825 protein-coding genes, 11 tRNA genes, 3 rRNA genes, 10 pseudogenes and 1 riboswitch (2 of these 850 running past the window's edge) are annotated in these 918,630 nt (G+C 70.5%); of the genes and pseudogenes, 354 read left to right on the top strand and 495 right to left on the bottom strand.

Translation table 11 applies throughout. The features are described 5' to 3' along the window. Window positions 1-82 carry the beginning of a bifunctional methylenetetrahydrofolate dehydrogenase/methenyltetrahydrofolate cyclohydrolase gene (locus tag LGI35_RS26985; protein WP_227296854.1) on the bottom strand. 782 nt of this gene lie to the left of the window's left edge, so the window shows 82 of its 864 coding nt (coding positions 1-82); its start codon is at window positions 80-82; its stop codon lies off the left edge, out of view. A gap of 235 nt (window positions 83-317) precedes the next feature. Here LGI35_RS26985 and LGI35_RS26980 point away from each other — a divergent pair, with 235 nt between their 5' ends. Beyond that, window positions 318-944: a hypothetical protein gene (locus tag LGI35_RS26980; protein WP_227296853.1), complete on the top strand. Its 627-nt coding sequence runs from the start codon at window positions 318-320 to the stop codon at window positions 942-944. A 238-nt stretch (window positions 945-1,182) separates the two neighbouring features. Here LGI35_RS26980 and purH read toward each other — a convergent pair whose 3' ends face one another. Both purH and purN read right to left on the bottom strand, forming a co-directional pair. Beyond that, entirely contained in the window at window positions 1,183-2,745 is a 1,563-nt protein-coding gene (purH, locus tag LGI35_RS26975; protein WP_227296852.1) for a bifunctional phosphoribosylaminoimidazolecarboxamide formyltransferase/IMP cyclohydrolase, read from the bottom strand. Continuing rightward, the gene (gene purN / locus LGI35_RS26970; RefSeq protein WP_227296851.1) at window positions 2,742-3,407 is read right to left on the bottom strand and encodes a phosphoribosylglycinamide formyltransferase; all 666 of its coding nucleotides are present in this window, start codon (window positions 3,405-3,407) and stop codon (window positions 2,742-2,744) included. Before purN ends, purH begins: the two co-directional genes overlap by 4 nt. A 213-nt stretch (window positions 3,408-3,620) precedes the next feature. Between purN and LGI35_RS26965 the strand changes: the two genes are divergently transcribed. Then, window positions 3,621-4,439 carry a hypothetical protein gene (locus LGI35_RS26965; protein WP_227296850.1) on the top strand — a complete coding sequence of 273 codons (819 nt, stop codon included), beginning with the start codon at window positions 3,621-3,623 and terminating at the stop codon, window positions 4,437-4,439. Window positions 4,440-4,914: 475 nt separating this feature from the next. On the opposite strand, the pseudogene LGI35_RS26960 reads toward LGI35_RS26965, so the two are convergent. Next, window positions 4,915-6,033, bottom strand: a pseudogene (locus tag LGI35_RS26960) (cell division protein PerM); the annotation flags it as partial. Between the two features lie 254 nt (window positions 6,034-6,287). On the opposite strand from LGI35_RS26960, the gene LGI35_RS26955 reads away from it, so the two are divergent. After that, the gene (locus LGI35_RS26955) at window positions 6,288-7,466 is read left to right on the top strand and encodes a helix-turn-helix domain-containing protein (RefSeq protein WP_227296849.1); all 1,179 of its coding nucleotides are present in this window, start codon (window positions 6,288-6,290) and stop codon (window positions 7,464-7,466) included. A gap of 112 nt (window positions 7,467-7,578) precedes the next feature. On the opposite strand, the gene sucD is transcribed toward LGI35_RS26955, so the two are convergent. From sucD to LGI35_RS26920, 7 genes are all read right to left on the bottom strand, one after another. After that, complete coding sequence (gene sucD / locus LGI35_RS26950; protein ID WP_116510887.1) at window positions 7,579-8,460, bottom strand: succinate--CoA ligase subunit alpha; 882 nt, start codon at window positions 8,458-8,460, stop codon at window positions 7,579-7,581. A gap of 21 nt (window positions 8,461-8,481) precedes the next feature. After that, window positions 8,482-9,663 (bottom strand): ADP-forming succinate--CoA ligase subunit beta, encoded by a 1,182-nt coding sequence (gene sucC / locus LGI35_RS26945; protein ID WP_116510889.1) that lies wholly within the window; start codon window positions 9,661-9,663, stop codon window positions 8,482-8,484. A 489-nt stretch (window positions 9,664-10,152) separates the two neighbouring features. Then, window positions 10,153-11,538 carry a hypothetical protein gene (locus LGI35_RS26940; protein WP_227296848.1) on the bottom strand — a complete coding sequence of 462 codons (1,386 nt, stop codon included), beginning with the start codon at window positions 11,536-11,538 and terminating at the stop codon, window positions 10,153-10,155. A gap of 149 nt (window positions 11,539-11,687) precedes the next feature. Continuing rightward, the gene (locus tag LGI35_RS26935; RefSeq protein ID WP_227300773.1) at window positions 11,688-12,356 is read right to left on the bottom strand and encodes a hypothetical protein; all 669 of its coding nucleotides are present in this window, start codon (window positions 12,354-12,356) and stop codon (window positions 11,688-11,690) included. Between the two features lie 497 nt (window positions 12,357-12,853). Further along, window positions 12,854-14,056: a VWA domain-containing protein gene (locus LGI35_RS26930; protein ID WP_227296847.1), complete on the bottom strand. Its 1,203-nt coding sequence runs from the start codon at window positions 14,054-14,056 to the stop codon at window positions 12,854-12,856. Beyond that, the gene (locus tag LGI35_RS26925) at window positions 14,056-16,455 is read right to left on the bottom strand and encodes a DUF5682 family protein (protein WP_227296846.1); all 2,400 of its coding nucleotides are present in this window, start codon (window positions 16,453-16,455) and stop codon (window positions 14,056-14,058) included. The genes LGI35_RS26930 and LGI35_RS26925 overlap by 1 nt, the downstream gene beginning before the upstream one ends. Beyond that, complete coding sequence (locus LGI35_RS26920; RefSeq protein ID WP_227296845.1) at window positions 16,452-17,591, bottom strand: ATP-binding protein; 1,140 nt, start codon at window positions 17,589-17,591, stop codon at window positions 16,452-16,454. Before LGI35_RS26920 ends, LGI35_RS26925 begins: the two co-directional genes overlap by 4 nt. Before the next feature lie 179 nt (window positions 17,592-17,770). Here LGI35_RS26920 and LGI35_RS26915 point away from each other — a divergent pair, with 179 nt between their 5' ends. Further along, window positions 17,771-19,168: an SWIM zinc finger family protein gene (locus LGI35_RS26915; RefSeq protein ID WP_227296844.1), complete on the top strand. Its 1,398-nt coding sequence runs from the start codon at window positions 17,771-17,773 to the stop codon at window positions 19,166-19,168. A gap of 62 nt (window positions 19,169-19,230) precedes the next feature. Then, window positions 19,231-20,880 carry a DUF5691 domain-containing protein gene (locus tag LGI35_RS26910; protein WP_227296843.1) on the top strand — a complete coding sequence of 550 codons (1,650 nt, stop codon included), beginning with the start codon at window positions 19,231-19,233 and terminating at the stop codon, window positions 20,878-20,880. Window positions 20,881-21,004: 124 nt separating this feature from the next. On the opposite strand, the gene icmB is transcribed toward LGI35_RS26910, so the two are convergent. Continuing rightward, window positions 21,005-21,421: a coenzyme B12-dependent isobutyryl CoA mutase small subunit gene (gene icmB, locus LGI35_RS26905; protein ID WP_100594811.1), complete on the bottom strand. Its 417-nt coding sequence runs from the start codon at window positions 21,419-21,421 to the stop codon at window positions 21,005-21,007. A gap of 438 nt (window positions 21,422-21,859) precedes the next feature. Here icmB and LGI35_RS26900 point away from each other — a divergent pair, with 438 nt between their 5' ends. Beyond that, window positions 21,860-22,864 carry a lipase family alpha/beta hydrolase gene (locus LGI35_RS26900; protein ID WP_227296842.1) on the top strand — a complete coding sequence of 335 codons (1,005 nt, stop codon included), beginning with the start codon at window positions 21,860-21,862 and terminating at the stop codon, window positions 22,862-22,864. 221 nt (window positions 22,865-23,085) lie between these two features. Then, a complete protein-coding gene (locus tag LGI35_RS26895; RefSeq protein ID WP_227296841.1) occupies window positions 23,086-24,669 on the top strand; it encodes a M23 family metallopeptidase in 1,584 nt (527 codons plus the stop codon). Between the two features lie 27 nt (window positions 24,670-24,696). Here LGI35_RS26895 and pcrA read toward each other — a convergent pair whose 3' ends face one another. Beyond that, window positions 24,697-27,207, bottom strand: coding sequence for a DNA helicase PcrA (pcrA, locus tag LGI35_RS26890; protein ID WP_227296840.1), 2,511 nt, complete (start codon window positions 27,205-27,207; stop codon window positions 24,697-24,699). A gap of 268 nt (window positions 27,208-27,475) precedes the next feature. Next, a riboswitch (cyclic di-AMP (ydaO/yuaA leader) is annotated at window positions 27,476-27,625 on the top strand. An 8-nt stretch (window positions 27,626-27,633) separates the two neighbouring features. Between pcrA and LGI35_RS26885 the strand changes: the two genes are divergently transcribed. Together LGI35_RS26885 and LGI35_RS26880 are read left to right on the top strand one after the other, a co-directional pair. Then, complete coding sequence (locus tag LGI35_RS26885; protein ID WP_227296839.1) at window positions 27,634-28,803, top strand: C40 family peptidase; 1,170 nt, start codon at window positions 27,634-27,636, stop codon at window positions 28,801-28,803. A 101-nt stretch (window positions 28,804-28,904) separates the two neighbouring features. Continuing rightward, window positions 28,905-29,777, top strand: coding sequence for a tellurite resistance/C4-dicarboxylate transporter family protein (locus LGI35_RS26880; RefSeq protein WP_423835724.1), 873 nt, complete (start codon window positions 28,905-28,907; stop codon window positions 29,775-29,777). 28 nt (window positions 29,778-29,805) lie between these two features. Here the strand turns inward: LGI35_RS26880 and LGI35_RS26875 are convergent, their stop codons facing one another. Then, a complete protein-coding gene (locus tag LGI35_RS26875) occupies window positions 29,806-30,159 on the bottom strand; it encodes a hypothetical protein (RefSeq protein WP_116510905.1) in 354 nt (117 codons plus the stop codon). Window positions 30,160-30,452: 293 nt separating this feature from the next. On the opposite strand from LGI35_RS26875, the gene LGI35_RS26870 reads away from it, so the two are divergent. Further along, window positions 30,453-31,523, top strand: a complete 1,071-nt coding sequence (locus LGI35_RS26870; RefSeq protein ID WP_227296837.1) for a C40 family peptidase — start codon at window positions 30,453-30,455, stop codon at window positions 31,521-31,523. Here the strand turns inward: LGI35_RS26870 and LGI35_RS26865 are convergent. Genes LGI35_RS26865 through LGI35_RS26855 form a run of 3 tightly spaced genes read right to left on the bottom strand, consistent with a single transcriptional unit; the run spans window position 31,507 to window position 34,202 of the window. Further along, complete coding sequence (locus LGI35_RS26865; protein ID WP_227296836.1) at window positions 31,507-32,184, bottom strand: hypothetical protein; 678 nt, start codon at window positions 32,182-32,184, stop codon at window positions 31,507-31,509. The two genes, LGI35_RS26870 and LGI35_RS26865, sit on opposite strands and share 17 nt — an antisense overlap. 6 nt (window positions 32,185-32,190) lie before the next feature. Beyond that, the gene (locus LGI35_RS26860) at window positions 32,191-32,916 is read right to left on the bottom strand and encodes a LuxR C-terminal-related transcriptional regulator (protein WP_227296835.1); all 726 of its coding nucleotides are present in this window, start codon (window positions 32,914-32,916) and stop codon (window positions 32,191-32,193) included. Further along, the gene (locus LGI35_RS26855; protein ID WP_227296834.1) at window positions 32,913-34,202 is read right to left on the bottom strand and encodes an ATP-binding protein; all 1,290 of its coding nucleotides are present in this window, start codon (window positions 34,200-34,202) and stop codon (window positions 32,913-32,915) included. Before LGI35_RS26855 ends, LGI35_RS26860 begins: the two co-directional genes overlap by 4 nt. 162 nt (window positions 34,203-34,364) lie before the next feature. Here LGI35_RS26855 and LGI35_RS26850 point away from each other — a divergent pair, with 162 nt between their 5' ends. Beyond that, window positions 34,365-35,756: a PspC domain-containing protein gene (locus tag LGI35_RS26850; protein WP_227296833.1), complete on the top strand. Its 1,392-nt coding sequence runs from the start codon at window positions 34,365-34,367 to the stop codon at window positions 35,754-35,756. Next, a complete protein-coding gene (locus LGI35_RS26845; RefSeq protein WP_227296832.1) occupies window positions 35,743-35,967 on the top strand; it encodes a hypothetical protein in 225 nt (74 codons plus the stop codon). Before LGI35_RS26850 ends, LGI35_RS26845 begins: the two co-directional genes overlap by 14 nt. A 117-nt stretch (window positions 35,968-36,084) precedes the next feature. Here LGI35_RS26845 and LGI35_RS26840 read toward each other — a convergent pair whose 3' ends face one another. From LGI35_RS26840 to LGI35_RS26830, 3 genes are all read right to left on the bottom strand, one after another. Further along, complete coding sequence (locus LGI35_RS26840) at window positions 36,085-36,612, bottom strand: DoxX family protein (protein WP_227296831.1); 528 nt, start codon at window positions 36,610-36,612, stop codon at window positions 36,085-36,087. A gap of 126 nt (window positions 36,613-36,738) precedes the next feature. After that, window positions 36,739-38,004 (bottom strand): hypothetical protein, encoded by a 1,266-nt coding sequence (locus LGI35_RS26835; RefSeq protein ID WP_390955456.1) that lies wholly within the window; start codon window positions 38,002-38,004, stop codon window positions 36,739-36,741. A 193-nt stretch (window positions 38,005-38,197) separates the two neighbouring features. Beyond that, window positions 38,198-38,989, bottom strand: coding sequence for a class II aldolase/adducin family protein (locus LGI35_RS26830; protein WP_227296829.1), 792 nt, complete (start codon window positions 38,987-38,989; stop codon window positions 38,198-38,200). A gap of 117 nt (window positions 38,990-39,106) precedes the next feature. On the opposite strand from LGI35_RS26830, the gene LGI35_RS26825 reads away from it, so the two are divergent. Then, entirely contained in the window at window positions 39,107-39,586 is a 480-nt protein-coding gene (locus tag LGI35_RS26825) for a pyridoxamine 5'-phosphate oxidase family protein (protein WP_227296828.1), read from the top strand. A 127-nt stretch (window positions 39,587-39,713) separates the two neighbouring features. On the opposite strand, the gene guaA is transcribed toward LGI35_RS26825, so the two are convergent. Continuing rightward, the gene (gene guaA / locus LGI35_RS26820; RefSeq protein ID WP_227296827.1) at window positions 39,714-41,300 is read right to left on the bottom strand and encodes a glutamine-hydrolyzing GMP synthase; all 1,587 of its coding nucleotides are present in this window, start codon (window positions 41,298-41,300) and stop codon (window positions 39,714-39,716) included. 322 nt (window positions 41,301-41,622) lie between these two features. On the opposite strand from guaA, the gene LGI35_RS26815 reads away from it, so the two are divergent. Continuing rightward, window positions 41,623-41,955 carry a chorismate mutase gene (locus LGI35_RS26815; protein ID WP_227296826.1) on the top strand — a complete coding sequence of 111 codons (333 nt, stop codon included), beginning with the start codon at window positions 41,623-41,625 and terminating at the stop codon, window positions 41,953-41,955. Window positions 41,956-42,554: 599 nt separating this feature from the next. On the opposite strand, the gene LGI35_RS26810 is transcribed toward LGI35_RS26815, so the two are convergent. Beyond that, the gene (locus LGI35_RS26810; RefSeq protein ID WP_227296825.1) at window positions 42,555-43,286 is read right to left on the bottom strand and encodes a hypothetical protein; all 732 of its coding nucleotides are present in this window, start codon (window positions 43,284-43,286) and stop codon (window positions 42,555-42,557) included. 300 nt (window positions 43,287-43,586) lie between these two features. Here LGI35_RS26810 and LGI35_RS26805 point away from each other — a divergent pair, with 300 nt between their 5' ends. Next, entirely contained in the window at window positions 43,587-44,615 is a 1,029-nt protein-coding gene (locus LGI35_RS26805) for an LAETG motif-containing sortase-dependent surface protein (RefSeq protein WP_227296824.1), read from the top strand. A 91-nt stretch (window positions 44,616-44,706) separates the two neighbouring features. Here the strand turns inward: LGI35_RS26805 and LGI35_RS26800 are convergent, their stop codons facing one another. The 7 genes from LGI35_RS26800 to LGI35_RS26770 all read right to left on the bottom strand — a co-directional run bounded on the left by LGI35_RS26800 (window position 44,707) and on the right by LGI35_RS26770 (window position 58,536). Next, entirely contained in the window at window positions 44,707-46,548 is a 1,842-nt protein-coding gene (locus LGI35_RS26800; RefSeq protein WP_227296823.1) for a GMC oxidoreductase, read from the bottom strand. Window positions 46,549-46,578: 30 nt separating this feature from the next. Beyond that, window positions 46,579-48,207 carry a succinic semialdehyde dehydrogenase gene (locus tag LGI35_RS26795; protein ID WP_227296822.1) on the bottom strand — a complete coding sequence of 543 codons (1,629 nt, stop codon included), beginning with the start codon at window positions 48,205-48,207 and terminating at the stop codon, window positions 46,579-46,581. A 201-nt stretch (window positions 48,208-48,408) separates the two neighbouring features. Next, window positions 48,409-50,139, bottom strand: a complete 1,731-nt coding sequence (locus tag LGI35_RS26790) for a serine/threonine-protein kinase (RefSeq protein ID WP_227296821.1) — start codon at window positions 50,137-50,139, stop codon at window positions 48,409-48,411. 70 nt (window positions 50,140-50,209) lie between these two features. Then, entirely contained in the window at window positions 50,210-51,805 is a 1,596-nt protein-coding gene (locus LGI35_RS26785; RefSeq protein ID WP_227296820.1) for a serine/threonine-protein kinase, read from the bottom strand. A 100-nt stretch (window positions 51,806-51,905) separates the two neighbouring features. Further along, the gene (locus tag LGI35_RS26780) at window positions 51,906-53,471 is read right to left on the bottom strand and encodes a serine/threonine-protein kinase (protein ID WP_227300517.1); all 1,566 of its coding nucleotides are present in this window, start codon (window positions 53,469-53,471) and stop codon (window positions 51,906-51,908) included. Between the two features lie 346 nt (window positions 53,472-53,817). Continuing rightward, window positions 53,818-56,337, bottom strand: a complete 2,520-nt coding sequence (locus tag LGI35_RS26775; protein WP_227296819.1) for a protein kinase — start codon at window positions 56,335-56,337, stop codon at window positions 53,818-53,820. 129 nt (window positions 56,338-56,466) lie between these two features. Beyond that, window positions 56,467-58,536: a serine/threonine-protein kinase gene (locus LGI35_RS26770; RefSeq protein ID WP_227296818.1), complete on the bottom strand. Its 2,070-nt coding sequence runs from the start codon at window positions 58,534-58,536 to the stop codon at window positions 56,467-56,469. A 113-nt stretch (window positions 58,537-58,649) separates the two neighbouring features. On the opposite strand from LGI35_RS26770, the gene LGI35_RS26765 reads away from it, so the two are divergent. Beyond that, window positions 58,650-59,699 carry a serine hydrolase domain-containing protein gene (locus LGI35_RS26765; protein ID WP_227296817.1) on the top strand — a complete coding sequence of 350 codons (1,050 nt, stop codon included), beginning with the start codon at window positions 58,650-58,652 and terminating at the stop codon, window positions 59,697-59,699. A gap of 349 nt (window positions 59,700-60,048) precedes the next feature. Here LGI35_RS26765 and LGI35_RS26760 read toward each other — a convergent pair whose 3' ends face one another. Then, window positions 60,049-61,755, bottom strand: coding sequence for a glycerol-3-phosphate dehydrogenase/oxidase (locus LGI35_RS26760; RefSeq protein ID WP_227296816.1), 1,707 nt, complete (start codon window positions 61,753-61,755; stop codon window positions 60,049-60,051). Window positions 61,756-62,040: 285 nt separating this feature from the next. Between LGI35_RS26760 and LGI35_RS26755 the strand changes: the two genes are divergently transcribed. Further along, on the top strand, window positions 62,041-63,294 hold the full coding sequence (locus tag LGI35_RS26755) for a nucleotide sugar dehydrogenase (RefSeq protein WP_227296815.1): 1,254 nt from the start codon (window positions 62,041-62,043) through the stop codon (window positions 63,292-63,294). 95 nt (window positions 63,295-63,389) lie between these two features. On the opposite strand, the gene LGI35_RS26750 is transcribed toward LGI35_RS26755, so the two are convergent. From LGI35_RS26750 to LGI35_RS26735, 4 genes are all read right to left on the bottom strand, one after another. Continuing rightward, entirely contained in the window at window positions 63,390-64,514 is a 1,125-nt protein-coding gene (locus tag LGI35_RS26750; RefSeq protein WP_116510973.1) for a GuaB3 family IMP dehydrogenase-related protein, read from the bottom strand. Between the two features lie 114 nt (window positions 64,515-64,628). Beyond that, on the bottom strand, window positions 64,629-66,134 hold the full coding sequence (gene guaB / locus LGI35_RS26745) for an IMP dehydrogenase (RefSeq protein WP_227296814.1): 1,506 nt from the start codon (window positions 66,132-66,134) through the stop codon (window positions 64,629-64,631). 250 nt (window positions 66,135-66,384) lie between these two features. After that, window positions 66,385-66,969, bottom strand: a complete 585-nt coding sequence (locus tag LGI35_RS26740; RefSeq protein WP_227296813.1) for a sigma-70 family RNA polymerase sigma factor — start codon at window positions 66,967-66,969, stop codon at window positions 66,385-66,387. Window positions 66,970-67,222: 253 nt separating this feature from the next. Beyond that, complete coding sequence (locus tag LGI35_RS26735) at window positions 67,223-67,834, bottom strand: response regulator transcription factor (protein WP_003948568.1); 612 nt, start codon at window positions 67,832-67,834, stop codon at window positions 67,223-67,225. Between the two features lie 381 nt (window positions 67,835-68,215). On the opposite strand from LGI35_RS26735, the gene LGI35_RS26730 reads away from it, so the two are divergent. Beyond that, window positions 68,216-68,554 (top strand): WhiB family transcriptional regulator, encoded by a 339-nt coding sequence (locus LGI35_RS26730; RefSeq protein WP_227296812.1) that lies wholly within the window; start codon window positions 68,216-68,218, stop codon window positions 68,552-68,554. A 60-nt stretch (window positions 68,555-68,614) separates the two neighbouring features. Here LGI35_RS26730 and LGI35_RS26725 read toward each other — a convergent pair whose 3' ends face one another. After that, the gene (locus LGI35_RS26725; protein ID WP_227296811.1) at window positions 68,615-69,511 is read right to left on the bottom strand and encodes a LysR family transcriptional regulator; all 897 of its coding nucleotides are present in this window, start codon (window positions 69,509-69,511) and stop codon (window positions 68,615-68,617) included. An 80-nt stretch (window positions 69,512-69,591) separates the two neighbouring features. Here LGI35_RS26725 and LGI35_RS26720 point away from each other — a divergent pair, with 80 nt between their 5' ends. From LGI35_RS26720 to LGI35_RS26710, 3 genes are all read left to right on the top strand, one after another. Beyond that, the gene (locus LGI35_RS26720) at window positions 69,592-70,284 is read left to right on the top strand and encodes an MOSC domain-containing protein (protein WP_227296810.1); all 693 of its coding nucleotides are present in this window, start codon (window positions 69,592-69,594) and stop codon (window positions 70,282-70,284) included. Window positions 70,285-70,730: 446 nt separating this feature from the next. Then, complete coding sequence (locus LGI35_RS26715; protein WP_227296809.1) at window positions 70,731-71,504, top strand: SDR family NAD(P)-dependent oxidoreductase; 774 nt, start codon at window positions 70,731-70,733, stop codon at window positions 71,502-71,504. 186 nt (window positions 71,505-71,690) lie between these two features. After that, the gene (locus LGI35_RS26710) at window positions 71,691-72,398 is read left to right on the top strand and encodes an ester cyclase (RefSeq protein ID WP_227296808.1); all 708 of its coding nucleotides are present in this window, start codon (window positions 71,691-71,693) and stop codon (window positions 72,396-72,398) included. Window positions 72,399-72,517: 119 nt separating this feature from the next. Here LGI35_RS26710 and groL read toward each other — a convergent pair whose 3' ends face one another. The 4 genes from groL to LGI35_RS26690 form a co-directional block, all read right to left on the bottom strand. Then, the gene (gene groL / locus LGI35_RS26705; protein WP_227296807.1) at window positions 72,518-74,143 is read right to left on the bottom strand and encodes a chaperonin GroEL; all 1,626 of its coding nucleotides are present in this window, start codon (window positions 74,141-74,143) and stop codon (window positions 72,518-72,520) included. Between the two features lie 110 nt (window positions 74,144-74,253). Then, window positions 74,254-74,562, bottom strand: coding sequence for a co-chaperone GroES (gene groES / locus LGI35_RS26700; RefSeq protein ID WP_073810087.1), 309 nt, complete (start codon window positions 74,560-74,562; stop codon window positions 74,254-74,256). A 213-nt stretch (window positions 74,563-74,775) separates the two neighbouring features. Further along, window positions 74,776-75,789 (bottom strand): polysaccharide deacetylase family protein, encoded by a 1,014-nt coding sequence (locus LGI35_RS26695; RefSeq protein WP_227296806.1) that lies wholly within the window; start codon window positions 75,787-75,789, stop codon window positions 74,776-74,778. Continuing rightward, the gene (locus LGI35_RS26690) at window positions 75,789-76,736 is read right to left on the bottom strand and encodes a polysaccharide deacetylase family protein (RefSeq protein WP_227296805.1); all 948 of its coding nucleotides are present in this window, start codon (window positions 76,734-76,736) and stop codon (window positions 75,789-75,791) included. The genes LGI35_RS26695 and LGI35_RS26690 overlap by 1 nt, the downstream gene beginning before the upstream one ends. Before the next feature lie 82 nt (window positions 76,737-76,818). On the opposite strand from LGI35_RS26690, the gene LGI35_RS26685 reads away from it, so the two are divergent. After that, on the top strand, window positions 76,819-78,039 hold the full coding sequence (locus LGI35_RS26685) for a class I SAM-dependent methyltransferase (protein WP_227296804.1): 1,221 nt from the start codon (window positions 76,819-76,821) through the stop codon (window positions 78,037-78,039). Here LGI35_RS26685 and LGI35_RS26680 read toward each other — a convergent pair. The 4 genes from LGI35_RS26680 to LGI35_RS26665 form a co-directional block, all read right to left on the bottom strand. Further along, window positions 78,017-79,582, bottom strand: a complete 1,566-nt coding sequence (locus LGI35_RS26680; protein ID WP_227296803.1) for a cell wall-binding repeat-containing protein — start codon at window positions 79,580-79,582, stop codon at window positions 78,017-78,019. The genes LGI35_RS26685 and LGI35_RS26680 overlap by 23 nt on opposite strands. A 44-nt stretch (window positions 79,583-79,626) precedes the next feature. Then, a complete protein-coding gene (locus LGI35_RS26675) occupies window positions 79,627-80,064 on the bottom strand; it encodes a hypothetical protein (RefSeq protein WP_227296802.1) in 438 nt (145 codons plus the stop codon). A gap of 101 nt (window positions 80,065-80,165) precedes the next feature. After that, a complete protein-coding gene (locus tag LGI35_RS26670; RefSeq protein WP_227296801.1) occupies window positions 80,166-81,479 on the bottom strand; it encodes an RNA polymerase sigma factor in 1,314 nt (437 codons plus the stop codon). 56 nt (window positions 81,480-81,535) lie between these two features. After that, window positions 81,536-81,892, bottom strand: coding sequence for a YciI family protein (locus LGI35_RS26665; RefSeq protein WP_100594848.1), 357 nt, complete (start codon window positions 81,890-81,892; stop codon window positions 81,536-81,538). A 191-nt stretch (window positions 81,893-82,083) separates the two neighbouring features. Here LGI35_RS26665 and LGI35_RS26660 point away from each other — a divergent pair, with 191 nt between their 5' ends. Beyond that, window positions 82,084-82,668, top strand: coding sequence for a class I SAM-dependent methyltransferase (locus LGI35_RS26660; RefSeq protein WP_227296800.1), 585 nt, complete (start codon window positions 82,084-82,086; stop codon window positions 82,666-82,668). Window positions 82,669-82,672: 4 nt separating this feature from the next. Here LGI35_RS26660 and LGI35_RS26655 read toward each other — a convergent pair whose 3' ends face one another. The 5 genes from LGI35_RS26655 to tsaB form a co-directional block, all read right to left on the bottom strand. Further along, entirely contained in the window at window positions 82,673-83,659 is a 987-nt protein-coding gene (locus tag LGI35_RS26655) for an LCP family protein (RefSeq protein WP_227300515.1), read from the bottom strand. Between the two features lie 130 nt (window positions 83,660-83,789). Next, window positions 83,790-84,047, bottom strand: coding sequence for a hypothetical protein (locus LGI35_RS26650; protein ID WP_227296799.1), 258 nt, complete (start codon window positions 84,045-84,047; stop codon window positions 83,790-83,792). After that, window positions 84,044-85,141, bottom strand: coding sequence for a tRNA (adenosine(37)-N6)-threonylcarbamoyltransferase complex transferase subunit TsaD (tsaD, locus tag LGI35_RS26645; RefSeq protein ID WP_227296798.1), 1,098 nt, complete (start codon window positions 85,139-85,141; stop codon window positions 84,044-84,046). The genes LGI35_RS26650 and tsaD overlap by 4 nt, the downstream gene beginning before the upstream one ends. Beyond that, a complete protein-coding gene (rimI, locus tag LGI35_RS26640) occupies window positions 85,134-85,637 on the bottom strand; it encodes a ribosomal protein S18-alanine N-acetyltransferase (protein ID WP_227300514.1) in 504 nt (167 codons plus the stop codon). The genes tsaD and rimI overlap by 8 nt, the downstream gene beginning before the upstream one ends. 17 nt (window positions 85,638-85,654) lie before the next feature. Next, a complete protein-coding gene (tsaB, locus tag LGI35_RS26635; protein ID WP_227296797.1) occupies window positions 85,655-86,308 on the bottom strand; it encodes a tRNA (adenosine(37)-N6)-threonylcarbamoyltransferase complex dimerization subunit type 1 TsaB in 654 nt (217 codons plus the stop codon). 108 nt (window positions 86,309-86,416) lie between these two features. Between tsaB and LGI35_RS26630 the strand changes: the two genes are divergently transcribed. After that, a complete protein-coding gene (locus LGI35_RS26630; protein ID WP_227296796.1) occupies window positions 86,417-86,971 on the top strand; it encodes a hypothetical protein in 555 nt (184 codons plus the stop codon). Window positions 86,972-87,003: 32 nt separating this feature from the next. On the opposite strand, the gene LGI35_RS26625 is transcribed toward LGI35_RS26630, so the two are convergent. The 8 genes from LGI35_RS26625 to LGI35_RS26590 all read right to left on the bottom strand — a co-directional run bounded on the left by LGI35_RS26625 (window position 87,004) and on the right by LGI35_RS26590 (window position 94,803). Continuing rightward, window positions 87,004-87,216 carry a hypothetical protein gene (locus tag LGI35_RS26625; RefSeq protein WP_227296795.1) on the bottom strand — a complete coding sequence of 71 codons (213 nt, stop codon included), beginning with the start codon at window positions 87,214-87,216 and terminating at the stop codon, window positions 87,004-87,006. 135 nt (window positions 87,217-87,351) lie between these two features. Further along, a complete protein-coding gene (gene tsaE, locus LGI35_RS26620; RefSeq protein ID WP_227296794.1) occupies window positions 87,352-87,867 on the bottom strand; it encodes a tRNA (adenosine(37)-N6)-threonylcarbamoyltransferase complex ATPase subunit type 1 TsaE in 516 nt (171 codons plus the stop codon). Next, the gene (locus LGI35_RS26615; RefSeq protein WP_227296793.1) at window positions 87,839-89,044 is read right to left on the bottom strand and encodes an alpha/beta fold hydrolase; all 1,206 of its coding nucleotides are present in this window, start codon (window positions 89,042-89,044) and stop codon (window positions 87,839-87,841) included. The genes tsaE and LGI35_RS26615 overlap by 29 nt, the downstream gene beginning before the upstream one ends. Next, the gene (gene alr, locus LGI35_RS26610; RefSeq protein WP_227296792.1) at window positions 89,037-90,200 is read right to left on the bottom strand and encodes an alanine racemase; all 1,164 of its coding nucleotides are present in this window, start codon (window positions 90,198-90,200) and stop codon (window positions 89,037-89,039) included. Before alr ends, LGI35_RS26615 begins: the two co-directional genes overlap by 8 nt. A 536-nt stretch (window positions 90,201-90,736) precedes the next feature. Next, a complete protein-coding gene (locus tag LGI35_RS26605) occupies window positions 90,737-92,182 on the bottom strand; it encodes an NAD(P)H-hydrate dehydratase (protein WP_227296791.1) in 1,446 nt (481 codons plus the stop codon). Between the two features lie 105 nt (window positions 92,183-92,287). Continuing rightward, entirely contained in the window at window positions 92,288-92,656 is a 369-nt protein-coding gene (locus tag LGI35_RS26600; protein ID WP_227296790.1) for a holo-ACP synthase, read from the bottom strand. 30 nt (window positions 92,657-92,686) lie between these two features. Next, the gene (glmS, locus tag LGI35_RS26595; RefSeq protein ID WP_227296789.1) at window positions 92,687-94,546 is read right to left on the bottom strand and encodes a glutamine--fructose-6-phosphate transaminase (isomerizing); all 1,860 of its coding nucleotides are present in this window, start codon (window positions 94,544-94,546) and stop codon (window positions 92,687-92,689) included. A gap of 23 nt (window positions 94,547-94,569) precedes the next feature. Further along, window positions 94,570-94,803 carry a hypothetical protein gene (locus LGI35_RS26590; protein ID WP_116511024.1) on the bottom strand — a complete coding sequence of 78 codons (234 nt, stop codon included), beginning with the start codon at window positions 94,801-94,803 and terminating at the stop codon, window positions 94,570-94,572. Window positions 94,804-95,050: 247 nt separating this feature from the next. Between LGI35_RS26590 and coaA the strand changes: the two genes are divergently transcribed. Together coaA and LGI35_RS26580 are read left to right on the top strand one after the other, a co-directional pair. Next, window positions 95,051-96,040 carry a type I pantothenate kinase gene (gene coaA / locus LGI35_RS26585; RefSeq protein ID WP_100594970.1) on the top strand — a complete coding sequence of 330 codons (990 nt, stop codon included), beginning with the start codon at window positions 95,051-95,053 and terminating at the stop codon, window positions 96,038-96,040. Between the two features lie 25 nt (window positions 96,041-96,065). Further along, entirely contained in the window at window positions 96,066-97,016 is a 951-nt protein-coding gene (locus LGI35_RS26580) for a DUF389 domain-containing protein (RefSeq protein ID WP_227296788.1), read from the top strand. A 16-nt stretch (window positions 97,017-97,032) separates the two neighbouring features. On the opposite strand, the gene glmM is transcribed toward LGI35_RS26580, so the two are convergent. The 3 genes from glmM to rplM form a co-directional block, all read right to left on the bottom strand. Continuing rightward, window positions 97,033-98,391: a phosphoglucosamine mutase gene (gene glmM / locus LGI35_RS26575; RefSeq protein WP_227296787.1), complete on the bottom strand. Its 1,359-nt coding sequence runs from the start codon at window positions 98,389-98,391 to the stop codon at window positions 97,033-97,035. A gap of 189 nt (window positions 98,392-98,580) precedes the next feature. After that, window positions 98,581-99,102, bottom strand: a complete 522-nt coding sequence (gene rpsI, locus LGI35_RS26570) for a 30S ribosomal protein S9 (protein ID WP_100594864.1) — start codon at window positions 99,100-99,102, stop codon at window positions 98,581-98,583. Window positions 99,103-99,146: 44 nt separating this feature from the next. Further along, a complete protein-coding gene (rplM, locus tag LGI35_RS26565; RefSeq protein ID WP_100594865.1) occupies window positions 99,147-99,590 on the bottom strand; it encodes a 50S ribosomal protein L13 in 444 nt (147 codons plus the stop codon). Between the two features lie 430 nt (window positions 99,591-100,020). On the opposite strand from rplM, the gene LGI35_RS26560 reads away from it, so the two are divergent. Then, on the top strand, window positions 100,021-100,878 hold the full coding sequence (locus LGI35_RS26560; RefSeq protein WP_227296786.1) for a hypothetical protein: 858 nt from the start codon (window positions 100,021-100,023) through the stop codon (window positions 100,876-100,878). 4 nt (window positions 100,879-100,882) lie between these two features. On the opposite strand, the gene truA is transcribed toward LGI35_RS26560, so the two are convergent. From truA to rpsJ, 31 genes are all read right to left on the bottom strand, one after another. Further along, window positions 100,883-101,752: a tRNA pseudouridine(38-40) synthase TruA gene (gene truA, locus LGI35_RS26555; RefSeq protein ID WP_116511034.1), complete on the bottom strand. Its 870-nt coding sequence runs from the start codon at window positions 101,750-101,752 to the stop codon at window positions 100,883-100,885. A 79-nt stretch (window positions 101,753-101,831) separates the two neighbouring features. Next, a complete protein-coding gene (rplQ, locus tag LGI35_RS26550) occupies window positions 101,832-102,329 on the bottom strand; it encodes a 50S ribosomal protein L17 (protein ID WP_116511036.1) in 498 nt (165 codons plus the stop codon). Window positions 102,330-102,491: 162 nt separating this feature from the next. Next, on the bottom strand, window positions 102,492-103,514 hold the full coding sequence (locus tag LGI35_RS26545; protein ID WP_003966937.1) for a DNA-directed RNA polymerase subunit alpha: 1,023 nt from the start codon (window positions 103,512-103,514) through the stop codon (window positions 102,492-102,494). Window positions 103,515-103,666: 152 nt separating this feature from the next. After that, window positions 103,667-104,071 (bottom strand): 30S ribosomal protein S11, encoded by a 405-nt coding sequence (gene rpsK / locus LGI35_RS26540; RefSeq protein ID WP_003948617.1) that lies wholly within the window; start codon window positions 104,069-104,071, stop codon window positions 103,667-103,669. A 65-nt stretch (window positions 104,072-104,136) separates the two neighbouring features. After that, the gene (gene rpsM, locus LGI35_RS26535; RefSeq protein WP_100594870.1) at window positions 104,137-104,517 is read right to left on the bottom strand and encodes a 30S ribosomal protein S13; all 381 of its coding nucleotides are present in this window, start codon (window positions 104,515-104,517) and stop codon (window positions 104,137-104,139) included. A 187-nt stretch (window positions 104,518-104,704) separates the two neighbouring features. Further along, a complete protein-coding gene (gene rpmJ, locus LGI35_RS26530) occupies window positions 104,705-104,818 on the bottom strand; it encodes a 50S ribosomal protein L36 (protein ID WP_003974245.1) in 114 nt (37 codons plus the stop codon). A gap of 59 nt (window positions 104,819-104,877) precedes the next feature. After that, window positions 104,878-105,099, bottom strand: a complete 222-nt coding sequence (gene infA / locus LGI35_RS26525) for a translation initiation factor IF-1 (RefSeq protein ID WP_003948620.1) — start codon at window positions 105,097-105,099, stop codon at window positions 104,878-104,880. 139 nt (window positions 105,100-105,238) lie between these two features. Continuing rightward, entirely contained in the window at window positions 105,239-106,075 is an 837-nt protein-coding gene (gene map, locus LGI35_RS26520) for a type I methionyl aminopeptidase (protein ID WP_116511040.1), read from the bottom strand. Between the two features lie 106 nt (window positions 106,076-106,181). Next, the gene (locus LGI35_RS26515; RefSeq protein WP_116511042.1) at window positions 106,182-106,835 is read right to left on the bottom strand and encodes an adenylate kinase; all 654 of its coding nucleotides are present in this window, start codon (window positions 106,833-106,835) and stop codon (window positions 106,182-106,184) included. Continuing rightward, complete coding sequence (secY, locus tag LGI35_RS26510; protein WP_116511045.1) at window positions 106,835-108,148, bottom strand: preprotein translocase subunit SecY; 1,314 nt, start codon at window positions 108,146-108,148, stop codon at window positions 106,835-106,837. Before secY ends, LGI35_RS26515 begins: the two co-directional genes overlap by 1 nt. 281 nt (window positions 108,149-108,429) lie before the next feature. Next, window positions 108,430-108,885: a 50S ribosomal protein L15 gene (gene rplO / locus LGI35_RS26505; RefSeq protein WP_100594874.1), complete on the bottom strand. Its 456-nt coding sequence runs from the start codon at window positions 108,883-108,885 to the stop codon at window positions 108,430-108,432. A gap of 2 nt (window positions 108,886-108,887) precedes the next feature. Further along, window positions 108,888-109,070 carry a 50S ribosomal protein L30 gene (gene rpmD, locus LGI35_RS26500; RefSeq protein ID WP_041985698.1) on the bottom strand — a complete coding sequence of 61 codons (183 nt, stop codon included), beginning with the start codon at window positions 109,068-109,070 and terminating at the stop codon, window positions 108,888-108,890. Beyond that, window positions 109,070-109,675 carry a 30S ribosomal protein S5 gene (gene rpsE / locus LGI35_RS26495; protein WP_116511048.1) on the bottom strand — a complete coding sequence of 202 codons (606 nt, stop codon included), beginning with the start codon at window positions 109,673-109,675 and terminating at the stop codon, window positions 109,070-109,072. Before rpsE ends, rpmD begins: the two co-directional genes overlap by 1 nt. A gap of 42 nt (window positions 109,676-109,717) precedes the next feature. Beyond that, window positions 109,718-110,101 (bottom strand): 50S ribosomal protein L18, encoded by a 384-nt coding sequence (rplR, locus tag LGI35_RS26490; protein ID WP_116511050.1) that lies wholly within the window; start codon window positions 110,099-110,101, stop codon window positions 109,718-109,720. 3 nt (window positions 110,102-110,104) lie between these two features. Beyond that, window positions 110,105-110,644: a 50S ribosomal protein L6 gene (gene rplF / locus LGI35_RS26485; RefSeq protein WP_227296785.1), complete on the bottom strand. Its 540-nt coding sequence runs from the start codon at window positions 110,642-110,644 to the stop codon at window positions 110,105-110,107. A 21-nt stretch (window positions 110,645-110,665) separates the two neighbouring features. After that, entirely contained in the window at window positions 110,666-111,064 is a 399-nt protein-coding gene (gene rpsH, locus LGI35_RS26480; RefSeq protein WP_030221010.1) for a 30S ribosomal protein S8, read from the bottom strand. A 223-nt stretch (window positions 111,065-111,287) separates the two neighbouring features. Beyond that, the gene (locus LGI35_RS26475; protein WP_003948630.1) at window positions 111,288-111,473 is read right to left on the bottom strand and encodes a type Z 30S ribosomal protein S14; all 186 of its coding nucleotides are present in this window, start codon (window positions 111,471-111,473) and stop codon (window positions 111,288-111,290) included. 5 nt (window positions 111,474-111,478) lie between these two features. Then, window positions 111,479-112,036: a 50S ribosomal protein L5 gene (gene rplE / locus LGI35_RS26470; protein ID WP_116511056.1), complete on the bottom strand. Its 558-nt coding sequence runs from the start codon at window positions 112,034-112,036 to the stop codon at window positions 111,479-111,481. Further along, a complete protein-coding gene (gene rplX, locus LGI35_RS26465) occupies window positions 112,036-112,359 on the bottom strand; it encodes a 50S ribosomal protein L24 (protein WP_100594879.1) in 324 nt (107 codons plus the stop codon). The genes rplE and rplX overlap by 1 nt, the downstream gene beginning before the upstream one ends. A 2-nt stretch (window positions 112,360-112,361) precedes the next feature. After that, window positions 112,362-112,730, bottom strand: coding sequence for a 50S ribosomal protein L14 (gene rplN, locus LGI35_RS26460; protein WP_003974257.1), 369 nt, complete (start codon window positions 112,728-112,730; stop codon window positions 112,362-112,364). 97 nt (window positions 112,731-112,827) lie between these two features. Then, entirely contained in the window at window positions 112,828-113,112 is a 285-nt protein-coding gene (gene rpsQ / locus LGI35_RS26455) for a 30S ribosomal protein S17 (protein WP_100594880.1), read from the bottom strand. After that, complete coding sequence (gene rpmC, locus LGI35_RS26450; RefSeq protein ID WP_059079052.1) at window positions 113,112-113,336, bottom strand: 50S ribosomal protein L29; 225 nt, start codon at window positions 113,334-113,336, stop codon at window positions 113,112-113,114. Before rpmC ends, rpsQ begins: the two co-directional genes overlap by 1 nt. Then, window positions 113,336-113,755, bottom strand: coding sequence for a 50S ribosomal protein L16 (gene rplP / locus LGI35_RS26445; RefSeq protein WP_030782563.1), 420 nt, complete (start codon window positions 113,753-113,755; stop codon window positions 113,336-113,338). The genes rpmC and rplP overlap by 1 nt, the downstream gene beginning before the upstream one ends. A 5-nt stretch (window positions 113,756-113,760) precedes the next feature. Continuing rightward, a complete protein-coding gene (gene rpsC / locus LGI35_RS26440; protein WP_116511058.1) occupies window positions 113,761-114,603 on the bottom strand; it encodes a 30S ribosomal protein S3 in 843 nt (280 codons plus the stop codon). After that, window positions 114,603-114,950, bottom strand: coding sequence for a 50S ribosomal protein L22 (gene rplV, locus LGI35_RS26435; RefSeq protein ID WP_004571827.1), 348 nt, complete (start codon window positions 114,948-114,950; stop codon window positions 114,603-114,605). Before rplV ends, rpsC begins: the two co-directional genes overlap by 1 nt. Before the next feature lie 42 nt (window positions 114,951-114,992). Continuing rightward, window positions 114,993-115,274: a 30S ribosomal protein S19 gene (gene rpsS, locus LGI35_RS26430; protein WP_015035577.1), complete on the bottom strand. Its 282-nt coding sequence runs from the start codon at window positions 115,272-115,274 to the stop codon at window positions 114,993-114,995. Window positions 115,275-115,286: 12 nt separating this feature from the next. Continuing rightward, the gene (gene rplB, locus LGI35_RS26425) at window positions 115,287-116,123 is read right to left on the bottom strand and encodes a 50S ribosomal protein L2 (protein ID WP_116511060.1); all 837 of its coding nucleotides are present in this window, start codon (window positions 116,121-116,123) and stop codon (window positions 115,287-115,289) included. A 39-nt stretch (window positions 116,124-116,162) separates the two neighbouring features. Further along, entirely contained in the window at window positions 116,163-116,579 is a 417-nt protein-coding gene (gene rplW / locus LGI35_RS26420) for a 50S ribosomal protein L23 (RefSeq protein WP_116511062.1), read from the bottom strand. Further along, entirely contained in the window at window positions 116,579-117,232 is a 654-nt protein-coding gene (gene rplD, locus LGI35_RS26415; RefSeq protein WP_116511064.1) for a 50S ribosomal protein L4, read from the bottom strand. Before rplD ends, rplW begins: the two co-directional genes overlap by 1 nt. A 7-nt stretch (window positions 117,233-117,239) precedes the next feature. After that, the gene (gene rplC, locus LGI35_RS26410) at window positions 117,240-117,884 is read right to left on the bottom strand and encodes a 50S ribosomal protein L3 (RefSeq protein ID WP_116511066.1); all 645 of its coding nucleotides are present in this window, start codon (window positions 117,882-117,884) and stop codon (window positions 117,240-117,242) included. Between the two features lie 14 nt (window positions 117,885-117,898). After that, window positions 117,899-118,207 (bottom strand): 30S ribosomal protein S10, encoded by a 309-nt coding sequence (gene rpsJ / locus LGI35_RS26405; protein WP_003948644.1) that lies wholly within the window; start codon window positions 118,205-118,207, stop codon window positions 117,899-117,901. 491 nt (window positions 118,208-118,698) lie between these two features. On the opposite strand from rpsJ, the gene LGI35_RS26400 reads away from it, so the two are divergent. Next, window positions 118,699-119,010, top strand: coding sequence for a hypothetical protein (locus tag LGI35_RS26400; protein WP_227296784.1), 312 nt, complete (start codon window positions 118,699-118,701; stop codon window positions 119,008-119,010). A 227-nt stretch (window positions 119,011-119,237) separates the two neighbouring features. Beyond that, a complete protein-coding gene (locus LGI35_RS26395; protein ID WP_227300512.1) occupies window positions 119,238-121,274 on the top strand; it encodes a PIG-L family deacetylase in 2,037 nt (678 codons plus the stop codon). Between the two features lie 105 nt (window positions 121,275-121,379). Here LGI35_RS26395 and tuf read toward each other — a convergent pair whose 3' ends face one another. From tuf to rpsL, 4 genes are all read right to left on the bottom strand, one after another. After that, on the bottom strand, window positions 121,380-122,573 hold the full coding sequence (gene tuf, locus LGI35_RS26390; RefSeq protein ID WP_116511070.1) for an elongation factor Tu: 1,194 nt from the start codon (window positions 122,571-122,573) through the stop codon (window positions 121,380-121,382). A 138-nt stretch (window positions 122,574-122,711) separates the two neighbouring features. Beyond that, window positions 122,712-124,838: an elongation factor G gene (gene fusA / locus LGI35_RS26385; protein WP_227296783.1), complete on the bottom strand. Its 2,127-nt coding sequence runs from the start codon at window positions 124,836-124,838 to the stop codon at window positions 122,712-122,714. A 39-nt stretch (window positions 124,839-124,877) separates the two neighbouring features. Then, window positions 124,878-125,348 carry a 30S ribosomal protein S7 gene (rpsG, locus tag LGI35_RS26380; RefSeq protein ID WP_116511074.1) on the bottom strand — a complete coding sequence of 157 codons (471 nt, stop codon included), beginning with the start codon at window positions 125,346-125,348 and terminating at the stop codon, window positions 124,878-124,880. A 2-nt stretch (window positions 125,349-125,350) separates the two neighbouring features. Continuing rightward, the gene (gene rpsL / locus LGI35_RS26375) at window positions 125,351-125,722 is read right to left on the bottom strand and encodes a 30S ribosomal protein S12 (protein ID WP_003948652.1); all 372 of its coding nucleotides are present in this window, start codon (window positions 125,720-125,722) and stop codon (window positions 125,351-125,353) included. 406 nt (window positions 125,723-126,128) lie between these two features. Between rpsL and LGI35_RS26370 the strand changes: the two genes are divergently transcribed. From LGI35_RS26370 to LGI35_RS26345, 6 genes are all read left to right on the top strand, one after another. After that, complete coding sequence (locus LGI35_RS26370) at window positions 126,129-126,842, top strand: Crp/Fnr family transcriptional regulator (protein WP_385122301.1); 714 nt, start codon at window positions 126,129-126,131, stop codon at window positions 126,840-126,842. Window positions 126,843-126,965: 123 nt separating this feature from the next. After that, window positions 126,966-127,730 carry a hypothetical protein gene (locus LGI35_RS26365; RefSeq protein ID WP_227296781.1) on the top strand — a complete coding sequence of 255 codons (765 nt, stop codon included), beginning with the start codon at window positions 126,966-126,968 and terminating at the stop codon, window positions 127,728-127,730. Further along, the gene (locus LGI35_RS26360) at window positions 127,727-129,805 is read left to right on the top strand and encodes a hypothetical protein (RefSeq protein WP_227296780.1); all 2,079 of its coding nucleotides are present in this window, start codon (window positions 127,727-127,729) and stop codon (window positions 129,803-129,805) included. The genes LGI35_RS26365 and LGI35_RS26360 overlap by 4 nt, the downstream gene beginning before the upstream one ends. 21 nt (window positions 129,806-129,826) lie before the next feature. Further along, a complete protein-coding gene (locus LGI35_RS26355; protein WP_227296779.1) occupies window positions 129,827-130,825 on the top strand; it encodes a hypothetical protein in 999 nt (332 codons plus the stop codon). Then, complete coding sequence (locus tag LGI35_RS26350) at window positions 130,822-131,340, top strand: Pycsar system effector family protein (protein ID WP_227296778.1); 519 nt, start codon at window positions 130,822-130,824, stop codon at window positions 131,338-131,340. The genes LGI35_RS26355 and LGI35_RS26350 overlap by 4 nt, the downstream gene beginning before the upstream one ends. Before the next feature lie 24 nt (window positions 131,341-131,364). Continuing rightward, window positions 131,365-132,378 carry a M48 family metalloprotease gene (locus tag LGI35_RS26345; RefSeq protein ID WP_227296777.1) on the top strand — a complete coding sequence of 338 codons (1,014 nt, stop codon included), beginning with the start codon at window positions 131,365-131,367 and terminating at the stop codon, window positions 132,376-132,378. 60 nt (window positions 132,379-132,438) lie between these two features. On the opposite strand, the gene LGI35_RS26340 is transcribed toward LGI35_RS26345, so the two are convergent. The 11 genes from LGI35_RS26340 to LGI35_RS26290 all read right to left on the bottom strand — a co-directional run bounded on the left by LGI35_RS26340 (window position 132,439) and on the right by LGI35_RS26290 (window position 146,572). Then, on the bottom strand, window positions 132,439-136,338 hold the full coding sequence (locus LGI35_RS26340) for a DNA-directed RNA polymerase subunit beta' (RefSeq protein ID WP_116511088.1): 3,900 nt from the start codon (window positions 136,336-136,338) through the stop codon (window positions 132,439-132,441). A 124-nt stretch (window positions 136,339-136,462) separates the two neighbouring features. Then, window positions 136,463-139,948 (bottom strand): DNA-directed RNA polymerase subunit beta, encoded by a 3,486-nt coding sequence (gene rpoB / locus LGI35_RS26335; RefSeq protein ID WP_100594897.1) that lies wholly within the window; start codon window positions 139,946-139,948, stop codon window positions 136,463-136,465. Window positions 139,949-140,622: 674 nt separating this feature from the next. Continuing rightward, window positions 140,623-141,006, bottom strand: coding sequence for a 50S ribosomal protein L7/L12 (rplL, locus tag LGI35_RS26330; RefSeq protein ID WP_116511090.1), 384 nt, complete (start codon window positions 141,004-141,006; stop codon window positions 140,623-140,625). Between the two features lie 111 nt (window positions 141,007-141,117). Further along, a complete protein-coding gene (gene rplJ / locus LGI35_RS26325) occupies window positions 141,118-141,648 on the bottom strand; it encodes a 50S ribosomal protein L10 (protein ID WP_100594899.1) in 531 nt (176 codons plus the stop codon). Window positions 141,649-141,925: 277 nt separating this feature from the next. Further along, window positions 141,926-142,774 carry an SCO4651 family lipoprotein gene (locus tag LGI35_RS26320; RefSeq protein WP_227296776.1) on the bottom strand — a complete coding sequence of 283 codons (849 nt, stop codon included), beginning with the start codon at window positions 142,772-142,774 and terminating at the stop codon, window positions 141,926-141,928. 59 nt (window positions 142,775-142,833) lie between these two features. Further along, complete coding sequence (locus LGI35_RS26315; RefSeq protein WP_227296775.1) at window positions 142,834-143,553, bottom strand: SCO4651 family lipoprotein; 720 nt, start codon at window positions 143,551-143,553, stop codon at window positions 142,834-142,836. 140 nt (window positions 143,554-143,693) lie between these two features. Further along, window positions 143,694-144,422, bottom strand: coding sequence for a 50S ribosomal protein L1 (rplA, locus tag LGI35_RS26310; RefSeq protein ID WP_116511096.1), 729 nt, complete (start codon window positions 144,420-144,422; stop codon window positions 143,694-143,696). 82 nt (window positions 144,423-144,504) lie between these two features. Next, window positions 144,505-144,939, bottom strand: a complete 435-nt coding sequence (gene rplK / locus LGI35_RS26305) for a 50S ribosomal protein L11 (protein WP_100594902.1) — start codon at window positions 144,937-144,939, stop codon at window positions 144,505-144,507. Window positions 144,940-145,116: 177 nt separating this feature from the next. Next, complete coding sequence (gene nusG, locus LGI35_RS26300) at window positions 145,117-146,025, bottom strand: transcription termination/antitermination protein NusG (RefSeq protein WP_227296774.1); 909 nt, start codon at window positions 146,023-146,025, stop codon at window positions 145,117-145,119. Window positions 146,026-146,102: 77 nt separating this feature from the next. Further along, the gene (gene secE, locus LGI35_RS26295) at window positions 146,103-146,390 is read right to left on the bottom strand and encodes a preprotein translocase subunit SecE (protein ID WP_100594904.1); all 288 of its coding nucleotides are present in this window, start codon (window positions 146,388-146,390) and stop codon (window positions 146,103-146,105) included. Window positions 146,391-146,499: 109 nt separating this feature from the next. Further along, window positions 146,500-146,572 (bottom strand) — tRNA-Trp (locus LGI35_RS26290). A gap of 190 nt (window positions 146,573-146,762) precedes the next feature. Between LGI35_RS26290 and LGI35_RS26285 the strand changes: the two genes are divergently transcribed. Beyond that, complete coding sequence (locus LGI35_RS26285) at window positions 146,763-148,001, top strand: pyridoxal phosphate-dependent aminotransferase (RefSeq protein WP_227296773.1); 1,239 nt, start codon at window positions 146,763-146,765, stop codon at window positions 147,999-148,001. A 149-nt stretch (window positions 148,002-148,150) separates the two neighbouring features. Then, window positions 148,151-149,179 (top strand): adenosine deaminase, encoded by a 1,029-nt coding sequence (locus LGI35_RS26280; RefSeq protein ID WP_116511102.1) that lies wholly within the window; start codon window positions 148,151-148,153, stop codon window positions 149,177-149,179. 18 nt (window positions 149,180-149,197) lie between these two features. Here LGI35_RS26280 and LGI35_RS26275 read toward each other — a convergent pair whose 3' ends face one another. Further along, on the bottom strand, window positions 149,198-149,923 hold the full coding sequence (locus tag LGI35_RS26275; protein WP_227296772.1) for a DsbA family protein: 726 nt from the start codon (window positions 149,921-149,923) through the stop codon (window positions 149,198-149,200). A gap of 31 nt (window positions 149,924-149,954) precedes the next feature. Next, a complete protein-coding gene (locus LGI35_RS26270) occupies window positions 149,955-150,551 on the bottom strand; it encodes a TetR/AcrR family transcriptional regulator (protein ID WP_227296771.1) in 597 nt (198 codons plus the stop codon). 87 nt (window positions 150,552-150,638) lie between these two features. Here LGI35_RS26270 and LGI35_RS26265 point away from each other — a divergent pair, with 87 nt between their 5' ends. After that, window positions 150,639-151,271 (top strand): NAD(P)-dependent oxidoreductase, encoded by a 633-nt coding sequence (locus LGI35_RS26265; RefSeq protein WP_227296770.1) that lies wholly within the window; start codon window positions 150,639-150,641, stop codon window positions 151,269-151,271. 44 nt (window positions 151,272-151,315) lie between these two features. Here the strand turns inward: LGI35_RS26265 and LGI35_RS26260 are convergent, their stop codons facing one another. The 9 genes from LGI35_RS26260 to LGI35_RS26220 form a co-directional block, all read right to left on the bottom strand. Further along, the gene (locus tag LGI35_RS26260; RefSeq protein ID WP_227296769.1) at window positions 151,316-152,371 is read right to left on the bottom strand and encodes a UDP-N-acetylmuramate dehydrogenase; all 1,056 of its coding nucleotides are present in this window, start codon (window positions 152,369-152,371) and stop codon (window positions 151,316-151,318) included. A gap of 125 nt (window positions 152,372-152,496) precedes the next feature. Continuing rightward, on the bottom strand, window positions 152,497-152,877 hold the full coding sequence (locus tag LGI35_RS26255; RefSeq protein WP_227296768.1) for a DUF3291 domain-containing protein: 381 nt from the start codon (window positions 152,875-152,877) through the stop codon (window positions 152,497-152,499). A gap of 42 nt (window positions 152,878-152,919) precedes the next feature. Next, the gene (locus tag LGI35_RS26250; protein WP_227296767.1) at window positions 152,920-154,353 is read right to left on the bottom strand and encodes a DHA2 family efflux MFS transporter permease subunit; all 1,434 of its coding nucleotides are present in this window, start codon (window positions 154,351-154,353) and stop codon (window positions 152,920-152,922) included. A 113-nt stretch (window positions 154,354-154,466) separates the two neighbouring features. Further along, complete coding sequence (locus LGI35_RS26245; RefSeq protein WP_227296766.1) at window positions 154,467-155,036, bottom strand: TetR/AcrR family transcriptional regulator; 570 nt, start codon at window positions 155,034-155,036, stop codon at window positions 154,467-154,469. Between the two features lie 193 nt (window positions 155,037-155,229). Next, window positions 155,230-155,658 carry a MaoC family dehydratase gene (locus tag LGI35_RS26240; protein ID WP_116511116.1) on the bottom strand — a complete coding sequence of 143 codons (429 nt, stop codon included), beginning with the start codon at window positions 155,656-155,658 and terminating at the stop codon, window positions 155,230-155,232. Window positions 155,659-155,660: 2 nt separating this feature from the next. Then, the gene (locus tag LGI35_RS26235; protein ID WP_227296765.1) at window positions 155,661-156,113 is read right to left on the bottom strand and encodes a MaoC family dehydratase N-terminal domain-containing protein; all 453 of its coding nucleotides are present in this window, start codon (window positions 156,111-156,113) and stop codon (window positions 155,661-155,663) included. Window positions 156,114-156,240: 127 nt separating this feature from the next. After that, window positions 156,241-156,405 (bottom strand): 50S ribosomal protein L33, encoded by a 165-nt coding sequence (gene rpmG, locus LGI35_RS26230; RefSeq protein ID WP_100594914.1) that lies wholly within the window; start codon window positions 156,403-156,405, stop codon window positions 156,241-156,243. An 87-nt stretch (window positions 156,406-156,492) separates the two neighbouring features. Then, window positions 156,493-156,565: transfer RNA gene (locus LGI35_RS26225), tRNA-Met, on the bottom strand. Window positions 156,566-156,610: 45 nt separating this feature from the next. Then, a tRNA-Thr gene (locus LGI35_RS26220) sits at window positions 156,611-156,683 on the bottom strand. Between the two features lie 285 nt (window positions 156,684-156,968). Here LGI35_RS26220 and LGI35_RS26215 point away from each other — a divergent pair. After that, window positions 156,969-158,225, top strand: coding sequence for an amidohydrolase family protein (locus LGI35_RS26215; protein ID WP_227296764.1), 1,257 nt, complete (start codon window positions 156,969-156,971; stop codon window positions 158,223-158,225). Between the two features lie 113 nt (window positions 158,226-158,338). On the opposite strand, the gene LGI35_RS26210 is transcribed toward LGI35_RS26215, so the two are convergent. Continuing rightward, entirely contained in the window at window positions 158,339-159,421 is a 1,083-nt protein-coding gene (locus LGI35_RS26210) for a hypothetical protein (protein WP_227296763.1), read from the bottom strand. Window positions 159,422-159,497: 76 nt separating this feature from the next. Between LGI35_RS26210 and LGI35_RS26205 the strand changes: the two genes are divergently transcribed. Beyond that, window positions 159,498-160,154: an NAD(P)H-binding protein gene (locus LGI35_RS26205; protein ID WP_227296762.1), complete on the top strand. Its 657-nt coding sequence runs from the start codon at window positions 159,498-159,500 to the stop codon at window positions 160,152-160,154. 7 nt (window positions 160,155-160,161) lie between these two features. Here the strand turns inward: LGI35_RS26205 and LGI35_RS26200 are convergent, their stop codons facing one another. Next, window positions 160,162-160,386, bottom strand: coding sequence for a hypothetical protein (locus LGI35_RS26200; protein WP_227296761.1), 225 nt, complete (start codon window positions 160,384-160,386; stop codon window positions 160,162-160,164). A 126-nt stretch (window positions 160,387-160,512) separates the two neighbouring features. Between LGI35_RS26200 and nadE the strand changes: the two genes are divergently transcribed. Beyond that, a complete protein-coding gene (gene nadE, locus LGI35_RS26195; protein WP_227296760.1) occupies window positions 160,513-161,343 on the top strand; it encodes an ammonia-dependent NAD(+) synthetase in 831 nt (276 codons plus the stop codon). Between the two features lie 538 nt (window positions 161,344-161,881). Here nadE and LGI35_RS46175 read toward each other — a convergent pair. The 3 genes from LGI35_RS46175 to LGI35_RS26180 form a co-directional block, all read right to left on the bottom strand. Next, a complete protein-coding gene (locus LGI35_RS46175; RefSeq protein WP_264484687.1) occupies window positions 161,882-163,153 on the bottom strand; it encodes a calcium-binding protein in 1,272 nt (423 codons plus the stop codon). 423 nt (window positions 163,154-163,576) lie between these two features. Beyond that, a complete protein-coding gene (locus LGI35_RS46630) occupies window positions 163,577-163,909 on the bottom strand; it encodes a toll/interleukin-1 receptor domain-containing protein (RefSeq protein ID WP_227300510.1) in 333 nt (110 codons plus the stop codon). Between the two features lie 598 nt (window positions 163,910-164,507). Next, window positions 164,508-164,867, bottom strand: coding sequence for a DUF6193 family natural product biosynthesis protein (locus LGI35_RS26180; RefSeq protein WP_264484729.1), 360 nt, complete (start codon window positions 164,865-164,867; stop codon window positions 164,508-164,510). A 931-nt stretch (window positions 164,868-165,798) separates the two neighbouring features. Here LGI35_RS26180 and ku point away from each other — a divergent pair. Next, complete coding sequence (ku, locus tag LGI35_RS26175; protein WP_227296757.1) at window positions 165,799-166,767, top strand: non-homologous end joining protein Ku; 969 nt, start codon at window positions 165,799-165,801, stop codon at window positions 166,765-166,767. 29 nt (window positions 166,768-166,796) lie between these two features. Here the strand turns inward: ku and LGI35_RS26170 are convergent, their stop codons facing one another. Beyond that, window positions 166,797-167,726 carry a calcium-binding protein gene (locus LGI35_RS26170; protein WP_227296756.1) on the bottom strand — a complete coding sequence of 310 codons (930 nt, stop codon included), beginning with the start codon at window positions 167,724-167,726 and terminating at the stop codon, window positions 166,797-166,799. Between the two features lie 434 nt (window positions 167,727-168,160). Here LGI35_RS26170 and LGI35_RS26165 point away from each other — a divergent pair, with 434 nt between their 5' ends. Both LGI35_RS26165 and LGI35_RS26160 read left to right on the top strand, forming a co-directional pair. Continuing rightward, a complete protein-coding gene (locus tag LGI35_RS26165; RefSeq protein WP_227296755.1) occupies window positions 168,161-168,349 on the top strand; it encodes a helix-turn-helix transcriptional regulator in 189 nt (62 codons plus the stop codon). Window positions 168,350-168,413: 64 nt separating this feature from the next. Then, window positions 168,414-169,826, top strand: a pseudogene (locus LGI35_RS26160) (tyrosine-type recombinase/integrase). Window positions 169,827-169,958: 132 nt separating this feature from the next. Here the strand turns inward: LGI35_RS26160 and LGI35_RS26155 are convergent. Next, window positions 169,959-170,040 (bottom strand) — tRNA-Tyr (locus LGI35_RS26155). Between the two features lie 216 nt (window positions 170,041-170,256). Here LGI35_RS26155 and LGI35_RS26150 point away from each other — a divergent pair. From LGI35_RS26150 to LGI35_RS26140, 3 genes are all read left to right on the top strand, one after another. Beyond that, window positions 170,257-170,745, top strand: coding sequence for a YajQ family cyclic di-GMP-binding protein (locus tag LGI35_RS26150; protein WP_116511131.1), 489 nt, complete (start codon window positions 170,257-170,259; stop codon window positions 170,743-170,745). Between the two features lie 127 nt (window positions 170,746-170,872). Continuing rightward, window positions 170,873-171,298: a hypothetical protein gene (locus LGI35_RS26145; RefSeq protein ID WP_227296754.1), complete on the top strand. Its 426-nt coding sequence runs from the start codon at window positions 170,873-170,875 to the stop codon at window positions 171,296-171,298. Then, window positions 171,295-173,373, top strand: coding sequence for a CHAT domain-containing protein (locus LGI35_RS26140; RefSeq protein WP_227296753.1), 2,079 nt, complete (start codon window positions 171,295-171,297; stop codon window positions 173,371-173,373). Before LGI35_RS26145 ends, LGI35_RS26140 begins: the two co-directional genes overlap by 4 nt. Before the next feature lie 366 nt (window positions 173,374-173,739). Here LGI35_RS26140 and LGI35_RS26135 read toward each other — a convergent pair whose 3' ends face one another. From LGI35_RS26135 to LGI35_RS26045, 19 genes are all read right to left on the bottom strand, one after another. Then, entirely contained in the window at window positions 173,740-176,367 is a 2,628-nt protein-coding gene (locus LGI35_RS26135) for an Hsp70 family protein (protein ID WP_227296752.1), read from the bottom strand. Window positions 176,368-176,399: 32 nt separating this feature from the next. Next, on the bottom strand, window positions 176,400-177,071 hold the full coding sequence (locus LGI35_RS26130) for a hypothetical protein (protein ID WP_227296751.1): 672 nt from the start codon (window positions 177,069-177,071) through the stop codon (window positions 176,400-176,402). Beyond that, on the bottom strand, window positions 177,055-177,516 hold the full coding sequence (locus tag LGI35_RS26125; protein WP_227296750.1) for a hypothetical protein: 462 nt from the start codon (window positions 177,514-177,516) through the stop codon (window positions 177,055-177,057). Before LGI35_RS26125 ends, LGI35_RS26130 begins: the two co-directional genes overlap by 17 nt. Continuing rightward, entirely contained in the window at window positions 177,513-182,300 is a 4,788-nt protein-coding gene (locus LGI35_RS26120) for a hypothetical protein (RefSeq protein ID WP_227296749.1), read from the bottom strand. Before LGI35_RS26120 ends, LGI35_RS26125 begins: the two co-directional genes overlap by 4 nt. A gap of 3 nt (window positions 182,301-182,303) precedes the next feature. Further along, window positions 182,304-183,590 carry a serine/threonine-protein kinase gene (locus LGI35_RS26115; protein WP_227296748.1) on the bottom strand — a complete coding sequence of 429 codons (1,287 nt, stop codon included), beginning with the start codon at window positions 183,588-183,590 and terminating at the stop codon, window positions 182,304-182,306. Continuing rightward, a complete protein-coding gene (locus LGI35_RS26110) occupies window positions 183,568-186,549 on the bottom strand; it encodes an AAA family ATPase (protein WP_227296747.1) in 2,982 nt (993 codons plus the stop codon). Before LGI35_RS26110 ends, LGI35_RS26115 begins: the two co-directional genes overlap by 23 nt. A gap of 246 nt (window positions 186,550-186,795) precedes the next feature. Continuing rightward, window positions 186,796-187,188: a YccF domain-containing protein gene (locus tag LGI35_RS26105; RefSeq protein ID WP_227296746.1), complete on the bottom strand. Its 393-nt coding sequence runs from the start codon at window positions 187,186-187,188 to the stop codon at window positions 186,796-186,798. Continuing rightward, complete coding sequence (htpX, locus tag LGI35_RS26100; protein WP_227296745.1) at window positions 187,185-188,048, bottom strand: zinc metalloprotease HtpX; 864 nt, start codon at window positions 188,046-188,048, stop codon at window positions 187,185-187,187. The genes LGI35_RS26105 and htpX overlap by 4 nt, the downstream gene beginning before the upstream one ends. 170 nt (window positions 188,049-188,218) lie before the next feature. Beyond that, complete coding sequence (locus LGI35_RS26095) at window positions 188,219-188,674, bottom strand: MscL family protein (protein ID WP_116511154.1); 456 nt, start codon at window positions 188,672-188,674, stop codon at window positions 188,219-188,221. Between the two features lie 46 nt (window positions 188,675-188,720). Continuing rightward, window positions 188,721-190,262, bottom strand: coding sequence for an NADH-quinone oxidoreductase subunit N (locus LGI35_RS26090; RefSeq protein ID WP_227296744.1), 1,542 nt, complete (start codon window positions 190,260-190,262; stop codon window positions 188,721-188,723). Continuing rightward, a complete protein-coding gene (locus tag LGI35_RS26085) occupies window positions 190,259-191,833 on the bottom strand; it encodes a complex I subunit 4 family protein (RefSeq protein WP_227296743.1) in 1,575 nt (524 codons plus the stop codon). Before LGI35_RS26085 ends, LGI35_RS26090 begins: the two co-directional genes overlap by 4 nt. A 6-nt stretch (window positions 191,834-191,839) precedes the next feature. Continuing rightward, entirely contained in the window at window positions 191,840-193,834 is a 1,995-nt protein-coding gene (locus tag LGI35_RS26080; RefSeq protein ID WP_227296742.1) for an NADH-quinone oxidoreductase subunit 5 family protein, read from the bottom strand. After that, complete coding sequence (gene nuoK, locus LGI35_RS26075) at window positions 193,831-194,247, bottom strand: NADH-quinone oxidoreductase subunit NuoK (RefSeq protein WP_227296741.1); 417 nt, start codon at window positions 194,245-194,247, stop codon at window positions 193,831-193,833. The genes LGI35_RS26080 and nuoK (LGI35_RS26075) overlap by 4 nt, the downstream gene beginning before the upstream one ends. Continuing rightward, window positions 194,247-194,867 carry an NADH-quinone oxidoreductase subunit J family protein gene (locus LGI35_RS26070; protein ID WP_227296740.1) on the bottom strand — a complete coding sequence of 207 codons (621 nt, stop codon included), beginning with the start codon at window positions 194,865-194,867 and terminating at the stop codon, window positions 194,247-194,249. The genes nuoK (LGI35_RS26075) and LGI35_RS26070 overlap by 1 nt, the downstream gene beginning before the upstream one ends. After that, on the bottom strand, window positions 194,864-195,490 hold the full coding sequence (locus LGI35_RS26065) for a NuoI/complex I 23 kDa subunit family protein (RefSeq protein WP_227296739.1): 627 nt from the start codon (window positions 195,488-195,490) through the stop codon (window positions 194,864-194,866). The genes LGI35_RS26070 and LGI35_RS26065 overlap by 4 nt, the downstream gene beginning before the upstream one ends. Next, entirely contained in the window at window positions 195,487-196,458 is a 972-nt protein-coding gene (locus LGI35_RS26060) for a complex I subunit 1/NuoH family protein (RefSeq protein ID WP_227296738.1), read from the bottom strand. The genes LGI35_RS26065 and LGI35_RS26060 overlap by 4 nt, the downstream gene beginning before the upstream one ends. After that, complete coding sequence (locus tag LGI35_RS26055) at window positions 196,455-197,996, bottom strand: NADH-quinone oxidoreductase subunit C (protein WP_227296737.1); 1,542 nt, start codon at window positions 197,994-197,996, stop codon at window positions 196,455-196,457. The genes LGI35_RS26060 and LGI35_RS26055 overlap by 4 nt, the downstream gene beginning before the upstream one ends. Beyond that, window positions 197,993-198,622 (bottom strand): NADH-quinone oxidoreductase subunit B, encoded by a 630-nt coding sequence (locus LGI35_RS26050; RefSeq protein WP_116511172.1) that lies wholly within the window; start codon window positions 198,620-198,622, stop codon window positions 197,993-197,995. The genes LGI35_RS26055 and LGI35_RS26050 overlap by 4 nt, the downstream gene beginning before the upstream one ends. Continuing rightward, complete coding sequence (locus tag LGI35_RS26045; protein ID WP_227300508.1) at window positions 198,613-198,990, bottom strand: NADH-quinone oxidoreductase subunit A; 378 nt, start codon at window positions 198,988-198,990, stop codon at window positions 198,613-198,615. Before LGI35_RS26045 ends, LGI35_RS26050 begins: the two co-directional genes overlap by 10 nt. Before the next feature lie 180 nt (window positions 198,991-199,170). On the opposite strand from LGI35_RS26045, the gene LGI35_RS26040 reads away from it, so the two are divergent. From LGI35_RS26040 to LGI35_RS26020, 5 genes are all read left to right on the top strand, one after another. Then, window positions 199,171-200,349 carry a sensor histidine kinase gene (locus tag LGI35_RS26040; RefSeq protein ID WP_227296736.1) on the top strand — a complete coding sequence of 393 codons (1,179 nt, stop codon included), beginning with the start codon at window positions 199,171-199,173 and terminating at the stop codon, window positions 200,347-200,349. Between the two features lie 131 nt (window positions 200,350-200,480). Continuing rightward, window positions 200,481-201,830 (top strand): sensor histidine kinase, encoded by a 1,350-nt coding sequence (locus tag LGI35_RS26035; protein WP_227296735.1) that lies wholly within the window; start codon window positions 200,481-200,483, stop codon window positions 201,828-201,830. 174 nt (window positions 201,831-202,004) lie between these two features. Continuing rightward, window positions 202,005-202,664, top strand: coding sequence for a LuxR C-terminal-related transcriptional regulator (locus LGI35_RS26030; RefSeq protein ID WP_279349011.1), 660 nt, complete (start codon window positions 202,005-202,007; stop codon window positions 202,662-202,664). Between the two features lie 356 nt (window positions 202,665-203,020). After that, window positions 203,021-204,952 (top strand): 2-oxoacid:acceptor oxidoreductase subunit alpha, encoded by a 1,932-nt coding sequence (locus tag LGI35_RS26025; protein ID WP_227296733.1) that lies wholly within the window; start codon window positions 203,021-203,023, stop codon window positions 204,950-204,952. Then, window positions 204,945-206,024: a 2-oxoacid:ferredoxin oxidoreductase subunit beta gene (locus LGI35_RS26020; protein WP_227296732.1), complete on the top strand. Its 1,080-nt coding sequence runs from the start codon at window positions 204,945-204,947 to the stop codon at window positions 206,022-206,024. Before LGI35_RS26025 ends, LGI35_RS26020 begins: the two co-directional genes overlap by 8 nt. 32 nt (window positions 206,025-206,056) lie before the next feature. Here the strand turns inward: LGI35_RS26020 and LGI35_RS26015 are convergent, their stop codons facing one another. Next, window positions 206,057-206,431 carry a winged helix-turn-helix transcriptional regulator gene (locus LGI35_RS26015; protein WP_227296731.1) on the bottom strand — a complete coding sequence of 125 codons (375 nt, stop codon included), beginning with the start codon at window positions 206,429-206,431 and terminating at the stop codon, window positions 206,057-206,059. 110 nt (window positions 206,432-206,541) lie between these two features. Here LGI35_RS26015 and LGI35_RS26010 point away from each other — a divergent pair, with 110 nt between their 5' ends. Both LGI35_RS26010 and rarD read left to right on the top strand, forming a co-directional pair. Further along, window positions 206,542-207,399, top strand: a complete 858-nt coding sequence (locus tag LGI35_RS26010; protein WP_227296730.1) for an SDR family oxidoreductase — start codon at window positions 206,542-206,544, stop codon at window positions 207,397-207,399. A gap of 200 nt (window positions 207,400-207,599) precedes the next feature. Beyond that, on the top strand, window positions 207,600-208,547 hold the full coding sequence (rarD, locus tag LGI35_RS26005) for an EamA family transporter RarD (protein WP_264484728.1): 948 nt from the start codon (window positions 207,600-207,602) through the stop codon (window positions 208,545-208,547). A 196-nt stretch (window positions 208,548-208,743) separates the two neighbouring features. Here rarD and LGI35_RS26000 read toward each other — a convergent pair. Further along, a pseudogene (locus LGI35_RS26000) lies at window positions 208,744-209,826 on the bottom strand (MFS transporter); the annotation flags it as partial. A 174-nt stretch (window positions 209,827-210,000) separates the two neighbouring features. Between LGI35_RS26000 and LGI35_RS25995 the strand changes: the two are divergent. After that, window positions 210,001-210,474 (top strand): winged helix-turn-helix transcriptional regulator, encoded by a 474-nt coding sequence (locus LGI35_RS25995; RefSeq protein WP_227296728.1) that lies wholly within the window; start codon window positions 210,001-210,003, stop codon window positions 210,472-210,474. A gap of 98 nt (window positions 210,475-210,572) precedes the next feature. After that, the gene (locus LGI35_RS25990) at window positions 210,573-211,163 is read left to right on the top strand and encodes a flavodoxin family protein (RefSeq protein WP_227296727.1); all 591 of its coding nucleotides are present in this window, start codon (window positions 210,573-210,575) and stop codon (window positions 211,161-211,163) included. 12 nt (window positions 211,164-211,175) lie between these two features. Here the strand turns inward: LGI35_RS25990 and LGI35_RS25985 are convergent, their stop codons facing one another. The 4 genes from LGI35_RS25985 to LGI35_RS25970 form a co-directional block, all read right to left on the bottom strand. Further along, complete coding sequence (locus tag LGI35_RS25985) at window positions 211,176-212,084, bottom strand: ABC transporter permease (protein WP_227296726.1); 909 nt, start codon at window positions 212,082-212,084, stop codon at window positions 211,176-211,178. Next, a complete protein-coding gene (locus LGI35_RS25980) occupies window positions 212,071-213,027 on the bottom strand; it encodes an ABC transporter ATP-binding protein (protein ID WP_227296725.1) in 957 nt (318 codons plus the stop codon). The genes LGI35_RS25985 and LGI35_RS25980 overlap by 14 nt, the downstream gene beginning before the upstream one ends. Before the next feature lie 101 nt (window positions 213,028-213,128). Then, on the bottom strand, window positions 213,129-214,385 hold the full coding sequence (locus LGI35_RS25975) for a LolA family protein (protein ID WP_227296724.1): 1,257 nt from the start codon (window positions 214,383-214,385) through the stop codon (window positions 213,129-213,131). A 403-nt stretch (window positions 214,386-214,788) separates the two neighbouring features. Beyond that, window positions 214,789-215,799, bottom strand: a complete 1,011-nt coding sequence (locus LGI35_RS25970; RefSeq protein ID WP_116511201.1) for a polyprenyl synthetase family protein — start codon at window positions 215,797-215,799, stop codon at window positions 214,789-214,791. 224 nt (window positions 215,800-216,023) lie between these two features. Here LGI35_RS25970 and LGI35_RS25965 point away from each other — a divergent pair, with 224 nt between their 5' ends. Together LGI35_RS25965 and LGI35_RS25960 are read left to right on the top strand one after the other, a co-directional pair. Continuing rightward, window positions 216,024-217,538 (top strand): peptide MFS transporter, encoded by a 1,515-nt coding sequence (locus LGI35_RS25965; protein ID WP_227296723.1) that lies wholly within the window; start codon window positions 216,024-216,026, stop codon window positions 217,536-217,538. A 28-nt stretch (window positions 217,539-217,566) separates the two neighbouring features. Beyond that, window positions 217,567-219,567, top strand: a complete 2,001-nt coding sequence (locus tag LGI35_RS25960; protein WP_227300506.1) for a CocE/NonD family hydrolase — start codon at window positions 217,567-217,569, stop codon at window positions 219,565-219,567. 36 nt (window positions 219,568-219,603) lie between these two features. Here LGI35_RS25960 and LGI35_RS25955 read toward each other — a convergent pair whose 3' ends face one another. From LGI35_RS25955 to LGI35_RS25945, 3 genes are all read right to left on the bottom strand, one after another. Then, the gene (locus LGI35_RS25955; RefSeq protein WP_227296722.1) at window positions 219,604-220,425 is read right to left on the bottom strand and encodes an HAD family hydrolase; all 822 of its coding nucleotides are present in this window, start codon (window positions 220,423-220,425) and stop codon (window positions 219,604-219,606) included. Between the two features lie 99 nt (window positions 220,426-220,524). After that, a complete protein-coding gene (locus tag LGI35_RS25950) occupies window positions 220,525-221,727 on the bottom strand; it encodes an FAD-dependent oxidoreductase (protein WP_227296721.1) in 1,203 nt (400 codons plus the stop codon). A 157-nt stretch (window positions 221,728-221,884) separates the two neighbouring features. Further along, entirely contained in the window at window positions 221,885-223,159 is a 1,275-nt protein-coding gene (locus LGI35_RS25945; protein ID WP_227296720.1) for a carboxylate--amine ligase, read from the bottom strand. A 213-nt stretch (window positions 223,160-223,372) separates the two neighbouring features. Between LGI35_RS25945 and fahA the strand changes: the two genes are divergently transcribed. Next, on the top strand, window positions 223,373-224,635 hold the full coding sequence (fahA, locus tag LGI35_RS25940) for a fumarylacetoacetase (RefSeq protein ID WP_227296719.1): 1,263 nt from the start codon (window positions 223,373-223,375) through the stop codon (window positions 224,633-224,635). 141 nt (window positions 224,636-224,776) lie between these two features. Here fahA and recQ read toward each other — a convergent pair whose 3' ends face one another. The 15 genes from recQ to LGI35_RS25865 form a co-directional block, all read right to left on the bottom strand. Then, window positions 224,777-226,756: a DNA helicase RecQ gene (gene recQ, locus LGI35_RS25935; protein ID WP_227296718.1), complete on the bottom strand. Its 1,980-nt coding sequence runs from the start codon at window positions 226,754-226,756 to the stop codon at window positions 224,777-224,779. Window positions 226,757-226,987: 231 nt separating this feature from the next. Next, window positions 226,988-228,652 carry an NADH-quinone oxidoreductase subunit NuoN gene (gene nuoN, locus LGI35_RS25930; RefSeq protein WP_227296717.1) on the bottom strand — a complete coding sequence of 555 codons (1,665 nt, stop codon included), beginning with the start codon at window positions 228,650-228,652 and terminating at the stop codon, window positions 226,988-226,990. Then, complete coding sequence (locus LGI35_RS25925) at window positions 228,649-230,220, bottom strand: NADH-quinone oxidoreductase subunit M (protein ID WP_116511220.1); 1,572 nt, start codon at window positions 230,218-230,220, stop codon at window positions 228,649-228,651. Before LGI35_RS25925 ends, nuoN begins: the two co-directional genes overlap by 4 nt. 5 nt (window positions 230,221-230,225) lie before the next feature. Continuing rightward, window positions 230,226-232,127 (bottom strand): NADH-quinone oxidoreductase subunit L, encoded by a 1,902-nt coding sequence (nuoL, locus tag LGI35_RS25920; RefSeq protein ID WP_227296716.1) that lies wholly within the window; start codon window positions 232,125-232,127, stop codon window positions 230,226-230,228. Window positions 232,128-232,141: 14 nt separating this feature from the next. Then, window positions 232,142-232,441, bottom strand: a complete 300-nt coding sequence (nuoK, locus tag LGI35_RS25915; protein ID WP_100598032.1) for an NADH-quinone oxidoreductase subunit NuoK — start codon at window positions 232,439-232,441, stop codon at window positions 232,142-232,144. After that, a complete protein-coding gene (locus LGI35_RS25910; protein WP_227296715.1) occupies window positions 232,438-233,262 on the bottom strand; it encodes an NADH-quinone oxidoreductase subunit J in 825 nt (274 codons plus the stop codon). The genes nuoK (LGI35_RS25915) and LGI35_RS25910 overlap by 4 nt, the downstream gene beginning before the upstream one ends. Continuing rightward, window positions 233,259-233,870 (bottom strand): NADH-quinone oxidoreductase subunit NuoI, encoded by a 612-nt coding sequence (gene nuoI, locus LGI35_RS25905; protein WP_227296714.1) that lies wholly within the window; start codon window positions 233,868-233,870, stop codon window positions 233,259-233,261. Before nuoI ends, LGI35_RS25910 begins: the two co-directional genes overlap by 4 nt. Next, window positions 233,863-235,245, bottom strand: coding sequence for an NADH-quinone oxidoreductase subunit NuoH (gene nuoH, locus LGI35_RS25900; protein ID WP_227296713.1), 1,383 nt, complete (start codon window positions 235,243-235,245; stop codon window positions 233,863-233,865). Before nuoH ends, nuoI begins: the two co-directional genes overlap by 8 nt. Further along, complete coding sequence (locus LGI35_RS25895) at window positions 235,242-237,740, bottom strand: NADH-quinone oxidoreductase subunit G (RefSeq protein WP_227296712.1); 2,499 nt, start codon at window positions 237,738-237,740, stop codon at window positions 235,242-235,244. The genes nuoH and LGI35_RS25895 overlap by 4 nt, the downstream gene beginning before the upstream one ends. Beyond that, window positions 237,737-239,092, bottom strand: a complete 1,356-nt coding sequence (gene nuoF / locus LGI35_RS25890; protein WP_227296711.1) for an NADH-quinone oxidoreductase subunit NuoF — start codon at window positions 239,090-239,092, stop codon at window positions 237,737-237,739. The genes LGI35_RS25895 and nuoF overlap by 4 nt, the downstream gene beginning before the upstream one ends. Continuing rightward, on the bottom strand, window positions 239,089-239,826 hold the full coding sequence (gene nuoE, locus LGI35_RS25885) for an NADH-quinone oxidoreductase subunit NuoE (protein ID WP_376221512.1): 738 nt from the start codon (window positions 239,824-239,826) through the stop codon (window positions 239,089-239,091). The genes nuoF and nuoE overlap by 4 nt, the downstream gene beginning before the upstream one ends. Window positions 239,827-239,867: 41 nt before the next feature. Further along, on the bottom strand, window positions 239,868-241,190 hold the full coding sequence (locus LGI35_RS25880; RefSeq protein WP_116511235.1) for an NADH-quinone oxidoreductase subunit D: 1,323 nt from the start codon (window positions 241,188-241,190) through the stop codon (window positions 239,868-239,870). Next, window positions 241,190-241,930: an NADH-quinone oxidoreductase subunit C gene (locus LGI35_RS25875; RefSeq protein ID WP_227296709.1), complete on the bottom strand. Its 741-nt coding sequence runs from the start codon at window positions 241,928-241,930 to the stop codon at window positions 241,190-241,192. The genes LGI35_RS25880 and LGI35_RS25875 overlap by 1 nt, the downstream gene beginning before the upstream one ends. Next, complete coding sequence (locus LGI35_RS25870; RefSeq protein WP_006133126.1) at window positions 241,927-242,481, bottom strand: NuoB/complex I 20 kDa subunit family protein; 555 nt, start codon at window positions 242,479-242,481, stop codon at window positions 241,927-241,929. Before LGI35_RS25870 ends, LGI35_RS25875 begins: the two co-directional genes overlap by 4 nt. Before the next feature lie 13 nt (window positions 242,482-242,494). Beyond that, window positions 242,495-242,854 (bottom strand): NADH-quinone oxidoreductase subunit A, encoded by a 360-nt coding sequence (locus tag LGI35_RS25865; RefSeq protein ID WP_007383963.1) that lies wholly within the window; start codon window positions 242,852-242,854, stop codon window positions 242,495-242,497. Window positions 242,855-243,571: 717 nt separating this feature from the next. On the opposite strand from LGI35_RS25865, the gene LGI35_RS25860 reads away from it, so the two are divergent. Beyond that, window positions 243,572-244,378: a C40 family peptidase gene (locus LGI35_RS25860; RefSeq protein WP_227296708.1), complete on the top strand. Its 807-nt coding sequence runs from the start codon at window positions 243,572-243,574 to the stop codon at window positions 244,376-244,378. Between the two features lie 102 nt (window positions 244,379-244,480). On the opposite strand, the gene LGI35_RS25855 is transcribed toward LGI35_RS25860, so the two are convergent. After that, window positions 244,481-244,807, bottom strand: a complete 327-nt coding sequence (locus tag LGI35_RS25855; RefSeq protein ID WP_227296707.1) for a putative quinol monooxygenase — start codon at window positions 244,805-244,807, stop codon at window positions 244,481-244,483. 181 nt (window positions 244,808-244,988) lie between these two features. Continuing rightward, on the bottom strand, window positions 244,989-246,272 hold the full coding sequence (locus LGI35_RS25850) for a geranylgeranyl reductase family protein (RefSeq protein ID WP_116511243.1): 1,284 nt from the start codon (window positions 246,270-246,272) through the stop codon (window positions 244,989-244,991). A gap of 98 nt (window positions 246,273-246,370) precedes the next feature. Between LGI35_RS25850 and LGI35_RS25845 the strand changes: the two genes are divergently transcribed. Beyond that, window positions 246,371-246,877, top strand: coding sequence for a GNAT family N-acetyltransferase (locus tag LGI35_RS25845; protein ID WP_227296706.1), 507 nt, complete (start codon window positions 246,371-246,373; stop codon window positions 246,875-246,877). Between the two features lie 88 nt (window positions 246,878-246,965). Beyond that, window positions 246,966-247,307, top strand: a complete 342-nt coding sequence (locus LGI35_RS25840; RefSeq protein WP_227296705.1) for a PASTA domain-containing protein — start codon at window positions 246,966-246,968, stop codon at window positions 247,305-247,307. Window positions 247,308-247,369: 62 nt separating this feature from the next. On the opposite strand, the gene LGI35_RS25835 is transcribed toward LGI35_RS25840, so the two are convergent. The 8 genes from LGI35_RS25835 to LGI35_RS25800 form a co-directional block, all read right to left on the bottom strand. Beyond that, on the bottom strand, window positions 247,370-249,964 hold the full coding sequence (locus LGI35_RS25835; protein ID WP_227296704.1) for a zinc ribbon domain-containing protein: 2,595 nt from the start codon (window positions 249,962-249,964) through the stop codon (window positions 247,370-247,372). Between the two features lie 159 nt (window positions 249,965-250,123). Then, a complete protein-coding gene (locus LGI35_RS25830; protein ID WP_116511247.1) occupies window positions 250,124-250,813 on the bottom strand; it encodes a demethylmenaquinone methyltransferase in 690 nt (229 codons plus the stop codon). A gap of 34 nt (window positions 250,814-250,847) precedes the next feature. Next, a complete protein-coding gene (locus LGI35_RS25825; protein ID WP_227296703.1) occupies window positions 250,848-251,447 on the bottom strand; it encodes a hypothetical protein in 600 nt (199 codons plus the stop codon). A gap of 7 nt (window positions 251,448-251,454) precedes the next feature. Continuing rightward, on the bottom strand, window positions 251,455-252,654 hold the full coding sequence (gene mqnC, locus LGI35_RS25820) for a cyclic dehypoxanthinyl futalosine synthase (protein ID WP_227296702.1): 1,200 nt from the start codon (window positions 252,652-252,654) through the stop codon (window positions 251,455-251,457). A 79-nt stretch (window positions 252,655-252,733) separates the two neighbouring features. After that, entirely contained in the window at window positions 252,734-253,471 is a 738-nt protein-coding gene (locus LGI35_RS25815) for a prepilin peptidase (protein WP_227296701.1), read from the bottom strand. Between the two features lie 50 nt (window positions 253,472-253,521). Further along, entirely contained in the window at window positions 253,522-254,217 is a 696-nt protein-coding gene (locus tag LGI35_RS25810) for a hypothetical protein (RefSeq protein WP_227296700.1), read from the bottom strand. Between the two features lie 47 nt (window positions 254,218-254,264). After that, window positions 254,265-255,935 (bottom strand): serine/threonine-protein kinase, encoded by a 1,671-nt coding sequence (locus LGI35_RS25805; protein ID WP_227296699.1) that lies wholly within the window; start codon window positions 255,933-255,935, stop codon window positions 254,265-254,267. 298 nt (window positions 255,936-256,233) lie between these two features. Further along, the gene (locus LGI35_RS25800; protein WP_227296698.1) at window positions 256,234-257,097 is read right to left on the bottom strand and encodes a menaquinone biosynthetic enzyme MqnA/MqnD family protein; all 864 of its coding nucleotides are present in this window, start codon (window positions 257,095-257,097) and stop codon (window positions 256,234-256,236) included. Window positions 257,098-257,388: 291 nt separating this feature from the next. On the opposite strand from LGI35_RS25800, the gene LGI35_RS25795 reads away from it, so the two are divergent. Then, a complete protein-coding gene (locus tag LGI35_RS25795) occupies window positions 257,389-257,592 on the top strand; it encodes a cold-shock protein (protein WP_006138897.1) in 204 nt (67 codons plus the stop codon). Window positions 257,593-257,714: 122 nt separating this feature from the next. On the opposite strand, the gene LGI35_RS25790 is transcribed toward LGI35_RS25795, so the two are convergent. Beyond that, window positions 257,715-258,278 (bottom strand): helix-turn-helix domain-containing protein, encoded by a 564-nt coding sequence (locus LGI35_RS25790; protein ID WP_116511266.1) that lies wholly within the window; start codon window positions 258,276-258,278, stop codon window positions 257,715-257,717. 85 nt (window positions 258,279-258,363) lie between these two features. Here LGI35_RS25790 and LGI35_RS25785 point away from each other — a divergent pair. From LGI35_RS25785 to LGI35_RS25775, 3 genes and pseudogenes are all read left to right on the top strand, one after another. Further along, window positions 258,364-259,095, top strand: a pseudogene (locus tag LGI35_RS25785) (AzlC family ABC transporter permease); the annotation flags it as partial. 206 nt (window positions 259,096-259,301) lie between these two features. Beyond that, window positions 259,302-259,616 (top strand): AzlD domain-containing protein, encoded by a 315-nt coding sequence (locus LGI35_RS25780; RefSeq protein WP_227296697.1) that lies wholly within the window; start codon window positions 259,302-259,304, stop codon window positions 259,614-259,616. Window positions 259,617-259,909: 293 nt separating this feature from the next. Then, complete coding sequence (locus LGI35_RS25775; protein ID WP_227296696.1) at window positions 259,910-260,956, top strand: ATP-binding protein; 1,047 nt, start codon at window positions 259,910-259,912, stop codon at window positions 260,954-260,956. Here the strand turns inward: LGI35_RS25775 and LGI35_RS25770 are convergent. Beyond that, window positions 260,953-262,383, bottom strand: coding sequence for an MFS transporter (locus LGI35_RS25770; protein WP_227296695.1), 1,431 nt, complete (start codon window positions 262,381-262,383; stop codon window positions 260,953-260,955). The two genes, LGI35_RS25775 and LGI35_RS25770, sit on opposite strands and share 4 nt — an antisense overlap. Window positions 262,384-262,648: 265 nt before the next feature. Between LGI35_RS25770 and LGI35_RS25765 the strand changes: the two genes are divergently transcribed. Beyond that, window positions 262,649-263,521, top strand: coding sequence for a helix-turn-helix domain-containing protein (locus tag LGI35_RS25765; protein WP_227296694.1), 873 nt, complete (start codon window positions 262,649-262,651; stop codon window positions 263,519-263,521). A gap of 13 nt (window positions 263,522-263,534) precedes the next feature. Here the strand turns inward: LGI35_RS25765 and LGI35_RS25760 are convergent, their stop codons facing one another. Beyond that, window positions 263,535-264,836 carry an acetyl-CoA C-acetyltransferase gene (locus tag LGI35_RS25760; RefSeq protein WP_227296693.1) on the bottom strand — a complete coding sequence of 434 codons (1,302 nt, stop codon included), beginning with the start codon at window positions 264,834-264,836 and terminating at the stop codon, window positions 263,535-263,537. Window positions 264,837-264,906: 70 nt separating this feature from the next. Between LGI35_RS25760 and LGI35_RS25755 the strand changes: the two genes are divergently transcribed. Together LGI35_RS25755 and LGI35_RS25750 are read left to right on the top strand one after the other, a co-directional pair. Next, window positions 264,907-266,220, top strand: coding sequence for a 3-oxoacyl-ACP reductase (locus tag LGI35_RS25755; RefSeq protein WP_227296692.1), 1,314 nt, complete (start codon window positions 264,907-264,909; stop codon window positions 266,218-266,220). A gap of 5 nt (window positions 266,221-266,225) precedes the next feature. Then, window positions 266,226-267,068, top strand: coding sequence for a MaoC/PaaZ C-terminal domain-containing protein (locus LGI35_RS25750; RefSeq protein WP_227296691.1), 843 nt, complete (start codon window positions 266,226-266,228; stop codon window positions 267,066-267,068). Here the strand turns inward: LGI35_RS25750 and LGI35_RS25745 are convergent. The 3 genes from LGI35_RS25745 to LGI35_RS25735 all read right to left on the bottom strand — a co-directional run bounded on the left by LGI35_RS25745 (window position 267,048) and on the right by LGI35_RS25735 (window position 269,858). Beyond that, complete coding sequence (locus tag LGI35_RS25745) at window positions 267,048-267,695, bottom strand: TetR/AcrR family transcriptional regulator (RefSeq protein ID WP_227296690.1); 648 nt, start codon at window positions 267,693-267,695, stop codon at window positions 267,048-267,050. The two genes, LGI35_RS25750 and LGI35_RS25745, sit on opposite strands and share 21 nt — an antisense overlap. 126 nt (window positions 267,696-267,821) lie before the next feature. Further along, window positions 267,822-269,168 (bottom strand): dicarboxylate/amino acid:cation symporter, encoded by a 1,347-nt coding sequence (locus LGI35_RS25740; protein WP_227296689.1) that lies wholly within the window; start codon window positions 269,166-269,168, stop codon window positions 267,822-267,824. A 393-nt stretch (window positions 269,169-269,561) separates the two neighbouring features. Further along, on the bottom strand, window positions 269,562-269,858 hold the full coding sequence (locus LGI35_RS25735; RefSeq protein WP_116511299.1) for a DUF4229 domain-containing protein: 297 nt from the start codon (window positions 269,856-269,858) through the stop codon (window positions 269,562-269,564). A 105-nt stretch (window positions 269,859-269,963) separates the two neighbouring features. Between LGI35_RS25735 and LGI35_RS25730 the strand changes: the two genes are divergently transcribed. After that, a complete protein-coding gene (locus LGI35_RS25730) occupies window positions 269,964-270,488 on the top strand; it encodes a GNAT family N-acetyltransferase (protein ID WP_227296688.1) in 525 nt (174 codons plus the stop codon). Window positions 270,489-270,575: 87 nt separating this feature from the next. Here the strand turns inward: LGI35_RS25730 and mqnE are convergent, their stop codons facing one another. Further along, window positions 270,576-271,739: an aminofutalosine synthase MqnE gene (mqnE, locus tag LGI35_RS25725; protein ID WP_227300504.1), complete on the bottom strand. Its 1,164-nt coding sequence runs from the start codon at window positions 271,737-271,739 to the stop codon at window positions 270,576-270,578. Between the two features lie 89 nt (window positions 271,740-271,828). Continuing rightward, on the bottom strand, window positions 271,829-272,284 hold the full coding sequence (locus LGI35_RS25720) for an Lrp/AsnC family transcriptional regulator (RefSeq protein ID WP_116511305.1): 456 nt from the start codon (window positions 272,282-272,284) through the stop codon (window positions 271,829-271,831). Window positions 272,285-272,456: 172 nt separating this feature from the next. Between LGI35_RS25720 and LGI35_RS46170 the strand changes: the two genes are divergently transcribed. After that, window positions 272,457-272,588: a hypothetical protein gene (locus LGI35_RS46170; RefSeq protein ID WP_264484737.1), complete on the top strand. Its 132-nt coding sequence runs from the start codon at window positions 272,457-272,459 to the stop codon at window positions 272,586-272,588. Here LGI35_RS46170 and LGI35_RS25715 read toward each other — a convergent pair. The 3 genes from LGI35_RS25715 to LGI35_RS25705 are packed head-to-tail and all read right to left on the bottom strand — an operon-like array spanning window position 272,585 to window position 275,647. Next, a complete protein-coding gene (locus tag LGI35_RS25715) occupies window positions 272,585-273,265 on the bottom strand; it encodes a UbiX family flavin prenyltransferase (protein WP_227296687.1) in 681 nt (226 codons plus the stop codon). The two genes, LGI35_RS46170 and LGI35_RS25715, sit on opposite strands and share 4 nt — an antisense overlap. A 31-nt stretch (window positions 273,266-273,296) precedes the next feature. Then, window positions 273,297-274,199, bottom strand: coding sequence for a menaquinone biosynthesis prenyltransferase MqnP (gene mqnP / locus LGI35_RS25710; RefSeq protein WP_227296686.1), 903 nt, complete (start codon window positions 274,197-274,199; stop codon window positions 273,297-273,299). Then, window positions 274,196-275,647 carry a menaquinone biosynthesis decarboxylase gene (locus LGI35_RS25705; protein WP_100597997.1) on the bottom strand — a complete coding sequence of 484 codons (1,452 nt, stop codon included), beginning with the start codon at window positions 275,645-275,647 and terminating at the stop codon, window positions 274,196-274,198. Before LGI35_RS25705 ends, mqnP begins: the two co-directional genes overlap by 4 nt. Window positions 275,648-275,815: 168 nt before the next feature. Between LGI35_RS25705 and LGI35_RS25700 the strand changes: the two genes are divergently transcribed. The 3 genes from LGI35_RS25700 (at window position 275,816) to LGI35_RS25690 (ending at window position 277,713) form a co-directional block, all read left to right on the top strand. Continuing rightward, window positions 275,816-276,211 carry a PLD nuclease N-terminal domain-containing protein gene (locus tag LGI35_RS25700; protein WP_227296685.1) on the top strand — a complete coding sequence of 132 codons (396 nt, stop codon included), beginning with the start codon at window positions 275,816-275,818 and terminating at the stop codon, window positions 276,209-276,211. Continuing rightward, window positions 276,208-276,666, top strand: a complete 459-nt coding sequence (locus tag LGI35_RS25695) for a nucleoside deaminase (protein ID WP_227296684.1) — start codon at window positions 276,208-276,210, stop codon at window positions 276,664-276,666. Before LGI35_RS25700 ends, LGI35_RS25695 begins: the two co-directional genes overlap by 4 nt. A gap of 63 nt (window positions 276,667-276,729) precedes the next feature. Continuing rightward, window positions 276,730-277,713, top strand: coding sequence for an isopenicillin N synthase family dioxygenase (locus LGI35_RS25690; protein WP_227296683.1), 984 nt, complete (start codon window positions 276,730-276,732; stop codon window positions 277,711-277,713). 189 nt (window positions 277,714-277,902) lie between these two features. On the opposite strand, the gene LGI35_RS25685 is transcribed toward LGI35_RS25690, so the two are convergent. The 8 genes from LGI35_RS25685 to hemL form a co-directional block, all read right to left on the bottom strand. Beyond that, the gene (locus tag LGI35_RS25685) at window positions 277,903-278,451 is read right to left on the bottom strand and encodes an SRPBCC family protein (protein ID WP_227296682.1); all 549 of its coding nucleotides are present in this window, start codon (window positions 278,449-278,451) and stop codon (window positions 277,903-277,905) included. 161 nt (window positions 278,452-278,612) lie between these two features. Further along, a complete protein-coding gene (gene ccsB, locus LGI35_RS25680) occupies window positions 278,613-279,704 on the bottom strand; it encodes a c-type cytochrome biogenesis protein CcsB (protein WP_227296681.1) in 1,092 nt (363 codons plus the stop codon). After that, a complete protein-coding gene (resB, locus tag LGI35_RS25675) occupies window positions 279,701-281,401 on the bottom strand; it encodes a cytochrome c biogenesis protein ResB (protein WP_227296680.1) in 1,701 nt (566 codons plus the stop codon). Before resB ends, ccsB begins: the two co-directional genes overlap by 4 nt. A 3-nt stretch (window positions 281,402-281,404) precedes the next feature. Beyond that, the gene (locus LGI35_RS25670) at window positions 281,405-282,181 is read right to left on the bottom strand and encodes a cytochrome c biogenesis CcdA family protein (RefSeq protein ID WP_100597990.1); all 777 of its coding nucleotides are present in this window, start codon (window positions 282,179-282,181) and stop codon (window positions 281,405-281,407) included. 6 nt (window positions 282,182-282,187) lie between these two features. Further along, window positions 282,188-282,808 (bottom strand): TlpA family protein disulfide reductase, encoded by a 621-nt coding sequence (locus LGI35_RS25665; RefSeq protein WP_227296679.1) that lies wholly within the window; start codon window positions 282,806-282,808, stop codon window positions 282,188-282,190. Between the two features lie 99 nt (window positions 282,809-282,907). Next, complete coding sequence (locus LGI35_RS25660; RefSeq protein ID WP_227296678.1) at window positions 282,908-284,149, bottom strand: polysaccharide deacetylase family protein; 1,242 nt, start codon at window positions 284,147-284,149, stop codon at window positions 282,908-282,910. A 153-nt stretch (window positions 284,150-284,302) separates the two neighbouring features. After that, window positions 284,303-284,998 carry a histidine phosphatase family protein gene (locus LGI35_RS25655; protein ID WP_100597987.1) on the bottom strand — a complete coding sequence of 232 codons (696 nt, stop codon included), beginning with the start codon at window positions 284,996-284,998 and terminating at the stop codon, window positions 284,303-284,305. Then, the gene (hemL, locus tag LGI35_RS25650) at window positions 284,995-286,359 is read right to left on the bottom strand and encodes a glutamate-1-semialdehyde 2,1-aminomutase (protein ID WP_227296677.1); all 1,365 of its coding nucleotides are present in this window, start codon (window positions 286,357-286,359) and stop codon (window positions 284,995-284,997) included. Before hemL ends, LGI35_RS25655 begins: the two co-directional genes overlap by 4 nt. A 284-nt stretch (window positions 286,360-286,643) precedes the next feature. Between hemL and LGI35_RS25645 the strand changes: the two genes are divergently transcribed. Further along, the gene (locus LGI35_RS25645; protein WP_116511330.1) at window positions 286,644-287,243 is read left to right on the top strand and encodes a hypothetical protein; all 600 of its coding nucleotides are present in this window, start codon (window positions 286,644-286,646) and stop codon (window positions 287,241-287,243) included. Between the two features lie 36 nt (window positions 287,244-287,279). Here the strand turns inward: LGI35_RS25645 and LGI35_RS25640 are convergent, their stop codons facing one another. Both LGI35_RS25640 and LGI35_RS25635 read right to left on the bottom strand, forming a co-directional pair. Beyond that, on the bottom strand, window positions 287,280-288,749 hold the full coding sequence (locus LGI35_RS25640) for a sensor histidine kinase (RefSeq protein ID WP_227296676.1): 1,470 nt from the start codon (window positions 288,747-288,749) through the stop codon (window positions 287,280-287,282). A gap of 2 nt (window positions 288,750-288,751) precedes the next feature. Beyond that, window positions 288,752-289,453 (bottom strand): response regulator transcription factor, encoded by a 702-nt coding sequence (locus LGI35_RS25635; protein ID WP_227300502.1) that lies wholly within the window; start codon window positions 289,451-289,453, stop codon window positions 288,752-288,754. Between the two features lie 210 nt (window positions 289,454-289,663). Here LGI35_RS25635 and LGI35_RS25630 point away from each other — a divergent pair, with 210 nt between their 5' ends. Together LGI35_RS25630 and LGI35_RS25625 are read left to right on the top strand one after the other, a co-directional pair. Continuing rightward, complete coding sequence (locus tag LGI35_RS25630; RefSeq protein ID WP_227296675.1) at window positions 289,664-290,938, top strand: glycosyltransferase family 4 protein; 1,275 nt, start codon at window positions 289,664-289,666, stop codon at window positions 290,936-290,938. A 706-nt stretch (window positions 290,939-291,644) separates the two neighbouring features. Further along, entirely contained in the window at window positions 291,645-293,018 is a 1,374-nt protein-coding gene (locus LGI35_RS25625) for a hypothetical protein (protein WP_227296674.1), read from the top strand. Between the two features lie 22 nt (window positions 293,019-293,040). Here the strand turns inward: LGI35_RS25625 and LGI35_RS25620 are convergent, their stop codons facing one another. From LGI35_RS25620 to LGI35_RS25610, 3 genes are all read right to left on the bottom strand, one after another. Beyond that, complete coding sequence (locus LGI35_RS25620; RefSeq protein WP_227296673.1) at window positions 293,041-293,643, bottom strand: FMN reductase; 603 nt, start codon at window positions 293,641-293,643, stop codon at window positions 293,041-293,043. Then, window positions 293,640-294,749 (bottom strand): LLM class flavin-dependent oxidoreductase, encoded by a 1,110-nt coding sequence (locus LGI35_RS25615; protein ID WP_227296672.1) that lies wholly within the window; start codon window positions 294,747-294,749, stop codon window positions 293,640-293,642. The genes LGI35_RS25620 and LGI35_RS25615 overlap by 4 nt, the downstream gene beginning before the upstream one ends. An 80-nt stretch (window positions 294,750-294,829) precedes the next feature. Then, entirely contained in the window at window positions 294,830-295,456 is a 627-nt protein-coding gene (locus tag LGI35_RS25610; RefSeq protein WP_227296671.1) for a TIGR03086 family metal-binding protein, read from the bottom strand. A gap of 61 nt (window positions 295,457-295,517) precedes the next feature. Here LGI35_RS25610 and LGI35_RS25605 point away from each other — a divergent pair, with 61 nt between their 5' ends. Next, on the top strand, window positions 295,518-296,354 hold the full coding sequence (locus LGI35_RS25605) for a helix-turn-helix domain-containing protein (protein ID WP_227296670.1): 837 nt from the start codon (window positions 295,518-295,520) through the stop codon (window positions 296,352-296,354). Window positions 296,355-296,358: 4 nt separating this feature from the next. After that, window positions 296,359-296,925 carry a GNAT family N-acetyltransferase gene (locus LGI35_RS25600; RefSeq protein ID WP_227296669.1) on the top strand — a complete coding sequence of 189 codons (567 nt, stop codon included), beginning with the start codon at window positions 296,359-296,361 and terminating at the stop codon, window positions 296,923-296,925. Here the strand turns inward: LGI35_RS25600 and LGI35_RS25595 are convergent. Beyond that, complete coding sequence (locus LGI35_RS25595; protein WP_227296668.1) at window positions 296,906-297,337, bottom strand: GNAT family N-acetyltransferase; 432 nt, start codon at window positions 297,335-297,337, stop codon at window positions 296,906-296,908. The genes LGI35_RS25600 and LGI35_RS25595 overlap by 20 nt on opposite strands. Window positions 297,338-297,408: 71 nt before the next feature. Then, window positions 297,409-297,756, bottom strand: a complete 348-nt coding sequence (locus tag LGI35_RS25590) for a hypothetical protein (RefSeq protein ID WP_323182845.1) — start codon at window positions 297,754-297,756, stop codon at window positions 297,409-297,411. Window positions 297,757-298,076: 320 nt separating this feature from the next. Here LGI35_RS25590 and LGI35_RS25585 point away from each other — a divergent pair, with 320 nt between their 5' ends. From LGI35_RS25585 to LGI35_RS25575, 3 genes are all read left to right on the top strand, one after another. Next, window positions 298,077-298,415, top strand: coding sequence for a YnfA family protein (locus LGI35_RS25585; protein WP_227296666.1), 339 nt, complete (start codon window positions 298,077-298,079; stop codon window positions 298,413-298,415). 61 nt (window positions 298,416-298,476) lie between these two features. Next, window positions 298,477-299,253, top strand: a complete 777-nt coding sequence (locus tag LGI35_RS25580) for an SDR family NAD(P)-dependent oxidoreductase (protein WP_116511347.1) — start codon at window positions 298,477-298,479, stop codon at window positions 299,251-299,253. Then, window positions 299,253-299,426, top strand: a complete 174-nt coding sequence (locus LGI35_RS25575) for a hypothetical protein (RefSeq protein ID WP_227296665.1) — start codon at window positions 299,253-299,255, stop codon at window positions 299,424-299,426. The genes LGI35_RS25580 and LGI35_RS25575 overlap by 1 nt, the downstream gene beginning before the upstream one ends. A 42-nt stretch (window positions 299,427-299,468) precedes the next feature. On the opposite strand, the gene LGI35_RS25570 is transcribed toward LGI35_RS25575, so the two are convergent. Next, window positions 299,469-300,662, bottom strand: coding sequence for an RtcB family protein (locus LGI35_RS25570; RefSeq protein WP_227296664.1), 1,194 nt, complete (start codon window positions 300,660-300,662; stop codon window positions 299,469-299,471). Between the two features lie 213 nt (window positions 300,663-300,875). On the opposite strand from LGI35_RS25570, the gene LGI35_RS25565 reads away from it, so the two are divergent. The 3 genes from LGI35_RS25565 to LGI35_RS25555 all read left to right on the top strand — a co-directional run bounded on the left by LGI35_RS25565 (window position 300,876) and on the right by LGI35_RS25555 (window position 304,270). Further along, on the top strand, window positions 300,876-301,760 hold the full coding sequence (locus tag LGI35_RS25565; RefSeq protein WP_227296663.1) for a DUF3558 domain-containing protein: 885 nt from the start codon (window positions 300,876-300,878) through the stop codon (window positions 301,758-301,760). 130 nt (window positions 301,761-301,890) lie between these two features. Further along, window positions 301,891-302,766 carry a DUF3558 domain-containing protein gene (locus LGI35_RS25560; protein WP_227296662.1) on the top strand — a complete coding sequence of 292 codons (876 nt, stop codon included), beginning with the start codon at window positions 301,891-301,893 and terminating at the stop codon, window positions 302,764-302,766. 199 nt (window positions 302,767-302,965) lie between these two features. Next, a complete protein-coding gene (locus LGI35_RS25555; RefSeq protein ID WP_227296661.1) occupies window positions 302,966-304,270 on the top strand; it encodes a DUF2637 domain-containing protein in 1,305 nt (434 codons plus the stop codon). A gap of 59 nt (window positions 304,271-304,329) precedes the next feature. Here the strand turns inward: LGI35_RS25555 and lysS are convergent, their stop codons facing one another. Continuing rightward, entirely contained in the window at window positions 304,330-306,078 is a 1,749-nt protein-coding gene (lysS, locus tag LGI35_RS25550) for a lysine--tRNA ligase (protein WP_227300501.1), read from the bottom strand. 158 nt (window positions 306,079-306,236) lie between these two features. On the opposite strand from lysS, the gene argS reads away from it, so the two are divergent. Next, window positions 306,237-308,003, top strand: a complete 1,767-nt coding sequence (gene argS, locus LGI35_RS25545) for an arginine--tRNA ligase (protein WP_227296660.1) — start codon at window positions 306,237-306,239, stop codon at window positions 308,001-308,003. A 113-nt stretch (window positions 308,004-308,116) separates the two neighbouring features. On the opposite strand, the gene LGI35_RS25540 is transcribed toward argS, so the two are convergent. Next, complete coding sequence (locus LGI35_RS25540; protein WP_227296659.1) at window positions 308,117-309,406, bottom strand: helix-turn-helix domain-containing protein; 1,290 nt, start codon at window positions 309,404-309,406, stop codon at window positions 308,117-308,119. 173 nt (window positions 309,407-309,579) lie between these two features. Here LGI35_RS25540 and LGI35_RS25535 point away from each other — a divergent pair, with 173 nt between their 5' ends. Beyond that, window positions 309,580-310,299 carry a DUF4232 domain-containing protein gene (locus LGI35_RS25535; protein WP_341483389.1) on the top strand — a complete coding sequence of 240 codons (720 nt, stop codon included), beginning with the start codon at window positions 309,580-309,582 and terminating at the stop codon, window positions 310,297-310,299. Window positions 310,300-310,389: 90 nt separating this feature from the next. On the opposite strand, the gene hemB is transcribed toward LGI35_RS25535, so the two are convergent. From hemB to LGI35_RS25505, 6 genes are all read right to left on the bottom strand, one after another. Beyond that, window positions 310,390-311,379 (bottom strand): porphobilinogen synthase, encoded by a 990-nt coding sequence (hemB, locus tag LGI35_RS25530; RefSeq protein WP_227296658.1) that lies wholly within the window; start codon window positions 311,377-311,379, stop codon window positions 310,390-310,392. A 70-nt stretch (window positions 311,380-311,449) separates the two neighbouring features. After that, window positions 311,450-313,135 (bottom strand): bifunctional uroporphyrinogen-III C-methyltransferase/uroporphyrinogen-III synthase, encoded by a 1,686-nt coding sequence (locus LGI35_RS25525; protein WP_227296657.1) that lies wholly within the window; start codon window positions 313,133-313,135, stop codon window positions 311,450-311,452. After that, window positions 313,132-314,091, bottom strand: a complete 960-nt coding sequence (gene hemC, locus LGI35_RS25520) for a hydroxymethylbilane synthase (RefSeq protein ID WP_227296656.1) — start codon at window positions 314,089-314,091, stop codon at window positions 313,132-313,134. The genes LGI35_RS25525 and hemC overlap by 4 nt, the downstream gene beginning before the upstream one ends. Further along, window positions 314,088-315,455 carry a glutamyl-tRNA reductase gene (locus LGI35_RS25515; protein ID WP_227296655.1) on the bottom strand — a complete coding sequence of 456 codons (1,368 nt, stop codon included), beginning with the start codon at window positions 315,453-315,455 and terminating at the stop codon, window positions 314,088-314,090. Before LGI35_RS25515 ends, hemC begins: the two co-directional genes overlap by 4 nt. Further along, a complete protein-coding gene (locus tag LGI35_RS25510; RefSeq protein ID WP_227296654.1) occupies window positions 315,452-316,222 on the bottom strand; it encodes a redox-sensing transcriptional repressor Rex in 771 nt (256 codons plus the stop codon). The genes LGI35_RS25515 and LGI35_RS25510 overlap by 4 nt, the downstream gene beginning before the upstream one ends. 328 nt (window positions 316,223-316,550) lie before the next feature. Beyond that, window positions 316,551-316,838, bottom strand: coding sequence for a glutaredoxin family protein (locus LGI35_RS25505; protein ID WP_116511371.1), 288 nt, complete (start codon window positions 316,836-316,838; stop codon window positions 316,551-316,553). A gap of 127 nt (window positions 316,839-316,965) precedes the next feature. On the opposite strand from LGI35_RS25505, the gene LGI35_RS25500 reads away from it, so the two are divergent. The 3 genes from LGI35_RS25500 to LGI35_RS25490 all read left to right on the top strand — a co-directional run bounded on the left by LGI35_RS25500 (window position 316,966) and on the right by LGI35_RS25490 (window position 320,491). Then, the gene (locus tag LGI35_RS25500; RefSeq protein WP_227296653.1) at window positions 316,966-317,910 is read left to right on the top strand and encodes an HAD family hydrolase; all 945 of its coding nucleotides are present in this window, start codon (window positions 316,966-316,968) and stop codon (window positions 317,908-317,910) included. A gap of 326 nt (window positions 317,911-318,236) precedes the next feature. After that, window positions 318,237-319,028 carry an ECF subfamily RNA polymerase sigma factor, BldN family gene (locus tag LGI35_RS25495; RefSeq protein WP_100599392.1) on the top strand — a complete coding sequence of 264 codons (792 nt, stop codon included), beginning with the start codon at window positions 318,237-318,239 and terminating at the stop codon, window positions 319,026-319,028. A 257-nt stretch (window positions 319,029-319,285) separates the two neighbouring features. Next, complete coding sequence (locus LGI35_RS25490) at window positions 319,286-320,491, top strand: DUF5667 domain-containing protein (RefSeq protein WP_227296652.1); 1,206 nt, start codon at window positions 319,286-319,288, stop codon at window positions 320,489-320,491. Between the two features lie 124 nt (window positions 320,492-320,615). Here LGI35_RS25490 and LGI35_RS25485 read toward each other — a convergent pair whose 3' ends face one another. From LGI35_RS25485 to LGI35_RS25430, 12 genes are all read right to left on the bottom strand, one after another. Next, window positions 320,616-321,668, bottom strand: coding sequence for a lysophospholipid acyltransferase family protein (locus tag LGI35_RS25485; RefSeq protein ID WP_227296651.1), 1,053 nt, complete (start codon window positions 321,666-321,668; stop codon window positions 320,616-320,618). 14 nt (window positions 321,669-321,682) lie between these two features. After that, window positions 321,683-322,744, bottom strand: coding sequence for an NAD-dependent epimerase/dehydratase family protein (locus LGI35_RS25480; protein WP_116511381.1), 1,062 nt, complete (start codon window positions 322,742-322,744; stop codon window positions 321,683-321,685). A 276-nt stretch (window positions 322,745-323,020) separates the two neighbouring features. After that, window positions 323,021-323,119 carry a 30S ribosomal protein bS22 gene (locus LGI35_RS25475; RefSeq protein WP_003948845.1) on the bottom strand — a complete coding sequence of 33 codons (99 nt, stop codon included), beginning with the start codon at window positions 323,117-323,119 and terminating at the stop codon, window positions 323,021-323,023. Between the two features lie 120 nt (window positions 323,120-323,239). After that, window positions 323,240-323,452, bottom strand: coding sequence for a helix-turn-helix domain-containing protein (locus LGI35_RS25470; RefSeq protein ID WP_127832639.1), 213 nt, complete (start codon window positions 323,450-323,452; stop codon window positions 323,240-323,242). A gap of 129 nt (window positions 323,453-323,581) precedes the next feature. Beyond that, entirely contained in the window at window positions 323,582-324,397 is an 816-nt protein-coding gene (locus LGI35_RS25465) for a phosphatase (RefSeq protein ID WP_227296650.1), read from the bottom strand. Between the two features lie 107 nt (window positions 324,398-324,504). Continuing rightward, window positions 324,505-325,680 (bottom strand): acetoin utilization protein AcuC, encoded by a 1,176-nt coding sequence (locus tag LGI35_RS25460; RefSeq protein ID WP_227296649.1) that lies wholly within the window; start codon window positions 325,678-325,680, stop codon window positions 324,505-324,507. After that, window positions 325,631-326,845: an MFS transporter gene (locus tag LGI35_RS25455; protein WP_227296648.1), complete on the bottom strand. Its 1,215-nt coding sequence runs from the start codon at window positions 326,843-326,845 to the stop codon at window positions 325,631-325,633. The genes LGI35_RS25460 and LGI35_RS25455 overlap by 50 nt, the downstream gene beginning before the upstream one ends. 130 nt (window positions 326,846-326,975) lie before the next feature. Continuing rightward, the gene (locus LGI35_RS25450; protein WP_227296647.1) at window positions 326,976-327,704 is read right to left on the bottom strand and encodes a VC0807 family protein; all 729 of its coding nucleotides are present in this window, start codon (window positions 327,702-327,704) and stop codon (window positions 326,976-326,978) included. 137 nt (window positions 327,705-327,841) lie between these two features. Continuing rightward, a complete protein-coding gene (locus tag LGI35_RS25445; protein WP_227296646.1) occupies window positions 327,842-328,486 on the bottom strand; it encodes an HAD family hydrolase in 645 nt (214 codons plus the stop codon). Between the two features lie 71 nt (window positions 328,487-328,557). Then, window positions 328,558-328,674: ribosomal RNA gene (gene rrf / locus LGI35_RS25440) — 5S ribosomal RNA — on the bottom strand. Window positions 328,675-328,763: 89 nt separating this feature from the next. Next, window positions 328,764-331,886, bottom strand: a 23S ribosomal RNA gene (locus LGI35_RS25435). 318 nt (window positions 331,887-332,204) lie between these two features. Next, window positions 332,205-333,732: ribosomal RNA gene (locus LGI35_RS25430) — 16S ribosomal RNA — on the bottom strand. Together the 16S, 23S and 5S rRNA genes form the textbook arrangement of a ribosomal RNA operon. Window positions 333,733-334,604: 872 nt before the next feature. On the opposite strand from LGI35_RS25430, the gene trpS reads away from it, so the two are divergent. Then, window positions 334,605-335,603 carry a tryptophan--tRNA ligase gene (gene trpS, locus LGI35_RS25425; protein WP_227296645.1) on the top strand — a complete coding sequence of 333 codons (999 nt, stop codon included), beginning with the start codon at window positions 334,605-334,607 and terminating at the stop codon, window positions 335,601-335,603. Window positions 335,604-335,698: 95 nt separating this feature from the next. Here trpS and LGI35_RS25420 read toward each other — a convergent pair whose 3' ends face one another. Continuing rightward, window positions 335,699-336,670 (bottom strand): GlxA family transcriptional regulator, encoded by a 972-nt coding sequence (locus tag LGI35_RS25420; protein WP_385127632.1) that lies wholly within the window; start codon window positions 336,668-336,670, stop codon window positions 335,699-335,701. Between the two features lie 155 nt (window positions 336,671-336,825). On the opposite strand from LGI35_RS25420, the gene LGI35_RS25415 reads away from it, so the two are divergent. Then, entirely contained in the window at window positions 336,826-337,434 is a 609-nt protein-coding gene (locus LGI35_RS25415) for a cysteine hydrolase family protein (protein ID WP_227296644.1), read from the top strand. A gap of 808 nt (window positions 337,435-338,242) precedes the next feature. Here LGI35_RS25415 and proC read toward each other — a convergent pair. The 3 genes from proC to LGI35_RS25400 all read right to left on the bottom strand — a co-directional run bounded on the left by proC (window position 338,243) and on the right by LGI35_RS25400 (window position 340,739). Then, window positions 338,243-339,055 carry a pyrroline-5-carboxylate reductase gene (gene proC / locus LGI35_RS25410; RefSeq protein WP_227296643.1) on the bottom strand — a complete coding sequence of 271 codons (813 nt, stop codon included), beginning with the start codon at window positions 339,053-339,055 and terminating at the stop codon, window positions 338,243-338,245. 71 nt (window positions 339,056-339,126) lie between these two features. Next, window positions 339,127-339,864 carry an ABC transporter permease gene (locus LGI35_RS25405; RefSeq protein WP_227296642.1) on the bottom strand — a complete coding sequence of 246 codons (738 nt, stop codon included), beginning with the start codon at window positions 339,862-339,864 and terminating at the stop codon, window positions 339,127-339,129. Further along, window positions 339,861-340,739, bottom strand: coding sequence for an ABC transporter ATP-binding protein (locus tag LGI35_RS25400; protein ID WP_423835723.1), 879 nt, complete (start codon window positions 340,737-340,739; stop codon window positions 339,861-339,863). Before LGI35_RS25400 ends, LGI35_RS25405 begins: the two co-directional genes overlap by 4 nt. A 332-nt stretch (window positions 340,740-341,071) precedes the next feature. Here LGI35_RS25400 and LGI35_RS25395 point away from each other — a divergent pair. Continuing rightward, window positions 341,072-342,235: pseudogene (locus LGI35_RS25395) on the top strand (SulP family inorganic anion transporter); the annotation flags it as partial. A gap of 133 nt (window positions 342,236-342,368) precedes the next feature. Here the strand turns inward: LGI35_RS25395 and LGI35_RS25390 are convergent. Next, a complete protein-coding gene (locus tag LGI35_RS25390; RefSeq protein WP_227296640.1) occupies window positions 342,369-343,142 on the bottom strand; it encodes a class I SAM-dependent methyltransferase in 774 nt (257 codons plus the stop codon). Window positions 343,143-343,374: 232 nt separating this feature from the next. Next, on the bottom strand, window positions 343,375-343,902 hold the full coding sequence (locus LGI35_RS25385) for an EamA/RhaT family transporter (RefSeq protein WP_227296639.1): 528 nt from the start codon (window positions 343,900-343,902) through the stop codon (window positions 343,375-343,377). Between the two features lie 250 nt (window positions 343,903-344,152). Here LGI35_RS25385 and LGI35_RS25375 point away from each other — a divergent pair, with 250 nt between their 5' ends. Further along, on the top strand, window positions 344,153-344,863 hold the full coding sequence (locus LGI35_RS25375) for an alpha/beta fold hydrolase (protein ID WP_227296638.1): 711 nt from the start codon (window positions 344,153-344,155) through the stop codon (window positions 344,861-344,863). Between the two features lie 76 nt (window positions 344,864-344,939). Here LGI35_RS25375 and LGI35_RS25370 read toward each other — a convergent pair whose 3' ends face one another. Continuing rightward, window positions 344,940-345,278: a peptidase gene (locus LGI35_RS25370; RefSeq protein WP_116511407.1), complete on the bottom strand. Its 339-nt coding sequence runs from the start codon at window positions 345,276-345,278 to the stop codon at window positions 344,940-344,942. 162 nt (window positions 345,279-345,440) lie between these two features. Between LGI35_RS25370 and LGI35_RS25365 the strand changes: the two genes are divergently transcribed. Beyond that, window positions 345,441-347,726, top strand: coding sequence for a protein kinase domain-containing protein (locus LGI35_RS25365; protein ID WP_227296637.1), 2,286 nt, complete (start codon window positions 345,441-345,443; stop codon window positions 347,724-347,726). 300 nt (window positions 347,727-348,026) lie between these two features. On the opposite strand, the gene ilvD is transcribed toward LGI35_RS25365, so the two are convergent. The 4 genes from ilvD to LGI35_RS25345 form a co-directional block, all read right to left on the bottom strand. After that, complete coding sequence (gene ilvD / locus LGI35_RS25360; protein WP_227296636.1) at window positions 348,027-349,880, bottom strand: dihydroxy-acid dehydratase; 1,854 nt, start codon at window positions 349,878-349,880, stop codon at window positions 348,027-348,029. A 247-nt stretch (window positions 349,881-350,127) separates the two neighbouring features. Beyond that, window positions 350,128-350,760: a TetR/AcrR family transcriptional regulator gene (locus LGI35_RS25355; RefSeq protein ID WP_116511413.1), complete on the bottom strand. Its 633-nt coding sequence runs from the start codon at window positions 350,758-350,760 to the stop codon at window positions 350,128-350,130. Further along, window positions 350,757-351,581: a sugar phosphate isomerase/epimerase family protein gene (locus LGI35_RS25350; protein WP_227296635.1), complete on the bottom strand. Its 825-nt coding sequence runs from the start codon at window positions 351,579-351,581 to the stop codon at window positions 350,757-350,759. The genes LGI35_RS25355 and LGI35_RS25350 overlap by 4 nt, the downstream gene beginning before the upstream one ends. Before the next feature lie 198 nt (window positions 351,582-351,779). After that, window positions 351,780-352,712: a Ppx/GppA family phosphatase gene (locus LGI35_RS25345; RefSeq protein WP_227296634.1), complete on the bottom strand. Its 933-nt coding sequence runs from the start codon at window positions 352,710-352,712 to the stop codon at window positions 351,780-351,782. 71 nt (window positions 352,713-352,783) lie between these two features. On the opposite strand from LGI35_RS25345, the gene LGI35_RS25340 reads away from it, so the two are divergent. Beyond that, the gene (locus LGI35_RS25340; protein WP_227296633.1) at window positions 352,784-353,713 is read left to right on the top strand and encodes a DUF3109 family protein; all 930 of its coding nucleotides are present in this window, start codon (window positions 352,784-352,786) and stop codon (window positions 353,711-353,713) included. A gap of 32 nt (window positions 353,714-353,745) precedes the next feature. Here the strand turns inward: LGI35_RS25340 and LGI35_RS25335 are convergent, their stop codons facing one another. Next, window positions 353,746-355,461, bottom strand: coding sequence for a BACON domain-containing protein (locus LGI35_RS25335; protein WP_227296632.1), 1,716 nt, complete (start codon window positions 355,459-355,461; stop codon window positions 353,746-353,748). 284 nt (window positions 355,462-355,745) lie between these two features. Between LGI35_RS25335 and radA the strand changes: the two genes are divergently transcribed. Beyond that, complete coding sequence (gene radA, locus LGI35_RS25330; RefSeq protein WP_116511420.1) at window positions 355,746-357,155, top strand: DNA repair protein RadA; 1,410 nt, start codon at window positions 355,746-355,748, stop codon at window positions 357,153-357,155. 112 nt (window positions 357,156-357,267) lie between these two features. Beyond that, window positions 357,268-358,392, top strand: a complete 1,125-nt coding sequence (gene disA / locus LGI35_RS25325; protein WP_227296631.1) for a DNA integrity scanning diadenylate cyclase DisA — start codon at window positions 357,268-357,270, stop codon at window positions 358,390-358,392. 605 nt (window positions 358,393-358,997) lie between these two features. Here the strand turns inward: disA and LGI35_RS25320 are convergent. Next, window positions 358,998-359,801: a hypothetical protein gene (locus LGI35_RS25320; RefSeq protein WP_227296630.1), complete on the bottom strand. Its 804-nt coding sequence runs from the start codon at window positions 359,799-359,801 to the stop codon at window positions 358,998-359,000. A gap of 184 nt (window positions 359,802-359,985) precedes the next feature. On the opposite strand from LGI35_RS25320, the gene LGI35_RS25315 reads away from it, so the two are divergent. Next, complete coding sequence (locus LGI35_RS25315) at window positions 359,986-360,627, top strand: phosphatase PAP2 family protein (protein ID WP_227296629.1); 642 nt, start codon at window positions 359,986-359,988, stop codon at window positions 360,625-360,627. Here the strand turns inward: LGI35_RS25315 and LGI35_RS25310 are convergent, their stop codons facing one another. Both LGI35_RS25310 and LGI35_RS25305 read right to left on the bottom strand, forming a co-directional pair. After that, on the bottom strand, window positions 360,628-361,275 hold the full coding sequence (locus tag LGI35_RS25310) for a response regulator (RefSeq protein ID WP_227296628.1): 648 nt from the start codon (window positions 361,273-361,275) through the stop codon (window positions 360,628-360,630). Beyond that, window positions 361,272-362,843, bottom strand: a complete 1,572-nt coding sequence (locus tag LGI35_RS25305) for a sensor histidine kinase (RefSeq protein WP_227296627.1) — start codon at window positions 362,841-362,843, stop codon at window positions 361,272-361,274. Before LGI35_RS25305 ends, LGI35_RS25310 begins: the two co-directional genes overlap by 4 nt. A gap of 144 nt (window positions 362,844-362,987) precedes the next feature. On the opposite strand from LGI35_RS25305, the gene LGI35_RS25300 reads away from it, so the two are divergent. The 5 genes from LGI35_RS25300 (at window position 362,988) to cseC (ending at window position 367,606) form a co-directional block, all read left to right on the top strand. Further along, the gene (locus tag LGI35_RS25300) at window positions 362,988-363,884 is read left to right on the top strand and encodes an HhH-GPD family protein (RefSeq protein WP_227296626.1); all 897 of its coding nucleotides are present in this window, start codon (window positions 362,988-362,990) and stop codon (window positions 363,882-363,884) included. Window positions 363,885-364,065: 181 nt separating this feature from the next. Next, window positions 364,066-364,614 carry a SigE family RNA polymerase sigma factor gene (locus LGI35_RS25295; RefSeq protein WP_116511432.1) on the top strand — a complete coding sequence of 183 codons (549 nt, stop codon included), beginning with the start codon at window positions 364,066-364,068 and terminating at the stop codon, window positions 364,612-364,614. Further along, window positions 364,602-365,258 (top strand): hypothetical protein, encoded by a 657-nt coding sequence (locus tag LGI35_RS25290; RefSeq protein WP_227296625.1) that lies wholly within the window; start codon window positions 364,602-364,604, stop codon window positions 365,256-365,258. The genes LGI35_RS25295 and LGI35_RS25290 overlap by 13 nt, the downstream gene beginning before the upstream one ends. Before the next feature lie 81 nt (window positions 365,259-365,339). Further along, entirely contained in the window at window positions 365,340-366,056 is a 717-nt protein-coding gene (cseB, locus tag LGI35_RS25285; RefSeq protein WP_116511436.1) for a two-component system response regulator CseB, read from the top strand. Window positions 366,057-366,226: 170 nt separating this feature from the next. Continuing rightward, entirely contained in the window at window positions 366,227-367,606 is a 1,380-nt protein-coding gene (cseC, locus tag LGI35_RS25280) for a two-component system sensor histidine kinase CseC (RefSeq protein WP_227296624.1), read from the top strand. A gap of 50 nt (window positions 367,607-367,656) precedes the next feature. Here cseC and LGI35_RS25275 read toward each other — a convergent pair whose 3' ends face one another. The 3 genes and pseudogenes from LGI35_RS25275 to LGI35_RS25265 form a co-directional block, all read right to left on the bottom strand. Next, entirely contained in the window at window positions 367,657-368,103 is a 447-nt protein-coding gene (locus LGI35_RS25275) for a VOC family protein (RefSeq protein WP_227296623.1), read from the bottom strand. A gap of 52 nt (window positions 368,104-368,155) precedes the next feature. Continuing rightward, window positions 368,156-368,631: pseudogene (locus LGI35_RS25270) on the bottom strand (helix-turn-helix domain-containing protein). Window positions 368,632-368,784: 153 nt separating this feature from the next. Further along, entirely contained in the window at window positions 368,785-370,491 is a 1,707-nt protein-coding gene (locus LGI35_RS25265; RefSeq protein WP_423835720.1) for an MDR family MFS transporter, read from the bottom strand. A 148-nt stretch (window positions 370,492-370,639) separates the two neighbouring features. On the opposite strand from LGI35_RS25265, the gene LGI35_RS25260 reads away from it, so the two are divergent. Beyond that, window positions 370,640-371,212 carry a TetR/AcrR family transcriptional regulator gene (locus LGI35_RS25260; protein WP_227296622.1) on the top strand — a complete coding sequence of 191 codons (573 nt, stop codon included), beginning with the start codon at window positions 370,640-370,642 and terminating at the stop codon, window positions 371,210-371,212. A 68-nt stretch (window positions 371,213-371,280) separates the two neighbouring features. On the opposite strand, the gene LGI35_RS25255 is transcribed toward LGI35_RS25260, so the two are convergent. Beyond that, window positions 371,281-371,979: a M23 family metallopeptidase gene (locus LGI35_RS25255; protein WP_227296621.1), complete on the bottom strand. Its 699-nt coding sequence runs from the start codon at window positions 371,977-371,979 to the stop codon at window positions 371,281-371,283. A gap of 437 nt (window positions 371,980-372,416) precedes the next feature. Here LGI35_RS25255 and LGI35_RS25250 point away from each other — a divergent pair. Then, window positions 372,417-373,096, top strand: a pseudogene (locus LGI35_RS25250) (NACHT N-terminal Helical domain 1-containing protein); the annotation flags it as partial. 329 nt (window positions 373,097-373,425) lie between these two features. Here the strand turns inward: LGI35_RS25250 and LGI35_RS25245 are convergent. Then, window positions 373,426-375,951 carry an ATP-dependent Clp protease ATP-binding subunit gene (locus LGI35_RS25245; protein ID WP_116511469.1) on the bottom strand — a complete coding sequence of 842 codons (2,526 nt, stop codon included), beginning with the start codon at window positions 375,949-375,951 and terminating at the stop codon, window positions 373,426-373,428. 432 nt (window positions 375,952-376,383) lie between these two features. On the opposite strand from LGI35_RS25245, the gene LGI35_RS25240 reads away from it, so the two are divergent. Continuing rightward, on the top strand, window positions 376,384-376,959 hold the full coding sequence (locus LGI35_RS25240) for an SCO3374 family protein (RefSeq protein ID WP_227296620.1): 576 nt from the start codon (window positions 376,384-376,386) through the stop codon (window positions 376,957-376,959). Here the strand turns inward: LGI35_RS25240 and LGI35_RS25235 are convergent. From LGI35_RS25235 to LGI35_RS25185, 11 genes are all read right to left on the bottom strand, one after another. Beyond that, a complete protein-coding gene (locus tag LGI35_RS25235; RefSeq protein WP_100597736.1) occupies window positions 376,938-377,276 on the bottom strand; it encodes a histone-like nucleoid-structuring protein Lsr2 in 339 nt (112 codons plus the stop codon). The two genes, LGI35_RS25240 and LGI35_RS25235, sit on opposite strands and share 22 nt — an antisense overlap. Window positions 377,277-377,513: 237 nt before the next feature. Next, complete coding sequence (locus LGI35_RS25230; protein ID WP_116511473.1) at window positions 377,514-378,056, bottom strand: amino-acid N-acetyltransferase; 543 nt, start codon at window positions 378,054-378,056, stop codon at window positions 377,514-377,516. A gap of 9 nt (window positions 378,057-378,065) precedes the next feature. Beyond that, window positions 378,066-378,584: a BlaI/MecI/CopY family transcriptional regulator gene (locus LGI35_RS25225; protein ID WP_227300493.1), complete on the bottom strand. Its 519-nt coding sequence runs from the start codon at window positions 378,582-378,584 to the stop codon at window positions 378,066-378,068. A gap of 96 nt (window positions 378,585-378,680) precedes the next feature. Then, complete coding sequence (locus LGI35_RS25220) at window positions 378,681-378,863, bottom strand: hypothetical protein (protein WP_165914649.1); 183 nt, start codon at window positions 378,861-378,863, stop codon at window positions 378,681-378,683. A gap of 13 nt (window positions 378,864-378,876) precedes the next feature. Continuing rightward, a complete protein-coding gene (locus LGI35_RS25215; RefSeq protein ID WP_227296619.1) occupies window positions 378,877-379,518 on the bottom strand; it encodes a hypothetical protein in 642 nt (213 codons plus the stop codon). Between the two features lie 142 nt (window positions 379,519-379,660). Continuing rightward, entirely contained in the window at window positions 379,661-381,250 is a 1,590-nt protein-coding gene (locus LGI35_RS25210; RefSeq protein WP_227296618.1) for a hypothetical protein, read from the bottom strand. Between the two features lie 224 nt (window positions 381,251-381,474). Beyond that, window positions 381,475-382,272, bottom strand: a complete 798-nt coding sequence (locus LGI35_RS25205; RefSeq protein WP_100597731.1) for a type III pantothenate kinase — start codon at window positions 382,270-382,272, stop codon at window positions 381,475-381,477. Between the two features lie 5 nt (window positions 382,273-382,277). Further along, complete coding sequence (nadC, locus tag LGI35_RS25200; RefSeq protein WP_227296617.1) at window positions 382,278-383,252, bottom strand: carboxylating nicotinate-nucleotide diphosphorylase; 975 nt, start codon at window positions 383,250-383,252, stop codon at window positions 382,278-382,280. 5 nt (window positions 383,253-383,257) lie between these two features. Further along, window positions 383,258-385,012 (bottom strand): L-aspartate oxidase, encoded by a 1,755-nt coding sequence (locus LGI35_RS25195; protein WP_227296616.1) that lies wholly within the window; start codon window positions 385,010-385,012, stop codon window positions 383,258-383,260. Further along, window positions 385,009-385,998, bottom strand: coding sequence for a pantoate--beta-alanine ligase (panC, locus tag LGI35_RS25190; RefSeq protein ID WP_361046031.1), 990 nt, complete (start codon window positions 385,996-385,998; stop codon window positions 385,009-385,011). Before panC ends, LGI35_RS25195 begins: the two co-directional genes overlap by 4 nt. Beyond that, window positions 385,995-386,924: a Rossmann-like and DUF2520 domain-containing protein gene (locus LGI35_RS25185; RefSeq protein WP_227296615.1), complete on the bottom strand. Its 930-nt coding sequence runs from the start codon at window positions 386,922-386,924 to the stop codon at window positions 385,995-385,997. Before LGI35_RS25185 ends, panC begins: the two co-directional genes overlap by 4 nt. A 134-nt stretch (window positions 386,925-387,058) precedes the next feature. Here LGI35_RS25185 and LGI35_RS25180 point away from each other — a divergent pair, with 134 nt between their 5' ends. Further along, the gene (locus tag LGI35_RS25180) at window positions 387,059-388,249 is read left to right on the top strand and encodes a threonine aldolase family protein (protein WP_227296614.1); all 1,191 of its coding nucleotides are present in this window, start codon (window positions 387,059-387,061) and stop codon (window positions 388,247-388,249) included. A gap of 39 nt (window positions 388,250-388,288) precedes the next feature. Here the strand turns inward: LGI35_RS25180 and LGI35_RS25175 are convergent, their stop codons facing one another. Next, window positions 388,289-388,507, bottom strand: a complete 219-nt coding sequence (locus LGI35_RS25175; RefSeq protein WP_227296613.1) for a hypothetical protein — start codon at window positions 388,505-388,507, stop codon at window positions 388,289-388,291. 232 nt (window positions 388,508-388,739) lie between these two features. Between LGI35_RS25175 and LGI35_RS25170 the strand changes: the two genes are divergently transcribed. Further along, window positions 388,740-389,846, top strand: a complete 1,107-nt coding sequence (locus tag LGI35_RS25170; protein WP_227296612.1) for a DUF5937 family protein — start codon at window positions 388,740-388,742, stop codon at window positions 389,844-389,846. 13 nt (window positions 389,847-389,859) lie between these two features. Here LGI35_RS25170 and LGI35_RS25165 read toward each other — a convergent pair whose 3' ends face one another. Both LGI35_RS25165 and LGI35_RS25160 read right to left on the bottom strand, forming a co-directional pair. Next, the gene (locus LGI35_RS25165) at window positions 389,860-390,534 is read right to left on the bottom strand and encodes a response regulator (RefSeq protein WP_227296611.1); all 675 of its coding nucleotides are present in this window, start codon (window positions 390,532-390,534) and stop codon (window positions 389,860-389,862) included. A gap of 54 nt (window positions 390,535-390,588) precedes the next feature. After that, entirely contained in the window at window positions 390,589-391,791 is a 1,203-nt protein-coding gene (locus LGI35_RS25160; protein WP_227296610.1) for a sensor histidine kinase, read from the bottom strand. Between the two features lie 179 nt (window positions 391,792-391,970). Between LGI35_RS25160 and LGI35_RS25155 the strand changes: the two genes are divergently transcribed. Then, a complete protein-coding gene (locus tag LGI35_RS25155) occupies window positions 391,971-392,996 on the top strand; it encodes an SAM-dependent methyltransferase (RefSeq protein WP_227296609.1) in 1,026 nt (341 codons plus the stop codon). Here LGI35_RS25155 and LGI35_RS25150 read toward each other — a convergent pair. Continuing rightward, window positions 392,961-394,112 carry an NADH-quinone oxidoreductase subunit D gene (locus LGI35_RS25150; RefSeq protein WP_227296608.1) on the bottom strand — a complete coding sequence of 384 codons (1,152 nt, stop codon included), beginning with the start codon at window positions 394,110-394,112 and terminating at the stop codon, window positions 392,961-392,963. The genes LGI35_RS25155 and LGI35_RS25150 overlap by 36 nt on opposite strands. A 31-nt stretch (window positions 394,113-394,143) precedes the next feature. Here LGI35_RS25150 and LGI35_RS25145 point away from each other — a divergent pair, with 31 nt between their 5' ends. Together LGI35_RS25145 and LGI35_RS25140 are read left to right on the top strand one after the other, a co-directional pair. Further along, the gene (locus LGI35_RS25145) at window positions 394,144-394,656 is read left to right on the top strand and encodes a PH domain-containing protein (RefSeq protein ID WP_227296607.1); all 513 of its coding nucleotides are present in this window, start codon (window positions 394,144-394,146) and stop codon (window positions 394,654-394,656) included. Then, complete coding sequence (locus LGI35_RS25140) at window positions 394,653-395,999, top strand: PH domain-containing protein (RefSeq protein ID WP_227296606.1); 1,347 nt, start codon at window positions 394,653-394,655, stop codon at window positions 395,997-395,999. Before LGI35_RS25145 ends, LGI35_RS25140 begins: the two co-directional genes overlap by 4 nt. 138 nt (window positions 396,000-396,137) lie before the next feature. On the opposite strand, the gene LGI35_RS25135 is transcribed toward LGI35_RS25140, so the two are convergent. The 4 genes from LGI35_RS25135 to LGI35_RS25120 form a co-directional block, all read right to left on the bottom strand. Further along, window positions 396,138-397,187, bottom strand: a complete 1,050-nt coding sequence (locus tag LGI35_RS25135) for a hypothetical protein (RefSeq protein WP_227296605.1) — start codon at window positions 397,185-397,187, stop codon at window positions 396,138-396,140. 129 nt (window positions 397,188-397,316) lie between these two features. Next, window positions 397,317-398,294, bottom strand: a complete 978-nt coding sequence (locus LGI35_RS25130) for an ABC transporter substrate-binding protein (RefSeq protein WP_116511502.1) — start codon at window positions 398,292-398,294, stop codon at window positions 397,317-397,319. Window positions 398,295-398,413: 119 nt separating this feature from the next. Continuing rightward, complete coding sequence (locus tag LGI35_RS25125) at window positions 398,414-399,094, bottom strand: ABC transporter permease (protein WP_227296604.1); 681 nt, start codon at window positions 399,092-399,094, stop codon at window positions 398,414-398,416. Next, window positions 399,091-399,870 carry an ABC transporter permease gene (locus tag LGI35_RS25120; protein ID WP_227296603.1) on the bottom strand — a complete coding sequence of 260 codons (780 nt, stop codon included), beginning with the start codon at window positions 399,868-399,870 and terminating at the stop codon, window positions 399,091-399,093. Before LGI35_RS25120 ends, LGI35_RS25125 begins: the two co-directional genes overlap by 4 nt. 184 nt (window positions 399,871-400,054) lie before the next feature. On the opposite strand from LGI35_RS25120, the gene LGI35_RS25115 reads away from it, so the two are divergent. Continuing rightward, the gene (locus LGI35_RS25115) at window positions 400,055-401,203 is read left to right on the top strand and encodes an ABC transporter ATP-binding protein (protein ID WP_227296602.1); all 1,149 of its coding nucleotides are present in this window, start codon (window positions 400,055-400,057) and stop codon (window positions 401,201-401,203) included. Between the two features lie 61 nt (window positions 401,204-401,264). Here LGI35_RS25115 and LGI35_RS25110 read toward each other — a convergent pair whose 3' ends face one another. After that, window positions 401,265-402,380, bottom strand: a complete 1,116-nt coding sequence (locus LGI35_RS25110) for an alpha/beta hydrolase (RefSeq protein WP_227296601.1) — start codon at window positions 402,378-402,380, stop codon at window positions 401,265-401,267. A gap of 185 nt (window positions 402,381-402,565) precedes the next feature. Between LGI35_RS25110 and LGI35_RS25105 the strand changes: the two genes are divergently transcribed. The 6 genes from LGI35_RS25105 (at window position 402,566) to LGI35_RS25080 (ending at window position 407,585) form a co-directional block, all read left to right on the top strand. Then, window positions 402,566-404,383, top strand: a complete 1,818-nt coding sequence (locus tag LGI35_RS25105) for a phosphatidylglycerol lysyltransferase domain-containing protein (protein ID WP_227296600.1) — start codon at window positions 402,566-402,568, stop codon at window positions 404,381-404,383. Between the two features lie 60 nt (window positions 404,384-404,443). Further along, entirely contained in the window at window positions 404,444-405,307 is an 864-nt protein-coding gene (folP, locus tag LGI35_RS25100; protein WP_227296599.1) for a dihydropteroate synthase, read from the top strand. Next, on the top strand, window positions 405,304-405,855 hold the full coding sequence (locus tag LGI35_RS25095; protein WP_227296598.1) for a nuclear transport factor 2 family protein: 552 nt from the start codon (window positions 405,304-405,306) through the stop codon (window positions 405,853-405,855). Before folP ends, LGI35_RS25095 begins: the two co-directional genes overlap by 4 nt. Window positions 405,856-406,070: 215 nt before the next feature. After that, window positions 406,071-406,430 (top strand): dihydroneopterin aldolase, encoded by a 360-nt coding sequence (folB, locus tag LGI35_RS25090; RefSeq protein WP_116511517.1) that lies wholly within the window; start codon window positions 406,071-406,073, stop codon window positions 406,428-406,430. Continuing rightward, window positions 406,427-407,038, top strand: coding sequence for a 2-amino-4-hydroxy-6-hydroxymethyldihydropteridine diphosphokinase (gene folK / locus LGI35_RS25085; protein ID WP_227296597.1), 612 nt, complete (start codon window positions 406,427-406,429; stop codon window positions 407,036-407,038). The genes folB and folK overlap by 4 nt, the downstream gene beginning before the upstream one ends. 58 nt (window positions 407,039-407,096) lie before the next feature. After that, on the top strand, window positions 407,097-407,585 hold the full coding sequence (locus LGI35_RS25080) for a DUF3180 domain-containing protein (protein ID WP_227296596.1): 489 nt from the start codon (window positions 407,097-407,099) through the stop codon (window positions 407,583-407,585). A 96-nt stretch (window positions 407,586-407,681) separates the two neighbouring features. On the opposite strand, the gene folE is transcribed toward LGI35_RS25080, so the two are convergent. The 6 genes from folE to dacB all read right to left on the bottom strand — a co-directional run bounded on the left by folE (window position 407,682) and on the right by dacB (window position 415,115). Beyond that, the gene (gene folE, locus LGI35_RS25075; RefSeq protein WP_227296595.1) at window positions 407,682-408,287 is read right to left on the bottom strand and encodes a GTP cyclohydrolase I FolE; all 606 of its coding nucleotides are present in this window, start codon (window positions 408,285-408,287) and stop codon (window positions 407,682-407,684) included. 79 nt (window positions 408,288-408,366) lie between these two features. Further along, window positions 408,367-410,376, bottom strand: coding sequence for an ATP-dependent zinc metalloprotease FtsH (ftsH, locus tag LGI35_RS25070; protein ID WP_227296594.1), 2,010 nt, complete (start codon window positions 410,374-410,376; stop codon window positions 408,367-408,369). A 197-nt stretch (window positions 410,377-410,573) separates the two neighbouring features. Continuing rightward, window positions 410,574-411,134 (bottom strand): hypoxanthine phosphoribosyltransferase, encoded by a 561-nt coding sequence (hpt, locus tag LGI35_RS25065; RefSeq protein ID WP_116511523.1) that lies wholly within the window; start codon window positions 411,132-411,134, stop codon window positions 410,574-410,576. Between the two features lie 45 nt (window positions 411,135-411,179). Continuing rightward, window positions 411,180-412,202 carry a tRNA lysidine(34) synthetase TilS gene (gene tilS / locus LGI35_RS25060; RefSeq protein ID WP_227296593.1) on the bottom strand — a complete coding sequence of 341 codons (1,023 nt, stop codon included), beginning with the start codon at window positions 412,200-412,202 and terminating at the stop codon, window positions 411,180-411,182. 215 nt (window positions 412,203-412,417) lie between these two features. Then, window positions 412,418-413,560: a zinc-dependent metalloprotease gene (locus tag LGI35_RS25055; RefSeq protein ID WP_227296592.1), complete on the bottom strand. Its 1,143-nt coding sequence runs from the start codon at window positions 413,558-413,560 to the stop codon at window positions 412,418-412,420. A 115-nt stretch (window positions 413,561-413,675) separates the two neighbouring features. Then, the gene (gene dacB, locus LGI35_RS25050) at window positions 413,676-415,115 is read right to left on the bottom strand and encodes a D-alanyl-D-alanine carboxypeptidase/D-alanyl-D-alanine endopeptidase (RefSeq protein WP_227296591.1); all 1,440 of its coding nucleotides are present in this window, start codon (window positions 415,113-415,115) and stop codon (window positions 413,676-413,678) included. 131 nt (window positions 415,116-415,246) lie between these two features. Here dacB and LGI35_RS25045 point away from each other — a divergent pair, with 131 nt between their 5' ends. After that, window positions 415,247-415,738 carry an inorganic diphosphatase gene (locus tag LGI35_RS25045; protein WP_100597700.1) on the top strand — a complete coding sequence of 164 codons (492 nt, stop codon included), beginning with the start codon at window positions 415,247-415,249 and terminating at the stop codon, window positions 415,736-415,738. A gap of 89 nt (window positions 415,739-415,827) precedes the next feature. Next, a complete protein-coding gene (locus tag LGI35_RS25040) occupies window positions 415,828-417,525 on the top strand; it encodes a threonine/serine exporter family protein (RefSeq protein WP_376220744.1) in 1,698 nt (565 codons plus the stop codon). A gap of 49 nt (window positions 417,526-417,574) precedes the next feature. On the opposite strand, the pseudogene LGI35_RS25035 reads toward LGI35_RS25040, so the two are convergent. Continuing rightward, window positions 417,575-418,243: pseudogene (locus tag LGI35_RS25035) on the bottom strand (DedA family protein); the annotation flags it as partial. Window positions 418,244-418,374: 131 nt separating this feature from the next. On the opposite strand from LGI35_RS25035, the gene LGI35_RS25030 reads away from it, so the two are divergent. Further along, entirely contained in the window at window positions 418,375-418,740 is a 366-nt protein-coding gene (locus LGI35_RS25030) for a YbjQ family protein (protein WP_227296590.1), read from the top strand. 5 nt (window positions 418,741-418,745) lie between these two features. Here the strand turns inward: LGI35_RS25030 and LGI35_RS25025 are convergent, their stop codons facing one another. After that, complete coding sequence (locus LGI35_RS25025) at window positions 418,746-419,504, bottom strand: MerR family transcriptional regulator (protein WP_227300489.1); 759 nt, start codon at window positions 419,502-419,504, stop codon at window positions 418,746-418,748. Between the two features lie 199 nt (window positions 419,505-419,703). On the opposite strand from LGI35_RS25025, the gene LGI35_RS25020 reads away from it, so the two are divergent. Both LGI35_RS25020 and gad read left to right on the top strand, forming a co-directional pair. Further along, window positions 419,704-420,981, top strand: coding sequence for an ion channel protein (locus tag LGI35_RS25020; RefSeq protein ID WP_423835718.1), 1,278 nt, complete (start codon window positions 419,704-419,706; stop codon window positions 420,979-420,981). 107 nt (window positions 420,982-421,088) lie between these two features. After that, window positions 421,089-422,501 (top strand): glutamate decarboxylase, encoded by a 1,413-nt coding sequence (gene gad / locus LGI35_RS25015; RefSeq protein ID WP_227296588.1) that lies wholly within the window; start codon window positions 421,089-421,091, stop codon window positions 422,499-422,501. 73 nt (window positions 422,502-422,574) lie between these two features. On the opposite strand, the gene LGI35_RS25010 is transcribed toward gad, so the two are convergent. The 4 genes from LGI35_RS25010 to LGI35_RS24995 all read right to left on the bottom strand — a co-directional run bounded on the left by LGI35_RS25010 (window position 422,575) and on the right by LGI35_RS24995 (window position 425,602). Continuing rightward, the gene (locus LGI35_RS25010) at window positions 422,575-423,345 is read right to left on the bottom strand and encodes an ABC transporter permease (protein ID WP_227296587.1); all 771 of its coding nucleotides are present in this window, start codon (window positions 423,343-423,345) and stop codon (window positions 422,575-422,577) included. Next, window positions 423,342-424,319 carry an ATP-binding cassette domain-containing protein gene (locus tag LGI35_RS25005; protein WP_227296586.1) on the bottom strand — a complete coding sequence of 326 codons (978 nt, stop codon included), beginning with the start codon at window positions 424,317-424,319 and terminating at the stop codon, window positions 423,342-423,344. The genes LGI35_RS25010 and LGI35_RS25005 overlap by 4 nt, the downstream gene beginning before the upstream one ends. Window positions 424,320-424,405: 86 nt before the next feature. Further along, window positions 424,406-425,047 carry a PadR family transcriptional regulator gene (locus LGI35_RS25000; protein WP_227296585.1) on the bottom strand — a complete coding sequence of 214 codons (642 nt, stop codon included), beginning with the start codon at window positions 425,045-425,047 and terminating at the stop codon, window positions 424,406-424,408. An 18-nt stretch (window positions 425,048-425,065) separates the two neighbouring features. Next, window positions 425,066-425,602, bottom strand: a complete 537-nt coding sequence (locus LGI35_RS24995) for a DinB family protein (RefSeq protein WP_227296584.1) — start codon at window positions 425,600-425,602, stop codon at window positions 425,066-425,068. A gap of 160 nt (window positions 425,603-425,762) precedes the next feature. Between LGI35_RS24995 and LGI35_RS24990 the strand changes: the two genes are divergently transcribed. The 4 genes from LGI35_RS24990 to LGI35_RS24975 all read left to right on the top strand — a co-directional run bounded on the left by LGI35_RS24990 (window position 425,763) and on the right by LGI35_RS24975 (window position 427,334). After that, entirely contained in the window at window positions 425,763-426,149 is a 387-nt protein-coding gene (locus LGI35_RS24990; RefSeq protein WP_227296583.1) for a glyoxalase superfamily protein, read from the top strand. Between the two features lie 5 nt (window positions 426,150-426,154). Further along, a complete protein-coding gene (locus LGI35_RS24985) occupies window positions 426,155-426,511 on the top strand; it encodes an ArsR/SmtB family transcription factor (RefSeq protein WP_227296582.1) in 357 nt (118 codons plus the stop codon). Next, on the top strand, window positions 426,508-426,951 hold the full coding sequence (locus LGI35_RS24980) for an SRPBCC family protein (protein WP_227296581.1): 444 nt from the start codon (window positions 426,508-426,510) through the stop codon (window positions 426,949-426,951). Before LGI35_RS24985 ends, LGI35_RS24980 begins: the two co-directional genes overlap by 4 nt. Window positions 426,952-427,091: 140 nt before the next feature. Beyond that, window positions 427,092-427,334 carry a DUF397 domain-containing protein gene (locus tag LGI35_RS24975; protein WP_100597687.1) on the top strand — a complete coding sequence of 81 codons (243 nt, stop codon included), beginning with the start codon at window positions 427,092-427,094 and terminating at the stop codon, window positions 427,332-427,334. 284 nt (window positions 427,335-427,618) lie between these two features. Here the strand turns inward: LGI35_RS24975 and LGI35_RS24970 are convergent, their stop codons facing one another. Beyond that, window positions 427,619-428,101 carry an ATP-binding protein gene (locus tag LGI35_RS24970; RefSeq protein ID WP_227296580.1) on the bottom strand — a complete coding sequence of 161 codons (483 nt, stop codon included), beginning with the start codon at window positions 428,099-428,101 and terminating at the stop codon, window positions 427,619-427,621. Between the two features lie 266 nt (window positions 428,102-428,367). Between LGI35_RS24970 and LGI35_RS24965 the strand changes: the two genes are divergently transcribed. Beyond that, window positions 428,368-429,234 carry a helix-turn-helix domain-containing protein gene (locus tag LGI35_RS24965; RefSeq protein ID WP_227296579.1) on the top strand — a complete coding sequence of 289 codons (867 nt, stop codon included), beginning with the start codon at window positions 428,368-428,370 and terminating at the stop codon, window positions 429,232-429,234. Window positions 429,235-429,501: 267 nt separating this feature from the next. Beyond that, window positions 429,502-430,959 (top strand): aldehyde dehydrogenase family protein, encoded by a 1,458-nt coding sequence (locus LGI35_RS24960; RefSeq protein WP_227296578.1) that lies wholly within the window; start codon window positions 429,502-429,504, stop codon window positions 430,957-430,959. A 109-nt stretch (window positions 430,960-431,068) separates the two neighbouring features. Here the strand turns inward: LGI35_RS24960 and LGI35_RS24955 are convergent, their stop codons facing one another. Further along, window positions 431,069-431,323, bottom strand: coding sequence for a type B 50S ribosomal protein L31 (locus tag LGI35_RS24955; RefSeq protein WP_227296577.1), 255 nt, complete (start codon window positions 431,321-431,323; stop codon window positions 431,069-431,071). Window positions 431,324-431,328: 5 nt separating this feature from the next. Beyond that, window positions 431,329-431,493 (bottom strand): 50S ribosomal protein L33, encoded by a 165-nt coding sequence (gene rpmG, locus LGI35_RS24950; protein ID WP_227296576.1) that lies wholly within the window; start codon window positions 431,491-431,493, stop codon window positions 431,329-431,331. A gap of 117 nt (window positions 431,494-431,610) precedes the next feature. Between rpmG (LGI35_RS24950) and rpmB the strand changes: the two genes are divergently transcribed. The 3 genes from rpmB to LGI35_RS24935 all read left to right on the top strand — a co-directional run bounded on the left by rpmB (window position 431,611) and on the right by LGI35_RS24935 (window position 432,719). Next, window positions 431,611-431,847: a 50S ribosomal protein L28 gene (gene rpmB / locus LGI35_RS24945; protein ID WP_227296575.1), complete on the top strand. Its 237-nt coding sequence runs from the start codon at window positions 431,611-431,613 to the stop codon at window positions 431,845-431,847. Next, the gene (rpsN, locus tag LGI35_RS24940) at window positions 431,847-432,152 is read left to right on the top strand and encodes a 30S ribosomal protein S14 (protein WP_227296574.1); all 306 of its coding nucleotides are present in this window, start codon (window positions 431,847-431,849) and stop codon (window positions 432,150-432,152) included. Before rpmB ends, rpsN begins: the two co-directional genes overlap by 1 nt. Before the next feature lie 75 nt (window positions 432,153-432,227). Beyond that, window positions 432,228-432,719: a hypothetical protein gene (locus LGI35_RS24935; protein WP_227296573.1), complete on the top strand. Its 492-nt coding sequence runs from the start codon at window positions 432,228-432,230 to the stop codon at window positions 432,717-432,719. 99 nt (window positions 432,720-432,818) lie between these two features. On the opposite strand, the gene LGI35_RS24930 is transcribed toward LGI35_RS24935, so the two are convergent. Together LGI35_RS24930 and LGI35_RS24925 are read right to left on the bottom strand one after the other, a co-directional pair. Next, the gene (locus LGI35_RS24930) at window positions 432,819-435,059 is read right to left on the bottom strand and encodes an FUSC family protein (RefSeq protein ID WP_227296572.1); all 2,241 of its coding nucleotides are present in this window, start codon (window positions 435,057-435,059) and stop codon (window positions 432,819-432,821) included. A gap of 216 nt (window positions 435,060-435,275) precedes the next feature. Further along, window positions 435,276-436,448, bottom strand: coding sequence for a DUF2786 domain-containing protein (locus LGI35_RS24925; RefSeq protein WP_227296571.1), 1,173 nt, complete (start codon window positions 436,446-436,448; stop codon window positions 435,276-435,278). 242 nt (window positions 436,449-436,690) lie between these two features. Here LGI35_RS24925 and LGI35_RS24920 point away from each other — a divergent pair. The 6 genes and pseudogenes from LGI35_RS24920 to LGI35_RS24895 all read left to right on the top strand — a co-directional run. Next, window positions 436,691-437,437, top strand: a pseudogene (locus LGI35_RS24920) (ABC transporter ATP-binding protein); the annotation flags it as partial. Between the two features lie 149 nt (window positions 437,438-437,586). Continuing rightward, the gene (locus LGI35_RS24915) at window positions 437,587-439,860 is read left to right on the top strand and encodes an ABC transporter permease (RefSeq protein ID WP_227296570.1); all 2,274 of its coding nucleotides are present in this window, start codon (window positions 437,587-437,589) and stop codon (window positions 439,858-439,860) included. Between the two features lie 194 nt (window positions 439,861-440,054). After that, window positions 440,055-440,981: an NADP-dependent oxidoreductase gene (locus LGI35_RS24910; RefSeq protein WP_227296569.1), complete on the top strand. Its 927-nt coding sequence runs from the start codon at window positions 440,055-440,057 to the stop codon at window positions 440,979-440,981. A 38-nt stretch (window positions 440,982-441,019) separates the two neighbouring features. Continuing rightward, window positions 441,020-441,226 (top strand): hypothetical protein, encoded by a 207-nt coding sequence (locus LGI35_RS24905; RefSeq protein WP_227296568.1) that lies wholly within the window; start codon window positions 441,020-441,022, stop codon window positions 441,224-441,226. Window positions 441,227-441,350: 124 nt separating this feature from the next. After that, entirely contained in the window at window positions 441,351-442,190 is an 840-nt protein-coding gene (locus LGI35_RS24900) for a nitrilase-related carbon-nitrogen hydrolase (RefSeq protein ID WP_227296567.1), read from the top strand. 94 nt (window positions 442,191-442,284) lie between these two features. Beyond that, entirely contained in the window at window positions 442,285-443,976 is a 1,692-nt protein-coding gene (locus LGI35_RS24895; RefSeq protein WP_227296566.1) for a bifunctional 3'-5' exonuclease/DNA polymerase, read from the top strand. Between the two features lie 200 nt (window positions 443,977-444,176). Here the strand turns inward: LGI35_RS24895 and LGI35_RS24890 are convergent, their stop codons facing one another. The 3 genes from LGI35_RS24890 to LGI35_RS24880 form a co-directional block, all read right to left on the bottom strand. Further along, entirely contained in the window at window positions 444,177-445,451 is a 1,275-nt protein-coding gene (locus LGI35_RS24890; RefSeq protein ID WP_227296565.1) for a hypothetical protein, read from the bottom strand. A 40-nt stretch (window positions 445,452-445,491) separates the two neighbouring features. Then, window positions 445,492-445,998 carry a SigE family RNA polymerase sigma factor gene (locus LGI35_RS24885; protein WP_227296564.1) on the bottom strand — a complete coding sequence of 169 codons (507 nt, stop codon included), beginning with the start codon at window positions 445,996-445,998 and terminating at the stop codon, window positions 445,492-445,494. Between the two features lie 329 nt (window positions 445,999-446,327). Further along, window positions 446,328-446,783, bottom strand: coding sequence for a carboxymuconolactone decarboxylase family protein (locus tag LGI35_RS24880; protein WP_423835776.1), 456 nt, complete (start codon window positions 446,781-446,783; stop codon window positions 446,328-446,330). Window positions 446,784-447,397: 614 nt separating this feature from the next. Here LGI35_RS24880 and LGI35_RS24875 point away from each other — a divergent pair. The 3 genes from LGI35_RS24875 to LGI35_RS24865 all read left to right on the top strand — a co-directional run bounded on the left by LGI35_RS24875 (window position 447,398) and on the right by LGI35_RS24865 (window position 451,748). Next, window positions 447,398-447,850 carry a hypothetical protein gene (locus tag LGI35_RS24875; RefSeq protein WP_227296562.1) on the top strand — a complete coding sequence of 151 codons (453 nt, stop codon included), beginning with the start codon at window positions 447,398-447,400 and terminating at the stop codon, window positions 447,848-447,850. 15 nt (window positions 447,851-447,865) lie between these two features. Beyond that, complete coding sequence (locus tag LGI35_RS24870) at window positions 447,866-450,412, top strand: tetratricopeptide repeat protein (protein ID WP_227296561.1); 2,547 nt, start codon at window positions 447,866-447,868, stop codon at window positions 450,410-450,412. A 409-nt stretch (window positions 450,413-450,821) separates the two neighbouring features. Beyond that, window positions 450,822-451,748 carry a hypothetical protein gene (locus LGI35_RS24865; protein ID WP_227296560.1) on the top strand — a complete coding sequence of 309 codons (927 nt, stop codon included), beginning with the start codon at window positions 450,822-450,824 and terminating at the stop codon, window positions 451,746-451,748. 182 nt (window positions 451,749-451,930) lie between these two features. Here the strand turns inward: LGI35_RS24865 and LGI35_RS24860 are convergent, their stop codons facing one another. Next, window positions 451,931-453,685: a DUF262 domain-containing protein gene (locus tag LGI35_RS24860; protein WP_227296559.1), complete on the bottom strand. Its 1,755-nt coding sequence runs from the start codon at window positions 453,683-453,685 to the stop codon at window positions 451,931-451,933. A gap of 175 nt (window positions 453,686-453,860) precedes the next feature. Between LGI35_RS24860 and LGI35_RS24855 the strand changes: the two genes are divergently transcribed. Next, the gene (locus tag LGI35_RS24855; protein WP_227296558.1) at window positions 453,861-454,637 is read left to right on the top strand and encodes a hypothetical protein; all 777 of its coding nucleotides are present in this window, start codon (window positions 453,861-453,863) and stop codon (window positions 454,635-454,637) included. Between the two features lie 23 nt (window positions 454,638-454,660). Here LGI35_RS24855 and LGI35_RS24850 read toward each other — a convergent pair whose 3' ends face one another. From LGI35_RS24850 to LGI35_RS24840, 3 genes are all read right to left on the bottom strand, one after another. After that, on the bottom strand, window positions 454,661-455,368 hold the full coding sequence (locus LGI35_RS24850) for a creatininase family protein (RefSeq protein WP_227296557.1): 708 nt from the start codon (window positions 455,366-455,368) through the stop codon (window positions 454,661-454,663). An 18-nt stretch (window positions 455,369-455,386) separates the two neighbouring features. Next, window positions 455,387-456,514: an NsdA family TPR-like regulatory protein gene (locus LGI35_RS24845; protein ID WP_227296556.1), complete on the bottom strand. Its 1,128-nt coding sequence runs from the start codon at window positions 456,512-456,514 to the stop codon at window positions 455,387-455,389. Between the two features lie 187 nt (window positions 456,515-456,701). Next, the gene (locus tag LGI35_RS24840) at window positions 456,702-457,085 is read right to left on the bottom strand and encodes a GntR family transcriptional regulator (RefSeq protein WP_227296555.1); all 384 of its coding nucleotides are present in this window, start codon (window positions 457,083-457,085) and stop codon (window positions 456,702-456,704) included. Between the two features lie 534 nt (window positions 457,086-457,619). On the opposite strand from LGI35_RS24840, the gene LGI35_RS24835 reads away from it, so the two are divergent. The 7 genes from LGI35_RS24835 (at window position 457,620) to LGI35_RS24805 (ending at window position 460,787) form a co-directional block, all read left to right on the top strand. Continuing rightward, entirely contained in the window at window positions 457,620-457,853 is a 234-nt protein-coding gene (locus tag LGI35_RS24835) for a hypothetical protein (protein ID WP_227296554.1), read from the top strand. After that, the gene (locus LGI35_RS24830) at window positions 457,850-458,317 is read left to right on the top strand and encodes a DUF3307 domain-containing protein (RefSeq protein WP_227296553.1); all 468 of its coding nucleotides are present in this window, start codon (window positions 457,850-457,852) and stop codon (window positions 458,315-458,317) included. Before LGI35_RS24835 ends, LGI35_RS24830 begins: the two co-directional genes overlap by 4 nt. A 111-nt stretch (window positions 458,318-458,428) precedes the next feature. Continuing rightward, entirely contained in the window at window positions 458,429-458,695 is a 267-nt protein-coding gene (locus LGI35_RS24825) for a DUF6284 family protein (RefSeq protein WP_227296552.1), read from the top strand. Next, window positions 458,692-458,973 (top strand): hypothetical protein, encoded by a 282-nt coding sequence (locus tag LGI35_RS24820; RefSeq protein ID WP_227296551.1) that lies wholly within the window; start codon window positions 458,692-458,694, stop codon window positions 458,971-458,973. The genes LGI35_RS24825 and LGI35_RS24820 overlap by 4 nt, the downstream gene beginning before the upstream one ends. Next, on the top strand, window positions 458,970-460,073 hold the full coding sequence (locus LGI35_RS24815; RefSeq protein ID WP_227296550.1) for a conjugal transfer protein: 1,104 nt from the start codon (window positions 458,970-458,972) through the stop codon (window positions 460,071-460,073). The genes LGI35_RS24820 and LGI35_RS24815 overlap by 4 nt, the downstream gene beginning before the upstream one ends. Continuing rightward, entirely contained in the window at window positions 460,073-460,468 is a 396-nt protein-coding gene (locus LGI35_RS24810) for an RRQRL motif-containing zinc-binding protein (protein ID WP_227296549.1), read from the top strand. Before LGI35_RS24815 ends, LGI35_RS24810 begins: the two co-directional genes overlap by 1 nt. Before the next feature lies 1 nt (window position 460,469). Then, the gene (locus tag LGI35_RS24805; protein ID WP_227296548.1) at window positions 460,470-460,787 is read left to right on the top strand and encodes a hypothetical protein; all 318 of its coding nucleotides are present in this window, start codon (window positions 460,470-460,472) and stop codon (window positions 460,785-460,787) included. A 122-nt stretch (window positions 460,788-460,909) separates the two neighbouring features. Here LGI35_RS24805 and LGI35_RS24800 read toward each other — a convergent pair whose 3' ends face one another. Beyond that, on the bottom strand, window positions 460,910-461,140 hold the full coding sequence (locus LGI35_RS24800) for a chaplin (RefSeq protein WP_227300487.1): 231 nt from the start codon (window positions 461,138-461,140) through the stop codon (window positions 460,910-460,912). A 286-nt stretch (window positions 461,141-461,426) separates the two neighbouring features. Here LGI35_RS24800 and LGI35_RS24795 point away from each other — a divergent pair, with 286 nt between their 5' ends. The 7 genes from LGI35_RS24795 to LGI35_RS24765 all read left to right on the top strand — a co-directional run bounded on the left by LGI35_RS24795 (window position 461,427) and on the right by LGI35_RS24765 (window position 469,028). Then, entirely contained in the window at window positions 461,427-463,544 is a 2,118-nt protein-coding gene (locus tag LGI35_RS24795; protein WP_227296547.1) for an FtsK/SpoIIIE domain-containing protein, read from the top strand. A gap of 249 nt (window positions 463,545-463,793) precedes the next feature. After that, on the top strand, window positions 463,794-463,988 hold the full coding sequence (locus tag LGI35_RS24790) for a hypothetical protein (protein WP_227296546.1): 195 nt from the start codon (window positions 463,794-463,796) through the stop codon (window positions 463,986-463,988). Window positions 463,989-464,000: 12 nt separating this feature from the next. Further along, complete coding sequence (locus LGI35_RS24785; protein WP_227296545.1) at window positions 464,001-464,477, top strand: hypothetical protein; 477 nt, start codon at window positions 464,001-464,003, stop codon at window positions 464,475-464,477. A gap of 85 nt (window positions 464,478-464,562) precedes the next feature. Continuing rightward, window positions 464,563-465,423, top strand: coding sequence for a bifunctional DNA primase/polymerase (locus LGI35_RS24780; RefSeq protein WP_227296544.1), 861 nt, complete (start codon window positions 464,563-464,565; stop codon window positions 465,421-465,423). 2 nt (window positions 465,424-465,425) lie between these two features. Further along, window positions 465,426-466,901, top strand: a complete 1,476-nt coding sequence (locus tag LGI35_RS24775; RefSeq protein WP_227296543.1) for an ATP-binding protein — start codon at window positions 465,426-465,428, stop codon at window positions 466,899-466,901. Between the two features lie 474 nt (window positions 466,902-467,375). Further along, complete coding sequence (locus LGI35_RS24770) at window positions 467,376-467,579, top strand: helix-turn-helix domain-containing protein (RefSeq protein ID WP_227296542.1); 204 nt, start codon at window positions 467,376-467,378, stop codon at window positions 467,577-467,579. Between the two features lie 63 nt (window positions 467,580-467,642). Further along, on the top strand, window positions 467,643-469,028 hold the full coding sequence (locus LGI35_RS24765) for a tyrosine-type recombinase/integrase (RefSeq protein WP_227296541.1): 1,386 nt from the start codon (window positions 467,643-467,645) through the stop codon (window positions 469,026-469,028). Between the two features lie 47 nt (window positions 469,029-469,075). Here the strand turns inward: LGI35_RS24765 and LGI35_RS24760 are convergent. The 11 genes from LGI35_RS24760 to bldG all read right to left on the bottom strand — a co-directional run bounded on the left by LGI35_RS24760 (window position 469,076) and on the right by bldG (window position 485,590). After that, window positions 469,076-469,149 (bottom strand) — tRNA-Thr (locus tag LGI35_RS24760). A gap of 129 nt (window positions 469,150-469,278) precedes the next feature. Then, complete coding sequence (locus tag LGI35_RS24755) at window positions 469,279-470,853, bottom strand: alpha/beta hydrolase (protein ID WP_227296540.1); 1,575 nt, start codon at window positions 470,851-470,853, stop codon at window positions 469,279-469,281. A gap of 79 nt (window positions 470,854-470,932) precedes the next feature. Then, window positions 470,933-472,138: a DNA polymerase III subunit delta' gene (locus LGI35_RS24750; protein WP_227296539.1), complete on the bottom strand. Its 1,206-nt coding sequence runs from the start codon at window positions 472,136-472,138 to the stop codon at window positions 470,933-470,935. 175 nt (window positions 472,139-472,313) lie between these two features. After that, entirely contained in the window at window positions 472,314-475,574 is a 3,261-nt protein-coding gene (gene tmk, locus LGI35_RS24745; RefSeq protein WP_227296538.1) for a dTMP kinase, read from the bottom strand. Between the two features lie 194 nt (window positions 475,575-475,768). Continuing rightward, window positions 475,769-478,603 (bottom strand): type I DNA topoisomerase, encoded by a 2,835-nt coding sequence (gene topA / locus LGI35_RS24740; RefSeq protein WP_227296537.1) that lies wholly within the window; start codon window positions 478,601-478,603, stop codon window positions 475,769-475,771. A 249-nt stretch (window positions 478,604-478,852) separates the two neighbouring features. Then, window positions 478,853-479,050 carry a hypothetical protein gene (locus LGI35_RS24735; RefSeq protein ID WP_227296536.1) on the bottom strand — a complete coding sequence of 66 codons (198 nt, stop codon included), beginning with the start codon at window positions 479,048-479,050 and terminating at the stop codon, window positions 478,853-478,855. Between the two features lie 201 nt (window positions 479,051-479,251). Then, window positions 479,252-480,775 (bottom strand): DUF7059 domain-containing protein, encoded by a 1,524-nt coding sequence (locus LGI35_RS24730; RefSeq protein ID WP_227296535.1) that lies wholly within the window; start codon window positions 480,773-480,775, stop codon window positions 479,252-479,254. A gap of 392 nt (window positions 480,776-481,167) precedes the next feature. Beyond that, window positions 481,168-481,758 (bottom strand): small secreted protein, encoded by a 591-nt coding sequence (locus LGI35_RS24725; RefSeq protein WP_227296534.1) that lies wholly within the window; start codon window positions 481,756-481,758, stop codon window positions 481,168-481,170. 218 nt (window positions 481,759-481,976) lie between these two features. Then, the gene (locus LGI35_RS24720) at window positions 481,977-484,382 is read right to left on the bottom strand and encodes a sodium-translocating pyrophosphatase (RefSeq protein WP_227296533.1); all 2,406 of its coding nucleotides are present in this window, start codon (window positions 484,380-484,382) and stop codon (window positions 481,977-481,979) included. 331 nt (window positions 484,383-484,713) lie between these two features. Beyond that, entirely contained in the window at window positions 484,714-485,151 is a 438-nt protein-coding gene (locus LGI35_RS24715; RefSeq protein ID WP_227296532.1) for an ATP-binding protein, read from the bottom strand. A 97-nt stretch (window positions 485,152-485,248) separates the two neighbouring features. Then, window positions 485,249-485,590 (bottom strand): anti-sigma factor antagonist BldG, encoded by a 342-nt coding sequence (gene bldG / locus LGI35_RS24710; protein WP_003975386.1) that lies wholly within the window; start codon window positions 485,588-485,590, stop codon window positions 485,249-485,251. A gap of 80 nt (window positions 485,591-485,670) precedes the next feature. Between bldG and LGI35_RS24705 the strand changes: the two genes are divergently transcribed. Further along, window positions 485,671-488,217: a DEAD/DEAH box helicase gene (locus LGI35_RS24705; RefSeq protein WP_227296531.1), complete on the top strand. Its 2,547-nt coding sequence runs from the start codon at window positions 485,671-485,673 to the stop codon at window positions 488,215-488,217. Window positions 488,218-488,275: 58 nt separating this feature from the next. On the opposite strand, the gene LGI35_RS24700 is transcribed toward LGI35_RS24705, so the two are convergent. From LGI35_RS24700 to ssd, 7 genes are all read right to left on the bottom strand, one after another. Then, a complete protein-coding gene (locus tag LGI35_RS24700; protein WP_227296530.1) occupies window positions 488,276-488,689 on the bottom strand; it encodes an Rv3654c family TadE-like protein in 414 nt (137 codons plus the stop codon). Window positions 488,690-488,692: 3 nt separating this feature from the next. Continuing rightward, the gene (locus tag LGI35_RS24695) at window positions 488,693-489,103 is read right to left on the bottom strand and encodes a TadE family type IV pilus minor pilin (protein WP_390955584.1); all 411 of its coding nucleotides are present in this window, start codon (window positions 489,101-489,103) and stop codon (window positions 488,693-488,695) included. A gap of 55 nt (window positions 489,104-489,158) precedes the next feature. Then, entirely contained in the window at window positions 489,159-489,362 is a 204-nt protein-coding gene (locus tag LGI35_RS24690) for a DUF4244 domain-containing protein (protein ID WP_227300486.1), read from the bottom strand. Window positions 489,363-489,480: 118 nt separating this feature from the next. Then, window positions 489,481-490,266 carry a type II secretion system F family protein gene (locus LGI35_RS24685; protein ID WP_227296528.1) on the bottom strand — a complete coding sequence of 262 codons (786 nt, stop codon included), beginning with the start codon at window positions 490,264-490,266 and terminating at the stop codon, window positions 489,481-489,483. Continuing rightward, a complete protein-coding gene (locus tag LGI35_RS24680) occupies window positions 490,263-491,183 on the bottom strand; it encodes a type II secretion system F family protein (RefSeq protein WP_423835717.1) in 921 nt (306 codons plus the stop codon). Before LGI35_RS24680 ends, LGI35_RS24685 begins: the two co-directional genes overlap by 4 nt. Before the next feature lie 87 nt (window positions 491,184-491,270). After that, a complete protein-coding gene (locus LGI35_RS24675; RefSeq protein WP_227300482.1) occupies window positions 491,271-492,416 on the bottom strand; it encodes a TadA family conjugal transfer-associated ATPase in 1,146 nt (381 codons plus the stop codon). 169 nt (window positions 492,417-492,585) lie between these two features. Further along, on the bottom strand, window positions 492,586-493,707 hold the full coding sequence (ssd, locus tag LGI35_RS24670) for a septum site-determining protein Ssd (RefSeq protein ID WP_227296527.1): 1,122 nt from the start codon (window positions 493,705-493,707) through the stop codon (window positions 492,586-492,588). Window positions 493,708-494,301: 594 nt separating this feature from the next. On the opposite strand from ssd, the gene LGI35_RS24665 reads away from it, so the two are divergent. Continuing rightward, window positions 494,302-495,147: an HAD family hydrolase gene (locus LGI35_RS24665; RefSeq protein ID WP_227296526.1), complete on the top strand. Its 846-nt coding sequence runs from the start codon at window positions 494,302-494,304 to the stop codon at window positions 495,145-495,147. A gap of 403 nt (window positions 495,148-495,550) precedes the next feature. Here LGI35_RS24665 and LGI35_RS24660 read toward each other — a convergent pair whose 3' ends face one another. Continuing rightward, a complete protein-coding gene (locus LGI35_RS24660; protein ID WP_227296525.1) occupies window positions 495,551-496,375 on the bottom strand; it encodes a Fic family protein in 825 nt (274 codons plus the stop codon). Between the two features lie 101 nt (window positions 496,376-496,476). Here LGI35_RS24660 and LGI35_RS24655 point away from each other — a divergent pair, with 101 nt between their 5' ends. Then, entirely contained in the window at window positions 496,477-497,457 is a 981-nt protein-coding gene (locus tag LGI35_RS24655; protein WP_227296524.1) for an ATP-binding protein, read from the top strand. Between the two features lie 28 nt (window positions 497,458-497,485). Here the strand turns inward: LGI35_RS24655 and LGI35_RS24650 are convergent, their stop codons facing one another. Continuing rightward, window positions 497,486-498,766: a polysaccharide deacetylase family protein gene (locus tag LGI35_RS24650; RefSeq protein WP_227296523.1), complete on the bottom strand. Its 1,281-nt coding sequence runs from the start codon at window positions 498,764-498,766 to the stop codon at window positions 497,486-497,488. A 346-nt stretch (window positions 498,767-499,112) separates the two neighbouring features. Between LGI35_RS24650 and LGI35_RS24645 the strand changes: the two genes are divergently transcribed. From LGI35_RS24645 to LGI35_RS24620, 6 genes are all read left to right on the top strand, one after another. Beyond that, window positions 499,113-501,467 carry a bifunctional SulP family inorganic anion transporter/carbonic anhydrase gene (locus tag LGI35_RS24645; RefSeq protein WP_227296522.1) on the top strand — a complete coding sequence of 785 codons (2,355 nt, stop codon included), beginning with the start codon at window positions 499,113-499,115 and terminating at the stop codon, window positions 501,465-501,467. Between the two features lie 121 nt (window positions 501,468-501,588). Next, the gene (acs, locus tag LGI35_RS24640) at window positions 501,589-503,589 is read left to right on the top strand and encodes an acetate--CoA ligase (RefSeq protein WP_227296521.1); all 2,001 of its coding nucleotides are present in this window, start codon (window positions 501,589-501,591) and stop codon (window positions 503,587-503,589) included. A 208-nt stretch (window positions 503,590-503,797) separates the two neighbouring features. Further along, window positions 503,798-505,198 carry a Na+/H+ antiporter NhaA gene (gene nhaA / locus LGI35_RS24635; RefSeq protein ID WP_227296520.1) on the top strand — a complete coding sequence of 467 codons (1,401 nt, stop codon included), beginning with the start codon at window positions 503,798-503,800 and terminating at the stop codon, window positions 505,196-505,198. Window positions 505,199-505,297: 99 nt separating this feature from the next. Then, window positions 505,298-505,807 (top strand): phage holin family protein, encoded by a 510-nt coding sequence (locus tag LGI35_RS24630; protein WP_227296519.1) that lies wholly within the window; start codon window positions 505,298-505,300, stop codon window positions 505,805-505,807. Continuing rightward, entirely contained in the window at window positions 505,804-506,754 is a 951-nt protein-coding gene (locus tag LGI35_RS24625; protein WP_227296518.1) for an alpha/beta fold hydrolase, read from the top strand. The genes LGI35_RS24630 and LGI35_RS24625 overlap by 4 nt, the downstream gene beginning before the upstream one ends. Before the next feature lie 152 nt (window positions 506,755-506,906). Continuing rightward, on the top strand, window positions 506,907-507,095 hold the full coding sequence (locus LGI35_RS24620; RefSeq protein WP_116511639.1) for a hypothetical protein: 189 nt from the start codon (window positions 506,907-506,909) through the stop codon (window positions 507,093-507,095). A 36-nt stretch (window positions 507,096-507,131) separates the two neighbouring features. On the opposite strand, the gene LGI35_RS24615 is transcribed toward LGI35_RS24620, so the two are convergent. The 3 genes from LGI35_RS24615 to nth are packed head-to-tail and all read right to left on the bottom strand — an operon-like array spanning window position 507,132 to window position 510,062. Then, a complete protein-coding gene (locus LGI35_RS24615; protein ID WP_227296517.1) occupies window positions 507,132-508,331 on the bottom strand; it encodes a MarP family serine protease in 1,200 nt (399 codons plus the stop codon). A gap of 13 nt (window positions 508,332-508,344) precedes the next feature. Next, window positions 508,345-509,061, bottom strand: a complete 717-nt coding sequence (locus LGI35_RS24610) for an NUDIX hydrolase (RefSeq protein ID WP_227296516.1) — start codon at window positions 509,059-509,061, stop codon at window positions 508,345-508,347. A gap of 59 nt (window positions 509,062-509,120) precedes the next feature. Beyond that, window positions 509,121-510,062: an endonuclease III gene (gene nth, locus LGI35_RS24605; RefSeq protein ID WP_227296515.1), complete on the bottom strand. Its 942-nt coding sequence runs from the start codon at window positions 510,060-510,062 to the stop codon at window positions 509,121-509,123. 447 nt (window positions 510,063-510,509) lie between these two features. Between nth and LGI35_RS24600 the strand changes: the two genes are divergently transcribed. The 3 genes from LGI35_RS24600 to LGI35_RS24590 all read left to right on the top strand — a co-directional run bounded on the left by LGI35_RS24600 (window position 510,510) and on the right by LGI35_RS24590 (window position 512,986). Beyond that, a complete protein-coding gene (locus LGI35_RS24600) occupies window positions 510,510-511,184 on the top strand; it encodes a Crp/Fnr family transcriptional regulator (protein ID WP_100596519.1) in 675 nt (224 codons plus the stop codon). Window positions 511,185-511,290: 106 nt separating this feature from the next. Further along, entirely contained in the window at window positions 511,291-512,091 is an 801-nt protein-coding gene (locus LGI35_RS24595; RefSeq protein ID WP_227296514.1) for a nucleotidyltransferase domain-containing protein, read from the top strand. Between the two features lie 19 nt (window positions 512,092-512,110). Then, on the top strand, window positions 512,111-512,986 hold the full coding sequence (locus LGI35_RS24590) for a sigma-70 family RNA polymerase sigma factor (RefSeq protein ID WP_227296513.1): 876 nt from the start codon (window positions 512,111-512,113) through the stop codon (window positions 512,984-512,986). On the opposite strand, the gene LGI35_RS24585 is transcribed toward LGI35_RS24590, so the two are convergent. The 4 genes from LGI35_RS24585 to sp36 all read right to left on the bottom strand — a co-directional run bounded on the left by LGI35_RS24585 (window position 512,983) and on the right by sp36 (window position 515,730). After that, window positions 512,983-513,813: an MBL fold metallo-hydrolase gene (locus LGI35_RS24585; RefSeq protein WP_227296512.1), complete on the bottom strand. Its 831-nt coding sequence runs from the start codon at window positions 513,811-513,813 to the stop codon at window positions 512,983-512,985. The genes LGI35_RS24590 and LGI35_RS24585 overlap by 4 nt on opposite strands. Further along, on the bottom strand, window positions 513,810-514,685 hold the full coding sequence (locus LGI35_RS24580) for an NUDIX hydrolase (RefSeq protein ID WP_227296511.1): 876 nt from the start codon (window positions 514,683-514,685) through the stop codon (window positions 513,810-513,812). Before LGI35_RS24580 ends, LGI35_RS24585 begins: the two co-directional genes overlap by 4 nt. Before the next feature lie 419 nt (window positions 514,686-515,104). Further along, window positions 515,105-515,575, bottom strand: a complete 471-nt coding sequence (locus tag LGI35_RS24575; protein ID WP_116511647.1) for a RidA family protein — start codon at window positions 515,573-515,575, stop codon at window positions 515,105-515,107. Continuing rightward, the gene (sp36, locus tag LGI35_RS24570; protein ID WP_003967454.1) at window positions 515,572-515,730 is read right to left on the bottom strand and encodes a Sp36 family protein; all 159 of its coding nucleotides are present in this window, start codon (window positions 515,728-515,730) and stop codon (window positions 515,572-515,574) included. Before sp36 ends, LGI35_RS24575 begins: the two co-directional genes overlap by 4 nt. Window positions 515,731-515,811: 81 nt before the next feature. Here sp36 and bagA point away from each other — a divergent pair, with 81 nt between their 5' ends. After that, window positions 515,812-516,789, top strand: a complete 978-nt coding sequence (bagA, locus tag LGI35_RS24565; RefSeq protein WP_227296510.1) for an ATPase BagA — start codon at window positions 515,812-515,814, stop codon at window positions 516,787-516,789. A 6-nt stretch (window positions 516,790-516,795) separates the two neighbouring features. Then, window positions 516,796-518,199, top strand: coding sequence for an ATPase BagB (bagB, locus tag LGI35_RS24560; protein ID WP_227296509.1), 1,404 nt, complete (start codon window positions 516,796-516,798; stop codon window positions 518,197-518,199). Between the two features lie 78 nt (window positions 518,200-518,277). Here the strand turns inward: bagB and LGI35_RS24555 are convergent, their stop codons facing one another. Then, complete coding sequence (locus LGI35_RS24555; protein ID WP_206302096.1) at window positions 518,278-518,622, bottom strand: WhiB family transcriptional regulator; 345 nt, start codon at window positions 518,620-518,622, stop codon at window positions 518,278-518,280. A 428-nt stretch (window positions 518,623-519,050) separates the two neighbouring features. Between LGI35_RS24555 and LGI35_RS24550 the strand changes: the two genes are divergently transcribed. Continuing rightward, the gene (locus LGI35_RS24550; protein ID WP_227296508.1) at window positions 519,051-521,270 is read left to right on the top strand and encodes a transglycosylase domain-containing protein; all 2,220 of its coding nucleotides are present in this window, start codon (window positions 519,051-519,053) and stop codon (window positions 521,268-521,270) included. Window positions 521,271-521,436: 166 nt separating this feature from the next. Here LGI35_RS24550 and LGI35_RS24545 read toward each other — a convergent pair whose 3' ends face one another. After that, complete coding sequence (locus tag LGI35_RS24545) at window positions 521,437-521,901, bottom strand: GatB/YqeY domain-containing protein (RefSeq protein ID WP_116511657.1); 465 nt, start codon at window positions 521,899-521,901, stop codon at window positions 521,437-521,439. A gap of 76 nt (window positions 521,902-521,977) precedes the next feature. Here LGI35_RS24545 and LGI35_RS24540 point away from each other — a divergent pair, with 76 nt between their 5' ends. The 3 genes from LGI35_RS24540 (at window position 521,978) to LGI35_RS24525 (ending at window position 524,898) form a co-directional block, all read left to right on the top strand. After that, window positions 521,978-522,916 carry a metallophosphoesterase gene (locus LGI35_RS24540; RefSeq protein WP_227296507.1) on the top strand — a complete coding sequence of 313 codons (939 nt, stop codon included), beginning with the start codon at window positions 521,978-521,980 and terminating at the stop codon, window positions 522,914-522,916. Window positions 522,917-523,007: 91 nt separating this feature from the next. Then, window positions 523,008-523,081 (top strand) — tRNA-Pro (locus tag LGI35_RS24535). A 1,631-nt stretch (window positions 523,082-524,712) separates the two neighbouring features. Next, a complete protein-coding gene (locus LGI35_RS24525; protein ID WP_227296506.1) occupies window positions 524,713-524,898 on the top strand; it encodes a hypothetical protein in 186 nt (61 codons plus the stop codon). A gap of 43 nt (window positions 524,899-524,941) precedes the next feature. Here the strand turns inward: LGI35_RS24525 and LGI35_RS24520 are convergent, their stop codons facing one another. The 3 genes from LGI35_RS24520 to LGI35_RS24510 all read right to left on the bottom strand — a co-directional run bounded on the left by LGI35_RS24520 (window position 524,942) and on the right by LGI35_RS24510 (window position 527,163). Then, the gene (locus tag LGI35_RS24520) at window positions 524,942-525,508 is read right to left on the bottom strand and encodes a flavoprotein (protein ID WP_227296505.1); all 567 of its coding nucleotides are present in this window, start codon (window positions 525,506-525,508) and stop codon (window positions 524,942-524,944) included. Window positions 525,509-525,607: 99 nt separating this feature from the next. Further along, the gene (locus tag LGI35_RS24515) at window positions 525,608-526,039 is read right to left on the bottom strand and encodes a hypothetical protein (protein WP_227296504.1); all 432 of its coding nucleotides are present in this window, start codon (window positions 526,037-526,039) and stop codon (window positions 525,608-525,610) included. A gap of 173 nt (window positions 526,040-526,212) precedes the next feature. Next, window positions 526,213-527,163 (bottom strand): bacterial transcriptional activator domain-containing protein, encoded by a 951-nt coding sequence (locus LGI35_RS24510; RefSeq protein ID WP_227296503.1) that lies wholly within the window; start codon window positions 527,161-527,163, stop codon window positions 526,213-526,215. Here LGI35_RS24510 and LGI35_RS24505 point away from each other — a divergent pair. Beyond that, a complete protein-coding gene (locus tag LGI35_RS24505; RefSeq protein WP_227296502.1) occupies window positions 527,162-527,437 on the top strand; it encodes a hypothetical protein in 276 nt (91 codons plus the stop codon). The genes LGI35_RS24510 and LGI35_RS24505 overlap by 2 nt on opposite strands. Before the next feature lie 97 nt (window positions 527,438-527,534). Here the strand turns inward: LGI35_RS24505 and LGI35_RS24500 are convergent, their stop codons facing one another. After that, window positions 527,535-527,942: a rodlin gene (locus LGI35_RS24500; protein WP_227296501.1), complete on the bottom strand. Its 408-nt coding sequence runs from the start codon at window positions 527,940-527,942 to the stop codon at window positions 527,535-527,537. 109 nt (window positions 527,943-528,051) lie between these two features. Continuing rightward, on the bottom strand, window positions 528,052-528,951 hold the full coding sequence (locus LGI35_RS24495) for an LCP family protein (RefSeq protein WP_227296500.1): 900 nt from the start codon (window positions 528,949-528,951) through the stop codon (window positions 528,052-528,054). A gap of 377 nt (window positions 528,952-529,328) precedes the next feature. On the opposite strand from LGI35_RS24495, the gene LGI35_RS24490 reads away from it, so the two are divergent. After that, the gene (locus tag LGI35_RS24490; protein WP_227296499.1) at window positions 529,329-529,568 is read left to right on the top strand and encodes a hypothetical protein; all 240 of its coding nucleotides are present in this window, start codon (window positions 529,329-529,331) and stop codon (window positions 529,566-529,568) included. A gap of 9 nt (window positions 529,569-529,577) precedes the next feature. Here the strand turns inward: LGI35_RS24490 and LGI35_RS24485 are convergent, their stop codons facing one another. Next, window positions 529,578-529,988 carry a rodlin gene (locus LGI35_RS24485; RefSeq protein ID WP_227296498.1) on the bottom strand — a complete coding sequence of 137 codons (411 nt, stop codon included), beginning with the start codon at window positions 529,986-529,988 and terminating at the stop codon, window positions 529,578-529,580. A gap of 235 nt (window positions 529,989-530,223) precedes the next feature. Between LGI35_RS24485 and LGI35_RS24480 the strand changes: the two genes are divergently transcribed. From LGI35_RS24480 to LGI35_RS46295, 3 genes are all read left to right on the top strand, one after another. Further along, window positions 530,224-530,637: a rodlin gene (locus tag LGI35_RS24480; protein ID WP_227296497.1), complete on the top strand. Its 414-nt coding sequence runs from the start codon at window positions 530,224-530,226 to the stop codon at window positions 530,635-530,637. Window positions 530,638-530,863: 226 nt separating this feature from the next. Further along, window positions 530,864-531,046, top strand: coding sequence for a chaplin (locus LGI35_RS24475; RefSeq protein ID WP_227300481.1), 183 nt, complete (start codon window positions 530,864-530,866; stop codon window positions 531,044-531,046). Between the two features lie 95 nt (window positions 531,047-531,141). Beyond that, window positions 531,142-531,918 (top strand): chaplin, encoded by a 777-nt coding sequence (locus tag LGI35_RS46295; protein ID WP_227296496.1) that lies wholly within the window; start codon window positions 531,142-531,144, stop codon window positions 531,916-531,918. Window positions 531,919-532,185: 267 nt separating this feature from the next. Here the strand turns inward: LGI35_RS46295 and LGI35_RS24465 are convergent, their stop codons facing one another. Then, window positions 532,186-532,467: a hypothetical protein gene (locus LGI35_RS24465; protein ID WP_227300772.1), complete on the bottom strand. Its 282-nt coding sequence runs from the start codon at window positions 532,465-532,467 to the stop codon at window positions 532,186-532,188. Window positions 532,468-532,896: 429 nt separating this feature from the next. Between LGI35_RS24465 and LGI35_RS24455 the strand changes: the two genes are divergently transcribed. Then, a complete protein-coding gene (locus tag LGI35_RS24455; protein ID WP_227296495.1) occupies window positions 532,897-534,264 on the top strand; it encodes a glycoside hydrolase family 26 protein in 1,368 nt (455 codons plus the stop codon). 34 nt (window positions 534,265-534,298) lie between these two features. Here the strand turns inward: LGI35_RS24455 and LGI35_RS24450 are convergent, their stop codons facing one another. The 9 genes from LGI35_RS24450 to LGI35_RS24410 form a co-directional block, all read right to left on the bottom strand. Continuing rightward, complete coding sequence (locus LGI35_RS24450; RefSeq protein WP_227296494.1) at window positions 534,299-535,423, bottom strand: GNAT family N-acetyltransferase; 1,125 nt, start codon at window positions 535,421-535,423, stop codon at window positions 534,299-534,301. Then, window positions 535,423-536,085, bottom strand: a complete 663-nt coding sequence (locus LGI35_RS24445; RefSeq protein ID WP_227296493.1) for a YveK family protein — start codon at window positions 536,083-536,085, stop codon at window positions 535,423-535,425. Before LGI35_RS24445 ends, LGI35_RS24450 begins: the two co-directional genes overlap by 1 nt. Window positions 536,086-536,092: 7 nt before the next feature. Continuing rightward, a complete protein-coding gene (locus tag LGI35_RS24440) occupies window positions 536,093-537,235 on the bottom strand; it encodes a glycosyltransferase (protein WP_227296492.1) in 1,143 nt (380 codons plus the stop codon). Continuing rightward, a complete protein-coding gene (locus tag LGI35_RS24435; RefSeq protein WP_376228991.1) occupies window positions 537,232-537,933 on the bottom strand; it encodes a polysaccharide deacetylase family protein in 702 nt (233 codons plus the stop codon). Before LGI35_RS24435 ends, LGI35_RS24440 begins: the two co-directional genes overlap by 4 nt. 97 nt (window positions 537,934-538,030) lie before the next feature. Beyond that, window positions 538,031-539,695 carry a murein biosynthesis integral membrane protein MurJ gene (gene murJ, locus LGI35_RS24430; protein ID WP_227296491.1) on the bottom strand — a complete coding sequence of 555 codons (1,665 nt, stop codon included), beginning with the start codon at window positions 539,693-539,695 and terminating at the stop codon, window positions 538,031-538,033. After that, a complete protein-coding gene (locus LGI35_RS24425) occupies window positions 539,692-541,071 on the bottom strand; it encodes an O-antigen ligase family protein (RefSeq protein ID WP_423835716.1) in 1,380 nt (459 codons plus the stop codon). Before LGI35_RS24425 ends, murJ (LGI35_RS24430) begins: the two co-directional genes overlap by 4 nt. Before the next feature lie 4 nt (window positions 541,072-541,075). Continuing rightward, window positions 541,076-542,548 (bottom strand): sugar transferase, encoded by a 1,473-nt coding sequence (locus LGI35_RS24420; protein ID WP_227296490.1) that lies wholly within the window; start codon window positions 542,546-542,548, stop codon window positions 541,076-541,078. Further along, the gene (locus tag LGI35_RS24415; RefSeq protein ID WP_227296489.1) at window positions 542,545-543,678 is read right to left on the bottom strand and encodes a glycosyltransferase family 4 protein; all 1,134 of its coding nucleotides are present in this window, start codon (window positions 543,676-543,678) and stop codon (window positions 542,545-542,547) included. Before LGI35_RS24415 ends, LGI35_RS24420 begins: the two co-directional genes overlap by 4 nt. 35 nt (window positions 543,679-543,713) lie before the next feature. After that, window positions 543,714-544,013, bottom strand: coding sequence for a hypothetical protein (locus LGI35_RS24410; RefSeq protein WP_227296488.1), 300 nt, complete (start codon window positions 544,011-544,013; stop codon window positions 543,714-543,716). A 298-nt stretch (window positions 544,014-544,311) separates the two neighbouring features. Between LGI35_RS24410 and LGI35_RS24405 the strand changes: the two genes are divergently transcribed. The 9 genes from LGI35_RS24405 to LGI35_RS24365 all read left to right on the top strand — a co-directional run bounded on the left by LGI35_RS24405 (window position 544,312) and on the right by LGI35_RS24365 (window position 549,736). Then, window positions 544,312-544,548, top strand: coding sequence for a chaplin (locus LGI35_RS24405; protein WP_227296487.1), 237 nt, complete (start codon window positions 544,312-544,314; stop codon window positions 544,546-544,548). Between the two features lie 233 nt (window positions 544,549-544,781). After that, on the top strand, window positions 544,782-545,465 hold the full coding sequence (locus LGI35_RS24400) for a hypothetical protein (RefSeq protein WP_227296486.1): 684 nt from the start codon (window positions 544,782-544,784) through the stop codon (window positions 545,463-545,465). 268 nt (window positions 545,466-545,733) lie between these two features. Then, window positions 545,734-546,018, top strand: coding sequence for a hypothetical protein (locus LGI35_RS24395; protein ID WP_116513514.1), 285 nt, complete (start codon window positions 545,734-545,736; stop codon window positions 546,016-546,018). Between the two features lie 91 nt (window positions 546,019-546,109). Continuing rightward, the gene (locus tag LGI35_RS24390; protein WP_227296485.1) at window positions 546,110-546,352 is read left to right on the top strand and encodes a chaplin family protein; all 243 of its coding nucleotides are present in this window, start codon (window positions 546,110-546,112) and stop codon (window positions 546,350-546,352) included. 193 nt (window positions 546,353-546,545) lie between these two features. Further along, window positions 546,546-547,046, top strand: coding sequence for a DUF5949 family protein (locus LGI35_RS24385; RefSeq protein WP_227296484.1), 501 nt, complete (start codon window positions 546,546-546,548; stop codon window positions 547,044-547,046). Between the two features lie 53 nt (window positions 547,047-547,099). Continuing rightward, window positions 547,100-547,738 (top strand): vitamin K epoxide reductase family protein, encoded by a 639-nt coding sequence (locus LGI35_RS24380; RefSeq protein WP_227300475.1) that lies wholly within the window; start codon window positions 547,100-547,102, stop codon window positions 547,736-547,738. A 115-nt stretch (window positions 547,739-547,853) separates the two neighbouring features. Next, window positions 547,854-548,360, top strand: a complete 507-nt coding sequence (locus LGI35_RS24375) for a hypothetical protein (RefSeq protein ID WP_227296483.1) — start codon at window positions 547,854-547,856, stop codon at window positions 548,358-548,360. Window positions 548,361-548,401: 41 nt separating this feature from the next. Next, on the top strand, window positions 548,402-548,839 hold the full coding sequence (locus LGI35_RS24370; RefSeq protein WP_341483382.1) for a tyrosinase family oxidase copper chaperone: 438 nt from the start codon (window positions 548,402-548,404) through the stop codon (window positions 548,837-548,839). A 39-nt stretch (window positions 548,840-548,878) separates the two neighbouring features. Further along, complete coding sequence (locus LGI35_RS24365; RefSeq protein WP_227296482.1) at window positions 548,879-549,736, top strand: tyrosinase family protein; 858 nt, start codon at window positions 548,879-548,881, stop codon at window positions 549,734-549,736. 60 nt (window positions 549,737-549,796) lie between these two features. Here the strand turns inward: LGI35_RS24365 and LGI35_RS24360 are convergent, their stop codons facing one another. Both LGI35_RS24360 and LGI35_RS24355 read right to left on the bottom strand, forming a co-directional pair. Further along, complete coding sequence (locus LGI35_RS24360; RefSeq protein ID WP_227296481.1) at window positions 549,797-550,096, bottom strand: chaplin; 300 nt, start codon at window positions 550,094-550,096, stop codon at window positions 549,797-549,799. A gap of 203 nt (window positions 550,097-550,299) precedes the next feature. Continuing rightward, on the bottom strand, window positions 550,300-551,430 hold the full coding sequence (locus tag LGI35_RS24355; protein ID WP_227296480.1) for a PP2C family protein-serine/threonine phosphatase: 1,131 nt from the start codon (window positions 551,428-551,430) through the stop codon (window positions 550,300-550,302). Between the two features lie 198 nt (window positions 551,431-551,628). Here LGI35_RS24355 and LGI35_RS24350 point away from each other — a divergent pair, with 198 nt between their 5' ends. Beyond that, the gene (locus LGI35_RS24350; RefSeq protein WP_227296479.1) at window positions 551,629-552,150 is read left to right on the top strand and encodes a hypothetical protein; all 522 of its coding nucleotides are present in this window, start codon (window positions 551,629-551,631) and stop codon (window positions 552,148-552,150) included. A 141-nt stretch (window positions 552,151-552,291) separates the two neighbouring features. Then, on the top strand, window positions 552,292-553,776 hold the full coding sequence (locus tag LGI35_RS24345) for a flotillin family protein (protein WP_227296478.1): 1,485 nt from the start codon (window positions 552,292-552,294) through the stop codon (window positions 553,774-553,776). A 212-nt stretch (window positions 553,777-553,988) separates the two neighbouring features. Here LGI35_RS24345 and LGI35_RS24340 read toward each other — a convergent pair whose 3' ends face one another. Together LGI35_RS24340 and LGI35_RS24335 are read right to left on the bottom strand one after the other, a co-directional pair. Further along, a complete protein-coding gene (locus LGI35_RS24340) occupies window positions 553,989-554,597 on the bottom strand; it encodes a phosphatase PAP2 family protein (protein WP_227296477.1) in 609 nt (202 codons plus the stop codon). Further along, window positions 554,594-555,271 carry a DedA family protein gene (locus tag LGI35_RS24335; protein ID WP_227296471.1) on the bottom strand — a complete coding sequence of 226 codons (678 nt, stop codon included), beginning with the start codon at window positions 555,269-555,271 and terminating at the stop codon, window positions 554,594-554,596. The genes LGI35_RS24340 and LGI35_RS24335 overlap by 4 nt, the downstream gene beginning before the upstream one ends. 129 nt (window positions 555,272-555,400) lie before the next feature. Between LGI35_RS24335 and LGI35_RS24330 the strand changes: the two genes are divergently transcribed. Both LGI35_RS24330 and LGI35_RS24325 read left to right on the top strand, forming a co-directional pair. Next, window positions 555,401-555,826 (top strand): BlaI/MecI/CopY family transcriptional regulator, encoded by a 426-nt coding sequence (locus LGI35_RS24330; RefSeq protein ID WP_227296470.1) that lies wholly within the window; start codon window positions 555,401-555,403, stop codon window positions 555,824-555,826. Beyond that, window positions 555,823-556,761: a M56 family metallopeptidase gene (locus LGI35_RS24325; RefSeq protein ID WP_227296469.1), complete on the top strand. Its 939-nt coding sequence runs from the start codon at window positions 555,823-555,825 to the stop codon at window positions 556,759-556,761. Before LGI35_RS24330 ends, LGI35_RS24325 begins: the two co-directional genes overlap by 4 nt. A 26-nt stretch (window positions 556,762-556,787) precedes the next feature. Here the strand turns inward: LGI35_RS24325 and LGI35_RS24320 are convergent, their stop codons facing one another. Continuing rightward, window positions 556,788-558,143: a M64 family metallopeptidase gene (locus LGI35_RS24320; protein WP_227296468.1), complete on the bottom strand. Its 1,356-nt coding sequence runs from the start codon at window positions 558,141-558,143 to the stop codon at window positions 556,788-556,790. 178 nt (window positions 558,144-558,321) lie between these two features. Between LGI35_RS24320 and LGI35_RS24315 the strand changes: the two genes are divergently transcribed. From LGI35_RS24315 to LGI35_RS24305, 3 genes are all read left to right on the top strand, one after another. Next, window positions 558,322-559,839, top strand: a complete 1,518-nt coding sequence (locus tag LGI35_RS24315) for a helix-turn-helix domain-containing protein (protein ID WP_227296465.1) — start codon at window positions 558,322-558,324, stop codon at window positions 559,837-559,839. A 122-nt stretch (window positions 559,840-559,961) separates the two neighbouring features. Continuing rightward, window positions 559,962-561,776, top strand: coding sequence for a S9 family peptidase (locus LGI35_RS24310; RefSeq protein WP_227296463.1), 1,815 nt, complete (start codon window positions 559,962-559,964; stop codon window positions 561,774-561,776). An 81-nt stretch (window positions 561,777-561,857) separates the two neighbouring features. Beyond that, window positions 561,858-562,739, top strand: coding sequence for an SURF1 family protein (locus tag LGI35_RS24305; protein ID WP_227296453.1), 882 nt, complete (start codon window positions 561,858-561,860; stop codon window positions 562,737-562,739). Between the two features lie 160 nt (window positions 562,740-562,899). On the opposite strand, the gene LGI35_RS24300 is transcribed toward LGI35_RS24305, so the two are convergent. The 7 genes from LGI35_RS24300 to LGI35_RS24270 form a co-directional block, all read right to left on the bottom strand. Next, window positions 562,900-563,997, bottom strand: coding sequence for a hypothetical protein (locus LGI35_RS24300; RefSeq protein WP_227296450.1), 1,098 nt, complete (start codon window positions 563,995-563,997; stop codon window positions 562,900-562,902). Between the two features lie 65 nt (window positions 563,998-564,062). Further along, window positions 564,063-564,731, bottom strand: a complete 669-nt coding sequence (locus tag LGI35_RS24295) for a SigE family RNA polymerase sigma factor (RefSeq protein ID WP_116511753.1) — start codon at window positions 564,729-564,731, stop codon at window positions 564,063-564,065. A gap of 356 nt (window positions 564,732-565,087) precedes the next feature. After that, on the bottom strand, window positions 565,088-566,155 hold the full coding sequence (locus tag LGI35_RS24290; protein WP_227296448.1) for an aspartate-semialdehyde dehydrogenase: 1,068 nt from the start codon (window positions 566,153-566,155) through the stop codon (window positions 565,088-565,090). Then, window positions 566,155-567,435: an aspartate kinase gene (locus tag LGI35_RS24285; protein WP_116511757.1), complete on the bottom strand. Its 1,281-nt coding sequence runs from the start codon at window positions 567,433-567,435 to the stop codon at window positions 566,155-566,157. The genes LGI35_RS24290 and LGI35_RS24285 overlap by 1 nt, the downstream gene beginning before the upstream one ends. A gap of 248 nt (window positions 567,436-567,683) precedes the next feature. After that, window positions 567,684-568,343 (bottom strand): DUF5063 domain-containing protein, encoded by a 660-nt coding sequence (locus LGI35_RS24280; RefSeq protein ID WP_116511759.1) that lies wholly within the window; start codon window positions 568,341-568,343, stop codon window positions 567,684-567,686. Continuing rightward, entirely contained in the window at window positions 568,336-568,935 is a 600-nt protein-coding gene (recR, locus tag LGI35_RS24275; RefSeq protein ID WP_116511760.1) for a recombination mediator RecR, read from the bottom strand. The genes LGI35_RS24280 and recR overlap by 8 nt, the downstream gene beginning before the upstream one ends. A 90-nt stretch (window positions 568,936-569,025) precedes the next feature. Then, the gene (locus tag LGI35_RS24270; protein ID WP_116511762.1) at window positions 569,026-569,367 is read right to left on the bottom strand and encodes a YbaB/EbfC family nucleoid-associated protein; all 342 of its coding nucleotides are present in this window, start codon (window positions 569,365-569,367) and stop codon (window positions 569,026-569,028) included. Between the two features lie 268 nt (window positions 569,368-569,635). On the opposite strand from LGI35_RS24270, the gene LGI35_RS24265 reads away from it, so the two are divergent. Continuing rightward, a complete protein-coding gene (locus LGI35_RS24265) occupies window positions 569,636-570,397 on the top strand; it encodes an SLATT domain-containing protein (RefSeq protein WP_227296437.1) in 762 nt (253 codons plus the stop codon). Window positions 570,398-570,605: 208 nt separating this feature from the next. Here LGI35_RS24265 and LGI35_RS24260 read toward each other — a convergent pair whose 3' ends face one another. The 5 genes from LGI35_RS24260 to LGI35_RS24240 form a co-directional block, all read right to left on the bottom strand. Next, a complete protein-coding gene (locus tag LGI35_RS24260; protein WP_227296435.1) occupies window positions 570,606-571,256 on the bottom strand; it encodes a hypothetical protein in 651 nt (216 codons plus the stop codon). Between the two features lie 68 nt (window positions 571,257-571,324). Beyond that, a complete protein-coding gene (locus LGI35_RS24255; protein WP_227296433.1) occupies window positions 571,325-573,814 on the bottom strand; it encodes a dolichyl-phosphate beta-glucosyltransferase in 2,490 nt (829 codons plus the stop codon). Further along, the gene (locus LGI35_RS24250; protein WP_227296424.1) at window positions 573,811-574,497 is read right to left on the bottom strand and encodes a GntR family transcriptional regulator; all 687 of its coding nucleotides are present in this window, start codon (window positions 574,495-574,497) and stop codon (window positions 573,811-573,813) included. The genes LGI35_RS24255 and LGI35_RS24250 overlap by 4 nt, the downstream gene beginning before the upstream one ends. A 100-nt stretch (window positions 574,498-574,597) precedes the next feature. Then, complete coding sequence (locus LGI35_RS24245; protein ID WP_227296422.1) at window positions 574,598-575,953, bottom strand: aspartate aminotransferase family protein; 1,356 nt, start codon at window positions 575,951-575,953, stop codon at window positions 574,598-574,600. Between the two features lie 63 nt (window positions 575,954-576,016). Beyond that, a complete protein-coding gene (locus LGI35_RS24240) occupies window positions 576,017-576,859 on the bottom strand; it encodes a VTC domain-containing protein (RefSeq protein ID WP_227296419.1) in 843 nt (280 codons plus the stop codon). Window positions 576,860-577,102: 243 nt separating this feature from the next. On the opposite strand from LGI35_RS24240, the gene LGI35_RS24235 reads away from it, so the two are divergent. From LGI35_RS24235 to LGI35_RS24215, 5 genes are all read left to right on the top strand, one after another. Further along, entirely contained in the window at window positions 577,103-577,720 is a 618-nt protein-coding gene (locus tag LGI35_RS24235) for a DJ-1/PfpI family protein (RefSeq protein ID WP_227296417.1), read from the top strand. After that, entirely contained in the window at window positions 577,717-578,202 is a 486-nt protein-coding gene (locus LGI35_RS24230; RefSeq protein WP_227296415.1) for a MarR family winged helix-turn-helix transcriptional regulator, read from the top strand. Before LGI35_RS24235 ends, LGI35_RS24230 begins: the two co-directional genes overlap by 4 nt. Before the next feature lie 77 nt (window positions 578,203-578,279). Next, entirely contained in the window at window positions 578,280-580,166 is a 1,887-nt protein-coding gene (locus tag LGI35_RS24225; RefSeq protein WP_227296413.1) for a serine/threonine-protein kinase, read from the top strand. A 142-nt stretch (window positions 580,167-580,308) separates the two neighbouring features. Beyond that, complete coding sequence (locus LGI35_RS24220; protein ID WP_227296411.1) at window positions 580,309-581,862, top strand: substrate-binding domain-containing protein; 1,554 nt, start codon at window positions 580,309-580,311, stop codon at window positions 581,860-581,862. A gap of 124 nt (window positions 581,863-581,986) precedes the next feature. After that, on the top strand, window positions 581,987-583,495 hold the full coding sequence (locus LGI35_RS24215; RefSeq protein ID WP_227296409.1) for an FG-GAP and VCBS repeat-containing protein: 1,509 nt from the start codon (window positions 581,987-581,989) through the stop codon (window positions 583,493-583,495). A 92-nt stretch (window positions 583,496-583,587) separates the two neighbouring features. Here LGI35_RS24215 and LGI35_RS24210 read toward each other — a convergent pair whose 3' ends face one another. After that, window positions 583,588-584,871: an adenylosuccinate synthase gene (locus tag LGI35_RS24210; RefSeq protein WP_116511784.1), complete on the bottom strand. Its 1,284-nt coding sequence runs from the start codon at window positions 584,869-584,871 to the stop codon at window positions 583,588-583,590. A 161-nt stretch (window positions 584,872-585,032) separates the two neighbouring features. Between LGI35_RS24210 and LGI35_RS24205 the strand changes: the two genes are divergently transcribed. Next, window positions 585,033-585,854 (top strand): acylglycerol kinase family protein, encoded by an 822-nt coding sequence (locus tag LGI35_RS24205; protein WP_227296406.1) that lies wholly within the window; start codon window positions 585,033-585,035, stop codon window positions 585,852-585,854. 22 nt (window positions 585,855-585,876) lie between these two features. Here LGI35_RS24205 and LGI35_RS24200 read toward each other — a convergent pair whose 3' ends face one another. Next, complete coding sequence (locus LGI35_RS24200; RefSeq protein WP_227296404.1) at window positions 585,877-587,493, bottom strand: ABC transporter permease; 1,617 nt, start codon at window positions 587,491-587,493, stop codon at window positions 585,877-585,879. Then, window positions 587,490-588,437, bottom strand: a complete 948-nt coding sequence (locus LGI35_RS24195; RefSeq protein WP_227296401.1) for an ABC transporter ATP-binding protein — start codon at window positions 588,435-588,437, stop codon at window positions 587,490-587,492. The genes LGI35_RS24200 and LGI35_RS24195 overlap by 4 nt, the downstream gene beginning before the upstream one ends. 92 nt (window positions 588,438-588,529) lie before the next feature. On the opposite strand from LGI35_RS24195, the gene LGI35_RS24190 reads away from it, so the two are divergent. Then, window positions 588,530-589,057, top strand: a complete 528-nt coding sequence (locus LGI35_RS24190) for a GbsR/MarR family transcriptional regulator (RefSeq protein ID WP_227296400.1) — start codon at window positions 588,530-588,532, stop codon at window positions 589,055-589,057. 24 nt (window positions 589,058-589,081) lie between these two features. Here LGI35_RS24190 and LGI35_RS24185 read toward each other — a convergent pair whose 3' ends face one another. The 3 genes from LGI35_RS24185 to LGI35_RS24175 form a co-directional block, all read right to left on the bottom strand. Then, on the bottom strand, window positions 589,082-589,750 hold the full coding sequence (locus tag LGI35_RS24185; protein WP_227296398.1) for a response regulator transcription factor: 669 nt from the start codon (window positions 589,748-589,750) through the stop codon (window positions 589,082-589,084). 76 nt (window positions 589,751-589,826) lie between these two features. Then, window positions 589,827-591,191 (bottom strand): sensor histidine kinase, encoded by a 1,365-nt coding sequence (locus tag LGI35_RS24180; protein WP_376222068.1) that lies wholly within the window; start codon window positions 591,189-591,191, stop codon window positions 589,827-589,829. A gap of 104 nt (window positions 591,192-591,295) precedes the next feature. Continuing rightward, entirely contained in the window at window positions 591,296-592,168 is an 873-nt protein-coding gene (locus LGI35_RS24175; RefSeq protein ID WP_227296396.1) for an alpha/beta hydrolase family protein, read from the bottom strand. A gap of 121 nt (window positions 592,169-592,289) precedes the next feature. Between LGI35_RS24175 and LGI35_RS24170 the strand changes: the two genes are divergently transcribed. Beyond that, complete coding sequence (locus LGI35_RS24170) at window positions 592,290-592,940, top strand: TetR/AcrR family transcriptional regulator (RefSeq protein WP_116511798.1); 651 nt, start codon at window positions 592,290-592,292, stop codon at window positions 592,938-592,940. Window positions 592,941-592,947: 7 nt separating this feature from the next. Here LGI35_RS24170 and kynU read toward each other — a convergent pair whose 3' ends face one another. From kynU to LGI35_RS24120, 10 genes are all read right to left on the bottom strand, one after another. After that, the gene (kynU, locus tag LGI35_RS24165; protein ID WP_227300470.1) at window positions 592,948-594,153 is read right to left on the bottom strand and encodes a kynureninase; all 1,206 of its coding nucleotides are present in this window, start codon (window positions 594,151-594,153) and stop codon (window positions 592,948-592,950) included. 16 nt (window positions 594,154-594,169) lie between these two features. Continuing rightward, window positions 594,170-595,009 (bottom strand): tryptophan 2,3-dioxygenase family protein, encoded by an 840-nt coding sequence (locus tag LGI35_RS24160; protein ID WP_227296394.1) that lies wholly within the window; start codon window positions 595,007-595,009, stop codon window positions 594,170-594,172. Window positions 595,010-595,165: 156 nt separating this feature from the next. Beyond that, entirely contained in the window at window positions 595,166-595,579 is a 414-nt protein-coding gene (locus tag LGI35_RS24155) for a DUF3151 domain-containing protein (protein ID WP_227296392.1), read from the bottom strand. Beyond that, window positions 595,576-596,778 (bottom strand): MalY/PatB family protein, encoded by a 1,203-nt coding sequence (locus LGI35_RS24150; RefSeq protein ID WP_227296390.1) that lies wholly within the window; start codon window positions 596,776-596,778, stop codon window positions 595,576-595,578. The genes LGI35_RS24155 and LGI35_RS24150 overlap by 4 nt, the downstream gene beginning before the upstream one ends. Before the next feature lie 73 nt (window positions 596,779-596,851). After that, window positions 596,852-597,883 carry a class II fructose-bisphosphate aldolase gene (fbaA, locus tag LGI35_RS24145; RefSeq protein ID WP_227296381.1) on the bottom strand — a complete coding sequence of 344 codons (1,032 nt, stop codon included), beginning with the start codon at window positions 597,881-597,883 and terminating at the stop codon, window positions 596,852-596,854. A 167-nt stretch (window positions 597,884-598,050) separates the two neighbouring features. After that, on the bottom strand, window positions 598,051-598,602 hold the full coding sequence (gene pyrE / locus LGI35_RS24140) for an orotate phosphoribosyltransferase (RefSeq protein WP_116511810.1): 552 nt from the start codon (window positions 598,600-598,602) through the stop codon (window positions 598,051-598,053). Between the two features lie 135 nt (window positions 598,603-598,737). Then, window positions 598,738-599,532, bottom strand: coding sequence for an aldose epimerase family protein (locus LGI35_RS24135; protein ID WP_227296379.1), 795 nt, complete (start codon window positions 599,530-599,532; stop codon window positions 598,738-598,740). A 20-nt stretch (window positions 599,533-599,552) separates the two neighbouring features. Beyond that, window positions 599,553-600,395 carry an SRPBCC domain-containing protein gene (locus LGI35_RS24130; protein WP_227296377.1) on the bottom strand — a complete coding sequence of 281 codons (843 nt, stop codon included), beginning with the start codon at window positions 600,393-600,395 and terminating at the stop codon, window positions 599,553-599,555. Window positions 600,396-600,448: 53 nt separating this feature from the next. Then, window positions 600,449-602,110: a polyamine aminopropyltransferase gene (locus LGI35_RS24125; protein WP_423835715.1), complete on the bottom strand. Its 1,662-nt coding sequence runs from the start codon at window positions 602,108-602,110 to the stop codon at window positions 600,449-600,451. 90 nt (window positions 602,111-602,200) lie between these two features. Continuing rightward, a complete protein-coding gene (locus LGI35_RS24120) occupies window positions 602,201-602,722 on the bottom strand; it encodes a DUF2617 family protein (RefSeq protein WP_227296375.1) in 522 nt (173 codons plus the stop codon). 350 nt (window positions 602,723-603,072) lie between these two features. Between LGI35_RS24120 and LGI35_RS24115 the strand changes: the two genes are divergently transcribed. From LGI35_RS24115 to fxsT, 5 genes are all read left to right on the top strand, one after another. Next, complete coding sequence (locus LGI35_RS24115) at window positions 603,073-603,468, top strand: hypothetical protein (RefSeq protein WP_227296374.1); 396 nt, start codon at window positions 603,073-603,075, stop codon at window positions 603,466-603,468. Window positions 603,469-603,534: 66 nt separating this feature from the next. Next, on the top strand, window positions 603,535-604,722 hold the full coding sequence (locus LGI35_RS24110) for a pyridoxal phosphate-dependent aminotransferase (protein ID WP_227296372.1): 1,188 nt from the start codon (window positions 603,535-603,537) through the stop codon (window positions 604,720-604,722). Between the two features lie 218 nt (window positions 604,723-604,940). Beyond that, a complete protein-coding gene (locus LGI35_RS24105; RefSeq protein ID WP_227296370.1) occupies window positions 604,941-606,443 on the top strand; it encodes a VMAP-C domain-containing protein in 1,503 nt (500 codons plus the stop codon). 94 nt (window positions 606,444-606,537) lie between these two features. After that, window positions 606,538-607,653 (top strand): MoxR family ATPase, encoded by a 1,116-nt coding sequence (locus tag LGI35_RS24100; RefSeq protein ID WP_227296368.1) that lies wholly within the window; start codon window positions 606,538-606,540, stop codon window positions 607,651-607,653. Next, on the top strand, window positions 607,650-611,900 hold the full coding sequence (fxsT, locus tag LGI35_RS24095; protein ID WP_227296366.1) for an FxSxx-COOH system tetratricopeptide repeat protein: 4,251 nt from the start codon (window positions 607,650-607,652) through the stop codon (window positions 611,898-611,900). The genes LGI35_RS24100 and fxsT overlap by 4 nt, the downstream gene beginning before the upstream one ends. A gap of 48 nt (window positions 611,901-611,948) precedes the next feature. Here the strand turns inward: fxsT and LGI35_RS24090 are convergent, their stop codons facing one another. Both LGI35_RS24090 and LGI35_RS24085 read right to left on the bottom strand, forming a co-directional pair. Next, window positions 611,949-613,850 carry an HEXXH motif domain-containing protein gene (locus LGI35_RS24090; RefSeq protein ID WP_227296364.1) on the bottom strand — a complete coding sequence of 634 codons (1,902 nt, stop codon included), beginning with the start codon at window positions 613,848-613,850 and terminating at the stop codon, window positions 611,949-611,951. Next, the gene (locus tag LGI35_RS24085) at window positions 613,844-614,152 is read right to left on the bottom strand and encodes a hypothetical protein (protein WP_227296362.1); all 309 of its coding nucleotides are present in this window, start codon (window positions 614,150-614,152) and stop codon (window positions 613,844-613,846) included. Before LGI35_RS24085 ends, LGI35_RS24090 begins: the two co-directional genes overlap by 7 nt. A 405-nt stretch (window positions 614,153-614,557) precedes the next feature. Here LGI35_RS24085 and LGI35_RS24080 point away from each other — a divergent pair, with 405 nt between their 5' ends. Continuing rightward, the gene (locus LGI35_RS24080) at window positions 614,558-615,769 is read left to right on the top strand and encodes a hypothetical protein (protein WP_376219946.1); all 1,212 of its coding nucleotides are present in this window, start codon (window positions 614,558-614,560) and stop codon (window positions 615,767-615,769) included. Between the two features lie 16 nt (window positions 615,770-615,785). On the opposite strand, the gene LGI35_RS24075 is transcribed toward LGI35_RS24080, so the two are convergent. Further along, on the bottom strand, window positions 615,786-616,325 hold the full coding sequence (locus LGI35_RS24075; protein ID WP_116511832.1) for a type III secretion system chaperone family protein: 540 nt from the start codon (window positions 616,323-616,325) through the stop codon (window positions 615,786-615,788). 192 nt (window positions 616,326-616,517) lie between these two features. Next, complete coding sequence (clpB, locus tag LGI35_RS24070; protein WP_227296360.1) at window positions 616,518-619,133, bottom strand: ATP-dependent chaperone ClpB; 2,616 nt, start codon at window positions 619,131-619,133, stop codon at window positions 616,518-616,520. Between the two features lie 141 nt (window positions 619,134-619,274). On the opposite strand from clpB, the gene LGI35_RS24065 reads away from it, so the two are divergent. Further along, complete coding sequence (locus LGI35_RS24065) at window positions 619,275-619,703, top strand: pyridoxamine 5'-phosphate oxidase family protein (RefSeq protein WP_227296358.1); 429 nt, start codon at window positions 619,275-619,277, stop codon at window positions 619,701-619,703. Between the two features lie 100 nt (window positions 619,704-619,803). Here the strand turns inward: LGI35_RS24065 and LGI35_RS24060 are convergent, their stop codons facing one another. Next, entirely contained in the window at window positions 619,804-620,148 is a 345-nt protein-coding gene (locus LGI35_RS24060) for a Rieske (2Fe-2S) protein (RefSeq protein WP_227296357.1), read from the bottom strand. Between the two features lie 309 nt (window positions 620,149-620,457). Here LGI35_RS24060 and LGI35_RS24055 point away from each other — a divergent pair, with 309 nt between their 5' ends. The 3 genes from LGI35_RS24055 to LGI35_RS46155 all read left to right on the top strand — a co-directional run bounded on the left by LGI35_RS24055 (window position 620,458) and on the right by LGI35_RS46155 (window position 622,761). Then, window positions 620,458-621,441 carry a helix-turn-helix domain-containing protein gene (locus tag LGI35_RS24055; RefSeq protein WP_227296355.1) on the top strand — a complete coding sequence of 328 codons (984 nt, stop codon included), beginning with the start codon at window positions 620,458-620,460 and terminating at the stop codon, window positions 621,439-621,441. A 23-nt stretch (window positions 621,442-621,464) separates the two neighbouring features. Next, window positions 621,465-622,442, top strand: a complete 978-nt coding sequence (locus tag LGI35_RS24050; protein WP_227296353.1) for a helix-turn-helix transcriptional regulator — start codon at window positions 621,465-621,467, stop codon at window positions 622,440-622,442. Between the two features lie 193 nt (window positions 622,443-622,635). After that, window positions 622,636-622,761 carry a hypothetical protein gene (locus LGI35_RS46155; RefSeq protein WP_264484685.1) on the top strand — a complete coding sequence of 42 codons (126 nt, stop codon included), beginning with the start codon at window positions 622,636-622,638 and terminating at the stop codon, window positions 622,759-622,761. A 142-nt stretch (window positions 622,762-622,903) separates the two neighbouring features. Here the strand turns inward: LGI35_RS46155 and LGI35_RS24045 are convergent, their stop codons facing one another. The 6 genes from LGI35_RS24045 to LGI35_RS24020 form a co-directional block, all read right to left on the bottom strand. Then, window positions 622,904-624,031 carry a sugar ABC transporter substrate-binding protein gene (locus LGI35_RS24045; protein WP_227296351.1) on the bottom strand — a complete coding sequence of 376 codons (1,128 nt, stop codon included), beginning with the start codon at window positions 624,029-624,031 and terminating at the stop codon, window positions 622,904-622,906. Window positions 624,032-624,411: 380 nt separating this feature from the next. Further along, window positions 624,412-624,876: a heat shock protein transcriptional repressor HspR gene (locus LGI35_RS24040; protein WP_116511846.1), complete on the bottom strand. Its 465-nt coding sequence runs from the start codon at window positions 624,874-624,876 to the stop codon at window positions 624,412-624,414. Between the two features lie 4 nt (window positions 624,877-624,880). After that, window positions 624,881-626,071 (bottom strand): molecular chaperone DnaJ, encoded by a 1,191-nt coding sequence (gene dnaJ / locus LGI35_RS24035; protein WP_227296343.1) that lies wholly within the window; start codon window positions 626,069-626,071, stop codon window positions 624,881-624,883. 33 nt (window positions 626,072-626,104) lie between these two features. After that, entirely contained in the window at window positions 626,105-626,809 is a 705-nt protein-coding gene (grpE, locus tag LGI35_RS24030) for a nucleotide exchange factor GrpE (RefSeq protein ID WP_227296341.1), read from the bottom strand. Continuing rightward, window positions 626,806-628,659, bottom strand: a complete 1,854-nt coding sequence (gene dnaK, locus LGI35_RS24025; protein WP_116511850.1) for a molecular chaperone DnaK — start codon at window positions 628,657-628,659, stop codon at window positions 626,806-626,808. Before dnaK ends, grpE begins: the two co-directional genes overlap by 4 nt. Before the next feature lie 160 nt (window positions 628,660-628,819). After that, the gene (locus tag LGI35_RS24020; RefSeq protein WP_227296339.1) at window positions 628,820-629,851 is read right to left on the bottom strand and encodes an MraY family glycosyltransferase; all 1,032 of its coding nucleotides are present in this window, start codon (window positions 629,849-629,851) and stop codon (window positions 628,820-628,822) included. A gap of 275 nt (window positions 629,852-630,126) precedes the next feature. Between LGI35_RS24020 and LGI35_RS24015 the strand changes: the two genes are divergently transcribed. The 9 genes from LGI35_RS24015 to LGI35_RS23970 all read left to right on the top strand — a co-directional run bounded on the left by LGI35_RS24015 (window position 630,127) and on the right by LGI35_RS23970 (window position 644,592). Further along, a complete protein-coding gene (locus tag LGI35_RS24015; RefSeq protein WP_227296338.1) occupies window positions 630,127-632,409 on the top strand; it encodes a (Fe-S)-binding protein in 2,283 nt (760 codons plus the stop codon). 292 nt (window positions 632,410-632,701) lie between these two features. After that, window positions 632,702-633,925, top strand: coding sequence for an FG-GAP repeat domain-containing protein (locus LGI35_RS24010; protein WP_481007111.1), 1,224 nt, complete (start codon window positions 632,702-632,704; stop codon window positions 633,923-633,925). Between the two features lie 126 nt (window positions 633,926-634,051). Next, on the top strand, window positions 634,052-635,434 hold the full coding sequence (locus LGI35_RS46150) for an FG-GAP-like repeat-containing protein (protein ID WP_264484684.1): 1,383 nt from the start codon (window positions 634,052-634,054) through the stop codon (window positions 635,432-635,434). Window positions 635,435-635,633: 199 nt separating this feature from the next. Continuing rightward, window positions 635,634-637,106 carry an FG-GAP and VCBS repeat-containing protein gene (locus LGI35_RS23995; RefSeq protein WP_227296334.1) on the top strand — a complete coding sequence of 491 codons (1,473 nt, stop codon included), beginning with the start codon at window positions 635,634-635,636 and terminating at the stop codon, window positions 637,104-637,106. Window positions 637,107-637,229: 123 nt separating this feature from the next. Continuing rightward, a complete protein-coding gene (locus LGI35_RS23990; RefSeq protein ID WP_227296332.1) occupies window positions 637,230-638,618 on the top strand; it encodes an FG-GAP-like repeat-containing protein in 1,389 nt (462 codons plus the stop codon). Between the two features lie 36 nt (window positions 638,619-638,654). After that, complete coding sequence (locus tag LGI35_RS23985; RefSeq protein WP_227296331.1) at window positions 638,655-640,028, top strand: FG-GAP and VCBS repeat-containing protein; 1,374 nt, start codon at window positions 638,655-638,657, stop codon at window positions 640,026-640,028. Window positions 640,029-640,282: 254 nt separating this feature from the next. After that, window positions 640,283-641,773: an FG-GAP repeat protein gene (locus LGI35_RS23980; RefSeq protein ID WP_227296329.1), complete on the top strand. Its 1,491-nt coding sequence runs from the start codon at window positions 640,283-640,285 to the stop codon at window positions 641,771-641,773. A gap of 50 nt (window positions 641,774-641,823) precedes the next feature. Further along, on the top strand, window positions 641,824-642,828 hold the full coding sequence (locus tag LGI35_RS23975) for a Yip1 family protein (protein WP_227296327.1): 1,005 nt from the start codon (window positions 641,824-641,826) through the stop codon (window positions 642,826-642,828). 147 nt (window positions 642,829-642,975) lie between these two features. Beyond that, a complete protein-coding gene (locus tag LGI35_RS23970; protein ID WP_227296325.1) occupies window positions 642,976-644,592 on the top strand; it encodes an MFS transporter in 1,617 nt (538 codons plus the stop codon). A gap of 67 nt (window positions 644,593-644,659) precedes the next feature. Here LGI35_RS23970 and LGI35_RS23965 read toward each other — a convergent pair whose 3' ends face one another. Then, window positions 644,660-645,157: a phosphoribosyltransferase gene (locus LGI35_RS23965; RefSeq protein ID WP_227296323.1), complete on the bottom strand. Its 498-nt coding sequence runs from the start codon at window positions 645,155-645,157 to the stop codon at window positions 644,660-644,662. Between the two features lie 8 nt (window positions 645,158-645,165). Then, window positions 645,166-645,741, bottom strand: coding sequence for a dCTP deaminase (gene dcd / locus LGI35_RS23960; protein WP_100596440.1), 576 nt, complete (start codon window positions 645,739-645,741; stop codon window positions 645,166-645,168). 525 nt (window positions 645,742-646,266) lie between these two features. On the opposite strand from dcd, the gene LGI35_RS23955 reads away from it, so the two are divergent. Next, a tRNA-Gly gene (locus LGI35_RS23955) sits at window positions 646,267-646,340 on the top strand. Between the two features lie 115 nt (window positions 646,341-646,455). Here LGI35_RS23955 and LGI35_RS23950 read toward each other — a convergent pair. After that, complete coding sequence (locus tag LGI35_RS23950; RefSeq protein WP_227296321.1) at window positions 646,456-646,818, bottom strand: FliH/SctL family protein; 363 nt, start codon at window positions 646,816-646,818, stop codon at window positions 646,456-646,458. Window positions 646,819-647,223: 405 nt separating this feature from the next. Here LGI35_RS23950 and LGI35_RS23945 point away from each other — a divergent pair, with 405 nt between their 5' ends. From LGI35_RS23945 to LGI35_RS23915, 8 genes are all read left to right on the top strand, one after another. Beyond that, entirely contained in the window at window positions 647,224-647,397 is a 174-nt protein-coding gene (locus LGI35_RS23945) for a hypothetical protein (protein ID WP_227296319.1), read from the top strand. Window positions 647,398-647,427: 30 nt separating this feature from the next. Further along, a complete protein-coding gene (locus tag LGI35_RS46625) occupies window positions 647,428-648,138 on the top strand; it encodes a three-helix bundle dimerization domain-containing protein (RefSeq protein ID WP_423835713.1) in 711 nt (236 codons plus the stop codon). After that, entirely contained in the window at window positions 648,038-649,009 is a 972-nt protein-coding gene (locus LGI35_RS23940; RefSeq protein WP_227296318.1) for a polyphosphate kinase 2 family protein, read from the top strand. Before LGI35_RS46625 ends, LGI35_RS23940 begins: the two co-directional genes overlap by 101 nt. Window positions 649,010-649,062: 53 nt before the next feature. Next, a complete protein-coding gene (locus LGI35_RS23935; RefSeq protein ID WP_227296316.1) occupies window positions 649,063-651,792 on the top strand; it encodes a cation-translocating P-type ATPase in 2,730 nt (909 codons plus the stop codon). A gap of 140 nt (window positions 651,793-651,932) precedes the next feature. Continuing rightward, the gene (locus tag LGI35_RS23930) at window positions 651,933-652,376 is read left to right on the top strand and encodes a DUF6325 family protein (RefSeq protein WP_227296314.1); all 444 of its coding nucleotides are present in this window, start codon (window positions 651,933-651,935) and stop codon (window positions 652,374-652,376) included. Between the two features lie 41 nt (window positions 652,377-652,417). After that, window positions 652,418-652,693 carry an SHOCT domain-containing protein gene (locus LGI35_RS23925; protein ID WP_227296312.1) on the top strand — a complete coding sequence of 92 codons (276 nt, stop codon included), beginning with the start codon at window positions 652,418-652,420 and terminating at the stop codon, window positions 652,691-652,693. A gap of 179 nt (window positions 652,694-652,872) precedes the next feature. Then, window positions 652,873-653,847 (top strand): phage baseplate protein, encoded by a 975-nt coding sequence (locus LGI35_RS23920; RefSeq protein WP_227296310.1) that lies wholly within the window; start codon window positions 652,873-652,875, stop codon window positions 653,845-653,847. 219 nt (window positions 653,848-654,066) lie between these two features. Beyond that, window positions 654,067-655,038 (top strand): SCO2400 family protein, encoded by a 972-nt coding sequence (locus tag LGI35_RS23915; protein WP_227296309.1) that lies wholly within the window; start codon window positions 654,067-654,069, stop codon window positions 655,036-655,038. A gap of 140 nt (window positions 655,039-655,178) precedes the next feature. Here LGI35_RS23915 and LGI35_RS23910 read toward each other — a convergent pair whose 3' ends face one another. After that, complete coding sequence (locus LGI35_RS23910) at window positions 655,179-656,135, bottom strand: ACP S-malonyltransferase (protein ID WP_227296307.1); 957 nt, start codon at window positions 656,133-656,135, stop codon at window positions 655,179-655,181. 166 nt (window positions 656,136-656,301) lie between these two features. Between LGI35_RS23910 and LGI35_RS23905 the strand changes: the two genes are divergently transcribed. The 11 genes from LGI35_RS23905 to LGI35_RS23855 all read left to right on the top strand — a co-directional run bounded on the left by LGI35_RS23905 (window position 656,302) and on the right by LGI35_RS23855 (window position 668,376). Continuing rightward, a complete protein-coding gene (locus tag LGI35_RS23905; protein WP_227296305.1) occupies window positions 656,302-657,924 on the top strand; it encodes an acyl-CoA carboxylase subunit beta in 1,623 nt (540 codons plus the stop codon). Next, the gene (locus LGI35_RS23900) at window positions 657,921-658,139 is read left to right on the top strand and encodes an acyl-CoA carboxylase subunit epsilon (RefSeq protein WP_227296303.1); all 219 of its coding nucleotides are present in this window, start codon (window positions 657,921-657,923) and stop codon (window positions 658,137-658,139) included. The genes LGI35_RS23905 and LGI35_RS23900 overlap by 4 nt, the downstream gene beginning before the upstream one ends. 146 nt (window positions 658,140-658,285) lie before the next feature. After that, window positions 658,286-659,350: an AfsA-related hotdog domain-containing protein gene (locus LGI35_RS23895; protein ID WP_227296301.1), complete on the top strand. Its 1,065-nt coding sequence runs from the start codon at window positions 658,286-658,288 to the stop codon at window positions 659,348-659,350. Next, on the top strand, window positions 659,347-660,393 hold the full coding sequence (locus tag LGI35_RS23890; protein WP_227296299.1) for a beta-ketoacyl-[acyl-carrier-protein] synthase family protein: 1,047 nt from the start codon (window positions 659,347-659,349) through the stop codon (window positions 660,391-660,393). Before LGI35_RS23895 ends, LGI35_RS23890 begins: the two co-directional genes overlap by 4 nt. A 38-nt stretch (window positions 660,394-660,431) precedes the next feature. Continuing rightward, window positions 660,432-662,084: an FAD-dependent monooxygenase gene (locus LGI35_RS23885; RefSeq protein WP_227296298.1), complete on the top strand. Its 1,653-nt coding sequence runs from the start codon at window positions 660,432-660,434 to the stop codon at window positions 662,082-662,084. After that, entirely contained in the window at window positions 662,081-663,115 is a 1,035-nt protein-coding gene (locus LGI35_RS23880; RefSeq protein WP_227296296.1) for a beta-ketoacyl-ACP synthase III, read from the top strand. Before LGI35_RS23885 ends, LGI35_RS23880 begins: the two co-directional genes overlap by 4 nt. Before the next feature lie 67 nt (window positions 663,116-663,182). Next, complete coding sequence (locus LGI35_RS23875) at window positions 663,183-663,440, top strand: acyl carrier protein (RefSeq protein ID WP_227296294.1); 258 nt, start codon at window positions 663,183-663,185, stop codon at window positions 663,438-663,440. Beyond that, entirely contained in the window at window positions 663,437-664,678 is a 1,242-nt protein-coding gene (locus LGI35_RS23870; protein WP_116511895.1) for a beta-ketoacyl-[acyl-carrier-protein] synthase family protein, read from the top strand. The genes LGI35_RS23875 and LGI35_RS23870 overlap by 4 nt, the downstream gene beginning before the upstream one ends. A gap of 95 nt (window positions 664,679-664,773) precedes the next feature. After that, a complete protein-coding gene (locus LGI35_RS23865) occupies window positions 664,774-665,739 on the top strand; it encodes an aldo/keto reductase (protein ID WP_227296292.1) in 966 nt (321 codons plus the stop codon). A 31-nt stretch (window positions 665,740-665,770) separates the two neighbouring features. Continuing rightward, complete coding sequence (locus LGI35_RS23860) at window positions 665,771-667,555, top strand: 3-hydroxyacyl-CoA dehydrogenase family protein (protein ID WP_264484683.1); 1,785 nt, start codon at window positions 665,771-665,773, stop codon at window positions 667,553-667,555. A 50-nt stretch (window positions 667,556-667,605) separates the two neighbouring features. Next, window positions 667,606-668,376, top strand: a complete 771-nt coding sequence (locus LGI35_RS23855) for an HAD family hydrolase (protein ID WP_227296291.1) — start codon at window positions 667,606-667,608, stop codon at window positions 668,374-668,376. Here the strand turns inward: LGI35_RS23855 and LGI35_RS23850 are convergent. Continuing rightward, entirely contained in the window at window positions 668,333-669,265 is a 933-nt protein-coding gene (locus LGI35_RS23850; protein WP_227296289.1) for a ScbA/BarX family gamma-butyrolactone biosynthesis protein, read from the bottom strand. The two genes, LGI35_RS23855 and LGI35_RS23850, sit on opposite strands and share 44 nt — an antisense overlap. 116 nt (window positions 669,266-669,381) lie before the next feature. Between LGI35_RS23850 and LGI35_RS23845 the strand changes: the two genes are divergently transcribed. Beyond that, a complete protein-coding gene (locus tag LGI35_RS23845) occupies window positions 669,382-670,047 on the top strand; it encodes a ScbR family autoregulator-binding transcription factor (protein ID WP_116511905.1) in 666 nt (221 codons plus the stop codon). Continuing rightward, on the top strand, window positions 670,040-670,795 hold the full coding sequence (locus tag LGI35_RS23840) for an HAD family phosphatase (RefSeq protein WP_227296287.1): 756 nt from the start codon (window positions 670,040-670,042) through the stop codon (window positions 670,793-670,795). Before LGI35_RS23845 ends, LGI35_RS23840 begins: the two co-directional genes overlap by 8 nt. A gap of 69 nt (window positions 670,796-670,864) precedes the next feature. Here LGI35_RS23840 and LGI35_RS23835 read toward each other — a convergent pair whose 3' ends face one another. Continuing rightward, entirely contained in the window at window positions 670,865-671,635 is a 771-nt protein-coding gene (locus LGI35_RS23835; RefSeq protein WP_227296285.1) for an SDR family NAD(P)-dependent oxidoreductase, read from the bottom strand. A gap of 135 nt (window positions 671,636-671,770) precedes the next feature. Here LGI35_RS23835 and LGI35_RS23830 point away from each other — a divergent pair, with 135 nt between their 5' ends. The 3 genes from LGI35_RS23830 to LGI35_RS23820 all read left to right on the top strand — a co-directional run bounded on the left by LGI35_RS23830 (window position 671,771) and on the right by LGI35_RS23820 (window position 674,719). After that, entirely contained in the window at window positions 671,771-672,367 is a 597-nt protein-coding gene (locus LGI35_RS23830) for a TetR/AcrR family transcriptional regulator (protein ID WP_227296283.1), read from the top strand. 332 nt (window positions 672,368-672,699) lie between these two features. Continuing rightward, entirely contained in the window at window positions 672,700-673,845 is a 1,146-nt protein-coding gene (locus tag LGI35_RS23825) for an IS701 family transposase (RefSeq protein ID WP_227296282.1), read from the top strand. A gap of 73 nt (window positions 673,846-673,918) precedes the next feature. Next, window positions 673,919-674,719 carry an AfsR/SARP family transcriptional regulator gene (locus LGI35_RS23820; protein WP_227296280.1) on the top strand — a complete coding sequence of 267 codons (801 nt, stop codon included), beginning with the start codon at window positions 673,919-673,921 and terminating at the stop codon, window positions 674,717-674,719. Between the two features lie 37 nt (window positions 674,720-674,756). Here LGI35_RS23820 and LGI35_RS23815 read toward each other — a convergent pair whose 3' ends face one another. Beyond that, a complete protein-coding gene (locus LGI35_RS23815) occupies window positions 674,757-675,698 on the bottom strand; it encodes a LysR family transcriptional regulator (protein ID WP_116511913.1) in 942 nt (313 codons plus the stop codon). Between the two features lie 152 nt (window positions 675,699-675,850). Between LGI35_RS23815 and LGI35_RS23810 the strand changes: the two genes are divergently transcribed. The 3 genes from LGI35_RS23810 to LGI35_RS23800 all read left to right on the top strand — a co-directional run bounded on the left by LGI35_RS23810 (window position 675,851) and on the right by LGI35_RS23800 (window position 681,073). Then, window positions 675,851-677,323, top strand: coding sequence for an MFS transporter (locus LGI35_RS23810; protein WP_227296278.1), 1,473 nt, complete (start codon window positions 675,851-675,853; stop codon window positions 677,321-677,323). A 201-nt stretch (window positions 677,324-677,524) separates the two neighbouring features. Then, the gene (locus tag LGI35_RS23805) at window positions 677,525-678,361 is read left to right on the top strand and encodes an MBL fold metallo-hydrolase (RefSeq protein WP_227296275.1); all 837 of its coding nucleotides are present in this window, start codon (window positions 677,525-677,527) and stop codon (window positions 678,359-678,361) included. Window positions 678,362-678,493: 132 nt separating this feature from the next. Continuing rightward, window positions 678,494-681,073 carry a polysaccharide lyase family 8 super-sandwich domain-containing protein gene (locus LGI35_RS23800; protein ID WP_227296273.1) on the top strand — a complete coding sequence of 860 codons (2,580 nt, stop codon included), beginning with the start codon at window positions 678,494-678,496 and terminating at the stop codon, window positions 681,071-681,073. A gap of 9 nt (window positions 681,074-681,082) precedes the next feature. Here LGI35_RS23800 and LGI35_RS23795 read toward each other — a convergent pair whose 3' ends face one another. Next, window positions 681,083-681,460 carry a nuclear transport factor 2 family protein gene (locus LGI35_RS23795; protein WP_227296271.1) on the bottom strand — a complete coding sequence of 126 codons (378 nt, stop codon included), beginning with the start codon at window positions 681,458-681,460 and terminating at the stop codon, window positions 681,083-681,085. A gap of 202 nt (window positions 681,461-681,662) precedes the next feature. On the opposite strand from LGI35_RS23795, the gene LGI35_RS23790 reads away from it, so the two are divergent. The 3 genes from LGI35_RS23790 to LGI35_RS23780 all read left to right on the top strand — a co-directional run bounded on the left by LGI35_RS23790 (window position 681,663) and on the right by LGI35_RS23780 (window position 684,624). Continuing rightward, window positions 681,663-683,198, top strand: coding sequence for an AMP-binding protein (locus LGI35_RS23790; protein ID WP_227296268.1), 1,536 nt, complete (start codon window positions 681,663-681,665; stop codon window positions 683,196-683,198). Window positions 683,199-683,419: 221 nt separating this feature from the next. Beyond that, a complete protein-coding gene (locus LGI35_RS23785; RefSeq protein WP_227296265.1) occupies window positions 683,420-684,217 on the top strand; it encodes a DUF4389 domain-containing protein in 798 nt (265 codons plus the stop codon). Between the two features lie 110 nt (window positions 684,218-684,327). After that, window positions 684,328-684,624 (top strand): DUF6401 family natural product biosynthesis protein, encoded by a 297-nt coding sequence (locus LGI35_RS23780; protein WP_227296263.1) that lies wholly within the window; start codon window positions 684,328-684,330, stop codon window positions 684,622-684,624. Window positions 684,625-684,644: 20 nt separating this feature from the next. Here LGI35_RS23780 and LGI35_RS23775 read toward each other — a convergent pair whose 3' ends face one another. The 4 genes from LGI35_RS23775 to LGI35_RS23760 all read right to left on the bottom strand — a co-directional run bounded on the left by LGI35_RS23775 (window position 684,645) and on the right by LGI35_RS23760 (window position 690,323). Then, a complete protein-coding gene (locus tag LGI35_RS23775; protein ID WP_227296260.1) occupies window positions 684,645-685,427 on the bottom strand; it encodes a mechanosensitive ion channel family protein in 783 nt (260 codons plus the stop codon). 147 nt (window positions 685,428-685,574) lie between these two features. Then, window positions 685,575-686,855: a metal-dependent hydrolase family protein gene (locus tag LGI35_RS23770; RefSeq protein ID WP_227296258.1), complete on the bottom strand. Its 1,281-nt coding sequence runs from the start codon at window positions 686,853-686,855 to the stop codon at window positions 685,575-685,577. 68 nt (window positions 686,856-686,923) lie between these two features. Next, window positions 686,924-688,393, bottom strand: a complete 1,470-nt coding sequence (locus LGI35_RS23765; RefSeq protein WP_227296256.1) for an MFS transporter — start codon at window positions 688,391-688,393, stop codon at window positions 686,924-686,926. A 358-nt stretch (window positions 688,394-688,751) separates the two neighbouring features. Then, window positions 688,752-690,323, bottom strand: coding sequence for an amidase (locus LGI35_RS23760; RefSeq protein WP_227296252.1), 1,572 nt, complete (start codon window positions 690,321-690,323; stop codon window positions 688,752-688,754). 195 nt (window positions 690,324-690,518) lie between these two features. Between LGI35_RS23760 and LGI35_RS23755 the strand changes: the two genes are divergently transcribed. The 9 genes from LGI35_RS23755 to LGI35_RS23715 all read left to right on the top strand — a co-directional run bounded on the left by LGI35_RS23755 (window position 690,519) and on the right by LGI35_RS23715 (window position 700,400). Further along, window positions 690,519-691,544, top strand: a complete 1,026-nt coding sequence (locus LGI35_RS23755; RefSeq protein ID WP_227296251.1) for an Lrp/AsnC family transcriptional regulator — start codon at window positions 690,519-690,521, stop codon at window positions 691,542-691,544. 134 nt (window positions 691,545-691,678) lie between these two features. Continuing rightward, the gene (locus LGI35_RS23750) at window positions 691,679-692,542 is read left to right on the top strand and encodes a ParA family protein (RefSeq protein ID WP_227296249.1); all 864 of its coding nucleotides are present in this window, start codon (window positions 691,679-691,681) and stop codon (window positions 692,540-692,542) included. Beyond that, window positions 692,542-693,366 (top strand): ParB/RepB/Spo0J family partition protein, encoded by an 825-nt coding sequence (locus LGI35_RS23745; protein WP_227296246.1) that lies wholly within the window; start codon window positions 692,542-692,544, stop codon window positions 693,364-693,366. Before LGI35_RS23750 ends, LGI35_RS23745 begins: the two co-directional genes overlap by 1 nt. 87 nt (window positions 693,367-693,453) lie before the next feature. After that, a complete protein-coding gene (locus LGI35_RS23740) occupies window positions 693,454-695,136 on the top strand; it encodes an IclR family transcriptional regulator domain-containing protein (protein ID WP_227296243.1) in 1,683 nt (560 codons plus the stop codon). Between the two features lie 77 nt (window positions 695,137-695,213). Next, entirely contained in the window at window positions 695,214-695,621 is a 408-nt protein-coding gene (locus LGI35_RS23735; RefSeq protein WP_227296241.1) for a hypothetical protein, read from the top strand. Window positions 695,622-695,864: 243 nt separating this feature from the next. Then, window positions 695,865-696,773 carry a hypothetical protein gene (locus LGI35_RS23730; protein WP_227300461.1) on the top strand — a complete coding sequence of 303 codons (909 nt, stop codon included), beginning with the start codon at window positions 695,865-695,867 and terminating at the stop codon, window positions 696,771-696,773. Beyond that, complete coding sequence (locus tag LGI35_RS23725; RefSeq protein ID WP_376221860.1) at window positions 696,770-697,282, top strand: DUF7144 family membrane protein; 513 nt, start codon at window positions 696,770-696,772, stop codon at window positions 697,280-697,282. Before LGI35_RS23730 ends, LGI35_RS23725 begins: the two co-directional genes overlap by 4 nt. Before the next feature lie 107 nt (window positions 697,283-697,389). Then, window positions 697,390-698,409, top strand: coding sequence for an endonuclease/exonuclease/phosphatase family protein (locus LGI35_RS23720; RefSeq protein ID WP_227296239.1), 1,020 nt, complete (start codon window positions 697,390-697,392; stop codon window positions 698,407-698,409). Between the two features lie 23 nt (window positions 698,410-698,432). Continuing rightward, entirely contained in the window at window positions 698,433-700,400 is a 1,968-nt protein-coding gene (locus tag LGI35_RS23715; protein WP_376221856.1) for an FUSC family protein, read from the top strand. A 135-nt stretch (window positions 700,401-700,535) separates the two neighbouring features. On the opposite strand, the gene snpA is transcribed toward LGI35_RS23715, so the two are convergent. Further along, entirely contained in the window at window positions 700,536-701,201 is a 666-nt protein-coding gene (gene snpA, locus LGI35_RS23710) for a snapalysin (protein WP_227296235.1), read from the bottom strand. Between the two features lie 198 nt (window positions 701,202-701,399). Here snpA and LGI35_RS23705 point away from each other — a divergent pair, with 198 nt between their 5' ends. After that, window positions 701,400-702,341, top strand: coding sequence for a LysR family transcriptional regulator (locus tag LGI35_RS23705; RefSeq protein WP_227296233.1), 942 nt, complete (start codon window positions 701,400-701,402; stop codon window positions 702,339-702,341). A 40-nt stretch (window positions 702,342-702,381) separates the two neighbouring features. Here LGI35_RS23705 and LGI35_RS23700 read toward each other — a convergent pair whose 3' ends face one another. After that, complete coding sequence (locus tag LGI35_RS23700; protein WP_227296231.1) at window positions 702,382-704,472, bottom strand: PhoX family protein; 2,091 nt, start codon at window positions 704,470-704,472, stop codon at window positions 702,382-702,384. Between the two features lie 227 nt (window positions 704,473-704,699). Between LGI35_RS23700 and LGI35_RS23695 the strand changes: the two genes are divergently transcribed. The 4 genes from LGI35_RS23695 to LGI35_RS23680 all read left to right on the top strand — a co-directional run bounded on the left by LGI35_RS23695 (window position 704,700) and on the right by LGI35_RS23680 (window position 710,135). Beyond that, a complete protein-coding gene (locus LGI35_RS23695; protein WP_227296230.1) occupies window positions 704,700-706,583 on the top strand; it encodes a VWA domain-containing protein in 1,884 nt (627 codons plus the stop codon). Between the two features lie 130 nt (window positions 706,584-706,713). Continuing rightward, entirely contained in the window at window positions 706,714-707,727 is a 1,014-nt protein-coding gene (gene adhP, locus LGI35_RS23690) for an alcohol dehydrogenase AdhP (protein ID WP_227296228.1), read from the top strand. A 147-nt stretch (window positions 707,728-707,874) separates the two neighbouring features. Further along, window positions 707,875-709,587, top strand: coding sequence for a methionine--tRNA ligase (metG, locus tag LGI35_RS23685; RefSeq protein WP_227296226.1), 1,713 nt, complete (start codon window positions 707,875-707,877; stop codon window positions 709,585-709,587). A 95-nt stretch (window positions 709,588-709,682) separates the two neighbouring features. Next, window positions 709,683-710,135, top strand: a complete 453-nt coding sequence (locus LGI35_RS23680; RefSeq protein ID WP_227296224.1) for a hypothetical protein — start codon at window positions 709,683-709,685, stop codon at window positions 710,133-710,135. Window positions 710,136-710,217: 82 nt separating this feature from the next. Here the strand turns inward: LGI35_RS23680 and LGI35_RS23675 are convergent, their stop codons facing one another. After that, window positions 710,218-711,159 carry an intradiol ring-cleavage dioxygenase gene (locus tag LGI35_RS23675; protein WP_227296222.1) on the bottom strand — a complete coding sequence of 314 codons (942 nt, stop codon included), beginning with the start codon at window positions 711,157-711,159 and terminating at the stop codon, window positions 710,218-710,220. 116 nt (window positions 711,160-711,275) lie between these two features. Then, the gene (gene aspS, locus LGI35_RS23670; protein ID WP_227296220.1) at window positions 711,276-713,045 is read right to left on the bottom strand and encodes an aspartate--tRNA ligase; all 1,770 of its coding nucleotides are present in this window, start codon (window positions 713,043-713,045) and stop codon (window positions 711,276-711,278) included. A 132-nt stretch (window positions 713,046-713,177) separates the two neighbouring features. Here aspS and LGI35_RS23665 point away from each other — a divergent pair, with 132 nt between their 5' ends. After that, window positions 713,178-715,388: a SpoIIE family protein phosphatase gene (locus LGI35_RS23665; RefSeq protein ID WP_227296218.1), complete on the top strand. Its 2,211-nt coding sequence runs from the start codon at window positions 713,178-713,180 to the stop codon at window positions 715,386-715,388. On the opposite strand, the gene LGI35_RS23660 is transcribed toward LGI35_RS23665, so the two are convergent. From LGI35_RS23660 to LGI35_RS23650, 3 genes are all read right to left on the bottom strand, one after another. Continuing rightward, complete coding sequence (locus LGI35_RS23660) at window positions 715,319-716,425, bottom strand: AI-2E family transporter (protein ID WP_227296216.1); 1,107 nt, start codon at window positions 716,423-716,425, stop codon at window positions 715,319-715,321. The genes LGI35_RS23665 and LGI35_RS23660 overlap by 70 nt on opposite strands. Before the next feature lie 76 nt (window positions 716,426-716,501). Next, window positions 716,502-717,464 (bottom strand): pirin family protein, encoded by a 963-nt coding sequence (locus tag LGI35_RS23655; RefSeq protein WP_116511972.1) that lies wholly within the window; start codon window positions 717,462-717,464, stop codon window positions 716,502-716,504. Between the two features lie 119 nt (window positions 717,465-717,583). Next, the gene (locus LGI35_RS23650) at window positions 717,584-718,051 is read right to left on the bottom strand and encodes an SseB family protein (protein ID WP_100596474.1); all 468 of its coding nucleotides are present in this window, start codon (window positions 718,049-718,051) and stop codon (window positions 717,584-717,586) included. A gap of 174 nt (window positions 718,052-718,225) precedes the next feature. On the opposite strand from LGI35_RS23650, the gene LGI35_RS23645 reads away from it, so the two are divergent. From LGI35_RS23645 to LGI35_RS23630, 4 genes are all read left to right on the top strand, one after another. Continuing rightward, window positions 718,226-720,052 (top strand): acyl-CoA dehydrogenase, encoded by a 1,827-nt coding sequence (locus tag LGI35_RS23645; RefSeq protein WP_227296214.1) that lies wholly within the window; start codon window positions 718,226-718,228, stop codon window positions 720,050-720,052. Between the two features lie 142 nt (window positions 720,053-720,194). Further along, complete coding sequence (locus LGI35_RS23640; RefSeq protein ID WP_227296212.1) at window positions 720,195-721,490, top strand: M18 family aminopeptidase; 1,296 nt, start codon at window positions 720,195-720,197, stop codon at window positions 721,488-721,490. Between the two features lie 91 nt (window positions 721,491-721,581). Next, window positions 721,582-724,539, top strand: a complete 2,958-nt coding sequence (locus LGI35_RS23635) for an AfsR/SARP family transcriptional regulator (RefSeq protein WP_227296210.1) — start codon at window positions 721,582-721,584, stop codon at window positions 724,537-724,539. A gap of 142 nt (window positions 724,540-724,681) precedes the next feature. Further along, window positions 724,682-725,407, top strand: coding sequence for a DUF4232 domain-containing protein (locus tag LGI35_RS23630; RefSeq protein ID WP_227296207.1), 726 nt, complete (start codon window positions 724,682-724,684; stop codon window positions 725,405-725,407). A 41-nt stretch (window positions 725,408-725,448) separates the two neighbouring features. Here the strand turns inward: LGI35_RS23630 and LGI35_RS23625 are convergent, their stop codons facing one another. Further along, window positions 725,449-727,254, bottom strand: a complete 1,806-nt coding sequence (locus tag LGI35_RS23625) for a thioredoxin-like domain-containing protein (RefSeq protein WP_227296205.1) — start codon at window positions 727,252-727,254, stop codon at window positions 725,449-725,451. A gap of 15 nt (window positions 727,255-727,269) precedes the next feature. Next, the gene (locus tag LGI35_RS23620; RefSeq protein ID WP_227296203.1) at window positions 727,270-727,671 is read right to left on the bottom strand and encodes a cupin domain-containing protein; all 402 of its coding nucleotides are present in this window, start codon (window positions 727,669-727,671) and stop codon (window positions 727,270-727,272) included. A 51-nt stretch (window positions 727,672-727,722) separates the two neighbouring features. Here LGI35_RS23620 and LGI35_RS23615 point away from each other — a divergent pair, with 51 nt between their 5' ends. From LGI35_RS23615 to LGI35_RS23605, 3 genes are all read left to right on the top strand, one after another. Further along, a complete protein-coding gene (locus LGI35_RS23615; RefSeq protein ID WP_227296201.1) occupies window positions 727,723-728,742 on the top strand; it encodes a GlxA family transcriptional regulator in 1,020 nt (339 codons plus the stop codon). 124 nt (window positions 728,743-728,866) lie between these two features. Beyond that, on the top strand, window positions 728,867-729,742 hold the full coding sequence (locus LGI35_RS23610) for a YhjD/YihY/BrkB family envelope integrity protein (RefSeq protein ID WP_227296200.1): 876 nt from the start codon (window positions 728,867-728,869) through the stop codon (window positions 729,740-729,742). 42 nt (window positions 729,743-729,784) lie between these two features. Beyond that, a complete protein-coding gene (locus LGI35_RS23605; RefSeq protein ID WP_227296198.1) occupies window positions 729,785-730,279 on the top strand; it encodes an LURP-one-related/scramblase family protein in 495 nt (164 codons plus the stop codon). A 27-nt stretch (window positions 730,280-730,306) separates the two neighbouring features. Here the strand turns inward: LGI35_RS23605 and LGI35_RS23600 are convergent, their stop codons facing one another. Then, window positions 730,307-731,104, bottom strand: a complete 798-nt coding sequence (locus LGI35_RS23600) for a carbon-nitrogen family hydrolase (RefSeq protein ID WP_227296196.1) — start codon at window positions 731,102-731,104, stop codon at window positions 730,307-730,309. Window positions 731,105-731,282: 178 nt separating this feature from the next. On the opposite strand from LGI35_RS23600, the gene LGI35_RS23595 reads away from it, so the two are divergent. After that, the gene (locus tag LGI35_RS23595; RefSeq protein ID WP_227296194.1) at window positions 731,283-732,107 is read left to right on the top strand and encodes a maleylpyruvate isomerase family mycothiol-dependent enzyme; all 825 of its coding nucleotides are present in this window, start codon (window positions 731,283-731,285) and stop codon (window positions 732,105-732,107) included. Between the two features lie 286 nt (window positions 732,108-732,393). Here the strand turns inward: LGI35_RS23595 and LGI35_RS23590 are convergent, their stop codons facing one another. Together LGI35_RS23590 and LGI35_RS23585 are read right to left on the bottom strand one after the other, a co-directional pair. Beyond that, window positions 732,394-733,701 (bottom strand): MFS transporter, encoded by a 1,308-nt coding sequence (locus LGI35_RS23590; RefSeq protein WP_227296192.1) that lies wholly within the window; start codon window positions 733,699-733,701, stop codon window positions 732,394-732,396. After that, window positions 733,698-734,366, bottom strand: coding sequence for a GntR family transcriptional regulator (locus LGI35_RS23585; protein ID WP_227296190.1), 669 nt, complete (start codon window positions 734,364-734,366; stop codon window positions 733,698-733,700). The genes LGI35_RS23590 and LGI35_RS23585 overlap by 4 nt, the downstream gene beginning before the upstream one ends. 197 nt (window positions 734,367-734,563) lie before the next feature. Between LGI35_RS23585 and LGI35_RS23580 the strand changes: the two genes are divergently transcribed. Further along, complete coding sequence (locus LGI35_RS23580; protein WP_116512002.1) at window positions 734,564-735,457, top strand: D-alanyl-D-alanine carboxypeptidase family protein; 894 nt, start codon at window positions 734,564-734,566, stop codon at window positions 735,455-735,457. A 237-nt stretch (window positions 735,458-735,694) separates the two neighbouring features. Here LGI35_RS23580 and LGI35_RS23575 read toward each other — a convergent pair whose 3' ends face one another. The 3 genes from LGI35_RS23575 to pdhA (LGI35_RS23565) are packed head-to-tail and all read right to left on the bottom strand — an operon-like array spanning window position 735,695 to window position 739,306. Then, a complete protein-coding gene (locus tag LGI35_RS23575) occupies window positions 735,695-737,110 on the bottom strand; it encodes a dihydrolipoamide acetyltransferase family protein (protein ID WP_227296188.1) in 1,416 nt (471 codons plus the stop codon). A gap of 10 nt (window positions 737,111-737,120) precedes the next feature. Further along, a complete protein-coding gene (locus LGI35_RS23570; RefSeq protein WP_227296187.1) occupies window positions 737,121-738,101 on the bottom strand; it encodes an alpha-ketoacid dehydrogenase subunit beta in 981 nt (326 codons plus the stop codon). Window positions 738,102-738,103: 2 nt separating this feature from the next. Continuing rightward, entirely contained in the window at window positions 738,104-739,306 is a 1,203-nt protein-coding gene (gene pdhA, locus LGI35_RS23565) for a pyruvate dehydrogenase (acetyl-transferring) E1 component subunit alpha (RefSeq protein WP_227296185.1), read from the bottom strand. Window positions 739,307-739,695: 389 nt separating this feature from the next. Between pdhA (LGI35_RS23565) and LGI35_RS23560 the strand changes: the two genes are divergently transcribed. The 3 genes from LGI35_RS23560 (at window position 739,696) to LGI35_RS23550 (ending at window position 741,933) form a co-directional block, all read left to right on the top strand. After that, window positions 739,696-740,358, top strand: a complete 663-nt coding sequence (locus LGI35_RS23560; protein WP_227296183.1) for a response regulator — start codon at window positions 739,696-739,698, stop codon at window positions 740,356-740,358. A 76-nt stretch (window positions 740,359-740,434) separates the two neighbouring features. Beyond that, on the top strand, window positions 740,435-740,887 hold the full coding sequence (locus LGI35_RS23555) for a pyridoxamine 5'-phosphate oxidase family protein (protein WP_227296181.1): 453 nt from the start codon (window positions 740,435-740,437) through the stop codon (window positions 740,885-740,887). Window positions 740,888-740,922: 35 nt separating this feature from the next. Next, a complete protein-coding gene (locus tag LGI35_RS23550) occupies window positions 740,923-741,933 on the top strand; it encodes a phosphotransferase (RefSeq protein WP_227296179.1) in 1,011 nt (336 codons plus the stop codon). Between the two features lie 56 nt (window positions 741,934-741,989). Here the strand turns inward: LGI35_RS23550 and LGI35_RS23545 are convergent, their stop codons facing one another. Further along, complete coding sequence (locus LGI35_RS23545; RefSeq protein ID WP_227296177.1) at window positions 741,990-743,633, bottom strand: protein kinase domain-containing protein; 1,644 nt, start codon at window positions 743,631-743,633, stop codon at window positions 741,990-741,992. Window positions 743,634-743,945: 312 nt separating this feature from the next. Between LGI35_RS23545 and LGI35_RS23540 the strand changes: the two genes are divergently transcribed. Continuing rightward, entirely contained in the window at window positions 743,946-745,526 is a 1,581-nt protein-coding gene (locus LGI35_RS23540) for a protein kinase domain-containing protein (protein ID WP_227296175.1), read from the top strand. Window positions 745,527-745,666: 140 nt separating this feature from the next. On the opposite strand, the gene LGI35_RS23535 is transcribed toward LGI35_RS23540, so the two are convergent. From LGI35_RS23535 to pdhA (LGI35_RS23495), 9 genes are all read right to left on the bottom strand, one after another. Beyond that, window positions 745,667-746,206 (bottom strand): bacterial proteasome activator family protein, encoded by a 540-nt coding sequence (locus LGI35_RS23535; protein WP_227296173.1) that lies wholly within the window; start codon window positions 746,204-746,206, stop codon window positions 745,667-745,669. A gap of 563 nt (window positions 746,207-746,769) precedes the next feature. Next, window positions 746,770-747,528: a hypothetical protein gene (locus LGI35_RS23530; protein WP_227296171.1), complete on the bottom strand. Its 759-nt coding sequence runs from the start codon at window positions 747,526-747,528 to the stop codon at window positions 746,770-746,772. Between the two features lie 130 nt (window positions 747,529-747,658). Further along, the gene (locus tag LGI35_RS23525; RefSeq protein WP_227296169.1) at window positions 747,659-748,639 is read right to left on the bottom strand and encodes an NAD(P)H-quinone oxidoreductase; all 981 of its coding nucleotides are present in this window, start codon (window positions 748,637-748,639) and stop codon (window positions 747,659-747,661) included. 179 nt (window positions 748,640-748,818) lie between these two features. After that, window positions 748,819-749,925 (bottom strand): potassium channel family protein, encoded by a 1,107-nt coding sequence (locus tag LGI35_RS23520; RefSeq protein ID WP_227296167.1) that lies wholly within the window; start codon window positions 749,923-749,925, stop codon window positions 748,819-748,821. After that, complete coding sequence (locus tag LGI35_RS23515) at window positions 749,913-751,451, bottom strand: molybdopterin molybdotransferase MoeA (RefSeq protein WP_227296166.1); 1,539 nt, start codon at window positions 751,449-751,451, stop codon at window positions 749,913-749,915. Before LGI35_RS23515 ends, LGI35_RS23520 begins: the two co-directional genes overlap by 13 nt. Continuing rightward, on the bottom strand, window positions 751,448-752,410 hold the full coding sequence (locus tag LGI35_RS23510; protein WP_227296164.1) for an NTP transferase domain-containing protein: 963 nt from the start codon (window positions 752,408-752,410) through the stop codon (window positions 751,448-751,450). Before LGI35_RS23510 ends, LGI35_RS23515 begins: the two co-directional genes overlap by 4 nt. A 104-nt stretch (window positions 752,411-752,514) precedes the next feature. Continuing rightward, a complete protein-coding gene (locus LGI35_RS23505; protein ID WP_227296162.1) occupies window positions 752,515-753,906 on the bottom strand; it encodes a dihydrolipoamide acetyltransferase family protein in 1,392 nt (463 codons plus the stop codon). Beyond that, window positions 753,906-754,910: an alpha-ketoacid dehydrogenase subunit beta gene (locus tag LGI35_RS23500; protein ID WP_227296160.1), complete on the bottom strand. Its 1,005-nt coding sequence runs from the start codon at window positions 754,908-754,910 to the stop codon at window positions 753,906-753,908. Before LGI35_RS23500 ends, LGI35_RS23505 begins: the two co-directional genes overlap by 1 nt. Then, entirely contained in the window at window positions 754,907-756,043 is a 1,137-nt protein-coding gene (gene pdhA, locus LGI35_RS23495; RefSeq protein WP_227296158.1) for a pyruvate dehydrogenase (acetyl-transferring) E1 component subunit alpha, read from the bottom strand. Before pdhA (LGI35_RS23495) ends, LGI35_RS23500 begins: the two co-directional genes overlap by 4 nt. A 188-nt stretch (window positions 756,044-756,231) precedes the next feature. Between pdhA (LGI35_RS23495) and LGI35_RS23490 the strand changes: the two genes are divergently transcribed. Then, a complete protein-coding gene (locus LGI35_RS23490; protein WP_423835774.1) occupies window positions 756,232-756,795 on the top strand; it encodes an Lrp/AsnC family transcriptional regulator in 564 nt (187 codons plus the stop codon). A 14-nt stretch (window positions 756,796-756,809) separates the two neighbouring features. Here LGI35_RS23490 and LGI35_RS23485 read toward each other — a convergent pair whose 3' ends face one another. Further along, the gene (locus tag LGI35_RS23485; RefSeq protein WP_227296154.1) at window positions 756,810-757,400 is read right to left on the bottom strand and encodes a TetR/AcrR family transcriptional regulator; all 591 of its coding nucleotides are present in this window, start codon (window positions 757,398-757,400) and stop codon (window positions 756,810-756,812) included. After that, window positions 757,397-758,920, bottom strand: a complete 1,524-nt coding sequence (locus LGI35_RS23480) for a 3-hydroxyacyl-CoA dehydrogenase (protein ID WP_227296152.1) — start codon at window positions 758,918-758,920, stop codon at window positions 757,397-757,399. Before LGI35_RS23480 ends, LGI35_RS23485 begins: the two co-directional genes overlap by 4 nt. 208 nt (window positions 758,921-759,128) lie before the next feature. Between LGI35_RS23480 and paaN the strand changes: the two genes are divergently transcribed. Next, entirely contained in the window at window positions 759,129-760,835 is a 1,707-nt protein-coding gene (gene paaN / locus LGI35_RS23475) for a phenylacetic acid degradation protein PaaN (RefSeq protein WP_227296150.1), read from the top strand. A gap of 20 nt (window positions 760,836-760,855) precedes the next feature. On the opposite strand, the gene LGI35_RS23470 is transcribed toward paaN, so the two are convergent. From LGI35_RS23470 to LGI35_RS23460, 3 genes and pseudogenes are all read right to left on the bottom strand, one after another. After that, complete coding sequence (locus tag LGI35_RS23470) at window positions 760,856-761,632, bottom strand: TrmH family RNA methyltransferase (protein WP_227296149.1); 777 nt, start codon at window positions 761,630-761,632, stop codon at window positions 760,856-760,858. A 104-nt stretch (window positions 761,633-761,736) separates the two neighbouring features. Next, window positions 761,737-762,927, bottom strand: a complete 1,191-nt coding sequence (locus LGI35_RS23465; RefSeq protein WP_227296147.1) for an HTTM domain-containing protein — start codon at window positions 762,925-762,927, stop codon at window positions 761,737-761,739. 164 nt (window positions 762,928-763,091) lie between these two features. Then, window positions 763,092-764,018, bottom strand: a pseudogene (locus LGI35_RS23460) (DUF5819 family protein); the annotation flags it as partial. A 251-nt stretch (window positions 764,019-764,269) separates the two neighbouring features. Here LGI35_RS23460 and paaA point away from each other — a divergent pair. The 6 genes from paaA to LGI35_RS23430 all read left to right on the top strand — a co-directional run bounded on the left by paaA (window position 764,270) and on the right by LGI35_RS23430 (window position 769,324). Further along, the gene (gene paaA / locus LGI35_RS23455) at window positions 764,270-765,334 is read left to right on the top strand and encodes a 1,2-phenylacetyl-CoA epoxidase subunit PaaA (RefSeq protein WP_227296144.1); all 1,065 of its coding nucleotides are present in this window, start codon (window positions 764,270-764,272) and stop codon (window positions 765,332-765,334) included. Then, window positions 765,331-765,621, top strand: coding sequence for a 1,2-phenylacetyl-CoA epoxidase subunit PaaB (paaB, locus tag LGI35_RS23450; protein ID WP_227296143.1), 291 nt, complete (start codon window positions 765,331-765,333; stop codon window positions 765,619-765,621). The genes paaA and paaB overlap by 4 nt, the downstream gene beginning before the upstream one ends. Beyond that, window positions 765,618-766,364 carry a 1,2-phenylacetyl-CoA epoxidase subunit PaaC gene (gene paaC, locus LGI35_RS23445; RefSeq protein ID WP_227296141.1) on the top strand — a complete coding sequence of 249 codons (747 nt, stop codon included), beginning with the start codon at window positions 765,618-765,620 and terminating at the stop codon, window positions 766,362-766,364. Before paaB ends, paaC begins: the two co-directional genes overlap by 4 nt. Next, complete coding sequence (paaD, locus tag LGI35_RS23440; RefSeq protein ID WP_227296131.1) at window positions 766,358-766,984, top strand: 1,2-phenylacetyl-CoA epoxidase subunit PaaD; 627 nt, start codon at window positions 766,358-766,360, stop codon at window positions 766,982-766,984. The genes paaC and paaD overlap by 7 nt, the downstream gene beginning before the upstream one ends. Then, window positions 766,984-768,042 (top strand): 2Fe-2S iron-sulfur cluster-binding protein, encoded by a 1,059-nt coding sequence (locus LGI35_RS23435; protein ID WP_227296115.1) that lies wholly within the window; start codon window positions 766,984-766,986, stop codon window positions 768,040-768,042. Before paaD ends, LGI35_RS23435 begins: the two co-directional genes overlap by 1 nt. A 142-nt stretch (window positions 768,043-768,184) precedes the next feature. Continuing rightward, on the top strand, window positions 768,185-769,324 hold the full coding sequence (locus LGI35_RS23430; RefSeq protein ID WP_227296113.1) for an acyl-CoA dehydrogenase family protein: 1,140 nt from the start codon (window positions 768,185-768,187) through the stop codon (window positions 769,322-769,324). 9 nt (window positions 769,325-769,333) lie between these two features. Here LGI35_RS23430 and LGI35_RS23425 read toward each other — a convergent pair whose 3' ends face one another. The 4 genes from LGI35_RS23425 to LGI35_RS23410 all read right to left on the bottom strand — a co-directional run bounded on the left by LGI35_RS23425 (window position 769,334) and on the right by LGI35_RS23410 (window position 773,190). Further along, window positions 769,334-769,663 (bottom strand): rhodanese-like domain-containing protein, encoded by a 330-nt coding sequence (locus LGI35_RS23425; RefSeq protein ID WP_116512043.1) that lies wholly within the window; start codon window positions 769,661-769,663, stop codon window positions 769,334-769,336. 284 nt (window positions 769,664-769,947) lie between these two features. Next, window positions 769,948-770,814 (bottom strand): J domain-containing protein, encoded by an 867-nt coding sequence (locus LGI35_RS23420; protein ID WP_227296110.1) that lies wholly within the window; start codon window positions 770,812-770,814, stop codon window positions 769,948-769,950. 278 nt (window positions 770,815-771,092) lie between these two features. Then, window positions 771,093-772,526, bottom strand: a complete 1,434-nt coding sequence (locus LGI35_RS23415; RefSeq protein ID WP_227296107.1) for a DUF2252 domain-containing protein — start codon at window positions 772,524-772,526, stop codon at window positions 771,093-771,095. A gap of 286 nt (window positions 772,527-772,812) precedes the next feature. Then, window positions 772,813-773,190 carry a winged helix-turn-helix transcriptional regulator gene (locus tag LGI35_RS23410; RefSeq protein ID WP_227296105.1) on the bottom strand — a complete coding sequence of 126 codons (378 nt, stop codon included), beginning with the start codon at window positions 773,188-773,190 and terminating at the stop codon, window positions 772,813-772,815. 121 nt (window positions 773,191-773,311) lie between these two features. Between LGI35_RS23410 and LGI35_RS23405 the strand changes: the two genes are divergently transcribed. Further along, the gene (locus tag LGI35_RS23405) at window positions 773,312-773,971 is read left to right on the top strand and encodes an FMN-dependent NADH-azoreductase (RefSeq protein WP_227296102.1); all 660 of its coding nucleotides are present in this window, start codon (window positions 773,312-773,314) and stop codon (window positions 773,969-773,971) included. A 299-nt stretch (window positions 773,972-774,270) separates the two neighbouring features. Here LGI35_RS23405 and LGI35_RS23400 read toward each other — a convergent pair. Continuing rightward, a tRNA-Leu gene (locus LGI35_RS23400) sits at window positions 774,271-774,354 on the bottom strand. 513 nt (window positions 774,355-774,867) lie between these two features. Between LGI35_RS23400 and LGI35_RS23395 the strand changes: the two genes are divergently transcribed. The 6 genes from LGI35_RS23395 to pknB all read left to right on the top strand — a co-directional run bounded on the left by LGI35_RS23395 (window position 774,868) and on the right by pknB (window position 783,080). Continuing rightward, window positions 774,868-775,764, top strand: a complete 897-nt coding sequence (locus tag LGI35_RS23395; protein ID WP_116512050.1) for an FhaA domain-containing protein — start codon at window positions 774,868-774,870, stop codon at window positions 775,762-775,764. A gap of 10 nt (window positions 775,765-775,774) precedes the next feature. Beyond that, window positions 775,775-776,305, top strand: a complete 531-nt coding sequence (locus LGI35_RS23390; protein WP_100597256.1) for an FHA domain-containing protein FhaB/FipA — start codon at window positions 775,775-775,777, stop codon at window positions 776,303-776,305. An 87-nt stretch (window positions 776,306-776,392) separates the two neighbouring features. Next, on the top strand, window positions 776,393-777,985 hold the full coding sequence (locus LGI35_RS23385) for a Stp1/IreP family PP2C-type Ser/Thr phosphatase (RefSeq protein WP_279349010.1): 1,593 nt from the start codon (window positions 776,393-776,395) through the stop codon (window positions 777,983-777,985). Window positions 777,986-778,011: 26 nt separating this feature from the next. Continuing rightward, a complete protein-coding gene (locus LGI35_RS23380) occupies window positions 778,012-779,451 on the top strand; it encodes an FtsW/RodA/SpoVE family cell cycle protein (RefSeq protein ID WP_227296100.1) in 1,440 nt (479 codons plus the stop codon). Next, window positions 779,448-780,911 carry a peptidoglycan D,D-transpeptidase FtsI family protein gene (locus LGI35_RS23375; RefSeq protein WP_227296097.1) on the top strand — a complete coding sequence of 488 codons (1,464 nt, stop codon included), beginning with the start codon at window positions 779,448-779,450 and terminating at the stop codon, window positions 780,909-780,911. The genes LGI35_RS23380 and LGI35_RS23375 overlap by 4 nt, the downstream gene beginning before the upstream one ends. A gap of 171 nt (window positions 780,912-781,082) precedes the next feature. Further along, on the top strand, window positions 781,083-783,080 hold the full coding sequence (gene pknB, locus LGI35_RS23370) for a Stk1 family PASTA domain-containing Ser/Thr kinase (RefSeq protein ID WP_227296095.1): 1,998 nt from the start codon (window positions 781,083-781,085) through the stop codon (window positions 783,078-783,080). Window positions 783,081-783,369: 289 nt separating this feature from the next. Here the strand turns inward: pknB and LGI35_RS23365 are convergent, their stop codons facing one another. From LGI35_RS23365 to LGI35_RS23340, 6 genes are read right to left on the bottom strand one after another with little or no spacing between them, the layout of a single operon-like run. Further along, the gene (locus tag LGI35_RS23365) at window positions 783,370-784,098 is read right to left on the bottom strand and encodes a class E sortase (protein ID WP_227296092.1); all 729 of its coding nucleotides are present in this window, start codon (window positions 784,096-784,098) and stop codon (window positions 783,370-783,372) included. A gap of 59 nt (window positions 784,099-784,157) precedes the next feature. Further along, on the bottom strand, window positions 784,158-785,552 hold the full coding sequence (locus LGI35_RS23360) for a class E sortase (RefSeq protein WP_227296090.1): 1,395 nt from the start codon (window positions 785,550-785,552) through the stop codon (window positions 784,158-784,160). Beyond that, window positions 785,549-786,193: an aminodeoxychorismate/anthranilate synthase component II gene (locus LGI35_RS23355; protein ID WP_116512057.1), complete on the bottom strand. Its 645-nt coding sequence runs from the start codon at window positions 786,191-786,193 to the stop codon at window positions 785,549-785,551. The genes LGI35_RS23360 and LGI35_RS23355 overlap by 4 nt, the downstream gene beginning before the upstream one ends. Beyond that, window positions 786,193-786,351, bottom strand: coding sequence for a hypothetical protein (locus LGI35_RS23350; RefSeq protein WP_127827559.1), 159 nt, complete (start codon window positions 786,349-786,351; stop codon window positions 786,193-786,195). The genes LGI35_RS23355 and LGI35_RS23350 overlap by 1 nt, the downstream gene beginning before the upstream one ends. A gap of 31 nt (window positions 786,352-786,382) precedes the next feature. Next, complete coding sequence (locus LGI35_RS23345) at window positions 786,383-787,129, bottom strand: class E sortase (protein WP_227296087.1); 747 nt, start codon at window positions 787,127-787,129, stop codon at window positions 786,383-786,385. Between the two features lie 16 nt (window positions 787,130-787,145). After that, window positions 787,146-787,928 (bottom strand): DUF881 domain-containing protein, encoded by a 783-nt coding sequence (locus LGI35_RS23340; protein WP_376690303.1) that lies wholly within the window; start codon window positions 787,926-787,928, stop codon window positions 787,146-787,148. A 141-nt stretch (window positions 787,929-788,069) separates the two neighbouring features. On the opposite strand from LGI35_RS23340, the gene crgA reads away from it, so the two are divergent. After that, window positions 788,070-788,327 carry a cell division protein CrgA gene (gene crgA, locus LGI35_RS23335; RefSeq protein WP_116512061.1) on the top strand — a complete coding sequence of 86 codons (258 nt, stop codon included), beginning with the start codon at window positions 788,070-788,072 and terminating at the stop codon, window positions 788,325-788,327. A 243-nt stretch (window positions 788,328-788,570) separates the two neighbouring features. Here crgA and LGI35_RS23330 read toward each other — a convergent pair whose 3' ends face one another. After that, complete coding sequence (locus LGI35_RS23330; RefSeq protein WP_227296085.1) at window positions 788,571-789,464, bottom strand: rhomboid family intramembrane serine protease; 894 nt, start codon at window positions 789,462-789,464, stop codon at window positions 788,571-788,573. Between the two features lie 126 nt (window positions 789,465-789,590). Further along, window positions 789,591-790,118 (bottom strand): peptidylprolyl isomerase, encoded by a 528-nt coding sequence (locus LGI35_RS23325; protein WP_227296076.1) that lies wholly within the window; start codon window positions 790,116-790,118, stop codon window positions 789,591-789,593. Between the two features lie 314 nt (window positions 790,119-790,432). On the opposite strand from LGI35_RS23325, the gene LGI35_RS23320 reads away from it, so the two are divergent. Next, complete coding sequence (locus tag LGI35_RS23320) at window positions 790,433-791,140, top strand: DUF5324 family protein (RefSeq protein WP_227296074.1); 708 nt, start codon at window positions 790,433-790,435, stop codon at window positions 791,138-791,140. Between the two features lie 81 nt (window positions 791,141-791,221). Here the strand turns inward: LGI35_RS23320 and LGI35_RS23315 are convergent. After that, a tRNA-Ala gene (locus tag LGI35_RS23315) sits at window positions 791,222-791,294 on the bottom strand. Between the two features lie 181 nt (window positions 791,295-791,475). Here LGI35_RS23315 and LGI35_RS23310 point away from each other — a divergent pair. Together LGI35_RS23310 and LGI35_RS23305 are read left to right on the top strand one after the other, a co-directional pair. Then, a complete protein-coding gene (locus tag LGI35_RS23310; protein ID WP_100597242.1) occupies window positions 791,476-792,024 on the top strand; it encodes a helix-turn-helix domain-containing protein in 549 nt (182 codons plus the stop codon). Window positions 792,025-792,142: 118 nt separating this feature from the next. Next, entirely contained in the window at window positions 792,143-793,879 is a 1,737-nt protein-coding gene (locus LGI35_RS23305; RefSeq protein WP_227296072.1) for a serine/threonine-protein kinase, read from the top strand. A gap of 38 nt (window positions 793,880-793,917) precedes the next feature. Here LGI35_RS23305 and LGI35_RS46145 read toward each other — a convergent pair whose 3' ends face one another. Both LGI35_RS46145 and LGI35_RS23295 read right to left on the bottom strand, forming a co-directional pair. Then, window positions 793,918-795,390 carry a hypothetical protein gene (locus LGI35_RS46145; protein ID WP_264484682.1) on the bottom strand — a complete coding sequence of 491 codons (1,473 nt, stop codon included), beginning with the start codon at window positions 795,388-795,390 and terminating at the stop codon, window positions 793,918-793,920. Window positions 795,391-795,606: 216 nt separating this feature from the next. Beyond that, complete coding sequence (locus LGI35_RS23295; protein ID WP_003999697.1) at window positions 795,607-795,735, bottom strand: DLW-39 family protein; 129 nt, start codon at window positions 795,733-795,735, stop codon at window positions 795,607-795,609. A 315-nt stretch (window positions 795,736-796,050) separates the two neighbouring features. On the opposite strand from LGI35_RS23295, the gene LGI35_RS23290 reads away from it, so the two are divergent. Next, on the top strand, window positions 796,051-796,389 hold the full coding sequence (locus LGI35_RS23290; protein WP_227296071.1) for a DUF6344 domain-containing protein: 339 nt from the start codon (window positions 796,051-796,053) through the stop codon (window positions 796,387-796,389). An 840-nt stretch (window positions 796,390-797,229) separates the two neighbouring features. On the opposite strand, the gene LGI35_RS46140 is transcribed toward LGI35_RS23290, so the two are convergent. The 10 genes from LGI35_RS46140 to dnaA form a co-directional block, all read right to left on the bottom strand. After that, a complete protein-coding gene (locus LGI35_RS46140) occupies window positions 797,230-797,352 on the bottom strand; it encodes a hypothetical protein (protein WP_264484681.1) in 123 nt (40 codons plus the stop codon). Window positions 797,353-797,799: 447 nt separating this feature from the next. Next, a tRNA-Ile gene (locus LGI35_RS23285) sits at window positions 797,800-797,876 on the bottom strand. A 191-nt stretch (window positions 797,877-798,067) separates the two neighbouring features. Continuing rightward, the gene (locus LGI35_RS23280; protein ID WP_227296069.1) at window positions 798,068-798,730 is read right to left on the bottom strand and encodes a DUF3566 domain-containing protein; all 663 of its coding nucleotides are present in this window, start codon (window positions 798,728-798,730) and stop codon (window positions 798,068-798,070) included. A gap of 18 nt (window positions 798,731-798,748) precedes the next feature. Then, window positions 798,749-801,376: a DNA gyrase subunit A gene (gene gyrA, locus LGI35_RS23275; protein WP_227296067.1), complete on the bottom strand. Its 2,628-nt coding sequence runs from the start codon at window positions 801,374-801,376 to the stop codon at window positions 798,749-798,751. A gap of 42 nt (window positions 801,377-801,418) precedes the next feature. After that, window positions 801,419-803,515: a DNA topoisomerase (ATP-hydrolyzing) subunit B gene (gene gyrB / locus LGI35_RS23270; protein ID WP_279348632.1), complete on the bottom strand. Its 2,097-nt coding sequence runs from the start codon at window positions 803,513-803,515 to the stop codon at window positions 801,419-801,421. 273 nt (window positions 803,516-803,788) lie between these two features. After that, window positions 803,789-804,331 (bottom strand): DciA family protein, encoded by a 543-nt coding sequence (locus tag LGI35_RS23265; protein ID WP_116512070.1) that lies wholly within the window; start codon window positions 804,329-804,331, stop codon window positions 803,789-803,791. Then, window positions 804,328-805,452 (bottom strand): DNA replication/repair protein RecF, encoded by a 1,125-nt coding sequence (gene recF, locus LGI35_RS23260; RefSeq protein ID WP_227296065.1) that lies wholly within the window; start codon window positions 805,450-805,452, stop codon window positions 804,328-804,330. The genes LGI35_RS23265 and recF overlap by 4 nt, the downstream gene beginning before the upstream one ends. A 103-nt stretch (window positions 805,453-805,555) precedes the next feature. Beyond that, on the bottom strand, window positions 805,556-806,431 hold the full coding sequence (gene gnd, locus LGI35_RS23255) for a phosphogluconate dehydrogenase (NAD(+)-dependent, decarboxylating) (RefSeq protein ID WP_227296064.1): 876 nt from the start codon (window positions 806,429-806,431) through the stop codon (window positions 805,556-805,558). A 177-nt stretch (window positions 806,432-806,608) separates the two neighbouring features. Next, window positions 806,609-807,739: a DNA polymerase III subunit beta gene (gene dnaN / locus LGI35_RS23250; protein WP_116512073.1), complete on the bottom strand. Its 1,131-nt coding sequence runs from the start codon at window positions 807,737-807,739 to the stop codon at window positions 806,609-806,611. Window positions 807,740-808,629: 890 nt separating this feature from the next. Further along, window positions 808,630-810,669: a chromosomal replication initiator protein DnaA gene (dnaA, locus tag LGI35_RS23245; RefSeq protein ID WP_227296061.1), complete on the bottom strand. Its 2,040-nt coding sequence runs from the start codon at window positions 810,667-810,669 to the stop codon at window positions 808,630-808,632. Window positions 810,670-811,044: 375 nt separating this feature from the next. On the opposite strand from dnaA, the gene rpmH reads away from it, so the two are divergent. The 9 genes from rpmH to LGI35_RS23200 all read left to right on the top strand — a co-directional run bounded on the left by rpmH (window position 811,045) and on the right by LGI35_RS23200 (window position 818,167). Beyond that, complete coding sequence (rpmH, locus tag LGI35_RS23240) at window positions 811,045-811,182, top strand: 50S ribosomal protein L34 (protein ID WP_006381191.1); 138 nt, start codon at window positions 811,045-811,047, stop codon at window positions 811,180-811,182. A gap of 18 nt (window positions 811,183-811,200) precedes the next feature. After that, window positions 811,201-811,572 (top strand): ribonuclease P protein component, encoded by a 372-nt coding sequence (gene rnpA / locus LGI35_RS23235; protein ID WP_116512076.1) that lies wholly within the window; start codon window positions 811,201-811,203, stop codon window positions 811,570-811,572. Beyond that, window positions 811,569-811,928, top strand: a complete 360-nt coding sequence (gene yidD, locus LGI35_RS23230) for a membrane protein insertion efficiency factor YidD (RefSeq protein ID WP_100597227.1) — start codon at window positions 811,569-811,571, stop codon at window positions 811,926-811,928. Before rnpA ends, yidD begins: the two co-directional genes overlap by 4 nt. Before the next feature lie 3 nt (window positions 811,929-811,931). Continuing rightward, window positions 811,932-813,221: a membrane protein insertase YidC gene (yidC, locus tag LGI35_RS23225; RefSeq protein WP_227296059.1), complete on the top strand. Its 1,290-nt coding sequence runs from the start codon at window positions 811,932-811,934 to the stop codon at window positions 813,219-813,221. Between the two features lie 15 nt (window positions 813,222-813,236). Then, window positions 813,237-813,749: a Jag family protein gene (locus tag LGI35_RS23220; RefSeq protein WP_227296057.1), complete on the top strand. Its 513-nt coding sequence runs from the start codon at window positions 813,237-813,239 to the stop codon at window positions 813,747-813,749. Between the two features lie 106 nt (window positions 813,750-813,855). After that, on the top strand, window positions 813,856-814,572 hold the full coding sequence (gene rsmG, locus LGI35_RS23215) for a 16S rRNA (guanine(527)-N(7))-methyltransferase RsmG (RefSeq protein ID WP_116512079.1): 717 nt from the start codon (window positions 813,856-813,858) through the stop codon (window positions 814,570-814,572). 479 nt (window positions 814,573-815,051) lie between these two features. Next, a complete protein-coding gene (locus tag LGI35_RS23210) occupies window positions 815,052-816,128 on the top strand; it encodes an AAA family ATPase (RefSeq protein ID WP_100597223.1) in 1,077 nt (358 codons plus the stop codon). Further along, window positions 816,125-817,228 (top strand): ParB/RepB/Spo0J family partition protein, encoded by a 1,104-nt coding sequence (locus LGI35_RS23205; RefSeq protein ID WP_227296055.1) that lies wholly within the window; start codon window positions 816,125-816,127, stop codon window positions 817,226-817,228. Before LGI35_RS23210 ends, LGI35_RS23205 begins: the two co-directional genes overlap by 4 nt. 321 nt (window positions 817,229-817,549) lie before the next feature. Then, window positions 817,550-818,167, top strand: a complete 618-nt coding sequence (locus LGI35_RS23200; protein WP_227296054.1) for a GNAT family N-acetyltransferase — start codon at window positions 817,550-817,552, stop codon at window positions 818,165-818,167. 110 nt (window positions 818,168-818,277) lie between these two features. Here LGI35_RS23200 and trxA read toward each other — a convergent pair whose 3' ends face one another. From trxA to LGI35_RS23165, 7 genes are all read right to left on the bottom strand, one after another. Continuing rightward, window positions 818,278-818,610 (bottom strand): thioredoxin, encoded by a 333-nt coding sequence (gene trxA, locus LGI35_RS23195; RefSeq protein WP_100597220.1) that lies wholly within the window; start codon window positions 818,608-818,610, stop codon window positions 818,278-818,280. A 49-nt stretch (window positions 818,611-818,659) separates the two neighbouring features. Then, entirely contained in the window at window positions 818,660-819,622 is a 963-nt protein-coding gene (gene trxB / locus LGI35_RS23190; protein WP_227296051.1) for a thioredoxin-disulfide reductase, read from the bottom strand. A 142-nt stretch (window positions 819,623-819,764) separates the two neighbouring features. Then, window positions 819,765-820,703: an anti-sigma factor family protein gene (locus LGI35_RS23185; protein WP_227296050.1), complete on the bottom strand. Its 939-nt coding sequence runs from the start codon at window positions 820,701-820,703 to the stop codon at window positions 819,765-819,767. Then, entirely contained in the window at window positions 820,700-821,425 is a 726-nt protein-coding gene (gene sigM, locus LGI35_RS23180; protein WP_227296048.1) for an RNA polymerase sigma factor SigM, read from the bottom strand. The genes LGI35_RS23185 and sigM overlap by 4 nt, the downstream gene beginning before the upstream one ends. A gap of 28 nt (window positions 821,426-821,453) precedes the next feature. Next, window positions 821,454-823,172 (bottom strand): protein kinase family protein, encoded by a 1,719-nt coding sequence (locus LGI35_RS23175; RefSeq protein ID WP_227296047.1) that lies wholly within the window; start codon window positions 823,170-823,172, stop codon window positions 821,454-821,456. A 119-nt stretch (window positions 823,173-823,291) separates the two neighbouring features. Further along, window positions 823,292-825,529, bottom strand: a complete 2,238-nt coding sequence (gene murJ / locus LGI35_RS23170) for a murein biosynthesis integral membrane protein MurJ (RefSeq protein WP_227296045.1) — start codon at window positions 825,527-825,529, stop codon at window positions 823,292-823,294. Window positions 825,530-825,574: 45 nt separating this feature from the next. Next, window positions 825,575-827,911 carry a DUF6049 family protein gene (locus LGI35_RS23165; RefSeq protein ID WP_227296043.1) on the bottom strand — a complete coding sequence of 779 codons (2,337 nt, stop codon included), beginning with the start codon at window positions 827,909-827,911 and terminating at the stop codon, window positions 825,575-825,577. Between the two features lie 193 nt (window positions 827,912-828,104). Here LGI35_RS23165 and LGI35_RS23160 point away from each other — a divergent pair, with 193 nt between their 5' ends. After that, the gene (locus tag LGI35_RS23160; protein WP_227296041.1) at window positions 828,105-829,556 is read left to right on the top strand and encodes a CCA tRNA nucleotidyltransferase; all 1,452 of its coding nucleotides are present in this window, start codon (window positions 828,105-828,107) and stop codon (window positions 829,554-829,556) included. A 104-nt stretch (window positions 829,557-829,660) separates the two neighbouring features. Here the strand turns inward: LGI35_RS23160 and LGI35_RS23155 are convergent, their stop codons facing one another. From LGI35_RS23155 to LGI35_RS23140, 4 genes are all read right to left on the bottom strand, one after another. Next, window positions 829,661-830,149, bottom strand: a complete 489-nt coding sequence (locus LGI35_RS23155) for an LppU/SCO3897 family protein (protein ID WP_116512089.1) — start codon at window positions 830,147-830,149, stop codon at window positions 829,661-829,663. A gap of 114 nt (window positions 830,150-830,263) precedes the next feature. Then, window positions 830,264-831,520, bottom strand: a complete 1,257-nt coding sequence (locus LGI35_RS23150; RefSeq protein WP_227296038.1) for an MFS transporter — start codon at window positions 831,518-831,520, stop codon at window positions 830,264-830,266. A 116-nt stretch (window positions 831,521-831,636) separates the two neighbouring features. Next, complete coding sequence (locus tag LGI35_RS23145) at window positions 831,637-832,719, bottom strand: inositol-3-phosphate synthase (protein ID WP_227296036.1); 1,083 nt, start codon at window positions 832,717-832,719, stop codon at window positions 831,637-831,639. A 43-nt stretch (window positions 832,720-832,762) separates the two neighbouring features. Then, complete coding sequence (locus LGI35_RS23140) at window positions 832,763-833,443, bottom strand: PadR family transcriptional regulator (protein ID WP_227296034.1); 681 nt, start codon at window positions 833,441-833,443, stop codon at window positions 832,763-832,765. A 385-nt stretch (window positions 833,444-833,828) separates the two neighbouring features. On the opposite strand from LGI35_RS23140, the gene LGI35_RS23135 reads away from it, so the two are divergent. Together LGI35_RS23135 and LGI35_RS23130 are read left to right on the top strand one after the other, a co-directional pair. After that, entirely contained in the window at window positions 833,829-836,579 is a 2,751-nt protein-coding gene (locus LGI35_RS23135; RefSeq protein WP_227296033.1) for a transglycosylase domain-containing protein, read from the top strand. A 141-nt stretch (window positions 836,580-836,720) separates the two neighbouring features. After that, window positions 836,721-838,232 (top strand): glycosyltransferase family 87 protein, encoded by a 1,512-nt coding sequence (locus LGI35_RS23130; RefSeq protein WP_227296031.1) that lies wholly within the window; start codon window positions 836,721-836,723, stop codon window positions 838,230-838,232. Between the two features lie 84 nt (window positions 838,233-838,316). On the opposite strand, the gene LGI35_RS23125 is transcribed toward LGI35_RS23130, so the two are convergent. The 3 genes from LGI35_RS23125 to LGI35_RS23115 all read right to left on the bottom strand — a co-directional run bounded on the left by LGI35_RS23125 (window position 838,317) and on the right by LGI35_RS23115 (window position 841,020). Further along, complete coding sequence (locus LGI35_RS23125) at window positions 838,317-839,348, bottom strand: alanine racemase (RefSeq protein WP_227296030.1); 1,032 nt, start codon at window positions 839,346-839,348, stop codon at window positions 838,317-838,319. A gap of 119 nt (window positions 839,349-839,467) precedes the next feature. Further along, the gene (gene femX, locus LGI35_RS23120) at window positions 839,468-840,589 is read right to left on the bottom strand and encodes a peptidoglycan bridge formation glycyltransferase FemX (protein ID WP_227296028.1); all 1,122 of its coding nucleotides are present in this window, start codon (window positions 840,587-840,589) and stop codon (window positions 839,468-839,470) included. A gap of 116 nt (window positions 840,590-840,705) precedes the next feature. Continuing rightward, entirely contained in the window at window positions 840,706-841,020 is a 315-nt protein-coding gene (locus LGI35_RS23115) for a hypothetical protein (protein ID WP_227296026.1), read from the bottom strand. A 265-nt stretch (window positions 841,021-841,285) separates the two neighbouring features. On the opposite strand from LGI35_RS23115, the gene rpsF reads away from it, so the two are divergent. From rpsF to rplI, 4 genes are all read left to right on the top strand, one after another. Next, the gene (rpsF, locus tag LGI35_RS23110) at window positions 841,286-841,576 is read left to right on the top strand and encodes a 30S ribosomal protein S6 (RefSeq protein WP_052578287.1); all 291 of its coding nucleotides are present in this window, start codon (window positions 841,286-841,288) and stop codon (window positions 841,574-841,576) included. Window positions 841,577-841,651: 75 nt separating this feature from the next. Continuing rightward, a complete protein-coding gene (locus tag LGI35_RS23105) occupies window positions 841,652-842,254 on the top strand; it encodes a single-stranded DNA-binding protein (protein ID WP_227296024.1) in 603 nt (200 codons plus the stop codon). A gap of 58 nt (window positions 842,255-842,312) precedes the next feature. After that, window positions 842,313-842,549: a 30S ribosomal protein S18 gene (rpsR, locus tag LGI35_RS23100; protein WP_003949403.1), complete on the top strand. Its 237-nt coding sequence runs from the start codon at window positions 842,313-842,315 to the stop codon at window positions 842,547-842,549. Window positions 842,550-842,567: 18 nt separating this feature from the next. Next, the gene (gene rplI, locus LGI35_RS23095) at window positions 842,568-843,014 is read left to right on the top strand and encodes a 50S ribosomal protein L9 (protein WP_116512098.1); all 447 of its coding nucleotides are present in this window, start codon (window positions 842,568-842,570) and stop codon (window positions 843,012-843,014) included. A 95-nt stretch (window positions 843,015-843,109) separates the two neighbouring features. On the opposite strand, the gene LGI35_RS23090 is transcribed toward rplI, so the two are convergent. Continuing rightward, window positions 843,110-844,447 carry an MATE family efflux transporter gene (locus tag LGI35_RS23090; protein ID WP_227296022.1) on the bottom strand — a complete coding sequence of 446 codons (1,338 nt, stop codon included), beginning with the start codon at window positions 844,445-844,447 and terminating at the stop codon, window positions 843,110-843,112. Between the two features lie 458 nt (window positions 844,448-844,905). Between LGI35_RS23090 and dnaB the strand changes: the two genes are divergently transcribed. Beyond that, complete coding sequence (dnaB, locus tag LGI35_RS23085) at window positions 844,906-846,381, top strand: replicative DNA helicase (RefSeq protein ID WP_227296020.1); 1,476 nt, start codon at window positions 844,906-844,908, stop codon at window positions 846,379-846,381. Between the two features lie 160 nt (window positions 846,382-846,541). Further along, window positions 846,542-847,927, top strand: coding sequence for a serine hydrolase domain-containing protein (locus LGI35_RS23080; protein ID WP_227296018.1), 1,386 nt, complete (start codon window positions 846,542-846,544; stop codon window positions 847,925-847,927). A gap of 140 nt (window positions 847,928-848,067) precedes the next feature. On the opposite strand, the gene LGI35_RS23075 is transcribed toward LGI35_RS23080, so the two are convergent. Next, entirely contained in the window at window positions 848,068-848,520 is a 453-nt protein-coding gene (locus tag LGI35_RS23075) for a GNAT family N-acetyltransferase (RefSeq protein WP_227296016.1), read from the bottom strand. Between the two features lie 76 nt (window positions 848,521-848,596). Beyond that, window positions 848,597-849,055: a MarR family winged helix-turn-helix transcriptional regulator gene (locus LGI35_RS23070; RefSeq protein WP_227296015.1), complete on the bottom strand. Its 459-nt coding sequence runs from the start codon at window positions 849,053-849,055 to the stop codon at window positions 848,597-848,599. Between the two features lie 141 nt (window positions 849,056-849,196). Between LGI35_RS23070 and LGI35_RS23065 the strand changes: the two genes are divergently transcribed. Both LGI35_RS23065 and LGI35_RS23060 read left to right on the top strand, forming a co-directional pair. Then, on the top strand, window positions 849,197-850,411 hold the full coding sequence (locus LGI35_RS23065; protein ID WP_227296013.1) for an MFS transporter: 1,215 nt from the start codon (window positions 849,197-849,199) through the stop codon (window positions 850,409-850,411). 93 nt (window positions 850,412-850,504) lie between these two features. Then, window positions 850,505-850,927 (top strand): GlcG/HbpS family heme-binding protein, encoded by a 423-nt coding sequence (locus tag LGI35_RS23060; protein WP_227296012.1) that lies wholly within the window; start codon window positions 850,505-850,507, stop codon window positions 850,925-850,927. Window positions 850,928-851,038: 111 nt separating this feature from the next. Here LGI35_RS23060 and LGI35_RS23055 read toward each other — a convergent pair whose 3' ends face one another. Next, window positions 851,039-851,905 (bottom strand): GNAT family N-acetyltransferase, encoded by an 867-nt coding sequence (locus LGI35_RS23055; protein ID WP_227296010.1) that lies wholly within the window; start codon window positions 851,903-851,905, stop codon window positions 851,039-851,041. A gap of 5 nt (window positions 851,906-851,910) precedes the next feature. Next, the gene (locus tag LGI35_RS23050; protein WP_227296009.1) at window positions 851,911-852,447 is read right to left on the bottom strand and encodes a DUF2269 domain-containing protein; all 537 of its coding nucleotides are present in this window, start codon (window positions 852,445-852,447) and stop codon (window positions 851,911-851,913) included. A 77-nt stretch (window positions 852,448-852,524) separates the two neighbouring features. On the opposite strand from LGI35_RS23050, the gene LGI35_RS23045 reads away from it, so the two are divergent. Continuing rightward, entirely contained in the window at window positions 852,525-853,157 is a 633-nt protein-coding gene (locus tag LGI35_RS23045; RefSeq protein ID WP_227296007.1) for an HAD family hydrolase, read from the top strand. A 389-nt stretch (window positions 853,158-853,546) separates the two neighbouring features. After that, window positions 853,547-855,100 (top strand): globin domain-containing protein, encoded by a 1,554-nt coding sequence (locus tag LGI35_RS23040; RefSeq protein ID WP_227296005.1) that lies wholly within the window; start codon window positions 853,547-853,549, stop codon window positions 855,098-855,100. A gap of 32 nt (window positions 855,101-855,132) precedes the next feature. Here LGI35_RS23040 and LGI35_RS23035 read toward each other — a convergent pair whose 3' ends face one another. The 5 genes from LGI35_RS23035 to LGI35_RS23015 all read right to left on the bottom strand — a co-directional run bounded on the left by LGI35_RS23035 (window position 855,133) and on the right by LGI35_RS23015 (window position 858,973). After that, complete coding sequence (locus LGI35_RS23035; protein WP_116512109.1) at window positions 855,133-855,615, bottom strand: NUDIX domain-containing protein; 483 nt, start codon at window positions 855,613-855,615, stop codon at window positions 855,133-855,135. Between the two features lie 199 nt (window positions 855,616-855,814). Beyond that, entirely contained in the window at window positions 855,815-856,720 is a 906-nt protein-coding gene (locus tag LGI35_RS23030) for a LysR family transcriptional regulator (protein ID WP_227296002.1), read from the bottom strand. Between the two features lie 238 nt (window positions 856,721-856,958). After that, complete coding sequence (locus LGI35_RS23025) at window positions 856,959-858,095, bottom strand: cystathionine gamma-lyase (protein ID WP_227295999.1); 1,137 nt, start codon at window positions 858,093-858,095, stop codon at window positions 856,959-856,961. Further along, on the bottom strand, window positions 858,092-858,583 hold the full coding sequence (locus tag LGI35_RS23020) for a low molecular weight protein-tyrosine-phosphatase (protein WP_227295997.1): 492 nt from the start codon (window positions 858,581-858,583) through the stop codon (window positions 858,092-858,094). The genes LGI35_RS23025 and LGI35_RS23020 overlap by 4 nt, the downstream gene beginning before the upstream one ends. Before the next feature lie 9 nt (window positions 858,584-858,592). Continuing rightward, complete coding sequence (locus LGI35_RS23015) at window positions 858,593-858,973, bottom strand: phage holin family protein (protein ID WP_227295994.1); 381 nt, start codon at window positions 858,971-858,973, stop codon at window positions 858,593-858,595. 80 nt (window positions 858,974-859,053) lie between these two features. Between LGI35_RS23015 and LGI35_RS23010 the strand changes: the two genes are divergently transcribed. From LGI35_RS23010 to LGI35_RS22995, 4 genes are all read left to right on the top strand, one after another. Further along, entirely contained in the window at window positions 859,054-859,371 is a 318-nt protein-coding gene (locus tag LGI35_RS23010) for a cupin domain-containing protein (RefSeq protein ID WP_227295992.1), read from the top strand. 144 nt (window positions 859,372-859,515) lie between these two features. Next, the gene (locus LGI35_RS23005; protein ID WP_100597186.1) at window positions 859,516-859,728 is read left to right on the top strand and encodes a DUF5326 family protein; all 213 of its coding nucleotides are present in this window, start codon (window positions 859,516-859,518) and stop codon (window positions 859,726-859,728) included. A gap of 225 nt (window positions 859,729-859,953) precedes the next feature. Continuing rightward, a complete protein-coding gene (locus LGI35_RS23000; protein ID WP_376567574.1) occupies window positions 859,954-860,811 on the top strand; it encodes an IclR family transcriptional regulator in 858 nt (285 codons plus the stop codon). A gap of 100 nt (window positions 860,812-860,911) precedes the next feature. Then, window positions 860,912-861,373, top strand: coding sequence for an SsgA family sporulation/cell division regulator (locus LGI35_RS22995; RefSeq protein WP_116512115.1), 462 nt, complete (start codon window positions 860,912-860,914; stop codon window positions 861,371-861,373). 79 nt (window positions 861,374-861,452) lie between these two features. Here the strand turns inward: LGI35_RS22995 and LGI35_RS22990 are convergent, their stop codons facing one another. Next, complete coding sequence (locus tag LGI35_RS22990; RefSeq protein ID WP_227295989.1) at window positions 861,453-862,805, bottom strand: YibE/F family protein; 1,353 nt, start codon at window positions 862,803-862,805, stop codon at window positions 861,453-861,455. Window positions 862,806-863,025: 220 nt separating this feature from the next. Between LGI35_RS22990 and thiC the strand changes: the two genes are divergently transcribed. Continuing rightward, complete coding sequence (gene thiC, locus LGI35_RS22985) at window positions 863,026-864,810, top strand: phosphomethylpyrimidine synthase ThiC (protein WP_227295980.1); 1,785 nt, start codon at window positions 863,026-863,028, stop codon at window positions 864,808-864,810. Window positions 864,811-864,904: 94 nt separating this feature from the next. Here the strand turns inward: thiC and LGI35_RS22980 are convergent, their stop codons facing one another. The 3 genes from LGI35_RS22980 to LGI35_RS22970 form a co-directional block, all read right to left on the bottom strand. Continuing rightward, the gene (locus LGI35_RS22980; protein WP_227295979.1) at window positions 864,905-865,777 is read right to left on the bottom strand and encodes a hypothetical protein; all 873 of its coding nucleotides are present in this window, start codon (window positions 865,775-865,777) and stop codon (window positions 864,905-864,907) included. Window positions 865,778-865,960: 183 nt separating this feature from the next. After that, on the bottom strand, window positions 865,961-867,142 hold the full coding sequence (locus LGI35_RS22975) for a metallophosphoesterase family protein (RefSeq protein ID WP_264484726.1): 1,182 nt from the start codon (window positions 867,140-867,142) through the stop codon (window positions 865,961-865,963). A 203-nt stretch (window positions 867,143-867,345) separates the two neighbouring features. Further along, the gene (locus tag LGI35_RS22970) at window positions 867,346-868,458 is read right to left on the bottom strand and encodes a LacI family DNA-binding transcriptional regulator (RefSeq protein ID WP_227295973.1); all 1,113 of its coding nucleotides are present in this window, start codon (window positions 868,456-868,458) and stop codon (window positions 867,346-867,348) included. 412 nt (window positions 868,459-868,870) lie between these two features. Between LGI35_RS22970 and hisC the strand changes: the two genes are divergently transcribed. The 6 genes from hisC (at window position 868,871) to LGI35_RS22940 (ending at window position 878,375) form a co-directional block, all read left to right on the top strand. Next, window positions 868,871-869,950 carry a histidinol-phosphate transaminase gene (hisC, locus tag LGI35_RS22965; RefSeq protein WP_227295971.1) on the top strand — a complete coding sequence of 360 codons (1,080 nt, stop codon included), beginning with the start codon at window positions 868,871-868,873 and terminating at the stop codon, window positions 869,948-869,950. Between the two features lie 215 nt (window positions 869,951-870,165). Continuing rightward, window positions 870,166-871,698 carry a cytochrome ubiquinol oxidase subunit I gene (locus LGI35_RS22960; RefSeq protein ID WP_227300449.1) on the top strand — a complete coding sequence of 511 codons (1,533 nt, stop codon included), beginning with the start codon at window positions 870,166-870,168 and terminating at the stop codon, window positions 871,696-871,698. Between the two features lie 20 nt (window positions 871,699-871,718). Further along, on the top strand, window positions 871,719-872,723 hold the full coding sequence (cydB, locus tag LGI35_RS22955; protein WP_227295970.1) for a cytochrome d ubiquinol oxidase subunit II: 1,005 nt from the start codon (window positions 871,719-871,721) through the stop codon (window positions 872,721-872,723). A gap of 27 nt (window positions 872,724-872,750) precedes the next feature. Next, window positions 872,751-876,245: a thiol reductant ABC exporter subunit CydD gene (gene cydD / locus LGI35_RS22950; RefSeq protein WP_227295968.1), complete on the top strand. Its 3,495-nt coding sequence runs from the start codon at window positions 872,751-872,753 to the stop codon at window positions 876,243-876,245. Between the two features lie 144 nt (window positions 876,246-876,389). After that, the gene (locus LGI35_RS22945) at window positions 876,390-878,135 is read left to right on the top strand and encodes a sensor histidine kinase (RefSeq protein ID WP_227295966.1); all 1,746 of its coding nucleotides are present in this window, start codon (window positions 876,390-876,392) and stop codon (window positions 878,133-878,135) included. 102 nt (window positions 878,136-878,237) lie between these two features. Further along, window positions 878,238-878,375, top strand: coding sequence for a hypothetical protein (locus LGI35_RS22940; protein WP_227295964.1), 138 nt, complete (start codon window positions 878,238-878,240; stop codon window positions 878,373-878,375). 57 nt (window positions 878,376-878,432) lie between these two features. Here the strand turns inward: LGI35_RS22940 and LGI35_RS22935 are convergent, their stop codons facing one another. From LGI35_RS22935 to LGI35_RS22905, 7 genes are all read right to left on the bottom strand, one after another. Next, complete coding sequence (locus tag LGI35_RS22935) at window positions 878,433-879,353, bottom strand: HAD-IIB family hydrolase (RefSeq protein ID WP_227295962.1); 921 nt, start codon at window positions 879,351-879,353, stop codon at window positions 878,433-878,435. Window positions 879,354-879,440: 87 nt separating this feature from the next. Then, on the bottom strand, window positions 879,441-880,379 hold the full coding sequence (locus LGI35_RS22930) for an LLM class flavin-dependent oxidoreductase (RefSeq protein ID WP_227295960.1): 939 nt from the start codon (window positions 880,377-880,379) through the stop codon (window positions 879,441-879,443). Between the two features lie 85 nt (window positions 880,380-880,464). Next, window positions 880,465-881,007, bottom strand: coding sequence for an RNA 2'-phosphotransferase (locus LGI35_RS22925; protein WP_227295958.1), 543 nt, complete (start codon window positions 881,005-881,007; stop codon window positions 880,465-880,467). Between the two features lie 115 nt (window positions 881,008-881,122). Then, window positions 881,123-882,073: a MerR family transcriptional regulator gene (locus LGI35_RS22920; RefSeq protein WP_227295956.1), complete on the bottom strand. Its 951-nt coding sequence runs from the start codon at window positions 882,071-882,073 to the stop codon at window positions 881,123-881,125. 100 nt (window positions 882,074-882,173) lie between these two features. Next, window positions 882,174-883,097 carry a metal-dependent hydrolase gene (locus tag LGI35_RS22915; protein ID WP_227295954.1) on the bottom strand — a complete coding sequence of 308 codons (924 nt, stop codon included), beginning with the start codon at window positions 883,095-883,097 and terminating at the stop codon, window positions 882,174-882,176. After that, window positions 883,094-884,875, bottom strand: coding sequence for an SDR family oxidoreductase (locus tag LGI35_RS22910; RefSeq protein WP_227295952.1), 1,782 nt, complete (start codon window positions 884,873-884,875; stop codon window positions 883,094-883,096). The genes LGI35_RS22915 and LGI35_RS22910 overlap by 4 nt, the downstream gene beginning before the upstream one ends. Next, entirely contained in the window at window positions 884,875-885,717 is an 843-nt protein-coding gene (locus LGI35_RS22905; protein ID WP_227295950.1) for a M24 family metallopeptidase, read from the bottom strand. Before LGI35_RS22905 ends, LGI35_RS22910 begins: the two co-directional genes overlap by 1 nt. A gap of 243 nt (window positions 885,718-885,960) precedes the next feature. On the opposite strand from LGI35_RS22905, the gene LGI35_RS22900 reads away from it, so the two are divergent. From LGI35_RS22900 to LGI35_RS22880, 5 genes are all read left to right on the top strand, one after another. Continuing rightward, window positions 885,961-886,926 (top strand): ABC transporter ATP-binding protein, encoded by a 966-nt coding sequence (locus tag LGI35_RS22900; protein ID WP_116512133.1) that lies wholly within the window; start codon window positions 885,961-885,963, stop codon window positions 886,924-886,926. Beyond that, window positions 886,916-887,821, top strand: a complete 906-nt coding sequence (locus tag LGI35_RS22895; RefSeq protein WP_227295948.1) for an ABC transporter permease — start codon at window positions 886,916-886,918, stop codon at window positions 887,819-887,821. Before LGI35_RS22900 ends, LGI35_RS22895 begins: the two co-directional genes overlap by 11 nt. Continuing rightward, window positions 887,818-888,729: an ABC transporter ATP-binding protein gene (locus LGI35_RS22890; protein ID WP_227295946.1), complete on the top strand. Its 912-nt coding sequence runs from the start codon at window positions 887,818-887,820 to the stop codon at window positions 888,727-888,729. Before LGI35_RS22895 ends, LGI35_RS22890 begins: the two co-directional genes overlap by 4 nt. 9 nt (window positions 888,730-888,738) lie before the next feature. Then, entirely contained in the window at window positions 888,739-889,458 is a 720-nt protein-coding gene (locus tag LGI35_RS22885; RefSeq protein WP_100597167.1) for an ABC transporter permease, read from the top strand. Between the two features lie 114 nt (window positions 889,459-889,572). Then, on the top strand, window positions 889,573-889,797 hold the full coding sequence (locus LGI35_RS22880; protein WP_116512137.1) for an SGM_3592 family protein: 225 nt from the start codon (window positions 889,573-889,575) through the stop codon (window positions 889,795-889,797). 326 nt (window positions 889,798-890,123) lie between these two features. Here LGI35_RS22880 and LGI35_RS22875 read toward each other — a convergent pair whose 3' ends face one another. The 9 genes from LGI35_RS22875 to LGI35_RS22835 all read right to left on the bottom strand — a co-directional run bounded on the left by LGI35_RS22875 (window position 890,124) and on the right by LGI35_RS22835 (window position 900,210). Continuing rightward, window positions 890,124-890,948 carry an HAD family hydrolase gene (locus LGI35_RS22875; RefSeq protein WP_227295944.1) on the bottom strand — a complete coding sequence of 275 codons (825 nt, stop codon included), beginning with the start codon at window positions 890,946-890,948 and terminating at the stop codon, window positions 890,124-890,126. Beyond that, on the bottom strand, window positions 890,945-892,222 hold the full coding sequence (serS, locus tag LGI35_RS22870; RefSeq protein ID WP_227295942.1) for a serine--tRNA ligase: 1,278 nt from the start codon (window positions 892,220-892,222) through the stop codon (window positions 890,945-890,947). The genes LGI35_RS22875 and serS overlap by 4 nt, the downstream gene beginning before the upstream one ends. A 695-nt stretch (window positions 892,223-892,917) precedes the next feature. After that, a complete protein-coding gene (pheA, locus tag LGI35_RS22865) occupies window positions 892,918-893,853 on the bottom strand; it encodes a prephenate dehydratase (RefSeq protein ID WP_227295940.1) in 936 nt (311 codons plus the stop codon). 10 nt (window positions 893,854-893,863) lie between these two features. Beyond that, window positions 893,864-895,117: an iron uptake transporter deferrochelatase/peroxidase subunit gene (gene efeB / locus LGI35_RS22860; RefSeq protein ID WP_227295938.1), complete on the bottom strand. Its 1,254-nt coding sequence runs from the start codon at window positions 895,115-895,117 to the stop codon at window positions 893,864-893,866. Between the two features lie 8 nt (window positions 895,118-895,125). Next, window positions 895,126-897,108 carry a copper resistance CopC/CopD family protein gene (locus LGI35_RS22855; RefSeq protein ID WP_227295937.1) on the bottom strand — a complete coding sequence of 661 codons (1,983 nt, stop codon included), beginning with the start codon at window positions 897,106-897,108 and terminating at the stop codon, window positions 895,126-895,128. A gap of 14 nt (window positions 897,109-897,122) precedes the next feature. Further along, window positions 897,123-897,692, bottom strand: coding sequence for a copper chaperone PCu(A)C (locus tag LGI35_RS22850; protein WP_376222078.1), 570 nt, complete (start codon window positions 897,690-897,692; stop codon window positions 897,123-897,125). Further along, window positions 897,689-898,387, bottom strand: coding sequence for an SCO family protein (locus LGI35_RS22845; protein WP_227295935.1), 699 nt, complete (start codon window positions 898,385-898,387; stop codon window positions 897,689-897,691). The genes LGI35_RS22850 and LGI35_RS22845 overlap by 4 nt, the downstream gene beginning before the upstream one ends. A 104-nt stretch (window positions 898,388-898,491) precedes the next feature. Continuing rightward, a complete protein-coding gene (locus LGI35_RS22840) occupies window positions 898,492-899,253 on the bottom strand; it encodes a YcnI family copper-binding membrane protein (protein ID WP_227295933.1) in 762 nt (253 codons plus the stop codon). A gap of 150 nt (window positions 899,254-899,403) precedes the next feature. After that, window positions 899,404-900,210 carry a hypothetical protein gene (locus LGI35_RS22835; RefSeq protein WP_227295931.1) on the bottom strand — a complete coding sequence of 269 codons (807 nt, stop codon included), beginning with the start codon at window positions 900,208-900,210 and terminating at the stop codon, window positions 899,404-899,406. A 216-nt stretch (window positions 900,211-900,426) separates the two neighbouring features. Between LGI35_RS22835 and LGI35_RS22830 the strand changes: the two genes are divergently transcribed. Beyond that, window positions 900,427-900,888, top strand: coding sequence for an ATP-binding protein (locus LGI35_RS22830; RefSeq protein WP_116512146.1), 462 nt, complete (start codon window positions 900,427-900,429; stop codon window positions 900,886-900,888). Window positions 900,889-900,994: 106 nt separating this feature from the next. Here LGI35_RS22830 and LGI35_RS22825 read toward each other — a convergent pair whose 3' ends face one another. Then, entirely contained in the window at window positions 900,995-902,464 is a 1,470-nt protein-coding gene (locus LGI35_RS22825; protein ID WP_227295929.1) for an aminopeptidase P family protein, read from the bottom strand. A 154-nt stretch (window positions 902,465-902,618) separates the two neighbouring features. Next, window positions 902,619-904,142, bottom strand: coding sequence for a PP2C family protein-serine/threonine phosphatase (locus LGI35_RS22820; protein ID WP_227295927.1), 1,524 nt, complete (start codon window positions 904,140-904,142; stop codon window positions 902,619-902,621). Between the two features lie 457 nt (window positions 904,143-904,599). On the opposite strand from LGI35_RS22820, the gene LGI35_RS22815 reads away from it, so the two are divergent. Next, window positions 904,600-905,295 carry a bifunctional DNA primase/polymerase gene (locus LGI35_RS22815; RefSeq protein WP_227295925.1) on the top strand — a complete coding sequence of 232 codons (696 nt, stop codon included), beginning with the start codon at window positions 904,600-904,602 and terminating at the stop codon, window positions 905,293-905,295. Between the two features lie 55 nt (window positions 905,296-905,350). Next, window positions 905,351-906,064 carry a hypothetical protein gene (locus tag LGI35_RS22810; RefSeq protein ID WP_227295923.1) on the top strand — a complete coding sequence of 238 codons (714 nt, stop codon included), beginning with the start codon at window positions 905,351-905,353 and terminating at the stop codon, window positions 906,062-906,064. Between the two features lie 228 nt (window positions 906,065-906,292). Here LGI35_RS22810 and LGI35_RS22805 read toward each other — a convergent pair whose 3' ends face one another. From LGI35_RS22805 to LGI35_RS22795, 3 genes are all read right to left on the bottom strand, one after another. Continuing rightward, window positions 906,293-907,255: a DUF5926 family protein gene (locus LGI35_RS22805; protein ID WP_227295921.1), complete on the bottom strand. Its 963-nt coding sequence runs from the start codon at window positions 907,253-907,255 to the stop codon at window positions 906,293-906,295. Window positions 907,256-907,360: 105 nt separating this feature from the next. Next, window positions 907,361-907,912 carry an ATP-binding protein gene (locus tag LGI35_RS22800; RefSeq protein ID WP_376222088.1) on the bottom strand — a complete coding sequence of 184 codons (552 nt, stop codon included), beginning with the start codon at window positions 907,910-907,912 and terminating at the stop codon, window positions 907,361-907,363. Between the two features lie 149 nt (window positions 907,913-908,061). After that, the gene (locus tag LGI35_RS22795) at window positions 908,062-908,877 is read right to left on the bottom strand and encodes a glycerophosphodiester phosphodiesterase (protein WP_227295919.1); all 816 of its coding nucleotides are present in this window, start codon (window positions 908,875-908,877) and stop codon (window positions 908,062-908,064) included. A gap of 190 nt (window positions 908,878-909,067) precedes the next feature. Here LGI35_RS22795 and LGI35_RS22790 point away from each other — a divergent pair, with 190 nt between their 5' ends. Together LGI35_RS22790 and LGI35_RS22785 are read left to right on the top strand one after the other, a co-directional pair. Further along, the gene (locus LGI35_RS22790; protein WP_227295917.1) at window positions 909,068-910,540 is read left to right on the top strand and encodes a S1C family serine protease; all 1,473 of its coding nucleotides are present in this window, start codon (window positions 909,068-909,070) and stop codon (window positions 910,538-910,540) included. A gap of 61 nt (window positions 910,541-910,601) precedes the next feature. Then, window positions 910,602-910,686: transfer RNA gene (locus LGI35_RS22785), tRNA-Ser, on the top strand. Window positions 910,687-910,801: 115 nt separating this feature from the next. On the opposite strand, the gene LGI35_RS22780 is transcribed toward LGI35_RS22785, so the two are convergent. Further along, on the bottom strand, window positions 910,802-911,686 hold the full coding sequence (locus LGI35_RS22780; protein ID WP_227295915.1) for a bifunctional DNA primase/polymerase: 885 nt from the start codon (window positions 911,684-911,686) through the stop codon (window positions 910,802-910,804). Between the two features lie 330 nt (window positions 911,687-912,016). Here LGI35_RS22780 and LGI35_RS22775 point away from each other — a divergent pair, with 330 nt between their 5' ends. The 7 genes from LGI35_RS22775 to LGI35_RS22745 form a co-directional block, all read left to right on the top strand. After that, complete coding sequence (locus LGI35_RS22775) at window positions 912,017-912,328, top strand: hypothetical protein (protein ID WP_227295913.1); 312 nt, start codon at window positions 912,017-912,019, stop codon at window positions 912,326-912,328. Between the two features lie 231 nt (window positions 912,329-912,559). Beyond that, on the top strand, window positions 912,560-913,801 hold the full coding sequence (locus LGI35_RS22770; protein WP_227295912.1) for an acyl-CoA dehydrogenase family protein: 1,242 nt from the start codon (window positions 912,560-912,562) through the stop codon (window positions 913,799-913,801). A gap of 8 nt (window positions 913,802-913,809) precedes the next feature. Then, window positions 913,810-914,763 carry a bifunctional MaoC family dehydratase N-terminal/OB-fold nucleic acid binding domain-containing protein gene (locus tag LGI35_RS22765; protein ID WP_227300444.1) on the top strand — a complete coding sequence of 318 codons (954 nt, stop codon included), beginning with the start codon at window positions 913,810-913,812 and terminating at the stop codon, window positions 914,761-914,763. A 1-nt stretch (window position 914,764) separates the two neighbouring features. Next, on the top strand, window positions 914,765-915,865 hold the full coding sequence (locus LGI35_RS22760) for an acyl-CoA dehydrogenase family protein (protein WP_227295910.1): 1,101 nt from the start codon (window positions 914,765-914,767) through the stop codon (window positions 915,863-915,865). Between the two features lie 53 nt (window positions 915,866-915,918). Then, complete coding sequence (locus tag LGI35_RS22755; RefSeq protein WP_227300443.1) at window positions 915,919-916,428, top strand: MaoC/PaaZ C-terminal domain-containing protein; 510 nt, start codon at window positions 915,919-915,921, stop codon at window positions 916,426-916,428. Beyond that, window positions 916,425-917,591, top strand: coding sequence for a lipid-transfer protein (locus LGI35_RS22750; protein WP_227295908.1), 1,167 nt, complete (start codon window positions 916,425-916,427; stop codon window positions 917,589-917,591). The genes LGI35_RS22755 and LGI35_RS22750 overlap by 4 nt, the downstream gene beginning before the upstream one ends. A gap of 51 nt (window positions 917,592-917,642) precedes the next feature. Beyond that, window positions 917,643-918,630: the 5' portion of a glycoside hydrolase domain-containing protein gene (locus tag LGI35_RS22745; RefSeq protein ID WP_227295906.1), read on the top strand. 140 nt of this gene lie beyond the right edge of the window; 988 of the gene's 1,128 nt are visible here — the first part of the coding sequence; its start codon is at window positions 917,643-917,645; its stop codon lies beyond the right edge, outside the window.

Here is a 918,630-nt window from a genome sequence, read left to right as displayed (position 1 = left end):
CCCTCAGGGCCGCCACGCGGGCGGACAGATCGGACTTGATCGCGGCTGCGGTGGCCTTGCCATCGAGAATCTGGGCGGTCATGCCCCCATCTTCGCGGATGGGACCGCCCCGGTTCCAATCCGGGCGTCCCAGCTTGATCACCGTTGTTGCACTTCCACAACGCATACGGAATGCGGCTGGACAAATAAGCCGCACCTAAAGAACCATGAGCGGCAACAGTGCCGCGGGCAGTACCGGGGGGACGACCGCTCTGTAGACCTTTCCTCCACTTGGTGCCGCGCGTTGTCCCCGCACTAAGGCAACGGAGGAAAAAGCCATGAGTTTCGGCGACCCGAACAACCCCTACGGTCCGCCGCAGGGTCAGCAGCCCGGCTACCCGCCGCAGGCGCCCCAGGCTCCCCAGGGCCAGCCCGGCTACGGCTACCCGCAGGGCCAGCCCCCGCAGCAGCCCGGCTACGGCTACCCGCAGGGCCAGCCCGCGTACCCCGGCTTCCCCGGCGGCAATGTCATGCCGATCGAGATGCCCGGCCTGATGAAGACCGCGCGCGTGCTCCTGTTCATCCTCGCCGGCTTCCAGCTCCTCTTCGGCATCATCGCGGGCATCGCGGTCGGCGCGGCACAGGACGTGTCCAACGGCGTCGGCTCCGGTGACGCCACGGACACGCTGGCCGGGCTCGGCTTCCTCATCGCGGCCCTCATGGTGGCCCTCGGCGCCCTGTCGATCTTCCTGGGCGTCAAGTTCAAGAACGGCGGAAGCGGCATCCGCATCACGACGATCGTCTACGCGTCGCTGATGATCATCGGCGGTCTCGTGAACACCATCAACGGCGGCGGCGGTTCGGCGACCTTCGGCGGACTCATCTCGCTCGCCATCGCCGGCATCATCCTCGGCTCCATGGTGAACAGCGCCGCGACCACCTGGTTCAACCGCCCGCGCTACTGATCGAGTTCGCGGCGAACCAGAGGCTTCCCGCCCTGCATCCGTAAGGGCCGCTCTCTCCCGTCACAGGGGGAGCGCGGCCCTTCGCCGTGTGGGCGGGCATGACGGCGGGCGGCACGAACTTCGGCCCCTACGAACAACCGGACGCCCGGCACCGTCGCGAAGTTCTACGAAAAGAACGGCCGCGGGCCGTGCCTTCACAGGGGAAGGCACGGCCCGCGGCCGTGTGCGAGGGGTCCGCTCAGTGGAAGAAGTGGCGCGTGCCGGTGAAGTACATCGTCACGCCCGCCTTCTTCGCGGCCTCGATGACCTGCTCGTCACGGATGGAGCCGCCGGGCTGGACGATCGCCTTCACACCCGCGTCGATCAGGATCTGCGGCCCGTCCGGGAACGGGAAGAACGCGTCCGACGCGGCGAAGGAGCCACGCGCCCGCTCCGCGCCCGCGCGCTCCACGGCCAGCTTGCAGGAGTCGACGCGGTTGACCTGACCCATGCCGACGCCGACCGAGGCACCGTCCTTGGCCAGCAGGATCGCGTTGCTCTTCACCGCGCGGCACGCCTTCCAGGCGAACGCCAGCTCGTCGAGCTCGCCCGGGGACAGCGCGTCGCCCGTGGCGAGGGTCCAGCTCGCCGGGTTGTCGCCGTCGGCCTGGACGCGGTCGGTGACCTGGAGGAGCGCGCCGCCGTCGATCTGCTTCGTCTCGACGACCGCCGACGGGCCACGGTGGGCACGCAGCACGCGGATGTTCTTCTTCTTGGTGAGGGCCTCGAGCGCGCCGTCCTCGTACTCGGGCGCGACGATGACCTCGGTGAAGATCTCCGCGACCTGCTCGGCCATCTCCTTGGTGACCGGACGGTTCACGGCGATCACACCGCCGTACGCGGAGACCGGGTCACAGGCGTGCGCCTTGCGGTGCGCCTCGGCGACGCTCGACGCGACCGCGACGCCGCAGGGGTTGGCGTGCTTGATGATCGCGACGCACGGGTCCTCGTGGTCGTACGCGGCACGGCGCGCGGCGTCCGTGTCCGTGTAGTTGTTGTACGACATCTCCTTGCCGTGCAGCTGCTCGGCCTCCGCGAGACCGCCGGTGCCGTCGACGTAGAGGGCGGCGCCCTGGTGCGGGTTCTCGCCGTAGCGCAGGACGTTCTTGCGCCCGTACGTCGCGCCGAGGAACTCGGGGAAGCCGCTCTCGTCGGCGGCCGCGTAGCCGTCGGCGAACCAGGACGCCACCGCGACGTCGTACGCCGCCGTGTGCTGGAAGGCCTCACCGGCGAGACGCTTGCGCGCGGTCAGGTCGAAGCCGCCGTCGCGGACGGCCGAGAGGACGTCGGCGTACCGGGCGGGGCTGGTGACGACGGCCACCGACGGGTGGTTCTTGGCGGCGGCACGCACCATCGAGGGGCCGCCGATGTCGATCTGCTCGACACACTCGTCGGGAGTGGCGCCCGAGGCGACGGTCTCCTTGAAGGGGTACAGGTTCACGACGACGAGCTGGAAGGGCTCCACGCCGAGCTCGGCGAGCTGGCGCTGGTGGTCCTCCAGGCGCAGGTCGGCGAGGATGCCCGCGTGGATCTTCGGGTGCAGCGTCTTGACGCGCCCGTCGAGGCACTCGGGGAAGCCCGTGAGCTCCTCGACCTTGGTGACGGGAACCCCGGCGGCGGCGATCTTCGCAGCGGTCGAGCCGGTCGACACCAGCTCCACGCCCGCCTCGTGCAGCCCGCGCGCGAGGTCTTCCAGACCGGTCTTGTCGTAGACGCTGACGAGCGCCCGGCGAATGGGCCGCTTGTTGCTCTCGGCGGTCACTGGATAACTACCTTTCGTCCCTCAATGCGATAGCCGTTGCGGGCCAGACGCCCCACGACATCGACGAGCAGCCTGCGCTCGACTTCCTTGATGCGCTCGTGCAGAGCGCTCGCGTCGTCCTCGTCCCGGACCTCGACCACGCCCTGAGCGATGATCGGGCCGGTGTCGACGCCGTCGTCGACGAAGTGGACGGTGCATCCGGTGACCTTGGCGCCGTACGCGAGCGCGTCGCGCACACCATGGGCCCCGGGAAAACTGGGGAGCAGGGCGGGGTGCGTGTTCACGAACCGCCCGCCGAACCGGGCGAGGAACTCCTTGCCCACGATCTTCATGAACCCGGCCGAGACCACGAGGTCCGGCTCGTACGCCGCCGTGGCCTCGGCGAGCGCCCGGTCCCACTCCTCGCGGGTGGCGAAGTCCTTCACCCGGCAGACGAAGGTGGGCAGGCCGGCGCGCTCGGCGCGCTCGAGCCCGGCGATGGAGTCACGGTCGGCGCCGACGGCCACGATCTCGGCGCCGTAACCCTCCGCGCCCTCGGCCGCGAGGGCGTCGAGCAGAGCCTGCAGATTCGTGCCTGATCCGGAGACCAGCACGACGAGCCGCTTGGCCACAGCGAGGGCCTTTCTCGGGAGTGCGTTTGTACGGTCGCACAAAGGCTTCATGGTTCCCGATACGGGGAACTCTACGAAGCGGTCGACCGTCAGCAACGATACCGGCACATGGAGCGGCCCCCACGGGACGGGGGCGCGGCCGGAAGGTAGCGTCTGTGGCGGATTCGCCGACCGAAGGAACGCCGCCCGCTCGCGGGACGTTCACTTCAGGACGGGCTCGCCCGCAGCCGCGCCACGATCGACCTAGGGGAAGACGCACACCTGATGCCGGACCGAAGCCTCCGCCTGCCGCTGCTGCCCGCCGGCTCGACCCTGCTGCGCGAAGGCCGTCCCACGCCTCCTCCGCCCCAGGACACACCGCCCAAGTCCTCCGATTCCGCCGACAAGTCCCCCGAGTCGCCCAAGTCCTCCAAGCCCTCCCATGACGACAACCCGTTCGCGGCGCCGCCCGAGGGCTCGCCCGACCGCCCGTGGCAGCCGCGCCGCCCCGAGGGCGGCCAGGACGGGCAGGGCGACGGGTCGGGCGGGGGCCGGAACCCGTGGGGCGGCCAGTGGAGCGACCGGCAGCCGGGCCGCGCCCAGGGCGGCGGCTTCGGCGACCGCCCCCGCCAGGGCGGTGGTCCCGGCGGCCAAGGCGGACCCGAAGGTCCTCAGGGACCCGGCTCCGGCATGCGCTGGGACCCGACGGACCCGGCCCAGCGCCGCGCGCGCTACGCCCTGCTCTCCGGCATGTGGGGCTTCTTCTTCGCCCTGTTCAGCTGGCCTTACGTGGCACTGCTGCTCGGCGCGCTCGCCCTGTACTGGGGCGTCAGCGCCCTGCGCGCCAAGCCCCGCAAGCCGAACCCGGACGCCCCGGCCCCCACGGGACCCGGCACCGGATCGAGACCGCAGACCACGGCGGCCGTCAGCGGCCTGGTCACCGGGTCCCTCGCCCTGGCACTGGTCGCCGCCACGTTCACGGCACAGCTGGTCTACAGCGACTACTACACGTGCGTGAACGACGCGCTGACCAGCGCGTCCCAGAAGGCGTGCAACGACAAGCTCCCGAAGGAACTGCGCCCCCTGCTCGGCACGCGCGACTAGGACGCGACCGCGACTAGGACGGGTCCTGCGGGCGCGGTTCTTCGGGGGCCGCGCCTCCGCTCCCCTCGGCACCCTCGTCCGGGCCCGTGTCCCTGCTCGTGTCCGACGCCTCCTTGAGCGCTGCCCAGCGCGCTTCCCTCGTGGCCTCGACCGGCCAGGGCCCGCCCGGGAAGGGATCCGCGGTGAACGGGTCCGCGGGGAAGAAGTCGTACGGCTCGAAGGCGGCGTCGGCCGACTCCGCCTTCCCGGCCCGAGTCGCCCCCTCCCCGCTCCGACGCGGCAGCCAGCTCTTCGGGGACGGAATCCGGGGGCGCCGCCACCACGACGGGGCCCGCTCCTCGAGCGGTTCCCCGGCCCGCTCCTCGAGCGGTTCCCCGGCCTGCCCCTTGAGCGCCTCACCGACCCGTCCCTCGATCGGCTCACCGATCCGTTCATCGCGCGGCACCCTGACCCGCCGGGCCCGCAGTCCCAGCACCACCGGCAGCCCCACCAGCGCCGTCCACCCCGTCGCCGCGAGCCCCGTCAACCACCCCACGGGCCCGAACTCCGCGAGTGCCGCGACGCCCATCGGCCCGCCGGCCGCCGCCGCGAGCCCCGCGAGGAACAGCCCGCACAGCACCGCCGCGACGGCCACCGCCAGTGCCGTACTCCCCCGTGACCACGCCTCGTCCCGCTCCCCGTGCCGGGGCGCCGCCGCCCCCGCCACGAACCACGCCACCGTCAGCCCGGACACGACCGGCACCGCCCCCGCCGACCAGCTGAGCGGCGACCCGGGTCCCGCTTCCGGCACCGCCGCGAGCAGCGGGAACGCGGGCAGCATCGGCCCCGACGACACACCGAGCGGCCCGACCACGCTTCCCCCGCCGAGCGTGACGCCGGGCCCGAGCGCGTACGCGGCGCCCCACACCGCCGCGTTCGGCACCAGCGCGGCGGCCAGCAGGAGCACCGCGAGCCGCCCCGACCACACGTCCGTCATCTGCTCGAACGAATGCCGCATCGCGCCCGTGTGCCACACCGCCGACGCCGCCACGACCAGCGCGCCGCCCGCCACGAGCACGAGCGCCCCGGCGGCCGCGGCCCGCGCGGCGACCGGCAGCACACGTCGCAGGAACGCCTCACGCCTGCCGGCCGGGAGGGCGTCGAGACGATGGCGCAGGGGTGCGGGCAGCGGGGCGCTCGGGCGGCCGTGGGCCGTCCAGATGCCGGCGCCCGCGGCGGCCACGGCGACAAGCGTCAGATGCGCGGTGACGCTCGGCCAGGCCGGCCGCAACTCACCGCCCGACGCGTAGAACGCGGCGCCGCCGCCCACCAGCAGATACCCGGCCACGACCCCGCACCACGCCGTCCACCAGGCCATCCGCGGGGCGTCCCCGTCGTCCTCGCCCTCCACCGCGTCACGCGCCGCACGGTGCAGCAGCCACACCGGAAGCACCAGAAGGAGCAGTGGCGCGACACCGATCGGCGCCGGGGTCCCGGAGAGCGTGTCCGTCCTGATGACCTCGGCGCCGTGCGCGAGCAGCCACAGCGCGGCGGCGGCGTGCAGGGCACCCCCGGGACCGCTGTCCGGATAGGGCGAACTGATCCACAGCACCATGACGAGCACGGCGGACGAGCCGAGCCCCAGCCCGGCCGCGAGGACCCCGCCGAAGAAGCAGGCGGCAGGCCCCGGGGAGCGGTCACGCACGCGGGAGAGCAGGAGCGGCAACGACAGGCCGCGGTCGGTCATTTGGGTCACGCGGCCATGCTCCCAATGACACACACATTAGTCGCGCAACAGGCGAAGACCGGATGTGTCGCTCAAGATACGTTTATGTAGTTTTTCATGCGAAAGGGTGTGTGGAGTTCCCTATGACGCAGAGCCCTCCCTCCCCGCTGCCGGCCCCCAACGAGCGCCGCAGGCTCCGCGAGTCGAAGTCGCTGACCCAGGCTCAGGTCGCCGCGGAAGTAGGCGTCACCCGCGAAACGGTCCGCGCATGGGAATCCGGACGCAGCACGCCGAGAGGCCGCAAGAGGGAGACCTACGCGAAGTTGCTGGCGAGCGTCGAGGCGGACGCACAAGCACCGGCCGCCGCCGAGTCCGTGGCCACCGCCACGGCAGCGCCCGTCCGGAGCAGACGATCCGTCGGAAACTGGGACTCCGCCCCGCTCGACCGGGGCCAGGAGCGCGGCGTCGGGTGGGTGCGGCCCGCGGCCGAGGCCGAAGCGGGTGAGAGCCCCGACCCGGCGGAGTCGAACGGCGCCACGGAGGCCTTCGACCGGCTCTACGCCCACGCGGCCCCCGGCCTGGTTCGCCAGGCCTACCTCCTCACCGGCCGCCGCACCCTCGCCAGGGAGTCCGTGGAGCGCGCCTTTCAGCTCGCCTGGCAGCGCTGGCCCGAGGTCGCCGTGGACCGCGATCCCGCCGGCTGGGTCAGGGCCGCCGCGTATGAGTACGCCATGTCGCCCTGGCACCGGCTCCGCCCGAGCCACCGGAACCCCGAGGCGCCGCCCGCCGACGCCGACCACCGCGCGCTGCTCGACGTACTCCTGAGCCTGCCGTCCTCCTACCGCCGCACCCTGCTCCTCTACGACGGCGTCGGGCTCGATCTGCCCGAGACCGCGGCCGAGACGGAGGCCACCACGCCCGCGGCGGCGCAGCGGCTGCTCCACGCGCGGGAGGCCGTCGCCGAGCGGCTGCCCGCCCTCGCCGTGCCCGACCAGCTCCACCGGCGGCTGACCGAACTCGCGGGCGCCGAGAAGCTCCAGGCCCCCAAGTCGACCCTCGTCCGCACCGACGGCGAGCGCCGGACCCGGTTCTGGACCCGCTCGGCCATCGCCTTCACCGTCCTGATCGTCGGCGCGACGGCCCTCACGCTGCGCACCGCCCCGACCCGCTACGAACCCGTTCCCGCCCCCGGCGCCATGATCAGCGGCGTACCGCTCAGGACGGGGCCGGGACCGCTCTCGCAAGCGGACAAGAAGCTGCGCGACAAGCTGCACAAGTCGACAAAGAGCGGCCCGCACCGCCTCGCCCCCGAGGTCGACTGACCCCACGGGCTTCCCGTACGGGCTTCTCTCACGGTTTCCCGCACGGGCGAACGACAGTGGGCCCGCACCCCCGGAAGGGTGCGGGCCCACTGATGTCAGGCAGGTGGCGGAACTACGAGAGCAGCTCGCGCGCCAGCTTGGCCGTCTCGGTCGGCGTCTTGCCGACCTTCACGCCGGCGGCCTCGAGGGCCTCCTTCTTGGCCTGTGCGGTGCCAGAAGAGCCGGACACGATCGCGCCCGCGTGACCCATCGTCTTGCCCTCGGGGGCGGTGAAGCCCGCGACGTAGCCGACGACCGGCTTGGTGACGTGCTTGGCGATGTAGTCCGCCGCACGCTCCTCGGCGTCGCCGCCGATCTCGCCGATCATCACGATCAGGTCGGTGTCGGGGTCGGCCTCGAACGCCTCGAGAGCGTCGATGTGCGTCGTACCGATGACCGGGTCGCCACCGATGCCGACGGCGGACGAGAAGCCGATGTCACGGAGCTCGTACATCATCTGGTACGTCAGCGTGCCGGACTTCGAGACCAGGCCGATGCGGCCCGGCTTCGTGATGTCGCCCGGGATGATGCCGGCGTTCGACTGGCCCGGGGTGATGAGACCGGGGCAGTTCGGGCCGATGATGCGGGTCTTGTTGCCCTTCGACTTCGCGTACGCCCAGAAGGCGGCGGAGTCGTGGACGGCGATGCCCTCGGTGATGACGACCGCGAGGGGGATCTCGGCGTCGATCGCCTCGACGACGGCGGCCTTGGAGAAGGCCGGCGGCACGAAGAGGACGGACACGTTGGCGCCCGTCGCCTCCATGGCCTCCTTGACCGTCCCGAAGACCGGGACCTCGGTGCCGTCGAAGTCGACGGAGGTGCCGGCCTTGCGCGGGTTCACGCCGCCGACGATGTTCGTGCCGTCACCGAGCATGAGCTTGGTGTGCTTCATGCCCGTGGCACCGGTCATGCCCTGGACGATGACCTTGCTGTCCTTGGTGAGGAAGATAGCCATGGTGGTCTGAGTCCCTCTTCCTTACTTCGCAGCCGCGGCGAGCTCGGCGGCCTTGTCGGCCGCGCCGTCCATGGTGTCCACACGCTGGACGAGCGGGTGGTTGGCGTCGCTGAGGATCTTGCGACCCAGCTCCGCGTTGTTGCCGTCGAGTCGCACGACCAGCGGCTTGGTGACCTCTTCGCCCTTGTCGGCGAGGAGCGCCAGGGCCTGCACGATGCCGTTGGCGACCTCGTCACAGGCGGTGATGCCGCCGAAGACGTTGACGAACACGGACTTGACGTCCGGGTCGCCGAGGATGATCTCCAGGCCGTTCGCCATCACCTGGGCGGACGCGCCGCCACCGATGTCGAGGAAGTTGGCCGGCTTCACGCCGCCGTGGTTCTCACCGGCGTACGCGACGACGTCCAGGGTCGACATGACCAGACCGGCACCGTTACCGATGATGCCGACCTCGCCGTCGAGCTTGACGTAGTTGAGGTTCTTGGCCTTGGCGGCAGCCTCGAGCGGGTTGGCTGCGTCCTTGTCCTCGAGCGCCTCGTGCTCGGGCTGGCGGAAGTCCGCGTTCTCGTCGAGAGAGACCTTGCCGTCAAGGGCGATGACCTTGCCGGAGGCGACCTTGGCGAGCGGGTTCACCTCGACGAGGAGGGCGTCCTCCTTGATGAAGGTGTCCCACAGGGTGACGAGGATGTCGGCGACCTGGTCGGCGACCTCGGCCGGGAACTTCGCCTTGGCGACGATCTCCTGGGCCTTCTCCTTGGAGACACCCTCGTTGGCGTCGACCGGCACCTTCGCGAGGGCGTCGGGGTTCTCCTCCGCGACGACCTCGATCTCCACGCCGCCCTGGACGGACGCCATGGCGAGGAAGGTGCGGTTGGTGCGGTCGAGGAGGTACGAGACGTAGTACTCCTCGAGGATCTCCGGAGCGGTCTCGGCGATCATCACCTTGTGGACCGTGTGGCCCTTGATGTCCATCCCGAGGATGTCCGTCGCGCGGGCGACGGCCTCGTCCGGGGTGGCGGCGAGCTTGACGCCGCCTGCCTTGCCACGGCCGCCGACCTTCACCTGCGCCTTGACGACCGACTTGCCGCCCAGTCGCTCGGTGGCCTCGCGCGCCGCCTCAGGCGTGTCGATGACTTCACCGGCCAGCACCGGTACACCGTGCTTGGCGAAGAGGTCCCTCGCCTGGTACTCGAACAGGTCCACGCGCGTCCGTCCCTTTTCCGTGATCTCGCTGCGATCTCGCTGCTTTGTGGTCAGCTGTCTGCGTGGGCGTGCCGCGAAGGGCAACGTGACTGCGCTGTCACAAGGGAGGCGTAGGACGGAGTCCGGTACGCGGCATGTCCGTCTCGCAGGTTATCGCCGCTCGCCCGGGGTCCCTAAATCGCAGATCACACCTGAGCGGTGATAACAGTCACAGAGCGGGGCCCCACCGGCCTGGGGTACGCCCGGTGGGGCCCCTGAGAGCCCCTGAAAGACCCGGTGGGAGGACCTGGAGAGCCCTGCCGCCGGACCGGGAAGGGCCCGGGCGGGTGATCCTCACCCCAATGAGGACCACCCGCCGCCATCTGCCGGGCCGGGCCCCGGCCTGTCACTCCGGTCCCCGGATGCCCGCAGACGACGTATTCAGTCCGCCTGCTTCGGTCCGCCGACGCGTTCCGCGGTTGCGGAGGCGGACTTCTCAGTTGCGGAACCTCAGATGCCGAGGCCGTTGGCGGCGGCGTCCGTGGCGTTCGTCAGGTAGCTGGGGGCGACCGAGGCGGCCACACCCTGGACACCCTGAACCGCGTTCCCGGCGAGCGGCTGCGCGTCGGCGCCGACCGTGCCGGTCAGGTTCTGCGCGAACGGCGAGACCTCACCGACGACCCCGCCGGCGAACGGCGTCACGTCGCCGACCACACCGCCGGCGAACGGCGCGACGTCGCCCACGACCCCCTGCGCCAGGTACGTCGCGCTGCCGCCGACACCCTGCACGACCGGCTGCACCTGGTCGTACACGGCCTGGACGAGGGGCTGGACCGCGCCGACGACCCCGCCCGTGAACGGCGTCACGTCGTCCGCGACGACCGACTGCGCGAAGGGCTGGACCTGGCCCACGACCCCGTCCGCGAACGGCGTGACGTGGCCGACGACGCCACCGGCGAACGGCGTCACGTCACCGACCGCACCGCCCGCGAGCGTGCCGACGTCACCGACGGCCTGTCCGGCGACCGGGACCACGCCGTGCACGGCGGTCGCGGCGATGGGGGGAAGCACCGCGGCCGAGGTCTCGTCGACGACGGGACCGGCGGCGGTCGTCACTCCGCCCACGGCACCGGAGGCGGTGGCCGGGACGTTCTGGGCGTGGCCCGGGACCTGCGCCGCGGTGCCGTACGCCTGGGCGGCGATGCCCTGGACCTGAGCGGTGGCGCCCTGGACCCGGCCCTGCGCGCCGGTCACCGTGCGGTCGACGTCGGGGGCGAACGCGGACAGGGGGCCGAACAGGTAGTCGATCTCCTGGGCGGCACCGTCCTGGACGGCTGCGGCCCGGTCGCCGGCGTTCTGCGCGACGGCGTCGGCCGACACGTTCGGGACCCCGGCGGTGTGGGCGTGCACGGCGCGGGCGGCGGCGGTGCGGGCGGTGTCGGCGACGGTGGTGACGCCCTCGACGTAGGTGCGGGCCTGCTGCTTGGCGTGCGCGGCGGCCGCCTCGACCCGGGCGTCGGCGTGCCGGACGGTGCCCTGGGCGCCGGTGACGGCCGGACCGGCCTGGGGAGCGGCCTTGGCGGCGGTGCCGGAGACGGTTCCGGAGACCGTGGAGGCGGCGCCGGACGCGGTCGTCCGGGCCTGGCCGGTCACGCCCGCCACGGTGTCCTGGGCCTTGCCGGTGACCGAACCGACGGTGCCGTGGGTGACGTCGTCGACGGTGCCCTGGACGTGGGAGACCGTGCCCTGCACATCGGCGACCACGTCACCGGCCAGGTCCGGCACCGCCACGGAGTGGGCGGGCAGTTCGTCGGCGCTGGCGACGGCGGAGCCGAGCGCCCACGCACCGGAGACGCCGGCGGCTATCACGATGGAACGGCGGATGTTCTTGTTCATGCTTGCGTCAGATCCTTCGAATTCTCATGTCCGGTCCGGCGCTGGAGCGGTCCAGCGGTGGGCCGGCGGCGTCCGGCCGGAGTGGTCCGGTCGGCGGGCAGACCTGTGCCGCCCCCGCGCGGCAGGTCACGTGCGGGGAACGGGCTGCCCTAGCCGGGGAATTCGGGGATGTCTCGGTGCCTGTCGCGGGTGGGCGCGGCGTGGGAGGACGCCGTCGCCCCGGGCAGCAGCCGGGCCGTGGCGCCGCTGCCGAAGGCTGCCGCGGCGAGATCGGAGTGCCGCGTCGAACTGCCGTCCCCCGCCGACTGCCCGACCGCGCTGCCGCTGGGGAACGCGGGGGCGGGGGCGGGAGTCGAGGTTCCGGCCGCCTTGGTGGCCGGGGTCCGTGCGGGTACGGCGTTGGCGCCCGCCGGGGCGAACATGTCGCCGACGGCTTCGGTCACCTCTCGCTTGCCGTGCCGCTTGACGTGACTGTGCCCGGCGACCGCACGGGTTCCGGCGCTCGGTGCCGGTGCCGCGTGGGCTCCGTCCCCTGCCGGACCGGGGGTGCCGGGTTCGCCGGGCCGGCCCGGGATGCCGGGCAGACCCGGCATCGACGGCGGCGCGGGCAGGAACCGCGGCGGAGCCTCGTCGGCGAGCTCGCCCAAGATCCCTCCGGCGAACTCACCCACTTCCCGGACCTCTTCCCGCACGGTGTCCCGAACCGTTCCCCGCACGTCGCGTACCTCTCGTACGGCGGGTGCGGCGACCTGGGTCGGGAGCGGCTCGGCCACACGGGTCCGGACGGGCTCGACCACGCGCTTCCTGACGGGCTCCACGGCCTGCTCCCGCACGGCCCCGACTGCTCGGGAACCGGTGGCGGGAGGCGTGTGGTGTACCGCCCGCTGATGTGCCGCCCGTTCGGGGACGGACGCGTGAACCGGCGCGTGAGCCGTTGCGTCGGCGGTCGCGTCGGCGGTTGCGTGAACGGTTGTGTGAACCGTCTGCTCGCCCGCGGCCTCCGTCGGCGGCAGAACTCCCTCCGCCGCATGCGCCCTTCCCCCGCACAGCAGCCCCAACACGATCAGGCCGCCCGCAAGGAACATCACCCGGAGCGCCACGTTCAGCGCACGCCGCCCGGCCGCTGCGCGCACGACGCGCGGAGCGGCAACAGGCAGAGCGATCGGGGAAGTCAAGGTGGGGGAACCCTCCTGTACGAGGGGCGCGGGGACGCGGGACGCGTGGGCGCGGGGATGAGAACAGCCGGGCCGATCCTTGCACGGGACGCCCGAGGTTGCGCAAGCCCCCTGTTACCGATGGGTAGTCATGTCCGGATTTACGGCCTCCCGTTCGACGGGATCCCGGCGTCCGGTATCGGCAGCGGCCGCTTCTCGATCGCCGCCGCCATCACCTCCGGGAAGAGATCCGGCGTGCACGCGAAGGCCGGTGCTCCCAGGGCCGCGAGCGCCGCCGCGTGCTCCCTGTCATACGCGGGTGCCCCCTCGTCGGACAGTGCGAGCAACGTGACGAACTGCACTCCCGACGCCTTCATCGCGGCGACCCGTTTCAGCATTTCGTTCCGGATACCCCCTTCGTAGAGGTCACTGATGAGGACGACGACGGTCTCGGCGGGACGGGTGATCTGCGACTGGCAGTACGCGAGCGCTCTGTTGATGTCGGTGCCGCCGCCGAGCTGCGTGCCGAACAGGACGTCGACCGGGTCGTCGAGCTGATCGGTGAGGTCGACGACGGCCGTGTCGAACACGACGAGCCTCGTGTCGATGGACCGCATCGAGGCCAGCACGGCGCCGAACACGGAGGCGTAGACGACGGACGCCGCCATCGAGCCCGACTGGTCGATGCAGAGGATGACCTCCTTCTTCACCGACTGGGACGCGCGGCCGTATCCGATGAGCCGCTCGGGGACGACCGTGCGGTACTCCGGCAGATAGTTCTTGAGGTTGGCCGCGATCGTGCGGTTCCAGTCGATGTCGTGATGGCGGGGCCTGTTGATACGGGCGCTGCGGTCGAGCGCGCCGGTGAGCGTCGCCCGGGTCCGGGTGCCGAGACGCTTCTCCAGGTCTTCGACGACCTTGCGCACGACGGCGCGTGCGGTCTCCTTCGTCGTCTCCGGCATCGCCTTGTTGAGGGAGAGCAGCGTGCCGACGAGGTGCACGTCGGCGTCGACCGCTTCCAGCATCTCCGGTTCGAGCAGCAGCGCGGACAGGCCGAGGCGGTCGATGGCGTCGCGCTGCATGACCTGGACGACGGAGGACGGGAAGTACGTCCGGATGTCGCCGAGCCAGCGCGCCACGGACGGCGCGGACGCCCCGAGGCCGGCCGAACGGTCGCGCCCCCGCCCCTCCTTCTTGTCCCCTCTCCCGTAGAGCGCGGTCAGGGCGCCGTCCATCGCCGCGTCCTGGCCGCCGAGCGCGCAGCCGGTGCCGTCCGCCTCGTCCCCGCCGAGCACGAGCCGCCAGCGCCGCATCCGCTCGCCCCGGGCTCCCCCGCTGAGCTCGTCCACCTGGTCGACCGCCATCAGGCCACCCCCACAAGGTCGTTGTCACCCCGGCCGGAACCGGCACCGGCATCAGAGCCGGATCCGGAGCCGGATGTGGCGTCGGCGTCCGCGTCGTCCATCCCGAGCAGCAGCCGCAGAACGGGCAGCACCGCGTCCGCGCGCGCCTGGTCGAGGCCGGGCGCGAACCCCGGCGGTGCCGTGCCCACGGCCGCCGTGGGTCCCGCCCCCGCGGGCCCGCGCCGCACCAGCTCGCCCAGCGTGCGACGCACACCGGATTCATAGGCGGAGAACGTGCGGCGCAGCAGCGGCAGTACGTCCGTGAACGCATCGGCGGAGACGCCCGTCAGCCAGTCGTCGACGAGCGTGAGCAACCGCTCGTCGTGTACGAGGAGCAGCCCGCCGGAGCCCCCGCCGACGAACCCCTCGATCCAGGCGGCGGCCTCGGCGGGCCCGGTGCCCGGTGAGAGGGCGAGTCCCATCAGCCGCGCGGCCTCGCCCCCGGCCAGCTGTTGGTCGTCGAGGAGCAGCCGCGCGCACCGCCCCCGGATCACACCGGCCACGCTGTCGCGTGCGGCGAGGACCCGCAGCACGGAGTGCCAGCGGCCCCGGTGTCCGGCCGTCCCGCCGTCCTCCAGCAGCCCCACCGCCCCGTGGACCGCGTCCACATGCCCGCGCATCTCGGCCGCGGCGTCCCCGTCGAGCCCCGCGCACGCGGGTGGCAGGCCCACGAAGACCCGCTCGGCGAGACCGGCCGCGACCTCGCTCAGTGCCTGGGTGTCCGTGCCCCGCACGTCGCCGTAGCGCAGGGAGCGGACGAGGGCGGGCAGGGCCTGGGCGAGATGGCCGACGTCCGTGTCCATCGCGGCGCGGTCGGCCAGTACGCGCATCACCACCGGGAGGGCTTGCGGCAGTTCGGCGAGGAGGCAGCGCTCGGCGAGGGCCGTGACGTCGGCGAGGGCCTGTCCGCCGATCGCGTCCGCCTCGGCTCTGGCGGTGGCGGCCGAGAGCACGGTCGTGCCCCAGATCCCCGCCTCGGCGACACGCACGGACAGCTCGGGTTCCCAGCGCAGCCGCCAGGTCTCCCGGAACGTGCCGGTGGAGCCGCGCACGGACCGCGCCGGCTCGCCCCAGCCGACGTCGAGGAGGCGGAGCCGGTGCAGGAGCCGGCTGCGCGCCGCGTCATTCTCCTTGCGCAGGTCGAGCTCCAACTCCCGCTCCAGTGCCTCCGGTTTGAGCCGCAGGGAGCGCTGGAGCCGCGTGAGGTCGCGTTGCAGCGGCACCGCGGGCGCCGCGTCCGGGACCTCCCCGAGCACGTCCCCCACGACGAGCTTGTCGTGGACGAGCGACAGAGGGACGTCCGACCCCTCGCACATCACGGCGCGGATCGCGTCCGTCGCCTCGGTCAGCCCCGCCAGCGGACGGCCCCGCATCGCGGCGAGCGTCTCGGCCAGCCGCACCGCCTCGATGACGTGCGCCGGCGACACGATCCTGTCCTCGTCCCTGAACAGCCCGGCGACCTTGGTCATCCAGCGTTCGACGGGCCGGTCCGGGGCGCTGAACAGATGCCCGTACCAGCCGGGCGAGTCGATGCCCGCCCCGTATCCCCCGGCCCGCGCGAGACGGCGGTGCGTCCAGGGCACCCAGGTCATGTCGACCTTGACCTTGGGCAGTCCCTTGAGGACGGCCCGGTCTGCGGCGACGGTCGTCTTCACGCGCAGCGCCGGAACATGCCACGCACCGCACACCACGGCGACCCGGTCCGCAAACTCCTTCTGCGCGGAACGCAGTTGAAGGCGCATATAGGCCTCCCGCACGAGATCCCGCTCGTGCCCCCCGTCGCCGTACTCCTCCCGCAGCGCCCCCATCGCCTCGCCGAGCGCCTCGAACGGCGCGAACGCGTCCCCCGCGCCGGCCCGGTGCTCGACGACGTCCTCCCACCAGCGCTCCGGGTCGTCGTGTCCCGCGGTCTCGGCGAGTACGGCGAGCGGATCGACACGCATCGCCTCCCTGACGTCCTCCCCGCCGTGGTCCTCCCCCCGCTCCTCGCCCCCCTCGGGGTCGTCCGGCGTCACGGCCGGCTCACGCAGGGCCAGGCTGTGCGCCGCCGGAAGGTCGATGAAACGGACCGGCACGTCCCGCTCCAGGGCCCAGCGGATCGCGACCCACTCCGGGGAGAAATCGGCCAGCGGCCAGAACGCGGAACGCCCCGGCTCGTCCACGACATGAGCCAGCAGCGCGACCGGCGGCACCATGTCCTCGTCGGCGGCGAGCGACACCAGCGCGTCCGCCTCGGGCGGCCCCTCGACCAGGACGACACCCGGACCGGCCGCGTCGAGCGCGGCCCTCACGGCCCTGGCCGAACCGGGCCCGTGATGACGCACCCCGAGCAGCAGCGGCCCCCTCCCCCGCTCGCTCATACGCTCACCTCACGGCACGCGCGGTAGAAGTCCTTCCAGCCGTCCCTCTCACGCACCACGGCCTCCAGGTACTCCTGCCAGATCACCCGGTCCGCGGCCGGGTCACGGACGACGGCGCCGAGGATGCCCGCAGCGACGTCCGACGGTCGCAGCACCCCGTCCCCGAAGTGGGCGGCCAGCGCGAGCCCACTCGTCACGACGGAGATCGCCTCTGCCGTGGACAGCGTGCCGCTCGGCGACTTCAGCTTCGTGCGCCCGTCCTCGGTGACGCCGCCGCGCAGCTCGCGGAAGACCGTGACGATGCGGCGGATCTCGTCCGAACCGTCCGGAGCGGCCGGCAGGTCGAGGGATCGGCCGATCTGGTCGACGCGGCGCGAGACGATGTCGACCTCCGCCTCAGCGCTCTCGGGCAGCGGAAGCACCACGGTGTTGAAGCGGCGGCGCAGCGCGCTCGACAGGTCGTTGACCCCCCGGTCCCGGTCGTTCGCCGTGGCGATCAGGTTGAAGCCCCTGACGGCCTGCACCTCCTGGCCCAACTCCGGTATCGGCAGGGTCTTTTCCGACAGGATCGTGATCAGCGTGTCCTGCACGTCGGCCGGGATGCGGGTCAGCTCCTCGACCCGGGCCGTCATGCCCTCGGACATGGCGCGCATGACGGGGCTGGGCACGAGGGCATCGCGGCTGGGGCCGTGCGCGAGCAGCCGCGCGTAGTTCCACCCGTACCGGATCGCCTCCTCGGGGGTGCCCGCCGTGCCCTGGACGAGCAGCGTCGAGTCGCCACTGACGGCCGCCGCGAGATGCTCGGAGACCCAGGTCTTCGCGGTGCCCGGCACGCCGAGCAGCAGCAGGGCGCGGTCCGTCGCGAGCGTGGTGACGGCGACCTCCACTATGCGGCGCGGCCCCACGTACTTCGGTGTGATGACGGTCCCGTCGAACAGCGTCCCGCCGAGCAGATATGTGGCGACGGCCCATGGCGAGAGGCGCCAGCGCTCCGGGCGCGGCCGGTCGTCCTGAGCGGCCAGCGCCGCGAGTTCGACCGCGAAGGCGTCTTCGGCATGCGGCCGCAGCGCCTGCGCGGCTGGCTGATCCCCCGCGGACGCGACGCTCTTCTCGGTCGGTTCGACGGACACGGTCATGGCGATCCCCCTCGATTTCGGCCGGGCTCAACCGGCACGTCCGGCACATCCCGAGCACTCGGCCGGGATGTGACTCCACCGTGCACCACGCCACTGACAATCACCGGTCGCGCGCCTCTGACCTGCGCCGACACCCGCTCCACCGGCGATTGTCAGTGGCGGGACCTACCTTCGAGAACATGACTCAGCAGGGGGTGCGCTGGACGGCGGACCAGGTGCTGGCACTGGCGCCTGACGCCCCGTCACGCAAGGCGGGAAGCAAACTCGGCGTCGCCGGACCGTGGTCGGAGGCGGGAAGTTCGGGCGAGGGGATGGTGTGGGGGCTCTGCAAGGGCAGTGGCAGCAAGCCGTATCAGACGGTCGTGGATGTCGCGGACGCGGCGGGACCGGCCTACAAGTGCAGCTGCCCGAGCCGTAAGTTCCCGTGCAAGCACGCGCTCGGGCTGCTCCTGCTGTGGGCGGGGGCGGACGGCTCGGTGCCGGACGCGCAGACGCTTCCGGACTGGGCGGAGCAGTGGGCCGAAGGGCGCAGGAAGCGGGCGCAGACCAAGCGGGAGACGGATGCGGCCGGGGGCACCGCCGCCGATCCCGAGGCCGCGCGCCGCAGGGCCGAGCGCCGCGCCGAGCGGGTCACGGCGGGCGCGAGCGAGTTGGAGCAGCGGCTCGCGGACCTGCTGCGCGGCGGCCTCGCCTCGGCCGAGCAGGCCGGTTACGGGATGTGGGAGGAGACCGCGGCCCGCATGGTGGACGCGCAGGCGCCCGGACTGGCAGCACGCGTGAGGGAGTTGGGAGCGATACCCGCGTCCGGTCCCGGCTGGCCGATGCGACTCCTGGAGGAATGCGCGCTGCTGCACCTCCTCGACCGCGGCTGGCTGCGCCGCGACCTGCTCCCCGCCGGACTCGCGGCGACGGTCCGCTCCCGCATCGGGCTGCCGTCATCGGCGGACGGGCGGCCCGCCCGGGACCGGTGGCTGGTCCTGGCGCAGTACGACACGGCCGACAGCCGGCTCACCACACGCCGGATATGGCTGCACGGGACGGAGTCCGGCCACACGGCGCTCCTCCTCTCCTATGGGGCGGCGGGCCGTGCCCCGGCGCTCTCGCTGCCGGTCGGCCTCGCGCTGGACGCCGAGCTCTCCGGGTACGCGGGAGACGGTCAGCTCCGCGCCGATCTGGGCGAGCAGTTCACGGCTCCCGCCCCAAGTCCCGTACGACCCAAGGGGGCAGGTGTGGCGGAGGCGGCGGCGCGCTACGGGGACGCGCTCGGCCGCGACCCATGGCTGGATTCGTGGCCGGTGACGCTGAGCCGGGTCATACCGACCCCGGACGAGGCGAGCGGCGGCTGGCAACTGGCGGATGCCGAAGACGACTTGGAACAGCCGAATGCGGTGGGAGCGACTGCGGAACGACTGGCGGTTCCGATCGCCCCGAAGGCGGCGTCGGGTCCCGGGCTGTGGCGGCTGGCCGCGCTGTCCGGCGGAGCCCCGGTCACCGTCTTCGGCGAATGCGGCCACCGAGGCTTCACCCCTCTCACTGCCTGGCCCGAGGGCACAGGGGAAGCAGTGGCGCTGTGCTGACGAGCCGGACGACGAAGCCGACGGAGACAACCATGCGGACCCATTCCATGGAGAGGAGCGACATGAACGGACCTTCGACCGCCGACACTACGGCCACGAGCACCAGCACCACCGCCACCACCGCCATCGGCGACCCATGGGAAGAGCTGGTCACCGTGGCCCTGCTCGGAACAGACCGGCGGACGCCACCAGGGCACTCGCCCGGCGCCGACGCACCCATCGCGCTGCTCGACGCCGCCGCCGTACAGACCGTGCGGCGGCGGGCCGGGCTGCGGCCCGCGCCCGCTGCCGCACCCCCCGCACGGGCGGCGGACGACCCGCGGCCCCCGCTCCCGGCCCCCGCGCGACGCAGACTCGCGATGCTGCTCACCGACCGCCCCGGCGCCGGAGGCGGCCGCCGTGGAACGGCCCCCGACCTGATGGAGTTGTTGCCCCAGTGGCTGGCCGGGGCCAACGAAAAGGGGTACGCGGCGCCTACGGATCTCCTGCCCGCGCTCCTCGACGCGGCCCGCGGGCGCACAGATCTACGGCCGCAGGCGCTCGCGTTCGCCGGCCCGCGCGCGCTGTGGCTGGCTCGGCTGAACCCGGACTGGAAGTTCGCGCTGCGCTTCACCCCCGGCGGCGGCACGGCGCTCCCGGCACCCGGGGATGCGGCCGACGTGCAACGTCTTTGGGAGGAGGGCCTGTTCGCCGAGCGGGTCACGCTCCTGGCGACCGTACGCGCGCACAGCCCAGCAGCGGCCCGCGAACTGCTCGCCTCCACCTGGTCCGCCGAGCGGGCCGAGGACCGGCTGATGTTCCTCGACTCGCTGCGGTCGGGGCTTGCCGACGCCGATGAGCCGTTCCTGGAACAGGCGTTGTCCGACCGCAGCCGCAACGTCAGGGCCACCGCCGCGGAGCTGCTCTCGGCGCTCCCGGGCTCGGCACTCGCGGCCCGGATGGCGTCGCGCGCCGCCTCCTGCGTCGCCGTCGACCGTACCCAGGGCGCGGCGACGATCACCGTCGAGGCGCCGCACGAGTGCGATGCGGGCATGGAGCGCGACGGCGTCGTCGCCAAGCCGCCGACCGGCCGGGGTGAACGGTCCTGGTGGCTGGGCCAGTTGGTCGAGGCGACGCCGCTCGGGGGCTGGACCGCGCGGTTCGGGGGCCGCACCCCGGAAGAGATCGTCGCGCTGCCCGTGGCCGACGACTGGCAGGGCGAACTGCACGCCGCGTGGTGCCGGGCCTCGGTGCGCCAGCGGGACGCCGTGTGGTCGCGCGCGCTCCTGGGCGCTCCCGCGTCACCGGATGCCGGAGGCCCCGGCGCCGTATCGCTGTCCGAACGGGCAAAGCTCCTCGGCGCGCTGCCCGACGGCGAACGCGCCGAGTGGGTGGCGGGGTTCATCGCGACGCACGGCCTGTCCGAGGCGTTCCAGCTGCTCGGGGTCTGCGCCCAGCCGTGGGCCGAGCCACTCGGGCGGGCAGTGGTCGACGCGCTGAACATCGCGCGGGATGCGGGCAGTTACCCCTGGAGCTTCAGCGGCGTCATGGGCCTGGCCGAACGCTGCCTGGATCCCGCGGAGGCGTCCCGCTTGGAGGGCCTCACCGCCACCCCGGACGAACCGGAGGACGCGGCCCCCGGAGCCGGCGGCTACTGGTCGGAAGCGTTCCAGCGCCTGGTCAGCACCTTGCGCCTGCGACGGGCGATGCGCGACGAGTTGAGAGGGACGTAAGCGCTGGAGGTACCCGGCGCGGCAGGGCAGGGCAGGGGCAAGGGGGACTGTCCGGTTCGGGCGGAGCGCGACCCACGCACCGAACCGGCGCCCCTGCGCCCTCACCCGCGAGGGATCGGAGGGATCAAGCCCCGGCAGGCTGGCGGACGTTCGCGTTGACCCAGTCCACGATCGACGCCGTCGTGGCGCCCGGCGTGAAGATCTCCGCGACACCCTTCTCCTTGAGCGGAGCGATGTCCGCCTCGGGGATGATCCCGCCGCCGAACACCTTGATGTCCGCGGCGTCGCGCTCCACGAGGAGCTCGATGACGCGCGCGAAGAGCGTGTTGTGCGCCCCGGAGAGAATCGAGAGACCGATCGCGTCGGCGTCCTCCTGGATCGCCGTGTCGACGATCTGCTCCGGCGTCTGGTGCAGGCCGGTGTAGATGACCTCCATACCGGCGTCGCGCAGCGCCCGCGCGATCACCTTGGCCCCACGATCGTGACCGTCGAGCCCCGGCTTGGCGACCACCACGCGGATCGGACCGGCTGCCACACCCATCACTGCCTCCATGAAGCGACTTCTACCCGATACCTGACCTGATGCGTACCCGGGAAGTGAACGAACGTTATCGACAGCATCCCGCAACCGGCCGTTTCGCGGTGCGGAGCGAGGGGGAAATCACACGATGGGACACGTTCGCTGCGCGCCACAGCCGCCGCAGGCGGCTCAGAAGCCGCATACGGGGGCCACCGGCGCCAGGGGAGCCGCAAAGAGACAGCCGCACCACACCGCCGCCGGCCGCGCGGCGGGCGACACGGCGCGCATCAGCGGGGCGGTACGTACGGGGATTCCGTGACGCACCGCGACCGTCACTCACGGGCACCAACTGGTCACTGCCCGCGTACGACGCGCATCGTCGGCCACCTCGGCGCATGCTTCCCATGAGGGCACACGGGAGACAGAGCCGTTTTCCCGGGTGCCGACGGGAGGTCGGCCATGGAAGTAACGAGGATCCTGCCTTTTCGCCCGCTCTGTCAGCTGATCCCCACCAGGCTGGTGTTCCCCGCCAGACTGGCCGGAGTCTCCGTCTCTCTGCTGAAGGCGACCGCTCTCGAGGTCGCGATTCTCGCCGGGCACCTCCTCCTGTACCCGTCCGGCATCATCCAGGAGCGCAGGGCCACCCCCGAGCTCCCCCCGCTTCGCTACGTCCCCACCCCGGAGGGCATGGGTGAGGGGGGCGACGAGGCCTCGTACCTGACGGAGAGTGCCGCCCTGCCCGGCCCCGGCGCCCGGAACGCTCACAGCACCGACAACACCGACAACACGTGCAGCGCACGCCTTCCGGCCGCCGAGAGCAAGCCGCCGGTTCTTCTCCTGCACGGCTTCATCGACAACCGCTCCGTCTTCGTCCTGCTGCGCCGCTCGCTCGCCCAGCACGGCCGGCACCACGTGGAGTCACTCAACTACTCGCCGCTGACCTACGACATCCGCACCGCCGCCGCGCTGCTCGCCCGCCACGTCGAGGAGATCTGCGAACGCACGGGCCACGACCGCGTGGACATCGTGGGGCACAGCCTCGGCGGCCTCATCGCCCGTTACTACGTGCAATGCCTGGGCGGCGATCTGCGCGTACGCACCCTCGTGTCGCTCGGGACCCCGCACAGCGGGACCACGGTCGCGCCGCTGATGGACGCTCACCCGATCGTCCGGCAGATGCGGCCCGGCTCGACCGTCATCGAGGAGCTGTCGCGGCCCGCCCCCGGCTGCCGCACCCACTTCGTGAGCTTCTGGAGCGATCTCGACCAGATCATGGTTCCGCTGGAGACGGCCTGCATCGACCACCCCGACCTGATCGCGCAGAACGTGCGCGTCACGGGCGTCGGACACCTCGCGCTCCCCGTCCACCCGGCGGTCGCCGCCGGTATCCGCCAGGCACTCGATGCCGAGGAGGCGGAAGGAGCGCACACCACCGACGGGATGAATGGCCTGACGGTCGCCTGAATCCGGCCTGAATCTGCCCCCGGAACGGTCCCCGAACTGGCCAAACGTCGAACGATTCTCGAACGCCCGGCCAAAGCTCTGCCCACAGTCCGCCGAAAGACGGCCGAATGCCCGTTTCCTGCGAGCGGGAAACCTGCTGAAGATTGTCGAGCCCGCGTACCGCCGGGTACAGTCACCGCACTGCTCTGGCAGCCCCTGTTGTCGAGGCGAAAGAGAAGTTGGTGAACGACCGTCTCCCGTCGGGGACTCAGACCACCCCGGCCCCGGCTCAGGACGCCGACTACGCGCCCTACGCTGCATATGACCAGCAGAGCGCCCAGTACGGCGGCCACACCGGTTACGACGGTTACGCCACCGGCGGTTTCGCCGCCGACCCTCTCTTCGGCGACCTGCCCGGCGCGCAGAACACCGGCGCGTACGACAACAGTCAGTGGCAGACCGGCGCGCACCAGACGCTGACGACGCAGGAACCCCAGCACCACGACCCGTACGCGGCGCAGCAGCACGCCGCCTCGTACGGCACCGGCACCTACGACACGACCGCTGTCTGGGGGACCGCCGCTCACGAGCAACTCAGCGGTATTCCGGCCCAGTCCGGACCGGACCATTCCGGCCAGTGGGACAACAGCGCGTGGGCCGACCAGACCGGGCAGTGGGACGCGAACGCCTTCGGGGCGCAGGCGCAGGGATTCACCACGCAGGACGCGTTCGCCACGCAGACCTTCCAGGCGCCGGCCTTCGAGACGCAGACGTTCGACGCGCAGGCCTATGAGACACAGGTCTTCGAGGCGCAGGCATTCGAGGCCCAGCCCTTCGCGACGCAGGCCTTCGAGGCACCGGTCTTCGACACCGGCGCGTACGACGCCACCGCGTGGAACTCCGCGGGCGCCGAAGGTGACGACAGCGACCCGGACGCCCGGCACGACTACGGCCAACCCGACGCTTCCGGGCCGGAGTTGAGCCACGACGACAGCCGCCAGGACAACTACGGCGACGGACACGACGACGTCGAGGAAATCGTCGCCCGCGACGAGCGGCCCGCCCCGGTCACGCCGGCCCAGCGCGCACGCTCCCGCCGCCGCTCCCCCGCCAAGCGCTCCGCGCTGCTCACGGTCGCGGTGCCCTCGGTGTGCGTGATGGGTGTCGCGGGAGTCGCCGCGGCCTCCGTCGGCGGGCTCGGCGGCGACGACAGCAAGGACACGACGGCGGCCTCCGCCCCCGACGCGACCGCCGTGAAGCCCTCCGTCGCCAACAACAAGCTCGACACACAGCTCGCAAACCTCTCCGCGGACGCGGGCGACTTCGCCGACCGGGCGAGCCGCACCCAGGAACGTATCGACCTCAGGGCCAAGCAGCAGGCCGAGCGGAAGCAGGCGGCGGAGGAAGCGGCGCGCAAGGAGCGCCTGCGGCCCAAGTTCGTCCTCCCGGTCAAGCAGCGCGGGCTGAGCGCGTACTACGGGCAGGCCGGCGTCAACTGGATGTCCGTGCACACCGGCATCGACTTCCCCGTCTCGTACGGCACGCCGGTGATGGCCGCGACCGACGGCACCATCCGTACGCAGTGGAACAGCGCGTACGGGAACATGACGATCCTGACGGCGAAGGACGGCACGGAGACCTGGTACTGCCACCTCTCCAGCCACACCGTGATGAGCGGACCGGTCAAGGCCGGTGACGTCATCGCGCACTCCGGGAACTCCGGCAACTCCACCGGTCCGCACCTGCACTTCGAGGTGCGTCCCGGCGGCGGCTCGGCCGTCGACCCGCTCCCGTGGCTCCGCAGCCACGGGCTCGACCCGACGTAGGGCCGAGCCCGCCGGCAGCGGCCTTCCCTACAGCTTCTCCACCGGCGCGTACCGCAGCAGCAGGCGCTTCGGCTTGGGCTCGCCGAAGTCGACCGTCGCCTCCGCGTTCGAGCCCGTGCCCTTGACGCCGACGACCGTGCCGAGGCCGAACTGGTCGTGCGTGACCCGGTCTCCCACCGAGAGCGCGACGACGGGCTTCTCCGTCGCCCGGCGGGTGGCGAACGCCGGTGTCGAGCGCGAGCGCGACGACGAGAGGGACGCGGCGATGCCGCTCGTCGGTCCCGTCGACTTGGCGGGCGCCATGGCGCCCGTCCGCTTCCACTCCAGATGCGCGTCCGGGATCTCCTCCAGGAAGCGCGACGGCGGGTTGTACGAGGGCTGGCCCCAGGCGCTGCGCAGCGTGGAGCGCGTCAGATACAGGCGCTCACGCGCGCGCGTGATGCCGACGTAGGCGAGCCGGCGCTCCTCCTCCAGCTCCTTGACCTGGCCGAGGGAGCGCATGTGCGGGAAGACACCGTCCTCCATGCCGGTCAGGAAGACGACCGGGAACTCGAGGCCCTTGGCGGTGTGCAGCGTCATCAGCGTGATGACGCCGGAGCCGTCGTCCTCCTCGTCCGGGATCTGGTCGGAGTCGGCGACGAGCGCGACCCGCTCCAGGAACTCGGAGAGCGTACCGACGCTCGCCTCGCCCTCACCCTCGGCCGCGCCGTCCGCCGACGCGCTCTCCTGCTCGAACTCCAGGGCCACGGCCGCGAGTTCCTGAAGGTTCTCGATCCGGGTCTCGTCCTGCGGGTCCGTCGACGACTGCAACTCCGCCAGATAGCCGGTCCGTTCGAGTACGGCTTCCAGGACCGTGGCCGGGCCCGCGCCCGATTCGACGATCGTGCGGAGGTCCTCCATCAGCGTGTTGAACCGCTTCACCGCGTTCGTCGAGCGGGCCGCCATGCCGTACGCCTCGTCGACGCGGCGCAGCGCCTGCGGGAAGGAGATCTTCTCGCGCTGGGAGAGCGCGTCGATCATCGCCTCGGCGCGGTCGCCGATGCCGCGCTTCGGCACATTGAGAATGCGGCGCAGGGGGACGGAGTCCTCGGGGTTGGCGAGCACCCGCAGATAGGCCAGGACATCCCTGACCTCCTTGCGCTCGTAGAAGCGGACTCCGCCGACGACCTTGTAGGGCAGGCCGACGCGGATGAAGATCTCTTCGAAGACACGGGACTGCGCGTTCGTCCGGTAGAACACGGCGACGTCGCCGGCCTTCGCGTCGCGCGCGTCCGTGAGCCGGTCGATCTCATCGGCGACGAACTGCGCCTCGTCGTGCTCGGTGTCCGCGACGTATCCGGTGATCTGCGCGCCCGCGCCCGCGTTCGTCCACAGATTCTTGGGGCGGCGGGATTCGTTGCGCTCGATGACCGCGTTGGCCGCGGAGAGGATGGTCTGCGTCGAGCGGTAGTTCTGCTCGAGCAGGATCGTCGTCGCGTCGGTGTAGTCCTCCTCGAACTGGAGGATGTTGCGGATGGTGGCTCCGCGGAACGCGTAGATCGACTGGTCGGCGTCACCCACGACGCAGAGCTCGGCCGGCGGGAGGTCGCCCTCACGCGGCGGCTCGTCCTCCGCGCGGCCGCTGTCGACTGTCCCCACCAGCTCCCTGACCAGCGCGTACTGCGCGTGGTTCGTGTCCTGGTACTCGTCGACCAGGACGTGGCGGAAGCGGCGGTGGTAGTGCTCGGCGACATCCGGGAAGGCGCGCAGGAGGTTCACCGTCGTCATGATCAGGTCGTCGAAGTCCAGCGCGTTCGCCTCACGGAGGCGGGACTGGTACATCGCGTAGGCCTGGGCGAGGGTCTTCTCGAAGCCGTCGGCGGCCTGGGCCGCGAAGTCCTCCTCGTCGATCAGCTCGTTCTTCAGGTTCGAGATCTTGGCGCTGAAGGACTTCGGCGGGAACTTCTTCGGGTCCAGGTCGAGGTCGCGGCAGACCAGGGCCATGAGGCGCTTGGAGTCGGCGGCGTCGTAGATCGAGAACGACGACGTGAAGCCGAGCTTCTTCGACTCGCGGCGCAGGATGCGCACGCAGGCGCTGTGGAACGTCGACACCCACATCGCGTTCGCCCGCGGGCCGACGAGGGACTCGACGCGCTCCTTCATCTCGCCCGCGGCCTTGTTCGTGAACGTGATCGCGAGGATCTGGCCGGGGTGCACGCCGCGCTCGCCGAGGAGGTACGCGATGCGGTGCGTGAGCACGCGGGTCTTGCCGGAACCCGCGCCCGCCACGATGAGCAGCGGGGAGCCGCCGTGGACGACGGCCGCCTTCTGGTTCTCGTTCAGCCCGTCGAGGAGAGCCGCCGGGTCGAGCGCCGGGCGCGGGGCACCGTCCCGGTAGTACGCGTCCCTGGCCGGGGGCGCGTCGAACTTCCCGTCGAACAGGTCGTCCGGCATGTGCTCCGGAGCCGTGTCGTCCTCGGGCGGCGGCGGGGCATGCTCCTCACCGGCCTTCGAAGCCGTGAGGTCCGCCAGGAAGCTGTCGTCAAAGAGGCTGCTCATCGCTCTACGAGTCTAGGCCGCCCCACTGACACCCACGGCCGCCCCGGAAACTTCCCCCCGACTTCGCGGACCCGGACACCTCACGTAGTGCGGAAATCACCCTCCGTAAGGGTTACCGGAGGTCACGAACGAGATTGCCGAAGGTCACGAAAATGTATCGGGCATATCGAACATCAACCTTCACAGCAGCCACACGAGTTGGCTAGCGTGCTCCGCGGGCCGCCCGTCCCCCCGTCGGCAACCGCGCCGCGAACGGGTCGCCCCCGCTGAGTTCAGTACGCCGAGAGGCATGGAACCGGGGACCCACGACCTTTGGGGTGAATCGGCCGACGACCCGTCAGGGCGCGACCGTAGGGCAGCCTTCCGAATCTCCGCCCGAACCCGACAGCTAACCCGGTAGGCGGTCATGGGAAGGAGACGCGCCCCTTGGCGTCGCACCGCAAGCCGCGCGGCAGGACAGCCGGTCCCCGCACGGCCCCCGTCGTCGGAATCACCACGGCGGCCCTCACCTCCATAGCCCTGCTCTCGCAGAGCGCGACCGCCGCCCCGTCCGCGCCGCCGAAGCCGAGCCTGGAAGAGGTCCAGAAGAAGGTCGACACCCTCTACCACCAGGCGGGCGTCGCCACGGAGAAGTACAACGCGGCCAAGGAGCGCACCACCAAGCAGCAGAAGCGCGTCGGTGACCTGCTCGACGACGTCGCGCAGCGCACCGAGAAGCTCAACAAGGCCCGCCAGGAGCTCGGCACCTTCGCCGCCGCCCAGTACCGCACGGGCGCCGTCTCCGACACCGCGACGCTGCTCCTCGCCGACGACGCGCAGGACTACTTCGACCAGGACCAGCTGATGAGCCGGCTCACGAGCCGCCAGAAGAAGGCGGTCGACGACTACCAGACCGAGCAGGCCGCCACCACGAAGAAGCGCACCGAGGCGGCCAAGAGCCTGGAGACGCTGACCACTTCGCAGGCCACGCTCAGGAGCACGAAGAGGGACGTCCAGCAGAAGCTCGGCGACGCCCGCGAACTCCTGTCGAAGCTGACCGCCGAGGAGAAGGCGCGCCTCGCGGCGATCGAGAAGAAGAAGCAGGAGGCCGCCAGGAAGAAGGCGGAGGAGCTGGCGCGTCAGCAGGCCGAGGCGGAGGCCAAGCGCAAGGCGGCCGAGGAGGCACGCCAGAAGGAGAACCCGGACACGGGCAGCGGTTCGGGCACGGGTACGGGTACGGGCTCCGGCAGCACCGGCAGCGGCTACGCCGCCAAGGCCGCGAAGGTCATCGACTTCGCCGAGTCCCAGATGGGCAAGCCGTACGTGTGGGGCGCCACGGGCCCGGACTCGTACGACTGCTCGGGCCTCACGCAGGCCGCGTGGAAGGCGGCCGGCATCTCGCTGCCGCGCACGACCTGGGACCAGGTCAAGGTCGGCACGACCGTCACCACGGCCAACGCCCAGCCTGGTGACCTGGTCTTCTTCTACGACGACATCAGCCACGTCGGCATCTACATCGGCGACGGCAAGATGATCCACGCACCGAAGCCGGGCGCGAACGTCCGCGTCGAGTCGATCTACTACATGCCGATCCACAGCGTGGTGCGCCCGGCCTGACCGCTTCGTGGGGTTACGTTCGGGCGGTGCGCGGCCCGAACGCAACCCCAGGTCCCGGACCCACGTGGTCCCAGCTCCCGCCGGCCGCCGGTGCCGCCGTCATGGCCACCGGCATCATCTCGGTCGGCCTGAACCTGACCGGTCACTCGGTGCTGTCCGGCATCATGCTGGTGCTCGCCGCCGCCCTCTGGGTCGTCCTCGCGGCGGACTTCGCGAGCCGGCTGGTGCGGGAGCGCGACCGCTGGCAGTCCGAGGCCGACACCCCGCCCGCGCTCACCGCGGTCGCGGCGACGACCGTCCTCGGCACCCGGATCTCCGTGTTCGGCTGGCAGACCCTGGCCGAGGCGCTCCTCGCCCTGGCCGCGCTCGTCTGGCCGGTGCTCCTCATCAACGTCGTACGGCACTGGAAGCCGCGGATGCCGGGGGGCGTGTTCCTCGGATGTGTCGCGACACAGGGTCTCGTCGTCCTGGCGGCGACGCTCGCGCCCGCGGTCGGCGCGCACTGGCTCGCGTTCACCGGGATGGCGCTCTTCTGGGGCGGGATCGTCCTGTACTGCTTCGCACTGCTCCACTTCGACCTGCGCGAGGTGGCCTCCGGCGCCGGGGACCAGTGGGTCGCGGGCGGCGCGCTCGCCATCTCCGCCCTCGCCGCGGCGAAGCTCGTCGCGACGGGCCTGTGGAACCAGGACGACACGGACGTCCTGCGCACCATGAGTTTTCTGCTGCTCGCACTCGATGTGGCCTGGTACGTGGTGCTGGCGGTGGCGGAGGTGCGGTGGCCCCGGCCGCGCTACGACGTGCGGCGCTGGTCGACGGTCTTCCCGATGGGAATGACAGCGGCGGCGGCACTGTCCGTGAGCGCCGCCGCCGATGTGTCCTGGCTCAGAGGGCCGGGACAGGTTCTGGTGTGGATCGCGGTGGCCGCGTGGCTCGCCACCCTGATCGGGACGTTCAGGCCCGGAGCAGCACGCTGACCCAGGTCCGGAGCACCGCGATGCCGACTCAGGTCCAGAGCACCGCGATGAAGATGTTCGCGGTGGTCAGCAGGCCGACGAGGCCGAACAGGCCCTTGTCCACCTTCTCGTCGTCCCGCTTCACGTACACGAGGCCGAGGATCACGATCAGCAGCGCGAGCTTCACGCCGATCTTGATGTTGTTGACGGTGTTGTCGTCCGCCTGATTCAGGCCCACCAGGACGACACCCGTGACCAGCATGGTCAGCGCACCGTGCAGCATCGCCGGGACGAACCGGGCCGTTCCCTTGCCCATCGCCTTCATCTGGGTGAGGAACCCACCGAGGAGCGAGGCGATGCCGATGATGTGCAGGCCGACGAAGAGGTGGATGAGTACGTCCATGAACGGCGAGCCTAGCCGGGGCCTCACTGCCCCCATGAACCGGCCCGGACCGATCCCCCGACGGTCACATACGGTCACACGCAGAACACAAGGGCCAGTTGAGGACAATCCGTCACCAACCCGTGACGGTCAGGTTTAGCGTCCTTCCTCAGGTGACCGGCTCCCCACCGCCGCCCCGCTCAGGGGCGGTAGTCGGGCACCTACCGCCGAGAAAGGTCCGGCGGCGGCCCGCTCCCCCTGTGCGGGCCGCCGCCGGACGCGTAAGCAGTACGTACCGGAAGGACGTGCCCCTCGTGTCGGCAGCGCACCGCAAGCCCCGACAGCGCTCGCTCACCGGCCCCACGGCCCGCACCGCGGCGACGCTCGCTCTCGCCTCCGCGGCGACCGCCACCGCCCTGGACGGCGCGGCGCACGCGGACCCCCGGCTCACCCCGAGTCAGGTGAAGGCGAAGGTCGACCGGCTCTACCAGGAGGCCGAGAAGGCCACCGAGAAGTACAACGGCGCCAAGGAGAAGGCCGACAAGGCCGAGAAGAAGCTCGGCTCCCTGCGTGACGAGGCGGCCCGCAGGACGGACCGGCTCAACACCCAGCGCGAGGCGCTCGGTTCGGCCGCCGCCGCGCAGTACCGCACCGGAGCCCTCGACCCGGCGGTCCAGCTCGTCCTGTCCTCCGACCCCGCCCGGTACCTCGACAACGCGGCGCTCGCCGACCGGCTCGGCACCCGGCAGGCCTCCGCGGTGGGGCGCGTGCAGCGCGAGCTGCGGCAGATCGACCAGCTGCGCTCCGAGGCGGACGGCCGGCTCGCCGAGCTGCGCAAGCGACAGGGCGAGCTGAAGAAGCAGAAGAAGACGGTCACCGGGAAGCTGGCCGAGGCGAAGCGTCTGCTCGACCAGCTGCCGGCGGCCGAGCGCACCGGCGTCGGAGCGGGCGCGGGCGACACCGGCGCGGCCGACCGCGCCTCCCGCTCGGACTCCTCCCGCGACCTGCCGTCCGGCGCCCTGCCCAAGGCCCCGGACTCCCGCACGGAGGCGGCCATCGCCTACGCCTACAACGCCCTCGGCAGCCCCTATGTGTGGGGCGCCACCGGCCCGAACGCCTTCGACTGCTCCGGCCTCACCCAGGCCGCGTACCGCTCCGCGGGCATCTCCCTGCCGCGCACCACGTACTCCCAGATCAACGCGGGCCCGCGCATCCCACGCTCCCAACTGCAGCCGGGTGACCTGGTGTTCTTCTACTCGGGCATCAGCCACGTGGGCCTCTACATCGGCAACGGCAAAATGATCCACGCCCCGAACCCGAGCGCCCCGGTCCGCATCGCTCCGATCGACCAGATGCCCTTCGCGGGGGCTACGCGGGTGGCGTGAGGAGCGAGCCGTTCCGGTGCTCGTGCGCCATGTGGGCGTAGGCGCGGTCCGCCACTTCGGCCAGCACCTCGGGGCCCGCGGAGCCGCAGTGCGCGCGCAACTGCTCGGCGAACGCCTCCGAGTCCTGGCAGAGGGCGAGTGCCTGTGTCGCCTGGGCGATGAGTTCCGGCACATGCTCGGCGCAGTAGGGGTGTTCGCTCAAGGTCGCCGAGAGGATCGGGTCCTCGTCGTCGGTGAAGGCCACGTCGAGCCGGCTCTCGAGGCCGAGGAGCCGCGGAAATCTCACCTCCAGCTCCCAGCGGGCAAGCGGGATCTCCTCGTACGTCGCCTCGGGTTCGCGGCACGCCATCCGCAGGAGCGTCGCCAGATCGTTCATGAACTCGGGCACGGTCCGATGCCCCGCCACCCGACTCCACAGGGTGCGGGCGGACGGCGGGCAGGTCGAGAAGAACTCCTCGGTGAACGTGTGGGCCAGATAGTCGAGTTGAGCCGCGGCCGGCTGCAGCGGCCAGCTCCAGGGCGAGCGGGTGTACTCCACTCCCTGCATGCGCTGGTAGCGCAGCACCTGCCACTCCAGCGGATCACCGAATTCGGCCGCCAGACCGACGAGGTGGAAGATGACTCCGCTGGTCAACGCGGACTGCGGAAGACGCGTCGTCACCGCCCGTCACACCAGGCGCCGCGCCGTAGCCCACCGCGTCAGCTCGTGGCGGTTCGACAGCTGGAGCTTTCTCAGGACCGCCGAGACATGGGACTCGACCGTCTTGACGGAGATGAACAGCTGCTTGGCGATCTCCTTGTACGCGTAGCCGCGGGCGATGAGGCGCAGGACCTCGCGCTCGCGCTGCGTCAGACGGTCGAGGTCCTCGTCGACCGGCGGAGCGTCCGTCGAAGCGAACGCGTCGAGGACGAAACCCGCGAGGCGCGGTGAGAAGACCGCGTCGCCGTCCTGGACGCGGAAGATCGAGTCGACCAGGTCCGTGCCGGTGATCGTCTTGGTGACGTACCCGCGGGCGCCGCCGCGGATGACGCCGATGACGTCCTCCGCCGCGTCCGAGACGGAAAGGGCCAGGAAGCGGACCGGGTTGTCGGCGGCGGCCATCAACGGGGCGCAGCGGCGCAGGACTTCGACGCCGCCGCCACCGGGTAGGTGCACGTCGAGGAGGACGACCTCGGGGCGCGTGGCCGTGATGACCGTGACCGCCTGGTCCACGTCCGCGGCCTCGCCGACCACCTCGACGCCCGTCGTCTCCGTGCGGCCGATCTCCGCCTGGACGCCGGTACGGAACATCCGGTGGTCGTCGACGAGGACCACGCGTGCGTGACGGCCGACGGGCTCCGTCTCCGGCGCGCTCGCCTCGGTCGCGTCAGGCTTGCCCTGCTCGTCACTCATGGGGTCTTCTCCGCCCTCTTCATGGTCAGTTCGACCTCCGTGCCACCGTCCGGCACCGCGCGCAGCCGCGCCGTGCCGCCGTTGCGCTCCATCCGGCCGATGATCGATTCTCGTACGCCCATCCGGTCCGCGGGAATCGAGTCGAGGTCGAAGCCGGGGCCCCGGTCGCGTACGGACACGAACACCGTCTCCTCCTCGACCTCGGCATAGACCTGGACCGCGCCGCCCTCGCCACCGTACTTGGCCGCATTCACCATCGCTTCCCGCGCGGCCTGCATCTGTGCCGAGAGACCGTCGTCGAGCGGGCAGTCGCCGACGACCACGACCTCGAGGGGCACTCCGTGCTTGTCCTCCACCTCGGCCGCGCTGCGCTTGACCGCCTCCCCGACCGTGCCGGGCTCCTCCGCCTCGTCCTTCCCGTTCCCCTCCGGTCTGTAGAGCCAGGCCCGCAGGTCCCGCTCCTGGGCACGGGCCAGGCGCCGCACCTCGCTCGCGCTCTCCGCGTTCCGCTGGATCAGCGTGAGCGTGTGCAGTACCGAGTCGTGGACGTGGGCCGCGACCTCGGCGCGCTCCTGCGCGCGGATCCGCATGAGGCGCTCCTCGGACAGATCCTGCGTCATGCGCACGAGATAGGGGCCGGCGAGGAGTGCGATGCCGACGAGGACGGCGAGGGCGGCCTGAAGGATGGAGCCGAGGTGCTCGGCCGAACCCTGGAGCACGAAGATCCCCGTGACACCGGCCCCGACGAGGACGACACCGGCCGCGGCCCGCGCCAGATTCAGCGTGCGCTTGCGGCGCCCGGCCTCCATCCAGCGGGCCCGGCGCGCATTGTCGGCCTGGCGCCAGACGAGGGCCACGCCCGCACCGACGAGGAGTGTCGGCCACAGGTACGCCTTCGCGTTCCCCGCCAGATTCACGTTCCCGACGAACACCATCGACACGACGACCATGAGGAGCAGGGCGACGATCTGCCCCTTGTCCGGCTTACGGGCGACGAGTCGGCGCCGTCCGTCCTGCGCCGTCTCCGTGGTGAAGGCCGGCGTCCGCTCGCTGCCCACGCCGCCGACGCCCAGCGGGACGAAGAACCAGAACGCCGCGTACAGGAGCGCACCGAGGCCGTCCGCCATGAACAGGCCCACGAAGACCAGCCGCACCCAGATCACGGGCAGGCCGAGATGCCCGGCGAGCCCCCGCGCCACTCCGCCGAGCCAGCGTCCGTCGCTGGATCGGTAGAGCTTGCGCGGCGGCCGCGGAACGTCAACGGGTGGTGCTGCGGCTTCCGGCATGCCATCGATGGTCACACGTGGGGCGGACCCCGGGCATCAGGGTTGAGCCCGGAGACTCCCCTGATCTCCGGCCCGGCCCCGAATGCCGTCAGGGGCGATCTCAGGGTTCGTCCAGGGTCGTCCCGACTGCCGCGGCGGACCTGCGCCCGTCACCATGGACGCATGACAGATCACCAGCACGCCTCGACGGGAGCGCAGGCCGGGCAGCCGCAGGACGCGGTGTCCGGGCGCGGCTCCGGCGGTGCGTCCGCGCCGCCCGCACCGGGACAGGAGCCCGGCGTCCCCGCGCCGCCGGGCAAGTTCCGGCGCGACCGGCGGCACGGGACGCTGGGCGGGGTGTGCGCGGGCCTCGGCCGGCACTGCGACATGGATCCGGTGATCTTCCGGATCGGCCTCGCCGTGCTCGCCGCGACCGGCGGGCTCGGCCTGATCTTCTACGGCTTCGCCTGGCTCTTCGTCCCGTATGACGACGAAGAGGAGAACGAGGCGCGCAAGCTCCTCTCCGGCCGCGTGGACGGCCCGGCGCTGACGGCCGTGCTCTTCGCGCTCGTCGGCTGCGGGCTCTTCCTCTCCATGCTGAACAACGGCGGGGTGCTCACCTTCGCCGCCGTCCTCGCCCTGCTCCTCGCGGGCGCGGGGTACTGGTCCCAGCAGCGCGGAGCGGCCGACCCCGACCCGCTGGCCGCGCAGACCGTGGCCGACGCGCCGCCCGAGGCCCAGGCGCCGCCCGTCACCGGGGCGCCCTCCTGGTGGCGGGACCCGATAGTCAAGGACGGCACGCACGTCGGCGGGACCGGGTACTTCTGGGGGCCCGACAGCGGCGTCGACATCCGTTACGAGCCCACGGCGCACGCGCACCGTACGGTCTGGGGTCCTGACACCCCCTCCCGCGGTCCGGAAAGCCGAGCGCCCAAGCAGCGCGGGCCGCGGTGGATCGGTGGCTGGACGTTCCTCCTCGCACTGGCCGCGGGCTGCGCGGGCACCGCCGCGACGTGGCACGGCCACCCGCTCGGCACGGCTCTCCAGGCGGGTCTCGCGTGCGCGCTCGTCGTCTTCGGCCTGGGCATCACGCTCAGCGCCTTCGTCGGGCGGACCGGTGCCGGCTCGATCGTCCTCGCGGTCGTCACGGCCGGGCTCCTCGCCGCGTCGGCCGTGCTCCCCTCCAACATCACCACCCACTGGGTGCGCACCAACTGGACCCCGGCCTCCGTCGCCCAGGTCGCGCCGAGATACGAGCTCGGGACGGGCGTCGGCACGCTGGACCTGAGCGGGGTCGACATCGGCAAGGGCAGGACACTGACGACCAGAGCGGAGGTCGGGGCAGGACAGCTCAAGGTCGTCGTGCCGAAGGACGCGACGGTCGTGCTGCGGGCCGAGGTGGGAATCGGCGACATCCGGCTGCCGGACGAAAAGACACAGGACGTGGACATCCGTCCGGGACAGGAGCAAAGGGTGACCCTCGCACCGCCGGTGGGCAGCAAGGACGGCGGCACGGTCGAGCTGCGGCTCGAAGTCGGTGTCGGACAGGCGGAGGTGGCCCGTGCCACGTCATGAGTTCCAGCCGGGAAAGCTGATCGCGGGCCTGTTCCTGACCGCGGCCGGAGCCCTCTACCTGGGCGACGCGCTGGGAAGCTGGGAGCTGCCGTGGTTCACGGTGATCCCTGTGGTCGCCGCCGGCCTGCTCCTGGCCGCAGTGGCAGGCACGGCAACGTACGCGATCCGCCGCCGCCAAAGACCCCACGTAACGGATTCCGGCTCCCGGTAAAGCGCGAGAAGCACCCCGTAAGGGGCGCGGGCAACTGCGCGCCCAGTCCCACCCGCTCGCGACGGAACGACGACACGCGCCCCCGGAAAAGGGACGCGTCGCCGCACAAGGAGCCCGTCAGCTCAACCCACCCCGGGCCCGGCGCCGAGCCGCGAGCATCGCATCCACCGAGAACACCGACGCCCCCGCAAGCACCAGCGGGAGCCACGCCATCAGGTAGGCGAGATCGTTGCCCAGGTAATAAGGCTCGGTCGCCCAGCTCACCGTCAGCCACAGGCTCAGCGAGATCAGCATCCCGCCGACCGCGGCGATCCGGGCGAGCAGACCGATCAACGTGCCGATGCCGACGGCCAGTTCACCGAAGGCGATCGCGTAGCCGAAGCCGGCCGGGTTCTTGAGCGCCAGATCGACCATGGCGGGGATGGCGGAGATGTCCCGCACGCCGCGCATCTGCTCACCGATCGACCCCGATCCGGTGGCGTGGAAGAACGCGCTGTTGGTCAGTTTGTCGAGCCCCGCGTAGATGAAGGTGACGCCGAGGAAGATCCGCAAGGGAAGGAGTGCGAACCGTTGAGCGCTGTCCCGCCAGCCGCCACTGCCGTTGACGTAACCGGTATGGGTGTCCGTCCGCATGCCATGAGCCATCGCCCGTCCGCCGCCTCTCGCGCCCGCATCGCCGCTCGCAAAAATTCCCCGTCACCAGACCATACGTACGAGTGGACGCGACTGCTCAGTAACGTTTGGTCATTGCTGCAGGCCGGACGCGGGCACTCAGTCCGAAACGTCGATCGCGCACCGGTTCGTCTCCACGCCCGCCGCGGTGACGACCTGGACGTCGACCCGCCCCGGCTCGACGTCCACGGGGACCGGGACCGTCAGGGCCGAGTCGGTGGGGTTGGTGAAGCCGCCCTGCACCGGGACGAGTGGCACATGGACGTGCACGGGCCCGATGCGGACGACCATGCGGGCGAGCCGGTCCGCGGTGGCCGCGCCGGGCGGCACGAAGCCGGCTCCGCGGATCTCGATGTCGTCGCCGGTGCGGATCGGCGCGTCCAGGTCCCCGGCCTCACGGGACCGCACGACCGAAAGGATCACGGGCCGACCGCCCTCCGCGTACTTGGCCGCGAGATACGTGGCCGCCGAGACCAGGACCAGAAGCGCAAGACCCCAGGGCAGATCCGGCAGTTGTCCGGGGCGGCGGGCGAGGCGCACCGCGACGAACACCAGGGCGACGGCCGAGATCAGCACGTACTGGATGTCGGCGAAGGTGCCACGCCCGGAGTCGTCGGTGAGCAGGTCGGCTGCGCGCGGCCGGTCCGCGCGCACCTTCTGCAGGCGCTGGCCGACCACGCGCAGCCCCACGACCCGGCGCACCAGGACGGCGACCCCGCAGACGACGGCGAGGACGGTCACCACACCGGCTCCCCGGGCGAGTTCGAGACCTGAGATCAGCGCGTCCCGTTCGCGGTGGCCGGAGGCGCCGGCCAGCTCGCCCGCCAGGACGAGGACCGCGTAGACCACGACGAGGACCCAGCAGGCGGCGACGGCGCGGGAGGTGGACAGGCGGTTGTCCTCGCCGACGACCGGGGCCAGTACCCCGCCGGCCGCCCGATGGACATAGGCCGCGCCGGTCAGGAGGCCGCCCACGACGACCGCCGCGAGCAGTCCGGCCGTGCGCGCCGTCGTCCAGCCCCCGCCGATGGCCGTGAGCGCCTGCACGATCAGGAGCAGCGCGCCCCCGCCCCACACCACGACGACGGTGCGCGGCCACAGCCCCGCGAGCCACGCGTCGCCCTCGGCGCGCCCGCGGTCGGCCATGTCCCGCGCGGACTGCGTCAGTTCGTCCGAGACCCACTGGCGGGACGCGCCCGCCGAGTGAGCGACAGCGGCGGGCAGTCCCTGCCCGGCCGCCAGTTCGTCCCGCTTCGTGAGGAACGCGGCCACGGCCCTGCGGTGCCCTTCGCGCGCTCCGTGCGGGCAGTCGCCGCAGGTGCAGCCCCCGCTGTGCGTTCCCTCTCGCGCCTCCTGGACCGCCACCCGGTACGCCCGCCTTCCCATCCGGAGCCCGCCCGACCCGAACGGCCGCACGTCAACTTCCGTGTAATGACTGGGAATTGTGCCGTACGCAAGGCCGTCCAGGGCCGCCAGGTCCGGTCAGAGAGGGTGAACGGTGAACACTCGTGTTGACCCCCGAGGCCACAGCCCCGTTCAAGACGCCACAGCCCATCGCTCAGGACAGCAGATCCGGCTCCGCGCTGCTGATGTCCTGCCACAGGGGCTGATGGTTGATCCACGCGACCAGGTCGCCGCCCAGCTGTTCCCGCGACGCCATGGCCTGGCGGTGGTCGATCAGGATCGGGCGGCCCGCGGCCCGCGCGGCGAGCTGCACCTGGCAGGAGCGCTCCATCGACAGGAACCACCACGCGGCCGAGTCGACGGAGTCGCCCACGGTGAGCAGCCCGTGGTTGCGCAGGATGAGCGCCTTGTACGAGCCGAGCGCGGCCGCGATCCGCCGCCCCTCGTCCGGGTCCACGGCCACGCCGGTGTACTCGTCGAGCAGCGCGTGGTCCTGGTAGAAGGCACACGCCTCCTGCGTGATCGGGTCGATCAGCTCGCCCAGCGTGGACAGGGCCCGCCCGTACAGCGAGTGGCAGTGCGCGACGGCGACCACGTCGGGCCGCGCCCGGTGGACCTGGGCGTGGACGGTGAACGCGGCCTGGTTCACATGGCGGCGGCCCTCGACGACCTGCCCGTCCCCGTTGGCGAGGACCAGGTCGGACACGGTGACGTGCTTGAACGGCATCCCGAACGGGTTCACCCAGTAGCAGTCGTCGTACTCCGGGTCCCGCGCCGTGATGTGCCCCGACACCCCGTCCTCGTAGCCGAGGCGCCCGAAGATGCGCAGCGCGCCCGCGAGCCGCTCCTTGCGGTGCCGGCGCTCGTCGGCCGGGGAGTCATGGACGGGGGGCATCGCGAACTGGAGATGTTCGGTGGGTATCGGCGGGGGCGTCTGCGTGGACATGGAGCGGAAGTTACCTCCGGGGAGCGCAGGAGGACAGAGGCGAGCGGTGAAGAGAGTGCGCCGAACTGCCGCTCATACCGGACAGCAGGTGTCGGGTATCCGCGCCAGACTCGGCGCATGACGTCGAACTGGGCCACCTTCACCGCGGCCGAACCGGACCTCGCCAAGACGGTCGAGGAGCGCTTCGGTCAGTTCCAGCACCACATCCTGGCGACCCTCCGCAGGGACGGTTCGCCGCGCACGAGCGGACTGGAGGTGCGGTTCCTGCACGGGGAGTTCTGGCTCGGGATGATGCCGGGCTCGCTCAAGGCCCGCGATCTGCTCCGGGACCCGCGCTTCGCCATCCAGGCCAACCCGGGCGACGGCACCGGCATGGGCGGCGGGGACGTACGGATCTCGGGCCGCGCGCTGCTCGTCGAGGACCCCGAGGTCATCGCCTCGTACACGGACTCGGTCCAGGTGCCCGACCCGGACGACTTCCACCTCTTCCGCACCGAGCTGACCGAGGTCAGCCGCACGTTCATCGAGGACGACAAATACCTGGTCGTACAGGTGTGGAAGCCGGGCGAGCCGGTACGCACCGCCAAGCGCACCTGAGCCCCGCGGCAGGCAAGCGGCACACGCCAAGGCCCCCGCCAAGGACACACGCGAAGGGCACACACGAAGGCGCCGCCCCCTGCATGCGGCAGTGGGCGGCGCCTTCACACGCGGTGTCGGGGAGTGACTACTCCCACTCGATGGTGCCCGGCGGCTTGCTCGTCACGTCGAGCACGACGCGGTTGACGTCCGCGACCTCGTTCGTGATGCGGGTCGAGATCTTCGCCAGGACGTCGTACGGCATGCGCGTCCAGTCCGCCGTCATGGCGTCCTCGGAGGAGACGGGGCGCAGGACGATCGGGTGGCCGTAGGTGCGGCCGTCGCCCTGGACGCCGACGCTGCGGACGTCCGCGAGCAGGACGACCGGGCACTGCCAGATGTCACGGTCGAGACCGGCCGCCGTCAGCTCCTCGCGGGCGATGGCGTCGGCCTCGCGCAGCAGGTCGAGCCGGTCCTTGGTGACCTCGCCGACGATGCGGATACCGAGGCCGGGGCCCGGGAACGGCTGGCGCTGGACGATCTCGTCCGGCAGGCCGAGCTCGGCGCCGACCATGCGCACCTCGTCCTTGAAGAGCTGGCGCAGCGGCTCGACGAGCGCGAACTCCAGGTCCTCGGGGAGGCCGCCCACGTTGTGGTGGGACTTGATGTTCGCCGTGCCGGTGCCGCCGCCGGACTCGACGACGTCCGGGTAGAGCGTGCCCTGGACGAGGAACGCGACGTCCTCGCCGTCGGCCGCGCCCTCGGCGACGATCTCCGCCTGTGCCTGCTCGAAGACACGGATGAACTCGCGGCCGATGATCTTCCGCTTGGTCTCCGGGTCGGAGACTCCGGCCAGCGCGTCGAGGAAGCGCTGGCTCGCGTCGACGACCTTCAGGTTCGCGCCGGTCGAGGCGACGAACTCCTTCTCGACCTGCTCGGTCTCGCCCTTGCGCATCAGGCCGTGGTCGACGTACACGCAGGTGAGCTGGGATCCGATGGCCTTCTGCACGAGGGCCGCGGCCACCGCGGAGTCGACGCCGCCGGACAGGCCGCAGATCGCGCGCTTGGTGCCGACCTGCTCGCGGATCGCGGCGACCTGCTCCTCGATCACGTTGCCCGTGGTCCAGGTCGGCTCGATGCCGGCGCCCCGGTACAGGAAGTGCTCGAGGACCTGCTGGCCGTACGTGGAGTGCATGACCTCGGGGTGGTACTGCACGCCGTACAGCTTCTTGGCGTCGTTCTCGAAGGCCGCGACCGGCACGACGTCCGTGGACGCGGTGACGGTGAAGCCCTCGGGCGCGGCCGAACAGGCGTCGCCGTGCGACATCCACACGGGCTGCTCGGTCGGGGTGCCCTCGAAGAGGGTGGAGCCGGGGCGGGAGACGGTCAGCGGCGTGCGGCCGTACTCGCGGGCGCCGTTGTCGTCGACGGTGCCGCCGAGGGTCGTGGCCATCAGCTGGAAGCCGTAGCACATGCCGAAGACGGGGACGCCGGCCTCGAAGATGGCGCGGTCCAGGCGCGGGGCGCCCTCCGCGTACACGGACGAGGGGCCGCCGGAGAGGATGATCGCCTTCGGGTTCTTGGCGAGCATCTCCTCGACCGGCATGGTGCTCGGCACGATCTCGCTGTAGACGCGGGCCTCGCGGACGCGGCGGGCGATGAGCTGGGCGTACTGCGCACCAAAATCGACGACCAGAACGGTGTCAGGGGCGGCAGCGGGGGACGCTGATGGCACGGCGGCGGCCTTCCGGCGGTGGAACACGAGCAGGGGTCTGTTTTGTCGATTCTAACGGGCCCGTGAGGAGACTCTTCGTCTCATCCCACGGACGCGGTGGCCGGGGCCACTCGGGCCGGGGCATACTGGTCCTGTGACCAAGCACCGCATCGACTTCCTCTTTACCTATGGCAACCGGCCCGCCGGCTGCCATGGTCGAGCTGCTTGATCACCTGACAAGCGACTTACCGGGCGCCCCGGGCCGACAAGGCCCGGGGCGCTCCGTCGTATCCGGTCCTTGCCGCTCCGGGACACCCGTCCCCATACGACGAGGAGCTCCAGGATGACTGCCACCACCACCGCCACGGACACCACCGCCACGACCACCACCGCCACGGGCACCGCCGAGAAGACCGGCGCCCGCACCTCCGAGGCCGCCGACGTGATCACCGGCGCCCGCGATCGCATCGACGCGCTCGACGACCGGATCATCGGCCTGATCCAGGAACGGATGGCCGTCTCGGCCGTCATCCAGGAGGCACGGATCACCTCGGGCGGCCGCCGCGTGAACCTGGCGCGCGAGATGGAGGTCCTCGGCCACTACAGGGACGCCCTCGGCAAGCCCGGCACCGGCCTCGCGATGACGCTCCTGGAGCTGTGCCGCGGCCGGGTCTGAGGCCTACGCGACGCACCCACGTTCGGATCCGCTCTCACCCGTACGGCGCGTGACCGGTGCGCGGCACCCTTCGTTGGTCCCGATGTCCGTGCCAGCCAGGGGCGGGCCCGCTCAATCCACGCGTGGCTCCGCTGGAGCGATGAGACGTAGGGATCCATGCCGTACGTCGTGGGACCTCGCTCCAGTGTTTGTGACCGGACGGCAGGGGACAGCAGCCCGGTCACCCAAGAGAACGGCCGGTCCCGGGGACGCCCGGGGCCGGTCGGCCTCCCAGCAGAAACCCTTCGCCCCTGTGGTCGAAACGGTCCGTCGAAACGGTTGCGCGCACGACAGACCCGCGAGCACGATGCGTAGGAACCCCACACCCCACAAAGCCCCACGTCCCGGGCTGCACAAGTGAATTGCCGCAGGTCCGCCCCATCCGCGCGCCACCGCGCGCCGGGGTGGCGACCCCTGGCAGACCCGTACCAGCGGCGCAACCCCCCGGCGCCGCTCCCGGCACCGACGCCGCCCTGACGTCGGTGCTGAAGGCCAAGGGCCCCGCGGACGCGTCCGCGGGGCCCTTCGCTGTGCTCACCAACCGATCCGGACCGTGCGGGTCAGGCGGTCTTCTCCAGCTTCGCGAGCTGCGAGTCGACGATCACCTGCGGCACGTCGGTCTTGCTCGAGTCCAGCATGTTCATGGTGTAGAAGGCCACGACCGTCGAGCCGCTGCGCACCACGGTGAAGGTCATCGGGACCTTGTCGCCGTCGATGACGCCCTTCACGTCGTACGAGACCGCCTCGTCGCCCGCGTCGGGCGCGGGCCGCTCCTTGACGCCGCTGTACTTGTAGTCGACGTGCTCGTACGCGGTGCAGTTCTTCGAGGCCGTGCGCAGGCCCTTCATGACCTTGGCGGCGTCGGCGGCGTCGTGCGCGAGCAGCGCCAGCGAGGTCACCTTGGGATCGAGCTCGTCGGTCGCCATGAGCGTGCGCACGACCCGGTCCTTCGCCGTCGGCTGGGTCGAGAACATGAACATGTCGGCGAGCGGCTGGCACGCGGCCGGCTTCGCGGGGACGCTCTCGGTCGGCGGCAGGTCGCTCTTGCCCACCTTCTCGACCTTGTAGCCCTTGACGTCGCCCGTGGCGACGACGGCCTTCTCCAGCTCGGCCGCGGTGAGCGCCTTCGCGCCCTCCTCGGCGGGCTTCTTCGCCGGCGCCGAGGTCTTCTCCGAAGCGGCCGGCTTCTTGGCGTCGTCGGTGGTCTCGGAAGACCCCCCGCACGCCGTCGTCACACCCAGCGCCGCGACCACGGCGGCGGCCGCCACGGCACGCCTCACACCTGAGTTCACATTCCCACCTTCGTCCTCTGCGGCACGGCGCCATGCGTCGGCCCGTACCGAGGCGTCATCCAAGCCCGCGACCGGCCCCCTTTGCCAGCGCTTTGCGTAACGATCGGAGATCGCCGAAAAGGTTGCACGGGGCACCGAGTGAGTCACCTCACATAAGAATCGTGTTAGTTCGAGGGCAACCATTTCCCGGGGTTGCCGGTCACCTATGCGGAACCAACGGCCACACCCGCGACCCCACAACGCGGAGGCCTCTCAGCTCGTACTGCGCCACAGCAGTACGCCGGACTTTCCGAGGTCTTCATGAAGCTTCGCCGTGCCCTGGCCGCCGCGGCCGCGACGGCTGCAATAGCCCCGATCGCGCTGCTGTCGGCCCCGGCCGCGTTTGCCGACGGAACTCCCGACACGACGACGGTCACGACCGAGACGCCGTCGACGCCGGCCTCCACGCCCGCGACGGACGACGACACCGCCCCGTCGGACGAGCCGTCGTCGCCCGAAACCAACCCGTCCACCCCCGAGACGCCGTCGACGCCGGCCTCCACGCCCGCGACGGGCGACGACACCGCCCCGTCGGGCAAGCCGTCGGACTCCACGTCGCCGTCGCCGTCCGTGTCCGCGACGCCGTCCGACGAGCCGACCGACCCGACCGGCATCTGCGAGGTGGACAACGAGGACTACCAGTCCAAGCTGTCCGTCTCCATCAGCGGCCTGCCCGGCAAGATCGCGGCCGGCAGCGGCTGGCACGGCTTCACCCTCAACGTGAAGAACCCGACGAAGAACGACCTCGACGAGGCCATCTTCTACGCGGGTGTCGGCCCGAACGACGAGAACGCCGAGAACGCGTACAAGGCGAGCCAGGTCCGCCTCCAGGCGAAGGTCGACGGCTCCTGGGTCGACATCGACGACGGCGACGGCTACTCGTTCGGCTTCCTCGACCTGTCGGGCATCAAGGCCGGCAAGTCCGTCAACTACCAGCTCCGCCTGAACGTGAAGGCCGGCGCCCCCATCGGTGAGGGTCTGACCATCGGCGGCGGCTTCTACAACGACGACGAGCTGGACTGCCTCAGCGACACGTCCGCCAGCTACATCATCCAGATCGTGAAGCCCGGCACGGACACGGACGGGACCAAGCCGCAGGAAGGCGGCAAGGTCCCGATGCCGACCGAGAAGCCGAACGACGACAACACCCAGGAGGTCACCGGCAGCCTCGCCGAGACCGGTTCCTCCTCCATGGTCCCGACCATCGGCCTGATCGGCGGCGTCGCCGTGGTCGCCGGTGCCGGTGCCGTGTTCGCCGTGCGCCGCCGCAAGGCCGGCGCCACCGCGTAACACCCCCAGGGGCGTACTACGCACACGAGAAGGACCTGCGCTCGGAGGGGGGCGCAGGTCCTTACGTGTGTCCGGGGTCAGATGCCCGGCGTCACTTCGCGGTCTTCTTGGCCGGAACCGCCGGCATCCCCAGGAACGGCAGCTTCAGCGCGCCGAACGCGTCCTCCGGGACCGCCGGGTTCTTCGGCGCGACCGCGGACAGCCGTGCGTATGCCACGCCCTGCGCAGGACGCGGGTCCTCCTCGCCCTTGTTGGGCCAGTACGACATCGCGCGCTCGGCCTGCGCCGTGATGGTCAGGGACGGGTTCACGCCCAGGTTCGCCGTGACCGCGGCGCCGTCGACGACCGAGATGCCCGGGTGCCCGTAGACGCGGTGGTACGGGTCGATGACGCCCGTCTCCGCGGAGTCGCCGATCGGGCAGCCGCCCAGGAAGTGCGCGGTCAGCGGGGTGCCCATCAGCTCGCCGATGTTCGAGCCGGCGAAGCCGTTGATCTCGGCGGCGATCGTGGACGCGGCGTCCACGGCGGCCTTGATCTGCTTGGGGTTGGGCGCGCCATGGCCCTGCTCGGCCGTGAGCAGGCCCTTGCCGACGCCGTCCGGCTTCAGATACGTCGTCAGCGAGTTGTCGAGGGACTGCATGACCAGGCCGATGATGGTCCGCTCGGACCAGCGGTGGTTGGAGAGAGAACGCGCCAGCAGCGTCGGGTGCTTGGCCACGTTGGCGAGCCACCCGGCCACGCGGGACGAGCCCTGCGCGTACGGGACCTGGAGGATCGTCATGCCGCCCATCGCGTTCGAGCCCTTGCCGTAGCGGACCGGCTCGATGTGCGTGTTCTCGTCCGGGTGGATCGAGGACGTGATCGCGACGCCCTGAGTGAAGTCGACCTTGGGCTTGCCGTGGCGCTTCTTGTAGCGGCGGTTGTTGGTCTGGGCGCCGACGAGCGCCTCGGAGTTCGTACGCGTCAGCTCACCCAACCTGGCCGACAGGTACGGGAGTTGACCGCCGGCCTTCATACGGTGCAGCAGGGTCTGCGTGCCGTACGTGCCGGCCGCGACGATGACGCGCCGGGCCTTGAACGTACGGCCCGTTCCCTTCTTCCTGTCGTCCGTCGGGAGCGTCGCGACCGCGTAGCCGCCCTGCGAGTCGTCGGTGACGGAGACGACCGTCGTCATCGGGTGCACGACCGCGCCCGCCTTCTCCGCGAGGTACAGATAGTTCTCGTTGAGCGTGTTCTTCGCGCCGTGGCGGCAGCCCGTCATGCACTCGCCGCACTCGGTACAGGCCTTGCGGGCCGGGCCCGCGCCCCCGAAGTACGGGTCGTCGACCTGCGTGCCGGGCGCGGCCTTCGCCGACCCGGCCCCGTCCTCGCCACAGGCGTCCTTGCCGTCACCGAAGAAGACACCCACCGGCGCCATGTGGAACGTGTCGCCGATGCCCATGTCCTGGGCCGCCGCCTTGAGGTGGACGTCGGCGGGGGTCATGGTCGGGTTGAGCCGCACGCCCAGCATGCGCTGCGCCTGGTCGTAGTACGGCTTCAGCTCGTCCTGCCAGTCGGTGATGTCCTTCCACTGCGGGTCCTCGAAGAAGGGCTTCGGGGGCACGTAGAGGGTGTTGGCGTAGTTCAGCGAACCGCCGCCGACGCCCGCCCCGGCGAGGACCATCACATTGCCGAGGAGATGGATGCGCTGGATGCCGTACATGCCGAACTTGGGCGCCCACAGGTAGTTCTTGAGGTCCCAGGAGTTCTTGGGCAGCGTGCCGGGCGTGAAGCGGCGGCCCGCTTCGAGCACGCCGACGCGATAGCCCTTCTCGGTCAGGCGCAGGGCGGACACGGAGCCGCCGAAGCCGGAGCCGACGACGAGGACGTCGTAGTCGTACGCGGCGTCGTCGGCGCTCCCGGCTTCACTCCGGGCAGAGTTCTCCTGTGACACTGGCTCTCCTCGTTGAGAACGGGTGGTGCTCTAACGAAGACGGAAGGTCTTCATCGCCTTCAGGCTGCGGCTCATGAACGCGGCGTACTTCTCGTCGGTCATCCCGAACGACGGCGCCATCGGCATGATCCGCTGGTGCGCGACGGTCTGCGCCTCGGTGTACTTGAGGATGCCCTCGGAGCCGTGGCGGCGGCCGAGGCCCGAGTCCTTCATGCCGCCCATCGGCGACTGGACGCTGCCGTACGCGGGCGCGTAGCCCTCGTTGATGTTCACCGTGCCGGTGCGCAGCCGGGAGGCGACGGCGTGGCCGCGCTTCGCGTCCTTCGTCCAGACCGAGGAATTCAGGCCGTACGGCGTCCCGTTGGCGAGGCCGATGACCTCGTCCTCGTCCGTGAAGCGGTAGACGGAGACGACCGGACCGAAGGTCTCCTCGTTGCAGACGGCCATCGGCGCCTCGACTCCGTCGAGGATGGTCGGCTCGAAGAAGTACGGGCCGATGTCGGGGCGCGCGACACCGCCGGCCACGAGCTTCGCGCCCTTGGCGACGGCCTCGTCGACGTGCCGCGTCACCGTCTCCAACTGCCGCTCGCCGACCAGGGATCCCATGTCCGCGCCGTACGCGAGGGACTTGCCCAGGCGCATCGCCTTGGTGCGGGTGGCGAATCGCTCGACGAACGCGTCGGCGATCGACTCGTGGACGTAGAGCCGCTCGATGGAGATGCAGAGCTGGCCCGCGGAGGAGAAGCAGGCACGGACCGCGCCGGCGGCCGCCTTGTCGATGTCGGCGTCCTCGAGGACCAGCATCGCGTTCTTGCCGCCGAGTTCGAGCGAGACACCGACGAGGCGCGCGGCGGCCCCCTGGGCGACCTCGCGGCCCGTGCGGGTGGAGCCGGTGAACGAGACGTAGTCGGCGTGCTTGACCAACTCGGGCCCCACGACCGGGCCTTCGCCGAGGACGACCTGGAAGACCTCGGCGGGCAGCCCCGCCTCGACGAGCAGGTCGCGCGCCCACAGCGCCGTCAGGCAGGTCTCCGTGTCGGGCTTCATGACGACGGCGTTGCCGGACACGAAAGCGGGGAGCGCGTCGCCGACCGACAGCTCGAACGGGTAGTTCCAGGGAGCGATCTGGCCCACGACACCGCGCGGCTGGCGCAGCTCGGTGACCTTGGTGAGGGTCGGGACGGCGCCCGTGTGCCGCTTCGGCTTCAGATAGGCGGGGGCCTTGCGGCCGTAGTGGCGGGCCGCGACGGCGACGGCCTGGACCTCTTCGTGCGCGTGCAGGCGCGCCTTGCCGGTCTCCAGCTGGATCAGGTCGAGGACCTCGGCCTGGCGGGCGAGCACCAGGTCGTGGAAGCGGAGCAGCACGGCGGCACGCTGCCGCGCGGGCACCTTCGCCCAGACCGCCTGCGCGGCGCGGGCCCGCTCGAAGGCCTTCGCGACGTCCTCGGGCGTGGACTCGGGCAGGTCCGCCAGCTTCTCGCCGGTGAACGGCGTGTGGTTGGCGGTGCGGCCCGAGCCGGCCACACCCTTGGTGAGCTGGGCGACCAGCTCGGGCGTCACCACGTCGGCCGCGGTGCGCGCGCCCTGCGGGGCGGGGGCGACCGGGTTCGTGCCGGTCTTGTCCGTACGGTCCTTGGAGATGGCCTGCGAGTCCGTCATGGCGCGAGCGTAAGCGCCCGTCAACGTTTTGGGTACCCACGGGTAACGAGGTTTCACCAAGCACTCACACGCCGCCAGCGATCGCTGGCAACAAAGCCCCTGATCAGGGCGTTGTCAGGGCCTTCACCCAGAGTTCGTCGAGATTCCCCGATGCCTGCCGACGCCTGCCGACGCCTGCCGACGCTTGCCGATGCCCGCCGGTCAGACTTTGTCGAGGTCGAGGTTGGCGATCGCCGCCTTCGCCACCTCACGCCCGCGCTCGGTGAAGTCGCCCTTGCCCGGGTAGTCGATCCACAGCTGGTACATGTCGCCCGACTTGGTCTTGTAGTAGAAGACCTTCGCCTCGCGCGGCTTGGGCGCGTCGGAATCGCTGTCATCCGTGTAGGTGATGGTGTTCTCGGCGGACTCGCGGTCGTTGTACGTGGTCTTGGCGGTCCGACTGCGCGGAGCGGGCTTGTCCGCCATCTTCGAGTTGTCCCCCTTGTTGATCTCGTCGGAGTCCTTGTAGGCCTGCGCGGACGCGGAACTCGCGATCCCGTTCACGCTGTCCTCGGACTTCTTCTTGAGCGAGAGGGTGATGGAGACCGCGTAGCTCGGATCCCGGTAGGAGACCCAGTGATCGGTCTTGATGATGCTGTTGTCCGCCTCGAATCTGACGTACTCCGGCGGCGCCGCGAACGTCGCCGCGACCGTCTTCTCCCGATGGTCCTTCCACCCGTCCGGCAGCGGTCCCGCGAACGGGTTCGCGATCACCAGGTACGCCGCCACCGCCGCCGCGACGACCGCCGCGCCGACGCCGAGCAGCGCCTTGCGGCTGAGGCTGACGCCCTTGCCGCCCGGGCCCGCGAGCTGGACGACCTGGGTGGGCGGCTGCACCGGCGGGGTGGCCGCGCGCTCCAGGAGGTCCCGCACGCGCGCCGCGTTCGGGCGCCGGGCCGGGTCCTTGGCGAGCAGGCCGTTGATGGCCTCGGCGAGCGGGCCCCGGGCCGCGGCGGGCGCCGCCGGGGTCGCGTTGATCACGGACTGGAGCGTGGCCGGTGTGTTGTTGCGGCGGAACGGCGAGACGCCCTCCGTCGCCGCGTACAGGACGACGCCGAGGGACCACAGGTCGGAGGCGGGTCCCGGGCGCTGCCCGAGGACGCGCTCCGGGGCGATGAACTCGGGCGAGCCGACGAAGCCGCCGGTGTCCGTCAGATTGGTCTCGCCCTCGATCTGGGCGATGCCGAAGTCGGTGAGGACCACACGGTCGTGACGGCCCAGCATCACGTTGTCGGGCTTCACGTCGCGGTGCAGAACGCCCGCGGCGTGCGCGGCCTCAAGGGCGCCGAGCACTTCGAGGCCGATCCTGGCCGCGTCGCGGGCGCCGAGCGTGCCCTCCTGGAGCGCGTCGCCGAGCGTGCGCCCCTGCACGAACTCCATGACGATCCAGGGCTGTCCGTCCTCGACGGCGACATCGTGGACGTTGACCACGGCAGGATGGTCGAGCCGGGCCGCCGCACGCGCCTCGCGCCGCATCCGCTCGAAGACGGTGGTCCGTTCACGCTGCGGCAGATGGTCGGGGACGCGGGGCTCCTTGACCGCCACCTCACGGTCCACCGTCTCGTCCTTGGCCCGCCACACGGTGCCCATGCCGCCGTGCCCGAGCTTGCTCAGGAGCCGGTAGCGCCCGCCGATGAGGCGCCCCGCACCCGGCTCGGCCTCCGCGCTCTGCCGCGGCGGCACGACCTGGGCGGGCGACGGCTGGTGCAGGGGCTGCTGCGGGGGCTGCTGCGGGGGCTGCTGCTGGGGGTACGCGGTGGGGGGCTGCTGCTGCGCCGGGGGCTCCTGGGCGTACGGGTTCCCCTGCTGGGGCGTGTGCGGCCGCTGCGGCGGCTGGAGTCCGAAGCTCGTCGGATCGTTCGGGCCGTAGCCGGGTCCCCCGTTGTTACTCATGCCCCCATGCCTACCGTGCGGGACGCCTCCGGATCCACTCCGGTCACGCAGTTGTGACCGCCCAGTTGCCTCAGCCGCTCCCGGAGGGCACGAAGGTGGCGACCGCCGTGTCGAAGTACCGCTTGGCTTCCGTGATCCGCCCGACCGGCGCCGACACCCACACGTCGTACATCCGGCCGCCCTGCTCCCAGCACAGGTCGTACGTGTGCCTCGCGCCCTCCGCCGTGCTGAAGCCGTTCCACGTGAACCGCCAGAGCGCGGCGGGCCGGCCGCCGTGGGTGGTGTCGGTGACGGAACCGTCGCGGTAGCCCGGGTTGTTGGCGGGACCCTTCGCGTCGGAGCGGCGCTGCACCGCGCCGGGCCCGCCCGGGTCGGGGGCGGACGCCTTGATGCCGATCCTGAACGTGTCGCCCGGCGACATGTAGAAGATCCGGGGTCCGTCGGGCTTGCGGCTGAAGCCGTCCGGCACGGCCAGGGAGAACCCCTCCGGGTCGACGGCCGTGCGGTAACCGGCGGGGGACGCGGGACGCGTGCCGGTCTGCTGCTCCGTGACCGTGACCGTCGGGCCGGGCTCCGGGGCCGAGTCCGAGGGGGACACCGTGTCGCCCGTGGGGCCCGGCGCGGACGCCGTGGGGCGGTGGGTGCCGCCTCCGTCGCCGCCGCCGTTCACGAGCAAAGCGGCCGCGGAGACGCCGGCCCCGGCCATCGCGGCGACGAGCGCGGCGGCCGCGAGAACGACCCGGGGTGAACGCTTCTGCGGGGGCGCCGGAGCGGGCGCGGTGGGGGTGTTCCGGGCGGTGGGCGTGTAGCCGGCCACTGCCCGCGGCGTCGTGCCCGTGGCGACGTACGCGCGAAGGAGCCGGTCGGCCTCGTCCAGGCCGAGCCTGAGCGCCGGATCGCGCTCCAGCAGTCCCCGTACGACGGGCAGCAGCGGCTCGGCCTCGGCGGGCGGATTGATCTCGCCGACGACCACGGCGTGCATGATCCCGCCCAGCGAGTCGCGCCGGAACGGCGATTCGCCCGTCAGGGCGGCGCACAGCATCGCGCCGAGCGACCACAGGTCCGACTCGGGCCCGGTCCGCTCCCCCGCCATGCGCTCGGGCGCCGTGTACTCGGGCGAGCCGACGAAGGAACCCGTCTCGGTGAGCGTCGTCGCGCCGCTGACCTGCGCGATCCCGAAGTCCGTGAGGACGACGCGCTCGCTGCCCGCCTCGACGAGCACGTTCGCCGGCTTCAGATCGCGGTGCAGCACCCCCGCCGCGTGCGCGACCCGCAGCGCGCCGAGCAGCGCGATCCCGATCCGGGCCGCCTCCCGCGCGTCGACGGGCCCGGTCCGCGAGAGCCGGTCGGCGAGCGAGCCGCCCTCGATCAACTCCATGACGATGTAAGGACGTTCGCCGTGCTCGACGACGTCGTGGACGACGATGACGTTCGGGTGTCGGAGCTGGGCGACCGCACGGGCCTCGCGCAGGGTGCGGTCCTTCTGGCGCCGGGCCTCGTCGGCGGAGAGCGTCTCGTCGAGCACGAGTTCCTTGACCGCGACGCGCCGCCCGAGCAACTGGTCGGAGGCGCGCCACACGACGCCCATTCCGCCCCGGCCGATGCGCGCCTCCAGCCGGTAACGCCCGGCGATCACACGGACGTTGTCCTCCCCCTCGGTCCCCATGCGTTCCATCATGCCGCACGGAACGGGCCCCGGAGGGGTGTGCTCCGGGCCGTCAAGGGATCAACGAAACCGCAGGCGGCCGCCCGCACACCAGGGATGCCTACGGTGTCCAGCTCCGCAGGATCGCGTCGAACTGCTGCCGCGCCTCGTCCCAGTCGGCCGACGGCACGGACAGATAGATGGCGTACTCGGTGCCGTCGTTCTCGACGTACGTCTGCTCGATGGCATGCCGCGGGCCCGACGTCGTGTCCTTGTCGCCCGCGGTCCAGGTGAACTCCCAGAGGGATCCCTGCCGGTCACGGAAGGTGTTGGGCTGCAGGTTGACCTGCTGGTAGGCGGGCAGCTTCGTGACCTGCCGCTCCAGGTCCAGCTGGTGGTGGTACGAGTCGGGCCAGTCGGGGGACTTGTCGACGGCGATCCGCACGAAGTGGGCGCCGCCGTCCGGTGTGTAGTCGACCTGGGAGCCGTCCGCCTGCCGCTTCCAGCCCTTCGGCAGCTTGAGGCTGAACCCCTCGACGTCGTGGACCTCGACCCAATCGTCCGGGATGCTCCCGGCCTTGTGCTGATCGCTGCCGGAACCCGCCGAGGCACTCGCGGCCTTGTCCTTGCCGGAGTTCGTGTTCGACGAGGTCCGGTGACTCAGGTAGTGGTTCCCGGCGAACACCCCGCCGCCGCCGACGAGCGCCGCCGCCAAGGCCACGGCGAGGACCCGCGGCCACTTGCGGCGACCGGCCGCGGGGACCGCCGGCATGGCGGCGTGATGCACGCCTACCGCAGTCGAGTTCTCCGGGGGCGTCGGCGGCGCCACGGCATGCACCTGCGTGGGCACGTAGGCCTGCGCCGCGCTGGACCGCCGCCCCTCGGCGGCCTCCGCGAGCATCGCCTCGGCCTCGTCGGCGGACGGACGCGCGGCCGGGTCCTTGCGCAGCAGCGCCTGAATGACGGGCGCGAGGGCGTCCGCGTGCAGGAGTTCGCCCGGCTCGTCCTCGACGACGGCCTGCATCGTGCTGATCGGCGACGTGCGCCGGAACGGGGACTTCCCCTCTACGGCCGTGAACAGCGTGGCGCCCAGCGCCCACAGGTCGGACGCGGGCCCGGGTGCCGCGCCGCTGACCCGCTCGGGCGCCAGATAGTCGACCGAGCCGACTATCTCGCCGGTCCGCGTGATCGTCGAGTCGCCCTCGACCTGCGCGATCCCGAAGTCCGTGAGCAGCACCCGTCCGTCGCGGGCGAGCAGGACGTTGCCCGGCTTCACGTCGCGGTGCAGCACGCCGGCCGCGTGCGCGGCGCGCAGCGCCCGCAGCGTCCACAGGCCGATACGGGCGGCCTCGCGCGGCAGGATGCGGCCCGACTCCTTCACCGCGTCCGCGAGCGAGGGGCCCTCGACGAGCTCCATCACGATCCACGGCCGGTCGTCGTGCTCCAGCACGTCGTGGACGGTGACGACCGCCGGGTGGTTGATGCGCGCGGCGGCCCGCGCCTCCGTCTGCGTCCGCGTGAGCAGCACGGCGCGGTCGGCCTCCTGCACGTACTGGGCCGCCGTCAGTTCCTTTACGGCCACGGCACGGTGCAGCACCTCGTCGTGCGCGCGCCACACCCGGCCCATGCCGCCGCGCCCGATCGAGTCACCGAGTCGATAGCGGCCCGCGAGGAGCAGGCCTTGCATCTGATTCACGTTCCCCCGCAGGCGCATTGGTCGTGCCAGGACCGGTCATGGCCTTGACAGAGCCACATTAGGGAGCGGCCCAGGCACAGGGAACCGGCGGGGGTGCACGGAGACCGCACTGTGACGCTTGTCGCCTGCCGGGACGGCAGCCGACAGGTCATCAACTAGGCGCATTCCGTGCGCTTGTACGTCACCGGACGTTGCCTCGGCCGGCGCTCCGGCACATCACCGGACATTGCCTCAGCCCGCACCCTGACCCAAAACCCGGACGCCGCCTCGGCCCGCGCCCCGACCCATCACCGGACGCCGCCTCGGCCGATGCTCTGACAACTCACCGGACGCTGCCTCACCCCGTGCTCCGATACGTCGCCGACGCCTGCTCGTACAGGCGCGTCACCTCGTCGCGCTCGGCCTCGGGACCCCGTAGCTGCACCACGTGGTAGCGGCCGCCCACGATCATCGCCAGGTTGCGCACGTACGTCTCGCGGCCCGCCGAGTTCTGCCAGGTGAACTGGCCCTCGGCCATGGCCCGCCCGCCCACGTCGATCCGGCGCATCCCGCTGGACGTCGCCCACGTCGAGTCGCGGAACGGCTGCAACTCGCGCTCCTTCTCCCGCTGGTACGTCATGGGATCGCTGCCGTACGCGGACGTGCTGTCGCGGCCCGGGACGACGACGAGCTCGAAGTCGCCGTGCGTGTAGAGGACCTGCCCCTGTCCGTTCCTGCCCTGCCGGTTCCAGCCCTTGGCGACGGCGACGCGGAACCCTTCGGGGTCCTTGCGCAAGGTGAAGCCCTGCGCGACCTCGGGTTCGGACGAGTCGGTCTGCGGATCGGTGGCGAACGGGGTCGACGAGCTCTTGCCGCCGTTCTTCCCCTCGCCCTCGGCGGATTCGCCCGCCGAAGGCGCCGGCGTGGACCTGCCACCCTCGGGCGCGGGCCGGCCCCCGCCGGTGGCGCCCGCGTGGTCAGTCGCACCGTCGCCCGGCGTGCCGCCGCTCGGCTCGGCCTTCGGCATGAAGACCACGGCGTACGCGACCGCGGCGGCCAGGCCGAGCAGGACGAGAACGAGCAGGGTGCGGCCGAGCGAACGGGGCTTCCTGGGCTGCCGATCCGACGGGGCGCGACGCTCCGGCGAGCCCCGCTCCGGCCGCGTGCGACCCTCCGCCTGCATGCGGCGCTCGGCCTGCTGCGGATGCGCCCTGGCCCGCTTGTGCCGCGCGTGCCCGACCCCGGTCCCGGCCTGGGCGGCGGAGCGCCGACGGCGCCTGCGCACGAGCTCGCCCCGGCGCCGTACGACCGGCAGCCGCGTGGCGTCGAAGGGGGGCGCGGCCACGACGTTCGCGCCCGCCTCGGGCTCCGGCGCGGACCGCACCAGCGACCTGAGCCACCCCCGCAGCTCCTCGAAGTCGAGGCGCTCCGTGGGGTCCTGACGCAGCAGCGACTCGACGACGGGCCGCAGCGGCCCGCACTCCTCGGCGAACGCGGGCGGCTCGGCGCACACCATCTGCACCAGCTCGCCGGTGTTCTCCTCCGGGTACGGGGCATGCCCCTGGACCGCGCGGAACAGGAGGGCGCCGAGGGCCCACAGGTCGGTGGCCGGGCCGATCGGGGCGGCCAGCTGCCAGTTCTCGTGGACGGGCCCCGCCTGCTCGGGCGCCCAGCGCTCCGTGACGGGCCCGACGACGGTCATCCGCGCCTGCCGCGCGCGGTCGGCGGCGAGGGCGGTGGTGGGCCCGCGACCGGCCGCCGGGGCCGCCTGCTGCGCGGGGATGAGCTGGTCCCAACGCGTGGCCCCGGACGCTCCGGGCGCGGGGGCGGAAGTCTCAGGGGTGGGAGCGCTCGGCTCGGGCTGCTCCATGCCGGGCCGCGGGGTCGCCCCGTGCCAGGGACGCTCGGCGGAGCCGCGTACGCCGTAGGGGTCGTCGATCCGGCCGGGCTCCGCGCCGCCGCTGTGCGCGCCGCCGCCCTGCCCACCGGCGCCGGGCTCGCCTCCGTGCTCCGCGCCCGGTCCGCGCCGGGGCGGCCCCGGCGTCCCGTCGGCGTCCACGGCGCCGCGCGCGGCGGCCCGCGCACCCGCCCGGTACGCGGCTATCGCCCCCGCGCGCGCGGCCCGCGGGTCGCTCCCGGCCTCGAGCGCGGCGGGCCGGGACGGCGCGGGAGCAAAGGCGGCGGGAGGCACGTAGGGCGGCGCGGGCGCCGAAGGCTGCGGCTCCTGGGGGGCCGGGGGTGCCGGGGCAGCGGGAGGCGCCGGCGTCGGGTCGTAGCCGCACAGCGCCTCCTCCGCCGCACCGGCCGCGAGTCCGGTCAGCACGATCCGGCCGTCGTCGCACACGAGGACCGTGCGGGCGGTGATGTTCCGGTGGACCCAGCCGTGGGCGTGCAGCGCGCGCAGCGCGGTGAGGACGTCGGACGCGACCTCGGCCGCCCGGTACGGGGACAGCGGCTCCTCGGCGAGCAGCGCGGCGAGCGGCCGCGCGGAGACGACCTCGCTGACGATCCACAGCGAACCGCCTTCGGCGAACACGTCGAAGACCTGGTCGAGCCTTGGGTGATCGGGTATCTGGGCGGCGGCCTGCGCGGCCTCGATGGCGCGGCGCACCGCGGGGTCCGCCGGCCTCCGCGTGGTCCGCGCCGCGTCCCCCCGCTCGCGCCGGCCACGCGACTCGCGCGGTACGAACCCGTCCGGTAGCCCTTCGGCGTCGAGCACCTCGGCCTCGACGACTTCGGGTAACGGCACCTGCCTGACCAGGACTTCCTGGCCACTGTAGGTGTCGAACGCCCGCGTCTGGGCGAACTCGTACGCGTCGGCCGGCGACAGCGGCAGGCGGTAGCGGTCGGCGAGCACCCGCCCGGCATACTCCTCCACGACGCGTCCCCCTGTCCGCCCGGTGGTCAATTCCGTTCGCTTTGCGCCCTGTTGTGCGCAGTGATGCGTCCCGATACGGCTGCGCACGGTCCGCAAGCACTCACGATACGTGCCGGACTGCCTTCAGGCTCAGGACTTCGGCTTGAAGGTCTTGGTGAACGTCTGCCAACTGGCCTTGCGCTGCGCACCGTCCCAGTCGGCGGCCTTGGCCGTGTACATCAGGCCGTACCCCAGACCGCTGTTGACCACGAAACCGCGGTCCGTCGAGCGGTACTTGGTGCCTCCGTCGACGTACGTGAATTCCCAGTCAGCCGTGTTCCAGCCGCGGAAGTCGACCGCCGCGATGCGTATCCGGTCGTACTGGGAGCGGCGCATGTACTGCTCCTGGTTGCGCCAGTCCTGGACCGGGTTCGACTTGGGCGTCGTCGTCCAGCCGACGAGCAGCTTCTGCCCGTCGGGGCCCACGAAGCGGGCCCCCGCCGCGCTCGTCGAGCTGTACTTCCAGCCCTTCGGCAGCCCGATGGAGAAGCCCTGGTCGTGCTTGTACGTCGAGTCGGCGCCACTGCCGCCCGGGACCCCGCTGCCGCCGCTGGTGCTCTCGGGCGACGCACCCTGGCCGGTGTCGCTGTCCTTGTCTCCGCCCTTGTCGGTGTCCGAGCCGGAGCCCTGCCCCTTGTCGGAACCCTTGCCGTCGCCCTGGGCGGCATCGTTGCCGCTGCCGGACCCGCTGCCCTTGTCCTTGCTACCGCTGCCGCCACTGCCCCCGGTCGCTCCCGCGGAGGCGGACTTGTCGCCGTCCTTGGCGGAACTGCCGTCGTCGCCACCGCTGAACGCGATGCCGATGACGGTGCCGATCACGGCGAGCGCGACGAGCACCGCGACGATCACGAGGGTGCGCCGCGGAACCACGTCCGTGAGCGAGGCCCTGGTCGCCGGCGTACGCGGCGGCCCGGCAGGCTGCGCCGGAACACCCGAACCGCCCTTCCCGACCGCGGGATGCGCGGAGGCCTCCGCCGTGTCCGCGGCCCCGCCACTCTTGCCGGCCGCACCGGCCGCCGTCGCGGCGGTGGCCGCGGCAGCGGCTTTCCGCACCGACCGCAGCGCACCGCGCAGCTTCTCGGCGGCTTCTTCGCCCCGCTTGCCCGCGCCGATGCCGTCACCGGCGTCCGCGGGGCTGACGGAAGCGGCCGAAGCCTCGGCCCCCGCAGCAGCCCCCGCCGACGCCGAACTTCCCTTGCCGAAGCGCACCTTGGGCGTCTTCGGCACCTTAGGCGTCTGCTCGGGAATGGGCGGCAGCGGCACGACCTTGGTCGCGTCGACCGGCTCGGGTTCCTCGTCCTTGGGCTCGGGAGCGTGCAGGACGTCGTTGAGGAGGGCCCGCGCCCCGGCGTCGTCGAGCCGCTGCTCCGGGTCCTTGGCGAGCAGCCCGTAGATGACCTTCTCCAGCGGCCCCGCGTTCTTGGGCGGGTCGACCGGCTCGGTCATGACGGCCGTCAGGGTCGCGATGGCGGACCCCTTGTCGTACGGAGGAACACCCTCCACCGACGCGTACAGCAGTCCGCCGAGCGACCACAGGTCGGCGGCGGGACCGGGCTTGTGCCCGCGCGCCCGCTCCGGCGAGATGTACGAGGGCGCGCCGACGAGCATGCCGGTGGACGTGATCGAGGGGTCGCCCTCGACCTGGGCGATGCCGAAGTCCGTGAGGACGACGCGCCCGTCCTCGGCGATCAGCACGTTCGACGGCTTCACGTCGCGGTGCAGGATGCCCTCGCGGTGCGCCGCGCGCAGCACGTCGAGGATCGCGAGCCCGACCTCGGCGGCGCGCCGCGGCTCCAGCAGGCCGTCCTCGCGGATCTGCTCCGCGAGGGACTTGCCCTCGACGAGTTCCATCACGATCCACGGCCGGTCGTCCTCGTCGACCACGTCGTAGACCGTCACCGCGCTGTTGTTCCGGATCCGCGCGATCGCCTTCGCCTCACGCAACGTTCGCGTGATCAGGCGCCGCTTCTCCTCGTCGTCGATGCTCGACGGGAACCGCAGTTCCTTGACGGCGACCGTCCGGCCGAGTGTCTCGTCCTTCGCCCGCCACACGGTGCCCATGCCGCCGCGGCCGAGGACTTCTCCCAACCGGTAGCGCCCGGCGAGGAGACGTGCGCTCTTGTCCTGACGAGCTGTGCCCGCCTGCTCCGCCTCCGACATGCGTCCCCTCTGCAACCCGCCCTGACAGAGCCTTCATTGTCCCTTACCCGGGGACCACTCCACGCCCAGGGTCGGACGTCCCGCATGATGGACCCACACACGGAGGGACCGTCATGCCCGTACTTCGGACACTGCTGGCGATACCCCTGGCAGCGACCCTCTTCTGTATGTTTCCGGGCAGTTCCACGACGCTCGCGGCCCCGGCCACGGACGCCACTCTTCCGTTGCTGGTCACAGAGGGCAAGGCCCCCGCCGCGGCACTGCTCGCCCGCGAGGGCAGGACGACGCGCTTCGTACGCACCGGCCCCACGATCCGCCGCACCGACCACTTCCGGGCCGGGAGCATCACGAAGTCGTTCATCGCGACGGTCGTGCTGCAACTCGCCGCCGAACACCGCCTGCACCTCTCGGACACGGTGGACGACCACCTGCCTGGCCTACTGCGTGACCACTCCGTCTCCCTCCATTCGCTTCTCACCCACACCAGTGGCCTGCCCGACTTCACGGCGCGCACGCACGGCACGATCCCGGAATCCCCCAGAACGGCCGTACAACTGGCCGAGTCCGACCCGCCGATCCCGCGCGACCACTGGTCGTACTCGAACACCAACTACGTCGTGCTGGGCATGGTCATAGGCCAGGTCACAGGCCACTCGTACGCGACCGAGGCCCGCCGCCGCATCATCGAACCGCTCCACCTCACCGGCACGTCGTTCCCCGGCACCCGCACCACACTGCCCACGCCACACGGCCGCGCGTACGACGCGACAGGCGACGACGTGACCACTCTGAACCCGCGCGTGGCCGGCGCCGCGGGCGAACTGATCTCCACCCTCACCGACCTGAACCACTTCTACACGGCCCTCCTGAAAGGCCGCCTCCTCCCCCCGAGCCAACTCCGCACGATGCTCAACACCCGCACCGCACAAGGCCACTACGGCATGGGCCTCTACCCCACGAAGCTCCCCTGCGGAACGACGATATGGGGCCACAACGGCCGAATCGAGGGCAGCTACGTCCGCACAGCGGCAACGAGAACGGCGTCAAGGGTGATCACGTTCCGCACGAACACAGACACCCCGAAGAACACCCCCGACCTGGAACACCGCCTACTGACGGCAGAGTTCTGCCCACCCACACCCACCAGCGGGCCGGACGCCTGAGGCCAAGTACACCACTCAGCCCGTACGGCGCTTGAGGCCGAGCGCACCTTCCAGCCCACCCAGTACCTGAGGCCGAGCACACCCCTCACCCTGCCCAGCACCTGAAGACGAGCGCACCTTCCAGCCCGTCCGGCACCTGAGGACGAGCACACCTTTCCAGCCCGTCCGGCGTTTGAGGACGAGCGCACCTTTCCAGCCCACCCAGCACCTGAGGCCGAGCACACCCTCACCCTGCCCAGCACCTGAGGACGAGCGCACCTTTCCAGCCCGTCCGGCGTTTGAGGACGAGCCCGCAGGGCGAAAGGGGGGCCTGGGGGCACAGCCCCCGGCGCAACCCCGGCTCACCCCATCACAGCGGCACAATATCCGGCGCCCCCAGCCGCGCCGCATCGGCCGAGAGGTCATCCGGCTGACGCTGAGACTCCCGCTCCGCCTGCACGCGCTTCTCGTAGTGCTCCACCTCCCGCTCGATCTGGTCCTTGTCCCAGCCGAGCACCGGAGCCATCAGCTCCGCCGCCTCACGCGCACACCGCGTCCCCCGGTCGAACGTCTCGATCGAGATCCGCGTACGCCGCGTCAGCACGTCGTCGAGATGCCGCGCCCCCTCGTGCGAGGCGGCGTACACGACCTCGGCCCGCAGATAGTCGTCGGCGCCGGTGAGGGGCGCGCCGAGCCCGGGGTCGGCGGCCACCAGGTCGAGCACCTCCTCCGCCAACGACCCGTACCGGTTGAGCAGATGCTCCACCCGCACCACATGGAGCCCGGTCCGCGCGGCGATCCTCGCCCGCGCGTTCCACAGCGCGTGGTAGCCCTCGGCCCCGATCAGCGGGACGTCCTCGGTGACGCAGTCGGCGACGCGCTGGTCGAGCCCGTGCACCGCCTCGTCGACGGCGTCCTTGGCCATGACCCGGTACGTCGTGTACTTGCCGCCCGCCACGACGACGAGCCCCGGCACGGGGTGCGCCACCGTGTGCTCGCGCGAGAGCTTGCTCGTGGCGTCGGACTCGCCGGCGAGCAGGGGCCGCAGGCCCGCGTAGACCCCCTGGACGTCGTCGCGCGTGAGGGGCACCGCGAGCACCGAGTTCACATGCTCGAGGAGATAGTCGATGTCGGCGCTGGAGGCCGCGGGGTGCGCCTTGTCGAGGTCCCATTCCGTGTCCGTGGTGCCCACGATCCAGTGGCGCCCCCACGGGATCACGAAGAGGACGCTCTTCTCGGTGCGCAGGATGAGCCCGGTCGTCGAGTTGATCCGGTCCTTGGGCACGACGAGGTGGATGCCCTTGGACGCGCGCACGTGGAACTGGCCCCGCTCGCCCACCATCGCCTGGGTGTCGTCCGTCCACACGCCCGTCGCGTTCACGATCTGGCGGGCGCGGATCTCGTACTCCCCGCCGCCCTCCACGTCCTCGACGCGGGCGCCGACGACACGCTCGCCCTCCCGCAGGAACCCGGTCACACGCGCCCTGTTGGCGACTTTCGCCCCGTACATCGCGGCCGTGCGCACCAGCGTCGCGACATACCGCGCGTCGTCCATCTGCGCGTCGTAGTACTGCAGGGCGCCGACGAGCGCGTCCTTCTTGAGCGCGGGCGCGACCCGCAGCGCGTGACGCCGACTCAGATGGCGGTGCATGGGCAGCCCGCGCCCGTGCCCGCGCGCCATGGACATCGCGTCGTACAGGGCGACGCCCGAGCCCGCGTACAGCCGCTCCCAGCCCTTGTGCTGGAGGGGATACAGGAACGGGACCGGCTTCACGAGATGCGGGGCGAGCCGCTCCAGGAGCAGCCCGCGCTCCTTCAGCGCCTCGCGCACGAGCGCGAAGTCGAGCATCTCGAGATACCGGAGCCCGCCGTGGATCAGCTTGCTCGACCGGCTCGATGTGCCGGAGGCCCAGTCCCGCGCCTCGACCAAACCGGTGGACAGACCCCGGGTCGCGGCGTCGAGCGCGGTGCCCGCGCCGACCACCCCCGCGCCCACGACCAGGATGTCCAACTCCCGCTCGGCCATTCCCGCGAGCGCCTCGGCACGCTCCGCCGGTCCCAGTGTCGCTGTCCTCACTGCTACCTCCCGCTGTCGGTCAGTCGGCGTCGGTCCAGTCGGTCCCACCGGTGTCACCTGTCTGATGCGCCCCGGCTCTCATCACCCATGCACCGATTCTGACCGCCGTGCCCGACTTCAGCCACCACTCACCCGCAGCCTGTGGACAACACTCCCGGATTCCCGGGCAGGCAATACCGCATAACGGTCATATTTACTCCTAGTCTGACATTGCGCTCGTCCATCCTGTCCACAGGACTTGCGCTCTCCTCCCGCTCCGGCTATTGGGAAGGACGGCCCACCGCCATGCCCGCAGATCTCGCCGTCATCGGACTCGGTCACCTCGGCCTGCCCCTCGCCCAGGCCGCCGTCGCCACCGGCATCGCGACCATCGGCTACGACCCCGTACGCGCCACCGACCTCGCGGCCGGCCGGCTCCCCGGCGACGGCGCCGAGGGAACCCTGACCGCCGCCGACATCCGCCGGATGCTCTCGGGGGGCTTCCGGCCCACCGGCGACCCCATCGAACTCGGCCGCGTCCGCACCGCGGTCATCTGTGCCCCCGCGCCCCTCGGCGCGGACCGCTCCCTCGACCTCACGCAGCTGACCGACGCCACGCGCGCCCTCGCCACCCGGCTGCGCCCCCACACCACAGTGATCATCGAGACCCCGGTCGCCCCCGGCACCACCGAAGGCGTCCTGCGCCCCCTCCTGGAGGACGGCTCGGGGCTCCGGGCCGGCCGCGACTTCCACCTCGCCTACTCCCCCGGCCGCCTCGACCCCGGCAGCCGCACGCACGCGTACGCCACGACCCCCAAGGTCATCGGCGGCCTCACCCCCGCCTGCACCGAGTCCGCCGCCGCCTTCTACGGCCGCCTGTCCGACAAGGTGGTTCGCGCGCGTGGACCACGCGAGGCCGAGACCGTCCAGCTCCTGGAGACCAACTACCGCCACGTCAACATCGCCCTGGTCAACGAGATGGCCGTCCTCTGCCACGACCTGGGCGTCGACCTGTGGGACGTCATCCGCTGTGCCGAGACCAAGCCGTTCGGCTTCCAGGCGTTCCGCCCCGGCCCCGGCGTCGGCGGCCACGGAGTCCCCCAGGACCTCTCACGCCCGCCCGTCCCGGTCCGCCCCCTGCGCATGGTCGAACTGGCCCAGCAGGTCAACCACCACATGCCCCAGTACGTGATCCAGCGCGCCGCCACCCTCCTCAACGAACACGGCAAGTCGGCCCGCGGCGCCCGGGTCCTGCTCCTCGGCGTCACGTACAAGCCCGACGTCGCCGACCTGGAGGGCACCCCCGCCCAGGAGATCGCCACCCGGCTGATGCAGCTGGGCGCGGCGGTCAGCTACCACGACCCGCACATCCCGTCGTGGAACGTCCTCGGCCACCCGGTCCCCCGCGCGGACTTCCTCTACGAGGCCGCCGCGGACGCCGACCTGACGATCCTGCTCCAGCAGCACCGCACGTACGACCTCCAGGGCCTGTCCGTGAAGGCCCAGCTCCTCCTGGACACCCGGGGCGCCACCCCGATGGGCGCGGCCCACCGCCTGTGAGAAGCCTTCTACGTAGATCCGTAGACCTGTGAAGCCCCTCTACGTGGAAGGGGCCCGCACCGAAACAGTGCGGGCCCCTTCCACGTAGTACTGCGTCAGCGGCGGTGCTGCGAATCCGCCACCGTGACCTCGACCCGCTGGAACTCCTTGAGCTCGCTGTAGCCGGTCGTCGCCATGGCGCGCTTGAGGGCGCCGAAGAAGTTCATCGAACCGTCCGGAGTGTGCGAAGGCCCGGTGAGGACCTCCTCCGTCGTACCGACGGTCCCGAGGTCGACCTTCTTGCCGCGCGGCACGTCCTCGTGTACGGCCTCCATGCCCCAGTGGTGGCCGCGGCCGGGCGCGTCCGTGGCGCGCGCCAGCGGAGAGCCCATCATCACGGCGTCGGCGCCGCAGGCGATGGCCTTCGGCAGGTCGCCGGACCAGCCCACGCCACCGTCGGCGATCACGTGCACGTACCGGCCGCCGGACTCGTCCATGTAGTCGCGGCGGGCTGCGGCCACATCGGCCACGGCGGTCGCCATCGGCACCTGGATGCCCAGCACGTTGCGCGTGGTGTGCGCGGCGCCGCCACCGAAGCCGACGAGCACACCGGCCGCGCCGGTGCGCATCAGGTGCAGCGCGGCGGTGTACGTGGCGCAGCCGCCCACGATGACCGGCACGTCCAGCTCGTAGATGAACTGCTTCAGGTTCAGCGGCTCGGCGGCACCGGAGACGTGCTCGGCGGACACGGTGGTCCCCCGGATCACGAAGATGTCGACGCCCGCGTCCACGACGGCCTTGGAGAACTGGGCGGTGCGCTGCGGCGACAGCGCGGCGGCGGTGACGACACCGGAGTCGCGCACCTCCTTGATGCGCTGCCCGATCAGCTCCTCCTTGATGGGAGCCTCGTAGATCTCCTGGAGGCGGCGCGTGGCGCTCTCCGTGTCCAGCTCGCCGATCTCGTCGAGCAGCGGCTGCGGGTCCTCGTAGCGGGTCCACAGGCCCTCGAGGTTCAGCACGCCGAGGCCACCGAGCTCCCCGATCCGGATGGCCGTGGCCGGCGAGACGACCGAGTCCATGGGAGCCGCCAGGAACGGCAGCTCAAAGCGGTAGGCGTCGATCTGCCAGGCGATCGAGACCTCCTTCGGGTCGCGCGTACGACGGCTCGGTACGACGGCGATGTCGTCGAAGGCGTACGCCCGGCGGCCGCGCTTGCCGCGCCCGATCTCGATCTCAGTCACGTGTGTGGCCTTTCCCTCTGCGTTTCAGCGCCTTCCAGTATCCCCGACATACGCGCCAGGGGCGGCCCCGGGAACCCCGGGGCCGCCCCTGACCCTGTCTTCGACTGTCTGCGCCTACTTGCTGCGGCTGTAGTTCGGTGCTTCGACCGTCATCTGGATGTCGTGCGGGTGGCTCTCCTTGAGGCCCGCGGACGTGATCCGCACGAAGCGGCCCTTGGTCTCCATCTCGTCGATGGAGGCGGCGCCCACATAGCCCATCGTCTGGCGCAGGCCGCCGACGAGCTGGTGCAGCACGTTGGCCAGCGGGCCGCGGTAGGGCACCTGGCCCTCGATGCCCTCGGGCACGAGCTTGTCGTCGGAGGCGACCTCGGCCTGGAAGTAGCGGTCCTTGGAGTACGACCGGCCCTGCCCGCGGGACTGCATCGCCCCGAGGGAGCCCATGCCGCGGTACGACTTGAACTGCTTGCCGTTGATGAACAGCAGCTCGCCCGGGGACTCCTCACAACCCGCGAGGAGGCTGCCCAGCATCACCGTGTCGGCGCCGGCGGCGAGCGCCTTGCCGATGTCGCCGGAGTACTGCAGACCGCCGTCACCGATGACCGGGACGCCGGCGGCGCGGGCGGCGAGAGCCGCCTCGTAGATGGCGGTGACCTGCGGGACACCGATACCGGCGACCACGCGCGTCGTGCAGATGGAGCCGGGGCCCACACCGACCTTCACGCCGTCGACACCGGCGTCGATCAGGGCCTGCGCGCCGTCACGCGTCGCGACGTTGCCGCCGATGACGTCGACGCCGACGCTGGACTTGATCTTCGCCATCCAGTTCAGCGCGTTGCTGTTGTGTCCGTGCGACGTGTCCACGATGAGGAAGTCCGCGCCCGCCTCGGCCAGCGCCTGAGCGCGCTCCAGGGCCTCGGGGCTGGCGCCCACCGCGGCACCGACGAGGAGGCGGCCCTCGGCGTCCTTCGCGGCGTTCGGGTACTGCTCGGCCTTCACGAAGTCCTTGACCGTGATGAGGCCCTTGAGGACGCCCGCGTCGTCGACCAGCGGAAGCTTCTCGATCTTGTGGCGGCGCAGCAGCTCCATGGCGTCGACGCCGGAGATGCCGACCTTGCCGGTCACGAGCGGCATCGGCGTCATGACCTCGCGCACCTGCCGGCTGCGGTCGGACTCGAACGCCATGTCGCGGTTGGTGACGATGCCGAGCAGCTTGCCCGCCGGGTCGGTCACCGGGACGCCGCTGATGCGGAACTTCGCACACAGCGCGTCGGCCTCGGCCAGCGTCGCGTCCGGGTGCACGGTGATCGGGTCGGTCACCATGCCGGACTCGGAACGCTTCACGAGGTCGACCTGGTTGACCTGGTCCTCGATCGACAGGTTGCGGTGCAGCACGCCGACGCCACCCTGCCGCGCCATGGCGATGGCCATGCGGGACTCGGTGACCTTGTCCATCGCCGCCGACAGCAGCGGAATGTTCACGCGCACGTTGCGGGAGATCCGGGACGAGGTGTCGACCGCGTTCGGGAGGACCTCGGACGCGCCCGGCAGCAGCAGCACGTCGTCGTAGGTCAGCCCGAGTGTCGCGAATTTCTCGGGCACTCCGTCGACGTTTGCAGTCATGACACCTTCCCCAAATGGCCTTGATCGGTGCGGATGTCCATGCTAACGGGATCCGGAGGTGTCTCATTCCACGATCAAGATCAGCGAGCAGATTTGTACGTTCACACGTGCGCAGGCCGGGGCCCGCCCAGAGTGCGCCTCACGCGCGCGTGGCGCGTCTCACTCAACGAATCAGTGCTCGGCCCGCGGTTCGGCTCACCACTCGGGCCCTCGCCTCACTGCGCCTCGGTACTTACGCGGCCTGCTCGGCTCACTGCTCGGCGAGCGCCCGCAGCCGGCTGAGCGCGCGGTGCTGGGCGACGCGGACGGCGCCCGGCGACATGCCGAGCATCTGTCCGGTCTCCTCGGCGGTGAGGCCGACGGCGATCCGGAGCAGCAGCAGCTCACGCTGGTTGTCCGGAAGGTTGGCGAGAAGCTTCTTCGCCCACTCGGCATCGCTGCTGAGCAGGGCCCGCTCCTCCGGTCCGAGCGAGTCGTCGGGCCGCTCCGGCATCTCGTCGGAGGGCACGGCGGTGGAACCGGGATGCCGCATGGCGGCGCGCTGCAGATCCGCGACCTTGTGCGCGGCGATGGCGAAGACGAACGCCTCGAAGGGGCGCCCGGTGTCCTTGTAGCGCGGCAGCGCGAGGAGCACCGCGACACAGACTTCCTGCGCGAGATCCTCCACGAAGTGCCGTGCGTCACCCGGCAGTCGGGTCAGACGGCTGCGGCAGTAGCGGATGGCGAGGGGGTGGACGTGCGCGAGAAGGTCGTGCGTGGCCTGCTCGTCGCCCTCGACGGCGCTGTGGACCAGTTCGCCGATGGCTCCTCGGCCGGCTGCCTCGTCGTCGCGCATCGGTCCATGGTGCCTTGGCGGCGTCCGGTCCGTGGCACCGCGTCCGTAGTTGTGCACTGAAGCGTTATGAGCAGGTGCGCCGGAACTCATCTCGTGCGCCCTCCCCTTCCGCTCGGCCGACTCGTCCCTGAGGAACTCCACAACTCAAGGATGCGGCATGTCCGGCGAAACGAGGACCGGCGGCCGTCCGCAGCCCCGTCCGCCCTGGGGCGGACGGGGATCGCTGTGCCCCCGCGGCGGCGCACCGTGCGCCTTAGCGGACCAGGCCCCAGCGGAAGCCGAGCGCCACGGCGTGCGCGCGGTCCGAGGCGCCGAGCTTCTTGAAGAGGCGGCGTGCGTGCGTCTTGACCGTGTCCTCGGAGAGGAAGAGCTCGCGCCCGATCTCCGCGTTGGACCGGCCGTGGCTCATGCCCTCGAGCACCTGGATCTCACGCGCCGTGAGCGTCGGCGCCGCACCCATCTCGGCCGACCGCAGTCTGCGCGGCGCGAGCCGCCAGGTCGGGTCGGCGAGCGCCTGCGTCACCGTGGCACGCAGTTCGGCACGCGAGGCGTCCTTGTGCAGATAGCCGCGGGCACCGGCGGCGACGGCGAGCGCGACACCGTCCAGGTCCTCGGCCACGGTGAGCATGATGATGCGCGCACCGGGATCGGCGGACAGCAGTCGCCGGACCGTCTCGACGCCGCCCAGACCGGGCATGCGTACGTCCATCAGAATCAGGTCCGAGCGGTCGGCGCCCCAGCGGCGCAGGACTTCCTCGCCGTTGGCCGCGGTCGTCACGCGCTCTACGCCGGGGACGGTCGCGACCGCGCGGCGGAGCGCTTCTCGGGCAAGCGGGGAGTCGTCGCAGACGAGGACGGATGTCATGACCGTCCTCCGCAGCTGATGCGCGTCACCTTGGGCCTCCAGGCTGGTACGAATCGTCACCTGTGCGGTCGACGCTCTCGGACAGATGCCCGAGCGCTTGTTCTTTCAACCGCCTCCGCACTCTCAACGACGGTCACCCGAAAGAGTTACGGGTTCGACGGTCTGCTTCGGCACTCTACGTGAGGGACCGGACACAGAGCAGACGGCGCAAGCGACCCACAAGGTTTCACCACAAGCCGTGCCCCATTTAGCCCTTTTTCTTCACTTTCAGTGGTGTCTGAGGCTAGATTCGCAATGAGTCATATTTTCATCTCCTTAGACAGTAGATGTACGGTTCTTGGGCACCTTCCCGCGTCAGAACGGCTACAAGGGGACACAGCAATGGCAGATTTCTCCCGCCTTCCCGGACCGAACGCAGATCTGTGGGACTGGCAGCTCCTCGCGGCCTGCCGTGGGGTGGACAGCTCGCTCTTCTTCCATCCGGAGGGAGAGCGGGGAGCGGCGCGCAGCGCCCGTGAGAACTCGGCCAAAGAGGTCTGCATGAGGTGTCCGGTGCGCGCGGAGTGCGCTGCTCATGCGCTCCAGGTACGCGAGCCGTACGGCGTGTGGGGCGGCCTGACCGAGGACGAGCGCGAGGAGCTCATGGGCCGCGCCCGCAACAGACTCGTCGCCGCCGCACCGGCGCCGGCGGGCGGCGCCCCACCCGGGGTGAACGGCTGAAGGAACGTTTTTCCAAGGCAGGCACGCCCTTGACGTGCCCGTGGGCCTGTAAGGGCCCGATCAGCGGGCCGCGGCCCGCGCCAGGTGGTCGAGCATGGCTGCCACGGCCGGCACCTGGGCCAGGTCGGGCAGTGTGAGGGCGACGATCTCGCGCTGCACAGCCGGCTCCACCGTCACTGTCCGTGCACCCTTGGGGCGTACGGATTCGATCGCGAGTTCCGGCAGGACCGCCACACCGAGGCCGGCGCCGACCAGGCCGATCACCGCCGGATAGTCGTCGGTCGCGAAGTCGATGCGCGGAGTGAATCCCGCGCCCTCGCAGACCTCCACCAACTGCCGGCGACAGCGCGGGCAGCCCGCGATCCAGGGTTCGTCGGCCAGCTCACCGATGGAGACCGCGTCCGACTTGGCCAGCCGGTGCCCCTCAGGGACGAGTCCGACGAGCCGGTCGGCCAGCAGCGGACGTACGACGAGGTCGTCCCAGTCCTCCGCGGCCTGCGCCCCTTCGTAACGGAAGGCCAGGGCCACATCGCAGTCACCCTCACGCAGCATCCCGACCGAGCGCGGCGGCTCCGCCTCCACCAGGGAGACGCGGGTGCCGGGGTGCGCGGCGCGCAGGGCGGCCAGCGCCGTGGGGACGAGCGTGGAGCTGCCGCTGGGGAACGAGACGAGCCGGACACGACCCGCGCGCAGGCCCGCGATGGCGGCGACCTCTTCCTCCGCCGCGGTCAGCCCGGCCAGGATTCCCGCCGCGTGTCGCACCAGAGCTTCACCCGCCTGAGTGAGTCGCATCTCGCGACCCGTACGGATGAGGAGCGGGGTGCCCGCGGAGGATTCGAGGGCCTTCATCTGCTGGCTGACCGCCGGCTGGGTGCAGCCGAGTTCGCGGGCGGCCGCCGAGAAGGAGCCGGTGGCGGCCACGGCGCGCAGGACACGGAGATGACGGGCCTCGATCATTCCTTAAGCATAAGGGAGCCTTGGATGCAACGGGAAATAATGCGTCGACGCTTTGGCGTCGCGTCGCTTAGCGTGCCGTCATGAAGCTTCTGTCTCTGAACGTGGGTCGCCCCGAGGCCAGTGAGCACACCGACCAGGCCGAGGGCGTGACCGGTATCGACAAGCGACCGGTCCCGGGCCCCGTCCGGGTGGCGGCGCCCGGGCCCAAGGGGGTCGGCGCCGGCGGCGTCGAAGGGGACGCCGTGTGCGACAAGCGCCATCACGGCGGCGACGACCAGGCGGTCTACGCCTTCGCCCGCGAGGACCTCGACGAGTGGGAGGGCACGCTCGGCCACGATCTGCGCAACGGCTCGTTCGGCGAGAACCTCACCACCGAGGGTGTCGACGTGACGGGCGCGAAGATCGGCGAGCGCTGGCGCGTCGGCCCCGACCTGATCCTCGAGGTGGCCTCGGGCCGGATCCCCTGCCGCACGTTCCAGGGCCACCTCGGCGAGAAGGGGTGGGTCAAGCGCTTCACCGCGCGGGCCGCGCCCGGCGCGTATCTGCGGGTGATCGAGCCGGGCGCGATCCGGGCGGGCGACACGATAGAGATCGTCCACCGGCCCGACCACGAGGTGACCGTCGCCTTCCAGTTCCGGGCCGTCACGACCGACCGGGACCTGCTCCCGCGGCTGCTCGTCGCGGCGGACGCACTCGACCCCGAGGCAGTCGAGGCGGCTCGTACGTACGTGGCGAAGTACGGAGACGGGGACACGGCGGGCGGCGTGGCGTAGGGGTGGAGCGGGCCCGGGCCGCGCGGCGGTGGCGGGCTTGAGCGCGCGGCGCCGGCGGCCTTGGTCCGCGCGGCGGTTGGGGAACTGGGCGCGCGCCGGTTGCGCACCTGGTCGCGAGCGTCGCGACGGTGACGACCGAACCGGCCACGTGGAGAACGCGCTTGAAGCGGGACAGGGGCCGAGCTTCCCGTCCGCCCCACGTCCCTCACGTCGGGGACGGCCTCGGCGACTACTCGAATTGCCCTCGTGTACAGGCAAGTTGGAGCTACCGGAAAGCCAAAGGGCCCTGCGTGGGTACTCCTTCCCGATACTCCGTACATGTCCGCTGTCGTCCTCTCTCTCACGAGGACAGCGGTGTGACGGGGCAGTTCATGGTCGTGGACGAACGTCAACGCGCGGGGACTCCCGAGCGTGGTCATGCCCACGGCGGTCACTAGCCTTGCCCCATGACTACCGCTCTGATTACGGGATCCACCTCGGGGATCGGTGCCGCGTTCGCGCGCCGGCTCGCCGCGGACGGCCACGACCTCGTCCTGGTGGCGCGTGACACCAAGCGGCTGCGGGAGCAGGCCACCGAGCTCCACGACCGGCACGGCATCGAGGCCGAGGTGCTCACGGCGGACCTCTCCACCGACGAGGGCATCGGCGCGGTCGAGGCACGACTGACCGACGGCAAGCGTCCGGTGGACCTGCTGATCAACAACGCGGGCTTCGGCAACAAGGGCCAGTACCTGGAGGTGCCGCTCGCCGACGAGTTGACCATGCTGAAGGTCCACTGCGAGGCGGTCCTGCGGCTCACGTCCGCAGCGGTGGCACCGATGCGTGAGCGCGGCAGGGGCGGCGTGGTGAACGTGGCGTCGGTGGCGGCGTTCGTGCCGCGCGGGACGTACGGCGCGTCGAAGGCGTGGGTCGTGCAGTTCACGCAGGGCGCGGCGCGGGACCTGGCCGGCAGCGGTGTGCGGCTCATGGCGCTCTGCCCGGGCTTCGTCCGTACGGAGTTCCACCAGCGGGCCGACATGGGCACCGACAACATCCCCAAGTGGATGTGGCTCGACGCCGACAAGCTGGTCGCGGCGGGGCTCGCCGATCTGGCGCGCGGCAAGTCGCTGTCGATCCCGGATCCGCGGTACAAGACGCTGATGGGTGTCGTGAAGCTGGCGCCTCGCGGGCTGCTCGGCGGTGTCACGGCGAAGACGGGGCGCAAGTACGGGCCTCAGTAAGGCGCGGCGAGTGCGGGGCCGGGTCCGGGTCCGGCGGAGCCTCGGCTCCGCCGAAGCCCGGTCGCGCTCCCGGTCCCGCCAACGCCCGGTCCCCCCGCTCCCGCTCCGGTTCCCGCCGGGTCGTTACACGGCGGTGGGAGGATGGAGCTGTCCGGACCTTACGCAGGGGGGCCGGAAGGTGGCGTCATGACGTTCGTGCAACTGATCGACTGCAAGACCAGCCGATTCGACGAGATGAACCAGCTCATGGACACATGGGCGGAGCGCACCAAGGGGAAGCGGACCGCGACGCACAGCGTCGTCGGCAAGGACCGGTCCGACGCGTCGCACTTCATCGAGATCGTGGAGTTCCCGTCGTACGAGGAGGCGATGCGGAACTCGAACCTTCCGGAGACCGACACGATCTTCCGGGAGATGGTCGCCCTCTGCGACGAGATGCCCACCTTCACCGACCTCGAGGTGGTGCGGGACGAGCAGTTGTACGCGGGCAACGCGCGTCGGTTCTTCGAGACGGTCGCCACCGAGGGTGAACTGCCGCCGCTCAACGACCTGCTCGCGGAGGACTACCACGACCACGACCCCGGCAACGTGACGGACACCATCGGTCTCGACGCGATGCGGCGCGAGATCGAGATGTACCGCCGCGGGTTCGACATCGACTTCACCATCGACGACCAGATCACCGAAGGCGACCGCGTGTGCACGCGGTGGACCTTCAAGGGCGACCACAACGGCGACTTCATGGGGATTCCGGCGACGGGCAAGCAGGTCACGATGACCGGCGCGACCATCTTCCGGTTCCAGGAGGACGGGAAGATCGTCGAGGGCTGGTGGCACAACGACCGGCTGGGGCTGATGGCCCAGCTCGGCGCGCTCGATCAGCTCGAGTCCTGACCGCTCGGCCCCGGCCCCGGCGCCGCACACGCGCCGAGGCCCGGCCCCGCGAAGAACGCGGAACCGGGCCTCGTACGAACAGACGCCAGTCGGACTGGCCGTACTAGTGGCTCAGTGCACTAGTGGGAGTGGCCGTGCCCGTGGCCGCCGGCCTCGGGCTCCTCCTCCGCCGGCTTCTCGACGACCAGGGTCTCGGTCGTGAGCAGCAGCGAAGCGATGGACGCGGCGTTCTCCAGGGCGGAGCGGGTGACCTTGACCGGGTCGATGACGCCGGCCTTGACCAGGTCGCCGTACTCGCCGGTCGCGGCGTTGAAGCCCTGGCCCTTGTCGAGCTCGGCGACCTTCGAGGTGATGACGTAGCCCTCGAGGCCGGCGTTCTCGGCGATCCAGCGCAGCGGCTCGACGGCGGCGCGGCGCACGACCGCGACACCGGTGGCCTCGTCGCCGGTCTTGTCGAGGTTGCCCTCGAGGACCTTGACGGCGTGCACCAGAGCGGAGCCACCACCGGAGACGATGCCCTCCTCGACCGCGGCGCGGGTCGCGGAGATGGCGTCCTCCAGACGGTGCTTCTTCTCCTTGAGCTCCACCTCGGTGGCGGCGCCGACCTTGATCACGCACACGCCGCCGGCGAGCTTCGCGAGGCGCTCCTGGAGCTTCTCGCGGTCCCAGTCGGAGTCCGTGTTCTCGATCTCGGCCTTGATCTGGTTGACGCGGCCCTCGACGTCGGCCTTGTTGCCGCCACCGTCGACGATCGTGGTGTCGTCCTTGGTGATGGTCACGCGGCGGGCGGTGCCGAGCACGTCCAGACCGGCCTGGTCGAGCTTGAGGCCGACCTCCTCGGCGATGACGGTGGCACCGGTGAGGGTGGCCATGTCGCCGAGCATCGCCTTGCGGCGGTCACCGAAGCCGGGCGCCTTGACGGCGACGGCGTTGAACGTGCCGCGGATCTTGTTCACGACCAGGGTCGACAGGGCCTCGCCCTCGACGTCCTCGGCGATGATCAGGAGCGGCTTGGAGCCACCGGCCTGGATGACCTTCTCGAGCAGCGGCAGCATGTCCTGGATGGAGGAGATCTTGCCCTGGTTGATCAGGATGTACGGGTCCTCGAGCACGGCCTCCATGCGCTCCTGGTCCGTCACGAAGTACGGAGACAGGTAGCCCTTGTCGAACGCCATGCCCTCGGTGAAGTCCAGCTCCAGACCGAAGGTGTTGGACTCCTCGACGGTGATGACACCGTCCTTGCCGACCTTGTCCATCGCCTCGGCGATGAGCTCGCCGACCTGCGAGTCCTGGGCGGACAGACCGGCGACTGCGGCGATGTCGGCCTTGTCCTCGATCGGGCGGGCGGTCGCGAGGAGCTCCTCGGACACGGCCTTGACCGCGGCGTCGATGCCCTTCTTCAGGGCGGCCGGGGAGGCGCCGGCGGCGACGTTGCGCAGGCCTTCCTTGACCAGGGCCTGGGCGAGCACGGTGGCGGTGGTGGTGCCGTCACCCGCGATGTCGTTGGTCTTGGTCGCCACCTCCTTCACCAGCTGGGCGCCGAGGTTCTCGTACGGGTCGTCGATCTCGACCTCGCGGGCGATCGTGACACCGTCGTTGGTGATGGTGGGAGCGCCGAACTTCTTGTCGATGACGACGTTGCGGCCCTTGGGGCCGATCGTCACCTTGACCGTGTCGGCAAGCTTGTTGACGCCGCGCTCGAGGGCGCGACGGGCGTCCTCGTCGAACTTCAGGATCTTCGCCATGGAGCTGTTAGTCCTCTCGAACGAACTGCGCCCCCGACGCCCGGCATGCTGAGAGAAGTCGCAGCTGAGTAGCGGGGTGCCAGGGGCGCAGAACTAAAACAGTGGGTGAATTACTTCTCGACGATCGCGAGCACGTCGCGAGCCGAGAGGACGAGGTACTCCTCGCCGTTGTACTTCACCTCGGTGCCGCCGTACTTGCTGTACAGCACGATGTCGCCGGTCTGCACGTCGAGCGGCAGGCGCTCGCCGTTCTCGAAGCGACCCGGGCCCACGGCGAGGACGACGCCCTCCTGGGGCTTCTCCTTCGCGGTGTCCGGGATGACCAGGCCAGAGGCGGTGGTCTGCTCGGCGTCGAGCGGCTGGACCACAATGCGGTCCTCGAGCGGCTTGATGGCAACCTTGGAGCTGGTGGTCGTCACGATCCGACCTCCCCCTTCGGAGATCACGGGGTTAACTGTCTGAGGTGGCGACCAGGTGGATCCGTCGTCGCGGGTGCCGGACCTGCCCGTCGCTATTGGCACTCTCCAGTGGGGAGTGCCAGGGCCGAGACTATGACTGCGATTAGCACTCGGTCAAGCGGAGTGCCAATTCACTGATGGCGAGTCTTCCGCACGGCCCCTTCGGCCCGTCCGTCACAGGTAGTCCTCGAGCCTCCCCACCGTGAACCCCTGGGCCTGGATACGGCGCAGCAGCCGCGCCGTCGTCCCGGTGAGCGTCGCCCCGTGCGGGTCGTCGCCGTCACGGAACTGGGCCCGGACGATGTCGCCGGGACGCAGCCGGCCCCCGTCCACGTCACGCAGGTCGCCGCTCGCCACCGAGGCGCGCCACAGGACCACGACGTCGACCCCGCAGGTGGCGGCGGCGCGCAGGGTGTTCTGGTCGTACTCGCCGAAGGGCGGGCGGAGGAGGCGGGGGCGGGTGCCGAAGCGGTTCTTCAGCCGGTCCTGCTGGCCACAGATCTCGGAGTGCTGCTCGGCGTACGGGAGCGAGGGCAGGAAGTGGTGGTTCAGGGTCTGGTTCTGCACGCCCGCGCCGGTGGCCCGCAGCCTGCCGAAGTGGTCGTGGCCGGGGCCCGCGACGCGGTCCGTGAGGAAGACGCTGACGGGCAGCCGCAGGTCGCGGACCATGTCGGCGAAGCGAGGGTCGCGGTCCACGCCGTCGTCGAAGGTCAGGAAGACGACGCGGTCCTTGGTGCGGACGTGGTCCACGACGGGCGGGAGCGCGTGCGGTCCCGGTCCTCCCCCGGCCGCGTGGCGCGCCGGGGGTCTCGGCGCCGGGGCGAGCGGCGCGGAGAGTCCCCAGCGACGGTAGGCCTCAGGGGCGCGGCCGGCACGCGAAGTTGAGCCGTGCCGCCCGGGGGCGTGAAGAGGCGCGACGCGCACCGGCCCCGCATCCTCCCTCGCCTTCCCGGCCCCGCGCGCACCCCACGCCCCGCCCCCCGGACCGAAGGCCGGTGTGGCCGTCGGTGCCGCGTCGTGCGAGTGGCGGACCTTCTCGGCGGCCTTCCTGCTGAGCCGCTCGATCGGGTCCACGGACTGGGCGCACCCGGTGAGCAGCGCGGGTACGAGAACACCGGCGGCCAGGGCGGCGGCGAGGAGCCGCCGGGGCCCGGTGCGCGCGGGGGCCCGTCGTGCCCGCACGGGCATCACAGGTAGTCCTCCAGCCTGGCCACCGCGTAACCCTTGTCGGTCACGTACTTCATGAGCAGGCGGACCATGTCGGGCATGGTGCCCTTCCACTCCTCGCGGCCCCGGAAGTGGGTCAGGATGATGTCGCCGGGGTGCAGGTCCTGGTCCCCCTCGCGCCACTCGACGTGGTCGACGTACACCTCTTCGTTCCAGATCGGCGCGTACTTGATGCCGCAGGACTTGGCGGCGCGCAGCGTGTCCCGGTTGTAGTTGCCGTACGGCGGGCGGAAGAGGACGGGCCGCTTGCCGTACTGCTGCTCCATGATGTTCTGCATGCCGCAGATCTCGCGCAGCTGCCCCTCGTAGGACAGGCCGGGCAGATACGGGTGCGTCAGCGTGTGGTTGTTCAGCGAGACGCCGCGGGACTGCATCTTCCCGAAGTAGCCGTAGTCGTCCTTCACCAGGTAGTTGCTGAGGAAGGCGGTGTACGGGACCTTCAGGTCGCTCATCATCTTCACGAACGCCGGGTCCTTCTCGGAGCCGTCGTCGATGGTGAGGAAGACGACCTTGTCCTTGGTCGGCACGGTCGTGAAGACGGGCGGCAGGTCCTCCTGGCCGTCGACCTCGAAGCCCTTGCGGGCCCTGATCACGGGCTTCTCGGCGGGCGCGGGCGGCGCGAGGAGCGGCGGCTCCGACAGGCCCCACTTCTTGGCCATCGCGACCCTGGCGGCCTGGGCGGCACGCGCCTTGCCCTCGCGGGAGTCGGGTTTGCCGGCGGGCGGCGCTTGGAGTGGCTGCTGGCCGGGCGCCGGCTCGACGGCCTTCCTGCCGTCGGGCGCGGCGCACGCGGAGGCGACCACACAGGCGGCGAGAACGGCAAGACCGGCCCGCGTACGGGCGTGTCGGGTCCCCCGACCCGGCCTCCCTTTAACGGCTCTTTTGTCGTTTTGTCGTACAAGTCGCATGGCGCCGGATCCTCGCAGCTCACAGCGCTGATCAAGGCCCGACACCGCGGCCGGGCGCGCACCGTCCACCGACTGGCCCACAATGGGCCTGGTGAACGACCTCGCCTCCTTCAGCTCGCTGCTCTCCGCGGAGGGCCAGGCGCTCCTCGACGACGTACGGGACATCACCCCCGGCGAGGAGCTCGCCGTCGCCACCCGGCTGCGCCGCGACCACCCGGCGGACCTCGTCTCGGCCGCCATCGCGCAGGCCCGGCTGCGGCAGCGCGCCGCGGCGAAGTTCGGCGAGGCTGACGCGCGCCGCATGTACTTCACGGCGAACGGCGTCGAGCAGGCGACCCGCACGAGCGTCGCCACCCATCGCGCGCAGGAGTTCAAGGCGCTCGGGGTGCGCTCCGTCGCCGATCTGTGCTGCGGCATCGGCGGCGACGCGATCGCGCTGGCCCGCGCCGGGATCTCCGTACTCGCCGTCGACCGCGACCCCCTGACCTGCGAGGTCGCCCGCGCGAACGCTCAGGCCCTGGGCCTCGACGGGCTGATCGAGGTCCGCGAGGCCGATGTCACCGAGGTCGACACGCAGTCGTACGACGCGGTGTTCGTCGACCCCGCGCGCCGGGGCGGCGGCAAGGGGGGTGGCCGGATCTTCGACCCGGAGGCGTACTCCCCGCCCCTGTCCTGGGCGGTCGGCGCGGCGCTCGGGGCCCGGCACGCGGCGCTGAAGATCGCGCCCGGCATCCCCCACGAGGCGATCCCCGACGCGGCCGACGCCGAGTGGATCTCGGACGGCGGGGACGTGAAGGAGGCCGTGCTCTGGTTCGGCACCGAGCCGGGCCGCATGCGGGCGACGCTGCTCCCCGGGCCGCGCGCGCTCACCGGCCGCGGCCTCCCCGACCCCGAAGTGCGGCCCGTGGGACGGTACTTGTACGAGCCCGACGGCGCCGTCATCCGCGCCCACCTGGTCGCGGACGTGGCCGAGGAGGTGGCGGGCGGGCTGATCGACGAGACGATCGCCTACGTCACGTCCGACACACTGCGGGCGACGCCGTACGCCACCGCGTACGAGATCACGGACCGGCTCCCCTTCAACGTGAAGAAGTTGAAGGCGCTGCTGCGGGAGCGCGAGGTCGGGATCCTGACGGTGAAGAAGCGGGGGTCGGCGGTGGAGCCGGAGGAGCTGCGCCGCAAGGCGCTGCCGAAGCGGCACGGCCCGAACGCGGTGACGGTCTTCCTGACCCGCGTCGCGGGCGCCCCGACGATGCTGCTGGGGGCGCCCGCGCAGCCGGCTACTGGTGGTGCCGGGTCCTGAGCGGCTCCAGGTTCGGCTCGGCACCGATCGGGCCGGTCCGCTCCACCGAGGTGGCGTCACCGCCGTTCGTGCGGGCCAGGAAGGTGCTCTGCCGCGTGCTCTGCGGCTCCACCCCGTTGTAGTACGGGTGATAGACGTACTGGCCGCTGCCCGCGCTGATCGCGGCTCCTGAGGCGTCCAGCGTGCCGGCCGCCACGGAACTGCTGCCACCGAAGCCGACCGCGAACTGGACGCTCGCGGATTCCCGCATCAGATAGCCGCTCGTCGCGCTCGACAGGGAGCCGGGCGTGGTCCAGAGCACGGGACCGAACACGTTCATCGCGGAGCCCGCGGACACACCGCCGCGCCATGAGTCGACCGAGGCGAGCCCCGCCTGGCTCGGCGCACTCCACCAAAGCTTGGCAAGGGCGGCCGCGGTGCCCTCGTGCCCGGTCCCCGTGACGGGGTAGTAGGTGTACGTCGAGGGCCAGCTGGAGAACTTCGTGTGCGTCAGCGCGTATTTCGCGGACGTCCCCACCGGGATGATCAAGGTGTCGTCGGGGTCGAGGCTGTTGAGGTACGACTTCACCGACGAGGTCAGCGTGTTGCCGTCGTTGAGCACGACGCCGCCCGCGCTGCTCGTCCCGTCCGCGCCGGCCGCGACCGACGCCGCCAGCGCCGAGTGGTAGTCGGTCCCCGTCGCCAGGAACACGTACTTCGGCGCGCTGGTGATCGACTTGGCCACGGCGACCGAGGTCGAGTAGCGGGAGGTGCCCGCCAGCCGCTTCGGCGTGAAGCCGAGCGCGGTCACCTGCGAGGACACGGTGCTGCTGAGCATGGACGTGCCGCCGACGAGATAGACGTACGCCCCCGGCTTCAGCGTCCGCTTGAGCTCCGCCTTCACCGCGGACGACAGGCCGCCCGACGGCGTCATCAGGACCGGCCCGTGCTTCTTGCCCGCGAGGGCGGGCGCCGTGAGCGAGTACGAGGGGCTGTCGCGGTTGATCAGCACCGCCGCCTTGGCGTCCATCAGGCCCGGCTCGCTCTGCCCGACCGTGTTCCACGTCCAGCGCGAGGAGGCGATGTTGGTGCCGTAGGTGTCCGCACCCCAGACACGGCCCGTGGTGTTCTTGCGCAGCGGCTGCCAGCTGGGGTTGTTGCCGAAGTTGCCTTCCTGGTGGCTCGCCAGCGCGGTGAGGGCGCCGGTGGCCAGGTCCACGTACTCCGTGGTGTGCACGTCGGAGCTGTCGCCCGAGGTGTGCGCGTCGAAGATGATGCGCTCGCCGGTGGGTGACCAGGACGGGTTGGCGTAGCCGCGCGGGCCGGTGGTGATCTGCTTGACGTCCGTGCCGTCGGCGTTCGCCGTGAAGATCTGCGACGGGCCGCCGTCGGGGTACCGGACGAAGGCCAGCCGGGTGCCGTCAGGCGAGAAGGCGGGCTGCTCGCCCTCGGTGAGGATCTGCTTCAGCGCCCCGGTCTCCGGGTCGTAGGTCCAGATGCCCTGGTTGTCGTAGCAGCCGTAGTTGACGCGCCGCTCGAACGCGATCACACCGGACGTGCTCACGGTCGGGTCGTTGTCGCAGACGGTGGTCGGCTCCTGAGCGCTCGTCAGGAGCGGGCGCGGAGCCCACGAGCCGTCGGAGGGGCCGTAGCCGAGCTGGCCGTTCGACGTGAAGAAGATGTACCGGCCGCCCCACCCGTAGGTGAGGTCACTGGGGATGTAGCTGGCGTGGAATCCCCCCCGTCCGGGAGGGTGACCTTGGAGGCGCCGCTCGGGCGGATGCTCTGGACGTCCTGCCAGGCACTGACCAGACGGCTGCCGTCCGGGGCCCAGGCGGACCAGTCCCCGTCGTACGTGTTGGGCACCTGCGTGACGGCGCCCGTGGCCGGGTCGTACAACTGCGGGCCGTCGAAGAGGATCTTGCCCTCGGTACCGGGCCAGGGGCCGGCGTCCGCCGAGGCGGCGGGCGCGGTCGCCAGACTGCCCGCGGCAAGCGCGACAGCGGTGGCGAGCACCGCGGCACGGCGGCGCGTGAAGAACTTCAAGAGTGACCCCCCACGGATCAGAAATGTCGGAGTGCCGCCCGCTCACGCCACCGCGTCGGGGTCTCCCCCCGCCGACGCGGCCGTGTCTCACGGCAGCCGCGTCACTGTAGTGGCTGGTGAGACCCATGGGAATAGGGATTTCCCCGCTCCTCACGGCACTTGTCCGCGCGCGCCAGCAGCAGCTCCCGCTCCCGTTCGTTGCGGGTCAGCGAAGCGGCCCGCTCGAACTCGGCCCGCGCCTCCTCGCGCCGCCCGAGCCGCTCCAGCAGGTCTCCGCGCACGCTCGGCAGCAAGTGGTAGTCGCGCAGCGCCGGTTCACCGGCCAGGGCGTCGACCAGGGCGAGGCCGGCCGCGGGGCCCTCGGCCATGGAGACCGCCACCGCCCGGTTCAGCTCGACGACGGGGGACGGCGCCCGGGCGGCGAGCAGCCCGTACAGGGTCGCGATCCCCTCCCAGTTCGTCTCCGCGTACGTGTGGGCGTGCGCATGGCTGGCGGCGATGGCGGCCTGGAGGGCGTACGGGCCGGGGCCGCCGCCGGTGGACACCGCGTCCGCGCGGCCGAGCGCCGCGAACCCGCGCCGGATCAGGAGCTGGTTCCAGCGCGTACGGTCCTGGTCCCTGAGGAGAACCGGTTCGCCCGACGGGCCCGTACGGGCGGCCGAGCGCGAGGCCTGGAGCTCCAACAGGGCGACCAGGCCGTGCACTTCGGGCTCCTTCGGCATCAGGCCGGCCAGCAGCCGGGCGAGCCGCAGGGCGTCCTCGCACAGGCCGGGGCGCAGATAGTCGTCGCCCGCCGTGGCCGCGTACCCCTCGTTGAAGATGAGGTAGATGACCTCGAGGACCGAGCCCAGGCGGGCCGCTCGCTCGGGGCCGTAGGGCACTTCGAAGGCGACGTTCTTCGTGGCGAGGGTGCGTTTCGCGCGCACGATGCGCTGGGCGACCGTCGCCTCGGGGGCCAGGACCGCGCGGGCGATCTCGGCGGTGGTCAGGCCGCCGAGCAGCCGCAGCGTGAGCGCGACCCGGGCCTCGGCGGACAGCACCGGGTGACAGGCCGTGAAGACGAGGCGGAGCAGGTCGTCGTCGATGTCGTCCGGGTCCGCGGGCTCGTCCAGGTGGGGCGGCGCGGTCTCCAGGTCACGGCCGACCTCCGCCAGCTTGCGCGCGTACCGCTCCTTGCGGCGCACGAGGTCGATCGCCCGGTGCTTGGCGGTGGCCATGAGCCACGCGCCGGGGTTGTCGGGGATCCCCTCGTCCGGCCACTGCTCCAGGGCGGCGACGAGCGCGTCCTGCGCCAGTTCCTCCGCTATGCCCACGTCCCGGACGATGCGCGTGACACCGGCGATGATGCGGGGCGCCTCCAGACGGAAGACGGTCTCGATGGCGTGGGCCGCTTCGGCAGTACGTTCTGCTGTCACGGCCCACCATCAGACACCCGCACCCACGGGGCGGCCAAGGGCCTGTCCGGCGTGGCTCAGCCCTCGGCGATCTCCCGGATCTCGGAGGTGACCGTCCAGTGCTCCTCGTGGACCTTCAGGAACCGCTTGGTCCACTCCAGGATCTCGGCCCGGTCCTTGGCCTGGATGATCGCGTAGCCGCCGATGACCTCCTTGGACTCGGTGAACGGCCCGTCGGTGACGGTGATCTCGCCGTTCTCGTAGTGCACGCGGGTGCCCTCGGACGAGGGGTGCAGGCCCCCGGTGTCCAGCAGCACGCCGGCCTTGGTCATCTCCTCGATCAGCTCGCCCATGCGCTGCATCAGGGCCTCGCTGGGGCCCTCGGCGGGGGCCTTGCTCTCGTCGATGCGGACCAGCGTCATGTAGCGCGGCATGGTGACTCCTCGTTCGGTGCGGTCGGGGTTCTCCCCGCTCTCGTCCATGCGTCGAACGGGATCCCCCCGGATCGACACGCGGGCAGAAATTTCTGAGGAAAGTTTTCCGACCCTTCCCCACGCCGCCCGTCCCCCGCCCCCGAGGCCGCCCTCACCCGCCCCTTACCGCCCCCCTGCCACCATCACGCCCCATGCCTTTCGACCACAACGACCACTACCACCGGCTCCTCCTGCGCCACCTGCCGAAGGGCGGCCGTACCGCCCTCGACATCGGCTGCGGCACCGGCCGCTTCGCACGGCGCCTGGCCGGCCGGGGTTACGAGGTCGACGCGCTCGACCCGTCGGCAGAGGTCATCGCCGAGGCGGAGGCCATGGGCGGCGGGCCGCGCTTCCGGCGGGCGGACGTGACGGCGACGCATCTGCCCGAGGGGCACTACGACGTCATCACCTGCCTGGCGAGCCTGCACCACATGCCGTTCGCGACGGTGACGCGGCTGCGCGCGGCCCTCGCTCCCGGCGGCGCGCTGCTGGTCCTCGGCTGCCACGCGGGCGTGACGCCCCGCGACCTCGTGGCCGTCCCGGCGAACGCGGCGGCCCGCGCCGCGGTCCACGTGGCCGACCGGCTGCGCGGCGCCGCGGCGCCACCCCTCAAGCCCCCGGTGCGCCGGCCCGACATGACGCTCGCCGACATCCGCGCGGAAGCCGACCGGCTCCTCCCCGGCAGTCAGGTGCGCCAACTCCTCTTCTGGCGCTACCTGCTGACGTACGACGCCTGACGCGTCACCGCAGTGAGGCCCACAGTTTCCCGGCCTCCGGCTCGTCGGCGACGACACGGTTGGGGTCGGACGGCGCCGGGAGCACCGGCATCATGACCGTCTTCACCTCGTCCGCCGACAGCCCCTTCAAGCTGCCCGCCAGGCCCTGGAGTTCACCGAGGGAGTCGAGGCCGGTGTCCGTGGTGAGGCTCCCCGTGAGGGCGTCGGCGACCTTGTAGAGGCGGGCCGGGTCCGTCAGGAGGTCGCTGCCCGAGACCTTCTCCACCAGGGCCTTCACCAGTTGCTGCTGGAGTTTGATGCGACCGAGGTCGCTGCCGTCGCCGACGCCGTGGCGGGTGCGGGCGAAGGCGAGGGCCTGCTTGCCGTCGAGGTGGTGGTAGCCCGCGTCGAGCTGGAGGTGGCTCAGGTCGTCGTCGATGTCCTCGGTCGTCGTGAGGTCCACGCCGCCGAGCGCGTCGACGACCGAGGCGAAGCCGGAGAAGTCGATCTCCAGATAGTGGTCCATGCGCACGCCGGTGAGCTTCTCGACCGTCTTCACGGCACAGACGGGACCGCCCACGGAGTACGCGCTGTTGAACATGGCGCCGTACGCGGCCTGCGTGCTGCCGCCGGACGAGGTCGGACACGCGGGCCGCTCGACGAGGGTGTCGCGGGGGATGCTGACGACGGTCGCCGCCGAACGGCCGGCGTCCAGGTGCACCACCATCGCGGTGTCGGAGCGTGCGCCCTCGCTGTGGCCGCCGCCGAGCGCGGAGTTCTTGCTGCCGCTGCGCGAGTCGGAGCCGAGGACGAGGATGTTCAGCGCCCCTGCGGGCGGCGCGGTCGCCGAGGGCTCCGGCGTGGCCGGGGCCGGCTTCGGGGGCCGGTCGTCGCCGAGCGCGCTGTCGATGTCGACGCCCCGGACATTGTGGTCCAGATGCCAGTACGCCCATGCGGCCCCGCCCCCGGTGAGGACGAGCACGCAACCGGCCACGACACCGGCCGTCTTCACCAAACGCCCACGACGGCGCTGTATTCGCTTCACAGGGCGAACATAAGTCGGAATTATTACAACGGTAAACCAGTTGGACGCCGTTATTCGGGAATCTCAGACGGTTCTCACACCCCGGGGCGATGCCGCCTCAGGCGGGAGCGACCGCCTCGAACCGCCACCGATGCACCGTCCGGGTCACCAACTCGCCCTCCGGATCCGGCAGTTCGGGCAGCACGGCGTCGTAGGCCGCGTCCCACCAGGTGATGACGAGGACCCGGTCCTGCGGGGCACGGAAGAACTCACGCCGCAGCGGCTCGGCCGCGAGGACCTGACCCCGCGCCCAGGCGAGCAGCTCCTCGCCCCGCCCCTCGGCCGCCCGGGCCTCCCACATCAACGCGACGGTCATGAGTACAGGTTGTCCTTCGCCGCCTCGTGCACATGGTCGTGGTCGTGCGTGTGCCCCGGCACGTGCGTCTCCGTCACCGGCAGCGACGAGTCGGCCGACAGGTCCCAGGCGGACGCGGACCGGTTGCGCGCCACCATCTCGGCGCCGAGGGCCGCGACCATCGCGCCGTTGTCCGTGCACAGCTTGGGCCGCGGCACGCGCAGCCGGATCCCGGCCGCCTCGCACCGCTCCTGGGCGAGGGCCCGCAGCCGCGAGTTGGCGGCCACACCGCCGCCGATCATGAGGTGGTCGACACCCTCGTCCTTGCAGGCGCGCACGGCCTTGCGGGTCAGCACGTCGACGACGGCCTCCTGGAAGGACGCCGACACATCCCGCACCGGAACGTCCTCACCGGCGGCCCGCTTCGCCTCGATCCAGCGCGCCACGGACGTCTTCAGCCCGGAGAAGGAGAAGTCGTACGCGGGGTCGCGCGGCCCGGTGAGCCCGCGCGGGAAGGTGATCGCGGTGGGGTCGCCCTCCTTCGCGTACCGGTCGATGACGGGACCGCCGGGAAAGCCGAGGTTCAGCACCCGGGCGATCTTGTCGAAGGCCTCGCCCGCCGCGTCGTCGATGGTCGCGCCGAGAGGGCGCACGTCGGACGTGATGTCGGAGGAGAGCAGCAGCGACGAGTGCCCGCCCGAGACGAGCAGCGCCATCGTGGGCTCGGGCAGCGGCCCGTGCTCCAGCTGGTCGACGCAGATGTGCGAGGCGAGGTGGTTCACGCCGTAGAGCGGCTTGCCGAGCGCGTACGCGTACGCCTTGGCCGCCGAGACGCCCACGAGGAGCGCGCCCGCGAGCCCCGGGCCCGCGGTGACGGAGATCCCGTCCAGGTCGGAGGCGGCGACCCCGGCGTCCTTCAGGGCGCGCTCGATGGTCGGCACCATGGCTTCCAGGTGTGCGCGCGAGGCGACCTCGGGGACGACACCGCCGAAGCGGGCGTGCTCGTCGACGCTGGAGGCGACCGCGTCGGCGAGCAGCGTGTGGCCGCGGACGATGCCGACACCGGTCTCGTCGCAGGAGGTCTCGATGCCGAGGACGAGCGGTTCGTCAGCCATTTTCGGTTCCTTGTACGGGTGTCACTGAGGTCGAGGGGTCGGTCAGACGCATCACGAGCGCGTCCACGTTGCCCGGCTGGTAGTAGCCGCGGCGGAACCCGATGGGCTCGAAGCCGAAGCGCTGGTAGAGCTTCTGCGCCCGGGTGTTGTCGACCCGCACCTCGAGCGTCACCTCGGAGCACTCCAGGTCGGTCGCGTGGCGCAGCAGGACGGTGAGGAGCCGGGCGCCGAGCCCGGTGCCCCACTGGTCACGGACGACGGCGATGGTCTGCACGTCGGCTCCCACGCCGGAGCCGCCTTCGTAGTCCGTGCCGGACGCGGCGAGGCCCGCGTACCCGACGAGACGGTCGCCGTCGTGGGCGACGACATAACGGCGGGTCGACCCGGCGCCGCGCGCGTGCGCGAGCTCGGACCAGAACATGCCGCGGGACCACGCGTCGTCCGGGAAGAGATCCTTCTCGAGCGCGTGTACGGAGTCGATGTCCCACCAGCGCATCTCGCGCAGCACAGCGCTCACTTCGGAGTGACCACCTTGTAGTTCTTGGGCACCTGCGCGTCGGGCCGGCGCAGATACAGGGGGCGCGGTGCCCGGAGCTCCTCGCCGGCGCCGAGCTTCTCGGCGGCGAGGGCGGCGAGGGCGGCCGCCGACACGTTCTCGGGCGCGCGCGCGTCCGGGAACGTGTCCGGGTACAGCACGGCACCGGCGCCGACCGCGGGAAGGCCCGCGACCTGCTCGGCGATGTCGGCGGGGCGGTCGACGGCGGGCTCGGTGACGCGGGTGCGCGCGTCCTCGTAGCGCGCCCAGTAGACCTCCTTGCGCCGCGCGTCCGTGGCGACGACGAAGGGGCCGTCCACCTCGGCGGCGTAGGCGAGCCCGTCCAGCGTGCACAGACCGTGGACGGGCACGCCGAGGGCGAGCCCGAAGGTGTCGGCGGTCATCAGGCCGACGCGGAGGCCGGTGTAGGGGCCGGGGCCCACGCCGACGACGATGCCGGTGACGGCGTCGAGTCGGACGCCGGCCTCGGCGAGCACCCGGTCGACGGCGGGCAGCAGCAGCTCCCCGTGCCGACGGGCGTCCACCTGGCTCGATGCGGCGACGACGGACGAACCGTCGTGCAGGGCGACGGTGACGGCGGGGGTGGCGGTATCCAGCGCGAGCAACAGCACGCAAACAGCCTACGGCTCCGGCGCCCCGTCCACGGCCGCCCCGGTGAGCCGCACGCCTGCTGCTACCGTCACCACAAAGACGTACGGGCACGAGAGGTGGGCACACAGGTGGCACGGAGCAGCTCGGGATTCGTGGCCGGGCTCACCGCGGCGGCGCTCGCCGTGGTCGGCTTCCTCACCTACCAGGCGTCGGCCAGCGCGCCGGACAGCCTGGCCCCGCCGAAGGCCGACAGGACCCCCTCCACGGCTGCCTCCCACTCCCCCAAGGACAAGAAGGACCTGACGGCGGTACCCGCACGGTCCGGCACCGGTGAGCGGGTCGTCTACTCCGTGGACGACGACCGGGTGTGGCTGATCGCGGAGGGCGGCAAGACGCAGCGCACCTTCACGGTGACGCCGAGCACGGTGGACCCGCCGGCCGGCAAGTACGTGGTGACGTCCCGCTCGGCTTCGATCACCGGCAGCGACGGCGTCCCGATCGAGCACGTGGTGCGGTTCGCGAATGTCGGCGGCATCACGATCGGCTTCAGCGCGGCGGTCGACGGCTCGATGCCCCAGGCGGACCCGGCCAAGAAGACGGGCGGCATCCGCGAGAAGCGGGCGGACGGCAACGCGATGTGGGAGTTCGCGACGATCGGCAAGAAGATCGTCGTGGTCGAGTAGAACCGGTCATCCGACGCGCGGCACAAAAACCCTCACGCGGCGTCGCGACGCTCCTCGCCGGCACAGGCACCTGCGGCGGCGCCCTCCCCCTCCTCGACGGCAGGCGGAGTGGAGACGGCCGAGGCGGCGGCACAGGACGCGAGCAGATCGCTCATGGACAGCCCCGAGGCGGCGATCCCGGACATGTCCCCGTGCCCCGGCGTCTCGCGGGGCTGCTGCGGCACGTCACGTTCTGAAGCCGACATGGATGCCTCCTGGGCTCCGGGGCAGCAAAGTTAGGTACACCTAACCAGGACTGGCCTCCATGTGACCATGCCGAGCGCACGCCGCGCAACATTTTGCCGACGCCATGTCGGAACGTTCGGGTGAAGGTACGAGAGTCAGGCGGCCAGAGCCTCCAGGCCGGCGCCGGCCCAGCGCGCCCCGAGGCCACTCAGCGTCACGGAGCGCACCTCGTCGTCCGTGTCGCCCGTGGCGCGGTGGATCACCACATGGAGCCGGTCGTCGGCGAGGTCCTCGACCTTGCCGTCGCCCCACTCGACGACGATCACGGAGTCGGGCAGCGAGACGTCGAGGTCGAGGTCCTCCATCTCGTCGAGCCCGCCGCCGAGCCGGTACGCGTCCACGTGCACCAGGGCGGGCCCGTCGCCGAGGGGCGGGTGGACGCGGGCGATGACGAAGGTCGGAGAGGTCACGGCGCCCCGCACACCGAGGCCCTCGCCGAGCCCGCGGGTCAGCGTGGTCTTGCCCGCGCCCAGCTCGCCGGTGAGCATGACGAGGTCGCCCGGGCGCAGCAGCTTGGCGAGGCGGCGGCCCAAATCCCCCATATGGGTGGGCGAGTTGACGGTGATCGAGGCGGTGGCGGCGTCAGCTGCCGGGCTGTGCGGTGTCTCCATAACTTCCCACGGTAGCGCCTGCGGGCACGGCTCCCGTGCGTGAGAGGAGGTCCGCCAGCCGGTCGGTGACGGCCTCGGGGTGCTCCAGCATCACCAGGTGCCCGGCGTCGGGCACGAGCACCAGCTCGGCGTCGGGAAGCAGCCCGGCGATGGCCTCGCTGTGCTCACTGGGGGTGACGAGATCCTGGTCGCCGGCCAGTACGAGGACCGGCAGCTGCGCGAACCGCTCGATGGCCTCGGTCTTCTCGTGCTCCTGGAAGGCGGGGTAGAACTCGGCGACGACGTCGATCGGCGTGCTCTCGATCATGCGCTCGGCGAAGCGGGCGACGGCGGGATCGACGTCACGTGAGGCGAACGAGTAGCGCTTGATGATGCCGGCGAACAGATCGGCGGTCGCACGGCGCCCCTTCTCCACGAGGTCGGCACGCTGGCCCAGGACCTTCAGGACGGCGGGGAGCACGCGCCGGACGGCGTTGACGCCGACCGCGGGCAGCCCGTAGCTGACCTCGCCGAGCTTGCCGGAGGAGGTCCCGACGAGGGCGACGCCGACGACGCGCTCGGCCACGACCTCGGGAAACTGCTCGGCGAACGCCATCACGGTCATGCCGCCCATGGAGTGCCCGACGAGGACCAGCGGCCCTTCGGGGGCGGCGGCGTCGATGACGGCCTTCAGATCGCGTCCGAGCTGGTCGATGGTGACGTCGGGCCCGCCCTCGGCCTGCTCGACCCCGCGCGCGGACCGTCCATGGCTGCGCTGGTCCCAGTAGACGGAGCGCACCACGCCCCGCAGGGCGGCGCGCTGGAAATGCCAGGAGTCCTGGTTGAGGCAGTACCCGTGGCTGAAGACCACGGTGACCGGCGCGGGGGACTTACGGCCGAAAAGACGACGCCTGCGAGGGCCGGCACCGCCCTCGGTCTCCACTTCCTCGACCTCGTAGTAGAGCTCGGTGCCGTCCTCGGCACAGGCCCTGCCGGGGGTGCCGCGCAGGGCCCCGTAGGGGCCGGAGGCATCCAGCGCGAGCCGCGCCTTCCTGCGCATGCCGCGGCCGACGGTGAGGCGCTCCACGGCGACACCGGCGGCGGCGCCGGCCGCGACGACACCTATCGCGGCGCCTGCGAGCCCGGCCCGCCGCCAGCTCGCGACGGCCGCCGTGACCTCGGCGCTGCTCTCACTCACGTGCCGCTCCTCCGTCGTCCACATAGACGCGCGGAACACGCGCCCCGATCCGGGTGACGATCTCGTACGCGATGGTGCCGGCGGCCTGCGCCCAGTCCTCGGCGGTCGGCTCGCCCCGGTCGCCGGGCCCGAACAGCACGGCCTCGTCCCCGGCCGCCAGCTCGTCGCCGCCGAGATCGACGACGAACTGGTCCATGGCGACGCGCCCGGCGACGGTACGCAGCTTGCCCCCGATGAGTACGGGCCCGGTCCCCGAGGCATGCCGGGGAATCCCGTCCCCGTACCCGAGAGGCACGAGCCCCAGAGTGGTCTCGCCCGGGGTGACGTAGTGATGCCCGTAACTGACGCCGAGCCCGCCCGGGGCGTGCTTCACCAGGGCGAGCGAGGCGGACAGGGTCATGACGGGCCGCAGCCCGAAGTCCTCGGGCGTGCCGATCTCGGGGCTGGGCGAGATCCCGTACATGGCGATGCCTGGCCGCACCAGATCGAAATGGGTCTCGGGCAGGGTCAGGGTTCCCGGCGAATTGGCGATGTGCCGAACCTCGGGCCGAACCCCGGCCCCCTCCGCGAAGGAGACCATCTCGCGAAAACGCTCCAACTGAGCGGCGATCGACGGATGCCCCGGCTCATCGGCACAGGCGAAGTGGGACCAGAGCCCGGAAACGACGACAAGCCCCTCGCGCTCCGCGGCAACAGCGGAACGCACGAGCTCGGGCCAGTCACCCGGCAGACACCCGTTACGCCCGAGCCCCGTATCGGCCTTCAACTGAATACGAGCGGGACGCCCCACCACCCGAGCGGCGGCGACGACCTCGTCCAAAGCCCACATGCCGCTCACGGACATGTCGAGGTCGGCCTCGATGCCCTCGCGCCAGGGCCCGCCGGGCGTCCAGAGCCAGCACATGACGCGCCCCTCGATCCCCGCGGCACGCACCGCGAGAGCCTCCTCGGGTGTGGCCGTACCGACCCAGGTGGCACCGGCCTCCCGCGCGGCGCGCGCGCAGGGGATCATGCCGTGGCCGTAGGCATCAGCCTTGACCACAGCCATGAAGGCGGCCCCTGGCGCACGATCGCGCAGGGATCGCACATTGGCGCGCAGAGCGGCCAGATCGATCTCGGCCCGGGCACGGCCCACGGCAGGTGCTCTCTCAGTCATCGTGCGCCCAGTGTCTCAGAGCCCTCCGACACCCCCACGTGACCACCACCCCCCAAACCACCCACACCGACCCAATTCACCAACCCGGCAGCGGCACAACCGCCCAGGCCAGAGGACGAACCTCCACCACCCGACAGCAACACAACCACCCACACGGGAGGACAAACCTCCACCACCCGACAGCCGCACAACCACCCGGACCAGAGAACAAATCCCCCACCATCCGACAGCCGCACAACCACAACAGACGGGAGGGGGAATCCCCCACGGCCCGGCAGCCGCACGACAACAGGAGGGGACATACCGGGATGCGCGCGCGGAGCCACCTCCACCCCGTCACGGGCGATCGACCGGCAGGGTCGGGCCCATAGAACAGCGAGCACGTACATCCCGGGGCGGCCCCGCCCCAAAGACGGCGAGGGGCACCCGACGGCGAAGCAGAACCCACCGCCCCAAGCCCAAACCGAGGCCCAGGCCCAGGCCCAAGCCCAAGCCCAAGCCCAAGCCCAAGCCCCCCACGCCGTACACCCCGCGCCCTACACCCCGCGCCGAACATCCCCCCAGGCCCCGGCAATCCCCTCAGCCACATCCTGTGCAACCACGGGCGCCCCACCAGACACACGCCGAGCAGCAAGCCCATGCAGGTAGGCCCCCACAGACCCGGCATCGAGCGCTCCAAGCCCCGCAGCGAGCAGCGACCCGCAGAGCCCGGACAACACGTCACCACTCCCCGCGGTGGCCAGCCAGGCGGTACCCGTGGAATTGACCCGAGCCGAACGCCCCACCCCCTCCCCCCGCCCCCCGGCGACCAAGGTGGTGGACCCCTTCAAGAGCACCGTGGCGGAGAACCGGTCGGCCAACTCCCGCACAGCGGCGAGCCGCTCCGCCTCCACCTCCTCCCGGGCAGCTCCCAACAACGCGGCGGCCTCCCCCGCATGAGGCGTGAGCAACGTAGGCGCGACCCGCCCCCGAACGGCCTCAGGATCGGCGAGCCGCAGCCCGTCGGCGTCGATCAGGACGGGCACCTCGGCACCCAGGACGTCCGCGAGCCCGGAGGCGTCGTCACCCAGTCCGGGCCCGGCCACCCACGCCTGCACCCGCCCCGCCTTCCCGGGTGCGCCCTCGGACACCAAGGTCTCGGGGAACCGCGAGACGACGGCGCCGGCCGCAGGCCCGACGTACCGAACGGCTCCGGCCCCACCCCGCAGAGCCCCGGCGACGGCAAGCACGGCGGCACCGGGATACCGGGCGGACCCGGCGACGATGCCCACGACACCACGCCGGTACTTGTCGCTCTCTCCGGTGGGTTCGGGCAGCAGCCCCGCCACGTCACCGTGCTGAAGGGCCTCCAACTCCCCCGCCCCACGTCCCAGTTCGAGCCCGATGTCGACGAGCCGGACGGCACCGGCGTACTCCCGCCCGGGATCGACGAGAAGCCCGGGCTTGTACGCACCGAAGGTGACGGTCACATCGGCGCGGACGGCCTCCCCGGCGACCTGCCCGGTATCGGCGTCGACGCCACTGGGCAGATCCACGGAGACGACGACGGCACGGGACGCCGAGGCAGCACGGACAACGGGCAGGGCAGCCGCGCGCAGCCCACCCCGCCCCCCGATGCCCACGATCCCGTCGACGACGAGATCGGCGCCGGCAAGAGCGCGCTCGCCGGAGTCGGCGACGCGCCCCCCGGCGGAGAGGAACGCGGCAAGCCCGGCACGGTGCACCCGCCCGGGGTCCAGGAGCACGGCGGCAACCCCGGCGCCACGGCGGGCGAGCCGGGCGCCGGCGTAGAGGGCGTCACCCCCGTTGTCCCCGGACCCGACGAGGAGCACGACCCGGGCCCCGTACACCTTGCCGAGGAGCTCGGCGCAGACGACGGCGAGCCCGGCGGCGGCCCGCTGCATCAGGGCGCCTTCGGGAAGCCGCGCCATGAGGGCACGCTCGGCGGTCCGTACGGTGTCGACGCTGTAGGCGGTACGCATAGGACCGAGTCTCCCGCACGGAGAAGCACCGCGCCCGTGGCCGAAGCCGGCCCTTACGCCTGAGCCGCCCCCACCCCCCACCCCTCAGCCCCTGCTCCTGAACCCCTACCCCTCAGCGATCACAACCGCCGACGCGACCCCGGCGTCATGGCTGAGCGACACATGCCAGGAGCGCACACCCATCTCCGCGGCACGCGCAGCAACGGTCCCGGTGACCCGGAGCCGCGGCTGCCCACTCTCCTCGACACAGACCTCCGCATCGGTCCACCGCAACCCGGCCGGCGCCCCCAGCGCCTTGGCCAGCGCCTCCTTGGCCGCGAACCGCGCGGCCAGGGAGGCGACGCCACGCCGCTCCCCGCTGGGAAGCAGCAACTCCCGATCGACGAAGAGCCGTTCGGCCATTCCGGGCGTACGCGCCAGCGACGCCTCGAACCGCTCGATCTCGGCGACGTCGATCCCGACCCCAATAATCAAATCCAGCCCCTAGTAATCAGATCCGGCGCCTCACTCCACCGTCACGGACTTGGCGAGGTTGCGAGGCTGGTCGACCTCGTTCCCCCGGGCCGTGGCCAGCTCGCAAGCAAACACCTGCAACGGCACCGCCGCAACCAGCGGCTGAAGGAGCGTAGGGGTGGCAGGGATCCGTACGAGATGGTCGGCGTACGGGACGACCGCCTCGTCCCCCTCCTCGGCGATCACGATGGTGCGCGCCCCGCGGGCCCGGATCTCCTGGATGTTGGACACGATCTTGTCGTGGAGGACGGACCGCCCCTTGGGCGACGGCACGACGACCACGACGGGCACGTCGTCCTCGATCAACGCGATGGGCCCGTGCTTGAGTTCACCGGCGGCGAAGCCCTCCGCGTGCATATAGGCGAGCTCCTTGAGCTTCAGGGCGCCTTCGAGGGCGACGGGATAGCCCACGTGCCGCCCCAGGAAGAGCACGGTCCGCTTGTCGGAGAGCGACCGGGCCAGCTCCCGCACGGGCTCCATGGTCTCCAGCACGCGCTCGACCTCGCCGGAGATGTCGGCGAGGTCCCGGATCACCGCGCGGATCTCGTCCCCCCACTTCGTGCCGCGCACCTGCCCCAGGTACAGGGCCACGAGATAGCAGGCCACGAGCTGCGTGAGGAACGCCTTGGTGGAGGCGACGGCGACCTCGGGCCCGGCATGCGTGTAGAGAACGGCGTCGGACTCGCGGGGAATGGTCGACCCGTTCGTGTTGCAGATGGCGAGGACGGTCGCACCCTGGTCACGGGCGTGCCGCAGCGCCATCAGCGTGTCCATGGTCTCGCCCGACTGCGAGATGGCGATGACGAGCGAGCGTCCGCCGAGAATGGGATCCCGGTACCGGAACTCACTCGCGAGCTCCACCTCGCACGGGATCCGGGTCCAGTGCTCGATGGCGTACTTGGCGATGAGACCGGCGTGGAACGCGGTCCCGCACGCCACGATCACGACCTTGTCGACTTCCTTCAACACGGCCGCGGGGATACGGAGTTCGTCGAGCGTCAGGGCTCCGTCGACGCCGATGCGCCCGAGCAGCGTGTCGGCGACCGCCTTCGGCTGCTCGGCGATCTCCTTGAGCATGAAGTAGTCGTAGCCGCCCTTCTCGGCGGCGGAGGCGTCCCAGTCGACGTGGTACGACCGCACCTCGGCGGGCCGCCCGTCGAAGTCGGTGACGGTCACCCCGTCCCGTACGCCGTCCCGCCGCAGCTCGACGACCTGGTCCTGGCCAAGTTCGATCGCGGAGCGCGTATGGGCGATGAAGGCGGCGACGTCGGAGGCGAGGAACGCCTCGTCCTCCCCCACACCGACGACGAGAGGCGAGTTGCGCCGGGCGCCCACGACGACGTCGGGCTCGTCGGCGTGTACGGCGACCAGCGTGAACGCCCCTTCGAGGCGCCGGCAGACGAGCCGCATGGCCTCGGCGAGGCCATCGCACACGGAGAACTCCTCGGCGAGCAGATGCGCGACGACCTCGGTGTCGGTCTCGGACTCCAGGACGTGCCCGCGCTCGGCGAGCTCGGCGCGCAGCTCGGCGAAGTTCTCGATGATGCCGTTGTGGACCACGGCGACGCGGCCGGCGTTGTCGAGGTGCGGATGCGCGTTCACATCGGTCGGGCCGCCGTGGGTGGCCCAGCGGGTGTGGCCGATGCCCGTGGCCCCGGCCGGCAGCGGCCGCTCCACGAGCTCCTTCTCCAGGTTGGCGAGCTTGCCCGCCTTCCTGGCCGAGGCGAGGCCGCCGTCGGCGAGCACCGCGACCCCGGCCGAGTCATATCCCCGGTATTCGAGCCTCTTCAGTCCGGCGAGCACGACGTCGAGCGCCGACTGAGATCCGACGTATCCCACGATTCCGCACATAGCGGCAGCCTAAGGCCGCGCGGTCAGCAGCCCCAGACGATCCGGTCCCGCGCGTCCTCGAGGAGACGCAGATACTCCACTTCCTCGCAGCGCGGCTTGCTGCCCATCTCGTAGAGGTCGAGACAGTCGTCGAGATCGTCGCGCAGGTCCTCGTCGGGCAGGTCGAGGGCGAGCTCGCTGCGCACGTGCCCGGCGAAGTCGTCCTCGACGGGTCCGGGTCTGCGCCGGACGAGGTCACGCAAACGGGGCACGGCCATGACGGTTCCCTCCCACCCGGACGGCGCGGCTCGGCGCCGGGTGCCGGGAACGTATCCCCGTTCCCCCGCCCGGTCCAGACCTGTGACCGCAGAAACCCCGGAATCGAGCACGCATCAGCCACGTATCAGGCACGAACCGCGCACGAAAACCCCACTCCGACGCACCCCGCCGACCCCAAGGTGACGCACCCCACCCCCCACCCCGTCCACACAGCCGTAACAATGGACTGTGATCTCTTCGGTCTCCGTGCCCCCGACGGCACCCCGGAGCGCCCACCGGCACAAGCCGGAGGCGACTCCCTACGTCGACCTCACCCGCACCGAGTGGAGCGCGCTGCGCAACAAGACGCCGCTCCCCCTCACCGCCGATGAGCTGGAGAAACTGCGCGGCCTCGGCGATGTCATCGACCTGGACGAGGTCCGGGACATCTACCTCCCGCTCTCGCGCCTCCTCAACCTCTACGTCGGCGCCACCGACACCCTGCGCGGCGCCCTCAACACCTTCCTCGGCGAGACCGTGGAGAAGGCGTCCCAGTCGGGCACGCCCTTCGTCATAGGGGTCGCCGGTTCGGTGGCGGTGGGCAAGTCGACCGTCGCCCGCCTCCTCCAGGCGCTGCTGTCCCGCTGGCCCGAGCACCCGCGCGTAGAGCTCGTCACCACGGACGGCTTCCTGCTGCCGACGAAGGAGCTGGAGCGGCGCGGCCTGATGTCGCGCAAGGGCTTCCCCGAGTCGTACGACCGCCGCGCCCTGACCCGCTTCGTCGCCGACATCAAGGCGGGCAAGGACGAGGTGTCGGCACCCGTCTACTCCCACCTCATCTACGACATCGTGCCCGGCCAGAAGCTCACGGTCCGCCGCCCCGACATCCTCATCGTCGAGGGCCTGAACGTGCTCCAGCCGGCCATGCCCGGCAAGGACGGCCGCACCCGCGTCGGCCTCGCCGACTACTTCGACTTCAGCGTGTACGTGGACGCGCGCGCCGAGGACATCGAGAGCTGGTACCTCAACCGGTTCAAGAAGCTCCGCCAGACGGCCTTCCAGAACCCGTCCTCGTACTTCCGCAAGTACACGCAGGTCTCCGAGGAGGAGGCGCTCGACTACGCGCGCACGACCTGGCGGACCATCAACAAGCCGAACCTGCTGGAGAATGTGGCGCCCACGCGCGGCCGCGCGACGCTCGTCGTGCGCAAGGGCCCCGACCACAAGGTGCAGCGGCTGAGCCTGCGGAAGCTGTAGAACGCCGGAAAGCTACGCTTCCCGCATGCTGCACCTGCGACTGATCACCCCGGCCGACAAGACCGACGCGGTGGCCCGCCTGATCGGGAGGACCGTCGGCACCACCCATCTCGTGGTGGTGCCCGGCGCGGCCCGCGACCCCAAGGGCGACGTCGTGATGTGCGATGTCGCGCGGGAGGCCGGCGACGAGCTGATCAGCGGGCTGCGCGGCCTCCACATCGACACGACGGGCTCGATCGCGGTCGAGAACATCGACCTGTCGCTGTCGAGGCTGGCCGACCGGGCGGAGGACGAGGCGCCGGGCGAGGGTGCGGACGCGGTCCTGTGGGAAGCGCTGACGGACGCGACGCACGAGGAGTCCACGCTCAACGTCACCTACGTGGCGTTCCTGGCCGTCGCGACGATGCTCGCGGCCTGCGGTGTGATGCTGGACAACGCGATCCTGATCGTCGGCGCGATGGCCGTCGGCCCCGAGTTCGGGCCGCTCGCCGGGATCTCCACGGCACTGGTGCAGCGCGCCCCGCGCCTGGTGTGGCGCTCGCTGTGGGCGCTGCTCGCGGGATTCGCCGCCGCGATGCTGCTGACGGCCGGGTTCAGCTGGCTGCTGGACACGTTCGGCCTGTTCACGCGCTCGATGATCGAGGGGGACCGGCCGAACACGTCGTTCATCTGGAAGCCGGACTGGATGTCGTTCGTCGTGGCGTTCCTCGCGGGCATCGCCGGGACGCTGTCCCTCACGTCGGCGAAGTCGGGCGCCCTGATCGGTGTCGCCATCTCGGTGACGACGGTCCCGGCGGCGGCGAACGCGGCGGTGGCGTTCGCGTACAGCGACTACGCCCAGACATGGGGCTCGACCGCCCAGCTCCTCGCGAACCTCGGCGGCATCGTCCTGGCCGGCACGCTCACGCTGCTCGCCCAGAAGTGGTTCTGGGCGACACAGCGCAAGCGTGCCGCTCCTGCGCCCGAATCGGCCTGACGCAGTGTGAACTTCCTTAGCCCAGGGTGGACTTGACGACATCGGCGAGGCGGCCGGCGATCGAGCGGGCCTGCTCGATGTCGGCGGCCTCGACCATGACGCGGACCAGCGGCTCCGTGCCGGACGAACGCAGCAGCACCCGGCCCGTCGCACCCAGCTCACGCTCGGCGTCGGTGACGGCGGCGGCCAGTTCGGCGGACGTCGTGACGCGGGACTTGTCGACGTCGCGCACGTTGACCAGGACCTGCGGCAGGCGCTCCATGACGGAGGCGAGGTCCTGGAGGGTGCGGCCGGTCTGGGCGACGCGGGCCGCGAGCAGCAGACCCGTGAGCGTGCCGTCGCCGGTCGTCGCGTGGTCGAGGATGATCACGTGCCCGGACTGCTCGCCGCCGAGCGCGTACCCGTGCTCCTTCATCGACTCCAGGACGTACCGGTCACCGACGGCGGTCGCCACGAACTCGATGCCCTCGCGCTCCATGGCCAGCTTGAAGCCGAGGTTCGACATGACGGTCGCGACAACGGTGTCCTGGCGCAGGGCGCCGTGCTCCCGCATCGACAGGGCGAGCACGGCGAGGATCTGGTCCCCGTCGATCTCGGCGCCCGTGTGGTCGACGGCCAGGCAGCGGTCGGCGTCACCGTCGTGCGCGATGCCGAGGTCGGCGCCGTGCTCGACGACGGCGGCCTTCAGCAGGTCGAGGTGGGTGGAGCCGCAGCCGTCGTTGATGTTCAGACCGTCCGGGTCGGCGCCGATCGTGACGATCTGGGCACCGGCCCGCGTGAACGCCTCGGGCGAGACCCGCGCCGCCGCGCCGTGCGCCTCGTCCAGGACGATCCGCAGGCCGTCGAGGCGGTTGGGCAGCACACCGATGAGGTGGGCGACGTACTGGTCGGCACCCGCGTCGTACGAGTTGACGCGGCCGACGCCGGCACCGGTCGGGCGGTCCCACGGCGCACCGGTGCGGTGCTGCTCGTAGACCTGCTCGATACGGTCCTCCAGCTCGTCGGCGAGCTTGTGGCCGCCGCGCGCGAAGAACTTGATGCCGTTGTCCGGCATCGCGTTGTGGCTGGCGGACAGCATCACGCCGAGGTCGGCGCCCAGCGCGCCGGTGAGATGCGCCACCGCGGGGGTGGGCAGCACGCCGACCCGCAGGACGTCGACGCCCGCGCTCGCCAGACCGGCGACGACCGCGGCCTCCAGGAACTCGCCCGAAGCCCGCGGGTCACGACCGACCACGGCCACCGGGCGGTGCCCCTCGAACGTCCCCGCCTCGCCGAGCACATGAGCCGCCGCCACGGAGAGTCCGAGCGCGAGCTCGGCCGTCAGATCCGCGTTGGCGACACCTCGTACGCCGTCCGTGCCGAACAGTCGTCCCACTGGTGTCCTCCGAACTTTCGCAATTCTCGAAGAAGCGTCGGAAATCATCCGAGCATGCAAACTTATGAGCACCTTGTGTCGTTATTATGAGCACCTTGTGCCGAAATACGCCCAGGGCCGCCATATACGAACGCCCCGGCGGCACACAGCGTGCCGCCGGGGCGAACGAAACGAACAAGCAGCAGCGATTTAGCGCTTGCTGTACTGCGGGGCCTTACGGGCCTTTTTGAGACCGGCCTTCTTGCGCTCGACCGCACGGTCGTCACGCTTGAGGTAACCGGCCTTCTTGAGGGCGCCGCGGTTGTTGTCGACGTCGGCCTCGTTCAGCGCACGGGCGACACCGAGACGGAGCGCACCGGCCTGACCGGAGACGCCGCCACCCGAGATGCGGGCGATGACGTCGTAGCGGTTGTCGAGCTCGAGCACCTTGAAGGGCTCGTTGACTTCCTGCTGGTGGACCTTGTTCGGGAAGTAGTCCTCGAGCGTACGCCCGTTGACCTTCCACTTGCCGGTGCCGGGCACGATGCGAACGCGCGCGATGGCGTTCTTGCGACGGCCCAGGCCGGCGGCCGGCTGCGGGTCGCCGAAGCGCGCCGCGTTCGACTCCGAGGTGTACTCGCCCTCGACGGGGACCTCGGACTCGGTGGTGTACTGCTCGACGTCGACAATCTCGGTCTCTTCGACCGGCTGCTCAACGGTGGTCTCGGCCACGATTCTCCTCAGATTCTTTTCTGTCTTTGGGGGTGTGGCCGGAACTACTGCGCGACCTGGGTGATCTCGAACGGCACCGGCTGCTGGGCAGCGTGGGGGTGCTGGTCGCCCGAGTAGACCTTCAGCTTCGAGAGCACCTGACGGCCCAGGGTGTTCTTGGGGATCATGCCCTTGATGGCCTTCTCGACGGCCTTCTCCGGGTTCTTGTCCAGCAGCTCGTCGTAACGAACGGAACGCAGACCGCCCGGGTAGCCGGAGTGGCGGTACGCCATCTTCTGGGTCTTCTTGTTGCCGGAAAGGTGCACCTTGTCCGCGTTGATGATGATGACGAAGTCACCAGCGTCGACGTGGGGGGCGTAGATCGGCTTGTGCTTTCCCCGCAGGATGTTCGCGGCGGTGGTCGCCAGACGACCCAGGACGACATCCTGGGCGTCGATGACGTACCACTGGCGAGTGATGTCGCCGGGCTTGGGGCTGTACGTACGCACTTAGCAGCCTTCTTCTTCTTCAGTGGATGGGTGCTGAAAGTGGCATCACTGAAGCGATCGTGCAGCTGGGGACGACAGTGCCGGGTTCAGCGCCCGTATGCCGCCCACTGGTAACTGCTCCAGGGAACCTGCGCATGGCCCCTCACGCGAGAGCGAGCAAGCCAATACACACAACGACTAGGCAGGATACCCGCGCTTCCCCGTACGGGTCAAAACGCGGACCTGGACACCGGCACCGCCGGATCCGCCGCACTGTGCGGCCCTAGCCGTCTACCAGAGTAACCGCACGTCGCCGCAGGCAGCGCCGCACTAGCGTGACCCCCGGCACACAGGAAGCGCACACACGGCACACACAAGATCGACCAGACCCTGCGCACCCCTTCCCCACCGCGCCCCGGCACCCCCTGCGCGTCGGTCTAAGATGCGCCCCATGAGCTTTGGGCAGGGGGGACCCCAGTGGGGTTCCGGGGGCAGTGGTGGTTCACAGGGACCGGACTGGGCGGCGCTCGCCGAAGCGTCCGAGGCACGCGCGCGGCGCCGTCGCTGGCTGATGATCGGCGGTGGCGCGCTCGCCACGGTCGCCGTCGGCTCGGCCGTCGCGTTCGCGATCGTCTCCGCCAACGGCAACAGCACGGCCTCGAACAAGCCCGCCGACCAGCTGCCGACGACCGCGGACATCCCGAGCGACACGGCCCCGGCGGACCCGACGTTCGCGGAGACCACGCCGCCGCCCCCGCTCGACCCCAAGGACTTCATCTCCAGCGCCAAGAAGGACAAGGCCCCGCTCGGCGCGGACACCCTCTTCCCCGGCACCAAGCTCACCGTCGGCGACCGCGTCTACAAGAAGGGCGCCACGGCCAGCACGAAGAGCTGCGCCTCGGTCACCCAGGGCGCGCTCGGCGGCGTCCTGACCGGCAACGACTGCACGCGCCTGATCCGCGCCACCTACGCGAAGGACGGCGTCGCGGTCACCGTGGGCGTCGCCGTCTTCGACACGGAGGCCCAGGCCACCAAGGCCAAGAACCAGTACACCAAGGGCACCGTGACCTCCCTGTCCGGCTCGGGCGTCCCCGCGTTCTGCCGTACGACGATCTGCCGCTCGACCACCAACTCGTACGGCCGCTACGCGTACTTCACGACCGCCGGGTTCACCAGCGGCGGCCGGGACGTCACCACCAAGGACCGCGCCGTCTTCACCACCGGTGACGACCTCGCCGAGTTCACGTTCCGACAGATCACCCGGCGCGGCGAGGCACAGGCCTCCGCGGCGGCAGAGGCACCCCAGTAGGGGTTCAGCAGCACCCCGGCTCCGAGAAGGGCGCTCCCGGCAGCGTCCGCTTGTTCCTGGCCTCCTTGCTGCGCGCCGCGAGCAACTCGTCGGCCGGGTAACCGACTTCCTCCAGCGTCAGACCGTGCGGCCGCACCACGTGCACCGCCGAGTCCCGCACACCGGCGGCCAGGACCTTCGCGGGCCAGTCCGGCGGCCGGTGCCCGTCACCGACGAACAGCATCGCGCCGACCAGCGAGCGCACCATGTTGTGGCAGAAGGCGTCGGCCCGGACGGTCGCTTCGAGGATCCCGTCGGGCGACCGCTCCCACCGCAGCTCCTGGAGCGTACGGATCGTCGTCGCGCCCTCGCGCCGCTTGCAGTACGCGGCGAAGTCGTGCTCCCCGAGCAGCTTCTCGGCGGCCGCGTTCATCGCGTCGAGGTCCAACTCCCAGTCGTGCCACAGCACATGACTGCGCAGCAGCGGATCGACACCACCGGGGTTGTCGGTCACCCGGTACACGTACCGACGCCACACGGCGGCGAAGCGCGCGTTGAACCCGGTCGGCGCCTGAGCCACCTTCCACACCCGCACATCGTGCGGCAGCCGCCCCGCGAGCCGGCGCAGGAGCTTGTCCTGGTGCTCGGCCCAGACGTCCTCGGGCAGATCGACATGCGCGACCTGCCCGCGCGCGTGCACCCCCGCGTCGGTCCGCCCCGCCACGGTCAGCTCGTACGTCTGCGCGGACCGGGTCACGGTCTTCAGCGCGTCCTCGATCTCGCCCTGCACGGTCCGCCGGCCGCTGGCCTGCTTCGCCCACCCGGAGAAGTCCTTGCCGTCGTACGACAGATCCAGCCGCACCCGCACGAACCCGGGCTCTACCTCGTCACTCACACACAGATCCTCTCAGGCGAAGGCAATACGAAAGCGGGCCCGCCCCGAAGGGCGGACCCGCTCACATCAAGGCTGAGCCTCAGGCGTCCTTGGACTCCTCAGCGGCCTCGACCGCTGCGGCGTCCTCGACGACCTCGGCGGCCGGAGCGGCAGCCTCGGTGTCCTTGGCGGCACGCTTGGTGGCGGCCTCGGCCTCACCGGTGGCCTGCTGCGCAACCGTCAGCGCCTCGACCAGCTCGATGACAGCCATGGGCGCGTTGTCGCCACGGCGGTTACCGATCTTGGTGATACGGGTGTAACCACCCGGACGGTTCTCGTAGCGCGGGGCGATCTCGGTGAAGAGCGTGTGGACGACGCTCTTGTCCGTGATGACCTGGAGCACCTGACGGCGGTTGTGAAGGTCGCCCTTCTTCGCCTTGGTGACCAGACGCTCCGCGTACGGGCGCAGACGACGGGCCTTGGCCTCGGTCGTCGTGATCTTGCCGTGCTCGAAGAGCGACTTCGCGAGGTTCGCGATGAGCAGCTTCTCGTGCGCAGCGCTGCCGCCCAGACGGGCACCCTTGGTGGGCTTCGGCATGGTGTATCTCCTAGGTGTCTGCCCCGGCCGTATCAGGTACCAGGGTCAGTATCCGAGCGGGCGGATGCCCGTCGGAGACCCGCGCCCCGTAAGGGGCGCGGGGAACTGCGCGACCAGCCGAAGCGGACCCGCAGCCGAAAATCCGGCGTCCTCGCGGAGCGCCTAGTACTGCTCGGTCTCGACGAAGCCCGCGTCCGCGTCGTCGTCGGCGCCGAAGGCGTCCGCGGCGGCGGTCGGGTCGAAGCCGGGAGGCGAGTCCTTCAGCGCGAGGCCCATACCGGCCAGCTTCGCCTTGACCTCGTCGATCGACTTCGCACCGAAGTTGCGGATGTCGAGCAGGTCCGCCTCGGAGCGGGCGACGAGCTCACCCACGGAGTGGATGCCCTCGCGCTTGAGGCAGTTGTACGACCGAACGGTGAGCTCGAGCTCCTCGATCGGCAGCGCCAGATCGGCGGCCAGGGCGGCGTCCGTGGGGGACGGGCCCATGTCGATGCCCTCGGCGTCGATGTTCAGCTCGCGGGCGAGACCGAACAGCTCGACCAGGGTCTTACCGGCCGACGCCATGGCGTCACGCGGACGCATGGCCTGCTTCGTCTCGACGTCGACGATCAGCTTGTCGAAGTCGGTGCGCTGCTCGACACGGGTCGCCTCGACCTTGTACGTGACCTTCAGGACCGGCGAGTAGATCGAGTCGACCGGGATGCGCCCGATCTCCTGACCGACCTGCTTGTTCTGGACGGCGGATACGTAGCCGCGACCGCGCTCGACGGTCAGCTCCATCTCCAGCTTGCCCTTGCCGTTGAGCGTGGCGAGGACGAGGTCGGGGTTGTGCACCTCGACACCGGCCGGAGGCGCGATGTCGGCGGCGGTGACCAGACCCGGGCCCTGCTTGCGCAGGTACATCACGACCGGCTCGTCGTGCTCCGAGGAGACGACCAGCTGCTTGATGTTCAGGATGAGGTCGGTGACGTCTTCCTTGACGCCTGGCACGGTGGTGAACTCGTGCAGGACACCGTCGATACGGATGGACGTGACCGCCGCACCCGGGATCGAGGAGAGAAGCGTCCGGCGCAGGGAGTTGCCGAGGGTGTAACCGAAGCCCGGCTCCAGCGGCTCGATCACGAACCGGGAGCGGAACTCGTCGACGACCTCTTCGGTCAACGAGGGACGCTGAGCGATCAGCATGAAGTGATTCCTTCAGTCAGGGGCACCCACTATTTGATGCCCTGATGCCACCGGGTGGTGTCCCGATGTTGATGCAGTACAAGGGTACGGGCGATACGGCCCTTAAGAGCCGTACCGCCCGAAAACCTCAGACCAAGCAGTCGTACGTCAGATCAGACGCGGCGACGCTTGGGCGGACGGCAGCCGTTGTGCGGGGTCGGCGTGACGTCCTGGATCGAACCGACCTCGAGGCCCGTGGCCTGGAGGGAGCGGATCGCGGTCTCGCGGCCGGAGCCCGGACCCTTGACGAAGACGTCAACCTTGCGCATGCCGTGCTCCTGGGCGCGACGCGCGGCCGACTCGGCGGCCATCTGCGCGGCGAACGGAGTGGACTTGCGCGAGCCCTTGAAGCCGACGTGGCCGGCGGAGGCCCAGGAGATCACGTTGCCGGTCGGGTCCGTGATGGACACGATCGTGTTGTTGAACGTGCTCTTGATGTGAGCGTGCCCGTGAGCGACGTTCTTCTTTTCCTTGCGGCGCACCTTCTTGGCAGCGCCCTGACGACCCTTGGGGGGCATCTATTACTCCTACGGGAGGTGGTCGGTCCTGCAGCGACAGCTGTCGATAGACCGCTGAGCGAGGACTACTTCTTGCCCGGCTTCTTCTTACCGGCGATGGCGCGACGCGGGCCCTTGCGGGTACGAGCGTTCGTGCTGGTGCGCTGACCGCGGACGGGCAGGCCACGACGGTGGCGAAGACCCTGGTAGCAGCCGATCTCGACCTTGCGGCGGATGTCGGCCTGGATCTCGCGACGGAGGTCACCCTCGGTCTGGATGTTCGCGTCCACGTACTCGCGGATCTTGATCAGGTCCTCTTCGGACAGATCACGAACGCGGATGTTGCGGTCCACACCGGTGGCGTCCAGCGTCTGCTGGGACAGCGTGCGGCCAATGCCGAACACGTAGGTGAGGGCAACCTCTACGCGCTTGTCGCGCGGGAGGTCAACGCCTTCAAGGCGTGCCATTCAAGGCTCCTGTTGATACTCGGAGGTCTTCAGCAGAACCGTTCCCAGGTGCCGTACGAGGTACATCCTGGGTCCCCGGCCTCCGACCGGGGGTGTCGCCCTCCATTACCAATGGATCTGAAGAGGGACGGGTCCTGCATGTGTGCTTACTTGCGTCGCGCGAAAATCTGCGAACTGCAGTCGTGCGTCAGCCCTGGCGCTGCTTGTGGCGCGGGTTGTCGCAGATAACCATGACCCGGCCGTGACGGCGGATCACCCTGCACTTGTCGCAGATCTTCTTGACGCTCGGCTTGACCTTCATTGGGTGAGGTTCTCCGGGTCAGTGCCACCACCCCGCGCGAGGCAGGGTGCGGGCAAGATCTACTTGTACCGGTAGACGATCCGGCCACGCGTCAGGTCGTACGGAGACAGCTCCACCACGACCCGGTCGTCAGGGAGGATACGGATGTAGTGCATACGCATCTTGCCGCTGATGTGAGCCAGGACCTGGTGGCCGTTCTGGAGCTCCACCTTGAACATGGCGTTCGGGAGAGACTCGACGACAGTGCCTTCGATCTCGATGGCACCTTGCTTCTTGGCCACGCTTTGCCCTTCGAATCGACTACCTTGATCGACTCAGCACGTACATGCAGGCATGCGTGTGCACGAGAGCCGACGAGTCAGTCTACGTCAGGGCACCCGGAAAGACGAATCGGGGAAGTTTGCCCCACACTGAAGATCATTATGCAAGGGGGTCCGGGGCGGCGGTGACACCGAGCTCGGCCAGCTTCGCCTTGCCGCCGTCCGGCGCCGTGAGGACCAGCGGGCCCTGTTCGGTCAGCGCGATGGAGTGCTCCCAGTGCGAGGACCAGGTGCCGTCCGTCGTGATGACCGTCCAGTCGTCCTCGAGGACCTCGGTGCGCGGGGTGCCGAGGGAGACCATCGGTTCGATCGCGAGGCAGAAGCCGGGGACGAGCTTCGGTCCCTTGCCGCGGCGGCGCTCGACGTAGTTCAGCAGGTGCGGGTCCATGTGCATCTCGGTGCCGATGCCGTGGCCGCCGTAGTCCTCGACGATGCCGTACTTGCCGCCGCCCGGCTTGGGCTGGCGGCGGATGTAGGACTCGATGGCGCGCGAGATGTCGACGAGCCGGTTGCCGTTCTTCATCGCGGCGATGCCGGCCCACATCGACTCCTCGGTCACCCGGGAGAGCTCGACCAGCTCCGGAGCGTGACCGGTGCCCACGAACGCGGTGTACGCGGCGTCGCCGTGCCAGCCGTCGATGATCGCGCCGCAGTCGATGGAGATGATGTCGCCGTCCTTGAGGACGGTCTTGTCGTCCGGGATGCCGTGGACGACGACCTCGTTGACCGAGGTGCAGATGGTCGCGGGGAATCCCCCGTAGCCGAGGAAGTTCGACTTGGCCCCGTGCTCGTCGAGCACCTTGCGCGCGACCTCGTCCAGGTCCCGGGTGGTGGCACCGGGCACCGCGGCCTCGCGCGTCGCCGCGTGGATCGCGGCGACGACCAGCCCCGCCTCACGCATCTTGGCGATCTGCTCGGGGGTCTTGATCTGCACCATGGGGGCCTGCGCTCTCCGTCTTCCGCACTACGGGTTTTTTACCTACACAACACTACGGCCGCGGCACCCTGTACGGGCACCGCGGCCGGAGCAGCGTAACAACGACTTACTTGTCGCGCTTGAGGGCGTCCATGGCCCGCGCGGTCACCTCGTCGACCTTGCCGAGCGCCGAGATCGTCCGCACCAGGCCCTGGGCCCGGTAGTAGTCGATGATCGGCTCGGTCTGCGTGTGGTAGACCTCGAGCCGCTTGCGGACGGTGTCCTCACTGTCGTCCTCGCGCTGGTACAGCTCGCCGCCGCAGACGTCACAGACGCCTTCCTGCTTCGGCTGCTTGTACGAAACGTGGAAGACGTGCGCGGAGTCCTTGCGGCAGATGCGGCGGCCGGCGATGCGCTTGACCACCTCGTCCTCGGGGACCTCGAGGTCCAGGACCGCGTCCAGCTTCACTTCGTCCGCCTTGAGGGCGACGTCGAGCGCCTCGGCCTGCGAGACGTTGCGAGGGAAGCCGTCGAGCAGGAAGCCGTTCACGGCGTCCGGCTGCTCCATGCGGTCCTTGGCCATCCCGATGGTGACCTCGTCCGGAACCAGGTTGCCGGCGTCCATGAACGCCTTTGCCTGCTTGCCCAGCTCCGTGCCCTGGCTGATGTTGGCACGGAAGAGGTCGCCCGTGGAGATGTGCGGAATCGACAGGTTCTTGGCAAGGAACGCGGCCTGCGTTCCCTTGCCCGCACCGGGCGGCCCGACGAGGACGATACGCATCAGCGGAGGAACCCTTCGTAATTGCGCTGCTGAAGCTGGCTCTCGATCTGCTTCACCGTCTCCAGACCGACACCCACGATGATGAGGATGCTTGTCCCACCGAACGGGAAGTTCTGGCTTGCCCCGAAGCCAACCAACGCCATCGTTGGTACGAGAGCGATCAGACCCAGATACAGCGAACCCGGCCAGGTGATCCGGTTGAGCACGTAACTGAGGTACTCAGCGGTCGGCCGGCCAGCCCGGATGCCCGGGATGAAGCCACCATACTTCTTCATGTTGTCCGCGACTTCCTCGGGGTTGAACGAGATCGCCACGTAGAAGAACGCGAAGAAAACGATCAGCAGGAAGTACGAAACGATGTAATAGGGGTGATTTCCCTTGGTCAGATGGTCGTTGATCCAGGTCTTCCACCCGGAATTGCCTCCCGCGAACTGCGCGACGAGGGCCGGGATGTAGAGCAGCGACGAAGCGAAGATGACAGGGATCACACCCGCCTGATTGACCTTCAGCGGGATGTAGGTGGACGTACCGCCGTAAGAACGGCGACCGATCATGCGCTTCGCATACTGGACAGGGATGCGGCGCTGCGCCTGCTCGACGAAGACCACCAGGCCGACCATGACGAGGCCCACCAGGATCACGGCGCCGAACTCGATCCAGCCGCCGGCGAGGTCACCGGTCGTCTTGATGGTCCACAGGGCGCTCGGGAAGGTGGCGGCGATCGAGATGAACATCAGGATCGACATGCCGTTGCCGATGCCGCGGTCGGTGATGAGCTCACCGAGCCACATGACGATGGCGGTACCGGCGGTCATCGTGATGACCATCGTGATCGTCACGAAGATCGACTGGTCCGGGACGATCTGGTTCGCGACGGGGCAGCCCTGGAAGAGGGCGCCACTGCGAGCGGTCGCGACGAGGCCGGTGCCCTGGAGGATGGCGAGCGCCACGGTCAGGTATCGCGTGTACTGCGTGATCTTCGCCGTACCCGCCTGACCCTCCTTCTTCAGGGCCTCGAGCCGCGGGATCACGACGGTGAGCAGCTGCAGGATGATGCTCGCGGTGATGTACGGCATGATGCCGAGCGCGAAGATCGTGATCTGCAGGAGCGCGCCACCACTGAACATGTTGACGAGACCGAACAGCCCCTGCGTGCCTTTGTTCGCGTCCACGCATGTCTGGACGTTCGAGTAGCTGACTCCCGGGATCGGTACGTGTGTACCGATGCGGTAGATCACGATGATGCCGAGCGTGAACAGCAGCTTCTTGCGCAGGTCGGGCGTCTTGAACGCCCGGGCGAACGCGGTGAGCACGGTGCCTCCTGCGACCCCCGCGCACGTGCGTCAGAGGTGACGGTCTTGAGGTTCGATGAATGAAGGAATGCGTAACAGTCAAGCACCGGGTGAAGATCCGTCAGACACGTCGCCTTCAGGACACACCGCCCGGCCCGAGGCATCAGCCCCAGACAGATACAGCACAGTGCAGGCCACCATACCGGCGACCATGCCCCCCTTGGAACGACCAACCGGGGATGCCCCAAATGTGGGGCATCCCCGGTTGGGAATCGCTCATGTCATAGAGACGCCTGAAAAGGTCAGACGAGCTCGGTGACGGTACCGCCGGCGGCGGTGATCTTCTCCTTGGCGGAGTTGGAGACGGCGTCAACCGTCACCTGCAGCGCCACGGTGAGCTCACCCTGGCCGAGCACCTTGACGAGGCTGTTCTTGCGAACGGCACCCTTGGCGACGAGACCCTCAACGGTGACCTCGCCACCTTCCGGGTACAGCGCGCTCAGCTTGTCGAGGTTCACGACCTGGAACTCGGTCTTGAACGGGTTCTTGAAGCCCTTGAGCTTCGGGAGACGCATGTGGAGGGGCATCTGGCCACCCTCGAAGCGCTCCGGAACCTGGTAACGGGCCTTCGTGCCCTTGGTACCACGACCGGCCGTCTTACCCTTCGACGCCTCACCGCGACCCACACGGGTCTTCGCGGTCTTGGCGCCCGGGGCGGGACGGAGGTTGTGGATCTTGAGCGGGTTGTTCTCCGCCATGATCAGTCGACCTCCTCGACCGTCACGAGGTGCCGCACGGTGTTAGCCATGCCGCGGAACTCGGGACGATCCTCCTTGACGACCACGTCGTTCAGGCGCTTGAGCCCGAGCGAACGCAGGGTGTCGCGGTGGTTCTGCTTGCTACCGATGTACGACTTCGTCTGCGTGATCTTGAGGCGAGCCATTACGCACCCGCTCCCGCACGCGCACGAAGCAGAGCCGCGGGGGCGACGTCCTCGAGGGGCAGACCACGGCGAGCCGCGATCTCCTCGGGACGCTGCAGGCCCTTGAGGGCCTCCACGGTCGCGTGCACGATGTTGATCGCGTTCGACGAGCCGAGCGACTTCGACAGGATGTCGTGAACGCCGGCGCACTCGAGCACGGCACGCACCGGGCCACCGGCGATAACGCCGGTACCGGGAGCAGCCGGCTTGAGCAGGACGACGCCCGCAGCCTTCTCGCCCGTGATCGGGTGCGGGATGGTGCCCTGGATACGGGGGACCTTGAAGAAGTGCTTCTTGGCCTCCTCAACACCCTTGGCGATGGCGGCCGGCACCTCCTTGGCCTTGCCGTAACCGACGCCTACCGTGCCATCGCCATCGCCCACCACGACGAGCGCAGTGAAGCTGAAGCGACGGCCACCCTTGACAACCTTGGCGACACGGTTGATCGCGACAACGCGCTCAACGTATGCGGTCTTCTCGGCGGCAGCAGCGCCACCGTCGCGACCCTTCCGGTCCCGCCGCTCGCCGCCACCGGCACCGCTTCCGCGGCGCTGGGGTCCAGCCATTGGAATTACCTCTCTTCGTTTTCCGCTAGCTACGGAACCGGATCAGAACTTCAGACCGGCTTCGCGGGCGGCGTCCGCCAGAGCGGCGATGCGCCCGGCGTACTGGTTACCACCACGGTCGAACACGACAGCCTCGACGCCCGCGGCCTTGGCGCGCTCGGCGACCAGGGCGCCGACCTTGCCGGCCTGCGCGGACTTGTCGGCCTCGGCACCACGGATCGAGGTGTCCAGGGTCGACGCCGACGCGAGGGTGTGACCCTTAACGTCGTCGATGACCTGGGCCACGATGTGGCGGTTCGAACGCGTCACGACCAGGCGCGGACGCTCGGCCGTACCCGAAACATGCTTACGGATACGAATGTGACGGCGCTTGATGGCAGCACGCTTGTAAGCGTCGCCCTTAGCAATCTTGACACCGTATGCCATGGCTTACTTACCCGCCTTTCCGACCTTGCGGCGGATGACTTCGCCTTCGTACTTGACGCCCTTGGCCTTGTACGGGTCGGGCTTGCGCAGCTTGCGGATGTTGGCCGCAACCTCGCCGACCTTCTGCTTGTCGATGCCCTCGACCGAGAACTTGGTCGGCGACTCGACCTTGAAGGAGATGCCCTCGGGCGCCTCGATCAGGATCGGGTGGCTGTAGCCGAGCGAGAACTCCAGGTTGGAGCCCTTCGCCAGGACGCGGTAACCGACACCGCTGATCTCGAGCTTCTTCACGTAACCCTGGGTCACGCCGGTGATCATGTTGGCCACCAGCGTGCGGGACAGGCCGTGCAGAGCCTTGTTCTGACGCTCATCATTGGGGCGGGCGACGTTCAGCACGCCGTCCTCGCCCTTCGTGATGACGATCGGAGCGACGATCGTGTGGCTGAGGGAACCCTTGGGGCCCTTAACCGAGACCGTACGACCGTCGATGGTGACGTCCACGCCGGCGGGAACCGCGATGGGGAGCTTGCCAATACGCGACATTAGCTATTCCTCCGTTCCCGACTACCAGACGTAGGCGAGGACTTCCCCACCTACGCCCTTCTTGCCTGCCTGCTGGCCGGTCAGAAGACCGTGCGACGTGGAGATGATCGCCACGCCGAGGCCGCCGAGGACCTTGGGCAGGTTGGTGGACTTCGCGTAAACCCGGAGACCGGGCTTGGAGATCCGCTTGATGCCCGCGATGGAGCGCTCACGGTTCGGGCCGAACTTGAGCTCGAGGACGAGGTTCTTGCCGACCTCGGCGTCCTCGGTCTTCCAGCCCGTGATGAAGCCCTCCTGCTGGAGGATCTCCGCGATGTGAGACTTGATCTTGCTGTGCGGCATCGCCACGGTGTCGTGGTACGCCGAGTTCGCGTTACGCAGACGAGTCAGCATGTCCGCGATCGGATCAGTCATGGTCATGAATTGGCCTTCGGCCTCTCTCGCCGGGGTTTCCTGTATGCGCCATCCCTCTCCCCACACAGAGGCGGGACGGGTGCGGTGCGGGGACCTACGGCGTAGTAAGTCGGTATGGGCGGCGGGCGCCCAACCCCACAAGCCTACGGCATGTGAAGGGGGGCTCCCGCCGACCAAATACTTACCGAGAGCGTCCGGTAATTCCCAAGTCCCTAAGGACAGAGGGGGATTACCAGGAGCTCTTGGTCACGCCCGGCAGCTCGCCACGGTGAGCCATCTCACGAAGGCACACGCGGCACAGGCCGAACTTGCGGTACACGGAGTGCGGACGGCCGCAGCGCTGGCAGCGGGTGTAGCCACGCACACCGAACTTCGGCTTACGAGCAGCCTTGGCAATAAGAGCCTTCTTCGCCATCTCGCTTACGCCTCCTTGAAGGGGAAGCCGAGGTGACGGAGGAGCGCACGGCCCTCATCGTCGTTGGTCGCCGTGGTGACCACGGTGATGTCCATACCCCGGACGCGGTCGATCTTGTCCTGGTCGATCTCGTGGAACATGACCTGCTCCGTGAGACCGAAGGTGTAGTTGCCACGGCCGTCGAACTGCTTGGGAGACAGACCACGGAAGTCGCGGATGCGCGGAAGCGCGAGCGACAGGGTGCGGTCCAGGAACTCCCACATGCGGTCGCCACGGAGCGTGACGTGGGCACCGATCGGCTGACCCTCACGCAGCTTGAACTGCGCGATGGACTTGCGGGCCTTGGTGATGGCCGGCTTCTGACCGGTGATCGTGGTCAGGTCACGGACGGCACCGTCCATGAGCTTGGAGTCACGGGCGGCGTCGCCGACACCCATGTTGACCACAATCTTGACGAGGCCCGGGGTCTGCATGACGTTCTCGTAGGAGAACTCTTCCTGCAGCTTGCCCGCGATCTCCTCGCGGTACTTCGTCTTGAGACGCGGAGTCGTGGTGGTAGCCATCAGATGTCCTCACCCGTCCGCTTGGCAACGCGAACCTTGTTGCCCTCGTCGTCGAAGCGGTAACCGACACGCGTGACGACCTTGTTACCGTCCTTCTCCACCACGAGCTGAACGTTGCTCACGTGGACAGGGGCCTCGGTCGTGACGATGCCACCGGCCTGCGAACCGCTGGCGGTGGGGCCGGCCTTGGTGTGCTTCTTGACCCGGTTGACACCCTCGACCAGGACGCGGTCCTCGCGGGGGAAGGCCGCGATGACCTTGCCCTGCTTGCCCTTGTCCTTACCGGTGATGACCTGAACCAGGTCGCCCTTCTTGATCTTCATGCTTACAGCACCTCCGGCGCGAGCGAGATGATCTTCATGAACTTCTTCTCGCGCAGCTCACGGCCCACCGGGCCGAAGATACGGGTGCCGCGAGGGTCGCCGTCGTTCTTCAGAATGACGGCGGCGTTCTCGTCGAAGCGGATGTACGAGCCGTCCGGACGGCGGCGCTCCTTGACGGTGCGAACGATGACAGCCTTGACGACGTCACCCTTCTTCACGTTGCCGCCGGGGATCGCGTCCTTGACGGTGGCGACGATGACGTCACCGATGCCCGCGTAGCGGCGACCCGAGCCACCGAGAACACGGATGGTGAGAATTTCCTTCGCACCCGTGTTGTCGGCGACGCGCAGTCGCGACTCCTGCTGGATCACGTCTATCTCCTGATTGTCTGCCGGTTCCCCCGGGGCAGTTCAGTGAACTGCCCCGGGAGCCTGGCGGAACGAACTCTGAGGGATACCCCTCAGAGAATTACTTGGCCTTCTCGAGGATCTCGACGATGCGCCAGCGCTTGGTCGCCGACAGCGGACGCGTCTCCATGATGAGGACGCGGTCGCCGACGCCGGCAGCGTTCTGCTCGTCGTGCGCCTTGAGCTTGTTCGTACGGCGGATGACCTTGCCGTACAGCGCGTGCTTGACGCGGTCCTCGACAGCGACGACGACGGTCTTGTCCATCTTGTCGCTGACGACCAGACCCTCACGGGTCTTGCGGAAGCCGCGGGCGGCAGTCTCTTCAGTCACGTTGCTCTCGCTCATCAGGCGTTCTCCACCGTCTCGATGCCCAGCTCGCGCTCACGCATGAGGGTGTAGATCCGCGCGATGTCCTTGCGGACGGCCTTCAGCCGACCGTGGTTCTCGAGCTGACCGGTCGCCGCCTGGAAACGGAGGTTGAACAGCTCTTCCTTGGCCTCGCGGAGCTTGTTGAGGAGCTCCTCGTTGCCCAGTTCGCGCAGCTCGGACGCCTTGGTACCGGCCGACATCACGACTCACCTGCCTCGCGCCGAACAATCCGGCACTTCATCGGAAGCTTGTGAGCAGCGCGGGTAAGCGCCTCACGCGCAATCTTCTCGTTCGGGTAGGACAGCTCGAACATCACCCGACCCGGGTGAACGTTCGCGACCCACCACTCGGGGGAACCCTTACCGGAACCCATGCGGGTCTCGGCGGGCTTCTTCGTAAGCGGGCGGTCCGGGTAGATGTTGATCCAGACCTTGCCGCCACGCTTGATGTGGCGGGTCATCGCGATACGAGCCGCCTCGATCTGGCGGTTGGTCACGTACGCCGGCGTGAGGGCCTGAATGCCGTACTCGCCGAACGCAACCGTCGTACCACCCTTGGCCTGACCGCGGCGCTTGGGGTGGTGCTGCTTGCGGTGCTTGACCCTACGGGGGATCAGCATTTCGGTCAGGCCTCCGTTCCGGTGCTCTCAGCCGGAGCGGCAGCGGCGGGCGCGTCAGCCTTGGGGGCCTCGGCGGCCGGAGCCGACTGCTGCTGCGGCTTGCGGCCGCGGCCGCCACGCTCGCCACCACGGCCACCGCCGCGGGCCGGACGGTCGTTGCCGCCACCACGGGCCGGGCGGTTACCCGCACGGGCCGCAGCGTTCTCGGCGCGGACCTCCGCGATGTTCTTGACGTCGCCCTTGTAGATCCAGACCTTCACACCGATACGGCCGAAGGTCGTCTTGGCCTCGAAGAAGCCGTAGTCGACGTTCGCGCGGAGCGTGTGCAGGGGCACACGGCCCTCGCGGTAGAACTCCGAGCGGGACATCTCGGCGCCGCCGAGACGGCCACCACACTGGATCTTGATGCCCTTGGCGCCGGCCTTCATCGCCGTCTGCATGCTCTTACGCATGGCGCGACGGAAGGAGACGCGGGAGGACAGCTGCTCGGCAACGGCCTGAGCAACCAGCTGAGCGTCGGTCTCGGGGTTCTTGACCTCGAGGATGTTCAGCTGGACCTGCTTGCCCGTGAGCTTCTCGAGGTCACCGCGGATGCGGTCGGCCTCGGCGCCACGGCGGCCGATGACGATGCCCGGACGAGCGGTGTGGATGTCCACACGCACGCGGTCACGGGTGCGCTCGATCTCAACCTTCGAGATACCGGCGCGCTCCATGCCGGAGGTCATCATGCGACGGATGGCTACGTCTTCCTTGACGTAGTCCTTGTACAGCTTGTCGGCGTACCAACGGGACTTGAAGTCCGTGGTGATACCGAGCCGGAACCCGTGCGGGTTTACCTTCTGGCCCATTACCGGGTTCCTTCCTTGCTGCTGACGACCACGGTGATGTGGCTGGTCCGCTTACGGATCCGGTAGGCACGGCCCTGAGCACGCGGACGGAACCGCTTCAGGGTCGGGCCCTCATCCACGTACGCCTCGCTGATGACCAGCGAAGAGGCGTCGGTGTGGTCGTAGTTGTGTGCAGCGTTGGCGATGGCGCTGTCCAGCACCTTGCCAACCGGCACGCTCGCGGCCTGCGGGGCGAAACGCAGGACCGCCTGAGCCTCCGTGGCATCCATGCCACGGATGAGGTCCACCACTCGGCGGGCCTTCATGGGCGTGACGCGGATGTACCGCGCCTGGGCCCTGGCTTCCATGGTTGTCCCTTCAGTGTTCGTCATAGTCGATTCCACCCCGCCTTAGCGGCGCTTCGACTTCCGGTCGTCCTTGACGTGACCCCGGAAGGTGCGCGTCGGCGAGAACTCGCCGAGCTTGTGGCCGACCATCGACTCGGTGACGAACACCGGGATGTGGGTCTTGCCGTTGTGCACCGCGATCGTGTGGCCCAGCATGGCCGGGATGATCATCGAGCGACGGGACCAGGTCTTGATGACGTTCTTGGTACCGGCTTCGTTCTGAGCGTCCACCTTCTTTACGAGGTGGCCGTCAACGAAGGGTCCCTTCTTGAGACTGCGCGGCATCTAAACCCGCTCCTAGCGCTTCTTGTTCGTCTTGCGGCGGCGGACGATGTACTTGTTCGAAGCCTTCTTCGGCGAACGAGTACGACCCTCCTTCTGACCCCACGGGGAGACCGGGTGGCGACCACCGGAGGTCTTGCCCTCACCACCACCGTGCGGGTGGTCAACCGGGTTCATCGCCACACCGCGGACGGTCGGACGAACGCCGAGCCAGCGCTTGCGGCCGGCCTTGCCCCAGTTGATGTTCGACTGCTCGGCGTTGCCGACCTCGCCGATGGTGGCGCGGCAGCGAACGTCGACCAGGCGGATCTCGCCGGACGGCATGCGCAGGTGGGCCATCTGGCCCTCCTTCGCCAGCAGCTGCACGGAGGCACCTGCGGAGCGGGCGAACTTGGCACCGCCACCGGGACGGAGCTCGATCGCGTGGATCGTGGTACCGACCGGGATGTTGCGGAGCGCCAGGTTGTTGCCCGGCTTGATGTCGGCCCCGGGACCGTTCTCGACGCGGTCACCCTGCGACAGGCCACGCGGAGCGACGATGTAACGCTTCTCGCCGTCGGCGTAGTGCAGCAGCGCGATGCGCGCGGTGCGGTTGGGGTCGTACTCGATGTGCGCGACCTTCGCCGGCACGCCGTCCTTGTCGTGACGACGGAAGTCGATCACTCGGTAGGCGCGCTTGTGTCCGCCACCCTGGTGGCGAACGGTCACACGACCGGCGTTGTTACGGCCGCCCTTGCTGTGCAGCGGGCGGACCAGCGACTTCTCCGGCGTGGACCGCGTGACCTCGACGAAGTCGGCGACGGAGGAGCCACGGCGGCCCGGCGTCGTCGGCTTGTACTTGCGGATACCCATTTCTCAGTCCTCGTCCGATATTCGGACCAGGGCGCTCCGTTAGGAGGCCTGGCCGAAGATGTCGATACGGTCGCCCTCAGCGAGGGTCACGATCGCGCGCTTGCTGTCGGCACGCTTGCCGAAGCCCGTGCGGGTCCGCTTGCGCTTGCCCTGGCGGTTGATCGTGTTGACTCCGGTGACCTTGACCGAGAAGACCGCCTGGACGGCCTGCTTGATCTGGGTCTTGTTGGCACGCGGGTCAACGATGAAGGTGTACTTGCCCTCATCGAGGAGCGCGTAGCTCTTCTCGGAGACGACCGGCTTGAGGAGGACGTCACGGGGGTCCGTGAAGCTCTTGCTCAGCGGCGTCTCAACGGTGTTCTTGCCCTCGGCCTCGTGGCGCTTCGCCTTGGCGACGCGCGCGGCCTTGGCGGCCTTGGCCGCCTTGGGGGCAATGCTCGGGTGACGCGTAGCCATCAGGCTTCGCTCCCTTCGGTGTCAGTGGCCTTCGGGCCGGACACGAAGGACTCGAAGGCGGCCTGAGTGAAGACCACGTCGTCCGAGACGAGAACGTCGTACGTGTTCAGCTGGCCCGGCTCCAGGATGTGGACCTGGGGCAGGTTGCGCGCCGAGAGCAGCGCGGCCTCGTCGGCACGGTCGATGACCAGGAGCAGGTTCTTGCGCTCACTGATCTTGCCGAGCAGCGACTTCGCGGCCTTGGTGGAGACTCCACCCTCGACCACGCCGGTGACGACGTGGATGCGAGCGTTGCGGGCCCGGTCGGTGAGGGCGTGGCGCAGGGCCGCGGCCTTCATCTTCTTCGGGGTCCGCTGCGAGTAGTCACGCGGCTGCGGGCCGTGGACGACGCCACCGCCGGCGAACTGCGGCGCACGGGTCGAACCCTGGCGCGCGCGGCCGGTGCCCTTCTGGCGGTACGGCTTACGGCCACCACCGCGGACTTCGCCACGGCGCTTGGTCTTGTGCGTGCCCTGACGGGCAGCAGCCAGCTGAGCGACGACGACCTGGTGGAGAAGCGGGATGCTGATCTTCTCTACGTCGAAGATCTCCGCGGGGAGCTCGACCGTCCCGGCCTTGTCGCCTGCCGGCGAAAGGATGTCAATGGTGCTCATCGGTTCCTCAAACCCCCTTGGCCGCGGTACGGACCAGGACGAGGCCACCGTTCGGACCGGGAACTGCGCCCTTGATGAGGAGCAGGCCCTTCTCCGCGTCAACGGCGTGAACGGTCAGGTTCTGGGTGGTGACCCGCTCGTTGCCCATACGGCCCGCCATGCGGAGGCCCTTGAACACACGGCCCGGGGTGGCACAGCCACCGATGGAACCGGGGGAGCGGTGCTTGCGCTGGGTGCCGTGACCGGCGCCGAGGCCCTTGAAGTTGTGACGCTTCATGACACCGGCGAAGCCCTTGCCCTTGCTCTTGCCGGTGACGTCGACCTTCACGCCGGCCTCGAACACCTCAGCGGTGAGCTCCTGGCCGAGGGTGTACTCGCTGGCGTCAGCGGTACGGATCTCGACGAGGTGGCGGCGGGGGGTGACGTCGGCCTTGGCGAAGTGGCCCTTGAGGGGCTTGTTCACCTTGCGCGGGTCGATCTCGCCGAAGGCGATCTGGACCGACTCGTAGCCGTCAGTGTCGTTCGTACGGACCTGGGTCACGACGTTCGGACCGGCCTTGACCACGGTGACCGGGACGACACGGTTGTTGTCGTCCCAGACCTGGGTCATGCCGAGCTTCTCGCCCAGGATGCCCTTGATCTGCTTAGCCATCTCTTCCGCGCCTCTCAGAGCTTGATCTCGATGTCAACGCCGGCCGGAAGGTCCAGGCGCATCAGCGAGTCAACGGTCTTGGGCGTCGGGTCGAGGATGTCGATCAGGCGCTTGTGCGTGCGCATCTCGAAGTGCTCGCGCGAGTCCTTGTACTTGTGCGGCGACTTGATGACGCAGTACACGTTCTTCTCAGTGGGCAGCGGCACCGGGCCTGCGACCGACGCACCAGTGCGGGTCACCGTCTCGACGATCTTCTTCGCCGAGCTGTCGATGACCTCGTGGTCGTAGGCCTTGAGCCGGATGCGGATCTTCTGTCCCGCCATGGCTACTAGTAGTCCTGTCTCTCGAAACGCTCTGGAACCTGGCGGGCCCTATTCCGTCCTCCTCCGACCCACGCGGTCGGGCGTGTCGCAGTCTCACTGACGGAAATATCCATACGGATTTCCCTGCGAGGGACTGCGGCCCAGGACCGCGAAGCCGGGGGAAGAAACCCACCGGGCGCCTGGCTGAACCACCTCGCTGCACTTCCCGAAAGATTCCCGTACGTCCGCCCTAGCGCTGCCTTACGGCAGATGGGGCGACGAGTACTGTGGGACTCGCTTTCGGTCCTCCCGGCGGGAGGCGCGCAGCATCGGCACTCAACCGAGCAACCCCGACAGTCTGCCACAGGCCGACCATGCCTGGCCAATCGAGCCGTAGAGAGTACCCCCGGAGTGACGAAGGTCAAACCGGGGGTGGGTGTTGCGGGGCGGCGCGCTCGTGCCGGACGGCCGCCGGCACCTCCCCGGCAGGAGATCGGAGGACATCCGCACCGATGACAGCCCTCTCACGTCCGGACGACGACCGCGGCTGCCTTCGGGTGGTGCTCGCCCTGCCGTTCGGCGTGCTCACGCTCATCGCCGCGTACTTCTGCAGGACGGCCATCTCCATCCGGCCGTACGGGAGTTGGGACGACGACGCGTACACGGGCATCGCCCTGTCGTGTGCCGTCACCATCGCGGCCGCCGGTTCGGTGACAGCGCTCTGGCTGCTGCCGTCCGTGCGGCGGGTCATCGGGTGGGGGTGGGTCGCGCCCGCCCTGGCGCTCGGGCTCGCGGCCGCGGTGCGGTGGGGCGTCAGCGGCTGAGACGCGAAACTCTCTCCCCGCGAAGAACGCCGGTTCGAGTGAACAGATCATGTCCTTGCATGGAACCTGGCCCCACTGACGAGCCTCTTCTCGGCTGAAGCACCGAGAAGCAGCGCACATTCCGACCGCTGCGTACGGCGGACGGAGGGCGACACGTGCGACGTGGACGTGGGCAGGACAAACGTGATGAGAACGCCGAGGACCGCACCGGCGGGCGAGGCGGGCGAATAGCCGACGGGGGCGAGGGCTTCCCCGCGGCGCCCGGCGTTCACGGGCGCCGGGCCGTGCTCATCGGGGGCGCCGCCGTCACCGCCGCCACCGCGGCCGCCCTCGTGGGCCACACGGTCACGACCGCGCCCCCGGCCCGCACCACCGCCCCCTCCCCCGCCTCCGGCCGCCCCGCCGCCCAGGGCGATCACGCCCTGCTGCTCCAGGTGCTCGCCCACCCCGACGACGACCTGTACTTCATGAACCCGGACACCAACCAGGCCGTCGCCGCCGGCGTCCCGCTGGTCTGCGTGTACGTCACCGCCGGCGAGGCCGACGGCGTCAACAAGATCCCCGGCCGCCCGCACCCCCCGGCCGACAAGTCCGCGTACGCCTCCGCCCGTCACCAAGGGCTCCGCCAGTCCTACGCGACCCAGCTCGGCCTGCCCGTCTTCAGCGGCTGGCGCACCGAGGTCACCACGCTCGCGGGCGGGCACCAGGCCGAGGTGAACACCCTGGAGCACCGGGGCCGCCGCGTCGAGCTGGTCTTCCTCGACCTCGCGATGCACACCCCGGCGGGCCACATGGGCGCCCCGGCGCTGTGGCGGGAGCGCGGACTGCCGCTGCGTACGGTCGTCGTCGACGGGTCACCGGTGCGCCGGGCACAGATGTACGACTACGACGGCCTCGTCGACGTACTCGTGGCCCTCTTCGAGCGCTACCGGCCCACCCTCGTGCACACGCTCGACCCGGACCCCGACATCCAGCACAGCGATCTGCTGACGCGCATACGCGACAGCGAGCAGCCCGGTTTCTCCGACCACGCCGACCACACGGCCGTGGCCGAGTTCACCTGGGCGGCGCTCATCCGCTGGTCGCAGACCGCGGCGGACGGGCCGCCCCCGTTCGCGGCCACCGCCTTCCGCGGCTACTACAACCACCACTGGCCCGAGAACCTCCCCGAGCCCGTGCTGCACGCCAAGGCCGCCGACCTGATGCCGTACGGCGCGGCCCCGGACTGGCAGTGCGGCAACCCCTCCGGCTGCGGCGACTACAACGTCGGCGGGGACCGCCCCCTCACCAACCGCAAGGGCTGGGTCCGCTCGACGCACTACCGCCACCCGGGCCCACGGATCGCCCTGGCCCAGGAACCGGACGGCAAGCTGACCGGCTATGGCGTGCTCGGCATGCGGGCCGTCCGCTGGCGCGAGACCCCACAAGGGGTCTTCGGCCGGCCCACCGACCTGGGCGGCGGCCCGCTCGCGCCGGCCCTCGGCTCCGCGACCCTGCGCGACGGACGGCAGCTGCTGCTCGGCCTGCGCCTCGCGGCCCTCGAAGGGCGCGGCGGCTCCGACCTGCGCGAGATCGTGGTCCTCGAACAGCGCGCCCCCGGCGGGGAGTTCGGCGCCTGGACCGGTCTCGGCAACCCGGAGACCGATCCCGTGCGCGGCCGCCGCATCGGCGTCCCCGTCGCCGTCACCGCCCGCGACGGGCAGGTCCATCTCTTCGTACGCGACGCGGACCAGGGCATCAGTACCCGGGTACGCGGCCTCGACGGGCGCTGGTCGCCGTGGCGCGGTCTCGGCGGCGGGCCCGTGCAGGACGGTCTGACCGCGGTCGTCGGCGAGGACGGCGGCGTCCATGTGTACGCGCCGGGACGCGACACGGTGCACCACTGGACGCCGGAGGGGCCCACTCCGCCAATCGGGTTGCCGGTACCCGCCGACGCCGTCGCCGCCGCGGGCGGCCGGCTCTACTACCGGGCCCCCGCCTCGTCGGCGCTGACGGCGACGGCCGGGCCCCCGATCCACTTCCCCGGCTACGGCCCCGTGACCGCCGACGGGCCGTACCTCCTCGGCAGGGACACCGACGGCACGCTCCAGCTGCTGCACCGCGGCCGGATCCAGCGGGCCGCGCGTGACCTGGTCACCCTCGACGGACCCGCCCTGCGCGCCACCGCGCACGGTCCCGTGGCCGCGGGCCTCTCCCCCGCGGCCCGGCCGTGGCTGTGGCGCCCGGACAGCTCCACCGGCACGGGGACCGCCCGCAAGATCTGAGCCTGGGCCCCGCACCAGCGGGCATGCGAAAGGGCCCGTACGACCGAAGTCGTACGGGCCCCTTCTGGTGCTCGCTGGAGCTACCAGGTCAAACCGTCAAGGAAATTACTTGACGATCTTGGTGACCTGGCCGGCGCCCACGGTCCGGCCACCCTCACGGATGGCGAACTTCAGGCCCTCTTCCATGGCGACGGGCTGGATGAGTTCGACCTTCATCTCAGTGTTGTCGCCCGGCATGACCATCTCGGTGCCCTCGGGGAGGGTCACGACGCCGGTCACGTCCGTGGTGCGGAAGTAGAACTGCGGGCGGTAGTTGTTGAAGAAGGGGGTGTGACGGCCACCCTCGTCCTTCGACAGGATGTAGGCCTGGGCCTCGAACTCGGTGTGCGGCGTGACCGAACCGGGCTTGATGATGACCTGGCCGCGCTCGACGTCCTCGCGCTTGATGCCACGGAGGAGCAGACCGACGTTCTCACCGGCCTGGCCCTCGTCGAGCAGCTTGCGGAACATCTCGATGCCGGTGACCGTGGTGGTGGTCTTCTCCTGCTTGATGCCCACGATGTCAACGGTCTCGTTGACCTTGAGGACACCACGCTCGATACGGCCGGTGACGACCGTACCGCGACCGGTGATCGTGAAGACGTCCTCGATCGGCATGAGGAACGGCTTGTCGACGTCACGCTCGGGCTGCGGGATGGACTCGTCGACGGCGGCCATGAGGTTCAGGATCGACTGACCCCACTCCTTGTCGCCCTCGAGCGCCTTGAGCGCCGAGACCTTGACGACCGGCAGGTCGTCGCCCGGGAACTCGTACTCGGAGAGGAGCTCACGGACCTCGAGCTCGACGAGCTCCAGGATCTCCTCGTCGTCCACCATGTCGGCCTTGTTCAGGGCGACGACGATGTACGGAACGCCGACCTGGCGGGCCAGGAGCACGTGCTCCTTGGTCTGCGGCATCGGGCCGTCGGTGGCGGCGACCACGAGGATGGCGCCGTCCATCTGCGCGGCACCCGTGATCATGTTCTTGATGTAGTCCGCGTGACCGGGGCAGTCGACGTGCGCGTAGTGACGCGTCTCCGTCTGGTACTCGACGTGCGCGATCGAGATCGTGATACCGCGCTGGCGCTCCTCAGGAGCCTTGTCGATCTGGTCGAAGGCCGAGGCCTCGTTCAGGTCCGGGTACGCGTCGTGCAGCACCTTGGTAATGGCGGCCGTGAGGGTCGTCTTACCGTGGTCAATGTGACCGATGGTGCCGATGTTGACGTGCGGCTTAGTCCGCTCGAACTTCGCCTTCGCCACTGGGTCCTCCTGTGGAGTGGTTCTGTACGCCTTGCTTCATCGGCGCCAGGTGATCTTTGCTGGGAAACCCGCCGCCGGGGTCCGGGATTCACGAACCCCAGCGGTCGGTGTCAAGCCTAAAGCGTGAACTCGGGTGAGTTACTCGCCCTTGGCCTTCGCGATGATCTCCTCGGCGACGTTCCGCGGAACCTCGGCGTAGGAGTCGAACTGCATCGAGTAGCTTGCGCGACCCGACGTCTTGCTGCGGAGGTCTCCGACGTAGCCGAACATCTCCGAGAGGGGCACGAGGCCCTTCACGACACGGGCGCCACTGCGCTCCTCCATGGCCTGGATCTGGCCACGGCGGGAGTTGATGTCGCCGATGACGTCGCCCATGTAGTCCTCGGGCGTGGTGACCTCAACGGCCATCATCGGCTCGAGCAGCACGGGCTTGGCCTTGCGCGCGGCCTCCTTGAAGGCCTGCGAACCGGCGATCTTGAACGCCAGCTCGGAGGAGTCGACCTCGTGGTAGGCACCGTCGAGAAGCGTGACGCGGACGCCCGTCATCTCGTAGCCGGCCAGGATGCCGAACTGCATGGCCTCCTGCGCACCCGCGTCCACCGACGGGATGTACTCCCGGGGGATGCGGCCACCGGTGACCTTGTTCACGAACTCGTAGGTCGCGTCGCCACTGTCGATCGGCTCGATCGCGATCTGCACCTTGGCGAACTGACCCGTACCACCGGTCTGCTTCTTGTGGGTGTAGTCCACACGCTCGACGGCCTGACGGATCGTCTCGCGGTAAGCGACCTGCGGCTTGCCGACGTTCGCCTCGACGCGGAACTCGCGCTTCATGCGGTCGACGAGCACCTCGAGGTGAAGCTCGCCCATACCACCGATGATGGTCTGGCCGGTCTCCTCGTCCGAGTGAACCTGGAAGGAGGGGTCCTCCTCCGAGAGGCGCTGGATGGCGACACCCAGCTTCTCCTGGTCACCCTTGGACTTCGGCTCGATGGCGACCTGGATGACCGGCGCCGGGAAGTCCATGGACTCCAGGATCACCGGGCTCTTGTCGTCACAGAGCGTCTCACCCGTGGTGGTCTGCTTCAGACCCATGACGGCGACGATGTCACCGGCGCCCACCGACTCGATCTCCTCACGCTTGTTCGCGTGCATACGGTAGATCTTGCCGATGCGCTCCTTCTTGCCCTTGACGGAGTTCAGCACGGCGGTGCCGGACTCCAGGCGGCCCGAGTAAACCCGGACGAAGGTGAGCTTGCCGAGGTGCGGGTCGCTCATGATCTTGAACGCCAGCGCCGAGAGGGGCTCCTCGTCGGACGGCTTGCGCTTGACGACCGTCTCCGCGTCCTTGACGTCGTGGCCCTCGATGGCCTCGACGTCCAGGGGCGACGGCAGGTAGCGCACGACGGCGTCGAGCAGGGGCTGAACGCCCTTGTTCTTGAACGCGGTGCCGCAGAACACGGGGGTGACGGTGGTGTCGCCGCCCTTGCCGGAGGCGATGGTGATGCGACGCACGGCCGCGTACAGCTGGTCCACCGAAGGCTCTTCGCCCTCGAGGAACAGCTCCATCATCTCTTCGTCGTTCTCCGCGACGGCCTCGAGCAGCTTGCCGCGGTACTCCTCGGCAGCCTCGGTGTGCGTGGCCGGGATGTCGACGATGTCGTACGCCTCGCCCTTGGCCGCCTCGGCGGACCAGACGAACGCCTTCATCGTGACGAGGTCGACGACGCCCTGGAAGTCAGCCTCTGCGCCGATGGGCAGCTGCATGACGAGCGGGGTCGCACCGAGGCGGTTGACGATCATGTCGACGCAGCGGTGGAACTCGGCACCCGTACGGTCGAGCTTGTTGACGAAGCAGATACGCGGCACGCCGTAGCGGTCCGCCTGACGCCAGACAGTCTCGGACTGGGGCTCAACGCCGGCAACGCCGTCGAACACCGTCACGGCACCGTCGAGGACGCGGAGCGAACGCTCCACCTCGACGGTGAAGTCCACGTGGCCCGGGGTGTCGATGATGTTGATCGTGTGGTCGACATCGTTCAGCGGCCAGTGACAGGTGGTGGCAGCAGAGGTGATCGTGATGCCACGCTCCTGCTCCTGCTCCATCCAGTCCATGGTCGCGGCGCCGTCGTGGACCTCACCGATCTTGTACGAAACACCGGTGTAGAACAGGATCCGCTCGGTGGTCGTCGTCTTGCCCGCGTCGATGTGAGCCATGATGCCGATGTTGCGCACCTTGGCCAGGTCAAGTGAAGTGGTAGCCATATCGGCTCAGTCTTCTCTCGGTCTCGATGTGGGTAGCGACTACCAGCGGTAGTGCGCGAAGGCCTTGTTGGACTCGGCCATCTTGTGGGTGTCCTCACGCTTCTTGACAGCAGCGCCAAGACCGTTCGAGGCGTCGAGCAGCTCGTTCATGAGGCGCTCGGTCATGGTCTTCTCGCGGCGGGCGCGGGAGTAACCCACGAGCCAGCGCAGCGCGAGCGTGTTGGCGCGACCGGGCTTGACCTCGATCGGCACCTGGTAGGTGGCGCCACCGACACGGCGGGACTTGACCTCGAGGGTCGGCTTGATGTTCTCCAGCGCGCGCTTCAGCGTGATGACCGGGTCGTTGCCCGACTTCTCACGCAGACCCTCCATGGCGCCGTACACGATGCGCTCGGCGGTGGAGCGCTTGCCGTTCAGCAGCACCTTGTTGATGAGGGAGGTCACCAGAGGAGAACCGTAGACCGGGTCGATGATGACCGGGCGCTTCGGGGCGGGGCCCTTACGAGGCATTCTTACTTCTCCTTCTTGGCGCCGTAGCGGCTGCGGGCCTGCTTGCGGTTCTTGACACCCTGGGTGTCGAGCGAACCGCGGATGATCTTGTAACGAACACCAGGCAGGTCCTTCACACGGCCGCCACGCACGAGCACGATGGAGTGCTCCTGCAGGTTGTGTCCCTCACCCGGAATGTAGGCCGTGACCTCGATGCCGCTGGTCAGACGCACACGCGCGACCTTACGGAGGGCCGAGTTCGGCTTCTTCGGGGTGGTCGTGAACACACGCGTGCAGACGCCGCGACGCTGGGGCGAACCCTCGAGTGCGGGCGTCTTGTTCTTCTCGACCTTGTCCTGCCGGCCCTTCCGGACCAGCTGCTGGATCGTAGGCACTACTTCTCCGGTTTCTGTGTGCCGAGTAGTAAAGCTAACCTGGAACATTTCCCGACCCACGCGGTCGGGTGTGTCGAATACTGTGAACTCCCGCCGCCAAGCGGGAAGGGCGCAGATTACGGCGGCCCGTCGCGGACTCCCGTAGCGGCTGACGACACGCACAAGAGCCCAGGCACACCCCAGGCACAAGGTCTGAGCGTACCTACCTCATCGGGTTCGGTCAAAACAAATGCAGTCCACCGCGACACGCCGGACTTCCCGCCCACCGCCCGAAGCATCTCCTGAACAGTGTGCAGCCCTCCGAGGACACGATTCGGTTGTTCGTATGTCCCCGGAGGTTCCGTTTCAGTACGTTGATCGATCGGCGTTCAAGGGATCTTGCTGGGTCCCGTGGGGATCGGGGGCGATGGCGGTGGCCGACTTACCGGGCGATGGGGGGCTGGACGACCGGGTGCCGTTTCTGGCCCGGCTGGAACGGGAGGACCGGGCGGCGCTGCTCGCCATCGGCCGCGTGCTGCGCTACTCCCCGCGCAGCGTCGTCATGCACCAGGACGAGCCGTCCACGCACGTGCTGCTGCTCCTGCGGGGCTGGACCAAGGTGACGGCCATCGCGGCCAACGGGTACGAGGCCCTCCTCGCCCTGCGCGGCCCCGGCGACATAGTGGGCGAGGGCGCTGCGCTCAGCGGTCGGCACAGAGCGGCCACCGTGACCGCTCTTGAAGCGGTGGAGGCCGTCGTCATCGACCAGGCCCGCTTCACGGCGTTCCTCACCAACGCTCCCCAGGTGGCGCTGAGGCTACTGAGCCTGGCCACCGACCGCCAGCGGGCGACCGACCGCCGCCGCCTCGAATGGGCCGCGCTCTCGGTGCGCGAGCGGCTCGCCACTCTGCTGCTCGAGCTGATCCGAACGCACGGCCGGCGGACCGAGGACGGCATCGAGCTCACCGTCCCCCTCAGTCAGCAGGAGTTCGCGGGTTCGGTCGGATCGTCCCGCGAGGCGGTCGCCCGCCTCCTGAAGGAGTTGCGCGATCGGGAGGTCGTCGTCACGAGACGCCGCCGCGTCATCGTCGTCCGGCCCGACGTGCTGCGCCGCATCATCGGCAGTGGGCAGGCCCCATAGCGCACAGCCGCCCGGCGCTCTGTGCACGGAGTCACAGTTCGTCGGTGTCGTCGTCCCTCTGACGGTCCGGCCCGGCCCCGTCATCGTCGTACTGGTCAGCGGACCGGACGACGAGAGGCAGACATGACCGACCACGTGAACCGCACCATCCTGCTCTTCGACATCGAGGAGTTCGGCAAGCGCGACAACGTGGAGCAGGCGTACCTGCGACGCCTGCTCTACGACGTCGCGGACGCGACACTCAGGGCGGCGCACGTCGGCGAGACGTCCCGGCTGCGCGCAGACCGCGGCGACTCCGTGATGGAGCTGATCGACGCTCAAGTGCCGGTGTCGGGGCTGCTCAAGACGCTACTCACCGAGACCCCCGCCCTGCTGCACAACAAGAACCGGCTGATGGCGCGCAGCGCCCAAATCCGTCTGCGCATCGTGCTCGCGAGTGGATACGTCGCCGTGGACGAACTCGACGGCTGGGTCGGGGCGGACCTCAACCATGCCTGCCGCCTCCTGGACGCGGAACCCCTGCGCGACGCACTGCGCCGGCGCGACGAGGACAGCGTGCTCTGCGTGTCCGACGCCTTGTATCAGGGGGTCGTCCGACACGGTCCCGTGGGCGTACGCCCGGACGCGTTTCATCGCGTCACCGTGCAGGCGAAGGAGGGCCCGACCGTCGCCTGGGTGCACGGGGGTGGCGGTACCGACCGGACCACCCCCGAGGCTGGTACCGGTCGCACCACATCCGAGGAGTCGCGCCCGGCCACCGATCCGGGGCCCACACCAGACACTCGACCCGGCACCGCCCAGGTCGGCAGGGACCAGTACGGCGTCGCCGGGGGCACCGTGCACGGCGACCTCCGCTTCGACTTCCGCGATCGCGGGGACCGGCGGTGAGCGAGGAAGCCGCCGCCGGCGGAACGCCTGCGGCCGACGCCATCACCCCCGACGAGGGCGAAAAGCAGGAAGAGACTTCGGAAGCCCAGGAACACCGACAGAAGGCCTGGGCCGCGCGGCGGGATCTGATCGAGCACGGTCCGTCCTTCGTCTCCAGCCTGGTCGGCCGTGATCAGTACGGAGTCACCGGCGGCACCGTCCAGGGCAACGTGATCCAGCACTTCGGAGGCAGAGGCGACGCTCCGGGTCCGATCTCCGGGCCCATTCCCCGCGAGGACGTGGAGGCGCTCGCGGCGGTGTTCCGGACCTGCCCCAGTTTCGACCGGGCACTCACCCGACTGCGGGCGGAGCGCGTCGTCGTCGTGTCCGGTGGTCATGCCACCGGACGCCGTTCGGCGGCGGTGATGCTGCTGCACCGGCTCGGCGTCGGGCGCATGCGCGACCTCGAGCCGACCACCTCCCCGTCGGCACTGCGGGAACAGCTGGACGAGTCCACCGGATACGTCCTGTGCAACCTGGTCACCAGTCGGAGCCGGCCTCTTCGAGCGCTCCATCTGCAGGGTATCCGCGAGCAGCTGGAGCGTACGCACGGCCACCTGGTCATCACCGTCGAACCGTCGGCCGCGCTCGGTGACATCGCTTCCGTTCGCTGGGAGCCTCCATCGGCTGAGGACATCCTGTACGCCCACGTGGTGCCCAGCACCGGGGAATCCGAATGGGCGGCGCTTCGCGGGCTCGCGCCGGTGAAGGAGTTCCTCGGCCGGGCTCACCAACCGAGCGAGACAGCCCAGTTCGCCGGTCGAGTGCTCTCTCTGCACCGGGGGGACATCAGCGAGGAGTCCCTGGCAGCCTATGGAGAAGCTGCCTCGGCCGCCCAGGTCACCCGCTGGCTCACCGAGGACGAGCCCGCGCTCTTCGACAAGGCGTTCCTCATCTCACTCGCCGTCTTCGACGGAGGCCCGTACGCGGTGACGGCCGAGCTCGGAGACCGGCTCTTCGCCCTGCTGCAGAAGATCGAGAATCCCCACGAGCCACCTCGCATCCGAGTCTTCGGCAGTTCCCGCGCAGATCGCATCCAGCTTGCCCGCGCGGACGGCTACATGCAGACCGAGGTCACGGAATGGGGGCTGCTCGCGCAGTTCGTCGCCTCCTTCCAGGACCGGCAGATCGCGCGGGTCCTGCTGCACGAGGTATGGAATCTCCACCCGTCCGCCCGGCCCGCCCTCGTCGGCTGGATCCACCAGCTGGCGGACGACGGGCGCCCCCTCGTCCGCACCCGGGCGGCGGCGGCCGCCGCGCTCCTCGCCCAGGCCGACCTCTCGTCCGCCATGGCTCATCTCATCGAGCCCTGGGCCGACTCCAAGAGCTTCGGCGCCTGGCTCACCGCGGCCAACGCCCTCACCATGGCCGTGCTGCTGAACGTGCCCACGGTTGCCCAGATCCTGCACAGCTGGTGCACGGGCGAGAACGAGAGCCGCCGCTGGACAGCCATCCGCACCTACGGCCTGCTGGGACCGGTGCACCACAAGGAAGCTCTTGCCGCGCTGCTCGAGGCCGTGCAGCGGCAGCCCGACGACGAGGACGCAGAGGAGGAGGCACAGCAGTTCGCCGACGCTCTGGAACTGCTGCTCCTGGCCGTACAGGGTCCGGTGCTCGCCGAGTTGGCAGACCACCTCACCAGGGGGCGCGCGGTCCGCGGCCACGCACTGCTCGCGTTCATACAGGCCTGCGAGCAGTACGAGGAGACCGGCGGCCGTCCGCTCGTCCTCGATTGGTATGCCCATGCCGCGGTGGCGGACGACCCCGCGGACGCCCGGCACCTGACCATCTTCTGGGAGACCGCGCTCAACGACAGCTCGCTCACTGCGCGAGCGCTGGATGTGCTGCGCACCTGGGTGCTCGCGGCCCAGCTGGATCCGGAATCCGAGGCAGCACTCGCCGAACTGCTGCCCACCCTCGCGACCACTCCCGCGAACCATCAGCGCGTCAGCCACCTCCTGCGCACGGTGCGCACTTCCGACCAGGGCAAGCCACCGGTGGCCCGGCGTCTGGAGTCCGCCCTCGCGCCTCGATGACACCTCACCAAGGAGACGACCATGGAGGACACCGGTTCCAGGGACGAACGCGACTGGCTCGAACAGCCCGAACCCGCGCTCGACCGAACCCAGTTCACCGATCCGGTCCGTACGGTCTGGCAGCTACCCCGGTTCCGTCTCGGCGGGCGGCGCTTCAGCGGACGCGTCGACAACGCACTGGTCTTCGTGACGCGGAAGGGTTCGTACGAGACCTTCCTTCCGCCCCACCGCCCCACCACCGTCAGGCGGTACGTCGCCCTGTACGAGGTGAGCACGGAACTCCGTTCCTTCCAGCTGCGCGTGCCCCTGCCCAGCGCGATCGACAGCTTCGAGTTCGAGGTCACCGCTGACGTCACCTGGCGTGTCGTCGATCCGGAACGGTTCGTCGCAAGCCAGGAGGACGATGTGCCCGGCCTGCTCACCCGGGCTCTCCTGCCGGCGATGCGCAGGGCAAGTCGCGAGCACACGATCGACGCCAGCGCCGCGGCCGAGATGGCCGTACAGAGGGCCGTGGACACGGCCGCGCCGGCCGGCGACGCCCAGGGCCTGCGGACCGCCTGCTCCATACGCCTGCGCCGCGACGCCGCCGAACGGTCCCACCAGAGCCGCCTGCGCACAGCACGACATGAGGCGGAGGCCGCCCTGCCCGAGCACAGGGTGTCGGTGATGCGCCAGGAACACGAGGCGCAGATCAGGGCCGAGAAGATCAAGTTCTACGAGTACCACCTGACCAAGGGCGGCACCGCCGCTCTCGCACTACACCTGACCGAGCACCCCGACGACACCCATCTGGTCCTGGAACACCTCCGATCCGATCAGGCCGCGCTCATTCAGACCCAACTTCACCTGATCGACCAGGCATTGGAGGGCAAAGGGCTGGAGAGCTACCAACTCGAAGAGCCGCGCAAGCTCATCGCAGAGCGAATGACAGCCATCCTCAGGGCGCCAGCCACCGCCGAGGAAACCCCGCCCACCTACCCGCAGTCGCCCGCCGAAGCGCCGCCGGAGGCGGGGGCATGAGCGCCACCGCCCCGATACCGGGCGACCTGGAGCTGCGAACCGCGACACAACTCCTCACCGATCTCCGCAGCGAGATCGCCCGCGCCGACTCCAAAGCCACGGTGCTCGTGGGCGTGCTCAGCATGTCGGCGGGCATACTCGGCGGCCTCCTGGCCGACCGTAACTGGAGCCCTGCCCGGCTTCCGGCACACGCCGCCGTCCTGTGGTGGGCAGGCGCAGTATCGCTGGTCACCGCACTCTTCGCGCTGCTGCTGGCCGTGGTCCCCCGCTACGGCGTGAACAGCTGGGAACCAGGACAGCCACTCACCTACTTCGACGATGTACGGCGTGCCACACAAGCCGGGTGCCTCACGGCCGCCCTCGCGGAAACCGTCCGCGATCCCGCCCGCGGCCTGCTGTTCGCCCTCTCCGAGACCGCTCGGATCGCGGCCCGCAAGCACCTGTGGATCCGCATCGGCCTATTCGCCTTCGGCTGTGCCGCAGTGCTGCTCCCCGGATCGCTGCTCACCGACTGAACCGCCGTCCCCGAAGGGAGCGCCATGTCCCCGCCCTACGAGTACGAGGCTCCTGAGAGTCCTGAGAACTCGAGGAAGCCGGAGAATCCACCCCCGGTCGACCCGGACGAACTCGCCCTCCGCAACGGGCGCGTCCACATATCAGCGCGACAGCGCAGCACGGACACCACCGCCCTCGGCAACCTGGCCCTCCACGTCCCGCACGTGATCCTCAGCCTGGGTGTCGTCTTCCTCCTGTCGTACGCCGTCGATGCCTTGGCCGGCGTTCCCTCGTGGGCCCCGGTCAGCTGCTGGGCCCTGAGCGGGGCCCTGGCATTCCACCAGCCCAGTGAGCGGGCGATGGCCCGATGGCTGTTCGGCCTCCGTTACCCGACCCCTGACGAGCGACAACGGCTGAAGCCCGTCTGGCAGGAGGTGACAGCCCGGGCCGGTGTGGACGGGAACGCATATCAACTCTGGGTCGAGGACAGCGACGACATCAATGCCATGGCCGCCGCAGGCCACATCGTCGGCGTCACCAGCCACTCGCTGGCCGAGCTGCCCACCGCCCAGCTCGGCGGCGTGCTGGCTCACGAACTCGGACACCACACCAGCGGGCATGCCTGGGTCTCGCTACTGACCTATTGGTACGCGTTACCCGGTCGTCTCGCGTGGCGCCTGGTGCGACGGCTGGCCTCGTACGCCGACCGTCTGTCCGTTGGAGTCGCCGCCGTGCTGCTCGGCCTGATCGGCGCCTCCGCGGTCGCACTGGCGACAGCTACCTATGGCCTCGTGTTCCTCCCCCTGGTCACGCCCTATCTGGTGGCTGCCGTCTCGCGCCGCTCCGAGTTACGGGCCGATGAGCATGCCGCAGCTCTGGGCTTCGCTCCGCAGCTCATGGCTGTCCTGGCGAGAGAACACGGCAGAGAGCACGCCTCTGCGATGTCTCGGGGTCTTCATGTGGAGAGGCCCGGAATGATCGCCCGGCTCCTCGCCTCACACCCCGATGTACACACCCGGCTGCACCATCTCCAGGCACACCTCGACGGCCTGCGCTGAAACACGAAAAGGCGCCCACCCCGTAAAAACGGAGTGGGCGCCCTTCGTCAGACGTACGCCTTACTGGTTGTACGGACCGTAGTCGTAGTCCTCCAGCGGAACGGCCTGGCCGGAGCCCGTGCCGAACGGCGAGTAGTCGATGTCGTCGTAACCGACGGCCGAGTACATCGCGGCCTTGGCCTCTTCGGTCGGCTCGACCCGGATGTTGCGGTAGCGGGACAGACCCGTACCGGCCGGGATGAGCTTACCGATGATGACGTTCTCCTTGAGGCCGATGAGGCTGTCGGACTTGGCGTTGATCGCCGCATCCGTCAGGACTCGGGTCGTCTCCTGGAAGGAGGCGGCCGACAGCCAGGATTCCGTCGCCAGCGAGGCCTTGGTAATACCCATCAGCTGCGGACGGCCGGAGGCGGGGTGACCGCCCTCGGTGACCACACGACGGTTCTCGGTCTCGAACTTCGAGCGCTCGACGAGCTCGCCCGGCAGCAGCTCCGCGTCGCCGGACTCGATGATCGTCACGCGGCGCAGCATCTGCCGGATGATGATCTCGATGTGCTTGTCGTGGATCGACACACCCTGCGAGTTGTAGACCTTCTGGACTTCGCCGACCAGGTGGACCTGGACCGCACGCTGACCGAGGATCCGCAGCACGTCGTGCGGGTTCGTGGCACCGACGGTGAGCTTCTGGCCCACCTCGACCGCGTCGCCCTCGCCGACCAGGAGACGGGCACGCTTCGAGATCGGGAACGCCGTCTCGTCGCTGCCGTCGTCCGGGGTGACGACGAGCTTCTTGGTCTTCTCGGTCTCCTCGATCCGGACGCGGCCCTTGGCCTCCGAGATCGGGGCGACACCCTTCGGCGTACGAGCCTCGAAGAGCTCGACGACACGGGGCAGACCCTGGGTGATGTCGTCACCGGCCACACCACCGGTGTGGAAGGTACGCATCGTCAGCTGGGTACCGGGCTCACCGATGGACTGGGCGGCGATGATGCCGACCGCCTCACCGATGTCGACCAGCTTGCCGGTGGCCAGCGAGCGGCCATAGCACATGGCGCAGGTACCGACGGCGGACTCACAGGTCAGGACCGAACGGGTCTTGACCTGCTCGACACCCGCGTTGACCAGCTGGTCGATGAGCACGTCACCGAGGTCGACGCCCGCCGGGGCGAGCACCTTCCCGTCGACGACGATGTCCTCGGCCAGGCAGCGCGCGTACACGCTGGTCTCGACGTCGTCCGCCTTGCGCAGGACGCCGTCGGCGCCGCGCGTGGCGATGTCGAGCTTGAGACCACGCTCGGTGCCGCAGTCCTCCTCGCGAATGATGACGTCCTGGGAGACGTCGACCAGACGACGGGTGAGGTAACCGGAGTCGGCGGTACGCAGAGCGGTGTCAGCCAGACCCTTACGAGCACCGTGAGTCGAGATGAAGTACTCGAGCACCGACAGGCCTTCGCGGAAGGAAGCCTTGATGGGGCGCGGGATCGTCTCGTTCTTGGCGTTCGACACCAGACCACGCATACCGGCGATCTGACGCATCTGCATCATGTTTCCTCGGGCACCCGAGTCAACCATCATGAAGATGGGGTTCGTCTTCGGGAAGTTCGCGTTCATCGCCTCGGCAACCTCGTTGGTCGCCTTGGTCCAGATCGCGATGAGCTCCTGAGTGCGCTCTTCCTTCGTGATGAGACCGCGCTCGTACTGCTTCTGGACCTTCTCGTCCTGCGCCTCGTAGCCCGCGACGATTTCCTTCTTCGCCTCGGGAACGACGACGTCGGAGATGGCCACGGTGACACCGGAACGGGTCGCCCAGAAGAAGCCGGCCGCCTTCAGGTTGTCGAGCGTCGCCGCCACGATGACCTTGGGGTAGCGCTCGGCGAGGTCGTTGACGATCTCGGAGAGCTGCTTCTTGCCGACCGCGTACTCGACGAACGGGTAGTCCTCGGGCAGCAGCTCGTTGAAGAGCGCGCGGCCCAGCGTCGTACGCAGACGGAAGCTGTCGCCCGTCTGGTACTCCGGCTCACCCTCCTCGGCGACCGGCGGGGTCCAGCCGCGCGGCGGGATGGTGCCCACCGGGAAGCGGATGTCCACGCGGGACTGCAGCGCGAGCTCGCCGGCGTCGAACGCCATGATCGCCTCGGCGACGGAGCCGAACGCGCGGCCCTCGCCCTTGGTGTCACGGAGTTCACCGTCGGTGGTGAGGAAGAACAGACCGAGGACCATGTCCTGGGTCGGCATCGTCACCGGACGGCCGTCGGCGGGCTTGAGGATGTTGTTCGAGGACAGCATCAGGATGCGGGCCTCGGCCTGCGCCTCCGCGGAGAGCGGCAGGTGCACGGCCATCTGGTCACCGTCGAAGTCCGCGTTGAACGCGGTGCAGACGAGCGGGTGGATCTGGATGGCCTTGCCCTCGACCAGCTGCGGCTCGAAGGCCTGGATGCCGAGGCGGTGCAGCGTCGGCGCACGGTTCAGCAGAACCGGGTGCTCGGCGATGACCTCTTCCAGGACGTCGTACACGACCGTGCGGCCGCGCTCGACCATGCGCTTGGCGCTCTTGATGTTCTGCGCGTGGTTCAGGTCGACCAGGCGCTTCATCACGAACGGCTTGAAGAGCTCCAGCGCCATGGCCTTCGGGAGACCACACTGGTGCAGCTTCAGCTGCGGGCCGACGACGATGACGGAACGCGCCGAGTAGTCGACTCGCTTACCGAGCAGGTTCTGACGGAAACGACCCTGCTTGCCCTTGAGCATGTCGGACAGCGACTTCAGCGGACGGTTGCCGGGGCCCGTGACCGGGCGACCACGACGGCCGTTGTCGAAGAGCGCGTCGACGGCCTCCTGAAGCATGCGCTTCTCGTTGTTCACGATGATCTCGGGGGCACCGAGGTCGAGGAGTCGCTTCAGGCGGTTGTTGCGGTTGATCACGCGGCGGTACAGGTCGTTCAGGTCGGAGGTCGCGAAGCGGCCACCGTCCAGCTGCACCATCGGACGCAGGTCCGGCGGGATGACCGGCACGCAGTCGAGCACCATGCCCTTGGGGCTGTTGCTGGTCTGCAGGAACGCGGAGACGACCTTGAGGCGCTTGAGCGCACGGGTCTTCTTCTGGCCCTTGCCGGTACGGATGATCTCGCGGAGGCGCTCGGCCTCCTCCTCGAGGTCGAAGGACTCCAGGCGCTTCTGCAGGGCAGCGGCACCCATGGAGCCGTCGAAGTACGTGCCGAAGCGGTCACGCAGCTCGCGGTAGAGCAGCTCGTCACCTTCGAGGTCCTGGACCTTGAGGTTCTTGAAGCGGTTCCACACCTCGTCGAGGCGGTCGATCTCGCGCTGCGCACGGTCGCGCAGCTGCTTCATCTCGCGCTCCGCGCCTTCGCGCACCTTGCGGCGCACGTCGGCCTTGGCACCCTCGGCCTCGAGCTCGGCCAGGTCGGTCTCGAGCTTCTTGGCGCGGGCCTCCAGGTCGGAGTCGCGACGGTTCTCGATCTGCTGACGCTCCACCTGGACGTGCGCCTCGAGGGAGGGCAGGTCGCGGGTACGGCGCTCCTCGTCCACGAACGTGATCATGTACGCCGCGAAGTAGATGACCTTCTCGAGGTCCTTCGGGGCGAGATCAAGCAGGTAGCCGAGGCGCGAGGGAACGCCCTTGAAGTACCAGATGTGCGTGACAGGGGCGGCCAGCTCAATGTGGCCCATCCGCTCACGACGCACCTTGGCGCGAGTGACCTCGACGCCGCAGCGCTCGCAGATGATGCCCTTGAAGCGGACACGCTTGTACTTACCGCAGTAGCACTCCCAGTCCCGGGTCGGACCGAAGATCTTCTCGCAGAAGAGTCCGTCCTTCTCGGGCTTGAGGGTGCGGTAGTTGATGGTCTCGGGCTTCTTGACCTCGCCGTGAGACCAGGTCCGGATGTCGTCCGCGGTGGCAAGGCCGATCCGCAGCTCGTCGAAGAAGTTGACGTCGAGCACTGTGCGTCAATCCCTCTTTCGGGGTTGTGCCCCTCGCGTTAGCGAGAAATAAGGCGCTTCATCATGGTCTGAACGGTCCCGGGGATGGCCGGGGGCTCCTTGTGGGAGCCCCCGACCAGGCCCGTCAGACCTCTTCGACGCTGCTCGGCTCGCGCCGGGACAGGTCGATACCGAGCTCCTCCGCCGCGCGGAAGACGTCCTCGTCGGTGTCGCGCATCTCGATGGACATGCCGTCCGAGGACAGCACCTCCACGTTGAGGCAGAGCGACTGCATTTCCTTGATGAGCACCTTGAAGGACTCGGGAATGCCCGGCTCGGGAATGTTCTCGCCCTTGACGATGGCCTCGTAGACCTTCACGCGGCCGGTCACGTCGTCGGACTTGATCGTCAGGAGCTCCTGGAGGGCGTACGCGGCACCGTAAGCCTCAAGCGCCCACACCTCCATCTCACCGAATCGCTGGCCACCGAACTGAGCCTTACCACCCAGCGGCTGCTGGGTGATCATGGAGTACGGACCGGTCGAACGCGCGTGGAGCTTGTCGTCGACCAGGTGGTGCAGCTTGAGGATGTACATGTACCCGATCGAGATCGGGTCCGGGAACGGCTCACCGGAGCGGCCGTCGAACAGGTTGGCCTTGCCGGACGGCTGGACCAGACGGTCACCGTCGCGGTTCGGGATCGTGGCCTCGAAGAGACCGGAGATCTCGTCCTCACGGGCACCGTCGAAGACCGGGGTCGCGACGTTGGTACCGGGGGCGACCTGGTCGGCGCCGATGGCCTGCAGGCGCTGGGCCCACTCGTCACCGAGGCCGGAGACGTCCCAGCCGCGGCTGGCGAGCCAGCCGAGGTGGATCTCCAGGACCTGTCCCGGGTTCATTCGGGACGGCACACCCAGCGGGTTGAGGATGATGTCGACCGGAGTTCCGTCCTCGAGGAACGGCATGTCCTCGATCGGAAGGATCTTCGAGATAACACCCTTGTTGCCGTGGCGGCCGGCGAGCTTGTCACCGTCCGTGATCTTGCGCTTCTGCGCCACGTAGACACGAACCAGCTGGTTCACGCCCGGCGGCAGCTCGTCGCCCTCTTCACGGTCGAAGACGCGGACGCCGATGACCTTGCCGATCTCACCGTGCGGCACCTTCAGCGAGGTGTCGCGCACCTCGCGCGCCTTCTCACCGAAGATCGCGCGGAGCAGGCGCTCCTCGGGCGTCAGCTCGGTCTCACCCTTGGGCGTGACCTTGCCGACGAGGATGTCGCCGGCGACGACCTCGGCACCGATACGGATGATGCCGCGCTCGTCGAGGTCGGCGAGGACCTCTTCGGAGACGTTCGGGATGTCCCGGGTGATCTCCTCCGGGCCGAGCTTGGTGTCACGGGCGTCGACCTCGTGCTCCTCGATGTGGATCGAGGAGAGGACGTCGTCCTGCACGAGGCGCTGCGACAGGATGATCGCGTCCTCGTAGTTGTGACCCTCCCACGGCATGAACGCCACGAGCAGGTTCTTGCCGAGCGCCATCTCGCCGTTCTCGGTCGCGGGACCGTCGGCCAGGACCTGGCCCTCGATCACGCGGGCGCCCTCGTCCACGACAACCTTCTGGTTGACGGAGGTGCCCTGGTTGGAGCGCGAGAACTTCGCGAGGCGGTACGTGGTGTACGTGCCGTCGTCGTTGGCGGTGGTGATGTAGTCCGCGGAAACCTCCTGGACCACACCGTCCTTCTCCGCCTTGAGCACGTCGCCCGCGTCAGTGGCGCAGCGGTACTCCATGCCCGTGCCGACGAGCGGCGCCTCGGACTTAATCAGCGGCACGGCCTGACGCATCATGTTCGCGCCCATGAGGGCACGGTTGGCGTCGTCGTGCTCGAGGAACGGGATCATCGCGGTCGCGACCGACACCATCTGGCGCGGCGAGACGTCCATGTAGTCGACGTCGTCGCCCGGGATGTAGTCGATCTCGCCGCCACGGCGGCGGACCAGGACGCGGTTCTCGGTGAACCGCATGTCCTCGCCGAGGCCGGCGTTGGCCTGGGCGATCACGAAGCGGTCTTCCTCGTCCGCGGTCAGGTAGTCGACGTCGTCGGTGACGACGCCCTCGACGACCTTGCGGTACGGCGTCTCGACGAAGCCGAACGCGTTGACGCGACCGTAGGAAGCCAGCGAACCGATCAGACCGATGTTCGGGCCTTCAGGCGTCTCGATCGGGCACATGCGGCCGTAGTGAGACGGGTGCACGTCACGGACCTCGAAGCCGGCCCGCTCACGGGAGAGACCACCCGGGCCAAGAGCCGACAGGCGGCGCTTGTGGGTGAGACCCGACAGCGGGTTGTTCTGGTCCATGAACTGCGACAGCTGGCTGGTGCCGAAGAACTCCTTGATGGAGGCGACGACCGGCCGAATGTTGATCAGGGTCTGCGGCGTGATCGCCTCGACGTCCTGAGTCGTCATGCGCTCGCGGACGACGCGCTCCATACGAGCCAGACCCGTGCGGACCTGGTTCTGGATGAGCTCGCCGACGTTACGCAGACGACGGTTGCCGAAGTGGTCGATGTCGTCGGTCTCGACGACGATCGAGACACCGCTGTCGCCGACGGTCTCGGTCTCACCGGCGTGCAGCTTCACCAGGTACTTGATCGACGAGATGATGTCCTCGACGGTCAGGACGCCGGCGTCCAGCGGGGCTTCGCCGCCCAGCTTCTTGTTGACCTTGTAGCGGCCGACCTTCGCGAGGTCGTAGCGCTTGGGGTTGAAGTAGAGGTTCTCGAGCAGCGTCTGCGCGGCCTCACGGGTCGGCGGCTCGCCCGGACGCAGCTTGCGGTAGATGTCGAGGAGCGCGTCGTCCTGGCCCTGGGTGTGGTCCTTCTCCAGGGTGGCGCGCATGGACTCGTACTCGCCGAACTCCTCGAGGATCTGCTCGGTCGTCCAACCGAGAGCCTTCAGGAGAACGGTGACGGACTGCTTGCGCTTGCGGTCGATGCGGACACCGACCATGTCGCGCTTGTCGATCTCCATCTCGAGCCAGGCACCCCGGGACGGGATGACCTTGGCCGAGAAGATGTCCTTGTCGGACGTCTTGTCGATCGAGGAGTCGAAGTAGACGCCCGGCGAGCGGACGAGCTGCGACACAACGACACGCTCGGTGCCGTTGATGACGAAGGTGCCCTTGTTGGTCATGAGCGGGAAGTCGCCCATGAAGACCGTCTGGGACTTGATCTCGCCGGTCTCGTTGTTGGTGAACTCGGCGGTGACGAAGAGCGGGGCGCCGAACGTGAAGTCGCGCTCCTTGCACTCGTCGATCGAGTTCTTCGGCGGCTCGAAACGGTGGTCGCGGAACGTCAGGGACATCGACCCTGAGAAGTCCTCGATCGGGGAGATCTCCTCGAAGATCTCCTCCAGACCGGACTTCCTGGGGACGTCCTGTCCGCTTTCCAGAGCCGCCTCGACACGAGCCTTCCACGCGTCGTTGCCGAGCAGCCAGTCGAAGCTTTCGGTCTGCAGCGCAAGAAGGTTCGGAACCTCGAGGGGCTCCTTGATCTTTGCAAAGGAAATGCGCAGCGGGGCGGTGCTGGCGCCGTTGTTCGTATTCGCGGTCGAGGCAGTGCGCGAGGCGGCCAAGAGGGGGTCCTTCCGAGGGCTCGGACTCACTACGCGCGTACCGGTCCCAAGCTGGCACGGAGGCAGAAGCTTCCCGAATCGACCCGTGAGGGCCAGGTCAGGACGGTTTCAGTCCACGGTGCTGGAGCGAGGGCATGCCCCTGGTGACGGGCAGGGAGCAGCTAACAGGCAGCGCAAAGGGTCAGTGTAGCCACTTGGCTCACTGATGTCCAGTGCGGGTTTTTTGAGACCCTCGTTGTCCTCAACGACCCTCGTCAGACCCTCGTTGTTCTCAACAGCTGCAACACGTCACCACGTCACTCGTGGCACGCACATCCTTACTGCCCTCTTCGTCGTCGATCCATGCCTCGGATCCGGATCGTTGTGACGACGCGTCCTGAGAATTGCGCGCTGCGTGCGGTTCGTCAAGGCCCCCTCCTGTACGAACAGGGCTGCCCCGACCCCCGCACTCACCAGCAGGCACCCGCCGGCGCCCGCTCCAGGCACCGGCTCCAGGCACAACGAAGATCACCATACTCGTCGGGACCGTCAGTGCAAGGCAGCCGAACTGGAACGCCGAGCGGCCGTCCAAAAGCCTGAAGGGCGACCACCCAGTTGGGTGATCGCCCTTCAGTACGTTTGCGTTACAGCCCTACGCGAGAGCCGCTCAGCGAGGAGTCAGCAGACTCCTGAGGTCACTTGACCTCGACGGAGGCGCCGGCGGCCTTGAGGGACTCGGCAGCCTTCTCCGCGGCCTCCTTGGCGACCTTCTCGAGGACCGGCTTCGGGGTGCCGTCGACGAGGTCCTTGGCCTCCTTGAGGCCCAGGGAGGTGAGCTCGCGCACGACCTTGATGACCTGGATCTTCTTCTCGCCGGCGCCGGTGAGGATGACGTCGAACTCGTCCTGCTCCTCGACGGCCTCAGCGGCGGCACCCGGGCCGGCCGGGCCGGCAACGGCGACGGCCGCGGCGGCGGTGACGTCGAACTTCTCCTCGAAGGCCTTCACGAACTCGGAGAGCTCGATGAGGGTCATCTCTTCGAACTGCGCAAGCAGGTCGTCCTGGGACAGCTTCGCCATGATGGCGTCCTTCCACTCATTCGGCAGGTGCCGTAGTTACATGTAGGCGGGCGTACGTTCGGCCCGCTGCGACCGTCTCCCTAGTGGGCGACGGTCATTGCGCGAGCCGAGTTACTCGGCACCGCCCTGCTCGTCGCGCTTGACGCGAAGCGCCTCCGCAGTGCGGACGAACTTCGACGGGAGCGCCTGGAAGACCTGAGCAGCCTGAGTCTGCTTGCCCTTCATGGCGCCCGCCAGCTTGGCGAGCAGAACCTCGCGGGACTCGAGGTCCGCGAGCTTCTTGATCTCATCGGCGGACAGCGCCTTACCGTCAAGGACACCGCCCTTGATGATGAGGTTGGGGTTGTCCTTGGCGAAGTCACGAAGACCCTTCGCCGACTCCACCGGGTCACCGGTGACGAAGGCAACCGCTGTCGGACCCGTGAACAGGTCGTCCAGCGTGTTGATCCCGGCCTCGTTGGCCGCGATCTTGGTCAGCGTGTTCTTCACCACGGCGTACTCGGAGTTCTCACCGAGGGAACGGCGCAGCTGCTTGAGCTGGGCCACGGTGAGACCCCGGTACTCGGTCAGCACGGCGGCGTTCGAGCTGCGGAACTTGTCCGTGAGCTCGGCTACCGCGGCAGCCTTGTCGGGCGTCGGCATAGAGCGTCGGCCTCCTTCCGGGTGATGAGGACCGCTCAGAAGGGGCTGTACAAAACAAAACGCCCCGGCGCAGGCGCACGGGGCTGAGCTCGACCGGAACGAGTCCGGGAACTTTCCACAGTCACCTGCGCAGGTCGTCCGCTTTCAGCAGATCCTTCGGTCACCGGTTCCTCTTGCGAGGGCACGGCAACGACCAGCGGTCTTTGGCTTCTCGAGGAGAGTACGCGACGGTCTCCGCCTCAGGCAAATCCGCCCTTGTCGGCCCCCGCCGGGACGCTCAACCGCTGGTCGCGCCCTTCACCATCTGCGCCAGATCCACCACGTCCTCGGCGGCCGGAGCCCGTACGGTGACCGGCTTGTCGTAGTCGAAGAAGGTCATCGTCATGTCGAAGCGGCCCTTGTCCGCCGCGCCGCGGGTACGGAAGCGCTTGGTGCGGTCGTCCTGGTCGATCCACAGGTCCACCGCGAGCTTGTCGACGCCCAGGCCCTCGTACATCGAGAGGTTCTTGTCGCGTCGCTTCCTGGTGGCCGCGTCCTCCTCCTTGTAGCTCTCGCGCATCTGGTCGAGCGTGACGGTGCCCTTGTAGTGCGCGGTCTTCTCGCCCTCCACGGTCTCCTCGCCTACGCGCTCGAGGTCCTTGGAGCCGTTGAGGAACGTGACCTGCTCGGCCGGGTTCTGGTCCGCCTGGCCGGCCAACGGATTCGTCGCCGCGGCCTCCTGCGACCCCGGCCCGGAGATGTCGAACTTGAGCCAGCTCCTGCCGTGCATCTCCTTGGCCGCGCCCTTGCCGCCCCCCATGTACAGGGCGCCGCCGATGACGCGCATCTCGAGGGTGCCGTAGGAGCCCGGGTCGGGCGAGGTCATCCTCATCCGCATCGCCATCGGCTTCACGCTGATCGCGGCCTCGGCGTCGATCCGGCCCGAGCCGGGGACCTCTCCGGTCATCCGGTAGCCGAACGACGTCAGCCGCTCCCCGTTCTCCGTGGCCTTGAGAACGGCCGCGGCCGCCGCCGTCCGCGGCGAGGAACCCGCCTTCCCGTCGCCCCCCGACGACGTACAGGCGGCGGCCCCTCCGCACAGCACCGCGGCGGCCAGCACGGCCCCCGCCGCTCTGCTCACTGTCATGACCCCACCCCTAGGAACAGATGATCGATACACGTAGGTGGGCGCACGATACCGAAGGCTCAGGAGGCAGGCTTTCGATCAACGACGTCCTTGAAGTCGACGGTGTCCCGCGCCGGCGGGCGCTCGGCCGAGGCGCGGGCGCCGTAGTCGGCGTAATGCACCGTCCCGGAGAAGGCGCCGGAGGCCGTGTCGGCCCGCTGGACACGCTTGACCAGGAGGTGCCCATGGTCGATCCACACGTCGACGCGCTGCCCGTCGGCCGAGCCCGTGTAGTGCGTGGCGCGGACGCCACGCACGGTCTCCCGGCCCACCTCGCGCGCGTCCCCCGAGGACAGCAGCAGCTTCAGGGAGGCGGCCGGCGAGAGGTCGGCCCCGGAGTCGTACGGGTATCTGATCCAGTGCTTGCCGTCCGACAGCGCGGCGAACTTGTCGGTCATGCGCGTGTAGTACGCGTCCGGCAGGAAGCGGGACTGGGACGGGGAGCCGCCCATGAGCCGGGTCGTCGAGGCCATCGAGCCGCCGGTCGTGGTCACCCTCAGAGTGCCGCGCAGCCCGCCCGACCAGCGCAGGACGCCCACGCTCCGCGAGGACAGGCTGGTGCCCGTACTGCTGGTCGCCTCGATCCTCGCGGACCCGGCGGCGGCGACCTCGGAGCGTGCGGCCTTCAGCGCCCCGGTGACGCTCTCGTCGTGCTTGGGCGCCTCGTGCGTGCCGCAGGACACCAGGCCGGCCATCGCCAGGCAGACCGTCGCGTACCGCACCCATGTCCTGCCGTTCATACACTCCCCCGCCGAGCCCCAGGTCGACCCCGCAGGCTAGCGGAGCCCACCCGCGCCCGGAGGGGTTAGCGGAAAAACGGGAACGGGCCCCGCACCTCGAAAGGTGCGGGGCCCGAGCCGACTTGGCTGAGCTGTCAGGCTCAGACCGCAGCCGGGTCCTCCTCGGTGAGGAGGTTGCGGGTGCGGTTCGGGTCGACCGGAACGCCGGGGCCCATCGTGGTGGCGATGGCGGCCTTCTTGATGTAGCGACCCTTGGCGGCGGACGGCTTCAGACGAAGGATCTCGTCCAGGGCCGCGCCGTAGTTCTCCACCAGCTGGGTGTCGTCGAAGGACACCTTGCCGATGATGAAGTGGAGGTTCGAGTGCTTGTCGACGCGGAACTCGATCTTGCCACCCTTGATCTCGTTCACGGCCTTGACCACGTCCGGGGTCACGGTGCCGGTCTTCGGGTTCGGCATGAGGCCACGGGGACCGAGCACGCGGCCGAGGCGGCCGACCTTGCCCATGAGGTCCGGGGTGGCGACAACGGCGTCGAACTCGTTCAGGCGGTTGCCCTTGGAGATCTCGTCGATGAGCTCGTCGGAGCCGACGATGTCGGCGCCCGCGGCTTCCGCGGCCGCAGCACGGTCACCGGTCGCGAAGACCAGGACCCGGGCGGTCTTGCCGGTGCCGTGCGGGAGGTTCACGGTGCCACGGACCATCTGGTCGGCCTTGCGCGGGTCGACACCCAGACGGAAGGCGACCTCGACGGTGCCGTCGAACTTCGTCGCGGAGGTCTCCTTGGCGATACGGACGGCCTCGAGCGGGGCGTAGAGCTTGTCCCGGTCGATCTTCGCGTCCGCAGCGCGGAGAGTCTTGCTGCGCTTCACTTCTACTCCTGGAGTTCAGGTATGGAGTTCGTGGTGCGGACCAGCGCTGGCCCTACCACTGAAAGGTCAAACGGGGTGAGGATCAGCCCTCGACCGTGACGCCCATGGAACGCGCGGTACCGGCGATGATCTTCGCGGCGGCGTCCAGGTCGTTGGCGTTCAGGTCGGCCATCTTGGTGGTGGCGATCTCGCGGACCTGCGCGTCGGTGATCTTCGCGACCTTGGTCTTGTGAGGCTCGCCGGAGCCCTTCTCGATACCCGCGGCCTTGAGGATCATCTTGGCGGCCGGGGGCGTCTTGGTGATGAAGGTGAAGGAGCGGTCTTCGTAGACCGTGATCTCCACCGGGATGACCCAGCCACGCTGCGACTCGGTCGCGGCGTTGTAGGCCTTGCAGAACTCCATGATGTTGACGCCGTGCTGGCCCAGCGCGGGACCAACCGGCGGGGCCGGGTTGGCGGCACCGGCCTGGATCTGGAGCTTGATAAGCCCCGTGACCTTCTTCTTCTTGGGAGGCATTGCTCTCTCCGGGTCCTAGTGAGAGTTTTCAGCCGACCACCCGGTCATCCGGATGGAGGCATACCGCACAACGATAACGGGTATCTGTGTGCAGCTAAAAACCGAGCAGGTCAGACCGGCTTTGAGTGCCCGTCTGACCTGTTCGGAAGTGCTTGTTCCAGAAGGTGCCGGAAGGGGCTAGTTCTTCTGGATCTGGTCGAAGCTGAGCTCGACCGGAGTCTCGCGGCCGAAGATCTCGACGAGGCCCTTGACCTTCTTCGAGTCGGCGTTGATCTCGTTGATCGTCGCCTGCAGCGTCGCGAACGGACCGTCGGTGACGGTGACCGAGTCGCCGACCTCGAAGTCCAGGACCTGGACCTCGACCTTGCGGGACGGAGCCGGCTTGCCCTCGGCCTCGGCGGCCTCACGGGCGGCCTTCTCCTCGGCCTCCGGGGCGAGCATCTTGACGATCTCGTCCAGGGTCAGCGGGTACGGGTCGTAGGCGTTGCCCACGAAGCCGGTGACGCCGGGGGTATTGCGGACGACGCCCCAGGACTCGTTCGTCAGGTCCATGCGCACCAGCACGTAGCCGGGGAGCTTGTTCTGACGGATGGTCTTGCGCTCGCCGTTCTTGATCTGCGCGACCTCTTCCTGCGGCACCTCGGCCTGGAAGATGAAGTCCTCGACGTTCAGCGAGACGGCGCGCTGCTCGAGGTTGGTCTTCACGCGGTTCTCGTAACCGGCGTACGTGTGGATGACGTACCACTCGCCGGGCAGCGTGCGCAGTTCTTCGCGCAGGGCGACGATCGGGTCGACCGGCTCGGCTTCCTCGGCGGCTTCCTCGACGGACTCCTCGTCGGCCTCGGCCTCGGGGGCGTCCTCCTCGGACAGCTCGGCGGCGTCGCCCTCGGCGTCGTCCTCGAGGGACTCCTCGGCGGCTTCGACCTCGTCCTCGGCGTGCTCGTCAGCCTCAGTGGCTGCCTCGTCGGCAGCCTCGGCCTGGACCGTGTCCTCGGCGTTCTCGGCGTCCGCCGCCTCGACAATGTCGAGCTCGTCCTCAACGGACTCGACGGGCTCGATCGCCTCGTTCAGGTTCGGGTCAGACACTGTGGCTGCTTCTTCCTGGATACATAGGGGTGGAACACGCGAAAGGGGCGCCGGGTACGGCGCCCTTCGCTATCGGCTCAGCCGAAGATGTACTTGACGGCGTGGTTGAAGCCATAGTCAATCACGGTCACCAGACCGATCATGATGACGACGAACACAATCACCACACTGGTGTACGTGGTGAGCTGGTTGCGAGTCGGCCAGACAACCTTGCGGAGCTCCGCGACGATCTGGCGGTAGAAGAGCGCGAGACGGCCGAAGGGGCCCTTCTTTCCGCGCTTGCCACCCTTACGGGGCTTCTTCTGGGACTCCGGCGCCTCATCCTGGGCATCAGGCATGTCGATGGAGCCCACGGCGTCCGTCACGCGTCCTCACCTGAATTCCGGGTCGTGGCCGTGCCGCGCCCGGTTGAGCCGCACGGCGGTGCATTTGCAGTACGTACATGCGCACACGTCCTGGCGAAGGAGTGTGTAGCAGGGCCGGAGGGACTTGAACCCCCAACCGCTGGTTTTGGAGACCAGTGCTCTACCAATTGAGCTACGACCCTTTGTCTGCCCCAACGTACCGCATCCTTCCGACTGCACGTTGTGTGCCGGAAGAGTGCGGCCGGTGAAGGCCAACGAGCAGTGAGTGTACGTGTTCCGCGGCCCTCCGTCGAACAGAAAGAAGCGGGCCAGTCGTTGATCGTCCGTGAAACCCGTGTGCCGGCCGCGTTTCCGGTCTGGAACGATGGGGTTATGAGCGCTGCTGCTACTCCTTCCTCTTCGCCCACCGAGCGCCGGGTCTCCGCCCGTATCGGCGCGATCTCCGAGTCCGCGACCCTCGCCGTCGACGCCAAGGCCAAGGCCCTCAAGGCCGCCGGGCGTCCGGTCATCGGTTTCGGCGCGGGCGAGCCCGACTTCCCGACCCCGGACTACATCGTCGAAGCGGCCATCGAGGCCTGCAAGAACCCGAAGTACCACCGGTACACGCCCGCCGGCGGTCTGCCCGAGCTGAAGGCCGCGATCGCCGCGAAGACGCTGCGCGACTCCGGCTACGAGGTCGACGCCACGCAGGTCCTGGTGACCAACGGCGGCAAGCAGGCCATCTACGAGGCCTTCGCCGCGATCCTCGACCCGGGCGACGAGGTCATCGTCCCGGCGCCGTACTGGACGACGTACCCCGAGTCGATCCGTCTCGCCGGCGGTGTCCCGGTCGAGGTCGTGGCCGACGAGACGACCGGGTACCGCGTCTCCGTGGAGCAGCTGGAGGCGGCGCGCACCGAGCGCACCAAGGTCGTCCTGTTCGTGTCGCCGTCGAACCCGACGGGCGCGGTCTACAGCGAGGCCGACGCCGAGGCCATCGGCCGCTGGGCCGTCGAGCACGGCCTGTGGGTCCTCACGGACGAGATCTACGAGCACCTGGTCTACGGGGACGCCAAGTTCACGTCCCTGCCGGCGCTCCTGCCCGAGCTGCGCGACAAGTGCATCGTCGTGAACGGCGTCGCCAAGACGTACGCGATGACCGGCTGGCGTGTCGGGTGGATCATCGGCCCGAAGGACGTCGTGAAGGCCGCGACCAACCTGCAGTCGCACGCCACGTCGAACGTGTCGAACGTCGCGCAGATCGCCGCGCTCGCCGCCGTGTCCGGCGACCTGACGGCCGTCGCGAAGATGCGCGAGGCCTTCGACCGCCGCCGCAAGACCATCGTGCGCATGCTGAACGAGATCGACGGCGTGTTCTGCCCCGAGCCCGAGGGCGCCTTCTACGCGTACCCGTCGGTGAAGGAGCTGCTCGGCAAGGAGATCCGCGGCAAGCGTCCGCAGGACTCCGTCGAGCTGGCCGCGCTGATCCTCGAGGAGGCCGAGGTCGCGGTCGTCCCGGGTGAGGCCTTCGGCACGCCGGGCTACCTGCGTCTGTCGTACGCCCTGGGTGACGAGGACCTGGTCGAGGGTGTCTCGCGGATCCAGAAGCTGCTCGCCGAGGCGCGCGACTGACGCGTCTTCCGCGTGATGCGGGCCGTCTCCGGGGTTCCCGGGGGCGGCCCTTTTCCGTCCGGATCCCCGGTGCGGATTTTCGTTCGGACAAGGCCACGAAGGGGGAAAGCCGCTTCCCGGGCGGCGGGTGTGTGCGGCAAGATCCTTGAATGGAGCGTGTACCACGTGATGTAAGGCAGCTGCCCAAGGCCCACCTGCACCTGCACTTCACCGGGTCGATGCGGCCCACGACCCTGCTCGAACTCGCCGACAAGTACGGCGTCAGGCTGCCCGACGCCCTGACCGGGGCCGAGCCGCCGAAACTGCGGGCCACCGACGAGCGCGGCTGGTTCCGTTTCCAGCGGCTGTACGACGCCGCGCGGTCCTGCCTGCGCGAGCCCGAGGACATTCAGCGGCTGGTGCGCGAGGCCGCGCTGGAGGATCTCGCGGACGGGTCGGGGTGGCTGGAGATCCAGGTCGACCCGACGTCGTACGCGCCGCGGCTCGGGGGCCTGATCCCGGCCCTGGAAGTCATCCTGGACGCCGTCGAGACCGCCTCGCGCGACACGGGTCTCGGCATGCGGGTCCTGGTGGCCGCGAACCGTATGAAGCATCCGCTGGACGCGCGCACGCTGGCCCGCCTCGCCGTGCGGTACGCGGACCGCGGCATCGTCGGCTTCGGGCTCTCCAACGACGAACGGCGGGGCATGGCGCGGGACTTCGACCGCGCGTTCGCCATCGCCCGGGAGGGCGGCCTCCTCGCCGCGCCGCACGGCGGCGAGCTGACCGGGCCCGCCTCCGTACGCGACTGCCTGGACGACCTGGAGGCGGCGCGGATCGGGCACGGGGTGCGGGCCGCCGAGGACCCGCGGCTCCTGAAGCGGCTCGCGGACCGGGGGGTGACCTGCGAGGTCTGCCCCGCCTCCAATGTCGCGCTCGGCGTCTACGAGAAGCCCGAGGACGTACCCCTGCGCACTTTGTTCGAGGCCGGGGTGCCGATGGCGCTCGGCGCCGACGACCCGCTGCTGTTCGGCTCGCGCCTGGCGGCCCAGTACGAGATCGCGCGCCGGCACCACGACTTCGACGACGCCGAACTGGCCGAGCTGGCACGGCAGTCGGTGCGCGGCTCGGCGGCGCCGCAGGACATCAAGGCGAAGCTGCTGTCAGGGGTCGACGACTGGCTGACCGCCGCCCCCTGATCAGGTTCGGCGCGTCCGTCACTGCGGCAGGGTCGACGTCCTGACCGCCAGCGGAACGTACCTGGGGTCGAACATCAGGTTCCGCCGGTCCCCCTCCAGGAGGGTGCCGTTCACCGCGAAGGTCGGGGTGCCGGGCGCCTTGTCGGCCTCGTACGCCTTCTCGGAGGCGGTGACGAAGGAGCGGTACTTCATGCCCTTCACCGCCGCGTCGAACTCGGCGCCGCGCAGGCCCTTCACGCGTGAGGCCGTGCGGAGCAGGAACGCGTCGGTGTAGCCGTCGACGGACTCCTCGGGCTGCTCCTGGAAGAGGAGGTCGTGATACTCGACGAACTTCCCCTGCTCCAGGGCGGCCCGCAGCGCGTTGGCCGCCTTCTTCGAGCCCATGCCGCCCAGCCGGTCGTCGAGGAACGACGCCAGGGTGAACTCGGTCCTGACCTCGCCGTCGAGGGTCATCTTCCGCAGCGCGCCCGCGCCGCCGTCCTCCTCGAACTCACGGCAGACCGGGCAGCGCAGGTCCTCGTAGAGCCGCACGACGGTGTCCGCCTCCGATGACCCGACGACGACCGTCGTGCCGTCGGCCGCGAGGTGTTCGGGCAGTTGCCCGGAGCTCGCGTACCGCTCGGGCTTCTTGGCGTCGGTCGGGTCCCCGCCGGTCGATCCCCGGCCGCACCCCACGGCGAGCACGCCCCCCAGCGCCACCACCAGCACCGATATGGCGGCCCGGCGCCCTCTTCCACGCAGCATGATCTTGCCCTCCCCAGAAAGAATGGGGACTCTATGCGATCCCTGTGAGCAGGGTGCGGGCGAGGCCCGCGGCGAACTCGTCCAGCGGCTGCGGGGGCTTGCGGTCGGGGGCCATGTCGTACGCGAACGCGCGCTGGGCGCAGGCTCCGAGGAGGAGGGACGCGGCGGCGTAGGTGTCGGCGTCACGGCTGATACGGCCCGCGTCCTGCTCGGATCTGAGATAGGCGTCCAGACCCTGGATCGGGCGGTGGGGGCCCGCGCCCATCTCCCGCAGCGCCTCCTCGTGGCGGCGCTTGAGCTGGGGTTCCGCGTACAGGGAGGCGGCCATCGGGAAGGTCTGCTCGTAGAAGAGCGCGGCCTCGCGGGCGATCTCCGTGAGGTTCTCCGCGACACTCTTCGCGCCCGGCTCCTTGGACAGCTCGGTCAGGAGCGGTCCGAGCTTGGGCAGCCGCTCGCTGAGAACGGTCACGAACAGCTCTTCCTTGTTCGCGAAGTACTTGTACAGCGCCGCTTCCGAACAGTCCGCCGCCTTGGCGATCTCCTTGGTGGTGGCGCGGGCGAGGCCGATGCTCAGCATGAGTTCATGGGCGGCGTCGACGATGCGGACCCGGGCCGGCTTCTGATGCATGCGGGCTCCAACCGAGCTTGACGAGCGGGTGAGTATCCACTCACTCTAGGGGTGAGTGAACACTTACCCACCCTAGGAGGGTGTGCCATGAGGATCACTGTTTTCGGAGCGACCGGCGGTATCGGCCAGGAGATCGTCCGGCAGGCACTGGCATCGGGCCACCAGGTCACCGCGGTGGTCCGTGACCCCGCGCGGTTCACGGTGACGGGCGCGGGCCTGGAGGTGTTCCGGGCGGATGTGCGGGACCCCGAGGCACTGCGCCCCGCGGTCGCCGGGCGCGACGCGGTCCTGTCCGGGCTCGGCGCCCGCAGGCGCGCCGACGCGGGCATCGCGGCCGAGCTGACCCGGTCGGTGCTGGGCGCGGTGGAGGCCGAGGGCGTACGGCGTCTGCTCGTCGTGAGCGCGGCGCCGGTCGGCCCCGAACCCGAGCGCTCACCGCTTGTCGACCGCGCCATGCTCGGCGTGATCAACTCGCTGCTCAAGCCCGTCTACGACGATCTGCGGGCCATGGAGAGCGAGCTCGCGGCCGGCGCCACGGACTGGACCTCCGTACGCCCGCCCAAGCTCACGAACAAGCCGCTCACGGGCACGTACCGGACCGTGGTCGGCGGGAATCCGCGCAGCGGCCGGAGCATCTCGCGGGCCGACGTGGCCCACGCGATGCTGGCGATGATCGACGACCCCGCGACGGTGAAGCAGGGCGTGGGGGTCGCCTACTAGCGGCCCACCGGGCGGGTCGCGGGGCCCGGGTCAGAAGGCGCGGGTCAGAGGGACACGCCCACCGTGACCGGCTCGTTGACCAGCGTCACGCCGAAGGCGTCGTGGACGCCGGCCACGACCTCGCGGGCGAGCGCGAGGAGGTCGTCGGTGGTCGCCTCGCCGCGGTTGGTGAGGGCGAGCGTGTGCTTGGTGGAGATACGGGCGGGCCCGCTGCCGTAGCCCTTGGTGAAGCCCGCCTTGTCGATGAGCCAGGCCGCCGAGGTCTTCACGCGGGCCTCGCCGGCCGGGAAGGCGGGCGGGGCCGTGTCGGGGCCGAGACGGTCCGCCACGCGCGCGTGGAAGGCGGTGAACTCCTCCTCGGTGAGGATCGGGTTGGTGAAGAACGACCCGGCCGACCACGTGTCGTGGTCCTCGGGGTCGAGCACCATGCCCTTGCCGGCGCGCAGCTTCAGGACGGTCTCGCGGGCGAGGGCCGCGGGGACCCGGTCGCCCGCCTCGACACCGAGGGTGCGGGCCGTCTCGGGGTACTTGACGGGGGCGCTCATGCCGCCCGCGTCCTCGAGCCCGAACCGCACGCGCAGCACCACGAAGCGGTCGGGATCGGCCTTGAAACGGCTGTGCCGGTACGAGAACGCGCACTCCTCGTTCGGAATCGTGACCGTCTCGCCGGCCCTCCGGTCGTACGCGATCACTTCGGTGATCGTCGATGAGACCTCCTGGCCGTAGGCGCCCACGTTCTGGATCGGCGTGGCACCGGCGGAGCCGGGGATTCCGGCGAGGCACTCGATGCCCGCGAGGCCGGCCTCGACCGTGCGGGCGACCGCGTCGGTCCACACCTCGCCGGCCGCGAGCTCAAGGTTCGTGCCGTCGAGCGAGAAGCCCTTCGTGGCGATCCGCAGGGCCGTGCCCGCGAAGCCCTTGTCACCGATGACCAGGTTGCTGCCACCGCCGACGATCAGCAGCGGCGTGCCCGCCGCGTCGGCCTCACGGACGGCGGCGATCACCTCGTCGTCGGTCGTCGCCGTCAGCAGCCGTGCCGCGGGGCCGCCGAGACGGAAGGTGGTCAGGGGGGCGAGGGGGGCGTCGTGGAGTTCCTGCACGCGCTCAAGAGTACGAGAACGGCCCCACCGGTCGTGGCGGGGCCGTTCTCGTACGCACTTGGGGTCCTGCTCGGCCTGCCTGTGGTCCCGCTCGGCCTGCCTGGGGGTCCGGCTCGACGCGCGGATCACGACAGGCGTCGCAGCGCCTCCGCCCAGTCGAGCGGCAACTCGTCCGTGGTGGTCTGCCAGCGCACGAACTTCGCGTCCTTCATCTGTGAGCGCAGACCACCGGCCGTCGGGCCGTGGGGCGCCGAGCCCGCGAAGCGCTTCAGCGCGTCGGGCGACTCCCAGGCGGACAGGGTCCAGAAGGTCCGCCGCAGGGGCGCCGCCTTCACGGAGGCCCCGTACGCGCCGGGTGCCTTGCTCACCTGGCGCCAGACAGAGGGGGTCTTCGCGAAGAAGCGGAGGGCGCCCCACAGGGTGCGGGTCTCGAAGCGGGAGGCCATGACGTGGGCCTCGGCGCCGGTCGGCGGGGTGTTCGGAACGGTCCAGGGCAGCGTGGGCATGACGGGCTCCTTCGGGGAGTGCCGGTTCGATGCGGGGCGTTCTCAGTGCGAGGCGGTCGCCAGGACCGGGGCGGACGCGGGCTCGAATCCCTCGGCCGCGCGCCGGCGGGAGGGGATGAACAGGGCCGCGGCTCCCGCGACGGCCACCGTGGCCGCGCCCACCCACAGCGCGGGCTGGATGCCGTCCACGAAGTTCTGCGCGGGCTCGTAGCCGCCCTGCGCCGCGAAGATCGACGACATCACGGCGATACCGAGCGCTCCGCCCACCTCGCGCAGCGCGTTGTTCGTGCCGGACGCGATGCCCTGCTCCTGCGGACGGACGCTGGACATGACCAGGTTGGAGGCGGGGGCGAAGTAGAGCGACATCCCGACGCCGTTGATGATCAGGGCGGGCAGTTGGGCTGCGTACGAGGCGTCGACGGCGATCACGGAGGCGTAGTACGCGAGGCCCGCGGCCTGGAGGAAGAGGCCCGTGGCGACGACCAGGCGGCCGCCGATCCGGTCGGAGAGGTACCCCGCGATCGGCGAGACGAGCATCGGCATGCCGGTCCAGGGCAGCATCCGCAGGCCCGCCTCGGTGGGCGAGTAGCCGAGGACGCCCTGCATGAACTGGCTGAGCAGGAAGATCGAGCCGAACATCCCGAGGAACATCAGCAGGCTGGCCGCGTTGATCCCGGCGAAGGCGCGGGAGCGGAAGAGGCGCATCGGCAGCATCGCGTTCTTGGCGCGCGTGCCGTGCAGGACGAAGGCGACGAGCAGGGCGCCGCCGGCGAACAGGCCCAGCAGGACGAGCCCGCTGGTCCAGCCGTCGCGGGGCGCGCGGACCAGGGCGTACACGATGCCGAAGAGGCCGCTGCTGGCGAGCAGGGTGCCGACCAGGTCGAGCCGGGCGCCGGTGCCGTACGACTCGTTCAGGCGCAGCCGGGCGAGCGGGAGCAGGGCGAGGCCGAGCGGGACGTTCAGCCAGAAGATCCAGTGCCAGGAGACGTGCTCGGTGAGGCTGCCGCCGATCAGCGGCCCGCTCGCGACCGCGAGCCCGTTGACGGCGCCCCAGATCCCGTACGCCATCCCGCGCTTCGCCGCCGGGACGGCCGCGGTCAGCAGGGTGAGTGTCAGCGGCATCATGATCGCGGCGCCGACCCCCTGGACCGCGCGGGCGGCGATCAGCGAGTCGATGCCGGGTGCCATGGCCGCGGCGGCGGACGCGCCGGTGAAGACGGTGAGGCCGACGAGGAAGAGCCGGCGGCGGCCGAACCGGTCCCCCAGGGCCGCGCCGAACATCAGCAGCACGGCGAAGGTGAGCGTGTAGGCGCTGACCGTCCACTCCAGGTCGTCGAGCGCTCCGCCCAGGTCGTTGCGGATGGAGGGCAGAGCGGTGGTGACGACGAGGTTGTCGAGGGCCGCCATGAACCCGGCGACTCCCGTGATGACGAGGGCCCAGACGGCTCCCCCGCGGCGTGCTGTCTGCTGTGACATCGTTCCCCCAGAACGTTGGTTAGTTATTGATGACTAACTTTCGTGGCCATGGAGAAGCCCAGGACTTCCCCGGACACCCACCCCTGACCCCCGCGCTCAGCCGCCGACTGCCGCTAGTGCTCCAGGCTGCCCTCGGCACGCGCCGAGGGGTACAGCCCTTCCCAGATCCGGTGCTCCGGGGGGAACCCCATGGAGACCAGGACGTTGATCAGCATTCCTTGGGCCATGAAGGTCGTCGTCGTGTCCACGTCCGCCCCCAGGGGCAGATGCGCCGCCTCCCAGAGCTTCATCCACTCGGCACGGACCGCCTCGCCGAACTCGTGGTCACCGGCCGCCTCGGCGGCGGCGACCGCGACGTACACCTGCATCTGCATCATGAGCCGCTCGGGATCCCTGGCGATGACGTCGGTGTACGCGTTCGCCATGGCGCCCAGGGCCTCCTCGCCCTCCAGCCCTTCGGCGGCCTCGGCGAAGAGCCGCGTCGCATCCTGCACGCAACGGGTCGCCGCCGCGAGGAAGATGGCCTTCTTGCCCGGGAAGAGCCGGAACAGGTACGGCTGAGAGACACCCACCCGCTTGGCGATCGCCTCAGTAGAGGTGCCGTAGTAGCCACCCCTGGCGAACTCGCTCATCGCCGCACGGACGACGCTCTCACGCCGCTCTTCTGCGCTCATCCTGACCATGCGGCTAAGTTAGTGGTCAATCACTACCTATGTCAAGCGTCATATCTTGGCTGCCGCCGAGGGTCTGCCACCGAGGCGTACGCACCCTGCCCACGAGCCGGGAGTCGTGCCCACGAGCCGGGAGTCGCACCTACGAGTAAGGGGCACCCCGCAATGGAGGGTGCCCCTTACTCAGGTTCCTACGGAGCGGCCATTACGCCAGCTGCACGACCGCCCGCGACATGCCGAGCACCTTCTGACCCGCGCTCGTCGCCACGAGGTCGACGCGGACGCGGCCGTCATCGAGCTTGGCGGCGACCTTGCCGCTGACCTCGATCGTCGCGCCCTTGTCGTCGTTCGGGACGATGACGGGCTTGGTGAAGCGCACGCCGTACTCCACGACAGCGGCCGGGTCACCCACCCAGTCGGTCACGACGCGGATCGCCTCGGCCATGGTGAACATGCCGTGGGCGATGACGTCCGGGAGCCCGACCTCGACCGCGAACTTCTCGTTCCAGTGAATCGGGTTGAAGTCCCCGGAGGCGCCCGCGTACTGCACGAGCGTGGCGCGGGTCACGGGGAACTCCTGGGCCGGCAGCTCCGTGCCGATCTCCACGTCCGCGTACTGAATCGTCGTCGTCATGGTCACGCCCCCTCGGCCGCGCGCGACACGAGCTTGGTGTAGGCGGTCACGACGTGCTCGCCGGCCTCGTCGTGGACCTCGCCGCGGATGTCCAGGATGTCGTTGCCCGCAAGGGACTTGATCGCCTCGATCGTCGAGGTCACGGTGAGCCGGTCGCCGGCGCGCACCGGGCGTGAGTACGCGAACTTCTGGTCGCCGTGCACGACGCGGCTGTAGTCGAGACCCAGCTGCGGATCCTCGATCACCTGGCCCGCGGCCTTGAACGTGATGGCGAACACAAAGGTCGGCGGAGCGATCACATCGGAGTGACCGAGCGCCTTGGCCGCCTCCGGATCGACGTAGGCGGGATTGGTGTCCCGCACCGCCTCCGCGAATTCACGGATCTTCTCCCGGCCGACCTCATAGGGGTCGGTGGGCGGATAGGACCGTCCCACGAAGGACTGGTCGAGCGCCATGGACTCGGCACCTCCTGGATTTGCGCTGTTGCCGGATGTTGCCGGATCTTACGGCCGGCCGCACACACGCGATAACGACATGAGGCCGCCCCCTCGGTAAGGGGACGGCCTCATGTACGAGCCTGAGTCAGCGCGTTTCGCGGTGCGCCGTGTGCTGGTTGCAGCGCGGGCAGTGCTTCTTCATCTCAAGACGGTCCGGGTCGTTACGCCGGTTCTTCTTGGTGATGTAGTTCCGCTCCTTGCACTCCACGCAGGCCAGCGTGATCTTCGGGCGGACGTCGGTGGCAGCCACGTGAGTGCTCCTTGGACGGACGGTTGACGGATGAACGCATGAATAGTAGCCGACCGGAGGACCGACCCCACAATCGGCTACTGTGTGTAGCGGTGACCGGACTTGAACCGGTGACACAGCGATTATGAGCCGCTTGCTCTACCGACTGAGCTACACCGCTTTGATGCGATGCCCCTCACCCGAAGGTGAGGGAACTTCACACCAGAGCCCCAATACGGAATCGAACCGTAGACCTTCTCCTTACCATGGAGACGCTCTACCGACTGAGCTATTGGGGCGAGCGATGAAGACATTACACGCTCGCCTGCCGATCGCCCAAATCCGTTTCGCGGCCACCGCCCATGGGCAGGACCGCGGCCCTTCCGGAGCCGCAACAGCCGCTCACGGCCGCCCCATCGGCACCGCGCACCACAGCGGTACGACTATTGCGCTCCTCCGCGAAGCGGGCCTGCCGCAGCTCTAGGCTCGACCCGCGCTGCGTGATCTTGTACGCCCTTCCGGCCCGCCCCGGTCCGGGGCGGGCCCCGCCCACGCGGCCGCCGCCCCCGAACCCCAGGAGCGCGATGCCCGACAGCCAGCCGCACCCCCACTCCCCCGGCAACGACTCCACTGCCGAGAGCACCGCCCTCCTCCTGTGCGGCGCCAGGCTCACCGACGGCCGGATCGTGGACGTGCGGCTGGACAACGGGCGCATCGAGGCCGTCGGCACGACCGGCAGCCTCACCGCCCACGCCAAGCGCGTGGACCTCGTCGGCTACGTCCTGCTCCCCGCCCCCGCCGAACCCCACGTCCATGGCGACACGGCGCTGTCCGCGGAGGCGGAGGGGCCGGTGTCGTACGACGGGCCCGACGTGCAGCGGCGGGCCACCGAGGCCGCGCTGCTCCAGCTGGGGCACGGGGCCACCGCGCAGCGCGCGCATGTGCGGATCGGGGATGTGCAGGGCCTCGGCCCGATGGAGGCGGTGCTCCAGGCGCGGCGCTCGCTGCGCGGCCTGACCGATCTGCGGACCGTGGCGATGCCCCGGCTCCTGACGGGCCTCGCGGGGGCCGACGGCCTGTCGATGCTGCGGGACGCGGTGAAGATGGGCGCGTCCGTGGTGGGCGGTTGCCCGGATCTCGACCCCGACCCGACCGGCTACGTGGAGGCGGTCCTGGAGGTCGCGGCGGAGCACGGCTGCGCGGTGGACCTGCATACGGACGGTGGCGATCCGGCCCGGCTCGGGCGGATCGCGACGATGACCGGAGGGCTGCGTCCCGGCGTCACGATCGGGCCGTGCGGCGGGCTCGGGCGGCTGCCGCGCGAGGTCGCCGGGCGCACCGCCGACCAGCTCGCCGCCGCGGGCGTCACGGTGGTCTGCCTGCCGCAGGGCGGCTGCGCGGGCGTCGACCGGCGCGGCACGGCTCCCGTACGGCTCCTGCGGGCGGCCGGGGTGCGGGTCGCCGCGGGCAGCGGGGCGCTGCGCGACGTGACGAACCCGGTGGGCCGCGGCGATCCCCTGGAGGCCGCGTACCTGCTGGCCTCGCGGTACGGGCTGCGCCCCGAGGAGGCGTACGACTGCGTCAGCGGGGCGGCGCGGGCCGCGCTCGGGCTGCCCGAGGTGCGGGTGGAGGCGGGCTTCCCCGCGGAGCTCATCGCCGTACGCGGCGACGAGCTCGCGGGCGCCCTCTCGCTGGCGTACAGCCGGGTCGTGGTGCATTGGGGGCGGGTGGTGGCGCGCACCAGTGCGGTGCGCGAGTTCTGCGACTCGGCGGCGCTCGATCTGCCGCGGCAGGGGCGGGCGGCGAAGCCGCAGGAGGGCGGGGGCGGCGGGCGGAGCTGAAGAGACCGCCCGCACGCGGGACCCCTTCAGTTCCCTGCCGACCCCTCCGCCGCCTCAGCTCTTGCCGGCCCAACTGCCGCCCTCACACACGGCATCGGCGAACTGCCGAACCGTCAGAAGCCGCCCGCGACGGCACCCGACATGAACGGGTTGCCGCCGGCGAGCTCGCCGAGCGGGACCTCGGTCGCGCCGGACGGTGCGCTGATGTCGCCCGCCTTGCCGAACTTGAGCACCAGCGGGACCTTCGCGCCCTTCTTGCCGTCGGCGAGGGCCGCGAGGTCGAAGGAGATCTTCGACAGCGTGCCGTTGGTGATCGAGAAGTCGACGGCGACCTTCTTGTCCGGGGCGTCCTTGAGGTCCTTGGCGGTGGGGAATCCGGCACCGGGCGGCAGCTCGTCCTTCAGGGGGCCGAGCTTGTCGAAGAGGTCCGTCAGGAGCTCACGGAAGGACGCCTTGGCGACGATGCGCTCGGTGCCGTTCGCGGTGCCGGCGCTGCGGAGGGTGACGTCGTCGGCGATGACGCCGCGCAGGGCCTTGAGGACCTTCCGCTGAGTCTTCTCGTCGAGCCCTCCGGAGCCCTTGGAATCGTCGGAGCCCTTGCCCGAGGTGTTCTTCCTGGCGTCCGAGATATCCACCTTGACCCACTCGCCTTCGAGGGCCTTCGCGAGCCCCTCCTCGCCCTTCGGCAGGTCCTTCGGCGAGGGGAGAGGGAAGCCCATGAGCTCCGACGTCTTCTGCATGTCGAGGCGGAAGTAGACGAAGTCTCCGGCGAGCCGGTACTCGGCCAGGGTGCCGCCCGGGACGGACACCTTCATGCCCATTCCGACGAAGTCCTTCTCGCCCGACTCGGACAGTGGCTTCTTCGACCGTACGGAGACGGTGACGTGGGCACCGGCGATGGTCTTGGCGATCGCCGGCGGCATGGCCTCGTCGCCCTGCCCGCCGGCCAGCCCCATGAGCGCGTCCGGCTTCGCGTCGAGGCCCAACTCGAAGGAGAGCGACTTCTGTTCGCCGAGCCGGTCGGCGGCTTTGTCGATCTTCTGACCTGCCGTCAGGTTCTCGACGGTGCCGCAGGCCGAGGTGGTCGCGAGCAGCAGCGCGGCGCAGCCGGCCGCGGTGAGGGTGGTGGTCCGTATGACGCTGATGTCTGACTCCCGCGGAGGTCCGATGAGAGACCCGGCGGCCGTCGGCGGCACGGGTCGCTGAGGAGACCCGCGAGGCACGTACAAGGTTGCGCGGCGAATGGGGTCGGCCCGGCGTACGGTCGGAAGCATGCGCATTGTCATCGCTGGGGGTCATGGTCAGATCGCGCTGCGGCTCGAGCGTCTGCTCGCCGCACGCGGAGACGAGGTCGCGGGCATCATCCGCCGTGCCGAGCAGGCGGACAACCTGCGGGACGCCGGGGCCGAGCCCCTTGTGTGCGACCTGGAATCGGCGTCCGTGGAGGAGGTCGCCGGGCTTCTGGAGGGCGCGGACGCGGCGGTGTTCGCGGCCGGCGCGGGGCCCGGCAGCACCGCCGGACGCAAGGACACGGTGGACCGCGCCGCGGCCGTGTTGTTCGCGGACGCGGCGGAGCGGGCCGGGGTGCGGCGGTACATCGTGGTGTCATCGATGGGCGCGGACCCGGCCCATCAGGGGGACGAGGTCTTCGACGCGTATCTGCGGGCGAAGGGCGAGGCGGACGCGTCCGTACGGGCCCGGACCGGGCTCGACTGGACGATCCTGCGTCCCGGGATGCTCACGAACGACGCGGGCACCGGACTCGTACGCCTGGAGGCGTCCACCGGGCGGGGTCCGGTGCCGCGGGACGACGTGGCCGCGGTGCTCGCGGAGCTGGTGGAGACGCCCGCCACCGCGGGGCTGACGCTGGAGCTGATCTCCGGGTCGGCGCCGGTGGCGGTGGCGGTCAAGTCGATCGCGGGGAACTGAGCGCGGTTCAGAAGAGCGGGAGCTGGCCGGGCACGATCGGGACCACGTAGCCGTCGAGGGACGGCTGCGCGGCGCCGAGCTGCGCGGGCCTGCGGGAGCCGGGGCAGGACACGAGTTCGCCCGAGCTGCGGGCCCCGGGCGGGTCGTGGCGGGCGAAACGGCCGGCCACGACGGCGATGTCGCGGCGGCACTCGGGGCAGTTTCTGCGGCGAGACGCCGACGGTACGGACATGTGATCAGTCTGCGCCACGGGCCTCGTCCACGCCCCGTCCGCACACGTCCCGCGCCCCCTGAGCCACCGGACACCCCCAGTAGGGTGGGCGCGACAGCACCTCATGAACCGGAGCAAGGAGCAGACGTGAGCGAGTCGGCGTCTAACGGCCTGCAGCAGGAGATCGCCAGGGAGCTCCAGGTCGCCGAGACCTTCGAGGCCCAGCGTGAGATCGAACGCCGGGTGGCCTTCCTCACCGAACGGCTGACCTCCACCGGGCTGAGCTCCCTCGTGCTCGGCATCAGCGGCGGTGTCGACTCCACCACAGCCGGCCGACTGTGCCAGCTCGCCGTCGAGCGGGCCCGGGCCGCCGGACACGAGGCGCGCTTCTACGCGATGCGGCTGCCCTACGGGGTCCAGGCGGACGAGCACGACGCCCAGCTCGCGCTCTCCTTCATCCGGGCCGACCACGTGCTGACCGTGGACATCAAGCCCGCCAGTGACGCGGCGCTCGAGGCCTCACTGGCCGCGGACGTGAGCTTCCGCGACGAGGGTCACCAGGACTTCGTGCACGGCAACATCAAGGCCCGGCAGCGCATGATCGCCCAGTACGCGGTGGCCGGCGCGCACAGCGGCCTGGTCGTCGGCACGGACCACGCCGCCGAGGCGGTCTCCGGCTTCTTCACCAAGTTCGGCGACGGCGCCGCCGACCTCGTCCCGCTGACCGGACTGACCAAGCGCCGGGTGCGCGCCGTCGCGGACGCGCTGGGTGCGCCCGCCGAGCTGGTGTGGAAGGTCCCGACGGCCGACCTGGAGACCCTCGACCCGGGCAAGGCCGACGAGGACGCGCTCGGGGTCACCTACGACGACATCGACGACTTCCTGGAGGGCAAGCCGGTGGACGGGCGGGCCTTCGAGACGATCGTCCACCGCTACCGCCTCACCGACCACAAGCGCCAACTCCCCATCGCGCCCTAGAGGGCACTGTGTGGGGGCCATAGGTACGAGACCGCCTGTCCGACGCGGTCTCGTACCCGCGCGCACGGACCCCGGAATACGAAGAACCCCCTCCGCACTACGTTTCCGCAGTTCGGAGGGGGTTCTCCACCATGTGGCGGCGCCAGGATTCGAACCTGGGAAGGCTGAGCCGACAGATTTACGGTCCCCACAGGCGAGTGGGTCTGACCTCGCCGTTTCCTGAGGGACTAGCGCGTTGCCCCACGCTGGCCCCACTGGGGCGCGTCCGGCGCATCGCGGTTCGGCACGCCTGGCACGACTTCGTGGCCGAATCCCCGAGTGCGCCCCGCTCGGGGGCGGCTGCTGGGTTGCGGTACTTCACTGCTGTACGCCTGCCGCTGGACTCGGCTCCGCGTGCGAGCAGGCTTCCTCGCCTCGGATGGACAGAGCGTTGAAACGGGCCTCGGGCGTCGGTCGCCGCTGCGGCGAGGGATGCGCCGGGGCCCGTTTCCGATGTTCGTCGATCAGGTCGGAGGCGTGTTCGGAGGCGTGTGGGGGGTCAGAAGCAGCCGGGTCCGGTGGAAGGGCTGAAGCAGGCGTTGCGGCCGGGGCCGCCGTCGTTGGTGTTGGTGCCGGTGCCGCCGAAGAGGGCGTCGTTGCCGGGACCGCCGAGGAGGGCGTCGTTGCCGTTGTTGCCGTTCAGGTTGTCGTTGCCGTTGCCGCCTTCGATGCGGTCGTTGCCGTCGCCGCCGGACAGCACGTCGTTGCCGTCGCCGCCGCAGATGATGTCGTTGCCGCCGCGGCCGTCGACCACGTCGTTGCCGCCGAGAGCGAAGATCACGTCATTGCCGGGAGTGCCGACCAGGACGTTGTTGCCGTTGGTACCGGTGATGGTGGGCGTGGCGGTCGCGCAGGTGGGCGGCGCCGGCTCGTAAGTGATGGTCACCTGGGCCGGCCCCGCGGCGGGACCGGAGGTACCGCCCGTGGGGACGAGGTTCGACCCACCACCACCGCCACCGGGGCCGGCCGCCGGAGGGGAGTTCCGGATCTGGTTGCAGCCCCCGCCTCCGCCTCCACCGAACCAGCCGCCCCCGCCTCCGCCGGCCCCGAAGCTGCCTCCCCCGGTGCCACCTGCACCGCCTGTTCCCGGAGCGCCGGACGTACCGGAGAAGGCGCATGCGGCTCCGGCCGTGCCGCCGGCGGTCTGGGTTCCGCCGCCGCCGCCCTTGCCACTGTCCGTTCTGTCGCCGCCGGCCCCCCCGGTGTTTCCGGCGTTTCCGCCGGTGGCCGACGGGTTGGGGAATCCGGAGACGCTGCTTGCGCCGCCTCCTCCTCCGCCCGCGACGATGAGGCGGGGGTCGGTGCCGGGGACGCCGGTCAGGGTGCAGCCGGGGTTGGCCGAGCTGCAGGTGCGGACGTCGCTGGCACCGCCGCCGGCGCCGCCCGTGGTCACCGGTCCGCCGCCGGCGCCCCCGCCCGTGCCGACGTTGACATAGAGGGTGGTGGTGCTCGGCGGCACGGCGACGGTGCCGGTGACGGTGGCGCCGTTGCCGCCCGCGCTGCCGTTGGACCCGTTCTGGCCCGCGGCGCCGGTGGCGGTGACGGTCAGTTGGGTGACGCCGGACGGGACGGTGAAGGGCTGGTCGGCGCCCGCGTTGAAGGTGACCGTCACGGGCGCCGCCTCGGCGGGGGTGGCCGTGTGCACCACCAGTGCTGCTGGCAGTGCCACCGTGGCGAGCAGGACGGCAGCACGCTTGGCCGGGCGCCGCCGCTCACCCGCGGCTCCCGCGCCACGTCGATGGAACATGGCGTGTTGCAGGGTCGGTCTCACGATGGGGACTCCTCGACAAAGAGCGCGGCACTCAGTGCGTGCCACGGACGTCGGTTGGTGTTCGGGCCCCTGCCGGGACCGCCCGACGATCAAGCCACACGCACCCTGTGCGGCCGTACAGACACACCGTCATACCGCCCGCGATCCACCGACCAGACGCTGCCGACCCCCGAACTCGGTCCTGTGATCCGTCGTCAAGTGGACCGACGCCCTGCCAGGTCACCCCGCCCCACCAGAGGAACAGGGATCCCTCCGCTGCTGATCACCTGATGCGCCGGACATGCCCACGAGATCCCGTCCACGCACCGTCCAGGCGCTCTGAGACGGAGCGTTCGAGACCGAGAGAGAGCGAGACAGTCCCACCCCGGCGTGAGGGCAAAAGAAAAGGTCCCCGACCTGCTGAAACAGCAGGTCGGGGACCTTTTACCTTCCAGTGGCGGCGCCAGGATTCGAACCTGGGAAGGCTGAGCCGGCAGATTTACAGCGGACCGATGTCGCCATCTCGCGGGGCCAGCCTCGATGTCCACTCCTCGGTTGTGAACCGGGGCGTCTCGAAATACGCCGAGAGGACAAGGCCACCATCCGCCCGCGCTCCACGGCCTGGCTCATCCGCAGCACAGCGTTGTCCCCAGCACCCCAGTGCCACAGATCCAGCTCGACGTCATACCCGGCATCCTGCAAGTGCCAGGCCACCCACTCCGCCCACGCCCGGTCCGCGCCCGCATACGAAACGAACAACCGCTCACCGCGACCCATGTCCCCGTTGCGCACCCGCCCACACCCACACTCGTCCCTCCATCAGCCTAGGACCACGCAGCCACCATCAACCCCCAACTCGCCTTGGAGGCACGGCATATGACCGATCGGGAAGAGCGCACGGGAACGCAGCTGCGCAACGGGCAGCGGCAGAGACTGCCGCCTCAAGGCGCGCCAGGTAGGCCTGTACCGAACGGCCCCGGTCCACAAGGCCGGGGTCGTCGTCGACGCCCTCACTCTCGGCAGAGACGCCCCGCCCAAGTTCCTCGGCAGACTTACTGCGGGCCGTCTCTCCACCTACTGACCAGGCGTTCCCTGTGCGCGTGCGTCGCTTGGGGGACGTCTGGGGGAATCCAGGCCCCCGGCGAGGAAAGCCAGCAGATTTACAGTCCCCACAGGCGAGTGGGTCTGAACTGGCCCTTTCCTGAGGGACTAGCGCATTGCTCCACGCCGGCCCCACTAGGACCCTGATTTCTCGACCGTGGAAGCGCCCACGACTCTCCGGAGCGGAGTTGTCCCGTCTCAAAGGATCTGGTTCGAACCCAGGGCTGTGAGCTGCGGCGACCGGATCGATGGAGATGGGCGGACGTTCGGGTTCTCAGCCGGTCTGGTCCGATGCGTGAGAACCCCGCTCGTCGTCTCCAAGGGCCTGGTCCGGGGCAGTGTCGAGCCGGTCGAGTTCCTCCCGGCGCCCGACGACCGCAGGGCCGCAGCCTGGTGGCAGACCACCGACGACCAGAGCAACGGCTTCCTCGGCGGTGTCCGCCTCCCCGACGATCTGGGAACGGGACGGCCCAACGACGAGGTAGCGCCCACCAGCAAGATGCATGACGAACGGAATATCCCAAGACCAGTCACCGGTGCACCTACTGAAGTGCAGGTCCTGATGGCTGCTTGAGGGATGGAGCTGCCGGAGAAGCGGCTCAGCATGCGCGGCTCGTACCAGCCTGATGTCCATGTCCTCGCGTTGAAGCAGCCGCTGCCACGCAGCCTCCACGACATCACCCTGGCCAGGCTCGGCGCCATCAGAAGCACTCGGCGCATCTATCGATCCCATGCACCCATTCTGCCGCCCGTGCGCCAACAGAGCTTTACCCGGACCAGTTCACCCGAGATGGCCTACGGATCGGTCCCGTTCACCGGAGACAGGGACCAGACGGTGACAACCCCGAGGCCGTCACGGTCTACACCATGTCAACAGGACTACAAGGACATCCCGTTCTACTTCTCGGTCGCCTGATCAGCGACGTCTTCCCTTCTGGTCATCTCCACTGACCAGACGTCGAGGGCACCCACGAGTAGACATCCGCGGCCCCAGCGCCGAATACGGCTGGCCATGCGGTCGAGATCATTTGTGGTGGGTCCCCGTTCCGCCCGCGCACGCCCCATAAGTCGCGGCCGCGGCCGCAGCCCTCGGCATGCCACCCCACACCCCAGTCCCATCCCGTCCGCCGTCGACCCACACGTCTGTGGAGCGGGCGTGGTTCATGGCGTCCAGGTGGAGCGCGCCACCGTACGAACGACCTGGACGCCATGGACCGCGTCTGCTCGGCTCTGCCTGGGCGACGGCGGACGGGATGGGAGCCCACAACGCTCATCACGAACCGGCCGGCACCCCCGCACGACGCCCCCGCCGGAGGCATGTCTTTGGCCCGCGGCTGACGCCTCTCTTCCGCCCGCATGCGCGCCCGCGCCGTGCGCGAGCCTTGATGAAGTAGAGAAAGTTCTATCGCGTCGGTGTCGGGCGCTTGCTGGTGTGGCTCCGGCAACTCCCGGCAGTGCCCGCCGTGTCTGCGGGACCGGTGCGCTCGACGAGGGCGCGCCCGGGTGCTGGTCGCTGATGCCGCTCGTAGGGCGGGGTCTCTAGGGGGCTGCTCCGGAGGTTCTTCATGCCCCATGCTGTTTGGAGCGGAGCTATCAGCTTCGGCCTGGTCACGACCCCGATCAAGGTCACCGCTGCGACCGAAGATCATTCGATCCGCTTCCACCAGTACCACCTGGACGACATGGCTCGGATCCGCACGCGGAAGTTCTGCGAGATCGAGGGGGCCGAGGTCCGCGCCGAGGAGATCGGCAAAGGCTACGAGGTCAGCAAAGACACGATCGTCGCCATCTCGGACGAGGACCTCGAGGGCCTGCCCCTGACCACGGCGAAGGCGATCGAGATCGTGGCGTTCGTGCCGTACAGCGAAATCGACCCCATCCGCATCGGCGAGGGCTACTACCTCGAGCCCGACGGCCAGGTGGCTGCCAAGCCGTACACGCTCCCGCGTCAGGCCCTGGAGCGGAACTCGAAGGCGGCCGTCGCACGGTTCGCGTGGCGCGGGCGGGAACGCCTCGGCCTGCTCCGCATCCGAGGCAACGCGATCGTCCTGCACTCAATGCGGTCGCCGGACGAAATCCGTTCCTCCGAGACGCTCGCCCCGCCGGCGATCGACGTCCCCGAAGAGGAGATCAAGCGCGCCCTAGCGCTCATGGACGTCATGGCGAGCGACGACATCCCCGAAGACGCGGCGGTCGACCGGTACACGGATGCGATCTCCGACCTGATCGTCGCCAAGCAGGGCGGCAAGGAGCCGCCCCACGCAGCCGAGCCGGAAGCCCCGGCCGGAGCCGTCGTCGACCTCATGGCTGCCCTCCAGGAGTCCGTGCAGAAAGCCAAGGAGAGCCGCGGCGAGGGCGAGCACGCGACCGTCCACGACATGCCGAAGAAGAAGGCCGCAGCCAAGAAGTCTGCCGCGAAGAAGACGGCGGCCAAGAAGGTCACCGGCAAGAAGGCGGCCGCGAAGAAGTCGAGCAAGCGCAGCGCCCTAGCTAGGGGCTTTCGTGTGGATCATCGTGCGGACTCGCCTGGCTGACCCGGTGCGGGTCAGCCAGGTCAGCGGGCTCAGCGCACGTCGACGCAGTCACCGGTGGCGGTGACCGGCGGCGTGGTGGAGGTGCCCTCGAACTTGTAGCGGTAGCAGCGGTCGGTGGTGGCGGTGCGGGTCTGCTTCTCGACGCCCGCCTGGCTGCCGGTGCCGGTGATGTGGCTGCTGGTGGTGGCGTACGAGCCGGTCAGCGAACGCTCCTGGAGGCGGACAGTCTGCTGGGTGTAGCCCGCGTACTTGTGTGTGTCCCAGTTGGCGCGCTCCAGCTTGCCGGTGATCGTGATCGTCTTGCCCTTGGCGACAGGCTCGGGGGCCGCGTTGTTGCTCAGCCGGGACCAGCGCTTGAGGTACCAGGTCATGGCGTTGTCGGTGTTCACGTCGGTGGCCGCGTCGGTGACCGCCCAGAGGGAGATCTTCCAGGCTCCGGCATCCTCGTTCGTCAGGTAGCTCTGGGGGTCGATCTTGAAGGTGGCCGTGCAGCTGTACGTGGCGTCGCCGGACTGAACGCAGGGGTCGGTGTCCGCCTCGAACTGCTCGGAGTTGAGGAACTGCTCCAGTCCGCTGTCACGGTCGGTGCCGCGCCAGAGCGACGCGTTGCTGCCGTAGAGCTTCGACCCGCCGCTGATCGTCCACTTCACGGTGATCGTCTGCGTGTTCGTCGTCCCGACGCGGGCGCTGTTGCCGCCGTCGACGGTGACGCCGGAGACGACAGTGGAGTCGGCAGCGCCCGCGGCCAGGGTCCTGGGCTTGGGCGCGGCGGCCTTCGCCGCCGACGCGTCGGCGGCCGCGGCCTTGCTCTGCTCCTGCGCCTCAGCCGCGCCGGTCCCGCCCGCCGTCGCGGACGGTGTGACGAGCAGGCCGACGGCGAGCCCGGAGGCGGCCAGTGCGCTGACGCCCAGGGTCACCTTCTTGCCGGTCGTCAACTTTTTGCGGGAGTGCTGGGGCATGAGGAGGCTCCGTTATCGGCTATCGACGGGCGGATGCAGGCCGCGGACGAGCGGACCCAAATCAGGCACGGCCACAGCGGCCGCACAGTCTTGATCGGCGATGAAGTGAAAGGGTTGTACGCGCGCGGCAGTTGAGGCGTGTGAGGTGCATCACCCGGCGGTGTCGTGCCGCACAGGGGTTGTGTCACGGGGCGTGGCGTCCTCGGTGCGATACGCGCCCCCGCCACCACGCGCGGGGAGGGGCAGGCCCCGCAGCGCAGTAGCACCGTGGTGGCGGGCGTCGCGGAGGCCATCGAGGCACTACGAGGGGTGCCGCACTGCTCCGCCGGGCCCTCTGACGGCCGTCCTGGCCCCTCCAAGTCTCTGCCCAGCAATGTTGCGGCGTGGCGGATGTTGCGGATTCCCCAGAAGGCTCAAGACGAGGAGACGCAACGATGGCTCGCTCCAAGATGCTCAAGCTCCCCGAAGTCCTCGAAGAGATCGACATGAGCCGCGCAGCCTTCTACCGCATGCGCGCCCGTGGCCAAGCCTCCCGCCTCTGCAAGCTGCCCAACGGCCAAGTCCGCGTCAGTCGCGCCGACTTGGATGCGTGGTGGGAAAGCTGCGAAGAACGCGCCGCCTGATAGGACCCGCCGTCTTGGGCTCGCCTCCCCCTGGAGGCGGGCCCCTTTGTCTGCCCGGAGAGCCATGCCCCTCACGTACGACGTCCGCATCTACAGCATCGAGACTCGCCGTGACCGCCCGAAGCCCTATCGCGTCCGCTGACTTGTCGGCACGCAGAAGCACTCCAAGAGCTACACGGTCAAAGCCCAAGCCGACGGGCGCCGTTCGGAGCTGATGACCTCGCTCCGCAGGGGCGAGCAGTTCGACGCGGAAACGGGTCTCCCTGCTTCAGAACTGCGCGCGCAGAACGGCTCCATGACTTGGTACGAGCACACGCGCGCGTACATCGATCGCAGATGGGACCGGCTCCCCGCCAAGTCCCGCCGCAACGACGCCGACGCCCTGGCAACCATCACGACCGCGCTCGTGAAGACCACCGCCGGACAACCGTCACCCCGCTTGCTGCGCACAGCCCTGTACGCGTGGGCGTACAACAAGAGTCGTTGGGATGAGGAGCACCCCGACGATGTCGCGGGCGCGCTGCGCCGGCTTGAGAAGAACTCGCTGCCCGTCGCCACCCTCGAAGACCCCGCCACGCTCCGCCGGGCACTCGACGCCCTGTCGACGCTGCTCAACGGCTCCCCTGCGGCCGGGCGCACAGCTCGCCGGAAGCGCGCGTGCCTCAGCGACGTCCTCGGACTCGCAGTCGAACGGCGGTACTTCAGCGTGCCGGTCAACCCGCTGTCCACCGTGAAGTGGTCGGCCCCGAAGTCTACGGAGGAGGTAGACCCCGCGAGCGTCGCCAACCCCCGTCAGATCCGGTCCCTACTGGAAGGCGTACGCAACCAGGGCGAGCGCGGCATCCACCTCGAACCCTTCTTCGGGTGCTTGTACTACGCCTCCATGCGGCCGGCCGAAGCCGGCGGCCTGACCGCCTCGCAGTGCCACCTACCGGAGAGCGGCGGGGGCAAGTTCACGCTGCGAGGCGGCATCGTCCACGTCGGCCGCGACTGGACCGACGACGGGCTGGCCCACCAGGACCGCCACCTGAAGGCGCGAGCAGCCCGAGACTCCCGCGTGGTGCCCATCCCGCCGCACTTCGTCGCAATGCTCCGGGAACACATCAAGCGCCACGGCACAGCGCCGGATGGTCGCCTGTTCCGCACAAGCCGGGGTGGCGTGCTTCAGGACACGGGATATGGCGAGGTCTGGGAGAGGGCCCGCGAGGCTGTACTGACGTCCGAGGAGGAGCAGTCGCCGCTCGCCCGTCGGCCTGACGACCTCCGGTGCGCCGGCGCCGCCTACTGGCTTTTCTCCGGCGTCGACCCCATGGAAGTCGCCCGCCGGGCCGGACACTCCGTGGCCGTGCTGCTCCGTGTCTACGCGAAGGTTCTGGCTCAGGCGCAGGACCGAGCGAATCGCCAGATCGAGGCTGGCCTGAGGGAATGGGACGGAGATGGTGCTTCCCCCGGGGGACGCCTGGGGGACACGCCCTGATCAGACCCGGGATGCGGGCGATGCAGGGGGAGACAAGCCACGCTTTTCGGGCTAATCGCGAAGATCGCCGTTCGAAAAAAAGAACCCCCTCCGAACTGCGTTTCCGCAGTTCGGAGGGGGTTCTCCACCATGTGGCGGCGCCAGGATTCGAACCTGGGAAGGCTGAGCCGGCAGATTTACAGTCTGCTCCCTTTGGCCGCTCGGGCACACCGCCATGGGTTTGCTGCTTCGGATCTCCGCTTCGGGGCGGTGCTCCGTGGCAACGACGTAAACGATACCTGATGGACGGGGGTGCTTCGCCACCCGATTGATCGGCACCCGGAGGCGGGGTGGTGGCTAGGCTTTGCGGATGCGGCCCGGGGACCGAGGGCCGTGGATGACGCATTCAGACGCAAGCCGTTTCACCACCCGATACAAGGAGCCACAGGACATGGCCGACTCCAGTTTCGACATCGTCTCGAAGGTCGAGCGGCAGGAGGTCGACAACGCCCTCAACCAGGCCGCCAAGGAGATCTCGCAGCGCTACGACTTCAAGAACGTCGGCGCCTCGATCTCGTGGTCCGGCGAGAAGATCCTGATGGAGGCGAACTCCGAGGACCGCGTCAACGCGATCCTCGACGTCTTCCAGACCAAGCTGGTCAAGCGCGGGATCTCGCTGAAGGCGCTGGACGCGGGAGAGCCGCAGCTCTCCGGCAAGGAGTACAAGATCTTCGCCTCCATCGAGGAGGGCATCTCTCAGGACAACGCCAAGAAGGTCGCCAAGATCATCCGCGACGAGGGCCCCAAGGGCGTCAAGGCGCAGGTCCAGGGCGAGGAGCTGCGGGTCAGCTCGAAGAGCCGCGACGACCTCCAGGCCGTGCAGGCGCTGCTGAAGGGCCAGGACTTCGACTTCGCGCTGCAGTTCGTGAACTACCGGTAGGGACTGCGGGTGACCGCAACTGTCACTGAAGCAGGGGCAATTGCCCTGACGTGATGGTCTGCCGCCGCTCCCGGTGCGAGGCTGGTGGGACTAGATTCCCGCTGCCCACAGGGCACTGGAGGTTGTTGTGGCGGCAGAACCCACGGTCGGCGCAGGTTCCACTCTCGAACTGGCGTTGCACGGGCCGGATCCGGGGCCCGAACTGGCCACCCTCCACGAGGCGCTGACGGCCGCGGGGGCCGCCAGTGTCGACCAGGTACGACTCACCGCACCCTCCTCCGACCAGCGGGTCGCCGAGCTGGTCCAGGTCTGCACGCTGCTCGTCGGCGGGGCGGTGGACGTGGTGTCGATCGTCGAGGCCGTACGCGGCTGGCTCGCCGGGCGCCGGGAGGCGGCGGCGCGGCAGCCGGTCCCGGCCGGCGCGGACGACGTGGTCCCGTCCGTCGTCATCACCCTCGGTGACCAGCGCCTCGAGATCACGTATCCGTCGGACCGCGCGCAGAGCGATGCCATCGCGCGCTTTCTGGACCTGCACCGGCAGGACGGGCGATGACCACCCTCGACGTACGCACCTCGGCGCACGGTCCGGGGCGCACCCAGTACGCGTACGGGCTGAAGTCCGGTGGCGGGTCCGTGGTGGGGCCGCTGGAGCAGGAACACGCCGTCGATGTCAGCCAGGACCTGGTCAAGGACCTGTGCAAGGACATCGACGAGGCGCTCAAGGACGCCCGTGACGACGATCCGACGCTGGGCAGAGTGCTCAGACAGAAGGGCAGACTCCTCTTCAACTCGCTTTTCCCGCGCGCCGGTTCGGGCGAGATGGTGCGCCAGCTGAGGGAGTCGACGGGATCGCTCCTGGTCAGCACGAACGAATCCCTGGTGCCGTGGGAGCTGCTGCACGACGGGGAGAGCTTCCTCGGCCTCGTGCACGAGCTCGGCCGGCGGTCCGTCGTCAGCAGACCGGTGGTGGGCGGGCGCGAGTGCACACAGGTGCGGCGGGCGCTGATCGTCGGGGACACCCTGGGGGATCTGCCGTCGGCCCGTGAGGAGACCGAGCGGATCAGTGCCTGGCTGAAGGGGCACGGCGTCGCGTGCACCGTCCTCATCGGGCGGGACGCGACCCTGGTCCGGGTGATCCAGGAGCTGGCCGAGGACGAGGAGCCGTACGACCTCTTCCACTACTCGGGGCATGTGTCCGGGGTCGCCGGGGCCGCCGGGCTCATGGTGCACAACCGGAAGCTGATCGACATGGACGCCCTCCAGCCGCTGGCCGGGCTCGGGGCGCCGCCCGTCGTCTTCATCAACGGCTGCGCGTCCGCCGACCCCACGCTCGAACCGGCCTCGCGGGCGCTCGCCGAGGCCTCGCTGACCATGAGCGCCTGCATGTCCTTCATGGTCATGGGGGCCAAGACCGTCGTGGGTACCCGGACGCCGGTCGGGGACGCGAGCGCGCTGCGCTTCGCCGAGGCCTTCTACGGCCAGCTCCAGGAGCAGATCACGGCCGGTGCCGCGATGCGGCAGGCGCGGGCCGATCTGGAGCAGCGGGCGGACTGGGCCTGGGCCTCGTTCGTGCTCTACGGGGATCCCGAGGTGCGGATCTCCACCGCGGCCGAGCCCGCCCCACCGCCGCCCACCGCGCCGGAGCGGCCCGATTTCACCCCCGAGGCCGCCGAACTCCTGCGTAAGACACGGGAGTTCGCCGCCGTGCGCGGCCTGGTCACCTCCGTCGATCTCCTGATGGCCCTGCTGGAGGACGAGGAGGTATGGGAACGGGCCGCCGCGCGGATCGGGTCCCAGCGCATGGATCTGCTGGCCAAGGTGCTGCGCGAGATCCAGGGGCAGACGCCCCCCGGGAGCGGCACCCAGGCCGGGTCGAGCCGCGCGTCGCTCACGGCGGTGAACGGGCACCGGCCGCGGATCGGGCTGTCCGGCACCGTGACCCGGGTCCTCGACGGGGCCGAGGCGCGGGCCCAGGAGGCCGGGCGGGACATCGGCGTCGACGACATCTCGCTGGCGTTCCTCGCGACGGGCGGCGGGAGCTGCGCCGAGCTGTTGCAGCTCATCGGGGTCGCACCCGAGCGGCTGCTGCTGCCGCACTCGGAGGCGCCGGCGCACGGCGACGACGAACGCGTGGACATCGGGTCGCTCGACCCGCGCGCGGCCGCCGCCGTGCAGTGCGCGCGGCTGCTCGCCTCGGTGCAGCGCAAGAAGATCAGCACGTACATGATGCTGCGCGCGTTCGGGATCGTCGGGAGCGAAGCGCTGCGCGGGGCGCTCGCCGCGCAGGGCGAGGACGGCGCGGCCGCGTTCCGGAAGCTGGCAGGGCTCGGGAACCCCAAGCCGAGGGAGTTCTCCTCGCGGACGTTGTCCAAGGTGCAGGAGGCCTGCCGGGGGGCGCAGGAGCCCGTCGACGAGCAGACGCTGCTGATAGCGATGCTCACCGACGAGGACTCCACGGCGCGGACGATGCTGCGGCGCCTGGGCGTGGCGCCGGAGCTGGTCATTCAGTCGTTGCAGGCTTCTTCTCCGGAGGCTCCTTCTCCGGAGGCTTCGGCGGCTTCGGATTCTGCGGATTCTGCGGATTCTGCGGGGGCGTCGAAGCCTGCGCGGGATCCGGACTCTCCGTGATCCGGGAGTCCAGGTGGGCCAGGCCCCTCAGCGCCGTCGCGTCGTTCGGGCGGCGGGTGAGGACCTGGTGCCAGTGGTCGCGGGCCTCCCCCGGGTCGTCCAGGAGGAGGCAGGCCAGCGCGAGGGCGCTGCGGGCCTCGGCGTCACCGGGGCACCAGTGGACGACGGCGGCGAAGTGGTCGCGCGCGGTGGCCGTGCGGCCCGACCTGGCCGCCTCAAGACCCGCGTTGAAGAGCTTCGCCGGGTGGGCCCTCAGACGCGCCCACGCGCGCAGCGGGGTCGCGCAGGACTGACAGGTCTCCGCCGTCGCGCTGTTGACGGCCCGGCAGCGCGGCAGGGGGCAGGCCAGCCGGCCCGGGTCCGGCGTCACCAGTTCCCCCCTGCGGACCGGTTCCCGGGGCTGTCGACCGGGATGCCGACGGCCTCGGCCCGTTCGGTGAGCAGGATCTGGGCCAACTGGCGCAGCCGTGCGACCAGCTTGCCCGCCTCCTGGCCCGCCTGCTCCGGGTTCGTGGCGAGGAGGGGCACGAGCTGCTCCAGCCTGTTCCGCACGTCGGTCAGGTCGCGTTCCTCCGAGGTTCTGCCGGTGGCCACGGCGACCCGGCTCAGCTCCTCCGCCTGCTGGAACCCGAAGCGCAGCAGGCCCTCGGCGCGCTCCTGCGGGGAGAGCTCCCCGCCCGAGGAGGAGCGCAGCAGGCCCCTCAGATAGGTGAAGTGGCCCTGGAGCTGGGCGATCGCCTCGCCGTACCTGCGCTGGTCACCGGCGGCGTGGGCGCGTTCACCCTCGGCGCGCTGGGCCTCGATCGCGCGGATCACCTCGGGGCCGTCGAACGGCTTGTCGCCCGCCGGTCCCGACTCGGAGAGATGGGCGTGCAGCCGCAGGCAGTCGTCGACCAGGGCGTCGAACTCCCGCTTGGGCGGCTGGAGTTCCTGGTCGGCCTCACCCAGGACGGCCACGATCTCCTCCAGCTCGCGGAACTCGTGCACCGCCGCCGCCACGTCGCCCCGGTCGCGGGCCTCCTCGAACGCGCGGCGGGCCTTGGTCCACTTGGCGCGGACCACGGTCTGCGGGCCCGTCGCGAGATAGCCGACGTTCTCCTCGAAGCGGTGGTAGAGCTCCTCGACCACCGACGCGTCGGGCATCGGCGGGTCCACCGGCACTTCGAGCAGGGCGTCGAAGGTGGTGTCCTCGCCGATCGAGCCGCGGACGGTGATGGACGCGTCCTCCTGCATGGCCACGTTCATCCGGATCGCCGTCCCCCGCGGCGTCGACGAGGGAACCACGACCTTGATCACCTGGATCGGTACGGCCTGCTGGAACAGCCGCAGCTCGACCTGCTCCCGGCCGGGGTGCCCGAAGTCGAAGTCGGCCTCGAAGGGCAGCTGCTGCATGGCCGGGATCAGTTCGCGGCGGCCGGTGCGCCCGTCGCCCAGGTCCACCTCCAGGAGGACCGACTTGGCCGTGATGGCCGCCCCTCCCCCGCCGCCGCCGGGCCGCGCGCTGTGGGCGAGCGCGCGGCCGGCCGTGGCGACCACGTCGCCCTCGGCGTCGTACACCTCGAAGGTGAGCAGGCTCTCCGCGTCCGGCTGCACCGGGACCTGGGTGAAGGCGAAGGCGCCCTCCTCGGAGAGGTCCGCCTCGTCCTCGAAGCCGGTGGTGGTGAGGTGGACACGGCCGCCGGAGAGGTCGAGGCCCTCGGCCAGCGCCTGGACCGTGCCCCCGACATGGGTGGCCGCGGAACCCGTGGCGGCGAAGCCGTGGAAGGAGACGCGTACGGTGCGGGCCTCGTCGTAGACGGCGAGGCCGCCGACGGCCGCGGCGCGCACCGCGGCGCCCAGCGCGACGGCCGTGTCGGCGTGCTCGACGACCGGCGCCTCGCAGGCCGCGCGGACCTGGCGGGCGGAGCCGGGCGCGGGGTTCGCGCAGAGTTCCTGCGTCACCATCTCCCTGACCAGCGGCATATGGGTCGAGCCGCCCGCCAGGATGATGTGGTCGACGTCCGCGAGCGTGATGCCGGCCCGCTCGCCTGCGCGGCGCAGGGCCTCGTCGCAGTAGGCGAAGGTCCGCTCGATCAACGGGCGGGCGATGTCGTCCAGTTCGGGCCGCTCCAGGAGCGCGTCGATGACGACCGGCCGCTTCTCCTGGTCGGTGAGGCGCCCGGTGTCGCGGAGCATGTAGTCGGGCTGGTCCGTGAGCGCCTTCTTCGCGCCCTCCGCGAGGATCTTCAGCTGACTGAAGCGGAGCCGGTCCTCGGGGTCGTTCTCGGGGTCGAGGTCGAGGGCGTAGCCGTCCGCCTGGAGCATCTTCTGGAGGTGCCGGGCGAAGGCCTCGTCGATGTCGTCGCCGCCCAGGCGGTTGTTGCCGCTGATGCCGAGCACCTCGAAGGTGCCCTCCGTGCAGCGCAGGACGCTGACGTCGAAGGTGCCGCCGCCGAGGTCGTACACGAGGAAGGTGCCGTTACGGGTGGTGGTGCGCCAGCAGTAGTGGCTGGCGGCGGCGGTCGGCTCGTGGAGCAGGCCGAGGACTTCGAGACCGGCCTGCTCGGCGGCCTTGCGGGTCGCGTCGATCTGCGGCTGGTCGAAGTAGGCCGGCACCGTCACCACGGCCCGGTCGACGATCCAGCGGACGTCCGGGCTGTCGAACGCCGCCACGTCCGTCTCGATCCGGCGCTTCATCTCGGCCAGGATCGCGGCCGAGACCTGCGCCGGGGTGTACTCCTCGCCGGCCAGGTCGACGGTCGTACGGCTGCCCATCAGGCGTTTCACCGAGGTGACCGGCTCCGGGGTGCTGCCCTTGCGGGCGAACGCCTTCCGGCCCACGACCAGTTCACCGCCGGCCGGGCTGCGCCAGACGCAGCTGGGTGTCGTGTACGACTTCGAGACCGGATCGCGGTGGATCACGATGTCGCTGTCGGAGGGGTTCATCACGGCTACGGCGCTGTTGGTCGTGCCGAGGTCGATGCCTACGGCCTTGCTGACGATCTGCTGGCTCATGTGGGGTGACCGCTCCTTCTTGGCCTGCTCGTTCAGGTGTCCGTGGGTGCAGGTGTCTGTCCCGGCGGCGGCATCTCGGCGTCGGGCTCGGGCTTCACCGGCTTCACCCGGGGATCCGGCTCGGGGGGTGCCTCGGGCTCGGGCTTCGGCTCGGGCTTGGAGGCGGGGGCGGGGGCCGGGGCGGGGGCGGGGGCGCCCATGACGACCTGGGCGAAGCGCACCACGGCGCCGTCGTGGAAGACCGCGTACTCGTTCGTCTCGGCCACGACCTCGGCGTCGAACTCCGGGCTCTGCAGCCAGTGCACGGGGTCCGCCCAGTCCAGGACCTCGTCGGCGGTCAGGCCCTTCGGGTCGCGCACCTCCACGCCGGCGCCGCGCAGCACGTCGAGCATCCGGTCCTTCACGTTCTTCAGCTCACGGTGCCGGAGCTTCTCGTCCACGGCCTCGCGCGGATCCCCCGCCCTGTTGACCTGCTGCTCCAGCGTGCCGATGAGCATGGCCAGTTCGAAGAGCGTGGCGTGCACGCGCGTCGCGGCCGAGGCGGAGGCGCCGCGGGCGGCGGCCAGCTCCTCGTGGCGGCGCTGCAGTACGCCGGCCAGCTCGGCCTCCGGTGCGGTGGTCGCGCCGTGGACCTCGGGGACGGGGCGCTCGGCGAAGTTCTCCCACCCGGGCCGCACGGCGTCGGGCTCATCCGAAGAGGACATCGCGCACCTCCAGTTCCGGTTCCTCGTCCTGGGCACGGGCTGCCGCAGGAGCCGTACGCAGGGCGTCGTCCGCCCCCGCCACGGGCGCCGCCGCGAGGGCGCGGGCGGTGCGGCGCAGCGCCTCCGGCAGGTCGAAGTCCTCGGGCCGCAGGTTCTGGCCCCCGAGGTCGGCCGGGTAGGTGCGGTGAGTGCGGGCGAACGCGTCCCACCGGCGGTCGCGGTAGTCGGTGCCCGGCGGCTCGGTCACCTCGTACCGCAGCCGGGCCCTCGGGTTGCGGATCAGTTCCCGCATCGCCCAGTCGTAGAGGTCGCGGTCCTGGGCGGTGGACGCGGTCTGGATGCCTTCCTCGGCGCGTTCCACGATGTGCGCCTCGATGGCGTCGACGGGGAGTCCGAGTACGTGGAAGGGGTTGGGCCGACGGTTCGCCGACGGCAGTGTCGTCATGGGCGCAGCCTTCGCAGGAGGTCTTCGATACGGGTGATGTTGTCCCGGGTGGCGGCTTCCGGGGCGATCCGCTCCGCCCGCCGCAACAGGTCGACGGCCGCCCGCAGTTCACCCTCCACGGCGTTCGGGCCGATGCGGACGGAGCGTTCGAGGTTGCTGAGCGCGGCGTTGCTCATGGCCACCGCGCGGTTGTTCATCCCGGTCGCCACCGCGCGCAGCGCCTTGGCGGCCTCTTCGCGCATCTTGGGGTCGTCGCCGGCGGCCGCGACGCGTTCCGCGTCGCGCACCGAGCGCTCCGCCTCGTCGAGCCGCTCGGCCTCCAGCAGGACGTAGCCGTGGTTGATCAGGGTGCTGGTGCGGAGCCGGTCCAGGGTCTTCCCGGTCGCGTCGGTCCTCGGGACGCGGTCGAGTTCGGCGAGGGCCTTCGGGTAGCGGCGCGCCTTGATGTGTTCGAGGGCGGCGCTGAACAGGGCGTCCTGGCGGTACTGCTCCAGGAGTTGCGGCGCGTTGGTGTTGGCCGGGTTCCACTCCATGGCCAGTTCGAAGTACGCGATGGCCTTGCCGGTGTCCCGGTCGAGGAGGCCGCGGTCCACGTAGTGGGCGGCGAGCAGCTGGTTCTCGCGCAGGTGCGGGCGTCCCTTCACCGCGCCCTGGGCGAGCAGTTCCGCGTACCGCACGGCCTGGGTCACGACCGTGCGCATGTGGTCCCGGTCGCCCATCTGGTAAAGGCAGTTCTGCCACTCGTTGTGCCAGGCGACGACGGTGCACAGGACGTTCCTGGGTGCGAAGCCGTGGTCGACGGCGTTCGCCAGGCCGCTGATGCCCTCTTCGTAGTCCTTGTCGATGCCGTCCGGCAGGGCGCGGACCCGCTCGGGGTCGTCGACGCGCTTCTCGGCCGCGCGCACCAGGTCGGTGGACCAGTCGTCGAGCAGGGCGCCCGCGCGGTCCGAGACGGCGGCGAAGAGGTCCTCGTCGACGCCCGGCAGCACCCCGGCCAGGGGCCCCTCGGCCAGCAGGGTGCGGGTGACATGGGTGCCCTGGCGCAGGGCGGTCAGACAGTTCAGATGGAGGCGGGCCTGGTCCTCGCGGTGCTCGGCGAGGGCCCGCGCGCCGTGGCTGCGGTGCAGGGTCAGGAGTTCGTCGGTCAGGGAGGTGCGCAGATACTCGGCGTCGGCGCCGGTCGCCGCGTCGGCGCCGGGGCTTCCCGTGCCGTCGGCCCCCGAGCGGTCGGCGAACGCCTCCCAGAATCCCGGGTGGCACAGCAGCAGGACCCACAGGACGGTCGCGGTGACCAGGTCCTCGTCGGCGGCTCCCGTGCGGGTCAGCCGCGCTAGGGCCTCTTCGCGGTAGACCACGGCCATCGAGTGCAGTACGGGGATGTCGTTACGGGCGGCCCTGCGCGCGAAGAACCGCGTCAACTCCCTCTCTATGACGCCCGCTCGGTCCGCCCCGAGCGCCTGCCACACCGGGTGCTCGGCCATCGCGTCTTCCACGGCCGGGAGCCTGCCTGGGCGTTCCCAGGACGGGGCCGCGTCCGGGAAGAGGTGACTGAGGAGGGCGTCGGAGCGGTCGTTGCGCTCCAGGTCGGCGCGGTGCCGGTGGGCGGCGTGCTCCCCAGGGAGATGACCGGCGGCCCGGCCCAGGAGGTCCAGGGCCCGTGCGGGGTCACCGTCCGCCTTGGCGGCCACCGCACGGTGGCACAGGTACTTCCCGTACTCGGCGGCGGCCGTGTCCCCGTCGGCATCGGCGTTCAGGGCGTGCCGCCACAGCCTGTCGGCGAGTTCGTGCTCCCCGACGGCGGCGGCGCACCGGGCGAGGGTGACGGCGTCGAACGGTACGAGGCCGTCCGCTTCCGGCGAGTCCCCGGTGAGGCGGTCCGCCAGACGGCGTACGACCTCCCCCAGGGCCTGGGCGCGGCCGTCCCGCCGCCTGGCGCGGGCCACCCTGGCGCAGAGCGCGGGCAGGGTCGCGGCCACGTCGACCAGGCCGGTCAGGTCGTGATCGCGCAGGGCCAGGGTGAGCGCCTCGGCGGCCTTCGCGCGCTGGGCCGGGAGGTGTCCGGCCGCCTGGACGACGAGAAGCGGGGCGGGCAGGGCGGGGTCGCCACCGACGGACGGCAGCTCGGCGGGCGGCTTGCCTTCGAGGGCCTGGGCGAGAAAGGCGACGACCTGAGCGGCGGCGCGATGGGCCTCTTCGGTGCCGGTGCCGTCCGCGCCCCCCGCGCCCTGATCCTGGACGTCGCCCTCCGGGCCCTCGGCGCCACCATCCTGTACGTCGCCCTCCCCGCCCCCGTCGAGTGCGTCGCCCACAGCCCGCAGCAGCCGTACCGCATCCGCCCTGTCGCCGGCCTTGAGCGCGGCCGCCGCGAGGGGCAGGGCCAGCAGCGGGTCGCCCCTGACCTCGGCCGCGGCATCCGTATCCGCATCCGCGTTCGCGGTCGCGGTCGCGGTCGCGTCCGTGTCCTTGGCCGTCTCGTCGTGCGGCCCGGCCAGTGAGGCGGCACGACGGGCCTCGCGCGCCACCACCGGCAGCGGCCAGGCCTCCGCGAGCACACCGAGCGCCCCGGCCAACTCGCTCTGCACAGTGCGGTCTTCGCCCAGCAGACAGGCCCGTCCCAGGGCCATGGCGAGCACTTCCACAGCGCGGGCGTCGCCCACATCAGCGGCGGTCGGCCCATCGGCCTCCCCCGCCCACCCCACCAGCGCCTCCACCAGTACGGGCTCCGCCCCGCGCGGCTCCACCAGCAGCTGTCCGAGCCCGAGCAGCCAGGCCGTACGGGGGTGATGCCGCACGATGCGCCACGGTGCGGCGCCCGTACCGTCGGCGGGGCGTGCCGCGCGTTCGGCGAGGAGGCGGGCCGCACGGGCGAGGCGTCCGGCGTCGGCGGGAACGGCCGGGAGGGCGCCTGGCCCGGTGACCTGCGCGTCGATGAGCCGCGCCGCCGCCCACCCGGCGCGCTGCACGGCCCGGTCGGTCTCCCCGCCGGCCCACAGCGCCGTGGCCTCGCGCAGCGCCAGTACGCCGCTTTCGTAGCGGGCCCGGGGCGTGGGCAGGCGGTCGAGGCGCCGCCCGGCGTCGGCCGCGCGACCGAGGGCCAGTTCGGCGCGGGCGCGGACGAGTTCGGCCTTGGGACCGCGCACGCCGTCGAGCAGGTCCGCCGCCCGGTCGGGGTGTCCGGCGTTCAGTTCGGTCACGGCGAGGACGAGGGTGGCGCGGTCGTGGCCCTGGCCGCGGGCCTGTTCGAGCAGGGAGTGGGCCCGGTCGCGGTCTTCCGGGAGGGCCGACAGGCCGCGCCACAACAGCTGTTCCGGCAGGGGCAGGCGGCCGAAGAGGGAGAGGGCGGTGAGGTGGGCGACCGCGTTCCGGCGGCCGCCGGCGACCTCGACGCCGAGGAGGGTGCGCAGGGCCTCCAGGAGTTCCGGGACGGTGGCACCCTCGGCGCCGAGCGGGTCCCAGGCCAGGTCGACTCCGGGTTCCTGTCCCCCGGCGAGCCTCAGCCGGGCCGTGACGACCGCGGTGAAGGCGTGTGCCGCGCCCTTCATGACCGTACGTTCCTCGTCGGTGGCGCGGTGGCCTGGATCGGCGTCCGCCAGCAGGCAGCCGAGCGGCCAGGCGCGCGCGTCGCCGACGGCGAGCAGCGCGCGGCAGCGGCGTCCCGCCGCCTCGTGTTCGCCGCACAGCAGCTGGGCCCAGGCCGCGTGATAGCCGAGGTCGGTCCGGTCCGGGAACTCGTCGGCGACCACGACGAGGTTCTTGGCGGCCAGGTCGGCGTGGCCTTCGAGGAGCTGGGCACGCCCCTGGGCGTAGCGGCCCCAGGGACGGCTGTCGCCGCCGTCGCCGATCGTGGCGAGCCGTACGGCCGTCAGCGGGGCCGGGGTGGCGGGGCCCGGGGGTCCGTCGCGGCCGGGGTCCAGTTCGAGCCACTCCAGCATCCGGCACAGGTCGGTCAGTTCGGCGCCGCGCGGCGTGAGGGCGGCTTCCCGTCCGCGTACGGCGGTGAGGGCCTCGGCGTACGCGCCGCTGTGCAGGCGGGCGGCGACGAGACCGCGCAGGGCCTCGCCGTCGGTGGGGTCGGCGGTGCAGGCGCGGGTGAAGTGGTCGGCCGCGTCGGCCGTTGCGCGGTGCAGCAGCAGGGCGCCGAGGCCGAGCGTCCGGTCGAGGCCGGCGAGGCGCAGGCCCGCCGCGGACACTTGCGTGGCGAACGCGTAGGCCCGCTCCACGCGGCCCGTCTCGTCGGCGAACCCGGCTCCGAGAAGGCGCCCCGTCATCTGGCGCACTTCGGGCGGCACGGTCGCGTACCGCCTGAAGATGTCCACGTAGACGGCCAGTTGGTCGTCCTGGTCGGCGCCGAGCCTGGCCAGGGCGGTGGCGGCGATGGAGCGGGACTCCTCGTGGACGAACGCGCTGCGGTAGAGCCGCGTGTACAGGGACACCGCGAAGTCCCGGTCACCTGCGTCGGACCGGGCCACGGCGGCGTCGGCGAGCGGGACCCAGCTCTGGTGGAGTCCGATGCGCCCCTCGGCCGCCATGCGCTCGCCGACCTGGGCGAGCCGGTCGAGGTCGGCGGCCTCGACGAGGGGCAGGAAGCGGGGGCCGAGGAAGGACTGCTGGAAGGAGGGCCACAGGTCAGCGGTGCGGTCCTGGTACTCCTCGATGCCCGTGAGAACCACGCGCAGGCTCACGAGGCCGGCGCGCGGATCGGCGTCGGCGAGCGCGCTCGCCCAGGCGTTCTCCAGCCGGCCGCGCCGGGACAGACCTTTCCTCAGGGACCGCTGGGGCTCCACCCGTCACCCCCGGTCCCGCTCGGCACGGGCGAGGCGCCCGAACCGCTCCGCCTGGAAGCGGTTGCCGGCCTTGCGGAACGCCTCCTCCGCGCGGCGGGCGAGCCTGGCGCGGTCGGCGCCGGACGGCATCAGGGCGCGCCCGCGGACGAGTTCACAGGCGTCGGCCCAGGAGTGGGCGGCCGCGAGGTGATCGCCCGCGGACTCGTGGACCTGCCCCAGTTCGGTGAGCAGGCCCAGGCGTAACGGGTCGGGGACGTGGTTGCGTTCGAGGCCCCTGCGGAGCACGGTCGCGGCGGCCTGGCCCTGCCCCGACGTCCTCAGCCGCCGCCCTTCCGCCAGCTCGGCCTCGCCCGGCTGCCGCACGACCGGCTTCTCCAGGACCACGTCCAGGGCCGCGATCACCTCCTCCGCGCTGCGGAACCGCTGCGCGGGCCGCGGTTCGAGCAGGCGCATCACGAGGGCGTCCAGGGCGGGCGGGACGAGGTTGTTGTGGACCGAGGGGCGTACGGGCGGCGCGCCCCGCTTCTGCTCCTGGAGCCAGTCGCCGTGCGCCGACTCGGGCAGCGTCGGTGGCGGTGTCAGATGCGCGTACGCGTGACGGCCGGTCAGGCCCTCGTACATCAGGAGCCCCAGCGAGTACAGGTCGGACTCGGGGACGCTGGATCCGGCCGCGGTCTCCGGCGCCATGTACTGGAGGGTGCCGACCGTGCCCGGGACGTGGCCGAGCTCCAGCATCCGGGCGGCCAGGCCGAAGTCGATGAGCCGGACCCAGTTGTCGCTGCCCAGGAGGACGTTGTCGGGCTTGAGGTCGCGGTGCAGCAGCGGCGGGTCCAGGCGGTGCAGCCCGCGCAGGGCCACGCAGATCTGCCGCGCCCACTTGACCAGCAGCGGTGCCGGGACGCGCCCCATCTCGGCGAACTGGCCGGCGAGGGTGGCCCCGGGAACGTACTCCATGGCGAGGAAGGCGCGGCCACCAAGCCCCTTGGCGAGGCCGCCGTCGTACACGTGCACGAGATGGCGGCGGGCCTCGGCGTCCGCCATGGTGTCCATCGCCTCGGCGAGCAGCAGGACGTCCTGGAACAGCTCCGCGGCGTTCTCCTCGGTCAGGCCCGAGCGCCGGGAGAGCTTGAGGGCCACACTGCGCACCGGATGGCCGAGGATGTACTGGTCGGCGCGGAAGACCGCCCCGAAACCGCCGCCTCCGATCCAGCCGCTCAGTGCGTAGCGACCGTCGACCACCCGGCCTTCGAGTCCGCGCAGGTCGGACTCATCCGGTGCGGCCTGGTTCATCGTGTGCGCCCCCCTCTCCGCTCCCGCCGGACTTGGTCAACCCGCCTTCCACAGAGGACAGTTCCACCCCGCCCGCCGGTTCCGGCGACAGGAAGCTCACCCGTGTACGGGGACCGCTTCCCGCCCCGTCCCGGCCGGAGAACAGGGCGTCACGCACGCCCGGCGGCGGTGGAGGCACGAAGTCGACGACGATCCGGTCGCAGGCCTGGAACTCCTGCGCCCGCTCCTCGGCCGCCGCGAGCACGGGGTTCTCGACCAGGTCGGAGAGGATCTTGGCCATGATGCGGCCGCCCTCGCGCCCGCCCGCCTCGGAGTTGAGGCGGTGGCCGAGCTCGCCCGCGTACTGGACCAGCTCCTCGGGGACGGTCAGTTCCTTCTCCCGCTTCTCGCGCCAGAAGGCCGCCTGCCGGTCGAGCACCTTGCGGCCGATGGCGGTCATCGCGTCGCCGCCGAGCGGGCGGAAGACGATGACGCGGCGGACGCGGGCCAAAAACTCGGGGGTGAAGACGGGTGTGCCGTCCCGGCTGCGCTCGGACGCGAGCTTGGCGCGTACGGCCGCGGAGATCTCCTCGTCCGAACTTCCTTCGCCCAGACGCGAGATGATCTCGTGCCCCGCGTTCGTGGTGAGGATGAAGATGGCGCGGTCGCCGTGCGCCTTGACGCCCCGCTGGTCGGTGATCCAGCCCTCGTCGAAGAGGTTGAGGAAGGGCCGCAGCACCTCGGGGTGCGCCTTCTCCGCCTCGTCGAGCAGGAACACGCAGTACGGGTCGCTGTTGAGCTCGTTGATGAGCCGCCCGCCGCGCTCGTGCCCCACGTAGCCCGGCGGTGAACCCAGGATGCCGGACACGCTGTGCGGCTCCGTGAAGTTCTCCATCGGGTACGTCTGCAGCCGCTTGGACGCCGAGTAGAGACCGGCGACCCGCTTGGCCAGCTCCGTCTTGCCGACGCCGGTCAGGCCCGCGAAGAGCAGCACCGACGCGGGCCCCGAACTGACCGCGGCCAGGCCCGCCTTGATGCGGCGCAGCTCGTCCGCGACCACCCGGACCGCCTGGTCCTGCCCGACGACCTCCGCGCCGAGCGCCGTCGCGTAGTCGACCCGCTCCCCGCCCGTGCCGGCGATCTGCTCGCGCGGCATCCCGGACAGCTCGGACACCACGTCGGCCACTTCGTCGAGCGTCACGGCGCTGCGCTCGTCGCCGTGCTGCCTGCGCGCGTAGTCGAGGTCCTCGCAGGCCCGGCGCAGCACCTTGACGGCGGACAGCGGCAGCCGCTGGTGCCGGACGAAGTCACCCGCGAGGACCACCGCCCTCGCCACCGCGTGGTGCTCGATCCGGATGCCGGTGAACTCCGTCTCCAGCGCGTCCGCCGCGAGGCGCACCATGGCCCGCGCCGCCTCCCGGTCCGGCTCGGCCATGTCGATGCGGCAGGTCAGCTCCTGGAGGACGTGGTCGGCGGCGACCAGGTCCTCGTAGTCGTGCTCGGCGAGCACCCCGATGAGGTGGATGCTGCGCTCCTTGAGGGCGCGGCGCAGCTCCAGCAGGTGGTCGGCGCCGTGCCGGCCGCGCAGCAGGGGGCCGAGCCCGTCGACGCAGACGACCAGGTCGGTGCGGCCCGCGACCTGGCCGATCAGGGCCGTCAGCTGCTCGCCGCTGCTTTCCGCGGCGACGTCCTTACAGTCCACGCGCAGGAACCGCTTGCGGCGCAGGAACGGGATCTCGCCGGTGGCGGCCCGCCGGGCGAGCTCGCGCAAAAGGGTGGTGGTGCCGATGCCGGGCAGGCCGGTGATCAGTACGTGGTTGTTCTCCGTACGGTGCAGGGCCCGGCACAGTGGCTCGAAGTAGCCGTCCAGGTGGGCGGCCGGGCCGATGGCCCCCGTCCTCGCGAGCCAGGTGAGGTCCTCGGAGGGCGGCAGGAACGCGGGCAGCCGGAAGGGCACCTCGCGGGGCGCCGCCGAACGGGTCTCGCCGAGTACGTCGCGCACGCTCTCGCGCAGCCGCTTGATGTCGAGGCGCAGCGGCTCGGCGGCCAGCACGGAGGCGAGACGCTGCGGCGGGCTGTCCAGGAGGGCCGCGAGCAGGTGCGGGGTGTCGATCTGCTCCGCGTCCCAGCGTGCGGCCGTCGTGCGCGCCGCGTGCAGCAGGTCCCGCAGGGACTCGCCGATCCCGTCGCGGTCGAGGCGCGGGGCGGTCGGGCTCCCCCGCTCGGTGATCCGGAACGCCTGGGTGATGATCTCCACGGCCTTCACCAGGCCGACCTGGAGCGGCAGCTGGAGCCTGAAGAGGCGCTCGGCGGGCCCTTCGGTCTCCGACAGGAGAGCCATCAGACAGTGCGGCGGGAGCAGACGGTCGTAGCCGAGCTCGGCGGCCCGTTGGGCGGCCAGCTCCAGGACGGCCCAGGCGTCGTTCGTGAACTCCTCGGAGCGCAGCCGGCCCGACGCGTCGTCGTACAGCTCGGGCGGCTCGTCGGCGTGGACCCCGACCTGCCTGCGCAGGGCCTCGGCGGCCAGGGGCAGATCGAGGAGCGGGGTCAGGAAGTCCCGCTCGTCCGCGGAGGGGGCGTCGAGCAGGCAGGCCAGCAGCAGCTCCAGGCGGACCTCGGCGGCCACCGCGTCCCGCGCGCACCGGGACTCGAACTCCTCGAATGCCGCGGCCAGTTCGGGACTCACATGGTCGCGCGCGCCGTCGAACGCGTAGCCGTTCCCCGGCGGGGCGTAGACGGCGACGGTCTCCAGGAGGTGGTGCGGGGCCGCACCCTCGGCGAGCGCGCCCTCGAACGCGGGGAGCACGGCGGGGTCGCGGGCGTCGAGGGCCGCGTGGAGGATGTCGCCGGGGCGTAAGCGCTCGGTGGCGCGCTCCGCGGCGGACAGCAGGACGGCGGCGGTGCGCTCGTCCCCGAGGGCGTCCGGATCGAGGAAGCCGTCCGTGAAGAGGCGCACGGAACGGCCTTCGGGACGGCCCACGAGATGCCCTTCGGGGCCGCCTTCGGGGCCGTTCCCGGGACTGTCCGGACTCTTTGCGGAATCGTGCTGCATCTTCGCGGCAGGCCGCGGCTTCACGACGTTTCGGGCCTGCCTGCCCACCTCCCCCGTGCACCGACCATGCTTCCACACGGAGTACGCGGGGTCCCTTTGCTACGCAAAAGAGGGGACAACTCGTTGGCTGAACGGCCGAGTTGATCCCCTCCCGCTACGACGTCAGGACGGCGCCTACCGCGATACGAACGGCTGGTCCGTGCGGACGATTTCGCGGCCGAGCGGCATCAGGGAGACCGGGATCAGCTTGAAGTTGGCGATGCCCAGGGGGATGCCGATGATCGTGATGCACTGCGCGATGCCCGTCACGATGTGGGCGAGAGCCAGCCACCAGCCGGCCAGGACCAGCCACAGCACGTTCCCGACGCAGGACGGGGCGCCCGCGTCATGGCGCTCGACCGTCGTATAGCCGAACGGCCACAGCGCGTACACACCGATCCTGAACGCCGCGATGCCGAACGGGATTCCGATGATCGTGATGCACAGGATCAGGCCCGCGACCATGTAGCCGAGGAACAGCCAGAAGCCGCTCAGCACTAGCCAAATGATGTTGAGGATTGTCTTCACCGGTGACGACCTGCCATCTGCTCTAGCCGGGCGATGCGCTCCGCCATCGGCGGATGCGTGGAGAACATCTTGGACATGCCCTGCCCGGGACGGAAAGGGTTCGCGATCATCATGTGACTTGCGGTCTCGATCCGCGGCTCCGGAGGGAGCGGCAACTGCTTGGTCCCCGCGTCGAGTTTGCGCAGGGCGCTGGCCAGGGACAGCGGGTCGCCGGTGAGCTGGGCGCCCGACGCGTCCGCCTCGTACTCCCGGGACCGGCTGATGGCGAGCTGGATGACCGTGGCGGCGATGGGGCCCAGGATCATGATCATCAGCATGCCGAGCAGGCCGGGGCCGTCGTCGTCGTTCGAACGGCCGACGGGGATCAGCCAGGCGAAGTTGACCAGGAACATGATCACCGAGGCGAGGGCGCCGGCGACCGACGAGATCAGGATGTCCCGGTTGTAGACGTGGCTCAGCTCGTGCCCGATGACGCCGCGCAGCTCGCGCTCGTCGAGGATCCGGAGGATGCCCTCGGTGCAGCACACCGCGGCGTTGCGCGGATTGCGGCCTGTCGCGAATGCGTTGGGCGCTTCCGTCGGCGAGATGTACAGGCGGGGCATCGGCTGGCGGGCCTGCGTCGACAGCTCGCGGACCATGCGGTAGAGCGCGGGGGCCTCGAACTCGCTCACGGGGCGCGCGCGCATCGCGCGCAGGGCCAGCTTGTCGCTGTTCCAGTACGCGTACGCGTTCGTCGCGAGGGCGATGCCGAGGCCCACGATCAGCCCCGTACGACCGAAGAAACTGCCGATGACGATGATGAGGGCCGACAGCCCCCCGAGGAGTACGGCGGTCTTCAGCCCGTTGTGCCGGCGGTGCACGGTACGCCCTCCATGTGGTGCGGCAGGGGAACCCTCTGCTTACTGGTGCTGGGTGCTTCCACGGTCCAGTGGACCCTCCTGTACTGGTCAACGCCAGACGAGGAGGACGAGTTCCCTTGTGCGCGCAGGGGGCATGTAGGCCGTACGGGTGGAGGGTGTCCGAGGCGGGGTCAGCGCTGTTCGGGGAGCCCGGCGAGCGCGAGGGCCTCGGGGTCGGCCTTGAGTTCGCTGGTGCAGTGGGAGCAACGGGTGGCGATCGCGGGGATCTGGCTGAAACAGCGCGGGCAGTCGCGCAGGGCGGCCTTGATGTCGACCGGCTTGCCGCGGTCGAGGCGGGCCTGGAACTTCATCATCGGGACGACGACGAGGAAGTAGAGCACCGCCGCCGTGATCACGAAGGCGATCGCCGCCGCGACGAACTTGCCGTACGGGAAGTCCGTGCCGTCGACCTGGAAGTGCGCCTCGCTGAAGTCACCGGTCGAGCGCGTGGCGAGGCCGATGAGCGGGGCGATGAACGCCGTGCTGAAGCCCGTGACGACGGCAGTGAATGCGGAACCCACGGCGAGGCCGATCGCCATGGTCACGATGTTCCCGCGAAGGATGAAGTCCTTGAACCCGCTCAGCACGGCAGTGTCTCCCTGGTGTACGACATTGAGGTCGCTACGAGGGTGCCTAGAAGAGGCCCGTCGACGCAAAACGGAGAACCATCTGAGGTGCACCCGACAGGACGACCCCGATGACGGCGGTGAGCCCGATCGCCGCGGTGAGCGGTGCCGGAATCCGCTGTACCGCCTGCTCGCCCTCGGCGGGGCGGAACAGGGTCGCCGTCCACTGAAGGTAGTAGTAGAGCGCGATCACGACGTTGACGGCCATGACGACGGCGAGCCAGCCGAGGCCCGCGTCGACGGCCGCCGAGAAGACGGTGACCTTCGCGAAGAGGCCGATGATGCCGGGCGGCAGGCCCGCGAGGCAGAGCAGGAAGAACCCGAGGACCAGGGCGGCCAGCGGCCGGGACCGGTACAGGCCGCGGTAGTCGCTGAGGCGGTTCAGGGGCTTCGTGCGGGCCACGAGGGCGGCCACGGCGAAGGCACCGAGGTTCACGGCGGCGTACATGAGGGCGTACGCGACGGTGGAGCCGATGGCCTTGTCGGCGTCCTTGGAATAGGCGGCCGCGGCGATCGGGACGAGGAGATAGCCGGCCTGGCCCACCGAGGACCAGGCGAGCAGGCGTACCGCGCTGTACGCGCGCGTGGCCTGCTGCCGCAGGGCCGCGACGTTGCCCACGGTCATGGTGAGCGCGGCGAGCGCGGCCAGGGCCGGGCCCCACACGTCGGCGTAGGACGGGAAGGCGACGACGGTGACGAGGATGATCCCGGAGAAGCCGACCGCCTTGCCGATCACCGACAAGTAGGCGGCGATCGGGAGCGGGGCTCCTACGTAGGTGTCGGGCACCCAGAAGTGGAAGGGGGCGGCGGCGGTCTTGAAGGCGAAGCCGACCAGGGTGAGGGCGACGCCCGCCTGGGCCAGGGTGTGGAACTGTCCGTCGACGTGCGTCAGGGCGGTGGCGATCCTCGTGAGGTGCAGCGTGCCCGTCGTCGCGTAGACGAAGCTCACGCCCAGGAGGGTGACCGCGGTCGCCGTGACCGAGGACAGGAAGAACTTCAGGGCCGCTTCCGAGGAGCGCCGGTCGTCGCGCTTGATGCCCACGAGGGCGAACGCCGGCAGGGACGCCACTTCCAGGGCGACGACAAGGGTGGCCAGGTCGCGCGACGCGGGGAGCAGCGCGGCGCCCGCGGCGGAGGACAGGAGCAGGAACCAGAACTCTCCCTCGGGGAGCGCCCGGGGCGTGTTCTTCGCGTCCTTGATGCCGGTGATGGACAGCAGCGCGGTCAGCAGGGCGCCGGCCAGGACGAGGAACTGGATGACGAGCGTGAAGTGGTCGGCCGTGTAGCTGCACGCGGCCTGCTCGCCCTCGAGCGTCTTGAGGCAGAAGGTCGAGCGGTCGCCGTCCAGAAGGGGCAGCAGCGCGAGCGCGGCGGCAGCCAGACCCGCGACGGAGACCCAGCCGAGCAGGGCCTTCCTGCGCTCGCCGAGGAACAGGTCCGCGACGAGCACCACGAGGGCGACGACCGCCGCGATGGTGGGCGGCGCGATCGCGAGCCAGTCGACGGACTGGACGAGGGACGCCACGGACGGCGCGGCGACGGCGGTCACTGGATGCCTCCTGCGAGGAGCTTCTGCACGGCCGGGTCGGTGAGGCCGATCAGGGCCGCGGGCCAGAGCCCGCCGACGACGGTGAGGGCGACGAGCGGGGTCCAGGCGGCGAACTCGTAGCCCTGGACGTCGGCGAGCTTCGGCGCCTCGGCCTCGTGCGGGCCCATGCAGACCCGGCGGACGACGGCGAGCATGTACGCGGCGGTGAGCAGCGTGCCGAACGCGGCGATCGCCATGAACGTGAGGAACGCGGGGCGGCTCAGGTCGGCGGCCGGCTTGAACGCGCCGAACAGGGCGAGCATCTCGCCCCAGAACCCGGCGAGGCCCGGCAGCCCGAGGGAGGCGACGGCGGCGAAGGCGAGGAGCCCGCCGAGGCGGGGCGCCTTGCCGTAGAGCGCCATGCCGCCCTGCTGGGCGAGCGTGTCGAGGTCCGTGCTGCCCGTGCGGTCCTTGAGGGCACCGACGAGGAAGAACAGCAGGCCGGTGATGAGGCCGTGGGCGATGTTCGCGAAGAGCGCGCCGTTGACGCCGGTCGGCGACATCGTCGAGATGCCGAGCAGGACGAAGCCCATGTGCCCGACGGACGAGTACGCGATGAGGCGCTTGAGGTCGCCCTTGGCGCCGGGCCGTGCGAGGGCGAGGCAGGCCAGGGACCCGTAGATGATCCCGACGACGGCGAACGCGGCGAGGTACGGCGCGAAGGTGTGCATGCCGTCGGGCGTCACCGGCAGCAGGATCCGCACGAACCCGTACGTGCCCATCTTGAGCAGCACGCCGGCGAGGAGGACCGAGCCGACGGTGGGCGCGGCGGTGTGGGCGTCGGGCAGCCAGCTGTGCAGCGGCCACATCGGCGTCTTGACCGCGAGCCCGATCCCGATCGCCAGAACGGCGGTGACCTGCACGGACATGCTCAGGCCCCGGCCGCTGTCAGAGGCGAGTGCCACCATGTCGAAGGTGCCGGACTTGAGTCCGATGAGGAGGATGCCGAGCAGCATCACGACGGAGCCGAGGAGCGTGAAGAGGATGAACTTCCAGGCAGCCTCGGCCCGTCGCTCACCGCCCCAGCGGGCGATGAGGAAGTACATCGGGATGAGGACCATCTCGAAGGCGAGGAAGAAGAGCAGCAGGTCGAGCACGGCGAAGGTCGCGAGGGTGCCGGACTCCAGCAGGAGGATCAGCGCGACGAATGCCCTGGGGGACGGGCCCTTCGGCATCTTGAAGTAGCTGTACAGCGCGCAGAGGAAGGTCAGCAGCGCGGTCAGGACCAGGAGGGGGAGCGAGATGCCGTCGATGCCGAGGTGGATCCGCACGTCGAGTGCGGGGATCCAGCTGATGTCGGTCGTGGCCTGCATCTTTGACGGGTGGTCATGGTCGAAGCCGAGCGCGAGGACGATCGCGGCGATGAGGATCACGCCGGTCACGGTCACGCCGTGGCGGAGCACGGCCTGGTCCGGGGACTTCCCCTTCAGCCCGGGCGGGGCCGGGAGAAGAGCGGCGACGGCGCCGACGAGCGGGCCGACGACGATCAGTGCGAGAAGGAACTGCATCACGGATTCGCTGATATCGATCACGGCTGCTCACGCTCCGGCGGTGGCGACGAGGACGACGGCGATCGCCAGGACGACGGTCCCTGCGAGCAGGGCGCTGAGATAGGTCTGCACGTTGCCGGTCTGGGCACGGCGGACGGCCCGGCCCAGCCAGTTGGGTACGGCGCCGGCGCCGCGCACATAGGTCTCGACGACCTCGTGGTCGAGGAAGCGGACCAATGAGGCCGCGGCCATGACCGGCCGGACGAACAGGGCCGCGTAGACGGCGTCCAGGTGGAAGCCGGTGGCCGCGTGGCGGTGCAGCGGGCCGAGCAGGAGACGGCCCGGGTCCGCCGGATCGGGGGCGTAGGCGATGTCCCCGTACGCGGCCGCGTGGGTCGCGATGGCCTCGGCCTCGACGACGCCGCCGTCCGCGTCGGGGTGGGCGGCCACGGCGCCGAGCGGGGCGCCCGCGGCGAGGGCCGTGGTGTGGCGCCAGGCCGCGTAGGTGACGAGCCCGCCGACGAGGGCGACGCCCGTGCCGAGGACGGAGGTGGTGAGCGTCGGGGTCAGCGAACGGCCGTCGAACCAGTCGGGCACGACACCGACGGTGAGACCGAAGGCGAGCGAGGGGATCGCCAGGACCCACAGGACGGCGTTCATCACGAAGGGCTGCTTGCCGTGGTCCGGGGCCTCGGCGCCGTGGCCCCGGAAGGCCAGGAGCCACAGGCGCGTGGCGTACGCGGCGGTGAGCAGAGCCGTGAGAAGGCCGGACACGAGGACGATCCAGCCCGCCGAGGACGGGATCGCCTCGGCGTGGCCGGTGGCCACGTGCTCGGCGGAGCCGAGGACGGCCTCCTTGGAGAAGAAGCCGCTGAACGGCGGGATCGCGGCGAGCGCGAGGAGCGCCACGGTCATCGTCCAGTAGGCGTCGGGGACGCGGTCGCGCAGGCCCTTCATACGGGACATGGCGGCGAGCGAGTTGGTGCCGGCGGCGTGGATGACCACGCCCGCCCCGAGGAACAGCAGCGCCTTGAAGGCGCCGTGCGACAGGAGGTGGAAGACGGCGGCGCCGCGGTCGCCGACGGCGAGGGCGCCGGTCATGTAGCCGAGCTGGCCGATCGTCGAGTACGCGAGGACGCGCTTGATGTCGTCCTGCGCGAGGGCGGCGAGCGCCGAGCCGGTCATCGTGACGGCGGCCATGACGGCGAGGACGACCAGGGCGGCGCCGGAGGCGGCGAAGACGGGGAGGAGCCGGGCGACGAAGTAGACACCGGCGGCGACCATCGTCGCGGCGTGGATCAGCGCGGAGACCGGCGTGGGGCCGGCCATCGCGTCGGGCAGCCAGGTGTGCAGCGGGAACTGCGCGGACTTGCCCGCCACTCCCGCGAGGAGCAGCAGCGCGATCAGCGTGGGGTGGTCGAGGCCGCCGCTCGCGACGGCACCGAGGACCGTCGTGATGCGGAAGGACCCGGCGTCCACGGCGAGCGCGAACAGGCCGATCAGGAAGGGGACGTCGCCGAGCTTGGTGACCAGGAAGGCCTTGAGGGACGCGGCGCGCGCCTGCGGTGTCTCCCAGTAGTGGCCGACGAGGAAGTACGAGCAGATGCCCATGACTTCCCAGCCGACGAGCAGCACCATCAGGTCGCCCGAGTAGACGACGAGAAGCATCGCGGAGGTGAAGAGGGAGACGAGCGCGGCGTACGACGGGTAGCGCGGGTCGTCGCGCAGGTAGGCCGTCGAGTAGATCTGCACGCACGACGCGACGACGCAGACCAGGACGGCGACGAGCGCGGCGAAGCCGTCGATGTGCAGGGCGAGCTCGATGGGGACCGAGCCCGTCGGGGTGAGTTCGGTGGCCGAGTCGATGCTCGCGCCGCCGCCCTGGCGCACGGCGACGAGGACGGTGAGGGCGAGCGCCGCGAGGGTCGGCAGCACGGCGAGGGGCCGTACGAAGCCGGGCGCGGTGCGGCCCAGGAGCAGTCCGGCCGCGGCGGCGAGGAACGGGAGGACGGGGACGAGTACGGCGAGGGTCGTGGTGGTCACGCGGTGGCCTCGGCCTTCTCGTCCGTGACGGCCTCGGCGCCGGCGTCCGGTGCGGAGCCGTCGGGCGCGGAACCGTCGGGTCCGCCGTCGTCCGGGGACTCGGCGGTGTCACGGAGCTTGTCGATGTCGGAGGTGCCGCGGCCGCGGTACACGGCGAGCACGATCGCGAGGCCGATGCCGATCTCGGCCGCGGCGATGGCGATGGTGAACAGCGTCAGCGCCTGGCCGGAGTGGAGGGTGTCGCGGGCCGCCTTGCTGAGCCAGACGTCGAAGGCGACGAGGTTGAGGTTGACGGCGTTGAGCATCAGCTCGACGGACATCAGGACCAGGATCGCGTTGCGGCGGGCCAGCACTCCGTACAGGCCCGTGCAGAAGAGCAGGGCGGAGAGGACGGCGGGATAGGCGAGATGCATCAGCGGTTCCCCTCCCGGGCCTTGGTGTCCGTGCCCTGCGCCTTGGTGTCCGTGTCCTGTGCGCCGGTGGTCCTGCGGGACAGGACGATCGCGCCGACGAGGGCCGCGAGCAGCAGGACCGAGAGCGCCTCGAAGGGCAGCACCCAGTGCTGGAAGAGGATGGATCCGGTCACCGCGGTGCTGCCCTGGGGCACGCCGTCGAGGTCGACCCAGGTGGTGCGGAAGGCGTCCACGACGACCCAGACGAGGGCGGCGGCCGCGGCGACGGCGACCGTCAGCGCGGCCCACCGGTTGCCCGAGTCGGCGTCCGGGGAGCGGCCGATGGGCGCCCTCGTGAGCATCAGTCCGAACAGGAGGAGGACGACGACGGATCCGACGTAGATGAGGACCTGCACCCAGGCGATGAACTCGGCGGTGAGCAGCAGGTACTCGACGGCTAGGCCGCCGAGGGCGACGACCAGCCACAGGGCCGCGTGCACCAGCTGCTTGGTGGTGACGGTGACGATCGCGGCGCCGAAGGTGACCAGGCCGACGAGGAGGAACGCGATCTCGACACCTGTCGGCGAGAGGAATCCGTGGGTCTGCGTGGCCGCGGTGGCGGCCGCTGCGACGGGGGTCACGCGGGTCCCTCCTCTCCGGGTGTGGGTTCGCCGGGCGTGGGTTCGCCGGGTACGGCTTCTTCCGCGGCGGCGGCCTGCGCGGCGGCCAGCTTGTCGGCGGCCTTGCGGGCGGCGGCGAGTTCCTTGGGTTCCTCGGCCGCCGGGTCGAGCGCGGGCGGGGCCGGGACCGTCCACATCCACTCGCGGAGCCGGTCGCGTTCGTGGGTGAGTTCGTGGATGTCCGTCTCCGCGTACTCGAACTCCGGGGACCAGAACAGCGCGTCGAAGGGACACACCTCGATGCAGATGCCGCAGTACATGCACAGGGCGAAGTCGATGGCGAAACGGTCGAGGACGTTGCGGCTGCGCTCGCGGCCGCCCTCGACGGCGGCCGGCACCGTCTCCTTGTGGGAGTCGATGTAGATGCACCAGTCGGGGCACTCGCGGGCGCACAGCATGCAGACCGTGCAGTTCTCCTCGAACAGGCCGATGACACCACGGGTGCGCGGCGGCAGTTCGGGCTGGACGTCCGGGTACTGCTCGGTGACGGTCTTGCGCGTCATCGTGCGGAGGGTGACGGCAAGGCCCTTGGCGAGACCCGCGCCGGGGATGCGGGGACGGGAGGGCGGGAGTGACTCGGTCACTGGTTGATCGCCACCTTCACGATTCCGGTGAGCGCGATCTGCGCGAGTGCCAGGGGGACGAGGAGGGTCCAGGAGAGCTTCTGGAGCTGGTCCTCGCGGAGACGGGGGTAGGTGACGCGCAGCCAGATCACGATGAACGCGAGGACGGCCGCCTTCAGCAGCGTCCAGACCCAGCCGAGGCCGTCGGCGCCCCACGGCCCGTGCCAGCCGCCCAGGAACAGGACGGTGGTGAGGCCGCACAGGACGACGATCCCGGCGTACTCGGCGAGCAGGAACAGGGCGAAGCGCAGGCCGGTGTACTCGGTGTACGCGCCGAAGATGATCTCGGAGTCGGCGACCGGCATGTCGAAGGGCGGGCGCTGGAGTTCGGCGAGGCCCGCCACGAAGAAGACGAGGGCGCCGACGATCTGCCACGGCACCCACCACCACTCGAACGCGTCGATGATGCCGGGCAGCGAGACGGTGCCGGCGGCCATCGCGACCGAGGCGGCGGCGAGCAGCATCGGCAGTTCGTAGGCGAGGAGCTGCGCGGCGGTGCGCAGGCCGCCCAGGAGGGAGAACTTGTTGGCCGACGCCCAGCCCGCCATGAGCGAGCCGAGCACTCCGACGCCCATGACGGCGAGTACGAAGAAGATGCCGGCGTCGACGACCTGGCCGACCGCACCCTCGCTCGGGCCGATGGGGATGGCGAGCAGGACGAGGAGGTACGGCAGGAGCGCGACGGCGGGCGCGAGCTGGAAGATGCGGCGGTCCGCGTCGGCGGGGACGACGTCTTCCTTCTGCGCGAACTTCACGCCGTCGGCGACGAGCTGGGCCCACCCGTGGAAGCCGCCCGCGTACATGGGGCCGAGGCGGCCCTGCATGTGCGCCATCACCTTGTGCTCGGTCTGACCGACGACAAGGGGCAGGACGAGGAAGGCGACGAAGACGACGATGAGCCGCAGAGCGACGTCGAGAACGTCGTTCACTCCGTTCCTCCTGAGGGGGTTTCGGGATTTTCGGGGGCTTCGGGGGTGGTGTCCGGGGCTTCGGCCGCGTCCGGGGTTTCGGAGGTAGCCGGGCCTTCGGGTGCGTGCGAGGTTCCGGAGGTAGCCGGGGCTTCCGGAGCTTCGGACGTAGCCGGAGCATCCGGAGCGTCCGGGGCTTCGGGGCCGTCCGGGGTTCCCGAGGTAGCCGGGGTTCCGCAGGTAGCCGGGGCTTCCGGGGCGTCCGGGGTTCCGGAGGCAGCCGGGGCTTCCGGGGCGTCCGGGGTTCCGGAGGCAGCCGGGGCTTCCGGAGCTTCGGACGTAGCCGGAGCATCCGGAGCGTCCGGGGCTTCGGGTGCGTCCGGGGTTCCGGAGGTAGCCGGGGCTTCCGGAGCTTCGGACGTAGCCGGAGCATCCGGGGCGTCCGGGGCGTCCGGGGCTTCGGAGGAAGCCGGAGCATCCGGCGCGTCCTGACTCCCGGGGGAAGCCGGAGCATCCGGCGCGTCCGGGGTTCCAGAGGAAGCCGAGGCATCCGGCGCACCCGATGTCTCCGGCGTGGGCTCCTCCGGCGCGGCCGGTTTCGGCTCGTCGAAGGCCGGGCGGGCGTGGTGCCAGGGCGCGTCACCGGTGGCACCGGACTTGCCCGCGGCGTCCGGCTTCGGCGCCGCGGGAGTCTCGGGCGCCGCGGAAGTCCTGGGCCCCGCCGGGCTCTCAGTCACCGCAGGGGCCCCAGGAGTTGCCGGTGCCCCAGGAGTTGTTGCCGGTGCCTCAGGCGTTGTCGGCGTCTGCGAAGCCGACCCCTGCGACGCGCTCCGTGAGCGCCTCGGCGGCGCGGCGGCCGCCGCGTCCGTGCCGGCCGGGGCGGCCTGACTCGCCGACCCCTCCCCCGCCGTGCGCGTCCGCCGCACCGGACGGTCGCCCGCCGCGCGGCCCGCGCCACGGGCCGGGCGGGCCGGAGCGGGCGGAAGCTGGCCCTTCAGCGGGCCCCACTCGTTCGGGTCCGGAACACCCGGCGGCAGCATCTGCCGCCGCTTCGGCCCGCCGTGCCCCGCTCCCGCCGCAGCCTCACCCGGCTCCTTGGCGCCGGGCCACGCCTTCACGACCCGCGCCGCGAGCACGAAGTCCTTGCGCAGGGGATGGCCCTCGAAGCCGTCGGGGAGGAGGAGCGGCACCAGGTGCGGGTGGCCCTCGAAGCGGACGCCGAACATCTCGTGCGTCTCGCGCTCGTGCCAGCCCGCGCCCGCGTACACGTCGACCGCGGTGGCCAGGACAGGGGCGTCGTGCGGCACGGTCGTGCGCAGGAGCAGCCGGCGTACGGGAGACAGGGCGACGACGTGCGCGCAGACGCGGAAACCGGTGCCGGGCTCGTCGACCGCGCTCAGCCAGTCGAAGTAGGTGCAGCCCAGCGTGGTGCGGGCCGTTTCGAGGGCGGCGATCCACGTGGCCGCCGGAACATCGACGGTGAGGACCTCGTACGACTCCTCGGCCGTGGCGTCCGGGCCGAAGAGCTCCTCGACGGGTCGGGGCAGCCAGCCGGTCACCGCTCACCCTCCCCGGAGTCGTCGCGCGCCGGGACCGGCGGCTTCACGAGGCCGCTGCTGAGGGCGGCAGCCGACGGCCGTCCCGCCGCCGCGTCGGCGCCGTAGCGCTCGCCGAGCGACTCGCGCGCGATCTTCTCCTGAAGCTTGAGGATGCCCTGGAGCAGCGCCTCCGGCCGCGGCGGGCACCCAGGCACGTACACATCGACCGGGATGATCTGGTCGACGCCCTTGGTGACCGAGTACGAGTCCCAGTACGGGCCGCCGCAGTTGGAGCAGGCGCCGAACGAGATGACGTACTTGGGCTCGGGCATCTGTTCGTACAGGCGCTTCACGGCCGGGGCCATCTTGTCCGTGACCGTGCCGGAGACGACCATCAGGTCGGCCTGGCGCGGGCCCGGCGCGAAGGGGATGACGCCGAGGCGGATGAAGTCGTGCCGCGCCATGGACGCCGCGATGAACTCGATGGCGCAGCAGGCCAGGCCGAAGTTGAAGACCCAGAGCGAGTAGCGGCGGCCCCAGTTGAGGACCACCTTCATCGGCTCGGGGGCCAGGCGGGACAGCACACCCAGCTTCTTCGGGCTGACGGGCTCCGGCAGGAGCACGGGCTCCGAGGGGGTCACGTCCATGTGAGGACGCCCTTCTTGTATGCGTACAGCAGGCCCACGGCGAGGAAGCCGAGGAAGATGAACATCTCCACGAGCGTCGCCGCGCCGAACTGCGGATCGGCGAAGACGGTCGCCCACGGGAAGAGGAAGATCGAGTCGACGGCGAAGATGACGTAGAGGAACGCGTAGACGTAGTAGCGGACCTGGGTGTGGGCCCAGCCTTCGCCGACGGGGTCGACGCCGCACTCGTACGTCAGGAGTTTCTCGGGGGTCGGCACGACCGGCCGCAGCAGCCGTCCCGCGCCGAAGGCGACGGCCACGAACAGGACGCCCACGACGGCGATCACGCCGACGACGGAGTACGTCTGGAAGTAGTCCGCGGCGACCATGGTCGGTTCCGGCACGTCCGCCCCTCGCTCCGTGGTGTTCGACGATCTGTACGCACGGGAGTCTAGGGCCTGTTAAAGAGACGGTAAGCAGGCGTCCAGGGTTGAGGTGGGGTTATCCCCCGTCGGGTCCGGCAGCCCGCCTCATGGCGCCCCGGCGCGCGGCCGGGCACGCTGTCGCATATGACCGCTCGCATCGTCACCACAGAGCCGGACGTGGACCGTCCGCCGGCCCCGCGCTTCGCCTTCGACCGGCACACCTGGAAGGAGATCGCCTATCTCCTCAGCAATCTGCCGGTCGCCGTGCTCGGCTTCGTCTATGTCGTGACGATGCTGGCCACCGGCGTCGGCCTGGCCGTGACGGTGATCGGTCTGCCCGTGCTCGCGGCCGGTCTGCTCGGCGCGCGTCAGCTCGGGAAGGCGGAGCGGGGGCGGGCCCGCGCGCTGCTCGGGCTGCGCATCGAGGAGCCGAGCCCGCTGCCGCGCAGGCGCGACGAGGGCTTCTTCGGCCGGCTGTGGTCCGGCCTGAAGGACCCGGTGGGCTGGCGGGCGGTGCTCTACGAGTTCATACGGCTGCCGTGGGGCGTGCTCACGTTCGCCATCACGCTGACCGGTCTCTTCGTGCTGTGGCCGGTCCTCCCGTTCATCGTGCGGGGCCTGACCAACGCGGACCGGGCGATGGCGCGGGCGCTCCTGTCGCCGTCGGACGAGCTGGAGCGGCGGATCGCCGAGCTGGAGTCGGACCGCGGCGTCGTCGTCGACACGGCCGCCGCCGACCTGCGCCGCATCGAGCGCGACCTGCACGACGGCGCACAGGCCCGCCTGGTCAACCTCGCGATGGGCCTCGGTCTCGCGAAGGAGAAGCTCCTCGAGGACCCGGACGCGGCTGCCGCCATGGTCGACGAGGCGCACGGCGAGGTGAAGCTGGCGCTTCAGGAGCTGCGCGATCTGGCCCGCGGCATCCATCCGGCGGTCCTCACCGACCGCGGCCTGGACGCGGCGCTCTCCTCGGTGGCCTCGCGCTGCACGGTTCCGGTGAAGGTCACGGCTGACCTGCCTCAGCGGCCCGCCGCGGCGATCGAGGGCATCGCGTACTTCACGGTGTCCGAGCTGCTGCAGAACGTCAGCAAGCACAGCGGGGCGCGGTCGGCGTCGGTCGACGTGTGGCGCTCCGCGGACCGGCTGCTGATCCAGGTGCGGGACGACGGGCGCGGCGGCGCGAGCCTCGACAAGGGCACGGGCATGTCGGGCCTGGCGGACCGGCTCGGCGCGGTGGACGGCCTGTTCGTCGTGGACTCGCCGGAGGGCGGTCCGACGACGGTGACCGCGGAGCTGCCCTGGCGCGACCGCACACCCGCGTAGGCGCACGCCTGTGGCCGGAGGGGTAGGGAAAACCCCCGGTCCAAGACGCCGACCGGCTCCATGGCCGCGAGACGCCGCCGCGAGGACCCTGGAAGTACCAGGCGGACGAGCAGAACGGACGGACCCCACCGATGATCACGCCCACGCAGCACGGACACGGACACGGCTACCGCGACGACGCGGTGGCCGTGGAACGGCGCCGCCGTCTCCCGGCCGGGCTGCGCGCGCCGTTCGAGGCCCGTACGTTCCGCGAGCTCGGCTATCTGCTCCTGAGCCTCCCGCTCAGCGTCGTCATGTTCGTGTACGCGGTGACGATGGTGTCGCTCGGCGCCGGGCTGCTGATCACGTTCCTCGGCATCCCGGTGCTGGCCGGCGCCCTCGCCGGGGCGCGCGGGTTCGCCGCGATGGAGCGGACCAGGGCGCGCGCGCTCCTCGGCATCGACGTCGGCACCCCGGGCCCGCTGCGGCCCCGCACCCACGGCCCGATGGCGTGGATGGGCGCCCTCCTCAAGAGCGGCGAGTCGTGGCGCAACCTGCTGTACACGGTCGTGCACTTCCCGTGGGCGGTCTTCGCGTTCAACGTCGCGCTGGTCTTCTGGACGGTGGGCTGGTCCCTGCTCACGTATCCGCTGTGGCAGTGGGTCTTCCCCATGTACGCCGGCCAGGGCGGGATCCAGCTCTACGGCGACGGCGCGCACAACATCTACCTGGACAACCCCTTCGAGATCACCGTCACCGCGGCGGTCGGCCTGCTGATCACGCTCGCGACGCCGTGGATCATCAGGGCGCTGGCCTCCGTGGACCGGGCGCTGGTGAACGGTCTGCTCGGCCCGTCGCGGCTCGCCACGCGCGTCGTGGAGCTGGAGTCGGACCGCGGCGTCGTCGTCGACACGGCCGCCGCCGACCTGCGCCGCATCGAGCGCGACCTGCACGACGGCGCACAGGCCCGCCTGGTCAACCTCGCGATGGATCTGGGGCTCGCCAAGGAGAAGCTGACGGAGGACCCGCAGGAGGCGGCGCGCATGGTGGACGAGGCGCACGGCGAGGTGAAGACGGCGCTCCAGGAGCTGCGCGATCTGGCCCGCGGCATCCACCCGGCCATCCTGACCGACCGCGGCCTGGACGCGGCCCTGTCCTCCGTGGCCTCCCGCTGCACGGTCCCGGTGCAGGTCGAGGTCGATCTGCCCGCGCGGCCCGCGCCGGCCATCGAGGGCATCGCCTACTTCACGGTCAGCGAGCTCCTGCAGAACGTCAGCAAGCACAGCCGGGCGACCCGCGCCACGGTCGACGTGTGGCGGGTCGAGAACCGGCTGATGCTCCAGGTGACGGACAACGGCGTGGGCGGCGCCGACGCCTCCACCGGCTCCGGCCTCGCCGGGCTCGCCGAGCGGCTCGACGCCGTCGACGGGATCCTCCTGGTGGACTCGCCGACGGCGGGCCCGACCCGGGTCACGGCGGAACTGCCCTGGCGGCGCGCCTGACGACCGGCTCCCGCGTGTGCGGTGCACCCCTTCCCGGGTGCACCGCACACGCGTGTCCTCCCTCTTCCCGGCCAATCCCGGCGCCACGGCCCGGGACCGTCCGGATGCTGGGATGCTGGTGACTGTTGAACGGGTGGGACTGGCTGTGGGGGGCCGAGAAACGTGGAGGACAGAGTGCGAGTGGTCATCGCCGAGGATTCAGTGCTGCTCAGGGAGGGCCTGACCCGGTTGCTGACCGACCGCGGGCACGATGTGGTGGCGGGCGTGGGCGACGGGGACGCGCTGGTCAAGACCATCACCGACCTGGCCGCGCAGGACACGCTGCCGGACGTCGTGGTCGCCGACGTTCGGATGCCGCCGACCCACACGGACGAGGGCGTGCGCGCCGCGGTCCTGCTGCGCAAGCAGCACCCGGGGCTCGGAGTGCTGGTCCTTTCGCAGTACGTGGAGGAGCAGTACGCGACCGAACTGCTCGCCGGTTCCAGCCACGGTGTGGGCTATCTGCTCAAGGACCGGGTGGCCGAGGTGCGCGAGTTCGTGGACGCGGTCGTGCGGGTGGCGCAGGGCGGTACGGCCCTCGACCCCGAGGTGGTGGCCCAGCTCCTGGGGCGCAGCCGCAAGCAGGACGTGCTGGCGGGGCTGACCCCGCGTGAGCGCGAGGTGCTCGGCCTGATGGCCGAGGGCCGGACGAACTCGGCGATCGCGCGTCAACTGGTCGTGAGCGACGGCGCGGTGGAGAAGCACGTCAGCAATATCTTCCTGAAGCTGGGACTGTCGCCGAGTGACGGGGATCACCGGCGTGTTCTCGCGGTGCTCACCTACCTGAACTCGTGACGACCTGACACCCTGTCAGATATGGCGGGAATCGGTCGGCGGGCTCCATGACGCTCCGGCCGACTTCAGGGCCGACTTCAGAGCCGGCCCCAGGGTCGGTTCCGGGGCCGGTTCCGGGGTCGGTCACGGGTCGGCCCTGAACCGGCCCTAGAACCAAAGGATGAGAGGGCGCGTCTTCGAACAGGGGGCCATGGGGGTGGGTAAATCGTGACAAACAAGGTCATCAGGGTGTCTCATTGTCACGTCCACCATGCGAACCATCCAGGGAAGGCGACCCTTACCGACGTAGGGTGGGCCATGGAGAGGCCGGTCGGCCGGCCGCTCCCGCAGAGCCGCCTCGAGGGAGGTCCAGTTCAGTGACCAGCCAGGTCAGTAGCCCGGCCGAGCAGGCCGATGGCGCAGTGGTCGGAGAGCAGCGCAAACACGCGAACGGCAAGGACGTACGGCGTCTGGACCGGGTGATCATCCGGTTTGCGGGTGACTCGGGCGATGGTATGCAGCTGACGGGTGACCGGTTCACTTCGGAGACTGCGTCGTTCGGGAATGATCTGTCGACGCTGCCGAACTTTCCCGCCGAGATCCGGGCGCCCGCAGGGACTCTGCCGGGCGTTTCTTCGTTCCAGTTGCATTTCGCGGACCATGACATCCTCACGCCGGGTGACGCGCCGAATGTGCTGGTGGCGATGAATCCGGCGGCGTTGAAGGCGAACATCGCGGATGTGCCGCGTGGTGCGGAGATCATTGTCAACACGGACGAGTTCACCAAGCGGGCGATGGCCAAGGTCGGTTACGACACGTCGCCGCTGGAGGACGGTTCGCTGGACGGCTTTCATGTGCATCCGGTGCCTTTGACGACGCTGACGGTGGAGGCGCTCAAGGAGTTCGAGCTGTCGCGCAAGGACGCGGGCCGTTCGAAGAACATGTTCGCGCTGGGGCTGCTGTCGTGGATGTATCACCGGCCGACGGAGGGCACGGAGAGGTTCCTCAGGTCGAAGTTCGCGAAGAGGCCGCAGATCGCCGCGGCGAACATCGCGGCTTTTCATGCGGGCTGGAACTTCGGTGAGACGACGGAGGACTTCGCGGTCTCCTACGAGGTCGCGCCGGCCGCGTCCGCGTTCCCGACCGGTACGTACCGCAATATTTCGGGGAACCTGGCCCTGTCCTACGGGCTGATCGCGGCGTCGAGGCAGGCGGATCTGCCGTTGTATCTGGGCTCGTATCCGATCACTCCGGCGTCGGACATCCTGCACGAGTTGTCGAAGCACAAGAATTTCGGTGTGCGTACGTTCCAGGCGGAGGACGAGATCGCGGGGATCGGTGCGGCGCTGGGCGCGGCGTTCGGTGGTTCTTTGGCGGTGACGACGACGTCGGGCCCGGGCGTGGCGCTGAAGTCCGAGACGATCGGGCTCGCGGTCTCCCTCGAACTGCCGTTGCTGGTGGTGGACATCCAGCGTGGTGGTCCCTCGACGGGTCTGCCGACGAAGACGGAGCAGGCGGACCTGCTGCAGGCGATGTACGGGCGCAATGGTGAGGCGCCGGTTCCGGTGGTCGCGCCGCGGACGCCGGCCGACTGTTTCGACGCGGCGATCGAGGCGGCCCGGATCGCGGTCACCTACCGCACGCCGGTGTTCTTGCTGTCGGACGGTTATCTGGCGAACGGGTCGGAGCCGTGGCGGATCCCGGAGATCGATGAACTCCCGGATCTGCGTACGCAGTTCGCGTCGGGTCCGAATCACACGGAGGCGGACGGTACGGAGGTGTTCTGGCCGTACAAGCGTGATGCGAAGACGCTGGCCCGTCCGTGGGCGATCCCGGGCACGCCGGGCCTTGAGCACCGTATCGGCGGGATCGAGAAGCAGGACGGCACGGGCAACATCTCCTACGATCCGGCCAACCACGAGTTCATGGTCCGTACCCGTCAGGCGAAGATCGACGGTATCGAGGTGGCGGACATCGAGGTCGACGACGTGTCGGGTGATGCCGGCACCCTGGTGTTGGGCTGGGGGTCGACATACGGACCCATCACCGCCGCCGTGCGCCGGCTGCGTGCGGCCGGTGAGCGTATCGCGCAGGCGCACCTGCGGCACCTGAACCCGTTCCCGGGCAATCTGGGCGAGGTCCTGAGCCGCTACGACAAGGTGGTGGTCCCGGAGATGAACCTCGGTCAGCTCGCCACCTTGATCCGGGCCACATATCTGGTGGACGCCCGCTCCTACAACCAGGTCAACGGCATGCCGTTCAAGGCTGAGCAGCTCGCCACGGCTCTCGAGGAGGCCATCCATGGCTGACACCGGCACCAAGGGCACGGGCACGTTCGAGGCGCTCTCGCTGGTACCCAAGGCCGAGGCCGAGCAGTCCATGAAGGACTTCAAGTCCGATCAGGAGGTGCGCTGGTGCCCGGGCTGCGGTGACTACGCGATCCTGGCCGCCATGCAGGGCTTCATGCCGGAGCTGGGGCTGGCGAAGGAGAACATCGTCTTCGTCTCGGGCATCGGCTGCTCGTCCCGCTTCCCGTACTACATGAACACCTACGGGATGCACTCCATCCACGGCCGTGCCCCGGCCATCGCGACCGGCCTGGCCTCCAGCCGCCGGGACCTGTCGGTGTGGGTGGTCACCGGTGACGGCGACGCCCTGTCCATCGGCGGCAACCACCTCATCCACGCCCTGCGCCGCAACGTGAACCTGAAGATCCTCCTGTTCAACAACCGGATCTACGGGCTCACCAAGGGCCAGTACTCGCCCACCTCCGAGGTCGGCAAGATCACCAAGTCGACGCCGATGGGCTCCCTCGACGCCCCCTTCAACCCGGTGTCCCTCGCACTCGGCGCGGAGGCCTCCTTCGTGGCCCGCACCGTCGACTCCGACCGCAGACACCTCACCGACGTCCTGCGCCAGGCGGCAGCCCATCCCGGCACGGCGCTGGTGGAGATCTACCAGAACTGCAACATCTTCAACGACGGCGCCTTCGAAGTCCTCAAGGACAAGCAGCAGGCCGAGGAGGCGGTCATCCGCCTCGAACACGGGCAGCCGATCCGCTTCGGCACCGACCTCGCCAAGGGCGTCGTGCGGGACCCGCTGACCGGTGACCTGGAGGTCGTCGACGTGAACGAGGACAACCAGTCACAGATCCTCGTCCACGACGCACACGCGGCCTCGCCCACCACCGCGTTCGCCCTGTCCCGCCTGGCCGACCCCCACACCCTGCACCACACACCCATCGGCGTCTTCCGCTCCACCGAGCGGCCCGTCTACGACGTCCAGATGTCCGACCAGCTCGACGAAGCCATCGAACAGAACGGAAAGGGCGACCTGGCCGCACTGCTCGCCGGCGGCGACACCTGGACCGTCGTCGGCTAGTCGCCCCCGCACCCGGACAGACCCGCGTCCCCTTACGGGGCGCGGGTCTCGTCGTATGCGCTGCGCGCCTGCGTCACCGCTTCCATGCGGCGTTCCGTCCAGGTCGCCAGCGTGCGGACCTGTTCCGCCGCCTCGCGGCCGAGGTCGGTGAGCGAGTAGTCCACGCGCGGCGGGATGACCGGCTTCGCGTCGCGGTGCACCATGCCGTCGCGTTCCAGGGTCTGGAGTGTCTGCGTGAGCATCTTCTCGCTGACGCGGCCGATCTCCCGGCGCAGTTCACTGAAGCGGTACGAGCGCTCCTCAAGGGCGATCAGGACGAGGACGCCCCAGCGGCTGGTGACGTGTTCGAGCACGAGGCGGTACGGACACATGTCCTCGCCGCCGGAACTCCCCTTGCTTACTGCCATGCAAGTACCTTACTTCAAAGTGGGTACTTTCCAATAGTTAGCGCTACCCGTAGGCTCGGTGCCAGATAGGCCCCTAAGGCCAGATAACCCCCTAAGAGGAGATTCCAGACATGAGCATCGTCGTCACCGGAGCCACCGGACACCTCGGCCGTCTCGTCATCGACGGCCTCCTCGCCGGCGGCGTCCCGGCGGAGCGCATCGCCGCCGTCGTCCGCGACGAGGAGAAGGCCGCCGCCCTCGCCGCCCGCGGCGTCGAGCTGCGGATCGCCGACTACAGCGCGCCCGAGACGCTGACCGGGGCCTTCGCCGCCGGGGACAGGGTCCTGCTGATCTCGGGCAGCGAGGTCGGGCAGCGCGTGGCGCAGCACCAGGCCGTGATCGACGCCGCGAAGGGCGCGGGCGTCGCGCTGCTGGCGTACACGGGTGTCCTCGGCGGACCCAAGGCCGACTTCGATCTGGCGGCCGAGCACAAGGTGACCGAGCAGGCGATCCTCGACTCCGGTCTGCCGTACACGTTCCTGCGCAACGGCTGGTACCACGAGAACTACACCGGGAACCTCGCCCCGGTCCTGGAGCACGGCGCCGTCACCGCCTCCGCGGGCGAGGGCCGCGTCGCCTCCGCCTCCCGCGCCGACTACGCCGCCGCGGCGGTGGCCGTCCTCACCGGCGAGGGCCACGAGAACCAGGCGTACGAGCTGAGCGGCGACGTCGCCTGGTCCTTCGCGGAGTACGCCGCCGAGCTGTCGAAGCAGACCGGCCGGACGATCACGTACAACTCCGTCACGCCCGAGCAGAACCGGGAGATCCTGCTCGGCGCCGGACTGCCCGCGCCCGTCGCCGACATCTTCGTCGGCGTCGACACCGCCATCGAGCAGGGCCTGCTCGCCGCCACCGGCGGCGGCCTCTCCCGGCTGACCGGCCGCCCCACCACCCCGCTCGCGGACGCGATCAAGGCCGCGCTCGCCTAGCAACTTGGTGGTCCCCCACCTGCACGGATGTCCTGTCATGACCGTATAGAGATACGGACATGACAGCTGGTGCCCCGCGGCGCTACCTTCATGGGTGGCCGCCACGGGGCGTCCGCGCGTGTGGAGGAGGGGCCGTGGAGGCTGGGCAGTCGAGAAGCGAACAGCGCACAGGACTGTTGAACGGCATCGCGGCCTATGGAATGTGGGGCCTGGTGCCCCTGTTCTGGCCCCTGCTCAAGCCCGCCGGCGCCGGCGAGATCCTCGCCCACCGCATGGTGTGGTCGCTGGCCGTGGTCGGCGTCGCCCTGCTCTTCGTACGCCGCTGGGCCTGGGCCGGTGAGCTGCTGCGCAACCCGCGCCGGCTGGCGCTCGTCACCGTCGCCGCGGCCGTCATCACGGTCAACTGGGGCGTCTACATCTGGGCCGTGAACGCGGGCCATGTCGTCGAGGCCTCGCTCGGCTACTTCATCAATCCGCTGGTCACCATCGCCATGGGCGTCCTCCTCCTGGGCGAGCGGCTGCGGCCCGCGCAGTGGGCGGCGGTCGGCGTAGGCCTCGCCGCGGTCCTCGTCCTCGCCTTCGGATACGGGCAGCCGCCCTGGATCTCCCTCTGCCTCGCCTTCTCCTTCGCCACGTACGGCCTGGTGAAGAAGAAGGTCAACCTCGGCGGCCTGGAGTCCCTCGCCGCCGAGACCGCGATCCAGTTCGTGCCGGCGCTCGCCTATCTGCTGTGGCTCGGCGCGCAGGGCGAGTCCACTTTCGGCGACGGCGCGGGCCACGCCACGCTGCTCGCGGCGACGGGCCTGGTCACCGCGATCCCCCTGGTCTGCTTCGGCGCCGCCGCCATCCGCGTACCGCTGTCGACGCTGGGGCTGCTCCAGTACCTGGCGCCGGTCTTCCAGTTCCTGCTCGGCATCCTGTACTTCCACGAGGCGATGCCCGCCGAACGCTGGGCGGGCTTCGCTCTCGTGTGGGTGGCGCTCACGCTCCTGACGTGGGACGCGCTGCGGGCGGCCCGGCGGGGGCGGATCGCGCTTGCCGAGCAGGAGGCGCGGGCGACGGCTCCGGAGACGGTGCCGGAGTCGACGATGAATTCCGAGACCCGGCCCCAGCCGCAGACGGACCCGCGGCGCGAGCCGGCCGCCTGATCCCGCGCGCCGCCACGAGCGCGCCCAGCGTCACCATCACCACCGGCACCACGAGGGCCGCGCGGAAGGCGGAGAGCGTGTCCGCCGCGCCGGCCCCCTCGGAGGCGAGCCCGTACACCGCGGTCACCGCCGAGATGCCGAGCGCCGAACCGAACTGTGTCGACGTGTGGAGCAGCCCGCCCGCGAGCCCCTGCTCCTCCTCCGCGACCCCGCCCGTCGCCGCGATGGTCAGCGGACCGTAGGCGAGCGCGAACGCGGTCCCGGCGATGATCAGGGTCGGGAACATGGCGGCGTACGTCCAGTCCATGCCGACCGGCAGGAACAGCCCGTACGCGAGGATCGCGAGCAGGAAGCCGCCGAGGACGACGCGCGCGTTGCCGAAGCGCTCGACCAGGCGCGGGGTGAGCGTCGGCGCGAGGACCGCGTCGCAGCCCATCACGACGAGCGCGATCGCCGTCTGCAGGGACGACCAGCCGCGCAGCTCCTGGAGGTACAGGGTCAGCACGAACTGGAACCCGAAGAACGCGCCGACGAACAGCAGCGCCCCCAGGTCGGCGCGGACCACCGTCCCCGTACGGAAGATGCCGAGCCGCACGAGGGGCGCCGCGCTGCGCCGCTCCACGGCCACGAAGACACCCACGAGCGCGAGTCCCAGGGCGACGGCGGCGGCCGTCAGCGGCCAGCCCGCGAGCCCGTGTTCGAGCCGCACGACGCCGTAGGCGACGAGGAGCATGGCGCCCGCGGCCGCGGCCGCTCCGGCCACGTCGAACCCGCCGCCCCGCCGCTCGGGCGCGGCCTGCGCGGGGATCAGCCGCACCGCGGCGGCCAGGATCGCCCCGGCGAGCAGCACGGGCGCGAAGAACACCCACCGCCAGCCGAGCTCGGTCAGCAGCCCGCCGATGACGAGCCCGAGGGAGAAGCCGCCCGCGGCCGTTCCGGCGAAGACGAGGAGCGCCTTGTTGCGCTGCGGCCCCTCGGCGTACGAGGTGGTGATGAGCGACAGCGCGGCCGGCGTCATGAACGCGGCGGAGACGCCGGTGACGAAGCGCGCGACGATCAGCATCCACCCCTCGGTCGCGAAGCCGCCGAGCCCGGAGAAGGCCAGGAAGACGGCCAGCCAGAACAGGAACATCCGGCGCCGCCCGAGCAGATCGGCCGCCCGCCCGCCGAGCAGCGTGAATCCGGCGTAGCCGAGGACGTACGCGCTCATGACCCACGCGGCCGTGTCGGTGCCGAGGCCCAGGTCGGACCGGATCGAGGGGATCGCGACGGCGAGCATGGCGACGTCGATGCCCTCCAGAAAGATCGTTCCGCAGAGGACCAGCAGCAGTGCCCAGGCGCGAGTGCCCATGACGGGTCGGCTCCTCAAGTCGCTTGAAAGGGAAGGCGGTTACGTGACGGAGGGTCGGTTCCCTCTTGTAACCACCCCGATCCTGCGGCAGCATCGACGGGCATGGAAGAAGGCACTTCTAAGTCACCGAGTAACTGCGCGAGCACCGTCCCCGGCGCCGACCACGGCGACCCGGACCCCTTCCAGTGGGACACCCGCGAGGGCTGCGAGGTGCGCCAGATCCTCGACCGGGTCGCCGACAAGTGGTCCCTGCTCGTCATCGCGCTCCTCGAACACCGCCGGCTGCGTTTCACCCAACTGCGCCGCGAGATCGACGGGATCAGCCAGCGGATGCTGACGGTCACGCTGCGGCAACTGGAGCGGGACGGCCTGGTGAAGCGGACGGTGCACCCGGTGGTGCCGCCCCGGGTCGAGTACGAGCTGACGGCACTCGGCGGCACGCTGCACGAGACGATCCGGTCCCTGGTGACCTGGACCGAGCGTCACCAGGGCGAGATCGCCGCGGCCCGCGCCGCGTACGACACCCGGGCGGAGGAGGAGGCGGCCGGAGCGGCGGCCGGCGCGAGCGCTCCGTGACCCCCGGGTCCGGGCGAACCCCCTGGACGGAATTACTTGCGTGTACATAAACTGCACGTGCAGGTAATCGGCGCGACCAACCGACCCCGGAGTGCCCCATGTCCCGCACGTTCCTCTTTCTGCTCGGCAGCAGCCGCGGCGAAGGCAACACCGAGATCCTGGCCCGCAAGGCCGCCGAGCAGCTCTCCCCCGAGGTCGGGCAGCGCTGGATCGACCTCACCGCGCACCCCCTGCCCGACTTCGAGGACCTGCGCCACGACAGCGACCACACCCGGCCCACCGGCGACAACACGGCGCTGCTCCTGGACGCGACCCTCGAAGCCACCGACATCGTCATCGCGTCGCCGCTGTACTGGTACTCCCTCTCGGCCCCCACCAAGCGCTACCTCGACTACTGGTCGGGCTGGCTGCGCACCCCCGGCATCGACTTCAAGGCGACCCTCGAAGGCCGCACCCTGTGGGGCGTGACGGCGCTCGCCCACGAGGAGCAGGTCGTCGCGGACCCGCTGGTCGGCACGCTGCGCAACTCGGCCGCGTACATGGGCATGCGCTTCGGCGGCGTCCTGCTCGGCAACGGCAGCAAGCCCGGTGACGTGCTCAAGGACGAGGAGGCGCTGCTGCGCGCCAAGACGTTCTTCGCGCCCGAACGGCATCCGGAGATCGCCCGCTTCCCGTACGAGGTGCGGTAGCGCGGCAGTCGGTCACGCCGTGATGTCCTTCGCCGTGAAGCGCGCCCACGCCGCCGAACCGAACACGGCCGCGTACAGGCCCTGGAGGCCCAGGTTCTTGAGCAGGTCGTCCCAGTAGACCGGCTCGCGCATCAGGTCGGCGAAGGACAGCCAGTGGTGCGAGAACAGGTACGGCTGGATCGCGTGCAGCTGGGGGATCTGGTCGAGGATCTGGACGGTGATGAGCAGGCCCACCGTCGTCGCCATCGCCGCGATCCCGCTGTTGGTGAGGGTCGAGACGAACAGTCCGAGCGCGGCGATGCCGACGAGTGACGCGGCCACGACGAGGGCGATCAGCAGGGCCCGTACGAGTCCCTCACCGAAGCCGATCCGGGTGCCGGAGATCGTGACGAGATCGCCGAGCGGGAAGAGAAGGGCGCCCGTGGCGAGCGCCGTCACCGCCACGACCAACGTCGCGACCAGGCAGAACGTCATCGTCGTCGCGTACTTGGTGAGCAGCAGCCGGGTGCGGCCCGCGGGGGCGACGAGCAGATAGCGCAGCGTCCCCGCGTTCGCCTCGCCGGCGATCGCGTCGCCCGCTATCACCCCGACGGCCATCGGCAGGAAGAACGGGAGCGTCGCGGCGAGCGACGTGAAGACCAGGAACAGGCCGTTGTTGGTGATCTGCGCGATGAACGCGGGTCCTCCCCCGCCGCCGCCCGCGGCCGGTGAACCCCCGCTCGTCTCGACCTTCACGGCGATCCCGACGAGGATGGGCACCCCGGCCAGGACGGCGAGCAGGGCGAGCGTGCGCCAGCGCCGGAACGTGGTGACCAGCTCGCTGCGGAACAGGCCGAGCGTCCAGATCCTCTTCCGCGCGGGCGACGCGTCCGTCACGACGGTGGCGGTGGTACCGGCGGCCGTGGCCTCACCCTGCGACATCGAATCCCTCTCCCGTCAGGGCCACGAACGCGTCCTCCAGCGAGGCCCGTTCGAGTCCGAAGCCGCGGACACGGACGCCCGCGGTGACCAGCGCGGCGTTCAGCTCGGCGAGGTCGGCGCCCGGACCGGGCGGCTCGCCCGTCACCTGGTCGTCCGTCACCGTCAGGTCCGCGATGCCGCGCTCCTTCAGGACACGCGCCGCGTCCCCCGGGTCGGGGGTCGTGACCACGAGACGGCCTCGGGCGCCCGCCGCCAGCTCGGCGACCGGACCCTGCGTGATGAGCCGGCCCCGCGCCATCACGGCCGCGTGCGTGCAGACCTGCTCGATCTCGTCGAGGAGGTGCGAGGAGAGGAAGACCGTCGTGCCGTCCGACGCCAGCTCCCGCACCAGGGAACGGATTTCGCGCATGCCCTGCGGGTCCAGGCCGTTCGTCGGCTCGTCGAGCACGAGGAGTCTGCGGGGCTGGAGCAGCGCGGCCGCGAGCCCGAGGCGCTGCTTCATGCCGAGCGAGTACGCCTTCGCCTTCTTGCCCGCGGCGGCCGTCAGGCCCACCCGGTCGAGCGCGGTGGCGACGCGGGCGCGGCGGGTGCGGGGGTCGGCGGCCGGGTCCGCGGAGTCGTACCGGATGAGGTTGTCCCGGCCGGACAGGAACCCGTACAGGGCGGGGCCCTCGATGAGCGCGCCGACGTGCGGGAGGACCGTGCGCGTGGCGCGGGGCATGGGGAGGCCGAGGACACTGGCCGCGCCGGACGTCGGCTCGATCAGACCCATCAGCATGCGGATGGTGGTGGTCTTGCCCGAGCCGTTCGGCCCGAGGAAGCCGAAGACGCTGCCGGCGGGGACGGTGAGGTCGAGGCCGTCGACCGCCAACTGGTCGCCGCCGTAGCGCTTGGTGAGGGCCCGCGTCTCGATCACGGATTCCCCGGCAGTGCTCGCCGCCATCTCGCTCCCGTCGTGTCCGTCGGTCCCCGGTGGAGTGCAGGAGTGGAGGCACCGGGACCGGCGCCTCCACTCCTGCCTGCCAACTCTCGTGCCGCGTACGGCTACTGCGCCGCGTTCGCCGCCTTCACGAGCGCGTCCTTGGTGACCGCGCCCGCGTAGACCTTGCCGTCGTCCGTGACGAGCGCGTTGACCAGGCGGGTCGAGAAGACCGTGCCCGAGCCGAACTTGCCCGTCACATGGTCGCCGAGCGCGTCCATGAACTTCTGCGCCTCCGGCGGGACGTCGCCCGAGGCCGAGCCGCCCGTCGGCAGGCCCTGCCCGCCGGGCAGCTTCAGCTCGGCGATGGACGTCCAGCCCTCACCGATGACCTTCAGGTCCTTCATGCCGCCGCCCTGGGCGTTCCTCAGCCCCTTCGGCATGTCCTTGGGCAGGTCCTTGGGCATGTCCTTCGGTGCGTGGGACTTGTCCCGCGCCTTGAGGTCGTCGCCCTCGGTGACCTTGGTGCCCTTCGGCGGGGTGAAGTCGAACGTGGAAGCGGCCGGCTTGGCGAAGTCCACCTTGGTGAATCCCGCGTCCACGACCGCCTTGCCGCCGCCCGCGGGCGTCAGCGTGAACTTCAGCGGCACACCGGTCTTCGCGTCCACCGAGATGGTGATCCCGCCGACCGTCGAACCGGCCTGCTTCGGCTTGACGAGCAGCTTGTACGCGTCACGCCCCGCGACCTGCGAGGTGCCTTCCACAGAGATGGACGTCGTCTTGCCGGACGCCTTCAGGACCTCGTCCGCGAGCTCCTTCGGCGTGGCCGGGACACCCTTCGGTGTCTCGCCCTTGCCGTGCTTCTCGGCCCGGTCACCTGCGCCAGCGGCGTCCTTGGCGTGGTACGCCTCGTTCGACGCGCTGTCGTAGGCCCAGACCTCGTCGCCGTTGTGGATGACGCTGTACTCGGCGGCGTCGTCCAGGACGGAGAGCTTGTGCCGGTCGGGGCCGTCCGTCGCGATACGCAGCGTGTGCGTGCCGCCGGCCAGCTCCATCAGCTTGGACTGCGGGTCGGCGGAGGAGCCCGCCTTGCCGTCCGAGGAGCCGCCGGCGCCCGGGGTGAAGCCGCCCGCCATACCGCCCAGGGACGGGAGTCCGAGATCCGTGGAGATCTTCACCGTGCCGGACATCTGCTGCACGTCCGACTTGGCGATCTTCTCGATGAGCTGCTGTGCGCTGATCTTAGGCAGGTCGGGATTGCCGGAGTCGGCCAGCGCGGGGACGAGCCCGATCGTCGCCGCGGCCACCCCCACCACCGCGACCGGGACCACATAGCGGGTCGCCTTGCGACGACCGGCGCTTTCGGATTCGTACGGTGCCATGTTGTTGCCCTACCTCCGTGTTGGGCGGCGGCCTACCGTCCTTGCTCGTCTGTCCACCCCAAGCCGCCATTCTCACCCGAACTGGTCAGGAGTGGTGGTGTCAATCTGACCAAATCGGCCGGGCGTAAGCGTCAGACCCCAGGATCAACTCCGCGTACTCCCGCGGTATGACACGGGAGGGCGGCGCCTCCCCCATCCCGTAGGGGAGACGCCGACGACGGTGTTCAGGCGCGGGGTGTCGGCGGTGCCGGAGAGTGAAGCAAGGTGCACGGGCAGGGCGTGGACGGCACATGGTTCGCGGTGACACCCACCGGCGCCAGGGCGCAGGGCGGCTCGGGGTCGAGCAGCGACGGCTGCTGACCCCGTCGACCCGCGCGTGGCGGCTCGACAGGACGGGAGGGCGTCAGCCCGCCCGGTGCACCACCGCGTCGCACAGCTCCAGAAGGGCCGCCTTCGCGTCGCACTCGGGCAGCGGCGCGAGGGTCGCCCGCGCCTCCTCCGCGTACCGCACGGTGTCCCTGCGGGCCTGCTCCAGGGACGGGTGGACGCGCAGCCGCTCGAGCGCCTCGGCGTGGCGCGCGTCGTCCGTCAGGTCGGAGTCGAGGAGCTCGCACAGGGCGCGGTCCTCGGGCAGGCCGAGCTGCTCGGCGCGCTCGCGCAGACGTAGCACCGGCAGCGTGGGGATGCCCTCGCGCAGGTCGGTGCCGGGGGTCTTGCCGGACTCGTGCGAGTCGGAGGCGATGTCGAGGACGTCGTCGGCGAGCTGGAAGGCGACGCCGAGCCGCTCGCCGTACTGCGCGAGGACGTCCACGATGCGCTCGTCGGCACCCGCCATCATCGCGCCGAACCGCACGGCCACGGCGATCAGCGAGCCGGTCTTGCCGCCGAGGACGTCGAGGTAGTGGTCGACCGGGTCGCGGCCGTCGCGCGGGCCGGCCGTCTCCAGGATCTGCCCGGTGACGAGGCGCTCGAAGGCCTCCGCCTGGATGCGGACGGCCTCGGGCCCGAGGTCGGCCAGCATGTGGGAGGCGCGCGAGAAGAGGAAGTCGCCGGTCAGGACCGCGACGGAGTTGCCCCAGCGGGTGTTGGCGCTGTCGACGCCGCGGCGCACGTCGGCCTCGTCCATCACGTCGTCGTGGTAGAGCGTCGCGAGATGCGTCAGCTCGACGACGACGGCGGCGGGCACGACACCCGGCGCGTACGGGTCGCCGAACTGCGCGGCGAGCATCGCGAGGAGGGGCCTGAAGCGCTTGCCGCCCGCGCGCACGAGATGCTGCGCGGCCTCCGTGATGAAGGGGACCTCGCTCTTCGTTGCCTCGAGCAGACCCTCCTCGACAGCCGCCAACCCGGCCTGGACATCGGCTTCGAGAGCCTGGTCCCGCACGCTAAGACCGAAAGTCCCGACGACGGTCACGAGAGGTTCTCCTGTCTGCTGACGATCACATGGCGAACTCGGTCGATCATTTGGTCGATGACACGGTTTGTCGATGTGTCGCTGCCATCACTCAAGTCAGCGTATCCGGTCGCGTTTCGATCACAGTGGGGGCCTGCCCGCACAGACCAGGCCGAGCGACCCACGAACACCCCCGGTATGTTCTTGATCAGCTCATACGACCGAGTAGACCGGGAGTCTCCCCTTTGTCCCGCACCACGGCCGAAGCCGAGCCGAACGAACCGGCGAGCGACCAGCCGCCGCCGGGCGACGACCACGCGTTCTTCGGCCAGCCGCGCGGCCTGCTCACGCTGTCGGGCCTCGAGGTCTGGGAGCGTTTCTCGTTCCTCGGCATGCAGGCCATCCTCGTCCTCTACTTCGCGGACACGGTGGCACACGGTGGCCTGGGCATGTCCGCGGGAACGGCGGCGTCCGTATCGGCAGCGTACGGAACGCTCGTCTATCTCGTCTCGGTGGGGGGCGGCTGGCTCGCCGACCGGATCCTCGGCTCGTACCGCGCGGTCCTGTACGGCGGCATCCTGATCGCCTGCGGCCACTACGCCATGGCGGTGCCGACGGCGGCCATGACCTGGGTCGGCCTCGGCCTGATCAGCGCGGGAACCGGCCTGGTCAAACCCAATGTCGCCACCATGGTCGGCAAGCTCTACCGCACCGACGACGAGCGCCGCGACGCCGGCTTCGCGCTGTACTACATGGGCATCAACATCGGCGCCTTCGCGGGCCCGTTGATCACCGGCTGGCTCGGCGACCACAAGGGCTGGCACTGGGGCTTCTCGGCCGCCGCGATCGGCATGACGTTCGGTCTCATCCAGTACGTCGCCGGGCGGCGTCACCTGGCCGGACGCAAACACGCCGCCGAGTACGCCCTGCCGCCCGAGGGGATGCGGCGCGCGGTCCGGCTGATGATCGCGGGCGCGATCGCCGTCGCTGTGCTCGCCGTGGTCCTCGTGTGGGCCGGCTGGCTGACGATGGACCGCTTCGTGGACGTCCTCACCATCATCTCGGTGATCGCGCCGGTCGTGTACTTCGCGGTGATGTTCCGCAGCCCCCGCGTGACCTCCGAGGAGCGCGGCAGGCTCAAGCCGTACGTCGTGCTCTTCCTGGCCTCCGTGGTCTTCAACTTCATCCTGTTCCAGGCGTACTCGACGATGATCCTGCTGGCCTCGACGAACGCCAGGACCGAGATCCTCGGCTTCCACTTCCCCGCCAGCTGGTACGCGTCCGCGCTCGGCGCCTTCGAAGTGGCGCTCGCCCCCGTGGTGGCCGGTCTGTGGGCCCGCATGGGGCCGCGCCAGCCACACGCCTCCAACAAGATCGCTTTCGGTGTGATCCTGGGCGGTCTGTCGTTCCTGCTCATGGTCATCCCCACCTCGGGCCACAGCGGGGACACGTACAAGATGGCCGCCTGGTGGATCGTCGGCTCGTATCTGCTGCTCGGTCTCGGCGACATCCTCCTGGAGACCTCCGGCATGTCGGCGACGACGAAGCTCGCCCCGAAGGCCTTCTCCAGCCAGACCATGTCGCTCTGGTTCCTGTCGCTCGCCCTCGCCAACGGCATTCAGGCACAGACCGTGAAGCTCTACGGCGAGGTCTCCAATCCCGTGTACTTCGGCGTCAACGGCGCCATCGCCGTCGCCATCGGCCTGGTCGTGGTCGCGCTCGCGCCGTGGCTGCGCAGGACCATGCACCCCGTCCACTGAGGTGACTCCCATGTCAGAAACCCCGGCCATCACCATCCGCACCTCCTTCCCCTACGAGACGACCCGCGAGGACGTTCGCGTACCCCTGCCGGACGGCACCACGCTGTTCGCCCGCATCTGGCGTCCGGTGACCGACGAGCCGGTGCCCGCCATCCTCGAATACCTCCCGTACCGCCTCAGCGACTGGACGGCGCCGCGCGACTGGCAGCGGCACCCCTGGTACGCGGGCCACGGCTACGCCTCCGTACGCGTCGACGTGCGCGGGCACGGCAACTCGGACGGCCTGCCCGGCGACGAGTACGACACGACGGAGCTCGCGGACGGGGTCGCCGTCGTCAACTGGCTGGCCGCACAACCCTGGTGCAGCGGCAAGGTCGGCATGTTCGGCATCTCCTGGGGCGGCTTCAACTCCCTCCAGATCGCGGCCCTCGCGCCCGAACCGCTCAAGGCGGTCGTCACGGTCTGCTCGACGGACGACCGCTATGACAACGACGTGCACTACATGGGAGGTTCCGTCCTCGCCGTGGACATGCACGCGTGGGCGGCGACCATGCTCGCCTTCGTGTCGCGACCGCCCGACCCGCAGTTCGTCGGCGACGGCTGGCGCGCGATGTGGCTGAAGCGCCTCGAAGCGGTCGACCCGTTCATCCACACCTGGCTCGGCCACCAGACACGCGACGCGTACTGGCAGCACGGCAGCGTCTGCGAGGACTACACCGCCGTGCGGGCGGCCGTCCTCGCGGTGGGCGGCTGGCACGACCCGTACCGCGACACCGTCCTGCGCCTGGTCGAGCACCTGCCCGACCAGCAGGTACGCGGGATCATCGGCCCCTGGTCGCACCAGTACCCGGACCGCGGCCTGCCGCCGGGCCCCGCGATCGGCTTCCTCCAGGAGACCCTCCGCTGGTGGGACCACCACCTCAAGGGCGTGGACAACGGCGTCATGGCCGAGCCCAAACTCCGCTCCTGGATCAGCGACTCGCACCCGCCCGCCACCGTCTACCCGACACTGCCGGGCCACTGGGTCGGCGACCCCGCCTGGCCGTCCCCGAACGTCGCGCCCCTCGCGTACGCCCTTCAGGGCCCGCCCGTGATCGTGAAGTCGCCCCAGCAGACGGGGCTGGACGCGGGCCGCTTCTTCCCCTTCGGGAACGACGCGGACCTGCCGCCGGACCAGCGGGACGAGGACGCGAAGTCGGCGTGCTTCGAGTTCGAGGTGCCCTCGGACCTGCAGGTCCTCGGCCGGCCGCAGGTGACGCTGCGGATCACCAGCGAGGTACCGCGCGGGCAGGTCGCCGTCCGGGTGTGCGACGTGGCACCGGACGGCTCCTCGACGCTCGTCACGCGCGGCGTCCTGAACCTCTCCTCGCGCGAGGGCCGCGACAAGGCCGCCACCTGGCCCCCCGGCACCACGGACGAGGTCTCCTTCGAGCTGAACGGGATCGGCCACACCTTCCCTGCCGGGCACCGCATCCGCCTCGCGGTGTCCTCCGCGTACTGGCCGTGGATCTGGCCGCAGCCCGGATCCGAGGCCGGCTTCACCCTCGACCCGGCGGGCAGCGCCCTCGAACTGCCGGTCAGGATGGTCGACGCCGAGAACGGCGCCGACATCGGCTTCGAGCGGCCCGAACAGTCCGAGCCGATGGGCGTCGTCCATCCGGCCACCCTGGACGAACAGCGCCCCGAGCGGCTCTGCGTCCGCGACGTCGCCAAGGGGGAATGGCGTCTCGAGGTCGACCCGCGCTACGGCGGCACCCGGGTCTACCCCGACGGCCTCGAATTCACCGAGGACGCCGTGGAGACCTACGTCATCCAGGAGTCGGACCCGCTGAGCGCGCGCACCCGCTCCGACTGGTCGATCCGCCTGCACCGGCCCGAGCTGGCGTGGGACGTGACGATCAAGACCCGCTCCGAGATCGCCTGCGACGCGACGGACTTCATCACCAGCAACGAGGTGGTGTGCCGGGACGGCGGCGAGGTGGTCTTCCACCGGACGTGGGAGCAGCGGATTCCGCGCACGGCGGGGTGAGGCAGCGGGGCGCGGCCGGGCCGGCGGGGCGCGTGGCTAGCGTCGCGCGAAGTGGCGTTCGAGGATCACGGCGACACCGTCCTCCTCGTTCGACAGCGTCACCTCGTCGGCCACCGCCTTGAGTTCGGCGTGGGCGTTGGCCATCGCGACGCCGTGGCCGGCCCACGCGAACATCGGCAGGTCGTTCGGCATGTCGCCGAAGGCCACCGTGCGCTCCGGTGTCAGACCGAGCCGCTCGGCGGCCAGCGCGAGCCCCGTCGCCTTGGTGACGCCGCACGGCTGGAGCTCCACGGTGCCGGGCCCCGACATGGTGACCGTCGCCAGGTCGCCGACGACCGTCCGCGCCGCCGTCGCCAACTCGTCGTCGCTCAGCCGGGGATGACGGAGCAGCACCTTGCTGATGGGCTCGGCCCACAGCTCCTCGCGGCGCTCGACGCGCACGGCGGGAAGCGTGGGATGCGGCATCACATAGCCGGGCTCGATGAGTGTCAGGCCGTCCGAACCGTCCTGGTCGACCGCCGCGTCGACCTGGCCCACCTCGGCCTCGATCTTGCCGAGGGCCTGTTCGGCGAGGTCACGGTCGAGCGTCAGGGACCACACGATGCGGTCCGTCGCCGCGTCGTACAGCTGGGCGCCCTGGGCGCAGACCGCGAGCCCGGTGCCGCCGAGCTCGTCGAGCAGCGGCCGCACGCGCGGCGCGGGCCGTCCCGTCACCACAAGATGGCGGGCCCCCGCGGCAGCCGCGGCCGCGAGGGCACCACGCGTCCGGTCGGAGACCGTGTCGTCGCCGCGCAGCAGCGTCCCGTCCAGGTCTGTGGCGATGAGTTCGAACGGGGCGGAGCGCAACGGAGCGGGCATGATCGAGAGAATACGGACCGCTCCGCCGGGTCACTCCGCCCGGTCACCCCTCCGTTGCCCCGTCCGTCGCCCCGCTCACTCACCCTTGCGCGGGGCGCCTCACGCGTGGGCCTCCGCGAGGTGCTTCGCCAGCCGCGGCGAGGCGAACTCGGTGCCGCACACGAACCGCATCACCGGCCCGAACGACGACCCGCCCAGCATGCCCGTGAAGTAGAGCCCCGGCACCGAGGACACATAGCCGGCGCCCAGCCTGGGGGTGCCCCGGCTGGCGGCCGTCCGGGTCCGCAGGCCGTCGCCGAGGAAGTCCATCGCGGCGAGGTCGACGCGGTAGCCCGTCGCGGCGATGACATGGTCCGCGGTCAGCTCCTCGTGGCGCCCGCCGGGCGCCCGCACGGTGAGCCGCGCGCCCCCGTCCGCCGCGGCTGACCCCACGATGCTCTCCACCTCGCGCACCCGCACCTTGTCCTCGAACCGCTCGCGCAGCCACCACGCCCCGAGCGGCCCGAGCACCCGTCGGACGAGGAAGTGCCGTGCCTGCGGCGGGAGATGGCGGTACGGGTGGGGGTAGTACGTCAGCGCGTACAGCGACCAGGCCCGGCCGAACGGTGTCTCGGGGCGCAGCTTCGGCTGGCCCCACGGCGGCGCGCCGAACCGCACGGAACCCTTGCCGCGCGCCACGATCCGTACGCTCGCCCCGGCCTCCGCGGCGAGCGCGGCGGTCTCCAGGGCGGACTGTCCGGCGCCGACCACGATGAGTTCCCTGCCGGAGAACCGGGACAGGTCATGGTGCTGCGAGCTGTGGGAGACGGGACCTGTGGGGGCGGGCCCGTCGGGCGCCGCCGCGGCGAGCTCGCGCGGCAGGTGGTCGAGGCCCGAAAGGCCGGTGGCGACGACGACCGCACGGGCCGTGAACTGCTCCCCGGAGTCCAGCTTGACCTCGAAGTTCTCGTGTCCGCGCCGGTCGACCGACACGACCCTGACCCGCTCCAGGTCGGGCACGAGCTTCTGCTGGAACCAGTCCCCGTAGGCGACGAACGTCTCGACGGGGACGATGTCCTCGTCCGTCACCAGGCGCGGGATCCCGGCGGCGTCGCAGTAGTCGACGAGGTCGTGGCCGCGCTGCGGGGCGTCGATGTTGGAGGCGGACGGCACGGACTTCAGGAGCATGCCCGCGGGCATGTGCGAGCGCCAGCTCACCATGGGGTCGCCGAAGACGCGTACCGGAATGCCGCGCGCCCGCAGATGGGCGGCGGTCGACAGGCCGTACGGGCCCGCTCCGATGACAGCTACCGGATGAATCACGAAGTCCCCTCCCCAGGGAAGAACATGTGCTTCCTACTTCGCGGCGGCACTTGGTGCTCGCGTGCCCGTAACTCGTCTTGCTGGTGCGCTATTTGATCTCTGTCGCTGGCTCTTTCTCTGGCTATGGCTATGGCTATGGCTATGGCTATGGCTATGGCTATGGCATGGTCCTGGCCTTGGCCTTGGCCTTCGTCGTGCCGCTGCCGCGGCGGTTGGTCCGCCACAGCTGATGGAGGTGGCGGGCTCCCGGGCCCACGAAGCGGGCGAGCATCGTGAACAGGGGCCGCAGGTCGTCGGTGGCGAGCCACGCGAGCTCCGTGCCCGTGGCGCGGGCCGGTGCGTGCGGGGTCGTGTAACCGCTGCGGCGGTAGGCGATGAGGGCGGGTAAGTCGATGTTCTCCACCACGTACCGGTGGCCCGCTCGCTGTTCCCCCTCCGGGACGGCGCGGCCGGTCAGGTCGAGATGCATGGCACGGACGACGTCGATCCCGGACTCGCTCTCGAAGAGCCGGAACTGGGCGCCCATGCGCGGATTGAAGTCGAGGAGCTTGTACTGGCCGTCGCGCCGGTCGAAGCGCAGGTCCAGGTCGATGACGCCGGTGAAGCCGATCTGTTTGATGAAACGCGCGGCGAGGTCCGCGAGTTCCGGGTTGTCGACGACGTACGCGTTCGCCGTCATGCCCGCGTGCGGCGGCCAGGAGCGCACCTTGACGCCGGTGAAGAGGGCCAGCGGTGTCGAGTCCGCGTCGAAGTACGCGTGCACGATCCAGTCCTCGGCCTGCTCCCTCGGCAGATACTCCTGGAGGATCACGCCGGGCGGCTCGCCCCAGTCGCGGGCGAGTTCGATCAGGCCCTCGGGGGTCGCGATCCTCGTCGTCCCGTTCACCGCGGGCTGTTTGCGGCGGGTGAACGCCTCACGGTTCTTGGCGACCACCGGGAAGCGGGCCGACGCGGCGAACTCCTCGATGTCGGCGTACGACTCGGGGAACGCCGCCGCCGGCGACGTGACACCGTGCTCCACACACAGTTCGTGCAGCCCCTGCTTGCTGGCGAGCCGGCGTGGCAGGTCCCGCTCGACGCGCGGGAACAGGAACTTCCCGCCGTCGGCCAGCTCCTGCTGGTGCTCCGCGATGAGGACGGCCGCCTCCTCGTCGGTCGGGATCAGGACCGTCGGCCTGCCGATCCGGCGCGCGACGCGCAGCATGCCCGCGACGAGCCGCTCCGGCTCCTCGGCCCCGGTGGTCCGCCAGGGAAAGGCCCGGCGCAGATAGCGCGAGGACGCCGCGGGCGTGTAACGGTCCTCCGTGATCGCGTACATGGGCACGCCGAGGCGCCCGAGGCTGCGGATCGCTCCCACTCCTCCGTGGTGCAGCGGATAGTCGCCGAACTTCACGATCAGGCCCGGCACGTCGCGGTCGACTTCGAACGGCACGCTGCTGGCGCTCCTGGCCACGGGTCCCCCCACGTGTCCTGTCCCCCTTCGGACCCGGACCCACCCCGCCCGCGTCCCCCGATAGGACGCTAAGCCGGAATTGACCACTCCAGCAAGGCTTATCCGGACATTGCGAACTCTTTAGACACTGCCCCAACGCGGCGCTCCCACGTAACGTGTGGCACACCCATTTGGAAAGCGAGGCAGGTACGCATGTCCGAGCAGACCCCGCTCACCCCCCTCGACCTCCCCGAAGGCGACCCCTTCGGACCGCACAACCTCCCGTACGGAGTGTTCTCCCTGCCGGGGGACGCCGTGGAAGCGCGCCGGGTCGGCGTGCGCCTCGGCTCGTACGTGCTGGACGCGGGCGCCGCGGCGGCAGCGCTCGGCTCGCCCTACGTCTCCCTGCTCGCCCGTCCCACCCTGAACCCGCTCATGGCGGCGGGCCGCACCGCCTGGTCGGACGTGCGCCGCGCGCTCACCGCCTGGGTCACGGTCCCGGCCCACCGCGAGACCGTACGGCCCCTGCTGCACCCCCTCAGCGAGGTCACCCTGCACCTCCCCTTCGAGGTCGCGGACTACGTCGACTTCTACGCCTCCGAGAACCACGCCCGGAACCTGGGCCGCATGTTCCGCCCGGACGAGGAGCCGCTGAAGCCCAACTGGAAGCATCTGCCGGTGGGTTATCACGGCCGTGCCGGGACGGTCGTGGTCTCGGGCACGGACGTGGTCCGCCCCTCGGGCCAGCGGAAGCCCCCGGCCGACCCGGCGCCCGTCTTCGGCCCCTCGGTGCGACTCGACATCGAGACGGAGCTCGGCTTCGTCGTCGGGACGCCGTCCGCACAGGGCACTCCGGTGCCGCTGTCCGCGTACCGCGACCACGTGTTCGGGCTCTGCCTCCTCAACGACTGGTCGGCGCGCGACATCCAGTCCTGGGAGACCGTGCCGCTCGGCCCGCACCTCGGCAAGTCGTTCGCCACGTCGGTCTCGGCCTGGATCACCCCGCTGGACGCGCTGGACGAGGCGCGCGTGGCGCCCCCGGAGCGCACATACCCGCTGCTGCCGTACCTGGACGACTCGGCGCCCTCCGCCGACGGCATCGCGGACGAGCCCGGCGGCTACGACCTGCACATCACCGTCACCCTCAACGGCCATGTCATCTCCGAGACCTCCTCCGCCTCCCTCTACTGGACGGCGGCGCAGATGCTGGCTCATATGACGGTGGCCGGCGCCTCCCTGCGCACGGGCGACCTGTACGGCTCCGGCACGATCAGCGGCGCCTCGGAGAACGCGCGCGGCTCCCTCATCGAGATCACCTGGAACGGCCGCGACCCCATCGAACTTCCCGACGGCAAGCGGACGTTCCTCGAGAACGACGACGTGGTCACGATGACGGCATGGGCCCCCGGCCCGAACAACACCCGCGTGGGCCTCGGCGAGGTGACGGGGCGGATCGTGGCGGGCGCCGCGGTGTGAGAGGCCTGGGGACGGCACCATCAGTGGCCTGAGGACGGCACCGTCAGTGGCCTGAGGACGGCACCGTCAGTGGCCTGAGGACGGCACCGTCAGTGGCCTGAGGACGGCACCGTCAGTGGCCTGAGGGCGGCGCCGCCCTCGTCACCAGTCGATGTCGTCGGGTTCCGGCTCCGGCTCGTGCTCCGGCCAGTGCTCCTCCGGCGCCGCCGCCTCCGTGGCGGCGCCGCCGGTCGGCGACGGGCCGGCGGAACCGGCGCCGTCCAGGCCCGCCAGGACCTCGAGGACACCCTCGCCCCATGTCGCCAGCTTCTTCTCGCCGACGCCGCCGATCGTGCCCAACTGGCCGATGGACGTGGGGTGCTGGAGGGCGATCTCCTTGAGCGTCGCGTCGTGGAAGATGACGTACGCCGGGACCCCGTTCTCCTTCGCCTGCGCGCCGCGCCACGCGCGCAGCGCCTCGAAGACGGGCAGCAGCTGCTCCGGCAGGTCCGCCGCGGGCGACTTCGCCTTGCGGTCGCGCGAGGCCGAGCGGGACGTGGCGGGCCGCGGCGCCTCCTTGCGCAGCCGCACCTCCCGCTGCCGCCCGAGGACGCTCCCGCTGTCCTCGGTGAGCACCAGCGTCCCGTACTCACCCTCGACCGCGATGAGCCCCTGCGCCAGCAACTGCCGCACCACGCCGCGCCATTCGGCCTCGCTCAGGTCCTCGCCGATGCCGAAGACGGAGAGCTGGTCGTGGTCGAACTGGATGACCTTGGCCGTGCGCCGGCCCATCAGGATGTCGATGACCTGGCCCGCGCCGAACTTCTGCCTGCGCTCCCGGTCGAGGCGCACCACCGTGGAAAGGATCTTCTGCGCGGCGACGGTGCCGTCCCAGGTCTCCGGCGGCGAGAGGCACGTGTCGCAGTTGCCGCAACTGGCCGTCTGCGGCTCCTGCCCGAAGTACATGAGCAGCTGGGACCTGCGGCACTGCGCCGTCTCGCACAGCGCCAGCATCGCGTCGAGGTGGGACCCCGCCCGGCGCCGGAACGCCTCGTCCCCCTCCCCCATATTGATCAGCTTCCGCTGCTGGACGACGTCCTGCAGCCCGTACGCCATCCAGGCCGTGGACGCGAGCCCGTCACGTCCGGCGCGGCCCGTCTCCTGGTAGTAGCCCTCGACGGACTTCGGGAGATCGAGATGTGCGACGAACCGGACGTCGGGCTTGTCGATACCCATGCCGAACGCGATGGTCGCGCAGACGACCAGGCCCTCCTCGCGCAGGAAGCGGGACTGGTGCGCCGCGCGGGTGCCCGCGTCGAGACCCGCGTGGTACGGGACCGCCTCGATGCCGTTCCGGCTGAGGAACTCGGCGGTCGCCTCCACCGACTTGCGCGACAGGCAGTACACGATGCCCGCGTCGCCCTCGTGCTCCTGCTTGAGGAAGGTGAGGAGCTGCTTCTTCGGGTCGGCCTTCGGCACGATCCGGTACTGGATGTTGGGCCGGTCGAAGCTCGCCACGAAGTGCTTTGCGTCCGGCATGCCCAGACGCTGGGTGATCTCCTGGTGCGTGGCGTGCGTCGCGGTCGCCGTGAGCGCGATGCGCGGCACGTCCGGCCAGCGCCGGCCGAGGACGGACAGGGCCAGGTAGTCCGGGCGGAAGTCGTGCCCCCACTGCGCCACACAGTGCGCCTCGTCGATCGCGAAGACGGAGATCCTGCCGCGGGAGAGCAGGTCGAGCGTGGAGTCGAGGCGCAGCCGCTCCGGCGCCAGGTAGATGACGTCCAGCTCGCCCGCGAGGAACTCGGCCTCGACGGTGCGCCGCTCGTCGAAGTCCTGCGTCGAGTTCATGAAGCCGGCGCGGACGCCGAGCGCGCGCAGCGCGTCCACCTGGTCCTGCATGAGGGCGATGAGGGGGGAGATCACGACTCCCGTACCCGCTCTGACCAGGGCCGGGATCTGGTAGCACAGGGACTTTCCGCCGCCGGTCGGCATCAGGACGACGGCGTCCCCGCCGTCCACGACGTGGTCGATGATCGCTTCCTGCTCACCGCGGAACGCGTCATATCCGAAGACGCGGTGCAGCGTCTCCAGCGCGCCGCCGCGCATCGCCGTCGCCACGCCGGGCTCCGTCACCTCGCTCATGCCACCGATCCCATTCATCGCCCTGTCCCCCGTACGTCCATACTCCGTGGTTCGACCACTGCTGCCACGATAGGGCTCCGCACCGACAGCCCGAAAAGTTATCCACAGGCTGGGGGCGAACTTGCCTCCCGGCCGGGGGTCCGGGGAGGCTTCGCCCACGGCGGCCCGGAACGCCTCCGCCCGGCGCCCCCTCGCGGGGGCACCGGGCGGTGACGACCGTACGTGGCGCGGTTACCGCACGAACACGCTCGCCTGGTTCGCCAGGTCCAGGAAGTACTGCGGCGCGAGGCCCAGCACCACCGTGACCGCCACACCCACCGCGATCGTGGTCATGGTGAGCGGCGAGGGCACGGCGACCGTCGGGCCGTCCGCCTTCGGCTCGCTGAAGAACATGAGCACGATCACACGGATGTAGAAGAACGCCGCGATGGCCGACGAGATCACACCGACCACGACGAGCGCGCCGGCGCCACCCTCCGCCGCCGCCTTGAACACGGCGAACTTTCCGGCGAAGCCCGAGGTCAGCGGGATGCCGGCGAAGGCGAGCAGGAACACCGCGAAGACGGCCGCGACCAGTGGCGAGCGGCGCCCGAGCCCCGCCCACTTCGACAGGTGCGTGGCCTCGCCGCCCGCGTCCCTGACCAGCGTCACCACGGCGAACGCGCCGACGGTCACGAACGAGTACGCGCCCAGATAGAAGAGCACGGCCGAGATGCCGTCGGGCGTCGTGGCGATGACACCGGCGAGGATGAATCCGGCGTGCGCGATCGACGAGTACGCGAGGAGCCGCTTGATGTCGGTCTGGGTGATCGCGACGATCGCGCCGCCCAGCATCGTGATGATCGCGATGGCCCACATGACCGGCCGCCAGTCCCAGCGCAGGCCGGGCAGGACGACGTACAGGAGCCGCAGGAGAGCACCGAAGGCGGCGACCTTCGTGGCGGCCGCCATGAAGCCCGTGACCGGCGTGGGCGCGCCCTGGTAGACGTCCGGGGTCCACATGTGGAACGGCACCGCGCCGACCTTGAACAGCAGGCCCATGACGACCATGGCGACGCCGATGAGCAGCAGCGCGTCGTTCCCCATGGTGTCGGCGAGCGCCGGGTCGATGTTCTGGATCGATCCGTCGACGACGTCGGCGATCGTCGCGTACGACACCGAGCCCGCGTACCCGTAAAGGAGGGCGATGCCGAACAGGGTGAACGCCGAGGCGAAGGCTCCGAGGAGGAAGTACTTGACCGCCGCCTCCTGCGACATGAGCCGCTTGCGGCGGGCCACGGCGCACAGGAGGTAGAGCGGCAGGGAGAAGACTTCCAGGGCGATGAACAGCGTCAGCAGGTCGTTCGCCGAGGGGAAGACCAGCATGCCGCCGATCGCGAAGAGCGCGAGCGGGAACACCTCGGTGGTGGTGAACCCGGCCTTCACAGCGGCCTTCTCGCTGTCGCTGCCGGGCACGGACGAGGCCTGCGCGGCGAACGAGTCGACGCGGTTGCCGTGTGCCTCCGGGTCCAGGCGGCGCTCGGCGAAGGTGAAGATCGCGACGAGGCCGGTCAGCAGGATCACGCCCTGGAGGAACAGGGCCGGGCCGTCGACGGCGATCGCGCCCATGGCCGCGATGTGCGCCTTCGTGGTGCCGTACCCGCCGGCCGCGAGCCCGACCACCGCGGCGAACGCGGCGGCCAGGGCGACGACGGCGAGGAACACCTGGACGTAGTAGCGGGACTTGCGCGGCACGAACGCCTCGACAAGGACCCCGAGGACCGCCGCACCGATGACGATCAGGGTGGGCGACAATTGGCCGTATTCGATCTTCGGCGCGTCGATCTTCGAGATTTGTTCCTTGAGCGGCGACGTGGCCGCCGTTGTCCACAGGCTGTGGACGGCTGCTGCGCTCACTTGGCCGCCTCCACCGCTGGCTTCGGGTCCTTCTTGTGTACGTCGGACAGGGTCTGCTTGACCGCCGGGTTCACCAGGTCGGTGACCGGCTTCGGGTAGACGCCCAGGAAGATCAGCGCGGCGATCAGCGGGACGACCACCGCGAGTTCACGCACCCGCAGGTCCGGCAGGGCCGAGACCTCCGGCTTCACCGGGCCCGTCATCGTCCGCTGGTAGAGGACGAGCGTGTAGAGCGCGGCGAGCACGATGCCGAAGGTCGCGATGATCCCGATCACCGGGTACCGCGAGAACGTGCCGACCAGGACCAGGAACTCACTCACGAAGGGCGCGAGGCCCGGCAGCGAGAGGGTCGCGAGGCCGCCGATCAGGAACGTGCCGGCGAGCACCGGGGCGACCTTCTGCACGCCTCCGTAGTCCGCGATCAGGCGCGAGCCGCGGCGCGAGATCAGAAAGCCCGCCACCAGCATCAGGGCGGCCGTCGAGATCCCGTGGTTGACCATGTAGAGCGTCGCGCCCGACTGGCCCTGGCTCGTCATCGCGAAGATGCCGAGGACGATGAACCCGAAGTGCGAGATCGACGCGTACGCCACCAGGCGCTTGATGTCCCGCTGGCCGACCGCGAGCAGGGCGCCGTAGACGATGCTGATGAGGGCCAGTACGAGGATGACCGGCGTCGCCCACTTCGAGGCCTCCGGGAAGAGCTGGAGGCAGAAGCGGAGCATCGCGAACGTGCCGACCTTGTCGACCACCGCCGTGATCAGGACGGCGACCGGGGCGGTGGCCTCCCCCATCGCGTTCGGCAGCCAGGTGTGCAGCGGCCACAGCGGCGCCTTCACCGCGAAGGCGAAGAAGAAGCCGAGGAAGAGCCAGCGCTCGGTGCTGGTCGCCATGTGCAGCGAACCGTTCGCCCGCGCGGCCGCGATCTCCTGGAGCGAGAAGTTCCCCGCCACCACGTAGAGACCGATCACGGCCGCCAGCATGATGAGGCCGCCGACGAGGTTGTAGAGGAGGAACTTCACGGCGGCGTAGGAGCGTTGGGCCGCCGCGTTCTCGTCGCTGCCCGAGTGGGCGCGGTCCCCGAAGCCGCCGATGAGGAAGTACATCGGGATGAGCATGGCTTCGAAGAAGATGTAGAAGAGGAAGACGTCGGTGGCCTCGAAGGAGATGATCACCATCGCCTCGACGCCGAGGATCAGGGCGAAGAAGCCCTGCGTCGGCCGCCACCTCGAACTCCCCGTCTCCTGCGGGTCGGCGTCGTGCCAGCCCGCGAGGATCACGAACGGGATCAGGAGGGCGGTGAGCGCGATGAGCGCCACCGCGATGCCGTCCACGCCCAGCTCGTACCGCACCCCGAAGTCCTTGATCCAGGAGTGCGATTCGGTGAGCTGGTAGCGGTCGCCGCCGGGCTCGAAGCGCACGAGCACGACCGCGGCCAGCACGAGCGTGGCGACCGAGACGAGCAGCGCGAGCCACTTCGCCGCCGTGCGCCGCGCGGCCGGGACGGCAGCCGTGGCGATGGCTCCCACGGCGGGGAGCACCGCCGTCGCTGTCAGCAGAGGAAAGGACATTGCTATCAGACCGCCCTCATCAGCAGGGTCGCGGCGACGATGAGTGCCGCACCGCCGAACATCGAGACGGCGTACGAGCGGGCGTAGCCGTTCTGGAGCTTGCGCAGCCGGCCGGAGAGCCCGCCGACCGAGGCCGCCGTCCCGTTGACCACGCCGTCGACCAGGGTGTGGTCGACGTAGACCAGGGAGCGGGTGAGGTGCTCGCCGCCGCGGACCAGGACCACGTGGTTGAAGTCGTCCTGGAGCAGGTCACGGCGGGCGGCCCGGGTGAGCAGCGAGCCGCGCGGGGCGACGACGGGGACCGGGCGGCGGCCGTACTGGAGGTAGGCCACGACCACGCCGATCACCAGGACCACCATGGTGGCCGCGGTGACGGTCGTGGCGCTGATCGGCGCGTCCCCGTGGCTGTGCTCGGTGACCGGCTCAAGCCAGTGCAGGAAGCGGTCGCCGATGCTGAAGAAGCCACCCGCGAAGACGGATCCGAACGCGAGCACGATCATCGGGATGGTCATGGACTTCGGCGACTCGTGCGGGTGCGGCTCGTGGCCCTCCGCATCCGGCTGCCAGCGCTTCTCACCGAAGAACGTCATGATCATCACGCGCGTCATGTAGTACGCGGTGATGGCCGCGCCGAGCAGCGCCACCGAGCCGAGGATCCAGCCCTCCGTGCCGCCCTTCGCGAACGCCGCCTCGATGATCTTGTCCTTGGAGAAGAAGCCGGACAGACCGGGGAAGCCGATGATCGCGAGATAGCCGAGCCCGAACGTGACGAACGTGACCGGCATGTACTTCCTCAGGGCGCCGTACTTCCTCATGTCCACCTCGTCGTTCATGCCGTGCATGACCGAACCGGCGCCGAGGAAGAGGCCCGCCTTGAAGAAGCCGTGCGTCACCAGGTGCATGATCGCGAAGACGTAGCCGATGGGGCCGAGGCCCGCGGCCAGCACCATGTAGCCGATCTGCGACATCGTCGAGCCGGCCAGCGCCTTCTTGATGTCGTCCTTCGCGCAACCGACGATCGCACCGAACAGGAGCGTGACCGAACCGACGATGACGACGACGAGCTGCGCGTCCGGCGAGGCGTTGAACACCGCGCCGGAACGGACGATCAGATAGACACCGGCGGTCACCATGGTCGCGGCGTGGATGAGGGCCGAGACCGGGGTCGGGCCCTCCATCGCGTCACCGAGCCAGGACTGCAGCGGCACCTGGGCGGACTTGCCGCACGCGGCGAGCAGCAGCATCAGGGCGATGCCCGTCAGCGTCGCGCCGCCGCCCCGGTGCTCCTCCGCCGCCTTCAGGACCGGCGCGAAGGCGAACGTCCCGAACGTCGTGAACATCAGCATGATGGCGATCGACAGGCCCATGTCGCCGACACGGTTGACCAGGAAGGCCTTCTTCGCCGCGGTGGCCGCGCTGGGCTTGTGCTGCCAGAAGCCGATCAGGAGGTACGAGGCGAGGCCCACGCCCTCCCAGCCGACGTACAGGAGCAGGTAGTTGTCGGCGAGGACCAGGAGGAGCATCGCCGCGAGGAACAGGTTCAGGTAGCCGAAGAAGCGGCGGCGCCGCTCGTCGTGCTCCATGTACCCGATCGAGTAGATGTGGATCAGCGTGCCCACACCGGAGATCAGGAGCACGAACGTCATCGACAGCTGGTCCAGCTGGAAGGCGACGTCCGCCTGGAAGCCCTCGACCGGGATCCAGCTGAACAGGTGCTGGGTGAAGGTGCGGTCGTCGGCGCTCTTGCCGAGCATGTCGGTGAAGAGGAGGACGCCGATGACGAAGGAGGCGGCCGAGAGCAGCGTGCCGAGCAGATGGCCCACACGGTCCAACCGCCGTCCGCCGCACAGCAGTACGGCCGCTCCGAGCAGTGGCGCCGCTACCAGCAGCGCAATCAGGTTTTCCACTGTGCAGCGACCCCTTACAGCTTCATCAGGCTGGCGTCGTCGACCGAGGCCGAGTGGCGGGAACGGAACAGCGACACGATGATCGCGAGCCCGACCACGACCTCCGCGGCGGCGACGACCATCGTGAAGAAGGCGATGATCTGGCCGTCGAGATTGCCGTGCATCCGGGAGAACGCGACGAACGCGAGGTTGCACGCGTTGAGCATCAGCTCGACGCACATGAACAGAACGATCGCGTTCCGCCTGATGAGCACGCCGGTGGCGCCGATCGTGAACAACAGGGCGGCGAGATACAGGTAGTTGACCGGGTTCACTTCGACGCCTCCTCGGTCCGCTCAAGGCGCTCGGCCGAGCGCTGCTCCAGGGCCTTCAGGTCACCGAGCGCCTCGTCCGACACGTCGCGGATCTGACCGCGCTCGCGCAGCGTCTGCATGACCGTGAGCTCCGACGGGGTGCCGTCGGGGAGCAGGCCCGCGATGTCGACCGCGTTGTGCCGGGCGTAGACACCCGGGGCGGGCAGCGGCGGCAGGTGCTTGCCCTCGCGCACACGCTGCTCGGCCAGCTCCCGCTGCGTCCTGGCCCGCTCGATGCGCTCGCGGTGCGTGAGCACCATGGCTCCGAGGGTGGCCGTGATCAGCAGGGCGCCGGTGATCTCGAAGGCGAAGACGTACTTCGTGAAGATGAGGGCGGCGAGCCCTTCCACGTTCCCCCCGGCGTTCGCCTTGCCCAGCCCGACGAACTGGTGGAGCGAGGCGTTCCCGATGCCCGCGAGGAGCAGGATCCCGAAGCCGAGTCCGCACAGCAGGGCCAGCCAGCGCTGCCCCTTGATGGTCTCCTTCAGGGAGTCCGCCGCGGTGACGCCGACGAGCATGACCACGAAGAGGAACAGCATCATGATCGCGCCGGTGTAGACGATGATCTGGACGACGCCCAGGAAGTACGCGCCGTTGGCCAGGTAGAAGATCGCCAGGATGATCATGGTCCCGGCGAGGCACAGCGCACTGTGCACCGCCTTCTTCATCAGGACCGTGCACAGGGCGCCGATGACGGCGACCGTGCCGAGGACCCAGAACTGGAAGGCCTCACCGGTGGAGGTGCCCGCAGCAAGAGTGGCTGCGGCGGCGAGCTGGCTCATGCCTCCGCCCCCTCGGGTTCGGGCTTCTCGCCCTTGGAGACGGCGACCTGACGCACCGTGCCGGGCGCGGCCTCCGTCACCAGACCCCGGTAGTAGTCCTGCTCGTCCGTGCCGGGGAAGATCGAGTGGGGCGATTCGACCATGCCCTCCTCGAGCCCGGCGAGCAGCTGCTCCTTGGTGTAGATCAGGTTCTCGCGGCTGCTGTCGGCGAGCTCGAACTCGTTCGTCATCGTCAGCGCGCGCGTGGGGCACGCCTCGATGCACAGGCCGCACAGGATGCAGCGGGCGTAGTTGATCTGGTAGACGCGGCCGTACCGCTCACCCGGCGAGTAGCGCTCCTCGTCGGTGTTGTCCGCACCCTCCACGTAGATGGCGTCCGCGGGACAGGCCCAGGCGCACAACTCGCAGCCGATGCACTTCTCCAGGCCGTCCGGATGACGGTTGAGCTGGTGCCGGCCGTGGAAGCGCGGGGCCGTGGTCTTGGGCTGCTCCGGGTACTGCTCCGTCAGCCGCTTCTTGAACATGGCCTTGAAGGTCACGCCGAAGCCGGCCACGGGATTCTGGAAACCGGGCTTGGTCTGCCCGCCCTCCGTCGACTCCTCAGCCATGGGACGCCTCCTTTCCGTCACCGGGACCGTCACCGGTTCCGTCACTGGCAGTATCCGGTCCGCCACTGACAATCAACTCCCGCTCCCCGCGCGGGCGTCGGCGCGGCACGGCCGGCGGGGTCTGGCCGGGCAGCGGCGGAACCGGGAAGCCGCCTGCCATCGGGTCGAAGGCCGCGGCCTGTTCGGCCGCCTCCCGTGCCTCGCGCTCCTTGCCGCCGCGGTCCCTGAAGATGTCGACGAGGAACGAGAGCAGCAGCAGGGCGAGGACGCCACCGCCCACGTACAGGGCGATGGAGGCGAAGTCGTAGTTCTCGTTCCGCAGGGTCCGCACGGTGGCGACCAGCATCAGCCAGACCACGGAGACCGGGATGAGGACCTTCCAGCCGAGCTTCATCAGCTGGTCGTAGCGCACGCGTGGGAGCGTGCCGCGCAGCCAGATGAAGAAGAACAGCAGCAGCTGGACCTTGATGACGAACCAGAGCATCGGCCACCAGCCGTGGTTCGCGCCCTCCCAGAAGGTGGACACCGGCCACGGGGCCCGCCAGCCGCCCAGGAAGAGCGTCACCGACACGGCCGAGACCGTCACCATGTTCACGTACTCGGCGAGCATGAACAGCGCGAACTTGATCGACGAGTACTCGGTGTTGAAGCCGCCGACGAGGTCGCCCTCGGACTCCGGCATGTCGAACGGCGCGCGGTTCGTCTCACCGACCATCGTCACGATGTAGATGAGGAACGACACCGGCAGGAGCACGATGTACCAGCGGTCGTGCTGCTGGGCGACGATCTCCGAGGTGGACATCGACCCGGAGTAGAGGAACACCGAGGCGAAGGCCGCGCCCATCGCGATCTCGTACGAGATCATCTGGGCGCAGGACCGCAAACCACCCAGCAAGGGGTAGGTCGATCCGGAACTCCAACCCGCGAGCACGATCCCGTAGATGCCGACCGAGGCGACCGCGAGGATGTAGAGCATCGCGATCGGCAGGTCGGTGAGCTGCATCGTGGTGCGGTGGCCGAAGATCGAGACCTCGTTGCCGGAGGGCCCGAAGGGGATCACGGCGATCGCCATGAAGGCCGGGATCGCGGCGACGACCGGCGCCAGGATGTAGACCACCTTGTCGGCGCGCTTGACGACGACGTCTTCCTTCAGCATCAGCTTGATGCCGTCGGCCAGCGACTGGAGCATGCCCCAGGGGCCGTGCCGGTTGGGGCCGATGCGCAGCTGCATCCAGGCGACGACCTTGCGCTCCCACACGATGGAGAAGAGCACGGTCACCATCAGGAAGGCGAAGCAGAAGACCGCCTTGACCGCGACCAGCCACCAGGGGTCGCGGCCGAACAACGAGAGGTCTTCGAGAGCGAGCGGGATCATGACTGCACCTCCTTGGCCTCGTCGATGCCCGCGGGACCGATCCGGACGAGCGTGCCGGGCACGGCCCCCGTGTCGGAGGCCACGCCCCCGCCGGTGGAGTTCAGCGGAAGCCACACGACACGGTCCGGCATCTCCGTGACCTGGAGCGGGAGTTGGGTCGTCCCCGCAGGTCCCGTGACGGCGAGTACGTCGCCGTCCTTGACGCCCGCCTCGGCGGCCGTGGCGGCCGACACCCGCGCGCGTGCCGCGTGGCGCGTGCCGGCGAGCGCGTCGTCGCCCTCCTGGAGTCGCCCCTGGTCGAGCAGCAGCCGGTGCCCCGCGAGGACGGCCTCACCGGGCGCGGGCCGCGGCGGCTGCGTGGCCGTCTCCAGCGAGTCCGTCGCGCGGGGCCCGCTCCAGCCGCCGAGGCGGTCGAGCTCCCCCCGCGCGGCCCGCAGGTCCGGCAGGCCCAGGTGTACGTCCATGGCGTCCGCGAGCATCTGCAGGACCCGCGCGTCGGCGGGCGCCACGGAGCGCGTCATCTGGTCGGGCTTGAGCGCGGCCTCGAAGAGGCGTGCCCGGCCTTCCCAGTTGAGGAACGTGCCCGCCTTCTCGGCGACCGCGGCGACCGGAAGCACGACGTCCGCGTGGTCGGTGACCTCGCTGGGACGCTGCTCCAGGGAGACGACGAACGCCACCTCGTGCAGTGCTTCACGCGCGCGTGCCGGGTCCGGCAGGTCCGCGACCTCGACACCGGCGACGACCAGGGCCCGCAGCTCTCCGCCGGCGGCGGCCTCCACGATCTGGCCCGTGTCCCGCCCGTAGCGGTGCGGGAGTTCGGACACTCCCCAGGCGGCCGCGACCTCTTCGCGCGCGCGGGGGTCGGTGGCCGGGCGTCCGCCCGGAAGCAGCGACGGCAGCGCGCCCGCCTCGATCGCGCCGCGCTCCCCGGCCCGGCGCGGAATCCACACCAGCTGGGCGCCGGTCGCCGTGGCGGCCCGTACGACGGCGGTCAGGGCGCCCGGCACGGCCGCGAGCCGCTCGCCGACGACGATGACGGCCCCCTCGGCGCGCAGCGCCTCCGATGCCTCGGCGCCGCCGTCCTCCAGGCCGAAGCCGGAGGCGAGCGCGTCGAGCCACTCGGTCTCGGTGCCCGGAGCGGCCGGCAGCAGCGTGCCGCCCGCCTTCTCCAGGCCCCGGGTCGCGAACGGGGCGAGCCCGAAGGTCCGCTGGCCGTGCCCGCGCCACGCCTTGCGCAGCTTCAGGAAGACGCCGGGCGCCTCCTCCTCGGCCTCGATCCCGACAAGGAGTACCGCGGGCGCCTTCTCCAAAGACGTGTACGTGACCCCGACACCGTCGAGGTCACGCCCGCGTCCCGCGACCCGCGCCGCGAGGAAGTCGGCCTCCTCGCTGCTGTGCACGCGCGCGCGGAAGTCGATGTCGTTCGTGTCGAGCGCCACGCGCGCGAACTTGCTGTACGCGTACGCGTCCTCGACGGTGAGCCGGCCACCGGTCAGGACCCCGGCGCGGCCGCGGGCCGACGAGAGACCCCGGGCCGCGACGTCCAGGGCCTCGGGCCAGGACGCGGGCTCCAGCACACCGTCCGCGTTGCGCACGAGCGGCGTGGTCAGCCGGTCGGGCTTCTGCGCGTAACGGAACCCGAAGCGGCCCTTGTCGCAGACCCACTCCTCGTTGACCTCGGGGTCCGGCGACGCGAGGCGCCGCATGACCTTGCCGCGCCGGTGGTCCGTGCGGGTCGCACAGCCGCCCGCGCAGTGCTCGCACACGCTGTGCGAGGACACGAGGTCGAAGGGCCGGGAGCGGAACCGGTACGCCGCCGAGGTCAGCGCGCCGACCGGGCAGATCTGGATCGTGTTCCCGGAGAAGTACGACTCGAAGGGGTCGCCCTCCCCGGTACCGACCTGCTGGAGCGCACCGCGCTCGAGCAGCTCGATCATCGGGTCACCGGCGATCTGGTTGCTGAACCGCGTGCAGCGGGCGCAGAGCACACACCGCTCACGGTCGAGCAGAATCTGGGTCGAGATCGGGACCGGCTTCTCGAACGTCCGCTTCTTCCCGTCGAAGCGGGAGTCGGACTGGCCGTGCGACATGGCCTGGTTCTGCAGCGGGCACTCTCCGCCCTTGTCGCAGACCGGGCAGTCCAGCGGGTGGTTGATGAGGAGCAGCTCCATCACACCTCGCTGCGCCTTCTCGGCGACGGGCGAGCTGAGCTGGCTCTTGACCACCATGCCGTCGGTGCAGGTGATGGTGCAGGACGCCATCGGCTTGCGCTGGCCCTCGACCTCGACGATGCACTGACGGCAGGCGCCGGCCGGGTCGAGCAGGGGGTGGTCGCAGAAGCGGGGGATCTCGATGCCGAGCTGTTCGGCGGCGCGGATGACCAGGGTGCCCTTGGGCACGCTGATCCCGATGCCGTCGATCGTCAGCGAGACGAGATCCTCCGGCGGCACCGCCGCCTCACCGCCCCCGGAGGGAGCGCCTGTGGTTACCGTCATGCGTTCACCTCCGTGCGCTGGTCCGCCCAAGCGGTCGACTTGGCGGGGTCGAAGGGGCAGCCCTTGCCCGTGATGTGCTGCTCGTACTCCTCGCGGAAGTACTTGAGCGAGGAGAAGATCGGGGACGCGGCGCCGTCGCCGAGCGCGCAGAACGACTTGCCGTTGATGTTGTCGGCGATGTCGTTCAGCTTGTCGAGGTCGGTCATCAAGCCCTTGCCGGCCTCGATGTCGCGCAGCAACTGCACGAGCCAGTACGTCCCTTCACGGCACGGTGTGCACTTGCCGCAGGACTCGTGGGCGTAGAACTCGGTCCAGCGGGTGACCGCCCGCACGACGCACGTCGTCTCGTCGAAGCACTGGAGCGCCTTCGTGCCGAGCATGGATCCCGCGGCGCCGACGCCCTCGTAGTCGAGGGGCACGTCGAGGTGCTCGTCGGTGAACATCGGGGTCGAACTGCCGCCGGGCGTCCAGAACTTGAGGCGGTGACCCGGACGCATGCCGCCGCTCATGTCGAGCAGCTGGCGCAGCGTGATGCCGAGCGGCGCCTCGTACTGACCGGGGTTGGTGACGTGCCCGCTGAGCGAGTACAGCGTGAAGCCCGGGGACTTCTCGCTTCCCATCGACTTGAACCAGTCCTTGCCGCGATTCAGGATCGCGGGAACCGACGCGATGGACTCGACGTTGTTGACAACAGTGGGGCACGCGTAGAGCCCCGCGACCGCGGGGAAGGGGGGACGGAGCCGCGGCTGGCCACGGCGGCCTTCCAGCGAGTCGAGCAGTGCGGTCTCCTCGCCACAGATGTACGCACCCGCGCCCGCGTGCACCGTGAGTTCGAGGTTCAGCCCACTGCCCAGCACGTTCTCGCCGAGATAGCCCGCCGCGTAGGCCTCTCGTACGGCCTCGTGGAGCCGTCGCAGTACGGGGACGGCCTCTCCCCGCAGATAGATGAAGGCATGCGAAGAGCGGATCGCGTAGCACGCGATCACGATCCCCTCGATGAGGGAATGCGGGTTCGCGAAGAGGAGCGGGATGTCCTTGCAGGTCCCCGGCTCCGACTCGTCGGCGTTGACCACCAGATAGTGCGGTTTGCCGTCGCCCTGCGGAATGAACTGCCACTTCATTCCGGTGGGGAAGCCCGCGCCGCCGCGGCCGCGCAGGCCGGAGTCCTTCACATAGGCGATCAGGTCGTCCGGCGACATGGCGAGGGCCTTGCGCAGACCCTCGTAGCCGTCGTGCCGCCGGTAGACGTCCAGGGACCAGGACTTGTCCTCGTCCCAGAACGCCGAGAGCACCGGTGCGAGCAGCTTCTCGGGGCTGGTGTCGTTGTCGATCTCGGCTGCCAAGGTCATCACTCCCCCTCCTCGGCTGAGATGTCCTGCTGCGGCGCGTCCCCGGCGTCCCGCGGATGGACCACGCGCGCGGGGGCGGCCTCCCCCTTGGCGAGGCGCAGGCCGATCAGCGAGGCAGGTCCCGCGCTGCCGCTCGCCTCGACGGCGCCGGGCCGCTCGTCCGGGAAGCCGGCGAGGATCCGCGAGGTCTCCTTGTACGTGCACAGGGGGGCGCCGCGGGTGGGTTCGACCTGGGCGCCCGCGCGCAGGTCGTCGACCAGCCGCTTCGCGCTGCCCACCGTCTGGTTGTCGAAGAACTCCCAGTTGACCATCACGACGGGCGCGAAGTCGCAGGCCGCGTTGCACTCGATGTGCTCGAGGGTGACCTTGCCGTCCTCGGTGGTCCCGCCGTTGCCGACGCCCAGGTGCTCCTGGAGTGCCTCGAAGATGGCGTCGCCGCCCATCACGGCGCACAGCGTGTTCGTGCAGACCCCGACCTGGTAGTCACCGCTCGGCTTGCGCCGGTACATCGTGTAGAAGGTCGCGACGGCGGTGACCTCGGCGGTGGTCAGGCCCAGCATGTCGGCGCAGAACTGCATGCCCGTGCGCGTGACATGACCCTCCTCCGACTGCACGAGGTGCAGCAGCGGGAGGAGCGCGGAGCGCGATCCCGGGTAGCGGGCGATGATCTCGCGCGCGTCCGTCTCGAGCCTGGCTCGGACGTCGTCCGGGTAGTCGGGCGCGGGCAGTTGGGGCATGCCCAGGCTGACGCCCTGGCCCTGCTCGGAAGGAGTGGTGGTCACCGGTCGACGCCTCCCATCACGGGGTCGATGGACGCGACGGCGACGATGACGTCGGCGACCTGGCCGCCCTCGCACATCGCCGCCATGGCCTGAAGGTTGGTGAAGGACGGGTCGCGGTAGTGGACCCGGTAGGGACGGGTGCCGCCGTCGGACACGACGTGCACCCCCAGCTCCCCCTTGGGGGATTCGACGGCGGAGTACGCCTGCCCGGCGGGGACCCGGAAGCCCTCGGTCACCAGCTTGAAGTGGTGGATCAGGGACTCCATGGAGGTGCCCATGATCTGCTTGATGTGGTCGAGCGAGTTGCCGAGGCCGTCCGGGCCGAGCGCGAGCTGCGCCGGCCAGGCGATCTTCTTGTCGCCGACCATGACCGGGCCCGGGGCGAGCCGGTCCAGGCACTGCTCGACGATGCGCAGCGACTGGCGCATCTCCTCCAGTCGGATCAGGAAGCGTCCGTAGGAGTCGCAGGTGTCGGCGGTCGGGACCTCGAAGTCGTAGTTCTCGTAGCCGCAGTACGGCTGCGACTTGCGCAGGTCGTGCGGGAGGCCCGCCGAGCGCAGGATCGGTCCGGTGGCGCCGAGGGCCATGCAGCCGGTGAGGTCGAGATAGCCGACGTCCTGCATACGGGCCTTGAAGATGGGGTTCCCGGTGGCGAGCTTGTCGTACTCGGGAAGGTTCTTCGACATCTTCTTCACGAACTCGCGGATCTGGTCCACCGCGCCGGGCGGCAGGTCCTGGGCGAGTCCGCCGGGCCGGATGTACGCGTGGTTCATGCGCAGGCCGGTGATGAGCTCGTAGATATCGAGAATGAGTTCACGATCACGGAATCCGTAGATCATGATCGTCGTGGCGCCGAGCTCCATGCCGCCGGTGGCGATGGCGACCAGGTGCGAGGACATCCGGTTCAGCTCCATCAGGAGCACCCGGATGATCGACGCCCGGTCGGGGATCTCGCCCTCGATACCGAGGAGCTTCTCGACCGCGAGGCAGTACGCCGTCTCGTTGAAGAACGGCGTCAGATAGTCCATGCGCGTCACGAACGTGGTGCCCTGCGTCCACGTGCGGTACTCGAGGTTCTTCTCGATGCCGGTGTGCAGATAGCCGATGCCGCAGCGGGCCTCGGTGACCGTCTCGCCGTCGATCTCCAGGATCAGCCGGAGCACGCCGTGCGTGGACGGGTGCTGCGGGCCCATGTTGACGATGATGCGCTCGTCGTCGGCCTTGGCCGCGGACTGGACGACCTCGTCCCAGTCGCCGCCGGTGACCGTATATACGGTCCCCTCGGTCGTCTCGCGCGGCGATGCAGAAGGAGTAGACATCAGGAGTACGACCTCCGCTGGTCCGGAGCCGGGATCTGGGCGCCCTTGTACTCGACGGGGATGCCGCCGAGGGGGTAGTCCTTGCGCTGCGGGAAGCCCTGCCAGTCGTCCGGCATCATGATCCGCGTCAGCGCCGGGTGGCCGTCGAAGACCAGGCCGAAGAAGTCGTACGTCTCGCGCTCGTGCCAGTCGTTCGTCGGATAGACGGCGACCAGCGAGGGGACGTGCGGATCCGCGTCGGGGGCACTGACCTCGAGGCGGATCAGGCGATTGTGGGTGATCGAGCGCAGGTGGTAGACGGCGTGCAGCTCCCGGCCCTTGTCGTCCGGGTAGTGCACCCCGCTCACGCCCGTGCAGAGCTCGAAGCGCAGGGCCGGGTCGTCACGCAGGGTCTGTGCGACGCGCACCAGGTACTCGCGCTCGATGTGGAAGGTGAGCTCGTCGCGGTCGACTACGGTCTTGTCGATCGCGTTCTCGGGGACGAGGCCCTGTTCCTCCAGTGCCCCCTCCAGCTCGTCGGCCACCTCGTCGAACCAGCCGCCGTACGGCCGCGAGGCGGCGCCCGGCAGCCGTACGGAGCGGACGAGGCCGCCGTATCCCGACGTGTCACCGCCGTTGTTGGCGCCGAACATGCCGCGCTGGACGCGGATCTCCTCGCCCTGGTCGCCGCGCTGCCCCGGAAGGTTGGCCGCGCTGAGGTCCTTCTCGGGGTTGACCCCGTTGCTGTCCGCGTCACTCACCGCAGCAGCCCCTTCATCTCGATCGTCGGGAGCGCCTTGAGCGCCGCTTCCTCCGCCTCGCGGGCCGCCTCCTCGGCGTTCACGCCGAGCTTGGAGGACTGGATCTTCTGATGGAGCTTGAGAATCGCGTCCATCAGCATCTCCGGCCGCGGCGGACAGCCGGGCAGGTAGATGTCCACAGGGACTACGTGATCGACGCCCTGCACGATCGCGTAGTTGTTGAACATCCCGCCCGACGAGGCGCACACGCCCATGGAGATGACCCACTTGGGGTTCGGCATCTGGTCGTAGACCTGCCGCAGGACGGGCGCCATCTTCTGGCTCACGCGCCCGGCCACGATCATCAGGTCCGCCTGCCGCGGCGAGCCGCGGAAGACCTCCATGCCGAAGCGCGCCAGGTCGTAGCGACCGGCGCCCGTCGTCATCATCTCGATGGCGCAGCACGCCAGGCCGAACGTGGCCGGGAAGACGGATGACTTACGCACCCAGCCCGCGGCCTGCTCGACGGTGGTCAGCAGAAAGCCGCTCGGCAGCTTTTCTTCGAGTCCCATGGCTTAAGGCCCCTCAGTCCCATTCCAGGCCGCCGCGCCGCCATACGTACGCGTACGCGACGAAGACGGTGAGCACGAAGAGCAGCATCTCCACGAGCCCGAAAACACCCAGGGCGTCGAAGGTGACGGCCCAGGGGTAGAGGAAGACGATCTCGATGTCGAAGACGATGAAGAGCATCGCCGTCAGGTAGTACTTGATGGGGAAGCGCCCGCCGCCGGCCGGCGTGGGGGTCGGCTCGATACCGCACTCGTAGGCCTCGAGCTTGGCCCGGTTGTACCGCTTTGGACCGATAAGCGTGGCCATGACCACGGAGAAGATCGCAAAGCCTGCCCCGAGGGCTCCCAGTACGAGGATGGGCGCATACGCGTTCACCGCTCCTCGCTCCTCTCAGTCGGCGCTGACTGCTGGCGGATACGTCGGGCCCGACCCCGCTCCCCGCGAAGCCACCCCCGATTGACTGCACGAAGATCGCTCACATGTGAAGCAGGTCACAAGCCCAACTGCCCCGCATCCTATGCCTGCCGGTCTGTGATCTGCGACACGGGGTGCGCCAACAGCTTTGTGATCTCCACCACCTGACGAAGGATCATGAAGTCGGATGAGCGGTGATCTTCACACGCGAAGCGCCTGAGTGATCACCAGAGGTGACATCTTGGCTCGTTACCCCAGGTAGAAGCGTTGGCTCACTATCAAGAGGTGGCGCGCGCAGGCAAATTGGCGCTGGACAGAACTGGCTGATAGTGGCCGTCGTTCACACATCAGGGGGAGAGGTGTGGACGTAAGTGGACGCGGGCACGCGTTCCCGAGGAGCGCTCGACAGCGGAGGCGGCCCCTTTGTGACCTGCGTCACGTGGCCCGTTATCTGTTAGAAACCGGGCTTGGCCATCCGTGTCAACGAGTGGTAGGCCGAGGGCAATTCGGGCGTATTGCAGAAAGCCCGTGATCACAGGCTTGATCAGCCCTGTCCGGATTGCCCGTTACGGCGTCAATAAAGGCCGCCACGCCCGGGATTCAAACGTTCACACGACAACTGTGGCGCACCACACGTTTCTTGAAGGAACCATGGAGGCCCTGATAGCGGTTGTACTCATGTCCCACACCGCTCACATACCCAGCCACCGGAAGCCCCGTCGCAGCGCGTCGAAAATCGCCCTGCGCGCCGGAGTTGCCGGTGGCGTCCTCAGCACCCTGGCAGTGGCCGGTGCGTCCGGTCCGGCGTTCGCCGCCGAGCCGGTGACCGAGACCATCGAGATGCCGACCATCACGGCCGACCTCTCCACTCAGGTCGCCCAGTCCGCGGACGCCACCCAGCAGGCCGCGAACTCGTACGCGCTGCAGGCCGAGCAGGACCTGGCCGTCGCGAAGGCCGCAAAGCAGGCCAAGGCGGACCAGGCTCTCGCGGAGAAGAAGGCGGAGGCCAAGAAGAAGGCCGAGGCCGAGGCGAAGCGCAAGGCCGAGGAAGCGCGTGCGTCGCGCTCCGCCGAGCGCACCACCCTCTCCACCGCCTCCTCCGCGGCCTCCCACGTCGCGGCCCCCGCCAGCGGCAGCGTCGCGTCCGTCATCGCCTTCCTGAAGGCACAGGTCGGCGACGCGTACGTCATGGGCGGCACCGGCCCCAACTCCTGGGACTGCTCCGGTCTGACCCAGGCCGCGTTCGCGCAGGCCGGCGTCAGCCTGCCGCGCGTCTCGCAGGACCAGTCGACGGCCGGCACCCCGGTCTCCCTCGACAACCTGCAGGTCGGCGACCTCCTCTACTGGGGCTCCGCGGGCTCGGCGTACCACGTGGGCGTGTACATCGGTAACGGCCAGTACCTGGACGCCGCCAACCCCTCCAAGGGCGTTGTCATCCAGGACCTGTCCGGCTACCCGGCGACCGGCGCGGTCCGCGTTCTCTGAGTCGCCCTTTTCGCGTCATATCTGACAGAAGGCCACCACTCCCTCGCTCGGGAGCGGTGGCCTTTTGCTATGAATGTCGCTAAAGCGACCGTTGCGCCCAGATCATTCCTTCGGGGACAATTCCCCCATGGGGCCCCAACTGCCGCCCGGGATCTCCGTGTTGATGATCTCCGGCACGGAGGCGATCAGACCGGACATCGTCTCCAGGCCGGCCTTGAAGTGGTCGGAGCCCACGTGCGCGGCCCCCGCGTCCCCGTCCCGGAAGCCCTCCAGGAGGACGTACTGGTTCGGGTCCTCGACGCTGCGGGACCAGTCGAAGAAGAGGTTGCCCTCCTCGGCGCGCGTGGCGCGGGTGAAATCGGCGGTGTGCTCCAGCCAGGAGTCGGCGTACTCGGGCCGGGCGGTGAACTTCACGGCGATGAAAATCATGCTGCCAGGGTGCTCCGTGACGCCCCGCACGGCCAGTTCGGCGCGCGCGATTCCGGGAGCGCCGCTGAAGCCGGGCCGGTGACGGCGCGGGCGGAGCGCCCCAGGAGCGTCCTGAGCGCCCGCGCCTGCCGCGGAACGCGCCCCGTCGGCGGAGCTCACCGACCGGGCGCGTCCGGGCCGCTCACGCCTTCGGCGCCACCTTGCTCAGGCCGTTGATGATGCGGTCCATCGCGTCGCCGCCCGTCGGGTCGGTCAGGTTGGCGAGCATCTTCAGCGTGAACTTCATGAGCACCGGGTGCGTCAGGCCGCGCTGCGTCGCGATCTTCATGACCTTCGGGTTGCCGATGAGCTTCACGAAGGCGCGGCCGAGCGTGTAGTAGCCGCCGTAGGTGTCCTTGAGGACCTTGGGGTAGCGGTGGAGGGCGAGTTCGCGCTGGGCGTCGGTCGCGCGGGCGTGCGCCTGCACGATGACGTCGGCCGCGATCTGGCCGGACTCCATGGCGTACGCGATGCCCTCGCCGTTGAACGGGTTCACCATGCCGCCCGCGTCGCCGACCAGGAGCAGGCCCTTGGTGTAGTGCGGCTGGCGGTTGAAGGCCATGGGCAGGGCGGCGCCGCGGATCGGCATCGTCATGTTGTCCGGCGTGTAGCCCCAGTCCTCCGGCATCGAGGCGCACCAGGCCTTCAGGACCTCGCGCCAGTCGAGCTCCTTGAACGCGGCGGAGGAGTCGAGGATGCCGAGGCCGACGTTCGACGTGCCGTCGCCCATGCCGAAGATCCAGCCGTAGCCGGGCAGCAGCCGGTCCTGGGCGCCGCGACGGTCCCACAGCTCCAGCCAGGACTCCAGGTAGTCGTCGTCGTGGCGCGGCGAGGTGAAGTACGTGCGGACGGCGACGCCCATCGGGCGGTCGTCGCGCCGGTGCAGGCCCATCGCGAGGGACAGCCGGGTCGAGTTGCCGTCCGCGGCGACGACGAGGGGCGCGTGGAAGGTGACTTCACGCTTCTCCTCACCGAGCTTGGCGTTGACGCCGGTGATGCGGCCCGTGCGGTCGTCGATGATCGGGGCGCCGACGTTGCAGCGCTCGTACAGGCGCGCGCCCGCCTTCTGCGCCTGCCGGGCGAGCTGCTCGTCGAAGTCGTCGCGCTTGCGGACGAGTCCGTAGTCCGGGTAGGAGGCGAGATCCGGCCAGTCCAGCTGGAGCCGGACGCCGCCGCCGATGATCCGCAGGCCCTTGTTGCGCAGCCAGCCCGCCTCTTCGGAGATGTCGATGCCCATCGACACGAGCTGCTTGGTGGCCCGCGGGGTGAGGCCGTCGCCGCACACCTTTTCCCTGGGGAACGCGGTCTTCTCCAGGAGGAGGACGTCGAGTCCGGCCTTGGCCAGGTAGTACGCGGTCGTCGAACCGGCTGGCCCGGCCCCGACGACGATCACATCTGCGCTGTGCTCGGAGAGGGGCTCGGTCACGGCGGGTTCTCCCGAAGACTCGAAATCTGCGTGCCGCGCGGCACCGGATGTGGGCAGTCTATGCAGCGGTACTGATCACCCAGCCGAAGGGCCGCCCTGTGAACCGAGCTCTGCCTGATGTACAGCTGCGTGTCCCCACTGACGAGGACGCCTTCGCCTGGCACCGCGTCTTCGACGACCCGGAGGTCATGGAGTTCCACGGCGGGGCCGCTGCCGAGCTGTCCGTGTACGAGGAGCTGACCGCCCGGCAGCGCCGGCACGACGCGGAACGCGGCTTCTGCCTGTGGACGATGACCGACACGGACGGCGACGTCATCGGTTTCACGGGCGCGCAGCCCTGGCCGCACACCTGGGGTCCGGCGGGCGAGATCGAGATCGGCTGGCGGCTCGGGCGGGCGCACTGGGGACGCGGCTACGCGACGGCCGCCGCCCTGGCGACCGTGGAGCGCGTACGGGCCGCGGGTGTACGGAGCGTGGTGGCGATGGTCGACTCGCGCAACGAGCGGTCGGTGGCGGTGACACGGCGCCTCGGCATGGAACCCGCCGAAACGTTCACCGTCCCGGGTGACCCGCGTACGGGCCTCTGCTTCAGGCTCGCGCTGTAGGTCCCTTCGGGCTCGCCTCGTAGGCCCTGCCGCTTCCGGTCGGGGGTCCGGCGGAGCTACCCTTCGGGTACCGCTGGGGGTGAAGTCTGTGCGCATTACACCCAAGACGCCCGAAGTGCGCGTACCGAAGTTCGTCGGCCTGATGGCCGTCGACGCGCGCGAGGCCGCGGCGGCGCGCGGCGTGCAGCTGGCCGCGCCCGACCGCCCCGACTTCCGATCCACCGTGGTCGACTACGTCGTACGCCAGTACCCGCTGCCCGACACCGAGGTGCCCCGCGGCGCCGTCGTCACCGTCTGGTTCGACCTGGCCGACGGCGAGGGCCACGGCGGCTCCGGGGTGAACGAGCCCCGTATGCCGGGGCCGCGCGGCGGCGGGCTGCAGCGCGAACTGGACGAGCCGGGCGAGACGTACACGGTGGTCGGCATGTAGTGGTCGGCACGCGGCGGCCGGCGCACACGACCGGCCGTGACCGTCGTGGCGCCCGGCCGGGGTCAGTTCGTCAGGCGCCAGGACTCCAGGCCGGTCCGGTACGTCTGCTTCAGGTCGGCCCACACGTCCTGCTGCCCCACGAGGAAGATCGTGTACTCGGTGCCGTCCTCGGCGACGTACGACTGGTCGATGCCGTGCATCGTCCGGCCGCCCTCGTCGCGGTAGGTGTACTCCCAGATCGCGCCGGGCCGCCCCTGGAAGGTGTTCCGGCGCAGGTCGATCCGCTGGTAGTCCTGCTTCTTCTTGTCCTCCTCGGCGTGCTTCTCCATGTTGAGGACGTTGTCGTACGAGGTGTAGCCCGCGTCCGGGATGACGCCGATGAGGTAGTGCTCGGCGCCGGTGCTGCCCGCGTAGGTGATCTGGCTGCCGTTCTCCACGCCCTGGCGCGACCACACGTCGGGGATGGCGAAGGAGAAGCCCATGGGGTCGACGGCCTTGCGGTAGCCGGACGGAACGGTCGCGTCCGGGGTCGTGCTCGGCGTGGTGCCCGTGTCCGTGGCCCGGTCCGGCGTCGCACTCGGGGTGGGGCTCGGCGCCGGAGTCGGCGCCTGCGACGTGGCGGGCTGCTCGGTGCTGACGGCGGGCTTGTCGTCGCGGCCCGCCTTGTCGTCCTTGCCGCCGTGGTCCTGGAGCAGCAGCACCCCGGCCGCCACACCGCCCCCGATGACGAACGCGCCGGCGACGGTGGCGACCCAGATCCCGGCGCGGCGCGAGGACTTGGCCGGCACGGCGGCCGGCTGCGCGCCGAGCTGGAAGGCGTGCGGGGCGTACAGAGCAGCGGGGGCGGGGGTGGGACCGGGACCGGGGGTGGGCCCGGGAGGAGGCGTGGGGGTCGGCACGGGAACGGCGGTGGCCGTCGGCAGGGCGGCCGCCGCTGCGGGGTTCGGCGGGTCGTTGGGGGAGGGCGGGTCGTTGGGGGCTTCCGGCGCGGAAGGCGCCTGAACGGGAGCCGCCGACGCGGGATACACCTGCACAGGGGCATTCGGCGCCGAGGCGTCCGGCGCGGGCCCGAACGCCCCCGACGGCACCTGCGGTTCCGGGACGATCCCGGTCCGCGCCCCCGCCATCTGCATCAGGTACGGCGCGAGGAACGCCGCCGCGAACACCCACAGCAGCCCGAACAGGAGCGCCTCCGCCATGCCGAGGCCCACGCCGGCGCTGCCCGTGCCGCTGCCGCCGAGGTCGGACGCGGCCCCGGTGGCCCGCACGCCGAGGCCGCCGAGCGCGCCGAGCAGCAGGAACAGACCGAGGAAGATCCCGGCGGAAAGGAGCTGCTCGCGCCGGTCGGCCGACCGTCGGGCCGCCATCACGCCCACGGTCAGCGCGCAGACGGTGCCGAGGGCCAGCGCCCCCACGACCGCCCAGGAGTTGGTGACGTCGCCGAGCTCGGAGAGGCCGAACGACTGGTGCTGGTACCCGCCCCCGTACGTCGAACTGCCGCCCGCCTCGAAGGAGATGGGCGCGCCCCAGCCTAGGCCGAGCGCCATGGCGCCGAGGTTGGGCAGCACGAGCAGGGCGACGACCAGCGGCGACAGGTCGGTCTGGCCGAGGTCGGACACGTCGGAGACATCGCCCAGGTCGTCGATCTGGGCGATGCTGATGAACGCGGCGACCGAGCAGATCACGAGGACGACGGCGAGGGCGCGCAACGCCGTCCCGGTGGCCCGCACCAGCGCCAGCGCCGCCGGCCGGGCGGTGAGCCACTGGGCCAGGTCGTCCCGGTGCAGCATTCCCGCGGCGACGGCGAGCGAGACGAGGAGCGCGCCGAGCGCGGCGAGCACGGGCGACGACGAGATCCGCACGCCCTGGATCGAGGGCTGCGCGAACAGGCCGAGCACGAGAACGCCGACGGTCACCGACAAGGCGACACGCAGGGCGGCTTCGAGCCCGGGAGTGCCGGGTCCGGGCGTGCCGGGGACGGGGTGGCCGCCGGGGACGGCCGGGCTCGTCGCGCGGGTCCGGAGGCGTGAGCGCAGGATGCGTACGCCGATCCAGAGCGCCAGGATCCACAGGGCCGTGACGGTGAGAGGGACGAGGGAGAGCGCGGCGCCGCCGCTGAGCTCCGCGCCCATGTCGCCGCCGGAGCCGAAGGGCGAGTCCCCGCCGCCGAAGGGCGAGGAGCTGCCGGAGGCCGACACCTCGAAGCCGCCGCCGAGCGACTGGAGCAGCAGCGCGAGCGAGATCCGCATCCGGTCGCCGAACCCCACGACGACGTCGCTGCCCTGCCCGTACGAAGGGATGGCGAGGGCGACGGCGGCGATCACCAGGAGTCCGACGGGCCACAGCGCGGCCTGCGCCGAGCCGGCCCAGTCGCCGCGTAAGGCGCGCCCGAGGAAGGCGCCGACGGGCGAGGGCCCGCCGGGGGCGAACGCGGGCGGCGGCGGGGCGGCGGGCGGCGGCGGGGCGGCGGGCGGCGGAACGGGCGGCCGGCCAGGCTGCTCAGGCTGTTGCCCGGGCCGGCCGAGAGGCGCGGCGGGAGGAGCCGCGGGCCCCTGGACCGTGGGCTCACGCTCGGGCGTTCGCTCCCGCCCGCACTTCATGCAGAAGCGGGCCTCGTCGGGAGCCTGGGCTCCGCAGTGCGGGCAGAACGACGCCATGGGAAATGCTCCGTCATCGGGGAAAGTCGTACCGTCACCAGAGGTGACCGGCCGTCACCACGTACTCAACGGACACATCTTTCCCGGTGACCGGTTCCCCGTGGCGGGGATTCGGCACAACGGACGGGCGCGAACGGCTACTTGGCGGCCGGAGAGCCGCTACTTGGTTCCCCGGTGCAGCGCCACGACGCCACCCGTCAGGTTGCGCCAGGCCACGTCCGACCAGCCGGCCTTCTGGAGGCGGGCCGCGAGCGCCGGCTGGTCGGGCCAGCTGCGGATCGACTCGGCGAGGTAGACGTACGCGTCCGGGTTCGAGGACACGGCGCGGGCCACCGGCGGCAGGGCGCGCATCAGGTACTCGGTGTAGACGGTGCGGAACGGCGCCCACGTCGGCTGCGAGAACTCGCAGATCACGACGCGCCCGCCGGGCTTCGTCACCCGGTACAGCTCGCGCAGCGCCGTGTCCGTGTCCTGCACGTTCCTGAGGCCGAAGGAGATGGTCACGGCGTCGAAGGTGTCGTCCTTGAACGGCAGTTTCGTCGCGTCGCCCGCCGTGAACGGCATCCACGGGTGCCGCTTCTTGCCGACCTGGAGCATCCCGATCGAGAAGTCGCAGGGCACGACATAGGCGCCGGCCTGCGCGAAGGGCTGCGAGGACGTCGCCGTACCGGCCGCGAGGTCGAGGACCTTCTGCGCGGGCCGCGCGTCGACGGCCTTCGCGACCTCCTTGCGCCACAGCCGGGCCTGGCCGAGCGAGAGCACGTCGTTGGTGAGGTCGTACCGGTCCGCCACGTCGTCGAACATCGAAGCGACTTCGTGCGGCTGCTTGTCCAGGGATGCGCGGGTCACGCGTCCATTGTGGCAGTACGCCCCCGGGCCGGCGTCAGCGGCGCCGGTACACCAGGCGGCCTTCGACGACCGTGGCCACACAGCTGGCCGGGCCGAGCCGTACGAGCGAGGCGCGGTCCGGCACGTCGAACACGGCGAACCTGGCCGGTCCGCCCACGACCAGCGGCGGCAGCAGGACGAGCGGCACCGGCGAGAAGGACACCGGCCCCGGCTGGTTCGGCGGGCGCTGCCCGAGAGCAAGTCCGGCCCTGCGCACCGCGTCCACCACGGCGCGGGAGCGCAGCTCCCCGGCCACGGCGACCGTGCCGTGCGCGAACAGCTGCTGGATGCCGCGCCGCGCGCTGGCCCCGACCCGGGACGGATCGGCACGGAAGATCTCCCGCGCGCGCTCCCCCACGACCGGTCGCGTGCCGAACTCGTCGGCCTCGCGCGGGTCCGGGTGGTACGTGCCTTCGAGGATCTCGGGCCCGTACGGGTTGAGCAGGCCGGGCGTGAGGATGCCGGGCCACCGTCGCACCCGCGCCTGCGGGCGGACGGCGGCGAGGTCCTCGTACGGGCCGAGGGCGGCGACGGACGCCCCGTCGACCAGGACCGCGGCCTCGGGCGAGGCCTCGGCCACGTGGATCGTCAGCAAATGAGCCTCAGTTGGTGGAGACGAGCTTCAGCTCGGGGTGGGCCGTGCCGCCCTCGATCGCGGTGGACGAGATGTGCGACTGGACGCGGTCGTCGACCGGGTCGTTCGCCGGGTCGTCGTGCACGACGAGGTGCTCGTACGTCGTGGCGCGCTGCGCGGGGACGCGGCCCGCCTTGCGGATGAGGTCGATGATCTCCAGGCGGTTCGAGCGGTGCTTGGCACCGGCCGAGGAGACGACGTTCTCCTCCAGCATGATCGAACCGAGGTCGTCGGCGCCGTAGTGCAGCGACAGCTGGCCGACCTCCTTGCCGGTGGTCAGCCAGGAGCCCTGGATGTGGGCCACGTTGTCGAGGAAGATCCGCGCGATGGCGATCATCCGCAGGTACTCGAAGAGCGTCGCCTGCGTGCGGCCCTTCAGGTGGTTGTTCTCCGGCTGGTACGTGTACGGGATGAACGCGCGGAAGCCGCCCGTGCGGTCCTGTACGTCGCGGATCATGCGGAGGTGCTCGATGCGCTCGGCGTTGGTCTCGCCGGTGCCCATCAGCATCGTGGACGTCGACTCGACGCCGAGGCGGTGCGCCGCCTCCATGATCTCCAGCCAGCGCTCGCCGGACTCCTTCAGCGGGGCGATCGCCTTGCGGGGGCGGGCCGGGAGGAGCTCGGCGCCGGCACCCGCGAAGGAGTCGAGGCCGGCCGCGTGGATGCGCTGAATGGCCTCCTCGACGGAGACCTTGGAGATGCGGGCCATGTGCTCGACCTCGGACGCGCCGAGGGAGTGGATGACCAGCTGGGGGAACGCCTGCTTGATGGCGGAGAAGTGCTTCTCGTAGTACTCGACGCCGTAGTCCGGGTGGTGGCCGCCCTGGAACATGATCTGCGTGCCGCCGAGTTCGACGGTCTCGGCGCAGCGGCGCAGGATGTCGTCGAGGTCGCGCGTCCAGCCCTTGGCGGTGTCCTTGGGCGCGGCGTAGAAGGCGCAGAACTTGCACGCCGTCACGCAGACGTTCGTGTAGTTGATGTTCCGCTCGATGATGTACGTCGCGATGTGCTCGGTGCCGGCGTACCGGCGGCGCCGGATGGCGTCGGCGGCCGCGCCGAGCGCGTGCAGGGGAGCGTCGCGGTAGAGGTCGAGCGCCTCTTCGGGGGTGATGCGTCCACCCGCGGCGGCACGGTCGAGGACGGTCTGAAGGTCGGCCTTCTCGGTCACCGGGCGTCCCTTTCGTTGTGTTCGTAAGGGTTGTGGACGGACCGTCTCAGCGTACGCCAGCACGTCCTGTCGCCCGACGTCAGGCGGCGTAGGCGCCCAGCAGTACACCGGCCAGCGCGCCCGCGAGCAGGAACGGCCCGAACGGGATCGCCGTCCGCCGGCCGGCCCGCCGGGCGGTCACGAGAACCGCGCCGTACAGCGCGGCGAACAGGAACCCGGCGAACGTGCCGATGAACACGAGCCCCCACCCGTACCAGCCGAGCACCGCCCCCAGGCCGACGGCCAGTTTCACGTCGCCGAAGCCCATCCCCTGGGGGTGAATAAGGAAGAGCACGAGGTAGCCGCCGCCGAGCGCGAGCGCGCCGAGCAGCGCCGTCGGCCAGTCGCCGCCCGGCTCGGGCAGCAGCGCGGCCAGGCCGAGCAGGACCGGGGCAGCTGCGGCGAGCGGCAGAGTGAGGACGTCGGGCAGCCGCTTCACCCGGGCGTCGACCATCGCGAGGAGCACCGCGGGTGGCGCGAGGAGGAGCCAGGCGCCGAGTTCGGGGCGGGTGCCGGTGGCGGCGGCGAGCACGGCGCAGACGGCGGCGGTGAGCAGGACGGGCGTCAGGACACCGGGGCCGAGCGCCCGGCCGCACACGCCGCACCGCCCGCGGCCCAGCCACCCGCGCGCACCGCCCGGCAGGGGATGCCCGTCCGGACAGCTCGCCCGCCACGTCTCGTCCGGCTCCACGGACAGCCGGTACGCGGCCCGCGGCACGAACAGCCCGGCGGCGGCGCCCCACACCGCCCCGGCCACGACCAGCAGCACATCCACCATGCCCGCCCCTTCCCCCCGTATCCACCGGCGATTCACGTACCGACGCCCGTCTACCGGCCGAGCACCGCCAGCGCGAACGCGAGCCGCCGGTCGAGCCAACCGGCCTGCGGCACATACGACTTGACGCCGTCCACGTGCCCCTGCGTCAGTACGGTCTCCTCGCCGGCCCGCCATGTCACCGGCTTCGCCGTGCGCGTACCGGGCTGGTCGCCACCCTCCGCGCCCAGGCCGAGCACGGAGTCCACGACGCTCCCGACGAGCGCGCCCGCGCCCCGCACCGCGCCGTCCTTGCCGCGCGTCGCGATGTCCTTCGCGCTGCCGTTGGCCCAGTGGTAGCGGGCGACGGCATCGGGACGGCCCGGCTGCCGCAGCCAAAGGCCGTGCTGGACCGTGCGTTTGACGGCGGGCGTGCGATGGACGTGGCCGAGTTCGGCGCCCGCCGCGTCGGTGACCACGTGCCCGTCGCCCGCCGCCGTCACCGTGCACACGAGCCGCTGCGCGCCCCCGGCCTCGTACAGCTCATGCGGTGCGCCGTCCTCGCCGCCACCCACGACGTACGCGGCGGGCGCGAAGTGGCGCACGCCCGCGACCGCCGTGGGGACGCGTACGGCCAGGCGCCCCTTCCCCGGCTTGCGCGGGAACGACGCGGCCCGCTCGATGTCGGTCACGACGAACCAGCTGACGTCCTCCCACGCCGCCGGCTCGACCAGCGGCCCGTTCGCTCCCCTGTTCCTGCCGAATCCCATGTCCCCGCTCCCCCTTCGTGTGTCGCGCAAGGCCCGCCTCGGCCACCTCAGTCGGCGGGCCGCATCGTGGCGACGGGGTCGCCCGCGCGCGCGTTGTCCGTCTCGTAGGTGAGGCGGTCGCCCGACTTCGACTTGACCAGGCGGACTTCATGGCGGCCGGTGGTGCACTGCCCGCCGTTCGACTTCTTGGCGATGCCCGTGGCGACGATCCGGTCCTCCTCGACCCTCTTGAGGACGAGGACGTCCTCGCAGACCGCGCCGATCGGGTCGGTCTGGTGGAACGTGCCGAACTCCTCGCCGATCCGCCCCTGTTCGACGGTGACACGGAACGTGCCCATCGGCAGCGTGCCGCCGAGCCCGGTGCCGGGGCCTTCCCAGGTACCCACGTAGGAGGCGGGGACCGCGCCCTTCGGGGCGGCGTCGGAGGGCGAGGCCGTCGCCGCGGGCGGATGGCCGCCCGCCGTGTCGCTCCCGCCCTCCGAGGAGCCGGGCAGCAGGTCGAACAGGAACACCGAACCCAGGGTGACGGCGGCGAGCGCGCCCGCGACACCTAGCGCGACCGTGCAGCTGAGCCTGCGTCCACGCCCTCCGGCGCCGGGCACGGACGTCGCGGCCACACTGACGGAGAGTTTCCCGGCACCCGGCACCTCGGTGCGCGGCGCGGGCACGACGGCGTCGGCGGGGGCGGGGAGGGCGGCCGGCCCGTACGCGGGATCGGGCGGCCCGAACACCCCGGCGGGCGATCCCGCCGAGTCCGACGGCCAGGCGACCGAGGGCTTGCTGAACCCGACCGGACCCGACCCCTCGGCGGCACCCGCGGGCGCCGCGCCCTCCAGGTCCAGGAGTGCCACCGCGCTGCGCCCCACCTGCTCCACCAGCGCGCCCGGCAGCCACCCCGCCGCCACGAGCCGGGCCGCGCCCTGCGGGGCGAGGGCGCTCGCCACCTCGTCAGGGGTGGGCCGCGCGGCCGGGTCCTTCGCCAGGCACGCGGCGGCGACGTCGCGCAGCTCCCCGCGCGCCAGGCCGAGTTCGGGCTCCTCGTGCACCACCTTGTAGAGGAGCGCGGCGGACGAGTCGCCGGAGAACGGGGACGTGCCGGTCACCGCGTAGACCAGGACCGCGCCGAGGGAGAAGACGTCGGCGGCGCCCGTGACGCCCTTGCCGAGGATCTGCTCGGGCGCCATGTATCCCGGCGACCCGATCGAGACGCCGGTGGAGGTGAGGGAGGCGGTGCCGTCGGTGGCGCGGGCGATGCCGAAGTCGATCAGGCGCGGGCCGTCCACGGTGAGCAGTACGTTCGACGGCTTCACGTCGCGGTGGACGAGCCCGAGACCGTGCACCGCCGACAGCGCCTCGGCGAGGCCCGCGCCCAGGACCCGTACGGAGTGGTCGGGCAGGGCGCGTTCCTTCACGGCCTGGGCGAGGGAGGGGCCGGCCACGTACCCGGTCGCCACCCACGGCACGGACGCCTCCGGGTCGGCGTCGAGGACCGGCGCCGTCCAGGCTCCCCCGACGCGGCGCGCGGCGTCGACCTCGCGCCGGAAGCGCGCCCGGAACTCCTCGTCGAGCGCGAAGTGCGGATGGACGACCTTCACGGCGACGGTGCGGCCTCCGGCGCTGCGGCCCAGATAGACGCGGCCCATTCCGCCCGAACCGAGCCTTCCGAGCAGCCGGTAGGGCCCGATCGTGGTCGGTTCGCCGGCTTCCAGCGGCTGCATGACCTGGCCTCCCCCTGTGCCCACGCTCCCGTCGGGCCAGGGTAGTCCTCCCCCGCCACGGCGCCCCGGATGCCACCGCTCGACGGAACGCCTCCCTCCGATATCCGCGTGCGCGGCGTATTCAAAACGTTCACCGGTGAAATTCCTGACGTTCACAGGCGATCGCAACCGAACGGCCCGTTGTTTCCCGGATAGCCGGAATTGCCCCGCGCACGAGAGGGAGCGGCACACAGAAGGCGTACGCGAATTCCCGCGGGGGAATTCCCGTACGCCTTCCGGGGCCGGCGGAGCTACCGCGTCACGGCTGCAGCAGATCGACCCGGACATCGGCCGCGAAGCCGGTCGTCGGACCCACCCGGCGGGCGAACTCCGTGACGCCCTCCAGCTGCCGCGTACCGAAGCGGAAGTCGAGCGTCGTGAAATAGCGTTCGAGGATCTCCTCGTCGAAGACCTCCCAGCGGGAGGCCTGCTCGGCGACCTTGGTGACCTCTTCCAGGGACACGTCCCGGGAGGCGAGGAACGCCTCGTGCACCTTGCGCGTGATGAGCGGCTCGCGCTCCGCGTAGTCCTTGCGGGCGGCCCACACGGCGAAGACGAACGGCAGTCCCGTCCACTCCTTCCACAGGGCGCCGAGGTCGTGCACCTGCAGTCCCAGGCGCGGCGCGTCGTGGAGGTTGGCGCGCAGGGCCGCGTCCCCGATGAGCACGGCCGCGTCCGCGTCCTGCATCATCAGGCCCAGGTCGGGCGGGCACGTGTAGTAGTCGGGCTGTACGCCGAAACGGTCGGCGAGCAGCAACTGCGCGAGGCGCACGGACGTGCGCGAGGTGGAGCCGAGCGCGACCCGCCGCCCGTCGAGCTGGTCGAGAGGTACCTGCGAGACGATCACGCACGACATCACCGGGCCGTCGCAGCCGACCGCGAGGTCGGGGAAGGCGACGAGCTGGTCGGCGGCCTTCAGGAACTCGACGAGGGTGATGGGCCCGATGTCGAGGTCGCCCTGGACGAGGCTCTCGCTGAGCTTCTCCGGGGTGTCCTTCGTGAGCTCGAGGTCGAGGAGCGTTCCCGTCCTGGCAAGTCCCCAGTACAGGGGCATGCAGTTGAGGAACTGGATGTGGCCGACTCGTGGCCGGTTGCGCTGCGGGGTCTCGGGAGAATTGTCCACATCGCGAGGCTAGACCCCATGCGGTACGGTGCAGGCTTCAGGGTCCCCGAGTCGGCTCTGTCAACCCTTTGGCGCCCCGTGTCAAACCTCCGGGTGACGTGATCTTTCCCTCTATTGCATTCCGGTGCCTGCGTGCTAGGCTCGCCGCAAGTTGCAGTTTGGTTTCCCTTGCAGTACAGAGCCTGCGGAGCATGTGACCGCGGGCTCTCGTCGTTTTCAGACTTTTGCAGTTGTTCGCAAGTGCATTTGCAGGTTCTGGAGCAGGGCGACCCTTTGGCCCAAGGAGGGCTTATGGCTACCGGAACCGTGAAGTGGTTCAACGCTGAAAAGGGCTTTGGCTTCATCGCCCAGGAAGGCGGCGGCCCGGACGTCTTCGTCCACTACTCCGCGATCAACGCAAACGGCTTCCGCTCCCTCGAGGAGAACCAGGCCGTGAGCTTCGACGTCACGCAGGGCCCGAAGGGCCCGCAGGCGGAGAACGTCACCCCCATGTAAGTGGGGCGTCCCCAGGTTTGCCCTTGGGACGTCGTGACTCCGGAACGGATGCAGTACCCAAGGAGCCCCGCTCCGCCAAGTGCCCCGGCACGCGGCGGAGACGGGGCTCCTGCCTTTTCGGCTCACGCGTACTGCATGACCAGAACACAGGTCGTACCCGGCTCCAGGGCGCGGCAGGTGTGCGGGACGTCGCCGGGGTACGACATGTAGTCGCCCGGGCCGAGTTCGACCGGGTCGTCCTGGGGTCCCGCGAGGACCCGGCCGGTGCCCACGACGATGTGCTCGACGGCGCCCGGCATGTGGGGCTCCGATTCACGGGGCGCGCCGGGCTCGACCTGGAGGAAGTAGAGGTCACGGCGGGAGCCCGGCGGGTTCGGCGAGAGCAGCGTCGCCGCGTAGTCGGCCTGCTCGGACGGTACGGCGACGCCCTGGCCCGCCCTGATGACCTGGACGACGGGGCGCGGCGGGTCGAGCAGCAGACTCGGCGGGACGTCGAGCGCGACGCTCAGCGCCCAGAGGGTCTCCAGACTCGGGTTCCCGCTCGCCGACTCCAGTTGCGACAGCGTGGACTTGGCGATCCCCGCGCGCTTGGCCAGCTCGGACAGGGAGATCCCGGCCCGGCCGCGCTCGCGGCGCAGGGCCGCGGCGATGCGGTCGAGGGGGAGGCGGGGGGTCTCGCCGGCCATGCTGCTCCTATTCACCGTTCGTTCGCTGCGGCGGGCCAAATCGTTCGCCTTGACGAACGGATGGTCTCGTGTCCATTCTACGAGTATGCGTTCGTCACACCGAACAGAAAGCCCGCTTGAGCGAACGGCGGCCTCTGGCACACCCTCGGACCTCGCCGCCGCTCCCGCCCGCGCCGACCGGCGTCTCCTGCGCGACATCGCGCTCGTCTGCCTCGCCGACGCCGTCGTGGGAGTCTCCTTCGGCGCGATCGCGGTCACCGGCGGGCTGCCCGTCTGGGTTCCCGTGCTGATGTCGCTGATCGTCTTCGCCGGGTCGGCGCAGTTCAGCACCGTCGCCGTGCTCGCGGCGGGTGGCGGTCCCGTGGCCGCCGCGGCGACCGGGCTGCTGCTCAACACCCGCACGGCCGCGTTCAGTCTGGCCGTCGCGGACGCACTCGGCCGGTCCTGGCCCGTACGCCTCGTCGGCGCGCACCTCGTCACCGACGAGACGGCGGCGTTCGTCCTCGCGCAGCGCGATCCCCGGCGGCGCAGGGCGGCGTTCTGGATATCGGGCCTCGGGCTCTTCGCCGCCTGGAACCTCAGCGTGCTCGCCGGGGCGCTCGCGGGCTCCGCGCTCGGGGACACCGCCCGGTTCGGCCTGGACGCGGCGTTCCCGGCGGTGCTCCTCGCCCTCGTCCTGCCCGCGCTGCGCGGCTCGGCCGGGGTACGGCGTGCGGCGGCGGTCGGCGCGGTGATCGCGGTCGCCGCGACGCCGGTGCTGCCCGCGGGGGTACCGGTCCTGCTGGCGCTGACGGGACTGCTCGTGGCCCGCACGCCCCGACGGATGACCCCTTCCCGCACGCCCCGTCCGGGATCCCCTTCGCGTACGACCCGTCCGGGATCCAACTCCCGTACGACCCGCCGGGGAACCACTTCCCCCACGCACCGTCCGGGAGCCCCTTCCCGTATGCCCCGTCCGGAATTCCCTTCCCGTACGCCCCGCCCGGGCCCCCCTTCCAGCACGACCTCCCCGGGAGCCTCCTCGTGAACGCCACGCTCGTCGCCGTCCTCGTCCTGGCCGCCGGGACGTACGCCTTCCGGCTCGCCGGGCCCCTGCTGCACGGGCGGGTCGAACTGCCCGCGCGGGTGCAGGAGTTGCTGACCGTCGGGGCGACCGTGCTGCTGGTGGGTCTGCTCGCGACGGGGGCGCTGACCGAGGGGCACGGCTTCGCCGGGTGGGCGCGGCCCGCCGGAGTGCTGGCCGGCGGGCTGCTCGCGTGGCGGAAGGCGCCCTTCGCCGTCGTCGTCGTGGGCGCCGCCGCGACGACGGGCCTCCTGCGGCTCGTAGGCATGTCGTAGCACCCCCCAGGTGCGGCAATCCGTTCAGGATCGAGCGGTGAACGCCTCCAAATCGCCCCAGGCCGGGCCCATTCGGCGGCATACGAACGAATTGTGGCTCCAATCGGTCGCGCGGACCGACATCAGGGGAACCGCCGCTACTGTGATCGGCCCGCGTCACCGACCGGAACCGCGCAGAGGCCACGTATGCCGATTTCTGCGCACGCACCGATGCCGGGGACCGCCCGCCCGGCACATGCTGGCCGCATCCGACCGGAACGCAGCAAGAGGCAGCACGACGGAGGCACCAGAACATGCCGGAGCTCCTGCACACCCGGGCCGTGGGACTCGTCGGCCGGGGCGGCGCCGCGGCCGCGCTCGAAGGGCTGCTGCGCGCGGAGCGCCTGGTCACGGTCGCCGGGCCGGGCGGCGTCGGCAAGAGCGCGCTCGCCGCCGAAGTCGCACGGCGTATGCGCCGCGAGCCCTGGTCCGCGACGGGCACCGCCGACCTGGCCACGCTCGACATCCCCGGACTCGTGCCGCACGCGCTCGCCCGCGCCCTGCGCATCGACGGCGATCCCGCGGTGCCGCAACTCCCCGCGCTGGCCGCCGCGATCGGGCGGCGCCCGGTGCTCCTCGTCATCGACACCTGCGAGCGGCAGGCCGCGGAGTGCGCCGCCACGCTGCTGCACCTCGTACAGACGTGCCCGGAGCTTCGCGTCCTCGCCACCAGCAGGGTCCCGCTGGACACCCCGGTCACGTTCCCGCTGCCCCCGCTCACCCCCGGCGGCGCGGCCCGCCTGCTCAGGACGGCCGCGCGGGCACTCGGGGCGCCGCGGGACCCGGACCCCGAGCCGGCCCGCCGCGTCTGCGCGGCACTCGGCGGCCTGCCGCTCGCCCTGCGCATCGCGGCGGGCCAGCTGAACCGCCACGACGCCGACGACCTGCTGTCACTCATCGGCCACCCCGAGCGCCTCCTCGACCTGCCCGCCCCGATGCCCGCGCTGCCGCACCGGCTGCGCACACTGCGCGCCTCGCTGCGCTGGAGCCAGCGGCTCTGCCCGCCCGGCGAACGGCTGCTGTGGGCGCGGGCCTCCGTCTTCACCGGGCCTTTCACCCTGTCCGACACGGTGACGGTGTGCGCGGACGACCGGCTGCCGGCCGACGAGCTCGCCCGCGCCTTCGAGGGGCTCATGGCCCACTCCCTGTTCACACCCGAGCCGTCGACCCCCGGCGCCTTCCGTATGACTGCGGCCACGCGTGCGTACGGCAGGCATCTGCTGGAACGGCTGGGCGAGGACGCCGAGTTCCGGCGCCGGTGCCTGGCGCACTGCCTGCACAACGACTCTGTCGCGCCCTAGCCGTTCTTCTTCCCGGGCAGGGCCCAGGCCGCCAGCGCCGCCGTCACGCACAGGAGGCCGCCCGCGACGATCAGGCTCGTCCGCATGCCCCCGAGTGAGAAGCCGTCACCGGCGCCGCCCGCGATGAGGGAGCCGAAGAGGGCGACGGCGAGGGCGCCGCCGGTCTGGCGGAACGCGTTCAGGAGGCCGGAGGCCGTGCCCGCGCGGGCCGCCGGAACGCTGTCCATGAGCAGGGCGGTGAGCGCGGGGACCGCGAACGCGCCGCCCATGCCCGTCGGGACGAGCAGGAGCAGGATCAGCCAGACCGGGGTGTGCGGGGCCAGCGGCAGCAGGCAGAACATGCCGAGGGCGAGGACGGCCTGCCCGGTCACGATGACGGGACGGCGGCCGAAGCGCTCGGCCATCGGCGGGGAGACGAGGTTGGTCGACGTGATGATCGCGGCCAGCGGTACGAACATGAGACCCGCCTCGGTGCCGGACATGCCGCGCAGCTGCTGGTAGTAGAGGCCGAGCAGGAAGATCGCGCCGTAGAAGGCGACGTTGACGGCGAAGCCGATGGCGAGGGAGACGCTCACGTCGCGCCGCCGCAGCAGGGGCAGCGGGACCATGGGCGCGCGGTGGCGCTTCTCGGCGGCGAGGAAGGCGAGCGCCCCGGCGACGGCCACGCCGAGAGCCACGAGGACGGACGGGGCCGTCCAGCCCGCGTGGCCGCCCTCGATGACCGCGAAGGCGAGCCCGGCGAGCGCGAGGACCGCGGTGACCTGGCCGGCCAGGTCGAGCGGGGCGGGACGGCGCGGGGAGCGCGGGACGCGGGTGAGGAGGGCCAGGATCAGGGCGCCCACCGGAAGGTTCAGGAAGAAGACGGCGCGCCAGCCGGCGGCCTCGGTGAGTATGCCGCCGAGGACGGGGCCGACGGCCATGGCGACCGAACCGCCCACCGTCCACAGGGCGATGGCCCGTGCGCGGTGACGCGCGTCGTCGTAGGCCTGACGGATCAGCGCGAGCGAGGCCGGCATCACGACGGCCGCGGCGCCGCCCTGGACGACACGGGCCGCGACGAGCGTGCCGATGCCGGGCGCGAGGGCGCAGGCGAGCGAGGCGAGGGTGAACAGTGCGACGCCCCAGGCGTAGGCACGCCGCGCACCGGCCCGGTCGGCGAGCGCCCCTGCGGAGAGCATGAGCGCGGCGAACATCAGGGTGTACGCGTCGACGATCCACTGGAGCCCGGTGATGCCGCCGTGCAGGGACGTACGGATGGCGGGCAGGGCGATGTTCACGGCGGAGACGTCGATGGAGATGACGGTGAATCCGAGGAGCGCGGCGCCGAGGGCGAAGCCGGACGCCCGCACGGGTGCCGGCGAACCGGCCTCCGAGGATGGGACACGGGTCGGGTTCCGCTGGTCGGCGTGGGTGGCGGCGGACGGCATCTTCGGGGCTCCTCGGGTGGAGAAACGGGTGGGCGACGTGGTCCGTCGGTTCCTCCCCGGTACGGCTTCGTGCGGGCGGCTCCGGCGACCGCGGCCGCGGCCCGGTGTCGTGCACCCCCTGGGTCCGCGGCGGCCGGGCCGCCCGCAACGGGATCAACTCTGCGCGGTGTTGGCGCCAGGTGGCAGGGCGCCGTTCACCGGGGCGCGGCGTTCCTGGTCCTGACACGGCCCCCCAGGAACGTCGCCGGGCAGGGAGAATGGGGGTATGGCTGGTGGAGCGACGCACGACGGCACGGAACTGGGCAGGTATCTCAAGGCGCGGCGCGCGCTCGTGAGCCCGGCGGACGCGGGGCTGCCCGCGGGCGCGGGGATCCGGCGGACGCCGGGCCTGCGCCGTGAGGAGCTGGCGACACTCGCCGGTGTCAGCGTCGACTACTACACGCGACTGGAGCGCGGCCGCGAGACGAACCCCTCCACGGCCGTGATCGACGCGATCAGCCGCGCCCTGCGGCTGTGCGGCGACGCGCACGAGCGGCTGCACGACCTGGCCGAGCTGGCCTCGGGCCGTCTCACCGAGCCGCACCCCACGACCGACCGCACGGTGCGCGACTCGGTCCGGCGGGTCCTGGAGGCGCTCAGTCCGCTGCCCGCGTACGTGGTGAGCCCGCACAACTACGTGCTGGCGGCGAACCCGGCGGGCCGCCGACTCCTGCCCGGGCTGTGGGACTGGCCGGACGAGGAGCGCAACATCACCCGGTATCTGTTCCTGCACCCTGTGGGGCGCAAGCTCTACGTCCCCTGGGAGGAGACGGTCGCGCAGTCGGTGGCGCATCTGCGCGCGGTGGGCGGCAAGGACCCGAACTCGCCGGAGCTGGCCGCCCTGGTCGGCGAACTCGTCCTGAAGTCACCGGAGTTCGCGAAACTCTGGGACCGGTACGAGGTGCTCGAGCGCGGCGGCGGCACCAAGACGTTCGCGCACCCGAAGGTCGGCCCGATGACCCTCACCTTCGAGGTCATGCAGCTGGCGCGCACGGGCGGCCAGCGCCTCGTCACCTACCAGGCCGAGCCCGGCAGCCCGGACGAGGCGGCCATGCTCCGCCTGGACCCGGCGGCCCGCCCGGACCGCCGGGAACCCTGACCTCCCTTGCCGCTCAAGCGCGTTCGAGTATCGCGGTGACGCCCTGTCCGCCGGCGGCGCAGATCGAGATCAGTCCGCGGGAGGGGGCATCGCGTTCGCTCAGGAGTTTCGCCAGGGTGGCCACGATGCGGGCGCCGGTCGCGGCGAAGGGGTGACCGGTCGCGAGGGAGGACCCCGCGACGTTGAGGCGGGCCCGGTCGACGGGCGCGAGCCCCCGCTTCTCCCAGGCGGCCAGCGTCGCGAGGACCTGTGAGGCGAACGCCTCGTGCACCTCGAAGAGGTCGAAGTCCTCGATGCCGAGCCCGGCCCGCTCCAGCATCCGGGGCACGGCGTGGGCGGGCGCCATGAGCAGCCCATCCCCCTCTCCCCCGGTCACGTCCCCGCCGACGAAGTCCACCGCCCCGGTCTCGTACGCCGTGAGGTGGGCCAGCGGTTCGAGTCCCCGCTCGGCGGCCCACTCCTCGCTCGCGAGCAGGACCACGGCCGCGCCGTCGGTCAGCGGGGTCGAATTCCCGGCCGTCATGGTCGGGTTCGGGCCGTCCGCGCCGAACACCGGCTTGAGCGTGGCGAGTTTCTCCACGGTGGACCCGGGGCGCAGGTTCTGGTCACGGTCGAGCCCTCGGTAGGGGACGACGAGGTCGTCCAGGAAGCCCCGCTCGTAGGCGGCCGCGAGCCGCTGATGACTGGCGGCGGCCAACTCGTCCTGCGCCTCGCGGGCGATGCCCCAGGCGCGCGCGGTGACGGCGGCGTGCTCGCCCATGGACAGCCCGGTGCGCGGCTCGGCGTTGCGCGGGATGTCCGGTACGAGGTGCTGGGGGCGCACCCGGGTCAGGGCCTTGAGGCGCGCGGGCAGGGAACGGGCGCGCCGCGCGTCGAGGAGGATGCGGCGCAGGGAGTCGTTGACGCCGAGCGGCGCGTCGCTCGCCGTGTCGGCGCCGCCGGCGACCGCGCTGTCGAGCTGCCCGAGCGCGATCTTGTTGGCGGCGGCGATCACGGCCTGGAGCCCGGTGCCGCAGGCCTGCTGGATGTCGTACGCCGGGGTGCGCGGGTCGAGTGCCGAGCCGAGGAGGGTCTCGCGCGCGAGGTTGAAGTCGCGACTGTGCTTGAGGACGGCTCCGGCGACGAACTCGCCCACGGCGCCGGGAGCGTGGAGGTCGTAGCGCGCGGCGAGGCCGTCGAGGGCCGCGGTCAGCATGTCCTGGTTCGAGGCGGTCGCGTAGGGGCCGTCGGAGCGGGCGAAGGGGATGCGGCTGCCGCCGACGACCGCGACGCGGCGCGGCAGTTCTGCGCTCACCGGGCGTGCCGGGCGTTCCATCTCGACCAACTCCTGACCGTTGAGTAACCTTACTCGGAAGTAAATTACCGACCGCGCAGGGAGTTGGACAATGGCCGACCGCTATCTGAACTTCACCGGTACGGCCCCGGGCCGCTTCCTGACCCGCCGCCTGGGCCTCCCCCAGCCCGCACAGCTGCACCGCTGGACGCCCGAACGACCGTCGCTGGACGGCCCGTTGCTCCATCTCACGGCGGGCGGGGCCGGGCACACGGCGGAGCTCGCGGAGCTGCTGGCGCGCACCGGCCCCGACGTGCGGGCGGCGGCCGAGCGCCCCGCCGCGATCGTCCTCGACGCCACCGCGGTCACGGGCGTCGCCACGCTCGCCGAGGTGCACGCGGCCCTGCACCCGGTCGCGCGCTCGGTCGCGCCCAGTGGCCGCATCGTGGTGCTCGGCGCCCCGCTCTCCCGCGACGACCACCACCAGGCCGCCGCCCAGCAGGCACTCGAAGGGTTCGTGCGCTCCCTCGGCAAGGAGATCGGCCGCGGCCGCACCGTCACCCTCGTACGCGTCGAAGGGCCCGTGGCAGCCGCCGAGTCGACCCTCCGCTTCCTCCTGTCGCCCAAGTCCGCCTACGTCAGCGGCCAGGTGATCGAGGTCGCGGCGGCCGGCACCACCACGCCCGCCGACTGGGCGCGCCCCCTGGCCGGCCGCACGGCCCTGGTCACGGGCGCCGCCCGCGGCATCGGCGAGGCGGTGGCGGAGGTCCTCGCGCGGGACGGGGCCCGCCTGGTCCTCCTGGACGTGCCGTCCGCACAGGCTGACCTGGAGGCACTCGCGGCCCGCCTCGACGCGACCGCGCTGCCCCTCGACATCACGTCCCCGGACGCGGCCGAGCGGATCACGGACGCGGTCCCCGCCCTGGACACCCTCGTCCACAACGCGGGCATCACCCGGGACCGCACCCTCGCCAAGATGCCCGCCGACCGCTGGGCCACGGTCCTCGACGTGAACCTCGCGAGCGTCCTGACCACCACGGACGCCCTGCTCACGTCCGGCACCCTCAGCCGCGGCGGCCGCATCGTCGCCACCGCATCCATCGCCGGTCTCGCGGGGAACGCGGGCCAGACGAACTACGCGGCCGGCAAGGCGGGCATCGTCGGACTGACCCGCTCCCTCGCCCCCAAGGCGCTCGCCGAACACGGCGTCACGGTCAACGCGGTGGCGCCCGGCTTCATCGAGACGAAGATGACGGCCGCGGTCCCGCTGTTCATCCGCGAGGCGGGCCGCCGCATGAACTCCCTCGGGCAGGGCGGGCTTCCGGTGGACGTGGCGGAGACGACGGCCTGGCTCGCGCACCCCGCCTCCGGCGCCGTCAACGGCCAGGTCGTCCGCGTCTGCGGCCAGAGCCTGCTGGGGGCCTGACGTCCATGACGACCGTCACGCTCACCGCGCCCCCGTCCCTGCCGCCCCTCCTGGCCCGCGGCGCCCTGCTCTCACCCCTCAAGCGCCCGGGCCCCGGCGCCGAGGCCCCCGGGACCCGCCTGGTCCTGCCGGCCGCGCGCGCCGACCGCGCCCGACTGGCCGCGTACCGCGAGGTGTGCGGCTTCGCCCCGGACTCGGCCGCGCTCCCGGTCACGTATCCGCACGTCCTCGGCTTCCCCCTGGCGATGCGGATCATGGCCGAGCGGCGCTTCCCGCTTCCTCTGCTCGGCCTCGTCCACACCTCCGTCACCGTCACCCAGGGGCAGGACCTGCCGGTCGACGAGGCGTACGAACTCTCCGTGTACGTCAAGGAGTTGGCGCCCCACCGACGCGGCACGGAGGCCACGGTCGTCACCGAGCTGCGGGCGGGCGACACGCGTGCGTGGACCTCGACCAGCACCTACCTGGCGCGCCACCGCACCGGCGCACCCGTGAGGGCGGTGGCCGAGGAGCGTCCCGAGCCGCTGCCCGCCGTGGCCGAATGGAAGCTGCCCGGCGACCTGGGCCGCCGTTACGGCGCCGCGTCCGGCGACCGCAACCCCATCCATCTGCACCCGCTCACGGCCCGCCTCTTCGGCTTCCCGCGCGCCATCGCGCACGGCATGTGGACGGTCGCCCGCTGCCTCGCCGAACACGGCGCGGAGGGCGAGGTGCAGGTGCGCGCCGCGTTCAAGGCCCCCGTACTCCTGCCGGCGACCGTGACGTACGCGTCCCGGGGGCCCGCCTTCGAACTCCGCTCGGCGCGCACCCATGTCACGGGCGAGGTGCTACGCGCCGGGGGCGGGTGACCAGCGCCGGCCCTCCATCAGGTTCCCGAGGCCCGACCAGGCGAAGTTCATCAGCGTGGCCGCGGCCTCCTTGGCCGTGACCGACGGGTCCGTGTTGGCCCAGCCGGCCAGCGACTCCGCTGCCCCGACCAGCGCCTGCGCGAGCCCGGCGACCTCGCGGTCGGGCAGCGCGGGATCGCCGTGCGCCTCCCTGGCCGCTGCGGCGATCAGCCCGGTCACGAACGCGACGATCTCCTCCCGCATGGCCGTGACCTCGACGACGAACGGCTCACCGCCCGTCCGCGCGTGGCTGTGCAGGACGGCCCAGCCGTCGGGGTGGTGCGCCGTGTGCGTGAAGAACGCCCGGAGCCCGTCCCACAGCTGCCGGTCGGCTCCCCCGCCGTCGGAGACACCCGCGCGTACGGCCGCGATCAGGGCCGCCGACTCGCGCTGGATGCACGCGGAGAAGAGCTCTTCCTTGGAGTTCAGATAGAGGTACACCAGCGGTTTCGACACCCCGGCGAGCTCCGCGATGTCGTCCATCGACGCGGCCCGGTACCCACGCTCACCGAACACCCGCACCGCCGCGTCGAGCATCTGACGCTCCCGCACGGCCCGCGGCATCCGCTTGGCCCTCACTTCGCCCACCCCGGCCGCCCGCCTCTCTCCACACCGCGTCCGCCCGCAAGCGTAGCCACCACAACGCACACACCCCGCACCACGACCGGAGGGAACCGGCGGGTGCGGGGTGCGGACGGGTACGAGCCTGGGGACTCAGGCGGCGGCACCCACCGCCTGAGGCTCGTCCTCGTGCTGGCTCTCTGCCACGAGCTCCTCGACGGGAGACGCGGTGGCGCGGTCGTACTTCACGCGGTCCAGGATGTTCTCGCGGGCGGCCACGATGACCGGCACGAGCGCCTGTCCGGCCACGTTCGTGGCGGTGCGCATCATGTCCAGGATCGGGTCGATGGCGAGGAGCAGGCCCACGCCCTCCATCGGGAGACCGAGCGTCGACAGGGTCAGCGTCAGCATGACCGTGGCACCGGTCAGTCCGGCGGTCGCGGCGGAGCCGATCACCGAGACGAACGCGATGAGCAGGTACTCCTTGATGCCGAGCTGCACGTCGAAGATCTGCGCGACGAAGATCGCGGAGATCGCCGGGTAGATCGCGGCGCAGCCGTCCATCTTGGTCGTCGCGCCGAACGGCACGGCGAAGGAGGCGTAGTTGCGCGGGACGCCGAGGCGCTCGGCGGACTGCTGGGTGACGGGCATCGTGCCGACGGAGGAGCGGGACACGAAGGCCAGCTGGATCGCGGGCCAGGCGCCCTTGAAGAACTGGAGCGGGTTCAGCTTGGCGACGGTCGCGAGGAGCAGCGGGTAGACACCGAAGAGGACCAGGGCGCAGCCGACGTAGATGTCGATCGTGAACGTCGCGTAGTTGCCGAGGAGGTCCCAGCCGTACTGGACGATGGCGCGGCCGATGAGGCCGGCGGAGCCGATCGGGGCGAGCAGGATGACCCACCACAGGGCCTTCTGCAGCAGTTCGAGCACCGACTCGGACAGGGAGAGGATCGGCTGGGCCTTCGGGCCGATCTTCAGGATGGCGACACCGGCCACGACCGCCATGAAGACGATCTGCAGGACGTTGAGCTCGGTGAACGGCGTGACGACATCGGTCGGGACGATGCCGGTCAGGAAGTCCAGCCAGGAGCCGGCGTGGTCGGGCTTGGAGCCGTCGGCCGGGGTGAGGTTCGAGCCGTTGCCCGGGTTGGTGATCAGGCCGATCGCGAGGCCGATGACGACCGCGATCAACGAGGTGATCATGAACCAGAGCAGGGTGCGGCTGGCGAGCCGCGCGGCGTTGTTGACCTTACGCAGATTGGTGATCGACACCAGGATCGCGAAGAAGACCAGCGGGGCCACGGCCAGCTTCAGGAGCTGGATGAAGATGCCGCCGACCTTGTCGAGGGTCGTGGCGAGCCAGGACACGTCGTAGGTGCGGGCGACGTAGCCGAGCACGAGGCCGACGACGAGGCCGAGAAGGACCTGGGCCCAGAAGGGGATGGGTATCCGGAAGCGGGGCTTCTGCTTCTCGGACGCGGACGCGGTGTTCGCGGACACGGACACACTCCAGTGATGACGCGCGGGTGGGGTCGGACGTAAGGAAGCGGCCACCGCGGGAGGAAGAACCAGGGGCGCCGCTGCATCGGGGGGTCGCTTCAGAGGCGACAGGCCGCGGACATGCAACGGCAGAGATCGACATGCAGGCGCGCCACGAGCGGAACGCTCATGGGCATGCGGGCTGCGGATGTCTTCATGACAATCACGTTAACACTCATGCTTTGAGAACATCAAAGGGGTTCTTTGGGTCAGAAATGACCCTTCTATGGTTCTTGGGCCTGGAAAACGCAGGTGGCCCCGGCATCGAGCGATGCCGGGGCCACCTGTGCTGTGACGAAGCTTACGAGTCTCTTACACGGGACTTCGGGGGCGAGCGCGTGACGACGAGGCGCGTTACGAGGCGCTCTGCGCGCGGGCCGCGTCGTCCGCGAGGTCCTCCTGCGTGCGATTGCGCTCGTAGTTGGCCTTCGTGCGGTCGACGCGCTCGACGATCTGAACCGAGGCCCGGTCGCGCTCCTTGCGCAGCACGACGTAGCTGATGGGCGCGGAGATGACGAGACCGAGCAGGGCGATCCACAGGAAGTACGAGCTTCCGGCACCGCGGGGCACGATGCCCGTCGAGGCGAGGCCCCAGACGACAAGGAAGCAGCCCGCGAAGATCCCGAAGCGCATCAGCGTGTAGCGGAGCATGTCAATCCACTCTTCCGTTCCGAATCGGTCCTACGCACCCCCAGTGAAGCATGCGGCCCCCGAAGGGCATTGAGCGGCATCGCAAGTAATGGCTAGAGTGGACCTATGACCCTTACGTTTCAGTTGGACCCGCAGATCGGACCGGCGCTGCGGGACGACGTCCTCGCGCTCTGGGCCGACGTGTCCAACGCGGGCGGAGCGGTCGGCTTCGTCCCGCCCGTCACCACCGAGGACATACGCCCCGAGCTGGTCAGGCACCTCGCCGCGATGGCCGAGGGCCGCACCCGGCTCCTGGTCGGACGCGACGAGGAGGGCGCCGTCGCGGCGACGGCCTTCTTCACGTACAACCAGCACCGCCTGCAGAAGCACTACATCTGGCTGTACACGGTGATGGTCCACCCGCGACACCAGGGCAAGGGGTACGGGCGTGAACTGATGGCCGCCGCCGCCGACGCCGCCCGCGCCTTCGACGGCATCGAGGCGATCCGCCTCACCTGCCGCGGCGGCACCGGCGCCGACCGCTTCTACGCGGCGTGCGGCTACAAGGAGGTCGGCCGCGTCCCCGGCGCGATCCGGGTGGCCCCCGGCGACGACCGCGACGACATCACGATGCTGCTGCCGGTGGCCTGACCCACGTACCGCGACACGGGAAGAGGGGCCCGGCCACCGGCCGGAACCCCTCTTCTTCGTCACACCTGCCTGTCGTCGGAGACGGCGTCAGACGCGCATCGCCTGCGGCGTCTCACGGCGCGCCGGGTCCGGGCCGTCGTACTCGCGGATGATCTCGTACCGGGTGTTCCGCTCGACGGGCCGGAAGCCGGCGTCGCGGATCAGGTCGAGCAGGTCCTCGCGGGTCAGCTTGTTCGGCGTCCCGTAGTTGTCCGCGTCGTGCGTGATCTTGTACTCGACGACCGAGCCGTCCATGTCGTCGGCGCCGTGCTGGAGCGCGAGCTGGGTGGTCTGCACGCCGTGCATGACCCAGAAGCACTTCACGTGCGGCACGTTGTCGAACAGGAGCCGGGAGACCGCGAAGGTCTTGAGCGCCTCGGCGCCGGTCGCCATGGTCGTGCGCGCCTGGAGGCGGTTACGGACCTTGCCGTCCTTCATGTCGACGAAGTCGTGCTGGTAGCGCAGCGGGATGAAGACCTGGAAACCGCCGGTCTCGTCCTGGAGTTCACGCAGGCGCAGCACGTGGTCGACGCGGTGGCGGGGCTCCTCGATGTGCCCGTACAGCATCGTCGACGGGGTCTTGAGACCCTTCTCGTGCGCGAGGCGGTGGATCCGCGACCAGTCCTCCCAATGGGTGGCGTGGTCGACGATGTGCTGCCGGACCTCCCAGTCGAAGATCTCGGCGCCACCGCCGGTCAGCGACTCCAGACCGGCTTCGATCAGCTCGTCGAGGATCTCGGAGGCGGAGAGCCCGGAGATCGTCTCGAAGTGGTGGATCTCCGTCGCCGTGAACGCCTTCAGCGCGACGTTCGGCAGCGCCTCCTTGAGGGCCTTCAGGGAGCGCGGGTAGTAGCGCCAGGGCAGCGTCGGGTGCAGGCCGTTGACGATGTGCAGCTCGGTGAGGTTCTCGTTCTCCATCGCCTTGGCGAGGCGGACGGCCTCCTCGATGCGCATCGTGTACGCGTCCTTCTCGCCCGGCTTGCGCTGGAACGAGCAGTACGCGCACGAGGCGGTGCACACGTTCGTCATGTTGAGGTGGCGGTTGACGTTGAAGTGGACGACGTCGCCGTTCTTGCGCGTCCGCACCTCGTGGGCGAGCCCGCCCAGCCAGGCCAGGTCGTCCGACTCGTACAGCGCGATGCCGTCCTCACGGGACAGCCGCTCGCCGTCCCGCACCTTCTGCTCCAGCTCGCGCTTGAGCCCTACGTCCATTGCCATTGCTCCTCACCAAAGACTGCGGCCAACCGTACTCCCCGCCCTTCGGGCGGAAGAGGCCCCCATCGGGCACTTCGCGCCCTCCCTCACTCCTCCTCAGGCAGCTCCCCCACCCGGTTCTCCCACTTGGTGGACAGCACGATCGTGGTGCGCGTACGCGAGACACCCTTCGTGCCGCTGAGGCGGCGGATGGTGCGCTCCAGGCCGTCCACGTCGCCGACCCGCACCTTGAGCATGTAGGAGTCGTCGCCCGCGATGAACCAGCAGTCCTCGATCTCGTAGAGGTCCTTGAGCCGGCGCGCCACGTCCTCGTGGTCGGCGGCGTCGGAGAGCGAGATGCCGATCAGGGCGGTGACCCCGAGACCGAGCGAGGGCGAGTCGACGGTCGCGCGGTAGCCGGTGATGACACCGGCCGCCTCCAGGCGGTTGATGCGGTCGGTGACGCTGGGCCCGGACAGGCCTACGAGGCGTCCCAGCTCGGCATACGAGGCGCGGCCGTTCTCGCGCAGGGCCTGAATGAGCTGCCTGTCCACGGCGTCCATGGGTCCATGCCTTTCATTATTCTGCGTTGACGCGAGTTTACGTGTAGAATCTAAGGCGTGCAGGGCGTTGCCCCTGTGAATCTTTCAGCCGAAACCCGGTTTCACCTTCGGCTTCCCTACCAAGCGATCTTCGACTACCGATCAAAGACGATCATTCAGGAGTGTTGTCACCGTGTACACGATCGAGATGGCCTACGCCCGTATGCGCGAGCTGCAGGACCAGGCCAACCGCTCGCGTGCCCACCAGTCCGCCGTCGAGGCGCGTACCGCTGAGAAGCGGGCCGCGCGCGCCAAGAAGCGCTAACGGTCCGGAGAGCCGCCCCCGAGCTCTCCCTCCCACCGGCGGTAGAGCCGATGCGGCACCCCTGCCGCGTCGAGCGCCCGCCCGGCGACGAAGTCCACCAGATCCTGGATGTGCGTCGCCCCCGCGTAGAACGCCGGAGAGGCGGGCAGGACCACCGCGCCCGCCTCGTCCAGCGCCACCAGATGCTTCAGCGTCTGTCCGTTCAGCGGCGTCTCGCGCACCGCGACGACCAGCCCGCGCCCTTCCTTGAGTGTCACGCTCGCCGCGCGCTGGAGCAGATCCTTCGACAGACCGAGCGCCACGCCCGCCACGCACGCCGTGGACGCGGGCACGATGATCATGCCCTTCGCCGGATACGACCCGGACGACGGTCCCGCCGCCAGATCCCCGGCGGACCAGTACCTGACCCGCTCGAGGGCGGCGCCCACCGCGAACGTGTCCGGCTTCCCGTCCGCCCCGCGCGCCAGCCACTGCCCGAGGTCCTCGCGCCAGTGCGCGTCCCGGAAGGCGATCCCCGTCTCGTCGAGCAGCGTCAGCCGCGAGGCGCGCGAGACGACGAGGTCCACGTCCTCCCCCGCGTCGAGCAGCGCGCGCAGAACCGCGGCGGCATACGGGGTCCCCGATGCGCCGGACACCCCCACGATCCAAGGCCGGCGCCCAATTTCTCCTGCGGTCATGCCATCGAGCCTATCCGGCACCCGTGCGCGGTCAGACAGTCAGGCCGCGCACGAGGAGGTCGAGCAGCGCACACGCGAACAGGGCGATCCCGATGAAGCCGTTGACCTGGAAGAAGGCCCGGTTGAGCCGGGACAGGTCGCGCGGCCGCACAATCGTGTGCTCGTAGAGGAAGGCGCCCGCGACGACGACGAGGCCGAGCCAGAAGAACGCGCCCGCGTCCGTGGCGAGGGCGTACCAGACGAACAGCGCCGTGGTGAGCGCGTGGCAGCCGCGCGCTCCCCAGATCGCCGCCGGGATTCCGAAGCGGGCCGGTACCGACATCACGCCGACCTCACGGTCGGTCTCCACGTCCTGGCAGGCGTAGATGAGGTCGAAGCCGCCGATCCAGATGCCGACCGCGAGTCCGAGGATCACCGCGTCCCACGACCACTCGCCCGTGATCGCGAGCCAGGCGCCGACCGGGCCCATCGCCTGGGCGAGACCCAGGATGGCCTGCGGGAAGTTCGTGAACCGCTTGCCGTACGGATAGACGACCATCGGGATGACCGCGATGGGCGCGAGCGCCAGGCACAGCGGGTTGAGCAGGGCGGCCGCGCCGAGGAAGACGACGAGCGCGATGAGCGCGCCGGTCCAGGCGGACTTCACGGACATCGCGCCCGTGACGAGTTCGCGGTGGGAGGTCCTCGGGTTACGGGCGTCGATCTCGCGGTCGATGATCCGGTTCACGGCCATCGCGAACGTGCGCAGGCCGACCATCGCGATCGTCACGAGCAGCAGCCGCCACCAGTGGATGTTCCTGTCCATCTGGAACATCGCGGTGAGCGCGGCGATGTACGCGAAGGGCAGCGCGAACACCGAGTGCTCGATCATGACGAGGCGCAGGAACGCCTTGGTCCGGCCCGGCTGCGGGATCGCGGCGGAAGCGCTGGTCACAGGCCGTACTCCTTCCAACGGCGGTCGACCGTCGCCGCCGTCTGCGGGTCGGACAGCACCATCTCGGGCCAGCCGCCGTCCCGCGTGTAGCCCTCCTCGGGCCACTTTTTCGTCGCGTCGATGCCCGCCTTGCCGCCCCAGAACTGCTGGTACGACGCGTGGTCGAGGTGGTCGACGGGCCCCTCGGCGACGGTCAGGTCACGGGCGTAGTCCGTGTTGCCGAGCGCCCGCCACGCGACCTCGTGCAGGTCGTGCACGTCGCAGTCCGAGTCGACGACCACGATCAGCTTGGTCAGCGACATCATGTGCGCGCCCCACACGGCGTGCATCACCTTCTGCGCGTGTTTCGGGTACTTCTTGTCGATCGAGACGATCGCGCAGTTGTGGAATCCGCCCGACTCGGGCAGGTGGTAGTCCACGATGTCCGGCACGATGATCTTGAGGAGCGGCAGGAAGAAGCGCTCCGTGGCCCGGCCCAGAGGGCCGTCCTCCGTCGGCGGGCGCCCCACCACGATCGACTGGAGCAGCGGGCGCTTGCGCATCGTCACGCAGTCGATCGTCAGCGCGGGGAAGGGTTCCTGCGGCGTGTAGAAGCCGGTGTGGTCGCCGAACGGCCCCTCGGGGAGCATCTCCCCGGGCTCCAGCCACCCCTCGAGGACGACTTCGGCGTTCGCCGGCACCTGGAGCGGCACCGTCTTGCAGTCGACCATCTCGATCCGCTTGCCCTGGATGAACCCGGCGAAGAGGTACTCGTCGATGTCCCCGGGCAGCGGCGCCGTCGACGCGTACGTCACGGCGGGCGGGCAGCCGAAGGCGATCGCGACCGGCAGCTTCTCGCCCTTCCTGGCGGCCACCTGGTAGTGGTTGCGGCTGTCCTTGTGGATCTGCCAGTGCATACCGATGGTGCGCCGGTCGTGGCGCTGGAGCCGGTAGAGCCCGAGGTTGCGGATGCCGCTCTCGGGGTCCTTGGTGTGCGTCAGGCCCAGGTTGAAGAAGGAGCCGCCGTCCTCGGGCCAGGTGAACAGGGCCGGGAGCTGGTCCAGGTCCACGTCGTCGCCGCGCAGGACGACCTCCTGCACCGGCGCGTCCTTCACCTTCTTCGGCGGCACGTGGACCATCGAGCCGAGCTTGCCGAACGCCTCGCGCACGCCCACGAAGCCGTGCGGCAGCTCGGGGCGCAGCAGGCCGCCGATCTTGTCGCTGATCTCCTCGTAGGACTTCAGGCCGAGCGCCTTCAGCAGGCGCCGGTCGGTCCCGTACACATTCATCGCGAGGGGCATCGAGGAGCCGCGCACGTTCTCGAAGAGGAGAGCGGGGCCGCCGGACTTCTGCACCCGGTCGACGATCTCACCGACCTCGAGATAGGGGTCGACCTCGGCCTTGATGCGCTTGAGGTCGCCCTCGCGCTCCAGCGCCCGCAGGAGGGAGCGAAGATCGTCGTAAGCCATGCGTCCCAGTATCGCTGAGGGGGCACGCTCTTCCTGCGCCCGCCCCTGCCCTTCGGCCGGGGGGCCGGGGGTCGTCCCCCGGGATGGCGCAGCGCGCACCGGCTACCCTGACCCGGTCACCGGGGGCCCGTATCGTCCCCATGCCGCTCCTTGGGGGATCGCGACACCATGCTCCGCTACTTGCCGTTCCTGCTGGTACTGGCGTTGTGGATCTACGCCTTCATCGACTGCCTGAACACTCCGGAGGAGGAGGTCAGGGGCCTGCCGAAGGTCGTGTGGGTCATCATCATCCTGCTCTTCGGCGAGGTGCTCGTCGGCCCGATCGCCTGGCTCGTCGCGGGCAGGCGCCGGCACGCGCCCGCGGGTGGCTCGACACCGTCCGAGTGGCACCGCAGCCACCGCACACAGTGGGTCGCGCCCGACGACAACCCCGAGTTCCTGCACTCCCTGCGCGAGGAGAACAAGAAGGACGAGTCGCTCCTCAAGGACTGGGAGGCCGATCTGCGCCGCCGCGAGGAGGAGCTCAAGAAGCGCGAGCGCGAGCAGGGCGGCGAGCAGGCGTGACCGCCTTCGACGCCGAATTGGCGCGGACCTGGCTGGCCACGGCCGTCGAGGAGGCGCGGGCCGGGCTCGCCGAGGGCGGCATCCCGATCGGCGCCGCCCTCTACTCGGCGGACGGGAAGGTCCTCGGGCGCGGGCACAACCGCCGTGTGCAGGATGCGGATCCGTCCGCGCACGGCGAGACGGACGCCTTCCGCAACGCGGGCCGGCAGCGCTCGTACAAGGGCACGACGATGGTGACGACGCTGTCGCCGTGCTGGTACTGCTCCGGTCTGGTGCGGCAGTTCGGGATCTCGCGGGTCGTCGTCGGTGAGGCGCGGACGTTCCACGGCGGCCACGACTGGCTGGCCGAGCACGGCGTGGAGATCGTGGTGCTCGACGACCCCGAGTGCGTCGCCATGATGGAGGAGTTCATCGCGGCCCGGCCCGAACTGTGGAACGAGGACATCGGCGAGTAACGCTCACGTCCGGCCGGGTCAGGCCCCGTTGCCCGGGCACTGGGCCGCGTCCACAGTGGGGGCATGACCGAGACTTCCGCGCCGCGGCCCCGCATCCCGACGATCGATCTGCGGCCCTGGCTCTCCGGCGGTCCGGACGCGCGCGCCGAGATCGCCCGGACCGTCGACGAGGCACTGCGGACCGCCGGATTCCTGCTAGTCACCGGGCACGGCGTGGACCCGGGCCTGCGCGCCCGGATCCGGGAGGCGGCGCGCGGCTTCTTCCTGCTGCCGCCCGCGGTGAAGGAGCCGTACGCCGTGAAGGTGGGCGGGCGGGGCTGGCTGGGCCCCGGCGCCGAGGCGAACGGCTACGCGGAGGGCACCGAGACCCCGCCCGACCTGAAGGAGTCCCTGTCGTACGCCTCCGAACTGCCGACCGGTGACCCGGAGATCGACGCGGAGTGGTTCCTGCCCAACACCTGGCCCGCCGAGACGCCCGGGCTGCGCGCGCTCGTCGAGACGTATCTGGGACGGATGCGGGAGCTGTCCGACCTGCTGCTCGAACTCCTCGCGGTCGCGCTCGGCGAGGAGCCGGACTTCTTCACCCGGCACACCACACACCCCACTTGGGGCTTCAACATCAACTGGTACCCGGGCACGGACGTCGTCGGCGAGCCCGAGGAGGGCCAGTTCCGCATCGGCCCGCACACCGACTTCGGAACGGTCACGGTCCTGGACCGGCAGGCGGGCAGGGGCGGACTCCAGATCCACACCGACGAGGGCGGCTGGGAGGACGCGCCGTTCGAACCGGACGCGTTCACCATCAACATCGGTGACCTGATGGCACGTTGGACCGGCGACCGCTGGCGCTCCGGCCGGCACCGCGTCCTGCCTCCCCCGGCGGACCTGCCCGCCGAGGAGCTGATGTCGCTCGTCTACTTCTACGAATGCGACCCGCGCACGAGCGTCGAGTCCGTCCCCGCGCCGAAGGGCCGGGTGGCGTACGAGCCCGTCGACTCGCACACGTATCTGCGGGCGAAGCTGGACGCCATCACGGTCGAGCCTTGATCGCGGTCGAGCCTCGGTTCGCTGTGGCGCCTTGATCGCAGTGGTGACACGGGCGGCATGAAGCCCTTGATCGCAGTGGCGCCTTGGGAGGCATGAAGCCCCTGATCGCCGTGGCACCTTGATTGCCGTGTCGCCTTGATCAGCATGGAGCCTTGATCGCCGCGACGTCTTGATCGTTGTGGGGACTGATCACTGTGGGGTCTTGAGGTAGCTGTCCCGGAGCTGCTGCCGGCGGTCCGGGCTCCAGGCCGCCCAGGCCCGCTCGTCCGTCGGGCGCCCGTCGAGCGCGGCGACCAGGTGCTCGAAGTGGTCGTGCCAGGCGGCCAGGTGGTCCAGGCGCGCCGCGTCGTCGCCGTCGATCTCGCCGGTGAACCGCAGGGTCGTCGCGTCGGGGGCCGTCGGCTCCAGATGGAAACGCATGCGGCCGTGCAGGCCTTCGAGCGTGTACTCGGCTACACGTTCGCCGTCCCATGCGGTGACGCGGCCCGGGTGGGCCCGCCCGTTGTTGAGCCACCGCAGCGTGACCGCCCCGCCGAGCCGTGGTTCGAGCACATCGGCGGCGGCCAGCCACTCCGGCAGTCCCGCCGGGGTGGCCACCGCCGCCCAGACCTCCTCCACGGGGTGGGGAAGCGCGATCGTGAAGTGCAGGGTGTGAGTGTGACCCTCGGTCCGGCTCGTGCCGGGCGCCACGGGTGTGGCGGATGCCGCGGGCTCGGTGGGGTGGCTGGATTCGGTCATACCTCCAGGCTGGCGCGCCCGCGCGCTTCGCGCACCCTTGGGCGCCGGGATCCGCGCCCCGACCCGCACGGTCACCCTCCCCGTCCGTATGTACGTACGCCGACGGCCGACCCCTTGTGACTCGCATCACAAGGGGTCGGCCGTCGGTCGCTGTCGCGGTGTCAGACGCCGGCGTAGGAGTGCTTGCCGGTCACGAAGATGTTCACGCCGTAGTAGTTGAACAGCCAGCAGGCGAACGCGATCAGGGCCAGGTAGGCGGCCTTGCGGCCCTTCCATCCGGCGGTCGCGCGGGCGTGCAGGTAGCAGGCGTAGGCGACCCAGGTGATGAACGACCAGGTCTCCTTGGGGTCCCAGCCCCAGTAGCGGCCCCAGGCGTCGCCGGCCCAGATCGCGCCCGCGATGATCGTGAACGTCCACAGCGGGAAGACGGCCGCGTTCACGCGGTAGGAGAACTTGTCGAGCGAGGCCGCGGCGGGCAGGCGCTCCAGGACGGAGGTCGCGAACTTCCCGGGCTTGCCGCCGTTCGCCAGCTTGTTCTCGTACGCGTCGCGGAAGAGGTAGAGCAGCGTGCTGACCGCGCCCACGTAGAACACCGCGCCGCAGAAGATCGCGGTGGAGACGTGGATGTACAGCCAGTACGAGTGAAGGGCGGGAACCAACTGGTCGCTGGCGGTGTACAAGACGGTGACAGCGAGGCCGAGATCGAGGAGGACCGTGGTGACCAGCGGGAGGCCGAGCCAGCCGATGTTCTTCTTCGCCAGCATGAGGCCGAGGTACACAGCGACGGCGACGGTGGAGAAGGTGATGTTGAACTCGTACATGTTGCCCCACGGCGCGCGCTGCACGGAGAGCGCGCGGGTGAGAACACCACTCGCCTCGACGAGGAACGCGAGCACGGTGAGGGACACCGCGATACGGCCATAGAGGTCACCCTGCTCGTCGCCGCCGGAGGCGCCGGGACCGTCGGGTACGTCCCGCGTGCCGGAGACGGCGCGGGTCACGACGCTGGGCCGCTCCAGGACGGCGGTGCCGCCGTTCTTCTCCTTGACCTGCACCTTCACGGAGCCGGCCGCGGCCTGCGCGGTGGCCTTCTGCGTCAGCGCGGCGGCGGTGCGGCCGACCTTGCTGCGGCTGCCGAAGAGCCACTCGGCCATGTGCGCGAAGAAGGCCAGGAGGTACACGGCCATCGACGAGTAGATCAGCACATTGCTGATGTGCGCGAGATTCTCGTTGGTTGCGGCGGCGAGATTCACTTCTCAGCCCCTTCGGCAGGAACAGCAGGTTGGGGATCGGCGGCGCTGGGCGCCTGTTCGTGGAGGTGTGCGGCCAGGTCGCCGAGTTCTTCGGCCACCTTCGAGGACTCACTGCGGCCGAGACCGCCCATCTCGACGACGGTGACTCCGTCGGCTCCGGGGGTCGCCCGGACCCAGACGCGGCGGCGCTGGATGAACAGGGAGCCGGCGAGGCCCGCGATGGCGGCGAGCGCTCCGGCGAGGGCCCAGCCGTCGCCGGGCTGGTGGGTGATCTGGAAGCTCGCCCACTGCTTGATGTCCTTGTCGAACGTGATCGACCCGGCACCGTTCGGAAGCTTCATGGTCTCGCCGGGCCGCAGCCGTGTCTTGAGCAGCTCCCCCTTCGAGTCCGTGAACTTCTTCATCTTGGAGGTGTCCAGTTGGTACACGTTCTGCGGGATACCGGAGTCGACACCCAGGCTTCCGTGGTACGCGGACAGTGCGAGGACGGGGTAGTCGAGCGCGGGGAACTGGGAGAACATGTTGCCCTTCCCGGACCCCGCGAAGGTCGGCACGAAGAAGGCGTTGAAGCCGAGCTGTTCCCGCTTGCCGTTCTTGTCGCGGTAGCCGTCCATGATCTTGATGGCACCGGTGGAGGTGACGTTCGAGTCGATGGGCAGCAGCGGCACGGCCTGCCGGGAGACGATCTTGCCGCGGCCGTCCCGGACGGTGACGGTGGGCGCGTAGCCGTGGCCGTTGAGGTAGACCTTGGTCCCGTCGATCTCCAGGGGGTCGTTGACCTGGATCGCGGTCTTCTGCTCCTTGCCTGTCGCGCCGACGCTGTAGGTCACGTTGGCGCGGTAGACGCGCGGGCTCCCCTTGTTCGGCCCGTTGCGCTCGTACGTCCCGTCGAACTTGTCGAGCTGGAAGCTGAACGGCGTCAGGTCGGTGTCGGAGTTGAAGAGGTTGCCCGACTTGAAGTCGTCGTACATCGGCAGGGCGTTGGAGAAGCCTCCGTCGCCCTCGACCATCAGCTTGCCGCCCTCGGACTTGAAGAGCTGGCCCCAGGCGAAGGCGATCAGCATCACGATCAGCGCGATGTGGAAGACCAGGTTGCCGGCCTCGCGCAGATAGCCCTTCTCGGAGGCGACGGCGTCACCGGCGATGTGGGCGCGGAAGCGGCGCTTGCGGAGGATCTCGAGGGCCGCCGCGCGGACCTGCTCCGGCTCTGCGTCGGTGCGCCAGGTCGCGGACGCGGGCAGATGCGTGAAGCGCTTGGGGGCGCCGGGGGCCCGGCCGCGCAGCTGCCCGACGAACTGCCAGGTGCGCGGGACGATGCAGCCGATGAGGGAGATGAACAGCAGGATGTAGATCGCGGAGAACCACACCGAGCTGTAGACGTGGAACAGGCCCAGCTTGTCGTAGACCGGCGAGACCGTCGTGTGCGCGTCCTTGAACGTCTGCACCTTCATCTCGTCGACCCCGGACTGCGGGATCAGCGAGCCGGGGATCGCCCCGAGCGAGAGCATGAAGAGCAGGATCAGCGCGACGCGCATCGAGGTGAGCTGCCGCCAGAACCAGCGGACCCAGCCGATCACGCCCAGCCGGGGCAGGGTCGGGTCGCGGTCCTCCTGCGGAGCGGTGGACAGGTGCGAGCCGGCCGCGCCGAGCTCGTCGCCGCTCACCTCGTTGGTCTTGCCGGATTCAGTCGTGCTCATGGATCAGATTCCCACCGTGAAGCCGTTGGACCAGGTCTGCATCTGCTGGACGAGGGTGTCCCAGGCTCCTGTGAGCAGCAGCACTCCGGTAAAGATCATCATGATGCCGCCGATCCGCATCACCCAGGCGTAGTGCTTCTTGACCCAGCCGAAGGCGCCGAGCGCCTTGCGGAAGGCGACCGCGGCGAGCACGAAAGGAACACCGAGCCCGGCGCAGTACGCAACGGTCAGTATGGCCCCGCGCCCCGCGCTCGCCTCGTTGAACGACAGAGCGGTCACGGAGGCGAGCGTCGGGCCGATGCAGGGGGTCCAGCCGATACCGAACAGGGCGCCGAGCACCGGAGCGCCGATCAGCCCGGTCACCGGCCGCTTGTGGAAGCGGAATTCGCGCTGGGTGAGCCAGGGCATCATGCCCATGAAGAAGATCCCCATGAGGACCATCAGGACACCCAGGATCTTGGTGAGGGTGTCCTGGTACTCCTGGAGCGTCTCGCCGAAGTAGCCGAAGAGCGCCCCGCCGGAGACGAAGACGGCGGTGAAGCCGAGGACGAAGAGTCCGGCGCCCAGGGCCATCCGCCCGCGCCGCGCGTCGGCCAGGTCGGTGCCGCTGACCCCCGTCACGTACGACAGATAGCCGGGCACGAGGGGCAGGACGCAGGGCGAGAAGAACGAGAGGAGACCGCCGAGCACGGCGATCGGCAGAGCGAGCAGGAGCGCACCGCTCTCGACGGTGTTGCTCACTCCGCCTTCAGCGGCGAGAGCGGTGAGCGTGGCGTGCACCGTCGCTCACTTCTCCGCGATCACGGGGTCGACCATCTTGCGCAGCTTGTCCTCGCTGAGCGCGCGCAGCGAGCGGGCGGCGATCTTGCCGTCGCGGTCGATGACGAGCGTGGACGGGATGGACTGCGGGTTGAGGGTGCCCTTCTCGAACCGCAGCATCAGCTTGCCCGAGGGGTCGTAGAAGCTCGGGTACGGGATGTTGTGGTCCTTCTCGAACTGGAGGGCCGGTTCGGTCTGCGGATCGCGGGTGTTGATGCCGATGAACTGGACATCCTTGCCCTTGGTCTCGTTCGCGACCTCCGAGAAGTAGTTGGCCTCGGCGCGGCACGGCGGGCACCAGGAGCCCCACACGTTCAGCACGATGACCTTGCCCTTGTAGTCGGCGAGGTCGAGGGGCTTGCCCTCCAGATCCTTGCCGTCCAGCTTCGGCGCGTCGTGCCGGTCACCCTTGTCGACGGTGGAGATGCCGCCGGAGTTCGTCACGAAGTTGGTGTTGTTGCCACCGCCGGACGTTCCGCCGGAGCTGCATGCGGAGAGCGTCAGCGCAGCGACCGCGGCCCCCGCGGCGAGGAGGGCGGTACGGCGCTTGGATGCAGCGAGGGGGGAAACGCGGCAGTCGGCACTCATGTGAAAAGTTTCGCATGTCTGTTTAGGGGATCTTCCGCACCCCCCTTGCGTACGGAAAACCCCATTTCAGGAGGGGTCATTCAGGGTGCGGCGCGATGCTCACGCCGCGGCTTTGAGGTAGCTCTTCCAGCCACCGTCGGGGCGCACCCCGACGTCGAGCGAGCGCAGCTTGTCGAGGACCTTCGGATCCTGGACGTCCAGCCAGTCGACGAACTGGCGGAAGGAGACGAGGCGTACGTCCTTCTTGCCGGCGATGTGCTTGAGCGCCTCTTCGACGGAGTCCATATAGATGCCGCCGTTCCACTCCTCGAAGTGGTTGCCTATGAAGAACGGCGCCCGGTTCGTCTCGTATGCCCGGTCGAAGCCGGCTATGTAGGCCTCGGCCGACTGCTTGCGCCAGCGCGGGTAGTTGTAGGCGGGCGCCCTGGTGGTGTTCACCGACTGGTTGGCCAGCATGTTGTAGTCCATCGAGAGGACCTCGAAGCTGCGCCCGGGGAACGGCACGGCCTGGAGCGGCAGGTCCCACACCCCGCCCCGCTTGGAGGGCCAGCGCTGCCGGCCGCCCGGCGACGAGGCGTCGTAGCGCCAGCCGAGTTCGCGGGCCGTGGGCAGCAGGTTGTCCTGGCCGAGCAGGCAAGGTGTGCGGCCGCCGACGAGCTCCTTCTCGTAGTCGAAGGGCAGCGAGGGCAGGTCGTGCCAGCCCGTGTTCGTGCGCCACTCCTTGACGAACGACTTGGCCTGGTCTATCTCGCTGCGCCACTGCGCCGGGGTCCAGTTGGCGACGGTGCCGGTGCCCGCGCAGAAGTGGCCGTTGAAGTGCGTGCCGATCTCATGGCCTTCCAGCCAGGCCTGGCGGACGTACTTCAGCGTCTCCTTGATGTGGGCGTCGGTGAGGTAGCCGATGTCGGAGGCGCCGACCCCGTTGTTCGGCGGACGGTACAGCCGCTTCTTCGACTCCGGCAGCAGATAGAGGCCGGAGAGGAAGAACGTCATGTGGGCGCCGTGGTTCTCGGCCAGTTCGAGGAAGCGCGGGAAGAGGCCGTTGCCGACCTCGCCCGCGCCGTCCCAGGAAAAGATCACGAACTGCGGCGGCTGCTCGCCGGGTTCGAGGGGAACGGGCCTGCCCGGCTGGTTCGGCTGCTTGCCGGTGTACGACGTCGAGCCGTCGCCGATCGGCCGGGCCGCGGGCTTGTCGGGCTTGCCGGCGCCGCCCTCGGGCCTGTCGCCCGGCGGCACGGACGTCCCGCCGCCCTGTCCCTTACTGGTACCGCACCCGGCGAGGGCGGCGGCCGCCGCACCCGCTCCGAGCCCGATCAGTCCCCTTCGTGTGATGTCCGGCATTCCCTGGTCCCCATTCGTCGCGCCCCGTTCCCGTACGAGACGGGCACCCCGTTAGAGGGCGCGACGAACACTGCGGTTCCTGCAGGGAGAACAAAGTTGGGCAAATACCGACGGCCATGCGCCGAACACACCGGGTACCGAGTGCCGAAAGCGCTACGCGCCGAACGCCTTGTCCTTCCCCTTCACGGGCTTGGCGCCCGCGAGGAGATGGGCGGGCACGAGATCGCGCGCGGGCTCCGTGTAGCCGACGGACACGATCTTGTCGCCGCGATAGGTGAACGTCGTGAGCGAGGCGAGCGTGCACTGCCGCTTGCGCGGGTCGTGCCACAGCCGGCGCTTCTCCACGAAGCTGCGCACGATCCAGATCGGCAGCTGGTGGCTGACGCACACCGCCTCGTGACCCCGCGCCGCGTCCTTCGCCGCGTCGAGGGCGCCCATCATCCGCACGACCTGCTCGACGTACGGCTCGCCCCACGACGGCTTGAACGGGTTGACGAGGTGCTTCCAGTTCTCCGGCTTGCGCAGCGCGCCGTCGCCGACGCCGAAGGTCTTGCCCTGGAAGACGTTGCCCGCCTCGATGAGCCGGTCGTCGGTCGCCAGGTCGAGCCCGTGCGCCTTCGCGATCGGCGTCGCCGTCTCCTGCGCCCGGTCCAGCGGCGAGGCCACGACATGGGTCACGTCACGCGAGGACAGGTGCTCGGCGACCCGGTCGGCCATCTGCCGGCCGAGCTCGGAGAGGTGGTAGTCGGGCAGCCGCCCGTACAGGATCCCCTCCGGGTTGTGCACCTCTCCGTGCCGCATCACGTGGACGACGGTGATGTCCTGGTCTGACTTGCCGGCAGTGGTCATGCTTGCGTGGCCTCCGCAGCCGCGCGCGCGGCACCGGGGAGCGCGGCGGCGATGCGCTCGACCGCCCGCTCGTCATGGGCAGTGGAGACGAACCAGGACTCGAAGGCCGACGGCGGCAGATAGACGCCCTGCGCCAGCATCGAGTGGAAGAACGCGGTGAAGCGGAAGGACTCCTGCGCCTTCGCGTCCTCGTAGTTGCGCACCTCGTTCTCCGTGAAGAACACGGAGAACATGTTCGAGGCGCTCTGCACGCGGTGCGCGACGCCCTCCTTGGTGAGCGCGGCGCCCACCAGGGTGCGCAGCTCCTCGGAGACCGCGTCGATCTTCGCGTACGCGGCGTCGTCGAGCAGCCGCAGCTGCGCGACACCGGCCGCCGTCGCGATCGGGTTCCCGGAGAGCGTGCCCGCCTGGTAGACGGGCCCCGCCGGGGCGAGGTGCCCCATGACGTCCGCGCGGCCACCGAACGCGGCGGCCGGGAAGCCACCGCCCATGACCTTGCCGAACGTCATCAGGTCGGGCGCCACCCCGTCGACGCCGTACCAGCCGGCCTTCGACGTGCGGAAGCCGGTCATGACCTCGTCGGAGATGTACAGCGCGCCGTTCGCGCGGCACAGGTCCGCGAGGCCCTGGTTGAAGCCGTCGAGCGGCGGCACGACGCCCATGTTGCCCGGCGACGCCTCGGTGATGACACAGGCGACCTGGCCCTCGTTCGCGGCGAACGCGGCCCGCACGGCGTCGAGGTCGTTGTACGGGACGACGATGGTGTCGCCCGCCTGGGCACCGGTCACACCCGGGGTGTCCGGCAGCCCGAAGGTCGCCACACCCGAACCCGCGGCGGCGAGCAGCGCGTCCACGTGTCCGTGGTAGCAGCCGGCGAACTTGATCACCTTGGCGCGCCCGGTGAACCCGCGGGCGAGCCGGATCGCGGACATGGTCGCCTCGGTCCCGCTGGACACCAGCCGCACCTGCTCGACCGGCGCGATCCGCGCGACGATCTCCTCGGCCAGGGCGACCTCGCCCTCACCCGGCGTACCGAAGGACGTGCCGCGCGCGACGGCGTCCTGGACGGCCGCGATGACCTCGGGACGGGAATGGCCGAGGATCATCGGCCCCCAGGAGCAGACGAGGTCGACGTACTCGCGACCGTCGGCATCGGTGAGGTACGGACCGGTACCGGACACCATGAACCGGGGCGTACCGCCCACGGCACGGAACGCGCGTACGGGCGAGTTCACGCCGCCCGGCGTCACGAGGGCCGCGCGGTCGAAGAGACCCTGCGAGACCGGTGCTTCATAGGGGTACGGTGCGGTCGCGCCCGACGGCGGCGCCGCGGACCCGGGGATGTTGTTCGCCTCTGCCATGCCTCTCAGCGTACGGGCAGGGTCCGCGGAGCCCGGCTCATCCCCTGCTTCTCTGGCCACGGCGGGAACCGACTACCTAAACTCCCAGGGGATGGGCCGCTCGCGGACCGTTCACGCTGCACGCCGGCTCGGGGTTCGCTCCCCGGCCCGCGCAGGTGTTTCCACCGGACGTTTCGGCGAGTGACCGTGGGGGAGGTCACTGACACGATGATCGGGTTGCGCGGTGGTGGCCGCGCGGCCTAGAAAAGGGGCGAGGCGCCCTGGAAAAGCAGTCGGGTGGAGATATGCATCGCGGTGGCGGACTGGGCGAGGGGACCGACGATCTGGGCCCCCGGCGTGCCCGGCGGGGAAAGCACCGGCGCGACGCGGAGGCGGCAGCGGCACCGGCGGACGAAGCGGACGCCGGGCAGGCACTGGGCGGGACCGGGAGCAGGAATGGTGGCCGGGTGGGGGTGACGTACAAATACTTCGGCGCGCCCGACGGCGCCACGGCGGCCCGTGTCCCCATCTCGATGCGCCCCGAGGAGCTCGGCGGTGACGAGCTCGGCATGGGCGGCATGTTCACCAAGATCAAGCCGGAGACGATGGCCGCGATGGTCCTCACCGGCATAGAGGGCATACCTCTGCACAAGGTCCCCCCGCTGGAACTGGTCGTCCTGCACCCCGACTACGCGGTCGTGAAGCTGCCCATGACGGTCGTCGACCCGCTGCGCGGGGTCGGCGAGGAGGCCGTGGGCGCCGCGGCGTTCATCTGGTCGACGGTCCCGGACCGCGGCGGCCCGCGCGACGCGTTCAACGTGTACCAACTTCTGCACGAATGGCAGGACTTCAGCCACCGGCTGCACGACGCGGGACACCAGGCCTACTGCCTCGTCTGGCCCTGACCCTCACCCCTGACCAACCGTGCCGGCCCGCCGGCCTCAGTCCCGCTCCTCCGGCACCCCCCGCACCGTGAACCCGATCGCCGCTCCCCCGCCGTCACGCCCCTTCGCGAACGGCACGCCCCCGTGGGCCGCCGCCACCTCCTGGACGATCGACAGGCCGAGCCCGGATCCGGGCAGGCTGCGGGCGGCCGGCGCGCGGTAGAAGCGATCGAAGACCCGGTCCAGGTCCGAGGCCGCGACGCCGGGCCCCCGGTCGAGCACCGTGACGCGCACACCGTCCGGGAGGCCGCCCGTGACCACGATCTCGATCGGCTCGGTCCCGTCGCTGTCGAACTTGGCGGCGTTCTCCACCAGGTTCGACACCGCCCTCTGGAGCGAGGCCGGGCGGCCCAGGATCACCGTGTCGCCCCGCGAACGCACCGTGACCGTGCGGCCCGTGCGGCGGCGCGCGAGGACCGCCGTGTCCTCGGCCGTCTCGGCGAGCGCCACCTCGACGACCGGCTCGTCGTCCTCCTTGCCCGCGGCCAGCTCCACCAACTCGTTCACCAGATCGGTCAGTTCACGCGACTCCTGCGCCAGGTCGGCGATCAGCTCCTCGCGGGCGGCGGGCGGCAGGTCCTCGATACGGCGCAGCAGCGAGATGTTCGTACGCAGCGAGGTGAGCGGCGTACGCAGTTCATGGCCGGCGTCCTGCACCAGGCGGCGCTGGTCCTCCATGGAGCGCGCGAGCCGCCCCAGCATCCGGTCGAAGGAGCGCCCCAGGCTGCCCACCTCGTCGCCGCCGGTGACCGGCACCCGCACATCGAGGTGCCCGGTGCCCGCCACGTCCTCCGCCGCCTCGGCCAGCCTGACCAGACGCCCCGTGATCCGGCGCGCCAGCCACCAGCCGACGAGACCCGCCGCGATGATCACGGAACCGGCCAACAGGCCCGTGCGCTGCTGGAGTTCACGCAGCAGGTCCTCCGTGTCGCTGAACTCCTGCGCGACCTGGACCGCGCCGCGCCCGCCGCCCAGCGACACGGCCGTCAACCGGTACTCGTCCCCGCCGATCTCCACATCGCGCCGCGACCCGCCCGTCTCCGCCCCGTCGGCCTCCTCCGTCACACCGGCGTGCGCCTCGTCGGCGGTGCGCCGGTCGGCCGCGTTCACCGGCAGCTGCGGGCTGCCGCGGTCGACGATCCGGCCGCCCGGCCCGAGGACCTGGACATCCGTCCGGGCCGGCCTGATCAGGTCGTCGCGCGGCCCGTCGTGGTCCGGGTCCCCCGACGCGAAGTCGTACGGGGTGAGCTCGGCCGCCTTCACCTGCTGCCGCAGGTCGGTGACGACCTCGTCGAACACGGCCTGCTGGTCGACGCGGACGAGGCGCGCCGCGGCGTCGTAGGAGAGGAGGCCGACCAGGACGGTGACGGCCGCCGCCACGGCCGCGAACGACACGGCGAACGTGGTCCGCAGGGACCGGGCGCGCGGCCTCCCGTGCAGGAACGCGCGCAGGCGGCGGCGCGGCATCCTCAGTCCTCCCGCAGCACGTAGCCGACCCCGCGCACGGTGTGGATCAGGGAGGGCGCGCCGGACTCGTCGACCTTGCGGCGCAGATAGCCGACGTAGACGGCGAGGTTCTTCGACCCGGGGCCGAAGTCGTAGCCCCAGATGCGGTCGTAGATCGTGGCGTGGTCGAGGACGATGCCCGCGTTGCGCACGAGGAGCTCCAAGAGGTCGAACTCGGTGCGGGTGAGTTCCAGTTCGCGCTCACCGCGCCAGGCCCGCCTCGCCTGGGGGTCCATCCGGAGGTCGGCCGCGGCGACCTGGCCGTCCGGCCCGGTCGGTGCCGGGTCGCGCCCGTCGCCCGAGCCCGCGCCGTTGGTGCGGCGCAGCAGGGCACGGAGCCGGGCGAAGACCTCGTCCACGTCGAACGGCTTCACGACGTAGTCGTCCGCGCCCGCGTCCAGGCCCGCGATCCGGTCGGGCGTCTCGACGAGCGCCGTCAGCATCAGGATCGGCGTGCGGTCGCCCTCGGCGCGCAGCACCCGGCACACCTGGAGGCCGTCGATGCCCGGCATCATCACGTCCAGGACGAGGATGTCGGGCGCGCTGCGGTGGGCCTGGGCGATCGCCTCCACCCCGTCGGCGACGGCCGTGACCTCGTAGCCCTCCAGGGTCAGGGCCCGCTCCAGGGCATGACGGATGGCACGGTCGTCCTCGGCGAGCAGCACGGTCGGGGACGCGGCGCGGGGCGTGGCGGACGCAGCGGTTGGGGACACGCGTTCCAGTGTGCCCCCCGTGCCCGGGGACGTACCCCCTGACCAGGGGCCCGCCGGACGCCTTCTTACCCGCCTCTCACCCGTGCGCGAACGGCGGCTTACCTCCCTGGACCAGGCTGCCGACGTATGTAGCGGGCACAGGGCCCGCCGGGAGGGCTGTCCATGAAGATCGTGTTCCTGTTGCACAACGCGTACGCGATCGGCGGGACCGTACGGACCACGCTCAACCTCGCCGCGGCGCTCGCCGGGTGCGGCGGCCACGAGGTGGAGATCGTCTCGATGTCGCGGCACCGCGAGGTGCCACGCTTCACGGTCGACCCCGCCCTCTCACTGGTCCCGCTCGTCGACACGCGCATCGGTGGCGTCGACACGCGGTACACGGCGTACGGGGAACCCGCGCAGGACTTTCCCGCCGCAGAGAAGCGCCACAAGCAGTACACCCGTCTGCACGATCTGCGCGTGCGTGAGTACCTGGAGCGCTGCGACGCTGACGTCGTGATCGGTACGCGCCCCGGCATCAACGTCTATCTGGCGATGCACGGACCGCGCACCGCGCTGCGTATCGGGCAGGAGCACCTGCGCCACGACGCCCACAGCAAGAAGCTCCGGGCGGTGCTCGCCCGCCACTACCGCTCCCTGGACGCCGTCGTCACCATGACCGCGGCGGACGCCGAGGTGTACCGGGCACGCATGACCCTGCCGGGCGTCCGGGTCCTGTCGGTCCCGAACATCGTGCCGGAGGCGCCCTGTAACCCGTCCGAGGGAACTTCCAAGATCATTGCGAGCGCCGGGCGTCTCGCGCCGGGCAAGCGCTTCGACCTGCTCCTGGAGGCCTTCGCGGCCGTCGCCGCGCAGGAACCCGAGTGGCAGCTGCGGATCTACGGCGGCGGGCCCGAGGAGGCGAAGCTGCGCGATCGCATCGCCGGGCTCGGACTGACCGGGCGCGCCCATCTGATGGGGGCGCGCTCCCCCATCGAGCCGGAGTTCGCCAAGGCCTCGATCGTGGTGTCCGCCTCCGACGCGGAGTCCTTCGGGATGACGCTCGTCGAGGCCATGCGGTGCGGGGTTCCGGCGGTCAGCACCGACGCGCCGCTCGGCCCCGCCGAGATCATCACGGACGGCGTCGACGGCCGGCTCGTACCGGTCGGGGACGCGCGCGCCCTCGCCGAGGCCGTGGTCGACCTCATCCAGGACGCGCCGCAGCGGCACTCCATGGCCCGCGCCGCGTTCGAATCGGCCCGCCGCTACGACCCCGATCCGATCGTCGCCCGCTACGAGCTCCTGTTCGCCGAACTCCGTGAGACACGGCGCCTGCGTTCGTGGCAGCGGCTGCGCCACCGGGCGGCCGCCTGGGCGCGGCGCAAGGCCCGTTCGACCCGCGGCCCGGCCCGGACCGCGCCCGCGCGCGGTGCCCGCTCGGACCCACGCCCCACGTGAAGCACGAGCGGGAAGGCACATGACGACCAACGACGCACACCTCGGCACCCCCACCCCAGAACCGGCCCGCCCGCAAGGCCCCAAGGCCCCCGGAGCCAAGCGGGACCGGGCCACCGAGGGCCGGGGAAGGCGGGCCGATCAGAACCGGCGGCGACCCGCCCCCCGGCCCGACCCCCACCCGAGGCCCGGACCGTCCGCAGCCGCAGCCGCGTCCGGACCCGGACCGTCCGTATCCGGGCCCGGACCGTCCCTGTCCGAGCGCGAGCCATCCGTGTCCCCGCCCGACGCCAAGCCGGGTACGGCAGCCACCACTGCCCGACCGGAGACCGGAACCACGGCACAGAGGTGGGCCGGGCGCCCTCCCACGCCAGGTCGCCCGACACCTCGGCGGCATCTCGCCCAGCCCCCCGGCCCGACAGCCACCGCCCGCCCGGACACGGACCCGACAGCGTCCACCACCCGACCGGAGACGGGCCAGCCGAAGACGGGCCGACCGGAGACGGGTCAGCCGGAGACGGGTCAGCCCGAGACAGGTCAGCCGGAGGCCGCGCCCACCCGCCCGGGATTCGACGCCGCAGCCGTCACCACCACCCCCCGCCGCCACACCGGCCCCACCCCCAGCCGCCCAGCCATCACCACCCCCGCCCCCGGTGCCACATCCGGTGCCCCCGGAAGGCGCCCTCGCGCCACCCCGTGGCTCGCCCTCGTGGCCCTCGCCTACGCGCTCGCTCAGTTCGTGCTCGTCGTGCCGCCTCTTGCGCACGCGCTCGGGTGGGACGAGACCGTGTACGTGTCGCAGTACGACCCGCGTGTCCCCGCCGCCTTCTTCAGCGCGCCGCGCTCCCGCGGCATCAGCTTCCTGACAGCGCCGTTCATCGCGGCCACCCCGTCCGTGCTCGTCCTGCGCATCGGGCTCACGCTGCTCGCGTCGGCCGCCCTGTACGCCGCGTTCCGCGTGTGGCGTCCCGTCGTCGGGGCCCGCGCCACCGCCCTCGCCGCGCTGCTGTTCGCGGGGCTGTGGATCACCCAGATCTCCGGGCCCCAGGCCATGCCCAACCTCCGGGTCGCGTTCGGAGCGGTCGCCGCCACCGGCTGGTTCCTGCGCGCGGTGACCAGGCGCGACCCCCGCGCCGGCTGGTGGCTCGCGGGCTGTGTCGCCGTGACCGCCCTGTTCCGCGCCCCGGACGCCGTCTGGCTCGCACTGCCCCTGATCGCCACGGCCCTGTTCCGCCACCGCCGCACCCTGCCCTACCTGGTCGGCGGGCTCACGGTCGGCCTCGCCCAGTGGGTCGCCGAGGCGTACGTCCGCTTCGGCTCCGTGCGAAACCGGCTGCACGTGTCGAGCGCCACCGAGGGCGACATGGGCCTGCACCTCAACTTCGACTACGCCTGGTCCAGCCTCAACGGCCCCCTGCTGTGCCGCCCGTGCACCGCGACCGTGGACTCCCCCGGCCTCACCCTGTGGTGGCTGGCCCTGCCCCTGCTCGCCGCGGCCGCGCTCGCCTGCGCCCTGCGCGAGCGCCGGCTCCTGCCGACCGCGCTCCCCGTGGCCGTCGCCGCCGCGCTCTCCGTGCCGTATCTGCTCATGATCGACTACTCGGCCCCGCGCTTCCTGCTCCCGGCCTACGCGCTCCTCGCGCTGCCGGTCGCGGGCCTGGTCACGCGCCTGAACTCGCGCCGCGCCCTCGTCCTCGCGGGACTGCTCATCGCGGCGCAGCTCGTCTCGCAGGCCACTGTCCTGACCCGGGTCACCGAGTCCGCCGCCTTCACGAACGAGCGCTACCGCGCCGCCGCCGACGACCTGCGCGCCCTGGGCCTGCGGCCGCCCTGCCTGGTCTCGGGCCCGCGCGCCCTCCCCATCGCCTACGACGCGGGCTGCGCCTCCGCGCAGGTGGACGGCAACAACCTCTCGACGACCGTCTCGGGCATCCTCGACCGCGCCGCGAAGGTGCCGACCGCTCTCCTCACGGCAAAGGGACAGCGCCCACCGCACTATGCGCGCGACTGGACGCCGTACCCCCTGCACCACACCCGCGGCTGGACGGCCTGGCTCGCGCCGGCCGGCCCGCAGGGCCCGTAACCTGTAACCCGACGGACGACCCCTACTCCGCCCGCAGCGCGGCGAGCTGCCGCTCGAAGGGGATGACGTCGTCGCCCCACTCCACCGGCGCCGGGCGGGCCGCCGCGAGCCCGGTCATGAGCCGGGCGAGCTCGCCGCCCGCCCGTTCGACGCGCTGCTCGAGACCCTCCGCTCCCCAGTCCTGCGACGCCGCGTACACGGCGGTCGGCACGACCACGGCCCGCAGGTACGCGAACAGCGGACGCATCGCGTGCTCCAGGACGAGCGAGTGCCGCGGCGTGCCGCCGGTCGCCCCGACGAGCACCGGCTTCCCGGTGAGCGCGTCCTTGTCGAGCACGTCGAAGAAGGACTTGAACAGACCGCTGTACGAGGCCGAGAACACCGGCGACACGGCGATCAGGCCGTCCGCCCCGGCCACCGCGTCGAGCGCCTCCCTGAGGGCGGGCCCGGGGAACCCGGTGACCAGGTTGTGCGCCGTCTCGACGGCGAGGTCACGCAGTTCGACGACGGTCACGTCCACGTCGGCGCCCGCGACCTGCGAGGTCACCGCCTGCGTGAGCCGGTCGGCGAGGATCCTGCTCGACGACGGGGCGCTCAGCCCCGCCGACACGACGACGAGCTTCATACGGTCGGCACCTCCTTCTCCTGCTGGGTCCTCAGCTCTGCCTCGGCGACGCGCGACGCGTGCGTCGGCGCGTCCGGCACGTTCGCCGGGCGGCTGTTCGCGAACTCCTTGCGCAGCACCGGCACGACCTCCTCGCCGAGGATGTCGAGCTGCTCCAGGACGGTCTTCAGCGGCAGACCGGCGTGGTCCATCAGGAACAGCTGGCGCTGGTAGTCACCGACGTGCTCCCGGAAGCCGAGGGTGCGCTCGATCACCTGCTGCGGGGATCCCACGGTCAGCGGGGTCTGCGAGGTGAAGTCCTCCAGGGAGGGGCCGTGTCCGTAGACGGGCGCGTTGTCGAAGTACGGGCGGAACTCCCGCACCGCGTCCTGCGAGTTCTTGCGCATGAACACCTGGCCGCCGAGACCGACGATGGCCTGCTCCGGGGCGCCGTGCCCGTAGTGGGCGAAGCGCCGGCGGTAGAGGTTCACCATCTGCTTGGTGTGCTCCATCGGCCAGAAGATGTTGTTGTGGAAGAACCCGTCACCGTAGAACGCGGCCTGCTCGGCGATCTCGGGCGAGCGGATCGAGCCGTGCCACACGAAGGGCGCGACCCCGTCGAGCGGGCGCGGCGTCGAGGTGAAGGACTGCAGCGGCGTACGGAACTTGCCCTCCCACGTCACGACGTCCTCGTCCCACAGGCGGCGCAGCAGGGCGTAGTTCTCGACGGCGAGGTTGATGCCCTCGCGGATGTCCTTGCCGAACCAGGGGTAGACGGGGCCGGTGTTGCCGCGGCCCATCATCAGGTCGACGCGGCCGTCCGCGACGTGCTGGAGCATCGCGAAGTCCTCGGCGATCTTCACCGGGTCGTTCGTGGTGATCAGCGTCGTGGAGGTGGAGAGGATCAGGTTCTCGGTGCGGGCGGCGATGTAGCCGAGCATCGTGGTCGGCGACGAGGGCACGAAGGGCGGGTTGTGGTGCTCGCCGGTGGCGAAGACGTCGAGCCCGACCTCCTCCGCCTTCAGGGCGATGGCGAGCATGGCCTTGATGCGCTCGTGCTCACTCGGCGTACGGCCCGTCGTCGGATCGGCCGTGACGTCACCGACGCTGAAGATCCCGAACTGCATTGCTCTCACCCTCCGAGGTTGTTGACGATTCAACTATACCCTCGAACGGTGACGGCCCCGCCTCTATTCCTCGGGGGTGCTCAGCTCACCGGCGCCGCCCACCGCGGATCCCGCCCGGTCGCCGCGAGCAGCCGCTCGAACGCCGACGCCCCCGCGGGCTCCGGCACCGCCTCCCCGAACACCCCCATCGACCGAGCCGTCGGCGCCAGCTCCGCGACGGTCCCGGCCAGCCGCTCCACGACGGCGAGCGCCTCCCCCTCGGGCACGTACTCCTGCCCCGTCGCCCGCGCCAGGTCCCAGATGTGCACGGTCAGATCGAGCAGGACCATGGAGCCGACCGTGGCCGCCGGCATGTTCATCGCGCCGGTCGTCCCCTCCTCGGCACCCGGCGCCGACCATGCCGCCACCAGCTTGCGGGCCTCCTCGCCGAACCGCTCACGCCAGTCGGGCCCCTCGGCCACCCGGTCCGCGGTCTCCGTGAAATCGGAGTCCTGCTTCGCGGCCAGCCGCTGGAACTGCTCCATCACCTGGAAGAGGTGGTTGACCAGGGCCTTCACATCGAATTCCGCGCACGGCGTCGCCGCTTCGAGACAGCCGTCGGGCAGCGCGCGGACGACCGGGACGGCCCGCTCCACGGCCACGTCCAGAAGATCGCCGATGCCGCGCGGGTTCCCGAGTCTCCCGTTGTCCCCATGGATGTCATTCATGGGGCCAAGCTACGAGCCCGAACCCCGCCCGTCTTGAAGAAAGGCGACATACGATCCGGCCATGGCCGCACCCAGCCGTGGCACCCGCGGCATCGTCGACCCGAACGAGCTCCTGACCCGCGTACGGTTCCGCCGCCACGAGCCCGCCGAGCCGCTGCGCCACTACGTCGAGAACTACTGGTTCATCGACTGGGACCTCTCCGAGCCCTACGCGTCCCACATCGTCCCGCACCCCTCGGTCAACCTGACCTTCGAGCGCTACGACGACGAGGGCGGCGCCGAAGGCCCCGGCGGACCGCCCGTCGGCGTGGTCACCGGCGTCGCGCTCGGCCTGTTCACCAAGAAGCTGACCGGCCGCGGCCGGGTGTGCGGGGTGAAGTTCCGCAGCGGAGGCTTCCGGCCCTACGCCCCTGACGTACCGGTCATCCACTGGACCGGCCAGGAACTGCCCATGGGCGACGTGTTCACCGGCGCCCCGCCCGACATCGCGCGAGCGGTCACCGGCCCCGACGACGAGCACGCGCGCGTGGCCGCGCTCGACGCCTTCCTGCTCGCCCGCGCCGCCGCCGCCGACCCGCAGGCCGACCTCGCCATGGACCTCGTCGACCGCATCCGCACCGACACCACCGTGCACCGCGTCGGCGAGTTCGCGGCCGCACAGGGCCTCTCCGTACGGGCCCTGCAACGCCTCTTCTCCGCCTACGTCGGCGTCGGACCGAAGTGGATCATCCTGCGCCACCGCATCCACCAGGCGCTGGAACGCGCCGACTCGGACGCCGCCGTCGACTGGTCCGCTCTCGCGGCCGACCTCGGATACGCCGACCAGGCCCACCTCGTCAGAGATTTCACCGCGACCGTGGGCGTGCCGCCGACGGCCTACGCACCGAGGAACCGATGAACCGATGACGCACAGCACCGGACACAGGACGGCCGCGGAAAAGATGACGCACATAGGCCTCGTGCCCTGGGCGGACGCCGACTTCGACCTCCTGCTCAAGAACAACGCGCCCGAGATGACGGCCCACCTCGGCGGCCCCGAGACCCTCGACCAGCTCATGGACCGGCACCGCCGCTACCTCGCCCTGTCCACGCTCGACGGGCACGGCCGGATGTTCCGCATCACCGCGGGACCCGACGCCCCCGCGGCCGGCTCCATCGGCTACTGGGCGACACCGTGGCAGGGCGAACGGATCTGGGAGACCGGCTGGGGCGTCCTCCCCGGCTACCAGGGCCGCGGCATCGCCGCCGCGGCCGCCCGCCTCGTCGCCGCGCACGCGGCCGCCGACCGGGCGCGCCTGCGCCATCTGCACGCGTTCCCGGCCGTCGACCACTCCGCGTCGAACGGCGTCTGCCGCAGCGCCGGCTTCACCCTGCGCGGCCCCTGCGACTTCGAGTACCCGAAGGGCCGCGCGATCCGCTGCCACGACTGGCACCTCGACCTGCGGACCCTCAGCCGAGCTTCTTCGTGAAGTGGAACGCCGTGATGTCCATGCGCTCCCGCAGATAGAAGCGGTGCGCGTCCGTCCGGCGCGTCCCCGAGTCCAACTGGAGCGTGCGGCAGCCCAGTTCCCGCGCCCGCTCCTCCAGGTACGTGAGCAGCGCGCGGCCCACGCCGCCCGACCGGGCCCGCTCGGCGGTCACCAGGTCGTCGACGTACAGCTTGCGCAGCGCGCTCGTGTTGGCGACCACGCGCCACCCCGCGACGCCCGCGCACGACCCGTCGTCGGTGTACGCGGCCGTGAACCGCAGCCCTTGCGGGTACCCCTGCGCGTACACCTCGGAGAACAGCTCGCCGGTCAGGTGCGGGCGCAGCTCCTGGAGCACGGGCAGGACCTCGGCGCCGAGGCGTGGATCGCCGGGCTCCATGTCAGTGATCTTCATGCCCGAACGATAGGAGCCCCGCCCGGGGCCGCACACCCCCGTCCCGGAAGAAGCCGCCCGGCTCACCGGAGTCAGAAGTAGTAGACGTCCCCGGTGTCCAGGGCCAGCACCTTGGGCGTGCTGTTCTGCGGATTGTGGTCCACGGTGCCCGCGCTCCACATCGTGTCGATCCGCACCGTCACCTCCGAAGGCGCCCCGGCCAGCCGCGCCGACACCCGGATCCGCCTGCCCCGGCTGTCCGCCGGCAGCGCGCCGGTCCGGCACAGGACCGTCTGCGCGCCCGCCCGCACACACATCGGCGGCAGCCCCCGTGTGTCCGTGACCGGCGCCGACCAGCGCAGCCGCAGCGTGGCGTCCGCCACCGACGACGGACCGTGGTTCTGCGGGATCAGCCGGGTCTCCACCCGGCCCCCGGACATGGCGACCTGCCCGTGATACGCCAGATCGACCTCAGGAACGGGCCGCGGCCGGGGCCCGTCGGCAACGGCGGGACCAGCCCCCAGCACCGCGGCGGCACTCAGCCCGACAACCCCGACCCCACGCCCAACCACACGCCCCACACCCTGCCTCACCAGCATGTTCTTTCCGCCTCTCGTCCTCCGCCACAGATCACCGACCACGAATCACCGGTCACGCCAGGCGGGTCTCCTGATGTATCCCACGCATCCCGCTCCGCAGGCGCCGTCCAACAGGTGACGGTGCGACGGCCGCACAGGACCCGCATGGCAGCCTGTCCCGCATGCTTGTCGCCCGCTCAGCGCTCCTCTTCGTCCTCGCCGCCCTCTTCGAGATCGGCGGCGCCTGGCTCGTCTGGCAGGGCGTGCGCGAACACAGGGGATGGGCGTGGATCGGCGCGGGCGTCATCGCCCTCGGCGTCTACGGGTTCGTGGCCACGCTCCAGCCCGACGGCGAGTTCGGCCGCATCCTCGCCGCGTACGGAGGCGTCTTCGTCGCGGGCTCGATCGCCTGGGGCATGGTCGCGGACGGCTACCGGCCCGACCGCTGGGACGTCACCGGAGCCCTCATCTGCCTGGCCGGCATGGCCGTGATCATGTACGCGCCCCGCGGCGGCCGGTGACACCACCGCGCGCCGCCTGCCTATCCTGGCGGGAGTCGATCGCACGTCCGAGGAGCAAGCCATGACCGCCGCCGCGCCCGCAGCCGCCTCCCGCATCGCCGTCATCACCGGCGCGAGCAGCGGAATCGGCGCAGCCACCGCACGACAGCTGGCAGCGGCCGGTTACCGGGTCGTGCTCACCGCGCGCCGCAAGGACCGGATCGAGACGCTGGCCGCCGAGATCAACGACGCGGGCCACCAGGCGGCGGCCTACGCGCTCGACATCACGGACCGTGCCGCGGTCGACGAGTTCGCCACCGCCTTCAAGACCATCGGCGTCCTCGTGAACAACGCGGGCGGCGCGCTCGGCGCGGACCCCGTGGCGACGGGCGACCCCGCCGAGTGGCGCCAGATGTACGAGACGAACGTCATCGGCACGCTGAACGTCACCCAGGCCCTGCTCCCCGCGCTCACCGCGAGCGGCGACGGCACGGTCGTCGTCCTCTCCTCCACGGCCGGGCACGGCACGTACGAGGGCGGCGCCGGCTACGTGGCGGCCAAGCACGCCGAGCACGTCCTCGCCGAGACCCTGCGCCTGGAGATCGTCGGCACCCCGGTCCGCGTCATCGAGGTCGCGCCCGGCATGGTCAAGACCGAGGAGTTCGCCCTGACCCGCTTCGGCGGCGACACCGAGAAGGCCGAGAAGGTCTACGCGGGCGTCGCCGAGCCGCTCTCGGCGGACGACGTGGCCGACACCATCACCTGGGCGGTCACCCGCCCCAGCCACGTGAACATCGACCTGCTCGTCGTCCGCCCCCGCGCCCAGGCCTCCAACACCAAGGTCCACAGGGAGCTGTGATGCCCCCGGAACCTCCCGACCCGCTCGAGATCCTGGAGCGTGAGGCGGACGAGCGCCGCCGCGAGGAGGAGAAACGCGGCGAGCGCCACATGTGGTGGTACCTGGCCTACTTCCTCTTCGGCATCCACCTGGTGGCCCTGGTCATGATCTACGCGGTCACCCACGCGAAGTAGCGGAGTGTCCGAGCGGCGAAGCAGGCGCGCGCCGAGGGCCGTTCAGCCCTTCACGCAGATGACCTGCTTCAGCTTCGCGACGACCTCGACCAGGTCGCGCTGCTGGTCGATGACCTTCTCGATCGGCTTGTAGGCACCCGGGATCTCGTCGACGACGCCGGAGTCCTTACGGCACTCCACGCCCCGCGTCTGCTCCTCCAGGTCCTTCGTCGAGAACTGCTTCTTCGCGGCGTTCCGGCTCATCCTGCGGCCGGCACCGTGCGACGCCGAGTTGAACGACGCCACGTTCCCGAGGCCCTTCACGATGTACGAGCCCGTGCCCATCGAGCCCGGGATGATCCCGTACTCACCGGAACCCGCACGGATCGCGCCCTTCCGGGTGACGAGCAGGTCCATGCCGTCGTAGCGCTCCTCCGACACATAGTTGTGGTGGCAGGAGATCACCGGCTCGAACGTCGGCTTCGCCTTCTTGAACTCGCGGCGAATCACGTCCAGGGAGAGCGCCATCATGATCGCGCGGTTGTACTTCGCGTATTCCTGCGCCCAGAACAGGTCGTTGCGGTACGCCGCCATCTGCGGGGTCTGCGCGATGAACACCGCGAGGTCCCGGTCGACCAGGCCCTGATTGTGCGACAGCTTCTGCGCGACGCCGATGTGGTGGTCGGCCAGTTCCTTGCCGATGTTCCGCGAACCCGAATGGAGCATGACCCAGACCGAATTGTCGGTATCGAGACAAAACTCCCAGAAGTGGTTCCCGCCGCCGAGCGTCCCCATCTGCTTCGCGGCCCGTTCCTCACGGAACTTCACCGCGTCCGCGACCCCCTCGAAACGCCCCCAGAAGTCGTCCCAGGCGCCCGTGCCGAAGCCGTGCAGCCGCCCCGGATCCACCGGGTCGTCGTGCATACCGCGACCCACCGGGATCGCCTGCTCGATCTTCGAGCGCAGCCGGGACAGGTCCCCGGGCAGGTCATTCGCCGTCAGGGACGTCTTCACCGCCGACATGCCGCAGCCGATGTCCACGCCCACCGCCGCCGGGCAGACCGCGCCGTGCATCGCGATGACCGAGCCGACCGTCGCCCCCTTGCCGAAGTGCACATCGGGCATCACGGCCAGACCCTTGATCCACGGCAACGTCGAGACATTGCGCAGCTGCTGCATCGCCACGTCCTCGACCGACGCCGGATCCGTCCACATCCGGATCGGCACCTTCGCTCCCGGTACCTCTACATACGACATAGTGTCCTCGTTTCCCCCGTACGCTCCCGTACGTTCGCGTACTTGATCAAAAGTCTGTAATCGCAAATACCGGCGCCAAGGTCGACGAATGGGATATCGGACCGGCGTTCACAGCAGTGCGTGCGATACACATTGTGTCCATCGGCCGTCCTGCGACGGCAACCGAATAAGCACGTCCGACGACGTGTCACCTTGTCGAGAGGGGCCATCACCGTGCAGCGGAAGGCGTACGTACCCGGCGTCGCCGCGCTCCTCGCAGCGCTGCTCACCGGCTGCACCGGAGGCTCCGGGGCCACCGGTGACGCCACCGACTCCAAGCCCGGCGACGTCGGCACCAGCGCCGTGGCCGCCCGGCCCGGCAAGTACCGCACCCTGCCCGAGCCGTGCCGCCAGCTCGACAAGGGCACCCTCGACAAGATGCTGCCCGGCATCAAGCAGCTCCCAGAGGGCGAGCAGCGCGACAAGGCGTACGAGGGCGCGGCCACGGTCACGTACGACACGGACCGGCGCGTGGGCTGCCGCTGGAAGGACGACGGGGCGGACGCGACGCATCGCCTGCTGGTCGACTTCGAACGGGTCGTGTCCTACGACAACACGGTCAGTGACGACACCGAGGCCGGCCAGGTCTTCACGTCGAAGCGGACCGACGCGCACCTGCCGGAGCCGGTCCCGACGGACACGACGTCGCCGACCGCTTCCGACTCCCCCTCGGCCGGCGCCGACAAGGACGCCGGGGACGACTCGGAGAAGGCAGGGAAGAAGTCGGGCAAGACGGACGACGAAGCCTCGGACGAGGCCTCGGGCAAGACGGACGACGCCTCGTCGAGCCCGTCGGACGACTCCGCTCCGGGCGCCGACCTGCAGCCCCGCGCTCTCGAGGGGCTGGCCGACGAGGCGTTCCTCGACGACCAGCTGACGGCGTCCGCGTCGGCGGGCGGCCACCGCACGGTGACTGTGGTGTTCCGCACGTCCAACGTCATCGTGACCGTCGAGTACGAGCAGCAGCCGGGCCCCGCCGCGAAGGTGCCGGACAGCAAGGAAATGCAGGACAGGGCGCAGGAACTGGCCCAGAAGCTGGCCGGGACGCTGGGCGGGTAACCGGTGGTAGCGCGGGTGCGCGGGTCCGCGGAAGCGGAGTCGCGCCGCCCGGCTTGGGCGTACGGTGGCCCATCGGACCCGGGCCGCACCTCTCGGGTACGTACCAGGCAAACCCGGAGAATAAGGAACCATGCACCGACCGACCAAGCGACTCACCCGCATATTTGTCTGCGCAGCCGCCGTGCCGGTGATCCTCGTGGCATCCGGCTGCTCCTCCGGCTCGGACTCCGGCGACGGGGCCGACAAGCGCTCCTCGAAGGCGTCGGCCTCCCCGAGTGACGCGGCCGCCAAGGTGAAGGCGGCGGCGTACGACTCGCTGCCGCAGCCGTGCGCCGCGATCTCGAAGAAGACGCTCGACGATCTCGTCCCGGAGGCGAAGTCGGGCAAGGCGGGCTCCTCCGACGACGAGTCGGTGCGGGGCACCTGCTCCTGGTCGAGCCTCGACAACAAGGGCGTGAAGGGGTCGCAGTTCCGCTGGCTCAACGCGTCGCTGATGCGTTTCGACTCGGACGCGGCCCGCGGCAGCGGCAACAAGCTGGCGCACGAGTACTTCACCAAGCAGGTGACCGACGCGCAGTCCGTGGACGGCGCGAAGTCCCCGAAGGCGGAGCCGGTCAGCGGCACGGGCGACGAGGCGACTGCGGTGACGTACGAGCTGAAGAAGAAGGAAGGCACCTTCAAGCAGCAGACGGTCGTCACGCGCGTCGAGAACGTCGTCGTCACGATCGACTACAACGGCGCGGGTCTCGCGGGCGAGACGACGCCGGGCGCCGACGAGCTGGTGAAGGACGCCGAGAAGGCGGCGAAGGACGCCGCCGCGGCGGTCGTCTCGGCGAACGGCGCGGGCGGCTCGGACACCGCCGGTTCCGCGTCGTCGAAGCCGTCGGACAAGGCCTCCTCCGAGCCGTCGGAGAAGGCGTCCGCCAAGTCTTCCGCGAAGCCGTCCGAGAAGTCGTCCTCGAAGACCTCGGCCACGCCGTCGGACAAGGCGTCCTCGAAGTCGTGACCCTGTAGGCGACCGGCCGCCAAGTGGCCCTCCGTGGCCCCCGGTCGGCGCCGGGCGGGCCTCAACTCACTTGCCGGTCACGCCTTTTGCGGAGCCCGGTCCCTTATGGGGCCGGGCTCCCGCCGTACCGGGCCACGGACCCGCGCGCCGATGTGCGAGGCTGTTGCGCGCAACAAGGCGTACAGGGAGGGGAGCACGTGTGGCCGCGCCACAGCTGACACGGACGCACCGCATACTCATCGGCGTGGTCGTCGCCGGTGCGGTGGTCATCGCCGGCATCGGTTTCGCGGGTTCGTACGCGGCCGTTCGCTCACTCGCGCTCCAGAAGGGGTTCGGGAACTTCAGCTATGTGTTCCCGATCGGCATCGACGCGGGTATCTGCGTACTGCTCGCCCTGGACCTGCTGCTGACCTGGATCCGCATACCGTTCCCCCTGCTGCGCCAGACGGCGTGGCTGCTGACCGCGGCGACGATCGCGTTCAACGGCGCGGCCGCCTGGCCGGACCCCCTCGGCGTCGGCATGCACGCCGTCATCCCGATCCTGTTCGTCGTCTCGGTCGAGGCCGCGCGGCACGCCGTGGGCCGGATCGCGGACATCACGGCCGACAAGCACATGGAGGGCGTGCGCCTCACGCGCTGGCTGCTCTCCCCGCTGCCCACGTTCCTGCTGTGGCGCCGCATGAAGCTGTGGGAACTGCGCTCCTACGAGCAGGTCATCAAGCTGGAGCAGGACCGTCTCGTCTACCAGGCCCGTCTGCACTCCCGTTTCGGCCGCGCCTGGCGCCGCAAGGCCCCCGTCGAGTCCCTGATGCCGCTGCGCCTCGCGCGCTACGGCGTCCCGCTCGCGGAGACCGCCCCCTCGGGCCTGGCCGCCGCCGGCATCGAGCCCGCGCTGCTGCCCCCGGCACCGTCACCGTCACCGGCCGCCCCCGTACCCGAACTGGAACGCCCCGCTCCCGTGGCCACCGGTCCGCAGCCGGCCGCCGTCGCGCCCGGGACTCCGGCCGCGGCCGCCGCCGCCGCTGCCGCTGCCGCCGGCGAGGAGTCGAGCCCGTGGTTCGCGACCCCGCCTCAGCCGGCGTCGTACGACGGTGGCTACGACCCGACGTACGTGCCTGAGCAGGAGTACGAACCCTGGTACCAGGAGCAGCAGGACGACCAGGCTCCCGGTCAGGTCCAGGAGCAGTTGCCGGCCGAGGCCTTCGTCCCCGCGCAGATGCAGATGCAGGCGCAGGAGCCGGAGTTCCCCGTTCCGTCCGGGCCCAACCGCACCCGCCAGCTCGGTGAGGGCATCGAGACCGGCGAGGAGCCGCCGACGGAGGAGGACCTGTACCAGGTGTTCCGCAAGTCGATAGACGGCGAGGGCGGGCCCACCCCGGGCACGTTCCACGCGAACGTCGAGGCGACGTTCGGAACCAGCCTTGAACCGCGTGACCTGCACCGCTACATGGACCTGTTCATGCAGCGGCTGAACAGCGAGTTCATCGAGGACCACATCGCCTGACCCGCCACAGACGCGGAAGGGGCCGCACCGGAACATCCGGTGCGGCCCCTTCCGTTCGCTCAGGCTCCGAGCAGCTTGCGCACCCGGTCCGCGCCCACGGCGAGCAGCAGCGTGGGCAGCCGCGGCCCGGTGTCACGGCCGACGAGCAGGTCGTACAGGAGCGCGAAGAACGACCGCTGGGCCGTCTTGATCTCCGGCGGCAGCTCCTTCGGCGTCGCGTCCGGCGAGAAGCCCGCCTGGACCTTCGGCACGCCGTAGACGAGGTGCGTCAGGCCGTCGAGGGACCAGTGCGAGTCCAGCCCGTCGAGGAGGAGCCGCAGCGACTCGCGGGCCTCGTCGTCGAGCGCGGCCAGCGCCTGCGTGTCCGGCTCGGCGCGCACCAGGGTGCGCGACTCTGCGGGCACGTACTTGCTGATCCACGCCTCGGCCCGGTCGAGCCTCGGCCGCACCTCGTCGAGCGCGGTGACCGGGTTCTCCGGGTCGAGCTCGCTGAGGATGCGCAGGGTCTGGTCCTCGGCGCCGGCGGTGACGTCGGCGACGGAGGCCAGGGTGCGGTACGGCAACGGCCGCGGGGTGCGCGGCAGTTCACCGGCCGCGGTGCCCACGGCACGCGTGTACGCGGCGGCGTCCGCCGGCAGGACCGAGCCGTCGGCGACCTTGGAGGCGAGCTTGTCCCACTCGTCGTAGAGCCGCTGGATCTCCTGGTCGAAGGCGATCTTGAAGGACTGGTTGGGCCGGCGGCGGGCGTACAGCCAGCGAAGCAGCTGCGGCTCCATGATCTGGAGCGCGTCGGCCGGGGTCGGGACCCCGCCCTTGCTGGAGGACATCTTCGCCATGCCGCTGATGCCGACGAACGCGTACATCGGGCCGATCGGCTGCTTGCCGCCGAAGATCCCGACGATCTGCCCGCCGACCTGGAACGACGAGCCCGGGGACGAGTGGTCGACACCGGACGGCTCGAAGATCACGCCCTCGAACGCCCAGCGCATCGGCCAGTCGACCTTCCAGACCAGCTTGCCGCGGTTGAACTCCGTCAGCCGAACCGTCTCGCTGTGGCCGTCGAGCGTGCAGGTGTAGGACAGCTCCGTCGTCTCGTCGTCGTACGACGTGACGGTGGTGAGGTCCTTGCCGCACTCGCCGCAGAACGGCTTGTACGGGTAGTAGCCGCCCGCGCCGCCACTGCCGTCGTCCTCGTTCGCCGCGCCGGAGCCCTCGGCGGCCTCCAGCTCGGCCTCGTCGACCGGCTTCTGCTGCTTCTGCTGCTGCTTCGGCGGAGCCTTCTTCGTGCGGTACTGGCCGAGGATCGCGTCGATGTCACCGCGGTGCTTCATCGCGTGCAGGATCTGCTCGCGGTAGACGCCCGACGTGTACTGCTCGGTCTGGCTGATGCCGTCGAACTCGACGCCCAGCTCGCCGAGCGCCCCGGTCATCGCGGCCTTGAAGTGCTCCGCCCAGTTCGGGTACGCCGATCCGGCGGGCGCCGGGACCGAGGTGAGCGGCTTGCCGATGTGCTCGGCCCAGGACTCGTCGACGCCGGGGACACCGGCCGGGACCTTGCGGTACCGGTCGTAGTCGTCCCAGGAGATCAGGTGCCGGACCTCGTACCCACGGCGGCGGACCTCGTCGGCGACCAGGTGTGGGGTCATGACCTCGCGCAGGTTCCCCAGGTGGATGGGACCGGACGGGGAGAGTCCGGACGCGACGACAACGGGTTTGCCCGGGGCACGACGCTCCGACTCGGCAATGACCTCGTCCGCGTAACGGGAGACCCAGTCGGTGGTCTCTGTGCTCTGAGCCACGATCGGCACGTCCTTCTTCCTCATACGTGGAGTGCGTCAGGGACGCCTGACCGTTCCATTCTCCCAGCTGCGCCCCCATCCGCGAAAACCGCTTTTCACCGCGTGGGATACTGAGCTTCTCTGTATATGGAGAAACCCAGGCACCCGAGCAGAACGGCACCTCACCCATGGCCTCGGTCACGTCCCTCACCGCTTCCGTCCACCAGCGTCTCGCGGACGCCCTCTCGGCCGCCCTGCCGGAGGCCGGCGCCGCCGACCCGCTGCTGCGACGAAGTGACCGGGCCGACTTCCAGGCCAACGGGATCCTGGCCCTCGCCAAGAAGGCGAAGGCGAACCCGCGCGAGCTCGCGGCGACCGTCCTGGACGCGCTCCCGGCCAACGACGTGATCAAGGACGTCGAGGTCTCGGGCCCCGGCTTCCTGAACATCACGATCGCCGACAAGGCCATCATCGAGACCCTGGCAGCCCGCGCCGCCGACGACCGCCTCGGCGTGCCGTTCCAGCAGGACGCGGGCACGACGGTCATCGACTACGCCCAGCCGAACGTGGCGAAGGAGATGCACGTCGGCCACCTGCGGTCCGCCGTGATCGGCGCCGCGATGGTCGAGATCCTGGAGTTCACCGGCGAGAAGGTCGTCCGGCGCCACCACATCGGCGACTGGGGCACCCAGTTCGGCATGCTCATCCAGTACCTCCTGGAGCACCCGCACGAGCTGGACCACGAGGGCGACAAGGAGGACGGCGAGGCGGCGATGTCGTCGCTGAACCGGCTCTACAAGGCCTCGCGCGCGCTCTTCGACTCCGACGAGGAGTTCAAGGCCCGCTCCCGGGACCGCGTCGTGGCCCTCCAGGCCGGGGACGCGGAGACCATCGCCCTGTGGCAGCGCTTCGTCGACGAGTCGAAGATCTACTTCTACTCGGTCTTCAACAAGCTCGACATGCAGATCGACGACCCGGACGTGGTCGGCGAGTCCGGCTACAACGACATGCTCGAGGAGACCTGCCGGATCCTGGAGGAGTCGGGCGTCGCCGTCCGCTCCGAGGGTGCGCTGTGCGTCTTCTTCGACGACGTGCTGGGCCCCGACGGCAACAAGGTCCCCCTGATCGTCAAGAAGTCGAACGGCGGCTACGGCTACGCCGCGACCGACCTCTCCGCGATCCGGGACCGCGTCCAGAACCTCAAGGCGTCGACGCTCCTCTACGTCGTGGACGCCCGGCAGTCGCTCCACTTCAAGATGGTCTTCGAGACGGCCCGCCGCGCCGGCTGGCTGAACGAGGACGTGAAGGCGCACCAGCTGGCCTTCGGCACGGTCCTCGGCAAGGACGGCAAGCCGTTCAAGACCCGTGAGGGCGAGACGGTGAGGCTGGTCGACCTCCTCGACGAGGCGATCGACCGCGCCACGTCCGTCGTGCGCGAGAAGGCCGAGAAGGTGGGCCTGGCCGAGGAGGAGATCGTCGAGAACGGCGTGTACGTCGGCATCGGCGCGGTGAAGTACGCCGACCTGTCGACCTCCGCCGTGCGGGACTACAAGTTCGACCTGGACCAGATGGTGTCGCTGAACGGCGATACGAGCGTGTACCTCCAGTACGCGTACGCCCGTATCCGCTCGATCTTCGGCAAGGCGGGCGACCGCAGGCCGCTCGCGCACCCGGAGCTGGAGCTGGCCCCGGCGGAGCGGGCCCTCGGCCTGCACCTGGACCAGTTCGGCGAGACGCTGGCCGAGGTCGCGTCGTCGTACGAGCCGCACAAGCTGGCCGCGTACCTGTACCAGCTCGCGTCGCTGTACACGACGTTCTACGACCAGTGCCCGGTCGTGAAGCCGGCGCCCGCGCCGGAGGTCGCCGAGAACCGGCTGTTCCTGTGCGACCTGACGGCCCGCACGCTGCACCAGGGCATGGCGCTCCTGGGCATCAGGACGCCCGAGCGCCTCTGACCCGGCCTCGGTCCTCCGATACCCGGCAGCCCGATACGCCGGGTGAGTCCGATACGCCGACTGTGCCCCGCCGGAAGTATCCGGCGGGGCACAGTCGTTCGGTGGGCCGGCGGCTATCCGTCGACGCGCTCGCCCCAGCTGCCCGCCCCGATCGGGTAGTCATAGCCGGGGCGCCCGACATCGGCGCTGGTGCGGAACGCCCGCCCCTGGTCGTCGACCTTCAGGACGCCGTGGCGGGAGCCGCTCGACCACTTCAGCTCCAGGACCCAACTGACGTCGTGGGCCTTGGTGTTCGCCTTGATGTAGAAGACCTCGGGGTCGCTCTCGCTGACCTTGTACGGGAAATCCCGCTGCCCGTTCCTGGGCGCGGAGACCGGGCGGGGCGCGTCGAGGTCCACGCCGAACGACTTCGTCCCGACCCCGCCGCCGCAGCCCACGCCCATCGAGTAGTCGTTCCACGCGAGCGGCGCACCGGACTTCACGACGCGGACGTCCAGGTCCTCCAGGACCACGGTGTCGCTGCCGGTCCCCTGGACCGTGAGCTTGATGAACTGCTCCCCCGAAGCGACGGCGCCGATCGCACCGACCCAGTTCGGGGCGTCCTGTTCGAGGGGCGGCGGAGGCACCTCGGCCGGCGGCCTGTCGATCAGGAAGTGCTGGCTGCAGGGGTCCTCGTAGACGTACGGCGTCGTGGCCACCGTCAGCGGGGTGCCGGTGACCCCACCGGCCGCCGGGGCCGACGGGGTGCCCGGCGCGGCACCGCCCGGGGCGGCGCTGCGGGACGGGCCCGCGGAGGGCTTGTGCTTGCGGCCCGGTGACGGGGACGCCGTACCGGACGGGTCCGCGGAACGGGCTCCCTGTGTGACGGACGAGGTGGCCCCGGCGCGGTCCTTCCGGCCGCCGCCGTCACCGCTTCCGCCCCCGACGAGGTGCACGGCGAACGCGCCGGCGCCCCCGGCCACGACGACGGCCAGTGCGGCGGCGAGCACGACCGCGCGCCGCGAGCGCCGCTTCCCGGGAGCGGGCAAGGGCTCCGCGTCGGGCACCGGCGCCACATCGGGCACGAGCGCCACATCGGACACAGGCTCCGGATCGGACGCAGGCATCGGCGCCACCGCCGGGGGCTCCTCCGCTGCCGCCACCGCCTTCGTCCTGCGCGCCGCGTCCGCGAGGACCCACAACCGGTGCAGCTCGACGAGCTCCTCGGGACCGGCCTTGCACACCCGCGCCAGCCGCTCGACCGGCGCGTAGTCGACCGGCACCGCGTCCCCGTTGCAGTACCGGTGCAGCGTCGACGTGCTCATGTGCAGCCGCTTCGCGAGTACGCCGTAACTCAGACCCGAGCGGTCCTTCAGCCCTCGCAGCAGCGTCGCGAACTCGGCCGTCCCGTCAGCGTCAGCCACGGTTCCCCAACCCCCTCATCCCATTCCGGCGTTCCAGGGCAAGGTCGTTTCCCCAGGTCAGAGCCGGTACGAACGTTCCAGCGTCCCAAGTGGTCGTGTAGCGCTGGTGATTGGGACAGATCACCGCACAAGCTCTGGTCATCCAAGCACGCCGCTTCCGAAGGGGATCACCAGTGTCCATCGCCGCACCCACCCGCTCCCGTGTCCGCCTCCTCACGGCCGCCGCCACGGTCGCCCTGGCCGCGCTCTCCCTGACCGCCTGCAACAACGGGGACGGGGTCCGCGACGAGGGCGCGTCGCAGCAGCCGTCGAAGTCGGCGCCGGCCGGCGGCGACAGCGGCAAGGACACGAGCGCCGGATCCACGACGGACGACAAGACCGGCACCGGGACGGGCACCGGCGCCACCACCAAGCCGAAGCCCCAGCCCGCCTCCACCGGCAAGAACAACCCCACCTCTTCCACCGCCCGCGTCACGTGCAACGGCTCCACGGTCAAGGTCGCCGCCCAGTCCGTCTCGCGCCCCGTCAACCACATGCTCCTGACGGTGACCAACACCGGCTCCAAGCGATGCGACCTGTACGGCTACCCGGCGGTCCGCTTCGGCGAGGCCCAGTCGGTCCCGCCGGTGATCGACGACTCGAAGCCGCAGGCGGTGGTCTCCCTGCCGCCGGGCCAGTCCGCCTACGCGGGCGTCGCCCTCTCCGGCGGCGACGACGGCGGCGGCTCCAACGGGCGTACGGAGAAGACGCTCGAGGTGTTCTTCCAGGGCCGCAACACCAACGACGGCGGCCCCGGCGCCAAGGCCCCGCTGCCCGCGAAGGGCGTCTACATCGACGACTCGCTCAAGGTCACGTACTGGCAGCAGTCGATGAGCGACGCGCTGGCCTGGTGACCGTGACCAGGTGACCTGCCGAACGTGAAAGAAAACTGCCCCGCCGGTCAAGTACCGGCGGGGCAGCGGGAGTTCAGGGATCGGGCGCGGTCACAGGCCGCGTGCGACCTCCGTCGCCCAGTACGTGAGGATCATGTTCGCGCCGGCCCGCTTGATACCGAGGAGCGCCTCCAGGATGGCCCGGTCGCGCTCGATCCAGCCGCGCTGCGCGGCGGCCTCGATCATCGCGTACTCGCCGCTGATCTGGTACGCGGCGACCGGCACGTCCACCGACTCGGCGACCTTGGCGAGGATGTCGAGGTAGGGACCGGCCGGCTTGACCATCACCATGTCGGCGCCCTCCTCGAGGTCGAGCGCCAGCTCCCGCAGGGACTCCCGGACGTTCGCCGGGTCCTGCTGGTACGTCTTGCGGTCGCCGGTCAGCGAGGAGCCGACGGCCTCACGGAACGGCCCGTAGAACGCCGACGAGTACTTCGCCGTGTAGGCGAGGATCGAGACGTCCTCCTTGCCGATGGTGTCGAGCGCGTCGCGGATGACCCCGACCTGCCCGTCCATCATGCCGCTGGGGCCCACGACATGGGCACCCGCGTCGGCCTGGACCTGCGCCATCTCGGCGTACCGCTCCAGCGTCGCGTCGTTGTCGACGCGCCCCTCGGCGTCCAGGACACCGCAGTGCCCGTGGTCCGTGAACTCGTCGAGGCACAGGTCGGACATGACGATGAGGTCGTCGCCGACCTCGGCGCGCACATCGCGCAGCGCCACCTGGAGGATGCCGTCGGGGTCCGTACCGGCCGTCCCGAGGGCGTCCTTCTTCGCGTCGTCCGGCACGCCGAAGAGCATGATCCCGGAGACCCCGGCCTCCAGCGCCTCGACGGCCGCCTTCTTCAGGGTGTCCCGGGTGTGCTGCACGACACCGGGCATGGACCCGATCTCGACCGGCTCGCCGATGCCCTCCCGCACGAACGCGGGAAGGATCAGGTCGGCCGGGTGCAGCCGCGTCTCGGCGACCATGCGCCGCATGGCGGGGGTGGTGCGCAGCCGCCGCGGCCGCGCACCCGGGAAGGATCCGTACTCAGTCACACCAACACTCCGTGTCTCACTGTCCCGTTGCCCCCGCTGTCCCCCGTTGTTCCCTGCGTCGGCAGCCGCCTTACGGCGCCGCCCGACGCCTCCGCGCACCCGGCCGCCGCTCGCTCGGCCGGGACACAGGATCCCCCGCCTCGAGCGCGGCGGTACGCCGCCTGGCACCGAAGTCGGCCAGCGCCTGCGCCAGCCGGTGCACGGACGGCTCCGGAGACATGACGTCCACGCGCAGCCCGTGCTCCTCGGCGGTCTTGGCCGTCGCGGGGCCGATACACGCGATGACGGTCACGTTGTGCGGCTTGCCGGCGATACCGACCAGGTTCCGCACGGTCGACGACGACGTGAACAGCACGGCGTCGAAACCGCCGCCCTTGATCGCCTCGCGCGTCTCCGCCGGCGGCGGCGACGCCCGCACCGTCCGGTAGGCGGTCACGTCGTCGACCTCCCACCCGAGTTCGATGAGCCCGGCGACGAGCGTCTCGGTGGCGATGTCGGCGCGCGGCAGGAAGACGCGGTCGATCGGGTCGAAGACCGGGTCGTACGGCGGCCAGTCCTCGAGGAGACCGGCGGCGGACTGCTCACCGCTCGGCACGAGGTCGGGCTTCACCCCGAACGCGATGAGCGCGTTCGCGGTCTGCTCGCCCACCGCGGCGACCTTGATCCCTGCGAAGGCACGGGCGTCGAGCCCGTACTCCTCGAACTTCTCGCGCACGGCCTTGACCGCGTTCACCGAGGTGAAGGCGATCCACTCGTAGCGTCCGGTGACGAGGCCCTTGACCGCGCGCTCCATCTGCTGGGGCGTGCGCGGCGGCTCGACGGCGATCGTCGGCACCTCGTGCGGCACGGCGCCGTACGACGTGAGCTGGTCGGAGAGCGACGCCGCCTGCTCCTTGGTCCGCGGCACGAGCACCTTCCAGCCGAACAGCGGCTTGGACTCGAACCACGAGAGCTGGTCGCGCTGGGCGGCCGCGGAGCGCTCGCCGACCACGGCTATGACGGGGCGACCGCCCTCCGGGGAGGGCAGCACCTTCGCCTGCTTGAAGGTCTGGGCGATCGTGCCGAGCGTCGCGGACCAGGTCCGCTGGCGCGTCGTCGTACCGGCGACCGTGACGGTCAGCGGGGTGTCCGGCTTGCGGCCCGCCGCGACCAGCTCACCGGCGGCCGCGGCCACCGCGTCGAGCGTCGTCGAGACGACGACCGTGCCGTCGGACGCGCCGACCTCGGTCCAGCAGCGCTCGGAGGCGGTACGGGCGTCGACGAACCGCACGTCCGCGCCCTGCGCGTCCCGCAGCGGAACACCGGCGTACGCGGGCACACCGACAGCCGCCGCGATGCCGGGCACGACCTCGAAGGAGACCCCGCCGGCCGCGCAGGCCAGCATCTCCCCGGCCGCGTCCGTGTCGAGTCCGGGGTCGCCGCTGACGGCACGTACGACCCGCTTGCCGCCCCGCGCGGCCTCCATGACAAGATTGGCGCAGTCCCTCAACGCGGGGACCGCGACGGCAGTTGACGCATCGTCAGCAGCCGTCTGCCCCGGTGTGCCCGGGCTCTCCGCGCCGAGGACGGTCACGCCCGCCTTCGCGTGTGTGCGGACGACGTCGAGCACTTCGGGCTCGGCGATCAGCACATCCGCTCGGGCGAGCGCCTCCACGGCGCGCAGTGTCAGTAGTCCTGGATCTCCGGGACCGGCACCCAGGAAGGTGACGTGCCCGGTTGCCCAGGTGGCCGAAGGGTCAGAGGTGGTGGGGCTCAAAGTGCTCGCTCCCCCATCAGACCGGCCGCGCCCTTGGCGAGCATCTCGGTAGCGAGTTCGCGACCGAGCGCCAGCGCCTGGTCTTCCGTCTCGGGCACGGGACCGGTGGTGGACAGCTGCACCAGCTCGGAGCCGTCGGTCGTACCGACGACGCCACGCAGGCGCATTTCGTTGGCAATCTGCCCGTCGGCCAGCAGGTCGGCCAGCGCACCCACAGGTGCACTGCAGCCGGCCTCCAGGGCGGCGAGCAGGGATCGCTCGGCGGTCACGGCGACTCGGGTGAACGAGTCGTCGAGCTCTCCGAGCGCGGCGGCGAGGTCCGTGTTGGACGCGGAGCACTCGACCGCCAGAGCCCCCTGGCCGGGGGCGGGCAGAACAGTGTCGACCGCGAGGAAGTCCGTCACTTCCCCGATGCGGCCGATCCGGTTCAGTCCGGCGGCGGCGAGCACGACGGCGTCGAGCTCCCCGTTGTGCACGTAACCGAGGCGGGTGTCGATGTTCCCGCGTATCGGCACGGTCTCTATGTGCATGCCGTGGCTGCGCGCGTACGCGTTCAGCTGCGACATGCGGCGCGGCGAACCGGTACCGACGCGCGCTCCCTCCGGGAGCTGCGCGAAGGTCAGTCCGTCGCGGGCGACGAGTACGTCGCGCGGGTCCTCGCGCAGCGGCACGGCCGCCAGCGTGAGGTCCGGGTGAGAGGTGGTCGGCAGGTCCTTGAGGGAGTGCACGGCGAAGTCGACGTCGCCGCGCAGCAGCGCCTCGCGCAGCGCCACGACGAACACGCCGGTACCGCCGATCTGCGCCAGCTGCTCGCGGGACGTGTCGCCGTACGTGGTGATCTCGACCAGCTCGACGGGCCGCCCCGTCACCTGCCGTACGGTCTCGGCCACGCGCCCCGACTGAGCCATGGCGAGCTTGCTGCGCCTGGTCCCGAGCCTGAGTGCCCTGTCCGTCATGATGCCCGGCCTCGATTCTTGGCTACCGGCTCGTTCAGCTCGTTCAGATCGGCCCGTGAGACGGCGGCCACCGCCTCCGGGTCGAGGTCGAAAAGGGTGCGCAGCGCGTCCGCGTACCCGGCACCGCCGGGCTCGGCGGCCAGCTGCTTGACCCGTACGGTCGGCGCGTGCAGGAGCTTGTCCACGACGCGTCGCACGGTCTGGGTGATCTCCGCGCGCTGCTTCTCGTCGAGCTCCGGCAGGCGCCCGTCGAGCCGCGCGATCTCGCCGGTGACCACGTCGGCGGCCATCGTGCGCAGGGCGACGACGGTCGGCGTGATGGTCGCGGCGCGCTGGGCGGCGCCGAACGCGGCGACCTCGTCGGAGACGATGCCCCGCACCTGGTCCACGTCGGCGGCCATCGGCGCGTCGGCCGAGGCCTGTGCGAGCGACTCGATGTCGACGAAGCGCACGCCGCCGACGCGGTGCGCGGCGCCGTCGATGTCGCGCGGCATCGCGAGGTCGAGGAGCGAGAGCCCACCCGTACGCCCCTCGGTGGCGCGCCGGATCTGGGCCTCGGTCAGGACGAGGCCGGTCGCTCCGGTGCAGGAGACGACGACATCGGCACGTGTCAGTTCGTCACCGACGGCGTCCATGGGAACCGCTCGCGCGGCCACCCCGGTACCGCCGGGCTCGCTCAGGATCTGCGCGAGACGCTCGGCGCGCTCCAGCGTGCGGTTGGCGACGACGACCTCGGCGACCCCGGCGCGCGCGAGCGTCGCCGCGGCCAGCGACGACATCGAGCCCGCACCGATCACCAGGGCGCTCTTGTCCTTGGCCCATACGTCGACGGCACGCCCGGCGGCCAGCTGCTCCAGACCGAACGTGACCAGGGACTGGCCGGCCCGGTCGATCCCGGTCTCCGAGTGGGCCCGCTTGCCGACCCGCAGGGCCTGCTGGAACAGGTCGTTGAGGAGACGGCCCGCGGTGTGCAGCTCCTGGGAGCGCGCGAGGCCGTCCTTGATCTGGCCGAGGATCTGGCCCTCGCCCACGACCATCGAGTCGAGCCCGCACGCCACCGAGAAGAGATGGTGGACGGCCCTGTCCTCGTAGTGCACATAAAGATAAGGAGTGAGCTCCTCGAGACCGACGCCGCTGTGCTGGGCGAGCAGCGTCGAGAGCTCGGCGACACCCGCGTGGAACTTGTCCACGTCGGCGTACAGCTCGATGCGGTTGCACGTCGAGAGCACCGAGGCCTCGGCGGCGGGCTCCGCGGCGAGCGTGTCCTGGAGCAGCTTCGCCTGGGCGTCCGCGGAGAGCGCGGCGCGCTCCAGGACGCTCACGGGGGCGCTGCGGTGGCTCAGGCCTACGACGAGGAGACTCATGCCTGCATCACGGCGGGGACGTCCCCGTCGGGTCCCTTGCGGGCCGGCTTCGCCGCGGCGGCCGGAGGCTCGGTGCCGGCTTCCTCATCTGCGTCGTCCTGGCCCTCGCCGGCCTTGCGCTGCTCGTGGAAGGCGAGGATCTGGAGCTCGATGGAGAGGTCGACCTTGCGCACGTCGACGCCGTCCGGCACGGACAGGACGGTCGGCGCGAAGTTGAGGATCGAGGTGACACCGGCGGCGACGAGCCGGTCACAGACCTGCTGGGCCGCGCCCGCGGGCGTCGCGATGACGCCGATGGACACGCCGTTGTCGTCGATGATCTTCTCGAGGTCGTCGGCGTGCTGCACGGCCATGCCCGCAACGGACTTGCCGGTCATCGCCGGGTCGGCGTCGATCAGGGCGGCGACGCGGAAGCCACGGGAGGCGAACCCGCCGTAATTGGCCAGGGCGGCGCCGAGGTTACCGATACCGACCATCACGATCGGCCAGTCCTGGGTGAGGCCGAGTTCGCGGGAGATCTGGTAGACGAGGTACTCGACGTCGTAGCCCACACCGCGGGTGCCGTACGAGCCGAGGTACGAGAAGTCCTTGCGCAGCTTCGCGGAGTTGACCCCCGCGGCGGCCGCGAGCTCCTCGGACGAGACCGTGGGAACCGAGCGCTCCGACAGGCCGGTGAGGGCCCGGAGGTACAGCGGAAGGCGGGCGACGGTGGCCTCGGGAATTCCTCGGCTGCGGGTCGCCGGTCGGTGAGTTCGGCCAGTTGCCACGGTGCTCCTGCGGGTAGAGCGGGGCTGCGGGCGGTCGTACGTCCCAGGACCGCCCCGTCGAATGCAGGCTATGTCTTTGTGAACGCGTGCACAAAGATGGTGTCCGATTTGCCCGGGCAACGTGACCGGGGTCACGCGCCCCTGGCGCGCGCATATGGAACCGGCGCGCAAGCCGCTTCGTTGCCTGCTTGAAGGGGGCAAAACCGCACACTCTCCTCTACGATCCGCGCCCCCGAGACCAAACCGCCCCCGATCCTAAGCGACTTTCCGGACCACTTGGACTGCTCGGTCAGTGACGGTCGCTACTCCCCCGCGGACCACCGGCGGATCAGCCCGTCAGCGCACGCCGAAGTCGATCTTCGTTCACCTTCCAGAAGTCATGCTGTGCTCCGTCCACGAGCACCACGGGGATCTGCTCCCAGTACAAGCGGTACAGCTCCTCGTCCTGGGTGATGTCCTTCTTCTCCCAGGGCGCACCGAGCTCGCCGCACACCTTCTCGATCACCTCCTGCGCGTCGTCGCACAGATGGCAGCCCGGCTTCCCCACCAGGGTGACCAGACGCTCCTCGGGGCTCTTCTTCTCGCTCCGGCGAAAAATGGGGCTCATACCGGCCATTCTCGCTCCGCCGACGCCTTCCGGCGCACCTCTCCCGCCAGTTGTTTAACGACTCGGTCGCGGAGAGTTCACAACGCCGAATCCTCACGACTCCGGAACCACCGAACAGACTGGCTATGCTCACGACATGGCCGCTCTCGGATGGCTCACCCCCCGTAGGCGCTCCGCCACCGCGCGGAGCGTATTGGCTGGCGAGGCCTCGGCCGAGGCCGCCCGCAAGTCGTCGCAGGAGCTGGAACAGCTCGACGAGGCGACACAGCCCGACGAAGGCACCCCGGAAACGGAGTTCCCTGTCGTCGGCGACGACAGGGCCGCCGCCTTCTTCGACCTCGACAACACCGTCATGCAGGGCGCCGCGATCTTCCACTTCGGGCGCGGCCTCTACAAACGGAAGTTCTTCCAGCGCCGCGAGCTGGTCAAGTTCGGCTGGCAGCAGGCCTGGTTCAGAATCGCCGGGGTCGAGGACCCCGAGCACATGCAGGACGCCCGCGACAGCGCGCTGTCCATCGTCAAGGGCCACCGCGTCGCCGAGCTGATGTCCATCGGCGAGGAGATCTACGACGAGTACATGGCCGAGCGCATCTGGCCCGGCACCCGCGCCCTCGCCCAGGCCCACCTGGACGCGGGCCAGAAGGTGTGGCTCGTCACCGCGGCCCCCGTGGAGACCGCGACGATCATCGCCCGCCGCCTCGGCCTGACCGGCGCCCTCGGCACGGTCGCCGAGTCCGTCGGCGGCGTCTACACCGGCAAACTCGTCGGCGAACCCCTGCACGGCCCCGCGAAGGCCGAGGCCGTCCGCGCGCTCGCCGCCGCCGAGGGCCTCGACCTCAACCGCTGCGCCGCGTACAGCGACTCGCACAACGACATCCCGATGCTGTCGCTCGTAGGACATCCCTACGCGATCAATCCGGACACCAAACTGCGCAAGCACGCACGCGAACGTGACTGGCGGCTGCGCGACTACCGCACGGGCCGCAAGGCCGCGAAGGTCGGCATCCCGGCCGCGGCGGGAGTCGGCGCACTGGCCGGCGGCACGGCCGCGGCGGTCGCCCTGCACCGGCGTCGCCGCTGACCCGCGGCGCTCCCGGCCGGGAGCGTCAATCGCATCCCCTTACCCCCGCACGGCTCCCGCCAGTCCCGTTGGTTCAACTCGGCCACAACACGCCCCGCGCTCAGACGGAACATGACCTAATCCGATCAACAAGCGGTCACTCTCCGGTACTTGAACCGACTCCGTTCAGTTACGGAAGCGACGTAATCGGTGATTTGAGCAACTGGGTGTAGCGCTCCCTGCACGAAGCGTTATTCTCCTCAGACGCAAACCGGTACCCACACGTCAACACGACGAGTGAACGGTCCCGCACTGCACGTGATGGAAGCTCTGCCTCTGGGAGTCCCGTGTACCCACACGTCGGGGTTGACGCCTCGGGCCTGGCTACGCTGCGCGCAACGGTCTCCGACCGCTTGCGCGGCTTCGTCCCCACCGCGTACGCCGTCCCCGCCCTCGCCGTCGCGGCACCCGCCGCGAACGGCCCTACCGGTCCTTGCTATGCCCTGGCTGACGGGAGCACCACGGTCGGAAGACGCGCCCGCTCCGGTTCCGCCGGTACGTCCACCGCACGCCGCCCCGCCGCGGACAGCGACAGCGCCCGCATGATGGATCTCGTCGAGCGCGCCCAGGCGGGCGAGGCCGACGCGTTCGGCCGTCTCTACGACCAGTACAGCGACACCGTCTACCGCTACATCTACTACCGCGTCGGCGGGAAGGCGACGGCCGAGGATCTCACCAGCGAGACCTTCCTGCGGGCCCTGCGCCGCATCGGCACGTTCACCTGGCAGGGGCGCGACTTCGGCGCCTGGCTGGTCACGATCGCGCGGAACCTGGTCGCCGACCACTTCAAATCGAGCCGTTTCCGCCTCGAAGTGACCACCGGCGAAATGCTCGACGCGAACGAGGTCGAACGCAGCCCCGAGGACTCCGTCCTGGAGTCCCTGTCGAACGCCGCCCTGCTCGACGCGGTGCACCGGCTCAACCCCCAGCAGCAGGAGTGCGTGACCCTGCGCTTCCTGCAGGGCCTCTCGGTCGCCGAGACGGCCAAGGTCATGGGCAAGAACGAGGGCGCGATCAAGACGCTCCAGTACCGCGCCGTACGCACCCTGGCGCGCCTGCTCCCGGACGACGCCCGCTAGCGACCGGTGGGGGCCGCCCCACCCGACGCGTCGCTCTGTAGCCGTCAACTCACCTTCTGTGAGGGGCAGATGGGATCGCGGTCCGATCATCCGCCGTCCGTAACCCAAGTGCCGCGTCGCTCGTTATGCGGGATGCAGGCTCCCTGTGGTCACTCCCCGACTGCTTCCACTCACTCGATCGTGTGGAAGCGCTCAGGGTGTGCAACCCTCAGGACCCCCTGGGGAGTCGACCGTCATGACGAGAGGAGGTGCCGCCAGTGATCGCGAACGTATCGGCACACCGGCGGGCGAACGCCTTCGCCCAGGCCCTGGAGGAGCAGTCCGACCGGGAAGCTGCGGCCGTACAGCAAGAAGAGCCCCTCGCCGAACAAGGCGAGCAGGGCAAGCTGTTGGCTCTGGCGACCGGACTGGACGAGCTGCCCAAGCCTGAGCTTGACCCCGAGGTCAAGGTGGTTCAACGAGCCCAGCTCGTGGCCGCCATGGAGGCCATGCTGCTCGAAGGCACGGCTGCGGGGGGTGCGGGCCCAGGCCCTTCAGTGCCCGAGCAGCGCGCGCGCAAGGGCGCTCACCGGGCGAGCCCGCTGCGGAAGTTGCGACCCCGCTCACGCCTGTCCAAGGGCATCGCGGCCGGCGGCCTCACCGTCGGTGTCGCCGCGGGAGCCTTCGGCGGCGTCGCCGCTGCCAGCTCCGACGCCCTCCCCGGTGACCACCTCTACGGACTGAAACGCGGGATGGAGGACCTGAAACTCGGCATGGCCGACGGCGACTCCGACCGGGGCCAGATCTATCTCGACCAGGCCTCCACCCGCCTGAGCGAAGCGCGCCGGCTCATGGAGCGCGGCCGCAGCGGACAGCTCGACCACGAATCCCTCGGCGAAGTCAGGCGGACACTCTCCGGCGTCCAGTACGACGCCTCCGAGGGCCACCGCCTGCTCCTCGAGGCCTACCGCAGGGACGGCTCGCTCGGCCCCATCCAGGCCCTGTCGTCGTTCACCCGGTCCCACCGCGAGAACTGGGACGCACTGCGCGACCGCCTGCCCGTACAACTCGGCGACGTGGGCGCACAGGTCAGCTCGGTCTTCGACGCCATAGACCAAGAGGTCGACCCGCTGCGGTCCCTGCTCCCGCAGGCCCCCGAAAAGGACGGCCGCACCGGCGGACAGCCCGGCATCCACGACAGGACGCCCAGTGCCTCCGGCGACGACCGCTCCACCCCGTCGGCCGGCGGAAGCTCGCACGGCCACCAGGACAGCTCGGGCAAACCCCGACCGTCCTCCTCCGGAACCCACGACGACGACGGCCTCCTCGGCGACACCGGAGGCCTCCTCGACCCGCCCGAGGACGACACCAGCCCCACCCCGTCCGAGGGCAAACACACCACCCCGAAGCCCGACGTCACACTCCCGCCCCTCCTCCCAGGCCTGCTGCCCGGCCTGGGAATCGACAGCGAGGACGCGGACTAGTCACTTCGTCACGTGCTACGTGAAGGGGCGGCCACCGAAATTCGGTGACCGCCCCTTCACGTATGTTCCCTACGTCTCTGCGTCCCCAGTCCTCAGGGCCCCTTCCCACGGACCGCAGCCGGCCTCAGAAGAACACAGACCTCCGCTGCACCAGCAGCTTGTACAGCGTGTGCTGGATCTGCTCCCGCACCTGGTCCGTCAGGTTGAACATCAGCATCGGATCCTCGGCCGCCTCCGGCGGGAAGCCGTCCGTCGGGATCGGCTCGCCGAACTGGATCGTCCACTTCGTCGGCAACGGCACCGCACCCAGCGGACCGAGCCACGGGAACGTCGGCGTGATCGGGAAGTACGGGAAGCCGAGGAGCCGCGCCAGCGTCTTCGCGTTGCCGATCATCGGGTAGATCTCCTCCGCCCCGACGATCGAGCACGGCACGATCGGCGTGCCGGCCTTCAGCGCCGTCGAGACGAAGCCGCCACGCCCGAACCGCTGGAGCTTGTAGCGCTCGCTGAACGGCTTGCCGATGCCCTTGAACCCTTCCGGCATCACCCCGACCAGCTCGCCACGCTCCAGAAGCCGCTGCGCGTCCTCCGCACAGGCCAGCGTGTGGCCGGCCTTGCGCGCCAGCTCGTTGACCACCGGCAGCATGAACACGAGGTCCGCGGCCAGGAGTCGCAGATGCCGGTTCTGCGGATGGTTGTCGTGCACGGCGACCTGCATCATCACGCCGTCCAGCGGCAGCGTCCCCGAGTGATTGGCGACGATCAGCGCACCGCCGTCCGCCGGGATGTTCTCGATGCCCTTCACTTCCACCCGGAAGTACTTCTCGTACAGGGGCCGCACCAGGGACATCAGGACCTGGTCGGTGAGTTCCTTGTCGTAGCCGAACTCGTCGACGTCGTAATCGCCCGTCAGGCGCCGTCGCAGGAACGCCAGGCCGCCCGCGATGCGCCGGTCCAGGCCGCCGCCGGCCTGCGGCCGCTCCCGCGGATCCGGCTCCCGCGCGGCGGCCGGCGGTGACGGCTCGTGGTCCTGCTGCCCGGGCAGCGGCGCGACCTCGCGTACGGCCGCGGGCTCGCCCCTGCGCCGGCCGCTCGCGCCACGGCGGCGCGGAACCACCTTGCCGGCGCCGGCCCGCGACCGGTCGTCGTCGAACGGAATGACCTTGGCATCCGCCATCGTTGATGCGCTCCTCAGCTGGCGCTCTGCGTCGGGGGGTGGCCGCCGCCCAGGAAGGGCAGCGAGGCGATCCGGTCGACGGCCCCCGCGAGGGCCTCCGGCGGCAGAAGTCCGGGCCCACGGCCACGGACGAACTCCGCGAAGGTCTCCGCCGTCGTGTACTCGGGCCGATAGCCCAGTGTCTCGCGCATCTGTGCGGTCGACACGACCCGCCCGTGCGTGAGCAGCCTGATCTGCTCGGGCGAGAAGTCCGTCGCGCCCAGCGTACGCAGGGCCGATCCCACCCAGGTCACGGCCGGCAGGAAGACCGGCACCGTCGGCCGACCGAGCCGGCGCGAGCACTGCGACAGGAGCAGCACGCCGTCACCGGCGACATTGAACGTGCCGCTGTTGAGCGTCCCCCGCGCCGGCTCGTGCGACGCGATCCGGAGCACCTCGATGACATCGTCCTCGTGCACGAACTGCAGCCGCGGGTCATAGCCGAGGACGGTCGGCAGGACCGGCAGTGAGAAGTACTCGGCGAGCGGCGAATCGGCGGCGGGACCGAGGATGTTCGCGAACCGCAGCACGCACACCGCGACATCGGGCCGACGCCGGGCGAACCCGCGCACGTACCCCTCGACCTCCACGGTGTCCTTGGCGAAGCCACCGCTGGGCAGCGACTTGGGCGGCGTCGTCTCGGTGAACACGGCCGGGTCGCGCGGCGCGGACCCGTACACGTTCGTACTGGACTTCACCACGAGCCGCTTGACCGCCGGCGACTTCTGGCACGCGCCGAGCAGCTGCATCGTGCCGATGACGTTGGTCTCCTTGACGGAGCCCCGGCCGCCGCTGGCCAGCGGGGTGCCGGTGACGTCCAGGTGGACGACCGTGTCGACGGAGTGCTCCGCGAGCACCCGGGCGATCGCCGGCTGCCTTATGTCCGCCTGGAGGAAGTCGGCACCCCCCAGATGATGCGCGGGCGCCACCGCGTCCACAGCGATCACCCGGTCCACCTCGGGATCACGCTGGATGCGTCGTACGAAACGGCCCCCGAGCTGCCGGGCCACCCCGGTCACGAGCACGACCTTGCCCAAGATCAGCGCCTACCTTCCGTCGCAGCCCTGCCGCGCCCCAGTTCCGCACCACCTGGCTCTCGCCGCCACGTTAGCGGGTCGATGTTGCGCTGTGATGACCGCGCGATGCAGGAAGTGACGACAGCCACAGACGTACGTACAGACCGAGGTCGCCGGGACGTGGCCCTACGCTCCCACACAACCCTGCGAAATCGGCCTCATAAGGCCCGAGGAACGACTGTGGCCCCTCCACCGGACGGTGGAGGGGCCACAGAGCGCGCTTGTTGCAGCGGTCGCCTACTTCTTGTTGCGACGCTGCACGCGGGTGCGCTTCAGCAGCTTGCGGTGCTTCTTCTTGGCCATCCGCTTACGCCGCTTCTTGATAACAGAGCCCACGACTACCCTCGCTCACTTCTCTTCACTCGGTGCGGGGCGTCTGGGCCCACACGACCTACGTCGGCCTAGCCTACCCGGCCCAGCGCTGAGCCTGTAATCGAGGGATCCCGGAGGATGCCGTCAGGCTGTTCCCACCCCCACGTAGGACTCGCGGAGGTACTCGTGAACCGCTTGTTCCGGGACTCGGAAAGACCTTCCGACCCGGATCGCGGGCAGATGACCACTGTGCACCAGCCGGTACACGGTCATCTTCGAGACTCGCATCACCGAGGCGACTTCCGCCACGGTCAGGAACTGCACCTCGTTCAGAGGCCTACTCTCACCAGCAGCCATGACACACCTGAACCTTCCGCACTCGACGGCCACCGGCTTCCCCTTCCGGTGACTCAACGTCGTTGCGTGCTCACTCCCCAGACTAGGGGCGTGTGGTGCGAGTGGGGAAGAGGAGCAGCGGATGGCCGCCTACTGTGACAGACACGCTCGATTGAGTACATAGCGAGTAAGCGGTCGGTAGTAATCAGACCGCACAGCGTCATCAAGCGGAACGACTACGGACACCTGCCCCTCGGCCTCCCCCACGAACAGCGCGGGATCATCCGTATCCGCGAGCCCGATGGCATCGAACCCCAACTGACCTGCACCGCAGACCCATCCGTGGTCACCCACGACCAACTCCGGCAGCGGCCCGCCGGCCTGCGCGGCGGCCTCGAGCACCGTGCGAACCGGGAGGGGCGAGTGGGTGTGTGCGCCGGTCTCACTCCCCGGCTCACGCGCGCCGGGTTCCCGCACCAGCGCGACTCCACGGACGTAGTCGAGGTCGTACGTACGTAGACCGAACCGGGTCGTTATGTCGACACTCTCACCCTGCGCGGGAGTGAGGACGGGACATCCCGCCGCCGACAGGGCGTCCGCCAACGCGGCGTAGAAGCCGAGGAGTCGATGCGGGTGCCCCGTCCCGAACAGCACCGGGACACGACCCCGCGCGGCCTCACCGAGCCGCTTCGCGAACGCGTCGAGCGCGGCCAGCGTCCGCTCCGGATCGATCACGTCGAACCCCGAGGTGTCCCCCGGATCGCCCGACACCCCGCACTTGTCGGCCATCAGCGCCAGCAGATCCCGCTGCCCCCAGCTCCACTCCGGGTCGAGGCCCAGAAGTATCCGGGGATCCCTGGCCGCGAAGAGCCGATAGCTGCGCAGACTCGCCTCACGGGAGGTCGCAACGGGCCCGGCCAGATGGGCGGCCAGCAGATGCGCACGCAGCGCTCCGGTGCTCAACACCCGTGTGATGCTGGCGCATTGGGGTCCCTGCCACCCCTAAAACCCCGAAAACACCCCACACTTGGCGTAACGCCTCGTACTCTCATGGGCCGCCCGCCCCCACACCGCTACGGCAACAGCCCGCGCAGCGGGAACACCGCACGCCGAGTCGCCAGAACCGCCTGGTCGAGCCGGTCCGCCGGGTCGTACCCCGACTCCCACTCCTTGTACGAGACCGGCCACCGCCCGTCCGTCATCCGCGTGGGGGCCAACTGCCGAGTCCTGGCGAAGACTTCCTGCCGCCAGCTCTCCGGAATCACCGTCTCGGGCGCGACCTCGTGCCCGACGGCGATCCCCACCAGATGCGACCAGGACCGCGGCACCACGTCCACCACGGCGTACCCGCCACCGCCCAGCGCGACCCACCGCCCGTCCGCATGCTCGTGCGCCAGCTCATGACAGGCGACCTGCACGGCGCGCTGCGCGTCGAGCGACACCGCCAGATGCGCCAGCGGATCCTCGAAGTGCGTATCGGCCCCGTGCTGCGTCACGAGGACCTGCGGCCTGAACTCCGCCAGCAACTCGGGCACGACGGCGTGAAAGGCACGCAGCCATCCCGCGTCCCCGGTCCCCGCCGGCAACGCCACATTGACCGCCGACCCCTCCGCCGGACCGTCGGCCCCCGTCTCCTCGGGCCACCCGGTCTGCGGAAACAGCGTCCGCGGATGCTCGTGCAGCGAAATGGTGAGCACCCTCGGGTCATCCCAGAACGCCGCCTGCACCCCGTCCCCGTGGTGTACGTCCACATCCACGTACGCGACCCGCTCGGCACCCAGCTCTAGAAGACGAGCGACGGCCAGCGCCGCGTCGTTGTAGATACAGAACCCGGAAGCACCCCCGGGCATCGCGTGGTGCAGCCCGCCCGCGAAGTTCACCGCGTGCAGCGCCTCACCCCGCCACACGGCCTCCGCCGCACCCACGGACTGCCCGGCGATCATCGCCGACACATCGTGCATGCCGGCGAAGGCAGGATCGTCGACCGTCCCCAGCCCATAAGCCCCGTCCGCCGAAGCCGGATCGGCGGACGCGGCCTTGACGGCCGCCACGTAGTCCTCGCGGTGCACAAGCCGCAGCGTCGACTCACCCGCCCGCTTGGCGGCGACGACGTCCACCTCACGATCGAGCCCAAGAGCCCCGACGAGACTTCTCGTCAGGGCCAGCCGGACCGGATCCATCGGGTGATCCGGGCCGAAGTCATAGCCCGTTACTGCCTCGTCCCACATCAGCTGTGCGCGGCCGCTCATGCCCGTCACCGTATCGGTCCGCCGCGGGGGCGAAGGACCGGGCGTACACGAGTGTCACGAGCACCAACACCATGGGAACGAGCATCGCCCCCCGGTAGTTCCACGCATCGCCCAGAGCGCCCACAAGGGGCGAACCGATCAGGAAGCCCACGTAGTTGAAGACATTCAGCCGGGCGATCGCCGAATCCGAAGCGTTCGGGAAGAGCCTGCCCGCAGCGGCGAACGTCTGCGGCACGATCACGCACAACCCGAGCCCCAGCAGCGTGAACCCGAGCATCCCCACCCAGGGCCCCGGCGCCACCGCCACGACAGCGAACCCGAGCGCCGCCACCACGGCCCCGAACCGCACGACCACGACCGCCCCGAACCGCCGCACCCCAAGGTCCCCGAGCGCCCGCCCCACCAGCGTCATCACCATGTAGACGTTGTACGGAACCGTCGACAGCTGCTCCGAACTGCCCAGCACGTCCTGGAGGTACTTCGCACTCCAGTTGGAGACCGTCGAATCCCCGATGTACGCGAACGTCATCACCAGACACAGCGGCAACAGCAGCTTGAACACCACCGGGCCGCCCGAGGCGCCCTGAGCACCCTGCCCGGCGCCGCTCTCCCCGTCGACGTACCAGCGACTCCCCACGAACGCCGCCGGCAACAGCAGCACGACCACCGGCAGATACGACACGAACAGCGAGAGCTCCCAGTGAGCCCCCACCCACGCGAGCGACGCCCCCATGATCCCGCCCAGGCTGTACGCCGCATGAAACCCGAGCATGATGCTGCGCCCGTACGCCCTCTGCAGGCTCACCCCGAGCATGTTCATGGACGCGTCCAGCGCACCCACCGCGAGCCCGAACGCCCCCAGCGCCAGGGCCGCTTGCCACAGTGAGTCCCCCGCCCCGACGCCGAGCAGAGCCAGCAGCACGACCGGCTGCGACCACCGCAGGACCCGGCTGGGCCGCACCCTCTTGACCAACTTCTCGGTACACACGCTCCCGACGCCGGCCAGGATCGGCACCGCGGCGAGGAAGACGGGCAACAGCCCATCCGATATGCCGTACTGATCCTGGATGGCCGGTATTCGAGTCACCAGGAGCGCGAACGCGGCACCCTGCACCAAGAAACTGAACGCCAGCGAGCCTCTGCCACGCCGCAGCACTTCTGTCATGGCCGCACAGCGTATGCCCCAGAGCTACCCGTGGGTAGATAGATCTCGACGCATCTCGAACGAAAGTTCCCGGCCGCCGTCATCGGGCGACCGGGAAGAAGGTCTGCGCTGCGGACGTACCTCAGCCGTGTCAGGCGACGCGCTCCACCTGAACCCGGCCACTCGCCAGCTCCTCCTCGACCATCCGCTCCATCGGCCCCACGGCCAGACGCCCGCCGAACCGGATGGCCAGGAGCACAGCGCCCGCCATGATCACATTGCCGAGCCAGACCATCGTGTCGACCGGCAGCGTGTACGCCCCCACGATCCGCACCACGCACTCCGTGACCAGCGCCAGGCCCCACACCGCCGTGAACATGCGCTCGGCCCGCACAAAGCGGCCCGGCTCCGCCGACAGCCGCTCCCAGGCCGCGGTCCGCCCGGCATCCCCCTTGGTCACGAAGGGCTTCAGCGCCGACGTGAGAAGCGGCTTGCCGGCCACGACCGACACCAGCATCGAGATGCCGACGACACTGCTGATCCCACTGTCCTTGGCCAGCATCAGCCGGGGATCGCCCGTCACCGTGCTCAGCAGCAGCCCCACCATGTTGACGACGAGGATGACCCCGGCCAGCACATTGAGCCGCCGATCCCGCAGCACCCCCCACACGGTCCGCAGCGCCGGCAGCACACTGCTCCACCCCAGGGCAGCCAGCGTGCTCATACCGAACGCCTTGCTCAGCACGTAGTACGAGGCCATCGGCACGACCACGTCCACGATCAGCGGCTTGAGGCTCCCCAGGAGAGCCGCACGGTCGCTCTGCGGGGCGGCAGCCGCGTCAGCGGACTTGACCGGTGTCTGTACAACGACCTGGCTCATGATCGGGTTCCCTCCGTCGTCACTGTGTACGTCCCGTTTCTCGATGTACTCAGCTTCGTGGAGGACCCCCTCCGCCCAACAGAAACGATCGTCCGGAGCTCGCGATGACAAATGTCAGGGCGTCTCGTACGGAGATGTCATGCGAGCAGGTCAGGCAACTCCCGCATGTCGCCGAACAGTTCGGTGGCCGCGTTCAACCGGCTCGCGGGCGTCATGGCAGTGAACCCGTACACGTCCATCCCGGCGGCCACGGCGGCCTGGACGCCGAGCGGACTGTCCTCCACGACCGCGCACCTCTCCGGCGCCACCCCCATGCGCTGCGCCGCGTACAGGAAGAGATCCGGCGCCGGCTTCCCCCGCCCGACATCCTGCGAACTGAAGATCCGCCCGTCATCGAACCACTTGTCGTGCCCGGTCTTGCGATGCCCGACGCGGATCCGTTCATGACTGCCCGAGGAGGCCACGCAGTACGGCACTCCATCGGTGGCCAGCTTCTCCACGACCTCCACGGCCCCGGGCACGGGCTCCAGCTCCCGCTCGAAGGCGGCGAACACCCGCCCGTGAAAAACATCGTCGAAGTCCTCGGGCAGCCGCTGCCCGGTCCGCTCCTCGACAAGATCGTGCACGCGGTGCATGGCAGAACCCATGTACTCCCTGAGGGAATCCTCGTACGAGGTGGGGTGCCCGAGTTCGGTGAGATAGCCGGCGAGAAGTTTGTTGGAGATCGGCTCACTGTCGACGAGAACGCCGTCGTTGTCGAAGATGACCAAGTCGTATCGCATAGCTCGACCCTAAACGCAGAAAACCCCCGTAACAGGACTCTCATCCGTTACGGGGGTTTTCTTCAAAAATAGTTCGGCGGCGTCCTACTCTCCCACAGGGTCCCCCCTGCAGTACCATCGGCGCTGTGAGGCTTAGCTTCCGGGTTCGGAATGTAACCGGGCGTTTCCCTCACGCTATGACCACCGAAACACTATGAAACTGTCAACCGCACCACGCTCTGTGACAAACGTGGGGTTGTTCGTGGTTTCAGAACCAACACAGTGGACGCGAGCAACTGAGGACAAGCCCTCGGCCTATTAGTACCAGTCACCTCCACCCGTTACCGGGCTTCCAGATCTGGCCTATCAACCCAGTCGTCTACTGGGAGCCTTAACCCCTCAAGGGGGTGGGAATACTCATCTCGAAGCAGGCTTCCCGCTTAGATGCTTTCAGCGGTTATCCTTTCCGAACGTAGCCAACCAGCCATGCCCTTGGCAGGACAACTGGCACACCAGAGGTTCGTCCGTCCCGGTCCTCTCGTACTAGGGACAGCCCTTCTCAATATTCCTACGCGCACAGCGGATAGGGACCGAACTGTCTCACGACGTTCTAAACCCAGCTCGCGTACCGCTTTAATGGGCGAACAGCCCAACCCTTGGGACCGACTCCAGCCCCAGGATGCGACGAGCCGACATCGAGGTGCCAAACCATCCCGTCGATATGGACTCTTGGGGAAGATCAGCCTGTTATCCCCGGGGTACCTTTTATCCGTTGAGCGACGGCGCTTCCACAAGCCACCGCCGGATCACTAGTCCCGACTTTCGTCCCTGCTCGACCCGTCGGTCTCACAGTCAAGCTCCCTTGTGCACTTACACTCAACACCTGATTACCAACCAGGCTGAGGGAACCTTTGGGCGCCTCCGTTACTCTTTAGGAGGCAACCGCCCCAGTTAAACTACCCATCAGACACTGTCCCTGATCCGGATCACGGACCCAGGTTAGACATCCAGCACGACCAGAGTGGTATTTCAACGACGACTCCCCCTGAACTGGCGTCCAGAGTTCAAAGTCTCCCACCTATCCTACACAAGCCGAACCGAACACCAATATCAAACTGTAGTAAAGGTCCCGGGGTCTTTCCGTCCTGCTGCGCGAAACGAGCATCTTTACTCGTAGTGCAATTTCACCGGGCCTATGGTTGAGACAGTCGAGAAGTCGTTACGCCATTCGTGCAGGTCGGAACTTACCCGACAAGGAATTTCGCTACCTTAGGATGGTTATAGTTACCACCGCCGTTTACTGGCGCTTAAGTTCTCAGCTTCGCACACCCGAAAGTGCACTAACCGGTCCCCTTAACGTTCCAGCACCGGGCAGGCGTCAGTCCGTATACATCGCCTTACGGCTTCGCACGGACCTGTGTTTTTAGTAAACAGTCGCTTCTCGCTGGTCTCTGCGGCCACCCCCAGCTCGAGGAGCAAGTCCTCTCACCAGTGATGGCCCCCCTTCTCCCGAAGTTACGGGGGCATTTTGCCGAGTTCCTTAACCATAGTTCACCCGAACGCCTCGGTATTCTCTACCTGACCACCTGAGTCGGTTTAGGGTACGGGCCGCCATGAAACTCGCTAGAGGCTTTTCTCGACAGCATAGGATCATCCACTTCACCACAATCGGCTCGGCATCAGGTCTCAGCCTTATGTGTGACGGATTTACCTATCACACGGCCTACACCCTTACCCCGGGACAACCACCGCCCGGGCTGGACTACCTTCCTGCGTCACCCCATCACTCACCTACTACAAGTCTGGTCCGTCGGCTCCACCACTTTCCTTTCCCCGAAGGGTCCGGAACGGCTTCACGGACTTAGCATCGCCTGATTCAATGTTTGACGCTTCACAGCGGGTACCGGAATATCAACCGGTTATCCATCGACTACGCCTGTCGGCCTCGCCTTAGGTCCCGACTTACCCTGGGCAGATCAGCTTGACCCAGGAACCCTTAGTCAATCGGCGCACACGTTTCTCACGTGTGTATCGCTACTCATGCCTGCATTCTCACTCGTGAACCGTCCACAACTCGCTTCCGCGGCTGCTTCACCCGGCACACGACGCTCCCCTACCCATCCCAGCGGGCGTTGGCCCTATATGCTGGAATGACACGACTTCGGCGGTACGCTTGAGCCCCGCTACATTGTCGGCGCGGAATCACTAGACCAGTGAGCTATTACGCACTCTTTCAAGGGTGGCTGCTTCTAAGCCAACCTCCTGGTTGTCTGTGCGACTCCACATCCTTTCCCACTTAGCGTACGCTTAGGGGCCTTAGTCGATGCTCTGGGCTGTTTCCCTCTCGACCATGGAGCTTATCCCCCACAGTCTCACTGCCGTGCTCTCACTTACCGGCATTCGGAGTTTGGCTAAGGTCAGTAACCCGGTAGGGCCCATCGCCTATCCAGTGCTCTACCTCCGGCAAGAAACACACGACGCTGCACCTAAATGCATTTCGGGGAGAACCAGCTATCACGGAGTTTGATTGGCCTTTCACCCCTAACCACAGGTCATCCCCCAGGTTTTCAACCCTGGTGGGTTCGGTCCTCCACGAAGTCTTACCTCCGCTTCAACCTGCCCATGGCTAGATCACTCCGCTTCGGGTCTTGAGCGCGCTACTGAATCGCCCTATTCGGACTCGCTTTCGCTACGGCTTCCCCACACGGGTTAACCTCGCAACGCACCGCAAACTCGCAGGCTCATTCTTCAAAAGGCACGCAGTCACGACGCAAGGAACAAGTTCCTTGCGCGACGCTCCCACGGCTTGTAGGCACACGGTTTCAGGTACTATTTCACTCCGCTCCCGCGGTACTTTTCACCATTCCCTCACGGTACTATCCGCTATCGGTCACCAGGGAATATTTAGGCTTAGCGGGTGGTCCCGCCAGATTCACACGGGATTTCTCGGGCCCCGTGCTACTTGGGTGTCTCTCAAACGAGCCGCTGATGTTTCGACTACGGGGGTCTTACCCTCTACGCCGGACCTTTCGCATGTCCTTCGCCTACATCAACGGTTTCTGACTCGTCTCACAGCCGGCAGACTGTGAAAGAGAGATCCCACAACCCCACATGCGCAACCCCTGCCGGGTATCACACGCATATGGTTTGGCCTCATCCAGTTTCGCTCGCCACTACTCCCGGAATCACGGTTGTTTTCTCTTCCTGCGGGTACTGAGATGTTTCACTTCCCCGCGTTCCCTCCACATACCCTATGTGTTCAGGTATGGGTGACAGCCCATGACGACTGCCGGGTTTCCCCATTCGGAAACCCCCGGATCAAAGCCTGGTTGACGGCTCCCCGGGGACTATCGTGGCCTCCCACGTCCTTCATCGGTTCCTGGTGCCAAGGCATCCACCGTGCGCCCTTAAAAACTTGGCCACAGATGCTCGCGTCCACTGTGCAGTTCTCAAACAACGACCAACCACCCATCACCCCGAACCAGCAGATTCGAGTGCACTGGGGTCGGCACTGAAGGCGACCAATCGGCCGTACCTTCAGACACCCAACAGCGTGCCCGACCCGCTTCCGCCCGGAGATCATGCTTTCCACGCTCCGAAGAGCAGTACTCACAGCCTCCGACCCGAGAACCCGGTCGAATAGTCAACGTTCCACCCTTGAGCAACCACCGTCGGACATTTGCCGACGAAATGGCTCTTGGACCACCAGGTGAAACCTGGCAGCCAAAGTGCTCCTTAGAAAGGAGGTGATCCAGCCGCACCTTCCGGTACGGCTACCTTGTTACGACTTCGTCCCAATCGCCAGTCCCACCTTCGACAGCTCCCTCCCCACAAGGGGGTTGGGCCACCGGCTTCGGGTGTTACCGACTTTCGTGACGTGACGGGCGGTGTGTACAAGGCCCGGGAACGTATTCACCGCAGCAATGCTGATCTGCGATTACTAGCAACTCCGACTTCATGGGGTCGAGTTGCAGACCCCAATCCGAACTGAGACAGGCTTTTTGAGATTCGCTCCGCCTCGCGGCATCGCAGCTCATTGTACCTGCCATTGTAGCACGTGTGCAGCCCAAGACATAAGGGGCATGATGACTTGACGTCGTCCCCACCTTCCTCCGAGTTGACCCCGGCAGTCTCCTGTGAGTCCCCATCACCCCGAAGGGCATGCTGGCAACACAGAACAAGGGTTGCGCTCGTTGCGGGACTTAACCCAACATCTCACGACACGAGCTGACGACAGCCATGCACCACCTGTATACCGACCACAAGGGGGGCACCATCTCTGATGCTTTCCGGTATATGTCAAGCCTTGGTAAGGTTCTTCGCGTTGCGTCGAATTAAGCCACATGCTCCGCTGCTTGTGCGGGCCCCCGTCAATTCCTTTGAGTTTTAGCCTTGCGGCCGTACTCCCCAGGCGGGGAACTTAATGCGTTAGCTGCGGCACCGACGACGTGGAATGTCGCCAACACCTAGTTCCCACCGTTTACGGCGTGGACTACCAGGGTATCTAATCCTGTTCGCTCCCCACGCTTTCGCTCCTCAGCGTCAGTAATGGCCCAGAGATCCGCCTTCGCCACCGGTGTTCCTCCTGATATCTGCGCATTTCACCGCTACACCAGGAATTCCGATCTCCCCTACCACACTCTAGCCTGCCCGTATCGACTGCAGACCCGGGGTTAAGCCCCGGGCTTTCACAACCGACGTGACAAGCCGCCTACGAGCTCTTTACGCCCAATAATTCCGGACAACGCTTGCGCCCTACGTATTACCGCGGCTGCTGGCACGTAGTTAGCCGGCGCTTCTTCTGCAGGTACCGTCACTTTCGCTTCTTCCCTGCTGAAAGAGGTTTACAACCCGAAGGCCGTCATCCCTCACGCGGCGTCGCTGCATCAGGCTTTCGCCCATTGTGCAATATTCCCCACTGCTGCCTCCCGTAGGAGTCTGGGCCGTGTCTCAGTCCCAGTGTGGCCGGTCGCCCTCTCAGGCCGGCTACCCGTCGTCGCCTTGGTGAGCTTCTACCTCACCAACAAGCTGATAGGCCGCGGGCTCATCCTGCACCGCCGGAGCTTTCAACCCCCTCCCATGCGAGAGGGGGTGTTATCCGGTATTAGACCCCGTTTCCAGGGCTTGTCCCAGAGTGCAGGGCAGATTGCCCACGTGTTACTCACCCGTTCGCCACTAATCCACCCCGAAGGGCTTCATCGTTCGACTTGCATGTGTTAAGCACGCCGCCAGCGTTCGTCCTGAGCCAGGATCAAACTCTCCGTGAATGTTTTCCCGTAATCGGGACTACACCACGAGAGCGGAACCGTCGGGAGGAATAATCCCCACGATTCACTGCGTCCTCGCTAGTGCGCCTCACCCCGGTGTGGGAGTGAGGACTTTTTCAAAGGAACCTCCAACCCACAAAGTGGGCCGGGGTTGTCAATCTGGCGTTGACTTTTGGCACGCTGTTGAGTTCTCAAGGAACGGACGCTTCCTTTGTACTCACCCGAGAGGCTCTCTCAGGCTTTCCTCCGGGCAGTTTCCCTTCGGTCTTGCGTTTCCGACTCTATCAGACTCTTTCGTGTCCGATTTCCTCGGCGCCTTTCAGGTTTCCGCTCCGGCCTTTCGGCTTTTCGCGTTTCCCTTTCCGGCGGTTCCGACTCTATCAGATCCTTTCGGGCCTGATTCCCAGTCAGCGGGGCTTGCCTTCGCGGCTGTTGGGCCGTTCCGACGAGTGAGACTTTAGCGGAGTCCTGGCTCCCGAGCTAATCGGGGGCGTCCTTTCGAACGCGGATTCCTCATTTCGCAAAGGCGCATGAAAACGAGCCGTGGCGCATCTCAGAAAGACGCGACATCGATCGTTGAATGGTTCTTGCGGAATGGCCACCCGGGGACCGGTCAGGGACCGGAGCTCACGTCGGGCAACTCGGAGAACACTACGTACCGGGCCCAGGAGTGTCAACTTCACGCCTGTGAGGTCTAGTCTTGGGCTCGTGACTACGCATGCGCACACCCAGCAGTGGTGGGCCGCCTGACGGCGGCCGGCAGAAGCATGCACCCAACGGCCGCCGCCTCGGCGGCCGTTCTTGTATCTCCCTCCTGGAGACCACGGAACCCGGCAGCCGGGACGCGGCGGTCCTGACCAGGAGGTGGAGTAATGACGCGAATCTTCAGCGGGGTCAAGCCGACCGGGCATCTGACGCTCGGGAACTATCTGGGCGCCGTACGTCAGTGGGCTGAAGTCGATCAGCACAGGGCTGACGCGCTGTTCAGCGTCGTCGATCTGCACGCGTTGACCGTGGACCACGATCCCGGGCGGGTGCGGCGACTCAGTAACCAGGCGGCGACGCTGTTGCTTGCCTCGGGGCTCGATCCCGAGGCGTGCACCGTGTTCGTACAGAGTCATGTGGACGAGCACGCCCGGCTGTCGTATCTGCTCGAGTGCGTCGCCACGGACGGCGAGATGCGGCGGATGATCCAGTACAAGGAGAAATCCGCCCGCGAGAGGGAGCGGGGCGGGAGCGTGCGGCTGTCGCTCCTGACGTACCCGGTGCTGATGGCGGCGGACATCCTCGCTTACGGGGCGGACGAGGTTCCTGTGGGGGATGACCAGACGCAGCACGTCGAGCTCTCGCGAGATCTGGCGGTGCGGTTCAACCAGCGGTATGGGCACACGTTCGTGGTGCCGCGGGCGACGCCGCCCGCTGTCGCGGCGCGGGTCATGGACCTCCAGGACCCGACTTCCAAGATGGGAAAGTCGCATGACAGCGGGGCCGGGATCGTCTATCTCCTCGACGAGCCGGACGTCGTGCGGAAGAAGATCCTGCGGGCGGTCACGGACAGCGGCACGGAAGTCGAGTACGACCGCGAGGCCAAGCCCGGGGTGTCGAACCTGCTGGAGATTCTGGCCGCTTGTGAGGGTGGGAACCCGGAAGGCTTGAGCGGTGTACATGAGTCGTATGGCGCGCTGAAGAGGGCGACCGCGGAGGCCGTGGTGGAGCTTCTTGCACCACTGCAGAAGAGGCACAAGGAGCTGGTTGCGGATCCCGCGTATGTAGAGGAGGTGTTGCGGCGGGGAGCTGAGCGGGCGAGGGAGATGGCGAAGCCGACCGTGGACGCCGCCTATCAGGCGATCGGGCTGCTTCCCCCCACCTGAGCGTCCCTGTCTGAGGGGGCCTGTCTGAGCGTGCCTATGGGCGGCACCTTCTTGGATGGGCGTTCCCAGGAGGGGTGCTTCTAGGAGAGGCGCTTCTAGGAAGGGGTGAAGGGCCGCTGAGCGAAGGAGGCCCGGTAGGAGCGTGGGCTGGTGGCGAGGCGCGATGCGAAGTGCTGGCGCATCGTGACCTCGCTGCCGAAGCCCGCGCGGCGTGCGACCTCGGGCATGGGGAGGTCGGTGCGTTCGAGGAGCTTCTGCGCTGCCGCCATGCGCTGGTCCAGGAGCCAGCGCAGAGGGGTGGTGCCAGTGGCTGCGGTGAAGTGACGGGCGAAGGAGCGCGGGGACATGCCGGCCCGGGCGGCGAGGCCGGCGACGGTGAGCCGTTCGTGGAGGTGCTGGAGTGCGTATGCGCGTACGGAGGTGAGGGCGTCGGCGTCGCGGTCGGCTCGAGGCGTGGGGTGCTCGATGAACTGGGCCTGCGTTCCGGTGCGGAAGGGGGCCGTGACCATCGATCGGGCGATGGTGGCTGCGGTCTCCGCCCCGTGGGCCCTGCGGACGAGGTGCAGACAGAGATCGATGCCGGCGGCTGTCCCGGCGGCGGTCCAGATGTTGTCGTCCTCGATGAAGAGGGCGTCGGGTTCGACAGTGACGAGGGGGTGATGGGCGCGGAGCAGGTCGACGAGGTTCCAGTGCGTGATCGCGCGGCGGCCGTCCAGTAGGCCGGCTTGGGCGAGTGTGAAGGCGCCTCCGCAGAGCGCCGCGATGGTGACGCCGCGGGCGTGGGCGCGGCGCAGGGACTCGAGGACCGGTTCGGGCGCGGGGGTGAGGTGGTCGTCGAGACCGGGGACGACGAGCAAGTCGGTGGCCGGCGCGAGGCGTGTCAGCCAGGTGAGGGTGCGGTCCGGGGTGAGGGTGAGTCCGCCTCGCATGGGGACAGGTGCCGGGTCTTCGGCGATGCGCCGCAGGTCGAAGGCGGGGACGCCGCGGTCGGTGCGGTCGGTGCCCCAGACCTCGGTGATGACGGAGACGTCGAAGGCCCGGATGCCGCGGAAGGCGAGGAGGGCGATGCGCTGAGTGGGGCGCGGCGGCGTGCGCAGTTCTGCGTGTGGGTCTGCATGCGGGTCTGCATGTGGGTCTGGATGCGGCACGGTGGCAGTAAACCATCGATCGCTGTCTTTTGCGCCTCTGGGGCAGGCGCGCTCACGGCGGGAGCATCGTGGGCATGGAGATAGCAGAGAACGCAGCGCTGATCGTGGTGGACGTGCAGAAGGGGTTCGAGGAGGAGGGGTTCTGGGGACCGCGAAACAACCCTGAGGCTGACGAGAACATCGCGTCGCTGATCGACGCGTGGCAGTCGACGGGGCGACCGGTCGTCTTCGTGCGGCATGACTCGCCGAAGCCTCAGTCGCCGTTGCGGCCGGGGTATGCCGGGAACGGCTTCAAGGAGTACGTGGAGAAGCGGCGTGGGAAGGGGGACGGGGCGGAGCTCCTGGTGACGAAGTCCGTGAACTCGGCGTTCTACGGGACGCCGGACCTGGACGCGTGGCTCAAGGCGGCCGGCATCGGGCAGTTCGTCGTGGCCGGGATCCAGACCAACATGTGCGCGGAGACGACGGCACGGATGGGCGGGAATCTGGGGTACGAGGTGCTGTTCGCGTTGGACGCGACGTACACCTTCGACTTGGAGGGCCCGTTCGGCTGGCGCCGCACAGCGGAGGAGCTGGCCCAGGCCTCGGCGGTGTCGCTGCACGGGGGCGGCTTCTCCCGGGTGGTCACGACGGCGGAGGTTGTGGCTGCGGCGGAGTCGGGGGCGGGGGCGCTTCGCGGGTGACGGTCGGTACTGGTTCGGTGTCGCCCGCATGCGTGCGGGGCGGGCGGCACCGGGGCAGCCAGGTGGCTCGGGCAGCCGCGTCCACACAGGGCGCGAACCGTCGCGGCGCCGGTGCGGCATCACCGTGCCACGCGGTTCGTGAGGCGCCGGGATGACCGGATCGGCGGCCCTGCGGGGTGAGTTGTCGCGTCCAGGCCGGTGCGGGTCGTCGCGGCGCTGAGGTGGGTCGTCCTCGCAGGGCATGGTTCGCGCGGGCGGGTGCATTGCGGCACGGAGGGGGCGACGGGGCGCCGCCGTGGTGGGCCGGCCAGATCGGCGGCCAGGTGCGGCGGGCCGCTACGGCCCGGGCCTGCCGGGGCCAAGGGCCGGGCAGGGCAGGGCCGGGCCAGGCCAGGCAGGCCCAGCCGAGGTGGAGCTCGCCGCCCCGTCGGGCCGGCCCCGGGTTCCGGTCCGGCCCCCAGTTCCGAGTAGAAGGCGCGGGGGCAGGACGGGCCGAGCTTCGGCAAGGGCCAGGATCAGCCGGTCCGGAGATGGCCAGGCCGGGGTAGCCCGCCTTGGGTAGTCGGGCTGGGGATATAAGCCAGGCCTCACATCGCCGCAGGCAGGGGGTAGCCAGACCGGGCGTCGCCCCAGCCGGGGTAGTGAGGCCGGGGACGGACAGGCCAGGCGTCGCCTCAGCCGGGGTAGTGAGGCCGGGGACGGACAGGCCAGGCGTCGCCCAGGTGGGTGATCAGAGCGGCGTGGGTGTTGCGGCCGTAAGGGGCGTGCGTCCGCGGGGCGTGCGTCCGCGGGGCGTGTGTCCGTGGGATCAGCTGTTGCCGGAGGCCAGTTCGCGGCTGCGGTCTCGGGCGGCTTCCAGGGCGGCGATGAGGGCGGCGCGGACTCCGTGGCTTTCGAGTTCGCGGATGGCGTTGATGGTGGTGCCGGCGGGGGAGGTGACGTTTTCGCGGAGCTTGACGGGGTGTTCGCCGCTGTCGCGGAGCATCGTGGCGGCGCCGATCGCGGACTGGACGATCAGCTCGTGGGCCTTGTCGCGGGGCAGGCCGAGCAGGATTCCCGCGTCGGTCATGGCCTCGACCAGGTAGAAGAAGTACGCCGGGCCCGAGCCGGACAGGGCGGTGCAGGCGTCCTGCTGGGACTCGGGGACGCGGAGCGTCTTGCCGACGGCGCCGAAGATCTCCTCGGCGTGGGCGAGGTGGGCTGCCGTGGCGTGAGAGCCGGCGGAGATGACGGACATGGCCTCGTCGACGAGGGCGGGCGTGTTCGTCATGACGCGCACGACGGGGGTGCCTTCGGGGAGGCGCTCCTCGAGGAACGTGGTGGGGATGCCCGCCGCGCCGCTGATGACCAGGCGGTCGGCGGGGAGGTGCGGGGCGAGTTCGGTGAGGAGGGCGCCCATGTCCTGGGGCTTGACCGTGAGGATCAGGGTGTCGGCCCGCTTGGCGGCTTCCGCGTTGGTGACGGGGGTGACGCCGTGGCGGGTGCGGAGCTCTTCGGCGCGTTCCGGGCGGCGGGCCGTGACCAGGAGGTTGGCAGGGGCCCAGCCCGCTCGGATCATTCCGCTGAGCAGGGCCTCGCCGATCTTTCCGGTGCCGAGGACTGCGACGTGCTGCTGGGGCATGGAGGCCACCCTTCGGGGCGCGGGGTTCGGTGCGGTTGCGTCCGTCGGGGTCATCCTCGCATCGGCAGCGGTCAGGCCGTACGGCGACGGAGTGTTGCGGCGCCGAGGGTCAGGACGAGGACGGCGCAGCCGGCGACGACGGCCGCGTCGCGGATGAAGCCGGCCGTGAGGTCGGTGTGGCGGAGGACTTCGTTCATGCCGTCGACGGCGTACGACATGGGGAGGACGTTGGAGATCCCTTCGAGGACGGGCTGCATCTTCTCGCGCGAGATGAACAGGCCGCACAGGAGCAGCTGGGGAAAGATCACCGCCGGCATGAACTGGACGGCCTGGAACTCGGAGGCCGCGAACGCGGAGACGAAGAGACCGAGGGCGGTGCCGAGCAGGGCGTCGAGGAGGGCGACCAGCAGCAGGAGCCAGGCGGAGCCGGTGACGTCGAGGCCGAGGCCCCACAGGGCGAGGGCCGTCGCCAGTACGGACTGGACGACCGCGAGGGCGCCGAAGGCGAGGGCGTAACCGGCGATGAGGTCGCCCTTGCCGAGGGGCATGGCGAGGAGGCGTTCGAGGGTGCCCGAGGTGCGTTCGCGCAGGGTGGCGATGGACGTGACCAGGAACATCGTGATGAGCGGGAAGATGCCGAGGAGGGAGGCCCCGATGGAGTCGAAGGTGCCGGGGCTGCCGTCGAAGACGTAGCGGAGCAGGAAGAGCATCACGCACGGGACGAGCAGCATCAGGGCGATGGAGCGCGGGTCGTGGCGGAGCTGGCGCAGGACTCGGGCTGCGGTGGCGAGGGTGCGGGCTGCGTTCATCGGGGGCTCCGCTGGAGGGTGTTGGCCTGGTCGACGAGGTGGAGGAAAGCGTCTTCGACGGTGGCGGCGCCGGTGCCGGTGCGCAGGGCGTCGGGGCTGTCGTCGGCGAGGATCTCGCCTTCGCGCATGAGGAGGAGGCGGTGGCAGCGCTCGGCCTCGTCCATGACGTGCGAGGAGACGAGGATCGTGGCGCCCCGCTCGGCGGCGATGGAGTGGAAGAGGTTCCACAGGTCGCGGCGCAGGACGGGGTCGAGGCCGACGGTGGGCTCGTCGAGGACGAGGAGTTCGGGGGTGCCGAGGAGGGCGACGGCGAGGGAGACCCGGCTGAGCTGGCCGCCCGAGAGGTTGCCGGCAAGAGCGTCGGCATGGGAGGTGAGGTCCACTTCGGTGATGACGCGGGCGACGTCGTCCCGGCGGTGGGAGGCGGCCGCGCGACCCGGCTGGAGTACTGCCGAGAAGTAGTCGAGGTTCTGGCGGACGGTCAGGTCTGCGTAGACGGAGGGGGCTTGGGTGACGTATCCGATGCGGGAGCGGAGTTCGGCGGAGCCTGCCGGGTGGCCGAGGACGGTGAGCGTGCCGGTGACCTTGGCCTGGGTTCCGACGATCGCGCGCATGAGCGTGGACTTGCCGCAGCCCGAAGGGCCGAGGAGGCCGGTGATCTGACCTCGGGGGACGGTGAAGTCCAGGGAGTGCAGGACGGGGCGGGGGCCTCGGACGACGGTGAGGTCCGTGGCGCGGACGGCGGCCGCCGGTGGTTCCGGCGCCGAGGTGAGCGAGGAGGAGGGCGGAGCAGAGGGAAACGGAGAGGGAGAGAGGGAGGGAGAGGGGGAGGGGGCGGGCTCCGGGGAGGATGCCCCTTCGGGAATATTCATCACGTGATGAATATTCCTCGGGTGAGGTCGGGGCGTCAAGCGGTCGGGGGCGCTTTGGCGGCGCCGGCGCTCGCGGGAGCGATCGGAAGCGGAGCGTCCGAGGGCGGGCGACTCCGCGCTTCCGAGGGCGTCGCGGCGTAGCCGCAGTTCGGCTCGCCCTCAACTTCCTTACGTGACAGTGGATTTCAGTGCCCGGGTCTCCCCCACTGGTGGCGCCCACGCGCCTCTCCCGGAGGTGCGCCCCAGAAGCGTCATGCAGGTATTTCCCGCTCCCCCGCCCATCCCTCGCCCCCTGGCTCCCAAGCCCGTCGTCTTCCCCGTCGCCTCATCCGAGGGGGGCGCTGCGGCTCGGGAGGTGCTTCCGGGCCGTGTCCGTCGCCGTTGTGCAGGGGCCGCTCGCGGGGATCGGCCTCGTACTCGTCGCAGGTCAGGAGTACGCGATGGGGGACGCCGCGTCCGTGCCCGCGAGCGGGGTGGGCAAGGTGCTCGGGCTCGCGGCGCTGCCTGGTACGTCGGATCCCGTCGCGCTCGCGGTCGGCGCCGGTGCCGGGACCGTCTTCGTACCGGTGCTGTGGCCTCGCTGGCGGCCGGTGGCGCGACTGCTGCCCGCGCCGTCGGCGGCGATCGGGCGGGCGGCCGCCGTGACCGGGGCGTTCGGATTACCGGTGCGCAGGGTGAAGGTGCGCGGACTGTTCGACGCGGTGCAACTGCCCTCGCCGGCGAGTACGGGGCTGCTGACGCAGGCCGGGGTCGTCGGCACCGTCCTCGCGTTCGCGCTGATCGCGTCCGCGGAGTCCCTGTTCAGCGCGGCGGCCGTGGACCCACTGCACGGCGGGCCGCGGACGGACTACGACAAGGAGCTGATCGCCCAGGGCGCCGGGAACACGGTGTGCGGGGTGCTCGGGGCGCTGCCCACGACCGCCATGGTCGTGCGGAGCGCGGCCAATGTGCGGGCCGGGGCGCGGACCAAGGCGTCGCGGGTCCTTCACGGGGTGTGGTTGCTGCTGTTCGCCGCTGTGCTGCCCGCCGCGCTGGGGCTGATTCCGGTGGCGGCGCTCGCGGGCTCGCGGGGCTCCTGGTGCACGCGGGCTGCGAGCTGGTGCGGGTGCGGGTGCGGGTGCGGGAGTCGGTGCAGCTGTGGCGTGAGCATCGAGGCGAGACGGTGGTGCTCGCGGTGACGGCGTTCGCGATCGTCGCCACGAATCTCTTCGAAGGAGTGCTGGCGGGGCTCGCGCCGGCCGTCGCGAAGACGGCGTGGGACATCAGCCACGTACAGGTGCGGACCGAGGACCGAGGACCGGGGGACCGCCGGGCTGGTCGTACGGGTGGCCGGCAACGCCACGTTTCTGCGGCTGCCGAAGCTGCTCGACGCGCTGGAGGCGTTGCCTGCCGACCGGGGCGTGCGGCTGGAACTGGGTGGGCTGAGGCACCTTGATCACGCGTGTGCCACGGCGTTGGAGGGGTGGGTGGCGGGACGCGTGCGGACGACGGCGTCGTGAGGTTGCGAGGGAAGCGGCCACCGGTGTCGTGGTGGCTGTGGGGGCGCCGCCGGTGTCGTGAGAGTGAGCGGGGCGACCGCCGGTTCGTGAGAGAGCGGGGCGACCGCCGGTGTCGTGGTCGCTGTGGGTCAGGTCAGGTGCGGGTGGCTACCAGGAGTTCGACCACGTAGGTCTCCTCCACCGTGCCGTCCGGGAAGAGTTCGCCGACCCGGGCGCGTTCCTCGGTGAGGAAGGCCTGCGCCTCGCCCTCTTCGAGGACGAGGAACGCCGAGTGGCTGCCGATGTTGGCGAGGTGCGTGTCCAGCGGGACAAGCCGGCTCCAGCGCACATGCCGAAGGGTGACCTCGCCGCGTCCCGGCAGGTCCGTAAGGCCCGACAGTTCGGTGGCGCGGGCCTCGTCGGGACGCTGTCTGGCGCCCGTTTCCACGCCTACGTGGCGCGCGATGCGCTCGTGCTGCGCGGCGATCCACGGGACGTCGAGGGCAACGGTGTTCCACCACAGCGCGAGCGCGCCGCCCGGACGCAGGACCCGCATCGCCTCGGGGGCCGAGCGGGCCGGCTCGGTCCAGTGCCACGACTGGGCGTAGGTGAGGAGGTCCAGGGAGGCGTCGGCGAGGGGGAGGGCGTTGCCGTCGCCCCGCACGATCGGTACGCCGGGCAGCGCCCGGCGGAATTCGACCGCCATGCCCTGGCCCGGCTCGACGGCGACCACACGGGCGCCGCGCGCGTGCAAGAGGGCGGTCGAGATGCCGGTTCCGGCGCCCACGTCGGCCACGCGAGCGCCGGCGAGGGGCCGTCCGGCGGCGTCCTCGACGGCGTCCAGGAGGGCGGGCGGGTAGGACGGGCGGTTCGCCGCGTACTGGGCGGCCGCGGCGTTGAACGAGTGGGCGCGCGAGACGGTGGGCATGCCGCCATCCTGTCCTGTGCGGGGGACTCTCGTCAGTACGTGGGGTGCGGCTCGGGCAACGGTGGCGGATGTACGCGTGCCTGTGGGCCCATGTTCCCGTGGGCCCAGGTTCCCGTGGGCTCGCGTGCCTGTGAGCCTGTGAGCCTGCGGGGCCATGAACCTGTGGGCCGTAAGTCCGCGAGCCCGTGAGCCAATGGACCCGTAGGCCCGTAGGCCCATAGGCCCGTAGGCGTCAGCGCTTGCGCTTCTTCTTCGACGGGTTGCCGGTGCGGCGCGTGCTGCGGCGTTCGTACTGTTCGCGGGCGGTCGCGTACTCCTGCCTGCGGAGCTTCTCGCCCGGGGCCTCGGAGAAGCAGCGCAGGCAGTAGGCGAGCAGTACGCCGACGAAGCCGATCGACATGAAGCCGCGCAACGACGCCTGCGCCTCGGGGTCCGGGCGCTTGGAGAAACCGTCCCACGTGCGGCGGAAGGCGAGGGCGCTGCAGATCGCGAACATCAGGACCACGAGTACGTTCACGAAGGAACCGACGTCGGCGATGGCCAAGCCCTCGTACGCGAAGCGCAGCACGAAACAGCCGGCCGCCGCGCCGACGAGCGCGCCCGCGCCGACCGCGACGCGGCGCCAGGTGTAGCCACCGTCGTGCTCGACCCAGGTCCTGCCGAAGAAACGGATCTCCTCGGGCTGGGGGCCCGCTGTGATGCCGCCGGCCGCTTCCGGGGTCTCGGGGGCGGGGCGGGGGGTGCCGGATTCGTCGCTCACATGTCGATTATGGCGGGCGCCCTCGGCGGCTCCGGGCTCGGAGGTGGGGCTGGGGTCAGGCCCGAGGTGAGCTGGGGGTGGGACTTGGGGAGGCCGAGGTGAGCTGGGGTGAGGGCTTGGGGAGAAGCTGGGTGCGGCTCGGGCGGGCCTGGGGAGAGGCTGGGGCGGGGCTGGGGCAGGGCTGGGGCGGGGCTGGGATGGAGCCAGGCAGGTCCGGGGCGTTGTCGGACCCCTCCCCTACATTGCCCGCATGACGGAATACGTACTAGTCGCAGGCGCGTGGCTCGGAGCGTGGGCGTGGGACGACGTGGTGCCGGAGCTGCGCGCGGCCGGGCATGGCGCGCACGCCGTGACGCTCTCCGGGGTCGCCGACAAGCAGGGCGTTCCGGCCGGGCAGAAGACCCATGTCCAGGACATCGTCGACGAGGTGGAGCGCCTCGGACTGCGCGATGTCGTCCTGGTCGGGCACAGCTACTCGGGCATCCCGGTCGGTCAGGCCGCCGAGCGGATCGGTGACCGGCTGAAGCGTGTGGTGTTCGTCGACTCGAATGTCCCGGCGGACGGGGAGTCGTTCGTGTCCGGGTGGTGGCAGGGGCCGGCGGCGCTGGAGGCCGTACTCGCGGCGAACGATGGTCACTGGCCGCCGCTGACTGCGCCCGAGTGCGAGGGGCAGGGGCTCGACGACGCGCAGGTCGCGCGGTTCGTGGGCGGGTCCACGCCGCATCCGGGGGCGTCCCTGTCGGAGCCGGCCGTGCTGTCCCGTCCGGCGGGCGAGCTTCCGGCGACGTACATCAAGTGCCTGCTCGACGGGCCCGAGCCGACGGACGACGTGGTCGAGCTTCTGCGCGGCGAGAACTGGCGGCTGCGGGAGATGGACACGGGGCACTGGCCGATGTTCTCCCGGCCCGAGGCGCTGGCGCGGATTCTTCTTGAGGAGGCCGGGGGTCGAGGGGCCGGGTGAGGGCTGCCCTGGGCCGGCGGTGACGTGACGGGGCCGGTCGCGCACGTCGGAGTACGCGACCGGCCCCCGCCGTCCGCTACGCGCAGCGCGGCGCCACGTAGCCGTCGTTGCCGGTCTTCACGTACGCGTCGGAGACGTACTGGCCGTTGGCGATGTTGTCCCAGAGGTTCGTCGTGCCGTACGTGCCGCTGATGGTCTCGCCCGGCTTCTGGCAGTTGATCGGTACTCGGGCGCCCAGCGGCAGGACCTTGACCAGCTGGTAGTGGGTGCCCGGTCCGCTGCGTACCTTCAGGCGGACTCCGGGGGCGACCGGATAGCGGATGGCGAGCGCGTCGGCGCTCAGCTCCTCCGCCGACCCCCCGGCCTCATCCGCCGCGATGCCCTCAACCGTTCCCGTACCGTCCTCAACAGCCATGCCGTTCTCCCCCGTTGATCACTCTGACGTCCGTCTCCGACGTCCATGAACATGCGTACGTGCCGTGCGACCCGCGCAGGCTAGCAAGCCCCTCCGACATCGCACGCACCATCGACTAGGCTCCGTGCGTCGCGCTTGCGGACACAGACACGGGGGTGGGCGATGCCGCCGCTGCGCAGCACCGGGACGGGCCGGGAAGCGGAACATCCTGAGTACGCCGGGCAGTACCGTCTTGAGTCATGCCTCGGCGCGGGCGGCATGGGTGTGGTGCACCTGGCGACGTCCGCTTCGGGGCTGCGCCTCGCCATCAAGGTCGTACACGCCGAGTACGCGGCGGATCCCGAGTTCCGGGCCCGTTTCCGGCAGGAGGTCAATGCCGCGCGAAGGGTCAGCGGTGCCTTCACCGCGCCGGTGGTCGACGCGGATCCGCATGCCGAACTGCCCTGGATGGCGACGCTGTTCATCCCCGGCGACACGCTCGCCGAGCGGGTGAAGCGGAACGGCGCGCTGGCGCCCGGCGACGTACGCAGGCTGGGTGCGGGGCTCGCCGAGGCGCTGCGCGACATCCATCGCGTCGGCGTCGTGCACCGCGACCTCAAGCCGAGCAACGTCCTGCTCGCCGCCGACGGCCCGAAAGTCATCGACTTCGGCATCTCCCGCCCGACGGACAGTGATCTGCGGACCGAGACGGGCAAGTTGATCGGTTCGCCGCCCTTCATGGCGCCCGAGCAGTTCCAGCGGCCGCGTGAAGTGGGGCCCGCCGCGGATGTGTTCGCCATGGGCGCCGTGCTGGCCCACGCGGCGACAGGGCGTGGACCTTTCGACTCCAACAGCCCGTACATCGTCGCCTACCAAGTCGTCCACAACGAGCCGGACTTGGCCGGGGCGCCCGAGGACCTCGCGCCGTTGATCAGGCGTTGCCTCGCGAAGGATCCCGGGGAGCGGCCCCTGCCGGGCGAGATCATGGAGGCGCTCCGGCAGCCTTCCACGGCCGGGACCAGCGCTGGGGCGGGCGCGTTCATACCGGCCCAGCGGCGCCCGAGCGGGCAGCGGGACGCGGACAGGCAGCCGGACGCGGACGGCGGACGCGAGCAGAGCACCCAGTGGACCCGGCGGATCCGCCGCCAGGACCGGCCCGCACCCGCATCCGCATCCGCCGGCCAGGACTCCCCCGCGTCCCGGGCGGACCAGCCCACCCACTCCCGGCCGAGCGAAAGAGCCACTGCCGAGTCACCGTGGCACCGTCGCCGCTGGGCGCTGACGGCAGGAGCCGTACTCGCGCTGGCGGCCGTCGGCGCAGGCATCGCGCTGCTCACGGCGGAAGACGGTGACGGGACCGGCCCCGGCGGAACGGCCGTGCGGCAACAAGCCGACTCCTTCAAGCCCTGGCACAAGACCCTCGGCGGCGCGAGCGACACCGCCCCGGCGTGTGTCTCCGGGCCAGGTGCCCTTTACTGCGTCAGCGGCGGCAGGACAGCGCGCCTCGACCCTCTGAACGGCCACATCGTCTGGGCCTCGGCCTCTCCCGGCGAGCGGCACAGCTCCGGCACGGCGGCGCAGCGGGCCACTCCGGCTGCGCCCACGCTGTCCGGAGGACTGCTGCACCTGGTCGACGACGGCCGCATCAGGGCTCTGGATCCCCGTACGGGCGAGGAGCGTTGGGCCGTCGACGCGTCCGCGTACGAGGCCGTGGAACACGGCGCGGACACGACGCTGCTGATCGGATCGGGCGGTACCGTGCGCGCCCTGAACAGCGCGACCGGCAAGCCGCGGTGGACAAAGCACGTCGGAGGCCTCGGCACCCAGTGGATCGCCGGGCCGGGCGGCAACGGCGACTTCTTCGCCGTGACGGCGTCCGCCGACGGAGGCACCACGTCGGTCAGCGCGATCGACGCCCACGAGGGCGCCGTGAAGTGGACCGCTGAGGCTACGGGCAGCCTCAGCCCCTTCGGTGCGTCGGACGGCGCCGTGTACCTGCTGTCCACCGACACGGACCTCCTGGTGGACGCGGTCGTACGGCTCGACACCGCCGACCGGACCGCAGCCCGGTTCCCGCTGACCACGCCCGCGGACCAGGCCGAGGCCACCGAGAGCGGCGGCATCGCCTACGTGTACGGAGCCGGCGGCTCGCTCGTCGCCGTCGACACCACGGCCGCGAGGCCGCGGAGCGCGGTCCGTTGGCGCCTGGAGACCTCGGTCAGCCGCCCTTCGCGGCCCGTCGTATCGGACCGGACGCTCTACCTCACCGCCCCCGACGGCCGCCTGCTCGCCACCGACATCCGCACCGGCAAGCCCCTCGGCCAGACGCGCCCCCGGCTCGGGAGTGAACCCGGGCGGGTGGTCGGGGAGTTGCCCGCGCCCGTCGTGGGTGAGGGAGGACGCGTCTACGGGAGCGCGCCCGACGGAAGCGTGTTCGGGGTGGACGGGCGGGAGCCCGGGCGCTGGTGACGTGGGGCCGCACGGGTCCTGGTGACCGGGGCCGCGCCAGGCCCTGGCGCCCACGGCCCGGGCCGTGCCCTGATGACCGCAGCCCTGGCCCGCCCTGATGACCGCGGCCGCGACACCACGCATGCCCGACCCCGCCCTCGTACAGACGTGAGCCCGCCCGGCGGCGAATTCGCCGCCGGGCGGGCTCACGCCTCAGGCGGAACCAGAGCCGAAGTCAGAACCGGCGCCAAGGCCGACGCCGACTTCAGGGCCGGAACCAGAGCCGGGCCACCAGTTCACCCGGCGGCAGCCGGCCCGCTCTCAACCCAGCTTCGAGACGTCCCGCACCGCGCCCTTGTCCGCGCTCGTCGCCATCGCGGCGTAGGCGCGCAGGGCGGCCGAGACCTTGCGGTCGCGGGCGACCGGGGCGTAGACGCCGTTCAGGGCGGCGCGGCGGGTGGCCAGCTCGTCGTCGGAGACGAGGAGCTCGATCGAACGGTTCGGGATGTCGATGCGGATGCGGTCGCCGTCCTGGACGAGGGCGATCGTGCCGCCGGACGCCGCCTCGGGCGAGGCGTGGCCGATCGACAGGCCCGACGTGCCACCGGAGAAGCGGCCGTCCGTGACCAGGGCGCAGGTCTTGCCGAGGCCGCGGCCCTTGAGGAACGACGTCGGGTAGAGCATCTCCTGCATGCCGGGGCCGCCCTTGGGACCCTCGTAGCGGATGACCACGACGTCGCCGTGCGTGACCTCCTTCTTGAGGATCTTGTCGACGGCTTCCTCCTGCGATTCACAGACGACCGCCGGACCCTCGAACGTCCAGATCGACTCGTCGACGCCCGCCGTCTTCACGACACAGCCGTCGACCGCCAGGTTGCCCCTGAGGACCGCGAGGCCGCCGTCCTTCGAGTACGCGTGTTCGGCGGACCGGATGCAGCCGTTCTCGGCGTCCATGTCGAGGGCTTCCCAGCGCTCCGACTGGGAGAACGCCTCCGCCGAGCGGACGCAGCCGGGGGCCGCGTGCCACATCTCGACGGCCTCCGCGGACGGGGAGCCCGCGCGCACGTCCCACGTCTTCATCCAGTCGGAGAGTGACGGGCTGTGGACGGAGTGGACGTCCTCGTTCAGGAGGCCGGCGCGGTGGAGCTCGCCCAGCAGGGCGGGGATGCCGCCGGCGCGGTGCACGTCCTCCATGTAGTACGTGCGGTCCTTCGCCACGTTCGGCGCGACCTTGGAGAGGCACGGCACGCGGCGCGAGACCTCGTTGATCTCGTCCAGACCGAAGGCGACGCCCGCCTCCTGCGCGGCGGCCAGCAGGTGCAGGATCGTGTTGGTGGAGCCGCCCATGGCGATGTCGAGGGCCATGGCGTTCTGGAAGGCGGCGAAGGTGGCGACGTTACGCGGCAGGACCGACTCGTCGTCCTCCTCGTAGTACCGGCGCGTGATGTCCATGACGGTGCGGGCCGCGTTCTCGTACAGCGCCTTGCGGGCCGTGTGCGTCGCGAGGACCGTGCCGTTGCCGGGGAGGGAGAGGCCGATGGCCTCTGTCAGGCAGTTCATCGAGTTGGCCGTGAACATGCCGGAACAGGAGCCGCAGGTCGGACAGGCGTTCTCCTCGATACGGAGGATGTCCTCGTCCGAGATCTTGTCGTTCACGGCATCGGAGATCGCGTCGACCAGGTCGAGCGTGCGGACGGTGCCGTCGACCAGGGTGGCGCGGCCGGACTCCATCGGGCCGCCGGAGACGAAGACCGTCGGGATGTTCAGGCGCAGGGCCGCCATCAGCATGCCGGGCGTGATCTTGTCGCAGTTCGAGATGCAGATCAGGGCGTCGGCGCAGTGCGCCTCGACCATGTACTCGACGCTGTCCGCGATCAGGTCGCGGGAGGGGAGCGAGTAGAGCATGCCGCCGTGGCCCATCGCGATGCCGTCGTCGACGGCGATCGTGTTGAACTCGCGCGCGATGCCGCCCGCCGCCGTGATCGCGTCGGAGACGATGCGGCCGACCGGCTGGAGGTGGGTGTGGCCGGGCACGAACTCGGTGAACGAGTTGGCCACGGCGATGATCGGCTTCCGGCCGATGTCCGCACCGGGTACCCCGGAGGCACGCATAAGGGCGCGTGCGCCCGCCATGTTGCGTCCGTGGGTGACTGTGCGGGACCTCAGCTCGGGCATCGTCGCTCGCTCCTTCAAGGGCCCTTTCAGGGGCCCGTGCGGCAGATAGGGCTGCTATCGAGCGTACGCCGCCGATCCAAGATCCGGACAGGGTGTCCGGAATACGGGACGCGCGTCTCGCCCTGCGTGCCTCCGACGGTGGCGTCCCGTCCGGGCACCCCGGCCCCGTGTCCCGTCCGGGCGCCCGCCCGGCTCCGTCAGCCCGTCCGCCTACTCCGAGCGCACAGCACGTGCCCGCAGGGGCTCGTCACTCCCCCGTCAGATGTCCTTGCACCACCGGTGCCACCCGCTCGACGATCCGCTCCATGTCCGCCGACGCCAGCGGTTCCACCTTGATCACGTAACGCAGCATCGCGATCCCCACGAGCTGCGCCGCCGCCAGCTCCGCCCTGAGCTCGGCCTCCTCGGGCGGCAGGTCCAGCTGCCGGGCGATCTTCCGCAGCAGCTGTACGGCGACCAGGCGCCGGAAGACGGCCGCCGCGGTCTCGTTGTTCACGGCCGAGCGGACGATCGCGAGAAGCGGGGCGCGCGTCGCCGGGTTCTCCCACACGGAGAAGATGAAGCGGGTGAGGCGCTCGCCGACGCCGTCCAGCGGGCCGTCCTCGATCGCGGCCGGCGCGTCCAGGGCGGGGGCGAAGGCGACCTCGATGGACGCCTCGAACACCTGCTCCTTCGTACCGAAGTAGTGGTGCACCAGCGCCGCGTCCACGCCCGCCGCCTTGGCGATGCCGCGTACCGACGTCTTCTCGTAGCCGCGCTCGGAAAACTCCGCGCGAGCGGCCTCCAGGATGCGGTCGCGGGTCGCGGGGCCCGCCGCCTCCGTCTGCGTACGGGAGGGCCGCCCCCTGCGGCGTACGGGCGGGACGTCCGGGTCGGTCATGAGCGGGGGACCCGGACCGCCGACGCGAGGTGCAGACGGGTGAAGGCGAGGGCCTCGGCGAGGTCGGCCTCACGTTCGGCGCTGGACATGGCGCGGCGGGTGTTGACCTCGATCACGACGTGCCCGTCGAAGCCGGTCAGGGCGAGGCGCTCCAGGAGCTCGGCGCAGGGCTGCGTGCCGCGGCCGGGGACCAGGTGCTCGTCCTTCGCCGATCCCCTGCCGTCCGCGAGATGGACGTGGCCGAGGCGGTCGCCCATGCGGTCGATCATCGACATCGCGTCGGTGCGGGCCGTGGCGGTGTGGCTGAGGTCGATCGTGAAGTGCCGGTAGTCGTGCTTGGTGACGTCCCAGTCGGGGGCGTACGCGAGCATCTCGCGGTCGCGGTAGCGCCAGGGGTACATGTTCTCGACAGCGAAGCGGACGTCCGTCTCGTCGGCCATGCGCCAGATGCCGTCGACGAAGTCGCGCGCGTACTGGCGCTGCCAGCGGAAGGGCGGGTGGACGACGACCGTGGACGCGCCCAGCTTCTCGGCCGCCGACTTCGCGCGCTGGAGCTTGGTCCACGGGTCCGTGGACCAGACGCGCTGCGTGATCAGCAGACAGGGCGCGTGCACGGCGAGGATCGGGACCTGGTGGTAGTCGGAGAGCCGACGCAGGGCCTCGATGTCCTGGCTGACGGGGTCGGTCCAGACCATGACCTCGACGCCGTCGTAGCCCAGGCGTGCCGCGATCTCGAAGGCCGTCGCCGTCGACTCCGGATAGACCGAGGCCGTCGACAGGGCGACCTTCGCATCCGGGATGCGCACCACTGGTTCTGCCACGGAGACAGAGTACGGGCCCCGGCTGAGGCCCGGGGAGGTGGTCGGCCCGCGGGTGCTGTGGGGTGCGCCTCAGTACGGCGGCGGTCCGACGGGCGGGCCCTGACGGCAGACCCGAGCGGGCGGACCCGGGCGGTGACCGGAGCCGTCCCCGCCCGGTGCCGGTGACCGCGCCCCGGCCTCCGGCGACGCCATGCGCCCTCAGACCCCCGGCATGTGGTCGAGCCGCCTGAGGATCACGCCCTCCCGGAGTGCCCAGGGGCAGACCTCCAGGGTCTCCACCCCGAACAGGTCCATGGCCCCCTCGGCCACCAGCGCGCCCGCGAGCAGCTGGCCCGCGCGGCCCTCCGAGACCCCGGGGAGCTCGGCGAGCTCCGCCTCCGTCATCGCGGCCAGGCGCGGCACCCAGTCCTCCAGGGACTTGCGCTTCAGCTCCCGCTGGACGTACAGCCCCTCGGTGGAGCGGGCCGCTCCGGCCAGGCGTGCGAGCTGCTTGAACGTCTTGGACGTGGCCACGACGTGATCGGGCTTGCCGAAGCGCGTGAACTCGCCGACCGAGCGTGCGATCTGCGCCCGTACGTGCCTGCGCAGCGCCTTGATGTCCGCAGGGTCCGGCGGGTCGCTCGGCAGCCAGCCCGCCGTCAGACGGCCCGCACCGAGCGGCAGCGACACCGCGGCGTCGGGCTCCTCGTCGATGCCGTACGCGATCTCGAGGGAGCCGCCGCCGATGTCCAGGACGAGCAGCTTCCCGGCCGACCAGCCGAACCAGCGACGGGCCGCGAGGAAGGTGAGCCGGGCCTCCTCCTCGCCGGTGAGGACGCGCAGCTCGACGCCGGTGTCCTCCTTGACCCGGGCGAGTACCTCGTCCGCGTTGCTGGCCTCGCGTACGGCCGAGGTGGCGAAGGGCACGAGGTCCTCGACGCCCTTGTCCTCGGCCGCCTCCAGGGCGTCCCGCACGGTGGCGGTCAGCCGGGCCACGCCGTCGGGGCTGATGGCGCCGCGGTCGTCGAGGAGTTGCGCGAGCCGCAGCTCCGCCTTGTGCGAGTGCGCGGGCAGCGGGCGCGCGCCCGGGTGCGCGTCCACCACAAGCAAGTGCACCGTGTTCGAACCCACGTCGAGGACACCGAGTCTCATATACGGAACGCTACTGCGCGTGGCGCGGACGTCAGTCCCCGAGGGCACCGCAGCGCGCTTACCCTGGAACCGTGCCAAAGACGAAAAAGGCCAACGCCGACAAGAGCGACAAGCGCGGTAAGAGCGACAAGGAAGCCAAGTCGGCCACTAAGCCGTCGAAGGCGCCGAAGTCCAAGGAATCAGGGACGAAGCAGTCCGGTACGAAGGGTTCATCGCCGAAGGTGTCATCGCCGAAAGGTTCCGCCCCTGACGAGAAGGGTCTGGACTTCGCCCGCGCCTGGGTCGAGTTCCCCGACCCCGCGGACGACGAGCAGATCTTCCGCTGCGACCTGACGTGGCTGACCTCGCGCTGGAGCTGCATCTTCGGGAGCGGCTGCCAGGGCATCCAGGCGGGCCGCGCGGACGACGGCTGCTGCACGCTCGGCGCCCACTTCTCCGACGAGGACGACGAGAAGCGCGTGGCCGGGTTCGTGGCGCGGCTCACGCCCGACATCTGGCAGCACCACGATGTCGGTACGCAGACGGGCTGGGTCTCCGAGGACGAGGACGGCGAGCGCCAGACCCGCCCGTACAAGGGCTCGTGCATCTTCCAGAACCGGCCCGGATTCAAGGGCGGCGCGGGCTGCTCGCTGCACATCCTGGCGATCAAGGAGGGCCGCGAGCCCCTGGAGACCAAGCCGGACGTGTGCTGGCAGCTGCCGGTCCGCCGGACCTACGAGTGGATCGACCGGCCCGACGACACTCGCGTGCTCCAGGTGTCCATCGGTGAGTACGACCGCCGCGGCTGGGGTTCGGGCGGCCACGATCTGCACTGGTGGTGCACCTCGGCGACGTCGGCCCACGGGGCGGGCGACCCGGTGTACGTCTCCTACCGGCCCGAGCTGACCGAGCTCATGGGCAAGGAGGGCTACGACCGTCTCGCCGAGCTGTGCGAGGAGCGCCTGGCCTCCCAGCTGCCGCTGCTCGCGCCGCATCCGGCGGATCCCACCACCGCTTCCTGAGACCTGCCCCCGCCGGCTCCCACCGGCCCGCGCTAGCCGCCGCTCGGGCTCGCGCCGCCGCCGTCACCCGGCGGCGGTGACGAGTCCGTGGGGGCCGACGGGCTCGGTGACGGATCGGACGGCGTGGGGCTCTGGCCGGACGGGGTGGGGTCCGGGTCGGACGGGCCCGGGTCGGACGGCGTGGGGTCGGACGGGCGGGGGCCCGGGTTTCCCGTGTTCGACGGGTCGGGGCCCGGGTCCGAGGTGCCGGGCTGCGAGGGTCCCGAACTCCCGTGTCCCTCCATTGAGATGACTGCCCCTGAGGGGTCGATGCCGATGCGCGCCGACCAGTGACCGGCGGGCTCCCGGTCGTGATCGACGTACACCCGGATCGTGAACGACTCTCCGGGCCGCAGGGTTCCCGACGTGCTCGTCAGGTACAGCCAGCTCGCTCCGGTGTGTGCGGACCAGTGGACCGGTGAACTCCCGGACGCCGTCAGCGTGATGAGGGTCGCGGAGCCGCTCGGCTGCGCCTCCACGGTGAGCCGGCCCGGGCCGGAGCGCGAGGGCCCGCCGGGGCTGATGACCTCCACGGAGACGTCCGGGGAGCGGCTGCCCGCGGTGAAACGCGGGTCGGGGGTCGTGCGCGCGTTGCCCGCGTTCTCGTAGGCGCCGTCCGCGCGGTTGCCGTCGAGCCCGCCCGGGTCGCCGGCCTCGCTCGCGCTGATCGAGCGCCCGTCCTGACCCTCGCCCGTCTGCGGCGCCCCCCGGTACGCCGCCCACAGCGCCAGCACCGGGGCGGCCACGACGGTGGCGACGACCGTCGTCGTGACGGCACGCGCGCGTAGCCGGTCCCGGCGGGCCGCCCTGTCCTTGGGGTCCATCGGGAAGCCACGCCGGTCGAAGCGGGGGGCCTCGCCTCGCTGGGGGCGGTCGGCGTGGGCCATCGCCCGGTGCAGGGCCGCGCGCGGGGCCGTCGCGAGGGGCAGGGCGGCCGGGGTGACCGCCGTGCCGGGCCAGGCGCCGGGGGCGGCGCGCTCGGCGGTGCGGCGGCAGCGGGGGCAGTCGTCGACGTGCCGGACCAGTTCGCGGCGCAGGGCGGAGCTCAGCAGCAGCTGGTTGTCTCCGGTGAGGCGGGCGACGCTCGGGCAGGTGCCCGTCTCCACCACGGCGAGAGCGGCGCGGGTGCGTTCCACCTCGCAGGCGGCGGAGGCGAGCAGTTCCCGGGTGAGCCCCGGGTCCGTACCCAGTGCGGCGGCGACTTCTCGGGGCGACAGCTGATGCCGTACGGCCAGCTCCAGCGCCTCGCGCTGCTCGGGCGTCGTGCCGGCGGCCTCCGGCCAGGCCAGGAGCGCGAGCTCTCGGCGGCGCTGCGCCTGGATCTCCTCGGAAGGGGCCTCTTCGGCGTGCGGGGCTTCGGGGTGGGCGCGGCCCGAGTGCGTCCCCTGTCTGCGACGCTTCGCCTCCGCCAGCGCCCGCAGGCACGACCAGCGCGCGAGCGCGTACAGCCACGCCTTACGGTCGCTCTCGGTTTCGGGGCCGCGGGAGCCGCGGCGTTCGGCGAGCGCCAGGGCATTGCCCAGCGCCGCGACGGCGTCGTCGTGATCGCACAGGACGGACAGGCAGTACGTGAACAGGCCGTCCAGGTAAGGCTCGTAGCGCGATGTCGGGCGCGCGGGTACGGCCCGCGGCGCAGGTCGCCCGGGCCCGTCGCGGTGCGCCCGGTGTGCGCCGGTGGTCTGCGTGGGGGTTTCCGGCCTGCTGGTCATCACCCGTGCGACCGTAGGCGGATGGTGGCGCACCCTTCCTCCCCCTTGGGGACATTTAATCCGTACGGGTGAAACGATCCCTCAAAGGGGGACGGGAATACTAAATTCCGTACAAGGGAACATGCGCTCGGCGCATATATGTGCGCCGGGGCGCACGGGCGCACACCCGGCGCGGGGCCCTCCGTGCGGCGACGGGTGGTGGCGGGAGGCGGGTAGCGGCAGGTGGCGGCGGGGTGATGGTGGTCGGCGCCGGCTTGTCAGTGGTCTCGGTTACGGTTCGGTGCATGGCTGCCCGTACGAAATCCGGCAAGGACCGGCCGTCCTACCGCTGCACCGAGTGCGGCTGGCAGACGGCGAAATGGCTGGGTCGCTGCGGCGAGTGCCAGGCGTGGGGGACGGTCGAGGAGTACGGCGCGCCCGCCGTGCGGACGACCGCGCCCGGCCGGGTCACGACGTCCGCCGTCCCGATCGGCCAGGTCGACGCCCGGCAGGCCACCGCCCGTTCCACCGGCGTGCCCGAGCTCGACCGGGTCCTCGGCGGGGGCCTCGTCCCCGGCGCCGTCGTCCTGGTCGCGGGCGAGCCCGGCGTCGGCAAGTCCACCCTCCTGCTCGACGTCGCCGCCAAGGCCGCCAGCGACGAGCACCGCACCCTGTACGTCACGGGCGAGGAGTCGGCCAGCCAGGTCCGGATGCGCGCCGACCGCATCAAGGCGATCGACGACCATCTGTATCTCGCCGCCGAGACCGATCTGTCCGCGGTCCTCGGCCACTTGGACGCCGTCAAGCCCAGCCTCCTGATCATGGACTCCGTACAGACCGTCGCCTCCCCCGAGATCGACGGCGCCCCCGGCGGCATGGCCCAGGTCCGCGAGGTCGCCGGCGCCCTGATCCGCGCCTCCAAGGAGCGCGGCATGGCCACCCTCCTCGTGGGTCACGTCACCAAGGACGGCGCCATCGCCGGACCCCGCCTCCTCGAGCACCTCGTGGACGTCGTCCTCTCCTTCGAAGGCGACCGGCACGCGCGCCTGCGCCTCGTGCGCGGCGTGAAGAACCGGTACGGGACGACCGACGAGGTCGGCTGCTTCGAGTTGCACGACGAAGGCATCACCGGACTCGCCGACCCCAGCGGGCTGTTCCTCACCCGTCGCGACGAACCCGTCCCGGGCACCTGCCTGACCGTCACCCTGGAGGGGCGGCGGCCTCTCGTCGCCGAGGTCCAGGCCCTCACCGTCGACTCCCAGATCCCGTCCCCTCGGCGCACCACGTCCGGTCTGGAGACGTCTCGCGTCTCGATGATGCTCGCCGTGCTGGAGCAGCGCGGGCGGATCAGCGCCCTGGGGAAGCGGGACATCTACTCCGCGACCGTCGGCGGCGTGAAGCTCTCCGAGCCCGCCGCGGACCTCGCGATCGCCCTCGCCCTCGCCAGCGCCGCGAGCGACACCCCGCTTCCCAAAAACCTCGTCGCGATCGGTGAAGTCGGCCTCGCGGGCGAGGTCAGACGGGTGACGGGCGTGCAGCGCCGGCTCGCCGAGGCGCACCGGCTCGGCTTCACCCACGCCCTCGTGCCGAGCGATCCCGGCAAGGTGCCCGCCGGTATGAAGGTCACCGAAGTCGCCGACATGGGGGATGCTCTGCGCGTGCTGCCGAGGAGCCGTCGCCGAGAGGCCCCACGGGAGACGGAGGAGCGCCGGTAGACTTTGCCCTGGTCTCGCCCGTGCGTACGAACCCTGGGCATTCAAGATCTGCGCGTTTCGCAAGATCTGGGACTTCTGCGATATCTGCGACATCTGCGACCGGAGGAGTGCAGTGGCAGCCAACGACCGGGCAGCAGCTCCCGGCAAGTCCGGCGGGAGCTCCGGTGCCGATGGGCTGATGCGCGCCTCACTGAGCGCGGTCGCGCCCGGTACGGCGCTGCGTGACGGCCTCGAGCGAATCCTCCGCGGCAACACCGGCGGACTCATCGTTCTCGGCTGGGACAAGACCGTCGAGTCGATGTGTACCGGCGGTTTCATCCTGGACGTCGAGTTCACCGCGACGCGCCTGCGCGAGCTGTGCAAGCTCGACGGCGGCATCGTCATCGACAAGGACATCACCAAGATCCTGCGGGCGGGCGTCCAGTTGGTGCCCGACCCCACGATCCCCACGGAGGAGACGGGCACGCGGCACCGCACCGCGGACCGGGTGAGCAAGCAGGTCAGCTTCCCCGTGGTCTCGGTGTCGCAGTCGATGCGGCTCATCGCCCTTTACGTGGACGGGCAGCGGCGCGTTCTCGAGGACTCGGCCGCGATTCTGTCGCGTGCGAATCAGGCGCTCGCCACTCTTGAGCGGTACAAGCTCCGCTTGGACGAGGTGGCCGGGACGCTCTCCGCGCTCGAGATCGAGGATCTCGTGACCGTGCGCGATGTGACCGCGGTCGCGCAGCGGCTGGAGATGGTGCGGCGCATCGCCACCGAGATCGCCGAGTACGTGGTGGAGCTCGGGACGGACGGGCGACTGCTCGCCCTTCAGCTCGACGAGTTGATCGCCGGGGTGGAGCCCGAGCGGGAGCTCGTCATTCGGGACTATGTGCCCGAACCTACGGCCAAGCGGTCCCGGACCGTTGACGAGGCGCTCTTCGAACTCGACGCGCTGACGCATGCCGAGCTTCTCGAACTTCCCACTGTGGCACGCGCGTTGGGGTACACCGGGTCCCCGGAGACCCTGGACTCGGCCGTTTCGCCTCGTGGGTTCCGGCTGTTGGCGAAGGTGCCTCGGCTGCCCGGGGCCATCATTGACCGGCTCGTCGAGCACTTCGGCGGGCTGCAGAAGCTGCTCGCCGCCAGCGTCGATGATCTGCAGACGGTGGACGGCGTCGGGGAGGCCCGCGCCCGGAGCGTGCGGGAAGGGCTGTCGCGGTTGGCCGAGTCGTCGATCCTGGAGCGGTACGTCTAGGAGTTTTCGGGGGCTGGTGGCTGGCGGCTGGGGGCTGGTGGCTGAGGGCTAGGAGCTCGTCGCCGCTGCCGCCTAGGGCCCCGGATCTCGTGGGCGCTGCTGCCTAGGCCCCGGAGCTCGTGGGCGCTGCTGCAGGGGCCCCTGCGGCCCTCGGGTGGTTCTCTGGCGCCGCCTTCGGGTGCGGGACCGCGCCGGGATGTACGTGCTCGCTGTTCTACGGGGCCTCGTCACCCAGTTGGTTACCTGTACGTGGTGCTGGTGGCTCCGCGCGCACATCCCGCCACGGCCCCTCCTGTTTCGTACGCGGCCACCGGCCGGTGGGGTGCTCGCTGCTCCCTCCTCGTTTCGTACGCGGACACCGGTGGGTGGTTGCGCTTTGAGCGCTTTGAGCCTGCCCGTTTCATGCCGGGCTGATCACCGGTCGGTGCACTTCGAGCCTGCCCGTTTCATGCCGGGCTGATCGCCGGTCGGTGCGCTTTGGGCCCGCCCGTTTCATGCCGGGCCGGCCGCCTGTGGGCGCTTGTTGGCCCGTCTCTCTGTGGGGCTGATCGCGTCGCCGGTTGGCGCTTCGGGCGGGATTTCCCGTCAGGGGCCGGCGGTCGGCGTCAGTCCTTGGCCAGTACGAAGGATGTCTGGGACTTGGGGAGTTGGGGCGCCTTTGCCTCTACCAGGTAGGTGCCTGGCGTTGCCGGGCCCGTCTTCGGGGTTGCGCACTCGGGGGCGCTCGCCTTGCGGTCCCATTCGATGGTGTGCGTGATGTGGGCGCCCGCCGGTACGCGCAGCAGGAGGCTCCCGGCACCCTTGGGACAGTCGCCGGAGGACCAGATCTCGGTGTCGCTGGACGCTTGAGTGATCGTCAGAACCGCGCTCTTCGGGCCCAGATCGACCTTGCAGTCCTTCGCCGTCGTGTTCTTGGCGGACAGCTCGAACTTCGGCTTGTCGCCCGGCGCGTACGAGTTGTGGACGCTGCGCAGCATCAGGGTCACGCCGCCTGTCGTGCAGTCGGGCAGGCTCGAACCCGCGGGGAGTCGGTCGCCCGCGCCCGTGCCGCCCTTCGCGCCGTCATCGGATCCCGCCCCTGAGCCGGCCGTGTCGGAACCCGAGCCCGGACCCTCGCCGTTGGCGCCGTCGGAGGAACCGTCCTCACCGCCGCCACCGCCCGACTCGTCGCGGCCGCCCGGGTGTTCGCTGATCGCCGGTCCTGACCCGGAGGGGCCGGGCGTGATGGAGGAGGGCGCGGTGTCCTTGCCGTTCGAGCCACCGGCGCCGGTCTTGCTGCCTCCGCCACCGGAGTTGACGGCCCATACGATCAGCAGCGCGAGCAGCGCCACCATGGACAGCAGAACGGCCCTCCGTCGCCAGTAAATGGTGGAGGGAAGCGGCCCGATCGGATTGCGCAGAGATCCCACGGCGCAAACTGTACGAGAGATCAGCCCGTTCTCCCGCCCCCACCCGCCGCCACGGCCCACGAGTTTTGCGGATCATAGTCCCGGGCGGCGGTCTCGGCGCGGGACAACCCCTGTCTTTCGTCAGGTACGGGACGAGACCATCGCGGGATGTGACGGTGCTGGGGCATTACGTACCGTCCCTGTCATGGGAATCTTCGACTCCGACCTCTATCGCGACATCACCGGCTTCGCCCACGACACCCCGTCGTGGTTCCAGCACCTCATGGAGGTGTTCACCGAACTGGGGCTGTTGGTCTTCGCCGTGCTCTTCGTCGCCGCCTGGTGGCGGGCCCGACGCGGTGATCCACGAGCCCTGGCCGTCGCGGTGCTCGCCCCGCTGGCCACCGGCGTCGCCTATGTGTGCAGCGAGCTGGTCAAGTCCGGTGTCGACGAAGAGCGTCCCTGCCGGGCCGTATCCGGCGCCCTGACCTCTCTTGTCGCGTGTCCGCCTCACGGCGACTGGTCGTTCCCCAGCAACCACGCCACCATCGCGGCCGCCTCCGCCGTCGGCCTCACCCTCGCCTGGCCCGCCATCGGCCGGCTCACCATCCCGCTCGCCCTCCTCATGGCCTTCTCCCGCGTCTTCGTCGGCGTCCACTACCCGCACGACGTGGCGGTGGGGCTGGTGGTCGGGGCTCTTGTCTCGTTCGTCGTGGTGCGCCTCTGCGCGAGGAGTGGGGCTCGGGTCGTCGTTGCCATGCGGGGGTCCGGGAGCGGGGCCGTTCGCTGGTTCGCCGGGCCGGGGGTGGTGGGCAGGTACGTGGCCGTCGGCGGTCATCGGCGGTGATCAGACCAGGCCCGCCTCGTACGCCACGATGGCCGCCTGCACTCTGTTCCTGACCTCCAGGCGGTCCAGGACCGCGCTCACGTAGGCCTTCACCGTGCCCTCCACCAGGTGCAGGCGGCGCGCGATCTCCGGGTTCGAGAGGCCCGCGCCCACCAGGCCAAGCACCTCCCGTTCGCGTGGTGTGAGCGTGGCCACGCGGGCCCTGGCCGCCGCCTCTCGGCCCAGGCGCTGTGCCCCCAAGCCGTCGATGACGTGACGTGCCACCTTCGGTGACAGGAACGCGGCACCGTCCGCCACCGCCCTGACCCCCGCCATCAGTTCGTGCGGGTCAGCGGACTTGAGGAGGAATCCGGTGGCCCCGCCGGCCAGGGCACGGGCCACGTACGCGTCCTCCGAGAACGTCGTCAGCATCGCCACCGCCGTGTCCGGCACGGCTCGTACCATCTCCTCCGCCGCCGCCAGGCCGTCCAGGCGCGGCATACGGATGTCCAGGAGCGCCACGTCGGGGCGGTGGGCCTGCGCCAGGCTCACCGCCTCGCGGCCGTCCGCCGCCTCCGCCACCACCTCGAAGTCGCCGCCCGCCGCGAGGATCGCGCTCACGCCCGCCCGGACCATCGCCTCGTCGTCCGCCAGCAGCACTCGGATCATCTCGCCCACTCCCGCCTCTGTTCCTGCACCTGGTCCGTTGTGCCTGGCCTGGGGATCACACTCTTCTCCAGCAGTTCGTGGCGGTCGTCCTTGTCGAAGCAGAGCCTGAAGTGGTCCACGGGGACGAACAGTTCGCCGCTCGCCCTGTAGTAGCGGCAGTCCGTTCCCGGTGGTGGTGGGGTCGGGGCCCGGTCCACCGGCGGGTCGCTGATCGTGCGGTCCGGCAGCCGCGGGACCGTCTCCTCCAGCGGCGTTCCGATCTTCAGGGCCACGTACGCGGTCGGCGTCAGCACCGCGTGCGTCTTCGTGTACGCGTACCAGGCGAACGCCCCTCCGATCAGGACCGCCCCCACCGCTGCCGCCGCCCCGAACGCCACCCCGACCCTGCGGTGTGCCAGGCGCCTCGCCGATGTGAAGAGGGCCCCCGGTGTTGCGGTGTCGGGGCCGGCTGTCTTCCTGGTCGGGATGTTGGCGCTGACGCGGTAGCCCTCCCCGTGCGGGCCGGCCTCGAACGAGCCGCCCAGTGCCGTGACGCCGGCCCGCAGGCCGATGAGGCCCGTGCCGCTGCCCGCCGGGCCCGCGCGGTGCCGGGGGCGGCCGTTCGTGATGTCCACCGTCGTCCCGCTCTCGTTCTGCGCGTGTTCGACGGTGACGGGGGCTCCGGGGGCGTGCTTCGCCGCGTTCGTCAGTGCTTCCTGGATCACTCGGTAAGTGGTTCGGGTGGTGGTGGCGCTGGTCGCGGTGGTGTCTGTTCTGTGCAGGGTCACTGGGAGGCCTGAGTCCGCCGCCCTTTCGATCAGGGCCGCGATGCTTTCGCCCGGTGGCGCCAACGGGGCCGGCTCGTCGTCCTCGCGCAGCAGGCCGACCATGTCGTGCAGGCGGTCCGTCGCGTCCGACGCCGCCGCGCGCAGTTCGGCCGCCGCCGTGCGGTGCGCCTCGGCCATGCCCGGTGCCACCTGGAGCGCGCCCGCGCGCAGTGCGATGAGGCTCAGTTCGTGGCCCAGTGAGTCGTGCATGTCCTGGGCGATCCTGGCCCGCTCCCGCAGCCTCGCGCGGTCGGCGATGATCCGGTGCTCGCGTTCCAGCTGCTCCGCCCGCGCCCAGCCCGCCGCGGTCAGCTCCCGGCTCTGGCGCCAGTAGCGGCCGATCAACCAGGGGAAGACCGCGCCGAACAGCAGCGTGCCCATGAGGACCAGCCACTCGGCGGCCGGGTCGACCTGGCGTACCGCGATCTTGGCCGTGCCCGCCGCCGCCACCGCCGCGAACGAGAGCAGCGCGACACCCGTCGCCGTGCCGCGCAGGCCCAGCAGGAAGGCGAAGACCGCCGGCGCGCAGCCGTACGAGAGCGTGAAGAGGGAGGGCGACGTCGCGATGCCCGGTGCGGCCGCGAGCAGGAGCGCCGTCGCGGGCCAGGTGCGGTGCAGGGCCGTCGCGGCGGCCAGCACCGCGAGGCCGGTGAGCTGCGCCCACAGCGGGGTTCGCTCCAGGCCGAGGCGCCCCGCGGCGGCGACAGGGACGGCCAGGGCCGCCCAGAGCAAGAGGCCCGTGCTGCGGGCTGGAGGTCTCACGTCTTCCGACGGTACAAGCGCCGGCCGGGTCGCCGCCCCTGCCGATCGTCAGGGGCGGGCGTCAAACGAGCGCGGCCGAGCCAACCCGTTTGCGTCACAGCGTGGCCGCGTCGTCCCCGCTCCCCATGGCAGGATCGTCCTGCCATGAATGCGCCCACGAACACCAGCACCGAGTCCCTTCACGCCCCCGTCATCGACTGGTTCGCGGAGAACGCCCGCGACCTGCCGTGGCGCCGCCCCGACGCGGGTCCCTGGGGCGTGATGGTCAGCGAGTTCATGCTCCAGCAGACGCCGGTGAGCCGCGTCCTTCCCGTGTACGAGCAGTGGATCGCGCGGTGGCCTCGCCCCGCCGATCTGGCCAAGGAGGCGCCCGGCGAGGCCGTGCGCGCCTGGGGCAGGCTCGGCTATCCGCGCCGCGCGCTGCGGCTGCACGGCGCCGCCGTCGCCATAACGGAGCGGCACAGCGGCGACGTACCCACCGCTCACTCCCAGCTGCTCGCGCTGCCCGGCATCGGCGAGTACACGGCCGCCGCCGTGGCCTCCTTCGCGTACGGGCAGCGGCACGCCGTCCTCGACACGAACGTGCGGCGCGTGTTCGCGCGGGCCGTGAGCGGTGTGCAGTACCCGCCGAACGCCACGACCGCGGCCGAACGCAAGCTCGCCCGCGCCCTGTTGCCCGAGCAGGAGTCGACGGCCTCGCGCTGGGCCGCCGCCTCCATGGAGCTCGGCGCCCTCATCTGCACGGCGAAGAACGAGAGTTGCCACCGCTGCCCCATCGCCGCCCAGTGCGCCTGGCGGCTCGCCGGCAAGCCCGACCACGCCGGTCCGCCGCGCCGCGGGCAGACGTACGCGGGCACGGACCGGCAGGTCCGCGGGAAGCTGCTCGCCGTGCTGCGGGAGGCCGTCTCGCCCGTTCCCCAGGCGGCGTTGGACCGCGTGTGGGACGAGCCGGTGCAGCGGGCGCGCGCCCTCGACGGGCTCGTCGCGGACGGGCTCGTGGAGCCGATGCCGGACGGCTTCTACCGACTGCCGCTGAGCTGAGGGGCGTACGGGTTTACCCACTCCTTACGTCTGTTACACAACCGACGGACAGCCGTGCGCCCGTCGCAGGCTGAAGCGGACAACCCCGTGACAACGCCTCCGTAGCTTCTTCCGTGTACCGATCACCCACAGGTGACGGACAGGGAAAGCGCGAACGGTTCGCGAACGGGAGGCGGTTGGCATGGCGCACGGCGAGGTGCTCGAGTTCGAGGAGTACGTCCGCACTCGGCAGGACGCCCTGCTGCGTAGCGCCCGGCGCCTGGTGCCGGACCCCGTCGACGCCCAGGACCTGCTGCAGACGGCGCTGGTGCGGACGTTCGGCCGCTGGGACGGCATAGCCGACAAGCGCCTCGCCGACGCCTATCTGCGCCGCGTCATGATCAATACGCGTACGGAGTGGTGGCGCGCCCGCAAGCTCGAAGAGGTGCCCACCGAGCAGCTGCCCGACGCGAGCATCGACGACTCGACCGAGCAGCACGCCGACCGCGCGCTCCTCATGGACATCATGAAGGTGCTGGCTCCCAAGCAGCGCAGCGTCGTGGTGCTGCGACACTGGGAGCAGATGTCCACAGAGGAGACGGCCGCCGCCCTCGGCATGTCGGCCGGAACCGTGAAGAGCACGCTGCACCGGGCGCTGGCCCGGCTCCGCGAGGAGCTGGAGAGCCGGGACCGCCACGAGTCCGGCCACCGCGTGCTCGAACGGGAGGAGACGGAGCGTTGCGCGGCCTAGGCATACGTGCCGGTCGGGTTCTGAAGGCGGGGAGTACGGCGGTGGCCGCGCTCGCCGCCGTCGGCCTTTTCCTCGGCGCCCTCACGGCCTGCTCGGCCGGCGGCACCGGCGCCCGCGACGAAGGGCCCGCCCGCTCCGACCCGGGGCCCTCGGCCGCCCCGAAGGCCGTGTCGTCCTCCCCGGCCTCCCCTGCGCCCAAGACGGTGAACGCGGTCCGGCTCGTCAAGGACGACCCGGCGGTGAGCACGGAGGTCAAGCGCGACCTCAAGCCCTGCGTGGGGCACGAGTACCCGGTCGACGTGTCCTACGGGAACCTGACGGGGAACACGTCGAGCGACGTCGTGGTCAACGTCATGACCTGCGGAGACGCCGTGAGCATCGGCAGCTACGTGTACCGCGACACCGGCGGGAAGTACGAGAACGTCTTCAAGGCCGAGGAGCCTCCGGTGTACGCGGAGATAGACCGGGGCGACCTCGTCGTCACCAAGCAGGTGTACGAGAAGGGCGACTCGGTGGCGTATCCCTCGGGTGAGGACGTCCTGACGTACCGCTGGACCACCGGCCGGTTCGTCGAGCAGGCCAGGACGCACAACGACTACAGCAACGCGGTGAACGGGGACACGCCCGAGCCGTCCGACAACTGAGCGGCGGGCCGGACAGCCCCGACCATGCAGATGACGGACCAGACCACTTTTCGGACGACGTATCAGGAGCAGCGGATTCGGATGGCAGAGCACACCCACGTCCTCTTCGTCGAGGACGACGACGTCATCCGCGAGGCCACCCAGCTCGCCCTCGAGCGGGACGGCTTCGTGGTCACGGCCATGCCGGACGGCCTCGCGGGCCTGGAGGCGTTCCGCGCGAACCGGCCCGACATCGCGCTGCTCGACGTGATGGTGCCGGGCCTGGACGGCGTGAGCCTGTGCCGCCGCATCCGTGACGAGTCCACCGTCCCCGTGATCATGCTGTCGGCGCGGGCCGACTCGATCGACGTGGTGCTCGGCCTGGAGGCCGGCGCGGACGACTACGTGACCAAGCCGTTCGACGGGGCCGTTCTCGTGGCGCGGATCCGTGCCGTCCTGCGGCGCTTCGGGCACGCGAGCGGGTCGGCGTCCGGCGCGGCGCCGGCCGTCCCCGACGACTCCGGCGCGACCGGCGGTGTCCTGCACTTCGGCGATCTGGAGATCGACACCGAGGGCATGGAGGTCCGCAAGGACGGCGCCACGGTCGCGCTGACGCCGACCGAGATGCGACTGCTCCTGGAGTTCTCGTCCGCGCCCGGCACGGTCCTCTCCCGCGACAAGCTCCTCGAACGTGTGTGGGACTACGGCTGGGGCGGGGACACCCGCGTCGTCGACGTCCATGTGCAGCGGCTGCGCACGAAGATCGGCCAGGACCGGATCGAAACGGTCCGCGGCTTCGGCTACAAGCTCAAGGCCTGACGGGCCGTGCCGGGGCGGGGTGTCGTGTCGGGGCCTGGTGGCTTGTCGGGACTGGGTGGCTTGCGCGGGCCGGGAGGCTTGCGCGAACCGGGTGTCCGGAGAACCGTTTGCCCGGTCGGTACGTGTACCGGCCGGGTCATTCGCTGTCTGACGAGGAACGGGATCGGGATATGAGAGGGGCCGCCGCGACCGTGCGCGCCCGGCTCGGCCAACCGCTGCGGCTGCCGCTGAGACGGCTGCGCCCGGCGCTGCACACCGGGGTCCGCTGGAAGATCAGCGTCGCCATCGCCCTGGTGGGAGCGCTCGTCGCCGTCGCCCTGAGCCTGGTCGTGCACAACGCGGCGCGCGTCTCGATGCTGGACAACGCGCGCGACGTGCAGGACGAACGCATCCAGTTCGTGGCGCGCCAGTACGAGGCCACCGGGCGCGGCCTCCCCGTCGGCTTCAAGGTCGACGACCCGGGCATACCCCATGACCTGCGCAAGAAGGCGATGGCCGGGCGGCGCGCCACTTTCGTCTCCGAACAGGTCGGCGGCGTACCCGACATATGGGCCGCGGTCCCGCTCGGCGACGGGCGCCTGCTGTCCGTGCACACCCGCTTCACCGACCGCAGCGCCACCGTCATGAAGGACCTCGACCAGGCCCTCATCATCGGCTCCATCTCGGTGGTCTTCGGCGGGTGCGCCCTCGGCGTGCTCATCGGCGGCCAGGTGTCACGGCGGCTGCGCAAGGCGGCGTCCGCGGCCAGGGAGGTCGCGCAGGGGCGGACCGACGTACGGGTCGGGGACGCCATCGGCGGCGTCGTACGCGACGAGACCGACGATCTCGCGCAGGCCGTCGACGCGATGGCCGACGCCCTGAAGCAGCGCCTTGAGGCCGAGCGCCGGGTCACCGCGGACATCGCGCACGAGCTGCGTACGCCGGTGACCGGACTGCTCACCGCGGCCGAGCTGCTGCCGCCCGGACGCCCGAGCGAGCTGGTCAAGGACCGGGCCCAGGCGATGCGCACCCTCGTCGAGGACGTACTCGAAGTGGCGCGTCTGGACAGCGCGGCCGAGCGCGCCGAGCTCCAGGACCTGCTGCTGGGCGAGTTCGTGACGCGGCGGGTCGGCGCACGCCACGCGGACGTACGGGTGAGCGTGGTGCACGAGTCGGAGGTCACCACCGACCCGCGCCGCCTCGAACGCATCCTCTTCAACCTCCTCGCCAACGCCGCGAAGCACGGCAAGCCGCCCGTCGAGGTCAGCGTCGAGGGCCGAGTGGTGCGCGTGCGTGATCACGGTCCCGGCTTCCCGGAGGAGCTGCTCGACGAGGGGCCGAGCCGCTTCCGTACGGGCGCGGCGGACCGCGCGGGCCATGGGCACGGTCTCGGTCTGACGATCGCCGCGGGTCAGGCGCGCGTGCTCGGCGCCCGCCTCACGTTCCGCAACGTACGCCCGCCGGGCGCTCCTTCGGGGACTCCGTCCGAGGGTGCGGTCGCGGTGCTGTGGCTGCCGGAGCACGCACCGACGAACACGGGAAGCTTCCCGATGCTGCGCCTGCCGGACTGAGGGCGGCTCCGAGCGGCAGGTCCTAAGGGCTTTCGTCCGAACGAGAGGCCCTAGCTCGTGGCCCACTCCTTGTCGAGGTCGAGCCCCTCGTTGCGCTGCGTGAACGAGAACCAGTTCCCGGAGTCGTCGCGGAAGATCGCCTCGGTCCCGTACGGGCGCTCCTGCGGCTCCTGGAGGAACTGCACCCCGCGCGCCCTGAGCCGCTCGTAGTCTCCGTGGATGTCGTCCGTGACCAGGACGCCGGCCCCGAGAATGCCCTTGGAGACCAGCTTCTTCACCGCCTCGGCCGACTCGGGATCCATCGCGGGCACCCCGGGCACCATCAGCGTCAGCTCGACGTCCGGCTGATCCTTGGCGCCCACGGTCAGCCAGCGCATACCGCCCTCGCCCATGGTCATGTCCGTCCGCACCTCGAGGCCCAGCTTCTCGGTGTAGAACTCCTTGGCCCGGTCCTGGTCGAGAACCCAGACGGTGGAAATGGCGAGTCCCTTGATCATGATGCGCTCCGCAGTGGTCGGGCCACGCGCCGGCGAATCCGGCCGTGCCCTGTCACGGTAGGCAGTCACCCCCCGCCCCCGCTTCTCCAGAATTGCGCTCCTCGCCGGCCCCCTGCCCCGTACTCCCGGACGGCTCCCTGCCGGGGAAGCCGCCGGCCCACAACATCGCGTAGCACCCGGGGATGAGTGCCGCCCCGCGTCCCACGTGCTTCGCCCGGTACTCACTCGGTGTCAGGCCCGTCTGTCTCTTGAACCGGGACGAGAACGTGCCCAGGCTGCTGAACCCCACGAGGGGGACGAGAACGTGCCCAGGCTGCTGAACCCCACGAGGCCGCAGATCTCCGTGACCGACAGGTCCGCCGATCTCAGCATCTCTTCGGCCCGCTCGATCCGACGGCGCGTCAGATACTGTCCCGGCGTCTCCCCGTACGCCTCCTTGAAGCACCGCACGAAGTGGTAGCGCGAATAGCCGGCATGGGCCGCCACCGCGTCCAGGTCGAGCCCCGCCTCGGCCCAGTCGCGGTCCATCGCGTCCTTGGCGAGCCGCAGCTGCCGCAATTTCTCCACGTCACCGATGCTGGCACGCCCCACTGACAACGACCTCGGCACGGCGAAGGCCCCCGGTGCGCAACAGCGCACCGGGGGCCTTCACAGAAGCCGAGGAGGATCGGGACGACCCGCTCAGACGGTCTCGGAGACCGTCCTGCCGTCCGCCGCGGCGTCCCCTGCCGCGACCCCCTCGACCGGCTTCGCGTCGGCCGTGGCCGTACCGGCCTTGGCCATGTCGACCGGCTGAGCGTCCGCCGGGCCCGCGGCCTCGGGAGAGCTCGGCGCCTCCTTGGCGGGGCCCGCGCCCCGCAGCGGCACCTCCTTCACGAAGACCGCCGCGATCAGCGCCAGAACCGCGATGATCGAACCGAGCAGGAACGCCGAGTGCGTACCGGCCGACACCGCGTGCAGGTAGGCGTCGCGCACCACGTCCGGCAGCTTGGCCAGGCCCTCGGCCGTCAGCTGCGTGGAATGCTCCGCGACCTTGCCGCCCATCGCCCCGGCCCGCTCGGCCATCACGTCCTGGACGCGGTTGTTGAAGAGCGCGCCCATGATCGCGACGCCGAAGGAGGAACCCAGCGTGCGGAACAGGGTCGTGGAGGACGAGGCGACGCCCATGTCCTTCATCTCGACGCTGTTCTGCGCGACCAGCATCGTGATCTGCATCAGGCAGCCCATGCCCGCGCCGAGCACGGCCATGTACAGACCGGAGGTGAGGCGCGTCGTCTCCGTGTCCATCTGCGCGAGCAGGAAGAGTCCGGCCACCATCAGGACGCTGCCGACCAGCGGGAACACCTTGTACTTGCCGGTGTTGGTGGTGACCCGGCCCGCGATCAGCGAGACGACCATCATCGAGAGCAGCATCGGCAGGAGCAGCAGACCGGAGTTGGTCGCGTTCGCTCCCTGCACCGTCTGCTGGTAGAGCGGCAGGAAGAGCACGGCGCCGAACATCACGAAGCCGGTGATGAAGCCGATGAGGGACATGACCGTGAAGTTGCGGCTGCGGAAGATGTGCAGCGGCAGGATCGGCTCGGCCGCCTTCGTCTGGACGAAGAGGAAACCGACGAGCGCGGCGACACCGATCGCGGCGAGCTCCATGATCACGGCGGAGCCCCAGGCGTACTGCGAGCCGCCCCAGGTCGTCACGAGCACGATCGACGTGATGCCGACGGTGAGCAGCGCGGCGCCCAGGTAGTCGATCTTCCCCTTGGAGCGCTTCTTCGGCAGGTGCAGGACCGCGGTGACCATGGCGAGGGCGACGAGGCCGAGCGGCAGGTTGATGTAGAAGGACCAGCGCCAGCCCCAGTTGTCGGTGATGGCGCCGCCGACGAGCGGTCCGCCGATCATGGCGAGCGCCATGACGCCGGCCATCATGCCCTGGTACTTGCCGCGCTCCCGCGGCGGAATCAGGTCACCGATGATGGCCATGACGCCGACCATCAGGCCACCGGCGCCGAGACCCTGGATCGCGCGGAACGCGATGAGCTGGTTCATGTCCTGGGCCATGCCGCTGAGCCCGGAGCCGATCAGGAAGATCACGATCGAGGTCAGGAAGGCGCCCTTCCTGCCGTACATGTCGCCGACCTTGCCCCAGATGGGGGTCGAGGCGGCGGTGGCGAGCGTGTACGCGGTCACGACCCACGAGAGGTGCTCGAGGCCGCCCAGGTCGCCGACGATCGTGGGCATCGCGGTGCCGACGATCATGTTGTCGAGCATCGCGAGCAGCATCGCGATCATCAACGCCATCAGGACTACGCGCACACTGCGCGGCTGCCGCTCCTTGGTGGCCGCCGCGCCGCCCCCGCCGGTGTCCACCGCCACTGTTCCGTTCTCCGCCATGATCCCCAACTCCCCAGTTACCTGCTTGCCGCCACTTACTTGCCGCCCGGCAAGTTGACTACACTGAGGGAAGATAGAGCGCTAACTAGCCGGGCGTCAAGTAAGTTTTCGCCCAAGGCCCGCCACCAGCACGAAGGAGCAGCCACAGATGGGCAGCAGCAAGCAGCGCCGCGGAAACACGCGGCAGCGCATCCAGGACGTGGCGCTGGAACTGTTCGCCGAGCAGGGCTACGAGAAGACCTCGCTGCGCGAGATCGCCGAGCACCTCGACGTCACCAAGGCTGCGCTCTACTACCACTTCAAGACCAAGGAAGACATCGTCGTCAGCCTCTTCGAGGACCTGACGCGGCCCATCGACGAGCTGATCGAGTGGGGCCGGGAGCAGCCCGACACCCTGGAGACCAAGCAGGAGCTCATGGAGCGCTACAGCCTGGCGCTGCACGGGGCGGGGCCGCTGTTCCGCTTCATGCAGGAGAACCAGGCGACCATGCGCGAGCTGAGCATCGGCGAGCTCTTCAAGGACCGCATGAAGGCGCTCCTCGACCAGCTCCTGCCGGAGGACGCCACCATGACCGAGCGGGTCCGCTGCTTCAGCGCGATCTTCTCGATGCACGCGGGCCTGTTCGTCCTCAAGGACGTCGAAGGCGACCCCGAGGAGAAGCGCAAGGCCATCCTCGAGGTCGCCACCGATCTCGTCACCCGGGCGCAGCGGGACGCCTGAGTTCCGTCATGCAGTTGTGCTTCCCGCGCGGGTGGGCTCATCCGGGCGGATGAGCCCGCTCACGCAGGTCAGACGGCGACGCCCATCGACTTCAGGAAGTTGACCGGGTTGACCGCGGAGCCGTAGTTCGGGGTCGTGCGGATCTCGAAGTGCAGGTGCGGGCCGCTGGAGTTACCGGTGTTGCCGGAGAGCGCGATGTGCTGACCGGTGGAGACCGTCTGGCCGACGTGCACGTCGATGCGGGACAGGTGCGCGTACTGCGAGTACGTGCCGTTGCCGTGCTTGATCACGATGGCGTTGCCGTACGCCGGGCCGTCGCCGCCGCCGTAGGGGCCGGCCTTGACGACGGTGCCGCCGTGGGCGGCCATGACGTTCGTGCCGATCGGCACGGCGAAGTCCTGGCCGGAGTGCTTGTGTGACCACATGTTGCCGCCGAGGCCGAAGCCCGCGGACAGCTTGTAGCTCTTGACCGGGTCTATCCAGCTGACGGCCTTCTTCGCCGCGGCCTTCTTGACCTGCGCGGCGTGCGCCTTGACCTGCGCGGCGTGCGCCTTGGTCTTCTCGGCGGCCTTGGCCTGGGCCTTGGCCTGGGCCTGGACCGAAGCCGCGGCCACGCTGGGCAGCGCGACGCTTCCCTGAGTGCTTTCGGCGGCAACCGCGGCCCCTGCACCCAGCAGCGCCGTGGCTCCCAGGGCGGCGGTGACGACGGCCGCCCGAGTACGGAGCAGGGACGAGCCGGAAGAAAGAGTCATGGTGCGCTTCGACATTCGGGGATTACCTCCGCGTTGATGACAGGGACAGACCGGCACTCGTTGGTGACGTGCCGGGCTGGCTGTTCATTGGTAACCCGGGACCCCATCTCGTCTCAAAGGCCCCATCTACTACCCAAAGCCGTACTAAAAGGTCGGGACTTCAACCTCTTGACGGCCCCCGAAGACCCCATGCGAACTGTCGGTTTTATGCCCCGATTCCAGGTTTAGCGGCACTTCGCGCCCTTGCGCCCCGGGGCCCCACCGGCCCCACGCCCTACCGATCCAAGAAACGGACATTTCGGTAGAACACGTCGATGCCGCAACAACCCCCCACCCCTGCAGCTCATCCACTATTGCGGCTAGTACCGGACAAAACGCCTGTGCGCCATGTCACCGGGAGGCAAGATCCAGAGCCCCGCGAATGTGACGCGGGCTACGCTGAAGCGCCTGGTTTGGCAGCCTTTCGGGGGAAGCGCAGATGGGATCCCGCAGTCCTCGGCACCCGCCTGGAGTCGAGCGTGCTCTCACCGCTGCTGAAGCAGCTCCTCCCCCGTGACGGCCCCGGCGCGGGCCTGGTGGACAAGCCCGTAAGCCTCTCGGGCCTCGTCACCTTCCGCGGCGAGAAGCGGACCCTCGGGGAGAAGGAGGTCGGGCACCTCGCCGCCCGTCCGGTGCGGGAGGCCGTGCAGCCCCCGGGCGAGCCGCCGTTCCCCGCGGACGAGCAGGAGGCGGTCACGGCCGCCCTCGCCCGCAGGGTCCTCGCCCTGGGCGACCTGGACATGGACGACGTCCAGGCGGCCTGCCTCGGCCACCGTCAGCTGGCCCGCACCCTGCGCGAGGCGGCCCCCGCGCCCGGCCTCACCACCGACGCCGCCTACTTCCTCGACTCGGTCACCGAGTGGGCCTGCCTGCACATCCCGCACTTCGTCACCCGGCGCTCGACGTTCGTGGCCCGCACCCTGGTCGAGCAGAGCCGCGCCCAGTCCGAGCTGATCACCAAGGTGGACGCGCTGATCACACGCACCCCGCCCCACGACGGGCAGGACACCGCCTTCGAGGCCCGCTACCGCGCCACCTCGCGGAGCGCCACAACCGCGTCACCATCTTCGGCCTCGACCTGCGCGACTCCCCCGGCCCGACCTGTCCCTCAGCGGCGCGCTGCTGCCCCCGCAGGGATCGCCCTTCGAGCTGCCGGGCGTACGCGTCCTGTCCCGTGTCCCTGCACCTCACGAGCGGCACGGAGGACCCTCCCGCTTCGCCCCCGCCGTCCCGAACGCCGACACCGTGCGCCTTTCCTTCGCCGAGGACGCCGCACCGGCCGAGGTGTACGCCGGCCTCTTCCCGCAGGCCGAGGTCACCGTCCACCGCTGGAGTCGCCGAATCACGGGAGGCACGGCAAAGGGGCTGCCCCAGGACCGAAGTCCTGGGGCAGCCCCTTTCACTCAGCGCATCCCCGAAGGGTTACGCCTCCTTGCTCAGATTCGGACCGGCTCCGCCGGCCGCCTGCTCGATCGGCGGGACGTCCGGCAGCGGGGACTTCTCCTCGCCGCGGAAGGTGAACGTCTTGGCGTCACCCTCGCCCTCCGTGTCGACGACCACGATGTGGCCCGGACGCAGCTCGCCGAAGAGGATCTTCTCGGAGAGCGAGTCCTCGATCTCGCGCTGGATCGTGCGTCGCAGCGGACGCGCGCCGAGCACGGGGTCGTAACCCTTCTTGGCCAGGAGCTCCTTCGCGGACTGGCTGAGCTCGATGCCCATGTCCCGGTCCTTGAGGCGCTCGTCGACCTTGCCGATCATCAGGTCGACGATCTGGAGGATGTCGTCCTGGGTCAGCTGCGGGAAGACGACGACGTCGTCCACGCGGTTGAGGAACTCGGGACGGAAGTGCTGCTTGAGCTCGTCCGAGACCTTGTTCTTCATGCGCTCGTAGTTGGACTTCGTGTCGCCCTGGGCCGCGAAGCCGAGGTTGAAGCCCTTCGAGATGTCCCGCGTGCCGAGGTTGGTCGTCATGATGATGACCGTGTTCTTGAAGTCCACGACCCGGCCCTGGGAGTCGGTCAGGCGACCGTCCTCCAGGATCTGCAGCAGCGAGTTGAAGATGTCCGGGTGGGCCTTCTCGACCTCGTCGAAGAGAACCACCGAGAACGGCTTGCGCCGCACCTTCTCCGTCAGCTGGCCGCCCTCTTCGTAGCCCACGTAACCGGGGGGCGAACCGAAGAGACGCGAGACCGTGTGCTTCTCGCTGAACTCCGACATGTCGAGGGAGATCAGCGCGTCCTCGTCACCGAAGAGGAACTCGGCGAGCGCCTTGGACAGCTCGGTCTTACCGACACCGGACGGGCCCGCGAAGATGAACGAGCCACCGGGGCGCTTCGGGTCCTTCAGACCGGCACGCGTACGGCGGATCGCCTTCGAGAGCGCCTTGACGGCGTCCTTCTGGCCGATGACGCGCTTGTGGAGCTCGTCCTCCATGCGCAGCAGACGCGAGGACTCCTCCTCGGTCAGCTTGAAGACGGGAATGCCGGTCGCGGTCGCGAGGACCTCGGCGATCAGCTCGCCGTCGACCTCGGCGACGACGTCCATGTCGCCGGCCTTCCACTCCTTCTCGCGCTTGGCCTTCGCTGCCAGCAGCTGCTTCTCCTTGTCGCGGAGCGAAGCTGCCTTCTCGAAGTCCTGGGAGTCGATGGCCGACTCCTTGTCGCGGCGCACGCCCGCGATCTTCTCGTCGAACTCGCGGAGGTCCGGCGGCGCGGTCATCCGGCGGATGCGCATCCGGGAACCGGCCTCGTCGATCAGGTCGATCGCCTTGTCCGGCAGGAAGCGGTCCGAGATGTACCGGTCGGCCAGCGTCGCCGCCTGAACGAGGGCCTCGTCCGTGATGGAGACGCGGTGGTGGGCCTCGTAGCGGTCGCGCAGACCCTTGAGGATCTCGATCGTGTGCGGCAGCGACGGCTCCGCGACCTGGATCGGCTGGAAGCGGCGCTCGAGAGCGGCGTCCTTCTCCAGGTGCTTGCGGTACTCGTCGAGCGTGGTCGCGCCGATGGTCTGGAGCTCACCGCGGGCCAGCATCGGCTTCAGGATCGAAGCGGCGTCGATGGCGCCCTCGGCGGCACCCGCACCGACCAGCGTGTGCAGCTCGTCGATGAACAGGATGATGTCGCCGCGGGTGCGGATCTCCTTGAGGACCTTCTTCAGGCGCTCCTCGAAGTCACCGCGGTAGCGGGAACCGGCGACCAGCGCGCCCAGGTCGAGGGTGTAGAGGTGCTTGTCCTTGAGGGTCTCGGGCACCTCGCCCTTGACGATGGCCTGCGCGAGGCCCTCGACGACGGCGGTCTTGCCGACGCCGGGCTCGCCGATGAGGACCGGGTTGTTCTTCGTACGGCGGGACAGCACCTGCATGACCCGCTCGATCTCCTTCTCGCGCCCGATGACCGGGTCGAGCTTGGATTCGCGGGCGGCCTGCGTGAGGTTCCGGCCGAACTGGTCGAGGACCAGGGACGTGGAGGGCGTGCCCTCGGCAGGACCGCCGGCGGCGGCGGTCTCCTTGCCCTGGTAGCCGGAGAGCAGCTGGATGACCTGCTGCCGCACCCGGTTGAGATCGGCGCCCAGCTTGACCAGGACCTGGGCGGCGACGCCCTCGCCCTCACGGATCAGGCCGAGCAGGATGTGCTCCGTGCCGATGTAGTTGTGGCCCAGCTGAAGGGCCTCGCGGAGCGACAGCTCCAGGACCTTCTTGGCACGGGGGGTGAAGGGGATGTGCCCGGACGGGGCCTGCTGGCCCTGGCCGATGATCTCCTCCACCTGCTGGCGGACCGCCTCGAGCGAAATCCCGAGGCTCTCCAGGGCCTTAGCGGCGACACCCTCACCCTCGTGGATCAGGCCCAGGAGGATGTGCTCGGTGCCGATGTAGTTGTGGTTGAGCATCCGGGCTTCTTCCTGAGCCAGGACGACAACCCGCCGCGCGCGGTCGGTGAACCTCTCGAACATCGTTAATCGCTCCTCAGAGCGGTCAGGCAGTAAGGGGACGCTCCCCTCCCTGTCCTTCCGCAGCTTAGTCCCGCAAGCGGGGACCGCTCATTCCAACTGCCGACACCCGTCGATGGCCTCCTGACCCGAACGCCGACAACTGCTCCAACACCGATGGTGCGAGACGATGTTCCCGCAGGCCAGGCAGTTACCCCCACCATCAGTACGCCGATGGCGAACGCAAGGCGGCCAGAACCCACGTGTCGCCCCTCCTCACTAGGGATGTCTTACCCGCCAGGAGTGACGGTCCATGCGGCGCACCCCGGTTCCCTCCGCTACGGGCGAACACCCTTGCGCCGCCGAACACCTCCGCACGCCCCCATTCGAGACACTCTGTGCACTCATTCGACAACGCTGCGTAACCCGAGAGGGTTCCCGGCGGTTGCTCCGGACATGGTCTCCATCGTGCCCACCGTGCCCCTGCCCCGTCGGCCGCTCGACGCGGGCGACCCGGTGCGGGAGTGGTACGAGAACGCGCTCGGCTGGGCCACCGCGCGGGGCCCCGAGGGCCTTCAGCTGCTGACGGGGCTGCGCTTCGACGTACTGGAGCTGCCCGCGGAGGCGGGACGTGCCGTGCTGCGGCGGCTGGACCCCGGGTGTCCGGTGGCCCTGCAAGGGGAGACGATGCGCCTGCTGGTGGCCGCGGGCAGCGCGGAGGAGCTGCCGGGGCTGCTCGACTGGCTGGAGTGGGGGGCGCTGCCCCTCGATCTCACCGTGGTCGGTGCGGGCGGTCGGATCGACGCGCCCGCGCCCCCGGGAGTGCCGGACCCCCAGGAGGCCGCTGTCTGGGTGCGGCCCCCCGTGCCCGGATGCGACGTCGAGCCGACACTTCCGGCTCTGACGGCGCTGTCGGCCGTAGGGGGCGGTGGGGGCGCCCCCGGTCTCGTACGGCTGGTGGAAACGGCGGCGACTCAGTGCCACCGGATCCGGTTGCGACGTGCCTGCGCTCAGCCGTTGGCCTTCTCGTAGGCCTCACGGATGGACGCGGGGACACGGCCGCGGTCGTTGACCTCGTAACCGTTCTCCTTGGCCCAGGCACGGATCTGCGCCGTGTCCTGGCTGCCACCGGCCACCGCGGCGCGCGCCTTGCCGCGTCCGCCGGCGGAACGGCCTCCGGTACGACGACCGCCCTTGAGGTACGGCTCAAGAAGTCCACGGAGCTTGTCCGCGTTGGCGGTGGTGAGGTCGATCTCGTAAGTCTTGCCGTCCAACGCGAACGTCACGGTCTCGTCCGCCTCGCCACCGTCGAGGTCGTCGACAAGAAGGACCTGAACCTTCTGTGCCACCGGATTTCCTTTCATCGATATCTGTAGGGCCGGACCCCACGACCTCAGTCGTTGATTCGCCGTCCCCTTGTTATATGCAGTACGCAGTACGTCGGAAAGCAAACCGCTTTTGCTGGAAAAACACAAACCCCTGGGAGAGATCCGGGAGAGACCAAGGACCCCGAGAAGCCCGGAAAGATGCGCGTTTCGGACATAGGGCACCTGGGCAGGGTGCTGCTCAGGAATACCGGGGGGCGATCACAGATGCAGAAGCATCCGGCTGTTGCCCAAGGTGTTCGGTTTCACTCGTTCGAGACCGAGGAACTCCGCGACACCCTCGTCATAGGAACGCAAGAGCTCGCTGTAGACATCGGTGTCGATGGTATCGACGGGTGCCTCTCCGATCTCCACGAAGCCGTGGTTCGCGAAGAACTCCACTTCGAAGGTCAGACAGAAAACCCGGCGAACACCGATCCAGCGCGCGGTCTGCAGCAACTTCTGGAGCAGTTGATGACCGACACCCGCGCCCCTGACCACCGGATTCACGGCGAGGGTGCGGACTTCCGCGAGGTCTTCCCACATCACATGCAGGGCGCCGCAGCCGACGACCTCCGCGTTGTCGTCGCGTTCCGCGACCCAGAACTCCTGGATGTCCTCGTAAAGCGTCACGGTGGCTTTGTCGAGCAGGATCCCCTCGCGGCTGTACGCGTCGAGGAGTCGGCGCACGGCCGGCACATCGGCCGTCCTCGCCCTGCGCACGGTGACTGCTTTTGCGGTGACTTCGGGGAGCTGTGCTGGCATGAGCGGACGCTATCGCCCGTCGTCCGTTGCCGGCTCCCCGGGTCCTTCAGGTTCCTCGGACCCTTCCGATGCTTCAGTCGCTGAAGGCTGTTCGGAGTCCTGTGGCTCTTCACGCCCCTCGGGGGCTTCAGAGCCTTCCGGCTCTTGAGTCGTGAGGGTCTGCGCCTGAGGTCCCTGCACCATGCGCACGGCATCGCTCAGCGCTTCGCGTTGTTCCGGCGACATCATGCCGAAGAAGGCGACGAGAGCCGCCGCCGGGTTGTCGCTCTGGGACCATGCGTCGTTCATCAGCGCGGCGGAGTAGGCGGCGCGAGTGGAGACGGCCTCATATCGATAGGCCCGGCCTTCCGCTTCGCGGCGCACCCAGCCCTTCTGGTGGAGATTGTCCAAAACGGTCATGACCGTGGTGTAGGCGATGGACCGTTCCTGCTGGAGGTCTTCCAGGACTTCGCGAACCGTCACGGGGCGGTTCCACTTCCACACCCGTGTCATCACTGCGTCTTCGAGTTCTCCCAATGGGCGCGGCACGAGCAGCACACTAGTGGCAGAAGTCGGCAATAGGGCGCCGGACGTGGCGAACGGCGCCTGATAACGACAAAAAGGGCGCCCGGTGGGGCGCCCTTCTCAGATGTCGCTCGGCAGCGGGCCCGCCTGGCGGGCCGCCTCGGCGCGGGCGATCGCCGCGTCGACGGCCGCGTCCTCCTTGGCCTTCTTGTCGCCGCCCTGGGACTTCACGATCGTCACGATGAGACCGATGAAGAAGACGGCCATCACTACGGGGGGCACCAGCGCGGAGACGTAGTCCATGCCCCCAGAGTAGCTATCCGACGGCGAGCTCCTGCGGCGGGGCCGCAGGGGGCGCGGGGCGGCGCTTGGGCGGGAAGACCTCGGCCGGGGTGGGCATGGGGCGCGGCGGGGCCGGGGGGTTCCCCGGGGGCCGGGGGTTGGCCGCCGGCTTCCCGGTGGCGGCGAGGCCCCCGGGCAGGGCGAGCAGCCGGGTACGGGAGGCCGGGACACGGGGCTGTGCGACGCGCGTTTCCGCGCGCGCCGGTGCCGGTGCCCAGCCCTCGAGTCTGGCCCGCACGTCGCGCTCGGCGAGCGTGCGGCAGCGTTCGAGGAGGGTGGCGGCGGAGGGGTTGGCGCGCAGGGCGCGCAGGGCGGCGAGGTCGTCGGCGCCGGGCTGGTGGCCCGCCGCCAGCGCCGCGTCGAGCAGTTCCAGATAGCCGGTGGCGGTGCCGGGCAGGGCGGCCCGGTAGCGAGCGAGGTCGGCCAGCAGGAAGGCGCGGATACGGGCGCCTTCGTCGGCTGCCTCGTCGACCGATTCGGCGAGCCGGAGGCAGTCCTGGATGTCCTCGGCGGTGACGGGACTCGGGTGAAGGGCAAGGGCGAGGGCGCGTCGGAGCACACGCAGCTCTTCAGCGCCGAACGCCATGCCGCCGCGGTTTCCGTAGGGCGTGGGCATGGGCCGACGATACGCAGCACAGCGGACAAAATCGGCTTAACCGTCAATTTCCGGCGTGGCTTCACCGCCGGACCGCCCACTCGGGTCACTCGGCCCGAGTCACTCGCCCCGGGTCATTCGCCCCCGGGGCACTCCGGCCAGGTCACTCCGCCCGGCGGCGCGACATGGCGAACACGATCGCGCCCACGCCGAGCGCGGCAGCGGCCGCCGCGGCCACCCACGGCAGGAACCCCGCACCGGTCGCCGCCATGGACCCGGCCGTGCCCGACGTCCCCGAGCCGCCCGACGTCACGGAGGACGTGGCGGAAGCGGAGGGCGAGGGGGTCGCGGTGCCGCCCGAGGCCGACGGGGACGGCGACGGGGAGGGGGACGCGTCGCCGACGGTGATCGCCGCCTCGTCGTTCGACTCGTCCGGGTCGTTCAGGACGATCCCGTCGCCGGGGCGCACGGTGACCGTGCCGCGGGCGGCGCCGGCGGCGAGGTCCTTCTCGTAGCCGACCTGGAAGCGGTACATCTGGCCGTCGCCGCTCTCCTCGGCGACGGTGTCCGGGCAGAGGTAGCGGCGGTGGCCCGGCTCGAAGGGCGAGGTCTTGCCTCCGGTGTACGTGTAGCAGTCGCCGCTCGCCTGGTCGTCGGGCTCCTCGTCGACGCGCACGCTCTTGGCGACGACGCCCTCGGGGAGCGTCACCTCGGCGTAGGCCACGGGCTTGCCGTCGGGGTGGGCGACCACGGCGGGGCCCGCGTTGCGCAGGCCGAAGGCGAGCGGGTGGGTGGAGCCCTTCTTGCCGGGCGTGAGGACGGCGCCGACCGCGAGGAAGTCGGCGGCGTTGTCGGCGTCGTACGTCACCCGGTGGCTGTCGGCGAAGTCCTTGCCCGTGGCGGGGGTCAGGGTGAGCGCCGCGCCCTTGCCGGGGGTGCCACCGGTGTCCGTACCGGAGGAGGCCGGGAGGGCCTCGGCGGTGATGTCGGTCCAGGTGTGGAAGGCGTCCTTGCCGAGGGACCCTCCGAGCGGGTCGGAGAATCCAACCGTGTCACCCGGGGCGATCGCCGTCTTGAAGACGCAGGTCACGTCGGCGTCGTCCCTGCCGAAGTCGCCCGGCAGGTAGAGGCAGTTGCTGTGCTTCCCGGCGAACGTGACCCCCGGGCTGCCCGTGAGGCGGACGGTGATCTGTTCGGTGGGCAGGTCGCCCGTGTTGCGCAGGACCACGGGGTAGTCGACGGACTGGCCGGGCGTCAGGCCGGACCGGGCGGGCAGTGCGGCGACCTGGATCTTCGGGGAGCCGATGACGACCTTGGAGGTCTCGGTGGCGGGGGTCGCCTTGTCCGCCGTGACCTCGTAGCGCAACGTCCCGGTGTCGCCGGGCTTCGCGCCGGCGACCGCGCTGAGCGTGAAGGGCTCGAACGGGCCGTGCAGATTGCCGTTGTCCAGGCAGGTGACGACGGCGCCGTCCGTCGTGCACTGGTCGTTCTTTGCCTTGATCGTGGCGACGCCCTTGAGGCCGCTCGCGTCGATCACGAACTTGGCGTTCTCCGGCAGCGGGAGGCCGTCCACGCCGTCGTCGGCGAAGCTGTAGCCCGCGTCGGGCGCGATGGCCGTGCCCGTCGCCGGGACGGCTATCTGCGCGGGCGCGTTGATGACCGCGTAGGACTGTGTGGGGCCGTCGGCGGCCCGGGCCGTGGCGCTCGCGAGACCGACCCCGGTCAGCGCGATCGCCGCCGTCGCAGTCGCCAACTGTCTGCCCTTACGCCACATTTCGCCCCACGTCCCTCGCATGCCGACTCGTGCCCCGTCTCTGCGGAGACGAGCGAAGCGTACGAACGGTTGCACCCTTCGCGCACGCCTTGTCGAAAGTCCGTGCGCGAAGGGGCAGTTGAGGCGCCGCCGAAAAGGCAGGCTGCCGGAAAGTCAGCCGCCGAAAATGCCGGCCGTCGAAAGGGCGTGCTGCCGAAGGGGCGTCAGGAGCGGGAGACGTTCCGCTCGTAGACCAGCCGCAGGCCGATCAGCGTCAGCCACGGCTCGTGCTCGTCGATCACCGCGGCCTCGCCGAGCACCATGGGCGCCAGGCCACCCGTGGCGATGACGGTCACGTCGTCCGGGTCGTCGGCGAGCTCGCGCGCCATACGGGTCACCACGCCGTCGACCTGGCCCGCGAAGCCGTACAGGATGCCGGACTGCATGGCCTCGACGGTGTTCTTGCCGATGACGCTGCGCGGGCGGGCGATCTCGATCTTGCGGAGCTGGGCGCCCCTGACGCCCAGGGCCTCCACGGAGATCTCGATGCCGGGGGCGATGACGCCGCCGGCGTACTCCCCGCGCGCGGAGACCGCGTCGAAGGTGGTCGCCGTGCCGAAGTCGACGACGATGGCGGGCCCCCCGTAGAGCTCGACCGCCGCGACCGCGTTGATGATGCGGTCGGCGCCGACCTCCTTGGGGTTGTCCATGAGGATCGGGACACCGGTCTTGATGCCGGGCTCCACGAGGACGGCGGGCACGTCCCCGTAGTAGCGCCGGGTGACCTCGCGCAGCTCGTGCAGGACCGAGGGGACGGTCGAGCAGATCGCGATGCCGTCGATGCCGTCGCCGAGTTCGTCGCCGAGCAGCGGGTGCATGCCCATCAGGCCCTGGAGGAGCACGGCGAGCTCGTCGGCGGTACGGCGGGCGTCGGTGGAGATGCGCCAGTGCTCGACGATCTCCTCCCCGTCGAACAGGCCGAGGACGGTGTGCGTGTTGCCTACGTCGATGGTGAGCAGCATGGCGACTACTCCGCCGCGCGCAGGTCGAGGCCGATGTCCAGGATCGGCGACGAGTGGGTCAGCGCGCCCACCGCGAGGAAGTCGACGCCCGTCGCGGCGTACTCGCGCGCGTTCGCCAGGGTCAGCCGGCCCGAGGACTCCAGGAGGGCGCGGCCGCCCACGATCGCGACGGCCTCCTGGGTCTCGGCCGGCGTGAAGTTGTCCAGGAGGATCAGGTCTGCGCCCGCCTCCACGACCTCGCGCAGCTGGTCCAGGGTGTCGACCTCGACCTCGACGGCGAGGCCCGGGAAGGACTCCCGTACGGCCTTGAAGGCCTGCGCGACGCCGCCGGCGGCGACCACGTGGTTGTCCTTGACCAGAGCCGCGTCGGAGAGCGACATGCGGTGGTTGACGCCGCCGCCCATCCGGACGGCGAACTTCTCCAGGGAGCGCAGGCCGGGCGTCGTCTTGCGGGTGTCGCGGACGTTCGCCGTGGTCCCCTCCAGCGCGTCCGCCCACGCGCGCGTGGCGGTCGCGATGCCGGACAGGCGGCACAGGATGTTGAGGGCGCTGCGCTCGGCGGTCAGCAGGTCGCGGGTGCGGGTGGTGACGCTGAGGAGCTTCTGCCCGGCGGTGATCCGGTCACCGTCCTCCGCGTGCCGCTCGACCTCGAACTCGTCCGTGCAGACCACGGAGAGCACGGCCTCGGCGACGCGCAGACCCGCCACGACGCCGTCCTCGCGGGCGGTGAAGTCGGCCGTGGCGACGGCGTCCTCGGGGATGGTGGCGACCGTGGTGACGTCCACGCCGCCGTCCAGGTCCTCGGCGATGGCCATGTGCGCGATGTCCTCGACCTCCACGGGGTCGAGGCCCGCGTCGGCCAGGAGCTGGGAGAGGGCGGGGTCGAGGCCGCACTCCATCATGTCGGCGTCGGCTCCGCCGCAGCCGCAGCCGTCGCCGCAGCCGCCGCTCTCGGCGAGGGGGAGGTCGGGGGTACTCACGTCTCTCACTGCTCCTGCTGGTTTGTACGGCACTCGGGGCGGGTCGGGGGGAATTCTGCGGTGGGCGTGGTGTGCGTGGCCAGCGTCCGGTCGGGATTCAGCCGTACGACGATGTGGCGGCGCCATGCCGCGTCGTCGCGGTCGGCGTGGTCCTCGCGCCAGTGGCAGCCGCGGGTCTCCTCGCGGCGGCGGGCCGCGGCGACGAGGACGCGGGCGACGCACAGGAGGTTGGTGGCCTCCCAGGTGTCGACGCCGGGCTCCGCGGTCTTGCCGTTCTCCGCGAGGGCGCCCGCCGCTTCGGCGTGGATACGGCCGAGTCCCGCGGCGGCCTCGGCGAGGGAGTCCGCGGAGCGCAGCACGCCGGCCCCCTGCGTCATGACGCGCTGGATGGCGAACCGCGCCTCGGCCGGCATCAGGGGGTGGGTCGGGGTCTCCGGGTGCGGCACAGGAGCCGGCACGCGCGCGTGCAGGGCGTTCTCCTGGTGGCTCGCGGCGATGTCGTCCGCGATGCGCTCGGCGTAGACCAGGCCCTCCAGGAGCGAGTTGGAGGCGAGGCGGTTCGCGCCGTGGACGCCGGTGCAGGCGACCTCTCCGCACGCGTACAGGCCGGGGACCGTCGTGCGGCCCTGGAGGTCCGTACGGACGCCTCCGGAGGCGTAGTGCGCGGCGGGCGCCACGGGAATGGGCTCGGTGACCGGGTCGATGCCGTGGGCGCGGCAGGCGGCGAGGATCGTGGGGAACCGGGTCTCCCACATCTCGGCGCCGAAGTGCCGGGCGTCCAGGTACATGTGCTCGGTGCCCAGCTCCTGCATGCGGCGCGTGATGCCCTTGGCGACGATGTCGCGGGGCGCGAGCTCGGCCAGTTCGTGCTGACCCACCATGAAGCGGACCCCGTCGGCGTCGACGAGGTGGGCGCCCTCGCCGCGTACGGCCTCGGAGACCAGCGGCTGCTGGCCCTCCGCGTCCGCGCCGAGGAAGAGCACCGTCGGGTGGAACTGCACGAATTCCAGGTCGGAGACCTCGGCACCCGCGCGCAGGGCGAGCGCGACGCCGTCGCCGGTGGAGACGTGCGGATTGGTCGTGGCGGAGAAGACCTGGCCCATGCCACCGGTCGCGAGGACCACGGCGGGCGCGAGCGCGGCGCCGACGCCGTCGTGCTGGCCCTCCCCCATGACGTGCAGGGAGACGCCCGCCGTGCGGCCGTCGGCGTCCGTCAGGAGATCGAGGACCAGGGCGTTCTCGACGGTCCTGATGCCACGCGCGCGTACCGCCTCGACGAGGGCGCGAGAGATCTCGGCGCCGGTGGCGTCGCCGCCCGCGTGCGCGATGCGGCGGCGGTGGTGGCCGCCCTCCCGGGTGAGCGCGAGGTCGCCGTCGGCCGACTCGTCGAAGTGGGCGCCGGTCGCGATGAGCCGCCGTACGGCGTCGGGGCCCTCCGTGACGAGGGTGCGGACCGCTTCCTCGTCGCACAGGCCCGCGCCCGCGACGAGCGTGTCGTCGAGATGCTGCTCGGGGGTGTCGCCCTCGCCGAGCGCCGCGGCGACGCCGCCCTGTGCCCAGCGCGTGGAGCCGTCGTCGAGGCGGGCCTTGGTGACGACGACGGTCCGCAGTCCGGCCGCCTGGCAGCGCAGGGCCGCGGTGAGTCCGGCGACACCGGAGCCGACGATCACGACGTCGGCGGTGACGGACCAGCCGGGCGCGGGCGCGTGCAGGCGTATGCCGGTCGCTGTACCGGTGGCTGTGGTCCCTGTGGCACTCATACGGGAGCTCCGAAGGTCAGGGGGATGTTGTCGATCAGCCGCGTCGCACCGACCCTGGCGGCGACGGCGAGCACGGCTTCTCCGGTGTAGCCGCGCTTCACGTCGGTGAAGTCGGCAGGATCCACGAGGGCGAGGTAGTCCAGCGTGAGCGGCGGCCGGAGGCGCGCGGCCTCGTCGAGGACCTGGCGGGCCGCGGCACGGACGGCTTCGGGGCCGCCGGGCGACGCCTTCGCGACGGCGTGCGCGTCGGCCGCGGCACGGGCCTCGCCGATCGCGTTCAGGGCATCGGCACGCGCGTGCGTGGAGGGCGCCTCGTGCGCACGCGCGCGCAGGGCCTCCTGGGCGGCGTGCCGGTCGCGACCGGCGAAGAGCGCCTGAGACAGGGCGAGCGCGGTGCGCCGCTCCTCGGCGGAGAGGTAGCGGTTGCGGCTGGACAGGGCCAGGCCGTCGTCCTCGCGCACGGTGGGTACGCCGACGATCTCCACGGGGAAGTTCAGGTCGCGCACCATGCGGCGGACCAGGGCGAGCTGCTGGGCGTCCTTCTGCCCGAACAGCGCGATGTCGGCCGCGGTCAGGTGCAGCAGTTTGGCGACGACGGTGAGCATGCCGTCGAAGTGGCCGGGCCGCGAGGAGCCTTCGAGGCGCTCGCCCATGGGGCCCGCGGCGACGCGGACCTGGGGCTCGCCGCCGGGGTAGACCTCGTCCGCGGAGGGCGCGAACACCACGTCGGCCCCCGCCTGCTCGGCGAGCTTGACGTCGGAGTCGAGGGTGCGCGGATAGCGGTCGAGGTCCTCGCCCGCGCCGAACTGGAGCGGGTTCACGAAGACGGTCGCCACCACTTCGCCGTCGGCACCGGCGATCGAGCGGGCCGTGCGGATCAGTTCGGCGTGGCCGTCGTGCAGGGCACCCATCGTCATGACGACGGCACGCCGGCCCGCACGCGTGCGCGTGCGCAGTTCATCGGCGGTGTGCAGCACTGTGGTCATCGCTTGTCTCCCTCGGCGCCGTCGGCCAGGACATCCAGCAGGTCCTCGGCGAGTTCGGGCTTGAGCAGGCCGTGCGCGAGGGCACGGTCGGCGGTGGCGCGGGCCATCGCCAGATACCCGGCGACGGTCTCGGGCGCGTGCTTGCGCAGTTCGGTGACATGGGCGGCGACCGTGCCCGCGTCCCCGCGCGCGACGGGCCCGGTGAGCGCCGCGTCACCGGACCTGAGGGCGTTGTCGAGGGCCGCGCCGAGCAGCGGGCCGAGCATCCGGTCGGGAGCTTCGACGCCCGCGGTCCGGAGCAGTTCCATGGATTCGGCGACCAGCGTGACCAGGTGGTTCGCGCCGAGGGCGAGCGCCGCGTGGTACAGCGGGCGCGACTCCTCACGGATCCACTCGGGCTCGCCGCCCATCTCGATGACGAGCGCCTCCGCGGCGAGTCGCAGCTCCTCGGGAGCGGTCACGCCGAAAGCGCAGCCGGCCAGCCGCTGTACGTCCACGGGGGTGCCCGTGAACGTCATGGCGGGGTGCAGCGCGAGCGGCAGGGCGCCGGCCCGCAGTGCGGGGTCGAGCACCTTCGTGCCGTAGCGCCCCGAGGTGTGCACGATCAGCTGCCCCGGACGTACGGAACCGGTCTCGACGAGCCCTTCCACGAGGCCGGGCAGCGCGTCGTCGGGCACCGTGAGGAGCACGAGTTCGGCGCGCGCGAGGACCTCGGCGGGCGTCACGACGGGAACGTCGGGCAGCATGAGACCGGCCCGGCGCACGGATGCCTCGGAGACCGCGGAGACGGCGACCGGGCGGTGCCCCGCGAGGGCCAGGGAGGCCGCGAGGGCGGGGCCGACACGGCCCGCGCCGACCACGCCGACGGTGAGCCGGGCGGGGCGGTCCCTCGGGTCGGTGGGTTCGGGTCGAGGAGGTGCGTTCACAGGACGACGGCCTTCCGTTCCAGTCCGCTCGGGGTACCGGACGATTTCTCGTCATGTTAACGCGATCTGCTCCACGGGCTCCGGCCCGTCCACAGGCTGTGGGCAACCGCACGCGCGTACGACATCATCGGCGGATGACGGAAAGCGAAGAGCGGGAGAACCCCGCGGCGGACGACGAGACGAAGGCGCGGGAGCGCCGCGCCGCGGCCGTGCGGGGCGCCGAGCGGATCCTGGGCGCGCGCGGCCTCGACGCCACCATCGGTGAGCGTCTGACGGCCCTCACGGAGGCCGCCTGGTCGGTCGCCGACCCGGACCGGAGCGGCGATCTGTACGGCGACGGCATCGTCGCCGACCTGGAGGAGCGCGTGGCGGGGCTCCTCGGTACCGAGGCGGCCGCCTACTTCCCCACCGGCACGATGGCGCAGCAGGTCGCCCTGCGCTGCTGGGCGGGCCGTACGGGGAACCCGACGGTCGCCCTGCACCCGATGGCACACCCGGAGCGGCACGAGCGCGGCGCCTTCGGCGCGCTGAGCGGCCTGCGCACCGTCCACCCGACGACCGAGCCACGGCTGCCCGACGCCGACGAGGTGCGCGACTTCGCCGAGCCCTTCGGCGCGCTGATGCTCGAACTGCCGCTCCGGGAGGCCGGTTACGTACTGCCCACCTGGGACGAGCTGGTCGCCGTCACCGAGGCGGCCAGGGAACGCGACGCCGTCGTGCACTTCGACGGGGCGCGCCTGTGGGAGTGCACCACCCACTTCGGGCGCTCCCTGGCCGAGATCGCCGACCTCGCCGACAGCGTGTACGTGTCGTTCTACAAGACCCTCGGCGGCCTCAGCGGTGCGGCGCTCGCCGGGCCCCGGTCGTTCGTCGAGGAGGCGAAGACCTGGCGCCACCGCTACGGGGGCCAGCTCTTCCAGCAGTTCCCCGCGGTGCTCTCGGCCCTGGTCGGCCTGGAGCGGGAGCTGCCGCGTGTGCCCGAGTACGTGGCCCACGCGCGCGTGGTCGCCGAGGCGCTGCGCGAAGGCTTCACCGAGGCCGGGGTGCCGTGGGTGCGGGTGCACCCCGAGGTGCCGCACACGCACGAGTTCCAGGTCTGGCTGCCGTACGCCTCCGAACGGCTCGACGAGGCGTCGGTGCTGCAGGCCGAGCAGACCCGGACGGCGCTGTTCCGGCGCTGGTGGGAGCAGGGTCCTCCGGGGCTCTCGGTCACCGAGGTCACGGTCTCCGCGCGCGGGCTCGAATGGACCGCCGACGACGTCCGCGCGGCCGTCGCGGACTTCGTGGCACGGATCCCCCCGGAGGCCGCCGCCCAGGACGTCTGACCGGCGCAGCCCGACCGGCGTGCGTCAGGGGCCGGCAGGTCAGCAGCCCGCCGCGCCGCGGTGCGGGTGGATCAGGCGGGACAGGGCCGCGAGGATCCGGCCGTGCGCCGGGCGGCCGGCGATGACCGCGCGGAAACGGCGGTAGTCGCGCAACTCGCGGATGGTGCTCCAGTCGTGGACGCCCGGCGCCGGCGGGGCGGGCTCCCCGTGCAGGGAGGCGCGGTAGACATCCAGTGCGTGCTGCTGATTGATGCTCATGACGTACCCCTCACTGGTCTTCTCATTGTCACGTCATGACCAGGAATACGGCTATTCAGAGAGCTTTATTTGCTTTACAGGGCTTTATTGACACTGTTCGGCATTCATCGCTCTTTGCCGCTTCGGTCCGACATCAAGGAGACTCCGCCCGTCGGCCACGCCCGGTCACGCGGATTGACGGGAGCCGTCAATCGAGAACTCGGTTGTCCGACCCCGCGTGCACCATGGAGTCATGAGCGTGAGCATCGACATCAGCGGGCTGGCCCCGGAGCGGATCAGTGTCGTGCCCTCGCCCCTGGCCGAGCTGGGCATGGCGCTGCACGCGCTGGCCGAGCCCGCGCACCACCCGGGGCTCCAGGGCTGGACGACTGCGGTGTCCGCGCGCCTCGACCCGTGCCTCGCGGACCGGCTCTGCGAGGCGGACTTCCTGTGGCGGACGACGTTCTCGGACGTGTTCGCGCCGTTCGCCGGGATCCCGGGCCGGGCCACCCTGCCCGGCGCCACCCTCGCCGAGGAGCTCGACCTGCTCGACAAACTGACTGACCGTCAGTTCGTGGACGCTGCGCTCGAGTTCACCTGCCAGAACAGCTACGCGCTGCGCGAGGACAACCCGCTGGACGACCCGGACATGCACCGTCGCGCCCTGGACCTCGCGGCCACACGCGGACTGCCCCAGGTCCAGTTCACCCAGCGGCTCCTGGACGACCCACCCGCCGTGCGCGCCTGGTTCCGCCGGCTCGTGGAGGACTGCGAGGAGGCCTTCTTCGCGGACATCTGGGCCCGCGTCCACCACCAACTGGCGGCCGACGCCCGGCACAAGACCGAGCTCCTGAGGCGCAAGGGCCTGGCCGAGGCGCTGACGGCGGTGTCGTCGGTCGTCACGCTCGACGAGACGGCGAAGCTGATCACCGTCGACAAGATCACCGTGGGTCGCACGACCACCGAGGACGGCGGGCTCGTCCTCGTGCCGACCACCCTCGGCTGGCCGCACCTCATGGTGCTGCACCGCTTCGGCTGGCAGCCGGCGATCACGTATCCCGTCGGCTCACCCGGCCTCACCACACCGGCGACCGTCGAGCAGCTCACGCTCCGGATGACGGCCCTCGCGCACCCCGTACGCATGCGCCTGTGCCGCCACCTCGCACGCGGCGCGTACACGACGAGTGAGCTCTCCGACGCGCACGGGATGACGGCACCGGAGATATCCCGGCACCTGACCGTGCTCAAGAAGGCGGGCCTGATCACCACGCGCCGCCGGGGCCGCTACGTCCAGCACCAGCTGGATCTGACGGCCGTCGCCCGCCTGGGCAGCGACTTCATCGAGGGCGTACTGCGCTGACCTCTCACGAAGGTCAGGCAGCTCCTCCGCCGGCCCGTACGAGCCCTGTCTCGTAGGCGAGGACGACGACCTGGACGCGGTCGCGCAGGTTCAACTTGGTGAGGATGCGGCCCACGTGCGTCTTCACCGTCGCCTCCGACAGGACGAGCCGGGCGGCGATCTCGCCGTTCGACAGGCCCTGCGCGACGAGGATCATGACCTCGCGCTCGCGCTCGGTGAGCCGGCCGAGCTCGGCGAGCTGCGGCTCCTTCCCGGAGCTGGGCAGCATCGGCGCGAAGCGGTCGAGCAGCCGCCGCGTCGTCGACGGCGCGACCACCGCGTCGCCGCTGTGCACGGCCCTGATCGCGCCGAGCAGCTCGCCGGGCGGCACGTCCTTGAGCATGAACCCCGACGCCCCGGCCTTCAGCCCCGAGAAGGCGTACTCGTCGAGGTCGAACGTCGTCAGGATGAGCACCTTCGGCGGGTTCTCGTCCATGCAGATCCGCCGGGTCGTCTCCACGCCGTCCAGCTTCGGCATGCGGACGTCCATCAGGACCACGTCGACCGCCGTGCCGCGCAGCACCTCCAGAGCCTCGACCCCGTCGCCCGCCTCGGCGACGACCTCCATGTCCGGCTGGGCGTCGAGCACCATCCGGAAGCCGGTGCGCAGCAGCACCTGGTCGTCGACGAGCATCACGCGGATCGCCATGAAGGGGGTCCCTTTCGGTACGTGTACGGGGTCGGGTTCAGTGCGTGTACGGCGTCAGTGGGCGGGCTTGAGCGGCAGCAGCGCGCTGATCCGGAATCCGCCGCCGGGGCGCGGTCCCGCGTCGAGCGTCCCGCCGACCATACCGACGCGCTCCCGCATGCCGATGAGTCCGTGCCCCCGGCCGTCGGCGCCCCCGTCCTCGTACAGCTCGTGCGGGGCGCCCTTGCCGTCGTCCTCGACGAGCAGGCCGAGGCCGTCGTCGAAGTAGACGAGCCGGACGCTCGCGCCCGCGTTCGCGCCGCCGTGCTTACGGGTGTTGGTGAGCGCCTCCTGCACGATGCGGTACGCGGTCAGCTCGACGCCGCTGGGCAGCGGGCGCGGGGTGCCCTCGACCTTGAAGTCGACCGGCAGGCCCGCGGTACGCACCTGCTCGATCAGCTCGTCGAGCTGCTCCACGTCGGGCTGCGGCACGTACTCACCGCTCTCCTGGTGCTCACCGGTGCGCAGCACTCCGAGCAGGCGCCGCATCTCGGCGAGCGCCTGCCGGCCGGTCCCGGAGATCGTCTCCAGGGCCTTCCTCGCCTGCTCGGGAGCCGTGTCCATGACGTACGCGGCGCCGTCCGCCTGCACCACCATCACCGACACGTTGTGGGCGACGACGTCGTGCAGCTCGCGCGCGATCCGGGCCCGCTCTGCGGCGACGGCGACCTTCGACTGGGCCTCGCGCTCCTTCTCCAGACGCGCGGCGCGCTCCTCCAGCTGCGCCAGGTAGGCGCGGCGCGTGCGGACGGAGTCACCGAGCACCCAGGCCAGGGCGAACGGCACCATCTGGAAGATCGTGATCAGCACGTTGCCCGCGCTGCTCGTCTCGTGCATCGGCCAGCGCAGCTGCGAGAGAGGCGCCGCGCACAGGCCGCCGACGAGGGCGAATCTGGACGCCCACCGCGGGCTGTCCGCCGCCACGGTGTAGATGATCACCAGCATGGCGAAGTCGGCCGGCTGCACGCGGACGTCCGCGACGAGCTGGAAGACGCCCACGACGGCGATGAGGATCAGCATCCGCTCGGGAACGCGCCTGCGCAGGGCGACGGCCAGGCTCAGCGCCAGGACGACCGGGACGCCCAGGAGACGGGCGTTGCCCTGCATGTTCTCCTGCCCCGCTATGAGACTCATGCCGGAGACCCCGAGGAGGACGACGGCCCAGAAGCTGTCGACCCACGTCGGGTGTCGGCGGAAGAAGTCGTAGAGGCGCTGCACGTAACCCAGCGTAAAGAAGCGTGCAGTGTGCAGAGGTCAACCGGAGGATCGATCCGAGTACCGCCGGCGTACTCCCCAAGGTGGAGGCCGAGCCCTTCTCGACGCCTAGGACCTCTCGTCCGGATCGGGCTGGATCAGGGAGCGGGGTCGATCCGAACGAGAGGTCCTAGCCTTTGCCCGTGACGAACGAGCGGTGGGGTGCGGGGCGTGGGTGGCGCGAGGCGACGGAGGAGGCGCTGTACGGGCCGTGCGGCTTCTATCGCAGGCCCGAGGGGCCCGCGGGGCATTTCCGCACGTCGGTGCATGCGTCTCCGCTGTTCGCCGGGGCCGTCGCGCGGCTTCTGTGCCGGGTGGACGAGGCGCTCGGGGGCCCGCCGGAACTCGCCTTCGTCGACATGGGCGCGGGCCGCGGCGAGCTGGTGACCGGCGTCCTGGGGGCGCTGCCCGCCGAGGTGGCGGCCCGCACGCGCGCGTACGCGGTGGAACGGGCGGAGCGTCCCGCCGGCCTCGACCACCGCATCGAGTGGTGCGCACACCCCCCGAAGGGGGTCACCGGACTCCTCTTCGCGAACGAGTGGCTCGACAACGTCCCCCTGGACGTCGTCGAGGCCGACGCCTCGGGAGTGCCGCGCCACGTCCTCGTACAGCAGGACGGGACCGAGGCGCTCGGGGAGCCCGTGGTGGACGGGCCGGAAGCGGAGTGGCTGGACCGGTGGTGGCCGCTCGCCGGCGAACCGGGGCTCCGCGCGGAGATCGGCCTTCCCAGGGACACCGCCTGGGCCGCGGCCACGGGGACGCTGGAGCGCGGTGCGGCGGTCGCCGTCGACTACGCGCACTCCCGCGATGCCCGGCCGCCCTTCGGGACGCTGACGGGCTTCCGTGAGGGCCGTGAGACGCCGCCCGTGCCGGACGGCTCGTGCGACATCACGGCCCATGTGGCGCTCGACGCGTGCGCGCTCCCGGGCACCCTGCCCCTCACGCAGCGCGCGGCCCTGCACGCCCTCGGGGTGAGCGGCGGCCGTCCGCCGCTGTCGCTCGCCTCCAGCGATCCGGCGGCCTACGTACGGGCCCTGTCCGGGGCGGGCGAGGCCGCCGAGCTGACCGCGGCGGGCGGGCTCGGCGACTTCGGCTGGCTGGTGCAGCCCGTGGGCGTACGGGCGCGGGACCTGCTACTTGTCGATGTCGCCGACGACGAAGAACAGTGACCCGAGGATCGCCACCATGTCGGAGACGAGCGTGCCGGGCAGCAGCTCGGCGAGCGCCTGGATGTTGTTGTACGAGGCGGACCGCAGCTTGAGCCGGTACGGCGTCTTCTCGCCCTTGCTGACCAGGTAGTAGCCGTTGATCCCGAGCGGGTTCTCGGTCCACGCGTACGTATGGCCCTCGGGCGCCTTGAGGACCTTCGGCAGGCGCTGGTTGACGGGGCCGGGCGGCAGCTCGGCGAGCCGGTCCAGGCAGGCGTCGGCGAGGTCCAGGGCGTTGTGGGTCTGCTCCAGGAGCACCTCGAAGCGGGCCAGGCAGTCACCCTCGCGCCGCGTGACGACCTTCAGGGTGTCCTGGAGCTCCCCGTACGCGAGATACGGCTCGTCGCGGCGCAGGTCGAAGTCGACGCCGGAGGCGCGGGCGATCGGACCGCTCACTCCGTAGGAGTGCACCGCCTCCGGGGACAGCACGCCCACGTTGCGCGTGCGGCCCCGGAAGATCTCGTTGCCGAGGACCAGGTCGTCGTACACGTCCATGCGCGAGCGCACCGAGGCGACCGCCTCACGCGCGCGGGTGGTCCAGCCGGCCGGCACGTCCTCCTTGAGGCCGCCGACGCGGTTGAACATGTAGTGCATGCGGCCGCCGGACATCTCCTCCATGACGTTCTGGAGTTCCTCGCGCTCCCGGAAGGCATAGAACACCGGGGTGATTCCGCCCAGTTCGAGCGGGTACGAACCAAGGAACATCAGGTGGTTGAGGACCCTGTTCAGCTCCGCGAGCAGGGTGCGCAGCCACACCGCGCGCTCAGGGACCTCCATGCCGAGCATTCGCTCGACGGCGAGGACGACCCCGAGTTCGCTCGAGAAGGCGGAGAGCCAGTCGTGGCGGTTGGCCAGCATCACGATCTGCCGGTAGTCGCGGGCCTCGAAGAGCTTCTCCGCGCCGCGGTGCATGTAGCCGATGACCGGCTCGGCCTGCTGGATGCGCTCGCCGTCGAGCACGAGGCGCAGGCGCAGCACCCCGTGCGTGGACGGGTGCTGCGGGCCGATGTTGAGCACCATGTCGGTGGTCTCGGCGGCGCCGCCGATGCCGACCGTCGTCTCCGTCGTGGGCGTCATGGGAACAGTGTCTCGTACGTAGGGTGGGTGCATGGAAACGGGGACTGAGGGGACGGCCGCTCCGAGGGCGGGAGCCGGGGCGGAGCCGGTGTGGACCGGGCTCCCCAGGGGGCTGCTGAAGGTGCGCAGGCTGCTGCTCGCGCTGTGGCTGGTGCCGCTGACGGTGGCGCTTGGGGTGCTGCTCGGGGTGTTCGCCGGCGGCGTGTGGGCGGCGTTCGCGCTGCTGCCGCTCGCCGGGCTGCTGTGGGGATGGCCGATGCTCGGGCGCAACTGGCGCTCGTGGCGCTACGCCGAGCGCGCCGACGACCTGCTGATCAGCCGGGGCGTCCTGTGGCGTGAGGAAACGATCGTGCCGTACGGGCGCATGCAGCTCGTCGAGGTCACGTCCGGGCCGCTGGAGCGGAGGTTCGGGCTCGCGAGTCTCCAGCTGCACACGGCGGCCGCGGCGACCGACGCCACGATCCCCGGCCTGACGCCCGCCGAGGCCGAGCGCCTGCGCGACCGGCTCACCGAACTCGGCGAGGCCCGATCGGCGGGGCTGTGACCGCCCCGGACGTCCACGAGGACGTACGGGACCAGGATCTGACCGCCGAGGCGCGCGAGCGGCGCCTGCACCCCGTCACGCCGCTGCGCCGGGCCTGGGCGCCCGTCGCGATCGTCCTCGGCTGGGCGGTCCACGACCTGAACGAGGCGCAGCGCAGGCTCGCCCAGCTCACCGCGACCACCCTCCTCATCGGCATCGCCGTACTGATCCCGGCCGCCGCCCTCTACGGGTTCCTGACCTGGTGGTTCACGCACTTCTCCGTCACCGACGCCGAACTGCGCATCCGTACGGGCCTGTTGTTCCGCCGCACCGCCCACATCCGGCTCGACCGGATCCAGGCCGTGGACGTCACCCAGCCGCTGCTCGCCCGCTTCGTGGGCGTCGCCAAGGTCAAACTGGATGTCATAGGCGCGGACAAGAAGGACGAACTCGCTTATCTCGGCGAGCGCGAGGCCCGCGAGCTGCGCGCCGAACTGCTCGCCCGCGCGGCCGGGTTCGCGCCCGAGACCGTGCGCGACGTCGGCGAGGCACCGGCCGAGCAGATCCTGCACGTGCCGCCCCGCATGCTCGCCGTCTCCCTCCTGCTCACCGGCGGGCCCTGGGCGATGCTGCTCGCCGCGGTCGTCGTGCCGACACTGCTGTGGTTCGCCACCCACAACCTGTGGACGGTGCTCGCCGTGGCGATCCCGCTCGCGGGCGGCGCCGGCACGAACAGCGTGGGCCGCTTCGTCAAGGAGTACGACTGGACGGTGGGCGAGTCGCCGGACGGCCTGCGCATCGACCACGGCCTCCTCGACCGCGACCACGAGACGGTGCCGCCGGGTCGGGTGCAGACCGTACGGATCGTGGAGCCGCTGCTGTGGCGGCGACGCGGCTGGGTGCGCGTGGAACTGGCCGTGGCCGGCTCGTCGAACTCCGTCCTCGTGCCGGTCGCGCCGCGCGAGGTCGCGGAGGGCGTGGTGGAGCGAGTGCTTCCGGGGGTGACGGTGCCCGGCGCGGAGGCGCTGACCCGGCCGCCGAAGCGCGCGGCGTGGTGCGTGCCGGTGTGGTGGCGGGGCTACGGGCTCGCGACGACCGACGCGGTGTTCGCGTCCCGGCACGGTCTGCTGCGGCGGCGGCTCGCGCTGGTGCCGCACGCGAAGGTGCAGAGTGTGCGGCTCACTCAGGGGCCCTGGGAGCGATTCCGGGGCGTGGCCGACGTCCATGTGGACACGGGCGCCGACAAGACGGTGACGGCCCGGCTGCGGGACGCCGGGGAGGCGGCGGAACTCCTGCGCGCCCAGGCGGACCGCTCACGGACGGGACGGAAGGTGGCACGGCCCGACCGCTGGATGGCCCCGTGAGGGCGGCGGCACGGCGATGGGGCGGGGCCCGGTGTGTGTCACACCGGGGCCCCGCCCCATTTACGTCCTACGCGCTGACGTCTCTGCCGTACGTGCTGACATCCCCGCCGAACGTGCTGACATCCCCGCCGCCGGAACCTACGCCCGCATCGCCGACCGCAGCTCCGCCACGTCGATCTGTTCCGTCTCGTCGTGAGCGGTCAGGTCGATGACCTGACTGACGCCCTCGCCCGAGGTCGTGGCGTCGGCCTGCTTGAACTCGGCCTCCGCGTCCGCCTTGTGGAGCGCGAGCGCCTCCTCGCCGACGACGTCCGCGAGGTCGGTGTTCTGCACGGCCTCCAGGGCCGCGGGCGCCACACCCTTCGTACCGAAGAAGTCGAATCCGCCCTCGACCAGGGGCCGCCGCACCGCCGCGGGCGGCACGACCGCCGCCGCGGCCGGGACGGTGAAGTGGCCGGGGACGCCGGACGGCAGGGCGGCCACGTGCTCGTGCTCCTGTGCGCGGGCCGCCTCGGGCTTCCCCTGCGGCTCACCGCCCTGGGGAGCCTCGGCCTTCGGGCCTTCGCCCCGCGGGGGGTTCGCGGCGCGCGCCATACGGTCGAGCGCGGCGTTCGCCCGCAGATAGAGCACCGGAGAGGTCACCGGCGCGCCGGTGGACGTGGCGCGCTGCGCCGGGACGAGCTCGGCGCCGGGTGCCGGGGTGGCGGCCGCGGGCAGCGCACGCGCCGGGGCCGAGGCCTCTATCGCGAGCTGCCTGCGGCCCTCCAGGGCGCTGGCCCGCTCCGTCTCCGCGGTCGCGTAGCGCCGCAGCAGGGCCGCGTGCTCGTTGCGCAGGGCCGCGAGCTCGGTGCGCTTGCCGCGCAGCTTCGCCTCCATCTTGAAGCGCAGCTCACGCGACTCCTCGAGGTCCGTCTCGAGTTCGGCGACCCGCTCGTCGTGGCGCCATTCGTCGCTCGCCCGCGACCGGTTCAGCTCGGCGACGCGCTTGCCCGCCAGCCGGTCCCAGCGGCGCATGACGACCGCGCCCACCACGGCGGCGCAGGCGGCGGCACCGACCAGTCCGCGCAGCACGAACGGCTCCGCGGTCAGCCAGGCGCCGGCCGCGCAGACGAGCGGGACGCCTGCGATCGCCGAGGGGGGAAGCAGCCTGTGCAGGGGTGGGGAATGGCGGTGACGTCCACGTGGCATGGCCAGAAACTTACCGCGCGTAGGCGAATCGTGGTGCCCCGGCAGCCAAAATCCCGTGGTCTTCTGTCCCGCCACTCCCATTCACCCCTGAACTCGGCGCCTTTGCCGATCAGCTCCTGCGCGGACCGTTCAGTTCTTCAGGAGGCCCTTCGACTGGAGATACTCCTTGGCCACATCGGCCTCCTTCTGGCGCTCCGCGTCGACCTTCCGGTTGAGCTCGACGAGATCGCCGGTCGTCAGCGTCTTGGTCAGCTTCCCGAGTACGGCGGCTATCTCCTTGTCGCCCGCGTCCTTGGTGTTCACGACCGGAACGATGTTGTCCGCGTTCTGGAGCTTCTTGTCGTCCTCCAGGAGCACCAGACCGAAGTTCTTCAGCGTGGCGTCCGTGGTGGTCGTCAGGACCAGCTGGTCCTCACCGTTCTTGACGGCCTGCTTGGCCTGCGTGGTGCCGACGCCCTTGGGGTCGATCCCGCTGACCTTGATGCCGTACGTCTTCTCGAGACCCGGGGCACAGAAGGGCCGCTTCTCGCATTCGTCACCGGCCGCGATCTTGACCTTCTGGCCGGACTTACCCAGGTCCGAAAGGGTCTTCAGATGGTGCTGCTTCGCGTAATCCGCGCTGACCGCGAAGGCGTTCTGGTCGACGGCCTCTCCGGCGTCGAGCACGGTCAGTCCCTCGGGCCCGGCGAGTCCGCGCAGCGCGGTGACCGTCGCGTCAAGATCACTTGAGGCGACGGGCTTGGCGTCCGCGCCGTTCTTCTTGAGATTGAGGAATTCCGCGAGCGTCGCCGCGTATTCGGGAACGACGTCGATGGCGCCCTTGGCGAGCTGGGGCTCGTAGATCTCGCGGTTCTCGACGGTCTTGACCGAGGCGGAGTATCCGGCGTCGGCCAGAACCTGCTTGTAGAGCTCCGCCATCACCTTCGATTCGGTGAACCCGGCGGCGCCGACGACGACCGTGCCCTTCTTGCCGCTCCCCGCCGAGTCGGAGCCGGCCTTGTCGCTCTTGCCGCCCTCCAGGCTGTCCCCGCCGCACGCGGTGAGTCCGGTGGTGAGCGCGCCGACGGCGACCGCCGCCACGGCGATCCGTCGCGTTCTGCTGTTCATCGTTGTCCACCCAATCGAAAGCCGGAATGATCGAAAAGCCTTGACGAGATATCAAGTTGGCGTCCCGCCCGCAGCGGCGCCCGCCGGGGGTTCGGCCCGCCGCGCCGCCCGGCCGGGTTTCAGCGCGCCGCGCCGGAGCGGCCCTTCATCGGATTCAGAACCCGCCCCGCACCCGCCAGGACGCCCTCCACGAGGAGCGCGAGCAACGCGACCAGGACCGCGCCGGCGACCACCTGCGGGGTGTCCTGGAGGTTGAACCCGGCCGTGATGATCCGCCCGAGCCCGCCCTTGCCGGCCATCGCGGCGAGCGTCGCCGTGGCGATCACCTGCACCGCCGCCAGCCGGATCCCGGTCATGACCATCGGGTACGCCAGCGGGAGTTCGACCCGCCGGAACACCTGTCCCCCGCTCATCCCCATCCCCCGCGCCGCCTCCACGACGGCCCGGTCGACCTCGCGCATCCCGATGTAGGCGTTGGTCAGCAGCGGTGGCACCGCGAACAGCACGAGCGCGATGAACGTCGGCAGGTCCCCGTGCCGGCCCAGCGGCGTCAGCGTGAGCAGGACGAGCACCGCGAGCGTGGGCACCGCGCGGCCCGCGTTCGAGATGTTGACCGCGAGGCCGCCGCCCTTGCCGATGTGCCCGAGCCACAGCGCGAGCGGCAGGGCGATCAGGCAGGACACGGCGAGGGTGACGCCGCTGAAGTACAGATGCTCGGCCAGGCGGTGCCACACCCCCTTGTCGCCCTGCCAGTTGGTCCCTGTCGTCAGCCAGTCGTAGGCCCCCGATATCGCGCTCATGCCGCCTGCGCCGCCTTCGCCTCACGTCGCCCCGTGTCGCCGGAGCCGCCACCCGGGCGGTCCGGACTGCCGGAGCGGTCCGTGCGTCTGCGTATCCGGGACGTCCCGGACGCGACGCGGGTCCAGGGGGTCAGCCACCGCTGGAGGCCGAGCAGCAGCAGATCGGCGCCCACGGCGAGGAGCACGCACAGCACGGACGCCGTGAGCACCTGGGCCTTGAAGTCGCTGTCGAGCCCGTCCATGATCAGCGTGCCCAGGCCGCCGTAGTCGACGATCGCGCCGACCGTCGTCAGCGCGACCGTGGAGACCGTGGCGATGCGCACGCCCGCGAGCATCGCGGGCAGCGCCAGCGGCAGTTCGACCTCCCACAACAGCCGGACCGGCCCGTACCCCATGCCGCGGGCCGCTTCTCTCGCCTCGTCCGGCACGGCCTGGAGGCCCGCCAGGAAGTTCCGCACCAGGATCGTCAGGGTGTAGAGGACGAGTCCGGTGATCACGAGCGAGGCGGAGAGCCCGAACAGCGGGAGCAGCAGCGAGAACATGGCCAGCGACGGGATCGTGTAGAGCACCGTCGTCAGGCCGAGCACCGGGCCCGCGAAGGCGCGCCGGTGCCGGGCCAGAAGGGCCAACGGGAAAGCGATCAGCACGCCGATCACGACGGAAGCGGCCGTGATGCCGACGTGCTGGACGACCGCGTCGACCAGCTCCGGCCTGCGGGTGCGCAGGTATTCCCCGCACACCCACTCATTGGTCACCATGCAATTGGGACTGCTCACCCGCCCCACCTCCCCCGAATCCCCGTACATATGTCTTGAAACCGTTCGCGCGAGCGCCTGATTCCGACTGCGGACGACCCTAGCCCCCACCACTGACAATCGCCGAGACCCCTCGTCACGACGCAACATGGCCTTCACACAGCGGCCGCCCGCAGGCGGCGACTGCCCGGCACAATGGGGACCCATGATCCGGTTCGAGCACGTCACCAAGCGCTACGCCGACGGGACAACGGCCGTCGACGACCTGTCCTTCGAGGTGAACGAGGGGGAACTCGTCACGCTCGTCGGCCCGTCGGGCTGTGGCAAGACCACCACGATGAAGATGGTCAACCGGCTCATCGAACCGAGCGAGGGCCGGATACTCCTCGACGGCGACGACATATCCGGCATCGACCCGGTCCGACTCCGGCGCCGCATCGGCTATGTGATCCAGCAGGTCGGCCTCTTCCCGCACAAGACGGTCCTCGACAACACGGCGACCGTCCCGCACCTCCTCGGCGCCAAGCGCGCCAAGGCCCGCGAGCGCGCCGCCGAACTCCTCGACCTCGTCGGACTCGACCCGCGCACCTTCGGCGACCGCTACCCCGACCAGCTCTCCGGCGGGCAGCGCCAACGCGTCGGTGTGGCAAGGGCGTTGGCGGCGGATCCGCCCGTACTCCTGATGGACGAGCCGTTCGGCGCGGTCGACCCGGTCGTGCGCGAACACCTGCAGAACGAGTTCCTGCGCCTCCAGCAGGCCGTGCGCAAGACGGTCCTGTTCGTCACCCACGACATCGAGGAGGCCGTCCGGCTCGGCGACCGGATCGCCGTGTACGGGCAGGGCCGGATCGAGCAGTTCGACACCCCGTCGACCGTCCTCGGCGCGCCCGCGACCGAGTACGTGGCCGACTTCGTCGGCGCGGACCGTGGCCTCAAGCGCCTGTCAGTGACGCCCATCGAGGAGAGCGACCTGGAGCAGCCGCCGGTCGTGCATCTCGACGACCCGCTGCCGGCGAAGCTCGACGCCCCCTGGGCGGTGGTCCTCGACGGCGACAACAACCTGCACGGCTGGATCTCCGCGGAGCACGCGCGCGTGCACGGCGGCACGGTCCGCGAGCACGCCCGCCGCATGGAGGCGTGGCTGCCGGTCGGCGCCTCCCTCAAGCAGGCGTTCGCCACGATGCTCCAGCACGACGCGGGCTGGATCGCCGTCATCGACGAGCACAGCGAGGGCCGCTTCCTCGGCGTCCTCACCCCCGCGCGGCTGCACGAGGCGCTGCGCCGCTCGACGGCGGCGGACGCCCGGGACATCCCGCGCGCGGAGGTCGAACTGGAGACGGTGACGGGAGCCTGAGGGTTCGTGAGCCCCGGAGCGTGGGCCCACGAAGCCCCCGAGCCCTACCAGCCCCCAGCCTCTACGCCGTGATGCGCGCGCTCACCCACACCAGCGTGGCCGGGATCTCCCGGCGCCAGGTGTTGAAGTTGTGGCCGCCGCTGTCCAGGACGATCGAGGAGATACCGGTGGGCGGCTTCACCTTGCGGATGAACCTCATCGTGTTCCCGTAGTTGCTCTCGCCGCGCTTGCTCGTGGTGACCAGCAGTGACGTGGCGGGCGGCCTCCTGTGCTCCAGGGTCCACAGCAGGTCGGCGCGCCGCTCCAGTGCCTCGTCGCCGTGGAAGAGGTCGCCCGTGGTGGGGTCGACGGGCGCCTTGTAGTACGCGGACAGGCCCGCCCCCGCGCCGTAGACCCGAGGGTGGTGCATGGCGAGTTTCAGGGCGCAGTAGCCGCCCGTGGAGTCGCCCACGATGCCCCAGCCGCCGTGCTTCCTGTTGACCCTGTAGTGGGCCGAGATGATCTGGGGCAGGTCACGGGCGAAGAACGTCTCCGTCTGCGGGCCGCCCGGCACGTCCACGCACTCCGTGTCCCTCGGCGGCGCCACGGTCGGGCGCATCATCACCAGGATCATCGGCCGCATCGCGCCCGCCCTGGCCTGCTCGTGGGCGGTGGTCGGGTAGCGAAGTCCCTTGAAGAGCGCCTCGGCGGTGCCGGGGTAGCCGGTGAGGACGACCGAGGCGGGGAACGTGTGGTCCCTGAAGTGGTGCCTGAAGTACTCGGGCGGCAGATAGACGTACGCGGACGTGGCGATGTGCGACCGCTTCCCGACGATGTCGACCTTCTGGATCTGGCCGCCGACCTTGGGCCGTGAGCCGCCCGGCACGTTCACGTACCGCGTGCCGACCACCTGAAGGGGCCCCCGGGTGCGCACCGCGCCGAGGTCGGTGACCACGCCCTGGCCCTGCTCCCGCCCGAGGAGGTCGTCCCACGTGGCGTAGAACCCGAACGCCTGGTTGGCACCGAGTCCGACCGAGAGGAACAGCGCGAGCTGCGTGGCGAGCAGCAGGCCCACCCGCCCGGCGACGGAGCCCCAGGTGCGGCCCGCCAGGCGTGGCCACAGCCAGACCGTGCCGGCGAAGAGGAGCACGGCCAGTAAGACCGAAAGCGCAAGGACCTTGCTGCTCGTGAGACCCATCGTGCTCCAACCGCCTGCGCTTTCTGGCTTCTGAACCTTTTCCGCCGGTTTACCTGGCCGAGTGAACCCGCCTCCCACAAGTCCCGTCCTAGAGGGCGCAATGTGACCGGATGCCGGAAATGGCACCGGCTTCGAGCCCTCTCGCGGAACTACGGGATGCGATGTCTGTCAGGATAGATGCCGATATGTCGGGCGGGGTTCCGGGCAGAACGCAACATCTTCGCCGGATACTGCGGGGCCCCCGGCCCGAGGCCGTCCCCACCCTGATCGCCCGCGCCTGCATCCTCGTCGGACTCCTCGACATCGCGGCGGGCGTCTTCCCCCGGTTCCGGCACAGCCGCATGTACGCGCTGGCCGAGGTCCTGCCCGGAGCCCTCGGCCCGTTCGCGGCCGCACTCGCCCTCAGTACGGGCGTCCTGCTGCTCCTCCTCGCGCACGGACTGCGCCGCCGGAAGCGGCGGGCCTGGCGCGCGGCCGTGGTGCTCCTGCCCCTGGGCGCGCTCGCGCAGTTCGCGTACCGGCACTCCCTGCTCGGCGTGCTGATCCCGCTCGTACTGCTCACGATGCTGCTGCGCCACCGGAGTGAGTTCGCGGCGCTGCCCGACCCGCGCAGCCGCTGGCGGGCGCTGGCGAACTTCGTGCTCATGGGCGCCGGTTCCATCGTCATCGGCCTCGTCGTCGTGAGCGCCCACCCGAAGAAGGTGGTGGGCGACCCGAGCCTGTCCGACCGTCTGGAACACGTCCTGTACGGCCTGTTCGGCATGGACGGGCCCGTCGACTACGCGGGCCGCACCTCCTGGACCGTGGCCTGCTCGCTCGGTGCGCTCGGCCTGCTCACCGCGCTGACGACCATCTATCTGGCGTTCCGCCCCGAACACCCGGCCGCACGCCTCACCGAGGACGACGAGGCACGCCTGCGCTCCCTCCTGGACAAGCACGGCGCCCGCGACTCCCTCGGCCACTTCGCGCTCCGCCGCGACAAGGGGGTCGTGTTCTCGCCCAGCGGCAAGGCGGCCGTCTGCTACCGCGTCGTGTCCGGCGTGATGCTCGCGAGCGGCGACCCCGTCGGGGACGTGGAGGCGTGGCCCGGAGCCATCGAGCGGTTCATGGACGAGGCCAAGGCCCACTCGTGGACCCCGGCCGTCATGGGCTGCTCGGAGACGGGCGGCGAGGTCTGGACCCGCGAGACCGGCCTCGACGCACTCGAACTGGGCGACGAGGCGGTGGTGGACACCACGGATTTCTCCCTGGCCGGGCGTGCGATGCGCAACGTACGCCAGATGGTCAAGAGGATCGAGCGCAATGGCTACGAGACCCGGGTGCGGCGCATCCGTGACCTCGGCGACCAGGAGCTGGAGCGGATCAGACGCGCCGCCGACGACTGGCGCGGCACCGACACCGAACGCGGCTTCTCCATGGCGCTCGACCGCATCGGCGACGCCGCGGACGGCGACTGCCTGGTCGCCACGGCCCACAAGACCGACGACCCGGCCGGCCCCCACGGCGACCTGAAGGCCGTACTCCACTTCGTTCCCTGGGGCGCCGACGGTGTCTCCCTCGACCTGATGCGCCGCGACCGCGCCGCCGACCCCGGCATGAACGAACTCCTCATCGTGGCCGCCCTCCAGGCCGCCCCGGAGCTCGGCATCACACGGATCTCGCTGAACTTCGCGATGTTCCGCGCCGCCCTCGCGCGCGGCGAGAAGATCGGCGCGGGCCCGGTCCTGCGGGCCTGGCGCGGGCTGCTCGTCTTTCTGTCCCGCTGGTTCCAGATCGAGTCGCTGTACCGGTTCAACGCGAAGTTCCGGCCGCGCTGGGAGCCCCGCTTCGTGATCTACCGCTCCCCGCGCGACCTGCCCCGGATCGGCTTCGCCGCCATGCAGGCGGAGGGCTTCGTGAACCTCGGCATGCCGCGCGTTCTGCGGTGGCGTACGGCCGCGCCCCGGCCCTGCGCCCACGACGGCGCGCCCGACGGCGGTCCGCGCGGGGTACGGGCCGCCTGAGGCCGGTCCCGTATCCCGCCGTGGCACGGCCACCGGGCCGCCGGGCCTAGGCTGGAAGGCATGAGCACGTCGCAGGGCCGTCGCGGCCACGTCACAGGCCTTCCCGAATGGGACCGATGCGCGGTCATGGGAGTCGTCAATGTGACGCCCGATTCCTTCTCCGACGGGGGCCGCTGGTTCGACACGACGGCCGCCGTGAAACACGGCCTCGACCTGGTCGCACAGGGCGCCGACCTCATCGACGTCGGCGGCGAGTCGACCCGCCCCGGCGCCACCCGCGTCGACGAGGACGAGGAGCTCAAGCGCGTCATCCCCGTCGTGCAGGGCCTGTCCTCCGAGGGCGTCGCCGTGTCCGTCGACACGATGCGCGCCTCCGTGGCCGAGCGCTCCCTGGCGGCCGGCGCCTCCCTCGTCAACGACGTCAGCGGCGGCCTCGCCGACCCGGCGATGATCCCCGTCGTCGCCGCGGCGGGCGCCCCCTTCGTCGTCATGCACTGGCGCGGCTTCCTGGAGGGCGGCAACGTCAAGGGCACGTACGAGGACGTGGTCTCCGAAGTCGTCGCCGAGCTCCACGCGCGCGTGGAGGCCGTCATCGAGGGCGGCATCGCCCCCGAGCGCATCGTCGTCGACCCGGGCCTCGGCTTCTCCAAGGAGGCCGCCCACGACCTGAAGCTCCTGGCCCACCTGGAGGAGCTGCGCGCGCTCGGCCACCCCCTGCTGGTCGCCGCCTCCCGCAAGCGGTTCCTCGGCCATGTGCTGGCCGGCGACCAGGGCGCCCCGCCCCCGGCCCGAGAGCGCGACGCCGCCACGACCGCCGTCTCCGCGATCGCGGCCCATCAGGGCGCCTGGGCGGTCCGCGTCCACGAGGTCCGCGCCACGGCGGACGCGGTGCGCGTCGCCCGCGCCGTAGAGGGAGCCCAGTGACCCCACCGAGGGAGCCCGACGAGCCGCGCGGTGCGGCAGCCCGGCGCACCGACGCAGAGGCCGTGGAGCGCGCCAACCGCGCCTTCTACGAGGCACTGGAGCAGGGCGACTTCGAACTTCTGACGGCGCTCTGGCTCGCCCCCGAGGACGTCTCGTACAGCGAGGACTCCGACGAGGTCGAGGACACGTCCATCAGCTGCGTGCACCCCGGCTGGCCCGTGCTCACCGGCCGCGGCGAGGTCCTGCGCTCGTACGCGCTGATCATGGCGAACACCGAGTACATCCAGTTCTTCCTCACGGACGTGCACATCAGCATCGTCGCCGACACGGCTCTGATCACCTGCACCGAGAACATCCTCAGCGGCGGCCCGGCCCCCGAGGAGGGCGACGAACTCGGCCCGCTCGTCGGCCAGCGCGTCGTGGCCACGAATGTGTTCCGTCGCACACGTGACGGCTGGAAACTGTGGTCGCATCACGCGTCGCCCGTACTCGCCGAGTCCGAGACCGAGGGCGACGCCGACGAGGAAAGCGACGAGACGCCCTCCTGAGCGGCTCCTGACGGGGTGGGCGGGTCCACGTGGCCCCCACGTGATTGCCGGAGCGCGCTGGTGGGTAGGGGCGCGGCTACCAGCCATGAGCCGCCCTGTCCATAGCCCCCGCGGGCGAACGCTGTCGGTGCTCGCAGGTAGATTCGATCGAGGCTGGTGTGCCGACCGCACTCGGTACGAACCCGCCGCTACCGACGATTGCAGGAGTGATTCGCGTGGATCGTGTCGCGCTGCGCGGCCTCAAGGCCCGCGGGCACCATGGCGTCTTCCCCAAGGAGCGCGAGGAAGGCCAGACCTTCATCGTTGACCTGGTGCTCGGACTGGACACACGCGCGGCCGCGGCCGACGACGACCTGGCGAAGACCGTGCACTACGGCATCGTGGCGGAGGAGGTCGTGGCCGTCGTCGAAGGCGATCCGGTCGATCTCATCGAGACGCTCGCCGAGCGCATCGCCGGGACGTGCCTGAAGCACGAAGGAGTCCTGGAGGTCGAGGTCTGCGTCCACAAGCCGGACGCCCCGATCACCGTCCCCTTCGACGATGTGACCGTCACCATCACCCGGAGCCGAGTATGACTGCATCTTTCACCGAGGGCCCCAGCGACCCGACCGTACAGCCGGTGCCCGCCTCCGTGGTGGAACAGGTGGACGCGGCCGACACCACGCTCTCCAACCCCAAACGCGCGGTGGTCGCCCTCGGCTCGAACCTGGGGAACCGCCTCGAGACGCTCCAGGGCGCCATCGACGCGCTGGAGGACACCCCCGGCGTCCGGGTGAAGGCCGTCTCGCCCGTCTACGAGACCGAGCCGTGGGGCGTCGAACCGGGCAGCCAGCCCGCGTACTTCAACGCGGTCATCGTGCTCCGCACGACCCTTCCCCCGTCGTCCCTCCTGGAGCGGGCGCACGCCGTCGAAGAGGCCTTCCACCGCGTCCGTGAAGAGCGCTGGGGCGCCCGCACGATCGACGTCGACATCGTCGCGTACGCCGACGTCGTCTCCGACGACCCCGTCCTCACGCTGCCCCACCCGCGCGCACACCAGCGGGCCTTCGTCCTCGCGCCCTGGTTCGACGTGGAGCCGGAGGCACAGCTGCCCGGTCACGGGCCGGTGGCCGAGCTGCTCGCCGCGGTCACCCGCGAAGGTGTCGCGCCGCGCGCCGACCTGGAACTCCAGCTGCCCGAATAGTCGTTAGGGTCATGCGGGCACACGAAGACAGCGCGGGGACTGAGGGGCGACCACCGGAATGAAGCAACTGCGCATCAGGACGCTGGCCGGCCTCTTCCTCGTCGCCGGTGTACTGAGCTGGGCGGCCGCCCGCCTGTGGGACTCGATCGGCACGCTGCCGAGGGTCCCGCTGGCGGCGCCGATCGTCCTCGCCGTGATCGCCGTCATCCTGCTGGCGACCGCGCTCTCCATCCGGGCCCGGCTGCGCGCCCAGCGCGAGCGGCGTCCCGGCGCCAAGGGCGTCGACCCGCTGATGGCGGCCCGCGCCCTCGTCTTCGGCCAGGCCAGCGCCCTGGTCGCCGCCCTGGTCGCCGGGTTGTACGGCGGCACGGGCGCCTTCCTGCTCGAGCACCTCGACGTCCCCGCCCGCCGCGACCAGGCGATCTACGCCGGTTTCTCGGTTCTCGCCGGCATCGCCGTAATAGCGGCCGCCCTCTTCCTGGAGCGCGTCTGCAAGCTCCCGGAGGACGACGACGAGAACCACGGCGGGGCCGCACCGGCGGCCTGACCCGTGGCCTGACCAGCCGAGGGCCCACCGAGCGCCCGCGGGCCATCAGGGACCCGCGACGTGCCGGCCTCGTGCCTGCCGCGTGACCGCGAGGGCTCAGCGCGCGATGATCAGGCTCATCGCCTCATTGCGCGTCGCCGGGTCGCGCAGCTGGCCGCGCACCGCGGACGTGATGGTCTTCGCGCCCTGCTTGCGCACCCCGCGCATCGTCATGCACATGTGCTCGCACTCGACGACCACGATCACGCCGCGCGGCTCCAGGATCTCCATCAGGGAGTCGGCGATCTGCGTGGTCAGGCGCTCCTGGACCTGCGGGCGCCGGGCGTAGACGTCCACGAGGCGGGCCAGCTTCGACAGACCGGTGATCTTGCCGTCGTGCGACGGGATGTAGCCGACGTGGGCGACACCGACGAACGGCACCAGATGGTGCTCACAGCTGCTCTGGACCTCGATGTCCTTCACCAGGACCATCTCGTCGTGACCGAGGTCGAAGGTCGTCGTGAGGACGTCCTCGGGCTTCTGCCACAGGCCCGCGAATATCTCCTTGTACGCCCGGGCCACCCGCGCCGGCGTCTCCTTGAGGCCCTCGCGGTCCGGGTCCTCACCGACCGCGAACAGCAGCTCACGCACGGCGTTCTCGGCCCGCTTCTCGTCGAACTCGCCGATCGGTCCCCCGCCGTCCAGCGTCACCGGGTCGGTCATCTGTGCCTCTTCCTTGAACAAAGAACCGCGTCCCCCACACCGTAAGGCGTGGGGGACGCGGTTATCCATTCCGGGGTGATCAGGCCTCGGGGCTGTCCGTAGGAGCGATGTCCAGCCCGGACTCGACGCCCGTTGCCGTGCCGTTCGAACCGTTCGTCAGCGACAGCTCCCTGGGGGAGAGCACCGGCGGGCGGGTCGAGGGGGTGCGGCGGGAGGAGCCGGTCCACGCGGGGCGGGCCGGGCGCTTCACGATCGGAGCGAAGATCTCGGCGATCTGCTCCTTGTTCAGCGTCTCCTTCTCCAGGAGCGCGAGGACCAGGTTGTCGAGAACGTCTCGGTTCTCGACGAGGATCTCCCAGGCCTCGTTGTGCGCGGTCTCGATGAGCTTCTTGACCTCTTCGTCGACGAGCGCGGCGACCTCTTCCGAGTAGTCGCGTTGGTGCGCCATCTCCCGGCCGAGGAACGGCTCGGTGTTGTCGCCGCCGAACTTGATCGCGCCGAGCCGCTCGGTCATGCCGTACTGCGTGACCATGGCCCGCGCGGTCGCGGTCGCCTTCTCGATGTCGTTCGCCGCGCCCGTGGTCGGGTCGTGGAAGACCAGCTCCTCGGCCGCGCGCCCGCCCAGCATGTAGGCGAGCTGGTCGAGCATCTCGTTGCGCGTGGTGGAGTACTTGTCCTCGTCGGGCAGGACCATCGTGTAACCGAGGGCCCGTCCACGGGACAGGATCGTGATCTTGTGCACCGGGTCGGAGTTGGGCGAAGCCGCCGCGACCAGGGCGTGTCCGCCCTCGTGGTACGCGGTGATCTTCTTCTCCTTGTCGGACATGATCCGGGTCCGCTTCTGCGGGCCCGCCACCACACGGTCGATCGCCTCGTCCAGCATCGAGTTGTCGACGAGCTTGAGGTCGCTGCGCGCCGTGAGGAGCGCCGCTTCGTTCAGCACGTTCGCCAGATCGGCGCCGGTGAAGCCCGGGGTACGCCGGGCGACGGCGGACAGGTCGACATCGGGTGCGACCGGCTTGCCCTTCTGGTGAACCTTGAGGATCTCCAGACGGCCCTGCATGTCCGGGCGGTCGACCGCGATCTGCCGGTCGAAACGTCCCGGGCGCAGCAGTGCCGGGTCGAGGATGTCGGGCCGGTTCGTGGCGGCGATCAGGATGACGCCGCCCTTCACGTCGAAGCCGTCCATCTCGACGAGCAGCTGGTTGAGCGTCTGCTCGCGCTCGTCGTGACCGCCGCCGAGACCCGCACCGCGGTGCCGGCCGACAGCGTCGATCTCGTCGACGAAGACGATCGCCGGGGCGTTCGCCTTGGCCTGCTCGAACAGGTCACGGACTCGGGAGGCACCGACACCGACGAACATCTCGACGAAGTCGGAACCCGAGATCGAGTAGAAGGGAACCCCCGCCTCACCGGCAACGGCGCGCGCGAGCAGCGTCTTACCGGTTCCGGGCGGGCCGTAGAGCAGCACACCCTTGGGGATCTTGGCGCCGACGGCCTGGAACTTCGCCGGCTCCTGGAGGAACTCCTTGATCTCGTGGAGCTCCTCGACGGCCTCGTCCGAGCCCGCCACATCGGCGAACGTCGTCTTCGGGGTGTCCTTGGTGATGAGCTTCGCCTTGGACTTCCCGAACTGCATGACTCGGGAGCCGCCGCCCTGCATCTGATTCATCAGGAACAGGAAGACGACGACGATCAGGACGAAGGGGAGCAGGGAGAGCAGGATCCCCACGAAGGCGTTCTGCTTCGTCGGAGCGACGGTGTACCCGTCGGGAATCTGCTTGTCCTCGAACTTGGCCTGCAGATCCTTGGCCACCTCGACGCCCTGGTCGCCGATGTAGCTCGCCTGGATCTTGCTGCTGCCCTGGACCTTCTGGCCGTCCTTGAGCTCGACCTTGATGTTGTTTTCGTCGCCGGTGGTCAGCTTGGCCGACTGCACCTTGTTGTCGTCGATGGCCTGAATGACCTGGCCGGTGTCCACTGTCTTGTAGCCACCGGACGAACCGACGACCTGCATCAACACGACCACGGCAAGGACGGCCAGCACGATCCACATGACCGGCCCACGGAAGTATCGCTTCACGTCCATCCATACGGAGCGATGCCGCCCCGTCCCTCCTGCCATAGTGAGTTTGATAAAGGCTGTTTTGAAGACTGTTCTTCGGACGGTACCCCAGCATTGTCACCCGAAGCCGCAGGGGACGGCTGGGAATCTCGCCCACGCATGCTCCAACGGCGGGGAACCCGCAGGGGTTCCCGACCGTCTCACATGGCTTCGGCGGCCGGTCAGCCGCCGTAGACGTGGGGAGCCAGAGTGCCGACGAACGGCAGGTTCCGGTACTTCTCCGCGTAGTCCAGGCCGTACCCGACGACGAACTCGTTCGGGATCTCGAACCCGGTCCACTTCACGTCGATGGCCACCTTCGCCGCCTCCGGCTTGCGCAGCAGCGTGCAGACCTCGAGGCTCGCGGGCTCGCGGGTGCCGAGGTTGGTGAGCAGCCACGACAGCGTGAGGCCGGAGTCGATGATGTCCTCGACGATCAGGACGTGCTTGCCCTTGATGTCGGTGTCGAGGTCCTTGAGGATCCGCACGACGCCGGACGACTGGGTGCCCGCGCCGTACGAGGACACCGCCATCCAGTCCATCGTGACGGGGGTGGACAGCGCACGCGCCAGGTCCGCCATGACCATCACGGCGCCCTTGAGGACACCGACGATCAGCAGGTCCTTGCCCGCGTATTCCGCATCGATCTTCGCGGCCAGCTCGGCCAGCTTCGCGTCGATCTCTTCCTTGGTGATGAGCACCGACTGAAGGTCGGTGCCCATGTCTTTCGCGTCCACCCGCATCACTTTCGGTCGTCCCACCGGCCGCTGAAGGACTCGCGCCCCTCGTCAGCCTTGCCGGATGACCAGTCTGCCACCCTGCCGCTGAGCCACGACCTTGCCGGGGAGGTTGATCTCCCCCTGGCCGCGCCAACCGGTGATCAGACGGTCGACCTCTTCGATGTGCCGGGCGAACAGAGAACCCGCCGGGGCACCGGCCTCGATGGCCGCGCGGCGCAGTACACGGCGGCGTACGGCGGGCGGCAGCGCGTAGAGCTTGGCGCACTCCAGGAGGCCCGCGGGGTCCCGCACCAGGGCTTCGGCCTGCGCGGCCCACGTGTCCAGGGCGTCGGCGTCGTCACGGGACAACTGGGCCGTACGGGCGAGCGCCTCGACGACGCCCTTGCCGAGCGCCTTCTCCAGGGCGGGCAGCCCCTCGTGGCGCAGCCGGGAGCGCGTGTACGCCGGATCCGTGTTGTGCGGGTCGTCCCAGACGGGCAGCGACTGGGCCATGCACGCCTTGCGGGCGGTCTGGCGGTCGACGTGGAGGAAGGGCCTGCGGTAACGGCCGTCGACCCCCGAGGTCGCGGCCATTCCGGACAGGGAGCGGATGCCGGAGCCGCGGGCGAGGCCGAGCAGGACCGTCTCCGCCTGATCGTCGCGGGTGTGGCCGAGCAGGATCGCGGCGGCGCCGTGCCGGTCCGCTGCGGCGTCGAGCGCGGCGTATCTGGCGTCCCTCGCGGCGGCCTCGGGCCCGCCGTCGCGGCCGACGTGCACGGCCGCGGACTCGACGGGGTCGAGGCGCAGGGCGGTGAGCCGCGCGACGACTTCGGCGGCGCGGAGATCGGAGCCGGGCTGCAGACCGTGGTCGACCGTCACACCACCGGCGCGGATGCCGAGCTTGGGGGCCTCGAAGGCGAGGGCCGAGGCGAGCGCCATGGAGTCGGCACCGCCGGAGCAGGCGACAAGCACCAGGGGCGGGGTGCGCCGGGCGTGCGGCACCGAATGGGGGGCGCTGTGTTCGTTGAGTACGTCGTGGAGTACGCGGCGGACCGCCAGGCGTATCGCCGCGACCGCAGGATGGGGACCCATGTCCGGTTCCCTTCATGAAGTTTTCGGTGGGGGTGTGGCTCGGACTAGTCACTCAACAGCGACTCGGTGATTTCAGTCACTCAGAGTGTGTCGATCGTGACAGAGCCGAGCCATTCCCCGAGCATTGCACGCCTACCCACGGCCCACGGTCCCTCGGATGGGTGATTACAGGGGCGTTCTCCTGCCGTTGGCCGTATTTGTTTCACGACCCTGCCTTACGGTGCACCCTCCGACTTGCGGTGCACCCGCGCGACCCAGTCCGCCGGTTTGGCGATCTCCGCCTTGGTGGGGAGCGTGTTCGGAGATGTCCATACGCGATTGAATCCGTCCATACCCACCTCGTTCACCACGGCCCTGACGAACCGCTCGCCGTCGCGGTACTGGCGCAGCTTCGCGTCGAGGCCCAGGAGCTTGCGCAGCGCCAGGTCCAGGCGGGACGCGCCCTTCTGACGGCGCTCCTTGAACTTCTCCCTGATCTCGGCCACCGACGGCACCACCGCGGGCCCGACCCCGTCCATCACGAAGTCCGCGTGCCCTTCGAGCAGTGACATCACGGCGGTGAGCCGGGCGAGGATCTCGCGCTGGGCCGGGGACTGCACGAGCTCGACCAGGGAGCGGCCCCCGTCGTCGCCCTCGCCCTGCTCGCCCTCGGGGCGTGCGCCCGCCAGGGACTGGGCCGCCTCCCGGATGCGCTCCAGGAACGTCATCGGGTCGACGTCGGTCTCGGCGAGGAATGACTGGATCTCGCCCTCGAGGTGGTCACGCAGCCAGGGCACGGCCGTGAACTGCGTGCGGTGCGTCTCCTCGTGCAGGCACACCCAGAGCCTGAAGTCGTGCGGATCCACATCGAGTTCGCGCTCCACGTGCACGATGTTCGGCGCGACGAGGAGGAGTCTTCCGCCGCCGTTCGGCGCGGCCGGCAGGTCCCGCGTGGCGGGGGCGAAGGTCTCGTACTGCCCGAGGACGCGGGAGGACAGGAACGACAGCAGCATGCCGAGCTCGACGCCCGTGACCTTGCCGCCGACGGCGCCGAGGACGGCTCCGCCGGGGCCGGAGCCGCGCCGCTCCTCCATCTTGTCCAGGAGGGGCTTGAGGAGCTCCCTGAACCCCGCCACGTTCGCCCGGACCCAGCCGGGGCGGTCGACGACGAGGACGGGCGTGTCGTGCGCCTCCTCGGTGGCCATCCGCGTGAAGCCGCGGACGTGTTCCTCGGAGGCCTTGGCGTGCCGGCGCAGCTCCGAGACGATCGCCCGCGCCTCGTCCCGGGTCACCTCCGGCCCCGGCCGCACGAGTCGGGTCGCGGTCGCCACCGCGAGATTCCAGTCGACCATCCCAGAAGCACCACCGATGCTCGTCATGCGTCAACCGTACGTGCTCGGGTCCTGGTGCACAGGGGCTTGGCCCCGGACGGCGCCCCGGTTGTTCCCCTTAGGGGACACGGCCGGGACGGGCGGGGCCGGGGTGCGGGGCGGGTCAGCGGCAGCCGCAGTTCGCGACCGTCGACGCGAGGCGGTCCAGGGCCGCCTGGGCCTGTCCCGGGTTCACGGTGCCGTCCGTCATGAACGCGAAGACCAGGAGCCGCCCGTCCGCGTCGACGACCGTGCCGGCCAGCGTGTTCACCCCGGTCAGCGTGCCGGTCTTGGCCCGTACGAGACCGATGCCCGCCGCGTCGGCCTCGTCGGTGTACCGCTTGCTCAGCGTGCCCGTGAAGCCGGCGACGGGCAGTCCGGTGAGGACGGGACGCAGCCCGGGGCGCTCTCGTTCGACGGCGTGCGCGAGGACCTGGGTGAGCAGGTCGGCGGAGACCTTGTCGGCGCGGTCGAGGCCGCTGCCGTCCGCGAAGTGGCTTCCGGAGAGCGGGAGTCGGAGCTTGTCCAGCTCCTTGCGGATCGCCGCGCCCCCGCCGTCGAAGCTCGCGGCCTCGTCCGTGGCGAGCGCCACCTGGCGGGCCAGGGCCTCCGCGATGTCGTTGTCACTGTGCGTCAGCATGCGCTCGACCAGGGCCGACACGGGCGGCGACGACACCTCGGCCAGTTTCTCGGCGTCGCCCGACGCCTTGCGCGGGCCCGGCTCGCCCTTCGTCCTGATGCCGCGGTCGTGCAGCAGATCCGCGAACTTCCGCGCGGCGGCGGCGGCCGGGTCGGACTCGCGGGGCGCCGGGCCGCTCGACGAGTCGTCCATGCGCGCCTCGTCGGCCATGAGGGCGCTGACCGGCGCGATGTTCTCGTTGGGCCCGATGGGGTGCAGGGGCGGCCCCGAGTAGAGCGAGGTGTCGTACGAGAGCGTGATCTCGTCCGTGTCCCGGGCCTTGAGTTCCTTGGCGGTGGCGTCGGCGAGGGCGCGCAGGCTCGCGTTCGCCCCGGCGTCCTTGCGGGCGGTGAGCGTGGGGTCTCCGCCGCCGACGAGGACGACCTCGTGCGCCGACGAGTCGGGCTCGATGACGGTCTTCGTGTCGATGCGGTGGTCGGATCCCGGCATCGACAGGGCGGCGACCGCGGTGGCGAGCTTGGTGGTCGACGCGGGCGTCAGGGCGTCGCCGGAGCTCTTGCCGTACAGCCGCTCGCCGGTGGCCGCGTCGACGACGGCCGCGGTGCGCCGCTTGCCGAGGGCCGGGTCGTTCAGGAGAGGGTCGAGCACGTCGGCGAGCGCACCCTTGGTGGGGCCGGGGGCCGAGGCGCCCGCCGCCGTGAGGACGGCACGGGCACTCGGGGCGGCGTCCGGCTCGTCGGAGCGCCCGTCGCGGCCGTGATCTGTGCCACCCCCGGCCTCCTGGGACACAGCTCGGCGCGCCTCCGCCGTACGCTGACCGCTGGAGTCCCACGGACCGGCCGAGGCCACCGCCACGGCCGAGAGCGCCAGGCCCAGGGTGGCAGCGCCCGCCGTGAGCTGCCAGGTCTTGACCTTCGTAAGCATCTTCACTGCCTGTGAAACTGCCTGCGAAGCCTTGAGCTCGGGCACCACGGACCAGCCCCTTTCGCGATCACACACCTGCGTGAGGGACACTTAATCACCAGTCGTATGTGTTGATCATGGAGGAGCCACCGGTGGAGTTCGACGTCACGATCGAGATTCCGAAGGGTTCGCGGAACAAGTACGAGGTGGACCACGAGACCGGTCGGATCCGCCTGGACCGTCGACTCTTCACCTCGACCAGCTACCCGGCCGACTACGGATTCGTCGAGAACACGCTCGGTGAGGACGGGGACCCGCTGGACGCGCTGGTCATCCTGGAGGAGCCGACCTTCCCCGGCTGCCTCATCAAGTGCCGCGCCATCGGCATGTTCCGCATGACGGACGAGGCCGGCGGCGACGACAAGCTGCTGTGCGTCCCCGCCTCGGACCCCCGCGTGGAGCACCTGCGCGACATTCACCACGTGTCCGAGTTCGACCGCCTGGAGATCCAGCACTTCTTCGAGGTCTACAAGGACCTGGAGCCCGGCAAGTCCGTCGAGGGCGCCGACTGGGTCGGCCGCACCGAGGCCGAGGCCGAGATCGAGCGGTCCTACAAGCGCTTCAAGGACGAGGGCGGTCACTGACCTCCCCCGCCACGCACGGGCCGTCCGACTCCTCCGGGGGTGGGGCGGCCCGTTCGCGTATCTGTGCTCATACTGAGGCGTACCGGGAGGTGCGCAAGGGTCGTACGAAGGGCGAGTTGGTGACGGAGCGGGAGCCGGAGGCGGCCGAAGACCGCAAACCGCAGTCGGACGAGGCGCGCAGCGCCTTCACCCCGCCTCCCGGGGTGGTGTCGCAGACGCCGGCACCCGAGCAGGACGAATCGCAGACGACATCCGAGTTCGCCCTCCCCGACGGTCTCAGCACCCTGGCCGCCGCACCCGCCGACACCAGCGGTTCGGCCTTCACGCCCCCGCAGACCTACAGCTCCCGGCAGGCGCCGCCCGCGTTCACACCCGCGCACGGCATCCCCATGGTCAAGCTGACCAAGGAGGCGCCCTGGCAGGACCGGATGCGCACGATGCTGCGCATGCCGGTGGCCGAGCGCCCCGCGGCCGAGCCCGTGCAGAAGCACGACGACGAGGGCCCGGCCGTTCCGCGCGTCCTCGACCTGACCCTGCGTATCGGCGAGCTGCTCCTCGCGGGCGGTGAGGGCGCCGAGGACGTGGAGGCGGCGATGTTCGCCGTGTGCCGCTCCTACGGCCTCGACCGGTGCGAGCCGACGGTGACGTTCACACTGCTCTCGATCTCGTACCAGCCGTCACTGGTCGACGACCCGGTGACCGCGTCACGGACCGTGCGGCGGCGCGGCACCGACTACACGCGCCTCGCGGCCGTGTTCCAGCTGGTGTACGACATCAGCGACGAAGAGGTCGACGTCTCCCTGGAGGAGGCCTACCGGCGGCTCGCCGAGATCCGCCGCAACCGCCACCCCTACCCCGGCTGGGTGCTCTCCGCGGCCACCGGGCTCCTCGCGGGCGGCGCCTCGATCCTCGTCGGCGGTGACCTCATCGTCTTCGTCGCGGCGGCGCTCGGCGCGATCCTCGGCGACCGGCTGGCCTGGCTGTGCGCGGGCCGCGGGCTGCCGGAGTTCTACCAGTTCACCGTCGCCGCGATGCCGCCCGCCGCCATAGGGATCCTGCTGACCCTCGCGCACAACCTCGTGGACGTACGCGCCTCCGCGGTGATCACCGGTGGGCTGTTCGCGCTGCTGCCGGGGCGGGCCCTCGTGGCGGGTGTGCAGGACGGCCTGACCGGCTACTACATCACCGCGGCCGCGCGCCTGCTCGAAGTCATGTACTTCTTCGTCGGCATCGTCGTCGGCGTCCTGGTCGTGCTGTATCTCGGCGTGCAGCTGCACGCGCAGCTGAACCCGGAGGCGGCCCTTCAGGTCATCGACCGCCCCTACTGGCAGATCGCGGCCTCGATGGCGCTCTCGCTCGCCTTCGCCGTCCTGCTCCAGCAGGAACGCTCCACCGTGCTCGCGGTGACGCTGAACGGCGGTGTGGCGTGGGTCGTGTACGGGGCCATGCACGTCGTCGGCGGGATCTCGCCGGTCGCCTCGACGGCGGCGGCGGCCGGGCTCGTCGGCCTGTTCGGGCAGCTCTTCTCGCGCTACCGGTTCGCCTCCGCGCTGCCGTACGTGACGGCGGCGATCGGGCCGCTGCTGCCGGGTTCCGCGACGTACTTCGGGCTGCTGGCCATCGCGCAGAACGACGTGGACGCGGGTCTGGTGTCGCTGACGAAGGCGGCGGCTCTCGCCATGGCCATCGCGATCGGGGTGAACCTCGGGTCCGAGATCGCGCGGCTGTTCCTGCGCTCGCCCGGCGCTGCGGGGCGCCGGGCGGCGAAGCGGACCCGAGGGTTCTAGGGCACCGCGAAAGCGCCCTGGTGGTCTAGCGCTTCGCGTGGCGGCCGCGCTGGCCCTGCGGCGGCGTCTGCGGCTGGGGCATCGCCGCCTCGGCCTTCTTCGACTTGCTGCGCGCCCTCAGGAACTCGATCGCGATGGGGACCACCGAGACGAGGACGATCAGGATCAGGATCGCCTCGATGTTCTTGTGGACGAACTCGATGTTGCCCAGCCAGGAGCCGAGGAGCGTGACGCCCGCGCCCCAGAGCACGCCGCCGATGATGTTGAACGTGATGAACGAGCGGTACTTCATGCCGCTGACGCCCGCGATGATCGGCGTGAACGTGCGGACGATGGGCACGAAGCGGGCCAGGACCAGGGACTTCGGGCCGTACTTCTCGAAGAACTCGTGGGCCTTGACCACGTTCTCCTGCTTGAAGAGGCGGGAGTCCGGGCGGTTGAACAGCGAGGGGCCGACCTTCTTGCCGAACAGATAACCCGCCTGGTCACCGAGGATCGCGGCGACGCAGATCAGGCCGACGGCGCCCCACAGGGGGAAGTCCAGCGTGCCGGCGGTGATCAGCAGTCCGCAGGTGAACAGCAGGGAGTCGCCCGGCAGGAAGAAGCCGATGAGCAGGCCGGACTCCGCGAACACGATCAGGAGCAGGCCCCAGATGCCGAACGTGTTGAGCAGGTGGTCCGGGTCCAGCCAGCTTGGTCCGAGAGCAAGCGTCGTCACGGTTCCGGACTCCTGAGGGGTGGTGAAGCGAGGGCAATGGCGGTGCAAAGTTATCAACGCAGGATGACGGCACCAGGTTCCAGCGCCCCCCTCAGGATGCACTGTGCGTCAACTGTGGCAAACCTATGCGTATGGGTATCGAAGACTTCGGCGGCGGCCAGAATGCGCGGACGGATGTGCTCGTCGTCACCACGAACGACGTGCCGGGCTACCGGGTGGAGAAGGTGATCGGCGAGGTCTTCGGCCTCACCGTGCGCTCCAGGCACCTGGGCAGCCAGATCGGCGCCGGCCTCAAATCGATGATCGGCGGCGAGCTGAAGGGCCTCACCAAGACGCTGGTGGAGACCCGCAACCAGGCGATGGAGCGGCTCGTCGAGCAAGCCCGCTCCCGCGGCGCCAACGGGGTGCTGATGTTCCGCTTCGACGTCACCGAGACGGCGGACGTGGGCACCGAGGTGTGCGCGTACGGCACGGCCGTGGTGATCGCGCCGCTGTAGGGCGGCTACACGTTGCGTACGGCGTTGGCGAGGATCGCCTCCCGCAGGAAGGCGGCCACGCCCTCCCGGTCCTTGTCGAGGTTGCGCCGGTAGCGCTCGTCCGCGACGAACATCTCACCGAGAGCGGTCTGGATCTCGTAGGTGCACTCGTAGTGGAACCGGCAGATCTGCTGCCGGTGCTCCTCCGCGAGGTCCATCGCGGCCCCGGACCCGGGCTCCTCGCCCGAGTCCATGACGGCGATGAGGCGGCGCATCCAGTCGTCGTTCGCCTCCTTGATCCGCAGCCAGTCCTCCTTGGTGTAGGAGGCGGCCTTGCGCTGCGACTCGGCGTAGGCGTCGGTGTGGCCCCAGCGCTCCTGGACCTCGTCGGCGTACTGCTCGGGGTCGTGGTCGCCGAAGACCTCGAACTTCTCCTCGGGCGTGAGATCGATACCCATCTTGCGTGCCTCCATGGCGGTTCGGACGGCGGCGGCCATCTTCTGGAGCTTCCCGATCCGGGCGGTCAGCAGCTCGTACTGGCGGCGCAGATGCGCGCGCGGGTCCGCCTCCGGGTCGTCGAGAAGAGCCGCGACCTCGTCGAGGGGGAAGCCGAGCTCCCGGTAGAACAGGATCTGCTGGAGCCGGTCCAGGTCGGCGTCGCTGTAGCGCCGGTGCCCCGCGTGGCTGCGCCCGACCGGCGCGAGCAGCCCGATCTCGTCGTAGTGGTGCAACGTGCGCACCGTGACGCCGGCGAACCCGGCGACCTGCCCCACGGAGTAACTCACGGCTCCGCCCCTCTCCCTGTCGGTGTCGTTGCCGGCGTCTTTGCCGGTGCGCTTGCCGGCGCCTGTGTCGGCGCCTGTGTCGGCGCCCGTGCCCATGCCTTCTTCGGTACGGGTCCCAGCGTGCAGCCTCACGTCACGTGAGGTGCAAGCGGCATTTCTTCCGGGTGTTACGCGGCTTTCGTCCGCTTATGGTGTGCCGGTGAGTACCGACGAGCAGGCCGCGCCCCAGGAGACCACCCCGGCACGGACGTTGCTGCCGCTGGTCGCCCCCGCGCTCGTCGTGGGCGTCGCGTGCAGCCTGCTGTTCCTCGGCGTGAGCGAGTTCGCCGAGAAGCTCCAGCACGTGCTGTGGAACGACCTGCCTGACGCGCTCGGCATCGGCGGGTACTCCTCGCTCTGGATGATCGTCATGCTGACCGCGACCGGCATCCTCGTGGGCCTCGTCGTCTGGAAAGCGCCCGGTCACGCGGGCCCCGACCCAGCCACCATCGGGCTCGCGAGCGCGCCACTGCCGCCGTATCTGCTGCCCGGGCTGCTCGTCGCGACCGCGCTGATGCTGGCCGGCGGGCCCAGCCTCGGCCCCGAGAACCCGATCATCGCCGCCAACATCGCCCTCGTGTTCTGGCTCGGCGCGAAGGTCCTGCCGGTCGTACCCCCCGCGCTGTGGGTCTCGCTGGCCGAGGCGGCGACCCTCGGCGCGCTGTTCGGCACGCCCGTCGCCGCCGCCCTCGTCATCTCCGAGGCCCTCGCGGGCAGGGAGATCAGGGGCTCGCTGTGGGACGCCCTGTTCGCGCCGCTCACCGCGGCCGCCACCGGCGCGATGACCACGGCCCTCGTCGCACACCCCACCTTCGACCTCGGCCTGCCCTCCGTCCCCCGGCCGGACGGGGGCGACCTTCTCGCCTCCGTGGTGATCGCCTCCGTGGCCGCGGTCCTCGGCATGGCGGCCGTCTACGCCTTCCCCCACACGCACGCCGCGTTCGGACGCCTCAAGCACCCCATGCTGATGCTGCCCGCGGGCGGGCTCGTGCTCGGTCTGCTCGGCGCGCTCGGCGGACATCTCACGCTCTTCAAGGGCCTCGACGAGGTCGCCGAGCTGGCCCGGGACCCCGACGGCTGGTCGGCCGGCCAGTTCGCCCTGATGACGGTGGTGAAGCTGGCGGCCCTGCTGGTCGCCGCCTCCTGCGGCTTCCGCGGCGGCCGGATCTTCCCCGCGGTCTTCGTCGGGTCGGCCTTCGGCCTCCTCGCCCACGCGCTCGTGCCGGCCGTGCACCCCGCCGTCGGCGTCGCGGCGGGCGTCCTCGGCATCCTGCTCGCCATCACCCGGCAGGGCTGGATCAGCCTGTTCACCGCGGCCGTCCTCGTCTCGTCCCCGGCGATCATCGCCCTGCTGTGCATCGCCTCGCTGCCGGCCTGGCTCCTGGTCACCGGACGCCCCCAGATGCAGCTGCGCGACGACGGCACGTCCGTGCGCTGACCGGTACCGCCGACCGGCGCTGCCGAGCGGTCTCGCCGGGCGGTACACCGCACTCCTCCGTATCCTCGCGATGAGGCCACGACTCCGTATCGAGGGAGCCCGCGACGATGCCGCTGCACCACGGTCCCCATCAGCACGACGAGCGCCCGATGTCCGTCAACCCCTTCTACGGCGAGGCCAATCCGGTCGGCGGCATGACCGACGCCCCGCCCAAGCACCGGCTGCCCGACGACCCCATGCCACCCTCCACGGCGTACCAGCTGGTCCACGACGAGCTGATGCTCGACGGCAACGCACGGCTCAACCTGGCCACGTTCGTCACCACCTGGATGGAACCGCAGGCCGGCGTCCTGATGGCCGAGTGCCGCGACAAGAACATGATCGACAAGGACGAGTACCCGCGCACCGCTGAGCTGGAGCGGCGCTGCGTGTCGATGCTCGCCCAGCTGTGGAACGCGCCCGACCCGGACGGCGCCGTCGGCTGTTCGACCACCGGGTCGAGCGAGGCGTGCATGCTCGCCGGGATGGCCCTCAAGCGCCGCTGGATGAAGCGGAACGCCGACCGCTACCCGTCCAAGCACGCCCGCCCCAACCTCGTCATGGGCATCAATGTGCAGGTCTGCTGGGAGAAGTTCTGCAACTTCTGGGAGGTCGAGGCGCGCCAGGTCCCCATGGACGGCGACCGCTTCCACATCGACCCGCAGGCCGCCGCCGAGCTGTGCGACGAGAACACCATCGGCGTCGTGGGCATCCTCGGCTCGACATTCGACGGCTCGTACGAGCCGATCCAGGAGCTGTGCGCCGCCCTCGACACCCTCCAGGAGAAGACCGGCCTCGACATCCCCGTCCATGTCGACGGCGCCTCCGGGGGCATGATCGCGCCCTTCATCGACCCCGACTTGGTCTGGGACTTCCGCCTGCCGCGGGTGTCGTCCATCAACACGTCGGGCCACAAGTACGGCCTCGTCTACCCCGGCGTCGGCTGGGCCCTGTGGCGCACGGCGGACGACCTGCCGGAGGATCTGGTCTTCCGGGTCAACTACCTGGGCGGCGACATGCCGACCTTCGCCCTCAACTTCTCCCGTCCCGGCGCGCAGGTCGTCGCGCAGTACTACACGTTCCTGCGCCTGGGCCGCGAGGGCTACCGCGCGGTCCAGCAGTCGACCCGGAACGTCGCCCGTGGCCTCGCCGAACGCATCGAGGCCCTCGGCGACTTCCAGCTCATCACGCGCGGCGACCAACTGCCCGTCGTCACGTTCACGACAGCACCCGAGGTGAAGGCGTACGACGTCTTCGACGTGTCGCGCCGCCTGCGCGAATTCGGCTGGCTCGTGCCCGCGTACACTTTCCCCGCGCACCGCCAGGACCTGGCGGTGCTGCGGCTGGTGTGCCGCAACGGCTTCTCGGCGGACCTGGCCGCGCTCTTCCTCGCCGACCTCGACCGGCTGCTGCCCGGACTGCGCCAGCAGGCCCACCCGTTGACCCGGGACAAGGACGCGGCGACCAGCTTCCACCACTGACACCGTTCACGGGCCCCATCCGCTGAGCCGTGTTCGCTGAGCCGTGTTCGCTGGGCGCCGCACAGGCCGATCCCTACTTGCTGAGCGCCGCGAACTTCCGTACCGCCAGCGGGAAGAACACAGCGAGCAGCGCGAGCGGCCAGAGCACCGCGGCCCACAGGTGCCCCGGCTCCCCGCCGGGGCCGCCGACCAGGTCCCGTACGGCCGTCGCCGTGTGCGACATCGGGTTCCACTCGACGACCGTGCCCAGCCAGCCGGGCATCGAGCCGGGCTCGGCGAGCGCGTTGGACAGGAATCCGACCGGCCAGACCAGGATCTGCACGGCCTGCACCAGCTCCGGCTTGCCCGCCACCATCGCGAGGTGGATGCCGATCCACAGCATCGCGAACCGGAAGAGGAGCAGCAGGCCGAGCGCGCCCAGGAGGGCCCCGGTCGAACCGTGCGGACGCCAGCCGATCGCGTAACCGACGCCGGCCATCACGGCGAGCGCGGCGGCCGACTGCAGCATGTCGGCGGCCGAACGGCCCACCAGCACCGCTCCGTTGACCATCGGCATCGACCTGAACCGGTCGATCACGCCCTTGTTGAGATCCTGCGTCACCGCCAGCATCGTCGCTTCGAGCCCGAATGCCATCGTGAGCGCGAGCATGCCCGGCACCAGATAGTCGACGTACTCGCCCTGGACACCCTTGCCGCCGCCGATCAGGAAGCCGAACATCAGCAGCAGCATCACCGGGAAGACGAGACCCACCACGATCTGCGTCGGCTGCCGCGCCCAGTGCGCGAGCTCGCGCCGCGTCATGGTCCAGGAGTCGGCGACGGCCCAGCCCATCGGCGTACTCATGCGGTCACCTCCGACCGGTCCGCCACGTGCCCACGCTCCGCCGTGTCCTTCTGTCCCGGTCCCGTCAGATGCAGGAACACCTCGTCCAGGGTCGGCCTGCGCACCGCGATGTCCTCCGCCTCCACACCCGCGTCCTGAAGCGCGCGCACGGCCTCGGTCAGCGCGGCCATACGGTCGGCGACGGGCGCGCTGACCAGCCGGCGGTCCGCGTCGACCGTGGCACCGTCCGGCAACAGCCGTGCCACCACGTCCAGTTGGGCACCGTCCCGCACGACGACGTCGATCCGGTCACCACCGAGCCGCGCCTTCAGCTCGTCGGCCGTCCCCTCGGCGACGACCCGACCCCGGTCCACGACCGAGATGCGGTCGGCGAGCTGGTCGGCCTCCTCCAGATACTGCGTCGTGAGCAGCACCGTCGTACCGCCCCCGACCAGCGAGCGCACCGCGCCCCACACCTCGGCGCGCCCACGCGGATCGAGGCCCGTCGTCGGCTCGTCCAGGAAGAGCACCTCGGGGTCCGTGATGAGCGAGGCGGCCAGGTCGAGCCGGCGCCGCATGCCCCCGCTGTACTGCCCGACCGCCTTGCGCCCGGTCTCAGCGAGGCCGAAGCGCTCGAGCAGTTCGCCGGCCCGCTCCCGCGCGCGCCGGGCGCCCAGGTGGTGGAGGCGTCCGAACATCTCCAGGTTCTGCCGTCCGCCGAGCTCCTCGTCCACCGCCGCGTGCTGACCGAGGAGCCCGATGCGGCGCCGCACCTCGCCCGCCTGCCGCCGCACGTCGTACCCCGCCACCTCGACCCGGCCCTCGTCGGCCCGCAGCAGCGTCGTCATGGTGCGGACGGCCGTCGTCTTGCCCGCGCCGTTCGGCCCGAGCAGCCCGTGGACGGTGCCGCGGGCGACCCCGAGGTCGAGCCCGTCCAGCGCCCACCTGTCCCCGTACCGCTTCCGTACGCCCTCGACGATGATCGCGTCGGCCATCCGTCTCCTCCCACCGAGAACCCCCAGTAATCAAACTTGACTACGCCGGGAAAGGTATCCCCGCCCTCCTCATTAGTCAAACTTGATTAACGCGGATCCCCTGGATGCGGCTCACCCGTGGCGTAGGGGTTCTCCTGCCCCTCGGCGAGGACCCCGACAAAGGGCTCGCCCTCCCCCGCGAACGTGTACGCACCGGCCTCGATCCGGCCGATCAGCCCCCGCGTCCACTCCGCGCCCGCGTCGGCCGAGTGCACCCAGAAATTCATGATCTCGCCGATGTGGCCGAGCCGTTCGGGCCCGTCCTCGGGGGTGTAGTACTCCGTGACCGCGCGCCGCCACTCCTCGATGCCGTCCACGCGCCGGCGCAGCAGCTCCACCGCCTCCTGCCGCGGCAGATCGACGATGAAGCCGAGCGCGGCAGAGAGGATGTCCGGCTTCTGGTCGTACGCCACGAGCGCCTCCCGCAGCAGCGTGAGGAACTCCTCGGTGCCCTTGTCCGTGATCTCGTACTCGGTGCGCGGCGGGCCGCCGGCCGTGGAGGGCGCGATCTCGTGCGCGACGAGGAATCCCTGCTTCGCCATCTGCTTGAGCGCGTGATAGATCGACCCGGGCTTGGCGTTCGACCACTCGTGCGCGCCCCAGTACTCGAGGTCGTTGCGCACCTGGTAGCCATGCGCGCGGCCGTGCTGGCGTACGGCCCCGAGGACCAGGAGGCGGATCGCTGACATGAGCCCCAGCGTAGGACGTCACTCCCGCGCCATCTCCACCAGCTCGTCCGCCGTCTTCCCGTCCAGGGACTCACGGATGATGTCCGCGTGCCCCGCGTGCCGGGCCGCCTCCCGGATCAGATGGAGCAGCATCCACCGCACGGACACCTCTTCCTCGTCCGGCGACCAGTGATGGCGGGGCAGCGGAAACGTGTCGTCGAGGCTCGGCACCGACCGGACGAACTCCTCGGTGGCCAGCGCCACCTTGTCCCAGTAGGCGAGCGCCGACTCGACGGACTCGTCGCCCACGAGCCGGAAGCTGTCGGCCCAGTTCGCCGCGGTGCGCTGCAGGTCGGGCGCGACCTGCCGAGCCCGCGCCACCCAGCCCTGCTCGGTCTCCGCAACATGCTTGACCAGCCCGGACAGCGACAGGGCGCTGGCGCTCGGCGTCGCCGCGGCCTGCTCGTCGGTCAGCCCAAACACGGCCCGACGGACGGCGGCGCGCTGCCCGGCGAGAAAGATCAGGAGCGTGCCGCGCTCGTCGCCGCGGATCTCCGCGTTCCCCTGAGTCGCCATCGTGGGCCGCCTTCCATCGGTTCCGCAGTCTCTGTACGGATGAAGGTAGAAGGAATCGCGGTCGACTTCTGCCCCCCCCGAGCGGCACCATCCGGGAACGCGTCACGTAGGAATTCTCCTACCTTTGACGCGTAGGGAAATTCCTACCTATAGTCGCGGCATGAGCAGCCACACGAACATCACCCACGCCTCCTTCATCACCCTCCCCGTCGCCGACCAGGACCGCGCCCTGCGCTTCTACGTCGACGTACTCGGCTTCGAAGTCACCGCCGACCGCGAGATGCCGCCGGGCCGCTGGCTCCAGGTCGCACCCGCCGGCGCGCAGACCGTCTTCACGCTGGCCGGCCCGGGCATGGGGGACTTCACCCCGGGTTCCGCTCGGGGGATCATGTTGGTGACGTCCGACGTCGACGCCGACTGCGCGAGGCTCACCGCTGCCGGAGCCGAGGTCACCGGCCCCGACGACGTGCCGTGGGGGCGCATGGCCTCCTTCAGCGACCCGGACGGCAACGCACTGATGCTCATCACGGAGAAGGAAGGCTTCTGACACCGATGGCGACCACGAGCGCGACCGACACCGCCGGCCAGGACCGGCTGTTCGCCGCGCTCGCCAACGGGACACGACGCGAGGTGCTCCGCCTCCTCAGGGACGAGGGCCCACAGCCCGTCCAGGCCCTGGCCGACCACTTCGCGATGCGCCGGCCCAGCCTCTCGGAGCACCTCAAGGTGCTGCGCGAGGCCGGTCTCGTATCGGAGGAACGCGCGGGACGGCAGCGCATCTACCGACTGGAGGCCGCCCCCCTGGCCGAGGTGCAGGACTGGCTCCATCCGTACGAGCGGTTCTGGCGCGGCCGGCTGAAGGGGCTCGCCGAACTCCTCGACCGCATGCCCGACGATGACGGGTCATGAGCCTCACGAGCATCACCGTCGACCAGTTCCTCCCCCACCCGCCCGCCAAGGTCTGGCGCGCCCTCACCGAACCCGAGCTGATCGCCCAGTGGCTGATGCCGGGCAGTGAGGACTTCCGCCTCGAGGTGGGCCACCGGTACGTGATGACGACCGTGCCGCGGCCCAACACCGGCTTCTCCGGCACCGTCGACGTCGAGGTCCTCGCGTACGAGGAGGAGCGGACGCTCAGAGTCCGGTGGCAGGACCGGGATCCGGCCAATTCTGCGGACTGGACCATTACGTGGAACCTGGAGCCAGAAGGCCGTGGCACGCGTCTCTTCCTAGTGCACGACGGATTCGATCCGGACGATCCGGCACAGATGATGGCGCGGAAGATCATGGACGGGGGCTGGCGTTCGCATGTCATGCGGGCGCTGGGGAACACGCTCGAAGAGCTGTAACCGTGGGGACACCCCCCGTGCACGTGCATCTGCCCATGCATCGGCATGTGAACGCAGCTATGATCCAGGACAGTTGACCACTACACCTGACTCGCTGGCCACATGAGCCTCATAGGCCACAGCACGACCGGGGAGCGACTGTGCACCACGTGTACAACGGCATGGCGGCCACGGAGCTTCACGGTGTGGTCTGGCAGAAGAGCAGGCACAGCAACTCGCAGGGCTCCTGCGTGGAGTTCGCGAAATTGCCGGGGGGACGGGTGGCGATGCGCAACTCGAACTTCCCGGAGGGCCCGGCCCTCGTGTACACGCCCGCCGAGATCGAGGCGATGCTGCTGGGCGTCAAGGACGGGGAGTTCGACCACCTGATAGCTGACGGGTGACAGTTGCCGGGTGGCACTCGTGACAGTTGCCGGATGAAACCCGTGACAGTCGCCAGGTGAACCTGACGGATGACAACTGACGAGTGACAACTGGCAGATGACAGATGACAGATGACGATAACTGTCATCTGACCATCGCCAGGTGGCAGGTGGCAGGTGGCAGGTGGCAGATGGCAGGTGGCAGATGGCAGATAACGGTCCGCGGCCGTAAATCGTCAGCCATCCGTCACCAGCGTCAGTCGCCAGTCACCAACTCTCCAATGGCGTCGGCCAGTTGTCGGCTCTCACAGCCGGAACAGCGCCCACACCACTTTCCCGTTCAGCGTGCCGGCCAGCGGATGCCAGCCCCAGCTGTCGCTGAACGAGTCGACCAGGAACAGGCCACGGCCCGATTCGGCGTTGAAGTCGTCCTCCGCCTCACGGGCGACGGGGCTCTCGTCGCTGGGATCGCGCACCGCGCACACCAGGCGTGAGGTCCAGCGCATCAGATGCAGCCGCACCGGCGGGTCCTGCGCACGCGGGGTGTCCGAGGGCAGTGCGTGCCGCAGAGCGTTGGTGACGAGTTCGGAGACCACGAGACAGACGTCGTCGAATCTCTCCGCCACGTCCCAGCCGTCGAGCGTCCCGCGCGTGAAATTACGGGCGCTGCCCACCGCTTCGTACCGTGCGGGAAGCGCGCAGGAGGCGGAGCTGGAGACGGCTGAAGGGTCGAGTGGCGGAAGCCCCTGCCTTAACGGCTCGAGCATGGCCGGTCCATTCGTCCCCATCCGAGGCACTCCCGGGATTCGCGGTACATAGCGAGTGGAGCGGTGGTGCGTGGGCCATCGTTCCGAATGCGTACAGCAGATGCAAGGGCAGATGCACGTGCACGCGCCCGGCCTGTCCCCTGACGTACCACTTGTTGCTCATTTCTTCCCACGACTTCTTGTGGAGACCTTTCGCAACCTTTCTGTTTCTGTAACCGAACGAGTACGGGCCGGAGCGTTTTAATGGCAGACTTCGGCTGCTGGAGCGATCGGGAGGGTGGAGCGACGTGAGTGCGGGAGAGTCGAGCGGCTCGGTGGTGCGACGCATCCTGCTGGGCTCGCAACTGAGGCGCCTGCGCGAATCACGTGGCATCACCCGGGAAGCGGCCGGCTACTCGATCCGCGCATCCGAATCGAAGATCAGCCGCATGGAGTTGGGACGGGTGAGCTTCAAGGCCAGGGACGTCGAGGACCTGCTGACCCTGTACGGAGTCGCCGACGAGGCGGAGCGCGGCGCGCTCCTCTCCCTCGTCAAGGAGGCCAACGTCGCGGGCTGGTGGCACACGTACTCGGACGTCCTGCCCGGCTGGTTCCCCACCTATGTAGGCCTGGAGGGCGCCGCGTCGCTCATCCGCGCGTACGAGGTGCAGTTCGTGCACGGGCTGCTGCAGACCGAGGGGTACGCGCATGCGGTCGTCGCCCGGGGCATGAAGGACGCACCGAAGGCGGACATCGACCGTCGTGTGGCGCTGCGCCTCGAGCGGCAGAAGCTCCTCGTCTCCGAGCACGCCCCCGAGTTCCACGTGGTGCTCGACGAGGCCGCACTGCAACGCCCGTACGGTGGACCGAAGGTGATGCAGGGTCAGCTCCAGCATCTGATCGACATCTCCGAGCGGCCCAACGTCACGCTTCAGGTCATGCCGTTCGGCTTCGGTGGCCACTCGGGTGAGACCGGCGCCTTCGCGATGCTCAGCTTCCCGGAGTCCGACCTCTCGGACATCGTCTACATGGAGCAGCTCACCAGCGCCCTGTACCTCGACAAGCGCGAGGACGTCACGCAGTACGCGCGGGCGATGGAGCAGCTTCAGGCGGAGTGCCCGACGCCCGCGGAGAGCGTGGACATCATCCGAGGCCTGCTGGCGAAGGCCGCCTGACCAGCCCTGCTGACCAGCCCTGTTGACCAGTCCTGCTAACCAACACCCGCCGACCAACAGCTGCTGGTCAACACCCGCCGGTCAGTGCCCACCGGTCAGTGCCCGCCGGTTAACGGCCACTGCCCAAGGCTGGCCGAGAACCGATCCTTCCGGCCCTGTTCCCGATCGACGGCGATCGGCCGGGCGTCTCAACCAGGCCACAACTCGACTGGTACAGACGTAAGATGACGATCCATTAGGTGTCTGCCGGCAGCAGCAAGGGATCTCATGTCCTACTTCACCGAACTGGCCCAGCAATACATCGACGGTTCATGGCGTCCCGGCCGCGGGGCGTGGGACATCATCGACTTCAACCCGTACAACGGCGAGAAGCTGGCCTCCATCACCGTGGCGTCGGCCGACGAGGTCGACGAGGCCTACCGGGCGGCGGAGCGGGCGCAGAAGAGCTGGGCGGACACCAACGCGTACACGCGACGCCTGGTCTTCGAGCGGGCGCTGCGCCTGGTCGAGGAGCGCGAGGGCGAGATATCCGACGCGATCGTCGACGAGCTCGGCGGTACGCGGCTGAAGGCCGGGTTCGAGCTGCATCTCGCCAAGGAGTTCCTGCGCGAGGCGATCCAGCTGGCGCTGCGCCCGCAGGGGCGGGTCATCCCGTCGCCCGTCGACGGCAAGGAGAACCGGGTCTACCGCGTTCCCGTCGGCGTCGTGGGCGTCATCAGCCCCTTCAACTTCCCGTTCCTGCTGTCGCTGAAGTCGGTCGCGCCCGCGCTGGCCCTCGGCAACGGCGTGGTCCTCAAGCCGCACCAGAACACTCCGATCTGCGGTGGTTCCCTGGTCGCGAAGATCTTCGAGGACGCGGGCCTGCCGGCCGGTCTGCTCAACGTCGTCATCACCGACATCGCCGAGATAGGCGACGCGCTCCTCACCCACCCCGTGCCGAAGGTCATCTCCTTCACCGGCTCCGACGCGGTGGGCCAGCACGTCGCGACGGTGTGCGCCTCGCAGTTCAAGCACGCCGTCCTGGAGCTGGGCGGCAACAGCGCACTGACCGTGCTCGACGACGCGGACGTCGACTACGCCGTCGACGCGGCGGTCTTCAGCCGGTACGTGCACCAGGGCCAGGTCTGCATGGCCGCCAACCGGATCCTGGTGGACCGCAAGGTGGAGAAGGAGTTCACCGAGAAGTTCGTCGCCAAGGTCAGGTCCCTCAAGGTGGGCGACCCCCGCGACCCGTCGACCGTCATCGGTCCGGTCATCAACTCCAATCAGGCGGAAGCCGTTTCGGGCGTCGTCGACCAGGCGCTCGCCGAGGGTGCGACCGCGCTGCTGCACGGCAAGACCGTCGGCAATCTGGTCGAGCCGAGCGTCCTGACGGGCCTGCCGGCCGACTCCCCGGTGCTGCGGCAGGAGATCTTCGGTCCGGTCGCGCTCCTCATCCCCTTCGACGGGGACGAGGAGGCGGTGGCCGTCGCGAACGACACCCCTTACGGGCTGAGCGGAGCCGTGCACACGCGGGACGTGGAGCGGGGCGTCGCGTTCGCGCGGCGCATCGACACCGGGATGATCCACGTCAACGACGGGACGGTGCACGACGAGCCGCTCGTCGCGTTCGGCGGCGAGAAGCGGTCCGGGCTCGGCCGGCTGAACGGTGAGGCGACCGTCGAGGCGTTCACCACGCAGAAGTGGATCTCCGTGCAGCACGGCCGGAGCCAGTTCCCGTTCTGACGCCCCCGCTCGCGTTCGGACCCCCACGGGTCCGTGGCGAGCCGTTCCTCGGCGGCGGCCAGGCACGCTTGCGCGTGCGGGCCGCCGCCGATCTCTGTGGGCAGCCGGGTCAGCGGTCGCGCTGCTTCCCGAAGCGCCGCTCGAAGCGCTCCACACGCCCGGCGGTGTCGAGGACGCGCGCGTTGCCCGTGTAGAAGGGGTGGCTCACGTTCGAGATCTCGACGTCGATGACGGGGTAGGTGTGGCCGTCCTCCCACTCGACGGTCTTGTCACTGGTGGCGGTCGAGCAGGTCAGGAAGGCGTGGTTCGCGGCACGGTCACGGAAGACGACCGGGCCGTAGGCGGGGTGGATGTCCTTGCGCACGGGGCTCAGCGCTCCTCTCGGAAGTCGACGTGGTGGCCTGCGACCGGGTCGTACTTGCGCAGGGTCACGCGGTCGGGGTCGTTACGGCGGTTCTTGCGGGTGACGTAGGTGTAGCCCGTACCCGCGGTGGACCTGAGCTTGATCACTGGGCGGAGTTCGTTGCGTGCCATGTGGCTAGTATATGAAAATGAATCCCGTTTCCAAAATGATCCGGGTCACAGCTCCGGGTCACGGGCCACAGCCACAGCCACAGCCACAGCCACAGCCATCGAGAGAGGTACGTCGTCATGTCCGCGCACTGCATGCTGACCGGGGCCGCCCCCGGCTTCGGCAACCGCATCTCCCACTCCCACCGGCGCACGTCACGCCGCTTCGACCCCAACGTCCAGCGCAAGCGCTACTGGCTGCCGAGCGAGGGCCGGCACGTACGGCTGCGGCTGAGCGCCAGGGCGATCAGGACCGTCGACGCGATCGGCGTCGAGGCCGCCGTCGCCAGGATTCGTGCCCGTGGAGTGAGGATCTGATGGCCAGGAAGAGCAAGATCGCGAAGAATGAGAGGCGCCGGAGGGTCGTCGTGCGCTGCGCCGCGCGCCGGGCCGAGCTCAACGAGATCGTCCGCCGGCTGTCGTCCACCGAGCCCGAACGTGCCGCCGCACAAAGGGAATCGGCACGTCAGCCGAGGGACGCGAGCGCCACGCGCGTGCGCAACCACGACAATGTCGACGGCCGGCCGCGCGGGTACCTGCGCGTCTTCGGTCTCTCCAGGGTGAACCTGCGCGAGCAGGCGCACGCGGGCTTCCTGCCCGGACTGCGGAAGTCTTCCCGGTGACGTGAGGGGCGGCTGGTAGCTTGCTGCGGGCCGGGCCACGTACCGGCAGTCACATCCGCAACGTAGGGGGATCTTGTGCTCAAGCGCGTACGGATCGGTGCCGCCGCGGCGGGAGTTGCCGCGGCGCTCGTGATCACCGGATGCAGCAGCGACAGTGGCAACGGGGGCGATGGCGGCAAGCCCACGGAGACGCCGCAGGCCTCGGCGTCCACGGGGGCCGACACGGGTGGGTCCGGTTCCGGTTCCGGTGGGACGTCCGGCAGCCTTCAGGGGAGTTGGGTCACCACGTCCCAGGGCAAGAGCGTCGCCCTGCTCATCAGCGGCAAGAAGGTGGCCCTCGTCGGCGAGCACGTGTGCAGCGGGACCGCCGGCGACGAGATGGGCATGCAGATGTTCACCCTGAAGTGCGCCGACGGGAACACCGACCGGAACATGGGGCAGGTCAAGTCCGTCGACGCCACGACCCTGAAGGTGTCGTGGGAAGGCTTCGGGGACGACACGTTCCGCAAGACGGACAACGGGAAGCTGCCGTCGGGGTTCCCGACGATGGGGCTGCCCAAATCCTGACGCGGGGCTGACTCGGGGGACTCGGGCGACTCGGGCGGCTCTGTCGGCTCGGGCGACTCTGTCGGTTTTCTCGTCGCTTTTCCTCGTCGCTGCTCACCGTCATTGGGCCGCTCGATCCTCCGGACCCGGCGGCCCTTCGGGTTTCCGGGCGTCGGGGGCGGGCGGTGCGGTGGGTTTCTGATCGTCGAGGTCGGGCGAGTTGTCGGGCTTTCGCTCGTCCGGAGCGGACGGCTCGTCCGGAGCGGGCGGCTCGTCCGGCTTCAGGGTGATCGGGGGGACGTCGGTGTCGAGCGCGTCCGAGAGATCCTCCAGCGCCTCCAGGAGCAGGCCCGCGCCTCTGCGTACGACCCGGTCCGGTACGCCCTCGCCGTCCCAGTCCGCGAGAGCGTCCCGTACCGCCTGCCAGCGCGGCACCCGGCGTTCGCGCACCGCACGCGCGCCGTCCTCCGTGGCGGTGCGCAGTGCCTTCGCGAGGCGGGCGGCCGCCGGGACCGGGGTCGCGTCCCGTTCCGGCAGGTGCGCCTCCATCAGCATCTCGACCCGGCCGATGTGCCGCAGGGCGTGTTCGGCGTCGTCGGCCGCGGCGCGGGAGAGGCCGCGGTGGCGCACCGGTTCGGTCCGCGCCCTGGACGCGGCGTCCTGCCAGGCGAGTTCGGCCGCGCGTGCCACGAGCAGCGACTCGCGCACATCGGGCAGGTCCCCGCCGCCGGGCTCCGCGTAGCGGCCGATCACCGCGGCGCCGTACCGGCCGAGGGCGAGCAGCCAGTCCGCGAGCCGCGTGCGCAGCCGGGGCGTCTCCCAGGCCGGGTACACCGCGTACGCCAGCATCGCGAGGAGACCGCCGACGAGCGTGAGCACGACCCGCTCGGGGACCGTCTGGTCCCACGCCTCGCCGCCCATGCCGAGCAGGAACACGACGTACGCGGCGACGCAGGCCTGCGCGGCGAGCTGGCCCGTACGCATCACGAGGTACATCAGGCCCGCGCAGATCACGGCGAGCGTCGCGGAGAGCCCGGTGTCCGGGTGGGCGACCTGGACGAGCCCGGTGGCGAGGGCGACCCCGATGAGCGTGCCGCCGAAACGGGCCACCGCGCGCGAGTACGTCTGCGAGAAGTCGGGGCGCATGACCATGACGGCGGCCATCGGCGCCCAGTAACCGTGGCCGAAGGGGAGAGCGGTGCCGATGAGGTAGCCGACCGCCGCGACGGCCGACACCCGGATGGCGTGCCTGAGAATCGGCGACCCGCGGTACAGCTCCCTGCGCATCGCTCCCGCCGCGATGGGCAGCAGCCGGACGAAGGTGGGGCGGCTGAGCTGGGCGTTCTCGTTGCGGGGCTCGGGGTGCTGGGTGTCCGTCCGCGCGCCCGCGGTCTCCAGTACGTCCTTCAGGAGCGAGCCGAGGCGCGCCGCCGCTCGCTTCGCCGGGCCGGAGAGGATCGCCCCCGTGTCGGGGGTCTTGAACGTGGCGACCGCCGCCGGGGGCACCTTGACCGGCGCGCCGTGGCGGATCGCCCGCGCCGCCGCGTCCAGGATCGAGCCCGCCGCGCCCAGGAGTTCCAGGACGCGCTCGCGTTCGGGCCCCTCGTCCGGGACGCCGACCGCCGGGTCCGCGAGCGAGGCGAGGACCGGGCGGATGCGTTCGGCGATGCCGCGGGCGCCGCGCAGCTGGGCCGGGCGGGTGCGGGCCTGGCGCGGGGTGAGCGCGGCGGCGTTGCGCGCCAGCATCAGCGGTTCGCCGTCGAACGGGGCGACGGGGTCGTGGCGCAGCCGGCGCGCGTAGTCGGCCTCCGCGGCGAGCGCGTCGGCGAGGGCGTCGCGGTGCGCGCCCCATCTGCGTACCGGGAAGAGGATCACGAGGGCGGCCTGGACGAGACCGCCGAAGACCATCATCGCGGCGTGCCCGGCGGCGTTCGCGACCGACGTCGGCAGGGTGATCGTGACCAGCATCATCGCGACGTTCGACGACGCGATGATCCCGATCGTCGGGCCCGCCGCCCAGGACAGGCCCGCCAGGAACGTCCACAGGACCAGGAGTGCGAGGAAGAGGACGAGGTGGCCGCCGGTGAGGTAGCCGAGGAACGTCGAGACGCCGAGGCTCGCGCCGGACGCCACGGCCAGCTCGGGGCGGGGGCGCCAGCTGCGCTGGAACGTGGCGATCGCCGCCTGGAAGGCACCGAACGCGGAGCTCGCCGCGACCGCCGGACCGAAGAACGTGAGGCTGACCGTGATCACGATGGCCAGACCGGCGGCGCCACGCAGCGCGACCAGGGGTTCCAGGCGTTTCCGCTCGACACTCAGGCCCGAGCGGGTGGTGTCCTTCAGCGCCCGGAACCAACTCACTCCGTCAGGATACGGGCGAGTCAGACATATGGGTCGGGGTGGCGGTTCGGCTCACCGGGGTGTGCCGTCGGCGCGCATTCCGCAACGGGGGCGGAGTCCGTGGGGCGGGCGCGTTCCACAACGGGGGCGGAGTCCGTGGGGCGGGCGCGTTCCGCAACGGGGGCCCGGTCCGTGGCGTAATCGCCGGCACGGTCCGTGGGGCGGGCGCGGTTCAGCTCACCGGGGTGTGCCGCCGCCGCGTACCTCGGCGCGGTCCGAGACGCGGGCGCGGTCGGCGGCCGCCACGCCCTCCGCCCAGCCGGCGCCGTCGCTGACGCCCCGGACCCGGGTCGTCACGGTCTGCGGGAACATGTCGTCGGTCCGGCCGGCCACCGCGACATCGCGCGCCGCCAGGACCGGCAGCAGCCCGCCCTCCTGGCTCCGGCCGGTCACCTCCTCCGCCACCGCCGCGAGCCGGTCGCCTATGCGGTGCGCGTACGCGGCGAGGAACGCCTGCCTGAACGTCTTGGTCCGCTTACGTCCCCCAGCGCGCTGCTCGGCCTCGGCCCGCGTCATCGCCGCCGTGCCCTGCACCAGCAGCGAGGTATGAAGCAGCTCCACCGCCTCCAGGTCGGACTCGAAGCCGACGACCGTGGAGAAGCCGAAGCCGCTGTTCCACACCGCGCGGCAGCGGTTCGCCGACGCGACCGCGTCCAGGAGGGCCGCCTTCGCCGTCTCGTACGGGGCGTCCACGCCGATCCGGCACGCGACAGGCGTGTCCTTCGCGTGCGTCCGGGCCGCGAGAAGCGCCGCGTCGACGCTGTGCCTGGTCATCAGCTCCTGCGCCTTCGCCGCCAGCGCCTCGGCCTCCGGCGGGTAGGCGGTCGCCTCGGCCTTGGCGAGCAGCGCGCGGATCCGGGCGAGCTCGCGCGGCTCCCCCGCGACGGGCCGCGCCACGGACTCGCCCGGCACGGGCCCCACGGCCTCGATCGGCGGGAGCCGCAGGAGCAGGCGGTACAGCTCCAGGACGGCGGTCGCGTACGAGAAGCGGTCCAGACGCGGACCCCCACCAGCATGCGTGCCCTGTGGCAGGTCGGTGAGCTGTGCGTCCCAGCGCGGGGGCAGGTACTCGTAACGCGCGGTCTCGGCTCGGATCAGGCGGGCCGCGATGTGTCCGTGCGGTACCTCTTCGAGGTCGCGTACGACGATGCGCATGACGTCGGCGGGCTGCCAGCCGCGCTCCCAGGCCCGGCGTATGAACTCCTGCCCCCGCAAGGCGAGTTCGGTGTCGGCGGACGGGGCGGCGGCGAGCAAGGACGCGCCCGTGTCGAGCCCGGCCTCCGCACCCTCCCCGTACAGGGCGGCGGCGAAGGCCTGCTCGACCGTGGTCCGCGTCGTACGTTCCGTCATGCGGGGGCGCCGCCTCCTTGCCTGTCTGGTCTGCCGCGCGGTCCGCCGTGCGGCTTGCCATGCCGCCCGGTGCGGGGATTGCCGCGCGGCTGCCATGCCGCCCGGCGCGGGGGTTGCCGCGCGGTCTGCCGTGTCTTCTCTTCCATGGTCTCAGGCGGAAACGGAGGGGTAGGGCTGGCCATACCCCCGGAACGCCCCCCAGTGGTCGTGTTCGCGGGGCGTCGCGGCGGTTGGGTTGAGGCATGACCACACCTGCTGTGCGGCTCACCGCCGTACGTCGCGAGTACCGCGGCGTCACCGCCCTCGACGGGGTCGACCTCGACTTCCTCGCCGGGACCTTCACCGCCGTGATGGGCCCCTCCGGGTCCGGGAAGTCGACGTTGCTCCAGTGCGCCGCGGGCCTGGACCGTCCGACGTCGGGCACCGTCACCGTCGCCGGGACCGACCTCACCGGACTCGGCGAACGGGCGCTCACCCTCCTGCGCCGGGACCGGATCGGTTTCGTGTTCCAGTCCTTCAACCTGCTGCCGTCGCTCACTGCCGCACAGAACGTGGCGCTCCCCCTGCGGCTCGCCGGCCGGCGACCCTCGCGCGCGGAGGTGCGCGAGGCGCTGGGCCGCGTAGGCCTCGCCGAGCGCGCGGGGCATCGCCCTTCACAGCTGTCCGGCGGCCAGCAGCAGCGGGTGGCCCTGGCCCGCGCCCTGATCACCCGGCCGGCCGTCCTCTTCGGCGACGAGCCGACGGGCGCCCTCGACACGACGACCGGCCGCCAAGTCCTCACTCTGCTGAGGGAGTTGGTCGACCGAGAGGGTCAGACGACGGTGATGGTGACGCACGACCCGGTGGCCGCGGCCCGCGCGGACCGGGTGGTGTTCCTGGTCGACGGGAGGGTCGTGGACGAGCTCCTGACACCGGACGCGGAGACGGTCGCGGCCCGGATGACGGGGCTTGAGGGGGGTTCGGGAGGCTCAGGGGGCTCGGGAGGCCCGGAGGGCTCGGGAGGTTCTAGGGGTTCGGAAGCGGGTGGGGGTGCAGGTACGAGCGTAGGTGCGGGTACGAGCGTGGGTGCGGGTGACATGTCCGCCGCCGCTCGCACCCTGGCCGGCGGCGGCGACGCGCCCGGCAAGGGGGTCGGCGCATGCTGACCACCCTCACCTGCGCCTGGGCAAACCTGCGGACGCGCCGGCATCTCTTCGCGGGGGCGTTCGTCGCCGTCGCGCTCGGGGTGGCCCTGGTCGCGAGCATGGGGCTGGGGCTCGCGGCGGCCGCCGACCCGCCTGTGGGCAAGCCTCAGCGGTTCGCCGCACAACCCGTCGTGGTCATGCCACACGACACCCTGACTGTCGAGGTCGACCGTGGCCCGCACCGCGCTCACGACTCGAAAAGGATTCCCCATCCACAGCCTGTGGACAAAGAACTGCTGCGCGAGCTGACCGAGCTGGGCACCGTCCACCGTGATCATCTCGCGCCGGACGCGGTCGGCGTCGACGCCTCGGCCGCCGCCGTACGCGAGCTGGTCGGCGACCGGGCGCAGGTCCTGACCGGCGCCGCACGGCGCCTGGCCGACCCGGGCGCGGAGCGCGACGTGCAGGCGGTCGTCGCGGTGCGGGCGATGCTGGGCACGGCCGGCGGAGTCTCCGCGTTCGTCGCCGTCTTCGTCACGGCGTCGACGTTCGCGTTCGTGGTCGCCCTGCGCAGGCGGGAGTTCGGGCTGCTGCGGCTCGCGGGCGCCACTCCGGGACGCGTACGACGTCAGCTCTTCACCGAGGCCCTCGCCGTGGGGGTCGCGGCGAGCGCCACGGGCTGTGTCCTCGGCTCCTGGGGCGCTCCACTGCTCGCCCGGGCGCTGATCGACAACGGCATCGCGCCCCCGTGGTTCACGGTGAGCGGCACCGGCACACCACAGTCGACCTCTGGGACGTCCTGGACCTCCTGGACCTCCTGGGGCTCTTGGTCCTACTGGACCTCATGGCCGTTTCAACTCGCCTTCTGGACCGGCCTGTTCGTGGCGGTCGCGGGAGCATGGGCCGCGTCGCGGCGCGCCGGACGGATCGGCCCGATGGAAGCGCTGCGGGACGCCGACGTGGACACGGACGCCATGCCGTGGAGCCGCCGGATCGTCGGCGCGGCGCTCCTCGCCCTGGGACTCGGCCTGACGGTCCACACCCTCTGGACCGACCCGTCGGCTCTCCTGAAGCGCAAGACGTACACCACCCAGCCGATGATCCTCATCACCGCGGCGGCCGCACTCGCCCCGCTCCTTGTCCGCCCGGTGCTGCGGCTGATCCGGCTGCCGGGAGCCATCGGTCTCCTCGTCCGCGAGAACGCCGCCGCCTCCGTCCGACGCACGGCCGCGGTCGCCGCACCCGTACTGGTGACAGTGGCACTCGCGGGCTCCCTGATGGGCTCGGCGGAGTCGGTGAGCGCGGCGAAGTCACAGGAGGCGAACGAGCAGTCCAACGCCCAACTCATCGCCACGGGCCACCACTTGAGTCTCACCCGGCGGCCGGTGCCAGGTGTGGCGACCGTGTCTCCGTCCGCCTCCACCGCGGTCTTCGTACGGGAGGAGGGCACCAGCCTCGTCCGCTCCGAGGCGCGAGCCGTGAGCGACCCCGCGGCCCTCGCCGCGACCAGCCGGCTCCCCGTCGTCTCCGGCGACCTACGCCACCTCGACGACCGCTCCATCGTCGTCAACGAGGAGTGGGAACACCACCGCGTCGGCGACCGTCTGACCGTCTGGCTCGGCGACGGCCGCCGCACCACACTCCGGATCGCGGCCGTCCTGGCGCGCGGCACCGGCGACAACGGCGCGTACGTCACCATGGCCAACGCCGGCGCGGCGCCGGTCGACCGGATCGACGTACGCCTGACACCGGACGCCTCGCCCGCGACGGTGACGGACGCGCTGCGAGCGGCCACGTCCGGGCACGACGTGCGCGTACGCACCGCAGCCGCCTGGCTCGACGCCACCCACCCCAGGGTCAAACCCCAGACCCGGCAAGGGATGTTGCTGCTCCTGGGCATCGCCCTCACCTATACGGCGATCTCGCTCGCCGGAACACAGTTGATGGCCGCATCCGTACGCGACGGGGAACTGCGCGCCCTGCGTCGGGCGGGGGCCACCCGGGCGCAGGTCAGGTGGATGCTCGCCGGCGAGGCGCTGGTCGCGGTCACGGCGGGCACGGCCCTCGGACTGGCCGTCACCGCGCTCAACCTGGGCGGACTCGCGGCCGCCCTCGGCCTCCTCTCGCCGGAGTCTGGCGCGGGGGCGGGGGCGAGAGCGGGGCTTGAGGCGGGGGTCGTGATGCCGTGGGGCGTCGTCGGTTCGGCCGTGGGCGTGTGCGCGGTGGTCGCTGTGGGGGCGGGGGTACTCGGCGCGGGATGGGGGCGCCGGAATCGTGTGGGTGGGTGAGGGACGGGGTGAGAGGGCGCGGGTGCGACTGGGGGCGGGTGGTGACCGCCTCGGGCGGGTGGTGACCGCCTCGGGCGGGTGGCCTTTCGGGCAGGCCGAACTGTTCGAAGGGCGGGGCAGCCCTCCCCCGGCGACGATCGACTCTGGAGAACGTAACGCTGGAGAACGTAGGAGAACGAGAGGCAGGCACCGGCATGGAAGCCATCGTTTTCGAGGAGTTCGGCGGACCCGAGGTACTGCGCTTCAAGGACGACCTCGCGGAGCCGCACGCGGGACCCGGCCAGGTCCGGGTGAAGGTCGCCGCCGTCGGGGTCAACCCCATCGAGTACAAGATCAGAAACGGCTGGATGGAGCAGGTCTTCCCCACCGCCCTGCCTGCCGTACCCGGCAACGAGTTCGCCGGGACCGTCGACGAGGTCGGCGAGGGCGTCACCGGCCTCTCCATCGGCGACGAAGTCCTCGGCTGGACCGAGACCGGCGCCTACGCGGCCTATGCCCTGGCCCAGGCCTCCGCCGTCGCCCCACGGCCCACCGGGCTCGAACCCGCCGAGGCGGCGGCCCTCCCCATCGCCGGCGAGACGGCCCAGCGCGTACTCGCCCTGCTCGGCGTACGCAGCGGCGAGACGCTGCTGATCCACGGCGCCGCGGGCGCCGTCGGCTCCATGGGCGTACAGCTGGCCGTGGCACTCGGCGCGACGGTGATCGGCACGGCCTCCCCCGCCAACCACGAGTACCTGCGCTCCATCGGCGCCGTCCCCGTCGCGTACGGGGACGGGCTTGTGGAACGGGTGCGCGCGGTGGCCCCACAGGGAGTGGACGCGGTGTTCGACGCGGCGGGCAAGGGCGCGCTGGCGGACTCGGTCGAACTGCGCGGCGGCACGCCGGACCGGGTCGTCACCATCGCCGACCCCGACGCGGCCAAATACAACGTGGCCTTCGCGTCCGGCGGCAGCGACCGCGCCAAGGCCCGCGAGGGCCTCACCCACCAGGCCGCACTCGCCGCGAACGGCAAGCTCCACATCTCGATCGCCGACACGTTCCCCCTCCGCGACGCGGCCAAGGCACAGACCCTGAGCGAGTCGGGCCACGTGCGGGGCAAGCTGGTGCTTCTGGTGGGGTGACACGACCGGCGGCGCTCCCTGTGGTCCAAGCAGTCCTGGTGGGCCAAGTGGTCCTGGTGGGCCAAGTGGTCGTGGTGGGCCAAATGGTCGTGGTGGGCCAAATGGTCGTGGTGGGCCAAATGGTGCTGGCGGCCCAGGCGGGCCAAGCGGCCTCGGTGACCCCGGCGACACTGGCGGTCGCGGCGACACTGATGGTCCCGGTGACACTGGTGGCCCCGGCGACAACGGTGGCCCTGATGGGGTGAGGCCTCCCGGCTGCCCGACCGGCGCACCCGCCCCAGCCGCCCCACGGGGACCCTGCCTCCGCCAACCGGGCCACCGCGCGTCGCTGCGGATGCCGACTCCGCCGGACGCTGCGACGCTCGGAGGATGAGAGTGGCGCTTGCGCAGACCGACTGTGTGCTCGGCGACGTGGACGCGAATCTGGCCGTCGCCCAGGAGCAGACCGAGCAGGCGGCGGCCCAGGGCGCCGACCTCGTCGTGTTCCCCGAACTGAGCCTGCACGGCTATCACCTCGGCGCCCTGCACCAGGACGCCTCCCTCCCGGTGACGGACCCGCGACTGGCCGCAATCTCGACGCTCGGCGCGGACGTCGTGATCGGCCTGCACGAACACACCAGCCTGCGCGCCTACAACACCTCCGCCTACTACACGAATGGCCAACTCCTCCACTCCCACCGCAAGTTGTACCTGCCGAACTACCTGGCCTGGGAAGAGCGCAAGCACGTCAGCCCCGGCCAGCATCTGCGCGCGTACGACCTGCCGCACGGGCACGGCCGCGCGGCGACCCTCGTGTGCAACGACGCCTGGCAGCCGGTCCTGCCGTGGCTCGCCGTGCAGGACGGCGCGGAGGTCGTCATCGTCCCCGCGAACAGCGCGGCGACACTCGACCCGGAGGCCATGGACACGGGCCTGTACTGGGACACGCTCCTCGCCTACACCGCGAAGATGCTCCAGTGCTGGGTCGTCTTCGTGAACCGCGTCGGCAACGAACACGGCGCCTCCTTCTGGGGCGGCTCGCGCGTGGTCGACCCACGCGGGACGGTCGTGGCCCAGGCCCCCAAGTGGGAACCGGCACTGGTGACAGTCGACATCGACCTCCACGAGGCCCGCCGGCAACGCAGAACCGTCCCCCTCGTCGCGGAGGCCCGTCTCGGCCTGATCGACCGGGAGGTCCGCCGCCTGATCGACGAGGGCGGCGACAGCTGACCCACACCCAGACCCACACCCAGGCCCGCACCCAGGCCCGAGCGTGCTCCCGACGCCCCCGGCGCTGTCAGTGCCGGGTGCAAGACTCACCGGCATGACCGAGAAGTGGGCCATCGCGGCCACCGAGGACGGCGGAGCCCAGCTCGCGCCGCTCGGTGCCGACGGCACACCCGCCGCCCCGGTCCGCCAGGAGCCCAGCCTCGCGGAAGCGGTCCGCTCCCGTCCTGACGTCACACGCTGGATCTGGCGATCGACAGCGGCCGTCTACCCCAGCCTGCTCGCCGCGGGCCTCCGCGTGCCGCGCTGCTACGACATCGAGGACGCCGAGACCCTCCTCCTCGGTCACGCCGGCCGCTTCGGGGACCCCCGCTCCGCGGCCGCCGCCCTGGCCAGAATCCGCGGGACGGCCGTCCCCCCGGACCCCCCGCAACGCGCCGCGACCCCCGGCTCCCAGTCCTCCCTCTTCGAACCCCAACCCGTTCATGTCCCCCTCGAAGACCTCATAGAGGTGTACGCCGATCAGCAGCGCCGCCACGACGCCACCGCCCACCCGGGCCGGATGCGGCTGCTCACCGCCGCCGAGTCCGCCGCCATGCTCGTAGCGGCCGAGATGAACGCGGCGGGTCTCCCCTGGAGCGCCGACGTGCACCGCTCCGTACTGCACGAACTGCTCGGCGAGCGCTACGCGGGCGGTGGCGAACCGCGTCGCCTCGCCGAACTGGCCGACGAGGTGTCCGAGGCCTTCGGCCGCCGCGTACGCCCCGATCTGCCCGCCGACGTGGTGAAGGCGTTCGCCCAGGCCGGCGTGAAGATCACGTCCACGCGCCGCTGGGAGATCGAGTCGATCGACCATCCCGCGGTGCGGCCCCTGATCGAGTACAAGAAGCTGTACCGGATCTACACCGCACACGGTTGGTCCTGGCTCCAGGACTGGGTCCGCGACGGCCGTTTCCGACCCGAGTACCTGCCGGGCGGCACCGTCTCGGGTCGCTGGGTCACCAATGGCGGCGGCGCACTCCAGATCCCCAAGGTCATCCGGCGTGCCGTCGTCGCCGACCCGGGCTGGCGGCTCGTCGTCGCCGACGCGGACCAGATGGAACCCCGAGTCCTCGCCGCCATCTCCCGCGACCCCGGCCTGATGGAGGTCGCCGGGCGGGAGACCGACCTCTACCAGTCCGTCTCCGACCGGGCCTTCTCCGGCGACCGCGCCAAGGCGAAACTGGCGGTGCTCGGCGCGGTGTACGGCCAGACGTCAGGTGACGGACTCAAGAACCTCGCCGCCCTCCGCCGCCGCTTCCCGCAAGCCGTCGCCTACGTCGACGACGCGGCCCGCGCGGGCGAGGAGGGCCGCCTCGTGCGGACCTGGCTCGGCCGCACCTGCCCACCGGTCGCCGGCGCCGGCGACCAGGAGGAAGCAGGCATCCCCCAGGACGACCCGATGCCCGAACAGACCTCGGGAGGAACCGAGTTCACCCCCGGCTACGCCTCCTCGAACTCCCGCGCCCGCGGCCGCTTCGCCCGCAACTTCGTCGTCCAGGGCAGCGCCGCCGACTGGGCCGACCTGATGCTCGCCGCCCTGCGCCAGTCCTGCACCGGGATGGCGGCGGAACTGGTCTTCTTCCAGCACGACGAGGTGATCGTGCACTGCCCGGAAGAGGAAGCGGAAGCAGTGACAGCGGCGATCCGCGAGGCCGCAGAGCTGGCCGGCCACCTCACGTTCGGCGACACCCCGGTGCACTTCCCTTTCACCACCGCAGTGGTGAAGTGCTACGCCGACGCGAAGTGACGTCCGTCAACAGACCCGCTCACGGCCCACTAGAGCCCACAGCCGACGACCGCCGATTGCCGGTCACCATCACCGGTCACCAATCTCTGCTCAGCACATACTGCTCACCGGTCACCGGTCACCGGCCCGAGCCCCGAGCCCCGAGCCCCGAGCCCCGAGCCCCGAGCCCCGAGCCCCGAGCAAAGCGTGTCCCCGGCGCCTTACCCCCGCCACTTCCCACTCGTGGCTATCGCCTTGAGCTGTGTCATGGTCAGCGCGGGCGTGGTCCTCGTGGCCGCGGTGTTCTGCGCGCCCGAGTTGAACGCCGATATCACCACGCGGAACCCGTCCTTGCGAATCGTGTCCACGGTCCACATCACCACGCCCGGGACACCCTTGTCGCCGGGCCCCTGACGCGTGACGACCTTTGTGCCGTCGGGCAGGGTCTGCGCGCCGGAGCCGGAGAGCTCACCCTCCACATCCGACATGTTCGACTGCACATTGATCTGGACGAGGCTCGCCCCCTTGCCGTCGTTCACCACGACGTACGCGAAGCCGTCGTTGCCCTGGCGGGTCGTCACCTTGGCACTCTTCGGCAGCAGCGAGGTGAGGTTCTTGAGGATGTTGTCGCCGCTGGCGGCCTGCGGGACCGGCTGCTGCACGGGCTCGTCCTGCGGCTTCGGCAGCGCCCGCAGTATCGGACGCCACTCCTTGGAGGTGACCAGAGCTTTCAACTGTGCGGTGCTGAGCGGCGGTTCGTCCCGGGAGACGGGTTCGTCCTTCTCCGCCGGCGCGTTCCATTCGCTGGCATCGACGGTGTAGCCCTCCGGCGTCACCACGTACGCGTGCCACCACTTGGTGTCCGCGCGCTTGTCCGGGTACTCGTAACCCTGCAGGAGCAGTAGCCGGGAGCCGTCGGCCAGCGTCTTGCTCGAGCAGGAGTCGTACGGCGTGTAGATCTTCTCGGGGCAGGCCAGCTGCTCCTCGACCCCCGTGCCCTCAGGGTCGACCCGGCCCAGACTCACGCCGATCGCCGCCTTGCCCTTGCCGTCGTCGAAGACGACCGAGGCGAGGGGCCCGAGCCCGTCCTCCGTACCCCGGCCGGACTCGCTGCTGAACTTGCCTTCGGGCAGCAGCCCTTCGAGGGTCTTGATCAGATGGCTGGCGGAGAACTGCGGCCCCTCGCCCGGCGTGCTCGTCTTCCCCCGCGTCGTACTGCCCGGCTCGGGCTGCGCGGCCACCGGGCTGCCGTGCCCGGCCTCGGCCCCGAAGGCCCCGGCTGCGTAGGACGCGCCGAATCCGACCGCGGCGAGCGCGGCGAAGCTCCCGGTGACCGTCGCCGCCCGCCGACGCCGCAGCCTGCGTCGGCCGCGCGCCATGCCACCGTCGACCAGCGGCCCACCCGTGACATTGAACGTCTCACCGGTTATCCGCAAGGCCTCCCCGAGGCCCCCCATGAAGGCTTCCTGGTCACGGTCCTCGTCTGTTCCTGGCATACCGAACCACCACTCCTCACACCGAATCGGGTCAAGCTCATTACGCGGCGAACTCGGCCACACTGCCGCCCAGTTGTTCCCGCAGCCGCGCCAGCGCCCGCGTGCTGCGCGTACGCACCGCCGCCGAGCTGACGTTCAGAATCTCCGCGGTCTCCATCACGGATCGGTCCTCCCAGTACCGCAGCACGATCACCGCCCGATCCTTCGGCGGCAGCTGCCGCAACGCGTCGAGAAGAGTGATCCGCAGCGAGGCATCGCCCGGCGGAATGTCCGAGATCTCCGGAAGCTCGTCGCTGGGCCGCTCCTGCGCGGAACGCCGCCGCTGGTGCGCGAGAAAGGCACGTATGAGCACGGTCTGGGCGTACGCCGCCGGGTTCCCGACCCGTGACGACCGCCCCCACACCACGTACATCCGCCCCAGCGTCTCCTGCACCAGATCCTCGGCGAAGTGCGTGTCACCGCTGGTCAACAGGCATGCCGAACGGAACAGGTGTCCTGTCCGGGCCTCCGCGAACTCCCGGAACCCGCTCTCCTTGGACCGCCTCATCAGGCGCCCTCCCCCTCATCGCCCCACACCTTTCAGATGCGGTGAGGCGGACGGGATGTTTCAACGACGCCGCGATCCTGCGAGAGCCTGCGGCGCGTACTCTACGACCGCCGCAAGATACGACGAGGCCCGATCCGCCCACCCACCTCAAGCCGAGGCGAGCGAACCGGACCGGGCCGCGACGTGCCGTGCCGTGCCGTCCAACCGAGTCAGAACTCGCGGACCGAACCCTGAGCCCACGCGCCTGAACTCACCCAGCTGAACTCATCTGACGGAGCCAGGAATCACGCAATGACGAAGCGTGCCAAGACGGACCGCGGCAGCCCGTGCTACCAACTCGCGCCCGCCGGCTGCCGCGTGGTCACGCTGAACCGGTTGAAGAGATTGGTGACGCCGATCATGAGCGTCAGCGCCGCGAGCCCGCGCTCGTCGTAGTGACGGGCAGCCTCGTCCCAGACGGCGTCCGGCACCGGGTCCGGAGAGTCGGCGAGCCGGGTCGCCGACTCGGCAAGGGCCAGCGCGGCCCGCTCGGCGTCGGTGAAGTACGGGGCCTCACGCCACGCGGCGACGGCGAACAGCCGGTCGTCGCGCTCCCCGCCCTTACGCGCACTGCGCACACCGGCGTCGACGCAGTAACTGCACCCGTTGATCTGACTGGCCCGCAGGTGCACCAGTTCGAGCGTGCTCTCGGGTACACCGCCCTCACGAGTGGCCTTGAGGAGCGCCAGCACGGGCTGCGTAACGCCGGGAATCAGCTGGGCCGGGTTCTGTATGCGCGCCTGGATAGTCATGCCTTTCCCTCCGTCAGCTCTGTCTCTCTGCCTTCGATGACCTGACGGATCCCGACACAGGAGTGTGACGACCTGAACGAAGAGTCTTCCTTCGGCCCGGCGGCGGCCGGGACCACCACACGCGACCGTGCCCCGCTCCGCCCTGCGGCGAGGCGCCGGGCAATGCCATACAGAAAAGCCCTCCGCGATCTTCATCCCGCGGAGGGCCACCACACCAGAACAAGCAAAAGCCCCAGGTCACGGCGAGTGAGTCCTGGGGCTTCCACAGAGCCGCCTTCGGGATTCGAACCCGAGACCTACGCATTACGAGTTGTCGGATCTTGGTCTGGGGGCATCCGCGCAAGTCCAGGAGACGGGCTTCGAACCTGCTCATAGCCCTAGTCGCAGCTCTGCGGACGCCGAGGGACGCGTCCGGATCACAGGCGGTTTGAGACCACGATTGAGACCACACTCGCCTACGTTCCGCAGTGGACCCCAGGACACCCCATCGTGCGGATCGCGCGGCTGGTGCCTTCTCGGCTGCAGACGTCGTGGCAGGTGGGCGCGGGGTTGATGTTTCGGCTGATTACGTGCCGGGTCTCGTCCTACGCTGGGCATCTTGTCCGTTGATGAGTGGGGGTGTTGTCGTGTTGGCCGAGGGACTGATCGCGGTGGCGGCGGCCGGTGGCGGGGCGATCGTGCAGGCGGCGGGGACGGACGCGTGGGCCGGGATCCGCAGCGGTGTCGCTCGAATCCTCGGTCGCGGCGAGGCAGGGCGGGAGCAGGCCGAGCTTGAGCGACTCGACCAGACCCAGGCCGAGCTGGAGTCGGCGGGTGACGGCACGGAGTCGGAACGGGTCCAGACCGTTCTGGTAACTCGCTGGCAGACCCGTCTGGAGATGCTTCTTGAGCAGCTTCCAGACGAGGAGCGTCAGCAGGTGGCAGCCGAGTTGCAGACTCTGGTCCAGCAGGCCCAGGCTCAGGCCCCGGTGCAGAGCACACACAACGACTTCAGCAACGCGACGTTCACCGACAGCCAGGTTCTCGGCAGCGGCACGCAGAACAACACGATCAACCGGTAGCAACGGGCGGCAGACATGGGGGCCAAGAAGACATCCGGCAAGCGCAAGAGCGGCGGGAAGAAGGGCAAGCGTCCCGGACAGGAACAACGAACCGGCACCAGTTTCGCGGGGGCATCGTTCGAGCGCAGTCAGCTTCTGGGCAGCGGGACGCAGAACACGAAGATCAACGTTCAGGCGTATGCGGCGGTGCCGACCGCGCTGAACTCTCTACCGGGACTGCCGCAGGAGTTCACCGGCCGCGAGGACGAGATCACCAAGATCCTGTCCATACTCGTCCCTGGGACCGGTTCGGGTGCGGCTCTCGGGTCGGTGGCGGGTCTGCCAGGCGTGGGAAAGACCACCCTCGCTCATGCCGTGGGGCATGCCGCACTCGACAAGGGCTGGTTCACGGGTGTGCAGGTGGTGAACCTGCGCGGCTACGACGCGACCCCTGTCCCGCCGGAGGACGCCCTAGAGGCGCTGCTGCGGGCCCTTGGCGTCGCGGCGGAGCACATCCCGCCCACGCTGGACGAGCGGGAGGGGCTCTACCGGTCCCAACTCGACGCCCATGCACGTGAGGGGCAGCGGGTTCTGATCCTTGCGGACAACGCCTCGACCTCGGAGCAGGTCCGGCCGCTGCTGCCAGCCCGCCACCACGCAGTGCTCGTGACCTCCCGGCACGCCCTGCCCGGACTCGGCGCCCGCCAGTTCAATCTGCACCCTCTCCAGCCGGATGCCTCCGTCGACCTGCTGCGCCAGCGGCTGGAAGTTGCCAACCCCGACGACCGGCGGGTCGAGAACGAGCCTGCAGCCGCGGAGGAACTCGCCGCGCTCTGCGGCTATTTGCCTCTGGCGCTGCAGATCGCCGCCGCTATCCTCGCCGACGACCCTGACGAACCGCTTTCCGAGCGGGTGCGGATGCTCACCGACGCCGGCACCCGTCTCGGCGGTCTCGACGACGGCGAACGCAACCTGCGTGCCGTCTTCGATGAATGCCTCACCAGGCTCTCCCCTCAGGAAGCTGACCTCTATCGTCTCCTTGGGCTCCACCCCGGCCCGGACATCTCCACCCCTGCCGCCGCGGCCCTCACCGGCCAGCCCGCGCACAAGATCACCCCGATGCTGCGACAGCTCGTCCGAGCACGCCTGCTCACCCAGAACAGCCGGGCGCGCGACCGCTGGTCCATGCACGATCTCCTGCGCGTCCACGCCCAGGAACAGGCTCGCATCGCCATGGATCGTGACCGAGTTCCCCGCCGCCGTTACGAACAAGCCCGCACCCGGCTGACCGACCACTACGTCCGCCACGCGGAAGCAGCTGATACCCATCTTCAGCCGCCCTACGGGGCAGCGTCAGCTCTGTTCGCCGGACGCCAGCAGGCGCTGGCGTGGTTCGACGCGGAACGTGAGAATCTCCTCGCCACCATCCACACCCACGCCCGTACGCAGACGGCCCTGGACCTCGGATTTGCCCTCGGCCACTACTTGCCATGGCGACGGCGGCTTCAGGATCACTTGACCGTCCGCGCTCATGCGCTCGAAGCTTGCCAGGCACTCGGTGACACTTTGAATCTAGCCGGCGCGTTGGCCAACTTCGGCAGCGCACTCAGAGACCTCAAGCGCCACACCGAAGCACTCGCCGCCCACCAAACCGCCCTCGACCTCCACCTGCAGACCGACGACGCTCACGGCCAAGCCGTCGCCTGGAACGGCCTCGGCAGCGCACTCGGAGCGCTCAACCGCCACACCGAAGCACTCGCCGCCCACCAAACCGCCCTCGACCTCGACCTGCAGACCGACGACGCTCACGGCCAAGCCGTCGCCTGGAACGGCCTCGGCATCTCACTCGGAGCGCTCAAGCGCCACACCGAAGCACTCGCCGCCCACCAAACCGCCCTCGCCCTCAACCAGCAGACCGACAACACCAACGGCCAAGCTGCCTCCTGGAGCAACCTCGGCGCCGCACTCAGAGACCTTAAGCGCCACACCGAAGCACTCGCCGCCCACCAAACCGCCCTCGACCTCCGCCAGCAGACCGACGACGCTCACGGCCAAGCCATGGCCTGGAACGGCCTCGGCAGCACACTCGGAGCGCTCAAGCGCCACACCGAAGCACTCGCCGCCCACCAAACCGCCCTCGACCTCCACCAGCAGACCAACGACGCTCACGGCCAAGCCGTCGCCTGGAACGGCCTCGGCATCGCGCTCAGAGACCTTAAGCGCCACACCGAAGCACTCGCCGCCCACCAAACCGCCCTCGACCTCCACCAGCAGACCAACGACGCTCACGGCCAAGCCGTCGCCTGGAACAACATTGGTGCCGCTTGCCGAGACCTCGAGCGATACCCTGAGGCGATCGCAGCTGGGGAGAGAGCAGTTGGGATGCTGGCCGAGGAAGAAGACTGGGCGCTTAGCGGAGAGGCGTGGGCCGAGTTCGCCACTAGCCTGAACGCATCCGGCGCCGAAACGCCCCGGGTTCGGGAAGCGTGGGAACAGTCCGCCACCGCCTACATTCGCGCCGGCGACGACGAAGCAGCAGCCACATCCCGCGCGAATGCCGAGAACCCACCACCAGGCACCTAAGTAGACGCAGCGGAGCCCCCTCCTCGACCCGCGAGGCAGGGGTCCACGCACGCTCACTCATTGGGCTACGGTCGCCACTCCTCGCGGTAGCCGGGGATCGCCCGAGGTGGCTCGGTCGGCAGATTTACAGCGGACCGGTCCGTGAACGGCTGACCTGGAGAAGTCCACGGCTGAAGGTCTCCGGGGGGACATGTGGGGGAATCCGCCCCGCCCCGGAGCACTTGGCGACGCCTGATGTCGTCAGCACCGCGCGCTCCCCAGGGCGCCTGTCTTGAGTTATGGAGGCGTTGCCGTCATACGCGGGCACCGAGAAGCTCAGCGCGCGGGGTACCGCGCCGCGCCAGCCTGATCCGGACTGGCGCATCGGAACCCGCTGCACGGCGTTCGTGTCTCACGCCATGATCTCCCCATGGACGTTGCAGGTATCAGCGCTATCGCTGCGGCAAGTGCGGCCGCTATCGGAGTTCCCGCCGCCCTACTTGTCGGACGATGGCAGTTAAAAGGGGCACTTGCCCAAGCGGAACAGACGGGCATCGCGGGCGTGGCTGCGGCTCAGGAGGCGGCGCGCGCAGGAATCGCTCAGGCGGAATCGTCCTACAGAGCTGCCCTGGATGCCGTGCAGGCTCAGGCCAATAGCACGCGAGAGCAGTGGGTGAGAGGCGTCCAGCGAGATGCTTATGCCGCTTTCCTCGTCGCCACGTCGCAGGTCAGAGACGCATCCGACCGGATGCAGCACGAGTACGGGATCAGCGAAGGGGCAACCCCCAACCATGCGCAGAACAGAGCTGACTTGCGTCAAGCGATGATCTCGCTGCGGAACGCAAAGGCCGTTGTCTACCTTGAGTCCGACCCGTTCATGCGGGACCTGAGCTACCAGTTCTCCCTGATAACCGAGCTTGTCTCAGGATGCCTAGAGTCAAAGGTCGAGATGCAGGAGGCGGAGTACGCGCTGGGGCGCCTGTGCGAACCGAATCCATCGGACTCCACACTGAGGGAAACTGCGGAGACCTTTCGAGACTCTCTTCGAGAGCTATATCAGGAAGTTGTGACACGTTCCCCTGACGGGGATCCACGACAGGGCTCAGCCGGGCTGGCATCCGAAATCTTGACAGCTTTGGATCGCGTTCACGCATCGCGCAACCAGCTACCTGAAAGTTTCCCCCTACCACAAAGTCAGCTAGAAGCCCTTGAGAGGGTTGCCTTTAATGGTCAGGTTCAAATGTCCAAACAAATCGAATCGTGGAGATCACAGCAGGACGAATACGAAAAATTGTTCATCCGGGCAGCACGTATGGAACTAGGGCATATGGACGACGAGGACAACGTAGACGAGTAGTGACGCGGTTCGTAGCCCGGGCTCAGGGCGCGAGCACCTGGCAGCCGAAATGGCCGGCAAGCACTCGCGCTCCGCCGAACGCGACCAGGCCCTACGGACACTCGTCGAGCACCAGCGCACTGCCGGCCTGACACCACCGCGTATTGGAGTGAGCCGACGCAGAAGCCCAGCGGCCTAGCCCTCTACTCGCCCAACTTGCTTGGCCACACATTGAGAGCAATGCGCGCAAGGCGCTCTTGCCGTTCAACGATCCCATCGGTCCGCCATTTCGATGTGCCACCATCCCACAGAGAATCCACTTGAGTGCGTGACGAAACAAGGAGCGCCGAAGCACCGTAGACGTGATCCTTCTCCGGGAAGGGACGGCTAGACACAGTCGCGTTACGCCTACCCGTCAGCAGGGTCAAATTACCGAGGCGATTAACCCACGCATCATGGTCTTCCAACCTGTACCCGGCCTCAGGGTTCAGCGGGTAGATGTTCTCAACATGAACCTTGCCGCTCCCCAGCACCACTTCTTCATGGATTCCCGCATCATCCCTCAGCGACTTCTCAATCTTCGCCAGCAAATAACGCGATTGCGCCTGCTTGGGAATGGAAGCTTCTCGGAATCCCGTAAAGAACGCCTCGTCATCTGGAATCCAGCCGACTACCCTCTTGACGGCACCCGACAGGGGACCACCGCGAGACAGTTCTTTAGCTACGCCAAATAGGTTCTCTTCCAGAAGCGTGGACTCTCGCGTGCCCACAACCGTCCAGCGGACATAGTAGCTAATCGCCGCATCGATTAGCCCTTGCATGTCGTCGTAAGCAGCCCCTTCCGAGGCCGAGAGCAAAAGCGGGTACAGGGCATCCGCACTAAGAGCCTTAATCTCGGACAGCGAAGCATCAAATTCCGAGTTTCCAGTATTTTGAGAGATCAGTTCAGCGTACCTAGCTGCCGCCTTTTCGAGCTCGGCAGAGAAAGCGCCGACGCCGTACGTTTGCGGACGCCTGTCAAAGTGCGCCGTAAGATCCCTGCGGATCGTGATGTACAGGCTGTGCGACTTCACGTCGCCATGCTTCGACACCCAAAAATGGCGGAGGAACTTTTCAATGTCTTCCCTTCGGTCGAAGTCGTCCAGCAGGGAGCGCCACGCGTTATTGACGCGCTCCTTCTCATCGTCTCCTCGACTCTTCTCCATCAAGAAGTTCCGGACGAGATCTACCGTGGAAAGGTCCTTACCGCGTGAGTTGATCGTCTCGAATACCTCATTGGCGTCACTGGACGTCGGGGTCTGAATCTCGACGAAAACGAGCCCATAGATGAGGCACTCTCGAAGCGCGTCCAGGTAATCGAGCCTATCTTCATCGTCAGCGAAGAACTGCAAACGCGCCTTCACCTTGGCGTACAGGTTCGCATAAGCATCCTTGATCAGATTATGCGACGGGCGCGTCGCGGCCTCCATGCGAGCGCATTCCCCTGTGATCTCACTCCATTTTTGGATGTAGTCTCGAAAAAAGTCCCGGTCGAACAACGAGAGCACCAGGAAATATTCCATCGGGTCTTTACGCCCAGACTTTCTGGCGATGTAGTCCCTCTGAATATTATTCGCACTGAGCTTGGCCTCGGGGGCATTCGTTTGCCAGAGAATGTCTCGGATAACCGCCAGGAGGATCGTTGAGGTGGTTAGCCTCTGCTGCCCATCCAAAAGAGCCCTGCCTGACACTTTCTCAGCCGTGATTGTCACTACAGGACCAATGAAATATTCAGAGGCGGACTCTTTTCCGCTATCCTTACCCTCCTTGAATTTTTCAATGTCATCCCAGTAGACGTCAACCTCTTTCTTCGTCCACGAATACTGGCGCTGACTGTCATCCGGGACCGTAACGACGGGGTTGTTCGCCCCGATGAGCTGGCCGAGATTCTGGCGTGCCGCTTGCTTGATGATGGCCATAAGAAACCCCCTGATCGACCTTTGCGACTGATCGTACCGTTTGCACCCTAGGCGCATCTCAAGATCTCAGACATCGACTGAAGTCTTGATTCCTCTCGCCCGGATCATGATAGATTCCTCCCTAATTGAGGTGAATCTTGGCTGCAGTCAAAGCAGCACGAACAGGGGAGGGGTCATGGCTGCCTCAATCGAAAACACTGCCGCTCATAATCTGCACGCAATCCTTAGCGGGGTTCGCCAATCCAGCGCCGACAGCTACGTCTCTGGCTGGACTGATGCGCTGGGTGTCGAATGGGATACACCTGAGTTCGCGCGCAGGCATGCCGAGGTGGTAAATCTCCTCCAACTCACCATGCGCCAAATTGGCGCTTTGCCTGAGCGAGCACGCCAACGGACCGAACGCTACACATATGACTGGTGGGTTGCAGTAATGCAGCCTCTGGCAAACTGGTCGGATGGCGGGCGCCGCTCCATCTCCATCATTGAGCAGGACCGCCTTGACCATCTAGAGTCCACAGCTGAACTCATTACTGCTCACCTCGGCGGAAGTGCCGCGGCTCCGCTTAGTAGCAATCTCACAGATTTGGCCACTCAATGCCAGGAGTGGCTTGACATCCTCAGCTCGATGGATGAGAGCGAAATCAGTTCAGCTTTGCGCAGTGAACTAATCTCGCAAATACAACACCTATCCTGGTTGATCGAGCATGCCGACTTGTTCGGGGGTGCGCGAGTAGCTCAAGAAGCCAGTGGTGTACTTGGATCGCTAACTCAGGCCGCCACGACACTCACGGCGCAACCAGAGACCGGGAAGCGTTGGAGGAGCGGCATCGTGGCACTCCTAGCTGCTTGCACTGTCTTTAGTTCGGCTGCTTCGGGCGTGCAAGGTGCAATTGAAGCGGGGACTGGGCTCGCAAAGGAGATTACAGAGGTGGTTCAAGACATTCAGGAGTAGTCTCTCCACCTCTCAGGGAACTCCTACTCCCCAAGCGCTTGCAAGTGAGCGCCAAAATCTCCGACTAGGCTTGCCAATACGGCTTTCCCCTTGCTGGCCGTCGCGTACGACGGAAATCCGATGACCCCAGTCTCCGTGTACGCCTTCATGCCGTGCGTCAGCAAGAACAGGCGCTCGCCGCCATCGTGGTCCGCGGTCTCGTAGCCCTCGCGCACGAGGCCCGGTTCCGCGTGGAGCAGGATCGACGTCTCGATCTCCCCCGCGTGCATGTCACCGTGAGCGTCAGAAACGAGGCCGGCGCGCTCACGGGACCGGGTCCACTCGCGCCCCTGCGGGAAGAGCGTCATCCGCGGCTCGGTGAGGTTGGCTTCCTGGACGATGTTCGACAGCACGTAGTTGCCGCCGTGGGCGTTGACCAGTACGAGCTTGCGGATCCCGGAGGCTTCGAGCGACGCGGCGATGTCGTTGACCATGGCGTGGAGCGTCCGAGCGCTGATGCTCACCGTGCCGGCCCAGGTCCCGTGTTCGTGGCTGCACGCGATTGTCACGGGCGGGAGCTGAAGCACCGGGTAGGCGGCCGCAATCTCGCGGGCGATGATGCATGCGATGGCCGTGTCTGTGATGAGTGGCAGGTAGGCGCCGTGCTGCTCGTACGAACCGATCGGAAGAATGGCGACTCGCGGTTCCTGTTCCTGGACGTCAGTGGTGGTGATCGCGGGAAGCAGGTTCACGGCTCTCCTTCAGTGTGGTCACGTCCCCTTCATACTGCCCACGGCCCGGTTGAGTTCTGCAATCTCCACAAGCTTGCGGAACGGTTCCAGGTGCGTTTGCAGCCGGGTTAACTCTGCCAAGATCCGCGCCGACCCGGTCGTCTGCGCGATGCTTACCGCCTGCGTGGCCGCGCTGACCGCGCCCTCCAGGTCCTCGTTCTGCGCGTACGCCGTGGCCAGCCGAGCCAGGCACAGCCCCCGGTCGCGCTGCTGCTGGGCAGGCCATTGTGTGAGGCTGTCCTCCAGTGTCCGCACGGCATCCTCAGGCCGGTTGAGCGCGATGGCGCAGTTGGCCGCCTCCATGTCGATGTACGCGACGGAGACGTACGGAGCTAGACCGTCATCGTCCCCGGGGGCCTTCCCCGCGAGGGTGCGTGCCTCATCGAGCGCTCGGGCCGTCTCGCTCGCGTTGCCGAGCACGGCGTGAGCATTCGCTCTCGCCCGTAAGGCAACGGCTTCCACCTGGCTCGGGATCTTCCCCGAATAGTTCAGCGCGGCATTGACCAGACCTTGGGCGTAGCCGGCGTGCCCGGCCTCCGTCGCGATGTTGGCGCGTCGCTGGAAGACGTAGGCGCTCAGGGTCGGGTCATCGAGCTCGTACGCGTAGTCCAGGGCCCGGTTCGTCCACAGCATCGCTTCCTGTGAGTCCCCCGAGTCCTGATAAAGCCACCCCAGGAACTCCGCATACCGCAGACCAACACGTAGGACTTCACTCCTCGCCGGGCCCGCAGCATCCGCGCACAACTGCTCGATGAGCGGCACTTGGCTCTGGACCGCGGGTACAAGGAACCTCGGGCCGACGAGCGGCTCAGCCTGGGCGTGCTGCACGAACACGGACTTGAGGTAGCCGAGGACTTCCGGGGATGCCGTGGGGGCCGGACCGCGCGGACTTGGCAGCTTGGGCAGTGCATCGAGCTGTGAGGGTGCGGCCTCCAACGCGAAGCCGAGTTCCAGGCGAGTCGCCTCGTAGACCTCACAAAAGATCGCCTGGTACTCGGGGCCCGGCGGCCGGCGCCCGTTCTCGAACATGGAGAGCTGCGTTTTCAGACTGGCCCGCGACGGAAGTTCGAAGCCGAGTCTCGCGGCAGCGTCCGCCATCGCGTCCATCAACTCAGCCTGAGACCATCCGCGAGCAACGCGCGCGCCTTGCAACTTGGTCTTCATCGCTTCCCCAACGTCAGGCGATGCTCCGGACTCACATGATTACCCAATAGCACCGCTGACGTGGGGAGTTAACAGGTAACACAGAGGCGGTGTTAACCCCTGTCCACTGTCAACCGGCGCGGAATCGGGCCTACTGGTTCTCGTCAGCGCGACCGGGGCGACTCGCTTCAAGCCTCTCGACTCGGCCGCGAAGTTCCGAGAGCTGGGAGGTGACATGTTCGAGCTGACGCAGGACTTCGGAGAGAGCCGCGCCATTGCCAGGCTTGCCGGCCTCGGCGACCTGCTTCGGATCCCGGGCGTAGTTGCCTCGCCCCGTGGTCGTCAGAAGTCCCTCATCCCGAAGGACCCCGAGCGCCTTTTGCACCGTGGTCGGCGAGATGTTGAAGCGGCTCGCCAACTCCCGCACAGAGCCCACTTTGTTGCCGGGCTTGATGACTCCATCCCTGATCTCACGTCGCAGGGTCTCGGCTGCTTGCTCGTAGGGCTGTCTGGGGTCGTCCTCAGCGATCGTCACGCATTCGAGCGTACCCACTAGCACGACCTAGCACGTTCCTTGTACGGACCTCTTGCGCGATGTCACGTGCTAGTACATGCTGTTACGTGCCAGCAGGGAAGCCCGTAAGGGCCAATCGGCTGCATGCACCACTGCTTGGCCTGCACGAACGCACAGGGCGGGGACGCTGCAATCCCGCTAAAGGCCAGAGATCAGGGCTTCGGCCCGACTGGCGAGGTGGCCCGGTGACCGCGAGCAACGGCCGGAGGGTGGGGACATCGGTCCCCCTTGCAGTGCACAACGCCTGTTGTTCGAGCGGAGAGGAGACCGCGCTCAGCCGCACCTTAAGAATCTGGGCGCCGCCGGGTCGGCCGGCATGGCGGCGCCGCTCCATACCCCGTTTACGAGCAGCGCTAGCGCGCCGTGAACAACCGGTCTGCTCCTCATCGTTCCGCGGCGGCTGGCGCTGCGGCCGGTTGCCTCCGCTGCTCGTCTCGTACGAGCAGCGCTGAGGGGAGCCGGGATCGTCCCGACCACCATTCCCGAGGGGGAACCGTGAACCAGAACCACCTGGACGAGATCGCCCGTCGCGTCTCCTACGCCGCCAAGCAGTTCGCCCCCGACCACCGCCCGAGCGTCCGGCAGACAGTCGATGCCTGTTCGGTGCTGCGCGACATGATCCAGGCCACCGAGATTCACGGCCTGACCTTCGGCGACTTCGACGCCGTCGCGGACTTCCCCCGCATGGCCCTTCAGCTCGTCAAGGCCCGCGACGACGAGAGCCGGTGAACGCCGTGAACGCGCAGGCCGCCGCCGCTTTCGCCGCCGTCTTCGTCGCTCTGTACGTCGCTCACAGCGTCGGTGACCACTGGGTGCAGACCTCGCCGCAGTCCGCGAACAAGGGGCGCCCCGGCTGGGTCGGCCGCCTGGCGGATGCCCGGCATGTGGCCACCCTGACCGCCACCAAGCTCGCCCTGCTGCTCCCCGTCGTGTGGCTGCTCGACCTGCCGCTGTCCGCGCTCGGCATCGCGTTGGGGCTCGGCATCGACGCCGTCACGCACTGGTGGGCCGACCGCCGCAGCACGCTGGCGTGGATGGCCAAGGTGACCGGCAAGGGTGAGTTCTACCGGCTCGGTGCCCCGCGCGCCGGCCACGACGACAACCCGCACATCGGCACCGGCGCCTACGCCCTGGATCAGTCTTTCCACCATCTGTGGTTGCTGGTCGCCGCGCTCATCATCGCCACCGTCTGACCCACCCGCGCCCGCTGCCCACAGCGCGGCGCCCCTCAACAGCGCGCGGCCCCGGAGGTGCAACTCCGGGGCCGCTGTCGAGCCGCACACCTGCTAGGGAGAACACGACTCATGAGCATCATCGCTGCACTTCAGACGGCCGTTACGGCCGACAGGTTCGACCGCGAGCCGACTACCGCGGAGCTGGACGCGATCGAGGCCGAGATGCCCGTCATCCTGGCCCGCGTCGAGCTGCTGGACGCGCAGATCGTCACCCTGGACCGCACCCCGAGCGAGCTGGACGAGCGGCGCATCCGCCGGGCCCGTCGCCGGGTTCTGGTCGCGCGCCGTGAGCTGGCCAACCAGGCCGCCGCCGCGATGACGGGCGGTGCCGCGTGATCCGCATCGTCAGCACACTGTGCCTCGAACACCTTGTGCCTGTCGCCAGGGCAGCCCGTGAGCGCGCACGGCAGACCACGGCCGATGCGAACGAGGCCTTCGGCCGGCATGTCCGCGAGCTGTACGCCGCAACCGACCGTGCGGAGCGGGCGGAGGCGACCACGAACGAGGTCGGCGCGATTCTCTCCCGCGCCATGAAGGAGCTGAGCGCTGCTCAGCAAGAGCTGCTGCTCAAGGACATCGAGCTTCGGCGTCTGCGCGAGGAGTTGGCGGCATGACCACACAACCCCGTAAGCCGCTGAGCAAGGTGCAGATCATCGTGCTGAGCGCGGCGTTCGTGCCGATGCTCGCCACCGGCGCGTTCGGTGGAATCGGCACCTACAGCAACATCAGCCGCGCCTACGGCAAGGGCACCGCACTTGGCGCGGTCGCCGCCGGTGAGGGCGCCACCGCCGTACTCGCGCTCGTGCTGCTCGGGCTGACCATGCTGGGCCAGTCCTCCCCGCGCATCGTCCGACTCGGCCTATGGGCCCTGCCGGCAGCCGCATCGGCGATGGCCGCGATGGCCGCCGACGACCCGGGCACCACCGTCATCTACGCCATCACCCCGATGGGCATGTGCGTCTCGGCCGAGGGCATCGCCTTCCTCGCCCGCCGCATCGCCGTCCACACCTCCGGGCGGGACGCGGAGGGCGAGCGCCGGGCGGTCGAGGTCGTCCAGCGGCTCGCCTATCACCGGGCCCGCGCAACCAACCACCCCAGCGAACAAATCCGCAAGCGCTCGGATCGGGCGTCGTGGCGCCTGGCCCGCAAGGTCGGCTCGGGTGACGCGGAGCTGGGATCGAGGCTGCTCGATGTGCAGCGCCAGCGCGTCACGATCGGCGCGGACGCCGCGCTCCGGGCCATGTTCCACCTCACCCCCAACGCGCTTCCCACCCTGGCAGCAAATACGGAGGAATCCACCGAGAACGTCAGGATTCGGTCTACCGCTGACCTGCCCGAATCGACCCCGACAACGGCCCCCGCGAACCCGATCGTTCTGCCGCGCCCGGTCGAGGTCGGCTTCCTGAAGTCGGCCCTGCCGAGCAAGCCGGTTCGGGCGATCGAGTCGGCTTTGGTCCGGCCGATCGAGAAGCGCACGGTGCCCGCGGAGTCGACCCGACCGCGTCGGGCCACCGGCCGCGTGCCGGAGGTTGCCCGATCGAGTCGGCCCAAGCGGACCGCCGATCAACTGCTCGATGAGGCGCGCATTGTGACGGCCAATTGGCCGGTCTCGAAGCTGACCGCCGAGGGGATCCGCCTCGCGGTGCACACGTCGCCGAAGAATGCCCGCACCCTGCGCGAGGCCCTGCGTGCCGAACGCGCTGAGGTCGCGTGATGGGCACCGCCTACAGCAAGTGCTACGACCCGAACGGCGCTCGCTACGGGATCCCCACCTATCCGTGGAAGTTCGCCCCTGACGGCTACGCCACGCGCCGGCAGTTGCGAGCGCAGGGCTTACGGCCGGGCGGTCAGCCGATAGCGGCTCAGCTCATGCGCACCTCGCGCCGCCGCAAAGCGGGCGTGAGCGTGGCGTTCCTGTACCGCCTCGACCTCGCCCGTCCGGTGCGGCCGATGACCTCGCGCAAGTGGGGTGCGCTCGCCCTGGCGATGGTCGCCCGCCGCACCTGCCCCGTCTGCCAGATCACCTACAGCTACTGCCTGCCGACCTCGCTCGGCATGTGCGTGACCTGCGCCTACCCCACCCCCTCCGACTTCCCGAGGAGTGCCTGACATGGGCAAGCCCGATACCCGCCGCCTGGACCGCGCCATCCAGCAGACGAACCGGAAGCTCGAAGCCGTGCAGAACCGCGAGATGTGGCCGCTGGACGGCCGCGAGCGCCGCGCGGTCGCCGCCGGGATCGCCGGCGGCTCCTACAGGGTCGTGCGGCACAAGAGCACCGACCGCGCGGAACGGAAGGTGGAGACCGCGTGGAGCGCGGCCGAGACCCGGCTCATAGCGGAAATCGCCGCGCTCACGAGCGAGCGTCAGCGGATCGTGCACGAGACCGCCAAGGCCAAGGCCGCCAAGAAGTCCTCAGGCTGGTGGTGACATCCCCAGCCCGTTCCTGATGGGTTCAGCACGCGTGGGCGGCCGGGACTGGAAGACCGGCCGCCGACACTCACCCGAACACAGGCCCCCCCACAGGGCCGCGTTCGGCCTGTCCAGTCAGATCAGTCGTTGGCGCACTGGTTGCCGAAGGCGGGGTCGAGCAAGCCGATGACGTTGACGGAGTTACCGCACACATTGACCGGGACGTGGACCGGGACCTGAGCGGTGTTGCCGGAGATCACGCCGGGGGAGTTCATCGCACCGCCCTGTGCGCCGGTGTCGGCGGCTGCGAGGCCCGCTCCGGCCAGGACGACGGCACCGGCAGCGGTGGCAACCGCGAGCAGCTTCTTCATGGCGATCATGACTCGCTTTCTGTGAGTTCGAGAGGGCGAGGGTTCGCCCCCTTCCCGGGCAGTGCCCGGAGTGTGCCGTCCCGGCAGGAGGAGCACTCAAACCGCCCGGCCGGCACCCAGCTCAACACTCAGCGGCGCTCCCGGACACGGGCGTTCACTCGGCCGCCCGGCATCCCGGTCCGCTAACCGGAGCAGCGCCCCGATCGCGCACTCATCTAGGGAGCCGCCACGGCGCCCCCTTCTTCGCTTCCCGCCCCGGATCGGGGCAGTCAGGAGTAGTCCCCGCATGTCCGAGAACGTCGTTCACCTGCACAAGAACACCGATCCGACCATCGAGGCGGCGACGGTGACCGCCCTGACCGTGGTCCCCGATGCGGCGCCGGCCAAGGCCGTGCCGCTGTGGGTGCGTTCCGGCCGGGCGGTGCGTAGGGCCGTCACGCACGAGACGACGAAGACGACCGCCCGTGCGGTGGCCCGCCACGGCCTCTACACCGTCAACGGGGGCCGGATCGTGGCCCGCCGCGCGTGGGACGGGAAGACCGGTGCCCGCTACGAGCGGATGCTGCGGGCCGCCGAGGCGGCCGGCAACTTCGAGGTCGCGGAGGAGTGGGAGGACCGGCTCCAGCGCTTTCGCGAGGCCAGGCACCACCGCCGCATGGATCTGCTGCACTCCCCGGTCGACGCGGCCAAGGGCGTCGCGGTCGGCGCCGGCATGAGCGTCGGGGTGCTGGTCGCGCTCGGGGTCGTGATGGCCATCAACAATCACGACATCGGCGACGTCATCACCCCGCTCGCGGCCGTCATCGACTTCATCGGCCTGCTGATCCGGATCGTGCAGGTCGTCTGGGGTCCCGCCCTCACGACCGGCCCGATCCTCGCGCTGCTCGCGCTGTGGACGGTCGGCAGCAAGCAGCAGGCCGCCCCGGCCTGGGCCCTCCCGGACAACATCCGCAACGGTGAGGGTGAGCCGATCACGCCGTCGATCGTGGTCAAGGCCCTGCGTGACCTGGGCGTTCCGGCGCTGCGCAACGCCATCAAGGAGATGGGCGACGCCGGCGCGGGCATGCTCGGGCCGATCCGGATCGCCGGATGCGGCGTCGAGGTCGACGTCACCCTGCCCTCCGGCGTGTCGACGATCGAGGTGCAGAACCGGCGCCGCAAGCTCGCCGAGAACCTGACCCGGCACGAGCACGAAGTGTTCATCACTATCCCCCAGGCCGCCCGCACCGTGCGCCTGTGGGTCGCCGACTCGGGTGCGCTCGACGAGCCGATCGGCCCGTCCCCGCTGGTCACCGACGACACCATGACCGCCGACTACGCCAAGGGACGCGCCCCCTGGGGCCAGGACCTGCGCGGCGACGCCGCCGCGCTGAGCCTGTATCAGCGGCATCTGCTCATCACGGGCCTGTCCAACCAGGGCAAGACCGTCGCCCTGCGCTCCCTGGCCCTGTGGCTGGCGCTGGACAGGTCGGTGCAGTTCCTCATGGGTGACCTCAAGGGCGTGGGCGACTGGGCCATGTTCGACGGCCTGGCCACCACCCTGATCCAGGGGCCGACGGATGAGCACGTGATCCAGGTGACCGAGATGGTCGAGGGCGCCGTCGACGAGATGAACCGCCGTCTGATGGCCCCGGCCGGCACCGTGTTCCCCGCTCTCATCGTCCTGGTCGACGAGGCGCAGGTCGCGTTCATGTGCCCGCTCAAGGACGAGGACGGCCGCTTCTACGGCGGATCCAAGGCCACGTCCCGGTACTTCATGGCCGTCCGCAAGATTCACAACCAGGGACGTGCAGTGAACGTCCTGATGTGGCAGGGCACCCAGGACCCCACCGACCAGAACCTGCCCAAGCTGGTGCGCGAGGGAGCCCACACCCGGGCCTCGCTCGCGCTCGGCACCGAGTCGCAGGCCCGAATGGCGCTCGGGGACAAGGCGGTTGACGGCGGCGCCGCACCGAACCTGCTGCGTCCGGGCCTGGATCAGGGCACGCTCGTGGTCGCGTCGTCCGGCATCGACATCCCCAAGGGCCAGTCATCCATCACCGTGCGCACGCACTACGTCGACGACGACGCGGCCGAAGCCATCACCGACCGCGCCAAGGCGATGCGGGACGGAGTCACCACCCTCACCGTCATCGAGCGGGGCGAAGAGCGGGACCCGCTCGCCGACATCGCCTCCGTCCTCGGGGACGCCTCCCGAGTCCTCACCCAGGACATCCTCAAGCGCCTGGCGATGCTCAACGAGGACGCCTACGGCAAGTGGTCGTTCGTCGACCTCAAGCGCGTCCTCGACGGCACCGGCGCCGAGCCGTACAAGTCCGACGGGCGCATGGTCGTCGGCCGCGAGCGCGTCGCACGCGCCCTCGCCAACAGGCCCGACAGTGATTCCGCTTCGGCGTCCGAATAGAGGGAGCCGCGCCCCACGCGGGTCAGGGAGGCAGGGAGAACTCCCTGAGCCCCTCCCTGCCCCGCCTCCCTGGCCCTGACCAGCACGAATGATCCATCAGGGAGTCAGGGAGGCACCCCAGGTCAGCACCCCTGATACCCCCTCCACAGTGCCACCAGCAGGGGGTGCCTCTGCCTCCCTGCCGAACCCGCCGGACCGGTTCCGCATCACCGCACGGACACCCCTTCCACGCCCCTCAAGGAGCGCCCTATGGCTGTGACCGTCTCGCTCGCCCTGCTCTTCGGACTCGCCCTGTTCGGGCTGATACGCAACCGCGACGTTGGTCCGATCGCCGCGTTCGTCGCCGTGATGTTCGGGTTCTTCCTCGCCTCCACCGGCGCTGCCGGACCGATCAGCGACATGACGAGCGCCATCGTCGACTCCGTCCAGCACATCGACTTCTAGGAGGGCATCCGCATGCACCCCGAGACCAACCCCGGCACGATCCGGCCGGACGCCGGGATGAGCGAGGACGAAGCGGCGGCCGAGGCCCGCCGGATCATCACCGACGCCTACCGGCCCACCGCCTACCGCGACGACACGCCGATCCCCACCCACGGCACCACCCCGCCCGTCGCCCAGCCCGGACGGCCCCCGATGAGCCAGGGCGCCACGGACGCCAGCGTGCTCATGCTCGCCGGGGGCACCGCCACCGCCATGGTCGGCGGCACAGCGTCCGTGCTGATGTACGTGTCCCAGTTCGCCGACCCGGTCGTGTGCGGCCTCGTGTTCGGCGCCCCCACCGCCCTCGTGCTCGCGCTCGCACGGCTCGCCAAGCGCGCGAAGCCCGCCCCGGACGTCCACCACCACTACGAGGGCCCCGTCTACCAGGACCGGCGCAACGTCCACAGCCGCACGACCGGCGTGTGGGCCAAAACGAACAACCAGCACTGACACCAAGGGCGGCCCCCCTCTCGCCAAAGAACCGGGGCCGCCCTTGTGATCCAGCCCGCTAGTACCGAACTGGAGGACTTCCAGCATGACGCAACCAACCTTCATTGAGGGAGAGCACCTGCACACCGCTCTCGCCCTGGCAGCATCTGGTCTGCCCGCGCTGCCGTTACGAGCGGGGAAGGTGCCGTTCGGCAACTGCCGGCGCTGCACCGGCAACGCGTGCGGCGGCCGGCCGAACATGAAAACCCCCGGAACGTGCACTTGCCCCGGCCCCTGCCACGCATGGGCAGCCGCGACCACCGACCCGACCGTCATCAACTCCAGGCCCTGGCGCCGCGCCTGGCTGTACGCGAGTGCCGTCGCCTACCACCCCGGAGGCGCCGGGCTGACCGTGGTGGACCTCGACAATGCCGACGCCATCGCATGGGCTCGCGAGCACCTGCCCGTCACGCAGACCGTGCCCACCACCCGGGGCGAACACTGGCTCTACCTCGGTCGGATGCAGTCAGCCAACGGCGTGCGGCCCGGCGTGGACATCAAGTCCACGATGGCCTACGCCCGCTGGCTCGGGTTCGGCGCCGGTGAGATGGCCTCCCTGCCGGATACCGTGCGTGCTCTCGCCGTGAGCAAGCCCGCCCTGGCCCGGCCCACGTCTCTTGCGCTCACGGTGACCGCGCCGAACGGGGACGGGGAGTGCCGGCATCGCACGCCCTCGTTCCTGGAGCGCGGCATCGCGATGGCGGAGCAGCGCATCACCGCGGCCACCAGCGGCGTGCACAACGCCGTGTACCGCACGTTCCTGGCCGTGCTGTCCACGCACGGCCGGTGCGGCTGCCTCACCGACGCGCACGTCGGCCGACTATTCACCGCCGCGCAGGCCAAGGGCGAGAGCGCCCGCCACTGCACCGAAGCATGGGCCAATGCCCGTACCACGTTGGGAGTGTGACCGTGGCAGACGACGACAAGACCCCGGCCCGCGAGGTCATCACCGACTACGCCCAAGCGCACTTCCGGTACTTCCGCACTCCCGACGGCACCGTCTACGCGCAGAAGAACGGCCACCCCGTGGCCCGCCCGATCCGCTCCCAGGGCACCACGGGTAGCCACCGCCAGGAGCTCATGGTCGGCCTGTTCCACGACGGGAAAGGCGTCTTCAACGGCAGTGCCATCAAGGAGGCGTTGGACCTGATCGAGGCACTCGCGCTGAGCGAGGACGTCCAGCCCGTGTACATCCGGGTCGCCCCGGGCTTTGACGGGGCGACGTGGCTGGACCTGGGCCGTGATGACGGGCAGTCCGTGCGCATCCACCCCACCGGCTGGGAGATCACCGTTCCCGACCCGCGGGAGGTGTGCTGGCGCCGCACACAGCTCACCGGGGAACTTCCCCTGCCGGCCAAGGACACCGACGGCAAGGGCATCGACCTGCTGATGCGGCTATGCAACTTCGCCACCGCAGACACCGAATCCCTGGCCCTTGCCTGGCTGATCGGCTGTCTCGGTCCGTCCGTCCCTGTCCCGGCGCCGTTCCTGACCGGGCCGCAGGGCGCGGGCAAGTCCACGGGCGGGCGGATGCTGATCCGCATTGTGGAGGGCATGACCGGGGACCTGCGCCGGGCACCGAAGGATGAAGAGAACCTGATCGCGGCGGTCGCGGCCGGGTGGGTCACCGCCCTGGACAACCTGTCCCACATGTCGCCGGATCTGTCCGACGCGATGTGCTGCATCGTGACCGGAGCTGAGAGCGTCAAACGGGCGCTGTTCACCGACGGGGACGTGTTCCGCGTCGGCTACCGCCGCCCCCTGCTCCTGACCGGAATCGATGTCGGTGTCATCCGCCCGGACCTGGCCGAACGGCTCCTGCCACTGCGCCTGGAGCGGCCCAAGGTCCGCCGCACTGAAGCGGAACTGTGGGTGGACTACGAGGAGGTGCTGCCCCTCGTGCTCGGCTCGCTCCTGGACCTCACGGTCAAGGTCCGTGCGGTGAAAACGGAGACACCGACGGATCTGCGGATGGCGGACTTCGCGCACCTGTGCGCGCAGTTCGACGCCGCGACCGGGCTCGGGGCACTCGCCGCGTACCGGGCCAGCCTGGACGACCTCAACGACGACGTCATCGAAGGCGACCTCCTCGCACAGACCGTCCTCCGGCACGCCGACACCATCTCCCCGGGCGCGGCCCAGCGGATGACGTCCACGGAGTGGCTGCACCTCCTTAGCGGCCTCTACCACGGCGACGGGATGCGGCCCCTGCCCAAGGGGTGGCCGACCACGGGCAAAGTCCTCTCCGACCGGCTCAAGCGCCTCCAACCGACCCTGGCCGCCCGGGGCGTCCTCATCGACTCCGGGCGCACCAGGAATGGCCGATACCTCGAAATGACGCGCCCCGCCGCGCCCGTTCCACAGGAACAGCGGCGCATGATCTGAGCGGCACCGGTGCGTGCCTGGACAAGCAAGAGGAGCACCACCGGCCGGGCGTGCTCCTCTTGTTGTTCGGCGCGCGCGCCGCCCGAAGGACGTGCCGCGCAGCGGCTCCTTCTTCACGCTCGAAGGCGCCACCGCACCACTACAGACACTCCCTCTTCTTTGTCCTAAGAGGGAAGACGTTGCGTCACGTACGTCACGTCGCACGAAAGACGGCCCCTGACCTGCGACGAAAGCCATGACGCAGACAGCGGCGCCTGCGTCATCCTGCGTCATCTGCGTCACGTCGTGACGCGAAGCATGCCGCACGCGTGACGCAGCCCCACACCACCGCGTCAAGCAAAACAGCAGGTCAGAGGCCCGGATGTCGCTGATGACGCGATGACGCAGAAATCCGAACCTCGGACACGCACGGACTACGGTCCCGAACCCAACTCCCCTGAAGGCAAGAGACGGACTGCCGAGGAGGCACCCCGGATGAGCACCGCCATTGCTGCTCCCGTCGACCGACTGCTGTACAAGCCCGAGGAAGCTGCCGAAGTCCTCGCCATCGGCCGCTCCACGGTCTACGAGCTGATGGCCGAAGGCGCCCTGAAGTACATCAAGTTGGGTCGCGCGCGTCGGATTCGACGCGTAGACGTTGAGGCGTTTGTGGAGAGCCTCGCACTGCTGCCCAACTGACCAGCCGCCGCCCCGAGGCGCCCTGAGCACTCTGCTCATGGCGCCTCTCGCATGGAGGAGCACATGAGCCCCCGCAAGCCCAACATGGATTCGTCCATCTACTTCGGTGCCGACGGCTGGTGGCACGGTCGCGTCACGATGGGTGTGAAGAACGACGGCGGCCCCGACCGCCGCCACCGCCGTGCCAAGACCGAACCCGAAATTCAGCGCAAGGTGGAGGAGTTGGAGCGACAGCGTGACGAGGGACGCGCCACTAAGGCGGGCCGCAAGCCGACCGTTGCCCAGTGGATGGGGACCTACCTCACCGATATCGCGAGCCTGAAGCTCAAGCCGCGATCGTTGGATGACTACTGGTCCAAGACGCGCAACGACATCATTCCGGGCGTCGGGAAGCATCGGATCGACAAGCTTCAACCGGAACACCTGGAACGGATGTACCGGGCGATGCTTGATGCTGGCCACGCCCCCTCGCACGTGCTGAAGGTGCACCGCATCCTGTCGCGCGCTCTGAAGATTGCCCATCGGCGCCGGATGATCGTGGAGAACGTCGCCACGCTCGTGGACCCGCCAACGGTCGACGAGATCGAGGCGAATCCGTTCACGATGAGCGAGGCCAAGGCGTTCCTTCTGGCCGCGGCGAAGCGCCCCAGGTTCATGCGATGGGTGGTCGGCGTCGGCATGGGATTCCGGCAGGGCGAAACCTTGGGCCTGCGCTGGAAGTACGTCGACCTCGACGCGGAGCTGTTCCACCCTCAGTGGCAGCTCCAACGCCTCACTTGGCGGCATGGATGCGAGGACCCGAAGAAGTGTGGCCGACGCCTGCACCGGTTCGAGCCGTGCCCGCCGAAATGCACGACGCACCGGAACTACACGCGGGGGTGCCCGCAACCCTGCACACAGGACTGCACACGGCACGCGAGCGCGTGCCCGGAGCGCAGGGGCGGAGGCCTCGCCTTCACTCGCCCCAAGACCAAGAAGAGCCGCAACGAGGTGCCGATCCCGCCGCCGTTCATCCCTTACCTGCTTGAGCACAAGGCTCAGCAGGACGAAGCCCGTCGCGCTGCGGGTGAGTTGTGGCAGGAGCACGACGCGGTGTTCACCCGCCCGGACGGCCGGCCGCTCGACCCCCGGGCGGACTGGGAGGAGTTCAAGGAGCTACTCGAAGAGGCGGGTATCAGTGACCGACGCCTCTACGACGGGAGCCGCCACACTGCGGGCACGATCCTGAACGAGCTGGGGGTGGACATGCCGACCATCATGGAGATCCTTCGGCATACGCAGATCAGTCAGACCCGGCGGTACGTGAAGGGCCGGTCCACCCTTTCGAAGGACGCCATGCGCCGTATCGGCGACGTCTTCATGCCCGAGCCGGAACCCGCTACTGAGACCAGAACTGAGACCGTGGACAGCAAGGCGGCCCGCGCTCGGCGTCGGCGTCGCGTCCGTTAAAAGCAAAAGCCCCAGGTCACGGCGAGTGAGTCCTGGGGCTTCCACAGAGCCGCCTTCGGGATTCGAACCCGAGACCTACGCATTACGAGTGCGTTGCTCTGGCCATCTGAGCTAAGGCGGCGCGCCGTCTGCACCATGGTGCGGTCAGCAACGTCGCCAAGTCTACACAGTTTTCGGGGGTGCTCCGCACACCCCCTGCGAAGGCCCCGGGACGCGGATCCCGGGGCGCCGAAAAGTGCCCTCACACCCCTTATGAGCAGCGCTTTCCGTCCTTGGGCGGGGTGCCGTTCAAGAGGTACGTGTTGATCGCGGAGTCGATGCAGGTGCTGCCGCGGCCGTACGCGGTGTGGCCGTCGCCCTCGTAGGTGAGGAGCGTGCCGGAGTCGAGCTGGCCGGCGAGGGCCTGCGCCCAGCGGTACGGGGTGGCCGGGTCGCGGGTCGTGCCGACGACGACGATCGGGGCGGCACCCTTCGCCTCGATGCGGTGGGCCTCGCCGGTCGCCTTCACCGGCCAGTACGTGCAGTTCAGCGCCGCCCACGCGAGGCCGTCGCCGAAGATCGGGGACGCCTTCTCGAAGGACGGCAGGGCCGTCTTCAGGTCGGCGGGGCTCTTGAAGGACGGCGGCAGGTCGAGGCAGTTCACGGCCGCGTTGGCCGCCATCAGGTTCGCGTACGTGCCGTCGGCGTCGCGCTCGTAGTAGCTGTCGGAGAGGGCGAGCAGGCCCGCCCCGTCCTTGTCCTTGATCGCCGAGCTGAGCGCGGAGCGCAGCTGCGCCCACTCCCCCTCGTCGTACATCGCCGCGATCACTCCGGTCGTGGCGAGGGCCTCGCCGAGCTTGCGGCCCCCGGGGTCACCGGTGGGGATGGGGGTGCGGTCCAGGTCGGTGAAGAAGGACTTGAGGCGCTTGCCCGCGTCGGCGACGCTCCCGGTGCCCAGGGGGCAGTCGGGTCGCTGTACGCAGTCCTTCGCGAACGACTGGAACGCCGTCTCGAAGCCGGCCGTCTGCTCGCGGTTCATGTCCTGCGCGGACAGGGACGGGTCCATCGCGCCGTCCAGGACGAGGCGGCCGACCCGCTCCGGATAGAGCCCCGCGTAGGTCGCCCCGAGGAACGTGCCGTACGACGCCCCGACGTAATTCAGCTTGTCGTCGCCGAGCGCCGCGCGCAGGATGTCCATGTCGCGGGCCGCCTCGACCGTGGAGACGTGCGGCAGCACCTCGCCGGACTTCGTCTCGCAGCCGGCCGCGTACTTCTTGAAGGCCGCCGACAGTTCGTTCATCTCCGCCTGGTCGTCGGGCGTGACGTCGGTCTGCGTGTACGCGTCCATCTGCTTGCCGGTGAGGCACTCGACCGGTTCGCTGCGGGCGACGCCGCGCGGATCGACCGCGACCATGTCGTAGCGGGCGCGGACCGCCGCCGGGTAGCCGAGGCCGGCGTACGACTGGAGGTAGCCGATCGCCGAGCCGCCGGGCCCGCCGGGGTTGACCAGGAGCGAGCCGAGGCGCTTGCCCGGGCCGGTGGCCTTCTTGCGGGCGACGGCCAGCTTGATGTCACCGGCGTCCGGCTTCGCGTAGTCCAGCGGCACCTTCAACGTGGTGCATTCGAAGCCGGGGACGCCGCACTCGCGCCAGCTCAGCGACTGCCCGTAGTAGGCGGACAGGTTGGCGGGGGTCGCCCTGGGCAGCGCGGCCAGCGAGACGTCCGCCGTCCGTGTGCTTCCCGAACTCCCTGGTGAGCAGGCGGACATGAGGAGCCCGGCAACGGCGAGCAGGGTTCCGCAGGCCCGGAGGCCTCGGACAGGGGAATGGTGGCGCCTGAAGTACATCGCCCGAGCGTAACTGTCCGCGTTCGGCCAGTCGCGATGTGTGGCGACCGCGCCCCGTACGAGTTACCCGAAGGGCGTGTCAGCCCGCCCGCAGCGCCATCGTCATCGCCTCCACCGCGAGCAGCGGCGCCACGTTGCGGTCGAGCGCGTCACGGCATTCGGCGATCGCCTCGATGCGGCGGAGCGTCGCCTCGGGCGAGGCCGCGCGGGCGAGGCGCTCCAGGGTGTCCTGCGCGTCGGTGTTCGCGAGGGCGACGCGGGAGCCGAGCTGCAGGGCGAGCACATCGCGGTAGAAGCCCGTGAGGTCCGTGAGGGCCAGGTCGAGGCTGTCGCGCTGCGTTCGCGTTCTGCGGCGCTTCTGGCGGTCCTCCAGCTCCTTCATGGCACCCGCCGTGCCGCGCGGCATCCGGCTGCCGCTCTGTCCGCCGAGCGCCGCCTTCAGCTCCTCGGTCTCCTTGGTGTCGACCTCCTCGGCGAGCTGCTTGGTGTCCTCCGCCGCGGTGTCGATCAGCTCCTGCGCGGCCTTGAGGCACCCGCCGATGTCGTCGACCCGCAGGGGCAGCTTCAGCACCGCCGCTCTGCGCGCCCGCGCGCGCGGGTCCGTGGCGAGGCGTCGCGCGCGGTCGATGTGGCCCTGCGTGGCGCGGGCCGCTTCGGCGGCGACGGCCGGCTCGATGCCGTCGCGTCGTACGAGCATGTCGGCCACTGCCTCGACCGCGGGCGTACGCAGCGTCAAATGGCGGCAGCGGGAGCGGATCGTGGGCAGCACGTCTTCGAGGGAGGGCGCACAGAGCAGCCAGACGGTCCGCGGGGCGGGCTCCTCCACGGCCTTCAGAAGGACGTTCCCCGCGCCCTCCGTGAGGCGGTCCGCGTCCTCAAGGACGATGACCTGCCAGCGGCCCACTGCGGGCGACAGCTGCGCTCTGCGGACGAGCTCGCGGGTCTCCTTCACGCCGATGGAGAGCAGATCCGTACGGACGATCTCCACGTCGGCGTGCGTGCCGACGAGGCTCGTGTGACAGCCGTCGCAGAATCCGCAGCCGGGGGATCCCCCCAGCGCCCGGTCTGGGCTGACGCACTGGAGCGCCGCGGCGAACGCGCGCGCCGCCGTCGCCCGCCCCGCGCCGGGCGGACCGGTGAAGAGCCAGGCGTGCGTCATCTTGGAGGCCTCGGGCGGCGGCGCCTTCGCCGCCGTGGCCGTGACGAGCGCGTCGGCGTCCCGCGCGGCGGCGTCGAGCTGCGCGGCCACGCGCTCCTGACCCACCAGGTCGTCCCATACGGGCATGGACTACCGCCTCACCGTCGAACTCCGGCACTTCGCTCTACCGGATTCATTGTGCGGGACGGCACTGACAACGCCGTCCGGCGACCGAGCCGGCGACCGACCCAGCGATCGGGCCGGCAATCGGTCGCCGGTCGGCGACAGCTCCCGGGCCGGCTCGGCGCCGGCCCCGGTCGGCTCAGCGCCGCCCCCGGCGCCTGCCGCCCGCGCCCTCGTCGCCGTCGTCGTCGTGCCCGCCGAGCAGTTCGTCCGCCAGCGTCGGCAGGTCGTCCAGCGGGGTCTCCTCCGCCCAGTCGGGCCTCGGCCGCTGACGAGGCCGGCCCTCCTCGTCGACCTGGGGCAGCTCACGCGTCCGGTCATTCGAACCATGACCGGCACCCGCACCGGCACCCCCGGCCGACGGCGCCGAGGTCTGACGCTCATCACGGAAGTACCCCGGCGGAACCCGATCCACCGGCCCGCCGTCGCCGTCCCCGGCACCGCTGCCACTACCGCCACCGACGGAGTCATCACGCACCGGCGGCATCACCGCCGTCTCGTCGGCTGCCCCGGCCTGCTGTGCGGGACTCGGCGGCACCGGCAGCTGAGTGGTCTCGTCGTTGTCCCCACCCTGCCAAGCACCACGCCCAGCACCAGTGGCAGAGGCAGTCCCGGCCCCGGAACCCGTGCCTGCGTCCCTGACCGGCGGCAGCACGGCCGTTTCGTCAGCCGCGCCACCCGTGGGATTCACCACGGGCGTGGGAACGGTGGTCTCGTTGTCGGCCCTCGACGACCGGCCGGCGCCCTCGGACCCGGCCCCGGCCGCAGAAGCCGCCGCTGACTCGGACGCAGCCGAAGCCGCCGTCGCAGAGGCAGCCGCCGCGGACGCAGCCGCCAGCCGACGGGCCTCCTCCGCCCGCAGCAGCGCCTCCTCCGCCTTGCGCTGCTTCTCCAGGCGTCGTTCCTCGGCCTCCGCGCGCAGGCGCGCCTCTTCCTCCGCCTGACGGCGGCGGCGCTCCTCCTCGGCGGCCCGGGTCTGTTCCTCGGCGAGGAGCCTGGCGCGCTCCTCCTCGGCACGGCGACGCGACTCCTCGGCGCGTTGGCGGGCCTCTTCGGCCTGGCGCTCGGCCTCGCGCCGCTGCGCCTCCTCCAGCTCGCGCTGCTTGCGCTCCTCCTCCTCGGCGCGCAGCTTGGCGAGCTGCGCCAGCCGCTCGCGTTCGACGCGCTCCTCCTCGGCCTTGCGCGCGGCCTCGGCCTCGGCCTTCCTGCGGGCCTCCTCCTCGGCGGCCTTACGGGCCTCTTCCTGGGCCTTCACCTCGGCGTCGGAGAGCGGCAGCACCATGTCGAGCCGGTGCCTGACCACGGTCGTGACGGCTTCCGGCTCCTGAGCCGCGTCGACGACGAGGTAGCGGCCGGGGTCGGCGGCGGCGAGCGTGAGGAAACCGGAGCGCACGCGCGCGTGGAACTCGGCCGGCTCCGATTCGAGCCGGTCGGGCGCCTCCGTGAACCGCTCGCGGGCCGCCTGCGGGTCGACGTCGAGCAGAACGGTCAGATGCGGCACGAGCCCGCCGGTCGCCCAGCGGTTGATGCGGGCGACCTCGGTCGGCGACAGGTCGCGGCCGGCGCCCTGGTAGGCGACGGACGAGTCGATGTAGCGGTCGGAGATGACGACGGCGCCGCGCTCGAGGGCGGGCCGTACGACGGTGTCCACGTGCTCCGCGCGGTCGGCGGCGTACAGGAGGGCCTCGGCGCGGTGCGAGAGGCCGGCCGACGACACGTCGAGGAGGATCGAGCGCAGCCGCTTGCCGACCGGGGTCGCGCCGGGTTCGCGCGTGACGACGACCTCGTGGCCCTTGCCGCGGATCCACTCGGCGAGTGCCTCGGCCTGGGTCGACTTCCCGGCGCCGTCACCGCCCTCCAGGGCGATGAAGAAGCCGGTGGCGGCGGGGGCCTGCGCCGGATCGTTCCCGCCCAGCAGCGCGTCGCGCAGGTCGTGCCGCAGGGGCACTCCGCTGCGGTCGTCGGCCTTGGCGAGTACGAGGGCGGCGACGGGCAGCAGCAGGGCCCCGACGAGCATCAGCGTGAAGGCGGCGCCGCCGTGCGCGAACACGAACTTGCCGTTGACCAGCCGGTGCGGGCCGATCGCGGCCGCGAGCAGGGGCGCGGCGACGGCGGCGACCGCGACGGACACGCGGACGACGGCCTGGAGGTGCTCGGTCGTGCGGGCGCGCCGGTAGTCCTCGGACTCCTGGTCGAGGAGGGTGTGCCCGGTGTTGGCGGCGATGCCCGCGGTGACGCCGGCGAGGGTGACGATCAGCAGGACGCTGGTGACGTCGGGGACGAGGCCGGCGGCGAGCAGGGCGATGCCGGTCAGGGCGATCGCCAGCGCGAGGAGCCTGCGGCGCGACAGCGACGGCAGTACGGAGGGCGCCGAGCGGATGCCGACGACCGTGCCGCCCGTGAGCCCGAGCACGAGCAGCCCGAACATCACCGGACCGCCGGACAGGTCCTTGGCGTGCAGTACGGAGACGGCGACGGCCGCCGAGATCGCCCCGGCGACGGCGGCGCAGGCGAGGACGAGGAGCGGGATGGCTCCCGTGCGTCCCTTGTCGACACCGCTTCCGGTCTTGGGGCGGCGCAGGCCCTCGAGCGGCGACCGCGCGCGCGGGGTCTGCGTGTCGGGCAGTTCGAGGAAGAAGACGACGGAGAGCGAGGCGGCGAACAGACCGGCCGCCACGTAGGAGGCCAGTGCGGCCTGGTGCAGGCCGAACCAGTCGACCCCGGCCCCGATCAGGTTCCCCACGAGAGTGACGACGACGAGCGCGGCGGCCGCGAGGGGCAGGGCCACGAAACCGGTGCGCAGGGAGAGGCGCCGCAGCGCGTCCATGTGGTCGGGCAGCGGGCGTACGGCCGCGCCTTCGAGGGGCGGCGCGGGCAGCAGCGCGGGCGCCGCGCTCTCGCGCGACACGGTCCAGAAGCGCTCGGCCACGCCGATCACGAAGGCGGTGACGAGCAGGACTGCCAGCGCGTTGTCCGGGGTCCAGTCGATCCACAGGGGCGCGACGATGAGGAGCGCGGCCCGCACGCCGTCCGCGCCGACCATCGTCCAGCGCCTGTCGAGGGGGCCGTCCTTGGAGGTCAGCGACGTGAGGGGGCCGAGGAGTACGGCTCCGAAGAGCAGCGTCGACAGGACACGCGCGCCGAACACGGCGGCGACGGCGAAGGCCACGCCCCGGTACCCGCCCCCGAACGAGCCCTCGGAGACGGCTACCTGAAGGGCCAGCACCACGAGCACGAGGAGCCCGAGCGCATCACCGATGCCGCCCACGAGTTGGGCGCTCCACAGTCGTTTCAGCTGCGGCACCCGCAGCAGGGCGCGGACTGCGCGCTCCCGGGAATCTGCGACCAGGGCGTCGTCGGGGGCCGGATTCTTGGCCGTTGGCTGCTCGGCTCGCGTCATTCGTCCAGCCTATCCGGACCCACTGACTCCCCGAAGGTCCACCCGAACATACGGCCGCCGGGGCACTCGCCCCGGCGGCCGTATGACGTTCACGCGCACGTGCGCACTCCCGTGTGCCTGCTCCTCCGCAGAGGAACCTCCGTAGAAGAACCTCTGTAGAGGACGACTACAGGTGGAGGACGACTACACGAGGACTACTCCTCCGTAGAGGTCGACTTCGAAGCCGTCGCCTTCTTGGCCGTCGTCTTCTTCGCGGCGGTCGTCTTCTTCGCAGCCGTCGTCTTCGAAGCGGCGGTCTTCTTGGCCGCCGTCTTCTTGGCGGGCGCCTTCTTCGCCGGAGCCTTCTTCGCGGCCTTCTTGGCCGTCTTCTTGGCGGGGCCCTTCGCCCGCTTCTCGGCGAGCAGTTCGTAACCGCGCTCGGGCGTGATCTCCTCGACGGAGTCGGACGACCTGAGCGTCGCGTTCGTCTCGCCGTCCGTGACGTACGCGCCGAAGCGGCCGTCCTTGACGACGACGGGCTTCCCGCTGACCGGGTCCTCGCCGAGCTCCTTCAGCGGCGGCTTGGCGGCCGCGCGCCCGCGCTGCTTGGGCTGCGCGTAGATCGCGAGAGCCTCCTCCAGCGTGATGGCGAAGAGCTGCTCCTCGGTCTCCAGGGAGCGCGAGTCGGTGCCCTTCTTCAGGTACGGCCCGTACCGCCCGTTCTGCGCGGTGATCTCGACGCCCTCGGCGTCGGCGCCGACCACGCGCGGGAGGGACATCAGCTTGAGGGCGTCGTCCAGGGTGACCGTGTCGATGGACATCGACTTGAAGAGCGACGCCGTACGCGGCTTGACCGCGTTCTTGCCGGTCTTCGGGGTGCCCTCGGGGAGCACCTCGGTGACGTACGGCCCGTAGCGGCCGTCCTTCGCGATGATCTGGTTCCCGGAGACGGGGTCGGCGCCCAGCTCGAAGTCGCCGCTCGGCTTGGCGAGGAGCTCCTCCGCGTACTCGACGGTGAGCTCGTCCGGAGCGAGATCCTCCGGCACGTCCGCGCGCTGGTGGTTCTCAGCGTCGCGCTCGCCACGCTCGACGTAGGGGCCGTAGCGGCCGACCCGCAGGACGATGCCTTCGCCGACGGGGAAGGACGACACCTCGCGGGCGTCGATCGCGCCCAGGTCGGTGACGAGCTCCTTGAGGCCGCCGAGGTGGTCGCCGTCGCCGTTGCCCGCGTCGGCGGCTCCTCCGGAGCCCTCGCCCTCGCCGAAGTAGAAGCGCCGCAGCCACGGCACGGCCTGCGCCTCACCTCGGGCGATGCGGTCGAGGTCGTCCTCCATCCTGGCGGTGAAGTCGTAGTCGACGAGCCGGCCGAAGTGCTTCTCCAGGAGGTTGACCACGGCGAAGGACAGGAAGGACGGCACGAGGGCCGTCCCCTTCTTGAACACATAGCCGCGGTCGAGGATGGTCCCGATGATCGACGCGTACGTCGACGGGCGGCCGATCTCGCGCTCTTCCAGCTCCTTGACCAGGCTGGCCTCGGTGTAGCGGGCCGGCGGCTTGGTCGCGTGCCCGTCGACCGTCATCTCCTCGGCGGACAGCGCGTCGCCCTCGGAGACCTGCGGCAGCCGGCGCTCACGGTCGTCGAGCTCGGCGTTCGGGTCGTCCGCGCCCTCGACGTAGGCCTTGAGGAAGCCGTGGAAGGTGATCGTCTTGCCGGAGGCGGAGAACTCGGCGTTGCGGCCGTCGGCGGAGGTGCCGCCGATCTTGACCGTGACGGAGTTTCCGACCGCGTCCTTCATCTGGGAGGCGACGGTCCGCTTCCAGATCAGCTCGTAGAGCCGGAACTGGTCGCCGGTCAGGCCGGTCTCGGCGGGCGTGCGGAAACGATCACCCGAAGGGCGGATCGCCTCGTGCGCCTCCTGCGCGTTCTTGACCTTCCCGGCGTACGTGCGCGGCTTGTCCGGCAGGTAGTCGGCCCCGTACAGCTGCGTGACCTGCGCACGGGCGGCCGAGACCGCCGTGTCGGACAGGGTCGTGGAGTCCGTACGCATATAGGTGATGAAGCCGTTCTCGTACAGCTTCTGGGCCACCTGCATCGTGGCCTTCGCGCCGAAGCCGAGCTTGCGGCTCGCCTCCTGCTGCATCGTCGTCGTACGGAACGGGGCGTACGGCGAGCGGCGGTACGGCTTCGACTCGACGGACCGTACGGCGAAGCTGGTGTTCTCCAGGGCGGCGGCGAGCGCGCGGGCGTTCGTCTCGTCCAGAGCCAGCACATTCGCGGACTTCAGCTGGCCGAGCGAGTCGAAGTCGCGGCCCTGCGCGATGCGCTTGCCGTCGACCGCGCTCAGGCGGGCCACGAGGTTCGACGGGTCGCTGGCGTCGCCGGAGCGGCCGGTCGCGAAAGTGCCCGTCAGGTCCCAGTACTCGGCGGAGCGGAAGGCGATGCGCTCGCGCTCCCGCTCGACGACGAGGCGGGTGGCCACGGACTGGACGCGGCCCGCCGACAGGCGCGGCATGACCTTCTTCCACAGGACCGGCGAGACCTCGTAGCCGTAGAGACGGTCGAGGATGCGGCGGGTCTCCTGGGCGTCGACCATGCGCTTGTTGAGCTCACGCGGGTTGGCGACGGCGCTGCGGATCGCGTCCTTGGTGATCTCGTGGAAGACCATCCGGTGGACGGGGACCTTGGGCTTCAGGACCTCGAGGAGGTGCCACGCGATGGCTTCGCCCTCGCGGTCCTCATCGGTGGCGAGGAAGAGTTCGTCGGAGTCCTTCAGCAGGTCCTTGAGCTTTTTGACCTGGGCCTTCTTGTCCGCGTTGACCACATAGATCGGCTGGAAGTCGTGTTCGACGTCCACACCGAGCCTGCGCACCTCGCCGGTGTACTTCTCGGGCACCTCGGCGGCGCCGCTCGGGAGGTCGCGGATGTGCCCGACGCTCGCTTCGACGACGTATCCAGGGCCGAGGTAGCCCTTGATCGTCTTCGCCTTGGCAGGCGACTCGACGATGACGAGTCGGCGGCCGCCGTGTGCGGTCTCGCTGGTCGGGGACAACTTCGCTCTTCTCTCCGGTCGGCGCTGGGGATCCCCCGCGCCCTCAGGACGTGGGGGTCGGCACTGCGGTACGTGCGGTGTCGCTGCGGAGTGTGACGGTACCTCCCGCCCCCGTGTCAAACGGGAAAAGCCCGCAACGGCCACTCGAACGGTAACCCGACTACCGACGATCCTGCCGCCCGGAGTGCCCACAGGGTGTCCGGGACGTCCACCGGGCCCTCACCCGGGACGCCCCCTGCGGGCCGCCGCTCAGAACCGGCCGAAGCACCACACCCCGAGTACCAGGGAGGCCACTGCGGCCAGCGTGGCGAGTGTCGCCGATGCGACAGGGTTCACACCGTCGGCGACGGGTGCGCGGTGCATGACACGCGCCCCGGTCCACAGCAGCAGTCCCGCCCCGAACAGCGTGAACACGGTCCCGGCGAAGATCGCTGGTGCGCTCTCCATGGCTCTTCCTCCCGGCGCTGGGGTCCCAGGCCGGTGAGGCTGACACGCGCGGGAGACGACAGGGCGAACCCCGGGTGAACGAGCGCCATGGTGGGCCTTCGGCAACGATGTCACGGGGCGGCGCCGAAGATCTTTTGGCGCCTTTCGGAAGATCTCCCGCGATCTTCCGAAAGAAAAGCGGAATCGCGTCAGCCCCCCGAATCAGACCTGGGCGGGCTCCAGGAACCCCTGCTCGACGAGCATCCTGATCTGCGCGGGCGTGCGGTCCCTCAGCAAGACCGGGTCCTCTCCCACGAGTTGCGCGATGGCGTCGAGGATCCGGCCGGCGCTGAGGGTGCCGTCACAGACGCCCGCGAACCCGGCGCCGACCGTGTCCACCTTCGTGGCCCGGCGCATCCCGCGGTGCTGGCGCAGGACCACGTGCTCCGGGTCCTCGGCCCCCGGCAGGCCGACCTGTTCCTGCACGACCTCGCCCGCGAGCCTGAAGTGGGCGCCGAGCAGGGCGGCGTCGTCATGCGTGCGCAGGTAGTCGAGGCGCTCGAAGTGCGCCCGCACCGTGTCCCCGAGGGGTTGTTCGACGGAGTGCGGCCACTCCTCCACCGTGACGGACGGCTCGACGTCCTCCGGGGCCTTGCGCAGGGTGATCCAGCCGAACCCGACGCCCCGCACCTTGCGCGCCTCGAACTCGTCGAGCCACGCGTCGTAAAGCGCCGCGTACTCCGCCGGGTCCGTGCGGTGATCCCCGGCGTCCCGCAGCCACAACTCGGCGTACTGCGTGATGTCCTGCACCTCACGCTGCACGACCCACGCGTCGCACCCCCGCGGCACCCAAGAACGGAGCCGGTCGGTCCACTCCTCCCCGTCGACGTGCTGCCAGTTGGCGAGAAACTGCGCGTACCCGCCCTCGTTCAGTCGTGCCCCCGCCTCCTGAACGAGCGTGCGGCACAGATCGTCCCCGGCCATCCCGCCGTCGCGGTACGTCAGCCGCGCACCCGGCGAGATGACGAAGGGCGGATTCGACACGATCAGGTCGTACGTCTCGTCGCTCACGGGGTCGAACAGTGAGCCCTCTTGCAGGTCGGCGGGGCCGGTGCCGGAGAGGGCGAGGGTCAGCGCCGTCATGTGGAGGGCGCGCGGGTTGAGGTCGGTGGCGACGACACGCGTGGCGTGCCGGGTGGCGTGCAGGGCCTGGATCCCGGAACCCGTACCGAGGTCGAGCGCGCTCTCCACGGGCGTCCGCACGGTGATCCCGGACAGCGTGGTGGACGCACCGCCGACGCCCAGGACGACGCCCTCGGCGCGGCTGCCGATACCTCCGGCGCCGCCGACGGCGCACCCGAGGTCGGACACGATGAACCAGTCCTCGCCGTCGGGCCCGCCGTACGGCCGTACGTCGACGGACGCGGCGACCTCGTCGTCACCGGCGCGCGTCAGCCATCCGCTCTCCAGGCACTCGTCGACCGGCAGAACGGCCGCCACGCGCGCGTACTCCGCGGGCTGCTGCAGCAGGAAGAGCCGTACGAGCGTCTCCAGCGGGCTGTCCCCGCGGGTCGCCCGCAGGGCGGGGACGGTCTCGCTCCGCGCGAGCGCCGCGTAGGCAGGCGCCCCGAGCAGCTCGAGCAGGCCGTCGGCGGTGAACTCGGCCCCCAACAGGGACTCACGCAGCCGGGCGGCGACATCGTCACGGTCAATGGACGGCAACTTGGACAGACTGGAGCTACTCACGCCCCCATTGTCACCCCGGACCCCCGATGGCCACCCACATACGACGTGTCCCCGGCACCGAGTGAAGACGGCCCGGGGACACGAGGAAATGTCAGCGCTCTGAGCCGGCTAGCCCAACAGAGTCAGCCCCCGGAGTCAGCCCACCGTTGAGCCGACTCGCCCCGGCGCCGGCCCACCGTTGAGCCGACCCACCCTGGAGCCGCCCACCGTAGAAGCCGTGACTACCGGAGCCGGCTCACCCGAAGCCGGCACCTGGAGCCGGCCCCCGAAGCCAGCTCGCCTGAGCCGGCACCCGGAGCGGGCCCTCGGGGGTCGGCTCACCTGAGCCCGCCCCCGGAGCCGGCCCGGGAGTCAGCTCACCTGAGCCAGCTCCCAGGATCGGCTCACCCGCGTCAGCTCTTGGAGGGAGCCGGGGAAGCGGACGCGCTCTTGCAGCTGTCCTGCTTCGCCATCGCCTTGCCGACGTCGCCCTCCTCCAGCTTCTTGAGCGCGTCGCTCCCGCTCTGGCTCAGCTTGTCGAGCTCGCCCGCGATGCCCTTGAGGCCGTCGGCGAACTTCGCCTGGTCCTTCGTGTCGAGCTTGTCGACCTGCTTCTTCAGGTCCGCGTACGAGGCCGAGATCGTGTTGAGCTCCTTGACCGCGTCCTTCTGCTTCTTCTCGCCGCCGTCGACCGGCGGGGCCCCCGCCTTGTCCACGGCGGCACCGATCGCCTTGTAGGCGTCGGACATGTCCTGGAAGGCCTGCGAGTCGGTGCTCTGGACGTCCGCGGGCTTGCTGTTGTCCGAGGTCTCCTTCTGGATCGCGGCGTTGGCGTCCTCGATCTTCTTGGCCTGCGGCTGGACCGAGTCACAGACCGTCTTGGCCCAGGAGTCCAGCTTCTCGTTGCCGTCGTCGCTGCTGCATCCCGACAGCGCAAGCACCAGTACCGCACCGCCGGACAGTGCGGCTGCAAGCTTCTTGTTCACCGGATTGGTCCCTTCCATGGCTCTCGGCCCCGGAACATACACGCCAAGTGGGCGACAATCGCTTGCTGAACGTCCGCTATGAGTTCTTTATCGGGTTTTTGTAGCCATTTGCACCAAGAGAGATAAGCCTCACTGAAGAACCGTCACCTGACACGGGCGGGCGGGCAGCGCGTCAATACGCGCTGCCCGCCCGCCCGTTGAGCTCGCGGCCGTACCTGACCAGGTGTAACCCGGGGTCAGGAAACCACCGCCGGATCCACCTGCTGCTTCGATACGTGGTCGGAGTTGTCGTCGTCGCCGACCGTGATGCCGCGCCGCTTGGAGACGTAGACGGAACCGACGATCACGCCGATCGACAGCACGGCGACGACGATCCGTACGCCCAGGCTCGCGTCCGCCCCGTAGCTGAACTTGACGACCGCGGGCGCGATGAGGAGCGCCACCAGGTTCATCACCTTCAACAGCGGGTTGATCGCGGGACCGGCCGTGTCCTTGAACGGGTCGCCGACCGTGTCACCGATGACGGTCGCGGCGTGGGCCTCGCTGCCCTTGCCGCCGTGGTGCCCGTCCTCGACGAGTTTCTTCGCGTTGTCCCACGCACCACCGGAGTTGGCGAGGAAGACCGCCATCAGCGTTCCGGTGCCGATCGCGCCGGCGAGGAACGAACCGAGGGCACCGACGCCGAGCGTGAAACCGATCGCGATGGGGGCGAGAACGGCGAGCAGACCCGGCGTGGCCAACTCCCGCAACGCGTCCTTCGTGCAGATGTCGACGACGCGCCCGTACTCCGGCTTCTCCGTGTAGTCCATGATCCCGGGGTGTTCGCGGAACTGCCGCCGCACCTCGTAGACCACGGCACCCGCGGACCGCGACACCGCGTTGATCGCGAGTCCGGAGAAGAGGAAGACGACCGCGGCGCCGGCGATCAGGCCCACCAGGTTGTTGGGCTGCGAGATGTCCATCACGAGGTTCATCGGGCCGCCGTCGCCGACCTTCTCGCCGACGTCCTTGGCGGCGGAGACGATCGCGTCACGGTAGGACCCGAAGAGCGCCGAGGCCGCGAGTACGGCCGTGGCGATGGCGATTCCCTTGGTGATGGCCTTGGTCGTGTTGCCCACGGCGTCCAGGTCGGTGAGGACCTGCGCGCCCGAGCCCGTCACGTCGCCGGACATCTCGGCGATGCCCTGCGCGTTGTCGGAGACGGGTCCGAAGGTGTCCATGGCGACGATGACGCCGACGGTGGTGAGCAGACCCGTGCCCGCGAGGGCGACCGCGAACAGCGCCAGCATGATCGACGTGCCGCCGAGCAGGAACGCCCCGTACACGCCGAGACCGATCAACAGGCCGGTGTAGACGGCCGATTCGAGGCCGACGGAGATTCCGGCGAGCACCACGGTGGCGGGTCCGGTGAGCGACGACTTGCCGATGTCGCGGACCGGGCGCCTGCTGGTCTCGGTGAAGTAGCCCGTGAGCTGCTGGATCAGCGCGGCGAGCACGATACCGATGGCCACGGCGACGAGGGCCAGGATCCGCGGATCGCCGTCCTTCACCTTGATCGCCGCGTCGGTGATGCCGTTGAGCTCGGCATACGTCGCCGGCAGATACGTGTAGACCGCTGCCGCCACGAGGGCGAGCGAGATGACCGCGGAGATGAAGAACCCGCGGTTGATCGCGCTCATCCCGCTGCGGTCGGTCCGGCGTGGCGCCACGGCGAAGATTCCGATCATCGCCGTCACTACGCCGATCGCGGGAACGATCAGCGGGAAGGCGAGCCCGGAGTCGCCGAAGGCCGCCTTGCCGAGGATCAGCGCGGCGACCAGCGTGACGGCGTACGACTCGAAGAGGTCGGCGGCCATACCGGCACAGTCGCCGACGTTGTCGCCCACGTTGTCGGCGATGGTCGCGGCATTACGCGGATCATCCTCCGGGATGCCCTTTTCGACCTTGCCGACCAGGTCGGCGCCGACGTCGGCGGCCTTGGTGAAGATGCCGCCTCCGACACGCATGAACATCGCGATGAGCGCCGCGCCGAGGCCAAATCCTTCGAGGACCTTGGGCGCGTCGGCCGCGTAGACCAGCACGACACAGGAGGCGCCGAGCAGACCCAGCCCCACCGTGAACATGCCGACTACGCCACCCGTGCGAAAAGCGATCTTCATGGCCTTGTGCGAGACCGCGGTGAGATCCTTTTCCGGCTCTCCTTCCGCCGGGGTGGCTTCCCTGGCCGCGGCGGCGACGCGCACATTGCTGCGCACCGCGAGCCACATTCCGATGTATCCGGTGGTGGCCGAGAACACCGCGCCGATCAGGAAGAAGATCGAACGCCCGGCTCGCTGATTCCAATCGTCCGCGGGCAGCAGCATGAGCAGGAAGAACACCACGACGGCGAATACCGCGAGGGTGCGTAGCTGCCGCCCGAGATAGGCATTCGCGCCTTCCTGGACCGCTGCCGCGATCTTCTTCATGCTGTCGGTGCCCTCGCCTGCCGCCAGTACCTGGCGTACGAGCACTGCGGCCACCACAAGGGCGGCGAGCGCGACGATCCCGATCACCATGACGATGAGCCGGTTGTCGTCGGTCAGGACCGCGGCCGCGAAGGTTGAGGGGTGGTCAAACGCTTGAGGGGTAGAAAGCCCCGCCATTCGTCCTCCTTGACGCTTGGGCTGAGCTCAAGATGTGGACGGATTGTAGGGAGCGGCGCCTGATCAAAACAGTGCGCGAGAAACGGAATTTGCCATCCGTTACTACCCGGCAAAAGATCGTCCAACACGATGGGCGCACAAGAAGCAGTAATGCCCTGAAAGCATTGAGGCTTGATCCAATTATGATCGACGATCTAGGAAACGCAAAAGGGCCCTGCTCACCGTGGTGACTGCAGGGCCTTGAGTCAGAAACGATCACATGGGGGCACCGCCGGGCTGAGCCACGGGCGGGCGGATCAGAGGGCGTTGCGTGGACGCCGGGGGGACCGCGTCAGGACGGAAGAGTCGCCGGCGTGGTCGGCCAAGTCATCCGAATGAGTCCACCGGACTCGTCCGTGGTGACCTCCACGTCGTCGACGAGGCCACTGATGACGGCGAGGCCCATGTCGTCCTCACCCTCCGCGTCCAGATCGTCCGACCCGCCGGGCGCGTCGGACGACTGATCGCCGGGAACACTCCGCGGAGCCTCGTCCCCGACCTCGATGGAGAACTGCTTCTCCTCTTCGGTGAGAAGTACCCGAACGGGTGCAGCGATACCGCTACTCCGGTGAAGGCCGACCGCACGGCTGCAGGCCTCGCCGACAGCGAGCCTGACCTCGTCGAGCACGGCCTCGTCCACTCCGGCCCTGCGCGCCACCGCGGCCGCCACCAGGCGGGCGGTTCTGACGTGCTCGGGCTGCGCGCTGAATCGGAGTTCGACGGTGGCCATGCATCCCCCTCGGATGTACGGGCGTGCTCGGAAGGGACCGGGCCATCGGCCCGGCCCCCACTTCCGCTCAGCCACCGGCCTGTGGGCCGGTGACCGATCAGTCGGTAGCCGCTACGGCTTCCTCGACCGAGGTGTGGATGGGGAACACCTTGGTCAGGCCGGTGATACGGAAGATCTTGAGAATGCGCTCCTGGTTGCAGACCAGTCGCAGCGAGCCCTCATGGGCCCGCACTCGCTTCAGTCCGCCCACCAGCACGCCGAGCCCGGTGGAGTCGAGGAAATCGACTCCCTCCATGTCGACGACAAGGTGGAAGCTGCCGTCGTTCACCAGCTCGACCAGCTGCTCTCGCAGCTTGGGCGCGGTATATACATCGATTTCGCCACCGACCTCGACGACCGTACGATCGCCGACGGTACGGGTCGACAGGGACAGGTCCACGGATCCTCCAGCACCTTGCTATCGAGCGGTCGTCCCTCGGGACACCTCGGCAGAGCCCCCGGGACGGATCGCCAGCCGCGATGGCATTCAATCACTTACCGGCAGGCGTGCACGACGCCTTAGGAGCATTGTCCGTCACGCCAGTGACACACTCGGTGCCGATGGCCAAGAATCACCGTCGCGGACAACCCGCGCCGGACACCGCTTCCCGCCCCTCTCCAGGGGCGATTCTCGACCGGCTCGCCTCGGGTCCGAGCCGGGCTTCGCGCATCACTCATACGGAGCACTTGCCCCCGCGACCGGGTCGTCATGCCGTGTGGCCCGACCGCATCCGATCCGAGGTCATCGCCGCCGTCCAGTCGGCCGGAATCGAGCACCCCTGGGCCCACCAGGCACTCGCCGCCGAGCACGCGATGGACGGCGAGTCGGTCGTCGTCTCCACCGGAACGGCCTCCGGAAAGTCCCTGGCGTACCTCGTCCCGGTGCTCTCCCGGCTCCTAGACGGCTCCGAGGCACCGAACGGGCGTGGCGCGACCGCGCTCTACCTCGCGCCGACGAAAGCCCTCGCCGCGGACCAGTGCCGATCGGTGAAGGAACTTTCACAACCTCTCGGCACGGCGATCCGCCCCGCGGTCTACGACGGCGACACCCCGGTCGAGGAACGCGAGTGGGTGCGGCAGTACGCCAACTACGTCCTGACCAACCCCGACATGCTGCACCGCGGGATATTGCCCTCACACCCCCGCTGGTCCTCGTTCCTCAAGTCGCTCAAGTACGTCGTCATCGACGAGTGCCACACCTACCGCGGTGTCTTCGGGTCCCACGTCGCCCAGGTACTGCGCCGTCTACGCCGCCTGTGCGCCCGCTACGGCTCGGAACCGGTGTTCCTGCTGGCGTCCGCCACCGCCGCCGACCCGGCCGTCGCTGCGGAGCGTCTGACGGGTCTCCCGGTCCTCGAGATCGCCGACGACGCCTCGCCCCGCGGAGAGCTCGTCTTCGCTCTCTGGGAGCCGCCTCTCACCGATCTCCACGGCGAGAAGGGCGCCCCCGTCCGCCGCACCGCCACCGCCGAGACGGCGGACCTGCTGACCGACCTGACCGTGCAGGGCGTCCACTCCGTGGCTTTCGTGCGTTCCCGGCGCGGCGCCGAGCTGATCTCGGTGATCGCCCAGGAACGCCTCGCCGAGATCGATCGCTCCCTCGCCCGCCGCGTCGCCGCCTACCGCGGCGGCTACCTGCCCGAGGAACGCCGCGCCCTCGAACGCGCCCTGCACTCCGGCGAACTCCTCGGCCTCGCCGCCACCACCGCCCTCGAACTCGGCATCGATGTCTCGGGGTTGGACGCCGTCGTCATCGCCGGCTATCCGGGCACCAGGGCATCGCTGTGGCAGCAGGCAGGCCGCGCGGGACGGTCGGGGCAGGGTGCCCTCGCCGTTCTCGTCGCCCGCGACGACCCACTGGACACCTACCTCGTCCACCACCCCGAAGCCCTCTTCGACCAGCCGGTGGAGTCGACGGTCCTGGACCCCGACAACCCGTACGTCCTCGCCCCCCATCTGTGCGCCGCAGCCGCAGAACTCCCGCTCACCGAAGACGACTTGCCCCTCTTCGGCCCGACGACCGCCGAGCTGCTCCCCCAGCTGGAGGACGCGAAGCTGCTGCGCCGCCGCACCAAGGCCTGGCACTGGACCCGCCGCGAGCGCGCCGCCGATCTGACGGACATCCGAGGCGACGGCGGCAGCCCCGTACAGATCGTCGAGGCGGGCACGGGACGCCTCCTGGGCACCGTGGACGCCGGCTCGGCGCACACGACCGTCCACGACGGCGCGGTCCACCTCCACCAGGGCCGCACATACCTCGTGAAGCACCTGGACCTGGAGGACTCGGTCGCCCTGGTCGAGGAGGCCAACCCGACCTACTCGACCACCGCCCGCGACACCACAGCCATCTCCGTCCTGGAGACGGACGTCGAAGTCCCTTGGGGCGACGGCCGGTTGTGCTACGGCTCCGTCGAAGTCACCAACCAGGTCGTCTCCTTCCTGCGCCGTCGCCTCATCACCGGCGAAGTCCTCGGCGAGACCAAACTCGACCTCCCTCCCCGCACCCTCCGCACCCGCGCCGTGTGGTGGACGGTGACGGAGGACCAACTCGACGCGGCCCGCGTGAACCCGGAGATCCTCGGCGGCGCGCTCCATGCCGCCGAACACGCCTCCATCGGCATGCTGCCGCTGTTCGCCACCTGCGACCGCTGGGACATCGGCGGCGTCTCCGTCCCGCTCCACCCGGACACCCTGCTGCCCACGGTCTTCGTGTACGACGGCCATCCCGGCGGGGCGGGATTCGCGGAGCGCGCCTTCCACACGGCCCGCGAGTGGCTCACGGCCACCCTCGAAGCGATCGCCTCCTGCGAGTGCGAGGCGGGCTGCCCGTCCTGCATCCAGTCCCCCAAGTGCGGCAACGGCAACGACCCTCTCCACAAGCGGGGCGCGGTACGACTACTGAAGGTCCTGCTCAGGGACTCGCCACCGTCAGGGGCGCCGTCGACTGCGGCGATACCCACGGCGCAGGCCTCGCCCGAGGGGCGACCGGCATCGCAGGATCAGGAACCCGGTCAGGACGCCGACTGACCGGCCTTGCGAGACCCTTCACCCTGGATCGAGGTCCTTCACCCAGGATCGAGGCCGTTCACCCGGAATCAGCGTGACCGGCCGGATCAGCCGGACCTGCTGGGTCGGTCGGGACCTCGGGTGGCACCGGCCTCGCAGGCCCCGCCCGAGCCCTGGCCTCCGCCGTCAGCGGCGCCGCGCCGGCCGCCGCGGTGACATCGGAGACCTCTCCGTACACCGCGCACCGCACGAGCCGCGCGTCCTGGGCGGCCGCCACCCTCGCCGCGCGGGCGCAGGCTTCCTCCCGGCCCGCCATCCAGTGATCGGCGGCCGCGAGTGCCGCCAAGTCGGCTGCCCCGCCTGCCCGGTGGCGTACCACGACGGCCTGCCCCATGGTCAGTACGCACCCGAAGACCAGCCCGAGCGCGGCCATCGCCATCACGGCCCACACGGTCGCGGAACCCCGGTCCTCAGACCCCCTCCGCCGATCCATGACTCACCCACCGCCTCCGCCGTCCCGGCCCCCTCGTCCGTCCACCTCAGCCGTCCCCACCGCCTCCTCAGCCGTCCCCACCGCCTCCTCAGCCGTCCCGACCGTCTCCTCAGCCAGCGCCACCGCGTCGGCCCGCAGGTGGACGTTCAGCACTCCCGGCCCGGGCGCGGCGGCCTGGACGGCGACGCGGACCAGGTCTCCCTCCCGGCTCACGGCGACCTTCGCGCCGCGCGGAGCGACCCTCTTCGCCGACTCCACCGCCGCCCCCTGCGGGTCCTGGCGGGCGAGCGCCCTGGCGCCCGCCCTGGCCGCGTCCACGCACTGGATCTGCGCGGACGCGGCCATCAGCGCCCAGACCAGCGCCAGCGTGAAGGTCACGAGCACCGGCAGCACCACGGCCGCCTCCGCCGTCACGAACCCCCGGTCACCAGCGCGCCGCTCAACGGCCCGTCGCCTGCGCGGGCCGGCCCTACCCATGGAGCGCCCTCTCGACGATCCCCTGAAGCGCGGCCTGCACCTGTCCACTGGTCAGCACCTTCAGCAGCAGCCCGGCGAACCCGACCGCCGCGATCAGCCCCATCGCGTACTCCGACGTGACCATCCCCGCGTCCCGCCTCGCCGCACGCCTCCGACGCACCCACATCCCGGCACGCGCCCGCATCACTCCGTACATCCCGACCCCCATGAAATTCATCGACGTTCCTCTGACGTTCCTCACCGGCCGACGCCCACATGACGTCCACCGAACTCGGGCCGGGCCACGCACCGGCCCGGACCGCCCCCGCGGCCTCTCATCGACCTCCCAACAGCCCGCCGGCCACCCCGATCACCACGGGCAGCACTCCGATGGCCACGAACGCGGGCAGGAAGCACAGGCCCACCGGCGCCGTGATCAGCACGGCCGCCCGGCGCGCCACCGCGGCGGTCGCCCGCCCTCGTTCGGCCCGGGCCTCCGCGGCCAGCCGCGCCACCGGTTCCGCGGCCGGGGCGCCCGAATCACCGGCCCGTTCAAGAAGCCCGGCCAGCGCACGTGCCCCCGGTATCGAGGCCAACTGCCGCCACGCAGCTCGCGGTTCACCGCCAAGCCGCACCTGGGCCGCGCCCCGCGCCAGCACCTCCCCGACCGGCCCGCCCAGCGACTCCCCCACAGCCCTCGCCGCCCTCACGGGATCGGCGCCGGCGGCGATGCACGCGGACAGCAGATCAGCGGCCAAAGGCAGTTGCCGACGCGCCTGTGCATGCGCGGCCTCCGAGGACGACGCCACGTCGGCCGCCGCACGGGCCCTTCGCCTCCAACGCCACACCCCGAACGCCGCGACCAGCCCCAGACCCAGCCCGGCCGCCCCGCCCACCAGCACGTATCCAGCACACACCGCCCCCATCGGCGGCCCCCAACGGCCGACGGCACCCCGCACATCCACACCCCTCCCCGCGGGCTTCTCAGCCACGGCCTCCAGCAGGGCGTTCAGCCTCCGCAGCAGCGCCCGTTCCCTGCGCCGTACCGCCACCTCGTGCACGATCCACCCCAACGCCGTCACGACGCACAGCACGAGCCCCAGCCTGTGGACAACGTTCATCGCTCCTCCGCTCCCCGTACGATCCGCAGCGCCCACCACAGCCCCGCTCCCTCCAACACCCCGCCCACCAGCAGGCACCCGAACCCCGCACCGGTGTGCAAAAGCACCCTCAACGGCCGGGCCCCGAGCACACTCCCCAGCAACAGCCCCAGAACGGGAAGCCCCGCGAGCATCACCGCCGTCGACCGCGACCCGGCCAATTGGGCGCGTAGATCCGCCCTTTGGTCCCGCTCGGCCCGCAGGGCGCCCGAAAGACGCTCCAGCCCGGCCGCGAGCCCCGCACCCCGGTCCACCGCCACCCGCCAGCACGCCGCAAGCCCCAACAACCCCTCGGCCCCCGGTTCCCGCGCCGCCTCCCGCAGGGCCCCCGGCACATCCCCACCGAACCTGGCCGCAGCCACCACCGCCCCGTCACCGGCGCCCGAGCCGCCCACGCCCGCCCTCGTCTCCCCCTCCTCACGAACCGCCACGATCAGCGCCTCCCCCGGCTGCCGCCCCGCGCGCACCTCCCCCGCCAACACCCCGCACAGCGAGATCACCGCGTCCGCCCGACGCTCCCGCACCCGTCGCGCCTCCCGGTCCCGCCGCACCCGCGCCGCCAGAGGCACCCCTGCCGCGCCCACCACCAGCGGCACCACGGAAGCCCCTAGCACCGCGAGCACAACCCCTACAACCAGCACCCACCACTCCCACCGCTCCCGCCATCTCGCCCAGCCCTCACGCCACGCCTGCGCGCCCCACGACACACCGCCGCCGATACCCAGCAGCTCCCTCGCCCGCCGCGCCTCACGCCCGTGCCCACCACCGGCGACCCAGGCCGCGGCCCCCACACAGACCAGAGCCGCACAACCACCAGGACCCACCCCAACCCCCACCGCCCCAACTCCAGCCACAACAACCGCCCCCTCCACGGGCATCACCCCTCACCAACCCACGCCCCGTGCCGCCCAATCACCCCGACCGCATCCCCCACACACACCAGCCGCGGCCCCGCCCCAACCCGCCTAACCCCCCTCCGCGAACTCCCCGAGCAACCCCCGCAACCGCCCCCACCCCCGCTCCCGTACGAACTCCCCCTCGCCCCACCGCAGTGCGGGAACCGTGACCACCCAGCCGGCCGCGTCACGTTCCAGAACATGGACCTCGGCGATGCGGCGGCGGCCCCTCCGGTCCCGTACGAGGTGAAGAACCACCGACAGGGCCGCCGCCAACTGACTGTGCAGCGCGCCGCGATCGAGACCGGCCGCCGTCCCCAGGGCCTCGAGGCGGGCGGGCACATCATGGGCGGCGTTCGCGTGGACCGTGCCGCAGCCACCCTCGTGTCCCGTGTTCAGCGCGGCGAGGAGCGCCACCACCTCAGGGCCCCGCACCTCGCCCACCACCAGACGGTCCGGCCGCATGCGCAGCGCCTGACGGACCAGGTCGTCCAGGGCCACCAGCCCTGCCCCTTCCTGGTTGACCGGCCGTGCCTCGAGCCGCACCACATGCGGATGGTCGGGCCGTAGCTCGGCGGAGTCCTCGGCGAGCACCACGCGCTCCCCCGGCCCCACCAGGCCGAGCAACGCGCTCAGCAGCGTCGTCTTCCCGGACCCCGTACCACCGCTGATCAGGAAGGACAGCCGGGCGTCGAGAAGGGCCCGAAGCACCCGGTCCCCGCCGGGCGGCACCGTTCCCGCCGTCACAAGTTCCTCCAGCGTGAAAGCACGTGGCCGCACCACCCGCAGCGACAGACACGCGCAGCCGACGGCGACGGGCGGCAGGACGGCGTGCAGTCGGGTCCCGTCCGGCAACCGGGCGTCGACCCACGGCCTCGCGTCGTCCAGGCGCCGCCCGGCCACCGCCGCGAGCCGCTGCGCGAGCCTGCGCACGGATGACGTGCTCTCGAACGCCACGGCCGTCAGCTCCAGGCCACCGCCCCGGTCCACCCACACCCGGTCGGGTGCGGACACCAGCACGTCGGTCACCGAGGGGTCGGCGAGCAGAGGTTCAAGCGGTCCTGTGCCCACGAGTTCGGAGCGCAACTGGCCGGCCGCGCCCAGTACTTCGGCGTCCCCGAGGAGCTTCCCTTGGGCCCTGAGAGCCTCCGCGACCCGGGCCGGAGTCGCCTCCGCACCGTTCTCCGCGAGCCACTGCCGCACCCCGTCCAACATGCGCGCGCCCACGACCCCACTCACGCGCCGCCCACCGTCATCACCGACCACACCCGTACTCACAGCACACCCCCATCGCCCCACCGCACCCACACCCGCACCCGCACTGGCACCCACGCCCACATGCCGCCCCCTCCCACTCCCACACCCACTCCCACACCCCCCGCTCTCACGCCGCACCCCCCTCAGCCGCCACAACCGGCACGCGCTCCCAGAAGGCCGTGCAGAACCGCGCGAGCGGCCCCCGCGCCGCACCACCCGGCGGCAGCCCACCGCCATCGCCCGTCAACAGCACTCCCTCCGCCGGAAGTTCACCGACGAGCGGAAGCCCGAGAAGTCGTGCGACCTCCTCCGGATCGAGCAGGCCGGCCGCACCCCCGCGCGAAGGCCCCACGACCACGCGCAGGTCACGCAGCACCATCCCCACGCCGGAGGCGACTCGTTTCGCAGCCGCGACGGCCCTCAGCTCCGGCGGCACCACGAGCAGCCCCAGATCCAGCTGGGCCAGCGCCTCGGCCGCCCCTTCGTCGACCCGGCGCGGCAGATCCACCACCACCGCGCCGCCCCGCCGCCGCGCCGCGGCCAGCACCGCCCGTACGGCTTCGGGTGGGACCGCCACCGTGTCTCCCCGGTCCCAGCTCAGCACCCGCAGGGCATGCAGCTCGGGCAGCGACTCCTCCAACGCACCCCCAGCGACCCGCCCCCGCGACTCCGCGAACGCCGGCCACCGCATCCCCTCCGCGGCCTCCCCGCCGAGCAGCACGTCGAGCCCGCCACCGAGCGGATCCGCGTCGACGAGGAGTGTGCGCCGCCCTGTCCTCGCCGACGTCACGGCGAGCGCGCACGCCAGCGTGGACGCCCCGGCACCGCCTCGCCCGCCGATCACCCCGACGGTGAGCGCCGGCCTCCCCACGCCTTCGACCACGTCGGCGATCCGGTCCATCAGCCACTGCTCGCCGTCCGGCAGCATCAGCACATGGTCGGCGCCGATCTCGACGGCCCGCCGCCACACTCCCGAATCGTCTTGGTCACGCCCCACCAGCACGACGCCTCGCCGCCGCGCCACACCCCGTACCCGCTCGACCGCGTCGTCCCCGACGAGCACCAACGGCGCCGATTCCCAGCTCCCTCTGCGCTCCGGCACCCCGTGATGGACCTCGGGCCGGGCGCCGGCCGCGGCGCACAGCCGCAGCAGGTCGTCCAGCAGATCCACGTCCTCGGTCACGATCAGCGGTGTGCGCCGCCGCCCGTCGGCGACCGGCGCCCGGTCGCATGTGATGGCTCCCGCCACGATTTCCGCCCCCTCGCTCGCTGTCCCGCTCGCACCTGCGAGCCGGCCACTCCCCTCGCGCAGCCAGACCCGGCCGACAGCCCTACCGACTGCCCGACCGGCAAACGGAACCGGAAATGAACACCGGTCCCGACTTCGCGAGTGGAATCACCGTGCAGCGATCCCGGAAATCGTGTGGATCTTGGTCAATTACTGTGGACAAGAGAGTGCTTGTGAATATCCCCATCACCCATACCGGTGACATCACTTGTGCCATCTAGGGCGGTCCGTCAACTACCCTCTCCACACCTTCCGCAGAGCAGCCTTTCGACTACACACGGTGACGTCGATCGGGTGCGAGGCGGCGGCCACCGGAAGCGCGGCGCTGGGCGACACAGAGACGGAGAACGCAAAAGTCCGGACCCAAACTGGGTCCGGACATGCGACGACCCCCGCCGGGGGGGAGAGCGGGGGTCGTCCCCACGGTCCGACTCGGGGGGGGAGGAGCCAGACCGGGTTAGCACGGTCGCGAACGATCCGTGACTTCCATGGTGTACCCGAGAGCCTTCTCAGGCAAACCCACGCGCCACAGCTTACGCCGAATGGTGGGCGCCTATGCTCGGCCTCGTGGAAAACCACTCCTTGACCCACTCGATGCCTCGCACTGCCGCGTTCTTTGACCTGGACAAGACGGTCATTGCGAAGTCGAGCACGCTCACCTTCAGCAAGTCGTTCTACCAAGGCGGGCTGATCAACCGCAGGGCGGTACTGCGAACCGCGTACGCGCAGTTCGTGTTCCTCGCCGGCGGCGCCGACCACGACCAGATGGAGCGGATGCGCGCGTACCTCTCGGCACTGTGCCGCGGGTGGAACGTGCAGCAGGTGAAGGAGATCGTCGCCGAGACGCTCCACGACCTGATCGACCCGATCATCTACGACGAGGCCGCGTCGCTCATCGAGGAGCACCACACTGCGGGGCGCGACGTGGTGATCGTCTCCACGTCCGGCGCGGAGGTCGTCGAGCCGATCGGCGAACTCCTCGGCGCGGACCGCGTGGTGGCCACGCGCATGGTGGTGGGCGACGACGGCTGCTTCACGGGTGAGGTGGAGTACTACGCGTACGGGCCGACGAAGGCGGAGGCGATCGAGGAGCTCGCCCGGTCCGAGGGGTACGACCTCGCGCGCTGCTACGCGTACAGCGACTCGGCGACCGATGTACCGATGCTGAATGCGGTCGGCCACCCCTTCGCAGTCAATCCGGACCGGACGCTCCGCCGTGAGGCGCTCGCGCGCGAGTGGCCGATTCTCGACTTCAACCGGCCCGTCCGACTCAAGCAGCGGCTGCCCACTCTGTCCGCACCGTCGCGGCCCACCCTCGTCGCGGCCGCCGCCATCGGCGCCGCGGCGGCCACCGCGGGCCTGGTCTGGTACGCCAGCCGCCGGCGCGCCGCGGCCGGCTGACCGGCCCGTTCGAGCAGGCCCGCCGCACGGCCGCCGAACAGGCCTACCCTCGGCCGACCGTTTCGCCCCTAATTGAACCCAAAAGTAAAGAAGTACGGCCAGGGGTTTCGCTTCCTCCACACCTGGAGTACAAATGAGGCAACGGCCCGCGAGACCAAGGGACATCCGAGAGGATCACCTTTAAACGCAACCAAGGCCCCACGGACCGAGCATGAACGCCAGGCACCCACGCGACGTCGACCCGTCGATTACGGGCCAGCCGCACCAGGCCACGGGCTAAGTTCCCGACCTGATGGGCAATTTTCGAGGACGCTTGGTAACCAGGTGAACATGCCAGCGGCGGTACGAGGACTCGTACCGCCGCAACCCTTTTCAGGGACTTTCCAGGAACCCGTTACGGCGCCTATGCCGCTCCGCGCTGGAGCGCCTCGCACACCGCCGTCGACTCTCTGGCGCCGAATTCCACGGACCGCCCGCAGTGCGCGATCCACGCGGCAACCCCTTCCGGAGTGCCCGACACATAGCCTTCGAGCGCGGCCAGATACTCCGCGCGCCCCTGCTCCGCGTGTCCCACCTCGGCCGGGCAGATCGACTTGGGGTCGAGACCACTGCCCACCAGGACGATGCGCTCGGCCGTGCGCGCGACCAGGCCGTTGTACGACCCGAAGGGCCGCAGCGCGAGCAGTTCGCCGTGCACGACGGCCGCGGTGACCAGGGCCGGGGCCGAACTGCCCGCAATGATCAAGCCGGAGAGCCCTTCGAGCCGGCCCGCCACTTCCTGCGCGTCCGGCAGCGGCAGCTCGACCAGCGGCTCGTCGACCGGCTCGTCTCCCTGACGGGGGCGCCCCACCGTGTCGCCGTTGTCGGCCGCAGCCACGAGGTGCAGACGCGCGAGCACCCGCAGCGGGGACTGCCGCCAGATCGACAGGAGCTGGCCCGCCTCCGCCGTCAGCCGGAGGGCAGCGCCGACGGTGCGCGCCTCCTCGTCCCCGCCCGCGCCGCTGAAGTCGGAGCGCCTGCGCACCTCTTCGAGCGGCCAGTCGGCGCCGGACAGCGCCGCGCTGCCCCGCGCGCCGCGCAGCGCGGCCTCGGAGGTGACCGCAGTGCTGCGACGCCGCATGACCCGGTGGCCGTAGACCCGGTCCACGGCCTTGCGCACGGAATCCACGGAGTCGGAGACGCCCGGAAGGGCCCCGAGGGCGGCAAGGGGGTCGGCTGTCGTACTCATGGGTACGACCCTACGCAGTTCAGGGCCCCGCCCCACGAAGGAGTGGTCTTCTTCACGCTGCGCGGACACGAACAGCGACGACCCCACTACCCTTGGTGAACATGAAGATCGCTTTCGTGGGGACGGGCGGCAGCGGGAAGACCACGCTGTCCTCGCTCTTCATCCGTCACCTCGCCGCCATGGGCGCCCCGGTCATCGCGGTGGACGCCGACATCAACCAGCACCTGGGGCCCGCGCTCGGTCTCGACGACGACCAAGCGGCCGAACTGCCCGCCATGGGCGCACGCCTCCCCCTCATCAAGGACTACCTGCGCGGCTCGAATCCACGGATCGCCTCCGCGGACACGATGATCAAGACGACCCCGCCCGGCGAGGGCTCGCGCCTTCTGCGGGTACGCGAGAACAACCCGGTGTACGACGCGTGTGCCCGACCCGTGGAACTCGACGGCGGGGCCGCGCGTTTGATGGTCACGGGCCCCTTCACCGAAGCCGACCTCGGTGTCTCCTGCTACCACTCCAAGACCGGAGCGGTGGAGCTGTGTCTGAACCACCTCGTCGACGGCCGCGACGAGTACGTGGTGGTCGACATGACCGCGGGTTCGGACTCCTTCGCCTCCGGCATGTTCACCCGCTTCGACATGACGTTCCTCGTCGCCGAGCCGACGCGTAAGGGGGTCTCGGTCTACCGCCAGTACAAGGAGTACGCACGGGACTTCGGCATCACGCTGAAGGTCGTGGGGAACAAGGTGCAGGGCCAGGACGACCTCGACTTCCTCCGCGCACAGGTGGGGGACGACCTGCTCGTCACCGTCGGGCACTCCGACTGGGTACGCGCCATGGAGAAGGGCCGCCCGCCCCGGTTCGACCTCCTTGAGGAGCCCAACGCGGCCGCCCTGCGCACGCTCAGGTCCGCCGTGGACGCCGCCTACGCGGGCCGTGACTGGGAGCGCTACACACGCCAGATGGTCCACTTCCACCTGAAGAACGCTCAGAGTTGGGGCAACGCGAAGACGGGCGCCGACCTGGCGGCACAGGTCGACCCCGCCTTCGTCCTCCAGGAGAGTGTGGCCGCCACCGCCTGACCGGCGGGGCCACCCCCGACCGGCTCGGCTACCGCTTGACCGCCGGCGCTCCCGGTACCCCCCTGGGTGCCGGGGCGGGGCGGGTCGACATGAAGGAGGCCCAGCCCTGCGCGGGGGCCTGTCCGACGCCCAGTGTGGTGAGCCGTTTCAGGGTCCGCGGATCCTGGGCGTCCAGCCAGTCGGCGAGCTGGCGGAAGGAGACGCAGCGCACCTCGGGCTTGTTGCACACGGCGTGGATGGTCTCGTCGACGGCGCGCATGTAGTTGCCGCCGTTCCAGGACTCGAAGTGGTTGCCGATGACCAGCGGCGCGCGGTTGCCCTTGTAGGCGCGGTCGAAGCCCCGCAGGAGGCTGTCGCGCATCTCGTCACCCCAGAACTTCTGCTTGCCGGCGTCGCCCTGGGTCGCGGTGCCCGACTGGTTGATCATGAAGTTGTAGTCCATGGTGAGCTGCTCGTCCTTGTGCCCGGGGAAGGGCACGAGCTGCATCGACAGATCCCACAGGCCGTCGTTCTTGTTGGGCCAGATCTGGTCGTTGATACCGCTGGTGTCGTAGCGGAAACCGAGGTCGTGGGCCGCTCGCCGGAAGTTCTTCTGACCCTCCAGGCACGGGGTGCGGGCGCCGATGAGCTCCTTGTCGTAGTCGAAGGGGAGCGGGGCGGCGTTCTTCATGCCCGCGTTCGTCCTCCAGGACTTCACGAACGACTTGGCCTGGCCGATCTCGCTCTTCCACTCGGCCACCGACCACTCGCCGACGCCGCCGTCCTTGCCGCAGAAGTGGCCGTTGAAGTGCGTTCCGATCTCGTTGCCCTCGAGCCAGGCGCCGCGGAGCTGGTCCAGCGTGTCCTTGATTCCCCGCTCGTCATTGAAGCCGATGTCCGAGCTGCCCGGTGAGTGCTGCGGCGGCCGGTAGAGGTCGCGCTTCTCCTCCGGGAGGAGGTACACGCCGCTGAGGAAGTACGTCATCGTCGCGTTGTTCTGCTTGGCGACCTCGCGGAAGTGCGAGAACAGCTTCTTACTGTCCTCCCCCGCACCGTCCCAGGAGAACACCACGAACTGCGGCGGCTTCTGGCCGGCCTTCAAGCGCTCGGGCCTGGGCAGATGCGGCTGACCTCCGGTGAACGCCGTCGAGCCGTCCCCGATCAGCCGCATCACGATTCCCGGCGCGGGGGCGGGGGCCGCCTCGTTCGGACCGGCAGCGCCCTTGTGGGGTCCGGTCTCCTGGTGGTCACCGATCCCGCAACCGGACAGGGCTGCGGCACACGCCACGACGGCGGTGAGGCTCGCGGCGAGCTTCTTGGTGGCGGCCATGTCCGCCCACCTTCTTCCTTGGTCTCTTCGGCTTGGCTCTCTTCGCGCGAGGGCAGGCGCAATGCGGTGAAATGCCGCATTTACCGACGCCGCCGCCAACGTCACACGCGACCCGAGGAAGAATTAATACGACAAGCCGAAGAAAGGCCTCATTCACCCATCAGGGTGAACCAATGCCCCATTTGCTCCGAAAATACGTCCACAACCTTTACTCTGCATTACGATCCATTTACCGAGCGTTGATTCATCCCGCCGCTGCACGCCGTGATCCACGGCCGCGACCCTGCCCCGCCACAGACGGGGCCCCTCGTTCCGCGACCGCGCTGCCCCGGAGGAGACGGGAAACATGTCAGCCTGCGTCCCCACACGCCCCGCCGATCCGACTCGGACCGACGAAACCAGCCGCACCCATCCACCCCACAGCCCGCCGCCGAAGCCGCCGCGCCGCTTCCGCGTCTCGGGCGCCGACCTGTCCGCGTCCGGGGCGGTCTTCCTGATCGCCCTGCCCCTGTCCCTCGGAATCGCCCTGGCCACCGGGGCCCCGCTCCAGGCGGGACTCGTCGCCGCCGCAGTCGGCGGACTCGTGGCCGGCCGCCTCGGCGGCTCACCCCTCCAGGTCAGCGGCCCCGCCGCCGGCCTCACCGTCGTCACCGCCGACCTCATCCACCGTTACGGCTGGCGGACGACCTGCGCGATCACCGTCATCGCCGGAATCGCCCAACTCGGCCTCGGCTGCCTGCGCGTGGCCCGCACCGCGCTCGCCGTGTCCCCCGCCGTCGTCCACGGCATGCTCGCCGGAATCGGCGTCACCATCGCGGTCGCACAGGTGCACATCGTGCTCGGCGGCACCCCCCAGAGCGCCGTTCTCGACAATCTCCGTGCGCTGCCCGCCCAGTTGACCCACGCGGACCTGGCCGCGCTGCTCCTGAGCATGCTGACGCTCGCGGTCCTGTTCGCCTGGCCCCGGATCCCCGGACGCGCCGGGCAGGCACTGCGGAGAATGCCCGCGGCGCTCGTCGCCGTCGCCTGCGCCACCGCGACCGCCGCGTTCGCCGGGATCACCGTGACCAAGGTCGACCTGCCGTCCTGGAGCAGCCACGCCCTGGCCGGCCTGCCCGAAGGGCCCGTGATGGGCCTCGCGGCGGCCGTCCTGACCGTGACGCTCGTGTGCAGCGTGCAGTCGCTGCTCGGCGCCGTCGCCGTGGACAAGCTCGCGTCCTCGAAGCCCGCCCTGCGGCCGGAGGCACGCCGCTCCGACCTCGACCGGGAACTGCTCGGCCAGGGAGCGGCCAACATCGTCTCCGGCACCCTCGGCGGACTCCCCGTCGCCGGGGTCGCCGTCCGCAGCGCCGCGAATGTGAACGCGGGCGGTGAGAGCCGGAACTCCTCGATGCTGCACGGCGTTTGGGTAGTAGTGGCCGCTCTGCTCATGGTCCCGGTGCTTGAGCTGATCCCCCTCGCCTCACTCGCCGCCCTGGTGATGGCCGTCGGTATCCAGATGGTGTCCCTGCACCACATCCGGACGGTCACCCGCCACCGCGAGGTCCTCGTCTACGCAGTGACGACGCTCGGCGTGGTCGTCCTCGGCGTACTCGAGGGCGTGGCCCTCGGCATCGCGGTCGCCGTCGGGGTCGCGCTGCACCGGCTCACCCGCACCCGGATCACCCACACCGTGGACGGAACAGACGCGGCGGGCGGCGGAACCCATCACGTACGGGTGCGCGGACAGCTGACGTTCCTCGCCGTGCCCCGCCTCAGTCGCGTACTGCACCAGGTACCCCAAGGAGTTGACTGCGTCGTGGAGTTGGACGGGTCCTTCATGGACCACGCTGCGTTCGAGTCCTTGCAGGACTGGCAGAAGTCGCATGTCGCTCAGGGCGGCAAGGTCGAGGTGACCGGGCGGGCGGGTACCCGTATCGCCGAGCCCGCGTCGACGTCGAACTCCTGCTGCCGGCCCTGGACCCCCTGGCGCAACCACCACTGCGACCGCCCGCAGGCCGAGACCACCGAGCCCCCGGCAGGTGGTGGCGGATATCAACTGGCCAGCGGGATCAGCGCGTTCCAGCGGAACACGGCGCCGCATGTGCGGGACGAGCTGGCCCGGCTCGCCCGTGAGGGGCAGCGTCCCACCCAGCTGTTCCTGACCTGCGCCGACTCCCGGCTCGTGACGTCGATGATCACCTCAAGCGGCCCCGGCGACCTCTTCGTCGTCAGGAACGTGGGGAATCTGGTACCACTGCCGGGCGCCGAGAGCGGTGACGACTCGGTCGCCGCGGCCATCGAGTACGCCGTCGACGTACTGAAGGTCCAGTCGATCACCGTGTGCGGGCACTCCGGCTGCGGCGCGATGCAGGCGCTGCTCAACAGTCCGCCCGAGGGCGGCGCGCAGACGCCCCTGAAGCGGTGGCTGCGGCACGGCCTGCCGAGCCTCGCCCGCATGGCGGTCACGAACCAGCCGTGGGCGCGGCTCGCCGGGCGCGCCCCCGCCGACGCGGTCGAGCAGCTCTGCCTGACCAATGTCGTCCAGCAGTTGGAGCATCTGCGGGCCCACGAGTCGGTGGCCCGCCGCCTCAAGGAGGGCACGCTCGAGCTCCACGGGATGTACTTCCACGTGGGCGAGGCGCAGGCCTATCTGCTCACCGAGCAGCCCGACGAGGTGTTCGACCAGGTGGAGCCGGAGGGCGAACTGCGCCCTGCGTGAACCTGTCCGTGAGAGCGTGCGTGCCGGTGGGTGAGGTCATCGGCACGCACGCGTGGAGCCCAACAGGTCTAAACCATTATTCGGACCCCCCTTGTCACCGAGGGGGGCCGTCTGATGAGCTGTGGTCTGGGACACAACGGACACCCTGGGAAAGGGAGATGTCGTGAGCAACGAAAGCCTGGCCAACCTTCTTAAGGAAGAGCGAAGGTTTGCGCCGCCGGCCGACCTGGCGGCCGCCGCCAACGTCACCGCGGAGGCGTACGAACAGGCCAAGGCTGACAGGCTCGGCTTCTGGGCCGAGCAGGCCCGTCGGCTGACCTGGGCCACCGAACCGACCGAGACCCTCGACTGGTCGAACCCGCCGTTCGCCAAGTGGTTCGCGGACGGGAGGCTGAACGTCGCGTACAACTGCGTCGACCGCCACGTCGAGGCCGGGAACGGCGACCGGGTCGCCATCCACTTCGAGGGTGAGCCGGGCGACAGCCGGGCCATCACCTACGCGGAGCTCAAGGACGAGGTCAGCCGCGCGGCCAACGCGCTGACCGAGCTGGGCGTGCAGAAGGGCGACCGCGTCGCCGTCTACCTGCCGATGATCCCCGAGGCCGTCGTCGCGATGCTGGCGTGCGCGCGCATCGGCGCCGCGCACTCGGTCGTCTTCGGCGGATTCTCGGCCGACGCCATCGCGGCCCGCATCCAGGACGCCGACGCCAAGGTCGTCATCACGGCCGACGGCGGCTACCGGCGCGGCAAGCCGTCCGCGCTCAAGCCCGCCGTCGACGACGCGGTCAGCCGCGTCGACGGGGTCGAGAAGGTCCTCGTCGTCCAGCGCACCAAGCAGGACGTCGCCTGGACCGAGGGCCGCGACGTGTGGTGGCACGAGATCACACAGAAGCAGTCGGCGGAGCACACGCCCGAGGCGTTCGACGCCGAGCAGCCGCTGTTCATCCTCTACACGTCCGGCACGACGGGTAAGCCCAAGGGCATCCTGCACACCTCCGGCGGCTACCTGACGCAGGCCTCGTACACCCACCACGCGGTGTTCGACCTCAAGCCGGAGACCGACGTCTACTGGTGCACGGCCGACATCGGCTGGGTCACCGGGCACTCGTACATCACCTACGGCCCGCTCTCGAACGGCGCGACGCAGGTCATCTACGAGGGCACCCCGGACACCCCGCACCAGGGCCGCTTCTGGGAGATCGTGCAGAAGTACGGGGTGACGATCCTGTACACGGCGCCGACGGCGATCCGCACGTTCATGAAGTGGGGGGACGACATCCCCGCCAAGTTCGACCTGAGCAGTCTGCGGGTCCTCGGTTCGGTCGGTGAGCCGATCAACCCCGAGGCCTGGATGTGGTACCGGAAGAACATCGGCGCCGACAAGTGCCCCATCGTGGACACCTGGTGGCAGACCGAGACCGGCGCGATGATGATCTCGCCGCTGCCCGGCGTCACCGAGACCAAGCCGGGCTCCGCCCAGCGCGCCCTGCCCGGCATCTCGGCGACGGTCGTGGACGACGAGGCGCGGGAAGTCCCCGACGGGGGCGGCGGCTACCTCGTCCTGACCGAGCCGTGGCCGTCGATGCTCCGCACCATCTGGGGTGACGACCAGCGGTTCATCGACACGTACTGGTCCCGCTTCGAGGGCAAGTACTTCGCCGGTGACGGTGCCAAGAAGGACGAGGACGGCGACATCTGGCTGCTCGGCCGGGTGGACGACGTGATGCTGGTCTCCGGCCACAACATCTCGACCACCGAGGTCGAGTCGGCGCTCGTCTCGCACCCCTCGGTCGCAGAGGCGGCGGTCGTGGGCGCGGCCGACGAGACGACGGGTCAGGCCATCGTGGCCTTCGTGATCCTGCGCGGTACGGCGTCCGCCGACGACGAGGGTCTCGTCGCCGACCTGCGCAACCACGTGGGCGCGACACTCGGCCCGATCGCCAAGCCGAAGCGGGTCCTGCCCGTGGCCGAGCTGCCCAAGACCCGCTCCGGGAAGATCATGCGGCGCCTGCTGCGTGACGTCGCGGAGAACAGGGAGCTGGGCGACGTCACGACCCTGACGGACTCGTCCGTCATGGACCTCATCCAGACCAAGCTCCCGGCCGCGTCGAGCGAGGACTGACCGCACCGCACACCACGCATTGGGCACCCGGCACCGAACGCGCCGGGTGCCCGTTTCGTGCGTAAAGTGACGATCGCCAGCTACGGCCCGCGTGCACCCGGTAGGGTGAACCCTCAACTGGTGTGCCGGGAAGTCTGGTCGGCAACGCCGTCGGCGACCCCTCGTCGGCGCGTTCGCGAGAGCCGAACCCGACCGGAGGTCTTCACCCGTGGCCGCGCCCGCCCCCAGCAAGAACACCCGTAAGGCGCTCGGCCGCCTCTCCCTTCCCGAGCGTACGTTCGTGGCGGACGCCCTGCGTGCCGAGACCGTCGGCGGAGTCCTGCTCCTCGTCGCCGCGATCGCCGCCCTCATCTGGGCGAACACCCTCAGCGGCAGCTACGAGTCCGTGAGCGACTTCCACATCGGCCCCTCCGCGCTCGGCCTCGACCTGTCCATCGAGCACTGGGCCGCCGACGGACTGCTCGCCGTGTTCTTCTTCGTCGCCGGTATCGAGCTCAAGCGCGAACTCGTCGCGGGTGACCTGCGCGATCCCAAGGCGGCCGTACTGCCCGTCGTCGCCGCGCTCTGCGGCATGTCGGTCCCCGCCCTCGTCTATTTCCTCGTCAACATCACGGGCGGCGGCTCGCTCGACGGCTGGGCCGTGCCGACCGCCACCGACATCGCGTTCGCGCTGGCCGTACTCGCCGTCATCGGCACCTCATTGCCGTCCTCGCTGCGCGCGTTCCTGCTCACGCTCGCCGTCGTCGACGACCTCTTCGCGATCCTGATCATCGCGATCTTCTTCACCAGCGACATCAACTTCGCGGCGCTCGCGGGCGCCGTCGTCGGCCTCGGCGTCTTCTGGCTGCTCCTGCGCAAGGGCGTGCGCGGCTGGTACGTCTACGTGCCGCTCGCCCTCGTCATCTGGGGCCTGATGTACAACAGCGGCATCCACGCCACCATCGCCGGTGTCGCCATGGGGCTCATGCTGCGCTGCACCCGGCGGGACGGCGAGGAGCACTCGCCCGGCGAGCACATCGAGCACTTGGTGCGCCCGTTCTCGGCGGGGCTCGCCGTGCCGCTGTTCGCCCTGTTCAGCGCGGGCGTGGCGGTGTCGGGCAGCGCCCTGACCGATGTATTCACCAGGCCCGAGACCCTCGGTGTGGTGCTCGGGCTCGTCGTCGGCAAGGCGGTCGGCATCTTCGGCGGGACCTGGCTCACGGCCCGCTTCACCAGAGCCTCGCTCTCCGAGGAACTGGCCTGGCCCGACGTGTTCGCGGTCGCGTCCCTCGCCGGCATCGGCTTCACCGTCTCGCTCCTCATCGGCGAACTCGCCTTCACCGAGGACCCGCTGCTGACCGACGAGATCAAGGCCGCCGTCCTGATGGGCTCCCTCATCGCGGCCGTCCTGTCGAGCGTCCTGCTCAAGATCCGGAACGCCAAGTACCGCGCGATGTGCGCAGACGAGGAGCGCGACGACGACCTCGACGGCATCCCCGACATCTACGAGGAGGACAAGCCGGAGTACCACTTGCGGATGGCGGAGATCTACGAGAAGAAGGCCGCCGAACACCGCAGGCTTGCCGAAGTGGCGGGCGGGGCAAGCGACGGGAGCAGTCGTCCGGCATGATCTGACAGCGGGTCCGCTCACGAGCGCGGGCCCGCGGCACATGCCACGCCCGATACACAGCCCGCTTCACAAGCCCGCGAAGAGACGAGGGAGTACGCGATGAGCGCACCCGACGGCACACCGGTCGGCGCCGAGCGCAGCATCGGCCAGCTGGTCGCCACGGCCACGACCGAGATGTCCGCGCTGGTGCACGACGAGATCGCCCTGGCGAAGGCCCAGCTCAAGCAGGACGTGAAGCGCGGCGCGATCAGCGGCGGTGCGCTGTCGGCGGCCGGCCTGGTCCTGCTCTTCTCGCTGCCGATGCTGAGCTTCGCGCTCGCCTACGGGATCCAGGCATGGACGGGCGGGCACAACGGCGACGGCGGCTGGAACCTCGGCTGGTGCTTCCTGCTGTCCTTCGCGGCGAACGTGCTCGTGGCCGGACTGCTCGCCCTGATCGGCGTCGCCTTCGCGAAGAAGGCCAAGAAGGCCAAGGGCCCGCAGAAGGTCGCCGCCTCGGTCAAGGAGACGGCAGGCGTACTGGGGAACGCCAAACCGCACCCCCGTCAGGTGGCCCCGGCGAACCGAGTCGGTGACACGGTCGAGGCTGTGGCACGCTCGTCTTCATGACGGACCCCGCCACCCCTTCGGCCCAGCCCGCCTCGGTCGTACGCATCGACGTCCCGGGCGGCGGCGAGCTGACCCACCGGGACGTCGCCGCCAACGGCGCGCGCTTCCACATCGCCGAGATGGGCGACGGACCACTGGTCCTGCTCCTGCACGGCTTCCCCCAGTTCTGGTGGACGTGGCGACACCAGATGGTGGCACTCGCCGACGCCGGGTTCCGGGCCGTGGCCATGGACCTGCGCGGCGTCGGCGGCAGCGACCGCACCCCCCGCGGCTACGACCCGGCGAACCTCGCCCTCGACATCACGGGCGTCGTACGGTCCCTCGGCGAGCCCGACGCGGCACTCGTGGGGCACGACCTGGGCGGCTATCTCGCGTGGACCGCGGCCGTCATGCGGCCCAAGCTGGTGCGCCGGCTCGTGGTCTCCTCGATGCCGCACCCCCGGCGCTGGCGCTCGGCGATGCTGTCCGACCTCAAACAGACCGCCGCGGGCTCGTACGTCTGGGGCTTCCAGCGGCCGTGGGTGCCGGAGCGTCAGCTCGTCGCGGACGACGGCGCCTTGGTCGGTCGGCTGATCCGGGACTGGTCCGGGCCGCGCCTCCCCGACGACGAGGTCGTGGACGTCTACCGGCGCGCCATGTGCATCCCGTCCACGGCGCACTGCTCGGTCGAGCCGTACCGCTGGATGGTGCGGTCGATGGCCCGCCCGGACGGCATCCAGTTCAACCGGCGCATGAAGCGTCCGGTGCGAGTGCCGACGCTGCATCTGCACGGCTCGCTCGACCCCGTGATGCGTACGCGCAGCGCGGCGGGCTCCGGCGAGTACGTCGAAGCGCCTTACCGCTGGCGGCTGTTCGACGGTCTGGGGCACTTCCCGCACGAGGAGGACCCGGTCGCGTTCTCCAACGAACTGGTCAGCTGGCTGAAGGACCCCGAGCCCGACCGGTGACGGCCTGCACAGCCGCCCTCACACGATCGGGTGACGTGTTCGAGCCATGTCCGGGAACAACTGTCCTTCGAACTGCCAATTGCCTGGCGCATAGGCCAATTGGGGGGCGTGCGCGCGATTACCGACCTTGGGGCACGGGCACACGTCGGGGTATGGGCTGGACGCACGACTACAGTGACGCAGCACGCAACCGCCGCTCAGCCACGGTGCTGAGCCGTCATCCGGGGGGTGGCCCGCAGGAATCGGGCCATGACCAAACCCCTCCGGGGATCAACATTCCCCGCATCCTGCGCCGCCGGGCCCGCTGGGTCTCGGCCCGGCTGCGGCACACGCGCGACTGACGCCTCACCGGCCGCGCCCGCACCGCCTCCAGAACCTCACAGGGCGCAGCTGTCGCTGTCCACCTGCTGGTTGGCCGTGCGGCCGCGGGCGATGTCCGGACTGATCTCGTCGCGGGTGAGCGCGTACCCGGTCTGGGCGCTGTCGAGTGACTTCGCGAAGACCACGCCGTACACCTTGCCTTCGGGCGTGAGCAGCGGGCCGCCGGAGTTGCCCTGGCGGACGGTCGCGTAGAGCGAGTACACATCGCGTCGCACGGTGCCGCGGTGGTAGATGTCCGGGCCGTTGGCCGTGATGCGGCCGCGCACGCGCGCGGGGCGGACGTCGTACGCGCCGTTCTCCGGGAAGCCGGCGACGATCGCGCTGTCGCCGCGCTCGGCGTCCGTGGACGTGAACTGGAGCGGGGGCGCCTTCAGCGTCGGCACGTCGAGCACGGCGATGTCGCGCTTCCAGTCGTAGAGGACGACCTTCGCCGCATACATCCGGCCCTCGCCGCCGATCTGCACGTTCGGCTCGTCCACGCCGCCGACCACGTGCGCGTTCGTCATGACGCGGCGGTCGGCGAAGACGAAGCCGGAACCTTCGAGGACCTTGCCGCAACTGGGGGCCTGGCCCGTCACCTTGACGATGGAGCGCTTTGCCGTCCGCACGACCGAACTGTTCGCCAGCCTCGGGTCGGGGGGCTGGACCTCGGTGATCGGCTCGTTCGAGAACGGGCTGAAGACCTGCGGGAAGCCGTTCTGCGCGAGCGCCGAGGAGAAGTCCGCGAACCAGGAGTTCGCCTGCGTGGGCAGGGCTCTGGACACGCCGAGCAGGACCTTGGAGTTGCGCACTTCCTTGCCGAGCGTGGGCAGCGTCGTGCCGGCCAGGGCCGAGCCGATGAGCCAGGCGACCAGGAGCATCGCCACCACGTTCACCACGGCGCCGCCCGTGGCGTCCAGGGCTCGGGCCGGGGACCAGGTGATGTACCGGCGCAACTTGTTCCCCAGGTGCGTGGTGAACGCCTGTCCCACGGAGGCGCAGACGATGACCACGATGACGGCGACGACGGCCGCCGTCGTACTCACCTTGGCCCCGTCCGTCACCGCGCTCCAGATGGCGGGCAGGACGTAGACCGCGACGAGGCCGCCTCCCAGGAAGCCGATCACCGACAGGATGCCGACGACGAAGCCCTGGCGGTAGCCCACGATCGCGAACCACACGGCGGCTACGAGCAGCAGGATGTCCAGCACATTCACGTGGGCCACCCTGTCATGAGCGCCAGTCGAGTGGGACCTGCTTACTGCGGTCCCAGGGGCGCTCCCATCCCGCGTAGTGCAGGATCCGGTCGATCACTCCGGCCGTAAAGCCCCAGACCAGAGCCGATTCGACGAGGAACGCCGGGCCCTGGTGGCCTCTCGGGTGGACCGCCGTCGCACGATGGCGCGGATCCGTGAGATCCGCCACGGGCACCGTGAAGACGCGGGCCGTCTCCGCCGGGTCGACCGCCTGCACCGGCGTCGGGGTGCGCCACCAGGCGAGGACCGGCGTCACCACGAAGCTGCTCACCGGGATGTACAGCCTCGGCAGGACGCCGAAGAGCTGGACGCCGCGCGGATCGAGCCCGGTCTCCTCCTCCGCCTCGCGCAGGGCGGCGCGCAGCGGCCCGTCCGTACGCGGATCGCCGTCCTCCGGGTCGAGGGCGCCGCCCGGGAAGGACGGCTGGCCCGCGTGCGAGCGCAGCGAGGTGGCCCGCTCCATGAGCAGCAGCTCGGGGCCGCGCTCGCCCTCCCCGAAGAGGATCAGGACGGCGGACTGCCGCCCGGCGCCGCTCTCGGGCGGCAGGAAGCGGCTCATCTGGAGCGGCTCGACCGTGTCCGCGGCCTTCACGACCGGGTCGAGCCACTCGGGCAGCCCCTCCCGGCTCAGCCGCACCGGCTCGTCCTTCGTGACGCGCTCCTCGTGCGCCTCACTGTGTGCATGTGTCATAGGCACCCCCGTCCAACTGAACACAACGCCTGCGTCCCCGCCGTTCGTTCCGCGATGCGTCACTCCCCCGTGGCGGGCGGCGCGGTGGCACCGAGCGGGGGCGCCGGGACACCGCCGGCGTCCAGGTACGACTGCGGGGGCTTCAGGCGCTGGCCGGGGAAGCCGCCCTTCTCGTACTTCAGGAGCTTCTTGGCCTTCTCCGGGTCGGTCTCGCCCTCCCCGTAGGCCGGGCAGAGCGGGGCGATCGGACAGGCGCCGCAGGCGGGCTTGCGGGCGTGGCAGATCCGGCGGCCGTGGAAGATCACGCGGTGCGAGAGCATCGTCCAGTCGCTCTTCGGGAAGAGCTCGCCGACAGCCTTCTCGACCTTGTCCGGATCGGTCTCCTCCGTCCACTTCCAGCGCCGCACGAGCCGCCCGAAGTGCGTGTCCACGGTGATCCCGGGCCGCCCGAAGGCGTTGCCCATCACGACGAAGGCGGTCTTGCGGCCGACGCCGGGCAGCTTGACGAGGTCTTCGAGACGCCCCGGGACCTCGCCCCCGAACTCGTCCCGCAGGGCCACCGCGAGCCCCATGATCGATTTCGTCTTGGCGCGGAAGAACCCGGTGGGCCTGATCAGCTCCTCGACGTCCTCGGGGTTCGCGGCCGCGAGGTCCTCCGGGGTCGGGTACTTGGCGAAGAGGGCGGGCGTCGTCTGATTGACCCGCAGGTCGGTGGTCTGGGCGGACAGCACCGTGGCGACGAGGAGCTGGAAGGGGTTCTCGAAGTCCAGCTCGGGGTGGGCGTACGGATACACCTCGGCGAGCTCACGGTTGATACGCCGGGCACGCCGGACGAGGGCGGTACGGGACTCGGGCTTGGCGGCAGCCTTCTTCACGGACTTGGCCGGCTTCGCGGCAGCGGCCTTCGTCACGGACTTGGCGGGCTTCGCGGCAGCGGCCTTCGTCACCGGCTCGGCTGCGACGGCCTTCTTCACGGGCTTGGCGGCGACAGCCTTCTTCACCGGCTTCGCGGCACCGGTCTTCTTCGCGGCAGCACGCTTCCCTCCGGAACCCGCGGCACCACCGGCACCCCCGGTACCACCAGCCCCCTTCCCCGCAGAGGCCGCGGCACCACCGGCACCCCGCGCCCCTTTTACCCCTTTTGCCGCTTTCTCGGGCGCGGCCGAGGCCTGTTCGCCCACAGCGGAATTACGTCCTGCGGTCACCGTCCCAGCCCCCTTGGCCTGTGCTCTCACCGGCGTTTTGGACACTCGGCCAGCCTAAAGGCAGCCGCTGACATCCGCCGTGGACCCCGCGGATCAGTCCTCGATTGGCCCCCTCCCCCACAGCTTGTGACCCCGGTGCGGCAGACTTGTGCCTGAGTGACTGATCACACCGTTTGGACCGTCCGGCAAAATGGGGAGCGGGAACACGGTCCCCGGATGCAGGTCGACATAGGAGAGAAACTCGTGGACGACGTTCTGCGGCGCGCCCCGCTTTTCGCGGCGCTCGATGATGAGCAGGCCGCGGAGCTCCGCGCCTCCATGAGTGAGGTGACCCTCGCGCGCGGCGACGCCCTCTTCCACGAGGGCGACCCCGGAGACCGCCTGTACGTGGTCACCGAGGGCAAGGTGAAGCTCCACCGCACCTCCCCCGACGGACGCGAGAACATGCTCGCGGTGCTCGGCCCCGGCGAGCTGATCGGCGAGCTCTCGCTGTTCGACCCGGGCCCGCGCACGGCGACCGCCTCCGCGCTCACCGAGGTCAAGCTCCTCGGCCTCGGCCACGGCGACCTCCTGCCCTGGCTGAACGCGCGCCCCGAGGTGGCCTCCGCGCTGCTGCGCGCCGTCGCCCGGCGCCTGCGCAAGACCAACGACCAGATGTCCGACCTGGTCTTCTCGGACGTGCCGGGCCGCGTGGCCCGCGCGCTCCTGGACCTCTCCCGCCGCTTCGGCGTGCAGTCGGAGGAGGGCATCCACGTCGTGCACGACCTGACGCAGGAGGAGCTGGCCCAGCTGGTCGGCGCCTCCCGCGAGACGGTGAACAAGGCGCTCGCGGACTTCGCGGGCCGCGGCTGGCTCCGCCTGGAGGCCCGCGCCGTGATCCTGCTCGACGTGGAGCGCCTCGCGAAGCGCTCGCGCTGACACCTTCGTACACCGGGTCCCGTCTCCCTCCGGGGAGGCGGGATCACCCGTTCACCGCCGCGGAAAATGCCGGGACTACGTCCGCCCGACCCGGCACAGTGGACCCATGGCGACCACCACCCGCGGTCTCGACGTCAGCGGATTCATCGAGCGCGAAGGCTCTCTGAGCCGGATCCAGCCGGACTTCCGCCCCGTGGTGTCCGCGGCGCGCGACAGTCTGCTCGCCGCCTTCGGGCCGCGGATGACGAGCGCGTATCTCTACGGCTCCGTGCCGCGCGGCACGGCCCGCCCCGGCCGCAGCGACCTCGACCTCCTCCTCGCACTGCGCGACGAGCCGACGGACGAGGACAGGGCGGAAGCCAAGGCCCTGGCCGACGTGCTGGACAAGGACTTCGCCCAGATCGACGGCGTGGGCCTGATCATCCTCAGCCGGTCCCAGGTCCTCAGCGACCTCGAACGGCACGACCTCGGCTGGTTCGTGGCCTGCCTCTGCACGCCGCTGCTGGGCGAGGACCTGGCCGAGTACCTGCCGCGCTACCGCCCCGACTCCCTCCTGGCCCGGGAGACCAACGGCGACCTGCGCCTGTTCCTGGCGCGCTGGCGCGAACGCATCGCGCGAGGCGACGACCCCCGCACCCTGGACCGCCTGATCTCCCGTCACCTCGTCCGCACCGGATTCACGCTCGTGATGCCCCGCTGGAACGGCTGGACCAGCGATCTGACGCAGATGGCCGAGGCGTTCGGCACGTACTACCCGCAGCGGGCGGACGCGATGCGACAGGCGGCGCAGGCCGCGTACGAACCGATGGGCGCACCGCACACCCTCAGGGCTTACACCGAGGACCTGGGACCGTGGCTGGCGGCAGAATACGAAGCCGTGCACGGAGTGAAGGCCCCCCGCCCATGACCCGGGAAGCAGGACACCGATGAGCTCAGCGTCGACGGACACCCTGGCCGAGCGGTTCGAGGAGTCACGGGGTCACCTGCGTGCCGTGGCCTACCGGATGCTCGGTTCGCTCAGCGAGGCGGAGGACGCCGTACAGGAGACGTGGCTGCGGCTTCAGCGGTCCGACACCTCGGCCGTCGAGAACCTGGGCGGCTGGCTCACCACCGTCACCGGCCGGATCTGCCTGGACCTGCTGCGCTCGCGCAAGGCGAGGGGCGAAGAGCCCCTGGAGACGCACGTGCCCGACCCCTTGGTCACGAGCCCGGACGCCCCGGATCCCGAACAACAGGCACTCCAGGCCGACTCGGTGGGCCTGGCGCTGCTCGTGGTCCTGGACTCGCTGGCGCCGGTGGAGCGGCTGGCGTTCGTGCTGCACGACCTGTTCGCGGTGCCGTTCGACGACATCGCGCCGATCGTGGAGCGCACACCGGCGGCGACCCGGCAGCTGGCGAGCCGCGCGCGCCGCCGCGTCCAGGGAGCGCCGCCGCCTGAGACGGATCCCGTACGGCAGCGCGAGATCGTGGAGGCGTTCCTCTCGGCGGCCCGCGAAGGCGACTTCGAACGCCTGGTCGCGGTCCTGGACCCGGACGTACTGCTCCGGGCGGACGCCGGCGCGACGGGGCTGTCGCGCCTGGTCCGAGGCGCTCACACGGTGGCGTCCGGCGCGATCACGTTCCAGCACATGGCACCGCACGTACGCATCGTGCTGGTGAACGGCTCGATCGGCCTGCTCGCCCTGCCGGAGGGCCGCCCGGCATCGCTGATGTCGTTCACGATCACCGGCGGCAGAGTCACCGAACTGAACATCCTCTCGGACGAGGACCGTCTGAAGACCCTGATCCGGGCGGACCTCTAGATCAGCCCGTGCTCCTTCAAGTAGTCGAGCTGGGCCAGAACGGACAACTCGGCGGCAGGCCACAGAGACCGGTCCACGGCCGCGTACACATGGGCGACGATCTCTGACGCCGAGGCATAACCGCTCTCGACGGCGGTCTCGACCTGGGCGAGCCGGTTGGCGCGGTGGGCGAGGTAGTACTCGACGGCGCCCTGGGCGTCCTCGAGTACGGGCCCGTGCCCCGGCAGCACGGTGTCGACCCCGTCGTCGACGGTGAGGGACCGCAGCCGCCGCAGCGAGTCGAGATAGTCCCCGAGCCGCCCGTCGGGATGGGCGACGACGGTGGTCCCGCGCCCGAGCACGGTGTCTCCGGTCAGCACGGCCCGATCGGCGGGCAGATGGAAGCAGAGCGAATCGGCGGTATGCCCAGGAGCCGCGACAACACGCAACTCCAGCCCGCCGACCGTCACCACGTCCCCACCCGCCAACCCCTCGTCCCCGAGCCGCAGATCAGGATCGAGGGCCCGCACGTCGGTCCGGGTCAGCTCGGCGAACCGGCCGGCACCCTCCGCGTGATCGGGATGCCCATGGGTGAGAAGGGTCAGGGCGACGCGCTTGCCGGCGGCCTCGGCGACCGCGACCACATGCTCCAGATGCACGTCGTCGAGCGGCCCGGGATCGATCACGACGGCAAGCTCGGAATCAGGCTCGGAAACGATCCACGTATTGGTCCCGTCCAGGGTCATCGCCGAGGCGTTCGGAGCCAGCACGTTGACCGCGCGCGCGGTGGCGGGCCCCGACAGCACCCCGCCGCGGGGCTGTCCGGGAAGGGCTGCGGCTTCGGTCATGCGGAGGCTCCCCCGGACGCGGTCGGAATGTGCTTGGTGAACTCATCATGACCGGGCCAGGACAGAACAATCTCCCCAGCCTCGAGCCGGGCCTGGGCGAGCACAGGGGAGAGATCCTGCGCCGCAGCACCCGCGAGGGCCCCCTCGGCGCTGTCGAAACCGGCCAGCGCCCGCAGCGTCGCGATCGTGGGCGGCATCATCATGAGCTCGCCCTTGTCGTACCCCTCGGCAGCCTGCTCGGGCCGGATCCACACGGTCCGATCAGCTTCGGTGGAGGCGTTACGGGTGCGCTGTCCCTCAGGCAGGGCGGCGACGAAGAACCAGGTGTCGTACCGCCGGGGCTCGAACTCGGGCGTGATCCACCGCGCCCAGGCCCCCAGCAGATCGGACCGCAGAACCAGCCCGCGCCGCCCGAGGAACTCCCCGAACGACAACTCCCGCCGGACGAGCGCCTCCCGGTCGTCCTCCCAGGACTCCCCGGTCGTATCCCCCACCACGGACGCCGCATCGGGCCCGGCGAGGAGCACGCCCGCCTCCTCGTACGTCTCCCGCACGGCGGCACACACGATCGCCTGCGCCGCCTTCTCGTCCACGCCGAGCCGCGCCGCCCAGGCCGCGCGCGAGGGCCCGCCCCACCGCACGACCGACTCGTCGTCACGGGGATCCACACCTCCGCCCGGATACGCGTACGCGCCCCCGGCGAAAGCCATGGAGGCGCGTCGACGCAGCATATGCACTTCGGGACCGGCGACCGCGTCCCGCAGAAGCATGACGGTCGCGGCCCGCCGCGGCACGGCGGCCGCCAGCTCACCCGCCGCGAGCGCACGAATCCGCTCGGGCCACTCCGGGGGATACCACTGCCCATTCGCCATGGCCGGAGGCTATCCGCTACCAAGCGGATGTTCGAGAGCCACAGACGATCAAGTACGACAGAGCCCCAAGAACCACCCACGGCCCCGCACCCGCACACCAGCGAGCCGCCCCGGCAGATCACCCACCGCCCGGCAGCCGCGTACGAAACGAGAGGGGCCGTGGCGGGATGTGCGCGCGGAGCCACCAGCACCACATGCGGGCAATCGGCTGGGCAACGTAACGCCATAGAACAGCGAGCACGTACATCCCGGCGCGGCCCCGCCCCCAACTGGACGGAGCGCACCGGAAGAGACCCGGACCTGCCCAGGACCTCACCCGACCCCAACCTCGGCCGAACCAGAAACCCGGAACCAGGAACCAGGAACCAGGAACCAGGAAAACCGAACCACGAACCACGCCCCTCAGCGGAGCATTCCGCTCAAGCCGAAACGAGCTCGACCTGAACCTCGACCTCAACAGGCGCGTCCAGCGGCAGAACGGCCACACCCACGGCGGACCGAGCGTGCACACCCTTGTCGCCGAGGACCTCGGCGAAGAGCTCACTGGCCCCGTTCACCACACCCGGCTGCCCGGTGAAGTCGGGCGCGGAGGCGACAAACCCGACGACCTTCACCACCCGGGCGACCCGATCGAGATCGCCGGCAACGGACTTCACCGCGGCGAGCGCGTTCAGCGCACACGTACGGGCCAGCTCCTTGGCCTGCTCGGCGGTGACCTCGGCCCCCACCTTCCCGGTGACCGGAAGCTTCCCGTCCACCATCGGCAGCTGACCGGCCGTGTACACGTACACACCGGACTGCACGGCCGGCTGGTAAGAGGCGAGCGGCGGCACGACCTCGGGCAGGGTCAGCCCGAGTTCGGCGAGGCGCGCGTCGACGACCCCGCTCATGCCTTCTCCCGCTTCAGGTAGGCCACGAGCTGCTCGGGGTTGTTCGGCCCGGGCACGACCTGGACGAGCTCCCAGCCGTCCTCGCCCCAGGTGTCCAGAATCTGCTTGGTCGCGTGCACGAGAAGGGGCACGGTCGCGTATTCCCACTTGGTCATACGGCCGACTGTAGCCGCTGGACCGGCGATGACCGACAGCCTCCTGCGTAGCCCGCGTGCGGACTGGTTAGGCTCGAAGACGTGAGCAGGCTCCAGGTCGTCAGCGGCAAGGGCGGTACCGGAAAGACCACGGTCGCCGCCGCACTGGCGCTCGCCCTCGCGACCGAGGGCAAGCGCACTCTCCTGGTGGAGGTGGAAGGACGCCAGGGCATCGCACAGCTCTTCGAGACCGAAGCGCTGCCGTACGAGGAACGGAAGATCGCGGTAGCCCCGGGGGGCGGCGAGGTGTTCGCACTCGCCATCGACCCAGAGCTGGCGCTGCTGGACTACCTCCAGATGTTCTACAAGCTGGGCGGCGCGGGCAGGGCGCTCAAGAAGCTGGGCGCGATCGACTTCGCGACGACGGTGGCGCCGGGCCTGAGGGACGTACTCCTGACGGGCAAGGCCTGCGAGGCTGTGCGCCGCAAGACGAAACAGAACAAATACACCTACGACTACGTGGTGATGGACGCCCCGCCGACGGGCCGCATCACCCGGTTCCTGAACGTGAACGACGAGGTCGCGGGCCTGGCCAAGATCGGACCGATACACAACCAGGCGCAGGCGGTCATGCGGGTCCTCAAGTCGCCGGAGACAGCGGTGCACTTGGTGACGCTGCTGGAGGAGATGCCTGTCCAGGAGACGTCGGACGGCATCGCGGAGCTGCAGGCCGCGAACCTCCCCGTGGGCCGGCTCATCGTGAACATGGTGCGCCCGGCAGTCCTCGACGAGGCCGAACTGGCGCTGGCGCAGGGCGGCGTGCCCCGGACGGCCATCGCCAAGTCCCTGTCCGCGGCGGGCCTGGGCGGCGCCCGCAGAGGCGGCGGCGCCGAACGCCTGGTGACCCCGCTCCTCGACCAGGCTGCGGAGTACGCGGAACGGCACGAGCTGGAACACAGCCAGCGCGCGGTGCTGGCCGATTCGGGCCTGCCCCTGCACGAACTGCCGCTGCTGACCGAGGGGATGGACCTGGCGGGCCTGTACCGGCTGGCCACGGAACTGCGGAAGCAAGGGATCTAGAGACACATGACGTCGTCCCTGAGCCTGAACGCGACAGACACCCACGTACTCGACGTGGACCCACTCATCGACGACCCCAGGACGCGCATCGTGGTGTGCTGCGGCTCGGGCGGCGTCGGCAAGACGACGACGGCGGCGGCGCTCGGCCTGCGCGCCGCGGAGCGCGGCCGCAAGGTGGTCGTGCTGACGATCGACCCGGCCCGCAGGCTGGCCCAGTCGATGGGCATCGACTCGCTGGACAACACCCCGCGCCGTGTGAAGGGCATCGACGACACGGCGGGCGGTGAACTGCACGCGATGATGCTCGACATGAAGCGGACGTTCGACGAGATCGTCGAGGCGCACGCGGACGGCCAGCGGGCCGAGGCGATTCTGGGCAACCCCTTCTACCAGTCGCTCTCGGCGGGCTTCGCGGGCACGCAGGAGTACATGGCGATGGAGAAGCTGGGCCAGCTGCGGGCCCAGGACGAGTGGGACCTGATCGTCGTCGACACGCCTCCGTCCCGCTCGGCGCTCGACTTCCTGGACGCGCCGAAACGTCTCGGCTCGTTCCTGGACGGCAAGCTGATCCGGGTCCTGATGGCGCCGGCGAAGGTCGGCGGCCGGGCCGGCATGAAGTTCCTGAACGTCGGGATGTCGATGATGACGGGCGCGCTCGGGAAACTGTTGGGTGGCCAACTCCTGCGCGACGTACAGACATTCGTGGCGGCGATGGACACGATGTTCGGCGGCTTCCGCACGCGCGCCGACGCGACGTACAAGCTGCTCCAGGCCCCCGGTACGGCGTTCCTGGTGGTCGCTGCTCCGGAGCGGGACGCGCTGCGCGAGGCGGCGTACTTCGTGGAGCGCCTCGCCGCGGAGGACATGCCGCTGGCCGGGCTGGTGCTGAACAGGGTGCACGGCAGCGGTGCCGCGCAGCTGTCGGCCGAGCGTGCGCTCGCCGCCGCAGAAAATCTTGACGAGCGCGGCATTGTGGATCAGGGGGGCGGGAATGTAGAGCTGCGTACCTCTCCCGAAGCAGGCTCCCCCGCCCCAGCAAGGGACACGCCCGACGAGCATGCCCAGACGCCGGACAAAACCCCACATAGCGTACCCGCTACGACACCCGCGCCCAACTCGCCGGCCACCAGCACGCCTGCCGGCGCGACCACGGACGACGCACCCGCAGACCACGCGACCACGGATCGCACGGCCACGGACCAACTCACGGCAGGGCTACTGCGATTGCACGCGGAGCGCATGCAGCTGCTGGCACGCGAGCAGCGCACACGCGACCGCTTCGCGGCGCTCCACCCGGAGGTGGCGGTCACCGAAGTCGGCGCCCTGCCCGGCGATGTGCACGACCTGGCAGGCCTCAGAAGCATCGGGGACCGGCTCGCGGCCGGTGCGGACCCGGCCGGAGCTGCGTGAGCCGTACGGACGTCTTCCGAGGCGCGGGCCACCACACGGCTCGCACCCCTCGGACGCCATCGAGGGAGCTCGGCCCCCTCACCCCACGGCGGCGTACCTCTCGTACGTCTCGTCGTCGTCGATGTCCACGGGCAGCAGGCCCGCACCGCGCTCGTACTCCGTACGAGCCGTCTCGAGCAGCCGGCGCCACGAGGTGACGGTGGGACGCCTGCGCAGAAGCGCGCGGCGTTCCCGCTCAGTCATGCCACCCCACACGCCGAACTCGACGCGGTTGTCCAGCGCGTCGGCCAGGCACTCGGTCCGCACCGGGCATCCGGTGCACACCGCCTTCGCCCGGTTCTGCGCTGCTCCTTGAACGAACAGTTCATCTGGATCGGTAGTGCGGCAGGCCGCCTGCGCACTCCAGTCGGTTACCCAGCCCATACCGGCGCCGTCCTCTCCCGAATCGAGGCTCCCCCACGGCGGCAGCGGCATATTCACCGCCGCCAGTTGAGGACGTTACGGAAGGTGGGCACAGCGCAACACCCCCTTCGGGCCCAATCTTGAATGGCCCGAACGGACTATGCGTAAGCGGCAGATCACCCGACGGAGTGAGCCGAGGGCATGCGCGACAAACCCGGCAAACCGGGGTGTTTCAGTTGAGTCACAGCGGACACCGGGTGACACTCAAGGCGGTTTCGGACACGCCCCCACCGGCCACGGAAGGACCGCGGCGGAGTGGTGAGATGACTACCGGAACGATTCGGGTTCGCCGGACGTCTTGATACGTGACCGCACTGCTGTGACAGTTGAGTGCAGCTTAGGCCAAGGCATATACGCCTGTCCGGAGAATCAGAACGTAGGCTGCCCTCATGGGAAAGAAGCGCTCGGGCGGTGGACTGTCACCGACTCAGCAGGCCGCCAAGTTCCTTGGTGTCAGTGTCCTAGCGGGAGCCGTCCTCGCCGGAATCGCGCTGCCCGCAGCGGGTGCGCTCGGCCTCGCGGCGAAGGGCTCGGTCGAGGGATTCGACGAGATCCCGGCCAACCTCAAGCAGCCGCCGCTCAGTCAGCGCACCACGATCTTGGACAACAAGGGCGGCGCGATCGCGACGGTCTACTCGCGCGACCGCACAGTGGTGCCCCTCAAGGACATCTCGCCGTACATGCAGAAGGCGCTCGTCGCGATCGAGGACTCGCGCTTCTACGAGCACGGCGCCATCGACCTGAAGGGCATCCTGCGCGCGATCAACGAGAACGCGCAGAGCGGCGGTGTCGCGCAGGGCGCGTCCACGCTCACCCAGCAGTACGTGAAGAACGTCTTCATGGAGGAGGCCGGCGACGACCCGACGAAGCTCGCCCAGGCCACCCAGCAGACGATCGGCCGCAAAATCCGCGAACTGAAGTACGCGATCCAGCTCGAGGACAAACTCGGCAAGAAGCGCATCCTCGCCAACTACCTGAACATCACGTACTTCGGTGAGCAGGCGTACGGCGTCGAGGCGGCCTCGCAGCGCTACTTCTCCAAGCCGGCGAAGGACCTGACGATGGAGGAGTCGGCGATGCTGGCCGGCATCGTCCAGTCCCCGAGCCGCTACGACCCCGTCAACGACGAGGCGGAGGCCATCAAGCGACGGAACGTCGTGCTCCAGCGGATGGCCGAGACGCACGACATCTCCCAGGACGACGCGGACCGCGCCAAGGAGAAGCCGCTCGGCCTGAAGATCAGCAGGCCGCAGAACGGCTGCATCACGGCGGTCAAGGGCGCGGGCTTCTTCTGCGACTACGTGCGCGAGGTGTTCCTCACCGACCCCGTCTTCGGCAAGACGAAGGAAGCACGGGCGAAGCTCTGGAACCGCGGCGGCCTGAGGGTGCAGACCACTCTCGACCCGCAGACGCAGGAATCGGTGCAGGAGTCGATCAAGGACCACGTCTACCAGACGGACAAGGTCGCGACGGCGGCCACGTTCGTCGAGCCGGGCACCGGCAAGATCCTCGGCATGGGCCAGTCGAAGCCGTACGGCTTCGGCAAGAACGAGACGCAGATCAACTACTCGGTCGACCGCAAGATGAGCGGGTCGAACTTCGGCTTCCCGACGGGTTCGACGTTCAAGCCGTTCCTCGCCGCGGCCGCCCTGGAGCAGGGCACCCCGGTGACGAAGTCGTATCCGGCGCCGTACCGGATGCCGTATCCGAAGTCGGTCCAGACGTGCAGCGGCAAGCCGTGGGTGAACAACGGCGGCTTCACCGTGGAGAACGAGAACGAGTCCGAGTACGGTCCGTACGCGCTGAAGGAGGCGATGGCCAAGTCCATCAACACCTACTTCGTGCAGATGATCGGCGACACCGGCATGTGCCCCGTGATGGACATGGCCGACAACCTGGGCGTCGTCCAGGGCAACGGCGACAAGCTCCCCGAGGTCCCGGCCATCGCCCTCGGCTCCAAGGGCATCTCGCCACTGACCATGGCGAGCGCGTACGCCGCCTTCGCCAACCGCGGCACGTACTGCACGCCGGTCGCCATCGAGTCGATCACGGCCCCCGGCGACAAGTCGCTGCCGGTGCCGAAGTCGTCGTGCTCGCGCGCGATGACCACGAAGACCGCCGACAGCATCAACACCCTGCTGAGCGGCGTGATCGACTCCGGTACGGGCCAGGAGGCCGGTCTGACCGACCGGGACAACGCGGGCAAGACCGGTACGACCGACAGCCGTAAGAACGCCTGGTTCGTGGGGTACACGCCGAACCTGTCCGGCGCGGTCTGGGTCGGCAGCGCCCTGCAGGACGTCAAGATGGAGAACATCACCATCGGCGGCCAGTACCAGCCGAAGGTCTTCGGCGGCCAGGTCCCCGGACCGATCTGGAGGGACGCCATGGTCGGCGCCCTCTCCGGCAAGCCGTCCCCCGGCTTCAACCTGATCGACATCCCCGACCCCGACAAGGACCGGGACAGGGACCGGGACAGGGACCAGGACGAGGGCCCGGACGGGGGCGACGGAAGCCCGGGCAGCAAGGGCAAGAGCCCTTGGCCCGGCATCACCCTCCCGCCGGGCGTCATCGGCGGCGGCAACGGGCACGGAGGCGGACGCCGCTGAGTCGAACGCGGCCGAGGCGGACGCGCCTTGGGCAGTGACGGTACGCGGATGGGGCGCCCCCTTTGTCGGGGGCGCCCCATCCGCGTATGTGTGGTGAGGGCGGGGACGGGGGCGAGACGCCTGGCTCAGGCCCGGCTCTCCCTCCCGCCCCGCAGGGCCGGCCCGCTCAGCCGGCGAGCAGCTGCTTCACGACGGCGGCCACGCGGCCGCCCTCCGCCAGGCCCGCGACCTTCGGGTTCACGATCTTCATGACCTGGCCCATGGCGCGCGGCCCCTCGGCGCCGGCCGCCTTGGCCTCCTCGACCGCCTGGGCGACGATCTGGTGCAGCTCGTCGTCGGAGAGCTGCTTGGGCAGGTACTCGGCGAGCACCACACCCTCCGCCTTCTCCCGCTCGGCCTGCTCGGTGCGGCCGCCCTGCGCGAACGCCTCGGCGGCCTCGCGGCGCTTCTTCGCCTCGCGGGTGATCACCTTCTGCACCTCGTCGTCGGAGAGCTCGCGCGCCGTCTTGCCCGCGACCTCCTCCTTCGTGATGGCGGAGAGGGTGAGCCGGAGCGTCGAGGAGCGCAGCTCGTCACGCCCCCGGATCGCGGCGGTGAGGTCTTCCTGCAGCTTCGACTTGAGCGTGGTCATGCAGCGATTGTCGCAGGTACGCATTGCCCTACGCCCCTTGATTTCCGGGACCTGCCGGGTCTGACACGATGGGCGTATGCGCGCGCGATACGGGATTCCCCTGAAAGTGACAGCAGGCATCACGGCGGCGGGCGCCGCCGGACTGATCTACGCGGCGGGGTTCGAAGCCCGTTCGTTCCGCCTCCGACGGGTCACGGTCCCGGTGCTCCCCGCGGGGATGCGCCCACTGCGCGTCCTCCAGGTGTCCGACATCCACATGGTCGGCGGACAGCGCAAGAAGCAGCGCTGGCTGCGCTCCCTGGCCGGCCTGCGCCCCGACTTCGTGATCAACACGGGCGACAACCTGTCCGACCCGGAGGGCGTGCCGGAGGTCCTGGACGCGCTGGGCCCGCTGATGGAGTTCCCGGGGGCGTACGTCTTCGGCTCGAACGACTACTACGGCCCCCGGCTCAAGAACCCGGCCCGCTATCTCTTCGAGAAGGCCCGCGGCGCCCACGGCCTCAACGGCAACGCCCCTGCGGTCGGCGTCGTCCACAACCCGTGGGAAGACCTGCGCGACGGCTTCGACGGGGCGGGCTGGCTGAACCTCACCAATACGCGGGGCGCCCTCAAGATCGAGGGCATGGAGATCGGGTTCACGGGCCTGGACGACCCGCACATCAAGCGCGACCGGTACGCGCACGTGGCGGGCGGCCCGGACTCGGGCGCCGACTTCTCGATGGGCATCGTGCACGCGCCGTATCTGCGGGCCCTGGACGCGTTCACCGCAGACGGCTACCCGCTGGTACTGGCGGGGCACACCCACGGCGGCCAGCTCTGCATCCCCTTCTACGGGGCGCTGGTCACCAACTGTGACCTGGACACGGACCGCGTGAAGGGCCTGTCGACCCACGAGGCCGAAGGCCACCGCTCCTACCTGCACGTCTCAGCCGGCTGCGGCGCCAACCGGTACACCCCGGTCCGCTTCGCCTGCCCCCCGGAGGCGACCCTCCTGACCCTGACCCCCAGGCCCTGAGAAAACCGGATTTCGTCTACGGCCGCCGGTCCGCTAAAGTAATCGATGTCGCCACGACCTGCGGAACCGCAGGGAAGTGGAGCAACGACATCGGGGTGTAGCGCAGCTTGGCAGCGCGCTTCGTTCGGGACGAAGAGGTCGTGGGTTCAAATCCCGCCACCCCGACGCTGGTCAGAGGCCGCATACGAATTCTCGTATGCGGCCTCTGTCGTGCCTGGAGGCCGAAGAGGGGGCCGAAGCACGCGGATCTGGTCCGGTAGGCAGCGTTGCTCAGCTCTCCTGCCGGCCGTGGCTCAGGGCATAGCAGGTCTAGCGGGAGCAGCGGCCGAGGGCCCGATCGGGCGTTGTCGGCATCCTGGGAGCCGCCCGATTGACCGGAAGAGATCAGTAACGGGGCCCACACGAGCACCGGCGTCGCCAGCCCGTTCGCGGCGGCCATGGGAAAACACTCGACGCGCAGGTCCACTCCCGTCACATCCTCGTCCTTTACACTTTCGCCGTCACATAGCGTGAGGAATGATGTGAGAAGCGTGATTGAAGCGCTGCGTAGCCCGCGGCGCCCCCTCGTGCTCGGCGCGGTGGTGACCGTCGCGCTCGCCGCACAGTCAGCTCTGCTCGTCGCCCAACAACTACAGATCGACGACCTGCGGATGCAGCCCGTCGACGTCCAGGCGAACGTTGAACCTGGCCCTTCAGGGCCGTCCGGTCCCCCCGGCCCCACCGGTCCCGGTGGCCCTATCGGGCCGCCAGGCAAGGACGGTACGAACGGGAAGGACGGCAAGGACGGCACGAACGGAAAGGACGGCACGAGCGGGAAGGACGGGAAGGACGCTGTCGCTCCGCCGGCTGCGAGTTAGCCCCTCCCCCCGCACCGGTCGGCTCCTCCGGCATGCACTTGAGGGGATGCCGCCCGCGCGCGGCGCCGGACGGTGCGGTCGAAGTTGTGGACAGCGCCCGGAAGAGGTGCAGCGCCGCCGAGAGTGCCGGACGCACAGGTGGCACGCCACAGGATCGTCAACCGGCCGTCCGTTGAGGGCCGTTCCCGGTCCGTCACATGCAAAGCGGTTGTGGCCTGAAAGCAGACGCCGAAGCAGGTGAACAAGGTTGCGCGCACGCGCCTGCGCTGCGCCCGTGACGTGCTTCAGCCCTTCCCCGCAGCGATCGGCGGAAGCGAGCTGTCCGGTCGTCCCGGGAAGGACGTCCGACATAGAGGTCTGCCTCTGCCGCGCCCTTGCCCTTTGCCCCTTGTCATCGCATGACGTGAGGAATGATGTGGGAAGTATGAAAGAGGCGTGGTCCAGCCCGCAACGCCGCCTTGCACTCGGCGCAGCGCTGACCATCATGCTCGTCGCGCAAACAGTTGTGATCGTCGCCCACCAGCAGCAGCTCGACGTACTCCAGGCACGGCGCATCGCCCTCCAGGGCAACAGCATCCGGCAGGGTCTGCCCGGCCCGCCCGGCCCCTCCGGCCCCTCCGGCCCGGCCGGACCTACCGGCCCGACAGGCGTGCCGGGATGGAACGGGCACAACGGCCGTCACGGCGAACCGGGACGCGACGGAAGGACAGGAAGGCACGGCAGGAACGGGCGGGTCATCTACATCAAGCCGTGCCGCCCTGCAGCCGCCTGCACCCGCTGCCCTTCAAAGCTGTCCCCCGTCACTGCGCGTCCCTTCCATCAGCCGCCCAGGCCAGCCCGAGGCCCGCGAGCTGCTGGAGTCTGCCGCCGGTGAGTCGGTGAGATCGCCCCGCCGGTCGTGGTGTTCGCCAGCCACACTCCGAGCCTGACCTCGGTCCCGTGTTCGCTGTTCCCGGCCACCTGCACTTCGTGGTGCAGCCCGCGTGCCGATCCGACATGACCAGGTACAACGCCTATGGGCCTGTACTGCAGTTGGCCATGTCCGAGGCCGATCGGGTGCCGAGCGAGGGAGCCGTCGAAGAGGTGTGTACTCGTCTGCGGGCCGAGCTCGGCGCCTCCGGGTGAAGTAGTTCGCGGTCCCGATCCCTCCGTCGCGTGGCCGCGCCGGTCACCGCCCGGCGGGCCGTCTGGGGGTGAGCAGTTCCAGGGCTTCCTCCCAGCGGAAGAGGGTGGCCTGTCCGTCGGCCTTCGGCCGGTGAGGTTCGTGCGTGCCGATCAGGATGCCCATGTCGCGCAAACGGTCCAGGCTCTGGCGGTACGCGGGGTGGGCGGCCTGGGCGGCGTTGAGGTACGGCAGGACCGCGGTGGGGATGCCGAAGCCGTATGCCTCGCACAGAATGCCCAACGCCAGGGTGTCGGAGATGCCGGCCGCCCATTTGTTGATCGTGTTGAAGGTGGCCGGCGCGACCGCGATCGCGTCGGCGGGCGGCAGCGGGCGCGGGTCACCGGGTGCGCGCCAGGCCGAACGTATGGGGTAGCCGGTCCGGGTCTCCACCGCCTCGGCGTCTATGAAGCCGAGGCCCTGCGGGGTGGCGACGACGCCCACGTCCCAGTCCGCCTCCTGGGCCGCCGTGATCAGCTTGCCGACCTCGCCCGCGATGCTGGAGGCGCAGACGACGACGTACAGGAAAGGGTTCTTGGGCTGCTGGGCCGGCCGGGTTGCATGGTCACTCACTCGGGGTCTCCCGTTCGCAGCTGAAGCGGTGCCGTTCGGGCAGCGTACGGGGGTGGGCTCGGCGGCCTGGGCCATCGCCCCACCGCTTCCCCTCGACCTTCAGCACACCGACCAGCGGCGACCGCCCGGCCGCCCCCGGCCATGTCCCGTCAGCGCGGCGATCACCGCGGAGAGCGCCGAGGTCACGACCAGGCTCCCCATCATGACGAGGCACACGCCGATCATGAAGAGGCCGCTCGCGTCGTCCGACCAGTCCACATAGGCGGCCACCGTGAGACCGGCCGTCGTGCCGATCACCGCGGCTGCGGTGTAGCGCCGGGAGGCCGCCCAGTACACCGCCGGCAGCAGGGTGAGTACGAGTCCGATCACCTGCCACGCCTCGTACGGGCCGGTCGTCGACCCGTCGGGGTGCACGTCACGCTGCTGGTCCCAGCCCAGCCAGCCGGCCCATGCCGCCACTGCCACCCCGGCCAGGGCGATGGTCGCCAGCAGGTGGGACGTTCGCTTCGGCAGTCGCTCATTCGTGTTCATGGGCCCAGGGTTCCGACTCGCTCCATGACCGGCCAGAGTGCTCGTACTCAGCTGTGACCGAGTACAGACCGAGTACGACCGGCAGCCGCCCATCCCCCCATCCCCCTGAAGTCCTTCCCCGTCAGCCCGCGTCAGGTGCTGTCGGGCCCTGTCGGCCTCCCGTCCGCCGTCTGTCAGCGACCCATCGGCGTACTCTTCTGCGCCTGCCGTACATCGGACCCACGAAGGTCCCAGGAGCCGAGCGCACCGAGTACGGCGCCGCCGAGCCGGCCGGGTGTACCGACACCGGCGAACGGCACGAACCAGACCCGCCCTCGCCGGTACGCCTCCTGCCGGGTCACCGCCTCCACAGACAGCCTGGTCTTCCCGGCGCCACCGGGTCCGACGAGCGTGACGAGACGGGACCCGGCGAGCAGCGCGGCTGGCCCTTCGAGCTCGCCGTCCCGGCCCACGAAACTGGGGAGCGGCGCGGACATCGTGCTCGGCGCGGCCTCGGGCCGGGCAACGGGTCCCTCCAACTCGCCCCGCAGCAGCACCAGATGGCTCTCGCGCAGCTCCGCCGGCAGATCGACGCCGAGTTCCCCGCCGAGCCTGCCGCGCGTCTCGTCGTACACGGCGAACGCGTCGGACCGGCGGCCCGCAGCGGCCGGCGACCGCATCCGCAGTCCGGCCGATCGATCACTCAACAGCCTTTTCCTGCCCGCCACTTCGAAGGCGACGAGCGCATCGGCATGCCGCATGAGCCGCGGCTCCGCGTCGTTGGCCGAGTCCGCCGGGGCCGCTCGCCCCGCCGGCCGTCCACCAGCGCGTCGACGGACACCGGACGCCCGGCCTCGACGGGAAGCCCCGCGAGCAGCGTCCGCGGCCTGGCTCCCCCGCTGTCGACCGGCGCGCGTCCTCTGCCGTGCAGCCCCGCACCGAACTCGGCAGAGCGACTCGCACAAGTCCCGCCTCCCCCATGCCTCACCCCGGGCCCGTGTGCGGAGACGCCGGTGGCGTACAGATCTGCCACGCGCCCCGCCCGCCCCAGGACGGGCGATTCCGTACGACTTCGGTACGCCTCTCGGGTGGGCGGGCCGTCGCGCCCGTTTCCCCCGGAGCCCGTCGGCCGTTGCTGAGGGCATGATCTCCACACGACGTGTTCTCGCCGCGGTCGCTCTGGCCGCCGGCGCCTCCGCTCTCGCCATGCCCGCGGCCTCGGCCGCTCCCGTCGGTCCCCTCGGCGGCATGAAGCCGATCAGCCTCGACGACATCGCCACCAGCGCCGTTCCGGCCGAGCACAAGGCCGAGATCCCCAAGGTGAACGAGCAGCTCGCCGGCCTGAACCGGCTGAACGAACTGCACCAGGCCACCGACCTGGTGGCGCCGGTGACGGGGCTCCTCCCCTCGGTCGGCTAGGGAAACCGGACGGCTGCCGGACCGCAGTCGGACAGCGAAGGACGGGCACGAAAAAGCGGGGGCAACCGGACACCGGTTGCCCCCGCTTCCGCGACTACTAGTCGTTGTTGGTGCCGTTGGCGGCGAGAACCGGGATGTCGTTCAGGATGTGCGAGAGCGGCTCGTCACCCTTGGCCTGCGTGGAGTTCTCGACACACTGCTGGTTCTGCGGGGCCGACAGGACCGGGATGTCCTGGACGGCGATCGGCACGAGGCCGACCAGCGAACCGACGTTGGCCTTGGCCGGCAGGCCGACGCAGGGCTTGTTCAGCGAGCCCTGGACGAGCCCGAGCTGCGGGCTCATGCTGCCGTACGTGGCGGAGTTGCCGAACGCCTGCTCAGCGTTGTTGCCGCTGTTCGACGTGGTGCCCGTGTCGTCCCCGACAGCGAGGGCCTGGGGGGCTGCGACTGCCGACATACCAGCGACAGAGGCAGCGATGGCCGCGGTTGCCCACAGCTTCTTCATGGTGAATCCCTTCAATTGGCGGGCTCCGGTCACGGAGCCGCATGGTCATCAACTGAGCCGGGCTGATGCGGTTTCGCGGTGCAACCCGATTGGCCCAGCGCACTAACGGTCAGGAACAGGCCAGCGTGTTCCCGCGCACCGCCTTCTCGGCCCCGATGCGCGGGGGGTCGGAGGGCTTCACGGTCGAGTTGCGCGGGGTGAGGGTCCGGTCCTTGTCGAGCCTGGCGAACGTCTTCTTCGCCGCCGCCTTGTCCCACTTCAGCGTCTCTCCGACGCCTTCGATGACCGGGTTGAACCCGGCGATGGGCACGCTGGTGAACTCGGTCCGCGAAGGGGACAGTCGGCTCAGAGCGGTACTGAGGGAGACGAGTTCCTTCGGCGTGAACCCCTGGTCGACCTTCGTCGCACCGAGCACCGTCCGCGCCAGGTCGATCGCCCTGCCCGGATGGGCGAGGATCCCGCCGGTGGCGAGTCTGTGCATGACGCTGATCAGGAAACGGTGCTGGCGCTGGATCCGCCCCAGGTCGGCGCTTGCGTCCACATGGCGCGAGCGGACGTACTGCAAGGCCCTACCGCCCCCGAGGCGGTGCCGACCGGGCCGGAGGTCGAGCTTGGTCGCCGAGTCGGACAGCCGTCTGGAGGTGCAGACGTCCACCCCGTCGACCGCGTTCACGCTGTCCATGAACTGCCTGAAGTCGATCTGCAGATAGTGGTCGATCCTGACTTTCGTCATGGCCTCCACCGTGCGGACCGAGAGCGCGGGACCGCCCTCCGCGAAGGCCGTGTTGATCTTCGCGGGGTGGGCGGGGAACCGCTCCCCGGTGCCCGGGTCCCGGTGCGCGGGGATCTGCGCCCACGAGTCCCTGGGAAGGCTGACCACGCTGACCTGGTCACGCCGCTTCGAGACATGGATCAGCATCAGCGAATCGGTGCAGTTGCAGGCGACGCCACCGGCGTGGAACTTCTTCTTCTCCCGGCTCGAGATGGTGTCCCGGCCATCCGTCCCCATGAGCAGAATATTGGTGCCGGGACCCGCGGCAGGGCGGTTCACGGCGCCGCTGAACGCATCGACCCGCTGAATCCTGTACGGCAGCGCGGATACAGAATTGCCCACACCGGAAACCGCCGTCGCGATAAGTGCAGCAAGGGCTGCCGCACTCAGACCGACATTTCTCCGACGGCTGGTTCGTGAAGGGCGTTTCGTCACCGGATTCGCTCCACAGCAGAGGGACAGATCTGACGGCACCGTATGCCAGTCGAATACTTCGAACGGTGACCGCCCCGCGTGCCGCCGGGAAGTAACTCTTTCGCCCTAAAGGGAACTGTTTCGACTTCCGGAAAAGATGGAACAGAAGCCAGAGATCGCCACGAGGAAGGCGAAGTGCTGTGCCGGAGAACAAGAACCGCCGACCGTTCAAGGGCTTTATTCCGCAGAGCCGGGAGTCGCCCGAATACCGAATCGACGAACCCCTTTACGGGGAGCTGCTCGACAACTTCAGACAGCGGGGGAGAACGCTTCCCGGGCTGCCCGACCGGGAGTGGGACGAGATCGTCGCCCGGGACATCTGGCCCCGCGACGGCCAAGGCCGTTGGGCCGCCGGAGAGGCGGACGGCCCAACGGAATGACGCCGCGGCTCAGTTGTTGGACGTGCCGTTGGCCGACAGGACCGGGATGTCTTCCAGGATGTGCGAGAGCGGCTCGTCACCCTTGGCCTGCGTGGAGTTCTCGACACACTGCTGGTTCTGCGGGGCCGACAGAACCGGGATGTCCTGCACGGAGATCGGCACGGCGCCGAGCAGCGAACCGACGTTGGCCTTGGCCGGCAGGCCGATGCAGGGCTTGTTCAGCGAGCCCTGGACGAGCGCCATCTGCGGGCTCATCGTGCCGTACGTGGCGGAGTTGCCGTAGGCCTGCATGGCGCCGACGCCGCTCGTGGACGTGGTGCCACCGTCGTTGTCGATCGCCATGGCCTGGGGGGCTGCGACCGCCGAGATACCGGCGACCGAGGCGGCGACTGCGGCAGCCGCCATGACCTTCTTCATCATGCTGAATTCCCTTCTCGTTGCCCCCGACCCGGGAGCCCCCTGCCCAACTCCGATTTACGCACATGGTTGTCCGGGTTCACTCTGACGGGTCCACCCGGGCATCGCCGAATAAATGACTATCAGCCGATCGTTCTCTGTGTACGCAGCCCGACCGAGTGAAGTGCCGCAACCATTTCAGCCGAGTCCCTGTTGTCCGGGCAGCGTTAACTGGCGTCTGTGCGAAAAGGAACTGGAAATGCTTAAGAAGGCAATGGCAGCGGCTGCGGTCGCCGTTTCGGTCGTAGGCGTCTCGGCTGCGGCCGCCCCTCAGGCGCTGGCCCTCGGTGACGACGGCAGCACGACGTCCACGAGCGGCGTCGGCGCCAAGCAGGCGTACGGCAACTCCACCACCGCCGGTACCCAGAGCCCGCAGCTCGGCGCGGTCCAGGGCTCGCTGAACAAGCCCTGCATCGGTCTGCCGGTCAAGGGCAACGTGGGCCCGCTGCTCGGTGTGCTGGTGCCGGTCGCCGTCCAGGACGTCCCGGTCCTGTCGGCACCGCAGAACCAGCAGTGCGCGGAGAACTCCACGCAGGCCAAGGGCGACGAGCCGCTCTCGCACATCGTGGACGACGTCCCGGTCCTGTCCGCGAACGGCCGCGACAACGGCTGATCCACCGGCCCCGGAATCCCGGGTCGCCCGCCTTCTCCGGCGCGGCGGCCCGGTTTTCTTTGCCTCGAGAGCCCTTCTTTAACGCGTACGGCTCAATTCCCTTCCGCCTCACGGCTCGTTTTCACACCGAGGTGATGACCTCATTCATGAACGACGAGAGAAGGGTAAGAGAGTGAATCTCAAGAAGAGCGCCACGATCCTCGCCGGTGCTGTGCTGGCCCTGGGCATGGCCGCTCCGGCGTTCGCCGACACCGGTGCCGAGGGTGCCGCGCTCACTTCGCCGGGCGTCATCTCCGGCAACGTGGTGCAGGTCCCGGTCGACGTCCCGGTCAACCTGTGCGGCAACACCGTCGACGTGATCGGCGCGCTGAACCCGGCGCTCGGCGACGGCTGCGCCAACAACGACTGATTCAGCGCCACGGCCGTCGGGCCGCGGCTTCGCCGGCCTTGGACGCGTCCAGCACTCCAGGGCCGGCTTTCATCTGCGAGCAGGAAGACAACTAGATGCGACAGGCCCTGAACTTGGGAATGGTCGCGGCTGCGGCCGCGACGAGCATTCTGTCCCTGCCGGGCTCCAGTGCGTTCGCCGCGTCGGGCGCAGACGGGCAGGCGACGGGCTCCCCCGGCATTCTGTCGGGCAACACGGTCCAGGCCCCCCTGGACGTCCCGGTGAACGCGTGCGGCAACACGGTCGACGTCGTCGCCGCACTGAATCCGACCTTCGGCAACTCCTGTGCGAACGACGGGGGTTCGCGCCCGTCGCCCACTCGCGGCGGCGGCTCCGACCGCGCCGTCGGCGGTGCGGCCCACGGGACCGGGGACGACGGAAACGGCGGCGGTGACGACAGGTCCGGGGGCGGTACCCACGCCCGGAGTGACACACGGAACTCGCCCGGCATCCTGTCGGGCAACTCCGTACAGGGTCCGGTGGACGCTCCCGTCAACGTGTGCGGGAACTCCGGGAACGTGATCGGTGCGGCCAACCCGGCCATGGGCAACCGCTGTTCCTCCGGAGTGGCCACCCCGGAGGAGATCTCCGAGGTGCCTCCGCCCACCGTCCGTACCGTCGAGCCCCCGGCCACGGTCCAGCCGCCGGCGGTGCAGAGGCTGACTCCCCCGCACGCGACGGTCCCCGTGCAGCACACCCATGTCACGGGCGGGCGGACGCAGTTGGCGCAGACCGGGGCGGACCAGGATCTGCTGGCCGCCGCGGCGGCGAGTGCGGGGCTGCTGATCGGTGGCGGGATCCTCTACCGGCGGGGACGTACCGCCGCCCGGTGACGCGATCGCCGTACACCAGGCCGGGAAGAGCCGATGTTCGTGCTCTTCCCGGCCGGCGGAGAGGGCCGTTCAATCGCTTGCTGCCAACCCACGGCGTAATCGCCGACGGCTGGTGGGGGAGGCAGCCGGCCCCTCTTACAACCGGGCCAGTCCACCACCGGTCGGCCCTCGCCGTGGAACCCATTCACCCGTTCGCCCGCACCGTCACTCCAAAGGACGCCACGGGCGCGAACGCACCCGCGCCGGTCCCGGTCACCTGTCCGACGTTCAGCGGTCGGCCGTCGCCGGCGAGCCGTGTGCCGGCCTGCCGCCCGGCACCGTGAGGCCCCCCGAGAGGCGCCCGCCGCGCAGTCGCCGTACGACCCCGGCCACGAGATGCAGCACGGTCAACGACCCGCCCCGCACGAAGCGCATCGACGGGCCGACGTCCGCCGCGGCCATCACGCCCGCGCGGAAGAGCCCCGGCCTACGTGACCCGAAGCCCGACGCAGGGCGTCGCTTGCGGGTCCGCACCGAGTCCCGCACGCAGCGGGGGGCGAGCATCCCCATCGGCCGCTTCCCCCTCGCTGTGCACCATGCGGGGGCTGCGCAGACCGGGCCCGGCGGGACCAGCCGGGACGGCTCCACTTGGCGACGACGGACGCACCGAGATCCCGTACGGCGCAGCGGGCCCCCTCCCGGGCTCTGCGCGACGACCGTGCCGGACCGTCGTTGGAGGCTTCCCCGCGAGGCGGCCACCACATGGACGTGACTCCCGTGCGGCCGACTGGCCGGACGGCGGCGGGCGTTCCGTGGTGGAAGGGGTCGGGGCCGATCCGCAGCAGCACGGCGGGAACTCCGTTGTCGAGCACGCGGGGAGGCTCCTGGTGATAGCCCGAACGGGCGACGAAAGTGGCGTACGGGGGCCCCCGGTTGGCGCATTACCCATTCGTGTGACTGAGTGTCAGCAATGAAAGAAGCGCGGCACGAGGAGTAGGCATGTCCCCACAACGCCGAAGGGCCACGAGCCGGCACATCCCCTTGAAGAAGACGGCCGGGATCTTCGCGTCAGCGGTGATCGCGTCCGGTTCGGTCTCCGCCGGAACGGCCGGGGCCGCCACGCCCGGCGACACGCCACCGGCCGAATCCGCCTCCCGCGTCCCCGGGGTGGCACAGCCGTCGGTCGCACCCGCCGGGACCCCCGCACCGGCACGGGTCGACACGCCCGCCCCCACCACGGCACCCACACCGGCGCCCACCCCCACAGGCGGCCTCACGGGCACCCAGGCGTACACCTCGACGTTCCCCGCGTTCGGTGCCTACCTCGACTACGGGCCGAGCGGCGTGCAGCGCATGGGACGGTTCAGCAAGTGGCTCGGCGGCTCCGAACTGCGCGTCGGGCACACCTATCTGCCGGGCGACCGGTGGAGCAACATCGAGGGCGCCCCCGGATTCCTGGAGGACTGGGCGAGGTGGCGGCGCGAGCGGGACGACCGGCTCTTCGTGCTCAACGTCCCGATGCTGGAGCGCAACGAGGAGCAGGTCGGTGACGCGGAGGTCCGCTCGCTCCTGCGGCAGGGCGCGGCCGGCGCCTTCGACGAGCACTTCCGCCGTCTCGCCCAGCGCCTCGTCGACCTGAAGGTCCCGGACACGGTGCTCGTGCCCGGCTGGGAGATGAACGGGACCACGTACACGCACCGGTGCGGGCCCGACCCGGAGGCCTGGAAGGCGTACTGGAAGCGGATCGTCACGACGATGCGGTCGGTGCCGGGGCAGAAGTTCCGCTTCGACTTCACGCCCAGCCGGGGCCTCGACGCCGTGCCCTGGACCAAGTGCTATCCGGGCGACGACGTGGTCGACGTGATCGGCATGGACGCGTACGACCAGCCCGAGGGCAAGTCGTTCTCCGAGCAGGTCTCGGAGCCGTACGGGCTTCAGGCGCACGTCGACTTCGCCAAGGCGCACGACAAGGCCATCTCGTACCCGGAGTGGGGCCTGTTCCGTAACGGGGACAACCCGGAGTACATGCGGCGCATGATCGGGTGGATCGACCGGCACAAGCCCCTCTACAACACGATCACGGACTACTGCCCGCACGGTGTCTGGCAGTGCGACGAGAACCCCCAGGCCTCACAGGTGTACCGCTCGATGCTCTCCGGCCGCCTGGAGCCGTCACTGCCGAAACCCACGCAGCCCACGCAGCCCACGACACCCGAGACTCCGCCGGTCACACCTCCGGTGACGCCGCCGGTCACACCTCCGGCGACGCCGCCCAGCTGCGCGCCGCTCGACCTCGGCGACTGGGTGGAGTACTGGCTCGGCGGGAAGCTGTGCCTGCGGTTCGACTGGTGGTCGCGGCGCTCCTGACGCGCCGGTGTCCCGGACGGTGGCGGCGCGGTCGTCACGACGTGCCGCCACCCCGGGCCTTCCACGCTTGCAGCGCCCTCTTGCCGAGGCGGCGTGCCGTCACGTCGCCGACGGCGAGGGCGAGGCCCGCCGACGTGCCGGGGCGGGCCAGGACGAAACGCTGGTTGACGACGCTGTGGGGACGCCACTGGTACTTGTACGGCTCGTCGCCCCGCAGCAGGCTCAGGGAGCCGGAGGCGCGCTCCCGGACGTGCTCGCTGCACGAACGCAGCAGCATCGTGGTGATGTCGGCCTTGCGTTCGCGCAGACCCGGATGGGCGCCGTACAGATAGCCGCCGACCATGCGCGGCGACAGGAAGGTCAGGTCGGCGGCGAGGACCGTCTCGTCGATGCGGAACTCGGTCACGACCGCGTCGCCCGACCTCGCCATGCGGGAGACCGAGCGGGTGAGGTGCTCGGAGAAGCGCGGCCTGAGGTGCTCCGTCGTCACCTTGCGGCCCTGCCACTGGAGTCGGTGCAGTTCGACCAGGCGTCGCACCGAGCTGTCGATCTCGTCCTGCGGGACGACACGGCGCTCGATCCCGAGGGCGTCCAGCTTGCGCACCTTGGCGCGGGCGCGCTGCCCCCGGGACCCCTGCAGCCGGCCCACGATCTCGTCCATCGAGACGGGCGGCAGCTCCAGGCAGAGGGAGTCGTCGAGGCGGCGCTTCGGCCCGGGCCACCGTTCGTAGAGGCGCTCGACGGCGCTTCCCGGGCGCGCCTCACGGAAGTCGATCACCTGGGTGCGGGCGAGCCGCCACAGCGCGTCGCCCAGCGCGCGGGCCCCGGCGCCTTCTCCCTCGCCGCCACCGCCGTCGTCGACGAGGACGTCGCAGAAGTCGGAGATGCTCCCGCCGAGCGGCACCAGGACCGGCAGGGGCCGCCACCGCCGCATCAGCGGCGCCACGGCGACCAGGCGCCCGCCGTCACGGACCAGGACCACGCACAGGCCGCGCCCTGACCCGTACGAGAGCCACCAGGAGTGCAGCCAGGCATGGCTCTGGAACGGGGTGACGGTGCGTGAACTGCGGTACAGCGCCTCCCACTCCCGGCCCAGCTCGCCGAACCGGACGCTGTCGGTGCACACCTCGACCGACAGGTCCCCGCCCCCGGGCCGCATCAGACGTTCCCGTGCAGATCCGCGGCCGCGGCGGGCCCGGGGACGGTCGCGTTCGTCTCCGTCCGCTCGCGCCGGGGCCGGACCAGCATCACGAGCCCGCCGAGGAGGCCGCCCGCGGCGACGCCCACGAGCGCGGTCACCTGGGGGGACGCCGAGGACGGCGCGGTGGGCTTCATCGCGCGCGAGAACTGGAGGAGCTTCACCTTGGTGCTGGCCTGCGTGCGGTTGGCGTCGGCGGTCAGCGCCCGCGCCACCGCGTTGGCCATGGCGGCGGCCTCGCGCGGCTTCGCGGACGTCGCCGACACCGCGACCATCGGCGCGTCCGGCGACGTCTGCGCCTGCACGCTGCTCTGGAGCTTCTTCACGGGAACCCCCGCCCGCTTCTGGGCGTCGCCGAGCACCGCGATCTGGGTGGCGACACGTCCGTAGGCCTGGGCGAAGCCGAGCGCCGCCGAGGGGTCGGACTTCTCGTCCGGCACCGCGATCACATAGCTCGTGGCGGAGTACTGCGGCGTCTTCAGGCCGCCGTACGCAACGCCTGCGGCACCGCCCAGGAGGACCCCGGCCACGATCAGCGACCACAAGGGGAGGCGCTTCACGCGGGCGGCCGTCCGGGCGAGGGGACCGGCCGGGCGGACCCGCCGGTGCGGAACATCGGTCATCACTGACTCACTCTCGAACTCTCGAATCCGAACCGCCCAGGGCCGCCCCGTACAGCCGCAGGTGCTGTTCGGCGGATCGGGCGATGCTGTAGTGGTGGGCTGCGGGGGACGGGGTGCGGCCGGAGGGACGGGCCGCCACGATTCGCAGCGTCTGTCGTGCGAACGACTCCGCGTCGCCGGGGACGCGGACGGCCGCGGACTCCAGGTGCGGCGGCAGGTCCTCGACCGCCGGGCAGCTGACGTAGAGGACGGGCAGCCCTGAGGCGAGTGCCTCCACGACGGCGAGGCCGAACGCCTCCTCGTCCGACGGGGAGGCGAGCAGGTCCATCGCGCTCATGAGGGCCGGCAGATCGGGGTCGCCGACGCGGCCCGAAGGCGACGCGTAGGGGCGCTCGCCGGCGAACACGACGCGGCGCACGACGCCCAGCTCCTGGGCGAGCCCGCGCAGCCGCTGCTCCTCGGGACCGTCCCCGACGAGGAGCAGCCTTACGTAGTCGGGCAGTCGGGCCAGGGCCCGCACGAGGACGTCGAAGCGCTTGCCGGGGACGAGACGGCCGACTCCCCCGATGACGAAGTCGTCCCGGTGCAGGCCGAACACATGGCGGGTGGCGTCGCGCTGCGCCGGGTCGTGGGCGAAGCGCTCCACGTCGATGCCGTTGGGCACGACGTGGATACGGTGCCGGGGCACCCCCCACCGCGCGAGGCGCTCGGCCACCGACGGGGAGACCGCCAGGGTGGCCCGGCCCACCCGCTCGCCCGCCAGATAGAGCGCGCGGACACCGGCGGACAGCGGGCGCCCCTCCATCCGGCTCTCGCCCAGCGAGTGCTCGGTGGCGACCACGGCGCGGACCCCGGCGAGGCGCGCGGCGAACCGGCCGTAGACGCAGGCGCGGTACAGGTGGGTGTGCACGAGGTCGTAGCGGCCGTCGCGCACGAACCGGGTGAGCCGGGGCAGCGCGCCCAGGTCGCGGTTCCCGGTCATGCCGAGGTGCACGACGCGGATGCCGTCGGCGGTCAGGCCGCGGGCGACGGCGCCCGGGTTGGTCAGCGTCACCACGTCGCTGTGGACGGGCAGATGACGCAGCAGGAGCCGCAGCTGCTGTTCGGCTCCCCCGGTGCCGAGGCCCGTGATGACGTGCAGGGTCCTCATGTACGGGCCTTCGGCTCGGTGGTCCGGCGGCGGCGCAGGCGGTGCAGGCGCAGCTTCAGTTCGAGGCGCCAGGCCGCGTCCTCCTGGCCGACGTGGACGCGCGGCAGGGCGAATGCGCCGGTGAGGTCGCCCGGTGAGATGGCGCAGGCGTAGCGGTATCCGGCCTGGCGCACGGCGTCCGCGGCACGGCGGTCGACGGTGCCGTAGGGGTAGCAGAAGCCGGGGACCTCGCGTCCGGTGAGTTCCTCCAGGCGTCTTCGGCTGTCCTCGGTCTCGGCGCGCAGGACGTGGTCGTCGACGCGGGTGAGGTCGACGTGCGTCAGGCCGTGCGAGCCGATCTCGATGCCCGCGGAGGCGGCGGTCCGGATGCCGCGTTCCGACAGGAGCGGCTTGCGCGGGCCCAGCGGGTCCCACTCGTTGACGCCGTCGAGGCGTCCGGGCAGGACGAACAGGGTGGCGCCACAGCCGTAATGGCGCAGCAGCGGCAGGGCGTTGTCGACGAAGTCGCAGTAGCCGTCGTCGAAGGTGAGCCCCACCAGGCCGCGGTCCGTACCGAGCGCGCGGGCCTGAAGGAGCTCCGCCATGCCCACCCCGCGCAGCCCGCGCCTGCGCAGCCATCGGAGCTGTTCCTGGAGGCGCTCGGGAGAGACCGTGACGCGGTACGGGTCGTCGCGGCAGTCGTCCACGGAGTGGTACATCGCGACCCACATCGGCGCGTCCGGGAGCAGCCGGCGGGTGCGCTCCGAGAGCCACGGCCGGGCGCGCGGAACGTCTCCCGTCTCGATGCGTCCTGTGTCAACGGGCATGCCGGAGCCTCCTGGTCGCGGAGCGGACAACGGGAACGAGCGGCGCGAGGGACTCGGCCCTCAGCGCCCACAGGAGAAGGACGAACACGGTCGTCACGGCGAGACACCCGGCGGCGCCCGCCGCGAGCGGCGACGTGAAGGAGGCCGCGGTCATCAGCCCCGCCACGGTCGCGCCCGAGGCGGCGAGCAGCGGCTTGCCCATCTCGGCCAGGACCCTGGAGACGTCGACGGGGACGCTGCGCCGGTCCATCGCGGCGAGGAGGAGTACGGCGGTGAGGGTGATCCCGAACGCGTTGGCGCCGGCGATGCCCCGTACGCCCCACAGGTCGACCGCCCAGGAGCCCACGCCGGCGGTGGCGCCCATGCCCACGGCCATCGCGCCCACCGGGTACCAGGTGGGGCGGCCCGCCGAGAAGTAGGAGCGGACCAGGGCGCCCACCATGGAGTGGCCGAGGAGGCCGAGGGCGTAGACGCGCATGACGGACGCCGTGGCGGCGGTGTCGTCGGCGGTGAACGCGCCGCGCTGGAACAGGACATGGATGATCTGCGGGGCGCAGGCGAAGATCGCGGCGGCGCCGAGGAGGACCACGCAGGCGGCGAGGCCGAGGTCACGCTCGACGCGGGCGCGGGCCGCCGCGATGTCGCCGCGCGCCACGGCCTGCGCCACGACCGGGAACGTGACGGTGCACAGCATCAGGGAGAGCACCATCGGCAACTGGGACACCTTCTGCGCGTAGTTCAGGTGCGAGATGGAGCCCGCGGCGAGCGACGAGGCGAGGAAGCGCTCGATGAACACCTGCGACTGCTTGCACAGGGCGAACGCCAGGACGGCGGCGATGAGCCCGAGGTGCATGGCCCGCCCCTTGGCCGCGGCCTCGTCCCCGGCCTCGCCCGCGAGCCGCTCGGCGGCCTTCGCGGAGATCAGCCTCCGGTGGAACGCGGGCAGTTGGATCGCCACCATCAGACAGCCGCCGACGGCCACACCCATCGCGGCGGACCGCACACCGAAGCGCGTCCCGCACACGAGCATCGTGGCGATGATGCCGATGTTGTACGCGACGTAGATCGCGGCGGGCGGCACATAGCAGCCGTGGGCCCGCAGCGCCGCGCTGCAGTATCCGGTCAGGCCGAAGGTGAGGGCGCAGGTGGCGGTCAACCGTGTGCAGTCGACGGCCAGTTGGGGGTCGGGCAGGCCGGGCGCCAGGACGTGCACGAGGAAGGGGGCCCCGGCGATGAGCAGCGCCGCCGCGGTCAGGAACGCGAGGCCGAAGCGGGGCAGTGACGACGAGACGAGGGACCGTACGGGATCGGTGCCTCCGGCCTGCGCGCGGCGGGCGACGGCCGCGCTGAACGCGGGCACGAGCACGAACGCCAGGCCGTCCTCGATGAGGAGCGTGGAGGCGAACTCCGGGACCGTCCAGGCGACCAGGAACGCGTCGGTCTCGCTGCCCGCGCCGAAGAGGCGCGCGAGGGACTGGTCACGGCCCAGACCGAGGAGCGCCCCGGCGGCCGAGAGGAGGGCCGTGAGCAGCGCGGCCCGCGCGAGGCGGCTGTTCGACGCTCCGGAGAACTCGGTGGCGGACGGCTCGGTGCGGAGCTGGGCGGGCAGGCCCACGCCCGTCCGGGTGTCGCCGTCCGTGGTGGGGAGGGTCACGGCGTCGCCGCCTTCTTCAGGGACGCCTGCGGCGCCAGGCCCCACCAGGCGACGAGGCCGAGGACGAGGGCGGTCAGGACGGTCGACGGACCGCCGATGTCGGCGTACACGAAGTCCACGAGCTGCCAGCCGAGCAGGCCGCACGCGACGAGGCCGCAGTCCTGGCCGGGCCGGGTGCCCGCGCCGCGGCCGAGGCGGCGCAGGGCGAGCAGCAGCAGCGCGACCCAGCCGCCCGCGAGGGCGACCAGGCCGATCAGGCCCTGCTCGCTGAGGATCAGCAGGTACATGTTGTGCGGGGACAGCAGCGGCTGGCGCCTGAACGCGGCGCCCGCGCCCTCCGTGTCGCTGCCCGAGGAGAGCGCGAGCGAGGCGTGGCCGTCGCGTTGGGCGACGAACCCCTTGAGGCCGACGCCCGTCACCGGGTGCTCGCTCCACATGTCGACCGCCGCGGCCCACATCGTGTACCGGTCGGTGACGGACTGGTCGGGGGCGTCGGCGACCTGCGTGATGCTGCTCATGCGCTCCTGGAGCAGCTGCGTCCCGACGCCGAAACCGCCCACCAGGACGACGGCCACCGCGGCGGTCACGGCGAACAGGCGGACGGCGCGCCGCACCCCGGCGAGCAGCACCTGCGCACCGCAGGCCACGACGGTCGCGATCCACGCGCCCCGGCTGAAGGACAGCGCGAGCGGCAGGAGCAGCGCGAGCGCGCACAGCAGGGCGGGCATGCGCCGGGCGGCGGTGCGGGCGCCGAGGGCCAGGCCGACGGCGGCCACGAGCCCGTACGACACCACCGTCGCCATCCCCATGACGTCCGTGGGGCCGAAGGTGCCGACGGCGCGGATGTCCTCGCCCGCGTACGAGGCGCCGGTCCCGGTGAGGTACTGGTGGATGCCGATGCCGCCCTGCCACAGGGCGAGCCCCACGAACGACCAGGCGAGCAGCCGGAAGTCGCGGCGGTCGCGGACCAGGACCAGGACGGACACGGGGACGAGGACGAAGATCTGGCAGTAGCGGACCAGGCCGACGAGCGCGGCCGAGGGAGAGCCGGCTTCCACTGCGGCGACGGCGATCCCGACGACGGGCATCCCCAGGATGATCGCGGCCGTACGCGTCAGGGGCCGCTCGGCGCGGCGCAGGGTGACGGCCACGCAGGCGGCTACGACCAGGCCGGAGACCGCGTCGGCGAGACTGCCGCCCCCGGTTCCCGCCGAGCCGGGCGTCAGCGGCAGGCCGAGCACGGCGACCATGAGCAGGACGGGGAGCACGGGCGCGCACCGGCCGAGGACGGCGACGAGCGCGGCGGCCGGAGCGGGCCGCGCACCTGTCGGATCCGGAGCCGTACGCGGACCGGCGTCCGCGGGAGAGGCAGTCACCGGGTCAACTCCCCGTGGAACGTACGAGCGCGGCCGCGGTGCGCACCAGGATGCTGATGTCCAGCCACAGCGACCAGCTGTCGATGTACGCGTTGTCGAAGCGGGCGCGGTCCTCGATGGAGGTGTCGCCGCGCAGGCCGTGGATCTGGGCGAGGCCGGTGATGCCGGTCGGCATGCGGTGCCGCTCGGCGTATCCGGGGTGGGTCTGACTGAACTGCATGACGAAGTAGGGGCGTTCGGGGCGCGGGCCGACGAGGCTCATGTCGCCGCGGAACACGTTCCACAGCTGGAGCAGCTCGTCCAGGGAGGTGCGCCGCAGGAACCGGCAGAACCACGCCATGCGCTTCTCGTCCGCGACGCTCCACCGGGTGGCGGACTCCAGCGCGTCGCTCGGGCGGTGCGTGCGGAACTTCAGCAGCGTGAAGGGCTTCCCGCCCTTCCCGACGCGCTCCTGCCGGAAGACGACGCCGGGCCCCTCCGCCAGGCGCAGCCACACGGCGCACACCAGCAGGACCGGGCTGGCCAGGACGAGGAGGGTGCCGGAGACGACGAGGTCGAGCGCGCGCTTGCCGGCGCTGCCGCGGCGGCGGGCGGGCGGGCTCGGACGGTAGCGGAAGCCCGCGAGGTGCCGGGCCGCGTCACCGGAGCGCGCCGGGTACGGGGCGGCCGACGGGTCGAACTCCCATACACCGCAGCCGTATTCGCCGAGCACCGCCAGCCAGGCCGCCCGGTCGGGCGCCGCCCCCTCCAGAAGGAGCGCCCGCCGCACCCCGTTCTGGATGATCGCGCGGCGCAGTTCGTCGGCCGTGCCGAGGACGGGCAGGTCGGGCCCGTCGTGGTCGGGCGGGTGTTCGGACTCCTTGTCCACCAGGATGCCGACCGGGCGCACGCCCGACCCCGGGTGGCGCAGAAGGGCGGCGGCGACCGGCCGGGCGAGGGTCTCGGGGCCGATCAGGAGGGTCGGGCAGGGGCGGCGCGCGGCGGCCTCGCGGCGCCGCCAGTAGACGAGGCCGCGGCCCGCGCCCGCGAGGAGACAGTGCAGGCCGGCGCCCGCCGCGAGCGTCCCGGCCGGCAGCGGATCGAGGTGCGGGAACCCGGCGAGGACGGCCGCCATGACGCACCAGATCACCACGACGCGGCCGCCGATCGCGGGCCAGTCGTCGAGCAGGAGACGGGGCGCGTCGCCGCGGTAGAGGCCCGCGCGCGCGTTCGCCGCCGCGGCACCGGCGGCCAGCGCGATCACGAGCAGAGGGTGACGCTGGACCGGTGCGATCACGAGGGTGCTCAGCACCGCGGCCGTACCGTCCGCCGCGAGGAGGGACGTGCAGGCGGGGTGCCGCGCGGCCGTGCGTCTGCCCGCCGGTGACGGGCGGCCGCCCGCCGCGGCGCGTGGCGGGATGACCGAGGCGAGGAGGGTGCTCGGTGCAGTGGCGCGTGGCTGCCCCGCGGGGGAGGCAACGGTACGTTCCGCGGTCACGTGTTGAGGGGCTCCCTGCACTCGGTGGGCTCCGCGCCCAGTAGTTCGCGGTACACGTCTGCGACCGCGTCGGCGGTGCGCCGCACGTCGTGGTGCGCACGCGCGTGCCGTAGGGCGAGGCCGCCGAGCGCGCCGAGCCGGTGGGGGTCGCGCAGCAGACCGGTCAGCGCGCGGGCGAGCCCGGCGGGGTCGTCCGGCGGTACGAGGCAGTGGGCCGCGAGACCGGCGGGCAGGCTCTCGCGGGCGCCGTCCACGTCGGTGACGACGACGGGCCGCCCGCAGGCCATCGCCTCCAGGGGCGCGAGCGCCATGCCCTCCCAGCGGGACGGCAGCACCACGAGGTCGGCCTGCCGGTACCAGGGCACGGGGTCGTCGGCCCCCACGAACCGCACGGAGGCGGTGGCCTGCCGCCGCAGCGCCGCCGCGTCGGGCCCGTCCCCGACCAGCACGAGCCGCGCCCGCGGGAACCTCTCCTGTACGAGGGGCCAGGCGCGCACCAGGACGTCCTGGCCCTTCTGGCGGCAGATGCGTCCGACGCAGACCACCAGCGGGTCGGCGGTGGCCTCGCGCGGTTCGGCGGCGGGCAGGAAGCGGGTGAGGTCGACGCCGTTGGGGATGACGTCCCAGCGCGCGGTGATCCCGGCACGCTCGCCCGTAGCGCGCTCCGCCTCGCTGACGCAGACGACCCGGGAGGCCCAGCGCGCGCCCCGGCGCTCCCACTCGAGGGCGAGCCGGGCGGAGGGGCCGTCGACCGCCTCGAAGGACCAGGCGTGCGGCTGGAACACGGTGGGGACACGGCCGCGCACGGCGAGGCGGGCGGCGAGTCCGGCCTTGGCGCTGTGCGCATGGACGAGGGTCGGCCGCACCTGTGCCACGAGCCGTGCCAGGCCACGTACTTCGCGGGCGATGCCGGGCCCGGGCGAGCGGGTCGCCTGCCACGGCAGTACGTCACAGCCGATGCGGCGCAGCGACCCGGCCAGGGGCCCGTCGGGCGGGCAGGCCACGCTGATCCGCATGCCAGCGGAGAGCTGTGCCTCCGTCAGATCACGGACGACGCGGGCCACTCCGCCGTCGACGGGCTGGGTGACATGGAGGACACGCGGCCGAGGGGGTGTCGCTGTCGGTTGCATGCGCGTTTCCCTTCGTGCTGGAGGAGGGAAACGCGCTACGGCCTGGCGTCGACCGCTGCGCAGAGCACGCCGGTCCAGGCCGTGTCCCGCCGCGATGTCATCCGGAGGCCGAGCCCCGACCCCCGCTGTCCGATGCTCCGGCCGAGCGCGAAGGCGTCCGCGTCGTGGCCGAGGGTGTCGGCGTACGCGGGGACCCTTCGCGGCTGCGCGCGTCCCGGTTCACTGATGCTCTGCGCCTCCCGCGCGCCCGCGGCGCCACACGTCTTGGAATGCGCGACAGGAGAAACGGCGCCCACCGCCGTACGGCGCAGGTGCGAGCCCAGGTGATGACGCATGACCGATTCCCTTTCAGGGACAAAGAGCTTCTGAATCACGGAATGAGGATGCGAAAGTCACATGGGACGGGAAGCACTTCTGCGCCCCGCCTCGCCGGGCTGGGAGGTGAGCCACTGTAGCGACAGATGAGTATTTATCTGGGAAACCCGACATGTGTGTCGGAATGGTGAAAGCGGTGAAGCCCCCGCCGTGCAGTCACCCGATCGGGGGCGCAACCCCGCGCGGGTGGCACGCGTTGATCCACGAGCCGGGCACCCGCCCCGGAGACGTATCGACCGACCGAGGAGCACCTCCCCCATGTCGCGTACCGCGAAGGCCTTTGTCTTTTCCACCGTCGCCGCCGCCGCCCTGGCCGGCTCCGCCGGCGTCGCCGCCGCCAGCAGTGACGCGCAGGGTGCCGCCGCCCACTCCCCCGGCGTGATCTCGGGCAACACCGTCCAGGTTCCCGTCCACGTCCCCGTGAACGTCTGCGGCGACACGGTCGACGTGATCGGCCTGCTGAACCCGACGTTCGGCGGCCGCTGCGCCAACTGATCCGGCTCCCCCGGACCCTTCCGCGGCCGCCCCGTTCGGGGCGGCCGTTCTTGCGTTCGTTGCGCCATATGGGGTCGACGCCCGCAGACCCCCCGAATGGGCGCCTCACCTGGCACGACACGCCGAGAGACGAGGGTGATTCCTCACGGAATGTCGCCGTTCGCTTGCGGAACGCAATCAGTCATTCCACGGTGGTCACAAGATCGGACAGACACCACCGAAAAGGAACAAACATGCACCATCAGCCCGTACGGCGCATTGCCACCACCGCTCTTTGCGCGACGATCCTCCTCGGCACCGCCGCTCCCGCGATAGCCGCCGAAAGCGACCCGGGAAGCTCCAACAGCGTCGAGGCACTGCGCGCACCGGTTCCCGGAGCGGATGCGCTGCTGGGCCAGGTAGGCGCGCTCGGCAGCATGAGTTCCGTCGTGACCCCGGTCACGGACCTGCTCACCGAGGTCCTCAAGGCCGACGACGGAAAACTGTCCGCCGAGGCGGCACAGAAGCACGCGGACGCGATCAAGGCGGCCATCGATGCCGCCAAGGCCACCGTCCCCGCGGCCACCACCACACCGAAGTCGGCCGCCCCCGACGACGCCAAGGCCGCCCGGAAGGACGTGAAGGGCGACGCCCTGACCGCGCTCCAGACCGCCGTCGACGCGCTGATCAAGGCATCGACCGCGGGCGACGTCGCCGGTGTCGCCACCGCGGCTACGAACGTCGTCACCGCCCTGGTGAACCTGCTCGCGGCCACCCTGCTCGGCGGCGGGCTGCCCGCGCCGACGCTGCCCGGCCTGCCCAAGCTCCCCACGCTCCCGTCGACCGGACTCCCGCTCCCGTCCACGGCGTCCGTGCCGTCCACGTCCACGGTCCCGAAGACGCCGGTGCTCCCTCAGGCTCCCGCCCTGTCCAACTGACGGGGGCGCGCCCGCGGCGAAGCGGGCACCCCCATCCACCCGTCGCGCCGGTCCCGTACCGGCGCGACGGGCTTTTCACGTCCCTGCCGTGCCTGATCGGGCGCCCCGCGCCGACAATTCACCTCTTCCCAAATCTCATATGAGAACTCCGCGGCCCTTCATTCGAGTGGGTTCGGCAAATCCCCTGACCTCAGAGTTTCCGTTGCCGGGGACGCTCGTTGGATATTCCGTCGCTGGTGACAAATCGTCACCCCAAGGAAGGAACATGATGAAGCCCCTGAAGGCCGCCGCCGTCGTCGCCGGATCCATGGTCATCGCCGGTGCAGCCGCACCCGCGTTCGCCTCCGACCTCACGCCGACGAGCCTCAACGGCGCGGTCGACACCCTGAGCCACCAGTCGGTGCTCGACGCCCAGCCGCTGCACACCAACATGCTCGACACGGAGCGGGGCGGCTCGGTCCTCAACACGGTGCAGAACACGGCGGACAACGTGAACGACGCCGGCGCGGGCGCCCCGGCCGGACTTCTCGGCGGCCTTCCCCTCGGCAAGTAGCGATCTGCGCGGGCGTGCTCCTGCCACCCGCCGCACAGCTTCACAAGCTGCTTCACAAGCCGCAAAAACCCCAATTGGGAAGGTTTCAGTGATGAACACCGCCAAGAAGGCTGCTCTGGTCATGGCCGCCGCCGGACTCGCCGCGGGCGCCGCTTCGGGCAGCGCCTTCGCCCACGGCGCCGACGCGGCGGGTGAGGCGGCCGGCTCCCCCGGCGTCGGTTCGGGCAACGTCGCCCAGGTACCCGTCGACGTTCCGGTCAACGTCGTCGGGAACACCGTCAACGGCATCGCCGGCCTCAACCCCGCCTTCGGCAACCACGGCCACAACGGCTGACGCACCCCTTCGCGCACTCCTCGCGCGAAGCGGCACCCAGGCCGACGAGAGGCTGGTCCCACCGCGCCGAGCGGCCCCGGACCGGCCTCTCGGCATGTCCGGCCCGACCCCAATTCTCGTTCGAGTGGGGGCCGTTCCCCCAAGCGGGTGAAAGGTCGCCGGGGCGCCCTTCGAGCGTGGCTACGCTGCCGTGGTGACTTCAACGCCGACTGAGAACCGCGCCTTCCGCGCCATCGATCTGGGCACCCTCGCCGTCATCGCGTGGAGCGGCGAACACCCGGACGAGGAAGGGGACATGCCCTTCCTGCTGGCCTACTCCCTGGGGGACGGCGCGGGCGGGCAGGAGGCATCGACCGAAGCGGTACGGGCCCTGCTGGAGAACAACAGCCTGCCGGTCGGCAAGGTCGTGGACGCCACGCGCAACCCCAGCTTCCCCGTCTCGCTGCTCGTCGAGGCAGGCCAGGCCGTCGTCAACATGCCGTACCTCAGCGCCCAGTGCGTCGCGCCCCCCGAGTGGCTGGCCGCCGCGGCCGAACGCGGTTACGCGTACTTCGTGTTCACCACGCGCCCCTGGACCTCGGCGGTGCCCGGCAGCCCGGTCGCCGAGGAGGATCTCGCCTCGTTCGCGGGTGACGAGGCGACACTGACCGGCGCGGCCCACTGCCTGCTCCCTGTACGCAAGCTGCGCGTCTGACCGGAAGGAAGTGGCCCATGGGAAGCACGAACACCGAGGGACGCCCGGCCCGGATGCCGCGGCAGCCCGGCTCAACTCAGCACAGTGACAGCCTGGTTGAGTCGCCACGTGTCGCCCCGGAGTCCCGTTCCCTGGGTTTCGCGCTGCTCCTGGTGATCACCGGTGCGGCGGGGCTGCTCGCGGCGTGGGTCATCACGATCGACAAGTTCAAGCTGCTCGAGGACCCGAACTTCACGCCGGGCTGCAGCCTCAACCCCGTGGTGTCCTGCGGGAACATCATGAAGAGCGAGCAGGCGTCGGTGTTCGGGTTCCCGAACCCGATGCTGGGGCTCGCGGCCTACGCCGTCGTGATCTGCGTGGGGATGAGTCTGCTGGGGCGGGCGCGGTTCCCGCGCTGGTACTGGCTGACGTTCAACGCGGGCACGCTGTTCGGGGTCGGGTTCTGCACGTGGCTGCAGTTCCAGTCGCTGTACCGGATCAACTCGCTGTGCCTGTGGTGCTCTCTGGCGTGGGTCGCCACGATCGTCATGTTCTGGTACGTGACGTCGTTCAACGTGCGCAACGGGTTCCTGCCCGCGCCGTCCTGGCTGCGGTCGTTCTTCGGTGAGTTCACGTGGGTCCTGCCCGTGCTGCACGTCGGGATCATCGGGATGCTGATCCTGACCCGCTGGTGGGACTTCTGGACCAGCTGATACATACATCGGCCGAATGCACCGGGCGAGGGAAGTTTGCACTGATACACCCACCCGGTCGTTACTCCTTTCGCGGTGACAAGTACCGCGAAGCCCGAAAGGAACTGTGTCCGACATGAAGTCAACTGCCAGAGGGACGCTCGCTGTACTGGCCGGCTGCCTCGCCGCCGCGGGCGCGGGCGCCGCTCCCGCCGCCGCGGGCGAGCAGGTACCCGTAGCGGTTCCGCTGACCGGTGTGGAGAACGCGCTGCACGTGAAGGCGCCCGAGCTGTCGACCGGGGTACCGATCCCGATGCCGGGCGGGCCCGACGCCCCGCGCTTCGTGGCCGGGCGGATGCTTCCCGAGCCGCTGCTGCCGGCGGTTCCGCTCAGCAGCGAGCTGCCCGACACGCGGGTCGAGGCGCCGCTTTCCCAGGTGACGGGAGACCACGAGATCGATCACCTGGGCCTGACCACCGCGGGGTCCGACGTACGGACGGCCACCCCCGGGGCATCGGTGAACCCGCCGCTCACCGGTCCGATCGGCGACCGGTTCGGGCTGCCGGACGCGGCGCTGCCCGAGGCCGCGCTCGTCACGCCGCTTCTGACGACGGCGCCGGGAGCGGCGTTCGACATCGCGTGACCCGCACGCGCAGATCCTGAGGTCCGAAAGAGGAGACGCCAGTGGAAGCCGGTACCCCGCCTGTCGGTCTCGGTCCCGCCGGCCGAGGGCTCGTGACGCGCCGGACCATGGTGCGGCGGCTGATCGGGGTCGCGCTCGCCGCCGCCGTCGTGCCGGCCGCCGCCCTCGTCGGCCGGGCCTTCCGCCACCCGCAGGACGACCTGAAGGGCGCGGCCGACGGGGACTTCGAGGAGACCTACCACGGCCGCCACATCCGCGGGACTCGAGGGCAGGGCTCGATGACGCGCGCGCACATCGGGCAGCGGTCCGGGCACTGGGACGTCACGGTGGACGGCCGACCGCTGCATCTGATGCGTCGCGCCGACGGCAGTTATCTGAGCATGGTCGACCACTACCAGTCGTATCCCACCCCCCTGGCCGCGGTGAGGGGTGCCGTGGACGAGCTCGGCGACCAGATGCTGCGCCGGCGCGCGCTCTGAGCGCCGCGGCACAGACGAAGTTGAAGGACGGGGACGGCGTTGGTCTACACGCGGCAGAACCAGAGCTCGCTCACGGCGGCGCAGAAGAAGCGGTTCGTGTCCGCGCTGCTCGCGGTCAAACGCAAGGGGCAGTACGACGAATTCGTGCGCATGCACATGGAGTTCTACACCGGTGACGGGGACGGCGGGCAGCGGGTCGCGCACATGGCGCCGACCTTTCTGCCCTGGCACCGGCAGTTCCTCCTCGAATTCGAAAGCGCGCTGCAACGAGTGGATCCCGGAGTCTCGGTCCCTTACTGGGACTGGACGGTGGACCGCTCCCCGACGTCGTCCCTGTGGGGCGAGGGGTTCCTCGGCGGGAACGGCCGACGCTCCGACCGGCGGGTGATGACGGGGCCTTTCGCCTATGGGAGCGGCCACTGGCCCATCAAGGAGGGCGTGACGGAGAGCGAGTTCCTGACCCGGGACTTCGGCCGCCCCCACGATCCGATCGAGCTGCCCACGAAGCACGAACTGGCCTGGGCGATGGGGGATTCGCTGTACGACTCCGCGCCGTGGAACTCGACGTCATCGCGCGGGTTCCGCAACAAGGTCGAGGGCTGGACGTCGGGGGTGGGGAACAGCAAGTTCCGTAACCACAACCGGGTGCATCGGTGGGTCGGCGGGCACATGCTCGGGGCGGACTCCGTGAACGATCCGGTCTTCTGGTTCAACCACGCGTTCGTCGATCTGCTCTGGTCACGCTGGCGCCGGAAATACCCCGAATCAGCTCCCTATCTACCGGCCGCAGGATCGAAGGGGGCGTGGCGTGTCGTGACTCTTGACGAACCGATGCCACCCTGGAAAGTGAAGCCGAGTTCGATGATCGAGCACGGGCATTTGTATCGGTACGCATAATCCGCGTCACACATGAGAAAAGGCCCCCGCGCATCCGCGCCGGGGGCCTTTTTCGGGGTGTCAGCCGCCGTAGCCGCCGCCATAGCCGCCGTCGTCGCCGCCGTCGCCCACGTTGTCGTCCCCGACATTGGCGCAGGCGTTGCCGAAGGCCGGGTTCAGCAGAGCGATGACGTCCACGGTGTCGCCGCAGAGGTTGACCGGGACGTGGACCGGGGCCTGGACCGCGTCACCCGAGACGACACCGGGCGAACGGACAGCGTCACCCTGGGCGCCGGCGTCGGCCATGGCCAGGCCGGCACCGCTGATCACCACGGCGCCGGTGCCGAGCGCGACAGCGGCGGCCTTCGCGATGCGAGACATCACGTTCTCCTTTTTGCTGGACGGATACGGCCGCCAGATCGCGTCCGTATACCGGTTCAACGGACTCGCCCCGCCCAGGTAACGGCCTTAACGGCATCCATCCGACAGACCCCGATTTATGAGGATTCCAGCTCAATAGGCCGGCCGAGTTCTCTTGCGCGCGGCTGCCTGTGCCGAAAATTGGCGGCAATTCGTGGCGCGAATTATGACGGGGCGGACGGCACGAATGGTGGCGCGGTGTCGGACGGATCTTCGTGGCGGTGGCGCAGGAGAAGCATCGCCGCGTCGTCGTGCAGGGGGCCGGCCGCGTGGTGGACCAGGTCGGCACGCAGCTCCTTGAGGGCGGCCTCCGGGTCGGGATCCTTGAGGAGCGAGGCGCGGTCGCCGAGCGGGTAGAACTCTCCGGCCCGGTCCCGCGCCTCCGTGACGCCGTCGGTGTACAGCAGGATCTGGTCGCCGGGTGCGAAGTCCACCGTGTACGGCTCGGGCCCCTCCGCGCCGTGCACGCCGATACCGAGCGGCAGCGCGTACTGCGGCGGGCGCGGGAAGTGGGCCGAGCCGTCGGGGCGTACGAGCATGGGGGCCGGGTGTCCGAAGTTCAGGAACGTCACCTCGCTGCCGCCGCCCCGCACCTCGGCGAGCAGCGCGGTCACGAACTTCTCGCCATGCAGGTCCCGGTCGACGGCTCGCTCCAGGCGGCGGCTCAAACCGAGGAGTTCGGGCTCGTCGTGCGCGGCCTCGCGGAACGCCCCGAGAACGAGCGCCGCCGTCTCGACCGCGTCGAGCCCCTTGCCCTGCACATCGCCGATGATCACGCGTATGCCGCCCGGCGAGGCCACGACCTCGTACAGATCACCGCCGATACGGGCCTCCGCCACCGCCGACGTGTACGACACCGCCACCCGCAGCGGGCCGGCGCTGCGCGGCACCGGGCGCAGCAGAACGCGCTGGGCCACCTCCGCTATCGAGCGCACACTCGCCAGCTCGGCGTCCCTGCGGCCGCGCATCACGGCGGCGGCGATGCCCGTGGCCGTCACGCCGAGGACGCAGATGAGCGCCGTGTATCCCCGGCGCTCCCCCAACTGCCCGTCGTCGACGGCCAGGAGTGAGCACAGGGCCATGGCGATGCCGCCGATCCACGCCGTGCGCCGCCAGCTGCCCACGAGGCCCGCGAAGGCGGGGCCGAGCGACGCGAGCGGCAACAGGCCCCCGCCCGGACCGGAGGCGATGTCGGCGAGCGCGACCAGGGCCATGACCGCGTAGGGCAGGCCGGACAGCACGCCGTACGCCCTGCCTCTCCCCCGGTTTCTTTCCTGGCCCTTCGCCTCGGTCATACGCCACCCCGGCTTGACCAACGGCCGGTGCAGTGGCGAAAGTTCCCGCAACGGCCTCGCAAAGGGAGGCAAAACCCGGCATCAATGAACAGTAAAGATTGCCGGGATATGGCAATGCGCTCGCTCCGTTCGTGGTGCGAGGATGTGGCCATCACCGAAGGGGGCGGCCGGTACGGGTACGGCCGGAAGGGGGATGCGGTGACGGTTTTTCTGGGGCTCGGCATCGCGGGGCTCGTTCTGCTGGTGCTCGCTCTCGTCTTCGACGGCGTGCTCGAAGGACTCTTCGGCGGCGCCGGGTTCCTCGACGGGCTCTTCGACGGGCTGCTCTCGCTGCCGGTCGTCGCCGGGTTCGTCTCGATGCTCGGCTTCGGGAGCGCGCTCGTGCTCGGCACCACCGGCCTCGGGGCCGGGCCCGCCACCGCCGTAGGGGCCGGCGCGGGCGTCGCTGCCGGGTGGCTGACCTGGCGGCTGAGCCGGGCCCTGATGCGCGATCAGGACGGGGCCGCCCCGCGCGGCGACGACCTCGTCGGCACGGCGGGTTCCGTCGTCACGGCGATCCCGGCGGACGGCTACGGCGAGGTGCTGCTGCGGCTCGCCGGGCAGCCGGTGAAGCTCGCGGCGAAGAGCGCGGGGGCGACGGCCGTGGCGCGGGGCAGCGAGATCTGGGTCGAGGAGTCGCTCTCGCCCACGTCGGTCGCCGTGCGGCCCGTCCGACGCTGAGGCCCGTCCGACGCTGAGCGCCACGGCACTCCGCACCCGGTCGGCCGACGCCATCCGTGGAGCCGTCCACACGTGGCCCGCAGGGGCCGTCCATACGTAATCGATCCACCGTCCCCCAGGGGGCAGGAGGGGGGAATCACCATGAGCCCAGTGCTCATCTCCGTCATCGGAGTCGTCGTACTCGTCGTGCTGCTCGCACTCGTCGTCGTGACCCGCTACAAGGTGGCCGGGCCCAGCGAGGCGTTCATCGTCACCGGGCGGCGCGGCAAGAAGGCCACCGACCCGGAGACCGGACGGGTGTTCACCGACAACAGCGGCCAGAAGGTCGTGGTCGGCGGCGGCGTCTTCGTCGTCCCGTTCGTCCAGCAGAAGTTCACCCTCGACCTGTCGTCGCGGCACATCCCCATCGCCGTGCGCGGCGCGGTCACGCTGCGCGGCGTGAAGGCCAACCTCGAGGGTGTCGCCATCGTCAAGGTCGGCGGCACCGAGGACTCGATCCGGGCCGCGGCCCAGCGCTTCCTCGCCCAGCAGGGCGGCATCGTCGGCTTCACGCAGGAGGTGCTCTCGGGCGCCCTGCGCTCCATCGTCGGCCGGATGTCGGTCGAGGACATCATCCGTGACCGGGCCGCGTTCGCCGGGCAGGTCGCGGAGGAGGCGGAGGCCAGCCTGTCAGGCCAGGGCCTCGTCCTCGACGCCTTCCAGATCCAGGACATCACCACCGAGGGCTCGTACCTGGAGGACCTCGGCCGGCCCGAGGCCGCCCGCGCCAAGCAGGAGGCCGACATCGCGGAGGCGGTCGCGCGGCGCGCCGCCGAGCAGGCCCGTCTGAAGGCGGAGGAAGAGATCGCCATCGCGCAGCGGACCTTCTATCTGAAGCAGGCCGAGATCAAGGCCGAGACCGACGAGGCCGCGGCGCGTGCCGGGGCCGCCGGTCCGCTGGCCGAGGCCGCGCGCCGGCAGGAGGTGCTCGCCGAGCAGGAGAAGGTGGCCCAGCGCCAGGCGGCCCTGACCGACCGTGAGCTGGACACCCAGGTCCGTAAGCCGGCCGACGCCGCGCGCTACCAGGCCGAGCAGGAGGCGGAGGCCCGCCGCATCGGACTGGTCAAGCAGGCCGAGGCCGACGCCGAGCGGGCGCGGCTGACCGGTGAGGGCGAGAAGGCGCACCGTGCGGCGCTCGCCGACGCCGTCCGCCTCGAGGGCGAGGCCGAGGCGGCCGCGATCGGCGCGAAGGGTGCGGCCGAGGCGGAGGCCATGCACAAGAAGGCCGACGCGTTCGCGCGGTACGGCGACGCGGCGGTGCTCCAGATGGTCGTCGAGGTGCTGCCGAGCGTCGTCGCGAAGGCGTCCGAGCCGCTGAGCGCCGTGGACAAGATGACGGTGATCTCGACGGACGGCGCGAGCCAGCTGTCTCGTACGGTCGCCGACAACGTCGCGCAGGGCGTCGAACTCCTCAGCTCCACCACCGGGGTCGACCTGGCGTCGCTCCTGAAGGGGCTCACGTCGGGTTCGGTTTCCGGTTCGGGTTCGAGTTCGGGTTCGGGTTCGGGAGCTTCGGCCAAGGGGCAGGTGCCTGCTCCTGCGTCCGCCGCGGAGAACAACGGGCGGATCGAGGTCGCCGGGGAGTGACTCCGCCGGCAGCGACATCAGCAGGGCGGCGTCCGCCGTGTCCAGGTCTGCGGGGTTCCGGTCCTCCGGAGCCCCGGTCCTCGGGATCCCGGGTCTCGGGCCTCGGGCCTCGGGCCTCGGGCCTCGGGCCTCGGGCCTCGGGCCTCGGGCCTCGGGCCTCGGGCAGAGCTACGGGTATGGGACGCCGCCCTGTTTCGTCGCGCCCCTTCCCGTCACTGAGTCGACACCAGGGGCCGTAGGCGGGTCGTTCTCAGGCGGTCCACCAGTGGCGCTGCCCGGGTCGCGAGTGGACTGAGCAGGAGGGCCAGGGTGGCGCCCACGGCCAGGCCCACCGCCACGTCGTGCGGGTAGTGCACGCCGATCCACACCCGGGAGGCACCCATGAGGACCGCCGCCGGGACCGCGATCAGGCCGATGCGGCGGTCGGCGAGCAGCAGCGTGACGGCCGCGGCGGCGGCGATCACCGCGTGGTTGCTGGGGAACGACCAGTCCCCGAGTGCCGGGCACGCCTCCACGGTGACCGTGTGGAGCGTGCGGCACGGGCGCTGTTCGTCGACGACCGACTTGAGCAAGGAGTTCGCGACGTAGGCGACCACGACGATCACCGGGGACGCGAGGACCCGGGCCATCCGGACGCCGCCCTCGCCTCTCGCGCGCCACCACGCCGCGATCATCAGTACGGCGAAGAGCGCGAGCCCGTAGTCCGACCAGCCGGACACGACGGCGTTCACCGCGTGCGGAGTGCTGTGCGCCAGGTCGGTCACCCACGTGTAGAGACTGCCGTCCACGGACGCGCCGCCGAAGGCGAGAGGTGCGGTCATGGTGTGCCCTCCTCCGCGGCGTCACGCTCGCGTGACCTGGCGCGGGAGCGCCCCACCTCCAGGGCCAGCGGGATCAGGGAGACGATGACGACGAGGGCGACGATCGGCAGGAGGTAACGGTCGACGTTCGGCACCGACGAGCCGAGTCCGTAGCCAGCGAGGACCAGGCCGACCGTCCAGACGAGGCCGCCGACGATCTGCCACACCGTGAAGACCCGCGCCGGCACCCCGAGCGCTCCGGCCAGCGGGTTGAGCACCGTACGGACGACGGGGACGAAGCGGGCCAGGACGATCGCCTTGGCGTGGCCGTACCGATCGAGCAGCTCCTCCGCGCGGGCCGCTCCCTCATGCAGCCGCTTGGCCCTGCTGCGGGCGAGGAGCGCGCGGCCGCCGCGCCGGCCGATCCAGTACCCCGCCTGCGCCCCGGCGAGCGCGCCCACGACGGCGGCGGCCAGGACCTGCGGCAGCGAGAGGTGGACGGGCCCGTGCGAGCCGCCCGCGCACAGCAGGCCGGCCGTGAAGAGCAGCGAGTCCCCCGGCAGGAAGAACCCGACGAGCAGTCCGGTCTCCGCGAACAGGACGACGGCCACGCCGATGGCGCCGAAGGCGGCCAGGAGGGAGCCCGCGTCCAGCACGTTCACCGCTTGGGCGGCGGCGAGGGGGTCTACGGCCATGGGGGCCGCTCCTCTCAGTCGTCTCATAATGGGCTGAACGGCGGCCGCGAGTCGGCGCGCCGACCATACGACTACAGTCGTGTAGACGGTCTACTCAACTGTAGACGAAGAAGAGCGGAGGATCGTTCCATGGCCGAGGAGCAGGAACGGCGTCCCGCGGGCGAGCTCGAGGCGAGCGTCCTCGCCGCGCTCTGGGCCGCCGAGACACCGCTCACCCCCGGCGAGGTGCAGCGGGCGCTCGCCGACGACCTGGCCCGCACCACCGTGACCACGATCCTGACACGGCTCCACGCCAAGGGGACGGTCACCCGTGACCGCGCGGGCCGTGGCTACGCGTACCGGCCCGCGCAGGACTCGCACGGGCTCACGGCCCGCCGCATGCACGCCGAGCTCGACAAGGACGAGGACCGCGGCACGGTCCTGGCCCGATTCGTCTCCGAGCTGAGCACCGAGGACGAGCACATGCTGCGCGCGCTGCTCGACGGCGGAGCCGACAGCGGAGCGGGCAGCGGCGCCGACGGTGCGGGCGAAGACCGCGGGGGGACCAGCCGATGATCTTCGCCGTCTGGATCCCGCTGCTCATGCCGCTGCTCGCCGTGCCCGCCGCACGCCGCGCCGCCGAGTGGCTGCCGCCCCGCGCGGCGGCCTGGACGCTGGCGGGCTTCTCCGTCGTCCTCGCCGGATCCAGCACGGCCGCGCTCGGCCTCCTCGCCTCCGCCGGGGCGCTGCGGCTGCCTTCCGTGGCCGCCCTCGGGCATCTGTCGCCACCGCTCCTCGGCGACGGCTCCCCGGTGCTCGTTCCCGCGTCGGTCCTCGCCGCGCTCGCGCTGGCGGCGGGCGCGTTCGCGCTGGTCCGCACGGGGCTGCGGCAGCGGCGCGAGATGCGGGCGGCCCGCGCCGGGTCCGGCGCCGACGACGAACTCTCCGTACGGCCGGACGAACTCCCGTACGCCTACGCCCTTCCGGGGCGCCCGGACCGGATCGTCGTGACGACGGGGATGCTGCGGGCCCTCGACGCGCGGGAGCGCGAGGTGCTCTTCGCGCACGAGCGCGCGCACCTCGCGGGCCGCCACCATCTGTTCCTCGCGACGGCCGAACTGGCCGTCACCCTGCACCCGATGCTCCGCGGACTGCGCGAACCGCTCGCCTACGCGCTCGAGCGCTGGGCCGACGAGTCCGCCGCCACCGCGACGGGCGACCGGGCGCTCACCGCGCGGGCGATCGGCCGGGCCGCCCTCGCCGCGGCCCGCGTCCCGGGGGCCGGGTCACGGCCCCGTACGGCGCTCGCCGTCACGGCGGGTCCTGTGCCGCGCCGCGTCACCGCTCTGCTGAGCACGAACGCCGCGGTGGCCCGCCCGCGCAGGGCGCTGCGGCGCGCGCTGGCCTGCGCGCTCCTGGTGTGCGCGGCGCTCTCGGCCGGCGCGGTCGCCGACGCGGCCCACGACCTGCACGCGGGCGTGGAGGTCGCGCAGGGCGAGACCGGCCGCTGAACCGGCCCCCACGCGCGCGTGGCCCGTCACTTGCCCGTCTTCACCGTCCAGCTGACGCTGTTGGACGCCGCCCGGATCGCGGCCGGGTCCCGTAGCGACGCGCTGTTGTCGACGGCGGTCGCGGTGACGGTGTGCGTGCCCTTGCGCGCGCCGAGCTCCTTGCCGGTGACGGTGCGCTCGGCGGCGGCGCGGCGCACCTCGACCCCGTCGACGTACCAGTGCACGCGCACGTCGGACAGGCCCTTGGCGAGCGGGGCGAGGTCCACGCGGATGTGGTCCTGGGGGCGCAGGGTGCGGGTGGTGGGGGTGCGGGCCGTGAGCACGTCGGCGTCGCGGTAGAAACCGGCGATCATCGCCTCGCGGCCTACGAGGTTGAACTGCTCGGTGTCCAGGGCGCGCATGATCGAGTTCTGGGTCGGACGGTAGATTCCGTACTCGTAGTAGCCGCCGCCCTCGTACGCGCCCACGGTCCCGCCCGCCGGGTCGCTCTCGCCGAGCCAGCGGTACCACTTGGCCTTGGCGCCGGACATGCCGTCCGCCGTCAGGACGCTGGTGTTGGGCTCGACGGGCTCCTCGCCGGGGTACCTGCCGTAACCCGCGTACTGGTACTCGTCGGCCAGCAGGCCGATGGAGTGGCCCAGTTCGTGGGCGCCGATCAGGTACGAGCGGTCGTTGTCGGAGGACATCGTGGCGATGCCGGTGTGCCCGGCGGTCGACTGGAGGCCGCTGTAACCGGCGCCGCCGTACTTAGTGGCGTTCGAGACGACGAAGACGATGTCGGAGTCCGGGGCCTGCTGCGCGTACGAGTCGACCTTCTTCTCGTCGATGCAGAGCAGCCGCTCGACGTCGTCGCAGAAGAAGTAACTACTGAGCGCGGTGTCCTTGACGACGTCCTGGGTCGGGTCTCCGGAGACACCCGATTCGTTCGAGACCGTGTTGACGAGCCAGAAGTTGAAGAGGCCCTTGTAGCTCTTGTACGGCTCGATCGCGAAGATCGAATCGAGCTTGGACTCGGCGTCCTGCCTGAAGTCCTCCTGCTGGTCCGCCGTGTAGCCGTCACCCATGATCACGAGGTCGAGGCGCCCCTCGGAGGGGCCCGTCTTCTGCAGCGCGGTGACCTCGCCGTCCGGGGCGGCCGTCGCGGGCGCGCGCTTCTCCTTGCGGATCTTCGCCGGTACGGCCGCCGGAACTCGGACGTGCCGGCCCTCTGCGTGGGAGTCGGCGAAGTACTCGACCGTACGGCTCCCCGTGTCGGACCCGCCTGCGGCTTCGGCGGCGTCGGCGTGACCGGCGAGGCCCGCGCCACCGAGGGCGGCGGCCGCGAGGACACCGGCGAGGAGCGCGGCGGGCAGGGGACGGCGCGGGGACTTGGGTATCGGCACGAGGACCTCGGGTACTCAAGTAGGAGACATAAGTGCTGGGTTAATCAGACTTAATCGATCGCTCAACCTAGGGGGTGGCGTGATGGCTGACAAGGGGTGAGACTCAAGTGGCTTGCAGCGAGCATCAGTTGCGGGAGCGGAACCACGGAGCGGGACAGGAAGGGCGGCGCGCCGCACGATGACGCACGACAGCACCCCGGAGGCGGGTGACCCCGGCCCCGTACCGGACGGGGAACCCGGTCTCGCACCGGACGCCGGACCGTCCCGACCCGCCCATCCCGCCGATCTCACCGATCCCGCCGATCCCGCCGATCCCGCCGATCCCGCCGACGAACCCATAGGCCGCCGCGTCCTCCGCCTGCGCACCGAGCGTGGCTTGACTCAGCGTCAGGTCGCCGAGCCCGCCTACACGCCCGCCTACATCTCCACCCTGGAAGCGGGCCGGGTCCGCCCCTCCGAGGCCGCCCTGCGGCACGTCGCCGAGCGGCTCGGCGTGACGTACGAGGAGCTCACGACGGGGCAGCCCGCCCACTTCGCCACCCGGCTGCGCCTGCGCCTCACCGAGGCCCAGCGCGGGCTCACGACGGGCGCCGCCGAGGAGGCCGCCGTCCTGTACGAGCAGCTGCGCGCCGAGGCCGAGCGGCACGGCCTCGCCGCCGAACAGGCCGCCGCCGAACTCGGCCTCGGCGAGTGCGCCCTGGAGACCGGCGAACTCCCGGACGCCCACCGCCACTTCGAAGCCGCCGAAGCGCTGCTCGTCGCGACCGGCGCGCCACTCCCCCAGCGCGCCCCCGTCATCCGCGCGCGTGCCCTCGCGCACTACCTCTCCGGAGAGCTGCGGTACGCGTGCTACCTCCTGGAGTCCGCGCTCGACGAGCTGAACACCAGCGGTCTGCACGACCCGGACGCCCTGCTGCTGCTCTACACGGCGACCATCGCCCCGTACATGGACATGGGCGCCCACGCGCGCGCCGCGCAGGCCGCCGAGCTCGCGCTCTCGCTGGCCCCGCAGGCCGGGGACCCCGTGCTCGTCGCCAAGATGCACCGCTCGGTGGCCCGCACTCTGCTCGCCGAGGGGCGTGCCGCGGAGGCCGACGCGTCCCTGGGCAAGGCCGCCGAGCTGTACCAGCGGCTCCAGATCCGCACCGAACTCGCGCACTGCCACTGGATGCGCGGGTACGTCCACGCCCAGAACGGCCGACTCGCGGACGCGGAACGGGAGTTGAGGACCGCGCGCGACATGCTGTCGGCCAAGCGGGCGGTGCTCTACACCACTCAGGTCGAGGTGGAGCTGGCCGACGTGCTGCGCCGCAGGGGCAGCAGCGACGAAGCGGCCGCGCTGCTGCGCGCCCTGCTCGGCGACCTGAATCCGGAGCGCGGCGCCGTCCACGCGGCGGGCGCGCACCGGCTGCTCGGCATCATCGCGGAGGAGTCGGGGGCCGCGGGCGCCCCCGAGGAAACGGCGGCGGCCGAGGCCGCGGAGGAGCACTACGTCACCGCGCTGAGCCTGCTCGAACGGGCGGGAGCGGCGGGCGACCTGGCCGACCTGGCCGACCTGTGCCGCCTGCTCGGCGACCTCTACCGCCGCACGGGCCGTATCGACGCCGCCCTCGACACGTACCGCACGGGTCTCGGGCACCGCGCCGCGCCCGGCACCACGACCCTCGGCCCGGCCCCTGCCGAGCCGCCCGTGTGACCGGCCGGGCCTTCGTCGCCCACATCGCCTTCGTCACCCGCAGGAGTGCGGGTCCGGGAAGTTGTCCACAGGCTGGGGAACCTCACCGGCGGATTGTCGGCCGGTGGAGGCACTATGGGGCCATGACTGAGAGCAACGGGGCCCCTCGGGGGGCGGGCGGCGGTTCCATGCCGGACTGGGAGAAGCGCTTCCGTGCGCCGCGGGTGTCCCTGCCCGACTGGGCGGAGGACGCGCCGGACCGCTCCCTGTTCGTGTCGAACGCGACGGGGACGTACGAGCTGTATGCGTGGGACAGGGCGACGGGCGAGCAGCGCAGAGCGACGGACCGGCCGAACGGGACGACGGACGGCGTCCTGTCCCCCGACGGCGAGTGGATCTGGTGGTTCAGCGACAAGGACGGGGACGAGTTCGGCGTGTGGCTGCGCCAGCCCTTCGGCGGGGGCGACGACGTCCCCGCGGTGGACGGGCTCGAAGCCTCGTACCCGGCGGGCCTGGCCATCGGGAGGGACGGCTCGACGGCGGTCGTGGGCCGCTCCACGGACGAGGACGGCACGACGATCCATGTCGTCCGCGGCGGCGGCGCGCCCCAGGAGATCTACCGGCACCGCGAGTCGGCGGGCGTCGGCGACCTCTCGCACGACGGCACCCTCATCGCCGTCGAGCACACGGAGCACGGGGACGCCATGCACTCGGCGCTGCGTGTGGTGCGGCCCGACGGGACGACGGTCGCCGAGCTCGACGACACCAAGGGCGGCTCGCAGGAGCTGGGCCTGGAGGTCCTGGGCTTCGCTCCGGTGGACGGGGACACCCGGCTCCTCGTCGGGCATCAGCGGCGCGGGCGCTGGGAGCCGATGGTGTGGGACGTGGCGTCGGGCGAGGAGACCGATCTCGCCCTCGACCTGCCCGGTGATGTCTCCGCCGAGTGGTATCCGGACGGCTCGGCGCTCCTGGTCGCGCACAGCTTCGAGGCTCGCAGCGACCTGTGGCGGTACGAGTTCGGCTCGGGCGCGCTGACCCGCGTCGAGACGCCGCCGGGCACGGTGTCGGGAGCGACGGCGCGGCCCGACGGCAGTGTGGAGTACCTGTGGTCGTCGGCGGCCGAGCCGTCGGTCGTGCGGTCCACGTCGGGCGGCGTGGTCCTCGATCCGCCCGGGCTCAAGGCGCCGGTGTCCGTGCCGGTGGAGGACGTGTGGGTCGAGGGACCCGGCGGCCGCATCCACGCCCTCGTCCAGAAGCCGGCGGGGGCCACGGGACCGCTGCCCACCGTGTTCGAGGTGCACGGGGGGCCGACCTGGCACGACAGTGACTCGTTCGCGGCGGGACCGGCGGCCTGGGTGGACCACGGGTACGCGGTGGTCCGCGTCAACTACCGGGGCTCGACCGGATACGGGCGCGAGTGGACGGACGCGCTCAAGCACCGCGTCGGCCTCATCGAGCTGGAGGACGTCTCGGCGGTCCGCGAGTGGGCCGTGTCGTCCGGGCTCGCCGACCCGGACCGGCTCGTCCTCGCGGGCGGCTCGTGGGGCGGGTACCTCACGCTCCTCGGCGTGGGCACCCAGCCGGACGTCTGGGCGCTGGGCCTCGCGGCCGTGCCCGTCGCGGACTACGTCACGGCGTACCACGACGAGATGGAGGCCCTCAAGGCGCTGGACCGCACGCTGTTCGGCGGCACCCCGGAAGAGGTCCCCGACCGCTTCACCGCGTCGTCCCCGCTGACGTACGTGGACGAGGTGAAGGCCCCGGTCTACATCTCGGCGGGGGTCAACGACCCGCGGTGCCCGATCCGCCAGATCGACAACTACGTGGACCGGCTCGTGGCACGCGGCGCCACGCACGAGGTCTACCGGTACGACGCGGGGCACGGTTCGCTCGTCGTGGAGGAGCGGATCAAGCAGGTTCGGCTGGAGCTGGACTTCGCGGCGCGGCATCTGAGCTGACGGACACAGCGGCGCCCCCGCGCGGGACCGGGCCCACCCCCGCGGCCCGGGTCCTCGCGCGGGAGCCGTACCGTGGGGAGGGTGTACCGGTTCCTCCTGACCCCCCGGTGGTGGGGGATCAACGTGTTCGTCGTGCTCGCCATCCCCTTCTGCATCTTCATGGGCTCCTGGCAGCTCGGCCGCTTCGAGGACCGGGTGCAGGGCCACAAGGACGCCTCGGCGCAGTCGACGGCGAACGAGAAGGCCGCGCCCCGGCCGCTCGGCTCCCTGCTGCCCGTGGACCAGAAGACGTCCGGCAAGCGGGCCACCGCGACCGGGCACTACGGCAAGCAGCTTCTGGTCCCCGACCGTGAGCTCGACGGCAGGACCGGCTTCTACGTGGTGACGCTGCTGCGCACGGAGGGGGACGCCGGCAAGGCGCTGCCCGTCGTACGCGGGTGGGTGCCCGGTGCGGCGAGCGCCGCGAAGGCTCCCGCGGCGCCCCGGGGTGAGGTCACCGTCACCGGTGCGCTTCAGGCCTCCGAGAGCCCGGGCTCGGGCGGGGCGTCCGCCGCGGGTGGCCTGCCGGCCGGACAGCTCGGCGCGATCAGCGCGGCGTCCCTGGTGAACCTCGTCCCGTACGACGTCTACGACGCGTGGGTCACGCTCGACAAGGCGGACTCGGGGATGACGGCGGTACCGGCGACGGCGCCGCAGGGCAGCGGCCTCGACCTGAAGGCGTTCCAGAACCTGGGCTACACCGGCGAGTGGTTCGTCTTCGCGGGCTTCGTGATCTTCATGTGGTTCCGCCTGCTGCGCCGCGAGGCGGAGTTCGAGCGGGACGCCGCGCTGGGGCTCACGGAACCCGATGCAACCGGCACGGCCCCGGCCTCGGCAGACGTCCCGGAGGCCCATGACTCCGCAGACGTCCCGGACGCGGCGGACTCCCCTGAGCCCGCGAGCCCCGAGACGGCACGAGGCTAGTCAGGCACCGCCGGGAAGAGCCGTCACCAGCCGTCGCGGGGATCACCGCAGCGGCTGACCACCACAGCGGCTGATCGCCGTCCCGGCGGGAGGGGGAGGTGCCCAGCACCTCCCCGTGTCTCCCCGCATCTCACCGCACCGGCATGAACGGGTCCCGCCCCTAGGACGCCGGCAAGACGCCCGTGCGGTACACCGTTCCCGCGCACGCGTTGGGGATCGTCGTGCTGGACGAGGGCGAGCCCGGTTCCGCCGTGTGGGAGACCGAGACGCTGCCGTCGGCCGTGGGGCCCTCCGCCACCATCTGCGTGGACAGACCGCTCTGCTCCGGGTTCGAGCCCGTCGCGTCGCCCGTGGTGCCGCCGGACGGGGTCGGGCTGGGCGACGCGTCGCCCCCGCCTCCCGTGGTCGGGCAACTCGCGGACGGCACCCACGCGAAGCGGACCTCGTACGACATGCCCGGTTCGAGGATCAGCTGGCTGGGCTCCGTCGACGGGTCGGGCAGACCGGTCGCGGCGTCGCCCGCCGTGTGGTCGACGACGTTGACCTTGGTCGGGTCGGCCGCGCCCTGGGCGAGGACGGAGACGGCGCCGGGGGCGTCCACCGAGCAGTTCGCCTGGGAGATGTTCGTGACGCGGAAGGAGCCGTAGACCTTGCCGCCCGCGTCGGCCGCGCCGAGGCTCGCCGGGGCGTTGCCGAGGTCGGTCGCCGTGCAGACCGGGGAGCTCGCGGCCGCCGTGCTCGCGGGATCAGGGCCGCCGGTGGCACCACCGCCCGCACCCTTGCCCTTGTCGCCGGTCTTGCCCTTCTTGCCGTCCTTGTCCTTGGACTTGGACTTGCCCGAAGGACTCCCCGTGCCGCTCTCGCCGCCGTCGGGCCCCTTCCCGGAGCCCGTACCGCCGTGCGTCGCCTCGCTGTTGCCGGCGATGGACGGGTGGTCGTTCGACCCGCTCTGGCCCGCCACATGGACGAGCGCGGGGATCGCCGTGCCGATGAACAGGGCCGCGGCCGCCATACCGACGACGGCCTGCCGCTTGCGGGCCCGCCTGGCGGGCACGGCACGGCGCAGATGGTCGAGCGTCCCGCTCTTCGGCTCGATCTCCTCCACGGCCTGGTGCAACAGGCGACGCAGCGCCAGCTCGTCACCGCCGAGGGAGTCCAGGGGGTCGGGAGCGTCCGGGCCGCCGGCTGAGTCCGGGCCGCCGAAGGGGTCCTCGGGACCGCCGAGAAGGCCGTCGTCCTGGCCGGGGCCGTGATTCACAGTTCCATCCCCGGATCCCACATGCCTGTTCTGCTCATCCCGATCATTGCGGTGCTTGTCGCTGCTCATGCGGGGGCCTCCATGGCGACGCGGAGCGCCGCTATGCCCCGGGATCCGTACGCCTTCACGGAACCGAGGGAGATGCCCAGGGCATCCGCCACCTGCGCCTCGGTCATGTCCGCGAAGTAGCGCAGGACGAGAACCTCGCGCTGACGGCGCTGGAGCCCGCGCAGCGCCTGCTTCAGCGCGTCGCGCTCGAGCAGGTCGTACGCGCCCTCCTCCGCGCTCGCCATGTCGGGCATCGGCTTCGTCAGAAGCTTCAGGCCGAGGATGCGGCGGCGCAGGGCGGAACGCGAGAGGTTCACGACCGTCTGCCGCAGATAGGCGAGCGTCTTCTCGGGATCGCGCACTCTCTTGCGCGCGGAGTGGACCCTGATGAACGCCTCCTGCACGACGTCCTCACAGGAGGCCGTGTCGTCCAGGAGCAGGGCCGCGAGACCGAGGAGCGACCGGTAGTGGGCGCGATAGGTCTCGGTCAGATGGTCGACCGTGGTGCCTGCTGCCATCGTCTCCTCAGCGCCTTCGCGCTGAGCGGGTATGCGGGCAGGCCGCGCTGCTGGCATGGGGGCGATCACCGGCATGCCGCCGGACGAACCGGACATCCGGGGACGCCGGGGCGGGCGAAGGGCTGCACCCCTCGCCTGAACCGCTGTGAAATCGAGTACCTCTGCCACGCCTGTTGGACACGCTTACCCCCCTCAGGGTTGTACGCGACAGGCGTCCTGTTTGCGGCAGGCATCATCCATGACGCTGCGTCAAGTGCCCTCATGCGTACCCGCTCTTCCCCTATGCCCCAGTTTCACCTGGCGCCCCTAGGCCCTACGCCCCCGAAAGGCGATCGCAAAGACGCTCCCCGTCCCGTGCGCGGTTGCACGGAACGGGGAGGGATCTTCGACGAATCTTCGGGCGCGCGGACCGGCGCGTTCAAGTGGATAGACCACCGATCGCCCACAGGTCCTTCACAGATCCTATAAAGCGCGCCGGATAAAAGAAGACCGAGTCCGCTTTCCGGACGGTGAAGAGGCCGAACTCACGCGGCGGGCGGGAACTCCTGGGCCACCAGCTCGGCGATCTGCGCGGTGTTGAGGGCAGCCCCCTTGCGCAGGTTGTCCCCGCACACGAAGAACTCGAGCCCGGCCGGGTCGTCGAGGGAGCGCCGGACGCGGCCGACCCAGGTCGGGTCGGTGCCCACCACATCGGCGGGCGTGGGGAACTCACCGGCGGCCGGGTTGTCGAAGAGCACGACCCCGGGCGCGGTCGCGAGGATCTCGCGCGCCTTGTCGACCGTGACCTCGCTCTGGAAGCGGGCGTGGACGGTGAGGGAGTGCGTGGTGACGACGGGGACGCGTACGCACGTCACCGCGACCTTGAGGTCCGGCAGGCCGAGGATCTTGCGGGACTCGTCCCGCACCTTCATCTCCTCGGAGGACCAGCCGTCCTCGCGCAGGGACCCGGCCCACGGCACGACGTTGAGCGCCACGGGCTCGGGGAAGGGGCCCGTGTTGTCGCCGACGGCGCGGCGCACGTCGCCCGGGTTCGTCCCGAGCTCCGTACCGGCCACGAGCGACATCTGCTGGCGCAGGGTGTCGATACCGGCGCGGCCGGCCCCGCTGACGGCCTGGTAGCTGGAGACGACCAGCTCGCGCAGCCCGAACTCGGCGTGCAGCGCCCCGACGGCGACGATCATCGACAGGGTCGTGCAGTTGGGGTTGGCGACGATGCCGCGGGGCCGCACGCGCGCGGCGTGCGGATTGACCTCGGGCACGACGAGCGGCACGTCCGGGTCCATGCGGAAGGCGGCCGAGTTGTCGACGACGACCGCCCCCTTGGAGGCGGCGACGGGCGCCCACTGCGCGGAGATCTCGTCGGGTACGTCGAACATCGCGACGTCGACGCCGTCGAAGGCCTCCTCGCTCAGGGCCATGACCTCGACCTCCTCCCCGCGCACGGCCAGCTTGCGGCCGGCCGAGCGCGGGGAGGCGATCAGACGGATCTCGCCCCAGATGTCCGCGTGCTGCGAAAGGATCTGGAGCATGACCGTGCCGACGGCCCCGGTCGCTCCCACGACCGCGAGTGTCGGCCTGTCGGTCTGAGCCATCAGCGTCCGGTGCCTCCGTAGACCACGGCCTCGTCGGAGTCCGAGTCGAGCCCGAAGGCGGTGTGCACGGCGCGCACGGCCTCGTTCACATCGTCCGCGCGCGTGACGACCGAGATACGGATCTCGGAGGTCGAGATGAGCTCGATGTTCACCCCCGCGTCGCTGAGCGCCTCGAAGAACCCGGCCGTGACACCCGGGTTCGTCTTCATACCGGCGCCCACGAGGGAGATCTTGGCGATCTGGTCGTCGTAGCGCAGGGACTCGAAGCCGACCGCGGTCTTCGTCTTCTCCAGGGCGTCGATGGCCTTGCGGCCCTCGGTCTTCGGGAGAGTGAAGGAGATGTCCGTCAGGCCGGTCGAGGCCGCGGACACGTTCTGCACGATCATGTCGATGTTGACCTGGGAGTCCGCGATGGCGCGGAAGATGTTCGCGGCCTCCCCGGGCTTGTCCGGGACACCGACGACGGTGATCTTCGCCTCGGAGGTGTCGTGAGCGACACCGGAGATGATGGCCTGCTCCACCTTCTGGTCCCCTTGATCAAAGTGCGGTTCGTTGCTGACCCAGGTGCCCTGCAGTCCCGAGAAGGACGAGCGGACGTGGATCGGGATGTTGTAGCGGCGCGCGTACTCCACACAGCGGTGGAGCAGCACCTTGGACCCGGAGCTGGCGAGCTCCAGCATGTCCTCGAAGGAGATCCAGTCGATCTTCCGCGCCTTCTTCACGACGCGCGGGTCGGCGGTGAACACGCCGTCGACGTCGGTGTAGATCTCGCACACCTCGGCGTCGAGGGCCGCGGCGAGGGCGACGGCGGTCGTGTCGGACCCGCCACGGCCGAGCGTGGTGATGTCCTTCTTGTCCTGGCTGACGCCCTGGAACCCGGCGACGATGGCGATGTTGCCCTCGTCGAGCGCCGTCCTGATCCGTCCCGGGGTCACATCGATGATCCGGGCTTTGTTGTGGACCGAGTCGGTGATGACGCCGGCCTGACTGCCCGTGAACGACTGGGCCTCGTGGCCCAGGTTTTTGATCGCCATGGCCAGCAGGGCCATGGAGATCCGCTCTCCGGCGGTCAGCAGCATGTCGAATTCGCGCCCGGCAGGGATCGGGGATACCTGCCCGGCGAGATCGATCAACTCATCCGTCGTGTCGCCCATCGCGGACACCACGACAACCACCTGGTTGCCGTTCTTCTTGGCGTCGACGATTCGCTTGGCGACCCGCTTGATGCCTTCGGCATCGGCTACGGAGGAGCCTCCGTACTTCTGCACGACAAGGCCCACGTGCGCTCCTCGCTCAGTTTGTCTCGGTCGGCTCAGTCTAACGAGCGGCCGAAATCAGCCCCGGGAATACCACATCCTGAGATGTCCCGCTCAGAAGGTGATCACCGGGTACAGGGACCCGGTGGGGGCTTCTCGCTCCGGCCGCTCGGACAGGCGCATGCCCGCGCCCCAGCCCGGCAACCGGAAAAGTGGGGTGGGTCACTTCACCGGCCGGTGCGTTTCACCGGCGAGCACCCACGGGGCGGGGCTCATTTCACCGTACGGAGCCCCAGCGGACCCGCGATCTCCTCCGCCATGACCTTGCCCGCGGCCTCGGCCAGGGCCTCCTCGGCGAGGTCCTCGTCGGTGTCGAGGCCGTCCAGGTCGTCCAGCGGCTGGTTGAGGCGGACGTGCGCGACCAGGGACTGGAGCGCGCGCAGGGCGCCGGACGCCGTGGAGCCCCAGTTCGAGAAGTAGGAGAACTGCCACCACCACAGGGCCTCGGTGGTGCGGCCCGCGCGGTAGTGCGCCATGCCGTGGCGCAGATCGGCCATCACGTCGGCGAGGTCGTCCGAGATCCGGCAGGCGACGGGCGCCTTGCGGGGCTCGTACGGGTCGAAGACCTCGGAGTAGACGTCGATCGGCTCCAGGAGCGCGGCGAGCTTCTGGCGCAGGTCGTCGACGTCCGGCTCGGGGCCGAGATCGGGCTCGTAGCGCTCGTCGGGGACGATGTCCTCGTGCGCGCCGAGCCGGCCTCCCGCGAGGAGCAGCTGGGAGACCTCGAGGAGCAGGAAGGGCACGGCCGAGTCCGGCTCGTCGCCCTTCGCCACCTCGGCGACCGCGACGAGGAAGGACTCGATCTGGTCCGAGATCTGGACCGCGAAGTCGTCCGGATGGTCCTTGACGGTGTTCAGCGTGGCGTCAGACATCTAGGAGTCGTCTCCCCTCGAAGGCGCGGCCGAGCGTGACCTCGTCCGCGTATTCCAGGTCGCCCCCGACCGGGAGCCCGCTGGCCAGGCGGGTGACCTTGAGGCCCATCGGCTTGATCATGCGGGCGAGGTACGTCGCCGTGGCCTCGCCCTCCAGGTTCGGGTCCGTGGCCAGGATCAGCTCGGTGACCGTGCCGTCGGCGAGACGGGCGAGGAGTTCCCTTATCCGCAGGTCGTCCGGGCCGACGCCCTCGATGGGGCTGATCGCGCCGCCGAGCACGTGGTACTTGCCCCGGAACTCACGCGTCCGCTCGATCGCGACGACGTCCTTGGGCTCCTCGACGACGCAGATCACCGTCAGGTCGCGGCGCGGGTCGCGGCAGATGTTGCACAGCTCCTCCTGCGCCACATTGCCGCAGGTCGCGCAGAAGCGGACCTTCGCCTTGACCTCCATGAGGGCCTGCGCGAGACGCCGTACGTCCGTCGGCTCCGCCTGCAGGATGTGGAAGGCGATCCGCTGCGCGCTCTTGGGACCGACGCCCGGCAGCCTGCCGAGCTCGTCGATGAGGTCCTGGACCACGCCTTCGTACACGAGGTGCCTTCCGACTTCTGCTTGATGGTGCTGTGCCGCTGAGCATGCCAGCCGCTGAGTAGTACGTACGTTAGTTGCGGTGGGGCTTCCTTAGAAGGGAAGCCCCGGGATGCCTCCGCCGCCCAGACCCTGGGCCAGCGGGCCGAGCTTCTGCTGCTGGAGCGTCTGCGCGTTCTCGTTCGCCGCCTGGACCGCCGCGACGACCAGGTCGGCGAGAGTCTCGGTGTCCTCGGGGTCGACCGCCTTCGGGTCGATGACGAGGCCGCGCAGCTCGCCGGAGCCGGTCACCGTCGCCTTGACCAGACCGCCGCCGGCCTGACCCTCGACCTCGGTCCGGGCCAGCTCCTCCTGGGCCTTGGCGAGGTCCTGCTGCATCTTCTGGGCCTGCTGCAGCAGCTGCTGCATATTGGGCTGGCCACCACCGGGAATCACGATCAGCTCCTGTTGCGTCCTGTTTCGACCTGCGACCACGGGCGGGTTCTCCGCTCTGGAACGAGCCTACGTGGTCGGGGTGTCGCCCGCCCCGGCACCTTTCGCTCCACTCTTTCGAGTGAGACGGGCTGCCTGCCTATACCTGATCAAGGCCCACTTCCGGGCGGAAATACCGCGAAAACGGGTCCTTGGCCACCCATTGGGCGGTAGGAAGATGCTCTGCACATGAGCCCCATCCGTGACCAGGACCAGTCGTAGGGAGTGCCGGGTGAGCCAGCCGGAGATGCAGCCCGAGGGACCGCCCCAGGAGGAGCGGGGCGGCCGGGGCGAGCGCAGTGACGGCACGGGTGACGCGGTGCGGCCGGGCGACCTGACCGGGCGGACGTTCCCCGTCGGTGACTGGGGCGAGCCCGCCGAGCGGCTCGACGAGCTCTACCGGTGGGTGGAGCGGGGGGCTCTGGACACGGCGTACTGGTACCTCGCCGACCGGGTGTGGAAGCGGCGCGGGGCGCGGGCGCTGCGGGGCGGTGCGGTCGCCGGTGCCGTGTCGGGGGCGGCGCTGCCGCTGCTCGATCTGACCGGGGCGCTCGGCGGGGTCGCGCCCTGGGGGTATCTGGCGCTGCTGCTCGCGGTGGCGTGCGTGGCCTGCGACCGCTACTTCGGGCTCACGTCGGGCTGGATAAGGGACGTGGCCACGGCCCAGGCGGTGCAGCGGCGGCTTCAGGCGCTCCAGTTCGACTGGGCGTCGGAGAGCGTGCGGGAGGTGCTCGGCCCGACGGAGGGTACGGCCAGTGAGGCCGCCGAGCGGTGTCTGTCGGTGCTGCGGCGCTTCACGGACGACGTGACGGAGCTGGTGCGGTCGGAGACGGCGGACTGGATGGTGGAGTTCCGCTCGGGTCCCGCGCCGCTGGTGATGCAGTCCTCCGTCGCCCCGGGCACCCGCCCCGTGGAGCCTCCGCCGGGCCGCTTCCCGCTCCCCCCGGGCGCCCGCCCGAACATGCCCCGCCAGCGCCCGCCCGAGCCGCGCTGAGCGCTCCGCGCGGCTCGGGGCCGGACGGACCGGGGGCGAGCTGCCCGTGGTCGGCCGTGCGTGCGTCGTGGCCGGTCGCGCCGTTCCCCGCACCCCTTCAGAGCGCGAACCTTCCGGCACCCCGCGCCGGCGGCCTGCCGGAAGAGGGCCTCGTGGAGACTCCTGTCCACGGCTCGGGCACGGGTTCCGGGTCGACCGAGGTTCCGGGTCAGCTGAAGATGATCATGGAGCCTTGGGCCAGGCTCCGGGTCGCGGCCGCGTGCAGGCCGAGCCAGACGTGGCGTTCGCGGGCGAAAGGGCTGTTGTCGAGGGGGGCCGGAGCGGCCGGTTCCTCCAGGGCCGTGGGGCCCTCGGGCGGGACCGGGGGTGCCGGCGGGTTGGCCGGGTCTATGCCGATCGAGCGGGCCACGTACTCCAGCTCCCGCAGGAGCGCGTGGGAGGAGCCGAGGGGGCCGCCGCCGGCGAGGAGCTCGTCGTTGGACAGCGGGCTCGGGAAGTCCACGGGGACGTACGCGCCCGCGTGGTCGTAGTGCCAGACCAGGTGCGACTGCTGGGCCGTCGTCTCGAACATCTCCAGGAGCTGCTCGTAGTCGCCGCCCAGTTCGTCGACCGGCGTGACGGCGAGGCCGCACATCTGCAGGAGGTACGCGCGGCGCAGGAAGTGCAACGCGTCGTAGTCGAAGCCGGCGACGGGGGCCACGTCACCGGAGAGTCCCGGCATGTACGAGTAGACCGGCACCGGTGGCAGTCCTGCCTCGTGCAACGCCTTGTCGTAGAGCGCGAGTTCCTCGGCGAAGGGGTTGTCGGGGCTGTGGCACAGCACGTCGACGAGCGGGACCAGCCACAGGTCACAGGCCAAGGCGACTCCTCCGGTGGTGAAGGCCGTAATGAACGGCGGAAAGGCAGCGTAATGCGCGGGGAGCCGGTTCAGCTCCCCCTCTGCACATTGCTCAGATCCCAGATCCATACGCCTCCGGTCCACGTACCGGCCTTCCCGACCAGCTGGTCGACCGTCGCCCGCAGGACCCCGTCGTTCTGCTGCGGGGCGAGCACGAGGACGCCCGCGTGCCAGTACGCGAAGTCGCGGCGGGCCTGGGCGCGCCACGCGTCGGTGATCTCGGGGGCGCGGCCCGAGTAGCGGATGTCGCGCAGCAGGTTGGAGGTCCAGCGGGGCGAGGCGCCGTAGATGCCGACGTGGTCGGGGCCGTAGGGGCCGTTGAAGTAGCCGCCGGGCAGCCGGAAGCCGAGGCCGGCCTCGGTCTGCCAGTGCAGGGCCTCCGCGTTGCCCGGGTCGGGCAGCGGCACCGGCACGAGGCTCTCGCCGGGGCCGACGTACCGCTTCCAGGTGCCGTCGGCGACGAACGCCGGGACGTCGGCCCGGTCGACCGCCCTGAGCGGCGCCGGGACGATCGGCACGAGCGCAGCGGCGACCGCCGCGATGCCGACGAGCCGGAACGGGACCCGCGCCGCGGCGAGCCGGTCGAGCGCGAGGGCGAGCAGCATCCCGAGCGCGGGCGCGCACACCATCGCCACCCGCGACTCGATGACCGACTCGAACAGGGGCCGGTGGGCGAGCAGCGCCCAGGGGCCCGGCAGCACGACGTCGGTCAGCGGGATGCGGAACTTCGGGCCGAGCGAGAGCAGCGCCGCCGCGACCGCGGTGAACGCGAGCGCCTTCACGGCGGCGCTGCGCCACAGCCGTACGACGATCGCGAAGGCGAGCGCGACGAGCGGCCAGCCGTAGAAGGCGTTCTGCTCGGTCGGGTTGAGGGCGAGCGCGGCGGCGCGCTCGCGGGAGCCGGCGAGGGAGCGCTCGGCGAAGGAGAGGAGGGCGAGAGGGCTGTTGCCCGCGTTGTCGCCGTGCAGCACGCTCTTGTAGCTCTGCGGGCCGAGGAACTGCCAGTACAGGGGGAAGGCGACGAGCGGCAGCGCGACCGCGGCGGCGACCCCGAGCCCGCGCAGGAGCGGGCGCCACACGGCCTTCGCCACGTCCCTGCGCACGACGGCGTAGGCGAGCGCGAACAGCACCATGCCCATGACGGCGAGCAGGAGCGGTTCCTCGCCGAGGAAGATCTGGTACGTCGCGAAGAGGCCGAGGACGACGCCGTCGCGCACCACGCGCTTGCCTTCGCACAGCCGCAGCGCCCGCTCGATGATCAGCGGGATCATGAACAGGACGACGAAGTTCGGGTGCGCGTGCGCGTGGCTGACCATCGGGGGCGCGAACGCGGCGAGGAGCGCGCCGGTCGCGGCGGCCCACCGGGTCCGCACGAGCCGTTTCAGGATCAGCCGGTACCAGGCGAACGCGGTGGCGGCGAGGCCGCCCGTCATCGCCACGTTCAGGGCGACGGCGGGGCCGAAGAGCCAGGTCACGGGGGCGAGCGGGACGGACAGGCCCAGCATCGCGGTGTTGGCCATCAGGTTCACGCCGTCCGGGAAGCCCTGGAGCGTCGTGAACAAGGGGTTGTGGAGGTGGCGGACGCTGTCCGCCGTCACCGCGAAGAACCACTCCCACTGGTTCTGGTCCTGGAGGGAGTCGGGGAGGTAGCGGTGCGCGGGCGCCGCCCAGCGGCCCGAGTACAGGGCGACGGACAGGACGAGGAAGAGGGCCGCCACGAGGAGGTGGCCCTTCGGCACCGCCCGCGCCCTCAGCGTCACCAGCTCGGCCAGGACCCGTACGTAGTCGAAGGGGCGGACCTTCGAGCCCGCCTGGTGCGACCACCGCACGGGCACCTCGGCGACCGGCCAGCCGGAGCGGCGGAAGTACATGAGGATCTCTACGTCGATGCCCCAGCCGTCCAGGCGTGCCGCGGCGAACGCGGCGCGGGCCCGGTCGCCGTCGAAGAGCTTGAAGCCGCACTGGGTGTCCCTGATGCCGGGGACGCTCGTCGCGCGTATCAGGAAGTTGCCGGTGCGGCCGAGGAGTTCGCGCAGCCGGTGCTGGTGGCGGGTGATCGTCGCGCCGGGCCTGGCGCGGGAGCCGATCGCCGCCGCGTGGCCCTCGCCGAGCGCCTTGTCGAGGGCTTCCAGCTCCTCGATGGGGGCGGCGAGGTCGGCGTCGGTGACCAGGACGCGGCGGCCGCGGGAGGCGAGGACGCCCTGGCGCAGGGCGTGGCCCTTGCCGCGGTTGCGGGGGCTCGCGACGAGCCGGATGCGGGGGGTGCGGCCGTGGCCCTCCGGGGCGGCGGCCGCCGCGCGCTCCGCGATCTCGCGGGTGCGGTCGGTGGAGCCGTCGTCGACGACGACGATCTCCCAGTCACCCCACCGGTTCCCGCCGTCCGCGTCGTTCAGGTACGCGGTGACCGCGTCCAGGGTGGGGCCGAGCCGGCGCTCCTCGTTGTACGCGGGGACGACGACGGTGAGGTCCACCACGCCCGCGCGCGCGGCGACGGGCCGGTCTGTCCGCTCCGTGCTCACCGCTTGGCCAGCCGCTCGACGAGGGCGAGGGAGTCCGCGTTGTACGCGGTGACGATGTCCTGCGCGGCGCGGGCGTCCCGGTCCGCCAGGGCGTCGACGAGGCCGCAGTGCCCGGACCAGAGATGGCCCCTGAGGTCGTCCACGCGGCGCAGGTGCGGCACCGCGCACATCCATGACTGCACGCGCAGGCGGTGGAAGAAGTCGGAGAGGTACGGGTTCCCGAACAGGGCGCTGAGCTCGCGCCAGAACCGCAGGTCGTAGCCGATCAGCACGTTCAGGTCGCCGGCTGCGGCCGCGCGGGCGGCCTCCTCGCCGCGGCGGCGGACCCCGGCGAGGGCGGCCGGGGTGGCCTGGTGCGCGTCGGCGTTCGCGACGAGACCGCGGAAGATGCCGTCCGTGACGAGGCTGCGGGCCTCGATCATGCCGCGGTAGTCGTCGAGCGAGTACTCGTGGACCGCGAAGCCGCGGTGCTGGGCGGAGTCCAGGAGCCCCTGCCCGGACAGGTCGACCAGGGCCTCGCGGACCGGGGTCGCGGAGACGCCGTACTGCTCGGCGATCTCCTTGACCGTGAACTCCTGGCCCGGTTCGAGCCGCCCCGCGAGGATCTCGTCACGCAGGGCGTCGGCGATCTGCTGGCGCAGCGTGCTGCGCTGGACGGCAGCTCCGCCGTCGGTTCCGGGCACGTGGTGTCCTCCCCCGTAGTGCGTCGTCAGCTGGTGAGGCTGTTCCTGGTCAGCTGGTCAGCCTACGCACTACGGGGAGCGACACGGAGTACCTGTTTCCCTACGCCGTGTAGCCGTCCGCCACGGTCAGCGCCTCGTCGAGAGCGGCGAGACCCTCCTTGGCCTCGGCCTCCGTGACGTTGCACGGCGGGACCACGTGGGTGCGGTTCATGTTGATGAAGGGCCACAGGCCGTTCTTCTTGGCGGCGGCGCCGAAGGCGGCCATCGGCGCGTTCGCCTCACCCGCCGCGTTGTACGGGGTCAGCGGCTCGCGGGTGGCCTTGTCCTTCACCAGCTCCAGGGCCCAGAACATGCCGAGTCCGCGGACCTCGCCCACCGACGGGTGGCGCTCGGCCAGCTCGCGCAGCGCCGGGCCGATCAGCGTCTCGCCGAGGTGGGCGGCGTTCTCGACGACACGCTCCTCCTCCATGACGTTGATGGTGGCGACGGCCGCGGCGCAGGCCAGCGGGTGACCGGAGTAGGTGAGGCCGCCCGGGTAGGGGCGCTTGCCGAACGTGTCGGCTATGGCGCCGGAGATGGCGACGCCGCCGAGCGGGACGTAGCCCGAGTTCACGCCCTTGGCGAAGGTCATCAGGTCGGGCACGACGTCGTAGTGGTCCGCGGCGAACCACTTGCCGGTGCGCCCGAAGCCCGCCATGACCTCGTCGAGGATGAAGACGATGCCGTGCCGGTCGCACAGCTCGCGCACCCCCTGGAGGTAGCCGGGCGGCGGTGTCATGATGCCGGCGGTGCCGGGCACGGTCTCCAGGATGATCGCGGCGATCGTGGCCGGGCCCTCGAAGACGATGGTGTCCTCGAGGTGCTGGAGCGCGCGCTCGCACTCCTGCTGCTCGGTCTCCGAGTAGAACGGGGAGCGGTACAGGAACGGCGCCCAGAAGTGGACGACGCCCGCCGCGCCCTGGTCGCTCGGCCAGCGGCGCGGGTCGCCGGTCAGGTTGATCGCGGTGGAGGTGGCGCCGTGGTACGAGCGGTAGGCGGAGAGCACCTTGTGGCGGCCCGTGTGCAGACGGGCCATGCGGGTGGCGTTCTCCACCGCCTCGGCGCCGCCGTTGGTGAAGAAGATCTTGTCCAGGTCGCCGGGGGTCCGCTCGGCGATGAGGCGTGCGGCCTCGGAGCGGGCCTCGACGGCGAACGCGGGCGCGAAGGTCGTGAGGGAGGCGGCCTGCTCCTGGATCGCGGCGACGACCTTCGGGTGCTGGTACCCGATGTTCGTGAAGACGAGGCCGGAGGTGAAGTCGAGGTAGCGGTTGCCGTCGTAGTCCCAGAAGTACGAGCCTTCGGCGCCGGCGACGGCCAGCGGGTCGATGAGCTCCTGTGCGGACCAGGAGTGGAACACGTGCGCACGGTCCGCGGCCTTGACGGCGGCGCCGACCTGGGGATTCGGCTGAGGGGTCATGGGCCCGAGGGTAAATGTCCGCATGGTGGAAGGACCATCGGCGTCCTGTCTGTGGGACGGCCGCTAACGCGACACACTGTCGCCCTCGCCCGGAGGCACCGCCCCCGGGAACAGCGCCCGCACCGCTTCCCGCCACGGTCCGGCCGTCAGCTCGGGCCGCAGCGCGGCGAGTCCCCCGCAGTACTTGCCGAACGCGACGGGCGCCACTCCGAACCGGGCGAGGAGCCGGTCCGCGTCCGTCGGCCGCCCCGGCGCGCCCGCCTTGGTCTCCACGAGCACGGACCCGCCGTCCGCCCGCACCGCGCGCCCCTGCCCCGCGTCGCGCACGACGAGCCCCGCGTCGCAGGTGAGCCGCTGCCCGTCGGCCACGAACGTCGCGCGCCGGTACTCGGTGACGACGCGGGCGGCCAGCTCCTGCGGTGCCCCGATGCCGTACGTGCCGCGCAGGAGTCCGGCGACGAAGGCGCGCCGGGTGTCGTCGAGGGGATGGTCGCCCGCGCCCAGGAAGGTCCGGTGCTTGACCGTCCCGCCGTCCGCGCAGCGCACCTTGAGCTCCAACTGCCGCTTCCCGCTGTCCTCGTAGAGCCGCTCCCTGATGCCGAAGCGGGGCGCGCGCTCGGCCGCGTGGTCGTGGAACGCGCGCAGGTCGGGGGTGTCGTAGTGCGTCGAGCGGTATCCGAACCAGCGGCGACCGCCGACGGACAGGGCGCGGTAGGGGCCGCCCGGCCTGCGGGGGTCGGTGAGCAGGGCGGCGAAGTCGTGGAAGAGCTCGACGGGGACGAGATAGCTGTGGCCGTGGTGGCGCAGCAGCGAGGCCTCGGCGTCGGTCCCGTCGAGTCCGACGGGACGGGCGGCGAGCGCGGCGCGCGCGAGGGCGCGGACGGCGACTGGCGTCCTGTTCAGCACACGGTCTCCTCGGTCGGGGGAGGTCGCAGACGTGAAGGGGTACGTCGTGACGTGGTCGTCGTGGTTCGTCGTGGTTCGTCGTGAAGGAGTACGTACTGGATCGCCAGATCGTTCCGATTGACGGAAACAAATTTCCACAGGGGGTCGGTCACGTGGAGAGTAATTGACAGCACACTGTCGCAATGACAGCATGCTGTCATACGCATCAGACAGTGACAGGCACCCGAGGTTCTGGAGGACACCATGACCGCCGGCCGCACCGAGAAGCCCGTACACCTCGCCGCCTACGACACGCTCGCCGACTGGGAGTCGGGGCACGCCACCGCGCACCTGGCCCGCGGCGGTCACACGATCCGCACCGTCGCGCTCGACGCCGGACGGGCCGTCACCACCCTCGGCGGCGTGCGCATCCAGCCCGACCTGGCCCTCGACGACCTGCGCCCCGAGGACAGCTCGCTGCTGATCCTCACCGGCGCCGACCTCTGGGACGCCGGTGACGACCTCGCGCCCTTCGCCCGCAAGGCCCGCGCCTTCCTCGACGCGGGTGTGCCGGTCGCCGCGATCTGCGGGGCCACCGCCGGACTCGCCCGCGAGGGCCTGCTCGACGACCGGGCGCACACCAGCGCCGTCCCCATGTACCTCGACGCCACCGGCTACAAGGGCGGCGAGCACTACGTCGACGCGGACGCCGTGACGGACGGCGGCCTGATCACCGCCGGACCGACCGAACCGGTCGCGTTCGCGCGCGAAGTCCTCGGCGGGCTCGGGGTGTTCGAGGGCGAGCTGCTCGACGCCTGGTACCGCCTGTTCCACGACTCGGACGTGACGGCGTACGAGACCCTCCAGGGAGCGCAGGAGTGAGCAGGGCGCGCCAGGACCTGCTGAGCCGGACCGCGCTCGGCGTCTTCCGGCTCAACGGCCAGTTCCTGTCCGTCTCCGAGGAGCTGTCGCGGCCCGCGGGGCTCACCGCCGCCCGGTGGCAGGTGCTCGGCGCGGTCCTGACCGGGCCGCTGCCCGTCGCCGGCATCGCGCGCGTCATGGGCATCACCCGCCAGAGCGTGCAGCGCGTCGCCGACCTGCTCGTCACCCAGGGCCTCGCCGCGTACGAGCCGAACCCGGCCCACCGGCGCGCCAAGCTCCTGACCCCCACCGAGGAGGGCCGCGCGGCGATCGCGCGGATCGGCCCCGGCCACGCGGCCCTCGCGGACCGGCTCGCGGCGGCGCTCGGCGAGGACGAACTCGCCGAGACGGTGCGGACGCTCGAACGGCTGTCGGCGGCGCTGGACGAGGTGACCGATCACCCCGGGGATCACCCCACGGCCCACCCTGTTACGGAACCGTAGACGCCGCCCCGCCCTCAGTGTCACAACCTCCCACTATTCTCAGGATGTTGGTCACACATGGGGGAGGGTGGCGCGACATGGAGAAGCTGGGGGCGGGAGATCCGCAGCGCATCGGTGCGTACCGGCTGCTGGCGCGGCTCGGGGCGGGCGGGATGGGCCAGGTCTATCTGGCGCGCTCGGACCGCGGGCGCACGGTGGCGGTCAAGCTGGTGCGCCAGGAGCTCGCCGAGCAGGAGGAGTTCAGGAACCGGTTCCGGCTGGAGGTGCGGGCCGCGCGGCAGGTCGGCGGGGAGTGGACCGCGCCGGTCCTCGACGCGGACACCGAGGCGGACATCCCCTGGGTGGCCACGGGTTATGTGGCGGGGCCCTCGCTCCAGACGGTCGTCTCGCACGACCACGGCGCGCTGCCCGAGCGCTCCGTTCGGATCCTCGCGGCGGGCCTCACGCACGCGCTCAAGGACATCCACACCGCGGGCCTCATCCACCGCGACCTGAAGCCGTCGAACGTCCTGGTGACGATCGACGGACCCCGCGTCATCGACTTCGGCATCGCCCGCGCCCTGGAGACCGTGACGGACGGCGGCCTCACGAGAACGGGCGCCCTCGTGGGCTCGCCCGGCTTCATGGCCCCCGAGCAGGTGCGCGGCGACCGGATCACCCCGGCCTGCGACGTGTTCTGCCTCGGCTCGGTCCTCGCCTACGCGGCGTCGGGCGCGCTGCCGTTCGGCACGGCCAACAGCGGGGTGCACGCCCTGATGTTCCGTATCGCCCAGGAGGAACCCGACCTCGAAGGGCTCCCGGAGGGCCTCCAGGAACTCGTACGGGACTGTCTGCACAAGGACCCGGCGGCCCGCCCGACCCTGGACCAGCTTCTGGAGCGGACCGGCGCCGAGGACACGCTCGGCGACGGCGGACGCACGCGTGACCCGTGGCTGCCGGGGGCCCTCGTGGCCCAACTGGGTCGGCACGCCGTGCAGTTGCTGGACACGGAGGACCCAGACGGCGCGACCGGCGCGACCGGCGCGACCTCCGGGAAGCCGCCCAGCCTCTCCAAGGAGACGCCCGCACCCGCCACGCCCGCCCCGCCCGCAGAGACCGGCGACGGCGAGCCGACCCCTCCCCCGCCAGGCAAGCCCGGCGCCGCCCCCGTCAACCACCTCCCGACGATGGTCTCCCCCTCCGGCCCGTCGACCCCCGCGCTCCCGCCGGCGGCCCCGCCCGCCTCCGCCGCGTACGGGTATCCGCATCCGCACCCCCAGGCACCCGTCTACGGCTACCCGCAGCAGGGCGGCTGGGGCGGGACGCCGCCCTACGGCCCCGCCGCCACGCCCCCGTACGGGCCCGGTGTCGTCCCCATCGGCGCGCCGCAGCCCGAGCCGCGGCGCAGCGGGCGTTCCACGGCGGCGCTGATCGTGGTGGCGCTCGTCGTGGCGCTCGGCGCGGGCGGATCGGTGTACGCGCTGATGAAGGACGACGGCAAGCCGGCCTCCCAGAGCGAGGACTCCAAGCAGCCGACGTCCGGCGCGCCCGCGAGCCAGGGGCCCTCGACGGGCGGCCCCAGTTCGCAGGACCCGGAGACCTCGCAGCCGCCCGAGTCCTCCGACCCGCCCGCGGGCGGGGACGTGCCCACCGAGTTCCTCGGCACCTGGACCGCCTCGATCGACAACGCCACGGGCCACAACACCCGCCGTCTGGACATCCAGCAGGGCAGCCCCGGGGACACGGTCCTGTCGATGACGGCGGACGGGCCGCTCAAGGGCGGCGGCACGTACCACTGCGTGTTCCAGGGCACGCTGGTGTCGGCCTCCGGCGGGACGCTGCACATAGGCGCCACCGACGTCGTCTCCGGCCCCTCCGGTTCGTGCAGTCCGGGCAAGCCGAGCACCGTCGAGGTGCTCTCGTCGGGCGAGCTGCGCCGCACGATGAACAACGGCGACGAGCTGACGTACAGCAAGGGCGGCTGAACACCCCGTCCGCTGGGCCGAGTTGAACGGAAGGGTGTCGTCCGGCGAACATCCGCCGACGCGCCCGCCGTTCCGCCCCCGGCCCGCCGCCCGCTTCGTACGGTGACCGTGCGATGAAGTCGGTCACCCGTGCGAGGGGCTCATGAGCTGGTTCGATGTCGACGTCGTCATGGGTGGCGCCGGTGTGCTCATCGGCATCGCGTCCATCGCCGCTCCCGTGTGGATCGACCGCCGCGCGCCGCGCCGCAAACGCATCGGCTACCGCAAGCAGATGGACACCGTCATAGGCGGCAGCAACCGCGCGGGCGCCAGCAACGTACGGCTCGGACTCTTCGACGAGATGCCCGAGATGTCCGACGCGACGCTCGTCCTGCTGCGCATCGAGAACGACGGCTCGGTGCCCATCGGCCGGGACGACTACACGGACTCGTCACCGCACCACGGCCTGACCGCCGTGTTCGAGGACCGCACCGTCCGGGGCGTGGCCGTCACGCTGCAGCCCGAGGCCGAGCACCTGATGGGCCATTTCGACCAGGGTCCGGGACTGGTCAGTTCGGGCAGCGCGCTGCGCATCCCGCGGGTGCCGCTCAACCCCGGCGCGTACTACAAGCTCCTCGTTCTGCTCACCGGCGGACCGGTCGACAGCGACACCACCGTCCAGGGGGATGTCGAGGGCGGTGAGCTGCACGAGAACCACAGCGTCACGCCCGACGAGAAGCCCCCCGTGTTCGGCCTCTGGGCCCGCCGGGTGACCGGCCTCCTGAGCGCCTTCGTCATCGCGCTCGCGGCCCTCGCCCTGTGGCCCGACACTCCACCGCCGCCCGACTACTGCGAGAAGGGCACGCTCACGGTCACCGGCTCGACGGCGTTCGCGCCGGTCGCCGAGGAGCTGAAGCAGAAGTACGAGGAGCACTGCCCGGACGTGACGATCACGGTCAGCGCCCACGGCAGCCAGTCCGGCGTACGGGAACTCGCCCTCGGCGGCGCGCGGGGAACCGGGGCCGCCGGGCAGCCGGCCAAGGGGTCACCGGCCGTGGTCGCCTTCTCCGACGGGCCGCGCCCCGCGAGCTACACGCAGCTCAGCGAGAACCACGTCGCCGTCTCCCTCTTCACTCTCGTCGTCAACGACCGGATCCGGCTCAGGAACCTGCGGGTCGCCGACGTACGGCGCCTCTACCGCGGCGAGATCCGCTCCTGGGCCCAGCTCGGCGGCCCCGACCTGCCCGTCGTCCTGGTCAGCCGCACCTCGGGCTCCGGCACCCGCCGCGCGCTCCAGGACCGGGTCCTCGCCGGCGGCGAGGAGCCCCGCACCTCGTCGGACGACTGCACCAACCGGACGGTGCGGTCGGTACCCGTACTGCGCTGCGAACTCGACTCCACCGACCAGGTCCTGGACGCCGTCGCCCGGATCCCCGGAGCGCTCGGCTACAGCGAACTGCGCGCCGCCACCGAGCTGAAGGGCCTGCACCGCCTCTCCCTCGACGGCCACGCGCCGGACGTCGACCACATCGAGTCGAGCGGCTACCCGTACCGCGAGATCGAGTTCGCCTACACCTACGGGCGCCCGCCCGCCGACTCCCTCGCCTCCAGCTTCCTGGCCTACGCGATCCGCGGCCCCGGCCAGGACGTCATCCGCACCCACGGCCATCTGCCGTGCGGGACGCCCATGGGGCTGCGGATCTGCGGAAACGGGTGACGGCCCCGCTCCCCGGAACTCTCCACGGAAAAATAGCCCGATGGTGCCTACAACCTTCGGCCTGCGGCACGGGTCTCCTGATCACCAAAACCGCCATGCCGAGCCCGCCGCAGGAGAATCCGCCATGCCGAAGCACAAGCGCACCCCCGCCGTCAGACCGGGCCGTGGCCGCATAGCGGCCGCGACGGCCGCCGCGGCCGCACTCACCGGAGGCCTCGTCTCCCTGTCGGCCGGCGCCGCGTCGGCGACGCCCGGCGCCTCCGCCACCCAGCCGCACGAGGCCGACTTCAACCTCGACGGCTACCCGGACGTCGCCGTCTCCTCTCCCGAGGCATCCGTCGGCGGCCACGCGAAGGCCGGGCAGATCACGGTGTTCTACGGCTCGGCGAACGGGATCAGCGCCGCGAAGCGCGCCACCCTCACCCAGAGTTCCACGGGCGTGCCGGGCACTCCCGAGTCCGGCGACCTCTTCGGATACGTCACCTCACCGGGCGACTTCAACCGTGACGGCTTCACCGACCTCGCCGTGGGCACCCCGTACGAGGACATGCCCGGCGACACCGACGGTGGGACCGTCACCGTCCTGTGGGGCTCCTCCGGAGGGCTGAAGGGCGGCACCACCATCGCGGACCCGGCGCCCACGAGCCACGACCGGTTCGGCTTCGACGTCGCGGCGGGCGACTTCGACGGCGACGGGAAGACCGACCTCGTGACGGCGGACAGCAGCAAGTCCGTCCGCGTCTTCAAGGGCGGCATCGCCAAGTCGGGCACGGTGGGCTCGGTCACCGCCGTCACCACCCCGGTGCGGGCGACCAGCCCGTACCACCTGCGCAAGCTCACGGCCGGCGACGTGAACGCCGACGGCAAGGACGACCTCGTCGTCAGCGGCAACAACGCCACCAGTGACGGCGACTACCTCGCCAACTACTACCTGCCCGGCACGGCGTCCGGCCCGTCCGCCACCGCCACCGCGCTGCCGGGTGGCGTGATCAGCGACATCGGTGACATCAACGGCGACGGCTTCGGCGACGTGGTCACCGGCCTGACCTCCGACTCCTCCAACTCCGAGGAGCAGCCCGGCACGTCCACCGGTGGCGACATCCACGTCACGTACGGCTCCGCCACCGGACCCGACGGCGGCACCACCGTGATCTCCCAGGACACCGCGGGCGTCCCCGGCACCGGTGAGGCGTCGGACCTGTTCGGCTGGGAGGTCAGCGTCGGCGACATCAACGGCGACGGCCTCTCCGACATCGCCGTCGGCACCATCGCCGAGGACGGCGCGGCCTCGGGATCGGGCGACAGCGGCGCCGTGACCGTCCTGTACGGCTCGGCCTCGGGCGTCACGGGAACCGGCGCCCAGACGTTCACCCAGGACACGGCGGGCGTCCCGGGCACCAGCGAGTACAAGGACGCGTTCGGCACCGACGTCCTGCTGTCGGACTTCAACGCCGACGGCAGGTCGGACCTGGCCGTCGGAGTCAGCGGCGAGAACGAGGGCAACGGCGCGGTCACCGTCCTCAAGTCCAGCGGCGGCAGGATCACCACGACGGGCGCGGTGTCGCTCTCGCCCTCGGCGGTGGGCGTGTCCACGGCCGGCACACCGCAGTTCGGCTCGGTCTTCGGAGGCTGACCGCACACACGAAGGCGCCCCGGCCCGCCGAAGCGGACCGGGGCGCCTGCTGTTCCGGGGCGCGGGGCCTAGAGGCCTAGAGGCCTAGAGGCCTAGAGGAACGAGTTGACCTCGATGGTCTCGGTGCGGCCGGGGCCGACGCCGATCGCGGAGATCGGGGCGCCCGACATCTCCTCCAGGGCCTTCACGTACGCCTGCGCGTTCTTCGGCAGGTCGGAGAAGGTCTTGGCCTTGGTGATGTCCTCGGACCAGCCCGGCAGGTACTCGTACACCGGCTTCGCGTGGTGGAAGTCGGTCTGCGAGTACGGGAGTTCCTCGACGCGCTTGCCGTCGATCTCGTAGGCGACGCAGACCGGGATCTGCTCCCAGCCCGTGAGCACGTCCAGCTTGGTGAGGAAGAAGTCCGTCAGGCCGTTCACGCGGGTCGCGTAGCGGGCGATGACCGCGTCGAACCAGCCGCAGCGGCGGTCACGGCCGGTGGTGACACCGCGCTCGCCGCCGATGCGGCGCAGCGCCTCGCCGTCCTCGTCGAACAGCTCGGTCGGGAACGGGCCCGCGCCGACACGCGTCGTGTACGCCTTGAGGATGCCGATGACGCGGCTGATCTTCGTCGGGCCGACGCCCGCACCCGTGCAGGCGCCGCCCGCGGTCGGGTTCGACGACGTCACGAAGGGATACGTGCCGTGGTCGATGTCGAGCAGCGTGCCCTGGCCACCCTCGAAGAGGACGACCTTGTCGTCGTCGAGGGCCTTGTTCAGGATCAGGGTGGTGTCGGCGACGTAGCCCTTGATCTGCTCCGCGTAGCCGAGCAGCTCCTCGACGACCTGCTCCGCCTCGATGGCGCGCCGGTTGAAGACCTTGGTGAGGAGCTGGTTCTTGCCCTCGAGCGCCGCTTCGACCTTCTGGGTGAGGATCGACTCGTCGTAGAGGTCCTGGACGCGGATGCCGACGCGGTTGATCTTGTCCGCGTAGGTCGGTCCGATACCGCGGCCGGTGGTGCCGATCTTGCGCTTGCCGAGGAAGCGTTCCGTCACCTTGTCGACGGTCACGTTGTACGGCGTGATGATGTGCGCGTTGCCGCTGAGCAGCAGCTTCGATGTGTCGACGCCGCGCTCGTTCAGTCCACTCAGCTCGGAGAGCAGGACCGACGGGTCGACGACGACACCGTTTCCGATGACCGGCGTGCACTCCGGCGAGAGGATCCCGGAAGGGAGGAGGTGGAGCGCATACTTCTGGTCGCCTACGACGACCGTGTGACCGGCGTTGTTGCCGCCCTGGTAGCGCACCACATAGTCCACGGATCCACCGAGCAGGTCGGTGGCCTTTCCCTTGCCTTCGTCACCCCACTGAGCACCGAGCAGCACAAGTGCGGGCACAGGCGTACACCCCTTCCGGGCGGGGCAAGACCAAGGTCAGGGGCCGTAGCCGCCTGTATGGGTGTGCCTTGGTGTGCCCCGGAATAGACGAAGCCCCTGGCGCAATAGCGCAAGGGGCTCTTGCACCAAGATGCTACCCGAGGAAGCGAGGCAGGACCGAGGTGGCGGCTTTTGACCAGCTACTGGTGGTCGTCGATCCGGTCGCCCGGCGTGCGGACGGCGAGTCGGTACGCATCGCGAAGGACGTGCTCGGCGCCGGTGCGACGGTGAAGGTGTGCCTGCCGGACGGGCCGGAGGAGTTCGCGAAGGCGCTGGTCAGAAGGGGTTCCCGGCGGCCCGTGGTGATCGGCGACGACCGGGCGCTGCTGCGCGCGGTGGCGCTGCTGCACCGCGAGCGCGAGCTGGCGGGTTCCGTTCTCTCGTTCGTTCCGGTCGGCGCGAGTCTGTCGCTGGCGCGCTCCCTCGGCGTGCCGACCGACGCGGTGGCGGCGGCGCGGGCGGCCCTGGAGGGCGTCGCGCGGCGGCTCGATCTGCTCGTCGACGACTCCGACGGGGTGGTGCTCGGGGATCTGCGGATCCCGCCAGTGGCGCACCCGGCGGCGCTGGGCTCCGACCCCGCGCACCACTGGCTGCGCACCTGCCAGTCCCTCGTCCGCACGCTCGCGGCGCGCCCGCCGCGCATGACGGCGCCCGCGCCCGGGCCGCAGCGGCTGCGGGTCGAGGCGGACGGGGTGACGCTGGTCGATCTGGACCGGCCGGTCGAGGGCGTGAGCGTGGCCCCGGACACGGCGGGCCGGGCCAGCGTCGAGGTGAGGCCGTCCTCGGTGGGCGCGGAGGCGGCGCCCCTGCGGGTCCTCGCGCACTCGGTGACGGTGTCGGGCCCGGACTTCCGCTACCGCGCGGACCAGGTGGTGGGCGGCCCCGTACGCACCCGCACGTGGACGGTACGGGCGGGTGCGTGGGGGCTGACACTGCCGGAGTGACGTGCCGGAGTGACGTGACCGGTCAGTTCGACAGGTCCCGGCGGCGCAGGCCCGTCAGGCCCGCCGCGACGAAGACCACCGCGATCGCCAGCAGGGTCAGGACCGGGGTCCACGCCATCTCGCCGCCCGGCAGCTTCGGCAGGTGGCCGAACGGGGAGAGGTTCATGACCGGCTGCGGGAGCTCGAACGCCGGGCCGATCCAGCCGATCAGGAGGGCGATGCCCGCGACCGCCCAGGCCGCCACCGCCGCCCTCGGGAACACGCCGAACAGCAGCACCGCGAGGCCGCCGATGACCCAGATCGCGGCGAGCTGCGTGAGGCAGGCGGCCAGGACGGGGCCGAAGTCCTTGCCGTAGCCGATCCCGAGGCCGAGGCCGCCGAGCACCATGATCAGCGCGGCCCCGCCGAACGCGACGGCCAGATGGCCCGCCGCCCACCGCAGCCGGCCGACCGCGGCCGCGAGGACCGGCTCGGCGCGCTGCGAGGTCTCCTCGCCGCTGAGCCGGAGCACCGACGAGACGATGTAGAGCGCGGCGACCATGCCGAGCATGCCGACCATCGTGGCGAGGAACGCGTCCGTGACACCGGACTGGCCGCCCATCCGCTCGATGATGTCCCGCGTCTTCTGGTTGTCGCCGACGAGGTCCGTCGCGCCCTGAGTCATCCCGCCGAACGCGATGCCGGCGACGAGGAACCCGGCGCTCCACCCGAACACGCTGCCGCGCTGGAGCCGCCACGCGAGCGCGCCCGCCGTGCCGAGCCGGCCCGAGGCGGGTCCGGGGCGGCTCGGCAGGAAGCTCATCCCGATGTCGCGCCGCCCGGCGAGCCCGTACGCGGCCGCCCCCTGCGCGGCGACGCCCGCCACGAACAGGAGCAACACCCACCAGCGTTCGTCCGCGAACGCCCGGGTGTTCTCCAGCCAGCCGAGCGGCGACAGCCAGGTCAGTACGGACGAACCGTCCGCCGTCCCCGAGTCCCCGGCCGCGCGCAGCACGAACGCGAGGCCGAGCACCGCCGACGTGAGTCCCTTGGCGAGGCGCGCGCTCTCCGTGAGCTGCGCGACGATCGCCGCCATCGTGGCAAACACCATGCCGGTCCCCGCGATGGCGAGCCCCAACGCCAGTGCCCCGCCGCCGCCTTGGAAGGCGAGGCCGCCCGCGACCAGCAGGGCGACGGCCGCGTCGGCGACGAGCGCCGCGAGCAGCGCGGCGGTCAGCGGGGCGCGCCGCCCCACCATCGCCGACGACACCAGTTCCTGCCGCCCGCTCTCCTCCTCGTCACGGGTGTGCCGTACGACGATGAGCAGGCTCATGATGGCGGCGAACAGCCCGCCGTAGACGCCGATGCGCCACGCGGTGAGTCCGCCGATCGAGTCGGCGAAGACCGGTCCGTACAGGGCGCGCATCGAGCTGTTCGTGGCCATCGACTGCGCGAGGTCGGCGCGCTCGGCGGCGGTGCTGTACACGCTCTTCAGCGAGCCCGGCATCGACAGGACCATCATGAGGATGACGGCGACCCAGACGGGGATCATGACGCGGTCGCGGCGCAGCGCGAGCCTCAACAGGACGCCCGTACCCGCGAGTTGGCGCGCTCCGGCAGCACGGGGGGCGAATCGCGTGTCGGCCGCGGCGGCGGTCATCGCGACACCGCCCCTTCGGCGGTGCGGGCGCCCTCGGTCCCGTCGGCGCCGTCCGCACCGTCCGCCTGGTAATGCCGCAGGAACAGCTCCTCCAGCGTGGGCGGGGTGCTGGCGAGCGACCGCACGCCGGAGCCGGTGAGCGAGCGGAGCACCGCGTCGAGCTTGTCGCTGTCGACCTGGAGCTTGACGCGCAGGCCCTGGACGTCCAGGTCGTGCACGCCGGGGAGCTGGGCGAGTCCATCGGGCGCGGAGGCGAGTTCCGCGGTGACGCTGGTGCGGGTCAGGTGCCGCAGCTCGCTGAGCGACCCGGTCTCGACGGTACGGCCCTTGCGGATGATGCTGATCCGGTCGCAGAGCGACTCGACCTCGCTGAGGATGTGCGACGACAGCAGCACGGTCTGGCCCCGCTCGCGGGCGGCCTCCTTGACGTACTCCTGGAAGACCTCCTCCATCAGCGGGTCGAGGCCGGAGGTCGGCTCGTCGAGGATGAGGACGTCCACGTCGGAGGCGAACGCGGCGACCAGGGCGACCTTCTGCCGGTTGCCCTTGGAGTAGGTGCGGCCCTTCTTGGTCGGGTCGAGCTCGAACCGCTCGATCAGGTCCGCCCGGCGCGCCTTGTCGAGGCCTCCGCGCAGCCGCCCGTAGAGGTCGATGACCTCGCCACCGCTGAGGTTGCGCCACAGCGTGACGTCGCCCGGCACGTACGCGACCTTGCGGTGCAGGGCGACGGCATCGGCCCAGGGGTCGCCGCCGAGCAGCTGCACCGCGCCGGAGTCGGCGCGCAGCAGGCCGAGCAGGACGCGGATGGTGGTGGACTTCCCGGCGCCGTTGGGGCCGAGGAAGCCGTGCACCTCGCCGGCCTCGACGTCCAGGTCGAGGCCGTCCAGAGCGTGCGTCTTGCCGAACGACTTGTGCAGTCCGGAGACGGTCATTGCCTTCGTCATGTTTCAGAACGTACGCTACTTTCACAAACTTGTGAAGTTAAGGAAGCGTATAAACTTGAGGCTGCACGTCACCCAGGGGAGATGATCGGGACATGAGCGCGACGAAGGACGGCGACGGCGGCGCCGGGACCAACCGGGACGGCGGTGAGGCGGCGGTGTCACGCTTCGTGGAACGGTTCGCCGCGGAGATGACCGAGGCCGGGATGCAGCGGATGGCCTCCCGCGTCTTCGCCTCGCTGCTCGCCTCCGACGAGAGCGCGCTGACCTCCGCCGAGCTCTCCGAGAGGCTGCAGATCAGCCCGGCGGCGGTGTCCGGGGCGGTGCGCTATCTGACGCAGGCGGGCATGGTCGGCCGCGAGCGGGAGCCCGGCTCGCGCCGCGACCGCTACCGGCTGCACAACGACCTGTGGTTCGAGACGTTCACCCGCCGCGACCAGCTCCTCGCGCGCTGGGAGAAGGTCCTGCGCGACGGGGTGGAATCCCTGGGCCCGGACAGCCCCGCGGGTCTGCGGCTCGCGGAGACCGCGGCGTTCATGCAGTTCCTGGACAGCGAGCTGAAGGGCCTGATGACGCGCTGGCACGCGCACCGCGAGACGCTCGACCTCGGCCCCCGGAGCTGATGACCCCCTCTGTGCGCCGACCGCCTACGCGGGCTTGACCAGCCGCGCCTCGTACGCGAAGACCGCCGCCTGGGTGCGGTCGCGCAGGCCCAGCTTCACGAGGACCCGGCTGACGTGGGTCTTGATGGTCGACTCGGCGACGACCAGCCGTTCGGCGATCTCCGCGTTCGACAGGCCCTGGGCGATCAGTACGAGCACCTCCGTCTCGCGCTCCGTCAGCTCGCCGAACGCCCCCGGGTTCGCCACCGCAGGCAGCTTCGGGATCTCGGACAGCTTGGAGAACTCCGTGATCAGGCGGCGGGTGACCGAGGGGGCGAGGAGCGCCTCACCCTGGGCCACCACCCTTACGCCGTCGGCCAGTTGGCGGGCCGAGGCGTCCTTGAGGAGGAAGCCGGAGGCACCGGCGCGCAGGGCCTGGTAGACGTACTCGTCGAGGTCGAAGGTGGTCAGGACCAGCACCTTCGCGCCGCCGTCCATCGCGGCGATCTCGCGGGTGGCCTCGATGCCGTTCAGCTCCGGCATGCGGATGTCCATGAGGACGACGTCCGGGGAGAGCTCACGGACCCGGGCGATCGCCTCGCGGCCGTTGACCGCCTCGCCGACGACCTCGATGTCGGGCATCGCGTTGAGCAGCACCGAGAAGCCCTCGCGGACCATCATCTGGTCGTCGGCGATCAGTACACGGATGGTCATGCGGGGTCTCCCGGTTCGAGTACGCGGATGGTCATGCCGGGTCTCCCGGTTCGAGTACGCGGATGGTCATGCCGTCTCACGACCGGTCCGTCTCCGTCGTCGCCTCCGGCTCCGGCGCGGCCACCGGCACGAACGCCGCCACCTCGTAGCCGCCGTCCGCCGTGGGCCCCGCCGTCATCTCGCCGCTCAGCATCGCGATGCGCTCCCGCATGCCCGTGATCCCGTGGCCCGCGCCCGGCGAGGGCTTGACCAGACCCGTCGGCGGGCCGTTCACGATGCGCAGGCCCAGCCCCCCGAGGACGTACGACACCTCGACGCGCGCCTCGGCGCCGGGCGCGTGCCGCAGCGCGTTGCTCAGCGCCTCCTGCACGATGCGGTACGCCGACAGCTCGACGCCCTGCGGCAGGTCGCGGACCGCGCCGGTGACCGTCTGCCCGACCCGGAGCCCGGCCTCCCGCACGTTCTCCAGGAGCCGGCCGAGGTCGGCGAGCGTCGGCTGCGGGGCGTCGGGCGCCGCAGACCACTCGGCGGACTCGACCCGTACGACGCCGAGGACGCGGCGCAGCTCGGTGAGTGCCGCCACCGCGTTCTCGCGGATCGTGACGAAGGCCTGCTCCAGCTCCGGGGGCGGGTTCTCCACGCGGTAGGGCGCGGCCTCGGCCTGGATCGCGACGACCGACATGTGGTGCGCGACCACGTCGTGGAGTTCGCGGGCGATGTTCGTGCGCTCCTCCAGGAGCGTGCGCCTGTCCCGCTCCACCGCCGTGACCTGGCGCTGCGCGGTCATCTCCACCTTCGCCTCACGCCTGATGTGCACCGACGTGGTGACGAGGAGCGTGAGCGCGGAGACGACGAGCATCGGGGCGGTGTCCGAGTCCAGGCTGTACCAGAAGACCGACGCGAAGAAGCCGAAGGCGGCCGTGCACGCCCACATCCAGGCCGCCGTGCGGGGCCGGGTCCTGGCCGCGACCACCGTCATCACGACGAGGTGCGCGAAGAACCCGGCGGGCGCCCACGGGGCGCCGAACCCGTCCCCTCCCATGACCGCGACGAACGGCGTCGACACGAGGGATATCCACCACGCCCCGACCGGCCTGATCAGCGTCATCGCCACGGCGAGCGCCGGGACGAAGCCGGACAGCGCGTGGATCACGTCGCCGCCCATCGAGTCGCCGACGGCGAACGCGATCAGCAGCGTGAACAGGGCGGCGCCCAGGACCACGGCGTGCGGTGTCCACACCGCGTAGCGGCGCACCCGCTCCGGCAGCCGCCCGATCAGCGGGCCGTCCGGCGACCACGGCGGCAGCGGACGGTAGGCGAAGGGATCCTTGAACAGGTCCTGCCGCAGGCCGCTCAGCGCGCCGGCGGCGAGACGGTACTCGGGGCTGCGGCTCTTGGCCCCCGTCGGCATCGTCTGGGTCTGGGTCTGGGTCTCGGTCACGTACAGCACCGTAGGCGGCGGCCCGCCCCGAAGGCGTCCCACGGGAGGAGGGTCCTGGGCCCTCCGTCGCAGGTACTACACGCTCCCGCCAGGGCTGGGCGGCGTCACCACGCCAGCTGGGCGATCTCCTCCGCCACCACGGCGCACGCGTCCGCGGCGGGGTCGATCAGCGGGAAGTGGCCGACGTCCTCCAGGAGCGTGAGCCCCACGACCTCGCCCGCCTTCGCCGCCGCGTCCGCATAGGCCTCCGCGACCGCGAACGGCACCGTCGTGTCGGCCCGTCCCTGCACCAGCGTCGTCGCGATGCCCGTGGGCAGCAGCGCGGCGGGGTCGGCGTACGACAGCCGCTTCTCGAACATGGCCTCGCCGCCCAGGAATTGGGCGGGCGCGCCCGAGCAGACGTCGAGGTCGCGGGCCGTCACGAAGTCGGCGATCGGGGCGAGCGCGACGACGCCGCGCAGCGGTGCGGGGGCGGCGGTGCGCCAGGGCGCGTCCTCGGGCAGCAGATGCCGCGCGGCGGCCCACAGGGCGAGCTGCCCGCCGGCCGAGTGCCCCACGACGACGGTGCGCCGCTGGTCCCCCTGCGGCAGCACGTCCCGTACGAGGCGGGGGAGGGCGTCGAGGGCGGCGGCGATGTCGTCGAACGTCTCCGGCCAGCGCCCCGCCACCGGCCCCGTGCCGCCCTGCTGGGGCAGTGAACTCCCGCGCCGGTACTCGACGTTGGCGACCGCGAAGCCGCGCCGGGCGAGGAAGTCGGCGAACGGCGTCAGGTGCTGCCGGTCGTAGGGGGCGCGCCACGCGCCGCCGTGCAGGGCCACCACCAGCGGCGCGGATTCCGCTCCGTCGCGGGGCGCGTAGAAGTCGACGACCTGGTCCGGGTGATCCCCGTACGCGGCGGTGGCGTCGGGCGGGACCACGGGGTGCGAGAAGGCCGATGCCTCTTCGGCCTCGTCGCGGGCGGCGGCGTCGTCCGGCATGCTCCAACCTCTCAGCGTCACGGCGGAATTGGAAAGTATGCGGACGCTACCAGGCCGGTGACGTGGGCGGACACACACCGTAACCGGATAAACGGTTCCCCTGTGCCGTTACCCTGACCGTATGCCCGAACAAGCAGAGCCCGGGACCGCCCCTTCGGACCCCGGCACCGCGCAGGCGGAGCCCGGCACCGTCCGTCCCGGCGGGCGCACGGCACGGGTCCGCGCCGCCGTCCTCGACGCCGCCGGTGACGTGCTCGCCGAACAGGGCTTCGCCCACCTCGACCTGGCGGACGTCGCACGGCGCGCGGAGGTCGGCAAGACGACGGTGTACCGGCGCTGGGGCTCGGTCACGGGGCTCGTCGCCGATCTCCTCGCCGACATGGCCGAGCAGTCGCTGCCGCGCACCGACACCGGCACCCTGCGCGGCGACCTGCGGGCCAACGCCCGCTTGGTGCGGCGCACGCTGGCCGATCCACGCCAGGGCGCCCTGTTCCGGGCCGTCATCGCGGCCGCGACCTGCGACGAGAAGACGTCGGCGGCTCTGCGCCGCTTCTACGAGGTGCGGGTCACCGAGTGGGCGCCCTGCGTGGAACAGGCCGTGCGGCGCGGCGAGTTGAGCCCCGGCACGGACCCGGCCGCCGTCGTGCGCGCCGTGTCCGCGCCCCTCTACTACCAGCTCCTGACGGCCGGATCCGCGCCGACCGAAGCCGACGCGGACCAGGCCGCCGACGCCGCCGTCGCGGCGGCGGAAGCGGGCGTCTACACCGCCTGAGGCGCCTCTACGCCGCGGCGGCCGCCAGCTGATCCGCGAGGACCCGCGCGGCCCGCTCCACCTCGGCGAACCCGAGGTACAGCGGGGTGAAGCCGAACCGCAGCACGTCAGGGGCGCGGTAGTCACCGACGACGCCCGCCGCGATCAGCCGGCTCATGACCGCGCCCGCGTCGGCACACCGCAGCGCCACCTGGCTGCCGCGCTCGGCGTGCGCCGCCGGCGTCACCGACTCGACCCGCCCCGCGGGCACGTACGCCTCGACGCACTCCAGGAAGAAGTCCGTCAGCGCGAGCGACTTGGCGCGCACCGCGTCGACCGGCACCCCGTCCCAGACGTCGAGCGCCGCCTCCAGGGCGAGCATGGACAGGATGTCGGGGGTGCCGACCCTGCCCCGCACCGCCCCGTTCCCGGCCTCGTACGAGGGCCGCATCCCGAACGGCTCGGCGTGCGAGTTCCACCCCGGCAGCGGCGAGTCGAACCGGCTCTGGAGATCACTGCGCACATACAGGTACGCGGGTGAACCGGGACCTCCGTTCAGGTACTTGTACGTGCAGCCGACCGCGAGGTCGACCCCGTGCGCGTCGAGCCCGACCGGCAGCGCGCCCGCGCTGTGGCACAGGTCCCAGACGGACACGGCGCCCGCGCGGCGCACCGCGGCGGTCAGCGCGGGCAGGTCGTGCAGGCGGCCCGTGCGGTAGTCGACGTGGTTGAGGAGCACCGCGGCCGTACGGTCGCCGAGCGCGCCCGGGACCTCCGCGGGGGTCAGCGGACGCAGCGTGCAGCCCGTCATCCGGGCGGCGGACTCGGCGATGTACCCGTCGGTGGGGAACGTCGTCGCGTCGACGAGGATCTCGTCGCGCCCCTCACCGGCCAGCCGCACCGCGCCCACCAGCGCCTTGAACACGTTGACGCTGGTCGAGTCGCCGACGACGACCTGCCCCTCGGCGGCGCCGACGAGGGGAGCGATCCGGTCGCCGATCCGCTCGGGCGCCGTCCACCAGCCCGACTCGGTCCAGGAACGGATGCGCAGCTCGCCCCACTGCCGGCGCACGACGTCCTCGACGCGCCCCGGCACATGCGCGGGGAGCGCGCCGAGCGAGTTGCCGTCGAGGTACACGGTGTCGCCGGCGTCGTCCAGGACGAACCGCTCGCGCAGCTTGCCCAGCTCGTCGGCGGCATCCAGCTCCAGGGCCTTCGCGGCCAGGGCGGTCACGTCGGTAGCGGTCACGTCAGACATGGGACCTCGCTGTCCACAGCTCGGGGAACACGTTCTTCTGCGCGCGCTTCTCCAGCCAGGCCACGCCCGCGGAGCCGCCCGTGCCCGTCTTGGCGCCCATCGCCCTGCGGGTCGCCACCAGATGGTCGTTGCGCCATCGCCACACCAGCTCGGCGACGTCGGTGAGGGCCTCGCCGAGGCGGGCGAGCTCGTCGCCCTCGTCACCGGCGTACAGCGCGGTCCACACGGCCTCGACCTCGGGGGACGGCACGTACCTCTGCGCCACGTCCCGCTTGAGCACGGCCTCGGGGACGGCGTGGCCGCGGCGGGCAAGCAGCCGCAGCACCTCGTCGTACAGGCTCGGCTCCTCCAGCGCCTTCTCCAGCTCCGCGTACACGCGCGGCGCGCCCCGGTGCGGGACGAGCATGGAGGAGGACTTCTCACCGAGCAGGAACTCCATGCGCCGGTACATCGCCGACTGGAAGCCGGAGCCCTCGCCGAGAGCGGCCCGGTAGGAGTTGAACTGCGCGGGGGTCAGCTGGCCGAGCGGGCGCCACGACGCGTTCAGCGCGTCCAGCTCGCGCACGGAGCGCTTCAGGGCGGCCACCGCGGTCGGCACGTCGTCGCCGCGCAGGGCCCGCGACGCGGTCTCCCACTCGTGGACGATGACCGTGAACCACAGCTCCATCACCTGGGTCGTGACCAGGAAGACCATCTCTCCGGGGTCGTCGGAGCGGGTGTGCTGGAGGTGGGTGAGGACGTCGGCCTGGACGTAGTCCTCGTAAGGGGTGGTCCCCGCAAAGTCGAGATACGGCGTCTCTGGCTCGTTCGACTCGTGAGCCTCGTGGGACATCGCTGTCTCCTTGAACGTACTCCGGGTAGCGGTCCGCCCCTGCCGATTCCGGCACGGGGGCCCCGGTCCCCACGGGCATCCTCCGCAATCGTCCCCCGAAACGGCAAGGCCCGCCCGGTCACATCACCACGGGCGGGCCTGCTGAAGTGCGGAAATCTAGCCCAGGGTCTGGGCAGCGGCGGGCGAGGAGTCCTTGAGGAACTGCGCGCAGCGCTCGTACTCCCCCTGCTCGCCGATGGACTGCGCGGCGCGCGCGAGGGCGTGCAGGGCGCGCAGGAAGCCGCGGTTCGGCTCGTGCTCCCACGGCACCGGCCCGTGGCCCTTCCAGCCGGCGCGGCGCAGCGAGTCCAGGCCCCGGTGGTAGCCGGTACGGGCGTACGCGTACGACTCGACGACGCTGCCGCGCTCGTACGCCTCGTCGGCGAGGCGCGCCCAGGCGAGGGAGGAGGTCGGGTACTTCGCGGCGACATCGGCGGGCGCCGTGCCGCTCGCGAGCAGCTCGCGCGGCTCCGGGTCGTCGGGCAGCTGGGTCGGGGGCGGTCCCCCGAGAAGGTTCTCGTGAAGGCTCATGGGTTCCAGTCTGCGCCATGACCGGCGGTGCGTTCCATGCCGGTGATCGCGAACCTGCCCAGCGCCCGTACCAGCGCGTCCGCGCCCGCCTCGGCCTTGGAGCGCGGGCAGCCGACGTTCAGCCGGAGGAATCCGGGTGCCCCGTAGGTGCCGCCCGGCATGATCGCCACCCGCTCCCGCTCGACGAGCTCCCGCTGGAGCGCGTCGTCGTCGATGCCGAGGGGACGCAGATCGATCCAGGCGAGATAGCCGGCCTGCGGCGGCCGCCACCCGAGCTCGGGGAACGCGGCGCCGAGCCGCTCCGCGAGCATCACCAGGTTCCCCCGCGTGTACTCCCGCACGTCGTCCAGCCACGCCCCGCCCTCGCGGTACGCGGCGATGTGCGCGGTCAGCGAGAGCACGGCGGGCGAGGCGAGGCCCTCCCCGGTGTCCATGCGCCGCACGAACTCGGCATGGTCGTCCGGATCGTCGACGAATCCGTAACTCCCGCTCAGGGCAGGGAAGTTGAAGGCCTTGGTGGCGGAGGTGACGAGCGCCCAGCGCAGGCCGGCGCCGTACGGCGTCCACGGGCGGTGGACATGGCCGGCGTGCGTGAGGTCGGCGTGGATCTCGTCGCTGACGACGGCGACGTCGTGGCGCCGGGCGAGGTCCGCGATCCGGGTCAGTTCGGCGTCCGTCCACACCTTGCCCGTGGGGTTGTGCGGCGAGCACAGGATCAGGACCCGGCTGTCGGGCCGCGCCAGCTCCCGCTCCAGGCCCGCCCAGTCGTCGACACCGGCGGTGCGCATCTCACGGCCGAGGCCGGTGACCGCCTTGCGGAACCCGTCGTAGGTGGGGGTGTGCACGACGACGCCGTCGCCGGGCCGCGTCCACATGCGCAGGAGCTGGGAGATCTGGTTGAGCACGGACGGGGCGTACACGAGCCGGTCGACGTCGACCTCGGTGCCGTACCGGGTCGCGAACCAGTCGCGTACGGCGCCGCGGAAGTCGTCGTGTCGCCAGTCCGTGTACCCGAACACGCCGTGCGCGAGCCGGGACCCGAGCGCCGCGAGGACCTCGGGGGCGCAGGCGAAGTCCATGTCGGAAATGGTGAACGGCAGCAGATCGGGCACCGCGAACCGGTCCGCGACCCCGTCCCACTGGACGCACCAGGTGCCGCGCCGGTCGACCGGGGTGTCGAAGTCGTAGCGCACAGTCATCTCCCTCCGGGCACGCCGGAGGCCCGGCACCCCAGGAAGAGGAGTGCCGGGCCCCGGCGTCGTTCGCGAATGCCTACTTGAGCTTCGTGCCCGTGGAGCGCAGGTTCGCGCAGGCCTCGGAGACGCGCTTGGCCATGCCCGCCTCGGCGGACTTGCCCCAGGTGCGCGGGTCGTACTGCGACTTCACGCCGACCTCGCCGTCGACCTTCAGGACGCCGTCGTAGTTGCGGAACATGTGGTCCGCGACCGGACGCGTGAAGGCGTACTGCGTGTCGGTGTCGAGGTTCATCTTCACGACGCCGTTCTCCAGCGCCGTCGCGATCTCCTGCTCGGTGGAGCCGGAGCCGCCGTGGAAGACGAAGTCGAACGGCTGCGACCCGGCGGTCTTGCCGAACTTGGCGCCGACGCCCTCCTGGAGGTCCTTGAGGAGCTCCGGACGCAGGACGACGTTGCCCGGCTTGTACACGCCGTGCACGTTGCCGAAGGACGCGGCGAGCAGGTAGCGGCCCTTCTCGCCCAGGCCCAGGGCCTCGGCGGTGCGGATCGCGTCGTCGACGGTCGTGTACAGCTCGTCGTTGATCTCGTGGCTGACGCCGTCCTCCTCGCCACCGGTCGGGGTGATCTCGACCTCGAGGATGATCTTCGCGGCGGCGGCCTTCGCGAGCAGCTCCTGGCCGATGGCCAGGTTGTCGGCGAGGGTCTCCGCGGAGCCGTCCCACATGTGGGACTGGAACAGCGGGTTGCGGCCGGCCTTGACGCGCTCGGCGGAGATGTCGAGCAGCGGGCGTACGTAGCCGTCCAGCTTGCCCTTGGGGCAGTGGTCGGTGTGCAGCGCGACGGTGACGTCGTACTTCTCGGCGATGATGTGCGCGTACTCGGCGAGGGCCACGGCGCCCGTCACCATGTCCTTGTTGTACTGGCCGCCCAGGAACTCCGCACCACCGGTGGAGATCTGGATGATGCCGTCGCTCTCGGCCTCCGCGAAGCCGCGCAGCGCAGCGTTCAGGGTCTGCGAGGAGGTGACGTTGATGGCCGGGTAGGCGAACTTGCCGGCCTTCGCCCGGTCCAGCATCTCGGCGTAGACCTCGGGGGTTGCGATGGGCATGTGTCCGCTCCTTGGGATGTGCGGGTGTGTGCTGTCAGACCCTGACCTGGGGCCTCTCGTCTGGATCGGCCCCGGATGGCGACGTCATCGTCGCCCCCATCTTTCCAGACTTGCCGGACAGCTCCAGTCCTGGTCGCGTACTGGGTCCGGCCCGTTATCGACCGGCCTCAGTCGAGGCCCAGTTCGTCCTTGCCGAAGGCGAACAGGTACGGGACCCCGGCGCCCTCGGTGATCTTCTCGGCGGCACCGGTGGCGCGGTCCACGATCGTGGCGACGCCGACTACCTCGGCACCGGCCTCGCGCACGGCCTCGACGGCGGCGAGCGGGGAGCCGCCGGTGGTGGACGTGTCCTCGACGACGAGGACGCGACGGCCCTTGATGTCCGGGCCCTCGACGCGGCGCTGCATGCCGTGCGCCTTGGCGGCCTTGCGGACCACGAAGGCGTCCAGGCGCTCGCCCCGGGCGGCGGCCGCGTGCAGCATGGCGCCGGCGACCGGGTCGGCGCCCATCGTCAGGCCGCCCACGGCGTCGAAGTCGAGGTCGGCGGTCAGGTCGAGGAGCACCTGGCCCACCAGCGGGGCGGCCTCGCCGTCGAGGGTGATGCGGCGCAGGTCGATGTAGTAGTCCGCCTCCAGACCGGAGGAGAGCGTCACCTTGCCGTGCACCACGGCCTTGTCCTTGATCTGCTGGAGAAGCGCGTCGCGCACGTCGTTCGTCATGGCTACGAGCTTAGAGCCTGTCTTTGACCCCCCGTCGTCCGCGCGAAGCGCGGGCGCAGCGGCGGTCGGTGCGAGGGTGCGTGCCGGGCGTCGGGGCGCAGCGGGGGTTCACAGACAGGCTCTCAAGGCTCCGGCTCAGAGCGCTCGCCACGTCCAGGTGGTCGTGGCCTCCAGGGGGTCCACCGGGGTGACGAGGCGCGGCAGCGTGTTCAGGCCGTCCGGCGGGCCGGTCTGCGGCTCCACGCACACGGCCGCCTCCTGCTCGTCGTAGACGACGACCCACTGCTCCCGGCTCGTGACCTCGACCTCCAGCCGCTGCGGCCAGGTCAGGGTCACGCCGACGCCGTCGGGCATGCCGAAGCAGTCGTCCCAGGGGCCGTCCGTGCGGTCGATCCGCTTGCCGGTGGGGAGGTGGTCGTCGCCGCGCTCCTCCTGCCAGGCCGGGGAGAAGTCGACGCGCACGCCGTCGGCGGAGCCGTCGAGGGTCCGGTTGAACCAGGGGTGCCAGCCGGCCTGCGCGGGGAACGAGTCGCCGTACGTCTCGATGCCGAGCGTCAGCGTGAGCGAGTCCTCGGTGAGGCGCACCATCTGGGTGACCCGGCCGGGCCAGGGCCAGGGCTCGGCGAGGTCGTACGTGAAGACGGCCTCGTCGGCGCTCGCGCGGGCGGTCGTCCACTCGGCGTCGCGGGCGTAGCCGTGGATGGCGTGCGGCGGCGAGTTCAGGGGCATCTGGTACGTCCGCCCGCCGTCCCGGAACCTGCCGTCCCTGATGCGGCCGCACCACGGCACCATCGGGAAGCAGCCGTACCGCTCCCCCTGCCGGAGGAGTTCGGTGCCGCCGATGCGCAGGCTGCTCACGCGGCAGCCGTTGCCCGGCTGCACGGTCACTTCCGCGTCACCCGCGGTCAGCGTCGTTTCCTGGGTAGTCACGGGCCGACCTTACTTTTCGCTCAGCGCCGGCGGCGCAGTACCCGGCCGACGACGATCGCGGACGCGACCACGACGGCGGCCGCGGGCGCGGCCCAGCGCAGCGTGGCGGTGGCCGTCGTGGACTCGGGCGCGGGCACCGGGGCGTAACGGCCGCGCGGCGGCGCGTGGTCGACCTCCTCGGCGCTGCGGCCGATCATGGTGCGGCGGGCGTGGGCGGCCTCGGCGGGCGGCACGTCGGCGTCGAACCCGGCGTCCTCGCCGGCCGCGTCGGCTTCAGGGTCCAGCCGCGCGAAGGGGGCGAGCGACGGCGGCGGGATCTCGGTCTCGAAGACGGAGGAGTGGGAGTCGTCGGCGGAGTCCTCGGTGTCCTCGCCGTCCTCGGTGTCCTCGCCGTCCTCGCCGTCCTCAGTACGGGCCACGTCCTCCGCCCCCGGGTCCGTCCCCGGTTCCGCCGCGGTGCCGAGTGCCTCCGCGAAACGGGTCAGGAGGCGGCGCACCGCGGACTCGACGGCATCGTCGGGGAGTTCGGCGACCCGGCCGTCCCCGCTGCCCGACGCCACGAACGTGACGTCGGAGCCGCCGGACACCGCGGCCACCCGTACCGTCACCGCGAACTTCACGGAGCCGGTCCCCCGCGCCTCGGTGCCGTCGCCCTCGACCGCGAACGCCCCGGTCTCCGTCTCGGTGACACGCAAGGAACCGCGGTAGGTGATGGTGTGGCCGCCGATGCGGAGCTTCAGCCGGCCGCCGTCGCCGGAGGCCTCCCGCTGAAGCCCGGGCACCGCCCTGGCCACCAACTCGGGGGCAGCCAGCGCGCCCCTCAACGACTCCGCCGGAACCGGAACGAACACCTCATGCTCCATGCCGCCCGAGCCTACCCACGCCCGGCCCCACCCGTCCCGTGTTCGGCCCGTACTCAGTCGGCGTACCGCGGATGAACCAAGGTCGACGGCGCGAGTCCGGTGATCCGCGAGCGCTCCGCCGCCCGCACCCGCTCGCGCGGCACGGCCCCCTCCGACGGCGGTCGCAGGCCCGCGAGCTCGAACCCCCAGTCGCTCGGCGCCCGCGTCCCGTCGAGCGTCCGGTCGGGCCCGTCGGTGATCCCGGTGAGCCGGTCCCACGCCCCGTGCCGCCGCCCGGCCGGGGCCGGCCGCGCGCCCGTGCCCACCCAGTACGGCACCGTCCGCAGGCCCGCCGCGCGCAGCGTCGTGTCGACCGTCCAGAACACGCGGGGCCGCGACGACAGCGACCCGGCGTGCACAGCGAGCCGCCCGCCCGGGGCGAGGACCTGGGCCGCCAGACCGTAGAACTCCTGCGAGTACAGCTTCGTGCTGGCCGTGATCCCGGGGTCGGGCAGATCGGAGATCACCACGTCGTACGGGGTGTGGGGCCCGCGCAGCCAGCGGAAGGCGTCCGCGGTCACGGCCCGCACGCGCCGGTCCTCGTAGACGTGCCCGTTGAGCGCCCTGAGCGGCGGATCGTTTCTCGCGAGGTGTACGACGCCCGGGTCGATCTCCACGATGTCCACCCGCCGCACCCCGGGGAAGCGCAGGACCTCGCGGGCGGCTAGGCCGTCACCGCCGCCGAGGATGAGCACGCGCGCGTGCGGTCCGTCCATCGCGGGCCGCACGAGGGCCTCGTGGTAGCGCTCCTGGTCGCGGCCGCTGACGCGCAGGCGCCCGTCGAGGTAGAGGTCGAGCGGCTCGTGCTTCCCGCCGGTGACGACGAGCTCCTGTACGCCGGTCTGGACGGCGACGCGTACGTCCCTGCCGTACATGGCCTGCCGGGCGGCCCGCTCGAAGTCGTCGACGAGGACCGCGGCGGAGGCGAGCAGGGCGAGCACGACGACATTCGCCACGAGGAGCGTCCAGCGCCCGCGGCGCGTGAGGTCCCTGCGGAACAGGCCGAGCACGAGGGCGCCGCCCGCGAGCGCGTTGACCGCGCCGGTCAGCAGCGCGCCCGTCAGCTGCCCGAGCATCGGCAGCAGGAGGAACGGGAAGGCGAGTCCGCCGACGAGCGCGCCCACGTAGTCGGCGGCGAACAGGTCGGCGACGGCGCCTCCGGGGTCCTGCCGTCTGATCCGCTGGATGAGCACCATCAGGAGCGGCACTTCGGCGCCGATGAGCACGCCGATGGCGAGGGAGAACCCGACGAGCATGTAGCGCGAGCCGCCCGCCCAGGATCCGCCCCAGTCGCCGGTCCACGCGAACGCCGCGTACAGCGCCATCGCACTGCACCCGCCGACCAGCGCGAGCGCGGCCTCGACCGCGCCGAACCCGGCGGCGGCCCGCAGCCGCAGCCGCTTGGCCCCGAGCGAGCCGATGCCCATGGCGAAGACCATCACGGACAGGACGACGGACGCCTGGGTGACCGAGTCACCGATCAAGTACGAGGCGAGCGCGACCAGTTCGAGTTCGTACACGAGTCCGCAGGCGGCGCAGAGGAAGACGCCCGCGAGCACGAGGAACCGCCCCGTCGCCTGCTTCACGGGGAGAGGGGTCACGGGAAGGGGTGCCCTGCCCTCCTCGCTCCGGGCGCGCGGGACGCCGGACGGGATGGGGGTGCGCGGCTCGATCACGTTGCGAACGCTACGTCACCGCGCAACTCCGTCCAGTCACCCACACGTGTGGAAGTGGGCCCGTTCGCGCATGGATTGCCGCCCATGGCGTCACAGCATCGCGGCCGGGGTCCGCACGCCCACCCGGGTCCGGGTGACGACGAGTTGACCCTCCTGTGGATAGGCGTGCCAGGTGCGCCAGCGCACCTGGCCCTCCTGCCGGTGGGCGAGCAGTGCGGTGAAGGCGTGCGGACTGCCGGGGAACACCCCTGCGAGACCGTTGGGGTGATCGGACACCAGCGCGATGAGTTCCTGTGCGCGGCCCGCGAACGAGCCCTCGGAGAGGGTCTCGACATGTGCCGCGAATTCGTACTCCCAGTCGCCGACGCGCTTGGCGACGCCGAGCGGCAGCGGGGTGCTGCTGCCCGGGATACAGGCGACGGTCTCGGAGCAGCTGCCCTGGTCCTCCTCCAGAAGTACCTGGTGAGAGGCGCCGAGGAGCCTCAACTGGAGCTTGGCTCCGGCGAGTTCGAGATCGAGCGTGGCGAGCGCGGGAAGTGGTTCGCGGCCGAGAGCCCAGGCCAGGTGTTCCGCGCGCGTGTCGGTGTAGGCGGTGTTCAGGGTCGTGAGCATGGGTCGGCTCCGCTAACACGCAAAAGGAGGTGAGGCCGGCGCTGAGGGGGGAGGGCCGGCACGTGCCCACGAGAACGTACGAGGGCCGCTTTGACGGTTTAGAGGGAATCATGAACGGTGGCACCGCCACAGCGTTTTTACCCAACTTCGCCGGGTTTCCATCCCCTCCGGGGACCCCACAGCTCAACTGTTCAACTTCTCCGGGCAACTTGCGTACGATTCCCGCGCGACGGACCATTCCAGGCGCATATGGCGCCCTGACCGTCACGCGTCTCTCCCGCAGTCCCCCGCATACGTACGGCCCACGCGGACCGGCTGCCCCGTGTCAGCCGCCTCCCTGTGGGCCGTACGTGTCCCGGTGGCGCGGTCAGCTTCCGCCGCCGCACCCGCCTCCGCCGCCGCAGGAGGACCCGCCTCCGCAGGAGCTCCCGCCCCCGCACGAGGATCCGCCGCCGCAGGAGTGCCCGTGGTGTCCGCCGGAGCTGCCGGAGCTGCCGGACGAGCAGGAGTACCCGCTCGCCGCGCCACCGCCGCCGGCCCACCAGCTGCTGCTGGAACCGCGCGACCGGCGGCTGCCCGACCGGCCCTTGCTCAGTGACGTCTTCCCGCTCCGCGTCCTGCCCGAGCCGCCCGCGGACGACACGGCCACGACGATGCCCACGATCACAAGTCCAAAGATGATGGCTCCGATGATCACGGCCCTCACCTTCCTCTCATTCCCCCGAGAACGCCCCCGTCGGGCGTGACTCGGGGATTCCCGGGCCCGCGCCCCGCCAAAGCAGAGTTGAGGAACTCCAGAGGTTCGGCGCAGGATGGCGGCCATGACCTCCAGCGCGCGCCCCCTGCTCAACCGCCGTCTCGCCGAGTTCGGGACCACGATCTTCGCGGAGATGTCCGCGCTGGCCACGGCGACCGGCTCGATCAACCTCGGCCAGGGCTTCCCCGACACGGACGGCCCCGAGGAGATCCGCGAGGCGGCCGTACGGGCGCTGCGCGACGGCCGCGGCAACCAGTACCCGCCGGGCCCCGGCGTCCCCGAGCTGCGCACCGCGATCGCCGCCCACCAGGAGCACCGCTACGGCCTGTCGTTCGACCCGGACCACGAGGTCCTCGTCACGGCCGGCGCCACCGAGGCCATCGCCGCCTCGCTGCTCGCCCTGGTCGAACCCGGCGACGAGGTCGTCGCGCTGGAGCCGTACTACGACTCGTACGCGGCGAGCATCGCGCTGGCGGGCGGCACCCGCGTCCCCGTCACCCTGCGCCCCGACAACGGCGCCTTCCGGCTCGACCTGGACGAGCTGCGCGCCGCGGTCACCGACCGCACCCGCCTCCTGCTGATCAACACCCCGCACAACCCGACCGGCACCGTGCTCACGCGCGAGGAACTCACCGCGATCGCGGCCCTCGCCGTCGAGCGCGACCTCCTGGTGATCACGGACGAGGTGTACGAGCACCTGACGTTCGGCGACGCCGGGCACATCCCGCTCGCCACGCTCCCCGGCATGCGCGAGCGCACGGTGACCATCGGGTCCGCCGGCAAGACCTTCTCGTTCACGGGCTGGAAGGTCGGCTGGGTGACCGCCTCGCCCGAGCTGGTCACCGCGGTCCGCTCGGCCAAGCAGTTCCTCACCTACGTCGCGTCCGGCCCCTTCCAGTACGCGGTCGCCGAGGCGCTCGCCCTGCCCGACTCGTACTACGACGCCTTCCGCGCCGACATGAGCGCCAAGCGCGACCTCCTCGCGGACGGTCTCGCGGCGGCCGGCTTCGAGGTGTTCCGGCCCGCGGGCACGTACTTCGTCACCACCGACATCCGCCCGCTCGGCGAGAGCGACGGCTTCGCGTTCTGCCGCGCGCTGCCCGAACGCGCGGGCGTCGTCGCCATCCCGAACGCGGTGTTCTACGACCACCGCGAGGCGGGCGCCCCCTTCGTACGGTTCGCGTTCTGCAAGCGGATCCCGGTGCTCGAAGAGGCGGTCGACCGCCTCAAGAAGCTCGCCTGAGACCCGGATCCCGAGCGGTACCCCGATGAACGCGTGATCCAAATGGGACGGTTGCGACCGTACCCACACGCGGTTCTTCGTCATACCCTTGCTGGCTCGGGCAGCGACAGTACGACCGCTGCCGCGGGACGCGTGAGGGGGACACGTGGAAGTGGCTCGACCTACTGCGGACATGTATCCGGCGGGTGCCACCCGGTGGCGCGAGCGCCGAGACGGCCATGCCTGAGCGCCCGTCCCCGTACCCGGCCTTTCCCGCGAGCGAGGAGCAGCTCGTGGAGGCGCTGATGCGGGTGTCCGTCATGGAGGACCGGCGCAGCCGCCGGATGTGCGTGGACCGGGCGCTGCACCGGCTCGGACAGCGCCTGCTCGTAGCCGAGTTCGGCGACAAGAAGCCGCACATCGTCGAAATGGTGCGGGTGTTCGGCGCGGTGCCCCAGGGCTGGCTGCGGCTCGTGGAGGCCGTCCGGTATCTGGCGGACGACGATCTGGCCTCGCTCCAGGCGTCCGCCCTCGTGGAGTCGCCGCTGCCGCCGGCCGGTGACCCGGCGCAGCGGGCCGCGCTCGACCCGCTCCTGAGCGGCCTGGACCGCGACTCCGTGCCGGACCTCGCCGATCTGTTCCGCCATGTGGCCGGGGACAGCTTCGGGCCGCTGCCGAGGACGACCCGCACGGCACGCGAGGCGTACGAACTCCTGGAGCAGTGCAACGTTCCCTCGGACGGGATACCGAGGAGCGTGCGCTTCCTGCACGAACTGGCCTATCTGGTCGGCCCGGAGCGCGGCGACCCGCTCAGGGTCTGGCTCAGCCGCCACATCCGCTCCCTCGCCGACGCGGGAACCGAGGGCCAGCGCATGCTCGACGCCGTCCGCTCCTCCACCGGCAGCTGGCGAAGAGACCCCGGCCGTGAAGCCTTCCTGGTGATCCGGCTCCAGCCGTTGACCGAGTCACCCGACCGTGTCGCACTCACCTGCTGGACGAGTACCGGCAACGCGTGGGAGCCGCGCCAGCGGGACGACCGGGAGCTGCGCCTGACGGAGGTGCCCGACTGGGTCGCCACCCTCGTCGACCGGGAGGAAGAGCGGCTGCGCAACCACCACGGCGGCATCGTCGTGGAGTTCATCCTCTCCCTGGCGATGGCCAACACACCGGTGGAGGACTGGACCCGCCCGACCCCCTTCGGGGCACGCCAGCCCGGCCTCGGCAGGTCGGCCCCGTTCCGCCCTCCGCTGGGCATGGACTACAAGGTCGTCATACGCAGCCTGGAGCGGATGGAGGCACGCCAGGTCCACCGGGTGTGGAACGCGCGCTGGGAGGTGCTGAGGAGCGGGGGCGCGGGACGCGTGCACCGGTGCGAAACCGGCGCCGGGTCCCAACAGCAGGCGCTCTACGCCAAGTTGAAGCACAATCAGGCCATTGTGTTGATGACTCTGGGGTCGTCGCCCGACTCGGAACACGGGCTCAGCGAGCTGACGCTCGGCCTCCAGGCGGGCCTGCCGGTGCTGCTCTGGGCTCACCAGGGACCCCTCGACGACACCGAGCACGCGGAACTCCACAGGCTCGCCGAAACGGGTGCCTGGGACGACTTGTTGGAGACGGTCACGCGCTTGCGCTTCTCTCCCGGAACACGCGACGATGGTCCGGAGGGTTCCATCGACTCTCGCATCGCTGTGCTGTGGGACGATCCGAGCCGCCTTCCCGAAGTACCGGAATCAGCGAGTTGAAGACTTCCAGCCCAACCAGGTGTTCGGGCTAGGGCGGTTGGGGAGTACGGACGTGCACCGACCGGGCACGAACCAGGGTGAGGGGGAACGGTCGATGGCCGACAGGGATCCGCACGTTCCGGCACAGACCGACGGCGCCGCGGCCGACCCCGGCGCATGGCGCATCTACCGAGGCACGGCGAGGCCACGCGGCAAGGAGCCTGTGTCCCGCGAGTTACCCCCGCCCCCGCCCTGGCGCCGCTTCACCGGCGCACCCCTGATCTCCGACCCGCCCCCGGGCGACGAGGACGAGTTCACCCGCCGCCTCGGCCCGCCGGACGGCCCCGTCGTCCGCAAGGCCTCCGAGCAGGAACTCGACCTCGTCAATGCCGCCCTGTTCCTGCGCAGGCCGCTGATCGTCGCGGGCCCTCCCGGCATCGGGAAGTCGAGCCTCGCCCACTGCATCAGCCGTGAACTCTCCCTCGGCCGCGTCCTGCGCTGGTCGATCACCAGCCGCAGCACCCTCAAAGAGGGCCTCTACGCCTACGACGCCATCGGCAGAGTGCAGGAAGCGGCCACCCGCGGCGCCCTGCGCGGCTCAGAACCCGGCGCCGCCGGCGATCCGGCCCCCGACCCGGACGGCCTGAACAACCTGGGCGACTACGTCCAACTGGGCCCGCTGGGAACGGCGTTGCTGCCCCGTAAGACCCCGCGCGTCCTGCTCGTCGACGAGTTCGACAAGTCCGACACGGACCTCGCGGGCGACCTGCTGAGCGTCTTCGAAGAGGGCGAGTTCCGCATCCCCGAGCTGGCCCGGGTGCGCTCCAGGCTCCCCGACGCCGAGGTGCACACGGACGACCCGGACGGCACGGCGGTCATCCACCACGGAGCGGTGCGCTGCGCCGCGTTCCCCGTCGTCGTGATCACGAGCAACGGCGAGCGCACGCTGCCGCCCGCGCTGCTGCGGCGCTGCCTCTACCTCGATCTCCCGGCGCCCGACGCGGGCCAGCTCGCGGCCATGCTGGCGGCGCAGCTCTCGCAGGACGACGAGGGGCGCACGGCGATGATCCGCGACTTCCTCAGCCACGCGAGGACCGGCGGCTCGCTCGCCGCGGACCAGCTCCTCAACTCGGAGTTCCTGCGCACCACGCCCGCGGGCCCCGACGAGGGGTCCATGAGCACGCTGTTGCACGCGCTGTGGCGACGGCTCGACGAGGTCGGCACTGGATGAACCGGTCGCCCTCCCACGGCGGCGTGGCGGGTGACGGTATCGGGCCGGGTGCCGCATCGCTGGCCGAGGCGTCCCCACAGCCGCACTGGTACGAGGCGGGCGAGGTCCTGTGGCTCGCCGCGCAGCGCTGGCTGCGGCTGAAGGACGCCCAGCGCGGCAGGCCACGGCCGGCCCCGCCGGTCGAGCTGCCCGAAGCGCCCGACGCCGAACGCCCGCGCCCCGAGGACCTGGACGCCTCCGTGCCGGAGCTCACGGAGGAACCCGTGGAGCAGCCCGCTCCGCCGACCGGGCCCTCGCCACAGGACCCGGATCCCGGCGGCCATGTGGATTCGCTCCTCATGAGCCTCGGGAACGGCTTCGCGCTCGACCGCTCGCGGGAGATCGAGAAGGCGCTGAGTCCGCTGAAGCGGCGCATCGCCTCCCGGAGCCAGGTCTTCGTGAACGAGGAGGCCACCGCCGAGCTGCACGCCGAGACCGGCATGTGGCTGCCCCAGCTGGAGCCGGGCCAGGAACGCTGGCTGACCGTGACGCTCCTGGTGGACTCGGGTGACTCGATGCGGCTGTGGTCGCACACCGCGCAGCGCCTCGCCGAGACCCTGCACTGCTCGGGCGCCTTCCGCGACGTACGGACCGTGCGCTGGCAGGAGGACGGCTGCGGCGGTGAGGTCACCGGCGGCACCGACGGCCGGCATCTGGTCCTCGTCCTCACCGATCTGCACGCCGACCACTGGGGCGACGGCAGCGCCCGGCGCAGGCTCGTCCGGTGGGCCCGCACGATGCCCGTCGCGATCGTCCATGTGCTGCCCGAGCACGTCTGGGCGAGGGCGGGCACACAGACCAGCAGCCTCCTGCTGACCAGCCCGCGCCCCGCCTCCCCCAACAGCACCTGGACCGCCGAGCCCGTGGGTCTGGTCATGCCCACCGCCGACCTCCCGGAGGCCGACGCGTCCGACGGGGTCCGGCTGCCCGTGGTGACGCTGACCCCCGAAGGGATCGGCGGCCTCGCCCGCTTCCTCGCGCACGACGGCAAGGGCGGCTACACCGTGCGCGTCCTGGACCGGACGCCCGGCGACGAGACCGCCGTAGCGCGCAGGCCCGCCGCCACGCTGCCCGCCGACGTCCAGGTCAAGACCGTACGGGCCCAGCTCTCCCCCACCGCCTACCACTTGGCCCGCCTCTCCGCGGCCGTCCCGCTCAACCTCGACGTGCTGCGCCTGCTCCAGGAGGGGCTGATCCCCGGGGCGCGGAACTGGCATGTGGCGGAGCTGCTCCTGAGCGGGCTGCTGCGGCGCGCGGAGAGCGGGCCGGAGGACACCCATGGGCCGGGCGTCGAGCTCGAGTTCGGCGACGGCGTGCGCCGGGAGCTGCTCTCGGACGGGACGCGCGGCGAGACGGCGCGCGCGCTCATGCTCGCCTTGGACCATTTGGCGGTCGCCGTACCGGCGTACGGGGAAGGCGTCGCCCTTCTGCGCGAGCCGGATCGCGCGCGGAGTATCTCCATGGAAGGTTTACGGCCATGGATTTCGTCTATTCTGCCCGCTTTCGCGGCCATGGCCGGGCCACATGCCACCGCCGCCAGAGAGCTTGAGGCACGCCTCGACGAACCTCCACCTCCGGTGGCCACACCCTCCGGAGAACCCAGTCAGTCAGGCGGTGGGGCCGAGCCCACCGCCCCGCCGGACACCGGCAACGAAGAAGGGGTCGAAGAAGTGAGCGGCTTGCAGTCCACCCAGGCCGGGGCAAGGGGTGACGCGCTGCAGAAGCCGCCCCCCGTCTGGGGCAACGTCCCGCCCCGCAACCGTGCCTTCACCGGCCGCGTCCAGCTCCTGGACGACCTGCACCGCAGGCTCCAGGAAGGAACCACGGCGGTACTCCCCGAGGCGCTCCAGGGCATGGGCGGCGTCGGGAAGTCCCAGCTCGCGGTCGAGTACGTGTACCGGCATCTGAACGAGTACCAGATCGTGTGGTGGATCCCCGCCGAACAGCCGCAGCAGATCCGGCAGTTCCTCGTCCAGCTGGCCAACCGACTCGGTCTGAACGTCGGCAGCGGCGAGGCGAACACAGCGGTGCCGGCCGTCATCGAGGCCCTGCGCGTCGGCGAACCGTTCAAGAACTGGCTCCTCATCTTCGACAACGCGGAGGACCCGGAATCCGTACGGGAGTTCTTCCCGACCAACGGCCCGGGCCGCATCCTCGTCACCTCTCGGAACTCGCAGTGGGCCTCGTCGGCGCGTCCCCTGGAGGTCGACGTGTTCACCCGCGAGGAAAGCCGTTCGCTGCTCCAGATGAGAGCACCGAACCTGGACAACGCGACCGCGGACCGGCTCGCCGAGACCCTGGGCGACCTGCCGCTCGGCATCGAGCAGGCCGCCGTATGGCTGGCCGAGACGGGCATGCCCGCGGACGAGTACCTGCGCATGTTCGAGCAGCAGGCCAACGAGCTGATGGTCAGCGACCCGCCGGTGGACTATCCGCTGTCCGTCGCCGCCGCCTGGAACGTGTCCCTGGACCGGCTCCGCAAGAACCACCCCGCGGCTCTTCAACTCCTCCAGATGTGCGCCTTCTTCGCGCCCGAGCCGATCTCCCGGCGCCTGCTCACCGGCGTCCGCGACGCCCCCGTGCCCCCGGAGCTCAGCGCGGCACTCAGTGACCCGATCCGGCTCGGCCGCGCCATCCGCGAGATCAACCGGTACGCCCTGGCACGCATCAACCACAACACCAACACCATCCAGCTGCACCGCCTGGTCCAGCGCGTCCTCATCAACCAGATGGCGGAGCCGCTGAAGTCGCAGATGCGCGCCGGCGCCCACCGGCTGCTCGCCAGGGACGACGCCGGTGAGCCCAACAAGTCCCACCGGTGGCAGCAGTACGGCGACCTGCTGCCGCACGTCCTCAACAGCAGGGCCGTCGAGTCGACGGACCCATGGGTGAGGCAACTCGTCCTGAACGAGATCCAGTACATGTACTACTGGGGCGACCACCAGGGCTCCCTCGACCTGGCCAGGGAGACGTACGCCACCTGGCGCGCGGCCGACGGGGACAACGCCGAGCACGTACTCGCCGCCGCCAAGTTCTTCACCGACGCGCTGCGCATCCTGGGACGCTACTCGGAGGCGTACGAACTCGATCAGCAGACGCTGGCCGGGATGACCGAGGTCCTCGGCCCCGAGCACGAGTCGACGATCGACATCACCAGCATGCTCGCCTGGGACCTGCGGCTGCGCGGCGACTTCCAGGCGGCGCTCGAACTCGACAAGCACGCCTTCGAGACCTGCGAGCGCCTCTTCGGGCCCAACGACCCGTCGACCCTCCTCAGCGCCCACCGGCACGCGCTGAACCTGCGCTTCATCGGGCACTTCCGGGCCGCGCTCGCGCTCGACCGCATGACGCACAGCCGCAAGGTCGCGGAGCTCGGCGAGAACGCGGCGTCGACGCTGGGGACGATGGCGTCGGTGACGTTCGACCTCCAGGAGGCGGGCGAGTACCTGGCGGCCCGCGACCAGGCGCGGGACGTCGAGGAGCGCTTCCGCAACACCGTCGGCGACACCCACCCGAACACGATCTCCGCGATCCGGGTCCTGTCGGTGGCCGAACGACGCGCCGGCCAGCACGCCCTGGCCCTGGAGCTCTCGGGCCGGGCCCTCGTCATGTTTCGCACCCGATACGGCGACATGTACCCGCAGACGGTGAACGCGCTGGCCTCACACGCCATCGACGTACGGCACAGCGGCGACCTCACCCGGGCACTCGAACTCGGGCAGGAGGGGTACGAGGGGTACGAGGCGCTGCTCGGCCCCCGGCACCCGCACTCCGTCGCGGGACGCGTCAACCACGCGATCTGTCTGCGCCTGGCCGGGCGGACCGAGGAGGCCCGCGCGAGCAACGTGGACTCGCGGCAGAAGCTGATCGAGCTGATCGGCGAGGACCACCCCAACACCCTTTCCTGCACCGCGAATCTCGCCGCCGATCTGTTCGAGCTCGGCGAGATGCAGGCGTCGGTGGAGCTCGCCACGAGCGCGCTCCACCTGTGCCGCACCAAGCTCGGCGAGGACCACCCCATCACCCTCGCCACGGCCCTCAACCTGTCGCTCGGGCTGCGACAGCTGCGGCGTGACGCCGAGGCGGACGAGCTGTACGCGGACACCGCCGAGCGCTACAGGCGCACCCTCGGCGAGGACCACCCGGCGACGACGGCGGCCGCGGACGGCAGGCCGGCGAACTGCGACATCGACCCGCTGCTGATGTGACGCCGGCCGTATCGATCTGACCCCGCCCGGGACCTGTCCGGGGCGGGGTCAGCGCTGTGGCACGTCCGTCGCGGGCCCTGTGGTGAGCCCGGGGATCCGCGCCGTCCAGCGGGCCAGTTCCAGCGGGTCGGGCGTCCGCGCGCCGCGGGCCCGCTCCTCCAGGGCGAGCGCCCGCACCAGCTCAGGACGGTGCAGCAGGGCCGCGGCGGGGGCGCCCTCGCCGGACGCCTCCAGGGCGAGACCGAGGCCGACCCAGGCCGGGCGGGTGCCGGGGGCGCATGTCAGGACGGCGCGGTAGCGATCCACCGCGCGCGCCGCGTTCGCCGGCCCGCCGCGCAGGAGGCACATGTCCGCTTCGAGGAGGTCGGGAGACCGTTCGACGCCGGAGAGCCGCGCAAGGGTGTCCGGGGTGAACGTTCCTGCGTCGGCGAGGTGCAACCGCCTCAGTTCACAACGGAGTTCCGGCAGCCGCGGCGGCGCGTCCGCGCGCAGCCGGGACGGCGGGGCGGTCGCCTCGTCTCCGGGACCGCCGCCGAGCCGACGGTCGATGAGCAGGCGGGTGGCGGCGGGGTCGGGCGCGAGGTTGTGGCTGCACCACGTGCCCCGCAGATCGGCGAGTTCGGCCTCCGCCAGGGCGAGGGCCTCGACCGGTACGTCGTCGTCGGCCCACGGGGCGGCCTGGCGCGCCATCCCGTCGACGAATCGGCGGCCCCACGGGGTGAGCCCGGGCTGGGCGGCCAGCGTGCGCAGGGCAATGGCCACCGCCTCGCGCCACACCGCGAACTCGAAGTGCGCGAGGACGGCACGGGGGCCGGTCAGGGCGTGCCGTTCGGCGCGCCAGAAGTCGGCGACGCCGGTGAACGCGTACGTGCCGTGCAGCAGGCCCCACGGAGGGCGCGGGTCGGTGCGCCACGGCGCGTAGAGCAGGGTGTCCGCGTGGGGTCCGCCCGTGGCCCGGTCGACGAGCTGGATCTGGTGGCTCAGACCGTTGAGCACGGAGTGCCGTGATTCGTGGACGAGCGTGACCGCGAAGTCGACGGCGTCGCGCGGCAGGGAGACCAGCGCGCTGCCGAACGCCTCGGCGTACGAGGCGCTGGAGGTACGGAAGCGGGGCATGCCCGGCAGGGGCACGAGCGAGCTCAGTACGAGCGGTACCGCGCGGGCCGCGTCCGGGTGCCGGGCCCCCAGTAGGCGCGCCGCGTCGTGCAGATGCCGCTGCCAGGTGTCCGACTCTCCGTCCGTGAGCGGGGCCGGGGGCAGCCAGGGGGACCGGAAGTCGCGGTAGGGGTCGGCATCGTCCAGGAGCACTCCGGGGCCCGGCTCGCGCGGGGTCCAGCCCAGCAGGCGCGCGGGGTGCCAGCCGGGGGCGGGCAGATGCGGCGCGGCGGGCAGTTCGAGAACGTGCGGGCCGAGCGTGACGCGGGCGGTGCCGCGCCCGTCCGTCTCCAGCGTGGCGACGTCGTGGCCGCCGGGAGCGTCGTCCAGTACGGCGTGCCCCACCGTCGGCAGGGTCACCCTGCCCGCGCGGGCGGGCAGGCGGACGCGCGCGGGAAGTCCCGCCCGCAGCGCGGCCGCCGCGGCGAGCGCGTGCGCGTAGCCCGCCTCACGCCACAACGAGGGTTCGTCGGGCCGGGGATCGGCTCCGCCCCGCAGGCGCCCCAGTAGGCGGACCGCCCAGACGCCGACCGGCGGGTGCCCGAGCACACCCGCCACGGCCCGCGGATCGAGGGCCTCCGCGCGGGCCAGCAGCTCGAAGGCGTGCGCCAGCGGGGGCAGGGGCCCTTCGCCCTCGCCCGTCCCGCGATCCGCCTCCGCGGCGGCCAGGGCCCGCAGCATGAGCATGCGGCGGCTGCGTTCCGCCGCCGCGACACGGGTCCCGGTGGGTTCGCTGATGCGGCCGGCGGCGATGGCCTCCAGGTCGGCGACCGGCACGTGGTGCCGTGTCAGCACGGCAGGGCAGGCCGGTCGGGTGCGTCGGGTCCGTCGCATGGGGATGCCGGGCCGGACCGCACGGGCGGCCCGTGTTCGTGCCGTGGCTCCTGAGGCGCCGTGCCGCTGTGCCGTCTCGCACTGAGGTAGGGGTTGTCCTGACCTCCGCCCACGACCTGCCCGACGGCGTCCTCCGTCAGATGTTCGAGCAGCGCGTTCTGCGCCTCCGCCACCAGCGGGTCCCTCAGTGCCATGGCCTCCTGGAGGCCCCAACGGCTGAGATCGACAAGTCCGGTCTCGATGTCAGTCGTAGAAGTCCTCACGTCAAACTTCCCCCTGTCGGCTCCCGCTCGCGGCCCCGCGGCGCAGACCCACCTCCTTCCCATAGTGGCCCGTGGTCAGCCGCGCCGAAAGGGGCTCCGGTGGCCATCAAGGCTTGAATTGTTCGATTCATGGCCGGGGCAGGCGGCATCCGGTGCCGCGACACGCAGTTGACCGGCCACTCAACTGGGGTGTCCCGTGGGGCAATTGATGCGTTCTGAAGACGCGTGTTCCCGCCCCGGTCGCGGACACGGTTCCCCTCTCGTTCCCGGGACAAGGTTCCTGACGGTCCGACATGGACTTCCCGGCGCCTCTTGTCACGCAGCCGCGCCGACCGTCCCCCGTTCACACCCGTGCGGACCCTCCCGGCTCGCGCGCCCCGCGAGGTGCCAGCAGGGTGCGGAGATGTGACCCAGCAGCAACTCGGCCCGGCCTCCGCCACCGTCCCCGTCTCGGAGCCCGGCGCCGGACCACGTTCCCGCTCGGCCCGACTCAGGGCCGCCGCTCCCCTGCTCACCACACTCGCTCTGTTCGCCGCGGTCCGGCTCGCCGGTGTCGTCGCGATGGCGGTCGCCGCCCCGCTGACCGGAAAGAGTTCCGGCGCCCTGCTCGGCCGGTCCTGGGACTCGCTCTGGTACCTCAGGATCGCCGCGAACGGATACGGCCGCTCCGTCCACTACAAACCCGGCATCATCTTCAACGACCTCGCGTTCTTCCCGCTCTATCCCGGCCTGGTCCGCGCGGTGGGGACCGTGCTCCCGCTCAGCGGCGGCGCCACGGGGATGCTCATCGCCTGGACCGCGTCCCTGGCCGCGGCGGCCGGGATCTACGCGATCGGGGTGCGCCTGCACTCGCGGCCCGTCGCCGTCTTCCTGGTCCTGCTGTGGGGGCTGCTGCCGCACTCCGTGATCCTCACGATGGCGTACACCGAGCCGCTGCTCACCGCCTTCGCCGCCTGGTCCCTGTACGCGGTGCTGACCGGCCGGTGGATCTGGGCGGGCACGCTCGCCTCGCTGGCCGGGGTGTCCCGCCCCAACGGCTTCGCGGTCGCCGCCGCGGTCCTCGTCACGGCGGCGTACGAGGTGATCCACAAGCGCGGCAGAAACGTTTCCCACAGGCTGTGGACAGGCGCCGCGATCGCCCCGCTCGGCTGGACCGGCTACGTCCTGTGGGTCGGCGTCCAAAAAGGCGACCCACTCGGCGGCTACTTCGCCGTGCAGCGGGACTGGGGCTCGCGCTTCGACTACGGCGTCGGCGCGCTGCGCGTCGTACGGCATCTGCTGCTCCGGGGCGACCGCTTCGTCTACCCCGTGACGCTCGTGATCGTCGCCGCCGCGGTGCTGCTGTTCGCGCTGCTCATCGCCGAGCGGGCCGCCCCGCTGCCGCTCATCGTCTACAGCGGCGTACTCCTGCTCATCGCGCTCGGCGGCGCCGGCTTCTTCCCGTCCAAGCCGCGCTTCCTGCTGCCCGCGTTCCCGCTGCTGCTGCCGCTGGCCCTCGCGCTGGCGCGAACGGCGAAAGCCCGGCCACGCAGCGCCCTTCTGGTGACGGGCGCCCTGGCCGGGCTCTCACTTGCCTACGGGACGTATCTGGTCGCGTTCGCGCACAGGCCCCTGTGATCGGTCGCCGACGTGCCTACTCGTCGTCGGACGGCTTCTCGTCGTCGGCGGCGGAGTCCACGGCCTGCTCCAGGCCGAGCTGCTCGACCAGCCAGCGGTCGAACTCGATGGCGGCGCGCACCCAGCTGACCGTCGACGACACGAAGTGCTCCAGGCTGACACCCGTGCCGATGAGCATCTGCGCCTCACCGATGAGGCGGACCGTGCCGTCGTCGTGGGTGTGGCTGTAGACCTTGGGCCACAGGGTGCGGCGGTTCCAGTCGTCGATGGTCTCGAGGAGCGCCGGCTTGGTCTCGAGGTCGTGCGGGCGGTCGTAGAACGTCCGCACCGAGAAGACCTGCTGGTCGTCCTCGCCGCGGAACATGAAGTACGTGCGGAACTCCTCCCACGGAGCCGCGAGGTCACCCTCTTCGTCGAGGACGTACTTGAGCTCCATCTGCTCGAGGAGCTGCTTGACGAGGTCCTGGTCGGGGACGACGGGGCCCGCCGGTCCTGAGCCCTGCGGCTGCTGGGGCTGTCCCCCGAAATTCGGAATCGAGGACGGGTCGATGCTCACGTGCTTGGTCCCTTCGTACGGATTCCGCCATCCTCCCCCATGCCGGGTGCGAAGTGACAACCCCCAAGCGGTTGGATCGGACCGAGTTCCCGCCCGGCGTGACCGGATCACCCCCACAGAGCAGTGGTCCTGCCGCTCGTCTTCCCGAGCGGCAGGGCCACGACCCGGCGCGGCATCGGCGTTCGCCGCGCGTTACAGCGTCTTTCCGGTGGCCCGGCCCACGATCAGACCGTCGCCGAAAGCGTCCACGCGGACCGTGTCGCCGTCGGTGACCTCGCCGGACAGGATCTCCTTCGCGAGCCGGTCGCCGATCGCCGTCTGCACGAGGCGGCGCAGCGGCCGCGCGCCGTACGCGGGGTCGTTGCCCTCGTCGGCGAGCCAGGCCAGTGCGGCGTCGGAGACGTCCAGCGTGAGCCGCCGCTCGGCGAGCCGCTTCGCGAGCCGGCCGATCTGCAGCTTCGCGATCCGCTCCAGCTCCTCCCTGTTCAGCGCGGAGAAGACGACGAGGTCGTCGAGCCGGTTGAGGAACTCGGGCTTGAACGAAGCCCGTACGACCTCCAGGACCTGCTGCTTCTTCTGCTCCTCACTCGTCGTCGGCTCCACGAGGCTGTGTCCGCTCAAGAACTGACTGCCGAGGTTCGAGGTGAGCACGAGGATCGTGTTGCGGAAGTCGACCGTGCGGCCCTGGCCGTCCGTCAGGCGGCCGTCGTCGAGCACCTGGAGCAGGACGTCGAAGACCTCCGGGTGCGCCTTCTCGACCTCGTCGAGCAGGACGACGCTGTACGGGCGCCTGCGCACCGCCTCGGTGAGCTGACCGCCCTCCTCGTACCCGACGTAGCCGGGAGGGGCGCCGACGAGACGCGCCACGGAGTGCTTCTCGCCGTACTCGCTCATGTCGATGCGGATCATGGCCCGCTCGTCGTCGAACAGGAAGTCGGCGAGCGCCTTGGCCAGTTCGGTCTTGCCGACGCCGGTCGGGCCGAGGAACAGGAAGGATCCGGTCGGCCGGTCGGGGTCGGCGATCCCGGCCCGGGTGCGGCGCACGGCGTCGGACACCGCCCGTACGGCCTCGGTCTGCCCGATCAGGCGCTTGCCGAGCTCGTCCTCCATGCGCAGCAGCTTCTGCGTCTCGCCCTCCAGGAGCCGCCCGGCCGGGATACCGGTCCAGGCCGCCACCACGTCCGCGATGTCGTCCGGGCCGACCTCGTCCTTGACCATCGTGTCGGCCTTGGACGCCTCCTCCTCTTCCTCCGTGGCGGCCTCCAAGTCCCTCTCCAGGGTGGGGATCTCGCCGTAGAGGAGCTTGGAGGCGGTGTCGAAGTCGCCGTCGCGCTGGGCGCGCTCGGCCTGGCCGCGCAGCTCGTCGAGCTTCTCCTTCAGCTCACCGACGCGGTTGAGGGACTGCTTCTCCTTCTCCCAGCGGGCGGTGAGGCCGCGCAGCTCCTCCTCCTTGTCGGCGAGGTCGCGCCGCAGCTTCTCCAGGCGCTGCTTGCTGGCCGGATCCGTCTCCTTGGAGAGGGCCAGCTCCTCCATCTTCAGCCGGTCGACGGCGCGCTGGAGCTCGTCGATCTCGACGGGCGACGAGTCGATCTCCATGCGCAGCCGGGACGCGGCCTCGTCCACGAGGTCGATGGCCTTGTCCGGCAGGAAGCGGGAGGTGATGTACCGGTCGGAGAGCGACGCGGCGGCGACGAGCGCGCTGTCGGCGATCTGGACCTTGTGGTGGGCCTCGTACCGGCCCTTCAGACCGCGCAGGATCGCGATCGAGTCCTCGACGGTCGGCTCGGCGACCAGCACCTGCTGGAAGCGGCGCTCCAGGGCCGGGTCCTTCTCGATCCGCTCGCGGTACTCGTCGAGCGTGGTCGCGCCCACCATGCGCAGCTCGCCGCGCGCGAGCATCGGCTTCAGCATGTTGCCCGCGTCCATCGACGAGTCGCCGCCCGCGCCCGCCCCGACGACCGTGTGCAGCTCGTCGATGAACGTGATGACCTGCCCGTCGCTCTCCTTGATCTCGGAGAGGACGGTCTTGAGGCGCTCCTCGAACTCGCCGCGGTACTTCGCGCCGGCGACCATCGCGCCCAGGTCCAGCGAGACGAGCCGCTTGTCCTTGAGCGACTCCGGCACGTCCCCCTTCACGATGCGCTGGGCGAGCCCCTCGACGACGGCGGTCTTGCCGACGCCGGGCTCACCGATCAGGACGGGGTTGTTCTTCGTACGGCGGGACAGCACCTGCACCACACGCCGGATCTCCTGGTCGCGCCCGATGACGGGGTCGAGCCTGCCCTCGCGCGCGGCGGCGGTGAAATCGGTGCCGAACTTCTCCAGGGCCTTGTACTGGCCCTCGGGGTCGGGTGTGGTCACCCGGCGCCCTCCCCTGTTCTTCTCGAAGGCGGCGAGCAGCTTCTTGGCGCTCGCCCCCTGTTCCGTCAGTACGTCGGCGACAGTGCCGCCCTTCGCGGCGATGCCGATCAGCAGATGCTCGGTGGAGAGGTACTCGTCCCCGAGCTCCTTGGCACGCTGCGCCGCGTCGGCGATGACCGCCAGCAGGTCCCGGTTGGGTCCGGGCGGCGCGACGGTCGAACCGGTCACGCTGGGCAGCGCGCCGAGGACGCGCTCGGCCCCGGACCGCACGGCGGCCTGATCGGCCTCCACGGCCGTCAGCAGGTCCGTGATGTTCTCGTTGTCCTGACCCTCGAGGAGTGCCAGAAGCAGATGCGCCGGGGTCAGATCCGCGTGCCCTCCGGACACGGCCCGACTGGTGGCCGCGTTGATCGCGTCCCGGCTCCGGTTGGTCAGCTCGGCGTCCACGTGCGCACTCTCCTCCTGGCGTCCGACTCTCCAGCACACTGACCCTGAAAGCATACACAAAGTTGAGTCGATTCCACTCAAGGGTGCGAGCCGGGTATCCCGGGGCGGGATATGTCCTGGAACGGGGATATCTTCCGGAGCATGGCCAAGCGGAACGACCCCCTGAACCCCGACCCGACCTTTCTCGGCTTCTGGCGGGAACGGCACCTGTGCACGCTGACGACCCTGCGCCCCGACGGCACCCCGCACGTCGTGCCGGTCGGCGTCACGTACGACCCCGAGGCGGGTCTCGCGCGGGTGATCGCGAACAAGGCGAGCGCGAAGGTGTCGCACGTGCTCGCGGGGTCCGCGGCGGAGGAGGGCGGGGCCCGGGTCGCGGTCTGCCAGGTCGACGGCCGGCGCTGGGCGACCCTCGAAGGGCTCGCGGTGGTCCGCACGGAGCCGGACCGCGTCGCGGAGGCGGTACGCCGGTACGCGGAGCGCTACGAGCGCGTGCCCGCGCCGAACCCGAACCGGGTCGCCATCGAGATCACGCTGACGCGGGCGACGGGCAACGGGTCACCGTCGTGACGGCCGCACAAAGCTGCAGCGGCGCCACCGTGTTCAGGTCCACGGTGGCGCCGCTGCGGGGGGAAGCACCTGCGCGATCTACAACGACGGGGGAATCGCGTCAGGCACTGCGGGGGGTGGCTGAGGTGGTACGCGGAACTTCCGGTCCCGCCTCCCGGACCAGCTGGTGGTCACGCTGGTCGAGGTTGACGAAGACCATTCCGTATCTGACGGCGCACCGCACGGGCTGCGGGGCGCCCCGAGGGCGGCGAAGACACCGGTAGGCCCGGATCTCCTCGTCGTCGTACTCGTCCCGCACGACGACGATCGGCTCGCCGAACAGGGTGACCATCAACGAATCGCCGCGATGGGGAATCGCCGTGGCGAGGTCGATGAAATGCCACCCGGAACGGTAGGCGGTCGCCATCTCACGGCGAAATGTTCTGTCGTCGGGCGGAGTGGTCATGCGGCCGCGTCCACAGGAGCGACACTCCAGGAAAGATCCGGAGGCGCGATGTTCTTGCCGGCGGACGCGTGAGTGGCGGGTGTGCCACTCCAGGAGAGGTCCTGGGTGCTGAGCACACCGAAAGCCAAACCGGCGGAGAAGGCAACAGCCATCACCGAGCGAAGCATTTTCTTGCACATAGTGGGCTTCGTCCTCACTTCCATGGCTTCTCTCCCCCGACTCACTAGACGATGGCTCATTCGGCCATCCAAACACCACAGGATCGATGCATCATGTTCCTGCACGTTCAGGACCCTGGGGGGTGGATCTATGGCCACGAATGACACACATCGGACACATCCTCATGCCACGACTGAACTGTGCGACGAGGGCAGGCGGTTGTACGCCAGCGCTCTGCGTTCCGGACGCATCGCCCGAAGCGAAGTGACGGCCGCTCCCTGCCTGATGGATTTCGCCCTTCTCCACCCAGACCCGGATGACGCCGGCTGGCTCCGCCCGGTTCCGCCCGCCGCCGCCCTGGCACAGCGCCTCCACCCCATCGAACGGGAAATCCAGGAGCGGAGAAGCCTGGCGGTCGAACTGACCGATTACTTCGAGCCATTCATGGCCATCAGTGCGCAGGATCTGCCCACCACGCACGCCGTCACCGTGCTCGAAGGAATCAACAGGATCAATTCGGCCATCGAACTCGCCATCGCCGAGTGCCAGTCCGAGATCCTCACGGTCCAGCCCGGCGGCGGGCGCAGCGAGCACTCCCTGACGGAGGCACTCGAGCGGGGCCAGGCGGTCATCGCGCGCGGCATCACCATGCGCACGCTCTACCAGCACACGGCCCGGCACAGCCAGGGAACTCTCGTGTACGCCGAGCACATGGCCAAGGGCAACGTGGAGATACGCACCCTCGAGGAACTCATAGAACGGCTGATGGTCTTCGACCGGACCGTGGCGTTCATACCGGTCCCCGGAGACCATCCGGTCGCCCTGGAACTGCGCCATCCCGGCCTCGTCGAATACCTGGCCAAGGTCTTCGAGCAACTGTGGCGCCGCGCGGTCCCCCTCCTGGAGGAGACCCCCTACGCGCCCCCGACCGACGGCATCACCGGGGTCCAGCGGTCGATCGCCAAGCTGCTGATCGAAGGCCACGTGGACGAGGCCATCGCCCGCCGCCTGGGCATGAACGTACGCACCTGCAGAGCCCACATCGCCAAGCTCGCGGCCGCGCTGGGCAGCGGAAGCCGCGCGCAACTCGGCTTTCTGATAGCGCAGTCGGGAATCCTCGACCAGGATCACTGAATGTCGACCGAGGAGAGCCACACGTGACCGCCGAGGCCCACACTCACGGAGCCGAGGAGTTGTGCGCCGCCGGTACGGCGCTCTACTCCCGGGCCCTGCGCGAGGGCCGCGTGAAGGACGAGGACGCCGCGGCCGTGCCGTGCCTCATCGACTTCGGGCTGCTGCGCGCGGATCCGGACGACTCCCGGTGGCAGCGCCCCGTGCCGCCCTCCGTGGCCCTGCCGGGACTGCTGGGGGGCATCGAGGACGAGATCGCGCACCAGCGGCACCGGGAGGCGAAACTGGCCAAGGCGTTCGCACCGCTCATGGCGCTCGACGCCGAGCGGGCGTCCTTTCAGAACTCACCGATGATCCATGTGCTGTTGGGGTTCCAGCGGATCAACGACGCCATCGGCGAGGCCAGCGCGGTCGCCACCCAGGAGCTCCTCACCATCCAGCCCGGGGGCGGGCGCCCTCCCGCCGGGCTTGCCGCGGCCCGCCCGATCGAGCAGGAACTGCTCGCCAGGGGATGCCGGATGCGCACCCTCTACCAGCACACCTCGCGGCATTCCCCCGCCGTGCTGGCCCACTACGAACAGCTGCGCGGCGACGTGGCGGTCCGCACCCTCGACGAGGTCACCGAGCGCCTCGTCCTGCTCGACCGGACCGTCGCGTTCATCCCGGCCAACACGGACCGCACCGTGGCCCTGGAGATACGCCACCCCGCCCTCATCTCCTACCTCGTGACGACGTTCGAGCGGCTGTGGCGGCTGGCCACGCCGATGTTCCCCGTAGCCGCGCAGCAGCCCCCGGCGAAGGACGGCGTCACCTCCCGCCAGCTCACCATCGCCGCCCTCCTCATCGAGGGCCACACGGACGCCGTCATCGCCGAACGCCTCGGCATGAACATCCGCACCGTCCGCGTCCACATCGCCAAGCTCGCCAGCACGCTCGGCAGCGACAGCCGGGCCCAACTGGGCTATCTCATCGGCCAGTCCGGGATGCTGGAACAGGACCGCTGACCTTCGCGAAAGAATCCGGCGGCCCGCGAACGTGCGAAGTGGATCTCCGTACAGCCAACCCCCACCCCCGCCGGCCCAACTCCCGTCCGCCCGCACCTCGGCACAGGGAGAAGACCAGGTCGCAGAACCCCGGAGGGCACGACCGTCACCGGCAAGCCCGCCGGCTGCGGCGAGGCAGGCCCCGGCCGTACACGTGCCGGGCGCCGATCCTGCTCTGGACACGTGCCGGACGCCGATCCTGCTCTGGGAGAAGGCCCGTTCGACGTTCGACTTCACGCTGCGCGTCGACCGCGTCGTCGACGGCGGCGCGAAGGGTTAGGTCGCGACGCGGCACGACAACCCGGATCTGCGCATCTCGGCCTTCGGCCCTCGCCCGGCCGACAACACGGCCGAGTTCACGATCTCCGGCAGCTGATCCGGCACGGCGCCCCGGGCCGAGGGGCGCCGTGCCGTCCGCCGGCCTACTTCAGCCCGATGCGCGCGCAGTCCGCCCTGTACTTCGCCGTGCAGATGTCCCCGACCTTGTAGATCCCGTCCTTGACCACCGTCGACTTGATGTTGCTCTGCGTCATCGGGACGACCTGGACCAGGAGCGACGGCACGTTCGGGGTCGTGGGGCTGTCGACGCGGTCCTTTGCGAGCGCGTTGAACTCGATGTCGCGCTGCTGCGCGAAGAGGACAGCCATCTGCGCGGCGGTGGAGGCCTCTTCGGGATACGGCTTGTAGACCGTCATGTACTGGTCGCCCGACACGATGCGCTGGACGGCGGCGAGTTCGGCGTCCTGGCCGGTCACCGGCGGGAGGTCGGTGACACCGGCGGCCTTGAGGGCGGTGATGATGCCGCCGGCCATGCCGTCGTTCGCGGAGTAGACACCGGCGATGTTCTGCGCGCCGACGGCCTGGATCGCGGCCGCCATGTTGGTCCGCGCGTTCTCCGGCTTCCAGTCCTTGGTGTCGTACGACTTCGAGATCGTCACCTGGTCCTTGAGCTCGGCCAGGGCGCCGTCCTTGTAGAGCGCGGCGTTCGGGTCGGTGACCGAGCCGTTCATCATGACGATCCGGCTGTTCTTGGACGCCTTGCTGCCCAGGGCCTTGAGAAGCGCCATGCCCTGCACATGGCCGACCTGGTCGCTGTCGAACGACACATAGCCGTCGACGGGGCCCTCGGCCAGGCGGTCGTAGGCGATGACGGGGATGCCCGCGTCCTTGGCCTTCTTGACCGATCCCGCGATGGACTTGGAGTCGACCGCGTCCAGGATCAGTACGTCGACCCGGTCGGCGATCATCTGGTCGACCTGTCTCTCCTGGCGCTTCGCGTTCTGTTCCGCGTTGGCGTAGAGGACCCGGCCCTTGCCGCCGGTGAGGTCCTCGACCTCCTTCTTGATGTGCGGATAGTCGAACTTCTCGTAGCGCGCGGTCTCCTTCTCCGGCAGGAGGACGCCGATCTTCAGGTCCTGGTTCTGCCGGGCGGACGCCTTGCCCGCGGAGTCGTTGTCCGGCTCGAGCCAGTTGCTCCCGCACCCGGTGAGGGCCACTGCCATGGCGGACGCCACGCCGACGAATGCGGCGCGCTTCGTACGCGGATTCACTTTCCATACCTCCCTGAAGTGACCGCGTCGTTGCGGCCGAGGTGGCTGGAAGCCAACTCGGCCTGAATCGCAGCGTCAAGAGGTGAATCCGTAACGACTCGTGATCGGGTCCGTGCGTTCCGGAGGTGAACTCGCCCGTACTCGGGGTAACTCCAGTAGCCGCACCAGTCCCGGCTCTCGCACCCCCGCCGCACCGGCCCACCCGGTGAGCAAACTCACTGTTCGAACACATGACCTCCGTGCCGTCTTCACCAGCTCTGACCAGCCCGTGCGCACCCGAAGACGCACGGGAGAGCGCATACGACGGCGCACACGAAAGGGGCCGGGAGGTTCTCACCTCCCGGCCCCTTTCACACCGGCTTCACACCCGCTTGTCCGCGCTACTCGGACGACCGCTTGGGCCGCCACACCACCAGCGCGCTCGTCTGCTGGACCTCCTGGTACGGGACCAGGTCCCGCCGGTAGGAGGCGTGCACGGCCGCCTCGCGCTGCTGCATCGCCGCCGCGGCGCCCTCGACCGCCGTCGAGAGTTCCGCGACCCGCTGCTGAAGCGCCGCGACCTGGTTCTCCAGTTCGATGATGCGCTTGATACCCGCGAGATTGATGCCCTCGTCCTGCGACAACTGCTGCACCTGGCGGAGCAGCTCGATGTCACGGGCCGAGTAGCGCCGGCCGCGGCCCGCCGTGCGGTCCGGGGAGACCAGGCCGAGACGGTCGTACTGGCGCAGGGTCTGCGGATGCAGCCCGCTGAGCTGGGCGGCCACCGAGATGACATAGACCGGAGTCTCGTCGGTCAGCTCATAGGCCCTGCCAACAAAGGAACTCTGTCGTCGACGGCCGTCCATACGCTCATGCTCCCTTCGCGGCCTGGAACAGTTCTGCCCGCGGATCGGTGTCCGCAGTCGCCTTTCGGTACGCCTCGAGGGCGTCCTTCGCGGTGTCGGTCAGATCCGTGGGGACCGAGACCTCCACCGTGACGAGCAGATCGCCACGCGTGCCGTCCTTGCGGACAGCGCCCTTGCCGCGGGCCCGCATCGTCCGCCCGTTCGGCGTGCCCGGGGGCAGCTTGAGCGTGACCGGGGGCCCGCCGAGCGTGGGGACCTTGACCTCGCCCCCGAGCGCGGCCTCCGGGTAGCTGACCGGGACCGTGACCGTGAGGTTGTCGCCCTTGCGGCCGAAGACCGGGTGGGAGTCCACGTGCACGACCACGTACAGGTCGCCCGCGGGGCCGCCGCGCTCGCCCGGTGCGCCCTTGCCGCGCAGCCGGATGCGCTGGTTGTCCGAGACGCCCGCCGGGATGCGGACCTGCATCGTCCGGGAGGACTTCGCACGGCCCGAGCCCTTGCAGACCTCACAGGGTGTCTCCGCGATCAGGCCGCGGCCCTTGCAGTCCACGCACGGGTCGGTCAGCGAGAAACCGCCGCCTCCGCCGCGCGAGACCTGGCCCGTGCCGACGCAGGTCGGGCACACGCGCGGTGTGCCGTTCTTGTCGCCGGTGCCGGAACAGGCCTTGCAGGGCGCCTGCGACGACATGCGCAGCGGCACCGTCGCCCCGTCGACCGCCTCGGTGAAACTGAGGGTGACCTCGGACTCGATGTCCTGGCCGCGGCGCGGCTGCGTGCGCGTGCCGGTGCCCGCGCCGCCCCGGTTGAACAGGCCGCCGAAGACGTCCCCGAGTCCGCCGCCGAACCCGCCGGCACCTCCTGCCGTACCGCCCTGGGGGTTGCCTCCGAAGAGGTCGCCCAGGTCGAAGTTGAAGGTGCCGCCGCCCGCCCCGCCCGGCCCCGGACGGAATCCGCCGTTGCCGAACAGGGCGCGCGCCTCGTCGTACTCCTTGCGCTTCTTGGGGTCACCGAGGACGTCGTTCGCCTCGGAGATCTCCTTGAAGCGCTCCTCCGCCTTGAGGTTGCCCTTGTTGGCGTCGGGGTGGTTCTCACGGGCGAGCTTGCGGTACGCCTTCTTGATCTCGGCGTCGGTGGCGTCCTTGGGGACGCCGAGGACCTTGTAGTAGTCCTTCTCGATGAAGTCCTTCGTGCTCATCCTCGACGTCCCTCCTCTCGCTGCTTACTGACGTCAGCCCTCGTCCGGGCCACCGCTCTCCTTGTCGTCGGCGGCAGCCGATTCCCCGCCCTTGGAGGACTCGCCCTTGGCCGGCTGGGCCCCGGGCTGCGGCTCGGCCACCGCCACCCGCGCGGGGCGGATGGTGCGCTCGCCGATCCGGTAGCCCGGCTGCAGGATCGCGACGCAGGTCGTCTCGGTGACGTCCGGCGCGTACGAGTGCATCAGGGCCTCGTGGATCGTCGGGTCGAAGGGCTCGCCCTCCTTGCCGAACTGCTGGAGCCCCATCTTGGCGGCGACCATCTCGAGCGACTCGGCGACCGACTTGAAGCCGCCGACCAGCTCGCCGTGCTCACGGGCACGGCCGATGTCGTCGAGTACGGGCAGGAGCTCGGCCAGGAGGCCCGCGACCGCGATCTCCTTGACCGTGACCCGGTCCCGCTCCACCCGGCGACGGTAGTTCTGGTACTCGGCCTGGAGCCGCTGGAGGTCCGCCGTGCGCTCACCGAGCGCCATGCGTACCTGGTCCAGCTGAGCCGTCAGGCCTACGTTCTGAACCGACGAAGCGGCTCCTGCCGATGCTGCTGCGTCCCCGGCCGGGGCCGCCCCCTCACCCTTGTCGGGCGAGGGAGCGGCCTTCGGCTCGGCGTCGTCGGGGGTGGCGCCGGAAGGGACGTCAGGCTCGTCGCTCTCGCTGAAGCCCGGGGTCTCCTCCGTCACGCGGCACCGTCCTTGCGGTCCTCGTCGACGATCTCGGCGTCGACGACGTCGTCGTCAGCGGCCTTCTGGCCGTCGCCCGGGGCACCGGCCTCGGGACCGCCGGCGGCCTGCGCGCCCTGGGCGTCGGCGTACATGGCCTGGCCCAGCTTCTGCGAGACGGCGGCGACCTTCTCGGTGGCGGTGCGGATCTCGGCGGTGTCCTCGCCCTTGAGCTTCTCCTTCAGCTCGGTGAGCGACTCCTCGACCTCGGTCTTGACCTCGCCGGGGACCTTGTCCTCGTTGTCCTTGAGGAACTTCTCCGTCTGGTAGACGAGCTGCTCGCCCTGGTTGCGGGTCTCGGCGGCCTCGCGGCGACGGTGGTCCTCGTCCGCGTACTGCTCGGCCTCCTGGCGCATCCGGTCGACCTCGTCCTTCGGCAGCGAGGAGCCGCCGGTGACGGTCATCTTCTGCTCCTTGCCCGTGCCCAGGTCCTTCGCGGTCACGTGCATGATGCCGTTGGCGTCGATGTCGAAGGCGACCTCGATCTGCGGGACACCACGCGGGGCCGGCGGCAGACCGGTGAGCTCGAACATGCCGAGCTTCTTGTTGTACGCCGCGATCTCGCGCTCGCCCTGGTAGACCTGGATCTGCACGGACGGCTGGTTGTCCTCGGCCGTCGTGAAGATCTCGGAACGCTTGGTCGGGATCGTGGTGTTGCGCTCGATGAGCTTCGTCATGATCCCTCCCTTGGTCTCGATGCCGAGGGACAGCGGGGTCACGTCGAGGAGCAGGACGTCCTTGACCTCACCCTTGAGGACACCGGCCTGCAGGGCGGCGCCGATGGCGACGACCTCGTCCGGGTTCACGCCCTTGTTGGCGTCCTGGCCGCCGGTCAGCTCCTTGACGAGCTCCGCGACGGCGGGCATACGGGTCGAGCCACCGACGAGAACGACGTGGTCGATCTCGGAGAGCTGGATGCCCGCGTCCTTGATGACGTTGTGGAACGGCGTCTTGCAGCGCTCCAGGAGGTCGGACGTGAGCTGCTGGAACTGGGCGCGCGTGAGCTTCTCGTCCAGGTGCAGCGGGCCCTCGGCGGACGCCGTGATGTAGGGCAGGTTGATCGTGGTCTCGGTCGAGGACGAGAGCTCGATCTTCGCCTTCTCGGCGGCCTCGCGCAGGCGCTGGAGCGCCATCTTGTCCTTGGAGAGGTCCACGCCGTGGCCGTTGTTGAACTGCTTGACCAGGTAGTCGACGACGCGCTGGTCCCAGTCGTCACCACCGAGGTGGTTGTCGCCGTTCGTGGCCTTCACCTCGACGACGCCGTCGCCGATCTCGAGGAGCGACACGTCGAAGGTGCCGCCACCGAGGTCGAAGACGAGAATGGTCTGGTCGTCCTTGTCGAGACCGTAGGCCAGGGCGGCGGCCGTCGGCTCGTTGACGATGCGCAGGACGTTCAGACCGGCGATCTCGCCGGCCTCCTTCGTCGCCTGGCGCTCGGAGTCGTTGAAGTACGCCGGGACGGTGATGACCGCGTCCGCGACCTTCTCTCCCAGGTACGCCTCGGCGTCGCGCTTCAGCTTCTGCAGGATGAAGGCGCTCATCTGCTGCGGGTTGAAGCTCTTGCCGTCGATCTCGATCTTCCAGTCAGTGCCCATGTGGCGCTTGACCGAACGGATCGTCCTGTCGACGTTGGTGACCGCCTGGCGCTTCGCGACCTCTCCGACGAGCACCTCACCGTTCTTGGCGAAGGCGACGACGGACGGCGTGGTCCTGGCGCCCTCGGCGTTGGTGATGACGGTGGGCTCGCCGCCTTCGAGAACGCTGACGACGGAGTTAGTCGTGCCCAGGTCGATGCCGACCGCACGTGCCATTTCAATTCCTCCAGCATGACTACTTGAGTGGATCTGGCTCAAGGATGCATGACGACCGCTGTTCGGTCAACAGAGCTGAGTCGAGCCGACTCAACTTTTATGTGGCCCTTATGGGCACCCGAGACATCTGCGCAGGTCAGCCCCTACTCCAGAACCTTCGTCACGAACGTGCGACGTCCACCACAGCGGTCCGTACGGGCCGGTGACCGCGCCGCCGCACCCCGTAGACCGGCACCCGCAGCAGCGCGGCGACCGACCCGGCCGCCGCGCAGACCGGCCAGAGCGCGGCCAGCGGGCCCAGCGTCCCGTCGTGCAGCAGGAGCGCGGTCACCGCACCGGCCAGCGACGCGGCACCGAGCACCACCGCCACGCCCGTCGGGGTGAGGCCGAGCCGGCGGAGCCGGTGGGCGATGTGGTCCGCGCCGCCCTGGAACAGAGGCCGCCCCGCGCGCCGCCGCGACACCGCCACCAGGGCCGCGTCCGCGGTCACCACGACCGTCACGGCGAACAGCGAGCCCGCGCCGGGGAGCGCCTCGTGCCCCGCGTTCACCAGGACCGCAGCGGATGCCAGGAGGAAGCCCGTGAACAGGGACCCGCAGCCCCCGAGGTGCATGCGAGCGGGGTACCAGTTGTGCATGAGGAACCCGGTGAGCGCCGCCGCGAGCACCCCGAGGATCGCGGCGAGCGGGCCGAGCCCTCCGGCGGCGGCGCAGGCGCTCAGACCGAGCGCGGTCACGACGGCGACGGTGCCGAGCACCCCGTCCGAGGTGTCGATGAACCGGCAGGCGTTGGTGACGAAGACGATCCACAGGACGGCCAACGCGCCGACGAGAAAGCCGAGTTGAGCGTCGTGCACGACGAGGGTCGCCGCCCCCGCCTCGACGACGACGCGGGCCCGCGCCCCCACCGGGCGCACATCGCCGAGGAACCCGAGCGCGGCCACGACCCCGGCCGCGATCAGCAGCGTGAGCATGCCGGAGCCGAGCGGGGCGAGTCCGGTCGAAGCTCCGACGGTGGTGACGGCGGCCGTCACCGTGGCGACGGCGGCACCTCCCAGGCGCGGCGTCCGCCGTCCCGTGCGGCCGATCCGCCGGACGGTGAATCCGGTGCGCAGGGCGACGAGACGCAGCAGGGCGGTGAGGGCGGAGGCCACCAGCAGGGCGGTCGCGGCGGCGGCGATCCCGTAGGACACGGCGGACGTCCCGTCAGCTCGGTTTGCGGTATCGGGGTGACACCGGAGGGGCACGCCCGGCCGGAGACCTTCATAAGCTAGTCGCTTATGTCGCAATATGGGGTGAATAACACGATCTGCTTTCGCTGTCGACCGAGGGTTGCCTCAGCGACGCAGATCACCGCCCTGCTGGCTACAGTGCGGCCACACAAGTGGGTAGTCTCAGCATGGACTGAAATAAGTTACCGCTTAGTAATCGCTGAATATCCACCCTCGCAGGCCCGAGGAGCCCCCGAATGCAACTCGCCGCGATCATCGTGTCGCTGGTCCTGATCGTGGTCGGCGTCGCACTGTTCGTCCGAGCCATCGCGCAGATCTACCGCTTCATGCGGCTCGGCCAGAACGTCCCCGCCGGCACCCGCACCGACGAACCCGTACAGCGCACCGTGACGGTGGCCAAGGAGTTCCTCGGCCACACCCGGATGAACCGCTGGGGCATCGTCGGTGTGGCGCACTGGTTCGTGGCGGTGGGCTTCTTCTCGCTGCTGCTGACGATCGTGAACGCCATCGGCCAGCTCTTCCAGGCCGACTGGCTGCTCCCGATCATCGGTGAATGGGCCCCGTACAACGTCTTCGTCGAGTTCCTCGGCACGATGACGGCCCTCGGGATCCTGACGCTGATCGTCATCCGGCAGCTGAACCGGCCGGACCGGCCGGGCCGCAAGTCCCGCTTCGCCGGATCCAACACCGGCCAGGCGTACTTCGTCGAAGCCGTCATCCTCATCGTCGGCATCTGCATCTTCACGCTGCACGCCCTGGAGGGCGCCCAGCACCATGTGGACAGCTACGAGGCCTCGTTCTTCATCTCGTACCCGGTCGTCTCCTGGTTCCGCGGCATGGACGTCTCCACGCTACAGAACCTCACGTACTTCTTCGCCGGGCTGAAGATCGCGACCTCCTTCATCTGGATGATCACGGTCGCCCTGAAGACCGACATGGGTGTCGCCTGGCACCGCTTCCTCGCGTTCCCGAACATCTGGTTCAAGCGTGAGGCGGACGGCGGTACGGCGCTGGGCGCGCTGCAGCCGATGACCAGCGGCGGCAAGGAGATCGACTTCGAGGACCCGGGCGAGGACGACGTCTTCGGTGTCAGCCAGGTCGAGCAGTTCTCCTGGAAGGGCCTGCTGGACTTCTCCACCTGCACCGAGTGCGGGCGCTGCCAGTCGCAGTGCCCCGCGTGGAACACCGGCAAGCCGCTCTCGCCGAAGCTGCTGATCATGTCGCTGCGTGACCACGCGCACGCCAAGGCCCCCTACCTGCTCGCCGGTGGCGGCAAGTCGATGGAGGGCGAGGAGAAGGCGACCGCAGAGCAGCTGAAGGACGTTCCGGCCGCGGCTCTCGCGGAGGCCGAGAGGCCGCTGATCGGCACCCTCGAAGAGAACGGCGTCATCGACCCGGACGTCCTGTGGTCCTGCACCACCTGCGGCGCCTGCGTCGAGCAGTGCCCGGTCGACATCGAGCACATCGACCACATCGTCGACATGCGCCGCTACCAGGTGATGATCGAGTCCGCGTTCCCGTCCGAGGCGGGCACGATGCTCAAGAACCTGGAGAAGAAGGGCAACCCCTGGGGCCTGGCCAAGAAGCAGCGCCTGGAATGGCTCAAGGAACTCGACTTCGAGGTCCCCGTCGTCGGCAAGGACATCGAGGACCTCACCGAGGTCGAGTACCTCTACTGGGTCGGCTGCGCCGGCTCCCTGGAGGACCGCGCGAAGAAGACCACCAAGGCCTTCGCGGAGCTGCTGCACATGGCGGGCGTCACGTTCGCGATCATGGGCGGCGACGAGAAGTGCACCGGTGACTCCGCGCGCCGCCTGGGCAACGAGCCGCTGTTCCAGCAGCTCGGCCAGGAGAACGTCATGGCCCTGAACATGGCGTTCGGCGAGGAACTCGACGACGACGGCAAGGTCGTCCCCGAGTCCGCCAAGCCGAAGTCCGCGAAGAAGATCGTCGCGACCTGCCCGCACTGCCTCAACACCATCGGCAACGAGTACCCGCAGCTCGGCGGCGATTACGAAGTGATCCACCACACCCAGCTGCTCCAGCACCTCATCGACGAGGGCAAGCTCATCCCCGTCACCCCGGTCGAGGGCCTGATCACCTACCACGACCCGTGCTACCTGGGCCGTCACAACAAGGTCTACACGCCCCCGCGGCAGATCATGGACGCCGTCCCGGGCCTGCGCCAGCAGGAGATGCACCGCCACAAGGAACGCGGCTTCTGCTGCGGCGCCGGCGGCGCGCGGATGTGGATGGAGGAGCGGATCGGCAAGCGCATCAACAACGAGCGCGTCGACGAGGCCCTGTCGCTGAACCCCGACATCGTCTCCACCGCCTGCCCGTTCTGCCTCGTCATGCTCACCGACTCCGTCAACGGCAAGAAGAACGAAGGCCAGGCCAAGGAGTCCGTCACCGTCGTCGACGTGGCCCAGCTGCTCCTCGACTCCGTGAAGACGCCGGTCGACCCGGCGGGTTCGCAGGAGACCGAGGACGCACCGGAGCCGGAGCCGGTGAAGTAGCGGTTCCGTAGTTCCGTACCGACGTACGCGAAGGGGCTGACCGGGGAGACCTGGTCGGCCCCTTCGGCGTACGCGGAGGGGCGTTCACAGGACACAGGAGGGTCGCTCACCGGACAGGTGCCGCACTCCGTGACCGAACCGGCAGGACCCGCCCCTACCCCCTCCCTCACCCCAACGGCATCATGAACGGGTCAAGTGGCGCATGAGGCGGGCGGGGTCAGAGGCGATGGTGGGCATACGGGGCGGCCGCAGCGCCGCGATACACAGGGCCGCGGCGGGGTGCGCCCTGCTCATGGTCGCCGCCGTCACCGGCTGCGGCGGCGACGACAAGCCCGCCGCCAAGCACCACCCCGTGGCCATGGCCGGCAAGTCCGGCGCCGCACTCCCCGTCCCGCGCGGCCGCGGCAGCAAGGTGCCGGACGACTTCAACGGCGACGGCGCCCCCGACCTCGTACTCGACGACCTCGTGCACGACGGGCTCGGGGACGACGCCGGGATCGGGGTCGTGTACGGGAAGAAGGGTCACGGACTCGTGCCCGGGGCGCGGCAGTTGCTGCGCCCCACGAAGTACGCGGCGCCGACCGAGGGCGAGACGCCCGCCGCGTTCGACTCCGAGGCGAGCTGCGACCTGGACAAGGACGGCTTCACCGATCTGGTCGTGTCGACGGATCCGCCCTTCGACGGGCAGGGGCAGCCGCCGGTGCCGCTGCAGATCCTCTTCGGCGGCCCGGGCGGGCTCACCCACCGGGGCGTGAAACTCGTCGTGCCCGGGCAGGCGCGGTTCGGCAACGACTGGCCGGACCAGCCGGTGTGCGGCGACTTCGACGGGGACGGCTCGGTCGACCTCACGGTGCACGCGAGCGGCGGGCGGCTGAGCTTCCTGCGCGGACCCTTCACCCGCAAGGGCGCCCCGCGCGCGGCCGGGAAGCCGCTGACCGCGCCCGGCAACGTACCCGTGGGCCCCGCCTTCGACATCGACCGCGACGGGTACGACGACCTGCTCGTGCGCCGTACCTCCGGCGGCTCGTCGCCGTCGCGGATCGTGCTGGGCGGTCCGCAGGGACCGGCCCGTTCCGGCGACGCCCTGCCGTCCGGCCTCGGCCTCGCCGTCGGCCGTTTCACCAAGGGCGCCGGCGCGGACACCGCGCTGCTCACAGCCTCCGGGGTCACCCTCTCCCGGCCGGGCGCCCCCGTCCTCAAGGCCACCGGAACGGCCGTCACCGCGGGTGACTTCGACGGGGACGGCGTGGCCGAACTCGTCGTGTCCGGCGGCGCGTCGAAGGCCCCGAAGATCCTGCCCGCGAACGGCGGGGCGGCCGTGACCGTCACTCCCGAGGCCGCCGGCACCACCCAGGTCCTCGAGGCGACCGACCTCGACGGCGACGGACGCGCCGACCTCGTGGTCCGCACGTACCGCGGCGAGAGCACGGACACGATCGCCGTGTACCCCGGAGCCAAGGGCGGCTCGCTCCTGACCGGCAGGCCCCAAGTCACCTTCTCCACAGCGGAGTTCTGAGAGAGCGCGGCCACCTCCGCCCCCGCATCCGCCATTCACCGCACGGCCACCCGGACACAACCATCCCCTCACCCCACGCGTCACACCCCCGGAACCCGTTCCCCCCATTTCCCGGGAGTGCTTCTCGTGCGTATCCGCAAGCTCGTCATCGCCGCAGGTGCCGCCGTCGTCGCGGCGGCCGGACTCACCCTGCCGCTCGCCGGAACCGCCTCCGCGGCCACCACGCTCAAGGACGACTTCAACGGCGACGGCTACCGCGACCTGGCCGTCGGCACCCCGGGCGCGAACTCCGTCACGGTCACGTTCGGCTCCGCGAGCGGCGTGAGCCCGTCCCGCTCCGTGACCGTCACCCAGAACACGGCCGGGGTACCCGGAGTCACCGAGCCGGAGGACGAGTTCGGCGAGAACGTCACCTCGGGCGACGTCGACGACGACGGCTACGCGGACCTGATAGTCGGCGCGCCCGGCGAGCGGGTCACCGGCAACACCACGGGCTCCGTCACCATCGTCCGGGGCGGCCCCCGGGCCTTCGACCGGGGCGCAAAGGTCCTCAACTCCCCCACCACCGACACCGAACGCTTCGGTGAGGCCGCCTCCTTCGTCGACATCGACGAGGACGGATCCGCCAACCTCGCCGTGATCAGCTCCGACAGCTGGTGGTACTACGCCGAGAGCGCGGACCCGACCCGCGCCATCGCGCCCGAGGTCGACTTCCTCCCCGAGGGCGTCCGCCTGGAGGGCATGGAGGCGGCCACGTTCCTCTCCAAGGACGGCTACACGTACGTCCTGTACGGGGAGCGCGCCGACGGCAAGCCCTACACCGTGTACATGAAGGGCGGCGTCGGCGACATCGGCTACTACTCGGGCGTACTCGCCGAGGGCGACGACCCGCGCGCCACCCGGGAAGCGGCCGCGGTCGCCGACGTGAACGGCGACGGCTACACCGACCTCGTCACCGGCAACGCCGCCGCGAACTCGGTCACCGTGCGCTACGGCGGGCAGGGCTCCTTCGGGGCCACGAAGACGTACACGCAGGACTCGGCGGGCGTGCCCGGCGCCGACGAGCCGGAGGACCGCTTCGGCGCCGCCGTGAGCGCCGGCGACCTCGACCACGACGGGTACGCGGACATCGCCGTGGGCGCGCCCGGCGAGAGCGTCGGCACGGTCACGGGAACGGGCAGCGTCACCGTCCTCAAGGGCGGCACCGGAGGGCTCGGCGCGGGCCGCGCCTACCACCAGGACACGGCCGGGGTGCCCGGCGTCCCGGAGGCGGGCGACCACTTCGGCTCGTCCCTGCGCTTCAAGGACATCAACAAGAACAGCCGGGCCGACCTGGCGATCGGCGCGAACGGCGAGGACATCGGCACGGCGGCCGACGCGGGCGCCGTCTGGGTCCTGCGCGGAGCGGTCCCGTACGTCACCACGTCGTACGCCACGTCCTTCAACGGCGCGGACTTCGGGACGGCGACGAGCGGAGCGGGGCGCGCCTTCGGGTCGGTCCTGCGCTGAACAAGCCCCGAGAACACCGAAAAACCGGGCGGCCGGAAATAAGTGTGAACCACATACAACCCTCCGGCCTCCCTACGAGTCTCCTGTTCGCCAACCGCAGGGCCACGCCTGGGACAACTCCCGGCAAACGCCCGCGGAACGCACCCCATTGACTGCGGATGCCCGCCAGGCATCCCCGCATGCTGCAGGAGAATCCCGCATGCACAAGCCCATACGTATCGCCCTCGCCTCGGCCGCCGCGGTCGCGCTGACGGGCGGGCTGCTCTCCCTCTCCACGGGCTCGGCCCTCGCCGCCGACTCCGTCCACCACCACGAGGCCGACTTCAACGGCGACCACATCGGGGACGTCGCGTTCTCCGCCGGCTGGGCGACGGTCGGCGGCAAGAAGGGCGCCGGCCAGTTCGTCGCCCTGTACGGCTCCGCGAACGGCCTGAACGCCGCCACCCGCAAGACCGTCAGCCAGAACACGGCGGGCGTCCCCGGCACCGCCGAGACGAACGACGGCTTCGGCTGGGTCAGCGCGTACGGCGACTTCAACGCCGACGGCTACGACGACCTGGCCACGTCCGCGCGCTACGAGGACGTGGACGGCGACACCGACGGCGGCACCGTCATGATCATGTGGGGCTCCCCGTCGGGCCTCACCGGCGGCACGACGATCGCGGACCCCGCCGTCTCCTCCCACGACCAGTGGGGCAAGACGCTCGCCGCCGGCGACTTCGACGGCGACGGCAAGGATGACCTCGCCGTCGGCTCCTCGGCCGCCACGGTCTACGTCTACAAGGGCGGCATCGCCAAGACCGGTACGGCGGGCGGCCGTTACACGCTCAAGCCGCCGATCCAGTCCGGCGACGGCACCGGCCCGCTCACCCTCACGGCGGGTGACGTGAACGGCGACGGCGCCACCGACCTCGTGGTCGACGGCTTCGAGACGAACACCAGCGAGGGCTGGAACACCAACTACTACATCCCCGGCAGCGCGTCCGGCCTCGTCGTCTCGTCGGCGCAGACGCTGAAGCCCGGCGTCATCACCGACATCGGTGACGTGAACGGCGACGGCTTCGGCGACATCGTGACCGGCCAGCAGTGGGACGAGCCCACGGACGGGTCCCCCGACCCGACCGAGTCGACCGACGGCGGCAAGGTCAACATCACGTACGGCTCGGCGAGCGGCCCCGCCACCACCACCGCCATCAGCCAGGACACCGGCAACGTGCCCGGCGGCTCCGAGCGCGGCGACGACTTCGGCGGCGAGCTGTCCCTCGGCGACATCAACGGCGACACCTACCAGGACCTGGTCGTCGGCGCCGCCGGCGAGAACCTGGGCGGCGTCACCGACACCGGTTCCGTGACGGTCCTCTACGGCTCGGCGAACGGCATCGACACGCAGTCCGGCGGCCAGTTCTTCGCCCAGTCCACGGCCGGCGTCCCCGGCTCGGACGAGACGAAGGACTACTTCGGCAACGAGGTCAAGCTCACCGACGTCACCGGCGACGGCAAGGCCGACCTGACGATCGGCGCGTACGGCGAGAACAGCGGCAACGGCGCACTGACCTACCTCCCGTCGAACGGCACGAAGATCACCACGACGGGCGCCCGCTCCTTCTCGGCGACGTCCCTCGCCATCTCGACGGACGCGTACCCGCAGCTGGGCGGCAACGCGGCCAACTGACGGCCTTGTCACCACAGTTGGGCCCGCACCGCTTCGGTGCGGGCCCATGCGCCATCCCCGGCCGGCCGGGCAGCGCCCCCGTCGCGGGCCCGGCCTCCCCTGACTCCAGGAAAGCCCGACACCATGCGCAAGCGCGCCCTAGCCCTGGCAGCAGCCGTGACCTCCGGCCTGCTCGCCCCCGCGGCCCTCACCACCCCGGCGACAGCCGCCACCGCGGCGTCCGCGGACGACTTCAACGGCGACGGCTATCGCGACCTCGCCGTCGGCGACCGCGGTGCCACGGTCGGCGGGGCCTCGAAGGCGGGTGCCGTCGTCGTCGTGTACGGCTCCGCCACCGGCCTCGGTCCGGCGTCCCGGCACACCACCGTCTCCCAGAACAGCGCCGGCATCCCCGGCTCGGCGGAGGCCGGCGACGGGTTCGGCACCGACATCACCACCCGCGACCTCAACAGCGACGGCTACGCCGACGTGATCGCCACGGCACCCGGCGAGAACGACGGCAGCTACCACGGCACGTTCACCGTCCTGTGGGGCTCCGCGTCCGGCCTGACCAGCGGCAGCGCGTACAAGAACCCCAAGTACCCGGACAAGGGGTTCGTCAAGGACCTCGCCGTCGGTGACTTCAACGCCGACGGCAAGCAGGACGTCGTGACCGTCGACGACGACAACATCTGGTACCTGCGCGGCCCGTTCACCAAGTCGGGCTCGCGCGGCAGCGCCACCAACCTCGACCCGATCGACGGCGAGAACATCTCCCCCGACCGCGTCGTCGCGGGCACCGTCACGAAGGACGGCACCGCCGACTTCGCGGTCCTCGGCGACGACTGGGACACCGACAGCAACCGCGTCTGGTTCTACAAGGGGTCATCGAGCGGCCCCACCAAGACCAAGAAGGTCAGCCTGCCCGCCGCCGCCTCCCTCATGGAGGCCTCGGTCACCATCGCCGACTACGACAAGAACGGTTACGGCGACCTGACCGTCGGCGCCCCGCGCACCAGCACGGGCGGCGCGGTCTACATCCTGCCCGGCACGTCCACCGGCCCGAGCGCCTCCGCCAAGAAGATCACCCAGTCCACGTCCGGCATCGCGGGCTCCCCGGAGCTCTCGGACTCCTTCGGCAGCGACGTCTCGGCCGCGGACACGAACGGCGACGGATATCCGGACCTGGCCGTCGGCGTGAAGGGCGAGATGATCGGCGACGGCCCGTTCCGCGCGGGCGGCGTCACCGTCCTGCGCGGCACCTCCTCCGGCGTCACCGGCACGAACTCCCGCTGGTACGACTACGCCACGCCGGGCGTCGAGGGCGAGACCACCGAGGAGGGCTGGCTCGGCGCCTCTGTCCAGCTGCGCGACTTCAACCGCGACGGGCGCGCCGAACTGGTCGCGTCCGCCCCCGAGGTGAACCGCCTCTACCTTCTGCCCGGCACGGCATCGGGCCCGACCGGCACGGCCTCGTTCCTCGTCCAGGCCCCGGAACTCACCGGCTTCTACTGGTCCGAACTCACCGACTGACCCCACCCCTCCCGGTCTCACCCAAAGGAGCCCGACGTGCACCTGCGCACCACCACAGCCGTGACCGCCCTCGTAGCGGCCGCCCTGACTCCCCTCACCCTTCCCACAGCACCCGCCTCCGCAGCCGGCGCCCAGTACGCCGACGACTTCAACGGCGACGGGTACCGCGACTACGCGTCCTACGACGAGAGCCCCAAGCTCGGGGGCGGCATCCTCGTCACGTTCGGCACCGCCCAAGGACCGGGCACCAAGAGCCAGCACATCGACCAGTCCAGCCCCGGCGTGTACGGGGCCGACGAGGCGGACGACATGTTCGGCGAAGTCCGCGCCGCGGCCGACCTCGACGGCGACGGATACGGCGACCTGGCCGTCGCAGCCCGTGGCGAGGATGTCGACGGCCGCAAGGACCAGGGCGCGGTCACCATCCTGTGGGGCGGCAAGAACGGCCTGTCCGGCGGCACGGCCCTCGCCAACAAGGGCCCCAAGCAGTCGTACGACTACATGGGCGGCGACCTGGCCACCGGCGACTTCACCGGAGACGGGAAGCAGGACCTGGCGGTCGTCAACAACGGCAAGACGTACGTCTACCGGGGCGGTTTCACGCGGTCCGGCACGACCGGTTCCGTGACGACCCTCGACAAGTCGTCGTCCGCCTTCGACTCCACCGCCCTGATCGCGGGCAAGGTCGACGGCGACTCCAGGACGGACCTCGTCATCATCGGCGACGTGGCCACGGGGTCGTACATCGCATCCGACGCCTGGTTCGTGAAGGGCGGCTCCACGCTGACCTCCGGCAAGACACTGCGCCTCGAATCCCAGTCAGGCAACAGCGGCCACGCGGACCGGGGCGGCGACGGCGTCATCGCCGACTTCAACAAGGACGGCTACGGCGACATCGCCATCGGTACGCCGCTGTACTCCGGTTACAAGGGCCGCGTCTCCCTCTGGTACGGCTCCTCCACGGGCCCCGGCGCCAGCTCTCGCCTCACACAGTCGACGAGCGGCGTCGCGGGCACCCCCGAGGCGGACGACTCGTTCGGCGCGTCCCTCTCCGCGGGCGACGTCGACGGCGACGGCTACCAGGACCTCGCCGTCGGCGTCTACGGCGAGAAGATCGACGACAAGGAATACGCGGGCGGCGTCCACGTCTTCAAGGGGCGCGCCGGCGGCATCAACGGCACCGGCTCCCAGTGGTTCGCCCGCAACAGCCCCGGCGTCACCGGAGCGCTCGACTCGGACGACTCGTTCGGCTCCGCGGTGCGGCTGCGCGACACCGACCGCGACGGCTACGCCGATCTGTACGTGGCGGGCACGGCCGGCTCGCTCCGCCTGCCCGGCTCGCCCTCCGGAATCACCACCACGGGCGCCACGGCGGTCCCGTCGGACCTGATCGAGGGCTTCCTTCAGTAAGGCACACCCGCGTGAACGAGCCCCGTCGGCCCGCCCCGGCCGACGGGGCTCGTTCATGTCCGGTGGCGCGCCGCCCCGCCCGCGGATCCCACAGATTCCCACCCGCCCCGTACAACCCTCCACCCCCACCACGAGTCTCCTGTTCGCCAACCGCAGGGCCACGCCCGGGACAACTCCCGGCAAACACCCGCGGAACGCACCCTTACTGACTGCGGATGCCCCCACATCCCCCGGTTGACGCAGGAGCTACACGCATGACCAGGCACGCCAAGCACAAGCGGACGCCCGAACCCTCCCCCGCCCGGATCCGGCTCGCCACCGCCACCGCGGCCGCCGCCGCGCTGACCGGGGGCCTGCTGGCCACCTCGGCCGGCGTGGCGTCCGCCGACACGGTTCCGACCGGCGTCGCCCAGGGTGATGCCGACTTCAACGGCGACGGCTACGCGGACGCCGTCGCCTCCGCACACGGCGCCTACGTGAACGGCAAGGCGAGCGCGGGCCAGCTCGCCGTCGTCTACGGCGGAGCCACCGGCAACCACTACGCCACCATCAGCCAGAACTCCGCCGGCGTCCCCGGCACGTCCGAGGCCGGCGACGTGTTCGGCGGCGACTCCGCGTACGGCGACTTCGACGGCGACGGTTACGACGACGTCCTCGTCGGCGCGCTCGGCGAGGACGTCGGCTCGGACCAGAACGGCGGCACCGCCGCCATCCTGTGGGGCTCGGCCGACGGGCTGAAGAGCGGAACCACCGTCGCCGACCCGCGGCCCACCAAGCACGACTGGTTCGGCGGTGTGGTCGAGGCCGGCGACTTCGACGGCGACGGCAAGGACGACATAGCCGTCGGCTCGCTCGGCGCCACGACCGTCGACGTCTTCTCCGGCGGCTTCAGCCGCACCTCGGGCGCCGCGGTCCACAAGACGCTGAGCACCGGCGTACAGACCGGCGACGGGATCAACAGCCTGCACTCCGGCGACGCGAACGGCGACGGCAAGGAGGACCTGATCGTCAACGGCTACGACCCGTCGGACAACCTCAACGCCAACTACTGGATCCCCGGCAGCGCCACGGGCCTCACCAGCTCCGGCTCCCAGAAGCTGCCCGCCGGCATCATCACCGACCTCGGCGACACCGACGAGGACGGCTACGACGACATCGTCATCGGCAACGCCTGGGACTCCGGCATCGCGGGCGCGACCACGGGCGGTTCGGTGTTCGTCGTGCACGGCACGGCGAGCGGCCCGTCCGCCGGCGACACCGAGAAGTTCACGCAGAACACCGCGGGCGTCCCCGGCTCCAGCGAGAAGGGCGACACCTTCGGCGGCGAGATCGATCTCGGCGACGTCAACGGCGACGGCCACCTCGACCTGGTCGTCGGCGCCCCCGGCGAGGACCTGACCGGCGGCGCCGACGCCGGCGCGGCCACCGTCCTGTACGGCTCCGCCGACGGCTCGGGCATCACCGGCGCGGGTGCCCTGTTCCTGGAGCAGAACAACGCGTTCGTCCCCAACACCAACGAGAAGAACGACGAGTTCGGCTCGGACGTGCACCTGGACGACCTCAACCACGACGGCCGGGACGAGATCCTCATCGGCGCCGAAGGCGAGAACGGCCACAACGGCGCCGTGTACCCGGTCAAGGTCAAGGCCGACGGCACCCTCGCGGCGTCCTCCGGCATCTACACCTCCACGCTCGGCATCTCCGCGTCGGGCACCCCGAGCCTGGGCGGCAACTTCACGGACTGACGCCCCACCCGCCCCGACCCGCAGGAACACCCTCACACGTCCCTTAGGGGATGTCACAGCTCGGCAGCAAAGCCGGGCCCGATCCACTGGGCCCGGCACCTCCCTCCCCGGGACCAGGTACGTTCGATGACGTGGCTGGATTCAGGATCGGACGCGGCCGGGACAACCGCGCCTCGCAATCGCGACCGTACGGACAGCGGGCCCCCCAGGGGCAGGCCCCGTACGGCTACCCTCCCGCGCCCCCGAACGGGCAACCGCAGCAGCACCAGTACGGCGGGCGGCAACCGCAGCAGCCGTACGGTCAGCAGCAGCAGTGGCCCCAGTCCGGAGGCCACGGGGAGCCGGAGTACTTCGGTGACCCGAACGGCCCGCAGGGGCACGGTCAGCAGGGCCAGGGCTACGACCCGTACGCGGCGAACAACCCGGGGCACACCCAGGCGTTCTCCGTGGGCGAGGACCCGTACAGCCAGGGCGACACGTACCGGGCGGGTTCGGCCCCGGCCGCGCCCGTCGGGCCGCGGCTCCACTGGAAGCAGCTCCTGTCCGGAGTCGTCCTGCGGCCCGGCCAGACGTACTTCCAGATGCGGGACTACGCGATGTGGGGCCCCGCCCTCGTCGTGACGTTCCTCTACGGGCTGCTCGCGATCTTCGGCTTCGACTCGGCCCGCGAGGACGTGATCAACGCCACGATCTCGGCGGCGGTCCCGTACGTCCTCACGACCGGCGTCGCGATCACGATCAGCCTCTTCGTCCTGGGCGTGGTCACGCACACGCTCGCCCGCCAGCTCGGCGGCGACGGAGCGTGGCAGCCCACGGTCGGCCTCGCGATGCTGATCACCGCGATCACGGACGCCCCGCGTCTGCTCTTCGCGATGTTCCTCGGCGGCGACGCCCCCTTCGTACAGATCCTCGGCTGGGCGACGTGGGCCCTGGCCGGTTTCCTGCTGACGCTCATGGTCAGCAGGTCGCACGACCTGCCGTGGCCGAAGGCGCTGGCCGCCTCCGCGATCCAGCTGATCGCACTCCTGTCGATCATCAAGCTGGGCACGTTCTAGAGACCTGATGAACGCGAGTGGGGCCCGGCACACACTGTGCCGGGCCCCACTCGCGTCGATCGTCGCCACCCCGTCGCCGCCGACAGATTTGCCGCCGGTCGCGGGTCGAAGCACCGGCCTCCGTGGACAAACTGCCACGATTCGCCCATGGCACCCGCGGCAGGCACCACTGAGAGTCCGGCGACGGCACGACTCGTCCTGCTGACCCTCGCGGCAGGTCAGTTCCTGATGGCTCTCGACAGCTCGGTCATGAACGTCTCGATCGCCACCGTGGCCGAGGACGTGGGCACGACCGTGACGGGGATCCAGGGCGCCATCACGGCGTACACCCTCGTGATGGCGATGTTCATGATCCCCGGCGGCAAGGTCGGTGCGCTGATCGGACGCAAACGCGCGTTCATGATCGGCTGCTGCGTCTACGGCTGCGGCTCCCTGACCACGTCACTCGCGCCGAACCTCCCCGTACTGCTGCTCGGCTGGGCGTTGCTCGAAGGACTCGGAGCCGCCCTCATCCTGCCCGCGATCGTGGCGCTCGTGGCGGGCAACTTCACCACCGAACGCCGGCCCGCCGCGTACGGACTCGTCGCGGCCGCGGCCGCCGTGGCGATCGCGGTGGGGCCGCTCATCGGGGGGCTCGCGACGACGTACTTCTCCTGGCGCTGGGTGTTCGCCGGTGAGGTGGTGGTCGTGCTGGGCATCCTGGTGTCCGCCCGCCCCATCGCCGACGCGCCGGTCGGCGAGCGCGCCCGCATCGATCTCATCGGCTGCGTGCTCTCCGCCCTCGGCCTCGGGATCTCGGTCTACGGAGTGCTGCGCTCGGACGAATGGGGCTGGTTCCAGCCCAAACCCGGCGCGCCCTCGTGGCTCGGCATCTCGCTGGTCGTGTGGCTGGCGCTGGCCGGTCTGCTGCTGATCTGGCTCTTCCTCCGCTGGGAGGCCCGCCTGGTGAAGCGGCGCAAGGAGCCGCTCGTCGACCCGGCCCTGCTGCAGAACAAGCAGCTCACCGGTGGCCTGACCATGTTCTTCTTCCAGTACCTCGTGCAGATGGGCGTGTTCTTCGTCGTCCCGCTGTATCTGTCGATCGCCCTGGGCCTGTCCGCGCTCCAGACCGGTGCCCGCCTCCTGCCGCTCTCGCTGACGCTGCTGGCGGGCGCGATCCTGATCCCGCGCTTCTTCCCGGATGTCTCGCCGCGCCGGGTGGTGCGGCTCGGGGTCCTCGCGCTGCTCGCGGGCGCGGTGGTCCTGATGGCCGCACTCGACGCGGGAGCCGGCGCGGAGATCGTCACCATCCCCCTCCTGCTGATCGGGCTCGGCATGGGAGCGCTGGCGTCCCAGCTCGGGTCGGTGACCGTGTCCGCGGTGCCGGAGACACAGAGCGCGGAAGTCGGCGGGGTCCAGAACGCCGTCACCAACCTGGGCGCCTCGCTCGGTACGGCACTCGCCGGGTCGATCCTCATCGCCGCGCTCACGAGCTCGTTCGTGACCAGCATCGAGCAGAATCCGGCGGTCCCGGCCGACATCAAGAGCCAGACCTCCGTCAAGCTCCAGAGCGGCGCGCCCTTCCTCTCGGACGTTCAGCTCAAGACCGCGCTCGACGCATCCGGCACGAGCGCGGAGGTCTCGCAGGCGGCGCTCGACGCGAACAGGGAAGCACGGCTCGACGGCCTGCGCGCCGCACTCGCCGTCCTCGCCCTCACGGCGCTGATCGCCATGTTCTTCACCTCACGGATCCCGACGACCCAGCCAGGCTCCGCAACGCCGTAGCCCGCCCGTACATGTGAGTGGGGCCCGGCACTGTGTGTGCCGGGCCCCACTCACATGTACGACGACCTCAGGCGTCCAGAACCTGTCCGGCCCTGCTCACGACGGGCGGCTCGACGGACCACGGGAAGTTGATCCAGTCGTCCGTGCGCTTCCACACGTACTCGCACTTCACGAGCGAGTGCGACTTCTCGTAGATCACGGCGGAGCGCACCTCGGCCACGGTGTCGAGGCAGAAGTCGTGGACCAGCTTCAGGGTCTTCCCGGTGTCGGCGACGTCATCGGTGATGAGCACCTTCTTGTCCGAGAAGTCGATCGCGTTGGGCACGGGCGCCAGCATGACGGGCATCTCGAGCGTCGTGCCCACGCCCGTGTAGAACTCGACGTTCACGAGGTGGATGTTCTTGCAGTCGAGGGCGTACGCGAGCCCGCCGGCCACGAAGACGCCGCCGCGCGCGATGGACAGCACTATGTCCGGCTCGTACCCGTCGTCGGCGATCGTCTGCGCCAGCTCGCGCACGGCGGTGCCGAACTTCTCGTACGTAAGGTTCTCGCGTACGTCACTCATGCTGCTGCTCACACCTGTGTTCGATGGAAATTGAGGAAGGAACGGGAGGCCGTGGGACCGCGCTGGCCCTGGTAGCGGGACCCGTAGCGCTCGTTGCCGTACGGGAACTCGGCGGGCGAGCTCAGCCGGAACATGCACAGCTGCCCGATCTTCATGCCCGGCCACAGCTTGATCGGAAGCGTCGCGAGGTTCGACAGCTCCAGCGTGACGTGCCCGGAGAACCCGGGGTCGATGAAGCCGGCGGTGGAGTGCGTGACGAGCCCGAGCCGGCCGAGGGAGCTCTTGCCCTCGAGGCGCGAGGCGAGATCGTCCGGCAGAGAGATGACCTCGTACGTGGAGGCGAGCACGAACTCGCCGGGGTGGAGGATGAAGGGCTCGTCGCCCTCCGGCTCCACGAGGCGCGTCAGGTCGGCCTGCTCCACCGCGGGGTCGATGTGCGGGTAGCGGTGGTTCTCGAACACCCGGAAGTAGCGGTCGAGCCGCACGTCGATGCTCGAGGGCTGCACCATGGATTCGTCATACGGATCGATGCGGACCCGCCCGGCGTCGATCTCGGCCCGGATGTCCTTGTCTGAGAGAAGCACGTAGCGAGGATACGCAGAGCGCGCGGGCCCGCCACAATCCGGCCATTGCACCGCGACTGTGGCGCACCCGCGCGCCTGCCCCTCGGCTACACGCCGGCTACCGCTTCTCGAACTCCACAGGAACCGCGTTCCTCAGCCGCGCACACCGCGGACATCGGATCAGCCGGCCGGGTCCGAGCCGGTCGGCCCGCTGCATCGGGAACGAAGCGGTGCTGAACACGTGCCCCTCGGCACAACGGACGAATGTGCGCTCCATCGAGTCCCAGAGTCCCTTCCCCACGAGCCACTCAGCCATTTCTGGCCGACAACGAGGGGTCACATTACGGGATGAAAGGGACGCCGCTCCAGGCGGCACTCCGGACACGGAAGGACCCTCGAAGCCGGCCCCACCGTACGCCTCAACTCCCTTCACCCGCAGTCACATCCAGCACGCACAACGCAGCCAGGCCCCACGGCGAAAGCACCGGGGGCCTGGCATGGGGTACAGTGTGCGACGTTACGACTCCGGCTCAACCGGCGTCTTACGCGGGTGTAGTTTAGTGGTAGAACATCAGCTTCCCAAGCTGAGAGTGCGAGTTCGATTCTCGTCACCCGCTCCATAGTCAAGGCCCAGGTCAGCGACCTGGGCCTTGTTCGTTGTGTGCTTCCGATGCGACGGTGGATGTGAGCCTGGCCCACCCGCTGACGCCTCGGGTTCGAGGAACCGCGACCGACTCAGTGGTGGCACGACCTCTGCGCCTGGCGGAGCCCGGATCTGAAGCCGTCCTTGAAGCCGCGCCGGTAGTCCTGATGCGCGTCCTTGTACACGACGGTGGCGGCCTGCCGGCCCTTCCCGTCTCCGTCCCCATTACGGTTCCCGTGGTCGTTGCCGTGACCGTGCCGGTGGCAGTTGTGCGACCCCTGGCGGAACCCGGATCTGAAGCCGTCCTTGAAGCCGCGCCGGTAGTCCTGGCCCGACTTGTGAACCTTGGCAGTCGCGCTGGTGCCGACGTGGGTCTCGGTCGGTGTGGCCGCGGAGGCCTGCGTCCAGCCGAGGGGCGCAAGGCCAATGGTTGCGGCGACGAAGACGGAGCCCATTGCGACCCGTTTTCTTTTCATTGCGAGCATAGCCATCCCCTCGGGCCAGTTTCTCACATAGAGCCAAATCCACCCTAGATCGCCCATATCGGCGCCGCAACTGCACATGGAGATCCAGCGATATGCGGGAGGGCGCGACAGGCGAGAGGGGCGGACTCGTCGGGAATTTCCGTCAAACCCTTCTGCATAACGCGTCTATGACGCTTCGTCATATTGCGCGAGTTTGGATCTACTGGCCAATTCGGCTCGTAATTAAGCTGGTTCGGACGTCATCGAATGCGCACAGCCGCGCCCGAGCCGAGCAGACACCGGGCCGGAACGGCACGAGCTACGCTCCCGCACACACCAAGGGGAGGGACGATCGTCGTGGCCATGGGGCTCGCAGGGACACCCAGCAGAGAGTGGATGATCCGGAACGCGAAGGGGCGGAAGTACCAGTACGACTCGGCGGAAGAGGCCTTCGCCGAACTCGCCGAGCACGGGGAGGGTGCCACCGTCTGGACCCGTGACGTCTACCGGGTGCTCTTCATCACCCGGTCTGTCGACGGCTGGAAGCAAGTTTCCGACCCGCGGGACTAGCGTTCCCCGTTCGCGCCCCGTTCGTGTCCGATGGCCCGGGAAACACCGTCATCGCCGTCATCGCTTGGCTCGACGGTGGGACTTCGGGGGCTTCCCGCCCCCGGGTTCGGGAGGCGATCTTGTCCGTCCGAACCGAGAATGAGTGGGAGCACCCACTCGCGGGGCGCGTGGGCTGGAGGGCATCGGCATGGAACGTGTGGCGTTCCGGAACGGAGCACGGGACCAGGCCCATCGGGGGCTTCGGCCCGCAGATGCCCGGGCGCGGCGGCCATGACGGTCGACGAGCGGATGCCCCCGGTCGGCGGCGCGCAGGCTCCTCTCGAGGCGGGGAGCCTCTCGTCCCCTCCCGTGGAGCAGGCGGAGCCCGAAGTGCCGCCGGATCCGCCGCCCGCCGTCCCGCCCGCGGAGGACCTGGCTGTCCGCGACATGGTGGGGCGACTGCGGGAAGCCTGGCCCACGGTCGCCGAGAACGTCGTCGAGACCGCTGTCCGGTCCGCGTACGACTCCTTCCGCCAGGCCAGAGTCAGGGCGTACGTGCCGATCCTGGTCGAACGCCGGGCTCGACGGGCGCTCGGCGCGGTTGCCGGCGGCCACGTCGCTCGGTCGGAAGAACGACGGCCGGGAGAGGAACTGATGGGTGATGTCGGACGAGAGAGCCGAGCGGATCGCGGAGTTCATCGAGCCGCTGAGGGTGGAGCCGGGGTCGAAGGTCCGCCTGAGCCGGGACTTCGACCCTCGTGACAAGGCCGGTCTGACGAAGCGTGACGGGGTCGAACTGCTGCGGGCCGGGGTGGCCCTGCTGGCGGAGTACCAGGAACGGCTCGCCGCCCAGGACACGTACGGCGTGCTGCTGTGCCTCCAGGCGCTCGACGCCGGCGGCAAGGACGGAACGATCCGTCATGTGATGAGCGGCGTCAATCCGCAGGGCGTGCGGGTGAGCAGCTTCAAGGTGCCCTCCGCCGAGGAACTGGACCACGACTACCTGTGGCGTTACGCCCGGCGGCTGCCCGAGCGCGGCGAGATCGCCGTCTTCAACCGCTCGCACTACGAGGAGGTCCTCGTCGTACGCGTGCACCCGGAACTCCTCGAGCGGCAGAAACTGCCCGGCCACGCACGCGGACCGGGCGTGTGGAAACGGCGGTACCGGGAGATCAACAACTGGGAGCGCTATCTCACCGACAACGGGTTCAAGGTCGTGAAGATCTTCCTGAACCTGTCGAAGGAGGAGCAGCGCACCCGCTTCCTGAAGCGGCTCGACCTGCCCGAGAAGAACTGGAAGTTCTCCGCGGCCGACGTCCGCGAGCGACGCCACTGGGACGACTACCAGGACGCGTTCTCCGAAATGCTGTCGGCGACGAGTACGAGATGGGCGCCCTGGTACGTGGTGCCGGCGGACCGGAAGTGGTTCGCGCGGATCTGCACGGCGGCGGTCCTCGCGCACACCCTGATGGACATCGATCCCCGGTACCCGGAGGTGGACGACGCGGCGCGCAAGGAGCTGCGCGCCGCCGCACGGAAGCTGGAGCGGGAGGCGCCCCCGGGACTTCCGGCCGATCCGTACGCGGCCCGGCATCCGTCGGCTGCCTCGGCTGCCAGGAAGAAGCGCCGCTAGGCCGACATGGCAGCGGGCGGGATGCGACGACCGGCCAGGATCGGAGACAGGCGATGACGGTGCAGCCGGATGCCGCGGGCGCGCAGCCGCGGGCTTCTCAGGACGACCTTTGGTACGCCCGTTCCCCGGAGGAGGTCGCGACGGCCCTCGGGGTCGATCCGGCGGTCGGGCTCGCCGCGCCACGGGCCGCCGAACTCCGTGCCGCGCACGGCCCCAACGCACTGCCCGAGGAGGCGCGCGCTCCGGCCTGGCACCGGTTCCTCGCCCAGTACCGCAGCTACATGCAGATCGTCCTGGTGGCCGCGGCGACGGTCTCCCTGCTCATCCGGGAGTGGACCACCGCGGTCCTGCTCCTCGCGCTGACCCTGCTGAACGCGGTCGTGGGCCTGCGTCAGGAGGGCAAGGCCGAGAGCGCGATGAACGCGCTGAAGTCGATGATGAAGGCCACCGCGCGGGTGCGCAGGGGCGGCACGGAGGCCGAGATCCCCGCGGAGGAGCTCGTCGTGGGCGACGTCGTGCTCGTCTCCGCCGGGGACCAGGTACCCGCGGACGGACGGATCATCGAGGCCAGCGCCCTGCAGATCGACGAGTCGGCGCTCACCGGCGAGAGCGTGCCCGCCGCGAAGGACTCCGGCACGCTGCCGGGCGGGCGGCCGTTGCCGCCGGGTGACCAGACCGACATGGCGTTCATGAACACCCCGGTCACCCATGGCAGCGGTGTGCTCGTGGTGACCGCCATCGGCGCGGGCACCGAGCTGGGCAGGATCTCCGGAATGCTGGCGGCCACCGAGAAGGAGATCCCGCCGCTGACCAAGGAGCTCGACCGGCTGACACTGTGGATCACGGGCGCCGCGGGACTCACGATGATCGTGATGTTCGCCCTGGGGCGCAGCCGGGACCAGGCCTGGGACGTGCTGTTCGTCAGCGCCGTCTCCCTGGCCATCGCGGCCATCCCCGAGGCCCTGCCGACCGTGACCCAGGCGATCCTCTCCGTCGGGAGCCTCAACCTGGCGAGACGGAACGCCATCGTCAAGGAACTCCCGTCGGTCGAGACCCTCGCGTTCACCTCGGCGATCAACTCGGACAAGACCGGCACCCTGACGATGAACCAGATGACCGCCGTCGAGGTGCTCACTCCCACCGACCGGTACACCGTCTCCGGCACGGGCTACGGCCTGGCGGGACGGATCCACCATGCCGCGGGGACCGCCGCGGGCATCGAGGACGCGATCCTGCCGTACCTCGTGGCCAGCGACGCGAAGCTGGTGGACGGGGAGGTGGTGGGCGACCCCACGGAGGGCGCGCTGCTGGTGCTCGCCCACAAGGCGGGGCTGGACACGGATGCCACCAGGGAACGTCTCCCCCGCCTCGCGACCCTGCCGTTCGACCCGGACTACAAACTGATGGCCACCTTCCATTCGGCCCTCGACGCCGCCGGCCGGCCGGTCGTGCGGTGTTTCGTCAAGGGCGCGGCGCCGGCGGTGGCGGCGCGGGCCGCCACCGCGCTCGCGGCGGGCGAGACCGTCCCGTGGGACGCCGGTCTGCAGGGTCGCGCCGAGGCGGCGACCGAGCGGATGGGCGGCGAGGGGCACCGGGTGATGGCCGCGGCCACCCGGGATCTCGACCCGGCCGTCTTCGACGCGGAGGGCGATCTGCTCGGGTACGTCACCGAGTTGCGGATGGCCAGTCTCGTCGCCATGGTCGACCCGCCCCGCGAGGAGTCGGCGGCCGCCGTGGCGGACGCCCGGGCGGCGCACATCCGGGTCCGCCTGGTGACCGGCGACGACGTCACCACCGGGGCGGCGATCGCCCGGCAGATCGGTATCCCCGGCGAGGCCGTCCTCGGCGCCGACTTCGCCGCGATGAGCGAGAGCGAGCGGCTGGCCCGCATCGACGACATCGGTGTGCTGGGACGGGTCGCGCCGGAGCACAAGGTGCTGCTCGCCGACACGCTCAAGAAGAAGGGCGACGTCGTGGCGATGACCGGGGACGGCGTCAACGACGCGCCCGCCATCAAGGCCGCCGACATCGGCATCGCGATGGGCAGCGGCACGGACGTGGCGAAGAGTGCCGGCCGCATGATCCTCTCCGACGACAACTTCGCCACCATCGTCTACGCCGTGGAACAGGGCCGGACGATCTACGACAACCTCACCAAGTACATCCGGTTCGTCCTGCTGCTGCTCGTCGTCTTCGTCCTGACGTTCCTCGGGGCCACCGTCTTCAACATCGCGGCGGGTGAGCCCTTCACCCCGCCGCAGGTGCTGTGGATCCACTTCGTGGTCAACGCCTCGTTCGGCTTCGCGCTCGGCTTCGACCAGGAGAACCCGGGGCTGATGCGCCGCAGGCCGCGTCCGCGTGGGGAGTCCGTGCTCACCCGGCCGGTGCTGGTCACGGTCGGGCTCGGTGGTCTCGCGATCACCTGCGGTCTGCTCGGGATGATCAAGCTCGGCCAGGCCCGCTTCGACAGCGTCGGGACCGGTCAGTCGATCGCGTTCACCGCGTTCGCGCTCTGTCTGATCGTGGCCGCGTTCGAATGCCGCAGTGAGACGGAGTCCGTGCTGACGCCGTCGACGTTCGACAGCCGGCAGATGAACTGGGTGGCCCTGGCCCAGTTGGTGCTCTCGGTGCTGGTGACCCAGCTGGACGGCTTCCGCCGTCTCCTGGGGACGACCTCGATCACCGCCGGACAGTACGGCTGGGCACTGCTGACCGCCGTCGCGCTGCTGCTCCTGTGGGAACTGGGGAAGCTCCTGACCCGCCGGTCGAGGGCGGCCGGGTGAGCGCGCACCGACGTGCGGGGGCACTGGTCCGGTGATGCAATGGGTCTGCGGGGAGAGCCACGGACACCGTGGGTCACGAACCGGGTTGACGAACACCAGGGGCTACCGACACCAGGGCTTACGAACACAGGGGTTGCGCCGTGAACGACGAAGTCGAAGAACTGGGGCCGATCGACTATCTGGTCGTGGAGTTCCCCGGCAGCCGCATGACGGGAGAGGGCCTGCCCCTCCTGGTCGATCTCGTGGACCGAGGCCTCATTCGCATCCTCGACCTGACGTTCGTCAGGAAGGAGGAGGACGGCTCCGTGAGCGGCCTGGAGATCGCCGACCTCACCGGCGACGGCGAGCTCGACCTGGCCGTCTTCGAAGGCGCGTCCTCCGGCCTCCTCGGCCAGGACGACATCGAGGAGGCGGCACGGGCCCTGGAGCCCGGCAGTTCCGCCGGTGTCCTGATCTACGAGAACCGCTGGGCCGCGCCCTTCGCCGCAGCCCTCAGCCGCGGCGGCGCCAGGATGGTCGCCTCCGGCCGGATCCCGGTGCCTGCCATCCTGGCCGCGCTCGACAGCACGGAAGCCGCTCACTGAGCGGCTTCCGACAGCCGCCGACCAGCAGAAGGGAAACCGCCATGCCAGGTCTACTCCGTGGGGTCGCGCGCACGGCCGTGGTCGCCGGAACCGCGACCGCCGTGTCGAACCGTGTGAGCCGCCGCCAGGCGGGGCGATGGGCCGCCCAGGAGACGTACGAAGCTCCGGCCCCCGCCGCCGCGCCTCCCGCCGCTCCCCCGGTCACCGACATGTCGAGCAAGATCGAACAGCTCAAGCAGCTCGGCGACCTCAAGGCCCAAGGCGTGCTCACCGAAAGCGAGTTCGAGGAGCAGAAGCGCAGGCTTCTCGAGTCCTGACCGGAACCGCCGGATCGCTGAACCGCTGAACAACTGCTCCGCTGAACAACTGATCCGCTGGACCGCGTGACGGTGACTCAGCGCGACCGGTGGCCGGTGGACGTACGGCCGAAGAGCACGGGATCCCCCTTGCGTAAAGTCTGGGGACTCGGATTCCACTCTTCCTCAGGAGTTCCCTCATGGAGCACAACTCCCGTACGTCACTGACCCGTCGAGGGTTGCTGCGCACCGCCACGGGGGCGGGTCTTGCCGCGTTCGGGGTCGGGTACGGGGCCGCGAGCGCTGCCGCCTCCGTGGGCACGACCTCACGGTTCGATCTGTCGCAGCCGTCGTACGACCTGTTCCGCGACAAGAACCTGCACAGCAACCGCGTCCAGCAGAGCTTCGCGTTCGACTCGGTCAACAAGCGCCTGTTCGTCGCCGCCAAGCGGCTGGACAGCCCGGAGTCGGCCGGCGACCTGTGTATCAGCCAGCTCGACTTCGCCGGCAACTACGTGTCGTACATGCACCTCAACGGCTTCGGGCACGGCGTCGCCTTCGGCGTGCGGCCCGTCGGTGGCACCAGCAACCTGTGGATCGAGACCGACGCCAACGCCAACGGCTACGGCTCCAAGCTCGGCTTCATCGGATACAGCCCCGGCACCACCGTCGACGCCTCCGCCCAGGGCTACAGCAAGTTCACGCCGGTCGCCGGTGCCACCGAGTTCACCTGCTCCATCGACCCGGTCTACAACCGCATGATCGTCCGCTACCACAAGGACGGCGCCAAGCACATCGCCGTCTACGACCTCGCGGACACCGACAGGGGCGACTTCAGCTCGCCCGTCGCCATGTTCACCCCGCCGGCCATCTCCGGCACGCCGCAGGGATACACGCTCTACGGCTCGTACATGTACTTCATCACCGGTGACGGCTACTCGGCGTCCAACCCCGACCCGGGCAACACGTACATCACCAGCATCAACATCAACACCGGTGCCATCGCCCAGGGCCCGACCCTGACCAAGGCCGGCTCCACGCTGGTCTACCGGGAGCCCGAGGGGCTCGCGATCTACCGCACCGACGCGGGTGAGTCCCGTCTCTTCCTCGGCTTCGCCTCCGGCGACGAGGGCGACCGGCGTTCCAGCATCTTTTACAAGAACGCGCTGGTCTGAGGGGCAAGAGGTAACGGCCTTGTGAGGTGACGGGCCCGGATCGCTGCCGCGGTCCGGGCCTCTCCCGTCACAGCGGTCACACATCTTCGCAGGAGCATCACACGGTGCGCGCATCGCCTTCGGAAAGCGTCGATAGCGTTGCTGGCCGCTCGATCTCGCGTGCGAACGTGACCAAATGCCCGGCGTCCCGGCGGCGCAGTCAGCCACAGAAAGATCGAAATGGACTACTGCTCCTCCTGCCGTCGGACCCTCAACGGGGCGCTGGTGTGCCCGGGTTGCGGCGCGTACGCCCCGGACATAGCCCCGCCGGCGACGACGTCGCTCTCGTCGTTCCCCTCGTCCTCGGCCCCCTCGGCGCATGCGCCGGCCTCGGCCGCCCCGTCGTTCTTCGGGGTCTCCCCCGCCGCCGACCGTGGCCACGGTGCCGGCTCCGCGGGTGCCTCCGGGGCGTACGCGGCCTCCGGCTCCGCCGGCCCGTTCGACGACTTCGACCCCTTCTCCGCGGCCAAGGCCTTCGACGTGGCCGGCCCGGGCGACGACGCCGCCGGTTCCGTGGACGTCCCGGCGCCCGTGGCCGCTTCGCAGGGTGGCCGCGCCGCACGGCGGCGGAAGCTGGCGCAGTGGAAGAAGAACAAGCGCCGGGCCGTCGCCGCGACCGCCGTCGCGATCGTCGGTGGCGGGCTCACCATGGCCGCGCTGCCGAACGACGCCTCCCCCGACCGCACGCACGCCTCCGCGGCCCCGGACCCGGTGACCACCTCGCCGGCCCTGGCCAACACGGACGTCGCGACGGACACCCCGGACGACCGGGCCTCGCGCAGCGGCAGCGACCGTTCGCACAAGTCCACCGGCCCGCGCCACGCCCGCCCGGCCAACACGCCCACGCCGGCCGCGTCCACCGCGCCGACCGGCGCCCCGCGCCACGCCGCCCCGGCCCGGAGTGCCACGCCGCACACCGACTCCGCGCCGGCCGCCGCGGCGCACACCGACTCGCCCGCCGCCCCTGCCCCGCAGACCTCTTCGCCCGCATCGGCCGGCCAGTCCGGCGGAAGCACGGGCACGGGTTCCGGCTCGGGTACGGGCACGGGTTCGGGATCGTCCGGCGGGAACCAGGCGACGACGCCCGCGCCCGCGCCCAGCACGGCGTCACCCGAGCCCGTCTGCGTGCTCGGCCTGCTCTGCATCAGCTGAGTTCCGCCGCAACGACCGAGGCCCGGCCCGGGGTTCTGACCCCCGGGCCGGGCCTCTGCGCTGACCGACGCACGTACCGTCGCATGCACTGACGCATGTAATCACGCGGGTACGGACACACGTACCGACGCACGTGGCTGCTACGCCGCCACGGCCAGTGGCGCGGACGCCGTGAACTTGTGGGCCGGTACACCCGGCAGCGCCCTGCGGGCCAGGCCCGCGAGCGTGCCGCCGGGGCCGATGTCCAGGAACGCGGTGCAGTCGAGTTCCTCGTGGAGCGTGTTCAGGGACTCGACCCAGCGGACCCTGCTGACGAGTTGGCGGGTGCTGAGTTCCTGCCACTGGCTGCCGCCGTAGTGCGCGCGGGCGTCCACGTTCGCGACGACCGGCAGCACGCCCGCCGCGAAGTGGGTCAGTTCGAGGGCCCGGCGCAGGGCCGCGCTCGCGGGCTCCATGTAGGGGCTGTGGCAGGCGGCCGTCACCGGCAGGACGCTGTAGCGCAGGCCGGCGTCCGCCGCGCGTGACGCCGCCGCGTCGATCGCCGTACGGCTGCCCGCGATCACCGTCTGCTGGGGGCTGTTGTGGTTGGCCACCCACAGGTCCGCGCCCTCCTGCCGGAAGGTGTCGACGAGGGCGGCGACCTCGTCGACGTCTCCGCCCATGACCGCGGCCATCGCTCCCGGCCGGCGCCGGGCGACCTCGGCCATGGCGCGGCCGCGCTCGCCCACCAGCCAGGCGCCGTCGGCGACGGAGAGGACGCCGGCCGCGACCAGCGCCGTGTACTCGCCGAGGCTGTGGCCCGCGACCGCCACGACCCGGGCGTCCGACTCGCGCCTGCGCAGCTCCGACCACGCGAGCAGCGAGGCCGTGAACACCGAGATCTGCGCGTGGTCGGTGCGCGACAGCGTCTCCTGGTCGGCCGTGAGCAGCAGCTCGGCGACGTCGAAGCCGGAGGCGCGCGAGACGGACTCGACGAGTTCCCAGGACTCGGTGGCGCGCCAGGGCTCGCCCATCCCGGGCCGCTGAACTCCCTGTCCGGGAAAGAGGACGGCGTGGCGCGGCGAGGAGTCGGACGACTCGTGGAGGTGCGTGGTCATGATCTTCCCTTCCGGTGGCGGTCGGTAGGAATCGTGCGGCCTGCCCGCTCAAGGCGTGGAAAAGGAATGCTGTTTTTCCCGGCCTTGAGTCGCGCATTGCCGCCCGCCCCGAATCCTTTTCCCCGGGTGGCGCCATTCGGGTGCCGGCCGGATGGGAGGACATGGCATGACCACTGTGGTCGAGAAACCCGTCGCACAAAGCCCGGACATCTCCGGGGAGAGTGAGCCGGAGCGGCCCGACAGCGTGCATGTGCGCGTCGAGGAGCTGCGCCGGCTGCGCGCCGAGGTCCACGCGGGACCCGGGGTGCGGGCGACCCGGGCACAGCACGACCGGGGCAAGCTCACGGCCCGCGAACGCATCGAACTCCTCCTGGACGAGGGCTCGTTCACGGAGCTGGAGCCGCTGCGCAGGCATCGCGCGACCGGCTTCGGCCTGGAGAAGCGCAGGCCGCACACCGACGGTGTGATCACGGGCTGGGGCACGGTCGAGGGCCGTCAGGTCTTCGTCTACGCGCATGACTTCCGTATCTTCGGCGGCGCGCTCGGCGAGTCCCACGCGGCGAAGATCCACAAGCTGATGGACCTCGCCGAGGCGTCCGGCGCCCCGCTGGTCAGCCTCTGCGACGGCGCCGGCGCCCGTATCCAGGAGGGCGTCACCGCGCTCGCCGGATACGGCGGGATCTTCAGCCGCAACGCCCTGTCCTCGGGGGTGATCCCGCAGATCAGCGTGATCCTCGGGCCGTGTGCGGGAGGCGCCGCGTACTCGCCGGCGCTGACCGACTTCACGTTCATGGTGCGGGGCGTGGCGCAGATGTTCATCACCGGCCCGGACGTCGTGCAGGCGGTCACCGGTGAGCGCGTGAGCATGGACGAGCTGGGCGGGGCGGACGTGCACGCGTCGGTCTCGGGTGTGTCGGCGTTCGCGTACGACGACGAGGTGTCCTGCCTGGAGGACGTGCGCTATCTGCTCTCCTTCCTGCCGTCGAACAACCGGCAGGCGCCGCCCGCGGTGGCCACCGACGATCCGCCGGACCGGCGCACCGACGCGCTCGCCGAGCTGGTGCCCGCCGACCCGGCCCGCGGCTACGACGTGAAGGCCGTGATCGAGGAGATCGTCGACGACGGCGAGTACTTCGAGATCCAGCCCGACTGGGCGAACAACGTGGTGTGCGCGCTGACCAGGATCGACGGGCAGGTCGTCGGCGTGGTCGCGAACCAGCCGATGTCCAGCGCCGGCGTCCTCGACATCAAGGCCAGCGAGAAGGCCGCGCGGTTCGTGTCGCTGTGCGACGCCTTCAACATCCCCCTGGTGACGATGCTCGACGTGCCCGGCTTCCTGCCGGGTGTCGACCAGGAGCACAACGGCATCATCCGGCACGGCGCGAAGCTGCTGTACGCGTACTGCAACGCCACCGTCCCGCGCATCCAGCTGATCCTGCGCAAGGCGTACGGCGGCGCGTACATCGTGATGGACTCGCGCTCCGTGGGCGCGGACCTCTCCTTCGCCTGGCCCACGAACGAGGTGGCGGTGATGGGCGCCGAGGGCGCCGCCAACGTCATCTTCCGGCGGCAGATCGCCGCCGCCGACGACCCCGCCGCGATGCGCGAGCAGATGGTCAAGGAGTACAAGGCCGAGCTGATGCACCCGTACTACGCGGCCGAACGCGGCCTCGTGGACGACGTCATCGAACCGGGCGAGACCCGGGCCGTGCTCGCCAGATCGCTGGCCATGCTGCGCACCAAGCACCGCGCGCTGCCGCAGCGCAAGCACGGGATCACCCCGCTGTGAGCGCCGCGAGCGGCTCCGACGTGCTGCGGGAGGCCGCGTTCCATGTGGTGCGCGGCAACCCCACCCCCGATGAACTGGCCGCGCTCGTGGCGGTGTTGACCGCGACGCTGCGCTCCCGCGCCGACGCCGGCGAGGACGCCCCCGTGGCGCCCGCCCGCGCGGAGTGGGACCGGCCCGCCGACGGCTACCGCAGCCCGCTCGCCTGGGCGGCCTGAGCCAGGTCCGCCGGCCCCTTGAGGCCGCCTTTAGTGAACGCTTTGCCACCCCCCTCGACAATGGAATCAAGCGAGGAAAGAGAAAAGGAAATCCCGGAGTTCGGGAGAATTCCCCGCTCGCCTCGCGCCGCATCAGGAGGACGAATATGAACACCGAGACCGCCGAATCCCCCGCAGCCAAGACCTGCCTGCCGGGCGCCGCGAACCTCGAATTCATGCGCACCGTGGACCGTTCCCTTCTCCACCGCTGGGCGCTCTCCGAGGTCTTTCTGACGGACAGCCGGCAGACCGGCGAGGACGACTACCTCGCCGCGGCCCAGCTCCCCCCGTCCCACGCCTACTACACCGAGCACACCTCGCGGCTCGGTGCCCCCGACCCGATGCTGCTCCTGGAGTGCTGCCGGCAGGCCGAGACGTACGGCGGGCACGAGTTCGCCGGGGTGTCGCGCAAGAGCAAGTTCCTGCTGCGGTCCTGGTCCATGGAGCTGCCGGGACTGCTCACCCTGCCCGAGGAGGAGACGCCCGGCGAGCTGCGGATCTCGGTGCGCACCAGCAACCGCCGCGGCACGCCGGGCGATGTGCGCCGGCTGACCTTCGGCATCGACATGAAGCTGGCCAAGCGGTGCCTCGGCTTCGTCAAGATGGACGTGGGCTACATACCGGCCGAGGTCTACGACGCCGTGCGCGTCCAGGGCCGCGGCAAGCCACTCGTCCCCTTCAAGGACATCCCGCGCGAGAACGCCTACGTCGCCCCGCACCTCGTGGGCCGCAGCTCCCCGTCGAACGTGGTGCTCGCCTCCGCCACCGTCGACACCGACAACGCGCACGCCACGGTGCGGATCCCCCTCGACAACCGCAGCATGTTCGACCACGGCCAGGACCACGTGCCCGGCATGGTCCTCATGGAGGCCGCCCGCCAGCTCTGCCTGCTCGGCGTCTCCGACCTGTGGGGCGCCTCGGTCAGCCGCACCACGGTCGCCGGCTTCGACTTCGACTTCATGCGCTACGCCGAGCTCGACGCGCCCACCACGGTCCACATCCGCAAGACCGAGCCGTACGCGCACGAGGACAACCTCAGCCTGATGCTGCCGGACCTGCGGACCTTCTACATCGACTTCGTGCAGGACGGCGACGTCATCGCCTCCGGCCGGATGCACACCACGACGTCCGCCGCGGTCACCGCGCTGCCCGAGGGGGAGGAGTGCCTGTGATCCCCGGCCATGTGTGGCTGTCGGCCGCCCAGTGGCTGCCGCCCACCGCCGAGAAGACGGTCGACGCGCTCGCCGACGGCCGGGTGACGGCCACCGAGGCGGACGCCATGGGGTACGAGCAACTGCCCGTGTCCGCCGAGGAGTCGGCTCCGCAGATGGCCGTACGGGCCGCGCACCGCGCCCTGTCGCGGGTCGGTGCGAAGGCCGGGGACCTGTCGGCCACCCTGCACGCCTGGACCTACTACCAGGGCCACGACTTCTGGTCGCCCGCCCACTACGTGGCGGCCGGGACCGGAGCCCACGCAGCGATCCCCACCGGCATCCAGCAGATGTGCAACGGAGCCGCGGCCGCCCTGAGCACCGCGGTGGACCGCATCGCGGCCGACGGCGGCGGCGCACCGGTCCTCGTGACCACGGCGGACCGCTTCGCCCGGCCGGGCTTCGACCGCTGGGCCGGCGACTACGGCGTCTGGTACGGCGACGGCGCCACCGCGGCCGTCGTCGCACGGGCCGCCACAGCCGACGACGTACCGGAGGGCGCGCTCACCCTGCGCGCCCTGCGGACCCGGGCCGTCCCCGCCCTGGAGACCGCCCACCGCGACACCGGCGCGTTCCACCCGGCGCCGCACACGAGCAGCACCGCCGTGGACGTGCGCCGCACCAAGAAGGCCTTCCTCGCCACGCAGGGCAAGCCGGAGTTCCTCGGCCGGCTGCGGCGCGAGACCAGCGAGGTCCTCGCCGACGCGCTGCGTGACGCGGGCATCGGCCAGGGCGGCCGGAAGCTGCGCACCGTGCTGCTCCCGAGGCTCGGCCGGGCCACCGCCCGCGACGTGTACGGGCCGGCCGTCGCCGAGGTCACGAACGCGCCGGTCGCCGACCTCGGCGACCGCACCGGGCACCTCGGCGCGGGTGACCTCCTGTCCAACCTGACCGCACTGTCCGCGGGCGCGAGCCCGTACCGCCTCGAACGCGGCGAGTACGCCGCCGTGCTGAGCGCCGGCGCGGGATTCACCTGGAGCGCCGTCGTGGTGCACCGCCCCTGACCGCCGTAGCCACCGACTCGACGAAAGGCACACCTGTCATGACGATCCCTCTGCGCGAGGGCCCCGGCGGACGACGTCCCGTCCTCGTCGTGGGCGCGGGCCCCGTGGGCCTGGTGCTCGCCACCGAACTGCTCAGCCAGGGCGTTCCGGTGAGACTGATCGACAACTCGGCCGCCGGGCCCGTCCAGCACTCCCGGGCCAGCGTGGTCTGGCCGCGCAGCCTGGAGCTCCTCGGCCGGATCGGCGCCGCCCAGGGCGTCGTCGACGCGGGCAACCGCCTCGACTCCGTGCAGTACTACTCCGACAAGCGGGCCATCGGCGCCATCGAGATGAGCCGGCTGACCGACACCCCGTACCCCTTCGGTGTGGTCATCCCGCAGGACACCACCGAAGAGGTCATCCGCACCCGGCTCGCCGCGTACGGCGGCGAGATCGAGTTCGGGACGCTCACCGGCCTCGACACGTCCGGGCCGCGCCCGGTCGCCGAGGTGGAGGGCGCCGAAGGGCGCGTCGAGCAGATCGAGGCGGACTGGGTGATCGGCGCGGACGGCGCCCGCAGCGCGGTCCGCGAGTTCGCCGGCATCGAGCTCCTCGGCACCGGCAACGACGTGCTCTTCGCCATCGGTGACGGTCCGGTCGACGGCGACATGGACCCCCACTCGCTCGTCTACTGCTACTCGCGCACCGGCGCCCTCGGCATCGCGCCGTTCGGCAACGGGCAGTTCCGGCTCGCGATCAGCGTGCCGGACTGGGACAAGGAGCAGGGCCCGCCGCGCGAGCTGTTCCAGCACTTCCTCGACGAGCGCTCGCCACGCCCCGGCCTGGTCGGCAAGCTGGACTGGTCGACGATCTTCCGGGCCCGGCGCAGGGTCGCCGAGACGATGCGCGCGGGGCGCGTGTTCCTCGCGGGCGACGCCGCCCATGTGTTCAGCGCGGCCGGCGCGCAGGGCATGAACACCGGTATCCAGGACGCGGTCAACCTCGCCTGGAAGCTCACCGGTGTCGTCAACGGCCTGTTCGAGCCGGGCATCCTCGACACGTACGACTCCGACCGGCACCTGGCCGCCGAGCGCATCGTCCTGACCACCGCCAAGCAGACCAGCTGGGGCCTGTTCAAGCGGCGCCACGAGATAGCGGCCCGCGACGGCGCCCTGCGCCTGGCCTCGCGCACCGGTCTCCTCCAGCGCTTCGGCGCCCCGCTGATGGCGCAGCACGACGTCAGCTACCGGCCCGCCGAGTCCCTGCGCGACACCCTGCCCGGCCTCACCCGCAAGGTCCGCGCCGGTGACCGCCTCCCCGTGTTCGCCGCGCACGGCACCCCTCAGCAGGGCGCCGAACGCTGGCCCTCGATCGACCCGGCGCGGCTCTCGCTGCTGCTGTGGGCGGGCGAGCGGCAGGACTCCGGCTGGGTGGCGAGCCGAGAAGCGCTGACGGTGGCCGCGCCCGAGGGCGTCACCGTGCAGGACATCTCCGCCTGGCCGGGTTTCGCCCCATTGCTCGGCAAGGAGCCCAAGGCCGTACTCGTACGGCCCGACGGACACATCGCGGCCCTGACCGCGCCCGAACCGGCCGAGGTGCGCGCGGCGCTGCGCCGGGCGGGCAGCTCCTTCAAGGCCATGGCGCGTCCCGTGCGGACCGTGCCCGCGCAGCCCGCGCCGGCCGCCCACGACGTCGAGGAGCTGGCCTCATGAGCCGCGCCGCCGTGGTCTGCGGTCTGGGCGGCGCGCTGCCCGCGACCGCCGTCACCAACGAGGAGCTCGCCGCCCAGCTCGACACGTCCGACCAGTGGATCCGTACGCGTACCGGCATCGGCCTGCGCTACGTCGTCGCGCCGGGCGAGTCCACCTCGGACCTGGCCGTCGCGGCCGGGGAGCGCGCCCTGGAGTCGGCCCGCAGGAGCGGCACCGACCACGACACCGAGGCCGACGTGGACCTGGTGGTCCTCGCCACCAGCACGCCCGACCGGCCCTGCCCCGGCACCGCGCCGGGCGTCGCCCACCGCCTCGGACTCGGCAAGGTCCCCGCGTTCGACGTCGCGGCGGTCTGCACCGGGTTCGTGTACGCCCTGGCCACCGCCGCCTCCATGATCACGGCGGGGGTCGCCCGGCGGGCCCTGGTGATCGGCGCGGACACCTTCTCGACGATCCTCGACCCCGTCGACCGCACCACCCGCGCCATCTTCGGCGACGGCGCGGGAGCCGTGGTCCTGCGGGCCGGCGAGTCCGGCGAACCCGGGGCGCTCCTCGGCTTCGACCTGGGCAGCGACGGCGGCGGCGCCGACCTCATCACGGTGCGCGCCGGCGGCTCCCGCCAGCGCTCGACGGGTGAACCGCCCGCCGAGGGCGACCAGTACTTCGCCATGCAGGGCCGGCCCGTCTTCACCGAGGCCGTGATCAACATGAGCGAGTCCTCGCAGCGCCTCCTCGACCGCGTCGGCTGGACGGCCGCCGATCTGGACAAGGTCGTGGCGCACCAGGCCAACGTCCGCATCCTGCACGCCGTCGGCGAGCAGTTGGGCCTGGAGGAGAAGCAGATCGTGGTGAACCTGGACCGGGTCGGCAACACCGTCGCCGCCTCGATCCCGCTCGCCCTGTCGGACGCGGCCGCCGCGGGCGACCTCGTACCGGGCCACCGCGTGGTCCTCACGGGCTTCGGCGGCGGCCTCACCTGGGGCTCGGCCGCGCTGGTCTGGCCGGACATCGAACCGGTCACACAGCGGTAGACCCGTGACCCACCAAGCCTCAACCCACCTCACACACACCCCATTTCACAGAATTCAGGAGTCAGTCATGACCGCTCTTTCCGTCGAGTCCTCCCTCAAGCACCAGGTTTCCGGCCTCATCAGCGAGAAGTTCGGCCTCGACGAGGCGGAGCTGCTTTCGGGCGCCACGTTCGACGAGCTCGACATCGACTCGCTGATACTCGTCGAGCTCAGCCTGATCCTCCGCAAGGAGATGGGCATCGTCCTGGTCGAGGGCGAGCTCAAGTCGTCCTTCACCCTCGACGAAGCCGTCGCCGTGATCGCCGCGAAGGCGGACCAGGCATGAGCGGGGTGGCCCGGGGCCGCGGAGTCGCGGTCACCGGTATAGGCCTCGTCACCCCCGCCGGCATCGGCGTCGACGAGAACTGGCGGCGCGTCCTGTCGGGCGTGTCCGCCGCCACCACCGACCCGGAGCTCAAGGGCGAACGGGTCGACATCTCCTGCCGCGTCCCCGGTTTCGACGCCACGGCCGAACTGGGCCGGCGCAACGCCTGGAAGCTCGACCGGTTCGCACAGCTCGCCATCGTCAGCGCGCGGCAGGCCGTCACGGACGCGGGGCTCGACTGCGGGTCCTGGGACGGCACCCGCGTCGGCGTCGTCATCGGGAACTCGCTGGGCGGCGTCGCCACCCTGGAGAAGCAGCTGCGGACGTACTTCGAGGGCACGCCCGACGACGTGTCCGCGCTGATGATCCCGATGGGGATGGTCAACATGGTCGCCGGGTACGTGGCCATGGACCAGAAGATCCACGGCCCCAGCCTCGTCACGGCGACCGCCTGCGCCTCCGGGGCGTCCGCCATCGGCACCGCCCGCGAGTGGCTGCTGTCCGGCCTGTGCGACGTGGTCCTCGCCGGCGGCACCGAGTCGGCGATCAGCCCGGGCACCCTCAACGGCCTGTCCCGCATGGGCGCCCTGTCGGCCCGCACGGACGACCCGGCCGCGGCGTCCCGTCCCTTCGCGCACGACCGGGACGGCTTCGTGGCCGGTGAGGGCGCGGCCATCCTCGTCCTCGAACGGTGCGAGGACGCCACCGCCCGCAACGCGCGGCGCTACGCCGACATCGCCGGGTTCTCCGCGACGTCGGACGCGCACCACGCGACCGCGCCCCACCCGCAGGGCGCGGGCCTGGCCCGGGCCCTGCGGGACGCCCTCAACGACGCGGGGGTGCTCCCCGACGAGGTGGAGCACGTGAACGCGCACGGCACGTCGACCCCGATGAACGACCTGACCGAGGCCCGCGCGCTGCACTCGGTGCTCGGCGACCGGGCGGCGGTGACCTCCACCAAGGGGGTCACCGGGCACACGCTGGCTGCGGCCGGCGCGGTCGAGGCCGCGTACACGGCGCTGGCGCTGCACCACGGCGCCCTGCCGCCCACCGCCAACGTGGACTCGCTCGACCCCTCGATCGACGTCGACATCGACGTGGTGACGGGCCGGGCGCGGCAGAAGAGGATCCAGGTCGCCGCGAGTACGTCGCTGGGCTTCGGGGGGCACAACGCCGCCCTCGTCCTCACCGCCGCCTGAACGGGCCGGGGCACCGGCGCCCCGGCCCGGCACCACCCCCACCTGGCTCCATGACATCCATCACCTCCATCACCGCTACTGAAAAGGGAGTTCGCGTGGACACGCGTCAGCTCGGCACGACCGGCCTCGAGGTCAACCCCGTCGGCCTCGGCTGCATGGGAATGAGCTGGGGTTACGCCGAGTCGCTGCGCGACGACGCGGCCTCGGTGGACGTGATCCGGCGCGCCCTCGACGCCGGCCCCCTCCTCGTCGACACCGCCGACGCCTACGGGGCGGGCCACAACGAGACCCTCGTCGGGCGGGCACTCGCCGGGCGCCGCGACGACGCCGTCGTGGCCACCAAGACCGGCATCGTCGTGGACGAACTCGCCACCCGCACCCTGAGCCGCAACGGCTCCCCCGAGCACATCAGGCGCTCGGCCGACGCGTCGCTGCGCCGCCTCGGCGTCGACGTCATCGACCTGTACTACCTGCACCGCGTCGACCCCGAGATCCCGCTCGCCGAGTCCTGGGGCGCCCTGGCCGACCTGGTGCGACAGGGCAAGGTCCGCCATCTCGGCCTCTCCGAGGTCACCGCCGCGGAGGCGGCCGCCGCCCACGCGGCGCATCCCGTCGCGGCCGTCCAGTCCGAACTGTCCCTGTGGACCCGCGAACCGCTCGACCCGCACACCGGAATCGCCACGTGGTGCGCCGCCAACGGCGCCGCGTTCGTGCCCTTCGCACCCCTGGGCAGGGGCTTCCTCACCGGCCGCTACACCCGGCCCGACGACTTCGAGGACGGCGACTTCCGCGCCACCAACCCGCGCTTCCAGAGCGAGGCGTTCACCGCGAACCTGCGCATCGTGAGGGCGGTCGAAGAGGTCGCCGCCCGGCACGGCGCCACCGCCGCCCAGGTCGCGATCGCCTGGACGCTCGCCCAGGGCGACCACGTCGTCCCCATCCCCGGCACCAAGCAGCTGCGCTATCTGACGGCGAACCTGGCCGCGGCCGGCCTGCGCCTCACCTTCCAGGACCTGCGCGACCTGGACGCCGCGCCCGCCGCCACCGGCAGCCGCTACTGATGCCCCCACCCGCGAAGGCAGGAGCAGCACCATGGCCGACCACACCCGCACCACTCCCACCACCGACTCCGTTCCCTCCGCCGACTCCGTTCCCTCCGCGGGGGGCACGCCGCCCTTCACCGTGGCCGTTGTCGGCCTGGGTGGCACCGGGCTCGCCCTCGCGCGCCGCCTGACCCGCGCGGGGCTCCACGTCACAGGCATCGACAACGACCCCGCGGCCCTGGTCAGGGCCCTGCGACTGAGCCCCGGGGAGCGCCCGCGCACCCTGACCCGCTTCCCGGCCGGCGTCGCCTCGGCCGACCTGGTCATCGAGGCCGTACCGGAACCCGCGGCCCTGAAGAGGGCGGTGCTCGCCTCCGTGCGCGAGCAGCGCCGGCCCGGGACGCCCGTCCTCACCACCGCGCTCACCACTTCGCTCGGGGACCTCGAGGACGCCGCGGGACCCGACCTGTTCGCGCTGCGCTTCCTGCGCTCCGACGCGCTCGACGCCGTGGAGCTGGCCCGCGCCCCGCGTGCCGGGGACGCCGCGGCCGCCAGGGTCGCGGAGGTCCTCACGGCGGCCGGGATCAAGGCCCATCAGGTCGGCGACCGGCCCGGCTCCCTCGCGCCCGGGCTGCTCCTCGGCCTCCTCAACGAGGCCGCGTGGATGGTCCACGACGGGTACGCGAGCGCCGAGGACGTCGACACGGCGGTCCGGCTCGGCTGCGGCTGGAGCGACGGGCCGCTGGCCGCGCTCGACGCGATCGGCCTGGACACGGCGCGCGACGTCCTCGCCCGCCTCGGCGACCTCGGCGGCGGCCTGCGCGCCCCGGCCCCGATCCTCGACGAGCTGGTCGCGCAGGGCGCGCTCGGCGCCAAGTCGGGCCGCGGCTTCCACCGTTACGAGGAAGGGGCGGCCCAGCGGCGGACCGTCCACCCCACGGCCCCGCCCGGACGCAACGTCGTCGTCATCGGCTCGGGCACGATGGCCACCGGGATCGCCGAGGCGTGTGCGCGCGGCGGGTTCCGCACGACGCTGCTGGCCCGGTCCGAGGAGAAGGCCGCGGCCGCCGCCGAACGCATCGGCTTCGCGCTCCAGCGCAACTCCGCCTCGTCGGACGTCGGTTCCGACGAGACCGGGCCCGCGTCCTGGACCGCGACGAGCGACCGTTCCGTGCTCGCCTCGGCGGACATCGTCGTCGAGGCCGTCGTGGAGGACCTGGAGGTCAAGCGGCGGCTGTTCGCCGAGCTGGGCAAGGTGTGCCCGCCGAACACGCTGCTCGCCACGTCCACGTCGAGCCTGCCGGTGGGCGCCTGCACGGAGACCGCGGGACGCCCCGCGCACGTCCTCGGCCTGCACTTCTTCAACCCGGCGCCGCTGATGCCGCTGGTGGAGCTGGTCCCCGGCGAGCGCACCAGCGCGCACACCCTCGCGCGGGCCCGCGCCGTGGCCGAACGGCTCGGCAAGGAGACGGTGGAGTGCGGGGACCGGGCCGGGTTCATCGTCAACGCCCTGCTCTTCCCGTATCTGAACGAGGCCCTGGGCCTCCTCGACGCCGGTGAGGCCACGACGGCGACGCTCGACCTGGCCCTGAAGTCGGTGGGCGGCCAGCCGCTCGGTCCCGTACGGCTTCTCGACACCGTGGGCGCCGATGTGGCCCTGGAGGTGCAGCGGCGGCTCCACGCGGAACCGTCGCTGTGGACACCGGCGCCCGCCGCGCTGCTCGAACAGCTCGTCGCGGCACGGCACTTGGGCCGCAAGACGGCCGGCAAGGGAGTGCGCGCGTATCTGACGGCGCGCGCCGCGGCCCCCGTTCCCGCCGCGGTCGCGGCCTGACCCGGCGGCCCCACACCCCCGCTCCAGCCCCCGTACGGAAGGCGGCTCACATGCCGGACGTCCCCATCTCCCCCGACAGCACCGGCGGTTCAGCCGTCGACCTCGCGTTCTTCGACGTCGACGAGACCCTGATCACCGTCAAGAGCATGTTCCGATTCCTGGAGTTCCACTTCCGGGAGCGCGGTCTGCCCCCGTCGGCGTACGCCGAAGCGGCCGGCGACCTGCGGGCCAAGTCCGCCGCGGGAGTGTCCCGCCGGGACACGAACCGCGAGTACTACCGGTTGTTCGCCGGGCAGCGGGCCGAGGAGGTGTTCGCGCACGGCCGTGCCTGGTTCGACGCGGAACTCGCGGGCGGCACACTCCTGCACCCGCCCGCGGTCGAGGCCCTGCGCCGGCACCGCGGCGAGGGCACGACGATCGCCCTGGTCTCCGGCTCGTTCAGGCCGTGTCTGGAACCCGTCGCGCAGCTCCTGGGCGCCGACGAGATCCTGTGCAGCGAGCCGGAGATCGTCGGCGGCCATTTCACCGGTCATCTGGAACGTCCCGTGATCGGCCCGGAGAAGGGCCGCCTGGCGCGGGAACTGATGGCGCGGCGCGCGGTGTCCGCACCGCGCGCCGCCGCCTACGGCGACCACGCCTCCGACCTGGATCTGCTGCGCTCCGTGGGGCACCCGGTGGCGGTCGGCGACGACCTGGTGCTCGGGGCCCATGTCACGGAGGCGGGGGGCCGCACGCTGCCCGGGATCGGGCCGGGTGCGGCCGCCGGGGACGGCCGGGCTAGCGGCCGGCCGGGGCCTTCGCGACCGACACCAGCGCGGTGAAGCAGAGCCGGTCCTCCTGGTGCATCGTCACCAGGATGCGGGCGCGGCCCTGCTGGTCGTCCGGCAGGGGCTGCGCGTCCACCCGGCACGGGCTGTCCAGCTCGACGTAGCGGTGGAAGACGGTCTCCATCGCCTCGGTGATCCCCGCCCTCGGGTGCCGCACGGCGCGGGCCGCCTGCTTGGCCGCCTCCAGGAGCAGGATGCCCGGCGCGTGGTCGCTGGGGTGGTCGAAGTACATCGGGTGGTGTGTGTCGATCCGCAGCTGCCAGCGGTCGCGCTCGTCGGTGGGTGACAGGACGGCGTCGCGGAACTCCTCGCTCGCCCCGGAGACCGGGGGCGGCAGCGGGCGGCTGCGGGCCAGCTCCAGCATCTCCAGGGCGTCGCCGCGGGCGCCGCGCAGGCGCCGGTAGATCGCGGCGGGCTGGATGTCGAACCGGGTGTGGGCGGTGGCCAGTTGCTCGCCGTCGCGCAGGACCGTGATGTCGAGGGAGAGCGCGGAGACGACGCCCCGGCGGCGCACGATGTCGTAGCACTTGATGTGCAGCTGGGGCCTGCCGCCGGCGCCGCCGCGGCCGAGCGCCTCGAGGCCGAGGGCGTAGCGGTACTCGTCCCACAGCAGGTGGTGGCCGAAGGGGACCTCGTAACCCGCGTGGGCGAGCAGCGGGAAGGTCTGCCGGATCGTCTCGGTGAGCAGCACCGCGTCGTCGCGGCGGCTGTCCTGGGTGCTCATCAGGCGGCTGGTGTCCGTCCAGTCCGCGGTGATCAGGAATTCGTCGTCGCCGACGCGCTTGAGATCCGTGAGAAGAACCTGGGAGGCGTCGTGTTTGTGGACAAGTTCCTTGGTGACGCGAGCAGGTATCGAAGTGACCGTCGAAGCCATGTCGTTCATCAGTGATCCCCCTGTGAGTGAGCGCTGTCATGCGCTGCCCCCGACGCGGTAGCGGATCCGCGCCACAGCCAGTAACATAGAGGGCGTTCTTTTTTTTGTCGAGACCGGGACGTGGCATGGCAGCACCGAAGCAGGAACGCGCAGTTCAGACCCGGGAGCAGCTCCTGAGGGCCGCGGCCGAGGTCTTCGACGAGTACGGCTACGCCGGAGCGGGGATCAACAAGATCCTGCAGCGCGCGGGCGTGACGGCGGGGGCTCTTTACTTCCACTTCAAGAACAAGCAGGACCTCGCGCTGGAAGTCATGCACGCCCAGCGCACCACCATCGAGCCGCATGTGCCGTCCACCGGGCTCCAGCGCCTGGTGGACATCACCCTCATCTGGTCGCACTCGCTCCAGGCCGACCCGCTGCTGCGGGCGGGCGTGCGCCTCACGGGCGAACAGGCCAGCTTCGGCCTCCAGGACGCGTCCCCGTACGCGGTCTGGGCGCGCAGCTTCGAGGACTGTCTCGAAGTGGCCCGCGACAGCGGCGAGTTGCGTGAGCACGTGGAGCTCGGCGAGCTCGCCGAGTTCGTCGTCGGCGCGTGCACCGGCATGCAGGAGTACGCGCAGGTCGTCTCCAAGCGGGCCGACCTGCCGCGGCGCACGGTGAACATGTGGAAGCTGCTGCTGCCCGGCATCGCCACCGACCGGACCCTCGGCACGATCGAGAACAGCCAGGAGCGCGCGAAGTCCCTGTGGACCACCCTGGGCGCGCACGACAAGGGGAGCGAAGATGACTGACCTGCCTCGCCGGCTGCGGCTCGCCGCCGTCAACATCGACGGCGTGCTGCTCAACGACACGTTCAGTCCGCTGATCCACCGGTTCGTCACCGGCCGCGGCGGTGTGTACTCGGCCGACGTCGAGCGCCGGATCTTCTCCCAGCGCCAGGCCGTCGCGGGGCAGGCCATGGCGGAGTCGGTGCCGCAGGAGATGACGGGCCCGCAGGCCCTGGAGGCGTACTTCGAGGAGCGCGCCGGCTATCTCACCGACCACCCCGTGGAGATCATGGACGGCGCGCCCGGCCTCCTCGGCCGGCTGCGCGCCGCGGGCCTGCCCTTCGTCTGCTACGGCGGACTCGACAAGTCGCACTTCGACGAGCATCTGGGCACGTACGCCCACCTGTTCGCCGGGCCGCAGTACATCTGCACGAACGAGGTGCGGCCCGGCCTCAAGGAGATCACCGCGCACTTCGGCCTCGACCACGGCGAGGTGCTGTTCATCGACGACGTGGCGCGGGTCGCCGAGGCGGCCAGGGCACTGGACGCGCCGTTCATCGGCCACCCCAGCACCTTCGAGCACAGCCATCAGGCGGAGCTCATGCGGGAGACCGGGGTACGCCACCTCGTCGGCTCCCTGCACGAGATCGACGACGCCCTGCTGCGCACGCTGGACACGGAGGCGGCGGCCGGCACGGTGTGGCGGGGCGAGGGCTCGAACGCGGGTGACTCGGGTGACGTGTCCAAGGGGCTCGCGGGCGCGGGGGTCTGAGCGGGCCGGCCCGCCGACACCCGTGCTCCGGCCGGCCCAGGGACCGGCCGGAGCGCGGGCGTTCGGGGATCAGACGGCGAGGACCCCGCCGTCCACGGGCACGGTCGCCCCGGTGACGAAGGACGACGCGTCGCTGCACAGCCACATCGCCGCCTCGGCGACCTCGGACGGCGCGGCGAAGCGCTGCTGGACGGCCCGCGCGAAGAACGTCTTCTCGATGCCGGGCGCCTGGTCGACGACGGACTCCATCATCTCGGTCAGCGTGCTGCCCACGGCGAGCGCGTTGACGCGTATGCCGCGCGTGCCGTACTCGGCGGCGGCCGCCTTCGTCAGGCCGATCACCGCGTGCTTGGCGGCGACATAGGGCGCGCCGACGCCGGTGGCGATGAGGCCCGCCGTGCTCGCCGTGTTCACGATCGAGCCGCCGCCGGTGAGGAGCATGGCGCCGATCTGGTGGCGCAGGCAGTTCCACACGCCCCGCACGTTGATGTCCATCACGGCGTCGTAGTCGTCGTCCGGCGTCTCGTGCAGGTCTGTGCCGAGCGTGGCGTGACCGGCGTTGTTGAAGGCGGCGTCCAGCCTGCCGAAGCGTTCCACGGCGGTGGCGACGGCCCGCTCCACGTCCTCGCCGCGGCGCACGTCACCGACGACGGCCACCGCCCTTCCCCCGTCCGCCTCTATCTCCCCCACGAGCGCGTCGAGTTGCTGCTGCCTGCGGGCCATGAGCACCACCGGGGCGTTCCTTCCGGCGAACAGGCGCGCCGCCGCCGCGCCGATGCCCGACGAAGCCCCCGTGATCATCACTACCCGGCCGTCCATGTCGCGTACGTCCTTGATCATGACGGGCAGTCAAGCAGGTGATCCCGAAAGGCGGGAGAGGGCCTCTCGGCCGTCGGGCGCGACGGACCTGCCAAGAACGTTCCGGGCTGCCGCCCATGGGGTGTTCTTGGGAAAGTCTTGACCTACGGTAGATCCATGGCACGCCAGGAGAGAGCAGAACTGACCCGGCGCCGGCTCATCGAGGCCGCTGCCGCCGAGTTCGCCGCGCACGGATACGCCGGCACCTCCCTGCTCGGGATCGTGAAGTCGGCCGGGGTCACCATGGGTGCCCTGACCTTCCACTTCTCGTCGAAGTCCGCCCTGGCGGACGCCGTCCAGGAAGCCGGGGCCGCCGCCACGCGCGCGGTGCTGCACGGCGACGAGGCCGACCCGGGACTGCCGGGCGTGCTCGTCGACACCCTGGCGCTCGCCGAGGCACTGGAGACCACCCCGAGCATCAGGGCCGCCGCGCGCTTCACCCGCGAGGGCCGCGACGCCGAGTCCAACTGGTACGCGGCCTGGGTCCCGCACCTGCGCGAGGGCCTGGAGCGCGGCTGGCCCGACGAGCGCCCCGGCTCCGGGCTGACCCCGGTCTCCGCCGCCGCACTGCTCACGTACGTCATGGCCGGCGTCGAGGCCACCACCTCGGCCCGGGGCGCCCTGCGGGACGCGTACGGCGCCGACCCGCAGGACGAGCTGGCGCAGGCGCTCCAGGCGCTGAGCGCGCTCGCGTCCCCGACCAAGGCCCTCTGACGGGACCGGCGTTCGCCGGTCCGCGCCCTCGACTCACGTACGGGACACGGCTCCTCGGGCGCTCGCGCATCAACTGAATGCACCGTTCCGGGCACGGATCGTGCGCACGGCGACACCCGGCGACAGGCCGGGCCACCCCCGCGCCCAAATATTCAACTTCTCCTCCGCGCACCCCTGAGCGCGCCCTCTTCCCAGCTCAGCACCCCTGCCGCCGGACCGCGGCGCACGCTCCCGCCGCGCTTTCCCCTGCCCTCCCCGAGAACCGGGCTAGAAAAATAGAGAACGTTCGCTATATTTCCTGAGCGGCCACGTCGAGGGAGAGGAGCCCACCCATGGACCGGACGATCGACGACAGCGCACCGACCACCGGCGCGGCCCCCGCGCCGCCCGTGCACCGCCTCTTCGCCCACCTGCCGCGCGCCGACCAGCGCCGGTGGGCCGAGGTCTATGTGAAGGGGCTGCTCACCACCCCGGGCAAGAAGTCGCTGCGGCGGATGGCGGCCTCCGTCACCCCGTCCCCGACGGCCTCGCAGTCGCTCCAGCAGTTCGTCAACGTCAGCCCCTGGGAATGGCGTCCGGTCCGCGCCGAGCTCACCCGCTGGGTCGCCGGACACACACCGGTGCGCGCCTGGACCGTGGCCCCCGTGGTGATACCCAAGCGGGGCAGCCTCGCCGCCGGGGTCCACCGGCGCTTCGTGCCCGGCCTCGGACGCACCGTCAACTGCCAGCTGGCGCTGGGGGCGTTCCTGACCTCCGGGCTCGGCGACGTCTCCGTGGACTGGCAGCTCTACCTGCCGCGCGAATGGACCGCGGACAGCCGGCTGCGCGAGCAGGCCCGCATCCCCGGCTCCACCGGGTACACCGACGCCGCCGGGCTCTGCCTCGCGCTGCTCGACCGGCTCGCGCGGACCACCGGCCGCCGGGCACCCGTCGTCATCGACCCCGAAGGCCACCTGGATGCCGAAGCACTCATCGAGGGCCTGGAGGCGCGCGGCCACGACTGGATCGTCGCCGTGCCCGACACCCTCCGCCTCGCCCACGCGCCCGCCCGGAGCGCCGACCCCCGGCCGCCGCTCGAGACCGTACGCACCCTGGTCCGCCGGCACGCGTCACCGCCTACCGACGCCCGCACGGAACACGACAGTCCCCGCCTCGGCGCGCTGTCCACGCTGGTGCCGCTGCCCGGCGGCGACCGAACCTGCCTGCTCGTCGGGGAATGGACCTCGTCGTCCGTCCGGCCCGACCGGACCTGGCTGACCAACCTGCACCCCGACCGCCACTTCCAGGCGGGCGCGCTCATCGCGGAGCGCGCCGCCGCACGGGCCGGAGCCGCCGAGACCGAGCTCGGACTGCACGACTTCGCCGGCCGCTCCTACGCCGGCTGGCACCGTCACGCGACGCTGGTCTCCGCGGCGTCCGCGCACCGCAGGCTCGGCCACGGCGGGTGTCCGCACACCCCGCACCGCACCGCACCGTAGGGACCACGACCTGTTTGTCCACCCACTCGCCGTCCGCCGACACGGACTGCGCGTCCATCACGAGGGAGGGGCTGTGGAGTTCCGACTCCTTGGTCCGATCGACGTATCCGAGCAGGGGCGCGACATCACGCCCACCGCACCCAAACAACGGCAGGTGCTCGCCCTGCTCCTGGCCAGAGCCAACCGCCGGGTGTCCGTACCGGCCCTGCTCAACGAGGTGTGGGGCTATGAGCCGCCCCGCACCGCCACCACCGCGCTGCAGACCTACATAGGGTCCCTGCGCAAGACGTTCGCCACCGCGACCGGCACCACCGCGCGCCACATCGCCGAACACCGCCTCGTCACCGACGGGAACGGCTACGTCCTGAAGCTCGCCGACACCGAATGGGACCGGCCCCGCTTCGAGCAGCTGGTCCTCGAGGCGCGCGGCCTGATGGAGGGGCGCGAGGCGCAGCGCGCCACCGAGGTACTCGGCGAGGCCCTCGCGATGTGGCGCGGCACCCCGTTCTGCAACGTCAAGGCGGGCAGCCAACTCACCGCTCAGTCAAGGGTGTTGAACGAGGCCCATCTCGCGGCCTGCGAGGTGCGGGTCGACGCGCTGCTGTCGGCCGGACGCTTCCAGGAGGCCGTGGGTGACGCCGTCGCCCTCGTCGAGGAGCACCCGTACCACGAGAACGTGCACGCCCAGCTGATGCGCGCGCTGTACGCTTCCGGCCGCCGGGCCGCCGCGCTCGAGGTCTACCAGTCGCTGCGCCGCCGCATGAGCGACGACCTCGGCATCACGCCGTCGCCCACCACCAGGTCCCTGCACCACGCGATGCTCCAGGACCGCCCCGACCAGCGCTATCTGTCCGCCGCGGGAGCCGTCCGCTGACCCTGCCCCGCACCACCGTCCGCGGCCCTGACGTCCCTCAGGCGCCGCCCTCGGACTCCCACAGGGTCTCCAGCGCCCTGGTGGGCCCGCCCAGCGAGCGCACATGCTCCAGCGCGGCACCCACGAACGCCCGCAGCCGGCCCGTCTCGTGGTCGGTGGGCCAGATGAACGCGTACTCGATGCGGGGGGCGTCACCGAACGGCCGGAACACCAGGCCGGGGCGCGCGTAGTACCGCACACCCGCGGCCGCGACCGGCGTCACCCCCTTGCCCGCGAGGACCAGCGACAGCGCGTCCTCCCAGTGCGTGATCGCCTGGCCGTGCGGAATGGGCCGCCCCGACGGCGTCTGCCGCGGGAAGTGATGGTCCAGCCAGTGGGCAGGCACCGGCCTCGTCACCGTCAGCAGCGTCGCCTCCGCCAGATCCTCCACGCTCAGCGTCTCGCGCCGCGCGAACGGATGCGTGGACGGCATCAGGAGCACCCGCGGCTGCGACAGCAGCACCGGACCCGTCGTCAAGTCGGCCTCCGCCACCGGGAGTTCGGTGACCTGAAGGTCGATGTCCCCGGCGCGCAGCGGCCCGTACGGGTCGGATATCTGCACCTGGCGTATCTGCACGTCCACGCCCGGGTGACGGCGCGCGAACACCGCGGCGACGCTGTGCAGCAGATGGCCGGTGAACGCCCCCGAGAAGCCGATCCGCAGCGTGCCGGTGATCCCCCGGCCGGCCGCCGTGGCTTTGGCGATCTCCTCCTCGATACGGCGCTGAGCAGGGCCGATCCCGTCCCTCAGCTGCTCCCCGATGGCCGTCATCGTCACGCGCCGGCTGCTGCGCTCGAACAGCTTCGCGCCGATGCGGCGCTCGACGCGCGCGATGGTCTGGCTGACACGGCTCTGCGAGACACCCACGCGTTCGGCGGTCCGGCCGAAGTGCAGTTCCTCCGCCAGCGTCAGGAAGATCTCGATCTCCTGGCGTTCCATGTCCTCCCCGTCCTCGGCCTCGTGCCCCTCACCAACCCGCTCACCTCGAACGATGAGCCCGGCGAATCGATCGTTGCACAGATCGTTCTTGTTGCGCAGGTGCCCCGATTCGATGCTGGTCAGGCCCGATCACATACGAAAGGACACCCCTGATGGCTGTCACCGAGTCCTCTCCCCCCACCGCGAGCGACGTCCTCTCCCCGCCACCGCCGGTCGCCGACGTCGGCCCCGCCGACAGCTCGTTCGGCACGCGGGGCTGGCTCGTCCTGATCACCCTGTGCTGCGCGACGTTCATGTGCGGCCTGGACTTCTCCATCGTCACCGTCGCCCTGCCCGACATCGGCAGCAGCCTCGGCTTCTCCTCGCCGGGCACGCTCCAGTGGGTCGCCACCGCGAGCCTGCTGCCCTCCGCGAGCCTGCTGCCGCTGTTCGCCCGCGTCGCCGACCTGGTGGGCCGCAAGAAGCTCTTCACGTTCGGCGTGGCCCTGTTCACCCTGTTCTCGCTGGGCGCCGCCCTCGCCGGCGACCCCGGCATCCTGATCGCCACCCGCGTCGGCCAGGGCACGGCCGCCGCGATGATCGCCCCCGCCGCCATCGCCCTGATGACGGGCTACTTCCCCGAGGGCCCGCAGCGCGCCCGCGCCCTGGGCCTCAACGGCGCCGTCATGTCGCTCGGCTTCGTGCTCGGCGCGCTCGGCGGCGGCGTCATCACCAGCGGCTTCAGCTGGCGCTGGACGATGGTCGTGCTGTGCGTCATGGGCGCCGTCGCCCTGGCCGGCGCGCTCGCGCTGCCCGTGATGCGGGAGTCCGCGGCCGCCAAGCGCATGGACATCCCCGGCGCGGTCCTCGCCACGCTCGGCCTGTTCGGTCTCGTCTTCGGCATCTCCACCGGCGGCGACAAGGGCTGGGTCCGCGCGGACTCGCTCGGCTCCATCGTCGGCGGCCTCGTCCTGCTCGGCGCGTTCCTCCTGGTCGAGCGGCGCCACCCCGAGCCGCTGATCCCGCTCAGCGTCCTGGGCCGCCCCACCGTCAAGTGGTCCGGCCTGTTCGGTGTCGTCACCTTCGGCATGTGCGCCGGCACGACCGTGCTGCTCAGCCTCTACATGCAGGACGTCCTCGGCTTCACCCCGCTCCAGGCCGGTCTGAGCTACCTCGGTGAGGGCGCGGCCGCGATGCTCGGCGGCATGTACGTCTCCAAGCTGCTGGGCCGGTTCGGCGGCGAGCGGGTCCTCGCGGCCGGTCTGCTGATCCAGGGCGCCGGCACCGTCGCCATGTTCACCCTGCCGCAGAGCGGCAACATCGCGCCGCTCATCATCACGTCCTCGGTCATGGGCCTCGGCCACGTCTTCAGCGTCGTCTCCTTCATCACCGTGATGACGACGGGCGTCAGCGAGGAGGACCAGGGAGTCGTCGGCGGCCTGTCGCAGCTCCCGCAGTACGTCGCCGCGATCGGCGTCGCCGGTCTCAGCGCGATCGCGGCCGCCCGCACGAACGCCCTCTCGGGCGGTTCGGGTCCCGACGCGGCCGCCACGCTCGGCGGGCTGCACGCCGGCATGGTCACCGCGGGTGTGGTCGCCCTGGTGGGTGCGGGACTTGCGGCGACCGTGCTGCGCAAGCGCGCCTAGCCGCGACGCGGGGTGCGGGAATCCGGTCGCGGGGAACGTGCGTGCCGTCTGCGCAGTTCCCCGCGCCCCTTATCCCGGGTGCCGGCGTTGTCGTCGTTCTGCGGGCGCGCCCGCGCGGCGCAGCCGCGGACCGACACAGCCCCGCGCCCCTGTACGGGCGCTTCTCAGCGCCCTTCGGACATTCACCGAGGAGACCGACCCGTGAACGACAGGCGACTGCGCAGGCCATCTGCCGTGTGCTCCGTGCAGGTGGGTGATCTGAAGGTCAGTTACGTGCCCGACGGCGCCATGCTGTTCAAGCCGCCGAAGCCGCCGCGGGCGGACGTCGGGGCCGCCTACCTCAACGACACCGCCCATCTCGTCGCCAACACCGGCGGCCTGCTCGTCCAGTGCGACGGGCGGGCGCTGCTCATCGACGCGGGGTTCGGCCCGCACTCCGTACCGGAGGACCCCGACCACCCGTACATCGGCGCGGTGCACGGCGGTTCGCTGCTCGACAATCTGGCGCGGCTCGGGGCACGGCCCGACGAGATAGAGGTGGTGGCCTTCACCCATCTGCACCGGGACCACGTCGGCTGGGCGTGCGCGGAGCCGCCGGTGTTCACGGCGGCCGCGTTCGCCGTGCCGAAGAGCGAGTGGGAGAACCGCCATCAGGTGCCGGGGCTGACCGCCGGGGCGCTCGCCGCGCTGGAGCGCCGGCTGCGGCTCGTCGTCCCCGGCGAGGAGATCTTCCCGGGCGTGCAGACGCTGGCGCTGCCCGGCCACACCGCGGGCCACACCGGCTTCACGATCACCTCGCGGGGCCGTCGCCTGCTCGCGTTCGGGGACGCGCTGCACTCGCCGCTCCAGGTGCGCCACCCCGAGTGGTTCACGGTGTCGGAGGGCGACCCGGCCCAGTCGGAGCGCCACCGGCGCCGGCTGATCAGCGAACTCCAGCAGCCGGACACCCTCGGCTTCGGCATCCACTTCGCGGACGTCGTCTTCGGACAGGTCGTCCCGGACGGGGCGGGGGAGGGCGCCGCCTGGCTTCCCGTCTGACCGCCGCGCCGGGACCCGTTCAAGCCGGGCCAGTACGCGCTTTCCCCTCCGGGCCCGTGGACCTCTTGTCGCCCTCGGGCCCATCTGCTTGACTCCGCGCGCCAGCACGCCCCCTCACCGGCGGAGGAAGCCATGGAGATCACCCGCAGACGCCTGCTGTCCGCCCTGTCAGCCGCCGGTCTCCTGACGGTGATCCCCACCGGACGGGCGACCGCCGCCGACGCGGCCGCGGACAGCGCGCGGCTCCTCGCCAACACCGTGGGCGTCTTCGCGGGGACCGAAGCCTCCAACTCCCGTGCGGAGACGACCGCCAAGCGCGCCGCGATCGCCAAGGCCGCCCGCGCGAACCTGAAGTCGATGGACGCGGCGGGCCCCGGCGAACTCTTCGCCGGGCTCGTCCTCGGCACCGACGAGGGCAGGCTCAACACGGCGTACAAGCAGCTGTACGAGATCGCCCTGGCGACGCGCGCGCCGGGCGCGGCCCCCGACCTGTACGGCGACGCGGTGGTGCAGCGCCGCGTCATCGACGGCCTCGCGTGGCTGCACGAGCGCTACTACGGCGACCAGTCCAAGGGCTACTACGGCAACTGGTTCTACTGGGAGATCGGCCTGCCCCAGTTCATCAGCAAGACCCTCGTCCTCCTCGCCGACGAGGTGAAGGCCTACCGCCCGGACCTCCTGCGCACCTACGTCGCCTCGATGGACGCGTACCTGCGCAACGGCACCGACGGCGATGTGAACCTCGACTCCCGCTTCCACACGGGCGCCAACCTCGCCGACATCACCACGAACCGCATCCTCCAGGGCGCGCTCCTCGTCGGGGACGGCGGCGGCGCCCCCGACGGCGAGGCCCGCATCCGCAAGGCCCTCACCGACCAGCTCACCGTCTTCGCGACGATCGACCCGTACGCCCTGGACCACGGGGTCACCGACGGCTATTACGCCGACGGCTCCTTCATCCAGCACGCGTCCGTCGCCTACACCGGCTCGTACGGGAAGGGCCTGCTCACGCGGGTCGTGCAGACCCTCAAGATCCTCGACGGCACGGGCTTCGCGCACGGCGGGGAGCTGGTGCCGACCGTGGTGGGCTGGGTGCGGAACGGCTTCGCGCCGCTCATCTTCGAGGGCTGGATGATGGAGATCGTCAAGGGCCGGGCGGTGTCCCGGCCCGACTCCGGCTACACCGACGTCGCGATCGTCGTCGAGGCGGTCGTGGATCTGGCGTCACTCGCCGAGGACACCGCCGACGCCACCGCCCTCAAGGGCTACGTCAAACACATCCGGGCCACCTCGCGCGCCGCCCTCGACCCGTCCTCGTTCGTCTCCCCCGTGAGCATCACGCGCTACGCCGACATCACCGGCGACGCGTCCGTCCCCGCCGAGGACCTCAACCCCGCGTCCCGCACGGTCGCGTTCAACGCCATGGACCGGACCGTGCACCGCAGGCCGGGTTACGCCTTCGCGCTCGCCCGCAGTTCGAGCCGCATCAGCAAGTACGAGTACATGAGCGGCGAGAACCTCGTGCCGTGGTTCCAGGGCGACGGCGCGTACTACCTGTACCTGTCCGGCCAGGACCAGACGCAGGCGTACGGCGTCGACTACTTCACGACGGTCGCGCCGTACGCGCTGGCCGGGGTCACCGCGCCGGTCGAGGAGCGCCGCACCGTCCCCGAGCTCTACGGGAAGCCGTACTACGACAACCCGGGCCACCCGCTGAACTTCACGTCGTCGTCCGAGTCGCAGAACACGTACGTCTACTTCCCGTGCGGCACCGGTCCGCACTCGGGCGGCGCCGTGCTCGGCGCGTACGGCGCGGCCGCCATGGTGCAGTCGGACGACGTCCCCTACCGGGACAAGCAGAAGGGCATCCTGCCCGACGACTTCGTGGTCCACCGCAACGCGACGTCGACGAAGTCGTGGTTCCTCTTCGACGACGAGATCGTGGTCCTCGCGGCGGATGTCGGCGACGCGGCCGGAGGGCGGGCCGTGACGACGACCGTCGACTCCCGCACGGCGGCGCCGGACGACCTGACCACGGTCACCGGAGCGCTCCGCGACGGCCGCCCGTGGAGCGGTCCGGGCACCGGCGACCTGCACTGGCTGCGCTACGCCAACTCGACCCGCGGCACGTCGATCGGCTACGTCTTCCTCGACACCCCGCGCGTGCGGGTCGCCCTCGACGAGGTCACCCGCAGCCGCCGCGTGGTCCGCACCGCGAACCCGGACACCGCGGTGACCCGCACGGTCCTCGGCGTGACGGTCGACCATGCGGCGGGCGCCGAACCGGCTTGCCTGGCCTACGCGTTGGTGCCGAACGCGGCGGAGGCCGCCCTGCGCTCGCACACCCGCCACGACGGCCCGCTGACCATCCACGCCAACACACCGCGCCTCCAGGCCGTCACCCACAAGGGCCTCGGCCTGACCGCCGCCAACACCTTCACGCCCGGCCGCCACGAGACCGCGGGCCTGCGCGTCGAAGGCCCCGCGTCGGTGCTCGTGCGGCGCGGGCGGCGCCACGGCGACCCGGTCACCGTCGCGGTCGCGGACCCGACGACGCGGCGCGACACCGTGAGCGTCCTGCTCCACGGGCGCTCCCTGAGCAAGGTCACCGCGGACCCGCAGGTGCGGGTGACCCGCGTCCACGGCGGCACCCACCTGGACGTGGACACCCGCCACGCGTACGGGCGGAGCCTCACGGTGACACTGCGTTAGAAGGAGTCGTCACGCTGCCGGGATCCGGTCCAGGAACCCCTGCACCGTACGGATCCGGCCGTCCTTGGCCAGCGAGATCACGTCGGACCCCGCGACGGGCGCGGAGCCGTCCGCGATGGACACCAGCTCCCACGTGAACCGGGCGATGTCGTGGTGCGCGTCGACGGTGCCGGTCTGCCGGAAGGCGAACCCCGGGAACTGCTCGCGGGCCGCCGCGATCACGGCGGCGATGCCCTCGTGCCCCGCCACGTCGGCCAGCGGGTCGGTGTAGCTGCCGTCCTCGCTCCACGCGGCGGCGACGGCTTCGGCGCGGGCGTCGGCGCCCTCGGCGTTCCAGGCCTCGAAGTAGCGGGCGACGGCGGTTTCGTGAACGGGGATGACGGACATACGAATCGGCCTCCAGCCAGGTCGGATGAGGGTCCGGAGCCCGGGAGGAGTGCGCCGCCCGGGTTCCGGATGCCTTCAGCCTGCCGGGCGGACGGACGGGGGTCGATTACGCCGGAGGTAATGCCACGCGGGCCCGGTTCACCCATGCTGTGGTCGGACAGAACCTGATCCGTTGTTCATCGTCTGTGCTCGGGAGGCCAGGATGTTCGTCCCGTTCGGGGCCCTTGATTTTCTGGAACGTGCCGCCACCGTCTACGGGGACCGGATCGGCGTCGTCGACGAGCCGGTCCAGCCGGCCGAACCCTGGGAGGACCTCACGTACCGCCGGGTGGCCGAGCTGGCGCGCGCCCAGGCCGCCGGGCTCGACGCGCTCGGGGTGCCGCTGGGCGCGCGCGTCGCGGTCGTGTCGCCGAACGGCGCGCGGCTGCTGACGTCGTTCTTCGGGGTGAGCGGCTACGGCCGCGTCCTCGTACCGGTCAACTTCCGCCTCACCGCCGAGGAGGTGAGCTACGTCGTCTCCCACTCGGGCGCGGACGTCCTCCTCGTGGACCCCGAACTGACGGACCGGCTCGCCGACGTGCCCGCCAAGCACCGCTTCACCATCGGCGCGGCCGCCGACTCCGAGCTCTACCGCTTCGGCACGGACCCCAGCCCCTGGACGCCCGACGAGAACGCCACCGCCACGATCAACTACACGAGCGGCACGACCGCCCGGCCCAAGGGCGTCCAGATCACCCACCGCAACATCTGGGTCAACGCCGTCACCTTCGCCCTGCACGCGGGCGTCACCGACCGGGACGTCTACCTGCACACGCTGCCGATGTTCCACGCCAACGGCTGGGGCATGCCGTTCGCCATGTCCGCGCTCGGGGTGCGCCAGATCGCGCTGCGCAAGGTCGACGGCGCCGAGATCCTGCGCCGCGTCGACGAGCACGGCGTGACCGTGATGTGCGCCGCGCCCGCCGTCGTCAACGCCGTCCTGGACGCGGCCCGTTCCTGGAAGGGCGTGATCCCGGGGCGCGACCGGGTCCGCATCATCGTCGCCGGGGCGCCGCCGCCCACCCGCACGGTGGCCCGCGTCGAGGCCGAACTCGGCTGGGAGTTCATCCAGATCTACGGCCTCACGGAGACGTCGCCGCTGCTCACGGTGAACCGCGGCCGCGCCGAGTGGGACGAGCTGGACGCGTCGGCACGCGCGGAGAAGCTCGTACGGGCCGGGGCGCCCGCGCTCGGCGTGACGCTGCGCACCGACGAGGAGGGCGAGGTGCTCGCCCGGTCGAACGTGATCCTGGAGGGCTACTGGGAGCAGCCCGAGGAGAGCGCGAAGGCCCTCGCGGGCGGCTGGTTCCACACGGGCGACGGCGGCACGGTCGACGAGGACGGCTATCTGACGATCAGCGACCGCAAGAAGGACGTGATCATCACCGGCGGCGAGAACGTGTCGTCCATCGAGGTGGAGGACGCCCTCTTCAGTCACGTCGGCGTCGCCGAGGTCGCCGTCATCGGTGTCCCGGACGAGAAGTGGGGCGAGACGATCAAGGCGCTCGTGGTCCGGTCCCCCGACTCGACGGTCACGGAGGACGAGCTGATCCGCCACTGCAAGGAACACCTGGCCGGCTTCAAGGCGCCCACGTCGGTCGAGTTCCGCGAGGAACTGGCCCGCACGGCGACGGGCAAACTCCAGAAGTACAAGCTGAGGGCGCCGTATTGGGAGGGCCGGGACCGGGGGGTGAGCTGAGCCGCCCCGCCGGGGCCGGGCCCCGTAGTAGATGCCTGCCGTCGGTACGAAACGGCCCCGGCGGTGGCTGGTGCGTGCGATCGCAAGGCGCCGGAGAGGCCTCGTAGCGGAGCTACCAGGGCTCTCCGGCAACGCCGCGAGCGTGCGTGCCGGGCGCCGCCGACCACTCGGGCGGACGACCCGGGGTGCCTGGGGCCTCTCCCGTCGGCAGAGTTACCGGCATGGAACCCCACTACGGCACGGTCCCGCTGATTCCGGGCGCCGAGGCCCTGCCCGAGTTGGACATCCCGCAGCCGGGGCGGCAGAACCGGCTCTCCGTGCTGGTGCGGCTCCTGCTGCTCCTGCCGCACTTCGTCGTGCTGGCCGTGCTGTCGGTGGTGACGCTCCTCGCGGTGGTCGCCGGCTGGTTCGCGGCGCTGCTGCTCGGGCGGCTGCCCGCTCCGGTCGAGCGGTATCTGGCGGGGTTCCTCGGCTACGACACCCGCGTGAACGCCTCGGCGATGCTCCTGACCGGCCGCTATCCGCCCTTCGAGTTCGGCGACCCGATGGGTTACCCGGTGCGGATGCGCGTACAGCAGTCCGTGCGCCTCAACCGGCTGGCCGTGCTGTTCCGGCTGCTCATGGTGATCCCCGCGGCGCTCGTCGAGGTGGTCGCCACCGCAGGCTGGTGGGTCGTCTCCGCGCCGGCGTGGCTCGTCGTGCTGCTCCTCGGCCGGATGCCGCTGCCGCTGTTCGAGGCGACGGCGGCGGTCCTGCGCTACCGGATGCGGCTCGGCGCGTACGTGCTGCTGCTGACCCCCGCGTACCCGAAGCGGCTCTTCGGCGACCAGTCGGCGCCGGACGCCGTCGTCGGCACCATCGCCGGCCCGTCCGCGACGCGGCCGCTGTTCCTGGGGACGGGGGCGAAGGTGCTGGTCGGAGCGTTCCTGGTGCTCGGTCTCGTCGGCGGGGCGGTGAACAGCTCCCGCTACGGCGCGGACGGCTCCGCCGCCGTACAGGCCTCGCTGCCCGGCTTCTGAGCCCGCGCGGGCCGTCGCCCGACGCCTGCCCCCGCCGATGACCGCGCCTGTGACCAATGGCATGACAAAAGGCCTGTTCCAGGCGCTATGCCCCATTTACGGTGGAGCGCATGTCTCCCCTGGCCCGCATCAGCACCTCGTACACCCCGCGCTTCGCGGAGTTCGCGTTCGAGCCCGGCTTCACGGCCGCCGTCGACCAGCATGTCGCCGAGCTGCGGGACAAGCTGGAGGCGGGCGGGGGCGCGCTTCAGCCGCAGGCCCCCGACCGGGAGGTCCTCTCGGACTACGCGCTCGGATTCCTCGACGCCCTCGCGGAGAACGGCTGGCGCGAGCCCGTCGGGCACGACTACGCGGTGTGCCGCCTCACCGCCATCAGCTGGCTGGTGAGACGGCACGATCTCGCATGAGGGAGCCTGACGGGCGCGCGTCACATGTCGTCGGTGCGCTCGCGCTCCTGGACGGGCTGGTTCGTCAGCGCGTCCTCGCGGCCCGCCTGGTAGGCGGAGATGCCGCCGCGAGCCCTCGCGGTCTCCTGCTCCGCGCTGTTCAGCATGCGCTCCCAGCGCTGCCGCATCGGGACGATGAGACCGCCGCCCACCCCGACGACGATGACGCCGACACCGGCGGCGAGCGCCGCGATCAGGACCGGCTGGGTGACCGCCGTGGCGATCCCCGCCTGGCCGAGCGCCGCGATCACACCGAGCGCGACGATGCAGGCCCACACGATCGTGCCGATGGTCTTGCCGTACGAGACCGCCGACAGGGAGTTGGTGACGATGTCGCGCACAACGTTGGCGATGGCCATGGCGATGACGACCAGGACGATCGCGACGATGGCGCGCGGCAGCCAGGCGACGATGCCGTTGATCATGTCGCTGACGGGGTTCGGGCCGAAGACGCCGAGTGCGATCTGCAGGGTGATCAGCAGCAGCGCGTAGTACACGACCTTGCAGACGATCGCCGTCATGTCGTACTTGGAGCCCTCGAGCATGCGGGCCGCGCCGGCGCGCTCGGCGAGTCTCTCCGAGCCGACCCGGCGCAGGACTCTGTCGAGCACCCGGGCTATCAGCTTCGAGAGGAACCAGCCGATGGCCAGTACGATCACGAAGCCCACGAGCTTCGGCACGAACTGGGCGATCTTCGACCAGGCGTCGTTGAGGCCCCCTGTGAAGTCCACGGCGAGTGGGGTGGTGTCGGTGAGCTGGCGCATGAGTGGTCCTCCACTCGCTGGGGCCCGTACGCGCTGCCGCGCCGGGCGGTCAACCCCCCACAGGTGCGGTGATGTGCTCCTTCGTGGATATCAGCGCGCGAATGGACGCGGCCCGTGGGCCGCGTCCATTCGTGTGACGGATGACGGTCAGGCCGCGAGGCCGTCCGTGTCCTTGTAGGGCACGCCGTCCTTCGCCACGAGCAGGACGTTCTCGGGCTTGCCGAGGGAGGCGATGTCGGTGAGCGGGTTGCCGCGCGCGATGACGAGGTCGGCGCGCTTGCCGGGCTCCAGCGTGCCGATCTCGTGGGCCAGACCGAGCAGCTCCGCCGCCTCGGACGTCCCCGCGAGGATCGCGCCCATCGGCGTCATGCCGGACTCGACGAGGTACGCCAGCTCACGCAGGTTCGTGCCGTGCTCCGCGATGCCGCAGTCCGTGCCCATGGCGACGCGCACGCCGCGCTCGATGGCGTGCGGGATGTGCCGGCGCGCGACGGCCTGCCAGTGCTTCTTCTTCGCGTACGCCCAGCTCGCGGCCTTCAGCGGGTCGGGGTCGGTGTTCGCCGTGGTCAGTGTCGGCACGAGGAACGTGCCGCGCTCCAGCATCAGGTCGATGGCCTCGTCGTCGATCTCGTAGCCGTGCTCGACGCTGGCGACGCCGCCGCGCACGGCGTTGAGGATGCCGCCGCGGCCCTGGGCGTGCGCGGCGACCCGCTTGCCCCGGTGGCCCGCGGCGATCTCGGTGATCGTGCGGATCTCGTCCTCGAGGAACCCGTCGTCGTCGGGCTGGTCGGTGGGGCTCCACACGCCGCCGGTCGCGGCGACCTTGATGCAGTCGGCGCCCTTGCGCAGCAGGTCGCGCACCGCGCGCCGGCAGTCGTCGACGCCGTCCGCGAGGCGGCTCATCGTGGGGTCGGTGACGCCGTCGTCGGTTCCGGCGCGGAAGTCGCCGTGGCCGCCGGTGGGGCTGAGCATGGCGATCGCGACGAGCAGCCGCGGGCCGACGAGGAGCCCGTCGTCGACGGCCTTCCTGTGCCCGGCGTCGGCGCCGCCCAGGTCGCGCGCCGTGGTGACCCCGGCGAACAGCGTCTGCCGCATCCGGGGCGCCGACAGGAAAGTGCGCAGGGACCTGGGCATCGCGCCGAGTTGGGCGTGGTCGAGCGCTCCGCCCGGCGCCGCCATGTGGACGTGGCAGTCGATGAAGCCGGGCAGGATCGCGTCGCCCCGGACGTCTGTCACCCGGGTACCGGCGGGGAGTTCGGGCCGCTCGGCACCGGGCCCCGCCCACCGGACGAGTCCGTCCTCGACGAGAACGGCACCGTCCCGCACCGGCTCGCCGCCTCTGCCGTCGATGAGCAGCCCGTTGTGGAACAGGCGGGGGACGGCGGAGGTGGGAGCGGCGGTGGCCTCGGTGATCGGTCCGGTGGTCATGGCGGGCGGGTCCTTCCGTGATGCGGGTGGAGAAGGGGTGTTGCGGTGGGTACGCGGGCGGGTGGCCGTCAGGAGACCGGGGCCGGCTGCCGCGGTGCGGCGTCCGTGTCGGCGGGGGTCTGCCGGGCCCGTACGACCAGGGCGGCCGAGGCGGCGACGAGCAGCGAGACCCCGGCGCAGCACCACCACACGGTCGTGTAGGCGGACTCGGTCGGTAGCTCGGTGCCCTTGAAGGTGATCGCCGTGAGGATCGCGGCGAACACGGCGCCGGAGACGCTGCCGCCGAGGGTCTTGGAGGTGTTGTAGACACCGGTCGCGATGCCGGTGCGGTCGGCGGGGCTGGCGTCCAGGACCAGGGCGGGCATGGCGGCCAGGGCGAGCCCGATGCCGAAGCCGAGGACGAGGTTCGCGGCGACGAACTGCCACGGCTCGGCGTGCGCGAGGACCAGCACCGTATAGCCGGCCGCCATGAACGCGCCGCTCAGGGCGAGGACGGCACGCGCCCCGATCGCCCGGGCGAGCCGGGGCACGGTCGCCGAGCCCGCGAAGGCCATCAGGCCCCAGGGCGCCATCATCCAGCCGATGCCGAGGGTCCCGTAGCCGAAGCCGTAGCCGAGCTTCTCCAGCGGGCTGGACAGGAACAGGGACGCGGCGGTCTGCGAGCCGAACAGCGCGGCGCCGAGCAGGAAGCTCGCCCCGTACACCGGCAGCAGGGTGCGCTTCACGGTGAGGCGGATGTCCACGACGGGGTGCGCCACGCGGAGTTCGACGAGGACCCACACGACGAGGACGAGCGCGGCGACGGCGAACAGGCCGAGCGTGCCGCCGCCGGTCCAGCCCCAGCGCGGGCCCTGCGAGATGGCGAGCAGCAGGGCGGCGAGGCCCACGCTGAGCAGCCCGGCGCCCGCCCAGTCGACGGTGCCGCGGGCGCGGGTGCTCGACTCGGGGACGAGGAGGAAGACGATGCCGACGCAGAGCACGGTCGCGGCGGCCGGGATCCACAGGACGCCGTGGACGCTCGTGACGACCTCGCTGAGCAGGCCGGCCAGGACCGTTCCCGCGCTCGCGCCGAAGGTGAGCGCGCCGACGAGGAGACCGATCGCGCCACGCGCGCCCTCCGGGCTGAGCCGGTCGCGGACCAGTCCCATCTCCAGCGGGAGCAGCGCGGCGAGCGGCCCCTGCAGGACGCGGCCGAGCAGCAACAGCTCGAACGACGGCGACCAGGCGACGAGTACGGAGCCCACGGCGAGGCACAGCGCGGCGATGCGCAGGAGGCGGCGGTGACCGTACAGGTCGCCGAGCCGGCCGAAGATCGGCACGGAGATGGCGGCCGCGAGGAGCTGTGCGCTGCTGACCCAGTTCAGGTCACCGGCGGTGATCTTCAGATCGGCGCCGAGCCCCGGCAACAGGGTCGGCATCATGCCCTGGAGGATGCCGCTGATGAGCTCGACGAAGACCAGGAAACCGACGACCGCGGCGACGCGGGCGCCGCCGGGACCGGGCGCTGCGGGGCCGTGACCGGCCTTGACACGCGACATGGGTTCTCCAGGGTGAACGGCCGCACACGGGCGGCGGGGACGGGGCGTTCGGGCGGGGCGTGGGGGGGGGTGTCTGCCTTGCTGTCGGGAATGGGTGGAGCGGGTGAACGTGCTGGGCGGCATGGGAAGTTGGGGCCACCGGGGCGGGCCAGGCGGGCTCGGGGTGGGCCTGGGCCAATTCGTGGGCGGGTCAGACGGGCTCGGGGCAGGCCCGGGCCAACTCGTGGGCGGATCAGACGGGCTCGGGGCAGGCCCGGGCCAGTTCGCGGGTGGGTCAGACGGGCTCGGGGTGGGCCTGGGCCAGTTCGTGGGCGGATCAGACGGGCTCGGGGCAGGCCCGGGCCAGTTCGCGGGTGGGTCAGACGGGCTCGGGGTGGGCCTGGGCCAGTTCGTGGGCGGACTTGAGGAGGGCGTGCGCCGTGGCCCGTACCGCCGTCAGGTCCGCGGGGTCGGGGGTGAGTCCCGCGGCGGTGAGCGCGGCGGTCACGAGGTCGTCGGCCGTCTCCCGCGCTCCCTCGGCGGGAGGCGGTTCCGGCAGGGGGCGGGGGCGGGTGGCCGGGTCGGGGGTCGCGCGGCGCAGGTGCCAGGCGGTCGCCCGCTGGTAGGCCGCGCCCGCCCCGAGCAGCGTGCGCTCGGCGTACGGGCGGGCCACGAGCTGGAGCGACAGGGGCAGGCCCGCCTCGTCCGCACCCATGGGCAGCGCGAGCGCGGGGAATCCGGTCGCGTTCCAGGGCGCGGTGAGGTTCAGCTCGTCGCCGGGCGCCACCTCCTGGTGGTAGGGGCGGGCGCCGGCCGGCCAGGTCGGCGTCGCGATGACGTCCACGCCGCCGGGGCCGTCCATTCGCTCCAGGAGACCGGCGGTGAGCGCCTTTCCGGTGAGGCGGGCCCGGTCGACGAGCCCCGGTCCGAGCGCGGCACCGGCCGCGGCGAGGCGGCGGAAGGCCCGCCCGTGCAGCTCCCAGCGCGCGGCGAGCCGCGCCCCGTGGGCGGCGAAGGCCTCGCCGAGCATGACGGTCGCGTTGACGGCGAGCAGCGACGGGAACTCGGGGAGCTCGAACTCCCTTGTCTCCGCCCCCAGTTCGGCGAGCACGCGGAGCGCTTCGACGAAGGCGGAACGGCAGGCGCCGGTGACTCCGGGCGCGTCCACGAGGCCGTACGGGACACCGATGCGCAGCCCCCGTACGCCGGACTCGCCGATCTCGCCGGTCTCGCCGGTCTCGCCAGGTACGTATGAGCGTCCGGTCAGCGCGGACAGCAGCAGGCCGCAGTCGGCGGCGGAGACCCCCATCGGGCCCGCCACGTCCTGCGACGGGCTGAGCGGGAGGCAGCGGTCGAGGGGGACGAGGCCTTGGGTGGGCTTGAGGCCCGTCGCGCCGCACAGGGCGGCGGGCAGCCGCACGCTGCCGGAGGTGTCCGTGCCGAGCGCGCCGAGGAAGATCCCCGCGGCGATCCCGGCGCCGTTGCCCGTGCTGGAGCCGCCGGTCCAGCGCTCCACGTCCCACGGGTTGCGCGGCACGGGGAAGGAGTGCGCCGGGTCGGGGCGGCCCATCGCGTACTCGGCCATGGTCGTCTTGCCGATGACGACGGCTCCCGCCGAGCGCAGGCGCGTCACGGCAAGGGCGTCGAGCCCGCGCCACAGACCGGGGTCGTGGGCCGGGCTCTGCGCGGTGACCGGGCCCTCGGCGGCGGCGAAGTTGTCCTTCACGGCCAGGGGCACGCCGTGCAGGGGACCACGCTCACCGGCCGGCAGCGCGTCCGCCTCCCGCGCCGCGGCGAGGGCCTGCTCGGGGAAGCGGGTGACGAAGACGCCGAGCAGCGGGTCGAGCGCGTCGGCGTCGGCGAGCGCCGCGGTGACGAGCTCACGGCTGCCGGCGGCGCCGGTGCGCAGGGCGTGCACCGCACCACTCAAAGTTTCGAACGATTGTTCCATATGGGGCATGCGACGTTCCATGCGGTGACACCTCCGACGTCTCGGCGTGGCTGGTTCCGATCGATGGGGCGATGCTATTCAGACGCCATCCAGACCGGCAGAATTGCGTTTCTGTGGCACATGCGTAGATCGAATGCAGTTCTGTGTCACACCATCGCCAGGCCGCCCGCGCCGTGGAGAAGGAGCCGACCCCGCATGGCCGAAACACCCACCCGTACCTCCGCCCGCACCCCCGGGCATCTCGACGAGCTCGACCTCGCCCTGGTCAACGCCCTGCAGATCGACCCCCGGGCCCCTTGGACCAAGCTCGCCGCCGCCCTCGACGTGGACGCGGCCACCGTCGCCCGGCGCTGGGAGCGGCTGCGCTCGGCGGGCCTCGCCTGGGTCACCGCGTACGCGTACGACGTCGGCGGCGGCGCACTCGTCGAGGTCGACTGCGCGCCCGGCCAGGACGCGGCCGTCGCCGCCGCCCTGTCCGCCGACCCGAAGGTCGTCACCGTCGAGCACACGGCGGGCGGCCGCGACCTCCTCGTCACCGTCATGACACCCGACTTCAGCGCCCTGTCCGCGTACATCGTCGACACGCTGGGCGCCGTGCCCGGCGTCACGTCGTCGCGCGCGCACCTCATCACCCGCAGCTACACCGAGGGCAGCATCTGGCGTCTGCGCAGCCTCACCCGCACCCAGCAGGAGGCCCTCGCCGCGTCCCGCCGCTCCGCGGGCGGCGCCGCCCCGTACCTGGCGGACCACCGCGCCCTGGTGACCGCGCTCGGCGAGGACGGGCGCCTACCCGTCGGGGAACTCGCCGCGCGCCTCGGCGTCAGCGTCAACACCGCGAGCCGGCGCCTGGGCCGGCTCCTCGACTCGGGCCGCCTCGTCCTGCGCTGCGACCTGGCCCGCTCCCTGTCCGGCTCCCCCGTATCGGTCACCTTCTTCGGGTCCGTCCCGCCCGAGCATCTCGACTCCACCGCACGGGAGTTGGCGAAGCTCCCGGAGATCCGGCTCTGCGTGGGGACCGCGGGGCCACAGAACCTGATCGCCACGGTCTGGGTCGCGTCCCTGCTCGACGCACAGCTCCTGGAGGTCAAACTCGCCGGGAAACTCCCCCACCTGCGCATCGCCGACCGGGCCGTCGCCCTGCGCGCGGTGAAGCTGATGGGGCGGCTCCTGGACGCCGAGGGGCGGGCCGTGGGGTACGAGCAGGTGGATGTCTGGGCGTAACCACCCGCCGTCCACGGCGTGTTCGCTCCGCTCGCCCCGCCCGCACTGCCACAGTGACCTGGTACAGAATCACCCGTTTCGCGCGTTTCATAATTTTAGTGCGTTACGCCGGTCTCCCAGGGAGTGTGGTGAGCATGGCCCACGTGCACGTGATCCTCAATCAGAAGGGCGGCGTGGGAAAGTCCACGCTCGCCGTCAACCTCGCCGCCGTGACGGCGGACGTGCTCGGCGCGGGGACCGAGGGCGGGCAGCCGCCCGTCGTCGCCGTCTCCATCGACCCGCAGGGCTCCGCCGTGTGGTGGTCGGAGCGCGTCGGCGACGGCCTCCCCTTCGACTTCGTGCAGGCCCACGACGACCTTGCCGGGCTCGCCGCGCTCTCCCGCATCCCCTCCGCCCAGCACGTCTTCGTCGACACCCCGGGCTGGCTCGACCTCGCCGAGTCCGCCGGCGAGGACCCGCTCGGCAAGGGCGCCGCCGCGGACGCGCTGCGCGCCGTCCTGTCCAACGCCCACGACGTGATCGTGCCGATCGAGCCCGAGCCGCTCGGCTTCCAGCCCACGCAGCGCACCATCGAGCGCGTCGTGAAGCCGCGCGGCCTGCCCTACCGCGTGGTCATCAACAACTGGGACCCGCGCGACGGCAAGGCCGACCTGGAGCAGACGCGCGCCTTCGTCGAGGCCCAGGACTGGCCGCTGGCCCGCACGGTCGTACGCCACTACAAGCTGCACACGCGCGCCTCCGCGGACGGCCTCGTCGTGACCCAGTACGGCGCGAACCGGGTCGCGCTCCAGGCCCGCGAGGACTTCTTCCGCCTCGCCCTGGAGGTGGGCCTCGCCGCGATCCCGGCCCCCGCCAAACGCTCCGCGAGCGGCACCCGTACGCCTGCGGGGAAGAACGCGCAGAAGCAGGACGCGCAGGCCGCGACGGCGAAGAACACCAAGGCCAAGAGCGTCGGGAACGCCAAGAACGCCAGGAACGCCAAGAAGGTGAACGTCTGATGGGGCGCCGTACCGATCTGTCCTCCCTGCTGTCCTCCGGGGCCGCGGCCCCGGCCACGGCCCCGGAAGCGGCCGGCGAAGGCACCCGGCCCGTCGCTCGCGACGCCGCGCACCCCGTCACCGTCGCGCTCGCCGACCTCGCCGAGAACCCCGACAACCCGCGACACGAGCTGCGCGACCTGGACGGGCTCGCCGAGACGGTGCGCGAGCGCGGGGTGCTCCAGGCGCTCGGGGTGGTCCCCCGCGCCGTGTTCCTCACGGCGCACCCGCACCACGAGGAGGCCGTGGGCCGGGCCCCGTACGTCGTCCTGCACGGCCACCGGCGACTCGCCGCGGCCCGGATGGCGGGCCTGGACGAGGTGCCCGTCCTGGTGCGCGAGGACGCGTCCCGCACCGACGAGGACGCCCTGATCGAGAACGTCCAGCGCGACGACCTCACCGAGCTGGAGCAGGCCCAGGCCATCCAGGGCCTCATCAAGAGCTACGGCTACTCGCAGCGCCAGGTCGCCGCCCGGATCGGCAAGACACAGGGCTTCGTCTCCCAGCGCCTGTCCCTGATGAAGCTGCGCGAGGACCTCCAGGAGGCGCTGGCCGACGGACGCGTCTCGGTCGAGGACGCCCGCCGCATCGCCCGCCTCCCCCAGGAGGAGCAGACGCTCCCCGGCGACACCGGCACACCCCCGCCGACCGTGCCGAAGGCCCGGCGTGATTACGGCGTAATCAAAATCGACAGCCGGGGCACCCCGGAAGAGGTCGTCGAGTCCCTCCGCCGCCATCTCGCCCCCGCGGCCCTCGACCGGATCCTGGAACTCCTCGCCCGCTGAGCGCGCCCGCGGGCGGCCGGGAGCCGGGTGGCGGGGGGATTCCTCTACCGTTGCCTGAGAATGCGCCACGGAGAGCAGTCATCGCACATGTCCACTGGACCGGTTCCCACCCTCGACCCCGGCGTCGCGGCGCCCGCGGAGGCCGTCGCGCCGCTGATGCGCGGCATCGACGTGCTGCGCGGGCTCACCGACGCCGGCGGCACGCTGAGCCTGAGCGAGCTCGCGCGGGCGACCGGCCTCGCCCGGTCCACGGTCGACCGGATCTGCGCGACCCTCGCGCACATGGGGTGCCTGCGCCTCGACGGGCGCGACGCCACGCTCGCGCCGCCGCTGATGGCCGTGGGCAACGCCTATCTGGGCGCTCTGCGGCTGCCCGCGCTGCTCGGCCCGCGCGCCGATCGGCTCGCGGACGAGCTCGACGAATCGGTCTCCCTCGCGGTCCCCGACGGGGACGGGATCCGCTTCATCCACCAGGCGACCCGGCGCCGCGCCATGTCGCTGAGCTTCCGCATCGGCGATCTGCTGCCCGCCGAACGCACCGCGCCGGGACCGCTGTTCGCGGGTGCGTGGGACGAGGACCAGTGGGAGAGGTGGCGGGCGCGCCGGGCCGCGGATCCCGAGGACCGCGCGTTCCCCGCGGTACCGCCCCTTCAGGAGGCCGAGAAGGAGCCGTTCGAGGAGCGCGTGGCGCGCGCCGGAGCCGCGGGCTGGGCCCTCGACGACCAGCTCATCGAGCCCGGCCTCGTCGCGCTCGCCGTGCCCGTGCGCGGCCCCGGGGGTGACGTCGCGTGCGTGGTCAGCGTCGTCAGCCACACCAGCCGGCACACCGCCGCGTCGCTGCGCGAAGCGATGCTGGGGCGGCTTCGGAACGCCGTCACGGAGATGGAGAAGGCGCTGCGAAGGCCCGTGCCGGACGCCCCCGCGCCGACGGATCCGGACGCGACGGGACCGGACGCCGCGTGGGCCGCCGAGGCCAAGCAGCGGCTCGGCCGGGACTTCGTCGAGTCGCTGGCGCGCGGCCTCGCCGTGCTGACCGTCTTCGGGCCCGGGCGGGCCGAGCTGAACCTCACCGACATCGCCGCGGCGACGGGTCTGGCGCGGGCCACCGCGCGCCGCGCACTGATCACCCTGGAGCACCTCGGATACGTCGCCTCGCGCGGCCGGGGCTTCCGGCTCACGCCCCGCGTCCTCGCCCTCGGCTTCCCGCCCCTGTCCCACCTGACGCTGGCCGAGATCGCCACGCCCCACATGCGGGCTCTCTCCGCCCAGCTGCACGACTCGGTGTCCCTGACCGTGCTCGACGGCGACGACATCCGGTACACGGCACGCGTCGCGACGAGCCGTGTGATGAGCGTGAACATCTCGGTCGGGACCCGCTTCCCCGCCTTCGCCACGTCCATGGGGCGGGTCCTGCTCGCGGGGCTCGCCCCGGCCGAGCGTGCCGCGTTCCTCGCCCGCGCCGACCTGGCCCCGCTCACCCCGCGCACCGTCACCGGCGCCGACCGGCTCGGCGCGCTCCTGGACGACGTACGGCACCGGGGCCACGCGCTCGTGGACGGGGAGCTGGAGGAAGGGCTGCGCTCCGTCGCCGTGCCGGTGCGCGACCTCGCCGGGCAGGTCGTCGCCGCGGTGAACGTGGCCACGCACAGCAGCCGCCGCGACCTGGCCCGGGTCACGGACGAGGTGCTTCCCGCGCTGCTCGCCGCGTCCTCGCGCATCGAGGCCGATCTGCACGTCGCCGGGCGGTTCGCCCGCATCCCCGCGGCATAGAGACCGGCCGCAATGTTGCGGATCGCAGGGCGACGGAGGTCAATGGAAGACGGGGGGAAAGGCAGAAAGGAGCCGTCATGGCTCACGCGGCACCCGCCTCGGGAACCTCCGGCCTGCGCTCCATGGCGGCCGGCTCCAGGCTCTCGATGGCGCTCCCTCTCCTGCTCGGCATCGTCTACGGCATCTGGGCCTCGGGCATCCGTCGCGATGCCGGCCCGACCATCGCGGGCATCACCACGGGCAACGTCCTGTTCGGCTTCCTCACGGGCATCATCGTCGCCGTGGTCACCTTCGGGATCCACCGGGCGTCGTTCCGGCTGCCGCGTGAGCTGCGCGCCGTCACCTGGGCCGCGTGGGCCGGTATCGCGTTCGGCTATCTCTACAGCCTGACCGACGCCTCGGTCCTGCGGTCCACGATCATGGCCCTGGTGGTCGCCGCCGGTGTGTTCGCGGCGATGTTCTACCACTACTACACACACGAGTGACAGACCATCGGGGCCACGGGGCACGTGCGTGGGTGACCTACCTGCTCCGTACCTGAGACAGAACGCGAACCCGGAGTCCGAGCGGAAGGGGAACCCGCTCGGACTCCTTGCGTCGTGGGGCCTCCTGGCTCCCCTCCCCGCTCACCGGGTGACACCCGTTCGGCCGAGCCCTCCACCGCAGGTCCCGCCATCTGCCCTGCCCCGCTGGCGCCCCCTGCCGCGCGCCCGTTGCCTGGGAAGGTGATGCGAAGAGCCCTGTCCGTCGTCCTGCTGGCACTGGCCTGCCTGCTCGTGCCGCTCGGCACGCTGTCCGCATGGGCGAAGTACGAGGTCGGGGACAGTGACCGGTACGTCGCGACGATGGCCCCGCTCGCCGGGGAACCGGCCGTGCGGGGCGCGGTCGCCGACGCCGTCACGAACGGCATCGTGAGGCAACTCGACGCGGGGCCGCTCCAGTCGGCGGTCGACGCGTTCGTGCACGACGCGGTGGAGTCCTTCACCGGTACCCCCGCCTTCCAGAACGCGTGGAACACGGCGAACCGGGCCGCGCACGACGCCGTGCAGCAGGCCATCGACGACGGCACCGACGGCCCGGTCACCATCGAGCTCGCGTCCGTCACCGGGCAGGTCAGGCAGCAGCTCGGCCACGACGGCGTGCCCTTCGCCGACCGCATCCCCGTCACGCACACCACGATCACCGTGATGAGCTCGCGCGACCTCGACCGGCTGCGCCAGTCGCTGCACCTGCTCCAACAGGCGGGCCTGTGGCTGCCGTTCGCCGCCTTCGTCCTCGCCGCCGCCGGGCTCGCGCTCGCCCGGTGCCGGCGCCGGGCCCTCACCGCGACGGCGCTCGGCGTGGCCCTGGCCGCGGCGGCGCTCCTCGTCGCGCTCGCGATGTGCCGCTCCCTGACCCTCGACAACCTGCCCTCGGACGTGGACCGCTCCGCGGCGGGCGCGGCCTACGACGCCCTCAGCTCGTCGGTGCGCACCGCGTCCTGGTGGACGGCCGGCACGGCCCTCGCCGTGGCCGTCTGCGCCCGGCTGTCGGGGCGCCTGCGTCACAGTCCCGCACCGCACCCTCCGGCTCCTCCCGAAATGCGGCCCGCCGCTTCCGGGGTGAGCATGCCAGTGACACAGAGGAGGACTGAATGAGCGAGACCCCCACCACCCCGACACCGCCCACCGGCCCCGGCCCGGGCCCCGACCCCGGTCACGGAGTCTGGTCGGACAAGCACCGCTCCGCCGGGCCCGACCCCACCCGGGGCGACGGCATGGGCAGCGGCTGGGCGTCCGGCGGCACGGTCTTCGCCGGCGTCCTGATGATGGTCGGCGGCATCCTGGGCATCCTGAACGGCATCGCCGGCATCGCCAAGGACGACGTGTACGCCCACATCGGCACCTACACGTACGCCTTCAACCTCACCACGTGGGGCTGGATCCACCTGATCATCGGCGTCATCGTCGCGGTCACCGGCTTCGGCGTCCTCAAGGACCAGGGCTGGGCGCGCGGCGTCGGCGTCGCCATCGCCGCGCTGTACATCATCGCGTACTTCATGTTCCTGCCCTACGAGCCCCTCTGGTCGGTCATCGCGATCGCCATCGGCGTCTTCGTCATCTGGGCGCTGGTCAGCGACGGTTCGCACCACGCCGCCCGGGCCTGAGACCGGGCAACCGTTCCCCGCGCCGGCCCGTCTTCGAGGGAGGATGCCGGCATCCGGCGCCGGAAGGCGTCGAAGCGAGCGGAAGGCGGGCCCGGGCCTTGGAGCATGTGACGCAAGCGCCCGGCCCACCGCCGGTCCTCTCCCCCGACGACCGGGACCGCAGGCCGGGCCGCACCCTGGCCGCCTGGGCCGCGGGCCTGCTCCTCGCCGGAGTCAGCGCGGTCGTGGGCTGCCGGATCGCGGACGTGGACGGGGTCACCCCCGTCCCGCAGCTCCTGGCGTTCCTGCCCTGGCTGCTCGCCCCCACCGGCGTCGCGCTGCTGCTCACGGCGCTGGCGCGCCGGCGGCTCGGCATGGTGTGGGGCGTCGCGGTCCTGGGCGCCCTCGCCTGGTACATCGAGCCGTACGGCAAGAACCCCAAGGACGCCGCGGCGAGCGGGCCGCCCGTCGCGGAGGTGCGGGTCCTCTCCTCGAACGTCCAGTTCGGGCGCGGTACCGAGTCGCTGGTGGCCGCGGTGCGCCGCGAGCGGCCCGGCCTGGTGTTCGTCGAGGAGTGTGATTACGGGTGCCAGGACACCCTGCGCCGTGAGCTGCCGCGCGCCGACTTCCCCTACCGGCAGGCCGTGGAGGCGGGCGGTTCGCAGGGGTCGGTGATTCTGAGCCGGTATCCGCTCAAGGCCGCCGCGGGCGTCCCGGGGACCATGGGCATGCCAGGTGCCGTCGCCGATGTGAAGGGCCACGACGTGCGGGTCCAGCTCGCGCACCCGATGCCCCCGCTGCCCCGGCAGGTCGGCCTGTGGCGCTCCGAGCTGGGCGCACTGCGCGACTTCGCCGCCGCGGGGCGCTCGCAGCCGACCATCCTGGCCGGGGACTTCAACGCCACGCAGGACCACGCCGCGTTCCGCCGCATCCTCGACGCGGGCCTGCACGACAGCGCCGGCCTCACCGGGAAGTCCCGCGCCCCGAGCTGGCCCTCGCGCCTGCGCCCGCCGCTCGGCACCCAGATCGACCACGTGCTGGTGAGCGAGGAGTTCTCCCCGCTCACCGCCCGCTTCGTCGAGCTGGCCGACACCGACCATCGCGCCCTCCTGGTCGACCTGACGATGTACCGACCGGCACCGTCCTGAGCGCCGGGTCCCCGTAGCGTTCAATGGACGGCATGCGCCCAGAGTCCACGGCCCGCCATCTCGCGCCACCCGACTGGCTGGTCAGGAACCTGCGTCCGCACCCCGCGCCGATCCCCTGGGCGGCCGTCGCGCGGGCCGCCCTCGCGCTGTCGCTGCCGCTCGCGATCGGGCTCGCCGCAGGGCGGCCCGCGTACGGGGCGCTCGCCTCCATGGGCGCCCTGTCCGGCGTCATCGGCGACACCGCCGACGCCTACCGGATGCGGATCCTCAACATCGCGGTGCCGCAGCTCTTCGGCGCGGTCGGCGTGACGGTCGGCGCGCTCGTGTTCGGGCACGGCTGGGTCGCCGTCGCCGCCGTCACGGGCGTGGCGCTGGTCTCCGGGATGATCTCGACGATCGGCGCGGTCGCCTCCGTGTCCGGGCTGCTGCTCCTGCTCAACTGCGTGATCGGCGCCGGGCTGCCCCTGCCGGGCGAGTGGTGGCTCGCGCCGCTCCTGATGACGGGCGGCGGACTCCTCGTCCTCGCGCTCGCGCTGCTCGCCTGGCCCCTGCGGTCCGGGGTGCCGGAACGCGCGGCCGTCGCCGCCACGTACCGCTCCGTCGCGAACCTGCTCGCGTCGGCGGCCGACCCAGAGAACTACGTCGAGACCCGCTACGCCGTCACCCAGTCCCTCAACCAGGCCTACGACCTCGTCCTCGCCCGGCGTGCCCTCGCCCACGGCCGCAACCCCGAACTGGTGCGTCTGATCGCCCTGTTGAACGCGCTCACCCCGATCGCCGAGTCCGCGCCCGCCGCCCATCAGCAGGGGGTGCCGCTCCCCGCCGCCGTCCCCGACGCCGTACGCCGCCTCGCCGACGCGGTCGACACCGGCAGCACCGACGTGGGACCCCTCGACCTGCCCGCACCCGAAGGACCCGCCGCCCGCGCCGTCGACCACGCGGTGCGGCACGCCGCCGACCTCGTCACCAGCAAGAAGACGGACCCCCACCACGACAGCGACGCCGACCGAATCGGCCGGCCCGCCGTCCTGCGCGTGCGCGCCGTCCGCGCCGCGCGCAACGTCCTGCTGTCCGGCACCTCCTGGCGCTACGGGCTGCGCCTGGCCCTGTGCATCGGCCTCGCCCAGGTCCTCGTCTCGACGGTGCCGGTCCCCCGCTCCTACTGGGTGGCGCTGACCATCACGTTCGTCCTCAAGCCCGACTTCGGCTCGGTGTTCTCGCGGGCCGTCCAGCGCGCGCTCGGCACGGCGGTCGGGCTCGTACTCGCCACGATGGTCCTCGCCGTGGTGCCCCGCGGGTGGTGGGACGTGCCCGTGCTGATGGCCCTAGCCGCGCTCATCCCGGCGCTCACCCCGCGCGGCTACGGCTATCAGACGGCCGCCATCACGCCGGCCATCCTGCTGCTGTCCGACACTCTCAACCACCAGGGCGTCGGGCTCGTCCTGCCGCGGCTCCTCGACAGCCTCATGGGCTGCGCCATCGCGCTGGTCGCCGGGTATCTGCTGTGGCCCGAGAGCTGGCACACCCGCATCGGGGACCGGCTCGCCGACGCCGTCGCGGACACCGCGACGTACGTGGAGCGCGCGTTCGGGGCGTCCGCGGACCCGGACGTCCCGGCCGCCCGCGCCCGGATGCGCCGCCGGCTCTTCCGCGACCTGTCCGTCATCCGCTCGGAGTTCCAGCGCGCCCTGACCGAACCGCCGCCCACCGGCCGCCGCGCCGCCGCCTGGTGGCCGCTCGTCGTCGCCGTGGAACGGATCGTGGACGCCACGACCGCGGCGCGGGTCCGGGTCAAGCAGGGGGCCCCGGTGCCGGGACCCGCCGAGGTGGCGCAGGCCGCGGAGCAACTGCGGGAGCTGGCGCAGGGGCTGCGCGCCTCAGACGTCCTGAAGGGGGTGCGCGCCGACTTCAGCGCGGCGGACCGCGACGGGGTGCTGGAACCCGTACGCCAGGAGGTCGCGGCCGCCCGCGCCATCGCCTCACCGCGCTGACGCCGACACGAGACGCGGATGCGGGCCGGCCCGGGGAGGGGACGGCCCGCATCGGTGTGGGGGGGTTGGCTCCGGTACGTCAGACGGTGAGGGTCAGCCGGCGTCGGTCAGCCGACGTTGGTCAGCGGGTGAGGGTCAGCCGGTCTTGGCGGACTTCTCCAGCGACTTCATGGCCTTCGCGAAGCCGTTGGCCCACAGCTGGTCGACGCGGGACTTCTCGTTCGCGTCCGGGTACGGGTTCGTGCAGGACGTGCCCGGGCCGCCGCCCGACATCAGCTCGCTGCACGGCCCCTCGTAGTGGTCGGGGAGCCCGAGGACGTGACCGGTCTCGTGCGCGGTCACACGGGTGGAGTCGTACTCCTGGTTCTGCGCGTAGTCGAGGAAGACGAAGCCGCTGCCGTGCCCGTCCGTGGACGCGTACGAGCCGCGCGGGTCGTTGCCCTCGCGGTAGGAGAAGTCGCCGCCGCCCGACGTCGCCTGGAGCTTCACGTTCGACACGGAGGAGTTCCATATCGACGTGCTGTTGGCTATCTGCTGCGCGAAGGACGGGGCGCCCGACGCGTCGTACGTGACGGTGACCGACGCGGCGTGCGGGTGCGCGGCGCGCTTCTGTGCGACCGACTTCAGGACGGCCTCGAAGAACGCCTTGTTGGCGGCGGCCTCCTCGGCCGAACCCGCGTAGTAGGTGTAGCCGGCGACGACCGGGGCCGGGGCGGCGGACGCGGGGGCCGCGGTGGCGAGCGCGCCGACGGCCATGCCGATGCCGGCCGCGACCGAGGCGTAGCGCAGGGAGAGCTTCATGTGGGGGGCTCCTCCTCGTTCCGTGAGTGGGGGGTTACGTGAACGGTTCGGTACGAGGGAGAGTGTGGTGGCGCACGGGACCCCTGGGGATGATGGCAATTGGCGATAGGACGGAGCTATCACCCGCCCAACTCGCCCGTTTCGGTTCGCATTTGGACGTCTGGTGCGACCTCCGTGACCGCCTTACGCTCGATGCCCATGGAGCTCGAGGTGAGGCACCTGCGCGCGCTGTGCGCCATCGACGACACCGGGAGCCTGCACAAGGCGGCCCGGCTGCTCGGCATGACCCAGCCGTCCCTGTCCACCCAGCTCAGGCGTATCGAGGAGACACTCGGCGGCGCGCTCTTCGCCCGGGAGCGCACCGGCTGCCGCGCAACCCCCCTGGGCCGCGTCGTCCTCAACCGCGCCCGCCCGCTCGTGGACGGCATGCGCGCTCTCGTCATGGAGACCAGGGCGGCCGGCGCACTCGCCGCGGGCGGCCCCCAACTGCGGATCGGCTCCACGGCGAGCCGGGCCATACCGGGCTGGCTGCGACGGCTGCGGCAGCGCGATCACCCGCCCGGCGGTGAGCCGGCGCTCCGCATGGACGTCTCCGCGAACGCCCTCCTGCGGCTCGTCGGCGACGGACAGCTCGACGTGGCGTTCGTCCACGAGGTCGAGGGCAGCCCGCTGCGCGTCCCGCCGGGTCTGCGCTGCCGCGTCCTGGTCGAACGCGAACCTCAGTACGTGTCCCTGGCCGCCGACCATCCGGCCGCCCGCCGCCCCGTCGTGCGCCTCACCGACCTCGCGGACGACCGGTGGATGGTCGACCCCACCGTGGACGGCGAGTGGCACGGGCTCCTGCGGGTCCTTCGGGCCGCCGGGCTCAACCCCCGGATCCTGCACGGCGACTACCTCACGGCGGCGTCCCTGGTCGCCACGGGCGAGGTCGTCGCCCTGTGCCAGCCGACCTCACGGGGCCGCCCCGACATGGCCATACGACCCCTCGACGGCGACCCGATCGGCGTACGCCTCGTCCTCGCCGCCCGCACGGAGGCCGAACTGGACGCGGTCTACGGGGACTTGGAGGACGCCTACTGGGAAGCGGCCCGGCAGGCACCCGCGTATCGCGAGCGCCTGCCGGACGCGGCATCGGCCTGAGGCCCGAGGCCTGAATCGACCCGAAGCGACCCGAGCCGGATCAGACGCCGATGTCGCGGCCGTCCTCACGCCACACGGAGACCACCGACGGACGGACGATCCTCCCCGGCCCGTCGGGCCACGCGCTCGCCGGCTTCTCGACGGACGCGCCGTCGACCTCGCCCGGATGCTGCACCGAGACGAGGACCCGGCGGTCCTGGACCAGCGGACCGCAGGTCTCGGCACCGTTCGGCATCGTCAGGAACTGCTTGAGCTCCCCGCGCCGCTCGCCCCGCGTCGCGACACCGAACAGGCCGTCGTGCGTGCCGAGCGCGTTGCCGTCCGTGGAGATCCACAGGTTGCCGTGCGGGTCGAACGCCACGTTGTCCGGGCAGGAGATCGGGCTGACCCGGTCCTTCGGGAAGCCCGCGAAGTACGTCGCCGGGTCGTCCGGGTCGCCCGCGACGAGGAAGAGCGACCAGCCGAAGGTGGTGGCCTCGGCGCGGCCCCGGTGCTCGGTCAGCTCCAGGATCTGCCCGTGCTTGTTGAGGTTGCGCGGGTTCGCCTCGTCGACGGGCGCCTTGCCGGCCTTGCCGCGGTCCGAGTTGTTCGTCAGCGCGACGTAGACCTTGCCGGAGTGCGGCGACGGCTCGATGTCCTCGGGCCGGTCCATCTTGGTGGCGCCGACCTTGTCCCCGGCGAACCGCGTGAAGAGGTACACCTCCTCCGCCGTCATGCCGTCGACGTGCGAGACCGCGCCGTGCGGGCCCGCCGTGGCGAGCGGCAGCCACTCGCCGCCGCCGTCGAACTCGCCGTCCACGGGCAGCTTGCCCGTACCGTCGATCTCGGCGGCCGGGGAGTTGCCGGTCAGCCGGGCGACGTAGAGGGTGCCCTCGTCCAGGAGCGTCAGGTTGTGCTCGTGCGCGGCGCGCGAGCGGCCCTTGGCGACGCGCTTGCTGCTCACGAACTTGTAGAAGTAGTCGAACTTCTCGTCGTCGCCCATGTAGACGACCGGGCGGCCGTCGTCGGTGAGGCGCGGCTGCGCGGCCTCGTGCTTGAAGCGGCCGAGCGCGGTGCGCTTGCGCGGGGTCGACTCCGGGTCGTACGGGTCGAGTTCGACGACCCAGCCGAAGCGGTTCGCCTCGTTCGGCTCCTTGGCCAGGTCGAAGCGGTCGTCGAACCGCTCCCACTTGCGCTCGGAGGCCTCGCCGGTCACGCCGTAGCGCTTGAGGCGGGCGGCCGTGGCCGGGTCGGTCACCTTCGCGGCATTCGCGAAGTACTGGTTGAAGTTCTCCTCGCCGTGCAGCGTCGTGCCCCACGGGGTGGTGCCGCCCGAGCAGTTGTTGAGCGTGCCGAGGACGGTACGGCCGCGCGGGTCCGCCTTCGTCCGCACGAGCGCGCTGCCCGCGACCGGGCCCGAGAGGCGGAACTCGCTGGTGGCGGTGAGGCGGCGGTTGAGCTGGTGCCGCGTGACGGCCGACAGCCTGCCGCTGCGCCGCGACTCCTCCACGACGACGACCGACAGCCCGTGCGCCGCCCAGGCGGTCTCCACCTGCTCGCGCGTCGGGTTCTCGGGGTCGTACCCCTTGAACATCAGGATCTCGTCCGTGTACTCGTGGTTGGCGACGAGGACCTGGCGGCCGTGCTCACCGCGCAGGGGGAGGAGGCTCAGGAAGTCGTTGTTGTAACCGAACTGTCCCGCCTGCGCCTTTGCGGACTGCTTGTCCGGGTCGAAGGCGGGCGCTCCGCGCAGGATGGGCTGGCCCCAGCTGATGACGACGTTCTGGGCGTGGCCCTCCGGGACGGTGACCCGGTCCGCCGTGTTCGGCGCGACGGGCGTGAACCGCAGTCCGCGCGCCCCCTTGTCGCCCTTGTGCGCTACGCCCGTTGCCGCTCCCGACGGCGTGGCGGCGACGGCCCGCGGGGCCCCCGAGCCCACGACCGTGCCGGCCGTCGCGGCGGCGACAGTCACGACCGCGGCCGTGCGCAGCATCGAACGGCGGCTCAGCGCACCGGCGATGACGTCACCGACGTACTCGTTGGAACTGGTGTTGGGCACCTCCTGAAAGCAGGCGTCCCCACAGCGGAACCGGCAGGTCAGCGCGGCACGGCCCCCGTTGTGCGAGCCGATAAGCGGCAGCGTTTTGCGCACTCTTTTCCTCCCCTTTACGGTCACTCGGGCGTGACGCTAGGGGCGCGGCCGAGCGCGGAGGGGGACGGTGGGTGAACGAGGGGTGAACCTGTGCCGGGCGTGCGGCAGTTGCATGCCCTTCGCCCGGGTGGGCGACCCTGCCCAAGATCACGGAACGTGGCGGCTAACCTTACGTGTCCGCCCTGGCCAGGGGTTACGGAAACCAACTCATGCGAAGGGTTGCGCACATGGGCATTCGGAATCTCCTGCGGAACGCGTTCGGAAGGCCGCGGAAGTCCTCGCGGGGCGACGAGGCGGCAACGGCCGCACCCGAGGCGACGGTCCCGGCACCGGCCGGCGAGGCGACCCTGCCGGAGGCTGCGCCCGCCGAGTCGGCGAAGGCGCCCGAGGCCGCTCCCGCCGAGGCGAAGGCAAAGGCGAAGGTGCCCGCACCGTCGACCGAGCCGACGCCCGCGCCGTCGAGGCGCGAGGCGGACGACCTGGTGGCCGCGGCGTTCGACAACGTCAAGGTCCCGAAGCCGTCCGCGCCGGTGGACGAGGTGGACGAGAGGGCCGCCGCAGACGCGGAAGCGGAACCGACCGCGGAGCCCGCGGAGCCCGCGGCAGCGGACGCCGAGCAGGTGGCGGAGGCTGTCGCCGAGCCGGACGTGAAGACGGAGGCGGAGGCCGTCGCCGAGCCGGACGTGAAGACGGAGGCTGCCGCAGAGCCCGTCGCCGAGCCGGTGGCGGAGGCGGAGGTGAAGACGGAGGCGGAGGCGTCCCCCGAGGCCGCCGACGAGCCCGTCGCCGAGACCGAACCGGAGCCCTCGACTGTCGTCGAGGCCGAGGCCGTCGTCGAGCCCGAAGCGGAACCGGCAGCCGAGAGCCCTGAGCCCGTCGCCGAGCCCGCGGCGGAAGCGGAGACGGAGGCTGCCGCAGAGCCCGTCGCCGAGCCGGAGGTGAAGACGGAGGCCGAGGCAGCGCCCAAGGCCGTCGCCGAGGCCGAGCCGGAAGCCGTCGCCGAGGCCGAGCCGGAAGTCAAGACCGAGTCGGCGAGCCTTGCCGAGACGGAGCCCGAAGTCGAGGCCGAGTCGGCGAGCCTTGTCGAGGCCGTGGTCGAGCCCGCCGCCGAGAAGCCCGAGGCCGTGGTCGAGCCCGAGCCCGCCGCTGAGCCCGAGCCGGAAGCCATCGTCGAGCCTGCGCCCGCCGCTGAGCCCGAGCCGGAAGCCGTCGTCGAGCCTGCGCCCGCGGCCGTCGTCGAGCCGGTCGCCGAGCCCGTCGCCGCCGCGTCGGAGCCCGAAGTCGCCGCCGACCCCGAGCCCGTCGCGGCCCCCGTCGCCGCCGAGGCCGACGTGGCCGAGCCCATCACGGAGCCCGCGCCGCAGGCCGACGTGGCCGAGCCCGTCGTCGAGGTGGCCCCCGAGCCGGAGGCCGACGCCGGCACCAAGGCCTCCGCCCCCGCCCTCCCCCTCGCCCGGGTCACGTCGCGCGCCCCCGGGCTCGCCACCGCCTACAAGGCCGCCGGGAGTGTGCTCAAGAAGAACGAGCTCGCCGGGGTCCGGGCGACCGTCTACCTCGTGCTCGACCGGTCGGGTTCGATGCGTCCGTATTACAAGGACGGCTCCGCGCAGGCGCTCGGTGAACAGGTGCTCGCCCTGGCCGCGCACACCGACCCCGAGGCGACCGTGCACGTCGTCTTCTTCTCCACCGACATCGACGGCACCGGCGAGCTCACCCTCGACGGGCACGAGGGCCGCGTGGACGAGCTGCACGCGTCGCTCGGCCACATGGGCCGTACCAGCTACCACCGCGCGATCGAAGAGGTCGTGGCGCACCACGAGAAGTCGCAGTCGCAGACGCCCGCCCTGGTCGTCTTCCAGACGGACGGCCCCCCGGACGCGAAGGGCCCGGCCAACCAGGCCCTCGCGGACGCGGCCCGGCACCCGCTGTTCTTCCAGTTCGTCGCGTTCGGCGAGCACGAGGCCAAGGGCTTCGACTACCTGCGCAAGCTGAAGGCGCCCAACGCCGCGTTCTTCCACGCGGGCCCCACCCCCCGCGAGCTCACGGACGCCGAGCTGTACGAGGGGCTGCTCGCGGACCTGCCGCAGTGGCTTCAGTCGCAGCAGGCCTGACCCCCGCACCATCCGCGCCCCCTGTTCCCGCCCCGGCGGGAACAGGGGGCGCGGCCGTTCCCCCCGCGCCGTTCCCCCCGAATCGGGAGAAGCTGGAGGAATTCCGGCACCGAGGGAAGGACCGCGCACCATGAAGGCCGCCGTAGTCACCGACTTCACCCGGCCCCTGGAGATCCAGCACCGCGTGATCCCGCGGCCGGCCGCGCAGCAGGTCCTCGTCCGGATGGAGGCGAGCGGGCTGTGCCACACGGACATCCACGCCGCCGCCGGAGACTGGCCCGTCAAGCCGGTCCCGCCGTTCGTCCCGGGCCACGAGGGCATCGGGATCGTCGAGGACCTGGGCGAGCGGGTCGGCCACATCAACGTCGGCGACCGCGTCGCCATCGCCTGGCTGGGCGAGGCCTGCGGCCACTGCGACCACTGCGTGTCCGGCTGGGAGACGCTCTGCCTCAAGCAGCGCAACAGCGGCTACTCGGTCGACGGCTCCTTCTCCGAGTACGCCGTCGCGCACGGCGACTACGTCGTGAAGGTCCCCGACGGCCTCGACCCCCTGGACGCCGCCCCGCTGACCTGCGCGGGAGTGACGACGTACAAGGCCGTGAAGGTGTCGGGCGCCGGCCCCGGCAAGCGCGTCCTGATCTCCGGGATCGGCGGGCTCGGCCATCTCGCGCTCCAGTACGCGCGGATCGCGGGTGCCGAGACCGTCGCCGTGGACGTCACCGACGACAAGCTGCGCCTCGCGCACGAGCTGGGCGCCGACCATGTCATCGACGCCCGCACCCAGGACGTCGCCGAGGCGGTGCGCGGGCTGGGCGGCGCCGACGTCGCGATCGGGCTCGCCGTGTCGAACGCGTCGCTCCGGGTGGCGTACGGCTCCCTGCGCAGGCACGGCACGCTCGTCCTGGTCGCGCTGCCCGCCGGGGGCAAGCTGGAACTACCCGTGTTCGAGCACGTGCTCGAAGGCAAGAGCGTGATCGGTTCGATCGTCGGCACCCGGCAGGACCTCGCCGAGGTCTTCCAGCTGCACCGCCTCGGCCGTACCCGCGTCATCCGTGAGCAGCGCAGGCTCAAGGAGGTCAACGAGGCGATCGAGGACATCCTGGCGGGCCGGGTCACGGCCCGGCTGGTCTTCGACTTCCGCTAGGCACCGCAGCCGCACCGGCCGCACCGCACCCCCAGGGCCGTCCACCCCGTAAATACCGGGAGGGGCGGCCCCGCCGTGTCGGATACGATTCTTTGATTCGACTGACGTACACCGTCACCGCACGCAGCGACTTGGGAGCAGCCCCCGATGGCTCGACACCTCATCACCAGCGCCCTTCCGTACATCAACGGAATCAAGCACCTGGGCAACATGGTGGGGTCCATGCTCCCGGCGGACGTGTACTCCCGGTACCTCCGCCAGCGCGGCCACGACGTCCTGTACATCTGCGCCACCGACGAGCACGGCACGCCCGCCGAGCTGGCCGCGAAGGAGCAGGGCCTGCCGGTCGCCGAGTTCTGCGGCAAGGCGCACGACGCGCAGAAGGCCGTGTACGACGGCTTCGGCCTGGCCTTCGACCACTTCGGCCGCAGCTCGTCCGCGCAGAACGCGGAGCTCACGCAGCACTTCGCGCGCAAGCTGAACGAGAACGGCTTCATCGAGGAGCGCGCGATCCGTCAGGTGTACTCGCCTGCCGACGGCCGCTTCCTGCCGGACCGCTACGTCGAGGGCACCTGCCCGCACTGCGGCTACGACAAGGCGCGCGGCGACCAGTGCGAGAACTGCACGCGCGTCCTGGACCCGACGGACCTGATCAACCCGCGCTCGGCGATCTCCGGCTCCACGGACCTGGAGGTCCGCGAGACGAAGCACCTCTTCCTGCTCCAGTCGAAGCTGCAGGTCGAGGTCGAGGAGTGGATCGCGCGGACCGCGGGCGAGTGGCCTCAGCTGGCCTCCTCCATCGCCCGCAAGTGGCTGACCGAGGGCCTGCACGACCGCGCGATCACCCGTGACCTGGACTGGGGCGTCCCCGTCCCGGCCGACACGTGGCCGGAGCTGGCCGCCGAGGGCAAGGTCTTCTACGTCTGGTTCGACGCCCCGATCGAGTACATCGGCTCGACGAAGGAGTGGTCGGACCAGAACCCGGCGGACCGCGACTGGAAGTCGTGGTGGTACAAGGCCGACGACGTCCGGTACACGCAGTTCATGGCCAAGGACAACGTCCCGTTCCACAGCGTCATGTTCCCCGCCACGGAGATGGGCGTGCGCGAGCCGTGGAAGAAGGTCGACTACCTCAAGTCCTTCAACTGGCTGACGTACTACGGCGGCAAGTTCTCCACGTCGCAGAAGCGCGGCATCTTCACGGACGCCGCCCTGGAGATCCTCCCGGCCGACTACTGGCGCTACTTCCTCATCGCCAACGCGCCGGAGTCCGACGACTCCTCGTTCACGTGGGAGCACTTCGCGGCCACGGTGAACAAGGACCTCGCCGACACCCTCGGCAACTTCGTGAACCGCGTCCTGTCCTTCTCCCGCAAGCGCTTCGGTGACGACGTGCCCGCGGGCAAGGAGGCCGGCGAGGCGGAGGCGAAGCTGGGCACGGAGATCGCCGGGCTGCTCGCCGAGTACGAGGCCCAGATGGAGGCCCTCCAGTTCCGCAAGGCCGCGTCCGCGCTGCGCGCCCTGTGGTCGGCGGGCAACTCCTACCTGGAGGAGAAGGCCCCCTGGCTGGAGATCAAGACCGACCCGGAGGCCGCGGCCCTCACGCTGCGCACGGCGATGAACCTCATCCACCTGTACGCGGTCGTGTCCGAACCCTTCATCCCGGCCTCGTCGAAGGCGATGCGCGGCGCGTTCGCGCTGGCCGACGACACGGCCACGTGGGTCACCGCCGAGCAGGCCAAGTCCCTGGACACGGTCCCCGCGGGCACGGCCTTCACGGTCCCGCCGGTGCTCTTCGCGAAGATCACCGAGGAGGACCTGGAGTCCTACCGCGAGCGCTTCGGCGGCGCTGCGGAATAACGCATTCCGGGGGAAAGGGGTGCGGGGACCTGTCCCCGCACCCCTTTCCCGTACCCCGCTACTGGCATGTCCACGACCGCGATTAGGGTTTCGCCATGCCAGTTCCCGCAACCATCCCGATCGCCCACGAGCCGGACCACCGCACCGCCACCATCGGCCGGTACGCGGACGGCCAGTTCCTGGCCTCGGTGACGTACGCCTTCCCGGAGGGCTACCGCCCCGACGACGGCTGGGAGGAGCACAAGCGTCTCTACGCGGTGCTCCACACGTTCGACGCCTCGGGCAGGTACCGCGACTCGGAGATCTGGTGCGCGGGGACCTGGGCCGAGGGTGCCGAACTCGCCCAGGCCCACGCCCACTTGGACAAACTCCTGGCAGCCCTGCCCGGCCGCGCCTACGGCGACATCGCCGTCCGCCCCTTCCGGCTCGCCGTGGACCGCGTGCTGTTCGGCCTGATCGCCGAGGACGACGACGAGGGCGGCTGGGCCGAGCTCTACCCGGATCGCCTCGGCTTCGGCGAACCGTGGGACGGCCGGTACGACACCTGAGCACGGCCCGGAGCGGCGCCCGTCAGGAGGCCGTCGAGGCGTAAGCGCCCCGTCAGGAGGCCGTCGAGGCGGAAGCGCCCCGTCAGGAGGCCGTCGAGGCGGAAGCGCCCGGCTGCGTGTCCGTGCTGTCGTGCGTCTCGTCGGGTGCCACCGCCATCGTGATCGACCCGATGACGCCCTTCGCGATGCGCCCCTTGCCGTACGTCAGCTTCAGCAGACCGCCCGTCGTCCCGCTCTGGTCGTAGATCGTGTCCTCGGTGAGCGTCGTGCGCTCGGTCGTGCTCGTCGAGTACGGCGCGACCTTCCCGGAGGCGATGACCGCGGCCTCCTCGAAGAAGAACTGGCCGGTGTGGCAGGTGTGGCCGCCCTCGTAGCCGGCGTCGGTCCACTTGCCGTCCACATGGACCTTGGTGTGGATGTGCACGGCACGGCCCCGGTACCAGCCGGGGAAGATCGTCCTGAACTCGACGCTGCCGTGCTTGTCCGTCTTCCAGGTGCCCCGCAGATAGCGCTCGTCGTCGGTGGGCTCCTCGTGCCCGCCGCCACCGCCGCCCCCGGGCGGGGCGCCCGTCGGGGTGCCGGACGGCTGGTCGGTCGGGGCTCCGCTCGGGGCGCCGCTCGGGGGCGTGCCGCCACCGCCACCGGTGGAGAGGGACTCGTACCCGGAGTAGATGCCGAGCGCGTCGCAGTGCCAGATGTCGACCGCCGCGTTCCGCACGGGCTTGCAGGTCTCGGCGTCGATCACCTTGAGGCGGAGGACCATCGGGATGCCCTCCTTGTCCTCCGTGATGTCACGGCGGAGCTTGTCCGCGTCGATGTAGTACGGGCCTTCGGTGGTCTCCGAGATGAGCCGGTAGCAGGACTCCGCCTCGGACTTCCTGTCGGCGGCGTCCGTCTCCCCCGCGAACGCGTTGGCGGCGATGGAGCCCCCGACGCCGACGGCCGCCACGGCGGCTCCGCCCGCGAGGATGACCTTCCGGCGGGTCATGTCACGTTTGTGCGCTGGTCCCTGAGTCTCTGTCATGGAAAGCGAAGCTAGGACCACCACCTGTCAGGGACATGGGGTTGCGCTGTGAGTCCGCACAGCGAAGGGGCCGGAACCGATCAACGGTTCCGGCCCCTTCGGACGACTGGCGGGTGCTACTTCTTCTCGCCCACCGGCTTGCGCAGCTGGATGTTCAGCTCGCGCAGGCGCGTCTCGTCGAGCTCCGTGGGCGCGCCCATCATCAGGTCCTGCGCGTTGCCGTTGAGCGGGAACGCGATGGTCTCGCGGATGTTCGGCTCGTCGGCGAGGAGCATGACGATGCGGTCGACACCGGGGGCGATCCCGCCGTGCGGCGGGGCGCCGAAGCGGAACGCGCGGAGCATGCCCGCGAACTGCTCCTCGACGGTGTCACGGTCGTAGCCCGCGATCTCGAAGGCCTTGAGCATGATCTCGGGCTCGTGGTTCCGGATCGCGCCGGAGGACAGCTCCACGCCGTTGCAGACGATGTCGTACTGCCAGCCCAGGATGTCCAGCGGGTCCTTGGTCTCCAAGGCCTCGAGGCCACCCTGCGGCATGGAGAACGGGTTGTGCGAGAAGTCGATCTTCCCGGTGTCCTCGTCCTTCTCGTACATCGGGAAGTCGACGATCCAGCAGAAGCGGAAGACGCCCTCCTCGAAGTGTCCGGCGCGCTTGGCGGCCTCGACACGGACGGCGCCCATGATCTTGGAGACCTCGTCGAACTCGCCCGCGCCGAAGAACACGGCGTGGCCGGCCTTCAGGCCGAGGCGCTCGGTGAGGACCTTGACGTTCTCGTCCGTGAGGAACTTCGCGATCGGGCCCGTGAGCGACCCGTCCTCGGCGACGCGGACCCAGGCGAGGCCCTTCGCGCCCTGCTCGACCGCGTAGTCACCGAGGCCGTCGAAGAACTTGCGGGACTGCGACGCGGTGTCCGGGACGGGCAGCCCGCGCACGTGCTTCCCGGCGAACGCCTTGAACTCGGAGCCCTCGAACACGTCCGAGATGTCGACCAGTTCGAGCTGGGCGCGCAGGTCCGGCTTGTCCGAGCCGTACTTGAGCATCGACTCGCGGAACGGGATCCGCGGGAACGGGGACGTGACGTGGCGGCCGCCGCCGAACTCCTCGAAGAGCTCGGTCATCAGCTTCTCGATCGGCTGGAAGACGTCCTCCTGCTCGACGAAGGACATCTCCACGTCGAGCTGGTAGAACTCGCCCGGCGAGCGGTCCGCGCGGGCGTCCTCGTCACGGAAGCAGGGCGCGATCTGGAAGTAGCGGTCGAAGCCCGAGATCATCAGCAGCTGCTTGAACTGCTGCGGGGCCTGCGGCAGCGCGTAGAACTTGCCCGGGTTGAGGCGCGAGGGGACGACGAAGTCGCGGGCGCCCTCCGGGGAGGTCGCGCTGAGGATCGGCGTCGCCATCTCGTTGAACCCGAGGGCCACCATCTTGGAGCGGATGGAGGCGATGACGGACGAGCGCAGCATGATGTTGCGGTGCATGCGCTCGCGACGCAGGTCGAGGAAGCGGTACTCCAGGCGCCGCTCCTCGTTCACCCCGTCGTCCGCGTTGATCGTGAACGGGATCTGCTGGGCCGCGCCGAGCACCTCGACCTCGGCGGCCTCGATCTCGATCTCGCCCGTGGGCAGCTCGGAGTTGACGTTGTCGGCGCCGCGCGAGACGACCTTGCCGTCGACGCGGACGACCGTCTCCTTGGTCAGCCGGTCGAGGACCTCGGCGGCCGCGGTGCCGGGGCGGGCGACGAGCTGCGTGATCCCGTAGTGGTCCCGCAGATCGATGAAGAGGATGCCGCCCAGGTCGCGCCGATTGTGCAGCCAGCCGCTCAGCCGGACGTCGGATCCGACGTCAGAGGCGCGGAGCTCGCCGCAGGTGTGGGACCTGTACCGATGCATCGTCGTTCATCCAGTCTTTGCGATTGGGGATTGGCCGGGCATGCCCGAAACCCCAGGGTACCGGCCGCCTCAAGATCGCTCTGCGAATAGTCTCGGTGGCCGTCCACGATCACCTCTTCTTAGAGTGGGGCCATGCGCACTGGTGACCCCCTGCCGCCCGTGGGGGACGTTCTCGCCGCCGTCGACACCGGTGTGTGGCGGTGGGACAACCGGGCCGGGCTGGTCACCTTCGACGCGGAGGCGGCCCGGCTGCTCGGCCTGCCCGCATCCCGGGTGACGCTGACGGAGGCCGCCGTACGCTCCCGTTTCCACCCCGTCGACTGGAACGAGATCTACGGCGTGGTCCAGCTCGCCGTCGCCGAGGGCACCCTCGCCGAGGCCCGGCTGCGGATCATGGACGATCAGGGCGTGGTCATCAGGACCGTACGCAGCCGCTCCAAGCCGGTCCTGCACGGCGACTCGCACGCGTACGAGCTGATCGGCACACTCCAGGAGGTCAGCGAGCCCGCCCCGGGGGCCGCGGCGCGCACCCCCGTGACCGGCGACTGGCGGCGCTCCCGCGAGGCGTTCCTGCTGGACGCCGGGCGGGCGCTCGCCGAGGCGGGGTCCACCGAGGAGGTCCTGCGGGTCGCGGCCGGGCTCTCCATGCCGGGGTTCTCGCCGGACGGTCTCGCCGTCTTCGGCGTCGGCGGCGACCGGCTCACGGTCATCGGACACCACGGGCAGGAGCCGGGCGAGGAGGCGCCTTTCACGGACATGCCCCTGGACACCAACTATCCGGCCGCCGAGGTGGTGCGCACCGGCCGCGCCGTCTATCTGTCGTCGGCCGAGCAGTACCGCCTGCGCTACCCGGCCGCCTGGCCGCTGGCCCAGCGCTTCCAGCGGCAGTCCTGGGCGTTCCTGCCGCTCATCGTGGCCGGCCGCACCATCGGCGCCTGGATGGCCGGGTTCGCCTACCCGGTGTCCTTCACACCCGACGAGCGCTCCGTCCTGACGACGGTGGCGCGCATGCTGGCGCAGGCCCTGTCGCGCGCCGGGATCACCGAGTCGGAACGGGAGCTGACGGACGGACTCCAGCGCTCGATGCTGCCCACGCTCGGCCCCGAGATCCCCGGGATGAGCGTCGCCGCCCGCTACGTGCCGACCGGCGGCGGCCTCCAGGTCGGCGGCGACTGGTACGACATGATCCCGCTGCCCACCGGGCGCATCGCGCTCGTCATCGGCGATGTGCAGGGGCACGACGTGCGGGCCGCAGGCCTGATGGGACAGCTGCGGATCGCGCTGCGTGCGTACGCGGCCGAGGGGCACCGCCCGGACGCCGTCCTCTCCCGCGCCTCCCGCTTCCTGTACGGGGTCACCGACTCCATCACGTACGGCTCCACGGGTGGCCCCGGCAAGGACATCGAGAAGGGCTCGGAGGCGGGCGACCCGCGCTTCGCGACCTGCCTGTACGTGGAGGCCGACCCGAAGACGGGAATCCTGGAGATCGCCCGCGCGGGCCACCCCGACCCCGCGATACGCATGACCGACGGGACGGTCCTGGTGCGGCCCACCGCGGGCGGGCTGCCCCTCGGCGTCGACCCCGACGCCGACTACCCCACGACCCGGCTCGCCCTTGAACCCGGCGACACCCTGCTGATCTGCACCGACGGCCTCATCGAGACGGGCGGCCACGACCTCGACACCGGCTGGGCCCGCATCCGCGGCATCCTCGAGGAGCACGGCGGGCACGGGGAGCGCTCCACCGACCCCGACCGGCTGGAGGACCTGGCGGACGCACTCGTGCGGGCCGTGCACGGCCCCTTCTCGCACTACACGACGGGCCCGCTCGTCGACCGGCGCGAGGACGACATAGCGGTGCTGCTCCTCGCCAGGACGGTCCTGCCCGAGGCGCCGGCGCCCGCGCGCCGCACCGCGATGACCGTCGCCCAGGCCGAGCCGGAGCGGGTCGCCGCCGCCCGCCATCAACTGCGCGAGCTGCTGCACGACTGGACCGACGAGGACCAGGTCGACTCGGCGGTCCTGATGATCTCGGAGATGCTCACGAACGTCCTCGTCCACACGGACGGTGACGCCCTCCTGGTCGCCGAGGTCGCCCACGAGCCCGCGCGGCGGCTGCGCGTCGAGGTCGCCGACGCCAGTGACGACCTGCCGCACAAGCGCCACCCGGGCGAGCTCGCGTCGTCCGGGCGCGGCCTCGTCCTGATGGAGCTGCTCGCCGACCGCTGGGGCGTGGACCCGAGGGGCGAGGGCAAGAGCATCTGGTTCGAGCTCTACGAGTCTTCGGCCGACGTTTCACGTGAAACCCCCGACGGCGCCGACGGCCCCTCGCCTGCGGAGTAGCGCTTGCGCATCTCCCCGATCACCCCGAAGGCGGCCGCCGTCAACGGCACCGCGAGCAGCATGCCGAGGATGCCCGCGACGGAGGCGCCCGCCGTGATCGCCAGCATCACCATCGCGGGATGCATCTGCACGGTGCGGGACTGGATCATCGGCTGAAGGATGTGGCCCTCCAGCTGCTGCACGGCCAGGATGACGCCGAGCGCCCACAGGGCGGTCACCCAGCCCCGGTCGGCGAGTGCCACCAGGACGGCCACCGCGCCGGAGATCGTCGCCCCGAGGTAGGGGATGTACGCGGTGACGAAGACCAGGGAGCCGAGCCCGACCGCGCCGGGCACCCGCAGGATGAGCAGACCGACGGTGATGCACACCGAATCGATGAGCGCGATCAGCGTGGTCCCGCGCATGAAGCCCTCGACGGCCTGGAAGGCACGCCGCCCCATTGCCTCCAGGGTCTCCCCGGCGCGGCCGGGCGCGAGACTGTGCGCGAGGCCCGCGGCGCGGTCGGAGTCCTTGAGGAAGAAGAACGTGAGCAGGAGGGCGAGAACGCTGGTCGTGAGGAGCGAGCCGAGGACGGAGAGCCCGGCGATCACTCCGCTCGCGGCACTGGCGCCCCACTTGGACAGCAGCTTCTGGAGGCTGCCGGCGGCGGACCCGAGGTCGTCGGCCACGGTGATCCCGAAGTGGCTCTTGATCCAGGTGCCGGCCTCCCGGACCGAGTCGACGATCTGGTCGCCGGTGTCGATGAGGGTCTTGACGACGATGTAGCCGGCGCCGCCGACGACGGCGACGAGGGCGACGCAGGTGAGGGCGGCGGCGAGCGCCCGGTTGACCTTCCTGCGGATCAGCCAGCCGTGCACCGGCCCGAGCAGGGCCGTGCCGAGCAGGGCGAGCAGCAGGGGCGTGACGGCCGTCTTGAAGACGATGCACAGCCAGACACCGACGGCCGCCACCCCGGTGACGAGCAGCGCCAGGGCGCACCAGGCGGCGGTGCGGCGGGCTGGTTCGGGAAGAAGCGGCTTACCTGTACCTGTGTGCACCCCCACAGGGCATCACGCGCGCGTGGCCCCGACCTTCCGGACGGGGCCACGCGAGTGACGGGCAATCAGATACCGCTTACGTGTGCGGGATCCGCTCTCCCGGGATGACCCCGAGCCGGCCCGCCTGGAAGTCCTCGAACGCCTGCTGGAGTTCGTCGCGGGTGTTCATGACGAACGGACCGTAGTGCGCCATCGGCTCCCGGATCGGGCGGCCTCCCAGGAGGACGACCTCGAGGTCCGGGGTGTTGGAGTCCTGCGTCTCGTCCGCGCGGACGGTCAGCGAGGAGCCCGCGCCGAAGACGGCGGTCTGGCCCATGTGGACCGGCCTGCGGTCGGTGCCGACGGTGCCGCGGCCGGCGAGGACGTACGCGAGGCCGTTGAACTCCTCGCGCCACGGCAGCGTCAGCTCGGCGCCGGGGCGGACGGTCGCGTGGACCATCGTGATCGGCGTGTGCGTGATGCCGGGGCCGTCGTGACCGTCGAGCTCACCCGCGATGACGCGCAGCAGGGCGCCGCCGTCGGCGGTGGTGAGGAGCTTGACCTGGCCACCGCGGATGTCCTGGTAGCGGGGGTCCTTCATCTTGTCGGCGGCCGGGAGGTTCACCCACAGCTGGAGGCCGTGGAAGAGCCCGCCGGACATGACCAGCGCCTCCGGCGGCGCCTCGATGTGCAGGAGGCCCGAGCCGGCCGTCATCCACTGGGTGTCGCCGTTGGTGATGGTGCCGCCACCGCCGTTGGAGTCCTGGTGAACGAAGGTGCCGTCGATGATGTAGGTGACGGTCTCGAAGCCGCGGTGCGGGTGCCAGGGCGTGCCCTTGGGCTCTCCGGGCGCGTACTCCACCTCACCCATCTGGTCCATCATGATGAACGGGTCGAGGTACTTGTAGTTGATCCCGGCGAACGCTCGGCGCACCGGGAATCCCTCGCCCTCGAATCCGCTGGGCGCGGTCGTCACGGCCAGCACGGGGCGGGCCACGGCGTCGGCGGACGCGGCCACACGGGGCAGGGTCAGCGGGTTTTCGACGGTCACTGCAGGCATGTCGGGACCTCCTTGTGCTCCGAGTTTAGTTGAACGTAGAACTTTCTGCCACCTGGAACGCGGAACGCCCGGAGGGAATTCCCTCCGGGCGTCTCGGGTGCCTATGTGCGCGGCGACCGCTAGCCGTACATACGGCGCATCGCGAAGTCGACCATCTGCTCGACCGCCTTGGCGTCGAAGACCATCCGGTGCTCACCCTCCATGTCGAGGACGAAGCCGTACCCGGTCGGGAGCAGGTCGATCACCTCGGCGCCGGTGATCACGAAGTACTTGGACTCCTTGCCCGCGTACCTGCGCAGCTCCTTGAGCGAGGTGAACATGGGGATGACCGGCTGCTGGGTGTTGTGCAGCGCGAGGAAGCCGGGGTTGTCGCCGCGCGGGCAGTAGACCTTCGACGTGGCGAAGATCTGCTGGAAGTCCTCGGCGGACATCGAGCCCGTGGTGAAGGCGCGGACCGCGTCCGCCAGCGACGGAGGCGACGGCTCCGGATACAGCGGCGGAGCCTGCTGGCCGTACCCGCCCTGCATGCCCTGCTGCGGCGGCGCGTACTGCTGCCCGGGTCCCGCGGTCTGGTCGTAGCCGTACATGGGGGCCAGACTACCGAGCGGCGGCCGGAGCGCGGGCGCCGTTAGACCCTGCTCACATTGGCGGATCAGGGGTTGCGCGTTATTACCGACGGGTAGCATCATCGTAGGCACTTGCTACTTGCGAGTAGTGCGTGTTTACGAAGATCCCGCTTCCAGCCAAACGGAGCCGTCGCCATGGGGCACTACAAGTCGAATCTCCGCGACATCGAGTTCAACCTCTTCGAGGTGCTCGGGCGCGACAAGCTGTACGGCAGCGGCCCGTTCGCGGAGATGGACGTCGACACCGCCAAGAGCATCCTCGACGAGGTCGCCCGCCTCGCCGAGAACGAGCTGGCCGAGTCCTTCACGGACGCCGACCGCAACCCGCCGGTCTTCGACCCGGAGACCAACACCGCTCCGGTACCGGCCAGTTTCAAGAAGTCGTACCAGGCCTTCATGGACTCCGAGTACTGGCGCCTGGGCCTGCCCGAGGAGATCGGCGGCACCACCTCCCCGCGCTCCCTGATCTGGGCCTACGCGGAGCTGCTGCTCGGCTCGAACCCGGCGGTCTGGATGTACTCCTCCGGCCCGGCCTTCGCCGGCATCCTCTTCGAGGAGGGCAACGAGGCGCAGAAGAAGGTCGCCGAGATCGCCGTCGAGAAGCAGTGGGGCTCGACGATGGTCCTGACCGAGCCGGACGCCGGCTCGGACGTGGGCGCCGGCCGCACCAAGGCCGTCCAGCAGGAGGACGGCTCCTGGCACATCGAGGGCGTGAAGCGCTTCATCACGTCCGGTGAGCACGACATGTCGGAGAACATCCTCCACTACGTGCTCGCGCGCCCCGAGGGCCACGGCCCCGGCACCAAGGGCCTCTCCCTCTTCCTGGTCCCGAAGTTCCACTTCGACTGGGAGACCGGCGAGCTGGGCGAGCGCAACGGCGTCTACGCGACGAACGTCGAGCACAAGATGGGCCTCAAGGCGTCCAACACCTGCGAGATGACGTTCGGCGACCAGCACCCGGCCAAGGGCTGGCTCATCGGCGACAAGCACGACGGCATCCGCCAGATGTTCCGCATCATCGAGTTCGCCCGCATGATGGTCGGCACGAAGGCGATCTCCACGCTGTCGACGGGTTACCTGAACGCGCTGGAGTACGCCAAGGAGCGTGTCCAGGGCCCCGACCTGGCCCAGTTCATGGACAAGACCGCCCCCAAGGTCACCATCACGCACCACCCGGACGTGCGCCGCTCGCTCATGACGCAGAAGGCGTACGCGGAGGGCATGCGCGCGCTCGTGCTGCACACCGCCGCCGTCCAGGACGACATCGCGGTCAAGGAGGCCGCGGGCGAGGACGCGTCGCAGCTCAACGCCCTCAACGACCTCCTCCTGCCGATCGTGAAGGGCTACGGCTCGGAGAAGGCCTACGAGCAGCTGGCGCAGTCGCTCCAGACGTTCGGCGGCTCGGGTTACCTCCAGGAGTACCCGATCGAGCAGTACATCCGCGACGCCAAGATCGACACCCTCTACGAGGGCACCACCGCGATCCAGGGCCAGGACTTCTTCTTCCGGAAGATCGTCCGCAACCAGGGCGCCGCGCTCAACGGCCTCGCCGAGGAGATCAAGAAGTTCCTCGCGGTCGGCACGGGCGGCGAGGAACTCGCCCCGGCCCGCGAGGCGCTCGCCAAGGCGGCCGTCGAGCTGGAGGCCATCGTCGGCGTCATGCTGACCGACCTCGCGGCCACCGAGCAGGACACCAAGAACATCTACAAGGTGGGCCTCAACACCACCCGCCTGCTGCTCGCCTCCGGCGACGTGGTCGTCGGCTTCCTGCTGCTGCGCGGCGCGGCCGTCGCCGCCGAGAAGCTGGAGACCGCCTCCGCCAAGGACCAGGCCTTCTACCAGGGCAAGATCGCCGCCGCGAAGTTCTTCGCCGCGAACGTCCTGCCGGGCGTCGGCCTGGAGCGCCGCCTCTCCGAGAAGGTCGACCTCGACCTGATGGAGCTGGACGAGGCCGCGTTCTAGTCCCGGCCCGCCCGTGGTCACCGGCGCCGCCACCCGGACACATCCGGGTGGCGGCGCCGTCGTATCGGGATCGGCCGAACCCCCGGCCGCACCCGCGCGGACCCCCCGCGCGCCGGGCCGAAGGCTCGTTAGGCTGGCCCGCATGAGCAACCCCTCCCGCTTCGACCGCGGTCACACCGACGACCTCATGTCCTTCCTCGCGGCCAGCCCCTCGCCGTACCACGCCGTGGCGAACGCCGCCTCGCGCCTGGAGAAGGCCGGATTCCGCCAGGTCGCCGAGACCGACGCGTGGGACGGGACGACGGGCGGCAAGTACGTGACGCGCGGCGGCGCGATCGTGGCGTGGTTCGTCCCCGAGGGCGCCGCGCCGCACACCCCCTTCCGCATCGTCGGCGCGCACACCGACTCGCCGAACCTGCGCGTCAAGCCGCTGCCCGACATGGGCTCGCAGGGCTGGCGGCAGGTCGCCGTCGAGATCTACGGCGGACCGCTCCTCAACTCCTGGCTCGACCGGGACCTCGGACTCGCGGGCCGGCTCACCCTGCGGGACGGCTCGACCCGGCTCGTGAACATCGACCGGGCGCTGATGCGCGTGCCGCAGCTCGCCATCCACATGGACCGCTCCGTCCACACCGACGGCCTCAAGCTCGACAAGCAGAAGCACATGCAGCCCATCTGGGGCCTCGGCGACGACGTCCACGAGGGCGACCTGATCCGGTTCCTGGAGGAGGAGTACGGCCTCGCCGAGGGCGACGTCACCGGGTGGGACCTGATGACGCACCCCATCGAGGCGCCCGCCTACCTCGGCCGCGACAAGGAGCTCGTCGCAGGACCCCGCATGGACAACCTCCTGTCCGTGCACGCGGGAACGGCCGCCCTCGCCGCCGTGTCCGCCTCGGACGACCTCCCCTGCATCCCGGTCCTCGCCGCCTTCGACCACGAGGAGAACGGGTCGCAGTCCGACACCGGCGCCGACGGCCCGCTGCTCGGCGGCGTCCTGGAGCGTTCGGTGTTCGCGCGCGGAGGCTCGTACGAGGACAAGGCCCGCGCCTTCGCCGGGACGGTGTGCCTGTCGTCCGACACCGGTCACGCCGTGCACCCCAACTACGCCGAGCGCCACGACCCCACCCACCACCCCCGCGCCGGCGGCGGCCCCATCCTCAAGGTCAACGTCAACAACCGCTACGCCACCGACGGTTCGGGCCGCGCCGTGTTCGCCGCCGCGTGCGAGAAGGCCGGCGTGCCCTTCCAGTCGTTCGTCTCCAACAACTCCATGCCCTGCGGCACCACGATCGGCCCGATCACGGCGGCCCGCCACGGCATCAAGACCGTCGACATCGGCGTCGCGATCCTCTCCATGCACAGCTGCCGCGAACTGTGCGCCTCCGACGACCCGTTCCTCCTCGCGAACGCGCTCGTCGCCTTCCTGGAGGGCTGACCTCCCCGACAGGCGGTGCCCCGCAGCCCGCAGACCCCCCGGCGGTAAACTCGACCTTTGCCGTGCGGGGGGCCGAGGGAGGACACCGGGCGTGGAGTTCAGGATTCTCGGCACCGTCGCGGTCGTGACGGAGACCGGTGAACTGCCGCTGGGCCCCGCCAAACGCTCAGGCCTCCTCGCCATGCTGCTGCTGCGGCCCAACAGCGTCGTCCGCGTCGAGCAGCTGATCGCCGCCCTGTGGGAGGACGAACCGCCCCTCCACGCCAAGGCCGTCCTGCAGAGCCACGTCTCACGCCTGCGGGCCCTGCTCACCGCGCACGACGCCGAGATGTACGGCATCCGGCTGACCACCCAGGGCTCCGCCTACGCGCTCCAGCTCTCGGAGACCCTCCTCGACGCCCACCGGTTCGAGGAACTGGTCGCCCTCGCCCGGCTCCAGCACCGCCCCGCCGACACCGTCCAGATGCTCCGCGAGGCCCTCTCCCTGTGGCAGGGACCCGCACTCACCGGCACCGTGCGCAGCGCGCCCCTGGAAGCCGCCGCGCTCGCCCTCGAAGAGCTGCGCATAGCCTCCGTGGAAGGGCTCTCGGAGGCGTACGGGCAGCTCGGCGAGCACGCGCGGGCGGCTGCCGTCCTGCGCCCCGAGTCGGTGGCCCACCCCCTGCGCGAGTCGCTCGCCGCCGCGCTCGTCCTCGCGCTCGGCCGCTCCGGGCGGCAGTCCGATGCCCTCGACCACTACCACCGCACGCGGCGGCTCCTCGCCGACGAACTCGGCGTCGATCCCGGGCCGGTCCTCGCGGCGGCGTACCGGACCATCCTGGGGACGCCGTCGGCGCAGGCGCCGCCCCAGGCCGCGTTCGCGTCACTGCCGCGGGCGCGGGCGAAGCCGTCGGCCGGTCCCGTGGAAACCGTCCCGCCGTCGCGGCCCGCGTCCGGCGAGCCGGCCGACGGCACCGGACCCGACCCGTCACCGTCCCTGCCTCTGTCCCCGTCCGGGTCCGCGTCCCTGGAAGCCGCCACGCCGCCCGACACCGGTACGGGGATCCAGGGCTCCCCCGACAGCGCGTCCGGGCCAGAACCCCGGAACGACACCGGATCCCGACCCGCCGTCGACCCCTACCCCGAACACCCCGCCGCCCCCACCCCCGTACACACCCCCGCCGAGCCCCCCACGCCCACGCCCAACCTGCTGCCCCGCCTCCCGCGTGGCTTCTCCGGGCGGGGGGCCGAGCTCGGCGCCCTCGACCAGGTGCTGTCCGGCGACGACGCGCCCGTCTGTCTGCTGGCCGGGCCCGCCGGCGTCGGCAAGACCGCGCTGGCCGTGCACTGGGCCCACCGCCGTCACGCGCGCCACGACCGGTTCCCCGACGGCGTCCTCTTCGCCGACCTGCGCGGCTTCAGCGACACCCCCGCCCCCGAAACACCCACCGTGCTGCGGGAGTTCCTCCTCGCGCTCGGCGTCCCGGCCCGGCGGATCCCCGAGACCACCGCCGCGATGGGCGCCCTCTACCGCTCCCTCGCCGCACGCCGCCGCCTCCTCGTCGTCCTCGACAACGCCCGCACCTCCGCCCAGGTCCGCCCCCTGCTCCCCGGCGGCGACCACTGCGCCACCCTCATCACCAGCCGCGACCGGCTCGGCGGCCTCGTCGCCTCCGACGCCGCGACCCCCGTGCCCCTGAACCCCCTGCCGCCCGGCGACGCGGCCGGACTCCTCGCCGCCGTACTCGGCGACGAGCGCGTGTCCGCCGAACCCGCCGCCGTCGAACGCCTCGCGGGCCTGTGCGACGGACTGCCGCTCGCCCTGCGCGTCACCGCGGCCCGCCTCGCCGAGCGCCCCGACGGCACCCTGGCCGCGATGGCCGGTGAACTCGCCGACGAACAGCGCCGGCTGAGCCTGCTCGACATCGAGGACACCGGCGTATCGGCCGCGCTGCGGCTCACCGTCCGGCACCTGCCCGCACCCGCCGCCGAACTCTTCGGACTCATCGGACTGCACACCGGATCCGACCTCGACCGCTTCACGGCCGCCGCGCTCACCGGCACCACCCCCGACGAGGCCGACACCGCGCTCGGCCGGCTCGCCGCCGCCCACCTGGTCGCCGAATCGGCCGGAGGCCGCCGCACACCCCACGACCTCGTACGCCTCTACGCGCGCACCCTCACACCCGAGCCCGCCGCCGAACCGCTCGGACGCCTCCTCGACCACTACCTGCGCACCGCCCTCGCCGCGGCCGCCGCCGCCCACCCCGAGAGCCGCCCCTGCTGCGCCCTGCCCGCGGACATCCGGCCCGCCGTCGCCGTGCGGGAGTTCCCCGACCGCGCCGCCGCACTCGACTGGTTCGAGGCCGAGCGGTCCGGCCTGGAAGGCGCCGTCGCCGCGGCCGCCGGCGCCCAACTGCACGACCGGGCCTGGCGGATCGCCCTCCTCCTGTGGCCCGTGATCCTGCTGCGCGTCGGCGACGGCTGGGTCCCGCTGCTCGAACAGTGCCTCGCCTCGGCGGAGCACGAGGACGACCCGGACGCGCAGTCGCGGGCCCGCGCCCTGCTCGGCTGGATCCTCCACGAGGAAGGCAGGGACGACGAGGCCCTCGTCCACCTCGAACAGGCCCCCGGACTCGCGGCCCGCGCCGGCGACGTCACCAGCGAGGCCATCGCCTGCGTCAACCTCGCCGTCGCGCTCAACGGCACCGGCGCGCACGACCGCGCCGGGCTCCTCCTGTCCCGCGCCGTCACCCTCGCCGTGCAGGCCCAGCACCCGCCGACGGAGGCGCTCGCGCTGCACCATCTGGCCCGGCACTGCCTCGACACGGGCGCCCATGAAGCGGCCCTCTCGCACGCCGTACGGGCCCTCGACATGACCTCGTCCGACGAGGCCGCCCGGCGGGTGCTGCTGCAGACCGCCTGCGGCGAGGCGCTGTCCGCCCTCGGACGCCCCGACGACGCCGCCGACCTGCTCGGACAGGCCCTGCGGACAGCCGAGTCGGCCGGGTTCGAGGACGGCGTGGCGGCCGCGCGGAAGGCCCTGGACGGGTTGCCAGCGGATCGTTAGCGGCACGCAAGCCGATCGAGAGAGGCACCCCCGAAGCTGAAGTCAGCACCGAGACAACGGTGCCGACCACACAGCAGACCGCACGCACGGACCGTCTTCACACGGACCTTTCGCACGGACCATTCACACGGGGGAGCCCACCATGAACACCCACCGCAACCGTTCCCGCACCGTCCTCGCCGTCGCCGCCCTCGCGGCCCTGAGCCTGTCCCTCACCGCCTGCAACAGCGGCGAGGGCACCAAGGACTCGGGCGCCGCCTCCACGGACAGGACGGCCACCGGCTCCGCCGGTTCGGATGCCAAGGACAGCGGCTCGGGCACCGGCTCCTCGAAGGCCTCCGGCGGCACGGACGCCACGGCGGCCGGCGCGAAGCAGACCGGCACCGGCAAGAACACCGCCGGCGGCACCGGCACGACCGGCGGCACGGCGGCCAAGAAGACCCCCGAGTGCAAGGTCGGCTACCTCGACTACTCCCTCAAGCGCGAGAACCCCGAGCAGCAGGGCGACCACCTGCTCATCACCGCCGTCAACCGCTCCGCCACGGCCTGCACCGTGCAGAAGTTCCCCGTCGTGACCCCGGGCGAGGCCAACGGCGACGCGCCGCTCGCCAAGGACGACCAGCAGCCCGCCCAGCCGATCGTCGTGCAGCCCGGCGGCACGGTCTACTCCGCGATCGACGTCTACCAGGAGACCAAGGCCGAGGACGACTACTTCACGTCGATCCGCCTGTCCCTGGTCAGGAACAACTCCGACGACTCGAGCGAGTCCGTCAAGCTGGTCACGCCCGGCGAGGTGGAGTACGCCGGCAAGCGCGCCGACGGCATCGAGGTGCTCTCCTGGAACACCACGCGCCCGTATGCCGGCTGACCGGCACTCCGTCGGCCCCGGTCAGCCCGTGACAGTCCGGATCAGCCCCGGTCGTCCATCCCCGCCAGCACCAGCGGCAGCCGGTCCGCGCCACCCCCGGTGAGCCGGACCGGCACGCCCCAGTCCTGCTGGTGGACGTGGCAGGCCGGGTACTCGTTGGCCGGGTCGTCGTCGCACGAGGCGGCCATCGCCGACACGTGCAGGACGCCCTCCGCCACCTCCGGGTTCAGGACCAGCTCGCGCGACAGGTCCGTGTCCGCCCCGTCCCCCGCGACCAGCAGCTCGGGCGGGGTGGAGGAGACCAGGAGCCGGGTCGAGGGCCCGTACCGCACATCGAGCTTCTGACCCGCCGGAGCCTGGAAGATCACGTCCAGCTGGAGCTTGCCGGCGGCGACCTCGGTCGCCGCGCGCTGCGTCCGGTGCGCGACCGACTCGACCCGCACGGCCTCCTCCGGAAGCCGCAGCCGCGTCAGCCGGTGCCGCGCCGACTCCACCACGACGATGTCTGCGGAGTCCCCGCCCACGAGCACCGCGTCGCTGGGCTCCCGCAGATCCGTCGCCAGCGTGGTGACCTCACCGGTCGCCGGGTCGTAGCGACGCAGGGCGTGGTTGTACGTGTCCGAGACCGCGACCGAGCCGTCCGGCAGGGCCGTCACGCCCAACGGGTGCTGGAACAAGGCCTGTTCGGCGGCACCGTCCCGGTGCCCGAAGTCGAAGAGACCCGTACCGACCGCCGTGTGCACGGCGCCGTCCAGGTCGACGTACCGCAGCGCGGACGTCTCCGAGTCCGCCACCCACAGCCGCTCACCGGTCGCCGCGAGCCCGGACGGCTGCGCGAACCACGCCTCGGCCCCCGGCCCGTCGACGAGCCCCTCGTTCGTCGTGCCCGCCGCGACGGCGACACTCTTCGACTCCGGGTCGTACGTCCACAGCTGGTGCACGCCCGCCATGGCGATCCACACCTTGCCGCCGAACACGGCGACGTCCCACGGCGAGGACAGCGACACCTCGAGGGCGGGGCCGCTGGTCGGCGCGCCCTGCCACCACTGCTTGCCGGTGCCCGCGAGCGTCGTGATGTCCCCGCTCGTGAGGTCCAGGGCCTTCAGCGAGTGGTGCACCGTGTCGGCCACGACGACGGTCGTGTCGTCGAGGAGCGCGAGGCCCTGCGGCTCGTTGAAGTCGCCGGGCGAGCCGATCCGCCGTACGACGCTCTCGCCGTCCTCGGCCAGTTCGACGAGCTGGTGCCGGGTCGTGTCGGAGACCAGGAAGTTCCCGGACGGCAGCACGAGCGCCTTGCCGGGGAAGCGCAGATCCGTCGCGACCGGCTCGGGGGCGACGTACGGCCCGTCGCCGCGGCGCAGCGTCCCCTTCGCGCCGTGCTCCGCCTCCAGCTGCTCGACCAGCTTCTCGATGGCGTGGGCGTGCCCCTCGCCGGCGTGCTGCGCGACGACGTACCCCTCGGGGTCGATCACCGCGAGAGTCGGCCAGGCCCGGACGGCGTACTGCTTCCAGGTCGCCAGCTCGGGGTCGTCGAGGACGGGGTGCTCGACGTTGTACCGCTCGACGGCGTCGACCACGGCGGCGTGCTCGGCCTCGTGCACGAACTTCGGCGAGTGCACCCCGACGATCACGACGGTGTCCCGGTGCTTCTCCTCGAGCTCACGCAGCTCGTCGAGGACATGCAGGCAATTCACACAACAAAATGTCCAGAAATCCAGAATGACGATGCGTCCCCGCAGGTCAGCCAGGGTGTATTGCTTACCACCCGTATTGAGCCAGCCGCCCTTGCCGATGAGCTCGGGGGCACGGACACGGGCGCGACGGGGTGCGGGGTCGACATCGTTCATGGGTCAAGGGTGCCACTAAGCGAGCGCATGCCCCGTAGTGGCATCCACATGATCAGGGACGTCGTCGTGGTGGTCCCCGACCGTGGGGGTTCCGGTGGGCTCCAGGAGAAGGATCGAGGCACCCTTCGGGGAGCGCGGCTTGTGCCACGTCCCGCGCGGAACCGTGAAGACCGAGCCCCGGGGCAGGACGACATCGCGCTCGCCCGCCGGCTCGCGCAGGGCGATGGTCAGCTCGCCGTCGACGACCAGGAAGAACTCGTCCGTGTCGTCGTGCACGTGCCAGACATGGTCTCCCTCGACCTTCGCGACGCGGACGTCGTAGTCGTTGACGCGGGTGACGATGCGGGGACTCCACAGGGCGTCGAAGGAGGCCAGGGCCTCGTCGAGGGCGATCGGCGTGTTCTCGCGGCTGGTCATACGCCGATCCTGCGCCCGGCACCGCTCCGCGGCGAGTGCTAGAAATCGCATATGGCGAAAGAATCCTCGCAGCGCCTCTCACGGGACCTGTCGCAGCGCCCGCCGCACCGCGTCGTGGTGATCGTCGACGAGAACTCCAACCCCTTCGAGCTGTCCTGCGCCATCGAGGTCTTCGGCCTGCGCCGGCCCGAACTCGGCCGTGAGCTGTACGACTTCCAGCTCTGCTCGCCGCGGACGCGGACCGTGATGCGGGACGGGTTCTTCACCCTGACCGACATCGCCGATCTCGACGCGGCCGAGTCCGCGGACACGCTGATCGTGCCCAATCGGCCCGACACCGACGTGCCGAGGCGGCCCGCCGTCCTCGACGCCGTGCGCCGGGCGCACGCGCGGGGCGCCCGGCTCATCGGGTTCTGCTCGGGCGCGTTCACCATCGCCGAGGCCGGACTCCTCGACGGGCGACGGGCCGCCTGCCACTGGATGTGGGCGGACTCCTTCCGCTCCCGCTTCCCCGGGGTACACCTCGAACCCGACGTGCTGTTCGTGGACGACGGGGACATCCTCACCGCGTCCGGCAGCGCGTCCGCGCTCGATCTCGGACTGCACGTCGTCCGCCGTGACCACGGCGCCGAGATCGCCAACGCGGTGTCGCGACGGCTCGTGTTCGCCGCCCACCGGGACGGCGGCCAGCGGCAGTTCGTGGAGCGGCCCGTGCCCGCGGTGCCGGACGAGTCTCTCGCGCCGCTGCTCGCGTGGGCGCAGGAGCGGATCGGCGAGCCGCTGAGCGTGACCGACCTCGCCGCGCACGCCGCGGTCAGCCCCGCCACCCTGCACCGCCGCTTCCGCGCCGAACTCGGCACGACCCCGCTGGCCTGGCTCACCGGCGAACGGGTCGCCCTGGCCTGTCGCCTCATCGAACGCGGCGAGGAACGCCTCGACGTGGTGGCCGCCCGCAGCGGCCTGGGCACCGCCGCGAACCTGCGCGCCCGGCTCCGCCGGGAAACGGGCCTGAGCCCGTCGGCGTACCGCAGACGGTTCGGCCGGGGCCCGGCGGAGGCGGCGCTGTCTTAGGCCCGGCCAGGTTCGGCCGACGCCGTGGAGCCGTACCTCCGGCCCCGCATCCCGGCAGCCGCCGCAGGTCCCGGCGGCGCGTCCGCCCTCTGTGCGGCGGGCGCGTGGCCGACGCTTGGCAGCTATGACGGACGACAGCGCGCGCGGCGGTCTCGCCGGGACTCTGGCCAAGGTCACGCGGTGGGGCACCGCGCGGGCCGGTGAACTGCGGGAGCGGCTGCCGTTCCTCACGCGCCTGACCCGGCAGATGGTGGACGTGAGCCTCCTCGACTCCTCGACGCGGCTGGCCGCGCAGGCCTTCCTGACGGCGATCCCGGTGCTCTTCGTCATCGCCGCGTTCGCCCCGACCGCCATGGGCGACCGCCTCATCGAGTCGGCGACGTACTCGCTCGGCCTGTCCGGACCCGCCCTCGACCAGGTCCGGCAGGTGTTCGGGACGCCCGACGACACCGCACGCGACACCTCGGGGGCCGTCGGCGTCCTCGTCACGCTGCTGTCGGCGACCTCGTGCAGCCGAGCCCTGCAACGCGTGTGCGAGCGCTCCTGGCACGTGCCGCCCGCGGGCCTGCGCCTCATCGCGTGGCGGTGGCCGGTGTGGCTGCTGGTGTGGCTGTCCGCGCTGACGGTCCAGGGGCTGCTGAGCGACGGTTTCGGCTTGGGCGCCTGGCTCGGCCTGCCGCTGTCGTTCGCGTCGAGCACCCTGCTGTGGTGGTGGACGCAGCACATGCTGCTCGGCGGCCGCGTGCCATGGCTGCCGCTGCTGCCGGGCGCGCTTCTGACCGGCGTGGGCGTGGTCGTCCTCGCCTGGGCGTCGCGCTTCTACATGCCGGTGACGCTGAACCGCTCCGTGGCGGCGTTCGGCCCCCTCGGTCTCGTGTTCAGCCTGCTGTCGTGGCTCATCGTGCTGTTCACGGTCGTGTGCGTGGGGATCGCCACGGGGTACGTCCTCGCCCAGGAGCCGCCCCTCGCCCGCCGCCTCGGGACACGGCCGCCCGAGTGAGGGGGGAGAGTCCGCGCGCGCGGGCTGGGCACCCTTCGACGTATGAGATACGAAGTTCGAGAGCGGCTCTTCGCGGTGGGCGAGGACTACTGGATCGAGGACGAGCAGGGCCACAAGGCCTTCCTCGTCGACGGCAAGGCGATGCGCCTGCGGGACACCTTCGAGCTGAAGGGGCCCGACGGGCGGGTGCTCATCGACATCCACGAGAAGATGTTCGCCCTGCGCGACACGATGGTCATCGAGCGCGGAGACGAGGCCCTCGCCAAGATCAAGCGCAAGCGCCTGTCGCTGCTGCGCAACCACTACCGGGTCGAACTGGTCGACGGCACCGAGCTCGACGTCAGCGGAAAGATCCTGGACCGCGAGTTCGTCGTCGAGTACGACGGCGAGATGCTCGCCCACATCTCACGCCGCTGGCTCCGGGTCCGCGACACGTACGGCGTCGACGTCATCCGTGAGGACGCGGACCCGGCGCTGCTCATCGCCATCGCGGTGTGCGTGATCCACCTGGCGGAGAAGGAGCGGGGGGACGGCTGACGGCAGTCGGCACGGGCATGCGCTCCCTCACCGCCGAGGCGGCTCCAGCCCCAGCCGCCGGTCCTTGAGCGCCGGGAAGCGCTCGCGCGACGCGGCGACGCCCGCCGCGTCGAACTCGACGGTGAGGATCTCCTCCTCGGCGCCTGCCTCCGCCACGATCTGGCCCCACGGGTCGACGACGACGCTGTGTCCGGCCTGCGGCACCCTCGCGTGCGTACCGGCGGTGCCGCAGGCCAGTACGTACGCCTGGTTCTCGACGGCGCGCGCCTGGGCGAGCAGCGTCCAGTGCGCGCGGCGCCGCTCGGGCCAGCCGGCGGACACGAGGAGCGTCTCGGCACCCCGGTCGACGAGGCCCCGGTACAGCTCGGGGAAGCGCAGGTCGTAGCAGGTGGTGACGCCGAGGACGGTTTCCGGCAGGCGTACGGTGACGAGTTCTTCGCCCGCGCTCATCAGCACGGCCTCGCCCTTGTCGAAGCCGAAGCGGTGGATCTTGCGGTAGGCGGCGGCGAGTTCGCCGTCCGGGGAGAAGACGAGCGCGGTGTTGTAGAGCGGCCCGTCGGGGTCGCGCTCGGGGATCGTGCCCGCGTGCAGCCAGACGCCGGCGTCGCGCGCGGCCTTCGCCATCGCCTCGTACGTCGGGCCCTCCAAGGGCTCCGCCTCGGTCGCGAAGGCCTCGTAGGCGAAGGCTCCGGTGGTCCACAGCTCGGGGAGGACGACGAGGTCGGCGGACCCGGCTTGTTCCCGCACCATCGAAGCGGCGCGCAGCCGACGGGAATGGGGCGATTCGTCATCATCTACACGGATCTGGATGAGCGAGGCGCGCACACTACCACCGTCCTGGCATTCGAGCCGTCTACACAGGCCTACGATCGTCACACGAAAGCACTGCCGGGGTGCCTGCCAGCAGCGTACTGTGCATTTCCGGGGGTTCCCCCCGGACCCCCGCAGACGCGTTCCAAGACACCCACTGCCCGCGCCACAACCGCCCGAGGGGTCCCGTTCCGTGAGTCTCCACCCCAGTCTTCAGTCCTACGCCGATGCCTGGACCCATTCCATCGAAGCGATATCCGAGCTGGTGACGCCCCTGGTGGAGGGCGAATGGAACCGGGCCACGCCATGCCCCGGCTGGTCGGTGCGGGACATCGTGTCCCATGTCATCGGCCTCGACTGCGAGATGCTCGGTGACCCGCGGCCCATCCACACACTGCCGCGCGACCTGTACCACGTACAGAACGAGCACCAGCGGTACATGGAGATGCAGGTCGACGTGCGGCGCCACCACACGGCGCCCGAGATGACGTCCGAGCTGGAGTACACGATCATCCGGCGCTCCCGGCAGCTGCGCAACGAGTCGCGTGAGCCGGGCGCGATGGTGCGCGGGCCGCTCGGCACGGAGGAGACCCTCGAATTCGCCATGCGCAAGCGGGCGTTCGACGTGTGGGTGCACGAGCAGGACCTGCGCGCGGCCGTCGGCCGGCCGGGCAACCTCGACTCCCCAGGCGCGTACGTCACGCGCGACATGCTGCTCGCCGTTCTGCCGAAGGTCGTCGCGAAGGACGCTTCCGCGCCCGCGAACTCGGCGGTGGTCTTCGATGTGCACGGGCCGGTCGAGTTCCTGCGCACGGTGCGTGTCGACGCGGACGGGCGCGGCACGATCGACGGCGCCCCGTCGCTGGGCCCGGCCGCGACGCTCTCCCTCGACTGGGAGACCTACGTCAAGCTGGCCTGCGGTCGCGTGACGCCCGACGCGGTGTCCGACCGCGTCAAGACGGAGGGCGACCTGGACCTCGCCCAGGCGATCCTGAACTCGCTGTCCACGACGCCGTAGCCCTTACGGGGCCGGGGCGGCGGAGCGGACGGGAAAGGCCCCGGTGCCGGAAACGGCGACCGGGGCCCGTCGCTTGTGCGGGGACGTCGGGCACGGGAAGTCCTACGCACGTCCGTCTTGCACAGGTACGGCTCAGGAGGGGTACGGCTCTGGCGGAGTACCGCTCAGGAGGGGCCGGCTCAGGCGGAGTACCGCTCAGGAGCGGCACGGCTCAGGCGGAGTACCGCTCAGGAGCGGCACGGCTCAGGCCGCGTACGTCTACGCGGAAGCCTCAGGCAGGAACCGCTCACGCGGGCACGTGCACCGTCTCCACCCGGCTCGCCACCAGGCGCTCCCGCTCCCGGCGGTCCGCGCGCCGGCGCAGTCGCAGGATCTGGCTCACCCCGAGCGCCTCGAGGACGAACACCGCGGAGAACGCGATGCGGTAGTTGTCGCCGGTCGCGTCCAGCAGGACCCCGACCGCGAACAACGTCGTCATCGACGCGACGAACCCGCCCATGTTGACGATCCCGGACGCGGTCCCCTGCCGCTCCGGCGGGTTCGCCGGACGCGCGAAGTCGAACCCGATCATGGACGCGGGCCCGCACGCCCCGAGCACGACGCACAGCGTGACGAGCAGCCACATCGGCGCGTGGTCCCCCGGGTAGGCGATCGTCACGGCCCACATCAGCGCCGTACCGGCGACCGTGCCGAGGGCGAGCGGCAGCCGGGCCGTGTGGTGCCGGGCCACGATCTGCCCGTAGACGAGCCCGATCAGCATGTTGGACAGCACGACGAGGGTGAGCAGTTCACCGGCGGTCCCGCGCGAGAGGCCCTGCGCCTCGACCAGGAACGGCAGGCCCCACAGCAGCAGGAACACCATCGCCGGGAACTGCGTCGTGAAGTGGACCCACAGGCCGAGCCGTGTGCCCGGCTCGCGCCAGGACGCGAGGATCTGTCCGCGGACGAAGGCCCCGCCGGTGTGCCGCACGGGCTCCGGCTCGAAGCCTTCCGGGTGGTCCTTGAGGAAGAGCAGCATCAGGACGAGCACGACGACTCCGGCGAGCGCGCTGCCCGCGAACGCGGCCTCCCAGCCGACGCCGTGCAGCAGCCGCGCGATCACGAGGGTCGACACGAGGTTGCCGGCCATGCCGACGAGACCCGCGAGCTGCGCGACCAGCGGCCCGCGCCGGGCGGGGAACCAGCGCGTGCCGAGCCGCAGCACGCTGATGAACGTCATCGCGTCGCCGCAGCCGAGCAGCGCGCGCGAGACGAGGGCCGTCCCGTACGAGGGCGAGAACGCGAAGCCGAGCTGGCCGACGGTGAAGAGGACGACGCCGATCGTCAGGACGCGCTTGGTGCCGAGCCGGTCGACCATCAGGCCGACGGGTATCTGCATACCCGCGTACACGAGCAGCTGGAGGATCGAGAACGTGGACAGCGCCGAGGCGTTGATGTGGAAACGCTCGACGGCGTCGAGGCCCGCGACGCCCAGCGAGGTGCGGAAGATGACGGCGACGAAGTAGACGGCGACGCCGATGGACCAGACGCCCATGGCCCTGCGGCCGCCGGGCGGATCCCCGGGCAGCGACACGGTGCCGGCGGAGCTGCTCATCGGACCTCGCCCCGCGCCAGGTTCGAGAACCAGCCGACGTGGCGGCGGACGACGGCGACGGCCGCCTCGGCGTCGCCCGCGCGCAGCGCGTCGAGGATCTCCTCGTGCTCGGTGAGCGTCTTGGCGATCCGGTCCGGGTGCGAGTGCATCACGGCGACGCCCATTCTCAGCTGGCGGTCGCGCAGCTGGTCGTAGAGACGGGACAGGATCGCGTTGCCTCCGCTGCGCACGATCTCGGCGTGGAAGCAGCGGTCGGTGCTGGCCGCGTCGGCGAACTCGCCCACGGCGGCCTGGGCCTGCTGGAGCGAGAGCAGCTCCTCCAGACGGGCGATCAGGCTCGCGGGCGCGGGGACCGCCTTGCGCACGGAGTGCTCCTCGACGAGGAGGCGGGTCTCGACGACATCCGCGATCTCCTGCGCGGAGACGGCCAGGACCAGGGCGCCCTTCTTCGGGTAGAGCTTGATCAGCCCCTCGACCTCCAGCTTGAGCAGCGCCTCGCGCACCGGGGTGCGGGACACCCCCACGGCCTCGGCGAGCTCGCCCTCGGTGAGCAACGTCCCGCCCTCGTAGCGGCGTTCGAGGACGCTGCGCTTGACGTGGTCGTAGACGCGGTCGGCCGCCGGTGGTCGCTTGACGGCGGTGGGGGACGGGGGCACTGAAGGCATGCGCACATCATAGATACAACACGTACGCATCGTCGGCGCCCGTCCAGGATGCGGACGCAACACCCCGAAACGGCGGGCGTCGCCCCCTCGCCACACATACTCTGCATCCCGGCACATCCATCCGCCGCACTCATGAGTCTCTTCAGCGAGCGGCACCCTCATGTGGCCGCATTCCAGGGGCATTTGGAGCGTTAAACTTGAAAACCCGCATTAAGGGCATTCGCCGCGTATCCGCCGCCGCCACCGTGACCGCCGGCGCGGTCCTGGCGAGCGGGGTCTTCGCCACCTCCGCGCAGGCCGCCACGCTGCCCACCCCCACGATCGTCGCCAAGGGCGGCTACGTGATGAACAACGGGACCGGTACGAGCCTGTTCACCAAGGCCGCCGACACCCGCCGTTCCACCGGCTCCACCACCAAGATCATGACCGCGAAGGTCGTCCTGGCGCAGTCGAACCTGAACCTGGACTCCAAGGTCACGATCCAGAAGGCGTACAGCGACTACATCGTCGCGAAGAACGCGTCGTCGGCCCGTCTGATCGTCGGCGACAAGGTCACCGTCCGTCAGCTCCTGTACGGGCTCATGCTCCCGTCCGGCTGCGACGCCGCGTACGCCCTGGCCGACAAGTTCGGCTCCGGCAGCACGCGCGCCGCCCGCGTGAAGTCCTTCATCGGCAAGATGAACAAGGCCGCCACCGACATGGGCCTGAAGAACACGCACTTCGACTCGTTCGACGGCATCGGCAGCGGCTCGAACTACTCGACGCCGCGCGACCTGACGAAGATCGCGTCCTCCGCGATGAAGAACTCCACGTTCCGCTCGGTCGTCAAGACGAAGTCGACGAAGCAGAAGGTCACCACGAAGAGCGGCGGCTACCGCTACATGTCGTGGTCCAACACGAACAACCTGCTCGGCAGCTACTCCGGCACCATCGGCGTGAAGACCGGCTCGGGTCCCGAGGCCAAGTACTGCCTGGTCTTCGCCGCCACCCGCAACGGCAAGACGGTCATCGGCACGGTCCTCGCCTCCTCCTCCGTCACGAACCGCACGGCGGACGCGAAGAAGCTCATGGACTACGGCTTCAAGAAGTAGCCCTCGAAGAACCGAATGAACGAAGGGCCCGCCGCATGCCGCGGCGGGCCCTTCGTCGCACCGCACTCCGCGGCGGAGCGCGCCCCGCCGTCGACAGGACCCGACAGCCACCCGCGGCGCAGCCGACGGTGCCGCGTCACGACGAGGTCTCCGTGTGTTTCCATCGCGGCCTGCGTACGCCACACGGGGCCGCCCCCTCAGGGACGGCCCCGTGTCATTCGCTCACGCCCAGGCAACTCACGCCCAGGTGATCAGCCGCTTGGGCTGTTCCAGGATCGCTGCCACGTCCGCCAGTACCTTCGAGCCCAGCTCTCCGTCCACCAGGCGATGGTCGAAGGAGAGGGCCAGGGTGGTGACCTGACGGGGCTTCACCTTGCCCTTGTGGACCCAGGGCTGGAGCTTGATCGCGCCCACGGCGAGGATCGCGGGCTCGCCCGGGTTCAGGATCGGGGTGCCGGTGTCGACGCCGAAGACTCCGACGTTCGTGATCGTCACCGTGCCGCCCTGCATGGCTCCCGGCGACGTCTTGCCCTCGCGGGCCGTCGACACCAACTCGCCGAGCGCCGTCGCCAGTTCGGGCAGGGTCTTGGCGTGCGCGTCCTTGATGTTCGGCACGATCAGACCGCGCGGTGTGGCGGCGGCGATGCCCAGATTCACGTAGTGCTTCCGGACGATCTCCTGGGCGGCCTCGTCCCAGGAGGCGCTGATCTCGGGGTTCCGCTTGATCGCGACGAGCAGGGCCTTGGCGATGAGCAGCAGCGGGTTGACCCGCAACCCCTGCATCTCCTTGTCGGCCTTGAGCTCCTCGACGAGCTTCATCGTCCGCGTCACGTCGACCGTCACGAACTCCGTGACGTGCGGCGCGGTGAAGGCGGAGCCCACCATCGCGGCCGCGGTCGCCTTGCGTACGCCCTTGACGGGGATACGGGTCTCGCGGACGCCGTCCTGGACGACGGCCGGCACGGCGGCGACCGGCTCCTGCGACGGAGCCTGTACCTGTACCTGCGTCACGACCGGCTCGGGAGCCGGGGCGACGGCCGCGTGCACGTCCTCGCGGGTGATGATGCCGTCAGGCCCGGAGGGCGTGAGCGAGGCGAGGTCGACACCCAGGTCCTTGGCCAGCTTGCGCACGGGGGGCTTGGCGAGCGGGCGCCCGTTGCCCTTCACCGGGGCTTCCGGCTCGGGCGCGAGTGCGGGCGCGGGCCGCGTGACCGCCGCGGGGACCGCCACCACGTCGCCCTTGCGCGGGCGGCGCTTCGTCGACCCCTCGGAAACCCCGTACCCCACCAGCACCGGCTGCCGCCCCTGAGGCGCGGGCTCGGGCTCCGGCTCGGGAGCCGCGGGCTCCGGCACCGAAACGGCCGCGGGAGCCGCGGCCGTGGAGCCGGATCCGCCCGCGACGTCCACCGCGATGATCACCTGCCCCACATCCACCGTCGTCCCCTCGGGGAAGCGCAGCTCGCGCACCACACCGTTGAACGGGATCGGCAGCTCGACGGCCGCCTTCGCCGTCTCCACCTCGCACACGACCTGCCCGTCGGTGACCACGTCACCCGGCTGGACGTACCACTTGAGGATCTCGGCCTCGGTGAGCCCCTCGCCCACGTCGGGCATCTTGAACTCGGCCAGCGCAGCGTCTGTCATCGTCGTCACGGCCCTCTCCTCAGTACGCAAGCGAGCGGTCGACGGCATCGAGCACCCGGTCGAGGCCCGGCAGGTACTCGTCCTCGAGGCGCGCCGGCGGGTACGGCACGTGATAGCCGCCGACCCGCAGCACGGGCGCCTCCAGGTGGTAGAAGCAGCGCTCGGTGATCCGCGCGGCGATCTCCGCGCCCGTACCGAGGAAGACCGGGGCCTCGTGCACCACGACGAGCCGGCGGGTCTTCTCGACGGACTTCTGCACCGCGTCGAAGTCGATCGGCGACATGGAGCGCAGGTCGACGACCTCCAGGGACTTGCCCTCCTCCTGGGCGGCCGCGGCCACCTCCAGGCAGACCTTCACCATCGGCCCGTACGCGACGAGCGTCAGATCCGTGCCCTCGCGCACCGTGCGCGCGCCGTGCAGGGGGCCGGGGATCGCCTCGGTGTCGACCTCGCCCTTGTCCCAGTAGCGCCGCTTCGGCTCGAAGAAGATCACCGGGTCGTCGCTCTGGATGGCCTGCTGCATCATCCAGTACGCGTCCGACGAGTTCGACGGGGAGACCACCTTCAGGCCCGCCACGTGCGCGAACAGCGCCTCCGGCGACTCCGAGTGGTGCTCGACCGCGCCGATGCCGCCGCCGTACGGGATCCGCACGACGACCGGCAGCTTGATCTTGCCGAGCGCGCGGGCGTGCATCTTCGCGAGCTGCGTGACGATCTGGTCGTACGCGGGGAAGACGAAACCGTCGAACTGGATCTCCACGACCGGCCGGTACCCGCGCAGCGCGAGGCCGATGGCCGTGCCGACGATGCCGGACTCGGCGAGCGGGGTGTCGATGACCCGGTCCTCGCCGAAGTCCTTCTGCAACCCGTCCGTGACGCGGAAGACGCCGCCGAGCTTGCCGACGTCCTCGCCCATGATGAGGACCTTGGGGTCGGTGTCGAGCGCCGTGCGCAGCGACTCGTTGATCGCCTTGGCGAGCGGAAGCTTCTGTACCGCCATGATCAGTTGCCTCCCGAGCCCGCGACGGAGTCGCTATCGGATTCCGTGGTGAACGACGCCTGGTAGGCGGCGAACTGGGCACGCTCCTCGTCGACGAGCGCGTGCCCGTCCGCGTACGCGTTCTCGAAGATGGCCATCCGGTCCGGGTCCGGCATGGCCCGCACGACCTCGCGTACTCGAAGACCCAACGCTTCGCTCTCGGCCTCGAGTTCCGCGAAATATCCCTCGTCCGTGTCAGTTTCGGACTCGAGATACGTGCGCAGGCGCAGGATCGGGTCCTTCGCCTCCCACGCCTCGCGCTCCTCGTCGGCCCGGTACTTCGACGGGTCGTCGGAGGTGGTGTGCGCGCCCATGCGGTACGTGAACGCCTCGACCAGCGTCGGCCCCTCGCCCCTGCGGGCACGCTCCAGGGCCCACTTGGTGACGGCCAGGCAGGCCAGCACGTCGTTGCCGTCGACGCGGACACCGGGGAAGCCGTAGCCCTGCGCGCGCTGGTAGAGCGGCACCCGGGTCTGCTTCTCGGTCGGCTCCGAGATCGCCCACTGGTTGTTCTGGCAGAAGAACACGACGGGCGCGTTGTAGACCGCGGAGAACGTGAACGACTCGGCGACGTCGCCCTGGCTGGAGGCGCCGTCACCGAAGTACGCGATCACCGCGCTGTCCGCGCCGTCCTTGGCGACGCCCATGGCGTAGCCCGTGGCGTGCAGCGTCTGCGAGCCGATGACGATCGTGTACAGGTGGAAGTTGTTGCTGTTCGGGTCCCAGCCGCCGTTGTTCACGCCGCGGAACATGCCGAGCAGGTTCGTCGGGTCGACGCCCCTGCACCAGGCGACGCCGTGCTCACGGTAGGTGGGGAAGACGTAGTCGTCGTCGCGCGTGGCGCGGCCCGAGCCGATCTGCGCGGCCTCCTGGCCGAGCAGCGAGGCCCACAGGCCCAGCTCGCCCTGTCGCTGCAGCGACGTGGCCTCCGCGTCGAAGCGGCGGGTGAGGACCATGTCGCGGTACAGGCCGCGCAGCTCGTCGGCCGTGATGTCCTCGACGAACGCGGCGTACTCGGCGTGCGCGGGGTCCTCCACGCGCCGGCCCTCGGGGCTCAACAGCTGAACGAGGTCGGGCGCTCCCGCACCCGGGGACTTCTTCGCAGACTTTTTCGCAGCGGTGCGCTTGCGCGGCGTACGCGCGGCGGCAGTGCTGTCCACGGTCACGTGTGCTCCTCCGTCGGTCCGGCCCCCGGGTTCGCCGGGAAAGCCTGGGGGTCTCCCCCCGGCTTTTTGAGGGCCTGGGGGAGGCTCGCCTGATCCGTCCTGCGCACGGGGTGGGTGCGACTCGGCCGGGTAAAGGCGTGACAGGTGTCCCGGCGAGCGCCCTGCACCATGCACGTTACCCAGTGCCCCACATATCTGCGAAACCCCATCTGACCTGCGATTTTGCTTGGATATCCAAGTAAATCGCGCAACTGCGGAACACTCGCTGGTCAGACGCGGTCAAAGCACTGTTCGGAGCACCGGTCACAAGCCTGGCAGGCGACCGGAACACGGGCACGTTATCCCGGTCACCTCGGGCACGGGAAGAGCCAGTATGTGAGACTGACCGCGTGTCCGAAGACGGAAAAATTCGCGTATTTCTACTCGATGACCACGAAGTCGTACGCCGCGGAGTGCACGAGATGCTCTCCGTCGAGGAGGACATCGAAGTCGTCGGAGAAGCCGGCACGGCCGCCGACGCCATGGTCCGCATCCCCGCCACGCGCCCCGATGTCGCCGTCCTGGATGTGCGGCTCCCGGACGGCAGCGGCGTCGAGGTGTGCCGCGAGATCCGTTCCCAGGACGAGTCGGTCAAGTGCCTGATGCTCACCTCGTTCGCCGACGACGAGGCACTCTTCGACGCGATCATGGCGGGCGCCTCCGGCTACGTGCTGAAGGCCATCAGGGGGAACGAACTCCTGAACGCGGTCCGTGACGTCGCCGCCGGGAAGTCCCTGCTCGACCCCGTCGCCACCGCCCGCGTCCTCGAAAGGCTCCGCGACGGCGGCCGTGGCAAGGAGGACGACCGGCTCGCGAACCTGACCGACCAGGAGCGCAAGATCCTCGACCTGATCGGCGAGGGCCTGACCAACCGGGTCATCGGGGAACACCTGCATCTCGCCGAGAAAACGATCAAGAATTACGTGTCCAGCCTGCTGTCGAAACTGGGCATGGAACGCCGCTCGCAGGCCGCCGCGTACGTGGCGCGACTGCAGGCCGAGAAGCGCCGCTGAATTCGGGACCTACGTCCCTTTCACAGGGGGCCGGGGCCTCTTTTACGGGGCGCTTCCGGACACGCACCGTGGAAACATGCCCTCCGAATTCCAGGAAGACCGCGCCCGGGAAAAGCGCGCCGTCGAGCTGATCGCCGGCGTGGACCACGGCCGGGTGGCGACCAGCATGCGCGCGCTCCCCTTCCTCGCCCCGGCCCGCCACATCGTGGCGGACGGCCGGGTCGTCCTGCGCCTGCACCAGGGCTACGGCTACCACCGGGCCTGCGCCGGTGGCGTCGTCGCGTACGGCGCCGACAACCTGAACGACCGGGACCCCGCCGACGGCCACTGGTCGGTCCAGTTCGTCGGCACCTGCGAGGCCATCGAACCGACCCCCGGCCAACTCGGCCTCTTCGGCTCCGCGCCCCGCTTCGTCGACGGAGAGCCCTTCGCCCCCGTCTACCTGCGGATCGAGCCCCAGTTCGTCACCGTGCACGAACTGACGGGCGGCGCCCGTCATCCGAAGCGACCCTTTCACCACGTTCTGTAGCCACCGGCTACCCAGGGTGCCCTAACATCTGGCGCGTGCCGCGCTCATCTGCTCACTCCGCCCCACCGCTCCGCGCCCTGCTGCGGCAGTACGACGCCGGCTCACCGCTGGCCTGCGAACCCGTGGACCAGGGCCTGCTCAACCGCGGCTACCGGCTCGCCACCACGCGCGGCCGCTACTTCCTCAAGCACCACTTCGACCCCGAGACCGCCGACCCGGCCGCCATCGCCCGCCAGCACCGCGCCACCGAACGCCTGGCCGCACTCGGCGTCCCCGTCGCCCCGCCCCTGCCCGCCGCCGACGGCCGCACCGTCACCGTCATCGGCGGCGCCAGCTACGCCCTGCACCCCTGGGTCGAGGGCCGCCACCGCAGCGGCGCCCAGCTCACGGCGGTCCAGTGCCGCACGCTCGGGGCGCTCCTGGGACTCGTACACGCGTGTCTGGAGCAGGTCATGGGGGCCGCGCCCGCGCGCGGGCGGGCCAGCGCCGATCCCGTGGACACTCTTGAGCTCATCGACGCGCTGCTGGCGCGGGTGCGCCGTCACCGGCCGCACGACGCGTTCGACGAGCTGGCGCGGCACCGGCTCGCGGAGCGCCGCGAACTCCTGGAGTCCTGCGCGGGGCGCCGGCCGCCGCAGGCCTCGGCGACCGGCTGGGTGCACGGGGACTTCCACCCGTTCAACCTGCTCTACCAAGGGGGCGTACCGGCCGCGATCGTCGACTGGGACCGGCTCGGGGTGCAGCCGCGCGCCGAGGAGGCCGTACGCGCCGCCGTGATCTTCTTCGTGCGTCCCGTCGGCACCCTCGACCTGCCGAAGGTGCGGGCCTACGCGCGCGCGTACCGCCGTGCTTCAGGCGCCGGGGCGGACGAACTCGCGGCCGCCGTCCACCGCGTGTGGTGGGAGCGGCTCAACGACTTCTGGATACTGCGCTGGCGCTACGAACGCGGCGACCACCGCGCCGACCCGCAGTTCCCCGCGGCGTCGGCGCTCGCCGTGTGGTGGACGAAGGAGTACGGGGCGGTGCGCGACGCGTTCGCCGAGTGACCGGCCGCCAATGAGCCGGGGCGGTCGCGTCAGCCGGATCGGTCGGATCGGTAGGGTCAGCCCGTCGCCGGGTCGCCCGTGGAGACCTGAAGCTGGATCGAGTCGGGGTTCTTCGGGTCGATCTCCGTGCGCGCCTTGGGGTACTGCACGATGACCGTGCCCTCACCGAAGGTGTTCTCGTCGACGTCCCTGATGTCGAACTTCCAACCGGCGGCCTGCAGACAGGCCTTGACCGACTTGATGTTCTTGTACGTGAAGTCCGGGAGCATGACCTTGTCCGGGTCGTTGTAACCCGTGTCAGGCTCCGTGCACTGGTCCTCTTCGATCGTCTTCGTCATGTCGGGACCCTTGTGACCGGCGACGACCGACGGCGACTTCTTCGCGTCGCCACCGCCCTTCTCGTCATTGCCGTTCATCGTCAGGGCCGTGATCAGACCGCCGACCGCGATCAGCGCGACGACGACCGAACCGACGATCACCCCGGTGTTCCGCTTGCCGCCACCGCCACCGGAGACCGCCGAACTCGGCGTCGTCTGGGGCGAGATGGTGTACGGCGGAGGCGTCTGCTGGTGCAGCGGCTGCTGCTGGTGCTGCTGAGGCGCGTACGGAGAGGTGGGCGGCGGAGTCTGGTAGCCCTGCTGCGGATATCCGTAGCCCGGCGTGGCCGGCGCCGGCGTCCCGTAGGGGCCCGGCTGGTACGGCGTCTGGACCGGGCCGGTCGGCGCCGCCGTCGACTGGTCGACCGGCGGGAACACCGCGGAACCGACGCCCGCGCCGCTGGACGTCTGCGCGCCCGGCACGATGCTGGGCGCCGCGGCCTGCAGCGACTGGGCGACCCGCAGGCACTCGTCACGCATCGCCTCGGCGCTCGGGAAGCGCTCGTTCGGGTTCTTCTTCAGCGCGCGGGCGACCAGCGCGTCCACGGCCGGGGGCACCGACCGGTTGATCGACGAAGGAGCCACCGGCTCCTCCTGGACGTGCGCATACGCTATGGCCAGCGGCGAGTCCGCCTCGAACGGCAGCCGCCCGGTGACCAGTTGGAACAGCATGATGCCGACCGAGTACAGGTCGGAGCGGGCGTCCACGCCACGGCCCAGGGCCTGCTCGGGCGAGAGGTACTGCGGGGTGCCGACGACCATGCCGGTCTGCGTCATCGACGTGACGCCGGACTGCATGGCGCGGGCGATGCCGAAGTCCATGACCTTGACGACGTTCCGCTTCGTCATCATGACGTTGCCCGGCTTGATGTCGCGGTGGACCAGACCCATCTCGTGGCTGATCTCGAGCGCCGCGAGCACATCGGCCGTGATCTTCAGGGCCTTGTCGGTCGGCATCGCGCCGTAGTGCGCGACGTCCGCGTCGAGCACGGAGCCGAGGGGCTGGCCCTCGACGTACTCCATGACGATGTACGGAGTGGTCATCCCGTCGAGGTCGTCCTCGCCGGTGTCGAAGACCGAGACGATGTTCGTGTGCGTGAGCTTCGCCACGGACTGGGCCTCGCGGCGGAAGCGCTCACGGAACGCCTGCTCACGCCCGAGCTCGGTGTGCAGCGTCTTGATCGCCACCTGACGGTCGAGCACCGAGTCGTACGCGAGGTGGACCGAGGCCATGCCGCCCTCGCCGAGCAGATCACGCAGCTGGTAGCGACCGCCGGCGACGGCACGCCCTGCGTACCGGCCTTGTGCGCCGTCCTGGCTCATGTTTCTACGTCCCCCATCGGCGCGGCCGGTGATCGATTACCACTATTCCCGGCCAAGTCTGCCCCGTGGCACCGACACGTCAAGCTCGGTGCCCGTTCCGTGACCGTACGGGCAAGAAGCGTCGCGGAAGCGTTACAGGAACCGCCCAGACGATTTGCATCGCATTGCCCGCAGAAGGTTTGATGGCCGGTCCATCTCGGAACGGGGCGCCGGGCGAAGCCTGTAGCGTGGCCCGACGGAGACCGTAACGACCACCGCGCGTACATCCGACAGTGCGGACACGAACGCGGACAGAAACGACGGCGAGGACTGATGGCACAGACGCAGCGCGCTCAGGGCCCGTCCGACCCCGAGGCGGCTGGCGGCGGTATGTCAGATGCGCCGGAGTTGTGGGGAAACGGCGGGCTAGTCGGCGACGGCCGGTACCGGCTGACCCACAGACTCGGCCGGGGCGGCATGGCGGAGGTTTTCGCCGCGGAGGACGTCCGGCTCGGACGCACCGTCGCGGTCAAGCTCCTGCGCTCCGACCTCGCCGAGGACCCGGTCTCCAAGGCCCGCTTCACGCGTGAGGCCCAGTCGGTCGCGGGCCTCAACCACCACGCCGTCGTCGCCGTGTACGACTCCGGCGAGGACGCCGTCGGCCACTCGGTCGTCCCCTACATCGTGATGGAGATCGTCGAGGGCCGCACGATCCGCGACCTCCTCCTGAACGCCGAGGCGCCCGGCCCCGAGCAGGCCCTGATCATCGTCTCCGGTGTCCTGGAGGCCCTCGCCTACTCGCACCAGCACGGCATCGTGCACCGCGACATCAAGCCGGCGAACGTGATCATCACCAACACCGGTGCGGTGAAGGTGATGGACTTCGGCATCGCGCGCGCCCTGCACGGCGCGCAGTCGACCATGACGCAGACCGGCATGGTCATGGGCACGCCCCAGTACCTGTCGCCCGAGCAGGCCCTCGGTAAGGCCGTCGACCACCGCTCCGACCTGTACGCGACCGGCTGCCTGCTCTACGAACTCCTCGCGCTGCGGCCCCCGTTCACCGGCGAGACGCCGCTGTCCGTCGTCTACCAGCACGTCCAGGACACCCCGGTGCCGCCCTCCGAGGTCTCGGACGTGGCGCCGCCTGAGCTCGACGGGCTCGTCATGCGCTCCCTGGCCAAGGACCCGGACGACCGGTTCCAGACCGCCGAGGAGATGCGCGGCCTCGTCCAGTACGGGCTGCAGATGCTGTACGACCAGGGCGGCCACACCAACACCTGGAACACCGGTCCGGTCACCGCCGACATGCACCAGGGCGGCAACACCCCGGCCATGGGCGTCGCGGGCACGACGGCGCTGCCGCACCCGACCGACGGCGGTACGGCGGCCCAGCCGATGCTGCGGCCCCTGGGCAGCGACGACGGCGGCTTCGACGGCGGGCACCGCGGAGGCGGCGGCAGCGGCCGCGGCAAGATGTGGATCCTCGCGGTCCTCGCCGTGATCGCCATCGCGGGCGGCGCGGCCTGGGCGATGACCAGCGGCAGCGACCACAAGGGCGGACCAGGCACCACCCAGTCGCCCACGCAGTCGCACTCCCAGAAGGAGAAGGAGCCCAGCCAGGGCTCCGACAACACGGCCACCGAGGACAACACGACGGACCCGGGCGCCGGGACCGGCGGGGATACCGACTACTCGCCGTCGGAGGAGCCCAGCACGGGCGAGGCCACGCCGTCCGACAGCGCGTCCGAGCCGAGCGACGAGCCGTCGAACCCGACGCCGTCCAAGACCCAGCCGACGTCCGAGCAGCCGCCCACGGACAATCCCACCCCGCCCACCGACAATCCGTCTTCGGGTGGCGTCATCGGGGACCCGGGCGGGAACGACCCGGGCGGCACCGACGGCGGGGCCTGAGCCTCTGCCCTCCAGGCAGACGACATACGAAGGCGCCCGGCCGGTCACCATGACCGGCCGGGCGCCTTCGCGTTATGGGTTCGATTCGGGTCGCTGCGGGTACCGGGTCGGGCGTTCCAGGTAGGGGGCGCCCGGCACCCCTACAGGTACGGGCCCCCGGAACGGCCGGCCACCCGCGGGTCGTCGCCGTCCTCGCCGCCCACGCCGGGCGGCAGCGCGCGGCGCATCTGCTCCAACTGGGCCCGCGCGGCCATCTGCTGCGCGAACAGTGTCGTCTGGATCCCGTGGAAGAGTCCCTCGAGCCAGCCCACCAACTGGGCCTGCGCGATCCGCAGTTCGGCGTCGCTCGGGATCACCTCGTCGGTGAACGGCAGGGAGAGTCGCTCCAGCTCCTCGACGAGCTCCGGCGCGAGACCGTCCTCGAGCTCCTTCACGGAGCTGGAGTGGATCTCCTTGAGCCGCACCCGGCTCGCCTCGTCCAGAGGAGCCGCCCTCACCTCCTCGAGCAGCTGCTTGATCATGCTGCCGATGCGCATCACCTTGGCGGGCTGTTCCACCATCTCCGTCACCGGGACCTCGCGGGAGTCGTCGTCTCCACCGCCACCGAGCGCCATACCGTCCTGGCCCACGACCAGGACCTGGGGGCTCTCCGGCGACCTTTCGTTCCTCGGCATCTCCATGCCGCCATTCTCTCGTACCGCACCATCACACCTGGGTAGTGCCCCCATACGAGGGTGATCCACCGTGTTCGGGCGTACTCCCACCGTGAGCGACGGTGTTCCCGACGGGTGCGGGCCTGAGCGAGGGCGGCGGCGGTTTACGGGGCGGACGGGGCGACGAACGCGGGCCACGGGCCGGTCGGGAGGGACGGCCTCCGGCCTGGGAGGAGCGGGAGGGGTGTGCTGTGGGGGCGTGTGTCTTTGGGGCGTGTGTCCCTGGGGCGTGTGCCCTTGGGGCGTGTGTCTTTGGGGCGCATGCCGTGGCAGCGTCTGTAATGGGCGGCGCGTATGTCATGGGCGGAGAAGATTTCGGGTTCGGGGTGGATTTCACGGGCGGCACGTATGTCATGGGCAGCGGAGACTCCGGGTTCGCGGCGGATTTCACGGGCGGCGTGGATCTCATCGGCGGCGCGAGTCTGATCGGCGGCACGGATCGCATGGGTGGCGTAGATCTGATCGACGGCACGTATCGCATGGGTGGCGCGGGTCTGATCGGCGGCGCGGATCGCAGGGGCGGTGGCGGTTCATGTGCGGCGCAGGCGCAGGGCCAGGAATCCGATGCCGAGGCCGACCAGGACGAGGCCGGAGCCCAGGGGCAGGACGCCCACGCCGGGGATCACGGGTTCGGCGGTCTGCTGGGGGGTGCGGCCCGCGTTGTCCGCGGGGGTGCCGGTGGGCCGGGCCGACGGCCGCGCCTGCTGCTCGGCGGGGTCTTCCTCCCAGGCCTGCGGTTCTTCCGGGGCCACGGGTATCTCGGCGTGGGCCGAGCGGGTGCGGGACGGGTCCGCCGAGGGAGCGTGGGACCGCTTCGGCGCGTCCGCGGCCGCGGACTCCGAGGCGGAGTGGCTCTTTGAGGAGGCGGAGTGGCTCTTTGAGGCGGAGTGGCCCTTGCGGGAAGAGGCCGCGGAGGAGGCCTTCGGACGGGCGTGGGACGCGTTGGGCCTTTTGGGGGAGGCGCTGGCCGAGGGCTTCCCGGTGTCGGGCGCGGACGACGCGGCCGTGGAGGGCTCGTGGCGCGGCGTGTGCTTGGGCGGGGGCTCTTTGGGGCGGTCGTGGTCCGGCGGCTTCGACTCGGCCCGCCCCGGCGGCGTACGGCCCTCGCCCGCGTGGCTGCCGGCCTGTGGCTCGTCGTCGGCAGAGGCGGAGGCGCGCGTGGGCGAGGGTTCGGCGGCGTACGCGGACGTGCCAGTGAGGGCCGGTCCGGATATGAGGGCCAGGAACAGCAGTGGCCACAGCAGCGGCGGCGGCAGTGGGCGGCCGGTGGTGCGGAGGCGTGGAGTCATTCCGCGCGCCCTCCCGGAATCAAGTCACCAAGATCAGAGGAATCCCGGAATCAGCGTCACATGACGCAACAATTCCGGCACCTTGGTGTCACTCCGTTCACACCGGCCACGCCCCCGCCCGCCGCTCGGCCTACTCCACGGAGAGCAGCACCTTCCCGATGTGCCCGCTCTCCTCCAGGACGCGGTGCGCCTGCGCCGCGTCGCTCATCGGCAGCTTCCGGTCGACGACCGGCCGGACGCGGCCCGAGTCGATCAGCGGCCAGATGTGCTCCCGTACCGCCGCGACGATCGCCGCCTTCTCGGCCAGCGGGCGCGCGCGCAACGAGGTCGCGGTGATGGCGCCGCGCTTGTTGAGGAGCATGGCGATGTTCAGCTCGCCCTGGATGCCGCCCTGCATGCCGATGATCGCGAGGCGGCCGTTGGTGGCCAGCGCCTGGACGTTGCGGTCCAGGTACTTGGCGCCCATGTTGTCGAGGATGACGTCGGCGCCCGCGCCGTCCGTGGCCCGCTTGATCTCCTCCACGAAGTCCTGCTCGCGGTAGTTGATCAGGATGTCGGCGCCGAGCTCGGCGCAGTAGTCGAGCTTCTCCTTGCTGCCCGCCGTCACCGCCACCTTGGCGCCGATCGCCTTGGCCAGCTGGATGGCCATCGTGCCGATGCCGCTGGAGCCACCGTGGACGAGGAAGGTCTCGCCGGGGCGCAGGTGGGCGATCATGAAGACGTTCGACCAGACGGTCGCGGTCACCTCGGGCAGCGCGGCCGCCGTGACGAGGTCGGTGTTCTCGGGTACGGGCAGGAGCTGGCCGGCCGGGACGGCGACCTTCTCGGCGTAACCGCCGCCCGAGAGCAGCGCGCACACCTCGTCACCGACGGACCAGCCGGACACTCCGGCGCCGAGGGCGACGATGCGTCCCGCGCACTCGAGGCCGGGGATGTCGGTCGCGCCGGGCGGCGGGTTGTAGAGGCCCTGACGCTGGAGCAGATCGGCGCGGTTGACGGCCGCGGCCGCCACCTCGACGAGCACTTCGCCGTCACCGGGTACGGGATCGGGAACCTCCGCCCAGACGAGCGCCTCAGGTCCACCGGGTTCCGGAATCGTGATCGCATACATGCCGGCGAGGCTACTCCTCGGGGTGATCCGGGCGGCGGGACGGCACGTGCCCGACTGCCAGTTCACGGCGCGCCCCAACTCACCGTCCGGGCACGCCCCCAACCGTCGGCCCTGTGGTGCCCCCACCTGTCATTCCTGTGCGGTCCCCTACCTGTCATTCCTGTGCGGGCCCCCAACTGTCAGTCCTGCGGCAGCCGTCGCGTGTCCGGGACGGAGTGGGTACCGGGGGTGGCCCGGACGATCGTGATCAGGCGGTCCGTCAACTGGAGCGTGCCGATGGCCCGGTCGTCGTAACCCAGCACCCGGTGTCCGCGCACCACGCTCACGATCAGGTCCTCGGTCTCCCGGACCTTCAGCCCCACCTCGGCCTTTATGACCGGCCGTTCGACGAGGTCGAGGCCGCTGCCCTGCTGGATGAGGTCCTCCATGACCATGCCCGCGCTCGGGCTGAGCACGGAGAGTCCGAGCAGTCGGCCCGCCGCGCTGGCGCTGGTGATGACGGCATCGGCGCCGGACTGCCGAAGCAGGGGAGCGTTCTCCTCCTCACGGACGGCCGCCACGATCTTCGCCGCGCGGTTGAGCTGGCGGGCGGTGAGGGTGACCAGGACCGCGGTGTCGTCGCGCTGGGTCGCGACGATGATCTGTCGCGCCCTCTGCACCTCGGCCCGCAGCAGCACATCACTGCGGGTGGCATCGCCGACGACTCCGGCGAACCCGAGCGCCGTGGCCGCCTCGATGACCTTGCTGCTGGGGTCGACGACCACCACCTGATCCGCCTTCAGCCCCGTCGCGCAGACGGTCTGGATCGCCGACCGGCCCTTCGTGCCGAATCCGACGACCACGGTGTGGTCACGCAAGTTGGACCTCCAGCGGTTCAGCCGCCACTCATCCCGCGTGCGCTCGGTGAGCACTTCGAGGGTGGTGCCGACCAGGATGATCAGGAACACCACACGCAGCGGCGTGATGACGAAGATGTTGACGATCCGGGCGCCGTCACTGACGGGCGTGATGTCGCCGTACCCGGTGGTGGAGAGGGTGACGGTCGCGTAGTAGAACGCGTCCAGCAGGTCGACGCTGCCGTCGGAGCTGTCGTTGTAGCCGGAGCGGTCGACCCAGACGATGATCGCCGTCGCGATCAGCACGGTGAGCGCCATCAGCAGCCGCCCGGCCACCTGGCGCAGCGGCCGTTCGACGACCCGTTTGGGCAGCTTCACCTGACGGGTGACGACCTTCTCGTCGTCCTGTCGGGCCATCGCGTCATGGCCGGGAAGTTTCACGTGAAACACCTCTCGGCGGAGGCATCGCCTCCGTCGTCACCCGCCGGGTTCCACGACCACGGCAGGTCGAGGATCTCCACTTCCCGCCCGGCCTTCGCGCCGCCGGGCGCGACGACGGCGAGCCCGTCGGCCGCCGCGATCCCGCGCAGCATGGCCGGACCGTTGTAGCGCAGCGGCACGGCGTCCTCCCCCCGCACCACGACGGGTACGAGCCGCGTGTCGTGCGGGTGCCCGTGCACAGCTCCCTGGAGCGGCACGGTGTACGGCTCCTGCTCCGGCCGTCCGGCGAGCATCCGCAGCAGCGGCTCGGCAAGCGTGAGGAGCCCGGAAACGGCCGCGAGAGGGTTGCCCGGCAGGCCGACGAGGTGCTGGCCCTCCTTGGTGCGGGCGAGCAGCATCGGGTGCCCCGGCCGCACCGCGACCCCGTCGACGAGCAGGTCGGCGTCGACGCGGCTCAGCGTCGGGTGCACATGGTCGACGGGGCCCGACGCGGTGCCGCCGGTCGTCACGATGAGGTCGGCGTCCGATGCCTGTACGGCCTTGAGCAGCGCCTTCGGATCGTCGCCCAGACGTCGCACGGAGGTGACGTCCGCGCCGAGTGCCCTCAGCCAGGGCGGCAGCATCGGGCCGAGCGCGTCACGGATGAGGCCCTCACGGGGGAGGCCCTCGGTCAGCAACTCGTCGCCCAGGATGAACACTTCGGCCCTCGGGCGCGCCACCGTCAGCAGCTCGTCGTATCCGGCGGCCGCGGCGAGCCCGAGCACCGCCGGCGTCACCAGGGCTCCGGTGGGCAGGAGTTGGTCGCCGGAGCGGCATTCCTGGCCTCGGGGGCGGATGTCCTGGCCGTGGTCGACGTCGCGCAGGGCGAACAGCCGGCCCTTGTCGTCGGTGCGGCCGTGCTCACTGCGGATGACGGCGGTCGCGTCCCGCGGGATCCGGGCGCCGGTGGCGATCTGGACGGCCTCACCGTCGGACAGCGGCTCGGGCCGGTCCTGCCCGGCGAGTATCCCCGCGGCCCGTACGTCCCAGGGGCCGGGCCCGGCGACGACCCAGCCGTCCATGGCGGACGTGTCGAAGGAGGGGAGGTCGGAGAGTGCGGCGAGGGGCTCGGCCAGCGTCAGACCGAGCGCCCGGTCGAGCGGCACGCGGCGCTCCGCCGCACCACCCCGGCGCGCGGCGGCCGCGCGCCCGGCCCGCCCGGCGACGGCACGCGCGGCGGACCAGGGGGCGGCCTGGTGCCGGGAGCCGGTTCGGTGGTCCGAAGGGGCGCTGTGGCGCGCGGGGTCCGCATCGCCCGGGTGATCCGGGGGATCCGTGTGGCTGGCGGGTTCGGAGCGCCGGGAGCGTTCTGCCGAACCGTGTCCCGTGCCGGAGCCTGCCCTGCTGGAGCGTCCGCCACCGGAGCCCGCCGTGCCACCCGCGCCGCGGCCGTCCGCTGCCCGGGCCTCGTTGACCAGGGCGAGCGCCTCGTCGACGGCGCCGTCCTCGGCCGCGCGCGCCTGCGCGGCCAGCGACTCGGCGCTCTGACCGCTCATCCCGCGTCCGGCCGCGCGCCCGCAGAGCCACCGGGTGAGGCACCGTCGGACGAAGCGGCGTCAGATGCGGCGCCCTTCGTGCCGCTCGCCGACGCTTCCTCGTCCGCGGCCTCCTTCGCCCAGCGGTCGGCGAGCGCGGCGGCCTTCGCGCAGGCCTCGGCGACGGCCTCGCGGCCTCCCCCGGCCTTCGCGGCCGCGTATCCGACGAGGAACGTCGTCAGGGGAGCGGCCGGCCTGGCCACACCGTGCGCGGCGTCGCGGGCGAGGTCGAGCAGGACGCCGGTGTCGACGTCGAGCTCGATGCCCAGTTCGTCCTTGGCTGCGGAGATCCATTCATCCAACACGTGCCCATGCTCCCTGATACGTGACCGGGCGGCGGCGATGTCGTCCCAGGTGTCGCAGTCGAAGGACGCGACGGGGTCGGTGATGCGGGTGAGTTCGAGCCGGCCGACGAGCAGCCGCAGGGGCAGCCCGGAGAGGCCGTCGTCGTGAGCGGCGGCGAGTTCGGCGAGGTGATGGCGCAGGGGTGCGCTGCGGTAGGCCGCGACGAGCGGCTGGTCCCGGCCGTCGGCGTCGGTGAGCAGGACTCCGTCCGCCGTTCCCGCGTTCAGGGCGTCGAGGAGACTCTGCACGGTCTGCTCGCTCAGGAAGGGCAGGTCGGCGGAGAGGACGAGGACCTGGTCGGCCGTGGTGGCGCGCAGGCCGGCGTCGAGCGCGGCCACCGGCCCACCGCCCGGCGGGTCCTCGCGGGTCCAGCGCACGGGGTGCGCGGTGGGTCTGGGTTCGGCGACGACGACCGTGGTGGCGGCCGTGGCGCAGGCGGCAAGCACCCGGTCGAGCAGCGGCCTGCCGCCGACGCGGACCGCGGGCTTGTCCGTGCCGCCGAGCCGTCTGGCGGCGCCGCCTGCGAGCACGACGGCGTCGTGGGCGGGGCGGCTCGGCGCGGGAGCAGCGTTCATCCCCCGAGTATGGGCGCAGGAAGGATCAATGCGACCCCCGGAAACGGCCCGCACCCGCGAGGATTTACGTCACATCGGGGTGGGCGGGGGCGGGCCGCTCGTCCTCACAGGGTGCGCAGGAGCACCGCCGGCTGTTCGATGCAGTCCGCCACGTAGCGCAGGAAGCCACCCGCCGTGCCGCCGTCGCACACCCGGTGGTCGAAGGTGAGCGACAGCTGGACGACCTGCCGCACCGCCAACTCGCCCTGATGGACCCAGGGCTTGGGGATGATCCGGCCCACGCCGAGCATGGCGGCCTCGGGGTGGTTGATGATCGGCGTCGAACCGTCGACGCCGAAGACGCCGTAGTTGTTCAACGTGAACGTGCCGCCGGTGAGTTCCCCGGGCGTCAGCCGCCCGGCCCGCGCCGCGTCCGTGAGACGGGCGAACTCGGCGCTGAGGGACTCGGCGTCGCGCACGTGCGCGTCCTTCACGACGGGGACGACGAGTCCCCGCTCGGTCTGGGCGGCGAACCCGAGGTGCACGGCGTCGAGCTGCACGACCTCGCGGGCCGCCAGGTCGACCCGGGAGTTGAGTTCCGGGTAGCGGGCCAGGGCGGCGGTGCAGATGCGGGCGAGCAGGGCGAGTACGGAGATCTTCTCCCCGCCGGCCGCGTTCATGGCCACGCGCGCGTGCATGAACTCCGTGGCGTCGGCGTCCACCCAGCAGGTCGCGTCGGGGATCTCGCGGCGGCTGCGGGTGAGCTTGTCGGCCACGGCGCCTCGGATGCCGCGCAGGGGGACACGGATGCCGTCCGCGCTCGTGTCCGACGGGGTCGGAACCTGGGCGGGGGCCTGGGCGGGGGCCTGGGCGGGGGCCTGGGTCGGGGTCGGGGCCTGGGTCGGGGCCGCAGCTTCCGTTTCGGCCACGTGGGCCCGTACCTGCACCGTCTCCCGCATGGCGCTCTCGACGTCGGCCCGCAGGATGAGGCCGTCGGGCCCCGACCCGGGCAACTCGCGCAGATCGAGACCGTGTTCACGGGCGAGCTTGCGCACGAGAGGGGAGATGACCGGCACGGGTCCGCTCCGCGGTGTCGCCTCCGGAGCCGGTGCGGGGGAGGCGGAAGGGGCAATCCGTGTGGGTGCCGCGGGCGCAGCCGCAGGGACGTCGTCCTGGCGGCAGACCCGGCGCCGACGCGCCGGCGCGGCCGCGGTGCCGTAACCCACCAGGACGTTCCCGGATCCCTCGTCGTCGCCCTCCCCCTCGGCCGGTGTGCCCACGGCGACCGTCAGGAGAGGGGAGCCGACGGGGAGTTCGCTGCCCTCCTCGCCGAAGCGGGCCGTGACCACGCCCCCATAGGGGCATGGCACCTCGACCATCGCCTTCGCGGTCTCCACCTCGACGACGGGCTGGTCCACCGCCACGACGTCGCCGACCTGGACGAGCCAGGTGACGATCGACGCCTCGGTGAGGCCTTCGCCGAGGTCGGGCAGCTTGAACTCGAGGACCTGTGCCATCAGCTGCCCGCCTCCCACTGAAGCCGTGCGACCGCGTCCAGGATCCGGTCGACCCCCGGCAGATGGTGCCGCTCCAGCATCGGCGGCGGATACGGGATGTCGAACCCGGCCACCCGCAGGACCGGCGCCTCCAGGTGGTGGAAGCAGCGTTCGGTGACCCGCGCGGCGATCTCGCCGCCGGGCCCGCCGAAACCGCCCGACTCGTGCACGACGACGGCCCGCCCGGTGCGGCGCACGGACGCGCTGACCGTCTCGTCGTCGAACGGCACCAGGGAGCGCAGATCGACGACTTCCAGATCCCAGCCCTCGGCGCGCGCGGCCTCCGCCGCCTCCATGCAGACCGGCACCGACGGCCCGTACGTGATGAGGGTGGCGCTGCTGCCGGGCCGCCGGACCACGGCCCGCCCGATGGGTTCCACGTCCGTCGGGTGCTCGGGGTTCCAGGAGTCCTTCGACCAGTACAGCCGCTTGGGCTCCAGGATGACGACGGGGTCGTCGGAGGCGATCGCGGCGCGCATCAGGCCGTAGGCGTCGGCGACGGTCGCGGGCGTGACGACGTGGAGGCCCGGCGTGGCCATGTAGTAGGCCTCGGAGGAGTCGCTGTGGTGCTCCACACCGCCGATGCCGCCGCCGTAGGGTACGCGCACGGTGAGGGGCATCGGCATCGCGCCCCTGGTGCGGTTGCGCATCTTCGCGACGTGCGAGATCAGCTGCTCGAAGCCCGGGTAGGCGAACGCGTCGAACTGCATCTCGACGACGGGCCGCAGGCCGTACATGGCCATGCCGACCGCGGTGCCGAGGATGCCCGCCTCGGCGAGCGGCGTGTCCGTGCAGCGGGCGTCGCCGAACTCCTTGGCGAGTCCGTCGGTGACCCTGAAGACGCCGCCCAGTGTGCCGACGTCCTCACCGAGGACGTGCACGGAGGGGTCGGCGGCCATGGCGTCGCGCAGGGCGCGGCCGAAGGCCTGCGCCATGGTGACCGGCTTGGCGGCGACAGTCGTCATCGGTCCGTCCCGTCCGCCTCGGCGTCGAGCTCGGCGCGCAACTGGGCGGCCTGCTCGCGCAGTTGGGTGGTCTGCTCGGCGTAGACATCACGGAAGAGGTCCATGGGGTCGAGCACCGGATCCTGGTTCATGCGCTCGCGCAGGTCGGCGGCCATCTTCTCGGCGTCGTCGCGCACGGCCCGTATGCCTTCCTCGTCGAGGAGTCCGCGCTCCGTCAACTCCCGCTCCAGGAGGAGGATCGGGTCGTGATCGCGCCAGGCGTCGACCTCGGCGTCGACGCGGTAGCGCGTGGCGTCGTCCGCGTTCGTGTGCGCCTCCATGCGGTAGGTGATCGCCTCGACGAGCGTCGGGCCACCCCCTTCGCGAGCGTGGCGCACGGCTTCGGCGAGGACCTCGTGCACGGCCGCCGCGTCGTTGCCGTCCACCAGGCGACCGGGCATCCCGTAACCGACGGCCTTGTGGGCCAGGGACGGGGCGGCGGTCTGCTTGTCGAGCGGTACGGAGATCGCGAAGCCGTTGTTCTGGACGAGGAAGACGACCGGGGCCTGCCACACCGCGGCGAAGTTCAGCGCCTCGTGGAAGTCGCCCTCGCTGGTGCCTCCGTCGCCGACCATGGCGAGCGCGACCACGTCGTCACCCTTGAGGCGGGCGGCGTGCGCGAGTCCCACGGCGTGCGGGAGCTGGGTCGCCAGCGGCGTGCACAGGGGGGCCACGCGGTGCTCGCGCGGGTCGTACCCGGTGTGCCAGTCGCCCCGCAGCAGGGTCAGGGCCTGGACGGGGTCGAGGCCGCGGGCGACGGCGGCGAGGGTGTCCCGGTAGCTGGGGAAGAGCCAGTCGCGCTCCTCCAGGACGAGGGCGGCCGCGACCTCGCAGGCCTCCTGGCCGGTGCTGGAGGGGTAGACCGCGAGCCGGCCCTGCTTCGTCAGGGCGGTCGCCTGCGCGTTGTACCTGCGCCCGCGCACCACCTCCGCGTACAGCCGGCGCAGAAGCCGGGCGTCGGCCTTGGCCGCGGCGTCGGTGCCGAGAACCCGGAACGGCTCGGCGTCGGGCAGCAGCGGCGCGGGATCCGTGCGCGGCTGCCAGGCGGGCGGCGGGGTGGGCCGGTAGGCGTCCCGCTGCTCCATGACCGTCATGACGGCACCTCCTCGGTGGAAGCGGCTGAGAGACGCGACGGTGTGATGCGCCTCACCTACCGATTGTTCGGTCGTCGGCACATTTTGGCTACAGGCACCTCAAGGCTGTGGACAAACGGTTCTCCACAGCCTGGGATGGACGCAGTACGTCCATGGTAGGGAGGCGGGGGGACTTGGCATCTGAACGAATGGCCGACGGCCCGGGAGGCGACCGCCCCGAGTCCTCGCCCCGAGCGCCCGACAGCGGCCCCGGCGGACGTCCGGACGCCCCGCCCCGGCCGCCCCAAGGCCGCCCCGAGTACCAGCCGCGCCCGCTGGACGCCATCGACCGCGACATCCTGCAGATGCTCCAGATGGACGGCCGCGCCTCGATACGCTCCGTCGCCGAGCGCGTCCATGTGTCACGGGCCAACGCATACGCGCGCATCAACCGGCTCATCGACGACGGCGTCATCCGCGGCTTCGGCGCCCGCGTCAACCACGAGCGGGCCGGGCAGGGCGCCTCCGCGTACATCACGCTCAAGATCGTCCAGAATTCCTGGCGCACCGTGCGCGAGCAGCTGCGCCGGCTCCCGGAGGCCTCGCACATCGCGCTGGTCAGCGGTGATTTCGATGTGCTCCTGATGGTGCACACGCAGGACAACAGGTCGCTGCGGGAACTGGTGCTCACCAAGCTCCAGGCCATGCCGGAGGTGCTGAGCACGCGGACGCTGCTGGTGTTCGAGGAGGAGGACCTGGAGCCGGACGCCTGACGCGCCCGGGGCCATCAGTCCTCCTTGCGCAGCCCTCCGAAGATCAACTGCGCGACGGCGTCGGCGACTTCGCGGTCGTCCATGCCCCGGCCGCCCGGCCGGTACCACTCCACGATCGAGTTGATCATGCCGAAGACGAGACGGGTCGCGAGTCGCACCTCGATGTCGCCCCGCACGTCACCGTCGGCCGCCGCCGCCTTCAGGAGCTCGGCCACCTGGTGGTCGAACTCCCTGCGCCGCTCCATCGCCCAGCGCTCCGTGTCGGTGTTCCCGCGCACGCGCAGCAGCAGGGTCACGTACGGCAGCTCGGATATGAGGACCTGGACCATGCGCCGGGTGACGTACTCCAGGCGCTCGACGGCGCGCCCCACGCGCGCGTGCTCCTCGCCCAGGATCCCGAAGAGGCCGTCGAGCGCGCGGCTGACGGCGCGGCGCAGCAGCTCCTCCTTGCCTGCGACGTGGTGGTAGATCGACGACTTGGAGATTCCGGCCGCCTTGGAGAGGTGCTCCATCGAAGTGCCGTCGTAGCCACGCTCGTTGAAGACCTGCACGGCGACCGACAGAAGGGTCTCGGGCGTGTAGGTGTCGCGCCTTGCGGTGGTCATGCGGAGCCCTCCCGCTTGTCGGAGGCGTACGAGTGGCGGTAGAGCGCGAGCGAGGGGGCGTAACGGCCGGACGGGTCGCGCAGGTGCAAATCGTCGAGGAGGGAGTACGCCCAGTTCTTGCCGAGCTTCCTGCTCCACTCGACAGGCCCCAGCGGGTAGTTGACGCCCAGGCGCATCGCCGTGTCGATGTCCTCCGGAGTGGCCACTCCCTTGGCGACGGCGTCGTGCGCCAGGTCGATGAGCCTCGCGACCGTGCGAGCGACGATCATGCCGGGCACGTCCCCGATGACACTGACGTCCTTGCCGATGGCCTGGAAGAGCCCGGTGGCCTCGCGCAGGGTCTGCGGGGACGCTTCCTGAGAGGTCGCGAGAGCGAGACGGGTGGCGGCCCGGTAGTCGAACGCGAGATCGAAGTAGATGACGTCCCGGTACTCGACGGACGTCTGGCCGTCCGCGAGGGCGAGCTGGCCACCGCTGGGAAGGACCAGGCGCGTGCCGTTGTCCTCGTCCTCCTCGCGTACCGGGATGCCCGCCTCACGGATCAGCGTGAGGAGCTCGGCGGCAGGCCCCAGGTCGCCCTCGGCGACGACGTAGGCGGGCGCCTGGGCGGGCTGCGCGGTGTGCGGCTCCGGGCGCTCCTCACCGTCCGCGTACGCGTACCAGCCGCGGCCTGTCTTGCGGCCGTGCATGCCGGCCTCGACCAGGCGCCGCTGGGCCAGGGAGGGCCGGAACTTCACGTCCTGGAAGAAGGCCTCCCACACGGATCGCGTGACCGCCTCGTTGACATCCTGGCCGATGAGGTCCGTCAGTTCGAAGGCGCCCATCTTGAAGCCGCCGCACTCGCGCAGGACGGCGTCGATGGTGGCGGGCTGGGCACCCTGCTCCTCGTAGACCGCGAACGCTTCGGCGTAGAAGGGGCGCGCGATGCGGTTGACGATGAATCCGGGGGTGTCGGCGCACACAACGGGCGTCTTGCCCCAGGCGCGGGCCGTCTCGTACGCGCGCGTGGCCGCCGTGACGTCGGTCGCCGCGCCGGAGACCACCTCGACCAGCGGCATCAGGGGCGCGGGGTTGAAGAAGTGCAGGCCGACGAGGCGGCCCGGCAGGCGCAGCGCGCCGCCGACGGCCGTGACGGACAGGGACGAGGTGTTGGTCGCGAGCAGACAGTCGTCCCCGACGATCTCCTCCAGGTCCGTGAACAGCCGCTGTTTCACGTCGAGCCGCTCCAGTACGGCCTCGACGACGAGCGCCGCCCCCGCGAACTCATCGAGGGACTCTGCGGGGCTCAGACGCGCGCGGGCCGCGTCGCGATCGGCCGCGTCGAGCCTGCCCTTGTCGACCAGGCGGTCCAGGCGCGCGGCGATGGCGTCCGCGGCCTCCCGGGCGCGTCCCGGCACGGCGTCGTAGAGCCGGACGGGGTGGCCGGCGGTCAGGGCGACCTGGGCGATGCCCTGGCCCATGGTGCCGGTGCCCACCACGCCCACAAGGCGTTCGGGGCTGCCGAGCTCGAGTGCTGTCATGGTCGCGATCCTCCCGCACGGAACGACGGCCACAGGCCCGGGGGTCGGGGCGCAGCGGCGGGCGCGAAGTTTTCCACAGGTTCGACGGACCCCCTTGTCCCGACCGATCGTTCGGTTACTCTAACCGTGTCTGCCTGTTCCTGCCCAGCTGTTCCTGCCCAGCTCGCCGGCTCGACGAAGAGCCGTCTCGACGAGGAGTTGGTCCGCCATGGCCGCCGAAGTCACCGCGCACGACCTGATCGCCAAGCACCGGCCCACCCTTGACCAAGCGCTGGAAGCGATCCGCACGCGCGCGTACTGGTCGCCGCACCCCGAGCACCCCAAGGCCTACGGAGAGCACGGAAGCCTGAGCATGCCCGAGGGCAAGGCCGCCTTCGACGCGCTCTCCGGCACCCGCATCGACCTCGGCCAGCCCGGCACGGACGACTGGGTGGGCGGCGAAATCTCGCCGTACGGCGTCGAGTTGGGCGTGACCTACCCGCACCCCGACCTCGATGTCCTGCTCCCCGCGATGCGTGCGGGCATGCGCGCCTGGCGCGAGGCGGGCGCCGAGGCACGCGCCGCCGTATGTCTGGAGATCCTGGCCCGGATCAGCGCGCGTACGCACGAGTTCGCGCACGCCGTGATGCACACCAGCGGCCAGGCCTTCATGATGGCGTTCCAGGCGGGCGGCCCGCACGCGCAGGACCGCGGACTCGAAGCGGTGGCGTACGCGTACGTCGAGCAGGTACGCACACCGGACGCGGCGGAGTGGACCAAGCCGCAGGGCAAGCGCGAGCCCCTCGTCCTCGGCAAGCAGTTCACGCCGGTCGGGCGCGGCATCGCGCTCCTCATCGGCTGCAACACGTTCCCCACGTGGAACGGATATCCGGGCCTCTTCGCCTCCCTCGCCACGGGCAACCCCGTCCTGGTGAAGCCCCACCCGCGCGCGGTGCTGCCCCTCGCCCTCACTGTCCAGGTAGCCCGCGAGGTCCTCGCCGAGGCCGGCTTCGACCCGAATCTCGTGGCACTGGCCGCCGAGAAGCCCGGCGAAGGCATCGCCAAGACGATCGCCCTGCGCCCCGAGATCAAGATCATCGACTACACGGGCTCCACGGCGTTCGGCGACTGGCTGGAGACCCACGCCCGGCAGGCGCAGGTCTACACGGAGAAGGCCGGCGTCAATACGGTCGTCATCGACTCGACCGACCGCTACAAGGGAATGCTGGCGAACCTCGCGTTCTCCCTGTCCCTGTACAGCGGCCAGATGTGCACCACCCCGCAGAACCTCCTCATCCCGCGCGACGGCATCAGCACGGACGAGGGCCCCAAGACGTACGACGAGGTGGTCACCGACATCGCGGCCGCGGTCGGCGGCCTCCTCGGCGACGACGCCCGGGCGAACGCGCTGCTCGGTGCCCTGGTGAACCCGGACGTGAAGTCCCGCCTGGAGGCCGCTTCCGGCCTCGGTGAAGTCGCCCTCGCCTCACGGGAGATCAGCAACCCGGAGTTCCCGGGTGCCGTCGTCCGTACGCCGGCGATCGTCAAGCAGGACGGCGCGCGGAAGTTCTGGGACGGCGCCGACTCCGAGTCCGCCTACCTCAGCGAGTGCTTCGGCCCGGTCTCCTTCGCCGTCGCCGTCGACTCCACGACGGACGCGCTGGACCTGCTGCGGCGCACGGTGCGCGACAAGGGCGCGATGACGGTCGGCGCGTACACGACCTCCGACGAGGTCGCCGAAGCCGTCGAAGAGGTCTGCCTCGAAGAGTGCGCCCAGCTGTCCGTCAACCTCACTGGCGGGGTGTACGTGAACCAGACGGCTGCGTTCTCGGACTTCCACGGCTCCGGCGGCAACCCCGCGGCCAACGCGGCGCTGTGCGACGGAGCGTTCGTGTCGAACCGCTTCCGGGTGGTGGAGGTGCGCACGGAGGCCTGAGGCCTCCGACCGGCGTCAGCTCAGGCGGCCGGGCGGCCCGCGGGACCGCCCGGCGTGCCGCAGGTGCTCCAGTGGAAGAGCGTCATGCCGACGCTCGTCGCCAGGTTGTAGCTGGACACCTGCGCCCTCATCGGCAGCGACACCAAGTGGTCGGCGCGGGCGCGCAGTTCGCGCGACAGTCCGCTGCGCTCCGAGCCGAAGGCGAGCAGCGCGTCGTCCGGCAGCGCAGTCCCCCGGATGTCCTCGCCCTCCGGATCGAGCGCGTACACGGGCCCCGGCGGCAGCTCCTCCACCGCCAGGCGCTCGACCGCCGTCGCGAAGTGCAGGCCCGCACCACCGCGTACGACAGTGGGATGCCAGGGGTCGAGGCTGCCGGTCATGACCACGCCCGTCGCCCCGAAGCCCGCGGCGAGCCGGATGACGGCGCCCGCGTTGCCGAGGTTGCGGGGGTTGTCGAGGACGACGACGGGCGCGGTCCTCGGCAGGTGCGCCACGGCGGCCAGGTTCGCCGCGCGGTCGGGCCGCACCGCCAGCGCGGCCACCCCCGTGGGATGCAGACGCGGCACGAGGGCACGCAGCGTCTCCTCCGGCACCTCCACCAGAAGCCCGTCAAGGGCGTCCCGCACGTCCGGGGCGAGCTCCTCGGCCAGGGTGAGCGCGGCGGCACGGCTGGTCGCCAGGGCCACGGGCACGCGCGCACCGAAACGCAGGGCGTGCTTGAGCGCGTGGAACCCGTCGAGGAGGACGGACGTCTCGGCACGGGCGCGCCACTCGTCGACGCCATCCGCCCCGCTCATGCCGCTCGCCCGTTCATGCCGTGCGCCCTGCTCATGCTGTGTGCCCGCTCATGCTGCTTGCTTGCCTGTTCACGCTGTGTGCCTGTGCACGCCGTTCGCCCCGCTCATGGCGTGAAGCCTACGTGGGCCTGGTCGGGGCTCTCCGCGGCGCGAGGCTCCGGCACCGTGGAGGCACCGGCCGTACGGGAAAACACGCCTCCACGCGCGCGTGCCACCCATCCACCCAGCCGCCTCAGGAACGGCGTCGGCAGGAACACCGCGTCGGCGGCGATCATCGCGAGCGAGAAGAACGGCAGCCCGAGCAGCACGGCGATCGCCGCGTGCTCGCACATCATGGCGACCAGCAGGACGTTCTTGACGCGCCGGTTGAACAGCGTGAACGGGAAGGCGACCTGGACGACGACCGTCCCGTACGACACGAGCATCACCATCAGCCCGTGCGAGGCGAGCAGATCACCGAGGGCCGGCCAGGGTGAGAAGTAGTCCAGGTGGAGCGGGTAGTAGACCGCCGTCCCGTCCTGCCAGCGACTGCCCTGGATCTTGTACCAGCCGGCGGTCGCGTAGATCAGACACGCCTCCGCCATGATCACGAGAAGCGCGGCGTTGTGCGCGAGGTTCGCGATCACGTCGAGCAGCTGCCGGGGCTCGCTGTACGGGTCCCTCCGGTTCACCGCCCACCACAGGCCCTGCACGGCCCACAGCCCCCAGAACACGACCAGCCAGCCCCCGCTCACGACCCCCATGAACGTGATCACGGAGAGCCCGAGCCCCGCGAGCCACCACAGCACCGGCCCCACCACGTCGGGCGGCCCTACGTCGCCCTCACGCGCAACGTGCTCACGCGCGCGTGCCGCCCGCCGCGCGTCCAGCGACCAGACCTGCCCGCACCGCGTGAACACCAGATAGATCGACATCAGGTGGATGACGTTGTCGCCGCCGTCGCCCATGAAGATGCTGCGGTTCTGCAGCGAGAGCACGCCGATCATGAACAGGACGGACATGGTCCGGGTGCGCCAGCCCAGCATCAGAAGCGCGCTGCTCGCGACCGCGGCGGCGTAGACGATCTCGAACCAGACGCGGCCGTCCGACCACATCAGAGCGGTGAAGGCGCCGTTACCGGCGATGAGCTGCTGCGCCATGTCCCAGCTCCACGGCCCGTCGGGCCCGTACAGCTCGTGACGGTTGGGGAACTCGCGCAGCAGGAACAGCAGCCAGGTGGCGGAGAAGCCGATTCGGATCACTGCGCTCTGGTAGGGCCCGAGGGCGGACCCGGTGACGCGGTCTATGCGGTTCACCGGTCAACCGTCCCGGCAGCGGCGGCACGCGCGCGTGTGCCGCTGCCGCTCTGGCCCTGACTCTGGCTCTTGCCTTTGTCTTGTCCCTGGCTCTGGCTCTTGCTCTGGCCCTGGCTCTGGCTCTGGCTCTGGCTGTTACTACCGCTGTCGCTGTCGAGTGCCCTGTCCGCGAGCGTCACCGTCCACCAGGGAACCTCCCGGTAGAGGGGCTTGGAATCCACTTTCTCGTCGCTCCACGGGGGCGGCGCCACGTTGGTGGTCCGCGAGCGGACCTGGACGCGGGCGATGGTGGGCTGCTTTCCGGCGGCCTTCCTGCCGTCGGCCGTCAGCCCGTCCTCGTGGGACAGCCGCAGGACGACGATGCGGCGGATGTAGCGCTCGGAGAGCTGGCCACGCAGACCGTTCGGGCGGTTCTCACTGTCGTGCGCGGACACGTAGAAGTCCCAGGCCCGGCGCAACTCGTTCTGCTGCGTGTGGCTGGGCAGCAGATTCCCGTCGATGTCGGCGCCGTCCCGTGCGGACAGGTCGTACCAGCCGGTCGTACGCGTACCGCCGTCGGCCGTACGGACCTCAGCGCGGGCCTGCACCGCGATGTTCTGCTGAAGCGGGTTCGGCGCGAACAGTTTCCAGTTCTGCTCGAACTCCGGATAGATCCAGTTGTCGACGGCCCGGCCGTACTGCTTGGAGACGGTGTTGGACGGAGCGACGTGCAGAAACACCATCGCGATGTGCACACACGCCACGAGGGCGACCACGACGAGCGCGCAGGCGGCGGCTATCTGGTAGCGGAGGGAGAGGGCCGACAGGCCTATGCGGCGTGTGGCGGACGGGGGCGAGGATGAGGGCGTGAGGGGTGGGGGCGGGAGGGACGGAGACGGGAGATCCGGCTCAGGCACCTGGCCGTCCTCAGATACGCGGGCGGCCTCAGGCACCTGGCCGTCCCCAGGCACGCGGGCGGCCTCAGGCACCTGGCCGTCCTCAGGTACGCGGGCGGCCTCAGGCACCTCGTCCGGGGCCGGGCTCCGCAAAGGATCCGGCCGGGGCTCCGGGTCGGAACGCCGGGCGGTCGAGCCCTCGTCGTACGCGTCCATGCCGCCCCGTTTCCCCGAGTCTCCCGATGCCTCCGGTCCGCGCTTTTGCCGAACCGATTCCTCGCCCCGCGGCCCGCTCCCGCCACCGCACCGGCACGGTACTCAGCCGCGCACGCGAGGCACAGAGGCATAGGACTTATCCACAGGCCGGACCTCGCAGGGTTGACACCCTACGGCGCCACGTCCCACCATTGAATCCAACGAACCGAACGATCGGTCGGGAGATTCGCTCAAGGTCGAGGGAGACCGGGATGGCGACAGCAGCTGCGCACCAAGCGGCGCGGACACAGGCGGCCCACGCCACGTCCGACGCCACCGGCACCGCCTCGGGCCAAGAGCCGAGCACCGCCGCGTACCAGACAGCGTTCGACACCGCCGTCGCGGCGGAGGAGCGCATCGAGCCCCGCGACTGGATGCCGGACGCCTATCGCGCGACGCTGGTGCGCCAGATCGCGCAGCACGCCCACTCCGAGATCATCGGCATGCAGCCGGAGGCCAACTGGATCACGCGCGCCCCGTCGCTGCGGCGCAAGGCGATCCTGATGGCCAAGGTCCAGGACGAGGCCGGCCACGGCCTGTATCTGTACAGCGCCGCCGAAACGCTCGGCACGGGCCGCGACGAGCTCCTCGACAAGCTGCACAGCGGCCGTCAGAAGTACTCGTCGATCTTCAACTACCCGACGCTGACCTGGGCGGACGTCGGCGCCATCGGCTGGCTCGTGGACGGCGCGGCGATCACGAACCAGGTCCCCCTGTGCCGCTGCTCCTACGGGCCGTACGCGCGCGCCATGGTGCGGATCTGCAAGGAGGAGTCCTTCCATCAGCGCCAGGGCTACGAGCTGCTCCTCGCCCTGAGCCGCGGCACCGAGGCCCAGCACGCGATGGCGCAGGACGCCGTCGACCGCTGGTGGTGGCCGTCCCTGATGATGTTCGGCCCTCCGGACGACGAGTCGTCGCACTCCGCGCAGTCGATGGAATGGAAGATCAAGCGCCATTCGAACGACGAGCTGCGCCAGCGCTTCGTCGACATCTGCGTCCCGCAGGCCGAGGCCCTCGGGCTCACCCTCCCCGACCCCGACCTCGTGTGGAACGAGGAGCGCGGGCACCACGACTTCGGAGCCATCGACTGGACGGAGTTCTGGGAGGTCCTGAAGGGCAACGGACCGTGCAACGAACAGCGGATCACCCAGCGCAGGCGGGCGCACGACGAGGGCGCCTGGGTCAGGGAAGCGGCCGCGGCCCACGCGGCGAAACACTCCGAGGCGAAGCACTCCGGAGCACAAGACTCCGGGGCGAACGGGAAGGCGACGGCATGAGCGACGCGAAGGACTGGCCGCTGTGGGAGGTCTTCGTACGCTCCCGGCGCGGACTGTCGCACACCCATGCGGGAAGCCTGCACGCCCCGGACGCCGAGCTCGCCCTGCGTAACGCACGCGATCTGTACACCCGCCGCGGCGAAGGCGTCTCGATCTGGGTCGTCCCGTCCACCTCGATCACCGCCTCCTCGCCCGACGAGAAGGACCCCTTCTTCGAGCCCTCCGCCGACAAGCCGTACCGGCACCCCACGTTCTACGAGATCCCGGAAGGGGTGAAGCACCTGTGACCACGTCCCTGAACGCCGCCTCTTCCGTCGGCGCCGTCACCGCTGCCGCGGCGCTCGCCCTGGGTGACGACGCGCTCGTGCTGTCGCACCGACTGGGGGAGTGGGCCGGACACGCCCCGGTCCTCGAAGAAGAAGTCGCCCTGGCCAACATCGCGCTCGACCTCCTCGGCCAGGCCCGGGTCCTGCTCTCCCTCGTCGGCGACGAGGACGAGCTGGCCTACCTGCGCGAGGAGCGCGCCTTCCGCAACGTCCAGTTGGTCGAACAGCCCAACGGCGACTTCGCCCACACCATCGCCCGCCAGCTCTACTTCTCCACGTACCAGAGCCTCCTGTACGGCAGTCTCGCCGCGACCGACGGACCGCTCACCGGTCTCGCCGCCAAGGCGGTCAAGGAGGTCGCGTACCACCAGGACCACGCCGAGCAGTGGACCGTACGTCTCGGGGACGGCACCGCCGAAAGCCACGACCGGATGCAGCGGGCCTGCGACGCACTCTGGCGTCACACCGGAGAGATGTTCCAGCCCGTCGACGGCATCGACATCGACTGGCCGCAGATGGAAGCCAGTTGGACCGCTTCGATCACGGCCGTCCTGGAGCGGGCGACGCTGACCGTCCCGGAGGGACCACGGACCGGGGCCTGGAGCGCCGGCGCCGGACGCCAGGGCCTGCACACGGAACCGTTCGGGCGGATGCTCGCCGAGATGCAGCACCTCCACCGCAGCCACCCGGGGGCGTCATGGTGACCAAGGACCCCGAGGCCTCCCCCCAGGACACCGCCGACCGACCGGAGACGCCGCTCGAAGCTGAGCTGCGCCGCCTCGCCGGCTCCGTGCCCGACCCCGAACTACCCGTGCTTTCCCTGGAAGAGCTGGGCGTGCTCCGCGCCGTCCACTGCCTCACCCCCGGCAGCGTCGAGGTGGAGCTGACTCCCACCTACACGGGCTGCCCGGCCGTCGAGGCCATGTCCACGGACATCGAGCGCGTCCTGCACGAGCACGGAATACCGGACGTCACCGTCCGGCGGGTGCTCGCACCGGCCTGGACCACGGACGACATCACGGACGAGGGCCGCCGCAAGCTCCGGGAGTTCGGCATAGCTCCACCCCGCGCCGTCCGCGAGGCCCAGGGACCCGTGACCGTCGCCCTGGGCCCCACCCGCACCACACCGTCCACGCGCACAGCTGCCGACGCGGCCGCTGCCACGCTCCTCGGCGCCCCCGAGGCAGGCGACGCCCCACTGCGCTGCCCGCACTGCGGATCCACGGACACCGAACTGCTGAGCCGCTTCTCCTCCACCGCCTGCAAGGCCCTGCGGCGCTGCCTCGACTGCCGCGAGCCCTTCGACCACTTCAAGGAGCTGTGATGGCCCGCTTCCACCAGCTCCGCGTAGCCGCGGTCGACCGGCTCACCGACGACTCCGTGGCCCTCACCTTCGAGGTCCCCGAAACCCTTCGCGAGGAATTCCGCCACGCGCCGGGCCAGCACCTCGCCCTGCGCCGCCCCGCCGACGACGGCGAGATCCGGCGCACGTACTCGATCTGCTCACCCGCCCCGGGCCCCGAAGGCCCCCGGACCCTCCGTGTCGGCGTCCGCCTCGTCGAAGGCGGCTCCTTCTCGACGTACGCCCTCAAGGAGATCGCCGTCGGCGACGCCCTCGAGGTCATGACCCCCGCCGGCCGCTTCATCCTCGAACCCACCCCGGGGCTCTACGCCGCCGTGGTCGGCGGCAGCGGCATCACCCCGGTCCTGTCGATCGCGGCCACCCTGCTCGCCCGCGAACCGCACGCCCGCTTCTGCCTCATCCGCAGCGACCGCACCGCCGCGTCGACGATGTTCCTGGACGAGGTGGCCGACCTGAAGGACCGCTACCCCGACCGGTTCCAGCTGGTCACGGTCCTGTCCCGGGAGGAACAGCAGGCCGGCCTCGACTCCGGCCGCCTCGACCAGGAGCGCCTGACGACCCTCCTGCCCGCGCTGCTCCCCGTGGACGAGGTGGCCGGCTGGTACCTGTGCGGGCCCTTCGGACTCGTACAAGAAGCGGAGCGCACGCTGCACGCCCTCGACGTACGCAGAGCCCGCATCCACGAGGAGATCTTCCACGTCGACGACGGAGCGGCACCCGCCCGCCCCGTGCCGGCCCTCGCGCACTCCACGGTCACCGCCCAGCTCGACGGCCGCTCCGGCACCTGGCCCGTCGACGACGGCGAATCACTCCTGGAGACCGTGCTGCGCAACCGCCCCGACGCGCCGTACGCCTGCAAGGGCGGCGTCTGCGGAACCTGCCGCGCGTTCCTCGTCTCGGGCGAGGTGCGCATGGACCGGAACTTCGCACTCGAACCGGAGGAGACCGACGCCGGCTACGTACTCGCCTGCCAGTCCCACCCGGCCACGGAGACGGTGGAGCTGGACTTCGACCGCTGACGGCTGACGCCGCCCCACTGCCCTCGCATTCCCTCCGTGCATTCCCTCCGCGTATTCCCTTCTCGTAGAACTTGTTCTACCTTGACGCACCGTCAGATCCTGGCGGTCGCCACGACGAACCGGTGCACGGAGGGACAGGGCAGTGGACTTCACCTTCACCGAAGAACAGCAGGCGGCCGTCGAGGCGGCCAAGGCCGTGTTCGGCGCGGTCGCGCCCGACAGCGTGCCGAGCCCGGCCCTCACACCCGGCGCGGTCGCCGACGACTTCGACCGAGCTCTCTGGTCGAAACTCGCCGACGCCGACCTGCTCAGCCTCCTGCTCGCCCCCGAACACGGCGGCGCGGACCTAGACGCGATCGCGCTCTGCCTGGTCCTGCGGGAATCCGCCAAGGCACTCGCCCGCGTCCCGCTCCTGGAGCACACCGCGACCGCCGTCGCCGTACAGACCTACGGCAGTGCCGAGTTGAAGGAGCAGATCCTCCCCCGGGCAGCCCGCGGCGAACTCGTCCTCACCGCCGCCGCCTCAGGCCGAACCGGCCACGACCCGGCCCAACTCGCCGTCAGCGCACGCCGCGACACGGACACCGGCATCTGGATCCTCGATGGCACCCAGACCGGCGTGCCCTGGGCGCACAACGCCGACCACATCGCCGTACCCGCCCACACTCCACAGGGCCGCACCGTCATCGCCGTAGTGCCCCACCCGCACGAAGGACTCACCCTCGCCGAACAGATCTCCACGACCGGCGAACGCCTCGGCGAACTCCACCTCGACTCCGTGCGCCTCGACCCCCACCAGATCATCGAGACCGACGAGGCCTGGGACCGGCTGCACCAGCTCCTCACCACCGGAACCTGCGCCCTGGCGCTGGGCCTGGGCGAACGCGTCCTCCAGATGACCGGCGACTACACGAGCAAGCGCGAACAGTTCGGCTACCCGGTGGCGACATTCCAAGCGGTCGCGGTCCAGGCCGCGGACCGTTACATCGACCTGCGCGCCATGGAGGCCACCCTCTGGCAGGCCGCCTGGCGCATCAGCACCCAGGCAGGCGGAGCGCTCCCCGCGGCAGGCGACATCGCGGTCGCCAAGATCTGGGCATCGGAAGGCGTACGACGCGTCGTCCAGACCGCACAGCATCTGCACGGAGGATTCGGCGCCGACACCGACTACCCGCTGCACCGCTACCACGCCTGGGCCAAGCAGCTGGAACTGTCACTCGGCCCGGCAGCCGCCCACGAGGAAACACTCGGCGACCTGCTGGCGGCCCATCCCCTCGGCTGACCCAGAGGGTCAGAGCACGAAGCCGGACTGCCCCTTGTCGTCCACGACGGGCCGTCCGGCGGCGGCCCACACCTGCATGCCACCGTCCACGTTCACCGCGTCGATGCCCTGCTGCACGAGATACATCGTCACCTGCGCGGAACGGCCGCCGGACCGGCAGATCACGTTGACCCGACCGTCCTGGGGAGCCGCCTCGGTCAGCTCGCCGTAACGCGCCACGAACTCACTGATCGGAATGTGCAAAGCACCCTCGGCGTGACCCGCCTGCCACTCATCGTCCTCACGGACATCGAGGAGAAAGTCCCCGTCCACGAGCTCGCCGACCTCAACCGTGGGCACACCAGATCCGAAATGCATACCCCCGACGCTACCCGACCCCATGCGGGACCCTGACCCGCCAGGCACCAGGCGGTCAGCAGCCCGGACGGCCGTCAGCAACGCGGGGTGCAAGCGAAGCTCGCACCGGAGTCCGGCTCAGCCACCGGCCGGCCAGCTCAGCCGTCCGGTTGCCCAGCCGGCTGCCCGGCTGCCCGGCTGCCCGGCTGCCCGGCTGCCCGGCTGCCCGGCTGCAGCAGCCTGCTCGCCAAGCAGCTCAACCACCAAGAGCCTGCTCGACCACCGGCTCAGCTATCGGCAGCCTGCTCGCGCAGCAGACGCTCCAGCTCAGCCTCTCGCTCGGCGACCTGCGCGAGCAGCTGCTCCGCGATCTCCTCGAGCAGCCGGTCGGGGTCGTCCGGCGCCATCCGCAGCATCGCGCCGATCGCGCTCTCCTCCAGCTCCTGAGCAACGGCCGTCAGCAGCTCCTTGCGCTGCGCCAGCCACTCGAGCCGCTCGTACAGCTCCTCGCTCGGGCTGGGCTTGCGCGCCTCGGGCACCGGCCCCGCGGCCCACTCGTCGGACAGCTCCTTCAGCAACGCCTCGTCGCCCCGGCCGTAGGCCGCGTTGACCCGCACGATGAACTCTTCACGCCGCGCCCGGTCCTTCTCGTCCTGCGCCAGATCCGGGTGCGCCTTACGGACGAGTTCCCGGTAGAGCTTGCGGGCCTCGTCGCTCGGCCGCACACGCTGCGGCGGCCGAACGGGCTGATCGGTGAGCATGGCGGACGCCTCCGGCGAGAGACCGTCGCCGTCCATCCACTGGTCGAACAACTCCTCAACCGCGGGCATCGGCATCACGCGCGCCCTGGCCTCGTCCGCCTTACGCCGGTCCTCGGGATCCCCGCTCCGCGCGGCGACCGCCTCGGCGATCTGCGCCTCGAGCTCGTCCAGGCGCGTATACATGGGGCCGAGTTTCTGGTGGTGCAGCCGAGAGAAGTTCTCCACCTCGACCCGGAACGTCTCCACCGCGATCTCGTACTCGATCAGAGCCTGCTCGGCGGCGAGCACAGCCCGCTCAAGCCGCGCCTCGGGCCGCCCCTCAGCGACAGGCTGCCCCTGCGGCTCAGCGGCAGGGGCCTCGGACGGGGTCGGCTCGGCTTCCGGGGTCGTCACCCGTCCAGCCTAGGGCACGGGCCGGGATGCCCTGCTCGACGCCTGATTTCAAGGGTTCTGGGGGGGCTCCCCTCCCCTCCCACCCCAGATCAGCTCAAGTCAGCCCATCCCCACGCCGCACATCAGGCCCGCCAGCCCAGTCCGACGCGAGCCCCGCGCCCTCCAGCCCAGCCCGGAGCCGCACCCCGCGACTCTGCAACCCCAACTCCAACTCCAACCTGAGTCCTCACCCCCTCACCCCCTCACCCCCTCACCCCCTCACCCCCTCAAGCCAACCCTCAAACCCCCACCTCAGCCCCCATCCGCCCCTCCCGCACAGCCCTGACCAGGGATGCGTGGTCCTGTTCCGTGCGATCCGCGTAGGTGACAGCGAACTGGGCGATGGACTCGTCCAATTCCTCGTTCTTGCCGCAGTAGCCGGCGATCAGTCGGGGGTCGGCGCTGTGTGCGTGAGCGCGGGCGAGGAGCGCACCCGTCATGCGGCCGTAGTCATCCATCTGATCGGCGGCGAGAGCCGCGGGGTCGACACTTCCCTTGCGGTTTCTGAACTGCCGTACCTGGAAGGGTCGTCCGGCCACGGTCGTCCAGCCGAGCAGGATGTCGCTGACGACCTGCATCCGCTTCTGTCCGAGGACCACGCGCCGCCCCTCATGGACGGGCGCCGGCGTCTCGAAGCCGACTGCGGGCAGGTGGGGCAGCAGCGCGGAGGGCCGTGCTTCCTTCACCTGGAGCACGAGTGCCTCTCCCCGGTGGTCGAGGAGCAGCACCACGTACGACCTCGTGCCGACGCTCCCGGTGCCGACGACGCGGAAGGCGACGTCCTGGATCGCGTAGCGGCCGAGCAGGGGCAGGCGGTCTTCGGAGAGTGTCTGCAGGTAGTCGCCGAGGGATGCCGCGACCTCGGACGCCTCCCCATCGGGTACGCGGCGCAACACGGGTGGCGCGTCGACGAAGCGTCGGGTGCCGTCCTCGGCCAGCTCTGTGGACCTGGCGGCGAATCTTCCGCTGGTGTTGTTGCGGGCCTTCTCGGATACGCGTTCCAGCGTGCCGACGAGGTCGTGGGCGTCGGTGTGGGAGACGAGTTCCTCGTCGGCGATGGCGTTCCACGCGTCGAGGGCGGGCAGTCTGGCCAGCAGGCGCATGGTGCGGCGGTACGCGCCCACCGCGTAGTGCGCGGCTTCCCGGCAGGTGTCCTCGTCGGCTCCGGCTTCGCGGCCCGCGAGGACGAGTGAGGTGGCGAGTCGCTTCACGTCCCATTCCCAGGGGCCGTGCACCGTTTCGTCGAAGTCGTTGAGGTCGATGACGAGGCCGCCGCGGGCGTCGGCGTAGAGGCCGAAGTTCGCCGCGTGGGCGTCTCCGCAGATCTGGGCGCCGATGCCGGTGACGGGGGTCTGTGCGAGGTCGTGGGCCATGAGACCGGCGGATCCGCGCAGGAACGCGAACGGGGTCGCCGCCATCCTGCCGACGCGTATGGGGGTGAGCTCTTCGATCCGGCCGAGGTTGGACTCCTCGACCGCGGCGACGGCGTCGGGACGTGCGGGGTGCAGGGTGAGGGCCGCGTGCGCGGAGCGCGGTACGCGCTCGCGCAGGGCCTTGCCCTCCTGCTTGGGTGATCCGGAGGAGGGTCGCGTCGCGAACCCCTGGACGGCCCGCAGCCGTCGAGTCGCCGGTTCCTCACGCTGTACCGGCACCGTCGTGTCGAGCTCGGTCACGCGGACCGCCTCCCCCGTCTCTGAACATCAACTGGCAACGACCGTACCGCCGTCGGTCGGAACCCGTCAGAGCCTGTGGATAACCCCGCGATTGTGAAAACCCGAGCGCGGAACCGGAGGACCGAACCCGAGCGCGGAACCCGAGCCCCTCGACCACCGCCGCGGCGTCGGGACATCCGGGCGGCGTCGGGACGCACGGACTGGATCGGAACGTACAAGCGAGATCGAGATCGAGGTCTAGGTCGAGGTCTAGGTCGATATCGAGGGCCCCCTCACGCACCCCCCGCTACCCCTCAGGCAGATACGCCTCGGCCCAGAGCCCGAGTTCCTTCAGCGCCGGTTCGAGGGCGGAGCCCGCTTCGGTCAGGCGGTACGCGACGCGGAGCGGGGGGCCTTCGTCGACCTCCCGTACGACGAGGCCGGCGGCGCCGAGTTCGGTGAGGCGGTCCGAGAGCATGCGCTCGCTGATGCCGGGGATGGCTCGGCGCAGGTCGGCGAAGTGGACGGGGTGCTGAAGGAGGACGGAGACGACGAGTCCCGTCCAGCGCTTGCCGAGCAGGCCGAAGACGCGAGTGATGCCGCTGTCGACCCGCTTGCACGCTTCGGGGCTGTGGGTCCCCGCCTCGCATACGGCGCCGCTCTCGTGTTCCCCGTTACCCGACATGCCTTCAGGGTACTGCCCTCCCGTAGGGGACTAAATAAAAGTAAGTTACTGTTCATACGGTAGCTCCATACGGAACTGCACCTACTACGCTGCCGACCGGCCGCACCTTTGGAGACCCCCAATGCCCACGCTTCTGCACGTCGACTCGTCCGTCTGGCCCGGCTCGGCCTCCGCTTCCCGCACCGTCGCCGACGCCTTCCGCAAGACCTGGGAGGAGCAGCACCCCGACGGCACCGTGATCTACCGCGATCTGGCCGAGAACCCGGTCCCGCACCTGGACACGGTCGGCGCCTCCGCCGGTTTCGCCGACCCCGCCACTCACAGCCCCGAGCAGGCCGCGGCCTTCGCCGAGCGCCTGAAGCTCATCGAGGAACTGGAGCAGGCGGACGCGGTGCTGATCGGCGCCCCTATGTACAACTTCTCGATCCCGTCGACCCTGAAGGCCTGGCTGGACCAGGTGATCCTCATGGGGCGCACCGCCGGCGAGACGCCGTCCGCGAAGGGGACGCCGGTCACGGTCGTCGCCAGCCGCGGCGGCTCGTACGCGCCGGGCACCCCGCGCGAACCCTTCGAGTACGTGCAGAACTACCTGCGTGACCTTCTCGGCACGATGCTGGGCCTGGACGTGGACTTCATCGTTCCCGAGCTGACCCTGGCGCACACGACTCCGGCGATGAGCGAGCTCATCCCGCTCGCCGAGGCGTCCCGCACCAAGGCCCTGGCGGACGCGGACGCCCGGGCCAAGGAGCTCGCCGGGCGCTTCTCCGCCGACGCCGCCTGACGCTCCGCGCCGTCACCGAGGCGCACGGAAGCACCGCGGTCCCGAGGGTCCCCCGTCTCGTACGACGCCGGGGGACCCTTCACCAATTACTGTGATTGTCCTCACGGCTAGACCCGCCAGACCGCCGAACTCGCCGGATCCGGGACCCAAGCCCCAGGCCTCACACTCAGAACCCGCACTCAGGACTCACACCCGCCCGGGCGCCCGGGACACAAGACCGCACCCGCCGGCGCAGGGCCGCTCGCGTCCGGAAAACGCAGAAGCCCCACAGATCCGAGATCTGTGGGGCTTCTGACTTGTGCGCGAGGGGGGAGTTGAACCCCCACGCCCTTTCGGGCACTGGAACCTGAATCCAGCGCGTCTGCCTATTCCGCCACCCGCGCATTGGGTGTGCCTTCCGGTCCCTCGCCCTTTCGGGGTGAGCGCCTTCCGACATCCAGAAGATTAGCACGCTGCAGAGGGTGGGTTCACATCCGTTTCCGCGGGCACCTGCTGGGCAGACCCACCCCCGCTGACCTCGCATCCGATGCGGTCCGTCGGCAGTCCTGAGCACTCCGCCAGCAGGCCGCCGGTACTCCGCCGGCCGTCCCGAAGCCTCCGAAGGGGAGCCACGCCATCCCGCAGCGCGCCACTCCGCGACCCCACCACCAGCCCCTTCCATCCCTCCGACCTCGCCCCCGGTCCCACCTCCACCCCCAAGCCCCGCACCCCCACCTTCCCCGTCCCCTCCCGGCTCCCCCGCCGCGTGCGGGACACTGTCCAGGGACCCCCTCTACGATCCAGCTGTGAGGGTCGACACTCATCGACCGGGCTGACAGGGGGAACCAGCCGATTTCCCGGCGCGTGGATACGATCAGTAAGCAGTACCAGGACGAAAACGAAGGAGGAGGTGCCCCATGGGAGTCCTGAAGAAGTTCGAGCAGCGTCTCGAGGGTCTGGTCAACGGCACCTTCGCCAAGGTGTTCAAGTCCGAGGTCCAGCCCGTCGAGATCGCCGGCGCCCTCCAGCGCGAGTGCGACAACAACGCGACGATCTGGAACCGTGAGCGGACCGTCGTCCCCAACGACTTCATCGTGGAGCTGAGCGCGCCCGACTTCGAGCGCCTCAGCCCCTACTCGGGACAGCTCGGCGACGAGCTGTCCGGCATGGTGCGCGACTACGCGAAGCAGCAGCGCTACACCTTCATGGGACCGATCAAGGTCCACCTGGAGAAGGCGGACGACCTGGACACGGGTCTGTACCGGGTACGCAGCCGCACGCTCGCGTCGAGCTCCAGCCAGCAGCAGTCCCAGCCTTCTCAGCAGCCGCCGCAGCCCGGCCGGGGTCCCGCTTCGGCGCCCCCGGCGGCGGGCGGAGGCTACGGCTACCCTCCGGCGGCCAACGCTGCCGCGGGGTACGGCCAGCCGCCGGCGAGCGCGCCGCCGATGCCCGCGGGGCCGCCTCCGGGCCGCCCCGGGCAGGCACCGGCGGGAGCTCGGCCGCGTAACCAGGCAGGACCGCTGCCCGGCGCTCAAGTGCGTCACTGGATCGAGATCAATGGCACACGCCATCAGATCTCGCGCCCCACGCTGGTCCTCGGCCGCAGCACCGAAGCCGATGTGCGGATCGACGACCCCGGCGTCTCTCGCCGGCACTGTGAGATTCGGACCGGAACGCCCTCGACGATCCAGGATCTCGGGTCCACCAACGGCATCGTGGTGGACGGGCAGCACACCACCCGCGCTACGCTCCGCGACGGCTCGCGGATCGTCGTGGGCAGTACCACCATCATTTACCGGCAAGCCGAAGGGTGAAGCGGGGGCAATGTCAGAGCTGACCCTGACGGTCATGCGGTTGGGTTTCCTGGCCGTTCTGTGGCTGTTCGTGATCGTGGCCGTCCAGGTCATCCGCAGCGACCTGTTCGGTACGCGCGTCACCCAGCGCGGGTCGCGTCGTGACAGCGGGCGCCAGCAGCAGGCTGCGGCCCGCCAGGCCGCGCCGCCGCAACAGCGCGCCCAGCAGCAGAACAGCGGTGGAGGCGGCGGGCGGCAGCGCCGCGGCGCCCCCACGAAACTCGTCGTCTCCGAGGGCACCCTCACGGGCACCACGGTGGCGCTGCAGGGCCAGACCATCACGCTGGGCCGCGCGCACGATTCGACGATCGTCCTCGACGACGACTACGCGTCGAGCAAGCATGCCAGGATCTACCCGGACCGGGACGGACAGTGGATCGTGGAGGACCTCGGGTCCACCAACGGCACCTATCTCGACCGGGCCCGGCTGACCACCCCGCAGCCGATTCCGCTGGGCGCGCCGATCCGCATCGGCAAGACCGTCATCGAGCTGCGGAAGTAGTACGACAATGAGCGAGCGGAGCGAGCGAGCCGACGCGGTCACCCAAGACCTCAGCGCGCTCCCGACCGGAGGGTGGGCACCGTGCGGATGTACCCGGAGCCGACGGGCGAGGTGCGCATGAGTCTGTCACTGCGCTTCGCCGCCGGATCGCACAAAGGCATGATCCGCGAGGGGAACGAGGACTCGGGCTACGCCGGTCCGCGTCTCCTCGCGATCGCCGACGGCATGGGGGGTCAGGCCGCCGGTGAGGTCGCCTCGTCGGAGGTGATCTCGACGATCGTCGCGCTCGACGACGACGTTCCCGGCTCCGACATCCTCACGTCGCTCGGCACGGCCGTGCAGCGGGCCAACGACCAGCTGCGGATGATGGTCGAGGAGGACCCCCAGCTGGAAGGCATGGGGACGACCCTGACCGCTCTGCTGTGGACGGGTCAGCGCCTCGGCCTCGTGCACGTCGGCGACTCGCGCGCCTATCTGCTGCGCGACGGTGTGCTGACGCAGATCACGCAGGACCACACCTGGGTGCAGCGCCTCGTCGACGAGGGCCGCATCACGGAAGAGGAAGCCACCACTCACCCGCAGAGGTCCCTCCTCATGCGCGCGCTGGGCAGTGGCGATCACGTCGAGCCCGACCTCTCCATCCGTGAGGTGCGGGCCGGCGACCGGTACTTGATCTGCTCCGACGGCCTGTCCGGCGTGGTCTCCCACCAGACGATGGAGGAGACCCTCGCCAGCTACCAGGGCCCGCAGGAGACCGTGCAGGACCTGATCCAGCTGGCGCTGCGCGGCGGTGGCCCGGACAACATCACGGTGATCGTGGCGGACGTCCTGGACATCGACAGCGGTGACACGCTCGCCGGTCAGCTGTCCGACGCCCCGGTCATCGTGGGCGCGGTCGCCGAGAACCAGCAGCACCAGCTGCACGACGGCGGCGCGATGCAGACCCCCGCGGGCCGTGCGTCGGAGCTCGGCCGCGGGACGGGCAGGCAGGTTCCCGGTCAGGGCGGCGGCGGTGGCGAGTTCGGCCCGCCCGGCAGCGGCGACCCGGCCGGTTACGCTCCCGAGGGAAGCTTCGGCTCGTACGGGGACGACGACTTCGTCAAGCCGCGGCGCGGCCGCAAGTGGCTCAAGAGATCCTTCTTCATCGTCCTGGCGCTGGCCGTCGTGGGCGGTGGCCTGTACGGCGGTTACCGCTGGACGCAGACGCAGTACTACGTCGGTTCGAACGAGTCGCATGTCGCGCTGTACCGCGGCATCAGCCAGGACCTGGCGTGGGTGAGTCTGTCGAAGGTCGAGACGGACCACCCCGAGATCGAACTCAAGTACCTGCCGCCCTACCAGCGCAAGCAGGTCGAGGCGACGATCACCGAGGGCAGCTTCGGTGACGCCAAGGACAAGATCGGCGAGCTGTCGGTGCAGGCTTCGGCCTGCAAGAAGGACGCCGAGCGCCGCCAGGCGGAGAACGAGCAGAACGCGAAGACCGGCGAGGGCGAGGCGGGTGGCACCACAGGCGCCACCAAGACGTCTTTCACCACGTCACGCGCCTCGGCGAAGACAGCGCCGAGTCCGACACCCACGCCGTCCGGAACGGCCAAGTCCAAGACCGCACCGACGCCCACACCTGGCCCCAGCCTCTCGGAGGATGAGCAGAAGCTGGTCCCGCTGTGCGGTAAGCAGTAAGCAGCCGTTGGGGGCCTTTGCACGCCATGAGCAGTAGCACTACACACACGTCGACCATCGGCGCGATCGGTGCGCCGAGCCGGCGCAACACCGAGCTCGCGCTCCTCGCGTTCGCCGTCGTCATCCCCGTTTTCGCGTACGCGAACGTGGGCCTGGCGATCGACGGCTCGCTGCCCGCCGGGCTCCTGGGCTACGGCCTGGGCCTCGGCCTGCTCGCGGGCGTCGCGCACATCGTCGTACGCCGGTTCGCGCCGTACGCCGATCCGCTGCTCCTGCCGATCGCGACCCTGCTCAACGGCATGGGTCTGGTCATCATCTGGCGCCTGGACCAGTCGGAGCGCCTGCAGCAGCTGGCCAAGGCGCAGTACGGGTCGTTCAGCCCGGACGCGCCGAACCAGCTGATGTACTCCGCGATCGGCATCGCCCTGTTCGTGGGCGTGCTCATGCTGCTCAAGGACCACCGCATCCTGCAGCGCTACACCTACATCTCCATGGTGGGCGCGCTGATCCTGCTGCTGCTGCCGCTCGTGCCGGGTCTCGGTATGAACGTGTTCGGCGCGAAGATCTGGATCAGCATCGGCGGGTTCTCCATCCAGCCCGGTGAGTTCGCGAAGATCGTCATCGCGGTGTTCTTCGCGGGCTACCTGATGGTGAAGCGGGACGCGCTCGCGCTGGCCAGCCGCCGTTTCATGGGCCTGTACCTGCCGCGTGGCCGTGACCTCGGACCGATCATCGTCGTCTGGGTGATGTCGATCCTGATCCTGGTCTTCGAGACGGACCTCGGTACGTCGCTGCTGTTCTTCGGCATGTTCGTCGTGATGCTGTACGTCGCCACGGAGCGCACCAGCTGGATCGTGTTCGGTCTGCTGATGTCGGCGGTCGGCGCGGTCGGTGTCGCCTCGTTCGAGCCGCACGTGCAGAGCCGAGTCCAGGCGTGGCTCGACCCGATGCACGAGTACATGCTGAGCAGGCAGGGCGTCTCCGGTCACTCCGAGCAGGCGATGCAGGCCCTGTGGGCGTTCGGCTCCGGTGGCGTGCTCGGCACGGGCCTCGGCCAGGGCCACTCCGACCTGATCAAGTTCGCCGCGAACTCCGACTTCGTCCTCGCCACGTTCGGCGAGGAGCTCGGCCTCGCGGGCATCATGGCGATCCTGCTGATGTACGGGCTGATCGCCGAGCGCGGTCTGCGTACGGCGCTCGCGGCCCGTGACCCGTTCGGCAAGCTGCTCGCGGCCGGTCTGTCCGGCGCGTTCGCGATCCAGGTGTTCGTCGTCGCCGGCGGTGTCATGGGCCTCATCCCGCTGACCGGTATGACCATGCCGTTCCTCGCGTACGGCGGTTCCTCCGTGATCGCGAACTGGGCGCTGATCGGCATTCTGATCCGGATCAGCGATACCGCGCGCCGTCCGGCGCCGGCCCCCGCCCCCAGCCCCGACGCCGAGATGACCCAGGTGGTCCGACCGTGAACAAGCCCCTGCGCCGGATCGCGATCTTCTGCGGGCTCCTCGTCCTCGCCCTGCTGATCCGCGACAACTGGCTCCAGTACGCCCAGGCCGACAAGCTGCAGTCCGACAAGCAGAACCCGCGCGTCGCCATCGAGCGGTACGCGCAGCCGCGCGGCGACATCATCGTCGACGGCAAGTCGATCACGGGTTCCGTGGCGACGGACGGCACCGACCTCAAGTACAAGCGGACCTGGAAGGACGGGCCCATGTGGTCGCCCGTCACGGGTTACGCCTCGCAGCTGGTCGGCGCGAGCCAGATCGAGTCCATCGAGGACGGCATCCTCACCGGCAACGACGACCGGCTGTTCTTCCGCCGCACCCTCGACATGATCACCGGCAAGAAGAAGGAGGGTGGCAACGTCGTCACCACCCTCAACGCCGCCGCGCAGAAGGCCGCGTACGACGGTCTGAAGAACCGGGGCAAGGGTGCCGCCGTCGCGATCGACCCGAAGACCGGTGCGATCCTCGCGATGGCGTCGACGCCGTCGTACGACCCGTCGTCGTTCGCCGGGATCCTGCAGAAGGACGGCGACACGTTCGGCAAGCTCGACAAGAACAAGGACAAGCCGCTCACGAACCGCGCGCTGCGCGAGACGTACCCGCCCGGCTCGACCTTCAAGATCGTGACGGCGGCGGCCGCGCTGGAGCACAACCTCTACAACGGCGCCGACGAGAAGACCGATACGCCGCTGCCGTGGATCATGCCGGGCACCACGACGCCGCTGAAGAACGAGGGCAACATCCCCTGCAAGGACGCGACGCTGCGCGTGGCGCTGCGCTACTCCTGCAACACCGTCTTCGGCAAGGTCGGCGCGGACCTCGGCAACGACAAGATGCTGGAGACCGCGGAGAAGTTCGGCTTCAACAAGGAGCAGTTCACCCCGGTCCGTTCGAACTCGTCCGTGTTCTCCAGCAAGATGAACAAGTCGCAGACGGCGCTCTCGTCGATCGGTCAGTACAACACCGCGGCCACGCCGCTGCAGATGGCCATGGTGGCCTCCGCGGTCGCCAACGGCGGCTCTCTCATGGAGCCGTACATGGTCAGCGAGCTCCAGGCGCCGAACCTCGACACCATCGAGCAGCACACGCCGAAGGAGATGAGCCGGCCGCTGTCGGAGAAGAACGCCCAGATCCTTCAGTCGATGATGGAGACGGTCGTCAGCGAGGGCACCGGCACGAACGCGCAGATCCCCGGCTACACGGTCGGCGGCAAGACGGGTACCGCCCAGCACGGCCTCAACAACAGTGAGAAGCCGTACGCGTGGTTCCTGTCGTACGCGAAGGCCAAGGACGGCAGCTCGCCGGTCGCCGTGGCCGTGGTCGTCGAGGACGGCAGCGCGAACCGTGACGACATCTCCGGTGGCGGTCTGGCCGCGCCGATCGCGAAGAGCGTGATGGAAGCGGTGCTCGCCAAAAAGTGACCCCGATCACGTCTCCTTCACAACGGTGCACGTTGCGATACCGGTCCTGTATCGGGTGACGGTCTCGGGCAGGTCAGGCACGACAGGCCGGGTACGGTATGCCCGGACAGCACACCGCCCGACCCCGCACGGGTGACGGTCGGGACCGACGGAGAGGGCTGGTAGGTAACCATGGAAGAGCCGCGTCGCCTCGGCGGCCGGTACGAGCTGGGCCAGGTGCTCGGCCGTGGTGGCATGGCGGAGGTCTATCTCGCCCATGACACCCGGCTCGGTCGCACCGTGGCGGTGAAGACGCTACGCGCCGACCTCGCGCGCGACCCGTCGTTCCAGGCCCGGTTCCGCCGGGAGGCCCAGTCGGCCGCCTCGCTCAACCATCCCGCGATCGTCGCCGTGTACGACACCGGTGAGGACTACATCGACGGGACCTCCATCCCGTACATCGTGATGGAGTACGTCGACGGATCCACGCTGCGTGAGCTGCTGCACTCCGGGCGCAAGCTGCTGCCCGAGCGTGCCATGGAGATGACCATCGGCATCCTCCAGGCACTCGAGTACTCGCACCGCGCGGGCATCGTCCACCGTGACATCAAGCCGGCCAACGTCATGCTGACGCGGACCGGCCAGGTCAAGGTGATGGACTTCGGCATCGCCCGCGCCATGGGCGACTCCGGCATGACGATGACGCAGACGTCGGCCGTGATCGGCACCGCCCAGTACCTCTCCCCGGAGCAGGCCAAGGGCGAGCAGGTCGACGCGCGGTCCGACCTCTATTCGACGGGCTGTCTCCTCTATGAGCTGCTGACCGTGCGGCCGCCCTTCGTGGGCGACTCCCCGGTCGCGGTCGCGTACCAGCACGTGCGCGAGGAGCCGCAGCCGCCGAGCGTCTTCGACTCCGAGATCACCCCCGAGATGGACGCGATCGTCCTCAAGGCCCTCACCAAGGACCCGGACTACCGCTACCAGTCCGCGGACGAGATGCGGGCCGACATAGAAGCGTGCCTCGACGGGCAGCCGGTCGCCGCGACCGCGGCGATGGGCGCCGTCGGCTACGGCGGCCACCCCGACGACCAGCAGACCGCGATGCTGCACCCGCAGAACGGCGGCGGCCAGACGTCGATGCTGCCGCCGGTCAATCCGGACGACGGCGGCTACGGCTACGACGATCGCCCCGACCGGCGCCGCCAGAACCAGGGCAAGAGCCGTACGTCGACGATCCTGCTCGTCCTCGCGGGCGTCCTCGTCCTGGTCGGCGCGATCCTGATCGGCAAGTGGTTCACCGAGGGGAGCGGGAACAACGCTCCGTTCGCGGCGCCCAGGTTCGTCGGCAAGACGGTCCCCGATGCCAGGCTCGCCGCCGACAACACGCACCTCAAGCTGGACGCCACGAAGAAGGAGCCCTGCGACAAGTTCCCCAAGGGTCAGATCTGCTCGCAGAGCCCGGCCGCGGGAACCAAGGTCAACAAGAACGACACCATCACGGTGACGGTGTCGACCGGTGCGCCGAAGGTCGCGGTGCCGAATGTCATCGACGACAACGTCGACGACGCGACGGCGAAGCTCGAGGGCAACGACTACCAGTTCGTCGTCGAGACCAAGGCCAAGGAGTCCAGCGCGACTCCGGGCACGGTCCTCGACCAGGACCCGACCCCCGGCAAGGAAGTACAGAAGGGGAGCACCGTCACCCTGACTGTCGCCAAGCAGAAGAAGCTCTCCACCGTGCCGGACGTCTCCAACAAGACGTGCGACGAGGCGAAGGCGCAGCTGGCCGACAACGATCTGAAGGGCACCTGCACCGAGGAGGAGAACGCTTCGGTCGATCCCGGCAAGGTGTTCTCGCAGAGCCTCGCCGCCAACAGCCAGGCCGAGCCCGGCTCCACGGTCGTCCTGAAGGTCGCCAAGGCTGCCCAGCAGATCACGGTGCCCGGTGACATCGCCGGCAAGAAGCTGAAGGAAGTACAGAAGCAGCTGACGGACCTCGGTCTCGTCCCGGCTCTGGCTCCCAACTCGTCCAACGACCCGAACGCCACGGTCGTGACGAGCCAGCCCGGTCCCAACTCGCCGGTGAACAAGGGCGACACGGTCACCCTGCTCACCGTCCCGCCCGGCCAGAACGGCGGCGGCGGGAACAACGGCGGCGGCGGGATCTTCGGAGGCGTCACCGGCCAGTAGGCCCCCGCCTGTCATGAAAGAACCCCGGCATCGCAGACGCGGTGCCGGGGTTCTTTCGTGCGAGTTCTTCGTGCGAGTTCTTTCGTGCAGGTTCTTTCGTGCGGGTTCTGCGGGTGGTGATTCGGGGAGCTACGTGCAGGCTCTTCGGGTCGCGGTTCGGGGGTGCTTACGTGCGGAGGTTCTTACGTACGTGGGGGCGCTTACGGACGGGGCACTTACGCACGGACGCGCTTAGGTGCGAGGGAGAATACGTGCGGGTCGAGTCGCTTCACCGGTGCTGACGGCGCCGTCAGCGCAGCTCCGCCGGGGGCGTCCGATCGCTGTCGACCTTGTCGATCCGCTCCAGCTCGCCCCACACCACATAGCGGTACATGGACGTGTAGACGGGCGTGCACGTCGTCAGCGTGATGTAGCGCCCGGGCTTCTTCACGCCCGACTCCTTGGGGACCGGGGCGAGAACCTTCACGTTGTACTTCGACGTCTCGGGGAGGATGTCGTACACCTTGTAGACGTACCACTTGTCCTTGGACTCGAAGACGATCGGGTCGCCCTTCTTGATCTTGTCGATGTTGTGGAACTTCGCCCCGTGCCCGTCCCGGTGCGCGGCGAGCGTGAAGTTGCCCTTCGCGGCTGTCGGCAGCGCGGACTTGATCGGGTCGGTGTAGTAGCCGGCGACACCGTCGTTGAGGATCTTGGACGAGGTGCCCTTCTCGACGAGTACCTCACCGTTCTTCATCGACGGCACGTGCAGGAAGCCGATGCCGTTCTTGGTGTCGAGCGCTCCGGGACCATGGTCGGCCCACTGGTCGCGCACCTTGTCGCCCTGCTTGTGCGCGGCGCGGTCCGCGACCACGTTCGTCCACCACAACGAGTAGGCGACGAACAGGCCGAGGACCAGGCCCGCCGTGATGAGGAGTTCACCGAAGAGACTGACGGCGCCGGCGATGCGGCCACGGCCGCGTCGTGGCGCGGGCGGCGCCTCGCCGGCCCGCTCGTCGTGGTCGGTCGTCGCTGCCACTGCTTGTGCCCCGTCCCTGTCCCTGAACCTGTGCCTGTTACTTGCTGCTGCCGGCCCCGCTACTGCACGAGCGCGTCCGGCTTCCCCTTGCTGCGCGGCCGTTCCTCGACCATCTTGCCCCAGACGATCATTCGATACGTACTGGTGAATTCCGGCGTGCACGTGGTCAGCGTGATGTACCGGCCCGGAGCCGTGAACCCGGATCCCTGCGGGACCGGATTGAGGACGGTCGTGTTGCTCGGCGGGGTCTGCGGAAGGATGCTCGTCATCTTGTACACGTAGTACGTGTCCTGCGTCTCGACGACGATCGGATCGCCCGGCTGAAGGCGGTTGATGTAGCGGAACGGCTCCCCGTGGGTGTTGCGGTGCCCCGCGACCGCGAAGTTGCCGGTCTTGGCGTCCGGCATCGCCGTCTCGATGCTGTCCTTGCCGTAGTGGCCGACCATGCCGCGGTCCAGGACCTTCGTCTTGCTGATGCCCTCGGCGATCGGCACGACGACGTCGAGCTTCGGGATGTGCATGATCGCGAAGCCCTGGCCGGGCGCGAACTTGTCCGGCTCGCGCTTCCCGTTCGCCCAGTCGTCCTGAAGGTGATGCGCCGCGCTGCCCGCCTGCTGGTGGGCCCGGATGTTCGACCACCACAGCTGATACGTGACGAAGAGCAGCATCAGCACGCCGATGGTGATGAACGTTTCACCGATCGCCCGGCTGGCGACCTCGCCGGTACTGGGCTTGCTCGCCCTCGCCGCCCTGCGCGCCTCCAGGCGGCTGCGCGGCGGGGAGGCGGGCTCCGGGGTCTGCGCGGCCGCCGCCGAGTGCCTGCCGCCCTGCTTGGCGGCCTTCCTGCGCGCGGCCCGGCCACCGGTCACCACGGGTTCGGCGGCGGAGCGCCCAGGCGCGCCGGAGTCGGACTCGGAGGCGGTGTCGGTGTCGGTGTCGGTGTCTACGTCTGCATACGCGTCTGCGTCTGCGCCGGGTTCGACTATTCGCCGGGTGTCCGCGGTGCGCAGGGCCACCGTCTCGTCGTCCGGGACGGGCCGCGGCGGTCTCGCCTCGTACTCGCGGACGGGCGCCACGTACGCGGGCTGCGGCGCCTGCTGTACCTGCGGCTGTGGTGTGTGCGGGGTCTGCGGGGTCTGCGGGGTCTGCGGGGTCTGCTGTTCGCCGCCGTACCAGTCCTGCGCGTAGCCCTGCGGGTCGTACCACTCCTGCTCCGGCTGAGGCGACGACGGCTGGGGCTGGAGCGGCTGTTGAGCGTGCGGCTGGGGCTGAGGGTACGGCTGGGGCTCCTCGGACGCGTCCGGGGCGCGGAACCAGGGCGAGGGGTGCTGCCCGGGCAGGGGATCGTTCAGCGGGTCGTCAAGACTCTGAACGGCCGCCTCGAACGCACCGGCAGCCTCGTACGGTTCCTGCTCGTACGAGGCTCCCTCGCGCTCGGGGCGCAGGGCGGTCACGCCGAGGCCCTGCCCACGACCGGGGCGAGCCCGGCCGATCGTGCCACCGCGGTCTTGTCGCCGCAGGCGGCCAGCCAGTTGGCCAGCATCAGGTGACCGTGTTCCGTGAGGACGGACTCGGGGTGGAACTGCACGCCCTCGACGGGCAGTTCACGGTGGCGCAGGCCCATGATGATGCCGTCCTCGGTGCGCGCGGTGACCTCGAGCTCGTCGGGGACCGTGTCCGGTTCGGCGGCGAGCGAGTGATAGCGGGTCGCCGTGAACGGGTTGGGCAGCCCCGCGAAGACACCCTTGCCCTCGTGCCGCACCAGGGACGTCTTGCCGTGCAGCAGCTCAGGAGCACGGTCCACGACGCCGCCGTACGCGACCTGCATGGACTGCATGCCGAGGCAGACGCCGAAGACGGGCACGCCGGTCGCCGCGCAGTGGCGCACCATCTCGACGCAGACACCGGCCTGTTCGGGGGTTCCCGGGCCCGGGGACAGCAGTACGCCGTCGAAGCCGTCCTGCGCGTGCCGTGTCTCGACCTCGTCGTTGCGCAGCACTTCGCACTCCGCGCCCAGCTGGTACAGGTACTGGACGAGGTTGAAGACGAAGCTGTCGTAGTTGTCGACCACGAGAATGCGGCTGCTCGCGCCCACTAGTTGTTCACCGTCACATCGTTGAAGGGCAGCAGGGGCTCGGCCCACGGGAAGACGTACTGGAACAGCACGTAGACCACCACGAGGACGAGCAGTAGCGAGATCAGTGCTCTGATCCACGTGTTTCCCGGCAGATGCCGCCAGATCCAGCCGTACATGCCGTCCCTTCCGTCGCCGTACGGCAACAGACTAACGGCGCAGGGCCTCCGGTTTCCCGGCCTCCGCGGGCTGGGTGGCGTCAAGGTGTGCCCAGACGATCAACCGGTGACTGTGACCCCACTCCGGCTCGCACGTCGTCAGCGTCAGATAGCGCCCCGGCTCCTTGTATCCGGACTTGCGCGGCACCGGGTCGATGACGGCGACATCGCTGGGCAGCGTCTTGTAGGGCTTGGTGTCGATGCGGTACGTGAACCAGGTCGTACCGTCAGTGAGGACGACCGCGTCACCGGGACGCAGCTTGGGGAAGTCCTTGAACGGGTCGCCGTAGGTGCGGCGGTGGCCGGCGACGGAGAAGTTCCCCTTCTGCCCGAGCTGCGCCGTGCCCGCGTAGTGGCCGAGGCCCTTCTTGAGGATGTCCACGCCCGTCCCCTGGAGCACCGGTTTGTTCCACGTGAAACCGAGCCGCGGGATGTACATGACGGCGAACGGCTTGCCGTCCTTGTAGGGGGCAGGGGTCTGCGGCTGTTCCTGGTCCTGGTCCTGAGCTGGGCTCTGCTTGTCGCTCTGGCTCTGACTCGGCGACGGGCTCGGGCGGGGCTGTTCGACCGCCACCGATCCCTTGGACCACTGGTTCTGGAGGGTGTCGATCTGGTGGTCCATGGCGCTGTCGGCCTTCACGCCGGTCCAGAACAGTACGTAGGCAACGAACAGGACGATCAGGGCGCCGATCGTGATGCACAGTTCGCTGAACGTCCTGACGACCACTCGGACCGACACAGGCTCCCCCAGGCGGCTACTCCACGGGCTTCGCGTAGTGGAGATCCACTGTGCCCGAGTAACCGGGAAGAGTCACCGCCCCGTCGTCCTCGACTTTCCAGCCGAGCCCGTAGGCGTTGACGTAGAGCATGTAGTTCTGAATCTGGGGCGAGGCGGCGAGGGCCTGCTTCAGCTTCTCCGGGTCCCCGACCGCGGTGATCTTGTACGGGGGCGAGTAGACGCGGCCCTGGAGGATCAGGGTGTTGCCGACGCAGCGCACGGCGCTGGTGGCGATGAGCCGCTGGTCCATGACCTTGATGCCCTGCGCGCCACCGTTCCACAGGGCGTTCACGACGGCCTGGAGGTCCTGCTGGTGGATGACCAGGTCATTCGGCTGGGGTTCGGGGTAGCCGGGGAGCTTGGCGGTGGCGTTCGGCGGGGCGTCCGCGAGCGTGACCGAGACGGCCTGTCCGCGCAGTTTCTTGGTGCCGGACGCCTTCTCCAGGGCGGACAGCTTGGCGTCCTCGGCCTTGGTGCCGGCGCCGCCGTGCTCGGTGAGGGCATCGACGTCATCACGGATCGCGCCGTTGGACTCCTCGAGCTGGCCGTTCTTGTGGCTGCGCTCCTGGATCAGATCGGAGAGCTTCAGCAGCGAGGCGTCCGTGCGGATGTTGGTGCCCTTGGCGGTGTTGAAGCTGGTGAAGAAGATCAGCCCGGCCAGGGCGAACACGGCCACCGTCAGAATCCGCACAGGCCGCAGGCGCGCATGGGGGCGGCCCCCGCCGGGGGGCTCACCCTGGGAGTCGGCAGAATTGCTCAACGTACCCTTATCTCCTTCAGCGCCGCGGAAGCACTACGCTAACGGACGCCCGGGGGAGCGCCCAGATTCCCCTTGTACGCTGCCCGGAGCCAGCCCACGTTCCCTGCGCGGCCACGCAGCGCATCGACAGGAGAGACCCTCGTGCCGAAGTCACGTATCCGCAAGAAGGCCGACTACACGCCGCCGCCGGCGTCGAAGCAGGCGGCGAACATAAAGCTGACCAATCGAGGCTGGGTAGCCCCGGTGATGCTCGCGATGTTCCTGATCGGGCTCGCCTGGATCGTCGTCTTCTACGTGACCAACGGCACCCTGCCGCTGGACGCGCTCGGCAACTGGAACATCGTCGTGGGCTTCGGCTTCATCGCCGCCGGGTTCGGCGTTTCCACGCAGTGGAAGTAGCTCTGCCCCTAGCTATCCACTGAGTTATCCACAGCTGTTTCCACAGTGGGGAAAAGGTCGGAAGATCTGTGGATAACCCGCCGGGTGTTGACGCCGGTGTGACTGACGCATCGCAGCTCGCCCACATGTTCGCCCCTTGTCCTGGCTGGGGAAACCCTGGTCAGCGACGAGGGGCACACCTGTTCCCCACCGAGTGCACAGGATCCGGCACCGTCTGTGGACAACGTGGGCCAGAGGTCGAGCTCAAGTGAGCTGGGACGTCCTCACAAGCACAGTGACGACCACCACGGCGAGGACGAGCGCACAGGTCCCGTACTGCACCAGCGAGCGGCGCTCCCTGGGGGCGTGGACCATCGCGTATCCGACGACCACACCGGCGACGAGACCGCCGACATGGGCCTGCCAGGCGATGTTTCCCCACGTGAACGTGAAGAGCAGGTTCAGCGCGAGCAGGCCGATGACGGGGCGCATGTCGTAGTTGAGTCGCCGTACCAGCACCGCGGTCGCGCCCAGGAGTCCGAAGACGGCCCCGGACGCACCGAGGGACTGTTCGCTCGGCCCCGCGAGCGCGTAGGTCAGCGCACTGCCGGCCAGCCCCGAGACCATGTAGAGCGCGATGTAGCGGGCCCTGCCGAGCGCCGCCTCCAGCGGGCCGCCGAGCCACCAAAGGCCCAGCATGTTGAACGCGATGTGCCACACCTCCTGGTGCGTGAACATCGACGTCACCAGGCGATACCACTCGCCGCCGGCCACGCCCTGGTCCGGGACGTAGGGCGCGGGGGGCCACGCTCCGATCAGAACGAAGTCGGAGAGCAGCCGGTCCCACACATGGACCGCGATGAAGACCGCCACGTTGATCCCGATCAGGATCTTCGTGACCAGGTGCGGATCGGCCGCGATCGTGCCGCCCGTGATCGTCTTCGGCCGGCTGGCCGCCGGACCCTGCCCCGTACCGGAACCGCCCCGCACACAGTCCGGGCACTGGAAGCCGACCGAGGCGCTGACCATGCAGTCCGGACAGATGGGCTTGTCACAGCGGGTGCAGCGGATCCCGGTCTCGCGGTCGGGGTGCCGGTAGCAGCGGGGCGGACCCTGCGCGTCCTGAGGGCCCTGCGGAGTGCCCGGCACCTGATCCATCGGAAATCCCCTCGTACGAAACGCGCGCGATCAACGCATGGCCCCGCCCATCCTTACGGATGAGCGGGGCGAATTGGTTCCCGTCGGCCCGGTTCGCGTCAGCGGTTCGCGTCGGACCGGTTCGCGTCAGCGGGTCTCGACGACGACCGACTCGATGACCACGTCGTTGACCGGACGGTCCGTGCGCGGGTTGGTCTGCGTGGTCGCGATGGTGTCCACGACCTTCTGGCTGGCCTCGTCGACGACCTCGCCGAAAATCGTGTGCTTACGGGTCAGCCAGGCGGTCGGCGACACCGTGATGAAGAACTGGGAGCCGTTGGTACCCGGGCCGGCGTTCGCCATGGCCAGCAGGTACGGCTTGTCGAAGGCCAGGTCGGGGTGGAACTCGTCCCCGAACTGGTAGCCCGGACCACCCGTGCCGTTCCCCAGCGGGTCACCGCCCTGAATCATGAAACCGCTGATCACCCGGTGGAAGACCGTGCCGTCGTAGAGCTTGTCCGTGGACTTCTCACCCGTCTCCGGGTTGGTCCACTCCCGCTCGCCCCGAGCGAGTTCGACGAAGTTCTTGACCGTCTTGGGCGCGTGGTTCGGCAGCAGCCGGATTTCGATGTCGCCTTGGTTGGTCTTCAGGGTGGCGTACAGCTGCTCAGCCACGATCTGCCTTCCGTTGCCTTCTGTGACGGTCCGATCCTCGCACGCCCCCGCAGACCCGTCGCCCGACGGCAGCCGCAGAATTTCCGGCCGAGTCGCCACCGAGGAGGCGCGTCGTACGACGATCCGTGGCATTGTCGTCCGCAAGCCCCTCTTGCACCGTATTGATCAGCTATTGCCTGAAGTACCTCGGTACATCCAAAGGTGGCTTATACCCCGAATGCTCGCCCTCGCATGCCCCAACTGCCGTCCGGCAGGCATGATCCGAAAAAGGGTGGAAAGGTGAAAACCTGTATGCCACCGAGGAGGAGGATCCCGTGACCCGCATCGACAGCGTGCGCGCCGCGACCGGCTCGGCGAAGGACAGCGTGCTGCACGCCGCGGAAGTGGTGGCGCCCTACGCCGAGACGGCCAAGGACCGGGCCGCACTGTATGCGCAAGAAGCGCGCGTGCGGCTTGCGCCCGTGGTGTCGCAGGCTGCGCAACAAACCCGCGACCAGTACGACACGTACCTCGCGCCGCATCTCGAACAGGCCCGCGCCCATGTGCCGCCGAAGGTCGACCAGGCCGCGCAGGAGGCAGCCGTCCGCACCCGGAAGGCCGCCCGCCAGGCCGCCGTCTACGCCAAGCCGCGGATCGAGCAGGCCGTCGCCGCCGCCCAGCCCGTCCGCGAGGAGGCGACCGCCCGCAGTATCGCGGCGCTCGCCGCACTGCGCGGACAGGTGACGCCGAAGGAGATCAAGAAGCTCGCCCGCAAGCACGAACGGCGGGCCCGGGCCGGACGTGTCGCCAAGGGCTTGCTCATCGTCGGCATCCTCGCCGGGGGCGCCTACGCCGCCTGGAAGTGGTGGGACAAGCAGGCCAACCCGGACTGGCTGGTGGAACCGCCGGCCGCGACCGAGGTCCCGGACACCACCCCCCTGTCGTCGGTGGACGGCAACGGCCAGAACGCCCTCGACCCCGAGGTCCAGGCCAAGCAGGCCGAAGCGGAGGCGGACGCCACCGACCGCGACGACCGCGGCTGAGCCTCGAACGCGCAGTAACGCCGTAGGGCGGGAGACCAGTGGCCTCCCGCCCTACGGCGTTCACGTTTCACGTGGAACCTGTGGAGCCTAGGAGATTCGAACTCCTGACATCTGCCTTGCAAAGGCAGCGCTCTACCAACTGAGCTAAGGCCCCGAAAACGACACGTCGAACCGGAAGAAGTGCGATCCGGTGCGCATCGCAGACCAGAGTACCGGGTCACCCCCCGGATCTCGCAAAAGGATTGGGGCTCCCGGTCCACAACCACTCTCCGTAAGATGCCCCACGTGGTTCGCGGCAGCGAACCGCCGTATTGGGGAAGCGATGGGGAGACGCAATGGACGCCGCACAGCAGGAAGCTACCGCAAGAGCCCGGGAGCTCCAGCGAAACTGGTACGGAGAGCCACTGGGGGCGCTCTTCCGTCGCCTCATCGATGATCTGGGCCTCAATCAGGCCAGGCTCGCGGGGGTTCTCGGCCTGTCCGCGCCCATGCTGTCCCAGCTGATGAGCGGTCAGCGCGCGAAGATAGGCAACCCGGCCGTCGTCCAGCGTGTCCAGCTGCTCCAGGATCTGGCAGGTCAGGTCGCCGACGGAAGCGTCAGCGCCGCCGAGGCCACCGAGCGTATGGACGAGATCAAGAAGTCACAGGGGGGCTCGGTGCTCACCAACACCGCGCAGACAACAACCAGTTCGGGCGCGCCCACGGTCAAGCGTGTGGTCCGCGAGATCCAGTCGCTGCTGCGCTCCGTCTCCGCGGCCGGGGACATCATCGATGCGGCGGACACCCTCGCCCCGAGCCACCCGGAACTGGCAGAGTTCCTCCGGGTCTACGGCGCCGGGCGCACTTCCGACGCCGTAACCCACTATCAGGCGCACCAGAGCTGATCCCGGCCGAACGGTAGCGACATCGGGCCGGCCGCGCGTCCCGCGGCCGGTCCTGCGCCGCGGGACATCCGAGAGGCCGGACGCGTCGTGACGGCCGAGGGGGGAGCGACGCACCACGATGGGTGAGGTCTTCGCCGGACGCTACGAACTGGCCGACCCGATCGGTCGCGGGGGAACAGGCGCCGTGTGGCGCGCCTGGGATCACCGGCGCCGCAGGTATGTGGCCGCCAAGGTCCTGCTGCAGAGTGATGCCCACACCCTGCTCCGCTTCGTGCGCGAACAGGCACTGCGGATCGACCACCCCCACGTCCTCGCCCCGGCCAGCTGGGCCGCGGACGACGACAAGGTCCTGTTCACCATGGACCTCGTCGCCGGCGGCTCGCTGGCGCATCTGATCGGTGACTACGGGCCCCTGCCACCGTCCTTCGTGTGCCTCCTGCTGGATCAGCTCCTGGCCGGCCTCACCGCGGTGCACGCCGAGGGGGTCGTGCACCGCGACATCAAGCCCGCCAACATCCTTCTGGAGGCGACCGGCACCGCCCGGCCTCATCTACGCCTCTCCGACTTCGGCATCGCGATGCGCAAGGGCGAGCCCCGGCTCACCGAGACCGACTACGTGGTGGGAACGCCCGGCTACTTCGCCCCCGAACAGGCGATGGGCGGTGAGCCGGACTTCCCGGCAGACCTGTTCGCCGTCGGTCTCGTCGCCCTGTATCTGCTCGAGGGCGCCCGGCCGGACTCCAGGGCACTGATCGAGCACTTCACCGACCACGGCACCCCTGGCGCGCCCCAGGGCATTCCCGGCCCGCTGTGGACCGTCGTGGCCGGTCTCCTGCAGCCTGACCCCGAAGCGCGCTTCCGTACCGCGACAGGGGCGCGCAAGGCCCTCCTGGCGGCCTCCGAACTGCTTCCCGAGCCCGGACCCGACGACGAACTGGTCGAGGTCTTCGACCAACTCGGCTCGCTCCCGCCGGGGTTCGCCCCGAACGGCCCGACCACGACCTCCCGGGCGGTCACCCCTGGCCTCGTACACGACCGGAGGCGGAACCACGGCACGACCGGCCGGTCCACGACCCTGAAGCCCGCGCCCGCGCCAGGGGAGGCCCTGCCGGCGCTCCCCCCGGAGCCCCCCACACCGGCGCCGCCACCGCCCCCGCTGTATGCACCCGCGGTGCCGGACGCCCCACCGGCAGAAGCCTCCGTCCCAGGGCCCACCGCGCCCGCGCCCCCGGGGCCGGCCTCCACCACACCGCAGACCGGCGCGCGCGACAGCGGCATCACGCCCGGGACCACTTCGTCGGGGACCGTCACGCCCGGGACCACCCCGTCCGGTGTCGGCCCGTCCGGCACCAGCATGTCCGAGACCGGCAGTTTCCATCTGCCGCCGCCTCCTCCCGCGCAGCCCCCCGCACGGCCACTCGCGCACACCCCACTCGAGCCGCGGCCGATCACCCCCACCACCACTCCCGACGCTCCCGAGTACACCGCCCATCCACACCCCCACCCCACCGCACCACAAGCACCACCACCAGCACCGCCGACGGGCACGCACCCCCACGAGCCCTCCCCTCACACCCCGGCCACGACCCCCGCCACGCAGCGCTCCTACGCCGCTCCAGCTCCTAGCCCTGCTCCGGCGCCCGCTCAGCCCGCCTCTCTCTCTACGTACACCGCCCAGAGCGTTCAGGTTCCACTCGGCGGCCACCCGAATCCCGGCGGCACGGCCCCGCACCCGACCCCTCATCGCCGGGTGCGGAAACGGCGGCCGGGACCGCCCGCGAAGGTGGCGATCCCGGTGCTGTTCGTTGCCCTGGTCAGTTTCGCGGTGGGCATCTGGGCGCTGACCCAGGCCTGAGACGGCCCCTGAGACAGCCAGCCTGATGCCTGCCTCGCCTACCAACCAGCGGGTGCCCGTCGGCGGGCGACATACGTCCAAAGGCCGAGCCCCAGCACCAGCACGGACCCCGTGCCGATCCCGGCGATCCCGACGACCGTCATGCGGTTCGTCCGACCGGACCCGCCCTGCCCCGCCTGACCACCGCCCAGACCGCCGCCCTGGCCTCCCGCCGAGGGCAACGATGAGCCACCGCCCTGCGCGGACCCGCTCTCAGCGGCGGCCCGGTCCGCGTCCGTGACCTGGAACGCGCCCGGATCCCGCACGTACGCGGGCGCGGACGCCGCGTCCCCGTGGACCGTCAGACGGAGCGTCAGCCCGGACTCCTTGTTCCCGAAAGTCCCCTTCATCTCCGGCGTGAGGGAGACCTTCAGGTAGTACCAGCCGGCGAACCGCACCCCCGCCTCGTCCGCGCGCGACAGATAGCGGTTCTCGTAGGCGACCGGAGGCAGGGAGTCTAGGGCGGCCACGGAGGGCTCCCCTCCGTACGATGCGTCCTTCGAAGTGACTGGCGTCCGCGCAGGGTTGTACAGCGCCACGCTCAGTGCGCTCGGCACGAAGCCCTTACGCTGCGCGTCCCCCGCCGACGTGCCCAGCTCGGCCTCGGTGAAGAGTTGCTGTCCCCAGTCCAGCGGCACCCGGTAGAAGAGCGTCTGCCCCGGGCGGATCCGGTCCTTCCACACGCCTTGCCGCAGGCTCTGCGCGTCGTTGAAGCCCGTGCCGCCTCTGCGTTCGGAAGGGATTCCGGCGGGCGGCCGCGGCGAAGCCGACGACCAGGCCCCGGGCCCGGTGGTGGCGGGCGGCGACTTGAGCGCGGGCTCCGAGGAGACGCTCAACTCAAGGTCCCAGCGCTCCCGCGTGGAATCGGGCGCCGTCTTGCGCGCGACGACCACGTAATACGTGCCCGCGTCCTGGCAGCGTCCGCCGCCCTCCCGTACGACCCGTTCCGCGGTGGCGGCTATCGGCCTCGGGTACTCGGCGGAGCGGAACGCCGCCACCTCGGAGTCACAGCGATTGCCCTGCCGATCCTGCAGGGTCACGGAAATGCTGTCGTTGAACGCCACCTTCACGTCCGCCCCGGCCTTCGGCACCGCCACCGCCGAGACGTACGTATCGGAGGAGCCGTCCAGGTCGACGCGGTAATAGCGCGTTCCGGCCGCTCCGTTCGCGCCCGGCCCACTGCCGAGCCCGGTGCCCTTCACCCCCGCCTCGATGGAGCTCCGATACGTCCCCCCGGCCTTGAGCTCCACCGCATCCGTACTGGTCACCGCACCCTGGACGGTCTTTGCCCCCTGTGCGAAGACGTACGGGGCCGGGTCCTGAGCTGCCGCGATCCCGGACAGCGCCACCACCACGACCGGTACGGCCACCGCACACATCGCCGCCCCGAGAGCCGACAGCGCCGACACCGGCCGTCCACGCCCGCGCCCCACCACACGCCCCACCAGGCGCCGCCCTACGCGCCGACTCATCACGCGCCCCTTCGTCGCCCCCGCCATCGCCTCATCGCCGGACGACCATCCTGCCGCCAGGGCCCCATGCGCCCCACCGGCATTCACCAAAGCAAGCAAACAATTTACTCAAGCGAATGAACGACCCGGGGCGGCCTCACGCCCGGCCCCACCCCGAACAGCACAAAGCCCCGACCGCTCATGCGATCGGGGCCTTGAAGAGACTGTCGTCGATACTCACGAACCCGTGGGTACGGAGTCAGTCGCCTCCGTCCACAGATCCTGCTCGGCGCGATCCGCCTGGATCTGGCGGTACACGAGGAGCCCGCCGATGGCGGCCAGTGCGACCAGGAGAAGCTTCTTCACCGCGCGACCTCGTCTTTCTTTGACGTAGGGGACCTCTGGCGCCCGACTATACACACCGACCGATACCGATCGGTGACCTGCACCCAGGCCCAACTCCCGCACCCCGACGACCAGTCGAACCGGATCACGGAGCTCCGATCACTCTTCGCAGAATGTGACATTCAGCGTGATCAGGGGCCTTAAGTGGCGATTACCCCCATCCGAGTGGTGTTCATCTGAACATCGACGCGCCACGGGCGTCGGTCCCCCACTCCGGAGCCCACATACACATCATGAGGAAAGTACGCAAATCGCCCAACCCGAAAGTGAGGGATCATGGCCACCAACAAGGTCATCAAGCTGTGGACCGTCCTCATCACCGCCTTCTTCGCGGTGCTGACCGCGATGGGTCTCACGTCCCCGGCCGCCGCGGCCACGCCCGTACAGCAGTCGGAGGGCATCCGCAACGCGGCGGTGAGCACCCCCGCCGCTACCGCCGTCCGGGCACCCTGGGCCTTCAAACGATCCCTGCCTCCCACAATGAAGCAGCGCATCCGCGCCGAGGCCCACGGTTCCTCCCCCAGCTGCCGCCACCGCCCGCCGGCCGACACGGAGTCCGGGAGCGAGTTCGAAGAGACCGCGGCAGGAATCAACGCGCTCCACTCGCAGTCGTAGCAACAGCAGTACGTAAAGACGAAGCTCCACCAGCAGTGACAGCAGCGGCGACGAAAGCGGCGACGGCAAGACGGCCGGCCCTGAAGAACCGCGGCAGACCCTCCGCAGCAAAAGCTCCACCGCAAGAACAGCCGGTGAGGAAGAGCGACAGGTACCACCGGCAGGCACGACCGCAGAGAACGTCCGGCAGCACGGTTCCATCGGCCCAAGCCGACAGGCCGCTCAGCAGCCAGTACGAGCACGAGCACGACCATGAGTACGAGCACCACAGACGAACGCACCACCCGCACCACCCGCACCACAGCAGCGCGGCACCGCAGAGCCACGGCGGCGGAACCAGGCAGCGCTTCATCAGCGCAGCCACGCCCCGAACCTGCCGGCCCCACTTCAGATCCAGACGGCACCAACCGCAGGCAAAGCGCCCCACCGCTTGACCGCGACAGCAAGGCAGCAGGCACCAGGCAGCAAGCAGCAAGAAGCCGCTAGACCGCGCTCCCCGCGCCCTCGACCTTTCACGACCCCGGCCACCACAGGCTGAGGGTCTTCTCGGCGTGCGCCCACGGAGGACGGCCCTGCCCCGCCGCCCCGCCCAAAGACGTCAAAACCCCCAATACGCCAAACCCCCCAACCACGATGGGTTGAGGGTTTCTGTCGTGTGGGGCTGACGCGGCTCGCCGTTCGCTGGACTTCTGTGCCGATCGCCGCTGTTCGTGCCTGTTGGTCTCGGGCGTTGATGTCAGAGCGGCGCGAGATCCGCGGCGAACCTCATGACGTACTAGGGGTTGGCGACGACGTACGCCAGGTCAACCACAGCGGCCAGACAGACAACGACGACACCGATCAGGCGATGCCCAGAAGCCCGGTCACGGCTCCGATCGCTTTCCAGCCGAACCGATTCACGCGCTCGGACTGCTCGACCGCGCTCACGTAGTCGCTGTCGTCGTACCGGTCCCGATCGGCCATGACGCCCCCGGCCCGAAGCGTAGAAGGCTCAGCCGGACTGCTTCATCAACCCCTGCTTCATCAACCCACTACTCACCCCAGCTCCCACGCTCCGGCCGGCACTCGCGAACAGCGCACCACGCGCGGCGAGAGGGCTAGGGGTTCCGCTGAGCGAAGGCCCAGGTGAACCACGCCGCGCCGATCACACAGATCACGAACCCCGCGCAGAGGATCCACCGCACAAAGGCCCGATCCGGCTTCCCGCGCTCGAAGGGGTCTTCGTCATCGCTGCTGTCGGACCAACCGTGATCAGGCATGGCACCCCCGTCGGCCCCAAGGTGTGAGCCTCGGCGCGAGGGCCGATGCCGCTGCCGCTGCACTCGAGCCTGCGGCAGATCTGCTTCATTGGCTGATGTCAGCCATAGATGCCAAAGACCCCCAACCGTGATCGGTTGGGGGTCTTTGTACTGGTGGGGCTAACAGGATTTGAACCTGTGGCCTCATCCTTATCAGGGATGCGCTCTAACCAACTGAGCTATAGCCCCGCCGCGCTTTGCGGTGTGTGTCCCGCGCGCTGACCTCTGAAGATTAGCGCACGACCCGGCCAGTCCCAAAATCGATAGCCGGGACCCCGCTCCACCGGCCAAAACGCCTGTGGAGCGCACCCTCGTCAGGGAATGCGCTCCACAGGTGTCGCAGCGACTGAAGCGGCTGCTGCCCGGCTACTGCTCGACTGCTACTCGTCCTCGGCGAGGGTCAGCTCGACGCCGCCCACGAAGCCCGCGGAGAGGTTGTAGATGAACGCGCCGAGCGTGGCCAGAGCCGTCGCCAGGACGACGTCGATGACCGCGATGATCGACGTGAAGATCAGGACGCGCGGCAGCGACAGGAACGACTGGAGGTCGAAGCCGTTGGACTCGTTCGAGCCCGTGGCCTCGGAGATCGTGCCGCCCACGGTCGAGAAGACGCCCATGGCGTCCATGACCATCCACAGCACCGCCGCCGCGACGACCGTGCAGATGCCGAGCGCGATGGAGAGCAGGAAGCTGACCTTCATCACCGACCACGGATCGGCCTTGGCGACCCTCAGACGCGCCTTGCGCGTACGGGGCGTCGTGCGGGCCCCCGTGCGCGGCCTGCGGACCGCTCCGGCCGGCGGAGCCGCCTGGTAGGCCTGCGGCGGGTGGTACGGCTGCGAGGGCTGCGAAGGCTGCTGCCTCTCCCCGGGCAGCGCCCCGTCCGTCTCGGCCGCGTACTGCTGCGTCTGCGGACCTCGGGTGTCCGTCACAGTTCCCCCCTGGGATCCATGAGACTCGTGCGAGTCGTTCGAGTCAGTGGCGGGGCCACGGCCGCCGTCCGATTCCGTACCGGTCGATCCGGCGCCCGTGGCTCCGCTCACGATGACTCACTCCTCGCGCTACTCGGCCGTGGACTCTGTGCCCTCGTCCGTTTCGACAGCCGTCTCGACCTCGGCGGCCTCGTCGACGATGACGTCACCGTCGACCTCCTCCGCCTCGCGACCGGCCTCGGCGTTACGAGCGATACCGACCACGGCATCGCGCTTGCCCAGGTTGATCAGTTGGACGCCCATGGTGTCACGGCCCGTCTCCCTGACCTCGTTGACTCGCGTACGAATCACACCGCCCGACAGCGTGATGGCGAGGATCTCGTCCGTCTCCTCGGTCACCAGCGCGCCGACGAGCGAACCGCGGTCCTCCACGATCTTGGCGGCCTTGATACCGAGGCCACCGCGGCCCTGGACGCGGTACTCGTCGACGGCGGTCCGCTTCGCGTACCCGCCGTCGGTGGCAGTGAACACGAACGTACCCGGCCTGACGACATTCATCGAGAGCAGCTGGTCGCCCTCGCGGAAACTCATGCCCTTCACACCGGATGTGGCACGGCCCATCGGGCGCAGCGCGTCGTCCGTTGCGGTGAAACGGATGGACTGCGCCTTCTTGCTGATGAGCAGCAGGTCGTCCTCGGCGGAGACCAGCTCGGCGCCGATCAGCTCGTCGTCGGAGCCGTCCTCCGTCTCGCGCAGATTGATGGCGATGACGCCGCCCGAGCGGGGCGAGTCGTAGTCCTTGAGGGGGGTCTTCTTCACGAGACCGCCCTTTGTGGCGAGGACCAGGTAGGGGGCCGCCTCGTAGTCGCGGATCGCGAGGATCTCGGCGATCGACTCGTCCGGCTGGAAGGCCAGCAGGTTGGCCACGTGCTGGCCGCGAGCGTCACGGCCGGCGTCCGGGAGCTCGTACGCCTTCGCGCGGTAGACGCGGCCCTTGTTCGTGAAGAACAGCAGCCAGTGGTGCGTCGTCGACACGAAGAAGTGGTCGACGATGTCGTCTTCCTTGAGCTTCGTGCCGCGTACGCCCTTGCCGCCGCGCTTCTGCGAGCGGTAGTCGACCGTCTTGGTGCGCTTGACGTAGCCGCCGCGCGAGATCGTGACGACGATGTCCTCTTCGGCGATCAGGTCCTCGATGGACATGTCGCCGTCGAAGGGCACCAGCTTGGAGCGCCGGTCGTCGCCGAACTTCTCGACGATCGCACCGAGTTCCTGGCTGATGATCTGGCGCTGGCGCTCCGGCGAGGCCAGGATCGCGTTGTACTCGTTGATCTTGATCTGCAGTTCGTCGTGCTCGGCGACGATCTTCTGGCGCTCCAGGGCGGCCAGTCGGCGCAGCTGCATCTCGAGGATCGCGTTGGCCTGGATCTCGTCGATCTCCAGGAGGCTCATCAGGCCCTCGCGGGCGATCTCGACGGTGTCACTGCGCCGGATGAGCGCGATGACCTCGTCGATGGCGTCCAGGGCCTTCAGGAGGCCGCGCAGGATGTGGGCGCGCTCCTCGGCCTTGCGCAGGCGGAACTTCGTACGGCGGACGATGACCTCGACCTGGTGGCTCACCCAGTGGCGGATGAAGGCGTCCAGGGAGAGGGTGCGCGGCACGCCGTCGACGAGCGCCAGCATGTTGGCGCCGAAGTTCGTCTGGAGGTCGGTGTGCTTGTAGAGGTTGTTCAGGACGACCTTGGCGACGGCGTCGCGCTTCAGGACGATGACGAGGCGCTGGCCGGTGCGCGAAGAGGTCTCGTCGCGGACGTCGGCGATGCCGCCGACGCGGCCGTCCTTCACCAGGTCGGCGATCTTCTGCGCGAGGTTGTCCGGGTTGACCTGGTAGGGGAGTTCGGTGACCACCAGGCACTGGCGGTTCTGGATCTCCTCGACCTCGACGACCGCGCGCATCGTGATGGAGCCACGGCCCGTGCGGTACGCCTCCTCGATGCCCTTGCGGCCCACGACCAGGGCGCCGGTCGGGAAGTCCGGGCCCTTGATGCGCTCGATGAGCGCGTCCAGGAGCTCCTCGTGCGAGGCCTCCGGGTTCTCCAGGTACCACTGGGCGCCGGAGGCGACCTCGCGCAGGTTGTGCGGCGGGATGTTGGTGGCCATACCGACCGCGATGCCCGCCGAGCCGTTGATCAGCAGGTTCGGGAAGCGGGCCGGCAGGACGGTCGGCTCCTGGGAGCGGCCGTCGTAGTTGTCCGTGAAGTCGACGGTCTCCTCGTCGATGTCACGGACCATCTCCATGGACAGCGGCGCCATCTTGCACTCGGTGTAGCGCATGGCGGCCGCGGGGTCGTTGCCCGGGGAGCCGAAGTTTCCGTTCGAGTCCACCAGCGGCATACGCATCGACCACGGCTGCGCCAGGCGGACCAGGGCGTCGTAGATCGAGGAGTCGCCGTGCGGGTGGTAGTTGCCCATGACGTCGCCGACGACGCGGGCGCACTTGTAGAAGCCCTTCTCGGGCCGGTAGCCGCCGTCGTACATCGCGTAGAGGACGCGGCGGTGGACGGGCTTGAGGCCGTCCCGTACGTCGGGCAGGGCACGCGACACGATGACGGACATCGCGTAGTCGAGGTACGAGCGCTGCATCTCGGTCTCGAGCCCGACGGGCTCGATGCGCTGGGCACCCTCTTCGGGCACCGTTTCGACCGTGACGCTGATCTCGGCGCCTTCTTCAGGCGTGGGGGGAGTGTTCTCGTCGGTCATTGCTGGTGAAGATCCTTTCTGACGCGGTCAGCTGAGACCGACTCAGATGTCGAGGAAGCGGACGTCCTTGGCGTTGCGCTGGATGAACGAGCGGCGCGCCTCGACGTCCTCGCCCATCAGGACGGAGAACAGGTCGTCCGCCTGGGCGGCGTCGTCGAGGGTGACCTTGCCGAGCACACGGTGCTCGATGTCCATCGTGGTGATGCGCAGCTCCTCGGCGTTCATCTCGCCGAGACCCTTGAAGCGCTGGATCGAGTCCTCGCGGATCCGCTTGCCCTGCTGGCGGCCGAGCTCGGTCAGGGCGTCGCGCTCGCGGTCCGAGTACGCGTACTCGAAGTCCTCACGACCCCACTTGATCTTGTAGAGCGGCGGGCGCGACAGGTACACGTAGCCGGCCTCGACGAGGGGGCGCATGAAGCGGAACAGGAAGGTCAGCAGCAGGGTGTTGATGTGCTGGCCGTCCACGTCGGCGTCCGCCATCAGGATGATCTTGTGATAGCGGAGCTTCTCGATGTCGAAGTCCTCGTGGACTCCGGTGCCGAAGGCGGAGATCAGCGCCTGGATCTCCTGGTTCTGCAGGATCTTGTCGATCCGCGCCTTCTCGACGTTAAGGATCTTGCCTCGGATGGGCAGGATGGCCTGGTACTGCGGGTTGCGTCCGGACTTGGCCGAGCCGCCGGCGGAGTCACCCTCGACGATGAAGATCTCGCACTTGGTGGGATCGTTCGACTGGCAGTCGGAGAGCTTGCCTGGCAGCGACGCCGTCTCCAGCAGGCCCTTGCGACGCGTGAGGTCGCGGGCCTTGCGGGCCGCCACGCGCGCGGTGGCCGCCTGGATGCCCTTGCGGATGATGTCCGCGGCCTCGACGGGGTTGCGGTCCAGCCAGTCGTTCAGGTGCTCGTAGACCACCTTCTGGACGAAGGTCTTCACCTCGGTGTTGCCCAGCTTGGTCTTGGTCTGGCCCTCGAACTGCGGCTCGCTCAGCTTCACCGAGATGATCGCCGTCAGACCCTCGCGGATGTCGTCACCCGTGAGGTTGTCGTCCTTCTCGCGAAGCAGCTTCTTGTCGCGCGCGTACTTGTTGATCAGCGAGGTCAGCGCGGCGCGGAAGCCCTCTTCGTGGGTACCGCCCTCGTGCGTGTGGATGATGTTGGCGAAGGAGTACACGCCCTCGGCGTAGCTGCTGTTCCACTGCATCGCGACCTCGAGGGACAGGAGCTTGTCCTTGTCCTCGGCCTCCAGGTCGATGACGGAGGGGTGCACCACGTCTCCCTTGCGGGAGTTGAGGTACTTCACGAAGTCGACGATGCCGCCCTCGTAGTGGTACTCGACGGCCTTGACCTCGGGCTTCTCGTCGGCGCCCGCCTCGTCCGCACCGGCGACGGCCTTCGCCGACTCACGCTCGTCGGTGAGTGTGATCCTCAAACCCTTGTTGAGGAACGCCATCTCCTGGAAGCGTCGCGACAGCGTCTCGAAGGAGTACTCGGTGGTCTCGAAGATGTCCGGGTCGGCCCAGAAGGTGACCGAGGTGCCGTGCTCGTCCGTGGCCTCGTGCTGCGCGAGCGGAGCCGTGGGGACGCCCAGCTTGTAGTCCTGGGTCCAGCGGTGGCCGTCGGTCTTGACCTCGACGGCGACCTTCATGGACAGCGCGTTGACGACGGAGACGCCCACGCCGTGCAGACCGCCGGAGACCGCGTAGCCGCCGCCGCCGAACTTGCCGCCCGCGTGCAGCACGGTCAGCACGACCTCGAGGGCGGGCTTGCCCTCGGACGGGACGATGCCCACCGGGATGCCGCGGCCGTTGTCCACGACGCGCACACCGCCGTCGTGCAGGATCGTCACGTCGATCGTGTCCGCGTGGCCGGCCAGCGCCTCGTCGACCGAGTTGTCGACGACCTCCTGCACCAGGTGGTGAAGGCCGCGCTCACCGGTCGAGCCGATGTACATGCCGGGCCGCTTGCGGACCGCGTCCAGACCCTCGAGGACTGTGATGGCGCTCGCGTCGTAGGCCGAGGTCACCTCGCCGGAGGACTGAGTCGCCTCCGCGGGGGCCTCGCCGACGGCGTCGGCGGCAGTGGACGGGATGTTCTCGTTGGGGTTGCCGGAATCGGCCACGAAGCGCCCTTTCTGGCACAGCACAAGCCAAGCCCGGCGGTGGCCGGAGCGGCTGCGTCGTTCAGCGATAGTCAGCGTTGCTCGGTGCGTCCCACAAGTGGGGCGGGATTAACTCTCAGTCTACCGGTAGCGCTGACAGTGATGGGGGTTTGCGGGTACCTGAGTCCGCATGTGCCGCCCTGAACCGGCCTCTGCCGACTCCCCATATGCGTCCCGGGGCTCCAAGAGGCTCACAGCGGCACTCAGCGCTTCCGGGCGTCAACCGGGTGTCAACGCCCGGCCGGCGGCTCTGCGGACTCACCCGTAGGTGTCGCCGGGGCCCTTGCTTCCGGGGGCGCGCAGGGGGCCGAAGCGGCGGGCGGGACCGTTGGGCCCAAGGATCTTCAGGAGCCGTACGGTGCCGTGCCCGAGGTCCTCGTTGAGCCGCGCCACCAGCGTCGGAGCCAGGTACCGCAGCTGCATCGCCCAGGCCGTCGAGTCGCACTGGACGGTCAGGACGCGCTCGTCCTCGTCGTACTTCAGGGGCTCGGAGTGCTTGGCGAGGTCCTCGCCCACGATCTCCGGCCAGCGGCCCATGACACCGCCGACGGCGGCCGGCGCCTCCCAGCCACGCTCGGTGATCAGCCGGTTGATCGCCGCGCCGAACGCGACCGGGTCGCGGCCGTCGGCACGCGCCCCGGACCTCAGTCCGCCACCGCGCCGGGCCTGCTTCTTCTGCTGGTCGGCCACTCCACGCGCGCGTGCCTGTTCCTTCGCGGCGCGCAGGGCCACGCGCGCGAGGTCGACGCCGGACGGCTCGGGGGCCTTCGGCGGGACGTCGCCGGATGTGTTCTCGCTCATATCCGCTCCACCGTGCCGTCGGACACCGCGTACCGCGTGCCCGCCAGGATGCCCGGCACGTCGTCGTCCACCGCGGCCGTCACCAGGACCTGCTCGCCGGGGGCGACCAGCTCGGCGAGGCGCTCCCTGCGTCGCGCGTCGAGCTCCGCGAAGACGTCGTCGAGCACGAGCACCGGCTCGTTCCCCTCGGCCCGCAGCAGGTCGTACGAGGCCAGGCGCAGCGCCAGCGCGTACGACCAGGACTCGCCATGGCTGGCGTACCCCTTCGCCGGCAGCTGGCCGAGCTTGAGGACCAGGTCGTCGCGGTGCGGTCCGACGAGGGTGACGCCCCGCTCGATCTCCTGTTTGCGGGCCGCTTCGAGGGCGGCCATCAGCTGCTCGTAGAGCTCTTCGCGCGCGTGGCCGTCGATTTCGGGCGAGGACGGCTTGTATTCGAGGGCGAGCGGCCCGCCGCCGGGCGCCAGCTGTTCGTACGCCTTGTCGGCGAGCGGCTGGAGCGTGGCGATCAGGTCGAATCGCTGCGCGAGCAGCTCGGCGCCCACGCGCGCGAGGTGTTGGTCCCACACGTCGAGGGTCGACAGGTCCATGGACCGTCCGCCGTGCCTGCGGGCGAGCGCGGCCGACTTGAGGAGCGTGTTGCGCTGCTTGAGTACGCGGTCGTAGTCGGACCGGACACCGGCCATGCGCGGGGAGCGGGCCGTGATCAGCTCGTCGAGGAAGCGGCGGCGCTCGCCGGGGTCGCCCTTGACGAGCGCGAGGTCCTCCGGCGCGAACAGGACCGTGCGCACGATGCCGAGCACGTCACGGGGTCTGACCTGCGAGGACCGGTTGATCCTGGCGCGGTTCGCCTTGCCCGGGTTGAGTTCGAGCTCGATGAGCTGCTGGCGCTCGCCCTGCCGGACCGCGGCCCGTATGACGGCGCGCTCGGCGCCCATGCGGACCAGCGGCGCGTCCGAGGAGACCCGGTGACTGCCGAGGGTGGCGAGATAGCCGACGGCCTCGACGAGGTTGGTCTTGCCCTGCCCGTTCGGGCCCACGAACGCGGTGACGCCCGGATCGAGAGGGACCTCGACCCGGGCGTACGAGCGGAAGTCGGCCAGCGACAGATGCGTCACGTGCATGGTCGTTCGCCGACCTCCCCCAAGGTGTGGAGCGGGTGTGGACTGTTTCTTCGTGGAGCTTCGCGATGCGTTGTGCGTTCGCTTCGTGGGTTCGCTTTGTGCGCTACTTCTTCTCGACTGCGTGGCCGCCGAACTGATTGCGCAGCGCGGCGATCATCTTCATCTGCGGCGAGTCGTCCTGGCGCGAGGCGAAGCGCGCGAACAGGGACGCGGTGATCGCGGGCAGCGGCACCGCGTTGTCGATGGCCGCCTCGACCGTCCAGCGGCCCTCACCGGAGTCGGCGGCGAAGCCGCGCAGCTTCTCCAGGTGCTCGTCGTCGTCCAGAGCGTTGACCGCCAGGTCGAGCAGCCAGGAACGGATGACCGTGCCCTCCTGCCAGGAGCGGAAGACCTCCCGCACATCGGTGACGGAGTCGACCTTCTCCAGGAGCTCCCAGCCCTCGGCGTAGGCCTGCATCATGGCGTACTCGATGCCGTTGTGGACCATCTTCGCGAAGTGGCCCGCGCCGACCTTGCCCGCGTGTACGGCGCCGAACTCGCCCTCCGGCTTGAGGGCGTCGAAGATCGGCTGGACCTTGGCGACGTGCTCCTTGGTGCCGCCGTACATCAGGGCGTAGCCGTTCTCCAGACCCCAGACACCCCCGGAGACGCCGCAGTCGACGAAGCCGATGCCCTTGATGCCCAGCTCGACGGCGTGCTTCTCGTCGTCGGTCCAGCGCGAGTTGCCGCCGTCCACGACGACGTCGCCCGGCTCGAGGAGTTCGGCGAGCTCGTCGACGGTGGCCTGGGTCGCGCCGCCGGCGGGGACCATCACCCACACCACACGCGGGGCCTTGAGCTTGCCCACAAGCTCTCCGAGGCTGTGGACGTCCGCGAGGTCCGGATTGCGGTCGTATCCGATGACGGTGTGGCCTGCGCGGCGGATGCGCTCGCGCATGTTGCCGCCCATCTTGCCGAGACCGACGAGACCGAGCTCCATCAGGTGGTTCCTTAAGTTGCGACGGGGCGTGAGGTGGTGCGTGAGGCACTCCCGCACCTGTGTTCCGAGCCTAAACCTGGGGGTACCACCCACGCCTTTCGGGCAGAGGGGGAGCTCACGCCCACCTGTGGGCATGGCCGCTCAGGCGAACGCCCGGCGGCCATGCCCTGTGGAGCGTCAGCCCGACAGCCGCACCGGCATGATCAGGTACTTGTACGCGTCGTCCGCCTCGGCGTCCACGGCGGGCCTGCCGCTGAGCAGCGCCGGCTTCGTGGAGGTCGTGAAGGAGAGCTGGGCGACCGGGGAGTCGATCGCGCTCAGACCGTCCAGGAGGAACGTCGGGTTGAAGGCGATCGAGATGTCGTCGCCGTCCAGCTGGGCGTCGACCCTTTCCACAGCCTGTGCGTCGTCGCTGGAGCCGGCCTCCAGGATCAGCACGCCCTGCTCGAAGCTGAGCCGCACCGGGGTGTTCCGCTCGGCGACGAGGGCCACACGCTTGACGGCCTCCACGAAGGGGGCGGTCTCGATCACGGCCACGGAGTTGAACTCCGTCGGGAACAGGGTGCGGTACTTCGGCAGGTCGCCCTCGAGCAGACGCGTCGTCGTACGGCGGCCCGCGCCCTCGAAGCCGATGAGACCCTCACCGGCGCCGGAGCCCGACAGGGCCAGGGTGACCGTGTCACCGCTCGTGAGCGCCTTGGCGGTGTCCAGGAGCGTCTTGGCGGGCACCAGGGCGACCGCGGACGCCTCGGGGTCCTCCGGCTTCCACAGGAACTCGCGGACCGCGAAGCGGTAGCGGTCGGTGGAGGCGAGGGTGACCGTGTCGCCCTCGATCTCGATGCGCACACCCGTGAGCACCGGCAGGGTGTCGTCACGGCCGGCGGCGATGGCGACCTGGGCCGCGGCGGAGGCGAAGACCTCACCGGGGACGGTGCCCGTCGCGGTCGGCATCTGCGGCAGTGCCGGGTACTCCTCCACAGGCAGGGTGTGGAGTGTGAATCGCGAGGAGCCGCAGACCACGGTCGCTCGTACACCGTCTGTGGAAATCTCCACCGGACGGTTCGGCAGGGCACGGCAGATGTCCGCCAGGAGCCGGCCCGAGACGAGGACGGTGCCCTCCTCGTCGATCTCCGCGTCGACCGAGACCCGCGCCGAGACCTCGTAGTCGAAGCTCGACAGGCTCAGTGCGCCCTCCTCGGCCTTCAGGAGAAGGCCCGCGAGGACCGGCGCAGGCGGTCGGGCCGGGAGGCTGCGCGCCGCCCAGGCCACTGCCTCCGCGAGTACGTCGCGTTCCACCCGGATCTTCACCGTAAGCCGCCTCCTGCTGTTGCTGGCTGCTCTCGCCCTGCGTTGGTCTTCGGTCGTCGTCGTGTGACTCGGTGTCGCTCAGCCGCCACATGGGAAGGACACCGGGGAACAGTCTGACGTACGGCGCTGACAGTCGTTGCCGCTCGGGGTCAAGTCGTGCCGACCCGCTGTCGAGCACCGGACCTCGAGTTGTGCACAGCCCCCACTTCAATCCTGATTCCCAGCTCTCTCTAGTTGGGAGTAGTAGTAGGGGCTGTGGAAACCGTGGATAACTGCCTTTTCGCAGGTCAGAGTCGGTTTTTTGTCCACCGGGCCTGTGGGCGCGAGCGGTGGACAACCGGGGTTCTCTGTGGACGGGGAAAAGTTCTGCACACCCGATACACAGGCCGGGGCGACTTCTCCCCAGGGCTGTCCCCAGCTTTACCCCGGTTCCCCACAGCCCAACCACACCCCTTGATGTGACGCCTTTCACTCGGCACGGTGATTTTGCACGTTGCGTTGCCGAACAGTGGACAGCCGTGTGGAGAAGGCGCCTGCAGCTGTGCACAAGGGCCGCTGACCTGTGGGTCGACGGTGGACAACGAAACCCACACCCTGTGGAGGAAGATCTTGTCCACAGCCTGTGGAGATCTTTTGTCCACGAATCCACAGCCGTCTGACCTGGTCTGATGGTCATTCAGCGTGGGGCCCTGTGGACACAGTCTGGACAACTTGGCAGTCCCCAGGGTGTGGACGCAAGAAAGTCCGCACATCTGTGGAGAACACCCGTAACCGAGGACAGGAATCGAACACCGAGTCCGGTCACGCCGTCTGCCGCAACAAAGAAGGGCGCCCCAGGAGGTGTCCCGGGGCGCCCTTCGACGGCGTACAGAGAGGTCTGAAGGCTGCTGTCAGCCGTTCTTGATGCGGTTGGTGAGCTCGGTGACCTGGTTGTAGATGGACCGTCGCTCGGCCATCAGCGCGCGGATCTTGCGGTCCGCGTGCATGACGGTCGTGTGGTCGCGGCCGCCGAACTGCGCACCGATCTTCGGCAGGGACAGGTCGGTGAGCTCACGGCACAGGTACATCGCGATCTGGCGTGCCGTCACCAGGACGCGGCTGCGCGACGATCCGCACAGGTCCTCCACCGTCAGGCCGAAGTAGTCGGCCGTCGCCGCCATGATCGCCGTCGCCGTGATCTCGGGGGCCGAGTCCTCGCCGCCGGGGATCAGGTCCTTGAGGACGATCTCCGTCAGACCGAGGTCCACCGGCTGCCGGTTCAGCGACGCGAACGCCGTGACCCGGATCAGCGCCCCCTCCAGCTCGCGGATGTTGCGCGAGATGCGGGACGCGATGAACTCGAGGACCTCCGGCGGAGCGTTCAGCTGCTCCTGCACCGCCTTCTTACGAAGGATGGCGATTCGGGTCTCCAGCTCGGGCGGCTGGACGTCGGTGATCAGACCCCACTCGAAGCGGTTGCGCAGCCGGTCCTCCAGGGTCACCAGCTGCTTGGGCGGCCGGTCACTGGAGAGCACGATCTGCTTGTTCGCGTTGTGGAGCGTGTTGAAGGTGTGGAAGAACTCCTCCTGCGTCGACTCCTTGTCCGCGAGGAACTGGATGTCGTCGACAAGAAGGATGTCCATCTCGCGGTACCGCTTGCGGAAGCTGTCGCCCTTGCCGTCGCGGATCGAGTTGATGAACTCGTTCGTGAACTCCTCCGAGCTCACGTAACGCACACGCGTGCCCGGGTACAGGCTGCGCGCGTAGTGCCCGATCGCGTGCAGCAGGTGGGTCTTGCCGAGCCCCGACTCCCCATAGATGAAGAGGGGGTTGTACGCCTTCGCCGGCGCCTCTGCCACGGCGACCGCGGCAGCGTGGGCGAAACGGTTCGAGGCACCGATGACGAAGGTGTCGAAGAGGTACTTCGGGTTCAGTCGCGCCGTCGGCTCGCCGGGACCCGTCGCGGGCGCGGGCTGCGCGGCGAGCGGTCCGGGGGCACCACTGGGGACACCGCGGGTGCGCCCGCCGTCCTGCCCGGGGCGGCCGCCCATGGGACCTTCGTTGAGGTCACGGCGCTCGTGCCGGCCGTGCCGCCCCTGACGGTCGGACATCTGCTCGTACGACGACCGCTCGGACTGCTGCTCGTATCCGGAGCGTTCGACCTGCTGGTCGTAACCGTTGCGGTCCGACTGCTGGTCGTATCCCGTCCGGTCCGACTGCTGGTCGTAGGGCGACCGCTCCTGCTGCTCATAAGGAGAGCGTTCCTGCTGCTGCTCATAAGGAGAGCGCTCGTTCTGCTGCTCGTACGGGGAGCGTTCCTGCTGCCGGTAGTCGTGCTGCGGCTGCTGGGGCGGGTTCGCGTACGGGTCGCGCTCCGGGAAGCCGAGCCGCGGCTGCTGCCAGCTGTACTCGTCCTGCGATCGCGGCCAGGCGCCCGGCTCCGGACGCTGGTAGTCCGGGTACGCGGGGCGGGCGGTCGGGAGCTGGTCGGCGCGGGGGCCCTGGGGCTGATCACCGCGGGGGCCCTGCCCATGGTCGTCCGCGCGGCGACCGTACGGGTCGTACGGCTCATGGGGCTGGTTCTGGGGCTGGCTCTGGCCCTGGGGCGACGGCAGCTCGGACTCTTCGTAGCGGTGCTGCTGTACGGGGGGTGCGGGCGGGGCGGGCTGTTCCCCGACGGAGTCGTCGACCGTGATCGCGATCCGGATCGGGCGGCCGCACTCGCGGCTCAGCGTTTCGGCCACGACCGGCGCGAGCCGACCCTCGAGTACGCCCTTCGCGAACTCGTTCGGCACGGCGAGCAGCGCGGTGTCGGCGACCAGCGCGAGAGGCTGGCAGCGCCGGATCCAGTGCTCGTCCTTCGTCTCAACGCCCTGCCCACGGCCCTCCCCGAGGAGCTGCTCCAGAACTCGTGGCCACACTGCGGCAAGATCGGCAGGTACGTCAGCCACAGGGCACGCTCTCTCGCAGGTCCCACGAAGGTGTGGTTCTGGGACGGGTCGGAAGAAAATCGGGGTGGGGCGGTGAGAAGGGAACGAATCGGAGTTCAGCCACGGTAGTCAGGGCAAGCGGTGCGGTTCAAGTTGTTGTCCACAGGCTGTGCACAGTGTCCCTCACCCGATGCCGGTTTGACCGGATGGCGTAGCCGCGCGTACCGTGACCAGGTCGAGTTGTCGATGGCTGCTGCCGCCTGCCTCCGATGGGCAAAGATCACGATCTGTGATTGTGAAGCGGTGCACTCGGTGCGTATACGCGAGCTTCTCGTGGGCGCACGGTGACAGCCAGGCGATGTCCCGCCACTACACGATCATTTCTGGAGCCCCCGAGTGAGCAAGCGCACCTTCCAGCCGAACAACCGTCGTCGCGCCAAGACCCACGGCTTCCGCCTGCGGATGCGCACCCGTGCCGGCCGCGCGATTCTCGCGAACCGCCGTGGCAAGGGTCGCGCAAGCCTGTCCGCCTGATCGCGTACAGGTCATGACGTGCTGCCTACCGAGAATCGGCTGAGGCGGCGCGAAGACTTCGCGACCGCGGTACGCCGAGGACGCCGGGCTGGTCGCCCGCTCCTCGTCGTCCATCTACGTAGCGGTGCAACGGACCCGCACGCGCCTGGGGAGAGCGTTCCCCCGACGCGTGCGGGTTTCGTCGTGAGCAAGGCAGTCGGTGGAGCTGTCGTACGTAACGCGGTGAAGCGCAGGCTTCGCCACCTCATGCGCGACCGACTCGCACTGTTGTCCCCCGGTAGCCTGGTAGTCGTACGTGCGTTGCCCGGCGCGGGTGACGCCGACCATGCACAGCTGGCCCGAGACCTGGATGCCGCCCTTCAGCGGCTGCTGGGAGGGGGCGCGCGATGAAATACCCGCTGCTTGCCTTGATCAAGCTCTACCAGTGGACCATCAGCCCTCTGCTGGGGCCTGTGTGCAAGTACTACCCGTCGTGTTCCCACTACGGCTTCACAGCGATCGACCGTCACGGTGCGATCAAGGGAACAGCTCTCACCGCCTGGCGCATCCTCCGGTGCAACCCGTGGTCGCTCGGCGGTGTCGACCACGTTCCGCCGCGCAAGCGTCCGCGGTGGCACGAAATGCTGCGTAACGCCTGGCGCGAACGCAAGGGCGGGCCTTCCGCCGCCGGCGCGCCTTCAGAGTGTGGCCACACCAGCCCCTCGAGCCCCGCCGCCGAGACCCCGTCCCATGCTCAAGGAGCCTGATTAGTGGACACGATTGCCGGTTTTTTCAGCTTCATCACGACACCAGTTTCTTGGGTCATCGTCCAGTTCCACTCGTTGTACGGGGCGATCTTCGGCCCTGACACGGGCTGGGCCTGGGGCCTGTCCATCGTGTCCCTGGTGATCCTGATCCGTATCTGCCTGATCCCGCTCTTTGTGAAGCAGATCAAGGCCACTCGGGCGATGCAGACGCTGCAGCCCGAGATGAAGAAGATCCAGGAGCGCTACAAGAACGACAAGCAGCGCCAGTCCGAAGAGATGATGAAGCTGTACAAGGAGACGGGTACCAACCCGCTCTCCTCGTGCCTTCCCATCCTGGCGCAGTCGCCGTTCTTCTTCGCCCTGTACCACGTGCTCAACGGCATCGCGACGGGCACCACGATCGGCGTCATCAACGACGATCTGCTCGCGAGCGCGCGTAAGGCGCACATCTTCGGCGCTCCGCTCGCGGCCAAGTTCACCGACAGTGCCGACAAGGTCGCCTCGCTCGGTGCCTCGCTGACCGACGTCCGCGTCGTCACCGCGATCATGATCGTCCTGATGTCGGCGTCGCAGTTCTACACGCAGCGCCAGCTGATGACGAAGAACGTCGACATGACGGTCAAGACGCCGTTCATGCAGCAGCAGAAGATGCTGATGTACGTCTTCCCGGTCATGTTCGCCGTCTTCGGCATCAACTTCCCGGTCGGTGTTCTCGTCTACTGGCTGACCACCAACGTGTGGACCATGGGCCAGCAGATGTACGTCATCCGCCAGAACCCGACCCCGGGCAGCAAGGCGCAGGCCGCGTTCCTGGAGCGCCTGCTCAAGCACGTCTCGCACTCCGAGAAGACGCGTAACCGCCGCGAGCGCGCCGTCGTCAAGGCGATCGTCGCCAAGGGGCGCGAGCGCAACGAGTTCGAGCGCAAGTTCATCAACGGCCTGACCAAGGTGAACCTCGCCGCCCAGGCCGACGGAACGGTCATCAAGAGCACGGCCGGCACCCTGACCGAGGACGAGGACGGGACTCAGACGACGGGCGGTGCGCCGAAGCGGCAGCAGCCCAAGCGCCAGTCCAAGTCGCAGCGCCAGCACGGCACCGCCCAGGGCGCGGCCAAGGACGAGTCCGACGCGCCAGAGCCCACGTCCCTCGAGAAGAAGGACGAGGCGGGAGACGCCAAGCCCGAGGCCAAGCCGGCCGGTGGCAAGCCCGCTTCCGGCACCCCTGCCCGCAGCAAAGCCAAGTCCGGACAGCGCAAGGGCCCGCAGCGGCCCAAGTCCCCGTCCAAGAAGTAAGAAGGAGTCCATCCCGTGACGGAAGGCACCACCTCCGCCGCTCCTGAGGGCAGCGACACCCTGACTCGCCTCGAGCAGGAAGGCGAGATTGCGGCGGACTACCTCGAGGGTCTGCTCGACATCGCCGACCTCGACGGCGACATCGACATGGACGTCGAGGCCGACCGCGCCGCCGTCTCGATCGTCAGCGACGCGTCCACCCGCGACCTGCAGAAGCTGGTCGGCCGTGACGGTGAGGTCCTCGAGGCCCTCCAGGAGCTGACCCGCCTGGCGGTCCACCGGGAGACCGGGGACCGCAGCCGCCTCATGCTGGACATCGCCGGTTACCGGGCGAAGAAGCGTGCGGAGCTCTCCGAGCTGGGCGCCAAGACCGCGGCCGAGGTGAAGAGCAACGGCGAGCCGGTCAAGCTCGACCCGATGACGCCCTTCGAGCGCAAGGTCGTCCACGACGCGGTCAAGGCCGCCGGCCTGCGCAGCGAGTCCGAGGGCGAGGAGCCGCAGCGCTTCGTCGTCGTGCTCCCTGCCTGAGCGGTACGTTGCTCTACGGCCCCGTCTGTTCGCAGGCGGGGCCGATCTTTGTCAGCCTGATAGTCAGCCACCCAACGCGGTAGCGCGGTACGGAAGGACGGTCCACGTGACGGAGGCAGCAGAGCTTCCCCCGGCTCCTGAACAGGCCCGAGCGGTATTCGGCGAGCGCTACACGGACGCGGTCCGATACGCGGAGCTGCTGGCCGACGCGGGGGTGCAGCGTGGTCTCATCGGTCCCCGGGAAGTTCCCCGGCTGTGGGAGCGGCACATCCTGAACTGCGCCGTGCTGTCCGAGGTCGTACCGGAGGGCGTCACCGTGTGCGACGTGGGCTCCGGTGCCGGCCTGCCCGGTATCCCGCTGGCCCTGGTACGGCCCGACCTGAAGATCACGCTCCTGGAGCCGCTGCTGCGGCGCACGACCTTCCTCACCGAGGTCGTCGAGCTCCTCGGCCTCGACCATGTGACCGTGGTCCGAGGCCGCGCCGAAGAGGTCCTCGGCAAGCTGACTCCCGTCCACGTGGTGACGGCGCGCGCTGTCGCTCCGCTGGACCGTCTCGCGGCGTGGGGCGTCCCTCTGCTGCGGCCGTACGGCGAGATGCTGGCCCTCAAGGGCGACACCGCCGAGGAAGAGGTCAAGAGCGCGGGGGCTGCCCTGAGCAAGCTCGGCGCGGTGGCCACTTCGGTGCTTCACGTCGGCGAGGGCGTGGTGGATCCGCTCTCGACCGTGGTGCGTGTCGAGGTCGGGGAGAGCCCCGGCGGTGTGCGCTTCGCCGCGAAGCGCGCCAAGGCGGCTCGCGTCGGGCGGGTCCGGCGTCGACGCTGATGTTGCTCCTTCTCTTCGAGGCGTCTGCTGTGTTCTAGGCGACAGTGCGTTTCTCGCGGTGATGGCCGCTCGGGTCCTCGGGACCTGAGCGGCCATTGCTTTTATCTGAGCTGCGATCGATTTTGAGGTGACGCTTGTCTCGTGGTTCTACAGCGTCTGGTGTCGGCAGCTCGCGTACTGCATGGCGCCGAGGGCGTCGGCGGGTTGTCGCTGATCCGTCCTGACGGTGGCCCGTGCCCCGTGAAACCTGCCAAACGTATGTATGTCGGGGTGTCGCACGGGTGCCGACCGGGCTGCGGTGCATCGTGTTTCACGTGAAACGTCGCTCACTGCTGCATGGCATCATCAGTCGCGGTCGCGCCGCGGCTGCACCCCGCGACCGTAGGCCTCTCGGATCCCTCGAATCGGGCACGGAGTTGTCCACAGAGGCCGTTTCCTCCACAGAAGACAGGGCCTCGCTGGTTCACGACCCCGAAAGCATGGGAGGCTCTGTTCATTGCGAGCCTGAAGTCGAGGAGAGTGAATCCTTGCGGTCCGACGCCAACATCGCGGGACCGATGACCGATCCGGTCCCCGGTCCCCGTACCGAGTCGGTGGGGGAGGATGTTTCACGTGAAACACCGCCTCCGATGGACGACACCCCTATCGGTCGTGCTGCCCAGCTGGCGGTAGAAGCCCTTGGTCGCGCAGGCGAGGGCCTGCCGCGACCTGAGCAGACCCGCGTCATGGTGGTTGCCAACCAGAAGGGCGGGGTCGGCAAGACCACGACAACGGTCAACCTTGCCGCCTCGCTGGCGCTGCACGGTGCCCGCGTGCTGGTGATCGACCTGGATCCGCAGGGCAACGCCTCCACGGCTCTGGGTATCGACCACCACGCCGAAGTCCCTTCGATCTACGACGTGTTGGTCGAGAGCAAGCCGCTCTCCGAAGTCGTACAGCCCGTGGTCGATGTGGAGGGCCTTTTCTGCGCCCCCGCCACCATCGATCTCGCCGGTGCGGAGATCGAGCTGGTCTCGCTGGTGGCACGCGAGAGCAGGCTGCAGCGCGCGATCCAGGCGTATGAGCAGCCCTTGGACTACATCCTCATCGACTGCCCTCCGTCGCTCGGCCTGCTGACGGTCAACGCCCTGGTCGCCGGCGCCGAGGTACTGATCCCGATCCAGTGCGAGTACTACGCGCTGGAGGGCCTGGGTCAGCTCCTGCGCAACGTGGATCTGGTGCGCGGGCATCTGAACCCTGATCTGCACGTGTCGACGATCCTGCTCACGATGTACGACGGCCGCACCCGGCTGGCGTCCCAGGTCGCCGACGAGGTTCGGAGCCACTTCGGCGAAGAGGTCCTGCGGACGAGCATTCCGCGCTCCGTGCGCATTTCCGAGGCCCCTAGCTATGGGCAGACGGTGCTCACCTACGATCCGGGGTCGAGCGGCGCTCTCTCCTATCTCGAGGCGGCGCGGGAGATGGCGCTGCGCGGGGTCGGTATCCGCTACGACGCTCAGCACGCCCATACGGGCACTCAACTTGACCAGCACAGCACGGTGGAGGGTATCCAGTGAGCGAGCGACGGAGGGGACTGGGCCGTGGCCTCGGCGCACTGATTCCAGCAGCCCCCACCCCTGACAAGACGGCACCGGGCAGCCCGATGGGCGGTGCCTCCGGCTCGCCTTCCGCCGGGCCTGTCCTGACGGCGGAGCGCGGAGTGGCGGCAGCGAAGGTCGCCTCGCTTCCGCAGCCCCAGGCTTCACATGAGACAGAGGACTTGTTCGGCGGGTCGGTGGACGCTCCGGAAGCGCCGGCGGGAGCGTACTTCGCCGAGCTTCCGATTGACGCCATCACGCCCAACCCGCGTCAGCCGCGCGAGGTGTTCGACGAGGACGCCCTCGGCGAGCTCGTCACCTCGATCAAGGAAGTCGGGCTTCTCCAGCCCGTCGTCGTACGGCAGCTGAGCTCGTCGCGCTTCGAGCTCATCATGGGTGAGCGTCGCTGGCGTGCCTGCCGCGAGGCCGGTCTGGAGCGCATTCCCGCGATCGTCCGGGCTACGGACGACGAGAAGCTTCTCCTCGACGCGCTCCTGGAGAACCTGCACCGCGCTCAGCTGAACCCGCTGGAAGAGGCCGCCGCCTACGACCAGTTGCTGAAGGACTTCAACTGCACGCACGACCAGCTGGCCGACCGGATCGGGCGTTCGCGGCCGCAGGTATCCAACACGCTGCGGCTCCTGAAGCTCTCTCCCGCTGTTCAGCGCCGGGTGGCCGCGGGCGTGCTGTCGGCCGGCCATGCGCGTGCCCTGCTCTCCGTGGAGGACTCGGAGGAGCAGGACCGTCTCGCTCACCGGATCGTTGCCGAGGGGCTCTCGGTGCGGGCCGTCGAGGAGATCGTGACCCTGATGGGCTCACGTCCGACGAGCACGGCGCGCGCCAAGGGGCCGAGGGCCGGGACTCGTCTCTCGCCGGCGCTCAGCGAGCTCGCCACGCGCCTGTCCGACCGGTTCGAGACGCGGGTGAAGGTCGACCTCGGGCAGAAGAAGGGCAAGATCGTCGTCGAGTTCGCCTCGATGGACGATCTGGAGCGCATCCTCGGTCAGCTCGCTCCGGGTGAGGGACCCGTCCTCCAGCATGCAGCGACGGAGGACGAGGACCAGGAGAACGAGGGATAGGAGAACTGGGGTTCGCCCCGTTCGACGCAAGTCTCACGAGAGCAGGCCGTGTCCGGTGTGTACCGGAACACGGCCTGCTCTTTGCTTTCTGTCGGTATCGATGGAATCGCTTCGTGGATACGATGCGACAGGGAAGAGCGCACCCCTCAAAGTCACCTCACACGGGAGGCGGGTCATGCAATCGGTCAGTCGTGCCGGGCTGATGACCGCGGGTCTCGGGCTGGGCGCGGTCGGCGGTTTCGTCGGCAGCCTGCTCAAGGAACGGAGCGCTCTGACAGCCGCCCGTGACGCGGCGGGCGAAGGAAGTGAGGAACTGCCTTCATGGGGCGTCGGCTCGTACCGCTCACACTGGACAACCTTCCGGACCTTCCCAACCGTTGCCGGTCGTGTGTCTTCTGGGAGCTGGATCCGGTCAGCGGCCAAGCCGCGCTGAAGGCAGGCACTCCGGAGCTGGAGAAGGAGGGCTGGATTTCGGCTGTCCTCCTGGAATGGGGTTCCTGCGGCCGGGTCGTCTACGTGGACGATGTCCCGGTCGGCTTCGTGCTCTACGCGCCGCCGGCGTATGTCCCCCGCTCCACTGCCTTTCCCACGAGTCCGGTCTCCCCCGACGCCGTGCAGCTGATGACGGCGTGGATCATGCCCGGCTATCAGGGCCAAGGGCTCGGCCGGGTGATGGTGCAGACCGTCGCCAAGGATCTGCTGCGGAGGGGATTCAAGGCGATCGAGGCGTTCGGCGATGCGCAGTGGAAGGAACCGGCCTGCATGCTCCCCGCGGACCATCTGCTGGCCGTTGGCTTCAAGACCGTGCGGCCTCACCCCTCCTATCCGCGCCTCCGCCTTGAGCTGCGTACGACGCTCTCGTGGAAGGAGGACGTCGAGCTCGCCCTTGACCGGCTCCTCGGAGCAGTGCAGAAGGAACCGGCGCTCCGCCCCCTGTGAGTCCCGATCCATCCGTTGAGGCGGTCACGCAAACGGGCCAACCCAGTTGGGTTGGCCCGTTCGTGTTTCACGTGAAACATCGCCGCTCCGCCGTGGAGCCGCATCGCCGATCAGTTGGCGATGAAGTCCTCGAGGTCGCGCACGATGGCGGCCTTCGGCTTGGCGCCGACGATGGTCTTGGCGACCTCGCCGCCCTGGTAGACGTTCAGGGTCGGGATCGACATGACGCCGTACTTCGCGGCGATGGCCGGGTTCTCGTCGATGTTGAGCTTGACGACCTCGATCTTGTCGCCGTACTCGGCGGCGATCGCCTCGAGGGACGGCGCGATCTGGCGGCACGGTCCGCACCAGGCGGCCCAGAAGTCCACCAGTACGGGCTTGTCGCTCTTGAGGACGTCCTCGTCGAAGGAAGCGTCGGTCACGTTCTTGAGGTTGCCGGCCACGGCGGGCTCCTTAGCTACTTTGGTGATGCGGTGGGGCGGGTGTGAGTTCTCAGACGGTGGCGGCCGCGGCGGACTCGCTGTCGGTGAGAGAGGCGAGGAAGCGCTCGGCGTCCAGGGCGGCGGAGCAGCCGGTGCCAGCCGCGGTGATCGCCTGACGGTAGGTGTGGTCGACGACGTCACCGGCACCGAAGACACCGGTCAGGTTCGTCCGCGTCGAGGGGGCCTCGACCTTCAGGTAGCCCTCGTCGTCCAGCTCGAGCTGGCCCTTGAAGAGCTCGGTGCGCGGGTCGTGGCCGATCGCGATGAACAGGCCGGTGACCGGGAGCTCGGAGGTCTCACCCGTCTTGACGTTGCGCAGCGTCAGGTGCGAGAGCTTCTGGTCGCCGTGGACCTCGGCGATCTCGCTGTCCCAGGCGAACTTGATCTTCGGGTCGGCGAAGGCGCGATCCTGCATGGCCTTGGAGGCGCGCAGGGTGTCACGGCGGTGCACGATCGTCACGGACTTGGCGAACCGGGAGAGGAAGGTCGCCTCCTCCATCGCGGTGTCACCGCCACCGATCACGGCGATGTCCTGGTCCTTGAAGAAGAAGCCGTCGCACGTCGCGCACCAGGAGACGCCACGACCGGAGAGCGCGTCCTCGTTCGGCAGGCCGAGCTTGCGGTGCTGGGAGCCGGTCGTGACGATGACGGTCTTCGCGCGGTACACGGTGCCCGCCGTGTCGGTGACGGTCTTGATCTCGCCCGTCAGGTCGACGGAGATGACGTCGTCCGGGACCAGCTCGGCGCCGAAGCGCTCGGCCTGGGCGCGCATGTTGTCCATGAGCTCGGGGCCCATGATGCCGTCCTGGAAGCCGGGGAAGTTCTCCACCTCGGTGGTGTTCATCAGGGCACCGCCCGCGGTGACAGCGCCCTCGAACACCAGCGGCTTCAGCGACGCGCGCGCGGTGTACAGGGCTGCCGTGTAGCCGGCGGGCCCGGAGCCGATGATGATCACGTTACGGACGTCGCTCACGGCTTGATTCCTCGTCTCTGCGGGACTGCTGCGTACTGCCGGGGGAGTCCGTCTCCGGACTCTCACCCCACCCAACGGATCCTACGGGGCGCGCATTCCCACCGTGTCCGGGAGCACACGCGAAGTGTGTCCCCGGGTGGAGTCAGCGCCGAGCGTAGGAGTGGGTCAGCAGCAGTTTTCCGGGAGCGGAGGACGGCTGCTTCACGCAGGTCGCGTCGATGACGTAGGCCGAGACCTGGGCAGGATCCGACTCGTGGGGCAGCACGACGAGGTAGGCGATGGTGCCCTTGTAGTCTCCCCGCTCGATGGCGAGGGCAGGAGTCTGACGGCCGGTGCCCCGCTGTATGCAGTCCGGCACCACGACGGTCTTCCCCCGCATCGGGGAGTTCGTCCTGGGGGTCTTCGGCCCCGACTGCTGGATGTCGACGGACGGCTTGGATGTCGACGAGTCGGAGGGCGCGGAGGATTTCTCCGTCAGAAGGTTCTGCACCTGGCTCTCGAGCTTGTTCTCGGAGAAGGACAGTGCGGAACTCGCCTGGCGGGGCGTGCCGCTCTCGGGAGCGCCGGTAGGTGTGCCGCCCCCGTTCTGCAGGAAAAGGACTCCCAGGCCGATCGCGGCCGCGGTGAAGACCGCTCCGAGGGCGGCGCCCCGACGGCGCCGGGTGCGCGTCCGGCCGCCGCGCCCCGGACCTGTCGCGGCACGGGGATGACCGGAAGGGCGGTCCACGGCGGTGGTCGGCGAGTCGGCCGGCGTTGTTTCACGTGAAACAGGCGCCGCGGACTGCGCCTCGGCTTCGTCCTTGTCCTCGATGTCGGCAGGTGCCTTCGTGTCGAGCAGTGCTTCGGCGGCGAGCGCGGCGTCGATGCGGCCGGCGATGTCGGCAGGCATATGAGCCGGGCCGGGGAGCGTGCCGAGCGTGCCGCGGATCTCCTCCAGGGAGGCGTGGACGTCGGCGCACAGCTCGCAGCCGTCCAGGTGCTCCTGTACCGCCTCGGTGCGAGAAGGGGAGAGCAGGCCCTCGGTGAGGTCGGAGATCTCGTCGATCTCGGGGTGCTCGGCCGTGTCGGTCGTGGATGTCACGCTCGCCCACCTCCGCCCTTCACGGCAGCTGAATCACTTGGTCCTGCCCCGTCCCGGGGCCCTGCTGCCGGTGGGACGGATGTCCCCTGCGTCCGGTTCCTTTCGGGCGCTTCCGGGGGCGGGTTCTTGCCACTCGCGTTCTCGCCGTTGTCGGTCCGCAGATGGGTGACCAACGGCAGGAGTCTGGCTCTGCCGCGCGCACAGCGGCTCTTGATCGTGCCGGTGGGAACACCGAGAACGCGGGCCGCCTCGGCCACCGGGTAGCCCTGCATGTCGACCAGGACGAGCGCGGCACGCTGGTCGACGGGAAGGGTGCCCAGCGCTTCGAAGAGTTCACGGTGCAGATCGTTGCGTTCGGCGGGGGCAGCCGCGGACTCGTGGGGTTCGAGGAGCTGGTCCAGGCGCTCCGTGTCCTCGACCGGAGAAGTCTTCCGCGACGCGGCCTTGCGGGCCCGGTCGAGGCAGGCGTTCACGGTGATGCGGTGCAGCCATGTCGTGACGGCAGACTGCCCGCGGAACGTGTGCGCCGCCCGGTAGGCGGAGACCAGGGCGTCCTGGACGGCGTCGGCGGCTTCCTCCCGGTCTCCCAGGGTGCGCAGCGCGACAGCCCACAGGCGATCACGATGGCGGCGCACGAGCTCACCGAAGGCGTCCTTGTCACCCGCGACGTGGCGGGCGAGGAGGTCCTGATCGCTTGCTTCGCCATAGGCGGCGTCGTCCACTTTCGAACCCCCTCCCCCAGGTGAGCCCTCAGCCGGTGAACTTCACGTCGGTGAGGGCCTGCTTGTAACCCGCTCCGTAGTAACCGTCGGATCCGGACTTCGGCAGGGCCGTCATCCACAGGAGCACGTACCGCGTCTTCACCGGCTTGTCGGCCTCGATCTTCGCGGTGGTGCCCGTCGTGGTGTCCGTACCGATGCTCTTCATGGAGCCGATCGATGTCGTGGGCGACAGCGAATCGGCCGCGTACAGGGAGATCGTCGTGTGGTCGCCGCCGTACTGAAGAGCGATCGACGCGGCCGATACGTCCTTGGCCGAGCCGAGGTCGTAGACGATACCGACGCCGGGCTTGTAGGGCGCCAGCTTCGGGCCGTCGTTGTAGGTCTTGGTACGCCAGAACGTCTTGCTGTCGCCGTCGTAGGTCTTCGCCACTTCACCCGGGGCCTGTGCCTCGCCCTTGACGACGTATTCCCTGGAGTCCTCGATGGCCATCGGCTTCGTCGGCTTGTGCTCGTCGCCCTTGTCGTCGCCGTCGGTGTTGTGCGACGGGTTGGAGTCGCTCGACGTGCCGCGGTCCATCAGAGCTTCCGCGAGCTGCCAGCTGCCGAGGCCGAGGGCCACGATGAGCAACGCCGACACGGCCCACTTGAGCGCCTTGCCCGTGCGGCTCTGCAGCGGCGGCGGGGGCACCGCCGGCATGGGCTGGGCCACCCCGGGACGCGGAGCCTGGCGGCCGTACGTGCCCTGCTGGTAGGTCGTCCGCTGGTACTCCGCGGGCGCCGTGAACACCGGCTCCGGGGGACGGATGCGGGGCATCTCGCCGACGGCCTTCACCAGGTCCTCGGTCGTGGTGCACGGAGGATCCTGCCGCGACGCCGTCGCTCCCTCGTTGACGAGGGCACGCATGGCCAGCTCGGACAGTCCGCGATGCACGCCGGCCCGCACCTGGTCGGGTGCGATCAGGCCGATGTCCTTGGGCAGCCCGGAAAGGCCGTACGCGTCGTCCTCGTAGGGCCAGCGCTGCGTCAGGGCGGCGTACAGGAGGGCGCCGATCGCTTCGGTGTCCGTGCGCTGCGGTGTCTCCGACGTGATGCCGCGGAGGGCGGCGTTGACGGCGAGGCCGCGGATGCGCCACTGACCGGTCGAGGTGCGCAGCACCGCGCTCGGGGTGAGCCGCAGGTGTGCGAGGCCCTCGCGGTGTGCGGCGGCCATCGCCTGGGAGATCTGGTTCACGAGCTGGTAGGCCTCGTGCACCTCGAGGGGGCCCGAGGCGAGCAGCGCGGTCAACTCCGTGGCATCGGGCAGCCATTCGTGCACCACGTACACGAGGTCGTTCTCCTCGACCGCGTCCAGGACCTGGACGAAGCGAGGGTCGCCGAGCAGCGCCGACGAGCGTGCCGCGGCGAGGACAGACCGTGCCCGCGGATGGTCCGCGGGGAGCAGGTGCACCCCGACGGCCCGGCGGAGCTTCTCGTCCACCGCGCGCCAGCTGCTGAATCCGTCCAGCCGGGTGACGCACTCCTCCAAGCGATAGCGTCTCGCGAGTTTGTGACCGCTGTGCAACTCGGGGGGAGTGGACGAGCCTGGGCTCGTCGAACCGTCGGTGTCCTCCACGTCCTCGTTCGCTGCCGTGTCCCGCTCCCGGGTCTGGGCCACCCCGTCGGCCGTGGTCTGCTCCGCCTTCGCGGTCAGTGGCTCGTCACCACTGTTGTCTGCCACGTCGACGGCAGCCGTACTCCGTTCCGCCACCGTCGTTCCTGCCTCCCCATCCGTTGCGCGCTCTGCGACGCCAAAGCCAATTGTGCCCACAGTCCGGCGATAAGCACGACACGCGGTAGCCCGCGATGGTTGTGCGGCCGGCCGGGCCGTTAGCGGCCGAGGCGCCCGCGGACCATTCCGACCATCGAGTTGAGCTCTTCGATCCGCATGCGCCGGGCGGCGACATAAAAGACACCCAGCAGTACGGCCCCGCCCACGACCAACGCTGCGATCGAACCCGCCGCGCCGCTGCCGAGCGCCCCCATGATCAGGAAACCTACCGCGCCACCGGCGACGGCCCCCGGGATCGAGGCCATGCAGAGGCGGGCGTAGGTGCGGATGACCTGTGCGCCGTCCAGGTCGCCGCCGAGACGCTTGCGCAGGCGCTGCCAGGCGACGCCCACACCGATCGCGTAGGCGAGACCGTACGAGGCGGCCATGCCGACCACGGCCCACTGGGCGGGCAGCAGGAGGTAGGCGATCCCCGACGCGGCCGCGTTGACGGCGGCCACGATGACCGTGTTGTAGAAGGGCGTCCGGGTGTCCTCGTACGCGTAGAAGCCGCGCAGCACGACGTACTGCACGGAGTACGGGATCAGGCCGAGGCCGAACGCCATCAGGATGTAGCCCATGGAGCGGGCGCCGTCGGTGCCGCTGGACCCGAAGAGCAGGGTGCACATCGGGACGCCGAGAGCGACGAACATGAAAGCGACGGGGACGATCGCGACCGCGGAGGTGCGCAGGCCCTGCGAGATGTCGTCGCGAACCGCTCCGGGGTCGCCGTCGTGGGCGGCGCGCGAGATCCGCGGCAGCATCGCCGCCATGACGGAGACGGTGATGATGGCCTGCGGCATGCCCCAGATCAGCTGGGCGTTGGAGTAACCCATGATGCCCGCGCCGGACTTGCCGGACGCCTTCCCGGCGGCGGTGGCGAGCTGGGTGACGACGAGGACGCCCGCCTGGTTGGCGAGGACGAACAGCACGGTCCACTTGGCGAGCTTGACCGCCTTGCCGAGGCCGTGGCCCTTCCAGTCGAAGCGCAGCCGGAACCGGAAGCCTGTCTCGCGCAGGTACGGGATCATCGCCAGCGCCTGCACCGTCAGACCGAGCAGGGTGCCGATGCCGAGCAGCCGGACACCGTCGGCGGGGATCGTGTCGACGTGCAGCTGAGAATCTGCCGCGGTGCCGTAGACGTAGATGAACATGCCGAACGTGAAGATCATGACGATGTTGTTCAGGACCGGAGTCCACATCATCGCGCCGAACTTCCCGCGGGCGTTGAGGATCTGGCCCATGACCACGTGCACGCCCATGAAGAAGATCGTGGGCAGGCAGTAGCGGGCGAAGGTGACGGCGACGTTGTTCGCGTCCGGATCGTTGGCGATCGGTGCCGACATCAGCCGGATCAGGAGCGGCGACGCGAAGACGGCGATGGCGACGATCACGCCGAGCGCGACCATGACGAGCGTCAGCAGGCGGTTGGCGTAGGCCTCGCCGCCGTCCTCGTCCTCCTTCATGGACCGCACGAGCTGCGGCACGAACACCGAGTTGAGGCCGCCGCCGACGGTCAGAATGTAGATCATCGTCGGCAGGGTGTACGCCACCGTCCACGCGTCACCGAGCAGCGCGGAGCCGAGGGCAGCCGTGATGACCACGGTGCGTACGAAACCGGTGAGGCGTGAGACCAGGGTGCCCGCCGCCATGACGGCACTCGACTTCAGGAGGCCCGACGCGCGGCCCCCCTTGGCAGGGGCAGGGGCAGGTGCGGGCGTGCCGTTCTGGACGGGAGGCTGAGCCGGTCCGGCGGTGGGCACCGGAACGCCGGAAGCGTCGGCCGGCGGACGGCCGCCGCCGTTGCTCTGCTGGTCACGGAAGAGATGCGCGAAGGCATCGGGCTCGTGCTGCTCCTCGCTCGCCTGCGTCATCAGATCGTCGACGCCCAGGAACTGCGTGGTCCTGGCGTCGTCACCGTAGGGAAGGAGCTGCGACGGGCCCTCCGGCTCGGGAGCGGGCGTCTGGGCCCATACGCGGGGGTCCGGGGGGTACTGGGCTGCGGGAGGCGGGTCGTAGAGCGGCTGAGGGGCCTCATAGGTGCCCGGAGGCGGCGGAGGGTGCGCGGCGCGGTCGTAGAGCGCCTCCGTCACCGGATCCTGGGCCGTGAGGTCCTGGGCCCGGTACGGATCCTGGTCATAGGCGTCCTGGAGGTACGCGTCCTGCGGATACGCGTCCGGGGCCGGGTGGGGCGGCGGGACCTGGCCGGGCGCTCCCTGATGACCGGGGGGCGGGCCCCCGGCCGAGGCTGAGCCACCCGGGCCCTGGCCACGGTCACCGTCGTACGGCGCGTTCATGGTTACCCCACCTCATTGTCCCCGGGCCCACGGCCACGACATCGCTCAACGGTCCACTCTCTCACCCGTGCCGGACGGGTCCGTGCTTTCCGGAGCGGTGTCCGGTGTCGGGTCACTCGGCTGCTCGGGGTCGCCTTCCCCGGGTTCGGAGCCCGACTCCCCGTTCTGACCGTCGTCAGGCCCCTCCTCGGCGCGTTGCGCGGCGGCACGCTTGCGCTGGGTGTACATGCGGAACCCGGCGAGGACGAGGAGCAGGACGCCGCCGGCCATGACGAGCATCACGGTCGGGGTGATCTCGGTGACGTTCACGTCGAACCGCACCTCGGGGCCGTAGGGCTGGCCATCCTCCGTGTACAGCTGGGCGAAGACCGGGACCCTGCCGTTGGCGTTCGAGGTGGTGGTGAACTTCACCGACTGGCTGTGCCCGCCGGCGACCTTCACCTTCTGCTCGTAGTACGGTCCGTCGCCGATCTTGAGGCGGGTGCCGTTGGTCGAGGTGAGGCGCAGGACGAGGTGCTCGACGCCCTGCACCAGGTTGTTCTGGACCGTCACCGGGATCGTCGCGCTGCGTCCGGAGAGCTTCGCCTCGGACTTCTCGATGAGCCTGACCTGCTTGGTGAGCGCCGTGAGGTAGTCGGCGACGCCATCGCGGTACGCCTTCGCCTCGACGGGGTGGCCCCGCCAGGACGTGGACATCTGCCGGTCCATGGCCCGTCCGAACGGCGTCACCACGCGGGACGGGTCGGAAAGGATCACCTGGAAGTTGGTGAGCTTGTTCTGGGTGTCCTGGATCGCCTGGAAGGCCGACTCGGGCAGCTCCTGCTTGCGCAGGTACGAGGGGTAGGACCGGGAAGAGGGGACGCGGGTCGTCGCTTCGGGGTCTGGCTTCGCCTTCGTGGCTGCGGCCAGGTCCTCGGACTCCGACCAGCTGCTGTCCTGGTCGGCCTTGATCGCCTGAGCCATGGACTGCGCCTGGCTTGCGGACGGCATGCGCTGCGGCGCGACCACGATGTTGCGCTCGTTGTCGGGCTCCTGAAGGTTGATCGTCAGGCTCTGCGCGAGGAACTGTTGCACGGCGAGCGTCGAGTTCTCGGCCTTCGTCATGTCGCCCTCGAAGGCTTCGGACAGCCGCGCGTCGGTCACCACGGCCGTCGTGCCGCTGCCGATGGGGCGGGCCGCCGACGGCGTGTACGGCAGGTTGTTCCGCTCCTGGAGGCTGTCACTGCGGGCAATCACCGTGTCGGCGCCGGCGGACGTCGCGACATTGACGATGCTGGGGTCGATCGCGCCGTCGACGGGCCAGGCGTAGCTCGTGTCCGGCTTGACGTGCAGGACCGTCTCCACGGTCTTGGAGGCCACATCGGTGGCGTCCTTGAGGTGCCCGAGGGAACCCGTCACCTTCGTGCCGTTGTGGGCCAGCGACGCGAGATCCGGGTCGGCGAAGGGGAGGGCGACGACCTTCTGATCGGCGACGGCGTTCTTCAGATCGTTCAGCCACTGCTTGGCGACCGCCTGATTCTTGCCGTTGATCTCGGTGCCGTCGGGCTCCTTGATCTTGTACGGCCTCGTCATGGCGTCGACCGAGGCGAGGAGGTCGGGGTCGACCACCCAGGTCACATCGAGGGCGGTGCCGAGGGACAGCATCTGCTGGAGACGGCCGCCCGGAGCGATCTCCTTGGCGAGGCTGTCGTCGTGGAAGACGCGCGTCTGCTGCTCGTCGGATCCCGTCTCCGCCGTGAGGTGGGTCTGGGAGATGAGCGGCCACAGGTACGTCGTCTTGGTCTTCGTCTCCGCGGCCTCGGCCTGCCACGGGAGGAAGGTGCGCTGGATACCGAGCGTCTGCTGGTAGGGCTGAGTCGCGCTCTGGCCGGTCAGGGCGACACCGAGCTGGTAGACGCCGTCGGCGTCGAGGTCCATCTCCTTGACGGGGACGGAGAGGCTGAAGCCCTGCGTCGCGCCGGGGGCCAGCGTGGAGATCTTCTTGGCGTACTTGCCGCCGATCTCCCTGCCGTCCGGCGCTCCCCCCGCCGCGTGCCGGGAGACGTTGTCGATCGAGGCCCGCCCACCGAGGGCAGAACCGAGGCGGAGCGCCACGTGAGCGTTCGTGACGGCCTGCTTGCTGTCGTTCGTGAGCGTGCCGGTGACGGTGACCGTGTCGCCGTCGGACGGTGCGCTCGGAGTGAGCGAGTTCACGGCGACATCGACGGTGCTCGTACCGATCGCGTCGGCCGCGGGTGCTTGCGGGGAGGCGTAGCCGGGGGAGCCGCCGAGCAGGGTCAGGCCGGCCAGCAGGGGCGCTCCGGCGAGCAACGCCCCCGTGCGCCGCCACCTTCGACGGGCAGGTGAGGGAGTCATCCCTTGGAAGTCTGCCGCCTCGGCCACGCGCTCGCCCGTCCCTCGTCGTCGTCAGTGGTCGTCGGATAGTCCACGCATGGTAACGAGGTGCGCTGTGGCGAAGTGCCGCGGACTGCTCCACATGATCGGAAGACAGGGTAGGGGGCATCCGGCAGGGCTCGCGCACACCCACGGAAAACGAGGCGGAACCCTGGGCTCGGGCCACGTACCCTTTTCTGTTGTGCCGAACGCCAATGAAGACAATCCCAGTGCCCTGAGCCAGGTGCAGCGCCGCGCGGTGAGCGAGCTGCTGCGGGTGGCCCCTGTCGCCGATGACCTCGCCCGTCGATTCCAGGAGGCCGGGTTCTCGCTCGCCCTGGTCGGTGGCTCGGTCAGGGACGCGCTTCTCGGCCGGCTCGGCAACGATCTGGACTTCACCACGGACGCGCGTCCCGAAGATGTGCTCAAGATCGTCAGGCCTTGGGCGGATGCCGTGTGGGAGGTCGGGATCGCCTTCGGGACGGTCGGCTGCCAGAAGGACGGCTACCAGGTCGAGGTCACCACGTACCGCTCCGAGGCGTACGACAGGACCTCGCGCAAGCCGGAGGTCTCGTACGGCGACTCCATCGAGGAAGACCTCGTGCGTCGCGACTTCACGGTGAACGCGATGGCCGTGGCCCTGCCGGAGAAGGAGTTCATCGACCCGCACGGCGGGCTCGAAGACCTTGCCGAGCGCGTGCTGCGTACCCCTGGAACCCCTGAGGAGTCCTTCTCCGACGATCCGCTGCGGATGATGCGGGCCGCACGCTTCGCCGCGCAGCTGGACTTCGAGGTGGCCCCCGAGGTCGTCAAGGCCATGAAGGACATGGCCGACCGCATCGACATCGTCTCCGCGGAGCGGGTGCGGGACGAGCTGAACAAGCTGATCCTCTCTGCGCACCCGCGCGAGGGCCTCACCCTCCTCGTGGACACGGGCCTCGCCGGCCATGTCCTGCCCGAGCTGCCCGAGCTGCGCCTTGAGCGGGACGAGCACCACCGGCACAAGGACGTCTACGACCACACGCTGATCGTCCTCGAGCAGGCGATGGCGCTGGAGTCGGACGGCCCGGATCTCGTGCTCCGTCTCTCGGCCCTGCTGCACGACATCGGCAAGCCGAGGACGCGGCGCTTCGAGGACGACGGCCGGGTCTCCTTCCACCACCACGAGGTGGTGGGCGCCAAGATGACGAAGAAGCGCATGACGGCGCTGAAGTACTCGAACGAGCTCGTGAAGGATGTCTCCCGCCTGGTCGAGCTGCACCTGCGCTTCCACGGATACGGCACCGGCGAGTGGACCGACTCCGCGGTCCGCCGCTACGTCCGTGACGCGGGTCCGTTGTTGGACCGCCTGCACAAGCTGACCCGCTCCGACTGCACGACGCGCAACAAGCGGAAGGCCAATGCGCTGGGGCGGGCGTACGACGGTCTGGAAGAGCGCATCGCGCGGCTCAAGGAGCAGGAGGAGCTGGACTCGATCCGTCCCGACCTCGACGGCAATCAGATCCAGGAGATCCTCGGCATCAAGCCAGGGCCGGCGATCGGGCAGGCGTACAAGTTCCTGCTGGAACTGCGGCTTGAGAACGGGCCGATGGAGCATGACGCGGCTGTGGCGGCGCTCAAGGAATGGTGGGCGGCGCAGCAGAACGCCGAGTGAGTGACCCGCGTCGATGTTTCACGTGAAACATCGACTCAGGGCGGACATGCCGAAGGGCGCTGTTTCACGTGAAACAGCGCCCTTCGGCATGGTGATGCGTGGTCCTACTTGGTTTCCTTCAGGCAGAGCACCACGTCGTGGCTGCCACCGCTCTGGTAGTAGGAGACCTCGGTGCCCTTGACCGAGTTGCACTTGTCGACGTCGCTGGTGCCGTCGAACTTCTCGATGACCTTGTACTCGGAGTCGCTCGAGGAGCAGTCGACGTCCTTCAGGTCCGGAGCGGACGTCGTGCCGTTGTTGTGCAGGCAGCTGCCGACCGCGGTCGTCTCGGCGTCACTCTGGCCGAGGTACCACTTCACGCCGTAGAGCGCGATGGCGACCACGATCAGCGCGACGATGCGCAGGGCCTTCTTCTTGCCGCCACCCGACGGCTGGGCGGGCGGGATGGGCGCACCCTGGGCGTGCGGCGGGTACGGCTGCTGAGGAACCCCGGGCTGGCCGGCGACCGGAGCGTACGGACCGCCCTGCGGCGGGCCAGAGGGCTGCTGGCCCTGGGCGAACGGATTCTGGCCCTGCGGCGGCGGAGTGGTCACTTTGGGGGTCCCCCTCGAACTTAGGCGCGATGGCGCGGATAAGACGCCCGTAAGTTATCCGTACCGACTGACAACTCTGAAGTCGGGAGGGGCTCTGTGTCATTGATGTGACACTTACTGGGTGTCGAATCGGGTCATAGCCCCAGCAATCGCCGCGTAGATCAGGGCCACTGTGAGCACCAGCGGGACCGACTGTCCGTCAGGAGGCAGCATCAGCGCGGCCACTGCGGCCGCGCCAACGAACGCGACGTTGAACATCACGTCGTAAACGGAGAAGATCCGGCCACGGAAGCCGTCGTTCACCGAGGACTGCACGATCGTGTCGGTGGCGATCTTCGCGCCCTGGGTCGTCAGGCCCAGGACGAAGGCGGCGGCCATCATGGGGGCGGGCGCGAACGGAAGCCCGAGGGCGGGCTCGAGGACGGCTGCCGCCCCCGCGCAGACGGTGATCCACCCGGCGGGTCCGAGCCGCCCTGCAGCCCAGGGCGTGACGACGGCAGCGGCGAAGAATCCGGCCCCCGAGATCGCCACGGCGAGGCCCAGCAGGGCAAGTCCGTCGGACTCCTTGGACGACCAGGAGTAGCGGCTGAGCATGAGGACCATGACGGTCAGCGCCCCGTAGCAGAACCGCATCAGCGTCATGGCGGCCAGGGCGCGGGCGGCCGCGGGGCGCGCGGCCAGATGACGTACGCCCGAGGCGAGCCCCTGTGCCGTGCCGGTGAGCGCCGTCCGCAGGCCCGGACGCACCAACTCCGCGTCCGGACCGAGCAGTTCCGCGGACATGGGCAGGGACGCGAGCGCCGCGCACAGGTAGAGGGCCGCCCCGACGAGCACCACGAGGGCGTCGGAGTCCGAGATGAGCAGACGGACGGCGAACGCGAGTCCGCCCCCCAGCGTGGCGGCGAGGGTGCCCGCGGTCGGCGAGACGGAGTTCGCCATCACCAGGCGCTCGGCGTCGACCAGGCGCGGCATGGCGGCGGAGAGCCCGGCGAGGATGAAGCGGTTGACGGCGGTGACGCACAGGGCGGAGGCGTAGAAGAGCCAGTCCGGCGCATCACTGAGCATCAGGATGGCCGTCAGGGATGCCAGGACGGTTCGCAGGAGGTTGCCGTAGAGGAAGACCTGGCGGCGGCGCCAGCGGTCGAGGAGGACGCCCGCGAACGGGCCGACGACCGAGTACGGGAGAAGCAGCACGGCCATGGCCGAGGCGATGGCGCCGGCCGAAGTCTGTTTCTCCGGCGAGAACACCACGTAGGTGGCCAGCGCGACCTGGTAGACGCCGTCCGCGCCCTGGGAGAGCAGCCGCAGCGCCAACAGGCGCCGGAAGTCCCTCAAGCGCAGGAGTACGCGCAGGTCACGGACGACAGCCATGGGGCCCAGCCTCACATACGGGAAAGGTCCCCGGGTGCACGCCGTGTGCATCCGGGGACCTCAACAGCCCACAGGGAGAGGCGCGTTACTGCTGGTACGCGCTGCTCTGTGTGTGGTTAGCGCTCGACCTCGCCCTTGATGAACTTCTCGACGTTCGCGTAGGCCTCGTCGTCGAAGTACTGAACCGGCGGGGACTTCATGAAGTACGAGGACGCGGAGAGGATCGGGCCGCCGATGCCGCGGTCCTTGGCGATCTTCGCGGCGCGCAGGGCGTCGATGATGACACCCGCGGAGTTCGGGGAGTCCCAGACCTCGAGCTTGTACTCCAGGTTCAGCGGAACGTCACCGAAGGCGCGGCCCTCGAGGCGGACGTAGGCCCACTTGCGGTCGTCGAGCCACTGGACGTAGTCCGACGGGCCGATGTGGACGTTCTTCTCGCCCAGCTCGCGGTCGGGGATCTGCGAGGTGACGGCCTGCGTCTTCGAGATCTTCTTGGACTCCAGGCGCTCGCGCTCGAGCATGTTCTTGAAGTCCATGTTGCCGCCGACGTTCAGCTGCATGGTGCGCTCGAGTCGGACACCGCGGTCCTCGAACAGCTTCGCCATGACGCGGTGCGTGATGGTGGCGCCGACCTGGGACTTGATGTCGTCACCGACGATCGGCACGCCCGCCTCGGTGAACTTGTCCGCCCACTCCTTGGTGCCGGCGATGAAGACCGGAAGGGCGTTGACGAACGCGACCTTGGCGTCGATGGCGCACTGCGCGTAGAACTTCGCGGCGTCCTCGGAACCGACGGGCAGGTAGCAGATCAGAACGTCGACCTGCTTGTCCTTCAGGACCTGGACGACGTCGACCGGGGCCTCGGGGGACTCCTCGATGGTCTGGCGGTAGTACTTGCCCAGGCCGTCGTGGGTGTGGCCGCGCTGGACGGTCACGCCCGTGTTGGGCACGTCGCAGATCTTGATGGTGTTGTTCTCGCTGGCACCGATGGCGTCGGAGAGGTCGAGGCCGACCTTCTTCGCGTCGACGTCGAAGGCGGCGACGAACTCGACGTCACCGACGTGGTACTCGCCGAACTGGACGTGCATCAGGCCCGGGACCTTCGTGTCCGGGTCGGCGTCCTTGTAGTACTCGACGCCCTGGACCAGCGAGGCGGCGCAGTTGCCCACGCCGACGATGGCTACGCGAACCGAACCCATTCCGGTTGCTCCCTGTGTGTTTCGGTGAAACCCCGAATGGGCCTCACGTGGCGGTGTCGTCGGACGGATCCGGCCGGGTGCTGTCCCGGTGCCGGGGCAGGCCGCCCGTCTCTCCAGATGTGTCCTGCTGAGCTGCGTCGGAGGGGTCGGATCGCCGCTGATCCCGCCCCGCCCGCTCGCTCTCGATGAGCTCGTTCAGCCAGCGCACTTCGCGCTCCACGGATTCCATTCCGTGCCGCTGGAGCTCAAGGGTGTAGTCGTCAAGACGTTCCCGGGTGCGGGCGAAGGAGATGCGCATCTTTTCGAGGCGCTCCTCGAGACGGCTGCGACGGCCTTCGAGCACGCGCATACGTACGTCACGCGAGGTCTGCCCGAAGAAGGCGAACCGCGCGGCGAAGTGCTCGTCCTCGTATGCGTCCGGGCCGGTCTGCGAGAGCAGTTCCTCGAAGTGCTCCTTACCTTCCGCCGTCAACCGATAGACGATCTTGGCGCGACGCCCTGCGAGTGGTGCGGCGAGGGCGTCCTCGGGTGTGTTCCCCGATTCCTCGATCAACCAGCCGCTTGCGACCAGCGTCTTGAGGCAGGGGTAGAGGGACCCGTAGCTGAAGGCACGGAAGACCCCCAGCGATGTATTGAGTCGTTTCCGCAGCTCGTAGCCGTGCATCGGGGACTCGCGGAGCAGCCCGAGGACGGCGAACTCGAGGATGCCGGAACGTCGGCTCATCGTCGCCTCCTCCTCTGCCGCGGTCGGTGTCACGACCTCTTACGGACTCTTTATGTCGAGCTGATGTATCGACTCGATACATCACGACGATAGAACGGCCCCACGGATGGGACAAGAGGGATCACGGTGAACGGCGTCACATCACCGATTCATACCAAGCGAGTTGCCTGATTTGGGGTGAACTTCACCCCTAGGCGGGTTTTGGCGGTGCGTAGTCTGTCCGCCATGCAGACCGCCGGGAACCAAGTGACGCCTGTGGGCGTCGTTGTCCCCGGTGCATTGCGGGTGAGTGCCAGAAGGGGCGCATCCGTATTTCGGGGGGACCGGAAACCAGCCGCCGTTTCCAGGCGCGTATGTCAGCGCCTGCCCGAGGAGTAGTCGTTCGATGAGCGAGCACCGTCGCAAACCGCCGCAGCCACAGGGCGGCGGACGTGCCGCGGCCCGTCGCGGCACGTCAGGCGCATCGCCGGGCCGTCGCGCGGCACCGCGTGACGCCACCGGATCGCCTTCCGATGCATATGGAACGCCGGGGTCCACAGGGCCGTCCGGCTCGACGGGCGACGACCGCCCGTACGGAGGCCGGGCGGAAGCGCGCCGAGCCGCGCAGCGCAGCGCCGGAGGGAGCCGCAGGAAGGCACCCGACGGCGGCGGTGGCCGCGGAGGCGGCGGCCGGCGCGGTGGAGGCGGCCCCGAGGGATCGGGCGGGCCAGGCCGCGGCAGGGGCCGCGGCCCCTCACGGCCGCCGCAGAAGAAGAGGTTCATCGACTACCCGCGCTCCGACAAGTACGGGGTGCACCGCTGGTTGCCGTCCTGGCGCCTGGTGACGGGTCTGTTCGTCGGCCTCTGCGGCAGCCTGATGGCCGCGGCGGGCATCGGGTACGCCCTGGTGGACGTCCCGAAGACGGCGGACACGGCCAAGGCCCAGAACAACGTCTACTACTGGGCCAACGGCAAGCAGATGGTCGCGACCGGTGGCGAGACGAACCGGCAGATCATCAAGTACGAAGAGATCCCCAAGGCCATGCGGTACGCCGTCATGTCCGCCGAGAACAAGACGTTCGAGACGGACAAGGGCGTCGACCCGATGGGCATCGCCCGCGCGTTCGTCAACATGGCCAAGGGCGGCCAGACGCAGGGCGGCTCGACCATCACCCAGCAGTATGTGAAGAACGCGATGCTCGACGACCAGTCGCAGACGATCTCGCGCAAGGTCAAGGAGCTGTTCGTCTCCATAAAGGTGGGCCGTACGGAGCCCAAGGAGAAGGTGATGGCCGGCTACCTGAACACCGCGTACTACGGACGTGGTGCTTACGGGATCCAGGCAGCCGCCCGGACGTATTTCGGCGATGACGCCTCGAAGCTCAACGCGAGCCAGTGCGCCTTCCTGGCGTCGGTGCTCAAGGGCGCCACTTACTACGACCCCGCCGGTGCGCCGGAGATCGACCCGGTCCAGGCGACGCCCGCCAAGAACCAGGCCCGCGCGGAGAAGCGCTGGCGCTGGATCCTTGACGAAGAGGTCAAGGACAAGCGTCTTGATCCCGCTAAGCGGGCGACCTTCAAGGACTTCCCCAGGCTGCAGAGCCCGCGGTCCAACCCCTCGCTGGGTGGCCAGACCGGCTATCTCGTGGACCTCGCCAAGGCCTACGTCATCAACAACAGCCACGGCAAGATCACTGCCCTCGACCTGCAGAAGGGCGGCTACGAGATCCACACCACCTTCGACAAGACGAAGGTGGACAAGCTCGAAGCGGCCGTGAAGAAGGTCCGCAAGGAGAACATCAACCAGAAGCTCCGCCCGAAGACGGACAAGTACGTCCAGTTCGGCGGCGCCTCGGTGAACCCCACGAGCGGCGCGATCGAGGCCATCTACGGCGGTGAGGACGCGACAAAGCACTACACGAACAACGCCGATCAGACCGGTGCGCAGGTTGGCTCGACCTTCAAGCCGTTCGTGCTGGCTGCCGCGATGAGGGACGGAATTCGCGATCCCAAGGGGCCCGAGGAACAAGGTGAGGGCGAGCGCACCCCGGTCTCCCCGAAGAGTCTCTACAGCGGCCAGAACAAGTTGAAGATCAAGAAGTACAACGGCGAGGTCTGGACGGACAAGGACGGCAAGGAGTGGCTCCAGACGAACGACGGCGGGGAGTCCTACAACCGGCCGACCTACCAGATCGACCTTCGTGAGGCGATGCGGGAGTCCGTCAACTCCGCCTATGTCCAGCTGGGCATGGACGTGGGTCTGGACAAGGTGAAGCAGGCGGCCAGCGACGCGGGTATCAAGGACAGCAGCTTCGCCAGTGCCAACTACCCGTCCTTCTCTCTGGGCACCTCCGACCCGAGCGCGATCCGTATGGCTGGCGCCTACGGCACCTTCGCCGCCAGCGGGCAACGGAACGATCCGTTCTCAGTGACGTCGGTCGACCACGAAGGCAATACGGTCTACCGGCACGAGAAGGCGCCGGTCAGGGCCTTCCAGCCGGCGGTCGCGAACAACGTCACCGATGTCTTGAGGACCGTCGTCGACAAGGGAACGGGTACCAACGCGAAGCTGCCCGACCGGCAGGTCGCGGGCAAGACCGGTACCACCGACGGCAACAAGTCCGCCTGGTTCGTGGGGTACACCCCGCAGCTGTCGACGGCCATCACGATGTACCGGATGGACGACGACGAGAACAGCAAGAAGCGCGAGTTCTTGGAGATGTACGGCACGGGTAACCAGGAGAAGATCCACGGAGCCTCGTTCCCGTCCGAGATCTGGCACGACTACATGTTGGAGGCCCTCAAGGGGGTGCAGGCTAAGCCGTTCCCCACTCCGGAGCCCATCGGCTCGATCGTCGGCGCCACTCCGAGCCCGAGCATCACTCCTTCGACGACTCCTTCTCCCTCGGCGTCGGAGTCGGTGGAACCGTCGCCCAGCCAGTCCTCCCCCGGCCCGTCGCCGTCGACCAGCGAGTCTTGCAGCAGCTGGTCGTGGAACTGCAACAACAACGGCGGAACATCGAACGGTGGCACCGGTGGGACACCCACGGGCGGCACGGACGGTGGCGTGACCAGCTCGCCGACAGCCCCAGGGGGCGGCAATGGCGGCAACAACGGAAATGGCAACGGAGGCATCTTCGGAGGGCCGGCGGGCTAGCCGGAGCTGATCTGACGCCGCCTGTTTCACGTGAAACGCTGCGTGTTTCACGTGAAACAGAGCGTGATCCAGGCCAAGTGAGGGCCGCCGCACCGATCGGGTGCGGCGGCCCTCGCCCCGTTCTCAGGTGCGTACGGCAGGATGTGCGGCATGCCCAGTGCAGAGACGACGCGCACGCATGTGCAACAGCCGGACCCGGTACGGCCGACCAAGGAGGACGAGGTCGCCGCAGCGGGGAGTGAGCTGATCGGCGGACCGATCGGACGATGGGCGCTGCTCGGGAGTTCCTGGTGGACCCCCGTACGCGTCATCGCGCTGGTGATGATCGGCATGTTCGCGCTGGGCATGGTGCAGAAATTCCCCTGCTACAACGGCGCGTGGTTCTTCGGCGCCAGTTCGCAGTACACGCACGCCTGTTACTCGGACATCCCGCACCTCTTTCAGGGGCGGGGCTTCGCCGACGGCCTGGTGCCCTACTTCGACAAGCTGCCCGGCGACATGGACTACCTCGAGTACCCGGTGCTGACCGGCGTGTTCATGGAGGTCGCGTCCTGGCTGACCCTGGGCGGCGGCTCCATCCAGCACCTGGAGAAGGTCTACTGGATGGTCAACGCCGGGATGCTGATGATCTGCGCGGTGGCGGTCGCCATCTGCGTGACCCGCACCCACCGGCGACGCCCCTGGGACGGCCTTCTGGTCGCCCTCGCGCCCGCGTTCGCGCTGACTGCCACCATCAACTGGGATCTGCTTGCCGTGGCCCTCACAGCGGCCGCGATGCTCATGTGGTCGCGGGGCCGGTCTGTCGCCTTCGGCGTCCTGCTGGGCCTGGCCACGGCCGCGAAGTTCTATCCGTTCCTGGTGCTCGGCCCGCTCCTGTTGCTCTGCTGGCGCGCCGGACGCTGGCGGGACTTCGGGAAGGCCCTGGCCGGCTCGGTGGGCGCGTGGCTCGTCGTGAACCTGCCGGTGATGCTGCTCGCTCCCGAGGGCTGGTCGAAGTTCTACCGCTTCAGTCAGGAGCGCGGCGTCGACTTCGGGTCCATCTGGCTGATCATCCAGCAGCGGTGGGACGCGCAGATCAGCCCCGACGACGCCAACACCTACGCGATGGTGCTGATGGTCCTGGCCTGTCTGGGCATCTCCGCACTCGCCCTCACCGCGCCACGTCGGCCCCGCCTCGCGCAGCTCGCCTTCCTGGTCATCGCCGCGTTCATCCTCACCAACAAGGTCTACTCGCCGCAGTACGTCCTGTGGCTGATCCCCTTCGCGGCCCTCGCCAGGCCGCGCTGGCGGGACTTCCTGATCTGGCAGGCGTGCGAGGTCGCGTACTTCCTCGGGATCTGGATGTACCTCGCGTACACCACGAGCGGTGACAAGCACCGGGGGCTGCCCACGGACGGCTACCACTTCGTCATCCTCATCCACCTGCTGGGCACGCTCTATCTGTGCGCGGTGATCGTCCGCGACATCCTGATGCCGGAACGGGACGTGGTCAGACGCTCCGGGGACGACGATCCGTCGGGCGGTGTCCTGGACGGAGCGCCCGACGTGTTCGTGCTGGGATACGCCGCCCATCCCCCACGGCACGCGGTTCACAACGAGGAGCGACCACAGGTGAGTTGGGGCTGGGGCAAGGAAGAGGAACGTTCGCTCTGAGCGAACACACGAAAAGGGCCGGACACCGTGATGGTGTCCGGCCCTTCCGTTTGTCCGTGGGACTCGGTGTGTCCTGAGCCTCGGTCAGCGGTCGAGGATCCGGTCGAACTGCGTGGTGGTGTGCCGCAGATGGGCCACCAGCTCCTCACCCACCCGGGGCTCGGGGGCATCGGACGGTACGAAGAGGATCGAGACCTGCATGTGCGGGGGCTCCGCGAACCAGCGCTGCTTGCCGCCCCAGACGAACGGCGACAGGTTCCGGTTGACGGTCGCGAGGCCCGCGCGGGCCACGCCCTTGGCACGCGGCATGACGCCGTGCAGCGCCTTGGGAGCCTCCAGGCCCACGCCGTGCGACGTACCGCCGGCGACGACCACGAGCCAGCCGTCCGAGGCGATCTTCTGTTGGCGGTAACCGAAGCGGTCGCCCTTGGCGACGCGGGTGACGTCCAGGATCGCGCCGCGGTACTCGGTCGCCTCGTGGTCGCCCAGCCAGAGCCTCGTACCGATGCGCGCCCGGAACCGGGTCTGCGGGAACTGCTGCTGAAGGCGCGCGAGTTCCTGGGCCTTGAGGTGGCTGACGAACATCGTGTGCAGCGGCAGCCTGGCCGCGCGCAGACGGTCCATCCAGCCGATGACCTCCTCGACGGCGTCGGAGCCGTCGGTGCGGTCCAGGGGCAGGTGGATCGCGAAGCCCTCGAGCCGGACGTCCTCTATGGCGGAGTGGAGTTGGGGCAGTTCCTGCTCGCTCACGCCGTGTCGCTTCATCGAGGACATCACCTCGACGACGACGCGGGCGCCGACGAGGCCGTGCACGCCGTCGACGGAGGAGACGGAGCGGATCACACGGTCGGGCAGCGGCACGGGCTCCTCGCCCCGCCGGAACGGGGTCAGGACCAGCAGGTCACCGCTGAACCAGTCCTTGATCCGGGCGGCTTCGTAGGTCGTGCCGACGGCGAGGATGTCCGAGCCGAAGCGGGTGGCCTCGTCCGCGAGCCGTTCGTGGCCGAAGCCGTAGCCGTTGCCCTTGCAGACCGGGACGATCCCCGGAAACTGCTCGAGCACGTGCTTGTGGTGTGCCCGCCAGCGCGCGGTGTCGACGTAGAGCGTGAGCGCCATGGCCGGTCCCGGAACCTTTCTCGTGGCTGCGGTGTATCAGAGGTATGAAGAAGCTTTGGAGCTACGTGAATTGTGCAGGGTCCGCCCGGGCCGTGTGGACCAGGCGGACCGGGAGGGGCTCAGCGCCGCGACATGTAGATGTCGAGGGCCTTGTGCAGCAGTTTGTTGAGCGGGAAGTCCCACTCGCCGAGGTACTCGGCAGCCTGCCCACCGGTGCCGACCTTGAACTGGATCAGACCGAAGAGGTGGTCCGACTCGTCGAGGGAGTCGCTGATGCCGCGCAGGTCGTAGACCGTCGCACCGAGCGCGTAGGCGTCGCGGAGCATCCGCCACTGCATCGCGTTCGAGGGCCTGACCTCACGGCCGATGTTGTCGGAGGCTCCGTAGGAGTACCAGACGTGCCCCCCGACCACGAGCATCGTCGCCGCCGACAGGTTCACCCCGTCATGGCGGGCGAAGTACAGCCGCATGCGGTTGGGGTCCTCGCTGTTGAGGGCCGTCCACATGCGCTGGAAGTACGACAGCGGGCGGGGCCGGAAGTGGTCGCGCACAGCCGTGATCTCGTAGAGACGCTGCCACTCGGCGAGGTCCTGGTAGCCGCCCTGGACGACCTCGACGCCGGCCTTCTCGGCTTTCTTGATGTTGCGGCGCCAGAGCTGGTTGAAGGCCTTGTGCACGTCCTCGAGGGACCGGTTGGCCAGTGGCACCTGGAAGACGTAGCGGGGCTGGACGTCGCCGAAGCCGGCACCGCCGTCCTCGCCCTGCTGCCAGCCCATGCGACGCAGCTTGTCGGCCACCTCGAAGGCGCGCGGCTCGATGAAGTCGGCTTCTATGTCGCGCAGACGCTTGACGTCCGGGTCCTGGATGCCCTTCTTGATCGACGTGGCCTCCCAGCGCCGGATGATCACCGGCGGGCCCATCTTCACGGAGAAGGCGCCCTGCTGCTTGAGGTGCGCCAGCATCGGACGCATCCAGTCGTCCAGGTTCGGAGCGAACCAGTTGATGACCGGGCCCTCGGGCAGATACGCGAGATAGCGCTTGATCTTGGGCAGCTGCCGGTACAGGACCAGGCCCGCGCCGACCATCTCGCCGGTCCGCTCGTCGAACCATCCCAGGCTCTCGGAGCGCCACTCCGCCTTCACATCAGCCCATGCCGGGACCTGCATGTGGCTAGCCGAGGGCAGGCTCTGGATGTATGCCAGATGCTGCTCTCGGCTGATGGTCCTCAGGGTCAGGCTCATTCGGGGCGCTCCTCGGGCTGGTGTGTCCCCATGGGTACAAGGGCTCCGGCTCTCGCGCCGAAGCCTACTGCGCCCTGGGAGCGCCCCGAATGGGCCTATGGAAGCTTCGCGGGCCGTCAGCCGATGACACCGCCGAACAGGCCACCGTGGGCCATGCCGATGAAGAGGCCGATCGCCGAGGCGCCGAGACCCAGGATGAGACCGAAGCGTTCACGCGTCGTCACCGAGATGAACTGGCCGTACGCGCCGGTCAGGACGCCGATCAGCCCTGCCCAGGAGCTGAGCAGGTGGAGGCTGCTGAAGAGCGAAGAGATGATGGCGATCGCCCCGAGAATCATCGCCACCGCGACCAGCGAGTCCTGGAGGGGATGGGGCTTCCCGTCCGTGGCGAAGAGAGACGTCGTGGTGTTGGGTCGCATTGCCTGTGCCATGTGGCACCTCCTGCGGAAGGCGGCGCATCGTAGCGCCATACACACCCGATGTGTACAGATTGTGCCCTCTCGCGGCCGGATTTCAACCGGAAGCCGTGGTGCGGGTAGTCTGTACCGTCTGCACCGGTGTCTGCTCATGCCCTGATCAGGGATCCCCGCCAGCGGGGCCCGATTGTCAGTGGTCGCCGATACCGTTGCGTACGCATCACGACCCTCCTGCCACGGAACGACCGTGGCCGCTGAGTCCAAAGGAGGTGGGTTCCACATGCGTCACTACGAAGTGATGGTCATCCTCGACCCCGATCTCGAGGAGCGCGCTGTCTCCCCGCTGATCGAGAACTTCCTCTCCGTTGTCCGTGAGGCCAACGGAAAGGTTGAGAAGGTCGACACCTGGGGCCGTCGTCGTCTCTCGTACGAGATCAAGAAGAAGCCCGAGGGCATCTACTCGGTCATCGACCTGCAGGCCGAGCCTGCGGTCGTCAAGGAGCTCGACCGCCAGATGAACCTGAACGAGTCGGTCCTCCGGACCAAGGTCCTCCGTCCCGAGACCCACTGAGCTTTCTAGCTCAGCGGCACTCGGGTTTCGAGTAGCAGCAAGCAGCCAGCAGCAAACCCGCCGAGAGGTTCCCCCATGGCAGGCGAGACCGTCATCACGGTCGTCGGCAATCTTGTCGACGACCCCGAGCTGCGCTTCACCCCTTCCGGTGCGGCGGTCGCGAAGTTCCGTGTCGCGTCCACTCCCCGCACCTTCGACCGGCAGACGAACGAGTGGAAGGACGGCGAGAGCCTGTTCCTGACCTGCTCGGTCTGGCGTCAGGCGGCGGAGAACGTCGCGGAGTCGCTCCAGCGAGGCATGCGCGTCATCGTGCAAGGCCGGCTGAAGCAGCGGTCCTACGAGGACCGTGAGGGCGTCAAGCGCACGGTCTACGAGCTGGACGTCGAGGAAGTCGGCGCCAGCCTGAAGAACGCCACGGCCAAGGTCACCAAGACCACCGGTCGCGGTGGCCAGGGCGGATACGGCGGCGGTGGCGGCGGCCAGCAGGGCGGCGGCAACTGGGGCGGTGGCTCCGGTGGCGGTCAGCAGCAGGGCGGCGGCGGTGCTCCCGCCGACGACCCCTGGGCGACCGGTACGCCGGCCAGCGGCGGCGGCCAGCAGGGCGGCGGAGGTGGCTGGGGCGGAAGCTCCGGCGGTTCCTCCTCCGGCGGCGGCTACTCGGACGAGCCCCCCTTCTAGGCCTCAGGGCCAAGGGGTGGGCCGTACCCACACTTCTTGATCACACAGGAGAAACACCATGGCGAAGCCGCCTGTGCGCAAGCCTAAGAAGAAGGTCTGCGCTTTCTGCAAGGACAAGGTCACGTACGTGGACTACAAGGACACGAACATGCTGCGGAAGTTCATTTCCGACCGCGGCAAGATCCGTGCCCGCCGCGTGACCGGCAACTGCACGCAGCACCAGCGTGACGTCGCCACGGCAGTGAAGAACAGCCGTGAGATGGCGCTGCTGCCCTACACGTCCACCGCGCGATAAGGAAAGGGTGACCGACTAATGAAGATCATCCTGACTCACGAGGTCTCTGGCCTCGGCACCGCCGGCGACGTCGTCGACGTCAAGGACGGGTACGCCCGCAACTACCTGGTCCCGCGTGGTTTCGCGATCCGCTGGACCAAGGGTGGCGAGCAGGACGTGGCGCAGATCCGCCGCGCCCGCAAGATCCACGAGATCGCGACCATCGAGCAGGCCAACGAGATCAAGGCCCGCCTCGAGGGTGTCAAGGTCCGTCTGGCCGTCCGCTCCGGCGACGCCGGTCGTCTCTTCGGTTCCGTCACGCAGGCTGACGTCGCTTCGGCGATCGAGACCGCTGGTGGCCCGAAGGTCGACAAGCGCCGCGTCGAGCTGGGCTCGCCGATCAAGACGCTGGGCGCCCACGAGGCGACCGTGCGTCTGCACCCCGAGGTTGCCGCCAAGGTCAGCGTCGAGGTCGTCTCCGCCTAAGCACTGCGCTTGGCAGAGCTGAAGCAAACGTTGGGCCGCACCCCTCGGGGTGCGGCCCAACGCGTTTCACGGTCACCGTTTCACGTGAAACCGGGTCAGCGCGTGGCGCCCGTGACGATCCAGCGGCCGGAGCGCGAGCGCAGCCACAGGGTCAGCATGCGCACGGTCATCATCAAAGTCATCGCGCCCCACAGAGCGGTGAGTCCTCCGCCGAAGACCGGCACCAGGAGGGCGACCGGCGTGAAGACCGCCAGGGTCGCGAGCATCGCCCAGGCGAGATACGGGCCGTCGCCCGCTCCCATCAGGACTCCGTCGAGAACGAAGACAATGCCGCAGATGGGCTGGGAGAGCGCGACCATCAGGAGAGCGGGCAGTGCCACGTTCTGCACTGCCTGATCATTCGTGAACAGCGGAATGAAGAGCGGTCGCGAGACGATCACCAGGAGTCCGAGGACGAACCCTGCCGCGATGCCCCACTGCACCATGCGGCGACAGGCATCCCGCGCGCCCTGGGCGTCGTCCGCTCCGAGGTAGCGCCCGATGATGGCCTGGCCCGCGATGGCGATGGCGTCGAGCGCGAAGGCCATCAGGCTCCACAGCGAGATGATGATCTGGTGCGCGGCGATGTCCGCGTCTCCCAGCCGGGCTGCGACCGCGGTGGCGATCATGAGGATCGCGCGCAGCGAAAGGGTGCGGACGAGCAGCGGGGCGCCTGCCTGGGCGCAGGCTCGTATCCCGGCGGCGTCGGGACGCAAGGAAGCGCCGTGGCGACGGGCCCCGCGTACGACGACGACGAGATAGACGGCGGCCATGGTGAGCTGGGCGATGACGGTGCCCCAGGCGGATCCCGCGATGCCCAGGTCGGCGCCGTAGACGAGCCCAGCGTTGAGCGCGCCGTTGGCGACGAAGCCTCCGACTGCGACATAGAGCGGAGTCTTGGTGTCCTGGAGGCCACGGAGGACTCCCGTCGCCGCGAGGACGACAAGCATCGCGGGGATGCCGAGCGAGGAGATCCGCAGATAGGTGATCGCGTAGGGTGCCGCGGTGTGCGAGGCGCCGAACAGCTCGACGAGCGCGGGGGCGGCGGGCAGGACGATGGCGATGACCGCGGCGCCGAGCAGTAGCGCGAGCCAGATCCCGTCCATGCCCTGACGGATCGCGGACTGGAGATCTCCGGCGCCGACGCGGCGGGCCACCGCGGCCGTGGTCGCGTAGGCCAGGAAGACGAAGACGCTGACGGCGGTCATCAGGAGGGACGAGGCGACAGCGAGACCGGCCAGTTGGGCGGTGCCCAGATGGCCGACGATGGCGCTGTCGGCCATCACGAAAAGTGGCTCGGCGACGAGCGCGCCGAAGGCGGGGACGGCCAGCGCGACGATCTCACGGTCGTGCCGCCGCCGGGCGGCCTTGGGCGCCGCGGGAGCCTGTGTCATGAGCACCAATGTAATCTTCCACAGGTAAGAGATGCAACCACCTTTGAGTCCTTACTTCGGTGCCTCTCGAACGCGGCGTCACGCACCGTTTACAGGGATCTTGAGCCGGCCGGGAAAGTATTTTTCCTGCACAGCCGGTGGACGGGAAAGTCGCAGGTCAGACACGTTTCTGCGTGCCCCTTGAGGGCTTGTTCACAGGGCTGTCCACCGTGTCGTGCACAGGTTTTGCGGAGTTCTCCACAGCGAGAGGCCCTTCATCCACACCGCCTGTGGATAACCAGATTGGCTGAAGGTGCCGAGGGGCCTACCGTGGTGCGGCGCCCGCCACGATTTCAGGCCTCGGAAACGTCATGAACCGACGCGTCAGAACCGGAGTCGGGTCCCCATATTTGTCAGTGTCGTGCCGTAAGAAAGAGGGCACGGCGAGGTCCGCCCGGCGGACTGGAGGAGGTGGCCCGGTGAGTATCTCCGAGCCTTTGGACGACCCCTGGGCCGACAGTGGTCCCAGTGACCGTCTGCCTGCTTCCCGCCGGCGTGGCAGCGGTGGGCGGGGGCGCGAGGAGCAGCACGATCGTGGTGGCGATGGCGGCTGGGACGAAGTAGCTCCGTCCTTCGAGCGGGTACCGCCCCAGGACCTCGATGCCGAGCAGTCGGTTCTCGGTGGCATGCTCCTGTCGAAGGACGCGATCGCCGACGTCGTCGAGGTGATCAAGGGGCACGACTTCTATCGCCCCGCGCACGAGACGATCTTCACCGCGGTTCTCGACCTGTACGCGAAGGGCGAGCCTGCCGACCCGATCACGGTCGCGGCCGAGCTCACCAAGCGTGGCGAGATCACCAAGGTCGGTGGCGCATCGTATCTGCACACCCTCGTCCAGACGGTTCCGACCGCGGCGAACGCCGAGTACTACGCCGAGATCGTCCACGAGCGTGCGGTCCTGCGCAGGCTCGTCGAGGCGGGCACGCGCATCACGCAGATGGGATACGCGGCCGACGGCGACGTCGACGAGATCGTGAACAGCGCGCAGGCCGAGATCTACGCGGTCACCGAGCAGCGCACCAGCGAGGACTACCTCCCGCTCGGCGACATCATGGAGGGCGCGCTCGACGAGATCGAGGCGATCGGCTCCCGCAGCGGTGAGATGACCGGTGTGCCCACCGGATTCACGGACTTCGACTCACTGACGAACGGCCTGCACCCCGGCCAGATGATCGTCATCGCCGCCCGTCCCGCCATGGGTAAGTCCACCCTGGCGCTCGACTTCGCCCGTGCCGCCTCGATCAAGCACAACCTGCCCAGCGTCATCTTCTCCCTGGAAATGGGCCGGAACGAGATCGCGATGCGTCTGCTGTCCGCGGAGGCACGGGTCGCGCTGCATCACATGCGCTCCGGCACCATGACGGACGAGGACTGGACCCGGCTTGCGCGCCGGATGCCCGAGGTCTCGGCAGCACCGCTCTACATCGACGACTCCCCGAACCTGTCGATGATGGAGATCCGTGCGAAGTGCCGGCGCCTCAAGCAGCGCAATGACATCAAGCTCGTGATCATCGACTATCTGCAGCTGATGCAGGCCGGTGGTTCGAAGCGTTCCGAGAGCCGTCAGCAGGAAGTCTCGGACATGTCGCGAAACCTGAAGCTCCTCGCCAAGGAGCTGGAAGTGCCGGTCATCGCGCTCTCGCAGCTGAACCGTGGCCCCGAGCAGCGTACGGACAAGAAGCCGATGGTGTCCGACCTGCGTGAATCCGGCTCGATCGAGCAGGACGCGGACATGGTGATCCTTCTGCACCGCGAGGACGCCTACGAGAAGGAGTCGCCCCGCGCAGGCGAGGCGGACATCATCGTGGGCAAGCACCGTAACGGTCCGACGGCGACGATCACGGTCGCCTTCCAGGGTCACTACTCGCGCTTCGTGGACATGGCGCAGACCTGATCCCGGACGACCTGATCCCGCACGACTTGGTGCCGACCGGCCTGGAGCCGCGCGCTCTGGACGTGCGCGCCTTGAACGCGGGAGCTCCGGACCTGCCCTGCCCGGATCTGTCGGCCTAAAAGCGGTCGACGCCCGGCGGCCGGCGGGGTGGACTTGGGGCATGACGACATCCCCTGAAGAACTGCTGCCCACAACGCGCCGAGCTCTGTTGCACCGCATCGCCACCGCTCAGGCGGAAGGCCGATCGCCTTCGCTGGTGGCCGCGGTCGTGCGTGACGGTCAGCTGGTGTGGAGCGATGGGCGTACCTGTGTGGACGGGCATGCTCCGGACCTGGACGTGCAGTACCGGATCGGCTCGATCACCAAGACGTTCACGGCCGTGCTGGTGCTGAGGCTGCGGGACGAGGGGGTTCTCGACCTCGGCGACCCGCTGGAGAAGCATCTGCCGGGCACCGGCGCCGGTCAGGTCACCATCGCCGAACTCCTGGCGCACACCGGTGGGTTGGCGGCCGAGACCCCGGGTCCGTGGTGGGAGCGTTCGTCGTCCTCGTTGCGTCCCGAACTCGCCGATGTGCTGGGCGAGGAGCCGTTCCGGCATCCGGTCGGCAAGCAGCATCACTACTCCAACCCCGGCTACACGCTGCTGGGTTCGCTGGTCGAGGCGCTGCGCGGTGCTCCCTGGGAGGACGTCCTGCGCCGCGAGGTCCTGGAGCCGCTCGGTCTGCACCGGACGAGCGGGCAGCCGCAGGTTCCGCATGCCGGCGGCTGGGCCGTGCACCCTTGGGCCGATGTGATGATGCCGGAGCCCGCGGAGGACTTGGGGCTGATGGCTCCGGCGGGACAACTCTGGTCGACGGCAGCGGACTTGGGGCGGTTCGCCGTGTTCCTGATGGAGGGTGACGACCGGGTTCTGAGCGCGCAGTCCGTACGCGAGATGCGCACGCCCGCGGCACCCACGCTGCCGGGGGACTGGGACTCCTCGTACGGCCTCGGTCTACAGCTGGTACAGAGGAACGGCCGGGTGCTGGCCGGGCACGGCGGTTCGCTTCCTGGGTTCGTGGCGGGGCTGTGGCTGAGCGAGGAGGAGGGTCTGGCCGCGGTGACGCTCGCCAACTGCACGTCGGGCGTTCCCGCATCTACGGTCAGCACGGACCTTCTCCGTATCGTCGCCGAGGCCGAGCCACGCATCCCTGAGCCGTGGCGGCCCCTGCCGGAGGTCGATGCGGTGGTGCTGGAGCTCGCCGGGCCCTGGTACTGGGGGACGCAGAGCACGGTGCTGCGGCTGACGGCCGACGGGGGTGTCTCGCTCGGGCCGCTGACGGGTGGGGTGCGGGACTCGCGATTCCGCCCGAACGGCGACGGAACCTGGACGGGACTGGACGGCTACTACGCGGGGGAGCTCCTGCGCGTCGAGCGCCGGCCCGACGGATCGGTGAGCCATCTCGATCTCGGATCATTCGTCTTCACGCGCGAGCCGTACGAGAAGGGGGCGCCGGTTCCCGGCGGGGTGGACCCGGAGGGCTGGCGAGGGCTTCCGCGTTCCTAGCTGACCTCGTTCCTCGCGCGGCGACGAAGCTTTGTCAGCTTCGCTCTCGCGGTCGGCTTCGATCCAGGTCGGCATGGTGAAGGGGCCGGGTGGTCGTCTGTTTCACGTGAAACAGACGACCACCCGGCCCCTCGGTGTTGTCAGAGCTGGAGCTTGAAGCCCACATGTGAGGCCTCGAAACCCAGTCGCTCGTAGAAGCGATGGGCGTCGGTACGGGTGGCGTCGGACGTCAGCTGCACCAACTGGCAGTTCTGGCGGCGGGATTCGTCCACGGCCCACTCGATGAGCAGCGTTCCGAGCCCGCTGCCACGCTCGTCCGCGTGGATGCGGACGCCCTCGATGATCGAGCGCGTGGAGCCCTTCCGCGACAGCCCAGGAATGACGGTGAGCTGAAGGGTGCCGACAGTGCGGCCCTCGCGCACGGCGACGACCAGGTGCTGGTTGGGGTCCCCGGCGATGCGCGCGTGCGCCTCCCGATATGGCGTGAGGTCGTCCGGTGACTCGCGGCCGGCGCCCAGAGCGTCGTCCGCCAGCATCGCCACGATGGCCGGGACGTCGGCGGCCACGGCAGGCCGTATCTCAAGATCTCCCATGGCCGCAGCCTATGCGGCCACGGCGTAGTCGGTCCCGGACTGCCTTGTGCGCCGTCGGCGTCGCCGAGGTGATGCCTCAGGCCGGGACGCGTACGGCTTCCACCGCGCGGACCAGCGGGGCGAGTTCGGGGTTCTTCGCCGCCGCGTCGAGTGCCTCGCGCAGGGCGGTGTCATTGGTGGGCCGCGCGTCGGCGAGCAGAGCCAGGCCCGCCTCGCTCACGTCCGTGTAGATGCCGCGCCGGTCGGTGGGGCAGAGGTAGCGGGCGAGTAGACCGCGGTCCTCAAGACGCGTCACCAGGCGCGTGGTGGCGCTCTGGCTGAGGACGACGGCGTCCGCGACCTGCTTCATCTGCAGGTGACCGCCTTCACCGTCGTGCTGGCGGCTGAGGACATCGAGCAGCGAGTACTCCCGCACGCTCAGATCGTGCTTGGCCTGCAGAGCGCGCTCAATGTGGGTCTCGATCCTCCCGTGGAGCAGGGAGAGAGCGCACCAGCCCTGGGCCAGGGCGGTGAGTGCGGGGTCTGTGGCGGTCATGGCTCTAGTTCCTCCGTCCCGTAGCGGCTGAACCCAGGGTAGTCCACGTGTGAAATTGTCAGCGCTTGCAAGTAGTGCGCGTCTGCAAGTATTGTGAACGCACGCAAAGCGCATCTGCAACAGTCTGGGAAGGTGAACCCTATGCCTCTCGCGCTTCTGGCTCTCGCGATCGGGGCCTTCGGGATCGGAACCACGGAATTCGTGATCATGGGGCTGCTCCCCGAGGTCGCGGGCGACTTCGGCGTCTCTATCCCCACGGCCGGATTTCTGGTCACCGGCTACGCCCTCGGCGTCATGTTCGGCGCCCCCCTCATGACGATTCTGGGCACCCGCATCTCGCGCAAGCGGATGCTGCTGCTCCTGATGGGTCTGTTCATCGTGGGCAACGTGCTCTCCGCGGTGGCGCCTGTCTTCCTCGTCATGGTGATCGGCCGCGTGGTCGCCTCACTCGCCCACGGCGCCTTCTTCGGAATCGGCGCGGTCGTCGCGGCCGAGCTGGTCGCCCCTGAGAAGAAGGCCGGAGCCATCGCCATGATGTTCACCGGCCTGACCGTCGCCAACGTCGTCGGCGTACCCCTGGGCACGCTCATCGGCCAGAGCATCGGCTGGCGGGTCACCTTCGTGGTCGTCGCGGCGCTCGGAGTCGTCGGACTGCTCGGCATCGCCAAGCTCGTCCCCGACATGCCCAAGGCCGAAGGCGTCCACCTGCGGCACGAGCTCGCGGCCTTCAAGAACGTCCAGGTCCTGCTGGCGATGGCCATGACGGTGCTCGGCTTCGGCGGAGTCTTCGCCGCCATCACCTACATCGCACCGATGATGACGAACGTCGCCGGTTACGCCGACACGTCGGTGACCTGGCTCCTCGTCCTGTTCGGGCTCGGCATGGTCGCGGGCAACCTGATCGGCGGCAAGTTCGCCGACCGCAAGCTGATGCCCATGCTGTACGTCGCCCTGAGCGGGCTGGCCGTCGTGCTGGCCCTGTTCACGCTGACCGCCCACAACAAGGTCATGGCGGCGATCTCCATCGCGCTGATCGGCGCCCTCGGTTTCGCCACGGTGCCGCCGCTGCAGAAGCGGGTCCTCGACCACGCCCACGGCGCCCCCACGCTGGCCTCCGCCGTCAACATCGGTGCCTTCAACCTCGGCAACGCTCTCTCGGCCTGGCTCGGCGGCATCGTCATCGCGGCCGGCCTCGGCTACACGGCCCCCAACTGGGTCGGAGCCGTCCTCGCAGCCGCCGCGCTCGTCCTGGCGGTCGTGTCCGCGGGACTGGAGCGCCGGTCCAAGGTCTCGCCCCCGTTCGTCGCCAGCGCGGCGTCCGAAGGAGTCCGCACAGCGGAACCCGCTCACAGCTGAGCGTCCCGCAGCACTTCACCTCATTCCCAACCGCAGGGCCGGCGTCGTCCCCGCACCCGGTCCACCGCACACCCCCGCAAGGAGAAATCCCTCATGAGCACCACCACCGCTGTCGCGCCGCTGACCATCCAGGACGCGGAGATCCTCGTGACCGCCGCCGGCCGTGCGGCCGAGTCCGCCGGAGTGACCGTCAGCGTCACTGTCCTCGACGCCGGCGGACACCTGCTCGCCTTCCGGCGCGACGACCGGGCCGTGCTGATCTCCGGTGAGACCAGCACCCGCAAGGCGTACACCGCCCTCCAGCTGAACGCCCCGACCGCGGACCTCGTCGACCTGGTCAAGCCCGACGGCCCCTTCCACAGCCTGCCCACCGCCCTGGACCGTCCGCTGCTCTTCATCGCGGGCGGCATACCTGTCCACCGCGACGGCCGCCTCATCGGCGCCATCGGTGTCGGTGGCGGCGCACCGGAGCAGGACCACGGGTTCGCCACGGCAGCCGTGGCAGAACTCGTCTGACGCTCCACGAGGCGTAAGCGCGACAGCCTTGCCCATACAAGAGTCCGCCCCAGACACCGTGATCCCACGGCGTCCGGGGCGGACTTCGTTGCACGCGCCGCCTGGTCGAGGTCAGCCCGCGGCGACCGTCAGAGGCGCGAAACGGCGCGTCCAGTCGCCGGGGAGGTCGGGGGCGCCATAGGTCATCACGGCGTTGAAGCCCTGGGACTCCACCCCTCGTGCCTTGATCCACGCCAGCAGTTCCTCGTGGCGTACGTCGATGTCGGTACGCAGGGGGCGATCTGTGCCGGCGGCGAGGGAGGTGACGAGGGCCTTCGCCGTCTCGGTGTCGCGGGCGATCAGCGGGCCGATGACGTGGGTGTCCATGTTGGGCCAGGCGGCTGCGAAGCCGATGAGTTCGCCCCCGTCCTCGGCCACGCGCAACTGGTCGCCGAAGGCCGGGAGGCGGGTCAGGACATGGGTGCGGTCGGGGCCGAAGACCTCCGCGTCCAGGCGAAGGATGGCCGAGAGATCCTCCGCGGTCGCGGCGCGCGTGGCCACGGACGGTGTCGGTCCGCCGGCGGTGAAGCGCCCCCGCACCATCTCCGCGCGCCCGGTGACCTTGAAGCCCAGTTCTTCGTAGAGCGGGCGGCCGTAGGGGGTCGCGTGCAGGGTGAGTGGTGTGGTGTCCGCCTGCTCGACCACGTACTGCATCAGGCGACGGCCGATCCCGCGGCGGGCGTGGCGTTCGGCGACGAGAACCATGCCGATGGCGCTCAGCGTGGGTCGGTGCGGCGGCCCGTAGTCGGTCACCACGCAGGCGCTCACCAGGCCCCCGTCGGGGTCGTCGATGCCGTAGCCGGTGCCGGCCGCGAGTAGCAGGCCCCACTTGTGTTCCTCGCGGGGCCAGCCTCGATCCTCGGAGAGATCGGCGCACGCCGTGAGGTCGCGCGGGGTCAGCCGGCGGATGGGCAGAGCGGAGAGGGGAGGTGTCGACACGCAGGTCAGGCTGTCTGACGCAGCCGGTCCGCGTCCACCGCTTTGCGGGCAGCAAGCCGCTGCTTTCGGCCACGTCGCGTCATCCCCCATGGCTTGAGTACCGAGATCACCGTCATGAAGAGATAGGCGGTGAGGGAGACGATGGGACCGGCCACCAGGTCGCTCGGGTGGGGCAGCGTGGCACCTGTTGCCACCGTCGCGACCGCGGTGTTGACGCCGGGACGCAGTGCGAAGATCGAAGCGGCGGTGGTGGCGAGGGTCAGCCAAAACTTGGCGTAGACCCAGCGGTGCCGGGCGAGGCCCCACGGGGTGCCCAGTGACAGCAGGAGGCCGCTCATGAGGGTGAGCAGAGCTAGCGGCATCACCAACCAGTCCGTGAAGACCTTCATCGCGTGGCAGGCAGCCTCGACCATCGGGTCGGAACCCGTGGTGATCGCCGTGACGGCGAGCGCGAGCAGACCGAGCGTGAGCCCCAGCCAACAAGCGGAGGACGTCACATGGACGACGAGGATGGCCCGGCGGGCGGGACGGCGTAGTTTCACGTGAAACACGGTGCCGGGAGTGGCCCCTCGAGGGCGTCCGACAGAGGGAGTAACCCCGGGTACTAGCCTCGGCGTACATGGCGAGACTGCATCTCTTCGATCTGGACGGAACGCTGCTGCACGGCACGTCGGCGCCCGTGGAAATCTCCCGTCAACTGGGGCTCGAGGCCGAGACCATCGCCCTGGACCGTGAGATCGGCGCTCAGCGTATCGGCCCGCCGGAGTACGCGCGGCGGGTGCACGCCCTGTGGGCGGGCCTCACACCCGAGCACGTGACGGCCGCGTTCCAGGGTGCGCCCTGGCTGACGGGTATCCGGGAGACCTGGGCGGAGATACGGGCGCGCGGTGAGTACTGCGCGGTGGTATCGCTCTCGCCGTCGTTCTTCGTGGAGCGGCTGACGGAGTGGGGCGCCCATGCGGCGTACGGTTCCCGCTTTCCCGCGGTGCCCTTCACCGAGCCCGTCGACCCCGCGGGCGTTCTCAGCGCCGCGGCGAAGGTGAAGGTCGCGGACCGGCTCTGTGAAAAGTTCGGGGTGTCCCTGGCTGATTGCCTTGCCTACGGCGACTCGCTCTCCGATGTGGAGCTGTTCGGCGCCGTGCCGGTATCGGTTGCGATCAATGCGGATCAGCACGTCGCGGCTCTGGCGACTCACTCGTATGCCGGTCGCGATCTGCGAGAGGCGTACGAATTGGTGCGGCACGCCCGCTAATTGAGGGACTGCAGGGGCATATCGCCTGTCGAATTCCTTGGTGGGCAAGGGGGACTTGTGTGTTTGGCGGGTGCCGGTAGGGTCGACTCCGGTTCACGGCAGGCGCGCTCAGCGCGTCCCGGGCCATGCACGCAGGCCAAGACAGCCTAACGGGACGGAGAGATCGAAGACCTGGTATTTCCGCTATGCGGCTTGCGTGGTCACGCCGGATGGCACGCTGCGGGGAGGAACTGCGGACAATGTCACATTCCTCCCTTACTTGTCCGTAGCGGGCCTGAATGCGGGTTCACTTGAGCCGCCGCATTCTGCCGCGGCAGAACGGGGAAAGAGCGACTTCCGATCGCGGAAGTACGCAGACCGACCGAAAGATGTTCGAGGCGAGGCACAGCATGGACGCTCCGACCACTACGTCGGCCGACTCCGGTTCCGGCGGCGGGGGCGGTTGGTTCACGCCGCGCAAGGCGCCGCCCGCCGGCGCGAGCACGGACCAGGAGACGCCGTCAGAGGGGCGCAAGGTCACGCCGATACGGCCCGTGGGCCGGCCCGAGCGAATATCGGACGACCACGCGGAGTCGGTGCCCGCGCAGAGCGCCGCCCCGGCCGCGGAGGCCGCACCCGCCCCTCAGTACGCGTCAGCCGCCGGCACGCCCCCGCAGCAGCCCGGCCCGCCCGCGACCGCGCGCCCCCACGCCGCCCAGCACGGCCAGGGGCCGGGCCCCGTGCACCCGCCGCACTCCGTGCCCCCGGCGCAGGCGCCCCCGGCGCAGGGGCAGGCGCCAACTGCGCCCAGAGCAGAGACCACCCCCCGCCCCGCTCCCGCACCCGAGGCCTCGCCCGACGCGCGGCTCATCCGCCGCACGCTGGAGGAAGTCGGCCCCGACGCCGACAAGGTCACCTCGTACTTCTACGCGCTGCTCTTCGTGCGCCACCCCGAACTGCGGCCCCTGTTCCCCGCCTCGATGGACACCCAGCGCGACCGGCTCCTCAAGGCGCTACTGACGGCGGCCGAGCACGCCGACAACAAGAGCGTCCTCGTCCCGTACCTGAGGAACCTGGGGCGCGGACACCGCAAGTACGGCACGCAGCCCGAGCACTACCCCGCGGTCGGCGAGTGCCTGATCGGCGCGCTGACCCGGTACGCGACGACGACGTGGGACCAGGAGACGGAGGCGGCCTGGGTGCGCACGTACACGACGATCTCCCAGGTCATGATCGACGCGGCGGCGGCGGACGAGCTGCGCGCGCCCGCGTGGTGGTACGGCGAGGTGGTCTCGCACGATCTGAGGACCTCGGACATCGCCGTGGTCACGGTCCGGCCCGACCAGCCGTACCCGTTCCTCGCCGGGCAGTACACGAGCCTGGAGACGCCGTGGTGGCCGCGGATCTGGCGGCACTACTCCTTCGCCTCGGCGCCCCGTTCCGACGGGCTGCTCTCGTTCCACGTGAAGGCCGTCCCGGCGGGATGGGTCTCCAACGCGCTCGTGCACCGTGCCCGCCCGGGCGATGTGATCCGCCTCGGCCCGCCCTCCGGTTCGATGACGGTGGACCACAGTTCCGACAGCGGGCTGCTCTGTCTCGGCGGAGGCACCGGCATCGCGCCCATCAAGGCTCTCGTCGAGGATGTCGCGGAGCACGGCCAGCGGCGCCCGGTCGAGGTGTTCTACGGGGCTCGCACCGATCACGACCTGTACGACATCGACACGATGCTGCGGCTCCAGCAGACCCACCCCTGGCTGGCCGTCCGCCCGATCGTCGATCAGCAGGCCCATCTGCAACTGCCCGACGCGGTGCGTGAGTACGGCCCCTGGAACGAGTACGACGCCTATCTGTCGGGTCCGCCCGGCATGATCCGCAACGGGGTGGACGCCCTGCGGGACATCGGGATCCCGGTGGACCGGATCCGTCATGACTCTGTGGAGGAACTCGTCGCGACCGGCAACTGAGGCTGGACCCGAACAAGGCCGCCCTCGCCTCGTCAGCCCAGGTCAGGCGCGTGCATCGCTCGTACGCCCTCGATGTTGCCGTCGAGATAGTGACGCAGGGACAGCGGGACGAGATGGACCGATGCGATGCCGACGCGGGTGAACGGCACCCGCACGATCTCGTACTCGCCGCACGGCTCCTCGATCTCGGGGCCGTGCCGCTGGCTGAGGTCCATGGACTCGAGGCGGCAGACGAAGAAGTGCTGGACCTTCACGCCGGTGGCGCCGCCGTCCTCGCCGATGTGCTCGACGGTGTCCACGAAGCAGGGCACCACGTCGAGGATCTTGGCGCCGAGTTCCTCGTGCACCTCGCGGTGCAGGGCGTCGACGACGGTCTCGTCCTCGGGTTCGACCCCGCCGCCGGGGGTCAGCCAGTACGGATCCATGCCGGGCTTGGTCCGCTTGATCAGGATCAGGTCGTTGCCGTCGAGCAGCACGGCGCGTGCGGTGCGCTTGACCACGGGTCGGACGGTCATGGGAGAAATGTGGCCCCGCCGGTTCCACGTGAAACATTCCGTACCGACCTGGCCTCAGGACAGCGCCAATTGACCAGCGCTAGTTGATCACCAGGCATTGATCACCACGATTTATCGCCACCGACTGATCGCCACCGACTGGTCACCACGAACTGGTCACCACGAACTGATCACCGCGGGCTGATCGGCACCAATCGGATCAGCACCAATCGACGGCAGCGCGCAGCAGCCACTCGTGCGACCGTGCGATGTGCGGCATGGCCAGTGTGCCCGTACGCACGACGAGGAAGTACGTCCGCAGCGGAGGCACGGGGGGATCGAGCAGCGCCACGACTTCGCCGCGCTCGAGAGCCGGCGCGCAGAGGTAGCGCGGGAGCACCGAGAGTCCGGCACCGGCGATGGTGCAGGCGAGTACCGCGCGTAGATCCGGCACGATGACGGTGCCCGAGGTGGCAGGGCGTGAGTCGAAGACGGCGGCCCAGTAGCGGGCGACGAACGGCAGCGACTCGTGCGCCTCGACCAGCGGCAGGTCCTCCAGCGCTGCTGCGCCGTTACGGCGCAGGGTGCCGGGCCCTATGCGGGCGGCCCACCGGGGTGAGGCAAGGAGGACGTGCTCCTCGTCGCAGAGCGGAGTGGCGGTGAGCAGGGCGCCGCGCGGTCGGGCTGTCGTGATGGCCAGATCATGATGTCCGGCGCCAAGACCCTCCAGGACTTCCTCGGCGTTGCCGAAGGAGGCGCGCAGGGCGAAGCTCTGGCCGTCGTCACGGGTGAGCGCGGTGAGGGCGGGCAGGGCGCGCTCGGCGGTGAACTCCGGAGGCCCCGCGAGGTGCAGCGTGCGTACCGGCGACTCCTCGTCGATGCCGGTCTCGGTGATCTCCACGAGGGCGTCGAGGTGCGGAGCGGCCTTGTGGGCGAGTTCGTCACCGATGGAGGTGGGGGTCACGCCACGTGCCTGGCGCAGGAACAGGGGGCGGCCCAGCTGGCGCTCCAGGGTGCGGATCTGGGATGTCACCGCAGGCTGCGAAAGTCCTAAGAGCGCGGCGGCCCGCGTGAAGGAGCCCGCCCGGTGCACGGTCACAAAGGTGCGCAGCAGAGCGAGATCCATGGCGGTGTCCTCCCCTCTCGGCCCCCGGGTCGGCCCCAACTATAAATATGTCGATAGGTCTCTGTCGCTAGGGTGATTGGACACTGACACAGAGTCAACTAGCCTTATGCGCGCGGTTCTTGGCGCGCAGGAACCGGGGACGGTCCGAGCCACGAGGGGGGAGGCTCGGGCCGTCCGTTGTGCGTGGTCGGCTACTGCGCCAAGGCCACGGCGGGCGCGAAGCGGCCCGCGAGAGGCCCTAGACGGCCGCCTCGTCGAGCGCGCGCAGCACATCGGCCACCAGGTCGTCCGGGTCCTCGGCGCCGGCGGAGAAGCGGATGAAGCCCTCCGAGACGTCGTCCCCGCCCCATCGGCGACGGCGCTCGGCGGTGGACCGCACGCCGCCGAAGCTCGTCGCGTCGTCCACGAGGGTCAGGGCCTCCATGAACCGCTCGGCACGCGCGCGCGTGGGCAGCGTGAAGGAGACCACGCACCCGAAGCGCCGCATCTGCTGCGCGGCAATCTTGTGCGAGGGGTCGTCGGGCAGACCCGGGTAGCGCAGACCCTCGACGTCGTCGCGGTCGCGCAGGGCGCGAGCGAGCGCGAGCGCGTTGGCGTTCTGCCGCTCCGCCCTCAACTGGAGTGTGGCGAGAGAGCGATGGGCGAGCCAGGCCTCCATGGGGCCGGGAATCGCGCCGACGATCTTGCGCCAGCCCCGCACCGCGGCGGTGAGCTCGGCGTCGCGGCAGGTGACGTAGCCGAGCAGGATGTCGCCGTGACCGGTGAGCTGCTTGGTGCCGCTGGCCACGGAGAAGTCGGCGCCGAGCTCCAGGGGGCGCTGGCCGAGCGGCGTGGCGAGCGTGTTGTCGACCGCTACCAGGGCGCCACGCGCGTGTGCCGCCTCGGCGAGCCGCCGCACGTCGCACACGTCGAGACCGGGGTTCGACGGCGTCTCGATCCACAGGAGCTTCGCGCCGTCCAGGACGTCGAGCTGGGCGTCGCCGCCGGTGGGGGCGGTGCGGACCTCGATGCCGAACGCCGTGAGCTGCTCGCGGACGAGCGGGAACACCTGGTAGCCGTCGCTCGGCAGGACGACCACGTCGCCGGCCTTGAGCTGAGAGAACAGCACCGCCGAGAGGGCGGCCATGCCGGAGGCGAAGACGAGGGTGTCGACGTCCTCCTGGCCGGGCGCCTCGAGCTCGCCGATGGCCCGCTCCAGGTGGGTCCATGTCGGGTTGTCGTCGCGGCCGTACGTGTAGGGGCCCGAGACATCACCCGGCAGGTGGAAGTGTGCGGCGAAGACAGGACCTGGCAGCGTCGGTTCGTTCTTCAGGGCCTCGGGCAGCCCCGCCCTCACTGCCCTCGTGCCGTCCCCGATCTGCGCCGATTGCGTCATGCCGCCCGTCCTTCCAGTGCTGCGCGTACCGCGTCGAGCAGGCCGTCGCTCGCCGCCTCCACCATTCTCAGGCACTCCTCAAAGCCGTCGATACCGCCGTAGTACGGGTCCGGTACGTCCAGGTTCGTCCCTGCCGAGGGGTCGTACGAGCGCAGCAGGCGGACCTTCTCGGCGTCCTGCGGGGTCGGTGCCAGGCGGCGCAGGGTGCGCAGATGCCCGGCGTCCAGGGCGATCACCAGATCGAGCCGGGAGAACCACGAGGAGCTGAACTGCCGGGCTCTATGGCCGCTTTCGTAACCGCCGGCCGACAGCACGGAGACGGTGCGGTGGTCGGCACCGTCCCCCTCGTGCCAGCCGTCGGTGCCCGCGCTGTCCACCTCCACGAGGCCGTCGAGACCGGCCTCGTGGATGCGCGCGCGGAAGACCGATTCGGCCATGGGCGAGCGGCAGATGTTGCCGGTGCAGACGAAGCACACGCGGAAGGACATGGGCCGGGCTCAGTCCTTGTCGTCGGGAAGGACGACGTTCAGCGCCCAGGAGACAACCGAGATGATCAGGCCACCGAGGACGGCGGTCCAGAACCCCTCGACATGGAAGCCCTGGTTGAACTGGTCGGCCAGCCACGAGGTCAGCAACAGCATCAGGGCGTTGACCACGAGCGTGATCAGGCCGAGCGTCAGGATGAAGAGCGGGAAGGTGAGGACCTTCACTATGGGCTTGACCAGCAGGTTCACCAGGCCGAACAGCAGCGCCACGATGATCAGCGTGACGACTTTCTTGCCGGTGCTGTCACCGGTGAGCGTGATCTTGTCGAGCAGCCACACCGCGACAGCAAGGGCCCCCGCGTTGGCGATCGTCTTGACTACGAAATTCTTCATGTGTCTGATCGTGGCAGACGAGACCGGATCATGAGAGTGGCCCGGCGAGGCCACTCACGGGCAAGGGGCGGACAAGAGGGATGAAGGCATTCCGGCTGGACGAACTGGAAGCGGAACGTGCCGCGAACGACGGCGCGTATCTGCAGTTCCTGCATGAGCGGAACATGTCGGTCGGGCTCTACGCCCTCGACGCCGGGGACCAGGATCCGCAGCAGCCCCACCAGCAGGACGAGGTCTACCTCGTCGTCAGCGGTCGTGGCTCGATCACCGTCGGTATGGAGACGACCCAGGTGGCGCGCGGCAGCGTCGTGTACGTGCCGGCCGGGTTGACCCACAAGTTCCATCACATCAGCGAGGACCTGCGGGTTCTCGTGGTGTTCTCTCCGCCTGAGAGCTGACGGCGGATCTCGGGGTTCCCTAGGGGGTCGCTCAGGGGACGACAAGGGGTCCGCGTCCCCCACGGAGCGCCTCGGCGTGCCAGCATCGAATGCAGAAGCCGTATCGAAGCGGTACGGCTCGGGAGAGAGGTAAGGGCGATGGCAGTGCGAGAGATCTTCGCGGGCATGCCGTGGTGGGTTAAGTGGGTCGCGGTGCCGGTCATCGCCCTGGTCGTCTTCGGCGGGCTGATAGCCAGCGTCGTGGGCTTCGTGATCGGTCTGCTCTTCAAGGTGCTGGTCTTCGTGGCCTTGGTCGGTGGACTCATTTACGTCGTACGGAAGTTCATCACGGGCTCGTCCTCGCGCAGCGACTGGTAGCACCGGGCAACGGTTCGCTCGCGTGGGGGAAGTTTCCCCGCGCGGCCCTCTCGAAGTGGTGGCCAGGGCTAGAGTCCGGAACTCGACGGCCGCACCCCCGTGATTCCCGAGAAGCGGGGGGGACCCCACGCGCTTCGGGAGTGAACCTTGGCCACGGCTGAACCGCTTTCCGCCGCCCCGTTGTCCGCCGACATCACGTCCGCCGACATCACGTCCCCCGACAGCATGTCCGCCGACGCCCTGCCCCCACCCGCGGTGGCCCCACCCCACGGCTGTCGCGCGCACACCTACGACGACGCCCAGGCCGAGGCTCACCCCGAAGGCCCGGCCGGCGCCCCGCCCACCCTCATCGGTTCCGTCCAGCGCGCGATGCGCCTACTCGAGGCCGTCGCGTCGCACGGAGAGGGAGCCCCGGCCAAGCAGCTCGCCCGGGAGGCCGGCCTCGCACTTCCCACGGCGTACCACCTGCTGCGCACGCTCGCCCACGAGGGCTATCTCCGCAAGGAGAAGGGCCTGTTCATCCTGGGGGCGGCGGCCGAGAAGCTGAGTAGCAGCGGTGCGAAGCAGAATCGTCGCGGCATGATCACCGACGCCCTGCAGCACTGGCGCGACGCCATCGGCGTCCCGGTGTACTTCTCGGTTTATCGTGAGGGTGAGATCGAAGTCGTGGCCATCGCCGACACGCCCGGGAATCCCGCGGTCGCCGAATGGGCCGACTTCCGCGAGACGGGGCACGCCCACGCGATCGGCCAGTGCCTCCTCGCCCAGCTCGACGACGAGAGCCGACGCGATCACCTCGACCGCTATCCCGCGTATTCGATCACCCCGTACACCGTGCGCGACGACCGCGCGCTGCTGCGACGGCTGAACGGGCAGCGGCGGATGCAGCCTGTCGTGGAGCGTCAGGAGTACGCGTTGGGCACGGTCTGTGCCGCGTTTCCCATCACCGTCGGGTCCACCGCGGCGACGATGGCGGTCTCCCTCCCGTCCCATCAGGCCGGTCGTCTGCTGCCCGCAGCCCGGCAGTTGCAGAACGAAGTCGGGAAACTCGTGGGGACACTCGCCTTCTCTATCAGCATCTGAAAACTCACTCCTTGTGATCCCGCATGTACGTTAAGCAAGATGCGAAGAGCGTCGGGAAGGCTATTCCCGGCCGATCGACGGCAAATTGACGGGGTAGGCGATGCGCGAGTCGGTACAGGCAGTACAAGCAGAAGTCATGATGAGCTTCCTCGTCTCCGAGGAACTCTCGTTCCGCATCCCGGTGGAGCTGCGGTACGCCGCCGCTGATCCCTACGCCGTGCGGCTGACCTTCCACCTCCCCGGGGACGCCCCGGTGACGTGGGCGTTCGGCAGAGAGCTCCTTGTGGACGGCGTGGCCGGTCCCTGCGGCGACGGCGATGTGCGCATCGAGCCGGTGGAACTGGCGGGCAGCCCGGGCGACATGCCGGGCGAGGTGCACATCAGGCTCCAAGTGGGCGGAGACCAGGCACTGTTCAAGGCGGGCGTCGCCCCCCTCGTCGCGTTCCTCGACCGTACCGACAAGCTCGTCCCGCTCGGCCAGGAGCGGGCGCTCGCCGACTTCGAGACGCACCTCGACGAGGCACTCGACCGGATCCTCGCCGAGGAGCAGAGCGCGGGCTGACGGGCTCCAGGACTCCGCGCACGATCAACTGAGGTAACGCTTCAGCAGAGTGGCGCCCTCGGGCTGCCCTCGCAGGGGTTCAGCGCTTCCGGCGCCGGCCCCTTCCTCCGCGTGCCGGACCGGCCGCAGCAGCGGACGGGGATCCGGGTCGGTCGGCGGAGACCACCAGAGCCGCGAGCGCGGTCGTCACCGGCACCGAGGCGACCAGCCCGATCGAGCCCACCAGAGTCCGGACGATCTCCTCGGCCACGAGCTCACTGTTGGCCACGGTGCCCACACTGCTCTGTGCGATCGAGAAGAGCAGCAACAGTGGCAGCGCCGCGCCCGCGTACGCCAGGACCAGCGTGTTGACCACGGACGCGATGTGGTCGCGGCCGATGCGGATACCCGCGCGGTACAGGCCGCGCCGGCCCATCGTCGGGTCGGCCTGATGCAGCTCCCACACCGCCGACGTCTGTGTGACCGTCACATCGTCGAGCACGCCGAGCGAACCGATGATGACGCCGGCGAGCAGGAGACCGCTCATGTCGATGGACGGGTAGAGGCCGTGGATCAGGCCCGTGTTGTCGTCGGTGTTGCCGGTCAGCGCGGCCCAGCCGATGAACAGCGAGCCGAGCAGACCGATCAGAAGCAGCGACACCAGCGTGCCGAGTACCGCGACCGACGTTCGGGCCGTCGGACCGTGACACATGTAGAGGGCGATCAGCATGATGGCGCTCGCCCCGACCACCGCCACCACCAGCGGATTCGAGCCCTGAAGGATCGCGGGCAGGATGAAGAAGGTCAGCACCATGAAGCTGACGGCCAGCGCGACGAGTGCCATGACGCCCCGCAGCCGGCCCACGACGACCACGGCCAGCGCGAAGATCCCGGCGAGCAGCGTCATCGGGAGCTTGCGGTTCACATCGGTGACGGAGTATTGGAGTTCCTTGGGTGCATCGGGCGCATAGGCCACGATCACCTTCTGGTTCTCGCGCAACTGCCGCGGCGAGTCCGGCTGCACGATCTCCGTGAACGTACGGCCGGTGTCCTTGCCGCCGTCCACGCGGACCGTCGCCTTCTCGCACGTGCCCTTTGCCTGCTGCTCGGCAGATCTGCCCTCGGCGGTCGACGTATCGCCGGTGGGGGTGTCGCCGGAGGCGTTCACGGACCGGCAGCTGACCTTGTCGACCTGTGTGACGGTGCCCTGCTGGGTCTGCCGGTCGAAGCCGACACCCGTACGGGCATGGGAGGGGGCACCGCCGGGCCAGAGCACGACGAGGCCGACGACGACCGCCACGGAGAACGGGATGAGCACCGCGGCGATGACCTTGCGCAGATGCTTGGAAACAGGCGCGGCAGGGCCGTGGCTGTGGGAGTGCCCGTGCCCTCCGCCCCCCTGGACATGGGGCGGATGCGGCGGCGAGGGCGGAGACTGCTGCGTGCTGGTCACCGCCCGATCATCGCAAGAACGGCAGGGGCCCTCTGTTCAGCACGCCAGAAATGACGCTAGCGTGGGGGCACCTTTGCACACGCGGGAGCTCGGAGCACCGGGCTGAGAGGGCGCTGACCTCCGCTTCGGCGATGTTTCACATGAAACATCGCCCGACGGAAGCCGCTGCGTCGACCGCCGAACCTGTTACCGGGTAATGCCGGCGTAGGGAGTAGGTCTCATGACCACATCGGACGCACGCACGCCTGCCTCCAACCTGTCCGCAGAGACGGGCGAGGCCGGGAAGTCCATCGGCTGGCACAAGGGGTACGTCACGGGCTCACGCCCCGACCTCCAGGTGCCGGTCCGCCAGGTGCACCTCACCAACGGCACGGCGGTCACGCTCTACGACACGTCCGGGCCGTACACCGATCCGAGTGTCGACACCGACGTCCGCAGGGGTCTCGCGCCGCTGCGGGAGAACTGGATCATCAGCCGTGGCGACACCGAGGAGTATGCGGGCCGCCCGGTCCGCCCCGAGGACGACGGCCTCAAGCACACCTCGCCGCGCGGCGGTCTGCGCAACCTCGACGCGGTCTTCCCCGGCCGCCCCCGCCAGCCTCGTCGCGGGCGCGACGGCCAGGCGGTGACCCAACTCGCGTACGCCAGGCGCGGGGAGGTCACGCCCGAGATGGAGTACGTGGCCATCCGGGAGAACGTGGAGCCGGAGGTTGTCCGCGAGGAGATCGCCGCGGGCCGCGCGGTCCTGCCGGCCAACGTCAACCACCCGGAGATCGAGCCGATGATCATCGGCAAGCGGTTCCTGGTGAAGGTCAACGCCAACATCGGTAACTCCGCGGTCACTTCGTCCATCGAGGAGGAGGTGGAGAAGATGACATGGGCGACCCGCTGGGGCGCTGACACCGTCATGGACCTCTCCACCGGCCGCAACATCCACACCACGCGCGAATGGGTCCTGCGCAACTCCCCCGTCCCGATCGGCACGGTCCCGCTCTACCAGGCGCTGGAGAAGGTCGACGGCCGCGCCGAGGAGCTGACCTGGGAGATCTACAAGGACACGGTCATCGAGCAGGCCGAACAGGGCGTGGACTACATGACGGTCCACGCGGGCGTGCGGCTGCCGTACGTCCCGCTCACCGCCAACCGTAAGACGGGCATCGTCTCGCGCGGCGGTTCGATCATGGCCGCCTGGTGCCTGGCGCACCACAAGGAGAGCTTCCTCTACGAGAACTTCGAGGAGCTCTGCGAGATCCTCGCGGCGTACGACGTCACGTACTCGCTGGGCGACGGCCTGCGGCCGGGTTCGATCGCGGACGCCAACGACGAGGCGCAGTTCGCCGAGCTGAAGACACTCGGGGAGCTCAACTCGATCGCGAAGAGCTTCAACGTCCAGACGATGATCGAGGGCCCCGGGCACGTCCCGATGCACAAGATCAAGGAGAACATCGACCTTCAGCAGGAGGTGTGCGAGGAGGCGCCCTTCTACACACTCGGCCCGCTGACGACCGACATCGCCCCTGCGTACGACCACATCACCTCCGGCATCGGAGCCGCGATGATCGCGTGGTGGGGCACGGCGATGCTCTGCTACGTCACGCCCAAGGAGCACCTGGGCCTGCCCAACCGTGACGACGTGAAGACCGGCGTCATCACCTACAAGATCGCGGCCCACGCGGCGGACCTCGCCAAGGGGCACCCGGGTGCCCAGGAGTGGGACGACGCCCTCTCCGACGCGCGCTTCGAGTTCCGCTGGGAGGACCAGTTCAACCTGGCCCTCGACCCGGACACGGCAAGGGAGTTCCACGACGAGACGCTCCCGGCCGAACCCGCGAAGACGGCCCACTTCTGCTCGATGTGCGGGCCGAAGTTCTGCTCGATGAAGATCTCGCAGGACATCCGCCGCCAGCACGGCGGGACCAGGAGCGAGATCGAGGAGGGCATGGCGGAGAAGTCCAAGGAGTTCGCCGCCGCGGGCAACCGGGTCTATCTGCCGATCGCGGACTGACCTCACCCGCGCTCACGCGGGCGCCGCGCGCTGTCCACCGGTCGCCTCTCGCGGCCGGTGGACAGGGTGTTCCGGGACCGAGTCCTGGCAGCCCCTAGTCCGGCTTGTGGTCCGGGCCTCCGAAGTCGGGGCTCGTGAAGTCCGGGCTCGAGTACGTCGGGCGCGGGGCCGCAGGGGAGCCGCTGTCGGTGCCCGGGCTGCTGAACCCGGGCCTGTTGTACCCGAGATGCGGCATGCGGCCCGCGGTTCCGGGGACGCCCCCGCGGTTGGCGGGCGCCGGCGGTGGTTCCGCGAGGGCCTCCCGGAGGAACGGCAGGATGCCGCGCTCCAGGAGCACCAGGCACCAGGCTTCCCTGGCCCGGTCCACCTCCTCGTTCGACTCGTTGTGCGCGCCGGCCTGCAAGGACGTCGCGCCGTTGCGCAGAGCGGTGAGCAGCAGGCCCACGCCGGCGACAAGAATCCCCGCCGCCGTGAGCGCGCCGAACACCCAGCCTGCCGTCAACAGGGTCTGGGCGAACGCCGGTTCCGGATCGAGCATCTTCAGGATGTAGCCGACGAGCAGGAAGATCGCGGCAGCCGTCCCGGCGAGCACGGGGGCGAGCACCGCGACGACGGCTATGACGCCGGCGCCGGTGGTCTCCGCCACCTCACCCACAGTGGCGGCCAGGCCGATCGCTCCGCCGCCGGACTCCGCCGCGCTTCCTCCCTCGCGCAGCGGACGTACGGGCCGGGGCGAGGCGCGCAGGTCGGAACGGACCTTCACGTAGTTCTGGTACTCGGTCGCTGCGGCGGCCGTGATCAGCGCGGTGGCGTTGAGCGCCATGGTGCGCAGTTGTTCGGGGTTGAGCCGCTGGCCCACTGCGGCGAGATCAGGGCGGTCCGGTGCGGTACGCAGCGCTTCATCGAGGATCCGCTCGAACTCGGGGCGGTCCTCGTTCAGCAGGTGCGGAGCGCTGTTCATGTGCATCCCCCGATGCTCCGTAGGGCTTGGGGGCTCGCATGGTTACGAGCCGTCGGGCAGAAACGGAGGGGAGCCTGCTACGGATAAGCCGATGGTAGAGCGGCGACGGCACGCGGTGACAGGGGGTTTCCCGAATTCGGCCCGGTGGCCGGACTGAGCCCCCGTTCCGTGCGCCTGCCCGGGGAACGCCTAGCTATCCATGGGGAGTTGCTGGACCAGCAGCTTTCCGGCCATGGTCACTCCGCCGTCCATCGCGATCGCGAGCCCGCCCGCGTACACATGCGGTCCCTCGATCTGCGGACGGCTGTCCTCGGATCCGTCCGCCGCGTCCTCGGTACCGACCTCGCCGAGGAGGTACGGGATGGGGCTGTGGCCGTGGACGACGCGAGTGCCGCCGTAGGCGTCGAGAAGCTCGCGCACGGCTTCGGGTCCGGATTCGTCACGGAACGCGAAGCGCTTGGTGAATTTGCGGAACAGGTCCCAGCACTCGTCCGCGTCGTTGCGCGTGAGGGTCTCGCGGACCGTGTCGTTGACCGCCTCGATCGAGTCGCCGTAGTCGAGGTACGCGGTCGTGTCGGAGTGCATCAGGAGGTGGTCGTCCTCCAGCTCGATGGCGTCGAGCCGGGACATCCACTGCAGATGGACGTCCTGCAGACGGTCCATGTCCGACTTCTGGCCGCCGTTGAGCAGCCAGGCCGCCTGGAAAGTGGCGGTGCCGGCGCCCGAGTTGACCGGGGTGTCGCCGAAGCGCTTGGCGCCGAGCAGGAGCAGTTCGTGGTTGCCCATGAGGGCCTTGCAGTAGCCGCCGGCGGCCGCGGCCTCCGCGGACAGCCGCATCACGAGGTCGATGACACCGATGCCGTCGGGTCCGCGGTCGGTGAAGTCGCCGAGGAACCAGAGCCGGGCGGTGCCCGCCGACCAGTTGCCCTCGGCGTCGATGAGTCCCTGCTCGTACAGGGCCGCGATCAGTTCGTCGAGGTAGCCGTGTACGTCGCCGACGACGTACAGCGGGCCGAGTCCGTCGGTGGGACGGGGTGCCGGCTCGGTGTCGATCTGCACCTGGACCGTGTCACCGCGGTTGATGACCGGCAGGTCGCGCTGAGTGGGCGTGTACCCCTCGGGCTGGTCGAACGCGGGGTCCTGAGGCGCCGGCTCCGGGTAGGAGAGCTGCGAGAGCGACGGCCCCTGGTACGCGGGATCCGGTTCCGCCCGCGGGGGCACCGCAGGGGCGGGCGGAGCGGGGTCGTGGCCGGGCTCGTCGATGTTCGCCGGTACGTCATGGACGTACGCGGGAACGCGGAAGTCGCGCAGCGTCGCCGTGCGCACCTCGGGTCCCTGACCGGCCCCCTGAGTCATCGACCCCTCCACCACCATTGCGCCGCCTCTGCATCCGATCGGACTGCCTGGTCGCAGCGGCCCGCGGTGTCGTGCGCCCATCATAGGAATGCGGCTCGCGCTGTGTGATGCACCAGGGGTGGTGAATCGGATTCGAGCGGCTGTTCACCATGCTTTTCTCCCGAATTGGTACGGGCTTTTCCGGGTGGTCTTCGGGTTGACCACCCGGAAGCCGTCGTTCAGCCCTGTCCCGGGGAGCGGGGCGGGCTGACCGTCGTGCGGGGCGGACGGCGCTGGGACGAGGTCCGGACGATGAGTTCCGTCGGTATCACCTGCTCGACCGTCCGGTCCGATTCAACCCCTTCGATGGCGTCGATCAGGAGCTGGACGACCGCGGTGCCGATCTGCCGCGGCTTGAGCGAGAGGGTCGTGATGGGCGGTTCCGTGGTGGCGTAGACGGTCGATTCGCTGCAGCAGACGAGCAGCAGGTCCTCGGGGACGCGCAGGCCGTACCGGCGGGCGGCGGCGAGCAGGTCCGTGCCGTTGGGGTCGAAGAGTCCGTACACGGCGTCGGGCCGGTCGGGGCGGGCCAGGAGCCGGTCGGCGGCGACGGCCCCCGCGCACGGGTCGTGCGCGGGATAAGACTCGTACACGGGTTCCTGTCCGATCCGCTCGCACCAGTGCAGGTACGCGGAGGTGGACAGATGGGTGTACGTGTCCGTGGTCGTGCCGGTGAGCAGTCCGATGCGGCGGGCCCCCGCGGCGGCGAGGTGGTCGAGGATGCCGAGGACGGCGGCCTCGTGGTCGTTGTCGACCCAGGCGGTGACGGGGAGCGTGCCGGCGGGGCGCCCGTCGGAGACGACGGGCAGGCCCTGGCGGACCAGCTCGGTGACCACCGGGTCGTGGTCGGACGGGTCGATGACGACGGTGCCGTCGAGAGCGACGTTGGACCACACGTCGTGGCGTGAGGTGGCGGGCAGGATGACTAAGGCGTACCCGCGGGCGAGCGCCGCCGAGGTGGCGGCTCTCGCCATTTCCGCGAAGTACGCGAATTCGGTGAAGGTGAAAGGTTCATCCCCGTAGGTCGTGACGGTCAGGCCGATGAGGCCCGACTTTCCGGTACGGAGCGTTCGGGCCGCCGCGGAGGGGCGATAGCCCAACCGGTCGGCGACCTCGCGGACATGGCGTCGGGTGGCGTCCGGGAGCCGGCCCTTACCGTTGAGCGCATCGGAGACAGTCGTGATGGAGACCCCGGCGGCGGCGGCAACGTCTCTGATGCCCGCCCGCACCTGCCGGGTGCCCCGGCGGGTGGTCTCCGCCCTGCTCACCTGGTGCTTCCCTGCTGCTGTCATGGCGAGCCGATAGTAGGGCTCATGTGGCGGGGTGGCGTGAGTGCATATGCACGCGTTGACAGGCACGTTTCTGCATGGCGTGACAGAGTCAATGACCTTGGAAATCAAGGAAGTTGAGGGTATCGACGCTGGGACGTCACTTGTCGGCGCGCATGGGCCTGCCAAGTCGGCGATGTTGCGAGTAGGTCTCAACTCACCTTCACGGGGGATGCGCGCCACGGCGCGAGCTACCGGCGTGCGCCGTGCAAGGGAGCGCTCCCCCTCCTCCGTACGCCTTCGGGAGGGCCGCGGCCGTCGTCAGGGGTGGTGTCGGAGGACCACCCGGGATGTCGGGGGCCCGGGGCCATTGGGGTCTGCCGCGAATCCTCTTAAGGTGAGCAGTATTGAAATGGTGGTCGCGAGGAGGACTGCGGTGAGCGAGACGAGCCCCAAGCTGCGTGCCGAGCTGGAGGGTATTCCCACCTACAAGCCGGGCAAGGCTGCCGCGGCCGGGGGGCCGGTGGCGTACAAGCTTTCCTCGAACGAGAACCCCTATCCGCCGCTTCCCGGCGTGATGGAGAGTGCCGTCGCGGCGGCCGGTTCCTTCAACCGCTACCCGGACATGGCCTGCACCGGGCTGATGAACGAGCTGGCGGAACGATTCGCGGTGCCGGTCACGCACCTGGCCACGGGCACCGGCTCGGTCGGGGTCGCGCAGCAGCTGCTCCAGGCGACCAGTGGCCCCGGTGACGAGGTCATGTACGCCTGGCGGTCCTTCGAGGCGTACCCGATCATCACGCAGATCAGCGGCGCCAAGGCGGTGGAGGTGCCGCTGACGTCCGGCGAGGTCCACGACCTCGACGCGATGGCCGACGCGATCACCGACCGCACGCGCCTGATCTTCGTGTGCAACCCGAACAACCCGACAGGAACGGTGGTGCGCCGGGCCGAGCTCGAGCGGTTCCTCGACCGGGTCCCGAGCGATGTCCTGGTCGTGCTCGACGAGGCGTACCGCGAGTTCATCCGTGACGCCGAGGTGCCGGACGGCGTCCAGATCTACCGGGACCGTCCGAATGTCGCCGTCCTGCGGACGTTCTCCAAGGCGTACGGGCTCGCGGGCCTGCGGGTCGGCTTCGCCATCGCCCATGAGCCGGTGGCGGCCGCGCTGCGCAAGACGGCGGTGCCGTTCGGCGTGAGCCAGCTCGCGCAGGACGCGGCGGTCGCCTCGCTGCGGGCCGAGGACGAGCTGCTGGGCCGGGTCGGCTCGCTGGTGTGTGAGCGCAACCGTGTGGTCGAGGCGCTGCGGGCGCAGGGCTGGACGGTGCCGGAGACACACGCGAACTTCGTGTGGCTGCGGCTGGGGGAGCGCACGGCGGACTTCGCCGCGGCGTGTGAGCAGGCCGGTGTGGTCGTGCGGCCGTTCGCCGGCGAGGGCATGCGGGCCACGATCGCCGAGGCCGAGGCCAACGACGTCTTCCTGAACACGGCGGCGGCGTTCCGCAAGGAGCTGTAGGCCCGGCGGCTGCGGCCGCTCTGGAGCGCGGTGGGGGTTCCCCGGAGTAAGGGGGGACCCCCCTTCTGCTGTCCTGAGCCGGTAGTACATAATGCTTGTGAATGTGAACGCTTTCACAAGCGTGCCCGGTTGATCCGGAGAGCAGTGGGATTAAAGGGGCAAATTGCCGCTGGACCACGGCGACTTAAGGAGATGACGCAGTGGACCCGACGTTGATGGCTCTGGCGCCGGAAACTCTGGCGCGATGGCAGTTCGGCATCACGACCGTCTATCACTTCCTTTTTGTCCCCCTGACCATCTCGCTCGCCGCGCTGACGGCGATCCTCGAGACGGCCTGGGTGCGGACGGGCAAGGAGCACTACCTCCGGGCGACCAAGTTCTGGGGCAAGCTCTTCCTGATCAACATCGCCATGGGTGTCGTGACCGGCATCGTGCAGGAGTTCCAGTTCGGCATGAACTGGTCGGACTACTCGCGCTTCGTCGGCGACATCTTCGGCGCTCCGCTCGCCTTCGAGGCGCTGATCGCCTTCTTCTTCGAGTCGACCTTCATCGGTCTGTGGATCTTCGGCTGGGACAAGCTCCCGAAGAAGCTGCACTGCGCCACGATCTGGCTGGTGTCCATCGGCACGATCCTGTCGGCGTACTTCATCATGGCCGCCAACTCGTTCATGCAGCATCCGGTCGGCTACCGGATCGTGGAGCGGGACGGCACCAAGCGCGCCGAGCTGACCGACTTCGCCGCCGTGCTCTTCCAGGAGACGGTGCTCGTCAACTTCTGGCATGTGATCAGCGCGTCCATCCTGGTGGGCGGCGCGTTCATGACCGGCATAGCGATCTTCCACCTGCGCAAGAAGCAGCACATCCGCACCATGCGGATGTCGCTGCGCCTCGGCCTGGTGACGGCCATGGTCGGCACGCTCCTCACTGTCGTCAGCGCGGACACGCTCGGCAAGGTGATGTACGAGCAGCAGCCGATGAAGATGTCGGCCGCGGAGGCGCTGTGGGACACGGAGAAGCCGGCGCCGTTCTCGATCTTCGCGTACGGCGATGTCTCCAAGGGCCACAACACGGTGGCCGTCGAAGTCCCGGGCGTGCTGTCCTTCCTCGCCAAGAACGACTTCAACGCCGAGATCCCCGGGATCAACGACATCAACAAGGCGGAGCAGAAGAAGTTCGGGCCCGGTGACTACCGCCCCAACATCCCCACCGCCTACTGGTCGTACCGCTGGATGATCGGCTTCGGTGGGGTCTCGATGGCCCTGTGCACGGCGGGTCTGTGGCTCACCCGCCGCAGGTTCTGGCTGGCGCCGGAGCACCGCACCGGCGAGGACGAAGTGCCGAAGCTGATGCTCACCAAGAACAAGGAGCTGATGCCGAAGCTGGGCATCTGGTGGTGGCGCCTGGCCCAGTGGACGCTGATCTTCCCGATCGTCGGCATCTCCTGGGGCTGGATCTTCACCGAGACAGGGCGCCAGCCGTGGGTGGTCTACGGCGTGCTCAGGACCAGGGACGCGGTCTCCCCCGGCGTCTCGCAGGGCGAGGTGCTCACCTCCCTGATCGTGTTCGCGCTGGTCTACGCCGCGCTCGCCGTCATCGAGGTGAAGCTGATGGTCAAGTACATCAAGCAGGGACCGCCCGAACTCACCGAGGCCGACCTCAACCCGCCCACCAAGATCGGCGGCCCGGGATCCGGAGCGGACTCCGGTGACGCTTCCGATGCCGACCGGCCCATGGCCTTCTCGTACTGAGACTGAGGAGCTGCTGAGGCATGGAACTTCACGACGTCTGGTTCGTACTCATAGCGGTCCTGTGGATCGGCTACTTCTTCCTGGAGGGATTCGACTTCGGGATCGGGGTCCTGACCAAGGTGCTCGCCCGCGGACGCACCGAGCGGCGCGTCCTGATCAACACCATCGGACCCGTCTGGGACGGCAACGAGGTGTGGCTGCTCACGGCCGGCGGTGCGACGTTCGCCGCCTTCCCGGACTGGTACGCGACGCTTTTCTCGGGCTTCTACCTGCCGCTCCTGATGATCCTGGTCTGCCTGATCGTGCGGGGTGTCGCCTTCGAGTACCGGGCGAAGCGGCCCGAGGAGAAGTGGCAGACCAACTGGGAGCACGCGATCTTCTGGACCTCGCTGATCCCGGCCGTGCTGTGGGGCGTGGCCTTCGGGAACATCGTGCGCGGCGTGAAGATCGACGCGCACAAGGAGTTCGTGGGCAGCTTCTGGGACCTGCTCAACCCGTACGCGATCCTCGGCGGTCTGGTGACGCTGACGCTGTTCACCTTCCACGGCGCGGTGTTCGCCTCGCTCAAGACGGTGGGCGACATCCGGGTGCGGGCGCGGAAGATGGCGCTGGGCCTCGGTCTGTTGGCTGCGGCCTTCGCGCTCGCCTTCCTGATCTGGACCCAGGCCGACAAGGGCGACAGCTCGTCGCTGATCGCGATGATCGTCACGGTGGCCGCCCTCGCCGGCGCCATCGTCGCCATCAAGGCGGGGCGTGAGGGCTGGTCGTTCGCGCTGTCCGGCATCACGATCGCGGCAGCCGTCGCGATGCTTTTCCTGACGCTGTTCCCGAACGTCATGCCGTCTTCGCTCGACCCGGACTGGAGCCTCACGGTCACCAACGCCTCGTCGAGCCCCTACACCCTGAAGATCATGACCTGGTGCGCGGCGGTGGCGACGCCCATCGTGCTGCTCTACCAGTCGTGGACGTACTGGGTGTTCCGCAAGCGGATCGGCACGCAGCACATCGCCGACGCCGCACACTGAGCCCCTGATGACGAGGGTGTGTTTCACGTGAAACCGATCGACCAGCGTCTGCTCCGGTACGCCAGGGCCACTCGCCTCTTCCTGATCGCGGTGGTGGTCCTCGGCGTGGCCGGGGCGGGCCTGGTCATCGCTCAGGCGATGCTCATCTCCGAAGTGGTGGTGGGGGCCTTCGAGCACGGCCTTGATGTCTCCGCCCTGCGCACACCGCTCTTGCTGCTGGCGCTGGTGGCGGCCGGGCGGGGCCTGGTCTCCTGGCTGACCGAGCTGGCCGCTCACCGGGCCAGCGCGGCGGTCAAGTCGGAACTGCGCGGACGGCTCCTGGAGCGCGCCTTCCGGCTGGGCCCGGGGTGGCTCAGTGGGCAGCGGACCGGTTCCCTGGTGGCGCTCGCGACGCGGGGCGTGGACGCGCTCGACGACTACTTCTCGCGTTATCTGCCGCAGTTGGGCCTCGCGGTGGTGGTGCCCGTGGCGGTGCTCGCGCGCATCGTCACCGAGGACTGGGTGTCCGCGGCGATCATCGTCTGCACCTTGCCCCTGATCCCCGTATTCATGATCCTCATCGGCTGGGCCACCCAGTCCCACATGGACCGTCAGTGGCAGCTCCTGTCCCGGCTCTCGGGGCACTTCCTGGATGTGGTCGCCGGCCTGCCGACGCTGAAGGTGTTCGGCCGGGCCAAGGCGCAGGCCGAGTCGATCCGCCGGATCACCGGCGAGTACCGGCAGGCGACGATGCGGACCCTGCGCATCGCCTTCCTGTCGTCGTTCGCCCTCGAACTCCTGTCGACGCTGTCGGTCGCCCTGGTGGCCGTGACCATCGGCATGCGGCTCGTGCACGGCGACATGGACCTCTACGTGGGGCTGGTCATCCTCGTCCTCGCGCCCGAGGCCTATCTGCCGCTGCGTCAGGTCGGCGCGCAGTACCACGCGGCGGCCGAGGGACTCGCCGCCGCGGAGGAGATCTTCGCCGTCCTGGAGACCCCGGTGGCGCCGTCCGGTGCCGGCGCGGTGCCCGCGGCCACCGGAATCGCCTTCGACGGAGTGACCGTCCGCTATCCCGGCCGGTCCGCGGACGCCGTCTCGGAGGCCGACTTCGAGGTCGCCCCCGGTGAGACGGTGGCACTCGTCGGCCCGAGCGGCGTGGGCAAGTCGACGCTGCTGAGCGCGGCGCTCGGATTCGTCCGTCCTCAGGCCGGGCGGGTCCTGGTCGGAGGCGCCGATCTGGCCGGTCTCGACCGGGAGGCGTGGCACGCGCGCGTGGCCTGGGTGCCTCAGCGACCGCAGCTGTACGCCGGGTCGATCGCGGACAACGTGCGGCTCGCGCGGCCCGACGCGTCGCCCGCGGAGGTCGAGGAGGCGTTGCGCGAGGCGGGGGCCCAGGACTTCGTCCGTGCGCTGCCCGACGGCGCGGACACCCTGCTCGGCGAGGACGGGGCCGGACTCTCGGCCGGGCAGCGGCAACGGCTCGCCCTGGCACGGGCGTTCCTCGCCGACCGGCCCGTGGTGCTGCTGGACGAGCCGACGGCCGCGCTCGACGGCGAGACCGAGGCGGGGATCGTCGATGCGGTCCGCAGGCTCGCCGCCGGCCGGACCGTCCTTCTGGTGGTGCACCGTCCCGCGCTGCTGGCCGTCGCCGACCGGGTGGTGCGTCTCGACGCTCCGCGTTCCCCTGCGATGGCGGGGGAGCCTGCGGTACGTCCTGTGCCGCCGGTCCAGGCGGCCGAACGGCCCGTTTCGGTAGAGGACGGTCACGCATCGGCCCCGTCCGGAGAGAGCCGGGGCAGTGTGCTCTCGCGGCTGCGAGGCGCCACACGGGCGCGGAGGGGGCGGCTTGCTCTCGCGCTGCTGCTCGGCGCGCTCGCACTCGGCAGCGCCGTCGGGCTCATGGCGACCTCCGGGTGGCTCATCTCGCGGGCCTCGCAGCAGCCGCCCGTGATGTACCTGATGGTGGCCGTCACGGCCACCCGCGCCTTCGGGATCGGGCGAGCCTGCTTCCGATACGGCGAGCGAGTCGTGTCGCACGACGCCGTGCTGCGGATGCTCGCGGACACCCGGGTCGCCGTCTACCGGCGGCTGGAGCGGCTCGCCCCGGCGGGCCTGCGCGCGACGCGCCGAGGTGATCTGCTCTCCCGGCTCGTCTCCGATGTGGACGCCCTCCAGGACTACTGGCTGCGCTGGCTGCTGCCCGCGTCGGCCGCCGCGGTGGTCGGTGCCGCCTCCGTCGCGTTCACCGCCTGGATGCTGCCCGCCGCCGGTGCCGTGCTCGCCGTGGGCCTGCTGTTCGCGGGGATCGGCGTGCCGCTGCTCTCCGGAACTGTCGCCCGCCGCGCCGAGCGCCGGCTGGCTCCCGCGCGCGGGACGCTCGCCACCCGCGTGGCCGAACTCCTCACCGGCACCGCCGAACTGACCGTCGCGGGAGCGCTGCCCGCGCGCACCGCGCAGGCGAAGGCCGCCGACTCCGTGCTGACGCGGATCGCGTCCCGCGCCGCCACGGCCACCGCGCTGGGCGACGGTCTCACCGCGCTGATCACCGGTCTCACCGTGGCAGGTGCCGCGCTCGCCGGGGTGCAGGGAGTGCGCGAGGGCCGCCTCGACGGGGTCCAGCTCGCGGTCGTCGTCCTCACGCCGCTGGCCGCGTTCGAGGCCGTCATGGGACTCCCGCTCGCCGTGCAGTACCGCCAGCGGGTCAAGAAGAGCGCCGAACGTGTCCACGAGGTCCTGGACGCGCCGGACCCCGTACGGGAACCGGAGTCGCCCGCGCAGGCGCCGCAGGACCCCTTCCCTCTGCTCGTGCGCGGTCTCGCCGCGCGCCACGAGGGGCAGGGCCGGGACGCGCTCCACGGGGTCGATCTCACGCTGGAGCGGGGCCGCAGGGTCGCCGTCGTCGGCCCGTCGGGATCCGGAAAGACGACGCTCGCCCAGGTCCTGCTGCGGTTCCTGGACGCGGGCGAGGGCACGTACACCCTGGCCGGGCAGGACGCGTACGGGCTCGAAGGGGATGCGGTGCGGCGGCTCGTCGGGCTGTGCGCGCAGGACGCGCACCTTTTCGACAGCTCCGTGCGCGAGAACCTGCTCCTCGCCAAGAAGGACGCCACCGACGACGAACTGCGCGAAGTCCTGGCCGCCGCACGCCTCCTGGAGTGGGCCGATTCGCTGCCCGACGGGCTCGGCACCCTCGTCGGCGAACACGGCGCGCGCCTGTCCGGGGGCCAGCGGCAGCGGCTCGCCCTGGCCCGCGCCCTGCTCGCCGACTTCCCCGTCCTCGTACTCGACGAGCCCGCCGAGCACCTCGACCTGCCGACGGCGGACGCGCTCACGGCGGACCTCCTGTCCGCGACCGAGGGCCGCACGACGCTGCTGATCACACACCGGATGGCCGGCCTCGACGCCGTGGACGAGGTGATCGTCCTCGACGCGGGACGGGTCGTGCAGCGCGGCAGGTACGAGGATCTGCTGGCGGTCGACGGACCGTTGCGCGCGCTGCGGGAACGCGAGCGGGAGGCGGAGCTGTTGGTGGCCGGGTAGCTGCGCGCACCGCGTGGCCATGCGTCCGGGTGACCACGCGCAGGGGTCGGTCTCGCGCACCGGGCAGCCACGCGTACCTGGCGGCCGGGCAGTGGCCCGTGACGCCGACTTTCCTCTCCAAATGGGACTAACTAGTCTCGAGGCATGTCAGCTGCACCGGTGCCCGGCACCACCCCACCGTCCGACGGCGAGCGGGACTCCTCCGACGCGCTGGAGGCGGCGACGCAGGCGACGCGCGGACTCCAGGGACTGTCCGCCGAGCTGACCGCGCGGGTGCCGCAGCTGCTCGAAGCGATGCGCTCCGTGGGCACCGGTCCGGAACTGCACACCACCCTCGACCGCATCTGCGAGACGGCTGCCGAACTCGCCGACGCCCGCTACGCGGCGATCGGCGTCGTCTCCGAGGACGGCAAGGCGCTCTCGGACTTCGTCTTCCACGGAGTCGACGTGGAGGAGGCGGAGCTCATCGGACGGCTCCCCGACGGCCACCGCGGGCTCCTCGGGGCGCTCATCCACGACCCGGGCCCGGTACGCCTCGCGAACCTGGCCGACGACCCCCGCTCCTGCGGCTTTCCGGCCCACCACCCGCCGATGCGGACCTTTTTGGGTGTCCCCATCCGCGTACAGGGGGAGATCTTCGGCAACCTCTATCTGACGGAGAAGCACGGCGGGGTCGAGTTCAACGAATACGACCTGAACATGGTCCGCGTCCTCGCCACGGAGGCCGGCATCGCCATCGGCAACGCGCGCCTGTACGAGGCCGCCAGGCAGCGCGAGCGGTGGATCGACGGGTCCGTGGCCGTCACGACCGCCCTGCTGTCCGGCAGTGACGCCGAGGAAGCCCTCCAGGTCGTCGCCGAACAGGCCAGGCACCTGTCGGGCTCGGCGGCCGGCATCGTCCTCCTGCCGGCCGAGGAGGGCGGCATGGAGATCGTCGCCGTCTCGTCGGACGAACCGTCGCAGGCCCTCGGCGTGGTCATCCCGGCCGAGAGCGAGATCGTCGCCGAACTCCTGCGCGGCGCGACGGTGTTCGTCGACGACGCGTCCACCGACCCCCGCATACTGACCGATCTCGCGCGCGACTACGGTCCCGCGATGATGCTGCCCCTCCAGAGCGACGGCCGTGTCCTCGGCACACTCGTGACGCCACGCGCGCGTGGCGCCCGGCCCTTCACCGACGCGGAGCGCACTCTCGCCACCCAGTTCGCCGCGCAGGCCGCACTCGCGCTGATGATGGCGGAGGCGCAGCGTGACCGGGAGCGGCTCGCGGTGTACGAGGACCGCGACCGGATCGCCCGCGATCTCCACGACCTCGTCATCCAGCGTCTGTTCGCCACCGGGATGATGCTGGAGAGCGCCCAGCGCAGGTCCGTCGTGCCCGAGGTGCAGGTCGGTATCGGCAAGGCCGTCGACGAACTGGACGTCACCATCCAGGAGATCCGCACGGCCATCTTCGCGCTCCAGCAGGGGCCCGCCGAGGCGCCCTCGGGCCTGCGCACACGCGTCCTGCGCGAGATCAACATGGCGGCCGTGCCGCTCGGCTTCAAGCCCACGCACCACTTCGCCGGCGCCGTCGACAGCGTGGTCGGCGAACTCACCGGCAAGAACCTCATCGCGGCCCTGCGCGAGGCGCTGTCCAACGCGTTCCGGCACGCGGAGGCCGCCCGTATCGACGTGGTCGTCGACGCGAACGTCACGCTCCCCGACGGGCAGCGCGGCGTCCGGCTGACGGTCTCCGACGACGGCATCGGCATCCCGGAGGGCGGCCGGCGCAGCGGCCTCAAGAACCTCAAGCGACGGGCCGAGTCCCTGGGCGGCGACAGCTGGTACGGGCCGGGCATCGGCGAGGACGGGGGCGGTACGGCGGTGGTCTGGCAGGCGCCGCACTGAGGGCGCGACCCGGTACGGCGCCGGGTCACGGGGCTGAGGAGCCGAGGGGGCAGCGACCAGTTCCGAGGTCGCGCGGTTCTACGAGGAGGCCGCGAGGAACTGATGCGAGGTCAGCGCACCGTGTGGCAGGCCGATCCGGCCGTGAACGGCGCCGTCGCCAAGGGCCGCAGGGCCGAACGCAGGCCGGCCGCCGACCAGAGCGCGGCGCACTCCTGGCGCATGTGCGGTCCGGACCCATGAGCGGTCCGGACCCGCGCGTGGAGGACCGTTTCTTCCACCGATTCCAGGAGTCTGCTTCTAGGCGTCGCCCGGCGCGCCGTCCCCGGTGGGCTGACGCGCCGCCAGGATCTGTTCGATGACCGCGGCCACGCCGTCCTCGTTGTTCGGCACCGTGTGGCCCGATGCGGCGGCGAGCACGTCCGGGTGCGCGTTGCCCATCGCGAACGAGGTGCCGGCCCAGCGGAGCATCTCCATGTCGTTGGGCATGTCCCCGAAGGCGACGACCTCGTCCGCCGTGATGCCGCGCTCGGCGCAGCACAGCGCGAGGGTGCTGGCCTTGGAGACGCCGGGGCCGCTGATCTCCAGGAGCGCGCTGGGGCTGGAGCGGGTGATCGCCGCGAGGTCGCCGACGGCCGCGCGGGCGAGGGCGAGGAACTCGTCGGGGGCGAGGTTCGCGTGGTACGCGAGCAGCTTGAGCACGGGCTGGTCGGCGCAGGGCGAGCCGTCGGCGAGGAGCTTCTCGGCGGCCGCGACGCTCTCCCCCGCCTCCAGGTGCAGCGGTGGGTACGTCGGCTCGTGGTGGAGGCCGCCGGTCCGTTCGACGGCGAAGGCCGTGCCGGGCGCTGCGGCGCGCAGGATGCGTACGACGTCGAGGGCGATCTCGGGGGCGAGGTCCCTGACCTTCACGAACCTGTGGCGGCCGGGGCCGCCGTGCAGGTCCACCACGGCCGCGCCGTTCCCGCAGATCGCCAGGCCGTGGCCGTGCACGTGGTCGCTGACGACGTCCATCCAGCGGGCCGGTCTGCCGGTCACGAAGAAGACCTCGATGCCCGCCTGCTCGGCGGCGGCGAGCGCGGCGACCGTCCGCGGCGAGACGGACTTGTCGTCGCGCAGCAGCGTGCCGTCCAGGTCCGTGGCGACGAGCCGGGGCGCGGGGGCGTTGGCGGCCGGGGTCCAGGGCCGAGGAGTCGGTGAGGTCACCGCACTATTGTCCCGCATATGCGCGCACGGGCGTGCGGTGGGGCGCGCAGATGAGTACGGTCCTCGCGCAGGCGCCCCACCGGTTCCGCCGGGTTGCCGGGGGCCTCAGCCGAGCTGGGCGAGGGCCTCCGTGGCGATGCTTTCGAAGACCTTCTGGTCGGCGGCGAACTCCGAGTCGGGGATGGGCCAGTGGATCACGATCTCGGTGATGCCCAGGGCGGCGTGCTTGCCGGCGAAGTCGACGAAGGCGTCCACGGACTCCAGCGGACGGCTGCGGTCCGGGGTGAACCCGGTGAGGAGGACCTTGTCGAGTTCGGCGGCGTCCCGGCCGATCTCGGCGCAGGCGTCGGCGAGCTTGGCGGCCTGTCCGCGAATGGCTTGAATCGACTCCTCGGGCGTACCCGTCTCGAAGAGCTTCGGGTCGCCCGTCGTCACCCACGCCTGCCCGTGCCGAGCGGCCAGCTTCAGTCCGCGCGGTCCCGTCGCGGCCACCGCGAAGGGCAGCCGGGGCCGCTGCACGCAGCCCGGGATGTTCCGCGCCTCCTGGGCCGAGTAGAACTCACCGTCGTAGGTCACCGAGTCCTCGCTCAGCAGCCGGTCGAGCAGCGGGACGAACTCGGCGAAGTGGTCGGCCCGTTCGCGCGGGGTCCACGGCTCCTCGCCGGCCCTCAGGAGCGTCGTCGCGTCAAAGCCGTTGCCGCCCGCGCCGATGCCGAGGGTGATCCGGCCACCGGAGATGTCGTCGAGGGAGATCAGTTCCTTGGCCAGCGTGACCGGGTGCCGGAAGTTCGGCGAGGTGACGAGGGTGCCGAGGCGCATCCGCTCCGTGACGGACGCGGCGGCGGTCAGGGTCGGCACGGCGCCGAACCACGGGCCGTCGCGGAATGTCCGCCAGGCCAGGTGATCGTAGGTGTACGCGGTGTGGAAGCCCAGCTCCTCGGCGCGCTGCCACGCGGCTCGGCTGCCCTCGTGCCAGCGGCGGTAGGGCAGGATCACGGTGCTCAGGCGCAGGGCGGGCGTGGGCTGACGGGGCTGATCGCTCATGCCTCAGAGCCTAAGCGGCGCGCGCCGGGTGTGGGCCGGGGGTGATGGCGGGGCGGGGGACCGCGTCTCGCGGGTGCGGTCGCTCTCAGCCGGGAAACCGCAGGTAGTGGGGTGGAACGGCCTCCGTGAGCCAGACGCCGTTGGCGCTGACGCGGAACGTGTGGCCGTCCCGGTGCATCGCTCCCGCGTCGACGGACAGTACGACGGGGCGGCCGCGGCGGGCGCCGACGCGGGTGGCGGTCTCGCGGTCGGGCGAGAGATGGACATCGTGCCGGCTCATGGGCCGCAGGCCCTCGGCGCGGATCGCGTCCAGGGCCGCGGCGACGGTGCCGTGGTAGAGGTACGCGGGCGGGGTCGCCGGGGGCAGTCCGAGGTCGACGTCCACGGTGTGGCCCTGGCTGGCGCGGATCCGGGAGCCCTCGATCGCGAAGCGCCGCTTGTCGTTGGCGGCGACGACATGGTCGAGCTCGTCCCGCGTGATGCGGAAGCCGTGGGCGGCGGCCGCGGCGAGCAGCGTCCCGATCTCGACCCAGCCGCCCTCGTCGAGGGTCAGGCCGATCCGCTCGGGCTGGTGACGCAGATGCTTCGAGAGGTACTTCGACACCTTGACGGTGCGTCTTTCATCCATCCCGTCAGAGTGGCGGGCGTCTCACTCCTCGTGCACGTGATTTTTCTGTTCGCAGGTTTGATCCACAGCCAAGTCCGGTTATCCACAGGGGATTTGGCGATTCTGTGGACAACCTTCAAGAGGTTGGCGGCATTTGATCAACAGAAGTGGAATTGCGATAGTTTGAGGTAAGAGTGTCCAATGCCCTTGCTTGCACTTCCCGTTCCGTCGCCGCCGCGATGAACTCGGCGACGCTCTCGACGCCAACGAGGCTCTGTACAGCGCGGATCGTGTCGGCCGGAAGGGCAACCGAATGGGCTTCCTCCGCATGCGAGGTGACCGGCCCCTCCGACAGGTGCCGGTGGAGGTGGCGAGTGGCGAACAGCTTCATGGCGCGAGCCAGTTCGGCGTCGACCGACTGCTGCGCGAGCGGACGGAGTCTGCGTACGAGCGAGGCCGCCTCGGCCGCTTCCGCGTCCGTCGGGGGCAACGGGCCGAGGTATCGCGCGAAGACATGCTCGGTCGTGAACTCCAGGAAGCGGGTGGCGATGTGCTCGATCTGCCCCCTCAACTCCCTCAGATGAGCGGAGATCGCGGGCAGTGGGACGCCGGACGCGTGCAACTCGGCTGCCACGGCGAGCTCTTGGGGGCTCGGAACCAGGAACTCGTCGTCGTGTCCCGGGATCTGCTCCAGGATCCCGAGTGCCACCGCGTCGGCGATGGCCGCCTCGTCCTCGCTGCCTCCGAACCGTGCCGCGAGATCGGCGCGTGAGATCCGGTCGGCCTTCTCGTCGGTCCACGGCCCGTCCACCTCCGCGACCAGGCCGAGCACACCACCGAGCCCGCGCCCCGCGTCCCACGCCTCGAGCAGCTCCTTGATCGAGGCCAGGGTGTACCCGCGGTCGAGGAGGTCGGCGATCTGCCGCAGCCGGGCCAGATGCGTGTCCCCGTACACATTGGCCCGGCCGCGGCGCTCGGGGCGGGGGAGCAGCCCGCGGTCCTGGTAGGCGCGGATGGTGCGGACCGTGGCGCCGCTGCGGTGCGCCAGGTCCTCGATCCGGTACTCGGCCACAGCCTGCTCCGTCACGCTTCACATCCCTCTGCCGTGCCTGTGGCCGCCGTGCCTGTGGGGAGGCGGCGCCGACCCGAGTCCGGACGTCGACCGCGGGCGGGCCGGACGAAAGTCCCTAGGACAGAGCGGTCCGGCCGATCGCGCCCGCCGCCGTCCTGGCCGCGGGCGACTGCGCCAGATACTCGACGGCCTTGCGCAGCGACCCCTCCTGCGAGGGATGGTACGACCGCCGCAGATAGCGGGGTATCGCCGCACCCAGCTCCCGCCAGCTGGGCAGCAGTCCCTTGCGCACCGCCCTGTTGTGTTCCGCCAGGGAGTAGCGCATCCGTCCGGCGAGCTGCGGGTCGTGCCGTATGAGATACGCCGCGCCCCAGGCCCACAGGTACAGCATCACGGGTGCGGTGACGGCCATGCCCGCGAGCCGGCGGGCGTAGCGGGGCAGGCCTTCGCCGCCGCAGTGCTGGTACATGTCGAACGCGACCGCGCGGTGCTCGACCTCCTCCGCGCCGTGCCAGCGCAGCAGGTCGAGCATGACCTCGTCCGTGCCGGCCGTGTCGAGCCCTTCGGCGTGCAGCACCCAGTTCCCGAGGACAGCGGTGAACTGCTCGATCGCCGCGACGACGGAGAGCCGGAAGCGCAGCCACTCCTGGGCGGAGATCGGGGCGCCCAGAGGCGGCCGCTCACCGAGGAGCTTCTCGAAGAGGAAGTCGACGTACTTCGTGAAGTCCCCTGTGTCGAGCCGCTGCGCGGCCAGATGGTCGAGCACGTACGCGTGCTGCACGCTGTGCGTGGCCTCCTGACCCATGAACCCCTTGACGTCTCCCAGCAGTCCGGGATCGTCGACGAGCGGCAGGCCATCCTTGAACACCTTCACGAACCACCGCTCCCCCGCCGGGAGCAGCAGGTGCAGCACATTGATGACGTGCGTCGCGGTGGGCTCGTCCGGTATCCAGTGCAGCGGCGTCGTCTCCCAGTCGAAGGAGACGCGGCGCGGGGTGATCGCGTAGTGCCCGGTGGGGTCCGTGTGCCCGGTGCTCACAACGGCGGCTCCAGTCGTGCGACGGCGCGCAGGGCCTTGGGCGTGAAGCGGGACATGAGGTGGGCGCCGCGGGCCTCGGGCGTGACCGGGACGACCGCCTGATTGCGCACGACGGCGGTCAGGATCGCGTCGGCGACCTTCTCCGGCGGGTAGTTGCGCAGCCCGTACAGGCGCGAGGACTTCTTCTGGCGGCGCTTCTCCTCCTCGGCGTCGACCCCGGCGAAGCGGGCCGTCGCCGTGATGTTCGTGTTAACGAGGCCGGGACAGATCGCGGAGACACCGATCCCCTGGCCCGCCAGCTCGGCGCGCAGGCACTCGCTGAGCATGAGGACGGCTGCCTTGGACGTGCTGTAGGCGGGCAGCGCCTTGGAGGGCTGGAACGCCGCGGCGGACGCCGTGTTCACGATGTGGCCGCCCTGGCCGCGCTCGGCCATCTGCTTGCCGAACAGGCGACAGCCGTGGATGACGCCCCACAGATTGACGTCGAGGACCTTCTTCCAGTCCTCCGGCGTGGTGTCGAAGAAGGATCCGGACAGGCCGATGCCCGCGTTGTTCACCAGCACGTCGACGATGCCGTATTCGGCGGCGACCTTCTCGGCGAGCTTCTCCATGGCCTGCTCGTCGGTGACGTCGACGGTCTCGGCCCATGCCTGGGGGGCGCCGATGAGCTGGGCCATCTCGGCGGTGCGGGCCGCGCTCTCCGCGTCCCGGTCGACGGCCACCACGCGCGCGCCGGCCTCGGCGAACGCGAAGGCGGTGGCCCGCCCGATGCCGCTGCCCGCGCCGGTGACCAGCACGAGCTGGCCGCCGAAGCGCTCGGCGTGCTTGCCCGTCGCCTTCGTGCGGTGTGCGGGCACACCGGCCTCCCGCTCCTCGTTCGCCAGGACGAACTCGCTGATCCACGCCGACAGTTGGTCCGGCCTGGTGCGCGGCACCCAGTGCTTGGCAGGCAGCGTGCGCCGGACCAACCCCGGTGCCCACAGCTCCAGTTCGTCATAGAGCCGCTGGGACAGGAAGATGTCGCCGAGGGGCAGGACGAGCTGCACCGGCACGTGCGCGTACGCGTCAGCGCGTGGCCTGCTCAGCCGCGCCCGTACGTTGTCCCGGTAGAGCCAGGCGCCGTGGGCGGCGTCCGAGGGCAGGGACGGCGTCGGGTAGTCGCCCGCCGGCACCTTCTCCATACGTTCGAGGATCTTCGGCCAGCGCTTGCCGAGCGGCCCGCGCCAGGCGAGCTCGGGCAGCACCGGAGTGTGCAGCATGTACACGTACCAGGACTTGGCGCCCTGGCCGAGCAACTGGCCCACCCTGCGGGGCGTCGGCCGTGCCATGCGCTTCTTGATCCAGTGTCCGAAGTGGTCGAGCGACGGGCCCGACATCGAGGTGAAGGAGGCGATCCTGCCCTCGGTGCGCCGGACCGTGGCGAACTCCCAGGACTGCACCGAGCCCCAGTCGTGGCCGACCAGATGGACCGGCTCGTCCGGGCTGACCGCGTCGGCGACCGCGAGGAAGTCGTCCGTCAGCTTCTCCAGCGTGAACCCGCCGCGCAGCGGTGTCGGCGCCGTCGACCTGCCGTGGCCCCGCACGTCGTACAGGACCACATGGAAGCGGTCCGCGAGCCGCTCGGCGACCTCCGACCACACCTCCTTGGAGTCCGGGTACCCGTGCACGAGCACCACCGTGGGCCGGGTCGGGTCGCCCAGCTCGGCCACGCACAGCTCGACACCGCCCGTGCTCACCCAGCGCTCCCGCGCTCCGGCCAGCCCCTTGAGTTCCGCCATCAGATGCCCTCCGCCCAGCGCCGCACATGCGGCAGATCGTCGTCCAGCCAGAACGCGCTCTGCTCGGGGTCCTTGGAGTCGGTGACGACCAGGATCTCCTCGAACTTCGCGCCCGTACCCCGGAAACCGAGGTGCGGCTCCACCGCCCACAGGCCCGGCTGCGGCGGATGGTCGGAGAACTTGTACGGCGACCACAGCGGGGACCAGCCGTCCCGGTGCCCGTGGATCGCGTCGCTCGCGAGTCCCTTGAGGGACTGCGTGCCGAAGCCGAACAGCGTCGGGGAGATCCGGCGCTCCTTGACCCGGTCCACCTTGTGCGCGATCACCCCGAACGGGTACGCGCGATGCCGGTTCGCATAGCCCTGGCGGACCATGAGACGGTCCACGTCCTCGTAGATCTCCCGCAGGGAACGGCGCTCACGGACCTCGCGCACGATCAGCTCGCGGTGTGCCTCGAGGTCGGCGAGCAGCTTGTCCTGCACGGGATTGAGGCCGAGCGAGCCCGAGTAGCCGATGTCCGCCGTGTAGCCCTTGTGGACCGGGGCCATGTCGAGGATGAACGGCATCCCCGCCTCCAGCTTCCGGTTCGTCGGGAAGAACTGGAGCGGGATCCGGAAGCCGGCGAACGCCGTGCGGTCGCCGAACCAGGCGAACGGCAGATGGAACCAGTCGCGCACCCCGCGCTCCCGCAGCCACTCCCGCTGCATCCGGGCGGCCTCGCGCTCCGTCACGCCCGGCTTGAGCTGCGCCGCGACCGCCTCCGCGCACTCGTACGCGAGGGACTGGACTTCTCTGAACCCCCGCAGCTCCGCGGAGAGTTCACGTACCACTGCTGGGGTCATGCCACCGTCCGTCCGTGTCCGGTCCGTTGCCGTACGCGCTCGTAACTTGACACTGATGAATGTGACAATGGTTGGCGGCTGCGTCAAGGGGTGTGCGGGCGCGCCTGTGGAAAACTCCGGGAGCTCACGGAGGGCGACTCAGGGAGGAACCCCTAGGGACCCGTAGTACTCGAGTCTGAGACGGGGACAAGCCCCTGGTCTGACGATCCGTGTGGTCTGCGCCACTACCTTCGAGGTGTGACTGTGATCGCGACCGAAAGCCTGAGCAAGCGGTTCCCCCGGGTGACCGCGCTTGACCGGCTCTCCATGGACATCGGGCCCGGTGTGACGGGACTCGTCGGAGCCAATGGAGCCGGCAAGTCCACACTGATCAAGATCCTTCTGGGTCTGTCCCCCGCCACGGAGGGTCGTGCCGCCGTGCTCGGCCTCGACGTGGCCACCGAAGGCGCCGCCATCCGCGAACGCGTCGGCTACATGCCGGAACACGACTGCCTGCCGCCCGACGTCTCGGCCACCGAGTTCGTCGTCCACATGGCGCGCATGTCGGGCCTGCCGCCCACCGCGGCCCGCGAGCGCACCGCCGACACCCTGCGCCACGTCGGCCTCTACGAAGAGCGCTACCGCCCCATCGGCGGCTACTCGACGGGCATGAAGCAGCGCGTGAAGCTCGCGCAGGCCCTTGTCCACGACCCGCAGCTCGTCTTTCTCGACGAACCGACGAACGGTCTCGACCCGGTCGGCCGTGACGACATGCTCGACCTGATCCGCCGCGTCCACACCGACTTCGGCATCTCGGTCCTCGTCACCTCGCACCTCCTGGGCGAGCTCGAGCGCACCTGTGACCACGTCGTCGTGGTCGACGGCGGAAAGCTCCTGCGCTCCAGTTCCACCACGGACTTCACCCAGACCACGACGACTCTGGCGATCGAGGTCACCGACTCCGACGAACACCCGGACGGCACGCGCGCGTTGCGCGACGCCTTCGCTCTGCGCGGCATCGAGACCGCGACCGGCGGAGAGCTTCCCGGCGCCGGACACACGGTGCTGATCACCACCCAGAGCGACGACACCTACGACCTCGTGCGCGACATCGTCGCCGAGCTCGGCCTCGGGCTGATCCGGATGGAACAGCGCAGGCACCACATCGCGGAGGTCTTCCGCTCAGAGACGGACAACGAGCGGAAGGAGGCGGTCACCCATGGCGGTTGAGCAGTCCCTCACCCCCGCCGGTGAGCAGACCCGCATCCACAACATCGGCTACCGCCACTACGACGGCCCGCGCCTCGGCCGCGCCTACGCCCGCCGCTCGCTCTTCTCCCAGAGCCTGCGCGGCGCCTACGGCCTCGGCCGCTCGGCCAAGTCCAAAGTGCTGCCGATGCTGCTCTTCGTCGTGATGTGCGTCCCCGCGCTGATCATGGTCGCGGTGGCCGTCACCACCAAGATGAAGGACCTGCCGGTCGACTACACGCGCTACGCGGTCCTCCTGCAGGCCGTCATCGGTCTCTATCTCGCCTCCCAGGCACCCCAGTCCGTCTCGCGCGACCTGCGCTTCAAGACGGTCCCCCTGTACTTCTCCCGCCCCATCGAGCGCGGTGACTACGTCCTGGCGAAGTTCGCGGCCATGACCTCCGCCCTCTTCGCGCTCACGGCGGCCCCGCTGATCGTGCTCTACGTGGGCGCGCTGCTCGCCAAGCTCGACTTCGCCGAACAGACCAAGGGATTCGCCCAGGGACTGGTCTCCGTGGCTCTGCTCTCGCTGCTCTTCGCCGGCATCGGCCTCGTCGTCTCGGCGGTCACCCCCCGCCGCGGCTTCGGCATCGCCGCCGTCATCGCCGTCATGACCATCTCCTACGGGGCGGTCTCCACCGTCCAGGCCATCGCCGACTCGCAGGACAACGGCGGCGCGATCACGTGGCTCGGCCTCTTCTCGCCGGTCACCCTCATCGACGGCGTGCAGACCGCCTTCCTCGGCGCCACCTCGGCCTTCCCCGGCGGACACGGCCCTTCGACCGGCCAGGGCGTCGTCTATCTGCTCGTCGTGCTCGGACTCATCGCGGGCTGCTACGGCCTCCTGATGCGCCGCTACCGGAAGGTCGGACTGTGACCACGATCAACATCGACCACGTATCGCGCTGGTTCGGCAACGTGGTGGCGGTCAACGACATCACGATGACGATCTCCCCCGGCGTCACCGGCCTCCTCGGCCCGAACGGCGCGGGAAAGTCCACCCTCATCAACATGATGGGCGGCTTCCTCGCCCCGTCGAACGGAACGGTCACCCTTGACGGGGAGCCGATCTGGCGCAACGAACAGGTCTACCGCCACATCGGCATCGTCCCCGAGCGGGAGGCGATGTACGACTTCCTCACCGGCCGCGAATTCGTCGTCGCCAACGCCGAGTTGCAGGGCCTCGGCACGCACGAGGCGCAGAGGGCGCTCGCCACGGTCGAGATGGAGTACGCGCAGGACCGCAAGATCTCGACGTACTCCAAGGGCATGCGTCAGCGCGTGAAGATGGCGTCCGCCCTGGTCCACGAGCCCTCCGTGCTGCTGCTCGACGAGCCGTTCAACGGCATGGACCCGCGCCAGCGCATGCAGCTCATGGACCTCCTGCGCCGCATGGGCGCCGAGGGCCGCACGGTCCTCTTCTCGTCCCACATCCTCGAAGAGGTCGAGCAGCTCGCCTCCCACATCGAGGTGATCGTCGCCGGGCGCCACGCGGCCGGCGGTGACTTCCGCAAGATCCGCCGCCTGATGACCGACCGCCCGCACCGCTATCTCATCCGCTCCAGCGACGACCGCGCCCTCGCGGCCGCCCTGATCGCGGACCCGTCCACCGCGGGCATCGAAGTCGACCTCAAGGAGGGCGCGTTGCGCGTCCAGGCCGTCGACTTCGGCCGGTTCACCACCCTGCTGCCCCAGGTCGCCAAGGCCCACGGCATCAGACTGCTCACGGTCTCGCCGTCCGACGAGTCCCTCGAGTCCGTGTTCTCGTATCTGGTCGCGGCGTAGGAGGCCCTGATGTACGACCCCACTGTCGCCCGGCTCACCTACCGAGCCCTGCTCGGCCGCCGCCGGGCCCTCATCCTGTGTGCCCTGCCCGTCCTGCTCATCGCGATCTCCGCGCTCGTGCGCGGCCTCACCGGAGCGGACGACCAGATCGCCGCCGACGTCCTGGGCGGGTTCGCGCTCGCCACGATGGTGCCGATCATCGGCGTCATCGCGGGCACGGGCGCGATCGGCCCGGAGATCGACGACGGCTCCGTCGTCTACCTCCTCGCGAAGCCGATCAAGCGCCCGACGATCATCTTCACCAAGCTGATCGTCGCCATCGCCGTGACGATGGTGTTCTCCGCGGTCCCCACGCTCATCGCGGGCCTGATCCTGAACGGGAACGGGCAGCAGATCGCCGTCGCCTATACGATCGCGGCGCTCGTCGCCTCCATCGCGTACGCCGCGCTCTTCCTGCTCCTCGGCACGATCACGCGCCACGCGGTGGTCTTCGGCCTCGTCTACGCCTTGGTCTGGGAGGCGCTCTTCGGGTCGCTCGTGGCCGGTGCGCGCACCCTCAGCGTGCAGCAGTGGTCCCTCGCCGTGGCCCACAAGGTGGCGGGCGGCGACCTGATCACCTCGGACGTCGGCCTGCCCCTCGCCACTGTCCTGCTCGCCGGGGTCACGGTGCTCGCCACCTGGTACGCGGGCCAGAAGCTGCGCACGCTGAAGCTCGCCGGCGAGGAGTGACGGCTCTTGACAGCGGCTTCACCCTCCCATCAGGACACTGGTCGGGAGGGTGACCTGTTTTCCAGGAGGGCGAACCGTCCTCCAGGAAGGTGACCCGTTCCAGGAGGAGTGGAGATGGCGGCGGATCCGGAGTACGAGCGGGACGAGACGTGGGAGGACGTGACCTTCGACGAGGACTTCATACGGTCCGCCGAGACCACGGAGCCGTCCGCGCGGGCCCGCATGCTCGCCGCCCGCTGGCGGAACGAGTCCCCCGAGCCCCAGCCGTGGCGCTCCGACAAGCCCCCCGCGGGCTGGTTCTTCAGCCGCGCCCGACGCCGCAAGTGGCGCAGGCGCTAGCCGCGCGCCGGTCCCCGTTTTATTCGGTGGCGCCCAACTCCCAGCAAGGGCACAGTAGTTCTGTAACCGCGCCGCGCACGGCGCCCGCCCGCTGGGAGAGGAGCGAGACGATGTCGGTCAAGATTCCGTCGAGCTCCCGGCAGGGCAGCCCACGGCAGGCTCCGGAGTAGTTACTCACTCCGTACGAGCCGGCTCACGGGGAGGCTGCCCGGGGCGGCCGCTTCGAGCGCGCACCTGCTGGGTGCGCGGGCCGCCCACCCAGACTTTTCGCTGCCGCTCCCCTCAGGGGAACGGCAGCCGCGGACGGCCGCGGCGACGGCAGGCCGTCAGCCCAGCAGGCGTTCCAGGACCACCGCGATGCCGTCGTCCGCGTTCGACGTCGTGACCTCGTCCGCGACGGCCTTGAGCTCCGCGTGGGCGTTGGCCATCGCCACGCCGTGCGCCGCCCAGCCGAACATCGGGATGTCGTTGGGCATGTCGCCGAAAGCGATCGTGTCGGCCGCCTTCGCGCCCAGCCGGCGCGCGGCGAGCGAGAGACCGGTCGCCTTGGACAGACCCAGCGGCAGCAGCTCGACTATGCCCTCGCCCGCCATGGTGACGCCCACCAGATCACCGGCCACGGCCAGCGCCACGGCGGCCAGCTCGTCGTCGGTCATGCCGGGGTGCTGCACGTACACCTTGTTCAGCGGTGCTTTCCAGAGCTCGGTGACATCCGTGAACGGGATGACCGGCAGGGGGCCTTCCTGTACCTGGTAGCCGGGCCCCACGATGACCTCGCCCTCGAGGCCGTCACGGCTCGCGGCCAGGGCCAGCGGCCCGGTCTCCGCCTCGATCTTGGAGAGGGCGAGACCGGCCAGCTGCCGGTCGAGCGTCACCGACGTCAGCAGCCGGTGCTCGCCCGCGTGATAGACCTGCGCGCCCTGCCCGCACACCGCGAGGCCCTCGTAGCCGAGGTCGTCGAGGATGTGCCGGGTCCAGGGCACGGCCCGCCCGGTCACGATGATGTGGGCGGCGCCCGCCGCGGTGACCGCGGTGAGCGCCTCACGCGTCCGCTCGGAGACCGTGTCGTCGGGCCGCAGAAGCGTCCCGTCGAGATCGGTCGCGACGAGTTTGTACGGGAACGGGTGAACGAGCGGAGCAGGGTGGCTCACTTGTTGATCGGCTCCAGGATCTTTCGGCCCCCCAAGTACGGACGCAGCACCTCGGGCACCCTCACGGAGCCGTCGGCCTGCTGGTGATTCTCCAGGATGGCCACGATGGTGCGCGGCACCGCGCACAGCGTGCCGTTCAGCGTCGACAGCGGCTGTACTTTCTTGCCGTCGCGCATCCGGATGGACAGGCGGCGGGCCTGGAAGCCGTCACAGTTCGACGCCGAGGTCAGCTCGCGGTACTTGCCCTGCGTCGGGATCCACGCCTCGCAGTCGAACTTGCGCGAGGCCGAGGAACCGAGGTCGCCCGTCGCCACATCGATGACCTGGAAGGGCAGTTCGAGGCCGGTCAGCCACTGCTTCTCCCACTCCAGAAGCCGCTTGTGCTCGGCCTCGGCGTCCTCGGGAGCGACGTACGAGAACATCTCGACCTTGTCGAACTGGTGCACGCGGAAGATGCCCCGGGTGTCCTTGCCGTACGTACCGGCCTCGCGGCGGAAGCACGGCGAGAAGCCGGCGTAACGCAGCGGCAGCTTGTCCGCGTCGAGGATCTCGTCCATGTGGTACCCGGCGAGCGCGACCTCGGAGGTACCGACCAGGTAGTAGTCGTCCTTCTCCAGGTGGTACACGTTCTCCGCGGCCTGGCCGAGGAAGCCCGTGCCCTCCATGGCGCGCGGGCGCACGAGGGCGGGCGTCAGCATCGGGATGAAGCCGGCCTCGGTGGCCTGCGCGATCGCCGCGTTCACCAGGGCCAGTTCGAGGAGCGCGCCGACGCCCGTCAGGTAGTAGAAGCGCGAGCCCGACACCTTGGCGCCGCGCTCGACGTCGATGGCGCCGAGCGCCTCGCCGAGCTCCAGGTGGTCCTTGGGCTCGAAGCCCTCGGCGCCGAAGTCACGGATCGTGCCGTGCGTCTCGAGGACGACGAAGTCCTCCTCGCCACCGACCGGGACGTCCGTGTGCACGATGTTGCCCAGCAGGAGGGCGAGGCGCTGGGTCTCCTCTTCGGCCTCGCGCTGCTCGGCCTCGGCGCTCTTGACGGCGGCGGAGAGCTCGCCGGTCTTCTTCAGGAGCTCCTGCCGCTCGTCGGCGGAGGCCTTGGGGATCAGCTTGCCGAGCGACTTCTGCTCGGAACGGAGCTCGTCGAAGCGGAGCCCGGACGACCTGCGCCGCTCGTCGGCGGAGAGCAGGGCGTCGACGAGTGCGACGTCCTCTCCACGGGCGCGCTGGGAGGCGCGAACACGGTCGGGGTCCTCACGGAGCAGGCGAAGGTCAATCACCCCTCAAGGCTACCGGTGCACGCTTCCACCGCACGAACCGATATCCCGTGCGTTACCTTATGACCGATATGCCGGAATAAGAATTCGGCAATGCGAGGCCAGGTGCGGCGAGGCGCGGTGAAGCGCATGGCCGAATTGGATCTTCTCGGGGCCGGTCGGACGCTGTGGACGCCGGTCAATGAAAAGGGCCCCATTCCCCGAAATGGGGCAGACGCGGCATGGCCGCTTGACCAAATCCCCTTGTGTGCAGCGGGACTTGGGAGCGGGGTTGTCCACAGGTATGTGGCCCTCCGAAAAGTTATCCACAGGCTGTGCGAAAGATCTGTGGATGCCGGAAGAGATCGTTCCGAAAGCCGCATGCCCGGCGAAGGGTTCCCGATCCAAACCCATCTCACACGCACTTTCGAGTGGAAATGGTTCGCTCTATAGAGTTGATCACAGGAAAAGAGTGGACGAGGGGTGACGTGCGCGCCTGTGGACGGACTTGAGGGCTGTAGGGCGATTTGTCGACCATGTAGCGAGATGGTGTCGACTTGTCCCCAGGTCGAGAAGCGTACCTGTGGATAACTTCTGTGGATGGCGAAAATCTGCAGGTAGGACTGGTTTCGGGAACGTCTAAATCCGGCGCCCGAAGACGCCGGAAAGCCCTCAGAATCCGTATGCCCGAAGGCGCCGCGACCTGGAACCCGAAGGCTTCAGAAACGGCCGTCCTGGCAGCGCGCGAGCCAGTCGGACGCCGCCATGAAGTCGCTGTCGGACGTCCCCGTCCGCGGAGTCCGGACATCCGCCTTGGTGACTCCGGCCCTCGGATACGAGCCCAGGAAGCGCACCTGCGGGCAGACCCGCTTGAGCCCCATCAGCGCCTCGCCCACGCGGCGGTCCGAGATATGGCCCTCCGCGTCGATGGCGAAGCAGTAGTTCCCGATGCCCTCACCGGTCGGCCGGGACTGCAGCAGCATCAGGTTGACGCCGCGCACCGCGAACTCCTGGAGCAGTTCGAGCAGTGCGCCGGGGTGGTCGTCGCGCTGCCAGATGACCACGGAGGTCTTGTCCGCACCGGTGGGCGCCGCGGGACGGGCGGGCTTGCCGACGAGGACGAACCGCGTCTGCGCGTTCTCCGCGTCGTGGATCTCGGTGACCAGCGGCACCAGGCCGTAGCGCTCGGCTGCGAACTCGCCCGCGAACGCCGCGTCGTAGCGCCCCTCCTGCACCAGGCGTGCGCCATCCGCGTTCGACGCCGCGGACTCCCACGTCACGTCCTCGGCGAGATTCGCCTTCATCCAGTTGCGGACCTGCGGCTGGGCCGCCGGGTGGGCCGTCACCGACTTGATGTCCGACACCTGCGTACCGGGCCTGACCAGCAGCGCGAAGGCGATGGAGAGCAGCACCTCGCGGTAGATCATCAGCGGCTCGCCGGCCACCAGCTCGTCGAGCGTCGTCGTGATGCCGCCCTCGACGGAGTTCTCGATCGGCACGAACGCGGCCTCGGCCTCGCCGTTGCGCACGGCGTCGAGTGCAGCGGGCACGGACACCATCGGGACGAGCTCCCGGGTGGCCGTCTCCGGGAGCGTGCGCAGAGCAACCTCGGTGAAGGTGCCCTGGGGGCCGAGATACGCGTAGCTGGCTGACATGCTGGTCACCCTAATGGGCCTCCAGCAGGGCCTGCCCCACGTACTCGCCCTCGCCTGCCCCGCCGGGCACCGCGAAGAGTCCGCTCGACTCGTGACGGATGAAGTCGGACAGGGCGTCTCCCCGGTCGAGCTTGCGCTGCACCGGGACGAAGCCGCGCAGGGGGTCCGCCTGCCAGCAGATGAAGAGCAGCCCGGCGTCCGGCACCCCGTCGTGGCCTATGCCGTCGTGGTACGAGAACGGTCGGCGGACCATCGCGGCGCCGCCGTTCTGGTCGGGCCGGGTGATGCGCGCGTGGGCGTTGATGGGGATGACGAGTTTGCCGTCGGCGCCGGTCCTCTCCAGGTCCGGCTCCGTGGTCTCGGTGCCGCCGGTCAGGGGCGCGCCGTCGGACTTCTTGCGTCCGATGACGTCGTCCTGCGCCTTCCCTGGCAGCTTCTCCCAGTCGTCGAGCAGCATGCGGATGCGTCGTACGACGGCGTACGAGCCGCCGGCCATCCAGGCGGGGTCGCCCGCGGCGGGGACGAAGATCCGCTTGTCGAAGTCGGCGTCGGCCGGCTTCGGGTTGTTCGTTCCGTCGATCTGACCCATGAGATTGCGGGCGGTCATGGGGTGGGAGGTGGCGCCGGGCGAGCGGTTGAAGCCATTCATCTGCCAGCGCACCCGGGCCGCTTCCCCCGCGTCCCGCTGGACCGCGCGCAGGGCGTGGAACGCGACCAGCGCGTCGTTCGCGCCGATCTGCACCCACAGGTCGCCGTTGCTGCGGGCCTTGTCGAGGTGGTCGGAGAAGAAGTCGGGCAGCGGGTCGAGGGCTGCCGGGCGCTGCTTCTCCAGCCCCGTACGCGAGAAGAAGCTGTGGCCGAAGCCGAAGGTGAGCGTCAGCGAGGACGGGCCGGCGTCGCGGGCGACGTCGGTGTCGGAGTCGCCGAGCGTCTCGCCGGCCATCAGCCGCCCGGCGGTGGCCGACCAGCGGCGCATCAGGGCCGCCGCTTCCTTGCGTCCGGCGCCCGGCGCGAGATCGAAGGCGATCAAGTGCCCGCGGGACTGCAACGGGGTCGTGATGCCGGGCTGATGTTTCCCGTGAAACATCACGCGGTCCGCGCCGAGGGAGGTCAGCGACGCGGCGGCGTCGGGGGAGTTCGACGACGCGGTCGCGTAGCCGGCGGCGCCGCCCACGGCGCCCAGGGCGAGGCCCGTCGCGCCCGCGGTACCGAGGAGTCGCCGTCGGGAGATGCCGGAGTCGGTCCGGTTCTCGGAGTCAGCCATGGTGTGGTTCAGCCGATCTTCGCGTTCTTGTTGACGGTCACTTGGTCGATGTCGGACGTGCGCACGGTGACCGCGATCTTCCAGTCGCCCGCCACGGGGATCTGTACGCCGCTCGCGCTCCAGTGTCCGGTGGCGATGTGGTCGGGAACGACCGGCAGAGGGCCGATCTTCTTCGCGGCGAGGGTGAAGGAGACCTTCACCTCGGGGACGTCGAACGCCTTGCCATTGGGGCGCTCCACATAGACGTGCATGTCGTTGCTGCCGGTGCGTCCGGGATCCATGTCCAGCAGGAGCGTGCCCCTGCCGTCCTGGCCGCCCGTGTCGAACGGCAGCTTCAGGGAGAGCGGCCCCGACCGCTGGGAGGCCGCCGCGGTGACGGCCTTGGCCTCCTCCTCGGTGCGGCCCGGCTCGGTGGAGGTGAGCACGGTGGTGACGACGAGCAGGACGACGGCCACGCCGGCCTCGGTGAGTACGGAGCGGCGTAGTCCGGAGCGGCCCGGGTCGGCGTCCCGTACACGCTTGTCACGGGCGGTGGCGAGCGCGGCGCGCTGCCGTGCGAGCTGGGCGGACCGCTTGTCGTCGACACCGGAGCCGGAGCCCGTGTCAGAGGCGGACGCCGAACCCGTATCGGCACCGGAGCCGGACCCCGGATCGCCCCCGGCGTCCCCTGACGACGACCCCTTCGACGCGCCCCCCGTCGGGACCGTCACCGCCTCCTCCGACCGCGTGAGCTCCTCGATCACGGTGGTCGTGGCGGCCTCCGGGGCGAGCTCCTCCGACAGACGTCCCGTCCACTTCCGCGAGATCCAGGCGACGCCGACCATGACGGCGACGAGCCCGATCTTGAGCAGCAGCAGTTGCCCGTAACGGGTGCCGGTGAGCGCCGACCAGGAGCCGACCTGGCGCCAGGACTGGTAGAGCCCGGTCGCGGCCAGCGTCGAGACCGCGCAGAACGCCACCCGGGAGAACCGCCGGACGGCCGTGGCCTCGATCGAGGGCGCCCGGTACAGCGCGACGAGCAGGGTGGTGAGCCCGCCGAGCCAGGCCGCGACCGAGAGCAGGTGCAGTACATCGACGGGCATGGCGAGTCCGGCCTGGATGCCGGTGGAGGCGTGCTCGGCCATCGCCCACGTCGCGGCGAGACCGGCGGCGACGACCGCGCCGCCGATCGCGAGCCCGAAGGTGAGGTCCTTCTTCTCCTTGGGGTCGGTCCGCTTCTCGTACGCGCCGAAGAGCACGGCGATGAAGAGGGCCGCGGCGGCCAGCAGCAGGAGCCGTGACACCAGGGCCGCGCCCGACTTGGTCTGCAGGACCTGCCCGAGGAGGGTGAGGTCGAAGATGTCACCGACCGCGCCGGATCCCGTGTAGGAGCCGCGCATCAGGAGCATGGCGAGCGTCGCGCCGGTGAGGGTGATCCAGCCGCCCACCACGACCCGCTGCACCGGGCGGACGCCCGCTCCGCGCGGCCAGCAGGCGAGGACGAAGGCCGCGCCGCCGACGGTGAGGATGAAGCCCGCGTAGGAGAGGTACCGCGCGATGCCGTAGAGCCCGCCGACGACGCCGCCGCCCGCGGTCTGGTCGGGCAGGGCCGCGGTGGTCTTGGAAGGGGCGCCGATGGAGAAGGTGAACGCCCCGGAGACGGGGTGGCTGTCGGCCGACACGACCTGGTAGGCGACGGTGAACGTGCCGTCGGGCAGCCCGGAGTGGAGGGGGATGCCGTAGGTCGTGCCGCCGAGGTCGGTCGTCTTGCCGGTGTCGACGCGCTTCCCGGCCGGGTCGAGGACCCGTACGGAGCCGTCGGACAGGGCGACCTCTTCGGAGAAGGTCAGGGACACCCGGGTGGGGGCCTGCTCGACCACCGCGCCCTGCTTCGGGTCGCTCCCGGTCAGCGCGGCGTGCGCGGAGACGGGCGCGGCGCCGGCGAGGAGGGCGCCGGTGACGGCGAGGAGCAGCAGCAACAGGTGCCGGAAGCGGGGAGCGATGGTCTTCACGAACGGTCAGCCCCTCAGTGCGACGTGTGCGACGTGTGCGGCTTGTGCGACGGCATCGACTGCGACGACGGCATGGACGACATCGATGACATGGACGCCATCGACGAGTGCGCCGACTTCGCCGTCGGGTTGTAGGTGGCGGCCTTCACCGGGAAGGTCACCGTGACGGTGCCGGACTTGGCGAAGTGCAGCTTCACCGACACCTTGTCGCCCTCCTTGGGCGTCTGCTTCAGGTTCTCGAACATGAGGTGATTGCCACCGCGTTCGAAGTCGAGCTCGCCGTCGGCCGGGACGGGGAAGGACTTCTGTTCCTTCATCACCCCGCCCTTGGTGCTGTGGAGGGTGACCTGCTGGGCGATGGCGCTGGTCACCGAGGTGAGCGTGTCGGCGCCGCCGCTGTTGTGGACGACGAAGAAGCCGGCCGCCATGTCGCCGCCCGCGGGCGCAGGTATGAACGCCCCGCCGACCTTCACCGCGGGCTTGCCGGAGGACGCCGGGGCCGACGAGTCGCCGGAGCCGCAGGCCGTGAGGGAGAGTCCGGCCGCCAGCGCGGTGGCGCCGAGGGCGAGCGGTGTACGCCTCACGGCCGCTCCCCCTTGATGATCTTGGGGAGGTCCTTGGTGTAGTCGTCCACGGTGGCGTCCTCGCCGTACAGGACGTACCCGGCGTCGGTCTTCGGCGAGAAGGCGATGACCTGCGTGCCGTGCATCGAGACGAGCTTGCCGTTCTTGTCCTTCTCCGTCGGCTCGATGGAGATGCCGAGGGTACGGGCGCTGCCCTGGATGGTGGCGAAGTCGCCGGTCAGGCCGATGAAGTCGGGGTCCTGCGCCTTGAGCCACTTGCCGAGGACGGGCGCGGTGTCGCGGTCCGGGTCGGTGGTGACGAAGACGACCTGGAGCTTGTCCTGCTCGGCCTTGGGCAGTGCCTTCTTGGCGACGGCGATGTTGCTCATCGTCAGGGGGCACACGTCGGGGCAGTGGGTGTAGCCGAAGTAGATCAGCGTGGGCTTGCCCTTGGTCTGCTCGCGCAGGTCGAACTTCTTGCCGTGGGTGTCCGTGAGGACGAGGTCCGGCTTCTTGAAGGGCGAGTCGAGGACGGTCGCGGCCTTGTTCGAGCCGGTCTCGGCGGAGACCTCGGCCACGGGCTTGTTGCCGTCGTCGCCACTGCCGCAGGCGGAGAGGGTGAGCGACGCCGCGGCGATGAGCCCGGCGGCGAGCAGCGTCTTCTTACGGAGGGCCTGGCGAGGAGCTGCGTGCGGGGTCTTACGGGGAGAGCGCATAGAGAAATGTCCCAGATGTGAGGCGGGCCGGTGTGCACCGGGGTCGGCCGGCGGCCGTGGAGGGCCGCCGCCTGCGCCGGCCCCGGTGCACACCCGCGGTTGGTTCAGCTGTTGGTGCGACGGCGTCCCGCGAGCACGCCGAAGGCCACGCCGGCGGCGCCGACGACGATGCCGGCGATGCCGAGCGCGCGTGCGGTGGTGTCGCTGCCGGAAGAGCCGTCGGAGGAGCTGTCGGACGAGGACGCGGCCGTGGCCGCCTTGTCGTCACCGGACTTGGCGCTGTCGTCGGCCGCGGCGCCGCCGTGGTGGTCCTCGGTCGCGGCCGAGAGCTCCAGGGTGGGAGCCGGGTTCTCCGGCTCCTCCTGGCCCTTGGCCTGCGGCTCGATCCAGCGCACGACTTCCTTGTTGTCGTACGTCTGGATCGCCTTGAAGACGAGCTCGTCCGTGTCCTCGGGAAGCTGCCCGATGGAGAGCGGGAACTTCTGGAAGAAGCCGGGCTGGATGCCCTTGTCCTTGCCCGAGCCGTCGGCGGTCCAGGTGACCCGGGAGACGGCCTGGTCGATCTTCTCGCCGTGCATCTCCAGCGGCTTGTCGAGCTTGGACTTGGTGACCTTGGCGGTCCAGCCGGGGATGGGCTCGGGCATGACCGAGGCCAGCGGGTGGTCGGTCGGGAAGTTGACCTCGACCTTGGTGGTCGCGGCGTCGTCGCGCTCGTTCGGCACCTTGAAGTTCACGACGGCGTATCCGCCCTTGGCGGCCACGCCCTCCGGCTGCACGCTCACGTGTGCGAAGGCGGGGACGGAGAGCACGAGGACGGCGGACGCGGCGGCGGCGCCGACTACGGAGACGCGAGAAATCTTCTTCATGGCAGAAACCACTCCACTCGGATTCAGCGGGATCAGACGAACGGTGAGTGCGCGTGCCGGGAAAGGGGCACACGCGCGCGTGCCGCACGACATCCCTCCGCGCTGTGCGGGAACCCGTACAAGGGCCGCGCGTGGAGTACGTGTGTCGTGTCAGGCAGCGAGACGGAACGCGTCGCCCGCGGGCGGGCCGCGCCTGATCACCGAGTGCTGAAGTGCCGTCGTGCGCAGGGGCAGTGGCGCGAGGAGCTCGATGGGCACCGCGTGGGGCGCCGGTTCGGAAGCCCCGGGCAGGCCGGCCCGGAGGGCGCGTACGAGAGCGAGAGCGGCGCGCAGGGAACGAACGAGCGCCCCCTGGGCGACTCCGTGCGCCGAGTTCGCCGAGAGGCGGACGAGCCGGCCGAGAGCGAGGTCTCCATGGCGCAGCAGCCAGCCCGCGACGACCGCGGCGAGCAGGTGCCCGAGCAGCATCGGCAGGGACGGCAGCAGCGGCATGGAAGTGGCCGCTTCGGTGACGGCGTGGTGGTGCATCGCCGTTCCGGAACCGGGTTCGACGCCGGCGTCCGACAGGATCTTCTGCGCCTGCGCGGGGCTGATCCCCGCCATGCCCGTGCCGCACATGAGCCGGGCCGCGCGCTCCACGACCGAGGGTTCCTGGGCGGTCTGCGCCATCGTCATGGTGCCGTGCTGGCCCACTCCGAAGAGGGTGTGCAGACCGGTCTGGCCGACCGCCAGAGCGGCGGCGATGCCCGGCAGCGAGCGCTCGCGCCCGGCGAGCGGCGCCGCGACGGCGAACACCGCGAGGAACCCGACGCCCAGCGTCCACAGCGGGACGGTGGCACACGAGGCGAGCACATGTCCGGCCGCGGACAACGCGACGCAGACCGCGGTGAACACCGCGGCCCTCAGCAGCCGGACATCCGTTCCGGTGCGCGCCTCGCGCTGGTGGGGGGCAGACATGGCGGGCTCATCATCGCACTGGGCTTACCCGCCTCATACGGCAGGTCCGCAAGGTCCGTAATCTTCCGCCCCGCCCCCTTGCGGCCGACTCCGTACACCGCCGTCATCGGTCCGCGCGTCCGCCGTATGGGCGGTATCACGCGAAGCGCGCGATTGCACAGGGGCCGTTGCGGCAATACGTATCGGTATGTCGAGCCGCGGCCTGGAGGCTGGAGCATGAGCATCTGGTGGTCTCTGCACCTGCGCCGCGAGGCCGCGAGCGTTCCGCTCGCCCGGCGCCTGCTGATCGACACCATGGAGACCGCGGGCGTGGACCCGGACATCTCCTACGACCTGTCCGTCGCGCTCACCGAGGCGTGTGCCAACGCCGTCGAGCACGGCGGCGATCCGGACCCCGACGATCCGGCGGGCGCCTACCGGGTCACGGCCTACCTCGAGGGCGAGACCTGCCGCATCGAGGTCGCCGACTCCGGTCCCGGCTTCCCGGCGCTGCGCGGCCGGGGCACCACCCTGCTCAAGCCCGCCCCCGACCACGCCGAGCACGGCCGCGGACTCTGTCTCATCCAGGAGCTCGCGGACCACGTCCACTTCGTCAACAGGCCGGGCAGGGGCGGCGCGGTGGTCAGCTTCGACAAGGTGCTCAAGTGGCGCGAGAACGCGCCCCTCGTCTCGGCCTGACCCCCTCCGGACACGACAGCGGCCGGGCACCGTCCTGCCGTGCCCGGCCACTTCGCAAACGCGCCTCTACGCGCGCGTGGTCGCGTCTCTTCTACGCGCGCGTGGTTCAGCCCTTGAGCTGAGCCATCCACGCCTCGACCTCGTCCGAGCGGCGCGGCAGACCGGCGGAGAGGTTCCGGTTGCCGTCCTCGGTCACGAGGATGTCGTCCTCGATCCGGACACCGATGCCGCGGTACTCCTCCGGCACGGTCAGGTCGTCGGCCTGGAAGTACAGACCGGGCTCGACGGTCAGGCACATGCCGGGCTCCAGCGTGCCGTCCACGTACGTCTCCGTGCGCGCGACGGCGCAGTCGTGGACGTCGAGGCCGAGCATGTGACCGGTGCCGTGCAGCGTCCAGCGGCGCTGGAGGCCGAGCTCCAGGACGCGCTCGACCGGGCCCTCGACGAGGCCCCACTCGACGAGCTTCTCGGCGAGCACGCGCTGCGCGGCGTCGTGGAAGTCGCGGTACTTGGCGCCAGGCTTCACGGCCGCGATACCGGCCTCCTGGGCTTCGTACACGGCGTCGTAGATCTTCTTCTGGAGCTCGGTGTAGCAGCCGTTGACCGGCAGCGTGCGCGTGATGTCGGCGGTGTAGAGGCTGTGCGTCTCCACGCCCGCGTCCAGGAGGAGCAGGTCGCCGGAGCGGACCGGGCCGTCGTTGCGGACCCAGTGCAGGGTGCAGGCGTGCGGGCCGGAGGCGCAGATCGAGCCGTAGCCGATGTCGTTGCCCTCGACGCGGGCGCGCAGGAAGAACGTGCCCTCGATGTAGCGCTCGCTGGTGGCCTCGGCCTTGTCGAGGACCTTCACGACGTCCTCGAATCCGCGGACCGTCGAGTCGACGGCCTTCTGCAGCTCGCCGACCTCGAAGGCGTCCTTCACGAGGCGGGCCTCGGAGAGGAAGACGCGCAGCTCTTCGTCGTGCTCGCGGGTGACCTTGTCCGTGAGGGCGGCCTCGATGCCGGCGTCGTGGCCGCGCACCACGCGGACCGAGCCGGTGGCCTCGGTCAGCTTGCCGGCGAGCTCGCGGACGTCGGAGGCGGGGACGCCGTACACCTGCGCGGCCTCGGTGAGGGAGTGGCGGCGGCCGACCCACAGCTCGCCCTGGCCGTCGAGCCAGAACTCGCCGTTCTCGCGGTCGGAGCGCGGCAGCAGGTAGATCGTCGCGTCGTGCCCGGTGGCCGTCGGCTCGAGGACGAGGACGCCGTCCTCCGTCTGGTTGCCGGTCAGGTACGCGTACTCGGTCGAGGCGCGGAAGGCGTACTCGGTGTCGTTCGAGCGGGTCTTGAGGTTGCCCGCGGGGACGACGATGCGCTCACCGGGGAAGCGGGCGGAGAGGGCGGCGCGGCGGGCGGCCGTCTCGGACGCCTGCGCGATCGGCTCGAGGCCGTGCAGCTCCGTGTCGGCCCAGCCGGACTTCATGCTCTCGGCGAGCTCGTCGGACACGCCCGGGTACAGGCCGTTCTTGCGCTGCTTGATCGGCTCGTCGCTCTCGGTCTGAGAGATCTCCGGGTTCTCCGGGGTGAGCTCCTCCGACACGTCTTCCTCCTAGATACGGCCCTGGGAACGGCCAAGGGTGCGGCCTGGGTACAACGGTGGACCCCCTCCATCGTACGGTCGTACGGAAGGGGGCCCAGGGCCGGAAGACCTGTTACATCGGGGGCTACGGGGCGTACCGCCCCGGTCACCGGAATCACTCGAAGCGCGCGGCGAGCAGCACGACGTCCTCGTCGCTGTCGGCGGCGTCGAGCCCGTCCGGCAGGACGGTGTGCAGGACGTGGTCGGCGATCGCCCCGGGGTCGTCGCGGATCGTGCGCGGGACGCCGGCGGCCGCCGCGTGCAGGCGGGCGAAGGCGCGGTCCATCGGGTCACCGGTGCGGTGCAGCAGGCCGTCCGTGTACAGCAGCACGGTCTCGCCGGGCTCGGGGCTGAACTCGACGCTCGGCGCCTCCCAGCAGGCCAGCATGCCGAGCGGCGCGGACAGCGACGTCTCCACGAACTCGGTGCGTCTCTCGCCGATCACCAGCGGCGGGCTGTGCCCGGCCCCGGCCAGGACGACCTTGCGCAGGGCGGGCTCGCAGTACGCGAAGAGGGCGGTGGCGCTGCGCGCGGGCTCGGTCAGCCGGAGCAGCAGCTCCAGATCGGACAGGACGGCGACGGGGTCCTCGCCCTCCATCACCGCGTACGCCCGCAGGCTGGCCCTGAGCCGGCCCATCGCGGCGACGGCGCTCGCCCCGGAGCCGGTGACGGAGCCGACGGTGAGGCCGAGCGCGCCCTCGGGCAGCGGCAGCGCGTCGTACCAGTCGCCGCCGCCTCGCGGGCCCGTGCGGTGCCGGGCGGCGAGCTGGACGCCCGCGACCCGCGGGAGCCGCGGCGGCAGCAACTCCTCCGCGATGGTGCGGGACTTGGTGCGCGCCCGCTCCAGTTCGAGCAGGCGCGCGAGGTGTTCGGTGGCGTAGCGCGTGTACAGACCGACCAGGTGGCGCTGGCGTTCGACGGGCTCGGCGGGCTCGTCGTAGAGCCACACCGCGGCGCCGAGCCGGCCCGCCGCCTCCGTCGCGAGGGGCAGCGCGAAGCTCGCCGCGTAGCCGAGCCGGGCGGCGACCTCGCGGTGACGCGGGTCGAGCCCGTCCTCGGACAGCAGATCCGCGTGCACCTCGGGCTCGCCGGTCCCGTCCGTGCGGTCGAGGATCCTTCCGTACGAGGTCGCGCCGCGCGGCACCGTCTCGATGTGGCCGAGGTCGGCGCGGGCGAGGCCGAGCCCCACGGTGGTGTCCGGACCCAGGCCGTCGGCGGGCTCCAGGACGACGAGTCCGCGGCGCGCGCCGACGAGCGCGGCACCGGCGCGGAGCACCTCGTGCAGGGCGTCGTCCATGACGGCCGTCCTGGCCAGACGCTCGGTGAGTTCGTGCAGCGTGGTGAGGTCGGAGACCCAGCCGGCGAGCCGGTCCTGGATCAGCGCTCCGGGGGCTTCGGGGGCTGCGGGCGCTCCGGAGGAGGAAGGGGGCGCGGGCGCGGGTGACGCGGGCGCGACAGTGTGTGCCGGTGGGGGAACCGTTGAATCGATTCCAGCCACTTTCGGAAAGTGCGGGGCCGTCATGGTGTCCGGCTTTCCGACCGGTGCGTATTGCTCAATAGCATCGCAAACCCCCATGTGATTCTGCGCCGCCAGCAGTGCTTCCACATCTACACGCACTGATGAGGGGATGTCCAGCATTGTCCTGCTGGGATTCCTGGTGTCCAGGAGGCCTGTGCGGCATTAGTGATCTCTGATCGAACTTGGCCAAAAAGTGCCGCGGGTAAGGGCATATTGCGGTCGACTGGCATTGTTCGACAGAGCGTCACAGCGGTCGTGATGGGTACGTACTCGGTGAAGGCCAGGAGCAGTTGGGATCGACCCGGAACCTGGTGACGGACCCGGGCGTCTTAACCACCGACGACCGTGCCCCATCCTCCCGTGGCGGAGACGGCGAGTAAGGCGCGCGACGGCAAACGCCAGGCGCCGCCACCCCACGCCAGGCTTTTCAAGTACGCGGCCGGCGCTCGGACAATAGGGGTTCCCCTGCTCAAGTCTGGGGTGCGGCGCTCCCGGTACGTACGCTCAGTGAAGTGATCGACACATGGTGTGATGGCCCACAGCGTTCTCTTCGGTCTACGGAAAGGAACGAGCGCTCATGCGCGAGATCCTCGGAAGGCGACGCAGGCTCCTGTCCAGGCGAAACAACGGGAAGTCTGATCAGTTCAGCGCGGCCCTGACCTTCGCGACCGCATGGCAGTGGCCCGTGCTCCCGGGCGTGGGGCTCGTAGGAGCGGGGCGCCGTGACGGCGTCAGCTGCGCCTGCCCCGACCCGGAGTGCACGGTGCCCGGCGCGCACCCCTTCGACCCGGGACTGCTCGCCGCGACCACGGACGAGCGCATGATCCGCTGGTGGTGGACCAACCGTCCGGCCGCGCCGATCGTGCTGGCCACGGGGGCCGGTGCGGGCGCGAGCGGCGGCCGCGCCCCCTGTGCCGTGAGCCTCCCCTCGGTCGCCGGAGCCCGCGCCCTCAAGGCACTCGACCGTACGGACATCAGGCTCGGCCCGGTCGTGGCCACGAGGGATCGTCTCTTCATCCTGGTGGCGCCCTACTCCATGGAGCAGCTGGGCGAGCTCCTGTACGCCCAGGACTGGGTGCCGGGCTCCCTGCGCTTCCACGGCGAGGGCGGTTATATGGCACTGCCTCCGTCCGACACCGGCCTCGGCCAGGTCCGCTGGGAGCGTGCCCCGCTGCCCGGCTCCGCGGCGCCCTGGGTGCCCGATGTGGAGGCCGTGGTGGACGCGGTGGTGGATGCCCTCACTCGTACGGGTGTGAGCGCGCCCGAGTTGTAAAGGAATTGGGCGCGCGGCGGGGGAAGTGAAGGGGCGGCGCCGATATCTTCGGCGCATGCCCTCCTTCCCCAGGCTCTCGACCGGCCTCGAGCAGGGGAGACCCCATTCGCGCCTCCGTCTGCTCGGTCTTCTCGCGGTCGTGATCCTGACCGTTCTCCTCCCGCTGGCGGGCGCGTCCGCGGGCCCCATCGGCGACACCTCCGCGGAGGACAGCCGCAACTCCGGCGAACTGCCCGCCGGTGACGCCGGCCGAGTGAGCATCGCCGACAAGGTCGACGACAAACCTGGCACGAACGACCCGGCGGACACCGCGGCGTCGGATGCGGCAGCAGCGGATGCGGCAGCGTCGGATGCGGCCGGCAAGGCGCGCCGGTCCCACAAGCGGCCGCCGGGCACCTCTGCCCTCGACGGTCCAGGCATCGCCACGAAGGCACGGTGCGGACCCGAACTCGCCTCTCCCGACGGCATCGAGGCGCAGACCTGCGTACTGACCCAGGGGCGGGACACGTGGGCGAGGACCTACTACCGGAACGCGACAGGGGGGCCGCTGAGTTCCGTGCTGACCCTGATGGCGCCGGGAGGCCGCACCGTACAGATGCACTGTGCGGTGGGTGCTCAGGACGAACCGGGGACGTGTGACACGCCGCGGGAGCGTACTTCGGGTGAGGCGAGCGACTACGCGGCGGTGGCGGAGTTCGCGGGAGCCGGTGACGAGGGGCCGCTGCTGCTCAGGTCGGGAAGCAACGCGCCGACGTCGGCCGGACGCTGAGCGAGCGGGACGATTTCCCGGGCGCGGGCCCACGGGGATGTCCCGGAAAACAAGGACCCGGTTGCTGGCGACGGGGGATGCACCAGCAACCGGGCTACTCGAACGGTAACAAGAGATCGGCCGTTAGCAAATTCGATCTCGGCTATTCGTATGCGGATTTACCTGCCGCTACGGGGAGTTGTGACCGGAGTCACCCGTTCCGAGGGCTCCCTGTGGCTGACCGGTCGGTCAGCTGAGCGTCACCTGTCGATTGGTGAGGCCGCCGCGTGCCTTGCGCTCCTCGACGGTCAGTGGCGCCGCGGAGTCGAGCGCCGTGGCGAGCCGCTCGGCGAACTCGGCCGCCGGCTTCTCGACATCCTCGGCGCTCATCCCGGTGGGCAGGTCCCAGACGGGAACGGTCAGACCGTGCGCGCGGAACGAGCCGACCAGGCGCGTGCCCTCGCCGAGCGAGGACGTGCCGGCCGCGTGCAGCCGGGCGAGCGCGTCGAGCAACTGCTCCTCGGGGTGCGGCATGACCCAGCGCAGGTGGTTCTTGTCGGGCGTCTCGCACCAGTACGCGCCGTCGACACCGGACAGCTTCACGGTCGGGATGGCGGCCGCGTTGGCCCGCTCCAGGGAAGCGGCGACCTCCGGGCTCGCGTTCTGCGAGTCCGGCACCCAGAACTCGAATCCCGTGTGTACGACCGGCTCGAAGGCGGCAGAGGGGTCGAGCAGGTCCTGCAGACGCGGGCCGTCGGCGGGTGCGCGGCGCGCCTGCACCGGTGTACCGGGCTCGGCGGTGAGCGCGCGCTGAAGAGTGTCGGCGAGGTCACGGCTCAGGTCGCCCGACGAGGTGTCGTTCTGCAGGCCGAGCAGGACCGAGCCGTCGTCGCGGCGCAGTGCGGGCCATGCCATCGGCAGCACCGTCGCGAGTGTCACGGACGGAACGTCGTCCGGCAGGCTCTCCTTGAGGGTGAGCCGCACCGTCGCGGCGGGCACCAGCTCGCGCAGCGCGATCCAGTCGCCCTCTCCCGCGAGGCCCTCGAACGGGCGCTGCACCAGCTCGGTCACGGCGTGCGCGGCGGCACGGCCGTGGCAGGCCTTGTACCGGCGGCCGCTCCCGCAGGGGCAGGGCTCACGGGCGCCGACGACCGGGATCTCCCCGCTGCTGACGTGCGACTTGCCCTTGGTCTGGGGGCGCTTCTTGGCCATCTTGGGTGTCTCCCGGTTACGGCTCTCGTACGTACGGGCGCGAGCCTAGCCCCTCGTACGGCCGGGAACGGGGATCAGGCCCGGGCCGCCGGGCCGGAGCCGGATTCAGCCCAAGTCCTCGAAGGCGTCCGCGAAATCGAGGTTCGACATGCCCGCGGGCGCGCGGCTCGCCACGCGCGTAGCGAAGTTGCCCTGCCCCTGTGTTCCGGCTTCGGAGCGCACGTCCTTGTGCACGACCACCCAGACGGTGACTTCTCCGGGGGCGTCGTCACGTACGCCCCAGTCGTCGGCGAGCGCCGAGATGATGTTGAGCCCGCGGCCGCCGTGCGCGGTGACCGAGGGCGTGGCCGGAACCGGACGGGTCGGACCACCACCGTCCGTCACCTCGACGGTGAGACAGCCCCGCGCGTCGACCCTCCAAGCGGCCCGGACGTCGCCGTCCCCGGCCAAGTCGTCGCCCAGCGGCCTGCCGTGCCGGCAGGCGTTGCTCAGCAGTTCCGACAGGATCAGTACGGCATCGTCGATGACCGCTTCCGAGACCCCGCCGACGCGCAGCTGATCACGCATCCGGTGCCTTGCTTCGCCCACGCCCGCAGGGCCATGGGGTACGGCCATGCTCGACGACGTGGGCACCTCCTGTGCCACCACCAACGCCACCCCCGAGACCTCCTTTGCCCCACGCCACGGTGTGAATGCCCCAATGGACTGGACCGGAAACCGGCCAATCCACGCTCAGTGACGCACTCGTAACGATCGAATACGGAGCGAACGCGCCGGAGCACTCCCTGTGAGTGTGATGGCCGGATTTAGCCTCTCCCGAGCTGGCGCAGAACCGCGCGGGGCCGGTTCGTGATGATCGCGTCGACGCCGAGGCCGACGCACAGGTCGACGTCCTCCGGCTCGTTGACCGTCCACACGTGCACCTGGTGGCCCGCCCGCTTGAGCTTCTCCACGTACCCGGGGTGGCTGCGCACGATCCGGATGCCGGGGCCCGCGATCTGCACTCCCCTGGGGAGGCGGCCGTCGCGATGGCGGGGCGAGACGAACTGCATCAGGTAGACCGTCGGCAGGTGGGGGGAAGCGGCCTGGACGCGGAGCAGGGAGCGGGCCGAGAAGCTCATGACGCGCACCGGGGACGGTGCGTCCGGCGCTCCGGTAGGGGCGTCCAGGCCGAACCGCTTGAGGAGCATCAGGAGGCGTTCCTCGACCTGGCCGGCCCAGCGGGTGGGGTGCTTGGTCTCGATGGCGAGCTCGACGCGGCGGCCCGCGTCGGCGACCAGTTCGAGCAGCCGCTCCAGGGTCAGGACGGAGGTGTCCTCCCAGTCGGGACCCTCTGGGCTGGTGCGACCGGCCTCGCTGTTCTTCCAGGAGCCGAAGTCGAGGGCGGCGAGATCCGCCAGTTCCAGGGCCGACACCGCTCCGCGTCCGTTCGACGTACGGTTGACGCGGCGGTCGTGCACACAGACGAGATGGCCGTCCGCGGTGAGTCGTACATCGCATTCGAGGGCGTCGGCACCGTCCTCGATGGCCCTTCTGTACGCGGCCAGCGTGTGCTCGGGGGCCTCGTCGGAGGCTCCGCGGTGGGCGACGACCTGGATCTGCTGCTGTCGTGCGAGGGTCACCGCGTCATGGTGCCACTGCGAGGCGCTGGGCCGCCCAGCGGATGCGTCCGTTTCGCCCGGCGTAAAGGATGGCACCGGACACACAGGAACGCCTTATGGTGCCCTGACGTCCCGTGGGAAAAGCTGACCACATACAAACAGCAATGCCGATGGAATCAGCTGGTACAGCCGTGGATCGAGGAGAAGAGCTGTGAGCACCGAGAACGAGGGCACTTCGGTACCCCCAGCCCCGTCCGCACCCCCCGTGCCGGTGGAATCTCCCGCTACTCCCGCACCCGCCGGTTCCGCACCCTCTCCGGAGCCCGCCGACGCACCCACCGCGGCGATGCCGCCGGTCGAGGGCGCGGCGCCGGGGGCGCACGAGGGTCCCGGCGCGGCCTCGGGGGCTGCACCGGGACCCGGCGGGCAGCACGAGGCCGCGAACGCGGCCCCGGGTGGCTGGCCGCCTCCGCCGCCCACCGTCCCCTCGTACGCGGACGGTGGCGGCGGTGGGCACTCCTGGGGTGCCTCCTACCAGCCTCCGGCGCCCAAGCCGGGCCCCCGGCGTGGCGGGCTGCTGGCCGCGGTGGTCGCGGCGGCCCTGATCGCGGGCGGTGTCGGCGGCGGCATCGGCTACTGGGCGGCCGAGCGCAACGACGACGGTGGTTCGGGCTCGACGACGGTCTCCGCCTCGGACAACCCGGCCGACTTCAAGCGTGACGCCTCCTCGGTCGCCGGCATCGCGGCGAACGCGCTGCCGAGCACCGTCACCATCGAGGCCGAGGGCAGCGACGGCGAGGGCGGCACCGGCAGCGGCTTCGTCTACGACACGCAGGGCCACATCCTCACCAACAACCACGTGGTGGCCTCCGCAGCCGACGGAGGAAAGCTTTCGGCCACGTTCTCGAACGGCAAGAAGTACGACGCCGAGGTGATCGGCCGTGCCCAGGGCTACGACGTCGCGGTCATCAAGCTGAAGAACGCCCCGTCGAACCTGAAGCCGCTGGCGCTCGCCAACTCGGACAAGGTCGCCGTGGGGGACTCGACCATCGCGATCGGCGCGCCCTTCGGCCTGTCGAACACGGTGACCACGGGCATCGTCTCGGCGAAGAACCGCCCGGTGGCCTCCAGCGACAGCTCGGGCAGCAGCAAGGCGTCGTACATGAACGCGCTGCAGACCGACGCGTCGATCAACCCGGGCAACTCGGGCGGTCCGCTGCTCGACGCGCGCGGCGCGGTCATCGGTATCAACTCGGCGATCCAGCCGGCGAGCAGCGGCGGCATCGGAGGCTCCGGCCAGTCGGGCTCGGTCGGCCTCGGCTTCGCCATCCCGATCAACCAGGCGCGGAACGTCGCCAAGCAGCTCATCAAGACGGGCCAGCCGGTCTATCCGGTGATCGGTGCCTCGGTCGCGCTGGACGAGCAGAGCGACGGCGCGAAGATCACCGAGCAGGGCGCGGGCGGCTCGTCCGCGGTCACGGCGAACGGCCCGGCGGACAAGGCCGGCCTGAAGCCCGGCGATGTCATCACCAAGCTCGACGACACGGTGATCGACAGCGGTCCGACCCTGATCGGCCAGATCTGGACACACAAGCCGGGCGACACGGTCAAGATCACGTACAAGCGCGGCAACGCGGAGCACACGGTCGACGTGGTCCTCGGCGAGCGCAAGGGCGACAGCTGACCGAACTCCCGGCCGAACCCGCTACCCTGGTCCTCGCTCCGCCGGTCGCCGACGGGGCGAGGGTGGGTTGCCCGAGCGGCCTAAGGGAACGGTCTTGAAAACCGTCGTGGCGCGAGTCACCGTGGGTTCAAATCCCACACCCACCGCTTGCAGGTAAGTGTTTGTAAGGGGCGTTCGCTACGGCGGGCGCCCCTTACGCGTGTCCTGGGGAGGCGGGTTCGTCCGGGCGCGGGGAGGGCTTGTCCTCCGGGACGTCGCGCCCTACGCCTCCGCGTCGTTGCGCTGGGTCAGGCGGGCCGCTGAGGCGATCGTGGAGCGGGCCTCGCGTTCCGTCAGGCCCGTGCGGGTCGCGGCTTCCACGAGGGCGTTCGTGAGGCTGTCGCCGAGGTCGCTCTCGTAGGCGCGGCAAGCGGCCCAGAACAGACGGGTGTTGCGCTGTCCCTCATGTGCCGCGAGCACGAACTGGACCAGCCCCTGGCCGTGTCGGCCCGCATGTGCCGGTGACGGGTGGTGCACGCGTGGCGGGGGTGTGAGCAGGCGCAGGAGTGCCGGCGGGCAGGGCGCGACGGGCAGGTGGGCGGTGCCGGGGACCGCGCTGTAGACGCCCTGGGCCGTGCGCGATCCGGGGCCCACGAGGTAGCCGCCCGCGCCGCGGATGTCGATGCCCGGCGCGAGGCGTCCCGCCGAGTTGGGGACCACGACGTCCGGCGGTCCGGAGAGCCACACATGACGGCCGCCGCTGGGGGTGGCCACGACGACGGTGTCCGGGATCGTGAAGAGGTGGCGCAGCGCCAGTTCGCGCAGTGCGGACGAGGCGTCCGTACCGGACTTGGTGTCGAGGTCCACACCGATGAGGTGGTGCGGGGGCAGTCCGCACGCGATGCCGTAGCCGGTGGCGCGGGGCGCCGCCGCGAAGAGGTCACGGATGCGGCCCGGGTCGGTCGTGGCGTCGTACACGCCGTGGCCGGGGCGTCCGCATTCGCCGTGGCACGGGGCGGGGTCGGGTTCGTCGCGGTGCGGGGAGCGCAGGGCGGGGAGCTTCGTGCGGGAGAGCGGGATCACGGCCAGTCCACGCTCGGCGGCGGAGAGGGCGTGGGCGAGGGCCAGGGTCGCAAGGGGTACGGCATGCCGGTCGGTGGTGGCCATGCATCCATGTTCGTACGAATGTTCGAGTAAAGGAAGAGGGGCTCGCCCGGGTGGAGCGTATTTACCAAAAATGTGCCGAAACGCTTCAGCCCCTGCGGTGGCTGACCCGTCTCGCGTGGAGCGGACGCAATCCGGGCTGAGCTGGGGCTTTGAGGGTGCGAAGCAGGTTTATCGACATGTCCTCACGCTTGCGAGGGAATACGGCCTTCCGCCCTGGTTCGACGGGGATTCGGTGGGCAATTCTGATCTCGCGACGTCGTGAGCAACGACCGAGGCGGTCGGCCAACTGCCTTGGGGCAACCAGTAGTTACCGTTCCTGGAGGAATTGACATGGCACACATCCGTACCGCCCGCGCCCTCGCCGCCGTCGCCGCCCTGCCCCTCGCGGCAGCCCTCTTCTCGGGGGTGGCGATGGCCGACAACGGGTCGTTCGCGGACAACGGATCGAACGCGGGTGTGGCGACCGTGAGCGGCAGTGGTGTCGGTGGCAACAACCACGGCAACTCGTCCACCACGCAGCAGCAGGCGGTGGGCTCCGGCGCCTCGAACCAGAACAACACGGCCCAGGTGAACGGCTCCGCGTTCACGGCCATCGACCAGTCGAACGAGAACATCGCGGTGTACTTCACCAAGCTCTGGTGACCCGCGGCTCCTGTCGGCGGGGGCCATTGCCAGGGGTGCGTGACATCTGTGCGGCGGTGCTTCGGCATCGCCGCACAGGCGTTTTCGCGCACCCGCCGGCCCTTCACGCGCGCGTGCTGATCTCTTGACACCCGTACCGAACCTGGCGGACAGTCGTACCGAATCTGACGGTCAGTCAGAAACAGACGGTCAGAGACCCTTGTTCGTACGAGGTCCGGGAGGGCCGCCGCCGTGCACCTCGCCCCTACCGCGCGCCAGCATGAACTCCGCGCCGAACTGCGCGCCTACTTCCGGGAACTGATGCCGGACGGGCCGCCCGCCCACGACGATCGAACGGCCCAGCGACGCCTGCTGCGCCGCATCGGGGCCGACGGCCTCCTCGGACTCGGCTGGCCCGTCGAGTACGGAGGCCAAGGCCGGGGGCCCGACGAGCAGTTCGTCTTCTTCGACGAGGCGTATCGCGCGGGCGCGCCTGTCTCCATGGTGACCCTGAACACCGTCGGTCCGACCCTGATCAAGTACGGGACCGAGGCGCAGAAGGCGTACTTCCTGCCGCGGATCCTCAAGGGCGAGCTGGTCTTCGCGATCGGGTACAGCGAGCCGTCGGCGGGGACCGACCTGGCCTCGCTGCGGACGCGGGCTGTCCGCGACGGCGACGACTGGATCATCGACGGGCAGAAGGTCTTCACGTCGAACGCGCAGAACGCCGACTGGATCTGGCTGGCCTGCCGCACGGACCCCGAAGCCGCCAAGCACCAGGGCATCTCGATCGTTCTCGTGCCGACGGACGCCGTCGGCTTCAGCTGGACGCCCATCGAGACCGTCGGCGGGCTGACCACCACCGCCACGTACTACGACGGGATCCGCGTCCCCGCCTCTAATCTCGTCGGGGACGAGAACGGCGGCTGGGGTCTCATCACCAATCAGCTCAACCATGAGCGGGTCGCGCTCGCCGCGATCGGGATGCAGGCGGAGGACTTCTACGCGGCGGTGCTCGAAGCGGTTCGTTCACCCGATCCGGTGACGGGGGAACGCCGGATCGACCTGCCGTGGGTGCGGTCACGGCTGGCCGAGGTGCATGCCCGTCTCGCGGCAACACGCCTGCTCAACTGGCGTTTGGTGGGGGACGTCGGGGCGGGGCGGCTCGCGCCGGGCGACGCGAGCGGCGTGAAAGTCATGGGAACCGAATCGGCGGTCGAGGTGTACCGAATGTGTCAGGAGATCGCGGGAGACGCGGCGCTGGTTCGAGCCGGGTCGCCGGGGGCGTTCGGGGGCCGGGCTGGCGGTGACGACGCGGGTGCTGCGTCCGGTGGTGGCGGGTCGGATGGTGGTGCCTGGGGCGGGACGGCGGAGGGGGAGCTGGAGCGGATGAACAGGGCGGCGCAGATCAACACGTTCGGCGGCGGCGTGAGCGAGGTGCAGCGGGAGATCGTCGCGACGATGCGGCTCGGGATGAGGAGGGGGCGGCGGTGACCGGCGACATGACGTACGAGGCGCTGAAGGCATTCGAAGGGCTGCCCGCCGCCACCGCGGGGGTGGGCAAGGACCTGGTCAACGAGCCGATGATCAGGCACTGGTGCGAGGCGATGGGCGACACGAACCCCGCGTACGAGGGGCCCGACGCCATAGCGCCGCCGACCATGCTCCAGGCCTGGACGATGGGTGGGCTCTCCGGGCACCAGGGGCGCAGCGGCGCCTACGACGAGCTGTTCGCGCTGCTGGACGACGCGGGGTACACCTCGGTCGTCGCCACCGACTGCGAGCAGGAGTATCTGCGGCCGCTGCGGCCCGGTGACGCGATCACCTTCGACGCGGTGATCGAGTCGGTGTCCGAGCGCAAGACGACGAAGCTGGGCACGGGGCACTTCGTCACGACGCGCATGGATGTCAGGGCTGATGGCGAGCTCGCCGGGACGCATCGCTTCCGGATCCTCAAGTACGCCCCGGCGGCGCGGGCAGGGCGGGCGGAAGGGCCGGCGCGGGAGCAGCAGGCCCGGCGGCCTCGTCCGGTGGTGAACCGGGACAACGCCGGATTCTGGGAAGGGGTCCGCGAGCACCGCCTCCTCATCCAGCGCTGCGAGGCGTGCGGGACGCTGCGTTTCCCCTGGCTGCCGGGGTGCGGCGCGTGCGCCTCGCAGGACTGGAGCACGGTCGAGGCGAGCGGCGCGGGGACCGTCTTCTCGTACGTGGTGATGCACCACCCGTCCTTCCCCGCCTTCGACCCGCCGTACGCGGTGGGCCTGATCGAGCTGGCCGAAGGCGTCCGGATCATCAGCAACGTGGTGGGGGTGCCGTACGACAAGGTCCGCATAGGGATGCCGGTACGGCTCGAATTCCTGCGGGTGGACGAGGAATTGGAGCTGCCGGTCTTCCGGGCCGGTGACGGTGCCCCTGCGGGGGTTGCTCAGCGTGTCGCTACGGGGCGGGAGGGCTGACGTGGATTTCACACCTACGCAGGACCAGGTGGCCGCGGCCGACCTGGCCGCACGGATCTTCGGTGACCTGTCGACCCCCGAGCGCCTCGCGGCGGCCGGCACGGGAACGGACCCCGAGCTGTGGAAGGCGCTCGGCTCGGCGGGGCTGCCGGGGGCGGTGGAGGAGACCGGGCTGCTCGGGCTCGTGCTGATGCTGGAGGAGCAGGGCCGGACGACGGCACAGGTGCCGTTCGCCGCCAGCTGCGCGTACGGGCTGCTCGCGGTGGCGAGGCATGGCACCTCCGAGCAGCGGGACCGGCTGCTGCCGGGGCTGCGGGACGGGACGGAGGTGGCCACGGGGGCGTTCCCCGCGCAGACCGGGGTGCGGGTCGACGGAGCGGAGGCAGGGGAGACGGGGACGGGCGGGGGCACGGGGAGGCTCACGGGAGTGGTGCCCTGGGTCCCGTGGCTCCGGGACGCGTCCTGGGTTCTGGTGGTAGCGGCCGACCGGAGCCTGTGGAGAGTGTGTACGGCCGATGCCGGCTGCGACGCGGTCGAGCTCACCGCGCCCTGGTCGGCGGGCCGGCTGGTTCTGGACGGGGCGCCGGCGGAGAGGGTCGGCGGGCCCGGCGCGTACGACGACGTCCTGGCGATGGCGCGGACCGCGTTCGCGGGGCTCCAGGCCGGGGTCTGCGCGGGGTCGCTGGCGCGTGCCGTGGAGTACACGAACGAGCGGGAGCAGTTCGGCAGACCGCTCGCCGCGAAGCAGGGGGTTCAACTCCGGGCGGCCGACGCCCATATGGACACGGAAGCCATCCGGGTCACCGCGTACGAGGCGGCATGGCGACGGGACGAGGGGCTGCCGTACGCGGGCCATGCGCTGACCGCGGCCTGGTGGGCTTCGGAAGCGGGCAGACGGGTCGTGCACGCCGGACAGCATCTTCACGGTGGCATGGGCGCCGACCTGGAGCATCCCGTGCACCGGCATTTCCTGTGGGGCAGGCAGCTCGACGCGTATCTGGGATGCGGGGGTGAACTGCTCGCGGAGCTGGGCGACTTGATCGCCGGTGGCGAGGGGAGCGGTACGGAGGAGGCGGGGGCGACGTGGGCAGCGCGGAAGTGAAGGCAGAGGGAATGGACCGGGCGGCAAGGGGTCGGGAGGAGGGGGACGTGGCGATGGTGGATGCCTCGACAGGGATCGGGGCCGGGGTCGGCGCGAAGCTGGCGCCGTCGGAGATCCCGGTCACCCGGACGCTGATCGTCTCCGGGGCCATCGCGTCCCGTGACTACCAGGATGTGCACCACGACGCGGAGCTCGCCAAGGAGAAGGGCTCCCCCGACATCTTCATGAACATCCTGACGACGAACGGACTCGTCGGCCGTTACATCACCGATCACTTCGGCCCCGCCTCGGTTCTGCGCAAGGTTTCTATACGGCTGGGGGCTCCCAACTACCCAGGAGACACGCTGGTGTTGACGGGGACGGTCACCGAGGTCGAAGAAGGAGACGGGAGCGGGGGCGGGTCCGGCGGCGGGGGTGTCACGACCGTGGTGCGCATCGTCGGGGTCAACGGGCTGGGCACGCACGTCACCGGCACGGTGACGGTCACGCTCCCGGGTCTCGCGAGCCCTGCGAACCCCACGAGTACGCCGTCCCGTCCCTCGGCGTCGGGGAGGCCGGCATGAGTGTGCGGGCGAAGGACAGTCTCGGTGGGCGGGCGGCGATCGCCGGGATCGGGGCGACCGAGTTCTCCAAGGACTCCGGGCGCAGTGAGCTGAAGCTCGCGGTGGAGGCGGTGGGCGCGGCGCTCGACGACGCCGGGCTTTCCCCCGCCGACGTCGACGGCATGGTCACGTTCACCATGGACACCAGTCCGGAGATCACCGTCGCGCAGGCGGCCGGGATAGGGGACCTCTCGTTCTTCTCCCGGGTCCACTACGGCGGCGGTGCGGCCTGTGCCACCGTTCAGCAGGCCGCGCTCGCCGTGGCGACCGGGGTGGCCGAAGTGGTCGTCTGCTACCGGGCGTTCAATGAGCGCTCGGGCAGGAGATTCGGCTCCGGGGTGCAGCATCGGGAGCCGTCGGCGGAGGGGGCGGCGCTCGGCTGGGCACTGCCGTTCGGGCTGCTGACGCCCGCGTCGTGGGTGGCGATGGCGGCGCAGCGCTACCTCCACGCGTACGGCCTGGGCCCGGAGGCGTTCGGTCAGGTCGCCGTCATGGATCGCGCGTACGCGGCCACCAATCCGGCGGCGTACTTCCACGGGAAGCCGATCACACTGGAGGACCATGCGGCGTCGCGGTGGATCGTGGAGCCGCTGCGGCTGCTCGACTGCTGTCAGGAGACCGACGGCGGGCAGGCGATCGTCGTCACCAGCGTCGAGCGGGCCCGCGATCTCCCGCACCGTCCCGCCGTGATCACGGCGGCGGCCCAGGGGGCGGGGCGCGGCCAGGAGCAGATGACGAGTTTCTACCGGGACGACATGACAGGCCTGCCCGAAATGGGGGTCGTGGCACGGCAGTTGTGGCGGTCGGCCGGGCTGGCGCCGGGCGAGATCGATGTGGGGATCCTCTACGACCACTTCACGCCGTTCGTGCTGATGCAGCTGGAGGAATTCGGGTTCTGCGGGCCGGGTGAGGCGGCCGACTTCGTGGCGGAGCGTCGGCTCCCGCTCAACACGCACGGCGGGCAGCTCGGCGAGGCGTACCTGCACGGGATGAACGGCATAGCGGAGGCGGTCAGACAGGTGCGGGGCACGGCGGTGAACCAGATAGCCGGCGCCGCCACGGCGCTGGTGACCGCGGGGACCGGCGTCCCCACATCGGGTCTGATTCTGGGAGCGGACGGCTGAACGCGGGTGTGTCCCGGGTCCGGTCCGCATCACGGCCCCTTCACTCGCCCTATGCACCGCACTCGCCGTAGGCACCGCCGACAGCTGGTCGTGGGTCTAGTGCTGCTCCTGATGGCACTGACCGCCCTCCCCGCGTCGGCGTGGGCCGAACCAGGCCTCCCCCAGCCGTCTCCGACGCCCGACGCCCAACTCGACCCCTTGGCCGGTCTCCCCCAACTGTCTCCGACGCCCGACGCCGACCTCGACGCCGACGCCGACCTCGACGCCGACGCCGACCTCGACGCCGACGCCGACCCCGATCTCCTGGCCGGCATCACCCTGCCCGACCTCGCCACCATCCCCGGCTCCGTACTCGGAGACTTCGCACCCGACGGCCGAGCCTCAGGTCCGGCCGGGGACCCGGGAGCACCGGGCGCCGTCGGCGGAACCTCCTCCGTACCCCGGCTCCCCGCCCTCTCCGATCCGCGGATGTTCCGCGGGCGGGCGTTCGACACCTGCATGGCGCCGTCGCTCGACACCATGCGGCGCTGGCGGTCGTCGAAGTACGGGGCGGTGGGCGTGTACTTCGGGGGCCGTGGGCGGGCCTGTCGTCGTCAGCCCCGGCTCGGGCACAGTTGGATGAAGGGGGTGGAGCGGCTGGGGTGGCGGGTGCTGCCGGTGTATGTCGGGTCGCAGTCGCCGTGTGTCGTCGCGGGTGCCAAGAAGGCCTATCGCATCGGCCGTCACCCCTGGAGCCAGGGCGTGCGGGAGGGGCGGGACGCCGTACGCAGGGCGCGGGCCGTCGGCATCCGGCCGGGCAGCCCGCTCTATCTCGACATGGAGGCATACAACTACCGGCAGAAGAAGTGCGCCCGCACGACGCTCCGCTTTGTGCGGGGCTGGGACCGGCAGGTGCGCCGGAAGGGGTATGTGCCCGGGTTCTACAGCAGTGCCGACTCCGGGGTGGCGCACATGCGGGACGCGGCGCGGGCGGGGGTGCGGGATCTGCCGTCGGTGATCTGGTTCGCGCGCTGGCACACGCGGCCCCGGCTGGCCCGGG

It is taken from the genome of Streptomyces longhuiensis (genome assembly GCF_020616555.1).
GTDB classification, from domain to species: domain Bacteria; phylum Actinomycetota; class Actinomycetes; order Streptomycetales; family Streptomycetaceae; genus Streptomyces; species Streptomyces longhuiensis.
Note: the sequence above shows the minus strand (reverse complement) of the source record. Positions and strands in the feature narration are given on the sequence as shown.

Coding starts and splice junctions, on each gene's coding strand:
- LGI35_RS46145 (WP_264484682.1), bottom strand. CDS start 795,390: ATGAGTCGGCGCGTAGGGCGGCGCCTGGTGGGGCGTGTGGTGGGGCGC.
- LGI35_RS24510 (WP_227296503.1), bottom strand. CDS start 527,163: ATGCCCTCAGCAACGGCCGACGGGCTCCGGGGGAAACGGGCGCGACGG.
- LGI35_RS22895 (WP_227295948.1), top strand. CDS start 886,916: ATGGCGGTTGAGCAGTCCCTCACCCCCGCCGGTGAGCAGACCCGCATC.
- recQ (WP_227296718.1), bottom strand. CDS start 226,756: ATGAGCGAGGTGACGGAGCCCGGCGTGGCGACGGCGATGCGCGGCGGC.
- LGI35_RS25375 (WP_227296638.1), top strand. CDS start 344,153: ATGACGGAATACGTACTAGTCGCAGGCGCGTGGCTCGGAGCGTGGGCG.
- LGI35_RS23310 (WP_100597242.1), top strand. CDS start 791,476: ATGGACGCCGCACAGCAGGAAGCTACCGCAAGAGCCCGGGAGCTCCAG.
- LGI35_RS26130 (WP_227296751.1), bottom strand. CDS start 177,071: ATGTCCTCTTCGGATGAGCCCGACGCCGTGCGGCCCGGGTGGGAGAAC.
- yidD (WP_100597227.1), top strand. CDS start 811,569: ATGAAATACCCGCTGCTTGCCTTGATCAAGCTCTACCAGTGGACCATC.
- map (WP_116511040.1), bottom strand. CDS start 106,075: ATGGTGCAGATCAAGACCCCCGAGCAGATCGCCAAGATGCGTGAGGCG.
- LGI35_RS22880 (WP_116512137.1), top strand. CDS start 889,573: ATGGCGGCGGATCCGGAGTACGAGCGGGACGAGACGTGGGAGGACGTG.
- LGI35_RS23835 (WP_227296285.1), bottom strand. CDS start 671,635: ATGATCAAGGACGTACGCGACATGGACGGCCGGGTAGTGATGATCACG.
- LGI35_RS24465 (WP_227300772.1), bottom strand. CDS start 532,467: ATGGGGATGCTCGCCCCCCGCTGCGTGCGGGACTCGGTGCGGACCCGC.
- LGI35_RS23115 (WP_227296026.1), bottom strand. CDS start 841,020: ATGGCACAGGCAATGCGACCCAACACCACGACGTCTCTCTTCGCCACG.
- LGI35_RS25975 (WP_227296724.1), bottom strand. CDS start 214,385: ATGGCACCGTACGAATCCGAAAGCGCCGGTCGTCGCAAGGCGACCCGC.
- LGI35_RS24405 (WP_227296487.1), top strand. CDS start 544,312: ATGTCGCGTACCGCGAAGGCCTTTGTCTTTTCCACCGTCGCCGCCGCC.
- LGI35_RS25580 (WP_116511347.1), top strand. CDS start 298,477: ATGACCGCCGCCGCGCCCGCAGCCGCCTCCCGCATCGCCGTCATCACC.
- metG (WP_227296226.1), top strand. CDS start 707,875: ATGGCTCGACACCTCATCACCAGCGCCCTTCCGTACATCAACGGAATC.
- rplR (WP_116511050.1), bottom strand. CDS start 110,101: ATGGCATACGGTGTCAAGATTGCTAAGGGCGACGCTTACAAGCGTGCT.
- LGI35_RS25390 (WP_227296640.1), bottom strand. CDS start 343,142: ATGCCCACCGTCTCGCGCGCCCACTCGTTCAACGCCGCGGCCGCCCAG.
- LGI35_RS23330 (WP_227296085.1), bottom strand. CDS start 789,464: ATGGATCAGGTGCCGGGCACTCCGCAGGGCCCTCAGGACGCGCAGGGT.
- cseB (WP_116511436.1), top strand. CDS start 365,340: ATGGCAGAGCACACCCACGTCCTCTTCGTCGAGGACGACGACGTCATC.
- LGI35_RS25715 (WP_227296687.1), bottom strand. CDS start 273,265: ATGACCGCAGGAGAAATTGGGCGCCGGCCTTGGATCGTGGGGGTGTCC.
- LGI35_RS24655 (WP_227296524.1), top strand. CDS start 496,477: ATGAAGATCGCTTTCGTGGGGACGGGCGGCAGCGGGAAGACCACGCTG.
- LGI35_RS26205 (WP_227296762.1), top strand. CDS start 159,498: ATGCGCATTGTCATCGCTGGGGGTCATGGTCAGATCGCGCTGCGGCTC.
- LGI35_RS23970 (WP_227296325.1), top strand. CDS start 642,976: ATGGCACCCGCGGCAGGCACCACTGAGAGTCCGGCGACGGCACGACTC.
- LGI35_RS22935 (WP_227295962.1), bottom strand. CDS start 879,353: ATGCGGGACAATAGTGCGGTGACCTCACCGACTCCTCGGCCCTGGACC.
- LGI35_RS24290 (WP_227296448.1), bottom strand. CDS start 566,155: ATGGCTCAGACCGACAGGCCGACACTCGCGGTCGTGGGAGCGACCGGG.
- LGI35_RS23390 (WP_100597256.1), top strand. CDS start 775,775: ATGTCAGAGCTGACCCTGACGGTCATGCGGTTGGGTTTCCTGGCCGTT.
- LGI35_RS24225 (WP_227296413.1), top strand. CDS start 578,280: ATGGAGAAGCTGGGGGCGGGAGATCCGCAGCGCATCGGTGCGTACCGG.
- fxsT (WP_227296366.1), top strand. CDS start 607,650: ATGAACCGGTCGCCCTCCCACGGCGGCGTGGCGGGTGACGGTATCGGG.
- LGI35_RS25265 (WP_423835720.1), bottom strand. CDS start 370,491: ATGGCGGAGAACGGAACAGTGGCGGTGGACACCGGCGGGGGCGGCGCG.
- LGI35_RS23585 (WP_227296190.1), bottom strand. CDS start 734,366: ATGCCTTCAGTGCCCCCGTCCCCCACCGCCGTCAAGCGACCACCGGCG.
- LGI35_RS26875 (WP_116510905.1), bottom strand. CDS start 30,159: ATGGACGTACTCATCCACCTCTTCGTCGGCCTGCACATCATCGGCATC.
- LGI35_RS46140 (WP_264484681.1), bottom strand. CDS start 797,352: ATGGCCGATCGGGACCGGTACGACGACAGCGACTACGTGAGCGCGGTC.
- LGI35_RS24395 (WP_116513514.1), top strand. CDS start 545,734: ATGAAGCCCCTGAAGGCCGCCGCCGTCGTCGCCGGATCCATGGTCATC.
- LGI35_RS23010 (WP_227295992.1), top strand. CDS start 859,054: ATGAAGGCATTCCGGCTGGACGAACTGGAAGCGGAACGTGCCGCGAAC.
- LGI35_RS24515 (WP_227296504.1), bottom strand. CDS start 526,039: ATGAACACGAATGAGCGACTGCCGAAGCGAACGTCCCACCTGCTGGCG.
- LGI35_RS25600 (WP_227296669.1), top strand. CDS start 296,359: ATGACGCACAGCACCGGACACAGGACGGCCGCGGAAAAGATGACGCAC.
- LGI35_RS23620 (WP_227296203.1), bottom strand. CDS start 727,671: ATGACCAGCCGCGAGAACACGCCGATCGCCCTCGACGAGGCCCTGGCC.
- LGI35_RS23870 (WP_116511895.1), top strand. CDS start 663,437: ATGAGCGGGGTGGCCCGGGGCCGCGGAGTCGCGGTCACCGGTATAGGC.
- LGI35_RS25125 (WP_227296604.1), bottom strand. CDS start 399,094: ATGAGCGCGATATCGGGGGCCTACGACTGGCTGACGACAGGGACCAAC.
- LGI35_RS26725 (WP_227296811.1), bottom strand. CDS start 69,511: ATGATCGAGGCCCGTCATCTCCGTGTCCTGCGCGCCGTGGCCGCCACC.
- LGI35_RS23530 (WP_227296171.1), bottom strand. CDS start 747,528: ATGACTCCACGCCTCCGCACCACCGGCCGCCCACTGCCGCCGCCGCTG.
- LGI35_RS23070 (WP_227296015.1), bottom strand. CDS start 849,055: ATGACCGCCACAGACCCCGCACTCACCGCCCTGGCCCAGGGCTGGTGC.
- LGI35_RS26955 (WP_227296849.1), top strand. CDS start 6,288: ATGACGCAGAGCCCTCCCTCCCCGCTGCCGGCCCCCAACGAGCGCCGC.
- rpsN (WP_227296574.1), top strand. CDS start 431,847: ATGGCCAGGAAGAGCAAGATCGCGAAGAATGAGAGGCGCCGGAGGGTC.
- pheA (WP_227295940.1), bottom strand. CDS start 893,853: ATGTCAGCCAGCTACGCGTATCTCGGCCCCCAGGGCACCTTCACCGAG.
- rpmJ (WP_003974245.1), bottom strand. CDS start 104,818: ATGAAGGTCAAGCCGAGCGTCAAGAAGATCTGCGACAAGTGCAGGGTG.
- LGI35_RS24860 (WP_227296559.1), bottom strand. CDS start 453,685: ATGGCCATCATCAAGCAAGCGGCACGCCAGAATCTCGGCCAGCTCATC.
- cydB (WP_227295970.1), top strand. CDS start 871,719: ATGGAACTTCACGACGTCTGGTTCGTACTCATAGCGGTCCTGTGGATC.
- LGI35_RS23705 (WP_227296233.1), top strand. CDS start 701,400: ATGGAGCTCGAGGTGAGGCACCTGCGCGCGCTGTGCGCCATCGACGAC.
- LGI35_RS23915 (WP_227296309.1), top strand. CDS start 654,067: ATGGACTACTGCTCCTCCTGCCGTCGGACCCTCAACGGGGCGCTGGTG.
- rpsQ (WP_100594880.1), bottom strand. CDS start 113,112: ATGAGCGAGAGCAACGTGACTGAAGAGACTGCCGCCCGCGGCTTCCGC.
- LGI35_RS23785 (WP_227296265.1), top strand. CDS start 683,420: ATGGAACCCCACTACGGCACGGTCCCGCTGATTCCGGGCGCCGAGGCC.
- LGI35_RS26695 (WP_227296806.1), bottom strand. CDS start 75,789: ATGCCCGTGCGGGCACGACGGGCCCCCGCGCGCACCGGGCCCCGGCGG.
- rimI (WP_227300514.1), bottom strand. CDS start 85,637: ATGCGCTGGTGGGACATCGACTCCGTACACGCGCTCGAGAAGGATCTC.
- LGI35_RS24995 (WP_227296584.1), bottom strand. CDS start 425,602: ATGGCGACTCAGGGGAACGCGGAGATCCGCGGCGACGAGCGCGGCACG.
- LGI35_RS25835 (WP_227296704.1), bottom strand. CDS start 249,964: ATGGCGTCGTTCTGCCCGCACTGCGGAGCCCAGGCTCCCGACGAGGCC.
- LGI35_RS24335 (WP_227296471.1), bottom strand. CDS start 555,271: ATGGCCGTAGACCCCCTCGCCGCCGCCCAAGCGGTGAACGTGCTGGAC.
- LGI35_RS22970 (WP_227295973.1), bottom strand. CDS start 868,458: ATGACAGCAGCAGGGAAGCACCAGGTGAGCAGGGCGGAGACCACCCGC.
- LGI35_RS25485 (WP_227296651.1), bottom strand. CDS start 321,668: ATGGCGGATGCCAAGGTCATTCCGTTCGACGACGACCGGTCGCGGGCC.
- rpsJ (WP_003948644.1), bottom strand. CDS start 118,207: ATGGCGGGACAGAAGATCCGCATCCGGCTCAAGGCCTACGACCACGAG.
- LGI35_RS25260 (WP_227296622.1), top strand. CDS start 370,640: ATGGGCAGCAGCAAGCAGCGCCGCGGAAACACGCGGCAGCGCATCCAG.
- LGI35_RS24925 (WP_227296571.1), bottom strand. CDS start 436,448: ATGACGGAACGTACGACGCGGACCACGGTCGAGCAGGCCTTCGCCGCC.
- LGI35_RS26825 (WP_227296828.1), top strand. CDS start 39,107: ATGACGTCGAACTGGGCCACCTTCACCGCGGCCGAACCGGACCTCGCC.
- LGI35_RS23405 (WP_227296102.1), top strand. CDS start 773,312: ATGCCCACGCTTCTGCACGTCGACTCGTCCGTCTGGCCCGGCTCGGCC.
- LGI35_RS26010 (WP_227296730.1), top strand. CDS start 206,542: ATGAGCATCGTCGTCACCGGAGCCACCGGACACCTCGGCCGTCTCGTC.
- LGI35_RS24585 (WP_227296512.1), bottom strand. CDS start 513,813: ATGACCGAAGCCGCAGCCCTTCCCGGACAGCCCCGCGGCGGGGTGCTG.
- LGI35_RS23715 (WP_376221856.1), top strand. CDS start 698,433: ATGGACGGCATGCGCCCAGAGTCCACGGCCCGCCATCTCGCGCCACCC.
- LGI35_RS24360 (WP_227296481.1), bottom strand. CDS start 550,096: ATGTCTCGCATCGCGAAGGCCGCCGCTGTCGCGCTCGGCACCGGCGCC.
- LGI35_RS23925 (WP_227296312.1), top strand. CDS start 652,418: ATGCCAGGTCTACTCCGTGGGGTCGCGCGCACGGCCGTGGTCGCCGGA.
- LGI35_RS23755 (WP_227296251.1), top strand. CDS start 690,519: ATGGCCGAAACACCCACCCGTACCTCCGCCCGCACCCCCGGGCATCTC.
- LGI35_RS26735 (WP_003948568.1), bottom strand. CDS start 67,834: ATGACATCCGTCCTCGTCTGCGACGACTCCCCGCTTGCCCGAGAAGCG.
- LGI35_RS25925 (WP_116511220.1), bottom strand. CDS start 230,220: ATGTCCTTTCCTCTGCTGACAGCGACGGCGGTGCTCCCCGCCGTGGGA.
- LGI35_RS24175 (WP_227296396.1), bottom strand. CDS start 592,168: ATGCCGGACGACGCCGCCGCCCGCGACGAGGCCGAAGAGGCATCGGCC.
- LGI35_RS23740 (WP_227296243.1), top strand. CDS start 693,454: ATGTCCACTGGACCGGTTCCCACCCTCGACCCCGGCGTCGCGGCGCCC.
- LGI35_RS26790 (WP_227296821.1), bottom strand. CDS start 50,139: ATGAGTAACAACGGGGGACCCGGCTACGGCCCGAACGATCCGACGAGC.
- LGI35_RS22945 (WP_227295966.1), top strand. CDS start 876,390: ATGTCAGCTGCACCGGTGCCCGGCACCACCCCACCGTCCGACGGCGAG.
- LGI35_RS24660 (WP_227296525.1), bottom strand. CDS start 496,375: ATGAGTACGACAGCCGACCCCCTTGCCGCCCTCGGGGCCCTTCCGGGC.
- LGI35_RS23480 (WP_227296152.1), bottom strand. CDS start 758,920: ATGACAGCACTCGAGCTCGGCAGCCCCGAACGCCTTGTGGGCGTGGTG.
- LGI35_RS22925 (WP_227295958.1), bottom strand. CDS start 881,007: ATGGATGAAAGACGCACCGTCAAGGTGTCGAAGTACCTCTCGAAGCAT.
- nuoK (WP_227296741.1), bottom strand. CDS start 194,247: ATGCATCTCGCCTATCCCGCCGTCCTCTCCGCCCTGCTCTTCTGCACG.
- LGI35_RS25115 (WP_227296602.1), top strand. CDS start 400,055: ATGATCCGGTTCGAGCACGTCACCAAGCGCTACGCCGACGGGACAACG.
- LGI35_RS23020 (WP_227295997.1), bottom strand. CDS start 858,583: ATGTCCTTCCGCGTGTGCTTCGTCTGCACCGGCAACATCTGCCGCTCG.
- LGI35_RS24170 (WP_116511798.1), top strand. CDS start 592,290: ATGCCCGAACAAGCAGAGCCCGGGACCGCCCCTTCGGACCCCGGCACC.
- LGI35_RS26215 (WP_227296764.1), top strand. CDS start 156,969: ATGCCCGACAGCCAGCCGCACCCCCACTCCCCCGGCAACGACTCCACT.
- LGI35_RS24245 (WP_227296422.1), bottom strand. CDS start 575,953: ATGACCCCTCAGCCGAATCCCCAGGTCGGCGCCGCCGTCAAGGCCGCG.
- LGI35_RS25295 (WP_116511432.1), top strand. CDS start 364,066: ATGGCGCACGGCGAGGTGCTCGAGTTCGAGGAGTACGTCCGCACTCGG.
- LGI35_RS26940 (WP_227296848.1), bottom strand. CDS start 11,538: ATGAACAAGAACATCCGCCGTTCCATCGTGATAGCCGCCGGCGTCTCC.
- LGI35_RS23965 (WP_227296323.1), bottom strand. CDS start 645,157: ATGAGTGACGTACGCGAGAACCTTACGTACGAGAAGTTCGGCACCGCC.
- folP (WP_227296599.1), top strand. CDS start 404,444: ATGAGCACGTCGCAGGGCCGTCGCGGCCACGTCACAGGCCTTCCCGAA.
- LGI35_RS26900 (WP_227296842.1), top strand. CDS start 21,860: ATGGAAGTAACGAGGATCCTGCCTTTTCGCCCGCTCTGTCAGCTGATC.
- LGI35_RS23905 (WP_227296305.1), top strand. CDS start 656,302: ATGACCACTGTGGTCGAGAAACCCGTCGCACAAAGCCCGGACATCTCC.
- LGI35_RS22885 (WP_100597167.1), top strand. CDS start 888,739: ATGTACGACCCCACTGTCGCCCGGCTCACCTACCGAGCCCTGCTCGGC.
- purN (WP_227296851.1), bottom strand. CDS start 3,407: ATGAAGCCTTTGTGCGACCGTACAAACGCACTCCCGAGAAAGGCCCTC.
- tsaD (WP_227296798.1), bottom strand. CDS start 85,141: ATGGCTGACGAACCGCTCGTCCTCGGCATCGAGACCTCCTGCGACGAG.
- nuoI (WP_227296714.1), bottom strand. CDS start 233,870: ATGGCTGAGGAGTCGACGGAGGGCGGGCAGACCAAGCCCGGTTTCCAG.
- LGI35_RS25405 (WP_227296642.1), bottom strand. CDS start 339,864: ATGAACGCAGCCCGCACCCTCGCCACCGCAGCCCGAGTCCTGCGCCAG.
- LGI35_RS24235 (WP_227296417.1), top strand. CDS start 577,103: ATGACCGCCGGCCGCACCGAGAAGCCCGTACACCTCGCCGCCTACGAC.
- LGI35_RS24545 (WP_116511657.1), bottom strand. CDS start 521,901: ATGACCACGCTCAAGTCGAAGCTGCAGGAAGACCTCACCGCCGCGATC.
- LGI35_RS22805 (WP_227295921.1), bottom strand. CDS start 907,255: ATGGCCAAGAAGCGCCCCCAGACCAAGGGCAAGTCGCACGTCAGCAGC.
- LGI35_RS24735 (WP_227296536.1), bottom strand. CDS start 479,050: ATGGAGAGCGCACCAGCGATCTTCGCCGGGACCGTGTTCACGCTGTTC.
- LGI35_RS24325 (WP_227296469.1), top strand. CDS start 555,823: ATGATCTTCGCCGTCTGGATCCCGCTGCTCATGCCGCTGCTCGCCGTG.
- LGI35_RS23875 (WP_227296294.1), top strand. CDS start 663,183: ATGACCGCTCTTTCCGTCGAGTCCTCCCTCAAGCACCAGGTTTCCGGC.
- LGI35_RS26770 (WP_227296818.1), bottom strand. CDS start 58,536: ATGTCGGAGGCGGAGCAGGCGGGCACAGCTCGTCAGGACAAGAGCGCA.
- LGI35_RS24215 (WP_227296409.1), top strand. CDS start 581,987: ATGCCGAAGCACAAGCGCACCCCCGCCGTCAGACCGGGCCGTGGCCGC.
- sucD (WP_116510887.1), bottom strand. CDS start 8,460: ATGGCTATCTTCCTCACCAAGGACAGCAAGGTCATCGTCCAGGGCATG.
- LGI35_RS23980 (WP_227296329.1), top strand. CDS start 640,283: ATGACCAGGCACGCCAAGCACAAGCGGACGCCCGAACCCTCCCCCGCC.
- LGI35_RS26170 (WP_227296756.1), bottom strand. CDS start 167,726: ATGCCCCAGCACTCCCGCAAAAAGTTGACGACCGGCAAGAAGGTGACC.
- LGI35_RS23855 (WP_227296291.1), top strand. CDS start 667,606: ATGCCGGACGTCCCCATCTCCCCCGACAGCACCGGCGGTTCAGCCGTC.
- LGI35_RS23895 (WP_227296301.1), top strand. CDS start 658,286: ATGAACACCGAGACCGCCGAATCCCCCGCAGCCAAGACCTGCCTGCCG.
- LGI35_RS23910 (WP_227296307.1), bottom strand. CDS start 656,135: ATGACCACGCACCTCCACGAGTCGTCCGACTCCTCGCCGCGCCACGCC.
- ku (WP_227296757.1), top strand. CDS start 165,799: ATGCCCCATGCTGTTTGGAGCGGAGCTATCAGCTTCGGCCTGGTCACG.
- LGI35_RS24480 (WP_227296497.1), top strand. CDS start 530,224: ATGCTTAAGAAGGCAATGGCAGCGGCTGCGGTCGCCGTTTCGGTCGTA.
- LGI35_RS23555 (WP_227296181.1), top strand. CDS start 740,435: ATGCCCTCCGAATTCCAGGAAGACCGCGCCCGGGAAAAGCGCGCCGTC.
- LGI35_RS23590 (WP_227296192.1), bottom strand. CDS start 733,701: ATGAGCAGCTCCGCCGGCACCGTGTCGCTGCCCGGGGATCCGCCCGGC.
- LGI35_RS24390 (WP_227296485.1), top strand. CDS start 546,110: ATGAACACCGCCAAGAAGGCTGCTCTGGTCATGGCCGCCGCCGGACTC.
- LGI35_RS24990 (WP_227296583.1), top strand. CDS start 425,763: ATGAGCAGCCACACGAACATCACCCACGCCTCCTTCATCACCCTCCCC.
- LGI35_RS24715 (WP_227296532.1), bottom strand. CDS start 485,151: ATGGCCACCGTCGAACTCCGATTCAGCGCGCAGCCCGAGCACGTCAGA.
- LGI35_RS23810 (WP_227296278.1), top strand. CDS start 675,851: ATGGCTGTCACCGAGTCCTCTCCCCCCACCGCGAGCGACGTCCTCTCC.
- LGI35_RS23000 (WP_376567574.1), top strand. CDS start 859,954: ATGTCCGCCGACGCCCTGCCCCCACCCGCGGTGGCCCCACCCCACGGC.
- LGI35_RS24195 (WP_227296401.1), bottom strand. CDS start 588,437: ATGACGAAGGCAATGACCGTCTCCGGACTGCACAAGTCGTTCGGCAAG.
- LGI35_RS24815 (WP_227296550.1), top strand. CDS start 458,970: ATGACCACACAACCCCGTAAGCCGCTGAGCAAGGTGCAGATCATCGTG.
- LGI35_RS26665 (WP_100594848.1), bottom strand. CDS start 81,892: ATGCCGCGCTACATGACGCTGGTCCGCATCGACGAGAGCAAGGCCCCC.
- tmk (WP_227296538.1), bottom strand. CDS start 475,574: ATGACGCGAGCCGAGCAGCCAACGGCCAAGAATCCGGCCCCCGACGAC.
- LGI35_RS24065 (WP_227296358.1), top strand. CDS start 619,275: ATGGCCAAGCGGAACGACCCCCTGAACCCCGACCCGACCTTTCTCGGC.
- glmS (WP_227296789.1), bottom strand. CDS start 94,546: ATGTGCGGAATCGTGGGATACGTCGGATCTCAGTCGGCGCTCGACGTC.
- LGI35_RS25470 (WP_127832639.1), bottom strand. CDS start 323,452: ATGGCTGCTGGTGAGAGTAGGCCTCTGAACGAGGTGCAGTTCCTGACC.
- LGI35_RS24500 (WP_227296501.1), bottom strand. CDS start 527,942: ATGAAGAAGCTGTGGGCAACCGCGGCCATCGCTGCCTCTGTCGCTGGT.
- LGI35_RS46625 (WP_423835713.1), top strand. CDS start 647,428: ATGGCCCGGGAAACACCGTCATCGCCGTCATCGCTTGGCTCGACGGTG.
- LGI35_RS23500 (WP_227296160.1), bottom strand. CDS start 754,910: ATGACGACTGTCGCCGCCAAGCCGGTCACCATGGCGCAGGCCTTCGGC.
- LGI35_RS23040 (WP_227296005.1), top strand. CDS start 853,547: ATGGACGCTCCGACCACTACGTCGGCCGACTCCGGTTCCGGCGGCGGG.
- LGI35_RS24685 (WP_227296528.1), bottom strand. CDS start 490,266: ATGAACGTTGTCCACAGGCTGGGGCTCGTGCTGTGCGTCGTGACGGCG.
- LGI35_RS26020 (WP_227296732.1), top strand. CDS start 204,945: ATGGCTGACACCGGCACCAAGGGCACGGGCACGTTCGAGGCGCTCTCG.
- LGI35_RS23975 (WP_227296327.1), top strand. CDS start 641,824: ATGTCACAGCTCGGCAGCAAAGCCGGGCCCGATCCACTGGGCCCGGCA.
- LGI35_RS23645 (WP_227296214.1), top strand. CDS start 718,226: ATGGGGCACTACAAGTCGAATCTCCGCGACATCGAGTTCAACCTCTTC.
- LGI35_RS24580 (WP_227296511.1), bottom strand. CDS start 514,685: ATGGCGAATGGGCAGTGGTATCCCCCGGAGTGGCCCGAGCGGATTCGT.
- pknB (WP_227296095.1), top strand. CDS start 781,083: ATGGAAGAGCCGCGTCGCCTCGGCGGCCGGTACGAGCTGGGCCAGGTG.
- LGI35_RS25355 (WP_116511413.1), bottom strand. CDS start 350,760: ATGACCGACCCGGACGTCCCGCCCGTACGCCGCAGGGGGCGGCCCTCC.
- folK (WP_227296597.1), top strand. CDS start 406,427: ATGACTGCATCTTTCACCGAGGGCCCCAGCGACCCGACCGTACAGCCG.
- LGI35_RS22840 (WP_227295933.1), bottom strand. CDS start 899,253: ATGAAGAAGATTTCTCGCGTCTCCGTAGTCGGCGCCGCCGCCGCGTCC.
- adhP (WP_227296228.1), top strand. CDS start 706,714: ATGAAGGCCGCCGTAGTCACCGACTTCACCCGGCCCCTGGAGATCCAG.
- LGI35_RS24055 (WP_227296355.1), top strand. CDS start 620,458: ATGGCCACGAATGACACACATCGGACACATCCTCATGCCACGACTGAA.
- rpsE (WP_116511048.1), bottom strand. CDS start 109,675: ATGGCTGGACCCCAGCGCCGCGGAAGCGGTGCCGGTGGCGGCGAGCGG.
- LGI35_RS26180 (WP_264484729.1), bottom strand. CDS start 164,867: ATGGACATCAGGCTGGTACGAGCCGCGCATGCTGAGCCGCTTCTCCGG.
- LGI35_RS24415 (WP_227296489.1), bottom strand. CDS start 543,678: ATGCAACCGACAGCGACACCCCCTCGGCCGCGTGTCCTCCATGTCACC.
- LGI35_RS24540 (WP_227296507.1), top strand. CDS start 521,978: ATGCGCGCGCGATACGGGATTCCCCTGAAAGTGACAGCAGGCATCACG.
- LGI35_RS26320 (WP_227296776.1), bottom strand. CDS start 142,774: ATGACAGTGAGCAGAGCGGCGGGGGCCGTGCTGGCCGCCGCGGTGCTG.
- LGI35_RS25145 (WP_227296607.1), top strand. CDS start 394,144: ATGGAAACGGGGACTGAGGGGACGGCCGCTCCGAGGGCGGGAGCCGGG.
- LGI35_RS23990 (WP_227296332.1), top strand. CDS start 637,230: ATGCGCAAGCGCGCCCTAGCCCTGGCAGCAGCCGTGACCTCCGGCCTG.
- rpmG (WP_227296576.1), bottom strand. CDS start 431,493: ATGGCACGCAACGAACTCCGCCCAGTGATCAAGCTCAGGTCCACCGCG.
- LGI35_RS25180 (WP_227296614.1), top strand. CDS start 387,059: ATGACGGAAAGCGAAGAGCGGGAGAACCCCGCGGCGGACGACGAGACG.
- paaB (WP_227296143.1), top strand. CDS start 765,331: ATGAGCGACGCGAAGGACTGGCCGCTGTGGGAGGTCTTCGTACGCTCC.
- LGI35_RS24610 (WP_227296516.1), bottom strand. CDS start 509,061: ATGACACATGCACACAGTGAGGCGCACGAGGAGCGCGTCACGAAGGAC.
- LGI35_RS24855 (WP_227296558.1), top strand. CDS start 453,861: ATGGCTGCCTCAATCGAAAACACTGCCGCTCATAATCTGCACGCAATC.
- LGI35_RS25805 (WP_227296699.1), bottom strand. CDS start 255,935: ATGCAGCCGCTGGAAGCCGGCGAACCGACCACGATCGGGCCCTACCGG.
- LGI35_RS25770 (WP_227296695.1), bottom strand. CDS start 262,383: ATGCCGTCCGCCGCCACCCACGCCGACCAGCGGAACCCGACCCGTGTC.
- LGI35_RS23940 (WP_227296318.1), top strand. CDS start 648,038: ATGTCGGACGAGAGAGCCGAGCGGATCGCGGAGTTCATCGAGCCGCTG.
- LGI35_RS23545 (WP_227296177.1), bottom strand. CDS start 743,633: ATGAGCCAGGACGGCGCACAAGGCCGGTACGCAGGGCGTGCCGTCGCC.
- LGI35_RS24155 (WP_227296392.1), bottom strand. CDS start 595,579: ATGAGCCTTCACGAGAACCTTCTCGGGGGACCGCCCCCGACCCAGCTG.
- LGI35_RS24315 (WP_227296465.1), top strand. CDS start 558,322: ATGACGCACGACAGCACCCCGGAGGCGGGTGACCCCGGCCCCGTACCG.
- LGI35_RS23265 (WP_116512070.1), bottom strand. CDS start 804,331: ATGAGCGAGAACACATCCGGCGACGTCCCGCCGAAGGCCCCCGAGCCG.
- LGI35_RS25505 (WP_116511371.1), bottom strand. CDS start 316,838: ATGGCCGGTATGAGCCCCATTTTTCGCCGGAGCGAGAAGAAGAGCCCC.
- rpsM (WP_100594870.1), bottom strand. CDS start 104,517: ATGGCACGCCTTGAAGGCGTTGACCTCCCGCGCGACAAGCGCGTAGAG.
- LGI35_RS23140 (WP_227296034.1), bottom strand. CDS start 833,443: ATGAGCCGACGTTCCGGCATCCTCGAGTTCGCCGTCCTCGGGCTGCTC.
- LGI35_RS23825 (WP_227296282.1), top strand. CDS start 672,700: ATGGACCGGACGATCGACGACAGCGCACCGACCACCGGCGCGGCCCCC.
- LGI35_RS23305 (WP_227296072.1), top strand. CDS start 792,143: ATGGGTGAGGTCTTCGCCGGACGCTACGAACTGGCCGACCCGATCGGT.
- LGI35_RS26785 (WP_227296820.1), bottom strand. CDS start 51,805: ATGGGGACCGAGGGGGAGGACAACGTCCGTGTGATCGCCGGGCGTTAC.
- LGI35_RS23485 (WP_227296154.1), bottom strand. CDS start 757,400: ATGACCACCGCAAGGCGCGACACCTACACGCCCGAGACCCTTCTGTCG.
- LGI35_RS22960 (WP_227300449.1), top strand. CDS start 870,166: ATGGCTCTGGCGCCGGAAACTCTGGCGCGATGGCAGTTCGGCATCACG.
- mqnE (WP_227300504.1), bottom strand. CDS start 271,739: ATGGACGTAGGGCTCAAGCGCGAGCTGGAGCAGAAGGTGCGGGACGGC.
- LGI35_RS24725 (WP_227296534.1), bottom strand. CDS start 481,758: ATGGAAGGGACCAATCCGGTGAACAAGAAGCTTGCAGCCGCACTGTCC.
- dacB (WP_227296591.1), bottom strand. CDS start 415,115: ATGCTTACGAAGGTCAAGACCTGGCAGCTCACGGCGGGCGCTGCCACC.
- LGI35_RS24985 (WP_227296582.1), top strand. CDS start 426,155: ATGGCGACCACGAGCGCGACCGACACCGCCGGCCAGGACCGGCTGTTC.
- LGI35_RS25990 (WP_227296727.1), top strand. CDS start 210,573: ATGTCCCGCACGTTCCTCTTTCTGCTCGGCAGCAGCCGCGGCGAAGGC.
- LGI35_RS23150 (WP_227296038.1), bottom strand. CDS start 831,520: ATGGCTGTCGTCCGTGACCTGCGCGTACTCCTGCGCTTGAGGGACTTC.
- LGI35_RS22810 (WP_227295923.1), top strand. CDS start 905,351: ATGCCCTCCTTCCCCAGGCTCTCGACCGGCCTCGAGCAGGGGAGACCC.
- LGI35_RS24555 (WP_206302096.1), bottom strand. CDS start 518,622: ATGGGCTGGGTAACCGACTGGAGTGCGCAGGCGGCCTGCCGCACTACC.
- LGI35_RS24330 (WP_227296470.1), top strand. CDS start 555,401: ATGGCCGAGGAGCAGGAACGGCGTCCCGCGGGCGAGCTCGAGGCGAGC.
- LGI35_RS26560 (WP_227296786.1), top strand. CDS start 100,021: ATGAGCTTTGGGCAGGGGGGACCCCAGTGGGGTTCCGGGGGCAGTGGT.
- LGI35_RS23935 (WP_227296316.1), top strand. CDS start 649,063: ATGACGGTGCAGCCGGATGCCGCGGGCGCGCAGCCGCGGGCTTCTCAG.
- LGI35_RS23790 (WP_227296268.1), top strand. CDS start 681,663: ATGTTCGTCCCGTTCGGGGCCCTTGATTTTCTGGAACGTGCCGCCACC.
- rplJ (WP_100594899.1), bottom strand. CDS start 141,648: ATGCCGACGCCCGACAAGGCTGCCGCGGTAGCCGAGCTCACGGACAAG.
- LGI35_RS25500 (WP_227296653.1), top strand. CDS start 316,966: ATGGCCGCTCTCGGATGGCTCACCCCCCGTAGGCGCTCCGCCACCGCG.
- LGI35_RS23125 (WP_227296030.1), bottom strand. CDS start 839,348: ATGGCGCTCACGCTCTACGTCGACACCGCGCGCTGGCGGGCACACCAC.
- LGI35_RS25175 (WP_227296613.1), bottom strand. CDS start 388,507: ATGAGCATCAATCAGCAGCACGCACTGGATGTCTACCGCGCCTCCCTG.
- LGI35_RS23780 (WP_227296263.1), top strand. CDS start 684,328: ATGTCTCCCCTGGCCCGCATCAGCACCTCGTACACCCCGCGCTTCGCG.
- dnaJ (WP_227296343.1), bottom strand. CDS start 626,071: ATGAGCACGAAGGACTTCATCGAGAAGGACTACTACAAGGTCCTCGGC.
- bagB (WP_227296509.1), top strand. CDS start 516,796: ATGACGTCGTCCCTGAGCCTGAACGCGACAGACACCCACGTACTCGAC.
- LGI35_RS25345 (WP_227296634.1), bottom strand. CDS start 352,712: ATGAGACTCGGTGTCCTCGACGTGGGTTCGAACACGGTGCACTTGCTT.
- LGI35_RS24440 (WP_227296492.1), bottom strand. CDS start 537,235: ATGAGGACCCTGCACGTCATCACGGGCCTCGGCACCGGGGGAGCCGAA.
- LGI35_RS24825 (WP_227296552.1), top strand. CDS start 458,429: ATGAGCATCATCGCTGCACTTCAGACGGCCGTTACGGCCGACAGGTTC.
- LGI35_RS23065 (WP_227296013.1), top strand. CDS start 849,197: ATGCCTCTCGCGCTTCTGGCTCTCGCGATCGGGGCCTTCGGGATCGGA.
- trpS (WP_227296645.1), top strand. CDS start 334,605: ATGACGCGAATCTTCAGCGGGGTCAAGCCGACCGGGCATCTGACGCTC.
- thiC (WP_227295980.1), top strand. CDS start 863,026: ATGACCACATCGGACGCACGCACGCCTGCCTCCAACCTGTCCGCAGAG.
- argS (WP_227296660.1), top strand. CDS start 306,237: ATGGCCTCGGTCACGTCCCTCACCGCTTCCGTCCACCAGCGTCTCGCG.
- LGI35_RS25605 (WP_227296670.1), top strand. CDS start 295,518: ATGGCCGCACCCAGCCGTGGCACCCGCGGCATCGTCGACCCGAACGAG.
- rpsH (WP_030221010.1), bottom strand. CDS start 111,064: ATGACCATGACTGATCCGATCGCGGACATGCTGACTCGTCTGCGTAAC.
- LGI35_RS26625 (WP_227296795.1), bottom strand. CDS start 87,216: ATGTCGGCTTCAGAACGTGACGTGCCGCAGCAGCCCCGCGAGACGCCG.
- LGI35_RS25705 (WP_100597997.1), bottom strand. CDS start 275,647: ATGGCTTACGACGATCTTCGCTCCCTCCTGCGGGCGCTGGAGCGCGAG.
- LGI35_RS23765 (WP_227296256.1), bottom strand. CDS start 688,393: ATGTCGCGTGTCAAGGCCGGTCACGGCCCCGCAGCGCCCGGTCCCGGC.
- LGI35_RS23695 (WP_227296230.1), top strand. CDS start 704,700: ATGGGCATTCGGAATCTCCTGCGGAACGCGTTCGGAAGGCCGCGGAAG.
- LGI35_RS24620 (WP_116511639.1), top strand. CDS start 506,907: ATGGGCTGGACGCACGACTACAGTGACGCAGCACGCAACCGCCGCTCA.
- LGI35_RS26115 (WP_227296748.1), bottom strand. CDS start 183,590: ATGAACCAGGCCGCACCGGATGAGTCCGACCTGCGCGGACTCGAAGGC.
- LGI35_RS26965 (WP_227296850.1), top strand. CDS start 3,621: ATGCCGGACCGAAGCCTCCGCCTGCCGCTGCTGCCCGCCGGCTCGACC.
- LGI35_RS25365 (WP_227296637.1), top strand. CDS start 345,441: ATGCCGCCGCTGCGCAGCACCGGGACGGGCCGGGAAGCGGAACATCCT.
- LGI35_RS25610 (WP_227296671.1), bottom strand. CDS start 295,456: ATGAATGACATCCATGGGGACAACGGGAGACTCGGGAACCCGCGCGGC.
- LGI35_RS25700 (WP_227296685.1), top strand. CDS start 275,816: ATGCTCCGCTACTTGCCGTTCCTGCTGGTACTGGCGTTGTGGATCTAC.
- LGI35_RS25720 (WP_116511305.1), bottom strand. CDS start 272,284: ATGGACGCCGTGGACAGGCAGCTCATTCAGGCCCTGCGCGAGAACGGC.
- LGI35_RS24900 (WP_227296567.1), top strand. CDS start 441,351: ATGAGAGTGGCGCTTGCGCAGACCGACTGTGTGCTCGGCGACGTGGAC.
- LGI35_RS23035 (WP_116512109.1), bottom strand. CDS start 855,615: ATGACCGTCCGACCCGTGGTCAAGCGCACCGCACGCGCCGTGCTGCTC.
- paaA (WP_227296144.1), top strand. CDS start 764,270: ATGGCGACAGCAGCTGCGCACCAAGCGGCGCGGACACAGGCGGCCCAC.
- LGI35_RS26345 (WP_227296777.1), top strand. CDS start 131,365: ATGTCCCCGCCCTACGAGTACGAGGCTCCTGAGAGTCCTGAGAACTCG.
- LGI35_RS25585 (WP_227296666.1), top strand. CDS start 298,077: ATGCTTGTCGCCCGCTCAGCGCTCCTCTTCGTCCTCGCCGCCCTCTTC.
- LGI35_RS25105 (WP_227296600.1), top strand. CDS start 402,566: ATGTCGGGCGGGGTTCCGGGCAGAACGCAACATCTTCGCCGGATACTG.
- LGI35_RS26015 (WP_227296731.1), bottom strand. CDS start 206,431: ATGGCAGTAAGCAAGGGGAGTTCCGGCGGCGAGGACATGTGTCCGTAC.
- LGI35_RS25165 (WP_227296611.1), bottom strand. CDS start 390,534: ATGGCGATCCGCGTGATGCTCGTCGACGACCAGGTGCTGCTGCGCACC.
- LGI35_RS25450 (WP_227296647.1), bottom strand. CDS start 327,704: ATGAGCCAGGTCGTTGTACAGACACCGGTCAAGTCCGCTGACGCGGCT.
- LGI35_RS23675 (WP_227296222.1), bottom strand. CDS start 711,159: ATGACAGAGACTCAGGGACCAGCGCACAAACGTGACATGACCCGCCGG.
- LGI35_RS23290 (WP_227296071.1), top strand. CDS start 796,051: ATGGCCACCAACAAGGTCATCAAGCTGTGGACCGTCCTCATCACCGCC.
- guaB (WP_227296814.1), bottom strand. CDS start 66,134: ATGACTGCAAACGTCGACGGAGTGCCCGAGAAATTCGCGACACTCGGG.
- LGI35_RS25245 (WP_116511469.1), bottom strand. CDS start 375,951: ATGTTCGAGAGGTTCACCGACCGCGCGCGGCGGGTTGTCGTCCTGGCT.
- LGI35_RS25135 (WP_227296605.1), bottom strand. CDS start 397,187: ATGCCACGTGGACGTCACCGCCATTCCCCACCCCTGCACAGGCTGCTT.
- LGI35_RS23145 (WP_227296036.1), bottom strand. CDS start 832,719: ATGGGTTCGGTTCGCGTAGCCATCGTCGGCGTGGGCAACTGCGCCGCC.
- LGI35_RS25640 (WP_227296676.1), bottom strand. CDS start 288,749: ATGCCGCGCCGCCGCCTGCGCGCGTTCCTGCACGGGAGGCCGCGCGCC.
- LGI35_RS24595 (WP_227296514.1), top strand. CDS start 511,291: ATGGCGACCACCACCCGCGGTCTCGACGTCAGCGGATTCATCGAGCGC.
- LGI35_RS26275 (WP_227296772.1), bottom strand. CDS start 149,923: ATGCTGCGTGGAAGAGGGCGCCGGGCCGCCATATCGGTGCTGGTGGTG.
- LGI35_RS23665 (WP_227296218.1), top strand. CDS start 713,178: ATGCGCACTGGTGACCCCCTGCCGCCCGTGGGGGACGTTCTCGCCGCC.
- LGI35_RS23650 (WP_100596474.1), bottom strand. CDS start 718,051: ATGTACGGCTACGACCAGACCGCGGGACCCGGGCAGCAGTACGCGCCG.
- LGI35_RS23080 (WP_227296018.1), top strand. CDS start 846,542: ATGACGACATCCCCTGAAGAACTGCTGCCCACAACGCGCCGAGCTCTG.
- LGI35_RS25005 (WP_227296586.1), bottom strand. CDS start 424,319: ATGGCCGACGCGATCATCGTCGAGGGCGTACGGAAGCGGTACGGGGAC.
- rplX (WP_100594879.1), bottom strand. CDS start 112,359: ATGAAGATCAAGAAGGGCGACCTGGTTCAGGTCATCACCGGTAAGGAC.
- hpt (WP_116511523.1), bottom strand. CDS start 411,134: ATGCGGGTGGACGCGAAAGACATGGGCACCGACCTTCAGTCGGTGCTC.
- LGI35_RS26855 (WP_227296834.1), bottom strand. CDS start 34,202: ATGCCGGAAGCCGCAGCACCACCCGTTGACGTTCCGCGGCCGCCGCGC.
- LGI35_RS25275 (WP_227296623.1), bottom strand. CDS start 368,103: ATGATCAAGGGACTCGCCATTTCCACCGTCTGGGTTCTCGACCAGGAC.
- LGI35_RS26125 (WP_227296750.1), bottom strand. CDS start 177,516: ATGACGACACTGCCGTCGGCGAACCGTCGGCCCAACCCCTTCCACGTA.
- LGI35_RS26765 (WP_227296817.1), top strand. CDS start 58,650: ATGCCCGTACTTCGGACACTGCTGGCGATACCCCTGGCAGCGACCCTC.
- cseC (WP_227296624.1), top strand. CDS start 366,227: ATGAGAGGGGCCGCCGCGACCGTGCGCGCCCGGCTCGGCCAACCGCTG.
- LGI35_RS23515 (WP_227296166.1), bottom strand. CDS start 751,451: ATGAGCGGTCAGAGCGCCGAGTCGCTGGCCGCGCAGGCGCGCGCGGCC.
- rplB (WP_116511060.1), bottom strand. CDS start 116,123: ATGGGTATCCGCAAGTACAAGCCGACGACGCCGGGCCGCCGTGGCTCC.
- LGI35_RS23060 (WP_227296012.1), top strand. CDS start 850,505: ATGAGCACCACCACCGCTGTCGCGCCGCTGACCATCCAGGACGCGGAG.
- LGI35_RS24895 (WP_227296566.1), top strand. CDS start 442,285: ATGACCGAGAAGTGGGCCATCGCGGCCACCGAGGACGGCGGAGCCCAG.
- LGI35_RS23410 (WP_227296105.1), bottom strand. CDS start 773,190: ATGTCGGGTAACGGGGAACACGAGAGCGGCGCCGTATGCGAGGCGGGG.
- LGI35_RS25560 (WP_227296662.1), top strand. CDS start 301,891: ATGCACCGACCGACCAAGCGACTCACCCGCATATTTGTCTGCGCAGCC.
- LGI35_RS24845 (WP_227296556.1), bottom strand. CDS start 456,514: ATGGACGCGATGGCGGACGCTGCCGCGAGACTCGGCTTCGAACTTCCG.
- LGI35_RS26650 (WP_227296799.1), bottom strand. CDS start 84,047: ATGACCGTCGCGTTGATGTGGGAGGCCCGGGCGGCCGAGGGGCGGGGC.
- LGI35_RS25810 (WP_227296700.1), bottom strand. CDS start 254,217: ATGGGATTCGGCAGGAACAGGGGAGCGAACGGGCCGCTGGTCGAGCCG.
- LGI35_RS23745 (WP_227296246.1), top strand. CDS start 692,542: ATGGGGCGCCGTACCGATCTGTCCTCCCTGCTGTCCTCCGGGGCCGCG.
- LGI35_RS25750 (WP_227296691.1), top strand. CDS start 266,226: ATGACGACCGTCACGCTCACCGCGCCCCCGTCCCTGCCGCCCCTCCTG.
- LGI35_RS24630 (WP_227296519.1), top strand. CDS start 505,298: ATGAGCGCACCCGACGGCACACCGGTCGGCGCCGAGCGCAGCATCGGC.
- LGI35_RS22980 (WP_227295979.1), bottom strand. CDS start 865,777: ATGCACATGAACAGCGCTCCGCACCTGCTGAACGAGGACCGCCCCGAG.
- LGI35_RS26035 (WP_227296735.1), top strand. CDS start 200,481: ATGATCACGCCCACGCAGCACGGACACGGACACGGCTACCGCGACGAC.
- LGI35_RS24150 (WP_227296390.1), bottom strand. CDS start 596,778: ATGACTGTGCGCTACGACTTCGACACCCCGGTCGACCGGCGCGGCACC.
- LGI35_RS25590 (WP_323182845.1), bottom strand. CDS start 297,756: ATGTCCGGGGGCCGGGTGGAGACCCGGCTGATCCCGCAGAACCACGGT.
- LGI35_RS25445 (WP_227296646.1), bottom strand. CDS start 328,486: ATGCGATACGACTTGGTCATCTTCGACAACGACGGCGTTCTCGTCGAC.
- LGI35_RS25010 (WP_227296587.1), bottom strand. CDS start 423,345: ATGAGTACGCCGATGGGCTGGGCCGTCGCCGACTCCTGGACCATGACG.
- LGI35_RS23395 (WP_116512050.1), top strand. CDS start 774,868: ATGGGAGTCCTGAAGAAGTTCGAGCAGCGTCTCGAGGGTCTGGTCAAC.
- LGI35_RS22995 (WP_116512115.1), top strand. CDS start 860,912: ATGCGCGAGTCGGTACAGGCAGTACAAGCAGAAGTCATGATGAGCTTC.
- LGI35_RS25755 (WP_227296692.1), top strand. CDS start 264,907: ATGGCCGACCGCTATCTGAACTTCACCGGTACGGCCCCGGGCCGCTTC.
- LGI35_RS23760 (WP_227296252.1), bottom strand. CDS start 690,323: ATGGAACAATCGTTCGAAACTTTGAGTGGTGCGGTGCACGCCCTGCGC.
- rplP (WP_030782563.1), bottom strand. CDS start 113,755: ATGCTGATCCCCCGTAGGGTCAAGCACCGCAAGCAGCACCACCCCAAG.
- LGI35_RS46630 (WP_227300510.1), bottom strand. CDS start 163,909: ATGGGTCGCGGTGAGCGGTTGTTCGTTTCGTATGCGGGCGCGGACCGG.
- pyrE (WP_116511810.1), bottom strand. CDS start 598,602: ATGACGAACGACGTGCGCGACGCGCTTCTCCAGCAGATCAAGGACAAG.
- LGI35_RS26045 (WP_227300508.1), bottom strand. CDS start 198,990: ATGGTCGCCGCGGACTACTTCCAGACGTACTCCGTCGTCGGCGTGATC.
- rpsC (WP_116511058.1), bottom strand. CDS start 114,603: ATGGGCCAGAAGGTAAACCCGCACGGGTTCCGGCTCGGTATCACCACG.
- LGI35_RS24130 (WP_227296377.1), bottom strand. CDS start 600,395: ATGGAGCATGAGGTGTTCGTTCCGGTTCCGGCGGAGTCGTTGAGGGGC.
- LGI35_RS25170 (WP_227296612.1), top strand. CDS start 388,740: ATGAGCGTGAGCATCGACATCAGCGGGCTGGCCCCGGAGCGGATCAGT.
- efeB (WP_227295938.1), bottom strand. CDS start 895,117: ATGGCTGACTCCGAGAACCGGACCGACTCCGGCATCTCCCGACGGCGA.
- LGI35_RS24355 (WP_227296480.1), bottom strand. CDS start 551,430: ATGACCGAGGCGAAGGGCCAGGAAAGAAACCGGGGGAGAGGCAGGGCG.
- LGI35_RS25030 (WP_227296590.1), top strand. CDS start 418,375: ATGGGTATCGAAGACTTCGGCGGCGGCCAGAATGCGCGGACGGATGTG.
- LGI35_RS23735 (WP_227296241.1), top strand. CDS start 695,214: ATGGCTCACGCGGCACCCGCCTCGGGAACCTCCGGCCTGCGCTCCATG.
- panC (WP_361046031.1), bottom strand. CDS start 385,998: ATGACCACAGTGCTGCACACCGCCGATGAACTGCGCACGCGCACGCGT.
- LGI35_RS25620 (WP_227296673.1), bottom strand. CDS start 293,643: ATGAAGCTCGTCGTCGTGTCGGCGGGGCTGAGCGCCCCGTCGTCGAGC.
- LGI35_RS24495 (WP_227296500.1), bottom strand. CDS start 528,951: ATGGGGACGGATGGCCGGGACACCATCTCGAGCCGGGAGAAGAAGAAG.
- LGI35_RS25205 (WP_100597731.1), bottom strand. CDS start 382,272: ATGCTGCTCACCATCGACGTAGGCAACACGCACACCGTCCTCGGCCTG.
- LGI35_RS23210 (WP_100597223.1), top strand. CDS start 815,052: ATGGGAGGCTCTGTTCATTGCGAGCCTGAAGTCGAGGAGAGTGAATCC.
- LGI35_RS24915 (WP_227296570.1), top strand. CDS start 437,587: ATGCTGACCACCCTCACCTGCGCCTGGGCAAACCTGCGGACGCGCCGG.
- LGI35_RS23105 (WP_227296024.1), top strand. CDS start 841,652: ATGGCAGGCGAGACCGTCATCACGGTCGTCGGCAATCTTGTCGACGAC.
- LGI35_RS24505 (WP_227296502.1), top strand. CDS start 527,162: ATGATCTCCACACGACGTGTTCTCGCCGCGGTCGCTCTGGCCGCCGGC.
- LGI35_RS24010 (WP_481007111.1), top strand. CDS start 632,702: ATGGTCGCCGCCGTCACCGGCTGCGGCGGCGACGACAAGCCCGCCGCC.
- LGI35_RS26590 (WP_116511024.1), bottom strand. CDS start 94,803: ATGGCCGTGCCCCGTTTGCGTGACCTCGTCCGGCGCAGACCCGGACCC.
- dnaK (WP_116511850.1), bottom strand. CDS start 628,659: ATGGCACGTGCGGTCGGCATCGACCTGGGCACGACTAACTCCGTCGTC.
- LGI35_RS23385 (WP_279349010.1), top strand. CDS start 776,393: ATGTACCCGGAGCCGACGGGCGAGGTGCGCATGAGTCTGTCACTGCGC.
- LGI35_RS26280 (WP_116511102.1), top strand. CDS start 148,151: ATGGAGCGTGTACCACGTGATGTAAGGCAGCTGCCCAAGGCCCACCTG.
- LGI35_RS23045 (WP_227296007.1), top strand. CDS start 852,525: ATGGCGAGACTGCATCTCTTCGATCTGGACGGAACGCTGCTGCACGGC.
- LGI35_RS25150 (WP_227296608.1), bottom strand. CDS start 394,112: ATGACGCCCACGACGGAGACGACGGTCGGCATCGGCGGCGCCGCCGAG.
- LGI35_RS24875 (WP_227296562.1), top strand. CDS start 447,398: ATGAGTGGGGGTGTTGTCGTGTTGGCCGAGGGACTGATCGCGGTGGCG.
- LGI35_RS23130 (WP_227296031.1), top strand. CDS start 836,721: ATGTGCGGCATGCCCAGTGCAGAGACGACGCGCACGCATGTGCAACAG.
- LGI35_RS23830 (WP_227296283.1), top strand. CDS start 671,771: ATGGCACGCCAGGAGAGAGCAGAACTGACCCGGCGCCGGCTCATCGAG.
- LGI35_RS22845 (WP_227295935.1), bottom strand. CDS start 898,387: ATGCGCTCTCCCCGTAAGACCCCGCACGCAGCTCCTCGCCAGGCCCTC.
- LGI35_RS25955 (WP_227296722.1), bottom strand. CDS start 220,425: ATGCCCGCTCCGTTGCGCTCCGCCCCGTTCGAACTCATCGCCACAGAC.
- LGI35_RS24980 (WP_227296581.1), top strand. CDS start 426,508: ATGAGCCTCACGAGCATCACCGTCGACCAGTTCCTCCCCCACCCGCCC.
- LGI35_RS25860 (WP_227296708.1), top strand. CDS start 243,572: ATGTCCCACACCGCTCACATACCCAGCCACCGGAAGCCCCGTCGCAGC.
- rplK (WP_100594902.1), bottom strand. CDS start 144,939: ATGCCTCCCAAGAAGAAGAAGGTCACGGGGCTTATCAAGCTCCAGATC.
- LGI35_RS24160 (WP_227296394.1), bottom strand. CDS start 595,009: ATGTCCCACGAGGCTCACGAGTCGAACGAGCCAGAGACGCCGTATCTC.
- LGI35_RS23885 (WP_227296298.1), top strand. CDS start 660,432: ATGACGATCCCTCTGCGCGAGGGCCCCGGCGGACGACGTCCCGTCCTC.
- rpsR (WP_003949403.1), top strand. CDS start 842,313: ATGGCGAAGCCGCCTGTGCGCAAGCCTAAGAAGAAGGTCTGCGCTTTC.
- LGI35_RS24755 (WP_227296540.1), bottom strand. CDS start 470,853: ATGTACTTCAGGCGCCACCATTCCCCTGTCCGAGGCCTCCGGGCCTGC.
- LGI35_RS26265 (WP_227296770.1), top strand. CDS start 150,639: ATGAGGATCACTGTTTTCGGAGCGACCGGCGGTATCGGCCAGGAGATC.
- LGI35_RS26755 (WP_227296815.1), top strand. CDS start 62,041: ATGCCCGCAGATCTCGCCGTCATCGGACTCGGTCACCTCGGCCTGCCC.
- LGI35_RS25995 (WP_227296728.1), top strand. CDS start 210,001: ATGGAAGAAGGCACTTCTAAGTCACCGAGTAACTGCGCGAGCACCGTC.
- LGI35_RS24780 (WP_227296544.1), top strand. CDS start 464,563: ATGACGCAACCAACCTTCATTGAGGGAGAGCACCTGCACACCGCTCTC.
- LGI35_RS24040 (WP_116511846.1), bottom strand. CDS start 624,876: ATGGACGGCCGTCGACGACAGAGTTCCTTTGTTGGCAGGGCCTATGAG.
- LGI35_RS23850 (WP_227296289.1), bottom strand. CDS start 669,265: ATGAACGACATGGCTTCGACGGTCACTTCGATACCTGCTCGCGTCACC.
- LGI35_RS26830 (WP_227296829.1), bottom strand. CDS start 38,989: ATGTCCACGCAGACGCCCCCGCCGATACCCACCGAACATCTCCAGTTC.
- LGI35_RS24675 (WP_227300482.1), bottom strand. CDS start 492,416: ATGTTGGACGGGGTGCGGCAGTGGCTCGCGGAGAACGGTGCGGAGGCG.
- tilS (WP_227296593.1), bottom strand. CDS start 412,202: ATGGGTCCCCATCCTGCGGTCGCGGCGATACGCCTGGCGGTCCGCCGC.
- femX (WP_227296028.1), bottom strand. CDS start 840,589: ATGAGCCTGACCCTGAGGACCATCAGCCGAGAGCAGCATCTGGCATAC.
- LGI35_RS26365 (WP_227296781.1), top strand. CDS start 126,966: ATGACCGACCACGTGAACCGCACCATCCTGCTCTTCGACATCGAGGAG.
- LGI35_RS23435 (WP_227296115.1), top strand. CDS start 766,984: ATGGCCCGCTTCCACCAGCTCCGCGTAGCCGCGGTCGACCGGCTCACC.
- nuoH (WP_227296713.1), bottom strand. CDS start 235,245: ATGATCCCGCTCGCTCTCGAAGACCTCTCGTTGTTCGGCCGCGACCCC.
- LGI35_RS22750 (WP_227295908.1), top strand. CDS start 916,425: ATGAGTGTGCGGGCGAAGGACAGTCTCGGTGGGCGGGCGGCGATCGCC.
- LGI35_RS24200 (WP_227296404.1), bottom strand. CDS start 587,493: ATGACCGCCGCCGCGGCCGACACGCGATTCGCCCCCCGTGCTGCCGGA.
- LGI35_RS23570 (WP_227296187.1), bottom strand. CDS start 738,101: ATGGCGGTACAGAAGCTTCCGCTCGCCAAGGCGATCAACGAGTCGCTG.
- LGI35_RS24345 (WP_227296478.1), top strand. CDS start 552,292: ATGAGCCCAGTGCTCATCTCCGTCATCGGAGTCGTCGTACTCGTCGTG.
- LGI35_RS26660 (WP_227296800.1), top strand. CDS start 82,084: ATGCCTTTCGACCACAACGACCACTACCACCGGCTCCTCCTGCGCCAC.
- hemC (WP_227296656.1), bottom strand. CDS start 314,091: ATGACGGACAGGGCACTCAGGCTCGGGACCAGGCGCAGCAAGCTCGCC.
- LGI35_RS23615 (WP_227296201.1), top strand. CDS start 727,723: ATGGCGAAAGAATCCTCGCAGCGCCTCTCACGGGACCTGTCGCAGCGC.
- LGI35_RS25880 (WP_116511235.1), bottom strand. CDS start 241,190: ATGTCTACTCCTTCTGCATCGCCGCGCGAGACGACCGAGGGGACCGTA.
- LGI35_RS26370 (WP_385122301.1), top strand. CDS start 126,129: ATGGCGGTGGCCGACTTACCGGGCGATGGGGGGCTGGACGACCGGGTG.
- LGI35_RS24665 (WP_227296526.1), top strand. CDS start 494,302: ATGCTCGGCCTCGTGGAAAACCACTCCTTGACCCACTCGATGCCTCGC.
- LGI35_RS23950 (WP_227296321.1), bottom strand. CDS start 646,818: ATGGGCTCCGTCTTCGTCGCCGCAACCATTGGCCTTGCGCCCCTCGGC.
- LGI35_RS23350 (WP_127827559.1), bottom strand. CDS start 786,351: ATGTACGGCTGGATCTGGCGGCATCTGCCGGGAAACACGTGGATCAGA.
- LGI35_RS24450 (WP_227296494.1), bottom strand. CDS start 535,423: ATGCGGCCCGGGGGCGGGGACCTGTCGGTCGAGGTGTGCACCGACAGC.
- LGI35_RS22820 (WP_227295927.1), bottom strand. CDS start 904,142: ATGCTGGACATCCCCTCATCAGTGCGTGTAGATGTGGAAGCACTGCTG.
- LGI35_RS23135 (WP_227296033.1), top strand. CDS start 833,829: ATGAGCGAGCACCGTCGCAAACCGCCGCAGCCACAGGGCGGCGGACGT.
- LGI35_RS23090 (WP_227296022.1), bottom strand. CDS start 844,447: ATGACACAGGCTCCCGCGGCGCCCAAGGCCGCCCGGCGGCGGCACGAC.
- LGI35_RS26910 (WP_227296843.1), top strand. CDS start 19,231: ATGAACGGACCTTCGACCGCCGACACTACGGCCACGAGCACCAGCACC.
- LGI35_RS24625 (WP_227296518.1), top strand. CDS start 505,804: ATGACGGACCCCGCCACCCCTTCGGCCCAGCCCGCCTCGGTCGTACGC.
- LGI35_RS26270 (WP_227296771.1), bottom strand. CDS start 150,551: ATGCATCAGAAGCCGGCCCGGGTCCGCATCGTCGACGCCGCCCATGAA.
- LGI35_RS23680 (WP_227296224.1), top strand. CDS start 709,683: ATGCCAGTTCCCGCAACCATCCCGATCGCCCACGAGCCGGACCACCGC.
- LGI35_RS25575 (WP_227296665.1), top strand. CDS start 299,253: ATGCCCCCGGAACCTCCCGACCCGCTCGAGATCCTGGAGCGTGAGGCG.
- LGI35_RS25415 (WP_227296644.1), top strand. CDS start 336,826: ATGGAGATAGCAGAGAACGCAGCGCTGATCGTGGTGGACGTGCAGAAG.
- LGI35_RS25910 (WP_227296715.1), bottom strand. CDS start 233,262: ATGAGCCAGCTCGCCGCCGCAGCCACTCTTGCTGCGGGCACCTCCACC.
- LGI35_RS24970 (WP_227296580.1), bottom strand. CDS start 428,101: ATGGGGACGAATGGACCGGCCATGCTCGAGCCGTTAAGGCAGGGGCTT.
- LGI35_RS26780 (WP_227300517.1), bottom strand. CDS start 53,471: ATGCAAGGCCTGCTCCTCGCGGGCCGCTATCGACTCGGTGACTCGATC.
- LGI35_RS24785 (WP_227296545.1), top strand. CDS start 464,001: ATGCACCCCGAGACCAACCCCGGCACGATCCGGCCGGACGCCGGGATG.
- LGI35_RS25685 (WP_227296682.1), bottom strand. CDS start 278,451: ATGACCGAATCCAGCCACCCCACCGAGCCCGCGGCATCCGCCACACCC.
- LGI35_RS24575 (WP_116511647.1), bottom strand. CDS start 515,575: ATGAGCGGGGTCGTCGACGCGCGCCTCGCCGAACTCGGGCTGACCCTG.
- LGI35_RS23750 (WP_227296249.1), top strand. CDS start 691,679: ATGGCCCACGTGCACGTGATCCTCAATCAGAAGGGCGGCGTGGGAAAG.
- rplI (WP_116512098.1), top strand. CDS start 842,568: ATGAAGATCATCCTGACTCACGAGGTCTCTGGCCTCGGCACCGCCGGC.
- tsaE (WP_227296794.1), bottom strand. CDS start 87,867: ATGGAGACACCGCACAGCCCGGCAGCTGACGCCGCCACCGCCTCGATC.
- LGI35_RS26605 (WP_227296791.1), bottom strand. CDS start 92,182: ATGCGTACCGCCTACAGCGTCGACACCGTACGGACCGCCGAGCGTGCC.
- LGI35_RS25195 (WP_227296616.1), bottom strand. CDS start 385,012: ATGAGTGCCACAGGGACCACAGCCACCGGTACAGCGACCGGCATACGC.
- LGI35_RS25665 (WP_227296679.1), bottom strand. CDS start 282,808: ATGAGTGCCGACTGCCGCGTTTCCCCCCTCGCTGCATCCAAGCGCCGT.
- LGI35_RS24280 (WP_116511759.1), bottom strand. CDS start 568,343: ATGTCTGACGCCACGCTGAACACCGTCAAGGACCATCCGGACGACTTC.
- LGI35_RS24890 (WP_227296565.1), bottom strand. CDS start 445,451: ATGCCAGGAACAGACGAGGACCGTGACCAGGAAGCCTTCATGGGGGGC.
- LGI35_RS25815 (WP_227296701.1), bottom strand. CDS start 253,471: ATGGTGGATGTGCTGCTGGTCGTGGCCGGGGCGGTGTGGGGCGCCGCC.
- proC (WP_227296643.1), bottom strand. CDS start 339,055: ATGCCCCAGCAGCACGTCGCAGTCCTCGGCACCGGAAAGATCGGCGAG.
- LGI35_RS24885 (WP_227296564.1), bottom strand. CDS start 445,998: ATGAGGCGGTCCAAGGAGAGCGGGTTCCGGGAGTTCGCGGAGGCCCGG.
- LGI35_RS26285 (WP_227296773.1), top strand. CDS start 146,763: ATGAGCGCTGCTGCTACTCCTTCCTCTTCGCCCACCGAGCGCCGGGTC.
- LGI35_RS25980 (WP_227296725.1), bottom strand. CDS start 213,027: ATGGCGGCGAGCACTGCCGGGGAATCCGTGATCGAGACGCGGGCCCTC.
- LGI35_RS22755 (WP_227300443.1), top strand. CDS start 915,919: ATGGTGGATGCCTCGACAGGGATCGGGGCCGGGGTCGGCGCGAAGCTG.
- rplD (WP_116511064.1), bottom strand. CDS start 117,232: ATGAGCACCATTGACATCCTTTCGCCGGCAGGCGACAAGGCCGGGACG.
- LGI35_RS26235 (WP_227296765.1), bottom strand. CDS start 156,113: ATGGCGCTCGACCAGTCCTTCGTGGGACGGTCCTATCCGCCCACCGAC.
- LGI35_RS23840 (WP_227296287.1), top strand. CDS start 670,040: ATGACTGACCTGCCTCGCCGGCTGCGGCTCGCCGCCGTCAACATCGAC.
- LGI35_RS25300 (WP_227296626.1), top strand. CDS start 362,988: ATGAATGCGCCCACGAACACCAGCACCGAGTCCCTTCACGCCCCCGTC.
- groL (WP_227296807.1), bottom strand. CDS start 74,143: ATGGCGAAGATCCTGAAGTTCGACGAGGACGCCCGTCGCGCCCTCGAG.
- LGI35_RS24100 (WP_227296368.1), top strand. CDS start 606,538: ATGGCCGACAGGGATCCGCACGTTCCGGCACAGACCGACGGCGCCGCG.
- LGI35_RS24110 (WP_227296372.1), top strand. CDS start 603,535: ATGGCGGCCATGACCTCCAGCGCGCGCCCCCTGCTCAACCGCCGTCTC.
- LGI35_RS23640 (WP_227296212.1), top strand. CDS start 720,195: ATGAGCAACCCCTCCCGCTTCGACCGCGGTCACACCGACGACCTCATG.
- LGI35_RS26930 (WP_227296847.1), bottom strand. CDS start 14,056: ATGGCGGTCGACCAGGTGGACGAGCTCAGCGGGGGAGCCCGGGGCGAG.
- LGI35_RS23490 (WP_423835774.1), top strand. CDS start 756,232: ATGGCCGACGGCCCGGGAGGCGACCGCCCCGAGTCCTCGCCCCGAGCG.
- gnd (WP_227296064.1), bottom strand. CDS start 806,431: ATGGAGCTCGGTCTCGTCGGTCTCGGCAAGATGGGCGGCAACATGCGC.
- LGI35_RS23380 (WP_227296100.1), top strand. CDS start 778,012: ATGAGCAGTAGCACTACACACACGTCGACCATCGGCGCGATCGGTGCG.
- LGI35_RS26740 (WP_227296813.1), bottom strand. CDS start 66,969: ATGCGCGACGACGAGGCAGCCGGCCGAGGAGCCATCGGCGAACTGGTC.
- rarD (WP_264484728.1), top strand. CDS start 207,600: ATGTGGGGCCTGGTGCCCCTGTTCTGGCCCCTGCTCAAGCCCGCCGGC.
- rplQ (WP_116511036.1), bottom strand. CDS start 102,329: ATGCCGAAGCCCACCAAGGGTGCCCGTCTGGGCGGCAGCGCTGCGCAC.
- LGI35_RS26980 (WP_227296853.1), top strand. CDS start 318: ATGAGTTTCGGCGACCCGAACAACCCCTACGGTCCGCCGCAGGGTCAG.
- LGI35_RS25790 (WP_116511266.1), bottom strand. CDS start 258,278: ATGGCCGGCGAGACCCCCCGCCTCCCCCTCGACCGCATCGCCGCGGCC.
- rplW (WP_116511062.1), bottom strand. CDS start 116,579: ATGGCTACGCGTCACCCGAGCATTGCCCCCAAGGCGGCCAAGGCCGCC.
- LGI35_RS26515 (WP_116511042.1), bottom strand. CDS start 106,835: ATGCGTATCGTCCTCGTCGGGCCGCCCGGTGCGGGCAAGGGAACGCAG.
- LGI35_RS24750 (WP_227296539.1), bottom strand. CDS start 472,138: ATGCCCGTATGGGACGACCTGGTGGGTCAGGAGCGCGTGGCCGCGCAG.
- rpsS (WP_015035577.1), bottom strand. CDS start 115,274: ATGCCGCGCAGTCTCAAGAAGGGACCCTTCGTTGACGGCCACCTCGTA.
- rplE (WP_116511056.1), bottom strand. CDS start 112,036: ATGGCTACCACCACGACTCCGCGTCTCAAGACGAAGTACCGCGAGGAG.
- LGI35_RS25310 (WP_227296628.1), bottom strand. CDS start 361,275: ATGATCCGAGTGCTGCTGGCGGACGACGAGGCGATGGTCCGGGCGGGC.
- LGI35_RS23880 (WP_227296296.1), top strand. CDS start 662,081: ATGAGCCGCGCCGCCGTGGTCTGCGGTCTGGGCGGCGCGCTGCCCGCG.
- LGI35_RS23075 (WP_227296016.1), bottom strand. CDS start 848,520: ATGGGAGATCTTGAGATACGGCCTGCCGTGGCCGCCGACGTCCCGGCC.
- LGI35_RS25985 (WP_227296726.1), bottom strand. CDS start 212,084: ATGTCGCAGGGTGAGGCCACGGCCGCCGGTACCACCGCCACCGTCGTG.
- LGI35_RS23860 (WP_264484683.1), top strand. CDS start 665,771: ATGGCCGACCACACCCGCACCACTCCCACCACCGACTCCGTTCCCTCC.
- LGI35_RS26815 (WP_227296826.1), top strand. CDS start 41,623: ATGACTGCCACCACCACCGCCACGGACACCACCGCCACGACCACCACC.
- paaD (WP_227296131.1), top strand. CDS start 766,358: ATGGTGACCAAGGACCCCGAGGCCTCCCCCCAGGACACCGCCGACCGA.
- LGI35_RS26165 (WP_227296755.1), top strand. CDS start 168,161: ATGGCTCGCTCCAAGATGCTCAAGCTCCCCGAAGTCCTCGAAGAGATC.
- LGI35_RS25315 (WP_227296629.1), top strand. CDS start 359,986: ATGGGAATCTTCGACTCCGACCTCTATCGCGACATCACCGGCTTCGCC.
- LGI35_RS24015 (WP_227296338.1), top strand. CDS start 630,127: ATGCAACTCGCCGCGATCATCGTGTCGCTGGTCCTGATCGTGGTCGGC.
- pcrA (WP_227296840.1), bottom strand. CDS start 27,207: ATGAGCAGCCTCTTTGACGACAGCTTCCTGGCGGACCTCACGGCTTCG.
- LGI35_RS25220 (WP_165914649.1), bottom strand. CDS start 378,863: ATGGACTACGTCTCCGCGCTGGTGCCCCCCGTAGTGATGGCCGTCTTC.
- LGI35_RS26730 (WP_227296812.1), top strand. CDS start 68,216: ATGGCAGATTTCTCCCGCCTTCCCGGACCGAACGCAGATCTGTGGGAC.
- LGI35_RS23535 (WP_227296173.1), bottom strand. CDS start 746,206: ATGGAGATGCCGAGGAACGAAAGGTCGCCGGAGAGCCCCCAGGTCCTG.
- LGI35_RS23655 (WP_116511972.1), bottom strand. CDS start 717,464: ATGCCTGCAGTGACCGTCGAAAACCCGCTGACCCTGCCCCGTGTGGCC.
- LGI35_RS24475 (WP_227300481.1), top strand. CDS start 530,864: ATGGCCGCTCCGGCGTTCGCCGACACCGGTGCCGAGGGTGCCGCGCTC.
- LGI35_RS23625 (WP_227296205.1), bottom strand. CDS start 727,254: ATGAACGATGTCGACCCCGCACCCCGTCGCGCCCGTGTCCGTGCCCCC.
- ilvD (WP_227296636.1), bottom strand. CDS start 349,880: ATGCCCGAGCTGAGGTCCCGCACAGTCACCCACGGACGCAACATGGCG.
- LGI35_RS26250 (WP_227296767.1), bottom strand. CDS start 154,353: ATGTCACAGCAGACAGCACGCCGCGGGGGAGCCGTCTGGGCCCTCGTC.
- LGI35_RS25515 (WP_227296655.1), bottom strand. CDS start 315,455: ATGAGTCTCCTCGTCGTAGGCCTGAGCCACCGCAGCGCCCCCGTGAGC.
- LGI35_RS24705 (WP_227296531.1), top strand. CDS start 485,671: ATGGCATTCAATCACTTACCGGCAGGCGTGCACGACGCCTTAGGAGCA.
- LGI35_RS25460 (WP_227296649.1), bottom strand. CDS start 325,680: ATGAGCGGCCGCGCACAGCTGATGTGGGACGAGGCAGTAACGGGCTAT.
- LGI35_RS25335 (WP_227296632.1), bottom strand. CDS start 355,461: ATGACCAGCAGGCCGGAAACCCCCACGCAGACCACCGGCGCACACCGG.
- LGI35_RS23725 (WP_376221860.1), top strand. CDS start 696,770: ATGAGCGAGACCCCCACCACCCCGACACCGCCCACCGGCCCCGGCCCG.
- LGI35_RS26850 (WP_227296833.1), top strand. CDS start 34,365: ATGACAGATCACCAGCACGCCTCGACGGGAGCGCAGGCCGGGCAGCCG.
- LGI35_RS25000 (WP_227296585.1), bottom strand. CDS start 425,047: ATGTCAGCGATCCGCCTCCTGGTCCTCGGGGCCGTACGCCAGCACGGC.
- LGI35_RS25775 (WP_227296696.1), top strand. CDS start 259,910: ATGCCGGAGCTCCTGCACACCCGGGCCGTGGGACTCGTCGGCCGGGGC.
- LGI35_RS25110 (WP_227296601.1), bottom strand. CDS start 402,380: ATGGGTCTCACGAGCAGCAAGGTCCTTGCGCTTTCGGTCTTACTGGCC.
- LGI35_RS26355 (WP_227296779.1), top strand. CDS start 129,827: ATGGAGGACACCGGTTCCAGGGACGAACGCGACTGGCTCGAACAGCCC.
- LGI35_RS25615 (WP_227296672.1), bottom strand. CDS start 294,749: ATGCAGTTCGGGATCTTCAGCGTCGGTGACGTCACGGCCGATCCGACG.
- LGI35_RS25760 (WP_227296693.1), bottom strand. CDS start 264,836: ATGGAACGCCCGGCACGCCCGGTGAGCGCAGAACTGCCGCGCCGCGTC.
- LGI35_RS24960 (WP_227296578.1), top strand. CDS start 429,502: ATGTCCTACTTCACCGAACTGGCCCAGCAATACATCGACGGTTCATGG.
- radA (WP_116511420.1), top strand. CDS start 355,746: ATGGCTGCCCGTACGAAATCCGGCAAGGACCGGCCGTCCTACCGCTGC.
- LGI35_RS26690 (WP_227296805.1), bottom strand. CDS start 76,736: ATGCGACTTGTACGACAAAACGACAAAAGAGCCGTTAAAGGGAGGCCG.
- sp36 (WP_003967454.1), bottom strand. CDS start 515,730: ATGACCAAGTGGGAATACGCGACCGTGCCCCTTCTCGTGCACGCGACC.
- LGI35_RS25855 (WP_227296707.1), bottom strand. CDS start 244,807: ATGATTTTCATCGCCGTGAAGTTCACCGCCCGGCCCGAGTACGCCGAC.
- LGI35_RS23995 (WP_227296334.1), top strand. CDS start 635,634: ATGCACAAGCCCATACGTATCGCCCTCGCCTCGGCCGCCGCGGTCGCG.
- LGI35_RS23505 (WP_227296162.1), bottom strand. CDS start 753,906: ATGGCACAGGTCCTCGAGTTCAAGCTGCCCGACCTCGGCGAAGGCCTC.
- rplL (WP_116511090.1), bottom strand. CDS start 141,006: ATGGCGAAGCTGTCCCAGGACGACCTGCTTGCGCAGTTCGAAGAGATG.
- LGI35_RS24865 (WP_227296560.1), top strand. CDS start 450,822: ATGGACGTTGCAGGTATCAGCGCTATCGCTGCGGCAAGTGCGGCCGCT.
- folE (WP_227296595.1), bottom strand. CDS start 408,287: ATGACCGACCCGGTGACGCTGGACGGCGGGGGACCGATCGGCGAGTTC.
- LGI35_RS23540 (WP_227296175.1), top strand. CDS start 743,946: ATGGCACAGACGCAGCGCGCTCAGGGCCCGTCCGACCCCGAGGCGGCT.
- LGI35_RS22765 (WP_227300444.1), top strand. CDS start 913,810: ATGACGTACGAGGCGCTGAAGGCATTCGAAGGGCTGCCCGCCGCCACC.
- LGI35_RS24770 (WP_227296542.1), top strand. CDS start 467,376: ATGAGCACCGCCATTGCTGCTCCCGTCGACCGACTGCTGTACAAGCCC.
- LGI35_RS24310 (WP_227296463.1), top strand. CDS start 559,962: ATGACTGAGAGCAACGGGGCCCCTCGGGGGGCGGGCGGCGGTTCCATG.
- LGI35_RS24700 (WP_227296530.1), bottom strand. CDS start 488,689: ATGGATCGGCGGAGGGGGTCTGAGGACCGGGGTTCCGCGACCGTGTGG.
- LGI35_RS24590 (WP_227296513.1), top strand. CDS start 512,111: ATGAGCTCAGCGTCGACGGACACCCTGGCCGAGCGGTTCGAGGAGTCA.
- ftsH (WP_227296594.1), bottom strand. CDS start 410,376: ATGGACGTGAAGCGATACTTCCGTGGGCCGGTCATGTGGATCGTGCTG.
- LGI35_RS22815 (WP_227295925.1), top strand. CDS start 904,600: ATGCGCGAGATCCTCGGAAGGCGACGCAGGCTCCTGTCCAGGCGAAAC.
- rplV (WP_004571827.1), bottom strand. CDS start 114,950: ATGGAAGCCAGGGCCCAGGCGCGGTACATCCGCGTCACGCCCATGAAG.
- LGI35_RS24765 (WP_227296541.1), top strand. CDS start 467,643: ATGAGCCCCCGCAAGCCCAACATGGATTCGTCCATCTACTTCGGTGCC.
- murJ (WP_227296045.1), bottom strand. CDS start 825,529: ATGAACGCGCCGTACGACGGTGACCGTGGCCAGGGCCCGGGTGGCTCA.
- LGI35_RS24550 (WP_227296508.1), top strand. CDS start 519,051: ATGGGAAAGAAGCGCTCGGGCGGTGGACTGTCACCGACTCAGCAGGCC.
- LGI35_RS26795 (WP_227296822.1), bottom strand. CDS start 48,207: ATGACGGACTCGCAGGCCATCTCCAAGGACCGTACGGACAAGACCGGC.
- LGI35_RS25895 (WP_227296712.1), bottom strand. CDS start 237,740: ATGACGGTAACCACAGGCGCTCCCTCCGGGGGCGGTGAGGCGGCGGTG.
- LGI35_RS26150 (WP_116511131.1), top strand. CDS start 170,257: ATGGCCGACTCCAGTTTCGACATCGTCTCGAAGGTCGAGCGGCAGGAG.
- LGI35_RS26805 (WP_227296824.1), top strand. CDS start 43,587: ATGAAGCTTCGCCGTGCCCTGGCCGCCGCGGCCGCGACGGCTGCAATA.
- LGI35_RS23510 (WP_227296164.1), bottom strand. CDS start 752,410: ATGAACGCTGCTCCCGCGCCGAGCCGCCCCGCCCACGACGCCGTCGTG.
- LGI35_RS25660 (WP_227296678.1), bottom strand. CDS start 284,149: ATGCCGGACATCACACGAAGGGGACTGATCGGGCTCGGAGCGGGTGCG.
- LGI35_RS26580 (WP_227296788.1), top strand. CDS start 96,066: ATGCTGCACCTGCGACTGATCACCCCGGCCGACAAGACCGACGCGGTG.
- LGI35_RS25765 (WP_227296694.1), top strand. CDS start 262,649: ATGGCTGGTGGAGCGACGCACGACGGCACGGAACTGGGCAGGTATCTC.
- fahA (WP_227296719.1), top strand. CDS start 223,373: ATGTCCGAGCAGACCCCGCTCACCCCCCTCGACCTCCCCGAAGGCGAC.
- LGI35_RS26710 (WP_227296808.1), top strand. CDS start 71,691: ATGACGTTCGTGCAACTGATCGACTGCAAGACCAGCCGATTCGACGAG.
- LGI35_RS24650 (WP_227296523.1), bottom strand. CDS start 498,766: ATGGCCGCCACCAAGAAGCTCGCCGCGAGCCTCACCGCCGTCGTGGCG.
- LGI35_RS25570 (WP_227296664.1), bottom strand. CDS start 300,662: ATGTCGTATGTAGAGGTACCGGGAGCGAAGGTGCCGATCCGGATGTGG.
- LGI35_RS24435 (WP_376228991.1), bottom strand. CDS start 537,933: ATGTACCACTCCGTGGACGACTGCCGCGACGACCCGTACCGCGTCACG.
- LGI35_RS24645 (WP_227296522.1), top strand. CDS start 499,113: ATGTCAGCCTGCGTCCCCACACGCCCCGCCGATCCGACTCGGACCGAC.
- recF (WP_227296065.1), bottom strand. CDS start 805,452: ATGCACGTGACGCATCTGTCGCTGGCCGACTTCCGCTCGTACGCCCGG.
- LGI35_RS25230 (WP_116511473.1), bottom strand. CDS start 378,056: ATGCCAGCACAGCTCCCCGAAGTCACCGCAAAAGCAGTCACCGTGCGC.
- LGI35_RS22905 (WP_227295950.1), bottom strand. CDS start 885,717: ATGACCCCAGCAGTGGTACGTGAACTCTCCGCGGAGCTGCGGGGGTTC.
- LGI35_RS23730 (WP_227300461.1), top strand. CDS start 695,865: ATGCGAAGAGCCCTGTCCGTCGTCCTGCTGGCACTGGCCTGCCTGCTC.
- LGI35_RS23630 (WP_227296207.1), top strand. CDS start 724,682: ATGAACACCCACCGCAACCGTTCCCGCACCGTCCTCGCCGTCGCCGCC.
- LGI35_RS26925 (WP_227296846.1), bottom strand. CDS start 16,455: ATGAGCGAGCGGGGGAGGGGGCCGCTGCTGCTCGGGGTGCGTCATCAC.
- LGI35_RS25730 (WP_227296688.1), top strand. CDS start 269,964: ATGACCCTTACGTTTCAGTTGGACCCGCAGATCGGACCGGCGCTGCGG.
- LGI35_RS22830 (WP_116512146.1), top strand. CDS start 900,427: ATGAGCATCTGGTGGTCTCTGCACCTGCGCCGCGAGGCCGCGAGCGTT.
- fusA (WP_227296783.1), bottom strand. CDS start 124,838: ATGGCTACCACTTCACTTGACCTGGCCAAGGTGCGCAACATCGGCATC.
- LGI35_RS24910 (WP_227296569.1), top strand. CDS start 440,055: ATGGAAGCCATCGTTTTCGAGGAGTTCGGCGGACCCGAGGTACTGCGC.
- LGI35_RS24340 (WP_227296477.1), bottom strand. CDS start 554,597: ATGACCGCACCTCTCGCCTTCGGCGGCGCGTCCGTGGACGGCAGTCTC.
- pdhA (WP_227296158.1), bottom strand. CDS start 756,043: ATGACGGTCATGGAGCAGCGGGACGCCTACCGGCCCACCCCGCCGCCC.
- hemL (WP_227296677.1), bottom strand. CDS start 286,359: ATGGCAGAGGCGAACAACATCCCCGGGTCCGCGGCGCCGCCGTCGGGC.
- resB (WP_227296680.1), bottom strand. CDS start 281,401: ATGAGCACGACTGAATCCGGCAAGACCAACGAGGTGAGCGGCGACGAG.
- aspS (WP_227296220.1), bottom strand. CDS start 713,045: ATGCATCGGTACAGGTCCCACACCTGCGGCGAGCTCCGCGCCTCTGAC.
- LGI35_RS24380 (WP_227300475.1), top strand. CDS start 547,100: ATGCCGCGGCAGCCCGGCTCAACTCAGCACAGTGACAGCCTGGTTGAG.
- LGI35_RS23800 (WP_227296273.1), top strand. CDS start 678,494: ATGGAGATCACCCGCAGACGCCTGCTGTCCGCCCTGTCAGCCGCCGGT.
- LGI35_RS23015 (WP_227295994.1), bottom strand. CDS start 858,973: ATGAAGAATTTCGTAGTCAAGACGATCGCCAACGCGGGGGCCCTTGCT.
- LGI35_RS23525 (WP_227296169.1), bottom strand. CDS start 748,639: ATGTATGCGATCACGATTCCGGAACCCGGTGGACCTGAGGCGCTCGTC.
- LGI35_RS24060 (WP_227296357.1), bottom strand. CDS start 620,148: ATGACCACTCCGCCCGACGACAGAACATTTCGCCGTGAGATGGCGACC.
- LGI35_RS25255 (WP_227296621.1), bottom strand. CDS start 371,979: ATGTCGAAGCGCACCATGACTCTTTCTTCCGGCTCGTCCCTGCTCCGT.
- rpmC (WP_059079052.1), bottom strand. CDS start 113,336: ATGTCGGCCGGTACCAAGGCGTCCGAGCTGCGCGAACTGGGCAACGAG.
- icmB (WP_100594811.1), bottom strand. CDS start 21,421: ATGGGTGTGGCAGCCGGTCCGATCCGCGTGGTGGTCGCCAAGCCGGGG.
- rpsK (WP_003948617.1), bottom strand. CDS start 104,071: ATGCCCCCCAAGGGTCGTCAGGGCGCTGCCAAGAAGGTGCGCCGCAAG.
- LGI35_RS26040 (WP_227296736.1), top strand. CDS start 199,171: ATGACCGCTCGCATCGTCACCACAGAGCCGGACGTGGACCGTCCGCCG.
- LGI35_RS22910 (WP_227295952.1), bottom strand. CDS start 884,875: ATGGCGGAACTCAAGGGGCTGGCCGGAGCGCGGGAGCGCTGGGTGAGC.
- LGI35_RS23845 (WP_116511905.1), top strand. CDS start 669,382: ATGGCAGCACCGAAGCAGGAACGCGCAGTTCAGACCCGGGAGCAGCTC.
- LGI35_RS22775 (WP_227295913.1), top strand. CDS start 912,017: ATGGCACACATCCGTACCGCCCGCGCCCTCGCCGCCGTCGCCGCCCTG.
- LGI35_RS22930 (WP_227295960.1), bottom strand. CDS start 880,379: ATGAGCGATCAGCCCCGTCAGCCCACGCCCGCCCTGCGCCTGAGCACC.
- LGI35_RS24720 (WP_227296533.1), bottom strand. CDS start 484,382: ATGGCGGGGCTTTCTACCCCTCAAGCGTTTGACCACCCCTCAACCTTC.
- LGI35_RS25655 (WP_100597987.1), bottom strand. CDS start 284,998: ATGACCACTGCCGGCAAGTCAGACCAGGACATCACCGTCGTCCACGTG.
- LGI35_RS23200 (WP_227296054.1), top strand. CDS start 817,550: ATGGGGCGTCGGCTCGTACCGCTCACACTGGACAACCTTCCGGACCTT.
- snpA (WP_227296235.1), bottom strand. CDS start 701,201: ATGAAGCTCTCCCTGCGCTACGCCTCGGTCGCGGCCGGCATCGGCATG.
- gyrA (WP_227296067.1), bottom strand. CDS start 801,376: ATGACCGACGAGAACACTCCCCCCACGCCTGAAGAAGGCGCCGAGATC.
- alr (WP_227296792.1), bottom strand. CDS start 90,200: ATGACTGAGAGAGCACCTGCCGTGGGCCGTGCCCGGGCCGAGATCGAT.
- rplO (WP_100594874.1), bottom strand. CDS start 108,885: ATGGCGGAGAACAACCCGCTCAAGATCCACAACCTCCGTCCCGCCCCG.
- LGI35_RS23945 (WP_227296319.1), top strand. CDS start 647,224: ATGATCCGGAACGCGAAGGGGCGGAAGTACCAGTACGACTCGGCGGAA.
- LGI35_RS26920 (WP_227296845.1), bottom strand. CDS start 17,591: ATGACCGTGTCCGTCGAACCGACCGAGAAGAGCGTCGCGTCCGCGGGG.
- LGI35_RS26715 (WP_227296809.1), top strand. CDS start 70,731: ATGACTACCGCTCTGATTACGGGATCCACCTCGGGGATCGGTGCCGCG.
- LGI35_RS25690 (WP_227296683.1), top strand. CDS start 276,730: ATGACCGAGACTTCCGCGCCGCGGCCCCGCATCCCGACGATCGATCTG.
- LGI35_RS23025 (WP_227295999.1), bottom strand. CDS start 858,095: ATGACGCAATCGGCGCAGATCGGGGACGGCACGAGGGCAGTGAGGGCG.
- LGI35_RS26545 (WP_003966937.1), bottom strand. CDS start 103,514: ATGCTGATCGCTCAGCGTCCCTCGTTGACCGAAGAGGTCGTCGACGAG.
- LGI35_RS23920 (WP_227296310.1), top strand. CDS start 652,873: ATGGAGCACAACTCCCGTACGTCACTGACCCGTCGAGGGTTGCTGCGC.
- nuoE (WP_376221512.1), bottom strand. CDS start 239,826: ATGCCCCAACTGCCCGCGCCCGACTACCCGGACGACGTCCGAGCCAGG.
- LGI35_RS24185 (WP_227296398.1), bottom strand. CDS start 589,750: ATGACCATCCGTGTACTGATCGCCGACGACCAGATGATGGTCCGCGAG.
- LGI35_RS25080 (WP_227296596.1), top strand. CDS start 407,097: ATGAAGCAACTGCGCATCAGGACGCTGGCCGGCCTCTTCCTCGTCGCC.
- rpmD (WP_041985698.1), bottom strand. CDS start 109,070: ATGGCTCGCCTCAAGATCACGCAGACGAAGTCGTACATCGGTAGCAAG.
- rpsG (WP_116511074.1), bottom strand. CDS start 125,348: ATGCCTCGTAAGGGCCCCGCCCCGAAGCGCCCGGTCATCATCGACCCG.
- LGI35_RS24810 (WP_227296549.1), top strand. CDS start 460,073: ATGGGCACCGCCTACAGCAAGTGCTACGACCCGAACGGCGCTCGCTAC.
- LGI35_RS25240 (WP_227296620.1), top strand. CDS start 376,384: ATGGTCTCCATCGTGCCCACCGTGCCCCTGCCCCGTCGGCCGCTCGAC.
- LGI35_RS24455 (WP_227296495.1), top strand. CDS start 532,897: ATGTCCCCACAACGCCGAAGGGCCACGAGCCGGCACATCCCCTTGAAG.
- gad (WP_227296588.1), top strand. CDS start 421,089: ATGCCGCTGCACCACGGTCCCCATCAGCACGACGAGCGCCCGATGTCC.
- LGI35_RS26135 (WP_227296752.1), bottom strand. CDS start 176,367: ATGAGCCAGCAGATCGTCAGCAAGGCCGTAGGCATCGACCTCGGCACG.
- LGI35_RS26050 (WP_116511172.1), bottom strand. CDS start 198,622: ATGGACGTGACCCCCTCGGAGCCCGTGCTCCTGCCGGAGCCCGTCAGC.
- LGI35_RS26400 (WP_227296784.1), top strand. CDS start 118,699: ATGACAGCCCTCTCACGTCCGGACGACGACCGCGGCTGCCTTCGGGTG.
- LGI35_RS24790 (WP_227296546.1), top strand. CDS start 463,794: ATGGCTGTGACCGTCTCGCTCGCCCTGCTCTTCGGACTCGCCCTGTTC.
- LGI35_RS26315 (WP_227296775.1), bottom strand. CDS start 143,553: ATGAACGGCAGGACATGGGTGCGGTACGCGACGGTCTGCCTGGCGATG.
- LGI35_RS26200 (WP_227296761.1), bottom strand. CDS start 160,386: ATGTCCGTACCGTCGGCGTCTCGCCGCAGAAACTGCCCCGAGTGCCGC.
- LGI35_RS26720 (WP_227296810.1), top strand. CDS start 69,592: ATGAAGCTTCTGTCTCTGAACGTGGGTCGCCCCGAGGCCAGTGAGCAC.
- LGI35_RS25370 (WP_116511407.1), bottom strand. CDS start 345,278: ATGGCTGTTGAGGACGGTACGGGAACGGTTGAGGGCATCGCGGCGGAT.
- LGI35_RS26245 (WP_227296766.1), bottom strand. CDS start 155,036: ATGGTCAGGATGAGCGCAGAAGAGCGGCGTGAGAGCGTCGTCCGTGCG.
- paaN (WP_227296150.1), top strand. CDS start 759,129: ATGGCCGCCGAAGTCACCGCGCACGACCTGATCGCCAAGCACCGGCCC.
- LGI35_RS26860 (WP_227296835.1), bottom strand. CDS start 32,916: ATGAGTGACGAGCAGGGCAAGCCTGACGCGACCGAGGCGAGCGCGCCG.
- LGI35_RS26240 (WP_116511116.1), bottom strand. CDS start 155,658: ATGACGACGACGATTCAGTACGCGGACGTGGAGATCGGCACGGAGCTG.
- fbaA (WP_227296381.1), bottom strand. CDS start 597,883: ATGCCCATCGCAACCCCCGAGGTCTACGCCGAGATGCTGGACCGGGCG.
- LGI35_RS23610 (WP_227296200.1), top strand. CDS start 728,867: ATGACGGACGACAGCGCGCGCGGCGGTCTCGCCGGGACTCTGGCCAAG.
- LGI35_RS24805 (WP_227296548.1), top strand. CDS start 460,470: ATGGGCAAGCCCGATACCCGCCGCCTGGACCGCGCCATCCAGCAGACG.
- LGI35_RS25630 (WP_227296675.1), top strand. CDS start 289,664: ATGAAGATCGTGTTCCTGTTGCACAACGCGTACGCGATCGGCGGGACC.
- LGI35_RS24795 (WP_227296547.1), top strand. CDS start 461,427: ATGTCCGAGAACGTCGTTCACCTGCACAAGAACACCGATCCGACCATC.
- LGI35_RS23030 (WP_227296002.1), bottom strand. CDS start 856,720: ATGGATCTCGCTCTGCTGCGCACCTTTGTGACCGTGCACCGGGCGGGC.
- LGI35_RS26350 (WP_227296778.1), top strand. CDS start 130,822: ATGAGCGCCACCGCCCCGATACCGGGCGACCTGGAGCTGCGAACCGCG.
- LGI35_RS26840 (WP_227296831.1), bottom strand. CDS start 36,612: ATGGCTCATGGCATGCGGACGGACACCCATACCGGTTACGTCAACGGC.
- LGI35_RS24120 (WP_227296375.1), bottom strand. CDS start 602,722: ATGCTCACGACCCTGAACACCGCCTACACCGACACGCGCGCGGAACAC.
- LGI35_RS23470 (WP_227296149.1), bottom strand. CDS start 761,632: ATGAGCGGGGCGGATGGCGTCGACGAGTGGCGCGCCCGTGCCGAGACG.
- LGI35_RS26915 (WP_227296844.1), top strand. CDS start 17,771: ATGACTCAGCAGGGGGTGCGCTGGACGGCGGACCAGGTGCTGGCACTG.
- rplF (WP_227296785.1), bottom strand. CDS start 110,644: ATGTCGCGTATTGGCAAGCTCCCCATCGCGGTTCCCGCCGGCGTGGAC.
- LGI35_RS25795 (WP_006138897.1), top strand. CDS start 257,389: ATGGCTACCGGAACCGTGAAGTGGTTCAACGCTGAAAAGGGCTTTGGC.
- LGI35_RS24400 (WP_227296486.1), top strand. CDS start 544,782: ATGCACCATCAGCCCGTACGGCGCATTGCCACCACCGCTCTTTGCGCG.
- LGI35_RS26685 (WP_227296804.1), top strand. CDS start 76,819: ATGGGCCTGGTGAACGACCTCGCCTCCTTCAGCTCGCTGCTCTCCGCG.
- LGI35_RS26140 (WP_227296753.1), top strand. CDS start 171,295: ATGACCACCCTCGACGTACGCACCTCGGCGCACGGTCCGGGGCGCACC.
- LGI35_RS23605 (WP_227296198.1), top strand. CDS start 729,785: ATGAGATACGAAGTTCGAGAGCGGCTCTTCGCGGTGGGCGAGGACTAC.
- LGI35_RS24690 (WP_227300486.1), bottom strand. CDS start 489,362: ATGTACGGAGTGATGCGGGCGCGTGCCGGGATGTGGGTGCGTCGGAGG.
- LGI35_RS25455 (WP_227296648.1), bottom strand. CDS start 326,845: ATGACAGAAGTGCTGCGGCGTGGCAGAGGCTCGCTGGCGTTCAGTTTC.
- LGI35_RS22940 (WP_227295964.1), top strand. CDS start 878,238: ATGCGAGGTCAGCGCACCGTGTGGCAGGCCGATCCGGCCGTGAACGGC.
- LGI35_RS26475 (WP_003948630.1), bottom strand. CDS start 111,473: ATGGCGAAGAAGGCTCTTATTGCCAAGGCTGCTCGTAAGCCGAAGTTC.
- LGI35_RS25055 (WP_227296592.1), bottom strand. CDS start 413,560: ATGACGAGCATCGGTGGTGCTTCTGGGATGGTCGACTGGAATCTCGCG.
- LGI35_RS24680 (WP_423835717.1), bottom strand. CDS start 491,183: ATGCCCGTGGAGGGGGCGGTTGTTGTGGCTGGAGTTGGGGCGGTGGGG.
- LGI35_RS24445 (WP_227296493.1), bottom strand. CDS start 536,085: ATGACCGATGTTCCGCACCGGCGGGTCCGCCCGGCCGGTCCCCTCGCC.
- LGI35_RS23770 (WP_227296258.1), bottom strand. CDS start 686,855: ATGACCACCGGACCGATCACCGAGGCCACCGCCGCTCCCACCTCCGCC.
- LGI35_RS26880 (WP_423835724.1), top strand. CDS start 28,905: ATGGCCACCGGCATCATCTCGGTCGGCCTGAACCTGACCGGTCACTCG.
- LGI35_RS24375 (WP_227296483.1), top strand. CDS start 547,854: ATGAAGTCAACTGCCAGAGGGACGCTCGCTGTACTGGCCGGCTGCCTC.
- rpmB (WP_227296575.1), top strand. CDS start 431,611: ATGTCCGCGCACTGCATGCTGACCGGGGCCGCCCCCGGCTTCGGCAAC.
- LGI35_RS24220 (WP_227296411.1), top strand. CDS start 580,309: ATGAGCTGGTTCGATGTCGACGTCGTCATGGGTGGCGCCGGTGTGCTC.
- LGI35_RS24870 (WP_227296561.1), top strand. CDS start 447,866: ATGGGGGCCAAGAAGACATCCGGCAAGCGCAAGAGCGGCGGGAAGAAG.
- LGI35_RS26255 (WP_227296768.1), bottom strand. CDS start 152,877: ATGCCCACGCTGCCCTGGACCGTTCCGAACACCCCGCCGACCGGCGCC.
- LGI35_RS24485 (WP_227296498.1), bottom strand. CDS start 529,988: ATGATGAAGAAGGTCATGGCGGCTGCCGCAGTCGCCGCCTCGGTCGCC.
- LGI35_RS24190 (WP_227296400.1), top strand. CDS start 588,530: ATGAGCGCGACGAAGGACGGCGACGGCGGCGCCGGGACCAACCGGGAC.
- LGI35_RS23795 (WP_227296271.1), bottom strand. CDS start 681,460: ATGTCCGTCATCCCCGTTCACGAAACCGCCGTCGCCCGCTACTTCGAG.
- LGI35_RS25870 (WP_006133126.1), bottom strand. CDS start 242,481: ATGGGACTCGAAGAAAAGCTGCCGAGCGGCTTTCTGCTGACCACCGTC.
- LGI35_RS25130 (WP_116511502.1), bottom strand. CDS start 398,294: ATGAACAGCAGAACGCGACGGATCGCCGTGGCGGCGGTCGCCGTCGGC.
- LGI35_RS23815 (WP_116511913.1), bottom strand. CDS start 675,698: ATGGAACGCCAGGAGATCGAGATCTTCCTGACGCTGGCGGAGGAACTG.
- LGI35_RS24800 (WP_227300487.1), bottom strand. CDS start 461,140: ATGAAGAAGCTGCTCGCGGTTGCCACCGCTGCCGGTGCCGTCGTCCTG.
- LGI35_RS24105 (WP_227296370.1), top strand. CDS start 604,941: ATGCCTGAGCGCCCGTCCCCGTACCCGGCCTTTCCCGCGAGCGAGGAG.
- LGI35_RS46295 (WP_227296496.1), top strand. CDS start 531,142: ATGCGACAGGCCCTGAACTTGGGAATGGTCGCGGCTGCGGCCGCGACG.
- rpsF (WP_052578287.1), top strand. CDS start 841,286: ATGCGTCACTACGAAGTGATGGTCATCCTCGACCCCGATCTCGAGGAG.
- LGI35_RS22780 (WP_227295915.1), bottom strand. CDS start 911,686: ATGGCCACCACCGACCGGCATGCCGTACCCCTTGCGACCCTGGCCCTC.
- LGI35_RS25645 (WP_116511330.1), top strand. CDS start 286,644: ATGCATCGCGGTGGCGGACTGGGCGAGGGGACCGACGATCTGGGCCCC.
- LGI35_RS22835 (WP_227295931.1), bottom strand. CDS start 900,210: ATGTCTGCCCCCCACCAGCGCGAGGCGCGCACCGGAACGGATGTCCGG.
- LGI35_RS25735 (WP_116511299.1), bottom strand. CDS start 269,858: ATGCTCCGCTACACGCTGATGCGCTTCGGGATCTTCGCGGGCTGCTTC.
- LGI35_RS23775 (WP_227296260.1), bottom strand. CDS start 685,427: ATGCGCCAGCTCACCGACACCACCCCACTCGCCGTGGACTTCACAGGG.
- LGI35_RS24410 (WP_227296488.1), bottom strand. CDS start 544,013: ATGCGTCATCACCTGGGCTCGCACCTGCGCCGTACGGCGGTGGGCGCC.
- rplC (WP_116511066.1), bottom strand. CDS start 117,884: ATGGCTAAGCAGATCAAGGGCATCCTGGGCGAGAAGCTCGGCATGACC.
- LGI35_RS25595 (WP_227296668.1), bottom strand. CDS start 297,337: ATGAAGATCACTGACATGGAGCCCGGCGATCCACGCCTCGGCGCCGAG.
- LGI35_RS25215 (WP_227296619.1), bottom strand. CDS start 379,518: ATGCCCACGCCCTACGGAAACCGCGGCGGCATGGCGTTCGGCGCTGAA.